Consider the following 922746-nt stretch of genomic DNA (forward strand, 5'->3'; position numbering starts at 1 on the left):
CTCTACCAGATCGCCTCGGTGGGGCTGGTCCTCGCGGTCGACCGTTTCGACCCGGCGCGCGGACCCTCGTTCCTGTCGTTCGCCGTCCCGACGATCATGGGCGAGGTGCGCCGCCATTTTCGCGACACAGCTGGGCCGTGCGGGTGCCACGCCGGATCAAGGAGATCCAGCTGTCCATCGGTCCGGCCGTGGAGAAGCTCTCCCAGCGCTTGCAACGGATGCCCACCGCCCTCGAGATCGCCGTGGAGCTGAACATCGACCTGCTGGAGGTCACACAAGCGCTGCTGGCGGGCAACGCCTACTCCACCAACTCGATCGACGCTGTCATCGAGGACGACGACACCGGCAGCGCGCCGATCGCCGAGACGTTCGGCGCGGAGGATCCTTCCTACGAGCTGACCGAAGAGGCCCTCGCGGTCGCTCCCTTGCTCGCCGAACTGCCCGAGCGCGAGCAGCGGGTGCTGCGCATGCGCTTCTTCGAGGGCCGTACGCAAGCGCAGATCGCCGCGGTGCTCGGCGTCTCGCAGATGCATATCTCCCGCGTCTTGTCGCGAACCCTCGCCGACCTGCGAGAACGCGCCCTTCGCGACTGATCGCGGTACCGATACCGTCCGCGCGAGGCCGACCAGCCACGCCGGACGGGTCAGGATTGGAGAGTCGTATGCGGGGATCGGCCGTACGCCTCGCGGTAGGCGGTCGCGAATCGTCCGGGATGAGCGAAGCCCCACGCTCCGGCGATCGAGGTGACCGTGTGACCGTCGTCGGGCGAGCCGTCGCGCAGTTGTTCGTGCGCACCGCGCAGGCGAAGCCGCCGCAGATACGTCATCGGCGTCGTGTCGAGGTGGCGCCGGAACGCCAGTTGCAGCGCACGAGGGGTGACGTAGGCGGCCGCGGCGATATCGGCGACGGCGATGTCGTCGCACACATGTGATTCGAGGTACGCCAGTGCCCGCCGCACCGTATCGGGACGGGCGTCGTTGCGATCGCTCGCCGTCGGATCGGTGTGGGCGGTACTGGGGAGGGCGTGCAGCACGCTGGCGGCCAGGTACTGCGCGGCGTTCGAGGTGATCAGCGGTTGTTCGCGCGTCGTATGGTCGGCCGCGATGCCGCGCATGTGCTCCAGCACGGAGGACAGGTGCCGAGCGGCGGCCGGTGAGACCGGCCGGTGACCCGTCAGCCGCACCGGTTCCGCGTCGTGGCCGGGGGTGGCGGCGGCGACCCGGGTCAGCAGGGCGGGGTCGAACATCGTGATGCTGTAGCGGGCGTGGTGGATCACGCCGGAATACGGCAGGTCCGGGGGAGTCAGCAGCCCGACCTCTCCGGGGCGGAAGAAATCGGTACCGCTGTCGAAATAGTTCTCTTCGATCGCGCCGGTCTCCACGTGGCACAGGCAAATCTTGCCCAACGGCTGCGCGTTGTAGCTCATGTCGAAGCGCAGCTCGAAATCGTCCAGGTCGACCGGACCCAGCAACGTCCGGGTGATGGTCGTCCGAACCGGTCTCCCGGTATCGTTGCCGATCCGCATCTTGGTGTAGTTGAGGTTGAGGAATTCCTCGGTATCACTCAAGCTGTCGCTCTGGAAGGCGAATGACTCCATCGATGCGACACTCCTGCTCATTCCGGTACGGCGTCCCGTCTCGCCAGCGCGTCGTAGTAGTGGTTCATCGAGCGGCTCTGCTCGGCGTACGGACTGGTCACAACCGTTGACGTCGGTAGACGGGTGGCTAGGAGCGGTTGGTACCACGCGGCGCGACCGCGCTCGCAAGCCCGGACACACGAATGGGCGAATACCCGATCGACCCGGCTTCAATCGTCGGACGTGCACGCTCCTGCCGTGCGGCACTCGTGCCGAACCGAGTCCAGCGGCTCACCGCAGGTTCGTCGCCGCCGCTCGCGGAAGTGTTTCGACCTCGCCCGAGCGGCCACCCTGATCGAGAGGGTGCATCGTCGCCCCTCCACACGAAACCGTCCGGAAAGACGAGGAGGCCCCATGGTTTCGCAGGACACGCTCGCGCAACTGCGGCAGGACATCACCACCGCCGAGGACGCGGGCGACGAGGCGAACGCCGAGCGTCTACGCCGTGAGCTCGCCGAAGCGATGCGGGAAGCAGGCAAGAGCACCGAGACCGATCAGCGGTGACCGATCGGCGGCCGTGGAGGTCGGCGGCGCCGTGCCGCCGACCTCCGGAACGGTCATCCGGCGTTCTCCCGGTTCCAGAGCCCGACGGCTTCGGCGAGTTCCTCGCGGTGACGCCGCAGTTCGTCCGGGCGGGTTTCGGTTACCGCCACCGGCTCGGCTCAAATGCCGTGGAGCCGTGGTCAACTCGTCACCGTCTCGGTCTTTCGGCCGCAGATGTCCGCGGATTCCTTGCCGCGCTTGCTCATTCGTCGGGATCGTCGCGCGGCGGTAGATAAGGCTCGGCGTCTTCGGGATGACCGTGGGCGATGTTGCGCGCCCGTGCCAGTTCGGCATCCAGTTCCGCCCCGAGCAAGACCGCGATATTCGAGATCCACAACCACACGAGAAAGACGACGACGCCGCCCAGCGAGCCGTATACCCGGTTGTAGGAGCCGAAGTGGCTGACGTAGAACGCGAATCCCCAGGACGCCCCCGCCCAGAGCAGGACAGCCAGCGCGCTTCCCGGCGTCAGCCACCGGAACCCCGGCTGTCGCACGTTCGGCGCCGCCCAGTACAGCAGAGCGAACACCAGGCTGATCAGTGCCATCATGATCGGCCACTTGGCGATGCCCCAGACCGTGATCGTGGCCTGCCCCAGCCCGAGCCACCGACCGACCTGGTCGGCCAGCGACCCGCTGACCACGACACCGACCGTGCAAACGCCTAGCAGTGCGACCACCGTGGCGGTCAGGGCCACCCGCACCGGCACCGTCTTCCAGATCGGCCGTCCTTCCGCGATGTCGTAGATCGCGTTGGTCGCGCGCATGAACGCGCCGATGTAAGCGGACGCGGTCCACAGCGCGGACGCCAACCCGAGCAACGCCAGGGGGCCGGCCGGGGCTTGCGCCTCGTGAATATCGTTGATCGCGTCGATGAGCAGATCCGTTCCGCTGCCCGGCCCGATCTCGCGAATGGCGTCGACCAACGTCAGGGTGTCGTCCCGTCCGAGCATGCCCAGCCCGGCGGTCAACACGATCAAACCCGGAAACAGCGACAGCACACTGTAATACGTGAGAGCCGCGGCCCAGTCGCTGAGATTGTCCTCTTGGAACTCGACGACCGACCGCTTGACCACACCCCACCACGACCGCCCGGGCAGATCCGCGGGCCCGCGCAGCCGACGGTGCGGCGCGAACTTCTTCTGTAGGTCTTGCGCCACCTCGCACCTCCCGCTGGCGGCGCGATACCCGCCGTGCGCGCCTCGAAACCGCCGTGACCTCCGAGGGGTTCGATGATCCGCGGCCCCGTGGGCGGCCTTCATCGGAACGCCGACTCGGTCACCGGACGGAGACCGACCAGCCGGAAAATCCGTTGTTCGGTCAGCACGCCGACCGTAGCCTCGCTTCGGTTCTGTCCACTGATCAACCGAAGGAGCTTTCGTCATGGAACCCGTCACCGAACGCGACATCAGATCGTCGTTCGTCAACTGTTCGAAAGGAGACGCCAAGCGGTTGCCCGTCCCGAGGGACCTGGACGAGCGACCCTGGGCGGACCTGGACTTCCTCGGCTGGAGCGATCCGTCCTTCCCCGGACGCGGCTACCTGGTCGTCCCGCAGGACGATCGCCTGGTCGGCGTCGCACTGCGGTTTGCCACCGCCGGCACCGGACGGGCGCAGATGTGCACGATCTGCCTTACCACCCACACCGGCGGAGGGGTCTCGCTGATGACCGCGCACAAAGCCGGGGAATCCGGCCGCAAGGGTAACTCGGTCGGCGCCTATATGTGCACCGATCTCGCCTGCTCGCTGTACGCGCGGAACAAGAAGCGGCCCGTGCTCGGGAGCCGTTACCGGGAAGATCTCACGACCGTCGAGAAGGCCGAGCGGGTGCGCGACAACATGAACACGTTCCTCGCCAAGCTCTACTCCTGATCACTTCGCCCATCCATCAGGCAGCCGGCGCGCTGCCCGCACGAACGGAGGTAGATGCCATGTGCCGACACTCGAGAACCGCGCGGTCGAGCCACCCGGGTTTTCCTATCCTGCAGCAGCCTTGGTGGCCGTGATTCCTCGCCGGTCGAGTCGGTCCGGATCGGCCGGACCGTCCCGTCCGGCGAGGAATCACGGCTCCGGAAGCATTGAGCGCCTAGCCCGGCGAGTCGTGGCGCGTGGGTTCCCACACCTCCCGCAGGCTGGGGGCGCCCGGGACGAGATCGGGCAGGTCGGGTATCGCTTCGGTTTCGGCGACGAGCGGGGCGATGATCGCCGCGTGCTGGTCACGAGCCAGCTGCGCCGCCTGCCTGCCCGCTTCGGTGACCGAACGGCCCAGCTGTTCCGGTGTGCTTTTCACAGCGGTGGGGCTGAACCGCACGTCTACGAGGACGCCCCCGGCGTCCACGGTCACTTCCACCAGCTTGTCCGCCGACTCGGCCGTGCACCGCACCGCCGACAGCTTCTCGCGCACCTCCGACAAGTGGGTACGCTGCTCGGCGAGCGCATCCAGGATGTGCTCCACCTGATTGCGCATTCCACTGTTGGCCGAGCGCAGCCCGTCGCGTTCCCACCGATCCACCGGCACCGACCTCCTCGAGTCCGTCGTCCCGGACCGTCGAAGCGCGGGTTCGCCGCATACGCCGAATCGCGACCGGCGACGCACCCGCGTCCGAGAACGTAGGCGGGAATTGTCCGGCACCCGGGGCGCCGCCGCAGCACGCACATCCCCCTGGCTGGGAATGGTCAGGCCGGCACGGCCTCGGTTTCGTGCACCGTCAGCCAGCGGACCTCACCGGGATCGCCGATCGTCAGCACGGCTGTCACCCGACGGTGGGTGACGTTCTCCGCGGCCCGCTGCGTCTCCAGGAAACGCACGACCGCGATGTCGCCGGACCACAGGAGTTCTTCGACGTCGGATATCTCGATGCGCAAGCCGGGCACGGAGTTTCCCGCACCGCGCAGCCCCGCTGTCAACGCGCTGCGCCCCAGCACCTGGCCACCGGTCGTCACCATGCTGAAGCGCTCGTGCTGCGCCGCCGCGAACCGCTCGAAGACCTCGATCGGCGCCTGCGACCCGAGCCACGTCGCGAGGTCGGCGTGCAAGCGCTCGACCACGTCGACCAGATCGACACCCATGCGCGGCATCGTACGCGCCGCTGGTCGCCGCTTGCGGGACAAGCTCTTCGGTGCGTCATCGGGTCTCGGTAGCGCGGTCCGGACGGGCGTCAGCTCAGCCGCCGCCGTACGGGACGGTGATCAACTCCAGGAAGTGACCGCTGGGATCCAGGAAGTACACCCCGCGACCGCCGTCGTTGTGATTGATCTCGCCGGGCCGCCGCTGCTGCGGGTCGGCCCAATGATCCACCTCGTACCGCCGGATCTTGGCGTAGGCCGTGTCGAATTCGGTCTCGGAGATCAAGAAGGCGTAGTGCTGGGGTTGGATGTCGGTGATCTGGGCGGGCACGTTCGCGAAGTCGAAGGTGACGCCGCCGGGCAAGGAGACCGGAATGAACGGCCCCCAGGGGGCGCCGACTTCCAGTCCCAGGATGTCCGCCCAGAATTCGGCGGATATGCGATGGTCCCGGCAGCCGACAATGGTGTGATCGAACTGTACGGACAGTGGAGTCTCTCCTCTGAAACGTGACGGTCCCGACCCCGGGCTCGGTACAAGGCGGCCAACGGGAGCACCGTCACGGCCGACCAACTTAACACCAGCTTCGCGCGACCGCCAGTGCTCCGACCCGGTGTGCCGAGCCGTCGTGGGGGTAGCGTCGGCGGGATGAAGATTCGTGGAGCGGTCTTGGAGCGGATCGCGGCGCCGGCGCCGTTCGCCGGATCGACGCCGATCACCGTGTGCGATCTGGAGCTGCGCGAGCCGGGGCCGGGCGAACTGCTGGTCCGGATCGAGGCGGCGGGGCTGTGCCATTCGGACCTGTCCGTGGTGGACGGCAACCGAGTGCGGCCGGTGCCCATGCTCCTCGGACACGAGGCCGCGGGGCGGGTGGCCGCGGTCGGCCCGGGTGACGGCGACATCGCGGTCGGGCAGCGCGTGGTCATGACCTTCTTGCCGCGATGTGGCGAATGCGCGGGTTGCGCGACCGACGGCCGCACGCCCTGCGTGCCCGGCAGTATCGCCAACAACGCGGGCGAACTGCTCAACGGTGGGCGGCGACTGGTTCGCGACGGGGTCGAGGTGCACCACCACCTGGGTGTGTCCGCGTTCGCCACCTACGCGGTGGTGGATCGCAGATCGGTGGTCGCGGTGGACGACGACGTGCCGCCCGAGGTCGCGGCTGTCCTCGGCTGCGCTGTGCTGACCGGCGGTGGGGCCCTGCTCAATTCGGCGCGGCCGGGAACCGGGGATCGGATCATGGTCGTCGGTCTCGGCGGCGTCGGTATGGCGGCGGTGCTGGTCGCGGTCTCGCTCGCCGCGGAGGGACACGAGGTGATCGCGGTCGACACCGTGCCGGACAAACTCGCCCTGGCACGGGAATTGGGCGCGCATGCGGCGTACACGCCGGCCGAGGTCGCCGAGCTGGGTGTGCAGGCCGAGGTGGTGGTCGAGGCCGCGGGCAACATCCGCGCCTTCGAGACGGCCGTCGCGGCGACCGCGCCCGGTGGTACGACGGTCACCGTCGGACTGCCCGCCCCCGATGCCCGCGCCGCGATCTCCCCGCTGGCCTTGGTCGCCCAAGGGCGGTCCATCGTCGGCAGCTACCTCGGTTCCGCCGTGCCGTCCCGCGACATCCCCGAGTACGTCCGGATGTGGCGCGCGGGACGTCTGCCGGTGGAGCGGCTCGTCTCGGCGCACGTCGGCCTCGGGGACATCAACCGCGCCATGGACGAACTCGCCGCGGGCCACGCATTGCGCCAGGTCATCGTCTTCGACTGAACGGGCCTGCCGACAGTCTCGCCCGGATTCCGTGACCATCGGGTCACGACGGCCGCTCAGTCGGCGATCCGATCCATTCCGTCGACGAATCGTTCCAGCAGCCGGGCGAATTCGACCCGCTCGGCGGGTGTCCACTCCGCCATGGCCGCGGCCATGGCGCTGCACCTGTCCGCTCTGGCCTCGGCCGTGGCCCGGCACCCGGTGGCGGTCAGGCGCAGGACCGAACGCCGCCCGTCGCGCTGATCGGCGACCCGCTCCAGCAGGCCGGAGGAAACCGCCTGCGCCACCAGGCGACTCGCCCGCGGCTGGTCGACACCGAGCGCGGGAGCGAGGCCGCCCACCGTGTCGGCCGCGCCGTCGGCGACGGCGTCGAGTACGCGGAACACCGCGACGGGAATCGCGCCGCCGCTCAGCGCGCCACGGGTCTGCCTGCGGCGGATCCGCACCATCGCCGCTGCCACGGCGATGGTGATCGTGTCGTGCTCGTCCATTCGCTCCCTCCGTCACGGCCGCTATTTGTATGTAAAATTACATGTAATTGTAGCTTGGCATGCACGGGAGCTGAACATGGCCATCCAGCGCGGAATCGGGTACTGGCTCGTAGAACTCGATCGACTGATAAACCAGCGCTTCGACGAAGACCTCGCCGCGGGCGGGCTCAGCCGTAGACGCTGGCAGACCTTGCATTCGCTGGTGAAGGGGCGGCAGCGCGCCGACGACGTCCACGACGCCCTCGACGCCTTCTGGGCCGACGATGCCGAGTGGCCCACCGAACTGGCCGAGCTCACCGCCGCCGGGCTGGTCCGCGACGACGGAGGCGTGCTCTCGCTGACCGAGTCGGGCCGTCGCGCGCACGACGAGGCCTTCGCCCGGATCGGCCTGCGCAGGCGCCAGATGGCGGAGGGCATCACCGACGAGCAGTTCGCCGAGACCGTGCGGTCGCTGCAACGGATGGCGGGGAACCTCGCGGCCCCGCCCGGCGACCGCGAGCCGGTGGGATAGGCGGCCCGCCTCCTCGCTGGGACCGGCACGGGCGGCGACCGGACTGCCTCCTGCCGCGCCCACTAGGCTGATCCCCGACCGAAGCGGAACGAGGAGGTGCGGTGACCATTCGGGTCGGAGTGCTCGGAGCGCGTGGCAAAGTCGGACAGGCGATCTGCGCGGCGGTGACGGCGGCGGAGGACCTGGAGCTGGTCGCCGCCGTCGACAAAGATGATTCGCTCGACACGTTCACCGCGGCGAATACGCAGGTCGTCGTCGATTTCACCCACCCGGACGTGGTGATGGGGAATCTGAGGTTCCTGGTGGAGCACGGCATCCACGCGGTGGTCGGCACCACCGGCTTCGACGACGCCCGCTTGGCGCAGGTGCGCGACTGGCTGGCCGGTCATCGGGAGGTCGGCGTGCTGATCGCACCGAACTTCGCCATCGGCGCGGTGCTGTCCATGCGTTTCGCCGAGCAGGCCGCCCGGTTCTTCGAGTCGGTGGAAGTCATCGAACTGCACCATCCCAACAAGGCCGACGCGCCGTCCGGCACGGCCTATCGCACCGCGGGCCTGATCGCCGCCGCACGCGACAAAGCGGGTCTGGACCGCAGTCCCGACGCCACGACCACCGAGCTGGAGGGTGCGCGCGGCGCCGACGTGGACGGAGTGCGGGTGCACTCGGTGCGCCTGGCCGGTCTGGTCGCTCACCAGGAGGTGCTGTTCGGCACCCAGGGCGAAACCCTCACCATCCGGCACGACTCGATCGACCGCTCGTCGTTCGCCCCCGGTGTGCTGCTCGGCGTGCGGGAGATCGCGAACCGCCCCGGTCTCACCGTCGGGCTCGACCCGTTCCTGGACCTGTGAGCGAGCGGTGGCGAGCACACCGGATGGCGCCGAACCCCGGCGGAGCGCGACGGTGAGCGGCGCGGAGCCGGCGGATCGGAAGGGCAGCGGGGAAGTCGTCAAGGTGGTCGCGCTGATCGCGGCGCTCATCCTGGTGCTCGGCTTCTATTTCCTGTTGCTCGGCCGGATAGCGGTCGGTCTGATCGGTTCCGGCGACGTGGCGGCGATCGTCATCGGCGTGGGCGTGCTGATCCTGCCGCTGCTGGGCGTGTGGATCGTCGTCGCCACCGTGCGCGCCGCGCTCGCCCATCAGCATCTGGCACGGCGCATCCACGACGAGGGCCTCGAACTCGACACCTCGCAGTTGCCACGGCTGCCGTCCGGCCGCATCGAACGCGCGGCCGCCGACGAACTGTTCGCGACGGTCAAGGCGGAGTGGGAGGCCGACCCGGACAACTGGCGCGTCTCCTACCGTCTCGCGCGCGCCTACGACTACGCCGGTGACCGCACCAGGGCCAGGGAGACGATGCGCCGTGCGGTCGCACTGGAACGGCACGAGCGCGACACCCGCTGACAGCGGGCCGATACCATCGCAGGGGTGGCCCGGTTGCTGATCATCCATCACACGCCGTCTCCGCATATGCAGGCGATGTTCGAGGCCGTTGTCTCCGGCGCCACCGACCCCGAGATCGAAGGTGTCGAGGTCGTGCGCCGCGCGGCACTGGCCGTCACCGCTCCCGACGTACTGGCCGCCGACGGATACCTGCTGGGCAGCCCGGCGAACCTGGGTTACATGAGCGGCGCGCTCAAACACGCCTTCGATACGATCTACTATCCGTGTCTCGATTCCACGCGCGGCCGCCCGTACGGTTTGTACCTGCACGGCAACGAAGGCACCGAGGGCGCCGAGCGCGGGGTCGCCGGCATCACCACCGGACTGGGGTGGGAGCAGGCCGCCGCCACGGTCGTGGTCTCCGGTCCGCCCGCCAAAGAGGACCTCCAGCGGTGCTGGGAGTTGGGCGCCACGCTCGCCGCCGGGCTCATGGCCTGAATCCCCCGAATTATGGTGTCTGACCATCGCGCACCATCACCCGGCATACTGTCTGCGATTGTTGTTGCGGTGGGGACGTGAACGAGTAGCTCGGGATGGGAGAGCCAGGTGACCTGGGTCGAAGGGAGCGAGAACGCACCGCGGCGGATCGGATTGGTCGAAGACCACGAGTCGGTCGCGATCGGTCTCGCCGCGATGCTTGCGCCGCAGACCGATCTCGATCTGGTGCTGACCGCGGGCACCGTGCCGGAACTGCTCGCCGCCGTCGACGGCGAGCCGAAGCTGGATCTGGTGGTGCTGGATCTGCGGCTGGCCGACGGGTCCTCGCCCGAGGACAACGTGCGCGCCCTGCGTGACCGCGGCATGGAGGTGCTGGTCTTCACCGGCGCGGACAACGCCTTTCTCGTGCGCTCCGCCGCGCGCGCCGGGGTGCTGGGCGTGGTCCGCAAATCCGAGGACGTGCCGACCGTCGTCGCCGCCGTGCGCCGCGCGGCCAGCGGCGAACAGGTGGTCACCACCGACTGGGCGGCCGCCATCGACGGCGACCCGCAACTGTCCGAGGTGGGCTTGAGCCCGCGCCAGGAAGAAGTGCTCATGTTGTACGCGTCCGGCGAGAAGGCCTCCCGGGTCGCGCGGTTGACGGGTCTGTCCGAGCAGACGGTCAACGACTACCTCGGCCGGATCCGGCAGAAGTACGCCGATGCCGGTCGTCCGGCGCCGACCAAGACCGACCTGTACAAGCGGGCGGTCGAGGACGGATGGCTGCCGGTTCCCGAGCGGCACCCACGCGGATGATCGCGTCCAGCATGCTGGGCACCCCGTCGCACTCGCGCTCCCTCCGGCTCTACCGACTCCACGCGAGGCGTTTGAGCCACGGAGTCGCCGCACTGTCCAGGGGGAAAGCCTCCGAGGGCGCCGCCGACCGCATCCTGCACAGGCTCGGGCTGGCCATCGGAATCGCCGGGGTGATCGCCGCGATCGTCGAACTGCCCGAGATCGCCGATCAGAGTCGCTTCGTGCCCGTCCGGTGGACGGTGGTCGAAGTGGTGCTGGCGTTCGGGCTGTTCCCGGTCCTCGCGGTCGTCTCGGTCAGCCTGAGCGCCCGAATGATCCAGCGGGTCGCCGGTGCGGCAGCGGTGAGTTTTCTCGGGGCCACGGCGGTGGTTCCATTCGTGTATGTGGTGCCCGAAGCCTTAGGATCGGCGTCGCTCTGGCTGTACCGGGTGCTGGCGCTGGGAGTCCTGGCGGCCGTGCTCGCTTGGCGTCCACCGCTCGCAGTGGCGTATCTGGTGGTGGGCTCGGCGTTCAGCGCGCTGGCGAATCTCGTCGTGCTCGAGGACACCACCGCCCTGGCGCTGCTCGGCTATTTCGCCAGGGCGGCCGGGCTGAGCGCGCTGTTCCTGTGGTGCGTGATCTATGCCAGGGCCGCGGCCGCCCGAGTGGATCGCGAGTCGGCCATCGAAAGCAGCCGGGCCGCGGCGGTCGCGGGCGCGGCCGCCCGCGAACGGGAACGCGCGCGCTTCGCCGCGCTGATCCACGACGCGGTGCTGTCCACCCTGCTGGACGCCTCCCGCGCAGGGACCGAATCGCCGGTCCTGCGCAGGCAGGCCGAACGGACCCTCGAACAACTCGATGAGTGCCGGGTCGGGAACAGCGAACTCGACCGGCTGGACGCGCAATCCGCGATCGGGTTCCTCCGCGCCGCCGTGCACGAAGTGAATCCCGATACCCGGTTCACCGCGCGGCGCTGGGCCGGATTCGACGATCTGCGTCTACCGGTGGACGCCGCGAGCACGATCGCCGCCGCGCTCGCCGAGGCCGTACGAAACAGCCTGCGTCACGCCACTGTTCCCGGGCGTGCGGTCCGCCGCACCGTCACGGTGACGATCAGCGCGGGCGGTATTCGAGTGGTGTTCCGTGACGACGGCGCGGGTTTCGACCTGAGTGAGGTGCCTGTCGATCGGCTCGGTATCTCGGTGAGCATCCTGGGCCGCATGCGTCAGCTGCCGGGCGGCGCCGGGTTCGTGGAATCCGAGCCGGGCGAGGGTACGACCGTGACGCTGGTGTGGGGCGGAAATGGCTGAGCGGGAAACCGAAGTTGGACTGCGCGATCTGCTCGGCCTCCGTGGCCGGGCGGCGTGGCTGTACCTGGTCATTCTCGAAGTGACCATAGTGCTGTGCATGGTCCAGAACTTCTCCGAATCGCTGGTGGCCGCCGTGGCCGCCGCCCTGGTCGTCCTGGCGTTGGCCGGTGTCGTGGTGCTGCTGGCGCCGACTGATCCGCTGCCTTGGCCCGCGACCGTGTTCGTCTCCGCCTCCGGGCCGCTGGCCGCGGCCCTCACCTCGGTCGATGTCGAGCACGCCTGGTCGAAGCAGGTGTGGACGGCGTTCGCCGCCTCGTATGTGCTCGCCGTGCTGGTGTTGCGCGGACGTCTGGCCGCGGCCTGGCTCGGGGTCGTCGGCATCGGCGCGGTGATCGCTGTGGTCGGTGTGGCGGCCGGTCTGCGGGTGGGCGTCGTCGTAGGGTCGATTGTGCCGGTCGCCACGGTTGCCGGGGTTTCCCTGTTCGCGGCGATAATGCGCCCCACCCAGCGTTCGCTGCGGCTGCTGCGTGAGGAGGCGGCCATGCGCGCCGCCGCCGAGGCCGCGATGGCGGCGGAGAACGGGGAACGCACCCGTCAGCTGGCTCGGCTGGACGCGGTGGCGCGCCCGATCCTGGAACGCATCGCCGACGGCGACGACCTCACCGCCGCCGAGCGCGAACAGTGCAGGCTCCTGGAAGCCGAACTACGTGACGGCCTCCGCGCCCCGCAACTGGCCACCGACCAGCTCAGCAGCGCCGCCCGCGGAGCTCGCTCCCGCGGCGTCGAGGTGATCCTGCTCGACGACGGCGGTTTCACCGGGGTCCCGCACCGGGTGCGCCAGCAGGTGATCGACGCCGCCACGGGAGAGCTCGACGCCGCGAACGAGGGTTCGGTCACCGTCCGCATCCTCCCGACCGGCCGCCGCATCCTGGCCACCGTCCTGGCCACGGCGACGGACCGGGACCGCCGCACCGAAATCGACGCCACCGGCGCGATCACCGTCTCCACGTGACGTCCTCGGAGGTCGCGACGCCATCCGAATCGCGTGCCGACCACCACCCGACCGCATCGGCCCAGCTCCCGGTTTGGAGCGCAGCGAGATCGAGCGTTGTCTCGTTCGCGGCCTGGTTCGTCTTCGAGTGGCCGCCGCGTAGGTGGGGAAGGAGTCGCCGGTCACCGAGAACGGCGAACCCGAGGTCTGACGATCACCGGCTCACGCATCCGCATCGGCCCAGCTCCCGGTTTGGAGCGCAGCGAGATCGAGCGTTGTCTCGTTCGCGGCCCGGCTCGCGTCCGAGTGGCCGCCGCGTAGGCGACGAAGGAGCAAGCGGCGGTCGCTCGGACGCGAGCCACCAAGGGGCCGGGAACACGCCGCGCCCGCGCGGCCGAGAACACTGTCGGTGGCTCGTGGCATTGTTGCCCTCATGCGGAAGATGGGCGCGGCGGCGGCGCGGCGAACGGCGTTGGCGGCGCAGGGTTTCGGGGCGCGTAGGCCCGGTCGGGTCACCCGGCGAACGGTGCTCGGGGTGCTGGAGCGGACCCAGTTGCTGCAACTGGATTCGGTGTCCGCGGTGGTGCGGGCGCATTACGCGCCGGTGTTCAGCCGGATCGGGCCCTACGATCGTGCTCTGCTCGATCAGGCCGCGTGGAGCAATGGCGCGCGGCGGCCGCGTGCGCTCGTCGAGTACTGGGCACACGAGGCCGCCCTCATCCCGGTCGAGGACTGGCCGCTGCTGCGCTGGCGGATGCGGCAGTACGAGCACGGGCGCTGGTCCGGTATGCGCAAGGTGGTCGAGCGCAATCCCACTCTCGGCAAGGACATCTTGGATGTGATCACCGAAGTGGGCGCGGCCACGGCCGGGGAGGTCGAGCGCCACTTGGAGCTGGACAAGCCGCGGCCGAAGGGATCCTGGTGGAATCTCAGCGATACGAAGATGATCTGCGAGCAGCTGTTCGCGGCTGGTGCGTTGTCTGTGGCCACCCGGGTCGGATTCACCAGGCACTACGACCTGGCCGAGCGGGTGCTGCCGCCGGAGGTGCTGGCGCGCGAGGTCTCCGAGCCGGACGCCGTCCGCGAACTGGTGCTTCGCGCGGCCACCGCCCACGGCATCGGCACCGAAGCGGACCTGCGTGACTACTACCGTCTCCAGCGCACCCAGACCGAACCGGCCATCGCCGAGCTGGTGGACGCGGGCGAGTTGATCTCGGTGGAGGTGGCGGGCTGGGCGAAGTCGGCTTATCTGCGGGCGGGCGCGCCCACACCGCGTCGCATCGAAGGCGCCGCGCTGCTGTGCCCGTTCGACCCGCTCATCTTCTTCCGCGCACGCACCGAGCGTATTTTCGATTTCCACTACCGGATCGAGATCTACACCCCGGAGCACAAGCGGGTGCACGGCTATTACGTCTTCCCGTTCCTGCTCGACGGGGAGCTGGTCGGCCGTGTGGATCTGCGCGCCGAGCGCGCGAACGGCCGGTTGTGGGTGCCGGCCGCGTTCGCCGAGCCCGGGTACGACACCCCCGCCACCGCGCACGCCCTCGGTGGTGCGCTGCGCGAGCTGGCCGATTGGCTCGAACTGGACGAGGTCGCCATCGGTGATCGCGGCAATCTCGCCGCGTTGCTGTAGCGCTACTGAGTCAGATGTCGCGTTTGGGCCCGTACCCGCGCATCTGGTCGCGCAGCGCTCCGTGGACGGCGCTCGACAGCCATGAGTTGAGGGACTGACCGCTCTGTGCGGCAGCCTCTTCCGCGCGTGCCTTCATCTGCTCTACCAGCCGCAGCGTGACCCTGCTGATGTCTCCGGTCATCTCCTCGAAGGTGGGTGGCTCGTCGCCCTCCGTGCTCTTGCGCACATCGATGGAAGCCTCCGTGCCGTCCACCGACACGTGCACCGCGCGGTCGCCGAGTGCCGCACTGACCTCGGCGGCGAGGTCCGACAGGGCCGTGAGCAGGACCATGCGGGCGGACGCCTCCGTCGCCGCTGCCAGGGCAGCCGCCGTGGCCTGGGTCTTCTCGTCGCCCAGCGCCGCGGCGGCGATCAGGTTCTCGCGCAGCTGGCTGGTGTACTTGTTCAAGTCCATGACATCAGTGTGACGTCATTTATGATGTCCAGCAAGAAACGGTATGGCATCACCGCGCCGTCATCGCGAGACATTCGCGTCTTTGTTGCGGCTTGATCGCCGACGACGGTGTCGAGGGCGTGTCCCGGACCGGGTAGCCTTTCTGACCATGACGAACGGTGAATCGACGCCAACGGAGCTGCGTGCGTCCGGCACGGTAGGTGTCGCGATGGTGACCCCCTTCAGTGCCGACGGCAAGCTCGACGTCGATGCCGGGGTCGCGCTCGCGGCCCGCCTGGTCGACCGCGGTGTCGACCTGCTCGCGATCTCGGGAACCACTGGTGAATCGCCGACCACCACCGAATCGGAGAAGGCCGATCTGCTGCGCGCCGTCGTCGACGCCGTCGGGAAGAGCGCGACCGTGATCGCGGGTGCGGGCACCTACGACACCGCCCACTCGGTCGAACTGGCGCGCAACGCGCAGCGGGCGGGTGCACACGGTTTGCTCGTGGTGACGCCGTACTATTCCCGGCCCTCCCAGGAGGGGCTGATCGCCCATTTCACCGCCGTCGCCGACGCCACCGACCTGCCGGTCACGCTCTATGACATCCCGGGGCGGTCGGTGGTGCCGATCGCCAGCGACACCGTCCGCAAGCTCGCCGAACATCCGCGCATCGTCGCGGTCAAGGACGCCAAGGGTGACCTGAACATGGGCGCCGAACTCATCGCCAGCACCGGCCTGGCGTTCTATTCCGGTGACGACGCGCTCAACCTGCCCTGGCTGTCGGTGGGCGCGACCGGATTCATCAGTGTGATCGGACATCTCGTCCCCGAACGGCTGCGCGCGCTGCTGGAGGCTTATACGGCGGGGGAGGTGGTGCGCGCCCGGGAGATCAACGTCACCTTGCTGCCGCTGCACTCGGCGATGGCCAGGCTGGGCGGTGTCGCGATGAGCAAGGGCGGATTGCGGTTGCTCGGCGTGGAGGTCGGGGAGCCGCGGCTGCCGCAGCTGATGCCGACGGGTGAGCAGTTGGAGTCGCTTGCCGCGGACCTGCGAGCGGTGGGAGTGCTGTGATGAGCGAGTCCCTATCCCGTCGCCGCCGCAGCGCTTCCCGCCCCGCGGGAGCGCCCGCCTCGTCCGCGCCGGTCGAGCGGGTGACGCCGCCCGCGCCGTCGGAATCCGTAGCGATGCCCGAGCCCGAGCCCGCGCTCGACGTGGCGACGGTGGACGAGGCCGCCAAGGCCGCCGATGCCGTCGTGCGTACCGAGCAGCCTGCGCCCGCGCGGGCGCGCCAGGAGACCCGGGGCCAGGGTGCGGCGACCCGGCGACCGAGCCGTGGACGTGCGCAGTCCAGCCCGCGGCGCGGCGAAGGGCCCCCGCCGCAGGCGGATCCGGTCGCCGCGCACGACCGTCTCGGCGCCCCGCCTACCCTGCCCGAGAACGGCCTGCGTGTGTTCGCCCTCGGCGGCATCGGCGAAATCGGCCGCAACATGACGGTTTTCGAGTACGGCGGCAAATTGCTGATCGTCGACTGCGGCGTCCTGTTCCCGGAGGACCAGCAGCCCGGTGTCGACCTGATCCTGCCGGACTTCCGTCCCATCGAGGACCGGATGGACGACGTCGTCGCCGTCGTGCTGACCCACGGCCACGAGGACCACATCGGCGCGGTGCCCTTCCTGCTGCGGCTGCGGCCCGACATCCCGGTCGTCGGCTCGAAGTTCACCCTCGCGCTGGTGGCCGCGAAGTGCCGGGAACACCGCCTGCACCCGAAGCTGGTCGAGGTGATCGAGGGGCAGCACACCACGCACGGCCCGTTCGGCTGCGAGTACTTCGCGGTCAACCACTCCATCCCCGACGCGCTCGCCGTCGCCATCCGCACGCCCGCGGGCGTCGCCTTGCACACCGGTGACATCAAGCTCGACCAGCTTCCGCTGGACGGGCGGCTCACCGACCTGGCCGGATTCTCGCGGCTCGGCGACGAGGGCGTCGACCTGTTCCTGGTGGATTCCACCAACGCCGAGGTTCCCGGCTTCGTCACGCCGGAGCGCGAGATCGGCGGGGTGCTGGACTCGGTCATCGGCAAGGCGAGCGGACGGGTCATCGTCGCGTCCTTCGCCAGTCACGTGCACCGCATCCAGCAGGTCGTCGACGTGGCCCAGAAGTACGGGCGGCGGATCTGTTTCGTCGGCCGCTCGATGGTCCGTAATATGCAGATCGCCCAGGATCTGGGCTATCTCACCGTGCCGGAGGGCGTGGTCGTCGACCTCGATGTCGCCGCGACCCTGCCCAGCCACCGCCTGGTGCTGATCTCCACGGGTTCGCAGGGCGAGCCGCTGTCCGCGCTGTCGCGGATGGCGCGCGGCGACCACCGGCAGATCAACATCCGCCCGGACGACCTGGTGGTGCTGGCTTCCTCGCTCATCCCCGGCAACGAGAACTCGGTGTACGCGGTCGTCAACGGCCTGGCTCGGCTCGGCGCCACGGTGATCACCCAGCAGAACGCCAAGGTGCACGTCTCCGGGCACGCCTCGGCGGGCGAGCTGCTGTACCTGTACAACGCGGTGCGGCCGACCAACGCCATGCCGGTGCACGGCGAGTGGCGCCATCTGCGCGCGAACGCCGCACTGGCGGTGGCGACGGGCGTGCCGCAGGAGCGGGTGGTGCTCGCCGAGGACGGAGTGGTGGTCGACTTGGTCGACGGCATCGCCTCGGTCGTCGGCCGGGTGCCGGTCGGCCATGTGTACGTCGACGGGCTGTCGGTGGGCGACGTCGGGGAGTCCACACTGTCGGACCGGCTGGTTCTCGGCGAGGGCGGTTTCATCGCGATCACCGTCGCCATCGACGAGACCACCGGCAAGGCGGTGAGCACCCCTGAGCTCAGCGGACGCGGCTTCTCCGACGATCCGACCGCACTGCTCGACGCGTCGGAGCTGGTGGAAGCCGAACTGCTGCGGCTGGCGGGCGAAGGTGTCACCGACACCCACCGGATCGCGCAGGGCGTGCGCCGCGTGGTCGGTCGATGGGTGGCCGAGAAGTATCGCCGTCGCCCGATGATCGTGCCGACCGTCATCGGCGTCTGACCTCCGGAACGACGAAAGCGCCGGACAGCTCAACTGTCCGGCGCTTTTCACGCGGGCGCGGTCACTCCTGGCAGGCCGCGGACTCGATCTTCGCGCTCTTGACGATGTTGCAGGCGAAGGTGTGGTCGACCTTCCACTGGCCGCCCTCGGAGACGAACTGGATGAACGCGTCATCCACCGGGGTGCCGTCGATGGTGACCTTGGCGTCGGCCTTGAGCTTGCCGTCCTTCGGGTCGCCTACGTTGGTGACCTCGACGGCGACCTTCTGCTTCTTCGCGGCGTCGACGAGGTTGGCGACGAGGTAGGGATCCTGCTCGGCGGCCTGGATCCAGCTGATCTTCTCCTCGTTGGGCACGTTCGGGTCGAAAGCCTTCTGCAACCGCTCGTTCAGCTGCTGCACGGAGGGCTTGGCCAGTGCGGGCGAGGACGGGGTGGTCGGTGCGGAACCGGCCTCCTTGTCACCCTTGTCAGAGCCGCCCTCCAACTCACCAGCGGCGTGGGTGGGATTGGCGCTGGTGCTCTGGGACGAGGAGTCGTCGCCCGAGGCGCAGGCGCTCAGCGAGCAGGCCACTGCGGTGAGGACGACGGCCACGGTGGTCCGGAAAGTGCGGTGCTTCACGATGTTTCCTTCGTCTGTAATTCCGGGCATCAGCCGTGGTTGGACGTGCAGTTCCAGTGCACGATGTAGGCGTCGGAATCGTTGCGCCGCAGCGCTTGGCTCTGCGCGGCGCGCCGCGACGACGCGTACCCCCAGCTCCAGGTGCCGGTGCCACTGGAGTACGCCACGGCGCCGCAGCCGTTGCGGAACCAGACCACCGACTGGCAGTCGGCGGCGCTGCAGGAGCTCACGGCGCGCTGCTGCGCGGCGGCCGAGGTCGGGTAGTCGTAGGAGTACCCGATCAGACCGGTGGAGGTGGACAGCGCGATCGCGCCGTAATTGTTGGTGTAGGCGTGCGCGGTGGGCGCGCTGACAGCCAGCGCGGAACCGACCGCCGCGAGCGCGGCTACACCGGTAGCAAACTTCTTCACGGAGGATTTGCCCCTTCTTGTCATGAGGTCCACGACCCGATGGACCGAGTGACAAGGTACAGAGCCCACCCTCATTGCGCTAGCCGGAGATTTCCCGGTGTGAGGAGTCCCGACCGCCGTGGTATGGATACGCGCCTGCCGGGGGCATCGGCGTAGAGCCCAGTGTGGTGCACGGTCACACCGCCCGCAACTCGGATACCGGACTTTCTCCGCTCGTGTGCGCGGTTGGTGTGCGCGGTGAAACTTGGTGTACGGCAACGTCATCGCACTCCAGGCGGGCGAAATCGCGGTGCGGCGCAACGGCGGCATCGAAAACGACGTCGCGCTGTCGTGAACGGTTCTCCGGGTGGCGTCGTGGTCGCGGTGGCCGCGGGCAGTCGCGTCATCCGGCAGTGCGGCCGGGTGGTCGGTATTTTCGGGGGTGTGACTATGGCACAGCGAGAACGCAGGGGACTCGTCGAGGCGATGGAGGCCGTGGGGCCGGACGCGCGGACGCTCTGCGGCGCGTGGACGGTGCGGGATCTGGCCGCGCATGTGGTGGTTCGCGAACGGCGGCTCGATGCCGCGCCGGGCATCATGTTGAAGCCGTTCGCCGGGTATCTCGACCGGGTGCAGGCGAAGGCGGCGAGCAAGCCGTTTCCCGAGTTGCTGGACCAGATCCGCACCGGTCCGCCGTGGTGGTCGCCGTTGCGGCCGGTCGATGCGGTAGTCAACCTATCCGAGATGTTCGTCCACCACGAGGACGTGCGCCGCGCCGAACCGGGTTGGCAGCCGCGCGATCTGCCCGCCGCCGATGAGGATCGACTGTGGTCGATGCTGCGCAAGACGGCCAAGATGGCCTACCGCAAGGCGCCGGTCACGGTCGAGCTCGTGACGCCCGACGGCAGGCGCACGGTGGCGCGATCCGCCTCCGGCGACGTCGTCACGCTGACCGGCAAGCCCTCGGAACTGGTGCTGCATGCCTTCGGTCGGGATGAAGTCCGGTTGGAGACCACCGGATCGCCCGAAGCCGTACGGGCGGTGCTCGAGACAGACCGATCGGTCTGATTTGTGCGACGTCGCGGGTTCGTCCGGATCCTCGGCCGTGAGTTCCCCGCCGGACCGGAGACGAGCCCGGGACTTCGGCCGTGGATCCGCCACGGAGCCGTGCTGTCCGCGACCGCTCATCCGGCGAACCGCCAGGGCTTTTCACGGTGCTGAACGTCCCCGCGACGGCGCCCGAGGCGCACGGAGGCGGAGGGCAACCAGTGTTGCGGATGGTCCGGATGGGGCGATTGCGGCTAGCCTGGGGCCATGGCAGGTAAGTCCCGCAGCACCACGACGAGTCGGGCGCGGGCGGGATCGGCGCGGGGGAGGACCACCACGGCACGCTCTCGCGCGGCCACGCCCCGCGCGGCGACCCCTCGAACGACCGCGGCGCCCCGCAGGCGCCCCGCCCCGGCCCGGCGTCCGGTGCGCCGCACCTCGAACACGGCGCCACTGGCCGTCATCGGACGCGGCATCAGCAGCGGCTGGACCATGCTGGCCCGGGGGCTGGGTGCGACCACACGCACGCTGAGCCGGGCCGGGGAGATCGAACACGGCCATCGGCGCGACGGTGCCGCGCTGGCCCTGATCGCGGTGAGCGCCGTGATCGCGGCGGCGGTGTGGTTGTCGGCCGGCGGGCCGGTGGGCCACTGGGTCGAGGACGTGATCCGCGCGATCTCCGGATCGGCCTCGGCCGGATTGCCGTTCGTCGCCTCGGGCATCGCCGTCGTCCTGATGCGCACGGAACCGCGCCCCGAGATCCGGCCGCGACTGGTGCTCGGCGGCCTGCTGATCGGTCTGCCGATTCTCGGTCTGTGGCACATCGCGGCCGGCGCTCCCACCGACGCGCACGGACGTTCCCGCGCGGCGGGTTTCGTCGGCTTCGTGACCGGCGGGCCGCTGACCAACGGCCTCACCGCCTGGCTGTCTGTCCCGATCCTGTTGTTGGCCATCGTCTTCGGCGGGTTGCTGGTGACCGGAACCACCGTGCGCGAGGTGCCCGCCAAGCTGCGTCGATACTTCGGCACCGAGAACGGTGGCGACGAATACGGCGAATTCGACGGCGACTACCGGGACTACGATCCGGCCGGTTTCGACGCCGACGGCTTCCCGGTGCGCCGCGGCGCCAAGCGGCGCGGTCGCACGCCCGCGGAGAACTACCCGCCCGACGAGTTCGGCGACCCCGACGCCGTTACCGAGGCGATCGGCGAACCCCCGCTGCGGGACGCCAAGCCGATCGCGGTGGAGGAGCCCGCGCCGAAACCGAAACCGAAGAAGCAGCGTCCCGCCGCGGTCGTGGAGGATCAGACGCCACCGCCGCCGAAGCAACTGGAGTTCGTCACCGACCGCGAAGTCGAAGGCGACTACACCCTGCCACCGCTGTCGTTGCTGACCGACGGGGATCCGCCCAAGAAACGCAGTGCCGCCAACGAATCGATGATCGAGGCGATCACCGAGGTGCTGGTGCAGTTCAAGATCGACGCCGCGGTGACCGGTTTCGTCCGCGGCCCGACGGTCACGCGCTACGAGGTCGAACTCGGGCCGGGGGTGAAAGTCGAGAAGATCACCGCACTGGCGCGCAACATCGCCTACGCCGTGGCGACGGAGAACGTCCGGCTGCTCGCGCCGATCCCCGGCAAGTCCGCCGTCGGCATCGAGGTGCCGAACGCCGACCGCGAGCTGGTCCGGCTGGCCGACGTGCTCAAGGCGCCCAGCACCCGCAACGACCACCATCCGCTGGTGATCGGCCTGGGCAAGAACATCGAGGGCGAGTTCGTCTCGGCGAATCTGGCCAAGATGCCGCACCTGCTGGTGGCGGGCTCGACCGGTTCGGGAAAGTCGAGCTTCGTCAACTCGATGCTGGTGTCGCTGTTGCAGCGGGCGACGCCGGACGAGGTCCGGATGATCCTGATCGACCCGAAAATGGTGGAATTGACCCCCTACGAGGGCATTCCGCACCTGATCACACCCATCATCACCCAGCCGAAGAAGGCGGCGGCCGCGCTGGCCTGGCTGGTCGAGGAGATGGAGCAGCGCTATCAGGACATGCAGGCCAACAAGGTGCGCCACATCGACGACTTCAACAAGAAGGTGAAGTCGGGAGCGATCACCGCCCCGCTGGGCAGCGAACGGGTGTACCGGCCCTACCCGTACATCCTGGCCATCGTCGACGAGTTGGCCGATCTCATGATGACCGCTCCGCGGGACGTGGAAGACGCCATCGTCCGCATCACCCAGAAGGCCCGCGCGGCAGGCATCCATCTGGTGCTGGCCACCCAGCGGCCGTCGGTCGACGTGGTGACCGGTTTGATCAAGACGAATGTGCCCTCCCGGCTGGCCTTCGCCACCTCGTCGCTGACCGATTCCCGGGTCATCCTCGACCAGCCCGGCGCGGAGAAGCTGATCGGCATGGGCGACGGGTTGTTCCTGCCGATGGGCGCGGGCAAGCCGACTCGGCTGCAAGGCGCGTTCATCAGCGACGAGGAGATCCACGGCGTCGTCGATTTCGCCAAGAACCAGGCCGAGCCGGAATACCAAGAGGGCGTCACCGCCGCGAAGGCCGGGGAGAAGAAGGACGTCGACCCCGATATCGGCGATGATCTCGACGTCTTCCTGCAAGCGGTGGAACTGGTGGTCACCTCGCAGTTCGGGTCCACCTCCATGCTGCAGCGCAAGCTGCGCGTCGGCTTCGCCAAAGCGGGACGGCTGATGGATCTCATGGAGACCCGCGGCGTCGTCGGCCCGAGTGAGGGGTCCAAGGCGCGCGACGTGCTCGTGAAACCCGATGAGCTGGAAGGGCTGCTGTGGTCGATCCGCGGCGGCGGCGATGAGGGTGACTCGGCCGGGCCGCAGGAGTGATCGGGCTGGTTCCCTCGGCGAGATTCGAACTCGCATCTCCCGGAATCTAGGTCCGGCGCCTCTACCTGTTGGGCTACGAGGGAGCGGTCGCGGTGCGACCTGGAGACTCGGCACGGACGGAGGGGGTCGAACCCCGGCCAACGGTTTTGCCAGACCGCCGCTCTACGACTGAGCTACGTCCGTCTGCACGACAAAAGGGTCACCCCTCGGCGATTCGCCGCGGAGTGACCCTTGGTGCACGGGTCTGCGAAAGACACGTTCAGGGGCGGCTCCGCGCGCTCATCCGCCAATGGGAGACGGACGAGACCGATAGCACAACGCGGGCTCGCGAGTGCCGGGCATCACTCGGCGACATCAGCCGCCGTGTCGTCCCGGTCATCGGTGTCGCCTTCCTGTGGTCCGATCTTCGCCGGTTCAAAAACTAACACCGGACTCCGGCGTTGGGAACCGCTTTTCGGTCGACGACGACCCTACCTCCTTCAGTACTTCCGCGCCCGCAAGGCGTCGCTCGGGAGCCGGTGGGTCAGGCGAACTCGCCGCGCATCCGTCCCGCTTCGCGCCGCTTGGCGCTCACGGTGGGCGACTGTGGCCCGAAACGTCGACTGAACGGATGTGGAATTATGGGCGGCAATCACCCCGCTACTGAAGAGCAACGGACATTTCCGGCATTATGGACATCATGATGATCTTCGCTTCCGATCGGCGCGCCGCATGCACGTAACCGCACTCGAATGGACGATCACCATCGTCGTGATCCTCGGACTGTTCGTCTTCGACTTCTTCGCACACGTCCGCACCCCGCACGAGCCGACGTTCCGGGAGTCCGGCTTCTGGTCCGCGGTCTACATCGGGCTGGCGCTGCTCTTCGGCGGCGTCGTCGCCTGGCAGTGGGGCTCGACCTACGCGGGGGAGTACTACGCGGGCTTCGTCACCGAGAAGGCGCTCTCGGTGGACAACCTGTTCGTCTTCCTGATCATCATGTCCACCTTCGCGGTGCCGCGGATCTACCAGCAGAAGGTGCTGCTGATCGGCATCGTGCTCGCTCTGGTGATGCGGGGTGCGTTCATCGCCGTCGGCGCGGCCGCGATAAGTGCCTTCAGCTGGGTGTTCTACCTGTTCGGGCTCTTCCTCATCTACACAGCGGTCAAGCTGATGCGCGAGAGCGGCCATGAAGTCGAAGTCGAGGAGAAACGCGACAGCCGGATCGTCGCGCTGGCCAAGCGCGTGCTGCCGACCACCGACGAATACGACGGCGACAAGCTGGTGACCAAGATCGACGGGCGCCGTGCGGTGACGCCGCTGTTGCTGGCCTTGCTGGCGATCGGGTTCGCCGACCTGCTCTTCGCGCTGGACTCCATCCCGGCCATCTACGGCCTCACCGAGCAGCCGTACCTGGTCTTCACTGCCAACGCCTTCGCGCTCATGGGCCTGCGCCAGCTGTACTTCCTGATCGGCGGGCTGCTCGACCGGCTGGTCTACCTGTCCTACGGGCTGGCGGCGATTCTCGCGTTCATCGGCGTGAAGCTGGTGCTGCACGCCTTGCACGAGAACACGCTGCCGTTCGTCAACGGCGGCGAGCACGTCGCGGTCCCGGAGATCTCCACGCCGGTGTCGCTGGGCGTCATCCTGGCGATTCTGGTCGTCGCGACGGTCGCCAGCCTGCTGCGCACGCGCGCCCGAGCGGACCGTTAGCCGCTGGAGGAGGACGCGAAGGCGCCGAAAACCGGGGCCCATTCGACGGCGCGCACATCGTCGATGAGACTCTCCCGGGCGAACGGATCCCGCGCGAGCAGGTCCTTCAGGCGGCCCGCGTCCTCCGCGCGGAAGATCAGCAGCGCTCCGGAGCCGTCCGGGTACGGACCGCTGCTGAGCAGGACGCCGGACTCGAGCAGACCGGCCAGCCAGGCCCGGTGCTCAGGACGGTGGACGTCCCGGTCTGCGGCCGTGGCTTCGGAGTAGACGTAGTGGACGGCGAAGATCGGCACGGGTATCGCTTCCTGTGGGGAGGGACTCAAAGCGTCAGCAGCATCCGAGTATTGCCGAGGGTGTTGGGCTTCACATAGCTCAGATCGAGGAACTCGGCCACGCCGGTGTCGTAGGAGCGGCACATCTCGGCGTACACCTCCGCGGTGACCGGCGTGCCGTCGATCTCGACGAACCCGTGCCTGCCGAAGAACTCCACCTCGAAGGTCAGCACGAACAGCCGCTGCAACTCGAGTTCACGGGCCACCGTGATCAGCCGCTGCACGATGAGCTTGCCCACACCGGTGCCCTTGACGTCGGGGTGCACCGCGACCGTGCGCACCTCGCCGAGGTCGGCCCACAGCACGTGCAGCGCGCCGCAGCCGACGACGCGCCCGTCCAGTTCGGCGACCCAGAACTCCTGCACCGCCTCGTAGAGGGTGACCAGGTTCTTTTCCAGCAGGATCCGGCCTGCGTAGACGTCGATGAGGTGCTTGATCTCGGGCACGTCGGAGGTGCGCGCGCGTCGGACCACCGGGACGGAGTTCCGCGCGGCCGAAGCCGCGCCCGGGTACGCGTCGCTTGTCGAACCACCTAGTGGTCCCCGAGAGGTCATGGGGTGCACAGTAGTCGGCCCGGCTACCGATAGTCTGAACGTGTGCCGCAGATCCGCTCGTTCAGCTCACCGCGTCGCGCCGGTCGGCGCGGCGGGATGACGAGGCGGTCGTGACGCAGCCGGCCGCAGGTGAGGCGGAGGCATGAGCGTGCAACCCGACGAGACGGACCGCCCCTGGAGCGCGCCCGCCCCGGTCCGGCCGGGTTTCGCCCAGGCCGAGACCGAAGCGCCGCTGCTGAACATCGCGAATGTGCTCACCATGCTGCGCATCGCGATCGTGCCGCTGTTCGTCGTCGCCTTGTTCGTCGGCGACGGTCACGAGACCGGCTGGCGGATCACCGCCGCCGCGCTGTTCGGTGTGGCCGCGATCACCGACCGATTCGACGGGCAACTGGCTCGCAAATACGGCCTGGTGACCGATTTCGGCAAACTGGCCGACCCCATCGCGGACAAGGCGCTGATCGGGTCGGCGGTGATCGGGCTGTCGGTGCTCGGTGATCTGGCCTGGTGGATCACGGTGGTGATCTGCGGCCGCGAGATCGGCGTGACGCTGCTGCGGCTGCTGGTGGTGCGGCGCGGCGTGATTCCCGCCGGGCGCGGCGGCAAGCTCAAGACGCTGGTCCAATCGCTGGCGATCGCCATGCTGCTGCTGCCGCTGTCGGGTTGGGTCGGCGAGATCGGTATGGCCCTGATGTACCTGGCGGTGCTGCTGACCGTGGTGACCGGGCTGGACTACGTCGGCCAGGCGGCCAGGGTGTGGTTCGCGGGCGGACCGGGGCGGGCGCGCGGCCTATGAGTGATCCACTCGTCGCCGCCGTACCCGCCACCGATCTCGTCCGTGCGCTGGTGACCGTGCGGCAGACCGTGGCCACCGCCGAATCGCTGACCGCCGGACTCCTCGCCGCGACCATCGCCGGGGTTCCCGGCGCCAGCGCCGTGCTGCGCGGCGGTCTGGTGGTGTACGCCACCGATCTCAAGCACAGCCTCGCCGGCGTCGACGCGGCGGTGCTCGCCGCCGAAGGCCCGGTGGCCGCCGGCACCGCCGAACAACTGGCCGTCGGCGCCCGCACACGATGCGGCGCGGACTGGGGTGTGGGGCTGACCGGCGTGGCAGGCCCCGATTCGCAGGACGGTCATCCGGTCGGCACGGTCTTCCTCGGGCTGGCCGGCCCCGGGCATTCCGAGGTGATGCGGTTGAAACTCCCCGGCGACCGGTGGACGATCAGAATTGGTGCGACGCACACGGCGGTGTCGGAATTGCTGCGGTGTGTGCGGGAGGCGGGCACGGGCCCGGCCGACCGCGTCGGGCGCAGCGGCTGAGGAGTCCAGGGCGGGAACCACTGCCCCGGCTCCGACGTTGTGCCAGAAAGAACGGCATGCGTGGGGTCGAGAATCGCGTCGGCCCGGCGACCGGAGCGAAGGAGAACGAGATGACGCTGCTGCGAGAGGCGATCGGGGACAGTTTGCGGCGTGCGCGTCTCGCCCAGAACCGGACCTTGCGCGAGGTGTCGACGTCGGCGCGGGTGAGCTTGGGCTATCTCTCCGAAGTCGAGCGCGGTCGCAAGGAGGCCTCCAGCGAATTGCTGGCCGCCATCTGCGAAGCGCTGGACGTGCCCCTGTCGCGGGTTCTGTGGGATGTGAGCACGATCATGGCGGGGGCCGACGGACCGGCGGCAGCCGCGCCGGTGGACGAGGCGGCGCCGGCGCCCGCCGCTGCCGAGTCCGAGCAGACAGCCGCCGAGCCCGCGGCGCAGGCCGAACCCGCGCTGGCTCCGACGTCGGCGAGTATGTCGGCCGCCGACCCGGCCACCCGGCCGCTGCCGCTGGCGGAGGACACCCGGATCGTCATCCCCGCTCCGCGATCGGACATGTTGGTCCTGGTGAAGGGCGTGTGACGCACGACGGAACATGGCCACGGCGGCAACGCTGCGGCCCGGCGCGAAAAGCGGATAGATTCTCTGTAGGCGTCGGTTGGGTCGGGTTCGCCCGGCCCAGGTGCCACATGGTGGAGGATAGGCACATATCGAGTGCGTGACGGTCGCGCACTGGAGTCGCGCCGAAGCGCGGCATGTCAGATGGAGGCGGGATCAATCGATGGCTAATCCGTTCGTCAAGGCCTGGAAATACCTGATGGCCCTCTTCGACGCGAAGATCGAGGAGCACGCGGATCCGAAGGTCCAGATTCAGCAGGCTATCGAGGAAGCCCAGCGGCAACACCAGGCCCTTTCACAGCAGGCCGCGTCGGTCATCGGCAACCAGCGTCAACTGGAGATGAAGCTGAACCGGCAGCTGGACGAGGTCGAGAAGCTCAACGCCAATACACGCCAAGCCGTCCTACTGGCCGATCAGGCCACCGCGGCGGGCGACACGGAGAAGGCGATCCAGTACACCAATGCCGCCGAGGCGTTCGCCGCGCAGTTGGTCACCGCCGAGCAATCCATCGAGGACCTGAAGGTCTTGCACGACCAGTCGCTGCAGGCGGCCGCCCAGGCGAAGAAGGCCGTGGAGCAGAACGCGATGCTGTTGCAGCAGAAGGTCGCCGAGCGCACCAAGCTGCTCAGCCAGCTGGAGCAGGCCAAGATGCAGGAGCAGGTCTCCGCCTCGCTGCAGCAGATGGATTCGACGCTGTCGGCGCCGGGCAGCACACCGAGCCTGGACGCGGTACGCGAGAAGATCGAGCGCCGCTACGCCAACGCGCTCGGCTCCGCCGAACTCGCACAGAACTCGGTGCAGGGCCGGATGCTCGAGGTGCAGCAGGCCAGCATTCAGATGGCCGGACACAGCAAGTTGGAGCAGATCCGCGCGTCCATGCGGGGAGACCAGTTGCCCGCCGGTGGCGCCCAGCCCGCCATCAATCCGGCTCAGGCCAATGCGGCCCAGCCGCAGATGGACAAGGGACAGGCCGCACAGCAGTAGTCTCGAGCACAGTTCGGCGGCACGTGTCGGTGGGGGCTGGTTCACTGGAACACAAGGCGTGAGGACCCGACCGGCCGGCCGTCGGCCGAGTCGGGCAGTCGAGTTCCGGGCCTCTGTCTGTCCGATGTGCAACCGGTGGGAGAGAAGGTATGAGCGGCAGTGCATTTCGCGAGCGGCAGCTCGACACGCGGCGCCTGCGCGGATCCGCGATGATCCGGGCACAGGCCGCGCTCGCGCCCCAGCCGGGCAGCCTGCCGGACAGCATTCGCGAAGTCGGTGAGAACGCACTCGTCGCCGTGCGACGCTGGGCTGATCCACGGGAGCGCGAGCTGCGTCGTCGCCGCAGGGTTCGCCGCCGCAGCTTTCAGCTGGGCACCGTGTCCGGCCTGACCACGGCGGGAACCGTTGGCCTTGTCGTGCTTTCGGCGCCGGTGTGGGCGGTGGTCATGGTCGGCGGCGGCGCGGTCGCGCTGGTGACCGGTGCGGCACTGAGCACCCGCCGTTATCTGCGTCTGCGGGGCGCGCCGCTGCCGCAAGCGGCGTTCATTCCGCGGAAACAGCCACCGCTGTGGTCGAACGCCCGGCCGCCGATCGCACGCCTGGTTCGTGCGGAAAAGGCATTGCACGGGATGGGCGTTCAGATCGCGCGTTCGCACCGGCTGCCGCCGGAGGAGTTGGCCGACCTGCTCGAAACGGCCGCCTCGGGAGCGGCGGCGCTGCACGCCCTCGCCACCGACATCACGGCGATGGAACAGGGCCTCGGCGCGATCGGGAGCGCGGATTCGCCGGCGGCGGTGGCGCTCACCGAGAATCTGCGACTGACCCTGGCCGGGCTCGATGCGGGCGTGGTGGAGTACGAACAGGTCGTGGCCGCGGCGGGCCGGATTCTCGCGGTTGCGGAGAACACCGTGGTGCGGCACAACTTCGACACCATCGTGGCGGATCTGCGTGACGCCTCCGACCGGCTGGACGGCTGGGCCCAAGCTCTCACCGAGGTGGCCGACAAATCGGTGCCCGCGTTCCCGCGGCCACCGATCTGATCGGATCCTCTTCAGCTCGGCCGGTCCCGACGACGAAGTTCTTCGGCTCTGGCGCGCAACGCCGCGCCGACCAATTCGCGGCTCTCGGCCATGAGGTCGAGCACCTCCCATGACGCTTTGCGGGCGGCGGAGCCGACGATCCCCGCGATCGCCGATCCGTGCCGTCGTGCCGCGGCCGCGAGTTCCTGTGCCAACTCGTTCGTGCTTTCCATCGAATCCCGGCCGTTATGTGACATTCAGTGCATGACTGTGTGCTGATTGGGGTGTCTGCATCGTTCGGTCATCCCTTCCCTGTTGCCGCTCAACGACACTGTGCGTTGGAGATCAGAGTACATCCGTGCACTGAAAACGCGGGTGATCCGGTGGCGGTGACGCCGATGCGCCCGCCGACGCCTCGGCGCGCGCGAGCACAGCCGTCGGTCGCCCGGACTCGACGCCCGAGCTGTCGGTAGGCTGCGGCGATGCGGTTTCTGACGACGCGCAGGCACAAGGGTGGGTCGGTCGGTGGCACGAACAGCCTGGATCGCTGGCTGGTCGACCGCAGCGCGCGTGTTCGGGCGACCCCGGCCGACCGGGTGCTGAAGGCGTTGAGCACCGCGGCCGACAAGAACCGCTTGTGGATCGCGCTCGGTGCGCTGCTGTTCGTCGCCGGAGACCGCTCGACCCGCCGCGGCGCGGTGCGGGGGCTGCTGGCGCTGAGCATTGCCAGCAGTGTGGCCAACGGCGTGGCCAAGCCGTTGTTTCCCCGCCGCCGTCCGCCGGACGAATCCGTCCCCTTCGTGCGCAGGCTGGTCGCTCCGCCGGTCTCCTCGTCGTTCCCCTCCGGACATTCGGCCTCCGCGGCCGCGTTCGCGGCGGGCTTGGCGCTGGAATCTCCCGCGGCGGCCGCCGCGGTGGCCCCGGTCGCCGCCGCGGTGGGGTACTCGCGTGTGCACATCGGCGTGCACTGGCCATCCGACGTGATCGCGGGCGCGCTGTTCGGCGGCGCGGTCGCGCTGGTCACCCGGCGGTGGTGGGCGGTGCGCGACGACGCACCGGCAGCCCTCGGCCCGGTAGACCACATCGATCCGCTGCCGGATGGCGCCGGACTGCTGCTGATCGGCAATCCGCACGCCGGGTCCGGTGACGGCGACAATGCCCTCGCCACCCTGCGTGATCGGCTGCCTGCCGCCGAGGTGCTCGAGCTCGGCGGCGGCGACGACGTCGAGGCGCGGATCGACCAACTCCTGCGGCGCGACGACATCGTCGCCCTCGGCGTCGTCGGCGGCGACGGAACCGTGTCGACCGTTGCCGAGTACGCGGTACGACACCGGCTGCCGCTGGCCGTCTTCGCGGGCGGCACCCTGAACCACTTCGCCAGAGACGCCGGGGTGGAAGACCCCGGCGTGACCTTCGCCGGGCTGGAAGCGGGCGAAGCGGTCCGCGTCGACGTGGCGGAGGTGTGTTTCGACGACGCCGAGCAGCGAATCTTCGTCAACACCGCCAGTCTCGGCGGTTACCCCGATTTCGTGCGCGTTCGCGAGCGCTGGGAGCGCCGGATCGGTAAATGGCCCGCGGCGGGAATCGCCATGGTGCGTGTGCTGTTCCGCGCTCAGCCCCTGCACGTCACCATCGACGACACGCGTTGCGCGCTGTGGATGCTGTTCGTCGGCAACGGCTGCTATCACCCCGCCGACCAGATCCCGATGTCGCGCCCGCAGTTGCGCGGCGGTGCTCTCGACGTCCGCTATCTGCGCGCGGATGTCCGGTTCTCCCGGCTGCGGCTGGTCTTCGCGACGTTCACCGGCACGCTGGCGTATTCACCCACCTATCGGCATCGCCGCGTCTCCCGGGTGGAGGTGCGGGTGGACGGGCGGCCGGTCTCGTTGGCCACCGACGGTGAGGTCGACCATCGTGGCAAGGATTTCCGGTTCATCAGCAGGCCATCGGCACTGGTGCTGCTCAGGCGCGGTCGGCACGGAGGCTCAGCCGAGAGGTAGCTGTTCGGTAGCTGTATGACTAGTTCTAGGTCGGCGAGTGGGTGAAATACCGGCTGATTCTCGTTTGACAGCGGAGTACGTGGGTAGTTGCCAATCTGTAGCTGATTACTTCCGACCTCGGATGGGGCCGGGAACATGCACTACAGGGCAGGAGCACGTCATGCTCGATGTTTCCTACCGTCGATCGCTGCTCGACCAGGACACGCAGCGGCTGGATGTCAGCCGGTACCTGACGTGTGAAACCGCCGAGGACCCGGTGCGGCTTGCGCGCAGGACGCAGCGCGTCGCCGCGGGTCCCGACGCCACCGATCCACTCACAAGCGATTGAAACCCCTTTTTCTCAGCACGCGCGGTGGACAGCCGTGTTCCGTCGGCCTGCGCATCGCACGGACGAACTGCGGAGGAACCCATGACTGAAATGCTGGAAACGCTCATCGGCAGCTCGGTGTACGGCCCCGAAGGCGAGAAGATCGGCAAGGTCAAACGGGTCTACGTCGACAACAGTTCCGGATCGCCGACCTGGATCGCGGTGTCCACCGGTCTGTTCAGCGCCGACGCCTTGGTCCCGCTGGCCGGCGCCGAGCATCGCCCGGAGTCGGCCACGCTGCAGGTGCGGGTCGGGAAGGACGCGGTGAAGTCCTCGCCGCAGCTGGACCACAACGGGCAGATCAGTCCGCAAGCCGAGCAGGAACTGTTCGATCACTATCAGATCGACCCGGAGCATGCCGCGTGGGACGTCTACGGCAGGCAGCCGGTGCCCCAGCCGCGGCAAGCCCGTCCGGCGATGACCCGCCCGCCGGAGGAGCGAACCAGGGAGCAGGGTGATGCCGCTACCGCGCGGAGGCAGTCGTATCTGGGCAGCGAGGAAGAGACGCTGCGGATGCCGCCCGCAGGCGACCGGTCGGGCGTGGGACGGGAGCCGGTGGTCGACTCCTATGCCGTCGACACGGCCGATCTCGGTATGCGGGATCCGGACGGCATGCCGCAGGAGGATCCCCTGACCGAAGAGCTATCGGACCCCGAGCGCCGAAGGGGCTGATCGGGCTGACACGGCCGTGGGACCGGCTCGTCATCGACAATGGTGTGCGCGGCCGTCGACGCGCACACCATTGTCGTACGTCCGGGTCGGCCGACCGACGTGCCGGACGTCCCTGCCGTCCGGCATCCGTGACCGCAGCCGTCCGAGAAGCGAGAACCCCGGTTCTCGGGTACGCGTAGGCCGATTGCCGCGACGTCGGCGGACGAGGGATCGGGGAAACCCCGATCACCGCCCGGCGGATGGGCGGCGGAGGTCGGGGTGAACCCTGATTTCCGCCCCGATTTCCCTTCTCACCTGCTGATTCATGCTCGTCCGAATGTCATGCTCGATGCGGAAACGTACTCGTGGGAGGCATCGGAATGTTGTGGAAGATCATCGGCATCGTCGCAGTCGTCTGGATCGCGCTGGCCGTCATCGGCGCGTTGCTCGAGGGGTTGTTCCCCATCTTGGTCATCAGTGCCATCGTGTTCGGGTTGTACTTGCTGTACAAGGCGGTGTCGGGCTCCGACGACTCGACGGTGAGCAAGCTGTAGCGACGCCGGGCCTCGGCCGTCGCACCGTCGTCGCGCGCGGGCGATGTTTGAATGATCTCTTGTGGAGCGAATTCCCGAAGATTGGCAGCGCGGCTTGGTGATCGTCGCGCACCCCGACGACATCGAATACGGCGCCGCCGCGGCTGTCGCCCGTTGGACCCGGCAGGGCAAGGACATCCGCTACGTGCTGGTCACCAGCGGTGAAGCCGGTATCGCCGGATTGCGGCCCGCCCTCGCCGGCCCACTGCGTGAGGCAGAGGAAATCGCGGCGGCCGAGGTGGTGGGCGTGCGGGAGGTGGAGTTCCTGGGTTATCCGGACGGTCGCGTCGAGGAGAGCCTGGCGCTGCGCCGCGACTTGGCTGCCGCGATCCGCAGGCATCAACCGGAGATGGTGGTGCTGTTCAACTTCGGCGACGTCTGGGCTCCCGGCTACGCCAACAGCGCCGACCATCGTGCGGTCGGCCGGGCTGCCCTGGATGCCGTCTCGGACGCGGGCAATGAGTGGATCTTCCCGGAGATCGCCGAATGGAAGCCGTGGTCGGCGCGGTGGGCGGCGGTCGTGGGGCCGGTCGCCACCCATGCCGTGGACGTCACCGACACCGTCGAACAGGCCGTCGCCTCGCTGGCCGAACACCGCCGCTACCTCGAGGCACTCGGCCCAGAGCCGGTCGTCGACCAGGCGCGCGCCGTCGTAGACCAGGCGACCGCCCCCAAGGACGGATTCCCCGCCGAGCGCGCCGTCGGATTCGAGCTGTTCTTCTTCTCCGATTGACCCGCGGGCCGAACCCGCGTCGATGCGGGTGCGGCTTGCGCCCCCCGGTGTGTGGCAGGCTAGGCGGATGCGAATAGCCGTAGTCGCAGGGCCCGATCCCGGCCACGCGTTTCCCGCTATCGCGTTGTGCTTGCGATTCCTGGCGGCCGGTGACGAGCCGGTCCTGTTCACCGGCCCGCGCTGGTTCGACGCCGCGCTGGCCGCCGGAATCGGGGTGCGCAGACTCAAGGGCCTGGCGCCGCGACCGGTGGACGACGACGCCGACGCCGGGCAGCGCATCCACGAGCGGGCCGCGCACATCTCCACCGAGATCCTGCCCGAACTGAGCGCCATGCTGCCCGAACTGGTGATCTCCGACGTGCTGACCGCGGGCGGCGGGATGGCCGCGGAGCGGCTCGGCGTGCCGTGGGTGGAGCTGTCCCCGCATCCGCTGTACCTGCCGTCGAAGGGATTGCCGCCCATCGGGAGCGGACTCGCTCCGGGTGTTGGCCTGCGCGGACGGATGCGCGATGAGATTTTGCGCGGTATGACCGCGCGAGCCCTCCGGAACGGGCGTCGCCAGCGCGAGCGGGCCCGCGAGAGTGTCGGTTTACCGCCTGCCGACCCAGGCCCCGCCGCGCGCTTGATCGCCACCCTGCCCGCGCTCGAGGTACCGCGTCCGGACTGGCCGGAATCCACCCACGTGATCGGTCCGCTGCTGTGGGAGCCGACCGAGGCGATCCTGGACCTTCCGCCCGGAGACGGACCGCTGGTCATGGTCGCCCCCTCCACCGCGCACACCGGCGTGGCGGGCATGGCCGAGACGGTCCTCGAGGCTTTGGAGGGCACCGGTGTCCGCGTGGCGATTTCGATGCTGGACGCGCCGCCCGCCGATCTTCCCCCGTGGGCGACGGCGGGGCTGGGGCGCCAAGACGAGCTGCTGACCCATGCCCGCGTGGTCGTGGGCGGCGGCGGCCACGGCCTGCTCGCCAAGACGCTGTCCGCGGGCGTCCCGATCGTGACGGTTCCCGGCGGCGGCGACCAGTGGGAACTGGCCAATCGCGCGGCCCGCCAGGGCAGTTCGCTCGTCGTCCGGCCACTGTCGCCCGCCGCTGTGCGCGCCGCGGTCCAAGAGATCCTCACCGACCCCGCCTACACCGCGGCTGCCCGGGAGGCCGCCGCCGCGACGGACTTCCCCGACCCCGTGGCCCTGTGCCACCAGGTCCGCCATGCCGTTCACCCCTGACCGGGCGGGCCCGGGTGTGCCACTGACCTGGGAACGCGCGTCATGGGAGTAAGTTCGGGACGGTGCGGTTGACCGAGTTTCAGGAACTGTTGCACACCGAGTTCGGTGTGGCCCGGGGCGACGCCCTGCTGACCGACCATGTGATCCTCGCGCTGGGCGGGCGCACCGGCGCCGACGCCATCGAGGCCGGGATCGATCCCCGCGACGTCTGGCGCGCGTTGTGCGCCGAATTCGACGTGCCCAGGGTGCGCTGGTGAGCGCCCCCGGGCAGGTGGAGCGGGACGAGCCGCTGTACCGGTTCGACGAGCGGCAGCGGATGATCCCGCACGATCCGCAACGCCTGGCCGACCGGGTGGCGCAGGCCCGGCCCGACGACTTCGCGAGCTTCCGGCAGACCGGTATCGAACTGATGCTGCTCGGTCGCTACGACGAGGCGTTGGATCATCTCGATCGCGCGCTGGAATTGGTGGACACCGAGCCGCGCCGGATCAGCGTGTGGATCAACCTGGGCGATGTGTACCGCTACCGCGGCGATGCGGACACGGCCGAGACGTTGTACCGGCGCGCCGTGGAACACGCGCGGGTGGCCGCTCCTGAGGTGCTCTCGTCCGCGGTGCAGCACCTGGGCAAGGCGCTCGCCGAGCGGAATCAACTGGCCCAGGCGCACGCGCTGCTGGCCGAGGCGATGCGATTGCGCGTCGCCGAAGGCGATCCCGAGGAGATCGAAGCCACCCGCGCCGCTCTGGACACGCTCGGCGAGCTGCCGATCCCGTTGCCGCCCACTGTCACCGCGCTGCTCGGTGAGTCACCGAGCTGGTCGGACGACCACGAGGGCATGAGTGGTGGGGTGGTTTTCGTCTCCGGCGCCTACTGGCTCAAACGCGGCCCCAAGGCGGTCGCCGAGTACGAGCGACTGACCTGGTTGCGCGGCAGGGGAATCGAACTGCCCGAGGTCGCGGCATTCGAGGACGACGTGCTGGTGCTCGCGGACGCGGGCGCTCCCAGCCTGGCCGCGCGAGCCCGCTCAGAGGGCGCGTACGCGGCCTCGATCGGCACCGTCATGGGTGCGATACTGCGTCGGCTGCACAGCATTCCGGTGACCGAGTGCCCGTTCGACGGAGGCCTCGACGTCGTGCTGGCGCAGGCTCGCCGCAACGTCGTGGAAGGTCTCGTCGACGCGGACGATTTCGACGACGACAACGCCGGATCCACCCCGGCGGATGTCCTCGCGCGGTTGCGGGCTCAGCGCCCCGAGCAAGGGGATCCGGTGGTGGCGCACGGTGATTTCACTCCGCCGAACGTGCTGGAGAACGGGATCCTCCTCGATGTCGGCGCGCTCGGCGTCGCCGACCGCTACCGCGATCTGGCGGTGGCGGTCCGCGATCTGCGCGCGGACTTCGGCGAAGCGGAGGTTTCCGCCTTCTTCACGGCCTACGGCCTGGCCGACCCGGACGAAAGTCGCCTGGAGTACTACCGGCTGCTCGACGAATTGTTCTGAACTCAGGTCTTCCGCGCGTAGTGGCGGGCCGCTTTGGTGCGGTTGCCGCAGGTGGCCATCGAGTGCCAGCGGCGCGTCCCGTTCTTCGAAGTGTCGTAGAAGAACAGCACGCACTCCGGGTGCGCGCACTGACGGATCCGATCGGGCGCGGTGCGCAGCAGTTCCAGCAGGTTGTCGGCGGCCAGCCAGGCGGGCAGCCAAGCCCGCTGTGGGACGTCCGCCAGATCGGCGGGCCCGGACTCGGTGAGCGCGCGGCGGATCCGGCCGTGTTCCAGCACTTCGTTGAGCCCCTCGTGCGCGGCGTGCACGACCACGTCGTAGATGGCCGAGCGCGCGACCAGCACCGCGTTCAAGGTGGCCGAGTCGGCGCTCGCGCGATCGGTGAGGCCCGCCGACGCCAGCCAGACGCGCAGGCCGGACACATCGGTGAGCAGGTCTTGCGGGCCGTGCTCCATCCATCTCGTGTTCAGCAGATCGAGCGCCAGGGGTTCACCGAGGTGGGGGCGTGGATCGGGCATGCCCGAGGGTATCGAGTGCGCATCCTCGCCCACGGCGGCCACCTCCCGTTTAACTAGTCAAATCAAGTTTAGTGGTTGACACGGTCGCTTCGGCGTCGATATGTTCTAACTAGTGAAACCGTATTAGGCGGTTGAAAATTCCGAGGAGGAACATTATGACCGCGGTCGCCGCACCTCAGCTCGCCACCGGGCACATCGGCCTGAACGTCTCGGATCTGGATCGTTCGGTGGACTTCTACCGCCGGGCTCTCGGCTTCGAACAGCTCGCCGCGAGCACCGGCGACCGGCGTCGTTGGGCCTTCCTCGGTGCCGACGGCAAGCTGGTCGTCACGCTGTGGGAGCAGAGCGGCGGTACCTTCTCCACCGAAACACCCGGGCTGCATCACCTTTCGTTCCAGGTCGACAGCATCGATCAGGTGCGCGCGGTGGAGCGCGTGCTGCGTGAGCTCTCGGTCACCTTCGCCTACGACGGGGTGGTGGCCCACGGTGAAGGCGTGGCCTCCGGCGGGATCTTCTTCACCGATCCCGACGGCATTCGCCTCGAGGTCTACGCGCCCAGTGGCGCCGAATCCGCTCCCGCCCCCAGCGGCGCGGCCCCGACCTGCGGGTTCTTCTGATCCTGTCGGTCGCGTAGCGAAGGGAGAATCGCGATGGAGCCGTTTCACAGCGGCGAGGTCGCCGTCCAGCGCCGGATGGGCCAAGCCGACATCGCCGCACGGGTCGGCCGGATGATCCGTCGTGATATCCCCGCGGTCGCGGCCGACTTCCTGGCCGAACAGCGGATGGTGGTGCTCGCCGCCGCCGACGAGGCGGGCAGACTGTGGGCGAGCGAGCTGGCCGGGCAGCCGGGATTCGTCCGGGCGCTCGACGATCGGACGATTTCGGTCCGAACCCGTCCAGCCGCCGCCGATCCGCTGCGGGAAGCGCTGACCCACCGTGTTCGCGTCGGCATGATCGCACTGCAACCGCAGCGGCGCAGGCGCATGCGGGTCAACGGCCGATCGACACCGGAGGGCGATGGCCTGCGCATCGTCACCGATCAGGTGTACTCGAACTGCCCCAAGTACATCTCCCGGCGAGAACTCGAGAGCTACACGCCCGACCCCGAGCCGCCGGTGGTGCGACACGGTGTAGAACTCGACGCGGCTCAGCAGGCCGCCGTCGCCGCGGCCGACACGTTCTTCGTCGCGACCGCCGACGCAGACGGCAACGCCGACGCCTCGCATCGCGGCGGGAACCCGGGTTTCCTCCGAGTGCTGTCGCCCACTCGGCTGCGCTGGCCGGACTACCGGGGCAATTCGATGTTCATGACGCTCGGCAACATCGAGGTCAACCCCCGCTGCGGGATTCTGATCCCGGACTGGGCCGGCGCGGCCGCGCTGCAGCTCACCGGCACCGCCGAACTGGTCTGGGCGCCCGAGACGTTCGCCGCGGGCGCGCAGTGCTCCCTCGAGTTCACCATCGAGGAGGTGCGCCAGCGGCGCGGGGGAGCGCTGCGGTGGGGACCAGCCGAGCTTTCACCCGTCAATCCCTGAAACCACCTTCGAGGAAGGAGCCGTCCCATGCGACCTCCGTTACCCCCGTTCGACGCCGAATCCGCCGCTATCAAGGTGCGGGCCGCCGAAAACGCCTGGAACACGCGCGATCCGGAGCGGGTCGCCGCCGCCTACACCGAGGACTCGGTATGGCGCAATCGTGACGAATTCTTCACCGGTCGCGCCGCCATCGTCGAGTTCCTCACCAGGAAGTGGTCCATCGAGAACGGATACGCGCTGCGCAAGGACCTGTGGGCCTTCGCGGACAACCGCATCGCCGTGCGCTTCCAGTACGAATGGCACGACGAGGCGGGCCGGTGGTGGCGCAGTTACGGCAACGAGCAGTGGGAGTTCGCGCCGGACGGGCTGATGTCCCGGCGGGAGGCCAGCATCAACGACGTCCGGATCGAGGAATCCGATCGGCGCATCTTCGGGCCGCGCGATCCGGCGGACGAGTCGGTGCAGCCCCAACGCTAGGTGTGCGGGCACGGCCGAGCCGAGGCGGCGGCGTCAAGCCCGGACGGGTTCCAGGTCGGCGTCGTCGAAGGGTGGGTCAGCGCGCGCTGCCCATTCGCTTCGGCCGCGTCGATGCAGCCGGCAAGAGCGTCGCGGGACCGGGCGAGTCTGTCCGTCTGATCCGTCCGGTCGCCGCGGCCGCGACCGCATCGCGCCATGCGCGCAGACCCGGCCGGGTCGCTTGACTCGAACACGTGTTCGTCTAGTGTTGTCGCCAGAACTTGTCGGTGCCGGGCTCTACTGTAGGCGCCAACCACAGAACGAGACTCACCCGTCGAAAAGGGGATCAGGACATGGCACCACAGGCGTACGACCGGGACAAGGCGCTCGAACTCGCGCTGGCCCAGGTGGAGAAAAGCTTCGGCAAGGGCGCCGTCATGCGTCTCGGCGAGGAGGCGCGCCAGCCCATCTCGGTGATCCCCACCGGCTCGATCGCGCTCGACGTGGCGTTGGGCATCGGCGGTCTGCCGCGCGGCCGCATCGTCGAGATCTACGGGCCGGAATCCTCGGGTAAGACCACCGTCGCGCTGCACGCGGTGGCCAACGCCCAAGCCGCGGGCGGGGTCGCGGCGTTCATCGACGCCGAGCACGCGCTCGATCCGGACTACGCCCGCAAGCTCGGCGTCGACACCGACGCGCTGCTGGTCTCCCAGCCCGACACGGGTGAGCAGGCGCTGGAGATCGCCGACATGCTGGTGCGCTCCGGCGCCATCGACATCATCGTCATCGACTCGGTGGCCGCGCTGGTGCCGCGCGCCGAGATCGAGGGCGAGATGGGCGACAGCCACGTCGGTTTGCAGGCCCGCCTCATGAGTCAGGCGCTGCGCAAGATGACCAGCGCGTTGAACAACTCCGGGACCACCGCGATCTTCATCAACCAGTTGCGCGAGAAGATCGGCGTCATGTTCGGCTCGCCGGAGACCACCACCGGTGGTAAGGCGTTGAAGTTCTACGCGTCGGTGCGCCTGGACGTGCGCCGCATCGAGACGCTCAAGGACGGCAGCGACGCGGTGGGCAACCGCACCCGTGTGAAGGTCGTGAAGAACAAGGTCTCCCCGCCGTTCAAGCAGGCCGAGTTCGACATCCTCTACGGGCACGGCATCTCCAAGGAGGGCTCGCTCATCGACATGGGCGTCGAGCACGGCTTCATCCGCAAGTCCGGCTCCTGGTACACCTACGAGGGAGATCAGCTCGGCCAGGGCAAGGAGAACGCTCGCAAGTTCCTGCTGGAGAACATCGACGTCCGCGACGAGGTCGAGAAGAAGATCAAGGAGAAGCTGGGCATCGGCGCCGACGTGACAGCCGATGCGGCGGCGGAGGTGCCCGCCGATTTCTGAGCCGACGAACGGCAGGCCCTCACCCGGGGCGGGTCCGACCGATCCCGGGCGACCACGGGCCGACGCGGTGCAGGATCTGCGGCGTCGGCTGGAAGAACTCCTGTCCGCCTCCAGCCGGCCGGCCGGAGGCGGACAGGACTCCGAGCTCGTCCGGAGCGCCGAAAATAGTTCGGCCGAGCCGGACACCATGGGAACTCGGCCGGACGCGTCCGATCCGCAGCGGGCGCGTCCGGCTGGGTACCGTCGCGGTCGCCACGGCGCGCAGGGACGTACCAGCTCCTCCCGGACCAGCTCCTCCCGGACCGGCTCCTCCCCGAGCGACTCTGACCGGCCCGAGGGCCGATCGGCGGGTCCGGTGGCGGCCGGATCCGAAGGCGGGACGGTCGAGCAGGCGAAGGAGGCGTGTCTGCGCTTGCTCGCCGTCCGCGCCCGCAGCCGTGCCGAGCTGGCCCAGCGTCTGGCCGCCAAGGGGTACTCGGCCGAGGTGAGCGAGCGGGCGCTCGACCGCCTCACCGAAGTGGGTCTCATCGATGATGCCGCCTTCGCCGAGCAATGGGTCCACGCCCGCCACACCTTCTCCGGTAAAGGCAAACAGGCGCTGGCGCAGGAGCTCCGCCGCAAGGGCGTCGCGCAGTCGGACGCCGCGTCCGCTCTCGACGCCATCACCTCCGACGAGGAGGAAGCCCGCGCCACCGAGCTGGTCCGCCGCAAATTACGCTCGCTGCCGCGAGAGCTCGACCGGGACAAGACGATTCGCCGACTCGTCGGGATGCTCGCCCGGCGGGGTTACAGCCAGGCCACGGCCTATCGCGTGGTCAAAGCCGAACTGGCCGATCGGGGGCTCGAAGGCGATCTCGACCCCCTCGACTGAACTTCGCGGCTCGGCTGCGCCAGGGTGCGAGGGCGGCATCCCGCTCACAACTGCGTAAAACGCTGGTCGGATGTGCGGGATACGGATGGCAGATACGGCCGCCTGCCCTGGCGCGGCTCGGCGCAGCCTGCGAGGCTAGCGAAACCTAGGCCGACTGCGGCGTTTTCGGTCGGTGTGTTGATCGTCGCCGCTCGGACAGCCGATCGGAGCCCGGCCCGCGGCGGTGGAAAGTCGTGCCCTTCGTGCCGCCGCTGCGGAAGTGCAACGCTGCGCGGGTTTCGGGTGGAACATCTTCGGTCTACACCTCTCCTGTGTCGGAGACCGGACCCGAGGTCGTGATTGTCGTCATTCCTACTCCTGTGTCGAGGGCTTTCTCGGGAATCGCGTAGCCGCTCGGCACCAGGGGGAGACGGTCCGCCTGGCCTCGCGTAGCTGGAGGCGAGCCGTACCTCGTCCACCGACTCGCTGCCCCGGCTCGATGAAAGACACTGTGGCCGAGCCGAACTCGCCCAGGAAGCGGTCGGGTACGGCTGAGCATCGATCATCGACTCCCGCAGGCACGAAGCACTGACGACCGCCCCACCGGTCGGCTACCGGGGATCGGCATACGCCTACGAGATTGGCGGGGCGCCACCGAGGGCACGAGTGTTGCGCTCAGCTCGAGCGCAACACATGCTGTCGGATCAGGATGGTTCGCCGTAGAGCTTCGCCCCGGCGAGCTTGCGGCGCTCCAATTTCACGGCCGCCGAGTTCAGATCGTCCAACCGCTTGCCGGGTAGTCCTCGAACTCCCGCTCTCTGATGCTCACGGTTTCGTGCCGATGTCGACACCGGGGGCCGCGTCGGTGATGATCGAGTCCGCGGCGACGACGGCGCCGCCGCCTTTCCCGCGCTTACGTGCCCGCAGCCGCTGCTCCAGCTTCGTCGCCACCAGCGTCAACGCGCTGTTGAGGGCGATCATGATGATCGCGATGACGATCAGCGACGGAATCGTGTTCTGTTCGGCCGCACCGAGCTGCTGACCCGAGCGCACGATTTCGACGTAGGTGATCTGGTAGCCCAGCGCGGAGTCCTTCAACGCGACCACCATCTGCGAGATCAGCGCGGGCAGCATCGCCGTGATCGCCTGCGGCAGCAGGATCAACCGCATCAGCTGGTTCTTGCGCATGCCGAGCGCGACGGCCGCCTCGGTCTGCCCTTTGGGCAGCGACCGGATGCCCGCCCGCACGATCTCCGCGATGACCGAGCCGTTGTAGACGGTCAGCGCGGTGACCACCGCGGCGAGTGCGAGATCCTCCGACTCGAACAGGTCGTAGTCGGAGTACACCGCGAACAGGAAGATCATCAGGATCAGCACCGGGATGGCCCGCGCCACCTCCACGACCGCCCCGGCGACCCAGCGCACGACGCGATGATCCGACAGCCGCAGGATGCCGAAGATCATGCCGAGGACCAGCGCCAACACGATGGACAGCAACGCGGCCACGATCGTGCCGCGCAGACCGGGCAGCAGATAGGTCGACCAGACCTCCGCCTCCAGGAACGGCTTCCACTTCTCCGCGGTGAACTGGCCCTTCTCGGCGAAGCCGCGGTAGAGCACCCAGCCCACCGCGACCACGGCGGCGATGACCAGCGCCGAGTAGATGTTGTTGCGCAGTCTCGCCTTCGGGCCCGGCGCGTCGAACAGGACCGAAGGGCCCGCGCTCATATCCGCGCCTCACTGACGCTCATCGAGCCACCTCGTACTTCTTGGCCAGCCAGCCGAAGAACAGGCCGGTCGGCAGGGTCAGGATCACGAAGCCGAGCGCGAAGATCGCGCCGATCGCCAGGACCGCGGCTTCGGTCTCGGTCATCTCCGCCATCAAGGTCGCCGCCTCGGCGACGCCGATGGCCGAGGCGATGGTGGAGTTCTTGGTCAGCGCGATCAGCACGCTGCCCAGGGGAGCGATGACCGAGCGGAAAGCCTGCGGCAGCACGACCAGCCGCAGGTTCTGCAGGAAGCCGAAACCGAGCGAGCGCCCCGCCTCGGACTGCCCCATCGGCACGGTGTTGATGCCCGCGCGCAGCGACTCGCAGACGAACGCGGCGGTGTAGATGCTCAGGCCGATGACGGCGAAACGGAAATTGTTCTGTGCGAGGGAGTCCGGCCCTTCACCCGCGAGACGCCAGCCCATCGTGGTGTAGAGCCCCAACGACATGAACACGATGATCAGCGTGAGCGGGGTGTTGCGGAAGATGGTGACGTATGCGGTGCCGACCCAGCGGGCGACCGGCACGGGAGACACCCGCAGCCCGGCGACGACGGTGCCCAGGATCAGCGCGCCGACCGCGGACAGCACGGCCAGCTGAATGGTCACCCAGAATGCTTCGAGGATTTGGCTGTCATACCTCGAGATCAGGTCGAACACGGCGGACGCGTCCCTCCGATCGGGTCTCGATGGTCAGGGGAAGTGCGACGGGTGACCCGGCCCGGTCGTGGAGCCGGGTCACCCGTGCTGGTCTGCGGGCGTCAGTACCGGTTCACGGTGGGCGGCTGCGGGGCCTGGTAGCCGGACGCGCCGACGGTCGAGTCGAACGCCTTCTTCCAGGAGCCGTCGGCGATCATCGCCTCGATCGCGTCGTTGATCTTGTCCCGCAGCTCCTGGTCGCCCTTCTTCGACCCGATGCCGTAGTTCTCGGTGGTGAACGGCTTGCCGACCACCTTGAACGCGCCGCTGCTCTGCGCGGCGTAACCGGCGAGGATGATGTCGTCGGTAGTCACCGCGTCCCAGGACCCGGCGCGCAGGCCCTCCAGGCACAGCGAGTAGGTGTCGTTGGTCTGCAGTTGGGTGTCGGGGAAGTTCTTCTCGATGTTCTGCGCCGGGGTGGAGCCCTTCACCGAGCAGACCTTCTTGCCCTTCAGGTTGTCCGGGCCGTTGATGTCGGTGTTGTCGGCGCGCACCAGCAGCGACTGTCCGGCGACGTAGTACGGCCCGGCGAAGTCGATCTTCTCCTTGCGCTTGTCGTTGATCGAGTAGGTGGCGACGATGTAGTCGACCTGACCGTTCTCGATCAGCGTCTCGCGCTGGCCGGACGGGGCTTCCTTCCAGGTGATGCTCTCGGGCGCCACGCCCAGCTTGCCCGCGACGTACTTGGCCACCTCGACATCGAAGCCGCTGTAGGACCCGTCCTTGTTCCGCAGGCCCAGACCGGGCTGGTCGAACTTTATGCCGACGGTGAGCTTGCCGTCCTTGGCGTGATCCAGGGCGGACTTGTCGTCGCCGCCGCCGCACGCGGTGGCGGTCGCGGCGGCGAGTGTCAGGGCGATCGCCCCGATACCCATGCGCAGAGCGCGATTGATCCTCATCGAGTTCCTTCTCCCTATCCGTGGGTGTGGCGGCCGCTGTTCCGGCAGGTCAGTGGCTCAAAATCTTGCCCAGGAAGTCTTTGGCGCGCTCGGACTTCGGGGCGGTGAAGAAGGCGTCCGGCGCCGCGTCCTCCACCACCTGGCCGTCGGCCATGAACAGCACCCGGTTCCCGGCGCGGCGCGCGAAGCCCATCTCGTGGGTGACGACCAGCATCGTCATCCCTTCCTTGGCCAGCGACACCATCACTTCGAGCACCTCGTTGACCATCTCCGGGTCCAGCGCTGAGGTCGGCTCGTCGAACAGCATCACCTTCGGGCTCATCGCCAGCGCCCTGGCGATGGCGACGCGCTGCTGCTGCCCGCCGGATAGTTGCGCCGGGTACTTGTCGGCCTGATCGGCGATGCCGACCCGGTCGAGCAATTCCATGGCGCGGGCGCGAGCTCGGTCCTTCTTCATCTTGCGGACCTTGACCGGCGCGAGCGCGACGTTCTCCACGATCGTCTTGTGCGCGAAGAGGTTGAAGGACTGGAAGACCATGCCGACGTCGGCGCGCAGCGCGGCCAGTGCGCGACCCTCGGCGGGCAGCGGCACTCCGTCGATGGCGATGTCGCCGGAATCGATCGGCTCGAGCCGGTTGACTGTGCGGCACAGCGTCGACTTACCGGAGCCCGAGGGGCCCAGCACGATGACGACCTGCCCCTTGGGGACCTCCAGGTTGATGTCCTTGAGTACGTGCAGGTCGCCGAAGTGCTTGTCCACATTGCGCATCGAGATCATCGGCGGCGCGCTGGCGGCGGCGCTGACGTCCCCGGCAGAAGCGTCCCCGGTCGTGGCGGGTGCGGCGGCGTCGTCGGTCATGGTCAAGACCTTAAGCAAAAATCGGGGATTTGCCCGGGTTTCGGCGACACGCCGTCTCGCCGCGCCGATTCGTCACGTGGGTGTAACCTCCCGGCCGTTCGCCAGTCGGCCGGAGACCGCCCGGAGCCTGCGCCGATGCCCGCGAAAGGCGCCACGGACCGCCCCGTACCCTGGACGGGTGGATTCGATCGGTCAGGCAGTGTCGGCTCCCGCCGAGGGCACAGCACGCAGTTACGAGGTCCGCACCTTCGGTTGCCAGATGAACGTGCACGATTCCGAACGGTTGTCGGGGTTGCTGGAGGACGCGGGATACGTGAAGGCCGCGCCCGGCGCGACGGCCGACCTCGTCGTCTTCAACACCTGCGCGGTGCGCGAGAACGCGGACAACAAGCTCTACGGCACGCTCGGCCACCTGGCGCCGATCAAGGCGGGGCATCCCGGCATGCAGATCGCCGTCGGCGGCTGCCTGGCGCAGAAGGACCGCGACGTCGTGGTGCGCAAGGCGCCCTGGGTGGACGTGGTCTTCGGCACGCACAACATCGGTTCGCTGCCGGTGCTGCTGGAGCGGGCGCGGCACAACCGGGAAGCCCAGGTGGAGATCCTGGAGTCGCTGGAGGCGTTCCCGTCCGCACTGCCCGCCAAGCGCGAATCCGCCTACGCGGGGTGGGTTTCCATTTCGGTCGGCTGCAACAACACCTGCACCTTCTGCATCGTGCCCGCCCTGCGCGGCAAGGAGGTCGACCGCCGCCCCGGCGATGTGCTCGCCGAGGTGCAGGCGCTGGTCGACCAAGGCGTGCTCGAGGTGACGCTGCTCGGCCAGAACGTGAACTCCTACGGCGCGTCGTTCGCCGACCCGAGCGAGCCGCGCGACCGCGGGGCGTTCGCCAAGCTGCTGCGCGCGTGCGGGCACATCGACGGCTTGGAGCGGGTCCGTTTCACCTCCCCGCACCCGGCCGAGTTCACCGACGACGTGATCGAGGCGATGGCCGAGACCCCGAACATCTGCCCGCAACTGCACATGCCGCTGCAGTCGGGTTCGGACCGGGTGCTCAAGGCCATGCGCCGCTCCTACCGCAAAGCCCGCTACCTCGGCATCATCGACAAGGTGCGGGGCGCGATGCCGCACGCCGCGATAACCACCGACATCATCGTGGGCTTCCCCGGCGAGACCGAGGAGGACTTCCAGGAAACCCTCGACGTGGTCCGCCGGGCGCGTTTCACCAGCGCGTACACCTTCCAGTACTCCAAGCGGCCCGGTACGCCCGCCGCCGACATGCCCGACCAGCTGCCCAAGGCCGTCGTCCAGGAGCGCTACGACCGGCTCATCGCGCTACAGGAGGAGATCTCTCTGGAGGCCAACCGGGAGCTGGTCGGCACCGAGGTGGAGCTGCTGGTGGCCGAGGGCGCGGGCAAGAAGAACGCGGCGACCGCCAGGATGAGCGGTCGCGCCCGCGACGGCAGGCTGGTGCATTTCCGCCCGGGCGGCACCACCGAGCCGATCCGCCCCGGCGACCTGATCACGGTCGACATCACCGCCGCGGCACCGCACCACCTGGTCGCCGACTCCGCGATCAAGAGCCACCGCCGCACCCGTGCCGGCGACGCGCACGAACGCGGCGTCACGCCGAAGACCGCGCCGATCGGCGTGGGCCTCGGACTGCCCCGCATCGGCGCTCCCGTCCCGGAACCCGCGGTCGCCGGCTGCTCGACCGGCTGCGGCGCATGACCACGAGCCCGGACGACGACGGCGACGCGACCCGCGGCGCCGACGGGGCTGTTCCCGCGTCCGGCGACGGCGAGCGCGGCGCGTCCGCGGCGACCCCCAGGAGCCAGCCCGCGCGCCCCGACGGAGACGAACGAAACGAGGACTCAGTGAGCTCGGTCGAGAGCACCAGCGATTTCGAACAATTCCGCGACGATCTCGACGCCGTCGAGCGCAGGATCGCCGGTGAGATCGATCCCGGCGTCCGCGCCATGGTCGTGGCGGGCGCGGTGTTCCTGCTGCTGGCGTCGCTGGTGCTGCCACACGCGGGCGCGGCGCGCGGCTTCGACGTCCTGCTGGACACCGACGTCGCGCGGGCCGAGCACATCGGTCTGCCCTCGCGGGTTTTCGTCTGGTTCCTCGTGATCTTCGGCATCGGCTTCTCGATGCTGGCGCTGATGACCCGCCGCTGGGTGCTGGCCTGGATCGCCGTCGCGGGCAGCGCGGTGGCCAGTGTGTTCGGCGTACTCTCCATCTGGCACCGCCAGACCCCCGGGCTGGGCAACTACATCGGAGCGGGCCCCGGCATCGGGCTGATCCTCGGCGCCATCGTGACCATCGTGCTCACCTTCCACTGGATCCGCGTGGTGTGGAGCCGAACCGCGCTGCAGTTGGCCGCCGAAGAACAGCGCCGTAACGCCGCCGCGGCCGCGGAGGAACGCGAGCGCCGTCGCCTCACCGGCGAATCCTGACCCTTTCCGTCGAACGACAGCGGCCCCTCCCGCCTGGGAGGGGCCGCGCTGTCATCGACGGAGCCGATACCGCCGAGCTCAGCGGTTGCTGACGGCGCCTTCGGCGGCCTCGGCCCACTCACGCCACTGCTTGGCCTGCTCCAATGCCTTCTCCGCGTCGCGGGCGTTCCCGGCGGCTCGAGCTTTCGCGGCCTGCTCCTCGAACTGAGCCACCCGCTCCCGGAACTGCGCGGCGCGGGCCATCGCCTCGGGGTCGGTGCGTCGCCATTGCGCGTCGACGGCGTCGCGCACGCGCTTCTCGATCGCGCGCAGTTTGCCTTCCAGCTCCTGCATGCGCTCGCGCGGCACCTTGCCGATCGCGTCCCACTTGTCCTGGAGTTCGCGCAGCGCGCTGCGCGCCCCTTCCAGATCGGTGGACGGATCGATGAAGGCGTAGGCGCCCAGCAGTTCCTCCTTGGCGGCCGCGTTCTGTTCGAACTCTGCGTCGCGCTCGGAGACGGCGGCGTTGCGGGCGGCGAAGAAGACGTCCTGCGCGCTCTTGAAGCGCCGCCACAGCGCCTCGTCGGCCTCGCGCGGTGCGCGCCCGGCGGCCTTCCACTCGGCGAGCAGGTCACGGAAGATGCCGGCGGTGGCCACCCACTCGGTGGAGCCGGACAGCTCCTCGGCCTGTACGCACAGCTCTTCCTTGCGCGCTTTCGCGGCGGCGCGCTCGCGATCCAGTTCGGCGAAGTGCGCGCCGCGGCGGCGATTGAACGCCTCGCGCGCCTTGGAGTAGCGCTTCCACAGCGCGTCGTCGACCTTGCGGTCCACACCGCGGATGGACTTCCACTCGTCGAGAATCTCGCGCAACCGATCGCCGGCGGCCTTCCACTGGGTGGACTCGGCGGCGATCTTCTCCGCCTCGGCGGCCAGCGCCTCCTTGCGTTCGGTGTGCTCGTGCCGGGCGCGTTCCTTCTCTTCCTTGGCGTGCGCGGCGGCCTCTTCGGAGTGCTCGGCGATGGCCTGCAGGCGATGGGCCAGGCCCTCGATGTCACCGATGACGGCGGCGGTCGGCAGGGACTCGGCCAGCGCGACGGCGGCGGCCTTGGTCTTGCGCGCGTCCGCGCCCGCGGCCAGTCTCGCTTCCAGCAGGGCGACCTCGGTAGCGAGGTCGTCGAAGCGGCGGCCGAAATGGGCCAGACCCTCGGCGGCGTCACCGGCCTGCCACGAGCCGACCTGGCGTTCGCCCTCGGCGGTCTTGACCCACGCGGTGCCGTCCTCGTCGACCCGGCCCCACAGGCTCGGATCGGAAACGGTGGGCACGACGACGGGATGGGGATGCTGCTGGGCCGGGCCCGGGGCGGGTTTGACCGCGTGCGGTTTGGGCGGTTGAATCGAGCTGCCCGGTTTCGGGGCACCGGAGGAACGCGGCATCTTGCCGGGGCTGGCTTTCGCGGTTCCGTTGCTATCGGTCATTTTTCCTCGTCCCTGCCGCGCGTCACGGCTGCCTGATTACGCCCTGGCTCATCCCATTCAACCCGGTCCGAGCCCTTGTGACCATCGATCCATGCCTTCCCGCGGAGGAATCCCGGGGATTCCAACCCCTGATGACCTGGGTTGTAGCTCTTCGAACACTATCAATCCCGGCGGTGTTTCCGGCAGAGACACTCGAAGCGGGCGGCACCGGTGGTCCCGGCAACGACTACGGTTACGACGTGTTCTCCGTCGCCGCCCTCGTTCCCTCGCCGCCGGTCCTGGTACCCGAACTGTGCGGCGGCGTGGCGGACGCGGCGGGAACGGGCGAGGCGGACCCGCGCGCGGTGCTGCGGTCCGCCGTGCTCGACACCGTGCGCGTCTTCGCGGACGTGACCGACCGGTGGACCGTGATCGGCGTCGGGGCCGGTGACAGCACTCTCGGCCCGGAGACCGTCGGCACGTTCCGTGGCTTCGGCGCGGACGTGCGAGTCGGTTTGTCCGACACGGCGCTCGCCGCGGCGGAGCAGTCCGATGCCGGCCTGCCGTTGGCCGTACTGATCGGCGGATGGCTACGCGGGCAGGTCGCGCCGGGCGCGGTAGCCGAGGCGCGGGTCGTGCCCGCGGACGCGACACCGGAGCACTGCCTGGAGGTGGGGGCGAAGCTGCGCGCCGATCTGGACGGCGACGTCGCGGCGCGTGGTGTGCTGGTCGTCGCCGACGGCGCCGCGACCCTGTCCACCAAGGCGCCCGGTTACCTCGACGAACGGGCCCGGCCGGTGCAGGACGGGCTGGACCGTGCTCTGAGCACGGGTGATCGCGCCGCACTGCGGGCGCTCGATCCCGGGCTGTGCGCCGACCTGGTTCTCGCGGGCCGCGCCGCCTACCAGATGCTGGCCGGACTCTTCCGCGCCGATCCGGTGGTCGAGACACGCTATTGCGACGCCCCGTTCGGGGTCGGCTACCACGTGAGCCTGTGGCGGCCCGCGGGAGACGATGCTTCGTGACGGATGCGGGTATCACTCCGATCGCCGTGGTCGGTCCCACCGCCACCGGCAAATCCGATCTCGCCCTGGACCTGGCCGAGCGGCTCGGCGGCGAGATCGTGAACATCGACGCCATGCAGCTCTATCGCGGCATGGACATCGGCACCGCGAAGCTGCCCGTGGCGCAACGCCGCGGCCTTCCGCACCACCAGCTCGACGTGCTCGAGGTGACCGACACCGCGTCGGTGGCCGCCTATCAGGCGGCGGCGAGCGCCGACGTCGTCGCGATCATGGAGCGCGGGCGGGTGCCTGTCATCGTGGGCGGCTCGATGATGTACGTCCAAGCGCTGCTGGACGACTGGGAGTTCCCCGCCACCGATCCGGCCGTTCGGGCGCGCTGGGAGGCGGTGCTCGCCGAAGGCGGCGTCGCCGCCGTGCACGCGGCGTTGCGCGAGGCCGATCCGGTGGCCGCGGCCACCATCCTGCCCACCGACGGTCGCCGTATGGTACGCGCGCTGGAAGTCGTGGAACTCACCGGACGGCCGTTCGCCGCCTCGGCGCCGACCATCGGGCAGCCGCGCTGGGGCACCGTGATCATCGGCGTCGACCGGGACACCGCGGCCCTGGACGCCCGGATCGAGCGGCGCACCGCCGCGATGTTCGAGGGCGGGCTGGTCGAGGAGGTACGCGGCTTGATCGACTGCGGCCTGCGCGAGGGTGTCACCGCGCGCCGCGCCATCGGCTACGCACAAGTCCTGGCCTATCTGGACAACGAATACGACCTGAACCACGCTCAGGAACGCACTCTGATCGGCACCCGGCGCTACGTGCGCAGGCAACGCTCCTGGTTCCGGCGCGATCCCCGGGTGCGGTGGGTGGACGGCGCCGCCGCGGATCCGGCCGTGACGGCGCTGGCCCTGCTCGAAGAGAAAGAACGGACCCCGCAGTGACCCGACGTGTGACCACGCGCAACGCCTCCGTCCAGGTGTGGCAGGCCTACCTCAACAACCGCACCAAACGTCATCGCGACGGCCGTTTCCTGGTGCAAGGTGTCCGTCCGATCACTCAGGCCGTGGCCAACGACTGGCCGCTGGAGACGCTGCTGTACCGCCTCGGCGGCCCGGAGCTGTCGAGCTGGGCGCGCGAACTGCTGGACACCAGTGCTGTGCCGCAGGTCGGCTTGGTGCCCGAGCTGATGGCCGAACTCGGCGAGAAGTCCGGTGGCATACCGGAATTGGTGGCGGTCGCGGAGTCGCGCCAACCCGGGCTGGAGACCTTCCAGCCGGGGGAGCCGGGGGAGGACGCACCGGTGGTCGTGGTCTTCGACCGGCCCAACTCACCGGGCAACCTCGGCACGCTGATCCGCTCGGCAGACGCCTTCGGCGCCAGTGGAGTCATCGTCACCGGGCACGGCGCCGACCAGTACGACCCGCAGGCCGTTCGCGCTTCGACCGGTTCGCTGTTCGCCGTGCCGGTGTTCCGCGTCGCCGGGCCCGCGCAGGTACTGGAGTTCCGCAATCGGCAGGTCCGCCGCGGCATTCCGACCCGCATCGTGGGGACCGACGAGCACGGCAGGGACGCCGCCTACGACTACGACTTCACCGACGCGACCATCCTCGTCATCGGCAACGAGACCAGCGGCATGAGCGCCGCCTGGCAGACGGCCTGCGACGACATGGTGCACATCCCGATGGGCGGCACTGCCAGCTCGCTGGGGGCGCCCTCGGCGGCGGCGGTGACGCTCTACGAAATTTCCCGGCAGCGCAGGACGTTTGCCAAGTGACCACGAGATAGGGAGACATCGCCCGTGCCGGACATCGAGTTCACCAAGGGCCACGGCACCCAGAACGATTTCATCGTGCTGCCGGACCCGCAGGCCGACCTGGCGCTGACAGCCGCGCAGGTCGCCGCGCTGTGCGATCGCAGACGCGGTCTCGGCGCCGACGGCGTGCTCCGGGTCGCGCGGGCGGGTGCGCTGCGGGACGCCGGAGTGCTCGCGCGGCTTCCGGAGGAGGTCGGCGCCGCCGACTGGTTCATGGACTACCGCAACGCCGACGGCTCGATCGCCGAGATGTGCGGCAACGGCGTGCGTGTGTTCGCCCACTATTTGACCGCCTCGGGACTGGAGACCCGCGACAGTTTCGTCGTCGGCAGCCGTGCCGGGGCGCGCCCGGTCACGGTGCATGCCGGGAACGAGGTCACCGGCGACGTCACTGTCGGTATGGGCCGGGTGCGCGAACTCGGCGCGTCCACCGCGACCATCGCGGGCTGGGCGCTGTCCGGGATCGGCATCGATGTCGGCAATCCGCATCTGGCCTGTGTCGATCCGGGGATGTCCGCCGACGCGCTCGGCAAGCTCGACCTGAGCGTGCCGCCCGGCTTCGATCCGGACCTGTTCCCGCACGGGGTGAACGTCGAGATCGTCACCGCGCTGGACGACGCGGGGGCGGTCGACATGCGGGTCTACGAGCGTGGTGTGGGCGAAACACGTTCCTGCGGAACGGGAACCGTCGCCGCGGCGGCCGCGGCGCTGGCCGCCGACGGCTTCCGGATCGCCGAGGACACCGGCCGGGTGACCGTCCGGGTGCCCGGCGGTGAACTGACCGTCGGGCTCGAGCGCGGCTCGGCGTGGCTGCGCGGACCGTCGGTCCTGGTGGCCACCGGACGCGTCGCCGGATCGTGGTGGGACGGTCCGTGAGCGGGTCGCCTCCGATTAACCGGGTGCGTACTGCGGTGATGTCGTGGCAGCATGGATAGTGTATGAGAAAGTCAGAGACGTATGAATTCACTCCGGCGGACGCGAACGACAGCGCCGCCGAGTCGGCCGACGACGCTGTGACCGGCGAAGACGCTGCGACCGGCGAAGACGCTGCGACCGGCGAAGACGCGATGACCGGCGAAGTCGCGGCAACCGGCGACGTGGTCGCCGAGCACGCCGCCCGGATGAACCGGTCGGGCTGGTCGGCCGATCCGACCGTGGGTGAGCTGCAGCTGGACGAGCGCAGTTCGCTCCGGCGAGTGGCGGGCCTTTCCACCGAGCTCACCGACATCACCGAGGTCGAGTACCGGCAGCTGCGCCTGGAGCGTGTCGTGCTGGTCGGTGTCTGGACCGCGGGCACGGCGGCGCAGGCAGAGGCGAGCATGGCCGAGCTGGCGGCGCTGGCCGAGACCGCGGGCTCCGAGGTGCTCGAGGCGCTGATCCAGCGCCGCGACCGGCCGGACCCGGCTACCTACATCGGCTCTGGAAAGGCCGAGGAACTGCGTTCGGTTGTGCTGGAGACCGGCGCGGACACCGTCATCTGCGACGGTGAGCTGACGCCGGCGCAGCTGACCGCGCTGGAGAAGGTCGTCAAGGTGAAGGTGGTCGACCGGACCGCGTTGATCCTGGACATCTTCGCCCAGCACGCCACTTCCCGAGAGGGCAAGGCGCAGGTCTCCCTGGCCCAGATGGAGTACATGCTGCCCCGGCTGCGCGGTTGGGGTGAGTCGATGTCCCGGCAGGCCGGTGGTCGCGCGGGCAGCAACGGCGGCGTGGGTCTGCGCGGCCCCGGTGAGACGAAGATCGAAACCGATCGTCGTCGCATCCGCGAGCGCATGGCCAAGCTGCGCCGGGAGATCCGGGAGATGAAGACCGCGCGCGACACCATGCGGGCGCGCCGCAACTCCAGCGGCATCCCGTCGGTCGCGATCGTCGGCTACACCAACGCGGGCAAGTCGAGCCTCATGAACACCCTCACCGGCGCCGGCTTGCTGGTGCAGGACGCACTGTTCGCCACGCTCGATCCGACCACGCGCCGGGCCGAGCTGGACGACGGACGCGAAGTCGTCTTCACCGACACCGTGGGCTTCGTGCGCCACCTGCCGACCCAGTTGGTCGAGGCCTTCCGCTCCACCTTGGAGGAGGTGACCGGCGCCGACCTGCTGCTGCACGTGGTGGACGGCTCCGACGCGCTGCCCGCCGAGCAGATCAAAGCCGTCCGCGAGGTGATCACTGACGTGATCAAGGAATCCGGCACGCCCGCGCCGCCGGAATTGCTCGTGGTGAACAAGACCGACGCGATGGGGCCGACGGAACTCACCAACCTGCGCGCGCTGCTGCCGGACGCGTCGTTTGTCTCCGCGCACGACGGGCAGGGCATCGACGCGCTGCGCGCGCGGCTCGCCGAAATGCTCGGCGGCTTGGACGTGGAGATCAGCGTGCTGCTGCCGTACACGCGCGGTGACCTGCTCGCCCGCATCCACGCCGACGGCCGCATCCTGAGTTCGCACCACGAGGAGGGTGGAACCCGCGTTCGCGCGCGCGTCCCCCATGCCCTGGCCGCCGCCCTGTCGGAGTACGCGCACGCGGGCACGGCGGGCACCGAGGAAACCGGCGAGTAAGGCGCCGGGTAGACGTAGGCGGCGGCGCGCGGGAAAGGCGGGCGCGGCGGGCGCCTGAAGGTTGGTGAGTAAGGCCTCGGGTGGAGGTACGTGTCGGCGCGCGGGAAAGGCGGGCGCGGCAGGCGCCCGGAGTCCGGCGAGCAAGGCCTCGGGTAGACCCAACCGTCGGCGTGCGGGAAGCAAGCCTCGGTAGCACCGCCGGTCCGGTGCGATGTGGGCGTATTCACAGCGCAGCCGCGCGTCGTGGCGGTGTGGCTGCCCCAGCAGGGCGATGACGTGCTGGTTCGCGGCAGGCTTGCCGCAGTGCCGGGCACGCCTACCGATGGACCGAATCGGGCGTGTCGCGATACCACTCGCACATCCGGTGCGACGCAGTCGATTTCGTTGCGCTATCGTCATCGAATCGACACCAGGAGGGTTCATGTCGGACGCCCGCTCCGATTCCCGCACCCGGCGCTCCGGCGCCGCGAACAGCGCCGATCCGGTGCTCACCGACGGTGCGCCGCTGTCGGTCTCGCTGACCGGCATCGATCTGCGGCTGATCGAGACCCTCCTCGCGCCGCTGCGCGCGTGGACCAGCCCGCGCTTCTACGGTTTGGAGAACATCCCGGCCGACGGGCCGGTGCTGCTGGTCGGTAACCACAACCTGCTCGGCGGCATCGACGCGCCGATGCTGTTGCCCGAGGTGTTGCGCCGCCGCGGCCGCCTGATCCGCGGTCTCGCCGAGAACGTGCTGATGAATGTCCCCGGTCTGCGTCACCTGTTGCACCACTACGGCACGGTGCGCGGGACCCGGTCCAATTGCCTGGCCCTGCTCCGGCGCGGCGAGGCGGTGATGGTCTTCCCCGGCGGCGGTCGTGAGGCGGTCCGTCGCAAGAACGAGAAGTACCTGCTGAAATGGGAGGGTCGCAGTGGGTTCGCGCGCATGGCCATCGAGGCGGGCGCGCCCATCGTCCCGGTCGCGATGATCGGCGTCGACGACGCCTACGACATCGTGGTCGACGGCGACCACCCGATTCTGCGTCCCTTGCGGTGGACCGTGGAGGCCCTCGGGCTCAGTCGCGACCTCACCCCGCCGCTCATTCGCGGCGTCGGCCCCACCGTCATCCCGCGTCCGGAGCGTTTCTACTTCTCCGCGGGCGCGCCCATCGATCCGGCGCCCTGGCGCACCGTCGACGACATGCACGCCGCCGCGACGGAATTCCGCGACGTGGTGCGCAAGGCGCTGGAGGAGGAGATGAACTTCCTCTTCACCGAACGGGCGCGCGACGAAGGCCGTACCTTGGTGGGCCGTTTACGCGGCTGGCTGAAACGCTGACGGGCGCGCACTCCCAAGTTGGTGACGCCCTCTCTTCAGTGACCGATTTCGGCAGCCATCGGCTGTAAATGGCGTTCGACCAGCGGCTCTGGTCGGTGGATCCTCGATTGGTGATCGCGCGGGATTGCTCCCCGGCCCTACCAGGCCGCCGTGCCGCGTCAATGCCGAATTCTGCGACCGAGTGGCGGGCGGCCTCGATGCGCTGGAGTGCGCCCGGACGAGGCCGAGGTACAAAGCCATCTCAGGCGGCGTCGGCCGGACTGGCCGCTGTCCGCAGCGATCGTGCGCGGTCGGGCGCAGACCCTCCGCTGGTTGCCCGACCGTGTTCTGTGTATCTCGAAGAATCAGCGCGCCCGAATACTCGACGGTGCCGTGTGCGCGCAGACGACCGTCCGGGAGACCGTCGACAGCGGCCCGGCCAGGACCACGACCGCCGAATCGGCGTACCGGACTCGTTGGCCGGTCGCGCCGGAGCTCTCGACCGTTTGCCGGGAATCTCGCCTGCGGATCTCGCCCCCTGCCGCCGGTCCAGGTGAGACCATGATTCCGGCCCCAGAAGTGAACACAGATTCTCCTTCCGGGTACGGTATGAGGCAACGACTGGTCGGTGTGGACCGGCCGGTGTGGTCACTAGGAGGTTGGCGTGGAACGCACACTGTTCGAACCCGAACACGATCTGTTCCGGGAGTCGTTCCGCAAGTTTCTCGATCAGCACGTCGCGCCGAACCACGCGAAGTGGGAGGAGCAGGGCATCGTCGACCGGGAGGTCTGGCTCGAGGCGGGCAAACAGGGCTTCCTCGGCATGGCCATGCCGGAGGAGTACGGTGGCGGCGGGGTGAAGGACTTCCGTTACAACGCCATCGTCTCCGAGGAGTCCGTCCGCGGCCAGTACTCCGGTCTCGGCTTCACGCTGCACAACGATGTGATCGCCCCTTACCTGCTCGAGCTGGCCGACGACGAGCAGAAGCAGCGCTGGTTGCCCGGCTTCTGCTCCGGCGAGATCATCACCGCGATCGCCATGACCGAACCGGGCACCGGGTCGGACCTGCAGGGCATCAAGACCCGCGCGGTACGCGACGGGGACGATTGGATCCTCAACGGCGCCAAGACCTTCATCACCAACGGCATCAACTCCGACATCGTGATCGTGGTGGCGCAGACCGACCCGGAGAAGGGGGCGATGGGCTTCAGCCTGCTCGTGGTCGAGCGCGGCATGCCCGGCTTCGAGCGCGGCCGCAACCTGGACAAGCTCGGCCTCAAAGCCCAGGACACCGCCGAGCTGAGCTTCAACGACGTGCGCGTGCCAGGAAAGAACCTGCTCGGCGCCGAGGGGATGGGCTTCATCCACCTCATGCACAACCTGCCGCAGGAACGGCTGTCGATCGCCGTCATGGCCGCGGCGGCGATGGAGTCCTGCCTGGACATGACCGTCCAGTACGTCCGCGACCGGAAGGCGTTCGGCAAGCCGATCGGCGCACTGCAGAACACCCGTTTCGTGCTCGCCGAACTGGCCACCAAGACCACCGCGGTGCGCCTGATGGTCGACAAGTTCATCGAACTGCTCAACGAGGGCAAGCTGACCGCCGAGGACGCGGCCATGGCCAAATGGTGGAGCACCGAGGAGCAGCTCGACCTGATCAACCGCTGCCTGCAATTGCACGGCGGATACGGCTATATGAAGGAATATCCGATCGCGAAGGCCTACATGGACGCGCGTATCCAGACCATCTACGGCGGCACCACCGAGATCATGAAGGAGATCATCGGGCGCAGCCTGAAACTCTCCTGACCGCAGCGGTTCACTGCGGCACAATCGCCTCCCGAGGACTCGACGGCCGTCGATCGTCCGGAGTGGAGGTGCTGCGATGCCGAGCTTGGCCAACCAGGTCGTGCGGGGATATCTGAAGGCGACACGCGCCAATCGCGTATTCGTCGATGCCGACGCGGCGCACGAGCGAATCCTCGAGCTGAGCGTCCGGCCCCGCAACTACGGTCCGCCGCGCCGGCTGCGTGCGGATGTGGCGATCGAGGTGGACCGTCGCGGCGGCTGGCCGGTTTACACCCTGACTCCGCCTGGTCGCCGGGTCCGGGGAAACGTCGTGTACGCGCACGGTGGCGGCTGGGTGCACGAGATCGCACCGCAGCACTGGGCACTGTGCGCGGCCGTCGCCGCGGAAGCCGGCGCGGCCGTGACGGTCGCGATATACCCGCTGATTCCGTTCGGGACGGCCGCGCAAGTCGTCCAGGGCTTCGTGGAACTGGTGCTGGCCAACCGGGAAACATACGGGAACGTCTGCCTGGCGGGCGATTCGGCCGGTGGGCAGATCGCCCTTTCGTCCGCGCTGGTGCTGCGCGACGACCATGGGGTGCGTCTGCCCGGCACCCTGTTGATCGCACCCGCCCTCGATCTCTCGCTGACCAATCCCGAGATCGAGGTCGTGCAGCCGCGCGACCCGTGGCTGGGCGTCCCGGGAACGCGGGTGCTCATCGAGCACTGGCGCGGAGATCTCGAGATCGCCGACCCTCGGGTCAGCCCGCTCGTCGCCGACCTGCGCGGCCTGGGGCCGCTGACGGTGTTCTGCGGCACCGATGACATCCTGCACCCGGACAGTTGCCTGCTGGTCGACGCCGCGCGCGGCGCCGGAGTCGCGGTCGACTACCACGAGGGTCGGGGGCTGCCGCATGTCTATCCGCTGACTCCGACGCCCGAGGGCCGGGCCGCGCGTGGGGTCATCATCGAAAGGATACGAAGCGCGCTCGCCGAGTGAACGAGGACGATCACCCACCGCCTGCGGGCAGCATCACCACGAAGTGGGCGCCGCCGGACGCACCATCGGTGACGCGGATGGTGCCCGCGTGGCGTTCGACGACGTCGCGGACGATGGCCAAGCCTAGACCCGCGCCACCTTCGTCACGGGTGCGCGCGTCGTCCAAGCGGACGAATCGCTGGAATATTCGGTCGCGGTCGGCGTGCGGCACCCCCGGGCCGTCGTCGGTGACCGACAGCACGACTCGCCCTTCGTCGTCGCGGTCCACCGCGACGCGCACGATGCTCGCGGCATGCCGCTGGGCGTTGTCGACGAGGTTGCCCAAGACGCGGGCGAGCTGCGTCCGGCTCCCGGTCACCGCCACGGCCTGCTCCGGTACCGCGATCTCCACCGCGACCCGGTCGCCGACACGGTGCTCGAGTTCCTCGCGTACCAGGGCGGTCACGTCCACGCGATCCGAACGCGGCTGCTCGCCCGCGTCGAGCCGGGCCAAGAGCAGCAGGTCGGCCGCGAGATGTTCCAGCCGGATGGTGTCGCCGATCAATCCGTCCAGTTCCAGCAGGCTGGGGTGGGCCTGGGCGACTTCGAGCTGAGTGCGCAAGCTCGCGATGGGGCTGCGCAATTCGTGTGCGGCGTCGGCGATGAACCGGCGCTGGCGCTCCGCGGATTCCTCCAGCGCGGCCAGCGTGGCGTTGGTGGTGCTCGCCAGCCTGGCGATCTCGTCGCGGGAGCCCGGTTCGGGCACACGCCGGGAGAGATCGCCGTCCATGATCTCGGCGAGCTGGCTGCGGATCGCCTCCACCGGGCGCAGGGCGCGCCGGGTCACCAGCCAGGTCACCAGGGCCACCACGGCCAGCAGCGGCGTGACGCCGATCAGCATCGCCAGGCGTGCGTCCGCCACCGCGCTGTCGGCGGTCTCGAGGGACGAGCCCGCGTAGACGGTGGCGGGCTGTCCGCCCGGGAGGGTCACCGGGAGCGCGGCCACCCGGAACGGGTGCGGCCCGTCTTCCGGGTCCACCGTCAGCCGTACGTCGCCGAATTCGGCCTCGGCGGCCGCGGGTGTGGCGGGGCCGGCGGACGGAGGGGCGCTTTCGTCGTCGTCTTCTTCTTCCTCCTCTCCCTCTTCGTCGTCGTCCTCGTCCTCGTCACCTTCGTCGTCGGGAGCTTTCGCGTACGGACCGAAATCGGCCATCGGTGGTTTCCCCGCGAGGTCGTCGGGCGCGGCCAGAACGCGGCGGTCGATCGAAACGATCTGCACCGGTTGGTTCTCGGCGTCGGGAAACGTCAACCGGCCGAGATCGGCGCCCGCCGCGAGCTCGGTCACCATGTCGCGCGCGGTGGTCTCCGCCTGTAATTCGGCGCTCTCGATCAGGTTGTGGCGCAACACCGCGAGCACCGCGAGACCGGCCACCGTGAGCGCCACCGCGACCACCGCCGTCGCCGCCACCGTGGTGCGCGCGCGGACCGAACGCCACCAGGCGCGCCCCTTCCGCTCAGTCACGATCAGCTGCCAGCCGGTAGCCCGCGCCGCGGACGGTGGTGATCGATCGGCGCCCGAACGGCGCGTCGATCTTGCGGCGCAACGTGCTGATATAGACCTCGACGATGTTCGGATCACCGTCGTAGGCGAAATCCCAGACGTGTTGCAGGATATCGGATTTCGACACCACCTCCCCGGCCCGGACGGCCAAGTGCTCGAGCACGGCGAACTCTTTGGCGGTCAGCGTCACCTCCTGCACGCCCCGGCGGCAGGTGCGGGTGGCGGGGTCCACGATCAGGTCGCCGACGCGCAGAACCCGTGCGCCGCCACGTGTTCGGCGGCGCAGCAACGCCCGAATGCGGGCCAGCAGCACCAGGTAGGAGAACGGCTTGCTGAGATAGTCGTCGGCTCCGGTATCCAAGCCCTCGGCCTCGTCGTACTCGCCGTCCTTCGCGGTCAGCATGAGCACCGGTGTCTCGTGGCCCGCGGCGCGCAGCGCGGCGCAGACTCGGTAGCCGTTCATGCCGGGCAGCATGATGTCCAGAATGATCAGGTCGTAGTCGGTGGTGGTCGCCAGGTGCAGGCCCTCGGCGCCGTCGTGCACCACATCCACGGCAAATCCCTCGGCCGACAACCCTTTTGCCAGCGTGAGAGCCAAACGTTTCTCGTCCTCAACGATCAGCAGACGCATCCGACAAGAGTGGCAGACGAATGCTGAAACGATCTTCAGGTGGCTTCAGCTCGCCTTCAGCTCCGGTTCGTCACAGTGGGAGCCATCGAGATCACCACTCCCGCAGGAGGTTCCAGATGACAACCGTACTCCGCCGTGCTTACGCCGGTCTTCGCTGGCTGATGGTCGGCACGGCCGTCGCGGCCGCCGTCGTAGGTCTGAGTGCCGTCCTGGCCGCGGTCGCCACGGGTGGTCCGGACGATCACACCGTCTCCTTCCAGTCCTCCGCGGCTGACTGGTCGCTGGTGGCCGACACCGGGATCAGCAGGCAGCAGGCGATCGACAAGGCGGTGCAAGCCGTGCCCGGCGGGCGGGTCGTATCCGCCGAACTCGACACCGACCGCGGCAAGCCGGTCTGGGAGGTGGAGCTCACCACGCCGCAGGGGGTCGAGCACGACGTGACGATCGACGCAGGCAGCGGCGAGGTGCTCGCCGACGTCGACCACGACTGACCTGCTCGCGCGGTCTATCGGCTGCCGACGTGTCGGGTCGGTGCGCGGGTGTTTGCTATCGGGCGGCCGGGATCCGGAGGGAGATCCCGGCCGCAGCTGTGCTTGCGTCACAACTCGGGTCGGCGCACCGGGTAGGAGCCCCACGAACGCGTTCGCCGAGCATCGGAGATTTCCACCTCCCGAAGGTTTGCCCGGGAGTAGCCTCAAGGTTGTCCGCTCGAGGAATCGAGGTCGCGATGCACGAGATGGCCATCACCCAGGGCGTCATCGACGCCGTCTGTGAGCACGCGGCGGGGCGGCGGGTCCACTCCGTCACCGTCGAGGTCGGAGCGCTGTGCGCCGTCGTCCCCGATGCCATGCGGTTCTGTTTCGAAATCGCGGCCGAGTCGACGGTCGGCGAGGGCGCGGAACTGGTCCTGGTGGAGATTCCGGGCGTCGCGGCGTGCCGGACCTGTGGAGCCGAGTTCCGGTTGCCGGACCCGATCCTGCTGTGTACCTGCGGCAGCGCCGATGTCGAGATCCGCTCCGGGCGCGAGCTGCGTATCCGATCCATGGAGGTGAGTGAGGCATGTGCGCAACCTGCGGGTGTGGCGACGACGCCGCCGCGCTGATTCGCGTCCCACACGACCACCAGCACGCCGACGGGCGCGACCATGCCCACGCGGCGGAACATCAGCACGCGCACGAACATCAGCACCCCCACGACCATTCCCACGGCCAGGGCGCCGACCACGTCCACGTGCCCGCCACCGAGACGGTCACGCTGGAACTGAAGGTTCTCGCCAAGAACGACGAACTGGCGCAGCGCAACCGGTCCTGGCTGGCCGAGCGTGACATCGTCGCGCTCAATATGACCAGCTCGCCGGGGGCGGGGAAGACCAGCTTGCTCGAACGCACCATCCTGGAGTCCGGACAGACCCCGATCGCGGTGATCGAGGGCGACCAGGCGACATTGCTCGACGCCGAACGGATCGAGGCCACCGGGTGCCGTGTCGTACAGGTCAACACCGGCGCGGGCTGTCACTTGGACGCCGAGATGATCTACCGCGCGCTGGACACGCTCGATCCCGCGCCGGGCACGCTGCTGTTCGTCGAGAACGTCGGCAACCTGGTCTGCCCGGCGCTGTTCGACCTGGGCGAGGGGGAGAAGGTCGTCGTCATCTCGGTGACCGAGGGGACCGACAAACCGTTGAAGTATCCGCACATGTTCCAGGCGGCGGGGCTGGTGCTGGTGAACAAGACCGACCTGCTGCCGTACGTCGATTTCGATTTGGACCGATGCCAGGAGTACATCCACTCGATACACCCCGGCGTCGAGGTCCTACCGCTGTCTGTGACCAGCGGTGCAGGCCTGTCGCGTTGGTACGACTGGCTGGCCGCGCGGCGTCGCCCGGCCGGTTCGGCGGCTGCGGAGAAAGCCGCTGGACGAGCTTGATATATTGGAGTGATCAGGATCACATTCGCGGGTGACCCCTTCTTCGAGAAAGGTGAGATTCGGCCCCCGGTGGTCCGCTGCGGAAGGTGGCACACATGCCCACGCAGGAAGCAATACGAGCCGAAGAGACGCTGATCCACGTTCTCTGGATCAACGCGGGACTCAGCTGTGACGGTGACTCGGTTGCCTTGACGGCGGCCACGCAGCCGAGCATCGAAGAGATCGCCCTCGGCTCACTCCCGGGTCTGCCGAAGATCGCCGTGCACTGGCCGCTCATCGACTTCGAGTGCGGCCCCAACGGCGGCGCCGACGATTTCCTGGAGTGGTTCTTCAAGGCCGACCGCGGGGAACTCGAACCGTTCGTCCTGGTGGTCGAGGGCTCGATTCCGAACGAGCAACTCAAGGAAGAGGGCTACTGGTGCGGGTTCGGCAACAATCCCGCCACCGGCCAGCCCATGACGACCAGCGAGTGGCTGGACCGCCTCGCGCCGAAGGCCACGGCCATCGTGGCGGCGGGCACCTGCGCGACCTACGGTGGCATCCACGCCATGGCAGGCAATCCGACAGGTGCGATGGGCGTGCCGGACTATCTCGGCTGGACCTGGAAGAGCAAGGCGGGCATTCCGATCGTCTGCGTTCCCGGCTGCCCGATTCAGCCGGACAACCTCTCCGAGACGCTCACCTACCTGCTCTACATGGCGACCGGACAGGCGCCGATGATCCCGCTCGACGACGCGCTGCGGCCCAAGTGGCTGTTCGGGGCGACCGTGCACGAGGGTTGCGACCGCGCGGGCTACTACGAGCAGGGTGAGTTCGCCACCGAGTACGGCTCGCCGAAGTGCATCGTGAAACTGGGCTGCTGGGGGCCGGTGGTCAAGTGCAACGTCCCCAAGCGTGGCTGGATCAACGGCTTGGGCGGGTGCCCGAACGTCGGCGGCATCTGCATCGGCTGCACCATGCCGGGCTTCCCGGACAAGTTCATGCCGTTCATGGACGAACCGCCCGGCGGAAAGCTCTCGTCCAGCGCATCGGGGCTCTACGGATCGGTGATCCGCAGCCTCCGTCACATCACCGGACGCACGGTCGACAAGGAGCCGCACTGGCGGCACCGGGGGCGGAAGCTGGAGACCGGCGCGACCCGCACTTGGTAGGAGATCTCTGATGACCCAGATCATCCCGGAGCCGTCGCACCGAACGATCGAGCCGAACCGTCTCGTGGAGATGGCGTGGGACCCGATCACTCGCATCGTCGGCAGCCTCGGCATCTACACGAAGATCGACTTCGACAATCGGGAAGTGGTCGAGTGCCACAGCACCTCGTCCATCTTCCGTGGTTACTCGATCTTCATGAAGGGCAAGGATCCGCGCGACGCGCACTTCATCACCAGCCGCATCTGCGGCATCTGCGGCGACAACCACGCCACCTGTTCCTGCTACTGCCAGAACATGGCCTACGGCGTGCGCCCGCCGCACCTCGGCGAATGGATCGTCAACCTCGGCGAGGCCGCCGAGTACATGTTCGACCACAACATCTTCCAGGAGAACCTGGTCGGCGTGGACTACTGCGAGAAGATGGTCTCCGAGACCAACCCGGGCGTGCTGGCCAGGGCCGAGAACACCGAAGCGCCGCACGCGGGCGACCACGGGTATCGCAAGATCGCCGACATCATGCGGGCGCTCAACCCGTTCACCGGTGAGTTCTACCGGGAGGCACTGCAGGTCAGCCGCATCACCCGCGAGATGTTCTGCCTGATGGAAGGCAGGCACGTCCATCCCTCCACGCTGTATCCCGGCGGGCCCGGCACGGTCGCGACGATCCAGTTGATGACCGATTACCTGTCGCGGCTGATGCGCTACGTGGAGTTCATGAAGAAGGTCGTGCCGATGCACGACGACTTGTTCGACTTCTTCTACGAAGCGATGCCCGGCTACGAGAAGGTCGGTCTGCGGCGCACGCTGCTGGGTTGCTGGGGCTCGTTCCAGGACCCGGAGGTCTGCAACTTCGAGTACAAGGACATGGAGGACTGGGGCCGCAAGATGTTCGTCACCCCGGGCGTCGTGGTCGACGGCAAACTGCTGACCACCTCCTTGGTCGACATCAACCTGGGCCTGCGGATCCTGCTGGGCAGTTCGTACTACGAGGACTGGACCGATCAGGAGATGTTCGTTCCGACCGATCCGCTGGGCAATCCGGTGGACCGGCGCCATCCCTGGAACCAGCACACCAACCCCCGGCCGCAGAAGCGCGACCTGGACGAGAAGTACAGCTGGGTGATGTCGCCGCGGTGGTTCGACGGCACCGACCACCTCGCTCTGGACACCGGCGGCGGCCCGCTGGCCCGGCTGTGGGCGACGGCGCTGGCCAACCTGATCGACATCGGGTACGTGAAGTCGACCGGCAACAGCGTGCAGATCAACCTGCCCAAGACCGCGCTCAAAGGCCCGGTCACGCTGGAGTGGAAGATCCCCGTGCACGGCAGCAACACCCTCGAGCGCAACCGCGCGCGCACCTATTTCCAGGCGTACGCGGCGGCCTGCGCGCTGCACTTCGCGGAGAAGGCGATGGCCGAGATCCGCGCAGGCCACACGAAGACCTGGGAGAAGTTCGAGGTCCCCGACGAGGGCATCGGTTGCGGCTTCACCGAGGCGGTACGCGGCGTGCTGTCGCATCACATGGTGATCCGGGACGGCAAGATCGCCAACTACCACCCGTATCCGCCGACGCCGTGGAACGCCAGCCCGCGCGACAGCTTCGGTACGCCGGGACCCTACGAGGACGCGGTGCAGGGGCAGCCGATCTTCGAGGAGAACGACCGCGAGCACTTCAAGGGCATCGACATCATGCGCACGGTGCGCAGTTTCGATCCGTGCCTGCCGTGCGGCGTGCACATGTATCTCGGCAAGGGCAAGACGCTGGAGAAACTGCATTCACCGACGCAGACGCTCACCCCCGAGTGAGTCCGCGTCGGGCGAAACGACCGGAGGTGACGGTGGAGGATCGCCCGGACGACCAGGACGACGTCACGCGCGGTGAATCCCGGTGGCGCGAAGCCGGTGATCGCATCGAGACCTTGCTGGAGGCGAGTTCGGCGGGCGGTGCGCTCGCCCGCGAGCGCGCCGAGCAATTGGTGCGCGAGCTCGTCGAACTCTACGGCGCGGGATTCACCCGCGTGGTCGGACTGCTCGACGCGGAAGCGGTCGAGCGGCTGGCTCGCGACGATCTGGTCGCGAGCCTGCTGCTCGTGCACGGCCTGCATCCGCACGACGTGGACACCCGCGTACGGGCCGCGCTGGACAGCGTGCGCCCCTACCTCGGTTCGCACGGCGGCGACGTCCACCTGGTCGACATCGTCGACGGCGTGGTCCGCTTGGAACTGGCGGGCAGTTGCAAGAGCTGTCCGTCCTCGTCGGTGACGCTCGAACTGGCCGTCGAGGACGCCGTGCGGGCGGCGGCGCCGGAAATCGAGTCCATCGAAGTCGTCGCGGCGCAGCCGGAGTCGGCGGGGGTGATCTCCGCCGACTCGTTGTTCTCCCGTGTGCACGCCGACACCCGGCGGTCCGGCAGCTGGGTCGCGGTCCCCGAACTGGCCGAGCTGAGTGCGGGCGAGGTGGGTGGGTTCGCCGTCGCCGGGCTGACCGTGCTGGCCTGCCGGGTGGGCGAGGAGTTGTACGCCTACCGGGACCACTGCCCGAACTGTGACCGCTCCCTGGCGGGTGCGGTGCTGGAGCGCCGCGTGGGATTCCCGGTCGGTGACGCGGTGCTGCGGTGCCCGACCTGCCGGGCGCACTACGACATGGTGCACGCAGGCGCCCGGGTCGACGGCGACGGGCACCTCGAACCGTTGCCGGTGCTCGTGCGTTCGGGCGAACTCTCGGTGGCGGTACCGGTGGGGGTGGGCGGGTGAGCACACCGTTCCGTGCGCTACAGCGGATCGCCGCCGATCGCGGGCCCGCCGCCCGGCCCGGCGAGCGATGCGAGATGTGCGCGGAGCCGATCGCCGAGGAGCACCAGCACGTCGTGAACGTCGAAGGCAGGCAGCTGATGTGCGTGTGCCGCAGCTGCTATCTGCTGTTCGTCGACCAGAACGCCGCGCTGCGTTATCGTGCCGTGCCGGATCGGTATCTCGCGTTCCCCGACTTCACGATCAGCCAGGCCGAATGGGACGCGCTGGAGATTCCGGTGAGCCTGGCGTTCTTCTTCCGCAATTCCGCACTGGGCCGGACGGTGGCGTTCTATCCCGGGCCCGCGGGCGCGACGGAATCGGAATTGTCCCTGGAGCAATGGCAGTCCATCCTCCAACGGCATCCCGAGTTGGACGTGCTCGCGCCCGACGTGGAGGCGCTGCTCATCCGCGTGCCCGATCGCAGCACCGAGCGGGCGGCCTGCCTGCTGCTGCCCATCGACGCCTGTTACGAGTTCGTCGGCCGGATGCGGCTGCTGTGGCGCGGTTTCGACGGCGGCCAGGATGTGCGGCGGTACCTCGGGCAGTTCTTCGCCGAGTCGTCGGCCCGCGCGAAATCCGGTGGTGCGCCGTGAGTCCGGTGTACTCGACGACCTTCGCCGTGCTCGAGATGAAACCCGAGCCGTACGCGGTCGCGCCGATTCTGTCCGCACGCGTCGGCATCGCCGCGCTCGCTGAGGAACCCGTGCACGCCATCGCCCTGCGCGCGCAGGTGCGCATCGAGCCGTTCCGCCGCGGTTACTCCGACGAAGAGGGCGCGGGGTTGACCGATCTGTTCGGCCCGCGCGAGCGGTGGCACGAGACCCAGCGTTCGTTCCTCTGGATGCACTGCGCCACCATGGTTCCGAGTTTCAGCGGCGGCGCCGAAGTGGATCTGCCGATGCCGTGCACCTACGACTTCGAGGTGACCGGATCGAAGTACCTGCACGCGTTGCGCGACGGTGTGGTGCCGCTGCTGTTCCTCTTCAGCGGGACGGTCTTCATCCGGGGCAGCACGGGATTCGCCATTCAGCAGATCCCGTGGGACCGCGAGGACAAGTTCGACATGCCGGTGTCGGTGTGGCAGGACCTGATGGCCGCGCATTACCCCAATTCCGGGTGGGTGCGGCTGCACAAGGACACCCTGCAGGCGCTCGCCGCTTACAAATCCGGCCACGGCCTGGTCGGCTTCGACGACGCGGTGACCCGGCTGCTGACCGAGGTGACGCCGTGACGACCGCCGAAGCCCGCGCCCGCGCTCGTGCCGTCGCCGACGCGGTGCTGTACGAGGGCTACCTGCTCTACCCCTATCGGGCCGACGCGCGCAAGAACCAGTCGCGATGGCAGTTCGGTGTGCTGGGGCCGGAAGGAGCCGCCGCCGCGGGGCTCGGCGAGGAGTCGACGCTGTCGGCGCAATGCCTGCTCGACGCGGGCCCGAACCCGGAGATCACCCTCATCGTCCGGTTCCTCCAGCTCCAGCGCCGCCAAGTGGTGAACGCGGACGGTGTGCCCGTCGCCGAGCTGTCCGATGGCGAGCGGTCGTGGCTGTCCTGGGACGAGGCGGTCGAGCAGGAGGTCGTCGTCGGGCCGGTCCCGCCCGGCGCGCTCGTCCGGCCGCTGGACATTCCGGGCCGCACCGACACCGAGGAGATCGGCCCGGCGCAGGGTGTGCTCGTGCGGACCCGGCTGCCGTTGGCGGGCGAACTCACGCTCGCGGCCGATCGCGACGACGGCTACCTGCGGCTGACGGTCGGGCTGCGCAACGTGGGCGCACCCGCCACCGACAAGCGCGACGCCATCGCCCGGTCGCTGATCGGCGCGCACGTCATCGCGGAGGTCACCGGCGGTGAGTTCGTTTCGCTGCTGGAGCCGCCGCCCGGCGCGGCTGCCGCGGCCGCCCGCTGCGACCGGTATCGGTGCTTCCCGGTACTCGCGGGCCCGCCCGGCGACTACAGCATGCTGCTGATCTCGCCGATCATTCTCTACGACCACCCGGAGATCGCCGAGCAGAGCGAAGGCGCGCTGTTCGACTCCACCGAGATCGATGAAATCCTCACGCTGCGCGTGCTCACGATGACCGACGCGGAGAAGGCGCAGGCGCGGGCCACCGACCCGCGCGCGGCCGAGATCATCGACCGTTGCGAAGCGATGTCACCGGAGTCCATGCGGCAGTTGCACGGGGTGCTGCGCGACCCGCACCCCGATCGCGCACGGTTGATCCCGGAGATCCCCGAGGGCGTCGATTGGTGGGACCCGCTGGCCGACGGAGCCGTTCGCCCGGACTTCGACGCGGTCCCGGTCGCGGGCGTGCTGGTAGGCAAGGGCAGCAGGGTCCGGCTGCATCCGTCGCGGCGCGCCGACGCCCAGGACCTGTTCTTCGACGGACAGTGCGCCCGCGTCGTCTCGGTCCACGAGGACGTGGACGGACAGGCGCACGTCGGGGTCGTGCTGGAGGACGACCCAGCGGCCGAGCTGCACGAATGGTACGGCCGCTACCTGTATTTCGCGCCCGACGAACTGGAGCCGCTCGACGGCCCCGAGAAGTGAAAGGAAGTCCGCTATGGAAACCGTGGGAGTGGTCTCGACGACTGTCGTCGCCGTGCTGGTCGCGGCGGGGTTGTATCTCGGCGTGCGGTCGATACCGGATCTGCGGCGATACCTGAAGATCCGGCACATGTAGCGGTCGACCGGAAAGGAGCATCATGGGTGAGCATCGCGAAGAGCCGCAATCGGCACGTGGCGCGCCGGGTTCGCGCGACGCCGGCGCCGACGTCGCGGCCGGAGGACCGGCGCAACGGGAGCCGGGCGACATCGGTCACGAGGAGATGACCTCCGCGCACACCGAAGACGTCAAGAAGCAGACCGAGTTCACGTCGCAACCCCCGCCCGGCACCGAATCGGCGGCACCGCCCTACGACGAGCGCAAGCAGGCCGCCAACGCCCCGGACGAGACAGCGACCGGGAAGGTGGACGACGCGCGGGTGGGCGGCGCGACGACGCCGACCGAGGAGAAGGGGTGAATCGACGGCCGCGGTGCTGATCGCCGGGATCGGCAACATCTTCCTCGGCGACGACGGATTCGGTCCCGAGGTGGTGCGGCGGCTGCCGCACCACCGCGACCCGGGTGTGCGCGCGGTGGACTACGGCATCCGCGGCATGCACCTCGCCTACGACCTGCTCGACCCCTGGGACGCACTGGTGCTGGTCGACGCCGTGCCCGACCGCGGCGCACCCGGCCGGGTCGAGGTGTTCCGCGCCGTGCCGGAGGATGCGGGCGCCGCGCATCTCGACGCACACGCGATGAGCCCGGACGCCGTCTTCGCCGGGGTACGCGCGCTGGGTGGGGCGCTGCCGCCCACCGTGGTGATCGGCTGCCAGGTCGCCTGCGTGGACGAAGGCATCGGCCTGTCCGCGCCGGTCGCCGCGGCGGTGGACGAAGCGGTCGCCGCCGTCGGCGCCGTGCTCGCCGAGCTGCTTTCCAGTAGTGCCCCGCCGGTTACCGCGCGACAGGAGGACTGACCGATGTGTCTGGGCATCCCGGGACGGGTGATGGCGATCCCCGACGGCTACCACGACCAGATCGCGCTGGTCGACGTGTCCGGTGAGCAGCGCAAGGTGAACATCGGCCTGCTCGACGACGATCCGGCGCGCCCAGGCGACTGGGTGATCATCCACATGGGCTTCGCGGTGGAGAAGACCGACGAGGCGGGTGCGGCGGCCGCGCTGGACGGGCTGCGATTGCTGCAACGCGGGGACCAGCCATGACCACCGAGCGGCTGCGACGGCGGCTCTTGGTGCGCGGCGTGGTCCAAGGCGTCGGGTTCCGCCCGTTCGTCTACACCACCGCCGCCGAACTGGCGCTGTCCGGCAGCGTGAGCAACGACAGCAGCGGAGTCGTCATCGAAGTCGAGGGCGCGCAGGCGGATCTCGAAGAGTTCGCCGAGCGGCTGCGGCTGCGGCCGCCCCCGCTGGCGGTGGTCGAATCGGTCGAGCAGGCCGATATCCCGGTGCGTGGCGGCACCGGATTCCACATCGCGGGCACCACGCGCGACGGCGGCGGCCGCACGCTGGCCTCACCCGACGTCGCGATCTGCGCCGATTGCGAGCGCGAATTGCGCGACCCGGCGGATCGGCGCTATCGCCATCCGTTCGTCAACTGCACCAACTGCGGGCCGCGTTTCACCATCATCGCGAGCCTGCCCTACGACCGCGAGCGCACGTCGATGTCCGACTTCGTCATGTGCGACCGGTGCGCACGGGAGTACGCCGACCCCGCCGACCGGCGCTTCCACGCGCAGCCCATCGCCTGCCCCGACTGCGGTCCCACGCTCACGTATACGGGGCCGGGAGCCGGTGAGCCGCTGACGGCCGCGCGGCGACTGCTGCGCGAGGGCGGCATCCTGGCGGTCAAGGGCATCGGCGGATACCACCTCGCTTGTGACGCCACGAACGAGTCGGCCGTCGCGGAGTTGCGCAGGCGCAAACGCCGCGGCGACAAGCCTTTCGCCGTGATGGTGCCGGATCTCGCCACGGCACAGGCCGTAGTCGTCGTCGACAGCGCCGCCAAGACGCTGCTGACCAGCCCGGCTCGCCCGATAGTGTTGCTCGCGCGCCGGTCCGCGCCGGGAGAATCCCATCCGGTCCTCGGTGCTGCGAGGACGACCGCTCGAGCGGGCGAAGAAGCGGCGATCGCCGTGCCCGGAGTCGGCGCTGCTCAGCCGCACCGTTACCCGATCCCGGCTCCGTCGGTGGCGCCCGGCAACCCGGATCTGGGCGTCATGCTCGCCTACACTCCGCTGCACCTGCTGCTGTTCGGCCTACCCGGCGACCCGCCCGGGCCGCAGGTGCTGGTGATGACTTCGGGCAATCTCGGTGGCGAGCCGATCTGCTATCAAGACGACGATGCCCGCGCCCGCCTCGCCGGGCTCGCCGACGGCTGGCTGTCGCACGACCGGCGCATCCTGGTGCCCTGCGACGACTCGGTGGTGCGTTCGCTGGACGGCCGGGAACTGCCCGTCCGGCGCTCGCGCGGTTACGCGCCCCTGCCCCTGCTGCTGCCCGTGCCACTGCCGCCGACCCTCGCGGTCGGCGCGGACCTCAAGAACACCTGCGCGATGGCGGAGGGCCGCTACGCCTGGCTGAGCCAGCACATCGGCGACATGGACGACCTGGCGACGCTGCGTTCCTTCGACGCCGCCCAGCGGCACCTCGGAGAACTCACCGGGGTACGCCCGGTCCAGTTCGTCGCCGACGCACACCCGGGCTATCGCTCCACCGCATGGGCGCGCAGGCACGCCGGGGAGCGAACCGTGTACACCGTCCAGCACCACCACGCCCACATCGCCGCCGTCATGGGCGAGCACGGACTCGGCCCCACCGAGCAGGTGGTCGGCATAGCCTTCGACGGCACCGGGTTCGGGCCGGACGGCGCGGTGTGGGGCGGCGAGGTGCTGCTGGCGGGCTACAAGGGCTACCGCCGCCTGGCCCACCTGAAGTACGTCCCGCTGGCGGGCGGCGATCTCGCGGTGCGCAGGCCCTACCGCATGGCGCTGGCCCACCTGCGAGCGGCAGGCATCGAGTGGGCCGAGGACATCCCCGCGGTCGCGGCCTGCCCGCCCGCCGAGCGATCGGTGCTGGCCCACCAGTTCCGGACCGGATTGGGCTGCGCGCCGACGTCGAGCATGGGCCGGTTGTTCGACGCGGTGTCCTCGCTGTGCGGCGTGCGGCACGTCGTCGACTACGAAGCCCAGGCGGCGATCGAGTTGGAGGGGTTGTCGCGCACCGGCGCGGAGGGCGCCGTCGCATACCGGTTCCCGGTGGACGACGGCGATCCCGCCGTGATTGATCCCGCGCCGGTGCTGGCGGCCGTGGTCGCCGACATTCGCGCGGGCGCGCCCGCACAGGTGGTCGGCGCGCGGTTCCACGCCGCCTTGGCCCGGTTGGTGCTCGATCTCGCGGCTCGCTACGCCGCCGCGTCGGCGGCCGTCGCCCTGTCCGGCGGCGTCTTCCAGAACGCCCTGCTACTCGCGCGGTCGTGTGCGCTGCTGCGCGACAACGGGTTCACCGTGATCACCCACCGCCGGCTGCCACCCAACGACGGTGGCCTCGCGTTCGGGCAACTCCTCGCGTGCAGCGAGGGATGAGCGAAGGAGAGCAACGATGTGTCTTGCGGTACCAGGCAAAGTACTCAGCCTGCACGAGCGGGACGGCACGTTGATGTCGGTCGTCGACTTCGGCGGCCTGCACAAGGACGTGTGCCTGCAATACATCCCGGACGCGGCGGTCGGTGACTACGTCGTGGTCCACGTCGGCTTCGCGATCCAGCGGTTGGACGAGGAGTCCGCGTTGCGGACCCTGGCCGAGTTCGAGCACCTCGGCGTACTGAACGAGGAATTCGGCGACGGCTTCGAGATCGCCGCCAAGCAGGCGGGTGTGGACAACCCCGCCGCCGAACCACCACGTGAGCAACCGGAGGCGACGTCATGAAGTACCTGGACGAATTCAGCAACCCCGAGCTGGCCCAGCACTTGCTCGATCGGATCCGCAGCGCGACCAGCCGCCGCTGGGCGATCATGGAAGTCTGCGGCGGGCAGACCCATTCGATCATCCGCCACGGCATAGACCAGCTGCTGCCCGACCAGATCGAGATGATCCACGGTCCCGGTTGCCCGGTCTGCGTCACCCCGCTCGAGGTGATCGACAAAGCGCTGGAGATCGCCGCGCAGCCGGGCGTGATCTTCTGCTCGTTCGGCGACATGCTGCGCGTGCCCGGCAGCTCCAAGGACCTGTTCCGGGTAAAGAGCGAAGGCGGTGACGTCCGGGTGGTGTACTCGCCGCTGGACGCGCTCAACCTGGCCAGGGAGAATCCCGACCGCGAAGTCGTCTTCTTCGGCATCGGGTTCGAGACGACCGCCCCGGCCAACGCCATGACGGTGTATCAAGCGAAACGGCTCGGCATCCGGAATTTCTCGCTGCTGGTCTCGCACGTGCTGGTCCCGCCCGCGATCGCCGCGATCATGGAGTCGCCGACCTGCCGGGTCCAGGGCTTCCTGGCGGCAGGGCACGTCTGCACCGTGATGGGCACCGAAGAGTATCCGCCGCTGGCCGAGCAGTACCGGGTGCCGATGGTGGTCACCGGATTCGAGCCACTGGACATCCTGGAAGGTATCCGCCGCACCGTGCTGCAACTGGAGTCGGGCAGGCACGAAGTGGAGAACGCCTACCCCCGGGCGGTGGCCGCGGCGGGCAACCCCGCCGCGAAAGCCATGCTGCAGGACGTCTTCGAGGTCACCGACCGGGCCTGGCGCGGCATCGGCGTGATCCCGCGCAGCGGCTGGCGGCTGTCGGACCGCTATCGCGAATTCGACGCCGAACACCGCTTCGCCGTGGGCGACCTGCACACCGCCGAGTCGTCCGTCTGCCGCTCCGGCGAGGTGCTGCAAGGGTTGATCAAACCGAACGAGTGCGCCGCCTTCGGCAAGGAGTGCACGCCGCGTAACCCGTTGGGCGCCACCATGGTGTCCTCGGAAGGCGCGTGCGCCGCCTACTACCTGTACCGGCGTCTCGACCTGCCCGCGGAGGTGGCACATGCGTGAGGACGGCGCCGCCTCCCCGACGATCGATATGGAGGGCTGGGTCTGCCCGATGCCGCTGCGGGATTCGCCGAATATCGTGATGGGTCACGGCGGCGGCGGCGCGATGTCCGGCGAGCTCATCGAGCATCTGTTCCTGCCCGCGTTCGGCCCGGCCGCGAGCGCGGACCTGGCCGACTCCGCGGTGGTCACGCTCGATGGCGCGCGACTGGCATTCTCTACCGATTCGTTCGTCGTAAAGCCGATAGTGTTCCCCGGCGGCACGATCGGTGAGCTCGCGGTCAACGGCACGGTGAACGATCTGGCCATGTCCGGTGCGCGTCCGATGGTGCTGTCCACCGCGTTCATCCTCGAGGAGGGCACCGCGCTGGCCGACATCGCGCGCATCGCGCAGGCGGTCGGCACCGCCGCGCTGGCGGCGGAAGTCCGGCTGGTCACCGGGGACACCAAGGTCGTCGACGCCGGGCACGGCGACGGTATCTACATCAACACCGCCGGAATCGGTGTGGTGGCCCCCGAGGTGGACATCCGGCCGCAACGGGCGGCACCGGGCGACGTCGTGCTGGTCAGCGGCGACATCGGCGTGCACGGTGTGGCGGTGCTCAGTTGCCGCGAGGGACTGGAGTTCGGCACCACCGTGCTCAGCGACACCGCGCCGCTGCACGGATTGGTCGCGGCGATGCTGGCGACCGGCGCGGACGTGCACGTGTTGCGCGATCCCACCCGCGGCGGCGTCGCGGCCTCGCTCAACGAGATCGCGCGCGCCGCGAAGGTCGGTGTGTCGCTGGACGAGCGCCAGCTCCCGGTGCCCGACGGCGTGCGCGACGCGTGCGGCCTGCTCGGGCTGGACCCCATGTACGTGGCCAACGAGGGCAAGTTGCTGGCGTTCGTCCCGCCGGAGGACGCCGACCGCGTGCTGGCGGCGATGCGGGAGCACCCGCTGGGCGCGCAGGCCGCGGCGATCGGCCGATGCGTCGCCGAACATCCCGGCATGGTGGTGGCTCGCACGGCGCTCGGCGGAACGCGCGTGGTGGATCTGCCCGCGGGTGAGCAACTGCCGCGAATCTGCTGACGCGGTCCGCGAATCGGTCCGCAGCTGGAAGGCGAGGTGTGCGTCATCGTCCGGATCGCCGATACCGCCGCGCCGCCGCGCGGCTTGCCGGCCCGCCTGGACGGGCGGCAGAGACGCGGCGTCGCGGGGATGGCGTCGGTCGTCGTCGCGCTGCACGTCCTCGGGTGGTCGGCGCTGCTGCTGGTGGTGGTGCCCGGCGGGTACGTCGTGGACGGTGCGGTGTTCGGCGTCGGCCTCGGCGTCACCGCCTACACACTCGGCATGCGGCACGCGTTCGACGCCGACCACATCGCCGCGATCGACAACACCACCCGCAAGCTGGTCGCGGACGGGCGCAAGCCGCTGTCGGTCGGGTTCTGGTTCTCCCTCGGGCACTCCACCATCGTTTTCGTCCTCGTCGCGCTGCTGGCGTTCGGCGTCAAGGCGCTGGCCGGGAACCTGCGCGACGACGACTCCGGGCTGCACCGATGGACCGGTGTTCTCGGCACCGGCATCTCGGGGAGCTTCCTGCTCGCCATCGGCCTGTTGAATCTGGTCTCGCTGATCGGGATCTGGCGAGTGTTCCGCGGGATGCGTCGCGGGACATACGACGAGGCCGAGTTGCGGCAGAAGTTGAACGACCGGGGCGCCCTGCAGCGGGTGATCGGACCGCTTACCCGGGCGGTGCGCGCGCCGTGGCAGATGTACCCGGTCGGGCTGCTGTTCGGCCTCGGCTTCGACACCGTCACCGAGGTCGGCCTACTGGTGATCGCGGGCGGCGCGGCGGCGACCGACCTGCCGTGGTACGCGATTCTCGTCCTGCCCGTGCTGTTCTCGGCGGGGATGACGCTCTTCGACGCCCTCGACGGGGCGTTCATGAACTACGCCTACGGGTGGGCGTTCGCGGGGCCGTTGCGCACCGTCTACTACAACATCGTCGTCACGGGCCTGTCGGTCGCCGTTGCCCTGTTGATCGGAGCGCAGGAGATGATCTCGTTGCTGACCGCCGAACTCGGCATCGCCGACGGTCCGTTGGCATGGGTCGGCGGATTGGACCTCGGCGCCATGGGATTCCTCATCGTCGGGCTGTTCGTGCTCACCTGGGCGGTGGCGGTCGCGGTGTGGCGTTTCGGCCGGCTGGAGCAGCGGTGGTCGCCCGGGCCCGTCGGTGAAAGGCCCTGCTGATGACCGGCAGCGGCGCGGAGATGTTCGCCCGGTACGCCTACGCGCCCAATCGGCTCGGCTACTGCGGTCCGCCCGACGCGGCCGCCCTGCGGGACGGCTCGGAAGACCAGGTGCGCGCGGTGGCGCGCCGTTTCACCGGGGCGTGGCCCTACCTGCGCGTGATGGCGCGGATGACCGGGATCGCCGATCCACTCGACCGCCGCCTCGTCGAGTCCTATTGGCTGGGCGGCGGAGTGGGCGCGGAACTGGACGCAGGCGAGTTCACCGCCGAACTGCTGGCACTGCTCGGCCCCGTCGCCGGTGGATATTGGACGTACTTGACCCCGGAGCTGGCCGAGGAGGCCGCGGCCAATCACTGCTTCCACGTTTTCGGCGTATACCCGTGGTCGCGGCTGTTGCGGCACGGCAACGATCATCCCTTGCGCGTGCTCGACAGCTGCCGGATCACCTGGGGGACCGTGCTGGACCGTACCGGCGCACAGGTCGTGCTGCGCTACCGCGAACTCGACTGGGACGGAGAGCGTCTCGCGCTCTCGGCGGAAACGTCTCGAGCCGTTCCGATCCACGTGGACGGGTATGCGGCGGTGCCGGATGTCGCGGTGGGGGAGCGGGTCGCGGTCCATTGGGGGCGGCTGTGCGGCCGCTTGGACGACGCCCAGGTGAGCGCTCTGGCGGCGGGTACGGCGCGTCAGCTCGAGCTCACCAACCGACGGCTGGCCGCACGACGATGAGGCTCGCGGGGGGCACCGGAACACGCGACGGCCGCGCGAGTTACCGCGCGGCCGTGGCACTGTCGCCCTTTCGGACCGTCAGATCTTGCGGATGACGGTGACGACCTTGCCCAGGATCTGGGCGTCGTTGCCGGGGATCGGCTCGAAGACCGGGTTGTGCGGCATCAGCCAGACGTCTCGGCCGGTGCGTTTGAAGGTCTTCACCGTGGCCTCGCCATCGATCATCGCCGCGACGATGTCGCCGTTGTCGGCGACGTTCTGCTGCCGCACGACCACCCAGTCGCCGTCGCAGATCGCCGCGTCGATCATCGATTGGCCGACGACCTTCAGCAGGAACAGGGAACCGTCGCCGACCAGTTCGCGTGGCAGCGGGAACACGTCCTCGACCGCTTGTTCGGCCAGGATCGGGCCACCGGCGGCGATGCGGCCGAGCACGGGGACGAACGTGGGAACGGGCCGTTCGACGTCCACGGTGACATCGCCGTCGTCCACGGCCGCGACCGGCAGGCTGGTCACCGACCGCACCACCTCGTCCAGACCACGGACGTCGACGGCGCGGGGCCGGTTCGGGTCGCGGCGCAGATAGCCCTTGCGCTCCAGGGCGCGCAGCTGATGGGCGACCGACGAGGTGGACGTGAGGCCGACGGCGTCGCCGATCTCCCGGATGCTCGGCGGGTAGCCGCGCTCGCTCACCGAGGTGCGGATCACCTCCAGCACTCTGCGTTGACGCACGGTGAGATCCGCCCCGCTACCCGCCGCGTCGGCGCCGCTTTCGGTCGCGTCTCCCGTGTCGTCCGTCTGCCTCACCGCAACCGCCCTTTCCTGCTGTGCCCGGCCGGTTCGTGCCCGGCATGTGTCCTCGTGGCCTGTCGTGTCTTCGGTTCTTCGAATCTAGTCCGGTCACGCGCCGGGATCAAACATCTGTTCGACGCATGTCGGGTGTTCCTGCTGACTTTGTCGTCCGGGCGTGGTAGAAATCGAACACCAGTTCTTCGAACATGTGAGCGAATGACTACGGAACATGTGTTCGACTACGAGTCCGGCTCGAACGGCGACGGAGCACCCACCACGGAGGTTTGTCCGATGAGCACTGCGATCAGCGATACCACTCCATCCACCGATGCGACGGGCGCCGAACTCGATCGCCGCGTCATCGATCTCGACCCCGCGCGCGACGATCTCGGATACGAGTCCGTCCAGCGGTTGCTCCGCGGCGCCGCCCGCGCACGGGCGCTGACGCCCGCGTATCGGTCCGCGGTCGATCGGCGCCCGCCCGGCGCGCGGCCCGGTGGCGGCATGGTCGACTACGACCGGGCGCCACGAATTTCCGCGCCACGGCGAGGCTGTGGCGACCATCCGATGCGCCGGGTCGAACAGGCGCAGATCGGCTTCGCGGTGCTCGCCGTCGCCGCGCTGCTCACCGCCCTCGTGGTGGTGGGGTTCATCGCCTTGGCGCACGTGCGGGCGGGCGACTGGAGTGAGGGCCAGGGCGCTTCGGTCCCGGCGGCGGTGGAGGGCTCGGGTATGCCGGGCGGTGGGAATCCCCGCTGAGGAAAGGAAGTCCGGCCTCCCGCGAGACGCGATGGGCCTGCACACCGGTGACCTGGCGCCCGCCACATCGATATGGGAAGCCGACTCCGTCGTCGCCCAGGCCGCCCTCGGCGAGGCGATCCGCGACTGACTCGCCCGTGGTCGCCTCGCCGCCTGGTGGCCGGACCTACGGGCGCGGACCTGACCGGCCTGGCGGATCGCCGGATGAGGAAGCCGACAGCCGGGGTGAGTGCGACGATCCGGGAACCCGGACGGGTATCCTCGAAGTGTTATGCAGGTGTTCCGCGTGTCGCACGAGGAACACCTGGTGCCGGGGTATAGACCTCTGTACACGGGCTCGCCGGGCCGATCGCCGCGATCGGCGCCCGGTCCGGACGCGAGCACGCGCATCGACGAAGGATTTCTCGGATGCATTGCCCGTACTGCCGACACCCCGACTCGCGGGTGGTGGACTCGCGCGAGGCCGACGAAGGCGCGGCCATCCGCCGTCGCCGCGCGTGCCCGCAGTGTGGGCGGCGATTCACCACGGTGGAGACCGCCATCCTGTCGGTGGTCAAGCGTAGCGGCGTCACCGAGCCGTTCAGTCGCGAGAAGGTCATCCGTGGTGTGCGCCGGGCATGCCAAGGTCGTGAAGTCGACGACGACGCGCTGAACCTGCTCGCGCAGCAGGTGGAAGACGCGGTGCGCGCCAAGGGATCTCCGGAGGTGCCCAGCCACGAGGTGGGCTTGGCCATCCTCGGCCCCCTGCGCGACCTGGACGAGGTGGCCTACCTGCGGTTCGCCTCGGTGTACCGGTCGTTCACCTCGGCCGAGGACTTCGAACGCGAGATCCGCGAGATGCGCCGAGCGCGCGCCGAGGCCTTGTCGGCCGCCGACTGACTCAGCGCCGGACCGCGGCGATCGCCTTCTCGATGCGCTTGGCGGACACCGGAAACGGGGTGCCGATCTTCTGTGCGAACAGGCTGACGCGGAACTCCTCGATCATCCACCAGATCTCGGTGACCGGGGGCGCATGTCTGCGGTTCTCCGGTAGCGACCCGAGCAAGCGGTCGTAGGCGGCCAGCACCCGATCGAGTTCGGCCATGCCTTGCCGATCGCGAACGGCCGAGCCGGGCAACGCCTCCAGCCGCGCCACCGCGGCCTGGAGATAGCGGGGTAGCTCGCGCAGCCTGGGCGCGCCGGTTTCGGACACGAAACCGCGGAACACCAGATTATCGAGCTGGTGGTGGACGTCGTCGGCGATATCGCCCTCGCTCGTCCGCGCGAGCGCGACCGAAACCTGGTGGGCGCCGGCGAGAATCGGCACGACCGACCGCACGAAACGAGCGACCGCGGAGGCGAAATCGGGACGGATCCGGGCGACGAGCGCGTCGAACTCCGCCGGGTCGCGCACCGGTCCGCCCGCCGCGGTGAGCAGCTCGTCGGCGGCGGCCGCGCGGCAATCGTCGAGCAGCGCCTCCAGCGAGCCGTACGGATTCTGGCTCAGGGCAAGACGATCCGCGGGCGAGAGGCCCGCGGTGGCGGTGCGGGCCGACACGGGCAGCGCGTGCAGCAGCAGCGCCCTGGTGCCGAGGCGCATCGCGGCGGCCTGCTCCGCGGCGGAGCTGAGCACCCGGACCGCGACGCCGTCGCCTTCGGCGACGAGTGCGGGGTACCCGGTGACGGTCTGCCCGGCGACCTCGCGCCGCACCGTCGGCGCGAGCGTGCCGAGCGATTCGGAGGTCCACACCGTGGCCGGCGGGCGTTCCACGCCCGCGGTTGCCCGGGCGACCGACGCGGAGACCTGCTCGGCGAGTTGGGTTTTCAGCGCGCCGAGGCTCTTGCCACGCGCGAGTGTGGCGCCGTCGCTGTCGACGGCCGCGAAGGTCATGCGCAGATGATCGGGCAGCGCGGAGACGTCGAAGTCGGTGGGGGCGATCGAGACCGAACCCAGCTTGGACAGCTCGCGCGCCAGTCCGGCGCGCAACGGCTCCGCGCGCGGGGTCAGCGCCGCCAAGGCGGCTGCGGCGAAGTCGGGGGCGGGAACCACGCTGCGGCGCAACGTCTTCGGCAACGTCTTGATCAGCGCGGCGGCCAGCTCGTCGCGCATGCCCGGCACCAGCCAGTCGAAGCCGACGGCGCGGACGTGCGCGAGCTGTTCCACCGGGATCCGCACGGTGACGCCGTCGTCCTCGTTGCCCGGCTCGAACTGGTAGGAAAGCGGGAAACTGAGCTCGCCCTGGCGCCAGGAGTCAGGGAAGGCTGCCGGATCCAGCGCGGCCGCACCCTCGTTGACCACGGTGGCGGTGGAGAAATCCAGCAGCTCGGGGTTTTCCCGTCGCGCGCTGCGCCACCAGCTGTCGAAATGACGCACCGAGACGATGTCGGCGGGCAGGCGCTTGTCGTAGAACTCGAACAGCACCTCGTCGTCGACCAGGATGTCCCGGCGGCGGGCGCGATGCTCGAGGTCGGCGACGTCCTCGAGCAGTGCGCGATTGCGGTGGAAGAACTCGTGGCGCGTCTGCCACTCGCCCTGCACCAGCGCATGCCGGATGAACAGCTCGCGCGACAACTCGGCGTCGATCCGGCCGTAGTCCACCGGCCTGCCGGTGACCAGCGGGATCCCGTACAACGTGACCCGTTCGTAGGCCCGCGCCGCACCCCGCTTGGCCGACCAGTGCGGTTCGGAGTAGATGCGTTTGACGAGGTCGCCGGCGAGTCGTTCGGCCCACTCGGGCTCGACCTTCGCGGCCATCCGGCCCCACAGCCGCGAGGTCTCGACCAGTTCGGCGGCCATCACCCAGCGGGGCGGCTTCTTCGCCAGCGACGAACCGGGGAAGATCATGAACTTGGCGTTGCGCGCGCCGAGGAATTCCCGGGACTCCGCCTCCCTGACGCCGATGTGCGACAGCATGCCCGCCAGCAGCGCCTGGTGAATGGCGGTGGAATCCCAGGGAAGTCCGTCGTCCGCGGCCGCCGAGTCGGTGGCGGATCCGTCCCGTCCGGTGTCGGACCGCCCGTCGTCCCGGCCGCGCGTGGACCGGCCCCGGCGTGATCTGCCGCCGGACTTGCGCTCCGGTGCCGCCGCGGCGTCTCGGGCCGGTCGCGCGGGAGCGGCAGGGGCTGAGGCGGGGGCTGAGGCTGAGGCCTCTTCTCGGGTCGACCATCCGAGGCCTTTGGTGATCGTGCGCAGCTGCCCGTGCAGGTCCTGCCACTCCCGGATCCGCAGGTAGTGCAGAAACTCCTCCCGGCACACACGCCGGAACTGGTTGGACGACAAGGACTTGCGCTGCTCACCGAGGTAGTCCCACAGCCGCAGGTAGGCCAGGAAGTCGGAGCCGTCGACGGTGAAGCGCGCGTGTTTGGTGTCGGCTGCCTGCTGCTGGTCCGCGGGCCGCTCCCGGACATCCTGGATCGACAGCGCCGCGACGATGACGAGGACGTCGGCCAGGCAACTGTTGCGCTGGGCCTGCACCAGCATCCGCGCCATCCGGGGATCGACCGGCAGCTGAGCCATCTCGCGGCCGATGGGGGTCAGCGACAGAGCGGCCTCGTCGTCGCCACTGGTGCGTGCGGCGGATTTGCCGTCCCGCCGCGCGAGTGCGCCGAGTTCTTCGAGCAGGGCGATGCCGTCGCGGATGGCCCGGCGATCCGGCGCCTCCACGAACGGGAAGTTCTCGATGTCACCGAGGCCGAGCGCGGTCATCTGCAGGATGACCGCGGCCAGGTTGGTGCGCAGGATCTCGGGTTCGGTGAAGGCGGGCCGTGATTCGAAATCGTCCTCGGAATACAGCCGGATGCAGATGCCGTCGGCGACGCGGCCGCAGCGTCCCGATCGCTGCCGCGCCGACGCCTGGGAGACCGGTTCGATCGGCAATCGCTGCACTTTGGTGCGCATGGAATAACGCGAGATGCGCGCTGTGCCCGGGTCGACGACGTACCGGATGCCGGGCACCGTCAGCGAGGTCTCCGCGACGTTCGTCGCCAGCACCACTCTGCGCCCGGTATGCGGGGCGAACACGCGGTGCTGCTCGGCGGTGGACAGCCGGGCGTACAGGGGAAGGATCTCGGTGCGCGGCAGCTTCAGGTCGCGCAGCGCGTCGGCGGTGTCGCGGATCTCGCGTTCGCCGGACAGGAACACCAGCACGTCGCCGTCGCCCGCGGCGAACAACTCGGTCACCGCGTCACCGATCGCGTCCACCGGATCGCGGTCGACGACGCGGGTGTCCTCGTCGTCTTCGTCTTCGGCGGCGCCGGGAAGCTCCAGGGCGAGCGGCCGGTAGCGGATCTCCACCGGGTACGAGCGGCCGGAGACTTCGACGATCGGGGCTGGGGTGCCTTTCTCGTCGGCGAAATGCCGGGCGAACAGCTCGGGATCGATGGTCGCCGAGGTGATGATCACCTTGAGGTCGGGCCGGCGGGGGAGCAGTTGCTCGAGGTAGCCGAGCAGGAAGTCGATATTGAGACTGCGCTCGTGCGCCTCATCGATGATGATCGTGTCGTAACGGCGCAGCAGCCGGTCGCGCTGGATCTCGGCGAGCAGGATGCCGTCGGTCATCAGCTTGACCAAAGTGCGCTCGGAGGCGTGATCGGTGAACCGCACCGTGTAGCCGACGACATCGCCGAGCTCGGTGCCCAGTTCTTCGGCGATGCGTTCGGCCACGGTGCGCGCGGCCAGCCTGCGCGGCTGGGTGTGCCCGATGGCGCCGCGGATGCCACGGCCGAGTTCGAGGCAGATCTTCGGTATCTGGGTGGTCTTGCCCGAGCCGGTCTCGCCGGCGACGATCACCACTTGATGCTCGGCGATGGCCGCGGCGATGTCCTCGCGGCGGACGGTGACCGGTAGTTGCTCCGGATAGCGGATCTCCGGCACCGCCGCGCGCCGCGCCTCGACGCGCGATTCGGCGGCTGCGATCTCGGCTTCCACCTCGGCCAGGTCGCCACCGCGCGCCCGGTCGAGCCTGCGCCGCAGCCGGTGTTCGTCGCGGAGGGAGAGGTTCGCCAGGCGGGTGCGAAGGTCGCGGGAATCGGGGGCGGCTGTCCTGGTCATTGCATCGACCAGCCTAGCGAAACCCGGCAACGGGTTATTCCGCCAGGCGGTACGGCTGGTAACCGAGTGCGAGCTGCGGGCGTGCGTCCGCTTCGGCGACGTCCGCCGACACGCCAGGATCGGCCTGGGAACGACGGGCGTGCGTACGCTCCGGCGACGTCCGCACGCGAGGATCGGCCGAGGACGGCGGATGCCCGCTCGGCAGGGCGGGCGGCAGTCCGGCGCGGTCCGGAGCCCATGGTGGCGTTCGGCCGATCGGCGCCGCGCGGGGCTGGATCGGGATCCGGAAACCGGCAAAGGTGGAGACATGAACGCGCTATGGCATGGCTTTGCCGACATGGGTGCCGTCGAGCGGGACGGTGCGTTCGTGGTCGCTCGCGGGGAGGGCGCCTACATCTTCGACCGAGCGGGCAATCGCTACCTGGACGCGACCGCCGGCCTGTGGTTCGCCAACGTGGGCCACGGGCGCGGCGAGATCGCCGACGCGGTGGCCGCCCAGCTGCGCACCATCGCGCACTACTCCAACTTCGGTGACATCACCGAGCCTGCCACCCAGGAACTCGCCGAGCGGCTCGCCGGGCTGGCCCCGGTGCCGGGCAGCAAGATCTTCTTCACCTCGGGCGGCTCCGACTCCGTCGACACCGCGGCCAAGCTCGCCCGCCGCTACTGGCACGAACTCGGGCAGCCGGGCAAGACGATCGTGGTCGGGCGGCGGATGGCGTATCACGGCATGCACGTGGCGGGCACCGCGCTGGCGGGCATCCCCGGCAACCGCGAAGGTTACGGCGAGCTGATGCCCGCGGCGCGGACCGTCGCGTGGGACGACGCGAAAGCCCTCCTCGCCCTGGTCGAGGACCTCGGCGCGGAGCGGATCGCCGCGTTCTTCTGCGAACCCGTCATCGGTGCGGGTGGAGTGTTCCCGCCGCCGCAGGGCTACCTCGCCGAGGTGCGCCGCATCTGCCGCGACCACGACATCCTCTTCGTCGCCGACGAAGTGGTGACCGGTTTCGGCCGCATCGGCGGAGCGTGGTTCGCCTCGTCGCGTTTCGCGCTGGAACCCGACCTGATGACCACCGCGAAGGGACTGACCTCCGGCTATCTCCCGATGGGCGCGGTCTTCGCCGCCCCGCACGTGGCGGCGCCGTTCTTCGCGGGCGGCGTCTGGTGGCGGCACGGCTATACCTACGGCGGTCACGCCGGCGCCGCGGCCGCCGCGTTGGCGAACCTCGACATCATCGAGCGCGAAGGCCTGCTCGAAGCCGCCCTGCGCCTGGAGTCCAGCCTGCATGAACAGCTGTCGGTGCTCGCCGAGCACCCGAGGGTCGCCGAGGTGCGCAGTGGGCTCGGTGCTGTCGCGGCTGTCCAGCTGGCCGACCCCGCCGAAGGGTTGTCGTTGGTGAAAGCCCTGCGTGCGCAAGGCATCTCGGGCCGCGCCGCGGGCCAAGGCGCCATGCAGATCTCCCCGGCGTTCGTCATGACCGACGATCAGGTCACCGAACTCGTCGAGGGATTCATCCGCGCGTTGAACGAGGTCTGATCCGCTGCCTTGCCTCACCATCCACGCAGGAACAGCCCGGCGAAAGAACCGGCTCGCCCGACGGGTGTGAACCGCTGATCGGTCGCTGCGGCTTTGCTTCTGGGCCGTGCGGCGCAATCGAAAAGGGCACCCTAACTCGTCTCGGAATGCGAGCATAGAAGTGCGACGACTGTGGTCGCCGTGCTGAGAGGTGGTGGGGTGTGGCGCAGTTCGTGCAGGAGTATGCCGTATTGCGGTGGGTTGTGGTGTCCGCGTTCGTGGTCGCCGCGGTGCTCGTGCTGTCCCGGGTGCTGACTCCGGCGACGCCGTCGGCCGATCCCGCCGACGCATGCACCGAAACCTCTGTGGCTGGCGATATTTCGGTCGAGCACTCCGAGTCCGACGCCGCGCACCTGGTGATGTGCCTGGTCATGCTCGGTATGCTGCTGTTTCCCTCGGGGGCGAGCCCGCACGCGTTGCGTGGTGTGCTGACGGCGATGACCGTGGTCTTCGCCGGACTGCTGCTGATTCGCGCTGCAGAGTACGCCACACAGGGCAGGCCCCTGCCGATCGATCGGTTGGTTCCGCTCGGTTACCACATCGTGGCCGCCGCGGCGATGCTGTACGCGATGTCCGGCCATACGGCCTCCGGCCACGCGGGCGGACCGGCCGCAGGCCCCGCGCTCGGCCTTGCCGCGCTGTTCCTCCTGGACGCCCTCTTGGTCGCCTTCGCCGCCTGGACCGGCTGGGCGCACACGCATGTGCCGGGGCCGCTGGGGTTGCTGGCGCGTTCCAGCGGATGCGTCGCGGCGCTCACCGGTCCCGCGAAACCGTGGGCTGCGGTGCCGCACGTGGTGATGGACGCGGGCACCGCCTACATGCTGGTCACCATGATTTCGAGCTGACCAATCCGGTCCCCTCCTCATACCGAACCCCTGTCTATGCAGGCACGGGATTCGGCCATGAGCGACGAACACGGTTCTGCTTCACCCCGCCGATTCGTCGATCGGACACGCACGCGAGAGGACTCCGAGGACCCGGCGCTCGGGTGCCCGTTGCCGAGCGGCTACGACCGGTCGCGGGCCGCCCTTGCGCGCCGCGAACTCGTGGCGTTGCTCGCAGCGGCGGGCGCGGGGGATCGTGGCGCGTTCACCGAGTTCTACCAGTTGACCAGCCCGCGGGTGTTTGGGCTGACGGTGCGGATCCTGCGCAGTCACGCCGCCGCGGAAGAGGTGACCCAGGAGGTCTACCTCCAGGTGTGGTCGATGGCCGACCGCTACGACGCCACGCTGGCCAGTCCGGTCGGCTGGCTGATGATGCTCGCGCATCGGCGCGCGGTGGACCGGGTTCGCGCGGAGAGTTCGGCCACCAGCCGCGACCTGGTCTACGCGCACGAGCATCTGGGACGCGCTCACGATGTCGTCGCCGAATCGGTCACCCAGCGCATCGAAGAACAACAGGTGGCCGGCTGCCTGGAGACCTTGACCCCCACCCAGCGCGAAGCGATCGCCTTGGCCTACTACAGCGGGCGCACCTACCGCGAGGTCGCCGATTATCTCTCGGTACCGCTGCCTACCATCAAGACCCGCATTCGGGACGGGTTGAAACGATTGGAGAAGTGTTTGTCCGGAGGACATACCGATGGTTGACACCTCGCCGCGATCGGACGCGGACCTCCTGGATCTGGCCTACCCGTGCGCGCTGGACGCGGTCGCCGATATCGAACGCAGGCATATCGATGCCCGGTTGGCGGCCGCGGACCCGGACGTGCGGCAGGCGTTCTCCGACACCGTGTGGCAGGTGCGCGACATCATGGGGCGCCTGGCGGTGCTCGACGAACTCGCGCCGCCGCCGGAGCTGGAACGCCGCATCCTGGCCGCACTGCCCGACGAGCGGACGGGGCGATCGATCACGCGGATCTCGTCGTGGCGGCGGCCGCTGCGCTGGGCGGTGCCGATCGCGGCCGCCGCATGCGTGGTGATCGGTGGAAGTGTGATGACCGCACAGCTCACCGGCCCGTCGTCGAACCCGGCCGCCGCCGATCAGGCGCCCGTGCGACCGGATGTGCGGACGGTGGACGGATCGTTCGCGGGCGGCGGTCGGCTCGTGGTCGACGCCTCGCCCGCGCTCGGGCGGGCGGTCGTCGTGTTCGACCAGGTCGCGCCGCCGCCGGTGGGGCAGGTGTATCAGGTGTGGCTGATCGGCGCCGACGGGCAGGCCCGCTCGGCCGGGGTGCTCGGCGACGTGCCGTCGACCGCCCGGCCGTTCGTCACCGGTTTCCGGTCGGGCGAAGTGCTCGCGGTGACCGTCGAACCGGACGGCGGCTCGCAGGCGCCCAGCGGCGATCCGCTCGTGGGTGTCACGCTGCCGTGAGCCGGGGCTAGATCTCCACCGGTTGGTCGGCGACGACTCGGCCACCCAGATGCACCCAGCCGTCGGAGTCCCATCGGGTGAAGATCTGCGAGCCTTTGCCCTGGGTGATGACCAGGCCTTTGCGCAGCAGCGCCGTCAATGCCACGGCTGCGGCTCCGGTCGCCTCGTCCTCGGAGATACCCATGGTCGGGGCGAACATCCGTGATCGCATGGCGGCGCGGTGTTCGTCGGTCCATGCCCATAGGTAGTGCGGGCCGCCGGAGAACTCGTCCGGACGCAGTGCGGCCAGTTCCTCGGCGTCCTCCAGCTGATGGAAGGTGAACGGGGGAGCCCATTCGCCGCGAGCGGCGATCCAGGTCAATCCCTCGGTGAGTTCCACGGCCACCGGACCGGCCGGGACATCCAGGGTCCGCACCGGGATGCCTTGAGAGGCGAACCACCACGCGGTCCCCACCGAAGGGTGCCCCGCGAACGGAAGCTCCACGGCGGGGGTGTAGATCCGCAGCGCGACGGTGCCGTCCACCGGCTCCTCGACCACCACGGTCTCGCTGTACCCTGCCTTGGCCGCCAGCGCCTGCCGATCGGCTGCCACCACGTCGGCCGCCCGCGCGATACCCAGCTCGTTCCCGAACCGCCCGGCGGCGTCGGTGAACACTCGCACCACATCAACCTGTGTGCTCATGCTGGTCGAGCCTACTCGGCTGCCGCGGCCGCGAGCTGTCGTCCAGACCACATCGGGAACACGGGAGAGGCCCCTGCCGCAGGACAGGGGCCTCTCTTGGCGGCGAAATCAGATCGTGGCCGCGCTGAGGGCCTCGGTCGACTGCACCGCCTGGCCGACACCGGCCACGATGGCGGCGGCGCGCAGCGATTCGAAGATCACTTCGCGAGAAACGCCCGCCTCGCGCAGGGTGTGTTCGTGTGCCTCGAGGCAGTGCGCGCAGCCGTTGATCGAGGAGACCGCGAACGACCACAGTTCGAAATCGGCCTTGTCGACGGCCGGTGTGCCGATGATCTGCATGCGCAGCCCGGCCCGCAGGTCGTCGTAGCGGCCGCCGAGGAACGCCTTGCCCCGGTAGAACACGTTGTTCATGCCCATGATCGAGGCAGCGCCGAGCGCGGCGTTGTACGCCTCCGCCGACAGGACGTCGGCGGCTTCCTCGGCGATCTCGCGCAGCGTGGTCGTCGACCGGGTCGCGGCCGCCGACGCCAGCAGGGTGCCCCACAGCTGCTGTTCGTTCAGCATGGTGGTGCGCGCGATGGATGACAGGTTGAGCTTGAGGTCCTTGGCGTACTCGGGAAGGGAGTTCTTCAGGTTCTCAATGCTCATTCGGCGATTCCTCTACTCGAAGCGGTCCCGTGGGACCAGGTCGGTTCTCGTTGATGGGTGAAGTACCCCGGAAGTTCGGGTACGGGAAGGGTTTCAGACGCTGGCGGCCAGGAGCTCGCCGGCGTTGATGGTGGGGTCGCCCTTCTTCCAGTTGCAGGCGCACAGCTCGTCGGACTGCAGCGCGTCCAGCACGCGCAGCACCTCGTCGACATTGCGGCCCACGGAACCCGCGGTGACCGAGACGAACTGGATCTCGTTGTTCGGGTCGACGATGAAGGTGGCGCGGTCGGCGACGCCGTCGGCGTTGAGCACGCCCGTGGCCGTGGCCAGTTCGCGCTTGAGGTCCGACAGGATCGGGAAGGGGAGGGTCTTGAGGTCCTCGTGCTGAGCGCGCCACTGGAAGTGCACGAACTCGTTGTCCACCGACGCGCCGAGCACCTGGGCGTCGCGGTCGGCGAACTCGTCGTTCAACTTGCCGAACGCGGCGATCTCCGTCGGGCACACGAAGGTGAAGTCCTTGGGCCAGAAGAAGATGATCCGCCACTTGCCCGCGTGGTCGTCACTGGTGATCCGGGTGAAGTAGTCGTCGGGCTGCTGAGCGTCGACCTTCGACAGATCACCGCCGATGACCGCGGTGAGGTTGTATGCCGGGAATTGGTCGCCGATGGTCAGCAGGGCCATGCTCATCTCCTCGTCATGTTGGTTTGCTAGCTGTGTTCTGCGGTCTTGCGGGATCTTTGCGGTGACTCGAGCTACCGCCTCGAAACCCGGCACTCACACCGCGGGGGAAAAGCTCACCGGCGATCTTGCCGAAGGGTTGGCAAAAGGTAAAGGTGATCAGTCGCACTACACTGATAGGCGTGACTGATCAGACTTATCAGCCCACCCTGTCACAGCTGCGTGCGTTCGTGGCGATCGCGGAATATCGCCACTTCGGCACCGCGGCCGCCCGCCTCGGTGTGAGTCAGCCCACGTTATCGCAGGCGCTCGCGGCCTTGGAACACGGGCTCGGGCTACAGCTGATCGAACGAAGCACCAGGCGTGTGCTCGTGACCGCCGCCGGGATGCGGTTGCTGCCCAAGGCGATGGCGACGCTGGAGGCCGCCGACCGCTTCGTCGCGTCGGCGACCGGCGGCGGCCTCGGCGGCACCTTGCGGATGGGCATCATCCCGACCATCGCCCCGTATGTGCTGCCCGGGTTGCTGCCCGAACTGCGCAAGCGGCTGCCCGACCTGCGCCCGCAGATCATCGAGGATCAGACCGCCCGGCTGCTGGACGGGCTGCGCACCGGTGTGCTGGACGTCGCGCTGCTGGCGGTGCCCACCGAGATGCCCGGCCTGGTCGAGATCCCGCTCTACACCGAGGAATTCGTACTGGTCACACCGCGCGGTCACGAGCTGGCCGGGCGTAGCGACCTCGCGGCGTCGGTGCTGGACGCCCAGCCGCTGCTGTTGCTGGACGAGGGGCATTGCCTGCGCGATCAGACCCTGGAGGCATGCCGCTCGGCCGACGCGCACCCGGCCACCGTCGGCGACACCAGAGCCGCGTCGCTGTCGACCGTGGTGCAATGCGTCGCGGGCGGCCTCGGCGTGACCCTGATTCCGCAGATGGCCGTGGCGGCCGAAACCGCTCGCGGCACACTGGATGTCGCCCACTTCTCCGCGCCCGCTCCCGGCCGCACCGTCGGTCTGGTCTTCCGCACCTCCAGTGCTCGCGCCGACGATTACGAGTATCTGGCCGCTATCGTTCGTGCCCAGCGGCCGATGTAGGTGTGCCGAGCGAGCGCGGCGCGCATCGTGGATGTGGGAGGAGAGGCGAGGTGGAATCGGCGGCGTCGGGAGAAGGCAGGCTCGGCAATCTGTTCGGGTCGGGCCATGCGCTGTTCGTCTATGGCACTCTCCAGTTCCCGCAAGTCCTGCAGGCTCTGCTCGGGCGAGTGCCGTCACTCGAACCGGCTCAGCTGACCGGTTGGCGCGCCGCCGCGCTGCCGCGGCGGATCTATCCCGGACTGGTCGCCGCGGCACAGGGCGTCGCCCGTGGCGCCGTGCTCAGTGGTCTCACCGCCGAAGAGTGGATGGTCCTCGACGCGTTCGAAGACGACGAGTACGACCTGCGCCGAGTGCGCGTAGACGACCGGAGCGCTCCGGTGTGGACCTATGTCTGGACCGTCGCGGCGGATCCTGTGGATTGGCAACGAGAACGGTTCGCCGCGGAGCATCTCGCAGACTTCACCGCTCGCTCCGCGCGCTGGCGCCAGGATTGCGCGAGCTTCTCGGGTGCCCTGGGTCCCGGATGGTCGAGGCCCTGACGCGCCTGGGTTGCTATTTCAAGACGACCGGTCGTATATTGCTGGCATGGCGCGACCTCGACGCAGCGAAGACACCCGGCGGCTTCTGGTCGAAGAGGGTGCCACGGGGTTCTTGACCACCGGCTACCACGGCACGGGGATCAAACAGATACTGGACAAGGTGGGTGTGCCGAAGGGCTCCTTCTACAACTACTTCGACAGCAAGGAGGAATTCGGTCGCGCGATCATCGAGCATCACTCCTTGTGTGTGCAGCGCAATCTGACCGAGGCGTTCGCCGCCGCGCCGGACCCGGTCAGTGGCCTGCGGGGCTTCTTCGAGCGGCTGATGGACGATTTCGTCGCAGCCGAGTTCACCGGCGGTTGCCTGATCGCGAACCTCGGTGGCGAGCTCGAAGGTAGTGAGCTCCTCCGGGAATCGCTGTCGGCGGCATGGGGCGCTTGGCGTGATCGCGTCGCCGAGCAACTCGCGCACGGGCAGCGCCTCGGCCTGATCCGCTCCGACATCGAGGCGGTCGAACTGGCTGACCTGCTGCTCGAATCGTGGGAGGGAGCGGTGATCAGAATGAAGATCGATCGCACCCCCACGCCCCTGCGCAAGTGCCTGGACCGCCTGCTCGGCGACTATTTCCTGCCCTGATTCGACGGCGTCGTACCCCTCCGGCCTCTTCGTACTCATTCGGAGACGACCGGTCGTATCGAACTGAAGGGAAGATATGAACAAGACGGTGATCGTGACCGGTTCCTCCAGCGGAATCGGTCGCGATATCGCACGGGCGTTCGTGGAACGCGGCGACAATGTCGTGATCAACGGGCGCGACGAGCAGAAGCTGGCGCGGGTCGCCGCCGAACTGGGTGTGCCGGATCGAGTCGCCGCGGTGCCGGGCGATATCGGCGAGCTCACGATCGGAGCGGCTCTGGTCCGCGTGGCCGTCGAGCGGTTCGGCGGCGTGGATGTGCTGGTCAACAACGCCGGCATCTTCGGAGCCAAACCATTCGTGGACGTCACCGAGGAGGATCTGGACGGCTATCTCAACGGAAACCTCAAGGGCACCTACTTCACCACGCAGGCCGTCGTGCGGCGGTTCCTGACGCAGGCGAGGGGCGGCAGCATCGTGAACATCGGCACGGTGCTGATCGACCACGCCCTCGCCGGTCTGCCCGCCTCGGCGGCCCTGGTCAGCAAGGGTGGCGTACACGCGCTGACCACCGGCCTCGCCGCGGAACTCGCCGCCTACGGCATCCGGGTCAACGCGGTCGCCCCCGGGATCATCCGCACGCCGCTGTTCGGCGACGGTGACGAGCAGGCCTCCGGCAGGCTCGCGCTGTTGAACCGCATCGGCGAAGTCGCCGAAACCACCTCCGCCGTGCTGTATCTCGCCGACGCGGAGTTCACCACCGGACACATCCTGCCCGTCGACGGTGGGTTCATCTCGGGAAGGGCAGCCTAGTGCCATACGTGAACATCAAAGTCACCGACGAGGGCGTGACCCGCGAGCAGAAGGCGCGGCTGATCGAGGGCGTCACCGATCTGCTGCACGACGTGCTTGGCAAAGCGCCGGCGAGCACCTACGTGGTGATCGACGAGGTCGCGCTGTCGAACTGGGGCGTCGGCGGGGTCGACGTCGAGCGATGGCGCGAGCAGCAGCGCGCCTGAACTGATCCGGCCGCTGTTGGCGGTGGACCCGGCGCGGCTGTGACGGGGTGACGAACGCCGGAAGCGCCGGTTCCGATCGGAACCGGCGCTTCCGGCGGTCTCTCTACACCCGCAGTGCGTGCGGTTCGATCGCGCCGCGCACCAGCGCCCGCGCGTCGATGGTCTCGGGTTTGTAGGGCAGCTGCGCAAGGCGATCGGTCATGCTCTCGACCGGGTCGTCGACCGATTCCACCATGCCGAACAGGAACGACCATTCGTGCTCGTCGCTGCCGTAGTGCACGACGGTGCCGAACTGCTCGTGGAAACGCTGCCACGAACGCTTCAGGGTCTCGTTGCGCCACATCGTCGCGCAACCGGCCTGGGCGCTCAGCACACCGCCGGGCGCGAGCAGCGCACGACATCGGGACAGGAACTCCGCCTCGTAGAGCCGGTTGTGCTGCGCGTCCTCGACGCGCTCGTCCGGCAGATCGATCACGATGACGTCGTAGCGGGTGCCCGCCTGCGCGGCCGTGGCCAGGAAGTCCCAGCCGTCGGCGTAGTGCACCCTGATCGGTCCCTCACCTGCGACCGCGGCGGCCAGCTCGTCGCTGGAGTAGCCGTAGGGCAGGTGCCGGGCGCACAGCTCGACCTCGAGCTGGTCGATGTCGACGTGGTCGACGTGGGTCGCGCCGGCGGCGACCGACATCTGACTGGCCACGCCCTCCCCGGAGCCGATGACGAGCACTCTGTCCAGCTTCTGGGCCAGCACGAAGGCGGGGACCATCATCGCCTCGTGGTAGGTGAGCTGGGAGAACTCGGTTGACTGGCGGTCGTCGTCGGAGAACAGGCTGATGCCCTGCTCGGTCCGCGCGATGACCATGTGCTGGAACGGGGTGTGGGTGTCGACGATCACCTCGTGCAGGTCCCAGATGCGGGTCAGGCCCGCACCCACCGGTTCCTCGATCCGCTGGCTGCCGTGCCCCCGGCGAATGACCTGCATGCGGACGTTTTCTGGAGCCAGGGCATCGCGCAGCAGCTCGACCGCCTTCGAGGCGCCCGCGCCGATGCTGCCGCAGGTGAAGACGTCGACGAAGATGTCGCCGGACTCCGGATAGGTGTGAATCGAGGCGTGGGACTCCGACAACAGCGCGAGGACGGTCACCCCCTGCGGTTCGAACTTCTTGTGTACGACATCGCAGATGGTGACGCCCGCCGCGATCAGAGACTCACGCAACGCCGATTCGAGTCGTTCGAGATCGTCGCAGAGGGCTGCGTCGACACCACCGAACTCGGCCAGCACATGCCAACCGGTGAATTCCGCCGTCATGGGCAAACTCACTCTCGCTCAGCGCCCGAGACATGAACGGTCAAGGGCGGAAAACCATTGAATGACACCGACGAATAGCTCGCGGTATAGGCACCGGTGTCGAGGATTCGAACGCGATCACCGGCTCGCAACGTGGTCGGTAGGAGGACTCGCGTGCGTTGATACAGTACATCGTCGCCGTCGCAGGTCGGACCGGCCACCACCGCCTCGTCGACGGGGTCGCCGTCCCGGTCGGTGACGAACCGGTAGGCGATGTACTCGTTCTCGGTCTCGGCCATACCGTTGTAGCGGCCGATGTCGAGATACACCCAGCGCCGTCCGTCCGGCGCGGTGCGGACGCCGACGACCTCGGCGTGGATCGTGCCCGCCGAACCGACCAGCGCCCGGCCCGGTTCGACGACCAATCCGGTACTCCCGGAAAGGAATTCGGTCGCCGCGTGTTTGATCACGGCGGCGATCTCGGTCGGCGCGGGCGCCGGGTCGGCGTAGGAGATCGGCAGCCCGCCGCCGATGTTCACCCAGCTGACTTGAATGTCTTTGTCCGCCAATGCTTCCACGATCCGCCCCGCCTGTTCGATGCCGATCCGCCACGCGGTGGGATCCAGTTGCTGGGAGCCGACGTGGAAGTACGGCCCGGCGACGACGAGCCCGAGATCCCGCGCCCGGACCAGTAGCCGGAACGCCTCACCCGGGGTGCAGCCGAACTTCGTGCCGAACGGTGTGCGCGACTCCGGCGCCGAGGCGAGGAAGCGGCACTCCACCTCGGAGCCGGGTGCGTGCTCCGCGATGCGCAGCAGGTCGTCCTCGGTGTCGAACGCGAAGCGACGCACCCCTTGGGCATGAGCCAGGGCGATGTGGGCGGCTTTCTTGATCGGGTTGCCGTAGCACAAGCGCTCCGGCGCCACACCCAGCCCGAGGCACAGGTCGATCTCGCCGATGCTGGCCACGTCGAATTCCGCGCCTTCCTCGTCGAGCAGGCGCACGATCTCCGGCACCGGGCTCGCCTTCACGGCGAAACGGATCCTCGTCGGCGCGCCCGTGTCGGCGGACAGGGCGGCAGCGAGCGCGCGGTAATTCTGGCGAACACGCTCCGGATGGATGACAAGGTACGGCGATTCGGGCATAGTTGATCTTTCGCTTGGCAGCGGGGGAGAGAGTATCAGCGGCCCGTACCCAGAAACGAATCCGTCGAAACCTGGGTTCGCCACGCGGTCGCGCACCCCCGTCCTCCTGGCGCGACGGAGCTACTGACCTGCGTGGATGCGGGACCGATGGCCGATGCGGGCTCAGCCGGCGGACACGGTGACGTCGTCGAAGACGACCTCGCCCGCGGCATCGGACTCGGCGAGGTCGACCACCGCGTCGATCGACCAGCCGTGGTCGCCCGCCGGGTCGTCCAGCACCTGCCGGACCTGCCAGAAACCGGGTCTTCGTTCCACCTGGAACAGCTGCGGACCCCTGGCGTCGGGCCCCGTGCCGATCCGCTCGTATTCCGCGTAATAGTCGGCGAACGCCTGCGCCCAATCCGGGCCCGGAGCGAGCTCGGCCAGCTCCTCCCAGCGCCGCAACGCGGCGAGTTCGACGCGGCGGAACATCGCGTTGCGGACCATCACCCGGAACGCGCGCTCGTTGGCGGAGATCGGACGTACCGTTTCGGCGCCGAAGGCGATCTGATCGGCGTCGGTCTCCGCACCCGGGTTGGTCAGTTGCTCCCACTCGTCGAGCAGGCTCGAATCCACTTGGCGGACAAGCTCTCCGAGCCATTCGGTGATGTCGTCGAGCTCCTCGGTGCGCGCCGACTCCGGCACCGTGCGCCGTAGCGCGCGGTAGGCGTCGGCGAGGTAGCGCAGCACCACGCCCTCGGAGCGGGCCAGTTCGTAGAAGGAGATCAGCTCCGCGAAGGTCATGGCGCGCTCGATCATGTCGCGCACCACCGACTTCGGCGCGGGCGCGAACTCCGACACCCACGGGTGCCCGGCGCGGTAGGTCTCGTACGCAGGCTCGATCAGCTCGGCCAGCGGCTTGGGCCAGGTCACCTCTTCGAGCAGTTCCATCCGCTCGTCGTAGTCGATGCCGTCGGCCTTCATTTCCGCGATGGCCTCGCCGCGCGCCTTGTGCTGCTGGGCCATCAGCAGTTGACGCGGATCCTCCAACGTGGATTCGATGAGCGACACCACGTCGAGGGTATAACTCGGAGATTCTTTGTCCAGCAGTTCCAGCGCGGCCAGCGCGAACGGCGACAGCGGCTGGTCGAGGGCGAAGTCGCGCTGCAGATCGACGGTCAAGCGGGCGCGGCGGCCCTGGGCGTCCGGTTCCGGAAGCTGCTGCACCACCCCGGCATCGCGCAGTGCGCGATAGAGGCGGATGGCGCGCAGGATGTGCCTGCGCTGGGCAGGTCGCGGCTCGTGGTTGTCCTCCAGCAGGTGGCGCATGGCGGTGAAGCAGTTGCCCGGCCTGGCGATCACGTTCAGCAGCATGGCGTTGGTGACCGTGAATCGCGACACCATCGGCTCCGGTTGCGCGGTGACCAAACGATCGAAGGTCTCCTCGCTCCAGGAGACGAAACCCTCCGGCGGTTTGCGACGCTGCACCTTGCGCTGTTTCTTGGGGTCGTCGCCCGCCTTGGCCAGCAACCGGGTGTTCTCCACCTCGTGTTCGGGCGCTTGCACGACGACGGTGCCCATCGTGTCGTATCCCGCCCGCCCCGCCCGGCCCGCGATCTGATGGAACTCTCGCGCCTTGAGCCTACGGGTGCGCACGCCGTCGAACTTGGTCAGTCCGGTCAGCAGCACCGTGCGGATGGGCACGTTGATCCCGACGCCGAGGGTGTCGGTGCCGCACACCACCTTCAACAGGCCGTCCTGAGCCAGGCGCTCCACCAAGCGCCGGTACTTCGGCAGCATGCCCGCGTGATGCACGCCGATACCGTGCCGGATCAGCCGGGACAGGGTCTTGCCGAACCCCGCCGCGAAACGGAACTCGCCCAGCGCTGCGGCGATCGCGTCCTTCTCGGCCCGCGTCGCGAAGTTCACGCTCGTCAGCGCCTGCGCGCGCTCGAGCGCGGCGGCCTGGGTGAAGTGCACGACGTACACCGGAGCCTGGTGGGTGGTGACCAGCTCCTCGAGAGTCTCGGTGATCGGAGTGCGGGCATAGGAGAAGCTCAGCGGCACGGGGCGCTCGGTGCCCGCGACGATCGCGGTGGAGCGGCCGGTGCGGCGTTCCAGGTCGCGTGCGAAGAAGTCGACCTCGCCGAGCGTGGCCGACATGAGCAGGAACTGGGCGCGCGACAGTTCCAGCAACGGGACCTGCCACGCCCAGCCGCGATCGGGGTCGGCGTAGAAGTGGAATTCGTCCATCACGACTTGGCCGACGTCGGCGGCCGCGCCCTCGCGCAGCGCCAGATTGGCCAGGATCTCCGCGGTAGCGCAGATGATCGGCGCATCCGGATTCACCGCGGCGTCGCCGGTGACCATACCGACGCGGTCGGCTCCGAACACCTCGCACAGGGCGAAGAATTTCTCGCTCACCAGCGCCTTGATCGGCGCGGTGTAGTACGTGCGCAGCCCCTGGGTGAGGGCGAACAGATGCGCCCCGACCGCGACGAGCGACTTTCCGGAACCGGTCGGGGTGGCGAGGATGACGTTGGATCCGGAAGCCAGCTCGAGCAGCGCCTCGTCCTGCGCCGGGTAGAGCGGGGTGCCCTGCTCGGCGGCCCACATCCCGAACGACTCGTAGAGCGCATCGGCGTCGGTCCCCGGGATGTCGAGCAGTTCGGTCAGATCCACTCCGACCACCCTACGGCCTCGCTATCGGGCACGCGTGCAGGGGCGATCGGGTCCCGACCGCCGCGCGATCAGTCCTGCTCGCTCTCGTCGTCACCCTTGGCGCGGCTCTGCTCGGCGAGGAATCGCTCGAACTCCGCGCCCAGCTCGTCACCGCTGGGCAGCTCGCCGTCGCCCACCAGCAGGCTCGACTGCCGCTCCTGCGCGGTCACGAAGCTGTCGTACTGCCGTTCCAGGGCATGCACGACGGTCTCCACCTCGACGTTGCCGGCGATGTGCTCGTTGACCTGCTCGCGGACGCGTGCGGCGGCCTCGCCGAGGGCGGCCAGCGGGAACTCCAAGCCCGCGTTGTCGGCGACATTCTCCAGCAACGTCTGCGCGGCCTCCGGATAGGCGGTCTGCGCCAGATAGTGCGGGACGTGCACCGAGAAACCGACCGACTCGTGACCGTGCTGCGCCATGCGGAATTCCAGCAGCGAGGAAGCGCTGCCCGGCACCTGGAGCTCGCCCGGCCACCGCTGATGCTCGGAGATGAGGTCGCGGTCGGAGGAATGCGCGGTCACGCCGAGCGGGCGAGTGTGCGGAATCGCCATCGGGATGGCGCTCAGGCCGATGCTGCGGCGCACACCGAGCTGTTCGGCGAGCAGCCGCACCGCGGTGGTGAACTTCTCCCAGCGCAGATCCGGTTCCAGACCTGCGAGCAACAGGAACGGGGTCCCCGCGGTGTCGCGCAACGCCCAGAGGTTGAGCTCCGGCTCGGCGTAGTCGGAGAAATGATCGGTCTTGAACGTCATGAGCGGACGCCGCGACCGGTAATCCAGCAGCTCGTCCACGTCGAACGAGGCGACCAGCTCGCTTTCGAGGCTCTCGCGCAGGTGCGTGGTCGCCAGCCGTACCGCGTGCCCGGCGTCGGTGAAACCTTCCAGCCCGTGCACCAGGACCGGGCCCGCGCCGTCGGCGGACGACAGCTGCGGAGCGGGGAACTCCAATTCGTACATTCGCGACTCGTAGTCCATCGCGTACTCCTTCCTGCGCGGCTCCTGCGGCCCGGACACGTACCTCACGCGCCAGTGTGGTTGCCTGCTCGATGGTTCGCCACCCCTGGTGACAGGGGGAGACGAGCAGTCGTCCGAACCGGGGACCACCGTCCATTGTCCCCCATGCCGGTGACGGTCACCGCGCACGGCCGGACACCGACCCGTACTCCCAGGCAACAGCATCGGTAGCCCGCGCATTCCCGGCCCGGCGGCGTGGCATCGCTGGCTGGACACCCGGAGTTTGGCACAGTGGGGGTGTGACCGTGGCCGATTCGACGCGCAGCCGGCTGGGCTGTGTGGTGCCCCTCGTCTGCGCGGTACTGCTCGCCGGATGCGGGTCGACGGTGCCGGGACGACCGGTCTCGTCGGCGCAGACCACACAGACCACGGTGACCAGGCATGTGAGCGCCGAACTGCCGACGCTGCTGCCGGATCCGGGGCAGTTCCCCCCGCCGTACACGGCGGTGGTGCTGCCGCAGGAGGCCGTCGCTCGAGCGGCGGGCGACCTGGACGGTATCGGCCGCGGCGCGAACGTCGAGCCCGATCGGTGCGTGCCGCCGCACCAGGACTTCGGACCCGATCGCACGGCGATGGCGGTCGGCACGGACGACGCCACGCGCGCCACCCTGACCGTCGAATTGACCCGCACCGATGAGCCGTTGGCGTCCTTGCGCACCAGACTGCAACAGTGCGGATCGGTGCGGGTGACGCGCGCGGGCGCCGCCACCACCGTGACGACCGAAATCACTGCGCCACCGCCGATGGACGCCGACGACGCTCTTTCGCTGCGCAGGACCGTGCGACCGGAGTCGGGAGGCGCCGGGCTGACCCAGTCCATGCGCACGCACGTCGGGCAGATCGAGGACGTGCGAATTTCGGTGACCTACATGTCGTTCGCCGACAGCGAACCGGATATCGCGGCACTGGATGCGCTGTTCGCCACCGCGGTGCGCGAAGTGCGGGAGAAATAGCGGCCCTGGCCGCACAGTAACAGGCGTCACCGACATCGATCGCGATTTCTGACTCCGGGCAGTCGAGTGATACACAGTCAGCGGCGAATTCCACAGGCTCGCCGAATCACCAGGTCGGCGTCCGAGCAGGGCGACCGCGCAGCCGCATGGTCGAAGCATGACCACTTCCGCGAACCCGTTTCCCGCCCCTGAACCTGTCGAGGCCGGGCATACCGACAAGAACGACGCATCCCGGGTGGGTCCCGGCAGTAAGCACGCGTCGACCTGCGGCGTTCCATCCAAGGCCGCACGGCGAGCCGCTCCCGTCGTCGCGCAGAGATCGTTTTCGCACACGACGATCAGCGGGACGCGTACGTGGCATCCGGAAGAGCGGGCTCGGCATGCCCGATGCCGTGACGATCCTCCGCAATATCCGGCCACGCCGGATAACGCTGTACGCGTGGACGACCCGGGCGAGTTGATCGCCGCGGTACCGGCGATGCTGGGATTCACCCCGGAACGGTCGGTGGTCGTCCTCGTTCTGCGAAGCGGGACGGTCGGCGGTGCGATCATCGACGCGGTGGCGCGGTTCGATCTGGATGCGCCCGGTGGCCGGCGCGTGCGCGGCGCGACGCTGGCGGCCGCGGTCGCGCGGATCTGCGCGCACGACGAGGCGGCCGAGGTTCTGGCGGTCGTCGTCGACGAAAGCGCCGTGGAACCGGAAAGTCGCGCCGACTCGCACGGTTGCGCGGCCGGACGATTCGACGTGCTGGTCGGTTCACTCGGCAGGCGGTTGGCGGCGTGTGACATCTCGCTCGGCGGGGTATGGGCGGTGCCCGCCATCACCGCCGGGCAGCATTGGTGGACGTTGGCGGGGCCGCGGCGGCGCGGCGTGCTCCGGGATCCGGCCGCCTCCCTGGTGGCGCTGACCCATGTGCTGGACGGCAGGCCGATTCGTGGTTCGCGTTCGGAGATCAGCGAGCTGGTCGCGGTGGATCCACTCGCACACGCCGAGGTGGCCGCCCACTTGGACGACGCGCTCGCTCACGCGCGGGAGCGCTATGCGGGGGCCGCGCGTCGCGGTGATCCCGCCGGGTACAGCAGGCAAGCGCTCGACTACGTGTTGTGGCAGATCGCCAACACCGCCTCCGGCGCCGCGTTGTCGGCACCCGAACTCGCGAGAATCGCTGCCGCCCTGCGCGATCGAGCGGTGCGGGACACGATGTTCGCCTTGGCCGTCGGCGACCAGGCCGACGCGGCCGAGGCGGTGTGGGCCGCGCTGACGCGCGTACTGTCCGGTCCCGATCGCGCCGAAGCCGCCGCACTGCTCGGCTACAGCGCTTACGTCCGCGGCTACGGACCGCTGGCGGGCATCGCGCTGGAGGCCGCGCTGGCGGCGGATCCGGGACATCCGATGGCGAGACTGCTCGATGCCTCGCTGCGTTCGGGTATGCGCCCGCAGCAGCTACGGCGACTCGCCCACAGCGGCTACCGAGTCGCTGCGGGGCTCGGGGTCGACCTGGGTACGGCGGAGCCATGAGATCGCCTGTGGCGCCCAGCACTACCGAATCGGCTGTGCGGCGTTCGGTGAGCTGGGCCCCGTCGGATCGCTGCGACCTCGTGATTCACGCTGCTTCGCCCGGACACACGGCGCCGCGGCGATCCTGGCGTCGGTGCGGTGGCGCGCTCATGGCTGCCCGAGTCGGTCAGGGGCCGAGCCGGGCACTCCGCAGCCGGTTACTTCGCGCTGTGCGCGCGGGGACCGAGCGACTGGAGGAAACCCCAAGCGTCGCTGACGATCTCGTCGAGGTCGTTGTGTTCGGGACGCCAGCCGAGCTCCGCGACGGCACGCTCGCTGGACGCGATCAGGGTCGCCGGGTCGCCGGGGCGGCGGGGGGCGTCCTGCGCCGTGATCGGCAGGCCGGTGACGCGCTCGCAGGCCGAAATAACCTCGCGCACGGAAAATCCGGCGCCGCTGCCGAGGTTGTAGATCCGGTGGGTACCTGCTTCCGCGGTCGCCAAGGCCAGCAGATGGGCTTGGGCGAGGTCGCGGATGTGGATGTAGTCGCGGACCGCGGTGCCGTCCGGGGTCGGCCAATCGGTGCCGAAGACCGAGATCGCCTTGCGATGCCCTGCGGCGACTTGCAGCACCAGCGGGATGAGATGCGTTTCCACCACCCGGTTCTCGCCGAGACCACCGTATGCGCCCGCGACGTTGAAGTACCGCAAGCTGGTCGCGGCCAGTCCGTGCGCGACCGCGTAGGAGGTGATGGCATGGTCGATGGCCAGCTTCGACGCGCCGTAGGGATTGGTCGGGCGGGTCGGAGCGTCCTCGGGGATGGGCACCTGCTCCGGTTCCCCGTAGACCGCCGCCGTGGAGGAGAAGACCAGTCGCCGCGTGCCCGCGCGCCGCATCGCCTCCAGCAGCTCGAGCGTTTTCACCACATTGCCGTGCCAGTATTTCTCCGGCTGCTGCACCGATTCGCCGACCAGCGACTGCGCCGCGAAATGCAGGACGCCATCGAAGGGCTCGGCAGCCAGCAGTGCGGGCGCGGCGACCGCTACGTCACCCTCGACGAACCGGGCCTCGGAGGGGACGCCGTCGGCATTTCCGGTGGACAGATCATCGACCACGACTACCGAGTGGCCGGCTTCCAGCAGGACCTGGGCGCAGACGCCGCCGACGTAGCCCGCGCCACCTGTGACGAGAAGTTTCACGTGTCAGGCCAGCTTCACCTGGACGGCGTGCGCCATCTCGTCAGGCAGTTCGAAACCGTCGTGGCCGGGCACGGTGATGACGACCGAACCCGGCCGAGTCTCCACCGTGACGCGGGCATCGGGCACCACGCCCGCCTCGCGCAGCCTGCCGATGACCTCCGGGTCGGTCTGGATGTGCTCGGCGAGCCTGCGCACGACGACGGCGTGTACATGGCCGTGCGGCAGGTCCGACAGGCGCAGCAGCTTCTCGTCGGCGGGGGCGGGCGGCATGATGCCCAACTCGTCCAAGCCGGGGATGGGGTTGCCGTACGGGGAGGTGGTCGGGTGGTTGAGCACCTCTACCAGGCGGCGCTCGACGTCCTCGCTCATCACGTGCTCCCAGCGACAAGCCTCCGCGTGCACGTTCTGCCAGTCGAGGCCGATGATGTCGACGAGCAGCCGTTCGGCCAGCCGGTGCTTGCGCATGACCGCGACGGCCATGCTGCGCCCCTTCTCGGTCAGCTCCAGATGACGGTCTCCGGCCACCAGCAGCAGACCGTCGCGTTCCATCCGTGCGACGGTCTGGCTCACGGTGGGACCACTCTGTTCGAGGCGCTCGGCGATCCGGGCGCGCAGGGGCACCACGCCCTCCTCCTCGAGGTCGTAGATGGTACGGAGATACATCTCCGTGGTGTCGACCAGATCCTTCACCTGTTACCCCTTCGTCGGCACGAATTCTACCCACGCACGACGGCACTCCCGTGTGCCGTATCGTGCCGCACCACACTGCGCACGACATCTCCGGTGGCATTGCGGGAACCCGATCGGCGCACGGCAGACGGCCGTGAACGTACTTTCTTGTATTTGTACTGCATAACAACGTTTCGCGGGGTTGCTTGCTTCCCACTAGCGTTGCGATCATGGCCACTGCACCGCGCGGCGAACCTCAGGCGCCGATTTCGCCCGGGACGAGCCGGCCCGGAACCGTCGTCTGGACGGAGCGGTTCCTGGATTACACCTGGACTCCGGAGCATCCGATGAAACCGGCACGCCTGAAGTTCACCATGGCGCTGGCGGAGAGTCTGGGGGTGCTCGAGGGTGTCGAGCTGCTCGAACCCGCCGCCGCCGGGCGTCCGGACCTGCTGCGCATCCATACGCCCGACTACCTCGACGCGGTCGAACGCGCCGTTGCACCGGTGGGCGCGCCTGCCGCCCCGCCCTACGGCCTCGGCTCCCCGGACAATCCGGTCTTCCCGCGCATGCACCAGGCCGCGTCCACGATCGTGGGCGGTACCCTGGCCGCGGCCAGGGAGATCGCGGAGGGCCGCACCAAGCGAGCGGTGAGTATCGGGGGCGGCATGCACCACGCCATGCCCGATTCGGCGTCGGGCTTCTGCGTGTACAACGACCCGGCGGTGGCCATCTCCTGGCTGCTCGACCACGGTTTCGACCGGATCGCCTACATCGATGTGGACGTGCACCACGGTGACGGCGTGCAGCGCGCCTTCTACGCCGACCCTCGGGTGCTGACCATCTCGCTGCATCAGCATCCGGCCACCTTGTGGCCCAACACCGGCTGGCCGGAGGAGACCGGCGTCGGCGCGGCTGAGGGCACGTCGATCAACCTGCCGCTGTTGCCCGGCACTCGGGATGCGCAGTGGCTGCGCGGATTCCACGCCGTGGTCCCGGGCGCGGTGGCGGCATTCGGCCCGCAGATCGTGGTCAGCCAGTGCGGCGTGGACACCCATCGCGAAGACCCGTTGGCGGATCTGGAACTCACCGTCGACGGTCAGCGGGCGGCTTTCCGCGCCATGCGCGACCTCGCCGACCGATATGCCGAAGGACGCTGGCTCGCCGTCGGCGGCGGCGGATACGGCCTGATCAGGGTGGTGCCGCGGGCGTGGACGCATCTGCTGGCCACCGCCCTGGACCGCACCGTCGACCCCGCTGCGCCGATTCCGCAGGATTGGATCGACACGATCCGCGCGGCGGCGCCGCGTGCGGACCCGCCGCGCACCATGGGCGACGGCGGTGACACCGCCTACCGTCCGTGGGACGGCCCCGGCGGTACCGGTGAGACCGGTGACGTGCGGATAGATCGCGCCCAACGTGCCGTCGACCTGGCCGTCCTGGCCACCCGCCGAGCGACTTTCGGGTTGCTAGGTCTCGACCCGGAGGACCCTCGTGACTGACTTTCTCGATACCCCGGACGCTCCCGCGACCCCGCCCCTGCCGCCACAGCACTGGTTCGCCGACGTGCTGGCCTCCGACGGAGGTGTCGTACGACTGCGCCCGATCACACCCGACGACTCCGACCGGCTGCAGGAGTTCCACAGCGCGCTCTCCGATCGCACCAGGTACCTGCGATATTTCGGGCCGTACCCGCGGATCTCGCCCAGGGACCTGTATCGCACCACACACGTCGACTATCACGACCGGGTCGGACTGGTGCTGGAACTGGGGGAGGCGATCGTCGCGGTGGGCCGCTACGAACTACTGGAACGGAACGGACCGCGTGCGGCGGAGGTCGCGTTCGTGGTGGCCGACGGACATCAAGGACGTGGGCTCGGCTCGATCCTGCTCGAGCACCTGGCCGGCGCCGCCGCCGAGAACAAGATCGAGACCTTCGTCGCCGAGGTGCTCGCGGAGAACACGGTGATGGTGACCGTCTTCCGCGACGCGGGTTATCAGGTCGAACGCAGCCGCGACGGATCGGTTCTCCACCTCGAATTCGCCATCGATCCCACCGAAGCGTTGCTGTCGGTGCGTGATTCGCGCGAACGCGCGTCGGAGGCGCGCAGTGTGGGCAATCTGCTCGCTCCGCGCTCGGTCGCGGTGATCGGCGCCACCCCTGCCACGGGGCGGGTCGGCGGTGCGGTGCTGTCGAATCTGCTCTCCGGCCTGTTCCAGGGACCGGTGTTCCCGGTGAACCCGAACCGTAGATCGGTGCGCGGGGTACGGGCGTATGCGACGGTCCGGGAGATTCCGGACGAGGTCGACCTGGCGGTGGTGGCGGTGCCGCCGACGGCGATCGGGTCGGTACTCGACGACTGCATGGCCAAGGGCGTCAAAGGTCTCGTGGTGTTGACCGCGGGTTTCGGTGAGACCGGCGCGGACGGCCTGGCGGCCGAACGCGAACTCGTGGCCGCCGCTCGTGGGCACGGGATGCGCGTGGTCGGGCCGAGTGCGCTCGGCATCGCGAATACCGACCCGGCGGTCGCCTTGAACGCGACTCTCGCCACGGTGTTGCCCGGTCGCGGGCGAATCGGGTTCTTCTGTCAGTCCGGGCCCCTGGGCGCGGCCATCCTCGGCGAGGCGGCGGCTCGCAATCTCGGCTTGTCGACGTTCGTGTCCGCTGGTAACCGCGCCGACGTCTCCGGCAACGACCTGCTGCAGTACTGGGACAGCGACCCGGACACCGATGTGGTCCTGCTGTATCTGGAAAGCTTCGGCAATCCCCGCAAGTTCTCCCGGATCGCGCGGCGGGTGGCCCGTACCAAACCGATCGTGGCGGTGAGCAGCGGCCGCTCGGTCGCCCAGCCCGCGGGAGACATGGACCGCTCGATCGTGCGCGATCTGTTCGCCCAGGCGGGCATCGTCCAAGTCGATTCGATCTCCGAACTGTTCGACTGTGCCGCTCTGCTGGGCTACCAGCCATTGCCCCGCGGCTCACGCTTGGCGGTCGTCGGTAACAGCACCGCTCTCAATTGGCTGGCTCTCGACGCGGCGCGAGGCGAGGGCCTCGAGGTGGGAGATCCAGTCAACTTGGGCCCACAGGCGACTCCGGGCGCGTATTTGGACGCACTGGTCGCTGCCCTGCGCTCCGACGAGACGGACGCCGTGATCGTCGTGTTCGCACCGCCGGTGCCCCTGCCGACGGCGGGCTTCGCCGACGCGATCAGGGCGGCGGCTGCCGCCGTGCCCGATGCCCAGAAGCCGATTCTCACCACGTTCGTCGCCGAGCAAGGCATCCCGAACCTGCTCGCGGTGCGCGGGCCGGGCGCGACAGCGGTGCACGGGTCGATCCCGTCGTATCCCGATCCGGAACGCGCCGCGCGAGCCCTGGCCCGGGTCCGGCGATACGCCGAATGGCGGACAAGGCCCGTGTCGCCGGTGGTACGGCCGCCGGGCATCGACACCGACCGCGCCCGTCAACTGGTGGCGGACTGGATGGCCGGGTCGGGCGGTCGCAGGCTCACCGATCTGGAAACGGTGGAACTGCTCGCGTGCTACGGCATTTCGGTCGTGGAGTTCCGCGAGGTGCGCACCGCGGAGGAGGCGGTCGCTGCCGCGGAAGAACTCGGCTATCCGGTGGCGGCCAAGGCGACGGGCGAACTGTGGCGGCGCAGACCGGATCTCACCGGTGTACGGCTCGATCTGTGGCGGCCGGAGGCGGTGCGGCAAGGTTACGCGGATCTGGCGGAGTTGTGCGGTGATCCGGTGCTGCACATCCAGAAGATGGCCACCAAGGGCGTCGGCTGCATCCTGCGGGTGCAGGACGACCCGTCGTTCGGCTCGGTCATCGAATTCGGGTTGTCCGGTCTGATCATCGAGTTGCTCGGCGACCGCGCCTATCGGGCGCTGCCGCTGACCGCCGACGAGGCGATGGCGCTGATCGACGCACCGCGGGCCGCGCCTTTGCTGTCGGGTACCCCGGCGAGCCCCCGCGTGGACAAGGCAGCCCTCGCCGAACTGGCACAGCGTATTTCGGCTTTGTTCGACGATCTGCCGGAGATGCGAGAGTTGTCCTTCGATCCGGTGCTGGCTTCGCCCACATCGGCGGAGATCCTCTACGCGCGCGGCCGTATCGGCCCGGAGCCGAGTCGTTTCGACACCGGGCCGCGCCGGCTGGGCTGAGCCGTCACCAGCGGGTGTGCCGGGCAGGCGGGGCGGGACTGGCGCGGCTGAGCGGACGGCTCGCACACGTCACGGACCGGACCCGCAGCCTTGCCCTGTTGTCGCTGCTCGTGGCGGTGTGAACCGCGTGTTCCGTCAGCGTCGGTACTCCGAAAGTCCAGCAAGCCGACTTGGGGAAGTCGGTCGAGGATTCGCTCACCGAGAAGGTCGGCCAGGAGCCCGACGCGATCGATTGCCCCCGCGGTGACACCGGCAAAAAGGGCACGACCACGCGCTGCACGCTGACAGCGGGCGGGACATGCTGGGCGTGACGCCGACGGTGCCCTCGGTCGAGGCCCTCGGTCGAAGACGACACCGTCCGTCAAGGACGACATCGCGGTGAATCAGGGCCGAGTCGCCCAACGAGGGCGCAAACGGGGGAGTACGACACCGCCGACCGGCTCGCGCGTCACCCGGAGGGGGACGGGTACGCGCGGTCACCGGTCGGCGCGGGAAGGTGACCCCGGCGGAAGGGGCACCGAGCCGAACGCCGGAACTCTCTGGAAGCAGCCGGCGCCGGAGGACGATCAGCTGGCGTAGGCGCGGAGCCGGTCGGCCCGCTCACCCTTGCGCAGCTTCGACATGACTTCACGCTCTATCTGGCGCACCCGCTCGCGGGACAGGCCGAAGAGTTTGCCGATCTGGTCCAAGGTGCGCGGCTGACCGTCGTCGAGGCCGAAGCGCAGCCGGATGACCTGCTGCTCGCGCTCGTCGAGGGTGGCCAGGACACTACGCACGTCGTGGTGCAACAGACCGGCGATGACCGCGGACTCGGCCGAGGTGGCCTCGGAATCCTCGATGAAATCGCCCAGCGGAGCCTCTTCGTCGTTGCCGACCGGCATGTCCAGGCTCACCGGGTCGCGGCTGTGGTCGAGCAGATCGGAGATCTTGTCGACCGGGATGCCGGATTCGGTGGCCAGTTCCTCGTCGGTGGCCTCCCGGCCCAGCTGCTGGTGCAGTTCGCGCTTGATCCTGGCCAGCTTGTTCACCTGCTCGACGAGGTGGACGGGCAGCCGGATGGTGCGGCTCTGATCGGCCATGCCGCGGGTGATGGCCTGCCGGATCCACCAGGTGGCGTAGGTGGAGAACTTGAAGCCCTTGGCGTAGTCGAACTTCTCCATGGCCCGGATCAAACCGAGGTTGCCCTCTTGGATGAGGTCCAGCAGCGGCATGCCGCGGCCGGTGTACCGCTTGGCGAGCGAGACAACAAGGCGCAGGTTGGCTTCGAGCAGATGAGACCGGGCGGCCTGACCGTCGCGCACGATGATCGCGAGATCACGCTTGCGGGTGGCCGACAATCGCTTGCCGGTTTCCAGCAGGTGCTGCGCGTAGAGGCCCGCCTCGATGCGCTTGGCCAGCTCGACCTCGTCGGCAGCTGTGAGCAGCGCGGTGCGGCCGATCCCGTTCAGGTACACGCGTACCAGGTCGGCGGCAGGGCTCTGAGCGTCGAGGTCCGAATCGCTGGTGCGCACACGAGTGGTGGCGGGGCTTGTCATGACTTGCCTCCTGTCGGTGGTGTCTCACTCCGATAAACGGACCCGACAGGAAGAAAGTTCCCCGTTACGGCTGGCATAAACCGCTCTGAACAGCGGTTTTCGCCTCTCTCGGCTGAGAAGTTCCTGAGAAGCACCGCAGCGCGGGACGTTCCCCGGCCAGGACCTGCACCGACCGGGCGCGGCTGCCGTGCGGTTACACGGGCTTGATGAGACCGTGTCGTACCAATCCGGTGACCACGGACAACGCGTCGGCCGCGAACTGGGCGCTCACCTCCTCGTCTCCGTGGGCGAGCGCCAGCAGTTCGATCAAGTCGTACAACGGCAGGCCGTCGGCGCGCATTCCCGCCAGCAGCGAGACTGTGGCCGGATCCACTTCGTGCTGCCAGCGAGGTCCGTCGCCGCGATGCAGCCGCGCCACCTCCGGCGCCCACCCGTCGGCGCCCGGCAGATAGACCCGCTCCAGCGCGGTGGCCGGATCCACGACGAAACGGGAAGACCAAGCGAGGTTTTCGTCACCGGCGACGGCCCGCAGCCAGGCCGAGCGCTCGAAATACCGGATTGCCTCGTCGCCGAGCGGATCGTCGAAGCCGTGGGTGAGATCCTCGGCGAGCAGTTCGGTCGGCCCGTCGATCGCGCGCAGATACACGAACCCGAACCCGATGCCCTCGACGTCGGCCGCCTCGAAGGCGTCCAGCCAGCGGTCCGCGCGGGCCTGCGCGGCCGGATCGCGGGGATCCAGCCCGGCGTCTCGCAACCACGTGCCCACATACAGCGCGGGGTCGGCGACATCACGTTGGACCACCCAGGCGTCCACGCCGTGGGCGGGCAACCAGGACGAGACGCGCCCGCGCCAGTCCTCGTTCTCGACATGAACCCATGCGGCGAGCATCGCGGCGGTGCCGCCGGGTGCGAGCAGGCCGGAGGCTTGCGAAATCACCAATTCGCTTGCGCCGTCGAGTGCGAGGCCGGAATCGCGATAGGTGTGCTCGACGCGCGCGGGGCCCACCACGAACGGCGGATTGGCCACCACCTGGTCGAAGCGCCTGCCCCGCACCGGTTCGAACCAGGAGCCCTCCACCAGTTCGATATCCAGGTCGTTGAGCGCCGCGGTGGCCTCGGCCAGCCACAACGCGCGGGCGTTGACATCGGTGGCGGTGACGCGCCGCGCGTAGGAGGCGGCGTGCACCGACTGCACGCCGCACCCGGTGCCGAGGTCGAGCACCGTGCCCACCGGGCGGGTGGGTGTGGCGCGCAGCAGCGAGAGGGAAGCGTGGCCGACGCCGAGGACGTGGTCCTCGGTCAAGGTGCGCCGATGCATCGAATCATCGAGGTCGGACAGGATCCACCGGGTGCCCGAGCCCGCGTCGAGCGGGCGTAGGTCCAGCGCGGCGCGCAGCTGGTCGCCGTCACGGTCCAGCAGGCCCGCGGCGACCGCGCGGTCGATCCGCACCGGCGCGAGGGCCGCGGCCACCTCCCGCTCGGGAAGTGCGTCACCGAGCAGCAGGAGACGAATAAGCGTGCCCAATTCGCCGGCCGAGCGTGCCGCGCGGCGCACCGGTACCGGCTCGGACCGGCCCAGCGCGGCATGCGCGTCGCCGAGCACCTCGAGCAGGGTGTCGGCGTCGTAGCCCACCCGGGTCAGTGCGGTGCGCAGGTCCGGGCACAGCGCGGTGAGCAGCGAACCGGTGGTCATCGATCGGTTTTCAGGCACATCGGTACTCTGCCACCGCGCCCACCCGGCACAGACCGGGCGCCCACTGCGTCACGGTTTCTCCACCCGGGGACCGTTCCGGCGTTCTCGTGACGAGCCGCCTTCGCCGCCGCCACCAGCGCGTGCGGGAGAGTGGTCACACTCCGTTGGGATCGCGGCCGGTGACGCAGTAGAGCGCGTCACCCGGATCGGTCAGGACTATCCAGTGCTCGTGGCGTTGCACGACGGTCGCGCCGAGCGAGGTGTGCCAGGCGGCGGTGGCTTCGATGTCGCTCGCGGCCAGATCGACGTGCGCGCTGGTCGTGCGGTTCTCGCCGAGGCGCTGCAGCAGCAGCTGCACGGGCAACTGGTGTTCCTCGGAGCGCAGTCTGGCGAATTCCGGCCGCCTGCCGGGCTCGAACGTCCAGCCGGTCAGCAACGTCCAGAACCGGGTCTCCACCTCGTGGTCGGCGGGACCGATATCGAGGCAGACCTGATCCAGGCGCGACAGCGTGCCGTCCGGACCTCGAACGGCAGGCGCGGGCGTGCTCTTGGCACGGCCGCTGGGGGTCAGGCAGAACACTTGGCCGCCGGGGGAGCGCAGCACCGCGTAGTCGGGGTGGTTGGCCACCAGCTCCGCGCCGAGGCCGAGCGCGGCGCGGACGGCGGAGGGGATGTCGTCGACGTCCAGGTCGAGGTGCACTCCGCCGAGCCCGGTCACCGCCTGCATCTTGACGCTCGCCGCGGCGAACAGCGCGGGGTCGGGCAACAAGGTGAGGAATTCGTCGTTCGCACCGCGCCGAGGGGAGAGCTCGGTGCCGGTGACCGTGGACCAGAACTTGGCGCAGTCGTCGAAACGCTGCGTCGGGCGATCCAGGAAGACCCAGATCCACCGAATCATGTTCACTCCTGTCTTTTCGCACGCGACAAACCGAGGTGATCGTGGTGCGCGAGGCTTATGCGACCCTAGGTACGCGTGCCCGCTCTGTCGAGAAGATACCGGGACCGCCAGGGATGGCACGAATTTGATGATATGTGGCATTCGAGCCACTCGTTGCGTGAGCATAGTTCCGGCAGGCTCGGCGCGTGACCGAACTGCAGACACCGATCCCGGTTCCCCTCCATCCCGCGCCGCGCCGTCGCTTGCACCCCGCGTGGCTGGTCGCGGGCGTCGGCTTCGTCACGCTCCTGGGCGCGGCCGCCTTCCGGTCGGTGCCCAGCGTGCTGATGGCTCCGCTGCACGAGGAGTTCGGCTGGTCGCACGGCACCATCGGGGCGGCCGTTTCACTGAATCTCCTGCTCTACGGGCTCATTTCGCCGTTCGCCGCGGCGCTGATGGATCGCTTCGGCATCCGCAGGGTGGTGGTCTGCGCGCTGCTGCTGGTCGCCGCGGGCAGTGGGCTGACGGTGTTCATGTCCCGGCCGTGGCACCTGGTGCTGACCTGGGGTCTGCTGGTCGGCGTCGGCGTGGGGTCGATGTCGATGCCGTTCGTCGCCACGATCACCGGCCGATGGTTCGTGCGGCAGCGTGGTCTGGTCACCGGCGTGCTCACCGCCGCGGGCGCGACCGGGCAGTTGATCTTCCTGCCGCTGGTGTCGGCACTGGCGCAGGCACACGGGTGGCGGGTGCCGTCCCTGATCGTCGCGGGCGCGGCGCTGGCCGTGGCGCCGCTGGTGCTGTTGTTCATCCGGGACTATCCCAGTGACGTGGGCGTGCGGGCCTACGGCGCCGAGCCGGACAGCACGGCGGGCGTGCGGTCACCTGCGACCGGTGGCGCGTCGCGTGCGCTGACCGTGCTCGGTTCGATCGCGCGCCGTCCGGGATTCTGGTTGCTGGCGGGCGGATTCGCCGTCTGCGGCGCCTCGACCAACGGGCTGGTCGGCACCCATTTCGTGAGCGCGGCCCACGATCACGGCATGCCGCTGACCACCGCGGCGAGCCTGCTGGCCGGGGTCGGCGTCTTCGACGTGGCAGGCACCATCGCCTCCGGCTGGCTGACCGACCGGGTCGACCCGCGCTACCTGCTGATCGGCTACTACACGCTGCGCGGCCTGTCGCTGCTGATCCTGCCCGCGCTGCTGGGCCCCGACACCCAGCCGAGCCTGTGGGTGTTCATCGTCTTCTACGGCCTGGACTGGGTGGCCACGGTGCCGCCGACGGTCGTGCTGTGCCGCGAACTGTTCGGCGCCGACGGTCCGGTCGCGTTCGGCTGGGTGTTCGCCGCGCACCAGATCGGCTCGGCGGTGGCGGCCACCGGCGCGGGTCTCGTGCGTGACCTCCACGGCAGTTACGACCTCGCCTGGTACCTGGCGGGCGGTCTGTGCGGCGCCGCGGCCGTGATGTCGGCGGTGATCCGCCGCGCACCGGCCGTCGCCGGGACGACGCCCGGCTCGCGTTGACGTCCTTCTCCGAAGACCGTGGTCGGCCCGCTGACATGCTTCGCGCAGACCGTTCGGCCAAGGTCGTGCCGCACCCGCGCTGCGGCGGAAATCGTGCGCCGTCATCAGCGCCCGGCGCGCTGCACGGATAGGGCTGCGCGCCGGTGTGGATTCTCAGCTGTCGATGGCGTTGTGTGAACGGGACTCGATGGCCGTGCGCGGACGGTCCCAGCGGCTGGGTTCGTCCTTGCGGCGGGGCGGGCGATCGTTGGCGATCAGCACGGCGATCCAGGGCAGCGGGATGGACGCGACGATGATCAGGATGGACAGCAGCGGGTTGCCGAAGGCGCTGTAAGCGACCGCCGCGAGAACCAGGCACGGGATGCGGAAGGCCATGATGATCGTGTACCGGCGCACCCGAGCCCGGTGCTGGTCCTCCAAGGAAGGCGCCGCCTCGGTGATCAGCACGGGGTGCTTGTCGTCACTGCCTGGGAAATATCCGGGGGAACGGCGGGGCTGCGTCGGCATCGTCACGTGGGGGTGCTCTTCGCGGTCGCGGCCGTCGGCGGATGGGGAATCGCCGTTCTGCTGCATACCCCGAGTCTTCCACTCGCGCTCCGTTCGCGCACATGCCGCCGTCGGCTTCCGCTCCGGAATCGTGGTCGCTTCGACGCGGCACCGCGGTCGGCCCGGGCTCGCAGGATGCGGCATCATGGAATGCGTGAGCACCGACACCATGGTTCGCCCGGATACGACGACCGACGAGACGACGGGCGACGACACCCCGAAGTTCTTCCACTACGTGAAGAAGGACAAGATCGCCGAGAGCGCCGTGATGGGCACCCACGTGGTCGCGCTGTGCGGAGAGATCTTTCCGGTGACCCGCTCGGCCAAGCCCGGCTCTCCGGTGTGCCCGGAGTGCAAGAAGGTCTACGACGGCCTACGCAAGGGCGAATGAGACGGCTCTACTCGCCGGACGAGGACCGTGCTCCTCGTAGGTCGAACACGGCCTGCGAACCGTCGGGCCCGGCGTCGGTCGGGCGCGCGGCCTCGTTCTGCGCGGCCTCGTTCTGCTTCGCTGCGTCCTCCTCGGCGCCGCTGTCTCGGCGAACCTGATTGGCGATCCACTCCTTCACCTGCTCCATGCGCGTCGCGCGGGCGGGCCAGAACTCCTGCACCGCCGCGTTGAACTCCGCGCCCAGAATCACCGCGAAGCCCAGGAAGAACGTGAACAGCAGGAACGCGATCGGCGTCGCCAGCGCACCGTAGGTGACGCCGGTGCGGGTCACCCAGGACAGATAGCGGCGCAGCACATCGCTGGCCGCCATGAAGAAGACCCCCGCCACCAGTGCCCCGCCGAATAGCCGGTGCCACGGCAGTGAGGTGTGCAGCGCCAGCTTGTACAGGGTGGTGAGCCCGATGATCAGCAGCAGGCCGACGCCCGGGTAGTAGAAGAAATCCAACAGTTGCAGGCCGGTCGCGCGCCAAGGCGAGGGCAGCACCCGCCCGATCAGCGTCGGCCCCAGCGCCACCAGCGGCAGGATGAACACCGCCGCCACCAGGAACAGCACGTACAGCAACAGCGCGAAGATGCGCTGCCACACCGGGTGCCGGGCGTCTTGCTGGTCGTGGGCCTCGACGATCGCGTCGACGAAGGTGGCCATCGCCGACGATCCGGCCCACAGCGAGAGCACGAAGCCCACCGACACCACCGCGCCGCGCCCGCGCCCGAGCACGTCCCGCACCGTGGGCTCGATGAGGTCCGACACCACGCTCGCGCTGAACAGATCCTGGCTGAATGCGATGATCTTGGACTCGACGATCTGCACCGTGTCCGGGCCGAACCATCCGCCGACATAACCGAGGCTGCCGAGAACACCGAGCAACAGCGGAGCCAACGAGAGCGTCTGCCAGAAGGCCGCGGCGGCCGACTTGGCGAAGATGGAATCGGTCCAGGCCTTCTGCGCCACCCGGACGATCAGCGTGCCGGTCCGCCTGCCCACCGCCGCTGTCCGCGCGCCCGCACGGTCGGCCCAGGACCGGGGACGCACGACGGCGACGCGGGTCGACGGTGCGTCGGTCCGCGGCGGATCGCCCCCGAGGGCACGGTGATCGGTCATCGTGGTTACAGCATCGCGCACTTCGGCGATCGGCATCGCGGTGCGGATGCGACGTGTCGGTGCGCACGGGATGAACTCCCAGCGTCCTGGCCGGTGGCCGTGTGACGCCCATCGCGCACACCGCGTCGGTTTGGCGACACGCCGTGCCGGGCCGCTAGGGTCGTCTGCGTGACTGGGTCGGGTGGCGCCGCTGTGGCGGGAGAAGCGGAGACGCCGGGCGATTCGAAAGCGGTGAGTGTCGCTGTCGGCGGCTCGCTACGCGCCTGGCAGCGACGCGCGCTGACGAAATATCTGGCCACCAAACCGCGGGACTTCCTCGCCGTGGCCACTCCCGGGGCGGGAAAGACCACCTTCGCGCTGCGCGTGGCCGCGGAACTGCTGGCCGACCGCACTGTGGATCAGGTCACCGTGGTCGCACCCACCGAACATCTCAAGCACCAGTGGGCGCAGTCCGCCGCGCGGGCCGGGATCGCGCTCGACTCACGCTTCTCCAACTCCACCGGCGGCACCTCGGGTGACTACCACGGTGTGGTGGTCACCTACGCACAGGTCGCGGCACATCCCTCACGTCACCGGGTGCGCACCGAAAACCGCAGGACGCTCGTCGTCCTCGACGAGATCCACCACGCGGGAGACGCCAAGAGCTGGGGCGACGCGACCGCCGAGGCGTTCGGCGACGCCACCCGCCGCCTCGCGCTGACCGGTACCCCGTTCCGCAGTGACGACAGCCAGATTCCGTTCGTCGTCTACGAGCCCGACGAGTCGGGTTTCCCGAAGTCCCGCGCCGACCACACCTACGGCTACGCCGAGGCCCTCGCCGACGGCGTGGTGCGCCCGGTGGTCTTCCTGGCGTACTCCGGCGAGGCGCACTGGCGCGACAGCGCGGGCGAGGAATATTCCGCGCGTCTGGGTGAGCCGTTGAACGCCGAGCAGACCGCACGGGCCTGGCGCACCGCGCTGGACCCGGCGGGCGACTGGATCTCCGCCGTGCTGCGTGCCGCAGACATCCGGCTGCGCCAGAAGCGCGCCTCCGGCATGCCCGACGCGGGCGGCCTGGTGATCGCCACCGACCAGGACCGCGCCCGCGACTACGCGGAGTTGCTGGAACACATCTCGGGCGAGAAGCCCGCGCTGGTGCTCTCCGACGACCCGGCCTCCTCCAACCGCATCGCCGAATTCGGCAACGGCACCCAGCCCTGGATGGTCGCCGTCCGCATGGTGTCCGAGGGCGTCGACGTGCCGCGCCTGGCCGTCGGGGTGTACGCGACCAGCGCCTCCACGCCGTTGTATTTCGCACAGGCGATCGGGCGGTTCGTGCGTGCCCGCAGGCCGGGCGAGACCGCGACCGTGTTCCTGCCCTCGGTGCCGGTGCTGCTGGATCTGGCCGCGCAGCTGGAATTGCAGCGCGACCACGTCATCGGCAAGCCGCACCGGGAGAAGAACGGCCTCGACGACGAACTGCTGATCGACGCGAACAAGCAGCAGGACGAGCCGGGCGAGCAGGAGAAGTCCTTCGTCGCGCTGGCCGCCGACGCCGAGCTCGACCAGGTGATCTACGACGGGTCCTCCTTCGGCACCGCGACCTTCGCGGGCAGCGACGAGGAGGCCGACTATCTGGGCATTCCCGGGCTGCTCGACGCCGAACAGATGCGCGCGCTGTTGCGCGAGCGGCAGGCCAAACAGGTCGCCGAGCGGAGTGTGTCCGCGCCCGTCTCCGATTCCGGTCCGCAGGTCGCCAGCGCCGCGGAGCGCGTCGCCACGGCCGATCGGCTCGGTGAACTGCGGCGCGAACTCAACAGCCTGGTGGCGATGCACCACCACCGCACCGGAAAACCACACGGCGTGATCCACGGCGAGCTGCGCCGCGAATGCGGGGGCCCGCCGACGGCGCTGGCTTCCGCCGAGCAGCTCGGTGAGCGCATCGCCGCGCTGCGCCGCAAGTAGCCCGGGTGATCAGGCGGGCCAAACGGCCATGGCGCAATCGATGGAGGCGGTGAGTTCCGTGAGCGCCGCGCCGTCGCGTGCCTGGATGGACAGGCCGTAGAGAACCGTGGTGTAGAACGCGGCCAGCGCCGCGGTGTCGGTGCCTTCCGGTAGATCGCCCTCGGCGATGCCGCGATCGAGCCGCCGCCGGATGTCTTCGGTCGTCTCGCGGCGCTTCTCGATCAGGAAGTCGCGGATGCTCGTGTTGCGCGTGGTGTAGGTGGAACCCGCGAGCACGACCATGCAGCCGTGCGGCTTGTTCTCCTCGGTGTAGGCCGCCGCGTTGTCCCGCAGCATCGCCTCGATACTCGCCCGCGCGGTCGGCTCTTCGCGCAGCGCGCGATCGGTGTAACCGCCGTCGGTACGTCCGTAGAGCTCGACGGCCGCGCGGAACAGCGCCTCCTTGTCGCCGAACGCGGCGTACAGGCTGGGGGAGTTGATCCCCATCGCGGCGGTCAGATCACTCATCGAGGCGCCCTCGTAGCCGTGCTCCCAGAACACCTCCATGGCGCGACGCAACGCCTCGGCTCGGTCGAAGGCCCGCGGTCGTCCCCGTTCGGCCATGGCAAAACCTTTCTGTGTCGATCGTTAAATATACCTCTTGACACCGGTGCTGCCGATGCGCTTGGCTATTTATGTATTGATCGACACAAAATGTGGAGGAGTACCGATGTCGGACCTCACGGGCAAGGTCGCGCTGGTCACCGGCGGTAGCCGCGGAATAGGGGCGGCCATCGCGCGCCGCCTCGCCGCGGCGGGGGCGGACGTGGCACTGACCTATCAGCACGCCGAGGGGCAGGCGAAGACGGTGGTCGGTGAGGTCGAGGCACTCGGACGCCGAGCCCTCGCGATCCAAGCCGACAGTGCCGACGCCACGGCGGTGCGCGCAGCGGTGGACCGCGCCGCGTCCGAACTCGGCGGGCTGGACATCCTGGTGAACAACGCGGGGATCTTTCCCTCGAAGCCGTTCGAGGAATTCACCGTCGCGGAGATCGACAACGCGCTCGGCGTGCACGCACGTGCCGCGTTCGTCGCCGCGCAGGCCGCGGTCGGATACATGACCGACGGCGGGCGGATCATCAGCATCGGCACCAACCTGACCGATCACGCCCCGTTCGCCGGTCTGTCGCTCTACAACCTCAGCAAGTCCGCTCTCAACGGGTTCACCAAGGCGCTGGCGCGCGAACTGGGCCCGCGTGCGATCACGGTGAACCTCGTGCAGCCCGGCTCCACCGACACCGATATGAACCCGCAGGACGGCGCGCACGCGCAGCAACAGCGCGACCTGACCGCGCTGGGCCGTTTCGGCGTCGCCGACGATGTCGCGGACGCGGTGGCCTATCTGGCCGGACCGTCCGGCCGCAGCGTCACCGGCGCGTTCCTCACCGTGGACAGCGGCACCAACGCCTGATCACCCGGCGAAGTACCGCCCCGGCGAGACCCCCACCGCCCGCCGGAACGCCGCGACGTAAGCGCTCGGCGTCGCGTAGCCGACCCGGCCCGCGATCCGGGCGATCGGCAGCCCGGCCGCGAGCAGCGGCAGGGAAGCGGCCAGCCGGATCTGCGTGCGCCACTGGCCGAAGCCGAGGCCGGTCTCCGCCACGAACAACCGGGCCAGCGTGCGCGGGCTGGCGGCGACGTGCGCGGCGAACTCGGCGAGCGTGCGCGGATCGGCCGGATCGGCGGCGAGCGCGTCCGCCACCTGCCGCGCCCGGGGGTCGGTGGGCCGATGCGCGCCGATCGGGATCACCTCGACGGGCTCGAGGAGGTCGAACACCACCGCCTCGGCGCGCGCCCGCCGCTCCCGGGTGGTGTGGGCCGTGGTGAGCAGGTCGAACAGTTCGTGCAGGAGTCGGGTCACGCGCAACATGGTCGGCGCGCCGAAGGCGATCGGACAGCGTCCGGGATCCAGGAAGATGCCCCGCATGGCCGCGCCGTCGGAGGTGCCGGTGCGATGCGCGATGCCCGCGGGGATCCACAGTGCCCTGGTCGGCGGCAACACCCAGCGGCTGTCGCCCACTTCGACCGCCAGGACTCCGCGGGCGGCCCAGGCGATCTGGTGTTGCGGATGTTCGTGCAACTCGAACCAGTGCCCCGCGGGAAGCACTCCGGCGCCGAACACCATGGCGGTCGCGCCGGGCGGGACGGGGTGGATCATGGTATGGCCGTTTCGCGACACGATATGTCACCGTAGCCTGTCGTGCCGGGTGCGATCCGTTCCTAACGTCACAGGCATGGCGATGAACACACTTCACCGATTGCTGTGCCGCTCATCGATGTGGGAACGGGCCAGCGCGACGCGCATCGTGCCGTGGGCTCTGTCCGGCATCGACCTCGGCGCAGCGGCTCTGGAGATCGGTCCTGGCTACGGCGCCAACGTATCCGCGCTGCTGGCCCGGACCTCGACCCTCACCGGTGTCGAGATCGACCCGGCGCTGGCCGCCCGGCTGCGTGACCGGCACGGCGAGGCGATGACGGTGATCGACGGCGACGGCGCCGAGATGCCCCTGCCCGCAGAACGTTTCGACTCCGTAGTCTGCTTCACGATGTTGCACCACGTGCCGACGCCGGGCAGGCAGGACGCTTTGTTCGCCGAAGCCCTGCGGGTACTGCGCCCCGGCGGAGTGTTCGCGGGCAGCGACGGGCTCGACGGCCGGATATTCCGGCTCATACACCTGGGCGACACCTGCCTCCCCGTGCCACCGGAGACGGCCGCCGACCGGCTGCGCCGGGCCGGCTTCACCGACGTGCGGATCGACACCGGCACTTCGAGTTTCCGCTTCCGGGCTCGACGGCCGGAATGAGTATCGCCGGGTAAGACGCTGGAACGGCGCGGTCGCACGCAGACGTAGTCGCACCGAGTTGCTCTCGGAAATCCCGCGCCGACCCCCCAGCGTTCCCCCGCCGACCGCTCAGCCGGGAGTCGTCGTGAAGAACCGCTGGGGGTCCAGGGCGCTGATGGGCGTCCATCGCGCCTGCGGTGCGGACTCGTCCGCATCCTGCGGCGCTGCGGCGAAATAACCCTGGATCGCCAAGGCGAGCCGGGGATTCTCGTCGATCTGCCGCGCCATCTCGTAGTAGACCGCCAGCACGTGGACGCACCGTGCCGAGCGCGCGGTGCATGAACAATCGGTTCCGGCGAGGACGGGCGCGAGCGAGACCCCGGCCGCGCCGATCGCGCGGTGCATGTCGTCGGTCAGCACTGTGGGGTCCGGCACGATCCCGGCGATGGCGGTGATCGTCGCGCGGGACAGCGCCGCCACCTCCACGTGGGTCAGCGAGGCCTGACCGCCACGGTGGATGGTGGCCCGCACCACCCGTCCCTCGACGGTGGCCCGCACGCCGTTGTTGCGGGCGATGCTGCGCGCGCGGGGCAGCAGCGGGTCCGGCCGGGTCTGGCGCAGCGGTTCGGCCAGGCGCACCCAGTCCATGCCCCACGCGGTGTAACCGAATTCGTTGTCGGCCATCAGTTTCCCCTCTTGCGGCGCAGGATCTCGATCAGCTGGTCGTCGTCGAGCGCGGCCAGTGCCGCGATGCCCGCCGTGTCGCCGAGGTCGCGCAGTGCCGCCTTGCGGTCGTGCATGCCCGCGATGTGCTCCTCCACGGTGGTGGTCGAGGTGAGGGTGGTGACGGTGACCGTGCGGGTCTGGCCGATCCGGTGGACCCGGTCGGAGGCCTGTGCCTCCACCGCGGGGTTCCACCAGCGGTCGAAGTGGACGACGTCGGCGGCGCGGGTCAGTGTGAGTCCGGTACCCGCCGCGCGCAGGCTCAGCACCAGGATCGGCGGTCCGTCCTCGGCTTGGAACCCGGCGACGATCTCGGCGCGTTCGGTCTGGCTCGAGCCACCGTGGAAGAACGGCGCCGCCACCCCGAACTGTTCGGCGAAATGGCGTACCAGCAGTTCACCGGTCCGGCGGTACTGGGTGAAAACGATCGTCGGACTGCCTGTTTCGAGATTGGTGGCGATGATGTCGGTGCACAGGTCGAGTTTTCCGGAGCGGCCGGCCAACTCGTCGAGTTCGCCGGTGATCAGCCCGGGATGGTTGCACACCTGTTTGAGGGCGGTCAGCGCCGCGAGCACGCGGCCGTGGCGCTCGATGCCCGCCCCGAATCCGTCGTCGACGGCTTTGTCGAGCAGTTGGTCGTAGAGCCGCTCTTGTTCGTCGGTGAGGTCACAGAGCAGGTCGCTGTGGATCTTGGCGGGCAGTGCGGCGGCGACCTGGCTCTTCTTGCGTGCCAGCACGACCGGTTCGATGGTGTCGCGCAGCCGTGCCGCGGCGGCCGCCGAACCCTCGTGGATCGGCCGCACGAAGCGCCGCCGGAACTGCGTCCGGTACCCGAACAACCGGGGCGCCACCAGGTGCAGCAATGCCCACAATTCGTCGAGATGGTTCTCCACCGGCGTGCCGGTCAGCGCGACGGTCGCGGCCGCGTCGATCGCTCGCGCGGCTTTCGCGACTTGGGTGCGGGGATTCTTCAGGGCCTGCGCCTCGTCGAAGACGGCCGTCGCCCAGCTGAGGTGCGTCAACAGCCGCCCGTGCAGCCGCAAGGTCGGATAGCCGGTGACGACGACCGTCGCGGCATCGGCGTCGAGGTCGCCGCCGCGCCACGCGACCACGCGCAGCCCCGGCGCGAACCGGCCGATCTCGTGCGCCCAGTTGCCGACCAGCGAGGTCGGGCACACCACCAGCTGCGGGCCCGCCTCGGCGCGGTCGAGCAGGAAACCGATGGTCTGCACGGTCTTGCCGAGACCCATCTCGTCGGCGAGCACCGCGCCGCCGTGCGCGGCCACGGTCTCACGCAGCCAGCCCACTCCGCGTGCCTGGTAGGGCCGCAGCCGTGCTTTCAGCGTCGCCCGCAGGTCCGCGGCGATCGCTTCGGTGTCGCGCAGTACATCGAGCGCGCGTTGCGCCGAGACGATCGCCGTGCCGGAGGCGTCCGGCACGGCGTGCGCGGCTACGGGCAGCTCGTCCGGGCCGGTGCCGGAGAACTCACCGGCGAGGGCGCAGCGCACCACCCGCTGCCAGGCCGCGATCGACTCGCCCGGGTTATCCACCGTCGCGGCCGCGAAGGTCTCGGGGTCCACCAAGGCGGCGTCGACGTCGGCGACGCCGAGACCGCCGTCGACGGCGACCGGGACGGCCAGCGCGAGGGTCTCCCGGTCGTCATGCCCGCGCGGGGCCGGGCCGGTGCCGTGGCCGTCCCAGCTCCAGAGCGCGAACATGTGCCGATCCGGCAGGTAAGTGGCGTGTGTGCTGGGCAGGACGCACCCCCAAAATCAACGTATGGTGTACGGAGTATGGTGACAACGTACACCGTACCGGATTTGTTCCGAGGAGTCCGAGATGCCCGAGGAGCCCGTGAGCGACGAGATCACTCCCGACCAGGCCCGGCAGCTGATGAGCCTGCTGTGGCGGCACGACCTCCCGCCGCGTCCGTCCGGCCGCGGCCCGAAACCGGTGGTCAGCGTCGACGCGGTGGTCGGCGTGGCGGTCGGGCTCGCCGATCGCGAGGGCTACGACAAGGTCTCCATCCGCACCGTCGCCGCCGAGTTGGGGTTGCGGCCGATGAGCCTCTACACGTACGTGCCGAGCAAGGACGCGCTGACGGTCCTCATGGTCGACGCGGTCGCCGACGAGGACGCACCCCTTCCCGGCGATCTGCCGCCGCGCGAACGCCTGGCCGCGGTGGCCCGTCAGGTCCGTGCGGAACTCACCGCGCACCCCTGGTTGCTCGAGGTGTCGCCCTGGCGGCTGGTGCTCGGGCCGGGACGAATGCGTCGCTACGAGCGGCAGCTCGCCGCGATAGACGGGCTCGGATTGTCGGAGGTGGCGATGGACCGGGTGATCGCCGTGCTGTCGGAGTTCGCCACCGGTAACGCCCGCATGGCGGTCGCCGCGGCCCGGGAGACCGGGCGCATGAGCGACGCACGCTGGTGGGAGGTGCACGGCCCCCTGCTGGCCGAGGTCATGCCACCGGGCCGCTTCCCGCTCTCCTCCCGCGTCGGAGCGGCGGTCGGCGAGCTGTACCAAGCCCCCGCCGACCCGGACGGCGCGTTCGAATACGGCCTGGCGAGACTGCTGGACGGCATCCTCGCCACGGTGTCCGCGGGCTGACCGTCCGACCGTCCCCGCACACGCCGACAGCGGGCGACCGGTAGGTCACCCGCTGCCGACGGAAACGGTGTTCTGTTGTCCGATGCTGTTGTGTCAGGACGCGAGGAGCAGGTCAGAGCGCGGGAGCGGACTCCGTGTCGATCACGGCGTCCAGCTCACGCAGCCGATCCATGTGTTCGTTCGCGTGGTGCTGGCAGAAGAGCAACTCTCCACCCGCGGGCAGTACGGCGCGCACTCGGGCGGCCGCCCCGCAACGGTCGCAACGATCGACCGCGGTCAGTGGGGTGCTTGTCAGGGTTCCTGGCATGACTCCTCCGTCCTGGCTCCCGGTCCCGACGACCGTTCACCTGGTGTGGGGCCCGTGGTCACTCACCACGAGCTCGCTACCGCTACTTCCCAGCAGGGGTATGACTACTCTGTCAGACGTTCAGGACGGGGGAGTTTGTTCCCGCGCGTGAATCAGTGTGTTTTCGATAACACGACCAGGGATTTCGCTAAGGGCGAACGCCGCAGGTCCTGTCGTCTATGTGCACTGCGTCACATCCTCGATCGACCGATTCAGTTGTCCACTGGGAGATTACCCGTGACGTATGACACTCACACTCTTGTTCACCTATGCGCTTCGGTGGAATGGCTTTCCGCTCGGCAAACGGGGGAGTACCGGCCGCCCTCGCTCGCCGAGGAAGGGTTCATCCACCTCTCCTCGCCGCAGCAGGTGCACCTGCCCGCGAACCGTTTGTTCGTGGGACGGCGGGATCTGGTGCTGCTGTGCATCGACACCCGCCGCGTCGGCTCGCCGATCAAGTGGGAGCCGGGCGTCCCGACCGATCCGGAAGCAATGCTCTTCCCACACCTGTACGGTCCTGTGCCGGTGAGCGCGGTGACGGACGTCGAGGAGTACCTGCCCGGCGCGGACGGGACGTTCGCCCCGCTCGCGACCTGACTCATCGGTCGCGGATCTCGCGCGCCACGATGGCGGCTTGAACCCGCGATCGCACACCGAGTTTCGTCAGCACCCGCGAGACGTGCGTTTTGACGGTGGTCTCGCCGATGAACAGCCGACCCGCGATCTGCGCGTTCGACAGGCCGTCGCCGAGACAGTCGAGCACTTCGCGTTCCCGCTCGGTGAGTTCGTCGAGCCCGTCGGGAGCGGTCTGCGGCACAGCCTGATTCGAGACGTACGCCGAGATCACCGCTCGTGTCACTTCCGGAGCCAGCACCCCGTCACCCGCCGCGACGGCGCGCACCGCCGCCACCAGCGCCTGCGCGGTCGTGGATTTCAGCACGAACCCCGACGCTCCCGCGCGCAGCGTACGGAACACGTACTCGTCCAAGTCGAACGTGGTCAGAATGAGCACCTTCGCCAGGCCGTCCGCGGTGATCCGCTCGGTCGCGGTGATCCCGTCGACCCCGGGCATCCGGACGTCCATCAGCACCACCTGTGGGCGCAGCGCTTTGGCCTGGGCCACCGCGACATCACCGTCGGCGGCCTCGCCGACCACCTCGATATCGTCCTCGGCATCCAGGATCATCCGCAGGCCCGCGCGGATCGCCGCATGGTCGTCGGCGACCACCACCCGAATCCTCATGCGACACCTGCGGAACCGAGCGGCAGTCTGGCCAGGACTTCCCAGTCGCCGGAATCCGGTCCGGCTCGCAGGCTTCCACCGAGTACGGCGGCCCGCTCGCGCATGTTCACCACGCCGCGACGCCCGGCTTCCGCCGCGGACCGGGGCGTCCGCGACGGCACGGTCGGGTTTCGGACGGATATTCGCAACGTCTGGTCCTCGGTTCGCACATCGATCGAGACCGGTTGCCCAGGAGCGTGTTTCATCGCGTTGGTCAAAGCCTCCTGAACGATGCGGTAAGCGGCCTGGTCGACCGCGCTCGGCAGCTCGGCGCAGTCGAGTGATTCGCGCACCCGTACCGAGATCCCCGCCGCGCGTGCGGCGTCCACCAGGATCGACAGCTGCGCGAGTGTGCGCGGTGCGGCGGCCTCGGCCGCGTCGTCGTCGCTGCGCAGCAGCCCGATCATGGTGCGCATCTCCTCCAGCGCGCTGAGGCTGTCGGCGCGGATGGACCGCATGATCCCGGCCACCGCTGGGTCCGGGTCGTGGCGAGCAGGCAGGCCGAGCGCCGCCTCCGCGTGCAGCGCGATGGCCGACAGGTGCCCGGCGATCACGTCGTGCAGGTCGCGCGCCATCGTGGTTCGCTCGTCGGCGATCGCCGCGCGACGGTCGAGTTCGGCGACCAGTGTCAGTGCTCGAGCGCGGCTGCGCTCGGCGTCGGCGATCTCCTTGTGCGTGCGCACCGAGCTCGCCCACCAGATCGGCGCCGCGACGAAGCTGAAGACCGCCACCAGCGCCACCGCGACCGAATGCGGGTCGCGGGTCGCGGCCAGAGTCAGCACGACGACGATCCCGGAGAGCGCCGACCAGGACATGGCGGTGATCCGTGCGGCGCGGCGCCCGGCATACAACACCGCCGAATAGATCAGGTCGGCGTAGATGATCCATACCGGCACCGTGGCGCCGAGCTGGATGTCCACCGCCAGCGGGAGCAGCCCGCACAGCATCGCCGTGACCGGCGTCCGCCGCCGGAAGAACGTCGCCAGGCACAGCACCGCCAGCACACCGAATCGGACCCACCACGCGACGTGCCCGGCGCGGTCGGTCATCGTGGACAGGCCTGCCAGGTACAACGTTGCGCCGCCCGCGAACGCGATCACCGCGCCCAGCGCATCCCGGGTCCGCTCGGGCAATTCCGACCACCGCCGCACGGCTCCATCACAACACAGCCGGCGCGACGCGCCATCGGCCGAAGTGATGACCGATCCGTTCATCGGCGCGGTGATCCGGTTAATCTGGAGAGCGTGAACGTCGACGTCACCGCACTACCCGGAATCGGTGTCCGGAAGGACTTCGGAGTGCGTTCCGGTCGCCGAATCGGCGTGGTCGCCCACCGCGACGGTGATATCGACCTGATCGTCTCCAAACTCGATGATCCCGACGCCTGTGCCGCGCAGATCCCGCTGACCACCGATGAAGCGGCGGTCCTGGCGAACCTGCTCGGCGCGCCGCAACTGGTCGCCAAGCTCAACGACGACCATCGCGATCTGCCCGGGATCACCACGCGCCAGCTGCCGATCGGGGACGACTCCCCGTACGACGGCCGCACCCTCGGCGAGACCGAGATGCGCACCCGCACGAAGGTCTCCATCGTCGCGGTCATGCGAGCCGGGCAGTTGCATCCCTCGCCCGGTCCCGATTTCACCTTCACCGCGGGCGACCTGCTCGTGGTCGTCGGCACTCCGGAGGGCTTGGATGCCGCCGCGAAGATATTGACGCACGGCTGAGCCGTGACGGACACCGCGCTCGCCCTGATCGAGCTCGGAGCGGTTCTCTTCGTTCTCGGCATGCTGGGCCGTGTCGCGGGTCGGGTCGGCATGTCACCCATTCCGCTGTACCTGCTCGGTGGCGTCGCCTTCGGTCAGGGCGGCTTCATCGAGCTCGGGGCCGCGCACGACTTCGGTCATGTGGCCGGTGAGATCGGGGTCGTGCTGCTGCTGTTGCTGCTCGGCTTGGAGTACACCGCGGCGGAGCTGGTAACCGGGCTGCGCCGTTCCTGGCCGGCCGGCCTGGTGGACATCGTGGTCAACGCCACGCCCGGCGCCGTGGTGGCGGTGATGCTGGGCTGGGGCGTCAACGGGGTGATCACGATGGCGGGTGTCACCTACATCTCTTCCTCGGGCATCGTGGCGAAGGTCCTCGACGACCTCGGCCGCCTGGGCAACCGGGAGACACCGGTGATCCTGTCCATCCTCGTCTTCGAGGATCTGGCGATGGCGGTCTACCTGCCCATTCTCACCACGGTGCTGGCAGGGCTGAGCTGGATCAGCGGACTGCGCGCCCTGGCGCTGGCACTGGTCACCATCACCCTGGTTCTCGTGGTCGCGCTGCGCTACGGACGCTACGTGTCGGCGGTGGTGGACAGCGCCGACCGTGAGGTCTTCCTGCTCACGCTGCTCGGCGCGGCGCTGCTGGTGGCCGGTGTCTCCTCCGCGCTGAGCGTGTCGGCGGCGGTCGGGGCCTTCCTGCTGGGCATCGCGATCTCCGGCTCGACCGCGCACGCGGCGGCGAAGATGCTCGAACCGCTGCGCGACCTGTTCGCGGCCATCTTCTTCGTGGCCTTCGGGTTGAGCACCGAGCCGCGGTCGATCCCGCCGGTGTTGGGCTGGGCGATCGCGCTGGCGGCGATCAGTGTCGTGACGAAGGTGGCGACGGGGTGGTGGGCTGCCGCGCGAGAGGGCATTCGACCCATGGGCCGGGCCCGGGCGGGCGCGGCCCTGGTGGCGCGCGGCGAATTCTCCATCGTGATCGCGGGACTGGCGGTGAGCGCGGGCGCGATGGACGGACAGCTCACCGCTCTGGCCTCGACCTACGTGCTGCTGATGGCGGTGCTGGGACCGATCGTGGCGCGTGTCATCGAGCCGGTCGTCGGGCTGCTGCAGCACCGTGGCCGCCCCGAGCCCGTGATCTCCTGATCAGTCCTGCGTGGGGTTGGCTCTCCGCGCGGCGGTCCGTTCCGCCCAGCGCCGGTCGTACCGCGCCCCGGAATCGGCACGGGAGAGGCCGTAGTTGCCGACATCCGCGGCGACGGCAATCCTTGGAAAGCGCGACGCCCGCATTCGCCGGCCGCTGAAGGATCCAGCGGCACGACGAATGCGGGCGTCGAGACGGTGCGACCTAGTCCAGGTAGTCGCGCAGGACCTGGGAGCGGCTCGGGTGGCGCAGCTTGCTCATGGTCTTGGACTCGATCTGGCGGATGCGTTCGCGGGTGACCCCGTAGACCTGGCCGATCTCGTCGAGGGTGCGGGGCTGGCCGTCGGTGAGACCGAAGCGCAGCCGGACCACGCCCGCCTCACGCTCCGACAGCGTCTCCAGCACCGACTGCAGCTGATCCTGCAGCAGGGTGAAGCTCACGGCGTCCACCGCGACCACGGCCTCGGAGTCCTCGATGAAGTCACCGAGCTGGCTGTCGCCCTCGTCACCGATGGTCTGGTCCAGCGAGATGGGCTCACGCGCGTACTGCTGGATCTCCAGCACCTTCTCCGGCGTGATGTCCATTTCCTTGGCCAGCTCCTCCGGCGTCGGCTCGCGGCCGAGGTCCTGGAGCAGCTCGCGCTGGATGCGGCCGAGCTTGTTGATGACCTCCACCATGTGCACCGGAATGCGGATGGTGCGGGCCTGGTCGGCCATGGCGCGGGTGATGGCCTGCCGGATCCACCAAGTGGCGTACGTGGAGAACTTGTAGCCCTTGGTGTAGTCGAACTTCTCCACCGCGCGGATCAGACCCAGGTTGCCTTCCTGGATCAGGTCGAGGAACGCCATGCCACGGCCGGTGTAGCGCTTGGCCAGCGAGACGACCAGACGCAGGTTGGCCTCGAGCAGGTGGTTCTTGGCGCGGTTGCCGTCCCGCACGATCCAGTTGTAGTCGCGGCGCATCGCGACCGGCAGCTTCTCGCCCTGTTCGGTGAACTCGCGCACCTTCTCCGCGGCGTAGAGGCCCGCCTCGATCCGCTTGGCGAGTTCGACCTCCTCCTCGGCGTTGAGCAGCGCGACCTTGCCGATCTGCTTGAGGTAGGCGCGCACCGAGTCGGCGGAAGCGGTGAGCTCGGCATCCTTGCGGGCCTGGCGCAGCGCCTCGGATTCCTCTTCGTCCCAGACGAAATCGCCGGAGGCCTTGTCCGCCGCCGTGGGTTCGTCGGACTCGGCCTCGGGCGCCTCGGCCTCCTCGGCGACGTCGACCAGGTCGTCGCCGTCGGTGAGGTCCTCCTCGGAGACCTCGAGATCGCCGAGATCCTCGAGATCGAGCGACTCGTCCTCGATCGCCTCGTCGGCGCCGGGCTCGCCGTCCGGACCCGCCTTCTTGGTGCCGGCCTTCTTCGCGGGAGCCTTGGTCGCCTTCGCGGCTTTCTTGGCAGGCGCCTTCTTGGCGGCGGCCTTCTTCGCCGGAGCCTTCTTCGCGGCAGCTTTACGGACCGGCCGTGCTGCGTTTACATCTGCGGAGTCGGCATCGGCCGATTCGGCGGTCTGACGGGTATTCGTGGCTACCACGTACGCCCTTTCGTGACGGTCTCGTGCGGCGTCACGCCAGAGTTGGGTTCCGGCGGAGCGATCTGTCGGGTTTCACCGGCGCAGCGCCGGTCGGGGTTTCTCCGGCTCAGCCGGGCACGTTCCATTGTAACGATCTAACCAGGGTACCTACGGCACGATGCCGGGAACGGCATCCTCGCGGTACCCGCGCGCCTCATGGGGCGACACCCCCCGCGATCGCCATGGCGGCGCCGACGATGCCCGCGGTGTTGCGCAGGCGCGCCGGAATGACCGGGGTCTGGTTCGTGAGCAGCGGAATCCAGTGCTCGGCGTCCCTGCTGATGCCTCCGCCCGCGACGAAGACGACGGGGAAGAACAGGTTCTCCAGTGTGGTCAGGACCAGGCTGACCTGCGCTGCCCACTGTTCGTAGGTCAGGTCGTCGCGTTCCTTCACCGAGGCCGCCGCGCGGTGCTCGCTCTCCATGCCCCCGACCTCCAGGTGGCCGAGCTCGGTGTTGGGCACCAGCGTGCCGTGGTAGAGCAACGCGGAGCCGATGCCGGTGCCGAAGGTCAGCAGCATGACCAGTCCCGCGAAATTCCTGGCCGCGCCGTAGCGGTCCTCGGCCATGCCCGCGGCATCCGCGTCGTTGAGCACGGTGACCGGCCGGCCGCCGAGGGCGGCGGAGAACAGCGCGCGCGCGTCGGTGCCGATCCAGGACTTGTCGATGTTGGCCGCGGTGCGTGCCACACCGCCGATCACCACGGCGGGCAGTGTGAGGCCCACCGGACCGTTCCACCCGGCCTTGGCGACCAATTCGGCCACCGCCTCCGCCACGGCGAACGGTGTCGCGGGGTGCGGCGTCGCGATCTTGATCCGCTCGTGGACCAACTCGCCGGTGGCCAGATCGACCACGCCGCCTTTGACGCCGCTGCCGCCGATATCGATGCCGAATGCGTGCCCCCGAGCGGACATGACTAACCCCTCGTTCCCTGTGCTGGCCGATGTGATGACAGCGCTGCACGGGGCCCACGGCGCCACGGCGGGCGTTGCGATGGGATGCCCGACGACGGCGCTGTGTCGTGCACGACAAGAGTAATGCGACCCCGAGGCTGGGCGTTCGGCGAGGATATGTGATGCGATGGAAGGCGTGCCGGAAACCACATCGTCAGTGTCCGACTACACCTCCGACTCGTTCGTCTCGATCGTCGCGCGTGGCGACGAAGCCGACCTGCGGCGTATCGCGGTCGACATCGCCGAGACGGCCGCCGCCCATGTCCGCACCCGCCGTCCCGAGGTGTTCGGGCCTTCGGGCGCGCACGCCGAAGGCGCCGTACAGTCCAAGAGCCACGAGACCGACCCGGTGACCATCGTGGACACCGAGACCGAAGAGCTGATCCGAAAACTGCTCGCCGAACAGCGCCCCGGCGACCCGATCCTCGGCGAGGAGGGCGGCGGCAGCATCGATGACGCGAGCGCCGACACCGTCCACTGGGTGGTGGACCCGATCGACGGCACCGTCAACTTCCTCTACGGCGTCCCCGGCTACGCCGTGTCGGTGGCCGCGCTGCGTGGCGGGCGACCGGTCGCGGGCGCCGTGGTGGACGTGGCGCGGGCGGCCACCTACAGCGCGGGGCTCGGCCTCGGTGCGCTGCGGGTCGACGCCGACGGCGTGGTGGAGCACTTGAGCTGCACGCCCGTCGAATCGGTCGCGATGGCTTTGGTCGCCACCGGATTCGCCTACGGCAGGCACCGCAGGACCAGGCAGGCGGAACTGGTCGCGCAGGTGCTGCCGCACGTGCGCGACATCCGTCGTTTCGGCGCGGCGGCGCTGGACCTGTGCCATGTCGCGGCGGGCCGGGTGGACGCCTATTACGAGCACGGACTGAACGCCTGGGACTGGGGCGCAGGCGCGCTGATCGCCGCGGAGGCGGGCGCGCGGCTGACGTTGCCGCCCGCGACGGCGCCGGGCACCGACGGCGACCTGGTGGTGGCCGCCGCGCCCGGCATCGCCGACGAACTCGGGGAACTGCTGGCCCGGGTCGGCGCTACCGAGCCGATTCCGGACCGCTGATCAACAACGCGCGTGCCGCGCGGCTGATCAACAGCGCGCGTTCCGCGCGGCTGATCAACAGCGCGCGTTCCGCGCGGCGTCGAGCAGCTTGATATCGATGGATGTGGAGTTGCCCGGCGCGGGGTTCTTGAGCGAACGCAGCACTTCCTCGGCGTCGTTGCTGGGCCGGATGTCCCGGAACAACGAGCCGAGCACCAGATCGACCGTGTCGTCGCCGCGCTGATCCTCGATCAGCTCGGCGCACGGCGCGACCAGTTGCACGGATGCGGCGGCCGGTCGGCCGTTGACGCCGAAGCGGATCTGCCCGGCGCATTCCAGGTCGCCGTTGACGTATACCGAATCGTTGCCGTACTGCATTCCTGGCGCGCCGGCGAAGCCGAGGTCGCCGAGCTTGGCGGCGACGTGCGCGGCCTGCCCGCGCTGGTTGTTGGCGTTCAGCACGCGCACCTTGCTCGCTGACAGCGGTGCGGGTTCCACGTCCTCCAGTCGCCCCGCGCCGACCCGCTGACCGAGCGGAGTCGCTTGGGGCGCACCCGGATCCGAGGCCGGGCTCGGTGAGTTGCACGCCATCGCGGTGTAGTCGGTGTCGTGCGTCGTGAGGGCTTTGATCCAGACGATCCCGCTGATCAGAGCGAGAACGCCGAGCATGATGAGCCAGGGCTGCGGGCGGCGGCGCAGGAACGGACGACCTTGCGGATCCGTCGCGCTGCCTTCGGTGATCAGTGAAACCACCAGCACACTCTACGAAAATGTGGCGAGGGCGCGGCGCAAGGTCTCGGTGCGTTCCCCGAACGGTGTCGATTGGCCCTCGATTTCGACTCGTCTGTGTTTTGATTGCGACTTTTGCTCCGGCGTCCGCTATTGTCTGGCGGCCCAGATCGAATCGCCGGTGCGGAAATCAGTGGTCGGTCGCGGGAACAAGAAGGGCATGTCCTGCGTTTACCCAGCGCTATCGGGAGTGGATCGGCACGATCCGCCCTGATAGGCGACCGGTGTACGTGTGACGTGCACCACCGGCGGGGCGGCTTCCGTCGCGGCGGTTCCGGCAGGAATCGGGTGTGAGCGGACCGGTCCGGGATATACGGAGTTAGGACGAGGGGAAGACGACATGGCAACCGACTATGACGCACCGAGGCGCACCGAAACCGACGATGTGTCGGAGGATTCGCTGGAGGAGCTGAAGGCTCGTCGTAACGAGGCACAGTCCGCCGTCGTGGATATCGACGAATCCGATACCGCGGAGTCGTTCGAGCTTCCCGGCGCCGACCTGTCCGAGGAAGTGCTGACGGTTCGGGTGATCCCGAAGCAGGCCGACGAGTTCACCTGTTCCAGCTGTTTCCTGGTCCATCACCGGAGCAGGCTGGCCAGTGAGAAGGGCGGCCAGATGATCTGCATGGATTGCGCCGCCTGATCTCGACGAAATCGAACAATGTGTCAGCCCGCGCTCGGTAGGCCGAGCGCGGCAAGGACCCGTTCGGGCCGCCGCGTACTGACCAGCCAGTACGGCGTCGGATCGTCCGGGTCGTCGAGCACGAGCAAAACCATCGGCCCCACCCAGGGGCGATGCTGGACATAGGCGGCGGGGTCGAGCTGGCGACCCAGCGCCGCGCTTTTCGCGGTGGGGGCGACGATGGCCGCGCGGGCCACGAAATTCACCGGCAGATGCGCGCGATCGGCGCGCAACTCCGGTGTCCCGGTCGCGTCCGGCGCCACTTCGACGCGATGTCTGCTCAGCCACAGCAGCACCCAGACCGGCACCGGGAACAGCAGCACGTAGGGCAGCCACGCCCGTAATCCCGGGGCTCCCATGTGGATCTCCGCCGCGAGCAACCCGGTGAGAGCGAAGGCCACGGGCCACCACCACAGCGGCACCCACAGACGCTCCCGGTACAGGTGCGCTTGCTGCATTTTCTCGTCCGCGGTCATGGGATTGGGCTGGTCCGACACGAGTCAACACTAAGTCACGAGGGCGAACAGCCTACGCGTAGGCTCGTCCAACGTGAGCGCACTTTCACCCATACCCTTGCTGCGGCTGGACCCCGGCATACCTGTGCCCACGCGCGCCCATGCGGGCGACGCGGGCGTGGATCTGTGCACCACGCAAGACGTCATCCTGGAGCCGGGCGAGCGGGTGCTGGTCGGCACCGGTGTCGCCGTCGCGCTACCGGCCGGCACGGTCGGCTTGATCCATCCGCGCTCGGGTCTGGCGGCCAAGGCCGGCCTGTCGGTGGTCAACACCCCGGGCACGATCGACGCAGGGTATCGGGGCGAGATCAAGGTGTGCCTGATCAACCACGACCCGCGCACGCCGATCGAGTTGCGTCGCGGCGACCGGATCGCGCAACTGCTGGTGCAACGAGTGGAGCTGGTGGATTTCGTGGAGGTCGACTCGCTCGACGAGACGACCAGGGGGGCGGGCGGCTACGGCTCCAGCGGCGGCCACGCGAGCCTGACCGCGCAGACGAACGGGGCGGGCCGGACGACCGGCAAGGAGGCATGACGGGAATGTTCGGAAAGAGAAAGAAGTCGAGCCGGGCCGCGGACGACCGATACGACGAGGCGGAGGACTACGCCGACTACGGGCCCGAGTCCGACTACGAGTCCGACTACGAGTCCGACTATGAGTCCGACTACGACGACGACTTCTACGACGACGCCCCCACCGACGAGCGCTCGTACGAGGGCGTCGACCTCGACGCCGACCGGCCGCACGGCCGACCCGGCCCCTACGACTACGACGAGGTCGCCGAACTGCTGGATTCGGTGTCCGAGCAGCGGCTGGATCTCGGGTCGGTCCTGTTGCCGGTCCCGCCGGGCGGTCAGCTGCAGGTCGAGATGACCCCGGAGGGGCAGCCGCAGGCGGTGCACCTGGCCACCGAGCACGGCCGGATCACCGTCGCGGCCTACGCCGCGCCCAAGACCTCCGGCCAATGGCGGCTGGTCGCCGCGGATCTTGCCGACTCGCTGCGCAAGGACGGGGCCAGGGTGTCGGTGGAGAACGGCCCGTGGGGCCGGGAACTGCTGGCCCTGACCGAGGGCGCCGACCTGCGTTTCATCGGTGTGGACGGCTATCGCTGGATGGTGCGGCTGGTCGCGGCGGGCCCCTCGGGCGCTGCGGACGACGGCAGTCCGCTGGTGAAGGCGGCGCGCGCGATCTTGAGCGAGACGGTGGTGCGGCGTGGCGAGGACCCGCTGCCCGTGCGCGAGCCGCTGCCCGTCGTGCTGCCGCAGCAGTTGTCCGAGCAGCTGGCCGCGGCCCATCAGCAGCAGGTGGAAGCTCAACAGCAGGCGATGGCCGCGCAGGCGGCGGCGCAGACCGGCGCGCAGCCGGTGGTGCCGCGAATGTCGCAGGGACCTCGACGCGGTGCGGACGGCTCGGCCATGCAGCAGCTCGGCCTGAACTGAGCCGGCCGAGCCGACGAACTCACTCGAAGGCGCCGAGCCCCGCGTGCCCCAGTATCGCGGGGTCGGCGCCGAGTTCTTCCAGGGTGATCCGGTGCAGGTGGGAGTGCGGGGCCGCCGCCGCCCACTCCTCGGCCACCGCCGCCGGGTGCACCGGGTCGTCGACCGCGGCGACCACCGCGAGCGGCGGCTCGAAGGTGGCCAGCCGCTCGACGTCCGGCCACTTGTAGTCCGCGGCCTCCTCCAGCGCCTGCGGAAGATCCGGCCACTGGGCCCGCCAGGACTGGGTCAGCGCGTCCGCCAGCCACCGCGGACTGCTCGACCGCATGCGGTCGAGCACCGTCGCCAGACCGTCGGCGCGCAGTTGCGCCGCGGTGGCCGCGGCGCTGAGCGCGGCCGGGCAGGCGGCGGTGTCGCTCCCGGTCCAGGCGGGCAGCGCCGCCACGACCCCGACGACGCGATCCGGATGCTCGGCCGCCCACTCCAGTGCTATCGCGGCGCCGAGCGAGATCCCCGCCGCCAGCACCGGTGCCGAATCCGCCGCGGCGTCCAGCGCGGCCCGGCAGCTCGCCACCACGCGGCGCGGGTCCGGTTCCACCGCGACGAATTCCAGTCCGCGGGCAGCGCTGGCGGGCCCGAAGGCGCGCCTGGCGAAGGCGGCGTCGGACCCAGTTCCGGGCAGTGCCACGACGCGAGCGAGGTGTGGGGAGGCGAACATCGGTCCGAGCGTAGCGGGGGTCGCCCGGCCCATCTACAGTGGCGTTGTACGGCCACGACAGGTCGTGCGGATCGGATCCCTCACGATGGTGTGCAACCCACGCCATCTGCTCTACGCAGGAGAGCGTGCACAATGTCATCCGCAGCCTCAGGATATTTTCGCCGTCTGGGCCGCAGGCTGACCGAAGACATCGATCAGCTGGATGCCGAAGAGCTGGCCGAGACATCCGAGGCCTCGGGAGCGTGTCGCGCGTCCGAGTGCCGACGCGGTGACGAGGCCACCATGCTCGGTAGGCTCCGCAGCGTCGAAGCGTGTCCCAAGTCCGCAGGCGCCAGCGTCCAGGCGGAGTTCTTCGACGGCACCGACGCCATCACGCTGGTCTGGATCGGGCGTAGGCGCATTCCCGGCATCGAGCCGGGTCGGCGCATCCTCGTCCGTGGCCGGGTGGGCGATCGGGACGGCCGCAAAGTGATCTTCAACCCCTACTACGAATTGCGCGGGAACAGCTGACGTATGCCATTGAGCGACGACAACGCAGGATCGGACGACCGCACCGGGCTCGCCGTGCCCGACCGTGAGGAAGAACGTGCCGAGCAGACCCTCCTCGAACAACTCGGCGGCTTCAGCGGCCTGATCTACTCGACGCTCCCCGTTGTCGTGTTCGTACCCGTCAACAGCGTCGCCGGGCTGACCGCCGCCATCTGGTCGGCTCTCGGGGTGGCCGCCGCCATCCTCCTCTGGCGTCTGGTGCGGCGCGATCCCATTCAGCCCGCCATCTCGGGCTTCTTCGGCGTCGGCATCTGCGCTTTCATCGCCTACCGGATGGGCGAGGCCAAAGGTTTCTTCCTCTTCGGCATCTACACCAGCCTCCTCTACGCCGGGGCGTTCCTCGTGTCCATCCTGGTTCGTCGGCCGTTGGTCGGCGTGATCTGGGGGGTGCTCAACGGCCACGGCTCGGACTGGCGGTCCGATCCGCGCGCGGTGCGACTCTACGACCTGGCCACCACCACCTGGATCGTGGTGTTCGGCGCGCGCTACCTGGTGCAGTCGCAGCTCTACGACACCGACCGTACCGGCTGGCTCGCGTTCGCCCGCATCGCGATGGGCTGGCCGCTGACCGCCGTGGCGCTGGGCGTCACCATCTGGGCGGTGCGCCGGGCCGGTCACTTGCCCACCAAGACGGCGGCCGCGACCGGCTCGGCCTGAGCCGTTAACCCTGCGCCGCCGCCCGGCGAAAACCACAGGGGTGGGGTAAGTCCCACCGCCGAGGTGGGTGGTAATCCACCCTGGGGTGCCTGGTTGCCGTTCCGCGTTCATCAGACGATCTATGCGTACCGAGAACACGCACTGATCGGCAAGAAAGGACTCGGACGTGGCTACCGAGCACAACACCGCGGCGCTGCCCAAGAACCACCATCCCGCTCTCTCGGAGAGCCGGCGGGTATCGGCCGAGTTGGACAAGCTGATCGGCCCGGCGGCCGCGGGCGACCGGCAAGCGATCAGCGAGATCATCCGGATCGTGCACCCGCTGGTGCGCCGCTACTGTGGTGCGCGCCTGGGCAACACGGCCCATCTGCACGTCACCGCCGACGACGTGGTGCAGGAGATCCTGCTGGCCACCGTGAACGCCATTCCGCGCTACCGCGATCAGGGCAAGTCGTTCCTGGCCTTCGTCTACGGCATCGCGGCCAACAAGGTCGCCGACGCGTTCCGCCGCTCGCAGCAGCATCCCGCCTACCCGACGCCCGACGTCCCGGACCGCGCATCATCCGCGGCCGGCCCGGAGGAGTGGGCGCTGGCCTCCGAACGGCGCACCGCCACAAGGGAGCTCATGAAAGTGCTGGCGCCCGCGCACCGTGACGTGCTGGTGATGCGCATCATGCTGGGCTGGTCGGCGGCGCAGACCGCCGAAGCCATCGGCACCAGCCCGGGCGTGGTCCGGGTGATGCAGCACCGGGCGCTGAACAAGCTGCGCGCGCAGCTGAAGCCGGCCGCGTAGTCCCGCGGCGGCGCTTCGCCGACAACGCCTCCGGCCGTGTACGGGGAGTTATGGCCTGATGCCGTGATTGGCGAGTTCCACCCGGAGGTCCTCCTCTGCCTCCACCGAGGTCACGAACAGCAGCTCGTCGTCGCCTTCCAGCGCGTCGTCCGGCTGCGGCACGATCACCCGCCCGCCACGCAGGATGGTCACCAGGGCGGCGTCGCGCGGCAGGGTGAGCGTGCGCACCGGCTTGCCCGCCAGCGCGGTGTCCGCGGGCAGTGTCATCTCCACCAGGTTCGCCTGGCCCTGACGCAGCGTCATCAGGCGCACCAGATCGCCGACAGACACCGCCTCCTCGACCAGGGAGGCCAGCAGCCGCGGCGTGGATACCGCGACGTCCACACCCCAGGAACCGTCGAAGAGCCACTCGTTGCGCGGGTCGTTCACGCGCGCCACCACGCGCCGCACCCCGAACTCGGTCTTGGCCAGCAGGCTGTGCACCAGGTTCGCCTTGTCGTCACCTGTGGCCGCGATGACCACCTCGTAGGTCTCGAGCCCGGCCTGCTCCAGTAGCGCGAGTTCGCACGCGTCCGCGTGCACCCAGATCGCGTCGGGGATCGCGACCGCATCGATGTGCTCGAGCTGACGCTCCAACAGCATGACCCGGTGTCCGCCGCGCAGAAGCTCCCTGGCGATCGAACGGCCTACGGCGCCCGCTCCGGCGATGGCCACTTTCATGTTCAATCCTCGCTCGCTGGGGGCTTGGTGGCCATGGCGACGGCTTCGCCCACGGTGCCGGATGCGGCGGCCACATAGACGATGTCGTCGGCCTGGATGATGGTCTTGCTGTCGGGAAGCAGCGCCTGGCCGAACCGGATGATGAACGCCACTCGGGCCGAGATGGTCTGCTCGAGGTCGCGCACCGTGCGGCCGTACCACTCTTCGTGCAGCGTCAGCTGGGTCACAGCAACCGTTCCGGTCGGGTCCCGCCAGGTGGTGGTGCCGGTGTCGCCGATGAGCGCGCGCAGGAAGCGGTCGGTGGTCCACGGGACCGTCGCGATGGTCGGGATCCCGAGCCGTTCGTAGACGGCCGCGCGCTTGGCGTCGTAGATGCGGGCGACCACCCGCTCCACCCCGAACATCTCTCGGGCGACCCGGGCGGAGATGATGTTCGAATTGTCACCGGAGGAGACCGCCGCGAACGCTTCGGCTCGCTCGATTCCCGCCTTTATCAGCACATCTCGATCGAATCCGACGCCTGTCACCCGCTCACCGGGGAAGTCGGATCCCAGGCGTAGGAAGGAACTGGGGTCCCGATCGATCACGGTGACCTCGTGACCTACGCGGACCAGGGCATGGGCCAGTGACGAGCCGACCCGCCCGCACCCCATGACCACTACGTACACCGTGCAACCTCGTTCCTGAAACCATGGTGTTCGGTCTGATCTGCCGTTCGGTCGAACGCTACCCGTCGAATGATTCCACCGGCCACGTTCCCCCTCCAGCCCGCGAGCAAACCTGCGAGCCACGCGCGCGATCCACCGTGCGGGGGCCTATGCTCGCTCCAGTGTCCAAGTTGACGACGGCAGCGAAGCGAGTGCTGCTGGGCAGGCCTTTCCGTAGTGACTCGCTCAGCCACACACTGCTGCCGAAGCGGATCGCGCTTCCGGTGTTCGCTTCGGACGCCATGTCGTCGGTCGCCTACGCCCCCGAGGAGATCTTCCTCGTCCTCTCGGCTGCCGGGGTGGCGGCGTACCTGTACGCCCCGTGGGTCGGATTGGCGGTCGCCTTCGTCATGGCGGTGGTGGTGGCCAGCTACCGGCAGAACGTGCACGCCTACCCCTCCGGCGGCGGCGACTACGAGGTGGCCACCACCAACCTCGGCCCCAACGCCGGGCTGACCGTCGGCAGCGCGCTGCTGGTCGATTACGTACTCACCGTCGCGGTGTCGATCTCTTCGGCCGCGTCGAATATCGGCTCGGCCATTCCGTTCGTCGCCACCCACAAAGTGCTGTTCGCCGTCGTAGCCATCGCGGTGCTGACCGCGATCAATCTGCGCGGCGTGCGGGAATCGGGCACCGCGTTCGCCATTCCGACCTACGCGTTCATCGCCGGCATGTTCGTCATGCTCGGCTGGGGGCTGATCCAGATCTTCGTGCTCGGCGAGGAGTTGCGGGCCGAATCGGCCGACTTCGGGTTGATCGCCGAGCACGAGCACCTCTACGGATTGGCGTTCGCCTTCCTCATCGCGCGCTCGTTCTCCTCCGGCTGCGCCGCGCTGACCGGTGTGGAGGCGATCAGTAACGGGGTGCCTGCCTTCCGTAAACCCAAATCGCGCAACGCCGCCACCACCCTGCTGATGCTGGGCGCGATCGCGATCGTCTTGCTGATGGGCATCATCATCCTCGCCCAGAAGATCGGAGTCGTCTACGCGCACAACGTCGCCGACCTGACCGGCGCGCCGCCCGACTACAGCCAGAAGACGCTCGTCGCACAGCTCGCCGCGACGGTGTTCCACGGTTTCCCGCTCGGATTCTTCTTCATCACGACGGTGACCGCGCTGATCCTCGTGCTCGCCGCGAACACCGCGTTCAACGGGTTCCCCGTGCTCGGCTCGATCCTGGCGCAGGACCGCTACCTGCCGCGCCAGCTGCACACCAGAGGCGATCGGCTGGCGTTCAGCAACGGCATCCTGTTCCTGTCCGGCGCGGCCATCGCGTTCGTGGTGCTGTTCGGCGCCGAGGTGACCAAGCTGATCCAGCTGTACATCGTCGGCGTGTTCGTATCGTTCGTGCTCAGCCAGACCGGCATGCTGCGCCACTGGACCCGCCTGCTGCGCACCGAGACCGACCCGGCGCAACGCGGGCGGATGAAGCGATCGCGGGTGATCAACGCGGTCGGTCTCTCCGCGACCGGAGCGGTACTGGTGATCGTGCTGATCACGAAGTTCTTCGCGGGCGCCTACATCGCCATCTTCACCATGGTCGCGATCTTCGTCGTGATGAAGCTGATTCGCAGGCACTACGATTCGGTCGCGCGTGAGCTGGACGAGCACGAGTGGGACGGCGTGCTGCCCAGCCGCTCGCACTCCATCGTGCTGGTCTCCCGGCTGCATCTGCCGACCCGCCGCGCGCTGGCCTACGCGCGCGCCAGCCGCCCCGACACGCTGGAGGCGGTGACGGTGAACGTCGACGATGCCGACACCAGGGCGCTGGTGCGCGAATGGGAGAAAAGCGATATCACGGTGCCGCTCAAGGTCATCGAGTCGCCGTACCGCGAGATCACCAAACCGGTCCTCGACTATGTGAAGCGGGTGCGCAAGGACGCCCCGCGCGACGTGGTGACCGTGTTCATCCCCGAGTACGTGGTCGGACACTGGTGGGAACAGATCCTGCACAACCAGAGCGCGCTGCGGTTGAAGGGCAGGCTGCTGTTCGAGCCGGGCGTGATGGTGACCAGCGTGCCGTGGCAGCTGAGTTCGTCGGCTCGGGCCAAGGCGCCGGGTGTGGTGAACGCGGCCGGTGCGTGGCGGCGCGGCTACGAGGACCGGACATGACGCTCGCGGAGCATGCGCGATGAACGATCGGCGGACGAGGACGTTCGAGGTGCGGCTCGGGCCGCCGGGGCACGGCGGCTTCTGCGTCGCGCGGCACGAGGGACGCGTGGTGTTCGTCCGGCACGGACTGCCCGGTGAGCTGGTGCGGGTCCGGGTCACCGAGGATCGCGGCGGCTCGTTCTGCCGGGCCGACGCGGTCGAGGTGCTCGAGGCGTCACCGGACCGGGTGCCCGCCATCTGCCCGGTCTCCGGTCCCGGTGGCGCGGGGTGCTGCGATTTCTCGTTCGCCACGCCGACGGCCCAGCGCACGATGAAGGCCGCGGTGGTGGCCGAACAGTTGCGACGGGTGGCCGGTATCGAGCGCGAAGTGCTGGTGGAGCCGATCGGACCCCCGGACGCGGTCGGCGGATGGCGTACGCGGGTACGGCTCGCGGTCGACGCGCACGGCCGCGCGGGAGTACATCGTTATCGCAGCACCGACGTGATCGCGGATCTGCGGTGCCCGCAACCGGTCGCGGGGGCACTGGAGGGAATCGCCGACCGGCAGTGGACGCCGGGCGCGGACTTGGTCATCGCGGTGGACGGTGACGGGATCCGGCACGTCGTCGAGCTGGCGCCCGCCGCCGAGGCCGAGCCGGTCAGCCGGGGCGGGGATCGGCGCGGCCCCGGCGGGAGTGGGCGGCGATCGGAGACCGGTGGTCCGGACCGGCGTGAACGCGCCGGAAGCGGTCGGCGTGAGCGGCCGCACGGCCGCGATCAGCGTGGGGGACGGCGTGGCGGCGGCGGAGCGTGGGCCGGCGCGGACAACCGGCGCGACGGCAGGCGCGAGGCGTCCGCGCGACGTGCCGCGGCGCACGCGGCGCGTGACGAGTGGGTGTTCGAGGGAAGCGGCCGCGCGGTCGAGTACGTGGCTGGTCGCCGGTGGGAGGTCGCGGCGACGGGCTTCTGGCAGGCACATCGCGGTGCGGCGCAACGCTATTCGGATCTGATCGCGCAGTGGTCGGACCTCGGGCCGGGCGGGCGGGCCTGGGATCTCTACAGCGGCGCGGGGGTCTTCGCCGCGCGCCTGGGCGAGCAGACCGGGCGGACCGGGGTGGTGCTGGCGGTGGAATCCGCGCGGCCCGCGGTGGCCGACGGGTCCGCCGCGTTGCGTGATCTGCCCTGGGTGGAGCTGCGGGCGCAGCGGGTGGAGCGCTGGGTGCTCGAGCACGTCGGCGCCGCCGCGCCGGATGTCGTCGTGCTCGACCCGCCGCGCGCGGGCGCGGGCAAGGAAGTGGTCGGCGCGGTCACCGCCAGCGGGCCTGCGCGCATCATCCACGTCGGGTGTGATCCCGCCTCGTTCGCTCGCGATCTGGGCCTGTACCAGGCCGCGGGCTACCGCCTCGCCGATCTGCGCGCCTTCGACGCGTTTCCCGCCACGCATCACGTCGAATGTCTTGCGTTGCTGCGGCGGTGAGTGCAGGGTCACCGCCATGACCGTGTATGTGATCGCACAGCTGAAGTTCACCGATCGCGCCGCTTACGATCGCTACCAGGCGCGATTCCTGGACGTCTTCGTCCGCTACTCCGGCACGCTGCTGGCGGCCGACGAAGCCCCGCAGACCATCGAGGGCGTCACCGACCGCGAAAAGGTGGTGCTGATGTCCTTTCCCGACGAGCCGTCGTTCCGCGCCTGGGCCGAATCGCTGGAATATCAAGAGATCTCGAAGGATCGTCATGCCGGAGCGGACACGGTGAGCCTGTTGGTGCGAGGTCTCGGTCACGGTTCGTGAACCACCGGACCTCCGGCACGATGGAGGGATGATCCATCACGTCCAATTGTGCTGTCCCGCAGGCGCCGAGGACCGGCAGCGTGGTTTCTATGCCGGGGTACTGGGGTGGCCCGAATTGCCGAAGCCGCCGCTGTTGGCCGCGCGCGGCGGCTGCTGGTTCCGTGTCCCGGGCCACGGCGGTCCGGACGGGGAACTGCACGTCGGCGTGGAAGCCGACTTCCGTCCCGCCGTCAAGGCGCACCCCGCGTTCGTCGTGAACATCGATGCTGTCGCCGAAGCGGTCGCAGCGGCCGGATATCCGGTCGCGTGGGCCGATCCGGCGGAGATCCAGGGCCGGCGGCGGTTCCACACCCACGACGCGGTGGGAAATCGGCTGGAGTTCCTCGCCGGTTGAGATCAGGCGGGCCTCCGGTTACCCGGGGCGTCGGACCGCCTGGCCGTGGCGATGTGCCGTCACTCCAGTTGCCAGGTGACGCGGATACCCGCCGAGATTTCGCTCTGGCCCAGTTCGACCGGGATGGCGGCGGCGCGGTAGGCCTCCATGGGCGCGGACAGGGACTGCGCGCGCGGGACCGGAGGGGCGGCGGCGGTGTCCTCGGTGATCTCGACGACCTTGCCCAGCGCCCGCTGCGCACGTTGCGCGTACTGGTCGGCCTTGGCCCGGGCGTTCTCCCAGGCGGCGTCGCGGGCCCGGGTGAGCAGGGACTCCTGGTCGGCGAAGGTGAGGACGAGACCGCCGAGGCGGACATCGTCACCGCCCGCCTCGACGCAGTTGGCGATGACGGTGCCCGGGCCGGGATCGGCTTCCTCGCCGATGTCACGCAACGCGACGGTCAGCGACGTGCTCGCGAGGTAACCCGTGATGCGGTTGCCCTGACCCTCGGTCCAGACCGTTTCGGTCTGCACCGACAGTCCGCTGGTGGCGATGTCCGCGCCGTCGACGCCGTCGGACCGCAGCGATCGCGCGACGGCGGCGACGCGCTCGCCCGCCTGCCCATAGGCGAGCGCGACCTTGCTCGCCCGCGATTCGACGGAGATCGTCACCCGCATCAGGTCCGGGGTGGCGCGGGCGGTGCCGTGCCCGTAGGTCGTGACGGCGCCTGCGCGCGAATCGGTCTTCTTGCCCACGGAACTCTCCTCGTCGGTCGCCTGTCGAGCCGTACCGCACCATCGTGCCCGCTTCGATCGCCCGCGACATCGCTTGCTCGGGCCGGCCCACCCTGGCGCCGCATGCCGGGTACCGTATGTCGAGGCTCACATTTCGATGCCATGCGGGTCGGTGTGATCGTTCTCGTGCGGGAGCATCGGCCGCCGCTCCGTAGACTGATGGATCAGATGCGCTATCCGGAGGGAGCTAGTTCAGGTGGGAGTGCTTTCCCGGGTCGACACGCCCGATGATCTGCGCCGGCTGACCGCGCCGCAAGTGCGCGAGCTGGCGGAGGAGATCCGCGAGTTCCTGGTGCGCAAAGTCGCCGCGACCGGTGGGCACCTCGGCCCCAACCTCGGTGTGGTCGAGCTCACCATCGCGCTGCACCGGATCTTCGACTCGCCGGCCGACCCGTTGATCTTCGACACCGGGCACCAAGCCTACGTGCACAAAATTCTCACCGGCCGCAAGGATCAGTTCGACTCGCTGCGCAAGCAGGGCGGCCTGTCCGGCTACCCGAGCCGCGCCGAGAGCCCCCACGACTGGGTGGAGTCCTCGCACGCCTCGGCAGCGCTGTCCTACGCGGACGGTCTGGCGAAGGCGTTCGCGTTGAGCGGGCAGGACCGGCACGTGGTCGCGATCGTCGGCGACGGGGCGCTCACCGGCGGCATGTGCTGGGAAGCGCTCAACAACATCGCCGCCGCCCCGGACCGGCCCGTCGTCGTGGTGGTCAACGACAACGGCCGCTCCTACGCGCCCACCATCGGTGGCCTGGCCGAGCGGCTGACCGCGCTGCGCACCCAGCCCGCCTACGAGCACGCGTTGGACACGGGCAAGCGCCTCTTGAAGAGCATTCCCCGGGTGGGCGAATCGGCGTACTCGATGGTGCACGCGGTGAAGGCGGGCATCAAGGACGCGGTCAGCCCGCAGGAACTGTTCAGCGATCTCGGCCTCAAGTACGTCGGGCCGGTGGACGGCCACGACGTCGTCGCCCTGGAGGCGGCGCTGCGCCGTGCCAAGGACTTCGGCGGCCCCGTCGTGGTGCACGCCGTCACGCAGAAAGGCCGCGGCTACGCGCCCGCCGAGAACCATGTCGCCGACCAGATGCACGCCTGCGACCCGATCGATCCGCTCACCGGCGTCCCGGTCGGCGGTCCGAAGGCGCGCGGCTGGACCTCGGTGTTCTCCGAGGAACTGATCGCGCACGCCGAGCGCCGCGCCGACATCGTCGCCATCACCGCGGCGATGCCCGGCCCGACCGGACTGGCGGCGTTCGGGGAGCGCTTCCCCGACCGGATGTTCGATGTCGGCATCGCCGAACAGCACGCCATGGCCTCGGCGGCGGGGCTCGCGCTCGGCGGCATGCATCCGGTGGTGGCGATCTATTCGACGTTCCTCAACCGCGCCTTCGACCAGTTGCTGATGGACGTGGCGTTGCTGAAGCAGCCGGTCACGGTGGTGCTCGACCGTGCGGGCATCACCGGCTCCGATGGAGCGAGCCACAACGGCATGTGGGATCTGTCGGTGCTCGGGATCGTCCCCGGCATCCGGGTCGCCGCTCCGCGCGACGCCGCGACGCTGCGTGAGGAACTGGCCGAGGCGCTCGCCGTCAACGACGGGCCGACCGCGCTGCGTTTCCCGAAAGGCAGTGTCGCCGAGGACATCTCCGCGGTGGAGCGGCTGGACGGCATCGATGTGCTGCGGATGGCCGAGCCGGACGGCGGCTCGGTGCAGGCGGTGCACGGCGACGTCCTGCTCGTCGCGGTGGGCTCGTTCGCGGCAGCGGCCCTGGAAGCGGCGAACCTGCTGGATTCCGAAGGGATTTCGGTGACCGTCCTCGACCCGCGCTGGGTGCTGCCGGTCTCCGACACGTTGCTCAAACTCGCGGAGAACTACCGGCTCGTGGTCACCCTGGAGGATGGTGGGTTGCACGGCGGCATCGGTTCGACGGTGTCGGCCCGCCTGCGCAACTCCGGGCTGGACATCCCCACCCGTGATCTCGGTGTGCCGCAACAGTTCCTGGAGCACGCCTCGCGCGGTGAGGTGCACACCGAACTGGGCCTCACCGGCCCGGACATCGCCCGGCGCATCAGCGGGTGGCTGGCAGCCCGCTGACGCGGGCGCTCGAACCGCACCACCCGGGGGAATGTTAGACCGACGGTAGCAACGCGGCGGTCAACCGCGGCACCGCGAGTTCCCGCTGCCAGGGCCGGGCGCCGCCGGACTTCAGGAATCCGTCGACGGCGGAGGGTTCGGCCACGTCGTAGTCGGGCAGCCCGTCCCAGCACAGGCGGCGGACCAGGTCCGGCGCGAGCAGGTTCTCCACCGGAATCCCGTGCTCGGCCGACAGCTCGCCCATGGCGGCACGCGCCCGGGCCAGGCGGGCCGCCGCGGCCGGGTCGCGGCGCTCCCAGCGATTGACCGGCGGCGGGCCGTCGAAGGGCTGGGTGAGCGGCGGCAGCTCGCTGTCGGGCAACGTGCGGCCACGCTCGATCGCGGCGAGCCATTCGCGGGAATACCGGCGCTGTCGCGGACCCCCGAACACGGGCAGGGTGCGCAACTGCGCGATGGATCTGGGCTCCGCGGCCGCCGCGGCGATGATCGCGGCATCGGGGAGGATACGGGCGGGCGCCACGTCACGGGCGCGGGCCAGCGTGTCCCGGGCGGTCCACAGCTCCCGCACCACCGCCAGCTGCCGGGTGCGGCGCAGCGTGTGGATGCCCGAGGTGCGCCGCCAGCGTTCGGCCTTCGGCGCGGGCGGATCCAAGGTGCGAACGTGCTCGAATTCTTGTGCCGCCCAATCCGTTTTGCCTTGCTCGTCGAGAGCGGCGGCCACGGCGTCGCGCAGTTCCAGCAGCAATTCGACGTCGAGGGCGGCGTAATTCAGCCACTCGGCGGGCAGGGGACGGGTGGACCAGTCGGCCGCCCCGTGGCCCTTGCGCAGTGCGCGACCCAGCAGACGCTCCACCATCGCCGCCAGCCCGACCCGCTCGAAACCCGCCAGCCGTCCGCCCAACTCCGTGTCGAAGAGCCGGGCCGGGCGTAAGCCGAGCTCGGCCAGACCCGGCAGGTCCTGATCCGCGGAGTGCAGGACCCACTCCAGTCCGTTGATCGCCTCGGCCAGCGGACCCAGAGCGTCGGTGACCGGAATCGGATCGATGAGGAACGTGCCCGCGCCCGCCCGGCGCAACTGGATCAGATACGCGCGTGCCGAATAGCGGAACCCGGAGGCGCGCTCGGCGTCCACGGCCAGCGGGCCGGTGCCCGCGACCAGCAGGGCGGCGGCCGCGCTGATCTCGGCGGCGGTGTCCAGTACCGGTGGCACGCCCTCCGTCGGCGCGAGCAGGGGCGTCGCGACCGAGGGTTCGTTTTCATCTGGTACGGACATGGTGATGAACTTTACGTGCCGACTCGACGGCGCCGCCGTCCTATCGGCGCATATGTGTCGACGGATCGGGCCGGACGGGCCCGGTGGAGCGGGTGTCGATGGTTCCGTCGCAGGTCACGCTCTGCCACGGGTCTGCTCAGGGGTGATCGCCGGACAGCCCGGGTGGTACGCGCAGCTGGGTGACCCCCGCCGGGGGGAGCCCGGCCGCGTAGGCCAGCACCTCGCAGAACGCCTCCAGATGTGGGCGCAGGTCGGTGGTGACGGGCGTCCACGAGGCGCGTAGTTCCAGCTGATGAGCGCGCGGTGGACCGGCGATGTCCCCGTAACGCACCGAACTGGTCGAGGTCACCGTGCCGCCGAGCGCGGTGAACGGCTCGGTCCGCGACTCCAGTGCGTCCACCAGCCAGCTCCACGCCACCTCGGGTAGCAGGGGGTCGGTGGCGAGCGCGGCATCGATGTCGGCCTGGATGTAGGCGACCAGACGCAGGGTGCCGTGCCAGGTGTCGTCGCCGTCCGGATCGTGCAGCAGGATCAACCTGCCGAAGGCGTCGCCTTCGGAATCGACCGGAACCACGGCGGCTTCCGGATGTTTGACCTCCGCGCCGATGGCGTAGGAGTACGGTGCGAGTCGTTGCGGCGGCCGGATGGGCGCGAGCTCGATCCGAGGGTGCACGGTTGCGGTGCCCATCGCCTCGACCGCGGCGCGAAACTGAGCTGGCTCGCCATCGGGTCCTTCGGTCGGTGCGGCGCCGTCGCGGAAGTCGAGCGGTGTCACGAATGCTGACGGTAGACCTTGTGCACCCGGCGCAGTCGGAGGCGCGCCGCTGTAGGCGATGCGGCGTCGGCGCGGTCATCTCTGTCGCCTCCGCGTCCGCCCCTCCCGCCGGGCCCGCATACGATAGCCGTGATGAGCACTCATACCCGCCGCCGGTTGACCGATGCCCCGTTCCTGGCCGCCGCTACCGGCGCGACGCCCAGCAGGCGTCCGGTGTGGTTCATGCGCCAGGCAGGACGCTCGCTGCCCGAGTACCGCGAGGTGCGGGCGGGCATCGGGATGCTCGAGTCCTGCTTCGATCCGGAGCTGGTGTGCGAGATCACCTTGCAGCCGATCCGCAGGCACAGGGTCGACGCGGCGATCTTGTTCTCCGACATCGTTGTTCCGCTCAAGGCGGCGGGCATCGATCTGGACATCGTGCCCGGCGTCGGCCCGGTGGTCGCCGCGCCGGTGCGGACGGTGGACGACGTGCGCGCGCTGCCCCGGTTGCGCCCCGAAGAGGTCGGTGCGGTCACCGACGGCGTGCGCCTGCTGGTGGACGCGCTGGGGGAGACGCCGCTGATCGGGTTCGCCGGCGCGCCGTTCACCCTCGCCTCCTACCTCGTCGAGGGCGGTCCGAGCAAGAACCACGAGCGCACCAAGGCGATGATGTACGCCGACCCGCAGACCTGGCACGCGCTGCTCGGCGTGCTCACCGATATCACCATCGCGTTCCTGCAAGCGCAGCTGGCGGCGGGCGTCGACGCGGTGCAGCTGTTCGACTCCTGGGCGGGCGCGCTCTCGCTGGCCGACTACCGCAGTTTCGTGCTGCCGCATTCGGAGCGGGTGTTCGCCGAGATCGCCGACGCGGGCGTGCCGCGCATCCACTTCGGCGTGGGGACCGGCGAGCTGCTCGGCGCCATGAGCGAGGCGGGCGCCGATGTGGTCGGTGTCGATTGGCGGGTGCCGCTGACCGATGCCGTCCGCCGCGTCGGAGCCGGAAAAGCGTTGCAGGGCAATCTCGATCCCGCCGTGCTGTTCGCCGGACCCGCCGCGATCGAACAGCAGGTCCGGCGGATCGCGCGCGAAGCGGACGAGGCGATCACGCTCGGCGCCACCGGGCACATCTTCAACCTGGGCCACGGGGTGCTCCCGGATACCGATCCCGGCGTGCTGACGGCATTGGTGGAATTGGTTCACGAACTATAGGGCGGTCAGCATGGCGATTTCCGAGAACGCGGACGAACCGTCATCGGCGTGCCGTCCGAGCGAGGTCAGCTGACCTGTGCCACGCGCCGGCCCGGAGTACCGGGCGTCCATGGCGCGCTCGATCGAGCCGGGTCCCGTTTCGGAATGGTCGACCCGCCGCCGATATGCAACCGCCGGTGACGAGTGTGTCCCGGGTCATCGGGCGCCGACCGTTCGGTGGTCGCGGTCGCGGCACGCGATACGGTCGAGGCATGCGTATCGCTGTGGTCGGCGGTGGGATCAGCGGGCTCGTGGCCGCTTATCGGTTGCGGACGTCGCTGGGGCCGGACGCCGACGTGCTCGTGCTCGATCGGGCCGATCGGGTCGGCGGCATTCTCTACACCGGTGAATTAGCCGGGGAGCCAGTGGATCTCGGGGCCGAAGCGTTCGTCGGCCGACGGCCGGAGGTGCCCGCGCTCCTGCGTGAACTCGGTCTCGAGTCGCAGCTGGTGACCCCCGCCGGTCTCCGGCCGCTGGTGTGGTCGTCGGGGACGGCGCATCCGCTGCCCGAAGGGACGCTGATGGGTGTCCCGGCGAATGCCGAGTCGATGCGGGGGCTGGTCGACGACGCCACGCTGGCACGGATCGCCGCCGAGCCCGACCGGCCCCTGGCTTGGGAGCCGGGCTCCGATGTCGACGTCTACCGCCTGGTCGCCGACCGGTTCGGCGCGCAGGTGGCCGAGCGCAGCGTGGATCCGTTGCTCGGTGGTGTGTACGCGGGCAGCTCCCGTTCCATCGGCGTCCGCGCCGCACTGCCGACGCTGGCCGCGGCCCTGGACGACGGTGCGCCCAGCCTCACCGCCGCCGTCGGCGCCGCGCTGCCGCCGCCCTCGAACGCGCCGGTCTTCGGCGGCATTCGCGACGGTTACCGGGTGCTGCTCGAGGCGCTCGCCGAACGGTCCGGAGCGCGATTCGTCACCGCGACCCCGGGGACACGCCTGGCCAAGGGCTTGCGTGGCTGGGTGGTGGACCCGATCGGCGCCGTGGACGCGGTGGTCCTCGCCACCCCGGCGCCGGTGACCGCACGGCTGTTGAAGGCCGTCGCCCCCGGCGCCGCTGCCGAACTTGCGGGTGTCGAGTTGTCCTCGTCGGTCGTGGTGGCGCTCGCGCTGCCCCGCGAGACATCTCTCCCGCAGAACTCCGGAATTCTGGTGGCCACCGGAGAACCGCTGCGCGCCAAGGCTTTCACCTTGTCCAGCCGTAAGTGGACACATCTCGCCGAGCGGGAAACGGCTGTCGTCCGGGTGTCTTTCGGCAAATTCGGTGACGACTCCCCGCTGTCGTGGCCGGATACCGAACTGGTCACCGCCGCCACCGGGGATCTGGCTACCGTCACCGGAGTCGCCATCGAACCGGTCGCGGCGGTGGTGCGGCGCTGGCCGGGCGGCCTCGCCCAGTACGCGCCCGGCCACACCGCCCGCATCGCGGCCGTCGAAGCCGAGGTCGCGACGCTCGACGGACTCGCCGTGGCCGGTGCGTACCTGCACGGCGTCGGCGTACCCGCGTGCGTCGCCTCCGGTACCGCCGCCGCGAACCGTATCGCGGCGCGAGTCGGCGCGGACACAGCGCACTGAGCTACCCGAGCCGAGCACCGCGACCCATCCCGCCGAGCGTGCGTCGCGCACAGGTGGCTGCCCAGCGGATCGCGTGCTGCCGGACGAGTGGCACGATAGGGCTATGGCGCGACTCGACTATGAGGCTCTCAACTCCACCATCCGCTACCTGATGTTCTCGGTGTTCCAGGTGCAACCCGGAGTGCTGGGCGAGGACCGGGACGCCGCGACCAAGGAGGCCAAGGCGTTCTTCGACGGCCTCGCCGACCGTGACGTCGTGGTCCGCGGCATCTACGACGTGGCGGGAATGCGCGCTGACGCCGATTTCATGATCTGGACGCACGCCGAACGCGTGGAGGACCTGCAAGCCGCTTACGCCGACTTCCGCCGCACCACCGAGCTGGGCCGGGCCTGCGCGCCGGTCTGGAGCAATGTGGCGCTGCACCGTCCCGCCGAGTTCAACAAGAGCCACATCCCGGCGTTCCTGGCCGGGGAGGAGCCGGGCGCTTACATCTGCGTGTACCCGTTCGTCCGGTCCTACGAGTGGTATCTGCTGCCTGATGAGGAGCGCCGCCGGATGCTGGCCGAACACGGGAAGGCCGCCCGTGGCTACCCCGACGTGCGGGCAAACACGGTCAGCTCGTTCGCCCTCGGCGACTACGAGTGGATTCTGGCCTTCGAAGCGCCCGAGTTGCACCGCATCGTCGACCTGATGCGTGATCTGCGGGCTACCGACGCCCGGCGGCACGTGCGCGAAGAAATTCCGTTCTTCACCGGTCCCCGCCTGGAGATCGAGAAGCTGATCGCCGCTCTGCCCTGAGGTCCTGGCGAACTCGCTGCCGTGTGCAATCGCCGGTCGGTAGACCGGCGGTAGCGGCCGACGACGCGGGCGTTTGTTCCGGCGCGCTGCAGCGGTCCGCTCCAGCTCGGACGCCCGGCTCGCCTGCCGGGAGTCACCTGGTCGGCAGCCGATGCGGCGAGAGGGCGTATCGGCGTTTCAGGTGGTCCAGTCACACCCGTGCCGCTTGCCCAGAGTTTTCGGGGCATGCGCCGAGCCCCGCGTGCTCTTACGCTGCCGGTGAGCGTCGGGTCGTTACTCCGCTGCGCTGTCCGAGGGGTGCAGTCGCAGGGCGATGGAGTTGATGCAGTAGCGCTTGTCGGTGGGCGTGCTGTACCCCTCGCCCTCGAACACGTGTCCGAGGTGGCTGTGGCAGTTAGCGCACAGCACTTCGACACGGTGCATGCCGAGCGAGTCGTCCGACCGGAGAATCACCGCCTCGGACTCCGCCGGATCGAAGAAGGAGGGCCAGCCGCAGTGCGAGTCGAACTTCTCGGTGCTGCGGAACAGTTCGGCGCCGCAGGCGCGGCACGCGTAGACGCCTTCGGTCTTGGTGTCGGTGTACGCACCGGTGAACGGCCGCTCGGTGGCGGCCTCGCGCAGCACCGCGTATTCCTCGGGGTCCAGCTTCGACCGCCATTCCTGCGGCGAGAGCTGGATCCGCGGCGCGGGCAGAGACGTGTCGGCTTCGGAACTCATGGCTCCACGCTAATACGATCTTGCTCCGCGGGCGTCGAACTGTTGGGTGCCTCGGGTGTTCCAGCCGTCACGCCCCCGTCGGACCCTGGGGCCGGTCGCTGCGGCACGTCGCCGCGCGGGTCCGGGGCGGATTTCATCCACACGGGATCGATGCCGAACGGCAGCCTGCCCTCGCGCCGCGCGGCCAGATAGCGCTCGCCGAGCACGCAGAAGACGACGATGAGCAGCAGACCCCAGCCGAAGGTGATGCGCAGGTACTCCAGGTTGCGGCCGATGTGCTGCCAGCGGTCCGACAGCCACTTGTCATAGCTCATGAACCCGAAGATCGCCAGCCAGGCAGGCCAGTTGCGCAGCACCGAATTGCGCAGCACCACCGTCATCAGGAACGGGAACAGCATCATCGAGTAGTACATCTGTCCCAGCGAGCTGAGCAGGAACGAGGCGGTCAGCAGCACGCCGGAGGAGGTGCAGACGAAGAACAGTTCGTCCTCGCGGTAGTACCGGTACAGCAGCCACAGCGAGATCAGCACGAGCACGCCCAGCACCACGCGCATGCCCCAGGTCAGCCACGGCGGCAGGCCGTAGTACTCGCCGTTGCCGACGATCGCGCTGTTGAAGTAGTCGCGGGACTCGAAGATGTAGGGCGCGGTGCGACTGAGGAACTTCTCCGGGTCCTTCGACAGCGGCCAGGCGATCGCGGTCAGCGCCACCGGCACGCCGATCGCGGTCACGAACACCTTCCATTGCCCGCGCACCAGCGCGATCAACAGCAGTGGAGCCAAGGTCGGTTTCACCGCGATGCTCAACCCGAGCGCCGCGCCTGCCCAGAGGTCCCTCCGTTTCAACAGCAGGTGAATGAAGATCAGCTCAGCCAGCAGGACACAGCCGTTGACGTTGGTGAACACCAGCGTGTTGATCACGGTCTCGGACATGAACATCGCCAGCAGCAGCGCGGGTGCGGCGACCGAGTTCAGGGTGTACCGGAACAGCCGCAGCAGCAGATACCACGCGATGAGGATCGCGATCGCGTTCAAGGCGATGAACAGCCACCGCGACTTCTCGTAGTCGATGGCCGCGATCGGAGCGATCAGCAGGGTGCCGCTGGGCGGGTACAGGTAGTGCGGGTCCACCGAGTCGAAGTTGGCGGTGTAGACCGGCCGCCCGTTCAGGAAATCGAGGGACGCCTGGTAGACCGGCTTGTAGTCGTCGGTGATGAAACCATTGACAGCCTTGATGAAAACCCGGTTCAGCACCGTCATGACCGCCAGCGGCCAGAGTGCGAACTTGATCACCTCGGCGGTGGTGCGAGCGGTGCGGGGCTCGAGCTGTCGAAGGAACACTGGGGCACGGTACACCGGATCGGTTACCGGCGGTTGCCGGGACCTGCCTGACGCCCCACCGAGCGGTTGCTCGGCCCCGGCTCAGGCCGGGCAGGCGGTGCCGTCCGCCGGAAGTCTGCCGTCCTTCAGATAGTCGAGCACCGCCCGCTGCGCGCACCCGGAATGGGTGGACACCGGATGGCCGAAACCCTGCCAGGACAGCGCCGCGTGCCGGGCGCCCGCCGAACCGAGTGTGCCGGTCACCGACGATTGACCGCCGTTGCCGACCACCGGATCGGCGACCCCGCCGAGCACGAGCACCGGAATGCCCAGCTTCTCCGGCAGCGGAGGTGCGGTTGACACCGGCCAGGCCGCGCACTCCATCAGCGCGATCGCTGCCGCTTTGCCGAAGACGGGATATTTGCCGGCCCACGTACCCGCCAGTTCCGTGGCCTTGTCCGGCGTCGGCGGCAGCTGCGTGTCGGTGCACCGGTTGACGAACTGGCCGTCGCTCTCGATGGCCGCGGCTTCGCGTGTGATCAGGTTGCTCACCGGTCCCCGGTCACCGCGCGCTGCCGCGGCGAGCGCGTCGGACAGCTCGCCGACCCGGGTGGCCTGGTCGGCGCGCGGACTGCCGAGGAAGCCCGACAGCGCGGTGAGCAAAGCGTTCGCCGAAATATCGCCCAGTCCGCCGGTCCCGGCTCGGTCCACCAGGTCGGTGACCGCGGCGCGGGGGTCCGCGCCGAGCGAGCACCCCACGCCGACGCAGCGCTGCGCGAAAGCGGTCAGCGCCGCCTCCGCGCCCTGCACGGCCTGTTCGGCGCGGGTGACGGAATCCGTGCCTACCGGTTCGGGCGAGTCGAGCACCAGCCGGGCGAGGTGGTCGCCGTACTTGCGTGCGTAGCTGAGCGCGACCTTCGCGCCGTTGCCGGTGCCCAGCAGCGCGATGTGCTCCACCTGCCACTGCCTGCGCAACTGCTCGATGTCGTCGGCGGCGTGCGGCGCGTCGAAGGTGCCCTCGTAGGGCTGCAGGAAGTCGCGGCAGGCGATGGTGCCGTCCTGGCTCAGCTTGGTCATGCGCGCCACCGGATCGCCCGCGCCGGATTGGGCATTGTCGGCCAGGCCGCGGCGGATCTCCGGCGGCAGGCAGTCGATCGGTTGCGAGCTACCGATGCCGCGCCGGTCCACCGCGACGATCGGGCGGGCGGCCAGCAGCGCGGAGGAGGCCGGGCCCGCGGCCAATCCGGCCAGGGTGGCGGACGAGGAGCGATCCGAACCCGAGGTGAGCACCAGCGGCGGCGCATCGGCAGGCGTCTGCGCCAGCCTGGCCCGCATCGCGCCGGCCCGGAAGTTGCCCAGCACGGCGCCCGTCGAGTCGATCGGGGTGGAGTATTCGGCGCAGTCGAGCACCAGCCCGGCGGGGGCGGGGCCGAGCCCGAGCTGGTCGAGCGTCGGTCGAGTGCACTCGCGCCAGCTGAGATCGGTCTTGGGCAGCTCGGCGTCCGGCGGGGGAGCGGGCGCCGCGGATGTCGTCGCCGTGCCCGCGACCGGCGGGCGCTGCACCGCGACACCGGGACGATCCGACGGTCCCGCGCCGCAACCAGCGGTCACGATCGAGAGGGTGGCGGCAAGCACGGCAGCCCGAGTCCAGCGCATTGCTACAGCCTGCCAGGTTCGGGCGGTTCTTTCATCGACGGGCCCACCGGGTGAGCATCGTGCCGTCGTCGTCCAGCAGCACGTGCGCGCGCGTCATGCGGAGGCGGAACTCGTGCGCCGACAGCGAGATTCGCCGTGCCGCGCCACCGACCAGCAGCGGCGCGGTGGTCAGGCAGAGTTCGTCCACGACGTCGGCCTCGAGCAGTTCGCCGAACAGGTGCGGGCCGCCCTCGGTCAGCACGCGCAGCAGGCCGCGTTCGGCGAGCACGCGCAGCAGGGCGCTGGGTGTCACCACGATGTCCCCCGCTTCGATCACCTCGGCGCCCGCGTCCGCCAGGCGTTGTTTGCGATCGGCGGGCGCGGTGGCGGTCGTGATGATCAGCGGCGGCACCTGGGTGTCGGTGAGCAGGCGCGCGCCGGGGTCGAGCGCCGCGCTCGCCGTGACCACCGCGATCGGCGGCGGCGCGCCCTCGGGATGTCCGCCGATGCCGCGTTGATGGAACGCGCGGCGGCGCCCCGGGTCGGTGCGCGCACCGCCGTAGTTCTCCGCGCGTACCGTGCCCGCGCCCACCACGATCACCTCCGCCAGTTCGCGCAGCAGCATGAACACCGTCCGGTCGGCCGGAGTGCCCAGCCCTTCGGTCAGGTTCCCGCTGGTGGCGGCGCCGTCGATGCTGGAGACGAAATTGGCACGGACCCATGGCGCGTCGAGTTCGGCGGGAAACGCGTACAAGCGCGCGAGGTCGTCCGGGCTGAGCCCTGTGAGCTGGATCGCATTCTGGCTACGCTGCATGAGACCAGATCACACCACGTCTCTAGGCTTCGTCCATGCAAGAACGCCTCGTCGATCGTCACCCGGAGGTCCCGGCCGATCAGCTCGTCGCCCAGATGGTGCCTCCGCCCATGTTCGACGAGGTGAGTTTCGCCTCCTACATCCCCGATCCGAAGGAACCCAGCCAGGCGGCCGCAGTCGGCAAGGCCGAGGAGTTCGCCGGGCAGGTCGCCAAGATCAGCAAGGCCGCGCACAAGAAGAGCTTCTTCGGCAAGAAGAAGCAGGTCAGCGGTGCCGGGCTGTATCTGGACGGCGGGTTCGGTGTCGGCAAGACCCACCTGCTGGCCTCGATCTTCCACAGCTCGCCCGCGCCCAAGTCGTTCGGTACGTTCGGCGAACTGACCAACCTGGTGGGCGCGCTCGGCTTCGCCAACGCTCTCGAACGGCTCTCGGGCAACAGCGTGCTGTGCATCGACGAGTTCGAGCTCGACGATCCGGGCGACACCATGCTGGTCTCGCGCCTGCTGACCGAATTGTCCGCGGCCGGTGTCTCGATCGCCGCCACGTCCAACACCTTGCCGGGCCAGCTCGGCGAAGGACGTTTCGCCGCCCAGGATTTCATGCGCGAGATCAAGAAGCTGGGCGCGATCTTCGAGGCGGTGCGCGTCGACGGGCCCGACTACCGCCACCGCGATCTGCCGCCCGCGCCGGAGCCCACCGCGCCGGATGTGCTGGCCGAACGGGCGGCGAATACCCCTGGTTCCACGCTCGACGAGTTCGACGCGCTGCTGAAGCACCTGAGCACGCTGCATCCGTCGAAGTACGGCGCGCTGATCTCCGGTGTGTCGTCGGTGTTCGTCTCCAACGTGCATCCGGTCACCGATCAGGCCGTGGCGCTGCGGATCGTGGTCCTGGCCGACCGGCTCTACGACGCGAGCGTTCCGGTGACGGTGTCGGGCGCGAAGCTCGACCAGATCTTCTCCGCCGAGATGCTCGAGGGCGGTTACCGCAAGAAGTACCTGCGCGCCATCTCCCGCCTGCTCGCGCTGTCGCGGTTCGAGGTCCCGGCCTAGCGCGGCGGTTCGGCGGGAACGCAAGCACCGCGGACACGATGATCGGAGTAGCCGGATGACCCCTCGTTTTCGTGCCCCCGTCGCGGTAGCGGCTGGTCTGGCGGTCGCTTTCGGGCCGGTAGCGACCATCGCCGCAGCCGACCCGCCCGCGACCCCGGCCGCCGTAACCGATCCCGCACTACACCTGCAGGGCGTACAGAACGCCCGCGATATCGGCGGGTACCGCACGACCGACGGCCGGATCGTGCGCACCGGGCTGGTGTACCGAACCGGGCAGTTGAATCACGCGACCGCGGATGACTCGGCCGCGCTGACCGACCGCCGCGTGCGCTCCGTCCACGATCTGCGCACGGTCTACGAGCGCGTGCTCGGGCCGGACCGGATTCCCGCGGGCGCGACGCCGCACTGGGCCGACGTGATCGGCCAGGCTCCGCCGGAAGTCGTGGCGACCGCGCTCACCGGCGGCGAGGGGCTGTATCGCGCGTTCATCACCGCGCCCGGCGCGAACGAGGCATTCGCCTCGGTGCTGCGCGACATCATCGGCTCCGACGGGGCGGTGCTGTTCCACTGCACCGCGGGCAAGGACCGCACCGGCTGGATGGCGGCGGTCCTGCTCACCCTGCTCGGTGTCGATCGAGCCACCGTCACCGAGGACTACCTGCTGTCCAACCGGTTGCGCAACGCCGACCGAAACGACCCGCTCAACGGTGTGCAGCGCGCCTGGCTGGATACCGCCTTCGACCAGGTGAACCAGACCTACGGGAGTTTCGACGCCTACGTCCGGGACGGGCTGCGGCTCACCGACGGCGATCTCTCCGTTCTGCGAGCTCGTCTGCTGGGCTGAGCGCGCCGCCGCCGGAGGCTCACTGCGCCGGACGGCCACCGTATCGCGCACTACGATCCCGGCATGACGAAGTTCGAGACATGGGACGGCCTGAATCTCAATTACCGGCTCTGGGAGGGCGAAGGCATCCCGGTCGTGCTGCAACACGGAGTGGTCGCGGACACCAACGCGAACTGGATGAGCACCGGCGTGGTCGGCGCCCTGCAATCCGCCGGGCATACCGTGGTGTCCCTGGACGCGCGCGGCCACGGGCGTTCCGACAAGCCGCACGAGGCCGCGCGGTACTCCTGGCGGGCCATGGCGCGCGACGTGCGGGCGCTCTACGACGAACTGGGCTTCGAGGAAGTCGTGCAGGTCGGATACTCGATGGGCGGGGTGATCTCACTCATGGTTGCCGCCGCCGACCAGCGGGTGCGGCGGCTGGTCATCGGCGGCATCGGGTCGGGCGTGCTGGACTGCGGGGGCGTCGACCGCCGCGTGATCGACCTGCCCGATCTCCAAGCCGCGATGACCGGAGACGGCTCGGGCGCGTCTCCAGCGGCAAAGATGTTCCGGGTGCTGGCCGACGCGGTGAGGGCCGACGTGGACGCCATGCACGCGGTGGCGACTGGGCTCGACGACCGCCCCATCGCGACCCTCGCGGACGTCACCGTGCCTACCCTGGTGCTGGCCGGCGACAACGACCCGTTCGCTGCCGAACCGGAGCGACTCGCAGCCGCCCTGCCCGAGGGCAGGCTCGCTGTGGTGCCCGGCGATCACCTGATGGCGGTGGTGGCTCCCGCCTTCCACGCCGCGCTCGTCGATTTCCTGCGCTGAATCCGGCCTAGAAGACCAGCCGCAGCACGTAGTCGTGATGCAGCTGGTTGCCGACGAGGAACGTCTTCGTGCCGACCTCGGCGAAGCCGTGCTTGGCGTAGAAGCGCTGGGCGCGGACGTTCTCCTGGTTCACGCCCAGCCAGACACCGGGATAGTGTTCCGCCCGCGCCCAATCCAGCGCGGCCCGCATCAGCGCGGTCGACACCCCGCTGCCGTGATGACCGGGCAGGACATACATCTTGCTGATCTCCACCGCCGGGTGCAGCCCGACCGACTCGGCCACCGCTGGGTCGGCCGGGTCGCCCGTGACCAGCATCGCGTAACCGACGATGTCCTCGTCGGCGACGGCCTTGAGCACGACCCGGGCCGGATCGCTCAGATACTCCCCGAAGCGTTCGCCCGACAGCACCTCGCTGACGAAGACAGCGATGTCGTCGGGCGTCGCTCCCGGTGGACAGGCGAGTGGGAACGTCGCCGCCGCAACGTCACTGAGGGCTTCGGCGTCCCACAGCCCGGCCCGGTCGACGATGACGGGAAGGTTGCCCATGCCTTTATCAGAGCACACGTGCGACAGGCCGCTAACGCCGCGTCGCCTGCGCGGTCGCGGTAGCCGCAGCGGTAGCCGCCGCTGTGTTCTCGGGCGCCGCACCGACACGGGCCGACGGACAGGCGCCCTCGCACGATCCCGTGGCCTCGGTGGGATGCGGAGGGCCTACGGCGGCACCGGGACGAGCGACGCTGCGATTGGTTGCGCCCGTGCCGTTGGTCGGCACCACCACCACGTCGATCAGCGCCGACCAGGTCATGTGGCACTTCTTCCGGGCACATCCGCTGGCAGGTCCGATGCGCCGCTGATCGTCACGCCCGCGACGACAACAGCGGACCGGCGAGCAAGTCTTCGATGCGCTACCGGGCCGACCAGCGTCCTACGGCCGGGTCGGCGGCGAATACGACGGCCGTCGCGATCCGGACACCGAACAGGGCTCCGGTGCTCGATTCAGCGCTCCGCGTCGGTCGAACTCGGACGAATTCGCGATTCGGGCGAGCGCTGGCACGGGCGCGATCGAACTCACCGGCGCGTGGTAGCCGGGCCGAAGCGACGGCGCGCATCGCATCATGCCGCCCAACCTGATCGGCGACACCGTGCTCGAACTGTTGACCGAAACTGGTGCTGGTCTCGGTCGCGTCGGCCAACCACGACGAACGGCGGTTCGCCGCGCCCGCTACGTTCGATCCGGCCCGCGGCGCGAACGGCCACCTGGCCTTCGGCCACGGCATCCACTACTGCCTCGGCGCCGGACTGGCCAGGCTCGAGGCCCGCGTCGCGCTGACCAGGCTGGTCCGGCGCTATCCGCTGCTGCGTCCCGCCGTCGACGAAGTGGATCTGCGGTGGCGGGAGAGCATCCTGATCCACGGCCTGCTCGAGCTTCACGTTGTTGCCGTGAGTGCGCCCGCAGCGCGCTGAAGAGCGGATTCGGTCGACCGACTTTGCTCCGCGCCGCTGGCGACGTAGTCTCCTGCGCATGACAAGCGGAAGCCGCATCGGGATCGTCGGTGCGGGTATCGCAGGTCTCGCCTGCGCGAAAGTGCTGAAACAGGAGGGTTTTCCGGTCGAGATATTCGACCGCACACCCGATGTCGGTGGCGTGTGGAGTGCGACCCGGCGATACCCGGGCCTGCAAACGCAGAACTCCAAGGACACGTATCACTTCTCCGACTTCCCGATGCCCGCGGACTACCCCCGCGTGCTCGACGGGCAGCACATGCAGGCCTACCTGGCCGCCTACGCCGAGCACTTCGGGCTGACCGAGCATCTGCGGTTGCGCACCGAGGTGGTCGCCGCCGACCCGGTGGACAGCGGCTGGTTGCTGGAAATCCGCGACGAGAGCGGAATCCACCGGGCCTCCTACGACCACCTGGTGATCGCCAACGGCGTGTTCAGTGACCCGGCGATGCCGGACTACCGCGGCGCCGACTGGTTCCGCGCGGCGGGCGGGCGGCTGTGTCACTCCTCGGAGTTCACCGATCTCGAGTCGGTGCGCGGCAAGTCGGTCGTCGTGGTGGGCTACGGCAAGTCCGCTTGTGACATCGCCGCCGCGGTGAGCGAGGTCGCGGCGTCCACCTCGGTGGTGGCCCGGCGGCTGTTCTGGAAGATGCCGCGCAAGCTGGCGCGGGTCATCGACTACGAACGGCTGATGCTCACCCGCTTCGGCGAGGCCCACTTCCACTACCTACGGCCCCGCTGGATGGATCGGTTTCTGGACGGCCCGGGCGAGTCGGTGCGGATCAGCAATTTCGATCTGATCCAGGAGTTGGTCACCAAGCACTCGCACCTGCGCGAACTCGGCCTGGTGCCCGGCGGGCGGTTCGAGGAGATCGCCGAGAGCACCATCAGCCTCGTGAGCGAAGGCTTCTACGAGCAGGTGGCCAACGGCCGTATCACGGTGCATCGTGACACGACGATCACCGAGTTGGGCGGCGGCCCCAAGGCGGCGCCCGGGGTCCGCCTGTCCACCGGTCAGGTCCTGCAGGCCGACGTCGTCGTGTGCGCCACCGGCTTCCAGCAGCGCGTGCCGTTCCTCACGCCGTACACCCAGCGCAGGCTGACCGACGAGCACGGCAATTTCCGCCTGCACCGACAGATCCTGCCGTTGGAAGTCCCGAATCTGACCTTCGCCGGTTACAACTCCTCGGCGGTCAGCACGCTGAACGCCGAAGTCGCCGCGCACTGGACCGCCGCGTTGCTCACCGGCAGGATCGACCTGCCGGCCGCCGACAAACTCGACGAGCAGATCGACGCCCGCCTGCGCTGGATGCAGGAGCGTACGCACGGCCGCCACGCCCACGGCGCCGCGGTCGTCCCGTTCTCCATCCAGAACATCGATGAGATGCTCGCCGACCTGAAGTTCCGGCTGCCGCTGCGCACCCGTGCGGCACAGGTGTTCCGCCGGATCAAGCCGGAGTCCTACCGGGGATTGGCCACCCGCCGCAAACCAGTGGCCGGGCCGGTGACGCACCCGGCGGCCCCGATCGATGCGGAACTGCTGCCGTACGAGGGCGACAGCGGGCGGGTCAGCCACTGAGTCCTCTTCGTGGCTGGCCGGCGGCTGTCCGTGCGCCTTTCAGGTCGCGCGGTGGACGGGACGGAGACCTCGGTCCGAGGCGCGATGCAGGGTGCGTGGGCGACTGCGAACGCTGCGTGCGCACAGTTGCATCGACTGCCGAAATCGACCCACGCCGATCGACAGGGCGGTATGCGGCCCTCCGGCGACCGACTCCAGCGCGGCATGATTGGGCGCACGAGCCGTCCCGAATTGTCGCCAGGTAGCGGCGCACGGGCTGGTAGACGCTGTGGTGCAGTGAATATCCGCAGGTCACCGGAGGGTCAGGTGTTCGGTGGGCATCGCGCTCGAAGCGACGTCGCGCTCGGTCGCGGAGTGTCGCGCCGAGGACATGCCGGTGCTGCCGCTCGGGAGGAGACTCGCCCCGGGTTGTCGCCCGCGCAATGCCGGGGCCGGCGGTTTGCGTTGGCGATAATCCAAGGGTGGAAGCGCTGGACATGAATCTGCTCGTGGCCCTGGACGCGCTGCTGGACACCAACAGCGTCACCCTGGCCGCGCAGCGCCTACACACCTCCCCGCCCGCGATGAGCCGGACGCTGGCCAAGTTGCGCGGCGTGCTCGGCGATCCATTGCTGGTGCGCGCTGGTCGCAACCTGGTGCCGACGCCACGCGCGCTGGAATTGCGTTATGAGGTCAGCACGCTGGTCGAGCAAGGACGCGCGCTGCTGACGCCGCGCGACGATCTCGACCCCGCGGCACTGCGCCGGACGTTCGCGGTGCAAGCCGGTGACATGGTGCTCACCGAACTGGCGGAGCCCCTGCTGTCGGCGGTCCGGGCGCAGGCGCCGGGCGTCACGCTGCGCTTCCTGCCCGACACCCTCGAGGGCACCGCCGCCCTGCGCGACGGACGCGTCGACCTGGAAGTCGGCGTGATCGACCACACCGACCCGGAGACCACCGTGCGCAGAGTGCTCACCGACCGGGTGATCGGAGTGGCCGCCGCGGACCATCCACTGGTCACCGATCGCGTCACCGTCGCCGCGTACGCCGCCGCGCCGCATCTGAGCATCTCGCGCAACGGCCGTTCGCACGGCCCGATCGACGACCGCCTGGCCCTGCACGGCCGCACCCGGCGGGTGGTGGCCACCCTGCCGACGCTGACCAGCGCGCTGTTCGCGGTGCGCGGCGGCAACCTGGTCTGCCCTGCGCCTGCCATGCTGAGCGCCGCCACACTACCCGCGATGGGATTGAGCGCGTTCGAGATACCGCTGCCGCTGCCCGAAGTCGCCATCGGGATGGCGTGGCATCCGCGTAACACCGCCGATGGGGGGCATCGCTGGCTGCGCGATCTCGTCCAGGAGATCCTGCTGGGTTCGGCGGCTGCGGCGCGCCCCCCGAAGCGGCGCCGCGTCAAAGCCGCTCAGGACACCGGGGGCGGGCTGGAGAGCCGGTAGTCGGTCGGCCTGCGCTGCGCGTCGGTGCGCTCGGACTGATATCCGTTGACGGTCGAGTCGAAGACGTCGGAGCGGCCCAGTGGAGCCGCCGCCGTGCGCTTGAGTTCGTCCAGCATGGCCTGCAGTTTGTCCACGTGTGTGTTCTCTACCGGGGTGCGGTGTTCCTCGCCGGCGCGGTGCGCTCCGGTGAGGCCCGTGCCCGGGGCGTCCGCAGCCGCCCCGTTCTCCGGGCCGCTGTGATTCGTGGTGGCGGACGCGACGATGCTTTCGTACGCGGCGTTCTCGCCCGCGGAGTACGAGGCCGATGTGGTGGCGGGTTCGCGTGCCGCCGTGGACCTTTCCTGCCCCGTACTCGGATCGCGTGGCGTCGGCGGTGTGAACGGGGATAGGGGTTCCCGCGGTGTCGCCGCGGTGAAGGTCGGCTCGCGCGACGGAGGGGCCGTGAAATTCGATGCCGGTTCGCGGGGCGCGGAGACGCTCTGCTCGGAGGTGGAATCCGGTTGCAGCGCGGGCTCGCGAGGCGGCGTCAAGCTCGACCGCGCAGCGAAATCAGGTTCCGCTGCCGCGTGCACCGGCTCCCGCGGTGTGCTCGTCGGCCGCGCCCCGTTGCGGAAACCGGCTGGCTCGCGGGCATCACTATTCCGCGCCGCGAACTCGGCGCCGCCGCGCTCGGACTGGCGCGCGTTCGCCCGTCCCTCGGCTGCCCGGGACAGCGGTGCGGCCGGGCGCTCCGGCGCCGCTCGCCGATCCTCCGGCGTGTGGTCGTCAGCGGATTCCAGGCGCTCCACTCGCGTATCGAGATTCGAGATGTCTTGTCCGGCACGGAAAGCCCACGCTTCCAGCTCGGCCAACCGCCCTTCGACGCTCGGTTCGACCACCACGGCCGGTGCGCCATCGATCCGGGCCGCCACCACGTCCAGCTTCTCGCTGACCTCTCGGAGAGCCGACGCGATACTCGACAGCATCGCGCCGATCGACTCGCCGGTCTGCTGACCGTGCTCCATCCAGTACCTACTTCCCCGTATCGGCCCAGCTCGCACTCGGCCGGACGATTCTATCCGCCCAGTTGGGCATCCGCGGCTCGCGAAGAATCGGCGGTAAACCGATCCGAGACCTGATCGATGCAGCCTAGGCCCCCGGAAATACCCCCACGCAGGCGGATTACGCGGCGACCCGGTTTGTCCGGAAACCATGCCGACGCATCTGATCGATCATTATCCGCCCGAACCGCGCCGTCCGCGAGTCCGCGCTCGCCGTCGCCGCGAGGCTCGGCGTTGCGCGCCCCGGTGCCGGTGCGGCGGGCTGGAGACCGTCGAACTCTTCACCCCCGGGCGCGTCGCGGCGGCGGCAACGGTCAATTCGCCGATACCGGAGTGTCCGGTTCCGTCCGGGTGGCATGATGAAAGTCCTTGTGCCGCAAGATGCGACGCCGACCCCAGCGACAGCCCACGTGCGTGGCACACCCGAGCGCGGGGTGAACGGGGCTGGCGAGGTAGCCGAGTCTGACGCACTCTTGATCTATGGCGTAGGTCGCCTGGCCTGCGGTGGTTTGTGCAGGGGAGTGGTCGCGTGAGAACGAAGCAGCGGGCGGAGATCGCCTGCGGGCGCCGAGCGATGCTCGCCGAGTTGGGTATCGGAGAGGCTTCCGGCCGTACACGTGGGTCGAAGTCCGGCTACGCCTGCGGGTGCCCGGAATGTTCCGCCGCGCAGTGGGATATGCAGCGGCTCAAGTACTGGTTGTGCGGCAGGCTGCTCGCCTACGGGGCGGACGAAGCCGAAGTGGATGGGCGCATCGGAACACTGCCGGTGGACGTGTATTGGCGCAAGGGTGATCGGGTATACGCGATCGAGGTGCGCAGCGGTCCGCTCGAGCGCGCGCTCGCCCAGGAGCACACCGAGCGGCTGCGTGCCGCGGGCTGCACGGACGTGTTGTGGCTGTGCCCACCCGGATACTGGGTGCCGTACCTGCACGCGCTGGGCATCTCGGACTTCGCGCCCGTCGCCTGTGAGTACCGCGCGGTCACCGGCGTGCTGGACACCGAGCACGCGATGGCGGCGCCGCGGCGTGACCCGGTCGAACTGCGCGAGTTCCTCGCCGGCTGGGTACGCGGCGAGTACGTCTGGGGCTATCGGGATGAGAAGACAGGAGGCTGGGCCACTGTGACCGACTGGGAGTACCACACGAGGACGCAGGCCACGGTCATCGCCCGGCAGCGCCAGGAACTGGTCAACCAGCGCACGGCGCTGGCGGTTGCCCGCAAGTCGTTGCGGGACAGGCAGAAGCACTTGCTGAAGCTGACCACGCGACTGGAACGCGCGGAGCTGGCCGCCCAGGAAAGGGCCGATGCCCTCGCCGCCGCCCAGCGCACGATCGCCGATCACGATCGGCTGGACAAAGCCCTGCGCAACACGATCGCCAACCTCGAGGTGACCATCGGCCGCTGGCAGCTGATCACCATCTGCGCGATGCTGCTGATCGTCACGTTCCTGGCGGCGGCGATGGTGGTGCGCTGAGCCGGAACGGCGCCCGGTCCCATCGCCATTCGTGGCGCAGCACCAGCGCGAGGAAGTCCAGCAGCTCCAGGCCGGTCTTCGCGCGCACCTCGCGTAGCGCGGCCCAGTGCACCGGTCCGCGCTCGACGAGGCTTCGCAGCATCTGCTCGCTCGTCGCGCCGACCGGGCGCGCGCGCAGATCCGGGACGCCGATGCGGCTGCCGGTCCAGACCAGCCAGCCCCAGCCGTTGGCGTGCGCGTGGGCGCGACCGGCGGCCGCCTTCACCCGGTTGACGTGGAAGCCGACGTGGCCCAGCGGCGCGACGTCGATCAAGACCGTGCGGCCGTCGGTGAGGCGGGCGACGATGCTCGGATAGTGCAGCCGCCGCGCACCGTCGAAGTCGTAGCCGACTGCCGCGGGTTGCTCCTGGAACGTCTCGACTCGGCCGCTGGCGTTGAGGATCCACAGCAGCCTGGCCTCCAAGCCGGAGTCGAACGGCACGTCGCGGCCGACCTTGTCCAGGTAGAAGCGGCCGCGGCCGTCGTCGTCGCTGTCCACGGTGCGCGCGGAGACGGTGGGGACCGCGGCGGCGGCGCCTGCGCCCGGCCAATCGACCTGCTCCAACCAGGGATCGAGCTGACTCGTCGCGCGCGGCTCGGCGTCGTGCAGCTTCGCCAGGCGACGGTTGGTCTTCTTCTGCCAGGCGGCGATGCGCTGGGTGACGAACCCGGCGATCCGCTTCGCGTCCTCGGCGGCGTGCCCGGCCAGCCGCAGCTTCAGGTACGACAACTCGGTCGCGGCGATGTCGGTGTCGGTCGCGTACGTCTCCACCAGCAGCGCACGCACCAGTTGCCGGTCCATGGCATCGAGCGGATAGCGCGCGGACAGCACCGCGGCGGCGCGATGCCCGGACAGCTGGGCCGTCCGGATCATCTGCCCGACCGCTTTGGTGTGCAGTTGCCGCACACGGTCACGGGAGAGGTCGTAGCGCGCGCCGATCCGAGCCAGGGTTTCGGGTTTTTCCCCACCGACCCCGAGCCGAGCGGTCAGCAGGTCGCCGTCCTTGGCCTTCCGGTCGGCTTGCAGTGCGATCAACTCGCCGAGCACCTCGTTGACCTCCTCGAGTTCGAACGAGATGTCATCGCGCAGATCGAGCGACTCGGGATCGTCGTCATCGGCTCCCTGCGCGACCTCCGCACTGATCGTCACGCGACAACCCCCTGACTCGGCTCCGGCACTGTGCGGCACAGCGTATCCCCACCCACCGACACTGATCCCTGCCGCGGCCGCACCGCCGAAATGCGCGCCACACGACTTTCGACGCGTTGGGCTCGGCGAGGCAGTCTCGGCTGACAGCCACAGCGGCAACGTTTCCCGTGCTCGCAATTCTCGGTCGAGGCGGCCGAACTGGTCGTGGGTGATCTGCTCAGGCTCCGACGGCGCCGACGTGGGCAGGCCAGTCCTGGCGCGCCGCCCAGTCGCGCAGGGTGGTGGCGCCGGGGGTGACCACCGCTGGATCGGGTCCGGGTGATGGAGGTGTTCCCGGAGGCGGTGGGGTGTAGGCCCCCGCGATACCCTCCGCGGCCTCGGCCCCCAGATGCGGGGCCAGCATCCGCTCGTAGGCGGCGGGGGTTATCGAGTTCCATCGCACCGGGTGTCCCAGGGCAGCGGTGAGTTCGGCGGCGACCTCGTCGCCCGTCAGTCCCGCATCCTGCCGCGCCTTATAGACGACGCCAATTCGGCCCCGGCGCTGTTGCGGTCGCGCACGCTGCAACTGGCCGGTTCGGTGATGGTGCAGACTCGCCAGCCTGATTCGGCGCGCATCGCGCTGAACCAGTCCTTGACCGACGCCGAATCGACGGGCAACGTCCTGGACGCAGCGTCGGCGGTTATCACGCTGTGTTGGTTGCTGATTGTCGAGCGGCAATTCGAGGCGGTGCGTCATCTCGCTACCCGGTGGGCCGACCGCGTGGAGCCCCGGCTGTCCGTCGCGACGACGCGCGAGCTTTCGACCTGGGGATGGTTGTTGCTCCGAGCATCGGCGGCGGCGGTGCGCGATAACCGGCCCGATGAGGCCGACGAGATGATGAGGCTTGCCGCTGCCGCTGCCGCTGCCGCTGCCGCTGCCGCTGCCGGTGCCGGTGCGGTCGCGGTGCGGCCCGAGTCCGGCCCCTATCACCAGTACTGGACGACGTTCAACGCGGCCACGGTGGCCATGAAGCGGGTAGAGAACGCCGTGGTGGACGACCGCCCGGACGTCGCGTTGCGCTCGGCCCGCGATATCCCGCCGGACCAGCGGCCGACGTCGGACAACCGGAACCGGCACATGATCGACGTATCGGCGGCCCACGTGGAGTTACGCCAGTACGACGCCGCTTTCGATGTGCTGGCGTCGCTGTCGCGTGATGCGCGGCCGTGGCTGGTCGAACAGCGCTCGGCGCGTGATCTGCTGGGCCGCATCATCCGCAAGCGTCGCACCCTCACACCGGAATGCGCGAACTGGCCGACTTGTTACAGCTCGAATACTAACGGCCACAACAGATATCGGATGTGGCACTTCCGCGGACGCGTCCGGAGAGTGCCATTGTCGGCGGCCTCCACCTGCTGTGACGCTCGGTACAGCCGCGCCGTCGGGTCGAACTGGATCCCCCCGGCGGCGGGGCCTACCAACGGCATCAGGGGAAGGCGAGGAATGGACGACGCGCTCGGATGGGTAGTCGAGGTTCGTGTAGAGTTCCGGCGGCGCTTCGAGTGCTGTCTTGTCTGTCGTAGGGAGGGGATTTGCTGTGAACACTCATCAGCCCATCGAGCCGGGCCAGGCGGTGCACGACGATGATCCTTTGGTTCCCATCCCGATTCCTGCGCTCATCGCCCTGCTGATTCGCCGGGAAGACGACAAGGGCGCGGCTTTGACAGAGGACGAGGCCCTCGACGTACGCGATAACGCCGTCTGCATGATGATGCCGCTGTCGGACCAGCGAGCATTGAATCGGTCGCGTGGATATCGCGACATCGATCCGGACAACCTCTGGCAGGAATGGTGCGCCTACAAATCCGGTCAGGACCCCTTCACCCTCGGCGATGATCACCTCTGACTGTGCTCACCAGCACCCACGGCGGATCCCAAGATAATATCCCCGAATGTAGTTGCACACCGAGGATTCTGTTCCGTCTCCCAGGTCGCGAAAACACTGTCATCGGCATTACCGAGCCCTTTCAGGTGATCTCACCAGCTGTGGCATCAACTACGCGACCAGCGAGATCCTGCCAAGATCTTGACTCAAGACACCTACCGGGCAGTGTGCCCGCAGTCCGCCGTGCCGATCTTTGTTGATATATAGATGGGCGCTGCCACTCTCGCCCGGTGTGAAAGGTGCGTCGATCACTACTCGGATGGAGGTTCCCCCGGTAGCGCGTTTCTTCGCGATCGTTCCGTTTGCGCCGTACGATCGAGATGCATCGCCTTTTGCCAAATGGTCGATGGCGACGACACATGCACCAGAACTCACCAGCGGTTTGATTACCATGTGATGGCAGTTCGTGAACTCGTCTGATGAATTACTGTTGCCGCCGAACATGGGAACCAATACACCCAGGCTGTCGAGGATGACCACTGTCGGACGCCATTCGGCCATATGTGCGATGACTGCCGTTAGCTCTAGTCGGTCCTCTGGCTCGATGGAGAGGAAACGCTCTTGATCAGCGAGTGTGGCGTACTCGGCGCCCAGACTATGCAGTCGGGGGATGGTGGCGTTGGCCCCGTTTTGCTCCAGGTCGAGCCGTAATACCCGACCGCCGACGGCGAGTTCCTGAACCGTCGCATAATCCGTGAGCATCGTTTTGCCGGTCTCCGGATCGCCGAATACCGTGTTGTATTGCCCCCGATAGAACAGCCCGACGCCGTCGCTGCGGCGGCAGACTTGAATGACTGGAGTGTCGGGCTCGCCCACGGTAGTTGTTGATCTTTCGTCTCGGCGGCCGGGATTGGTCGCGATGCGTGAATGACGCGGAGAGGGTTCGGTAGACGCTTCGAACACCTACCGGACTCCGGATTTGGTCAGGCTGCGCGTCCGCTGGTCGGCGAGTTCGTTACGGCTAGGCCAGACCTCGGCGGGTGGTTGCGCTTCCACGTCGTTGTGTCTCCCATCGCGCTCGTTAGAACCCGAGCAAAAATGTGTCGCATCTAACAGTCGATCGGTGTTGTCTTCCGGGGTACATGTCGGAGGTGTGTGGTAAAGGGAGGGGTCCGGGTGACTCTGACCAGGCGAAATATCGGCGAATCGGCGTGCTGGCCGCACCTGGATTCACATTGACCGACTACTCAATCGTCAATTTGGTCGCATTCGCGAAAATGTGCCACGGTGAGGGTGGGGAAGCGCGAGAACCGGAACAGTATGGGCGGCATCGGGTGGTGCTGGTAGTGCGCAGAAACGGAACCGGTGATTGTCCTCGGCGGTTTCGTCCGATAGCGATCGGGCATCGGATCGATTGTGTGCTCGAGTAAGAGGTCAGTGGAGGTGTGAGTTCCTTTGAGACTCCCCGCAAGCCCCGCCGCAAGCCTGGCAACGTAACCGTGTTCGACGCGCACTACATCGACTTCCGCCGCCGCGTGAAGCGTCCGAGTGGATGGAAAGTCGGCCCTGACGGAGTCGAGGTGCCCAAGGGTCGCGGGTGGCAGGTGCGCTACGTCGACCAAGACGGCAAACAACGGTTCCCTGCATTCGAGACCAAGGCTGAGGCAACCCGCCGAACGTGACCGCATCGCCTCCGAACTGCACACCGGTACCTACATCGACGAGCGGAAGTCGGCCGCGCTGTTCTCCGAAATGGCCGAGACGTGGACGACGTCGCTCATCCGCAAGGCCGAGTCCACCCGCGAGAACCACGGGAGCGCGTTCTACGTAACCACGTGTCGTTGTACTGGGGGAGTGAGGATTTGGGCAGCATCACCCACGGCGACGTCGTGAAGTGGATCGGCGACATCACGCCGAAGATGGCCCCGGCGACGGTGCATCGCTGCTACCAGGTACTCGCCGGGGTGTTGCACTTGGCGGTGCGCGACGGCCGGATACGTGCGAACCCAGCTCGCGACGTCGAGTTGCCGAAGATCGAGGAAGAGGAAAAGCACTACCTCTCGCACGCAGAGGTCGCGCGACTCGCCGCTGCCGCCGACTATCTCTACAGCCTGCGGAAGAACCGGGAGCGGATTGGGCGGAACCGGTCGGCCGAACTCGCCGTCGAACGTGATGACGACGGGGTGCCGATCATTCCGGCCGCTGCGCAGTCGCCGGACGGGCTCGCGATCCGGTTGATGGCCTACACCGGTCTGCGCATAGGCGAGTTCTCTGCGCTGCGGGCCAAGAACCTCGATCTCGACGGCCTGCATGTCCGGGTGTTCGAGGCGTACACCGACGTCAAGGGAAAGCTGGTGCTCGGCCTGCCCAAGGGCGACAAGAAACGCACTCTCGACCTGGTGCCGGACCTGGTCGACGAACTGCGCGCGCACGTGAAGGGCAAGTCCGCCGAGACGCTGGTCTTCACTGCCGCCACGGGCCGGCCGATCCGGCGCACCAACTGGAACAAGCGGGTGTTGCACCCTGCCGCCAAGCTCGCCGGGCTGTACATCGCCGACGACGGCGAAACCGAACTCACCGCGCACGACTTGCGGCACACGTTCGCGAGCCTCTGCGCGTCGGCGGGTATCTCATCGCGGTACATCGCCGAGTGGATGAGCCACGCATCCACGGCGATCACGGAATCGGTCTACATCGACCTGTTCCCGAAGGACCTCGAGGCGCACGCCGCGCTGCTCGGTGCGGCCATGTCGAATGGCTCGAAGTAGCTCCGAGTTGCTCCCGCTACCCCGGAGTTACTCAACCTCGTGTGTGCTGAGTGTGTGTTCGGAGGCTGAAAAACAGAAGAGGCACCCTCTGAGTTTCCTCAGAAAGTGCCTCTGACCTGGTATTACGGTGGTGCGCGATACTGGGATTGAACCAGTGACCTCTTCCGTGTCAGGGAAGCGCTCTCCCGCTGAGCTAATCGCGCGAGGTGGAGACGGGAATCGAACCCGTGTGCACGGCTTTGCAGGCCGTTGCCTCACCACTCGGCCACTCCACCGCGCAAAGGGGGACGGCGTAATGTTGCCTGGCCCTACCTCTCGAGCGGATGACGGGATTCGAACCCGCGACCCTCACCTTGGCAAGGTGATGCGCTACCAGCTGCGCTACATCCGCATTTTGCTTCCCCGGGGCTCGTTTCCGGCCTCCGTGGTGCGAGACAGAACATTAGCCGACGCTCGGTGAAAGGTACAAATCCGCAGGTAGAACGGGGGAAATCTGGGAGGTTGCGTACTGTGACGCCGGTGGCTCATGTGGTGGATGGGGGCGTAGAGGCTTCCAGTCACCGATCCGACGATCCGATACGGTCGGCCGCAGGGATCGAAGGGGTGCTGATCGCATACTCGCTTGCGGCACTGTGCTCCGGCGGGTCGGATCCGAGGCTTCGGAGTGAGCCCCTCTCGCGTGCGGGACCTCGTCCGCCGCCTCCCTGTCCGGATGGCGATTTGGTGAACCGCGGGTGGCGCGTGCTAATGTTTCGTCTCGTCCGGAGGGCATCCCCGAGCCCCCGGAAATTGTCGGGTCTCATAGCTCAGCGGGAGAGCGTCCGCCTCACACGCGGAAGGTCGCTGGTTCGATCCCAGCTGGGACCACACACAGTGCGAGGCCGGTGCAGTATTGCCCGGCCTTCTTTGTTCTCCGAGCCGATCGGCCCCGTGGGTTTCGTGGCGTCGGCGATCCGTATCGAGTCCCCGGTGTGGCCTACGTCTCTCCTTGTGCTGTGACTTGGGTCACATTATGGTAGCGGTTGTCCCCATCTGGACCGGAAACCTTTTCAAGCGCTTTGCGAAGTCTTTACTATCAATCCGACCGCTGCGTCACGGGTCGCGCTTCCATCGAGGGAGGGCGGCTCGGGCGTCGCCCGCCGCTCGCTTTCGATGCCAAGAACATGTTCGACCGATGAACCGGGGCCACGATCCCGGCGAAGGAGAAATATGTCCCCCGACACCGATCCCGTACCACGGACGTCGTCGCCCGCAGGCATGCTCGGTCGTCTGACCGGAACCGGCCGTTTCTTTTCGGCCTCCTCGGCCGCGGTTTCCCCTGTCGCCCTGTGCCTTTGGCATGCGGGTTCCTCGCCGACCGCGCGTGCGTGCGCGAATACTTCGGCGGCACGGCGCATTTCGCCCAACTGGGCTGCGTGTGGAAGTTCGCCGGTGTCACTGGGCCGCCTGGGTAAAGGTACTTCCGGCACTGCCTCGATCGAGCCTCGGCGGCGCACCGGAATCCGGGAAGGGTCTGTCATGACGGGCGACCCCGCCCGCCACCGCGGGCGCGCGACCGTGTTGCACCCGCACCTCCGGCGCGACCTCGATTGCTTATTCCTCTCCTTTGCGGTTACGCAAATCGCGCCCAACACCGTCGCGGGCTGCGGGCAGGGTGACCTGCGCGCCGTCCGCCCGGTGTGCGATCCGGTGCGTGAGGGAAGCCGGATGTCTCGGTGGAGGCGGTCTCCGCCCACGCGCTGCGCGTGTGATCGAGGTCATGGTCGCGGGGAACGCGGAGGTCGACGGTGGCGCGCACCGGATCGCGGCGGAGCCTGCCTGACCCGGTGATGTGCGGTAGGTCACGGTGATAACGACGAGAGGACGGTGGGGAATAACACACAATTTCTTGAAGTTCTCAGGCTTTGCTAAGTCTTTACCAATACACTTGTCCTCGTTTACATCTCGACTCATCGCTGTGTCGGGACTGCTTCACCGCGAGATGCCGGTTCGCGGTCTTGTGCCCTGCTGGACATGTTGATCGTCAACCGACCTCGGCGAAACAGCCGAGTCGGCGAAGGAGAGTCATGGCTATCGATCACGATTTAGCCCCGCCACTGTCAATGCCCGCACCGGCGGGCCCGGGCCGCAGTTCCGGACCGCGGTCCGACCGCTTCACCGATATCCTGCGCCACGATGTGCCCGCCTCCATCGTGGTTTTCCTTGTCGCGCTGCCGCTTTCGCTCGGCATCGCGATCGCTTCCGGAGCCCCCGTCGCCGCGGGGCTCATCGCCGCCATCGTCGGCGGCATCGTCGTCGGGCTGCTCGGTGGCTCGGTACTCCAGGTGAGCGGCCCTGCCGCGGGCCTCACCGTCGTCGTGGCCGAGACGATCGACCAATTCGGTTGGCGCCTCACCTGTTTCATCGTCGTGGCAGCGGGTGTCCTGCAGATTCTGCTCGGGCTCAGCCGTGTGGCCAGAGCGGCGCTCGCCGTGGCGCCCGTGGTGGTGCACGCGATGCTCGCCGGTATCGGCATCACGATCGCGCTGCAACAGATCCATGTGCTGCTCGGCGGTTCCTCGCACAGTTCGGCCTGGCGGAACATCATCGAGCTGCCCGGACAGCTGATGTCCCTGCACGGCGGCGGCGCGTTGATCGGCGCGGTCGTGATCGCGATCATGGTCGGCTGGAAGTACCTGCCCGCCAGGATTCGCGTGGTGCCGGGGCCGCTCGCCGCGGTGCTCGTGGGCACGGTGTTGTCGCTGGTCCTGCCGCTCGGCGCCGAGCGCATCGTGCTCGACGGCTCGCTGTTCGACGCCATCGGCCTGCCCGCGCTGCCCAGTGGTAACTGGTCGGCTCTGGTCCTGGCCATCATCACCATCGCCCTGATCGCCAGCGTGGAGAGCCTGCTGTCCGCGGTGGCGGTGGACAAGATGCACACCGGCAAGCGCACCGACTTCGACCGGGAGCTGATCGGCCAGGGCTCGGCGAACGTGCTGTCCGGCCTGCTCGGCGGTCTGCCGGTCACCGGCGTGATCGTGCGCAGCGCCACCAACGTGACGGCGGGCGCGCACAGCCGCGCTTCCGCGGTACTGCACGGAGTCTGGCTCTTGGTGTTCTCGGTGGCCCTGGTCTCGGTAGTGGAGCAGATCCCGAAGGCCGCCCTGGCCGGTCTCCTCATCGTGATCGGCACCCAGCTGGTCAAGCTGGCCCACATCAAACTGGCCCAGCGCACCGGTGACCTGCTGGTCTACGTCGTCACGGTGCTCAGTGTGGTGTTCTTGAACCTGCTGGAGGGCGTGCTGATCGGCCTCGGCCTGGCCTTCGGCCTGCTGCTGTGGCGGGTGGTCCGGGTGGCGGTCAAAGCCGAACAGATCCCGGGCACGCAGCGCTGGCTGATCACCATCGACGGCTCGGCCACCTTCCTCGCGCTGCCGAAACTGTCGGCGCAGTTCGCGAAGATCCCCGCGGGAGCCGACGTCACGGTGGAGATGACGGTCGACTTCCTCGATCACGCGGCATTCGAGGCGGTCGAGGAGTTCGCCCGCCAGCAGGTGAACAGCGGAGGCAGCGTCGACTTCGTGGAGATCGGTGGGGCCAGAATGGCCCAGGCCACGGCCAAACCGCCGGCGCGGAGCTTCGCGCGCTCGGTCTGGGACGACATCCTCGGCCCGTGGCGCCGCGACGAGGGGCACAAGAACCCGGTCGCGGCAGGCGTCGCGGCCTACCACCGCAGCCACGCGCACGTCGTGCGGCCGCACCTGGACGAGTTGCGCGACAAGCAGGACCCGGATTCGTTCTTCCTGACCTGCTCGGACTCGCGGATCGTGCCGAACATCATCACCAACAGCGGGCCGGGCGACTTGTTCACCGTGCGCAACGTGGGCAACCTCGCTCCCGCGGAAGGTGACGCGTCGGTCGAGGCCGCGCTGGTGTTCGCGCTCGAACAGCTGAACGTCCGCTCGATCGTGGTCTGTGGGCATTCCTCCTGCGGTGCGATGAAGGCGTTGCACACCGGCGCCCAGGTCCCCGGCGTGGACGCCTGGCTCGCCCACGCGCAGCCGAGCCTCGAGCGGTTCCGCGCGGGCCATCCGGTGGCGGCGGCGGCTCGGGAAGCCGGCTTCGGCGAGGTCGATCAGCTGGCCATGGTGAACGTCGCGGTGCAGCTCGAACTGCTGCGCCGGCACCCCGCGGTGCGCAAGGCGATCGCCGAGCGCGGCGTCACGGTGTCGGGCCTGTTCTTCGACATCGCCAGTGCCCGGGTCGTCGAGGTGACCGAGAACGGGATCGCGCACATCGATGACGCGGGACATCAGCCCGCTCGCGAACTGGTGTGATCGACCGGTGATCCCGCCCGGGCCCGCCGCCCGGGCGGGATCACCGTGTCCGGGGGCGTGGAGCGGGATTCGGTGGGCCGGATTGCTCGTACCCTAGGGAACGTGACCGCAGATCTGGAAACGAGCTCTGCCGACCGGCCGACCCGCTGGCGCGCCTTCCGCGCCGGGCTCGAACGACGGCCTACCCTGTATCTCGCCTACCGGATCGTGGTCGCGGTGGTCGGTGTCGCCGTGCTCGCGGTCGGCGTTCTCGCGATCCCCTATCCCGGTCCCGGCTGGGCGATCGTGTTCGCGGGGCTCGGCATCCTGGCCACCGAATTCGCTTGGGCGCACCGAGTATTGACCTGGCTACGGGACCGATACCGGCAATTGATGGCCTGGTACTCCGGCCAGGGGCGGGCCGTGCAGGTGGCAGGTGCGATCGGCACCGCGGCGTTGGTCGTCGCGACGCTGTGGATTCTGGGAACCTTCGGGCTGGTCGGTAGTTGGATCGGAGTGGAATGGGAATGGCTGCGCAGCCCCCTGCAGCGGTGACCACCGTCGCAGGGCGCACGCTCACCCAGCCGGACTGGCTGGCCGCGCGGATCGCGGAAATGGGCCACTCCTGGGGGACCACGTCGCCGCGCATCGCGGGCACGCTGTGGTGGTGCATGGTGGCCTCCGCTCTGGTGGAGCAGATCGCGCGCGCCTACGCCTGCGACGAGCACGCCCCCGAACCCGCCCTGGATCGGATGGAGTGCGAGGTGCGCCCGGACGGTGGTGTCGAGCGGGTGCGCATCCCGGCGAACGATGGTCCGCGGGCAGGCAGCGCCGCGGTGCTGCGTGAGACGCTCGCCGCCGTGATCACGCCGGTCGCCGAGGTGTCCGGTGCCGCAGTCCCCGCCCTGTGGGCGATCACCACCGATGCGATCGGCAACCGGGCGCTGGATGCCGGTTCGCCGGACGCGGGCGCACGGCTGGCCATCGACATCGGTGGCAAACTGCCTGCACCGCGGTTCGTCGAAATCGGCGGGCGCACCTTCGTCCGGCGCATCTCCTGCTGCCTGGTGTTCGAGGTCCCCGGCTGCCAGATGTGCACGAGCTGCCCGAAACGCCCGGCCGCCGAACGAACGGCACTGCTCGCGGACCTAGCCGCCGGGGGCTGACGTACTGCCGGGGACAACTGAACTCCTGCACATACGGGTAACTCGCCGCATATGCCCGTAACTCGAGCGTCACGGAGGGGACTCGGACGCAAACCCCACGCCACCTGACCGGTACGGCCTAAAACCCGGAGGCGCGGGCGAGCGCGGCGGGACAGTAGCATGGTCGCGCCGGGCGAACATGCGATCGGCCACCGTCCAGCGGGACCCCTCCCGCACACGAGAACGCCAAGGAGAGCGCAGCCGTGACCACCTCAGCCCCCATCAGCCCAGTCGCCCTCGTCCGGGTGCCGGCCGGGACGACGGCGGGCGCCGCGGTGCGCGAGGCGGGACTACCCACCAAGGGCCCGGAAACCGTCGTCGTCGTCCGGGCCGACGGTGAACTCAAGGACCTGTCCTGGACCCCGGACGAGGACGTCGACGTGGAGCCGGTGGCGGCGAACACCGACGACGGCCGCAACGTCATCCGCCACTCCGCCGCGCACGTGCTCGCCCAGGCGGTGCAGCAGGAGTTCCCCGGAGCGAAGCTGGGCATCGGCCCCTACATCAAGGACGGGTTCTACTACGACTTCCGCGTCGAGCGGCCGTTCACCCCCGAGGATCTGGCCAAGCTCGAATCGCGGATGAAGAAGATCGTCAAAGGCGCGCAGCGGTTCTCCCGCCGGGTGGTCGAGGTCGACGACGCCAGGGTCGAGCTGGCCGCGGAGCCCTTCAAGCTCGAGCTGATCAGTGACAAGTCCGGGATCGATGACCCGGAGGTCATGGAGGTCGGCGGCAAAGAGCTGACCATCTACGACAACCTGGATCCGCGCACCGGAGAGAAGATCTGGGGCGATTTGTGCCGCGGCCCGCACATTCCGACCACCAAGTTCATCCCGGCCTTCAAGCTCACCCGCAGTTCGGCCGCGTACTGGCGCGGCGACCAGAGCCGCGAGGACCTGCAGCGCATCTACGGCACCGCTTGGGAGTCGCAGGAGGCGCTCGACGAACACCTGCACCTGCTCGCCGAGGCCGAGCGCCGCGACCACCGCAAGCTGGGTCTGGAGCTGGACCTGTTCAGCTTCCCCGACGAACTCGGTTCCGGCCTTCCGGTGTTCCACCCCAAGGGCGGGATCATCCGCAAGGAACTGGAGGAGTACTCGCGCCGCAGGCATGTGGCGGCGGGTTACGAGTTCGTCAACACCCCGCACATCACCAAAGGCCACCTGTTCGAGGTCTCCGGCCACCTGGACTGGTACCGCGACGGCATGTTCCCCGCGATGCACCTGGACGCCGAACTCAACGAGGACGGCACCGTTCGCAAGCCCGGCCAGGACTACTACGTCAAGCCGATGAACTGCCCGATGCACAACCTGATCTTCCGCGCCCGCGGCCGGTCGTATCGGGAGCTGCCGCTGCGGCTGTTCGAGTTCGGCTCGGTCTACCGCTACGAGAAGTCCGGCGTGGTGCACGGCCTGACCCGGGTGCGCGGCATGACCCAGGACGACGCGCACATCTACTGCACCAAAGAGCAGATGCACAGCGAGCTGACCGACACGCTGCGGTTCGTGCTGGATCTGCTGAAGGACTACGGCCTCGACGACTTCTACCTCGAACTGTCCACCAAGGACCCGAAGAAGTTCGTCGGCTCCGAGGAGATCTGGGAGGAGGCCACCGAAACCTTGTCCAAGGTCGCCTCGGCCTCCGGCCTCGAGCTGGTGCCCGATCCCGGCGGCGCCGCTTTCTACGGCCCGAAGATCTCCGTGCAGGCCAAGGACGCGCTGGGCCGCACCTGGCAGATGTCGACCATCCAGCTGGACTTCAACCTGCCCGAGCGCTTCGACCTGGAGTACACCGCCTCCGACGGCACCAAGCAGCGGCCGGTCATGATCCACCGCGCCCTGTTCGGCTCGATCGAGCGATTCTTCGGCGTGCTCACCGAGCACTACGCGGGGGCGTTCCCGGCGTGGCTCTCGCCGGTGCAGGTGGTGGGCATCCCGGTCGCGGAAGCGTTCGCCCCGCACCTGGACCGGGTGATCGAGCAGTTGCAGGACGAGGGCGTTCGCGCGCAGGTGGACCGTAGCGACGACCGGATGCAGAAGAAGATCTTCAACAACACCGCGCAGAAGGTGCCGTTCATGCTGCTGGCCGGTGAGCGCGACGTGAACGCGAACGCCGTGAGCTTCCGCTTCCGGGACGGCACCCAGGTCAACGGTGTGCCGGTCGACGACGCGGTGGCCACCATCGTAGCGTGGATCGCCCACCGGGAGAACGCGTCACCGACGGCCGAGGGGTTCGAGATTCGATCAACGAACAAGGGCGGGGACCCGGCATGAGTTTCCTGAGTCAACCCCTATGCGGCGGTCGGTTGTTTTTCCGGTTGGTGGCGGGTGGGGTTGTAGGCGGTTTTGGTGCGCCAGCAGGCCCAGATGACGCGCAGCCAAGCGCGGCCGAGGGTGCGCAGGGCGTGTGGGTGGCGTTGCCCGCGTGCACGGGCCGCGGCGTAGCGCTGCGCGGCCCAGGCGTGGGCGCGGCGGCTGTTGTCGAACCAGACGTGCAGGGCTTGGCGGGCGTGTCGGTTGGTGGCGTGCCGGAACGCGACGGTATGGGTCTTGCCAGAGGCGCGGGTGACCGGGGCGACACCGGTCTCCGCGGCCAGTTGATCGAAGCTGGTGGTGCGCTCGAGGATCGGGCCGACCTCACCGATGATCTGGGCCAGGTTCAGGGTGCCCACGCGTGGCAGATCGCCGAGCAACCGGGCGTAGGGGTGTGCGGTGACGGCCTCGGTGATGATCGTTTCGAGGGCGTCGATGCCGGCCTGCAGTGCCCGCACGACCGCGACCTGGGCGCGGACCAACTGCGCCACCACGGCCTGCCCGAGGCGGGTGGCGGCCACCGGCGCCCCACGCAGTCGGGCCAGCAGCTCGCTTCCGCTGCGGCGGCCACTGTAGCCTCGGCGTTTGCAGAACTGCTCGAGGCGGGCCGGGGTGAGCCCGGCGGCGCTCTGCGGGGTCGGGTAGCGGTCGAGGAACTCCAGCGTGATCGGCGAATGCAGTTGCGCGAAAACGGTTTTGCCCCCGGGCCAGTGCGCATCGAGCAGGGCGGCGAGCTGGTTGGCAGCCGCGATACGCAGACCCAGCTGGTCGCCGCGCTGGCGGGTCAGTGCCTGCAGCTCGAGAGTTTCCGGCAGTGTCGGCACCAGCCGCGGCAGGCGGTGGATGTCGGTGCGCGCGAAGTCCGCCAGCTTGAACGCGTCGCCGGGATCGTTCTTCGCCCGCGCTGCGCCCCAGCGTGGCCGGGCGGCATGGAATGCGTTGGGGTGTATCGCGATCACCGGGTGACCGGCGGCGAGCAGGCGGTCCACGACCAAGCCGCGGGTGGTCTCGATCGCCACCGGCAGATCGGTACGGTCGCCGTGACGAGCCAGTTCGGCCAGCGCCCGGGCGATGCCGTCCTCGGTATGAGGGATCCTCAGCCGGTCGACCCGGCCCCCGGCGTCGTTGATCACGGTCACGTCGTGGGCAGCGTTTCCCCAGTCCCAGCCGACGAACAACGGCTGTCTCCTTCGAGGTCGAATCCGCACCTCGCCGGTCTCGAGGGCCGCTGCCGGAAGCTCACTAATCGGCCCTCACACACGGGGCATGTTCCTGACGCCGGTCTGCGGCCCTCGGCCCGGCAGGGCTGGCGGAACTCATACTGGCCATCGAATGGCACGCGATCTAGGCCATGCACCCACCGGGACCGAGAGGTCACAACCCTACCTGTTCGGGTTGCAGAAAGGATGGTGCCCTAGTGAGCGGTCAGGGCCGGAGGAGGCAGCGGAGCGTGACCACGCAGGTCCCCGCTCATGCCGGAAAGGGACCCGGCATGAGCGGTCAGGGCTGGAGGAGGCAGCGGAGCGTGACCACGCAGGGCCCCGCTCGTGCCGTCAGGAGTTACAGCATGAGCGGTCAGGCCCGGAGGCGGCAGCGCAGCGTGACCACGCAGGGCCCCGCTCGTGCCGTCAGGAGTTACAGCATGAGCGGTCAGTCCCGGAGGGGGAGGGACACGGCATGACCGAGCGTACGGTGCCGGACGGGCTCGCGGATCTGGACGCGACCTCGGCCGAGCCGGGCAGCATCGTGGACACCGGCGCGGGGGAACCGGACCGGCTGCTGCGGCTGTGGACGCCCTACCGGATGTCCTACATCGCGGAGGCTGCCACGGGCCCGAAGGATTCGACCGGCCATCCCTTCACCGACATCCCGAAGATGTCCGACGAGGACGGACTGGTCATCGCCCGGGGTGAGCTGGTGTACGCCGTGCTCAACCTGTACCCCTACAATCCGGGGCACATGATGGTGGTGCCCTACCGCAAGGTGGCGAACCTCGAGGATCTCACCGAGGCGGAGAGCGCCGAGCTGATGGCTTTCACCCAGCAGGCGATCCGGGTCATGAAGAAGGTGTCGCGGCCGCACGGGTTCAACGTCGGGCTGAATCTCGGCGGGGTAGCGGGTGGGTCGCTCGCCGACCACCTGCACCAGCACATCGTGCCGCGCTGGGGCGGTGACGCGAATTTCATCACCGTCATCGGCGGGGCGAAGGTCATGCCGCAACTGCTGCGGGAGACCAGGGCGCTGCTGTCGGCGGCCTGGAAGGAGGCGTAGATGAGCGCCCGGGCGGAGTTGCCGTGCTGAGCTTCTTCGGCCGCGAGACGTTCGCCAAAGCGACGGCTCCGCTGGGCCGCGCACTGGTCGGCACGGGACTCACTCCCGACGCCATGACGCTGATCGGCACCACTGCCTCCATCGCCGCGGCGGTCACGCTCTTCCCGACCGGACACCTGTTCTGGGGAACCATGGTGATCTGGCTGTTCGTCATGTTCGACATGCTCGACGGTGCCATGGCCAGAGCTCGCGGCGGCGGCACGAAATACGGCGCGGTACTGGACGCCACCTGCGACCGGCTGGCCGACGGCGCCATCTTCGCCGGGCTGGCCTGGTGGGCAGTCTTCCACGAGCAGCACAAACCGCTGTTCGCCGCGACGCTCGTCGTCCTGGTGACTTCGCAGGTGATCTCCTACGCCAAGGCGCGCGCCGAGGCCAGCGGACTGTCCGCGGACGGGGGCCTCATCGAGCGGCCCGACCGGCTGATCATCGTGCTGGTGGGAGCGGGATTCACCGGGATCGGCGGCTACTGGGGCATCGAGTGGCTCACCTACGCCGTGCATGTGGCTATGTGGATCCTCGCCGTGCTCAGCATCGTCACCGTCGTGCAGCGGGTGCTGGCGGTGCGCAACTCGCCGGGTGCGCGCACCGTGATCCCGGCTGGGCAGCCGCAGAGTCCGAGCGCGGGAACCCCGGGCACCACAGGACTTCCGTCGTGATCTCACCCAGGTACGGACGCCGACCGATCGATGGTGGCGTCGGGGCATTCGTGACGACGGAGTGCGGACCGGCAGCGCGGGAGTGCGAATGACCATCGGGGAGCGGCTCGCCGCCACGGGATACGCGGCGGGCTGGCGGCTGGTGCGTGCGCTGCCGGAGCCGACGGCACGGCGGCTGTTCGAGTGGGGCGGGGACCAAGCGGCCCGCCGCGCCAATCGGGAGTTCCACGCGGGCGGCCCGCCGAACCAGTTGCGCCGCAACCTGGCGCGCGTGCTCGGCGTGCTCCCCGCCGACGTGCCGGACGAGCTGATCAGCGCCAGTATGCGGTCGTACGCGCGGTACTGGCGGGAGGCGTTCCGGCTGCCCGCGATGGACCATTCCACGATCGACTACTTCGTCGACGGGTTGCCGTACCTGGACGCCGCGCTGGAGGAGGGGCGGGGCGTGGTGCTCGTGCTGCCGCACTCCGGCAACTGGGATATTGCGGGTGTCTGGCTCGTGCAGCACTACGGCGCATTCTCCACCGTGGCCGAGCGACTGAAGCCCGAATCGCTGTTCGAGCGGTTCGTAGCCTACCGGGAGAGTCTCGGCTTCGAGGTCTTCCCGCTGACTGGTGGCGAGCAACCGCCGTTCGTTCAGTTGGCGGCGCGCCTGCGGCAGAACAAGATCGTGTGCCTGATGGGTGAACGCGACCTCACCGGCAAGGGCGTCCCCGTCCAGTTCTTCGGTGAGCGCACCTGGATGCCCGCGGGCGCGGCGAAATTGGCCGCCGAGACGGGAGCCGCGTTGATTCCGGTGCACGCGTGGTTCGAGGTCGATACCGACGGCCGCGAGAACTGGGGCCTGAAAACCGAGGCGCCGCTGGACGTTTCCGTCGGGGTGGCCGCGGCTACCCAGGCGCTGGCGGACCGCTTCGCAGCGAATATCGCCGAGCACCCCGCGGATTGGCACATGCTGCAACCATTGTGGGAGAGCGATCTCTCGCCCCGGCGGCGCGCCATGATCGCCGCCGCGCAGGCGGGGCTCAAAGCCGAGCAGGGAGACGTATCGCCATGAAGATCGGCATGGTCTGCCCCTATTCCTTCGACGTCCCCGGCGGGGTGCAGGCGCATGTGGTCGAGCTGGCGCGGGTGTTCATCGAACGTGGACACAAGGTGAGCGTTCTGGCGCCCGCGTCCGACGAGACCCCGCTGCCGGAGTTCGTGGTGTCGGCCGGCCGCGCGGTGGCGATCCCGTACAACGGGTCGGTGGCCAGATTGTCCTTCGGGCCCATGGCCTACACCAGGATTCGCCGGTGGATCGACGGCAACGACTTCGACGTGTTGCACATCCACGAGCCGAACGCGCCGAGCCTGTCCATGCTCGCGCTGAAGATCGCCGAGGGCCCGATCGTGGCGACTTTCCACACCTCGACGACGAAATCGTTGGTGCTGAGTACTTTTCAGGGCGTGCTGCGGCCGTATCACGAGAAGATCTCCGGCCGTATCGCCGTTTCCGAGCTGGCGCGACGGTGGCAGGTCGAAGCGCTGGGCTCGGATGCGGTGGAGATACCCAACGGCGTCGACGTCCCGGCGTTCGCTCGGGCGCCGATGCTGCCGGGGTACCCGCGCCCAGGGGGGACGGTGCTGTTCCTGGGGCGTTATGACGAGCCGCGCAAGGGCATGGAGGTGCTGCTCGGCGCGCTTCCCGAGCTGGTGCGCAAGCATCCCGATGTCGAGATCCTGATCGTCGGCCGCGGGGACGAGGACCGGTTGCGCCGCGAAGCGGGTGAGCTGTCCGTTCACCTGCGCTTCCTCGGCCAGGTGTCCGACGAGGAGAAGGCTTCGGCGATGCGGAGCGCGGACGTGTACGTCGCGCCCAACCTCGGCGGCGAGAGTTTCGGCATCATTCTGATCGAGGCGATGGCCGCAGGCACCGCGGTGGTGGCCAGCGAACTGGACGCCTTCCGCCGGGTGCTGCGTGACGGTACGGCGGGCATGCTGGTCCCGGTCGGCGACCCGGCGGCCCTGGCCGCCGCGCTGCACGCCGTGCTCACCGACGAGGTGCGCAGGGAGGCTCTGGTGCGTACCGCGACGCAGGTGGTCGGCGAGTACGACTGGCCGGTGGTGGCCGAACAGATCTTGCGTGTCTACGAGACGGTGACCATCGGCGACACGAGAGTGCGGGCCGCCGGATGATCACCTTTTCCGCGACCACCGTTCTCGTTCTCGCGCTGATCGCCGCGGTGATCGTCGCGATCGGTCTGTGGGCCTACTCCACCGCCAACCGACTGGACCGGTTGCACGTGCGGTCCGATCAATCCTGGCAGGCACTCGACGCGGCTCTGGCCAGGCGGGCGGTGGTGGCTCGGTCGGTGGCCATGGCGATCGCGGGGCCGGTGTCCGATCCGACCCGGTCGGAGCAGGCCAGAAACCTCTCGTCGCTGGCCGACCGCGCCGAGCGCGCCGGTCGCGCCGAGCGGGAGACGGTGGAGAACCAGCTGTCCTCCGCGCTGTCGGCGGTCGATATCGGCACGCTGCGCCCACAGTTGGTCGCCGAACTGGCCGACGCCGAGGCCCGGGTGCTGATCGCCCGCCGCTTCCACAACGACGCCGTGCGCGACACGCTGGCGCTGCGCACGCGGCGTCCGGTCCGCGTCCTGCACCTCGGGGGCACCGCCCCGCTGCCGTCGTACTTCGAGATCACCGAGCGCGCCACTCCCGCGGCATCGACCGGCCTGGCGGTGGACACCATTCGTACCACCGCGAGGATCGTGCTGTTCGACGAGAACGACCGGACCCTGCTGATGCGCGGCAACGACCCGAAGACGCCGGAGGTGTCGTTCTGGTTCACCGTCGGCGGCGGCGTGGAGCCGGGGGAGAGCCTGCGCGTCGCGGCGGTGCGGGAACTGTACGAAGAGACCGGGTGCCGCGCCGACCCGGCCGATCTGCGCGGGCCGCTCTGGCGGCGGGTCGCGGTATTTCCCTTCAACGGCGAGCTGATCCGGTCCGAGGAGCTGTTCTTCGCGCTGCGGGTGCGTGGTTTCGAGCCCTACGCGGCGAATCCGACCGCGATCGAACGACGTTCCATCACCGGCCACAAATGGTGCACCGCAGCCGACATCGTCGCGCTGGATCGCGGCGGTGAGACCGTGTACCCGTATCACCTCGATGAGCTGCTCGCCGAAGCGGCCGAGGCGGCGTCGGGCACCGCTGATCCCGAGGTCCGCTCCATCCGCTGACGGGCGCGAGAACCTGTGATGTGTTTCACGATCGTGATACCGTCGCGATGATTCGAGACGCCAGAGGGTAGTGCTGTCAGGGGCGCATGCGTTTTCGGCGTCGTGGTTCTGCTGACGGCGGGGCCGTTCCTGCTCGGTTGTGGAGGTAGTTGATTCATGTCGTACCTGCTGTTCGATTTCCTGTTGCCGCTGATCGGTCCGGCGGCCGCGGAGTACTGGGCACATTTGCTGGTGGTCGGCCCGCTGTGACCCGCCGCCCGGCGGCGGCCGGGCAGGCCAGTGCGTCGCCGGGACGGCACGGCTGCCGAGCCCTCCCGGCGTAGGGGCGCCAATAACCGAGATCACACCAGGCCAGTCCACTCCAACTGGCTATCAAGTGGCCTTTCCCGGCCGCCTAGAATCGTGGCGTTCGCATCCGAGCGATCGATTGGCGCACATGCCTGGAGGAGTTTGCCGTGACCACGCCCGAGACCACCCAGACCGTCGGCACCGCCCGCGTGAAGCGCGGCATGGCCGAGATGCTCAAGGGCGGGGTGATCATGGACGTCGTCACGCCGGAGCAAGCCAAGATCGCCGAGGACGCCGGCGCGGTCGCGGTGATGGCGCTGGAGCGCGTGCCCGCCGACATCCGCGCCCAGGGCGGCGTGTCCCGCATGAGTGATCCGGACATGATCGATGGCATCATCTCCGCGGTCTCCATTCCGGTCATGGCCAAGGCCCGTATCGGCCACTTCGTGGAAGCGCAGATCCTGCAGAGCCTCGGCGTGGACTACATCGACGAGTCCGAGGTGCTCACCCCCGCCGACTACGCCAACCACATCGACAAGTGGAACTTCACCGTGCCGTTCGTCTGCGGCGCCACCAACCTCGGCGAGGCGCTGCGCCGAATCACCGAGGGGGCGGCCATGATTCGCTCCAAGGGCGAGGCCGGCACCGGTGACGTGTCCAACGCGACCACACACATGCGCAAGATCCGGCAGGAGATCCGGAGGCTGTCGTCGCTGCCCGAGGACGAGTTGTTCGTCGCGGCCAAGGAACTGCAGGCTCCCTACGAGCTGGTCCGGGAGATCGCCGAGACCGGGAAGCTGCCGGTCGTGCTGTTCACCGCGGGCGGTATCGCCACCCCCGCCGACGCGGCGATGATGATGCAGCTCGGTGCCGAGGGCGTGTTCGTGGGGTCGGGCATCTTCAAGTCCGGCAACCCGGCTCAGCGCGCCGCCGCCATCGTCAAGGCCACCACCTTCTACGACGACCCCGATGTGCTGGCCAAGGTGTCACGCGGGCTCGGCGAGGCCATGGTCGGCATCAACGTCGAAGACATCGCCCAGCCGCACCGCCTGGCCGAGCGCGGTTGGTGATCGCGGGCCGGTAGCGTCTGCCGCGTGGAGTTGCGGCAGTTGCGGTACTTCGTGGTCCTGGCGGAGGAGCTGCACTTCCGCCGGGCCGCGGAGCGATTGTTCATCTCGACGCCCACACTCAGCCAGCAGATCAAGGTGCTGGAACGGGAACTGGGCGGTCCACTGCTGGTCCGGGAGCCGCGCGTGGAGCTGACGGCCGCGGGTGCGGTGCTGCTGCGCACCGGCAAGACCGTGCTGCGCGCGATGGACGAGGCGGTCCGGGAAACGAGGCGCGCTGCCGCCGCGGGCGCCCCGGTGGTGCGCCTGGGTTTGCTGAACGGTGTCCCGCCCTGGCTGCCCACGCGCATCGGCAGCCTGCTCACCGCCGCGCTGCCCGGCGCCCGCCTGGTCCTCACCGGCGGGACCACCGCCGATCAGGTGCGCTTGCTCGATGACGACGAAGTCGATCTCGCCTTGGTCCGCACACCGGTGAACCTGCCCGAACGCTTCGCGCAGCGCCCGGTCGCCCGTGAGGAACTGGGTGTTGTGATGTCGGCGCGGCATCCGCTCGCGGGCGCGGCGCTGCTCGATCCGGCGGATCTCAGCGGGCAGGAGCTGATCTTGTTCGCGCGTGAGTCCGCTGCCGGTCTGCACGATTCGCTGCTGCGCGCGCTCTCCGACCACGGCGCCGGAGTGCGGCTCAGCGACAGCGCGATGGGGCATGCGCAGATGCTCGCGGTCCTGCCGTCACGGCCCGACGTGATCGGGCTCAGCTCCTCGCGTGCGGATGGACTACCCGGTCTGGTCTGGCGGCCGCTACGCGGCGCGCCGCTGGTGGTGACCTACGCCGTCGCCTGGCGCGCAGTGGTGCGCGATCCGGCCGTCGGGGTGCTGATCGCCGCCCTCGCACGCGAACTGCTGGCGGAATAGGCCGCTCGTACCGCTTCCGATGCTAGGTTCGACTCTCATGGCGACCAAAAGGTCGCCTCATGGTTCCCACAATCACGCTCAGTAGCTTCGCCATTCGATGGCCATCCCGGCCACGCGCCCTCTCATCGTCGGAAAGATCCGAGCGCAAAGGACGAACAGTTGAAGCTTCCCACGACCGGACGTATCGCAGTCGCGAGCCTGGCCTTCGCGGCCGCCCTCGGCCTCGCCGCCTGCGGCGGCGACGACGCGAGCGACTCGCCCACGGCGACCCGCACCACGGCTGCCGCCTCGCCGACCGGGAGTACACCTGCCCCGCCCACCGTCGACGAACTCAACGCCCTGTTGCAGCGGGCCCTCGACCCCACGGTGCCGAATGAGCAGAAGCTCGAATCCGTGCAGGGCATCGAAGCCGACCCGGCGCTGCCCAACCGGCTGGCCGACGCGTTCCGTCAGGCAAACGCCACGGCAGTGGTGACAGGTGTGACCGTCTTCGGTGACAGCGTCAGCGCACAGGCCAAGTTCACCATCAACGGGCAGGAGAACCCGGTCGACGTTCCGTTCGTCCTGGACGGGGGCAAGTGGAAGGTCCAGAAGGCCTGGGCCTGCCAGGCGCTGGCCAACCTGAATCAGCAATCCCCGGCCTGCGTCCCCTGAGAGTCGGAATCGGCCCGGCGCGTGGGGCGGTGATATCGGCGCCGTCGCGGGTGCAGGGCCGAGTCCATTCGCTGCCTGCGGTGTTAGTCGGCGGCTAAGCCGTATTCGGAAGTGCGACATGGACGCTCGACCCACGGCGATGGTGGGCTGGGGCCATGACTTCGAGCAGTACGACATCCGAACGTGTGGTCATCGTGGGCGGCAGCTCAGGCATGGGCCTGGCGCTGGCGGCCGCGCTCGTCGCCGAGGGCGCGGAGGTCACCATCGCGGGCCGTTCCGCCGAGCGGCTCGCCTCGGCGGAGCGCACCCTGCCCAAGGGACCGGGCACGGTGCGCTCGGTCGTCGCGGACATCACCAGCGAAGCCGACCTCGAGCGTTTGTTCGCCGATCCAGAGCCGGTCGATCACGTCGTCACCACGGCGGCCGACGTCACCGGCGCCTACCAGCCGCTGGCCCGGTTCGACGCCGACCTGGCCCGAAACCTCGTCTCCGCCAAGCTGATCGGCCCCACTCTGCTCGCCAAGCACGCTCGTGTGGTACCCGGCGGCTCGGTGACGTTCACCTCCGGCGTCGCGGCGTACCGGCCCGCCCCCGGCGGCGCCATGGTGGCGGCCGTCAACGGCGCCCTCGCCTCACTGGCCTACGCTCTGGCCCTCGAACTCGGTCCGGTCCGTGTCAACGTGGTCTCACCGGGGTGGGTCGACACCCCGATCTGGGACACCATCGCGGGCGCCGCGAAGACCGAACGCCATCGGCAACTCGCGGTGCGCCTGCCCGTCGGACGTATCGGTCGTCCCTCCGATATCGCGCAGGCAATGCTCGGCGTGATGCGCAATCCCTTCATCACCGGCACTGTCCTGCACGTCGACGGCGGGCATCGCCTGGTCTGACGCCTGGACAGGCGGAGTGGGGAGAGCTCGAGCAGACGATGGGATGTGGGTCATCGTCACCGGCAGGCGTTGAATTCAGCATTCGGATGCAACGGCGGGGCGAAGGCCGCCCGGTGAACGCTTGTCACCCCCAGAATCACATATGGCTACGTTCCTATGCGCATCTAACTATCAGAGTCCGATCGATCACACACCGGTTCGCTGACTATTACCCCGAGAACTGCTAGGAAGGGAGGGTGCCCTAGCTCGCCGGACTGTCGATTCGAAGCGCAGGGCGATCAGGGTGGTCCCAACGGACGAAGAAATCCGGGGTGTACGGGTTCTCGGCGTCGTGCCGCAGCAGGGCGGGGATGGTCCACTGCGCATCGGGCGGAGTGTTGCGGCGGAGCGCGGCTTCGGACAGGTCCAGGCGGAGGCTCACGTCGACTGCGAGGTGTCGGCCCGCGAGCATCGGACCCGCGAGGACGATCGTGGTCGCGGGCGGCGCCGTGCGGATCGCGGCGCGCGCGGAGCGGTCGGCTGCTTCGTCCCAGAGCGCGGGCAGCCACCGGCCGTGCCCGCGCAGCGCGTCGACCACTTCGCGGCGCAGCGCGGCGTAGTCGAACCACGCTGTGCGATAGTACATCTCGTCGGTGCGGCCGAACTCCATGCGCAGTGAGGCAGGTCGCACGTAGTCGTGCAGGGAGACCACCTCGGCGGACCGGCCCGCGTCGCGCAGCGCCTCGACGATCCGGTCGGCGAGGGCCGCGGGCTGGGCGGCGTCCGCACCGTCGACGGCGATCACCGTGTGCGAGCGCGCGGTCAGGACGGGCTGGATCACTTGCTCGACAAGGCCGTCGCGGGTGATCGGCAGGAAGCGTGGCACCCGTCCATCTCAGCAAATCGCGACCCCCGGGCGGCCAGGGAGCGCACATGTTGCCGAGTGTTCACCGGCGGCCGGACGGCGCCCCCATCAGTGGCCGGGATAATCTCAGCGCATGGCGACAATCGAAGAGGCGCTGGAGATAGAGCGGCTCGAGCGGGACATCTTCCGTGGCGCGTCCACCAAGACCCAGCTTCCGCGCACGTTCGGCGGCCAGGTTGCCGGCCAGGCGCTCGTGTCCGCGGTGCGGACGGTGGAACCGCGGTTCCAGGTGCACTCGTTGCACGGTTACTTCTTGCGTCCGGGCAATCCGCAGGAGCCGACGGTCTACCAGGTCGAGCGCATCAGGGACGGCCGCTCGTTCTGCACCCGGCGCGTGACCGGCATCCAGGACGGCGCCGCGATCTTCACCATGTCGGCCTCGTTCCACGTGGGTGACCAGGGCCCCGAGCACCAGGACGTCATGCCCGAGGTCCCGATGCCGGAAGACCTCCCCGACGCGAGCACCACGATGAGCCCCGAACGGTTGTGGGAAATGCGCGAGTGGGAGCACTGGGACATCCGCATGGTCCCGCACGAGGACGTGTCCCGCCGCGATGGCGTGGTCTCCCAGCAGCAGGTGTGGTTCCGCTACCGGCACCTGCTGCCCGACGACCCGCTGGTGCACGTGTGCACCCTCGCCTACATGAGCGATATGACGCTGCTGGGCTCCTCGAAGGTCATCCATCCCGACGATCCCACCCAGAACGCCTCGCTCGATCACGCGATGTGGTTCCTGCGCCCGTTCCGCGCCGACGAGTGGCTGCTCTACGACCAGTCGTCGCCGTCGGCGGGCTTCGGTCGCGCCCTCACCGGCGGCAAGATCTTCACCCGGGAGGGCACGCTGGTCGCGGCCGTAGTCCAGGAAGGTCTCATCCGCACGCTGCGCGAGGGCTGACCGCTCGGCCGCGGCGACCGCCGTCGCGCACCGGACGGCGACCGTGAGCAGGCCCACATCGGCACGGCTCGTAAGCTTTCCAGCGTGAACGCTACCTCGGTCGCCGCGCCCGACGCCGACACCGGACAGACGCGCTCCCGTCCCGCTGTCGGTGTGCTCGCGCTGCAGGGCGACGTCCGGGAGCACGTCGCCGCGCTCGAGCGCTGTGGCGCCGAGCCCGTGCTGGTGCGGCGCGAGTCGGAGCTCGCCGCGGTGGACGCGCTGGTGCTGCCCGGCGGGGAGTCGACGGCGATCAGCAAGCTGCTGGAGGCCTTCGCGCTGCTGGAGCCGCTGCGCGCCCGGCTGCGCGACGGGATGCCCGCGTTCGGTTCCTGCGCGGGCATGATCCTGTTGGCCTCGGAGGTGCTCGACACCCGCCCGGACGCCCGGCACCTGTCGGGAATCGATATGACGGTGCGCCGCAACGCGTTCGGCCGTCAGGTCGATTCCTTCGAAACGGATCTGCCGTTCGCCGGCCTGACCGGCGGTCCGGTGCGAGCGGTGTTCATCCGGGCGCCGTGGGTGGAGCGGGCAGGTGAGGGCGTCGACGTGCTGGCCACCGTGCCGGACGGTCCCGCCGCGGGCCGGATCGTAGCGGTGCGGCAGGGCAATGTCCTGGCCACGTCGTTCCATCCGGAGGTGACCGGCGATCTGCGGGTGCACGAGATGTTCGTGGAGATCGTCCGCTCGGTTTGACGCACGCGGCCACGCGGGGGTGGAGTAGGCCGCGAAGCCGGGCGCTTTGCACGGCCCTGGTGGACGCCCGAGTAGGCTGGGGAAACTGTCCGCCCGGCCGTGCCGGTACCGTACACACGACCAGACGTGCCATCGACCTGAAGGAAGTAGGGAATGAGCGGCCACTCCAAATGGGCCACCACCAAGCACAAGAAGGCTGCGATCGACGCGAAGCGCGGCAAGCTGTTCGCGAAGTTGATCAAGAACATCGAGGTGGCGGCCCGGACCGGTGGCGGTGACCCGGATGGCAACCCGACGCTGTACGACGCCATCCAGAAGGCGAAGAAGTCGTCGGTCCCCAACGACAACATCGAGCGCGCCCGCAAGCGCGGCGGTGGTGAAGAGGCGGGCGGCGCCGACTGGCAGACGATCATGTACGAGGGTTACGGCCCCAACGGCGTCGCCGTGCTGATCGAGTGCCTCACCGACAACCGCAACCGGGCCGCGGGCGAGGTGCGGGTCGCGATGACGCGCAACGGCGGCAACATGGCCGATCCGGGCTCGGTGGCCTACCTGTTCCACCGCAAGGGCATCGTCACCCTGGAGAAGAACGGTCTGTCCGAGGACGACGTGCTGATGGCCGTGCTCGACGCGGGCGCCGAGGAGGTCAACGACCTCGGTGAATCGTTCGAGATCATCAGCGAGCCCGGGGATCTGATCGCGGTGCGCACCGCGCTGCAAGGCGCCGGTATCGACTACGACTCCGCCGAGTCCGGTTTCCAGCCCTCGGTGTCGGTCGCGGTGGATGCCGACGGCGCCCGCAAGGTGATCAAACTCGTGGACGCCCTCGAGGACAGCGACGACGTGCAGAACGTCTACACCAACGTCGACATCTCCGACGAGGTGCTTGCTCAGCTCGACGACTAGTCGATCAATCGCGCGTAGTACTCCTCCATGGCGGGATAGTAGTGCGCGAAATCGGGGCGGTCGCTCTGCGCACGGGCCGCCCCGAGCATGTCCAGGTAGTACTCCCAGCCGGGGCCGATGTGCGGCACCTGGGCGATCTCGGTGTCGGTGAGCAGATGTTGAGTGAAGCGCAGCTCGGTGGTTCCCGCCGTCTCGCGCAGCGCCAAGTCCAGCCGCCAGCAACCGTGGTCGTCGATGGCGGAGACAGCGAGGCGGTGCGGTGGTTCGCAGGCATCGATGCGCAGCTCCATCCACGGCTGCCCATCCTCGAAAGCCAAGTGCACTTTGACGGTTCGTCCGGCGCCCGCCTCGCCCTCCCACGGTCCGAACCAGCGTGCTGTGCGGTCGGATTCGGTGACGCTGGCCCAGACGTCGTCGATCGGTGCGCGGTAGGTGCGGGTCAGCACCAGATCTCGGCCCGTATCGGCGGGAAACAGCTGTCCGGTGGGTCGCTTGGTCATGCGGTGTCCTTTCTCCATTCGGCGGGGCCGTGCGTGGTGACGCTGCGCTGCCGCCGTTGTGTTCGACCGCTCACGCGGTGTTGTTTTCTCGAGTGAGCGGGCCCTGCGTGGTGACGCTTCGCTGCCGTCTCCGGGCTTGACCGCTTACGCGGTGTGCTCCCGAATCGTGTACTGGTCACCAGCTCGGCGCTCACGTCTGGCCCGGTACACCTCGGTTTCGAGTGCGTCGAGGTGGTGTGTCCAGGTAGCTGGTTGCCGGAATCGCTCGAGCCACTCGGTGAGCGCCGAGAGCGGTCCGGTGTCGAGCACGTAGAAACGCTCTCTACCGACGAGTTCGTCGCGTACCAGCCCGCTTTCGCGCAGGACCCGCAGATGCCGGCTGACAGCGGGGCGACTGATCTCGAAGTGCCCGGCGATCTCTCCTGCGGTGCGACGGGCGTTGATCAGTAGTTCCATGATCTCCCGGCGCACCGGATCGGCGATCGCACCGGCTACCTTGTCCACGACAAAAGCGTAACCGCTTGGTTACGCTTTTGTCCATAGCTGTGCGAGTCGGATTCGGTCAGAACTTCGCGACCAGGGGGCGCGTCACCGCCACCGGAACGGGAAGGCGGAGCTCACTCGGCGATCTTCGTACGATCGCACCACTCGTACACGCGCAGTCGCCCTTGGGGGGTGTCCTGTTCCCGCTGAGTCACCTTGAAATGCTCGTATCCGCCCCGGTACGCGACCTTCAACTCCACTCCGGGCGGGGTGATCGGGACGATGCGCGCGGGCAGGTCCTGCGGCCCGCCTTCGAGGACAGCTTTTGCACCATTGCTCATCCTCGGATGGTAGAAGCGCGAACGCCCTGATCGTGGCAGATTCAGGGCACGGTGAGTACCAATTTGCCGACGGTTCGCCCGGTGTCGCCCAGCGCATGCGCTTTCGCCGCATCCGCCAGCGGGAAAGACCCCGCGAGCGTGGGACGCAGGGCGCCGGATTCGGCGAGTCCGGCCAGGGCGCGCATACCGGCGTGATCGTGTTCGACCAGCATGCGGACCGCGCGGACACCGAGCGCGTCGGCCTCGGCCGCGAGGTCGGCCGGACCGAGGGCGCGCAGTGTCACCAGCAATCCGCCCGGGCGCAGGGTGCGCAGCGAGCGAATGCTGTTGTCGTCATCGATCGAGTCCAGCACCACGTCCACGTCGCGAACCGCCTCGGCGACATCGGTGTCGCGGTAGTCGATCACCTCGTCGGCGCCGATTCCACGAAGGAAGGCATGGTTGGGCGCGCTGGCCGTACCGATGACGTAGGCGCCGCGCGCCTTGGCGATCTGCACCGCGAAGTGGCCTACGCCGCCCGCCGCGGCGTGGATCAGCACGCGTTGTCCCGCGCCGAGCTCGGCGGTGTCGACCAGCGCCTGCCAGGCGGTGAGTCCCGCGAGCGGGATCGCCGCCGCCTGCGCGTGGTCGAGGACGGCCGGTTTGCGGGCGAAAGCGCGGGCCGGGCCTGCGACGTATTCGGCGCAGGAACCGTGGCCGTGCGGGTAGGGGAGCATTCCGAACACCTCGTCGCCGGGCCGGAACAGGGTGACGCCGACGCCGGTGTCCACCACTTCGCCGGAGACGTCCCAGCCGAGGACGAACGGCGGCTCCGGCAGGAACAGTCCGGCGTCGGCCCGGTGGCGCCAATCGGTCGGGTTGAGTCCGGCGGCGCGCACGCGAACCAGGATCTGGCTGGGCCCCGGGACGGGTTGCGGGAGTCGTACTTCGGTGAGCACCTCGGGGCCGCCGAGGGTGTTCTGGCTGATCGCGCGCATGGTGGCGGTGCTGTCGATGTCGGTCATGCCTGTCAGCCTGCCCCGGGTGAACGGCGAGGGAAATGGCACGATTGCCATTCTTCGATATGATCGTGCCATGGTGGACGGGGCCGCACCGCATCGAGTGGTCGTGCTGGCATTGGATGGGGTGTATCCCTTCGAGTTGGGTATCCCGAATCGGGTATTCGGTAGCGCTGCGGGCAGATACGAGGTGAGCACCTGCTCGGTCGACGGGCGTCCGGTGCGCAGCGCGGCCGATTTCGATATCGCCGTCGCGCACGACAGCCGGGCCTTGCGGAAGGCCGACACCGTCGTGCTGCCGGCCTGCGATATAGCGACGGCTGTCTCCGGCACGCTGCCGGAGCCGGTGCTCGCCGCGTTCGCGCAAATTCGTCCGGGCGCCAGAATCGTCGCGATCTGCACCGGCGCCTTCGTCGCCGCGGCCGCGGGCCTGCTCGACGGGCGACCGGCCACCACGCACTGGAACCAGGCCGGTCTGTTCCGGCGCGCCTTCCCTCGGGTGCGTCTCGACCCGGACGTGCTCTACGTGGACGACGGGGACGTCCTCACCTCAGCGGGCGCGGCGGCGGGACTGGACGTGTGCCTGCACTTGGTGCGGCGCGATCACGGCAGTGCCGTCGCGAACGCGGTCGCGCGCCGCTGTGTCGTCCCGCCGTGGCGCGAGGGCGGCCAGGCGCAGTACATCGAGCAGCCGGTGCCGCCCGCGACGTCGGCGGGCACCGCCACGGCCCGGGAATGGGCGCTGGAGAACTTGCGCTCTGCGCTGACCGTCGACGAACTGGCGGTCCGGGCTCGGATGAGCAAGCGCACCTTCGCCCGGAGGTTCCGCGACGAGGTCGGCATGAGCCCGGGGCGCTGGCTGATCCAGCAGCGGGTCTTCCGCGCCAGGCACCTGCTGGAGACCACGGACCTGACCATCGATCGCATCGCGGGCGAGGTCGGTTTCGCCACCGGGACCTCGCTGCGGCAGCACCTGGTCGAGTCGATCGGGGTGTCACCGCAAGCTTATCGGCGTACGTTCCGTGCGCGTGCCGCCATGGCGGAGAGCCGGACGATCGTGGCGTGATCCGCGCGAACCCGCCGGTCGGCTCGACCTTCGCCCGCACGACGCAACCGCGCCGACGGGCCGACTCGCGGCGCCGCGAACCGTGCGCGGGGCAGAATGCCAACCATGGTCGAACTGGTGCTCGTGCGTGGCGACATCACCGAACAAGAGGTGGACGCGGTGGTGAACGCGGCGAACTCGTCGCTGCTCGGCGGTGGGGGAGTCGACGGCGCGATCCACCGTCGCGGTGGCCCGGAGATCCTGGCGGATTGCCGCAGGCTGCGTGCGTCCCACTATGGCGGGGGACTGCCGACCGGGGCGGCGGTCGCCACCACGGCGGGACACCTGCCAGCGCGGTGGGTGATCCACACGGTCGGCCCCGTGTGGTCGGCTACCGAGGACCGCTCCGCCCTGCTGGCCTCCTGCTATCGCGAATCCTTGCGTGTGGCGGACGAATTGGGAGCGCGGACCGTCGCGTTCCCCGCGATCTCGACCGGCGTCTTCGGCTGGCCGATGGACGACGGCGCCCGAATCGCCGTCGACACGGTTCGGGCCACCGAGACAGCGGTGTCGGAAGCGCGGTTCGTCCTGTACGACGAGCGCGCTCACGCGGCGTTCGCGCGGAATGTCTCGGGAATCTCCGAACTCTGAGTCGCCGATGGCTTCCTTTCCGGAGCCGATTCGGATGAGGGGCGGCGAGTGTTCGGGCTATGTCCCGCCGAGTGCTCGACTGTCGGTCTGCGTGCATCGCCTGCCGGTGCGGCGAACTTGTCGGTGCCTCCTGGCACAGTCGGCTCGTGTCGTTCAGTACTCGTATCGAAGTCCGCGTGTCCGATCTGGATCCGCAGTTGCACGTCACCGGCGCGGCCTACCACCAATTCGCCGACCACGCGCGTTTCGCGTGTGTCCAGGCGGCGGGTGTCTCGGTCGACGAACTGATCGCTTCGGGTCTGGGCCCGGTCAATCTGGAGACCGTGCTGCGCTTCCAGCGGGAACTGGGCGGCGGCGACTCGGTGGACGTGTCGTGCGCCTGGCAGTGGGGTGCGGGTAAGACCTATCGAGTCGAGCACGTCCTGACCCGTGCCGATGGGGTGGTCGCCGCGACGGTGACCAACATCGGTGGCTTGCTCGACCTGGCCGCGCGGCGCCTGGTCGCCGATCCCGCGCGGCAGTGGGCGATTCGCGCGAGCCGTCCCGAGCTGCTCGGGCTGCCGGGGGAGGCCCCGGAAGCGGGCGGATAGCCTGCCGTGTCGCTGGACGGCGAAAGGCCAAGCCTTCGCTAGACTCTCGAACAGTTGTTCGCGTCTGTGAGAGGGGTTGTCGTGCGGGTGATGGGCGTCGACCCCGGACTCACCCGATGCGGCCTCAGCATCGTCGAGGGCGGATCGGGGCGGAAGGTCACCGCCGTGGACGTCGACGTGGTCCGCACACCCGGGGATATGGATCTGGCCCACCGCCTGCTCGCGGTCGCAGACGCCGCCGAACGCTGGATGGACACCCACAAGCCAGGGGCCGTCGCCATCGAACGCGTCTTCGCCCAGCACAATGTCCGTACCGCCATGGGCACCGCGCAGGCGGGCGGAGTGATCGCGCTGGCCGCCGCGCGCCGGGGAATTCCGGTCGCGTTCCACACACCCAGCGAGGTCAAGGCCGCGGTCACGGGCAACGGCAGCGCGGACAAGAAGCAGGTCACCGCCATGGTGACCCGCATCCTCGGTCTGCCTGCCGCGCCGAAACCGGCGGACGCGGCGGATGCGCTCGCTCTGGCGATCTGCCATTGTTGGCGGGCCCCGCTGCTGGAGCGGATGGCGGCGGCGGAGGCCGCGGCGGCCGCGGCGCAGCGCCGATACATCGAACGACTGGCCGAACAACGGAAGGCGGTGCACGGGTGATCGCGTCGGTACGCGGTGAGGTGCTGGAGATCGCCCTCGACCATGTGGTGATCGAGGCGGCCGGCGTCGGCTACCGGCTCAACGCCACGCCGTCCACGCTGGCCGGGCTCACCCGCGGCGAGGAGACCAGGCTCTACACCGCGATGATCGTCCGCGAGGACTCGATGACGCTCTACGGTTTCGCCGACACCGAGGCCCGCGACCTGTTCGGTCTGCTGCAAACCGTCTCCGGTGTCGGACCTCGCCTCGCCATGGCGGTGCTGGCGGTACTCGAGCCCGAGGCGCTGCGCAAGGCGCTGGCCGAAAGCAACGTGGCCGCGCTGACCAGAGTGCCGGGCGTCGGCAAGCGCGGCGCCGAGCGCATGGTGGTGGAACTGCGGGACAAGGTGAATCTCGTTCCGGTGCCCTCCGGTCCGCCCGGATCGGCGCCGGCGGCGGGCACGCCGGTGCGCGATCAGGTCGCCGAAGCGCTCGTCGGGCTCGGATTCTCCGCCAAGCAGGCCGAACAAGCGATCGACGCGGTGCTGGCCGACCAGCCCGCCGCCGACACCTCCACCGCCCTGCGGGCCGCGCTCGGCATGCTCGGCAAGAATCGGTAAGGCGTCATGGACCACCCAGAGGAACCCACCGAATCCCCGGTCAGCCCGGAGTATCTGAATTCCGACGGTGAGATCGAGGCGAGTCTGCGGCCGAAGTCGCTGGACGACTTCATCGGTCAGCCCCGAGTGCGCGAACAGCTCGCGCTGGTGTTGCGTGGGGCCAAACAGCGCGGCGGCACACCGGATCACGTCCTGCTGTCCGGCCCCCCGGGGCTGGGCAAGACCAGCATGGCGATGATCATCGCCGGGGAACTCGGCACCGCCCTGCGGATCACCTCCGGTCCCGCGCTGGAGCGGGCGGGCGACCTCGCCGCCATGCTCAGCAATCTGGTCGACGGCGACGTGCTGTTCATCGACGAGATCCACCGGATGGCCCGGCCCGCCGAGGAGATGCTGTATCTGGCGATGGAGGACTTCCGGGTGGACGTGGTCGTCGGCAAGGGGCCGGGCGCGACCTCCATTCCTCTGGATATCGCCCCGTTCACCCTGGTCGGCGCCACCACCAGGTCCGGAGCGCTGACCGGGCCGCTGCGCGATCGTTTCGGTTTCACCGGGCACATGGATTTCTACGAGCCCGGTGAGCTGTTGCGCATCCTGCAACGGTCGGCGCACATCCTCGGCGTCGTCATCGAGGAGGAGGCGGCGGCGGAGATCGCGGGCCGCTCGCGCGGCACGCCCCGCATCGCCAACCGCTTGCTGCGTCGCGTCCGCGACTACGCGGAGGTCCGTGCCGACGGCCGGATCACCCGTCCGATCGCGCAGGCCGCGCTCGAGGTCTACGACGTGGACGTGCTCGGCCTCGACCGCCTCGACCGCGCGGTATTAGGCGCGCTCGTCCGCAGTTTCGGCGGTGGCCCGGTCGGGGTGTCCACCCTGGCCGTAGCGGTCGGCGAGGAGGCGGCGACCGTCGAAGAGGTCTGTGAACCGTTCTTGGTGCGTGCGGGCATGGTCGCGCGCACACCCCGCGGCCGGGTCGCCACCGCCGCCGCCTGGGAGCACCTTGGCCTCGTCCCGCCACCGGACCTGGTCTTCGGCTCCATCGAAGTGCGCGGTCGCGAGCCGCACCCCACCCTGGACCTGTTCGAGTGAACCGCGCGTTCGCGTGAACCGACCCCGCGGTGGCGGGTCAGCGGCGGCGGCGCAGCGCGGCGGCGACCAAGTCGAGGAAGGCATCGACCTCGTCGCGTTGATAGCCGCGCGTGCCGAGGCGAGCCTCGGTGAAGCGGACCGCTTGGACGTCGTCGATGGTGAGGCTGCCCGGTCCGCCGTGCGCGAGGGAAGCGGTGACCAGGTCGAGGAACGCGGCGACCTCTTCCTCGTCGTATCCGCGTCGGCCGACCGGGGCATGGGTGAATCGCATGCGCCGCACGTCATCGGCGGTGAGCAGGCTGTGGCCGTCGCCGTTCGCGCCCGGCACCGGCCGGACGCCGCGTTGGCGGAACTCCAGCTCGACGCGCAGCTGATCGAGATACTCGTCCACCTGGTCGGCGCGGTAGCCGCGCCGGCCGAGCCGAGGCGGGCCGAAACCGACACGCCGCAGATCGTCGGCGGCGAGTTCGCCCTCCCCTGCCAAGGTCGCGGCGACCAGCTCGAGGAAGGCGTCTACTTCGTCCGCGTGGTAGGCGCGATGCCCGGGCGTCGGGGTCGCGAAACGGGTTCGGCGCACGTCCTCGGGGGTCACGGGCCACATTCTGTCAGGCTCGGTGCGTCGGGCCGCTCCGAAGGAAAATCTCGCGATTCCCTGGCCTCTAGCGAACAAGGGCCGTCCCCCTGGCGAAAGCGTCGGATCAGTGCGCCTCACCCTAGCGCCGGTGGTCGTGTCAGGGGAACGCCGAGTTGCTCAGTCCTTGCGGACACCGTCCACGAGCAGGCGTCGGATCGCCTGGTTCAGCCCGGCGATCGCGGCCTCGTCCGGCTCCCGCAACGAGTACACGATGCCCCCGATCAGCATGCCGGTCACCGCACGCGCGGTGTTCACGGTGTCCAGGTCGGCGCGCAGGTAGCCCTGCTCGACACCGTGGTCGAGATAGCCCGCGGTCAGCGCGTCGGCGGTGTCGAGCAGACCGTAGAGCCGCTGGGTGAGTTCGTCATCGATGCCGGTGGCGTGGAACAGCAACAGCTGGGCCACCCGGCGATCGGCCAGCAGGATCTCGGTGAGAGCCACGCCGATTCGGTCGATCTGGGCGCGGTATTCGTCGAGATCGGCGGCGGCGTCCGGGGCGTTCTCGGTGCCCAGCGCGGCGATGATGCGCGCGGCCAGATCGTCGATGACGTGATCGATGATGTCGCGCTTGTTGCTGAAGTAGCGGTAGAAGGTGCCGTGTCCGATGCCCAGCTGCCCCGCGATGTCGGCGATGCCGGTGGCGTGATAGCCCTTCTCCGCGAAACAGACGAACGCGGTGTCGATGATCTCCTGGCGCAGTTCGGCTTTGCGTCGCTCGGCACGCGTGGATGGCTTCGTCACCTAGCCGATGATACAGTCGTCAGCAACGGAATGATGTGTCATTCTGTGATATGCGGTTCAGCTAGCAGGAGGTTCGGTGTGGCGCCTCAATACGACGCGGTCGTGGTCGGTGCGGGGTTCGGAGGCATGGGAGCGGGCATTCAGCTCGATCGGCTCGGTCTGAGCAATTACGTCATCCTCGAACGCGAGGACGATCTCGGTGGCACCTGGCACGTCAATCACTACCCGGGTCTGGCGGTCGACATCGCCTCGGTCACCTACTCGTACTCGTTCGAGCCTTACCCGCACTGGTCTCGGCTGTTCGCGCCGGGCGCGGAGCTGAAGAAGTACGCCGAGCACGTCGCCGACAAGTACGGCCTGCGCAGGCGGATGCGCTTCGGCACCACCGTCGACGGCGCGCGCTGGGACGAAGAGCAGCAGCACTGGGTGGTCTCGCTGGCGGGCGGCGACACCGTCACCGGTCGCTATCTGCTGACCGCGACCGGCTTCCTGTCCCAGCCCTACACCCCGCCGTTCCCCGGCATCGACTCGTTCGCGGGCAAGATCATCCACACCACCGCCTGGGAAGACGACTTCGACCTCACCGGCCGCAGGGCCGCGATCATCGGCACCGGCGCCACAGCCGTGCAGCTGGTGCCCGAGGTGGCCGATAAGGCCGAGGCACTCACGGTGTTCCAGCGGACCCCGATCTGGGTGGTCCCCAAGATCGACACCGCGATCCCCGCCGCGGTGCGGAAGCTGTTCGAACGGGTCCCCGCCACGCAGAAGGCCGCGCGACTGGTCAACACCAGCCTGCTCGAGGCGTTGATGGTGGTCGGTGTACTGCACTTCAAGCAGGCCCGGCTGATGAACAAGGGCGCGGCCGCGCTGGCCAAAGCGCACCTGCGGGCGTCCGTGCGGGACAAGCAGACGCGCGAGCAGCTGACACCGCACTACGACTTCGGATGCAAGCGGCCGACTTTCTCCAACCGCTACTTCACCACGTTCAACCAGCCGCACGTACGGCTGGAGACGAATTCGATCGACCACATCGAGCCCGACGGCATCGTCACCGCCGACGGGCACAAGACCGCGATCGACACGCTGATCCTGGCCACCGGTTTCAACCTGTGGGACGTGAACTTCCCGGCCATCGAGATCATCGGCCGTGACGGGGTGAATCTCGGAAAGTTCTGGCGGGACAACCGCTTCCAGGCCTACGAGGGCATCACGGTGCCGAAGTTCCCCAACTTCCTCAGCCTCAACAGTCCCTACTCTTACAGTGGCTTGTCCTACTTCACCACCATCGAAGCGCAGATGAAGCACATGGGCAGATTGTTCGGTGAGATGCGCCGCCGGGGCGAGACCGTCTTCGAGGTCACCGAGCAGGCCAACGCGGCGTTCCTGGACCGGGTCACCGCCAAGCTCGGTTCCTCGGTCTTCTACGGCGGTGACTGCGCCACGGCGCGCAGTTACTACTTCAACCCGCACGGCGAGGCCGCCCTGTTGCGGCCCACCAGCACCCTCAACGCCCACCGCGAAGCGGTCGGCTTTCCGCTGGAGGACTACGTCTACGGCAAGACGGCCTGAGCCGGGGCCGGGCCGCGCCGCACACACGATCTCGCCCGCCGGAGTATGTTCCGGCGGGCGAGTCGCTGTGTGAAGGGACGTTGTAGCTGCCCAGCAGGTGTGCCGGTGTGGCACGCGCGCGGCGAACTGGCAGACTGTGTGGGTACTTGTCCATCCCACCCACAACACTAGGGACTGACTTCGACGATGGAACTGCTGTTTCCGCTGCTACTGGTAGCCCTGCTCGTGCCGATGTTCCTCGGTGTCCGCCGTCAGAAGCGGGAGGCCGAGAAGGTCGCCAGCATGCAGGACAACCTGAAGATCGGCGATCAGGTCATCACCACGTCGGGTCTGTACGGCACCGTGGTCGAACTCGACGACACCACGGTCGACCTCGAGATCGCCGAGGACGTGGTCACCACGTGGTTGCGCCAGGCCATCCGTGAGGTGCGCGCCGACGACACGGCGAGCACCGAGGAGACCGGCGCGGACGCCACCGGCTCGGACACGCCCGAGGCCGTCGAGGAATCCACCGAGCAGACCGAGACCCGCCTGACCAAGGACTGATCGTCCGGTTGTGCCCCGGCTCGCCGGATTGTCGCCGCGGCCGTCCGTCCGCGCACCCGGCGTCGCTGGTGCATGCCCGCTTGTTCCATCCTCGACTTCCCGCCTAGGAGATGACGTACTGTGCCACCTTCCCAAGGATCGGCGCACCCGCTCCGGTTGCTCGGCGTCTATGCCGCGCTGCTGGCCGTGGTCTATGCGCTGGTGTTCTTCACCGGTGACAAGTCCCCGACACCCAAGCTCGGTATCGATCTGCAGGGTGGCACCCGGGTCACGCTGTCCGCACGCACGCCCGACGGCAGCAAGCCGAGCCAGGACAGCCTGAAGAAGGCGCAGGACATCATCGAGAACCGCGTCAACGGTCTCGGCGTCGGTGGCTCCGAGGTCGTCATCGACGGCGACAACATCGTGATCACCGTGCCCGGCGACGACGGGCAGCAGGCGCGCGCGCTGGCGACGACCGCCAAGCTCTACATCCGCCCCGTGCTGCAGGCCGTTCCCGCGACAGGACGCGGCGCCACCCCGCAGACCGCACCGGGCACGCAACCCGCCCCCGCCGCGCAGCCGGAGACGACCGCGACGCCGGACACGCCGGAGACGACGGAGACGACGGAGACGACGCAGCCCACGCCCGCTCCGCAGCAGCGTGTGTTCCCCGCCCAGCAGCCGACCCAGCCGCCGGCCGATCCCGCCCTGACGCCCACCGAAGAGGCCACCAGGGAGATCCAGGCCGCCAAGGCGCTGCGGCAGAGCGCCGATCCGGCCGTGCAGCAGACCGCGCTGGCCACCCTGGACTGCGCGAAGGCCGATCCGCTCATCGGCAACGACGATCCGGCGCTTCCGCTGGTCACCTGCTCGACCGACGGCACCGAGGTCTTCCTGCTGGACAAGAGCCGCATCGACGGCCAGGAGATCAAGGACGCCACCTCGGGCCTGAACCAGCAGCAGGCCAGGCACGAGGTCTACCTGGACTTCAAGTCCGGCGGCAGTGACGCATGGGCCTCGCTCACCGGCGAGTACGTCTACAAGCGGGTCGCCTTCGTGCTCGACTCGAAGGTGGTCAGCGCCCCGGTCGTGCAGCAGGGCCCGCAACAGGGCGGCCGCACCCAGATCTCGGGCAACTTCACCGCGACGTCGGCGAAGGAGCTGGCGAACACACTGAAGTACGGCTCGCTGCCGCTGTCGTTCCAGACCTCCGAAGCCGAGACGGTCTCCGCGACGCTCGGCCTGTCGTCGCTGAAAGCCGGTCTGATCGCGGGTGCGGTCGGTCTGGCCGTGGTGTTGCTCTACTGCCTGGTGTACTACCGGATGCTGGGCTTCGTCACCGGCTTGTCCCTGGTCGCCTCCGGCTTGGCCGTCTACGGCATCATGGTGCTGCTCGGGCGCTGGATCGGCTTCACCCTCGACCTAGCCGGCATCGCCGGTCTGATCATCGGTATCGGTATGACCGCCGACTCGTTCGTGGTGTTCTTCGAACGAATCAAGGACGAGATGCGCGAGGGCCGCAGCTTCCGTTCCGCGGCCCCACGCGGCTGGCAGCGCGCCCGCCGGACCATCCTGTCCGGCAACGCCGTCAGTTTCATCGCGGCGGCCGTGCTGTACATCCTGGCCGTCGGCCAGGTGAAGGGCTTCGCGTTCACCCTCGGTCTCACCACGATCCTCGACGTCGTGGTGGTGTTCCTGGTCACCTCGCCGCTGGTGTTGCTCGCTTCGCGGACGGCGTTCTGGTCCAAACCGTCGGTGAACGGCCTCGGCGCGATCCAGCAGATCGCCCGCGAGCGGAAGGCGGCCCAGGCCGCCGTCGGGAAGGCGTGAGGACGCGATGACCAACAGCCACACCACTCCCTCGCTCGACAAGTCGAGCGCCACCGAGACCACCGACGTGTTCCCGGCGCTCACCGAGCCGCGGCCACCCGAGCACGGCTTCTTCACCCGCCTCTACACCGGCACCGGCGCGATCGACGTCATCGGCAAGCGCCGGATGTGGTATCTGATCACCGCCGTGATCGTGCTCGTCTCGCTGGCCAGCATCCTGTTCCGGGGCTTCAATTTCGGCATCGATTTCGAGGGCGGTTCGCGCATCCAGTTCCCCGCGGGGAACGCGACCACCAGCGCGGTGGAGGACGTCTACCGCGGCGCGATCGGCACCGACCCGGTCTCGGTGCAGACCGTCGGCACCGGGGCCTCGGCCACCATGCTGATCCGCTCCGAGGCGCTGGACCAGAAGCAGGTGGAGGCGGTGAACAACGCGCTGTTCGCCGAATTCCAGCCGAAGGACAAGAACGGCAACCCGAGCCTGGCCGCGATCAGCACCTCCGACGTCAGCGAGACCTGGGGCAGCCAGATCACCCGCAAAGCGCTCATCGCGCTCGCGGTGTTCCTCGTGCTCGTCGCGGTCTACATCGCGGTCCGCTTCGAGACGCACATGGCCCTGGCGGCCCTGGCGGCGATGGCCTTCGACGTCAGCGTCACCGCGGGCGTGTACTCGCTCGTGGGGTTCGAGGTCACCCCGGCGACGGTGATCGGCATCCTGACCATCCTCGGCTTCTCGCTCTACGACTCGGTCGTCGTGTTCGACAAGGTCGAGGAGAACACCCACGGGATCCTGCACTTGACCCGGCGCACCTACGGTGAGCAGGCCAACCTCGCGGTGAACCAGACACTCATGCGTTCGATCAACACCGCCTTGATCGGCATCCTGCCGATCGTCGGCTTGATGGTGATCGCGGTGTGGATGCTGGGCGTCGGCACACTCAAGGACCTAGCCTTGGTGCAGCTGGTCGGCCTGCTGGTCGGCACGTACTCCTCGATCTTCTTCGCGACGCCACTGCTGGTGTCGATCAAGGAGCGCTGGGGCCCAGTGGCGACCCACACCAAGAAGGTTCTGGCGAAGCGGGCCGGTGCGGCCGGCGCCCGTGCGGGTATCGCCGCCGAGCGCCGGGCGCGCGGGGCAGCGGGCCGGGACTTCGACGAGACTCCGCGCCGACAGCGCGAGGCCGCGCAGGCGCCGCGCCCCGGCGCGCGCCCGAGCGGGAAACGACACAAGAGGCGGAACTGACACCAGGCAGGGGGTTTCATGCGACAGCCACGCAGGGCGGTACGACTGATCGGAGCGCTCGTTGCGGGCACGCTGGCCGCCGGGCTGATGGTCGGCTGCTCGAGCAAGAACCAGGTGCCCTCCATCGGTTACGCGACCGATGCAACCATCGCCACCTATAACGGCGGCAGCACGCTAGGGGCCGGTTCCGGCTCCGTCGCGGTGTTCTCGCGGGTGCTCACCGGATTCTTCTACACCGGTCCCGACGGCCAGCAAGTCGCCGACACCGACTTCGGGACCGCCAAGGAGGTGCCGGGCGAGTCGCAGACCATCCAGTACCGCCTCAACCCCGACGGCGTGTACTCCGACGGGGTCCCGACCTCGTGCGACGACTTGGTGCTGGCCTGGGCCGCCCGCAGCGGGCGGTACACCAAACCTGGGGACCGGGGACCGGTTCCGCTCTTCGACGCCGCGGGCACCAGCGGCTACGACGCCATCGAGCGGGTCGATTGCCAGCCCGGCTCGCGGGATGCCACGGTGGTGTTCCGGCCCGGGCGCCGGTACCTGCCGTGGCGCAACCTGTTCGCGGCCGGTGAGCTGATGCCCGCGCACGTCGCGGCCCGGGTGGCGAACGTGCCCAACGTCGTTTCGGCGTTGCAGACCGGCGACCCGAACGCCCTCGGCCGGATCGCGGAGTTCTGGAACACCGGATGGACCATCCCGGCCGACGGCCGCTTGGACCTGTCGCGCTTCCCCTCGTCGGGGCCGTACCGCATCGAATCCTTCGGCAAGGAGGACGGTTTGGTGCTGGTCGCCAACGAGCGCTGGTGGGGCAACAAACCGGCGACCGGGCGAATCGTGGTGTGGCCGAAGACGTTCGATGTGCAACAGAAGGTCGGCGAGAACGCCGTCGGCGTGCTGGACGTGGGCGCGAATTCGGTGAAAGACCTGAATCTGAGCGGCTTCTCGGTGCAGACACTGCCCGGACGGGGCGCCGAGCAGTTGGTACTCACGACCGGTGGAGTGTTCGCCTCGGTGGAGGCGCGCCGTGCTTTCGCGCTGTGCCTGCCGCGGCAGACACTGTTCGACAAGCTCGGCAAGGTGCCCGACGCACCGAAGACCGGGCTCGGCTCCGGCCCGCTCAACGCCCACATCGTGCAGCAGGATTCCCTGCTCTACCCGGCGGTCATCAGCGCGTCGAACAAGTACTCCGGCGGCGACGTGGCGAACTCGACCAGGGCGGTCGCGGCCTCCGGTGCGCCGAACCCGACCGTCCGGATCGGCTACCTGGGGCCGGACGATCGCCGCGCGCAGACCGTCTCCATGATCGCCGAAGCCTGTAAACCGGCGGGTATCACCGTGGTGGACGCCGGCTCGTCCGATTTCACTCCCACCCGGCTCACCGAGGGCAAGGTCGACGCCGTCCTGGGCAGCACCGCGTCGTCTTCCGGTCCGGCGGGCTCGATCGCGGGAGTGGCCGCGACCAGTGCGTTGCGCACCGGTAGCGGGCTCAATTTCGGGCGGTTCGGCAACGGCCGTTACGATGCGATCACCGAGCAGCTCGGGGCCGACGACAGCTCGGCCGCCCAGCTGAATCTGCTCACCGAGGCCGAAAACCTGCTGTGGGCGGAGCTGCCGAGCATTCCGTTGTTCGCCACCCCGCGCACGATCGCCTTCGGCAAGGGGCTGCGCAACGGGATCGCCGCCCCCACCCAGGCCGGATCCGGCTGGAACATGGACCGGTGGGTGCTCGAGCGGTGACAGACGGTGTGGGTGATGTGATCATGGAGAGGTGTCGATGAGCAAGCATGCGGCAATCGAGTCCGAGGACATAGCCGCCGAACGGACCACCAATGCCGCACGAGTGGTCGACCGTTTGACTCGCTGGCACGACGACTTCCCCACACCGGGTGTGCGTTTCGCCGATCTCACCCCGGTGTTCGCCGACGCCGAGGGCTTCCGCGCGGTGATCGACTGCCTGGCCGCGTGCGCGCCCGACGCCGACCTGGTGGCGGGGGTCGACGCTCGCGGCTTCCTGCTCGGGGCCGGTGTCGCCGCGACCCTCGGCACCGGTGTGCTCGCGATCCGCAAAGCGGGCAAGCTGCCGCCGCCGGTGATCAGCCGGGAGTACAGCCTGGAGTACGGCACCGCCGCGTTGGAGATTCCCGCGGACGGCATCGAGCTGGCGGGGCGGCGGATCCTGCTGCTGGACGACGTGCTCGCCACCGGTGGCACGCTGGCCGCGGCCGCCGAACTCTTCAAGCAGGCCGGCGCCGAGGTGGCCGCCGCCGCGGTCGTGCTGGAACTGGGCTTCCTCGGCGGGCGCGAACGGCAGGGCGACTACCCGCTGACCTCGATCGTCCACATCTGAGCCAGAGCAAGACCGGGTGCGCGGGATCTCCCGCGACCGCGGCCATCGGTGGCCGCGCGGAAACTTCGTTGCCCGCAACCGGCGTCGGCTGCCGGGATCGCGGCATGCGAACCGACGAGCCGCTGCGCCGGATCCGGGCGGTCTACGACGAGCACACCATCGTCGTCTACCAGGCGTACGCGCCGGAGATCGCTGAACCAGCCCTTGCCGCAGGCACTTTCGTCGCCCCGTTCCGCCGGGAGCGGATGACGTGGGTCAAGCCCTCGTTCCTGTGGATGATGTATCGCTGCGGGTGGGCGAGCAAGCCCGGCCAAGAGCGCGTCTTGGCCGTCACCATCACCCGAGCCGGGTTCGAATGGGCGCTGGCGCATTCCTGCCTGAGCCACTACGAGCCGAAACTCCATTCGAACCGAAAGGCATGGGCCGAGCGGCTCGAAGCGAGTCCGGTGCGCATCCAATGGGACCCGGAACGCGATCTCGGGCATCGGCCACTGTCGTACCGCTCCTTGCAAGTGGGCTTGGGCGGCATCGCCGTGGGACACTGCGTCGACCGCTGGATCACCGGTATCCCTGATGTCACGCCGGAGGTGCGGGCAGCTGCGGCAGATGGTAGCCGCCGGAAAGCTGGAGGCGGCGGCTCGTTGGCTTCCGGACGAGGGCCCTATCCGCTGCCTGCCGCCGCGGCGGCCGTCGTCGGCGCGTCGTCCTGACCGCAGAAGTGTGATCCGGATCGCACTGGCGCATCCGGCCGAGTTGTGTTTAACCTGGATGAGTCTTATCCCCGTTGATCGGAGTTCTGCCGTTGCTCATCTGAGGTAGCCACTCGTACGGCCCGCATTCGCGCGCCGTGTTTCGTTGCAACCTCTGGGAGCTGGCATGACCAATCTGTCTTTTTCCGATCTCACTTTCGGCTGGCCGGACGGCACCCCGGTTTTCGAGGGGCTGGATGCCGTCCTCGGCCCTGGTCACATCGGCTTGGTCGGTGGAAACGGTGCGGGCAAGTCCACGTTGCTGCGATTGATCGCGGGGGAGCTGAGACCGATTCGTGGATCCATCACGGTCAGCGGGCAGCTCGGGTATCTGCGCCAGGATCTCGGTCTGGGCGCGGGGCAGCGCGTCGACGCGGTACTCGGCATCGCGGAAGTCCGAAAAGCGCTGCACCGCATCGAGTCCGGCCAGGGTGATGACGCCGACTTCGACCTCGTCGGAAACAACTGGGACGTCGAGGAGCGGGCGTTGGCGTTGTTGGCCCGGCTCGGCCTGCACTACGTCGCGGACTCGGTGCGACAGCTCGATCGCACACTCGACACCCTCTCCGGCGGCGAGACGGTGCTGCTCGGACTGGTCGCCGAGCTGCTCGCCGAGCCCGACGTGCTCTTGCTGGACGAACCGACGAACAACCTGGATCAGGTGGCTCGCGGGCGGCTCTACGAGGTGGTCGGTCAGTTCTCCGGCACGGTGCTCACGGTCAGTCACGATCGTGAGCTGCTGGAGCGGATGACGTCCATCGCGGAGCTGCGCCACGGCGAACTCCGGTTGTTCGGCGGGAATTTCAGCGAGTACGAGCGGATCGTCGCCGCAGAGCAGGAAGCGGCCCGCGCGGCGATCCGGGATGCGCGCAGCGACGTCCGCAAGCAGGCACGCGAACTCGTCGAGGCGCGCGTCAAGCTGGATCGCAGACAGCGGTACGGGCAGAAGATGTGGGACCAGAAGCGGGAGCCGAAAATCATCATGGCCGAACGCAAACGGCAGGCGCAGGTGTCGGCCGGCAAGCTGCGCAACAACCACATCGAAAAGCTCGACACCGCCAAGGAACAGCTCGAGCAGGCCAAGGAGCTGTTGCGCGACGATCGGGAGATCCGGGTGGAGCTGCCCGACACGCGGCTGTATCCCGGCCAGGACGTGATCGAGCTGGACCAGGTCGAGCTGGCGTGCGGGCCGACGGTGACGTTGCGGATCTGCGGGCCCGAGCGGATCGCGTTGACCGGCCGCAACGGCGTCGGAAAGACGACGCTGTTGCGACGCGTCGCGCAGGAAGGGCCGAAGGTGCCGTGGCGGATGCTGCCGCAGCGCCTGGACGTGTTCGACGAGCGGCGATCGGTATTCGAGAACGTCGCCTCGACGGCGCCGCACGCGTCGGCGGAGCGGATCCGGGCGCAGTTGGCCCGCTTCCTGTTCCGGGGCGCGGACGCCGACGTCGCTGCCGCGGCGCTGTCCGGCGGTGAACGGTTGCGTGCGGCGCTGGCCATGCTGCTGCTGGCCGATCCGGCGCCGCGGCTGCTGCTGCTGGACGAGCCGACCAACAACCTCGACCTGCCCAGTCTGGAGCACCTCACCCAGGCGCTGGCCGGCTTCGAGGGCGCGCTGATCGTGGTCAGTCACGATCCGCGCTTCCTCGACGAGATCGGGGTGACCCGGCGCCTCGAGCTGACCGCGGAGGGGCTGTCGGAGACGCTGGTGACCTGACTCGCCGTCGATCCGGCCACGGTGGCCGGTGCGCGGTGGCTACGCGGCCCTGGCGGCGCGCCGCAGGACGCCGGGGTGCCGGAACAGGCCGGGTGCCAACCGCACCGCGAGGTAGGTGAGCGTGAGCCAGGGTCGTAAGTGCGGCTGCAACGTGCGGATGCGCCCGTGCTCGTCGAGGCCGAGCACCAGCGCCTCGGTCAGCCGGAACGGCCCGATCGTGGCGCTGGCAAGCAGGACGCGCCGCGTGCCCGCGCCGATCTCTTCGGTCCAGCGCAAGCCGGTGAGGCTGCCGTAGGCCGCCGAGAGCAGCACCCGCAGATCGTCTCGGCCGCGGAACACCAGCCGGCCCGACAACGGCGAGATCAGTTCCGCGTCAGGCGCCAAGACCTGCGTCAGCGCATCGATGTCACCGGTCTCGGTCGCCCTGCGGAACTCGGCAATCGCATCGGACATGTCCGCTCACCCCTTTTCTCGTCGATCGTCCGAACCTAGTTCAAGTCACTTGCAAAAAGCAACGGACTAGACTGGCCTGATGGCCAAGGCTGCTTTCTCCGACATCGTCTGCTCGATCGCGCGCACGGTCGACGCGATCGGGGAGCGCTGGACGCCGCTGATCCTTCGTGACCTGTTCGTCGGGCTGACCCGGTTCGAGGATCTCCGCCGCGATCTCGGCATCGCCTCGAACGTGCTGGCCGCGCGTCTGGATGGGCTGCAGGAGCACGGCATCGTCGAAAAGCGGGCCTACCAGTCGAATCCGGTGCGCTACGAGTACCTGCTCACCGAACGTGGGCGCGACTTGTATCCAGTGCTCACCATGTTGATCAGCTGGGGCGACAAATGGCTGGCGGGCGCCGAAGGGCCGCCCGCCGTCGTGGTGCATCGCGACTGCGGGCGGCCGACGGCCGGTGTGGTGGTGTGCCGGGAGTGTGGCGAGCCGCTCACCGCGACCGACGTCCGGTGGCTGCCCGGCCCGGGTGGCAGGCAGGGGCCGGGAACGATGCTCATCGGCGGCTTGCTCGACGCCGAGCGGGCCGAGAACTGATCCGCGCACGTCTCATGTGTCGGAATGGGTTGCCACGCTGAAGATCTACCTGCCCGGAAGGTGACTCCGAACGTGCTCGATCGAGCCCGATAGTCGAAGGTGCCGTGCGGGCGACTTTCCCTGGCGGCCCTCCCGGGTCCGGCGCGTACCGGCAAACACCGTCGAAGCGACCGGCCGGCCTGCCGCGGTATGGGCCTCCGGCGCTCAGGAATGAACGGCGTACTCACCGCGGGGCGGGTTGTTGCCCGCATCGCGGTTCGGACGCGGACCGGCACCACCACGGTTCCGTGTGGGCGCGGATACTTCGGTCAGCGGCGCGGCGCGTACATGATGACGGCGACGCCGACAAGGCAGATCACCGCACCGAGGTAGTCCCAGCGATCCGGGCGGAACTTGTCCACCAGCACGCCCCAGGCCAACGAGCCCGCGACGAAGACACCGCCGTAGGCGGCGAGGATGCGACCGAAATTCGGGTCCGGCTGGAAGGTGGCGACGAAGCCGTACGCGCCGAGAGCGAGGACGCCCGCGACGATCCAGACCACACCGCGCTGTTCCCGCCAGCCCTGCCACACCAGCCAGGCGCCGCCGATCTCGGCCAGCGCGGCGAGGGCGAACAGGAGCAGCGAGCGGGCGAGCGTCATGGCGGCGAGGGTACTTGCCCGGCGGTTGCCCGACGCGGGTCAGGGCCGGTCTCGTAGACGGCGTAGGCGCGCCCGAGCACCGGATAGGAGACATTGCGCACCGGCACACCGCCTTGGGTCCGGCCGAATTCCGTTCCGCCGTGCGCATGTCCGTGGACGGCGAGCAGTGCCCCGCCCGCGTCGACCGCCCCGGCCAGATCATGGCAGCCGAGACCGGCGAAGATTTTGGCTGGTTCACCGGCCAAGGTGTCTACGACAGGCGCGAAGTGCATGAGGGCGACGCGAGTTTCGCAATCGAGTGTGTCCAGTGCCTGCCGCAGGCGCAGCGCGTCGAGCGGTCCGCGGCGCATACGCGCGCGATGCTCGGCGGAGCCCTCGTCAGGGTTGCCGGGATGGCCGGGGAAGCCGCCGCTGCCGCCCATGACTCCGGCGACGCCCAGCCGGATCCCGTTGAGCTCGAGGGTGATCGCGGTGCCGTCGAGCACGTGGACGCCCAGCGCGGTGAGCCGCGCCGCGATCAGGTGGCCGGAACCGTCGTCGTGGTCGTGATTACCCAGCACGGCCACCACCGGCACCGGGAGATCATCGAGTTCGGCGCACAGCAGATCGGATTCGGCTGGGGTGCCGCCATCGGTCAGATCGCCTGCGAGTAACAGGACGTCGGCGTCTGCTGCCAGGCGGAGGAAATCGGGACGGAAACGTCCGGCCACGGCCGCGCGCATATGCAGGTCGGCGACGGCCGCGACGCGAATGCACCGTGCGGTGCGCGCTGCGGTCACGACGACTAGCCAGCCATATCGGCGGAGGACGTGTCAAAGGACGCTATGTCTCGTTCAAGGGCTGTTCAGCGAGGCTACGGGCAGTGCGGCACTCGATGAAACGTCCGTGAACATTGCCGCGACGGGCTATCGGGCGCACCGGTCGGTCCCGCATGGTTCGCGGTATGAGCCGAGTGCGACTGCTGTCGGAAGTCGTTGCCGTCGTGGCGATCCTGTTCCTTCCGCTGTCCGCCGCGATCGGAGTCGCCGAGGGCGAGGCTCCGGTCGCCAAAGTAGTCGTGATCGGGTTGGACGGGCTGATGTACAACAAGATCGAGCATGCGCAGGCGCGGAATCTGTTGCGACTGGCAGGCGAGGGCCTGCTGAGCCGTTCATCTATCGCCCCGCACATCACCATCTCGGGGCCGTCCTGGGCCAGCGTGCTGACCGGGGTGTGGGATCGTAAGCACGGCATCACGAACAACCAGTTCACCGCCGCGCCGTTCGCGCGGTACCCGACGGTCTTCACCCACCTCGAACGGGCGCGGCCGTCACTGAAGACCCAGTCCATCGCCACCTGGGACCAGATCGCCACCATGACCGGCAGCGGCAGCCCGCGCGCCGACGTGGTCGTCTCCACCGCGCCGGTGCCCGACGACCGCGACGAGTCTCGCACCGACGCCGCCACCACCGACGCCGTGGTCACCGCGATCGGCAGATTCGCGCCCGACCTGCTGTTCACCCATCTGGACCAGGTGGACCGCGCCGGTCACGACGCGGGCGGCGCCTCCGGCGCCTACCTGGACGCCGTGAGACGCATCGACGCTCTGGTCGGCCGCGTCGTCGCCGCCGTCGACGCCAGGGCCGCCGCCCACCCCGCCGAGCGGTGGACCGTCCTCGTCACCGCCGACCACGGCCATACGCCGAAAGGCGGGCACGGCGGTCAGTCGCCGGACGAGACGACGAATTTCGTCATCGCGCGCGGCCCAGACTTCCGGCCCGGCGCCACCAGCACCCGAGCGACCCTGGTCGACATCACCCCCACCGTGCTGGACCTTCTCGACGTGGCCCCCGCCTCCGATCTCGACGGCCTCTCTCTTCGTCCCGAGCCCGTACCCGCTCGACCTCCGTCGGCCGGACCCCAGCCCGCCGCGATTCGCTGACCGAGCCCCGGACACCCGCCCCACGCGTCCACTTCCGGATCTCGGGTCTCGCTTCCGGTCGATCGTCCCGCTCGGGGTGATTGCCGCGCCGAGCGCCGCGGGGCTATGTCTCATCGGGCGAACGCGCTGGTTGACGCAGGGGGACACGGTGTGGTGGGTCGGCGTGTCTCAGGAGAACGGCCGAGTCCGGCGGGCGTGCGCGCCCGATATGCGGCGTCTGTCCGGGTGACCGGAACAGCACAGCGCCCACGTCCTTTCCTCGTCCGAGGACTCCGATGCGCATCCTTGGTCAGCTGATCGGACGTCGGTGCTCCGGCCGGACTAAAGTTGGTGGTCCGGGAGGTTGCACCGGTCGGATAGGGTGGTCCGATCGAGGCGCGGAGAGGTGGTGGCATGACTCGGCATCTGGGCGAGGCGAAGGCCGAGCAATCGACAGGCCCGCAGTCGAACGGCGCGGGCGCCACCGATGCCGCGCTGCCCGCGAAACCACCGGCCGGTCCGACGCCTCCGCGTCAGCCGGGCGCCTCCGCCGCCGTCCCGAGCTCGGCTTCACGCCGGGTACGTGCGCGTCTGGCACGCCGCATGACCGGTCAGCGTGGCATCGCCGCGGTCAAGCCGGTGCTCGAGCCGCTGGCCACCGTGCACCGCGAGCTGTACCCGAAGGCGAACCTGACCCTGCTGCAGCGCGCGTTCGACGTGGCCGACGAGCGGCACAAGCATCAGTTCCGCAAATCCGGCGACCCTTACATCACCCATCCGCTCGCCGTCGCCAACATCCTCGCCGAGCTCGGCATGGACACCACCACGCTGGTGGCCGCGCTGCTGCACGACACGGTGGAGGACACCGGTTACAGCCTCGACCAGCTCACCCAAGACTTCGGCTCCGAGGTCGCCCACCTGGTCGACGGCGTCACCAAGCTGGACAAGGTCAATCTGGGCGCCGCCGCCGAGGCCGAGACCATCCGCAAGATGATCATCGCGATGGCCCGGGACCCGCGCGTGCTGGTGATCAAGGTGGCCGACCGGCTGCACAACATGCGCACCATGCGTTTCCTGCCGCCGGAGAAGCAGGCGAAGAAGGCCAAGGAGACGCTGGAAGTCATTGCGCCCCTTGCCCATCGCCTCGGTATGGCGACGGTGAAGTGGGAGCTGGAGGACCTCGCCTTCGCGATCCTGCACCCGAAGAAATACGACGAGATCGTCCGGCTGGTCGCCGACCGCGCGCCCTCGCGCGACACCTACCTGGCGCGGGTGCGCGCCGAGATCGTCAACACGCTGGCCGCCTCCCGGATCAACGCGATCGTCGAGGGCCGCCCTAAGCACTACTGGTCGATCTACCAGAAGATGATCGTCAAGGGGAAAGACTTCGACGACATCCACGATCTGGTCGGCATCCGCATCCTGTGTGACGAGGTGCGTGACTGCTACGCGGCCGTCGGCGTGGTGCACTCGCTCTGGCAGCCGATGGCGGGCCGGTTCAAGGACTACATCGCCCAGCCGCGCTACGGTGTCTACCAGTCGCTGCACACCACCGTGGTCGGCCCGGACGGCAAGCCCCTGGAGGTGCAGATCCGCACCCAGGACATGCACCGCACCGCGGAGTTCGGCATCGCCGCGCACTGGCGCTACAAGGAGACCCGCGGCAAGCACTCCAACGACACCGCCGAGGTCGACGACATGGCGTGGATGCGCCAGCTCTTGGACTGGCAGCGTGAGGCCGCGGACCCGGCCGAGTTCCTGGAGTCGCTGCGTTTCGATTTGAAGTCGCCGGAGATCTTCGTGTTCACGCCGAAGGGCGACGTGATCACGCTGCCGCAGAAGTCGACGCCGGTGGACTTCGCCTACGCCGTGCACACCGAGGTGGGCCACCGCTGCATCGGAGCCCGGGTGAACGGGCGCCTGGTCGCGCTGGAGCGCCAGCTGGAGAACGGCGAGGTCGTCGAGGTGTTCACCTCCAAGGCGCAGAACGCCGGACCCAGCCGCGACTGGCAGAACTTCGTGGTGTCGCCACGCGCCAAGGCCAAGATTCGCCAGTGGTTCGCCAAGGAGCGGCGCGAGGAGGCGCTGGAGAGCGGCAAGGAGCAGATCTCCAAGGAGGTCCGCCGTGTCGGGCTGCCGCTGCAGCGGTTGATGAGCGTCGACGCGATGACCGCGGTCGCCCACGAGCTGCACTACACCGACATCTCCACGCTCTACACCGCCGTCGGCGAGCACCAGGTCTCCGCGCATCACGTGGTGCAGCGGCTCATGGCGCAGCTCGGTGGCATCGGCGACGTGGAGAACGAGCTGGCCGAGCGCTCCACCCCGTCGACGACACCGAGCAGGCAGCGGGTCACCGGCGATGCGGGCGTGCTGATCCCCGGTGCTCCGGGCACGGTCGCCAAGCTGGCGAAATGCTGCACCCCCGTGCCCGGTGACGAGATCATGGGCTTCGTGACCCGCGGTGGCGCGGTGAGCGTGCACCGCACCGACTGCACGAACGCCGGTTCCCTGCGGGAGCAGGCCGAACGGATCATCGAGGTGTCCTGGGCGCCGTCGCCGTCCTCGGTGTTCCTGGTCGCCATCCAGATCGAGGCGCTCGATCGCACGCGGCTGCTGTCCGACGTGACGAAGGTGCTGGCCGACGAGAAGGTCAACATCCTGTCCGCGTCGGTGGCCACGCACGGCGACCGGGTGGCGATCAGCAAGTTCACCTTCGAGATGGGCGATCCGAAACACCTGGGCCACTTGCTGAACGTGGTGCGCAACGTCGAAGGCGTCTACGACGTCTACCGCGTCACCTCCGCGGCCTGACAGTTGCGATAGCTGTCTATTAACTGTTGGCGCAACCGGTTTCGGCCGCGCGCGCTCCGGCTCCGGGTTGCCTTTCGTTGTGCGCTACCGGAAACTTGTCGGACTGAAACCGGGAACGTGCCACGGTGTGTCGCGTTCCTATCGGCGTGTCACGAAATTTTTCCGGCGATGCGGCAGTAATAGCCGGAATCTGTTACGGTCTATTGCGTTTCATGGCGTTGAGGGTAGCTGCGGCAAACGACTTGATTGCGGATCGCTATGACTGGATACACGGCAAGACTCTCGGGGATGCTGGTCGCACTCGCCGTGGCTGTGGCGACCGCCGGTGTCGCCACGGCGGAGCCGTCGAATCCGGCGGGCCCCTCCACGAATCTCCGCATCGCGACATGTCCGGCGTTGTACGCCTTGGGAATTCAGGGCACCGGTGAATCGTCGCCCGACGCCGCGCCCACCACCGACACCGGCATGCTCTCCACGGTCTTCCGGCCGATGATGGCGAAAGCTCCCGAGACCGGCTTGGTCGACCGTGCCTATGTGCCATACGAATCCGGCTTCGGCGGTGCGACAGCCGGTGGCGTGGTGCCCTACTCGGAGTCAGTGGCCGGTGGCCTCACTCGTTTGCGGAACATGGCCGAGACCGTCGCCGCCACCTGCCCGGACAGCCGCTTCGCGGTGGTCGGTTATTCGCAGGGCGCGCATGTCGCCTCGGTGTTCGCGCAGGAGATCGGCCAGGGCCATGGCGTGCTGCCCGCCGAGAAGGTGGCCGCCGTCGCGCTGTTCGGCGACCCCACCCGAAATCCCGGCGCACCGCTGTTTCCCGGCGCGCCGGGCAAAGCGACCCCGGACCCCGCGCCAGGCACCTCGGGTGACCGGCTGGAATCCATCGCCGCCCTGCCGCAGGCGCCCGCCACCGGCGGTGGCATCGGCCCGGAACGCGACAAGGCCGCCAACTTCGGGGCGCTCACCGGCCGGGTGGCGAGTTTCTGCGCGGCGGGCGATCTCGCCTGCGACGCCCCGGACGGCGCGCCCATCCTGAAGGCGGTCGCCAACGTGGCAGGCCAGTCCAAGCTCAGTGGCGGCGACCCGATCGCGTCGCTGGTGTCGATCGCACAGGCGCTGGCGTTCACCTCGATCAAGACCGCGACTCGGGTGGTCGCCGAGGATATTCAAGGCAATTCACTGGCCACCCTGGCGATATCGCCGCAGAAGTCGATCTCGCAGCGCCTCGCCGACGCCTCCGACCCGCGCACGCCGCTGAATCTGCCCGGCGCGCTGCAGGCACTGCTCAAGGTCGGCATGATCGGCTTGAACTCCGTGATCACCGTGGTTCGGTCGGTGCTCGCCCCGGCGAACATCTCCGAGCTGGCCACCGCTGGCCTGGCGAACCCGCCCGCCGCACTGCTGTCGCTGGGCGCCAAGTTGCTCGGCGCCATTCCCCAGCTGATTCCGCCGACCACCGGGGTGCGGCTGGTCACCCAAGCGTTCGACGCGGTGGTGCAGAACATCACCGACAACAGTGAACTGCTGAATACGACCACCTGGGTGCGCTACTGGGACACCGTGCAGCGCCACACCGCCTACACCAGCGCGACCGTTTCGGCGAACGGTGACGCTCCCACGCAGTTCGTCGCCGACTGGTTCGCGGCCGTCGCCCGCGACATCGCCGACGCCTTCGGCAGCGAGATCCAGCCGCGGGGAGTGCTCGAGAAGCAGCCGACGGGATTCTTCGGAGACGGCTCCGGCGCGTCTCCCACGCCGAGTTCGTCCGGTACGGGACAATTTCCGTTCGGGACAGGAGCCGATGGCGCCTCATCCGGCGGCGTGACATCGATTCCGCCCACCGACCGACCCGGCACACCCAACGCCTACCCGTTCTCCACGAACTGATCGCCGAGAGGGTCCGACGATGCGATACTGCGTGCCCTGCTCTGCGGGAATGGGGGAATGTTGAAGTCGTACAAACAGCTTTCCCGCTGGTACGGCGCTTTGGAGCCGGAGACCGGTGCGCCGGAGGCAGGCAAGCGGGACGAGGCGAACGCCATCATCCCGGTGGATGACGACGGCCCTTCGCGCTATCCGGACTACATTCGCGACGACGACGAGCCGTGGCAGCGCAAACCCGAGGACGCCCCGGCGGATCTGCCCGCGCAGCACAGCGAGTTCACCGGCGGGTGGTCGGATTGGGTGGTGACCGGGCACGCTCCCGGTCCCGACGACGACTACGTCGCGCCGAGGCAGGCCGGTCCCGCGCAGTTCCCATGGGCGGATGACGACGACCACGAGCCCGTCGACCGGCCACGCCCCGCGGTCTCGCGCGGGCTGCGGCAAGCCGCCCGCGACCACCCCGCCATGCGCCGGGCCCGCGTGCTGCTCATCGTGATCGCGGCGGTGCTGATCGTCGCCGTGGCAGCCGTGTGCGTCCTGTTCCTGCTGCGCGCCGCGGGTGATCGCGCCGCGCAGCCGCGAGACTCGCATGTCTCCGCGTCGGTCCAGCTCACCGTCGGCAGCGCGCAGGCGGGAAGCAATCCGCGCGCGGTGAGCGCGGGCGCCTGCCCCACCGAGCGCAGCGACGCGATCGTGCGCAGCGCGGAGGCGGGGGGCACGGGGTCCGGGCCCGACGCGGTGCTGTCGTTCCAGTACGCGTACTACGTGGAGCGCTCCGGGGAACGGGCCCGCGCGGCCGTCGCCCCGGACGCCGACGTCCAGCCCGCCTGGGTCATCCAGCGGGGCATCGACTCGGTTCCGGCGGGCACCACGCATTGCGTGCGGATCGTGACCGTCGGCGACAACCGGTATTCGGTCGAGGTCACCGAGTATCGGCCCGGCGGCGCGCCCGCCACGTACAACAGGCAGGTGGTCACCACCGCGGTGATCGACGGCCGCACCCTGATCACGGGTATCGCGGCCGGATAAAGGAGAGCAGAGGCGATGGGAGAGGACTGGAGCCGCTGGCTCGACGAAGCGCCCGGCGAGGGTGCGGCGTCGAGCCGGCCGGTGCGCTCCAAGGCTCCGGTGGTGCGGTTGCGGCGCCGCAAGGGTGACGGCTCCGAGGCGGATCATCCGGTGCAACGGCCGATCCTGGTGGTCGGCGGATGTGGTGGTGCGGGAACCACCACGACAGCGTTGGGCTTGGCGGGTGAACTGGGTACGGCCGGGACGCCGACAGTCGCGGTGGACGCCACCACGGCGGGCAGCGATCTCGCGCTGCGCGGCGCGGACGAGCATCTGCACCCGATCAGCTTGCAGTCCTGGTTGTACGGACGCGGTGACGACGAACCCGCGCCGCTCAAGGAGTGCCTGTCACGCGCGACTTCCGGCATCGGGCTGCTCTGGCGTGATGCCGCGCCGTTGCGCAGGCGTGCGACGTATCTCACGGTCGCCCGCGCGGTGCACGACGCCGGATACACCGCCGTCTACGACGGGGGACATCCGATTGCCGCGAGGCAACTGACGCCCTTGCTCGACGACGCGGATGTTGCTCTGGTACTTGCCATTCCGGCCCGCACCGACGCGGCCAACCGGTTGCGGGTCGCGCTGGAATGGCTCGATGACCAGTTCGGTGACACCGGAGAAGGGCACGGCGGCGGCGTCGTCGGCGATACCACCATCGTCGTCTCCCACCAGTATCCGGGTGACGACTCCCGGGTAGCGGATCATTTGCGTGAGCACCTGTCCGGCTGGGTCCGCGATATCAGGGAGATTCCCTACGATCCGCATCTGGCCCGCGGTGAACTGGTGCGGCACGCCTCGTTGGCCGCCGAGACGCGCCGGGCATATGGGCGCCTGCTCGCCGGGGTGGCATCATGACCGCCGCCATGATTTTTCCGCGTCAGCCCGACCCCGCGCCCGCCGGTGTGATCGCCCCGCCGGAGTCCCGCCGTGCCGCCGTCTGGGACCGCCCCGTCCCCGGTGTCGGCCGTGCGCCGCTGGTCTGGCTGCTGGGTGTGCACGGCGGCGCCGGAGCCAGTACCCTCGCGCACGTGCTTGCGCCCGCGGCGGATTCGGGCCGCCGCTGGCCCGGCGTCTTCGACCGCGAAAGTCCGTTCGTCGTCCTCGTCGCCAGGGAGACCATCGCCGGGCTGTCCCGCGCGCACGACCTTCTGCGCCAGCATCTTTCGGGTTTCGCCGGTCCCTGCGACGTGCTCGGCCTGATCACCGTCGCCGCGCGGCCCGGCCGGATGGCTCCCGAGATCCGGCGCTACCGCGACGTGGTCGGCTCCCTGGCCGGGCAGGTGTGGCAGGTGCCGTGGTACGAGGAGTGGACGCTGGTCGAACCCGAGCAGCTGCCGGTGTGGTCGCCCGGTGACCCGCTGCCGCCCAAGAAGCGCAAGCTCGATCTGCTGGAGGAAGTCCCGCTCGATGTCCGGGAGCTCGGCGCCGACATCGTGGCGGCCGCTCGGACGGCATTGGAGGAGGCCAGCTACGACCGCCGGTCACCCGATCTCCGCAAGCCGTCCGATGAGTGAACGTCCGCATCGCATCGGCGACAACCACCCACTATTCGAGAAAGGCACCCGATGAGCATGATCCTCCTCGCCGTGCAGGACACGTACGGCACCGTACTCGCGCAAGTCGGTAATCCGACGCCCGAGGCGCCGCCGGGCTCGGAGAAGATCCTGCAGCTGGTGCGGTATCTCACGTGGTTCGTCCTGTTGTCCGGGATCTGCGGGATCATCTACGCCGGCGGTAGGTTCGCCTGGGAGAAGTGGACCGGCGGTGGTCTGGAGTCGCCGAAGATGGTGGCGGGCGCGATGATCGGCGGCGTGGTCGCCACGAGCGCGGGCACCATCATGAACGCCGTCATCGGCACCTGATGTCGGCGATGAGTACTGTGCGCATGCCCGCGGCGCAGCTGCTGGCCTACAAACAGATGCCCGCCGACGTTCTGGCACCGCTGATGCAGCTGCTGAACTGGCTGCTGTGGTTCGTCCTGCTGGTGTGCCTGGCCTGGATGATCGTGTCCGCGGGGAAGCTGTGGCTGACCTTCCGCAGCGATCTGGCCATGAACGATGCCTCGCACGGCGTCCTGATGAGTCTGCTGGGTGCCGTGGTGGCGAGCACGGCGTCGGGGATCGCCCTGGCGTTCCTGCCCGCGTGAGCCGCCGGATCGGGACGGGGACGACGCGGGAATGAATTCGACAGTACTGCGGCCTGCGGACTCCGCGGCGTGGCGGCGCGACATCCGCCGCCCCGCGGCCGGAGTCGTGGGCGCCGCGCTGCTGTTCGCGGCGGTCGGCTGTGGCGGTAACGAGGACTCGGCGGGGCCGGATCTGTCGGCCGCTCCCACCAACGTCCGGTGGCAGCCGTTCCAAGGTGTGCCGCTGCCGCACACCGACCAAGGGCCGCGCTCGACGGCCGACGGCGCGGCGACCGGTTTCGACCACTCGCCACGCGGGGCGGGCATCGCCGCGCTGACCCATTCGGTCCGCTTGGCGGTGGCCGCCGATACCCAGTGGGCGAAAGTGGCTGCCAGGGAAGTGGTTCCGGGCCCGGCCAAGGACGAGTGGGCGATCAACCGGGTGCAGCTGTCCATCACCGGCCCGGCGGGACCGGAGTTCGCTCCCCGCTTGCTGGGATACCGGATCACCGGTTATACCGAGCGGCATTCCACCGTCGACGTGTACACCGAATACTCCGACAGCTCCAAGGCGGTGCACCACACGGCCGTCGAATGGTTCGGCGACGACTGGAGATTGCGGCTTCCCGATCCGGACTCGACCGCACGACCCATCGACTCGATCGACGCATTACCCACCGACATAGTGAAATTGGAGGCACCGACGTGAGCGACAGGGAGTCGTACGCGCGCGACCGTGTCTCCTTCGGTGTCGTCGCCTCCGCCGCCGTGCTGGCGCTCATCGTGGTGGTCGGCATCTTCGTCTTCGTCGGCCGCGACGACGAGAGCATCAGCGGCGCACCGGCCGTCACCGAGGGCTCGGGCGGCACCGGCTTCGCCACCCCTGAGGTGGACATCCTCGGCAGACGGGTGGATATCCCCAACAATGCGGCCGGACAACCGCTTCCGCAGGACCCCTCCCGCCAGCGCAAGCCCACCGATCCGGATTGGCTGACCGCGGCGCCGGAAGGCACCACCGAACCGCACGGCTGGCAGCGGGTGTACGGCGCCTCCGTCCCGTTCTCCACCTCCGACGGGCCGACGCGGATCGAGGACGACCTGGCCGTCGGCTACTCGCACACCCCGCAGGGCGCGGTGCTGGCCGCGGCGCAGATCACCTACCGGCTCAACGCGCGTCCCGCCGACCGCGACCTGTACGTGCGGCAGGTCCGAGTCTCCGCCCAGCAGATCGCCGCCTACGACAAGGCGCTGGCCGACGACCGTCTGCCGCAGCAGCAGCCGGAGAAGGTGACTCGCTACTTCGTCGCCTCGGACGCGTTCAAAGTGGACGACTACGCCGACGATCTCGCCATCATCCGGCTGGCAACCAGGGGACCGGTGGTGGACGGCAAGCAGCTGTGGGCGGCGACGCGCCTGGTCATGGTGTGGGATGCAGGGGACTGGCGCCTGAAGCCCTCGACCACCAACAACGCGCAGACCGAGTACCTCGAATCGTTGACGGGGTGGACGAGATGGTGACCACGCGCAGATCCGGCCGGATGCCCTTGGCGCTGATGGGCGCGGGCGCGGTGATCAGTGTCGCGCTCGCGGTTGCACTGACGACTGTCGCTCTGCGAGACAACGCATCCGGAGACGAACCGGTCGCTGCGACGGGCACGACATCGGGCACCGCTGCAGATCCCGGCGGCGCGGCCTTCGGTAATCCCGAGAACGACATGTTCGGCCGCCGGGTCGATGTGCCGATCCGCGCGACAGGTGTTGTCCTGCCCCAGCATCCGGACCAACAACAGCGTCCGGGCACGCCCGGATGGATCTCCGCTGCACCCACGCCGTCGAGCGGCGAGGGCGTATGGCAGCGGGTGTTCGGTGGTCCTGTCGTGCGCTTCTCCGCTTCCGACGGCCCTGCTAGGATCGACGGCTCCGCTGCCCTGGGCTTCGCGCACACTCCGCAGGGCGCCGCGCTGGCCGCCGAGCAGATCTACTGGCGGACCAACGCCAATCCCAAAGATCGTGACCTGCTGATTCGGCTGGTCGATGTGACGCCGCAGTACTTGGCCGAGTACGACCGGCTCGTCGCCGAGGGCAAAGTGTCCGACCGCCTGCCCGACAAGCTGAGGCCCCTGTTGTTCGCTTCGGATGCGTTCCGGATCGAAAGCTATGCAGATGATTTCGCGAAAGTGCAGTTTGCGAGAAAGGCTCGAGAAACAGTTGATGGCCAACCAACATGGGTGGGCATGCGCCTGGCGGTCCGGTGGCGAGACGGAGATTGGAAGCTCACCCCGGTGACAGGTGACGAGCGAGTACAGATCGAGTCCCTGCGGAGCATCGAGGGGTGGACACAATGGTGAGGCGCCTAGTCACGATATTCGCGGTCATCTTCACGGTGATGATCGCGACGCCGACCGTGGCCTACGGCCAGACCTACGGTTTCGACGAGACGTGCAACGAGATTCATGACACGCTCGACAACGTCGGACTGCCCGGCATTTCTCTCGGTGACGCCGCGTCCGCCGCGTGCAAGGCGGGCAATGCCGCCTCGCATCCCGGCCAGGCCGCCGAGGCGGTGAAGGACAAGGCCTGGGACTCGACCTTCGGCAAGGTGGTCGATTCGCTGATGAACGGTCTCGGCCAGGCCATCATCCTGGCGTTGACCTTCTGGATGAAGGTGCCCAACGAGGCGGTCAGCGACTCCGGCTCACTGTTCACGAAGATCAACGACTACACCTATCAAGCGCAGATCCTGCTGTTGATAGCGTCGGTGATCCTCTCCGGCGCGCGATTGGCCGAAGCCAGACGCGGGGCCACGATGAACGAGGCGGCCGAATCGTTCCGGATGTTCACCCGCGTCGTGTTCAGCTCCTGGATGCTGGGCGCGGTGATCGTGGCGGGCACGCAGGCGTCGGATCGTTTCGCGGAGTGGATCATCAGCGACTCGACCAACGGCAACGCCAAGGACCTCGCCGAGCTGATGGTGAAAACCAGCAAGCTGCAAGCTTTTTCACCGGGCCTGGTGCTGATCATCGCGATCGTCGGCCTGCTCGGCGCCCTCGCGCAGATCGTGCTCGCCATCGTCCGGCAAGGTCTGCTGGTGATCGCAGCGGGCGTGTTGCCGCTGGCGGCGGCGGCCTCCGGCATGAACGTCGGCAAGCAGTCCTATCAGAAGCTCATCGGCTGGATCATCGCCTTCATGCTGTGGAAACCGGTGGCGGCGATCGTCTACATGATCGCGTTCACCACCGCGGGCCACGTCGACTCGCTCACCCCGACCGGCGGTCTGCCCGACGGTGAGCAGGCCCAGCGCATGCTGGTCGCGATCGTGCTGCTGTGCAGCGTGGCGTTCGTGCTGCCCGCGCTCATGCGACTGGTCACTCCGGCCGTCGCGATCGTCGGCAGCGGCGGTTCGGGTTTCACCGCGGCGGGCGGCACCCTGGTCGGTGTGGCGGCCCTGGGCGCGATGGGCACCAAGGCGGTCGGCGTCAAGGGCGCCGCGGCGGCGGGCGCGCCCGGCTACGTGGGCGGCAGCGGCACCGGGCCCCGGCCCGGCGGTCCGGCCGGACCGCGTGGCGGCGGCGCACCGCGGCCGACCCCGCCACGAGGTGGCGGCGGTGGTCAGGGTGGTGCGGCACCGCGCGCCTCCGGACCAGCGGGCGCGGCGGGAGTAGCGTCCGGAGCGGCCAGGGCGGCCGGCCGGATCGGCGCGGCGCGCGCCGCGAGCGGCGGCCTGAGCCGGGCCGACCAAGCCATGGGTGACGTCGCGGGCGATCGCTGGACGAACCGTTCACCCGACCTCGGGAGGAGCACCATTCCGCGATGACACTCACCGACACCTACGAGCGGCGCTCGTACGGACTCTGGCAGAAGCCGCGCAGCGCGGGTCTTTTCGGCCTGCGCTGGGAGGAAACCGTTCTCGGCTTCGCGGTCGTGATCACGGCGTTGATCACCGCGATGGTCGGCGGCTTCCAGTGGGGTCTGATCGTCGGCGGCACCGGTGTCGTCGTCATGGTCCCGCTGGTGTGGCGGACCGGAGGTCGTTCGGGCTACGAGACGGGATTGATGATGTTCAACTGGATGCGCTCGCGCAGTCGCGGCGAGCACGTGTACCGCGGTGGCCGCTTCTCCCGGATCCCGGGCGGCGTCACCCGATTGCCCGGACTGCTGGCGCCCTCGAAGTTGTACGAGGGCATCGACGCGGGTGGCTACAGCTTCGGCATGATCCACCTCCCGCAGTTCGCCCAGTACACGGTGGTGCTGCGCGCGTGGCCGCAAGGACACGAGGCGGTGGATCAACCGGTGATCGACCGGTGGGTGTCGGCGTGGGGCACCTTCCTGGCCTCGGTGGGACAGACCAGCGACATCGTCGCCGTGGTGCCGGTCATCGACACCGTGCCCGAGACCGGAAACCGCCTGCTCACGGAGGTTTCCACGATCACGAGGCCGGAGGCGCCGGAGCTGGCCCAGCAGGTCATGTACGAGCTGGCCACCGAATTGCCCCAGGAGCGTGTGCAATTGCTGCCGCGTGTGGCGATCACGTTCAAGGCCACCACCGCCGAGCGCCGCAAGAACCCGGCGGAGGAGGCGGTCGAGATCGGCCGTCGGCTGCCCGGGATCTGCGCGGCGCTCGCCGAAGCCGGTGTGCGCGCACAGCCGATGTCGGCCGACGAGGTGATCTCGTTCATTCGCCGCAGTTACGATCCCGCCTCGCAGGCCGACCTGGAAGTGGCAGCGGGCGAACCCGAGGGCCACGGTTTGGACTGGGCGGACGCGGGCCCGGTGTCCCATGACGAGAAGTGGGATCACTTGGTGCACGACGGCGGCCGGTCGGTCACCTGGGAGATGGACGCCGCTCCCGAGGGCGCGGTCGACGAGCGGGTGCTGCAGCGGCTGCTCGCACCCAATCCCGAAGTCCCGCGCAAACGTATCGCGATCGTGTACCGTCCGCACTCAGCCGCCGACGCCGCCGAAATCGTCGACGACGACTTCAAGAACGCGTTGGTGGCCCAACAGAGCGAACGCGGGGTCGTGTCCGCGGCGGCGACGCTGCGGGTGGGCGCGACTCAGCAGGCCCGCGAAGAGCAGGCCAGGGGTCACGGTGTGACCCGCTTCGGGGCGCTGGTGACCATCACCGAGCCCTTGCGCGGCGACCTGCCGCGCATCGAAGCCATCACGCGCGACCTGTCGACGCAGGCGCGTCTGAAGATCCGGCGGTGTTACCGCTACCAGGCGGCGGCCTTCGCGGCCTCGCTCGGTTGCGGGGTGATCCTGCCGGAACACGCGACTATTCCGAAGGCACTGGCGGGGTGAGCGATTCATGGCACGGGACTACGAGCCACCCGTACGGGAACGGGACGAGGACGCACGTCGCAGGCGGCTCGAACAATCCGGCCGGGACGAGTGGGGACAGCGGCCGGAGCGCCGCCGCCCCGCACGGGATTCGGCGCGGGTGAACGGCGAGGACCGGCCGGGCGTCGACGCGCCCGATCGGCGGACGGCGGAGCGGCGGACGCGAGCGGGCACGGGCCGGTCCGACGGCGTGCGCGGCGACCGGGCGCACGCCGAACGTCCACGCGGTGAGCGGAACTCTCGGATGTCCCGTGACGCGGTCACCGAGCGCATCGCCGCGCGGCCGGAACGCAACGGCGGCAGAAACGGCCGGGTGGCGCGGTCGGCGAAGGTCGACTACACCGCCGACCGCGCCATGGGCGCCCCGTACACGGACAAAGCGGCTCGCCGCGCGAAGGCGAAAGCGGATCGGCGCAAGCAGTCCGGTCCGCCGCTGCTGGACGACGCCACCCGCGCCAAGCTGGAGATGATCGCCCGCGAGGGCAGTGGCCTGCGTGCGGCGTGGGCGCAGTTCCGGGTTCGCACCGACGACATCCGCCGCCGCAACTACGCGGCCCGCGCGGAGCAGACGATCGAGGACGGATTCGACCGCAGCACAGCCCAGCTCACCGACCGCGGCTACGCGGGACCGGGAGGCGGGCGCATGAACGTGGTCGGCCGCCCGGTGGAGTACCGCGCCACCACCGCCCAGGTCGCCGGCCTGTGGCCGTGGTCGGTCGGCGCGGGCGCGCCGCTGATCGGCACGCCCCTCGGTTCACATCTGCACACCGGTGCGCCGGTCTGCTTCGATCCGATGAACTGGTTCATGCGCGGCAGTTTCATCACCGCCCCCAGCCTGTTCGTACTCGGCCTCAACGGTTTCGGCAAGTCCTCGCTGGTGCGCCGGATCGTGCTCGGCGGCATCGCGCAGGGGATCACGCCGTTGATTCTCGCCGACGTCAAACCGGACTACCGCAAGATGGTCGAACTGGTCGGCGGCCAGGTGATCGATCTGGGCTACGGGCACGGCAAGCTGAACCCGCTGGCGGCGGGCGTGCTCGGTGCGGTGGTGCCCCGACTGGAGGAGTTCCCGGCACTGCAACTGCAGGTGTTGCAGGACCTTCGGGCCCGGCAGGTGACGCTGATCGCGGGTCTGGTCGAATTGGTGCGCGGCGACCGCGTCCGCGACTACGAGGAGACGCTGATCTCCACCGCGCTGCGCATCCTCTACCGGCCGGGCAGCGGATACACGCCGGACAAACCGCCGATCATGGAGAACCTCCTCGAGGTGATCGTCGGCGGCGGTGAGGAATTGATGCTCGACGCCGGTTCCGACAATCCGGCCGAATACCAGGAAGCGATCAAGGGGCTGCGCCGCTCCCTGCGCGCGCTCACCCAGGGCCCCTTCGGCGCGGTGTTCAACGGCCAGACCACCGTGCCGATCGACACCAGCGCGGTCGCGGTGTGCATGGACGTCTCGCACATCCCGACCGGCGACAAGAAGCTCAAGGCCGCTGTCATGCTGGCCTGCTGGGCCGACGGATTCGCCTCGGTCGAGGCCGCGCACGTGCTCGCCGACGCGAAGCTCGGCCCACAGCGCTATTTCCAAGTGGTGATGGACGAGCTGTGGCAGGTGCTCGGTCTCGGCGACTTCATGGTCGACCGCGTCGACGAGCTCACCCGGCTGCAGCGCGGCATCGCCACCGCGCTGATCATGATCAGCCACACCATCAAGGACCTGCAAGCGCTCGGATCGGAAGCCGCCATCGCGAAAGCGCTCGGTTTCCTCGAGCGGGCGCGCGCCAAGATCTTCGGCGCGCTCCCGGCCGAGGAGATCAAACGGCTCGACAGCACGGTTCCGTTCACATCGGCCGAGGAGGAGATGGTGACCGGATGGTCCGCACCGCAAGCGCTGACCGGCGAGGCGCTCAAACCGGGGCAGCAGCGCCCTTCCCCGCCCGGCACCGGTAAGTTCCTGCTGAAGATCGGCGAGGACCGTCGGCCCGGCATCCCCTTCCACATGGAATTCACGCTGTCGGAGAAGGAAAGCGGAATCCACGACACCAACCAGCGGTTCAGCGAGTTCACCGAATCGACTTCGCGCGGATCGAATTCGCCGGGGAGCGCCGCATGATGCCGCACCGGTCCTACCGCCGCGTCTCACCGGAGGTACGCCAAGCGGCGGTCGAACAGGTCATCGCGCTGACCGGCAAGCTGCGCAGTGAATCGGAGGCCTGCCGCGTGGTCGCCGAACAGATCGGCGTGCACACGAATTCGGTGCGGAATTGGGTGCGCGCGGCCGAGGGGCCGAGTCTGGAGCGGATGGACGCGACGGCGCTGCGGCGCAAAGTCGCACTGCTGCAACAACAATTGGCGGCCGCCGCCGAGATGAACCGCACGTTGGCCGACACCCTCAACGAAGCCCGGCGCCGGACGTGAAGCACGGCTGCGCGCGGCACGATGCCGGAGTGCGGCGATGAGCGGCAAATCGGCGTTGTGGACGGCGCTGGGCGCGGTGCTCGGCCTGATGACCATCGTGCTGGTCATCGTCATGCCCGCCGTGGACGATGCCTGCGAGGGCGGGTCGGTGCTGGGCTCGCAGTCGGCGCTTCCGCCGCTGGGCGGTTACGCGCCGGGCGATCGGCGCGCTGCCGCGACCACGGGTCCCGGCGCGACACAGACCAATCCGGCGGCGACCGCCACGCCCTCGCTCGCCGCGGGCGCCGGTCCGCTGCGCCGCACGCTGCCGATGGCCACCGGAACCTTCACGGTGTCGGACACCTTCGGCTCGCGGGGTGGCGCGCACCGGGGCATCGACTTGGCCGCGGCCGACGGCACGCCCATCTTCTCGGTATCCGACGGCCGGGTCGTCGCCGCGGGTCCGGCGTCGGGGTTCGGCAACTGGATCGTCGTCGATTCGGTGGATACCAACGGCCGTTCGTACTCGGCGGTCTACGGACACATGTGGGACTCCGGCGTGTTCGTCCGTGCGGGCGACACGGTGACCGCGGGACAGCACATCGGTGCGGTGGGTTCGGCGGGTGAATCCAGCGGCCCCCATCTGCATTTCGAGATCGTCCCGGGCGGCCGGTTCACCGGAGGACGCCAGATCGACCCGCTGCCCTGGTTGGACGGCGCGCCGACCCCGGACGTCGGCGGTGCGCGCGCCTTCTCCAGCGATCCACGCTGCACTCTCGGCTTCGGCACCGCCGGTGGCGCGCTCGCCGCGGGGAAGGTGCCGCAGGAACTGGAGATCTGGTACCGCCGGGCGGGTTCGATCTGCCCGCAGGTCACGCCGTCGCTGCTGGCCGCGCAGGGCAGGCAGGAGTCCGGTTTCCGGCGCGGCGCGACCTCCCCCGCCGGTGCGCAGGGGCTGGCGCAGTTCCTGCCGACCACGGCGGTGAGCATCAATCCCGACGACGGTCAGCCCTACGTGATCGACGCCGACGGCAACGGCGTGGCCAGTGTGTGGGACGACGGTGACGCGATCATCGGTCAAGGGCGCTACATGTGCGCGATCGCGCACAAGATCCAGCGGTGGCAGGCCGAGGGCCGCGTGCAGGGCGATCTCGTCGCGCTGGCACTGGCGGCGTACAACGCGGGCGAGGGCGCGGTGCTGGCCTCCGGCGGCATGCCGAACCAGCTCGCGGCACACTATGCCGAGACCCAGCCGTACGTGCGCAACATCCTCGCGATGGAGGCGCAGTACCGAGCGCCGGGTTCGGTCGGCCGATTCACCCCCGGGCAGGGGTCGACAGGCGACCAGATCGTGGAAGCCGCGCACGAATGGCTCGGCACCCCTTATGTCTGGGGCGGCGGCGGACCCCAAGGACCCACCGGCGGAGGACTGGACGGACCGGGCTTGACCGCGGCGGCGGTGTTCGCGGCGTCCTCCGGCACGGTGACGCTGCCGCGCACGGCCGAACAGCAATGGGAGGCGGGTGCGGAAGTGCCGATGAGCAAGGCGCGGCCGGGAGATCTGGTGTTCAGCTCGTTCGGTCCGCGTGGTCCCGCGCAGGTCGGTGTCTACGCCGGGAACGGGCGGATGATCCAATCGGTGCCGGGTGCGGATTCCCGCTCCGCGGGCGGTGTTTCGGAAGTCGCGGTCCCGGGGGACGGACGTGCGAGGAGGGTGTTGTGAGCGTCCACCGGTCCGAACACGCGGCGGCGGGACTGCCGCGCCGCCCCGGTATGCGGCTAGCCTGGATGGATAGAGCAAGTGCACGCGCGAAACTGGTGGTGATGCTGGTGGTGAGCGTCGCGGTGCTGAGCGCGGCCTGTGGCGGCGTGGACGCGGGATCCGATGCGGCGCGCCCCGCTACGTCCACACCCCGGTTGCTGGAAGGCGTGCCCGCCCCCGACCCTGTGACGCCCGACGGCGTCGCGGTCGCGGCGCTGCGGGAGATCTACAGCTGGCAGCCCGCCACGGAGAGCCAAGGCACCTCGCTGGGCCGGGCTCGGAAGTTTCTCGGCCCCAGCCTGATTCGTATGCTGGATGCGGCGCCGACCGCGGTGGAGACGCCGAAGTCGACGCTGCAATGGGCGGATTGGGCGAGGGAAGGGGCGCGCGTGGAGGCGTTCACGTTCGCGTCAGGGGAGAAGGCGCCGACTCTCAGCGACCCGAACGTCCAGCAGTTCAAGATCGGGATCGAGCAGACCGTCGTCTATCCGGACGGGCGCAAGGAGCCGCTGCCGCCCGCGACGGTGATCGCCACCGTCGTGCGCACACCCGATGGCTGGCGGCTCGACGCATTCCGCTGACCACCCGCTTTCCGTACCGGACGGCCGACCCAGGAGGCACACATGGCGAAGAAGAAAAAGGTGACGGATCCGGCCGTGCCCGGACCCGATGTCAGCCTGCTACTGACCTACGCCGGCTTCGCGATCTTCGGAACCCTCTGGCTCGCGCTGCATCTGGGCAACCTGCTGGCAGGCAGCCCGCAGAAGGTCCCGTTCAACCCGATCGCCATCGCGGCCGATCTGGCACGGGGCAAGCTGCAATGGCCGGGCGCGGCCACCGCGATCATACTGCTGGTGATCCTGAGCGTGATCGCCTATCTGGTGATCCGCAAGCGGTTGCAGAAGCACCGGACGAAGGGCAGGCTGCCGGTCGACGACAAGGCCGACGTGATGGGCAACGGCGGCGCGATCTCGATGCTCACCGAGGCGGGTGTCCGGGAGAAGGCCCAGCAGCTCGGCGTGAAACTCGGCTACGACGATCTTCCCGGCGTGCCGATCGGTATCGGTGTGGCCGACGGGGTGATGCTCTACGGCTCCTATGAGGATCTGCATCTGGACATCTGGGGTCCCCGTCAGGGCAAGTCGACATCCCGCGTGATCCCGGCGATCCTCACCGCGATCGGCCCGGTACTGGCCACCTCGAACAAACGCGACGTGGTCGACGCCACCCGAGACGTCCGCGAGGCCAAGGGAAGTCCCACCTTCGTCTTCGATCCGCAGGGTGTCGCGGGCGAAGAGCCGACCTGGTTCTGGGATCCGCTGTCCTGGGTTGATGCCAAGCGCGAGGGCTGTGAAATGCGCGCGGCGCGCTTGGCGGGGCACTTCGCCGACGGCGACGACGGCCGCGACACCAAGACCGACGCGTTCTTCGATCCCGAGGCCGAGGACCTGCTGGCCGGACTGTTCCTCGCCGCCGCGGTCGGCGATCGCAACGGCAGCAGGCCGATCGTGCAGGTGTGGGAATGGGTGACCAACCCGCAGGACACCGAGCCCATCGAACTCCTGCGCGCCGCCCGCCATCACTACACGGCCTCGGGTCTGTCCTCGCAGTACAACACCGACCCGCGGACGCGCAGCGGCATCTTCGGCACCGCCAAGAAGATGATCCGCTGCCTGAAGTTGTCGAACGTGCATCCGTGGATCACCCGCGGCGGCGACCGCAGGGAATTCGACGAGCTGGAGTTCCTGGACAACAACGGAACGCTCTACAGCCTGTCGCTGGAAGGCCGCGGGTCGGCCGCCCCCCTGGTGAGCGCGCTCACCGAGGCGGTAGTGGACGTGGCGATGCGGAAGGCGTCGCAGTCGGCCGGTGGGCGACTGGCGATCCCGATGCTCGCGGTGCTCGACGAGGCCGCGAACGTGGTGCGCTGGAAGGATCTGCCCAAGCAGTACAGCCACTTCGGCTCGCGCGGCATCGTGGTGATGACGGTGCTGCAGTCCTGGGCGCAGGGCGCGCGCTGCTGGGGCGAGAGCGGCATGAACGCGCTGTGGTCGGCGGCGAACATCAAGGTGCTCGGCAGCGGCGTGGACGACACCAAGTTCCTGCAGGAACGTTCGGACGTGCTCGGCGATTACGACGCGATCTCGCAGTCGGTCTCCGAATCCAAGGGGGGCAAGAGCTACTCGCGTTCGCTCAGCTCGTCCAAGACGTTCTCGGTCAACGGTTTGGCGACGCTGCCGCGCGGCCGGGCCATCCTGTTCCCCTCCGGTGCGCCACCGGTGCTCATCCGGACCGTGCCGTGGTGGGAGGGTGAGTACGCTGCCGACGTGAAGAAGTCCATCTCGCGTCACGATCCGCAGCGCAAGACGGAGATCACGGACCTGGGCTCGCCGTCGCTGACCAAGTCGACGCCGCCGCAGGAACAGGGACAAGTCGAGGAGGTTCGGCCGCTGTGACCGAGCAGCAGCAACAACCGATGATCTACGCGAGCGTGGTGGAGTTCGTCGAGAACTATCTCAGCCTGGTCTACCGGCGGCAGGTCACCGATCTCAGTGACACGGTGTGGTGCCCGGAGTGGTGGCAGCATGCCGAGGCGATCGCCCGCCTGGACGCACTGTGGCGGGCCTGGGAGCACTACCGGCTGGACGGGCGGACCGGATTGAGCGTCTGGTTCCTGGATCACGCGGACCCGCACATGTCGAAGCTGTTCGACCCCAAGGGGCCGTTCAAGTACTGCAGTGTGCGCAACGGTCACAAGGACATGCTCAGCCCGCTGCCCCTGAAGTCGCCGCAGCACGGCATGTTCGGTGATCCCACAGTGGGTGACTTCCGCACGTGAATTGCTGTGCTACAGCGGTTCTCGCGAGAGTCCCGGAACGACGAACGCCCGCCGGAATCCGGCGGGCGTTTGTTCGTGCGGCTACCTCGTGCGTTCCAGGCCGCGGGATTCCTGTTCCCTCGCCCTGGTGACCGACGGCGCCTCGTCGGGGCGGCCGCGTACGGCTTCGCCCGGCGGTTGCGCCTGCCCTACTTCGATCAGCATCCGTACTGCCGCGAGTTCCGGCGCCACACCCATTTTGGCGAGATGGGCGGCGATCGCCATCCGCCGTTCCGCGGAATCGTATTGCATAGCAGGCTTGGCGGTGGCGGCGGCATTGGCCGCCATCCGTCCTGCCTCGGCCTGCGCGGAGAAGCGGTCCTTCTCCAAAGACACACCCTTTTCCGCGAGCGGCTTCTCGATCAGCCTGGCCAGCTCGGTATTGCGCGGGTCCTTGGCCTTCGCGTCCCTGGCTTCACGGAGCTGCAATTCCTTGGCCTCTTTGATACGGGCCTCGGTGAGCTTGGCGCGCGCTTCGGCTTCCTTCTGACCACGCTCGCGGGTCCGCAAGGCGACGAGCGTCGCAAGCTGCAACATTGTCCTCATCATGGCCGCGGTTTCCCGGCCGATGTCGTCCAGTTCCTCGGACATGGCTGCTCCCCGATGCTGCAGTGATCACTATGGATGATTGTGGTGCTTCGTTACGGACGCCGCCACGCGAACTGTAGTCCCGTGCAGCGGGTCCCGCCTGCAAACGTGGACACCCGGAGCGCTCGCGGCGCGGCACTCCCAGGGCGGGATCACCCGGCCGAGGGGGTACTGCGCTGCGGGAACTCCTTGTTTCGAGATTACCCGACAAAGGTCGGCACAATCGAACGAGCGTGCTGCTTTATCAGCATATATCGCACATTTCCGGCGTGTCTGCGGGCGCGCCGGATGATCTTCGAACTGAGGGCACCCTATCCGAAGAAAGGTTCGACTATCCTTGCTCCGGCCGGACGGGGCCGGATATGGCTCGGGCCCGCGGCCGGAGATCGGCGGCGGGCCCGGGCGCTGCGGCTCAGCGGTCGATGCGAACCGACTGGATCGTGACCGGCTGCTTCGGCTTCCCATCGCCGGGACCGTTGGAATCGTCCTGGCCCAGCTCGGCGATCTTGTCCAGGGTGCCCAGGCTGTTGTCGTCCACCGTGCCGAAAATCGTGTACTGCGGCGGGAGCTGCGAATCGGAGTACACGATGAAGAACTGGCTGCCGTTGGTTCCGGGGCCCGCGTTGGCCATGGCCAGTACGCCGCGCTTGTACGCGATCGGCTCGGAGGTCGCCGCCGGATCGGTTGGAGCGTACTGATCGGTCGGGTATTCGTTGTCGAATTCGTAACCGGGCCCGCCCATCCCGGTGCCGGTGGGGTCGCCGCACTGCAAGACCTTCAGACCCTCGCCCGCGGTCATCCGGTGACAGCTGGTGCCGTCGAAGTAATTCTGTGCCGCCAGGCTGACAAAGCTGTTCACCGTGCACGGCGACTCGGCGTTGTTCAGGGTCAGGCCGATCGGGCCCTGGCTGGTCTCCACGCTGACGCTGACCTTCGCGTCGACGCCGGTGGTCGGGATGCCGTCGGCTTTCGGCTTGGTGGCCTGCTTGTCCGCGGGCTTGGCGCTGTCGCGGTAGGCGCAGTCGACCGTCGCGGGTTTGGCCTTCGCGGCGGGCGGCGCGGCCGCGGTGGGGGCGCTGGACAGCGAGGGGTCGGCGGCGTCGGAACTGCCGCTGTCCTCGCTGCGGGTCAGGAAATACACCCCGGTCACGGCGGCGACCACGACGACGACACCGAGCACCGATCCGGCGATGGTGAGTTGCTTGCGCCTGCGCGCCCGCTCGGCCCGGTTGGCGAGCTGACGTTCCAGCTTGCGTTTCGCCGCTGCTCGTCGCTGTTCGTTGCTCGGCACTACCACGTTCCTCCCGTATCCGGTTACATCGGGTAAGAGTGTGCCATTTCTTCCTGAGACTGCTCCGCAACCTTCCCTCAGGGGCGGTTCGGCGAACCGGTTGGACTTGCGGGGGCGTAGTGGTGGAAACTGGAGCATCGTGACCAAGACCAGCAGCTTTTCCGCCCCGAAGGGGGTACCGGACTACGTGCCACCCGGCTCGGCCGAGTTCGTCGCGGTGCGCGACGGTCTGCTCCGCGCCGCCCGACTGGCCGGGTACGGGCATATCGAGCTGCCGGTTTTCGAGGACACCGGCCTGTTCGCTCGTGGTGTCGGCGAGTCCACCGACGTGGTCACCAAGGAGATGTACACCTTCCCCGACCGCGGCGACCGCAGCGTCACCCTGCGTCCCGAGGGGACCGCGGGCGTGATGCGGGCGGTCATCGAGCACGGCCTCGACCGCGGGCAGCTGCCGGTGAAGTTGTGCTACGCCGGTCCCTTCTTCCGCTACGAGCGGCCGCAGGCCGGCCGGTACCGGCAATTGCAGCAGGTCGGCATCGAGGCGATCGGCGTCGACGATCCGGCGTTGGACGCCGAGGTGATCGCCATCGCCGATGCCGGGTTCCGCGGGCTCGGACTCGACGGGTTCCGGCTCGAGATCACCTCGCTCGGCGACGAGACATGCCGTCCGCAGTACCGCGAACTGCTGCAGGACTTCCTGTTCGGGCTGCCGCTGGACGAGGAGACCAAGCGGCGCGCCCAGCTCAACCCCCTGCGCGTGCTGGACGACAAGCGACCCGAGGTGCGTGCGATGACCGCGGACGCGCCGCTGATGATCGATCACCTGTCGGAGTCGGCCAAGGCGCACTTCGAGCAGGTGCTCGGCCACCTGGAAGCGCTGGGTGTGCCGTACGTGGTGAACCCGCGCATGGTGCGCGGCCTGGACTACTACACCAAGACCACGTTCGAGTTCGTGCACGACGGTCTGGGCGCGCAATCCGGCATCGGCGGCGGCGGCCGCTACGACGGTCTCATGGCCGAACTCGGCGGACAGCCGCTGTCGGGTATCGGGTTCGGCCTCGGCGTCGACCGCACCATGCTGGCGTTGGCGGCCGAGGGCAAGTCGGCGGGCAACCCGGCGCGCTGCGAGGTCTTCGGCGTGCCGTTGGGCGACGCCGCCAAGCAGCGGCTGGTCGTGGTGGCCGCGCAGTTGCGCGCGGCGGGCGTCCGAGTCGATCTCGCCTATGGCGGGCGCGGCGTGAAGGGCGCGATGAAGGCGGCCGACCGCTCCGGGGCGAAGTTCACGCTCGTGCTCGGTGATCGCGATCTCGCGGACAACACGATCGGGCTCAAGGACATGGCCACCGGTGACCAGCGGCAGATTCCGCTGCCCGAGGCGGTCGGCGTGATCCGGGAGTCGCTGGCCGGGTAGCGGCGCGGCGGCTGCGCGTGCCGTCGGGTATCGCGGCACAACCGCCGCGCGCACGGAACTGTGCGTCGAATCCGTCGCAGGACGGGTGGTGGGCGCGGTAGCGTGACCGGCGCGCACACCACCGGCGGCCGGAGTCGCGAGAGGGCGGAGCAGTGTCCACGAATTCTGATGACCAGCGGGCGGTCGCGCCGGTGGGGCTCGATCTGGTCGCGCCCGAGTTGTACGCGCCGATGCTGCGCCGCCTCGCGCTGGCCGCGGCGGGCATCGGGCTCGGCGCGGCGCTGCTGGCCGCGACCGTGGTGAGCTGGCCGATCGCGGTGGCCGTCGGCATCGTCGTCGGCGCGCCCACCGTCCTGTACGCCCTCGCGCTGCGCCGACGGCGGATGTGGTTGACCGGCACGCGGATTCACGCCCGCAGGCTGTTCGGCGAACGACAGGTGGAGATCTCGGCGGCGACCGGAGTCGAGATCCTGGTGTATCCGGCGCGGTTGAGCCGGATCGCCCTTCGGGTCACCGCGGGGGAGGTGTCGCAGGTCGTTCCGCTGGCCATGTACACCGACGCGGGCAGCGGCCGCGAACTGCATCTGCTCGGCCTGCGCAGGCTCGCGGACGCGCTCGCCGCGAGTCGGTTGGCTGCGGCGGTGGCCGTTTCGGAGATGTTGGTGCACCAACTGCGCGCCGAGGCGCGCGACGCCGGGCTGGAGGAACGGCCGCTCTACCGCGCCGTGCGGCTGGCGCGGGCAAAGGACGTGGTGTCGCCGATCGTTCTGACCGACACCGAGGTCGCCACGCTCGGCTGACCTCCGTGCCGCTGTGCCTCGTAGCGTGGACGCTCGTATCTGCTCCGGGCCGCTCCTCCTCCCCGAGCTCGGTACCGGGTCGCGGCGGGTGTCGTATGGCTCACCGTGGGCATCGAGAGGCGGTGAGTGTGGTTAGGGTGGGCAGCGAGAGTCCGCCGACCGCAAGGAGTTCGTCGTGAGCACCGCCGCTGGGACCGTGACCGTCACCGTGACCGGAGCCGCGGGCCAGATCGCCTACGGCATGCTGTTCCGGATCGCCTCCGGCGCGATGCTCGGCCCGGACACGCCCGTGCGTCTGCGGCTACTGGAAGTCCCGGCCGCCGTGGCGTCACTGGAGGGCGTCGCGATGGAGCTGGAAGACGGCGCGTTCCCATTGCTGAAGTCCATCGACTTCAGCGACGACCCATGGATCGGCTTCGCGGGCGCCGACATCGCCCTGCTCGTCGGCGCCCGGCCGCGCACCGCCGGAATGGAACGCTCGGATCTGCTCGCCGCCAACGGCGCGATCTTCACCGAGCAGGGCGCCGCGATCAACGCCAGCGCCGCGGACGACGTGAAGGTGCTCGTGATCGGCAACCCGGCCAACACCAACGCCTTCATCGCCATGAGCAACGCGCCCGACGTGCCCGCCGAGCGTTTCACCGCCATGACGCGTCTGGACCACAACCGCGCCATCGCGCAACTGGCCAAGAAGACCGGTGCGGCCGCCGCCGACATCGCACGAGTCGCGATCTGGGGCAACCACTCCGCGACGCAGTATCCGGATATCGCGCACGCCACCGTAGCGGGCCGTCGCGCCCTCGACCTCGTCGGCGATCCCGCGTGGCTGACCGAGGACTTCGTGCCCACCGTTCAGCAGCGTGGCACCGCCATCATCCAGGCCCGCGGCGCGTCGTCGGCGGCCAGTGCGGCCAGCGCCGCGATCGATCACATCCACGACTGGGTACGCGGCACCCGGGACGGCGACTGGGTCTCCATGGCCGTTCCCTCGGACGGCTCCTACGGCGTGCCCGAAGGGCTGATCAGCTCGTTCCCGGTCACGTGCGCGAACGGCGAGTACACGATCGTGCCCGATCTGGCCATCGACGACCTTGCCCGTCCCCGGATCGACGCCTCGGTCGCCGAGCTGGAGCAGGAACGCGACGCCGTCGTCGAGTTCGGCTTCGCCAAGCGCGGCTGACCCGCTGCACGCGCACCCGGCCGGTTATCCGACCGTCCAGGTCTCGCGCCCGGTGAGCAGGGACTGGAGCGTGTCGGGACCGATGGGGCTCTTTTCCCGGGCCGTGTCGGTCTGGTAGCGCACCGCGTCGTCGTAGGTCGGCCGCGAGACGCTGCGGAAGATGCCGGTGACGACGTGCTCGAGCCCTTGGTCGGACAGGCGCGAGAGCGCGTACGCGTATTCCGGGTCGTCGGCGTAGGCGTCGTGCACGACGATGTCGGACTCCGCGACGCTGTCGGTGCGGGCCACCGCGAGCCCGAAACCCTTTCGTATGACCGCGAATTCGCCCTCCGTGCCGAAACGGATCGGCTCGGCGTGCCGCAGGGGGATCAGATGGTCCGCGGCGTTCTCCCGGCGCAGCACGTCGAAGGAGCCGTCGTTGAAGATCGGGCAGTCCTGCAGGATCTCCACGAACGACGTGCCGCGGTGCTCCGCGGCGGCGCGCAGTACCTCGGTGAGTCCCGCGCGATCGGAATCCAGCGCGCGGGCGGCGAAGGTCGCCTCGGCCCCCAGCGCCACCGAAAGGGTGTTGAACGGATGGTCCACCGAGCCCATCGGGGTCGACTTGGTGACCTTGCCCTGCTCCGAGGTCGGTGAGTACTGCCCCTTGGTCAAGCCGTAGATCCGGTTGTTGAACAGCAGGATCGTCATATTCACGTTACGGCGCAACGCGTGGATCAGGTGGTTGCCGCCGATGGACAACGCGTCGCCGTCACCGGTCACCACCCAGACCGACAAGTCGGGCCTGCTGACCGCCAAACCGGTCGCGATGGCGGGCGCACGACCGTGGATGGAGTGGATGCCGTAGGCCTCCAAGTAGTACGGGAAGCGGCTCGAGCAGCCGATCCCGGACACGAACATCAGATTCTCCCTGCGCAATCCGAGTTCGGCGAGGAAGCCGCGCACCGTCGCCAGGATCACGTAGTCGCCGCAGCCCGGGCACCAGCGCACCTCCTGATCGGAGGTGTAGTCCTTCACCTTCTGCGGTCGGTCCGCGGACGGCACCCCGGACACTCCGGTCAGTCCCAGATCGGTGCCGACCAGCGAGGTCTCCACGATGGTCATGCGTTACCCCCAGCCGTGTGGTACGTGGCCCGCGCCCGTGCGGCGAAGACCTTGTTCTGTTCCATCTCCGTGATCGACCCGTCCAGTGCCGCGTCGATGACTCCGACCAGTTCCTGGGCGGAGAACGCGGTGCCCGCGATCTTCGTCCACGGCCGCACGTCGACCAGGTACCTGGCGCGCAACAGTGTGGCCAGCTGCCCGCCGTTCATCTCCGGCGCGACCACGACGCGGTAGCGGCGCAGCACGTCACCGAGGTTGGCGGGCAACGGATTCAGGTGACGCAGATGTGCCTGGGCCACCGGAACCCCGCGACGCCGCGCGCGCCTGCACGCCTCACCGATCGGACCGTAGGAGCTGCCCCAGCCGATCAACAGCAGCTCGGCGCCGCCGTCCGGATCGTCGACCACGAGGTCGGGCACATCGATGCCGTCGATCTTGGCCTGCCGCAGGCGGACCATGAGTTCGTGGTTGGCCGGGTCGTAGGAGATGTTGCCGCTGCCGTCGGCCTTCTCCAGACCGCCGATGCGGTGGGCGCGCCCCTTCGTGCCCGGGACGGCGAGCGGGCGCGCGAGTGTGTCGGGATCGCGCGCGTACGGCTGGAAGGGGTCGGCGTCCTCGCCTTCCGGTTCGAATGCGGGGTCGATCGGTTCCAGATCCGTGACCTGGGGAATGGACCAGGGCTCGGAGCCGTTGGCGATCGCGCCGTCGGACAGCAGCAGCACCGGCGTGCGGTAGGTGAGTGCGATCCGCGCGGCTTCCACCGCGGTGGCGAAGCAGTCGGCGGGGGAGCGCGGCGCGAGCACCGCCACGGGCGATTCGCCGTTGCGGCCGTAGAGCGCCTGCAACAGGTCCGCCTGCTCGGTCTTGGTCGGCAGGCCGGTGGACGGTCCGCCGCGTTGGACATCGATCACGACCAGCGGCAGCTCCGTCATCACGGCCAGGCCGATGGTCTCGCTCTTGAGCGCGAGTCCGGGACCGGAGGTACTGGTGACGCCGAGCGCGCCGCCGAGCGAAGCGCCCAGCGCCGCGCCGATTCCGGCGATCTCGTCCTCGGCTTGAAAAGTGGTGACGTCGAAGTTCTTGTGCTTGCTCAGTTCGTGCAAGATGTCCGAGGCCGGCGTGATGGGGTAGGTGCCGAGGAAGACCGGCAGCCCCGCGAGCTGACCGGCGGTGATCAGGCCGTAGGCGAGCGCGGTGTTGCCGGTGATCTGGCGGTAGGTGCCCGGCGGCAGCTTCGCGGGCGCGATCTCGTAGGTCGTGGCGAAGCTCTCGGTGGTCTCGCCGTAGTTCCAACCCGCACGGAACGCCAGGATGTTGGCCTCGGCGATGTCCGGTTTGGTCGCGAACTTCTCCCTCATGAACTGCTCGGTGCCGCCGATCGGTCGCCCGTACATCCAGGACAGCAGGCCGAGGGCGAACATGTTCTTCGCGCGCTGGGCGTCCTTCTTGCCGACTCCGGTCGATTCGGTGGCGCCGAGGGTGAGCGAGGTCATCGGGACGCGGTGGACCACGAAATCCGACAGCGTGTCGTCGGCCAGTGGATCGGCGGGGTAGCCGACCTTGGCGAGGGCCCGCTTGGTGAACTCGTCGGTATTGACGATGACGGTGGCGCCGCGCGGGAGATCCTCCAGGTTCGCCTTCAGCGCGGCGGGGTTCATCGCGACCAGCACGTCGGGCTGGTCGCCCGCGGTGAGGATGTCGTAGTCGGCGATCTGGATCTGGAAGGACGAGACGCCCGGCAGGGTGCCCTGTGGCGCTCTGATCTCGGCCGGGAAGTTGGGCTGGGTGGCCAGGTCGTTACCGAAGGCGGCGGCCTCGTGGGTGAAGCGATCGCCCGTCAGCTGCATTCCGTCGCCGGAATCCCCGGCGAACCGAATGACGACCTTTTCCAATTTCGCTGTGCCGACATCTTTTTGGTGTGAAACCATATGCCTGCTTCACTTCCTCGTCGCTGAGAGGTGCCATCGCCAAACTACTCCGTCGAATGCGGTACGCGCCCCGAAGTGCGAGGACCGGCGAGATTCGGCGAGGATGGCGTCAGGCGAACAATGCCAGCTGCGCGTCGGTCGTGTGCGCGGTTTCGGGTCGTGTCTCCGGTTCGGGTTGCCTGCGCGCCGTCAAACCGTGCTCCGCCAGCAGCGGAGCGACTCGCGCGCGCAGCCAGGCGGAGTACTCCGGCGTGACGTAGGCGCCGCCGCGGTAGAGCCGGCGGTACCGGCGCAGCAACGCCGGATGGTGCTCGGCCAGCCAGGACAGGAACCAGCCCCTGGTGCTGCCGCGCAGATGCATGGGGAACGCGACGGCGGATTCGGCTCCCGCCTCGGCGATCGCGCCGAAGATCGCGTCCAGATGTGCCCGGCCGTCGGTGAGGCAGGGAATGACCGGCGCGACCAAGACGTTCACGGCGAACCCCGCGTCGGTGAGGGCCCGCACCAGCTCCAGGCGAGCACGCGGGGACGGCGTGCCGGGTTCCAGGCTCTGGTGCAGATCCTGATCGAGGATCGCGATGGACACCGCGAGGCTCACCCGCACCTCGCGCGCGGCCGACGCGAGCAACGGCAGGTCCCGGCGCAACAGCGTGCCCTTGGTGAGGATGGAGAAAGGGGTTCCGGACTCGGCCAGCGCGACGATGATGCCCGGCATCAGTCGATACCGGCCCTCGGCGCGCTGATAGGGATCGGTGTTGGTGCCGAGCGCGACCGGTTCGCGGCGCCAGGACCGCCTGCCGAGTTCCTTGCGCAGCACCGCGGCGACGTTCGTCTTCACCACGATCTGCGAGTCGAAATCCCGGCCGGCGTCCAGATCCAGGTACTCGTGCGTGCCGCGTGCGAAACAGTAGCGGCACGCGTGGGAGCAACCGCGCATCGGATTGACGGTCCACTGGAAGGGCACGTTCGCGCCCTCGGGCACCCGGTTCAGCGCGCTCTTGCACAGCACTTCATGGAAAGTGATGCCCTCGAACTCGGGCGTCCGCACGGTGCGCACCAGACCCGCCCGGGACAACCCGGGCAGCGCGCCGTCCTCGGCGTCCAGGGTCTGGTTCTGCCACCGCACCCCCTCAGTCGAACATGTGTTCTATCAGCTGTCAAGCGATTCGGCGGGTGTCGGATGGGGTGATCCGGATGGGCTCGCCGAAGAAGGCGACCAGGTCGCGGACGGTCTCGTCGAGCGGGCGCGGCCGGTAGCCCAGTTCGCGTTCGGCCTTGGCGTGGTCGACGACGGGTGCGGAGATCAGGGCGCCGAGCGCGGCCTTGGAGACGATGTCGGAGTTGAACAACTTGCCGATCGGCGCCAGCACGGGGATGACGCCGGACACGAGCTTGGGGGAGATGGTGAACTTCGGCCCGCGCTTGCCGCCGTGGGTCGCCGCGATACGGCACAGTTCGAGCATCGAGATCATCGATCCGCCGAGCAGGTAGTTCTCCCCGGTGCGGCCGCGTTCCCCGGCCAGGATCAGGCCCTCGGCCACGTCGCGGACATCCACCAGGTCGAATCCGCCGCCGATCATGGCGGGTATGCGCCCGAGCGCCGCGTCCTTGAGCGTCCGGTTGATGCGCGACAGCGGCTTGCCGTGGTCGAGCGGGCCGAAGACGCCGGTGGGGTTGCACAGCACGGCGTCCAGGCCTCGGTCGATCACCTTGCGCAATTCCACCTCGCCCGCCCACTTCGACCGGTCGTAGACCGGCAGCGTGGGGTCGGTCGATCGCGGAGCGCTCTCGTCGATCCGCCCGCCGCAGCTGTACTGGTTGAACGCGTGGATCGAGCTGGCGTGCACCATCCGGCGCGCGCCGACCGCCAGCGCCGCCTCGGCGACCACGCGCACGCCCTCGGTGTTCACCCGCCAGGCGAGATCGTTCTTCTCGGCCAGGGTGATCACCGCGACCAGGTGGTAGACCAGCTCGGCGCCCTCCAGCGCGGCGCGCATGGATGCCGGGTCGAGCACGTCGCCCCGCACCCAGGTGACGCCGGGCGTCGCCGTCTCGGCGGGGATCGCCCGATCGATGGCGGTGACCTGGTGGCCGCGCTCGATGAGGAGGCGGAGCAGATTCGTGCCAAGGTAGCCGGCTGCGCCGGTCACTGCGACCTTCATGGGACAGAGAATATAGAACTTGTTCTAATTTGCAACACGTTCCAGTTTCGTTCCGATTGCCCTGCCGTGCGGCGCGTTCGGGCTCGAAACATGCCGGTACGGTCCGCTATATTGAGCGCAACCGTAGCGGCTCTAGCCGATTCGGCAGGAGCCCGGCGGATCACGACAAGTTCAAGACGCAGCTCTGTACGACGATTTGGGGGGCAACTCGATGAGTGATCTCTCGGTAGAGACCGAGGCGGTCCGGGCGTTCGCCGCGACGAACGCGGGCATCGCCGGTGATCTCGCGGGGGCGGGCAATTTCGACGCGGTGAAGAACGTTTCCGCGCTCGTCCCGGTATTCGGCTTGATCGGGGCGGACTACCTGGCGATGTTCGCCGCGGCACAAGTGTTGCAGGCCAAGGACATCAACGATCTGTCGGCCAAGTACGCCAAGCTCTCGGACTCGGCCTTCAGCGCCGCGGCGGCCTACGACGCCGCCGACTGGTCCAACGCCGGCGCGCTCGGCTCGATCACGGGCCAGATCGGGGGCGCGGTATGAGACCGCTGGAGAGTGGCGTCATCGCGCCGGAGGACGACGCCGTCGCGCACGCGGCCGAGCAGAACGTCGCCATCGGCCAGCAGACGGTCTTGGACGCGCTGCAGCAGTCGCCGGCCCAGGCGGTGCTCGACCTTCCGCTGCCCCAATTGCCCGAAGACCTGCCGCCCATCGAGCCGCCTGCCTTCGTGCTGTCGCGCAAGATTTCCGAGGAGCAGCATTCGGCGGGCGCCGTGCCTGCCGGTCTGCCCGGACTGAACGGCGCACCGGGCGCACAGGACGTGCCCGGCGTGCCGCACGAGGCGTCGGCGCTGCTCGGCGACATGAACACAGCGGTCGGCCACGTAGCGACGCCGGTGGTGGAGGCGGCGCTCGATCAGGCGCACGGCGTGCTGAACGGCTCGCTCGCCGACGCGCCGAGCGCCGTCGCGAGCACGGTGAATCAGGCGGCGACCGCGGCCGGGGCGCTGCCCCCCTTGCCCGCCGACCCGGTCGCCGCGCTGATGCAGGGCGTCGCGCTGCCCGCGCTGCCCGGCGTGGACGTGCTGATGAAGCCGATCCTGGACCTGCTCGGCAGCTTCGGCACCGGTGTCATCGGCGCGCTCGATCCGACCGCGATCCTCAGCCAGTCCTCCAAGATCATCGAGATGGCCATGCAGGTGGGCAAGGGAAGCATGGGCACCGTCGAGCAGTTGTGGCAGAGCCAGGCCGCCCGCAATGCCCAGGCCGCGAGCCAGCAGGCGAACGTGGAGGGGCAGGAGACCAGCCAGCGGGGCCTCGACATCTCCGAGATCACCCAGCGTGCGGCCGCGGTGGTCCAGCAGGGCAACGCCCAGCTGCTCGGCATCGCGTCCTCATTCGCCACCCAGGCGACCGCGCTCGCGCCGGTGATCCTGACCCCGCCCGCGCAGGCGACGCTGATCGCCTCGGCCACCGAACACCTCGGCCATGCCGTCGGGGTGGTCAACGCCACCCGTGGGGACCTGGCGGGCAAGACCGCCGAACTCAGTGGCATGGTGCAGCAGTTGGTCGCGCCGGGCGGCGGGCCAGCCCCGCAGGAGGTCGCGCAGGCGTTGGCGCAGAACGTCGGCCAGCCCATCCTGGAGCAGGCGCAGTCGACCGCGTCGGACACCGCGACCAAGGCGGCGGGCCTGGACTCCTACACGCCAGGGACGTCGAATCCCACGACCACGCCGTCGTCGGTGCTCAATTCGCACAGCCCCGGTACCAGCCATGGCACGCCGAGCGCGCTTCTCGGCAGCAGCCCAGGTCGGCCCGGAAGTCCGAGCACACCCTCGGTGCCCAAGCCCGGCGGCCTGCCCGGCGCCACGGCTGCTCCGATTCGCCCGGTCGGCGGTGTGCCCGGCACTACTGCATTCGGTACCGGCACACCCGGCAGCACCACCCCGGCGGGATCGAACAGCTTCATGGGCGGTCCGGCCGCCGCGGCGGGGCAGCGCAGCAACGACGAGGAACATTCGCGCAACGTGCAGCCGTACCTGAGCCCGACCGGCAACGACGATCTCACCGGCCCCCTGGGCGAGTCCACCCCCGACGTCATCGGCGCGACGCACTCCGACGAGATCATCAGTTCGGACTACGAGCAGGACCAGTTCTGACGGATGTTTCGCGCCGCACCCGGCCTGAACGGTTCACCGTCGTTCGGGCCGAGTGCAAAGCGAATGTCAGTTGTCCGGGACGAACGAGTCGAGCAGTCTCTTGTAGAGATCGGCGAAGCGTTTGCGCGCGGCCTGCTGTTCGGCGCCGAGTCCTTCGGTGGTTTCCGGCGAGTACACCACCAAATGCACGTCCTCCGAGGGCAACTGCGGCATGTAGTCGATGATCCGGCTGCTCTGATCGGTGGCCTTGGGCACCCCGAGGTCCGTCGTGGCCAGCGCCTTGGTCTCGGCCAGCGCCGCGCTCAGCACGTCGGGCGGGATGTGGCCGTCGATCCGCTTCGGCGTAGTCTCGGGACGACGCTCGGCCGCCACGGCATCGGGACTGCTGGCCGCCCGGCCGTCGGCGAAGATCTCCAACTGCGGGCGTAGATCCGTCCGGGCCTGCCATCCGTCCGGAATGGTGGTCAGCGTGAACAGCGCCAATGGTGCGCTGATCGGCGGTAGCGCACTCGGGCGGTCCAGGGCCGGGTCGCCGGTGGCGGTCCCCGAGCCCACCGCGACGATCAGCATCACAACCAGCAGAACAGCTTTCGTTACTCGCATCGATCCCATCTTCCCGGTGCTGTCCGTGTTCGCCTGCGGCGCAGACGAACTGCCGTAGATCATGACAGCGCGCCGACCCCTGCGGGAATCGGCGCGCTGAGGCGATTCGATCCGGTTCTATCGCAAGGCGGACGGATTGTTCAGATCCTGCGCCGAATAGGTGTCACAAGCACGGACCTGACCGGTCCGGTATCCGGCGAGAAACCACTTCTGCCGCTGGTCGGACGAACCGTGTGTCCACGCTTCGGGATTCACCCGCCCCTGCGCGGCGCGTTGGATGCGGTCGTCGCCGACCGCGGCCGCCGCCGACAGCGCGTCGGCGACGTCCTTGTCCGACAGCGGCTTCAGGAACGGCTGATCGCTGCCGGGCGCAGGCTGCTTGTCCGCGAAGTGTGCCCAGATGCCCGCGTAGCAGTCGGCCTGCAATTCGGTGCGCACCGCCCCGGACTCCGGCCCGCGCGGGTCGCGTTGCGCGCGGCCGAGGTCACCCAGCAGATTCTGGATGTGATGGCCGATCTCGTGGGCTACCACGTATTCCTGTGCGAGCGGACCGCCGCTGGAACCGAAGCGGTCCACCAGATCTTGGAAGAAACTGGTGTCGAAGTAGGCGGTCCGGTCGGCTGGGCAGTAGAACGGCCCCACATCGCTGGTGGCATTGCCGCAGCCGGTCGCGGTCGCGCCGGAGAACAGTACGACCTGCGGCTGGACATAGCGCTTGCCTGCCTGCTTGGGCAGTTCGGCCGACCACACGGCGTCCAGGCTCTGTGCGGTGAGCGCCACCCGGCAGTCGACGTACTTGTTGGCGTCCGCGCCGGTCTTGCAGTGGCTCGGTGTGCCCGCCGTGCCGGGTTGGGTCTGGCTCTGCTCCGGCGCGCCGGTGAAATTGCCGAGGATGGAGCCGGGGTCGCCGCCCAGCAGCAGGGCCAGCACCAGCACGATGAGTCCGCCCGCGCCACCACCCAGCGCGAGCTTGCCGCCCATGCCGGGACCGCCGGAGGAAACCCGGTCGGGATCGATTTGCATGCCCTCGTTGAAGGTCATCGTCGTCGCTTTCTCGCTCGACCGTCGGGGCCGCGCAGCCCCCGCTCGTACGGTTCCCCGATTCTCACTGCCTCGGATACAGCTTGGCATGGGCGCGGCGATATCGGTTTCCACTCGGGGAATGTGTCTCACTACGATGGACTCGCACCTGGTCACCCCGCGCCCGGTGCCAGAGTCGTCGAAAGGAACCCCGTGCTGCGCACCCACTTGGCTGGTTCGCTGCGAAGCGAGCATGCCGGTCAGACCGTCACTCTCACCGGCTGGGTGGCCCGGCGGCGTGACCACGGTGGGGTCATCTTCATCGATCTGCGTGACGCGTCCGGCGTGGCGCAGGCGGTGTTCCGCGAGGGCGCGCCCGCCGAACAGGCGCACCGGCTGCGCGCGGAGTACTGCGTGCGCGTCACCGGCACCGTGGAGCCGCGACCGAGCGGCAACGAGAACCCGGAGCTGCCGACCGGCGCCATCGAGGTGAACGTCACCGAGCTCGAGGTGCTGAACGAGAGCGCTCCGCTGCCGTTCCAGCTGGACGAGCAGCCCGGTGAGGAAGCGCGTCTGAAGCACCGCTACCTGGATCTGCGCCGCGAAGGGCCCGCGCACGCCATCCGGCTGCGGTCCAAGGTCAACGCCGCCGCACGCGAGGTGCTTGCCCGCCACGAATTCGTCGAGGTCGAGACCCCCACGCTGACCCGGTCCACGCCGGAGGGCGCCCGCGACTTCCTGGTGCCCGCCCGCCTGCAGCCTGGCAGCTTCTACGCCTTGCCGCAGAGCCCGCAGCTGTTCAAGCAGCTGCTCATGGTCGGTGGCATCGAACGCTACTACCAGATCGCGCGGTGCTACCGGGACGAGGACTTCCGAGCCGACCGCCAGCCGGAATTCACCCAGCTCGACATCGAGATGAGCTTCGTGCGCCAGGAGGACGTGATCCTGCTGGCCGAGGAGATCCTGGTCGCGCTGTGGAAGCTGGTCGGCTACGAGATCCAGACCCCGATCCCGCACATGACCTACGCCGAGGCCATGCGCCGTTTCGGCACCGACAAGCCCGACCTGCGTTTCGGTGTGGAGATCACCGAGTGCACCGACTACTTCAAGGACACCCCGTTCCGGGTGTTCCAGGCGCCTTATGTCGGCGCGGTGGTCATGCCCGGCGGCGCGAGCCAGCCGCGGCGCCAGCTCGACGCCTGGCAGGACTGGGCCAAGCAGCGCGGCGCCAAGGGGCTGGCGTACGTGCTGGTGAACGAGGACGGCACGCTGGGCGGTCCGGTCGCCAAGAACCTCAGCGAGGCCGAGCGGGAGGGCCTGGCCAAGCACGTCGGCGCGGTTCCGGGTGACTGTGTGTTCTTCGCGGCAGGCGCGGCCAAGGCGCAGCGCGGTCTGCTCGGCGCGGCGCGGGTCGAGATCGCCCGCAAGGTCGGGCTCATCGATGAGGACGCCTGGTCGTTCGTGTGGGTCGTGGATGCCCCACTGTTCGAGCCCACTGTCGAGGCGACCGCGAGCGGCGACGTAGCGGTGGGCCACTCCGCTTGGACCGCGGTGCACCACGCGTTCACCTCGCCGAAGCCGGAGTCGCTGGACACCTTCGACACCGATCCGGGCTCGGCGCTGGCCTACGCCTACGACATCGTCTGCAACGGCAACGAGATCGGCGGCGGATCGATCCGTATCCACCGCCGCGACGTGCAGGAACGCGTCTTCGAGGTCATGGGCATCAGCCATGAGGAGGCGCAGGAGAAGTTCGGCTTCCTGCTGGACGCCTTCGCCTTCGGCGCCCCGCCGCACGGCGGCATCGCCTTCGGCTGGGACCGGGTCACCGCGCTGCTGGCAGGCGAGGACTCGATCCGCGAGGTCATCGCGTTCCCGAAGACCGGCGGCGGCGTCGACCCGCTGACCGACGCGCCCGCGCCGATCACCGAGCAGCAACGCAAGGAAGCGGGACTGGACGTCAAGCCGGAGCAGAAGAAGGGCGCGGACAGCAAGACCGCGCCGTAGCGAGGCGCCCGCCCGAACGGTACCTTCTGGTCAGCCACGTCTCTGCTCGAGGACGCCGACCGCGAGGAAATCCGTTGCTGCACTTGCGCATGATCAGCCCGCCGGAGATCACCGACGAGGTGCTCGCGGTGCTCGCCGCCGACCCCGGGGTCACGCACGTGACCCTGGCACGCGGCGCCGCTCTGGAGCCGAAGGGTGACCTCGTGCAGGCGGACGTGGCTCGCGAGGCCGCCAACGACGTGCTCGACGATCTGGCCGCGCTGGGCGTGTCCCGCTCCGGCGGCCTGACGCTCACGCCGGTGGAGACGATGCTGTCGGAGGCGGGCGAACGTGCGGTTCACGAGGCGCCGGGCGATCCGAGTGACGCGGTGGTGTGGGAGGAACTGCTCGCGCAGACACACGAGGAGTCGAGTCTCAACGCGACGTTTCTCGCCTTTCTCACCATCGCCTGCCTGCTCGCCGCGGTCGGCGTCGCGACCGATTCGTCGGTGACCGTCGTCGGCGCGATGGTCGTCGGTCCGGAGTTCGGGCCGCTGGCGGCCTTCGCGGTGGCTCTGGTGCGCAGGGAATTCCGGCTCGCCCGCCGGTCGGCCATCGCGCTCGCGGTCGGTTTTCCGGTGGCGATGGTGGTCACGCTGCTGGCGACGCTGGTGTGGCAGCAGGCCGGCTGGATCACCATCGACGGGGTCTCCGGTATCGATGAAGTCGACTTCATCTACCAGGTGGGACCATTCTCCTTGGTCGTCGCGCTGCTGGCGGGCGCGGCTGGCATGCTGTCGCTGGTGACCGCGAAATCGGCCGCGCTGGTCGGCGTGTTCATCTCGGTGACCACCGTGCCCGCGGCCGGCTTCGCCGTCGTGGCGGCGACCCTGGGGGAATGGCGGGTGGCGTTCATGTCCGCGGGTCAGCTCGCGGTGAACATGGTGGGTGTCATCGTGGCCGGGGTCATCGTGCTCGCGCTGCGGCCTCGCACGGGTAAGGAGGCCGGACCGCTCGAACGATTCACACAGTGGATCGGGAGGTGCTCACCGATCGGCAGGTGAGGCGGGCTTCACCGCGCGGCGACCGTGCCGCCGGTGAGCGTGCGGTAGGCGTAGGTCACCGCGATGGTGGCGACCGGGCCCGCCACGAGCAGGCCGAAACCGCACAGGAGTAGCCCCAGGAAGGTCACCACCAGCACTGCCAGCGCGAGAAGCAGCACCTGCCAGGCGTTGGACACCACCAGCGTGAAGCTGGACTTCAGCGCCTCGAACGGACCCTGGTCCTGATCGACGACGAAATGCAGCGAGAACATGCACAGCCACCCGGCGATCAACCCGGGAAGCAAGCAGATCGCCGAGCCGAGGAAGGTCAGCAGGAACGCCAGCAGCGCGGTGAGCAGCACATTGCCCGCGTTCACGAACCGGAAATAGGCGCCGAACGGTGGCGGAGTGCCGTCGGTCTCGTACAGTGCGCCGCGCACCATCGCCGCCTGCAACAGCCATATCCCGGCCATGACCGCCAAGAAGATGAACAGCAGCGGCAGCATGGTCGTCGGATCGGTGAGTTGGACGACGAGCAGGAACCCCAGATAGATGACCAGGCCCACCGCGGTCACCCCGACCCACGGCCCTGGATTGGCCCGGAACGCCGCCAACCCGTAGCTGAGCGCCTGGCCCACGTCCAGTGTGCTCGGACCGGTGGGGACCTGCTGGTAGCCGTAGACCGGCTCCTGGACCGGCGCGGGGCCTGCCGGGTTCCAGCCCGGCCCGGTGCCCGGCGGGCCGTAGCTGGGGTGCGGGGCGCCCCCGGGCGGGGGCGGTGGTTCACTGCCGTAGTGCGCCGCGCCGGGGCCCTCTGCCTGCGGATATCCGGAAGAACCCGCCATTTCCTGGCGGGCGTGGCCGGTCCCGGGGCCGGGAGCCTCTGGATGCGGGCTCCCGTGTTGGCCCTGCCGGGCCGCGAAGTGTTCGTCGTCGTTGGGGGAGGAAGCGCCGCCAGCTGATTGTTTGGGTGCGGGGGGCGGGGTTTCGGTCACGCGGAGACCTTTCCACTCAACTGGTTTGCGGTGTGGCGCACGGCAGTTGACGATGAGAAAACCCCACGGGTGCAAAGGTGTCAAGCGACCGGCGGCGGCTGTCCAGCCTCGCCGCGGACACGCCGGGCGACGCGGAAAGGTTGTGTAACCGCTCGCTAGAAGTGACCCGATGCGAGTAACTTGAGAGGCGATGACCGCACTATTGGCCGAACGCGCCGCCGAAGTCGTGTCCGCAGCGCAACAGTTGCTCACAAAGCGAATGGGTGCTCCGGTAAAGCTGAGCGATCCGATCGAACTCAGCGGTAGTGGTAGGACGACGGTCCTACGTGTGCGTGTAGCGGAGAACGCGTTCTCGTTGCCGCGAACCCTGATTGTCAAGCAGGTCCGCGGGGCCGCCCAGGATCGCCGGACCGGCGGCTTGGCCCCCGGGGTGGCCAGCATCGATTCCGCCTTCCTACGCGAGGCGGTGTCCTACCAGTTCACCACCGCGCTGAGCCGGGAGCACCGCCCGGGCGCGTACCTGATCGCCCACAGCCTCCCCGACCGACTGCTGATCCTCAGCGATCTCGGTGAGAACTCGCTGCTGACCGCCGTCCTGCACTCGGGCGCCGAGCCGGCCACCCGCAACGCCCTGATGGCGTTCGCCCAGGCGCTGGGCCGCATGCACGCCGCCACCGTCGGGCGCGAGGCGGACTTCGTCGCGTTGCTGCGCCGGGTCGACGTGGTGCACCGGGTGGACGGCATCGCGCAGCAGGCCGAGACGGCGATCGCCGAGGTGCCTGGCATGCTGCAGCGCGAACTGGGCATCGAGGTGCCCGGCGAGATCGCCGAGCGGATCGTGCGCGGCAATCGGCTCTTCTCGGCGGGTCGTTTCCGGGCGTTCAGCCCTTCGGACCTCTGCCCGGACAATGTGATCTTGAACGAGGAGGGCGCTCGCTTCCTCGATTACGAGTGGGGCGGCTTCCGCGACGCCACCCTCGACATCGCCTACGCGCTGGTGTCCTTCCCCGGCTGCCTGTGCGACGTCGAACTCTCCCGGGAACGAGCCCAGCAGATGGTGGAGGCCTGGCGTGCGGAGGTCGTGGGCGTGTGGCCCGCCCTGGCCGACGACGAACAGCTCGCCGAACGCATCCTGGAAGCCCGGCTGATCTGGGTATGGCTGTCCACCTACTGGTTCCTGCCCGCCGATCACACGCGTATCGCGGCCGCCAGGGAGCACGGGTTGTCGGTGCCGCGGTCGGCGGCGCTGATCAACCGCTGGGCAGCGCTCGCCGAAGACGCGCGCTGCACGGGTGACGACATCGTCGGTGACTTCGCCGAGGACGTTTCGGCGATGCTGGAAGAGCGTTGGTCGGAATAGGACTTGCGCCGGTGTCCGCCAAGCTCGGCGCGGCCGTGCGATCGGCCGCGACGAAGCCGGATATGGATGCCGCGCCGCTGCACGATGCGGGCGCTCGAAGCCCGGCGGCGGTGGTCCGCCGTTTTCCGCGGACCTCCGTCCGCTGGACCGCTGGGTGACCTGTGGTCCGGAGTGTCCCGTCAGCCCCGGTTACGGGCAAACCCCGGAAGGGCATGTCGCCGAATGCTTGCGCGTCGTAGCCGGTCGGAACCACCGGAGTGATCGACGTCCGGGAGATATCGTGCGCTGCCGGCTCTCAGCAACCTCCGGCCTGCGCAACCGGATATGAATTGCCCTCTCGCCCAGGCACAATGAGAGGTTCGGAGCGCTCGGTCATCAGAGATGCGAGCGCTGGGAAGAGGGAGTGCCGGGTGGGTCGGCTAGTGCTCGTTTTGCTTGTGATCGTTGTCGTCGCCGCGGTGATCGGCGTCGTGATCTCCCGACGGAACAAAGCACGTCGCCGGGTCGGCGATGACCCGGCGACACGTGCCCGCGCGGCCGGAGCCCAGCTCAGCAGGGAGACGCGCGCCCGTCAGTGGCGGAACAAGCCGCAAGGTAAGAGCGATTACAGCGGCGGTGGACGAGGATGCGGTGGCGGTGGCGGCGGATGCGCAGGCGGCGAGTGATCCGCCGCGAAGGTCAGCCGATCGGGTTCTGCCGCGCCTGGATCCGGTCCCCGGAGCGGACGGCGAACGAAGCGCCATGGCGCACACCCGAATTCGGGTCGGCCACGTTCAGCAGGTAGTACCAGTCCATCTGCGCATGGTCCGCCGTGATCTCCAGGACGCCGTAGCCGTGCGAATCCAGTTCGACGTAGCGCAGATGACGGTTGACCGTCTTGATCGATTCGGCGATCGGAGCGGAGTTCGCCCGGAGCATGTCGCCGATGCTTGTCGAGGTCACCGACGGCACGACGAACTCCGCGCCCGCCGTCGCGCCGCCCGGATAGTTCGCCGCGTCCACGGGTAGGTCGGCGGCCCACGAGGAGTGGATGTCTCCGGTGAGGAACAGCACGTCCGAGATCTGCTGGTCGATGATGGCGCGGAACAGGCGGGCGCGGTCGGCGGTGTACCCGTCCCACTGGTCGCCGTTCAGCGGCAGGCCGGACTGCGGGACGCCGATGGTGCTGGTGAAAGCCGCCGTGGTGGCCGGCTCCAGCGGCGGGAAGACCAGCGGCGCGACCATGACCGAGTTGCCGACCAGCTTCCACCGCACCGGCGCGGACGCCAAGCCCGCCGTCAGCCATTCCATCTGCGCCTTTCCGGTGATGGTGCGCGCCGGATCGTCGGCCGCGCGCCAGTGCGCTCCCGGCTTCGCTTCCTGGTCCCGGTAGCTGCGCAGGTCCAGCATGGTGAGTTCGGCCAGGGTGCCGAAGCGCAGTCTGCGGTATATCCGCACGTCGGCGCCCGATCCCGACGCTCGGACCGGCATCCACTCCAGGTATGCCTGCACCGAAGCCGCGCGCCGGTCCGGCCAGCCGCCCTCGGTCACGGGATCGTGGTTGCCCGCGCCGCCGGACCAGGAGTTGTTCGCGGATTCGTGGTCGTCCCAGGTGCAGATGAACGGCAGCGTGGCGTGCAGGGCGAGCAGGTCCGGGTCGGTTTTGTACTGGGCGTGGCGAATGCGGTAGTCGGCCAGGCCGACGATCTCGTCGGCGGGTTCGTGCGACCGTACGGCGCCGTCGCGCCCGCCGTAATTGCCGCGGCCGTACTCGTAGAGGTAGTCGCCGAGGTGCACGATCGCGTCCAGGTCGGTGCGGGCGGCCAGGTGGCGGTATGCGCCGAAATAGCCCGCTTCCCAGTTCGAGCACGAGACCACGCCGAATCGGAGGCGGTCCGGCGCGTCCGCCGTGGCGGGCGCGGTCTTGGTGCGGCCCACCGGTGAGGTCGAGCCGAGGGCGGTGAATCGGTAGTAGTACTCGACCCCCGGCGCAAGGCCGGAGACGTCGACCTTCACGGTGTGGTCGGACTCCGCCGCGGTCGTTACGGACCCCGATGCGGCGATCGAGAGGAAGCGCTCGTCCGCGGCCATCTCCCAGCGCACGGTCGCCGGGTCGCCCAAGCCCGAGCCGGGCGTCGCGTCGTCGGAGACGGTCACGCGGGTCCAGATGACGACGCCGTCGGGGAGCGGGTCGCCCGAGGCGACGCCGTGCCGGAATATCGGTATCGCGGCTCGCGCGCGTGCGGCGCCGAGCACCGCCGTGGTGGTGGCGGCGGCCGCGCTGCCTTTCAAGAGGGTGCGCCGAGCGAAGCGCCCGGAGTCCGAGGAATCTGAAACGATCGCGTTTTCAGTCACGGGTACCGATCCCATCCGAAGTACCGACGACTCGCAACTCGGCCGGTCGCTCCGCCGATCGGGGCGTGCCGTCGCGGCGCGGGAACGGTATGCCGGCGCTGTCGGTGCGGCTCGGTAACGTTCTTTCCGTGAGCGATGGTTTGTTCGACGTGCCCGGTGCCGCCGTGCCTCCGGAGCATTCGATCGACACCGTGGTGCGCAGGGACTCGGGTGCGCCGCTGGCCGTGCGCATGCGTCCGGCCGCGCTGGAGGAGGTGGTCGGCCAGCAGCATCTGCTCGGTCCCGGCTCCCCGCTGCGCAGGCTGATCGAGGGTTCGGGCGCCGCCTCGGTACTGCTGTACGGTCCGCCCGGCACGGGCAAGACGACCCTCGCCGCGCTCATCTCGCAGGCCACCGGCCGCCGGTTCGAGGCGCTGTCGGCGCTCTCGGCCGGGGTGAAGGAGGTGCGCGCGGTCATCGACATGGCGCGGCGCAGGCTGTCGGCGGGTGAGCAGACCGTGCTGTTCATCGATGAGGTGCACCGCTTCTCCAAGACCCAGCAGGACGCCCTGCTCGCCGCAGTGGAGAACCGGATCGTCCTGCTGGTCGGCGCGACCACCGAGAACCCGTCGTTCTCGGTGGTGTCGCCGCTGCTGTCGCGCTCGCTGGTGCTGCAACTGCGCTCGCTCACCGAAGCCGACATCCGCCAGGTACTCGGCCGCGCTGTCACCGACCCGCGTGGTCTCGCGGGCGAGTACGCCGTCACCGACGCCGCGCTCGATCACCTCGTCCGTATCGCGGGCGGCGATGCCCGCCGCGCGCTGACCGCCCTGGAAGCCTCGGCCGAGTCCTCCCTCGACGGCACCGTCGACGTGGACCTGGTCGAGGCCAGCGTGGACAAGGCGGCGGTCCGCTACGACCGTGCCGGCGACCAGCACTACGACGTGATCAGCGCGTTCATCAAATCCATCCGCGGCTCGGACGTCGACGCCGCGCTGCACTACCTGGCGCGCATGCTGAGCGCGGGGGAGGACCCGCGCTTCATCGCCCGTAGGTTGATGATCCACGCCAGCGAGGACATCGGCATGGCCGACCCGACGGCGTTGCAGACGGCGACCGCCGCCGCGCAGGTGGTGCAGCTGGTCGGCCTGCCGGAAGGGCGCCTGGCCCTCGCGCAGGCCACGATCCACCTGGCGACCGCCCCGAAGTCCGGCGCCGTCGTGGCCGCGATCGGCGCGGCCATGGCCGACGTCGCGGCGGGCAGAGCGGGCGCGGTCCCGCCGCACCTGCGCGACGGTCATTACGCGGGCGCGGCGGCCCTCGGCAACGCCCAGGGCTACAAGTACCCGCACGACGACCCCGGTGGCGTGCTGCCCCAGCAGTACCCGCCGGACGAGCTCGTCGGCGTCGACTACTACCACCCCACCGACCACGGCCACGAACGGGAGATCGGGCCCCGGGTCGACAAGCTGCGCCGCATCGTCCGGGGTTGACCTCGGCCGGGCCGGTTCGCCGGCCGTTCACCGGGGCGCGCGGGGACCCCGGTCGATGGAAATTCGGGTGCGCGGCACCGGTAGGCTGGGTATTCGTGCAGACCCACGAAATCAGACGGCGTTTCCTGGACCATTTCCTCCGTGCCGGCCATACCGAGGTGCCGAGTGCCTCGCTGATCCTGGCCGACCCGAACCTCCTGTTCGTCAACGCAGGCATGGTCCAGTTCAAGCCGTATTTCCTGGGTCAGGAGGCGCCGCCCTACCCGCGCGCGACCAGCGTGCAGAAATGCGTGCGGACCGGCGACATCGAAGAGGTCGGCATCACCACGCGGCACAACACGTTCTTCCAGATGGCGGGGAACTTCTCCTTCGGCGACTACTTCAAGGAGGGGGCGATCACCCTCGCCTGGGAGCTGATCGCCAAACCGCAGGACGAAGGCGGTTACGGGTTCGACCCGGAGCGGATCTGGGTCACCGTGTACGAGGACGACCCGGAGACCGCGGAGATCTGGAAGCGGGTGGCGGGCATCCCCGAACAACGCATCCAGTTCCGCGACGGCAAGGACAACTACTGGGACATGGGCGTGCCCGGCCCGGGTGGTCCGTGCTCGGAGATCTACTACGACCGCGGACCCGAGCACGGCCGCGACGGCGGCCCGGTCGCCGACGAGGACCGCTACCTCGAGATCTGGAATCTCGTGTTCATGCAGGACGTCCGTGGTGAGCTGAGCCCCAAGCTCGGGCATCCTCCGGTCGGGTCGCTGCCGAAGCGGAACATCGACACCGGAATGGGCGTCGAGCGGATCGCGCTGCTGCTGCAGGGTGTGGACAATGTCTACGAGACCGACCTGCTCCGTCCGATCATCGACAAGGCCGAGGAGCTGACCGGGCGCTCCTACGGCGTCCAGCACGAGGACGATGTCCGCTTCCGCGTGATCGCCGATCACGCCCGCACCGCCGCGATGCTGATCGCCGACGGCGTGAATCCGGGCAACGATGGCCGCGGCTACGTGCTGCGCCGCCTGTTGCGCCGCATCGTGCGCTCGGCCCGCCTGCTGGGCGCGGAGAAGCCGGTGATGAGCGAGTTCATGAGGGTCGTCAGCGACCTGATGGCCCCGTCCTACCCGGAGCTGGCCACCGATTTCCGACGCATCGAGACCGTCGCGGTCGGCGAGGAGACGGCGTTCCTGAAGACGCTGAACACCGGCTCCACGCTGTTCGACAACACCGCCGCCGCGGTCAAGGCCGCCGGCGGCGCCACGATCGCCGGATCGGACGCGTTCACCTTGCACGACACCTACGGCTTCCCGATCGACCTGACGCTGGAGATGGCCGCCGAGGCCGGGCTGTCGGTCGACGAAGAGGGCTTCCGCTCGCTCATGGCCGAGCAGCGCAAGCGTGCCAAGGAGGACGCGCAGGCCCGCAAGCACGCCCACGCGGACCTCACCGTCTACAAGGAACTGGTCGACCGCGGCGCCACCGAGTTCACCGGCTTCGACGAGCTCACCTCCGAGGCCACCGTGCTCGCCCTGATCGCCGACGGCGTGCGGGTGCCGACCGCGACCGCGGGGCACGACGTCGAGGTCATCCTGGACCGCAGCCCGCTCTACGCCGAGTCCGGGGGCCAGATCGCCGACCGTGGCTCCATCACCGCCTCATCGGGCCTGAAGCTGCGCGTGAACGACGTGCAGAAGATCGCCAAGAAGGTCTGGGTGCACAAGACCACGGTGGAGCACGGCCAGATCACCGAGGGCGACGTCGTGCTCGCGCAGGCCGACCCGGCGTGGCGGCGCGGCGCCACACAGGGCCATTCCGGCACGCACATGGTGCACGCCGCCCTCCGGCAGGTGCTCGGCCCGAACGCCGTGCAGGCCGGTTCGCTGAACAAGCCGGGCTACCTGCGCTTCGACTTCAACTGGCAGGGCCAGCTGTCCGAGCAGCAGAAGGCCGACATCGAAGCCGTCTCCAACGACGCGGTCGGCGCCGACTTCCCGGTGAACACCTTCGTCACCGATCTGCCGAAGGCCAAGCAGATGGGCGCGCTGGCCCTGTTCGGCGAGAACTACGGCAACGAGGTCCGCGTCGTGGAGATCGGCGGCCCGTTCTCGATGGAGCTGTGCGGTGGCACGCACGTGGAGCATTCCTCGCAGATCGGCCCGATCACGGTGCTCGGTGAGGCGTCGGTCGGCTCCGGGGTACGCCGGGTCGAGGCGTTCGTCGGTTTGGACTCCTACAAGTACCTGGCCAAGGAGCGGGCGCTGCTGGCCGGTGTCGCCTCCGCGCTGAAGGTGCCCTCCGAAGAGGTGCCCGGCCGTGTCGAGCAGCTGGTGGAGCGGCTCAAGGTGGCCGAGAAGGAACTCGAGCGCACCAAGATGGCCGCCGTGCTGTCCTCGGCGGGCAGATTCGTCGAGGAGGCCGAGCGAATCGGCCGCCTGCTGCTGGTCGCCGTGGCCGCGCCCGAGGGCGTGCCCGCCGGCGATCTGCGCACGCTGGCCACCGACATCCGCGGCCGGTTCGGCAGCGAGCCCGCCGTGGTGGTGCTGCTGGGCAACGCCGACGGCAAGGTGCCGTTCGTGGTCGCCGTGAACAAGCCCGCCCAGGAGCTCGGCGTCAAGGCGGGCGATCTGGTCGGCAGCTTCGGTCCCAGCATCGCGGGACGGGGCGGCGGCAAGCCGGAGATGGCCCAGGGCGCGGGTTCGGATCCGTCCGGCATCCCGGCGGGCCTGGCCGCGGTCCGCGCGCGGGTGGCCGAACTCGCCGGGTGATGGGCGAGGCCGCGGAACCGGAGAGGTCGGCGCAGCGCGGCGCCGACCGGCCGCATCCCGCCACCGATCCCGGTCGGGGCAGGCGGATCGGCGTCGACGTCGGCAGTGTCCGGATCGGGGTCGCCGCGTGTGATCCCGACGGGATTCTCGCCACCCCGGTGGAGACCGTGCCGCGCGCGAAACAGTCCAGAGGGACGGCTTCCGCACCCGATATCGAAAGAATTGCCGAAATTGTGCGGGAGTACGAGGCAGTCGAGGTAATTGTGGGATTCCCGCGAACATTACGCGGGGAGAAGGGGACTGCCGCTACGCTGGCCAGCGCATTCGCTGAGCGATTGCGGGCCGCCGTCGGGCCGGTGCCGGTCCGGCTTTCCGACGAACGTTTGACTACGGTGTCAGCTGCACGTGCATTGCGGGACAGCGGAGTTCGCGCGCGTGGCCAGCGGCAGGTGATCGATCAGGCGGCGGCCGTGTCGATCCTGCAAGGATGGTTGGACGAACGGAGTGCGGTGTTGAGGTCGGTGGAAGCGGGACGTCCCGCGTCGCCCGGGGACGATGCATGACGGATCGGTGGGCGCGGGCCGAGGAACTGTTCCGACAGCGCGAAGCTGATCGGCGTTACCGGAGAGACGACCGGGCCTGGGACGAACACGAGGGCGACGAGTACGACTACTACGACGACGATACGACCGTCATCCCCCGTTACGTCGACGACGAGGAGGAGGAGGAGCCACCCGCGCCGCCACCTCCACCGCGGCGCGGCGGGCAACGCCCGAGGGCCACGAACGCGGAGTCGCCGCGCCGCTCGAAGCGCGGCGAGTCGAAACGCGCCGAGCCCGGGCGTTCCGGCCGCTTGCAGCGCGGGAAGCGATCCCGGGTCGCTTCCCGTAAAGCGGCCGAGCGCAAGAAGCGCCGCCGGAACCTATGGTTCGTCGCGGGCACCTTCATCCTGCTGTTCGCCGGCGCCGTGATCTTCGCCGGGATGAAGCTGATCGGCGGTATGGCTCCGCCGAAGGACTTCGCGGGGCCAGGGGGACCGCTGGTGGTGGTGCAAGTGCATCCGGGCGACACCTCGCAGCAGATCGCCTCGACGATGATGGAGCGCGGCGTCGTCGCGAGCACGGGCGCGTTCTTCCAAGCGGCTGTGCGCAACGCGAACATGAGCACGGTGCAGCCCGGCTTCTACGCGATCCCCAGCCAGAGCCCCGCCGTGGAGGCGGTGGCCGCGCTGGTCGGCAAGGATTCCAGGGTCGGCAACCTGGTCGTCTCCGAGGGACGGCTGCTGCACGACCAGCACGACATGAGCACCGGCGGGCGGTATGACGGCATCTACCGCAAGATCGCCGAGGCCAGCTGCATCGGCACCGGCCCCAACCAGAAGTGCGTGACCTACGAACAGCTCGACGCCGCGGGCGCGGGCTTGGACCTGGCCGCGCTGGGGGTGCCCGCCTGGGCGATGCAGGGTGTCAAGGACTGCCCGGACCGCACGCGGCAGCTGGAAGGCTTGATCGCCGCGGGCACCTGGGATTTCGATCCCAGCGGCACACCGGAGCAGATCCTGCGGCAACTGGTGAGCGCGAGCGCGAAGAGCTACGAGTCCACCGGCCTGCTGCAGTCCGGCGCCGACACGAAACTGACGCCGTACGAGACGCTGGTGGCCGCCTCGCTGGTGGAACGTGAGGCGAAACCCGAGGACATGGGCAAGGTCGCGCGGGTGATCGTCAACCGGTTGCGGGTCGATCAGATGCTGCAGTTCGACTCGACGGTGAACTACACCCTCGATCGCACCGAAGTGGCGACCACCGACGCCGACCGCGCCCAGGAAACCGCCTGGAACACCTACGCGATGCGTGGCCTGCCCAAGACTCCGATCGCGGCCCCGTCGTTGAACGCGCTGCGGGCCATGGAGAATCCGGAGCCGGGGCCGTGGCTGTACTTCGTCACCGTCGACAAGCAGGGCACCACCCTGTTCACCGACGACTATCAGGAGCATCTGCGCCTGATCGCACGGGCGCAGCGCAGCGGCATTCTGGACAGTTCCAAGGACAGTGGTGGCCGCTAGTCGCAAGGCGGCGGTGCTCGGCAAACCGATCGCGCACTCGCGATCGCCACAGCTGCACCTGGCCGCGTATCGCGCGCTCGGGCTGAACTGGACCTACGAGCGCATCGAGTGCTCAGCCGAGCAGCTGCCCGGGTTGGTCGACGGGCTCGGCCCGGAATGGGTCGGGCTCTCGGTGACCATGCCCGGCAAGGAAGCGGCACTGGCCTACGCGAACGAGCGCACCGAACGCGCCGTGCTCGTCGGGTCGGCCAATACGCTGGTCCGCACCGAAGGCGGCTGGCGCGCCGACTGCACCGACGTGGACGGCGTGCTCGGCGCGCTGCGCGGCGCCGGGGTCGAGGAGCTGACCGAGGGCGTGGTTCTGGGGGCGGGCGGCACCGCGCGGCCCGCGCTGCTCGCGTTGTCGGAACTGGGGGCCAAGACGGTCACCGTGGTCGCGCGGGATCCGGGCCGGGCGCGCGGCGCGCTGGAACTGGCCGAGCGGCTCGGAATGATCGCCGCACTGGCCGCCTTCGAGGCCGGACCTCTCCAGGGGATCTGTGCGGCGGCAGGCGCCGTGGTCAGCACCGTTCCCACCACCGCGGCCGCGGTGGTCGCCCCCGCGGTGGCCGAGGCTCCGGTGGTGCTCGACGCGATCTACAACCCGTGGCCCACTCCGTTGGCGGAGGCCGTCGAACGCGCGGGCCACACCGTCGTCAGCGGATTGCAGATGCTGTTGAACCAGGCGTACGGGCAGGTCGAGCTGTTCACCGGGCAACCTGCGCCGCGCGCGGAGATGGCGGCGGCGATGGGCGAGGGGCATCGACCCGGGAATTGAAACCAGTTCTGTTCGTGGTGGCGGTCCGTGTCGGCGTTGGGCGCTCGCAGGACAGGATGGCCCAGCTTCCGAGTACGGTGCCGGGGTGACACTGCTGCGTGGGTGCAGGCCGGGGTCGACATCAGCTCGGTGCGGGGCTGCCCGCGTTCGACTTTCGGGACGACTTGGAGGCGGCGACTCTGCCAACTTGCAGTACCAGTGCGTCCACGCTCATTCCACTGCGGTGGTCGCCGTATTATGCTGTTGTTCAATGCGTTCCAACGGATTCCAAGGGTAGGGAACGCATTACGCATTTCAAGGGGACATTTCAAGGGGAGGGGTAGCGTTATGTTCACTCGAATCGGTATCGCCGCCGCGATGGCGATCGCCGCGTCCGCGTTCGTGTTCGGCGGACAGTCGGCGGCCGCAGCCTCTGGCTGCGCATCGGCGCAGCCCAGCTGGGGGTTCCACTGTGTGGCGTCGGCGTCGAACGTCTCGCTGGCAAGCTGCCGAAAGGACGCGCCGCTCTGGAATGATCGGGCGCGGTGCGTTCGGCGCGATGACGGCAGTGGTAGATACGACCTCTGGGTTCCGTCCAACTGAGCCACGCAGCGCCATAGGCGATGCCGAAAAACACGGCTATGGTGTTTCGCATGAATGCTTGGTGGTTGCGGGCCGTGGTGCTCGGCGCGCTGGTGGTGGCGTTGCGTGCCGTACTCGGGTTCGCGATGGTGTACTGGCCGACGCACGGGGCGCTGATGCGCATTCTGTGCCTGATCGTGCTGGTCGCGGCCATCGTGTCCTGGGGTGTGCTCGACGGTCGCAACGACCGCGCGGCCAGCGGGGACGCGGAACGAGGCGCCGATCTCACCATGATGTGGCTGAAGGCCGCGGTCGCGGCCGGTATCGGCAGCGGCCTCGTCACCTGGATCCTGGACTTCGTTCCCCGGTTCGATCTCGGTGACAACGGCCTGCTGTTCGAAGTGACGGCGGGCGCCTCGTTCATCATCCTGCTGATCTTCGTGCCCGCGCTGATCGGCGTCGGTATCGGCCGGATGCTGGTCGAGCGGCGCAACGGCAAGAAACGCTCCACCCCGCCGTCGATGTACTCCGCCGCGGGTATCGCGATCTGATTCGACGAACGAACGGCGCGCCCGGCCACCCGGGCGCGCCGTTTTCGTGTCTCGAAGTGCTGCGGGTCTACAGCAGGACCGCACCACCGCTCGGGCTGTCCTCCCGAGCGATCGCCGAATAGGCGGCGGCCAGCAGGGTGGGATCGGGTCCTTCCAGGCGACCGGGCTTGGCCAGTCCGTCGAGCACGACGAAGCGCAGCACGCCGGAGCGGGTCTTCTTGTCGGTCTGCATGGCGTCCAGCAACTGGGGCAGCGCGTCGGCATCGTAGCTGGTCGGCAAGCCGACCGCGGACAGGATCGCGCGGTGACGGTCGGCGGTGGCGTCGTCGAGACGGCCCGCGAGACGCCCGAGCTCGGCGGCGAAGACCAGTCCCACGGAGACGGCCGCGCCGTGCCGCCAGCGGTAGCGTTCCCTGCGCTCGATGGCGTGACCGAGCGTGTGGCCGTAGTTGAGGATCTCGCGGAGGCTGGACTCCTTCAGATCGGCGGCCACAACGTCGGCTTTCACCTGGATCGCGCGGCGGATCAGCTCCGGCAGCACCTCGCCGGTCGGGTCGAGCGCGGCCTCCGGGGCCCGCTCCACCAGGTCGAGGATCACCGGGTCGGCGATGAATCCGGCTTTGATGATCTCGGCCATGCCCGCGACGATCTCGTTGCGCGGCACCGTTTCCAGCGTGGCCAGGTCGACCAGCACGGCGGCGGGCTCGTGGAAGCAGCCGACGAGGTTCTTGCCCGCCTCGGTGTTGATTCCGGTCTTGCCGCCGACCGCGGCGTCGACCATCGCCAGCAGCGTGGTCGGCACGTGCACGATGCGCACACCGCGCATCCAGGTGGCGGCGACGAAACCGGCCAGATCGGTCGCAGCGCCGCCGCCGAGGCTGACCACGACGTCGTTGCGGGTCAGGCCGATGCGACCGAGCACCTCCCAGCAGAACCCGGCGACCGCGAGATCCTTGCCCGCCTCGGCGTCCGGGATCTCGATGCGGTGTGCGTCGATACCGGTGTCGGCCAGCGCCTTTCGCACTGCCTCCGCGGTCTCGGTGAGCGGCGGCTGGTGGAAGACGGCCACGGTGCGCACGCCTTTGGTCGCGCCGCTGACCGACTCGACGAGGTCGCCGAGCAACCCGCGGCCGATGATCACCGGGTACGGGTCGGCGGTCCGGACTTCGAGACGACTCGGCTCTGTCACGTGGCTTGCTCCGATTCTGTTGGTGCTGTTGTCGACTGCTGACGTGCCCGGGAGCGGGCACGACGTGCGCGGGCGCGCCGGGATCGGCTGCCTGCCGTCTCAGCGCTGCCCGCCCCGTTCGCGGCGTCGGGTTCGCCCGCGCCGCCCCTGCGGGCGCGGCGGGATCGAACGGTGGCGGTCACGGCGGATTCCGGTGCGGGGCCTGCCGCGGTGTCGGCGGTCTCGTCCTGATCGGTGGCCTTGCGCCGGGCCGCGGTTCTGGCCCGGGCGCGCCGGCGGGCGCGAGACCGGCTGCTGCCCTGCGGGATCCCGCTGGGTGGCGGCCGCAGATCCGCTTCGGCGGGCTCCACCGGCTCCATGCCCAGTTTGGTCATGATCATGCGCACCACCCGGCCGGGGCTGCGGCCGTCGGTGCGGACCCGCACGGTGGCCACCTCCCGGTAGAGCGGACGGCGGGTGCGCATCAGCTCCCGGTACTTCGCGCTGGGGTCGGCGCCGTTGAGCAAGGGGCGCTGAGTGCTCGCCCCCGTGCGCCGAAGCCCTTCGGCCACACTGATCTCCAGATAGACCACGGTGCGGTTGCGCAGCAAGGCTCTGGTATTCGCCGACAGCACGGCGCCGCCACCGAGCGAGACCACACCGCGCTCGGCGAGGACGGCGCGACGCACCACCCGCTCCTCGATCCTGCGGAATTCGGGCTCGCCGTCTTCGGCGAAGATCTCCGGGATCGTGCGACCGGTCTCCCGCTCGATGCCGGCATCGGTGTCGTACAGCTCGACACCGAGTTCCCTGGCGAGCTTGCGGCCGATCGTGGACTTCCCCGCCCCCGGCGGTCCGACCAGCACCACGCGCGGGGCGCGCGGATCGGTCTGCACGATCATTGCGACCGACTGTCCGCGGGCACGTGGGGGCGGGTGCTGATCCGCTTGATGTAGCTGGTGATGTTCTCGGCCGTCTCGGTGAGCGAGTCGCCGCCGAACTTCTCCAGCGCGGCCTGCGCCACGACCAGCGCCACCATGGATTCGGCGACCACGCCCGCCGCGGGCACGGCGCACACGTCCGAACGCTGATGGATGGCGACGGCTTCGTCGCCGGTGGTCATGTCGACCGTGGACAGCGCGCGCGGCACCGTGGAGATCGGCTTCATGGCCGCGCGCACGCGCAACGCCTCGCCATTGGTCATGCCGCCCTCGAGGCCGCCCGCGCGGTTGGTGGAGCGCAGCACGCCGTCGGGGCCGGGGCGCATCTCGTCGTGTGCCTGGCTGCCGCGGCGGCGCGCGGTCTCGAAGCCGTCGCCGACCTCGACGCCCTTGATGGCCTGGATGCCCATGAGCGCGGCCGCGAGGCGGGAGTCGAGCCGGTTCTCGCCGCTGGTGAAGGAGCCCAGGCCGACCGGAAGCCCCTCCACGACCACCTCGACCACTCCGCCGAGGGTGTCGCCGTCCTTCTTGGCCGCCTCGATCTCCGCGATCATCGCGGCTTCGGCGTCCTTGTCGAACGCCCGCACCGGGCTCTCGTCCACCGCGGCGAGGTCGGCGGCGGTCGGCACGATCCCCGAGGTGTTCTGGGCCGTTCCGATCGACACGACGTGCGAGACGACCTCCGCGCCGAACGCCTGGCGCAGGAAATTGCGCGCGACGGTGCCGGCCGCGACGCGCGCGGCGGTCTCTCTGGCGCTGGCGCGCTCGAGCACGTTGCGGGCGTCGTCGAAGTTGTACTTGAGCATGCCGGAGTAGTCCGCGTGTCCGGGCCGGGGCCGCGTCAGCGGGGCATTGCGGGCCAAGTCGGCGAGTTCGGCGGGATCGACCGGGTCGGCGGACATGACCGTGGTCCACTTCGGCCACTCGGAATTGGCCACCTCGATGGCTACCGGGCCGCCCATCGTGCGCCCGTGCCGCACGCCGCCGACGATGGTGACCTTGTCGGCCTCGAACTTCATCCGGGCGCCGCGACCGTATCCCAGCCTGCGGCGGGCCAGCTGCGTGGAGATCTCGTCCGACGTCACCTCGACGCCTGCCACCATTCCCTCGAGGAGGGCGACGAGAGCGGGACCATGGGATTCTCCGGCAGTTATCCAACGCAGCACGTCGTTCATCTTCCCATGTCGACGCCGGTGCCCGGGAACGTGGCCCGCCGTGACGACGCGCACGCCAGGGCAGGGCCGGATACCGCGACCCGGCGCGCTCAGCGAGCTATGACGATGGTGCGATCCACCGACCGCAGCAACGCGTCACCGACAGAGCCGAACAGCAGCCGTCCCAAAGTCCCTCGGCCACGACTGCCCACCACCAGCAGCTGTCCGTCCCGCGAGCGCTCGAGCAGCCGCCGCTCCGGACGGTCGCGGACGACCTCACGCCGGATGGTCACCTCCGGGTACTGCTCCTGCCAACCCGCCAGGCTCGCGGCCAGCGCCGCTTCCTCGGTCCGGCGCAGCGCGGCCCAGTCGGTGCCGATGGCGGCGAGCGGCTCGACTTCGCCCCAGGTGTGCACGGCCACCAATTCGACCCCGCGCAGCGACGCCTCGGTCACCGCCACCTCGATCGCCGCCTGCTCGTCGGTGGAGGCGTCCACCCCGACGATCACCGGGCTGGTGCCGGCCCGGTCCCACAGTGGCGCTTCGGCGGGTACCACCGCCACCGGGCAGCCCGCATCCCGGGCGACGGTGGCGCTGACCGATCCGAGAAGGACACGCTGGACTCGCCCGATGCCGCGGGTGCCGACCACGAGCATCGCCGCGCTCCGGGAGCGCTCGATCAGGGCGGTGGCCACGTGCGCGGTGCGGATGTCGGTGCCGATGGCGATGTCGCGCACCACATGTGCGGCCGTTACGGCGGCGTCCGCGGCGCGCTCGATCGCCTCGTCCGCTTCGCGCACCCGCAGCAACGCCGCGGGCCGCGGCGGATCGTCGTTGTCTGAGCCGAGCGACGACTCGACGACCAACGAGATGTGCAGGGGCGCGTCGTGCAGCGCGGCGGTCTGCGCGGCCCAGCGCACCGCGACCATCGACTCGGCGGAACCGTCGGTTCCCACCACGATCGGCTTCCGCGACGGATGCCTCGGATTCACTCGGCGGCTCCTTCTCGCTGCATCGCTGGTCTGGCGCACTCGCGGTGGCGATCGCCGAGGTGCCGCACGCGAGCGCGGTTCCGGCGGCTGCTCGGGAAAGTCGTGGCTCGCCATTGATGCTACCGATGAATTGCGGCATATTTGCTGGGTTCGCCGTCCGGTCGATGGCGCGCGGCGGGTTCGCTGTGCGGCAACTGCCCGCCTCAGGTCGAATCCAAGGTCGACGACAGCAAGGCGAGCAATGTCGCCAGGCACATCGCGGGACCGTGCGGCACGGTGACCGCATGGTTGCCGGGCTCGTCGCGGATGAAGAGCATCCGGCACGTCAGCACGCCGACGGCCCCGCATGCCGTGAGCGCCGGTGCTCCGATCGCCGCCCACACCCACGTCTGCGCGCCGCCGAGCGCGGCCGCCCCGCCCAGCGTCACCGCGAGCTTGACGTCCCCCGCGCCCAGCGCGGGGGGCGCGACGAGGTGCACCAGCAGGTACGGCGCCGACAGCAGCAGTGCGCCCAGCAGCGCGTCGGCGAATTGCCCTGTGATCTGCGCATATCCGAGGATCGCCACCATCCCCGAACCGGTCAGTCCGTTCGGTAGCCGCCGTTCACGTAGGTCGAACACTGTCAGGGCCGCGCACCACACGGTGAGCACGCCGCCCGCGAGAGGAGTCATGGCTCCACTCTCGCCCGTCCGCGGCGCGGGAAAGCTGTCGCTGCCCGGAATGTGCACAACGCGATCGAATGTGAACAGGTGACTGTTCAGCAGTCGTCCGGAAGACGAAACATCCTGAGCGCCAGAGTATTAGCGCGTTTCCATGCGCTTCGACGACGACGCGCGGCGCGCTGGGCACGTGTTGCCTGTCGGCCGGAGGTGCGTCGGCGGTAGTTTTGACACATGTGTGCTGATCACCAGGGTCATGTGCCGGACTACGCGGCGCGGCGGGCTGCGCTACGCAGCCTGCTGGTGGAGAACAGGGTGGACGCCCTGCTGGTCACCGATCTGGTGAACATCAGATATCTGACCGGGTTCACCGGCTCGAACGCGGCGCTGCTGGTGCACTCCTGGGACACGCGCACCGCCGAGGAGCGCAGCGTGATCGGCACCGACGGCCGGTATCGAACCCAGGTCGCCGAGCAGGTCCCCGACCTGCGCGCGGAGATCGCGCGGGCTACCGCGCGGCGGATCGTGCAGTTGGCAGGGGAGTGGCAGGTCGGCCGGGTGGGTTTCGAAAGTCACGTCGTCACCGTCGACCAGCACCGCGGCTTCCTCGAACAGCGCACCGGCCTGGAGTTCGTCGCTTCTCCCGGCCTGGTCGAGCAGTTGCGCATGGTCAAGGACGCCTACGAAGTGGAACAGTTGCGCGCGGCCTGCGCGGCGGGTGATGCCGGTCTGGCCGCGCTGCTCGAGCGTGGCGGACTGCGTCCCGGCCGCACCGAGCGCCAGGTGGCCAGGGATCTGGAGTGGGCCATGTTCGAGCACGGCGCGGAAGCGGTGTCGTTCGAGACCATCGTGGCGACCGGAGCGAATTCGGCTGTCCCGCACCATCGTCCGACCGAAGCCGTGCTGGCCGCCGGTGATTTCGTCAAGCTGGACTTCGGCGCGGTGGTCGGCGGCTACCACTCCGACATGACCCGCACCTTCGTGCTGGGCACGCCGACCGACTGGCAGCGCGAGGTGTACGCCCTGGTCGCCGAGGCCCAGCGCGCCGGGCGCGAGGCGCTGCGGCCAGGGGTTCCGGTGGCGGACGTGGACGCCGCGTCGCGGGCGGTGATCGAGGCCGCCGGGCACGGCAAGTTGTTCGTGCACGGTCTCGGCCACGGGGTCGGTCTGCAGATCCACGAAGCACCCGGAATCGCGAAAACCGGAACCGGTACACTTCTGACTGGCGTGGCGGTGACCGTCGAACCAGGTGTGTACTTTCCCGGCCGCGGCGGGGTCCGGATCGAGGACACGCTCGTGGTGCGCGAAGGGGGCCCGGAGTTGCTCACCCACACCAGCAAAGACCTGACCGTCGTCGACTGACGCCGGTCTACCCGAGACCAAGCGGTAGAACGAGGAGATCCGAAGACAGTGGCGGACACCAGCGACTTCAAGAACGGCCTTGTGCTGAAGATCGACGGTCAGCTCCAGCAGATCATCGAATTCCAGCACGTCAAGCCGGGCAAGGGCCCCGCGTTCGTGCGGACCAAGCTGAAGAACGTCGTGTCCGGCAAGGTGGTCGACAAGACCTTCAACGCCGGTGTGAAGGTGGAGACCGCGACCGTCGACCGCCGCGACATGACCTACCTCTACCACGACGGCTCCGACTACGTCTTCATGGACGGCGAGACCTTCGACCAGATCTCCATCTCCGAGGCCACCATCGGTGACGGCGCCCGCTTCCTGCTGGAGAACATGACCGTGCAGGTCTCGATGCACGAGGGCGCGCCGCTGTACGTCGAGCTCCCGGTCTCGATCGAGCTCGTGGTCCAGCACACCGACATCGGGCTGCAGGGTGACCGCTCCACCGGCGGCACCAAGCCCGCCACCTTGGAGACGGGCGCCGAGGTGCAGGTCCCCCTGTTCATCAACACCGGCGACAAGCTGCGTATCGACTCGCGCGACGGCAGCTACCTCGGCCGGGTCAACGCCTGATACCGCGGCCGGCCGATTCCGGGATGATGTGACCGTGGCTGAACAGCCCGTGGACAAGAAGTCCACGTACAAGAAGCTCGGCGCGCGGCACAAGGCCCGCCGCCGGGCGGTCGACCTGCTGTTCGAGGCGGAGGCCAGGGACGTCGACGCAGCCGACCTGGTCGACGAGCGCGCCGAGCTGGCCGCCCGCGACCAGTCGGTCGCGCCGGTGCACGCCTACACCCGCACCTTGGTCGAGGGCGTCGCCGACGACCTCGACCGGGTCGACGGCACCATCGAGTCGTATCTGCAGGATTGGACACTCTCGCGCCTCCCGGCCGTGGATCGCGCGATTCTGCGCATCGCGGTCTGGGAGCTGTTCCACGCGAGCGACGTCCCTCCGGTCGTCGCCGTGGACGAGGCGGTCGAGCTGGCCAAGGAGCTGTCCACCGACGACTCCCCGTCCTTCCTCAACGGCGTGCTGGGCCAGGTCGTCCTGGTGGCGCCGCAGGTGCGAGCCGCCGCGGCGGCGACGAGGGCGCCCCGTCCGGAGCCCGAACTGTGAACAAGTATCTCGTGATGGCGATGCGTACTCCGCGTTTCGACGCCGCCGTGATCGAGCCGCATCGGCAGTTCCTGAAGACACTGCACGACCGGGGACAATTGCAGGAGAGCGGCCGTTTCACCGACGGCACCGGCGGCGCGTACGTGATCTACGCCGAAAACCTCTACGCCGCCCGGGAAATCGTTTTCACCGATCCCGTGCACACCACCGGGGCCTCCGAACTCACCGTCTACGAGTGGGAAATCACCGCAGTGGACTGAGTTCGTCTCTGTGCCTCGAATTCTCGGACTCTCCCCCGATTCCGGCAGAAGGCTCGAAACTCCCGCTGGTGGGTGTACGGATGACCAGCGGGAGCCCAACAGAGCCGGAGTGACTCCGCGTTCTGAGATCGGATCGAGACGAGCTTTTCGATCCTGCCTCGTTCGGATCCTCTGACCTCGACCGCACTCGAGGTCAAGCGGGAGTCGGTCCCAGAGATTCGGAAGTGGCTGTTCACTGACGCGAATCATCGGCGGTCTCGACGGCTAACCCCAGATCAACAGCGCCGCCACCGCCCCTGCGGTGGCGACCACCGCGAGGACGAGGCCGGTCAGGACAAAACGCCGCATGGGTACCCGCACGTCGTGCGTGCGGCAGAACTCCAAGCACAGCAACGTGGCAAGCGAAGCCCAGGGCGTGACGATCGAGCCCACATCGGTGCCGATCAACAACGCGAGAAGCTGATCGCCGTTCTGCGCGGGAATCACCGCCTCGCCCGCGGTGTAGGCCGGCAAGTTGTTGGCGATATTGGACAGGGTCGCGCCCGCGGCGGCGGCCCGGAACGCGCCGGAGGCACCCGGGTCGGTGCCGATCACAGCGTGCATCGCATCGGCCAAGCCGAATCGGCTCAGCGTGGGCACCACCAGGAACAAGCCGACCACGAACACGAGCAGCCGCCAGGGGATGAGCGACAGCCGCAAGGCGCTGCGGTCGAAGACGGCGAACGCCGCCACCGCGATGAGCGCCGCGAGTGTCGCCGCGATACCGATCCGGTCGCCGACCATGGGGATGGCGACGATGAACAGCAGACAGGCCCCCGCGGTGACGAACAACAGCGAGCGCTCTCGGAAGTTCGGGGGGCGGATCGGCTCGGGGGGCACATAGCGCTCGGTTTCCCGCTGTCCGCGCCGCCAGTACCACACCCACAGGCACACCATGGTCGCGACGATCGAAACCAGTTGGGGCGCCCACATCTTCGCTGCGAACTCGGTCGAGGTCAGCGCCACCCGATCGGCGGCGAGCAGGTTGGTGAGATTGGAGACCGGCAGCAGCAGGCTCGCGGTGTTGGCCAGCCAGAGGGTGGTCATGGCCAGAGGGAGCGGCGGAATCCGGGCAGGCGCCGCGAGTGCCAGCAGGACCGGGGCGATCAGTACCGCGGTGGTGTCGAGGTTCAACAGAATCGTCGTGGCGGAGGCGAACAGTACGCAGAGGCCGAACAGTGCCGCGTAGTGGCCTCGACCGAGGATCGCGAGGCGATGGGCGATGACGTCGAAAACCCTGGCTCGTCTGGTGAGTTCGGCCAGCACGATCACGCTGGCGAGAAACAGCAGCAACGGGGCGACGCGTCGCATATTCGCCTCGGCTTCGTCGCGGGGGAGCAGGCCGGTGAGTACACACAGCAGACCGGCCGCCAGTAAGGAGAGACGAACCCGGTCCAGGACGCTCAGCCGCACTCTCCGCCCGGACGTCGGTGTGGCCGCGGCGGCCGTGGACGGGTTCCGAGGGGAAGAATCGACCAGATCGGGCACGAGTGCCATCATGGCAGCCTTTCCTCCATATCCCTTCCCTGTCGGTGCGGGCCTTACCGTGCGATGGAAGGGCGCCGACAACCCGTTGAACGTGCCGTTAGGCGATGGTACGTTATCCGGGTCACAGCGGTCGGACGTCGGCTCGGACACCGTACCGGCCCTATCGCCGGAGCGAAACCATTGTGTCCGAGGCGATCTCGGTGTTCGTCCGCCGCCAAGCCAAGGATGTGTTTGCTCATGACCATCGTCGTCGGACTGGTATTCCTGTTCATACTGGTCGGAGGCGCCTTACGGTCGGCAGAAGCCGGCTGTCAGAACACGCTGATGAACCACATGCGGAATATGTGGCTGTGCGCGGTGATCTCGTATGCCGTTGCGCTGACCGGATTTTTGATCTTCCTCGCCGTATCGTCGAAGACGCCGTGGCCGAGCCTCGATGACGTGCGGAACATGCCGTGGTGGGCGCCGTTCGGCGGCCTGCTGGGCGGCGCGGCGGTGATGGGCATGATCGCCGTAGCCCGGTACGTCGGCGTGGCGACGTTCAGCGCGCTCGTGATCATCGGCGAAATGGTGGTCGCCGTGATCATGGATCACTTCGGACTCATGGGATTCGAGGAGCGATCCGCCAGCCTTCCCCGTTTGCTGGCCTGCGGGTTGATCACACTCGCGATCTACCTGATGACCGACGAACCCGCAGAAGGCGAGCGCACGGCCAGCGTGACCTGACGACGAGATCCACCTCAGCTGCCGGTCAGCCATCCACTTCTCGCACCCCTCCGGAGGGTTCCCGATGACGGTTCGCACCGCCGAAACCCGTACCACCCTGCCGCGTGTCACGACGGCACTCATCTTCGTGTTCATCCTGGTCGGCGGCGCACTGCGCTCCGTGGAAGCGGGCTGTCAGAACTCCTTGAAGCTGGCGTTGAAGAACGTCTGGCTGTGTGGCGTGATCTCCTACGCCGTGGCGTTCACCGGCTTCGCGATCTTCCTCGCGGTGGCGCTGGCCGTCTCCTCCAACCGGCCTTGGCCGACGCGGGCCGACATCCGGACTATGCCCCGGTGGGCGCCGTTCGGCGGTCTGCTGGGCGGTGCGGCGATCCTGGCGATGATCTCCGTGGCGTCCGATGTCGGAGCGGGCACCTTCAATGCGCTGATCATCGCCGGACAGATGTTCGGCGCCCTTGCCATCGACCACGTCGGGCTGATGGGATTCCCGCGGCGCGCGGTGAACCCCAAGCGCGTCGCCGCCTGCGTGATGATCATCGTCGGCATCTATCTCATGGCGACCTACTGAACACTGGGACGAAGCCCCGCAGGCCGCCGCTGGACGCGTTCCTCTGAGAGACAGATAGGGTGTCTATCGCAACGTTGCCTCGGTGAGGAAGTAGGAGAGATGGCCGCGAACGAGCTGACCATGACGGATGTCCACACCGCGCAGGAGGCGTGGGCTCTGTTCGACCGCCTCCCCGCAGCGCGGGTCGAGGAGATCACGACGGGCCGCTGGCGGGGCGAGGAACTGCCCACCGGGCACCCGATGGATGGCGTCCTGGTGGCTTCGGGCTGGTACGGCAAGCAGTTCGACGGCCCGGACAGTGTGCATCCGCTGCTGTTCACCTCGGGCGGCACGGTATTTCCGATCGACCCGCGCCGGGTCCCTCTTTCGCTGGCGGGGAAGGTGCCGCTGCCCGGAGTGCGTGCCGTGCGCAAGATGCTGCCGGTCGTGCGCCCCGCGCTGCGCACGAACAAGCCCACGGCGCGTCTGCGCGAGATCGAATACCGCGGCGTGACCAGTGCCGCGATGGTCTACGACCACCTGCCGATCATCGATCACTTCCGGCGCGCCGACGAGCACACCTTGCTCGGCGTGATGGACCTGCGCGGCATGACCGAACCGTACTTCTTCGTGCTGCACAGGGATATCGGCTGAGGTCCGCCGTGGAATCGGTCGGCCATCGCCGATCCGGTCCGGTGCTTCGCCCGCCACACTAGGATTCGCGCAAACAGGCGACACCTTGCGGCGATGCGGCGACCGAGGGAGACACAGTCGATGGAACGCACGACATGCCTGGTGGTTGGTGGCGGGCCGGCCGGAATGGTGCTCGGGCTGCTGCTCGCGCGAGCCGGTGTCGAGGTCACGGTGCTGGAGAAACACAAGGACTTCCTTCGCGACTTCCGCGGCGACACCGTGCATCCCACCACCCTCGACCTGCTCGACGAACTGGGCCTCGGCGCGGAATTCGCGAAACTGAACGCGCGCAAGGTGGATCAGGTACAACTGCCGATAGCCGGGGGCTTGCAGACCCTGGCGACGCTGAAGAACCTGCCCGGCAAGCACAAGTACGTCGCCATGGTCCCGCAGTGGGACCTGCTGGACCTGCTAGCGCGTGCCGCGCAAGCCGAGTCGACCTTCCGGCTGCGGATGAACACCGAAGCCACCGACTTGATCTGGGTCGACGGCAGGGTCGGCGGCGTGGTCTACCGCAGCGCCGACGGTACGACCGGTTCGATGGAAGCCGACCTCACCGTCGCCTGCGACGGACGCGGCTCGCTGCTGCGCCGCGCCGCGGGACTGCCGACCCGCGAATGGCCCACGCCGATGGACGTCTGGTGGTTTCGCCTGCCACGCACCGGGATCGACCCGGCGGGCGCGCTGCCCATCGTCACCGCCCGGCGGGTCGCGGTCCTGCTCGACCGCGGCGACTACTGGCAGTGCGCGACCCTGATCGCCAAGGGTGCCGACGAATCCGCCCGCCGCGGGCCGGTCGAGGACATCATGCGCGGCCTGGCCGAGGCCGCGCCCTGGCTGCACGACCGGGTCGACGCCCTGACCAGCTGGGACGAGGTCAAGCTGCTCGAGGTCGAACTCGACCGGCTGACCAAGTGGTACACCAACGGTCTGCTCTGTCTCGGCGACGCCGCCCACGCCATGTCCCCGGCCGGTGGCGTCGGCATCAACCTGGCCGTCCAGGACGCCGTCGCCGCGGCCCGAATTCTGGCCCCGCGGCTGCTTTCGGGCACGCTCGGTACCAGGGACCTGGCGAAGGTCCAGCGGCGGCGCAGATTTCCGACCGTCGTGACGCAGGGCATACAGCGGCTGCTGCACGCCAGGGCCATAGCTCCCGCTCTCGACGGACGAATCGACATCGCACGTGCTCCCCGAGCACCGCTGCCGATCCGCGCCCTGCGCCGGATCCCGGTCCTGCGCAGCGTCCCGCCGTTCTTGCTCGCCCGCGGCGTCTTGCCGGAGCACGCTCCATACTTCGCCCGGCGGTAGGTGACGCCGTCGGCTTTCCCGGGTTCCACTCGGAGCGGTCAGGCTGGGGCGAATGGTGTGGAGGTGGGAGGAGTGGCGATCCATCCTGCGACGATCGCGAGACCTGTCGGGCGGTGTACGGCGATGAATCCGAAGGGGCGGTCGAAGGTCACCGAGACGACGGGCGCGTGGTTGCGCCGCAGTGCCGCTGCCGCCGCACGCAACGCGAAGGCCGTGACGGCGGCGGCCTCGAAACCTTCGTGGCTGAACCGGGCGAGCACCTCTTGTGCTCCTTGGCCGACGCAGAGGGGGAAAGGCGAGATCGCCGGAAAATGGCCGCGGCCGCAGTCGGTCGCGGCGGCCAAGCCGAACAAGTCGGATCCGCCGAGCAGGTCGTGGGTGGATCGGATCTCGAAGGGAGGAAGCCGGACCCGTAGCTGACCGCTGCCGGACAGCACCGGCTCGGTGCGTACGGTCAGTCCCGGCCCCACGGTCCCGACCGGCAGGCCGGTGCGGATCGGCGCGTTGCCGGACAACGCCGCAAGTCCCGTGCCGAGCACGGCGCCGGGTGTTCCGGTGCCGAGCAGAAGGTGGACGTCGAGGTCGGCGACGCCCTCGACGACGACGCGCGTGATCGGTTCCGGTGCGTCCAGAATCGCGGCCTTCGTCAGGTCGGTGCTCGTGCGAGTCAACCCGGGCCCGCGATGTCCCTGCCACGGACCTTCGTTCGGTGCCAGCGTCCCGACCTCGAAAGGCACGTGCCATCTGGTCTTCGCGACCAGCGCGGTGGCGAGCACCAGCAACGTGTCGGGATCGACAGTGAGCGGGAACCGCTCGATGAGGCCGGCGGTGTGCCGGGCCGCCCAGCTGTCGAGCTCGGCCTGCCCTGCCAACCGTGCGAGAACGCCGTCGGGGAGCGCCCGCGACCACGCCTCGCGCAGCGGAAGATCGCGACGCACCCACACGCCGAGCGCCGCCGACGTCGCTTCCGCGTGCTCGAGATCGCGCAGCAACCGGAGCGCTCCGTCTAGCCCCTCCGCTGCGGGCACTCCGATCGCTGACGCCAATTCATCCCGCGCCGGACCGTCCGCCGCGGAGGCGAGCAAGGCCAGCAGTGGCCAGACGCCGGCCCCCGACACCACGAAGTCTCGCTCGCCCACCGCCGCGCACCACCGTGCGGTGAGCGCGTTTGCGGAGCCGACATGGGTTTCCGGGGAAGTCCGCACGCCACCCACCCTAGCCACGGTCCCGTCGGCCTCGTGCTGCTCACGACATGATCGGACATGGGCTCAGCACTATTTTGCCCAGCGGCGCCCGATCCTCCAGCAGCCGGTGCGCGTGGCTCGCCTGGTCCAGCGGCAGCACCGCCTCGACCAGCGCGTCGAGCCCACCCGCCGCTGCTCGGGCCAGAACGGTGCTACCCGCCTGGGCGACTCGGTTCGACCAGGCCGGTCCCGCGCAGCCGGTGAAGGTGAGTCCACGCATGATCAGGTCGGTCGCCGTTATCCGCGCGGGTTCTCCGGACAACCACCCGTAACCGAGCAGCCGACCGCGCAACGGCGTCATGAGATCGAGCAGGCCCGACGAGCTGTCACCACCTATCGAGTCGAACACCACGTCCACCGTTGCGCCGCCGAGTGCCTCGCGCAACCGCGTGGTCCACGCCGGGTCGTTGTGGTCGATCACCTCGTCGGCTCCCAGCTCGCGGGCATGGGCGGCCTTGTCGGGACCACCGGCCGTGCCGATGACGCGACCCGCCCCGAATTCTTTGGCGAGCTGGGTCAGGGCGCTGCCGACGCCGGTGGCGGCCGCCTCGATCAGGACGGTCTCGGCCCCGGTCAGCGCGGCGGTCTCCAGCAATGGGATCGCCACCGAACCGTTCATCAGTACCGCCGCCGCGTCCACCGAGGACAGGCCGTCCGGGATGAGCGTCACGGAATCAGCCGCAGCGGCGATGAATTCGGCGTAGGCGCCGGAACCATTGGTGGACACGACGACACGTCGCCCGGTCAGCGCCGGATCGACATGCGTGCCGACCTCGGTGACGACTCCCGCGGCCTGGAAACCGAAGACCAGCGGCAGCGGCGCACCGATCGGGAACTCGCCGGAACGCAGTTTGGTCTCCGGGAACAGCACCGGAATCGCCTCGGCGCGGATCACCACCTCGTCCGCCGCCGCCCGCGGCGTCGGGACCTCCTGGGCCACCAGCACGTCCGGGCTGCCCTGTGCCGTCATTACGATTGCCCGCATCACTAACTCCATAAGTTGACTGTCGGTCCAATTAGCCCCTCGATGATATGGACCGTCGGTCAACTTGTCTAGAAAGCGGGTGCGATGGGCGAGGAACGGCCCAGGGAACGGGCGGACGCGGCACGTAACCGGCAGGCGATCCTGGATGCCACCTTCGCGCTGCTCGCCGAGCACGGCGCCGAGGCGATCACGATGGATCGCGTCGCGGCCGCCGCCGGAGTGGGTAAGGGCACGATCTTCCATCGCTTCGGCAGCCGCGCCGGGCTCTTGCACGAGATGGTGGCGCAGAGCGCGCTGACGCTCATGGACGCGATCACCAGCGGCCCGCCGCCGCTCGGCCCCGGCGCGCCCGCCGATGCGCGCCTGATCGCCTACTTCGACGCGATGGCCCGGCTGGTGATCGACAACTCCGAGCTGATGGCCGTTTATCGCACCGAGCCGCCGCATCCGCGGACCGCCGAGTTCCACGCGTTCTGGGACAACCACATCACCACGTTGCTGCGCGAAGCCCGCCCTGGCCTGGATGCCGAAGTGGTCGGGCGGCTGCTGCTGGGGGCGCTGAGCGCCGAGTTGGTGTCGAGCATGGTGCGGGCGGGTCGGACCGACCGGTTGCTGGCGGCGGTGCGCGAGCTGGTCGAGTCGGTGCTGCGCGCGCCGTGACCACTCACCGCTTCCTGGAAGGGTGCGGGTTGGCGCCGATACTTCTGGGCCGCAGGCACAGTCACGTCGCCGACCCGCCCGGCGATCAGTCGCGCGACAGGATCGCCTCGAACCGCTCGTCCGCGCGGTCGAGCTGATCGAGAATGTGCTGCCGGACGTGGTCGGCCAGCGGCGTGTCCGGCCGGGTGACCAGGTCGCGGTACACGGCGGTGAGCGGACGGTATTTGGCGGCGAGTTTGCCCATTGCGGGACCGGTGGCGTAAAGGATGCCTACGCCGTTGTCGGTGAAGTCGGAGAGCTTGATCACCCGGGCCCATGGGTGCCGGTCCAGGTTGGTCGCGACGTGCTCGCGGTACTGTGCCTGCCGGTCGCGCGCCGGATCCGGTTCGGGATTGGTCACCGCTGCGACGAGATCGGCCACTCGTTCACCGAACCGGTCGGTGAGCGCGCCGAGAGCGGCGTCGACGGTCGGGCCGGGGCGGTCGGCGGCCAGCTCGGCGGCGTGGTCCTCGACCGAGTCGTGCAGCAGGCCCGCCGCGACCACGTCCGGGTCCTTGACCTCGTAGTGGCTGATGATCCGAATCGTCACGCGCAGTAGATGACTGAGGTACGGCTCGCGGCCGTAACGATCGTCACGATGCAGGTCGGCCGCGAGATCCAGCGCCGCGGTCAAGCGCGGCGTGTCGGGCAGCTCGGCGATTTCCAGCAGTAATCGTTCCTGCAGCCCGGCCACGCCGTAGACTTCGCTGATCGTGTGCAGCGGCATCACGGCCAAGACCCCCGCCCCTGGATTGCTCATGATGCCAGGCTAACCGGCCCGGGTGACACGCGCCGGTCGGCGGATTATTCGGCTGCGGGCACCAAAGTGTTCTGCCGGGCGGCGGTGTACCAGCGATCGCCCTGCTTGACGAGCACGTAGAGCGCGATCATGGCGTGGTCGTTGTCGAGCAGTTCTCCGTCGGCCGTCGTCGCCCATGCCCGCTTGTGCGCGATCGCGACGTCCGGTCGTAGAAACGTGATGTCGGCGATCTCGTAGCGCGCGTACTGGTCTTTCAGGAATCCCGCCAGACCTCGGCGGTTCGCGTCGAGCAGCGCCTCGAATCCGGTGATCAGCGTGCCCATCGCGTTGACGACGGCGGCGTTGGCGGTGAAATCGGCGGACAGCAGCGCGGCGTCGTTGGCGTTGAAGCCCGCCTCGGCGTTGGCCACGATCTGCCGGATCGCGGCGATGTCGTCGGTGTGGTCGACCGTTGTGTCCTCGACCAGGGGCGGTGTGGAAGCTGTCGTACTCATGCCGACGAGCTTCCGACCTCAACGGCGGTTCAGGTCAAGCCGGCGCGCTGTCGGGTGGAGCACAGTGCGGGCACGGCGTCAGCGGACGCCGCGCGGGCGGTACTGGATGCTGATCCGTGGGCCGGTGGGTTTGCGTGTCTTCGGTATCGCGTGCTCCCATGTGCGCTGGCAGGAGCCGCCCATGACCAGCAGATCGCCATGGCCCACAACGTATTTGATGCTCGCCCCACCACCACGGGGGCGTAGCAGCAGCGCCCTCGGCGCCCCGACCGACACGATCGCGACCATCGTGTCGTGGGTGGCGCCGCGGCCGATGTTGTCGCCGTGCCAGGCGACGCTGTCGCGCCCGTCCCGGTAATAGCACAGGCCTGCGGTGCGGAACGGTTCGCCGAGCTCGTGACGATAGTGGTCGCTCAGCGCCGCGCGGGCGTCGGCCAGGGCCGGATCCGGCAGTGGTTCGTGCTCCGCGTAGAACCGCAGTAGCCGGGGCACGTCGACCACGCGGTCGTACATCGGCCTGCGCTCCGCCTTCCAAGGCACACGGGTGACCAGTCGGTCGAACAGCGCGTCCGCGCCCGAAAGCCAACCGGGCAGCAGATCCACCCAGGCTCCGTGGTCGAGCACCGTCCGGCGCGCATCGCGAAGCGGCGCGAATTCGGTATCACCGAATCCGTCGAGCAGCGATCCCTGGAGCGGTGTGGACATGAGGGGAGCGTACCGCTGATCGAACATACGTGCTAGCGGATTTCGGTCAGGATTGTCGGGAGCTTCGTCCGGCTGTCGGCGTGGCCGACCGGACGGGTCCGCGCGGTGCGCTTGGAGCGGCGTCCGCGTCCGCTCGGCTGCAGTGGCCCCGCTCACAGCGGGATATGCCTGGTGAAAGCGGGGGTTGCGGCGCTGCTACGCTGCTTGCCGTAAGACATCCTTTAACGGACCGTCCGGTGAGGCGGGGAAGGAGGTCGGCATGGCCGTGCCCGAAGAACGGGCCGCCAAGTCCGGCGGCGCTGCCGAGACATCGCAGCGACACACCCCGGAATGGGTGGCGGTGGGGCGGGAGCTGTTGTCGGCTTCGGATGTCGGGCGGACCATCGCGCGCATCGCGCACCAGATCATCGAGAAGACCGCGTTGGACGCGGGAGAGCCGGACGCGCCGCGCGTAGTACTGATCGGCATTCCCACCCGTGGCACCACCTTGGCCGCGCGGCTCACCGAGAAGATCGAGGAATTCTCCGGCGTCCGCCCGGCTCTGGGCTCGCTCGACATCACCCTCTACCGCGACGATCTGCGTAGCCGGCCGCACCGGCCGCTGGAACGCACCTCCGTCCCGGACGGCGGCATCGATGACGCGCTGGTGGTTCTCGTCGACGACGTCCTGTTCTCCGGTCGTACCGTCCGCTCCGCGCTCGACGGCCTGCGTGATCTGGGCCGCCCCCGCGCGGTGCAGCTGGCGGTGCTCATCGACCGCGGCCATCGCGAACTGCCGATCCGCGCCGACTATGTGGGCAAGAACGTGCCGACCAGCCGATCCGAGGACATCTCGGTGCTGCTGACCGAACACGACGGCCGCGACGGCGTCTACCTGCACCAGGAGGAGGCGTGATGAATCCGACGCACGCCGCCTCGCGGCGGGAGGTACGCCGGTGAGGCATCTGCTGTCGGTCGCCGCGCTCGATCGCGCCGCCGCGACCGAACTGCTCGACGAGGCCGAACGGTTCGAACAGGCCCTGCTCGGCCGTGAGGTGCACAAGCTGCCCACGCTGCGCGGGCGCACCGTGATGACGGTCTTCTACGAGAACTCCACCCGGACCAGAGTGTCGTTCGAAGTCGCGGGCAAATGGATGAGCGCGGACGTGATCAACGTGAGCGCGAGCAGCTCGTCGGTCGCCAAGGGGGAGTCGCTGCGCGACACCGCGCTGACCTTGCACGCTGCCGGAGCCGACGCGCTGATCGTGCGGCACCCGGCCTCCGGCGCCGCACACCAGATCGCACGCTGGATGGACGAGTGGGCGGTCGCGGCAGGGCACAACTCCGGCCCGGCGGTCGTCAACGCGGGCGACGGGACGCACGAGCACCCGACTCAGGCCCTGTTGGACGCGCTGACCCTCCGGCAGCGGCTCGGCGACATCGAGGGCAAGCGCGTCGTGATCGTCGGCGACATCCTGCACAGCCGGGTAGCGCGGTCCAATGTCTTCCTGCTGGCCACCCTCGGCGCGGAAGTCGTGCTGGTCGCGCCCCGCACACTCATGCCGGTCGGCGTCGAGACCTGGCCGGCCCGCGTGTCACATCATCTGGACGCCGAACTGATCGGCGCCGACGCAGTGCTGATGCTGCGTGTGCAAGCCGAGCGGATGAACGGCGGGTTCTTCCCGTCGGCCCGCGAGTACTCGATCACCTATGGACTGTCCGAGCGTAGGTTGGCCCTGCTGGAGGACCACGCCGTCGTGCTGCACCCCGGCCCGATGCTGCGCGGCATGGAGATCGCGTCCTCGGTCGCGGACTCCCCGAAAGCCGCGGTGCTGCAACAGGTCACCAACGGTGTGCACATGCGCATGGCGGTCCTGTTCCGCCTGCTCGTCGGCACACAGGAGGCAGTGGCATGAGCGGTCAGGGCTGGAGGAGGCAGCGGAGCGTGACCACGCAGGTCCCCGCTCGTGCCGGAGAGGGACCCGGCATGAGTTTCCTGAGTCAACCCCTATGCGGCGGTCGGTTGTTTTTCCGGTTGGTGGCGGGTGGGGTTGTAGGCGGTTTTGGTGCGCCAGCAGGCCCAGATGACGCGCAGCCAAGCGCGGCCGAGGGTGCGCAGGGCGTGTGGGTGGCGTTGCCCGCGTGCACGGGCCGCGGCGTAGCGCTGCGCGGCCCAGGCGTGGGCGCGGCGGCTGTTGTCGAACCAGACGTGCAGGGCTTGGCGGGCGTGTCGGTTGGTGGCGTGCCGGAACGCGACGGTATGGGTCTTGCCAGAGGCGCGGGTGACCGGGGCGACACCGGTCTCCGCGGCCAGTTGATCGAAGCTGGTGGTGCGCTCGAGGATCGGGCCGACCTCACCGATGATCTGGGCCAGGTTCAGGGTGCCCACGCGTGGCAGATCGCCGAGCAACCGGGCGTAGGGGTGTGCGGTGACGGCCTCGGTGATGATCGTTTCGAGGGCGTCGATGCCGGCCTGCAGTGCCCGCACGACCGCGACCTGGGCGCGGACCAACTGCGCCACCACGGCCTGCCCGAGGCGGGTGGCGGCCACCGGCGCCCCACGCAGTCGGGCCAGCAGCTCGCTTCCGCTGCGGCGGCCACTGTAGCCTCGGCGTTTGCAGAACTGCTCGAGGCGGGCCGGGGTGAGCCCGGCGGCGCTCTGCGGGGTCGGGTAGCGGTCGAGGAACTCCAGCGTGATCGGCGAATGCAGTTGCGCGAAAACGGTTTTGCCCCCGGGCCAGTGCGCATCGAGCAGGGCGGCGAGCTGGTTGGCAGCCGCGATACGCAGACCCAGCTGGTCGCCGCGCTGGCGGGTCAGTGCCTGCAGCTCGAGAGTTTCCGGCAGTGTCGGCACCAGCCGCGGCAGGCGGTGGATGTCGGTGCGCGCGAAGTCCGCCAGCTTGAACGCGTCGCCGGGATCGTTCTTCGCCCGCGCTGCGCCCCAGCGTGGCCGGGCGGCATGGAATGCGTTGGGGTGTATCGCGATCACCGGGTGACCGGCGGCGAGCAGGCGGTCCACGACCAAGCCGCGGGTGGTCTCGATCGCCACCGGCAGATCGGTACGGTCGCCGTGACGAGCCAGTTCGGCCAGCGCCCGGGCGATGCCGTCCTCGGTATGAGGGATCCTCAGCCGGTCGACCCGGCCCCCGGCGTCGTTGATCACGGTCACGTCGTGGGCAGCGTTTCCCCAGTCCCAGCCGACGAACAACGGCTGTCTCCTTCGAGGTCGAATCCGCACCTCGCCGGTCTCGAGGGCCGCTGCCGGAAGCTCACTAATCGGCCCTCACACACGGGGCATGTTCCTGACGCCGGTCTGCGGCCCTCGGCCCGGCAGGGCTGGCGGAACTCATACTGGCCATCGAATGGCACGCGATCTAGGCCATGCACCCACCGGGACCGAGAGGTCACAACCCTACCTGTTCGGGTTGCAGAAAGGATGGTGCCCTAGTGAGCGGTCAGGGCCGGAGGAGGCAGCGGAGCGTGACCACGCAGGTCCCCGCTCATGCCGGAAAGGGACCCGGCATGAGCGGTCAGGGCTGGAGGAGGCAGCGGAGCGTGACCACGCAGGTCCCCGCTCGTGCCGGAAAGGGACCCGGCATGAGTTTCCTGAGTCAACCCCTATGCGGCGGTCGGTTGTTTTTCCGGTTGGTGGCGGGTGGGGTTGTAGGCGGTTTTGGTGCGCCAGCAGGCCCAGATGACGCGCAGCCAAGCGCGGCCGAGGGTGCGCAGGGCGTGTGGGTGGCGTTGCCCGCGTGCACGGGCCGCGGCGTAGCGCTGCGCGGCCCAGGCGTGGGCGCGGCGGCTGTTGTCGAACCAGACGTGCAGGGCTTGGCGGGCGTGTCGGTTGGTGGCGTGCCGGAACGCGACGGTATGGGTCTTGCCAGAGGCGCGGGTGACCGGGGCGACACCGGTCTCCGCGGCCAGTTGATCGAAGCTGGTGGTGCGCTCGAGGATCGGGCCGACCTCACCGATGATCTGGGCCAGGTTCAGGGTGCCCACGCGTGGCAGATCGCCGAGCAACCGGGCGTAGGGGTGTGCGGTGACGGCCTCGGTGATGATCGTTTCGAGGGCGTCGATGCCGGCCTGCAGTGCCCGCACGACCGCGACCTGGGCGCGGACCAACTGCGCCACCACGGCCTGCCCGAGGCGGGTGGCGGCCACCGGCGCCCCACGCAGTCGGGCCAGCAGCTCGCTTCCGCTGCGGCGGCCACTGTAGCCTCGGCGTTTGCAGAACTGCTCGAGGCGGGCCGGGGTGAGCCCGGCGGCGCTCTGCGGGGTCGGGTAGCGGTCGAGGAACTCCAGCGTGATCGGCGAATGCAGTTGCGCGAAAACGGTTTTGCCCCCGGGCCAGTGCGCATCGAGCAGGGCGGCGAGCTGGTTGGCAGCCGCGATACGCAGACCCAGCTGGTCGCCGCGCTGGCGGGTCAGTGCCTGCAGCTCGAGAGTTTCCGGCAGTGTCGGCACCAGCCGCGGCAGGCGGTGGATGTCGGTGCGCGCGAAGTCCGCCAGCTTGAACGCGTCGCCGGGATCGTTCTTCGCCCGCGCTGCGCCCCAGCGTGGCCGGGCGGCATGGAATGCGTTGGGGTGTATCGCGATCACCGGGTGACCGGCGGCGAGCAGGCGGTCCACGACCAAGCCGCGGGTGGTCTCGATCGCCACCGGCAGATCGGTACGGTCGCCGTGACGAGCCAGTTCGGCCAGCGCCCGGGCGATGCCGTCCTCGGTATGAGGGATCCTCAGCCGGTCGACCCGGCCCCCGGCGTCGTTGATCACGGTCACGTCGTGGGCAGCGTTTCCCCAGTCCCAGCCGACGAACAACGGCTGTCTCCTTCGAGGTCGAATCCGCACCTCGCCGGTCTCGAGGGCCGCTGCCGGAAGCTCACTAATCGGCCCTCACACACGGGGCATGTTCCTGACGCCGGTCTGCGGCCCTCGGCCCGGCAGGGCTGGCGGAACTCATACTGGCCATCGAATGGCACGCGATCTAGGCCATGCACCCACCGGGACCGAGAGGTCACAACCCTACCTGTTCGGGTTGCAGAAAGGATGGTGCCCTAGTGAGCGGTCAGGGCTGGAGGAGGCAGCGGAGCGTGACCACGCAGGTCCCCGCTCATGCCGGAAAGGACACAGCATGAGTGCGAACACGACCGTTCTGATCAAGGGCGCGCTGCTGTACGGCGAAGGCGAGCCGGTCGACGTGCTCGTCGCCGACGGCGAGATCCGCCGGATCGGCGCCGATCTCGACGTGGTCGACGCCGAGATCATCGACGCGCAGGGGCAGATTCTGCTGCCCGGCTTCGTCGACCTGCACACCCATCTGCGTGAGCCGGGCCGGGAGGACACCGAGACCATCGAGTCCGGATCCGCCGCGGCCGCGCTCGGCGGCTACACTGCGGTGTTCGCGATGGCCAACACCAGCCCGGTCGCCGACTCGGTGGTCGTCACCGACCACGTATGGCGCCGCGGCCGGGAGGTCGGCCTGGTCGATGTGTACCCGGTCGGCGCGGTCACCGTCGGTCTGGAAGGCAAGCAACTCGCCGAGATGGGGACGATGGCGGCGGGCGTCGGCGCGGTGCGCATGTTCTCCGACGACGGTCACTGCGTCTACGACCCGCTGATCATGCGCCGCGCCCTGGAGTACGCCAACTCGCTCGGCGTCCTGATCGCCCAGCATGCCGAGGAGCCGCGACTGACCAAGGGCGCGATCGCGCACGAGGGGCCGACCGCTGCCCGGCTGGGCTTGGCCGGCTGGCCGCGCGCGGCGGAGGAGTCCATCGTGGCGCGTGACGCTCTGCTGGCGCGCGACGCGGGCGCCCGGGTGCACATCTGCCACGCTTCCACCGTGGGCACCGTGGAGCTGGTGAAATGGGCGAAGTCGCAGGGCATCGCCATCACCGCCGAGGTCACCCCGCACCACCTGCTGCTGGACGACTCCCGGCTGGAGACCTACGACGCGGTCAACAAGGTCAACCCGCCGCTGCGCGAGGCGTCCGATGCCGCGGCGCTGCGGCAAGCGCTGGCGGAGGGGATCATCGACTGCGTCGCCACCGACCACGCTCCCCACGCGGAGCAGGACAAGTGCTGCGAGTTCGCCGCGGCCCGGCCCGGCATGCTCGGCCTGGAGACAGCGCTGTCGATCATCGTGCGGACCATGGTCGAACCCGGGCTGCTGGACTGGCGCGGCGTCGCCCGCGTCATGAGTGAGCGTCCGGCGGCGATCGTCGGCTTGGACGAGCACGGCAGGCCGCTCGAGGTCGGCGAGCCGGCGAATTTGACGCTGGTCGACCCGAAGGCGAGCTGGACGGTGCGCGGAACGGAACTGGCCAGCATCGCGAACAACACGCCGTTCGAGGCGATGACCTTCCCGGCGCGGGTGACGGCGACGTTGCTGCGCGGCCGGGTCACCGCCCGCGACGGCAAGGCGCTGGGCAACCGGGCGGAGGCGTAGATGAACGAGCGCGGTGTTCGAGGAGGTTCTTGAGTGGAGAGAACGCTGTGGGTCGTCGGGCTGCTGGTCCTGTTCGTGGCCTGCCTCTGGCTGATGTACCGGGGCTGGCGCAACCGCGCCGCGCGTCAGGCTGAGCGCATCGGCACGTTGCCTGCCGTGCCTGCCGAACTCGGCGCGCAGGTGCTGGAGCCGACCACCGGCCTTTACCTGGGCAGCACGATCGCGCCCAGCTGGCAGGACCGGATCACGGTCGGTGACCTGGGTTTCCGGGCCACCGCGGAACTCACGCGGTTCGAACGGGGGATTCTGCTCGAACGCGACGGCGCGACCGTGATCTGGATTCCACAGGAATCCATCACCGCGGTGCGCACCGAACGCGGACACGCGGGCAAAGTGATGACGGAAGATGGTGTGCTGGTCATTCGCTGGAAGCTGCCGACCGGAACCGAGATCGATACGGGTTTCCGCGGCGACGACAAGTCGGTCTACCCGGCTTGGCGCGGGCTTACCGCGGCGGATCAGAGCGGGACGATGACGGGAGATGACGAGGGATGACAGGCGACACGGGCGGGAGCAGGGCGGGGACGGACACGGGCGGGAGCAGGGCGGGGACGGACACGGGCGGGAGCAGGGCGGGGACGGACACGGGCGGGAGCAGGGCGGGGACGGACGCGGCACTCGTGCTGGAGGACGGCCGGGTGTTCCGGGGCCGCCCCTACGGCGCCGTGGGCCAGACGCTCGGTGAGGCGGTGTTCTGCACAGCGATGACCGGGTACCAGGAGACCCTCACCGACCCGTCCTACCACCGCCAGATCGTGGTCGCGGCCGCGCCGCAGATCGGCAACACCGGCTGGAACGACGAGGACGACGAGTCCGCGAAGATCTGGGTGGCCGGGTACGTGGTGCGCGATCCGGCGCGGCGCGCGTCGAACTGGCGCGCCACCACCACGTTGCCGGAGGAACTGGAGCGTCAGCGGGTCGTCGGCATCGCGGGCATCGACACCCGCGCGCTGGTGCGCCACCTGCGCTCCCGCGGTTCGATGAAGGCGGGCATCTTCTCCGGCGACGCCCTCGCGGCCACCGACGAGCTGGTGGCCAGGGTGAACGGCCAGCCGTCGATGCTGGGCGCCGACCTGGCGGGCGAGGTGAGCACCGACGCGCTGTACACGATCGAGCCGGACGGTGAGCACCGGTGCACCGTCGTCGCGGTCGACCTCGGGATCAAGACCAACACCCCGCGTATGTTCGCGCAGCGCGGCATGCGGGTGCACGTGGTGTCGTCCTCGACGACGCTGGATCGGATCCTCGAACTGAAACCCGACGGCGTCTTCCTGTCCAACGGCCCCGGTGACCCCGCCACCGCGACCGACGCGATCGAGCTGACCCGCGGTGTGCTGGGCGAAGGCCTGCCGCTGTTCGGTATCTGCTTCGGCAACCAGATCCTCGGCCGCGCGCTCGGCCGGGACACCTACAAGATGAAGTTCGGCCACCGCGGCATCAACATCCCGGTGGTGGAGCACGAGACCGGCCGGATCTCGATCACCGCGCAGAACCACGGGTTCGCGCTGGAAGGTGAGCGGGGCGAGCGGTTCGACACACCCTTCGGCACGGCCGAGGTGAGCCACGTCTGCGCCAACGACGGCACGGTGGAAGGCGTCCGGCTGGTCGATGGCCGCGCCTTCTCGGTGCAGTACCACCCGGAGGCCGCCGCAGGCCCCCACGACGCCGCATATCTGTTCGACCGTTTCGCCGGTCTCATGGAAGGAGCCTGATGCCTCGCCGCGAGGATCTCGAGCACATCCTGGTGATCGGTTCTGGCCCGATCGTCATCGGCCAGGCGTGCGAATTCGACTACTCCGGCACGCAGGCGTGCCGGGTGCTGCGGGCCGAGGGCCTGCGGGTGTCGCTGGTCAACTCGAACCCGGCGACGATCATGACCGACCCGGAGTTCGCCGACGCCACCTACGTCGAGCCGATCACGCCGGAGTTCGTGGAGAAGGTCATCGACAAGGAGCGCCCCGACGCGATCCTGGCCACTCTCGGTGGCCAGACCGCGCTGAACACCGCGGTCGCGCTGCACGAGCGCGGAGTGCTGGACAAGTACGGCGTGGAGCTGATCGGCGCCGACTTCGACGCCATCCAGCGCGGTGAGGACCGGCAGAAGTTCAAGGACATCGTGGCCAAGGTGGGCGGGGAGAGCGCCCGCTCGCGGGTCTGTTTCACCATGGACGAGGTCCGCGAGACGGTCGGCGAGCTCGGCTTCCCCGTGGTGGTGCGCCCGTCGTTCACCATGGGCGGCCTCGGTTCCGGCATGGCGTACAACGACGAGGACCTCGATCGCATCGCCGGCGGTGGTCTGGCCGCCTCGCCCACCGCGAACGTCCTCATCGAGGAGTCCATCCTCGGCTGGAAGGAATACGAGCTCGAGTTGATGCGCGACGGCCGCGACAACGTCGTGGTGGTCTGTTCGATCGAGAACGTCGACCCGATGGGCGTGCACACCGGCGACTCGATGACCGTCGCGCCTGCGATGACGCTCACTGACCGCGAGTACCAGAAGCTGCGCGATCTGGGCATCGCCATCCTGCGCGAGGTCGGCGTCGACACCGGCGGCTGCAACATCCAGTTCGCGGTGAACCCGCTCGACGGGCGCCTGATCGTCATCGAGATGAACCCGCGCGTCTCGCGCTCGTCCGCGCTGGCCTCCAAGGCGACCGGCTTCCCGATCGCGAAGATCGCCGCCAAGCTGGCCATCGGCTACACGCTCGACGAGATCGTCAACGACATCACCAAGGAAACCCCGGCCTGCTTCGAGCCGACCCTGGACTACGTGGTGGTCAAGGCGCCGCGGTTCGCGTTCGAGAAGTTCCCCGGCGCCGACGGCACGCTGACCACCACCATGAAGTCGGTGGGCGAGGCGATGTCGCTGGGCCGCAACTTCGCCGAGGCGCTGGGCAAGGTGCTGCGTTCGCTGGAGACCAAGGCCGCGGGTTTCTGGACCCAGGAAGACGGCGCGTGGACCGACGCCGAAGCGATTCTGGAGGACCTACAAACTCCCACCGAAGGGCGCATCTACCAGGTCGAGCGGGCGCTGCGGCTGGGCGCGAGCATCGAGGACGTCGCCGCCGCCTCCGGCATCGACCCGTGGTTCGTCGCGGAGGTGGCCGGACTGGTCGAGCTGCGTCAGGAGATCCTCGACGCGCCCGTGCTGGACGAGCCGTTGCTGCGCCGGGCCAAGCACTACGGCCTGTCCGACCGTCAGCTGGCCGCGCTGCGGCCCGAGCTGGCGGGGGAGACCGGAGTGCGCGCACTGCGGCACCGGCTCGGTATCCGCCCGGTCTTCAAGACCGTCGACACCTGCGCCGCCGAGTTCGAGGCTAAGACCCCGTACCACTACTCGGCCTACGAACTCGATCCCGCCGCCGAGTCAGAGGTGGCGCCGCAGCGCGAGCGCGCGAAGGTGATCATCCTCGGCTCCGGGCCCAACCGGATCGGCCAGGGTATCGAGTTCGACTACTCGTGCGTGCACGCGGCGCAGACGCTGTCGCAGGCCGGGTTCGAGACGGTGATGGTCAACTGCAACCCCGAGACCGTCTCCACCGACTACGACACCGCTGACCGGCTCTACTTCGAGCCGCTGACCTTCGAGGACGTCCTCGAGGTCTACCACGCCGAATGCGAATCCGGCACCGTCGCGGGCGTCATCGTGCAGCTGGGCGGGCAGACCCCGCTCGGCCTCGCGCAGCGCCTCACCGAGGCGGGGGTGCCGGTGGTCGGTACCAGCGCGGCCGCCATCGACCTGGCCGAGGATCGCGGCGAGTTCGGCGACGTGCTGGTCGCGGCCGGGCTGCCCGCGCCGAAGTACGGCACCGCGACCACGTTCGCGCAGGCGCGCAAGATCGCCACCGAGATCGGCTACCCGGTGCTGGTGCGCCCGTCCTACGTGCTCGGCGGTCGCGGCATGGAGATCGTGTACGACGAGCAGTCCCTCGAGGGCTACATCTCCCGTGCGACCGAGCTCAGCCCGGAGCACCCGGTGCTGGTCGACCGGTTCCTGGAGGACGCGATCGAGATCGATGTCGACGCGCTGTGCGACGGCGAGGAGGTCTACCTCGGCGGCGTGATGGAGCACATCGAGGAAGCGGGTATCCACTCCGGCGACTCGGCCTGCGCGCTGCCGCCGATCACGCTGGGCCGCAGCGACATCGAGGCGGTGCGCCGCTCCACCGTCGCGCTGGCCAAGGGCATCGGCGTCCGTGGCCTGCTCAACGTGCAGTACGCGCTCAAGGACGACGTGCTCTACGTGCTGGAGGCCAATCCGCGGGCGAGCCGGACGGTCCCGTTCGTGTCCAAGGCCACCGCGGTGCCGCTGGCGAAGGCCGCCGCGCGGATCATGCTCGGCGCCACCATCGCCGAACTCCGCAAGGAGGGGATGCTCCCGGGCGAGGGCGACGGCGGGCATGTCGCGCTGGACGCTCCGGTGGCGGTGAAGGAAGCCGTGCTGCCGTTCCACCGGTTCCGCCGCGCCGACGGCAGCGGCGTGGATTCGCTGCTGTCGCCGGAGATGAAGTCCACCGGCGAGGTGATGGGCATCGACGCCGATTTCGGCACCGCCTTCGCCAAGAGCCAGACCGCCGCCTACGGCTCGCTGCCCACCGAGGGCACCGTGTTCGTCTCGATCGCCAACCGGGACAAGCGCGCGATGGTCTTCCCGGTCAAGCGCCTGTACGACCTGGGCTTCCGCATCCTCGCCACCGAGGGCACGGCGGAGATGCTGCGCCGCAACGGGATTCCGTGCGAACAGGTGCGCAAGCACTCCGAGGTGCGCCCGGACGACGAGCCCACGATCGTGGAGCAGATCCGCGACGGCGAGGTGGACATGGTGTTCAACACGCCCTACGGCAACTCCGGTCCCCGCGTGGACGGCTACGAGATCCGCAGCGCGGCGGTCGGGGTGAACATCCCGTGCATCACCACCGTGCAGGGCGCCGCTGCGGCGGTGCAGGGCATCGAGGCCAGCATCAACGGCGGAATCGGTGTGCGGTCCCTGCAGGAACTGCACTCGGTGCTGCGTGGGTGAGCCGCGGCAGGACGGAACGGGCGAGATGAAGACCTTCGGCCGACGGTTGCGGCACGCGATGGGGCAGTTCGGGCCCGTGTGCGTCGGCATCGACCCCCATCCGGAACTGCTGCGGTCCTGGGACCTCACCGAGGATGCCGAGGGGCTCGAGCGGTTCGCCGAGATCTGCGTGGAGGCTTTCGACGGCCTGGTCGCGCTGGTCAAACCGCAGGTCGCGTTCTTCGAGGCCTACGGCTCCGGCGGTATCGCGGTCCTGGAGCGGACCATCGAGGTGCTGCGCGCTTCGGGAACTCTGGTGCTCGCCGACGCCAAGCGCGGCGACGTCGGGTCCACCATGGACGCCTACGCCCGGACGTGGCTGGCCGACGGTCCACTCGGGTCGGACGCGGTGACGGTCTCGCCGTACCTCGGATTCGGTTCGCTGGCTCCGGCGCTGACGTTGGCCGAGGCCAACCACCGCGGCGTCTTCGTGCTCGCCGCGACGTCGAATCCGGAAGGGGCGCAGGTACAGCGGGCGGTCGGCACGGACGGCCGCGCGATCGCGCAGACGATGGTGGACGAGGCCGCGGCCCGCAATCCGGGCGGTGAGTTCGGTTCGGTGGGCGTGGTGGTGGGTGCCACGCTGAGCGAGGCGCCGGACCTCTCCGCGCTCAACGGGCCGATTCTCATGCCCGGGGTGGGCGCTCAGGGCGGTGGCCCGGAAACCATCCGCGACCTGGTACCCGAGGCGGTGCTCGGGGCCGTCCTCCCGAACGTTTCGCGCGAGGTGCTGCGGGAGGGCCCCACCGTCCCGGCACTGCGTGCCAGAGTGCACGAACTCCAGGACGCGTTCGCGTTCCTGCAGAAATGACCCGGAAGGCCGGCGCACCCCGCGCCGGCCTTCCGTCTTTTCGGCCATCTGCGCGTGCAAGTGCACGCACACAGGTGCCGTTTACCGGGGCCTGGGCGCGTCACTGGGTCGATTTCGGGTCCTGAGCGGTGCGCGGGGTGGCGCATCGCACCTGGACGCCGTACAGGGCTCACAAATCGACACCGAATGCCGCGCGGGAGTGCCCGGCATACCTCGCTGTGACGCCCGACACGCGGAAAGAACTCGCGACACGCGGGAAATTTCCAGAAAGTTCCTGGTAGGGCGGGTGAGGGGTTGCTGGAACGATGCGCTGCGGTCCAGCAACCCTTTCGCAAACCACCCGGTCTGTCGAAAAAGCCCTGCTGGCGGCGTATTTCGCGACGTCCGCCGGGTGATCGGAGCGGTGGCGCGGACCGGCCGCTCGACGCACCACCCCGGTGCCTCCGATATCCGGAATCATGCGCTGACCTGGGGGGTGGGTTCGCAATCGGCGGACGTCGTGGGTACGGTCGCTGAGACTGCCGGGTTACCGGCAGGAGTTGATGCAATGAACGATGAGACGGAGGAACCGTGGCCCTTCCCCAGCTGACTGACGAGCAGCGCGCCGCTGCTTTGGAGAAGGCGGCTGCCGCTCGCCGCGCTCGGGCGGAGCTCAAGGAGCGCTTGAAGCGTGGCGGCACCAACCTGAAGCAGGTCCTCACCGACGCCGAGACCGACGAGATCCTCGGCAAGATGAAGGTGTCGGCGCTGCTGGAGGCCCTGCCGAAGGTGGGCAAGGTCAAGGCGGCGGAAATCATGAGCGAGCTGGAGATCGCCCCCACCCGGCGGCTGCGCGGACTCGGCGACCGGCAGCGCAAGGCGCTGCTGGCCCGGTTCGACTTCGACGCCTGACGACGAGGGTGATCGAACACACGCGGAAGGGTCGACTGGTAGTACTGGTCGGCCCCTCGGCCGTGGGCAAGTCCACCGTGGTCCGCTGTGTCCGCGAACGACTGCCCGACCTGGTCTTCAGCGTGTCGGCAACGACCCGGGCCCCGCGGCCCGGGGAGGTCGACGGCCTCGACTACCGCTTCGTCTCCCGCGCGGAGTTCGACGCGATGATCGAGGCGGGTGAGCTGCTCGAGTGGGCGGACATCCACGGCGGATTGCAGCGTTCGGGCACCCCCGCCGGGCCGGTGCGCGCCGCCTTGGCGGAAGGCCTTCCGGTGTTGGTCGAAGTGGATCTCGAGGGCGCGCGATCGGTGCGCCGGGCGATCCCGGAGGCGATCCTGGTGTTCCTGGCCCCGCCGAGCTGGGAGGAATTGGTGGCGCGGCTGACCTCACGCGGCACCGAATCCCCCGAGGTGATCGAGCGCCGCTTGGAAACAGCCAGGACGGAACTGGCGGCATGTGACGAGTTCGACATCGTTATCGTGAACGACGAGGTGACCAGCGCCTGTGAGCAGTTGGTATCGTTGTTCGTTAGCACAAATTCGAGTTCGTGACCCCCACCTGCGCATGAGCGATCCGGCCCGAGGAGGAGCCTGCCCGACCTCGTAGGGCCCGTCGCGCATGCGCCATCCACTACGGCATGAGCGAGCAAGCCCGGAGGCGGCAGCGCGCCGCACCGCGACGGGCTTCGTTCATGCGACACCCGACACCAGGAGTTCCCCTAGTGAGCAGTACGGACATCAAGGCCGCGCCCGCCTACGACACCCCGGTCGGCCTCACCAACCCGCCGATCGACGAGCTGCTCGAGCGCACGTCGTCCAAGTACGCCCTGGTGATCTACGCGGCCAAGCGGGCCCGTCAGATCAACGACTACTACAACCAGCTCGGCGACGGCATCCTCGAGTACGTCGGCCCGCTGGTCGAGCCGGGCCTGCAGGAGAAGCCGCTGTCGGTCGCCCTGCGCGAGATCCACTCCGACCTGCTCGAACACTCCGAAGGCGAGTGAGGCGACCGAGTTCGCTGTGACCACGACTAGGCCGGAGGCGTAGTGACCACAAGGATCGTCGTCGGCGTAGCCGGAGGAATCGCCGCCTACAAGGCGTGCTCTCTGGTCCGGCGGTTCACCGAGACCGGACACGACGTCCGGGTGATCCCCACCACGTCGGCGCTGGAGTTCGTCGGCAAGGCGACCTTCGAAGCACTGTCCGGGAACCCGGTGCACACCGGCGTGTTCTCCGACGTGCCCGAGGTTCCGCACGTTCGACTGGGCCAGGAGGCGGACCTGGTGGTCATCGCCCCGGCGACTGCCGACCTCATGGCGCGCGCCGCGTCCGGCCGCGCCGACGACCTGCTCACCGCTACGTTGCTGACGGCCCGATGTCCGATCCTGTTCGCGCCCGCGATGCACACCGAGATGTGGGAGCATCCGGCGACCGTCGCCAACGTCGCGACGCTGCGCGCCCGCGGTGCGATCGTGATGGAGCCCGCGGCGGGCCGGCTCACCGGCGCCGACACCGGCCCGGGACGACTGCCCGAGCCCGAGGAGATCTTCGGCCTCGCGTCGCTGCTCATGGAGCGCGCCGACGCGATTCCGCGCGATCTGGAGGGCCGCCGGGTCGTCATCACGGCGGGCGGCACCAGGGAACCGCTGGATCCGGTGCGTTTCCTCGGTAACCGCAGCTCCGGCAAGCAGGGCTACGCGCTCGCGCGGGTCGCGGCCCAGCGCGGCGCCCACGTCACGCTGATCGCGGGCAACACGATCGAGATGGCGGCGCCCGCCGCCGTCGATCTGGTGCACATCACCACGGCCGAACAGCTGAAAACCGCCGTCGACAAGCATGCCGTCGGCGCCGACGCGGTGATCATGGCCGCGGCGGTCGCCGATTTCCGGCCGACCAACGTCGCCGCCGCCAAGATCAAGAAGGGCGCGGGCGAGCCCGACGTCATCGCGCTGACCAAGACCGACGACATCCTCGCCGGACTGGTGCAGGCGCGACGCGACGGGCAGTTGCCCGGCACCGCGATCGTCGGCTTCGCCGCCGAGACCGGTGACGAGCACGGCGACGTCCTCACCCATGCGCGGGCGAAGCTCGCACGCAAGGGCTGCGACCTGCTCGTGGTCAACGCGGTGGGAGAGGGCAAGGCGTTCGAGGTCGACACCAACGACGGCTGGCTGCTCGGCGCGGACGGCACCGAGCAGGCACTCGATCACGGCTCGAAGGCGCTGTTGGCCAGCCGCGTGCTCGACGCGCTGAGTGTGTTGCTGCGCTGAGCCGACGGGTGCCTGCCAGGATTGCTGTCTGATCGGTCGTTCGTTCGCGACGCCGTCATCATTTCGGCACCGACGAGACACCGCGCGTTCGGCTGTCTGGGATGGCTGGGTAGTTGGCGCCCGTTCTGTCGGTGATTTGGAATAGTCTGAGATCTAAGGGTTGCGCGGTCGCGACATCGCGTTACTGTCGCAAGCCGATACGAGTAACCCGTTGAGGGAGAGGGAAGAACTGTGCGCACGTCCGGGAGCCGGCTTTTCACCAGTGAGTCCGTGACCGAAGGTCATCCGGACAAAATCTGTGATGCCATCAGCGATTCCATTCTCGATGCGTTGCTCGCGGAAGATCCGCGCAGCCGGGTCGCGGTGGAAACCCTCGTGACGACCGGCCAGGTCCATGTCGCGGGTGAGGTCACCACGTCGGCGTACGCCGATATTCCGCGCATTGTCCGGGAAAAGGTCCTGGAAATCGGATATGACTCTTCGGCAAAGGGATTCGACGGGAATTCCTGCGGTGTGAATATCGCGATCGGCGCGCAATCGCCGGATATCGCGCAGGGTGTGGACACCTCGCACGAGGCGCGCGTCGGGGGCTCCGACGACGAGATCGAGCGGCAGGGCGCAGGCGACCAAGGCCTGATGTTCGGGTACGCCACCAAGGACACCCCGGAGCTGATGCCGCTGCCGATCGCGCTGGCGCACCGGCTGTCGCGCCGCTTGACCGAGGTGCGCAAGTCCGGCGTGCTGCCCTACCTGCGTCCGGACGGCAAGACCCAGGTCACCATCGAGTACGACGGCGACCGCCCGGTTCGCCTCGACACGGTGGTCATCTCCACCCAGCACGCCGCCGACATCGATCTGGACAACCTGCTCGCGCCCGACATCCGCGAGAAGGTTCTCGACGCGGTGCTCGCCGACCTCGACGTGCCGTCGCTGGACACCTCGAACATCCGTCTGCTGGTCAACCCCACCGGCAAGTTCGTGCTCGGTGGCCCGATGGGCGACGCGGGCCTGACCGGCCGCAAGATCATCGTCGACACCTACGGCGGCATGGCACGCCACGGCGGCGGCGCCTTCTCCGGCAAGGACCCGTCGAAGGTGGACCGTTCGGCCGCCTACGCCATGCGCTGGGTCGCGAAGAACGTGGTCGCGGCGGATCTGGCCGAGCGCGTCGAGGTCCAGGTGGCCTACGCGATCGGCAAGGCGGCCCCGGTCGGCTTGTTCGTCGAGACCTTCGGCACCGAGAAGGTCGACCCGGCCCGCATCGCCACCGCGATCACCGAGGTCTTCGATCTGCGCCCCGGCGCGATCATCCGCGACCTGGACCTGCTGCGCCCGATTTACGCGCCGACCGCCGCGTACGGCCACTTCGGCCGCACCGACGTCGATCTGCCGTGGGAGCACACCGACCGCGCGGACAAGCTGCGCGCGGCCATCGGACTCTGACCCCGATCGGGTCGGAGTGAACGAACCCGCGGCGGATACCTCCGCTACCGAAGCGGACCGTACAGCCGCGGGTCCCGCACCTGTCGCGCTGCCGATCGCCCGGGTCCTCCCGCTGCTGTCGCCCGCGCATCTCGACCGCGACTTCGACTACCTGGTGTCCCCCGAGCTGGACGAAATCGCCCAGCCCGGGGTCCGGGTGCGTGTCCGTTTCGCGGGCCGCCTCGTCGACGGTTACCTGCTCGCGCGACTGGCGCACAGTGACCACGGCGGCAAGCTGGTCAAGCTCGAACGCGTCGTCTCCGGCGAACGCGTGCTGACCCCGGAGATCCTCCAGTTGGCCGGTGCGGTGGCCGCCCGCTACGCGGGCACTCGCGCGGATGTCCTGCGCTTGGCCATCCCGCCGCGTCACGCGCGCACCGAAACCGGTGGCGGCAAGAAGTCCGCTGCGGCGCAACCTGTTTCCACCGAAGCCCCGGTTTCCGCTGCCGATCCTGCCCTGGTCCACGGCGTTGACGAGCATGCCGTTGAAACCGAAATCGACGGTGGCTCAACCTCTGCGCAGTCGCCTGCCGTGAATTCCAGCCCTGCCGAGCCGATTTCGCGGTCGGTGTCGATGAGACCTTCTGTCGGGCAGTCCGACTCGGTAGTACACGGTGCGAAAGCGGTGCGCGCGGATATCGGACCGGCCAGGGCAGCCGGACCCGGTGGTTCGAGCCCGGCGAACGGGGAGAGCGCCGTGCGGTCGCCCGTTGAAGGGGCAGATGGTGGTGAGCCTGATACGGACCCTCACTCCGCCGCCGCGACCACGAACCCGGCCGCCCCCGCCGACTCGCCCGTTCCACAGGACCTTCCGGCCGTAGCGGTAGATCTCGCTTCCTGGGAGCGTTACGTCCACGGCGCGGCGTTCGTCGGTGCGCTAGCGGAGGGAAAAGGCGCGCGGGCGGCTTGGCAGGCGCTGCCCGGGGAGGACTGGCCTCGCCGTCTGGCCGAGCTGGCCGCAGTGGTGGCCCGGCACGGGCGCAGCGCGATCCTCATGGTGCCCGACCAGCGGGATCTCGACCGGGTGCTGGCGGAATGTGTTGCGCTGGTGGGAGACTCCGCGGTCGGTCTGGCGGCGGGCCTCGGTCCAGCGGCCCGGTATCGGCGTTGGCTCGCGGTGTTGCGAGGTTCGGCGCGGGTGGTGGTCGGCACGCGCAGCGCCGTGTTCGCACCGGCGGCGCGCCTCGGGCTGATCGCGCTGTGGGACGACGGCGACGACACCTACGCCGAACAGCGCGCACCGTATCCGCACGCGCGTGAGGTGGCGATGTTGCGGGCGCACGAGACCGGTGCGGCGTTCGTCGCGGCGGGTTTCGCGCGCACCGCGGAGATCCAAGCCGTGGTCGAATCCGGCTGGGCGCACGATCTGGTGGCCGACCGTGCCGTCCTGCGCAAGGTCACTCCCCGCATCAGCGCCCCCGGCGACAGCGACATCGCACTGGAGCGCGATCCGGTGGCGCGGGCCGTCCGGGTTCCCGGTGTCGCCTTCGCGGCCGCACGGGCGGCTCTGAAAGAGGGGGCGCCGGTACTGGTCCAGGTGCCGCGTCGCGGATACATTCCCGCGCTCGCCTGCGGGAAATGCCGCACGCCTGCCCGATGCAGGCACTGCAATGGACCGCTCGCGCTGCCGGAGGCCGGCGGACCGCGGGGATCGGCGGCCGAATCCGGCGCGGCAGCACACAGCCCCGCTTGCCGCTGGTGCGGGATCACCGAGGCCGCGTTCCGCTGCGGCACCTGCGGGTCGCGCTCGCTGCGCGCCGTGGTGATCGGCGCGACGCGTACGGCGGAGGAACTCGGCCGTGCTTTTCCCGGTGTGCCGATTCGTGGTTCCGGCGGCGGCGCGGTACTCGACACCGTGGAACCTGGCGCGCAGGTGGTCGTCGCGACGGTCGGCGCCGAACCCGTGGTCCACGGTGGATACGGTGTGGCCCTCTTGCTCGACGGCTGGGCCTTGCTCGGCCGTGCCGACCTGCGAGCTGCCGAGGACGCACTGCGCCGCTGGATGGCCGCCGCGGCGCTGGTCCGCGCGCACGGCCAGGTCATCGTGATGGCCGAGCCTTCGATTCCCACCGTGCAGGCGCTGGTCCGGTGGGATCCGGTGGGCGCCGCGCGCGCCGAGGTCGCCGCCCGCGCGGAGGTCGGCTTCCCGCCGGCGGTTCGTCTGGCCGCCATCGATGGCACCGCCGACACCATCGCCGAACTGCTCTCGGCAGCGGACCTCCCCGACACCGTCGATCGCCTCGGACCGGTACCGCTGCCGGACGGCGCCCGCAAACCGTTCTCCTCCGGCGATTCCCCCGCCGCCGTCGAACGCTTGCTGCTGCGGGTCGAGCGCCGCTACGGAGGAGCGCTCGCGCGTGCGCTGCGCGCCGCCCAGGCGGTGCGCAGCACACACCGCACCGATGCCCCTCTCCGCGTCCAGATCGACCCGGTCGACATCGGCTGACGAGCCCCGGTGCGGCGAGTGCGTGGTTCGAGTCCGAGAAGACCGGCGACGTGGTCCCGATCCGAGCCGGAGACGATGACGTCACCGACCGTCCGACTTGTGGCGCGGTGTTCCTCGGGCGTCAGGCGAAGACCGCTCGATTGCGCATGGCCCACTCGGCGTACTTCGTAGCGGGGCGTCCGAGCACGCGCGGTACATCGGGGCTGATCCGCTGTTCTGCGGGTGTCGGCTCGCCGAGGATCGTCAGCGTGTGCTCGACCACCGGCTCCGGCATGAAACCGAGCATCGCCGAATGCGCCTGCGCCCGAGTCAGTTCCACGAATCGGAGCGGCTCGTCCAGTGCCTCGCCGAGCGCCTGGGCCTGGGTTCGTGGAGTGGACAGTTCGGGTCCGGTGAGGGTGTAGACCTGCCCCGCGTGCCGGTCGTCGCGCAACGCCGCCGCTGCGACCGCGGCGATGTCGGCCGGATCGATCGAGGGGAGACCGACGTCACCGAACGGCGCGGCGACCAGACGTTGCGTGCGCACCGATTCCACCCATGCGTAGGTATTCGAGAAGAACCCGGCCGGTCGCAGGAAGGTCCAGTCCAACCCCGACTCCCTGATCGACTGCTCGTAGGCGATGAGCCGGGCGTAGCCGACCGCCTCGGGCCGGGTCGCCACGCCCTGTGAGGACACGAAGACCACGCGCCGCACGCCGCCCGCCGCGGCGGTTTTCAGCACCCGCTCTGGTTCCGGACCCGCCACCAACTGCTCGCCGGTGATCAAGAGAAACAGGGTATCGGCTCCGGTGAAGGCGGGGGAGAGGCTCTCCGGCTCGCCGAGATCGGCTTGAACCGATCGGACTCCCGCGGGCGGTGGGTGGCCGGCATGCCGTGCGACGGCCGTGACCTCTTCCCCGGCGTCGGCCAGCAAGCGCACGAGGGGCGCGCCGATATTTCCGGTGGCTCCGGTGACCACGATCATGACAACTCCTAAGTTAGTTGGCTGACTTAACGAACGTAGCCGGTCGTACCCGCATTGTCTACAGTTAGTTGTATGACTGACTCAGGGACGGCAACCCGGATGGGCAAGCGGGAGCGGCTGGTCGAAGCTGCCGTGCGGGTGTTCTATCAGCAGGGCGTGGAGAAGACGACCATCGCCGACATCGCCCGCGCCGCCGAGGTGCCCGTCGGCAACGTCTACTACTACTTCAAGACGAAAGACCAGCTCATCGAGGCGGCCATCGGCTCGCACGCCCGCATCCTGGAGGCCGTGATCGCCGCGAGCGACCGGCATGAGAAGCCTTCGGAGCGGCTGAAGGCGCTGATCGCGGGTTGGGTCGCCGAGCGTGACCAGACCGTGCGTTACGGCTGCCCATTCGGCACCTTGTCCTCGGAATTGGACAAGCGGGGTGACGGGTTGGATACCGCGGCCGCCGATGTGATGCGCGTGCTGGTGGACTGGGCCGAACGACAGTTCGCGGAGATGGGGCGCGCCGACTCCCGTGAGCTCGCGGTCGCATATGTCGCGGCTTATCAAGGTATTTCCCTGCTCACCAACACTTTTCGGGACCCCGAGCTCATGGTCGACGAAGGGGCGCGGCTGGCGCGCTGGATCGACTCGCTGGTGATCTGAACCTTTTCTCGCGCCCGCGTCGGAAAACGCCCTTGCACTCGATGCATTGCCGATATATCGTCGATAGCGTGAAACGAACACGAGAGCCCTGGGAGGCTGACATGGAACACCAAGAACATCGAGAATTCGGCCGACGTGGCCGCGGGCCTTTGCCCGGCTATGAGGGCTTCGAACACGGCTCGCGCTTCCGCAGGGGCGGACGCCACGGCTTCGGTCCCGAGTTCGGTCCGGGGTTCGGCCCCGGCTTCGGCCCGGGTTTCGGCCCGCACTTCGGTCGCGGGCGGGGTCGCGGCGGCCGGGGCAGGCGCGGTGACGTACGCGCCGCCGTGTTGCTGCTCCTGGCCGAGCAGCCCATGCACGGATACGAACTCATCCAGCAGATCCGCGAGCGCAGCAACGACATCTGGCGGCCGAGTCCTGGCTCGATCTATCCTGCGCTGGCGCAACTGGAGGACGAGGGTCTGGTCCTCATCGAGAAGGTCGCCGGGCGCAAGACCGCTAAGCTCACCGAGACCGGTACCGAGTACGTCGCGGCGAACCGGGACGAGCTGGGCGATCCCTGGGCGGACGTGCGGGAGGACGTCGGAGCGCAGGCGATGGACCTGCGCGGGCTCGCCGCGCAGCTAATGGGCGCGGTGGCGCAGGTCGCCGCGGCGGGTACTCCGCAGCAGGCGGCGCGTGCGGCGGAGTTGCTCACCGAGACCCGCAAGTCTCTTTACCGCATTCTCGCCGAGGACGAGACCCCCGAGAAGTAGGGGAGGCGAAACACCCCGATACGGCGAGCATTTCGAGCCGATCGGAGAGATCATTGTGAGATGCGACAGCCGACTGCAGCGGGAGCTTGGGGTATTTCACACTTGCGTGGCGCCGTGCTGGCCTTGGTGGTCGCCGGCGCCGCCGCGCTGGGCCCGGGCGTGGCGGCGGCCGAGCCGCCCGGTTTGCGTCCGGCCGATGTGCCGACCTACCCCGCGCCGCCGCAGTCCGACCACCTGGCCGCCGCGTGGTATCAGAAGAGCCACCCGAACGCGGTACCGGCCGGTACCAACAACTTCGGCTGCGTCCCCAGTGCCGAGCATCCCCGTCCGGTGGTGCTCGCGCATGGTACCGACTCCTCGGCCTATTCCGACTGGGCGGGGATCGCGCCGCGGCTCACCGCGGCCGGATTCTGCGTCTTCGCCGTGAATTACGGCGGTAAACCCGGTGCGGAGAGCTACGGCACCGAGGATCTGGTGCTCAGTGCCTACCAGATCGGCGCGTTCGTCGATCAGGTGCTCGCGGCGACCGGCGCGGGCAAGGTCGACCTGGTCGGGTTCTCGCAAGGCGCCAACGTGACCCGCTACTTCGTCAACAAGCTGGGTGGTGCGCCCAAGGTCGAGCAGTGGGTCGGCCTCGCCTCGCCCAGCTACGGCGGTGTGATGTACGGGCTGGTGCCGGTCGCCCAAGCGATCCCCGGCGCGTTGCAGGCGTTCGCTCAGGTGACTTCGCTCGCCGCGGTGCAGCAGGCGGAGGGGTCGCCGACCATGCTGGCTCTCAACGCGGGCGGCGACACGGTGCCCGGCGTGGGGTACGTGACCATCGGCAGCCGCGTCGACGAGATGATCCAGCCGTTCGAGAACATCGCGCTGCGGGGGCCGGGTGCGCGGAACATCGCCCTGCAGGACTTGTGCCCGGTCAACCACACCGGGCACTTCCACATGGTGTACGACCCGTTCGTACAGGAGTTGCTGCTGACCGTGCTGGATCCGGGCAGTCCCGCGCCGGTGTGCCGGGCGGTCCCGATCGGCACCGGTATTCCCGAGGTGATCATCGCGGGCAACTCCTGAGCCGGAGGTCGCCCGAAGACCGCTCCGCGGAGGCGGTGAACAGCCCCGAGTGGAGCTACTACGACCGCAAGGCACGAGGCATAGCTAGGGTCGCTTGCGTAAACGATAGTTCCATCACTGATTGAACCGTCGATGGAAACGTGTTTCACTGATCGCATGCCGAAACAGGTCTCCGAATCCGTGAACACTCGCGAGCGTCTACTGACAGCCGCCGAACGGCTGCTGCTCGAGGGCCGCTACGACGAGGTGTCGGTGCGGGGGATCTGCGCGGAGGCCGGAGCGAATCCGGCGGCGGTGCACTACCACTTCGGATCGAAGGACGCGCTTGTCGCGGCGTTGCTGGAGGCGCGCCTGGGGCCCGTGTGGGAGGACCGGTTGTCAGCTGTCACCAGCGGACCGGGGTCGATCACCGACGTTGTCGACGCGGTGATCGAGCCCTTCGTCGAGTTGTCCGCCGATCCGGTGGGGCGCATGCACCTGAGGTTGCTGGCGCAATTCGTGCTCGGCAGGCAGGTGACCGAGTGGCGTCAGCCGTGGTTCCGCATGGATTCGTGGGTGAGCCTGTTGCCGGGGTTGAGCGAACGGGAGAGCAGGCGTCGGTGGATGTTGGCGTTCGACCTCCTCATCATGCGATTCGGCAGTGCGGAGCACCGAGAGATATCGCAGGAGGCGGTCGCCACCCTCCGGGAATTCGTGGTCGCCGGATTGACCGCGCCGACAGGAGAGAAACGATGAACGACGTATTCGCCCCGGCCCAGCTCGGGCCGATCACCCTGCGCAATCGGGTCATCAAGGCCGCGACATTCGAAGGTCGTACCCCGGACGCCGTCGTGACGGACGAATTGATCGAGTTCCACCGGGAGGTCGCAGCCGGTGGAGTCGGGATGACCACCGTCGCGTACTGCGCCGTTGCGCCCGGCGGCCGCACGGACCGGCACCAGATCTGGATGCGTCCGGATGCGGTACCCGGGCTGCGGAGGCTGACCGAAGCGGTGCACGGGGAGGGTGCGGCGGTGAGCGCGCAGATCGGTCACGCCGGTCCGGTGGCCAACGCCACCTCCAACCGGGCTCCGGCGCTGGCGCCGAGCCGGATGCTCAGCCCGCTCTCGATGCGCATGATGCGAAGCCCCGACGAGAACGGGATCCGCGAGCTGGTGACCGCCCATGCCGACGCGGCGAAGCTGGCCGAACAGGCCGGTTTCGACGCGGTCGAGATCCATTTCGGGCACAACTATCTCGTGAGTGCGTTCCTGAGCCCGAAGCTCAACCGCCGTGCGGACCGGTACGGCGGGAATTCGGCCAACCGTGCGCGGTTGGCGCGCGAGATCGCCGCCGCGGTACGGCGAGCCGTCGGCGGCAGGCTGGCGGTGACCGCGAAGCTGAATATGGAGGACGGCGTGCGGGGCGGGCTCACGGTGCCCGAATCGGTGCAGGTCGCCGCCTGGCTGGAGGCCGACGGCACCTTGGACGCGTTGGAACTGACGGCGGGTAGCTCACTGCTCAACCCGATGCTGCTGTTCCATGGCGACGCGCCGCGGCAGTCGTTCGCCGAAGTTCTTCCAGTGCCTGCGCGATGGGGATTCCGAGCCGTGGGCAAGGCTTTCCTGAAGGAGTACCCGTATCGGGAGGCCTACCTGCTCGAGCGGGCACGGCACTTCCGGCGGGAACTGTCGATGCCGCTGATTCTGCTCGGCGGCGTCACGAACCTGGACACCATGCGGCTCGCGAGGGCGGAAGGCTTCGAATTCGTCGCCATGGGGCGTGCTCTGCTTCGGGAACCGAATCTGTTGCATCGCATCCGGTCGGATGCCTCCACCCGGTCGGCCTGCGTCCACTGCAACGAATGCATGCCCACGATCTACACGCGTACACGCTGTGTATTCCGTCCCGACTCGCCGGGGGAGCCCGTCGACCTGACACTGTCGGGCGACGGTGGTGTGGAGACGTAAGCTCGCCGCATCCGCCCGGCTCGTCCTGTCGCCGGTCCAGTAGACGGCGATCAATGGCGGGAGCTCGGAGAATCCCGCCATCGCGGGTGAGGACGGCGCCGATCTCCGTTGACGCACCCCGCCTGTGAGCGGGCCGGATACGCGCGCGAGGGCGATCTTTATCGCTGGAGACGGTTCGAGGCCGGTCTCCCGGGTATGCGCGTTGTGTCAGCTTGTTCCGATATTCCAGGAGGTTGTTGTGGCTGAACATGGAAGCGGTGCTCGTGAAGGCGTCGAAGGCGTCGTCGAAGATGTCAAGGGCAAGGTGAAGGAAGCAGCCGGTACCGTCGCCGGCCACGAGGACCTGAAGGACGAGGGCCGCGCGCAGCAGGACAAGGCGGAATCGCAGCGCGAGGCGGCCGGGAAGGAAGCCGCCGCCGAGAAGGCGAGGGCCGAGGCGGACGTCGACGAGGCGCGCCAGTCCGCGCATCAGCACGGACGCTGATTCCCCTGGGTTCATCTCCCCGTCGGTATCCGCCGCCGTCAGCCGCGCTGACGGCGGCGGATCTGCGCGGGGGTCGATGAGGCACCGGCTGATCCGACGCCGCTATGCGAATGGCTCGACACCGGCCACGAAATCGAGGCTCGTGGCTTGTTCGGCTACCTCCGGCCCCGAAGTGATGACCACTCGATTGGCGCCGCCGTCCTGAACGACCTCGGCGCGGGTTCCTCTCAGCCAGTCGAAGAACTTCTCTCGGTTCGCCGTCAGCGTGACCTCGTCGCCGGGACGCCCTGGATCCAGAAGAATGATGTATCGGCGGTCTTGCGCCGGCATCCAGCTCTCCTTTCGATCATCATCGACGCAGTCCGATCACTGTGTCCGCCGCACGACTCGGGGAGTCGCTCGCGCCCTCGCATAGCCTCGACCACGCGGGCGGACATGAAGTCCGGATGTTACGTGGAGACTCGCCACCATGACGGCACACGCGGCCGAAGTCGGCGCGTCCTCTTCGTCATGGCGGTCGGCGGCATTCGTCAACGGAACGTTCGCCGAACTGGTCCGCGCTGAAGCCGCCCCCGGCTGCGGTCGTTCCTATCTGGTGTATCGCGCGCCCGGCGGCGAACGCGAAAGCCGGATCACGCCCGGTCGGTTCCCGCCCGGCGCGCGGCACTGACCGCTCGCTTGGCGATCGCCCATCGGTGCACCTCGGAGGGGCCGTCGTAGATACGGAAGGGCCGAACTTCGCGGGAGAGGCGCGCCAGGGGCAGGTCGTCGGAGACGCCCAGCCCGCCGCACAGCTGAATGCTGCGATCGACGATGCGGAAGATCGCCTCGGCGGCGAAAGTCTTCGCGATGGAGGTGGCGTTGCCGGCGTGCTCCCCGTCGTCGAGTTCCCAGCAGGCGCGCACCAGTAGCGCGCGGGTGGCGGCGATGTCGATCTCGTTGTCGGCGATCATCTTCTGCGCCATGCCGAGATCGCCGATGCGCGCACCGAAGCCTTCCCGCTGAGCGACTCGCTCGACGGCGATGTCGTGGCCGCGCCGCGCCGCGCCGAGCCATCGCATCACGTGCGTCATCCGGGCGGGACCCAGCCGCACCTGGGCGTATTCGAAGCCGCGGTCGACGGCGCCGAGTACCGCTTCGTCGGGGACGAACATGTCTTCGAAGAAGACCTCGCAGTGGCCGCCGATCATGGCCCGGTCCAGCGTGGTGATGTGCCTCCCCACGCGCAGGCCGGGAGTATCGGCGGGGGCCAGGAACATGGTCGCGCCGCCACGTTGCCCCGGTTCGCCGGACGTGCGTGCCATCACGATGAAGAAGCCGGCGCCGTCGGCGCCGGTGATGAAGTGCTTATGGCCGCTGATGCGCCAGCCACCGGCCGCGCGCACGGCGCGAGTGGCCAGCGCCGCCGGGTCGGAGCCGGCGCCCGGCGCGGGTTCTGTCATCGCGAAGGCCGAGCGCACTTCACCGCGGGCCAGCGGTTCCAGATAGCGCGACTTCTGCTCCGGGTCGGCGATGTGAGCGAGCATGTGGACGTTGCCCTCGTCGGGCGCCGCGATGTTGAGCGCTGCCGGGCCGAACAGGGAGTAGCCCGCCTCCTCGAAGACCGGCGCGCGATCCGACATCGACAGCCCGTGACCGCCGTACTCGACGGGCGCGTGCGGTGCGAAGACTCCGGCATCGCGCGCCCGCTCGTTCAGCGTGGCGCGCAATGCGTCCCCACCCGCGGCGGTGATGTCGCCGTGGTGTTCGTCCTCGATCGGCAGCACCGTCTTGCGCACGAATGCACGGGTGCGGTCGGTCAGCGCCCGAACCTCGTCGGAATAGGTCAGATCGATCGGCATCGCATTCCTCCTCGACATCCGGAGCCAGGGCGGGAAACCGAGCGATCGGTCCGCCTGAACACTGTCCCACTGGTCAGCTGCGGTGTCAAAACACCAGGGCAGAGCCTATGCCCCCGATTGGGAAGGGATTCTCCACAGCGTTCAGTTATTCTGAACAACATGCCGAACGAGGCCGAGTACACGACACCGCACGAGGCGATTCGCCGCGCGCGCCGCGCCGCGGGTCTGTCGCTGCGCGAAGTGGCGCGGCGTCTCGAGGTGAGCCCGGCGACGCTCAGCGCGGTGGAAACGGGAAAGACCGGAATCTCCCTCGCTCGGCTCACCCGCCTGTCCGACGTGCTCGGTGTGCCGGTCACCCACTTGCTCGGCGCCACGTCTTCCGCGGCCCGTCCGGTCACCGACCGGCCCGGGCCTGGGCCGGGTGCGCCGGGCGGTTGGCGTGTGTTCGCCCCGTTGGATGTCGACCCGGTGCTGGCGGCCGCCCTCGCCTCGTTCGTCGAAATCGGATATCACGGCACGACCGTGCGCGCCGTCGCCCGGCGGGCGGGAACCAGCGTCCCCGGCCTCTACCACCACTATCGCGACAAGCACGACCTGCTGGTCCGAATCCTCGATCTGACTATGGACGAACTGCACTGGCGAGTTCGCGCCGCCCGCGCCGAGGGCCGCGACAGCGTCCACCGGGTGCGCCTGATCGTCGAAGCCTTGGCCCTGTTCCATACCCACCGCCGCGACCTCGGTTTCATCGGCGCCAGCGAGATGCGCAGCCTCTCGCCGGGCGAACGCGCGCGCATCGCCCGCTCGCGCCGGGACATCCAAGCCATCCTGGACGACGCGATCGCCGAGGCCCACGCCGAGCGCCGGATCCGCACAACCGATACCCGGGCCGCGGGGCGCGCCATAGCCACCATGTGCACCGCCATCCCGCAGTGGTTCCGCGAGTCCGGCCCGGCTACGCCGGAGGAGGTGGCCGCACGATACGGCGATTTCGCTCTGGGCATGCTCGGAGCCGATCCGGCGAGTTAGCCGCGGCAGCTCCTCCACCTTGGGTGGGGATCGGCTCCACCTCGGGGGGCGGACCTCAGCACTCGGGGGCCTGATGCCAGCGGCGAATCCGGCGCAGAGTTGGACAAGTCACCATCAGCGAACCGGAGCCGCCCATGTCGATCCTCAGCACAATCCCCACCTCGGCGGAACGACGTGCCACGGTTTCGACCGAAGACGGCGTGGCGCTCGCGGTCCGCGAATACGGACCGCGAGACGCCGATCTCACTGTCGTCCTGCTGCACGGACATTGCCTGCGCACCGAGTCCTGGACCTACGTCCGCGACGCGCTGCTGCGCCGCTACGCCGGCGCGCGGGTAGTCTGCTACGACCACCGCGGCCACGGAGAGTCCGCCGCGGCGTCCCGGCGGACCTACAACCTCGAGCAACTCGGCCGCGACCTGCGCGACGTTCTCGACGCGGTGGCGCCCACCGGACCGGTCGTCCTCGTCGGACACTCGATGGGCGGCATGACCGCGCTGACCTACGCCAGCCGCAATCCGCACGAGATCGGCACCCGTATCGTCGGCGTCGCACTCTTGGCGACCGCCGCGAGCGGCCTTGCCGACGCCGGTTTCGGCCGTCTCCTGCGCAACCCGGTGGTCTCGCTGTTCCAGGCGGCCGTGCGTCGTGCCCCGGGCGTGATGCACCACGCGAAGCTCATGGCCTGCAAGCTTTTCGCGCCGGTCATCCGCACCGCCGAATTCGGTGATCGCAAGGTGAGTCCTCGGGTGCTCGCCCTGGCCAACGCGATGCGCAACGAGACGCCGATCGTGACGATGGCGAGCTTCTTGAGCGACTTCATGGTCTATGACCGGACCGACGCCCTTCCGGTTCTGTCGAAGATCCCCACCTTGGTGCTGTGCGGCTCCGCCGATCTCATGACACCGCCGTCGCATTCCGTCGCCATGGCCGCCGCCGTCGAATACTCGGATTTCGTGATGGTCGATGGCGCGGGCCATTCCGTGATTCTGGAGCAGCCCGGCCAGGTGGCGGCAGCCATCGCACGGCTGATGGCGCGGGCCGACACGGTGAGCGACGATCTGCTCACCTTCGCCGCGTAGCTCGTCATGCTCCGTCGCGGTGCTTTCACGCTTCACACGCAGCGTTGGCGGAGTTTGCCGTTGACCAGCTTGCCGGTGGGGGTCCGCGGCAGGTCGTCTGCGAAGTCGAAGCTCCGGGGCACTGTGTAGCGCTCGACGCGGTCGCGCAGATACGCGCAGCTGCCCGGCGAGTTCCGAGCCGGGCTCGGCATCCGGCGTCGGCATCCGAAATCGCCGGCACGCCACTCGAACTCCGGGTTCACGCTGCCGCGACTGGAATCGACGGTCATCGACTCGGGCGACGTGTTCCAGCCGCCCACGGTCACCGAGGCCGGATCCGGTCTGCCTGCCGTGCGCGGCCGCTATGACGCCAGGCTCTCTCGGCCTGATGGCGTTCGGGGCCCTGTCGTTCTTCGAAGCGAAACACCGGCGAACCTATGGAGGGGTCCCGGTATACAGCCTTCGCAGCTTCGGGACAGCGCCGAGTTCAGAGCGTCTCGATCGGGGTAGACGCCAGTACATGAACGCAGCGATTCGCCATCACACAGTCGACATCGACGGAATCGAGATCTTCTACCGGGAGGCCGGTCCCGAGGACGCACCGGTGGTGCTGTTGCCGCACGGATATCCCTCCTCGTCGTTCCAATATCGCCATTTGATGGCCGCACTCGCCGACCGCTGGCGTCTGGTCGCTCCCGATTTTCCCGGCTTCGGGTACAGCGCCACACCGGACCGCTCTCGTTTCGCCTATACCTTCGAGGCTTACGCCGAGTTGCTCGATCGGTTCGTCACCACGCTGGGCTTGTCCCGCTACGCGCTGTACCTGTTCGACTACGGCTCGGCGGTGGGCTTCCAGTTGGCTATTCGCAACCCGGACCGGGTCACCGGCTTGGTGATCCAGAACGGCGACGCGTATGAGCAGACGCTGGGTCCGAAGTACCGGACATTGCAGGAGTACTGGGCCGACCCGACGCAGACCCGCCGGGCCGCGCTGGCCGAAGCGGTCACCGAACGCGGTCTGCGTGAGGAAGTGCTCGGCGAGGTCCCCGCACACGTCGCGGATCGGATCAGCCCCGATCTCTGGCGGTTGTCGTGGGCGTTGATGGAACCGCGGCGGCGGGAGATCATGGTCGATCTCTTCGCGGAGGTCGGCCGGAGTGTGGCGATGTTCCCGAAGTACCAGGCGTACCTGCGTGAGCATCGCCCGCCGACCATGATCGTCTGGGGTCCATGGGACGGCTATATGCCGGAACCCGCCGCCCGCGCCTACCTGGAGGATCTACCGGACGCCGAACTGCATGTCCTCGAAGACGCGGGGCACTGGGCCCTGGAGACGCACCTGTCGGAGGTCGTCGGGCTGTTGCGGGACTTCCTGGAGCGGGTAGCGGTCGGGTGAACCGTTCCGGGGGCTGTCGCTGCCCGGCCTCGTGTCTACTCGTGCGGTTCGACGTCGAGGACGTATTCGAGGTCTTTTATTTCATCGGCCCGTTCCGGGGAACAGGAGATCACCACTCGATCGGCTCCGCAGAGTTGAACGACCTCGGTGTCGGCTGTGATCTCCAGCCACTCGAAGAACTGCGTGCGGATTCCCGTCGTGGTGGCGCTCTCGCTCAGGATCCAGGGATCCAGACGGACGAGATAGGTGCGGCGGCGTGCCGGCATGAAACTCTCCTTCGATCGTCCTGGGCTGGAGCAGTGCCTTCGGGGCCGTCGGTCGAGAAGTTCCCCGGCCCTTGTCGTCGAGTGGTCGTAGCGCGGGTCGGGGATCGCTGCTATGGGGGAGTTACCCCACCCGGTCGAGAGCACGCGCGTGCGAGGTTCGCCTGTGGTCGACCAGCGCTCCGGATCGTGCGTCCGCCGACGCACGGTTCGGTCGCCGGCCACTTGTTCGTATAGATAGCTCGCCGAAAGCAAAATCGGGCGGTGGTATGCACGAATGCAGGCATCGAAAGCTCGGATTACCGGTTTCCGGATGCTTGTGATTGAGCGATCCCTTGGTTATCGCGACATCAAGGCGTCACGGTTTTTCATCGGGAATCCTGTACGTGACCGCAACAGTGCGTCGAGATTCACCCGAAAGGGGTGAATCAACGCGGGAAGCGAACTGTTGGAAAGGTTTGGGAGCCATTTCCGGCTGCGGGTCCGCCGCGACTCGGCCGGTCGGGGTTGCCGGAAAGCGGCGCCACGGTAGCCCGCAGTGCGCGGCGTGGCCCACCGCTTCATCCATTCCGACGAGCGCCGTCTCACTGCCGGGTCGTGCTGCGCGTCCGGGCGCGGACGCTGAAGCTCTGCGGCGCGGGCTCGGCCGGCCGGAGGCCGGAGGCCGGGGCGGATCGGGGGCGGGCCGGGTGGTGCGGTACCTGGTCGACAGGCCTGACCTCGGCTCGATCGGAGCCGGATCGGCAGCTGTGCCGCAACCCGCGGAGACACCGACGGCATCACTCCCGTGCGCACGGCGGGCAAGCGGTGGTGTGGAAATCGCCACAGGTCCGAATCCCATTGTGGCACCGCGTCGCACGTGTCGCAGGCGCGATCGGGCGCGGGGGACGTCGTCGGCGGCGCTCGCTCCACCGGCGGTACAGTCGATCGGGTGATCATCGAGGCGAGTGGGCGATACAGTACGGCCGTGACAGAGCACCGATCGCCCTTCGGCGGGGATCGCTCGCAGGACCTCGGGGTGCCGCCTTCGCTGGACCTCCGCTCCGCCGACTGGTCGAGTTCCGATGAGACCCTTGCCCGGCTGTTCCAACGTGTCGAGTCGTATGCCATAGACGCACGCGATTGGTATTCGAGGGACAGGCTGACGAAGCGGCGGACGAGCCTAGCCCTCACCGCGGCGATGCTCGGGCTGGGCTTACTCGGCATTCTGGTGCCACTGCTGACGACCGCCGGGGTCTCGGCCGTCGACCCGAGTTGGGGATACGCTTTGCTCACCCTCGCCGCCGGTTGTGCGGCGATCGACCGATTCTTCGGCATTTCGACAGCGTGGATGCGTGACATGCGAAGCGCGCAGTCGATCAACGCGATGTTGTGCGATTTCCAGCTCGAGTGGGCATCTGTTTCCAGGGCGCCCGCCAATTCCAACGGGGAGATAGACCGGCGGATGGTCCTGCTCCGAGATTTCTCGCACAGGGTCAACGAGGTGATCGCACGCGAGACCGATATCTGGACAGCGCAATTCCAGGTTTCGGCGGAATCGCGGATGAGCAGAGCCGACCACAGATAGAGCCGGTAGCCTCCGCCGTCCGATCGCGGGAGAGCTCTGAGGCACGCCCGGGTCACATAGCTGCACTGGCTGCCGTCGTCGCGACTCGGCGCGTGGGCGGCTCGTGACCGGGATGGCCGTGCGCGAGCAGCCACCGCGGCAAGTCGCGGCGACGGAAGCCTGTCGACCGGCTGGTCGGTCAGCCGCGTGTCTCGGCGGCCGGCTCGGGTCGATCGGCCGGACCCTTGATCTCGACGATGGGCAGCCGCAGAGCGGCAGGCGCACCGGTCGGGACCACCGGGTTGCGCGGCGGCACCGGGGCGATGCGGCGGTAGGGCGCGCCCTGTTCGGGACGCGGATCCGGCTCACCCTTGTTCGGCCAGAGGGCAACGGCTCGCTCGGCTTGCGCGGTGATCGTCAGCGAAGGGTTCACACCCAGGTTGGCCGAGATGGTCGAGCCGTCGATGACGTGCAGCCCCGGATTTCCGTGCATCCGGTGGTACGGATCGACGACCCCGGCCTCCGGGGAGTCCCCGATGACGCAGCCGCCGATGAAATGCCCGGTCATCGGGATGTCGAACAGAGCGCTCCAGCCCGCGGTCGGGATGCCGTCGATCTTGTCGGCGACCCGGTGGGCCACCTCGTGCCCGGCGGGCAGCCACGTCGGATTCGGTTCGCCCGCGCCCTGTCTGGTGGTCATCTTGCGACCGAACAGACCACGTTTGGTGTAGGTGGTGATGGAGTTGTCGACGGACTGCATCACCAGTAGCCCGATCATCTGTTCCGACCAGTGGTGCGGGTTGTGCACGTGGAGGGCGTCGCGGCCGAGTTCGCGCATCGTCCGCGCCCACAGGCGCAGCTTCGGGGTACGCCCGTCGGGGTCGACCATGGCGGTGCCGATCAGGCCGATGGCGTTGCTGCCCTTGCCATAGCGCACCGGCTCGATGTGGGTGTCGTCATCCGGGTGAATCGATGAGGTGATCGCGACGCCTTTGGTGAAATCGGAGTCCTTGCGGCGGCTGCGTATGGACAGCAGCTCCTCGGAGTTGGTGCGCGAGAGCTCGCCCAGACGCGGAGAAATGTTCGGCAGCGACCCGCGGTCACGGAGTCGGTGCAGCAGTTTCTGGGTCCCCAGCGCGGCGGCGGCGAACACGACGTGCTCGGCGGTGAACGTCCGGCGGGCTTTGCGGATCAACCGGCCGGTGCGGGCGGTGGAGACCGCGTAACCGCCACCGGGCAGCGGTCGCACATCGGTCACGGTGGTGAGTGTGTGGACCGTCGCGCCGGCCTGCTCGGCGAGGTAGAGGTAATTCTTGACGAGGGTGTTCTTGGCATTGTGACGGCAGCCGGTCATGCATTCACCGCAGTGCGTGCAGGTGCTGCGGGCGGGGCCGACCCCGCCGAAGAACGGGTCGGGTACATCCTGGCCGGGCCGCGCGCCGTTGCCGCCGAACAGGACGCCGACGGGGGTGCTGCGGTAGGTCGATCCGACGCCCATCTCCTCGGCCACCTGGGCCAGTACCCGGTCCGAGGGTGTGGTCGCGGGGTTGGTCGTCACGCCCAGCATCCGCTTGGCCTGGTCGTAGTGCGGGGCGAGCTCGTCCTTCCAGTCGGTGATGTGAGCCCACTGGCGATCCCGGTAGAACTTGTCCGGCGGCTCGTAGAGGGTGTTGGCGTACACCAGCGAGCCGCCGCCGACGCCCGCGCCCGCCATGATGAAGGTGTCTTTCAGCAGTGTCAGCCGCTGGATGCCGAAGCAACCCAGTGCGGGGGCCCACAGGTACTTGCGGGCGTCCCAGGAGGTCTTGGGGAATTCGTCGTCGGCGAAGCGCCTTCCCGCCTCGAGCACGCCGACCCGGTAGCCCTTCTCGGTCAGTCGCAGTGCGGTCACGCTGCCGCCGAAGCCGGAACCGACGACCACCACGTCGTAGTCGAACGTCATCTGATCTCCACCAGTTGTCGAAGTTGTTGTCGTGAGGATGTTCGCCGGGTCAAGCGACGGGCCTGAGTTCGAAGTCGGCGACGTCGAGCTTGCGGGTGCGCAACCGGTAGCTGGTGACGGTGCCGGGCCAGTTGTTGGTGATCCGTCCGGCGGCGTTGCGGTACCAGCTCGAGCAGAAGTTCCACGGGGTGCGGTCGAGGCGCTGCTGCAATGCGCGATCGAACCGGGCCTCGACCTCGGGACGCACCTCGAGTACGTGGCCCGGGCGTTCGGCCAGGCGCTCGACGGCTCGGCGGATATAGCGCGCCTGGGATTCGATCATGTAGACGATCGAGCCGACGCTGAGGTTGGTGTTCGGGCCGTACATCAAGAAGAGGTTCGGGTAGCCCGGAATCGTGATGCCCTGGTATGCCCGGGCGCCCTGCGACCACTCGTCGGCCAGCTTGCGCCCGGCCCGGCCGCAAATGCGCATCGGCCACAGGAACTCGGTTCCCTTGAAGCCCGTGCCGTAGATGATCGCGTCCACTTCGTGCAGCACGCCGTCGGCGGTGCGCACGCCGGCCGGGGTGATCTCGGTGATCGCGGTGGTTTCCACGGTCACGTCGGGACGGGTGAGCGCGGGTAGGTAGTCGTTGGAGAACAGCGCCCGCTTGCACCCGGCCGGATAGTCCGGGGTCAGCTCTGCCCGCAGTCGCGGGTCCGCCACCTGACGCTTCAGATGCCGCAGACCGATCCGGGTCACCAGCTTGCGGATGACCGGCACGTCGACGATGCCCAGGGAAAGGAATTCGCACAACAGCCAGAACGCGAAGCGCTCGGTGAGCCGGGTGACCGGCAGCAGCCGGAAGGCGCGGTGATGCCAGGGTTTGTACTCGACGTCAGGCTTGGGCATGATCCACGCGGCCGAGCGCTGGAACAGCGTCAGGTGCGCAACCGAGGGCGCGATCGCGGGCACGAACTGCACCGCGCTCGCGCCGGTGCCGATCACCGCTACCCGCTTGCCGGTCAGGTCGGCCTCGTGATCCCACTCGGCGGAATGGAAGGCCGTCCCGGCGAAGGTGTCCACGCCGGGGATGTCCGGCAGCGCGGGCCGCGAGAGCTGTCCGACCGCGGAGACCAGCACATCGCAGGTCAGCTGGGCGCCGTCGGCGGTGCGAACGGTCCACCGTCCGGTGGCCTCGTCGAACTCGGCGTCGGTGACCTCGCTGCGGAAGCGGATCTTGGACATCAGATCGTGATCGCGGGCGATGCCACGCAGATAAGCCAGGATGTCCGGCTGCTGGGAGAACCGCTTGGGCCAATCGGTGCGCGGCGCGTAGGAGTAAGAGTACAGCGGCGAAGGGATGTCGCAGCCCGCACCGGGGTAGGTGTTCTCCCGCCAGACGCCGCCGACCTCCTCGGCCCGCTCCAGGATCGTGACATCGTGCAGGCCGGCGCGCTGGAGTTCCATCGCCATGCCGAGCCCCCCGAATCCGGTGCCGATGATGACGATCGAAGGTGTGCTCATGGACCCAACGCTATGACCTGGGCAAAGTCCGATGCCAAACACCTGAGGTCAGAAAATCGACACTTTCGGCCATATCTGCGGGTGGAGCGGCCTTCACCCTGGGGTTCGGCGCGCGGAGGTAGGGTGCCGGGCACTCGCGCAGATCCCCCTGTGACGGTGGCGCACTCCGCTACCGTCGCTGAAAGCGACTCTCCTGTCCGGCGACTCGCGCGGCGCGGTCGCCGGATCAGTGTCCCATCAGGCAGTTACAAGGTGATGCCGGATGATCACATCATCATCGGCATGCCGGGGAACATTTGGTTCCACCAGGAACGAGCCATCGCCATGATTTGATCCAAGGTCATCATTATCTTTCGTCCTCTGCGGTATACGGCCCCGACCCATGAGTCGCCCTACCCGGTCGTCGGCACTTCTAACGACGAGAACGGCTGAAATTCTGTCCGTTCTGTCTGGGTCATGCGATTCGTCCCAGTGGTGGTGCGGATCGGCCGATGGTGGCGCTGCTTTCGCCGATGAGGCGTCGGAGGAACGCTTCTTGTTGTCGGCGGCCGTGGACAGCGGCGCGGTCCAGGCCTCCGGGAGTCAGGTGCCGGTAGGCACTGCGGGCGAGATTGACGGGGATGCGCAGGGCGGGATACCAGGGGAGGACGTAGGCGGGCAGTCCGAGGATCCGCATCGCTTCGGGTCCGAGGAATGCGCTGGTGACCGACAGGTGCTTGGCGCGGGCGAGCCGGCCGCGCAGAGCGGGCAGGTTGGGGTAGGACCAGTGCAGCGGATCGTCGGCCATGGGCAGGGCGAGCTGACGACTGGTCTCGTCGGGGTTGGTGATGGCGGTAAGGCAGTGGTCCAGAATGGCGACCCCGTCGCGGAAGCCGGTGGGGAGCCATTGTTCTTCGACGCCGATGAGCCAGCCGACGTAGCGGGTGAGGTGGGCGGCGGCGGCCAAGTCGCGGGGCGAGGGGATGACGCCGAGCGCCATGCCGCCGACGACGGGTGCGAGCAGGGCCCCGACGAGAGTGGCGGCCATATCGGTCTGGTTGATCGGCAGGCCCCATTCCTCGGTGCGCCAGTCGGGCATGGCGGCGACGTGCCTGCGGACCAGGGAGTGGATGAGCCGGACATGCAGGGTGGAGCGGTAGCCGACACCGTAGCGATCCATGCCGTTCTCGGTGGACACGTCCATCGCCCATTGCAGGGTTTCGGCGAACCGGCGAGCCGGTCCCTTCTCCAACGCGCCGGTGCGCAGGAGGGTCTTGTTGAACCCGGATGCCAGGTAGCCGCCGATGAAGGAGACGTCCCGAGCGAAGTACAGCCCGTCGTTGCCTCCGGAACGGAACACGCGCTCGCCATCGCGCAGCAGATGCGGGTCGACCCATGCCGGGGTGTCCTCGACGACGGTGAAGAACGCGCGCAGCGAGTCCGGAGCGTCGGGAACGCTGTCGATGCCCGACCGCAGCGCCTGCTCGAACAGCGGCCGCGTGGCGGCCATGCCTTCGGCGTACATCCACTCCACGAGGCGGTCCATCGGCTCGTCGCCGACCAGCAGTGATTCGCCGAGCGACTGCCAGCGCTGGGGGGAGGGCTTCCCGATGCGCAGCAGCGCGGCGATCGGAGCGAGGCCGGGTGCTTTACGGGGCCGGTCGGGGTGGCGAGCCGGAATTGTCGCGGACGCGGTCATGGTTTGGCTCCTCGTCGAGGCGGGTGATGCCGTGTTTCGTCAGCGGCACGATGGTGGTGCGAATGAAGGCGCGGGCGCGCTCGTCGTCGGTGAAGTCGACACTGCCGCCACCGGGGGTGAGCATCAGCGAGTGGGCGAGGCGGGCTACGAGTTCGGCGACCGGGCGCGGGTCGTAGTCGTCGACGAGCCCCGAGGACTGGGCGTTGGTCAGCATGCCGACGATGTAATCGATACCGATGGACACCAGGCGTTCACCCTGCACAGTGGAGAACCGCAACGCTTCGTCGGGCGCCACCCGCAGCAGTTGGGCGACCAGCCGGTGGATGCGGGTCTGCAGCAGGACGTACCGCATCGTCTCCTCGATCTGGGCGTCCACACCGGCGGCGGTGGCGGCGATCGCGGTGACTTCGGCGAGCATGCGGCGGGTCTCGCGGGCGAGTACCGCTTCGATCAGGTTGTCCTTGCCCGCGAACCGGCGGTGGACGGTGATGCGGCTGAGACGGGCCACGCGGGCGATGTCCTCCATGCTGGCCCGGCGGATCCCCACCTGCAGGATGCGCTCCAGCGCGGCATCCAGGATCCTCTCGTCCACCTCGTCGGGCCGCTGGGTCATGATATAAAAGTACAAAGCTTGTATCATTGTGTCAATGAATCATTCGAAGCCGCGTACTGCGACCAGTCGGCACCGCCGGTCGCTGAACCGACCTCTGAAACCGCTGCTGTCCGACCGCGACGCACTGCCCGCGGCGTGAACGAGCCGCTCCGAGCGGTAACCATTTCGGCGAATTGGGTACCTCCACCGATCTCCGCCATGACTACGGTCGCGGAGGCGAACGACCCACCCGCACAGGTAATTCACGCGGACGGTGACTCGGACGGCGGCGATGCCGGTTCACCGCCTGCGGATGCCGTTCTTCTGATCGTGCGCGGGCGAACGATGTGCTCAGCTCCAGGCAGGGCGGTGTAGTCGTCCGCTTCTCGACAGCGCGTCTGCGGGTCAGCCGATTCCCAGGTCCTCTCGGGCCTGGTCGAGGAAGGACGTCAGGAAGTCCGTGATCCCGGCGATCATCCGGTCGACCTCGGCGAGCAGCGGCGGGCCGCTCTGACGCAGGCCCTCATCGGTCTCCGCGGCCCCGCCGCGCGCGAGGAATGGACTGAGGTGATCCTTCGTGAAGGGCACGTAGTACTCGTAGGTGAAGCTTTCCAGCGCGGGCACGAACGCAAGGTTCCCGACCAGGAGGACAGTGGTCAACGTTCGCCAGATCAGCTGTCCCTTGTCCAGGAGTTCGAGTACTTGCGCACGGACTTCCGCACGGTCGGGCGGGTTCTGGGTCAATTCACCCTTCAGGCCGCCGAGTTCCTCGACGTACGCCATGAGCGTGGCAGCGAGCTCGGTGTAGACCGTCTGCCGGTTGTCACGCACCACTTGGGCGGCCTCGGCGTGTTCTCTTCTCTCCAGCTGGCTTTTGCTGACATAGATCGCCGATCCCGCCGAGACCCCGCTGGACAGTATCGCCACGCACAACGCGGTGATCAGGGCGTAGCGGCTACTGCGGGTCACGGCCCGCACGTCTCGTTCCAGGTTCGCCGCCGACGCGGCCGCCCGTGCCGTGGCTTCACCCGGCGGCGTGGCCGAATCTTCCGTCTCGGGGTCCGAGATGCTCTCGGGCTGGGGTTTCCTCTCGGTATCCATCGGCTGCACCGATCCTGTTCCGACCTGGGTTCACGCTGGCTGGTGCTCGAACCCAGCGTCTCCGGGTGACCGGCGCCGCGACAGAGTAGTGGGCTACTCGATTCGGAGCTATGTGTCCGGGTCTTCGTCCTGGTCGGCGTGCGGTCCAGGGCCTGCCAGGTTGCGAGGGGCATTGCCGGACCGCTCGGCGGACCGGACGCCGAGGATGCTCTCTTCTCGGGCATCCTCGGCAGTGTCATCGGCGGAGATGTTGTCGGGTCGGGTCATTAGTGGCTCCCTCGGGTGAACCGCTGAGTATCGACCGATCAGCTCGCGGCGCGGTCGCGGAAATCGAGTACGAGACCCGCGTCCCACGCTCGCTCGATGATGTGGGCGATATCGATATCTCGTACGTCGCTGAACTCGGGGCCCGCGAACAGGTCATCGATGTAGCGCAGGATGTACTCGGCCACCATGGAGTCGACCCGCCCGACGCCTCCGACGACGCGGGAAGTGAGGTCGCGGGCGCGCATCCTCACGGTGAGGTCCTCGGCGCGGACATCGTCGGTGCGTATGAACAGTCCGCACGGTTCGCGGGGGATCAACGCGAGCCGGATCAGTACCCGGGCCGCGCCGATGTATCGCAGCGTCCGTCCCGGCAGGCGGACGCGCAGGCGCAGCAGGATCGGTACCGCGATCGTCATATCCCAGGCGCCCGAATCGCATCGCGTGGCGTGCACGGGTCCGGTTTCGCCGATGGCGGTGGCGTGGACGAGTCCGTTCAACGCCACCGGTATCGGGCCGATCTCGATCCTCTCACCCACGATCTGCGCGACAACGTCGGCGATTCGCTCCGGTGTCGCGGCGGCACGCAACACTCGATCGGCGAAGTCCGTGCGCGACAACACCTCCGCCGGCACGCTGCCGGCTACCGTCTCGCGATGGTCGGCCATGTCGCTACCTCCGTCGTCAGCGGTCACCCGGAGTCGGGCGGATGCACACCGCACGTAGGTGACAACTACCCCGCCATCGCGATCTCAATCGAGAAAGCCGCCGCTGACGAGCCGCGGCCGACCGGCTTGCATCGGCCGAACCTGCCGTGTTCAGTTGCCGTACTGTTTCGTCTCAGGTCGCTCGATCATGAGCCCGTGAGCCGGTTGCTCTGCCACCGGCCGATGCTCGACTCCGCGCGGAACGACGAAGATATCGCCGGGACCGAGCGTCACCGGTTCGCGGTCCTGCAATTCGATGCGGAAGGTACCGCTCCAGCACAGGAACAGCTCGTCCTCGTCGTGATGATGCCAGGGGAACGCACCGTGGAAGCGGGCGATGCGTACCACGGCGTCGTTCGCCGTGGCCAGGTCCCGCGGCTGCCACGGTCCGGTCAGGTCGTCGATGACATCGGTGATCGAAATCTTGCTCACGGCTTCATCCTGGCGACGGCTGGGGCTGGACCCTAGAGCCAATCGGGGCAGAATGGTTTGCTTATGGAGCCAATCGAACTCGCCGACCGTCTCGGTCGCTGGTCCGCCGGCCGAGGGCCGTTGTATCTGTTGTTGGCCGGGCGATTGCGGACCTTGATCGATGACGGCGAGCTGCGGTCGGGCACGCGATTGCCGCCCGACCGCACGCTGGCGAAAGCACTTGCGGTGGGCCGCAGTACGGTCGTGACGGCCTACGACCTGCTCAGCGCGGAGGGGCGAGTGGTGCGCAGGCAGGGGAGCGGCACCCGGGTCGCGGGGCCCGCGGCGCTCCCGGCCCGGGAGACCACCCATTCTCCGGCCTTCTTGCAGCTGCTCGAACCGGACGGCGATGTCATCGCGCTCGCCTGCGCGGCCCCTACGACACCGCCGCCCGAGGTGATACTCGCGTATCAGCAGATCCTCCCCGAACTCGCTGCGGCCGACGGCGACATCGGGTATCGGCCGACCGGGCATCCGCTGTTGCGCAGGGCAGTCGCCGAGCGATACCGAGAACGTGGCGTGCCGACCGATCCGGAGCAGATTCTCGTCACCGGTGGGGGACAGCACGCACTGTCATTGCTCGCCCGCGCTCTGCTGCGGCCCGGCGACCGCGTACTGGTGGAGGCGCCCACCTATCCCGGTGCGCTGGAGGCGTTCCGGGAGGTGGCGGCGATAACGCGGACAGCTCCGCCGGGCCTCGGTGCGGTGACCCCTGCGGCGCTCGCCTACGTCGTAGCGACCTACCAGAACCCCACGGGCGCGGTTCTTCCCGCGCTGGCCCGGCGGACGCTGGTCGAGTCGGCGAGAACGGCCGGGGTGCCGCTGATCGACGACGAGGTGCTGACCGACCTCGGATTCCCGGGCACCGATCCGCCGCCCCCGCCGTTGGCAGCCTACGACGAGTCCGTGATATCCATCGGTTCGCTCAGCAAGATCGTCTGGGGCGGACTGCGCGTCGGCTGGGTGCGGGCACCGAGTCCTGTGATCGCCCGGTTGGCCCGGGTGCGCGCCGTGCACGATCTCGGCGGCAACATCCCGGCTCAATTGGCCGCCGCCTGGCTGCTTCGCGACCTGCACACGCTGCGCGAGCGAATCGCGCAGCAGCGCAGGGACAGTCATGATGTCCTGGTGACCGAGCTGACCGAGCGACTACCGGGATGGGAGGTTCCCACGGTGTCCGGCGGTCAGACACTCTGGATCCGCCTGCCCTACGGGGACGGCACCTCGTTCGCCCAGCGCGCCTTGCGGCACGGTGTCGCGATCCTGCCCGGCGCCGGTCTCGACGCCTCCGGCGGCAGCATCGACTACGTCCGGATCAGCTTCGTCGCCGATCCCGGCTCCTTGCGCGAGGCCGCGCGACGCTTGGCCGAGGCATGGCGGAGCTACGAACCACCTGACCGGCCCGCTCCGACGCCGCCGCCACTGGCTGTCTAGGCCGCTGCTCATGTCGCAGTTCATTCGTGCTGCCGCTCGCCTTTCGACACGCGGACCGCGCTCGGCCCAGCCGACACCGGAGATCGGACAGCCCTCGCTGTGCTCATGTACCGCTGATGGTTGCCGCGTTCAGCAGGGTCGCGGTCAGTCGGGACAGGCGGTCGGCGGCTTCGGGATCGAATGGTTCGCCGTGGACGTCGATGGGATCGTCCTGCATGAATGCGCTCAGTGGCGCGGTCGGCGGGTGATCGAGGTGGCGGAGGATCCGGGTGAGAGCGGCTTCCACCGGTTGCCCGCGCTTTCGCATGTCAGCGACCAATTCAGCGCTGGCGGCATCGTATTGCCCGGTGAATCCGGTCGCCGTCAGCCCAGGGTGGAGCAGTATGTAGCGGATTCGGCTGTCGGGGTAGCGGCGAGTGAAACCGACCGCCAAGAGATCACTCAACTTCCCGCACTGCCTCATGACCGCGTCGGGATCGTAGGCGCCGGCGAACTGCAAATCGTCCCAACGAATTCCGGTGAGGTCGCCGCCGGGGCCTGCCAGGTCGAGAATCACTGGTGAGCCGGCCGTCGCCATCTGTGTCACGAGGCCGTGTCCGAACAGGTACCTGCTCAAGTAGAACAAGGCGAAATTCGCTTCGAAGCCTTCGGAAGTGACGAACCGGGTGGCGCGGTAATACCGCGCGCCGAGCACGAGTCTGTCGACTACCGGGTAGGTCGCCGTGATCTGCTCGATCACCCGCCGGTTCTCCGCTACCAGGCTCAAGTCCGCTCGAATGAATTCGATCCGCGCCTCAGCACCGAGTTCGGCCGCGGCGTTCAGGACCGCTTGTCCCTTGGACGCGTCGGTGCCGATGACGACTACCCGGTCGCCACGACGCAGGTAGGTCGACGCGAGCGCTTTCCCCATGCCATCGGTCCCGCCGGTGATCACAACCGTCTTCACGAATCTTCCTCCTGATCGAACTGATGAGATCAGTCAACTAGACTGAACAGTCTATGTCAATCAGTCTCATTTAGTAGACCGGCGAGTTCACATAGCTGCCCGTGCGATTACGATGGGCTGATGATCGTGTCGCAACCCCCTTCGTCCCGGCAGCTGCCGCCGCGGGGGCGTATCGACAAACGGCAGGCCATCATGGCCGCGGCGTTCACCGTTTTCGCCCGTGTGGGATACGCGCAGGCCCGGATGGATGACATCGCTGCCGAGGCCAAGGTTGCCAAGGCCACCGTCTACCACCACTTCCACGACAAGGAGTCCTTGTTTCGTCAAGCGGTGCAGTCGCTTTCGGAGACCGCGCTGGCCGCCAACCTGGCCGCTGTCGAGCGGCTGGCATCGCCCGGTGATGATCTGGGCATCGGATTGACGGAGGTCGGGCTACAGCTGGTCCAGTGCTATTGCGCCGCGGAATCGCGTGCGTTGCGGCGCCTGGTCTGCGCGGAAGCCGCGCAATTTCCAGATCTGGTCGAACTCGTCACCGAGGTTTCCCGCCGGGCTACCGCGGCCCTTGCCGATCGGCTCGCACGCCTGTCGCTGGCGGGCCGCCTCGACATCGATGATCCGGACATCGCCGCTGCCCAGTTCACAGCGCTGCTCGCCGGTCCCGCCGACGGTATGCTCCGCCTCGGCGCGAGTCCGGTCGCCGATGCGGAACTGCGCGCCCTCACCCACTCCGCGGTGACAACCTTCCTCAAAGCATTCGGCCGATGAACATCGACCCTGTGGAATCCTCCGCCGAACTGCCTCAGCGCCTGTAACTCTCGGCGCAGGCGCGCCCGCGCGCACAAGCGGAGGCTGTCGCCGGTTGGGGGCTGCCTCACGTGGTGGCGGACTATCGCGGCTCGAATACACCGCACCGCCGACACGCCAGATCTAGGCACCGCCGTGCCCTCAAAGTGTCCGCGGCCTCACCGTGGGGCGACCCGGTGTGGTTCACCGAGCATCGCGGGTGGGTCCCAGCGGTGTGGTCGAGCTGGAGTCGCGCGGGGGCAGCGGTCCGAGCATGATCCGGTCCAATTCGGCGCGCAGTTGCCCTACCGTGCGCTGACCACCCGAGCCCGGGAGTTCGGTGACGATCCGCTGGGCCAAGTCGCGCACGCGCACGTTGGTGTTCTGCGAGCAGGACCGCATCAACGCGAACGCTCGCTCGTCGCCGATTCCGTACAACAGCATCACGATGCCTTTGGCCTGCTCGATCACCGCGCGGGTGGCCTCGAACGCGAACCGTTCGACATCGTCTGGCGGCGTGGGCTCTGCGGTAGTCACACCCCACGCCTACCCGGCATCCGCCGTGATGTAAACACCATGCGCCGGACGAAAAAATCTGCACTGATGGTTGTAGACATTTTTCGAGACGCGGTATACAGTCGCTGTCGTTGGAGATGAAGAGTCCAGTGGCCGGGCAGGTGAACTGCCCGGAATGCAACATCCACCATCCCCTCCGGCGGAGAAGAGAATCCGGTGCAGTCGGCCGGACCGCCGGAGGGGATGACGAAATACCGCAGACAGGTCCGTCAACCCGGGAGGTGGTCGCTGAAACCGTTACCTACTCGCTGCGTGCCCGGGAAGTATCGGGCGCGGTGGCAAACGCCGACCCTGTCGGTCGGCGGATGGATTTGAAATCAAACCCCCTTCGAAAGATCTCGGGCCCCGGCGCACAGTGCGCCGGGGCCTGACGGCGTTGACCCCGAGAGGTGTTGTGGACCAACCGAACACGAACCCGACCAGCGGCTCCAGTGCCGCGGACCGGCTCGCTGACGACGACTACCCCGCTTACAGCATGGGCCGGGCAGCGGAAATCCTCGGCGTCACCCCGGCCTTCCTGCGCGGCCTCGACGCCGCCGAGTTACTGACGCCACAGCGCTCCGAAGGCGGGCACCGCCGCTACTCCCGCCACCAATTGCGCCTCGCCGCCCGCGTCCGCCAGCTCGTCGACGACGGCAACACCCTCGAAGCAGCCGCCCGCATCGTCATCCTCGAAGATCAACTCGCCGAGGCTCGACGCCGCAACACCGAACTCCAGCACACCCTCGACCAGCGCGCCGACACCGCCGCCCACCCCGAATGAGCTGGGATAGCGGTTACCGCGCCTTCCCACTGAGCACAACAGACAGTGGGATCACCGGCGCCGCCATATGCATCTTCGTCGATGCGGCGGGGCAGAGGCTTCAGGGCAGAGCCGTACCCGACGAAGACGCTGTCGCGACGATCGTGGCGGCCCTCAACCGCTCACTGGGCACCTGCATCGGCATCTCTCGGGCGCATTCCTGACGAGAACGGCGTGGCCGGGAACATCGACCCTCGATGCCGACCGGTCTTTGTCGGGGCCGTGGTCAGCCGAGGCCGAAGTCGGTCAGGCGAAAACCGGATGCCGAGCGGTGGGCCTCGTCAATGATACTTTCAACAGATGTAGTCGCCGGTGTCTCCGTGTTCAGCAGCCAGCACAGCACCGATGGTCAGCGACCCGTCGTACGCGGTGTCGCGTCCGAATCGGGTGGGGCAGAACGAGGATGAGCATGACGGATACGGCGGCAGCTGCCCGCATCGGAACCGAGCAGGCAGTGACGGCCGCGGGCCAGGTCGAGTTGCGCCAACTGCTGGCCGGGTTGACGGCGGTGCGCGACGGTGATTTCGGCACCCGGCTACCGACGGACGCCGACGGGCTGCTCGGTGAGATCGCGACGGTGTTCAACGGCATGGTGGACCAGCTGTCGCTGTTCACCTCCGAGGTCACCCGCGTCGCGCGCGAGGTCGGTACGGACGGGCGGCTGGGTGGTCAAGCCGAGGTGCCCGGCGTGTCCGGCACCTGGAAGGACCTCACCGACTCGGTGAACGCGATGGCGGGCAACCTGACCAGCCAGGTGCGCGACATCGCCCAGGTCGCGACGGCCGTGGCGCGCGGCGACCTCTCCCAGAAGATCGACGTGGACGCGCGCGGTGAGATCCTGGAGTTGAAGGACACCGTCAACACGATGGTGGACCAACTGTCCGCGTTCGCGGACGAGGTCACCCGCGTGGCGCGCGAAGTGGGTTCGGAGGGCCGGCTGGGCGGTCAGGCGGAGGTGCCCGGCGTCGGCGGCGTGTGGCGCGATCTCACCGCCTCGGTGAACTTCATGGCGGGCAACCTGACCGACCAGGTCCGCAACATCGCCCAGGTGACGACCGCGGTGGCCCGGGGCGATTTGAGCCAGAAGATCACGGTGAGCGCCCGCGGCGAGATCCTGGAGTTGAAGAACACCATCAACACGATGGTCGACCAGCTGTCGTCCTTCGCCGACGAGGTCACCCGGGTGTCGCGCGAGGTGGGCACGGAGGGCATCCTCGGTGGTCAGGCGGATGTCAAGGGCGTATCCGGTACCTGGCGCGACCTCACCGACTCGGTCAATTTCATGGCGGGCAATCTGACAGCGCAGGTGCGTTCGATCGCTCAGGTCGCCACCGCGGTGGCCCAGGGTGATCTGTCCCAGAAGATCAGGGTGGACGCGCGGGGCGAGATCCTGGAGTTGAAGAACACCATCAACACGATGGTCGATCAGCTCTCGGCGTTCGCCGACGAGGTCACCCGCGTCGCCCGCGAAGTGGGCACCGAGGGCCGGCTGGGCGGTCAGGCGGACGTCAAGGGCGTCTCCGGCACCTGGAAGGACCTCACCGAGTCGGTCAACGTGATGGCCGACAACCTCACCGCGCAGGTGCGTTCGATCGCGCAGGTCACGACCGCGGTCGCCCGCGGCGACCTGAGCCAGAAGATCCGGGTGGACGCGCGCGGTGAGATCTTGGAGCTCAAGGAGACCATCAACACGATGGTCGATCAGCTCTCGGCCTTCGCCGACGAGGTCACCCGCGTCGCCCGAGAGGTCGGCACCGAGGGCAACCTCGGCGGCCAGGCGACGGTGCGGGGTGTGTCGGGCACCTGGAAGGACCTGACCGACAACGTCAATGTCATGGCCTCCAACCTGACCGGCCAGGTGCGCTCGATCGCTCAGGTCGCCACGGCGGTGGCGCGCGGCGATCTGAGCCAGAAGATCACCGTGGAGGCGAAGGGCGAGGTCGCGGCGCTCGCCGGTGTGATCAACACGATGGTCGACACGCTGTCCGCCTTCGCCGACGAGGTCACCCGTGTCGCCCGGGAGGTCGGCACCGAGGGCATGCTCGGCGGTCAGGCGCGGGTACCGAACGTGGCGGGCACCTGGAAGGACCTGACCGACAACGTCAACTCGATGGCGAACAACCTGACCAACCAGGTCCGCAACATCGCCCAGGTCACCACCGCGGTGGCGCAGGGCGATCTGACCCGCAAGATCGACGTGGACGCTCGCGGCGAGATCCTCGAGTTGAAGACCACGATCAACACGATGGTCGACCAGCTTTCCGCGTTCGCGGCCGAGGTGACCCGCGTCGCCCGCGAGGTGGGGTCGGAGGGCCGGCTGGGCGGGCAGGCCGAGGTCGAGGGAGTCTCGGGCACGTGGAAGCGGCTGACCGAGAACGTCAACGGGCTGGCGGGCAACCTGACCCGCCAGGTCCGCGCCATCGCCGCGGTCACCAGCGCCGTGGCCGAGGGCGACCTGACCCGCTCCATCACCGTGGAGGCCTCCGGCGAGGTCGCGGAGCTGAAGGACAACATCAACGCGATGGTGGAGTCCCTGCGTGAGACCACCATGGCCAACCAGGATCAGGACTGGTTGAAGACCAACCTGGCCCGCATCTCCGGTCTCATGCAGGGACAGCGCGACCTGCATGTGGTGGCCGGATTGATCATGGACGAGCTGGCGCCGTTGGTCTCCGCGCAGTTCGGTGCGTTCTACCTTGCCGACGACAGCGACGAGCAGCCGGAGCTGCGGCTGATCAGCTCCTACGGCAGTCCGGAGGAACCGGGCAGCCCGACGCGGTTCGCCTTCGGCCAGTCCCTGGTAGGCCAGGCCGCCCGCAGTCGCCGCACGATCGCCGTGGAGAACGTGCCCGGCGACTACGTCACCATCTCCTCCGGACTGGGACAGATCGCGCCGCTCAACCTGCTGATGCTGCCGATCGTGGTGGAGGATCAGGTCCTCGGTGTGATCGAGCTGGCTACGCTGCACCGCTTCACCCGCATCCACCGGGACTTCCTCGACCAGCTGATGGAGACGGTGGGCGTCAACGTCAACACCATCATCGCCAACGCCCGCACCGACGAGCTGCTGGTCGAGTCCCAGCGCCTGACCACCGAACTGCAAGCCCGTTCCGAGGAGTTGCAGGTGCAGCAGGAAGAGCTGCAGCGATCCAACGCCGAGCTCGAGGACAAGGCGGCTCTGCTGGCCATGCAGAACCGCGACATCGAAGCCAAGAACCTCCAGATCGAGCAGGCCAGGCAGGAACTGGAGACCCGCGCCCAGCAGCTCGCGCTCGCTTCGAAGTACAAGTCGGAGTTCCTGGCCAATATGAGCCACGAACTGCGCACCCCGCTGAACAGTCTGCTGATCCTCGCGCAATTGCTGGCCCAGAACCCGAGTCGCAACCTCACGCCCAAGCAGGTCGAGTACGCGGGCATCATCCACTCGGCGGGCTCGGACCTGTTGCAGCTGATCAACGACATCCTCGATCTGTCCAAGGTGGAGGCGGGCAAGATGGACCTCACGCCCGAGCGCGTGTCGTTGCGTCAGCTGCTGGACTACGTCGAGGCCACCTTCCGGCCGATGACCACCCAGAAGAGTCTGCGCTTCCGCGTCACGACTTCGCCCGGCCTGCCGTTGGACCTGCTCACCGACGACTCCCGGCTGCGTCAGGTGCTGCGCAATCTGCTGTCCAACGCGGTGAAGTTCACCGAGACCGGGTCGGTGCAGCTGCGGATCGAGCCCGCGGAGGCGAGCGAGCTGCCCGCCGCCGTGCGCCAGCACGGCGCCGCCGTCGCGTTCCGGGTGATCGACACCGGTATCGGCATCGCCGAACACCAACTGGAGTCGATCTTCGGCGCGTTCCAGCAGGCCGACGGCACGACCAGCCGCAAGTACGGCGGCACCGGCCTCGGCCTGTCGATCAGCCGGGAGATCGCCTACCTGCTCGGCGGCGCCATCAGCGCCGAAAGCACGCTCGGCCAGGGCAGCACGTTCACGCTGTATCTCCCGGTCGCCCGGCCGGACTTCCAGGACGCGCCGCCCCGTGAGCGGGAGGACGACGCACAGCAGCCCGACAGCCGCCCGGCGCAGATTCCGGCTCCCGCCACGCCCCAGCAGCACCGCCGATTGCTGGTCGTGGAGGAACGCCCGCAAGGCCTGCTGTCGCTGGTCGCGCAGAGCGCCGTCGCCGAACTGGCGGACAGCAACGACCCACGCGGTCCGGTCCAGGTCGTCACGACGGTCGGGGTGGAAGAGGCGGCGGCGGCGCTGGCTGCCGAAGCGTTCCACTGCGTGGTGCTCGAGATGGACATGCCCGACGGCGCCGCGCTGCGATTCCTGGAGACGATGGACGGAGACGCCGCGTTGAGCGGCGTGCCGGTCCTCGTCCACAACCGCAGGCTCGACGCCGAGCAGGAACGCGTGCTGCAACATCGCGCCACACGCCAGCCGTTGGAGTTGCTGTCCAGCCTGGACGATCTGCGGGAACGGATCGTTCTGCACGTCACCGCCGAGGCGCCCGGCGACATGGTGCCCCTGGTACGTCGCGAGGACGCACCGGCCGCCGCGCCGCACCATCCCGACGGCAAGCTCGCAGGCCGCACGGTGCTCATCATCGATGACGACGCCCGTAACCTCTTCGCGCTCAGCAGCATCCTCGAACTGCACGGCATGAGCGTGCTGCACGCGGAGGACGGGCGCGAGGGCATCGACAAGCTGCTCGCTCACCCGGAGACGGACCTGCTCCTGATGGACGTGATGATGCCCGAGATGGACGGTTATACCGCGACGGCCAAGATCCGCGAGATGCCGCAGTACGAGAACCTGCCGATCATCGCCGTGACGGCCAAGGCGATGCTGGGCGACCGCGAGAAGAGTCTCGCCGCAGGCGCCAACGACTACGTCACCAAGCCGGTCGACGCGGACGCGCTGATCGCGTGCATCCAGCACTGGCTGGGTGTCTGATGACCGACCTGGAAAGCCCCGGCACAGAGACCGAGACGACACCGAACGAGCCCCCGGGCGCGGGGGCCACCGTCCACCGCCTCGCGGCCACCGTGGAGCGGTTGCGCCAGCAGATCCAGCAGGCTCAGGCGACCGCCGACGGACGCGCGCTGATCGAGATGGCCAAGGGCGTACTGGTCGAACGGCTGCGCTGCGGGCCCGCGCAGGCGGTGCGGCAGCTCGAGGCCCTCGCCGAGCAAGCGGGCATCACTCCCCTGGAGTTGGCCGCCGACCTGGTCAACCAGGCGGCGCAGGACAAGGTCAGCGCGGTGGTGGGGGAGTTCCTGCTGCGTACCGCCACGCCGGAGGAGCCATCGGCGGCTGTGCGGTTGCGCACCGCCGAGAGCGGGCTGCTCGCCGCCGGCGACACGCAACGCGTGGCGGAGTCGGTGCTGGAGCACGCCGTGACGCCGCTGGGCGCCACGGCAGTGGCGATCTGGTCCGCGGGAGCAGACGCGTCGCTGACCCTGGCGGGTTTCGCCGGCATCGTCCCGCACGAAGCCGAGCGATGGCGGTATGTGCCGCCCGGCGTGGCCACCCCGGCACGGCAGGCACTGGTGGAGCGCAACGCGGTGTGGATCGAAGACCTGGGCCGGTCCGGCCTGCCGTCGATCGGTGACCGCGACGGTGGCCGCGCGGCGATCCCGGCGGCAGCTGGGGGCAAGCTGCTCGGCGTGCTCGAGGTGTGCTGGCCGCAGCCGCTCGAGCCGCAGCCGCCGCAGGTGCACCGGCAGTTGGAGGCGCTGGCCGAGTTGTGCGCGCACACCCTGGAGTCGGACCTGGCCCCTGTGCGCGCACCGGTCCGGCCCGACGTCGCGGAACTCGTACGGCTCGCGGACGGCCTTTTCGACCCGGCGCTCGTGCTGCTGCCCCACCACGACGACGACGGCGCGCTCGTCGACTTCTGCATCCACCACGTCAACAGTTGCTTCGTCGACCCGGCAGGCCGTCCCCGCGGCCTGGTCAACGGCGCGCTGCTGCTCGAGGCGTACCCGCTGGCCGCGGGTGAGGGGCAGCTGTTCGGGCGGATCGAGCACGTCTTCGCCACCGGCGAGACCTATCGCTCCGACCGAGTGATGCTGACCGAGCTGGTCGACCAGGTGCCGCTGACCGTCTCGACCGCGCTCAGCATCAGCCGCCATGGCGATACCGTGCTCGTGGTATGGAGGGTGGAGGACGAGACGGCGCGGCTGGCGACGCTGTTGCAGCACGCGCAGCGCCTGGGCCGGGTCGGTGGGTTCGAGGAGAACGCGGCCACCGGCGAGATCACCTGGAGCAGCCAGCTTTTCGCTCTCTACGGGCTGGCCCCGACCGCGACCCCGATTCCGCTCGCGCAGTTGCCCGGGCACGTCCACGCCGACGACGCCGATGCGGTGGGGCGGTTCCTGCGGACTCTGCTGCGCTACCGCCGCTCGGCCTCCACCGCGTTCCGCCTGATCCGGCCGGACGGCGTGACCCGGCACATCCGGATCGTCGCCGAACCGGTCCTGGAGGCGGGGCACCTTGCCGTCATCCGCGGCGCCTATCAGGACATCTCCGCCCAGCACTGGACCGAGGTCGCGCTGTCGGCGACGCGCGACCGGCTCGCGCACACCGAGCAGCACGCCGCCGAACAGAGCCTGCTGGCGCGGCAGCTCCAGCAGGCGATCATGCCGGACGCGCAGCCGTCCATCGAGGCGTTCGGGCTGCGCATCGCGGTGCGATACCGACCCGCCGAGCAGGACCACACCGTCGGCGGCGACTGGTACGACGCGGTCGTGCTGCCTTCCAAGCAGATCATGGTGTCCGTCGGCGACATCACCGGCCACGGCATCAAGGCGGCCACCGGCATGGTCGTGCTACGCAACGCCCTGCGCGGCCTCGCCGCCACGGGCGCAGGACCGGGTCAGATGCTGACCTGGCTGAACCAGGTGGCCCACCACCTGACCGACAACATCTTCGCCACCGCCATCTGCGGGCTCTACGACCCGCACACCCGGGTGCTGCGCTGGGCCCGGGCGGGCCATCTACCCCCGGTGCTGATACGCGACGGCCAAGCGTCCAGCCTGCCCATGCTGGCGGGGATGCTCCTCGGCGCTGTCGCGGAAACGACGTTCGAGGAAGCCGAACTCCAACTGGAACCCGACGACACACTCCTGCTCTACACCGACGGGCTGATCGAGCGCCGGGATCGGCTGCTCGACGAGTGTGTGGAACGGCTGCTCGCGACGTCGGCACAGCTCACCGGTAGCTTGGACGACCGTCTCGACGAGTTGCTCGACGGTAGCGATGCCGACACCGACGACGACACCTGCGTGGTGGGCATCCAAGTGGGACCTGGCCAGGACTCGTCGAGCAACTGCTAGCAGCTCTACGCACCCGGCTCCACGGCGACGTACGGCGCTGCACCCGGGAGGGCCTTCATGCAGGCGTCGCCGTCGGTGCGAGCCCGCCCGGTTCGGCGGGACGCCGGCCTGCTCGCGGAGCCAGGTCCGTGGGCGCGGTGAATGTGCTCCTAAGTGGCGGCGGCAGGGAGCATGATGGGACAGATGAGTGATGCCAGTGGGCCGGACGCCGCGGCCGGGCCGGACAGCGCCGGGCCGGAAGCGGAGGGCCGTGACCGGGTCGGCAGTTTCCGGTTCTGGTTCGACGATCAGCGTTGGGAATGGTCCGACGAGGTCGCCGAGTTGTACGGCTACGTCCCTGGTCAGGTGCATCCGACCACCGAACTGGTGCTGTCGCACAAGCACCCCGCCGACCGCGCCGCGGTGGCCGACGCTTTGGCCATCGCGGTGCGCGATCACGGTGCGTTCTGCAGCCGCCACCGCATCATCGACACGGCGGGCCGCCTCCGCCACGTGCTGGTGGTCGCCGACCATATCTTCGACGCCACCGGTGCGGTCGTGGGCACCTCCGGTTATTTCATCGATCTGACCGCCACCGTCGACCAGCAGCGACGCGAAGCCATCGATGAAACGCTGCCGGAAGTGGTCGAGGCCCGCGCGGCGATCGAACAGGCCAAGGGAATGCTGATGCTCGCCTACGGGCTGACCGCCGAGCAAGCTTTTCAGGTCTTGCGGTGGCGGTCGCAGGAAACCAACACCAAACTGCGGGTGCTGGCGACCAAACTGGTCACCGTGGCGGCGGCGGGCGGTGGTGGCCCTGTCCAGCTACGTACCCAGCTGGACCATCTCCTGCTGACCATCCACGAGTATCCCGACTGACCTCGGCAGCGCCCCCGGCGTTTGAGCACCGTCGCTCCGGGCACAACTCGTTCAACGCGGAGCACTGGCATTCCGCGTGTGATCGAGAGACGCGTTCGAGCGAGGCGAAACGAGATGGCGACAGATCGCGGCGGACTGAACCGGTACGAGAGCAGCGCCGAAGATCCGGCGAGTACGCAGGATCACGTCCAGGCGCGAGGTCGGGCGACCGATACCGGAGCCCGGCCGGATCTCGACTCGAACGAGCCGAGCAGCCCGGCCGAACTGTCGAAACCGTCGTTGCTCGCGGTCGTCAAACGCGCGGCCTCCGAATTCCAGCGCGACAACCTGACCGACTTGGCCGCCGCACTCACCTACTACGCGGTGTTGGCTATCGTGCCGGGCCTTATCGTCCTGGTGTCGCTGCTCGGGCTGCTGGGGCCCAACGCCGCCGACGAGCTCGTGAGGCAGGCGCAGCAGATCGCGCCGGGCTCGAGCGCCGACTTCGTGCACACACTCATCACCCAGGCTCAGGCCAACAAGCAAGGCGCGGGCCTCGGGGCGATACTCGGTCTCGCCGTTGCGTTGTGGTCGGCGTCGGGCTATGTCGCCGCGTTCATGCGCGCATCGAACGTGGTGTACGGCATCGGGGAGGGGCGCCCCATCTGGAAGACCACGCCGATCCGGCTCGGCGTCACCATCGTCGCGGTGATCCTCCTGGTGATCAGCACGGCCATAGTCGTGGCGAGCGGTCCGGTCGCCCAGCAGATCGGCGACTTCCTGGGTGTCGGGAACACCGCAGTGACGATCTGGAACATCGTGAAGTGGCCGGTGTTGTTCGTCCTGCTGTCGGTGCTGCTGGCCATCCTGTTCTGGGCCAGCCCGAACGCCCGACAGGGCGGGGTGAAATGGATCAGCCCTGGCGGCGTTGTCGCAGTCCTCATCTGGCTGATCGTCTCGGTGTTGTTCGCCGTCTATATCGCCAACTTCTCCTCCTACGACAAGACGTACGGGTCGCTGGCGGGTGTCGTGATCTTTCTCGTGTGGTTGTGGCTGAGCAACATCGCGCTGTTGCTGGGCGCCGAGATCAACGCCGAGCTCGATCACGGCAAAGCCATCGCTCAGGGCTTGCCGGAGGACGTCGAACCTTTCGCCGAGCCGCGTGATACCCGCAAGCTCGGCGCGGCGGAAAAGGAAGCAGCACAGGCCGCGAGGTCCGCTCGGCGCGAGTGAAACGCGGGGTGTATCTTCGGCGCGTTCCAGCCCGATGAACTGCCGATATTTGAGACAATCAGGGTGGACGCGTACTCGGTGCGCACAGGATCTTTTCATGCGCGTCAGGCATCCAATTGTTCCGCCGTGAGCATTCACGGTGCGGGAGTCGGCGATATCGAACAAACGACTTCGTACGGCGAGCACGTTCGATTCATTGCGACGCGTCAAGAGATCAGCGAGGACTCTCGGCATGGCTCGATACCTGTTGGCAGCGAGTCCCATACCCGGGCATGTGGCGCCCATGCAAGCCGTCGCGGCCGACCTGCGGCGGCGTGGTGATCAGGTGCGCTTGGTCGCCGGAAAGGCGTTCGGCGCATCCACCCGAGCGCAGGACGTCGAATTCGCGGTGTTGCCGCGAGACGCGGAGACGGCGCGGGCCGCGCCGCCACGGGGCCGATCGTCGGATCTGGTCCGGCGGTGGCGAACCGGCCGAGCGGAACTGCGGTCGGCTTTCCTCGCCCCGATCTCGGCGCAGTACCGCGCACTGGTCACCGAACTGGATGGAACGGAATACGACGCCGTTCTCGTCGATGTGATGTTCACCGGGGCCATTCCGCTGTTGCTGTCGCGGCGGAAACGGCCGCCGGTGATCGTCTGCGGCGTCGTTCCGTTGATGCTGTCCAGCGCGGACTGTGCGCCGTTCGGGATCGGCTGGCAGCCGCGTGCGGGTCGTGATTACACGGCTATGAACCGGTTCGTGCAGCAGGTCTTGTTTCGTGGTGACCAGGCCGGGCTGAACTCGATTCTGCGTGCGCTCGACATCGGGCCCGCACCGGTATTCCTGCTGGACTGGCCCCTGCTCGCCGATCGAATCCTGCAGTTCACTGTGCCCGGATTCGAATATCCGCGCAGCGATCTGCCGCCCTCGGTTGTCTTCACCGGGCCGATTTCGAACCCTGCCTCCGAAAATGTCGACTTGCCGAGTTGGTGGCCCGACCTGGAGGGCGCGAAAAAGATCGTTCATGTCACACAGGGCACATGGGACAACCGGTGTTTCGATCAATTGCTCCGCCCGGCCTTATCCGCGCTGAGCCACCGCTGCGAGGTAGTGGTCGTCGCGTGCACCGGTGGCTCGCGCGCACCCGTCGGGTCGCTGCCCGCGAACGCGTATGTCACCGAGTTCATTCCCTATGCACAGCTCTTGTCCCGCGTCGACGTGATGATCACCAATGGTGGCTACGGTGGCGTGAACCGAGCACTGAGCTACGGCGTGCCATTGATCGTCGCGGGCGATACCGCCGACAAACCGGAGACCGCGGCCCGTGTGGCATACACCGGAGCAGGCATCGATCTCGGCACAGCATGGCCGCGGCCCGCAGCGATCGCGACGGCGGTCGACAAGATCTTCGAATCCGGCACCTTCCGGCAGGCGGCAAGCCGGTTGGCATCGGAAATGGCGAAGCGGTCACCCTTCGACGTGATCGCTGCCGTACTGACGGAGGTTTCCTCGGGCCCGCGGCGCCACGCACCCGCATCCGCCGCCACACCGGCCGATTCCGCATCACCGCAGCATTCCGCCGATCCGCGCGAACACATGTGAGGTGCTGGTATGGACCATTGGCGCTATCTCCTCGTTCTCGTCGTCTGCCTGGTGCTGACCGCTCCGCTGGAGTTCCTCGGTCCTGGTGTCTACCGCAGGCCGCGGCTCCTGCTCGGCGCCCTGCTGCCCACCGTTACGTTGTTCGTGGCCTGGGACCTGGTGGCGGTTGCCGTCGGCGTGTGGGATTTCAATCCCCGCTATCTGCTCGGTGTGTTCCTTCCCGGTGCGATTCCGCTGGAGGAGTTGCTGTTCTTCCTTGTCGTCCCGCTGTGTGGGCTGCTGACCTACGTCGCGGTCGAAACACTGCTCGGCACGGTCCGCCGCCGCGGCACCAGAAGCGCGACAAAAGGGCTGCGATGATGAGCGTCGTGGGTCCGGGGTACACGCTGCCCGCCGTGGTGGCGGTTGTCGGGGTGTGTCTGGTCGAGTGCGCGCTGCTGCGGACCGGGCTGTTCCGGCGACCCGGCTACTGGCTGACGATGCTGATCGTCCTGGGGTTCCAGATTCCCGTCGACGGCTGGTTGACCAGGCTCGACGCACCGATCGTGCGGTACAACCCGGAACACATTCTCGGACTTCGATTCCCATGGGATATCCCGGTGGAGGACTTCCTGTTCGGTTTCGTTCTGGTGACGTCGGTGCTACTGGGCTGGGAGCGGGCACGGCAGCGGCAGGGGGGTGTCCGGCAATGAGGCTCGGTGCGCCGGTTTCTCGGCGCGGCGGGGATCCCCGGCGAGTGCGCTATCCCGCGGCCGCGGGGCACATGGACGTCGGCCGTGGCGGCCGGCGCCCGCGCGCCGTTGTGGTCGGTGCCGGGATCGCGGGCTTGGCGGCCGCGACGGGGCTGGCCGAACGGGGATTTCACGTCGAGGTCATCGAACGCGAGCGGTACCTGGGTGGGCGTGTGGGCGCCTGGACCGAACAGCTTCCCGACCGCAGCACGGTCGGGATGAACCGTGGCTTCCACGCTTTCTTCGCGCAGTACTACAATCTCCGGAAACTGCTGGCCCGCACCGATCCGCAGTTACGCAGGCTGCGCCGGCTCGACGACTACCCGCTCGTCGATGCCGAGGGCCGCCGCGACACCTTTCGTCATCTGCCCAGCGCCCCGCCTTGGAATGCGCTCGCCTTCGCGCTGCGCAGCCCGACGTTTCGACTGCGCGATCTCATTCGTATGGACCCACGCGCTGCCGCGCCGCTGGCCGCGGTCTCGGTTCCGGACATCTACCACCGAATCGATCACTTGGATGCGGAAACTTTCCTGCGTCGCGTCAAGTTTCCCGACGCAGCCCGCCACCTCGCGTTCGAGGTCTTCTCGCGCAGTTTCTTCGTCGCTCCCCAGCACATGTCCGCCGCCGAGCTGGCGACGATGTTCCACATCTACTTCCTGGGTTCCAGCGAAGGCCTGCTGTTCGATGTGGCAGAAGACAATTTCGACGTCAGCTTGTGGACACCGCTCGCGGACTACCTCACCGCGCCGCGACTGCCCCAGCGGCCGGGCACGGTCCGCTTCCACCTGGGTGTATGTGTCGACCGAATCGAGACCGACGACGCGACCGGGTTCCGAGTGGTCGACGACACCGATGCCGAGACGGCCGCCGACGCGGTGGTCCTGGCCGTCGATGTCACCGGGCTGCGCCGGATCGTCGCCGCGTCTCCCACGCTGGGCAATGCCCCGTGGCGTTCGCAGGTAGCCCGTATGGCCGTCGCGCCATCCTTCGCCGTGCTTCGTCTGTGGCTGAACCAGCCGGTGCGCGCCGACCGTCCGAGCTTCCTCGGCACCGGAAATCTGGATCCGCTCGACAACATCAGCGTGGTGAACACCTACGAGAAGCAAGCGGCGGACTGGGCACGCGGAAACGGTGGAAGTGTCGTCGAATTGCACGCCTACGCCGTCGCGGACGAGATACCGCGCGACGGGGCACGTCAGGAGGTGCGCGACCGGTTGCTGACACGGCTGTACGAGATCTATCCCGAGACCGCCGAGGCCCGCGTCGTGGGGGAGAGCATGCTGTGGCGGCAGGACTGCCCACGGTTCGCGCCCGGCGACTTCGCTCGGCGGCCCGGTGTGCCGACTCCGCACCCGCGGTTGGTCCTGGCAGGCGACGGCATACGCGTCGACCTGCCGGTAGCGCTGATGGAACGGGCCGCGACCACCGGCTGGGTCGCGGCGAACACGCTGGTGCGTCAGTGGGGCGGTACCGGCCACTCTTTGCAGACGGTCCCCAGCCATGGCCGATCGGCGATTCTGCGCACTCTCGCCACTCGCGGGGGGACACCGTGAGCAAACGCGCCGTGTTCGGCAGGTGGCCGAAAAATGTTCCACTACAGCGCTTCTCGCCTGAGGAATGGTCCCGCCAGCGGCCGACTCACTCGGACGCGGACCCCGGTCTGATCGCGGCCGCACTGCGATGGTCACAACAGCGGCCCTCAGGTAACTGGTACACCTTCGCCGCCAGTCGCGAGATCGGGCGCGACCGTCCGTTCGGCACGAGCATCGGCGGGGTAGAACTCGTCGCCTGGCGAGACGAGCGGAACAGTCTGCATGTCGGTCCGGGAGCGTGCCCGCACCTGGGAGCTCCGCTTGCCGAGGCGCAGGTCGACGACGCCGCACTGATCTGCCGTTGGCACGGTCTACGGGTAGACGCGACCGGGCGCGCTCGATGGCGTGCGTACCCCAGTTACGACGATGGCGTGCTGGTCTGGGTGCGGCTGGACACGATCGGAGAGCAGCCACCGACCGACGCACCGATCATCGGCTCCCGCCCTGCCGATACCACCGTGCACGCGGTGACGAGCGTGACCGGCGTATGCGAGCCTCGCGACATCATCGCCAACCGGCTCGACCCCTGGCACGGCTCCTGGTTGCATCCGTACTCGTTCACCCGCCTGGAAGTGGCGCAGGCCCCGCCACGGCACGACATCACCGCGGAGAATCATCGGTTCCTGCTCACCGTGACCTTCCGCGTGACCCGCCGGCTCGGCGTGCCGGTCGAAGCCGAGTTCACCTGTCCGGATCCGCGCACCATCGTCATGCGCATCGTCTCCGGTGAGGGAACGGGAAGCGTGATCGAAACCCACGCGACACCACTGGGTCCCGGCTCCGACGGCCGTCCGCGCACCGCGGTGATCGAGGCCGTGATCGCGAACTCGCAGCGGCCGGGATTCCGGCACGCGCGCCGGGCACTGCCGGTGTTGCGCCCGCTGATGACTCGCGCCGCGACCCGGCTGTGGCGTGACGACCTGGCGTACGCCGAGCGCCGGTATCGACTGCGTACCCACCAGCTGTAGAGAGCGGTCGAACCGCAGGTGCGCGGCGAGCCGCCGCCGAGCGTGATGTCAGGGCTTCCCGCGTGCCGGTGTCTGTTCAGCGACGCCATGTCGCAGCGGAGTGGCGTCCTCGGGAGAGTGCGATGGGTCGACGGATTGCAGGGCGTGAGCCGATCGGCTGCGCGATCCGGTGGGCGGAGCCGAGGTCGCGGAACGCGACCTCGATGGTGGGCTTGAACGGGGGCAGCGTGGGTACCGCCGGAACGGGCGGAAGCGGGCGTGCAGCCGGAGGAGAGGTGAGCGCTATGTCCCCAGAGGCTCGGCCTGCGGAGGTTCTCGCGGAAGACCGCATGGTGCTGGAGCAGCTCGGGACGGTGTTCGCGCGTATGTCGGGCTTGTTCTTGTCGGCGGAGACGGTGAATACGGCGCTGACCTTGATCAGCTCGCTGGCCGCTGAGGTCGTGCCCGGCACGCTGGGAGCCGGGATCACCCGGTCGGACCCTACGGGCGACCGGGTGACCGCGGCGGCCACCGACGAAGTTGTCGAGCGCGCCGATGAGTTGCAGTACCAGCTGGGTTTGGGCCCGTGCTTGACCGCTTGGTCCGACCGCGTCGTGGTGCGTGTCGACGACCTCGGCGCCGACGATCGCTGGTCGGCCTGGTCGAAGAAGGTGGTCGAGCTGGGGCTGGGTTCGTCGCTGAGTGCACCGCTGGTAGCGGGGAAGCGATCGTTCGGTGTGCTGAAGGTCTACGCCGGGCACCCCGGCGCCTACGGGCGGCGTGAGGAGCACCTGTTGAGCATGTTCGCCACGCAGGCGGCCATGCTGCTCGCCAACTCGCGGGCCGCCGAGAACGCCGAGCGCCTCAGCGCGCAGATCGCCGACACCTTACGTGCGCGTGAGGCGATCACCTTGGCCAAGGGCATCGTGATGGCTCGCGACGGGGTCGATGAGCGGACCGCCTTCCTCGCATTGGTCAGCGCCGCTCAGCAACAGCACCTCACCGTGCGACGGATCGCCGAACAGCTCGCCCGGTCCACGGTGCGGCTACGCCGGTGACCTCCATGTGCTGTCCGGAGAGACGTGGTGACGATGCCGCCGGCGCCCCAGGCTGGGCGCGATGAGTGACGACTTCGCCGCCGACCGCGGCCGGGAGCAGCAGCGCAGCCTGTTCCTCGCGTTGAAGGGCGCTGAGCTCTCGCTCGAGCAGCTGTGGCTGCGTTACTTCGGCCTGGGTGGCGTGGCGGGTTACCTCGACATCGACGCCTACGCGCATTCGACCGGCGAGCTGCCACCGCTCGAGCGCGACATCCTTGCCCAAGCGGCCAACGAACGACTCGATGAATTGACCTGGTCGAAGCACGCCACCTTCAGCCGACCGATCCGCGACGGCGAAGCGCCCAACGCGGCATTGTCCGCCCTCTTACAGCTGTTGAAGGGCACCGACCTCGCCCCACCGGACCGGCTCCCCGCCGTCACCGACGCCGCCGGTCAGGCGCTCGGCGTCCACATCACGATCTACCTCGCCGACTACGACCAGCGATACCTGCGTCCCATCCCGCCCGGCTTCGCCAACGGCCACGCCGCAGCCACCGAGGTCGAACTCGACATCGACAGTACTCTGGCCGGTCGGGCCTTCCGGCAGGTACAGATGCTGCCCTCCCATACTTCCGGCGGGGCCCGGCTGTGGGTACCGCTGGTGGACGGAGCCGAGCGGCTCGGTGTCCTCCGCGTCGCGGTCGACGACCCCGACGACCTCTATGACCCCGGCCTGCGGATGCAATGCCGGTGGGTGTCGCAACTCGCGGGTCACATGGTCACCTTGATGTCGCAGTACGGCGACGCCATCGACCGGATCCGGCTGCGTACGCCCCGCACGGTCAGTGGGGAGCTGATCTGGTCACTGCTACCACCGCTGACCGCGGGGGTGGACAGCTTCGTCGTCACCGGCGTGGTGGAGCCCCGCCACGATGTCAGCGGCGACGCCTTCGATTACGCCCTTTCCGAGGGCACCGCCTCCCTGCTCGTGCTGGACGCTGTCGGCCACGACCTGCGCAGTGGCCTGATCACCGCCACCGCGCTGGCCGCCTATCGCGGCGCCCGCCACGCCGGGCGCGGTCTGTTCGAACAAGCGCGCACGATGGACGAGCACATCAGCGACCAGTTCGGCAGCACGGTGTTCGCCACCGCCGTACTGACCGAACTCGACTTGCGAAGCGGCCGCCTCCGCTATATCAACGCCGGCCACCCCGACCCACTGCTGATGCGCGAGGGGAAGGTCGTCAAACCCCTGCATGCCGGCCACTGCCGTCCGCTCGGGTTGGGTCTGGGAGACCTGCGCGTCGGCGAAGAGGTCCTGCAACCGGCGGACTGGCTGGTCCTCTACACCGATGGCATCACCGAAGCCCGCGACCACACCGGCGAATTCTTCGGTGAGGCGCGGCTGTTCGACTTCCTCCGCCGCGAAGCCGCCGCCGGTTACCCACCTCCGGAGACCGCTCGCCGACTCATCAAAGCCGTGTTGAGCCATCAGAACGGAGAACTCCAGGACGACGCCACCGTCCTGCTCGCCCGCTGGACTCAACCCCGGCAACTCACTCCATGATCACACCGCACACTTTCGGTCACGAAGGTCGCGGCGAGCCACCGCTTCATCATCGGCCCGCCGGAAATTCTCCCTGGGCGATCTGCTGAGCAGTGGCGTACGCCAGGTGCAGGAAATCGGCGCCGGCCAAAGCCGCCGCGGCGTCTGCCAGCACTCGCGTCGCCCGCGGCGCGAAGACGTGGCCGATGGTCAAGCCGGTGATCGCCCACACGTCGAAGCAGAACGGGCAGCTCAGCAACTCACCGATGCTGTGCTTGATCCCCTCGGTCCCTTTCGGCTCCTCGGCCACTTCTCCGGGCCCGCCGTCGTGCGGGACCGGCTGCGTGAACAGGGCACGCACCGGCGCCGTGATCGCGGCCTTGGTCCCCAGACGCGACAGCTTGTGGGCGGCGAACGCGGTCACCACCAGATCGCCGACGCTCATCGCGCGCGGGAGTTTGCGGCCCGTCGCGCTCCCCAGCAGCACGACCGCCAACACCACGGTCGCGTAAGCCACCATCGTGACGACATATCCTCCCAAGGGACGACGGTTGGCGGTCATAACCGAGATACCGCCGTCACGTCGTGCACGATTGGAAACGCGTGTCCCACCACTGCCTCCTCCTACACCGAACCGATTCCCTCCCGGCCTACCCTCACCGTGACCCAGCAAACTGCGGTCCGCTCCTCGGCCGAATCACAAGATCGTCGCTGATCGTGACCCGGCTCCGGGTGGGCGGTTCAGCGAGTCAGCCGCAGGTCTTCGCCAGGTGGTCCGTCGCGGCCCGGACTGCGGGGCTCTCCAACGTTGTGGACGATTCCTCCATCAGTTTGGCGGCCTCCTCCAGGCGCGACGGGTTCTTCATCAGCTTGCTGCCCTCGACGAACTTTTCGTAGCCCTCGGCATAGGCGGTCCATCCCGCTTTGGCCTCCGCGGGGGCGGCTGCCTCGATCGCGCGAACTGCGGCGAGCGTCTGCTCGGTGGAGGTGTTCGTGGCTGGGACCGTCGGGCTGAAGTTTTTCCCCGCCGCACAGTAGGCGCTCGTGTCGCCCGAGGAACTGTTCGACCGCCCCGGACTCGACGTCTGCTGGTCGTCACTACTGCCGCAACCGGTCAGCGCGCCGATTACAAGACCCAGAACCACCAGCGTGACTGTGCTACGCATGTATTGTCATTCCTCCCGATCGATGCGGCAGACAGTGATGATCTTGCCGCGCGGGGTCACAGTATCGGCGCGCGGGACAGGGCCTCAAGGCCGTACATTCAGGGGGTCGGCACGATCTCGTTGTACGAACCCAGCGCCGAGTTCGCCGACTCGGCCGTAGGGACACCGAGTGTCGGTGGGTGTCGGTAGCGTCAGGTGCTGTGGAAGCTGGGGAACGTATCCGGGTGCTCGCGGACCGCATTGTGGCACTGCGCGACGCTTACTATCAGGGCTCGCCGCTGGTCGCGGACGCCGAGTACGACGCGATCGAGGACGAACTGCGTGGCCTGATCGAGGCGCACCCCGACCTCACGCCCGACCCGAATCCGCTGGAGCAGGTCGGGGCGCCCGCAGTGCTGCACGCCCCGGTCCGGCATTCGCGTCCGATGCTGTCACTGGAGAAAGCGACCAAGCCCGAACAAGTCGCGGCGTTCTTCGACCGCTTCCCCGGCCAGCCCGTCGTGGTGATGCCCAAACTCGACGGCCTGTCCCTCGCACTGATCTACGAGCACGGGCGGCTGGTGCGAGCCGTGACCCGAGGTGACGGCACCACCGGCGACGACGTGACCGTGCTGGTCCGCGCGTTGGTCGACGGCGTCCCCGAACGGATCGACGTTCCCGGGCGGGTGGAGGTGCGCGGCGAGGCCGTGATGCTGCGCTCGACCTTCCTTACCTACAACACCGCCCATCCCGACAAGCCGCTGATCAATCCGCGCAACGCCGCCGCGGGCACACTGCGGGCGAAGGACCCGGCCACAGTCTCCGAGCGTCGCCTGCAGTTCTTCGGTTTCGACTTGGACACCCCGGCCGACTCCGCCGCGCTCGACCTGCAGGAGGGCCTGGCGGCACTGGGGATCACAGGCGCGGACATGCGCCACTGCGCCGATGCCGAACAAGCACAGGCCGCGATCACCGCGATCGAGCAAGGTCGCAACGAGTTGGACTACGACCTCGACGGCGCGGTGCTACGGCTGGCCGACCGAGATGCCTACGCCGCGGCCGGGACTCGGTCGAACTCCCCACGTGGCGCGCTGGCATTCAAGTTCGCCGCCGAGGAGAAGACCACGTTGCTGTCCGAGGTGGTCTGGGACGTCGGCAAGACGGGCAAGATCGTCCCGGTCGCGTGGCTGCAGCCGGTGTTCGTGGGCGGCACGACGGTGACGAAAGCGACGCTGGCCAACCAAGAGGTGATCCGCGCCCGCGACATCAAGGTCGGTGACACCGTGCTGGTGCGCCGCGCGGGCGACGTGATCCCGTTCGTGGCGGGCGTGCTCGACGCTTCTCAGCGCACGGGCGAGGAGCGCGAGATCGTGCCGCCCACCGCCTGCCCCTCGTGTGAGCAGCCGGTGACCGAACAGGGCAACAGCCGAGAACTGTTCTGCACCAACGTTTCCTGCCCCGCGCAGACGGTGCGGAGGCTGATCCACTGGGCGTCGCGGGCGGCGGCCGACATCGACGCCATCGGGCAGGTGTGGATCGAACGCCTGGCCGAGGCCGGCATCCTGGAGCGCCCGTCGGACTTCTACACACTGACGAAGGAGCGCCTGCTCGAGTTCGACCGCATCGGCGAGGTCTCGGCCGCGCGCATGATCGACTCGATCGATGCCAGCCGCCGAGTAGGCCTGCGCCGCGCGCTGATCGGCCTGGCGATCCCGATGGCCTCCGACGGCACCGCCGCTCGACTGGCCCGAGCGGGATTCGGCTCCCTCGAGGAGGTCGCCGACGCGGGCGAGGAACGGCTCCTGGCGGTGGAGGACATCGGACCGAAGGTCGCCGCCTCCCTGGTCACGCACCTCACTCGCCTGCGTCCGGAACTGGAACGCCTGCGAGCGGCGGGCGTCTGCCTGGACGTGCGCGAGGAAGACCTTCCCCCGGTCATCGCGGCCGGCGCGCCACTGGAAGGAAAGACGGTGGTGATCACCGGCGCGATCAGCGACCCGCGCTCGGGCGAAAAGGTCGCCCGCCCGACATTCCAACGCCTGTGCGAGAAAGCGGGCGCGACGGCAGCGTCCTCGGTCTCGGCGAATACCGACCTTCTCATCACCGGTGCGGGAGTCGGTGACAGCAAGCTGGCCAAGGCGCAGAAGCTCGGCGTCGAGGTCGTCGACCAGGGCGAGATCTGGAATCTGCTCATCGCTGCCACGATCGTCTAGACCTCGGCGCGCCCTGCCGGGCCGCGCCGTCCGATATGTCGAATGCTCCGGTCATCGGATGGCGGGGGTACGTACGCTCGTTTCGATAGTGAGCCGGCGCCGCAAGCGATCAGGCCCGTCGCTGGATCCTCGGCATCGATGTCGTCGGGCACTCCGAAGCGGGTCGGGATGAGGCACCCGCGGGCAAGAACGGTGAGCCCTCCGCTCATTCGGTCGGCACGGCAGCCGGCGCAATCGCGATGGAGCGCAGCGCGGCCACTTCTGCGCGCAGGGCTTTGATCTCGGCGACGAGTTCGGTGATCTCCCGGTCGGTATTCTCCACATTCGCCTCGACACTCTTCAGCTGATCCATCACCCAGCTGGTGGTGGTGCCGATCGCGAAACTGATCAGGCCGATACCCAAGGTCATCAGGATCAACGAGATCAAACGGCCTTCGGTGGTCACCGGATACACATCGCCGTAGCCGACGGTGGTCACCGACACCATCGACCACCACAGCGCGTCACCGAAATCGTGGATCTTGCTGTCGGTCGCCCCGTACTCGGCGTCGAAGAAGGCCAGGCTGCACAGCAGCAGCAGGAGTATCGAACTGGCCCCGACGAACACCGCGAGCCTGGCTCTGGTCCTCGTGTTCCGGTTCAACGTGCCGATCACGAGCATGGCGGCCCGCAGCAGCCGCAGCGGGCGAAGCGGCGGCAGCACCACGATCAACAAGTCGACCGGGTGGGTGCGCAGGAACCGCAACCGGTTCCCGGACAGCCACAACCGCACCGCGAAATCGAGCGCGAACGCCGCCCAGATCGCCACGTCCACCCGGGTGAGCCAGGCGTCCAGACGAGGTGAGGCCCCGGTATCGAGCACCTGCCAGGCATAGACGCCGAGGAATACAAGGGCCAGCGCCATCATGGGGATGCCGGCCATCCGCTCCCAGGACTGTCTGCGGGTGAACTCGGCATGTGTGTCGGGCATCGAACTACCTGTATCGCTCTGCTGCGGAATCGGCGACACCGCAGGTCCGGCCGCTCTCAGAGGAGACCGGCCGATCTCACGCTGATTCTCACACGGAACCGCAGCCGCCATGCCGGCCCGCGTCGGCATTACGACGAGGGGCATAGCCGCCGATGTCGACCAGGTCGAGGTCGTCGATCACCAGGAACGCCGTCGCTTGTTCGACCTGATCATGGGTGGGACGGCGGCAGGCCGGGCGACTCGACGAGTCAACGTCCCGCTCGCGCTCGCGATATCAGATCCTCGGCCAATGCCTCGAGCCGGACGGCCGGACCACCTGTCGGGTAAATCCCGCCGACCGCGAAGGCGCCGACGATGGCGAGGTGGAGCTCATCGGCAAGTCGGTCGTCATCGGTGACGTCGAGTCGTGCCGTCAGTGCGCGTAGCCGTCGCGCGAGTTCGTGTTCGTGCTCGGCGCAACGCTGCCGAATTCGCTCCGATTGCTCACTGCTGAATTCCGCGGCTGTGTTGACGAAAGCGCAGCCGCGATAGCCCTCACGCGTCGCCAGTTCCTGGATCCAGGCGAGCTGGGCATCGAGTTCGGACCGCGCGTCGGCGTAGCGCGCCGCGGTCGCGTCCCACTTGGCCCAGAAGTTGTCGTCGCGCCGCTGCAGTACAGCGAGGACAAGGTCGTCCTTGGTGGGGAACCATCGATACAGGCTCGCCTTCGCCATCCCCGCCCGTCGCACGACCTCATCGACACCGATGGCGCGTACACCGTGGTCGTAGAAGAGTTCGGACGCGATGCCGACGAGCTTGTCGCGCACCCCGATACCGCGTAGCTGCTTGGGCTTCTCGCTCACGCACGCTCCTGCGTGTTCACCACGATCGCGGCCTTGCCGAAGCCGCGGCGATCCTGGACCCATCGCTGGGCATCGGCAGCGTGGGAGAGGTCGAACTCGGCGCCGACCACGACGCGAACCGCGCCCGAATCGACCAGCTCCGCGATCCCCGCGAGTGCCGCGGGGTCGGGTTCCACCAAGCATGAGGCCGCGCGGATACCCCGCTGCGCCGCAACGGCTTGGTATCCCTTGATCGACCATGCGGTCGCCAAGGCGATCGCGCCGCCGGGCGTCACGCGATCGAACAGCGAGGCGCCGAAATCGTGTCCCACCAGATCCAGCACAGCGTCGACCTTCCCGATCGCCGTGACAGCATCCCGATCGGTGTAGTCCACGCAGGTGTGCGCACCCAATTCGTGCAGTGTGGCGTGGTGATCGGGGCTCGCCAGGGCGGTGACCGTGGCGCCGCGCGCGAGGGCCAATTGCACCGCGACGTGACCCACGCCGCCGGAAGCTCCACCGACCAGAACGTGCCGACCGGCACGTGCCCCGACAGCGTCGAGCATCTGCCACGCCGTCAGCGCGGCCATCGGCAAGCACGCCGCCTCCGCGAAGGACGCCGACCTCGGCATCGGCACCAAGTGATACGCGGGAACGGTCATGTATTCGGCGTACGTGCCCGCGGGATAGGGAAACCAGGCCAGTCCGTAGAGGCGGTCGCCAACGGCATGGCGGGTTACTCCGTAGCCCACCGCATCCACCACACCGGCGACGTCCCATCCGGGGATGCAGGGCAGCCGCATGGACTGCTCGTAACCGGCGTTACGGCCGGTGTGCATGTCGATCGGATTTACGCTGGTCGCCCGCACCGCGATGCGGACTTCCCCGGCGGCAGGCTCCGGCCGTGGGACGTCGGCGATCTCCAGTGGGGATCCCCAGTGCTCGTGCCGGGCCGCGCGCATCGTTGTCCTGCTCGGCCGGCGAGCACCGACGATCATGACGCCCGAACCAGGGCGGTAGCGTCGACGCCGCACTGGCGCGCGACGCCGGCGACGTCGAAGTGGAAGCTCTCCCAGCTCACCCGACCGTCGCGGAGCCGACACAGGATGAAGACCGGCACCGAGACCCGGTTGCCGTTCGGCACCGCGCCACCGAAGGTGAACGCCGGAGTGAAAGCGATCTCGCCCCAGCAGCACAGCGTCTCACCATCGAGCCCGTGACCATCCAGCCGGACCTCGTAGTCCGGAGCGAACGCGAACCGCCCCGTGATCGCGCCTTCGATCTCGGCGCCGGCATCGCCTACCTTCGCCCCCTGCCTCGATGGGCACTCCACCCGCCGGCTGTCGCGCTGCGGCCGGAATGGGCGCGTGGATGGTTCGATGTCTGGCCCGGCGGGATTTAGGTGATCATCATCCGCGGGGAATGCCGCGACGACATCCACGGAGCCTTCCCCGGCCGCGCCACCTGTGTCATCTGCTACCGCCATGTCCGATGATTTCGTGGATAAGTTCTGTCCGATGAGCGCCGATGAGTTTCGAGCGTGTAGGAGGTCTACCCGTCATGAGGAAACTGATCTACGGGTTCAGTGTGTCCCTGGACGGCTACATCAACGATCGCGACGGCAGCATCGACTGGACCAACCCGGACGAGGAGCTGCACCAGTTCCACAACGACCGCTACCGCGAGATCGAGGTGTCGCTGCACGGCCGTCGCCTGTACGAGCTGATGGCCGAGTACTGGCCGCACGTGCCCGAGGACGCGCCGCGCATCGAGCGTGAGTTCGCCACGCTCTGGACGGAGAAGCCGAAGGTCGTCTTTTCCCGCACACTCACCGAGGTCCACTGGAACAGCACGCTGGTCAGCGAGAACGCGGTCGAGGAGGTCCGCAGGCTCAAGGCCGGAGGCTCTGGCGTCATGGAGGTCGGTGGCGCGAGCCTCGCGGCCTCGCTGATACCCCACGGGCTCATCGACGAGTACCAGCTGTTCGTCTTGCCCGTGGCACTCGGCGGCGGCACACCGCTCTTTCCACCGTTGGACAAGCGCATCCAGCTCCGATTGGTAGAGACGAGGCACTTCGACACCGCGGTGATGCTGCGCTATATCGCCGGCTGAGGTTCTTTCGACCGCAGCAGCCCCACTACCGGACACACGCGGCGCCGGCTCTTTCCCGAGCGCGAAGGTGTGGTGCCGCAATGGGTGTCCAGCATCGTCGAAGCCGATTCATCGACATCACGCGAGGGTCGGTGGAGAATAACGCCGATGCCACGGTCCGTATGTGCACCGAGTAGGGCGGCCGCGGAGGCTCCGACTACCTCGACTGTGGAACCAACACCTACATCACAACAACTATCGAAGCTGCGTTTTCACAACCTTGCTCGCAGGGCCCGAACCGCGCATCGCCGGGGTAGATCGCGGTTCTAATCGTCGACTCAGGGTGTGGGTATGAAGTCGAGGTCGCGGAGGAGGTTTCGGAGCAATCCGTTGGCGCCGACGCCGAGGGCTGAGCTGAGCAGCATTCCGACTCCGACATCCTGTGGTGTGGCTGTCGGTAGCCAGGAGATGGTTTCGGGTGGGTGATTGACCTTCGACGTCCTGAACTGCCCTACGGGGGACTCTCCCGCGAAGAGGGTGGCGCGCTTGGGTCCGATTGGGATAAGCCGGTACGTGACTCCTCGCACGAGCGCTTCGCATCGGTACGTGCGTCGTCGCAGGCCGCGCTTACCCGCCGAGATGACCGCCCGATCGCTCTCGACCATGAGCGTCACGCTGCGTCGGTTGGTCGCAAGGATCCTTGGTGGCGCCACGCTCGTAGCGAGTCGGCGCGGCAGGCCTTCGTCTTGTACGGTCAGCCGCGGCGCGCCGACAACTTCGACCGTGATACTTCGCGGATACCACAGCTCGGTGAATCGTGCGGCACCGAACCGGCTATGGGTCGGAACCGACCGCAGTGTCGGCTCGGAGGGTAACTCCGGCCCCGTAACCGCCCGTTTCAGGCTCTTCCACATTCAGCGCTCCTGCAATCGAGAACTTTGATCGGCACTGCCGAGCAAGTATTGACATCGACGGTATCCCAACTATCGGGAAGGCTCCGGGGGCTCGATGCTGGGCGGGAAGGTACGTCCCCTGCTAGAAGCACTCGGCGGTGCTAGCGAGTGCACCGATTGCCTCGGGGCACGGATTCGCGAACTCATAACACGGGGCCGCCCCACCTGCTATGTCCGATCGCTTTTGTCGGCCGCGTTGGCGCGGTTGGCGGTGACGGCCCGTTCGAGCAGCGTCGGGTCGGCGAGTCTGTCAGGGTGTTCGAGCATGAACGTTACGTCCCGGAAGGCTTGCGCGACATGCTGGTCGGTGACGGTGGCGGCCGTGATCTGCTCGAGCGCCCACCGCTGGCGCCGTACCTCTTCGGGCACCTCGGCATTGTCGAGAGCGTCGAGCCGGGCAGCGTCGCTTCCGGCCGAAACCTGCCATGCCGCGTCTACCACGACTTGTTGCAGGTCGAAGAACTCTCTCGCGGGCAGGTCGAGATCCGGCCCTGCCCGCAGATACTCGTTCAAGCAAGAACTGTGCAATGCCGCCGAGGACATACCTTGTCCGAATGCCGGGTTGAATGCGGCAACGGCATCGCCCACACTCACCAGGCGGGCAGGCAGGTTCAGTGGTCCGGCGAAATCCCTTCGGCGACTGTCCCTCTGATGGTAGGTGACGATCTCGCGGACGAGTGCCCCGCCGACTGCCTCTGGGAAGGGATGCGGCATGTGCGCGCACAACTCGCGGAACTCTTCGACGGTTCGCGGCGGTTTGACCGGGTGGTGCGCCATCAACATCACGATCCAGCGCCCGCTCTCGACAGCGCTGGTCACCGACAGCGCGATGCCTCGCGGCCCCCGGCCGGGGGAGTGCTGCACCAGCGTGGTGGCCCAGGAGGGTTCGTCGTCGCGTACGCGATCGAACAGCGCGGTGGCGTAGTTGATTCCGCTGGGTAACCGCTGCAGCGGCGGGCGGTCGAACCCAGCCTGCTCGAGCCAGGCTGAAAGCTGGCTGCCACGCCCCATGGCATCGATGGCGAAGTCGGTATCGAGCAGGTTCTCGGCGTCATCGACCATGTACCGAACACCGGAGACCGCGCCCTTGTGACTGTCGAAACCGACCGCCCGCCCCCGCTTGATCACCACGTTGGGCAGCGCCAGCACCCGAGCACGTATCCGAGCCTCCAAGAACGGCCGGGTCGCCAGCATCAGCGGCTCGTGCCGGGTCTGCAGGCATGGGTGGGTGTCGAAGTACAGGCTGGCTCTCTCCGGCGCGGCGGGCACTGCGCCCAGCGCATACGCCTCCTCGGCGAAGCCGGGCAGCAGGCGCTCGATCCGCACCAATCCGGCGGGCAAGAGCACATGCACTTGCTGGCCATGCGGCACACCAGAGCTCACCGAGTCGTTCCCCGCGACCTCGTTCCGCTCGATCACGACCACCCGCCGCGCATAGTCGGCGAGCACACGTGCGGCAAGAAGACCAGCGATACTGCCGCCGATCACGCACGCGGTGCCGAAGCGACTTTCAGGTGCGTCCGGTGGGTTCGCCCACAACAGATGCTCGAAGACATCACGGGCAGAGCCACTCACGCAAGTACCCTATGCCCACCGCAGCAGTAATTGCACGACATCACTTCCCAACGCGGGGCAGCTGGATAACTGGAGCCGCCCCGATCGAGAGCACTGCGCAGGATAAGTCGTCGGTTCACTGACGGCCCACCCTTGGGTGAGGATTCACCCACCGCTGGGTGTGCGCCGACCAGCACCGGGGTTGCTATCGCAAGGGCACCTGCTGGAGGAGGTTGGAACGACCACAGTTGATCTTCTCCCAACCCTCCGAGGAACACGATATGAACCCCTGTACCAACTCGAGTGCCGACTCATGAAAGTGCTGATCGTCGGAGCCGGAATCGGAGGACTTACAGCGGCCTTGAGTCTGCACGCCGCCGGCGTCCGGGCCGTCGTGATCGACAGTGCCATCGAGCTGCGCCCACTCGGGGTCGGCATCAATCTCCTACCACACGCAACCGGCGAACTGGCCGAGCTGGGCCTACAGGAGAGGTTGGCCGAGATCGCCATCCCCACAGCTGAATGCCTGCACCTGGACCGGTTCGGCAACGAGATCTGGCGTGAACCACGCGGACTTGCCGCAGGCCACCCTTGGCCGCAGTACTCGGTTCATCGCGGCGAGCTCCAGATGCTGCTGTTGAACGCGGTTTACGAGCGCATCGGTCCGGCTGCGGTGCGCACCGGCATGCGATTCGAGAACGCGACTCAAAACGCCGACGGCGTCCGTGTCCGGATCCACGATCGCATCCGCGACCGCATCGTCGAGATGCGTGCCGACGCGGTGATCGGTGCCGATGGACTACATTCCGCTGTGCGTGCGCAGCTGCAACCAGGCGAAGGTCCGCCTCTGTGGAACGGCATCCGAATGTGGCGTGGCGTGAGCGAGGCTCGGCCCTTCCTTTCCGGCGCATCCATGGTGATCGCGGGAAGCAACCATGCCGCGAAGTTCGTCGCCTACCCCATTTCCGCGGCGGCCCGACAGCGCGGGCGCGCGCTGATCAACTGGGTGGCAGAGGTCAAGGTTACGGATATGGCCGAGCAAATTCCGGACTGGAACCGGACCGGCCGACTCGAGGACGTGCTGCCGCACTACCGGGGCTGGCAGTTCGACGGCCAGGACGTGGGTGAGCTGATGGCGGCCAGCGACACCATCCTCGAATATCCCATGGTCGACCGGAACCCTTTGACAAGCTGGACCTATGGCCGGATAACGGTCCTCGGCGACGCTGCGCATCCGATGTATCCGGTCGGCTCCAACGGTGGATCCCAGGCCATCGTCGACGCACGCGTGCTGGCGCGTGAATTGGCTGCGAGAAGCGATGCAGTCGCAGGACTCGAGGCCTACGAGGCGGCACGGCGAGAGGTGGTGAACGCCATCGTCCTCGCCAACCGGGACATGCCGGTCGACCACATCCTCCGAAAAGTTGCCGACCGCGCTCCCCATGGCTTCGACCGGATCGAAGAGGTGCTGACCGAATGCGAACTCGACGAGATCGGCAAGGGATACCAACACACCAGCAGGAAGGCGACCCCGATACACCAGTAGATGACCTTGTCGGTAACTCCTGTAGAAGGGTTTCACGAGTTGTCGAGAACTTCTCATCGGGTCCACTCGGCCCCGCAACCACGCATGTCGTTGCCACGGACACTCCAGCCGGGAGTCGAGATAGCCAGTGCTGAGTCCAGCCGGGGGGCTCGGCCCGGACAAATCGCGGCCGCTGGTTGGAGGGATGAGCACTTATCTCGCCGCCACCTCGATGGGACGGGTCCGGTGATCCGGCCGACCTGTGCGGACCGGCACAGCAGCAGGAGCGGACCTGCGAGGTCAGAGCACGCTGCTGCCGAGGGACAATACGCTACTTCCGGCGCTGAGAAGCAGCGACAGAATCGATAGGAAATTCACTTCGGACTCTCTTTCTCCTGGCCACCGCCAGAGCTTCATTGTCTGGTCCGAGAGGTTTCGGGCACTTCAGCCCGTTGGCGAACCGCTCCGCTGCAGCGTAAGCGCACTCCGGTTCGGTGGTCGCGTTGCACTCCCCACGTCTGACAACAACGGACACCGAGCCATTTCCTGGGCGGCGCATTCCGCACGCCCAGTGAACCTGCGGGTATCCAACTCACGCAGAACGCTGTGACTCCGTAGCGGTGACAGCGCAATACGGCCCGTGGGTGCGACGGCACACGGGCCGCTTCGAATGGACAAGCCGAATCCGCGCTCTCGGGGGTCGCAATAGCTTTCGCGCAAAATCATTGGATATGGACATGCCCCCGGGTTACCCGGTCCGGAGGTATGACTACTTCTCGGTGGCGAAGATTTCCATGAGGCCCACCCGGCCGCCGCCGAGCTGCCGCAGTGGGTTCGGCTGCATGTCATCGACTGACCGCCCGAGCCGATACTCACGCCCTGCGGAATACCGGCATTGATCGCCGGTGTCTGTCGTGCTGCTGTGCCTGTGCCCTGGCTGCCCAGGCCTGGTTACAGGTGTAAGTGGGTACGCGACCACGGTGGGTTCTCGCCGTCGCCTGGTTGTGAGGTTCAGTGCGCGACTTCGTGGACGACGGCTTCGGCGCGTACGTGCAGGACCTCCTGCAGAACCATCCTCGACATCGCCATGTTCGACAGGTGTCCCTGCAAAGTGATCACCACGTGCGCTGCGGCGCGGCGGCATTCCTGGATCAGATCGGCGAACGCCGGTGGAAGCAATCCGCCCTGCGGCGGCGGTTCGTGGAACACGGCGGCCAGCTCGTAGCCCAGCGACCTGGCGGCGGCGCGCAACGTGTCCTCACCAAGGTCGCGGTCGCGGTCGACGATCAGGTCGTCGCGTAGATACCCGTAGGCAAGGGGGAGCAGTGCAGTCATCATAGGAACCAGTTCTGCATCGACGACCACCGGAAGGCACCCGCCTCCACCGGCCGAATGGATATGTTCGCCGCAGCCTCGCCCGCAAAGCCGGGGCCCGGCACCCGGGACACCACGTATCCGATCGACGACCGCGACCCGCTGGGCGTCGTTGCCCGATCGGCTCCACTGCGCTGTGCACCACAGGGTCGCTATCGTCCCCGACGGGCATCGACCACCCGATGGAATCCTGCCCACCGGCACCCGTACCCGCCGACACCTCCAACCGTCCTCGCATAGGTAGACAACCCACATCCGAAACTCTCAGACCACTACCTACCGGCAACTGCCGCAACACGGACACCCGTCGAACGTGCGTGCGAAGACTGCCCGTCCGGGTGCTCCTCACACATCGGGTTGCCGCGATGCCGGCGAACTGGCCTGGCAGGTAAGTGATGACGCCGTCCCCGATTCAATGGTGACGGCATCACCAACGTGGGAGCGAATGTGGCCTCGAGCTGGAGTGCTGACGCCGCGGCCACAATCCTGTTACGTCCTGTCGTGGAATGTATCGACGTGTTGTGAACCTGCAGGTGTCACCGACAGGTCGCTGACCAGGGCTTTTCCGGGCGGCCGGGCGGAGGGATCGACACCCCGCTCGGCCGCAGGGAACGCCGCCCAGGTCATCAGTCCTTCAACTGGCAGGTCCCCTTCCACTACTACGACACCGACGGCACCCGCCGGCAGTCCTCGCAATCCTTCGATGACTACGCCAAGGCCCAGTGGTGGCCGGGCCTGATCGACCGTGTCGGGATCGATGAGGCGCTGAAGGTCGTCGAGACCGAACAGGAAGCCGAGTTCGGCACGGTGCTGCTGGTCGAGTGGCTGACCAAGTACGTCAACAGTCTGACCGGTGTCCAGGACGACGGCCGCCGCAGGTACCTGGCCTACATCCGCAACGACATCATCCCGTTCTTCGGTGAGCGCGCACCGTTGGACGCGGTCACTCAGGACACCGATGCCGCCTGGATCGTCTATCTGCAGCAGGACAAGGGCAACGCACCCAAAACAATCTCCGACAAGCACGCCATCCTCAGCGCCGCGCTACGCGCCGCGGTCGAACAACGACCCGTACCGCTGCTGCCCTACAACCCCTGCGCGGGGATGCGGCTTCGCGCTACGACTGGGCGGAGATCGACATCTTCGACAACGACGAATGGGAACTGTTCGAGCAGCTGCTGCTGGCGCGCAGAGACCTCCGGCTCCTGCGTAACAAAGCACTATGGCGTGGCGCCGACCCCGACGACCTGCTGGCCGGGTACGGCCCCGCGATCCGTACGCTCAGCGGCAACGTTCTGACCCCGTACACTTTGCGCCACACCGGCATCTCGTGGAAATTGCAGGACGGTGTCCCGATCTTCGTCGTGTCCCGCGACGCCGGGCACGAATCGGTCAATACGACCGACCGCTACTACGGTCACAACGATCGCAAGGCCAGTGAGTCAGCCGCCCAGGTCATCGCGGGCCGACTGCCCAGAGTGCGCACCAGCATGCTCAGGATCGCCGCCTGAGCGGCGCCGACGTCAAACCTTCTGGCGCCACAGCGGATTTCTCAGATGCCATGCACGCGGGATAGATTCGAGTCGTCAACTGTTTGAGCGATCGGACGGTAGGCGCGAATACCCCTGAACGAGCCCCGAACCGCCGCAGACCGGTTCGGGGCTCATTCGGATTCTGCAGCCCTGATCGGTAGTCGCCTGGTCGGGTAATCGCTCGATAACGGCTGACTGGTGACTTTTGGTGGAATCGTTCGAGGCCCGACCCCCGGACACGCCGAAAGGTGGGGCCCTACCCGAAGACCGAGTGAGTTCTTCTGCCACAGCCACAAAGACTGCACCCCGGACCCACTCGTCACCCGGATACGGTGGCGGTACCGCGACCGACCAGGCATTGGCGATGGCCCCGGAACTCGCTCAGGCGGGTGTTCCGGGGCCGTTCGACTGTAGTGGTGCTGCAGTCGCGGCTCGAAGGCGGTTATCGGGTTGTGGGGTGCGGGGGGACGAGGGTGATGCCCAGGTCGACGGTGCTGCCGCCGTCGGCGAGATGCTGGGTGACGACTCCAGATGGGGTCCTCTCCGCGCCGGATCGCCGGGTGTGCAGGGACACGTGGGGAGGTTGGGAGCGCGGGCCGGAGACGACCAGCACCCACAGCGGGATGTCGTCGAGGTGGGTGGGGTCCTGGCCGTTGCGGGCGTGTCCGATGCGGTCGACGATTTCTTGCTGGCCGGCGACGAGTCCGCGCCGTTTGAGCCGCTGTGCCATTTCGCGTTCGGTGGCGCCGGTCGCGGCGACCAGATCCTCCCAGATCGCCCGCCCACTCCGATCACCGCGCCGGAGGCGAAGACCAGCAGCAGCGCGTCGCGCCGTGCCACGGCCATCGATCCTGTCGGCTCCTCGACTACCTCGCTCACACGCCGAGACGGTACGGATCTGAAGCGGCCTCACCGCCCCCGGCCCGGGGGCGGTCAGGATCCGCCGACACCAGAATCCAGACAACTCGGGGTCGACGTGGTCGATGTGTATCCACGTTCAGTCGGGCGGGCGCGCCCCGCCGCACACGACTACATCGCCGGGTATCTCGGTACACACCAACCTTCCGGCCTCGCCTCGAACCAGCTGTTCCAACGACCGTCTCATTACCAGGGTTTCGAGACGCCGCCGGGTATCGGTCGCTGTGAGCGCGCGACACCGTGTGTCAGGTGGCGTGTCAGACCGATGTCAGGCCGATGTCAGCCGGTCCGGCGACTGTATTCCCATGAGCAACGCAGCGACCAGCAGCAACACGACCGAATCGACGTGGACCGGCATGGTGCCGGTCGAGGACACTGCACTGGCGGTGACCGACTCCGGTGGCTCCGGCCGGCCGGTCGTCTACCTCAACGGCGCCTACGCCGACCAGTCGCACTGGAAGAAAGTGATCGCCGAACTCGGCCCCGGCTACCGACACATCACCTTCGACGAGCGGGCCCGCGGCAAATCGAAGCAATCCGCGGATTACTCCTTCGAGGCATGCCTGCGAGACATCGATGCCGTGCTCGCGGCCCGGGGTGTGCAGCAGCCGATCATCCTGGTGGGCTGGTCCTACGGCGGGGTGCTGAGCTGGCACTGGGCCGACCGGAACCCCGGCCGCGTCCTGGGAGTGGTGACCGTGGACGCCTTCCCGTACGGCCTGACCGGCGAGGAAGGCGCCGAGCGGATCCGCAAACTGTTCCACAAGATGCGATTCCTGCTGCCACTGGCGCGCCCGTTCGGTATGGCCGCGCGGATGAGCGCCGCCCAGCATGCCGAGTCCAATATCGAACTCAACGAGATCGCCGCCGCCAGCGTGCCCGTCCTCGAACGCGCGGCCCGCCCGGTGCGGTTCGTTCTGGCCACCGGACAAAGCCTCGGTAGCGAGAAGGACGAGATGGAACAGGGCCGGGCCATACTCGACCCGGTCATCGCGCACAACCCGAACGTCACGATCAGCGCGAAAGTCGCCAGTAACCACTCCAAGATCCTGCGCAAGGATTCCCCCGCGGTCGCCGATGCTGTCCGTGAGACCGCAGCGGTCTGACCGTCATCCGCTCGACGGGCATCCGCGGAACTGCGAATGCCCGTCGAGCCGGCGCAGCGCGTGGAGCAGGCATCCGAGGTGCTGAGCCGGCACTGGGCCGACCCGTGCCCAACAATTGATCATTTTATGGACAACGGGGGGAAGTCGCAGCCATGGCGACGACACGACGAGCTGTTTCGCCGCCGAGCTGGTGCTATCCGGCGGCGGACACTCGCTCGGACACCGCAGCGCGCCGCTTGGGGGCCCGGTACGCGCGAGCCACGCACGCAGGGAGCCGTCGGCCGCCGCATGCCGCGCGACCTACGCCCCGGTGGCCCAAAAGTCGATCCTCAGCTATGGCGGCCGCTATCTGGTCGCAGGCCCCACGCCCGAACCAGTGGAGGGAACCTGGGACTCACCTCGATTCCTGGTCATCGAGTTCTGTCAGCGCTCTTCGAAAATCCGGCCATCGGCGCTCTTTGAAAATCGGCCACCCATCCACGATCGGAAGGGTGATCTCAGTGCAGGAATGGGCGCAGATCAGGTATCTCCATGCTGAGGGCCTGTCGATGCGGGCGATCGCGGCCCGGTTGGGCATCTCGCGGGACACGGTCTCGAGGGCTATTGCGTCGGAGTCACCGCCGCGATATCAGCGTGTGTCGGGCCCCTCGGCGTTCGACGAGTTCGAGCCGCTGGTGCGGGAGTTGCTGGCGGAGTTCCCGGCGCTGCCGGCGTCGGTGGTCGCCGAGCGGGTGGGCTGGTCAGGGTCGCAGTCGTGGTTCCGTAAGAAAGTCGCGGTCCTGCGCCCGCAGTACGCACCGAAGGATCCGGCGGACCGGCTGGAGTATCGGCCCGGGGATCAGGCGCAGTGCGATCTGTGGTTCCCTCCGGCACCGATCCCTCTGGGTGCCGGTCAGGTCGGGACGCCCCCGGTGCTGGTGATGGTCGCTTCGTTCTCGAGGTTCATCACCGCGATGATGATTCCGACCCGGACTACCGCGGATCTGCTGGCTGGGATGTGGTCGCTGTTGTCGGGGCAGTTGGAGGTCCCGCGCAGGCTGTTGTGGGACAACGAATCAGGGATCGGCAAGGGTGGACACCTGGCAGCCGGGGTGGTGGCGTTCACCGGGATGCTGGCCACCCGGATCATCCAGTGCAAGCCGTTCGACCCCGAGTCCAAGGGCATCGTCGAACGCGTGAACGGCTATCTCGAGACCTCGTTCCTGCCCGGCCGGTCGTTCAGTTCACCAGCAGATTTCAACGCCCAGCTCGCCGAGTGGTTGCCGATCGCCAACGCTCGACACGTCCGGCGGATCGCGGGATCCCCAGCGGAGCTGGTCGGTGTCGACCGGGCCGCGATGACGGTGTTGCCGCCGATCGCCCCGGCGGTCGGGTTCACCAGCCGCGCGAGGCTGCCGCGCGACTACTACCTGCGTGTTTTGGGCAACGACTACTCGATCGACCCGACGGTGATCGGACGGTTGATCGATATCCATGCCGATCTGGATACCGTCACCGCCCGATGCGACGGGCTGCTGGTGGCCACCCACCGCAGAGCCTGGTCGAAAGCGGTCACCATCACCGACCCCGCCCATGTCCGCACCGCTGCGCAATTGCGGGAAGCATTCGGCCACAAACAATCCCGATCCAGTGGCGACGATGATGGCGGGCTGGTGCGTAACCTCGCGGACTACGACGCCTGTTTCGGCGTCGACTTCGGCAGCGAGGGAGTCGCGTGATGGCCGCACCCACCGACACCGCCAAGCAGATCGAGTACTACGCCAACGCGTTGAAGGCCCCCCGCATCCGCGACAGCGCCGCCCGCCTGGCCGACCAAGCCCGCGACGCCGGCTGGACGCATGAGGAATACCTCGCCGCGGTCCTGTCCCGTGAAGTGGCATCCCGAGAGTCCTCCGGCGCCGAGATCCGCATCCGCGCAGCAGGCTTCCCCGCCCGCAAAGCGATCGAGGAATTCAACTTCGACCACCAGCCCGCCCTCAAACGCGACGCTATCGCGCATCTGGGCACCGGCCAGTTCATCACCAAAGCCCAGAACGTGGTGCTGCTCGGGCCTCCGGGAACCGGCAAAACCCACCTGTCGATCGGACTGGGCATCGCCGCCGCTCACCACGGCCACCGCGTCCTGTTCGCCACCGCCGTCGAATGGGTCACCCGCCTACAAACCGCCCACCAGCACGGCCGCCTCGCCGCCGAACTAGCCAAACTCCGCCGCTACGGACTACTGATCATCGACGAGGTCGGCTACATCCCCTTCGAACAAGACGCAGCCAACCTGTTCTTCCAACTGGTCTCCAGCCGCTACGAACACGCCTCGCTGATCCTGACCTCGAACCTGCCGTTCTCCCGCTGGGGCGACGTATTCAGCGACCACGTCGTCGCCGCGGCCATGATCGACCGCATCGTCCACCACGCCGACGTCCTGACCCTCAAAGGCAACAGCTACCGACTCCGCAACACCGAAATCGACACACTCCCGTCCATGCGAACAGACAACACGGCAGACTAAACAACCACCAAGTGGCCGATCTTCGACGAGCGCCACCGGCCTACATTTCGAAGAGCGTCGACAAGTTCCCCGACATGGATCGGGTTCGGCAGTGGTACGACTCGCCGGAATACCGGCAAGCCCGTCAGATACGAGAAGGCAAAGTTCGGGTGCAGATGTTGTTCGCCGAGGGCGCGCCCCCCAAGGGCTTCTCTCTCCCAGCCTGATCGCGCCCACACGACCCTCAGCGATTACCTGCCCCTTTGACCGACAACCCGCGTGCGGCGGCGGTCGCGTGGGGTGTGCTGACGCCTTCGGGTGTCTGTCTCATGTTCGGAAGGTTGTGCGAGCATGCGTTTTTCATTCCTCGAACAAGTGGTTGAAGCTTGCGGTATACCTGCGGGGTACTGACCGAACTCGACCCCCCACGAGGAGAACCCTGCTGTGTCCGACGGCTTCATCGATCTGCGTGCCGATGTGGCGCACCCGGCCCGGATGTATGACTACTTTCTGGGCGGTAAAGATTTCTATGAGGCCGACCGAGCCGCCGCTGAGCAGGCACTGCGGGAGTTTCCGGCGGTTCGGTTGACGGCGCGCACCAACCGCGAGTTCATGCGCCACGTCACTGGCTTTCTCGTCGGGCAGGGGGTTCGCCAGTTTCTCGATATCGGCACCGGTATCCCCACCGAGCCCAACCTGCACCAGGTCGCCCAAGGCCTGGCACCGGAATCGCGGGTGGTGTATGTCGACAACGACCCGGTCGTGCTCGCGCATGCGAGGGCGCTGCTGGTGAGCACGCCCGAGGGCCGCACCGCCTACATCCAGGCCGATGCCGCAGACCCGGCGGCCATCCTCGCCGTGCCGCAACTGCAAGCGACGCTGGATTTGTCGCAACCGGTGGCGGTGTCGCTGATGGCCGTGCTGCACTTCGTGCCCGGCGATGTTTACGACGTCGTCAACACTCTGATGGCCTCGCTGGTGCCGGGTTCTTATCTGGCGATGTCGCATGTCACGACGGACTTCGACGCCGGGTCTGATGATCCCGAAGGAATGGCACGGCTGTTGCAGGTCTATGCCGATCGCGGGATTCCCGTGCGGCCGCGCACCCGGGGGGAAGTCGCACGATTCTTCCAGCATCTGGAACTGGTGGATCCCGGTGTCGAGGTGATCCACCGATGGCGCACCGGCGGCATCCAGCCTCCGCGAAGCCACGACAAGAAGGTATCGCTCTACGGCGCCGTCGGCCGCAAACCCTGATAGCGACGTCAACCCATTGCCCAGGGGCACTGGTAAGGGCTGGTGGACCGTCCCGGCACCCACACGCGCCGCCGAACTGACCCAGTCCGCCGCCGCGGTCCACATCGAGGGCGACCTCGTCATCGCCCACGGCCCGAGTGTCGGTGGGGGTAGGGGCTGAAGGTCACAGTCTGACGCCTGGCTGAAAGCCGCGGTGCCGTCACAGGTGGATGGGTTGCTGGGTTGGGGCAGTCCAGAATGGTGGAGTGGTTTTCTCCAGGAGGTGGGAGGAGTTCTTCCGTAGCTTCGTTCGGCGGGTGGGTTCTGTGGGCCCGGGCGTGGGGAAGGCTGCTTCGCAACCGTTGCGCGACACCAGCAACGGCCTCGAGGAGGGGGTCGGAGACGAAGTTCGTCTCGATGCCGAGCTCGGTCGCGCGATTCGCTGGGATGGTGACGGTGTCGGGTCTGGGGACAGCGGGCCGGTGGCTTCGCCGGGCAGGGTTGTGGCCGACCTGTCGCATATGCCGCATCTCGGTGATCTTTTCGACGCCGCGAAAAGGGGAGAAGTGGGCGAGCGCGAGCTGACGTCGGCATTGAAAGGGCTGGAACGTCAGTACGGGCCCTACCACGTCAGGAACGTGGGCGCTTTCTTCGAGAGGGGGTCGACGCAGTTCGGGCAGACCTATCCGGCAACGGTTACCATGAGCGCCGAAATCCGCGATAGCTCCGGCGCGGATGCGGGTCTGTTGATGTATGAATTCTGGCGTGACAGCGATGGTCTACTGGTTGCCAATAACGAAGTCACAGTACTCGCAGACGGATTCCGTGGGAAAGGCTTCTCCACCGCGTTCTCTTCAGCTATCGAAAACTACTTCCGGCGGTCAGGAGTACATCGGATCGAGTTGCAGGCGTCCCGGGAGGACGGTGGATATCATTGGGCGAAAGCGGGTTACGACTGGAATCCCGACCCCGTCATGTTGCAGAGATCAGTAAATCTGATTTCCAATCGCATCGACACGGTCATCGACGACGGATTGGTTCCATCCGGCAACGATGTTGCTAGGCTCATGGAGATGAAGTCGCGGTTCGACGGGCCGGTTTCCGGGTATCCGTCCCCCCTGGAGCTGGCCCTGCTCGAGGGGGACGACCCGAAGCTCGGTGAGACACTGATGCGAGGATCGATATGGTTCGGGATGAAGAAACTGTGAACATCTCCCCTGAGGAACGTGAGTTCATTCGGCAGCGCAGCAAGGCCACCTCCGCCCACTTCATGCAGTTCGTCACCGAACGCGGCCTGGACATGGACGTCGACACCTGGCGCGACGCCGACCGGCAAGAATTCGACCGGCAATCACGCGAGTTGATCGAGGAGTGGAAGGCCCGCGCCCGGGAAATCTTCGGTATCTGACTCCGAATCGACGGGTGAGAACTGCAATCGGATGAAGCCTGTCTGCTACCGAAGGCCGACCGATTTCCGATGCTCGAACTCCGGCTGAGTCCGCCCGCGAGGCGGGAGCGTACCTGCCATCGAGCGAGCAAGCCGCCCACGGGCCTGGCACTGTGGTGAACCCCCACTTCCGCTCGGTAGTGCCGATCGTCGGCGCGTGAATGCGCCCCCAGGGTTGAGAACAGACCGACCGGCAGGCATGTTTGTACTCTGTCCAGGTACGTGGCTAATCCTGTGATCGGTCGTACTGTGCGTGGAAAAGCGATGAGGAAGAGCGTGGGCGGAGCCCGACGGGCTCCACTCCGATCCGCGCTGACAGTCGTTCCGGAAGTGCCTGGGGTGGCGCGGTGCCGAGGCAGCTGCGGTGCAGCACCCCGCCGGTGTCTCGACAGATTCACGATCAAGACCTGTGCAGGCGATGATCGAGGTTGCCCGTCATGAAGAGCAGCCCTGCTATCGAACTGCTCGACAGACTTCGGCAGCACCTGAGCAATCTGGCAGCCCGGGAGGCTGGCGGTCTCAGCGACAGATTGCATGGCTTCTCCCATGGGACCACCGCCGTGGTGCATGGCGCTCGGGGCGGCGACGAGCACGGTGGGCACGAGATCTCGGCCGCGCTGGGTGACCGGGACCAGAGATTTCACGGCGCTGCCCCCGCGCCCCTTGCGTCCTCGCCGATGGACCGCTTCACCGACTTGTCGCACATGCCACCCTTGGGCGAGCTGGTCGACAAAGCACACACCGGCGCGGCCGACGACCTCGAGCTGACCAACGCGTTCAAAGGGCTCGAACGTCGGTACGGCCTCTACCGAGTCGAAGACGTCCGGGCCTGGTGCGAGGAGAGCTGGACCGGAGACGGGACGAGACATCTGTTCCTCGAGGCGACTATCCGCGACGGTGATGGCGCTGAGGTAGGCACGCTGCTGCGGAACTTCGAACGTGATAGTGAAGGCAAACTGGTAGTCATCAACGAGATCATGAGGCTCGAAGAGGACTTCAGGGGGAAGGGTTTCTCTACGGCGTTTTCCGCATCGATCGAGAACTACTACCGGCGATCAGGAGTAGACCGCATCGAGCTGAGGGCAGAGGACGACGACGGCGGGTATGTATGGGCGAAGGCTGGCTACGACTGGGATCCCGATCCACATAAACTCGGCAAGTCCGTCGGTTACATCCAGCAACGGATCGACGACATCATCGCTGACGGCTTGGTACCCTCGGATTCCGATGTCGCCATGCTCGAGGAAATCAAACAGAGATTTCAGGGACCGGTTACCGGGTTCCCGTCGCCGCAAGAGCTGGCCCTGCTCGAGGGGGACGACCCGAAGCTCGGAGAGACACTGATGCGAGGATCGATATGGTTCGGGATGAAGAAACTGTGAACATCCCCCCTGAGGAACGTGAGTTCATTCGGCAGCGCAGCAAGGCCACCTCCGCCCACTTCATGCAGTTCGTCACCGAACGCGGCCTGGACATGGACGTCGACACCTGGCCCGAGACCGACCGGCAAGAATTCGACCGGCAATCACGCGAGTTGATCGAGGAATGGAAAACTCGCGCCCGCGAAATCTTTGGAGCCTAGGACGGATCACCCCGAAGGCGTCAGCTCCCCCTCCCGCAGGGCCACAGCCGCCACATCACCCCGACCCGCCTCGCCGGTTCAGATCCACGGCTGCTTTGGCGCTCAGGGGAATCGCCTTACGGGGCGTGTGTTTGGGGTACACCCCAACACCACGTCCGTGACCGGGCCGAAAAGCGTCAGAATGGAGTGCAAGTTCGCATTTTCTGACGGATGTCCAGCAGGCTCATAAACTCCATCCCGACAATGTAGGTCGTGGAGGGAGAGTTATGCGGGTCGGCTATGTCAGGGTGAGCGCCCTCGATCAGAACACGGTGCGGCAGCTGGAGGGGATCGAGGTGGAGCGCACCTTCATCGACAAGGTTTCCGGTAAGGACACTGCACGTCCGCAGCTGGGGGAGTTGCTGGAGTTCGTGCGCGACGGTGACACGGTGATCGTGCACTCCATGGATCGGCTGGCCCGTAACCTCGATGACCTACGCCGGTTGGTGCGTACCCTGACCAGTAAGGGTGTGCGGGTGGAGTTCGTGAAGGAGTCGCTGAGCTTCACCGGGGAGGACTCACCCATGGCGCATCTGCTGCTGAGTGTGATGGGTGCCTTCGCCGAGTTCGAACGCGCCCTGATCCTGGAACGCCAGCGCGAGGGTATCGCGGCGGCCAAGGCCCGCGGCGTCTACACCGGCCGCAAGCCCGCCCTCACCCCCGAGCAGGCCGCCCAGTTGCGTGCCCGGGCGGCCGGAGGGGAGTCGAAAGCGGCGCTGGCCAGGCAGTTCGGTGTCAGCCGCGAAACTGTCTACGCCTACTTGCGGGCCGATACCGCTACGGCCTGAGCTGCGACGTTCTCGGTTTCGGACACGAAACCGAGAGCCTGCCACTGCGGGCGGGAATGTCAAGAGCCCTGCACGATGCATCGATGCTGTTCCCGGTCGCTGCAGACAGTTCTGCTTCTGCTTGGCGTAACGGTCAGCGGATGCCGGTCGAGGGCGATTGCGTTTGTGTGGCTCGTTTGAGCGGATGGTCGGGTGGCCGCATAGCATGGGGGCAAGATGCTGGGGACGGAGATGATACGGGCCCTCCTACACGCGACCGAACGGTTGGACTTGCAAGCCTCACGGGTGGCGGGGCATCTCGCCGACACCGTCGGCGGCGACCGCATCGGTGCCAAAGCCGTCGAGGCCACCGCCCGAGCATACGCTGCCACCGATCGAGCGAACGCCGCACAACTGGAACGTTCGACCGGCTCGAGTGGCCCGCCGGGCAAGGAGGTCGCGAAGGAATTCGCACCCCCTGAAGGCCGGCGAGGCTACAGCGCTGAAACCCAACGCGGTGAACAAGGTCAAGAGGTGCTCGGCAACCCTCGCGCCGGTAACCCCGTGCCTCAGAACCCGCACCTCGAGCGTTTGCAAGCGCTGGCAGAGGCACAGGGTGTCAAACTCGCCGCGACCGAAGTCCGGCGACTAGTTCCTGACGATTGGCCGGTGAACCAATACTTGGCGATCCGAAACGCCGGTCGGGACCCCCTCGACATCTCCGCCACCTTGGCCAAGGTATAACGCCAAACCGAGCAGGATTACCGCCAGCATTTCGACGAAACGGAGACGTTCGCCGCCTTCTACGGGGAACTGCCTGTCGGTCGGGTCCGGTTGCTCCCGGGATCCGATCCCCACGTGCTGACCCTGGCGGCGATGATCGTCGATCCGGTCGCGCGGGGTACCGGTACCGGGGACCGTCTGGTGCAGATCGCGCTCGACTGGGCCCGTGCACACGACTGCCGGGCGGTCGAGCTCTGGGTACGTAGCAACAACGAGTCTGCCAATAACCTCTACCTGCGCAATGGATTCCGCCCCACGGGCGATACGAAGCCTTCGGGTTCGAAGCCGCGCCACCGAGCATCGAGATGACACACGACCTTTCCTGAACCTTGGGTACAAGCCTCGGCCGAACAACTCGGGGTGCCGGTAATTGGCGGAAACCGAAATCTGCTCGCCCACCAGGGGTTCCAGTAGTAAGCGCGCGGAAACAACGACAATGGGCCCGAAATTCGGCCGATACTACGGCGACCCTCTCAACCACAAAGTCGTCCTTGCAAGATCGATCCCTGGGCGCTATCGCAGCTGATCGCGACGGCGGATCAGGTAGGTGGTCTCGGCGGTGTTGCCCGCCAGCTCGATGGCAGTGTCGTAGGCCGCGCGCGACTCTTGGCTGCGGCCCATCCGGCGCAGCAGGTCGGCGCGGGTCACATGGTAGGCGTGATAGCCGGCCAACGTGGCTTCGAGACGGTCGACGGCGGCCAGTGCCACCTGTGGGCCGTCGACTTCGGCAACCGCGATGGCTCGGTTGAGGGTGATTATCGGCGAGGGGTCCAGGCGGGCGAGCTGGTCGTAGAGTGCGAGAACCTGTGACCAGTCGGTGTCGCGGATGTCGCGAGCGGAGGTGTGCACGGCGTTGATCGCCGCGAGAATCTGGTAGCGACCCGCAGCCACCCCGGCGGCGGCAGCGGCGAGGCGCTCGCGCACCAGCCGATGGCCCTCGGCGATCAGCGCCGCGTCCCAGGCCCCACGGTCCTGCTCGGCCAGAGCGACCAGTTCGCCGCTGGCCGAAATTCGGGCGGGGCGGCGGGCTTCGATGAGCAGCATCAGCGCCAGCAGCCCGGCCACCTCGCCGTCGTCCGGCAGGAGAGCACGGATCAGACGGGTGAGCCGGATCGCCTCGGCGGTCAGGTCGTGACGTATCGGGTCGGTGTCGGGGCCGGTCGCCAGGTAGCCCTCGTTGAACACGAGAAACAGGACGGCGAGTACGCCGGAGACCCGAGCCGGGAGATCCTCGGCGGCAGGCATCCGATAAGGGATGCGAGCCGCCTTTATCTTGGCTTTCGCGCGGGTGATCCGCCGCTCCAAGGTCGACTCCCGCACCAGGAAGGCACGGGCGATCTCGGGCACGGTCAGCCCGCCGAGCATGCGCAGTGTCAACGCCACGCGGGCTTGCATCGCCAGCGCCGGGTGACAGCAGGTGAAGATCAGCCGGAGCCGGTCGTCATCGATCGCGCCCAAAGCCTCGGGCGGGTCGTCGTGCACCATCCGAGCCTGCTTGTGTTTGTCGTCTCGCTTGTTCTCGCGCCGGATCCGGTCGATGGCCTTGCGGTTGGCGGTGGTGGTCAGCCAGGCGCCGGGGCTCGGGGGAACGCCATCGGCCGGCCACCGCTCGACGGCGGTCGCAAACGCCTCCGCCGCTGCCTCCTCGGCGAGGTCGAGATCACCGAAACGCCTGGTCAGGGCAGCCACCACCCGCGCCCACTCCTCGTGGTGGGCACGGATGACCGCCTCGCGAACCTCGACCCCGCTCACCCGAACGGCCGCACCTCGACCCTGCGATTGCACTGCCTCGACCCGTCGGCGGCGAGCTCGAGCGCAACGTCGAGGTCGGGGGCCTCGATGACCCAAAAGCCGGCCAGATACTCCTTGGACTCCAGAAAGGGCCCGTCGGTGAACAACGCTCGCTCACTCCGGTTGTCGATGACGGTGGCCGAGTCGGGCGAGGCGAGGCCGCCGCCGAAGACCCAGTGGCCCCCGGCCTGGAGCCGGTCGTTGAACGCGTCGATCGCCGCGTGGCGGTCCTGTTCCTCGGTTTCGTCCGGAGTGGCCGAGTTGGTCTCGTCATCGATCACGGAAATCAGGTACTGCATCTGAAGATCATCTCCTTCGGTGTCAAGACAGTGTGGGTGTACCGGTCAGTGCTTCAGGCGGTTTTGTACCGCGGGCGCCCGGCCGGCCGGTAGACCTGAATCGTCACGCCTTTCGAGTCGACTCGCGATTCGACCACGTCGAGTGCAAGATCCGGGCCGTCATCCGGAAACAACCGCGCGCCCTGGCCGAGAACCACAGGAACGACAACCAGAGTCATCTCGTCGACCAGATCGTTCTCCAGCAGCCACCGGATCAGGGCGCCACTGCCATGCACCTGCAGCTCACCCCCCGGCTGGGCCTTCAGGTCCGCGATGGCGGCCGCAGGATCGCCAGACAGGACAGTGGTGCCCGACCACGCCGGATCGGTGAGTGTGGTCGACACCACGTACTTGGGCCGTGTGTCCAACGCCCGCCAGACGGGCTCCCAGCCAGGAACATCCTGGACCGTCAGGGACCCCCACGCGCGGGCGAACAGCTCATAGGTCCGCCGGCCGAACAGGAACGCGTCGGCACGCTGAAAGGTCTCGTTGAGGTACGTCACGGTCGCGTTGTCGCCCCACCCCCGGGCCCATCCGCCGCGCTCGAATCCGTTCCTGCGGTCGTCCGACGTGGCGCCGTTTCCCTGCATGACTCCATCGATGGTGACCTGGGTCATGGTCGTCAGCTTCATGATCGGTTCCTTTGCCTTGGCGCCGCCCCTGGTGGGCAGCCTTACCCCTGCAACGAACACCACCACCCCGATCCGACACCGCCTCCCCCGGATTTCTCGAAAACTTTCCGGGACGCATGTCGTCAGCGATCCGACACCACGACCGTGTCGCGGCGACCGCGCTCCACTTCCTCGCGCGCCCCAATCCCGACAAGCTCGTGGACCCCACCTCAGATGTGGGTTTCCCGTCCACCAGCCGGGCGCCCCCGAGCGGTGTCGTTGGGGGACTCGTCAGGAGCGGCAAACGAAGGCTGACCGACCAGGTCACGGTGCCGGAAGGAATGTGGCTACCGGCGGCAGACGCTCCGGTTGGGTCGGTGTCAGGGCGGGGTGAGGCCTTCGTCGTGTTCGTCGGCGCCGGAGTCCACGCGCTGAGGCGGGCGCCGATGTCGTTCGCCGCTGCTGAGGCGATCCTCAACGACGCCCCTGGTCAACCTCGGCGTCCAGCTAAGCCAAGCGTTGATCACGATGGGACCAGGCCAGGGTTCGGTTAGTCCGCCGGTGGGCAGCGTGCGGATCCGCTTGTCGTATTCGCTGCGGACGCGCGCGGAGTGATCGATACCCTGCGCCACCTCGCAGCCCGAACCGGAAGCTGGAAGGGGTGTCAGCGGCCACCGGGAGTTCCCAAGTACGGCCAGTTGCGACTCCCCGTGAGCGGCCAGTTATGGCGACATGGCATACCGCGAGCATTCAGCCGGGACAACCGCTGTTGTCGGGTTTGTGGCGATTGCGGGAGTGTGGACGCGATCTGGGCTGCACCGATGACTTTGGGCTGAGCCTGTCGTCGACACCTCTGGAGATACCGACAGATAGGAGTCCAGGCATGACGAGACCGTTCCGATTCGACATGACCACCGTACGGGCGAACGGTGTGGATCTCGGCATCGAGAGCTTCGGCCGCGAGGAGGATCCGCTGGTCCTGCTGGTCGGCGGCACGACGATGTTGTCCTGGCCCGACGCGCTGTGCGAGCGGCTCGCGTCGGGTGGGCGGCGCGTGGTCCGCTACGACCTGCGTGACTCCGGCGCGTCGACGACCCTCGACCCGGAGAATCCGGCGTACGACCTGCGGGATCTCGCCGCCGACGCGGCCGCGTTGGTCGGGGCGCTCGGCGCCGGGACCGCCCACCTCGGTGGGGTCGGTGTCGGGGGGATGGTCGCTCAGGTCGCCGCGCTGGATCACCCGGAGGTGTTCTCCGCACTGACTCTTGTCGGCACCCGGCCGGTAGCGCCGGGCCCGGTCGATGAGGACCTGCCCGACCACGACCCCGCGTTCATGGTTGCCCTGTTCTCCCACCCGATGCCGGACTGGACCGACCGGGATGCCGTCGCGGCGTTCGCCGCCGCGGCGGCCGAGTCGAAGGGCAACGATCCGCGGGAAGCGCGGGCGACGGCGGCCCGAATCTGGGACCGGACGCCGTCGAGTGATCCCGCGGTGCACCAGGCCAACCAGCTCGGGATGGTGTTCTCCCGCATCGACTGCGCCCCGCGCTGGCGGGAGCGGCTCGGTGAACTCGACGTGCCCACGCTCGTGGTGCACGGTCGCGCCGACCCGTTCTTCCCGGTCGGCAACGGCGAGGTTCTCGCCGCCGAGATCCCCGCGGCGCGACTGCTCGTCCTCGACGACATGGGTACTGCCCTTCGGCACGCCGCGGCCGACCAGGTCGCTGCCGCCATGCTCACCCTGTAACCGCCCGGCTGGGAGGCATCCTGAACCGGCGGCACGCACCATAATGCCGCTGATCACGCTGACCGAACCGGCCCGGCGCGACACCTCGGAAGATCAACGAGCAGTAGTGCGCGTCCGACGCTGGCCGATCGCACCATCATGCCGAGTACAGGGCCTCCGCAGGAGCGTGTACACGACCTCGACTGCACCGATGAATCCCAGGTGGCTCCCTCGTCGAAGCTTCTGGATAGACCGAAAGACAGGAGTCCAGACATGGCTGACTGCCGACGTGGCGAAAGCGCGTGCGCCGCAGCGGCGGTGGCGGGCCCAGTTCCCGAGGTCGCATTCAGCGGAACCGAAGGAGTCCGACCATGGCGGTGATCGAAGACGTCAGCCCACTGGGGGCCGAGTTGGAACGCTCGTACCAGGTCTATGTACGTGGCAGGCTGAAGTTCCGCGTCAAGCAAATCGTCTACGTGGCGTTCTCACTCGACGAGACCGTGATGGGTTTCGCGTTCCCCCGGGAGGAGCGAGCGGCGCTCGTCGCCAGCGAGCCGCACAAGTTTCAGATGCCATCGGCATCGGACATGCGCTTCAACTGGATCGAGTCCAACCTCGCGGCCCTGGACCCGACCGAGGCCCGTGAACTCGTCGTCGATGCTTGGCGCATGGTCGTACCCAAGAAAGTTTCCCGCGCTTACGATCTCGCTTATCCCCAAGAGTCGGTCTGAGGCTCGGCCTCCACAAATCCGGTCGTCGACGTCGCCGCACATGACCCTCACGCAGGTGCACCCGAGCGCGCGCTCGACGGAGGTCGGTTTCCTCGGGTGTCATCGGGTCGCCCTTGCGGCGGATCCGGGCAGGAGTGGGCCGGATGGGCTGGTTGTCGTCGGTGGTGTGTTCGGCGTCTGCATCACGCGCGAAAACGCCGACCTTCCTTGACCGGGTCTGGTACAGGATGACGATCGTTGACGGCACCCCTCATAGGGGGTAGCGCTGCATCCGGCGAAACACTTGTTGCTGGGCGGCGAGTTTTTCCGCCTGCGACAGCTCGCCCGCGGCGGCGGCTTCGGCGATCTGCTCGAGTCGCTTGCGGATGAGCGCGGGGTCTGGGCGTGTCTTCTGCTCGGCCTGGTCCCGGACGGCTCGAGCAACCCGGATCATCCCGGTGACCACCTTCACCGTGGAGGTGGCGACCGCGCTGATCACCCCCACTGCCGGGCCTTGTCGAGAATGCGTGCGCCCGAACGCAGCGCAACCAGCGCGACCACGCCGAGGGCGAGTAACACGGCACCGAGCAGCACCGGCGCCGGTATCAGTCGCGTGTCTGGTTCGGACGCCGACGGTGGCCGGGCGTGCATGCCGCCGGGCGGGCGGTGCGGGGACCCACCGTTGGTGAGGGGATCGGTCTCGGTGAACCGGTTTCGTGCTGCGACGGGGGTGACCATGGGTGTCTCCGGGCCGATGCTCCGATCGGCTGAGGTTGCGATTGCGGCATTCGGATAGCCGGTAACGACCGCCATCGGCGGTGTTGAATCCGACAGCCCACGGCTACCCGCTACGCGGCAGTTATCACAGGGAGGGATCTACCGCCGTTTGCGGGAACGAGCCCCTTGTCGGCCGGTCCAGCACCGGCCGCAAACCGGCCCTCACCACCGGCCAGGCCCCGAACTGCGCGCTCGCGTCGCTGGCCTGCCATGAACCGGCCGACGGGGGTTGCTAGGGGGTGTCGTAGGTAGTGCCCCGTCATGTGCTGATGTGCCACACATTCCGATCGCCTGAATATTGCTGATGTCAGTTGAGCGATTCTCAGAGCCGGAAGGTTCCCAAGGGTGCGACGCTTACGAACTTGCCCGAACAGGTGTGACCTACCGCATCGGCTGCCCAGCGGCGGCCCGGCAGCTGTCATGACCGACCCGCGCCATCCGGGCCCGCGATCGTGGCCGGCCTGCAGCACAGGAACGACCTGGACGTGGCCTGACTCCGACCAAGACTTCATTGCCGCGCCGTGGACCGGCCCGCTGGGGGCACGGCGATGACCGCCCCGCTCTCGCGGTCCCGCCCGGGGGCGTCGTCGCGGTCGGGGCTGTCGTCGCTGAGCGTGGAGCGGCCGAACCGGGCGAGTATCGCCACGCGAGTCGCCCACCCGCTGCTGCAAGCCACGATCGGGGTGGGGTTGGCCGCCTTGACCCACACAGGTGGCCGCCACCCCCTCGAGCAGCTGTGCCGGTTCGGTCGCCTGCTGGATCTCCCGGCCGCGATGCTGGTGGCCCCGCACGGCACCCGACGCGCGAACGTGCAGGCAGACAACTGGCGCGCTGAATGGTTATGGCATGGCGACCTGCCCGACCCGCGGTACACACAGCACGCAGCACTGCTGTATTTCCACGGCGGCGGATACATCTGCGGCGGTCTGAACACCCATCGTCGTCTGGTCGCCAAGATCGCGCACGCGAGCGGTATACCTGCATTCAACGTGGACTATCGCCAATTGCCGCACGCTCACATCACCGACACCCTCGACGACGCGGTCGCCGCGTATCGATACCTGCTCGAGCACGGCTTCGGGGCCGAGAGGATCATCGTGTCCGGCGATTCCGCCGGCGGCGGCCTGGCCTTCGGCCTCGCGCTGGCCACCCGCGAACGCGGACTACCCATGCCCGCCGCGATCTCGGCGATCGCACCCTGGGCCGATTTCGACTCCACCCAACGCGACAACCACCCCAACCGCCACCGCGACGCCTACCTACCCGCCCGGGGCATGGACATCATCACCCGCCACGGCTTCGCCGTCGATGGACGGCTCGACCCGGCATGGTCACCGGTCAACCACGACTTCACCGGACTGCCGCCGGTCCTGATCCAGGTCGGCTCGACCGAATACCTGCGCCCGGACGCCGAAGCCCTGGCCCGCCGCTGCGTCCAGGCACACGTCCCGGCACGACTGCAGATCTGGGACCACGCCCCACACGTCCACCACGCAGCCGCCGACCTGCTCGGTGACGCCCGCGACGCCATCGACCACCTCGCGGCATTCCACCGCCACATCATCACCGACACACCCCACCCACCAACAGCCACGACCAACACGACAAACCACACCCGCCCCGCGTCAGAACAGGCGATCACCGGCACCCGTCGAACACCTCGACACCACAGCACAGCACAGCCGAAAACGACCCCGGCTTGCCTCACAGTCGGTTGATGAGGGGCCGGGGTCGTTGTCTACCTGCGGGTGCCGCACCCCCGGTGTTGTGAGGACCGGGCACGACGAATCCATTTGATCACGAGTAATGTTGTGCAACAAAGCTTTAGACACACTTTCCATCGAGTGTGCATGGAGAAATGCTGGTGGACCGGCGGTTGCACGTGGGATCACGGACTTATTCGGCCGCTGACGGTGGTCGTTCTTCCAGGCGGAGGAATCCGGGGCGTCGGCAGCGATTTCCAGCCAGCCGAGGGGGTTGGCGATCAGGGCGTTGCCTTCGCCGTCCCACAGCAGGACGCGATAGAGCTGGTCGCGCTCACCTTCTCGGACGACAGCGTGGACGCCACCGATCGCCGGATACGGTGACGGGGCGCGGAGGACGGAAGGAAGCGTCGACGACTCACCGCGGCCGTGACGGGCAACTGCATGCCCGGACAACGGCCCAGGAACGAAAGGGGGTTGAGTCTTGGCCGTTTTCGATCGTGGTCATGTGATCAGGTGTAACCCCACAGCCCCGAAGACAACTCCTCGACCCGCCCTCGGAGAGCAAAGTGATACACGAGTTCTCTGGGGCGCTGGCTTCGACTTCACCCCCAGAGCCGACGTGGTACCCAGTCGCCAGATGCCGAGCGGCGGCTGCGGCTGGATCGGCTGTGACAATGCCCTCATCGAGACGGGGACGTCGCGGAGAAAGAACACCTCGGCTTGCTCAACGATGACCTCGACAGCCAACGCGCCGTCACCACAATTCCTTACGTTCGGTACTGAAATGCAGCGACATGTTGTGAACCTGCAGGTGAGAAGCAGGTCAGGTGCACTGGCAAGCCGCTGACCAGGGCTTTTCCGGGCGGCCGGGCGGAGGGATCGACACCCCGCCCGGACCGCATAGGAGTTCTACCAGCTTCTGCCTGGTGAATCGGGGATTTCCGGTCGCCTCACTAGAATGAGGCGACCGTACTCGTCCGCTTCCGGGAGCCAGCCGTGACCATCCAGCCCGTTCGCCTGTTCGGCGATCCCATCCTGCGTGCCCGCGCCGCGGAGGTCACCGCGTTCGACCGCGATCTGCGGCAGCTGGTGACCGACCTGACCGAGACCATGCACGACGACGGCGGGGTCGGGATGGCGGCCCCGCAGATCGGGGTCGGACTGCGCGTGTTCGTCTACGACACCGGCGATGCCGCCGGGCATCTGGTGAACCCGCGGTGGGAGGTCGTCGGCGACGAAGAGCAGGTCGGGCCGGAAGGTTGCCTGTCGATTCCCGGTGTGCGTTACGACACGCGCCGGGCGCTGCGGGTGCGCGCCTCCGGTGTGGACCTCGACGGCGCGCCGGTCGCGTTCGAGGCGGAGGGGCTGCTGGCGCGGTGCGTGCAGCACGAGACCGATCACCTCGACGGGGTGCTGTTCATCGACCGTCTCGATCCGGCCCAGCGCAAGGAGGCGATGCGGGTGATCCGCGAATCCGACTGGTTCGCGGCCGGAACGACCGTGCGCCCGGCACGGTCGATGAGTGGCGCGGGCCGGCCCAACCCGTTCGGGGTGGGCCGCTGATGCGCGTCGTCTTCGCGGGGACCCCGGAACCGGCGGTTCCTTCACTGCGTCGTTTGCTGGCATCGGCGCGGCACGAGGTGATCGCCGTGGTGACGCGGCCGGACGCGGTGGCAGGGCGTGGCCGGAAAGTGACGAGGTCGCCGGTCGGCAAGCTGGCCGACGAGCACGGCATACCGGTGCTCACGCCGGGGCGGCCTTCGGAACCGGAATTCGTCGCGCAGCTCACGGAACTGGCGCCGGACTGCTGTCCCGTCGTCGCCTACGGCGCGCTGCTGCCCCAGCAGATTCTCGACATCCCGCGCTTCGGCTGGATCAACCTGCACTTCTCGCTGCTGCCCGCGTGGCGAGGCGCGGCGCCGGTACAGGCGGCGATCGACGCGGGTGACGAGATCACCGGCGCCTCCACGTTCCAGATCGAGGCCGGGTTGGACACCGGTCCGGTGTTCGGCATGGTGACCGAGAAGATCACCGTCACCGACACGGCGGGCACTCTGCTGCAGCGGTTGGCCGACAGCGGCTCCCGCCTGCTGGAAGCGACGCTCGACGGGGTGGAGGACGGGACCTTGCAGGCGGTGGCACAGTCGACGGACGGCGTCTCGTACGCGCCCAAGGTCGGTGTCGAGGCCGGGCACGTCCGATGGGACCAACCAGCTCTGGCCATCAGCAGGCGGATTCGCGCGGTCACCCCCGCTCCGGGGGCATGGACCGAGGTCGGCGGCACCCGGTTGAAGCTGGGACCGGTCGAACTGGTCGAGGAGGAGTTGCCGGAGCGTGTGATCGAGGTCCGCAAGTCCGGTGTGTTCGTCGGCACCGCCACCACCGCCGTGCGATTGGACCAAGTGCAGCCGCAAGGCAAGCGCATGATGTCAGCCCTCGACTGGGCGCGCGGCGCCCGCCTGCAGCCCGGCGCGGTGGTCGAGTGACGCCGCGCGGCGACCGGCCCGGCGACGACGCACCCAACCGGCGGCGCGACGAACGAGACACCGCGCCGAAGCGGTCCGGCGAGCCCGGCCGGGCTCGAGCGCAGGGCGTCCCGTCGAGCGGCACGCGACGCGATCGCAACGGCGCGGGCCGTCCACGGGCGGCCGACCAGCGTTCCGGAAGCGGCCGAGCCGAGGCCGCCGGGCGTGATCGCGACGAACGGCGCACTCCCTCGGGGCAACGCTCGGCAGGGCGACCCGAGCGTGCCACCTCGCGGCGTCCGGCCGCGGGATCCAAAGAGCCCGCTCGCCCTACCGGACGACCGCATCGCAAAGAAGCCGCCGATCCGCCGCGGTCGGTCGCCAGGGATGTGCTGCGCGCGGTCCGGGAGCGCGACGCCTACGCCAACCTCGTCCTGCCCGGCCTGCTGCGGGAACGGGGATTGTCGGGGCGCGACGCCGCATTGGCGACCGAACTCGCCTACGGCGCGTGCCGGTCGCTGGGCCTGCTCGACGCGGTGATCGCCGAAGGCGCGGGCCGGTCGATCGAAAAGATCGACGGACCCCTGCTGGACGTGCTCCGGCTCGGCGTCTACCAGTTGCTGCGCACCAGGATCGGCGCGCACGCCGCGGTGGACACCTCGGTGGCGTTGGCGCGCGCCGAATTCGGTGCGGGCAAGGCCGGTTTCGTCAACGCCGTGCTCCGGCGGGCGGGGGAGAAGTCCCCGGAGCAGTGGGTCGAGGCGCTCGCGCCCGCCGACCCGATCGGCCGGTTGGCCTTCGAATACGCGCATCCGGTGTGGATCGCGCAGGCGTTCGCCGACGCGCTGGGAGCGCGAGCGGCGGAACTTCGCGAGGTGCTCGCTGCTGACGACGCCCGCCCGCTGGTACATCTGGTGGCTCGCCCGGGTGACATCACCGCGGAGGAACTCGCGCTGGTCACCGGCGGGGAGGAAGGTCGCTGGTCGCCGTACGCGGTCTACCTGGAGGGCGGCGATCCGGGCAAGCTCGAGCCGGTACGCGAAGGCATGGCGGCCGTGCAGGACGAAGGCAGCCAGCTGGTGGCGCTGGCGCTCACCAGAGCCGCGATCGACGGACCGGACAACGGACGCTGGCTCGATCTCTGCGCCGGACCGGGCGGCAAGGCCGCGCTGCTCGGCGCCATCGCCTCGATCGACGGCTTCCGGGTGGACGCGGTCGAGCCCGCCGCGCACCGCGCCGAACTGGTGCGCAAAGCCGTGCACGGCCTGCCGGTCGACATCCACGTCGTCGACGGCCGCGCCAGCGGACTGACTCCCGGTTACGACCGCATCCTCGTGGACGCGCCGTGCACCGGCCTCGGGGCGCTGCGTCGCAGACCCGAGGCGCGCTGGCGGCGGACCCCGTCCGACGTCCGCGACCTCGTCGTCTTGCAGCGTGAATTACTCACCGCCGCTTGGGATCTGCTGCGCCCCGGTGGTGTCGTGGTGTACTCGACCTGTTCGCCGCATCTACCGGAGACCGTGTCGATCGTCGCCGACGCCGTTCGGCGCCTCGGCGCCGAGCAACTCGACACTCGCGAGCTGCTACCGGGAGTCACCGATGTCGGGGAGGGGCCGGGCGCGCAGCTGTGGCCGCACCGCCACGGCACCGACGCCATGTTCCTGGCCGCGCTGCGTAAGCCCCGCTGAGCGGGCGGGGCATTCCATTCGTCCAAGTCGTGGCACGCGGTGGCGCCGCACACTCGGAGCATGACGATGACGTGGCAGGACGTGGTGGCGATGGCGGCCGAACTCCCGGAGGTGGAGGAATCCACCTGGTGGCGCAGCCCGGCATTGAAGGTCGGCGGTAAAGGGTTCGCCCGGTTGCGCAGCGAGGCCGAAGGCGGCCTCGCGCTGGCCTGCGATCTCGCCGAGAAGGAGGCGCTGCTGGCCTCCGGCGACCCGGCCTTCTACACCACACCGCACTACGACGGCTACGCCTACATATTGGTCGACCTCGATCGCGTCGCGCCCGACCACCTGCGGGAACTGCTCGACGCGGCCTGGTGGCTCACCGCTGCGGCGAAGCTGCGCAAGCAGCGGGAACGCGAAACCCGCTGAGCCCGGTCATTCCCGGCTGGATTGCTCTCGCAAGCGGGCAAGCGTTTTCGCGAGGATGCGGGACACGTGCATCTGGGAGATACCCATCTGCTGCGCGATCTGGGTCTGAGTCATCGATTCGAAGAATCGCATGGTGAGGATGCGCCGTTCCCGCTCGGGCAGACCGGCCAGCAGCGGCCGGATCGCGACGTATTCCTCGACCCGATCGAACTGGGACTCCTCTTCGCCGAGGGTGTCCAGCAGTGAGGCGTCGGTGTCGCGGCCGAGCGTTGCCGCGTCGATCGAACTCGGCTGGTAGGCGTTTCCCGCGATGACCGCCTGGGTCACCTCGTCCGGATCGACGTCCAGCTCCGCGGCGATCTCCTTCGCCGTCGGCGAGCGGCCGAGGGTTTGGGAGAGGCTGTCGATCGCGGCGCCGATGCGTAGGTGAGTCTCCTTGACCCGCCGCGGCACTCGCATCGCCCACGTGTTGTCGCGGAAGTATCGGCGGACCTCGCCCATGATGGTCGGCACCGCGAAGGACAGGAAATTCGAACCGCGCTCCACGTCGAAACGATCCACCGCGTGCACCAAGCCGACCCGCGCCACCTGGGTCAGGTCGTCGAACGGCTCACCGCGTCCGCTGAACTTGCGGGCGATGTGGTCGGCGAGTGGAATGCATCGGCTGATCAGCTCCGCGCGCAGCGCGGTGTGCCGCGCTGTTCCGGGTTCGCTGGTGGCGAGCTGCTCGAAGAGCAGGCCGACGTCGTCGTAGCCTGGAACCGCGCTCGCCGCTTCCAGGGTTTCGCTCTCCTCGACGGCGTCCTCCGTGGTCAGCGTGTCGGAGTCGTCGTCGCGCTGTGCGTCGAGCACGGTGTCTTCGTCCGCCACTACGCCTTCCCCCGGACCCGACGGAACTCGACCGTCGTCGGATATCCGGAAATCGTCGGGTCGAACGTATCCTGTGTGGCCTCCGCCGCGTCGGTGAGGGTGCGCAGCACGTGCCAGCCGAAGCTGCGCTGGTCGGGCAGCCCCGGCTTCTCCGCGATGCCCTCGACCCGGACGAGCAACTCGGTGTCACCGACGGTGAACCGGCAGTTCAGGCTCGTTTCCGGGGCGGCGACAGCGATCAGGGTCGAGCAGACCTCGTCGACGGCCAGCCGGATGTCGGCCACCTCGTCCAGCGTGAATTCGCTGAGTAGGACGAGGGTTTCGGCGAGCCCACGCACGATGGGCAGTTGTGTCACCGATGCCGCCACCCGAATCTCCACCGGGGTGCTGTAAAGCCCCTGTTCCGCCGAAATGTTGATCACCCTATGCAGGCTACCCACTCCCGCGCTGGACAACCCTGGGTACCGTTAGACTCCGGCGTTGTGTCCAACCCGACTTACCCGCGTCCGGCCGCTCCCATGATCGCCCCCTCCATCCTGTCCGCCGACTTCGCGCACCTCGCGGACGAAGCGGAGGCCGTCGCAGGCGCCGACTGGCTGCACGTGGACGTGATGGACGCGCACTTCGTGCCCAATCTCACCCTCGGCCTCCCCGTGGTGGAGAGCCTGCTGAAGGCGACCGACATCCCGTTGGACTGCCATCTGATGATCGAGGATCCGGCCCGCTGGGCGCCGCCGTACGCGGAGGCGGGCGCGCACAATGTGACCTTCCACGCGGAGGCGACCGACGACCCGATCGCGGTCGCGCGCGACATCCGCGCCGCGGGCGGCAAGGCGGGGCTCTCGGTGAAGCCCGGCACGCCGATCGAGCCGTACCTGGAGATCCTGCGCGAATTCGACACGCTGCTGGTGATGAGCGTGGAACCCGGTTTCGGCGGCCAGTCGTTCATCCCGGAGGTGTTGCAGAAGGCGCGCATCGTGCGGAACCTGGTGGATGCCGGTGAGCTGCGGCTGCTGGTCGAGATCGACGGCGGCATCAACGCCGACACCATCGAGGCGGCCGCGGAGGCGGGCGTGGACTGCTTCGTCGCCGGGTCCGCGGTCTACAGCACCGCCGATCCCGCCGCGACCGTGCAGAAATTGCGCGGGCAGGCGGCCTCGGCGTGGGCGCGCTGAAAAGGTCTGTCAGGCCCTGGTTTTGCGCGGGGCGACCGCGCGGATCGTCTCGATCACAACGCTGAGCGGCGGACGGCGGGCTCCTGCCTCGGGCGAGCGGATCCACACGCGGTATCCGGTGCGCTCGTCGTCCGGCGAGGGCAGTACCACCTGGCTGCCCGCGCAGGCCACCGCCGCGTACAGGCGGAACAATTCGGCCGAGATCGGCGGCCTGAACGCGTCGGGCCCGGCGGGGCCGGTGAGGAAGGTCCAGTGCCTCGCGCGGGGGTGCTCGACGACCGGGCCGGCGATGCCGACCTGGACGAGTCGCCGCAACACCTGCTCGCCGAGTTCGGCGGGCATGGTGACGGCGCCGTAGTCGATGCCGATGTGCAGGAGAATGCGATGCGAACCGGGATCCATCGATACCGGCAGCTGGAATTCGCGGCGGTAGCGTTGGCAGCGAAGTTCCGGCGTCGAATCGAGAAATGTGGTCACACCGCGCCCCCAACTGTGTCCGGCCCGAATTGTCCCACTGTGTTCTCCGGCTTTCTCGAGGAGTGGACATCATGCGGCGGGCTGCGCGGTCCGTAGGCCGTGTGCCCTGGTACAGCGTCCGATCGAACTGCTCGTGCGGAAAGTTGAACGTGAGAAGTCAGCCGCATAACGATATCGCTTCCCACGTCTTCGACGCGCGGAATCTCCGTTATAGCAGTGTTTCGTTAGGGTATCGACTATAAATCGGCAACCCCCCTTCGGGGTGAATTAATTCGCACAGTACAGCGAATTCCCTCGAATGATTACTTGAACCTGTGCCGCCCGGCGAGCGCGGCCGGTGTGGACATATTTCGTTCCATTCTCGATGGGACCGACCGGTTCCAGCATCCCCGGCGTGGCCTGCGGTCTGCTTTTCGCCGAGCACGCCGGAGTGTCATCGCGTCGCGTGACCGGTCCGGGACGCCGCTGTCTCCTGCGACCGCGCGTCATTAGGGTGAGGAGACCAGGGAATAGCAGCCGGGCCCCGCGCTGTTCCGCAACCGGAAGACAACGACGCGACAGGGAGTCAGAGCACATGTTCACAGGCATCGTCGAGGAACTCGGCGAAATCGTCGCCAGCGAGCAGCTGACCGACGCCGCGCGGCTGACGATCAAGGGCAAGCTGGTGACCTCCGATGCCGGACACGGTGATTCGATCGCCGTGAACGGGGTGTGCCTGACCGTCGTGGAGGTGCTCGGCGGCGACTCGTTCACCGTCGATGTCATGGCGGAGACGCTCAACCGGTCCGGAATCGGCAAGCTGGACGTCGGTTCGAAAGTGAATCTCGAGCGCGCCGCCGCGTTGAACAGCAGGCTGGGCGGCCACCTGGTCCAGGGACATGTCGACGGCACCGGCACCGTGCTCTCGCGCACCCCGTCGGAGAACTGGGACGTGGTCCGGATCTCGCTGCCGGAGAACCTGGCCCGCTACGTCGTGGAGAAGGGTTCGATCACCGTCGACGGCATCTCGCTCACCGTCTCGGGACTCGGTGTCTCCGACGAGCCCGCCGAGACCGGCAGCCGGGACTGGTTCGAGGTCTCCCTGATCCCCACCACCCTCTCGCTGACCAATCTCGGCTTCGCCACCGTCGGCACCACCGTCAACCTGGAAGTCGACGTGATCGCCAAATACGTCGAACGCCTCCAACAGCGCGGCTAGCCGGGACCGCCCGCTCGCCGAGTGCGCGGCGGCGAGCGCGATAGCCCCTTCCGGTTCCGGGGAGTTCCGGGATGGCGGAGCGTGCCGGCGTCTGCGACGCGATGGTGAGCATGGGAGGTCGCCGGACACGCAGCGCCGCGGGCGCCGCAAAACCAACCCAGTACTGTGGTGAGGCACCTATTTCGAGATGGAGCACAGCAGACGTGACCAGGTTCGACAGCATCGAGCGCGCAGTCGCCGACATCGCCGCCGGTAAGGCGGTCGTCGTCGTCGACGACGAGGACCGTGAGAACGAGGGCGACCTCATCTTCGCGGCGGAGAAGGCCACTCCGGAACTGGTCGCCTTCATGATCCGCTACACCTCCGGTTACATCTGTGTGCCGCTCACGGGCGACGATTGCGATCGGCTCGGCTTGCCTCCGATGTACGCGATGAACCAGGACAAGCACGGCACCGCCTACACCGTCTCGGTGGACGCGCGCGAAGGCATCACGACCGGCATCTCCGGCGCCGATCGCGCCACCACCATGCGGCTGCTTGCCGACGCCGACGCCAAGGCCGACGATTTCACCCGGCCGGGGCACGTGGTGCCGCTGCGCGCCAAGGATGGCGGTGTGCTGCGCAGGCCCGGCCACACCGAGGCGGCCGTGGATCTTTCTCGGATGGCAGGCCTGCGTCCGGCGGGCGTGATCTGCGAGATCGTCAGCCAGAAGGACGAGGGCCACATGGCCCGCACCGAGGAGCTGCGCGTCTTCGCCGACGAGCACGAGCTGGCGATGATCTCGATCGCCGACATGATCGCGTGGCGGCGCAAGCACGAGAAGCACGTGGTGCGCGTCGCCGAGGCGCGTATCCCCACCGCGCACGGCGAGTTCATGGCCGTGGGCTATCAGAGCATCTACGACGAGGTCGAGCACGTCGCGCTGGTGCGCGGTGACATCAGCGACGGCGAGGACGTCTTGGTGCGGGTGCACTCGGAGTGCCTGACCGGTGACGTGTTCGGGTCGCTGCGGTGCGATTGCGGTCCGCAGCTGGACGCGGCGTTGGAGATGGTCGCGGCCGAGGGCCGCGGTGTGGTGCTGTACATGCGTGGTCACGAGGGGCGCGGCATCGGTCTGATGCACAAGTTGCAGGCATACCAGCTGCAGGATTCCGGCCACGACACGGTCGACGCGAATCTGGAGCTGGGGCTGCCCGCGGATGCCCGCGACTATGGCACGGGCGCGCAGATCCTGGTGGATCTGGGTATTCGCTCGATGCGGCTGCTCACCAACAACCCGGCCAAGCGGGTCGGTTTGGACGGCTATGGTTTGCGGATCACCGAGCGGGTGCCGATGCCGCTGCGCGCCAATGCGGAGAACCTGCGCTACTTGCGCACCAAGCGGGACCGGATGGGGCACGACCTGATCGGCCTCGACGAGCTCGATCTCGGCGAGACGGCGCACTGAATTGCGAGCGGACCGGAAAGGCGGACAACGATGAGCGGTACCGGGGTACCGACCTTCGCGCTGGCCGACGCCAAGGACCTCACCTTGGGCATCGTCGCCTCGCGCTGGCACACCCAGATCTGCGACACCCTGGTCGCGAACGCCGAGCGAGTGGCCAAGGACGCGGGCGTCCAGCAGATCACGGTGGTGCGCTGCGCCGGCGCCATGGAGCTGCCGGTGGTGGCCCAGGAGCTGGCCAAGTCGCACGACGCGGTGGTGGCGCTCGGAGTGGTGATCCGGGGTGACACGCCGCATTTCGAGTACGTCTGCGACGCGGTGACCGCGGGACTCACCCGTGTCTCGCTGGACGAGGGCACGCCGGTCGCGAACGGGGTGCTGACCACCAACAACGAGCAGCAGGCCCTGGATCGGGCCGGGCTGCCGGAATCGCCCGAGAACAAGGGGGAGCAGGCGGCGGCCGCGGCGTTGGACGCCGCGCTGACGCTGCGCGCCCTGCGGCAGTCCGCGTAGCCATGCCGGTCGTCCGTATCTTCCGGAGGAACGCAGGCTCGGCCGCGGTGGCCGGCGATGCGCCCGAGTGGGAGTTCGAGGTGCGTCCCCGGCGCGCGGTGCGGACGGCCTGGGTCGTGGCGGTGCTGATCGCGGCCGCGTTCACGGCGGGCGGTCTCTTGCTGCGTACCGGGTCCACCGGTGTCAACTTCCGGGTCGCCGATCAGATCGCGATGATCGGGATCGGCGTACTCGGCGCCGCCGCGGTGCTGCTGCTGACCAGGCCGCGGGTACGGGTCGGGGCGCGGGGTGTGTCGGTGCGGAACGTTTTGGGCGACAACGACTTTCCGTGGGACTACATTAGAGGCGTCTCGTTCCCGGATCGAAAGTCGTGGGCCCGCCTCGAGCTGGTCGACGACGACTACGTGCCGATGCTGGCGATCCGCTCGAACGACAAGGAGCACGCGGCGCGGGCGATGGCTCGGCTGCGTGAACTCGGCGAGAAGTATTCCGGAAGCAAGTGAACTGGTGAGGTACCCGCCCCGCCCCGACCGCTTCGCCAGGGCCGGAATGCTGGTTTAGCCTCGTCGGTATGGAACCAGGCGCGTTCGTTCTCGCGGCGGCTTTCGCGGACGATCCGCTGATGACCTACTTCTGGCCGGGTTCGCCGCGCCGCCGAAAAGCGTTGCCGCTGTTCTGGGAGTCGCGCATCGCGTCGCGCAGGAAGAAGGGACTGGTCGACTTCGCGCACGACCAGGAAGGCACCCTCGCCTGCGTGGCGCTATGGGAGCCCGCGCACCTGGTGGCGCCGACAGTGAAGCCGGTGACCCTGCTACGAGCGTTGGGCGCGAGCACGGCGCGTGCGCTTGCCGCCGGGCGGCAGATGGAGCACGTGCGACCGGCCACGCCGCACCTGTACCTGGCCGCGATCGGGACGCTGCCCGGCGCGCAGGGGCACGGTATGGCGACCGCGTTGCTCGAGCGGCGGCTGTCGGAAGCAGAGCACGACTGTTTCCTGATCTCGAACACCAGCGGCACCGTGCCCTTCTACGAGCGATTCGGGTTCGAGCGGCAGGGGGAGCTGAGGATCGGCTCCGGTCCGGTGGTGTATCCGATGGTGCGTTCGAAGTGACCTCGCCGTCGCGGCCGGCATGCCGATTCTCGACATGTCAAGCCTCGGATGGTGCTGGTCAACGGATACCGCGACCTGTCCCGCTGTGGTAACCGATCACTGGGTGTCGCCGAGGACGGCCCCTTCTCGGCGGGGGTCCGCGCCTCCGATCCAGCCGTCCGCGCCGTTGCGCTTGAGAGCGCTGAGGCCGCTGACCTGTGGTGCGACGGAGACCTGATGACCCAGCTCACGTAGTCGGCGCACGAGCGGGTCGTGGTCACCGTTGTCGGCGGCGTCGATCGCGGGGTGCTCACCGCCGATGCCGGTGGACGGGCTGTTCCCGGCGCCGAACGCGACCGCGGAGACCGCCTGCTGCGGGTCCAGACCCCAGTCGAACATGTTGACCAGCGTTTTCACCACGAACTGGATGATCACCGAACCGCCGGGCGAGCCCGCGACATGGGTGAGCTCGCCGCGCGAGCCGTCGGGGGCCTTGCCGAAGACCAGCGTCGGGCTCATCGAACTACGCGGGCGTTTACCGGGCTGGATCCGGTTGGCCACCGGCACGCCGTCGGCGCCCAGCGGATCGGCGTTGAAGTCGGTGAGCTGATTGTTCAGCACGAATCCGTCGACCACGTGGAACGAACCGAACGCCGACTCGACGGTGGTGGTCATCGCCGCGGCGTTGCCGTACCGGTCGACCACCGAGATGTGGCTGGTGCCGTGCTCGGGCGGCTGCGGGCCGACGCCCAGCGGCACGGGGCCGAAGTCACCCGGCTGCGCGGTGCCCATGCTGCGGTTCGGATCGATCAGCCCGGCGCGCTGCCGCAAATAATCGCGGTTCAGCAGGGTTTGTGCCGAATTGCCCGGCAGCGGGATGAAATCGGTGTCGGCGACGTACTTGTTGCGGTCGGCGTAGGCGAGGCGTTCGGCCTCCGAGATCAGGTGCACGGCCTGCGGGTCGGGCTTGCCGCCGTTGCGGTCGATGTCGTCCGGCCGCATGGTGGCCAGGTCGAAGTTCTCCAGGATGCCCAGAATCGAGGCGACGGCGATGCCACCCGAGGAGGGGCTGGGCATGCCGCAGATCTCGTGCCCGCGGTAGCCCGTGCACAGTGCGGTGCGCTTCTTCGCCTGATAGCCGGACAAGTCCTCGACCGTCAGCTGGCCAGGAGTGCGCCCGCCGGAGGCTCGGTTCGCGGCCGCGACGATGTCCCGGGCGATGGCGCCGGTATAGAAGGCCTGCGCTCCCTCCGTGGCGACGGCGCCGAGCGTCTTCGCCATGGCCGGGTTGGTGAGCACGGTCTCTGCGGCCTTCGGGCTGCCGTCCGGGTTGAGGAAATAAGCCTTGGCGTCCTCGTCCGCCGCGAGGTCCTTCGCCGACTCCGCGATCTGCCCCGCGAGGCGAGGGCTGATCGGGAAGCCCTGATCGGCCAGTCCGATGGCGGGGTCGAACAGCTCGCGCCACGCGGTCTTGCCATGATCGCGGTGCGCGAGCTCGAGCATGCGCAGCACACCGGGCACGCCGATGGAGCGGCCGCTGGCCCGCGTGTTCGGCTTCGGCTCGGTGCGGTCGGTATCGCTGATCCAGCGCAGGTAGTTCTCGGTCGCCGCCGCCGGGGCCACCTCCCGGCCGTCGTAGGCGTCCACGGTCTTGGTGTTCGCGTCGTAGTAGAGCAGGAACGCGCCGCCGCCGATACCGGAGGCCTGCGGTTCGACGAGGCCCAGCACCGTTTGGGCCGCGATCAGGGCGTCGGCCGCTGTGCCGCCGTCGCGCAGGACCTCGCACGCGGCCTTGGTGGATACGGGGTTGGCCGTCGACACCGCGAAGGTGTGCGTGCGCACCGGCGTCATGTTCGAGCGATAGCCGGTCGCTATTTCCGGGTTGGTGCTCAGATCCTTGGTGCCGCTGCCTGCCGGGCCCGTCGCGGTGGACGTGACCGGTGTGCCGTTGGGAACCGTCGCGCAGACACCGCCCGCCTGGCTCTCCTCGGTCGAACAGGCGGTAGCCATTCCGATGGTGAGTGCGAACGCCGCCGCGGCGGCGACCCGAGTTCCTCGCTTGCGGCCCATGCCCGGACTCTAACGTCCAGCACCGACAGCCGCGCCGGTTTCCTTCCCACAGGCGAAATCCTCCTGGCCGCAGTGTGTGTCGCGATCGAGCCGGCCGGGATCATGTCACGTGGACCGGCGATCCGGGGCGAACCGTCGGTAGGCTGGCCGGATGGCGATCGAGGCGGTGCTGTTCGACTTCTCCGGCACCTTGTTCCGGCTGGAAGCCGACGAATCGTGGTACTCGGATCTGACCCGGCCGGACGGGCGGGCCTTCGACGTGGACGAGAAGGCCGAGATCATGCGGCGGATGACGGCGCCGGTCGACCACATCGCCGAATTCGACGCCGAGGCGCAGTACGCGTGGGACAACCGGGACCTGGATCCGGCGCTGCACCGCAAGGTGATGATGACGGTGCTGCGCCAGTCGGGTGTGCCCACCGACGAGGACGCCGAACGACTCTACGCACGGCTGCTCGATCCGCTGGAGTGGACGCCGTATCCGGACAGCGAGGCCGTTCTCGATCTCCTGGCGGCACAGGAGGTTCCGGTGGCGGTGGTGAGCAACATCCCGTTCGACATCCGTCCGTCGTTCGCTGCGCGCGGCTGGGACGGGCTGGTCGGGGCGTTCACCCTCTCCTATGAGGTCGGCGCCATGAAACCCGATCCGGAGATCTTCCATGCCGCCTTGGGCGAACTGGGCGTGCCCGCCGAGGCGGCTCTGATGATCGGCGACAGCGCCGAGGCGGACGGTGGCGCCGAAGCCCTGGGCAGCCGATTCGCCCTGGTGGAGGCCCTGCCCACCGCCGAGCGTCCGGATGCGTTGCTGGCGGCCCTGCGGCGGCACGGTCTGGTGGAGTAGCTCCTCGTCCGGACGATGCGCGCGCCCCGTCGGTTCTTTCGCCGAAGTCCGAGTTCGTCGAAGTCCGAGTTCGTCGAAGTCCGAGTTGTCCGGGATGTCACCGTGTTACCGTGCGATTCCGGCGTGTTCGTCCAGCGCGCCGGAACGTTCGGTACCAACGGGGGTACGGCTGTGAGCTTGGCGTTTTCGGGTGAGGAGCCGTCCATCGGTGTGGAAACCACCATGCCGGAGGCGGTTCGGGACGTGCGGGAAGCCGTCGCGGGTATGGCGGGATTCGGCCTGGCCTATCCGGTGCTCATGAATCTGACGCGCGGCGACGACGCGGCCGCCACGGCGTCCGTCCAGTTCTGCGTGGCCTGGGCTCTCGGTCTGCTCGTGCTCGGGTTCGCCGAGGGAGCGCACCCCGTGCGCCGCCTGACGATCACGCTCGCGATCCTGCAGGCCGTCGTCGGGTGCTGGGCGATCAGGGACCTGGCGACCGTTCCGCCCGCCGTCGGCCTCGTCGCCGCCGGGTACTCGCTCGCCACCTCCGTAGCCGTCGTGCGCCTGCTGTGCCGCCCGGATGCCAAGGCCTGGTTCGGCGTCCGCGTACCGTGAGCCGTCCGGCAGCGCTGCCGTGGGCGGGTGGTAGTCGGCGGTCTCCGGGGTCTGTCGAGCCTCGCTCGGGCCGGATGGGCGGCGGACGAACTGTGTCCGACCGCGTCGATAGGCTGGATGGGTGGCAGATCCAGCGACGTACCGGCCCGCGCCGGGCACGATTCCCGTCGAACCCGGTGTCTACAAGTTCCGGGACGCCCATCGGCAGGTCATCTACGTCGGCAAGGCCAAGAGCCTGCGCAGCAGGCTGAACTCGTACTTCGCCGACGTCGCCGGCCTGCACCCGCGTACCAGGCAGATGGTCACCACGGCCGCGAGCGTCGAGTGGACGGTCGTCTCCACCGAGGTGGAGGCACTGCAGCTGGAATACAACTGGATCAAGGAGTTCGATCCGCGGTTCAACGTCCGCTACCGCGACGACAAGTCCTACCCGGTGCTCGCGGTCACTCTGAACGAGGAGTACCCGCGGTTGTTCGTCTACCGCGGCGCGCGGCGCAAAGGCGTCCGCTACTTCGGCCCGTTCGCGCACGCCTGGGCCATCCGCGAGACGCTCGATCTGCTGCTGCGGGTGTTCCCGGCGCGCACCTGCTCCAACGGAGTCTTCCGGCGGCACCATCAGATCGGGCGTCCCTGCCTGCTCGGCTACATCGACAAGTGCTCCGCGCCGTGCGTCGGGCGGGTGAGCGCCGAGGAGCACCGCGCGATCGTCGAGGACTTCTGCGACTTCCTCGCCGGCCGCACCGACCGCTTGGTCCGGGAGCTGGAGCGCCGCATGCACGAGGCCGCCGAAGACCTGGACTTCGAATCCGCCGCCCGGCTGCGCGACGACGTCCAGGCGCTGCGGCGCGCGCTGGAGAAGCAGGCGGTGGTGCTCGGCACGGGCACCGACGCCGACGTGATCGCTTTCGCCACCGACGAGCTGGAGGTGGCGGTGCAGGTCTTCCACGTGCGCGACGGCCGGGTGCGCGGGCAGCGCGGGTGGGTGGTCGACAAATCGGGTGACGCGGTCGACGTCCCGGAGGCGGGCGGCGAGCTCGCCGCGCTGGTCGAGCAGTTCCTCACCCAGTTCTACGGCGAGCAGGTGACGGTGGCCGAGCAGGCCGCCGACGAGCAGCCCGCCGCCGTGGTGCCCCGCGAAGTGCTCGTGCCCGAGCTGCCCGCCGACGTCGAGGAGGTCCAGCAGTGGCTGTCGGGGTTGCGCGGCTCGGCGGTGAAGGTGCGCGTGCCCCAGCGTGGGGACAAGAAGGCGCTCGCCGAGACCGTGCAGCGCAACGCGATGGAGGCGCTGGCCCAGCACAAGCTCAAGCGGGCGGGGGATCTGACGTCCAGATCCCAAGCGCTGCAAGAGATCCAGGACGCGCTGGAACTCGACTCCGCGCCGCTGCGCATCGAGTGCGTGGACGTCAGCCATGTGCAGGGAACCGACGTGGTCGCCTCGCTCGTGGTCTTCGAGGACGGTCTGGCCCGCAAGTCCGATTACCGCCACTACACGATCCGGGAAGCGGCAGGCGACGGCCGCTCCGACGACGTCGGCAGCATCGCCGAGGTGACTCGCCGCCGGTTCTTCAAATTGCGCCGCGAGCGCGACGCGATGGAGCAGGAAGACCTCGCCGCGACCGGAAGCGACGACGACGCGCTCGAGCTGATCTCCCGGCCGGGTATCGACCCCCGCACCGGACGCCCGCGCAAGTTCTCCTATCCGCCCAACCTCTACGTCGTCGACGGCGGCGCGCCCCAGGTCGCCGCCGCCGCGGAGGTGCTCGACGAGTTGGGCATCACCGACGTCGCGGTGATCGGTCTGGCCAAACGGCTCGAGGAAGTATGGGTGCCCGGCGAGAGCGACCCGGTGATCCTGCCGCGCAACAGCGAGGCGCTGTATCTGCTGCAACGGGTCCGCGACGAGGCGCACCGTTTCGCCATCACCTTCCATCGCAGCAAACGCTCGCGCCGGATGACCGCCTCGGCGTTGGACTCGGTGCCGGGTCTCGGCACGGCGCGCCGGACCGCGCTGGTTACCCATTTCGGGTCGGTCGCCAAGCTGAAGCAGGCGACGGTCGAAGAGATCACCGAGGTGCCCGGCATCGGGTTGGCGACCGCGAAAGCGGTCCTTGCGGCCCTCGAGTCCGAATAGTCAGTCGACAGTGCACCGGAAGATTCGGTTTCGCGTACGTTGTGTGTCTGCGGCCGATACCGAAACCGGTGCGCGATGATCGGAAGGCACCCCAGAGACGGATCCGGTAGGACATGACACGCGTCGAATCGAACAGCAGTGCGGGCAGTCCGCCGACGAGTGCGGGACGAGTGGCCTCGTCCGGCGCCGTCGGCGGAGCGAACTCGCAGGTCGAGGTCGTGATCGTCACCGGGCTCTCGGGCGCGGGCCGCGGCACCGCGGCCCGAGTGCTCGAGGACCTCGGCTGGTACGTGGCCGACAACCTGCCGCCCGAGCTGTTCGGGCGGATGGTCGAACTCGGTGCTTCCGCCAAGCCGCCGATCCGCCGCCTCGCGCTGGTCATGGACGTGCGCAGCCGGTTCTTCACCGGCGATCTGTCGGGGGTCACCGACCAGTTGCGAACTCTCGGCGTGCGCACCAGGGTCCTGTTCCTCGAGGCCTCCGACGACGTGCTGATCCGCCGCTTCGGCTTCGCGCGGCGCAGGCATCCGTTGCAGAGCGAGAGCAAGGACGGCACGTTGTCGGCGGGTATCGCCGCCGAACGGGTGCGGCTGTCCGCCGTGAAGGCCGCCGCCGATGTGGTGATCGACACCACCGAGCTGTCCATCCATCAGTTGCACCGCAAGATGGAAGAGGCCTATGGCGGCGGCGCGCCGAGCGCGTTGCAGCTCACCGTGCAGTCCTTCGGCTTCAAGTACGGGGTTCCGCTGGACGCCGACATGGTGTTGGATGTGCGTTTTCTACCCAATCCGCATTGGATACCGGAGTTGCGGGAACACACCGGTCAGGAGACCGTGGTCAGCGAGTACGTGTTGTCGCGCCCCGGCGCGGACGACTACCTGCGTACCTGCCACCACCTGGTCGAGCTGACCACGAACGGTTACCGCCAAGAGGGGAAGCGATACATGACGGTCGCAGTGGGCTGCACCGGAGGCAAGCACCGAAGCGTCGCGATTGCCGAGGCGCTCGGCGAGTTGATGAGCGAGGTCACCGGCGGGCCGGAGGAATCCGCCGACGTGGTCCGGGTGGTCCATCGAGACCTGGGGCGCGAATGACCGGCTGGGAATCGAATCCCAGCATCGTCGCGCTGGGTGGTGGACACGGCCTGTACGCGACACTGACCGCAGTGCGGCGGCTGACCAGGAAGATCTGCGCGGTGGTCACCGTCGCCGATGACGGCGGCTCCTCGGGCCGGCTACGCGCGGAGCTGGGGGTGCTGCCCCCGGGAGATCTCCGGATGGCGCTGGCCGCCTTGGCCGCGGACGCCGACGGCGTCTGGACCCGGACGGTCCAGCATCGTTTCGGCGGGACCGGCGCTCTGGCCGGGCACTCCGTGGGCAACCTGATCCTGGCCGGGCTCACCGAGGTGCTCGGAGATCCGGTCGCCGCGCTCGACGAAGTCGCCCGCATGTTGCGCATCACCGGACGGGTGCTCCCCATGTCGCCGATCGCGCTCGATATCGAGGCGGATGTCTCTGGGCTGGAGGCGGATCCACGGGTGAGCCGTTGCATTCGCGGTCAAGTTGCCATCGCGACGACGCCGGGTAAGGTGCGGCGAGTGCGGCTGATTCCGTCCGATCCACCGGCCAGTCCGGAGGCGACCTCGGCGATCGAACACGCGGATGTCGTGGTCCTCGGCCCGGGATCGTGGTTCACCAGCGTGATTCCGCACGTCCTCGTCCCGGAACTACGGGAAGCACTGGTATACACCAGGGCACGGAAAGTGCTCGTGCTCAACCTCGCCGCGGAACCGGGGGAGACCGCGGGGTTCTCCGCGGAGCGGCATTTGCATGTGCTGTCCCAGCACGCGCCGGAATTCGTCGTCGACGAGGTGCTGGTCGACTCCGGCTCGGTCCCGGAAGGCCGTGAGCGGGAACATGTGGCCAGGGCTGCCGAACAGTTGCGGGCACGAGTAACCTTCTCCGATGTCGCCGAAGCGGGAACCGACCGGCATCACCCCGGAAAGCTTGCCGCCGCACTGGATCAACTGATCCGGCAACCTCGGCCGCAAATGGCAGGGCTTCGAGTCGAGGGACGGCACATGGGTCAGGATGTGCGTTCCGGGTTGGGTGGAAAGGAGCGCGTCCCGTGGCGATGACAGCCGATGTGAAAGACGAGCTGAGCAGGCTCACAGTGTCGCAGGTGAGTTCCCGCAAGGCGGAACTGTCCGCACTGCTGCGTTTCGCGGGCGGCCTGCACATCGTCGGCGGCCGGGTGATCGTCGAGGCCGAGGTGGACATGGGGTCCATCGCGCGCAGGCTGCGCCGGGAGATCTTCGAGCTCTACGGCTACGGCTCCGATGTGCACGTGCTCGGCGCGGGCGGACTGCGCAAGACCTCCCGCTACGTGGTGCGCGTCTCCAAGGAGGGCGAGGCGCTGGCCCGGCAGACCGGACTGCTCGACGTTCGCGGTCGTCCGGTGCGCGGCCTGCCCGCGCAGGTGGTCGGCGGCAGCATCGCCGACGCCGAAGCCGCGTGGCGCGGCGCGTTTCTCGCCCACGGCTCGCTGACCGAACCCGGACGGTCCTCGGCGCTCGAGGTCAGCTGCCCCGGCCCCGAGGCGGCGCTGGCGCTGGTCGGCGCGGCTCGGCGGCTCGGCATCACCGCCAAGGCGCGGGAAGTGCGCGGCACCGACCGCGTGGTGGTGCGCGACGGTGAGGCGATCGGCGCGCTGCTGACCAGGATGGGCGCGCACGGCACCCGGATGGTCTGGGAGGAACGCAGGCTGCGCCGGGAGGTGCGCGCGACCGCGAATCGGCTGGCCAATTTCGACGACGCCAACCTGCGCCGGTCGGCGCGGGCGGCGGTCGCCGCGGCGGCTCGGGTGGAACGCGCGCTGGAGATCCTCAGCGACGACGTGCCCGACCATCTCGCCGCCGCGGGCAAGCTGCGTGTGCAGCACCGGCAGGCGTCGCTGGAGGAACTCGGCCAGCTCGCCGACCCCCCGATGACGAAAGACGCTGTCGCGGGCCGCATTCGGCGGCTGCTGTCGATGGCCGACCGGCGCGCCAAGGAACTGGGCGTCCCGGACACCGAGTCGGCCGTCACGGCCGAACTGCTCGACGAAGCCTGACCTCGGGCTTTCGGTGATTTCCGCGACGATCCCCGCGACGCTGCCCGTCGCGGGGATCGCGGAGTTCCCGGCTGCCGACTTTGGGTTGGTCGGGCGTCTGACCAGGCAACCCGTCCCGACGAAAGCCAGGTGCGTGTCGGCGGAGGCACAGCAGGGCGTTAGTGTGGGTGGGCATCGGAACGATCCGCTGGAAAGTTGAGGAGCGATAACGTGACTGTCCGGGTAGGCATCAACGGCTTCGGTCGTATCGGACGTAACTTCTTCCGGGCGGTGGAGGCGCAGAAGGCGCTCGGCACCACCGACATCGAGATCGTCGCGGTCAACGACCTCACCGACAACGCGACCCTCGCGACCCTGCTCAAGTACGACTCGATCCTGGGCCGGTTGCCCCAGGATGTCTCGCTCGACGGCGACGACACCATCGTGGTGGGCGACCAGCGGATCAAGGCGCTGGCCATCAAGGAGGGCCCGGCGGCGCTGCCGTGGGGCGATCTGGGCGTCGACGTGGTCGTCGAGTCCACCGGCATCTTCACCGATGCCACCAAGGCCAAGGGCCACCTCGCCGCGGGCGCGAAGAAGGTGATCATCTCCGCTCCGGCCAAGGGCGAGGACATCACCATCGTCATGGGCGTCAACGACGAGAAGTACGACGGCAGCCAGAACATCATCTCGAACGCCTCGTGCACCACCAACTGCCTCGGCCCGCTGGCCAAGGTGCTCAACGACGAGTTCGGCATCGAGCGTGGCCTGATGACCACCATCCATGCCTACACCCAGGACCAGAACCTGCAGGACGGCCCGCACAGCGACCTGCGTCGCGCGCGCGCCGCCGCGCTGAACATCGTGCCCACCGGCACCGGCGCCGCGAAGGCCATCGGCCTGGTGCTGCCCGAGTTGCAGGGCAAGCTGGACGGCTACGCGCTGCGCGTGCCGGTCCCGACGGGCTCGGTCACCGACCTGACCGCCACCCTGCGCAAGTCGGCCACGCTCGAGGAGATCAACGCCGCCTACAAGGCCGCCGCCGAGGGCCCGCTGAAGGGCATCCTCAAGTACAACACCGACCCGATCGTCTCCTCCGACATCGTCACCGACCCGGCCTCGTCGATCTACGACGCGCCGCTGACCAAGGTGATCGACGACCAGGTGAAGGTCGTGTCCTGGTACGACAACGAGTGGGGCTACTCCAACCGTCTCGCCGATCTCATCGGCCTCGTCGGCAAGTCGCTCTGACGCGCATGGCTGTCAAGACACTCGCGGATCTGCTCGGCGAGGGTGTCGAGGGTCGGGGCGTGCTGGTGCGCTCCGACCTGAACGTGCCCCTCGACGACAAAGGACAGATCACCGATCCCGGCCGCATCATCGCCTCGGCGCCGACCATCAAGGCGCTCGCCGAAGCGGGCGCGAAGGTCGTCGTGACCGCGCACCTCGGCCGCCCGAAGGGCGAGCCGGACGCGAAGCTCTCGCTGGCGCCGGTGGCAGCCCGGCTCGCCGAGGAACTGGGCCGCAATGTGCAGCTGGCCGGTGACGTGGTGGGTCAGGACGCGCTCGCGCGGTCCGAGGGCCTCACCGACGGCGACGTGCTGCTGCTGGAGAACATCCGGTTCGACCCGCGTGAGACCAGCAAGGACGACGCGCAGCGGGCCAAGCTGGCCGCCGCGCTGGTCGAGCTCGTCGGCGACGACGGCGCGTTCGTTTCCGACGGTTTCGGTGTGGTGCACCGTAAGCAGGCGTCGGTGTACGACGTCGCCCAGCAGTTGCCGCACTACGCGGGCACGCTGGTCGCGGCCGAGGTCGAGGTGCTGGCCAAGCTGACCGAGAACCCCGACCGGCCGTACGCGGTCGTGCTCGGCGGTTCCAAGGTCTCCGACAAGCTGGCGGTCATCGAGGCGCTCGCGCCGATGGTCGACACGCTGGTGATCGGAGGCGGCATGTGCTTCACCTTCCTTGCGGCACAGGGCCTCTCGGTGGGCTCCTCTTTGCTGCAGGAGGAGATGGTGGACACCTGCAAGCGTCTGCTCGAGCAGTACGCCGACGTCATCCACCTGCCGCGCGACATCGTGGTGGCCGACGCGTTCGCCGCGGACGCGGAGTCGAAAGTTGTTGCTGCACATGAGATCCCGGACGGCTGGCTGGGTCTGGACGTGGGCCCGGACTCGGTGGACCGCTTCGCGGTACTGCTGACCGAGGCGCGCACCGTCTTCTGGAACGGGCCGATGGGTGTGTTCGAGTTCGAGAAGTTCGCCGCGGGCACCCGCGGGGTGGCCGAGGCGATCGTGACCGCGACCGGTAAGGGCGCGTTCACCGTGGTCGGCGGCGGTGATTCGGCCGCGGCCGTGCGCGCGCTCGGGCTGCCGGAGGACGGTTTCTCGCACATCTCCACCGGCGGCGGCGCGTCGCTGGAATACCTGGAGGGCAAGGAACTCCCCGGCATCGCGGTGTTGGAGGGCTGAGCATGGCACGCAAACCGCTCATCGCGGGCAACTGGAAGATGAACCTCAATCACCTCGAGGCCATCGCCCTGGTGCAGAAGATCGCGTTCGCGCTGCCGGAGAAATACTTCGACAAGGTCGATGTGGCGGTGATCCCGCCGTTCACCGACCTGCGCAGCGTGCAGACGCTGGTCGAAGGGGACAAGCTCCTGCTCACCTACGGCGGTCAGGACGTCTCCGTGCACGAGGCGGGCGCCTACACCGGTGAGATCAGCGCGAGCATGCTCGCCAAGCTGGGCTGCACCTTCGTCGTGGTGGGGCACTCCGAACGGCGGCAGTACCACAACGAGGACGACGCCACCGTGCTGGCCAAGGCCAAGCAGGCGTTGAAGCACGGCATCACGCCGATCGTCTGCATCGGTGAGGGCCTGAACATCCGCGATGCCCGAACGCATGTCGAGTACAACCTCGAGCAGCTGCGTGGATCGCTGAAAGGCCTTACGGCGGAGCAGATCTCGAAGATCGTCATCGCCTACGAGCCGGTGTGGGCGATCGGCACCGGCAAGGTGGCCACCCCCGCCGACGCGCAAGAGGTCTGTGGCGCGATCCGCGGGGAGCTGGAGAAGCTCGCCTCGCCGGAGGTGGCTTCGGGGGTCCGCGTGCTCTACGGCGGGTCGGTGAACGCCAAGAACGTCGGAGAACTGGTCGCCCAGACCGATATCGACGGCGCATTGGTCGGCGGCGCTTCGCTCAAGGGTGACGAATTCGCCACCCTCTCCGCGATCGCCGCGGGCGGCCCGCTGCCCTGACCTGGGCATCAGCGCAACAGCCCGGTATCGCTTCCCGCGATACCGGGCTGTGTCGTTTCGCCGACAGTGATCACGGGTGCTCGGCGGCCGGTGCTCGTGCGATGATGGCCGAGCTCGATTCCGTGGCTCGACAAGGACTTTCGTGACTCTTCGCAAGCTGTACACCGCACTTCCGGTCGCGCTGGTCGCGCTGGCCACCCTCGTCGGCTGTTCCGACGATTCGTCGCACGATCACGATCACGCCCATCCCGGCGTGACATCCACCACCGCCGCCGCGGCGGTGCGACCGGAGCAGCAGGACGCGGGACACCGCAGGCTCAATCAGCTGGTGGGGGAGTGGAAGGGCGAGAAGTCGACCTTCGTCGCGGGCGGCACGGCGGACAACCCGATCAAGCGGGAGATCGTCTCGCGCTGGGAGTGGATCGCCGAGACCGGCAACAACTTCCTGCGCGAGGAAGCCGAGGACATCCAGGGAAGCGCCGCCTACTACCGGCTCGGACTGCTCGGATTCTCGCCGACCGACAACCGCTACGAGTGGTCGACCGTCGACAGCATCACGCCGATGACGATGAGCTACAAGGGCGCCAAGGGAAGCGGCGGCGACGCCGAAATCGTCATGGCCGGTGAATTCACCGATCCCGGCGTCCTCGGCGAGCAGTTCATCGGCAAGACGATCGCGATGCGAACCGTGATTCGGCTGGAGTCGGCCGACCGGGTGGTCATGGAAATCTCCTTCACGCCGCCCGGAGAAGCCGAGCGAGTCGCCGATCGCGTCGTGCTCACCCGGCGGAAGTAGTCCGCGCGCTCACTGCGCGTGCAGGACCAGGCCCGCGCCGTTGTCGTTGCGCAGGGTCAGCGTGCCGGCGTCCACCGTGGCGTTCGTCCCGCCGTCCAGAGCGTTCAGGACGGCTTGCTCGACCTCCATCACCTCCGGGGAGCACATCATCTTCGTGGTGGCGATCCGGAAAGTGATCTGCGCACCCGACACCTCGGCGCTGCCGGTCATCTGGTTGCACCCGGCGGCGCCGGAGACGCTGCCGTCCTCGGCGATGGTGAGCGTCGGCCGCGCTTCGTCGAGGGCGCGCGAGCGGACCTGGCTGTTGTCGGTGATGAGCGAGGTGACCAGCCAGGACGTGCCCTTGACGGGCTTGTCCGGCTGAGCGACCTTCTTGTCGAGCAAGGTCACCGTGCGGTCGGCACTGTGCAGGGTCAGGCGCGAGTCGTCGAGCCGCCAGCTGGGCTGAGAGTTCAGCAGGCCGCTGAGCCACTCGTCGGCGCCTCGCCGGTCGTCCTCGCAGGCCATCAGCGTGGTGGCCAGGCCGGAGACGTGCAGAACGTGATCGTCGAGAGTTACCGCGCCGGTGAACTTGTTGCATCCCGCGTCGGCCGCCAGCCGCCCCTCGGTGAAGCTGATCGTCAGCGGCCCGCCGCCGGGAATCGGGGCGCCTTCGACGTTGGTCGAGAGGAAGGTGCGGCCCACCGGAGTCGGCTCGTCGGCGCCGCGGTCGGGTTCCTGGCCCGAGCAGCCCGCGATCGCGCAGAGAGCGAGCAGGACGACCGGTCCCAGTCGCACGAAGTGTGCCGCCATGCGGCGATGCTACCGGCGATTCGTCCGCTGACCTGGATTGCGCCGGTCGCGACGGCCTGGCGAGGAGCCCCGAGAAGGATCTTCGCGGCGGGAAAACCGAAACTCATGGGATGACTCGTCCGGTGTCGTATTAGTATCTGTGCGTGCACCGATGCTTCCCCATCACCCCGCCGCCCGCCTCCTGAGCGAGGTGTAGATATCCAGCGCGCCACCGTGCGGTGAGCGCGCTCTTTCGGCATCGCTGTGCACCTCGCGTCCGCGACCTCTATCCCTTTTCGTCGCAGGAGCGCGATCTTTCATGTCCTCATCTGTCTCCACGCCCGCCCGTTCCGGGCTGGTCTACCTCGTCGGCGCCGGAATTCTCTGGGGCACCGGCGGTCTGCTCGGCACGTTGTTGCACCGGGCCACCGGTTTGGCGCCCGTCTCCGTGGCCACCTGCCGGCTCGCCGTCGGCGGGCTGCTGCTGATGATCCTGCTCGCGGGCACACGGCGGCCATGGCCGCGAAATGCGACGGCGTGGCGGCGGATCGGCGCCGTCGCCGTGCTCGCGGCGACCTTCCAGGCCGCCTATTTCGGCGCCGTCGCGGCCTCGTCGGTCAGCCTCGCCACGCTGATCACCATCGGTACGTCGCCGGTGGTCGTCGCGGTGGTGGAGCACGTCACCGGAAGGCGGGCGGTGGACCGCCGCCGTGCGGCGACGATCGGCATCGCCCTGTGCGGGCTGGCATTGCTGGTCGGGGTGCCGACCGGAAACACAGGGACGGCCGGGTTGCTGGTCGGCGCGGCCCTCGCTGCGGTGGCCGCGACGGCGTTCGCGACCGTCACCGTGATCAACGCCGTGCCGGTTCCCGGGCTCGACGCGACGACCACCATCGCCCTCGGATTCACCGGTGGAGCGTTGCTGCTCGCACCCCTCGCGGCAACGAGCGGGCTGGGATTCGACCCGACGCCGGGCAGCGTCGCGCTGGTTGTTCTGCTGGGCCTGGCGCCGACCGCGGTCGCCTACACGTTGTACTTCCGCGGACTGTCGGATTCCGGCCCGGGAATTGCCGCGGTGCTGGCTCTGCTCGAACCGCTTACGGGAGCGACGCTCGCGGCAGTCGTCCTGGGAGAACGTCTCACCGCGCCCGGGGTGGCGGGGGCGGCATTGCTCATCGTGGCACTGCTGCTCGCCGCCACACCCGCGCGTCCGGCGGTCCAGGGGCCGGACTCGGCGGCGGAGCGGCGCCACGCCCGCGACTAAGCTTCGGCGCGTGACCACTGCCGCGACGAGCCCGGGTTCCACCTGGGCGCCGCTGCGTTCGCCGGTGTACCGGGCGCTGTGGGTGGCGCAATTGGTGTCGAATCTCGGTACCTGGATGCAGACCGTCGGCGCGCAGTGGATGATGGTCGACCTGCCCAACGCGGCGGCGCTGGTGTCGTTCGTGCAGACCGCCATCACGCTTCCGGTGATGCTGCTGGCCATCCCGTCCGGCGTGATCGCCGATCTGGTGGACCGGCGCAGGCTGCTGCTCGGGGCGCAAACCACGATGGCGCTGCTCGCCACGGTCCTCGCTGTGTCCACGGCGACCGGGCACACCACCCCCGCCGTGCTGCTGACCTTGTTGTTCCTGCTCGGCTGCGGTCAGGCGCTGACCGCGCCGGCCTGGCAGGCGATCCAGCCGGAACTGGTTTCGCGCGAGCAGATCCCGGCGGCGTCCGCGCTGGGCAGCATGAACATCAACCTCGGAAGGGCGGTGGGGCCCGCGCTGGCCGGTGCGCTGGTCTCGCTGTCCGGGCCGACGCTGGTGTTCGCGCTGAACGCGATGTCGTTCGCCGGGATCGTCGCGGTACTGACGGTCTGGCGCAGGCCGTCGGCCGACCGGCGCTTGCCCACGGAACGTCCGATGGCGGCATTGCAGGCGGGTACCCGGTTCATCCGGGCGGCGCCCGCGATCCGCCGGGTGCTGCTGCGCTCGATCCTGTTCATCGCGCCCGCCAGCGCGGTGTGGGCGCTGCTGCCGGTGATCGCTCGCGACCGGCTGGGGTTGTCGTCGTCCGGGTACGGCCTGATGCTCGGCGCCCTGGGCGTCGGCGCGGTGCTCGGCGCCGCGGCGCTGTCCCGGTTGCGGGCGTGGCTGACCCCGACACAGCGGCTCACCATCGCCGCGACCCTGTTCGGGGTGGCGACGGCGGGTACGGCACTGCTGCGCGTCGTTCCGGTGGTGCTGGTGCTGCTGGTGTTCGCGGGATTGGCCTGGCTGCTGGCGATGTCCACGATGAACGCGACCATGCAGCTGCTGCTGCCCGCCTGGGTGCGGGCGCGCGGGCTGTCGGTCTATCTGCTGGTGTTCATGGGCGGCCAGGCGATCGGCTCGCTGGTCTGGGGTCTGGTCGCCGACTCGATCGGCTCGGTGCAGGCGCTGTTGTGGGCCGCGTCGCTGCTGGCGCTCTGCGCGGTCAGCACCGTGTGGCTGCCCATCCGGAACGACCCCGAGATGCTCGACTTGACTCCCTCGGCGTTCTGGCCGGAACCTCAGCTGGCGGTCGAGCCCGATCCCGACGACGGTCCCGTACTGGTCCTGCGCAGCTACGACGTGCCGCCGGAGAGCGTGGAGGAATTCCTCGCCGCCATGGCCTTCGTCGGCCGGTCCCGGCAGCGCACCGGTGCGATGGAGTGGCGTCTCTATCGCGATGTCGGGGTGATCGACCGCTACGTGGAGGCGTTCGTGGTGCGGTCCTGGGCCGAGCACATGCACCAGCACCAGGTCCGGCTCACCGCCCAGGACCAGGTGCGAGAAGAGGCCGTCGCGAAGTTCGGCACCGCAGAGGGGGAGCAGGTCACCCACCTCGTCGCGGTCGAACGGCGCTAGGTCGGCACCCGGCGGCGCGGGCCCCGAGTGCCTGATTCGGTGCGATCGCACCGACCGCATAGACTGTCCGGCATGCGGATGTTCCTGGATATCCTCCTGATCATCACCAGCGTGCTGCTGGTGCTGCTGGTGCTGCTGCACCGCGCCAAGGGTGGAGGTCTGTCCAGCCTGTTCGGCGGCGGTGTGCAGTCCAGCCTGTCCGGGTCCACCGTCGTGGAGAAGAACCTCGACCGCGTCACCATCTTCACCGGCGTCATCTGGCTGATCGCCATCCTCGGCATCGGCCTGGAGATCAAGTTCGCCTGATTCCGGCGGCCGCCGTCAGCACCGCCACGTCGAGCGCGAGTTCGGCCAGGACGACGGCGGGACAACTCGACCGAGCCGGCGCATAGCGCCGCGCCCTCACCCCCTGGCGAATGGTGGGTCGGCTGCCGCGCGCGGAAGGTTCGCTCCGTCTTGCGCGCGTTGCCCTCGGGGCAGGGTCGGCCGACGCGCGCGCGTACCGCTCGCGCCGTACCGGGTGGCGCAAGCGGTGGCCGCACATCGAGGCGCGCCTCGGAACCCGAGCGCGCCTCCACCGGAATCAGTCGACGCGCGGAACGCGACCGCCGACGTCGGTGAACCCGTAATACTCGGCGAGATCCGCTACCGGCCAGGGCAATCCCGTGCGGGAGCGACGGCCCGCGTCGGTGGCGAGCGCGACGACGGCGCGGCCGGTGAAGCGCGGCGTCTGCGCGTCACCGAGGTCGAAGGTGCCCTCACCGGGCAACGTGACCAGACGCCTGCCGGTGGCGTCGGCCGGAACCAATTGCAGCAGTTCGGTGTCGACGATGCCGGGCCAGAGCGAGACCACGGTCACTTCGGTGCCCGCGAGGTTGTGCGCCATGTCGGCGGTGAGCCGGTCCAGAGCGGATTTCGCGACGCCGTACACCGCGTTGTGCATGTATCGGCGTGCCCCTGGCGAGGAGATGTTGACGATCAACCCGCCCGACTCGATCAACAGCGGCGCCGCGAAAACGCTCGCCACGTAATGCGATCGGACCCCCACGTCGAACGACTCATCCCATGCCGCCGGCGGCACCTCCCAGAACGGCTTGCCCAGCCAGCGGGCGGCGGCGGGCGAGTTGTAGACGTTGTTCACCAGGACGTCCAACCTACCGTGCTCGTCACGGATCAGCTCGAACAGCCGCTGCACCGCGTCGTCGTCGCGGTGATCGCACACGAACGGGATGCCGACTCCGCCCGCGGCATCGATTTCCGAGGCAGTGGCGTGTACGGTGCCGGGTAGCCGTCCCTGTGTCGCCGAGCGTCCGGTGACGAGCACCGTGGCGCCCGCCGCACCCAGCTCCAGCGCGATCCCCTTGCCGATGCCGCGGCTGGCGCCGGTGACCACCGCGACCTTGCCTTCGAGCCTTTCCGGTATTCCGTTCACGGAATCGGAACATTACCGTGAAGCGATAACGTGTTCTAGGTTTTGGAGGTCCGAGTGGAGCTGACTCATCGGTTCGTGACGACCGACGGTATCCGTATGCACGTCGCCGAGCAGGGCGAGGGGCAGCCGGTGGTCTTCTGTCACGGGTTTCCGCACACCTGGTACATCTGGCACCGGCAGCTTCCCGCGATCGCCGCGGCCGGCTACCGCGCCCTGGCGCCGGACCTGCGCGGCTACGGGCGGACCGACGTCCCTGCCGACCTCGAGGCCTACACCAATCGCGCGGTGTGCGGCGACCTGCTCGCGCTGCTCGATGACATCGGCGCCGAACGGGCGGTGTTCGTCGGCCTGGATTTCGGCGCGGCGCTGGTGTGGGAACTGGCGTTGCGCGCGCCGGAGCGGGTGCGCGGCGTCATCGTCCTGAACAATCCGTTCGCGCCACGTCCGCCGCGTGCTCCGTCACAGCTGTGGGCGAAGGCCGCGGCGCGGCACTTCTTGCACCTGCACTACTTCCAAACTCCGGGCGTAGCCGACGCGGAACTCGGCGCGCGGCCCCGGGATTTCCTGGCCCGCGTGTACTACGCGCTCAGCGCCGACTATCACTACCTGGACACCTGGCGTTTCCCGGCCGAGGGCACCGGCTACCTCGACGTGCTGCCGGAGGCGCCCGCACTGCCCTGGCAGTGGCTCGGCACGAACGAGTTGGACGTACTGGCAGCGGATTTCGAGCGCACCGGGTTCACCGGCGGATTGAACTGGTATCGCAGCCTGGACCGCAACTGGGAGCTCACCGCCGAGTACGCGGACGCGAAAGTCACTGTGCCCGCGTATTTCCTGTACGGCGACCGCGACCCGGACATGGAAGGCTTCAGCGGACGTGACCCGCTGGCCACCCTGCGCGAGCACGTCGTCGATCTGCGCGCGGTGACCGAGATCGCCGGAGCGGGCCACCTCGTCCAGCTGGAGCGAACCGAGCAGGTGAACGCGTTGCTCACCGCTCATCTCGGCCACCTTGCCGCGCATCCCGCCGAGCTCCCGGCCTGAAGCGAATCGCCTTCGGTCCCAGTGGCGTTCGTTGTCGGTGGGCACCGCTAATGTTCGGTGAATGAGTTATAGCCTGAGCATCTACGTCGTCGAACTGGACAGGGTCAAGGGCGCCATCGGGTCCGGGGACGAGAAGCTCCGGCGCATGATCGGCGGCCGGTTCAAAGCCCAGCTGACCCACGACGACGACTGGTTCGCCGACGAGATCGCCGGCGGCGCGCCCACCCGCTACGAGGCCGTGCGCGCCGTCATCGACGGCGGCCCGTTCGACCCGGCCTACGGTTTCCAGTACGGCTACGCCTACCAGACGATCTGCCAGTTCTACGGCCGCTTCGCCGACAACCGCTATTTCTCGGCGTTCCGTGGTCGCTGGCTCGACCACATCGACGACGGGCTCGCCACGCTCGGCATCAAAGCGGTCAGCGTCCGCGCGTTCATGTACCACTCGCTGCCGCCTTCGCTGCCGCAACCGGACGAACTGCCCGGCTACGGCGAATGGACGCCCGAGCAGTGCGCGGAGGCGCTCGTGCAGTGGGAATCGACCACGCCACCGCAACGCGAAGAGGTTGATCACGAGGTCCTCGCCGCCATCGAGTCCTGCATCGAGTGGATCCGGGAGGCGCAGGCGCGCCCCGGCTGGGGGATCGCCGGGTTCTTCTACTGAGCCGCCGGGTCAGCGCATGCCGCCATGGCTTCAACTCATGCGGTGCGCATGCCGGGGGAACTGCCTGGCGGATCGAGTTCGTCCAGCGGCGTCGAGCGCACTCCGGGAGGCCGCTCGGCTCGCGATCGGGTGCAGTCCCGCGGAAGGCGCGAGGCCTAGCGGTATTCCTCGGCCAGCTTCGGGTAGTCCGACCACCGCGGCAGCGGCTCGAAGTCGAGATAGGCGGTGAGACGGTCGAGCAGGTACTGCCAGCGGGGGCCGATCGCCCCGGCATCGGCGGGGCAGACGTGGCGGCGGGTCAGTTCGACGGTGGTGACCACGCCGACCTGGCTCATCCGGACTTCGAGCAGACAGCCGTCGATGTGCACGACCAGTTCGTGCGGCGCTTGACAGTGGTCGACCCGCACCGCGACCGGGCCGGGAACAGGACCGTCGAACAAGTCGATGGTGAGGTTCCCGTTGCCGCCGGAGACGGCGCCGAGCCAGCGCGCGAGCTGGCCGCGCTCGGTGGCCGCCGACCAAACGTCGAGCACAGGCTTGTGGAAGGAACGCAGGTAATGCAAGAGCACCAGGTCCCCGTCGGCCGTGTGCTCGTGCTCCGGTCGCACCTCGCCGAGCATGGACATCGTGGTCATCGCCATGTCCTTTCCGCTGCTGGTCACCGTCACCCTGACTGTATGTCCACTATTCCCCGGCCGAATCGAATTCCCGCGAAGGCCGGGCCTCGGCGCGGCGCGGTTGCGCGACGGTCGCTCCGCTCAGCAGCCGCAGGGCCGCGGCCTCGATCCGGTCCTCGTCGAGCAGCACCGTCGCGGCGGCCGGACCCAGCGGCACGAAACTGTCCTCGCTGGTGACGCGCGCGAGAAGCCCGGTGAAACCGGCGTCGATCACGGCCGCGCACACAGCCTCCGACACGCCACCACTGCGACGGGTCTCGTCCACGACGAGGACCCGGCCGGTCGCGCGCGCGTGCCGCAGCAGATCACTCACCGGTAGCGGAGTCAGCCAGCGCAGATCGAGCACACGCGCGTGGACGCCGTGCCGGGCCAGGCGGCGCGCCGCGCGCAGGCTCATCGGCACACCGTTGGCGAAGGTGACCAGGGTCAGGTCGGTCCCGTCGCCGTAGACGCGCGCGCGGCCGATTTCGACGTGATCGGACGTCGACGGGTGCGCCAGCCAGCCGTCGTCTCCTGGATGGTGCAGGTCGCGGGTGTGATAGAGCGCGATGGGCTCGAGGAACAGACACACCCTGCCATCCACTCGGGCAGCCGACACACAGGTGCGCAGCATCGCCGCGGCGTCGTCGGCGCGAGCGGGTGAGGCGAGCACGATACCGGGGATGTCGCGCAGCGCGGCCACCGAGTTGTCGTTGTGGAAATGACCGCCGAAGCCCTTCTGGTAGGCGTATCCGGCGATCCGCACCACCATCGGGTTCCGATAGCGGCCGTCGGAGAAGAACGACAGCGTGGCCGCTTCGCCGCGGATCTGATCCGCCGCGTTGTGCAGATAGGCGAGGTACTGGATCTCCGGGATCGGCACGAATCCGGCCAGCGCCGCGCCCAGCGCGGTGCCGAGGACGCTCTGCTCGTCCAGCAGGGTGTCGAACACGCGGCGCGCGCCGAAGGTCTTCTGCAACCCCTTCGTCACGCCGTACACACCCCCTTTGCGGCCGACGTCCTCCCCGAAGACGAGCACGTCGCGATCACGCGCGAGCAGACCGGCGAGGGTGTCGTTGACCGCTTGGGCGAAGGTCATCGGATCGCCTTGTGTGACAGCGCCGTTCGCGCTCACAGGACGAATGGCCGCCGGGCCCGGATGACCCGTGTCCGCGCGTTTGGTCTCGTCGATCGGAAGCGGGCCGGTTCTGAGCGCGTCGGCGCGCACGAGGGCGGGACGGGATGCAGCGATCGGTGCGATCACCGCCGCCGCGGAAGCGAGTTTCGGTTCCGCGGCGACGAGTTCGGCTGTCGTGGCGACGCGGCGGCCCGACTCGGTGTAAAGATGGAGCACGTCGGCGGGTGTGGCGACACCGGACTCGACCAGCAACCGTGCGGTCGCCAGGACCGGATCGCGGGCGAGGTCGGCGGCGATATCGGCCGGGCGGCGGTAGGCGGTTTCGACGTCGGATCCCGCGTGCGCGAGCAGTCGCACGGTCCGCAGGTGCAGGAACGCGGGCGCGCGGTTGTCCCTTACCCACCGCACGGCGGCATTCGCGGTGGTCAGCGCATCGAGGGCAGCGCAGCCGTCCGCATCGAAGTACGCCAGGCCCGGCCGGTGGCCGTAGGCCCGCTCGATCCAGTCCGGCGGCGTGGGAACACTGATGCCGATGCCGTTGTCCTCGCAGACGAACAGGACCGGCACCGCGATCCCCTGGTGGGCGGTGTGAATCGCGGCATTGATGGCCCCGGCCGCGGTGGAATGGTTGGCCGACGCGTCACCGAAACTGCATATCACCACGGCATCGCAGGGCCATGGGCTCGCGACGCCGAGCCGTGCCGCGCGATCGATCGCGAACGCCAACCCGACCGCGCGCGGAAGATGGGAGGCGATGGTCGACGTCTGCGGGATGATGTTCGCGGCAGCGCTGCCGAGCACCTTGTGCCGTCCACCCGAGATCGGGTCCGCCGCCGCGGCGACCACGCCGAGCAGGACATCCCGGATCGGGTCGAGCCCGGGAACGCGCCGGGCGCGGTGCACGAAGAACGCGCCCGACCGGTAGTGCAGCAGAGCGGGATCGGTGGTCCGCGAGGCCGCCGCCAGCGCGGCATTGCCCTCGTGACCGGACGATCCGATGCTGTAGTAACCGCGCCGGGCGCTGCCGAGGCGGCGCGCCGCGAGATCGAGGTGCCTGCTCGTCGCCTGTGCTTCGAACAGTCGCAGGCACGCCGTGCCGGTGACCGCGCACCCGGGAGCGATCGGCTGATCCGCCGGATGGCCCGGTCGCGGGACGAGTGCGGCGACGGCGGTGCGGAACCGCTCGTCCAGATCCACTGCCTGCTCGGTCACCGACCGATCATCTCGTAGATTCCGCCACCAGGTGGCATTATCTCTCGGCGTTTTTCCGGTAACGGCAGAGAGAAGCAAGCATATTTACGAGGAATCGGGACCGACTCACGGACGAGTCGATCCCGATCGGCGTCACCGGAACGCTCAGCGCACCGCGGACGCGGCCTCCTGATCCAGCAGCCAGGTGGTGGAGTCGATACCCGTCGCACCGGCGGCGGGCACGTCCACCGGGTCCGCGCCGCCGATGGCCGCGGCGACCGCCTCGGCTTTGGCCGCGCCGCCGACCACCAGCACGACGTGCCGGGTGCGGCGGACGGCGGGCAGGGTGAGGGTCACCCGCACCGGCGGCGGCTTCGGCGAGTTCGTGACGGCCACGACGAGCTCGTGCTCTTCGCGCACCGCGTCGGTGTGCGGGAACAGCGAGTTGACGTGGCCCTCGCCGCCCATGCCGAGCAGGTGCAGATCGAAGGCGCCGTGGTCGGTGAGGTAGGCGTGCACCGTCGCGGAGTACTCGGCGGCGGCTTCCACCGGGTCGGGGTACTCGCCGTCGGAGGCGGCCACCGGATGCACCCGTGCCGGGTCGACCGGCACGTGGTCGAGCAGCGCCTGTCTTGCTTGCAGGTGGTTGCGCTCCGCGTCGTGCGCGGGCACGAAACGCTCGTCGCCCCAGAACACGTCGAGCCGGGACCAGTCGATGTCGCCGGGCGACTTGCGTACCTGCTCGAGCAGGGCGATGCCGGTTCCGCCGCCGGTCAGCACCACCGACGCGGAACCGCGCTCGGCCTGGGCCGCGACGACGACCGAGACGAAGCGGGCCGCCGCGGCGGCGACCAGCGATTCGGTGTCCAGATGCACCTCGACGGTGTCGCTGGGGAACGGCGAATCGGTGTGCTCACTCATAGATCACCTTCTCGATCCCGGCCAGCGCCTCCGCGTAGATCTCGTCGGCGTCCAGCCTGCGTAGGTCTTCGGCGAGGCAGTCGCGGGTCTCCCTGCGCGCCAGCGCGATCCGTTGCACCGGCTCGCCGGTGCGGGTCAACGTGGCGGTGCGGCCGGTCTGCGGTCGTTCGATCGCGATGGAGACGGTGGGGCGGTGCAGTTCCACCCGCAGCGGGCCGGTGCGGCGGCGAACGGGACAGTCGAGCCGGGCGGCCAGCCAGCCGGCCAGGATGTCCAGGGCGGGCTCGTCGCGCAGCCCGGAGACCGTGACGGCATCCACCGCCTCGAAGGGCGGCTCGTCCATGGCCGCCGCGAGCAACGCACGCCAGTACGTGATCCGGCTCCAGGCCAGATCGGTGTCACCGCTGGCGTAGGAATGCAGCCGCTTCTTGATCGCCGCCTGGGGATCGGGCGCGAACGTGGCATCGGTGATGCGGCGGCCCGCCAAGCGCCCCACCGAATCCTTGGACGGGAACTCCGGGGCTCCGCGCGGCCACCACGCCACCACCGGAGTATCCGGCAAGAGGAACGGGGTGACGACGCTGCTCTCGTGGCTGACCAGCTTCGCCTTGCAGCCGCAGCACGATCACCTCGGCGGCCCCCGCGTCGCCGCCCACCCGGATCTGGGCGTCCAGCCGAGTGGCAGCCTCCCGGTCGCCACGCGCCAGCACCACCACGCGACAGGGGTGCTCGCGGCTGGCTTCGTTCGCCGCGTCGATCGCCTGCTCGGCCTCGGAGCTGTCCAGCGTGCACACCACCAGCGTGAGAACGCGACCCACGGTGATCACGCCGTTGCTCTCGCGCAGCTGCACGAGGCGCTTGGTGACCTCGCTGGTCTTGGTCTCGGGCATGTCGACGATCACGGGCGCCGCCATTCCCGCCCGGTGCGGGCGATCATCTCGTCGGCCGAGGCCGGACCCCAGGTGCCCGCCTCGTACGGTTCCGGCCTGCCGTCGGCGGCCCAGTGTTCGAGCACCGGATCCAGGATGCGCCACGACAATTCGACCTCCGCGTTCACCGGGAACAGCGACGGCACCCCGAGCAGCACGTCGAGGATCAGGCGTTCGTAAGCCTCGGGGGAGGACTCGGTGAACGCCTCGCCGTAGGTGAAGTCCATGTTGACGTCGCGCACTTCCATGCCGGAGCCCGGCACCTTGGAGCCGAACCGGGTGGTGATGCCCTCGTCCGGCTGCACGCGGATGACCAGCGCGTTCTGGCCCAGTTCCTCGGTCATGGTCTGGTCGAACGGCAGGTGCGGCGCTCGTTTGAAGACCACCGCGATCTCGGTCACCCTGCGGCCGAGCCGTTTTCCGGTGCGCAGGAAGAACGGCACGCCCGCCCAGCGGCGGGTGTCGATCTCCAGGCTGATCGCGGCGTAGGTCTCGGTTCTCGAGTTCGGGTCGAAACCCTCCTCCTGCAGCAGGCCTGCCACATGCTCGCTGCCCTGCCAGCCCTCGGTGTACTGTCCGCGCGCGGTGGTCTCGTCCAGCGGTGCGATGAGCTTGGTCGCCGAGAGCACCTTGATCTTCTCGGCCTGCAACTGCTTGGGCTCGAAGCTGATCGGCTCCTCCATGGCGGTGAGCGCCAGCAGTTGCAGCAAGTGGTTCTGGATCACGTCCCGCGCGGCGCCGATGCCGTCGTAGTAACCCGCCCGACCGCCCAGGCCGATGTCCTCGGCCATCGTGATCTGCACGTGGTCGACGAAGTTGGCGTTCCAGATCGGCTCGTAGAGCTGGTTGGCGAAACGCAACGCCAGCAGGTTCTGCACCGTCTCCTTGCCGAGGTAGTGGTCGATGCGGAAGACCTGCTCCTCGGGGAACACCCCGTTGACCAGTGCGTTGAGCTCCTGCGCGCTGTGCAGGTCGTGCCCGAACGGTTTCTCGATCACCACCCGGCGCCAGGGTTTGCGGGCCCCGTCCGGCCCGGTCGTCTGCGCCAAGCCGCGCGCGCAGAGCTGATCGAGCACGACCGGGAACATGTTCGGCGGGATCGACAAATAGAAGGCGTGATTGCCGCCGGTGCCGCGTTCCTTGTCCAGGGTGGTCAGGGTGTCGGCGAGCCGGTCGAACGCCGCGTGGTCGTCGAAGGTGCCCTGGACGAACCGGATGCCCTCCGAGAGCTGATCCCAGACCTCCTGGCGGAACGGGGTGCGCGCGTGCGCTTTCACCGCCTCCAGGACGACCGCGGCGAAGTCCTCGTCGGCGTAGTCGCGGCGCGCGAAGCCGACCAAACCGAACGCCGGGGGCAGCAGCCCCCGGTTCGCCAGGTCGTAGATGGCCGGCATCAGCTTCTTCCGGGACAGGTCACCCGTGACGCCGAAGATGACCATGCTGCACGGTCCGGCGATGCGGGGGAGCCGGTTGTCCCGTTTCTCGCGCAGCGGATTCTGCCATTCGACGGTGTCGGGCCGATCCGCGGGCGCTGCCCCGGCCATCGATCAGCCGTTCCCGGTCGACGCCGACTTCAGCTCGTCGGTCGTGGCGGCAAGCAGCTCCTCCCAGGACTTCTCGAACTTGTCCACGCCCTCGCGCTCGAGCACCGCGAACACGTCGTCGAGGTCGATGCCGACCGCGGCGAGCCGGTCGAAGACCTCCGTGGCTTCGGCTGCCTTGCCGCTGACGGCGTCGCCACGGATCACGCCGTGATCGGCGACCGCCTCGAGTGTCTTCTCCGGCAGCGTGTTCACCGTGTTCGGCGCGACCAGTTCGGTGACGTACATCGTGTCGGCGTAGTCCGGGTTCTTCACGCCGGTCGAGGCCCACAGCGGCCGCTGCCGATTCGCGCCGGACGCGGCCAGGGTCTGGTAGGTGGAGGTGTGCTTGCCGCCGTCGAACACGTCCTGGTACTCGGCGTAGGCGAGGTGGGCGTTGGCGATGCCCGCCTTGCCGCGCAGCGCTAGCGCCTCCTCGGTGCCGAGCGCCTCGAGCCGCTTGTCGATCTCGGTGTCGACGCGGGAGACGAAGAACGAAGCGACGGAATGGATCTTGGCCGGGTCGTGGCCCGCGACCTTGGCCTTCTTCACGCCCTCGAGGTAGGCGCCCATCACCGCGCGGTAGCGCTGCACCGAGAAGATCAGCGTGACGTTCACGCTGATGCCCTCCGCGATCACTGCGGTGATGGCGGGCAGGCCCTCTTCGGTGGCGGGGATCTTGATGAACAGGTTGGGCCGGTCGACGATCTTCCACAGTTCGACCGCCTGCGCGACGGTCCGGTCGGTGTCGAACGCCAGGCGCGGGTCGACCTCGATGGACACCCGGCCGTCCACGCCGTTGGTGGCCTCGAAGACCGGAGCGAACACGTCGCAGGCCGCGCGGACATCGTCGGTGGTGATGGTGCGGATCGCGGCGTCGGCGTCGGCGCCTTGCGCGGCAAGCTCTTTCAGCTGGCCGTCGTAGGCGTGGCCCTGGCTGAGCGCACCCTGGAAGATCGTCGGGTTGGTGGTGACCCCGACGACGGACCGGGTCTCGATCAGCTCGGCCAGGTTGCCGGACCGGATCCGGTCCCTGGACAGATCGTCGAGCCAGGCGGACACTCCCGCCGCCGACAAGGCGGCGAGGTTCTCGTTCTGAGCCATGAGCGCTTATCCCTTCACGTTCTCGAGCGTGCGCTGCGCGGCGGCAACGACGGCTTCCGGAGTGAAGCCGAATTCGCGGAACAGGGTCTTGTAGTCGGCGGAGGCGCCGAAGTGCTCGATCGACACGATCTCGCCCGCGTCACCGGCGAACCGGTGCCACGGCATCGCGATACCGGCTTCGACGACGACGCGCGCGGCGACCGCGGGCGGGAGCACTTCGTCCCGGTAAGCCTTGTCCTGTGCGTCGAACCACTCCACACACGGCATCGACACCACGCGGGTGGCGATGCCCTGCTCTTCCAGCGTAGTGCGGGCGGCGACCGCCAGCTGGAGCTCCGACCCGGTGGCGATCAGGATCACCTGCGGGGTGCCGGTGGACGCCTCGGCCAGGATGTAGCCGCCCTTCGACACGCCCTCGTAGCTGGTGCCTTCCACGATCGGCAGATCCTGGCGGGTCAGCGCCAGCGCGGACGGGCCGTCCTGGTGCGGCGGCTCGGAAACCGAGAAGTGCGAGCTGTGCTCGGCGCTGTCGCGCTCCAGAATGGTGCGCCAGGCGTAGGTCGTCTCGTTGGCGTCACCCGGGCGGACCACGTTCAGGCCGGGGATGGCGCGCAGCGCGGCGAGGTGCTCGATCGGCTGGTGCGTCGGACCGTCCTCACCGAGGCCGATGGAGTCGTGGGTCCACACGTAGACCGCGGGCACCCGCATCAGCGCGGCCAGTCGGACGGCGGGACGCATGTAGTCGCTGAACACCAGGAAGGTGCCGCCGTACGGACGGGTCGGACCGTGCAGCGCGATGCCGTTGAGGATCGCGCCCATGGCGTGTTCGCGGACGCCGAAGTGCAGGGTGCGGCCGTACGGGTTGGCCTTCCACATGCCGGTGGAGATCGACTCCGGCCCGAAGCTGGGCTGGTCGGGCATGGTGGTGTTGTTGGATTCGGCCAGGTCGGCCGAACCGCCCCACAGCTCGGGCAGCACCGGCGCCAGCGCCGCGAGCACCTTGCCGGACGCCTTGCGGGTGGCCATGCCCTTCGGATCGGGTTCGTAGCTGGGCAGATTCGCGGTCCAGTTCTCCGGCAGCCGTCGCGCGAAGAGGCGGTCGAACAGGGCCTTGTTCTCCGGGTTGGCCTCGGCCCACGTGTCGAAGGACTGCTGCCATTGCGCATGGGCCTGCTTGCCGCGCTCGACGGCCTTGCGGGTGTGCTCGATGACGGCGGGATCCACGTCGAAGCTCTTGTCCGGATCGAAGCCCAGGATCTTCTTGGTGGCGGCCACCTCGTCGCCGCCCAGCGCCGCGCCGTGGGCGGAACCGGTGTTCATCTTGCTGGGGGCCGGGTAGCCGATGATGGTGCGCAGCACGATGATCGAGGGCTTGCCGGTCTCGGCCTTGGCGGCGGCCAGCGCGTTTTCGATCGCGACGACGTCCTCGCCGCCTTCCACGATCTGCACGTGCCAGCCGTAGGCCTCGTAACGTTTGGCGACGTCCTCGGTGAAGGCGATGGTGGTGTCGTCCTCGATGGAGATCTTGTTGTCGTCGTAGATCACGACGAGGTTGCCCAGCTCCTGGGTGCCCGCCAGTGAGGACGCCTCGGAGGTGACGCCCTCCTCCAGGTCACCGTCGGAGGCGATGACGTAGATGAAGTGGTCGAACGGGCTGGTGCCGGGTGCGGCGTCGGGATCGAACAGGCCGCGCTCGCGCCGCGCCGCCATCGCCATGCCGACCGACGCGGCCAGACCCTGGCCGAGCGGGCCGGTGGTGATCTCGACGCCGTCGGTGTGCCGGAACTCGGGGTGGCCCGGGGTGAGCGAGCCCCACTTGCGCAGATTCTTCAGGTCGTCGAGTTCCAGGCCGAAGCCCGCCAGGTACAGCTGGATGTACTGGGTGAGGCTGGAGTGCCCGGCCGACAGCACGAACCGGTCCCGGCCGACCCAGCTCGGATCGCTGGGGTCGATGCGCATGGTGCGCTGGTAGAGCGTGTATGCCAGCGGCGCCAGGCTCATCGCGGTACCGGGATGGCCGTTGCCTGCGTTCTGCACCGCCTCGGCGGCCAGGACCCGGATGGTGTCGACGGCCTTGGTGTCCAGATCCGTCCAGTCGTCCGGGTGGTTCGGCTGAGTGAGGGCGCGGATGTCGTCTGTGATCGACACGACCGAGGTTCTCCTGACATTGGTTCGTCGACGGCGGGTGGGTTTCTGACGGCGATGATCGCGCGGCAGCTACGGCGTGCGTACCGGATATACCCAACTACCCTAGATGTGCCCGATGACCGGCACACCATTAACCCTGTGTTGGTTTCGCGGGGCCGGTTGCGCTGCGTGTTCGCAGGTGGCGTTCCGTCGGTGGCCCGAGGGTCGGCGGCGTGTTCGCGGCCTTGCACGGCCGAGGTTCCAGCGGGGCCGGATTCGCGGTTCGGTCGCACGCGCTTCGCTCCTCTCGAACGCGAGGCGCGCCGCGCACGTGCTCGAACGAGTCGCGGTCGATGGGCAAAGGTGCTGGTCAAGCGTTTGCTTCGGAGCCCTTGCGAAATGGTCGCGAAGAGTTGCCGGTGCAGGACCGTTCGGTGCGCCGAGTATTCGCCGGTCTCCCGAGCGCCCGAAAAGAAAAATTTCGCGCTCCGGAATGCGCCGCGTGTCGTGGGCGAGTTCGGCAGTCTCGGTCACCGCGAAGCGGACCGCCCTAGGGCCCCCGACAAGGGTGGCACCGGCGGGTCGAACGTCCCTGGCGAAGGCCGTGTCCCCGACGCGAGACGGGCAGTCGGGCGCGTCACATACGGGTCCCGTTGCGCGGGGGCGAGGGGAGGGGCGGGGGCGGCGGGGGTCTACCATCCTCTGTAGTAGTAGTCGCGCCGTACCGGTCGGATCGGGCGCCGGGGCGGACGGCAGTCCGGCACGGACACATCCGTAGCACCGGAACCAGCGCACTGCTGGTCGATGCCGGATGCGATGCACAGCGTGCGAGGAGAGACAGTGCGGATTGGGCAACAGCCGGGTGGCGATGGTGCGCACGGCTCCTCCGCGACGGCGCTGGCCGACCGGTTCACGGGTCCCGGCCTACCGTCCCGGCTGATGCGACGGACACTGGCCTACATCGCGCTGACCAAGCCCAGGGTGATCGAGCTGCTGCTCGTCGCGACGATCCCGACCATGCTGCTGGCCGACCGCGGCGTCGTCGACATCCGGCTGATCCTCGCGACCCTTTTCGGCGGTTGGATGGGCGCGGCCAGCGCGAACACGCTCAACTGCGTCGCGGACGCCGATATCGACAAAGTCATGAAGCGCACTGCCAAGCGCCCGCTGGCCCGCGAGGCGGTGCCGACCCGCAACGCCTTCGTCTTCGGTGTGGTGCTTGGCGTCGGCTCGTTCGCCTGGCTCTGGTGGCAGGCCAACCTGCTCAGCGGCCTGCTCGTCGTCGCGACGATCCTGTTCTACGTCTTCGTCTACACCTTGGGCCTCAAGCGCCGCACGTCACAGAACGTGGTGTGGGGCGGCGCGGCGGGCTGCATGCCCGCGCTGGTCGGCTGGTCGGCCGTGACCGGCGGCATCGGCTGGCCCGCCCTCGCGCTGTTCGGCGTCATCTTCTTCTGGACGCCGCCGCACACCTGGGCACTGGCCATGCGCTACAAGGAGGACTACCGCGCGGCGGGCGTGCCGATGCTCCCGGTGGTCGCCACCGAGCGGACCGTCACCAAGCAGATCGTCGTCTACACCTGGCTGACAGTGCTCACCACCCTCGCCCTGGCGCCCGCGACCGGCGTCATCTACGCGGCCGTGGCGCTGGTGGCCGGAGCGTGGTTCCTGCTCATGGCCCACCAGCTGTACGCGGGCGTGCGGCGCGGCGAATCGGTGAAGCCCCTGCGACTGTTCCTGCAATCGAACAATTACCTGGCCGTGGTGTTCTGCGGTCTCGCGGTGGACTCGGTGCTCGGCTGGGACACCGTCGGCAGCTTCTTCAGTTGATCGCGCCGACTGATCGCACCGACGTAGCCGTCGGGCCGCACGAGCACCCGGGTGCCCTCGACCGCGGCATAGGCCGCGTGGGCGTGTCCGTCGACATCCACCACGTGCTGCCCTGACACCCGCGTTCCGGGGTGTACCACCGCATACGCGTGTGGGTCCGCCTCCGCGGGCGCGCCGAACGACAGCACCGTCGCGTGCGGGCCGCGAAACAGGTCGAACAACCGGACGTGCCGACCTCCCTCGTCTTTCACCGGCGCGTCCGGAGCCCGGTCGCCCGCGGCCAGCGGCTCGCGCACGGCCGGATCGCGGTAGCTGATGTCCAACTGCTGAGTCTCCGGTCCGCGCCGCATCGCGTCCTCGTCGCCGTCGACGAGTTTGTCCAGCAGTTCGGAACTCAGGCCGAGCACCCTGGCGGCGACCGTCCTGCGCTCGGTCTCGTAGCTGTCCAGGAGCGTGTCGTCACCGGCGAGGGCGGCGGCCAGCTTCCATCCGAGGTTGTAGGCGTCCTGGATGCCGGTGTTCATACCCTGGCCGCCGGTGGGCGGATGCGCGTGCGCGGCGTCCCCGGCGAGGAAGACCCGGCCGTCGCGGAACCTGCGCGCCAAGCGGACATTGGGCCGCCATACCGTCACCCAGGTCAGGTCGCTGAGCGTGACGACGTGGCGTCCGCAGTAGCGATCGGCGTAGGACTGCAGCAGTTCGAGACTCGGTGGCGCGTCCGCGCTCAGTGGCGCGGCGAACTGGAAGTGACGTCCGCCTGGCAGCGGAGACAGCGCGATGCCCCGCATCGGCTGGTCGGCGGCGGCGAACCAGTAGCCGAAGTCGTGGTCGAGCGCGTCGGCGCGCACATCGCCGAGCAGCATCCGGATCGACTCGTCGGTCTCGCCCTCGAACGCGATGCCCAGCGTCTTGCGCACGGTGCTCCTGCCGCCGTCGGCGCCGACCAGGTACGCGGCGCGGACGGTCTCGCGGGCGCCGTCGCGCTCCAGCGTCGCCGTGACGCCGCTGTCGTCCTGGCCGAAGGTAACCAGGGCTGTTCCCAGCTCCACGGGTACGCCGAATTCGGCGAGCCGTTCGCGCAGGATGGCCTCGGTGCGGGACTGGCCGAGGACCCACCCGTTGGGGTAGGGGACGGCGGGGGAGGGCTCGACCGGCTCGCTCATCCTGCGCTCGGCGACGAACGTGCCGTCGAGGTACACGCGCATCACCGGCCCCGGCATCCCCGCAGTGTGCACCGCGTCCAGAACTCCCAGGTCGTCGAAGACTTCCAAGGTGCGCGGCTGGATGCCGTCGCCGCGGGAGCCCGCGAAGAACGTGTCCGCCTTGTCGATGATCCGAACGGGAATGTCCCGTCGGGCGAGATCGAGGGCGAGGGTGAGGCCGGTGGGTCCGGCGCCTGCGACGAGAACGAGCTGTGACACGAGTAACTCCTCTATATGAATTTTGATTCACTGAATGCTGATTCAGCATCGCTCTTGATACCTTTCGATGTCAAGGAGGTGAGCTGGTGTCGTTGAGTCGCAAGGAGAAGTCGGCCGAAACCGAGCAAGCGTTGAAGGCCGCGGCGCGGCGGTTGTTCGCCGAGCGCGGCTATCTGAACACCAAGATCACCGATATCACGGCGGCGGCGGGCCGGGCGGCCGGGTCGTTCTACAACCACTTCGCGAGCAAGGAAGAATTGCTCCAGGCATTGCTGAGCGATCTGGCCGCGGCAGGGGACGAGCGGGCGCAGGGGCCCGGCCACAACCCGGACTTCGGCGACCCGGAGGCGGTCCGCTACCACGTCGCCGGGTATTGGACTTTCGCGCGGGAGCACGCGTCCGTGCTACGCGCGGTGAACCAGGCGGCTCTGGTCAACGACGAGTTCGCGCGCATGGTCGCGCAGTTCGGCGTGCAGCAGCGCGCGGACATCGCCGATCACGTGGCGGGTTTCGCCGACCAGGGATTGCGGCTGCCGAGCACGGTCGATGCCAGCCTCGCGATGATGTTCCTGCTCGCGCAGAGCCTGCTGGCCGCGGTAGAGGAAGGCAATGTCGAACTGACCGACGAGCAGGCCGTGGACGGGCTGACCCGCTTCATCTATCGCGGTCTCACCGGCCGCGACTACTGACCGGGCGGCGGACGACCCGTCGGATCGCCCGCCGCCGGTCACGGGAGCAGGACGATGGAACCGGTGGTCTTGCGGCCTTCCAGGTCGCGGTGGGCCTGTTCGGCGTCGGCGAGCGGGTAGGTCGCGCCGATCCGGATGTTCAGCGTGCCCTTGGCGATGGCATCGAGGATGTCACCTGCGCGCCAGGTGAGCTCGGCGCGGTCGCGGGTGTAATGCGCCAGCGTGGGGCGGGTGACGAAAAGCGAACCGGCCGTGCTGAGTCGTTGCAGGTCGAACGGCGGCACCGGACCGCTCGCGCCACCGAACAGGGCGAGCGTGCCGCGCACGCGCAGCGCCGCCAGGCTCGCCTCGAAGGTCGCGGCGCCGACGCCGTCATAGACCGCCGCCACGCCGACGCCGTCGGTGAGTGCGCGCACCTGGTCGGCGAGGTCGTCGCCATAGCGCAGCACCTCGGCCGCTCCTGCCGCGCTGGACAGCGTCTCCTTCGCGTCGGACGACACGGTGGTGATCACCCGCACGCCGCGCGCGGCGAGCAGTTGGGTGAGGATCAGCCCGACGCCGCCCGCGCCGGCGTGCACGAGCACCGTTTCCCCCGGCTCGGGCCGATAGATCGACTCGATGAGATAGTGCGCGGTCATACCCTGCAACAGCGCCGAGGCGGCCACTGGCGGCTCGACGCCGTCTGGCACCGCGATGGCGACGGCGGCCGCGATCGCGACCTTCTGGGCGTAGCTGCCCGGCCCGGCGGCCCAGGCGACCCGGTCGCCGACCGCGAAGTCGCTGACGTTCGCGCCGACTTCGGCGACCACGCCGGTGCCCTCCGCGCCCGGGATGTAAGGGACATCCTGGGGGTAGCGCCCGGTGCGGATGTAGGTGTCGATGAAGTTGACGCCGATCGCCTGGGTATCGACCAGCAACTGGTCCGGTCCGACCTGCGGATCAGGCGCCTCCATGTACTTCAGGACCTCGGGACCACCGTGTTCGGAAACCTGAATGGCGCGCATGAGTTCCAGTTCTACACCCGAGCGGCGGGGCCCGCTTTCTACCGGCCGGTAAACTGCCTGCCATGAGTACTGAAACCGCCACGACGCCGGTGAAGCTGTCGGGCGCCCTCGTGGAGTCCGTCAAGGGATTCGTCGCCGACCACGGCAAATCCGCCACGGCCGTGCTCCAGCCGATCGGTCGCGCGGGCGTCCGCGTCACGCTGGTCGGTTCCGACGGCGTCCTCGGCGACCGGGTCGTCTCCGACCTGGCGACCGCCAAGGCGCTGGTCGACACGATCGACGGTCTCACCGAGGCCGATGAATGGGATCGTGAACTCACCTCGATCGTCACTCCCCGCCAGGGCCACTGGGCCAAGATGGCGGGCTGGGTCGCCAAGCAGGCCCGTTTCCCCAAGGCGCGCAACGAGAAGTGATCGGTGCGTAACCGAGTGATGACGCCGACCGGCCGCGTCGGCGCGGTTCTGGCCGTCGTATGCGCGGTCCTTGCCGGCGCCGCGGTTCCGGCGGCCGCGCGACCGGCGGAGATCTCGACGGTGCTGCGCGCCTGCACGCCCGGCGACTATCCGCCGTACTCGATCAGGGACGACGAGGGCGGCTATCGCGGCGTGGACGTCGATCTCGCGCGGGGGTTCGCCACACTGCTCGGCCGCCCGATCGAGTTCGTGCCCGTGACGTGGGCGACGCTGCGGACGGACTTCGCCGAGCGGAACTGCGACCTCGCGGCCGGGGGAATCTCCGACCTGCCGTCACGACGCGCGTTCGCGGACTTCTCGATCACCTACGGCACCGACGGAAAAGCGCCGATCACCCACCGTGCGAACGGCGCCGCCTACGCGACCATCGCGGAGATCAATCGTCCCGGTGTTCGCGTGATCGCCAATCGCGGTGGAACGAACGAGGAGTTCGCGCGCAAGAACTTCCCCGACGCGCAGTTGACCTTGTGGCCGGACAACCTGACGATTTTCGGCGAGATCGAACAGGGCCGCGCCGAGGTGTTCGTCACCGACTCCGTCGAGGGCCGCTACCGCGTGCGCGAGCACCCGGACCTGCAAGTGCTGCACCCCGAAGCGCCGTTCGACTCATTCGGGAAGGTGTGGCTGGTACGCAAGGACGATCCGGTCCTGGCGACCGCCCTGGACGCGTATCTGGCGACCCAGCTCGCGACCGGCGCGGTGGACCGGCTGTTCGACCAGTGGATCGGACCCGGCGCTTCCGCCCCCTGATCTTCCCTCAGCGGACCTCCCGGGATGCTTCGCGGGCGCGTTCTCAAACCCCATTGCGAACCGATCCCGCACGTACGCCATTGAGAAAATCGGTTGTCATAGCTCGTCCCAGCGAACAAGGTCTACGCCGTGAACATAGACTGGAACGCCGAGATACGTGCTCAACTCCAGACGCATTGGACGAGGCAGCTGCGCCCTCGGCTCGAGGGGCTGACTGACGAGGAGTACTTCTGGGAGCCGGTGCCTGGTATGTGGACCGTGCGCCCCGTCGACGGTCGGTTCGTCAGCGACTTCGCGGTCCCTCCGCCCGAGCCTGCGCCAGTTACCACCATCGCTTGGCGGCTGGGTCACGTGGTGTTCTTGCTGGAGGCAGGCCTGCATCGATTCGGCCACCCACCCATCGACTTCCAATCGTTCCGTTATGCCGGGACAGCGGAGGAGGCGCTGAGTCAACTCGATGACGCGTACCAGGCGTGGATCGACGGCGTCAGCGGTCTGGGCGTCGACGGGCTGGCTGAACCCGCGGGGCCTCCGAACAGCATGCTGGCCGACTGGTCGACCGCGGGAATCGTTCTGCACACACAGCGAGAGCTGCTACACCACGGAGCAGAGATTGCCCTGTTGCGTGACCTGTATCGCGCTGGCATGCGACGGTGACTTCATTCCGGCGCCCACCAACACCCGGGTCTGTCCGGCCGACGTGAGGCAGAGCGTCTCAGACACGCCTCGGGGACCCGTTTGCAATCCGGCGGGTGAATGGATCGGCGGCCGTCACGATGGTCAGCATGACGGACACGGGAGAGCATTGAACAGCGTCGATTCGGCGGACGCCCTGCCAGAAGACCTTTCCGCAAATCGGTGCTGGATGCCGGGCAGGGTCAGGTAGCAGGACACGATCCCCGTGGTGCAAGGCCGGTTCGGCAGTGCGGCATGTGGCAGTTGAGGGCGTGTCGGCACGGCATGACTGCTGTATTCGGCAACGTGTTTCGCCTTGCATCTGACGTAGGGTCAGGTTCTAACGTCGGCGACACCGGCGCAAGGTGCGTCGGTGGAAGTGAGATGAAACGGATGGACCAGCCCGGAACCGAACGTGTATGGAAGGTCGGTGAACTCGCGGCCGAGGCCGGACTGACGGTGCGGACGCTGCATCATTACGACCGTATCGGGTTGGTACATCCAGCGGAGCGGACCAGCACCGGCCACCGGCTCTACACCGCGGGCGATGTCGAGCGTCTGTACCAGGTGCTGGCCCTGCGTCAGTTGGGTTTGGGACTGGACCAGATCGGGGACCTGCTCGAGGGCGCCGTGGCGGTGTCGCAGGTGCTGTCTGCTCATCGCGACTTTCTGGCCGCGCAACTGGCCGCGACCCAGGACCTACACGCCTTGGTCGCGGCGCTGGCCGCCACGGCGGAGAGCAGGCCCGACGCATCCGCGGATCGCTTCCTCGAATTGATCAGGAGGACCGTCATGGTAGACGACACCTTCAAGGAGTATTTCACCGAGGAACAGCTGACGCAGCTCGCGCAGCGTCGGGAAAAGCTCGGTGAACAGCGCATTCAGCAAGTCGAAGCGGAATGGGGTGTGCTCATCCCCAAGGTCGACGCGGCGATCGCAGCGGGAGTGGACCCGGCCTCACCCGAGGCGCAGAAATTGGCGGCGCAGTGGATGGAGCTGTTGGAAGGGTTCCACGGTGGTGACGCGGGTCTGCGTGACAGCCTGTACCGGATGCAGGCCGGCGAGGCCGACCGGATCGAGAGCGAGTTCTGCGGACCGTCACCCGCTCAGATCGAGTTCATCACTGCCGCGAACGCGGCACGCCGATAGCGGCTTCGGCAGCCGGCGTATCGATTGAGACGGGAGCAGCTGAGGTTACGCACGGCGCCTGGTGTGCGGGAGAGTTTCTTGCGCACCAGGCGCCGTGCTCTGGATTCCGGCATGAGGATGTGGTCGGCAGGCTCCCTCAGTCCGACGAAATGCACGTCCACGACGTCGCTTTTACCGATACCAATCGTTCGGGGGCACACTGACCGACGCCCGTATTCGCCGATGGACGGCGTCGGAATTCACCAGCACAGCCATGCTTTCCGCGTCGTCTCCCGGGGTGGTGTGGGGCTGTACCCAACACCGCGGCCGTCGCCGGACGAAGGCTGTGCGGCCGGAATCGCTGAGGCTTACCTGTTCAGACGACGCGAAACTCAGTGCAATCAATCGACATCGGACGTTGACCTCTCGATCCGATACGGCCCGATCAGCGGCGCGAACGGCATCTGCCCGGCTTCCGGCCGGACGCCGGGGTTCAGGGGATTCCACCCCACCTGAGAGCGACCGAGCCCGTGGTTGCCCGGTGCGGCGGGGTCGCTGATCGGTCCGACGAATTCGGCGTGAGCGTTCAGAGTTGGCCGATGAGCAGGTCACCGGCCAGGACAACGGCAGGTTGTGGCTCACGCCGTTGTGGTTGTTTGCCCAGGGCTGCTTGTTGCTGATTTCCTCTTGTCTTCGGCAAGAAGGTTGTTCGACGAGAGGGCGAAATTGAAATTCGTGGAAAAAGTCCAGCGTGCGATCCGGCTGACCGAGGAGCTGAACATGCTCCGGTACGCCGATCAGAAGGCGATCCAGGAATGCTGGAGCGAACTCACCGGCCAGGCTGTCGAAGAGACTTTCCATCTCATCCCGCCGGTCTACTCCGATCACGGAGTCAACATCCGGATCGGCCGCAACGTCTTCGTCAACCAGGGCTGTCGATTCAATGACGTCGGTGGGATAGAGATCGGCGACGACGTGATGATCGGGCCCAGCGTCAGCCTGATCACTTCGGGTCACCCGGTCGAACCGGCACAGCGCCGTACGGGGATAACCGCGGCGCCGATCCGGATCGAGCGCAACGTCTGGATCGGGGCCTCCGCGATGATCATGCAGGGCGTGACCGTCGGTGAGAACGCGGTTGTCGCTGCCGGAGCCGTGGTCACCCGCGACGTGCCTGCGGGAACTTTGGTGGCCGGCGTGCCGGCGACTGTACTCCGGCAGATCGCTTAGTCAGCTCGGCAACATCCGGACCTCGTACCACGAGCGGCCATCGGTGAAGTCTGACGTCATCGGCGAGCGGGCACGGCGGGCGCCTGGGTACGTCCGGCAAACCCACGCTATTGCCGGGATGAGGACGTTGTCTCCTACGTTGAAGCACGATTCGACTGGACTTGACAGGGGTTGCTCGGTCAGGGCTTTGTGGCTTCGATCAGGGTGCGGGTGGAGTGGGCGAGGAATGGGCGAGCGCTAGGTCACGACGCCGGTCTCGGTCGCGCTCGCGGTTCTCGCCCTGCTCGTCGCCCTGACGTGACTGCGGGCGCGAGCCAAAGGTAGCCCCGTCTCGACAGCGCCGCTTTGCCGCGTCCCGCCCTCGTCGGGGCAGAAAGGGCGTTCATGATGCACACGCTCGAGCTGTTCAGGGTTACCGCCGGTCAACGATCGGTCGCCAGCCGCCGCAGCGAGGCGTCCAGTTCCCGCCATAGCTCTCCCACGCGGCCGCGGCCACTCGAGGCGTGTGGGTAACGCATCAGGACGTTCACCACGATGGGCCCGGCCAGATCGGTCACTTTCCGGATGTAGTCGACGCCGACGTCACGGTCGTCGCCTGCCTCGAGTTCGAGCGCTCGAGCCGCGTGGGCGGCCGACATGAGGATGTGCCCGCCCTGGGTCGCCTTCGCCAGCGGGTGCAGGTACGCGGCCGCTCCCGCGTGACCGGCGGCGCTCGCCGCGTCGAACGCGGCGGAATGTCCCTCCTCTCGAGCTGCTTTTGCGGCCCGGTGCGCGTCCAGTGCGGTCACTCGAAGCGCCTTCGTCCGCTTGGCTCCGGCCGCGAACCTACGCGCCTCGTCGAGCACGGCCCGGGGGCGCGGGTCATCGGGACAGTCGCGCTCGAAGATCACCAGCACAGGCTCCGCACATGCCAGCGCGAAGGTCGTGACCTCGCGTAATTCGGCCATGCTGAGTTCGATGTTCAGATGCTCGTCAGCCGCACTCATGACATTCGACAGTATCGTTGAACCGCCGGTTGGGACTTTCCGGCAACAATGGCAGGACAGTGCGGTAAAACCTTCAAAACGAGGGGAGGCTCAGCTGTCGACCGGCCCCCTGTCGGAGACCGGTCTGGTGACTTCGCCGCCACTGCCGGTCTCGTACCGCACAGTGTCGGGAACGCGCCCGCGTTGTCGGCACAACCGGGCGGCGTGGTGTCCGGCGGCGGTGCGAGTCAGTTCGGATGGTCGGCGCTGGTTCGGCGTGGATGCCCGAGGAGCGCTTTCCAGGCCGCCTGCCATGGGAAGTGGGGCAGACGCGCTTCCCCGGTGCCTCGCTCGTGCGGTTCACCCTCACCGATCACGATGGTTACGCCCCAATCGGACAGCTTGCGCAACCCCTCCTGAATGGCGGGAAAGCTGATCTGCGCGCGATTCGAGTAAGGCACGCCCACGATCGGCAAACCCTTGCCGAGCCCTTCGACCAGCAGGCCGAGCAGAAGCGTATCGGATATGCCCGCAGCCCATTTCGCGATCGAGTTGCCGGTGAGCGGAGCGGCGATGATGCCGTCGGCGGGCGGCAGCACATCCGGCGTGCCGGGTTCCTTGTACTCGCTGCGCACGCGATAACCGGTTTGCGCCGCGATCGCGTCGGCGTCGATGAACCGCGTGCCGGATGGCGAGGCGATCACGCATGTGACCCAGCCATCCGCTCGAGCCAGGGTGATCAACTTGCCGACATCACGTGCGGCGGGCGAGCCGGTCACCAGGGCGTACAGCACGGGATTTCCATTGGCGTCCACGGGATCATGGTGTCACGCCCGCGTCGCGCGCATGGGGCGTGAAGTCGGCATGAACAGGGACGGCGTTCGCCGCAGTCGCGGCAGCGACGAGGACGCCCACCGCTCGCGCCGAGGCGATGAGCAGGCGCGGGTTTGTCGATCTAGTGTGTTTCGTCGGATTCGGGGGAGTTGTCAGGTGGGGACGGCGCCGATGCGTTTGGCGAGGCGGCCCAGGTCGCCGGTGGTGAGGTCGCGGCGGGCGGTGCGCATCATGTGGCCGACGAGTTCGCGGACGTGGGTCATGCCGCGGATTTGTTGGGGGGCGATGTGTTCGGCGCGCAGCAGGGCGTGCAGGGAGTTGCGGTAGTCGCGCCGGAGGGCGTGGGCGCGGCCGATTTCGACGAAGTATTGGGCTCGGCGGCCTTCGGCGGGGATTGTCTGGGGGTCGAGGGTGGGGGCGAGTTCGAGGACCTGTCCTGGTTCGCGACGTTCCATGGCTGCCGACATCTGCCACAGAGTGACGTTCGCGGCGTCGAACGTCGGGTTGCGCAGAGTCGCGGTTTCCGGGGGAACCTGAGCGAGGCGGGTCACTTGCTGGCGCGCTTCGTCCAAGTGATCGCCCGGATCGCCACCGAGTGCGGCGGTGACGAGGGCGGCCTGTAGATGCAGCATGCCGTAGGTTTCGATTTCCCCCAGCGATCGCACATCCGAACCAAGGCGCTCGGCAACATCTGCCGCGCCGTCGAGAGCGGCTTTCAGTGAGCCTGGGCGCGACAAGAGGATTTGGCTTCGGGTGAAGGCGGCGGTCGCTGGACCTGATGTGCCACCGATGTTCGCGGTTGCGTACTCGATCTCCTGCGACGCTGTCCAAGCCAACGCCGGATATCCCCGCGCCTTCAAAGACGCGGCTGTCGTATATGCCGCCGCCGCGAGTACGTCCCACGCGACATCACGATCGGCTCCGGTCGAATCACGGGTGCGTCGATAGCAGTCGGTCAGCAAAGGAGGCAACAACGGTCCGAGCGCCGCGTAGTCGCACGCACGGCGCAGATGGGCGGCATGACGTGCTGTTGCGGCGAGGTCCTCGAGGCTGCGGGGCGGCGCAATCGGGGTGCTGTCGCCCCGGGTCCAGAGGGCGGTTTCGATAGCGGGCACTGCGGCATGGAATCCGGCCGACGACGGGTCGAACCGGTCGTCCTGGTCGCCGGTCAGGTCACCGACCGCCACGCCGAGCGCCTGGGCGAGTGCGTGCAGAGTGCGCCGGGAGTCGATGGGACGCTCGCCGTTCTCGTACTTGGCGATGGCTCCCCGGCTGACGCCGACGCGGTCGGCCAAGACTTGCTGCGAGATCCCCCGCCGTGCGCGAATGGTGCGCACTCGACGGCCGATGTACCGGCCTTCGTCGTCCTTCCGCAGATCTTCGCTCATCGGCTCTCCCTCGCCGGGTGCTGATCGAAAACCCCATGCTAGACGCGTTGCCAGCTGTCCCGCACCGGGACAGCGCGGGTTTCGCTGCCCGCCAAGCTTTCTCGAGCACTCGCCCTGACACGGGCCGGCCATGCGCGCGGCGCGTCGGTGCGCCGCACATCGGTTGCGCTCGCCCGGTGGGTGCTCACAACGAACGAGCAGGGGAAGGCAAAGTGATGCGGGGAAAGCTTTTCGCGTGCGCGCGGTACGACATGTCCGTGGAACCGGACGCTGACGACATCGTGGCGCGGCCGGTCGCCGACTGGTACCAGCATGAGGTCGGCGCGAGCTGCGCAGCCGGTGTGGAGCTCGAGCCGGGTTCGACGCTATGGCTACTGGGTTGCGGCGCGTCGGCCGCGGCGGAGAGCGCGCGGTGAGCGAACCCGCCGATCCGGCGGCCGACACCCCGGTCAGCCGGTGTCGCTTCTACCGGCAGTGCGGACTCGCGGCGGCCGTGCAACCGGAGCTCGGGCGCATCATCGTGCCCGCGGGACGGGTGGGCGCGATCACCATGCCCGCTCGTCTCGGTCAGGAGGTGAAGGCGCTGATGCAGGTCCGGCGGGCGGCGCTGGGGCCGATCATCTCGCATCCGCGCTCGAAACGCTGGACCTATCTGGTGCGGCCGGACCTGCCCGACGAGGTCGGCTTGTTCGCCGAACTGTTCCGCCTGGACGTGTCGGTCGCCCGCTGCGGTGCGCAGATCGCGCTGCCTTCGCCCGCCGACCGGTCACCGTGCTTCCGGGTGTGGATCGAACCGCCGCGCGACACGTTCCGGCCATCGGGCTCGGTCGTGGTCGCGGCGATTCGTCAGCGCACAGGGCGCCGGTGGTGACCGCGCCGGACCAGCCGTCGCCACGGCCGGAGGAGAACGATGTCCACCTGTCGGTCCAATTCCATGATGTGCGTTTGGATTTCGCGGCCTGCGCGACCGCCGCCGCGTTGTTCGTCAAGGAATGGCGTTCCCGTCACTACGAGGATGCGGTGACGGTGCTGCCGGATGATCCGACCGGTCTACCTCGCCTGCCCAACGAGAGGCTGTTCCTCGACCCGTGAGGGTGAGCGGGAGGTGCACGCGGCTGCGACTTCCGAGCGCCGAGGTGGACTCGGCGGGAAGTCGCGCTGCGATCGGTGTCTGGACAGTTGATCGGTTCCGGAACGTGGGTCGCGGCGCAGGCGGCGCGTTGGCCGGTTCAATCGTCGAAGACGGCAATGCGGATGTGCTGTCCTCGGCAAGGCTGTGCGATTAGTGAGCGAGTCAGCGAATTATGTGCAACGTAATCAATCTGTAGGTCTCGCGCAGATGCAGCGCCTGCCCCACGCGGAGCGATACCCTGGAACAGGGGAATTCAACGTCGAGGAGCGGATGTGAAACACCTACAAGGCAAGGACGCATCGTGCGAAGCCGCCGTTTGATCGACCACGGCTGATTCTGAGCTACCGATGCGTGAGCCGATCGATCTGGCCGATGCGGCGGAACGGACCCGTGGGGCGCTCGCCGCCGTCGTGGCGCAGTTCGCAGAGGCTTGGGCGTCCGGATCTCCACCCGACCTGTCGGCCTACCTACCTCGGGACCGAGCCGAGCGGCGCACGATCCTGATCGAATTGATCAAGGTCGACCTCGAATATCGCTGGATTCGCTACGACTTCCCCAAGCGGCTGATCGACTACCGCGCGGAATTCCCCGAGCTGCGAAACGGGCCGTTTCCGGCCGACCTGGTCTACGAGGAATACCACGCCATGCGCCGCGGCGATCGTGGAAGCGATGCCGCCGACCTGACCGCCACCGCCACGGCGGCCGCTGGTGAACTCGACCGGCTCACCAGCGACTACCGCAGCACGATGATCGCCCGCCCGGGTGCGCAAATCGCGCTCGACGCCATCGACGTCGGCGACCAGGTCGACGATTTCGACCTCCTGATGAGGATCGGGGTCGGTGCGTTCGCGCAGGTGTATCTCGCTCGCCAGCAATCGATGCAGCGACTGGTCGCGGTCAAGATCTCGCACAACCACGGCAACGAGCCGCAGACGCTCGCGCAGCTGGACCACGACTACATCGTGCGCATCTTCGACCAGCGACTCATCGCCGACGGCGAACTGAAGCTGCTCTACATGCAGTACCTGCCCGGCGGAACACTGCTCGACGTGCTGCGCTTGTCGCGCGCGACGCCTCGGGACCGGCGTGGTGGGCAACTGCTGCTCGACGCCGTCGACAAGGTACTCGCCGACAAAGGCGAGGTACGGCCGACGGAATCAGCCGTTCGCACCCGGATCGCCGCACTGACCTGGCCGGAGACCGTCGCATGGCTCGGCCGCCGACTCGCGGACGCGCTGCAGCACGCGTCCGAACGCGGGGTGCTGCACCGGGACATCAAACCCGCGAACGTGCTGTTGAGCGCCGAGGGAATTCCGAAGCTGGCCGACTTCAACGTCAGTTTCAGCGAACGGGTCAAGGGCACGAGCCCCTTGGCGTACTTCGGCGGATCACTGGCGTATATGTCGCCCGAGCAGTTGGCAGCCTGTCATCCCGACCTGCCCGGCACCGCCGCCGACCTCGATACTCGAAGCGACATCTTCGCTCTGGCGGTCATGCTGTGGGAGTTGCTCACCGGACGCCGCCCCTTCGTGGACGAAATCTCCGCCGGCGAGTCGGAGACATCGCTGGCCCGCATGATCGAACTGCGGCGCAGACCCGTCGAGCCGAAGTTCCTCTCGGAGCTTCCGCCGGATTGCCCGGTCGCGCTGCGCCGCGTGCTGTTGAAGTGTCTGTCACCCGACTGTGCCGACCGCTACTCGTCCGGTTCGGAACTGGCGCAGCAGTTCGACCTGTGCCTCGAGGAGAGGGCCCGCGATCTCGTCTATCCGCCGCCGAACAGCTGGCGGCTACGACTTTCCCGCTGGCCCACACCCGTCCTGTGGTTGTCGTCGCTGGTCGGCGTCGGCCTGGCCACGATCTATATGGCCGCGCACGTGCAAGAACTGCTCAGAGAGCGCCTCTCGGATGCCACCAACTGGCAGCTCAACATGGGCGTCTACATTTTCGTTCTCATCGCAGGCCCGCTGTCCATCGTCATCTACGTATTCATGTCCCGTGATCAGCTCGCGGTTCTTCGCGGCTTGCGCGAGGGCAGACGCTACGACGACGCTCTGCTCGCGCGGGTGCGGGCGCGAACACTGTTCTGGGGCGATATGTGTGCGCTGAACACCTTCCAGACCGGGCTGACGGCCACCGTGACAGGGGTGTTCCTGTGCCTCTGGCTCACCGACCTTCCGGCGCGGCTGGTGATCCACGCGGCGATGACGGTTTTCATGGCAGCCGTCATCTCGGTCGCCTACACGTTCTTCCTGTCGACCTTCTACATCGTCCGCTCCGTCTATCCGGTCTATCTGCGCTACAGCCGCCCCACGGCGCACGACTCCGGCCATATTCGCGCACTGCGTCGAAGAACCACGATCTATCTCGCGGTCACCGCGTCCGTTCCGGTGGTCGGAGTGCTGGCCGGATTCAGCCTGCTCGAACCCGAGCAGGAGCTTCCGCTGGTGCGCGATTCGGTACTGGGCCTGTGCGCGGTCGGCGGACTCGCGTTCGTCGCCGTCTATTGGTTGTACCGGACGCTCGACGCCGACCTGCGCGCGCTGCAGCGGGTCGTCAGGAGGCCAGTGGCGGGCGTGCCCTGACCGGCCGCTTGCGCGCCTATGTGGCGAACCGGGCGATCGCGCGCAGGACGGCGGCACCCATGGCCGAGCTGCCGGTGTGCCCCGAATCATCGATGACCTGCAGTTCGGATTCGGGCCATGCTCGGGCCAGCTGCCAGGCGGTGTACAGCGGGGCGCTCAGGTCGAGCCTGCCGTGGATCAGCACGCCCGGAATGCCCGTCAGCCGGTGCACGTCGCCCAGCAATTGCCCGTCCTCCAGCCAGGCCGCGTTGGCGAAGTAATGCGTGCAGATCCGGACGAACGCCAGTCGCGCGGCGTCCGGCTTGGCGCTGTACTGGCCTGGGCTGCCCAGATTCTCGTGCGCGATCACCGCGTCCTCCCAGGCGCACCACCGCAGCGCGGCCGCCTCGCGGGTCGGGGCGTCGGGGCTTTCCATCAGTCGGCGATAGGCGTCGACGAGGTCGCCGTGACGGTCGGCGAGCGGAACGCCCGTGCGGAAGGTCTCCCACTGTTCGGGCAGCAGCCGGGCGAGGTCGCGGTAGAGCCAGTCGATTTCCTCCTGCCGGGTCATGGTGACCCCGACCAGTACGATCTCGCTGACCCGCAAGGGGTGGCGCTGCGCGTAGGCGAGGATCAGCGTCGCGCCCCAGGAGCCGCCGTAGAGCAGCCAGCGTTCGATACCGAGGTGTTCACGCAGCCGTTCCATGTCGGCGATCAGGTGCTGGGTGGTGTTGTGTGTCAGATCGACCGCGGGGTCGGAGGCGTGCGGCAGGCTTTCCCCACAGCCACGTTGATCGAACAGGACGATTCGGTATAACGCCGGGTCGAACGTCTTGCGCGATCCGCGCCCTCCGCCGCCGCCGGGACCGCCGTGCACCACCAACGCCGGTTTGCCGTCCGGGTTACCGCTGGTCTCCCAGTAGATCCGCTGGCCGTTCCCGACGTCCAGCAGTCCGCGGGAATACGGCTCTATCTCGGGAAAAGGCTGCGGTGCATCGGATTGCGGGTCAGGCCTGGACACGATCGACAACGCTACCGCCGAGTGCGGCGGTAGCGCTCGCTCAGGCGGCCTGCGTCGCGGCGTCCGCCTTCGGGACGGCCACCCGCTCCCGGGTGTGCAACGAAGCCCACAGTGCGGCGGTGGCGGCGGTGCACGCCGCGGCCCCGCCCACGTGCACCACGACCAGCGCCGCGGGGACGTCGGTGAAGTACTGCACGACTCCGACCAGCGCCTGCGAGCAGACCACGCCGAGCAGCACGAACAGGCGGGTGCGCACGGCGGGCGTGATGCCCACCGCGAACAGGCCGAAGGCGAGCCCGACCAGCAGCGCGAGATACCCGACCAGCAGTTGGGAGTGCAGATGCACCAAGGTGACGATCTCGACCTGCAAGCGCTCCACCTGTCGCTCGATGCTCTTGTCGCCCGCGTGCGGACCGGCCGCGGTCACCAGAGTTCCCGCGATCAGCACCGCGGCGAGCGCGACCCCGGCGAGCACGGTGAGCCAGCGCAGCGGCGCGGGCGCCCGCACGGTGTCGACGCCGTCGTCGGGTTCGCCGATCTTCGCGTACAGCACCACCGCGAGCCACACCATGACCATGGACGCGAGCAGGTGGGTCGCGACGGTCCACCACAGCAGTCCGGTGCGCACCGTGATGCCGCCGATGATCGCCTGCACGACCGTGCCGCCGGGCATCAGCCACGCGTACACCAGCACCTCACGGCGGCGGCGCGCCCGGGTGACCGCGAGGACGATCAGCCCGGCGAACAGCGACACCACGAAGGTCAGCAGCCGGTTGGAGAACTCGACCGCCTGATGGATGGCCGGGACCTCCGACACCGCGACCGGCGTGAAGCTACCCGGGAAGCATTGCGGCCAGGTCGGGCAGCCCAGACCGGACGCCGTGACCCGCACGACGGCGCCGGTGACCGAGATACCCGCCTGCGTCAGGATGACCGCCAGTGCGGTCAGGAGCTGCGCCCGCAACGAGGGCAGCGGCAGCTTGTCGACGAGTCGCAGGAACGCGCGATACAGCACGTCGCACATGGTAGCCCCGCCGGATCCGGGGGCAGCACCCGGTCTACTACCTTTTGTCGTTGAGCCTCAGTGGAAGCGGAACAGCCGGGTGGCCGCCACGCCCGCCACGAGGCCCCACACCGCCAGCACAGCCAGCCCCAGCCAGTCGACGCCGGTGTGCATCGCGTTCTCCAGGGCTTCGGCCAGCGCGCCCGAAGGCACCAGCCGGGCGAGCACGCTCACCACGGCGGGCAGGTCGTCGGCCGCGAACACGATGCTGGCGACGCCGAGCATGACGAACCACAGGATGTTCGCCAGCGCGAGCACCACCTCGGCCTTGAGGGTGCCGCCCAGCAGCAGGCCCATCGCCGCGAAGGTCGCGGTGCCGAGCGCGATCACCGCCGCTCCCAGCAGTAGCCCGGCGGGTTCGGGCCGCCAGCCGAGCGCGAAGCCGATCACGCCGAGCAACACCGCTTGCAGCACGACCACGATGAGCACGGCCGCGCTCTTGCCCGCGATGACGCCCCACCGCGGCAGCGCCGTCGCGCCCAGCCGCTTGAGCGCGCCGTAGCGCCGGTCGAAGCCGACCGCGATGGCCTGACCGGTGAACGCGGTGGACATGACGGCCACCATCATCACCGCGGGCACGATCTTGTCCACCCGGTGCGAGCCGAGGTCGCCGAACGGCAGCAGGCTCAGTCCCACCAGCAGGGTGATCGGGATGAACATGGTCAGCAGGAGTTGTTCGCCGTTGCGCAGCAACAGGATCAGCTCGAGCCGGGTCTGCGCGAACAGCATCGCCGCGCGGCTGCTCGGGCGCGGCCCGGGGGCGAAGGTGCCCGGCGCGAAACGGTTGGCGTTCCGGTCGTGCTCGCTCATCCGCGCAGGTCCCGTCCGGTCAGTTCCAAGAAGACGTCTTCCAGCCGGCGCTGGTCGATCCGGATGTCGGTGGCCAGCACGTTCATTCGCGCGCACCACGCGGTGACGGTCGCGAGCACCTGCGGATTGATCTCACCCTCCACCAGGTAGGTGCCCGGGGCGGTCTCCCGGGGCGCGAACCCTTCCGGCAGGGCGTTCGCCAGCAGCTCCAGGTCCAGTTTGGGCGGCGCGCAGAACCGCAGCTGCCCGGCCGCCCCGTGCGCGGTGACCTCGGCCGGCGTGCCCGAGGCGACGATGCGACCGTGGTCGATGATCACCAGCTGGTCGGCCAGCTGCTCGGCCTCGTCCATCATGTGCGTGGTCAGCACGACGGTCACCCCGTCGCGGCGCAGGGCATCGATCAGTTCCCAGACGATCAGCCGGGCCTGGGCGTCCAAGCCCGCGGTGGGTTCGTCCAGGAACACGATCTCCGGCCTGCCCACCAGCGCGCAGGCGAGGGCGAGCCGCTGCTGCTGCCCGCCGGAGAGGCGGCGGTAGGGCGTACGGCGGTTGTCTTGGAGGCCGAGGGTGCGCAGCAGCCAGTCGGGGTCGAGTGGATCCGCCGCGTAGGCGGCCACCAAGTCGAGCATTTCACCCGCTCGCGCACCGGGATAAGCGCCGCCGCCTTGGAGCATGACCCCGATGCGGGGACGCAGCCGTTCGGAATCGGAGATGGGGTCCAGGCCGAGTACGCGCACCGTGCCCGCATCCGGGGTGGCGAAGCCTTCGCACATCTCCACGGTCGTGGTCTTGCCCGCGCCGTTCGGGCCGAGCAGCGCCAGCACCTGCGCCGATTCGACCTCGAACGTCAGGCCGTCGACGGCTGTGGTGGAGCCGTACCGCTTGACGACGCCGTCCACGCTGACCGCCGGTCCGGAAGCTGTGGTCACGACTCCGCCTCGTCCGCGCTCGGCTGCGTCGCACCCGGTGGTGCTGTGTAGATGGCTCCCTCGCCACGCTCGGTCACGATGTCACACCGTAAGAGGTGGGCACCTGTGACGGAGCCGACACCCCCGTCTGCCCCCGCCACGGCAGCGAGTTGCGGGTGAGCGCGATGAACAGCACTCCGACGATCACGGTGGCGATCGCGGCGCCCACGATCTGGAACACCTCCAGGTCGGCGCCGCGCGGCATCAGGATGACGCTCACGATCGCCGAGAACGCCACCGCCGGAACGCGGAACACCGGCCGGGTCGCCCACGCCGCCATCGGCACGATCGCCCACAGCAGATACCAGGGCTGAACCACGGGGAACAGCAGCACGATCGCGCCGAGCGCCACGCCGAGCGCGCCGACCGGGTGCAGTCGCCCGGTGCCGGTGGCGACCAGCATGCGCACGGTGAAGAACCCCGCGACCACCGCGGCGATCGGCCGGGTGATGCTCAGCAGCGCGGTGGTGTGATCGCCGAGCCCGAGCAGCACACCGCCGAACCCGGTGATGATGCCGAGCACCGTCGGCAGCGACATCCAGCTGCGGACGACGCTCGCGGTGTTCAGCGTGTAGATCCACCCGAAGCCGAGACCGCTCACCGAACTGATGAAAAGCGTTGTACCGATGGCGATGGCGCCGAGCATGGCGGCCGCGACGGCGACCGTGCGCAGCGAGGCGCCCCAGCGCCGAGCCAGGGCCATGCCGACGAACCCGAGCACGATGATCGAGGTGAACTTGATCGTCGACGACAGGGTGATGATGATCGCCCCGCTGATCAGCCACGCATAGGCGCGGCCGTCGAACGGGTGGGTGTCCTCGATGGCACGCAGGCAGAACTCCAGGCCGGCCAGCATCAGGCCGAGCATCAGCGCGTCGTTGTGCACGCCGCCGACCAGATGGAACAGCACCAGCGGGTTGGCCGCGCCGAGCCACAGCGCGCTCACCGGCGCGACGCCGCAGCGCACCGAGAGCCGCGGCAGCGCCCACACGATCAGCGCGACGCCGCCGAGCGCGAGCAGACGGTGCACCCAGACCCCCGCGATGATGTTGTCGCCGGTGAGTTCGGCGATACCGCGGCCGACCCAGAGGAACAGCGGACCGTAGGGCGCGGGGGTGTCGCGCCAGATGGTCGGAACGTTGTTGGTGAGAACGTTGTCGATCCCGAGTCCCGCGACCGGGCCTTCCTCGTAGGGATCGATGCCGCGCGCGGCGATCTCGCTCTGCGCCAGATAGGAATAGACGTCGTTGCTGAACAGCGGCGGCGCCACACTGAGCGGGATGAGCCACAGCAGCAGCGTGCGGTCCAGCTGCGAGCGAGTCAGCCGGTGGATGGGGGAGCCGCCGATGCCGCCGACCGCGAACCGGCCCAGCAACAGCCAGGCCAGCACGACGACGACTGTGCCGGTCATGCACATGGCCAGCGAGCCGGTGTGGGCGCGGGCGAAGATGCCGAGCACGCGGACACCCGAGGTCGGATTCTGGTGCACCGGCTGCGCGCCGATGCCGAGCGCGCTGATCGCCATCAGCACCGTGCCGGTCGCGCCCATCAGGCGGATCCGGTCGAGCTGCGCGAGTTCCTTGCGGTCGAGACCGGGCACCTCCGACTCGTCCCGGTGCAGCACCGCGATCGTGTGATCGGCCGCGGGCACGTCGAGTCCGAGTGCCCGGCGCCCGAACGCCAGTGTCCTGCGCCGCGCGCCCTCCAGTACCGCCACGCAACGAAGCCTAGTTCCAGCGGCGGCGCCGCACCGCGCACGGACCCCGCTCGTTCCGGCCGGACCCGGCCCGCCCGCGGGGCACAATCGACGGATGGTTTCGGAGTCCAGGCGGCGGATCGAGGTCGCCGCGTGCGGGCTGCTCGCGCGGCACGGATATCACGGGTTCGGTCTGAAGGCGTTGAGCGAGGCGGCCGAACTGCCGTACGGCTCGATCTACCACCACTTCCCCGGCGGCAAGGAGGAGATCGCGGTCGCGGCGATCACCGGGACCGGAGTGCTGACCGGCCGGATGATCCGGCAGGGGCCGACCGACGTGTTCGCCACCATGGGCACGCTGTTCGAGTTCATGGTCGCCAAGCTCGCGGACTCGGACTGGACCGACGGGTGCCCGATCGGGACGCCCGCGCTGGACGGCGGCAGTGACGTCGAGGCGGTGCGCTCGGCCTGCGTGCACGCATTCGACACGATGGAGCAGGCGTTCGCGGGGCTGCTCGCCGAGCTCGGCCTCGGCGGAGCGGACGCGGCCGAGCTGGCCACCACCGTGGTCGCCGCCTACGAGGGCGCCACGATCCTGGCACGGATCCGGCAGACGGACGCGCCGCTGCGCACGGTGGCCAAGTCGATGGAGCGGCTCATCCGGTCGACCTTCGCGGCGGCGGGGATCGGAGGCGCGCCGTCCGGGCCGGGCGGATCGGCGCCGACGGCCGAGCCCGGTGCAGCGGCCGCGGCCGGAAAACCACCGGAACTACCTGCCGAGCAGGGCGGTTCCGGGTGAAGGCTTTGACTAGAAAGAACGTTCTAGCGACACTCGGACGATGAAGCGTCTGATGCTCTCCGGTCCCGGTGCGATGCGCTGGGAAGAACACCCCGAACCCGTCCTGAGCGACCCCGGCCAGGCGCTGGTACGGCCGGTCGCGCTGGCTACCTGCGACATCGACCCGGCCGTGCTGCGCGGTGCGTTCCCGCTGCCGGGGCCGTACCCGTTCGGGCACGAGGGCGTCGCGGAGGTGGTCGCGATCGGCCCGCAGGTCCGCGGCGTCGCCGTGGGCGATCTGGTCGTGGTGCCGTTCCAGATCTCGTGCGGCGCCTGCCGCCCCTGCGCGCGGGGCAGGACCGGCAACTGCGCGAGCCATCCGCCGCTGTCCACCTTCGGGCTCGGCACCTTGGGTGGGCTGGACTGGGGCGGCCTGTGGGCCGATCTGGCACTCGTGCCGCACGCCGACGCCATGCTCGTCCGGCTGCCGTCCGGCGTCGACCCGGTCGTGGTGGCCAGCGCGAGCGACAACATCCCGGACTCCTACCGTGCCGTGGGGCCGCGACTGGCCGACGATCCCGGCGCGGAAGTGCTGGTGATCGGCGGCCCGGCCGCGCCCTCGATCGGCCTCTACGCGGCCGGACTCGCGGTCGCCCTCGGATCCGCTCGCGTGGTGTATCTCGACGACTCCGCCGAGCGGTTGGAGATCGCGAAGTCGCTCGGTGCGGAGGCGATCGAAGGGCTGCAGGACGCGCGGGTCGGCCGGTTCCCCGTCACCGTGGAGGCGGCGGGCGGGGCGAAGGCGCTGCGCGCGGCGATCGGCGCGACCGCATACGACGGCTGGTGCACGAGCGTCAGCGTCCAGTTGCGGGACGTCGCCCTGCCGATCTTCGACATGTACTCCCGGTGCTGCACCTTTCACACCGGCCGCGCGCACGTCCGTCCGGTCATCCCCGAGATCCTCGATCTCGTCGCGGCCGGTCGTTTCGATCCGTCGCTGGTCACCACGGCCACAGTCGCCTGGGACGAGGCGGTGGACGCGCTGCTGGAGACGCCGATGAAGCTCGTCGCCGTGCGATGAGCAGGGCTGTGACGAACGGCACTTCGCGGAATCGCCGCGGCAGGTGGGAGTCCCGGCGATCGCGCCGGATGCGAGGCGCCGCACGCTCCGTGTCTCGCTCACGTGCGCCGACCGGTGCTGGCCCCCGTTCCTTCTGCGCAGGTCAGCCGGAAAAGTTCCGCTCCGATTACCGGCATGCGAGGGTGGACACCTGTCCGAAGAGTGGAACCGGTCGGCTCCGGCACGCCGGATCGCCCGCCGGCCGAACAGCCCGCTGACTCAGGGCACCCTTATTAGATTTTAGGAACGAATTCCGCCACACTGATGTTGTGAAAACCGTGGGTTTGCGGAGGGACGACGCAGGAGCTGGTCGCAAGGTCGGCGCCGGGTCGGTTGCTGCGCCCGCGACGGTCGGCGGTGAAGGGCATACCCGAGCGGCCATCGTGCAGTTGCTGCTGGAAGAAGGGCCGATCACCGCTACCGCCATCGGGAACAAGCTGGGCTTGGCCCCGGCGGGCGTGCGCAGGCATTTGGACGCCCTGATCGACTCCGGTCAGGCGCGCGCGGGCCGATCGGCGCCCTGGCAGCAGAAAGGCCGCGGCCGCCCGGCGAAGCAGTACCAGCTCACCGCTGCCGGGCGAGGCCAGCTCGGCCACGCGTACGACGATCTGGCCGGAGCCGCCATGCGGCAGCTGGGGGAGATCGGCGGCGAACAGGCCCTCACCGAGTTCGCTCGCAAACGGGCACGCACTATCGTGGCCGGGATCGAACCGGTCGCTCAGCACACCCCGGATCAGACCGAGGCCAAAGCCGAGGAGATCGCCGAGGCGTTCACCGACGCCGGATTCGCCGCCACCACCCGCAAGGTGGGCGCGGGCGTGCAGATCTGCCAGCATCACTGCCCGGTGGCGCACGTCGCCGAAGAGTTCCCGCAACTGTGCGCGGCCGAACTCGAGGCGTTCCGGGAACTGCTCGGCACGCACGTGCAGCGGCTGGCCACGATCGCCAACGGCGACTGCGCGTGCACCACGCACGTGCCGCTGCTCGTCCTGTCGGCCGACCGGACCGAAACGTCAGCACCAACCGCTGCACAGCCCGCAGCGGTACGAACGAACGACTCCGGAAGGAGTGCCGAATGACGACGACCACCGACCAGGTGCAACCGCTCACCCAGGAAGAGGCCATTGCTTCGCTGGGCAAATACGGTTACGGCTGGGCCGATTCGGATGTGGCCGGCGCCAGTGCGCAACGAGGTCTGTCCGAGGCGGTTGTCCGCGACATCTCGGCGAAGAAGAGCGAGCCGGAATGGATGCTCGAACAGCGGCTCAAGGCCCTGCGCATCTTCGACCGCAAGCCGATGCCGCTGTGGGGCTCCAATCTCGACGGCATCGACTTCGACAACATCAAGTACTTCGTGCGCTCGACCGAGAAGCAGGCCGCGTCCTGGGACGAGCTGCCCGAGGACATCAAGAACACCTACGACAAGCTGGGCATCCCCGAGGCGGAGAAGCAGCGGCTGGTCTCCGGTGTCGCCGCGCAGTACGAGTCCGAGGTCGTCTACCACCAGATCCGTGAGGATCTGGAGCAGCAGGGTGTCATCTTCCTCGACACCGATACGGCGTTGAAGGAGCACCCGGAGATCTTCCGGCAGTACTTCGGCACGGTCATCCCCGCTGGTGACAACAAGTTCTCCGCGCTGAACACCTCCGTGTGGTCGGGTGGCTCGTTCATCTACGTGCCGCCGGGCGTGCACGTCGACATCCCGCTGCAGGCGTACTTCCGGATCAACACCGAGAACATGGGCCAGTTCGAGCGCACGCTGATCATCGTGGACGAGGGCGCGTACGTGCACTACGTCGAGGGCTGCACCGCGCCGATCTACAAGTCGGACTCGCTGCACTCCGCGGTGGTGGAGATCATCGTGAAGAAGGGCGGCCGCTGCCGCTACACCACCATCCAGAACTGGTCGAACAACGTCTACAACCTGGTCACCAAGCGGGCCAAGGCCGAGGCGGGCGCGACCATGGAGTGGATCGACGGCAACATCGGTTCCAAGGTCACCATGAAGTACCCGGCGGTCTGGATGACCGGCGAGTACGCCAAGGGCGAGGTGCTCTCGGTGGCCTTCGCCGGCGAGGGCCAGCACCAGGACACCGGTGCGAAGATGCTGCACCTGGCGCCGCACACGTCCTCGACCATCGTGTCGAAGTCGGTGGCGCGCGGCGGCGGCCGGGCCTCCTACCGCGGCCTGGTGCAGGTGAACAAGGGCGCGCACGGCTCGAAGTCGACGGTGAAGTGCGACGCGCTGCTGGTCGACACGATCAGCCGCTCCGACACCTACCCCTACGTCGACATCCGCGAGGACGACGTGACCATGGGTCACGAGGCGACCGTCTCGAAGGTCTCCGAGGACCAGCTGTTCTACCTGATGAGCCGCGGCCTCACCGAGGACGAGGCGATGGCGATGGTGGTGCGCGGCTTCGTCGAGCCGATCGCCAAGGAACTGCCGATGGAATACGCGCTCGAGCTGAACCGCCTGATCGAACTGCAGATGGAAGGAGCCGTCGGCTGATGGCAGTGGAGAACGTTGCCGAAGCGGCCGAGGCCCGTACCCCCGCGGTCAACAAGGGTGAGGTGTTCACCTCCTTCGACGTCGACGCCTTCGAGGTGCCGTCGGGGAAGGACGAGGCGTGGCGGTTCACACCGCTGCGCCGCCTGCGCGGCCTGCACGACGGCACCGCGGTCCGGGACGGCCACGCGGTCGTCGAGGTCGCCGCGGCCGAGGGCGTGACGGTCGAGACCGTCGACCGTGCCGACAGCAGGCTCGGCGCGGGCGGCGTGCCGTCCGATCGCGTCGCGGCGCAGGCCTACTCCGGCTTCGAGCAGGCCACCGTCGTGTCGGTCGGCCAGGAGGTCGAGGTCTCCGAGCCGGTCACCATCACCATCACCGGGCCCGGCGAAGGCAAGACCGCCTACGGCCACCTCCAGATCCGGCTGGACCGCTTCGCCAAGGTGACCGTGGTCATCGACCAGCGCGGCAGCGGAACCTACGCGGAGAACGTGGAATTCGTGCTCGGCGATTCGTCCAAGCTGACCGTCGTCGCCGTGCAGGACTGGGCCGATGACGCCGTCCACGCCACCGCCCACCACGCCAAGCTCGGTCGCGACGCCACGCTGCGGCACATCTCGGTCACCCTCGGCGGCGACCTGGTGCGCCTGACCGGCAACGTCCGCTACGAAGGCCCCGGCGGCGACGCCGAACTGCTCGGCCTCTACTTCGCCGACGCGGGCCAGCATTTCGAGCAGCGCCTGCTGGTCGATCACGCCGTCCCGAACTGCAAGTCGAACGTGTTGTACAAGGGTGCGCTGCAAGGGGATCCGCACTCGCCGAAGGGCGACGCCCGCACCGTGTGGGTCGGCGACGTGCTCATCCGCGCCGCCGCCGAGGGCACCGACACCTTCGAGGTCAACCGCAACCTGGTACTCACCGACGGCGCCCGCGCGGACTCGGTGCCGAACCTGGAGATCGAGACCGGCGAGATCGTCGGCGCCGGACACGCGTCCGCGACCGGCAGGTTCGACGACGAGCAGCTGTTCTATCTGCGCGCCCGCGGCATCCCGGAGGACGCCGCCCGCCGCCTGGTGGTGCGCGGGTTCTTCCACGAGATCATCCAGAAGATCGCGGTGCCCGAGTTCCGGGAGCGGCTGGAGGCGGCCATCGAGGCCGAACTCGCCGCCATCGGCGCCTGATCAACGACCCCATACCTGGCAAAGGAATTCGAATTCGATGACCACCCTGGAAATCAAGGACCTGCACGTCGAGGTCGCCAACCCCGACGAGTCCGGCGAGCCCATCAAGATCCTCAAGGGCGTGAACCTCACGGTGAGATCCGGTGAGACGCACGCCATCATGGGCCCCAACGGCTCCGGCAAGTCCACGCTGTCCTACGCGATCGCGGGCCATCCGAAGTACACGGTGACCTCCGGCTCGATCACCCTCGACGGCGAGGACGTGCTGGCGATGTCGGTGGACGAGCGCGCGCGTGCCGGCCTGTTCCTCGCCATGCAGTACCCGGTCGAGGTTCCCGGCGTCTCGATGTCGAACTTCCTGCGCACCGCCGCCACCGCCGTGCGCGGCGAGGCCCCGAAGCTGCGGCACTGGGTCAAGGAGGTGAAGGAGTCGATGAGCGAACTGGAGATCGACGCCGCCTTCGCCGAGCGCAGCGTGAACGAGGGATTCTCCGGCGGTGAGAAGAAGCGCCACGAGATCCTCCAGCTGGGCCTGCTCAAGCCGAAGATCGCCATCCTGGACGAGACCGACTCCGGCCTGGACGTCGACGCGCTGCGGATCGTCTCCGAGGGCGTCAACCGCTACAAGGAGCGCGAGAACGGTGGCGTTCTGCTGATCACGCACTACACCCGCATCCTGCGGTACATCCAGCCGGAGTTCGTGCACGTCTTCGTCGGCGGCCGCATCGTCGCCGAGGGCGGCGCCGAACTCGCGGAGGAACTCGACGCCAACGGCTACGTCCGCTTCACCGCTAACGCCACTGCTGGAGCCTGACATGACCGCTACGGTCCGCACCCTCGACGTCGCCCGTATCCGGGCCGACTTCCCGATCCTGAACCGCACGGTCCGGGACGGGAAACCGTTGGTGTATCTGGACTCCGGCGCGACCGCGCAGCGGCCGATCACGGTGCTCGAGGCCGAACGTGACTTCTTGATCACCAGCAACTCGGCGGTGCACCGCGGTGCGCACCAGCTGGCCGAGGAGGCGACCGACGCCTACGAGGGCGCGCGGGCCGACATCGCGCGGTTCGTCGGCGTCGACGCGGGCGAGATCGTGTTCACCAAGAACGCCACCGAGTCACTGAACCTGGTGACCTACGCGTTCGCCGACGACAGGTTCCCCTACCACGTGGGTCCGGGCGACGAGATCGTCATCACCGAGCTGGAACACCACGCCAACCTGGTGCCTTGGCAGGAACTGGCCCGCCGCACCGGCGCCGTCCTGAAGTGGTACGGCGTGACCGAGGACGGCCGGATCGACCTGGACTCGCTGGAACTGTCGCCCGCCACCAAGGTGGTCGCGTTCTCCCATCAGTCCAATGTCACCGGCGCCGTCGCCCCGGTCGCCGAATTGGTGCGCCGGGCGAAGGCGGTGGGCGCGCTGGTGGTGCTCGACGCCTGCCAGTCGGTGCCGCACATGCCGGTGGACTTCCGTGACCTCGGCGTGGATTTCGCCGCGTTCTCCGGCCACAAGATGCTCGGTCCCTCCGGCGTCGGCGTGCTCTACGGCCGCCGAGCGCTGCTGGAGGAGATCCCGCCGTTCATCACGGGCGGGTCCATGATCGAGACGGTCTTCATGGACCACAGCACCTACGCGCCGCCGCCGCAGCGGTTCGAGGCCGGTGTGCCGATGACCTCGCAGGTGGTCGGATTGGGCGCGGCCGTGCGGTATCTCGAAGAAATCGGCATGGACGCGGTCGCGGCGCACGAGCACGCGCTGGTCGGCGCGACGCTGGAAGGGCTGGCCGGGATCGATGGCGTGCGCGTCATCGGCCCCACCGAGAACCTCGACCGCGGCGGCGCTGTGTCGTTCGTGGTCGACGGCATCCACGCCCACGACGTCGGTCAGATCCTGGACGACGAGGGCGTGGCCATCCGGGTGGGCCACCACTGCGCGTGGCCGCTGCACCGCCGTTTCGGCGTCGCCGCCACCGCTCGCGCCTCGTTCGCGGTCTACAACACCCTCGCCGAGGTCGACGCGCTGGTCGCCGCGGTGCGGAAGGCTCAAGCGTTCTTCGGTGTGAGCGCAGCGAACGCCGACGATTAGACACAGTGGGGTTGCACAAGACATGCGCATGGAGCAGATGTACCAGGAAGTGATCCTGGACCATTACAAGCACCCGCATCACCGCGGGCTGCGCGAGCCGTTCGGGGCCGAGGTGCACCACGTGAACCCGACCTGCGGCGACGAGGTGACCCTGCGCGTGCAGCTGGACGCGAACGGCGACATCGCCGACGTCTCCTACGACGGTCAGGGCTGCTCGATCAGCCAGGCCGCGACCTCGATCCTCACCGATCAGGTCATCGGGCTGCCGGTGCAGCAGGCGCTGAAGGTGGTCGACTCCTACAGTGAGATGATCTCCAGCCGGGGCACCATCGAGGGCGACGAGGACGTGATCGGCGACGGCATCGCCCTCGCGGGCGTGTCGAAGTACCCCGCGCGGGTGAAGTGCGCGCTGCTCGGGTGGATGGCGTTCAAGGACGCCGTCCTGCGAATCAGCCCTGATCAGCCCACCGGGGCCGCCGAAGGAACTGCACACTCCGAGGGAAACGGGAAAGCGTCATGAGTGACACACCGGCCGTCGACACGACCGAGCAGACGGAGCAGGCCGCGCCTGCCGCCGAGCTGTCGGAGGTGTCGCAGACGTCCGAGTCGGCTGAATCGTCCGAGTCGGCTGAGTTGGCTGAGTTGGCTGGATTGTCTTCGGAGGACATCAAACTGCTCGAGGACATCGAAGAGGCGATGCGCGACGTCGTCGACCCGGAACTGGGCATCAACGTCGTCGACCTCGGCCTGGTCTACGGGCTGCGCGTCGAGGAGGACAACATCGCGATCCTCGACATGACCCTGACCTCCGCGGCCTGCCCGCTGACCGACGTCATCGAAGACCAGTCCCGCAACGCGCTGGTGCGCAGCGGCCTGGTGGAGGATCTGAAGATCAACTGGGTCTGGATGCCGCCGTGGGGTCCGGACAAGATCACCGAGGACGGCCGCGAGCAGTTGCGCGCCCTCGGGTTCACGGTGTAACCGGCTGGGGTACCGCCGCCGACCCGACTGACCGCCTGCATGGCGACCGCTCGTCCCCCGTACGACAACGCCGGGTGACCAGTGCAGTGCGGTGGGATTCCCGAGCTTCGTCCGGGGCCGGGGATACAGGCCGCGAGGTCGGCGTCTTGCGAAGTCACCGAAGTCACGGGTGAGGCCCGCGCTGGTGTCTGGTTTGGCGCTGCTCGCTTGCCTGCGGCCCGCAGGTCATCGCCGAGGAAACCACGGGTCCCCACCGGACCGGGAGTACTGGCGCGACCCGCCTACTCGCTGCCGCACCGGCTGGGAAGGCACTCGTTGGACAACACGGCTGCGCTGCACGATGATCCGAGTCCTGAACTCGTTCGCCAGACGTGGAGGATGACATGGCGGTGCCGCGCAAGGCTGTTCTCGGTCTGGCGGTGGTGTCCGCCGCCACCTGCGCCGTGGTCGGCAATTCCGCGAGTGAAGCGCGTGCGGCCGGGGTCTACTATGGCGCGCTTGCGCTTTCGTCCAGTACCGGCGCCGTCGCGTCGGCGGTCAATTTCGCAAGCGCCGCCGCAGCCGAGACCGCGGCCCGTGCCGAGTGCGGCGTCACCGACTGCCGGGCCGTCGTGCAGTTCTGGAACGCCTGCGGGTCGGTGGCCCGCGGCGCGGACGGCAAGCACGGATGGGCGTGGGCGCCCACGCGCGCCGAAGCCGAGCAGAAGGCCATCGGCACCCTCGGTCTCAGCGCTCCCGCCTTCCCGGATCTCGGCAGCGCCATACCGCGCGCCGCGACCATCCGCCTGACCGCCTGCACGGCGACCGCCTGATCGAGGCGCGGTCACAGCTGGCCGCCGACCGTGCCGCGCCGGACAGCGCGGCGCCGCAATGATTTCCGAGCCGCGCATCCTCGGCAAATAGACACTCGTACAGTAGGCGCGGGAATTTCGCGCACCATGGTCGAAACCGTCGTCGCTGTCAGGGGCGATTCACCTCAATCGATGCTCGAGCCCTGACTCGGGATCGCCGCGGTTCATGCTGACTGGACCGCGATTCATGCCTGATCGATGAAAATATCGGTGCGGGTGGCTCGTGTCAGCAATCTTCGAGGAAACTTCTGTGGCAGGGTGTTCCGCTGTGCAGACAATCCTGATCACGGGGGCGACATCGGGTATCGGTCTCGAATCGGCCCAGCAGCTGGCAGCTGAGGGGAATCGGCTCGTCTTGGTCGGGCGGAATCCGCAGAAGCTTTCCGCCGCGGCGGAGCTGGTGCGGTCCGCGGGGGCGGCGGGCGTCGAGACGCTGGAGTGCGATTTCGCCTCCCAGTCGTCTGTCCGGCAGCTGGCCAAGGAGGTTCTGGCCGCATACGACCACTTGGATGTGCTGGCCAACAACGCGGGCGCCTACCACAACACTCGGATCGAAACCGAGGACGGCGTCGAGGCCACGTTCGCGGTCAACTTCCTCGGTGGTTTCTTGCTCACCGAACTGCTCACCGAGCTGATGGTGAGCAGCGCCCCGTCACGCATCGTGTTCACCTCCTCGGTCATGCAGTTCGGCGCCACCATGGATTTCACGGATCTGGGCTTCCGGCACGGATACTCGGGGGAGAAGGCGTACAGCCGCTCCAAACTGGCGAACGTCCTCTACACACGGGCACTGGCGCGGCGTCTCGAAGGGACCGGAGTGACGGTCAACGCCTTTCACCCCGGTGCGGTGGCGACCGGGATCTGGGATTCGATGCCGTGGTTCGGCCAACCGTTGGTCGCGCTCGCCAAGCGACTGTTCATGGTGTCCGCCGCGGAGGGCGGACGAGCCCTCACGTACCTGGCCACCGATCCCGAAGTCGCCGCGGTCAGCGGCTGCTACTTCCAGAAGAACCGCGTCAAGGCTCCGTCGCGTCTGGCCCAGGACGACGCGGTCGCTCAGCAGCTGTGCGATATCAGCGCGGCCTTGGTCGGACTGACCGAGTAGACGTGGCGGACCAGCGACTCCCGACAACGTTGTCGCCAGAGCATCACCGGACCTTTGTCGCCGACTGAAGCAGAAAGCAGGGGTTATGCTTCGTACTCGTTTCGAGTCGATCGGCTCGTACACACCTACGACCGTCCGCTCTACCGAGGATCTGATCGCCGAGCTGGCTGTGCCGAGGTCGTTGGATCTGGAGCGCATCACCGGCATCAGGAATCGGCGTGTCTACAACTCCGATCCGGACGGGTACGAATCGTCCTTCGAGCTGGCGTTGCACGCGATCGAGGACTGTCTGCTGTACTCCGACTACCGGGCCGACGAGCTGGACGTCGTCATCTCGGCCTCCATCACTCGCACCCGTGGCGCGGGAATCTTCTGCTACGCACCGTCTTTCGCATCGATGCTGGGCCGGGCGATCGGCGCGGACGCGGCACGGCACTTCGACGTCTCCAACGCCTGCGCCGGAATGCTCACCGGAGTGATGGTGCTCGACCGCATGATCAAGGCCGGGGTGGTGCGCAATGGCCTGGTGGTCAGCGGGGAGCAGATCACCCCGATCGCCGAGACGGCGGTGCGCGAGATCAGCCAGCCCTACGACCCGCAATTCGCGGCGTTGACCGTCGGGGACGCGGCGGTCGCGGTCGTGCTCGACGGGCGCGGTGACGACAACGACGAAATCCACTACGTCGAACTCATGACCACAGCCGACGGCGCCGAGCACTGCCTCGGCATGCCCAGTGACCGCACCGGCGGGATCGCGATGTACACCGACAACCGCGCCATGCAGAACGAGGCCCGGTACCAGCAGGCGATCAACCGCATAGCCGACTTCTTCGCCGAAACCGGTCGCAGGTGGGAGAGCGAGAAGTACGACTACTGGATCCACCACCAGTTCAGCGCCCCTGCCATCGAATACATCTCGGACCTGACCGAACGGCATTTCGGCACGCCGATGCCGCAGGCTCTCAATGTGTTGCAGGATTACGGCAATACGGCCTCGACCTCGCATTTCCTGGTCTTGCACGAATATCTCGCGCAACGCAGGATCCCCAAAGGGTCGAAAATCCTCATGATCCCGGCGGCGTCGGGAATCGTCTCCGGGTATCTGGCCGCGACCATCTCGCGTCTGGAGGCATGAGCATGGCGACGACGATCGTCTCGGCCGCGACGAACCGCGACCTCGACACCGGCAGCTACTTCGAATTGGCCGCCCGCGCGGCACTCGCCTGCGTGGAGCGCTCGGATGTCGGCCTCGACGAGATCGGCATGCTGGTCAACGCGGGTGTCTTCCGGGACAGCAACATCTCCGAGCCCGCGGTGTCGGCGCTCATCCAGAAGCGGATCGGCCTGGGACTGGCCTACGAGACGGGGCGTGTCCCCGCTTTCTCCTTCGACCTCATGCATGGCGCTACCGGTCTGCTGCATGCCATCGTGACCGCCGAAGCGTTCCTCGCCACCGGGACCGTGAGGTATGCGTTGCTCGTCGCGGGCGATACCCACCCCTCGACCCGGCGTGAGGTCGCCGGTTTCCCCTACAGCGCTGGTGGCGCCGCGCTGCTGCTCGGGAGTTCGGATGCCGCGGGCGGATTCGGCCGGCTGCACACCTGCGAGACCACCGGTCCCGTCGACCCGATCGCCTGGGTGGCCTTGGGCGATGCCGGCGCCGACGGCCGTAGCGCCATATGTGTTCGTGCCGGTGCGGATGACCCGGTGGATCTGGCGACCGCGACCGCGCGCTCCTGCCTGGACGAGGAAGGACTCGACGGCGGCGACTTCGCCGAGGGGCAGGCGGTGCTGCTGGCTCCGATCCCGGATGCCCGCTTCCGGGCCGGCTTGGCGGATGCCCTGGCCATACCGCCGCAGTCGGTCGTCGGCTTCGACCCCTCGCTCGAAGCTCCCTACACCGCGGCCCCGGTGCACGCCTACCTGAACGCACTGGACACGGGCCTGCTCGACACCGCGCGCACCGTCATCTTCCTGGCAGCGGACGGAGCATCGGCCGCCTGTCTCGCCTACCGGCCCCGGCTGGCGTCGCCCGCGCGACAGAAAGCGCCCGCGTTCGGGTGAAGTATGTGATTCGTGCCCGGATTGAGATGGCCTGGCTCGGGTAGGCCGAATCGACGACGAAAGGGGCACGCGATGGCACGGGAGAACGACACCGACAAGCACGACACCGACGAGAACGACGCCGGCGAGCCGAAGGGTGGCAGGCCGGGACCGAAGGATCAGGGCCGCGAAGGCGGGATGGCGACCAGGGAGATCGCCCCGGAGCTGACCGATCCGGACGAGCCGCGCGAGGAGTGAACGCCTTCGTGCCGCAATCCCGAATCGGTCGCGCTTGCGCGAGAACCCGATTCGGTGTGGCGGCCCGGAAGATGAGCGGGTCGCCCACCGCGGCAGCGCCATCGAGCCGAGGAGGCCGGGAGAGCGGTTTCGAATGCGCCAGGGCGGGAATGGCGTCGGAGAGCTGACGCCGAGGAGGTTTTCGTGCCGGATGGGGACACTACCGGCCCGCAGCGGGTCGTGATCGTCGGGAGCGGATTCGCCGGATTCACCTGCGCCCAGAAGCTTTGCCGGATCGTGGCCCGGGCGAACCGGGACGTCGAGGTCGTACTCGTCACGCCCAACGACTACATGCTCTATACCCCGCTGCTGCCCGATGTGGCGGGCGGACTGATCGACCCTCGGTTCGTCGCCATTTCGCTGGCCGATTCGCTGCCGCGAGTCCGGTTGGTGGTGGCCACCGCCGAGTCGGTCGATCTGCGGAACAAGACGATCACGGTGACCAGCGAGCATCACCCCCCACGGCAGTTGTCGTGGGATCGGCTGGTACTCACCCCCGGGTCGGTCACCCGCCTGTTCGACATACCGGGCTTGGCGCAGCACGCCCGCGGGCTCAAGACCGTCGCCGAGGCGCTGTACCTGCGCGAGCAACTGCTGCGCCAACTCGAACTGGCCGACCAGGAAGACGACGCCGAGGTACGGCGTGCTCGGCGCACCGTGGTCGTCGTGGGGGCCTCCTACGCTGGTACCGAACTCGTCGCGCAGTTGCGCGCACTCGCCGACGCCTACGCCGCGCGCCGCGGGTTCGACCCCTCCGAGGTGCGTTTCCTCCTGCTCGACACCGCTGCGAGGGTGATGCCCGAGGTCGGCGAGCGCCTCAGCGACAAGGTGCTGAAGGTGCTGCGGCAACGCGGCATCGAGATCCGGCTGGAGACCTCACTGAGCGAACTCGGCGCGGACTCGGTCGCGCTCACCGACGGCACGGTCGTCCCGACCCACACGGTCGCCTGGGTGACGGGCGTGACCGGTGCGCCGATGCTGAGCACGCTCGGCCTGCCACTCGAGAAGGGGCGCCTGGTGGTCGACGCGACGCTGGGCGTCCCCGGCCATCCCGACGTCTTCGCGGGCGGCGACGCGGCAGCCGTGCCCGACCTCACCAAGCAGGGCCGGATCACCCCGCCCACCGCCCAGCACGCCACGCGGCAGGGCAAGACACTCGCCAGGAACGTCGCCGCCAGCCTGGGCATAGGCACGGCCACTCGGTACAAGCACCGCGACCTGGGCCTGGTCGTGGACCTGGGGCCTGGATTCGCGGTCGCGAACCCGATGGGCGTCCACCTCTCCGGTCTCCCCGCCAAAGCGGTGACTCGCGCCTATCACACGTTCGCGGTGCCCAGAGCCGTCAACCGTTGGGCGATAACGGTTTCCTACCTGACCATCGCGGTGACGCCCCGGCCGCTGGCCCTGCTCGGACTCGTCAGCCACGAGGAAGCGAGCTTCGGCGCCAGCGAGGGAATTCCCGCCGGGCCGGGGTGAGCAGATCACCCGGCCGCGACCGTGCGGCAGAGGGCTGACCGAGACTGGCGGCCGCCGTAGGTCGCCCGCGCCGACGAGCGCTCAGGCTCCCTTGCGGGCCGGAGCCTTCTTGGCGGCTTTCTTGGCGGGCGCCTTCTTTGCCGCACTCTTGGCGGCGGTGCTCTTGGACGCCGTGCCCTTCGTCGCGGTGCTCTTGGATGCGGTGCTCTTCGACGCTGCGCTCTTGCCCGCGCCGCTCTTGGCCGTGGCCTTCTTCGCCGCCTTCTTCGGCTCCTCGCCGCCGTCACCGCCCGCCGTCCGGCGACCACTGGCTTCCAGACTGCGTTGCAGCGCGGCGACCAGGTCGACCACCTCGGCGTCCATCCCGCTCGGGACGAGCTCCGGTTGCTCGGGCACCTTGCCGGTCCCGCTGGCGATCGCCTCGTCGAGCAGGCGTTTGAGCTCGATCTGGTACTCGTCGGTGAACTGGTCCGGATCGAAGTCGTCGGACATCGCCTCGACCAGCGTCTCGGCCATCTTGATCTCCTGCGGCCGGGGCTCGGCGACACCGTCCAGGGACTCGAATTCGACGGAGCGGACCTCGTCCGGCCACAACAGTGTCTGCAGCACCAGGATGCCGTCGCGCACGCGCAGCGCGGCCAGCCTGGTCTTCTGGCGCAGTGTGAAATACACCAGGGCGGTGCGCTCGATCTCCTCCAGCGTCCGAGCGAGCAGGACGTATGCCTTCGGCGTGCTGGAATCCGGTTCCAGGTAGTAGCTCTTCTCGAACAGGACGGGGTCGATCTGCTCGGACGGCACGAACTGCAGAACCGGGATCTCGTGTTTCTCCGCGACGGGCAGTTTCGCGAAGTCCTCGTCGCTCAGGACGACCTTGTCCCCGTCCGGGGACTCGTAGGCCTTATCGATGTCGGTGTACTGGACGGATTGACCGCACACGGTGCAGACACGCTCGTATTTGATCCGGCCTCCATCCTTGGCGTGCACCTGATGGAACCGGATGTCGTGGTCCTCGGTGGCGGTGTACACCTTCACCGGGACGTTCACCAGCCCGAATGCGATCGAGCCCTTCCAGATCGATCTCATGCATCCATCATGGCCGAAGCCCATCGACCTCGCGACCCAACCGGCATCCCGAGTGTCGCGGCCGCGACACGCAGGCGCAGCCGCCCCGGCAGCGCCCGGAACAGGGAACTCATCGCCGCGACCGTGCCGCCGAGGTCGGTGCGGCCCGACAGATAGGCGCGCTGCGTGGCCGGGGGCAGCGTGAAGAACGTGTCGAAGAACAGCGGGATGTCACCGGGCGGTAAAGCCAGCAGTGCCCGCAGCCCGGCGGTGCGCAGCTGGTAGACGACGCGTGCGCCGGGCGGCCACACGTCCGCACCCGCCGCCACCGCATCCGCGCAGGCCAGCACGGCGCCGACGCTGTAGCCGGTGGCCGGATGCAGGAATCCGCCCGCCGCGCCGAACCTGTGCGGCCCCGGACGTCCTCCTTGCACGGGGAACCGGACGTGCTCCACGGGTTCGGCGCCGGTGAGCCGGATGCCCCTGGCACGGAGCCGGTGGTGCAGGCGGGTGCGCAGTTGGGCGCCGGTCAGGGCGGGGCGACCGGCCAGGCAGGTCTCCTCCAACAGCATCCGCTCGTCGTCCAGCGGGACCGCGTAGAGGAACGAGCGCGGTGCGTGGGCTGCGGCGCCGTTGTCGGGACGCCAATCCATGAACAAGGGATCCAATCCTTCGCATCGTTGCGCGTCCACGATCACGCCGTAGGCGGTCTGCTCGGCCCGTGTGGGGGAACGGCTGAGCCCGCGTGCGTCGACGACCCGGCCTCCGGTGATCGTCGCGCCGGACGCCAAGGTCACACGCTCGGGAGCAATATCGACCGCACGATCCGAGACGACGTGCGCACCGGACAGGTCCAGCGCGGTCTGCAGCCGCCCGGTATCCAGCACGACGTAAGGGCGGTCCACTCGGTGAGCGCGCGTTCCCCAGGCCGTCGGGCGCGGTACCGTCGCCGCGACGGCCTCCGGCGTCAGCCAATCGGGCAGTTCGTCGGCCCACGCCGCGTAGGTGGCCGTCCACCTGCGCCCCGGTGCGGGGTCCACCACGGTGACCGTGAGCCCGCGCGCCGCGCCGCGGTGGGCGAGGGCGCGACCGGCCGGGCCGAGGCCACAGACGACGAGGTCGGGCTTCACGCCGGGCCCGTGTGGATCCGCAGAAATCCGTATCGATGCATGGACCGAGCCTCTCATCCGCCGGCTCGACGAGAGGCCGGCCGGGTCGAACGCGTCCGATGCGAGTGTCCGCACGCGGACCCGGGTCCCGCGGGTGAACTCTTCGCGAATCCTGTCGCGACGATCGTGGCCGCCTCACCGCGTGCGGAACACCGCGGGCGCGCAAGGCCCCATGGGCCGTCCTGGAGCGGCTGCCTTCCTCGGCCGGACAACGCGGCAGCATGCCGGTCCGGGGCCGGGACTCGGCGCAGTGGACGGAATGTGTTCGCGCTCACCGGAGTTTGTCGCACGTTGCTAGGATGCCGGGGCGCTGGCGCACGCATCCGGCTCCGGTGCCGAGTGTCAAGTGTCGGCGTACCGGTGCGCCGCGGATGGCGCGCCGGGCAGGTTGCCGACCGGCGGCCGCGGGAGTCCGAGGACGAAAGCGGTGCGACCGGAACGAGTTAGGGGTAGACGCAAGTGTTCGAACTGACCAGGCGGCGCAGCCGATGGATCCTGGCCGTGTTCGCGGTGCTCGCACTGGCGATGGGCACGCTGAGCGCGACGCTGTTCGACAAGGTGCAGGGTGGCGGGTACATCGACCCCGACAGCGAATCGAGCCGGGCGACCGCGGCACTGCGGGACGCCTTCGGCCAGGCGCCCCCGAATCTCGTGCTGCTGGTGCAGACGCGCCGGTCGGTGGACGACGACGCCGCGGCCACCGCGGCGACGAATCTGGTCACCGATCTGAAGGCGGCCTCCGGGGTGACAGGTGTCACCTCGTACTGGACCGACAAATCGCCCGCGCTGCGCAGCACCGACGGCACCAAGGGGCTGATCGTGGCCAGCATCCTCGGTGAGGAGGCCGAGGTCGACAAGCGGGTGGGTGATCTCGCCGACCGGTTCGCGGGCACGCACGGCCCGCTCGAGGTGCGGGTGGGCGGCTACGCGATGCTGTTGCACGAGACCGTGCAGCAGAGCGAGAAAGACGTCGTGCTCGGTGAATCCATCGCTTTTCCGATCACGCTGATCGCATTGCTGTTGGTGTTCGGCGGCCTGGTCGCGGCCAGCCTGCCGCTGGTCGTCGCCATGATCACGGTGATGATCACGATGGGAGCGCTGTGGCTGATCGCGAGCGTCACCGATCTCGCTGCGACCGCTACCAATGTCGCCACCCTGCTCGGGCTCGGCCTGGCGATCGATTACAGCCTGCTGATCATCAGCCGCTACCGCGACGAACTGGTCGCCGGACAGCAGCCCGCGGCAGCCGTGGCCGCGACCATGCGCTCGGCGGGGCGGACCGTCGCGTTCTCGGCCGTCACAGTCGCCGTGGCCCTCTCGGGTCTGCTGTTCTTCCCGCTGCTGGCCGTGCGGTCGATGGGGTACGCGGGTCTGGCGGTCGCGGCGATCGCGGCGACGGTGTCGCTGACCGTGCTGCCCGCCATCCTGTTCCTGCTCGGAACCAAGATCGACAGCGGGCAGTTGTGGTGGTTCCTGCGCGCCGCCCGCCCCGCGCCCGGCGAGGGCGCCTGGCATCGCCTGGCGAGGTTCGTGATGATGCGCCCGGTGCCCATCGGCCTATCGGTGACCGCCCTGTTGCTCGTGCTGGGCGCGCCTTTCCTCGGTGTGAAACTCGGCTTTCCCGACGAGCGTTCGCTCCCGGAGACGATGAACAATCGCCAGGTCACCGAGACCATCCAGCGTGACTTCGCCGCAACCGAGCAGCACGGGCTGTTCGCCGTGCTGCCCGAAAGCGCCTACAGCGCGGCTGGTTTGGACGCCTACGCCCGGGAACTGTCGGAGATCGAGGACGTCCGCAGGGTCGACACCGCCACCGGCAGTTACAGCCACGGCGGTCTGCTCGCCCCGCCCACGGAGGCCAACGACCGCTTCCGCGCCGAGAACGCCGCCTACCTCACGGTGGTCCCGGACACCACCGATCCCGGTGTGCTGGACCGGATCGCCGCGGACGTGCGCGCGACGCCCGCCGCTTCACCGGTGCTGGTCGGCGGCGTGGCGGCGGCCAACGCGGACGCGATCGACGCGGTGGTCTCGGCGCTGCCGTACGCGCTGGTCTTCGTCGTGCTGATCATGATGGTGGTCCTGTTCCTGCTCACCGGCAGCGTCGTGCTGCCGCTGCTGGCGGTCGTGCTCAGCTTCCTGAGCCTCACCGCGACGTTCGGTGCGCTGGTGTGGATCTTCCAGGACGGTCACCTCTCCGGGCTGCTCGGCTTCACCGTCACCGGCGACCTGCCCCCGACGGTTCCGGTCATGCTGTTCGGCGTGGCGTTCGGTCTCGCCATGGACTACCAGGTGTTCTTGTTGGCGCGTATCCGGGAGGAGTACCAGCGCACCAGATCCAACGCCTTGGCCGTCACCTCCGGGCTGGAGCGGATCGGCCGGATCGTCACCGCGGCGGCGGTCCTGATCTCGCTGGTGTTCCTCGGTTTCCTCGCCTCCGACATCACCTTCATGAAGGCGTTCGGCATCGGGCTACCGCTCGCCGTCCTGGTGGACGCGACCCTGGTGCGCGGCTTCCTGCTGCCCGCGGCCATGGAACTGCTCGGCGATTGGAACTGGTACGCGCCCGGACCGCTGCGCAAACTGCACCGGCGATTCGGCATCGAAGAGCAGTCTGCCGCCCCGGCGGTCGCAGGTCGCGAGGATTGGCGTCAGCCCGCCCGGCTCTGACCGCGGCAGCCTGGGCGGATCGGGTAGGGTCTTGTGGGCAGCCGGGGGGAGTCCACACGGGGTGGGACGGCTGTCGGGAGATGTGGAGGGCGCTCGCGATGACCTATCCATCCGGCTCCGAATTCGGGGTCGGCTCAGAGGGTTACGGCACAGGGGACGAGACCTACCCATCGGACTGGGGGCGGATGTCGCCGCCGAGCGCGTACCCGGTGGCGGCGTGGGAGGAGCCTCCGCTTCCACCGCCGCCGAGGTCCGGAAAGGGTGTCATCGTCGCTCTGGTGGTCGGCCTCGTGGTCGTGCTGGTGGCGGTCGGTGTCGGCGTGGCGCGGTATCCGCGCGAGCGAGGGCACGCGCAAGCCGCGGCGACCTCCGCCGAAGCGACGTCGGCCGCTGCGACCACACGCACGGGCGGCGCCACCAGCACGCGCCCGGCGCGCCCCGCTTCGGGCAGGCTGAGCTACACCGAATACGCGGGGGACTGGGACTTCCGGTTCGATCGCGTGGAACTGCACGCCGACTGGGTGGACGGTCGTGATCACGCCGATTGCGGCCCCATCGAGGCGGCGGGCAAGCTCACCGGCCTCGGTTGCGCCTACGCGGCGGAACTGGTGTACCGGACCGAGGGCGGCGCGCTCATGCTCACCCAGTTCGTGCTCGGCATGACCGATCAAGGCCGGGCCGCCGCGGCGAAGGACCGGTTCACCGACGCCGACCTCACGCTGCGCCCCGGCACCTACATCAAGGGCTATGCGACCGGCAAGTGGAAGGACGGCAGCCAGAAGGAGTTCGTGGTGGTGACGCTGGCGACCGCCACCGACGCGGTCGACGCGCCGACCGTCGAGAAGTACCTGCGCTACCGGCACGCCGACATGCTCGGCGCACTGGCGTTCCGGTAGCGCACCGCACCCCGAGGCAGGGTCTTGTGCGGGGTCAGATCCCGCCGGTGGACAGCAGCCCGCCGTCCACGCGCACCGTCTCGCCGGTGATCCACGCCGCCTCGTCGGAGACCAGGAAGCCGATCAGGCGCGCCACGTCCTCCGGAGTGCCCAGCCGCTTCATCGGGTACACGCTCGCGGCGCGCTCCTCGTCGGACGAATACAGCGCGTCGGCGAACTTCGTCTTGATCACGCCCGGCGCGACCGCGTTCACCCGGATCTTCGGCCCCAACTGCCAGGCGAGTTCACCGGTGAGATGGATCAGCGCGGACTTGGACGCGCCGTAGGCGGCGATCACGCCGGTCGAGCGGATGCCCGCCACGCTGGCCACGTTGACCACGGCGCCGCCGTGGTCGCGCATCCACGCCCGGTAGGCCTCCTGGATGTAGCCGAGGGCCGCGACCACGTTCACGTCGAAGATCTTGCGCACGGCGTCCAGGTCGGCGTCCATCAGGGAACCGAAGACCGGGTTGATGCCGGTGTTGTTGATCAGGACATCCAGCGAACCGAACTCCGTGACCGCGCGCTCGACCGCGGCCGCCCGATCCTCGGCGACGCCCGAGTTTCCCGGCAGGGCGACGACCTGGCCCTGGTGTCCCAGCCCGCGCAGCTCGGCGGCGGCCTCCTCCAGCGGGTCCTTCTTCCGCGCGGTGATCAGCACGTTCGCGCCGCGTGCGAGCAACTCCGCCGCGACCGCCTTGCCGATGCCCCGGCTGGCCCCCGTGACCAGTGCGCTCTTGCCCAATAGATCGGTACTCATGGCTCGCACGGTAGCGCAGCTGTTCGCGCGGGCCGTTACCGCCGTCACATGCGGGGTGCCGACAAGGGGAAGGTCCCTTCGCGCCGGGTAAAATCGGTGGTTCTTGTGCGCGTCGGGTCGCACAATCGAGCACGCGTCCAGCACCACGATCCACGAGGAGAAGTTTGTGATCACCGCGACCGACCTGGAGGTCCGGGCCGGAGTCCGCACCCTGCTGTCCGCACCGGGACCGGCGCTGCGGGTGCAGGCGGGCGACCGGATCGGGCTGGTCGGGCGCAACGGCGCGGGAAAGACCACCACGCTGCGCATCCTGGCCGGAGAGGGGGAGCCGTACGCCGGAAAGATCATCCGCTCCAGCGACATCGGCTACCTGCCCCAGGATCCGCGCGAGGGCAACCTGGACGTGCTGGCCCGGGACCGGGTGCTGTCGGCGCGCGGCCTGGACACGCTGATCCGGGAGATGGAGAAGCAGCAGGCGCTGATGGCGGAGGTCGCCGACGACAAAGAGCGCGAGAAGGCGGTCCGCAAGTACGGCAGGCTCGAAGAGCGTTTCTCGGCCCTCGGCGGTTACGTCGCCGAGAGCGAGGCGGCGCGCATCTGCCACAGCCTCGGTCTGCCCGACCGGGTGCTCGGGCAGTCGCTGCGCACCCTGTCCGGTGGTCAGCGGCGGCGAATCGAATTGGCCCGCATCCTGTTCGCGGCCTCCGACGGCAGCGGCGGGCGTTCGGACACCATCTTGCTGCTGGACGAGCCGACCAACCACCTCGACGCCGACTCGATCACCTGGTTGCGGGGATTCCTGCAGAATCACGACGGCGGCCTGATCGTGATCAGTCACGACGTGGAACTGCTCGCCGACGTGGTGAACAAGGTGTGGTTCCTGGACGCGGTGCGCGGCGAGGCCGACGTCTACAACATGGGCTGGAAGAAGTATCTGGACGCGCGCGCCACCGATGAGCAGCGCAGGCGCCGGGAACGCGCGAATGCCGAGAAGAAGGCGAGTGCGTTGCGCGCCCAGGCGGCCAAGCTCGGCGCCAAGGCCACGAAAGCCACTGCGGCGCAGAACATGGCCAAGCGCGCCGATCGCCTGCTGGCCGAACTCGACGACGTGCGCGTCGCCGACAAGGTCGCCCGGATCAAGTTCCCCGAGCCCGCGGCCTGCGGCAAGACGCCGCTGATGGCCGAGAACCTGACCAAGGTCTACGGCTCGCTGGAGATCTTCACCGGTGTCGATCTCGCGATCGACCGCGGCAGCCGGGTGGTGGTGCTGGGGCTCAACGGCGCGGGTAAGACGACGTTGCTGCGCCTGCTGGCCGGAGTGGAACAGCCGACAGCGGGCGGCTTGGTGCCGGGACACGGCCTGAAGGTCGGGTACTTCGCCCAAGAGCACGACACCCTGGACGACAACGCCACCGTGTGGGAGAACATCCGTCACGCGGCGCCGGACGCGGGCGAGCAGGATCTGCGCGGCCTACTCGGCGCGTTCATGTTCTCCGGTCCGCAGCTCGAGCAGCCCGCGGGCACCCTCTCAGGCGGTGAGAAGACCCGTCTCGCGCTGGCCGGACTGGTCTCCTCCGCAGCGAACGTGCTGCTGCTGGACGAGCCCACGAACAACCTCGACCCCGTCTCGCGAGAGCAGGTGCTGGACGCCCTGCGCACCTACGCGGGCGCCGTGGTGCTGGTCACCCACGACCCGGGCGCAGCGGAGGCGCTGTCTCCGGAACGCGTGATCCTGCTCCCGGACGGGACAGAAGACCATTGGTCGGCCGAATATCTGGAACTTATTCAGCTTGCGTGAGTTTCATCACAGGAACCCGTTGATCACGGCCTGCTGAGTGCTTAGCCTGGAAAGACGCTGCTCGGCGACTCGGAGGAAGCCATGAGCGACAGGCCACAAAGCAAGGCCCCATTGGGTAAGGGCACACGCGTCACCGGGAAGTCACGCGATCGCCTACAAACCCAGCTGAAGAAACAGTACGAGGCGGGTGCGAGCATCCGGTCACTGGCGCGGTCCACCGGCCGCTCCTACGGCTTCATCCATAACGTGCTGGTGGAGTCGGATGTGCAACTCCGCAGCCGGGGCGGAGCCAATCGCCGCAAGAGCCAATAGCGCCGCCGTACCGGCGCGATGAATCCGCGCCGCGAGCACCGTCCGCACTGTGGGGACACGTTGTCGACGGAAGGAACCTCGTGGTGCGGGACTTGCTGCTGCAGATCATGGTGACGCTGGACGGCTATGCGGCCGGCCCGGACGGAGCGCTCGACTGGATCGAAGTCGACGACCCAGAACTGGACGCCTACCTCGCCGAGTTGCTCGGCGGCGTCGATGCCCAGATCTTCGGGCGCACGTCTTACGAGCTGCTGGCCGGGTATTGGCCCGACGCGCAACGCGATCCGGCGACGCCGGGGGACGCGATGCTGGCCCCGCTGGTCAACGCGCTGCCCAAGCTCGTGCTGTCGCACCGGACGGACCTGGAACTGCCCTGGCAGCCCGCCCGCCGGATCGGCGCGGACCTGCCCGCCGAGATCGCGGAGCTGAAGAACAGTCCCGGCAAGCCGCTGGTGGTGTTCGCCGGTGTCCGCACGGCGCAGGAGTTCCTGCGTCTCGACGCGGTGGACGAACTTCGGCTGCTGGTGTTTCCGGTGCTGCTCGGCGCAGGCCTGCCGCTGTTCGGCGAGGTCGCACCCCGGCTGCTACGACTGGTGGACGCCGTGGCGTTCCGGGCCTCCGGCGTGGTGCTGCAGACCTATCGCCGGGCTCAGTAGCCCGCCACCGTGCCGTCGCCGTCCACCAGCAAGTTGGCCAGGCTGCGAAAGATCGGCAGCCCGGTCTTGATCTCCAGGTAGGCGAACTGGCCTTGCGGGTTGACCTCGAGGAAGTAGTACTCACCGTCGCGGCCGAGCCGAATGTCGAGCACGCCGAAGGACAATCCGAGCGCGCCCATCAGGGTGGCCAGCGACTTGCTCACCGCGGCGGGCAGATGATCGGGCACGAAGTCGACGGAGGTGTCCAGGCGGGAGTCGACCTTGCCGACACCGGCCTGCGAGTCGATGCGCACCGTCCACTCGACTCCGTCCACCCACACCACGCGCAGGTCGCAAGTGGCGTCGATGTAGTCCTGGAAGGTGGTCGGCGCCGAACGGATCGCGGCCAGCCTGCCGAAATCGTTGCTGGAGATGATCCTGGTCTCGGCGAACTCCGCCCGGCTGGTGCCGGTGCGTTTGTAAACGACCGGGCCCGGACGGGATTCGACGAAGCTGCGCGCCTCGTCCGGGTCGTTGGTGATCAGGGTCTCCGGCACCGTGAACCCGGCCCGCAGCGCCGTCTCGAGTTGCACGATCTTGCGTCCCGCGGTGCGATCGGCCCCCGGGTCGTTGACCCAGTAGGCGGGGATGGACCACAGCAGCCCCTGGACGAATCCGTCGCACTCGGCCTGACGGAAATCGTTGTCCGAGGCGCGGACACCCGCGGGCACCCGAGCGGGGTGTGGGCGCCGCCACCACACCGACCGGACGTCGTCGAGACCGATCAGGTGCGACAGCGAGCGTGTGGTGCCGAGCCGGTCCAGCCGGAAGCTGCCGGACTCGCGGGGGAAATCACGCAGGTCGAGCTGGATCGGGGCGAGCCCGTGGTGTTCTCGAAGCGTCGCCGCCATCGCCGTGGCGTGTAGATCATCGGACTCGGACACGATCAGGACCGAACCACGCTGGCGTGCCGCCATCCGCCTGCCGCTCAGTCGAGGCTGTCGCAGTTGATGCCGTCGTCGCTGCCGTTGATCGATTTGGTCTGGCAGTAGGTGAACGTCGCCCCGCTCGTGCCGGGGTAGTCGACGAGTTGTAGCCGATCGGCCCAGCTTTCGGTGAGCTGACGCAGCTGGTCGTCGCCGAGCGCCTCCGACGGTGACTCCGGAATGGTCATCGGCCGATCGACCAGATCGATCCGTAGCCTGCGGGTGAAATCGGCGGTGGCGCCGGCGCGGATGTCCACCAGCACCGGACGGCCGTCCTGATCGGCGTGCGGCACTGCGGAATCGATGACGCGCAGGACATCGGACCGGCAGAACGTCCACGTTCCCTCCGCGACGCGCACGCTGATCTCCCGGTCCGATTCCGCGACCAGCAGACCCTGGAGGGGGGCGGCGCGGTCACCCTTCGGTGTCGTTCCGGAAAGGCGGATTGCGTCGGTCATAGCCGTTTCTCCGATCTGCTCACAATTTGCCACGACCCCCGAGCGTGTGAGCGATCATATCGCGGTAGTGGCCTCTATCGGCTCGGATCGCGAGATTTCCCGGCCCGCGGCAAACCGAATTCCGACCCATAAGCGCCAAGTACCGAAAGATTTCCGGTAGCCTGGAAGCACGTCGGGCGCAATGATCGAGCTATCGCCCGCGATGCGCGGACGGAGTCCATAGCCCGATATTGGCGGCTGTGCATCTGTACTTTCGCGCACCTCGGCTGTACTTTCGCACTCGGCGGAGGTGGGGACCGGGGATGCGGCTGCTTGCGCACCACATCGTATTCCCCTGCTCCGGTACGTGGCGCCTTGTGACCAACTCGCTCGAATCCGACTGCGCCTTCCCCGGTTCGGAGGTGCCCGACAGGCTTCAGTTCCGGTTGCCTTCACGCTGTGCCCACCAGGCAGGGGCGTCGACGAAGTGGTTGTCGAACTCGTCCTGGGCAGCGGCGAGTTCGGCCATCGTGGATGAGCCCTCGGCGATCCGTTCCAGCAGCCGGAAGTACTCGAAACGCTGTACCCCGGGTGTGAGCGCGATCAGAATGCGGGCCGTGCTGTCCGGTGCGGCGCCGAACGCGTGCGGCATGAATTTCGGGACCACGATCGAACCACCCGCGCCGACGGTGACGATGCGGTCACCGGCAAGCAGTTGCAGTTCTCCTTCGGCGACATAGAACAGCTCGTCGGAACGTGTGTGATAGTGCGGCGCCGCACCGTCGGCGCCGCGTTCCATGCCGACCTCGAGCGTGCTCAGCCCGCCGCCGGCCTCTTCGGCATCGATCAGCAGGCGCACGGTGACCGACCGGGTGTGCAGGACCTCCGCGTCCTGCGGCTGCCGGATCGCGACGTCTTTGCGCGGGGCGGGAATGGCCATCTCGAGCTCCAGTTGTTCGCTGATTGATAATTCGTCACCGAACTATATACCACCGAATAGAATCCGGTTCATGACCGAGCGGAAGACCGACGCCGTGGACGCGATCGTGGCGCAGTGGGAGCGCGAACGACCGGACCTCGATCTGGAGGCGATGGCCGTGGTCGGACGGCTGGGGCGGCTGTTCCTGGTGGCGCAGCGCGAGGTCGAGGCGGTATTCGGCAAGCACGGCCTGCAGCGCGGCGAATTCGACGTGCTTGCCGCACTGCGCCGTTCGGGCGAGCCGTTCGAGCTCAATCCGTCGGTGCTGGCCGACACGCTGATGCTCTCCCGTGCGGGCATGACCGGACGGCTGGACCGGCTGGAGTCGGCGGGGCTGGTGCGGCGCGTCGCGGACGTGCACGACCGCAGGGCGGTTCGCGTCGCACTCACCGGTGCGGGGCGCAAGCTGGTCGACATCGTGGTCACCGAGCACACCGCGAACGAGACCCGATTGCTGTCCGTGCTCACCGCCGCCGAGCGGCGGGAACTGGACCGGCTCGCGCGAATTCTGCTGGGCAGCATGGAGCCGGACGGGTAGCCGAGGTAGCTCACACAGCCGGTGATCCGCCGAATCGCGTTCTACATGGGAGAACTCGTGCCGCGATGAGGTAGCTCGATACTCGTGTCAGCGTGGTGGCCCGGGTTTACCGTGGAATCGCGTGCCGAAAGTTTCGGTGCGGTTGTGCAAGGAGGCCACGATGATCGACATCATCACTCTCCGCGGAACCGGCGAGCCGCGGAACTCCGACGGAACGCCCGCGGGCATGCTGCACGACGTGACGAAACTACTCGACACCGGCAAGTTCAGCTGCTTCGAACCGGATTGGCCCGCTTCGGTGGGCCCCGTGCCAGAGGTCTGGGGTCCTTCCTTGGAGACGTCGGTGCGGCTCGGCATCGCTGCGGGGGTGAAGGCGATCCAGGACTCGCCGAATGTCTGCGGGCTGCTGAGCTATTCGCTCGGCGGAATCTGCGCCAGCCGGATCCTGGAGGGCGTCCAAGCGGGGAAGTACAAGAACACCGACGGCACGCCGCTGGAGATCGCGTTCGTGGTGAACATCGCCAATCCGTTGCGCCGCGCCGGGCAGTCGGTCGGAAACCTCTGCCCGGTGAGTACGTTCGGCCTGCACGGGCAACGCGGAACCTGGCCCGCCGCGGTCACGGTCCGCGAGTACGCCAACCCGGGCGACATCATCACCGCGTCACCGAAGAATTCGCCGTTGCGCATCATCGGGGTCGGCGTCTCCCCGTTCTCCTTCGTCGAGGGCGCCCGCATCGGTGACGTCGCGCCGCTGATCTTCGCCGAACTGCTGGAAATCCTGCTGCGCGACCCGATCGGCAACCTCGACCGCTACACCGCGGCGGTCCGCGGTGTCGTCGGCTACCTCACCCCCTGGCCCTACGGCCAGCACGTCCTCTACAACCACCAGCACATGCCGGGGACGAACGTCCCGTGGACCACGCACGCCGCGGAGTACATCAATACGACGTACTGAGTACTCCGCGCCGCGCGCGCTCGACGCTCTCGCACGGAGAAATCACTGCTTGCGCCGGACCGACGCCTCGACGAGATCCAATACCGCCGAGAGGTTCTCGTTGGTGTGCCCGGAGGCGATCCGCGCGATCAAGCCGTCGAGGACGAGGTCGAGGTAGCCGAGCAGGACGTCGGTGGGCACGTCGTCGCGCAGCGTGCCCGCGGCCTTGCGGCGTTCCAGGCGGGCCAGGGTGGCGGCGGTGAGCTCGGCCGAACGCTGGGTCCAGCCCGCGCGGAATTCGGGATCGGTGCGCAGCCGCCGCGCGATCTCCAGACGGGTTCCGAGCCAGTTGAACTGCTCGGGGTGGGCGAGCATGTCGCGCATCACCTGCACGATGCCCTGGTTGGCCGCCACGTCGGCCATGCGTTCGGCGTCCTCCTGGGCGAGGGCAAGAAACAGCGCGTCCTTGTCGCGGAAGTGGTGGAAAATGGCGCCCCGGGATAGCCCGATCTCTTCCTCGAGGCGGCGCACGGTGGCGCCGTCGTAGCCGTACTCGGCGAAGCATCGGCGTGCTCCGTCGAGAATCTGGCCGCGCCGGGCGGCGAGGTGATCGTCACTGACCTTGGGCATCAGGATCCTCCAACGGGGATACACGGACCCCCGCGTCGGCGGTACACCGACGCGGGGGTTCACACAGTACGAGCGCGCGTCCCGTGTTCGCGGGCGCCGAGGGCGGGAGTCCGGGACGCGCGAACACGAGACCTCAGCGGCGCGAACACGCGCCGCCCGAGGCGGCGCGATCAGGCACGGATCATGTTGCGCAGCACGTACTGCAGGATGCCGCCGTTGCGGTAGTAGTCCGCCTCACCGGGAGTGTCGATCCGCACCACCGCGTCGAAGGTGATTTTGTCACCGTTCTCCTTGGTGGCGGTGACCTTCAGGGTCTTCGGGGTGACACCCTCGTTCAGCTGGGTGATGCCCTCGATGTCGAAGGTCTCGGTGCCGTCCAGTTTCAGCGACGCGGCCGACTCGCCCGCCGGGAACTGCAGCGGGATGACGCCCATGCCGATGAGGTTGGAGCGGTGGATGCGCTCGAACGACTCGGTGATGACGGCCCGCACGCCCAGCAGGCGGGTGCCCTTGGCGGCCCAGTCACGCGAGGAGCCCGAACCGTACTCCTTGCCGCCGAGCACGACCAGCGGGATGTCTGCGGCCTGGTAGTTCTGCGACGCGTCGTAGATGAACGCCTGCGGCCCGCCGGGCTGGGTGAAGTCGCGGGTGTAACCACCCGAGACGTCGTCGAGCAGCTGGTTGCGCAGCCGGATGTTGGCGAAGGTGCCGCGGATCATCACCTCGTGGTTACCACGACGCGAGCCGTAGGAGTTGTAGTCCTTGCGCTCGACGCCGTTGGCCTCCAGGTACTGGGCGGCCGGGGTGCCCGGCTTGATGTTGCCCGCCGGAGAGATGTGGTCGGTGGTGACCGAGTCGCCGAGCAGAGCGAGCACCCGGGCGCCCTTGATGTCGGTGACCGGTTCCGGCGTCTGCGGCATGCCCTCGAAGTACGGGGGCTTGCGCACGTAGGTGGACTGCGGATCCCACTCGAAGGTCTTGCCCTCCGGCGTGGGCAGGCCGCGCCAGCGCTCGTCGCCCCGGAAGACGTCCTTGTAGTCCTCGAGGAACATGTCGCGGCTGATGACCCGGTCGATGGTGTCCTGGATCTCCTGCGGCGAGGGCCAGATGTCCTTCAGGAAGACGTCGTTGCCCTCGTTGTCCTTGCCGAGCGGGTCGTTCTCGAAGTCGAAGTCCATGGTTCCCGCGAGCGCGTAGGCGATGACCAGCGGCGGGGAGGCCAGGTAGTTCATCTTGACGTCGGGGGAGATCCGTCCTTCGAAGTTGCGGTTGCCCGACAGCACCGCGGTGACGGTGAGGTCGTTGTCGTTGACCGCCTTGGAGATCTCCTCCGGCAGCGGGCCGGTGTTGCCGATGCAGGTGGCGCAACCGAACGCGACCAGGTTGAAGCCCAGCTTGTCCAGGTACGGCCACAGGCCGGCCTTCTCGTAGTAACCGTTGACGACCTGCGAGCCCGGCGCCATGGAGGTCTTCACCCACGGCTTGCGGGCCAAGCCCTTGTCCACCGCGTTGCGGGCCAGCAGGGCCGCGCCGATCATGACCGACGGGTTGGAGGTGTTGGTGCAGGAGGTGATCGAGGCGACCACGACCGCGCCGTGGTCGAGCACGAAGTCGCCGTACTCCTCGGTGGAGACCTTGACCGGCTTGCTCGGGCGGCCCTCCGCGCCGTTCGCGGCGGACGGCGTGAAGTCGGAGCCGTCGTCGGCGAAGGACAGCACGGCAGGGTCACTGGCCGGGAAGGATTCCTCGACGGCCTCGTCCAGCTTGCTGTGCGGGGTGTCGGCGGCGGGGCCGCTCTCCGCGTCGCTGGTGTAGTTGTGGATGTCCTTGCGGAACGCGATCTTGGACTCCGACAGCAGGATCCGGTCCTGCGGCCGCTTCGGGCCCGCGATGGACGGGACAACAGTGCTCAGGTCCAGCTCGAGGTACTCGGAGTAAGCGGGCTCGGAGTCGGCGTCGTGCCAGAGACCCTGCTCCTTGGCGTACGCCTCGACCAGTGCGACCTGCTCGTCGGAACGTCCGGTCAGGCGCAGGTATTCGACGGTCACGTCATCGATCGGGAAGATCGCGGCGGTGGAACCGAATTCGGGGCTCATGTTGCCCAGGGTGGCGCGGTTGGCCAGCGGTACCTCGGCCACGCCCTTGCCGTAGAACTCGACGAACTTGCCGACCACACCGTGCTTGCGCAGCATGTCGGTGACGGTGAGCACCACGTCGGTCGCGGTCACGCCCGGCTTGATCTCGCCGGTCAGCTTGAAGCCGACCACGCGCGGAATCAGCATCGACACGGGCTGGCCGAGCATGGCCGCCTCGGCCTCGATGCCGCCGACACCCCACCCCAGGACGCCGAGGCCGTTGACCATGGTGGTGTGCGAGTCGGTGCCGACACAGGTGTCGGGGTAGGCCTGGCCGTTGCGGACCATGACGACGCGGGCCAGGTGCTCGATGTTGACCTGGTGCACGATGCCGGTACTGGGCGGGACGACCTTGAAGTCGTCGAACGCGGTCTGGCCCCAGCGCAGGAACTGGTAGCGCTCGCCGTTGCGCTGGTACTCGATGTCGACGTTGCGCTCGAAGGCGTCCGCGCGGCCGAAGACGTCGATGATGACGGAGTGGTCGATGACCATCTCGGCGGGAGCGAGCGGGTTCACCTTGTTCGGGTCGCCGCCCAGGGTGGCCACCGCCTCGCGCATCGTGGCCAGGTCGACGATGCACGGCACGCCGGTGAAGTCCTGCATGATGACGCGGGCGGGCGTGAACTGGATCTCGGTGTTCGGCTGCGCCGTCGGATCCCACTTCGCGATGGCGCGAATGTGATCGGCGGTGATGTTGACGCCGTCCTCGGTGCGGAGGAGATTCTCCGCGAGGACCTTCAGTGCGTAGGGGAGTTTCTCGGTGCCGGGCACGGCGGAGAGGCGGAAAATCTCATAGGAGTTGCTTCCGACCTCGAGGGTGCCCTTGGCGCCGAAAGTATCGATACTTGTCGTCACGTCAGCTCCACTCGTCTGTGAGGGCGGTCGCCGGCGGGGCTGTGCCGGCGGCCGAGTCTTCGGAGGTGCTCCGGTGCCGCTCGGGCGCCGGTTCCTCGCGTTACGACCTTAACAGTACGCTTGTCCTGTGAAACACCAGGGGGCGGTTGCGCGTGCCGTGGACCGATGATGCGACACTCCGTCGCGTACTGTGCTTCCGAGCCAGCAAGGGGGACCTCGCTCGACCCTGCAGTGTTGAATGCCCGTCGCTTCGGTTGCCGATGCGGCTCGACAGACCGGATGGAAGATGACCGCCCCGCACAACTCGGTTTTCACGCCCATGGCCGCCGAATTGCCGCCGAATGTCACCGCCGACACCGTGCGCTCGCTCAACGCCGATCTGGCCGACGATCATGTCGCGACGCTGACCGGCAAGGACGAGGCGGAGTTGGCCGTCATCGCCGCGGAGGCGCGATCGCAAGGAATCCCGCTGAGCATCGTGGTCGTCCCCGGCAATCCAGGACACGACTCGAGCCTGCGGGACCTGGCCACCGAGATCGGCAAGACTCAGCACGGCACGGTCGTCGTCCTCAGCGACGACTGGATCGGCACCTACAGCGACTCGATCAGCCGTGTGCAGCTGGAATGGGCCGAGGACGCGGCGAAGTACAAGCAGGGTAAGAGCGGGGAGGCCGCGAGCATCTTCGTGGCCCGTCTGGAGACGCCCGAGTCGGTGTCCTGGACCGCGATCACGGGCACGCTGTTGCTCGGGACGGCGGCGGCCATCGCCGGGCTGTACTGGATCAAGTCGCGGCGTTCGGCGGACGGCGTGAGCGATCCCCGCGTGGCACGGGACGAGTCACCCGACGCGCGCACCAACTGAACTTTCGCCCCTTCCTCCTGCGCGGTCGGCTTCGGCAGACGTCCTCCGCAGGGGTTCCATCCCCGCCGGCCGCGGCTACCCGACGTCGCCGCCTGGAATCGCTGTCGCGGTTCCCGCGCGTCCGGGTGCGAGATCTTCGCTGCGTGCGAAGTAGCGGTGCCGCCGAACTAGGGGACTAACGGGAATCGCAGTATCTCTATAGCTACTTTTCCGGACGGTTGGTCTGTAGTGGACCGAAAACGGTTTCGCCGGGTCTAGCAAACTTCTAGCAAAGAAGAAATGGCGAACATCCAGCGCGGTAGATGCGGTTCACTCGGTGGCGCAAGTGTCATACGGTTCGAATGGTCCCTGATGGGGAATATGTGTTTCCAGAGGCCATCTGTGACCACAGTGCGTCATGGTTCGGCTGATGCCCTAGAGGATTACCGGAATCCGGTCCTTGGAGGTGTGATGCGCAACAACGGCGGGCTGACCTACCGACGCCGATTACCGATAGCTATAGGATTGCTGATCTCGGTCGCTGTAGTGGTCACGACCGGACCGGTCGCCGCTGTTCCACCTCCCCCGCCAAATCCCAGCGACGGCCAGATCGCCCAGGCCGGCGCGCAGGTCGACGCGCGTGTGGCCGAGGTCGGCACGCTGATCAACCAGGTCGCCGTGGTCGATCACCAATTGCGGCAGCTCGACGACGCGGTCGCGCAGCGCCGGGAAGACGTCAACAAGGCGCTGGTCGACCTGCAGAACGCCCGCGACGCCGCCGACGCGGCCGCTGTCGTGGTGGTCGACAGCCAGCTCGCCCTGGCCGATGCCGCGGTCGCGGTCGGCCGGGCGCGGCACAACTTCGACCAGTTCGCCACCCAGGTCTATACCCGGCCCGCCTCCGACGCGATGGTCACCTATCTCGCCGCGGCCACCCCGGCGGCCGCGCTGGACCGGGCCCAGCTGCTGGAGCTGGTCTCCAAGAACCGCAGGCAGGTGCTCGACGGTCTGCGGCGCGCACAGATCGACCACGGCAACAAGAACTCCAGCGCCCGGCAGGCGAAGGCGGACGCCGACGCGGCCGCCGCCATCGCCGCCGCGCGCAAGACCGACGCCGAGAACGCGGTCGCCGCGGCCAAGGCCGAGCTCGACCGGCAGCACGCGCAGCGCGACGATCTGCTGCGACGGCGTCAGGACGCGCAGGGTCGGCTGGATCAGGCGCGACACGACGTGGCGGGTCTGCAGGGCCAGCGCGACGCGTACCTGGCCTGGGACGCCATGCGCAAGGCGGAGGAGGCGGCGGTGCGTGCCGCCGCCGCGGCGGCCGCCGCTCGCGCGGCCGCCGACCAGGCCACCCGCGACCGCGCCGCCGAACTGGGCACCGGAAAGCGCCCCCACACCCAGCTGGAGGACGCGCCACCGCCGCGGCGGAGTGCGCCCCGGCCGAACGCGCCTTCGGTCGGTGGCTCCTCCGCGATCGAGATAGTGGTCGATCGCGCCATGTCCCAGCTGGGCGTCACCTATGCCTGGGGCGGTGGCGACGAGGACGGGCCGACCCTCGGCATCCGCGACGGCGGCGTCGCCGACAGTCACGGCGACTACCACAAGGTGGGATTCGACTGCTCGGGGCTGATGGTCTACGCGTTCGCGGGCATCGGGGTCTCGCTGCCGCACTACAGCGGCTACCAATACAACGCGGGCACCCGGGTGCCGGTCGATGACCGTGAACGCGGCGACATGCTGTTCTGGGGGCCCAACGGCAGCCAGCACGTGGCGCTGTATCTCGGCGACGGGAAGATGGTCGAGGCGCCGCAATCCGGCGACGTGGTCAAGGTTTCCCCGGTCCGCGAGGGCGGCATCATGCCGTACGCGGTACGCGTAGTCTCCTGAGATATTCGGACATTCCGGGTATCGATCGGACCGCAGGACCGCCGAAATTCCCATTCTGTCGGGTCCGGTTGCGGCACAGGCGGTGATTACCTGGAATAGTTGTGGCTGCACGCACAGGACCAAGGCGAAAGCGGGGATGTTGGTGACTTCGACGGACGGTGTGAGCGGAGCGAACTCGGCAAAGGATGCGCCGGTCTCCACGCCCAGCACCCTCGAGCGTGACGTCCAGACCCTGGAGAAGACGATCTACGAGGTCAAGCGGGTGATCGTGGGCCAGGATCGCCTGGTCGAACGGCTGCTCGTCGGCGTGCTCGCACGTGGTCACGTCCTGCTCGAAGGCGTTCCCGGCATCGCGAAGACCCTCGCCGTGGAGACCTTCGCCAAGGTGGTCGGCGGCTCGTTCTCCCGCGTCCAGTTCACGCCCGACCTGGTGCCCACCGACCTCATCGGTACCCGGATCTACCGGCAGGGCCGCGAGGAGTTCGACACCGAACTCGGTCCGGTCGTCGCGAACTTCGTGCTCGCCGACGAGATCAACCGCGCGCCCGCCAAGGTGCAGTCGGCGCTGCTCGAGGTGATGGCCGAGCGGCACGTGTCGATCGGCGGCAAGACCTATCCGATGCCGGACCCGTTCCTGGTCATGGCGACCCAGAACCCGATCGAGAGCGAGGGCGTGTACCCGCTGCCCGAGGCGCAGCGCGACCGCTTCCTGTTCAAGGTCGTCGTCGACTACCCCTCGGTGGAGGAGGAGCGCGAGATCATCTACCGGATGGGCGTCACCCCGCCGGAGGCCGGTCGGATCCTGGAGCCGGAGGACCTGATCCGCCTGCAGAAGGTCGCGGCCAACACTTTCGTGCACCACGCCCTGGTCGACTACGTGGTCCGGGTGATCGCCGCGACCCGTAAGCCGGCCGAATTCGGTATGCAGGACGTGGCCAGCTGGATCGCCTACGGCGCGTCGCCGCGCGCCAGCCTCGGCATCATCGCCGCGGCCCGTGCCGTCGCCCTGATCCGCGGCCGCGACTACGTCGTGCCGCAGGACGTCGTGGAGGTGATTCCGGACGTGCTGCGCCATCGCCTGGTGCTGTCCTACGACGCGCTCGCCGACGAGGTCAGCCCGGAAGACGTGATCAAGCGCGTTCTGCAGACGGTCGGCCTGCCGCAGGTCGCGCCGCAGGCGGTGGCCTCGGGCGCGCCTGCCGCGCCCGCGCAGGGCGCACCGCAGCCGCAGATTCCCCAGCAGGCCTCGCCGCAGCAGCAGGCCGTTCCCCAGCCGCCTAACGGGCAGCAGTCGCAGCCCGCGGGCACCATTCCGCCGAAGTGACCTCCGCATCGGATCCGGCTGAGCCAGTGCCGATGTCGTCGTCCCACGCACCGCCGTCCTTCCACGCGGGGGAACTCACCGACCCCCGGCTCACGGTCGCGCTGAAGACCCTCGAACTCACCGTGCGCCGCAGGCTCGACGGCGTGCTGCACGGCGATCACCTCGGTCTCATTCCCGGGCCCGGCTCCGAGCCGGGTGAGGCGCGCGCGTACCAGCCCGGTGACGACGTCCGCCAGATGGATTGGTCGGTCACCGCCCGCACCACCCACCCGCACGTGCGGCAGATGATCGCCGACCGGGAGCTGGAGACCTGGATGGTGGTCGACCTGTCGGCCAGCCTCGACTTCGGCACCGCCGCCTGCCAGAAACGCGATCTCGCCATCGCCGCCGCGGCCGCCATCACCCACCTCACCAGTGGCGGCGGCAACCGGATCGGCGCGGTGGTCGCCACCGGCGAACGGTTGACCCGCATCCCCGCGCGCGGCGGGCGGGTGCACGCCCAGTCGCTGCTGCGCAGCATCGCGACCACCCCGCACGCGCGCGACGGTGTGCGCGGCGACCTGCGCGGCGGCATCGAATCGCTGCGCCGCCCGCAGCGCAAACGCGGACTCGCGGTGATCATCAGCGATTTCCTGGGTGACATCGACTGGCAGCGCTCGCTGCGCGCGATATCGGCCAGGCACGATCTGCTCGCGGTCGAGGTGCTGGACCCGCGCGACCTGTCGCTGCCCGACATGGGCGATGTCGTACTGCACGACCCGGAGACCGGGCGCACCCGCGAGTTCAGCGTGACCTCCACCTTGCGCGCCGATTTCGCGGCCGCCGCGCAGCGCCACCGCGAGCAGGTCGAACAGGCCCTGCGCAGCTGTGGCGCTCCGGTGCTCACCCTGCGTACCGATCGGGACTGGATCGCCGACGTGGTCCGGTTCGTGTCCACCCGGCGCCACAGCTTCGGCGCCCCGACCGGGCGGGTGCCACGTCAGTGAGTATTTCGCATTTCACCGCACAGATCTGGCTCGGATTCCTCGCCGTCATCGCGCTGATCGCGCTCGGCTACGTCCTGGTGCAGCGCAACCGGCGCAAGCACATGTTGAACTTCACCAACATGGAGCTGCTGGAGAAGGTCGCTCCCTCGCGGCCGAGCCCGTTCCGCCACGTGGCCGTCGCCCTGCTGCTGGTCGGCCTGGTATTCCTCACCGTCGCCGCCGCGGGACCCACCGCGGTCAAGAAGGTGCCGCGCAACCGCGCGACCGTGATGCTGGTGATGGACGTGTCGCTGTCGATGGAGGCCACCGACGTGGCGCCGAGCCGCATTCAGGTCGCCAAGCAGGCGGGCAAGGACTTCGTCGACGGGTTGCCCGAGGGCGTGAACATCGGCTTCGTCACCTTCGCGGGCACCGCGTCGGTGATGGTGTCGCCCACGACGAACCACGAAGGCGTCAAAGCGGCCATCGACAACGTCCGGCTCGCCGAGCGAACGGCGACCGGCGAAGGCATCCTCACCGCACTGCAGGCGATCGAAACGCTGGCCACGGTGCTCGGCGGAGCGCAAGAGCCGCCACCGGCCCGAATCGTCCTGATGTCGGACGGGAAACAGACCGTCCCCGCTTTCGAGGACGTCGACAATCCACGGCACGAATTCGTCGCGGCCCGGCTGGCCAAGAGCAGGAACGTCCCGATCTCGACGATCTCGTTCGGCACCAGCTGGGGCGTGGTAGAAATCCCGCGGGAGGACGGCAGTCGCGAACAAGTCCGCGTGGCGGTGGACGACGAGGCCATGCGTGAGCTCGCGCGGCTGTCCGGCGGCGAGTTCTACACCGCGTCGTCGCTCCAGGAACTGACCAAGGTCTACGACACCTTGGAGCAGCAGATCGGCTACGAGCTGACCAGAGGCGACGCCAGCCGCCCGTGGTTGCTGCTCGGGTTGCTGGTCATCGCCGCGGGCATCGTCATCGGTCTGCTCTATCGCCAGCGTTTGCCGTAGCACCGGTCGCGGGCCCGTGCCGGGCCGCGACAGGGGGAGCTTCATGCGGCCGCGCCGTGTTCCGAGCGAGCCGGATGCGCGCTTTCGTTGTGCGGAATCACCATCACATTCCCATCCGAGTGTCGGTTCGACAGACGGGGCAGCCCGGTCGTGACCGACCGAAACGACCAGGTAGGTTGAACCCCATGTCGAACATCACATCCCGGTCGGTCCTGGTGACCGGCGGTAACCGCGGCATCGGTCTCGCGGTCGCGCAGCGTCTGCTTGCCGACGGTCACAAGGTGGCCGTCACGCATCGTGGGTCGGGGGTCCCGGACGGCCTGTTCGGTGTGAAATGCGATGTGACCGACAGCGAGTCGGTGGACGGCGCGTTCGCCGAGGTGGAGGCGCACCAGGGCCCGGTCGAGGTGCTCGTGGCCAACGCGGGTATCACCGACGACACCCTGCTGATGCGGATGAGCGAGGAGCAGTTCACCCGGGTCATCGACGCGAACCTGACCGGAGCGTTCCGCGTCGCCAAGCGCGCCAACCGCGCGATGCTGCGGGCGCGCTGGGGCCGGATCATCTTCCTCGGCTCGGTGGTCGGCATGGGCGGCGGACCCGGCCAGATCAACTACGCCGCGTCCAAGGCCGGTCTGATCGGTATGGCGCGCTCGATCACCCGTGAGCTCGGCTCGCGTTCCATCACCGCCAACGTCGTCGCGCCCGGGTTCATCGAAACGGACATGACCGCGGCACTGGACGAAAAGTTCCACGACATGGCGAAAGAGTTCATCCCGCTGCAGCGCCTCGGTCAGCCGGAGGATGTCGCGGCCGTCATCAGCTTCCTGGCGTCCGAGGACTCCGGCTACGTCTCCGGCGCCGTGATCCCCGTCGACGGCGGCATGGGCATGGGCCACTGACCACACCGAACGCGTAGCGCGGCCGGTCCCGGCCGCCCGCGGCCAACCCCCACTTCGATCTTCAGGAGAACCGAGAACTCATGGGCGGACTGCTCGAAGGCAAGACCATCCTGGTCACGGGCATCATCACCGATTCGTCGATCGCGTTCCACGCGGCGGCCGTCGCGCAGGAGCAGGGCGCGAAGGTGATCATCACCGGCATCCCGGAGCGGCTGCGGCTGATCGACCGGATCGCCAAGCGCCTGCCCCAGGAGGTCCCGCCGGCCATCGGGCTCGACGTCACCAGCGAAGACGATCTCGCAGGTTTGGCGGACAAGCTGCGGGAACTGGCTCCGCAGGGGATCGACGGAGTGCTGCACTCGATCGCGTTCGCGCCCCGAACCCTGATGGGGCCGGAGGCCCGGCCGTTCCTGGATGGTCCGGGACCGGATGCCGCCAAGGCGTTCGAGATCTCGGCGTGGAGCTACGCTTCGCTGTCGCGCGCGGTGCTGCCGGTGATGAACGAGGGCGGCTCGATCGTCGGCATGGACTTCGATCCACGCACCGCGATGCCGTACTACAACTGGATGGGCGTGGCGAAGGCCGCGCTGGAGTCGGTGAACCGGTACGTCGCACGAGAGGTGGGCACGGCCAAGAAGATTCGCTCCAACCTCATCGCCGCCGGTCCGATCAAGACGCTGGCAGCCAAGGCGATCGCGGGCACCGCGACCGACGACGCGGCCAAGCTCAACCAGCTCAACACCTACTGGGACGGCGCGTCGCCGATCGGCTGGGATGTCGACGACCCCACGGTGGTGGCGAAGTCGATCGTGGCGCTGCTGTCGGACTGGCTGCCGGGCACCACCGGCTCGATCATCTACGTCGACGGCGGGGCCAGCCACAACACCTGGTTCCCGGAGGACATGGCGATCAACTGAGCCGGATCGGATGGGAGACACTGTGGTTCGGACCGCCGACGCGCTGCTGCTGCTGTCCTTCGGCGGTCCGGAGCGTCCGGAGGACGTGATGCCGTTCCTGGAGAACGTCACGCGGGGCAGGGGAGTGCCGCGCGAGCGTCTGGAAACGGTCGCCGAACACTATCTGCACTTCGGCGGCGTCTCACCGATCAACGCGCTCAATCGCGACATCATCGCGGCGGTCGAGGTCGAATCGGCCGCCGCCGGCTTGGATCTGCCGGTCTACTTCGGTAACCGGAACTGGCATCCCATGGTGGAGGACACCGTCGCGCGCATGGCCGCCGACGGTATCCGGTCCGCACTGGTCTTCCCGACATCGGCCTGGGGCGGCTACTCCGGCTGTCTGCAGTACCACGAGGACATCGCCAGGGCGCGTGCGGCTTTCGGCGCGGGCGCGCCCGACCTGCTGAAGCTGCGCCAGTACTTCGACCACCCGCTGCTGATCGAGACCTTCGCCGACGCCATCCGTGCGGCCCGCGATCGGCTCGCGGCCGAGCACCGCGCCGAGGCGCGCCTGGTGTTCACCGCTCACTCCATTCCGGTGTCGGCCGACGCCGCTGCGGGACCGCCCGCCGACGGCGGGCGGCTCTACAGCCGTCAGGTGGCCGAAGCCGCCCGATTGTGCGCCGCGGCAAGCGGTTTCGCCGATTACGACGTGGTCTGGCAGTCTCGTTCCGGTCCACCGCAGGTGCCGTGGCTGGAGCCGGACATCGTCGACCATCTGGACGACCTCGCCGCCAGGGGGGTCGGCGCCGTGATCGTCTGTCCTGTCGGCTTCGTCTCCGACCATCTCGAAGTCATCTGGGACCTGGACAACGAGGCCGCGCAGCGGGCCGCCGAACTCGGTATGGGATTCGCCCGGACCGCTACGCCGGGAGCCGATCCGCGCTTCGCGCAGCTGGTCGTCGAACTGATCTCCGAGCAGCTGCGCGGCGCCGAACCTCGTCGGCTGGGTGCGGTCATGGGCCATGGCTGCACGAGCAACGGCACGCCCTGTGCTGTGGGCTGTTGCGCGGTGCCGCGCCGTCCCACTATTGGGAACTGACATGGATCCGGCGCGATAGCATCAACTGCGCCTGTGACCATTCACCTTCGAATCTCTGGGGGGTATCTCTCGATGACCTATGCCGATGTGCTGACCAATGCCGCGCTGCTCGATCCGCACGCCTGGTCCGATGCGAACGTGTGGACCGTGGCTCTGGACTCCACCGAGGCCAGGCGGCGCGGCCGTAGCAGTGGCCGCGGCGGTTTCTCGGTCGGTGGTCTGCTGCTGTGCATCGGTGTCGTGGCCGTGGTGATCGGACTCGTGGTCTGGCTGCGCAAGCGGGGCAACTCCTCGAACCAGCCGCAGCAGTACCCGCAACAGCAGTATCCCCAGGGGCAGCAGTACCCCCAGCCGTATCCTCCGCAGCAAGGTTTGCCGGGGCAGCCGCAGTATCCGGCGCCGCCGCAGTACCAGCAGCCGTATACGCCGCCGCAGGCGCAACCGCAGTATCAGCAGTACCCCCAGCAGCAGCAGTATCCTCCGCAGCAGCAGTACCAGCCGCCGCATCCTCCGCAGCGGTGAGCATCCGACCGCTGCGCGTTCAGAAGTTCGTGGCGGTCAGGCGGGTGTAGACACCGGGGAAACCGGGGCGGGCCGTGCCCTCGCCCCAGGACGCGACACCGGCGAGACGTCCATCCACGAGAAGTGGTCCGCCATCGTCGTATCGGGCGGCGTCGGCGGCTGTGCCCGCGCAGAGCATGGTGTGCGGATCGAAGGCAGGACCATAGGCGGCGGCGCACTCGGCGTCGGTGACCAGAGGAACGCTCGCCGCGCGCAGCCGAGTGTTGTTTTCGTCGGTCTCGGAGGTCGCACCCCAGCCCAGAACGGTTCCGGCGCCCGAAGTCGGCGCGGCGATGGGGATCGTCGGACCGGGCTGGGGGTGGTCGAGGGTCAGGATCGCCACGTCGTCGTGATAGACGGTGGTGGTCTCGGGCCCGGTCGTCCGGAAGTCGGGATGGATGCGAACGTCCCTGACCTGCACTGTGTTTCCGTCCCGCCCGTGTAGGTCGTCGCGGCCGAAGGTGACGGTGAGCGTCTGGGTGAGCGGCTGTGCCGGCGCCACGCAGTGCGCTGCGGTGATCACCTGGTCCGGTGCGATCAGCGCGCCGCCGCAGAACTGGCCGGACGGACGGGTGAGGAACAACGGCGTGCCGATGGCCGCCAGCCACGGATACTCCGCTGTGGTCGCGTCGGCGCCGCCCACGATCGCCGAAGCAGGGGCGTGCAAACCGAGACCGATCAGTACGGTGAGGGCTGCTGTGCGGCTTCGGCGAGAAATGCGCATGTCACACCATCCGGACCTGACGTCAGCGGCTTCCGCGGGCCGAGGCGTGCACGGCGACCAGACGGGCGGCGCGGATCGCGTCCCACAGCGGGCGCAGCAACGATTCCTGCGCGCCGATCGCGCTGGCGGAGGTGGGCGCGGACGCGGGTTCCCGTTGCGCCACCGTGAGGATCGCCGCGACATGATCGGCGGTGTCGAGAATCCGCCTGGCACGCAATGGAATCGACTCGGGGTAATCGTGGCGCGAGTAGTCGGCGAGTTCGGCTTCGATGAGTTCGCGCGGATCGCAGTCGGCCGCCGCGAGCGACGTGGTGTGCAGTTTCATCAGCGCGTCGGCGGCGTCGCGGACGGCTTCACGCATCGCGTATTCCGCCTCGCCGAGCGACATGTCCGAGCCGGGCGCTAACGGGATGGGCGTGCTGTAGACGGTCCACTGCAGGGTGTCGTCGTCGGCCCACTGCGGGATGAGTCCGGTGCCGTCGGCACCCGGCACACCGATCAGGATGCCCTCCTCGGACTCGATCGCGTCGGCGGCGAACGCCGTGCCCGAGGGGAGTCCGCGCACGTCACCGGGGACGGGGAGCACCAATCGCAGCTGCGCCCCGGGCTGGGCCATCGTCTCCCGGATCACTTTGAGCAGCGCCATGACTCCGCTTCCCGGCAGGTTGCCGTGCGCGGACCAGGGTAGGTCGGTACGGCCGCCGGTGAGCGTGTCGCCCGCCGCGATCGTGTGCTTCGGCGCCCACGCGTGCAAGGCGGCCAAAACGTCGTCGGGCGCGCTGCGGCCGGCCAGCCAGGAGCTCGCCCACACCGTCAGCGTCGCACTTGGAGAGCACATAATTATCGAGCATAAAGGGTGGGCGCTACCGGTGGGCATCCATGCGCGAGGGCGTTGGTGAGCAGCACGGAAACCATGGGCGCGGCGCCGCCGACCACGACCGGGTCGGTGCGGACACCGTCCGGCATCGGTCCGCCGCGCGCACGAGCCGCCGGCAGTCTAGTCCGGTTCGGTGACGAAGTCGATGAGCCGCTCCACCGCCCCGATCAGCGGTGGCTCCAGGTCACGGAAGGAGGTCACCGCGCCGTACACTCGCCGCCAGCCGTCCTGCGGCGTGCCCCAGCGCAGACGCGTACACACACCGGTCTTCCAGTCCTCGTCGCGTGGGACCTGCGGCCACCGCTGTATCCCGACGGTCGCCGGTCGCACCGCCTGCCACACGTCGACGAACGGGTGCCCGGTCACCAGGACGTGCGGCCCGAGCCCGGTGGTCAGCTGCCTCTCCTTCGATCCGGTCACCAGATGATCGACCAGCACGCCGACTCTTCTGCCCGGGCCCGGCTCGAATTCCGTGAGGCGTTCCGCGAGATTGTCCAGCCCCTCGAGCTGCTCCACGACCACCCCCTCGACGCGCAGGTCGTGGCCCCACACCCGCTCGACCAGCGCGGCGTCGTGCACACCTTCGACCCATATGCGGCTGCCGCGGGCCACCCTGGCACGCAGGCCCTCCACCCGGGTGGAGCCGGAGGCGGAACGGTTCGGCGTCTTCGGCGCGGCCGCCGACGGCCGCACCAGCGTCACGGGCTCACCATCGATGAGGAACGCGGCCTCCCGCAGGGCGAACAGGCGCACCGCGCCGCGGGCGTCCTCCAGTTTCACGAACTCGCCGTCGTAGCTGCGATCGAATCCGACGACCGCGCCGCAGAATCCGGTGGCGGCGTCCTCGACGACCAGATCGCGTTCCGCGATGACGGTCGGTACCGTCCGTTTCTTCGATCGAGGATGTCCGGTGAAGATGTCGCCATACCTGTCGCGCCCGCTCACCTGCTTGAAGCTAGCACCGCCGCTGCGGCTTTCGCTTCATCCGGGGCGCCGCGCGTCCGCGCGCGGAATTCACCCTGAGTACTCGTGAAGGTCGCGCCCCAGATCAAGACCAGCGCACTACAGTGGTCGTGTGGCCGCAATTTTTTGGCTGGTCGCGGGTATCCTGCTCGCGGCGGCGGAGATGCTCACCGGCGACTTCACGCTGCTGATGCTGGGTATCGCCGCGCTCGGCACGGCGGGCGTCAGCGCGTCGACCGCCAGCTCGCCCGTGGTGGACGCCATCGTTTTCGCGGTGATCTCGGCGGTGCTGTTCCTCGGCGTCCGCCCGATCATCCGGCGGCGCTTCGGAACTCCGCCGCCGACGCCGACGAACGTGGACGCCTTGCCGGGCAAGACCGCTCTGGTGCTCGAACAGGTCGCGGCGCACTCCGGCCAGGTGAAATTGGGCGGGGAGGTGTGGACAGCGCGGCCGATGGACACGACCGAAGTCTATGAACCGGGTACGACCGTGTATGTCATGAAGATCGACGGCGCGACCGCCGTCGTCTGGAAGGGGCCTTGATGGCTGTACTGATCGTTGCCGCCGTCCTGATCTTGCTGGTCGTGGTGGTGGTCTTCAAATCGATCGCACTGGTGCCGCAGGCCGAGGCGGCGGTGATCGAGCGACTGGGCCGGTATTCGCGCACCGTGTCCGGCCAGCTCACCTTCCTCGTGCCGTTCGCCGACCGGATCCGCGCCAAAGTGGATCTGCGGGAGCGGGTGGTGTCGTTCCCGCCGCAGCCGGTGATCACCGAGGACAACCTCACCCTGCACATCGACACCGTGGTCTATTTCCAGGTGACCAGCCCGCAGGCGGCGGTGTACGAGATCAGCAACTACATCGCCGCCGTCGAGCAGTTGACCGTCACCACGTTGCGCAACGTGGTCGGCGGCATGACGCTCGAGCAGACGCTCACTTCCCGCGACGCGATCAACGGCCAGTTGCGCGGCGTGCTGGACGAGGCGACCGGGCGCTGGGGCTTGCGCGTCGCGCGGGTCGAGCTGAAGAGCATCGATCCGCCGCCGTCGATCCAGGAGTCGATGGAGAAGCAGATGAAGGCCGACCGCGAGAAGCGCGCCATGATCCTCACCGCGGAGGGCCAGCGCGAATCGGCGATCAAGACGGCCGAGGGCTCGAAACAGGCGCAGATCCTGTCCGCCGAGGGCGCCAAGCAGTCGGCGATCCTGGCTGCCGAAGGTGAACGGCAGAGCCGCATCCTGCGGGCACAGGGTGAGCGCGCCGCCTCCTACTTGCAGGCGCAAGGCCAGGCCAAGGCCATCGAAAAGGTCGTCGCCGCCATCAAATCCGGTAAGCCGACGCCGGAATTGCTTGCCTACCAGTACATGCAGACGCTGCCCATGGTCGCGCGCGGCGACGCGAACAAGGTGTGGTTGGTGCCGAGCGATTTCGGCAAAGCACTGGAAGGGTTCGCCAGGAACTTCGGCACGCAAGGCGAGGACGGCGTGTTCCGGTACGAACCGCCCGCTTCCGACGGCGCGGAAGTCAAGCCGGAGGACGACTCCGATGTCGCGGACTGGTTCGATACCGCGCCCGATCCGACCATCGAGCGTGCCGTGCGTGCCGCCGAGGCGACGGCGCGGACTCCGGTCGAGGGGCTGATGCCGACACCGCCCCCGCAGAGCTTCGAACCTTCGCCGCACCAGCCGGTCATCCCTCCGCAAGAGGCTTTCCCGGGTCCGCAGCAGTCGCCACAACAACAGCAGCCACCGCAGCAACCCCCGGCCCAGCGCCCGGACGACCCGCAGGGCCGTCCGTGGCAGCCGCCGGAGAACTTGTCGAAGTAGCGCCCGCACCCCGCCCCGGACTCCGCCCGAGTCCGGGGCGGTCGTGTCGGCGCGGCCGGAATCGCTCAGCCGGGCAGTCCGGCGGCGCGGATCGCGGGCAGGATGACGTCGGCGACGCCACGCATGCCTTGCGGGGTGAGGTGATACGGGATGAGTGTTTCGGTCGCGATGACCGGGTCGATCCAGCGGACACCGGCGGGCGCGCACGCGTCGCGGCCCTCCGACGCGACGCGGGTGTCGACGTAGGTCGCCCCGTGGGCCGCGGCGGCGCGGGCTACCACGGTGTTGAGGCGGTCGAAGGCGGCTTGCACGTGTGCGGCATCGGACGGGCGCAGACCGACCAGGTCGGGGCAGCCGCCGTCGCGGACATAGCGCGGCCAGCCGTCGACGACGATTCGCGCCTTCGGGGAGCGGATCGAGATCTGTTGTAACGCGGTGGCATACGACCCCGCGATCGCGTCGATGTCGGCGTCCCAATCCGGGCCCGCGCAGGTTCCGGCGCCGAAGAGTCCATAGACGTGGCAGGCGACGACATGCTCGGCCATCAAGGCGTCATTGGCGCCGATGTGCACCGTGACCAGCCTGGTGCCGGGGCCGAGGGCATCGAATTGGGGCGGGATGCCCGGCCCCTGCGCGGCGGTGAGGTCGGGGATGCGCGCGGAATTGCAGGTGCGGTCGTCGAGCCGCAGGCCCAGCTCCCGGGCGATCAGCTTCGGCGTGTTCGCGGTCGAGCGGAGGCATCTCGGCGGCGCCGACAGGTCGAAGTTACGCACGCCCGTGGTAGCCGCTCCGGAATCACCCAACGCGACATACTCGGCACCGCCGGTGGACGCCGCGTCGGCCGGGACGGCGGCACCCGCGGCGATCAGGCAGGCGGCGACCAGTACGGCGCGCGGAAGATTCGTCATGCCGGGTCCTGTCCGTCCGGTCCTGGGCGCGATCACGGGACATGCACGTCTGTGCCGAACGCTACCCGGCAAGCCGGGCCCGCGGGCGGAATCGGGTGGCAGACTTCCAGGTATGACGACACCTGGATGGGCCGACGTGGACCGTTATCTCGTGGAGACGCTGGTGGCGGATCCCGATACCGATGCCGCGCTGGAGGCGAACAAGGCAGCCGGCCTGCCCGCGATCGACGTGTCCGCGCCCCAGGGGAAGTTCCTCCACCTGCTGGCCAGGACGGTCGAAGCGCGGCGGGTGCTGGAGATCGGCACGCTCGGCGGATACAGCACGATCTGGCTCGCCCGCGCCGTAGGGGCCGAGGGCCGGGTGGTCACGCTCGAGTTCGCCGCCCAGCACGCCGAGGTGGCGCGCGCGAACCTGGAGCGGGCGGGCGTCGGCGACCGGGTCGAGATCCGGGTCGGCGCCGCGCTGGACAGTCTGCCCGTGCTCGCGGAAGAGGACCCGGACCCGTTCGATTTGGTGTTCATCGACGCGGACAAGGTGAACAACTCGAACTACGTGCTGTGGGCGCTGAGGCTGACCCGGCCGGGCTCGGTGATCATCGTCGACAACATGGTCCGCGGCGGAGCGATCGCCGAGGAGCACTCCGAGGACCCGCATGTCCAGGCCAGCCGCGAGCTGGTCGAGTTGCTCACCGCCGAGCCGAGCCTGGACGCGACCGTGGTCCAGACCGTCGGCAGCAAGGGCTGGGACGGCTTCGCGTATGCCGTGGTGAACGGCGACAGCTTCGAGTGAACCGCCTGGGCTAAGGCTCCAGTACCACCTTGCCCATCGTCGCGCGCGTCTCCAGCGCGCGGTGCGCGGCGGCCGCGTCGGCGAGCGCGAAGCGGTGTACCGCGGGGCGCAGCCGGCCTGCGGCCGCCTCGGCCATGGCGAGGTCTTCGAGCACACGCAAGTCGCCGCCGACGCGCGCCGGCATCGGCGGGCCGACCACCATCTCGGAGGTGATGCCGCGTTCGGCGAGCTCGTCGGCCGACAGCCGCACCGGTCCGTCGCCGTTCGACTTGCCGGACCAGCCGTAGACCAGATGCTGCCCGCCCGGTGCGAGCAGGTCCACGCCCGCCCGGCCGACGCCTCCGCCCACCGAGTCGAACAGCACGTTCGCCCCGCGGGTGCCGACGTGGGTCCGCACCTGGTCGGGCCAGTCCGGCAACAGGTAGTCCACCGCCAGGTCGGCGCCGTTGCGCCGCACCTGCTCCACTTTCGCCGCGCCACCGGCCAAGCCGATCACCGTCGCTCCGGCGTTCTTGGCGTATTGCACCAACAGGGTGCCGATGCCGCCCGCCGCGGCGGTCACCAGGACGACGCTGCCGGGCCCCACATCGGTGAACTGGAGTATCCCCATGGTCGTTCGCCCGGTGCCGATCATGGCCACCGCCTCGGCCGCGTCCAGGTTCGCCGGAATCTCGTGCAGCCGGGCGGCGTCCGTCACCGCCAGCTCGGCGTAACCGCCGGGCACCGCGCCCAGATGGACCACCACCCGCGCACCGAGCAGGCTCGCGGCCACGTCGTCGCCGACGCGGTCGACGGTGCCCGCGACTTCGCGTCCGGGAACGGTCGGCAGCTCCGGCAAGGGGAACGGCCCGGGCTCGCCCTCGCGCAGCGCGGTGTCGACCAGGTGCACCCCCGCCGCCGCCACCGCGATGCGGACTTGGCCGGGGCCGGGGACAGGATCGGGGACGGTCTCGTACCGCAAGTTCTCGGCCGGCCCGAAGGCGTGGAGGCGAATGGCGTGCACGATGGCTCCTGTTCGTGAGAGGGTCGCCGCCAGCCTGCAACCTCAACTCATGTCGAGGTCAACCGGTCCCGTCGCGCGGCCCTGGCCTCGAATCCGTCGCAGAGGGCGTCGAGCCCGTCGTAGAGCAGTTCCCGCTGGGTCAGGTCACTCGCCCCGCTACCGGCGAGGTCGGCCAGGGCGGGTGGGACCGGACCGTGCGGCGTGCCGTTCAACAGGGTCCGCAGCGCGTTGTCGCCGCCGGGGTCGATCCCCTTGCGGGCCATCAGTTCCGCGCTGATCTCCGGCAGCGTGGCGCCGGAGATGTGGTTCCATACCGTGAAGGACATGCTGGTCGCCTCCCGGGTGGACACGCCCAGTTCCAGGAATCCCTCCACCAACCAGGCCAGACAGGCCAGGCTCTGCGGTCCGAAGCTGTAGCGCGGGGTGGCGAAGGTGAGCAGCACCCACGGATGTTGCCGGTACAGGGCCCAGTCGATCTCGGCGGCGATGCGGACGCGGTCGCGCCAGGTCCACCTGTGTCCCTCCGGATCGGGGTACGGGTTGCGCCGGGCCACTTCGTCGGTCATCAACGCGAGCAGTTCGTCTTTGTTCGCGACGTGGCGATACAGCGACATGGCGCCGACACCCAGCCGGTCGGCGATGCGCCGCATGGACAGCGCGTCCAAGCCCTCGGCGTCGGCGAGCTCGATCGCGGTGTCGACGATTGCGGTGCGGTGCAGCATGCGTACACTGTACCCGGAGTCATGCGTACGACGTACGCGCCAGCGGAAGGATGTTCGGACATGACAGACGTGCGGTCGGCGCGGCCCGCGCCGTCCACGGCGGGCTCGCGCCGGGCGTGGCTGGGCCTCGCGGTCCTGCTGCTGCCGGTGCTGCTGGTGTCGATGGACATCTCGGTGCTGTTCCTCGCGCTGCCGACGCTGACCCTCGATCTGGATCCCTCGGCGGACCAGCAGTTGTGGATCCTGGACATCTACGGGTTCCTGATCGCGGGCCTGCTGATCACCATGGGCAATGTCGGCGACCGGATCGGGCGGCGCAACATCCTGCTGGCGGGCGCGGCGGTCTTCGGCGTCGCGTCGGTGATAGCCGCCTTCGCGCCCAGCGCGGGCGTGCTGATCGCGGCGCGGGCGCTGATGGGCATCGGCGGCGCGACCCTGCTGCCGTCGAGCCTGGCGCTGATCTCGAGCCTGTTCCCGGACGTCCGGGAGCGAGCCGCCGCGATCGGTGTGTGGACGGCGTTCTTCGCGGGCGGCTCGGCCGTCGGACCGATCATCGGCGGCGTGCTGCTGCACCACTTCTGGTGGGGCTCGGTGTTTCTCATCAACCTCCCGGTGCTGCTGATCCTGCTCGTGTTCGGCCCGTTCGTCCTGCCCGAACACCGCGCGGGCGCGCTGGGGCCACTGGACCTGCCGAGCGTCGTCCTGTCGATCGGGGGCATCCTTCCGGTGGTGTATGGCATCAAGCACGCCGCGACCGAAGGGATCGACGCCCAGGCGATCGTCATCGCGCTGATCGGCGCGGTGATTCTCACCGCGTTCGTCCGCAGGCAGCGACAGCTCGACGAACCCCTGCTCGACCTGCGATTGTTCACCCGGCCCCAATTCTCCGTGGCCATCGGCTCCAGCCTGGTAGGCATGATGTCGCTGGCCGGACTGAGCTATCTGACCAGCATCTACCTGCAGTCGGTGACCGGGCGCACGCCGCTGGCGGCGGCGCTGCTGGGCATCCCGATGGCGATCGCGGTGTTCGTCTTCTCGATGGGTGGCGCACGGGTCGGACATCGGTTCGGCGCCCGCGCCACCTTCGTGTTCGCCTTGCTCGCCTCCGCGGCGGGCAACTTGATGCTGCTCGGTGTCGGCCCGCACGAGGGGCTCTGGTGGTACCTGGCGGGCTCCACGATCGCCGGAGTGGGCTACGGTCTGGCCTTCACGTTGGTGTCCGAAGTCGCGGTGTCCTCGGTGCCGCCGGAGCGGGCCGGCTCGGCGGTGGGTATCTCGGAGACCAGCTTCGAACTGGGCAATGCGCTGGGCTTGGCGTTGCTCGGTTCGCTCGCTGCGCTGATCTTCCGGTCCGGCGGCGACTACGCCTCGACGCTCGGCGAGACCATCCAGCAATCCGGCGGCAACGCCGTGCTGATCGAGTCGGCGCGCCGATCCTTCGTCGACGGGATGCACATCGCGGTGGCTGTCGGCGCGACCGCCCTCGCGGCGATGGCGCTGATCGCGCGGTTCGCCTCCCCGGGCCCACGCTGAGTCGAGCCGGGGTCAGCGGCCGAACACCGCCGTCACGATCTCGGCGGCCCAGCGGTTCATCGGCCGGATGACCGCGCCGTGCACCCAGCGCAGCGGCCGCACCACGATCGCGTGCCAGACGACCGCCACGGCGGCGAATACCGGACCCAGCACGTAGCGGTACACCGCCCGGCACGGCGCCACCAAGAGGACGCCCACGATAACGGTGGCCACCCACCACCCGTAACGGGCGCTCGCGCGCACCACTCGCCACAGCGGGCGCAGCACCCAGCGCCACAACTGCGACAGCGGCCAGACGATCAGCCACTTCACCGTGCGATGGCATATCCACGCGATGGCATGGGCGATCGGGAACACGACCCAGCGCAGCAGCCAGGCTCCAGCCGGGCGAATCAGTCTGCGCCAGAGAAAGATCTCGACTGCGTGCCGGAGTGGTCGCAGCAGGTACTCCAGCAGGATGCTGACGAGCGGGGTGAGGATCAGACCCCACAGCAAGTGCTGCACCACCCAGCCCCACAGGAAGTCTTTCGCGAGGATCCAGGCGGGCCGCAGCACCCGGTGCCAGATCAGCTCCGCCGCCGGAACCAGCAGGCGCCGCGCAACGAACACCAGCGCGGCGCCGGTGACGCGGCCCAGCAGGACGATTCCCTCCCACAGCAGCCGGATCGGAACGAGCACCACGATCGCGATCCCGCGCGCGATCCATTGGGCGATCGAGACGTGGGTGTCCGGCGTGGACATGGCGTTCCCCCTCGGCTGGCGCACGGGGGAAATGCCCCTGGCGAAAGAGTCTGTGCGGAGCCTACATTCGAGCACACGGCCGTGGCCGGGCGCGTGAGTAGAAATGCTCGAGTCGCGCACCGGCGCGCTGTCTCTCGAACGATGGCCTGCGGACTCGCCGCGTTGCGCACGAAGTTGTGCGATCCACCGTCGAGCTCGGCGGACACCGCGGACTCGCCGCGTTGCGCACGAAGCTGTGCAATCCACTATCGAGTTCGGCCGACACCGCCGGCTCACCTCGGCGCACGTGCCGCGCCTGTGTCCCTCGGCAACGCGTTCACCCTCGATTCCGACAGCGAGCTCCTGAGTCGGCGCACCTACGGCGCCGTGGGCATCACCGCCTACCTCACGCGGCAGGATTCGCCGCAGCTCGCGTGCGACCACATCCCGGGCCGCGTGATCACGTGAACGCCGGGTGGGTGCACCGGTCTGCGCCTACAGTCGAAATCGTGCATCACACCCGGGCCTCGAACAACGGTCGGCCCATCGCCGAGCGGGTGGCGACGCGGCTGCTGTATCCCACCACGCGTCCGCGCGCGCAGGCGCTGCGCGCCGCGGTCGACGGGAAGCTCGTGCTGGTCACCGGTTCGTCGCACGGCATAGGCAAGGCCAGTGCGCGCAAACTGGCGGCGGCGGGCGCGACGGTCCTGCTCGTCGCCCGTTCCGGTGCCGAACTCGAGCAACTGGCCGCGGAGATCGCCGCCGCGGGCGGCGTCGCGCACAGCTACCCCACGGATCTCACCGACATGGACGCCGTCGAACGTCTCGGCCGCGGCCTCCTCGACGAGCACGGCCATCTCGACGTGGTGATCAACAACGCGGGCAAATCGATTCGCCGCCCGATCGACGAGTCCTACGACCGGTTCCACGATTTCACCCGCACCATCGATGTGAACTACCTCGGTCCGGTGCGGCTGCTGCTCACGTTGCTGCCCGCCATGCGCGCTCGCGGACGAGGCCACATCGTCAATGTGTCCACCTGGGGTGTGCGCATGCCGCCCGCGCCGCGCTGGGCGGCCTACGGCGCGTCCAAGTCCGCCTTCGACGTCTGGCTGCGCAGCGTCGCGGCCGAAGTCGCCCACGACGGCGTCACGACCACTTCGATCTACCTGCCGCTCGTGCACACCAGAATGAGCGCGCCCACCGACTTCAGCCGTGTCCCCGGGCTCACCGTGAACGAGGCCGCGGACCTTGTCTGTCACGCGGTGACCGCCAAGCCGCGCGAAATCGCCCCGTGGTGGGCGGCTCCGGTACAGGCGTGGACCGATCTGACCCGTATCCACGCCCACCGGTTCATGGAACGGGCGTTCCGCCGCTGACCCGGTACGGCCGGGACATCCGGACGACACGCCGGGACATAGGATCGACGGATGCGTGAATCCGCCGCGACCGGCCTGGCTGCGTCCGGTCTCACGACGGTGCTCGCGCTCGCCGACTCGCGGCTGCCGATCGGCGGGCACGTGCACTCCGGAGGTGTGGAAGAAGCTGTCGCGTCCGGTTTGGTCCGCGACGTCGCGACGGTGGAGCTGTATCTGCGCCGCCGCATCCGGACCTCGGGACTGGTGGCCGCGTCGCTCGCCGCGGCGGTGTGCGCGGGGGAACTGGATCCGGCGCGCGCGGAGACGGAAGCGGACGCCCGGACGCCCGCGCCCGCGGCGCGGGCCTCGTCCCGCGCGCAAGGCCGAGGACTGTTGCGGTTGGCGAAGCGGTTGTGGCCCCGGCACGACTGGTCCGCGCTGGGCACGACACCGCATCTGTCCACGGTGTTCGGAATGGTCGGCGCGGCCGCAGAGGTGCCACCCCGGGAGACCGCGGGTGTGGTGGTCTACACCACGCTGACCGGCGCGGCCACTGCCGCGCAGCGTTTGCTGGCCCTCGACCCCGCCGCGATCGCCGCGTGCACGATCCGGCTGGCCGAGTTGTGCGACCGCGTCGCCGCCGAGGCCGTGACCGGTCTCGCCGCGATGTCCGATCCGCTGCAGGACGTGCTCGCCGAGCGTCACCGGCACCGTGACATGCCCCTGTTCGCGAGCTGAAGCCCCGGAAGAAAGGAGACGCCATGCCCCCGCACCTGATCGACGGTGAGCCGCACGACCACGGGCACGATCGTCCGAAACGGACCCGCACGCCCGGGGAAGCGCTGCGCGTAGGCGTCGGCGGCCCGGTGGGCTCCGGCAAGACCGCTCTGGTGGCCGCGCTGTGCAGGCAGTTGCGTGACGAGCTGTCGCTGGCGGTGCTGACCAACGACATCTACACCACCGAGGACGCCGACTTCCTGCGCAGGCACGCGGTGCTGCCGGACGAGCGGATCACCGCCGTGCAGACCGGCGGCTGCCCGCACACCGCCATCCGCGACGACATCACCGCCAACCTCGACGCCATCGACGATCTGGTCGCGGCCAACCCGCCGCTGGATCTGATCCTGGTCGAATCCGGCGGCGACAATCTCACCGCGACCTTCTCCTCCGGTCTGATCGACGTGCAGATCTTCGTGGTCGACGTGGCGGGCGGCGACAAGGTGCCGCGCAAAGGCGGTCCCGGTGTGACATTCTCGGATCTGCTGGTGGTCAACAAGACCGATCTGGCGCCGCTGGTCGGCGCGGACCTCGGTGTGATGGAGCGGGACGCGGCACGGGTACGGGGCGACCGGCCGACGGTGCTCGTCTCGCTCACCGAGGATCCCGCCGCCACGCCGGTGCTGGCCTGGGTGCGCGCGCAACTGCGCGCGGTAGCCGAGCAGGACCGGGCGGGCGCGGGCGAATCCGCCGCGGCGCACTGAGTTCGCCGTTGCGCACGGAATTACGAATAGTCGCAGGCCGCACCGCGCTTCCGGAGATCCACGCGACCGGCGGGTTGTCGGCCCGCCGTACCGGACCGCGCGTGGTGCATCTGATCGGCACCGCGGCGACGCCACTGGGAGGTGACGAACTCGACGTGGTGATCGTGGTCGCCCCGGGCGCCGAACTGGTGGTGCGCTCGGTCGCGGCGACGCTCGCGCTACCGGGCTCGGCGTCGCCGCTGTCGCTCGGGCGCTGGCGCCTCGAGGTCGGTAGCGGGGGAGCCCTGGATTTCGATCCCGAGCCGATGATCGTCGCGGGCGGGGCGCGACACCACACGGTCACCACGATCCGGCTGGCGTCCGGCGCTCGGGTACGTTTGCGCGAACGTGTCCAGATCGGCCGCGCCGGCGAGGATGGCGGCCAGTGGCGGGGGGATCTGATCGCCGACGTCGAGGACACGCCTCTGCTGCGTCACCGGTTGACGCTGGGCGCGGACACACCGGCCGATGACGCGCTGGCCGCGCCACGGGCACTGGAGAGCGAGCTCGTCTATCCGGACGCATGCATCACTGCGACGACAGGGTTGACGCAGACCCGGCTACCGCTGGCAGCGGGCGGCAGTTTGTTCACCCGTACCGGGTCGCTGTTGAGCGCCTCGGGATGAGCACCCGGGGGCGATAGTGCGGCGCGTGCAACGCCGTGGTCGTCCTCGGTCGCGAGTCGCTGCGGAGTTCGTCTCTTACAGGTGTGAACCGGTCGAGACGTGGAGATAGAAAGGGTGGGAACCCGACAGCGTCGTCGGGTTCCCACCTTTTCGGCCGGTGCCTGGTGAACGGCATCCGATCAGCCGTCGGCTCCCTCCGAGGCCGTGTGGTCGGCCTCCGGAGCTGTCTGGTTCGACTGCTGAGCGGAGTCGGCGACTCCCGGAGCCGGATCGGCCGACTCCGGCGCGCTCAGCGCCTGCGGAGGCGCGCTGAGGGCGTGCAACGCTCCGAGCCCCGCTCCGATGCCCGCACCGATGGCAGTGAAGGGGACGGCCATCAGCGCCGCGCCGTAGGCGGCCCCGATCGGGCCCGCCGCGAGGCCGATCGGCGCGAACGGCAGACCGATGGCGAAGCCGAGGCCACCGCCGAACGCGGCCCCGACCAGGGCGAACGGGCTCGCGAACGCGAAGCCCGCCGCAGCGCCGATCGCGGCGGCGCCCATGGTCTGGCCTGCGACGCGGTCGGACCTGGTGCGCTCCATCCCGATCGAGTCGAAGAAGGTCGCCATATTGGCCTCGGCCATCGCCGCGCCGTCGTTGATCTGGATCGCCTGCTCCCGGTACAGCCACTCCGGCGCGTCGATCTGGACGTCACCGAAGCGCAACTTGCCGGGAGGCGGTGCGATCGGCGGCACGGGGGCGACCGGAACCGGCGCGTGCAGCCCTACCAGCGGAGCGAGGTAGTTGCTGTCCGGCAGTGGACGAGCCCATTGCAACGAGCTGAGGATGTCGTCCGGAATCCGCAGACCCTCGTACGGCCGCACGTTCGGCGCCTCGGCCCCCGGCCACTGGGCCGACGGGTGCGTCCGATCGGTGACGTCCGTTCTGATCAAAGGGACGGACGGATCGGGCTCGGCGTTCGCGGTGCCGGTGCCCACCAGCGCCAGAACGAGGGGAATCGTCCCCGCCGCGACGATGGAGCCCAGCTTCGGTCGCCGCGGTGTGGGTTCGCGGTGCTTGCCTGTGCCCATAGATCACCTTTCATCCGAGGGAGACGTCGACGCCTCACATTCGGATCTGCTGGCGACCTGGATTGGTCCAGCGCGCTATAACGATCGCGTGTCAGCCTGCTTTGGCATCGGTGTGCGCCTTGTCCACGGCCACTCGGCTGTTGGTGGAGGCGCCGAGAGCGGCCGCCAGTTCTTCGGCGTCCTCGTCGTCGCCGGTGCTGATGGCCTCCAGGGCTAGTCGGGCGAACACCCACTGCTCGGTGGCCGCCATCTGGCCCCGGCTGCGCCCGAGGAAGGTGACGAACCACTGGATGACGGTGACGATCCGGCTCCGATAGCCGACCAGGTAGTACAGATGCAGCGCCAACCAGGCCAGCCACGCGATGAAGCCGCCGAATTCCAGCTTGCCCACCTGGCACACGGCGCTGAACCGCGAGATGGTGGCCATGCTGCCCTTGTTGAAGTACTTGAACGGCTTGCGCTGTTGCGGCGTCTGGCCTTTCAATCCGGCCTTGATCTGCTTGGCGGCGTAGGTCGCGCCCTGGATGGCGCCCTGCGCCTGGCCGGGCACGTTCGGCACCGACATGAGGTCACCGACCACGAAGACGTTCGGGTGGCCCTTGACGGTCAGATCCGGTTCGACGACGACCCGGCCCGCGCGGTCGACCTCGGTGCCGTCGGACTGGTCGGCGATCATCTTGCCCAGCGGACTGGCCTGCACGCCCGCCGACCACACCTTGCATGCCGACTCGATGCGGCGGATCGTGCCGTCGGAGTCCTTCACCGTGACGCCGAACGCGTCGACATCGATCACCATGGCATTGAGCTGGATCTCCACGCCCATCTTCTCGAGGCGCCGCTCGGCCTTACCGCCGAGGTTCGGCCCCATTGGCCCGAGCACCGCGCCCGCGCCCTCGATCAGGACCACCCGCGCGTCGCGCGGATCGATGTTGTGGAAGGTGCCCTCCAGGGTGCGGTCGGACAGCTCGGCGATCTGCCCGGCCAGCTCGACGCCGGTCGGTCCCGCGCCGACGACGACGAAGGTCAGCAGCCGGTCGCGCTCTTCCTGGGTGGTCGCCAACTCCGCCTGCTCGAACGCGCCGAGGATCCGGCCGCGCAACTCGAGCGCGTCATCGATGGTCTTCATGCCCGGTGCGTAGGTGGCGAACCGGTCGTTGCCGAAGTAGGACTGCTGCGCGCCGGTCGCGACGATCAGGCTGTCGAACGGGGTGACCGTGTCCTTGTCGAGCAGGCGCGAGGTCACCGTCCTTGCTGCCAGGTCGATGTCGGTGACCTCGCCCATCAGCACCTGCGCGTTCTTCTGCTTGCGCAGCACCAGCCGGGTGGCGGGCGCGATCTCGCCGACCGACAGGATGCCGGTCGCGACCTGGTAGAGCAGCGGCTGGAACAAGTGGGTCGAGGTCTTCGAGATCAGCGTGATGTCGACGTCGGCGCGCTTGAGGTGTTTGGTGCCGAACAGGCCGCCGAAGCCCGAGCCGATCACCACCACCCGGTGTCGGCCGTTCTCGACAGTCTGAGTGCTCATCGTCCTGCTCCTCGATGGACCTCGGGGCTCGTCCCCGGCGGCGATTCCTGACACGCTAAACCGTAGCCGTCGAGCCGGGCAGCGTCACGACGAGATCCCCGTTCCTGGCGTGTTGCGGTGCGAAGTCTCACCGCCGCCGGTCCGCGGCGGGGAGGATCGACACCCGGCGAACCGGCTGAACGGGTGCGGCCGAGAGCCTACGATGGGACCTGTCGCTCAGGGAGGATTGCCATGGTCGCCGGTGACCGTGCGGTCGGCCGAAAGCCCAGCGTGCAGGCCGATTCGGAGAACATCGCGCTGATCGAGGTGCCGCACGGCCATCTGATCGACCGGGCGCTGGGGCTGCTGCCGGAACGGCGCCAAGTGCTGGCCACCCCGCCACGCGGCAGCGACACGGTCCCGGTCCGCGGTGACGCCGGACTGCCCTATCTCGGCCGTGCATTGCACTACATGCGCTGGGGTCCGGCCGAGATGATGGAGCGCTACCGCCGCTACGGACCCGTCTCCTTGAACACTTCGCTCGGTGTCGACCGTGTGCTGGTCGCGGGACCGGACGCGCTCGACGAAGTGCTCGGTCACCGGCGACGCGACTTCGGCCAGGGCTGGGACTATTTCATCGGCCCGTTCTTCCGGCGCGGCCTGCTGCTACTGGAATTCGATGAGCACAAATTCCACCGCAAGATCATGCAGCAGGCGTTCACCAGGGACCGGCTGGAAGCACACCTCGCCGCGCTGACACCGGCCGTGCGGGCGAGCATCGCGGGATGGGTGCCGCCCGAGCGCGACGCCGAACGCACGGTGCGGCTGTATCCCACGATCAAAGAGCTGACCCTCGACATCGCGGGCGAGACCTTCATGGCCGCGGACGTCGGCCCGCAGCGCAGGCAGTTGATCGACGCGTTCGTCGACTGCACGCACGCGGGACTGGCGATCATCCGGCACTCGGTGCCGGGCGGCAACTGGCGAGCCGGGTTGCGCGGCCGCAGAGTGCTCGAGGACTACTTCACCGCCATGCTGCCGGACAAGCGCCGCGCCGAATCGCCGGACTTCTTCTCGGGGCTGTGCCACGCCCGCAGCGAAGACGGCGGCGTCTTCGGTGACGCCGACGTGGTCAACCACATGATCTTCCTGATCATGGCCGCGCACGACACCACCACGACGACCGCCACCGCCGTCGCCTACTACTTGGGCAAACACCCGGACTGGCAGGAGCGGGTGCGCGCCGAAGTGCTCGACATGGACGCACGGCTCGGCGACGGGACACCGGCCATCGCGGACCTCGAGGCGTTAGGTGACCTGGATCTGGTGGTCCGGGAGAGCCTGCGGCTCATGCCGCCGGTTCCCGGTCTGGCGCGTCGCGCCGTGCGCGACACCGAAATAGCGGGTCACTACGTTCCCGCGGGCGCTCCGGTCGACCTCGCCTACCAGGTCAATCACCTGCTCCCCGAACTGTGGACCCATCCCGAGCGTTTCGACCCGGAGCGGTTCGGCGAACAGCGGCGCGAGGACAAGTCGCACCGGCTGGCCTGGATGCCGTTCGGGGCGGGCGCGCACAAGTGCATCGGGATGCACTTCGGCACGTTCGAGGTGAAGACGGTGACCGCCGCCCTCGTACGCGAATACGAGTGGCGGATCCCGGAGAAATACCGGATGCCCTGGGGATTCACCACGATTCCTTTCCCCAGGGACGGTGCGCCGATGACGTTGCGCAGGCGTGCGACCGCCTGAGGCTGCCCGCTGCGCTCCCCGTGTGCGCGTCAGCGCCCGGCGAGCAGGATCTCCGCGACCTTGGTGTCGGTGTGGGCGCCCTCGGTGTAGCCGCCCGCGTCGCCCAACGAGGTCATGATGGCCAGGGTGTAGCGCTCGCCCGGTCCCGCGAAACCGACCGAGTTGACCACCCAGCCGCCCTGCTCGGCCGACCAGCCGTTCTTCAGCCCGGGACGCATGCTCGCGCCCGCGCCCCACACGCCCCAGTGCTGGTTGGAGTCCACCGCGCGCATCCGGTCGACCAGGTAGTTGCGGTCGTCGGGGTGCATGTGGTTGAGGATGTGGTCCATCAGCCGGTCGAGGTCGGCGGCGGTGCACTTCTGGAACGACCAGTCCGGGAACAGCGCGGTGTTGGTGGGCTGCGGAACCAGCGAAGTCATCCCATTGGCGCGGAACGCGTTGTTGAACGCCATCCGGTCGATCCCCGCGTACTTGGTCCACAGCAGGTCGGCGGCGCCGTCGTTCGAGGTCGCGAGCATCCCCTCCAGCAGTCCGCGGTCCTCCGGCGACAGCGCGATGGCGCCGACCCGCGCCCGGTTGAGCAGGTCGGCGGCGATCGCGAGCTTGATCGTGGACGCGGTCCAGACCGCGTTCTCGGCATTGGCGTTGGCGTAGATCCCGCCCGAGACCCGGTCACGTAAGACGTAGCCGGTGACACCGGGGCGGTTGGCGAGGTAGGCGTCGACCTTGGCGATGCGGCTGCTCATATCGCAGTCGAAGCCGGGCAGGCAGCCCTGGGTGTGCGCGAGCGGCGCCGCGGCGGCGGACGGAAGCGCGGCGGGCAGGCTCGGGGCGATGATCGCCGCGGCGGCGAGGACACAGGCGGAGGCGGCCACGCGGGGAACGGTCCGGGTGGCGGGGGACGGGTAACGCACGAGGGACCACGATCGCACATCGCGGGTCCGGACGCACGTCTTGAGCTCGGGTCCGGGGTGTGCTAACCCCCGGACGCGTGCTGACGCCGCAGGGAAGTTCGCTGATCGCCGCCGGCCAGAGCAGGTCAGCGGAAAGCGGCGCGCAGTTCTTCGACGTTGCGTCCGTTGAGCCGGTAGCAGTGCTCGAACGCTTCGGTGTGCCGATCCCGGGGCCAGGTATGCAGGACGACGGTGCGACCGTAGTGGCGCGAATTGACGAGCTCCCATCGGTCACCCACCCGGCGGACCGTGAATCCGCCTTTCGGGACCAGCGGAATCACCATCGCATCCATGAACGCGAACCAGCCTTTCGGTGCAGCTCTCTCGTTCCGCCCCGGTGCAAACTCTTACCTCCCCGGTGCAGCACTGTCGCACACCGCCGCGGCGGTCCCCGCGTGACACGGCGAAGTAATCCGTTCTCGTGTGGTTTATTTCACTGCCGCCCGGCAGGGGCCGGTGCAGTTGCGCGTCGGTCGCTGGGCGTATAAACGTGCACGACGTCCGAGGCCGGCGCAGGACACCATCGATCGAGAGGGCGCAGATGCCGCTGCACATCCACCGTGCCGAGCGCGCCGACGTCCTGGCCCTGGCGCTGGCACGAGTGCTGGCGTCGCCGCAGGAGGATCCGTTCGCGGCCGAGGTGGTCGCGGTGCCCGCGAAAGGCGTGGAGCGCTGGCTGACGCAGACGCTCTCGGCCGTCGTCGGGGCGGAGGGCGTGGCCGACGGCGTGTGCGCGAACATCGCCTTCCCCTCGCCTGCCGCGCTGGTCGCCGAGGCGCTGGCCGCGGCGAGCGGGGTGGCCTCCGCCCAGGATCCGTGGGCGCAGGAGCGGCTGGTGTGGTCGCTGCTGCGGGTGATCGACGCGTCGCTGTCCGAGCCGTGGTGCGCCGTGCTGTCCAGGCACCTAGGGGCGCGCAACACCGTGGGCGGCGAGCACCGGGTAGGACGGCGCTACGCGACCGCGGCCCAGGTCGCCGCGCTGTTCGACAGCTACGCCGCCCAGCGTCCCGCGCTCATCACCGAGTGGGCGGCGGGTTCGGACACCGACGGCGCGGGCGGGGCGATACCCGACGACCTGCTCTGGCAGCCGATGCTCTGGCGCAGGCTGCGCGCCGAGATCGGATCGCCCAGCCCGGCCGAACGGCTCGACGCCGCTTGCGCGCAACTGGGCGCCCGGCCGGATCTGGTGGCACTGCCACCGCGGCTGTCGCTGTTCGGCGTGACCCGGTTGCCCAGCGATCAGCTCGCCGTACTGTCGGCGCTCGCCGATTCCCGTGACGTCCACCTGTGGCTGGTCCATCCCAGCCCGGTCCTCTGGTCGGCCTTGGGTGAGCTGCCGCCGGCCCGCACGCGCGCCGAAGATCGCAGTGCCGGGGCGGTGGCGCACCCACTGCTGGCGGGACTGGCCCGCGACATCCGAGAACTCCAGCAACGGCTGGCCGCGGCCGCCGGTTCCGACACATATCATCCGATTACCGCGATCTCATCCGAAGACGTTGTGCCAGAGAATGGTTCGCCCACGACATTGTTGCGCGCGCTGCAGGCGGGTATTCGGGACAACCGGTGGCCACCGGCGCCGGGAGAGGTCGGCGCCGACGGCACCGTGCAGGTACACGCGTGTCACGGCCCCGCGCGGCAGGTCGAAGTACTGCGGGAATGCCTGCTCGGGCTGTTCGCGGCCGACGAGACGCTGGAGCCGCGCGACGTGCTGATCATGTGCCCGGAGGTGGAGGCGTACGCGCCGCTGGTGCGGGCGGCGTTCGGGCAGCGCGCCACGGGATCGCCCGAGCCGCAGATCGATTCGGAGCACCCGGCGCACCGGCTGCGGGTGCGTCTGGCCGACCGGGGGCGCGGCGTGACCAACCCGCTGCTGGCGGTGATCGGAGCGCTGCTCGAGCTGGCCGACGGCCGGGTGACGGTGACCCAGGTGCTCGACCTCGCGGCCGCCGAAACCGTCCGGCGCCGTTGCGGATTCGACGACGACGATATCGAGCGGCTGCGCGAGTGGGCGGCCGAATCCGGCGCGCGGTGGGGCATCGGTCAGCGTCAGCGTCAGGCGTTCGGGCTCGCGGATTTCGCGCAGAACACACTCAACAGCGCGGTGGACCGGATCCTGCTCGGCGTCACCGCGGGCGAGACCGCCGAGGACTGGCTGGATCTCGCGCTGCCCTTGGACGATGTGGACAGCAACGACGTCGACCTGGCCGGGCGCTTCGCCGAGTTCGTCGACCGGCTCGCGGTGTGCCTGCGCGACCTGCGCGGTCCCCGGCCCGCGCACGAGTGGGCGACGGTGCTCGGCCGTGCGCTGGATCTGCTGACCGATGTACCGGACGCGCAGGCCTGGGTGCGCATCGAGGCCAGACAGGAGCTCGCCGCCGCCACCGAGCACGCGGGGGAGGTGTCCTTACGGCTGGCCGACGTGGGCGTGCTGCTGCGTTCACGGCTGGCGGCGCGCCCCACCAGGGCCAACTTCCGCACTGGCGAGCTGACCGTGTGCACGATGGTGCCGATGCGGTCGGTGCCGCACCGGGTGGTGGTGCTGCTCGGGCTCGACGACGAGGTGTTCCCGCGTGCGAGCGCGGCCGACGGTGACGACGTGCTGGCCAGAGAACCGCTGCTGGGTGAACGGGACCCGCGCAGCGAGGACCGGCAACTGCTGCTGGACGCGATCCTCGCGGCCCGGGACACGCTGCTGGTGCTGCACACCGGCGCCGATCCGGTCAGCGGCGCGCACCGGCCGCCCGCCATCCCGGTCGCCGAGCTGCTGGACGCGCTGCGCGCACATGTCGGCGCCGCGGCGATGCGCACGGTGGTGACCCGGCATCCGCTGCAGTCCTTCGATCGCCGGAACTTCCGGGCCGAGCGGCCGTTCAGCTTCGATACCGTGGCGCTGGCCGGCGCGTACGCCGCCGACGGTCCGGCGCAACCGCGCCCCGGGTTTCTTTCCGCGCCGTTGCCCGCCGCGGAAGCCGCGGATGTCGCGCTGGCCGACCTGATCTCGTTCGCGGAGCACCCGGTGCGCGCCTTCTTGTGGCAGCGTCTGGGCCTGCGGGTCCCCGAGCACGACGAGGACATCGACGAGCGGCTGCCCATCGAACTCGACGGCCTGGCCAAATGGGAGCTGGGCGAACGCCTGCTCGCGGCCCGCCTGACCGGCGCGGACCCGGCCGGATTGCGGGCGGCGGAGTGGCGCCGCGGCACGTTGCCGCCCTTCGGTTTCGGCGCCGCCGTGCTCGACGAGGTCGAGTACACCGTGGACCGTTTGGTGCGCGCCGCGCAGGCGGACTACGCGGGCGCGGCGCGGGCGGTGGACATCGCGATCGATCTGGGCAACGGACGCAGGCTCACCGGCACCATCCCGCAGGTGCGCGGCGAAACACTGGTCCGCACCACCTTCTCCCGATTGGCTCCCAAACACCGCATCGCAGCGTGGGTCTCGCTGCTGGCGCTGACCGTCACCGAGGACCGGTCCTGGCGCGCCGTGAGCACCGGGCGCGGCCAATTCGGTCGTCCCACCTGGCGTTGCGAGCTCACCGCGCCCGATGTGCCCGCGGCCAGGGAGATCCTGCGCGAACTCGTCGCGCTGCGCGACGCGGGCCTGACCGAGCCGCTGCCGGTCGCCCCCACCGCCACCGCTGTCTACGCCGAGCGTCGTTTCCGCGGCGCCGGAGTCGACGACGCGATCGCCGCGGCCGAGCGCGAATTCAACGGCGGCCCCAACGGTCCGGGGCCGTTCGGCGACCACACCGACCGTCATCTGCGCTATGTGTGGGGCCCGGCGCCCCGGCTCGACGACCTCATGGCCGCGCGGGCCCCGGCGGGCGAGCCCGGGGAGAGCACCCGCTTCGGCGCGCTGGCCCGGCGCGTGTGGGTTCCGCTGCTGGCCGCGGAAAGCCAGGGCCAGCCGTGACCGATCACGAGACCGATCGCAGACTACGGTGCCGCGCGATCCGGCGCGGAAAGCCGGCTCACACCGCCACGGCGCGTGTCGGTGGCCGGTGGGCGGCCGGGAGCGCGGCAGAATGTCAGCGCGGACAGTCGGATCGGCACCGGGACCGTGCCGAGGGGCCGGTGGCTCGGGCGCTCGCGACGTCCGCAGATCGCGTGAGCGCAGGCCGCGCAGGAGGGAGATCCGCGTGACCGTGCAGCAGACCTCCTTCGACGCCGCGTTCGACGCGGCCGCGTTCGAGCCGTACGGCCCGTTACCCACTGGCACGACCGTGCTGGAGGCCAGCGCGGGCACCGGCAAGACCCACGCCATCGTCGGTCTGGCCGTCCGCTACGTCGCCGAGGCCGGGATCGATGTGTCCCAGCTGCTACTGGTGACGTTCAGCCGGGCCGCGACCCAGGAACTGCGGGAACGCACCCGCGACCGATTCGTCGCCGTCGCCGCCGGGTTGGCCGATCCGGCCGCGGCGCGAGCACACGCCGACGAACTGGTCCGGTATCTCGCGCAGGCAGGCGAAGCCGAGGTCCGGCTGCGGCAGCGGCGGTTGCTGACCGCACTGTCGGATTTCGACGCGGGCACCATCGCCACCACACACAGCTTCTGTCAGCGCATGCTGGACGAGCTCGGGCTCGCGGGCGAACACGACCCCGGCACCCGACTGGTGGAGACCGTCGACGACCTGGTCGGCACGGTTGTCGATGACCTGTACCTGAACCGCTACGCCCGCGCCGAACCGCCGTGCGCGCTGAAAGAGGCTCGCACGCTGGCGCTGGCCGCGGTGCGGGACCGGCACGCGGCCCTCGTGCCCGACGGCGAATCCGGCGCGGGCGAGCGGGTGGCGTTCGCGCAGGCAGTGCGCGCGGAGACCGAGCGCCGCAAACGGCTGGCCGGGTTGCGCGACTTCGACGACCTGCTGGTGCTGCTGCACGACGTGCTCGCAGATCCCGAGCACGGCCCGCTCGCGTGCCGCCGTATCCGCGCGCGCTACCGGGTCGCCCTGGTCGACGAGTTCCAGGACACCGACCCGCTGCAATGGGACATCCTGCGCAGGTCGTTCCACGGACACACCACCTTGGTGCTGGTCGGCGATCCCAAACAGGCGATCTACGCCTTCCGCGGCGCGGAAGTGCTCAGCTATCTGGACGCGGTCGCGCACGCCGACACCCGGAGAGAGCTCACCACGAACTGGCGCAGCGACGCGGGACTCCTGGCCGCGCTGGACCACCTGCACGGGGGCGCGGCGCTGGGGCACGAGGAGATCCGCGTCTATCCGGTCGCCCCGACCAGGCCGTGGTCGCGGCTGTCCGGACCGGCCGAGCTCACCACGCCGATGCGGTTGCGGTGCCTGCCGCGCACCGGCGCGGGGCCGCTGAACAAGTCCGGTTTCCCGGCGGTCGGCCGCATGCGGGCCAAGGTCGCCGACGATCTCGCCGCCGACATCGTCCGCCTGCTGGAATCTGGCGTGCTGCTGGACGCGAAGGCCGAACCCGCTCTCGCCGAAGCGGATTCGGTCTCGGACCGGGCCGTGGAGGCGGCACGCAGGCCGGTCGGGCCCGGTGACATCGCGGTGCTGGTGCGCACCCGCTCGCAGATCGACGTCGTGCGCGCCGCGCTGGATCGCGTCGGCGTCGCCTCCGTGCTCGCCGGCGGGGTCAGCGTCTTCGCGACCGCCAGCGCCACCGACTGGCTGTGGGTGCTGCGCGCGCTGGAACAGCCGCACCGGGCCGACCGGGTGCGGCTGGCCGCGTGCACACCGTTGCTCGGCGTCACCGCCGCCGAGATCGACAGCGGGGGCGCGGATCTGGTCGGGCGGGTCAGCGCCCAATTGCGGGAGGCGGCGCGTCTGTTCGCCCGCGCGGGATTCGCGGCCGTCTTCGAGAAGATCGCTGCCGAAGCGCGCCTGGCGCAGCGACTGCTCGCCGTGGAGAACGGGGAGCGGCAGCTCACCGACCTGCGGCACATCGCGCAGTTGCTCGACCAGGTCGCGCTCACCGAGGGCCTGGGGCTGACCGCGCTGACCCGGTGGCTGGCCGACCGGGTGCGCGATCCCGCCTCCGGCGCCGTCGCCGACCGCAGTCGCAGGCTGGACCGCGACGCCGCCGCCGTGCAGATCGCTACCGTGCACGCCAGCAAGGGACTCGAATTCCCGGTGGTCTACTTGCCCTTCGCGTGGGACAGCGCGAAGAACCCCTATCCGGCGACATTGCTGTTCCACGCCGACGACGGTGCGCGCGTGCTGGACGTCGGCGGTCCGGATGCTCCGGGATACGCCGAACGCAAGGCGCGCAGCGAAGCCGAGGAGGCGGGGGAGGAGCTGCGGCTGCTCTACGTCGCGCTGACCCGGGCCATGTGCCAGATCGTCGCCTGGTGGGCGCCCGCGATCACCACCGCGGCCTCGCCGCTGCACCGAATGGTCTTCGGCCGCGCCGATCGCGGCGCCGTCATCGCCAACCGCGCCCCCGTGCCCGTCGATGCCGTTGCCGCGCAGTCTCTTTCGGCATGGGCACAGGACGCGGCCGTCGCCATCTCCGTAACCGCGGTGGCCGGAAGCGACGACGTCGCGATCCGGTGGGCCCGCACCGAGCCCGCGCAGGGCGAACTGGCCGCCGCACGCTTTCACCGGGTGCTGGACCAGCAGTGGCGGCGCACGTCGTACTCGGCGCTGACCGCCTCCGCCCACGGTCCGGTGGTGCCGGCGTCCGACAGCGAACCGGAGGACCCCCGGGGACCGGGCGACGAGCCCGCCGGCACCTCCCTGGTGGGCGCGGGGGAGCCGGAGCTGACCGGCGCGGCCTCGCTGATGAACACGCTGCCCTACGGCGCTGAGTTCGGCACGCTGGTGCACGGCGTGCTGGAGCGGATAGACACCGGCTGCGCGGATCTGGCAGCCGAGGTGCACGACCGGTGCCGCGAGGCGGTGGGCGAGCTCATGGCCGAGATGGACCCGGAACTGCTGGCCACCGCGTTGCTCGCGGTGCTGCGTACCCCACTCGACGGCGCCTGCCTGGCCGACGTCGCCCCTCGGGACCGCCTCACCGAGCTCGAGTTCGAATTGCCGTTGGCGGGCGGGGACCGGGTCGGCGCCACCACGGCGACGCTGCGGCGCATCGCCGATCTGCTGCGCGACCACCTTCCGGCCGACGACGACCTGAGCACGTACGCCGACCATTTGGCGGCGCTGGAGGACATCCCGCTGCGCGGCTACCTCACCGGCAGCATCGACGCCGTGCTGCGCGTGTCCGACGGCGCGGCCCCGCGGTTCGTCGTCGTCGACTACAAGACCAACCGGTTGGGCGCCGGTGACCTCACCGTCGCGCATTACACCCGCGATCGCATGGCCGCCGAGATGCTGCGCTCCCACTATCCGCTGCAGGCCCTGCTGTATTCGGTTGCCCTGCACCGCTACCTGCGCTGGCGGCTGCCCGGCTACGACCCCGCCCGGCACCTCGGCGGTGTTCGGTACCTGTTCGTGCGCGGCATGATCGGACCGCGGACACCCGACGGCTGCGGCGTCTTCGACTGGTACCCGCCTGCCGATCTGGTCGTCGCGCTGTCGGCGCTGCTGGCGGGGGAGGCGCCGCAGTGACCTCGATCCAGGTGGCGCAGCGGGGGACCGGTCTGCTGCGCACGTTCAACGAGGCCGGTGTGCTGTCGGCGGCCGACGTGCACGTGGCGCTGCGGCTGGGCCGGCTGGGCCGGGAATCGTCGGAGCCGGTGCTGTTCGCCGCGGCGCTGGCCGTGCGAGCGGTGCGTTCCGGCTCGGTGTGCCTGGAACTGCACCGGATGCGGGAAATCGGTGTCGACGCCGACGAAACCTGGGACGCGGGCATCGATCCGGCGACGCTGCCGTGGCCGGACATCCCGGCGGTGGTCGCCGCGCTGCGGGCGAGCCCGCTGGTGCGCGGCGGACCGGCGGGGCCGTTGCGGCCGCTTCGCCTGGTCGAGTCCCGAGGACCGGACGATTCCGGCCCGCTGCTCTACCTCGACCGGTACTACCGGCAGGAGCAGACGATCCGGCGCGTGCTCACCGAGCGCTCCGCCCACCACCCGGTGGTCGACCCGCGCATCGTGCGGCGCGAACTGGACCGGCTGTTCGACGCGCCGGTCGGCACGGCGCCGGATCGCCAGCGGCTGGCCGCCGCGCTCGCCGCGACGCACTGGACCACGGTGGTCGCGGGCGGGCCGGGCACCGGCAAGACCCACACGATCGCGCGGATCATCGCCTTGCTGTCCGCGCATCGGGAGGCCGAGCCGAAGCTGCCCGCGCTGCGCATCGCGCTGGCCGCTCCCACCGGGAAGGCGGCCGCGCGATTGCAGGAAGCCGTGCGCGAACAAGCCGTTTCGCTCGGACTGCCCGAACTCACCGCCGCCACCCTGCACCGGTTGCTCGGCTGGCAGCGTGGTCGCAGCACCCGGTTCAAGCATCACGAGTTCAACCGGCTGCCCTATGACGTGATCGTGGTCGACGAGACCTCGATGGTCTCCTTGACCATGATGAGCAGGCTGCTGGCCGCGCTGCGGCCGGACACCCGCCTGGTCCTGGTCGGCGACCCGGACCAGCTCGCCTCGGTCGACGCGGGCGCGGTGCTCGCCGACCTGGTCGCCGGACCGGTCGCCGCTACCCCGAACCCTGTCCTGGACGACATCCTCGGCCCGGAAACGACCGCCGATCACGCGGAGGCGCTGACCGCGCTGGAGCGCACGCGCTTGCGCGGCGGCATCGTGCGGCTGACCCGGGGCCGCAGATTCGGCGGCCGCATCGCCGACCTGGCCGTGGCGGTGCGGGCGGGGGACGCGGACACCGCGCTCGAACTGTTGCGCGCGGGCGGCGACGAATTGTCACTGAGCGCGCCCGAGGAGCTGACCGTGGTGCGCGCCGACGTGGTCGCAGCCGCGAGCGCGGTCACCGCCGCAGCGCTCGACGGCGACGCGGCGGGCGCGCTGACCGCCCTGGAATCGCATCGCCTGCTGTGCGCGCACCGGCAGGGGCCGTTCGGCGTCGAGCGCTGGGACAGAATGGCCGCGGAGTGGGCCGCCGCCGGAGGAGCGGGCCCCGACTCCTACCAGGCGCCGTGGTACCCCGGCCAACCGCTGCTGGTCACCGCGAACGATCACGAGGCGCGCATCTACAACGGCGACACCGGGGTCGTCGTGCGTATGCCCGACGGCTCGCTGCGCGCGGCGCTGCAACGCGGCAGCGAACCGTACCTGGTGCACCCCACGCAGTTTCCCGCGGTGGTCACCGTCTTCGCCATGACCATTCATCGCAGCCAGGGCAGTCAGTACGACACCGTTTCCGTCGTCTTGCCCGAGCCCGAATCGACCCTGCTGACCAGGGAATTGCTGTACACAGCGATCACCAGGGCACGCCGCCACGTCCGGATCATCGGAACCGACGAGTCCATCCGCGCGGGTATCGCACGCCGGGTGCTGCGCGCCAGTGGCCTGTCGCGCCGGGAAGAGGAACCGGGAATCGGGTGACCGAATCTCACGTTCGCGACGCCCGCGGCGTCTACCCGGTGTGAGCCTGCCCCCGTTCGAGGAAATAGTGGCCGAGTACGGCCCGATGGTGTTGCGCGTCTGCCGGGCGGTGCTCGGTCCGTCCGACGCGGCCGACGCCTGGTCGGAAACGTTTCTCTCGGCGCTGCGCGCGTTTCCCGGGCTCTGTCCGGACACGAACATCGAGGCATGGCTGGTGACCATCGCGCATCGCCGCGCGATCGACGTCGGCCGGGCGCTAACGCGCGCACCCGTACCTGCCGAGACGCTGCCGGAACGTCCCGCTCCCGCTCCCGGCCCCGCCGATTACGACCCCGACCTCTGGGCCGCCCTGCGGGCGCTGCCGACCAAGCAGCGCCAGGCGGTCGCCTACCACTACCTGGCCGGGCTTCCCCACGCGGAGATCGCCACCTTGCTCGGCAATTCTCCCGACGCCGCCCGCCGCGCCGCCGCGGACGGCCTGAAGACCCTGCGCAAGCTCTACCCGAAGGATGAAGCATGATGGCCACCCTCGATCGCGGCGACCTGAACGGGTTGTCGCGCGCACTGAGCCCCGACGCCGACCTGCTGGCCACCCTGCACGCGCGACTGGCCGCCGAGGCCGAGTCCGCCGGACTGCTCGATGTCGCCTACCGGCTCCTCGACACCCCGGTGGGGTCACTGTTGCTGGCCGCGACGCCCGCCGGGCTGGTCCGTGTCGCCTACCCCGCCGAGGACCACGAGGCGGTGCTCGCCACGCTGGCAGCCCGGATCAGCCCCCGAATCCTCGCCGCCCCCGCCCGGCTGGACTCGGCCGCGCGGGAGATCGAGGAGTACTTCACCGGCCGCCGGACGCATTTCGACCTGCCGCTGGACCTGCGGCTGGCCGCTGGCTTCCGCCGCCAGGTGATCGAGCATCTGCCCGCCATCGGCTACGGGCAGCGCGCCAGCTACGGCGCGGTGGCCGCCGCCGTCGGCAATCCGCGTGCCGTTCGCGCGGTCGGCTCTGCCTGCGCCCACAACCCGCTGCCGGTGGTGATTCCGTGCCATCGGGTGGTTCGCGGCGACGGGTCCATCGGACAGTACGTCGGCGGCGTCAGCGCGAAGCACACGTTGCTCGATCTGGAGGCGGCGGCATGAGCGAACGAAGGACGACAGTCACCGGACGCAGCGTCGTGGGGACGCGGATCCCGCCGCGCGGACATCCGACCGAGCGCAAACAGGTGCTTCCCTGGCCGACCGTGTCGCCGCTCAGCCCTGGCGGGCGCTGCTCGAGAAAGTCGACGCCCACGGCTGCGCGGCGACGGGGCCGACCCGAGCCCGGCCGACGCCGTCGAGTCGAGGCTGGTCCCGCGCCCCGGTTCGCCATGGCGTCAGCCGCGTGCGCGGCGGGCTGCGGCACACGTTGGGCCTCGTGCTGCACGACGCGGAGTAACCGCACGTTGCACTGTCGCCGACAGGCCGCGCAAGCGGATCGTGTACCGCCTCGGTGCCTCCTCTCGAAGGTGGTGTCGACATCGGGTGCGGGGTTCCCGCCATCGGATCGACCTCGCTGTCGACCGGCCGACTTCGTCGTCGGAGGCGGGGAGGGGCCGGGTGACCCCTCGCCACCCGAACCCCGTCCCTCGCGGCGACAAGCATGCATGGATAGGGGTGGCCTTCCGCATCGGTAACCGAAAGATAGCGGTACGAGTTCTACCTATGCGGCGCGCACCGGCGCGGCGAACGCGAGGTTCGGACCGTCGGCGACGGGTTGCCTCGACCGGTCCATCGGCGCGTCCGAGTTCGGGTACTGTTCCTGCGCCGGGATCGCGCGAGGGCCGTGCGCACGGCCCTCCGTAGGCAGAAAAGCGACATGAGACCCAGGTTTACGTACAGGTACCGATGTGGCGGACCTACCTACAACTCTTAGCCTTGCCGAGACGTAGCGCCGTTGAGAGAGACACACCGATGGTCAGCATCATTCGAACCGCAGCTCGGCTCGGCAACCACTTCTCGCCTTTCACCCACACTTCTTCTCCCGGACGGACGGCCGAGGCGGCAGCGTTTCCACCGGCCGCATCAACCGTCTACCCTGAGCTCGCGCCGCAGATTCATCTGCCATTGGTCACGCGAATGCTGCTGTACGGCGATGGCGCCACCACGTTGCTTCTCCAGCAGATCGCCGGGTCGAATATCGTAGCCGACGTATTGCCCTCCCGTACCATCGAGGCCGGGGAGCTCCGGATTTTCCGCGAAGTTTTCCGTGATCCCGCCATCGGTACGCTCAGGGTACGGCACACCAGATTGCAAGATTCGGCAGGGAACGTGATCAGCGAAAATCTGATCACTTACCGGGAAGCGGACGAGCCGACGTTGATCCCCCCGGACGGTGTTCCATTCGGCATCCATATCCGTCGGCTCGGCGTATTCGAACGAAGACGCATTTTCGTCACCGGCGTGACGTGCCATCCATTCGGGCTCTTCCCCGCAGCTGCCGCGGCGCGCGTGTACGAAATCGAGTTCTCGACGCACCAGAGTGTGCTCGTGCACGAAGTTTTCAATCCCGCGCTCGTCGACACTCGAAACCCGGATCACCGCAGGTCGACATCGGTAGTCTTCGCACGTGCGCTCCGCGCTTCGGGTGCGGGCACAGGGCTGCGCAGCATCGGGGTGAATGCTTCGGGTGCGCTCGGAGCGAAGTCCCGCAAATCGCTGCCAGAAAGGTCGAGTAGGACTCCGTGAACGCGGCACGGTGAAACGGAATGCGCTTGCCGGTAGATCTTCGGCAAGCGCACTCGAAACTATTCCGGTCCCATCTGTCCTGGCAGGTGACTTCCGCTCGGATCGAGCCAGCCGGCTACCGCTCTCCAATCATCCGCTGTCATGCGGAGTGTCACCTTTTCGGTCGAGCCGGTACAGGTGATGTGCATGCGGCGACGTTGATCGGCACCCGACAACAGTAATCGTCCGCATCGTGAGCAATTGATCTCGATCACGCTTCAACCATTCATCGGTGAATTCACGTTTTTATCGGCACAATCGGCGACTGTTCTGTGCAGTACGGCGTCGCGACGTCATCCGAGCGCATGTCTGCGCACCGAACCCGCTGCCGAGGGAAATCTGAGACGCCGGTGCCGTACCTCGTCCACCATTCCCGCGTAACCTTGGCGCACCTCGCCCAAGTGGAACCACGCCCGGTGCCGTGCCTCGACATCCTTGGAATGCAGGACCATCCACCATGCCTCGGCATACGCCTCGGCGATGTGGCTCATCACCTCGCCGAGCGAGTGGGTGTGCATACGCGCGCCACTGGAACACCGCAGATTGCGGACGGCCCAGGCGTCCACCGCGACGACGACTCGATCGATTCCCGCGCGCACTTGCTCGCAGTCGAAGCCTTGTCGCCGTGCGGCCCCGACTTGCTGGAAGGGTATGAGCTCGGCATGGAGGTCGCCGAGCTCGCGTGCCCACGCAACGAGGGAGAACCGGCCGGTGAGGTGGCCGGAGATTGCGAGGAACAGCTGCTCGGGCTCCAACAGGGGCGCCGTCACGGTCGACGGCGACAGGCCGTCCGTCTGGTCGACCGTTGATATACATACGTTGGCATACATCGCTCACCTCCTCGGCCATCCAGCCTGGGGCTCTAAGGTGATGTCGCACATCGGTAGGCTTTAAGTGGGCTGCCCCCGACTACCTACGAACTCGGAGGCCGAGGCTTGTCACGGCCCGCCGGTGACCGGCACGGGTCACGGGGAGTTTGCCTGAATGATCGTGGACCGGCAGCGCCGATGTGTGAAGACTACGATTACGTCGCGTGACGATCAGAAGTCGGGATCGCGCCGGTGGCTTGCCAGCAGCCGGCGCGAACTTTGTCGGTCGTGACCGTGAACTGGAGAAGATCAGCCTCCTACTGTTGGAGCCTGCCCGGTTGGTCACCTTGACCGGGCCGGGTGGTATCGGCAAGACCCGATTGGCTGCCGAGGCTGTGCGCCGATTGACCAAAGCCAAAGGCACGCCGGTGTATTGGGTGCGATTGGCGCGGTTGGCCAGAGACTGCGATACGGCGGCCGTCGAAGAGGAGATCGCGCGGTCGGTGGTCGAGGCCGATTTCTCCGGGCGATCGGCCTGGGAGTTGCTCATCGATACCTTCGCCCGCGCCGCCGCTGCCGGACGCAGGCGGCGAATCGTGTTGGTACTGGATAACTGCGAGCATGTACTCGCAGGCGCCGCCGCCGTGGTAGCGAAATTGCTCGATGCCGTGCCCGAGCTGACCATCGTGGCGACCAGCCGTGAACCGATCGGCTGGGTCGACGAATACTTGATCACCGTTCCCTCCCTGGCCGTTCAGCACGCTGTGACCTTGTTCCGGCAGCAGGCCGACCTCACCGGGCATCCCATCGCCGGAAGCGAGCAGAACACGACGGCAGCCGAGATCTGCCGCCGCGTCGACAACCATCCCCTCTACATCCAATTGGCGGCAGCGCGACTGCGTCATCAACCGCTGTCGGTGATTCTGCGCGGGCTCACCGGCCGCGCCGACGACGCACGGTTGCGGTGGTCCCACGGTCCCCGTTTCGGTGCCGACTCGCGACATCGCGGGGTCAGCGACGTCATCGCCTGGTCGTATGAGCTGTGCACCGAGAAAGAACGCCTGCTCTTCGACCGGATGTCGGTGTTCGCTGCGGGCTGGGACACGAATCCCGACGACAACGGCAGCAACCTTTCGATCGATGTGGGTGTAGAGCTGGAAGCCATCGAGGCTGTGTGCAGTGACGACCCCGCACTGGGCCCCGGCGAACCCGCTCGGCCCGGCGGCAGCGATATGAGGTTGACGGCCGAGGAGATCGGGGACTTGCTCGAGTCGCTTGTCGACCACTCGCTGGTGACGGCGCACATCACGCCGACAACGGTGCGGTATTCCCTGGTGGAAAGCCTTCGCGTGTACGCACAGCAGCGACTGCGCGAACGTTCGAGCCGCGAGATCGACGAGCCCGCCCGGTCGGCCGACCGTCACCTTCGCTATTACCGGGACAAAATCGCCTACGCGGCCGCGAACTGGTTTCGTTCCGACGGTGAGCAGAAGCTGGTGACCTGGGCACGGTCGGCTTGGGCCAACGTGTTGACCGCGATCGAGAACAGCCTGACCACGGGCCAGGCCGGTATCGGTCTGGAGATCTGTCTCGGGCTGATCAACTTGCGCATGCCTTTCATCAGAGGCTCGCTGCGCGGAATGCGCCAATGGACACAACGATGCCTCGACGCCACGCGCACGTCGGCCTCGGATGTCACCGGTCTTCAGATCGACGCCATGGCCGCCATCGCATGGCTTGCCCTGACCCAGGGGGATCACGACAACGCCGAGCGTGTGCTGGAGGAGTGTGTGGCCGCTTGCCTTCCGGACGCGCGGGACAGAGCGAATTGGCGCGACACCTGCGAGAAGGATATCGGCTTGCCCGCCGCCGTCGAATTCACGTGGGGGATGGAACTGCTGTTCGTGCGCCGCGACGCCCGTGCCGTTGCCGTGTTCACCCGCGCCGAAGCCAAACTGAACGATCTAGGCCACCACGGCACCGCGTCGCTGAGCGAGCTGTACGCGGCCATGTCCGCGGGCCTGCTGGGAACCGGGCAGCAGGCCCACGAGATCACCCAGCGTTTTCTCGAGGCGGCGGCTGCTTCGACGACGCGGGTGAGAGCCTGGGCCGAACACGCCCGCGAAATCGCCTTGGCCAAACACGGCGATCCCATCGAAGCGCTGGCCATCGGACGGTCCTCACTGCTGTGCCAGAAACTCGCGGGCGGCGATCAGTGGGCCACCATGTGGGGCGTGGAGTGCCGGACCTGGTCGTTGGCGCGCCTCATCACCGACTTGCTTACCACCGGCGACGAGATCGACCGTGCCGAGCTGGTCGCGCCGGCCACCGAAATAGCTCACCTGGCCGGGGGAGTCAGGACCCTTCGCACCAAGCTGGGCGTTGACATCGACAGAATGGGTCCCTTCGCAGACGAATCCGCCAAGGCCATCGCCGTCGCTCGTCAGGTACTCGGGCCCGACGCATTCGCCGCGGCGCAAGCCCGAGGATCGCGGCTACGTCCCGAACACGACGAGGTGCAGCGCGTCGCTCTGGGCACACTCACCATCGAGGAAACGCCGAGAGAAGACACCCGCGGCGCGGGCGCCACGTCACGCTGGCGGCAACTGACCACCGCCGAGCAGCAGGTCGCTGTGCTGGCGGCGGCCGGGTGGACCAACACCGCGATCGCCGCACGCCGGGGAAGTTCGGTCCGAACCATCGACGCGCAGGTCGCCGCCATCCTGCAGAAACTCGCTCTCGCCACCCGCGAGGACATCATCGAAACGGTTCCCCGCAGCGTCATCGACGAAGTCCGCATCGAAGCGACCCGCAGGCCGCAGCGAGGCAAAGGCTGAGGGAAGATCCGCACCATGAAAGCGGAAACGCACTTTGCCCGGTGCCGTAGTGCCCACAGGTCTGGGCTTCGGAGCGATCGCGCGCCGTTCTGCACCGTTGCGTGAGGCCTGAAATACGCGCAGCGGATCTGCAATGATCGCTGCCCGGTTCGGTAATCGCGGCAAAGGTCGCCGAGAAGAATTGGTACGAAGCACAGGATCGCTCGGAAAACTGGCGGGCTGTCCACGCGATGTTATTGACTGCGAATTCGTGGATGTCGCGGCGGCTTCCATTTCCGGCCGAACGACGCCCTCTCCTGAAGCTACGGGCAACAGGATACGCACAATTCTGGGGCCGATGATCGAGGTGGCGATTCGATGACCCGCAAAGAGGCGACGGTGGCGCTCGGATCGTTGGGGGCGTGCCTGATCTCGGTCTTCATGCAGATGATCGATGTGACGATCGTCAACACCGCGCTGCCCGTCGTCACCGCGCAGCTGCGGGCGTCGCGGTCCGCGCAGCTGTGGGTGGTGGCCGGCTACTCGCTCGCGTTCGCCTGCGCGCTGCTCACCGCGGCCCGCGTCGGCGCGATCGTCGGCCGGCGTCGGATGTTCCTGTGGTCGGCGGCGGCTTTCACCGCCGCCTCGGTCTGGTGTGGATTGTCCGACACCGCGACGGAACTGGTGATCGCCCGGATCGTCCAAGGCGTGACAGGGGCGGGAATGGCGGCACAGACCATCGCCATCATCACCGCGAGCTTTCGGCGCGAGCACCATCAGTACGTCTTCGCCGTGTACGGAGCGACAGCCGGTTTCGCCGGAATGCTCGGGCCGATCCTGGGCGGCGGGCTGATCACCCTGAATCCGTTCGGGCTCGGCTGGCACGCGATCTTCCTGATGAACCTACCGCTGGGCGTGGTGGCCATCGCGCTGGCCGCGGCGTACCTGCGGTCGGGCCCGGCGACGGATCGGGACCCGCTGGATCTGCGCGGGGTCGTGGTGGCCACCGCCGCGCTGTTCCTGCTGCTGTTCGCGCTGTCGGACAGCCAACAGGCGGGCTGGCGTCCGCCGCACGGGGTGTACATCGCGGCCGCGGCGGTGCTGAGCGCGGGCTTCGTGGCCCACGAACGTGCGACGCGCCGCCGTGGCGGCCGCGCGCTGGTGCGGCTGGACCTGTTCTCCGATCGGGGGTTCGCGGTCGGATCGGCGCTGGTGACTATCTTCTTCGGTCTGTTCACCGCGTTCGTGTTCACTGTCTCGATCCTGCTGCAGGACGTGCTGCGGTTCTCGGCGTTGCGGACCGGTGTCGCCATGACACCGTTCGCCCTCGGTGCGGGTGCGGGTGCGGTGCTGTCGCCGATATTGGTGGGACGCTGGGGGATTCGGGCGCTGTCCGCCGGTATCGCCGTCTTCGGCGGTTGCGTCGTGGTGGGGGTGGGATACCTGTACGTGGAATCGGGCGCGGTGAACCTGCCGCTGGTGGCCGGGCCGGTGTTCCTCGCGGGCTTCGGGGTCGGCGTGTTCGGGGTTCCGCTGCAGCCGCTGATGCTGGCGGAGCTGGACGATCGAGCCATGGGCGAGGCGTCGGGCTTGCTGCCCACCATCGAACAGATCGGCAATTCGGTCGGACTGGCGGTGCTCAGCGCGCTGTTCTTCCGCGCGCACACGCTGTCGGGCAGCATGATCATGCTCTCGGCCATCGCCGCCGCGGCCTTCGGCCTGGCCGCACTCACGCTCGCTCTGCCGGCCCGCGCGCGGGCGATCACGAGTCCGTGGAATTGGTCGGCCGCGAATTGACCCACGCAGCGCCCGCAGCGGCATCGGCTCCGGACGCCGTCTTGTTCCTCGCCCCGTGGATCACTAACCGTGGCAGTAGACCCGGGCGAGCACCGTGCTGTCGGGCAGCGCCTCCAAGTAGGCTTCGTTGCCGCCAGGCGGGATCGGGCGTGCGGCGGTGTGCTCGCACGGATCATCGTCGTGGTCGCAGCCCGCGTAGAAGGCGAAGCCGTCCTTGATGCCTTCGATCCACCAGCCGTCGAGAGTCAGCACGTCTGCTGATCGGACCGTGTGCACGGCGACCTCCAGCAACTCTTTCGGGCCGCCTGCGCACTGCCCGAACTCGGTGGGGAGCACGAAGCCGTCGTCCCGGGGCGAGTCGTGTATGAGACGTGGATCGTTCTCGAACCCCGGTCGCACGAGGAATCCGCGACCTTCCCCGCCACCGCGAGTCCGCCACGCGTCCCATACCCCTCGATTCGGAGGGACGTGGTACATCTCGAAGGGCGCGAGCGCCCGAGCGAGTGCGCCCATGGGTTCGTCTACCGCCTCCGGCGACAGACACACCGTCACCCAGATATGCGCCATCACCAGACCTTTCACCATGTCCGCTCCTGCACAGGCTATCGGCCGGGCACAACGCTGCGCACCGCGATTCTCTCGCCTCGGACTTGCCGAGATATCACCGGTCCGCCGATGCTCTGCCAGGCAGGGGCAGGGATGTGGTCGTGGACGAGTCCCGTTCCCGGTGCGCCAGTAGCAGGCACCCTGCCGGTCGGCACTAAGGACGTTCGAAGACCTGGACCGCCTCGGCGGGGGGCTCCTCGGGTGCGGCGGCGGTGCGGCGACGCCCGTCACGCCGTAGCCAGGACGGGGCCCACCAACTGGCGTCGCCGAGTAGGCGCATGCTCGCGGGGACCAGCAGCATGCGCAGGACCGTCGCGTCGATGAACAGCGCCGCGACCATGCCGAAGGCGATGTACTGCATCATGACCAGATCCGACCACGCGAAGGCTCCGGTCACCACCAACAGGATCAGGGCTGCGGCGGTGATGATCCAGCCCGTGCGGGCGATGCCGACGCGGACCGCCTCGGTGGTCGTCGCGCCCGCCGCCCGCGCCTCCACGATGCGGGCGAGCAGGAATATCTCGTAATCGGTCGACAAGCCGTAGATCACGGCGACGATCAGTACCAGCACCAACGCCATGATCGGCTGCGGGGTGAACTCCAGCGGCCCCGCGCCGTGGCCTTCGACGAAGATCCAGGTGAGGATGCCGAGCGTGGAACCGAGCCCGAGCAGATTCAGCACCGCGGCCTTGAGCGGCAGCACCAGTGAGCCGAAGGCCAGCACCATCAGCACGGTGGTGACGAGAAAGACGAGCACGATCATCAGCGGCATCCGGCTCAGCAGCGCCTCGACGCTGTCGCGCTGAATGGCGGGCTGCCCGCCGACCAGCACGGTCGTGCCCTTCGGCATGGGCATGGAGCGCAGATAGTCGATGGTCGCGTTCGCGTCGTGCGCATCACGCATCACGGTCGAGGTGGTGAAGACATTCGGATGCGCCGGTCCCTGCACCGCACGCGGAAACGGCGCGATGAGTCCGGGGGCCCGGCCGGCCTGCGCGACCACCGCGTCGATATCGGCGGTGTTGTGAGTGATCAGCACCAGGTCGACGGGATTGATCTGACGCAGGGGGAAGATTTGATCGAAGTCCTGCTGCGCCGTGCGCGCCGGATGCTGCGGGGGCAGGAAGCGCTCGGAGATCCCGCCGAAGGCCACGTCGCGCACCGGGGCGATCAGCACCACCAGGACGGCCACCACCGGAATCGCAACAGCCAGCGGCCTTCGCATGACCCACCCGGCGACGCGGCCCCACGGATTGTCCGGCTCGCGGTCGCTCGCCCGACGGGCGTGGAAGCGGTTGAAACCCAGCCGGTCCACGCGCCGGCCGAGCACGGCCAGCATGGCGGGTAGCAGCGTGATCGAGATCAGCGCCGCCAGCGAGACCGTCACCATCGCGCCGCAGGCGAACGAGCGCAAAAATCCCTGTGGGAACAGCAGAATGGCGCCCGCGGCTACGACCACGATGGTCGCGGAGAACACGACGGTCCGTCCGGCGGTCGCGACCGCGCGCCGTACCGCCTCGGGCACCTCGCGGCCGTCGGCCAGCTCCTCGCGGAACCGGCTCACGATGAACAGACCGTAGTCGATGGCCAAGCCGAGGCCGATCATCGAGACCACCGGCGAGACGAAGGAGTTCACTTCCATGACGGTGGTCAGGGCGCGAATGATCCCCCACGCACCCAGCACGGTCAGCCCGCCGACGATGAGCGGGAGCGCGGCCGCCACAACGCCGCCGAACAAGAAGAACAACAGCACCGCCACGGCGGGAACGGCGAACAGCTCCATACGTCGCTGGTCGTGGGCCATGGTGTCGTTGAGTGCGGCCGCTACCGGCTGCCCGCCCGCGACCTCCATCTCGATTCCCGGTATGCGGAACCGGTCGGCGACCGTTCGGTAGTTGCGCATCACCTCCGTGTCGTCGTCGCCGCGAATGGCGATGGAGGCGAAGGCGTAGTCGCGGTCCTCGGAGCCGAAGATATCCGGTAGATCGAGCCCCGTGTCGGTCGGCCAGTAGGTGCCGTTGATCTTGGTGATCTGGCCCGGAAAACGTTGCGGCAGGCTGTTCAAGTGGCCGACGATCGTGGCGGCGAAGGCCGGATCATCGATCGTCCTGCCCGCGGGCGCGTGAAACAACAAGATCACATCGGCGATGTGATCGTGGCCGAACGCTTCGTCTCGGAGCCGAGCCGCGCGCGCCGATTCCGAAGTCGGATCGTCCCACCCGCTGACGCTGAGGTGATCGCCCAGCCCGAGGCCGTATACGCCGAGCGCGAGCAGTCCGGCGACGACGACCCCGATGACGGTGAATGGCCGCCGGACGAGCGTATCGGTCCAGCGCGTGAACTCGGCGAACAATGCCGCCTCCTAATCGATGACATCGTAATTCGACGAGGCTCGCAAACAGTGAAAACGTAGCAATCTCAACAGATTTCATCGACGAAGGCGTCAGGATTTCGAGATGACACAAATCGGTCTTCGCGGGATTGTGAAGTCTCCCTGAGCTCGCGACGGCCGGTGGGGTGGCCGTTACGCTGAGGCGATCGCAACTGTGCACTGTGCACACCGCATTCGTGAATCGCCGTAGCAGAATGGCGTTCAACCAGATCCGACCCGGAGGATGTGCATGTCGGATATCGCAATTGTCGGCATCGGCTGTAGATTTGCGGGCGGAATCGATTCGCCCGATACCTTTTGGGAATTCGTCCTGGACAAACGCGACGGCGTGATCGAGATGCCCGCCGATCGCTGGGACTATCGCCGTTACTACGATCCGGAACCGCGCACGCCGGGGCGCAGCTACACCAAGCACGCGGCATTCATGACGACCGACCCGTGGGAGTTCGACCCGGATTTCTTCGGCATCTCCGCCCGCGAGGCGACCGTGCTGGATCCGCAGCAGCGCTTGATGCTCGAGGTGACCTGGGAGGCGCTCGACGACGCCGGGATCGCGCGCCACGCGGCGGGTGGGTCGATCGGCGTCTACGTCGGCGGGTTCGTGGTGGACCAGTCGGTGATCGGCGTGGTCGGCCCGGCCCTGTTCCACACCGACATGCACACCCCGGCCAGCGCGTCCTACACCATGCTGTCCAACCGGATCGCATACGCGCTCAACCTGGTCGGCCCCGCTCTCACGGTCGACACCGCGTGCTCGTCGTCGCTGGTCGCCTTTCATCTCGCCTGTCAGGCGCTCGAGAACGACGACTGCGAGGTGGCGCTCGCCGGCGGCGTGAACGTGATGCTGCAGCCGGAGACCTTCGTCCTGATGTGCAAGGGCGGCTTCCTGGCCGCGGACGGCCGCTGCAAGTCCTTCGACGCATCGGCCGACGGTTACGGCCGTGGCGAGGGCGCGGGCATGGTGGCGCTGAAGAGACTCGACGACGCCGTACGCGACGGCGACCGGATCTACGCGGTGGTCAAGGCGACCGGCTCCAACCAGGACGGCCGCACCACGGCGATCACCGTGCCCAACGCCGAATCACAGGAAACCCTCGCCCGTTCGGTATGCGAGCGCGCGGGGCTCGCGCCGGACACGATTACCTATGTCGAGGCGCACGGCACCGGCACGCTGGTCGGTGATCCCGTGGAGTTGCGCGCACTGGGCCGTGTGTTCGGCGCGCCGGCGGGGCGCACGCGCTCGCTGGGCGTCGGCTCGGTGAAGTCGACACTCGGGCACACCGAGGCCGCGGCCGGTATCGCCAGCGTGATCAAGTCGGCGCTGGCGATCCACCATCGCACCATTCCGCCGCAGGGCTGGCTCGACAAACCCAATCCCGACATTCCGTTCGACGAGTTGGGATTGCACGTCCAACTCGAGGCGGAGACGCTGCCCGACGACGCCGAGCCGATGACGATCGCGGTCAACGGCTTCGGCTACGGCGGCACCAACGCCCACACCATCCTCCGGGAGTTCCGGCAGGTTCCCACCCAACCGGCCACGCCGCCCCGGCATTTCGGCATCCTGCCGATCTCGGCACGCAGCGGCGGCGCGGCACGCGCGCTCGCCGACCGGTTCGGCGACCTGATCACCGCGGGCGCCGACCCGGACCGGCTGGCCGAGGCCGCCTGGACGCGCATGGCGCACCATCAGTACCGCACGGGCATGCTCGTCGGCGACACCGCCGAGCTGGTCGGGGACCTGCGCCGCTTCGCGGCGGGAGAGGGCCGCGACGCCGCGCGGACGATCGTGGCGCGGACGGCCGAACCGGTGTTCGTGTTTTCCGGCATGGGTCCGCAGTGGTGGGGAATGGCGCGCGAACTACTCGGCGGCGAAGGCGTATTCGCCGACGTGGCCGAGACGGTCGACGCGGAGTTCCGTTCGATCGCGGGCTGGTCGATCATCGAGGAGCTGCTGCGGCCCGAGGAAGAGTCCCGGGTCACCAGCACCGAGGTGGCGCAGCCGGCCAATTTCCTCGTGCAGGTGGCGTTGGCGCGTGAGCTGGCCGAGTACGGCATCCGGCCCGCGGCAGTGGTCGGGCACAGCGTCGGTGAGGTGTCGGCGGCCTACGTGAGCGGCGTGTTGTCGCTGCACGACGCGGTGCTGGTGGCTTATCACCGGGCCCGTTTGCAGGCGACGACCGCCGGATCGGGTGGCATGCTCGCGGTCGGGATGTCGCCCGAACAGGCCCGTGAACTCGTCGGCGACGACCCGCGGGTGGACGTCGCCGCCATCAACAGCGCGAGCTCGCTGACCTTGTCCGGCGACGTCGACCGCCTGGACGAATTCGCCGAAAAGCTCACCGAGGACGGCATTTTTGCACGCCGGCTACGCGTCGAGGTGCCGTATCACAGCCGGTTGATGGACCCCATCCTCGACGAGCTGCGCGAGGCGCTGGCCGAGCTGAAGCCGATGACGCCGACCGTGCCGCTGTACTCCTCGGTCACCGGCGAGCCGGTTGCGGGCCCCGACTGGGACGCCGAGTACTGGTGCGCGAACGTGCGACAGCCCGTCCGGTTCGCCGACGCGGTCACGAAACTGATCGGCGCGGACAGCCGCGTCTTCCTGGAGGTCGGCCCGCACCCGGTGCTGTCGGGCAACATCCGGGAGACGCTGCTGGGCGCGGACGTCAACGGCACGACGGTGGCGACACTGGATCGTAAGCAACCGGATTCGGTGAGCATCCGCCGCACCCTCATCGGGCTCTACGGCGCGGGCGTGCTCGATCTCGACGAGCTGTTCCCGGCGCATTCCGCCACCCCGCACGTGCCGCTGCCGCGCTATCCGTGGCAGCGCACGCGGCTTCACTCGGCGCTGCCGCTGTTCGAGCAAGCGCGGTTGGGTACCCCCGGCGCCTACACCATGCTCGGCGATCCCGACGTCGAGGGCAGGCCGGACTGGCTGCTACAGGTCGGCACCGAGCTGCTGCCGTGGCTGGCCGACCATGTCGTCAACGGCGTCAAGATCATGCCGGGCGCGGCCTACCTGGATGCCGCGCTGAGCGCCACGGCCACCCGCTTGGGTGTCGAACGCGTTGCGCTGGAACAGGTTCGGTTCGTGGCCCCGCTGATCATGGCCGCGCCGGACGTGCCGCTGGTGGCGCTGACCATCGAGGAGGCCAGCGGCCGCTTCATGATCCGATCGCGATCGGCGACGGGGACGGCGTGGACGGTGCACGCGTTCGGCCGCACGCTGACCGGCAGTTACAAGCCTACGAAGGTCACGGTGCCCACCCTGGACGTCGGTCTCGACATCGACCCGCAGATGTTCTACAGCGGCCTGGCCGCGGCGGGGCTGCAGTACGGTCCGGCCTTCCGCCGCGTCACCTCCGTGCGCGTGGGCGCGGAGGCGGTGGTGGCCACCGTCGACGGCACCATCGCCGCGGACGCCGGACACCTCGCCCATCCCGCGGTGGTCGACGCCGCGATGCAGTCGGCGGCCCTGCTGTTCGCCGACGCCCGGATCGATGTGGGCACGCTGGTGCCGGTCGGTGTCGCGGCGGTACGGCTGGTCGCACCGCTGCCCGAGCGGATCACCGTCGTCGCGCGTCGTGATCCCCGCGCCCGGCTGCGCGCCGATGTGGATCTGCTCGACGGCGAACACAACCTCGTGATGCGGTTGAGCGGCCTGCAGATCGGTGCGCTCGCGCCGGGCCAGGATCCGCTGCACCGGATGGTCGACTTCTACTACGCCGAGACGTTGGAACAGCGCGATCCCATCGATCCCGCGACCCTGCCGCAGGATTCGGTGACCACCGTGATCGTCGCGCTGGGCGGTAACTGCCGCCGTGCGGGGCAACTGGCCGCCGCGCTGCCGGGCTCTCGGCTGTACGTGGCCGCGGTGGCGGGCCGTGCACTCGCCTCCGATCTGGCCGCGACACTGGCGGCCGCCAAGGCGGAGGGCGCCGACCGGTTGCACGTCTGCGTGGTCGCGGGAACCGTCGAGGACGATGTCGCCGACCTGTGGGCCCTGGAGCGGATCGCGGTCGCCCTCGACGAGTTCGTCCACCCCGACACCACCGAACAGGGGCCCGAGAGCGTCTTCGGTGAGGGGTGGTGCCATGCCACCTTGGTGACCGAGCGGGCGTTCGCGTTGCCGGACAGTCCGGTCCCGCCGGACTCGAGTCATGCCGCGCTGGCCGGTGCGCGCCGGGTGCTGCTCAACGAGCAGTCGGCGCTGCGCTGGCGGCTGATCGACGCGGAACCCGACACCCAGATCGCCGATCTGATCACGGAACTGGCCGTGCCGGGCGCGTTCTGGAACGACAATCTCGACGAGGTCGTGCTGCGCGCGGGCAAGCGCTGGGTCCCGCTGGTGATCAAACCGCTGCAAGAGCGCCTCGACGCCCTCGACACCGCCGAACCGCTCACCGACCCGGAAGCCAACTTCACGCTGGAGCTGCCCCGGACACGCCTGCTGTCGGCGTTGGCGTGGCGGCGATGCCCGCGCCCCGAACCCGGACCGGGCCAGGTCGAGGTGCGGATGAAGATCATCGGCCTCAACTACAAGGATCCGCTCAAAGTCATCGGCCTGCTCGGCGAGCGTGAGCTCGCGCCCACCTATTTCGGCACTGTGCCGGGGATGGAGGGCGTCGGTGAGGTGGTGCGCGTGGGCGATGGGATCACCGACCTCGCGGCGGGCGATCTGGTCGCGGTCGCCGCCAAAGGCATGATGCAGCGCTACGTCGTCGTCGACCGGCAGCTGACGATCCCGCTGCCCGCCGACGCCGATCCCGCCTACTGCACCAGCACCATCGCCTTCGGCACGGCCGAGTACGCGCTGCTGGATCTGGCCCGGCTGGAACCGGGCGAGACGGTGCTGATCCACGGGGCCGCGGGCGGCGTCGGCACGGCCGCGATCCAGGTGGCCAAGGATCGCGGGGCGCGCATCATCGGCACCGCGAGTACGGACGAGCGCCGCGCCCACGTGCTCGCTCTCGGCGCCGATCACGCGATCGACTCGCGTTCGCTCAACTTCGTCGACGACGTAATGGAGCTGACCGGCGGCAAAGGTGTGGAGGTCGTGCTCAGCAGCGCGCCGGGAGAGATCTTGCGCCAGAACTTCAACGCGGTAGCGGAATTCGGCCGCATCGTCGAGGTGGGCAAGGCCGACATCTACACCGGTGGCCTGCTCGAGCTGGCCAACTTCGACAAGAACCTGGCGTACTTCTCCATGGATCTGGACCGCCTGGTCGCCGTCGACGCGCAGCGGCTGGCCAAGCTGCTGCAGCGGGTCTACGAGAAGGTGCTCGCGGGCACCTACCAGCCGCTGCCCTACAGGCTGTTCGAGACCGACGAGGTGGGCAGGGCCTTCGAGGAGACCATCCGCTCGACCGGGCTGGCGCGGATCGCGCTGCGCATGGATTCGTCCACGGCCGCGGTGCGGCCGTACCTGCCGGAGATCGAGATAGACAGCGCCGCGAGCTATCTCGTGACCGGCGGGTTCGGTGGGTTCGGGATGGCCATCGGGCGCTGGCTGGTGCTGCGCGGGGCGCGGCGGGTGGTGCTGCTCGGCCGCGGCGGCGCGAGCACAGCGGAGGCGCGCAGGCAGCTCGAGGCGTGGCGGACCATCGGTGTCGACGTGGTCGAGGAGCGTGCCGATGTAACCGACCCGGAGGCCGTCGCCGCGATCGTGGCGCGGTCCCACAGTTCGGAGCACCCGCTGCGCGGGGTGTTCCACGCGGCGGGCTCGGTGGCCGACAACCGCTTGGCGGCAATGTCGTTCGAGGAGCTGGCCACGGTCTACCGACCGAAGGTGCACGGCGCTCGGGTACTGCACCAGGCCGTGGCCGAGGCCGGGTTCCGGCTGGACATGTTCGTGCTGTGCTCCTCGGGCGGTTCGATGTACGGCATCTACGGCCAGTACAACTACTGCGCGGCCAACGTGGCGGTGGAGTCGCTGGCCGAGGAATGGTCCCGGGCGGGCGAGCGGGCGCTGTGCGTCGGCTGGGGTCATCTGTCGGGCGCGACCGGTGGCATGGCCGCCGACGAGACGGCCCTCAAGTATCTCGATCTGGTTGGCTTCGATCCGATCGACATGGCCGACGCCACCGCGTACCTGGAGCAGACCCTGCGCCTGGGGGTGGCCCGGGCGGCGATCATTCCGACCGACTGGGCCAAGCTGACCGGCACCTTCCCGCAGCTGACCCGCACCGGCCGCACGAGCGCGCTCGCGCAGGCCTCCGCCAAGGACACCTCCGAACTGGCCCGGCTGCGAGCCGAGGTGGCCGCGATCGAGGACAGCAAGCGCGGGGCCTTCGTCGCCCGCAAGATGGCCGAGGAACTGGCCGTCGTCATGGGTGTGCCCGTCGAGTCCATCGACATGACCGTTCCGGTGCCCGAACTCGGGCTGGATTCGCTGATGGCGGTGGAGCTCGGGGCGCGGGTCACCAAGACCCTCGGTATCGACCTGATGTCGCTGCAGATGGGCCGGTCGTTCAGCCTGGAGCAGGCCGGCCCGAAGGTGGCGGAGCTGATCCTGGCCGCGGATACCGGTCAGGCGCAGTCGGCGCCGGACCCGGCCACGCCGATGTCCGAGCCGACGGCTTCGAACGGTCTCGCGGCCGAACCGGTTCTTGCGATGGCATCGGCCGAGGCCAGGCCGTGACCACCCACCGTCGTCGAATCGAGGTATCCCCGTGGTCGGTTTCGGGCTGATCGATGAATGGGAGCCGGGGCCCGGCCGGCTGGTCAGCTGGGCGGCGTCACCGGAGTCGGTGGCGCGCGCCCGGCGGGCGCCGGTTCACCCCGCCCCGCCCTCGCACCAGCAGGAGCAGTATCTCCGGCTCGCCGACCGGCACGCGGAGGCGGATTTCCGGTACTCGGGCCTGTGCCTGGTGACCGCGGAGATCCCGACCGGCGATCTCGACTTGGACGCGATGACGCGGGCGGTCAACGCGTTCCTGTTGCGCCACGACACCTTCCGGACCTGGTTCCGGGTTGACTCCGCGGGTGCGATCGAGCGTCATCTCGTACCCGCGGAGGACGTCGAGTTCGTGCCGGTCGATTACGGCCGCGTCGACGAGGCGCGGGCCATCCGCGATCATGTCCAGAAGACGACGCCAGGGCCCTTCGACTGGGACTGCTTCACCTTCGGGGCGATCGAGCGCGAGGATTCGACCACGGTCTACCTGGCGGTCGATCATCTGCACACCGACGGATTCGGCCAGTATCTGTCCGGATTCGACCTCGCACTGCTGTATCTGCGGGAGGTGTGGGAAGACGTCGGCCTGCTGGCCCCCGCGGCCAGCTATCTCGACTACTGCATCGCCGAGCGGGAGTACACGGGCCGGATGACGCTCGCCTCGCCAGGCGTGCGCAAGTGGCTGGAGCTCATCCGCGGCAACGACGGCGAACTACCCTCGTTCCCCTTGGATCTGGGCAGGCGCACCGATGTGTACAACCGCAGCGCCCACCGCACGGTCACCCTGTTCGACGAGCACACCGCGCTGCGATTCGAGCGGGTCTGCCGCGACAACGGCGCGGAATTCGTCGGTGGCATCTTCGCCGCGGCGGCGCTGGCCGAGCGTGAGCTCATCGGTGCCGACTACTACTTCGGCATGACGCCCGTCAGCACCCGCAGCACCGCCGCGGAACGCGCGTCGGTCGGCTGGTACGTGACGCTGCTGCCGGTGACCTTTCCGATCGGCGCCACCACCACCTTCGCGCGCGCCGCGACCATCGCGCAGCACGCCTACGAGAACGGACTACGGCTGGCCCCCACCTCGTTCCAGCGCGTGGTGGAACTGCTGCCCGCGGACTCCGATCTCGACCTGAAACCGGGCTGGTCCACGCCGATGATCTCGTACGTGGACGCCAGGGAGCTGCTCGGCAACGAGTTGTTCGACCTCGCGTCGTGCGGGCTGTACGCCAATCGCGCCGCCTCCGAGCAGGTGCTGATCTGGATCAACCGGCTGGCGTCGGAAACCACGCTGAGCGTCATCTATCCGGACACACCGGTGGCGCACGGCTCCGTCGAACGCTATGTGGCCACGCTGCGAGCGGTGTTCACGGCGGCGGCCGCGGACACCCACTAGAGGAGGATTGGTGGACAACGCTTTTCGTGACCCGGGAATCCCGGACAGAGAGAAGTCCGTCTACACCGTCACCATCGCCGATCGGCCGTCGAAGCTCGACGTGGTCAGCGTGGTCGCCCACGACGGCGACGGTTACCGCTCGACGCTCGAGGCGGGCCTGGGACACGGGATTTTCGCGATGACCATCGAGCAGCGGTTCCAGCGCTCCGGCGATCGGCTGCAGGCCGAGCACTACCGCGCCGAGACTCGCACGGGCACAACGGTGGTCTCACGTGAGGAGGCCAACTTCCTCGATACCGTCCACCTTCGATTCGGCGGCGGGATCGCACCCTTTCCCGCCAACGTGATGCCGCTGGCCGCTGGCCTGACGCTGCTGCGTGGCCTGGACTTCACCGAGGGCGCCGAGGAGTGCGTGGATCTGTGGCTGGCCTTCTCGGTGCACGTTCCGCTCGGGGCCAAGGTGGAGCAGCGCACCGTCGTCGAGGTTCCGGCCGGGCGCGTCAGCAGCTGGCAGGTCCGGCTGCGGCCGCGGTTGTCCGGACTGAACACCATGGTGGAGAAGGTGGTCGGCGGGTTCCTGCCGCCCGCGGTGGCGCACTTCGAGACGGCTGCGCCGCACCGGCTGGTCCGGCTCGGCTTCCCGACCGGGCCGATGCCGTGGGATCCGCGTGGAGTGATGGAACTGGTCGCTTAGGCCGGTCGGCTCAGCGGCCCCGTGCGGTCCCACGCCGTCGTGGTCCCGGGCCCGAGTACCGCCCGGTAGCACACCGGCGAAGCCCCGTTCCCTGACCCGGAGGGTAGGTGGACACACAGGGCCACGCCGGTCGGCAGAGCCGGTCAGCGCGTGGCCGACGCGCGTTCTCGGATCCGGTCGACGGTGGCCGCAACGACGCGGCGGCGGCGCGGGGACCACCAGTTGGCCGGGCCCATCAGCTGCACCAGGGCCGGTACCAGGAGCATCCGGACCAGAGTGGCGTCCACGACGAGCGCGATGATCATGCCGAGGCCGAGGAAACGCATGGGGGTGAGCGGCGACAGGGTGAACGCGCCGGTGACGATCACCAGGAGAGTGGCCGCCGCGGTGATCACTCGCGCGGTCTTGACCGTGCCCGCGCGTACCGCCGCCGCGGTGTCGGCGCCCGCCTCGTGCGCTTCGACCATGCGTGAGAGCAGGAACACCTCGTAGTCGGTGGAGAGCCCGAAGACGACCGCGATGATCAGTACCAGCATGCCCGCGGTGATCGGGCCGGTGCTCACGCCGAGCAGGCCCGACAGATGCCCGCCGCAGAAGATCCAGGTGAGCACGCCGAACGTGGCGGCGAGGCTCAGGAACGCGAGAACCACGGCCTTGAGCGGCAGTACGATCGAGCGGAACGCGACGGACAGCAGCACCACCGTCGCGGTGACCATGACGAGGATCATCCAGGGCATGGCCGCGACGATGGAGCGCACGCTGTCCACGGTGGCCGCGGTGTCACCGCCGATCCACAAGACGGTGCCGTCCGGTGGAGTCATGCCGCGCATGCCGCGCACCGTGGCAGTGGCAGCTTCGGTGCGGTCGGTGTCGCGCAGGAACGCGTGGAAGACGACGAAGTCCTCGGCGCGACCCACTTGAACGACCTGCCGCACCCCGTCGACCTCGCCGAGCGCCGCCGCGGCCGCGTCGACGGCGGCCGACTGCGGCGGCCCGTCTGTGCCGTGCAGCACGGCGGTTACGCCGCTACCTGCCGCGGGGAACTGCGCGGTGAGTTCTTCGACGGTGACGCGCATGGGGTTGCCCGGGGGCAACGCCCGATGGTCTATGTCGCCCAGCCGCAGACCGGCCAGCGGCGCCGCGAAGACCAGCAGGACGGCGCCGACCACCACGGTCACCAGACCCGGCCGCCGCAGCACCCGATCGACCAGGCCGCCCCAGAACCGGTCGCTGCGTTCGATCGCCCGAGCGGTGCCGATTCGCGCGCCGAACAGGGCCAGCAATGCGGGCAGCACGGTGAGCGAGATCCCGGCGGCCAGCGCCACCGCGGTGATCGCGCCGATGCCGAGCGACCGCAACACCGCCTGCGGGAAGACGAACGTCCCGGCGAACGCGCAGACCAGCAGCAGCGCCGAGAACGCGACGGTACGGCCGGCGGTCGCGTAGGTGCGTGCGATCGCGGACCGCACCTCGTGCCCGTCGGCGACTTCCTCACGGAACCGGGTCACCAGGAACAGCCCGTAGTCGATGGCCATTCCGAGTCCGAGCAGTGAGGCGATGTTCATCGCGAACGTGCTCACTTCGGTGAGCTCCGCGAGCACCCGGATGGCGCCCATCGCGCCGAGCACCGTCAAGCCGCCGACCACCACCGGGAAGGACGCGGCGATGAGCCCGCCGAAGACCAGCACCAGAATGAGCAGCGTCAGCGGCAGGGAGACCGATTCCGCCCGCAGGAGATCGTGCTGGGACTGCGCGTTGATCTCGGTGGAGATGGCGCTGTAGCCGGACAGGTCGGTCGGCACACCCGGCACCCGGAGCTGCGGCTCGATCGCCGGGTACGCGCTGACTCGCCGGTTGGCGTCACCGGCGAGGTACACCACGGCGAGTGCGTGCCGGTTGTCCGCCGAACGCAGGAATTGCTTGCGGGCGATTCCGGCGTTCCAATAGGTTTCGATCGGCCGTTGCAGCATCGCCGCGTCGATCCGTGCGAGCGATTCCTGCACACGAGGCCCGATGTCGTCGAGGGTCTGGCCCTCCGGCGCGGTGTATCGCACGACCACGTCGGGATTCTGCGGTCCGAAGTGGTCGCTCACGAGCCGATCCACGTGCGCGGACTCGCTGCCGGGGTCGATGAACCCGGCGGCCGTGACCTTCTCGGACGCTCCGATCCCCAGCAGGCCGGACAGCAGCATCACGCCGGTCACGATGGCCAGCACCGCTTTCGGCCGCGCGAGGACGATCCGGGCGAGCGCGTTCATCGCACGGCCGTATCGTGCGGCGCGAGGTCGGCTTCCAGCCGCGCGGTGATCTTGTCCAGCAGCGCCTCCAGCCGCGGCTCGATGCCCGCGCCGTTGCGGCAGGAGACGGTCAGCTCCAGTTTCCCGCGCGCCTCGACCATGGCGAACAGCAGCGGCATCGCGCCGCTGTGCTGCGGCAGCGCCCGCATGGTGGTCGGCGTCCAGCCGGGGACGGCCATCTCGTCGAGATCGACCGCGCCCATGTGGGAGACGGTGGCCGACACCATGTTCCGGTTCAGCCGTGCCCCGAGCCAGTTGCTGCCGCGCAGTATCCCGCGGATCACAGCGGCCGGGAACATCGACAGCTTGCCGTTGTCCAACTCGTTCAGTTCCCGTTTCTCCCGCAGCCCGGTACGCATCCGCGCGCTGATCGTCTCCCAGCTCTCGCCGGGGGAGACGTCGAGGAACAGCGGCAGCGCCAGGTTCGCGGTGGAGCGCAGCGCGGGATCGTGCCTGCGCAGATCGACCGGGATCATGAAGCGCGATCTCGCGCCGGATTCGGCGGCCAGGACCGCCGCGACCCGTGCGACGATGCCCTTCCCGGAAGCCTCGATGGTGCGGTGGCGCAGCAGCCAGCGCGGGCCCGCCGGATTCTGGCGGCCGCGGCCGGTCGGCGCCGGGAACCTCGGCAGGACCAGAGTCGGTTTGCCCGGCGCGCCGATCCGGGCCACCAGCTCGGCGTCGGCGATCGGGTCGGCAGCGCCGAGGGGTGGATGCCCGCGCAAGGCGCGGAATACGTCGTCCACCCACATCCGCAAACCCATGCCGTCCATCACGCCGTGGAAGGCGCGGAACAGGACGGTGGTCTGCGCGCCGGTGAGCAGCAGCACCTCGGTGGTCCGCTCCGGCGTGGGACCGATCGGGCTGTCGAGCACCGCGTCGTGCTCCAAGGCGTCGTAGTTCAGCGACCATCCCGGCACGACGCGCACGCTCGCGCCCAGACCGCTGTCCACCCAGTCGCCGCCGTCGCGGACCAGGCGGGCGCCGGGTGTGGCCGCCGAGGCCACGTCGACGGCCCGCTGCAGCGCGGCCGGGTCCAGGCTGCCGTCGCCGTGGACGGCGAGGTGCATGACGAACGGTGGGGTCACCCTCCGCGTGGAGAAATAGAGGTGTTCGGTGGGAGTGATCTTCCGACGGAAGACAGAGGCGTTGCTCATGCTGATCTCCGGGGCCGATGTGGTGTTCAGCGCACATTCCGGGTGAGTTCGACCGCCCCGCCCTGGGTTTCCAGCCAGGCGAGGAAGGCGGTCAGTCCGCTGTCGCGGTCCACGACCGGCCGATAGCCGAAATCGCGCGCGGCGGCGGTGGTGTCATATGTGGCGCTGCGGGTCAAGAGGGCGACCGTGTAGCGCGACAGCGGTGGTGACCAGCGGGTCGCGATGGCCGGAATACGCCAGATCGTCTCGATGACGCGCACCGCCGCGTTGATCACCCGCGGGTGGGGTCTCCTGGTCGGCGGCTGGTATCCCAGCCGGGTGGCCACCTCGCCGAGGAATCCCCAGACGTCGGTTTTCTCGGCGTCGGCGACGAAGTACGCTTTGCCGCCGACCGCGTCCGAAGCGGCCGCCTTCACACAGGCGTCGACGACGTTGTCCACGTGGCACAGCGAGGCGTACACGGTGCGACCGAAGGACAGATCCGGCAGCGTCCCCGCTCCGGTCCGGCCGAGCAGCCGCACGATGGGACCGGTCCGGTCGCCCGCGCCCCAGATCGCGCGCGGGCGCAGGGCGCAGGTGCGGAACCCTTCGGTGTCGGCGGCCAGTACCGCCCGCTCCGCCGCGGCTTTGGTCTCGGCATACAGGTTCAGGTAGCGCCGCGGGTACGGCACCGATTCGTCGACGTCGAGCTGGTCGCCGCCGTAGTAGTCCATCATCGTGCTCGGGCTGGAGATGAACACGAATCGCGCCGTCCCGCCGCGCCGGGCCGCCTCGAGCAGTCGCTCGGTGGCCCGGACGTTCTCGTTCCAGAACTGTTGCCGGGTGCCGCGCTCGTCCACGCGGGCCGCGCTGTGGAACACGATGTCGACCCCGCGGGTCGCTTGCTCGAGCGAAGCGGGATCGGTCAGGTCGCCGTAGACGAGCTGGACCTTGTCGACGTCGGCGCCGAGGTCGTTCAGGTTGCTGGTGCGGCGCACCAGGATCGAGACGTCGTGCTCACCGTCGCGCACCAGCCTGCGCACGAGTGCGCCGCCCAGAAATCCGGACGCGCCGGTCACCAGGACTTTGCTCATTGCCCCTCCTCCTTGCCGGGTTGGGTTCGCCACCAGGTCAGGCCGAAGATCTGTGTCAGGACCGCCGTCGCGAACCGGCTGCGGCCGGAGCCCTCGGCGGCGCGAAGGGCCACCGGAATCTGCGCCGCGTGCACGACGACGCTGAGGAAAGCGTCGATCCACCAGACGGTGCGCAGGATCCGGTTGTCCGGGATACGGTCGGTCGCCGCGGCGAGCACGCCGCCGGCCAGATACAGCCACCCGAGTACGGGAATCGCTCGTATTACTGTCGTTTTCGTCATCAGTCGTCCGTTCCGAGCTGCCGGGCCGCCCACACCGTGAGCTGCTCGCGCCCGATCTTGGCGTTGTGCCGGATGTCGACGGGGAAGGACGGGTGGACCAAGAAGTCGGCGATCGTCCTGGTGAGGTCGAACCGCGCCCCGTGGGCCCGCAGCGCGACTTCGACGAGGTCGGTGTCCGCGCCGGGCTTCGGTTCGACGCAGAGCACCGGTCGCTGCGCTCCACGCGCCCCCATCCCGACCAGCGCCGTGCGGGCCACGCCCGCGACGGTGTTGAAGATCTGCTCCACCTGGACGGTGAACATGGGTCCGTGCGCCGTCACCACGCGCTGGCTCTTGCGTCCGCAGAACCAGATCCGCCCTTGGTCATCGATCCACGCGAGATCGCCGGTGCGGTGCCAGATCCGGTCGCCGTCGACGATCTTGCCCAGGGTGTTCGCCTGCTCCGGCCATTGGTAGCTGGTGCTGACGTTCGGCCCGGCGACCACGAGTTCGCCGATCCCGCCGGTGTTCTCCAGCTCGCCGGCGAGTTCCTCGGCCCGCGCCCACGTCGGTATGGCGTCGTCGGTGATGGCGACGATGCGCGCCCGCACCTGGTGGGAGGGCCTGCCGATGCATGTTCCCGCGCCGCGGTGTGCCCGTTCCACCAATCCGTTCAGCAGTTCCCGGGACTCGATGGTGGACATCGGCAGCGCCTCGGTGGATCCGTACCCCGCGACGATCTTCGCGTCCTCATGGAGTACCGCACGCAGTCCGGCGATGCACCAGTCCGGCACCGGCGCACCGCCGGAGTAGACGCTGTCCAGCGACTGCAGTGCGGCCGGGTGGGCGCGCAGATACTCCAGCAACGGGATCAGCACGGCGGGGGAGGCGAACATGGTTCGCACCCCGAACCTCTCGATCGCGTCGACGACGTGCGCGGGATCGGTCGCGCCCACCTTGCTCGGGATCAGCGGCGGCAGCACGCATCGCGAGCCGAGCAGCAGATCCAGCACGCCGACCAGCGGAAGGGTGATCAGCGAGGCCTCCGGCGCGACCTCCGCCCGCGCCAGGTGCACCTGCTCCACCATCGCGGCCAGGTTGCCGTGCGTCAGCCGCACGGCCTTGGCCGGGCCGGTGCTGCCGGTGGTGAACGCGATGAGCAGCAGGTCGTCCTCGGCGGCCGGGCGTACCCCGGTGACCGCGCCGGTGGGGGTGCGGCCCCAGTCCCGCAGCGACTCGCCGCGCCAGAACCAGCGCCTGCCGACCGTGACCGTGGTGCGGACGGTGCGGAAGCCGTGCCGGAACAGCACGCGCAGCGCGTGCGCCTGCGGGATGCCGATGAACGCCTCGGCGTCCACGGCGCGCAGGCAGCGCAGCATCTTCCGCACGCCCATGCCCGGGTCGATCACGACCGCCACAGCTCCGAGTTTGAGCAGGCCGAACATGATCGCGTACAGCTCCGGGCTCGGCAGCACCAGCACGATGGTGCGGGTCCCGGTGCCGACACCCGACGCGGCGAGCCGCTGGGCGATGGTGTCCGACCACGCGTCCAGCTCGCCATAGGTAAGGTGCCGGTAGGCCGGCAGGCCATCGAGGTCGATCCCATCCGCGTAGCGCACGGCCACACGGGTGGGGTCGGTGCGGACGACCGCACGAAACCGATCGATGGCCTGCCAGTAGGTTCCCGTTGTCACGCAGGCGCCCCGGCGAAGACGGGCAACCGGTAGAGCACCGCCGCCGCCGCCGGACCCGCGCCCGCCGCGACGAACAGCACTTGGCGGTACTCGGCGAGCCCGTCGTCCACGATCGCCGAGTCGTAGGCCGCGGTGAGCGCGGCCGTGTGCGGGTCGCCGTCACGCAGATCCGGTAGGCGGACCGATCGCTGGTCGATGCCGAGGGCGGCGGCCAGCTTCTTCGGGAACTCCGGGCTCGGCGTCGACGCGATCAGCGCGATCTCGCTCAGCGAGGCGTGGTCCGATTCGGCGAGCGCTCGGCGCGCGGCGCCGAGAGCCACCTCGAGTAGGCGGTCCTCGAAGCCGGGCTCCCGTTCCACGGTGATCAGGCTGCGGCCGCGGTCGCCCATCGTCGAAATGTCGAGATAGCCCTCGACCGCCGGCGTGCCCTCACCCTTCACGGTGTGCACCGTGCCGAAGCCGTCCGGTTCGTCGGTGCGCTCCAGCAGCAGCGCCGCGCCGCAGGTGGAGTACGGGAACTCGTCGTCGGCGACCGAGCGGGTCATCGACGGATGGGTGTCGCCGGACACGATCAGCACGTGCTCGGCGCTACCGGTCTCCAGGACCGAGGTGGCGACCTGGATCGCGTTGACGACACCGACCGCCCCGTTCATCAGATCGAACGAGAAGGTCCTCGGGTCGTCTTTGGCGTATTCCAGGCCGATTCCGGCCGCCTTCTGGATCAGCGCCGACACCGCGGGTTCGACGGTATTCGAATCGCGGAAGATGCCCGCGTTGATCAGTAGGCCGACCTGATCGGAACGAATTCCGGCGCGCTCCAGACTCTGCTTGGCAGCGCGGGCGGTGTGCTCGACGATGCTGTAGGTGTCGTCGGATCGGCTGATGCCGGTGGACTTGATGCGCACGCTCATGACTGACCTCAGACCTTCAGCGACGAGATGGTGGTGGACACGAACCCGGTGACGATGCCGGAGGCCGCGGGCACCAGCAGCAACTTCGATCCCGCGGGGAGGTTCTGCTGGCTGAGCTGATCGTGCAGGACGATGAAATGCGAAGTGGTGGAAGTGTTTCCGTACTTCTCGATGACCCGCAGATCCGGCGGCATCGGGCTACCGAACTCCCGTTCGGCGATGGCGTTCATCCACGGAATGGCGGCGGCGCCGAACTGGTGGTGGATGACGTAGTCGAACTTCTCGTCGGCGAAGGTCTTGCCCCGCGCCTCGAGGAATTTGCGCTGAGTATTGGTGCCGAGCAGGAAGCGGTCCTCATTGTGCATCCGGCGGTTGTCGGTGTACATCGCGACGCCCTGGGATTTGTCGCTCGGCATGCCGAGGCACAGGTGCGCGTACTCCGCGGCGGTCATCATCTCGATGTAATGGATAACGTCGTTTTCATCGACGGCCTCGTCCAAAACGATCGCGCATCCGGAGTCGCCGACGGTCAACGCCGCAAACTGCGGATCGTATTTCTCGGAAATCTCGCGGACCGCGGTGTCGGCAATTTCGGTAATCGCCTCGCCGCTGACAACGAGTCCGTTCCGGACGGCGCCGGATCGGATCATCCGGTCCAGGATGTAAGTACCGGTGAGCATTCCGGCGCAGGCATTGGAAATGTCGAACACAATGGCGTTCTTAGCGCCGATAAGACGGCTGATCGACATGGCGAACGAGGGCTCCATATACATGCGGGTGGCATGCTTGCCTCGCGAGATCGAGGTGGAGATGATCACGTCGATGTCCTCTGGACCGTACTGTGACCTGGACAGACAGTCCTCGACAGCCTTCACCGCCAGAGTGAAGGAGTCTTCGTAACTTTGCGGTCGAGTATCGCGCACCCGGCGTTCACGAACGCCGGTGATTTTCTCCAGATCGAACGAAGGGGGTTCCTTCATCCGGGACAGCAACTCCTCGGTGGTAACGACAGTCGAGGGCAGATAGGCGCCGATGGATTCGAAGCGAGAATGGGGAGACACGAGCGCTCCTGAAATCGTTGACATATACGGTTCCGGATCGACTCTGATCGTCGGTGCATTGAACACTACCCGACAGTAACAACAAATGGCTATATCCCGCGCCGGCCATGCCCCTGAGACGGGAATCACTCGCGCGGGTATCTGTTTCGTGAGGTATCACTAACCGGTGACACCCTGGCTATGGCGTTCGCAGTATTGCGATGTGAGTGGCCGTTTCGGTTTGTCGCGGGTTTTCGGGTCCGAAGCGCGCCCGGCCGCCTCGGGCGGGTCGATGCATCACTTTCGGAATGGCAACTGATCGGCTATTGCCGAATGGTGGCAATTCGTGAGGTGGCGGTGGGTTGGGCCCCTCGATGGATGTGAGTGACCTCACTGCGAATCATGCAGGGCTGACCGGCCGGTATCGCGTCGGCGTGTGCCTCTCATGCGGACTGACCGAACAGTGTTGTGGTGGAAGCGAACTCGCGAGATTCGGTTGATCCGTGCCCGCGCCGGCCGTTCGACCCGGGCATCGCGGTGGACCGAGCTGCTCCGAAGGAGCTGGGCGGCTACCGATCCGAACCGTCGCTGGGCGCGGCTCGAGGCGTGTCTAGGCCTCTGTGCTCAGCGAGGAGCGGGCCGTGGCGATCCGTTCGATGACGTCGGCGGCGTGCGCGTCGAAACGTTCCCGCGAGACAGGGATTTCACCGTCGAGCCAGGGGCGGTACAGATAGGCGAGCGCGCCGAAGATGGCGCTGGCGTTGAGCGCGTGGTCGTGCTCGTCGGGAATCGGCTCGGAGTAGTCGCCCGCGGTGATGACGAGCGCGATCGGCGCTGTGAACAGGCCGATCAGTTCGTTGGCGCGCGGCATGAGCACCGGAGTGGCTTGCGATTCGATGAACATGATCCGGCCGCGGCGGCGGTCCTCCAGCAGATAGTCGGTGAAGATGCCGACCATGTGGCGGAACATCGAGTCGCGTTCGAGGGGTGCGTTGGGCAGTTCCTCGAGCAACCGGTCACGCGCGCCGAGGACCACGGTGTCCAGCACGGTCATCAGCAGCGCGTCCAGGTTCGGGAAGCTCTCGTAGAAATAGCGCTCGGTCAGCCCGGCCTGCCGGCAGACGCCGCGCATGGACGCCTCGGCTGCGCCGACGGTCGCCATCAGTTCCGTGCACGCCTCGATCAACTGTTCCCGGCGCGTGGCGACGCGATCGGCGGGGGAGAGTCCGCGCCAGCGGCGCATGCCCGGTATCGATCCGTCGCCTTCGACCATGGCGCCATCCTCTCATAGCAACCGAACAGACATCATGTGATGTTGACAGCATGTGATGTCATCAATAGATTGCGAAGACACCGATCGAGGACGAGGGGTGCGAGATGGGCTCTGCCGTATATACCGACCAGGCACACGCCATCAACGCGCGGGCGGTGGAATTCGACTTCGCCACGGTGCCGATGCACTACATCCCCGGCGAGCCGATGGCCACCCACATCATCAACGTCATGCACCTGGTGCTCCCCGAAGGGGAGCGCGCGATGGCGCAGGCGCTGGCCGAGGCGCTACCCCTGATCGAGGACGAGCGGTTACGCGAGGAAGTCCGCGGGTTCATCGGACAGGAATCCATGCACGCCAGCTCGCACGAGAAGGCGCGCGAGCAGTTGGAACGGCTCGGCTTGGAAGTCGGCCCGATGGTCGAGCGCGTGACCTGGCTGGTCGACCGGGTGCTCGGCGACCACGGGCTGACCGGACGGGCCAGACGAGAGTGGCTGTGCGAGCGGCTCGCGCTGTTCGCGGGCATGGAGCACTACACCGCGGTGATCGGGGAGTGGCTGCTGACCAACGACAAGCTGGAAGCCAAGGGCATGCACCCGGCGATGCTCGACCTGATCCGCTGGCACGGCGCCGAGGAAGTCGAGCACCGCAGCGTGGTCTACGACGCGTACATGCACCTCGACGGCGGATACGCTCGCAAGGCCCGGCAGGCGGTGCTGGCCAGCGCGGGATTGCTCGCCTTGTTCGTCGTCTCCGGCGGCTATCTGTTCCATAAGGATCCGTCCGAACGCAAGGGCCGATTCTGGCCGCTGCAACTGGCGAGCGCGTCGGTCCGCGGTGTGGTGCCGAGCTTCACCACCTTTTTCACCGAGATCCCGCGCTATCTGCGGCCGGGATTCCATCCCTCCCAGCTCGGGCCGATGGACAACGCGCTGCGTTACCTGGCGCAGTCGCCCGCGGCACGGGCGGCAGGCGCGTGACCGCGGTCGGCGAGCGGTTTCAGCCCGGGGCCGCGCTGCGGCTGATCGGCTCGGCGGCCGACGCCTACAAACGACTGTTCGTCGCGGGCGATGCCGCGCCGTTGCTTTCGCGTCCCAGTCCGGTCCGTCGCACCGGGTACGAATTCGAGGTGGTCGTCGACCGGATCGGGCAGGAGGCCGACGGCGTGGTGAGCTTGTGGCTGCGCCACCCCGACGGTGGTCCGCTGCCCGCTTGGACGCCGGGCGCGCATCTGGACGTCTTCCTGCCGTCGGGTCGCCAGCGGCAGTATTCGCTCACCAGCGATCCGGCCGACCGCGGGTTCTACCGCGTCGCGGTGCGCCTCATCGCCGACGGCGAGGGTGGGTCGGTGGAGATCCACCGGGATCTGCGAGTGGGCGACCGGTTGTGCGTGCGCGGTCCGCGCAACGCGTTCCCGTTCGTCGAGGCCCCGTGCTATCTGTTCGTGGCAGGCGGCATCGGCATCACGCCGATCCTGCCCATGGTCGCGGCGGCCGAGCGCGCCGCAGTGCCGTGGCGGCTGATGTACCTGGGTCGGACCAGGTCGCGCATGCCGTTCCTGTACGACTTGGCCCGCTACACCGGCGGCGACGTGGTGGTGCGTCCGGACGACGAATTCGGCCCGCCCGACGCGCGGATGATCTTCGAGCAGACTCCGCCCGGCGCCGCGGTCTACGTCTGCGGGCCGCCGCCGCTTGCCGAGGCCGCCCGGGCGGTTCTCGCACTGCACGATCCCACGGCCTCGCTGCACACCGAGCGGTTCTCGCCGCTGCCCGTGCGGGACGGGGAGTCGTTCCGGATCAGGCTGCACCGCAGTGGTTTCGACGTGGAGGTCGCCGCCGACGAGTCCGCGCTCAGCGCCATCCGCCGGGTGCTGCCCGGTCTGGCCTACTCCTGTCAGCAGGGATTCTGCGGCACCTGCAAGACCCGGGTGCTCGCCGGCGCGGTGGACCACCGCGACCGGTCGCTGCTCGAGTCCGAGCGCACGTGGGCGATGCTGACCTGCGTCTCCCGGGCGCGCGGCGGCGAACTCGAACTGGATCTGTGAGCTCAGCGGGCAACGGTGCGCGCGGGTGGGAGGAAGACATGACAGTGGCCACGGAACATGTCCCGATCGCGGTGATCGGCGCCGGGATAGCCGGGATCGGGCTGGCCGTCTCGCTGCGCGAAGCGGGCATCGATGATTTCGTGCTGCTCGAGCGCGCCGGTGACCTCGGCGGCACCTGGCGGGCGAACACCTACCCAGGCTGCGCGTGCGACGTGCCCTCACACCTGTATTCGTACTCCTTCGCGCCCAATCCGAACTGGTCGCGCACCTACGGCACACAGCAGGAGATCCTCGCCTACCTCCGGTCGGTCGCGACGCGCCACGACGTGGTGCGCCACATGCGGTTCGACGTCGAGTTGCGCGAGGCTCGCTGGGACGATGCGGCCACGCTGTGGCGGTTGCGCACCAGTCGCGGCGACCTGACGGCGGATGTGCTGGTATCCGCCGTCGGGCCGTTCAGCGAGGCGCGGATCCCTCGGCTGCCGGGCGCGGAAACGTTCGAAGGGACGCAGTTCCATTCGCTGCATTGGGATCACGAGCACGATCTCACCGCAGAGCGAGTGGCGGTGATCGGCACGGGGGCGTCGGCCGTACAGTTCATTCCCGAGATCCAGCCGCAGGTCGGGAAGCTGACCGTGTTCCAGCGTTCCGCGCCGTGGATCGTGTCGCGGCTGGATCGCCGCACCCTGCCCGCCGAACGCGCGCTGCTGCGCCGGGTACCCGCGCTCGGCAAAGCGATCCGCGGTCTGTACTACACCGGAATCGAAGGGTTCGGCCTGGTCGGTTTCGTGGACAAGCGGTTCCGGCACCCCTACGAGGCGCTCGGCAGGCTCCAGTTGCTGCGCCAGGTCCGGGATCCGGCTCTGCGCCGCAAGCTGACGCCCGACTACGTGATCGGGTGCAAGCGGGCAATCTTCTCCGACGCCTACTATCCGGCCCTGACCCAGCCGAACGTCGAGGTCGTCACCGAGGGCATCCAGGAAATCCGCGCCCGGTCGATCGTCACCGCCGACGGCGCGCGGCATCCGGTGGACACGATCATCTGGGGCACCGGATTCGGTGTCCCTCCTGCCATTTTCGACCGCGTGCACGGAATCGACGGCGAGTCGATCGGAGACCGCTACCGGGAGCGGCCGAGTAGTTACCTCGGCGCCACGATGGCGGGCTTCCCGAATTTCTTCTGCACGCTCGGTCCGTTCGGGGCGGCGGGCAATCAGTCGGCGATCTATATGATCGAGGCGCAGGCACGCTATATCGTCGATGCCGTGACCACCATGCGTGCGCGGGGAATCCGGCGGATCGATGTGCGCGAGGAGGTGCAGCGAGCCTTCCTCGACGAGGTGACCGAGCGCAGTCGTGACACCGCCTGGCTGACCGGCGGATGCCGCAGCTACTACCAGACCGCCGACGGCGGCAACGCGGGCCTGTACCCGAACTGGAGCTTCGAATACCGGCGGCGCACAAGTCGTTTCGATCCGGAGTCCTACCGGCTGCTGGTCGGGTGAGCGCCGTGGTAACCGACCTGCTGCGTCAGCTGCTGTCCCAGCCCGCCGAGAACCGGCTCGACGTCCGTGATCGGGTGGTGGTGATCACCGGCGCGGGCACGGGCATCGGCCGGGCTCTGGCCGAAAAACTCTATGCCTCGGGCGCTTCGGTGGCGTTGATCGACATCGACGAGGCCGCCGCGGCAGCCGTCGGGCGTTCGATGGGGGAGCGTGCGCTGGTGGTGCGCGCGGACGTCTCCGATCGGATCGGCATGCGCGAAGCCATCTCCCGGGTCCGCGAGCGGTTCGGCCGGATCGATGTCGTGGTGGCCAACGCGGGAGTGGTGCCCGAGCCCGCGACGATCCGGACGATGAATCCCGGCGATTTCGATCGGGTCATCGGCATCAACGTGACCGGGGTGTTCAATACCGTGCACCCGGCGCTGGAGGACATCGTCGCCGCGAAAGGCCACGTCGTGGTCGTCTCCTCCGCCGCGGCGTTCGCGCCCGGCATGGGCGGCTCGCCCTACATGGTGAGCAAGGCCGCGGTCGAGCAGTTCGGGCGTGCGCTGCGTGTCGAGCTGGCCGCGGTCGGGGCGACCGCGGGCGTGGCGTACTTCGGCATCGTCGACACCGCGATGACACACGGCACCCTCGACGAGGACGAGTTGGGCGCGGACCTGGGCGCACTACTGCCGTGGCCGCTGAACCTGCGCATCACGGTGCACGACGCGGCGCAGTCCGTCGCCGATGGCATCGCCCGCCGGGCGGCGCGCACCATCGCGCCGCCGCAGTGGGAGCCGTACGCGCTGCTGCGGGGCGTGATCAACGTGGTGCTCGACAGCAGGCTGGCGCGCGACTCCCGGGTGCACGACCTGATCCACCGTGTCGAACAGCGCGTCATCGACAGCCGCGCGGTCACCCCGGTACCGCGCTGACGCGCGCGAGCCGGTCTATGACTCGGCGGGAAAGATCGCGGGCAGCGTCAGCGCGTATTCCAGATCGGCCCGGGTGCCCAGAGTGGTGAGCAGGACCCGGATCATCGTCAGGCGCGCCGCCGACACGGTTTCCGCGTCCGGTTCGGCGCCGGGCGCGGTGCCCGCGGAGATCCGGTAGACCACGTACTCGCACAGGTGCAGCGCGGCGTCCAGATCCAGCGGGCTCGGCACCGGGCGGCCGAGCCCGGCGAACGTCTCGCGCACCAAGCCGCGGATGTCGTCCAGCGCACGCTCCCGGTATGCCGACACCGGCGAGCCCGGGTCGTGCAGCTCGGCGAACAGCGGCCGCAGCATGGGGCCGTGCCCGCGTGCCCAGTCCAGGTACGCGTCGATCAGCCGGATGCCCAATTCGACCGGCTCGTCGGTGCCGGTGAGCGCCGTGCGGATACCGCCGACCAGACCGTCGTTGGAACTGTCGAGCACCGCGAGCAGCGGTTCGTTGGCGTTGCCGAAATAGCGGTAGAACGTCGGCCGGGCCAGCCCCGCCTGCTCGATGATCTGCGCGACGCTCAGCCCGCGAGAACCGGTGCGGGTGAACACTTCCGCGGTCGCGAGCACGATCCGGGCGCGGACCTCCTCGGCCTGTTCTTGTGTCTGCGGCGGTCGCCCGCGCCGCGCGGTGGTGGACTCACCCGCCATCGTGCCGCCTCACAACGCGGCCCCTTGGATACCTGTGCGCCACGACGAACAGCTTGACACGAGGTGTGACATAGATATTAATCTAACACTGCTGTTCAATTAAAGGGGCGCGCATGCGGCGCGGCCCACCGTTCTCGAGAGGGCCGACCATGACGACCGCCTCCCAACCGGCCACCGCCGACGCGCTGCCCTCGTCGCTGTCGCAGCCGTTGCTCGCGCACGCCGTCGCGGGCGGCGCCCCCGCGGTCGAGGTGTTCGCCCCCGCGACCGGCGTGAAGATCATCGACCTGCCGCAGTCCTCCTCCGAGGACGTCGAGACCGCGTTCGCCACCGCCCGCGAAGCGCAGCGCCAGTGGGCGCGCCGCCCGGTCCGGGAACGCGTCGCGGTGCTGCGCCGGTTCCACGACATCGTGCTGGCCGAGCAGGACACCATCCTCGACATCGTGCAGACCGAGACCGGCAAGTCACGAGCGCACGCCTTCGACGAGGTCGGCGACGTGGCGGTGAACGCCAGGTATTACGCCTCGGTCGCCGCTCGGCTGCTGGCCACGCGCAAACCGCGCGGCGTGCTCCCCGTGCTCACCCAGGTCGACGTTCGGCACCGGCCCAAGGGCGTGGTCGCGGTCATCTCGCCGTGGAACTATCCGCTGGCTCTGGCCGCCTCCGATGCGCTGCCCGCCCTCGTAGCGGGCAACGCGGTGGTGGCGCGACCGGACAACCAGACCGCGCTCACCGCGCTGTGGGCGATCGACGCCGCCGTGCGCGCCGGGTTGCCGCGCGGGCTCTGGCAGGCGGTGCTCGGACGCGGTTCGGTGATCGGCGGCGAGGTGATCGCCCGCGCCGACTACGTCGATTACACCGGCTCCAGCGCGACCGGACGGACCATCGCCCAGCAGGCGGGCGAGCGGCTGATCGGTTACTCGCTCGAACTCGGTGGCAAGAACCCGCTGTTGGTGCTCGCCGACGCAGACGTCTCGCGCGCGGCCAAGATCGCCATCCGGGCCTGCTTCGCCTCGGCCGGGCAGCTGTGCGAGTCGATGGAGCGGATCTACGTGCACGACAGCGTCTACGACCGCTTCGTCGCCGAATTCGTCGGCCATGTCGAGGCGATCCGCCTCGGCGGCGGTCTGGACTACGCCGCCGACATGGGGTCGCTGACGTTCCAGCGCCAGCTCGACACGGTCGTCGCGCACGTGAACGACGCGGTGGCCAAGGGCGCCACGGTGCTGACGGGCGGTCGCGCGCGCCCGGACCTCGGTCCGTACTTCTACGAGCCGACCGTGCTGGCCGGTGTGCGGCCGGGCATGACGGTCTACCGCGAGGAGACCTTCGGGCCTGTGGTCTCGGTCTATCGCGTGAGCAGTGACGACGAAGCCGTCGAGCAGGCCAACGACACCGCCTACGGCCTCAACGCCAGCGTCTGGACCAAGGACACCGTCCGCGGCCGCGCGGTGGCGGCGCGGATCGACGCGGGCTCGGTGAACGTCAACGAGGGCTTCATCGCCGCGTGGGGCAGTGCCGACGCGCCTTCGGGCGGACTCGGTATCTCCGGCACCGGACGCAGGCACGGTCCCGAAGGCCTGCTCAAGTACATCGACACCCAAACCATCGCGGTGCAGCGGGTGCTGCCGATCGCGCCGCTGCCCGGTATGTCCGAAGCGGTCTGGGCGAAGACGATGACGCTGTACTTCGGCGTCATGAAAGCGCTTCGGCAGAAGTAACTCTCACGACTCACGGATCAGGAATCGGTACGGATGAAATTGGACACGGTTGCGGGCAAGAGGGTCCTGGTCACGGGCGCCGCGATGGGCCTGGGGAAGCTGTTCGCCCAGCGTGCGGTGCGCGAAGGCGCCGCGACGGTGGTGCTGTGGGACATCGACGAGGCCGCGCTGAAGGACACCGCCGCCGAACTCGCCGGCCGTGGCAGCGCCATAGTTCACCACGTGGTCGACGTCGCGTCGTCCGAGACGATCGCCGAGGCGGCGGCGAGCGTGCGTGAGCAGGTCGGCGGCATCGACATCCTGGTCAACAACGCCGGCATCGTGCGCGGCAACAACTACTTCTGGGAAACCGAGAACCGCGCCGACATCGACAAGACGATGGCGATCAACTCCCTCGGCCCGATGTACGTCACGCTCGAGTTCCTGCCCGCCATGGTCGCCGGTTCCACCGAGGGGCGGGTGCTCACCATCGCCTCGTCGGCGGGCCTGGTCTCCAACCCGCGCATGAGCGTGTACGCCGCGTCCAAGTGGGCCGCGCTGGGCTGGTCGGACTCGGTGCGGATCGAGCTCGAGCAAGCGGGCCACGACCACGTGAAGGTCACCACGGTCTGCCCGACCTACATCAACACCGGAATGTTCGACGGCGCGAAGGGATTCCTGTTCACGCCGATCCTCGACCAGCAGAAGGTGGTCGACACCTCGTGGCGCGAGATGAAGAACGGCACCCCGCTGGTCGTGCTGCCATGGACCTCGCGCTTGAACAAGGCGCTCTCCGGACTGCTGCCGATCAAACTGCGCGACCTGTTCCTCGACACGGTCGGCGTCTACCACTCGATGGACGAGTTCACCGGTCGCAAGAAGTAGCGCGCGTCAGCGCGGGCGGGTGCCGATGACCACCGTCGCGTAGTGCTCTTCCGATGCCACGACGCGTCCGGCGAGTCCGTGCTCGGCCAAGACGGCGAGCGTGAGCGGCGCCTGGTTCTCGCTCGACTCCACGAGCAGATGCCCGCCAGGGGACAGCCAGTCGGCGGCCTCGGCCGCGACCCGGCGCAAGACGTCCAGTCCGTCCGGGCCGCCGTCGAGGGCGGTGCGCGGTTCGTGGTCGCGCGCCTCCGGCGGCATCCGTGCGATCATCTCGGTGGGCACGTAGGGGGTGTTGCAGAGCAAGATGTCGATGCAGCCGCGCAATTCCTCCGGCAACGGCTCGAAGAGATCGCCTTGGTAGACCGGGGCGCCGAGCGGCGTGAGGTTGCGGCGGGCGCACTCGACCGCCACCGGATCGATGTCGGCGGCCGCCAGGGTGACCGGACGCCCCTCGGCGGCCGCGGTCGTCGCCGCCGCCAAGCCCAGTGCGCCGGAACCGCAACACAGATCGACCACCACAGGATGACCGGCCCGGGCCCGGATCAGCTCGACCGCCCGGTCGACGAGGAACGCGGTGCGCTGCCGCGGCACGAAGACGCCGGGGGAAACCGCGACCCGCAGCCCGTGGAAATCCGCCCAGCCCAGCAAGTGCTCCAGCGGACTGCCGGTGACGCGTTGGAGGACGAGCGATTCGAGCGCCACACCCGTCTCCGCGGCCGCGGCGATCAGTAGCCGCGCCTCGTCCTCGGCGAATACGCAGCCCGCCGCCCGGAGCCGGGCCACCACATCGGCACTTCCCGCTGACGTCACCGGGCCATCCTGCCGTCCGCGCGTCAGATCCCGCCAACGGTTTTCCCCGGCGATCGGGACCCGCGCCCGTGGAGGCGGGTCCCGATCGACCGGCAATCAGCGTGCCGTGCTCAGCTGGAAGGTGCGGGTGGCGTCGAGATAGATGCCGCGTTGGGCCGGTCTGCCGGGCGGCGGTAGCTGCGAGACCAAGTGCTCGAGCGAGGTGGTCGCACCGACCACGCGGGTGCCCGCGACGATGAAGTCGGCGACGGCCCGGCGGATGTGGTTGGGGGAGGTGACCACGATCGCGCTCGTAGCCCCGACATCACGCAGCAGCCTCGTGCTGAACAGCGCGTTCTGCACGGTCGAACTCGCGCGGCCCTCCACGTGGATGCGCGTCGGCGGTACGCCGTGGGTGACCAGCCAGTGGCGCATGGCCTCGGCCTCGGTGACGCCGTTCTGTGGGTTGCCTCCGGTGACGACGATCGGCGACAGCGGCGCGGCGATCGACTGCAACCACGCCGCGGTGAGCCGGTTCACCAATTCGGGGCGCAGCGCTCCGTCCGGCAGCAGGCCGTAGCCGAGAACGACGATGCCGGTCTGCGGCCCCGCCAGCGCGGGCAGCGGATTCGGCAGGGTGCCCACCGCGGCGCGGATGGCGCCGAGCACGTTGTCGGTGCCTCGCGCCAAGGCCGGATCCACCATGTGCAGCCGGGCCATGGCGTCCAAGAACGCGGGCAGGTCACCGGCGTAGTCGGACCAGATCGCCTGGAGGGCGAGCGCTTCGGCGTCAGCGGGATCGGCGCCGATCAGGTGGCGCAGGTCGGCACGCCCCGCGGCGTCGTCGCCGTTGGCGAAGTGGCGCTGGGCGGAGTTGTACAGGGCGGCTGTATCCGGCGCGGCGTGCGCGGGGACACCGGCCAGGCCGCTGAGGGAGAACGCGGCGAACGAAGCCGCTACGAGAAGTTTCCAATGCCTCGAGATCATCACTACAGTCGTCACCTTTCCGCCGAGAACGGGTTGGCACGTGCTAGCAGTTAGCTGGGGGCAAGCACGGATTACGATACGGCCCGATTTCGCCGTTATCCCGCAATTGCCGAGCGGATTCTCGCTGGGGTCGGTGGTGCTTCGAGAATCCGCCCGGCCGTGCCCGTTAGGCTGTGTCAACGTGGATACCGTTTCGCTGTCCGGCAAGGAACTCGCCGCCGCCATCAACGCCGACACCAAGGCCCGCGCCGCCGCGCTCACCGACGGCGGGGCCGCCGCGCGCCTCGCCCTGATCGTGGCGAACGACGACCCGGCCAGCGCCTGGTACGTGAACTCGCTGCGCAAAGCGGCCGAACGGCTCGGAATCGTCTGCGAAACAGTGGATCTCGGTGCGCAGGCCGGCGCGGCGGAGATCCGCGCGGAGCTGACCGCGCGGGGTGCGGACTCCGCGACCGACGCGATCATGTTGCAGACCCCCCTTCCGGCGGGCGTCACGCTCGACGACGTGAGTTCCGCGATCGTCGCGTCCAAGGATGTCGACGGCGTGAGCCCGTTGTCGCTGGGCCTGCTGGCGGCGGGGCTGGACGGTTTCGTTCCCGCCACCTCGGAGGCCGTGGTCGAACTGCTCGAGCATCACGGGATTCCGCTCGCCGGTCGCCACGTCGCGGTCGTCGGCCGCTCGAACGTCGTCGGCAAGCCGCTGGCCCAGTTGCTGCTGGCGAAAGACGCCACCGTCACGGTGTGCCATTCCCGCACCGCCGACCTGGCCGCCGTCACCGCCACCGCCGACATCGTCGTCGCCGCGGCGGGCCGCATCGGCCTGATCTCCGGCAAGCACGTCCGCGAAGGCGCGGTGGTCATCGACGTCGGCACCAACGAGGCCGCCGACGGCAAGATCGTCGGTGATGTCGACGCCGACTCGGTACGCGGCAAGGCCGCCGGACTCAGCCCCGTCCCCGGCGGTGTCGGCCCGGTCACCACGGCACTGCTCATGCGCCACGTCGTAGCCGCCGCCGAGTCCGACTGACCGGTCACCCCGGGCCGCTTACCCGCGACGACAGAGGAAGCGATGGGGGGGTGTGAGAACTGTCTTCACCCGCGGCTGATGGCGCTGATGAGGGTGCGATCGCCGTCCTTGGTGGTGGTCACGATCTGCGGGTTGTAGGTGACCGGCTGCTGCCCGGGGCGGTGCTCGGTGACCACGACGAGGTATTGGCCCGCGAACGCTCCGGGGCTGATCGCCACGCAGTGGGTGGTGCCCGCAGGAATGCTGTCGATTCCGCGCTGGATGGCGTCGGCCGCTTGGACGGCGGCGTCAGCGGTGGTGGTGGCGCGGACCTGTTCGCCGGAGCGGGTCACGTAATAGGCGTGCTGGAAGGCGAAGATCACCGCGGGGCCGGAATCGAAACCCCCAACGCCATTGCCTTGGATCCTGTTTCCGACCCGCTCGGCGGGGCACTGGGCGGCAGGCGCCGCGGGGGCGGAGGCCTGGGCGGACGGGGCCGGTGCGGCGGCCTGCCGGTCGGAGCCGCCGGTCCCGAACTGCATGTAGGCCGCGAAGCCCAGCGTCGCGACGCCGAGCGTGCCGAGCATCGGTACGGCCCACCGCCTCGCGCGCGGGGCGGGGGAGCGGTCGATCAGTCCTGCGAACTGATCCTCGTACCGGTCCGGATCGGGCGGCGTCGTCTGCGCCGGTCCCGGCGCCTGCGCCCCGGCGGGCAGGTGATCCACCCAAGTGGACCACTCGCCCCGGTAGTCCTCCCCGGCCGGCGCCTGCCCCGGCCCCCCGGTGCCGGACTGATGCCCCCGGTCGTAGCCGGGTCGTGCGCTCATCTCCGGTCGATCCATCGCCCCGCCCTTCATCAGGTCCCCCGTCAGCGTAATAGCGTCCCCACGATGCGGGAACCGTCTGCCACGTTCACAATTGAGCCGTTCCGACCCCGTAGGCTACTGCCCGGCACCTCGATCGAGCACGCCCACAGGCAATTGCCGAGTGCCCGCTCCGCTCAGCTCGCGAAATGCTATTGCACCGCCCTGTTCTCGCTGTCGCGCAGGGACCGGGGTAGACGGCACGCCGCTCGTGCCGACCCGCCGAGTAGACGCGACCTGCCCAGATGTGGGCATCACTCCAGCAGAGCCAGCCATTCGTGCTCCGGGTAGTGGTCGGACACGTACGTCCGCACCGCCGCGCGCTGTGTGGTGTTCAGCTTCGGCCATGTCCGCTCTAGATCCTCGTGGTCCTTGGGTCTGCGCTGTTTGGCTTTGAAGATCAGGACGAATTCGGGATTCAGATATCTGACGCCGTCCTCGGCGACCCACGTCACCTCGTCGAGTGGTGTGACCAGGGACGGGTCGCGCCGGTTGACCCACGACCCGGCCTCCCCGGGGTTGAGCTGGAGGTCGATCAGCCACGGTGACCGCGCGTTCGCCCGCAGCCAGACCTGGTCGGCGCTCTCGGCCACGTGTGGGAAACGGTCGTCGACGGGGCGGATGCCGTCCGGCCCCGCCGACCAGATATGCAGGCGGCCTCGCGCCGCCGTGCGAAGTGCGGGCAGGTCGGATCGGAACATCGCCACGTCGATATCGCTGTGTTTCCGGCGGGTTCCGGTGAACGCGTCGATGGCCCAGCCGCCCGTGACCCACCACGGGGCCTCGACGTCGCCGAGGATCTCGCAGGCATCGCGGGGCGTGACGAATGCCCACGAGCCCCAAAGATCTCGGAACTGGGCCTCTTCCGTGTTACGCGGCGGTGGGACCGGGAAATCGCGCACGCGATGGCCTTTCGTCGGGTACGCCTCTCGACGCTACCCGGGTGAGGTCACCGCTCACCAGTGCGTGACGACCGGGTCCCCGATACCGATCGTGCGGTAGACCCATTCGGCGTCGGCGGGCGCGAGGTTGACGCAGCCGTGGGTGACGTTCGCATTACCCTGCTGGTCCACCGACCATGGGGCCGAGTGGATGAAAACCCCTCCCCACGTGAGGCGTTCGGCGAACTCGCCGTTGATGACGTAGCCCTCCGGCGAACTCAGCGGAATGCCGATGGTCCGGGAGTCGAACACGATCGAACGGAACTTCTCCAGGACGGGCCAGGTCCCGGTGGGCGTCTCGAACCCCGGTTTGCCCATCGAGGCGGGCATCGTCCGGACCACGATGCCGCCGATGGTGACCGTGAACGTATGCGCGGACATGTCCGCGTCACCGAAAACGCCCGCGTTGGTACGGAATTCCGTCCGTGCGCCGCCGACCGAGACGAGAATGTGGGCGTTGGCGGGCAGGAACCCGCTCGGCGTCCACACCACTTCGCGATCGTCGTTCCACGCGAAGGTGCCCGGCAGTGGCTGGCTCGTTGCGATGTCGATGGATTGTTCCGTCTGTGCGCGATCCGTCACAGGTGCGGCGAAACGAATGGTCACCGGATGAGCCACGCCCACCACTTGGCCGTTCGAGGGTCCGATCGCAGCGACCGGAGGCGCCGATGGCTTTCCGATCATCGTCGCTGCCGCCGCGCCCGACCCGAACGCGGCCAGTGCCACGATCACGGTCGCGAGGAACAGGTACCGAATGGCGCTCCTCATGGCGTCCACCCCTTCGAGATGGTGTGGTGGGCAAGGGACAGTCTAGGCCCGCATGATCAACTCGGCCACGGATGGAAGTGGTCCGTGGTCCGGTTTGGATCGGGGGCAAGCCCACCACAGACCGCGTACCCGGTCGGGTTCGTTCGAAACGGGCGAGGAGTTCTGCCGTCGGGCGACGCCGTGATCCGTTCAGGGTCGGCCGATGGGGAGCGGTTCGGGCTCCGTCGCCGCGCGCGCGTCGAATGCCGCTCGCGCGGCGAATATTTCGTCCTGGTGCTCGGTGGCCCAGATGCCCATGGCGTGACTTATCGCACCGATGCTCGCGCCGAGTGCGGTGAGCGAATACTCCACTCGCGGCGGCACCGTGGGATAGACCGCGCGGCGCACCAAACCCTCCCGTTCCAGGTTGCGCAGGGTGCGGGTGAGCATCTTCTGGGTGATGCCGTCCAGGCGGCGGCGTAACTCGTTGAAACGGATCGGCCCCTCGTTGTCCCGCAGGACGCCCAGGACGAGCATCACCCACTTGTCGGCGAGGACGGTCAGCACTTCCCGGGCGGGGCAGTGGTGCAGATAGCTCTGGACCAGGCTGGGAGTCACGGGCCGGTCACGGGTGGTATCCATGGGGAACCTCGATATCGGAAAGGTGCCTTCTTCCCGAAAGATACCAGGGCCGACAGAATCGGTGCATGCTCGCAATCACGCAGTACGCGTTCGGCGGCCCGGAAGTACTCGAAGTGGTCGAGGCCGATCGGCCGCGACCCGGCCCGGGGGAGGTCCTGGTACGGGTCGCCGCCACCAGCGTCAACGCGGCCGACTGGAAAGTGCGTGCCGGGTTGATCCGGGAACTCGGCGATCCACCGCTCACGCTGGGATTCGACGTGGCCGGTGTCGTCGACGAACTCGGCACCGGCGTGGACCGGTTCGCGGTGGGAGATGCGGTGTACGGCATGGTGTTCGGCGGAGCCAACGCGGAATACGTCGTGGCGCAGGCGCACATGCTGGCGCCGAAGCCGAGGAACATCGATCCGGTACACGCCGCGGCGCTGCCGACGGCGGCGCTGACCGCATGGCAGGCGCTGGCCGCCCTCGGCGCCGGGCAGCGGGTGCTGGTGCACGCGGCCGCGGGCGGCGTGGGCCATCTGGCGGTGCAGATAGCCGAGCATCGCGGGGCGTTCGTCATCGGCACCGCCCGTGCGGTCAATCACGAGTACCTGCGCGAGCTCGGTGCCGACGAGGTGATCGACTACACCGCCGTCGACTTCGGTTCCGCCGTCCGCGATGTGGATATCGTGTTCGATCTGGTCGGCGGGGAGTACGGTTCCCGATCGCTCCGGGCGCTGCGGCCCGACGGCCGGTTGATCGACGCCCAGGGTTCGGACGCGGAAGCCGACCCGCGTTACGAGCGTTTCCATGTCGAGCCGTCCGGGGTGTCGCTGCGCGAGATCACCACGATGGTCGAGCGCGGCCATCTACGCGCGACGATCGACCAGGTGCTGCCACTTCAGGAAGCCGGGGAGGCGCACAGGCTCGCCGAAGCGGGGCGGGTGCGCGGCAAGGTCGTGCTGGTCGCTCGGCATCCGCCCGCCTGAACGCGCCGATGCCACCCTCGGCGCCGGAGCGATCGCGGAGTTACTTCCGAACGGCGTGCACGACGTCGGCGTGCAGGGCGTCCGCCCGCGCGGTGATCTCTTCGATCCGCATGAGTACCGGAGCGAACCGGTCGCCCTCGGCGGCGGGCAGCGACGCCACGTTGATCTCGATGTTGAGTTGTGAAGTGGCGGCGGCGGCGCGGCAGGCGCCTGCGGCCGCGCCGATGTCGGTGACGACGTTCGGGTTCCCGATCGGGAACAGCTCCGCGGCCAGCGACAGCACCTCGTCGGCCTCGTCCACGACCGCGGCGGGCACGCGGGCGGCCTCGATAAGCGCGGCCTCGATCGCGGCCTTGCGGGCGGCGAGGTCCTCCGGGGAATCCTTGGGCAGCTTGTAGGCGGCGCCGACGGCCGTGAACGCCGCGGCGTCGGCGTCGGCCAGCGCGAGCGCGCGCGTGCTGGCCGCGTCGGCCGCCTCGATGATCCGGTCGACCACCGGCCGGTTCTCGGCGTCCTTGGCACGCGTGGTGTAGCGCGCGACCATCGCCACCAGCGCGGCGCCCTGCGCGGCGTGCAACGCGGCCACGGCCCCGCCGCCCGGTGCGGGAATCTTGGCGGCCAGGTCGCTCAGGTACTGCGCGAGGGTGGCCTCGCCGAAGGACGGCGCAGTTTCCGTGGACGACGTGCTGGGCTGCGACACGAGAAGGTTGCCTTTCGTTCTACGGCGAGGATGGAATTACGCATAGACGCTACCCCGTGGCGTCCGTCCTCCGGTCGTGACCACGCCTTACCGGACCTCCGCACGTGGCCGGTGCGCGGCCGATACGTACCCGCCGTTATGTTGAGTGCCATGCGGATCGGATTGAGCATCAACTACTCGGGGGGCTTCAAAGAGGCGGCGGCCGAAGTCGCCGACCTCGAGCGGGCGGGCCTGGACGTCGTGTTCGTGCCCGAGGCGTACTCGTTCGACGCGGTGAGCGCGCTCGGTTACCTGGCCGCCAAGACCACCCGGCTGCAGCTCGCCTCCGGCATCCTGCAGATCTACACGCGCACCCCGAGCCTGACCGCGATGACCGCGGCGGGCCTGGACTTCGTCTCCGACGGACGCTACGTGCTCGGGCTGGGCGCGTCGGGCCCCCAGGTGATCGAGGGCTTCCACGGCGTGCCCTACGACGCCCCCATCGGCCGCACCCGGGAACTGGTGGAGATCTGCCGGAAGGTCTGGCGGCGCGAACGCCTGGAATACCAGGGCAAGCACTATCAGATCCCGCTGCCCGCCGGGCAGGGCACCGGCCTCGGCAAGCCGCTCAAGCTGATCAACCACCCGGTGCGCGAACGCATCCCGGTGCTGCTGGCCGCGCTCGGCCCGAAGAACGTGGAACTGGCCGCCGAGATCGCCGAGGGCTGGCAGCCGATCTTCTTCCTGCCGGAGAAGGCCCAGCAAGTCTGGGGCGACTCGCTCACCGCCGGTCTCGCCAAGCGCGAGCCCGCTCTCGGTGAACTGGACGTGTATGCGGGCCCGGCGCTGGCCATCGGGGACGACGTCGAGCCGCTGCTCGAGTTCGTCAAGCCGCATCTGGCGCTCTACATCGGCGGCATGGGCGCCAAGGGCAAGAACTTCTACCACACCCTGGCCACGAAGTACGGCTATGGCGCCGAGGCCGATCGCATCCAAGAGCTGTACCTGGCGGGGGAGAAGGAGGCCGCGGCCAAGGCGGTCCCGGACCAGCTCGTCCGGGACATCTCCCTGGTCGGCTCGGCGGGGTACGTCAAGGAGCGGGTCGCGGCCTTCAAGGAGGCGGGCGTCACGGTCTTGAACGTGGTCCCGATGGCGGGCACCGCCGCGGAGCGCGTCAAGCTGATCGAACAGCTGCGCGAACTGGTGTGAGACATGCCGCTGCCGCCGTCGACGGGTGCGACGGCGGCAGCGGCACAGGTCATCTCTGCCGGATCGCCGCCAGCGCGGCCTCCAGCGTCGAATGCAGCGCGAACACCTGATCCAGGCTGGTCATCTTCAGCTGGCGGCTGGTCGCCGGGCCGTCGGCGACGACCGCGATGGCGGTGGTCGCGCCCGCGCGCTGGTGGGCTGCCACGAGCGTCGCCATGCCCGCCGAGGCGAGGAAGCTGACCGAGGTGAGGTCGATGATCAGGGCGGCGGGTTTGCCGCTGAGAATGGCATCGATCGCGTTCTCCAGCGCGGGGGCTGTCGCCAGATCGACCTCGCCGGCCACCGTCAGCACAGTCGCGCCGTCATGGGCCGCGACCGTGGTGGTCATCGTGTCCGCGAGGGGATACGCGTCTCCGGAAGTGTTGGTCACCCCATCACAACACACAAATCGCGGCGGATTCGCAACATTTGAGTGTTCATGGAGCTAACCATACCTCGTGCGCTGACCGATCTGCCCAGGTGGGAGCTTTGCCGACAGCGACCTTTGGTTGTGACGGCGCGAGCGGGTGCGCCGTACCGGTGAGCACGCCGGACCGGCTCGGCCGGCAACGCGCCGGGCCTGGGTGACGGTGGTCGAGCCGTGGTTCGGACCGTGGTGGTCTGGCGTCTGATCGCGCATATTTCCAGTTCGGAGGTGGTCGACTGGCGTTAGGGTGAAGGGGGGAGGGTGCGAGGAGTCGAAAAGATGAGCACCACCGTTGTGATCACGATCATCGTCGTCGCAGTGATCGTCATTTTGCTTCTGGCCGGCGTATGGGCGTTGACGCGCAAACGGCGCGAACACCAGCGGGTCGAAGCCCAAGGCATCCGTACCCGCGCGGCGGAACAAGAACTCGAGGTCGGTCAGCGGGAGGCGCGGGCCGAGGAGACCGCCGCCAGGAGCCGAGCGGCGAAGGCCGAAGCCGAGGTAAAGGCAGCGCAGGCCGAGCAACTCGCCCAGCAGGCGCACGCACACCGCGGCGAGGCGGCGGATTCGCGAACCGAGTTGAACAAAGAGTGGGAGCGCGCGGATAAGGTCGATCCGGACTCGAAGTCACGTGAGACGGGCCAGAGGGCGGATCCTGAACATCCGTCGCCGCCCAGAACCGGTGGAGTGCCGTAAGCGTCCACCTGGCCGCGCTCATCAGCGGCAGCGCTCACATAGGCAAGAGCGAACTGTTCGAACGCGCATCGATATCACGCCGACCGAACCGGCCACCGCCCACACGGACAGCCGGTCGCCTGAACGTGGCCGAACCACAGAACACCCCTCCTCCGCATGGTCCCCGGTTGCAGCCCACCGAGGCCGCGTCGACAAGTGAACTCCCAGCCCAGCTCCTGAGGTGATGACGCTCCCGGTCCGTAAGATGAGCGTTGCTCATTTCAGTGGGATTGCAGGCAGGAGGGGTGCGATGCCGTCGAAAGCGGTCGGCCAGCGCCGTCGTCCGACTCAGGAGCGTGCCAAGGCGACGAGGGAGCACATCCTGGATACCGCGGCGCGATTGTTCGGGGAGCGCGGTATCGCCGATACCTCGACCAACCGGATCGCGGCGGAGGCGGGGGTGAGCATCGGTACGGTCTATCGGTACTTCGCCGATCGTGCCGTCCTGGTCGAGGAGTTGCTCGCGCGATTGCTCGAGACGATCGAGCGGCGGTTCACCCAGCAGGTGTTCGGCCTCGCGGACAAATCGGTCCAGCAGATAATGATCGATGTCCTGGAGACGATCACCGCGGAGTTGGTCGAGAACGCGCAGTTGGTGCGCGCGCTGGTGGCTGGGGTGCAGTTCTACAGCAGTGGTCTTCCAGAGTTCGAACCGCGGCTTCGTCTGCTGGTCAAGGTGGTATTGATCCAGGTTCTCGGCCCGGGTGACGATCACCGGTACGACATGATGACCTTCGTCATCATCAATACCGGCTTCGCGGCCGTGCTGCGCGCTTCCGCCTTGGATGTGGACAGCCGCGAACGCAGAGAGGCGATCGAGATGACCGCCCGAATGATCGGCGCCTGGCTCGAAGCCGAAGGCAAAGCTGTCACCGTTCAACCGGCAATACGCGCTCGGTGATGTCGGACGTGTTCCCGCAGGCAAAAGTGAGCGGGTAACTACTTTCGCGGCTGCGAGGCTCGAAAGATCTGCAAGGTGTTGGACATAATGCCTGGTCATGGCCCTTTCTTCGGCGCCGAACGGGCTGTTCGGAGCGGAGTAGCAGCTGAGCGATCGCTCGGATTACTGTTTCTGTGCAGAAGCGAACTGCCGATGACACCGAGGACGTTCGCGCGGTCGGCGTCTCCCCGGCGGCTGTAGCCCGACGTGAGGTGACCGCGGCTCTATGGTGACGAGGAGGCCACACGTGACTGTCGAGAGCATCGCCCCACCTGAACTCGATATGCCGGCTCCGCCCAACACACCCGCGGTCGACGATCTCCGCGGGTTGGCTCGTGAAGTGGTCGGCCACCTGGTCGATTCAGCCGCGCCCTGCCGGACGACGGCCGACACCGACTTGACCGTGGTGGTGCGGACATGCCTGCAGTGGGCGATTCAGCGCTGGAATGGCGCGGTGTTGCCGGACCGCATCGCCTCTCTGGATGCCGCGGCGGCGCGATGGGCACGCGAGGAGATCCCGATCGGAACTGTCCAGCACGCGATTCATGCGGGGTTCGCCTTCGCGCTGGACAGGATGTTCACCGCACCAGGCCAGGCAGGCCGTGTCGACGTCAGGGCGGGCACCACCTCGGTGCTGGAGGTTCTGCATCTGGCGACAGCGGCGGTCAGCAGAGCCTACGTCCGGGCGTGCAAGGTCACGGCCGTCGAACACCACACCTCGGTCCATACCTTGACCTCGGCGCTGCTCGGCGGCCACGCGACGTCTGCGATGGCCCGCCAATGCGGCATACCGCTGGCCGACGAATATTTCGTGCTCGCGCTCGCGGTACCGGAGCACCCCGACGAGAATCGTCCTCATCTCGACAGACAGGTGGTCGCGCGGCGCAAGCTACGTCGCCTGCAGGCCGCTCTGGCGAGCTTGTTCGGTGCGCGGGCGCTCTCTCTGTTGTCGGTCGACGGCGGCACCATTCTCGTTCCCTGCACTGAGACGACCGCCGCAGATCTGGACGATGTCGTGCGGACGCTCGCGGACGCCGCGCGAGTTCCGGTCACCGCGGCCGTCGCCTCGGCCGTGCCCGATGAGGTGTCCGCGGCCGCTGTGCGAGCGCATGAACTCCTCGATACCGTGGAACAGCTGAGCCTCGGGCCCGGTCTGCACCGATTCACCGAGTTGGCGCTGCACTATCAGTTGACCCGTTCCGGAGTCGGCCGCGAGGCGCTGTGCGGCCGGCTTGCTCCGCTGTTCGAATATCCACACTTGCTGGAGACCTTGCAGGTGCACATCAGCACCGACCTCAATCGTCAGCGCACCGCCCGGCAGTTGCATATTCATCCGAACACCATCGACTACCGGCTCCGGCGAATCACCCAGCTCACCGGTCTGGACCCCTCCGACGCAAAAGGGTTGTGGTACCTGCGCTCAGCGCTGGTCGCCTGGACCGCAGGCGGCCGGCGCGGGTATACGATGCAGGCCGCCGCGCCGGAGTAGGGTCGCCGCCGGGTCTGGACCCGCGTCACGCGTCGGGTCGTCGTCCTCCCCGGGATCGTTCGATCGCCTGCCCGATCTCGGTCGCGGGGGGCTCGTGGTAGAGCCACTCGCGTGCGAGCTGATGCCAATTGTTGGTGGTGTGGAGCTGACCGAGAGTGGCGAAGGTGAACAGGTCTGCGCGGCGGGAGAAGACGTGCTCGGGCGGGAGCAGTTGGTGGTGCATGCCGCGGAACTCGGCGGCGCGCGGGTCGACAGCGAAAGCCACCGCGGCAGTGGCGACTTCCGGAGTGATCGTGATGTGCTCGTCGAGCAGATGCCATCCCGCGGCGGCCCACACGTACTCCAGGCATTCCTGCGCGGTGAGGTCCGCATTCGAGTCGATGATGCCGCGCCCGGCCCACGCCTCGTACAGGTCCTGGGCGCGGTGTTCGCAGGCAGCCCGCAGACCCGCGCGTTCGAAGTCGACGTGAACGGGGTCCATGCGCTTGTAGAGCCCGAAATCGACGAATGCCAGCCGACCGTCGTCGGCGAGCAGGATGTTGCCCGGGTGCGGGTCGCCGCAGAACTCGCTGTCGCGGAACAGCGAACTGATGTAGAAGCGGTAGATCAGCTCGCCGATACGATCACGTTCGGCGGCGGGCAGGGCCTGGACGTGCTGGAACGATTTGCCTTCGATGAGCTCGGTCACCAGAACATGCCGCGTGCAGTGCTCTTCGACGCTGTCGGGGACGGTGATGAACGGATGGTCGCGGTAGCGCATCGCCACCCGGTGCTGGATGCGGGCTTCGCGGGGGTAGTCGAGCTCCTGGCCGATGGTGCGGGAGATCTCGTCCAGTACCGCGCTGTCGCCCGCGCTCGGCAGGGCGGATCTCCACAACTTCGTGAGCAGTTCCAGGTTGCGCATGTCCGCGTCGATGGCCTTGTCCACGCCGGGGTATTGCGCTTTGACCGCGACTGCCCGTCCGTCACGCAACCGCGCCCGATATACCTGGCCGATCGAGGCCGCGGCGATCGGTGTCTCGTCGAAGTCCGCGAAGACACGGCCCAACGGCCCCAGATCGTCCTCGATGACTCGCCGCATCACTGCGAAAGGCACCGTCGGCGCGCGGTCGCGGAGTTCGCCGAGTTTCGTCCGGAACAGTTCGCGGTGCGATTCGGGGAAGAGGTCGACATCGAGAACCGACAACATCTGGCCCAGCTTCATCGCCGCGCCCTTCATACCCCCGAGCACGGTGACGATCTGCTGCGCGGTCTGCAACGTCGCACGCTCCGCGAGAACCTGGCGGGCTTCCTCGGTCCTTCCGATCATCGACAACCGCGTGCCGACAGTCCGCACCGCCTGTCCCGCAGCCAGCCGGCCCAGCCTGCCGCTGCGTGCCATCCGACCTTCGGGCACCCGACCGGTCACCGTCAGCACCTCCATGACATCAACCGCGGACCAGATCGTTGCCCCGAGGCCACGCACTCTGCACCGCTCGCCGACCACCCTCCCGAACCGGAAGTCAACGGTCAAGGGCGACCTTCGATCTCCGTGTCGACCGGACCCGGACAGACCACGGGCACCGGTTGCGTGCATCCTGATACCGCTTGGGAGAGTGGCGTCTTCGTGATCGCGGATTTCGCCACCGGCGAGTGGTTGCGATGGCACGATGTGCGTGCGTCAGCATATTCGTTCAGCGTGACTTTCTCCCGGATGCTCAATTCCCTGCCCGAGTAGGAGATTCGAATGGTGACCATCATCGGCGGAGGGATTGCCGGGACCGTCCTCGGCGGCGCCCTCGCCCGCAGAGGCGATCGGGTCACGCTGTACGAGCGGCAACCGCGCGACGCCACCGGCGGCGCGTTCCTGTTCATCGACGAACGGGGCCACTCGGTACTACGCGACCTCGGCATCGACGACGACGCGGTGAACGAAGCCTCCTATCCGGTCGGCGCCCTCGAATACGTCGGCAGCAACGGCCGCCACGCCGCGATGAGCCGCGGTCATCGGTTCTGGCTCCGCAGCTCGCTGATGGAGGTGCTCAACGACTTCCTCGCCACCTCAGGCGCTGATCTCCGGTACGACTGCGGCATCGCCGACGTGGCCGTCGACCAGTCCGGGCGATGCCGGATACAGCACGCCGACGGCTCATCGAGCACCACCGATGACATCGTGATCGCCGCCGACGGCATCGACTCCGTCGTCCGAGCGCGCCTCGAACCCGACCGCGCCCCCGTCTACGCCGGAGACATCGTGCTCTACGGGATGACCTCCACGTCGGTAGAACCGGACACCGAACCCCGGATACTGCACTTCTTCGCCGAGCTGGACGCCACCGGGGCAGCCGCCAGCACGTTCGGCCACATCTGGCGGCCCGGACACGCCGCCCACTGGTTCATCCGGATAGCCCGCGCTCCTCTGGACGGCCCGGACGACGCGGGCGTGCGCCCCACCAGCGAGTGGACCGACACGGTCCTGCGGGCCACGCCATCCATCAACGACCTGGTCGGCCCCCTGCTCGACAAGACCGACTCCGTCCACGTCAGCAACGCGCGCAACGTGCCCCTCGCCGCCGCCGCCGCCCAGCCGACGTTGCCGCTCCTGCTCATCGGTGACGCCGACCACGCGATCACCCCCGCGGCCGGCGTCGGCGCGCGCGACGCACTCGAAGACGCACACGCCGTCTACCGCGCTCTCACCACCGGCGGCTGTCCCGCCGAGGCAATGGCTGTGCGCCGCACCGAAATAATCGACGACAGGCAGCGCGCCGCCCGCGGCCGCGCCGACGTCTCCCGGTAGCCCGACGAAATGGCCTCGGTCGACTCGGGGGCCGAGTCCGTCATCGCGCCCTGGCCCTGCCTCTATCGGAGGGTGATTGCCGCGAAATGGCAATAGTGGCACGGGTTTTCGTCGTCGATTGATAGCATGCGAACGGCCGCCGGGCCAATACATCGGCAGCAGGCAGGGGCGATCATGGAAGTGGCGGACGTTCACCACTCATATGGCAGGCGGTTGGTGCTGCGTGGCATCGACTTCGTGTTGCCCGCGGGAGCGCTGGTGGGAATTGTCGGTGAGAACGGGGTGGGCAAATCCACCTTGTTGAAGGTCCTCTCCGGAGGGCTGCGACCGGACCGGGGAGTGGTTCGGCACCGTGGGAGGTTCGGCTACTGCCCGCAACAGGTGGTCCTCAACGACGCGTTCACGGTTCGGCAGCACCTGGAATTCTTCGCCGCGGCCTATGCGATCCCGGACCTGCGGCGGGCCGAGAAGACCATGGAGATCCTGCGTTTCTCCGAGTATGCCGGTGAGCGGGTCGCGACGCTGAGCGGCGGCACACGGCAGAAGCTCAACCTGACGCTGGCGGTGATGCACGATCCGCAGGTTCTGCTGCTCGACGAGCCGTACCAGGGTTTCGACTGGGAGACGTATCTGCGTTTCTGGGATCTGGTCGCGCAGTTCCGCGACACCGGTCGCTCCGTTCTGGTCGTCTCGCATCTGGCCCACGACACCGACAAGCTGGACCAGGTGTGGCGGCTGCACGACGGCGTCCTACAAGGAGTACGGCAGGAGGCGGGATGACCGACGGTGTGCGGCTGTTCGTGATCGCCACGCGGTACGGCCTCGTCGAGCATGCGCGCAATCGGTTCGCCATGCTGTTGGTGGCTGTCTTCGTCCCGATATTGATCACTCTGGTGCGCGTGGCGGTCACGGATGTCGAGGTACCGTTCCGGCTTCGGGACACCGGTCTCGTCCTGCGCGCCGATGGCAATGAGCTCGCCCAGATCAGCGGCGCCCTCACCGCGGTCTCGCTGATCATCGGGTTCATGATGTTCGCGGCGACTTTCAGCAGCGGAGCATTCGACCGGCGTCTGTCGATGGCCGGATTTCCCCGGGTCGCGCTGGCTCTGGCGAAGATCGCCTGCCTGGTGGTGGCCTCGATGGTGGTCTGCGCATACGCCACCGCTGTCATCTGCTGCTACTGGGCGCCCCGGCAGCCCGTCGTACTCGCTGCGGCGCTCTTCTGCGCGGCGTTGACCTACGGGGCCCTCGGTGTAGCCCTCGGCGCGCTGCTGCGCCGCGAGGTGGAGGGGATGTTCGCCATCGCGATGATCAGCTGTGTCGACCTGGCCGTGCAGAACCCCATCGCCAGCGCCGGGGCGGACAGCGAATTCGTGCGCTGGCTGCCCTCCTACGGGGCGATGCAGGCTTCGACCGCGGCCGGTTTCTCCGACACCACGCCGTTGGGGGGTTTCGCCGTGCAACTGGCCTGGTTCACCGCGTGCACCCTCGTCGGACTGGTTGCATTCCATCTGCGCACCCGCTCGTCGCTTCGACCTACGACGTGGATCCGCTTCCCTGGACCGACGAAAGCCCGGCAGCCGGTGAAGAACTGAGGGAGTGTCCCGCGCGTCCACCTCGGTGAATCACGCGGGCCACATCCTGCTTCGCCCGCTGCGGGACTTACGGCACGGCAGGAGCCGGTTCGGCGGCCGGGTAGTAGTAGACCTCGCGGCGCAAGCGTTCCAAGTCCGGCGCCGCGGAAACCGCGGGACCGGAATTCTGCTCGTACCGATCGCTCTCACGCGCCCAGAGCCCGACGCGGGTCATGTTCGTGTAAATCTCCGCGTAGTCCTTCCCCTTGCCCGACAGACCGGGAAGCACGCGCAAGAGGGCGGGGACGTAGCGGAGCAGCGCCTCGAGCTGGGCGCGCTGATCCGCCACCTGGCGCTGCACCTGCTCCACGGCTTCGCCGCGGGTGCAGCCGGTCTCGTGACGGACCGCCCTGACCAGGTTGTAGGGGACTTGGTCGGCCTCGTCCTGATCCAACCCCGCGAGGTCGTTCTCCACGAAGGTCACCCAGAAGGCGAGTTCCTCGAGACGGCGGATCACGGGGTGGTTGCGCAGCTGCGACGGCAGTTCCCGGCCCTGGTGCACCTCCATGCAGGCGAGGGCGGTGTCGATCCCGCTGGTCGACATCCGCAGCGGCAGGTAGTCGGCCGTGGGCGGGATGTAGCCGTTGATGCGATGGTGCGCTTCGCGTTCGCAGGCTTCGCACCAGTCCTCGAGGCCGTCGAGGAACTGCTCCTGCCAGCGGGTGCTGCGGCCTTCGCGCAGGCGCGGCCACAAACTCGCCCACGCCGTCGGGATCGCACCGGGCCGCCACGGTTTCTCCGGGTCCTGGCGCAGTGTCGCCACCATGCCACGCTTCAGCGCGGTGATGGCCGCGGGGTCGGTCAGTTGCGGATCCTCGAACAGGTCGTCCCATGCAAGGAGCAGCACCGCCATGCGGTAGGCGGTCTGTTCGACGGCCGGAGATATCGCTGGGGCCCAGTGTCGCGGGATCCGGATCGCTCCTATCCACCGGTGGTAGTCGGCCTCGCCCGGGGAGGCGACGAAGCCGGTGTCCACCATCCAGCTCCGCAATGATTCCGCGACCTGCGGCGGGAGGACATCGCTGTGCGCCTCGGGTGTCTGTGTCGACTGCTGGGGAACCGCGGGGCCAGGCGTTCTCCGGTCGAGTACGGACCCGGCGTAGGCGGTCATCGCGTGGCGGGTGCGCGTGTCCACGGGCAGGGCGGCGAGCTGACCGGCGGCCTGGTCGAGGAACTCATCGGCTTTCGCTCGTGCTTCGTCCACGGCGCCGGAGGCGATGACGAGCTCGCGCGCATGTGCGGCTTGTTCACGCGTCATTGCTCTGCGCAGCAGGCGGGCAAGGTCGTCGTCGCGGGCAACGGCGCGGATCACGGGAAGGGTGTAGATGCCCTCGGGCAGATCCGTGTTGACAGGCTTGCCCGCTTCTTCGGAGGTCGAGGTCAGGTCGAGGATGTCGTCATACAGCTGGTAGGCCAGCCCGAAGTGTCGACCGAACGAAGCCAACGCCTCCTCCTCGTCCTCGGAGCGGCCGGCCTGCATCGCGCCCACCCGGCAGGCCAGCGACAGCACCGCCGCGGTCTTGCCGTCGATCGCGTCGAAATAGGACTGCTCGTCGCGGGACGCTACGTAGAGGTCGGCGGCCTCGATCACCATCCCCGCGCACATCTGCTCACCCGCGATCGCACCCGCGAGAACTTCGCGCGAGCCGAGTTCGGCCAGCATGCGCACGCTCGTGAGTATCACGGAGTCTCCGCCCAATACGGCCATATGCGAACCCCAGACCGCGTTGGCACTGGGACGGCCTCGGCGCTCGTACGCGTGATCAACGACGTCGTCGTGGTAGAGCGATCCCAGATGCAGCAACTCGACGGCGGCAGCGGCCCGCACCACCCGGTCGTCGGCCGGGACCTCGGGGTCGGTGAGCAGGTAGTACGACAACAATGTCAAGGTAGGGCGGACCAGGCGGCGGTATGTGTCGGCCCCGTCGTCGGTGAGCGCGGCCAGCTCGGGCCTGCCCCGCAACTGCACGGGGCCGAGGACGTCACGGACGCGGTCGAGGTCCGCATCCAGATGGGGGAAAACAACCGAATCGATCTGACGTGGCACGCGCGCACTCCTGACTGGTTACACCGGTCGACTACAACACCAACGATCAACGGCAATTCGACACCACATTCACGCGGAAAGTGTTGGTATCGGACATTTTTGATGCGACACGTAGGGTCGATGACAGCGCACAGGGCAGTGACAGCGTGGGCAACCCCGGCTGGCAACCGGGGTCTACCAAGTCTCTCGAAGCCACTCCCGCAGCGGTGGGTCACATGTCGGGGGTGGCGATGCGTGGGGGCGCGAAGCCGCGGTCGACGGTCGCGGGATTCTCGCCCCTTTCGGCACGGTTCGGTTGCGATGAGCGAGGGTTCCTCCGCGGCTCTTCCGCCCCACCGGAATGTCGGTGGGGTGGAGTAGGCAGGTGCTATGACTCGATCCACCACAGCTCCGGACCCCTCCCGGCCCACCTCGGGTCCGCGCCTGCTGGACGTCCGTCGCCTGTGGGCCGAACCGGACGCGCTGGCGAGCCCGCGCGGGCAGCAGGTGCGTGCGCGTTTCCCCGACGCCGAGATCATCACCGTCGCCTCGCACTGGAATATCGACCAGCTGCACGGCAACGCGGGCAACGTCGACCGCTGGGTCCGGGTCAAGACCGAGGACCTCGTGCTCGGGGTCAAGAAGTCGCTGACGGCCCGGGAGAACGGTCGCTCGGCCGACTGGATCGCACCCTCGACGTCCAACGGCTGCGCGATGGCGTGCGCCTACTGCTACGTCCCCCGCCGCAAGGGCTACGCCAACCCGATCACGGTGTTCACGAACATCGACAAGATCGTCGGCTACCTCGAGCGTCATGTGCGAAGGCAGGGGCCCAAGACCGTGCCGAACCAGTGCGACCCCCACGCGTGGGTCTACGACCTGGGCGAGAACAGCGACTGCTCGGTCGACGCCCTCGTCAGCGACAATGTCACTGATCTGATCACCGCGTTCGGCGCGTGGCCCACCGCGAAGGCCTCGTTCGCCACCAAGTACGTCAACCGCGACCTGCTCGACCTCGACCCCCGCGGCCGGACCCGGATCAGGTTCTCGCTCATGCCGGAGGCCGACGCCCACCTGCTCGACCTGCGCACCACGCCGATCCGGCAGCGCATCGCCGCGATCGACGACTTCGTAGCAGCCGGCTACGAGGTGCACGTCAACTTCTCGCCCGTCGTCGTCCGCCCCGGCTGGGAAGAGGACTGGGCTGAGCTGCTGGAGCAGCTCGCCGACGGCACGGGCTCCGCCTTCAAGGCCCAGGCCGCCGCGGAGATCATCATGCTCACCCACAACGAGCAACTGCACGAGGTCAACCTCGGCTGGCACCCGAAGGCCGAGAACCTCTTGTGGCAACCGCCGATCCAGCAGGCCAAGCGCTCTCGAACGGGCATGTGGAACGTGCGTTACCGCAACAACGTCAAAGCCGCGGGAGTCCGGACTCTGACCGACCTCATCGCCCAGCGGACGCCCTGGCTGAGGGTGCGCTACGCGTTCTGAGCCGCCGAGCTGCCATCGCCGAACGGCGTTCGGGTCGATCGATCAGTGATCTGCGTCACTCTCTTGTCACGATGCTCGCTCGGGCGGTGTCTCGAGGCCGGTTCGACCTCGGCTACGACGAGATCGCGGCCGCGATCGATAAGACCCCGCCGACCGTCCGTCAGATCGCGCACCGCGCCCGCCGCCACGTCGACGCGCGCCGCCCGCGTTCGGTGGTCTCGCCGAGCCAGACCCGCGCGGCCCTGGAGGCGTTCCAGCGGGCGCTCGAGACCGGGGATCCGCAAGGCCTGCTCGACGTGCTCGCCCCGCGGGTCGTCCTCATGAGCGACGGTGGCGGCATCAAGCGAGCCGCGCTGCAGCCTGTCATCGGCGCCGAGAAGGTGGCCCGCTACATCACCGGCGGTACCGGCAAGGTCAGGATCGAGGCCGTACTCAGCTGCGAACCCATCCTCGTCGACGGCAACCCGGCATTGGCATTACGCCTGGACGGCGTGCTCGACGGCATCATGGCCTTCCATGTCGAGGCCGATCGCATCACCGGGCTCTACTGCGTCCGCAACCCGGAAAAGCTGACCCGCGTCGAGTCCGAGACACCGCTCACCCTGCGCTGAGTACCCACCGTCACGGCGCTACGGCGCAGCTGTGTCGAAACCGAAGTAGACCTGGATGGTGGTGCCGTGCTGGGTGGTGTGAATGCGTACGAGGTCGGTGAGATGGTTGACCAGCAACAGGCCGCGACCGCCCGGCCGGAAGGAAGCCGCGGGCAGGCGGCCCGCCAGCGGATCGGTGATGTGGCCTTTGTCGCTGATCTGGCAGCGGAGCTGGTTCTCGTCGGTCCACATCGTCAGCGTTCCGTGCCCGCCGCCGTGGACGACGGAATTGGTGGTGGTCTCCGCGACGACCAGCTCGAGATCGATCAAGCGGTTCTCGGGCATGCCCGCGCGGCGGGCGTAGTCGGTGGCCTGGTGCCGGACCTGGGCGAGTGAGGTCGCGTCGAAGGCCACGCCGGCGGCGGTGGCCGGTGGGGGCGGGAGCGGCCGGTTATAGGAGTCGACGATGTGGCCGGGGTCGTACTCGGCGCTCGTTCGCCGGCCGGTGCCGTCGATGAGGACGGGATGAGTGGCGTGCGCGTCGGCCAAGACCTCGGGTGACAGGCGCTCGGTGTCATAGGGACACAGGATGCTCACTTCCCGCCCGGTGAACGCCGCGTTGATCAGAGCTTCGTGCTGAACGCACGCCGGATACTCCAGCGACGAGCGTCCGGCCCAGATGGGTTCGCCGATGATCCGCACGCGTCCGGACGGGTGTTCGTCCGCGAAGGCGCGAAGCACTCCGGGAATGATGCGGCCCGGGTTGCGGCCTTCGACGGTCATGTCCATCAGGCGGACCGCGTCGGCGTCGGAACCCAGTTCTGCGCGCAGAAGGGCCAGGTTGGGGCCGGGAACCGCCACCGCGACCGGTTCGTCGTTCGCGAGCCCTTCGCGGATGAAGCCGATGGTGCCCGCGAGGTATTCCTCCGTGTCGCGGTAGAACAGCGCAGGGTGCACGAATGGGTCGGTCGGATCGCAGGCGGCCGACGCAGCGCCAGGAATGCTCATGTGTGCACTACCTCGATCGTGTGTAGGGAGGGCCAGAACACTCCGAGGACACGAAGCATCATCGCCGGGGGTCGATGCACCACGATTCGTCGTGTCTGCGGTGACCGAGTGGCGGTTTCTACCAGAATCGAGGTTCCGTAGGCATCGATGAACGTCAGCTCGGACAGGTCCAAGTGGACGTCGTGGTCCCCGGTGGCCAGCTCCGCCAGAGCGGAGCGCCAGTCATCGCGGGTGGTGAAGTCGACCGCACCCGCGCACTGCAGGCCGGCGGGACTGCTGGTCCGAGACGTCCGGAGAGTCGACGGACCCGAGGTCGCCGTACTACTCCCGGGTGTGGCCGACGGCGCGGTATCCACTGCTCACCGACCTCCCATTGGCCATCACCGGCACGACGCGCAGGATATTACGCGTCCGTGCGCATCGGCCGGGACGCGGCTCGGCACGAGTAGCCGCAGGTGCCGTGGGTACACCGCGGGACGGATTGCGGCGGCGATCGGTGTGCGGACGATCGATCCGAACCATCAGAGCTGTGGGAGCACCTGGGCGGCAATGAGTTCGACCGAGTTCGGTCGACCACAGGCCCGTGATGATGGCCAGTTGCACTTCGAACCGGGCGAACCTGTCCTGCGGGAACGGGATGCCGTAGGCCGCGTGCTCCTCGGCGAACCAGCCGCCGCCCAGGCCCAGCTCGACCCGGCCGCTGGTCCACTCGGGCGTGCGGTTCGGTGACGACGCGTAGCTTCATGCCGGCCATCATCCCTCGGGCTCCGCGGCGAGCATGGACGAATCCGGTCCCGCCCATAGGAACCGCCGGAAAGCGTTGTCACGGAACAGTTCTCGGTAGACTCGCAGCCTCGCGCCTTCTCGGCTCTCCATAAAATATGACTGCGGTGGTGTGTCCGGAATGTGGTAGGTTCCGCTTGTTCGTGTCGATCGGTAGCAGTATCGGAGGTGGGTTGATGGCGGCGCGCGAAGCCGTTGCCGGGCAGAGCGTCCGGGTATTTCCCACGCTCCGGCCAGCGGCCTGACTCGTATTCCGTTCGCCGCCGCGCGAGTCGCCGCGGCGCCCTACACGAACACGAAGGAATTCTTCCTACGATGACGATTCGTCAAACCTGGATGACGCGTGCCGAGACCAGCGCCGATATCCCTGTCATCCGTCGGATCGATCTGGCGGCCTTCGACACCGCACTCGAGGCCGACCTGGTCGAGGCATTGCGCACCGACCCGGCGTGGATCGAGGGCCTGTCCATCGTCGCCACCGATCACGACGGCGCACCCGTCGGGCACGCGCTGCTGACCCGCTGCCACATCGGTGACACTCCCGCCTTGTGCCTCGGCCCGGTGGCCGTGTGGCCGGAGCACCAGAACACCGGAGCCGGTACGGCGGCGATACGTGCCGCCCTACATGCCGCGGCGGAGCAGGGTGAACACTTCGTCACGGTCCTCGGGCACGCGGATTACTACCCCCGGTTCGGCTTCACCCGTGCCTCCGCGCACGGGATCGGCCTGACCATCGAAGTCCCGGACGAGGCGATGATGGCCCTCACCCTCGATACCCGGTACCCGTTGCCCAGCGGGACCATCCGCTACGCCGCACCGTTCGGCATCTGAGTTGTTCACCGTGGGGCTGTCACCCGGCCCCACGGTGAACCCGAAACCCGACGACGCGCGTCCAGGTGCCGCCCGCAAGCCGGTGACACGACCCCGCCCATGAGGGTGCGTTCGCCGCCCGGTTCAGCGCCGATAGCGCGGGTATCCGCCGCCCTGTGGTGGATTCGTTGCGACGGGCTGTGAGCACGCCCTTGCTGTTCTTCTTCATCCTCGGTGACATCCTGGGCGCGGGCGTCTATGTGCTGGTCGGGGCCATAGCGCGGGAATCGGTTGGCGCGGTCTGGCTGCCGCTGCTGGTCGCGCTCGGTCTCGCCTTTCTCACGGCAGGCTCGTATGCCGAGTTGGCGACCCGCATTGCTCAACGTCTATGGGATCAAAGAGTCCCTCGGCGCGAACGTCGCCGCGACGCTGATCGAACTCGGCGGGCTCGTCGTGGTCATCGGGCTCGGAGCGTGGGTGGTCATCCGGGGCGACGCCGACCCGGGCCGGCTCGCCGAGTTGGGGACGGCGCAGCAGGGCGCTGTCGGTGCGACCCTCGCGGGTGCGGTCCTGGCCTTCTATTCGTTCGTCGGGTTCGAGACCTCCGTGAACCTGGCGGAGGAGGTGGCCGACCCGCGCAGATCCTATCCACGAGCGCTCTTCGGGGCGCTGCTCACCGCCGGTGGCGTGTACTTGTTGATCGGGCTGGTGGCCGGTGCGGTCGTACCCACCGATCAGCTGGCGAACTCGAGCGGTCCACTCCTCGAGGTGGTGCGACTGGCCGGGGGTGTCCCGGAGAAGCTGTTCGCGGTGGTCGCCTTGGTCGCTGTGGCGAACGGGGCCCTGCTGACCGGCATCATGTCCTCGCGGTTGGCCTACGGCATGGCCCGCGAGGGGCTGCTTCCGAGCGCGCTGGGCCGAATCCTGCCGGGACGCCGGACGCCGTGGGTGGCGATCGGGGTGACCGCGGCTGTGTCGCTGCTGCTGGCGTCGACCGGGGAGGTCGCCTCGCTCGCCGAGACGTTGGTGTTGTTACTGCTGGTCGTCTTCGCGGCAGTCAACGTGTCGGTGCTGATCTTGCGGCGTGAGGGCGAGCAAGCGGAGCACTTCCGAGTGCCCACCGTCGTGCCCTGGCTGGGCCTGGGTTCCTGCTTGTTCCTGTTCACTCGGATCGACGGGGAGGTGTGGCTGCGGGGTGCGATCCTGATCGGCGTCGGGATGCTGTTGGCTGCCGTGAACGCGGTCCGTGCGCACCGATCCCGGGTGGACGGTCGTGGCGCCTTTCCGGCGAGTCGATGCGCATGAGGATCCGCTAGGTATCGCGGCCGGGTATCAAGAGGCCCTTGCGTCGACATAACCCCGGTGGTACACAAAATCTGTGAGCACATAAGTAGATTTTCTACCAATCTCAGATCCGGTATCCGGTAGTCGGTCCGGATACCGCCCACGGGCGCCGCAGCGCCGATCGCAGTACGGAGAACGAATCGGAATCCCCTGAACTCGCCCCTGTCTCGGAGGTCTACGCAATGACATATCCAGCACACGGCAACACCTTGCTCGGCAGCGGAGTCCACGGCTCCGGCCCGCGGGTGGGCAACCCGCACTCGGCGCAGCGCGTGCTCGCGGTTCCGGACCGTCCGAGCGAATGGCACCCGGGAATGCTGTGGTGGGACGCGAGCACAGTTCTGGTGACATACCCTCGGCCGGGCGCTACGGGGCGCTGGAATACCGTGCCGCACCTGGTGTTGCCGATCGACCACGGGCGTCTGGCTTTCCGTATCTCGTCGCATTCCAGCGAGGCTCGGCATCTGGCCGGTGACCGTCGGGTCATCGTGCAAGCGGCCGACTGGCGCGGCGAACCTGCCCTGGGCTCTCGGCAGCACCAAGGCATGGCCGAATTGCTGCGGACGGGACCTCTGTTCGAGCAAGTGCGGACCGGCATGCAGACCAAGTACGGAAAGCGAGTCGGCTTGGCGCGCCTGGCCCACAAAGTGGCGATGGGCGCGGCCCCCTACGGCGACATCGTCGTCATCGTCACCGTGCGCGAGAACCGCCTCCTCGGCATATGACATCCACCGCCATGTGAGATCGCTGTCGTAGACGGTGAACAGGCCTTGGGCGGGACGATTTCTCGTCGCACTGGACACATGCACGGAGTGCTGTCCATACGATGGGGTTCGTCGTGTCGCGGAAGTCGTGGCGCACCGATGGCCGGAGGTCGCCGATGAAGGTTCATCTACAGGTCACCGGAGCGCCCCGGCAGGTCGCGACCGATGCGCGCGAGCTGGCCGCGACCGGGGCCGACGGCCTGTTCACGTTCGAGGGACCACACGACGTGTTCTTCCCGCTCGTCCTCGCGGCAGGCGCGACGTCGGTGGAACTGATGACGAACGTGGCGATCGCCGGGCCACGCAGCCCGATGCACCTGGCGCATGCGGCCTACGACCTGCAGATCTACAGCGAGGGAAGGTTCCGGCTCGGGCTGGGCTCGCAGATCCGCGCCCACATCGAGAAGCGCTACGGCAGCAGCTGGGGTGCGCCGGCGCAGCGCACGGCGGAGAGTGTGGCGGCGGTGAAGTCGATCTTCACCGCGTGGGAAGGATTGGGGCCATTGAACTTTCGGGGTGAGTACTACACGCACACCCTGATGCCGCCCACGTTCGATCCGGGGCCGAATCCGTTCGGTCCGCCACCGGTGCTGATGGGCGCGCTCGGGCCGGTGATGACCCGCAAGGCCGCGGAGGTCGCCGACGGACTGCTGGTCATGCCTTTCAACAGCAGGCGGCACTTCACCGAGCGCACGCTGCCCGCCATTGCCGAGGGACTACGCCTGTCCAGCCGGACCGCCGAGGAATTCCCGGTGATCGGTCAGGTCATGGTGGCGCTCGGACGGACCGAGGAGGCACTGTCCACCGCGGTGGACGGGGTGGGCTCGCTGATCGCGTTCTACGGTTCCACGCCCGCCTATCGGCCGGTCCTCGAGGTCGAGGGATGGACGCAGCTGCACACCCGGCTCCACGCGTTGTCCAAGACAGGCGGCTTCGCGGAGATGCGGTCGCTGGTGACCGGCGAGATGGTGCGCACGATCGGGGTGGTCGGCACCCCGCGCGAGTGCGCGGCGCAGATCCGAGCCCGTTTCGGCGATATCGACGAGGTGTGCTGCTATTTCCCGGGCTACACGCCGGACGCCGCGGACGTCGCCGACCTGGTGGACGCGTTGCACGAAAACCGGAAATAAAGCCTCGGCGAGTCCTGGACATCTGGCTCGCACCGGCGGAACGGCGCGGTCGAAGATCGGCTGTCGAGGGCCGAGCTATCACCGGCAGAAGAGCTGGTCACCTGTTGAGCGCAGGGTGCGCGAAAGAGTGGCGGGCCGGGGATCGGTTGGCTTTGACTGCGGGAATGCCTGTTCCGCCCCATGCTCGCGGCTACGAAGATTTCGGCGGCGCCGTCGGCCGCACCACCGCGGTCTCCACCCCGGAGTGGAGCTATCCGCCCACCGCGCCGCAGGGTGCTCCCAACATCGTCGTGGTCCTGGTGGACGACATGGGGTACAGCGACATCGGCCCGTTCGGCTCCGAGATCGAGACGCCGACACTGGGCCGGCTGGCTCGATCAGGTCCAGTTGGTCGGCATGTCGCCGTGGACCGGCATCTCGGTCGGCGTCGACGCCCGCGGCCCCGTGGCGTGGGATCTGCGCGAACGCCGAGGCATTTTCCGCTACACCGGGGTGCTGTGCGCGATCACTTACACACCCGGCCCGGTCCGGGTTCCGCTACAGACCATCGAGGCGGTGGAGCGCGAGGCGGAATTCGTCGCCGAATGAAATCCGCGGCAGTGCGGCGGTTCGTCTGTCCCGCTTTCGAGTCGGGCGAGGTGTGTCAACTATCCGGACTATTCGCGCGAAGCCCCGATAAGGGAAGGCGGGTGCAGTCGGAGGGGATCGAGCGCACCCACCCTCGCGCCTCTGCGGCAGCTGCGCAGCGGGCACAACCGACGCGGGCGGCATCGGGATCACCCGACGGAGACGAATGCGAGAACCCCCGGAAACCCCGACCCGTGACCGACCTTAACCCCACCGGACCGCGTATGGCAGAGAAAACGCGAACCATATTGGGCGACAGCGAGAATCGGGTCCGCGCACATGCCGGTGTACGCCGTGGTCACTTCCGCGACGCTCGAAACGGAGTACCCCGATGAGGGCCTTGCGCCGACCGGAAATCGTCGAGCTGCTCTCCGGCGACACCGTCGCTCACTTGGCGACCATCGACGCGGACGGATTTCCGCATGTGACCCGATCTGGTTTCTCTGGACCGACGACGTCTTCCGGCTCACCAGTTTCGCCGGGCGACCGCATCTGAATCGCATGCACGCCAAGCCTCGCGTCGGGCTCGTCGTCGATACCGAAGACGCGCTACGCCGCGACGGCCAGCGACCCAACCCGCAACTACGCGTGATCGGGAACGCCGCTCTCACGCCCGATGTGGACGGAACCTGGACCGCACGGTGCTCCGGCCCGTTCCTGAAACGAATTTCAGGTGGCTTCAGGCTGTCTTAAGCCGCCCCCTGCGACTGTGACGGTCATCTTCGAGACCACGACTCCCGCAGGAGGTTGAACAATGAAAGCCACACTTCGCCGGGCGCTTCCCGGTCGGCGCGGCCTGCTCGCAGGCGCCGCTGTCGTCGCTGTCCTCATCGGTGGCCCCGTGGCGCTGTACGCCGCCACGAGCCCGCAAGGGCCCGATCGGCACGCTGTCGCCGCCTATCTGCCGGATGACTGGGCGCTCACCGCGGCTCCCACGATCGGCAGGCAGCAAGCCATCGACAAGGCGATCGAAGCCGTGCCCGGCAGCACCGTCGTCTCCGCCGAACTCGATGGCGAGGGGAGGACCACGGTGTGGGAGGTCGAACTGCGGACGTCCGACGGCATCGAGCACGAGGTGACGATCGATGCGAACAACGGCACCGTCCTCGGCACGGTGAAACAGGATTGACGACAGGGCGTTCGCAGCCGACGAATCACACCATTCACGACAAGGTCAGGGTTTCCGAAAACATGGTTTTGCGTAAGATCGCCACGATATCGACGCTCGCTGTCGCGATGGCCGGGGTCACGGCCGGAAATGCCGTCGCCGCACCTCACGATGCCGGTGGTGCCGTCGTCAACTACACCGCCACCACCTCCGAAGAGAACGTGGTCGTCCACATCGACTCGGGCTCGATGCGAGTCGAGAACGGGGTATTCGCGGTCGAAGCCGAAAACGGCACCGTACTCGCGGGCACGCCTTTGCAGTTCCGCGTCGACGATTTCGTTTTCCCGATCGCGGCCGAGATCACCGGCCGCACCGCCACACTCACACCGCAATTCGATCTCGAGCACGCACAGTACCGCCCGGTCGCCCTTCCGTTCGAAGATACGGCGCAATGGAGAACGCCGTACGAACGTGAAGTCGCGGCTTTCACCCGGTTGAAGGACACGATCGCGACGGGTGCGGCGATCGGCACCACCGTAGGGGGTCTCGGCGGCGGCCTCGTCGGCTGTGTGCTCGGCGGCATCGCCGGCGCCACCGTCGCCGCCGCGACGATCGTCGGTATGTTCGGTCCGTTCATCCCGGCCGCCGCCGTCGGTTGCCTGGGCGGCATCCTGGCCGTGGGCGCCCTGGGCACGCTCGCCGGTCAACTCTTCGTTACCGCGCCTGTCGCCGTCGCCGCCCTCGTGCAGTACTTCACCACTGTGAACCAGCCCTTCGTCCCGCCGGCCAAGTAGCGCTGCGGTTGGACTCACTCGCGAATCTCGTGCCGCGCCAGGTCTTACTGCTGGGTCCTGGCGCTTTCGGCATCGAGTGGTCACCTCCGTTTCCGGCCGGTCCGCGCGATCCGTAGGAGGTGACGAGTGCGGCGCGACGGCGACCTCGGCAGCCGAGCTGTTTCAGTCGTGCGGGACAGGGCAGCTATGTGATGTGAGCACAGCACACGAGGCGGCGCGCAGCGAATTGTCCGCGTCATCCGGCGATCGCACGCGAACCGATATCGGCTTCGACCGCACGGCCATACCGCTCGGCACGGTTTCCCGCCGCGAAACCCGGCCCCGATGATCGTGGTGACTGGATGCGATTGCGCCGCAGCCGACCGTATGACGGGGGAGTAGAACGCCTCCGGCGCGGGCGCGGGTTCGGTTACCGCACTGCGCAGGGCGAACCCGTGCATGACGACGCGACACTGGAGCGTATTCGCGCGCTGGCGATCCCGCCCGCGTGGCGAAAGGTGTGGATCTGTCCACACGAGAACGGTCATATCCAGGCTGTCGGCGTCGACGCTGCGGGGCGGCGCCAATACCTCTACCACGAGCAGTGGCGCAAAGACCGGGACGAGGAGAAGTTCGACCGGGTCTTGGCGCTGGCCGCCCGATTGCCGGAGATCCGAGCGCGGGTCCGGGATGATCTCGCCGTGCGAGGCTTGGCCCGGCGGCGGGTGGAGGCGGTCGCGTTCGATCTCGTGGATCGGGGAGAGGAATACGCGGAAGAGCACGGCACCCGGGGAGTCGCCACTCTGCTGCGTGAGCAGGTCCGTGTGTCCGGGGAGCGGATGTTCTTCGATTACGTGGCCAAGGGCGGTATCCGGCGACAAGTGAGTGTTCGTGATCAACTGCTCGCCAAGGCCGTCCGCGCTCTGCTGCGTGCCAGAACGAGTTCCGATCGGCTGCTGGTGTACCGGGACGACGCCCGGGCGTCCTACGTCGACCCACGTGTCGTGACAGCCTTCGAGAACGGCACGACCGTCGCCGCGGCCCTCCGGCGCGCGAGCCGGGCCGATTCCGCCGATGCGGAGCGGGAGGTCATCGACAGAGCGGTGATTCGGATGCTCCGTCGGTCGCGCTGATTCCGTACTGCCGACGATCGAGCACACCGCGCCCGGCGCCCGGTGTCCCGGTGGCCGAACCGGAGAAGTTCGCTCTTCCTGCCGCATACAGTCGCCGGGAACACAATCTGCGCAGTCGGTTTCCTAATTTGTCCGCGAATTCATCCGACCGAACGAGCAACATCGCAGCCATCGACATCCGATACTGGTCGAGTAGGACGTCCAAGCTTCGCGACAACCCTACAAGCTGATTCGGTAAAGCGACGCACCGAGTATCGACAGGATCCGGCTATGCCCAAGATCAAGAATTTGAATCCCGTGCCGATGGCGGACATCGGTGGCTCGGATCTCTTCATCCCCTTCCGAATGCCCAGTGGTGAGATCGGATATGTCCTCGGCGACACCTTTTCCGGCACCGAACCGAGGGTGGGCGGCCCGAATTGGCGTTCGCCCATGCTGTTGCGCAGCAATACCCACGACATATCCAGACCTATCGAATTCCACTCTGCCGCACGGAATGCCAGGCAGCTCTGGGATTACGTGCACAACAATCCGGAGTACTCCACCATCCTGCCCTGCGACGCGATAACGATCGGCGGCCGAATCTATCTGTGGGTGATGGTCACCCAAGGGCTGGCCAACGAGCGGTGGTGCGAGATCCGCTATTCCGACGACAACGGAGAGAGCTGGACCGACACCGCGGTCCGGTGGTCGACCAGCGTCTACGGCGGCAAACGCACCATGATCTCCTGGGAGCGCGGCGGCGACGGCTATGTCTACGTCATCTCCACCGGGGGGCTCGCCCGAAACAAGAACATGCTGTTGTGGCGAGTCGTCGAGAGCCATACCGCGCTCATCGACCCGGCGGCCTGGCAGGGTTGGGGCTGGAACGGGCAGAATTGGGGCTGGGGCCGGGATCCCGGCGGTGATCCGCGCTTCGGCATCCTGGCCGACGGCACGAGGCTCGGTGAGATCGGATTGCGCCGCATCCAAGGGAATTGGGTGATGTCCGGTTTCGACGCGGGAGCCTACGGGGCCTTCGTCAAGGTGGCCGCGCGGATCACCGACAACTGGCGCACGGCCCTGACCTATCGTCCGGTGAAGGGATCCTTCTGGGCGCCGGGCGGCCCGGATATCGTGCCGCGTCTCTACGGTTGTTACGCCCACCCCGACAGCAGATTCGACGGCGCGTTCGGCATGATCGTCAGCGAATGGGCGGAATCCGGTATGCCCTATCGCGGTATGCAATTCCGAATATACGGAATACGGCCCGCCGCGGCGCTCGTCTAGCCGGGGAAGTCGTCACGTCCGCCGGTGCCGCAGGAAAGGCCGGCTCGTGGGATCACACCACCTGAATTCCGTCAGCCGGCAATTCGGCGGTTCGTTCCTCGCAACGGATTGGCCACCGGGAAGGTGATCGCGGGCAGCGTCACCGACATCCGCACGGTCGTGCCCGGTCCGGAGTGGTCGATATCGAGCTCCTCGGTCAGCGCGCGCATCATGTCGATGCCGCGGCCGCGATACCCGGGATCCGCGGCCTGTGGCTTCCAGTCGCCGGTGTCGGTGACCACGATGACGACGGTGTCGAGATCGCAGGTGGCCGACAGCCGCACCCGGCCGGTGTCGTCGTTGCGGTAGGCGTGCTCGATGCTGTTGCTGCACGCCTCGTTGGCCGCGGCCACGAGATCGGCGGCCAAGTCGTGCGGCACCGCCGCGGCGGCGAGCCATCCTTTCAGCGTGCGCCGCAGCACCGCGAGTTCGTCCGCTCGTGCGGGCACGTCCAGCCGCAGCGGCGCCGGCGGCTGGCGGTAGACGACCATGGCCACGTCGTCGTCGTAACCCACCGTCGGGCGCAGGCTCGAGAGCACCGCGTCGGCCACCTCGCGCGGCAGCCGTCCGTAGGTGTCGGCGAGAACCGCGGCGATCTTGGCGAACCCGTCATCGATGTCGACGCCGCGCTGTTCGACCAAACCGTCGGTGAACAGCACCAGCGTCGAACCGGGCGTGAGCGCCGTGGTGGCCTCCGGCCGACGCGGCGGGTCGAAGGTGGCCAGCGGCACCGAGCGCCCGCCCTCGAGCAGGCGACCCGTCCTGGCGACGTCGGCGAGAATCGGCGGCATGTGACCGGCGCTGCTGTAGCGCACCAGGCCGCGCACCGGGTCCAGCACGGCGGCGCAGACCGTGGTGCACATGGCGCCGGGGATGCGCGCGGCGACGGTGTCGAGTTCGGCGAGCAGCTGCGCCGGTCCCGCGCCGCGCAGTAGCAGCGCACGGGCGGCGGTCCGCAACTGACCCATGACGACCGCGGCGGACAGTCCGCGACCGACGCAGTCGCCCACGACCACGCCGATGGTGCCGTCGCGCAGCGGCACCACGTCGTACCAGTCGCCACCGATCTCCAGCGGCGGCAGAGCGGGCTCGTAGTGCACCGAGAAACGCGGCGGCAGGTCGATCGGGCCGAGCATCGCGCGCTGCAGGGTGAGCGAGGTGGCGCGGGCCTGGTCGAAGTTGCGCGCGCGCTGAACCGCGAGGCTGAGATGGCCGATCAGCAGTGAGAACAGCGTCCAATCCGCGGCGCTGATCGCGCGGGGCGCGGCGAAACGCAGCCACATCGCCGCGTCGCCGGTCTCCCCGAGCGGCGCGACGATCCCCTCGGAGCTTTCGGCCCCTTCCGGAATGGCCAGCAGGCTGCGTGGCGGTCTGCGTCTGGCCCGGTCCAGCAGTGCGCGTGACCGGTCGTCGAGGGAGTCGGCGCCGTTGTGGGACGCGCCGTCGGCGCCCGCTCCGGAGATGTACACCTCCGGCGCGGCGTTGCGGCTCGGCCACACCGCCACCACCGCGGTCTCCGCGCCCACGGTGCGGCGCAACTCGTCGAGCCCGACGGCGAGCACCTCGACCACACTGGTGGCCGCGCCCACCGCGGTGGCGAGGCGGGACGCGGCTTGATCGCGTGCCTGCGCGTCGTGTTCGGCGGTGACGTCGCGGATGGTGCCGACGAAGATCCGCTCGTTGCCCTCCGGCCTGATCAGCGCGCTGGTGCTCACCGCGAGCCACACGTTGCGCCCGTCGCGGTGCCGGATCGGGATGACGAAGCGCTGCGCCTCGGTACCGAGATCGGGATAGCGCGGACCCTCCGGGGCCGACCACGGATGCGGCAGCGGATAGGGGACACCGGCGGCGCCGTAGCCGGTCAATGCGCCGAAGGCGGTGTTGACCTCGATGATGGTGCCCTGCGCGTCGGCGACGAAAAAGCCGTCCTGCAGCGATTCCACCAGCGCGGTGCGGAAGGCGTCGCGTCCGGCCAGATCATCGGCGCGGGAACGTTGTTGCTCGTAGCGGCGGGTGCCATCCAGATAGCCGCGGGTGGCGATGTCCAGCGGGACGAGGGTCTGCAACAGGAATTCCAGTGCGGTTTCCGGCAGGCGGGCGCCGGATTCACCGGTCTGCGGCGCGATCTCGTGCTGTCGCCGCTCCTCCACGTCCTGAACCACCCGGAAGTGGTTCTCGGTGAGATCGAGCAGGCTGATGCCTTCGACCAGGGCGCGCCTGCCGAGTTCGTATCCCTCGGCGAGACCGGCCTGGGCGGGCGAGTCCATGTGCCGCCGTAGCGCGTCGGCGTAGGCGTCCAGGAAGTCGGCCAGCAAGGCGCTCATCCGGCCGTTCCTCCCGCACCGCGGTGCCGCGCCGCCAGCACCAGCGCGTCGTCGGTGTCTTTGGCATGCCGGGCGAGTATGTCCGCGGTGATGTCGGCGGTCGACTTGGAAAGGTCGATCCGCGCGGCGGATTCGGTGACAATGCCGTCGGTGGACATCAGCAGTAGGTCGCCGGGGCGGACGGAGACCGACTGCGGCTGGAGGTTCGACGGAAGGCGGTAGCCCACGATGCCCGCGGTGAGCAGTACCGTCGCGTGCACCTTCAGACCCGCGGGCCCCGCGGTCAGCACCTGGGATTCGACATTTCCGACGCCGAGCCAGCGCACCCTGTCGCCCTCGTCGAACAGTGCGAGCGAGATCGCCGCTCCGCGCGTGTCGGCCATCGCGCGGTGGCACAGCACCATCAGCACGTCCAGCGGTTCGGCCCGATTCTCCGACAGCACTCGTGCGGCGCGGTCGGCCGCGTCCGCCGCGGCGGCGCCGTGCCCGAGCCCGTCCAGGACCGCGAACAGGACTGTGCCCCCGCCGGTGTCGAGGACGACGCCGCGGTCACCGGAGACCTGTTGACCCGGTAGTGCCCGACCGGCCACCGCCCACTCGATCCGGCCGATGAACCCGTCCTCATGCACCGTTCGGTACCCACTTCCACATCTCCACCAGCGTGCCGCGCCCCGGCCCCGAGTCGACGGTCAGCCGGTCCATCAACCGCCGGGCGCCGGGAAGGCCGAGCCCGAGACCGCGGCCGGTGGAGTAGCCGTCCTCCAGCGCGCGGGCGATGTCGTTGATGCCGGGCCCTTGATCCTCGGCCTGCACCACCAGCGCTTGGCGGCCCTCTCGATCGTCGACCAGCAATCGGATCTCGCCACTGCCCGCGTAACTGGTGATGTTGCGAGCGATCTCGGAGATCGCCGTGGAGATCATCGTTCGATCGGTGAGGGTGAATCCGAGCTTCGCTGCCAGTTCGCGTCCGGCTTGACGTGCGGTCACGATGTCCCCGGACACCCTGACCGCGATCACCACGTTCTCAGCGGCCACTGTCACGACCGTCTCGCTGGCGACGGGCTGGGGTCTTTCGGTTCAACCAGGCGAGACCCTCTTCCAGATCGAGGGCCGTGTGCATGTCCTCGAAAGTGAGACCGAGCTGGACCATGGCGAACGCGACTTCTGGTTGCAGACCGACGATCACCGTTTCGGCGCCGCGCAGCTGCGTCATGTGCGCGATGGTACGCAACGATCTCGCGGCGAACGAATCCATCACGTCGATGGCGGTGACATCGACGATGATGCCGTGTGCCCGATATTTGCTGACCTGTTTCATCAGGTCGTCCTGCAGGCGCTCGGTATCGGCATCGGTCAATGCGGACTGAACCGACGCGATGAGATACGTACCCTGTTTCAGAATCGGAACCGGCATGCCCGCGCCTGATCAGCGGCCGTCGCGTTCGGTAACCCGTTCGGTGACGCGGGAAACCTCGTAGCCCAACAGCCGTTCCGCTTCCTCGATACCACCCTGCAGGTCGCCGACCGCGTTCATCTTCGACAGATCCAATCCGATGGTGACCAGGGTGAGCGCGATCTCCGAGGACAAGCCCGTGATGATCACGTTCGCGCCCATGAGCCCGGACGCGTCGACGGTCTGCACGAGGTGGTTGGCCACCGTGGAGTCGATCGCCGGCACACCGGTGATGTCGATGACGACGACCTTCGCGCGGTTGGCCCGGATGGCGCGCAGCAGCTGCTCGGTGAGCTGGCGGGCGCGCTGGCTGTCCAGCACGCCGATGATCGGCAGGATCAGCAGCTGCTCACGCACCTGGAGCACCGGCGTGGACAGCTCGCGGATGGCTTCCTGCTGCTGGCGGATGACGCGTTCGCGCTCCTGGACGAAGGAGACGGTCACGGTGTTGGCGATGCGGTTGGCGGCCGGTTCGTAGGCATCGAGCACCTTGTTGAGCAGTTCGAAGTCCGACTGATACTTCTCGAAGAGGCTGCGCGCGAGCACATCGCGCAACAGCAGCACGATGCCGATGACCTCGTCGGTTTCGACGCCTCTCGGGATGATGCGTTCGGACAGGTCGCGCGCGTAGGCCTGCAGCGCTTCGACGCTACCGGTCTCGAGCACGTCGACGTATCCGTCGTAGATCGAGGTCGCCTCGGAGAAGATCTCTTCCGGGGTCATGGCGGTCAGTAGCTGGGCGTCGGCGATGCGGCGGGCCCACTCTTCACGCAGCGCGGTGCGGTTCTGGCGCAGGTGCTCGACGAGCTGCGGCAGCAACTGGTCGATCGGTCCCGCGGCCAGGGAATCCGCCGAAAGGCTTATGGACACCTCGGACATGAAAACTCCTGCCCCTTTCGACGGTTTGTCGGGATTTTCGTGCGGTCGGCGCTAGCCGATTCCGAGCCTAGTCATACCCCACCCGCGTCACCGACGAAACCTGCCGGTTGTTCGCCTGATGTTCGGGTGCGGCCGACCTCACGGCACCGTAGCGAACCCGCGTTCCAGCGCTGCCAGCGCCTCGTCCAAATACACGGTGAGGTCCGCGTCCGCGCGCGACAGCCAGGCGTCGAACGCGGCGCGCGCCGCGGCCAGGGTGGTGCGGCCGACGGCGAGGGGGATGAGCTCGTCCTCCGGCCGGCCGAGCCGGCCCGCCGCGAAGGCGCTGACCGCGCGCTCCCAGGCGTCGTAGTGCGCGCCCGCGGTGGCGGCCAGCGCGGGGACGGTGGCGACCAGCTGCATGCGGGTGCGCAGTTCCGGCACGTCCTCGGCGCGATATTGATTGGCGTTCACCACGACCCGGCGCACGGCGGCCATCATCGGAACATCGTCCGGGACCGATGCGAACGCGGCGCGCAGTGCGGCGACCTCGTCGTCGAACTGCCACCAGAGCACCTCCGCTTTGGTGGGAAAGTAACGGAAGAAGGTGCGGCCGCTGATGCCCGCGGCGGCGGCGATCTGCTCGACAGTGGTCTCGTCGAAGCCCTGCTCGGTGAACAGCCGCATGGCGATCAGTTCGAGTTCGCGTTTGGTGGTGCCTCGTGGGCGGCCGCGCGTTTTCTCCAGCATCGTCTGATTGTGCGCGGCCGCCACGGACCCTTGATTATGTCAGTGACTGACGATAATCTCGCGGCATGTTGGCGGATCTCACCTGGCCCGAGGCGGGCGCGCGCGCGACGGCGGGTGCGATCCTGGCCGTGCCGGTCGGGGCGACCGAGCAGCACGGCCCGCATCTGCCGCTGTCCACCGACACCGACCTGGCCGCGGCGTTGTGTGCCCGGCTGGCCGCCGCACGGTCGGATGTGCTGGTCGGACCGGCCATCGCCTACGGCGCCAGCGGTGAGCACGCGGGCTTTCCCGGCACGTTGTCGATCGGGCAGGCGGCCCTGGAACTGCTGGTGGTCGAGCTGTGCCGCTCGGCTACCGACACCTTCGACCGGATCCTGCTGGTCAACTGGCACGGCGGCAACATCGAACCGCTGCGCCGGGCGAAGGATCTGTTGCGCGCCGAGTCCCGTGACGTGCGTCTCCACCTGCCGCGCTTCGACGGCGACCCGCACGCGGGGCGGTCGGAGACGGCGCTGCAACTGGCTCTCGCGCCCGAGCGTGTGCGTGGCGACCGCGCCGTGGCGGGGGACACCCGGCCACTGGCCGAACTGCTGCCGCTGCTGCGCGCGGGCGGGGTGCGCGCGGTCAGCCCCAACGGTGTGCTCGGTGACCCTGCGGGCGCGACCGCCGCCGAGGGCGCGGCCCTGCTCGATCACCTGAGCGCCGACCTGCTCGACCGAACCCGGCTCTGGTGGCCGGAGCGGAACTCCCCGGAAAGGACCGGAATATGAATCCGTGGTTCGAGACCGTCGCCGAAGCGCAGCGGCGGGCGAAGAAGCGGCTGCCGAAATCGGTGTACGGCGCGTTGATCGCCGGCTCCGAGCGCGGCCAGACCATCGAGGACAACCAGAAGGCGTTCACCGAACTGGGCTTCGCGCCGCACGTGGCCGGGCCGATCGGCGCGCGCGACCAGTCGACGACCGTACTGGGACAGCAGCTTTCGATGCCGGTGTTGATCTCGCCGACGGGTGTGCAGGCGGTGTACCCGGACGGTGAGGTCGCCGTCGCCCGCGCGGCCGCCGCGCGGGGTATCGCGATGGGCCTGAGTTCGTTCGCGAGCAAACCGATCGAAGAGGTGATCGCGGCCAACCCGGCGACGTTCTTCCAGCTGTACTGGTGCGGCGGCAAGGACGAGATCCTGCAGCGGATGGGCCGGGCGAAGCAGGCGGGCGCGGTCGGATTGATCCTGACGCTGGACTGGTCGTTCTCGCACGGGCGGGACTGGGGCAGCCCGGTCATTCCGGAGAAGCTGGATCTGCGCACGATGCTGAAGTTCGCCCCGCAGACCCTGGCCCGTCCACGGTGGCTGGCCACCTATGCGCGATCGGGCAGCATCCCGGATCTGACCGCGCCGAACATGGCCATCGGCGGCGCCGCGGCGCCGGGCTTCTTCGGCGCTTACGGCGAATGGATGGGCACGCCCGCGCCGGATTGGGCGGATGTGCGCTGGATCTGCGAGCAGTGGGACGGGCCGGTGCTGCTCAAGGGCGTCATGCGAGTCGACGACGCGCTGCGCGCGGTCGACGCGGGTGTGGCGGCGATCTCGGTGTCCAACCACGGCGGCAACAATCTCGACGGCACCCCGGCCGCGATCCGGGCGCTGCCGGTACTGGCGGAGGCGGTGGGCTCGCAGGTCGAGGTGCTGCTCGACGGTGGCATCCGGCGGGGCAGCGACGTGGTGAAGGCCGTGGCGCTGGGCGCGCGGGCGGTGCTGATCGGGCGCGCCTACTTGTGGGGGCTGGCCGCGAACGGGCAGGCCGGTGTGGAGAACGTGCTGGACATCTTGCGCGGCGGCATCGATTCGGCGCTGCTGGGTCTGCGCAAGACGCGCGTCACCGATCTGGATCGCTCCGACGTGGTGGTGCCTCCCGGGTTCGAGCGATCCCTCGGTGTGACCGGAACCGTCACCGGGACAAGCGTTTCGGCGGATCACGCGGCGAGGGCGGCCACGGCCTGAGCTGTCAGTTCTCGGCCGCCGCTCTCCGGTGGTGGGTGAGCAGGGTGTCGTAGATGTCGGCCAACGCGGCCAGCTGCTGGCGGTCGAGGATGTCGATCATGTGCCTGCGCACGCTCTGCACGTGCGCGGGCGCGGCGCCGGTCAGCACCTCGGCGCCGCGCGGGGTGAGTTTCGCGGCGGTGCGGCGGGCGTCGTCGGGGATCGGCTCCCGGACGACCAACTCGCGTTTCTCCATCCGGGTGATCTGATGGGAGAGCCTGCTCTGCGACCATTCGAGCTTGGCCGCGAGCGCGGCGAAGGTGAGCCGGTGGTCCGGCTCCTCGGCCAGATAGGCCAGGACCGAGTATTCGACGTAGGTGAGGTCGGACTCCCTGGTGGAATCCCGCCCGACCGCCGCGGCGATGAGATCGCGGGTGCGCACGAAACCCAACCAGGCGCGCATCTCGACGTCATCCAGCCACTGGGGATCGGTCACGATAACGCTCCAAACTCTGACGTGTCCCAAGATCGTCCCGCGCCGCGAAGCGCGGCGCGCGAACAGTCTGCGCGCGGCCGGACTCGGATGCCCGGGCGCGTTCTGACCAGACGAGAGGTAGCATCACCGGGGTTGAACGTGCAACCTTTATTGGCCAACTGTCCGAGATAGGGTTGCCTAACGGGAGGGGCGTGCGCGGTGGTGGCTAGGCTCGCTGTGCTCGTGACCAGCCCGGCCGTTCGTGGCGTCCGGGCCCACCCGAAGGAGTGCGACTGGTGACCGCGCCGGACTTTCGTTATTCAGACCTGCTGCCGATCGGCGCGGACGACACCCCTTACCGGTTGCTGACCACCGAGGGCGTCAGCACTTTCGAGCACAATGGGCGTACGTTCTTGCAGGTCGAGCCGGAAGCGCTGCGGCTGCTCACCGAAACGGCGATGCACGACATCAGCCACTTCCTGCGTCCGGCGCATCTCGGTCAGTTGCGCAAGATCATCGACGACCCGGAGTCGAGTGGCAACGATCGCTTCGTCGCGCTCGATCTGCTGAAGAACGTCAACATCTCCGCGGGCGGCATCCTGCCGATGTGCCAGGACACCGGTACCGCGATCGTCATGGGCAAGAAGTCCGAGGGCGTGCTCACCGGTGCCGACGACGCGGAGTGGATCAGCCGCGGCGTGTTCGACGCCTACACCAAGCTGAACCTGCGTTACTCGCAGCTGGCCCCGATCACCATGTGGGACGAGAAGAACACCGGTTCCAATCTGCCCGCGCAGGTCGAGCTGTACTCCACCGCGGGTGACCCGGCCGAGCCGGCCTACAAGTTCCTGTTCATGGCCAAGGGCGGCGGGTCGGCGAACAAGTCGTTCCTGTACCAGGAGACCAAGGCGATCCTGAACCCCACGCGGATGCTGGAGTTCCTGGACGAGAAGATCCGCTCGCTGGGCACCGCGGCCTGCCCGCCGTATCACCTGGCGGTCGTCATCGGTGGCACCAGCGCCGAGTTCGCGTTGAAGACCGCGAAATACGCCTCCGCGCACTACCTGGACAGCCTGCCCACCGCGGGGTCGTTGTCCGCGCACGCTTTCCGCGACCTGGAACTGGAGGAGGAGGTCTTCAAGCTGACCCAGTCCTTCGGTATCGGCGCGCAGTTCGGCGGCAAGTACTTCTGCCACGACGTGCGGGTCGTGCGCCTGCCCCGGCACGGCGCCAGCTGCCCGGTCGCCATCGCGGTGTCCTGCTCGGCGGACCGGCAGGCGCTGGCCAAGATCACCGCCGAAGGCGTGTTCCTGGAACAGCTCGAGCGCGAGCCCGCGCAATACCTGCCCGAGCAGACCGACGCCATCCTCGGTGGCGACGTGGTGCGCATCGACCTGAACCGTCCGATGGACGAGATCCGCGCCGAATTGTCCAAATATCCGGTGAAGACCAGGCTTTCGCTGACCGGTCCGCTGGTCGTCGCACGCGACATCGCGCACGCCAAGATCAAGGAGCGTCTCGACGCGGGCGAGCCGATGCCGGACTACCTGCGCGAGATGGCCGTCTACTACGCCGGCCCGGCCAAGACGCCGGAAGGCTACGCCTCCGGTTCCTTCGGACCGACCACGGCGGGCCGGATGGACTCCTACGTCGACCAGTTCCAAGCCGCGGGCGGCTCGTACGTCATGCTGGCCAAGGGCAATCGGTCCGCGCAGGTGACCAAGGCGTGCAAGGAGCACGGCGGCTTCTACCTCGGCTCCATCGGCGGACCGGCCGCCCGGCTGGCGCTGGACTGCATCAAGTCGGTCGAGGTGCTGGAGTACCCCGAGCTGGGCATGGAAGCGGTGTGGAAAATCGAGGTCGAAGATTTTCCCGCGTTCATCGTCGTCGACGACAAGGGCAACGACTTCTTCGCCGAAACGCAGAAGCCGATCGCGCTGCGCGTGCGCACCCGCTCCAAAGAGCGCGTCTGAGCCGTCCTCGGACCTGCGTGCGGCAGGTGCGGACACGACGATGTCACCCCGATCACCGGGGCTGCGGTGCCGTCGCAGCGGGCAGGCTTAGCGAAGTACCTCGTTTCTTCCGGCACCGATGCAGGTCGAGGAGAGCTATGAGCATGTCCGGACCACTACCGACGGCGTTGTGTATCACCGAATCGGCCGCCGCCCGGTTGGCCGACCGCGCTGCCCGGGAGGGAACCAGCTGTACCGCACTGCTCGATCGGCTGATCCACGAGGGCGTCGATCAGCTCGAGCATCCCGGCATCGTCTTCCGCGGTCCGCTGGACGACCGCCGCGCCGCGTTGACGGCCGGTCCGGAAGTCTGGGAAGTCGTTGCGCGCCTGCGTGAACTGGACGGTCCGGTGGAACGCCGGATCGCCGCGCTGAGCGCGAACTCGGACCTGCGCACGAGCAAGATCAGGGTGGCACTCGCCTACGCCCGAGCGCACGGCGACGAGATACTGGAGCGGATCGCGCGCAATAGGCAAGCGGCGAAATCGGTTCGCCGCGTCGGAGTGCGAGTGGCCGCGACCCTGGCTCGGTCCGGCGCGCCGGAGTATCCGCCCCGCGCGTGATCGGGCCGAATTGTCCGTTGCGGCAACTCTTCACATAGCTGGGGAACAAATGTGAAATTCCCGACATCTGTGGATGATCCACATGACTTGCGGGCGGCTACCGGGTCGAGCCGGTAGCCGCCCGCAATGCGTTCGCGGCTGGGTGCTCTCGGTCGATGCTGCGAGCCGCAGCGGTATACACGCGGGATCGTGTTTCGCGAGAAGCGAATCGCGATGTGCGGCGGGGTATGACATACCGGCCGAAACGGACGTCGCTCCTACTCCCGTCGATGTCGAATGGCCGCAAATCGCCCGAAAGGTGCGTGGCTTCGGGCAATTCGGGTGCCGGAGCCTCGTGCGGTCAATGTGATCCACAACACTTGAATAGATTGTGGACACCGGGGTTTCCATGTCGGCGAAATATTTGCTGCCCTAGGGCGATTGGGCACATATCGGGCATATCAGATCTGCATTATCCCAAGTTGTGGAGTTCTCTGTGGAATTCGCTGAATGTTGTCCACACCGTGTGGGTGACTCTGTGGAGCGCGCAGCCGCACCGCTGAGGACCGGGCGGGGTACCTGTCGGCGCCGACGATGAGCTGGGCGGCGACGGCCGCATATTCGACCCGTCGCGGGGGAGTGCGGGCAGTCGGGCGACTCCCGTAGAGGCGGCGGTTGGTGCACAGGCGCCGGGCGGACTGCGCAAAGGTGCGGGATCACCGCAGGCCCTGATCGGGGCATATCCGGCATAGGAGACCGCAGGCGATAGCATCGGCGCATGGTGCTTGGGAATGGTGAGCGGAGTCGGATGCTGGCGGGACTATCCATGGTGGCCCTCCCTGCGCTGGTCGCGAGCGGTGTACTGGCGGGTCCGGCGCGGGCCGATACCGCCGTATTCGTCGATCAGCGGGAGTCGGTGGGCTCGGCGACCGGTACCGAGGGGCTCGAGCCCGCGCTGGCCTTGGCGTACACCCTCGCCGAACGTGAGGCGCACGCGCAGGGGGTGCCGCTGTCCATCACGTCGGGGTACCGGACGCCTGCCGAGCAGCAGGCGCTGTGGGAGGACGGTGTGGCGACCTATGGGCCGGACGGTGCTCGTCGCTGGGTGCTGCCGCCGGAAGAGTCCACTCACGTCTCCGGCGAGGCGATCGATGTCGGTCCGCAGCAGGGCGCCCGCTGGCTCGAGGCGAACGGCTACCGGTGGGGGCTGTGCCGGACGTTCGAAAACGAGTGGTGGCATTTCGAATTGGCCACCGTGCCGGGCACGGACTGCCCGCCGATGGTGCCGGACGCGAGCGCGCGCTGACCTCACCGGCGGGTGCGGCGCCCGCTACACCATCGGGTCGGGGATGGCGGTGATCAGCCCGCCGTCGACGAGCAGGTCCTGCCCGTTGACATAGGACGCCTCGCCGGATGCGAGGAACGCGACGGCGTCGGCCACATCCTCGGCGGTGCCCACGCGCCCGGCCGCCACCGTGGCGCTGATCGCGGCCTGGGCTTCGGCGGAGACGTTCGCGCGGAACGACGGCGTCGCGATGTAGCCGGGGCTGACGGAGTTGACCCGGATGCCTCGTGGCGCCAGTTCGGCGGCGAGGCTGCGGGCCAAGTTGTGCACGGCCGCCTTGGTCGCCGAGTACAGGGAGGCGCCGGGGACGCCGCGGTGCAGCGCCCAGGAGGCGTTGACGACGATCGCCCCGCGGTCCGCCACGAGCGGCAAGGTCTTCTGGACGGTGAAGAAGACGCCCTTGAAGTTGGTGTCCACCACCCGGTCGAACTCGGCTTCGGTGATGGCTTCGGTCGGCTGGAACGCGGCGATGCCCGCGTTCGCGAAGACGACATCCAGCTGTCGGTGTCGCTGCGCCACGGCTGCGACGAGGGTGTCGAGGTCTGCGAGGTCGGCCACGTCGCCGGGTAGCGCGAGGACGCGGTCCGCGTCGCCGAGTTTCGCGGCCGCGGCGTCGAGGCGGCGCTTGTCGCGTCCGGTGACGACGACGTGCGCGCCCTCCGCGAGCAGGCGTCGTGCGGTGGCGAAACCCATGCCGCTCGACCCGCCGGTGATCAGTGCGACCTTGCCGTCGAAGCGGTCGATGCCAGTACCCACGAGAACCTCCGAGAACCTTCTAATTGTACGAATACTTACGTACAGTTCGACTGTATGTCAACTGTCGCGCTAACCTGGTCCGCGTGATCGCGGCACATCCCGAGCGAGCGCAGATTCAGTTGACGAACGTGCTCACCGCCCTGGGCAACCCGCTGCGGCTGCGTGTGGTGCGGATACTGGCCGACGGCGGCGAGCACACCTGCGGCTCGGTCTTGCCGGACGTGGCCAAGTCGAACCTCACCCATCATTGGCGGGTGCTCCGCGACGCCGGAGTCATCTGGCAGCGACCCTCCGGGCGCGAATTGCTGCTGTCGTTACGTCGTGACGACCTCGACGCCCGCTTCCCCGGACTCCTGGATTCCCTGCTCGAAGCCGCCCGCCGCGACACGGGGGACTGATCCGGCGCACGACCCGGTGCCCGGCTGTGGGGCGGTACCGGACGGCTAGGTCACCGAGGTGAGTTCGAGCCCGCCCTCGATCGTGTCGGGCACCCGGCGCCGATCCGGGGATCCGAGCGCGGTCGTCAGATCGGCGCCGTCGTGTTCGGCGAGCAGGTCGCCGCTGTCCCACACCAGCAGGGTGGCGCTGACGGTGTTCTCGGCCGCGGCGTGCGCCAAGTCGTAGTGCGCGCACGCCGGGACATGCGGATAGGTGATCCACAGGTCGTAGCCGGTCATGAACAGATCCAGATCGAATTGCACACTCAGTCCGAGCAATTCGCTGCGGCCGTTGTCGTCGACGCCCGCGAACGCCTCGTCCAGCGCCAGCAGACGGGGGGCCTGCGGGTCGGCCGAATCGAGCATCACGTGCGCCGCGGCGAACAGCGGCAGGTGCAGCGACACCGACTGCTCACCGCCCGACAGCGCGCTGTGCCTGGCCACGGTGAGCTTGTCCTCGCTGCCGTCGGCGGAGACCAAGGTGAACGAGAACACCCGCCAGGCGCGGTAATCCAGGGTCGCGGCGAGAATCTCGGGATAGGACCGTTCCGGATGCGCGGCCCGCGCCGCACGGATCTCCGACGCGAAGTGCGCCCGGATGGCCGACAGGTCCTCCGGCGTGAGCGCCGAGGTATCCCGGTCGAGCAGCTTGCACGTCGCCCGCGCCGCGTCGGACAGGCTGTCGGCGAGCACCCAGTGCACGCCGATGGTGTTGCCCGAGGACATCCGCCGCTGCTTCATCTCCGCGCCCATCCTGGCGATGAGATCGCGGGCGTCGCTCGTGCGTTCGTGGATCTGCTGGGCCAGGCCGGTCAGCAGAGCATCTTCCAGAATGCGCCGTTCGGCATCGGTGAGTAGCAGTTCCTGGTCACGGCGCGCGCCGTCGATACGGGTGGCGAAGTCGGCAAGCGCGGAGACGCCGTGCTCGTCGTGCACTTGCACGACGGTGAGGCCGTCTGCGGCGTCCCATTGCAGCCGGTAGTCACGGCCGCAACCGGCGAGCGCGGCGTCGAATTCCTGCAGCGCCGCGGTCACCGCCGTGCGCGTGGACTTGCGCGTCGCCTCGCTCGCGCGCACCGACGCCGTGGCGGCGGCGAGGCTGTCGAACAGCGCGGCGACTTCGTCGGGCAGAACGCGCGGCAGCGCCTGCGGTCCCGCCGCGGCGATCCGGTACAGCAGTTGCTCAGGTGTAGACCACGCGGCCTCGCTGCTGGGCCAGCGCTCGTCGGCCTGGGCGCCGAGCAGCCTGAGCAGATCCGGTTGGGCGTACGGCGCAAGGGCTTTGACCTCCGCGAGCACCTCGGTGAGCGCGGTGGCGAGGGACTCGTGCGCGGTGCGGTAGGCGGCTTCGGCGTCGCCGACCGCCTCGATGGCCTCGTTGGCGGCCTTGCGCGCGGCTTTCTGCTCGGCTTTGGTCGCCTCGATCCGGTGTCGGGCCTGCTCCAATTCGCGATCGATGTCGGCCGCGCCCGCGCCGAGCGCCTCACGCAAGGTCTCGAGCTTGCGCACCTGTTCCTGATAGCCCGATCGCGCGGCCTCGGCCTCTTCCGCGAACGCCTCGGCCAAGTCGGCGGCCTCGGTCAATCGGTCCTCGGCTTCGCGTTCGCGCTCGCGTTCCCGCTCGTGATCGCCTCGCAGCCGCAGCAGTCCCGTGCCGATGTTCTCGAAGTGCCGCACGGCGGCGGCGAGGGCGTCGATCTCGGCAGCGGTGCGCGGTGTGGCGTGGGCGGTGGCGGCGGCCCGCAACTTCTTCTCCGCGGACGACACCTGCGCGACCGCCTGGTCGAGATCCCGCTCGGCGTGGGCGGCGGCTTCCGCACGCGACCGCATCACGCCCGCGGCCTCCGACACCGCCCGCAAGGCGGTGGTCACCGCGGTCGGACGCGGAAGGGCCTTGACGGCTGCGGAGATTCGCGCGAGGTCGGCGGTGGCTTCGGCCTCCTGTTGCTCGGCGGCGCGCAGGTCCTCCTCGGCGGCGGCCGCGGCGGCGGTCAGCTCGGCCGAGCGGATCTCGCGGCGCTTGGCTCGCGCGGTGGCGCCGATGAACTCGGCGTCCGGCTTGCGGTGCCTGCCGATCTGCACGCCTTGCCGGAACGCGCCGTCCGCTCCGATCGCCACCGTGCCGCCCGGCTCGCCCGCGCCCTCGTGCAGCGCGATGGAGGCCAGCACGTCGGCCACGACCTGCCGGGGCACGATCGAGCAGTCCGAATCGTCCTCCACGACGAGCACGTCGGCGAGTGTGCGACCGCTCGGGCGGTCCGGCGGGGGCAACGGCACCAGGAACTGATCGGATTCGCAGTCCGGCGGTAGCTCGCCGCCTGGGCACACCCAGCCGTCGAGCAGATTCGCCGCCTGCAGCGCGGCCTCGATGCCTGCCGCGGTCTCGGGCGGCACGCCGTCGGCGAAACGGACCAGTCGCCACAGTGCGGCGCCGGGCCGATCGCCGGTCCGGCCGCGGCGCCCGGCGAATACCGGTGGCGCGTCGTCGCGCTGGGCTGTGACCCGATCACGTTCGGCGACCAGCTCACCGATGCGCGCCGTCGCCGTGGCCGCGTGGGCGCGCGCCTCTTGGCGGCGGGACCGGATCTGTTCGAGCAAGGGTTCCGCGCGCTCGGTCAGCACCTCCGCGACGGTGGGCGCGTCCGAACCGGCCTCGGCCAGAGCCGAGTTCAGCGCCTCGAACAGACCGGCGCGCACCGGGGCGTAGGCCTCGCGGTGTTCGTCCCACCAGGCCCGCAACGCGGCCGCCGCCTCGGAGCGGGACAAGCTGACCGCCGCCTCGGCATGCGCGACCTCCGCCGCGGCCGCGTCGCGCAGTTCCCTGGCGCGCTCGGCGAGCCGCTCGGCCCTGGTGCGTTCGGCGGCGGCGGTGTCCACCGCTCCCACCGCCTTGCGCACGGCGCGCACGTCGGCGTCACGCTCCTCGGCGTGCCCGCGCACCGCGGCGGTGAGCTGCTCGGCTCGCGTCGACTCCGGCAGCGGCGTCCACGCGATCCCCGCCTGTTCGGCCGCGTCGCGCAGCTCTTGCTCGCCGCGGGCCAGCGCGGCGGCGGCGGTACGTACCGCGGTGCGGGCGCGCTCGGCCTCCTGGGTCCGCTGGTCCAGAGTCTGGCGCGCCTTGAGCGCTTTGTCGGCGTGCACGCCCGCCGAGGTCTCAAGTCGCCGCACCGCGTCGGCCAGATCCTCGAGTTGCTGTTTGCCCTCATAGGCGCTGGAACGCTGAAGATTCTCCCGATCGGCCAAGGCCTGTTCGTAGGCGCGGTCGGCATCCTCCGCCCTGGTCTCCGCGGCGGCGCGCTCGCCGTCCCTGCGCTCGCGCAGAGCCGTGGCGGCGAACAGCGCGGTGCTCGCGTGGGTCACCGCGTCGAGCCGCGCACGCACCTGGTCGACGTCCGTCTTCGCCTGCACCGCGAGATATCTGCGGTACACCTCGACGAACGCCCTCGTCGCAGTGTCGGCGTGCACCAAACCCTCCAGGGTGCGGCCGACTTCCTCCATATCGCTGAACGACCGGGCGGCGTCGAGGATCAGTTGCTCGTCGAGCGGGCGCAGACCGTCGGTGAGCGCCTGGGACAGGCCGCGTGGGTCCAGGTTCTTGGCCAGCTGCGGTCTGCGGAGCGTGAGAATCAGGTTGATCAACTGGTCGTAGCGTTGTGCGCCGAGACCGAACATCCGCGCGTCGATGGCGTTGCGGTAGTCCACCGGCCGGTCGACGATCGAATCGGTGCCGATCTGCTCGGCGAGCTGTTTGCGGGTGAACGGACGATCGTCCGGGCCGATGAGGGAGAAGTCCACCCCGACCCGGCCGTCGGCGACGAAGTACCAGCGGGTCACCTTGTCCGAGGAACGGGTGGCGCGCATGCCGATGCCGACGGTGACCGCCTCGGGATCCTCCCAGCGACCCCGTGCGAACTCCATCCACACATAGGAGTAGGCCGAGTCCTGCTTGCGGTAGAGCAGGTTCGACTTCATCGTGCGTTCCTCACCGGCGAACGGGTTGAGCCTGCGCGGCTCGATCCGTCCGTCCAGGACGAAAGGGAACAGCACCTCCAGCGCTTTGGTCTTGCCCGACCCGTTCGGCCCGCGCAGCACCAATCTGCCGTCGGCGAAGCAGAACTCCTGGTCACGGTAGTCCCACAGGTTGACGATCCCGGCGCGGGTCGGGGTGAACCGCACTCCGCCGTGAATGAGCGACATACGTCAGTTCCCTTCCGTGCCGGTGCCGTCGGGTCCGTAGGTGTCGGCCGCGGTGACGAACAGTTCCGCGGCCCGCTTGGCGCGGACCGTGACCACCGCGCCACGGTAGCGGGCCAGCGCGGGCAGCACGAGCAGCCCCTCGTCGACCACCCGCACCAGCCGCAGCCGCTCGAGCAGGGCCACCACCTCGGTGGTCAGGCGCGGAACGTCGGCCTGCCACTGCGCGGCGAAGGTCGCGCCGTAGCGGTCGGCCAGCGCCCGCACGGTCTCGCGCAGCCAGTCCCGGTCGATGAGCGGATAGGCGGGCGGAGCCGGGCGGTCCCGCTGTTCGTGGGTGTCGTCCAGCGGATCCGTCTCGTCAGCGGGCGAATCCACCGCACGCAGTTCCGCCAGCGGGGCGAACACGGTGGATTCGGGGATGGCTCGGTCGAGCTGGTCGGCCAGGGCCGCGCTGGGGTTCTGGGTGGGGCGCAGCCGCGGCAGCGGGTTGTCGATATCCAGCACCCGGTCGGCGATCTCGCCCGCCAGCAGCAGAGCGACCTGCGCGAGCGTGCCGGTCCCCGGGAAGCGGACGTCCGACAGTCGCCCCGAAGTGTCGATCAGTGCGACGCCCTCGGCTCGGCGCTCGGCGCGCAGCCCGGTGAACAGCTCGACATCCGCGACGACACGGTCCTGGACGAGCACGGGGCGCTCTTCGGGCGCGAGGTCCTCGGCATACACCACCGGCTGCTCGACCAGCGCCCTGCGCACCCGGCGCGCGGTCTCGGCGATGGTCGCCGGGTGCGCGGAACCGCCGGCGGCCGTAAGCTCCTCGGCGAGCAGCCCGCCAACGCTGTGCAGATGTTGCAGCGCCCGCGGCGGCCGGAACAGGGCGAAGACCACCGGCCGGTCGATGTCGTAGAGCGCCTCACCAGCCTCCGGATCGCTGGCCCAGCCACCCGCGTCGCCGTCGGCCAAGGTGAGCGCGCCGCGCACGGTCAGCCAGGCCACCGCGTCGACGAACGCGTCGCGGTCGGCGGCCCGGTCGGTGGCGAGCTCGAGGCCGTCCACCCGGCCTGCGTAGGCGGCGACCTGATCGGCCAGCTCGGACAGTGTGATCTGATCTCCGGCGCGCCCCAGCGCGGCGAGCGCCAAGGCGAGGTAGGCGTAGCGGCGGCGGTCGAAGACGCGCTCGCCGGGTGTACGCGCGGGCCTGCCCGCGTCGAGGCGGTCGGAGACCGGGAACACCCGTGCGGTGGTCTCGGTGACTTCCAGCCGGTAACCGAACAATTCGGCGAGATCTTCGCGGAGTTCGGTGGCCCAGCGGCGGATCAGCGGCAGCGCGATCCGGTCCGGGTAGGTGCGGGTCACCAGGTGATTGGCCAGGATGACTCGGGCGGCGCGCTGATAATTGTCCAGCGCCAGCGCATCGATCGTGCGTCCGTGCATCAGCCGCGCCCCCCGAGCGGCCGGGTCCGGGTCGTCTGCTCTATCTTCAGCGCCCTGTTGTTCAGATGCAGCAGCCCACGGGCGGTGCGCACGACGGTCGGGCCTTCGTGCTCGGACACCGTCAGGGTGACGCCGCTGTCGGAGCCGGTGGTGCCCGCCACCCGGCCGCGCACCGGAACCCAGGCGGTGGACGCGGCGTCCAGCAGCCGCAGCAGCACTTCGGTTTCCCGTTCGTCCAGGACCCGGTCGTGCACGTCGCCGGAGGCCAGCGATCTCGCGGCCTCGGCGCGGGCCCGCTGCGCGTCCAGCTGTGCCTCCCGCAGGCGCCGGATGCCCGCGTCGTTGCGGTGGATGCGCGCGGGCGCACCCGCAGAGGGTGGGCGCCCGGTCTCGGCGAGCGTGCGCGAGATCTCCAACGGCGGTGCGTCCCACCAGGATCGGATCGCCGGAATCACGTCGGCGTCCGGGTGCTCCATCGCCAGGTGCCGCGGCTTGCCCAGTCCGAACACCGCGTCGAACAGCGCGTGGGCGCCCTCCACCGTCGGCGCCGCGGTGAACCAGCCGGCCAGATGCCGCAGGGCCGACTCGCGGCTGACTCCGCCGCGCCGCGTCTCGGTGACCCGCCGCAGCAGCGACAGCACCGCGGCGATGGCGCTCATGGTGGCCTCGCGCAGCCGCTCGGCTTCCGTCGTCGCCTCCGGCTCCGCGCCGCCGGACGCGACGAACCAGATCCGCAGTCCGTCCCACCTGGCCTGCCAATCCGCCTGACGTTCATCGATACTCAGCAGCACCCGTTCGTCGCAGCGCGCCGCCCGCACGATCAGGTCCTCGACTCCGGTCTCCTCGATCTCGGCGATCGCCGCCGCCAGCCGGGGGGTGAACCTGGCCAGATCGAGGCTGAACTCCCGCATGTGCGCCAGCAGCGCGTCCTTGTGCGCGAGAAACGATTCCGGGGTGATCTCGGTGGTGCGGACCAGGTCGCCGAGTCCCAGGTAGAAGTGCGCGGCGCGGGCGGCGAGGTCGGACAGCGCGGTATCGAGGCGGCGCAGGGTGCGGTAGACACGTTCGGCGTCGCCCGCCCGGTTGGCCTCGGCCAGGGTGTGCAGATCGGCCAGTAACTCGGGCAGGACCAGGCGCGACAACGAGGCTTCGTCGAGGCGGGCGCTGAGCACACCGGCGACCGCCCGGTATGCCTGGAATCCCGCCTGGGAGAACTGGTAGACGTAGTGCCGGTTGCGGTATTCGGCCAGCGTCGCTGCGCGGGTTCCGTCGTAACTGCGTTCCAGCACGCCCCATTGATGGAGCTGGTCGAGCAGCGGGCCGACCTCGACGGCGGACAGTCGTGGCGCCGCGGCCGGTTGGTTCGCGGTGTCCGGATCGAGGCTGCGCGGTGTGTTCCTGTCGCGTTCGATCCACTCCGCAACGTCGTCCGCGTGCAGCAACACCACGTACGCCGCCCGCGCACTGTCGAACGCGCGCAGTACCCAGAGGTAATCGGCGCGCCGTTCGGCGGTGGCGAAGGAGAACAGCCGCAGCCGGTCGTCCCAGCGTGGGTCGGCACGGCCGTCATCGGAGTCGGTCACCGGGAACAGGGTAGTAGCGGGCCGGTCGCCGCCTGCGCGACGTTCCGGGGTCGGGCGTGGCCGCGTCCGGTTCGTCATCGTTCGCCGGCGCCGCGGCGCAGGTCGGCTCACTCGACGGACAACGAACGCAACTGGTCCAGGTACGCGCGGGTGCGCGGGTCACCGGGGTAGCACTCGATGAGCTCGCGCGCGACTTCACCCGCGATCCACAGCAGCGACGGCAGCGAGCGCCTGCTGCCCGCGAACGCGCGTGTGCCCTCGGCCACCGCCAGTTCCAGGTCACGGTTGCGCACCGCGACCACGGCAAGGGTCAGGTGTGCCTCGGCGACCCGCATCGGGTGGCGCAGCGTGCCGTCGGGGCGGGTGGCGTGGCGGATCACCTCGCGCGCGTAGGTCTCGGCGAGCCGATCCTCGCCCGCCACCCGGCAGCAGTCCATCGCGTAGAAGTCGAACTTGTTCGCGTCGATGACGAAATGGTTGTCCAAATTGGCCGGATGGTCGAGTCGCTCCAAGATAGCTCGACCGTCGTCGAGTGCGGCATCCACCTCGCGCGGGTTACCCAGCCTGGCCCAGGCTTTGGCGCGCTGGGCGGCCAGCTGGACGCCGACGCGCAGGTTCTGGCTTACTTCCAGCGTCGGCTGCACGGCCTCGATGACGCCGCGGTAGTTACCCTCGGTGAGCGCGAACCACGCGGTCATTTCCGCTGCCCACGCGGAGATCTCGATGTTCTCCGCCTCCTGGCCCAGCGATTGGGCGGCGCGGCGGGTCGCCTCGGCGGCGGTGCGCCGGCCCAGGTCGTAGTCGACGCAGCCGACCAGCAGCGCGACCCATCCGGCGAGAACGAGGATTTCGCGGTGCTGCGCCAGGGTCAGGCGACCGTCCAGCAACGAGGTGATCCTGCGCAGCCACGCGGTGCCCTCGGCGTGCAGGTCGTGCGGGTCGGCGTAGGAGTATTCGCAGCACAGGCGTTCCGCGGTGATCCGGATTGCCTCCAGCGTCACCGAGGACACATCGGACATGCGCAGTCGTCCGATGAACTCGAGGGTGTCCATGCCCGTCGCCGAGAGCAATTCGTCGTCGCGGTTGGGCCTGGCTTTGGGGAAGAACGCCGCGGTCACCGTGTCGAAGGTGGCGGCGATGATGGGCGCGTAGAAGTCGTCGGGGCGCGATTCGCCCGATTCCCAACGGCGCCAGTTGCGTAGGAGAGTACTGTCGGTCGGCAGATTGTGCGAAGACTTTCCTCGCATCACGCGAACAGCGTCGGCTTGCGACCACCCCCTCGCGTCACGCTCGGAACGCATTCGGACTGCCCAGACGGGTCGATCGTCGGTAGCGGCCACATCTGTAGTATCGCACCAGTTAACGCTCGGTGGCCCCAATAGGGCAGAGGGATGTCCGTGTGTTGACAGCTACATTCGCTCGGCGATGCTGTGCATGCTGGACATGGCGCCGAAAGTTTGCCAGGCCCTCGTGTAAGAGCAACTGCAAGTACATCTGCTCTTGCATGAAGCGCAAATACCCCGTAAAACGGGTGGATCCACATAAGAGAACAGCGATCCCAATCCAACGGAGGTTCGGGTGGAAGCGTTGATCTATGGATACTTGCGTGACGATCTGGCCGATGGCCATGGCAAGGAGCTCGAGGCCGCGATGAGCAGCCTCGCCCGCGAGGAAGGGCTGTGCTTCGCCGCAACGTTCCATGAATCGACCGGAGGTGACGGGACGGCTTTCGCCGAACTCACGGCGGAACTCAAGCGCGCCGACGCGCATCACGTGGTGGTTCCGTCACTCGATCACTTTGCCGGTCAGACGATTCCGCGCGACATCCTGATCGCGAAACTGGCTCAGGAGGCGGCGGCGCGGGTATGGACCGTGGAGAGCTGACCGCCGCGACCGAATTGCCCGGTACCGCACCGGCCCCCAGCGTCGCAACACGGTCGCCGTCCCGGTCACGGCCAGGCCCGCTACCAGGGAAGCGAACAGCCCCGCGAGCCGGTGCTGTTCGAACAGCGGGTACACCTGCCAGTGCAGCAGATAGGCGAACAGCGAGCTGTCGGCCAGCGCCGCCGCACAGACGGCGACCGCGGCGGGAACCCTGATCGTGGACAGCCACACCAGTGCGAGAAGGCCCACCACGATCAATCGTTCCCGATCGGTGACACCGAAATAGCCAGGTACGGTGATCAGTACGACGGCGCTGACCGTCATCCGCTGCCACATCGACGTCGCCTTCGCCGCCGCCCAGCCGAGCGCGAACAGCCACACCGCAAGCGGAGAGAACGGAATGTCCTTCGCCGAATACAGACCGAACGCCTGGTATCGGAAGACGAGGCTCAGCGCGACCAGCGCCATCGCGAACCAGAACGGCTCGGCGCGTTGCCACCGGTCCACCGAGGGAACCCGGATCAGCAGCGCGGCGGCCAGCATGAAGTACACGAGCACCTCGAGAAACCACAGGTGCCCGGCGGTGGCGCTGTCGTGCGGGCCGAGAATCTTGTTCAGCAACAGGACATTTTGCCAGCCGTAGTAGTCGGTGAACGTCAATGTCACCGCCACCCAGAGCGCCGTCGGCGCCGCTATGGAGCCCACGGTACGCAGGGTGTGGCGCAAACGCTCGGCAGGTGGCGCCGTGGTCACGGCGAACCGCCCGAAGTTGAAGCCCGCCACGCCGAGCAGCACGTGCGCCGCGCCCCACAGCACGAACACTCCGGCGTGCGAGCCGATGATGAGCACGATGCCGACAGCGCGTAGCAGCGTCGCGGTGTCGAGCGTCCGCCCGACGCCCCCCGGATTCCCGGGGGTCCGCTCCAGCTCCGCCACGGGCGTATTCGGCCAGTCGGTGGGCAGGCGCCCGAGTGCGCGCTCCAGCCGCGCCGCGGTGGTCACGTAGGTGAGTGAGTTCCCACCGAGATCGACGAACGTGCTGTGCGCGTGGATGCGCGCGGGGTCGATGCCGAGGGCGGCGGCGAACAGGGCGCGGATGTCACGCACCTGCGGCGCGCTACCGGCCAACCGGTGGATGGCCGGATAGTCGGGTTTGCCGTTGGGCAGGCGTGGCATCCGCTCGACCTGGCAGCTCCGGACCGCCGCGGCGGGCAGGCCGGACAGTCGCGCGGCCAACTCGGTCGGATCGGACCGCGAGGTCTCCACCGCGACGACCAGGTGGGTGTCGTCTGCGGCGCAGCACGCGGTGCAGCCGGCCTCGGCCAGGCGGGATTCCAGACGTTCCAGATCGATGCGCAATCCGAAGATCTTCGCGAATCGGCTGCGTCTGCCGACCACCTGATAGAGGCCCTCGGGCGTGCGCCGGGCCAGATCGCCGGTGCGCAGAGCCTCGATCGTGTGACCGAGTGCCAGGTCGTCGGCGGACGTCGCGTACCCCATCATCACGTTGGGCCCGTGATAGACCAGCTCGCGGGGCGCGTCGTCATCGTCATCGGCTTCCTCGGCCGGTTCGAGGGTGAATTCGCCGCCGGGGATCGGTATCCCGATACAGTCGGGGTGGGCGTCGGCCAGATGCGCGGGCAGATAGGCCATCCGGGCGGTGGCCTCGGTCTGGCCGTACATGACCACGAAGTCCCAGCCGCGTTCGCGGCCGAGTTCGGCGTATGCGCGCACGCGCTCGGGCGCGAGCCTGCCGCCCGCCTGGGTGACGTAACGCAGGTGCGGCAGCGTCATATCGGCGAAACCGATCCGGTCGAGCAGATCGATGGTGTAGGGCACCGCGGCGAAAGACGTTGCGCGGCAATCCCGGAATTCGCGCCAGAATTCCTCGTCCAGTACCGACCGGTCGGTGAGTAGGAGGCTCGCCCCGCGCCATAGGTGGCTGTGCACCACCGACAGCCCGTAGCAGTAGAACATCGGCAAGGTGGTGGCCGCGCGGTCGTCCGGGCCGATGGCCAAGTACTCGGCGATGGCCGCGGCGTTGGAGCGCAGGTTCGTCGTCGAGAGCCGCACCAGCTTCGGCGACCCGGTGGATCCCGACGTGCTCAGCAGCAGCGCCAGATCCGGATGCAGGCGATGCGCCGAGTTCTCCCGGACCACGCGGGTGCGGCCCGCTTCGACGAGGACGTCCGGGTCGTAGGTGTCCCGCAATTCCGCAGTGATCTTCTCGGCCAGCAACACGACGCACCCGGCGCTGAGCGCGCCGAGATACGCGACGAGCGAGGCGAGGTCATTGCGCGCGGCGAGCGCGACGAGGCGACGGGCCGGCCCCAGCTCGGTCGCGTAGTCCTCGACGAGCGTGGCAAGCCGTGCGTAGGTCACCTGCCGCGCGGAGCGCGCCCGGGCGGCGCCGTCCACGCCCGCGAAGCCGGGGCAATGGACGGCGATTCGGTCGTCGAAGCCGCGCAGACGCTCGACGATCGGATGCACGGTCACCGGCGAAGTGTAGGAGGCAGTCGTTTCCCGGTCCGAAGGTGCCCCCAGCGAACTTCCGGTGAACTCGGCGGCGTCCGGTCGCGGAAGCGAAGGCCCCGCCGCGCAACCGATCAGAGACCGAAGCTGCCCGGACCCCGTCTGCGCAGGTATTTCTCGAATTCGGCCGCGATGGCGTCGCCATCGATCTTGGCCATCGCCTCGTTCACGTCGACGGCGGCGTCGCCGCGCTCCTCCAGCGAGCGCACGTACTCGCTGATCTCCTCGTCACCCACGGTCATCTCGTTCACCGCGGTTTCCCAGTCCTCGGCCTGCTTGGGCAGCTCACCCAGCGGCACCTCGATGTCGAGCACGTCCTCGACCCGGTGCAGCAGTGCGATGGTCGCCTTCGGGTTCGGCGGCTGGGAGACATAATGCGGGACGGCGGCCCAGAACGACACCGCGGGGACGCCCGCCTTCACGCACTGGTCCTGCAGTACGCCGGTGATCCCGGTGGGCCCCTCGTAGCGCGTCTGTTCCAGGTTGAACCGCTCGGCCGCCTCTTTGCTGTAGGCCGAGCCGGTGACCGGCACCGGTCTGGTGTGCGGAGTGTCGGCGAGCAGCGCGCCGAGGATGACCACGGTCTGCACCCCGAGCTGCTCGATGAACTCCAGCAGGTCGCCGCAGAAGCTGCGCCAGCGCATGTTCGGTTCGATACCGCGCAGCAGCACCACGTCGCGGTCGCTGCCGGGCGGCGAGCAGACCGACAGCATGGTCGACGGCCACTGGATTTCCCTGGTCACACCGTCCACCTGACGCACGGTGGGCCGGTTGACCTGATAGTCGTAGTAGTCCTCGGAGTCGAGTTCGGCCAACGGTTCGGCGTCCCAGATCAGTTCCAGATGCTCGACGGCGCCGCTGGCCGCGTCACCGGCGTCGTTCCACCCCTCGAAGGCGGCGACCAGTACCGGATCCCGCAACGTCGGCAGTTCCGGATCGGGAGTTTCACTGGCGTTCACTCGGTCAGCCTACGGTGTGCGGCGATATGGCGTGTCGTATGACGGCCGGAGAGGGTGGCGTGTTTCCGCCCGCGCCCACGGCGGTGTGGCGCCGGACATGTGGTCCAGGCCACCGAGCCTCGATGTGGGGGCCGGATCGTCCGCCCCGCCCACTACGCTGGAACGCATGTCTGCGTCCATCCCCGCCGAGTTCGATACCACGCTACTCGACACGCTGCGCCGCCGTGTCGTCATCGGCGACGGTGCGATGGCCACCATGCTGCAAGCCGCCGATCTGACCCTGGACGATTTCCGCGGGCTGGAGGGCTGCAACGAGATCCTCAACGACACCCGCCCCGACGTCCTGCGCGGCATCCACCGGGCTTATTTCGAGGCGGGCGCCGACGCGGTCGAGACCAACACCTTCGGCTGCAACCTCCCCAACCTCGCCGACTACGACATCGCCGACCGGATCCGCGACCTCTCCGAGCGGGGCACCCGGCTGGCCCGCGAGGTCGCCGACGAGATGGGTCCGTCCTCCGACGGTACGCCACGGTACGTGCTCGCTTCGATGGGACCGGGCACGAAGCTGCCCACGCTGGGTCACGCTTCCTTCGCCGCGCTGCGCGACGCCTACACCGAGGCCGCCCTCGGCATGCTCGACGGCGGAGCCGACGCGATCCTCATCGAGACCTGCCAGGACCTGCTGCAGGTGAAGGCGGCGGTAACCGGCAGCAGGCGCGCGATGGCGAAGCTCGGCCGCCGGATCCCGGTCATCACGCACGTCACCGTCGAGACCACCGGCACAATGCTGGTCGGCAGCGAGATCGGCGCGGCGCTCACCGCGCTGGAGCCGCTCGGCATCGACATGATCGGCCTGAACTGCGCGACCGGCCCGGACGAGATGAGCGAGCATCTGCGCCATCTGTCCAAGCACGCGCAGGTGCCGGTCTCGGTGATGCCGAACGCCGGGTTGCCGGTACTCGGCGCGGGCGGGGCGGTGTACCCGCTCACGCCCGAGGAACTGGCGGTCGCGCTGCGCGGATTCGTCTCCGAATTCGGGCTGGCCCTGGTCGGCGGCTGCTGCGGGACCACGCCCGAACACATTCGCCAGGTCACCGCCGCGGTGCGTGAGGTAGAGGCCGCCCTGCCGCCGATCGCCGAGCGGCGCGCGCCGGTGCACGAGCCGAGCGTGTCCAGCATGTACACCGCGGTGCCGTTCGAACAGGACGCCTCGGTCCTGATGATCGGCGAGCGCACGAACGCCAACGGCTCCAAAGCCTTCCGCGAGGCCATGCTGGCCGAGGACTGGCAGAAGTGCCTGGACATCGCCAAGGACCAGACCCGCGACGGCGCGCACATGCTCGACCTGTGCGTCGACTACGTCGGCCGCGACGGCACCCGCGACATGGCGGAGCTGGCCGCGCGGCTGGCCACCGCCTCGACGCTGCCGATCATGCTCGACTCCACCGAGACCCCGGTGCTGCAGGCCGGGCTGGAACACCTCGGCGGACGCTGCGCGGTCAATTCGGTGAACTACGAGGACGGCGACGGTCCCGGTTCGCGTTTCCAGCAGACCATGCGGCTGGTCGCCGAGCACGGGGCGGCGGTGGTCGCGCTGACCATCGACGAGGAGGGCCAGGCCCGCACCGCGGCGAAGAAGGTGGAGATCGCCGAACGGCTGATCGCCGACATCACCGGCAACTGGGGATTGTCGGAGAGCGACATCATCATCGACACGCTCACCTTCACCCTCGGCACCGGCCAGGAGGAGTCCCGTCGTGACGGCCTGGAGACCATCGAGGCCATCCGCGAGCTCAAGCGCCGCCACCCTCGGGTGCAGACGACGCTGGGTCTGTCCAATATCTCCTTCGGTCTGAACCCGGCGGCCCGGCAGGTGCTCAACTCGGTCTTCATGCACGAATGCGTGGAGGCCGGTCTGGATTCCGCGATCGTGCACGCCTCGAAGATCGTCCCGATCAGCCGGATTCCGGACGAGCAGCGCGAGGCCGCGCTGGATCTGGTGTACGACCGCCGCTCCGAGGACTACGACCCGCTGCAGAAGCTGATGGCGCTGTTCGAGGGCGTGTCCACCTCATCGTCGAGGGCGTCGCGGGCCGAGGAGTTGGCCGCGCTGCCGCTGTTCGAGCGGCTGGAGCGGCGGATCGTGGATGGCGAGCGGGCGGGGATCGAGGCCGATCTGGACGCGGCCATGGCCGAGGTGCCGCCGCTGCAGATCATCAACGAGACCCTGCTGGCGGGGATGAAGACGGTCGGCGAGCTGTTCGGCTCCGGCCAGATGCAGCTGCCGTTCGTGCTGCAGTCCGCCGAGGTGATGAAGACCGCTGTCGCCTACCTGGAACCGCACATGGAAGCCACCGACGACAGCGGCAAAGGCCGCATCGTGCTGGCCACCGTCAAGGGCGACGTGCACGACATCGGCAAGAACCTGGTCGACATCATCCTGTCCAACAACGGCTACGAGGTGGTCAACCTCGGCATCAAGCAGCCGATTTCCACCATCCTCGACGCGGCGGTGGACAAGAAGGCCGACGTCATCGGCATGTCCGGCCTGCTGGTGAAGTCGACCGTGGTGATGAGGGAGAACCTCGAGGAGCTCAACGCCAAGGGCGTGGCCGAGCAATTCCCGGTGTTGCTGGGTGGTGCGGCGCTCACCCGCTCGTACGTGGAGAACGACCTGACCGAGGTCTACGAGGGCGACGTGCACTACGCGCGCGACGCGTTCGAGGGTTTGCGGCTGATGGGCGACATCATGACCCGCAAGCGCGGCGGCGGGCTCGATCCGGACAGTCCGGAGGCCATCGCCGAGCGCGAGAAGGCCGCCGAGCGCAAGGCGCGTCACGAGCGCTCGAAGCGGATCGCCGCCGAGCGCCGGGCGGCCGAGGTGCCCGTCGTGGTGCCCGAGCGCTCCGACGTCGCGGCGGACCTGCCGGTGCCGGTGCCGCCGTTCTGGGGCACGCGGGTGGTGAAAGGCCTCGCCCTGCACGAGTACTCGGGCTTGCTCGACGAACGGGCGTTGTTCCTGGGGCAGTGGGGGCTGCGCGGGCAGCGGGCCGGCGACGGCCCCAGCTACGAGGAACTGGTGGAGACGGAGGGCAGGCCGCGGCTGCGCGCCTGGCTGGACCGGCTGAGCACGGAAGGCGTCTTGCAGCACGCCGCGGTGGTCTACGGCTACTTCCCGGCGGTTTCCGAAGGCGACGATGTCGTCGTGCTCACCGAACCCGATCCCGATGCGCCGCAACGGTATCGGTTCACCTTCCCGCGCCAGCAGCGCGACCGATTCCTGTGCATCGCCGACTTCATCCGTTCGCGGGAGTACGCCAGGACGACCGGTCAGGTCGACGTCTTGCCGTTCCAGCTGGTCACCATGGGGCAGCCGATCGCGGACTTCGCCAACGAGCTGTTCGCGGGCGACAGCTACCGCGACTACCTCGAGGTGCACGGCATCGGCGTCCAGCTCACCGAGGCGCTCGCCGAGTACTGGCACCGCCGCATTCGCGAGGAACTCGTCCTCGACGGCCACGCCGTCGCCGACTCCGACCCCGACGACGTGCAGGAGTACTTCAAACTCGGCTATCGCGGCGCCCGCTACTCCTTCGGCTACGGCGCCTGTCCCGAGCTGGAGGACCGCGCCAAACTGGTCGACCTGCTCGAGGCCGATCGCCTCGGCGTCGTTCTCTCCGAAGAGCTGCAGCTGCATCCGGAGCAGTCCACCGACGCCTTCGTCCTGCTGCATCCGGAGGCGAAGTACTTCAACGCGTAAGCGTCCGCGGGGAAGGCGGTGCGGCATCGCGCCAAGGGCCTTTGCTACCTGCCCGGATGCCGTATCGCACACGGAACGCGGCGCTCATCGGCGCGTCACAGTGCGCGGGCGCGCGGTGTTGACCTGGGCGATCGTCCGTACCGGGACCGGGAGGTGGATGTGTGTCGGGTGGATGTGCCATTGTCGAAGGCGTTGTAACTGCATCCGGGGCAGTCGGCGGATGCGTTCGCGTCCCTGCTCAGTGGTGCAAAGCAGCTCGGCGCGTACGCCTTCGGAGACCTTCCGGGCTTGCGCGCGGAATGCGGGAACGGCTAGGCGCGCAAGTAGGAGAGGCACACCACCATGACGGCGGATCGATTGATCGCGGGACGGTACCGGCTCACGGATCCGATCGGCACCGGCGCCATGGGTGTGGTCTGGCGGGCCACCGATGTCCGGCTGCAGCGCACCGTCGCGGTCAAGCAGGTGCTGCTCGGTCCCGGACTGTCCGGGTCGGCGAAGCTGGAGGCCAAGCGGCGCGCCATGCGTGAGGGCCGGATCGCGGCGCGGCTGCACCACCCGAACGCCATCACCGTGTTCGACGTGGCCGAGGAGGACGGCCAGCCCTGGTTGGTCATGGAGTACATGGACGCCCCGAGCCTGGCGACCAAACTGTCGGGCGGTCGCACGCTGCCGCCGCTCGAGGTCGCCCGGATCGGCGCGCAGGCTGCGAGCGCCCTGACCGCCGCGCACGCCGCGGGGATCATGCACCGGGATGTGAAGCCGGCGAACCTGCTCGTCGCCGACGACGGCACGGTCAAGATCACCGACTTCGGCATCTCCCGCGCGGTCGGCGACGTGACAGTCACGGCCACAGGCTTTCTCGCCGGTACGCCGGCCTATCTGTCGCCCGAGGTCGCGCGCGGCGAGGATCCGGAACCCGCTTCCGACGTCTTCGCCCTCGGTTCGACGCTGTACGCGGCGGTGCAGGGTACTCCGCCGTTCGGCGAGGGCGACAACCCGCTCGCCCTGCTGCACGCGGTCGCGCGGGCCGAGATCCCGCCACCCGAGTCCGCCGGCCCGCTGGGGCCGGCGCTGATGTACCTGCTCGCTCCGGCGGTCGCCGACCGCCCGAGCATGCTGGAGGCTCAGGCGGTCCTCGAAGTCGTTGCGACGGGCCGGGATCCACAATTGCCCGCGCCGGTGACGAAGGTGATTCCCACGGCCGCCGCCGAGACGACAGTGCTGCCGAGCCACGCCGCTGCCGCATCGCCGGAGCAGCCGGGCGACACCGGCGTCACCGCCGTCGTGCCCGCCGCTGTGCCGGGGCCGCCCGCGCCGCAAGCGGTGACGTCACCGCCGGTGCCGAGGCGCGGGGCCGCGGTGACGTTGCCGGGCGTTCTGAGTGGTCGACGGCGCGGCCGACTGATCGCCGTGGAAGTCGCCGCCGTGGTCGGGGTGTTGATTCTGGTCGGCATCATCGCGATGCTGGCCAGAGGAGACGGCGAGGGTGGCGCCGCGCCGACGTCGTCGGTCGTCCCTCCGGCCGCCGTAGGTCCCGAGAACGCGCCGTCACCGGCGGACGCGGCCGGAACCGAGCCGCGACAGGCTCCTGCCCAAGCCCCGGCGCAAACCCCCGCCTCTGCGGCACCAGTGCCCACTTCCGTGCCCGTGCCGGGGCCCGCGACCACTTCAGCGGTTGCCCCGCCGCCTCCGCCCGCCCCGGGAACCACCGCTCCGGCGCCGACGACGAACCCCGCCCCGAGCGCCACCACCGCGCCTCCCAGCCCCACGCCCCAGCCCACCACATCGAGCCATGCCCCGACCACCACCGGCCCGGCTACCACCGCGACGACCACTCCGTCCGGTCCGCCGACGCCCGACCGGATCGCCTCGTTCATCCAGGGTTACTACGGCATGCTGCCCGCCAACGTGTCCGGCGCTTGGACGCAGCTGGCCCCCGTGTACCAGGCCAGGACCGGTTACGACTCCTACGTGAACTTCTGGGGCACGATCCGCTCGGTAAGCGTGGGCCCGGTCACGCAGAACGGTGCGAATCGGGCGGTGGTCGCGCTCACCTATACCCTGAAGAACGGCACGACGACCTCTGAGAACCGATGGATCGAGGTCGTCGGGGACAACGCCAAGCTGCAGATCGCCGCCTCGGGAACATAGGTGCTGCTCGCCTCTGCCGCGGCCCGCGGTGGTGCCGCTCGCCGGCCGAGCGCGGGATGGTGGCCGCATGTTGTCGCGCGGTGCCGGTCCCGCCGCCTGGTCAGCTCCGTCCGGTCCGGCGCGATGGGCGCCGGGCCGCGCTGTTCGATACGGCCGCATCAGCTGGGCGGCGCTACAGCCGGTCTTCGTCCGGCGATACGGTTCGTGCGGCCGTCTCGGACGGGTGATCGGGTTCGCGCCGGGCAGTACGCATGACATGAACGAGATCGAGGAGACGCACCGAACGTGACAGCGCGATTGGCCGGAGTGCTCTGGGACATGGACGGCACGCTGCTCGACTCCGAGAAGCTCTGGGACGTAGCGGTGCGCGAACTGGCGCGTGAGCACGGCCACGAGATGACCGACGCGATCCGGCACGCGCTGATCGGTGCATCGGGTCCGGACGCTCTGCGGATCATGTTCACCGGCCTGGGGATCGAGCCCACCCCCGACTCGCTGCGGGCGGCGGGGGAGTACTTGGAACGGCGGGTGACCGAGTTGATGACCGGCCCCATCCCGTGGCGCCCTGGGGCGAAGGACGCGCTGGCGATGGTGCGCGCGGCGGGGCTGCCGAGCGCGCTCGTCACCAATACCAAGCGGTCGCTCGCGGAGTTCGGGCTCGACACGCTGGGGCGCGACTTCTTCGATGTCTCGGTCTGCGGCGACGAGGTGGCGCACGGTAAGCCGGAGCCGGATGTCTACCTGCGCGCCGCCGGACTGCTCGGGCTCGACCCGCAATGCTGTGTGGCGGTGGAGGACTCGCCCACCGGTGCCCGCGCCGCTGAGGCGGCGGGCTGCGCACTGGTGGTCGTGCCGTGCGAGATCCCGGTGCCGCGCACACCGCGACGAGTGTTCCGGGATTCGCTCATCGGCTTGGCCGTCACGGATCTCGAACGCGCTCTGCGCGTGCGCGGTTGAGTCGTCCGGCCCACGTCGTCGCGCGACACACCCGACTCCCGTACACCGAGAGTTACTGTGCCGCAACAGGAGTGCGCGCAGATAGTATGTGTGACCGTGATCACCGGCAATCTCGCCGAATCCCGGGCGTGTCGGCGGGCGCTCCACCAAAATGACGCCATGGCAGCGTTGGGCGTACTCGACGAGATCGTAGATACGGCACGGTATCCTCTCGGGGATCAGGACGGACCGGGGCTGCGGGAAGCGGTGCGACGCGCCCGTGCGGAACTGGCCGACACCGGCTGCACCGTCCTGCGGGGTTTCATCCGGCCGGAGCTGACCGAGACACTGCGGGCGCAAGGGGAGCTGATGGCTCCCCACGCGCACTACGAGGTCGAACAGGTCAACGCCTACAACATTCCACTGGACGCCGAACTGCCGGAGGATCATCCCGGCCGGATCGTCTTGGAGCGGGGTAACGCCTTCGTGCCCCGCGACCGCATCCCCGCCGGCGCGCTGATCCACCGGCTCTACACCGACGAGCTGTTCCAGCGGTTCGTCGCCGACTGCTTCGGCCTGCCCGAACTGCACGAGTTCGCCGATCCCCTCGCCGGACTGTGCCTCAACGTCGTCGCGCCGGGTATGTCGCATCCCTGGCATTTCGACACCAACGAATTCACCGTCTCGATGCTGACCCAGCCCGCCGAGGACGGTGGCGTCTTCGAGTACTGCCCGAACATCCGCACACCCGAGGCGGAACACCTCGACGACGTCCGCGCCGTGCTGACCGGCACCGGCGATCGTTTCGTCCAGCGGCTCGAACTGCGTCCTGGCGACCTGCAGCTGTTCCAGGGTCGCTTCTCGTTGCACCGCGTCTCACCCGTCGGCGGTGCGCGTCAGCGCCATTCGGCCATCTTCGCCTATACCGATCGTCCCGGAATGGTCGGCACGGTGGAACGCACTCGGCAGTTGTTCGGCCGCGTGCTACCCGACCACCTGGCCGCGGCGGCCGCCGCCGTCCGGGGCGATCGACTGCTCGACTGAGCCGAACGGCTCGACTGACCGAGCTCGACCCGAGAGGACCGACAGTGCCAGTGCCGTTACACACGACCGGGAAAGCGTCTTTCGACGACATCTACGACCGCCCCGATCCGCGCGCGTATTACGCGCGCATGTCCGATCTGGACTACCGCATACCGGAACTGGCGAAACCGTTCTTCCAGCAGCAGATCCGGGAGTTCCGTGCCTCCGCGCGGATCGCCGTGCCGACCGTGCTCGACATCGGCTGTTCCTACGGCGTGAACGCCGCGCTGTTGCGTTTCGACACGACGATCGGCGAACTGGCCGGGCACTATGCCGTCACCGACATCGATCGAGCCGGTCTGATCCAGCGCGACCGGGCACGCGTCGCGGCGCGGGCCGGAGCCGACGACGTCCGGTTCCTCGGCATGGACGCCTCCCGCCCCGCCCTCGACTACGCGCGGGAAGCCGGTCTCCTGCACGAGGTCGTGCACGCCGACCTGGAGTCCGGCGAACCGACCGACGAGCAGCGCGCCCTGCTGGCGAGCGCCGATCTCGTCGTCTCGACCGGCTGCATCGGCTACGTCACCGAAAAAACTCTGACTCGCGTGGCCACCGCGCATCCGCGCAGGCGGCCGTGGATGGCACACTTCGTACTGCGCATGTTCGACTTCGCACCGATCGAGGCGGAACTCGCCGCGCTCGGCTACCGGACCGAGCAGGCGCCGGGGTTGTACGAGCAACGCAGGTTCGCCTCCGCGACCGAGCAAGCGCAGGTGCTGAACACCCTGTCCGCCAACGGAATCGACACCACCGGCCGGGAAGACCAGGGATGGCTGTATGCCAACCTGTACATATCCAGGCCGCTGCCGAAACATCACGCCGACACCGAGGACTCGCATTGACCGAACGCACCTTCGCCGCCGACGACCACCTACCTCGGGTGCCCCTGCCGACGCTGGAGGACAGCTGTGGCCGGTTCCTGCAGTGGTGCGAGCCGCTGCTGACCGCCGACGAACTCGCCGCCACCCGGGGGGCGGTCGAGGACCTGTTGCGACCCGACGGGCCGGGACGCAGGTTGCACGCGGCGCTCGCGGAATACGACGCGACGCCGGGTGTAGGCAGCTGGCTGGACTTGTTCTGGCCGTCGCGATACCTGGGCAGGCGGGACCGGATCGCCCTGAACGCGAACTTCTTCTTCCTGTTCCGGGACGACACCCCGCTGGCCACCTCCACTGCCGCTACCCAGGTGGACCGCGCCGCCGGCATCATCTCCGCCGCGGTCGACTACAAACTGGCCCTCGACCAGGAGGCCGTCCCGCCGGTGACCCAGCGGGGACAGAAGCTGTCGATGTGGCAGAACAAGTATCTGTTCTCCGAGACCAGGATCCCGGGCGAGGAACAGGACTCGGTGCGGGTCCCTTACAGCGAGGAGTGGCCGGGCCCCTCGCAGGCCCGGCACATCGTGGTGTTCTTCCGGGGCAGCACGTTCAGGATGGACGTTCTGGGCCCGGAAGGGGCGCCGTACTCGCCGGAGGATCTCGCCGACGGGTTGCGCGCGGTCTTGAAGGCGGGCGCACGCCCGGCCCGCGCCGACAGCGCAGTCGGACACCTCACCACCAAGCCCCGCGCGGAATGGGCGCGCAGCAGGCAGCGGCTGCTGGACGAGCCTGCCAACGCCGCGGCGCTCGACGCCATCGAGACCGCGCTGTTCGCCGTCTGCCTGGAGGACTTCGCTCCGCGCGACGAACTGCACGCCTGCGATCAGCTGCTGCACGGCGACAGTGCGAACCGGTGGTTCGACAAGTCGGTGTCCTTCATCGTCTTCGGTGACGGACAGGCGGGCATCAATGTCGAACACTGCGGCCTGGACGGCACCACCATCCTCTCGTTCGTGGACAACCTGCTGGAAACCCCGGTGCGGGAGCACGCCACCCGCTCCGGCGCCCAGGCGCAGGGGCTGCCCGCGGTCGAGCCGATCGAGTTCGTGCTGGACGAGGCGCAGCGCGGCGATATCGCCGCGGCGGGCGCGGCCTTCGCCGACTACGCCGCCGCGAACGCCACCCAGACGGTGTCGTTCCCGGACTTCGGCACCACCGAAGCCAAGCAGCTGGGCATCTCGCCGGACGCGTTCGCACAGCTGAGCTACCAGTTGGCCCATCGGCGCAGCAAGGGGCTCACCGGCGCCACCTACGAGTCCATCGCGACCAGGCAGTACCGCAACGGCCGCACCGAGGCCATGCGGGTGGTCACCCCGGAGATGATCGCGTTCGTGGACACGATGCAGGACCCGGACGCGGGCGTCGAGGCCCGGCTCGCCGCGGCGCGGACGGCTGCGGCCGCGCACGTGGAACGGGCCAAGCAATGTCAGGCCGGAGACGCGCCGGAGCAGCACCTGTGGGAGCTGCAGTGGATCCAGCGCCGTCGCGGGGCGGAGCTGGGTCTCACCGACCCGATCCCGCTCTACGACAGCCCTGGCTGGACGATCATGCGCGACGACTACTTGAGCACCAGCTCGGCGCCCTCGGTGAACATCCGCTACTTCGGTTTCGGCTCCACCAGCTCCAAGTGCATCGGCATCGCCTACGTCCTGCTTCCGGACCGCTGGAATCTCTACCTGGCCACGCCGAAGCCGGTCGCCGACCAGATGTACGCCTTCGCCGACCACCTCCGCACGGCGGTCGCCGACCTGCGGGCGCTGCTCGCCGGAAACTAGGCGCAACCCGCCCGGTTCTTCCGTACCCGGCCGGGTACGGAAGAACCGGGCGGTCGCCGTTCAGGGCCATCGTGGGCCGGAGCAACGGGTCCGCATCCGGGTCTGAAACAATGGCTCCTCGTGAAGAACTTCGAATCCCTGTTCGCCGAGCTGCAGGATCGGGCGGTCAACCGCCCCGAGGGGTCCGGAACCGTCGCCGCGCTGGACGCGGGCGTGCACACCCAGGGTAAGAAGGTGCTCGAGGAGGCAGGCGAGGTGTGGCTGGCCGCCGAACACGAGAGCGACGAGTCGCTCGCCGAGGAGATCTCCCAGCTGCTGTATTGGGTACAGGTGCTGATGGTGGGGCGCGGGCTGAAGCTCGAAGACGTGTACCGACATCTGTGACGGCCGTCCGATACCCCGATTCTCCTCCCGAAAGGACTTCCTCCCATGCTGCGCGTCGCAGTTCCCAACAAAGGCGCCCTCTCCGAATCCGCCGTCTCGATCCTCGCCGAAGCCGGTTATCGCAAGCGCACCGATTCGCGTGACCTGACCGTCCTGGACCCGGCGAACCAGGTCGAGTTCTTCTTCCTGCGGCCCAAGGACATCGCGATCTACGTCGGCTCCGGTGAACTCGATCTCGGTATCACCGGACGTGATCTGGCACTGGACTCCGGCGCACCGGTGCAGGAACGGCTCGCCTTGGGTTTCGGCCGCTCCACCTTCCGCTACGCCGCACCTGCCGGGCGGGAGTGGAAGGTCGAGGATCTCCACGACAAGCGCATCGCCACCTCCTACCCGAACCTGGTGCTGAACGATCTGCGCCGCCGCGGCATCGAGGCGGAGGTGATCCGACTGGACGGCGCGGTGGAGATCTCCATCCAGCTCGGCGTCGCCGACGCCATCGCCGACGTCGTCGGCTCGGGGCGGACGCTGCGTCAGCACAATCTGGTGGCCTTCGGAGAATCGCTGTGCGACTCCGAGGGCGTGCTGGTCGAACGCAAGGATGCCGACCAGGGTGACCGGGTGCGCAACCAACTCGTCGCCAGGGTGCAGGGCGTGGTCTTCGCCCAGCAGTACGTCATGCTGGACTACGACTGCCCGAAGGACCTGCTCGACCAAGCGTTCGTCATCACCCCGGGGCTGGAGTCGCCGACCGTGGCCCCGCTGGCCGATACCGGCTGGGTCGCGGTGCGCGCGCTCGTTCCACGCAAGCAGAGCAACGAGTTGATGGACCAGCTGGCGGATCTGGGTGCGAAAGCCATCCTGGCCACCGACATCCGCTCCTGCCGCGCGTTCTGAACGCCGGATGAGCCCGACCGCCTGATCCATTCAGGCTGAGCGCAATCGGTGTGCGCTGTGACCGGGTGTTGCTACCGTGCGGCCTCTCGATGAGGAAACGCAAGGAGCCCCCATGTCACAGTCACCACCCGAGGAGCAGTCGGGCAGCACATTCACCTGGAACGATGACTGGCTGGCCGCGATCGTCGGCTTGGCATTGATCGCGCTGGTCCTGCTCGGCGGCATCCCGGATCGGCTGGTGCCGTGATGGCCGAGGCCGGAGCGGCGAACGAGCCGAAAGTCGTGGCGGACAGGAGATCACGCGCGCAATCGCCTTCCGGGGCGCCATCGTCGGAGACCGAGGTCGTGCGAGCGGTCGCCCGGCCGACCGCGGGAGCCGTCGTGGCCGGTATCGCTGCGGTGGTCGTGCTCGGCGCGCTCACCCGGTACTTCGACACCCACGTTCCGCGGTGGGCGGTGGACACTCCGTTCCAGCGAATCGCCAAGTCGATCGAATATCCGGTCTACGCCATCGCGATCGGTTTGATCGGCAACGTCGTGCTGAGCAGACTCGCCCTGCGCGACCGCCTTTCGGCGGGCTTCCGCACCGAGTTCTTCATCAAGACCGGCGTGGTGCTGCTGGGCGCATCCATCAACCTGAGGATCCTGGTCACCGCGGCGGGACCGTCGATCCTGCAAGCGCTGCTGCTGATCACGGCCGTATTCGGCTTCACATGGTGGCTGGGCGGACGCCTGGGGCTGGACGACAAGCTGCGCGCCCTGCTGTCCTCGGCGGTGTCGATCTGCGGCGTCAGCGCGGCCATCGCCGCGGCGGGCGCGGTGCAAGCGCGGCGCGAGCAGATCGCCTACGCGGCCTCGCTGGTGATCCTCTTCGCACTGCCGTCGATCTTCCTGCTGCCCTGGCTGGCGGAGGTGTTGGGGTTGTCGGACGCGGTCGCGGGCGCCTGGATCGGCGGGAACATCGACACCACGGCGGCGGTCGCGGCCTCGGGCGCGATCGCGGGGGAGAAGGCGCTGCAGATCGCCACCATCGTCAAGACCACGCAGAACGCCCTGATCGGCGTCGTCGCGATCGCGCTGACCGCCTATTTCACGCTGCGCGTCGAGCGGGCGCCCGGCGCGGTGCGGCCGTCGCCGCGCCAGTTCTGGGAGCGGTTCCCGAAGTTCGTGCTCGGGTTCGTCGCCGCCTCGGTCATCGGCACGCTGTACGTGCAGGCGGCGGACAAGAAATCGGGCGCGGCGCACATCGCGATCATCAACGATCTGCGTACATGGTTCCTGATCTTCGCGTTCGTCTCCATCGGTCTGGAATTCTCGCTGCGTGGGCTGCGGGATGCGGGCTGGCGGCCGGTCGTGGTATTCGGATCCGCCGCCGTCGTAAACCTTGCCGTGGGCCTGGGACTTTCGGTGCTGCTGTTCCGCGACTTCACGGTCTGAGGCCGGGTGCATCCGCTCCGCCCGGTTGCAGGTGCCGGCCCACAGCCGGATGGCCACACTCGGCATCGAGGAGATGACGCCAACATGTCGCCCAGCAAAGCGATGTGACCTTACAAAAAATGTCCGCAAACTTACAAGAAAACGGTAGAGACCAGCCCATACCGGAACTTAATGTCCCAGGCGAGCTTCCGGCAGTCTCCGGACGAGAAACCGTCGACCTGACCGGGCGTGGGCCGGCCCACGCACCATCGGTGGACTCACGCCCATAGGAACCAGTGATGATTTCCGACACCGAAACCCTTCCGATGGCGTCGGCCAGCGACTTCGATGGTCCGCGAGTGCGTCTCCACTCCGAAGAATTCGCGGCCGACCCGCACATGTTCTACCGGGAGATGCGGCGCCGTTTCGGCTCGCTGGCCCCAGTAGAACTGGAGCCAGGTGTTCCGGCCACCCTGGTGATCGGATATCAGGTCGCACTGCAGATCCTCCACGACCCGGAGCGCTTCCCCGCCGATCCGCGCCTCTGGGAACGCGGCATTTCCGCTGGCTGTCCGATCCGGCCGATGATGGAGTGGCGGACCAACCCCATTCGCGGCGCTGAGGACCAGATGCGGTACCGGTCGGCAGCAGCGGATGCGCTCGGCAGGGTCGATCTGCACCGGTTGCACACGACCATCGAGCAGATCGCCATCCCGCAGATCAACTCGTTCTGCGAGGTCGGGCACTGTGACGTGGTGAGCCAGTACGCGCTGCCCGTCATCTTCGGGACGCTCAATGCGCTACTCGGCAGCCCTTCCGTCATAAGCCAACGCGCGGCGATCGGGATGGCGGCGATATGCGACACCGTCGATGCCGAGCGCGGCAATCAGATGCTGTCCGAGGCGTTGGTGGAACTGACTCGGTTCAAACGCATCTATCCGGGCGCGGATGTCACCAGCTGGCTGATCGAGCATCCGGTAGGGCTGGACGACGACGAGATGCTGCACCAGTTGATGCGGCTGTACGCCGCCGGCATCGAACCGCCGCTGAACCTGATGGTGAACACCGTGCTGCTGCTATTGACCGACGAGCGGTCAGCGGGGCAGGCGCTCGACGGGAGTAGGTCGACGCGGGATGCGTTGAACGAGGTGTTGTTCGACGATCCGCCGATGTCGAACTACCGCATCAGATATCCGCGGCAGCCGGTTCTCATCAACAATTCCTGGTTACCGGCACATCAGCCCGTACTGATCAGTATGGCCGCCTGCAACAGCGATCCCGCCATCAGGACGGGCGATGTCACCGACCATCGGTCGGATCTGGCGTTCGGTACGGGCCCACACGCGTGTCCCGCGCGCTCGGCTGCGGTGCTGATCGTGCAGGACGCGATCGACCAGCTGGTGAAGGCACTACCCGAGATGAAGTTGGCAGTGCCTGAAGCCGAGTTGCGGTGGCGACCGGGGCCGTTCCACCGGTCGTTGTCCTCGCTCCCGGTCACATTCCCTGAGAGCCCGCCGATCCGTCCGACCGGCAATCCGTAGACCAGTGGCGCGGAGAGGGCCTTCTCCCATCTCGGGGATCTTCTTGTGAGTTCCTGGTCGGTATTGTAGCTTGCGGCGGTGTGCGAGAACGGTTTCCGCATGACCGATCCGGAGTACCGGCAAGTCCCTTTCGACATGCGCGAAGACGAGTCGCAGGCCGACCGGGCCGCGCGCTGGCGCGACTGGCTCCATACCTGGCAGGGGTCGGTCGGGCTCGCCTTCCACGACGACGACTTCAGCTCATCAGCGCTCGGCCAGAGCGTCGGTGAATTCCGAATCGTCGAATTCGAGTCCGGCGCCCTCGACTACCAGCGCTCGCCACGAGATGTGCGCTGCGACGGCGACTACGGCTATCGACTCCTCATCCCGCTGGAAGGGAGTTTCAAACTCGCACAGGGTGATTCCAAGGAGGTATTCCGCCCGGGCAAAATCAGCCTTTTCCACTGGGGCAGCCCTATGTACATGACACACGACGAGGCAATTCGTGCGTTGATCATGACCGTCCCCGAAAAATCGATCCGCCTCGCCAGCCCCGGAGACGTCCCGCTCGCGCTGGATGAGACGCGGCCCGTGGTGCGCGCGCTGGATACCGTGGTCCGTCAGCTCGCCGAAAGCCAGGATCACTGGACCACAACGGATTTCACCTACACATTTTCCAGTGCGCTGACGCTACTCGAGGGGGGCCTCACCCCAGACCGGGCCATCACGCTGAGAGGAACCGAGAAGGAAATCGAGCGCGCGAAGGACGCTCGACGCGCACGTGTCCTCATAGAACAGAAGGCGAGCGACCCCACGGTGACGCCGGAAGTCATCGCCGAAATGTGCGGGATGTCCCTGAAGACGCTGCACACAGTGTTGAAGGCGACCGAAGGCCTCACACCGGGCGCCATGCTGCGCAAGATCCGTCTCGACCTCGCGCGTCAGCGATTGTCCACTCCACTGCCCATCGACATGGACAGGATCGCCTCCGAGGTCGGCTTCACCACGGCACGGAGGTTCCGCGAGGCATTCCAACGGCAGTTCGGGCAAACCCCGGCCCAGCTACGAGACGAGTTGTTCGGTGTAGGCACCAAGTGATAGCCCGCTCGCGGATCCCGCATACGACGCAGCAGGGGGCGCAGGCCCGCGGTTCAGTCGGACACCGCTTCGGCCAGGGTCTCGTCCGGAGATTCGGTCGCGCCGCCGCTCGGCCAGCCGGGGTAGGGCGGCGGCGTGCCGCCGAACGCCGGGCACAGGGGCTTGTAGTCGCAGTACGAGCACAGCCAGCTGGTGTTCGGCTGGAAGTCTCCGGTACGGCCCGCCTCGAGAATGGCCGTCCACAGTGCCGAGAGCGTGCGCTCGAAGCGCAGCAACTCCTGCTCGTCGGGCGCGTAGGTGAGGATCTGCTCGTCGGCCAGGTAGATCAGCCGTAGCTGGGCAGGCACGAGGCCGCGGGTGCGCAGCACCACCAGCGCGTAGAACTTCAGCTGGAACAGCGCCTTGGTCTCTTGCGTGGGCCCCGGCGCACGGCCGGTCTTGTAGTCCACGACGCGCAGCGCGCCGGTCGGCGCGATATCGATCCGGTCGACGAACCCGCGCAGCAGCGCGCCGTCGGCGAGTTCGACCTCCACCCGCGCCTCGCGCGATTCCGGCTCGAACCGGGTCGGATCCTCCAGCCGGTAGTAGCGCCGCACCAGCGCGCGAACCTCGTCGAGGAACGCGTCGAGCTGCTCGTCGGCGATCAACTGCGCGACCTCCGCCCGCTCGGCGCGCACCCGCGCCCACGCCGCCGGGACCAGGGCGTCGGCGCTCTCGGGCACCCGCTCGGCGGCGGGCAGGCCGTAGAGGTCCTCCAGCACCGCGTGCACCACCGTGCCGCGTACGGCGTGCACGGACGGCTGTTCCGGTATCCGATCGATCGCCCGCAACCGGTATTTGAGCGGGCATTGCTTGAAATCCATTGCCCGCGAGGGCGACAACGCGGGCCGGGTACGGCCCGCCGTCATGTCGGGCTCCGACGCCCGCGCGTCGTCGGCAGGGGGCGTGGACACGGGCGAGCACATACCTGGCAGGCTATCCCGCGGCACCGACACGCCGGTGCGCGACAGCACGGATTCCAACCAGCGGAACGGAGATTCATGACGGCCAGACGGACCGGGCCATTCACCATCGGTGACCGGGTGCAGCTGACCGATGCCAAAGGGCGCCTGTACACGGTGGTCTTGGAGCCGGGCAAGGAGTTCCACACCCACCGCGGCGGGATCAAGCACGACAGCCTGATCGGCGCCGACGAGGGCAGCGTGGTGCACTCCACCAACGGCACGCCGTACCTCGCGCTGCGTCCGCTGCTGGTCGACTACGTGCTGTCCATGCCGCGCGGCGCAGCGGTGATCTATCCCAAGGACGCCGCGCAGATCGTGCACGAGGGCGACATGTTCCCCGGCGCGCGCGTGCTCGAAGCGGGCGCGGGGTCCGGTGCGCTCACCTGCTCGCTGCTGCGCGCGGTCGGGCCGCAAGGCCAGGTGGTCTCCTACGAGATCCGCGCCGACCATGCCGAGCACGCGGTCCGCAACGTCGAGACGTTTTTCGGTGAACGACCGCCCAATTGGTCGCTGACCATCGGCGATGTGGTCGACTACACCGGAGAGCCCGTCGATCGCGCCGTGCTGGACATGCTGGCGCCCTGGGACGCGCTGCCCGCGGTGTCCGAGGCACTCGTGCCGGGCGGCGTGCTGATCGTCTATGTGGCGACCGTCACCCAGCTGTCCAAGGTGGTCGAGGCGCTGCGCGAGCAGGAGTGCTGGACCGAGCCGCGCTCCTGGGAGTCGCTGGTGCGGCCGTGGCATGTGGTCGGCCTCGCGGTGCGGCCCGAGCATCGCATGCAGGGCCATACCGCCTTCCTGGTCAGCGCCCGTAGGCTCGCCGAGGGCACCGTCACCCCCAAGCCGCAGCGCAGGCCCTCCAAGGGCTGAGCGTGGCCAGGGGGAACGACGACGCGGAACTCCCGGCGCCGGGCGCGCGAAGCTCAGGCGGGGACGCAGGGCGCCTGCGCGAAGCCGAACAGCAGGCAGCCGCTCGCGTCCGACAGCTTCCAGGCGCCGTCGACTTTCTCCCAGGTCAGCGGCACGGCGGGGGCCGCGCCGTGCAGGGAGTTGATGGTCACCTGCGCGTTCGCGGTGTCGCCCTGGGTGGTGATGTCGGCGACGGTGAAGGTGAGCGTGTAGCCCTGCAGGCCCGCGTTCATCTGGTCGATGTTGGCGGTGCGCTTCTCACCGTTGACGATCAGCTTGGACTTCTCCGCGGTGGGTACGTTCGGATCGGCGAGCTTGACCAGCACCGCCTGCAAGGTCTCGGCGGTCGGTGCGCCGGTCGCATGGTCGCCGTGACCGTGGGTATCCGACGCGGCGGCGCTGGTGGTGGCCGAGGTCGACGAGGTCGCCGAGGTCGCGGCATCGGTGGTCGAGTCGTCGTCGGAGCCGCACGCCGCCAACGCGCCGGAGATGGCCAGCGCCGCCGCGGCGGTGGCAAGGGAAACGCGCAGGGTTCGCGTGGGAAGGAGCATGGTCGGGCAACCTTTCGGCTCGGGCGGCCAGCAGGCTCGCCAGGGTCTGGTTAGGGCAGGCTAACATGGTGCCCGGCCGCCGATCGCGGCCCAGATGTGATCACCAAGAAACCATGTCGGAAAGCGAGAACGGGTCGCGCCCGGTAGCGTTGATAGACCGGGACTGGGAGGAGCAGCACATGAGCCCCATCGAGAATTCGGATTCGGCGGCCTGGAGAGAGCTCGAGGCAGTACGCGCCGAGGCGGCTGCACTCCGAAGGCAACTCGCCGACTCGCCGGATCGCGCACGGGAATTGGAAGCCCGCATCGATTCGCTGACCATTCGCAACACGAAGCTGATGGACACCCTCAAGGAAGCGCGCCAGCAGTTGGTCGCGCTGCGTGAGGAGGTCGATCGGCTGGGTCAGCCGCCGAGCGGATACGGCATTCTGATCGGTGTGTACGACGATCAGACGGTCGACGTGTTCACTTCGGGTCGCAAGATGCGGTTGACATGTTCCCCGAACATCGAGACCTCCACGCTCGAATACGGTCAGACCGTCCGTCTCAACGAGGCGCTCACGGTCGTCGAGGCAGGGCGCTACGACGCGGTCGGCGAGATCGGCACCTTGAGGGAGATCCTCGACGACGGACGTCGCGCCCTCGTGGTCGGCCATGCCGACGAGGAACGTGTGGTGTGGCTGGCCGGCCCGCTCGCCAAGGTCGCCGAGATGGACGACCTCGACGATCCCGATTCCCCCATCCGAAAGCTGCGGCCGGGCGACTCGCTGCTGGTCGACACGAAGGCCGGATTCGCCTTCGAGCGCATTCCCAAAGCCGAGGTCGAGGACCTCGTGCTGGAAGAGGTGCCCGACGTCGACTACGGCGATATCGGTGGTCTCGGCAGGCAGATCGAGCAGATCCGCGACGCGGTGGAGCTGCCGTTCCTGCACAAGGACCTGTTCCGCGAATACGCGCTGCGTCCGCCGAAGGGTGTGCTGCTCTACGGCCCGCCCGGCTGCGGTAAGACGCTCATCGCCAAGGCGGTGGCCAACTCGCTGGCCAAGAAGATCGCCGAGGCGCGCGGTGAGGATGCCAAGGAAGCCAAGTCGTTCTTCCTGAACATCAAGGGCCCCGAGCTGCTCAACAAGTTCGTCGGCGAGACCGAGCGGCACATCCGGATCATCTTCCAGCGGGCACGTGAGAAGGCGTCCGAAGGCACACCGGTGATCGTGTTCTTCGACGAGATGGACTCGATCTTCCGCACCCGCGGTTCGGGCGTCTCCTCGGACGTGGAGACCACGGTGGTGCCCCAGCTGCTGTCGGAGATCGACGGTGTCGAGGGCTTGGAGAACGTCATCGTGATCGGCGCCTCCAACCGGGAGGACATGATCGATCCCGCGATCCTGCGGCCGGGCCGCTTGGACGTGAAGATCAAGATCGAGCGTCCCGACGCGGAGTCGGCGCAGGACATCTTCTCGAAGTACCTCACCGAGGACCTGCCGTTGCACGACGACGACCTGGCGGAGTTCGGCGGCGACAAGAGCCTGTGCATCAACGCCATGATCGAGCGGGTCGTCGACCGGATGTACGCCGAGAGCGAGGACAACCGCTTCCTGGAGGTCACCTACGCCAACGGTGACAAAGAGGTCCTGTACTTCAAGGACTTCAACTCCGGCGCCATGATCCAGAACATCGTGGACCGCTCCAAGAAGTACGCCATCAAGGCGGTGCTCGACACGGGCAGCCCCGGCCTGCGCATCCAGCATCTCTACGATTCGATCGTGGACGAGTTCTCCGAGAACGAGGACCTGCCCAACACGACGAATCCGGACGACTGGGCACGCATCTCGGGTAAGAAGGGCGAGCGGATCGTCTACATCCGCACGTTGGTCACCGGCAAGAACGCCAGCGCCAGCCGCGCCATCGACACCGAGTCGAACACCGGTCAGTACCTGTAAGGTTCCGCCGGACCACGAGGGCCGCGTCTCCCAGGAGGCGCGGCCCTTCGCTTCGGACTCCGGCTGCAGCGAAGCGAATGTGACCTACGTGGCCGCGCTGGTGGACGTCGTGACGAAAGCGCGGTATGCGGAGGGGCGATCCGGGATCCGCCTCCGTTGACGCGGAGGGCGGGCAAGGATGACTGAAGGGCTGGATGTCCGAAGGCGCCCGGCATATCCGGGGGAGCCGCTGCCGCCGTTCGCCCTCGGCGGTGTAGGCGTGGTGGCGGCACTCGGCGCGCTGGCGCTGCTGGTCTCGATCGGACGGTACGGATTCTTCGGCGACGAGCTGTATTTCGTCGCCGCCGGTCGCAGGCTCGCCGTCGGTTACGCCGACCAAGGGCCGCTGCTGCCTGCGATCGCCCGCTCGATGGATATGCTCGCCCCGAATTCGCTGGTGGCGCTGCGTCTTCCGGCGGTTGTGGTAACCGTCGCGGCCGTAGTGGTGACCGCCCAGATCGCCAGGGAGTTCGGGGGCGCCCGTTGCGCGCAGGTGCTGGCCGCCGCGGGCTACGCCACCTCGCCGTTCCTGCTGGTGCAGGGCAGTCTGCTGGCCACCAACACCATCGACACGGCACTGTGGGTGGTGACGAGCTGGCTGGTGGTCCGCTGGGTCCGCACCCGACGCGACGGCCTGCTACTGGCCTCCGGTCTGGTCACCGCGCTGGATATGCAGGTCAAGTGGTTGATCCCGTTCTTCTGGATCGCGATCGCGGTGGGGGTGGCGGTCTACGGACCGCGTGAGCTGCTGCGCCGCCCGGCCCTGTGGTGGGGCGCCGCGATCGTCGCGCTGACCACCGTGCCCAGCTTGGTGTGGCAGGCGGCGCACGGTTGGCCGCAGCTGCGTCTGGGTGGCGTGGTCGCCGCGGAGCAGGCCACGATCGGCGGGCGGGCCGTCTGGCTGCCGCTGGCCCTCGCCTCCGCCGGATTGATCGGCGGCATGCTGCTGGTCTACGGCGTGTGGACGCTGTTTCGCGCCGAGAGCTGGCGGCCGTACCGTTTTCTCGGACTGCTGCCGCTGGTGCTTGTGGTGATCTTCATCGCGACCAACGGACGTCCGTACTACGCCGCGGGCTGCTACGGGGTGCTGATCGCGGTGGGCGCGGTGCGCTGGACGCAGAACCCGCGGCGCCGACGCGTGCTGCTGCTCACCGTCCCGGTGCTGGCGATGTCCGTCGCACTGCTGGTGTTCTCACTGCCATTGCGTCCGGAGGCGGAGATCGAGCCGGTCGCCACCCAGGCTCAAGCGGGCCTCGAGATCGCGGTCTACGGGCGATTCGGGTGGTCGGAGCTGGCGGCGGGCACGGCGGCCGCCTACCGGACGCTGCCGGAACCGCAGCGGACGTCGGCCGTGGTGATCGCGGATTCCTATTGGCAGGCGAGCTCACTGGATATCGATCGCGCGGCATACGGCTTGCCCGCCGTGTACAGCCCGAATCGAGGGTTCGGTTACTTCGGCTCCCCGCCGGACACGGCGACCACGGTGCTGTGGGTGGGCGGTACCGAGGACGGCGTGCGGGCGCGCTGCGCCGAGGTGGCCGCGATCGGGCGGGTGGACGCCCGGCTCGGATATCCCGGTGTCACTCGCGGCGTCACCGTCTGGCGCTGCGCGCAACCGCGTGCGCCGTGGTCGCAGGCCTGGCCGGCTATGTTGCGGCTGAACTGATCCGTCTCACCACCAGCCCAGGATCGGCGACAGATGCCTGCCGAGCTCCGGTGCGAGCGAGCGCGAATAGCTGGCGGTGAGGTGGTGCTCGTCGTGGTAGATCAAGATGTTGCCCTCGGTGACCGCGCACACGTCGCGTTGACACAGCGCGTCGGACAGGTCCAGCGGGAACACGTTCGGAAACGAGGCGGCGAACTCCAGCGCCGGATTGACCTCGTCCAGCGCGACCGCGCGCGGCATCCCGCAGCTGATCCGGTCGCCCTGCTGGGCGAGGCAATCGATCGCCCGGTACCGAACGCCGTCGCGGCGCAGCCACGGGGTGTCGCGGATGGCGAGCACGTTGAGTCCACGGTCGGCCAGGCGGGTCCACACGTCCAGATACTCGGCAGGCGTCTCGTCGCCCGCGCCGTCACGCGGTCGCGTGGCCGTGGTGAAGACCCACTCCGGACGTTCGACACCCAGGCGATCGATCACCTCGACGGACCAGTCCCGGCAATCCGGGATCGCTTCGCCCTTGTACATCGCCTCCGCCGCCACCGTCAGCGGGCATCCCATCTTCAAGTAGACCTCGACCCGGAAGGCGTGTTCGCGACCCAGCGCGTCCAGAGCGGGCACCCAGTGCTCGGCGTGCGAGCTGCCGGCCACCGCGACGGTGCGTTCGGCATCTGCGTCCCCATAGGTGCAGGTGATGACGTCGCGGGTGTCCCAATCCGCGATGCAGCCGTCACGGGAGGGGTAGGCGGCGTCCGCGGGCCCTTCGTACACGGTGGGGCGCATGGGGGCTTCGGGCGTGCTCGCTCCGTTGACCAGTGCCTCCGCCCCGGGGTAAGGGTCCGGGTCCAGGAATGCCACCGCCTGCGGCGGGTTCGCTCTGGTCGCCACCTGATGACCGACGGCCGCCGCGAGCACCGCTGCGCCGAGTGCCGCGACCAATCGGCCGGTGCGCGTGCTGCGCGCGGGCGTCGCTTGCGCCGACCGGTCCGACCGCATCCGCAACGGCTCCTCGACGAACCGGTTCGTAAGGTGGGCCAGCCCTAGCGACGCCCCGACGACCCCGATGCCCACGACGAGTCCGGCTGTCGCGGCTGCGGTCCGCGCCAGCACGAAGATCAGGATCGGCCAGTGCCAGAGGTACAGCGCGTAGGACAACTCGCCCAAACGCACCGCGGCCGGCGCGGCGAGCAGCCGATTGGGCAGCGGATGCCCAGCGGCGGTCAGGTTGTTGCCCGCCACGATCAACGCCAGCGCGGCGCCGACCGGCACCAGCGCAGCCGGACCGGGGAACCGATCGGCTCCGTCGATCAGCCAACCACAGGTGAGCACCCCCACCGAGCCGAGCACGGCAGCCGCCACCCGCACCAGCCGAGGCGGCGACAGCCAGGGAGCGACGACCGCCAGCAGCGCCCCGGCCGAGAGCTCCCAGGCGCGGGCGAAGCTGTCGTAGTAGTTCCAGCCCTGATGCACCGCGGTGCCGTGCGCGGCGTAGAGGAACGAGGCCACCGCGCCCGCGGCCAGAACCACCGCCAGTGCGGGGCGCAGCGCCGCGGGACCGGCGAAACGCAGGCACAGGCGCGCAGCCGCCGCCACGCCGAGCAGCGCCAGCAGATAGAACTGCATCTGCACCGACATCGACCACAGGTGCTGTAGCGGACTCACCGACGGATCGGCGGCCAGGTAGTCCGACCAGGACAGCGCCAGCTGCCAGTTCTGGTAGTACAGCAGCGACGCCAGCGTCTGCGCCGCCATCTCGCCCCAACGGGTGAACGGGCGCAGCAGCAGGGTCGCCGCGACCACGGCGGCCAGCACCGTCACGAGCGCGGGCAACAACCTGCGGACGAGCCTGCGAGCGGTGGTGACGACGCGGACCGCGCCGGTGGCTTCCGCGCCGCGCAGCAGCGAACCGGTGAAGAAGAACCCGGACAGCACCAGGAACACGTCGACCCCGCCCGAGACGCGACCGAACCAGATGTGAAAGGCCACGACCAGCGCTATCGCCACGCCGCGCAACCCGTCCAGATCGTGCCGGTACTCCTGCGCGTCCTCTCGCGGCGCAGCCGCCGTGGCGGTCGTGTCCGGGCGGAGGAACCGATCCAGCAGTCGGGCCACCGTCACCGGACCCGTACGGCGCGGTCGCTGCGGCAACGGAAGGCGACGGCTCGGTGACGAGGAGAGGTACGGGACACGTCATTCTCTTATCACGGGCGGCGAAGCACGGTCCAACTCGCCCGATCCGTGTGGTGTGCGCAAACATCCGAGGTATACGGACAATTCGGTCACCCTTCGGGCGGGTGATGACGGTGGGTCGATAGGGTGGAGTCGTGAACGTTGAGGTGACACCCCTGCCCGGTATCGGTGTGCGTAAAGATTTCCCGCTGGCCAATACCCGGCGCCGCATAGGAGTGATCAATCATCGCGACGGCACGATGGACCTGATCGTGAGCAAGCTCGACAACCCCGACGAAACCGAACAGGTGCCCCTGTCGGGGAAGGAAGCGGCCGTGCTGGCCAGCCTGCTGGGCGCCCCGCAGCTGGTCGAGCAGTTGCGTGAGGAGCACCGCCAGTTCACCGGCCTGACCACCCGGCAGCTGTCCATCCCCGACCGATCCCGCTACGACGGGCGCAGGCTGGGCGACACCCAGATACGCACCCGGACGAAGACATCGATCGTCGCCGTGGTGCGCAGCGGACAGCCCATTCCCTCGCCTGGACCGGACTTCACCTTCACCGCCGGGGACGTGCTCGTCGTCGTCGGCACCGTGGAGGGCCTGGAGGCCGCCGCCAAGATCCTGTTAGACGGCTGAGCGGCATGGTGGCACACGAGACCGCGCTCGCGCTGATCCAGCTGGGCGCGGTGTTTTTCGGCCTGGGCCTGCTGGGACGAATCGCCGCGCGCATCGGCATGTCGCCCATCCCGTTGTACCTGATCGGCGGCCTGGTGTTCGGCACCGGCGGCCTGGTCGAGTTGCGGCAGGTCGACGACTTCATCCACCTCGCCAGCGAAATCGGCGTCGTCCTGCTGCTCTTGCTGCTCGGCCTGGAATACAGTGCGCCGGAACTGGTCACGGGCATGCGCCGGTCGTGGGCGGCCGGTGTCGTGGATATCGTGCTCAACGCGACTCCGGGTGTGCTCGTGGCGCTCGGGCTCGGCTGGGGGTTCACCGGCGCGATCGCGATGGCCGGGGTGACCTACATCTCGTCCTCCGGCATCGTCGCGAAAGTGCTCAACGACCTGGGCAGGCTCGGCAACCGGGAGACGCCGGTGATCCTGTCCATCCTGGTGTTCGAAGACTTGGTGATGGCCGGATACCTACCGGTGCTGACGGCGGTGCTGGCCGGTGTCGGCTTCCTGGCCGGGCTGAAGACGCTGGCCATCGCGTTGACGGCGGTCACAGTCGTCCTGATCGTCGCGCTGCGCTACGGCCGCTACGTCTCCGCGATAGTGGACAGCGAGGACCGCGAGATCTTCCTGTTGAAGCTGCTCGGCTCCGCGCTGCTGGTGGCGGGCGTGGCCTCCGCGGTGCAGGTGTCCGCGGCGGTCGGCGCCTTCCTGCTCGGCATCGCGATCTCCGACTCCACCGCGCACAACGCCACCAAGATCCTGGAACCGCTGCGTGATCTGTTCGCCGCGCTGTTCTTCGTGCTGTTCGGCCTGAGCACAGACCCGGCGAGCATTCCGCCGGTGCTGGGCTGGGCGTGCCTGCTGGCGCTGGTCACCACGGCCAGCAAGATCGCCACCGGATGGTGGGCGGCCAAGCGAGCCGGTGCGGGCCGCCTCGGCCGGGCGCGGGCGGGCACCGCACTGGTCGCCCACGGTGAATTCTCGATCGTCATCGCAGGCCTGGCCGTCGCCGCGGGCGCGGTTCCCGCGGAATTCGCCGCCCTCGCCACCACCTACGTGCTGCTGATGGCGGTTCTCGGTCCGATCGCAAGCCGCTTCGTCGAGCCGGTCATGGCGCTGGTGCTGCGACGGCGTGCCGAGGTGTCCTGACCGATTCGTTCAAGGCCTCCGGCGGGCGGCCGAGTTGTACTGAGGTCGTCAGGATATCGGTCGTAAGTTCGGAGGTGCGGGCCGTGCAGGCGCACATCAGTGTGATCACTCTCGGTGTGAGCGACCTGGATCGCTCACTGCGGTTCTACCGGCAGCTCGGCGTGTCGTTCCCCGGGATCGTCGGTACCGAATTCGTCGGCGACGAGCGGGAACCCGGCGGTTCGGCGGCCATGTTCACCTTCGGGAACGGGCTCATCCTGTCGCTGTACGGGCGCGAGGACCTGGCCGAGGACGCCGGAATCCCGGTGGAGCGGGTCGCGGGCTCACCGGTGAGCCTGGGCTGGTTCGTCGGCAGTCGCGCGGAGGTCGACAGTGCTCTGGAACTCGCGCGCGCGGCGGGCGGCGCCATCGTGCATCCGCCGCGGCAGCGGCCCTGGGGCATCTACGCGGGCTATTTCGCCGATCCGGACGGTCACCTCTGGGAAGTCGTGTTCTTCGAGGACCGGGCGAGCTGAGTTCCACGGTGGCGGCGCCGACTCGGCGCCGCCACCGGGCTGGTACGGAAGTCAGTTGCGGACGGCCGCGACCGAATCGAGCACGACATCCACGGCCGGTGCGCCGTCGGCCGACCCGTCCTTGACGCCGGCGGCCGCGATGGAGTCGAGCACGTCCATGCCCGCGGTGACCCTGCCGAACGGCGTGTAACTCGGCGGCAGCGGCGCATCACGGTAGACCAGGAAGAATTGGCTGCCGTTGGTGCCGGGCCCGGCGTTCGCCATGGCGACCGTGCCTGCCGGGTAGGTGGCTCCGGTCAGGTTCTCGTCGGGGAAGAAGTAGCCGGGGCCGCCCATGCCGGTCGCGGTCGGGTCGCCGCACTGCAGGACGAAGATGCCCTCGGTGGTCATCCGGTGGCACTTCGTGTGGTCGAAGAACCGCTCACCGGCCAGGAATACGAACGAGTTGACCGTGCGCGGCGCGCGGGCCGCGTCCAGGGCGATGGTCACGGTGCCACACGTGGTGGCCAGCGTCGCCGTGTATCCGGCGTTGGTGTCGATGCTCATGCCGGGTTCGGCGGGCCACTGCTTGCCGTTCGGCTGCCCCGCGGCCGGTGCGGCGCAACCGGTCGGCCCCTGCTCCCGAGCCGGTGCCGGGCTCGCCGAGACGATACCCGCCGTGGAGGCCACCAGTGTCACGCCGACGGCGAGAATCCCGAGGATCCGCAGCGATCGCCACGGTAAACCCCGGCGCCCCGCGCGCCGACCGTCGACGAGTTCTCGTGCTTGCACTTCGCTGCTCACCGCTGGAAATCTCCTTCACTCGGGTTTGCGCACCGGACGATGCAGCGCGAATCATTCCATCTCCCCGATCCTGGCGGGGGAGTACGGCTCGATCGACCGTGTGCGCGGTCCGATATGTGGGCCCTCGATGGCTGCAGATCGGCCACAAAATGTTTCCGGCAACTTGTTGGACAACAGTAGTTGTTCCCGGTGATGTAGAACGAAGCATGGGAATCGTTCGAGCGGCGCTGGTCCAAACGAACTGGACCGGTGACAAAGAGTCGATGATCAAGGCGCACGAGGACTACGCGCGCCGGGCCGCCGCGCAGGGGGCCACGGTGATCTGCTTCCAGGAGCTGTTCTACGGGCCGTACTTCTGTCAGCAGCAGGACACGGAGTTCTACGAGTACGCCGAGTCCGTCCCGGGGCCGACGACCGAGAGATTCGCCGAATTGGCGGAGCAATTGCGCATGGTGATGATCCTGCCGGTGTACGAGCAGCAGCAGCCGGGTCTGCTGTACAACACGGCGGCGGTGATCGACGCCGACGGCAGCTATCTCGGCAAGTACCGCAAACATCACCTCCCGCACGTCCACGGGTTCTGGGAGAAGTTCTACTTCCGGCCGGGCAACCTGGGCTGGCCGGTTTTCGACACCGCGGTCGGCAAAGTCGGCGTCTACATCTGCTACGACCGGCACTTCCCGGAGGGTTGGCGCGCGCTGGGCCTCGCGGGCGCCGAGATCGTGTTCAACCCGTCGGCCACCTCGCGGGGCCTGTCCGGCTACCTCTGGAAACTGGAGCAGCCGGCCGCCGCGGTGGCCAACGAGTATTTCATCGGCGCCATCAACCGGGTCGGCGTCGAGGAGTACGGCGACGACGACTTCTACGGCACCAGCTATTTCGCCGACCCCGAAGGCAGATTCGTCGGCGACGTCGCCTCCGATATCGACCCCGAACTGGTCGTCCGCGATCTGGATATGGACTTGATCAAGGTGGTGCGCGACCGCTGGGCGTTCTACCGCGACCGCCGCCCCGACGCCTATGGGCCGCTGGTGGCCCCCTGAGAACGGGGAGAAGGAGATGGCGCGCACTTTCATCCACGGCGGCACGGTGGTCTGCGCCACCGGAGCCCAACCGCTCGACGTACTCGTCGACGGCGAGAGCATCGCCGCCGTTCTCCAGCCGGGTTCCACCGCGCTGGGCGCGGACCTCGCCGCGTCCGCCGATCGGGTATTCGACGCGACCGGCAGATACGTGATCCCCGGCGGGGTGGACGGCCACACCCACATGCAAATGCCCTTCGGGGGGACCGAAGCCTCCGACACCTTCGAGACAGGCACCCGTGCCGCCGCGTGGGGTGGCACCACCACGATCATCGACTTCGCCGTCCAGAAGCCGGGGGAGCGCGTCCAGGAGACCCTGGCCGCCTGGCACCACAAGGCGGCCGGACAGTGCGCGATCGACTACGGGTTCCACCAGATCATCGGCGAAGTCGACGACGAGTCCCTGAAGGGGATGAGCGAATTGGTGGCAGAGGGCGTCACCAGCTTCAAGCTGTTCATGGCCTACCCGGGTGTCTTCTACTCCACCGACGGCCAGATATTGCGCGCCATGCAGTCGGCGGCGGAGCTGGGTGCGCTGGTGATGATGCACGCCGAGAACGGCATCGCCATCGATGTGCTGGTCGAGCAAGCGCTCGCGCGCGGGGAGACCGCACCGTACTTCCACGGCACGACCAGGCCGTGGCAGCTGGAGGAGGAGGCGACCCACCGCGCGATCATGCTGGCCGAGCTGACCGGCGTGCCGCTGTATGTCGTGCACGTATCGGCCGAGCAGGCACTGGCGCAGATCGCCGCCGCCCGCGACGCCGGACGCAACGTCTTCGGCGAGACCTGCCCGCAGTACCTGTACCTCTCGCTCGAAGAGCAGCTCGGCGCACCCGGTTTCGAAGGCGCCAAATGGGTGTGTTCCACCCCGCTGCGGTCGAAAGCCGAAGGGCATCAGGACGAGTTGTGGCGCTATATACGCACCGGTGACGTCACGACGGTCGGCACCGACCACTGTCCGTTCTGCATGAAGGACCAGAAGGACATGGGCTTCGGCGACTTCAGCAAGATCCCCAACGGCATCGGCGGCGTGGAGCATCGGATGGACCTGATGTTCCAGGGCGTCCGATCCGGCCGGATCTCGCTGGAACGATGGGTCGAGGTCTGCTGCACCACGCCGGCCCGGATGTTCGGCATGTACCCGCGCAAAGGGGTGATCAGCCCGGGCGCGGACGCCGACATCGTGATCTACGACCCGGGCGGCCACACCAGCATCGGTCTCGGCAAGACACATCACATGAACATGGACTATTCGGCCTACGAGGGCTTCGAGATCGACGGACACGTCGACACGGTGCTGTCGCGGGGCCGTGTGGTCGTCGATGACGGCGTCTACCTCGGTCACGCGGGGCACGGCCGGTTCGTCGAGCGCGCACTGTCGCAGAACCTGATCTGACGCCGCATCTCGATCCTCGGAACGGAGAGTGCCGAATGGACATCGGTCTGGTGCTGCAATGCACGCCCCCTGCCTCGCGCGTGATCGAACTGGCCAGGCTGGCGGAGACATACGGGTTCTCGCACGTCTGGACGTTCGACTCGCATCTGCTCTGGCAGGAACCCTACGTCATCCACAGCCAGATCCTGGCGGCCACGCGCAAGGTCATGGTCGGTCCGATGGTGACCAATCCGTCCACCCGGGACTGGACGGTGACCGCGTCGACCTTCGCCACGCTGAACGAGATGTTCGGTAATCGCACGCTGTGCGGGATCGGCCGCGGGGATTCGGCTGTGCGCACCCAGGGCGGGAACCCGGCCACTCTCGCCACCCTGCGACAGGCGGTCGAGGTGATCCGGGAGCTGGGCAACGGACGCAGCGCGCGCGTGGGCGACACTCTGGTCCGCTTGCCGTGGGCGACCGGCTCGCGGCTGGAGGTGTGGGTGGCGGGCTACGGACCACGCGCCCTCGACCTGACCGGCGCGGTGGCGGACGGATTCATCCTGCAACTGGCCGACCCGGACATCACCGCCTGGACGATCGCGCGGGTGCGGGCGGCGGCCGAGCGCGCAGGAAGGGACCCGGCGGCGATCCGGATGTGCGTGGCCGCACCCGCGTACGTCACCGACGGGACGGACGCGGCGCTCGCGCACGCGCGGCAGCAGTGCCGATGGTTCGGCGGAATGGTCGGCAACCATGTGGCGGAGATCGTCACGAAATACGGTACGGCGGGTGACATCCCGGCCGCACTCACCGACTACGTCGAAGGCAGGCGGGGCTACGACTACACCCAGCACGGACGCGCGGGCAACGTCCACGCCGAGTATGTGCCCGATGCCATCGTGGACCGCTTCTGCCTGCTGGGCACGCCCGACGAGCACCTGTCCCGGTTGCGGGAGCTGGCGGGGCTCGGCGTGGACCAATTCGCTGTCTACCTCCAGCACGACGCGAAGACGACGACCCTGGAGGCGTACGGTGAATCGGTGCTGCCTCGTCTCGCCCCTTTCCTGACCGCCGCCCGATCGACAGGGTAGCGATGGTCGGATCTGGCCGCAGTAACCCGTCGATGGCTCTCATAGCGGCCGAAAGGTTTGCTCTTCGCCGGAAACCGCTGCCATGCCGATAACCTCGCCCAGCACCGCGCGCACAGTGGCGACCTGGTCCCCGCCTACCCTGGCGATCAGCTCGCGCTCGTAGGCGGCGTGGAATTCGCGCACCGCGGCCAGTAGGTCGCGCCCTCGGGCGGACAGGTGCAGCAGCTTGGCCCGCTTGTCGGCCGGATCCGGGCGCCGCTCCACGTACCCGCGCCGCACCATTTCGTCGACGACCTTGGCCGCGCCCTGCGCGCTGATACCGAGCCCCTCAGCCAGTTGACTTGCAGTGCGGGCGTTCTCGGCCAGCGAACGCAGGACGTAGCCGTAGGACGCACCGAGTCCGCGATAGCCGCGCTCAGCCAGGTGGACGTGTAACTCTCCGACCAACTGCTGATATGCCTTCCCGAGCAGGATCCCGAAATCCATCTTGACTCTCCTTCCATCAATATGTTCAACTTTAGTTGTACACTAAGGTTGAACACCTTGGTTGAAGATTAGGAGACACGCATGCCACACATCACCGCCGACAGCGCGCCACGCTTCGAGAACGACCACGCGACATTCATCGGCCTGGCCGCACCCAGCCGCGGCTCCATCGAGAACAGCGCCTGGCGACTGACCCTGAAGCCCGGCATCGACGCTCCCGCACACGCCCTGGACCGCGAGGAGATCTTCATCGCGCTGTCCGGAACGATGACCGTCACCATGGGCGACGAAACCTTCACCGTCACAGCCGGAGACGCACTGATCGTGCCCGCATACCAACAATTCGCAATGTCCACACCCAGTGATGAACCCTTCGAGGCAATCGTCGTATTACCCGTCGGCGGACAGGGACTCATCCCCGGCCGACCCCCCATCGTCGCCCCCTGGGCCCGCTGACCCCCATAGAAATCCGACCCGTCCCCGATTCGCGATTCAGAGCGAGGTGTTCTTCGCCCAGAGGATCGGCATGGCCAGCGCCGATCGGCGGCCACCTGCGCGACCGGCGGCGACCAGAGGGAGTGTCGGATTGCCGGTGGATCCGACCTCGGTAAGGGTTAGGCATGCTCGGCTCATCGGACCGAGATCAGATCCACCGGAGTTCCGGCACTCCCATTCCTCGCTGAATAAGTCTCGGCCGCGCAGGTACTCATCGTCACAGCCGGCCATCGCGGCGATCCCCGAGATCGCGCTCATATGCGCACCGTGCGACAGACCGCGCAGGGATGGTCCCGCTGAGCCCGATACATCTGGTCAGCGGTCGAATTCGAGCCGTTCCCAGCTCAGTGCTGTTCGCCAGTCTCCGCGCTGGAATGCCCAGTCCTGGACGGCGTTCACCACGGTGTCGAATGCGGGAGAGAAGGCGCTGTCCCACGGAGCGTCGTCGCTGACGGTGGCACGGAAATGCGCATCCGGTCCTCCGTCGCGAAATTCGACGATATAACCGTGCCCCTGCTCTGGATCCACTTGTTCATCGAGGTGAACCTGAATGTAGTAGTCGCCGGGTTCGGGGCCGTCGAGCCGGTCGACGATCACGAAGGGCGCACTCAGGTTCATGTCCGCGAGGATGTCGTGCAGTTGCGTCTCGGATGGATTCTCGATCGTCCGGTAGGAATCTGTCGCTACGACTCTCGGCGATGAGGTCTGGTCTCGAGTCACTCGAGCAGAGTACGGGGTGTGTTGAGCATCAGTCGAACCACGACATAGTGGCGCACCTGGCCTACGCGGAGTTTCACTGGATAACACTCATAACCCCTGCCACTGCCGAGAGAACACCCATCACGGCGGCCGCGGCCGGCTTTATTCTCGGATCGTTCGCCCGCAGATGGCACACCACTGCTCCGATGGTCAGCCCGACCAACCCTATTGCAGAAACGATTGCCAGTGGTTTCAATGCCAACCCGCCCATCAGGCCCGCGCCACCACACACCTCCAGCGCGCCGATTACCCGGTAGGCCCAGTAGGGGAAGCCAAATCGCGCCGCATCGTCCCTCATCACTTCGAAGCCCGCTAGCTTGGCCACACCTGCCCCCACAAAACTAACCCCCAGCAGCACGATCACTATGACGACCACCTCTACCTACCTTCCGCATGAAGTCTTGATTGGAACGAATTGAGTTTTACCGCTGCTGCCCAGTCCACCAGCGTTCACCAGGACTCTGCTGGCTGTGGGAACGAATCGTGCAGGGGCTGACCGACGGCGTAGGGCGAGGTCGGTTCAGCGTTGAGTTGTGCTGGAGTGAACCCGCCGGTCTGGGCGTACCGGCGGGAGATCTCCCGGAGTTCGTCTATCGAGATCACGTCCTCGACCGCGGTGAAGCCGCCAGGGGCGCGCCGGTGCACGAGGTCGATCGCCTGCTCCGGCCCCATCCTTCGGTTCGCTGCCTGGACCCCGGTCATCTTAGGTCTGCGATCGGCCTCGAACGCCGCCAGCGCCTCACCAGGGTCATCCGAGGTGGCGAGGTAGTACGCGACCGCGCGACCGTCCACGATCGCCTGCGTCGCCCCGTTCGAGCCGACCGGATACATGGGGTGCGCGGCGTCACCGAGCAGGACAACATGGCCGAATGCCCACCGTGGCAAGGGATCCCGGTCCAGCATCGGGTACTCGAGGATGTCCACCGCCTCGGAGATCAGCGCCGGGATGTCCAGCCACGGCTGCGCCCAGCTACTGTAGTGGCGTAGCACGTGGGCGCGTCGCTCGGCGGAATTGGTTCCCCCTGGCGGTAGGGCCGTGGATGGCAGGCCGGTCACCCAGTTGATCAATGAGGGGCTGCCTGAGCTGGCCGGAGGGACGATCGGATAGACCACAATCTTCTGCTGGTCGTCGCCGATGACGATCATCGACCGTCCAGACAGGTATGGCTCGGCCCAAGTGGTCCCTCGCCACATCACGAGACCGTTGCCGCAAGGCTCGCCCTCTGCTGGATAGAGGGCGGCGCGAACCGTCGAGTGCAGGCCATCCGCGCCGATGAGGACATCGGCCTCTCGGACGCTGCTGCCGCCGGCCGCTGGGTGCTGAAGCGCCACCTTCACGCGGTCAGCGCCACGCGGCTCGAAGCCGACAACCCGCGCGTCGGTCACCAACGAATCCTTGCCCAGCCTGTGCACCACCGCGGCCGCCAGGGTTCGCTGCAGGTGACCGCGGTGGACGGACAACTGCGGCCACCGGTGCCCGGCTGCGACTCCGCGTGGCTCCCGCCAGATGAGGCTGCCGCAACGGTGGTACAGCGAGAAGTCCAGCGTTTTCACCGCGCGGCGGGAGACCGCATCGAACACGCCGAGCCCGGTCAGCTCGCGGACCGCGTTCGGCAGGATATTGAGGCCGACACCTATCGGCTGGATGGAGGGCACCGCCTCGACCACCACGACGTTGGTGAACCCGGCCGCGTGCAACGACAGGGCCGCGCTGAGGCCACCGATCCCGGCCCCGGCGATGACAATTCGGAGATCGCTATCCACCTGAGCCGTCCTTACCGCCGTTGGCGACCCCCTGCAGTCGCGTCGGCCCGCTTGCCCCGCGGCCGTCGGCCCGCGCGACCAGCCACGCGTTCTCCCGGGTGAGATCAAGGATCTGGCGCAGCAGTTCAATGCTCCCGTTGCCACTACCCAGCTCGTACAACCGAATCTCGTCGCGGTAGGCCTTGCGTGCGATCGTCAAGTGCTTGCCGCGGAACAGCGTCAGCGCGCGAAGTGTCATGGACAGCGCCACCGCCGCATCCCGCAGCGCGGGTGGAGGCTCATGCGGGGCCACCGACTGCAACGCTTGGGTGACCTTGGTGACCACCGACGGCGAGCGTCGCCAGGCGTCCACCAACGACCGCCACTGCGGCAGCGTGTGCTGGGCGGCTTCGTCGATGAAGTCGTCGTACGTCAGCGCGCTGTGGTCGGAGGCCCAGACCAACAGATCGACGAGGAACAGCGGGACATGCGCCGCTGCAGGCCCGAGGAATGTCATCTCCGCAACGGTGACCTCCTCGAAGTAGGGCCGCATCTCGCGGGCGAAGAACTCCGGCGTGACTTTCTCCACCACCATGCTGATCGCTTTGTCGAAACAGCCGATATTCTCCGCGATGCTGGCCAGTAGTGCCGGGAATGCAGCATCATCCGGTTCCAGCGCGGCCAGCCGGACGCACTGGTCGACGGCGTCGCCGAGGTGCGGCATCGACATCCGCGGCCCGTTCATGAGGAATCCCTCTTGGGGATCGCCGGTGTACATCCGCTGGCGGCCGTCGGTCGGGTTCCACTCGGTGTAGTGGTGCACGGTGTCTCTCGGAATCATGTCGGTGCGCCGGCCCAGCGCCACCAACACCGGTTCGACCTCGGGCACCGCCTCGACGGGCTGGACGCCGTGGCGTTTCAACGAGCCGAGGAACAGGCCGAGGTCGCGCATCGCGCCCAGCGCCTGCTCCAAGGAGAACGAGGCGACCAGGCCCATATCCGGGACCAACTCCCGCAGCCGCGCGGCCAGGGCCAGCACGTCGGCCGAGGCGTTCATCGCCGGAAGGCTAGGGCAGAACTCGTCAGCGTGCAGCGGGTCCAGCGCGCTGATCACTGTGCAGTCGACGGTGCCTGCCTGGTTGGGTAACCGGGTGAACGGCATGAGTGCGCCTCCTTACTTGGCATGCAACTGGCGCAAGTACTCATAGGTAGACGGCAGGGTCCGCAACAGCTCCTGCTGTGTCTGCTTGATCTCGGCGAACACCGGTTCCGCGGAGGCGGTGTCGTCCGGGCGGTAGGCCAGGGCCGGCACCGGATGGTCCGGCACGAGGCCGAGCCCGGCGAAAATGCAGTAGTAGCTGCTGTTGGTCCAGTAGTTGCGGAACTCGGCCTCGAAGTTGGCGTAGTACGTCTGCTCGTCGGTGACCGGCATATTCACCGCCAGCCCGGCCCGGTACATTGCGATCTTCTCGGTGATGTCGTCGGCGAGCTCAAGCTCCTTGCAGGCCTTCCAGAACGGGGTGTCCTCGCGCGGGGCGAAAGTGAAGTGCGCCTGGATGAAGTCCCGGGAGTCGTCGAACATCGTCTCGATCTCCCGGTTGAACCGGTTGACCAGGACCTGGTCGAACCGCCGGTCGGGGAAGTGCTTGGCCAGCTGGTAGAGCGAGGCGGTGATGAAGTAGATGCCCGTGGACTCCAACGGCTCGAGGAAGCAGCCGGACAGGCCGATGCTGACGCAGTTTTTCACCCAGGCGCGGCGGTTGCGGCCGACGCGGAAGCGGATCTGGTTGAGCGGCTGCTCTGCCGGGTCGAGGTTCCACATGCGGCAGAACTCCTCGGTGGCGTCGTCCTGGTTCTGGAACCGGCTGGAGTACACATACCCGGTGCCGAACCGGCCCAGCATGGGAATCTTCCAGGTCCACCCTGACGACATAGCGATCGCTGAGGTGTAGGGCTCGATGCCGTTCGCGGCATCGTCATGCGGCACAGCAGTGGCCACTGCGCTGTCGTTCAGCAGGTGCTCGCTCATGTCCAGGAACGGCTCCCGCATCGCCTGATTGATCAGCAGGCCGCGGAACCCTGAGCAGTCGATGAACAGATCGCCTTCGAGCACCCGACCGGACTTGGTCTTCAGGGCCGAGATATAGCCACGCTGGTCGAAGACCACCTCGGTCATCTCGTCCTGGACGTGCACCGCTCCCTGCTTGTTCACTGCGAACCGGCGCAGGAAGTCGGCGACCAGGTTGGCGTCGAAGTGCCACGCGTAGTTCGTCCACCGCGAACCGTCGACGTGGCGGGGAGCCAGGTTCTTGTCCAGAATCGGCGGCTCGCGGTAGCAGGCGTAGTCGAAGGGTTCGTCGGTCTGGCCGGCCAGCTTCTTGTTCACCCAGTAGTGCGACAATGGCAAGTTGGCGTGGTTGGGCAGCAATCCGAACAGATGGTAGTAATGATCAGTGGCGTCGCGGAAGCGCCGCCCGGTCGCCTCGCCGACACCCGGAGTGCGCCAGTTGATGAACTTGATGCCCATCTTGAAGCTGGCGTTGCACTCACGCATCCAGTCTTCCTCCGTCAACCCGAGAAAATCGAAGAACGTCTTATGCAGGTTGGGTACTGTTGCCTCGCCGACCCCGATCTTGGGGATGGCCGGGGCCTCGAGGACTGTGATGGATACTTCGTCGCCGAGTGCCTTGCCGAGATAGGATGCGGTCATCCATCCGGCAGTCCCGCCGCCGAGTACAACAACTTTATTGATACGGTTATCGTTCATTTGAGGATTCCTCATTGAGCATCGAAATAAGGTAGCTATGAATAGATGGCGAACCGAAAATAGAAGATTATACTTCTAGTAGGTAGGTATCCTAAGACCCTGCCTTGTGACCAGGCGAACTCACCGTTTTTATTCAATAGTTCTGTTCGATAGTGCGCAGTCGTGCACATTCTGGTTGCAGGTAGTTCCATTGGCCTCCATCTCCGGCCAGAAGCGGTACTGGCCCAGTCCGTAAAGCAACGGCTCGAGACCAGAGTTCCGGGTGATACCGAGCGTTTCGCCGAAGACGACGGTGTGGTCACCGACCGTGGCGGTGTGGATGACACGGCACTCGGCGATAGCATGCGCGTCGCGGCTCAGACGTGGACTACCGTTCACGGACGATTGCTCCCAGTAGATGAGGTCGAACCGGTTCGGCGCGCCGGAAGCGAACAACTCGGCAGCCGATTGTGCGGCGCTGTGAAGCAGGTTCACGGAGAAGGTGCCACTGCTCACGACCGCCTCGAGCGTAGGGCTCCCGTTGCGCAGGCAGACGAGTAACGTCGGCGGGCGCAGAGTCACGCTGCTCACCGACGTGCAGGTCATACCGCGTGGTGCGCCCGAGACATCAGTGGCAGTGACGATCGAGACTCCGGTGGGAAAGCCGCGCATCATGGCCCGAAACCCCTCGGCTGTCATGTGCCGTATATCGCCGGATGCCGTGATCGATTCGGTCATGACGGGAAGCTCTCCAACTTGACGAGGTGCGTCGTGGGTTGCCGACGCGACGTACGGTCCGCAAACGGGGTAGCCGGGCGTACACGGCGCTCATACCGTGGTGTTCGCCACGGCGTGTATGTGTGGTTGAATGCGGCAGGCAATTTTGATCACCAATTTCACTCGTGGAATACTGGCCCACCAAGATGCGTTAGCGCTGAGGGAATATTGTTTCCCTGTGCTCGGCCACGCCCAGAGTCCGTGTCGTAACGGCAGTCACGGCAATCTTCGACCGGGCCCGTCCACGCCTCGCTACGCATCCCGCCTGTGCTGGGTTCCGCGCTCGGCATGCTCGGTGCTGTCGTCCGAACCGCCGCTGTCTGTTCGCAGCATTGCGGCTATGGACCGGATCGTGTTGTTTTCGAAGGTGCTGATCGGGGGCATGCGCCTGCCGGTCAGTTCGCTCAGTTCGGCCATCACCTGGACAGCCCGGAGCGATGTGCCACCGAGATCGAAGAAATTGTCGTCCACTCCGACCTCGTCGACACCGAGTACGTGCTGCCACAGATCGACCAGTTTGCGTTCGATCTCATCGTTCGGCCTTGTGGGTGCGGCTTGCCGCACCGGCCTGCTCCGGATTCGACCAGCGTCGATGGCTGCGACGATGGCATCCAGATCCCGAAGCTCTTCGACGATTCTCGTGTACGGTATGTCTGAATTCCTGGAATTGGACACGAACCCACGTCCTGTGGGCAGCTTGCGTTGCACGGTGTTCGTCGTGGTTTCCGTTTTCACTTCACGGCTACGATCTATAGATCCCCCAAACGCTATTGAGGCATTGCCTGTCAGGATGAACCGGAATTCCTCCCCTTCTGAATACGAACTGCTCGATACAGTTTCGAAATATGCGCGAGCTGGTTCGTTTCGTCCCGTCGGTACGAACACGATCTCGATGCGGTCGCGATCATGGTTCCTGGCGATTTCACCGAGTGCGGTCACCATCTGGTCCTCGACACCTCGGCTCAGGGCGCGGCAGCTCAGGAAGAATGAATTCACTTGCAGAGCGGTCTCGGTTGGTCGGAACAGCGTCGCGCCGACAAGGCCGTAGTCACCGAACCGATCCTGGACCCGAACCGTGAAGCAATCGAAGGACCCTGAGGTCAGCGCCTCGTTCAGTTGGGCCTCGGTCTGCCGTGCCCCGGTGGTGGTGAACTGGTTGGTGCGCTCGGTGAGCTGGGCAACCCGTGGTAGGTCGCTGGGCTTCCATGGCTGTATATCCACTTGGAGATCGAGGCTCGCCAGGAAAGATTCGAAGGTGATGGACTCGGCTCGTGCCGCCTGCCGTTGCTGCTCCTGGCGGTACCGTTCGTTTCGTGCTCGGTCCTCATCGGTGAGTCTAGCCCGATCCAACGTCCAGATATGGTCGAGGAAGCGCGGAATTTCCGATGTAGTATCTGGGATTCGGAGCGTCAATACTTCAGGCAGGTTCGCCTGAACCTCGGCGCACTCGACCGGGTTGTCGTCGAGGAAGACAAAGTCGGAGAGGCTGAGGCCGAGTTCCTCGGCCAGTGAAACGAGATTGGCCGACTTGTGCTGCCAATTCAGCCGGTGTGCGGCGATGTGGTCGAGCTGGAGGGGCATATCGGTCCGCTGGGCGAAGACATCCAGAACGTCTGCTGGATTGTTTTTGCTACACAGGCAGATGAGCACTCCCAAGTCATGCTGGCGGACGACGAATTCTTGGAGTTCTTGCCGGTACGGATCTATGTGCACACCATGCGGGCCATCCTCGCCGCATACACCGGTCCACAGAGTCTGGTCACAGTCCAAGACAAGTACCTTGGCCGGTGGCTGCCGAGTGGTTAGATACCGTCGGGTAATCATGGTGCCGAGGGCTGCGAAGAATCGATTGGTGTAAGGAATACGCCCGAGCCGTTCAGTACGTACGTCGACATAATCGGATACTGCGTAGTAACGTTGAAGCTCGTCGGGCGTGATCACCACAACATCAGGCAAGTCGGTGACCACTTGCACAAGTGCATCGTCGACTGGCGGACACAACACGAAAATGCACGGACCTTCGACACGCTGACGGAAAGCTTCGAATGCGCCGGCCAACTCCTTGCCTAGGGTAGTTGCTGGACCAGGGGTGCCCTCGAAGCGTGCATTCGGCGACGTTCCGATCGACAAGTTATTGTGGTTTTGAGGCCAAGACGACGTGTTTCGCGCGTAGACGTTCACGAATCCGGTGCCCATCAGGAGTTCGTCCTGATCATCGACGTGGACGGTGAACCCGCGGTCCGACAGCATCTCCGCGACACGAATCCCGTCTTCTGGAGTATGCACCTCGGCTACGACCTGCCTGATGAGCTGCCAGTGCTCGTCACGGATTCCGGCCAGGATGCCAACTTCACTGCCTTCAGCGTCGATCTTCAATAGATCGACTCGCTCGATGGAGTGCTCGGTAAGCACGCTGGAAAGGGTTCTGGTCTCAACGCGGTGAGTCTCGCCAGCAAGTCTATCGGCAGTGAATTGCGCTACCAGCGGGTCGAAGTCGGGTGATTCGGCCGGCATGTTCCGGCGTAGCATGTTCCGGACCACAGCCTCCACCGCCCGGCGGTCCCTTGTCTCATTTGCGGCAAACCCCGAGTATGCTGGGGAGTTCGGATAGAAGGTGAAGTCCTGCACCGAATTCTTGTCCGCGAGGCCATAATTGAATAGCATCGCGTCCGGGCAGTTGCGCAGAAGAATATCGAATGTCGCCGGTGCCGGCTCGAATGCATACACTCGAGCGTTTGGGCATCTACTGCGCACGAACATCGTGAACATCCCGATGTTCGCACCTACATCGAAAACGCAGGGATCGTCGGGAAGTTCAATCCCATGCCGAAGGTACACTTGCCGCTCGAAGATCTCCTTGTACAGGTACTCGGTTTCATATGGCACGAGTTCCGCAATATCTTGCGGACCGCCTCGTAACAGATCTTCCGGGCGAACGAGGACCACATTCAGGCCTTCGGTATTGGTGGACAGCAGGCTGCCTGGATCGAGTAGCTGCTGGAAAACCTGGTTGTACCCGGCGAACTTGATGTCTGCAGATATGCCGAGCGCATCGAACCAGAATTCCAGTGAGTCCTCGAGCGGCTCGGCCGTGAACGTAGCCGCGACTGCGACTTGCAGCGCCTCACTCGCCGAGTGTGACGAGTCCAAACAGCGCAGGCGCATACCCGTCAGTTCAACGATCAGCTGCCCCTCATCATCGAGCAGTACCGCATCGCCGGTCACCTCATCGGAGTCTGCTCGCCACCCTGGCCGAAGTTTTGCATATACTTTTCCGATTTGCGGTGAAGTCGGAGTGTCTGTCAGGCGCAGCCGCTCGAGGCCTACAAGTGCGAACGTACGATCGGAAACCCCGGTCGCTGCGGTCAGCGCTTGCATGGCAGTGTCAACGGTAGTCAGGCTCGGGGTCGTCGGTGACTGCCAGGTCGCGACAACTCGGCCATCGCCGACTCGGCACCTCTGGATGCTGCGAAACCTGGGACCGAAATAGTTTCCAGCGGAAGCCATCTGGGCGTACAGTGCCTCACCGCTGATTTCCGTACCCTGTTGCCACAATGGATCCGCGAGATCAAGTAGAGGGTCGTCTTGCGCGGACTGAGTGGGGATCAAGGCGGCTGCGTGTTGTACGTCGGTTGCTGCCCCGGTCGCCGTGAACTCCCACCTGTTGTCCTGCCCAGGGATCAGTTCGATCTGGAGTTCACGTGGCGCGTCTGGTGACAGGACCAACGCGTGGTCGAAGGACACATCCTCCAGGACCGATGGTCGGACTCCGATAGTCACGGTCGCCGCGGTCAACGCCAAGTCCAAGTACACCGAGCCCGGAAAGACGACCATATCCTGGAGCTTGTGGTCGGCAAACGAGTCGGCAGTCAGCTCCACTACCCAACGGTTACCGGGTGGTATCGCACGTCCGAGAAGGCTGTCGTACAGTGCCATGCGAACCATCCCGGTCACGATTGGACCCCCTCGGGCGTCGGAGCCGCCACTTCGGATATGCGTGGATCCGGCTCGAGCCAATAACGTTCGGTCTGCCAGGGATAAGTCGGTGCGGGGACGAAACGCGCACCTGGCTCGGCGAGCACGCTCCAATCAATGGGCTGGCCGGTGACGTAGCGCACAGCGACATGATCGAGAGGCAGGTTGGACTGTTGTCCTGCCTGCAGGCGTCGGCCTGTCTGCAGATCGGGATTACTCACGTGGCCGACGGCGAGTCCGGGGGCATTCGTGCGGTCCAGGAAGCAGCCGAGGGCGATAATCAGTGCGTCATGGTCTGCCGCAGTAATCGCCAAGCGGTAGGCGTGATGGTGACGGCGGTTTGCGGCCGTATAGCAGACATCACGGAGCTCGAACTCTCGCCCGACGCCTTCGGGCCCGAGATAGCGAATGTAGGCGCGAGCAAGGTCGTCGAGCGCATTCGATGTATGCGCAGATACGACTAATGTGTGTGCTTGCCCGACCTGGGCTGAAGAACGCGGGGCGACCCACCGAGCGTCAGCTTGTCCGATGACAAGATGGGTATTGGCCGAGGAAATACCTTGCCCACTGATTCCCGCGATCGCGGGACGGTCCACAGTTGGTAAGGACTGGACCGTTGTAGGAACGATCAACGGAAGATCGTCCCACGGAATCGCTGGGTTCGGTGTGTTGTAGTGCAGGCTTGGCACTACCTGGTGATGTTCGAGACACAGGACAGTCTTGATCAGCCCGGCGATGCCGGCGGCCCCTTCAGTGTGTCCGATGTTGGTCTTGATGGAGCCCACGAAGCACGGATGGTCCGGGGAACGTTCTTTGCCGAGAACTGCGGCGAGCCCGGCGAACTCAGCGGGGTCGATCAGCGGTGTCCCGGTCCCATGTGCCTCGATGAAGTCCACATCGGCCGGATCTATGCCGGCGTCGGCGTAAGCCCATCGGAGCATCTCTATCTGTCCCTCGACCGACGGGGTGAGAAGTGAGTTGCTGCTGGCACCATCATTTCCGATAGCGCTGCCCAGAACGACAGCCCGCACCCGGTCGTTGTCAGCGAGAGCCTGGGCGAGGGGTTTCAGCACAACCACTCCTACTCCGTCGGAAGCGGCGAACCCGTCAGCCGAAGCATCGCCGAACTTGCATCGACCGTCCGGCGCGAGCGTTCCCGCCTGGGACAGCAGAACATCCTCATCTGCAGTAAGTTTGAGGTTGACACCTGCCGCTATCGCGAGCGTGGTCTCTCCCGCACGCAGACTTTGACATGCCAGATGCACAGCAACAAGGGAGGATGAGCACGCTGTATCCACGGTGATGCACGGTCCACGCAGGTCGAATGTGTAGGCCAATCGACCGGACAAAACACTGCGGTAGTTGTAGATCGAGAATGGTGTGAATCTGCGTAAGCCGCGTTGAGCGATAAGATCCCAGTAGTCCAGATGCATGCTGCCGACGTAAACTCCAGTGCGAGTACCGGCGACCCGATCGGGCGGCATTCCGGCATCTTCGAAAGCTTCCCAGGCCGTCATCATGAGTAGGCGTTGTTGCGGATCCAAGTTTTCGGCTTCTCCTGCGGATAAGCCGAAAAATCGCGCGTCGAACTGGTCTATATCACTAAGGTAGCCTGCGCGACGACTACTCACCTTGCCGAGTGCCGGATAATCGGAGTACAAGTCCTCTGTATTGTAACGGGATGCCGGCGTTTCACTCGTCGCATCCGTGCCGCTGGAGAGGAGCTCCCAAAGTTCGTCCGCGTTATTCGCGCCGGGAAAGCGACACGCCATCCCTACTATCGCGATCGGTTGTGGCTGCGTCCTGGGAGTAGTTAGCTGCCCAGCGCCTTGCTGAGGTTGCGTCATGCGCATTCCTTCTTCGTGGTTCGACAATCCCCGACGTCCCGATGTTGCTGGCAGAGCCGTTCCTCGACGTCCCGATGTTGCTGGCAAAACCGTTCAGATTGCCTGTTGCGAGCCGATGGCCGGCGAGTTTTCCCTCACGGCGGCAACCGTGATGTTTCGGTCCAGGACCAGTTATTCTAAAATTTTTAGAGGCTGCATAAATCGTTCATGACCGGCGTGCTTCTTTGTCGGAATCATCCATGCGTAGTCCGCTGGGGACCGCACCCAGTGGCACGGTTGCGATGCAATAATCCATACCCGCAGTCCTGAAGCGGATCCCTTGATCGGGGTATTTCGAAAACCAAGGCCGCAGAGCGTTTCGTTGTACCTTCAAATAGCGTACCGTTCGTCAGCGGCATGTATCAAGAGCGTGGAACGATTTAAACCTTCAACGAGTTGATCGGGAGTCCGAGCGGCTGGAGGCCGCCGCATCGCTACCTCGGTGACGAACAGCGCAGGATCGGTGCGCGGTCGCGCACCATCGGAGAACATTTTGCAGTCGCGAAACCACTGTTGGTTCCGCTGCCGGACGAGACTGCGGAGACCGCCCGCTGGTTCACACTCCGGGTCGACAAGTGATCCCAAGTCCGTGCCGGCGTCGCCGAGGCTTCCTGACCTGTGAGAAATCACAGGCGGGATAGTTCCGTCATATGCCGCGCCTTCAGCCGCGCAGGCGCCCCGATAGGGCTAGGGTGCCAATGTGCTGTTCTATCCAGGTTCGAAGGGGGAATGCGCCTATGAGCGGGTCAGATCACGTCTTCTATCCGTGGAGCGCACAGGCCGAGTTGAATCCGGCCCCGATCACCGGGGCGTTCGGCTCGTACTTCTGGGATGAGAACGGCAAGCGCTATCTCGACTTCTCCTCCCAGCTGGTCAACGTGAACATCGGGCACCAGCATCCGGACATCGTCGCCGCGATCGTCGCCCAGGCGCAGCGGCTGGCGACCATCTCGCCGACGGTCGGCAACGACGTGCGCAGCGAGCTGGCACGGTTGATCGTCGAGCGGGCGCCGGGGGACTTGAACCGAATCCTGTTCACCACGGGCGGCGCGGAGGCCGTCGAGCACGCGGTGCGCCTGGCGCGAAGCTATACCGGACGCACGAAAATGCTTGCCGCGTATCGCTCCTACCATGGCGGCACGGGTGTCGCGATCGGCCTGACGGGGGAACCGCGCCGCTGGGGCGCGGAGCCGACAAACGTCGACGTGGTGCGCTTCTTCGGGCCCTACCCGTACCGCTCACCGTGGGGCACGGCCGGTCCCGAGGAGGAGACCGCCGCGGCGCTGGCGCACCTGCGGCAGGTCATCGAGCTGGAAGGCCCCCAGCACATTGCGGGGCTGATCCTGGAAACGGTCGTCGGCACCAACGGTGTGCTCGTGCCGCCGCCCGGTTACCTCGCGGGTGTACGGGCGTTGTGCGACGAATTCGGCATCGTCTACATCGCCGACGAGGTGATGGTCGGATTCGGCCGCGTAGGCGAATGGTTCGCGGTGCAGGCGTTCGGCGTCGAGCCGGACATCATCACCTTCGCCAAGGGGGTGAACTCCGGCTATGTCCCGCTCGGTGGCGTACTCATGGCGGAACGCATCGCGCAGCGCTACGACCACGTGGCGTATCCGGGCGGCCTCACCTACGCCGGGCACCCTCTGGCCTGCGCGGCGGGCGTGGCCTCGATCGCGGTGTTCGAGCGCGAGGAAATCCTGGATCACGTGCGGACGGTAGGCGCCGACGTACTCGGAAAGGGATTGCACGAACTCGCCGGTCGCCATCCGAGCGTCGGCGAGGTCCGTGGACTCGGCTTCTTCTGGGCGCTGGAGCTGGTTCGCAACCCGCGCACCAGGCAGCCGCTGGTCCCCTTCGCCGCGGCGGGCGCGGACGCCGCACCGATGGCCGCGGTCACCGCGGCGGCGAAAGAGCGCGGGTTGTGGCCGTTCAACGCGGGCAATCGTTTCCAGATCGCGCCGCCGCTGACCACGACGGCCGACGAACTGCGGACCGGGCTGGAAATCGTCGACGAAGTACTCGAGGTGGCCGACGGCTACGTCGAGGCGAGCTGACCCGACCGCTCAGTGCGGCGTCAGTTCCACCACGACGCCGCCCTGCTGCCAGGTCTGATAGATGTCGGCCTTCGAGGGCTCACCGTCGGCGGTGAAGCCGATACCGTTGTATTGCGCGTTCTGCTTGTTGTCCCGCGCGATGACTTCGTAGAGCCGCAGCACGTCGGCCTCGGAGGTGTGGACAACCGGATCGAACGTGCGCGGCTTGCCGCCGAACGAAGCCCGCACGGGCTCGCCCGCCCGGAGGTTCTTCACCCACGGCCGCAGGGCGGTACCGATCAGCAAGGTGTCGCCGTGCCGGGTGTAGGCCACCGGCACGTCGTAGACCGTGCCCGACTTGCGTCCGACGACGTGCAGGACCATCAATCGTTTGCCGACGATGCCGGAGAGGCCCGGGACGCGCAGCAGCGTCCGTACGACCCGATTCACCACGGACTGATACGACGGAATGGGCTCGGGACCGGACGTGGTCGGTGTGCCATAGGGGTTTTCGGACGACGCGTGCTCACTCATGCTCCCAGTATCGAAGCGCGGGCCGCGCTTCGCTGCACGACGTCCGAGATCCGCTGGCCCGCCGCCGGACGGTGGCGGTGTGCGCCCTCGGTATCCTGCGTGCATGACTTCCCGGCAGACCGAGATCTGGCACAACCCGCGGTGCACCAAAAGCCGCAATGCCACGGCGTTCCTGGACGAGGCCGGTGTCGACTACACCGTGCGGAAGTATCTGGACCAGCCGCCGACCGCCGCCGAGTTGCGCGAGGTGCTGCGGCGGCTGGGCGCCGAACCATGGGACATCACCCGCACCGGCGAGCAGATCGCCGAGGATCTCGGCATGGCGAGCTGGACGCGGACCGCCGCGGACCGGGAACGCTGGATCGAAGCGCTGGTCGGGCATCCGAAGCTGATCCAGCGCCCCATCGTGCTGACCGCTGACGGCCGGGCGGTGCTGGCCCGCGACGACGCCACGCTGCGCGACCTGCTCTGACGACAGTGCTCGCCGGGCGGGCCGTCCGACGGCCCGCGGGCGACGGTTCCGGCACACGGCGTGCTCGGTGATCCATCCGGTCCTGCGGCGCGGGACATGAAGGTAGGGTCGGCGCACATGAAGGTACAACTGCGCCACAGTCCTGCCTCCGCCGTCGCTCGGTGCTTCCTGGCAGGCGGCGAGCCGATGCGCGTCGAGAGCGGCGCCATGGTGGCCCACTCGGCGGGAGTCACGTTGCAGGCCAAGGCCGAGGGCGGCATCCTGGCCGGGCTGAAGCGGTCGGTGCTGGCCGGGGAATCGTTCTTCGTCTCGACCTTCACCGCGCCGGCGCAGGGCGGATGGGTCGATGTGGCGCCCGCGCTCCCCGGCGACATGCTCAACCTGCAGATCACCCCGGACCGGCCGTTCTTCATCAGCCGCGGGGGCTGGATCGCCAATTCGCATGGCGTGCAGGTGGAAAGCAAATGGGGAGGTTTCGCCAATCTGTTCGGCGGCGAGGGCGGGTTCGGCCTGCGCGCGCACGGCGAGGGCGAGATCGTGGTCGGTGTGTTCGGCGCGGTCGATGTGATCGACCTGCAGCCGGGCGAGCCGATCACGATCGACACCGGCCATGTGGTCGCCTACGACCTGGCGATGAATTTCACTATGCGGCGAGCGGTTTCGGGCCGCTCGATCCAGTCGTTGAAGTCCGGCGAGGGCTTCGTCTTCGACTTCACCGGCCCCGGCCGGGTGTTGCTGCAGACCCGCAATCCCGGTGCGTTCGCCGCGTGGGCCGGGTCGTCGGCCTCGTCCAGCTGAGCGCGGTGTCGTCCCGTCATACTTCCGTGTCCCGGTCCGGGGTCAGCAGGTCGGTGATCAGCAGGCGGGTATCGGGGACGAACGGCCAGTCCGGGTCGGCCAGGTGTGCCCGCAACTGTCCGTCGGTCCACCACCATCCGTCGGCGATCTCGTCGGGTTGGTGGCGGACGGGCCCGTCATAGCGCAGTTCGTACGCGAACAGATGGCAGCGCATCGGTCGGCCCTCCCATTCGCCGTCCCAGGAGAGCGTGGCCACCGGTTCCGCGGAGAGGTCGGCGGGGTCGGGCGTGATGCCCAATTCCTCGGTCAATTCGCGCAGGGCGGTCTCCCGCGGCGCTTCTCCCGGTGCTACCACACCGCCGGCCAGACAGTCGTGCATGCCCGCGAAGACCAGCTTGGTTTCGGTGCGGCGGTGCACGTAGACGCGCTCGCCGTCACCGGATCGCAGGAGCACACCGGCGCTGGCGTGCCACAATCCTTCGCGGTAGACCGTGGCCCGCTCGGCGACGCCGACCGGGTCGCCCGCCCGATCGTAGAGCGCGATCGGTTCGACGCTCGGATCTGCGGAGTAGGGCGTCCCGGGAGGCGGCGGAGCGGACATCGGTCGAGAGTAACGTGCACACCGCACGCCACAGGGAGAGAGGATCGCCGCCCATGGTGCTTCCGCACGCACTGGCGAGATTCAACCGGCATGTCACCAACCCGACCGCGGGGCTGGTCGCGGGACGGGCGCCCGGCTTCGGCATCGTGCTGCACAAGGGCAGGAAGTCGGGGCGGTCCTACCGCACCCCGGTGATGGTCTTCGCACAGTACGACGCCTACCGGATCGCCCTGACGTACGGCCGGAACGTCGACTGGGTCAAGAACATTCGAGCGGCGGGCGGTTTTACGCTGGAGACCCGAGGACGCGCCGTCGAGCTGACCGATCCGGTCGTCCGGCACGACCCGTCCGCGGCGTGGGCGCCGGTGGGTGTCCGGCAGATATTGAAGACGATTTCGGCGGAGTACTACGTCGAGGCCCGTCCGGCGGACTGAACGCGCCGTCGGCCTGCGATTACTGCGCACACCTCCCCGAGCCGCTCTGCTTGGTGGAAGCGAATCTCAATGTTCGAGCCCGCGGGAAAAGTAGACGCACATGCTCGGCTTCCTCGTGACCTTCTTCAGCACTTGCTCACACTTCCTTCGCATCACCGCTGACGTCGCCAGGATGTTCTACCGAATCGGCGCCCTATAGCACCGAGACCCCTGCCACTCGAGCTGCTACGGGGTGGGATGTGCGGGCCGTGTGGATGGGTTTGCGTCGCCAGCCGGGATCGCCCGCACGAGCGGGCGCAGCGCTTCGGCGTCATTGGTATTGGCTGCCGAAATACCCACGGCCAGGGGCAGTCTTACGCGGTCGGACAGCACATGAATCTTCGAACCGGACTTGCCTCTATCGACCGGGCTCGGGCCGGTAAGATCGCCCCTTTTTCGCTCGCACCGACGCCGCGTCGATCACCGCTCGCGACCAGTCGATCAAGCCCTGGCTACCCAACTCATCGAGCACCGCGCGGTGTAACCGCCGCCAGAGACCTGCCTCGGTCCACACGGTGGATCGCGCTGTGCCGAACTCTGACCGGCGCTCACGCCCCATCCCCTCGCACTCGGATCCGACGACCAACGCCAGCCTGCCACCCAAAAGGCGGCGACCGAGCCCGCAGCCGCTCCGCTACGGTGCCGAAAAGATTTCCTCTGCGCTGCAACGGTTCTGCGCCGATCGGGTGGATATCGTATACTTGCCGCCCGGTACGCCGTGGAACAACGGGCATATCGAATCGTTCAACCGGCGGCTACGCAGCGAGTCCTCAACCGCAACCACTGGACGAGCTGCTCGGGGCCCGGGTTCTCATCGGCGACTTCGAGGATGAACACAATCGGCGGCATCGCCATTCGGCGCTGGGCTACCTTCCGGCCGAGTACGCTGCCCGCTGCAACCACACCCATCACCCCGTGGACTGCGGCATCAACTGGAACTGGATCGAATCAACCCCGGACTCCGATGCCGGGTGGTCGCCTTATCGGGACCGGCCACACCCACCCTGCAGGACGCTTCCACCTTGGGGCAGCGGTAGTGATAATACTGATCACTGCACATCAGCCACTGCGGAGCGCATGAAAGGTAGGAGAGCGGGGGTGCTGGGGACAAAGATAGTGCAAGCTCTCCTGCTCGCGACCGAAAAGCTGGACTTCCAGGCGACACGGGTGGCGAGACACCTCGCCGACACCACCCGCGGCGAGCACATTGGCGCGCAAGCCCTCGAAACCGTGAGCCAGACATACACCGACAGCGACCTGTCGAACGCCCCAATACTGGAACGCTCCTTCGACTTGTGGATGACATCCGGTCGACGGAATGCGGACGGACTGTACTTGGACTCGGACGGACGGCCCATTTCCCGATCTCTTACTCACACAAATATACAACAACTGACCTCGGACGACTGGCAGCTGGATCGAGAGATCGCTCTGAAAGCATTCGCCTCAGCGCCTGAGGAGTACAAGACAACGCTCGATGAAGCGCTTGAGTTTACCGACGACGAGTGGCGCCGAGCCGTGCAGGGATACCATGCCGAGTTCGTCGCCCTACAGGATGGCAAACCGATCGGTATGGTTGCGGCGGCGAAACACGACCGGCCGGATACCGTCATGGTGAAGTCTATGTTCGTAGTACCGGAGGCCCGTGGTAGCAGCGTCGCGGACCGCTTGGTTGAATCGGTCGTGGATTGGGCCTGGAACAACGGCTACCGTCGTGTGGCTCTCTGGGTACGGGAAGAAAACCTGCCCGCCGAAAGCGTCTATCGCAGGAACGGCTTCGGGTGGACGGGTCGTGAGGAGGAAGGTCCGCGTGGCCTCCGGGTCGAAATGCATCGCTTGTTAGGCGAGTCGAGATGGAGTGCTTACGACTCAAATGGTCCACGGCCTTGAGCCAAGAGGTGGATGGGCAGTCCTGCTCGCGGGCCCGGAACAGCCAGCAGCTGTCCGGTTGACGGTATTCATGGACTGGCGGTTGCCGATCAGTTCGAGCAGCAGACCGGCGAGTGGTTTCCTGATCGGTGACGGTGGTTCACCGAGCCACACGAGCACCTGGTCGCCGCGAGAACCGAAGTCGTTGCCGCAATCGGCAGTTGGATCGACTTCGACAATACGATCCGGCGACACGCAGCAATCGGATGCAGAGCTTTGGCAATTCCGAGATGTCACTCCGCTGAATAACCTCGACTAAGACCGTGTCTCATGTCGCTGTGACTGGTTATCGGTGGGTCGAGATGGACTGTGATCGGTTGTGGTGCATGATGTTCGGCCGTGTCGGACAAGTTGTCGAAGCGTCTCGTTCCGGACGAGCTTTGGGCGATGGTGGAGCCGTTGCTGCCGAAGTTCGAGTCACGACCGCAGGGTGGGGGTACTGCTCCGACCGACGAGCGGGCGGTGTTCACGGCAGTGGTATTCGTGCTGACCAGCGGGTGTGCGTGGCGGATGCTGCCGCCGTCATTCGGGGTCACCGTTCCAACGGCGCACCGCCGGTTCACGGTGTGGACCGAGGCCGGTCTCTGGCGGCGGCTACATCGCGCGATACTCGATGAGCTCGGCAGCGAGGGCTTGATCGACTGGTCGCGTGCGGTGATCGACGCAGCAAGCGTCCGGGCGAAAAGGGGGGATCTCTGACCGGCCCGAGCCCGGTTGACCGCGGCAAAGTCCGGCTCGAAAATCCACCTACTGTCCGATCGGGCGGGAATACCACTGTCGGTGGCGGTTTCGGCGGCCAACACCAACGATGCCGAGGCATTGCGGCCGCTGGTCAAGGCGGTCCCCGCGGTTCGGTCGCGGCGCGGTCCGCGTCGGCGCAAACCGGCCGAACTGCATGCCGACAAGGCGTACGACACCGCCGAGCTGCGGCAATGGGTGCGTGATCGGGGTATCGCCGTCCGCATCGCGCGCAAAGGCATCGAATCCTCCCAGCGCCTCGGCCGCCACCGCTGGGTCATCGAACGCACCATCTCCTGGCTCACCGGCTACCACCGGCTCAACATCCGCTACGACCGCAGGCCGCGTGCCGCTGATGACGCTTTCGACGTAATCGGCGAGTTTCTCGGGTGGGACTCCGGACACGTAGTGACTGCCGTCGCCCTGTTCCGCTCGGCCGTTGGCGTGGTCGGCGATTGCTTTAGCAATCCGCTTCTCCACTGCGTCGTCGTCGGTCTCCGACGGTGCCGAGGGGGAATCATCGTCGATGACGGCTTTCATGGCGATGATGCCGGCGAGAGCGGTGATGGTCGCGCTGAGGTCGGGCACCTGGTCGAAGGCGTCGATGACGCCGACGGTTACGCTGGCGGCCAAGGTGATCTTGAGTATTTGGAAGAGCCGCCTGCTCGTGTAGAGGCTCCGGATAGCGCTGATGGTCTCCTGCGCGGGATGCGGCAGGAGGCGGGGCTGTCCATCGAGGTGGCGTCGCGAGCGATCGGGTGCGGGGCGGGAACGCTGCATCGGTTGGAGACCGGTGCGCCGAACGTGATCGTGCGCGATGAGGACCTGCGGCGGCTGTGCAGGCTGTATCAGCGGGTGGACATGCTGCCGGTGTTGAAATCGTTGGCTGCGCAGGGGAGGACGCCGTCGTGGTTGGACGAGTTTCCCGATCAGGTGAATCCGACGTTCAACGCGTACATCCAGATGGAGGCGGCGGCCTCTCGTATCAGTGTCTATCGCCCCGATATGGTGCCCGGACTGTTTCAGGTTCCTGACTACGCGCGGGCTGGATCGTTCTCTCACGTGACCGAGAAAACGGTAGGCAAGTAGGCGTGCCGAATGTCGGGCCGTGCTCGCCCGGGAACGGTTATGCGTCCGGAACGGGATCGCCGATGTGGCTCAGCGCCGAAGGGGGCAGGCCGAAAGTCCGGCGGCAGGTGCGAGTGAGGTCCGCGCCGTCGGAGAATCCCGCCGCCCGCGCGGCGGCCGTGAGATCGTCTCCGGCCAGCGCGCGGGTTCGCGCGATATAGAGCCGCAGCCAGAGGATGTAGCGGCGCAACGGAATTCCCATCTGTTCGGTGAACAGGTGCGACAACCGGGCCGCCGGAATGCCCAATTGCCGTGCGACGTCCGAGCCGCGCACCGAGCCCGTGCGTACCAGCACGGGCAGCAGTTGCAGGGCTGCCGTGACCACCGCGTGCCGCTCGCCTGCTCCGGATGCGCCGTCCTGCGGCAGCAGCTCGTCGACGACCGCGGTGACCTGTGCGGTCAGGCTCCCGCTACCGGCGGTGATGCCGAGGGTGTCCGCGCTGTCGGCCCAGCCGTTGAGGTGGGCCCTGCGGTCGGCCGCGGCACCGGCGGCGGTCTCGGGGTCGAGGTAGACGGCCGTGCCGTGCGCGGAGCCCACGTCGATCCGGTGCGGCGCGTCGGTCGGCACGATGACGTGGGTGCCCTGCCTGCGGACGCCGCTGCCGTCCACCAGCACGATCGGGGTGCTCGCGGCGATGATCTGCACGGCGTGGTGCGCGTGCAACTCCGTCGGGCCGATCGATCCGGCGAAGGCCAGGACTCCGGGGCGGAGCAGCGCGACACCTGCCTGCGACGGGTCGTCCGCCGCGCCCCCAGGCGGCATCGAGAAGCCGTTGGTGACCAGAGCCTTCATCATGGGATGCTCCCGGCTGAGACACTCGCGCTGAAACCTGGGATGAGCGTATCTGTTTCGCGCACGCGGCATTCGTGATTTTCCGATTACCGCTGGCCGCCGAGAATCCGGCGAGCACGCGGCTGCCCGGGTGGCGCACCTATCGGCGGTCGCCGCACGGCAGCGCCGCCAGCCGGATTCCGCTATCGATCACCAGCACCGCTCTGGATTCCTCGTCCCTGAAGGGCTGCCGGTCAGTCGTCGGTCACGTCGACGCCGCGCCAGAACGCGACGTGGTCCTTGATCTGCGCCGCCTTGGTCTTCGGCTCGGGGTAGTACCAGGCGGCGTCGGGATTCGTGTCGCCGTCGACCACCACGGTGTAGTAGCTGGCGGTGCCCTTCCATGGGCAATAGGTGTGGGTCTCGGAGGGCTGGAAATACTCCGGCCGGATCGAGTCGGGCGGGAAGTAGTGATTGCCCTCGATGATGATGGTGTCGTCGCTGGTCGCGAGGACGCGGCCGTGCCAGGTTGCCGTTGCCATACATCGATTCTGCCGCACTATCGGGTGTAGGCGGCGGCCGCGCGTGTTCCCTGCGGCTACGAGGTCACACGGGACGATCGGGACGCAACGCCCGCCGGTGGAGTTCGACGGCGAGAGCCACGAGTTCGCTCAGGTGCTCGCCGTCGGATCCGGCGCGTCGCATCGCCTCGTCGACGGGAAAAGTACGCACCTCGAGAATCTGCTCGGCATCGTCGGGATTGGTCGGCGCGGAATCGATGACCACGTCCGCGGTGCACCAGAGCCACGCCTTGTGCGGATGGGGCTGCCACTCGCGGTGCGGCGCGGGCCGGTTGCTCCTGGCGTGGTGGGCGCCGAACCATCGGATCGGTCCGACCGGGCGCGCTCCCGCCTCTTCGCGCAGTTCGCGGCGCACGCACGCGTCGACGGACTCGCCGCGTTCCCTCGTGCCGCCCGGGATCAGCCAGATGTCGCGCTCGTCGCGGCAGAGCACGATCTCCTCGCCGATGAAGCAGACGACGTGGATATTCGTCACCAGTTCGTCGGACGGGAGCGTGGTGGAGAACCGCACGTCCAGGTCGCCCCACGCCCAGTGGGCCGGTGTGTGCAGCAAGGGGTAGCGGTCGGCGAGTGTCACGGCACGACGGTAGCGGCCGCCGACGGCGGTGTCCGCCGTTTCGCTGCGGGCGGTGTCGCACTTCGGTCGCGAAGTGTTCTGCGGCGCAACCTGCTTCGGCATAGCGGGAAGGAAGCGGAGGGTAGGCCCCACGGCGGTCGTCAGCGTTCCCGGGCCAGTCTCTGGTAGCTGACGTGCCACAACCACTCCACCGGTCCCCGCTCGAACCGGCGTGACCACAGGTGCGCCCCACCGGCGACGATCAGCGCAACCAGCAGGTAGATCCCGACGGTGAACGGAACACGGTCATCGGGTGCGCCGCGCGCGGCGAGTCCGAAGCCCCAGCCGTAGCACAGAGCCGAGGCCACCAGGTTCTGCAGGATGTAGCAGCTGAGCGCGGTGCGGCCGATCTCGGTGAGGCGTCGCCCGGCGAACCCGGCGTGCGGACGCCGCACGTACCACTCCGCGACGGCTGCCAGAATCCCGAGAGCGACGAACGGCGCACTGCCGTAGCGGGTGAACAGAATGACGTCACCGCCGCCCAGGATGCCCGCCGACAGGTCGATCGGCGCGGCGATGCCGAAGCCGACGATCATGAGCCGCTTCCGGAGCGGCGCGCCCGCCGGGGCGAACACTCCCGCGCGCAACAGCCGCGAACCGACCAGGAACAGGGCGACCGACATGGCGAAGACGAAGACCGCCTCGACCCGGAACAGCCCGGCGTTGCCGAGCCGGAACATCGCGAGATCCCAGAACGAGCCCTCCGCGTAGGGGTTGGGGTCCAGCGCCGGGCGCTTCGCGGAATCCTGTCGCGGCGCGAACGCCATGGCGAGCGCGATCAGCGTCAACAGCGCCACGTGCACCGCCGCCGCGCCGACCAGCCAGCGCCGCTGCGCCCGCTCACCGGTGGCCAGCACGAACGCGACGACCAGGCCGGTCACCGCGTAACCCATCAGCACGTCGAACTCGGCGACGAACACGAAATTCAGCAGACCGTCCAGCAGCAGCAGTCCCGCCCGCCAGGGATACTTGCCCGGCCAGCGGCGCCCGGCCTTGGCCGCGGAGCGTTGCTGGATGGCCAGGCCGATGCCGAACATGATGGTGAGCAGTCCGAGGAACTTGCCCTGCGCCACCTGCTGGAGCACCCGCTCGGTCCACATCCACTCGCCGTCGCGGCCACCCAGGTCGTGCAGATAGCCGACCAGCCCCTCCGGGTTGGTCATGATCCAGACGTTGGTGCCGAGGGTGCCGAGGATCGCGATCCCGCGTAGCACGTCCAACGCGACGAGCCGGGCGGATGCGTGTGGCGGCGCCGCATGGGGCTGCTCGATGGTCTGCGCGCGGGGGTCGGCAATCGATTCGGACATGTCCCCGACTATCGCGCCGACCTGGGCCGGAACGGGTCCTCCGGAAGTACCACCTGCGGTATGACATTCGACTCCGCCGGTCGCGACGGATTCGGCAGGGTGCGTCGCCTAGGCTCGATGCCATGCAGCGCATCATCGGAATAGAGGTCGAATACGGCATCTCGACCCCGACCGAGCCGTCGGCCAACCCGATCCTCACCTCGACCCAGGCGGTCCTGGCCTACGCCGCGGCCGAGGGCGTGCCGCGCGCGAAGCGCACCCGCTGGGACTACGAGGTGGAGTCGCCGCTGCGCGACGCGCGCGGCTTCGACCTGAGCCGGATGAACGGGCCCGCGCCGGTGATCGACGCCGACGAGGTCGGCGCGGCCAACATGATCCTCACCAACGGCGCCCGGCTCTACGTCGACCACGCTCACCCGGAATACTCCGCGCCGGAGGTCACCGACCCGCTGGACGCGGTGATCTGGGACAAGGCGGGCGAGCGGGTGATGGAGGCCGCCGCACGGCACGCCTCGAGCGTGCCGGGGGCCCCGCGGCTGCAGCTGTACAAGAACAACGTCGACGGCAAGGGCGCCTCCTACGGCACCCACGAGAACTACCTGATGAGCCGGGACACCCCGTTCAACCAGATCATCCTCGGGCTCACTCCGTTCTTCGTGTCCCGCCAGGTGGTGTGCGGCTCCGGGCGGGTCGGCATCGGCCAGTCCGGCGACCAGGCGGGCTTCCAGCTGTCCCAGCGCTCGGACTACATCGAGGTCGAGGTCGGCCTGGAGACCACGCTCAAGCGGGGCATCATCAACACCCGCGACGAGCCGCACGCCGACGCCGACAAATACCGCAGGCTGCACGTCATCATCGGGGACGCCAACCTGGCCGAGATGTCGACCTACCTGAAGGTCGGCACCACCGCCCTGGTCCTCGATCTGATCGAAGCGGGCGAGGACCTGTCGGATCTGCAACTGGCCCGCCCGGTCACCGCGGTGCACACGATCAGCCACGACCCGACGCTGCGGGCGACCGTCGCGCTCGCCGACGGCCGCGAGCTCACCGGCCTGGCGTTGCAGCGGGTGTACCTGGACCGGGTGATGAAGTTCGTCGACCGCACCGGCAACGACGACAAACGCGTGCAGGACATCATCGAGAACTGGGCCATGGTGCTCGACCTGCTCGAACGAGATCCGATGGAATGCGCGCACCTGCTCGACTGGCCCGCGAAACTGCGCCTGCTCGAGGGCATGCGCAGCCGCGAGGGGCTCGGCTGGGCGGCTCCCAAGCTGCACCTGATGGATCTGCAGTACTCCGATGTGCGCTTGGACAAGGGTCTCTACAACCGTCTTGTCGCCCGCGGCTCGATGAAGCGGCTGGTCAACGAGCAACAAGTCCTCGACGCCATGACCAACCCGCCCACCGACACTCGGGCCTACTTCCGCGGTGAATGCCTGCGCCGCTTCGGCGCCGACATCGCCGCGGCGAGCTGGGACTCGGTGATCTTCGACCTGGGCGGCGACTCCCTGGTCCGCATCCCCACCCTGGAACCCCGCCGCGGCACCAAGGCACACGTCGGCAAGCTGCTCGACGGCGTGGACACCGCCGCCGACCTGGTGGAGCAGCTCACGACGTAGTTCGCGCAGCGCGCCCGCGTCGCTGCCCGTTCCAGGCTTGTTCGCGACTCGTGCCCGAGCCACCGCCATGGCGTCCCGACCTACGCGCCCACACCAGCTCAGCCGCAGGTTTCGAGCGGAGCGAGACCGAGCATGCGTCGGTTCGCGGCCCGGCTCGCGTCCGAGTGGCCGCCGCGTAGGCGACGAAGGAGCAAGTGGCGGTCGCTCGGACGCGAGCCATCGGGGGGCCGCGAACACGCCGCGCCCGCGCGGCCGAGGAGACAGCAAAATAAGCACACTGTCGGTGCTGGTAGGTAGTGTTGAGGGACGAGCACGGACAATGCTCATGATCGGGACCGTGCTCAGGATGGGTTCCGATCATGGTGAGGACAGAGGAGGTCGGCTGCCATGGCACAAGAGCAGACCAAGCGCGCCGGGGGTGGCGACGAGGACGAGGGCCCCGACGGTGTGGACGCCGCGGGTCAGGAGCGCCGCGAGAAGCTGGCGGAGGAAACCGACGACCTGCTCGACGAGATCGATGACGTGCTGGAGGAAAACGCCGAGGACTTCGTCCGCGCGTACGTGCAGAAAGGTGGCCAGTGACAGTCGGTGACCCCTCGCGTCTCCACCTGGGGTACGCCCTCTCTTCCTTCTCCGACTATCTCCGTATGCATGCTCCGGACTTGTTGCCTGCCAACAGGTTCGGGCAAGGTGCCGCCGGAATTCCCGGCGGCACTTCCGCGAAGGAGATCGCTCCGCACGGCACCACCATCGTCGCGGTCAGTTATCGCGGCGGTGTGCTGATCGCGGGCGACCGGCGCGCCACCCAGGGCAACCTGCTGGCCAGCCGGGATATCGAGAAGGTCTACATCACCGACAGCTATTCCGCCGCCGGCATCGCGGGCACCGCGGGCATGGCGGTGGAGATGGTGCGGATCTTCGCGGTGGAGCTGGAGCACTACGAGAAGCTCGAAGGCGTGTCGCTGACCTTCGACGGCAAGGCCAACAAGCTGTCGAAGATGGTGCGCGAGAATCTGCCAGCGGCCCTGCAGGGTCTGGCGGTGGTGCCGATGCTGGTCGGCTACGACCTGGACGCCACCGACCCGGACAAAGCGGGTCGCATCGTGTCGTTCGATGTGGTGGGCGGACGCAGCGAGGAACGTTTCGGATACGCCGCGGTCGGTTCCGGCTCGGTGTTCGCGAAGTCCGCGCTGAAGAAGTTGTACGCCAAGGGAATCGATCAGGATCGCGCGCTGCGCATCGCCGTCGAGTCGCTGTACGACGCGGCCGACGACGACACCGCGACGGGCGGCCCGGATCTGGTGCGCGGCATCTTCCCGACGGCGATCGTGATCGATGAGGAGGGTGCGGCCGAGGTGACCGATTCGCGGCTTTCGGACATCACTCGCGGGATCGTCGCCGACCGTGAGGCCGCCGAAGAAGGGAACGCCTGATCATGACGTTGCCGTACTACGCGTCGGCCGAGCAGATCATGCGCGACAAGACCGAACTCGCCCGCAAGGGCATCGGTCGTGGGCGCAGCGTCGTCGTGTTGACCTACGACAAGGGTGTGCTTTTCGTGGCGGAGAATCCCTCCGCGACGCTGCACAAGGTGAGTGAGCTCTACGACCGGATCGGGTTCGCGGCGGTCGGCAAGTACAACGAGTTCGAGAACCTGCGCAGGAGCGGCATCCTGCAGGCCGACATCCGCGGGTATCAATACGACCGCCGCGATGTCACCGGCCGTGCGCTGGCCAACGCCTACGCGCAGGCTCTCGGCGCGATCTTCACCGATCAGCTCAAGCCGTACGAGGTCGAGATCTGTGTGGCGGAGGTGGGCTATCCGGAGCAGGCCGCGCAGTCGGTGCTGTACCGGATCACCTTCGACGGGTCGATCGTGGACGAGCGGGAGTTCGTGGTGATGGGCGGCACGACCGAGCCGATCCTCACCGCGTTGAAGTCCTCCTACCAGCCGGGTCTCGACTTGGCCGCCGCGATCGGCGTCGCGGTGCGCGCGCTGCAGGCGGGCGTGCCGGAAGGCGCGGAGAAGCGGGCGCTCGGTGTGAGCTCGCTCGAGGTCGCGACCTTGGAGCAGGCTCGTCCGCGCCGGGCGTTCCGGCGGGTGGCCAATACCGCGCTGGAGCGCCTGCTGAGCCCGGCGAAGACGGCAGGGGCCGACGGGTCGGAAGAGAGCGCATCCGGCTCGACGGACGCCGAGCCCTCGGCGAAGGACACTCCCCCCGGGGAGTGATCGGCGAGGGCCGAAGAAGCTGGACGGCCCGCGAACGGCCCCTCGTTCGCGGGCCGCGTCGGCGTGCTCCCGGCCGGTGGCCAACTGTGCATCCTTCGGTCGAAGCGGCGTTTCACCCGGGCAAATTCCGACAAAGCGGGCCAAATCGTTGTGAAGACGTATGCATCCGGGTTCTTCGGTGCACCCCGCAAGTCGCTGACATGGCTGTAATGTCGATGGTGTGCAGCGACGAATTATGGGGATCGAGACCGAGTTCGGTGTGACATGCACCTTCCACGGTCACCGTCGACTGTCCCCCGACGAGGTGGCCCGGTATCTGTTCCGCCGGGTGGTGTCCTGGGGCCGTAGCTCGAACGTGTTCCTCCGCAACGGTGCTCGGCTCTACCTCGATGTCGGGTCCCATCCGGAGTACGCGACCGCGGAGTGCGACAACCTGGCGCAACTGGTGACCCACGACCGTGCGGGCGAGCGGGTCCTCGAAGAGTTGCTGATCGACGCCGAGCAGCGTCTGGCCGAAGAAGGCATCGGCGGCGACATCTACCTGTTCAAGAACAACACCGATTCCGCGGGCAACTCCTACGGCTGCCACGAGAACTTCCTGGTGGTCCGCGCGGGGGAGTTCTCCCGGATCTCGGACGTGCTGCTGCCGTTCCTGGTCACCCGCCAGCTGATCTGCGGTGCTGGCAAGGTGTTGCAGACGCCGAAGGCAGCCACGTTCTGCCTGTCGCAGCGCGCCGAGCACATCTGGGAGGGCGTCTCCTCGGCCACCACCCGCTCGCGGCCGATCATCAACACCCGCGACGAGCCGCACGCCGACGCGGAGAAGTACCGCCGCCTGCATGTGATCGTCGGCGACTCCAACATGTCCGAGACCACCACCATGCTGAAGGTCGGCACGGCCGCCCTGGTGCTGGAGATGATCGAGGCGGGCGTCTCGTTCCGCGACTTCGCCCTGGACAACCCGATCCGTGCGATTCGCGAGGTCAGCCACGACCTGACCGGCCGTCGTCCGGTGCGGCTTGCCGGTGGACGGCAGGCCAGCGCCCTGGACATCCAGCGCGAGTACTACGCGCGCGCGGTGGAGCATCTGCGCAATCGGGATCGCGATCCCCAGATCGACCAGGTCGTCGACCTGTGGGGCCGCACCCTCGACGCGGTCGAGGCCCAGGACTTCGCGAAGGTCGACACCGAGATCGACTGGGTGATCAAGCGCAAGCTGTTCCAGCGCTACCAGGACCGTTACGGCATGGAGCTGTCCGATCCCAAGATCGCTCAGCTGGATCTGGCCTATCACGACATCAAGCGCGGACGCGGCGTGTTCGATCTGCTGCAGCGCAAGGGCCTGGCCAAGCGCGTCACCGAGGACGAAGCCGTGGACGCCGCGGTGGACACCCCGCCGCAGACCACCAGGGCCAAGTTGCGTGGCGACTTCATCACCGCCGCTCAGGAGGCCGGTCGCGACTTCACCGTCGACTGGGTGCATCTGAAGCTGAACGATCAGGCGCAGCGCACGGTGCTGTGCAAGGACCCGTTCCGCTCGGTCGACGAGCGCGTGGATCGCCTGATCGCATCCATGTGAGGCGGGCATGATCATCGCCTTCTCCGTGACGCCGCTCGGGACCGGCGTCGACGTCGGGCGCGCCGTCGCCGAAGCGGTCCGTGTGGTGCGTGCCAGCGGACTGCCCAATCGCACCGATGCCATGTTCACCACCGTCGAGGGCGAATGGGACGAGGTGATGGCCGTGGTGAAACAGGCGACCGATGCCGTCCTCGCCGCCGCACCACGGTGCAGCCTCGTGTTGAAGGCCGACATCCGGCCCGGCGTGACCGACGCGATGACCACCAAGGTGGAGAAGGTCGAGCGTTACCTGTCCGAGGGATGACGCCCTGCGCCAGGCGCAGGCGCCGGCAAAACACCACCGAAACGCGCGCCGCCGCGCGAGGCGGGGGCGACGCAGATTACCCTCTATCGGGTGGCGATATCCAAGGTCGAGCGGCTGATGAATCTGGTCATCGCGCTGCTGTCGACCCGGCAGTTCCTGACCGCGGAGCGGATCCGGGACAGTGTCGCCGGATACGAGGACTCCGCCAGCGACGAGGCGTTCAGCCGGATGTTCGAGCGGGACAAGAACGAACTGCGCGATCTGGGCATTCCGCTGGAGGTAGGTCCGGTGAGCCGGTACTCGACGATCGAGGGCTACCGGATCAACCGCGACGCCTACGAGCTACCCGACATCGACCTGACCGACCAGGAGGCCGCCGCCGTCGCGGTGGCCGTGCAGATGTGGGAATCGCCCGAGCTGGCCGCCGCCGCGGAGGGCGCGCTGCTCAAACTTCGCGCGGCAGGCGTTCATGTGGAGACCGATGTCGCCGTGGCCTCGGTGCCCGCCGTTCCGGCCCGTACCCGCGGCTCGGAACCGGTGCTCGGCAAGCTTCTGGCCGCCATCGATGCCGGACAGGCGGTGCGGTTCGAGCACCGCGGCGCCATCAACGCCCCCTATCTGATGCGCGACGTCGAGCCGTGGGGTGTCGTGACCCATCGCGGCCGCTGGTATCTGGTCGGGCACGACCGGGACCGGGACGCGGTGCGCAGCTTCCGGCTGTCCCGCATCGGCGACGATGTGACGGCGTACGGCGCGCGCAACGTGGTCCGCAAGCCCGAGGGCGTGGATCTGCGCGCCATCGTGGACCAGGTCACCAGCACCGCGCCGGTCAGCGGTTCGGCCACGGTATGGGTGGCCGAGGGCCGAGGACGTGAGCTTCGCAGAATCGGCCAGGTGATCGGCGAGCGCACCGTATGCGGCCGCGCGGGCGCCGTGGTCGAGCTTCCGGTGCGATCCCGCGACTGGCTGGCCCGGCTCATCACGGGTCTGGGGCCGGACGCCGTGGTGCTGGCCCCCGAGTCCCTCCGTGCCGATGTCATCGCGCGGTTGCGTTCGGTGTTCGACCGCACGGAGGTGCGGGCATGAGCTCGCGGCTCTCGGTACGCCTTTCCCGGCTGCTCAACATGATCCCGTACTTCATCGCGCATCCCGGCATCAGCGCCGCCGAGGCGGCCGCCGACCTGGGCGTGACCACCAAGCAGCTGATGAGCGACCTGAATCAGCTGTGGATGTGCGGGCTGCCCGGATACGGCCCCGGCGACCTGATCGATCTGTCGTTCTCCGAGGAGAGCATCGAGGTCACCTTCTCCGCGGGCATCGACCGGCCGTTGCGGCTGACCTCCACCGAAGCGACCGCGCTGCTGGTCGCGCTGCGCTCGATCGTGGACATGCCCGGCATGGTCGACCCGACCGCGGCCAACGCGGCCATCGCGAAGATCGAATCGGCGATCTCCGGCGGCGCGGCTCCCGCCGAGGAGGGGCAAACGCGAACGCCGCCGCCGGAGGCGCCCGCGGTGGCCGCCGTGCGGTCGGCGCTGGCACTCGGCCGGGCACTGCGGCTGGTGTACTACTCCGCCAGCCGTGACGTGGTGTCCGAACGCCTCGTCGACCCGATCCGCATCGTCCTCGTGGACGACAACAGCTATTTGCAAGCCTGGTGCAGGCAGGCCGAGGGCGTGCGCCTGTTCCGCTTCGACCGGATCGAGGCCGCGACCGAGCTGGACGAGCCCGCTCGGCCGCCCAAGCATGCCACCGAGGCGACGGCGGGCCTGGACCTGTTCCAGGACGATCCGGCGGTCCCGCAAGCGCATCTGCGTATTCACGCCGACTACGCTTGGGTTCTCGATCAGTACCCCATGCATCGGCTGGCGGTGCACCCGGACGGCAGCTTGGAGGCGACCATGCGGTTCGCCACGCTGGACTGGATGGCCCGCCTGCTGCTCGGTTTCGGGGCAGGCGTCACCGTCCTCGGCCCGCCGGAGCTGGTCGCGGCGGTGCGCGAGCGCTCGAACGCCGCGCTGGCCGCCTACGAGGAAGCCGGATATCTGGAGGCCCGATGAGGGACGAAGAGGCGCTGCCGGCATGAACAATCGCGTGCTCGTTCTGGGTGCGGGCAGTATCGGCAACTTCGTCGGCGGCAAGCTCGGTGTGGCGGGCGCGGATGTCACCCTGGTCGGCCGCAGACGCGTGCTGGACGAACTCAGCGCGTCCGGGCTCCGGCTCACCGATCTCGACGGCGGCGACGACGCGTTGCCGGCGGGCCGGTTCCACCTCGCCACCGATCCCGATGACGTCGGATCGGCCGATCTGGTTCTGGTCACGGTGAAATCGGCCGCCACCGCGGAGGCGGTGCGCGACCTGGCGGGCAAGATCCGGCCGGGCACCGTGGTGCTGAGCCTGCAGAACGGCATCGGCAACGACTCGGTGATCCGGGAGATCCTGCCGCACTGCGTGGTGCTGGCGGGGATGGTGATGTTCAACGTCGTGCACCATCCCGGGGGCCGTTTCCACCGCGGCACCGAGGGCGGTCTCGCGGCGCAGGACGATCCGGCGCTGGCGCCGTTCCTGGAGATGTTCGAGCGGGCGGGGCTCGGCTTGCGCCGGTATGCCGACCTGCGACCGGTGCAGTGGGCGAAGCTGCTGCTCAACCTCAACAACCCGATCAACGCGCTGTCGGGGCGCCCGCTGCGGGAGGAGCTCGCCGACCGGGACTATCGGCGCTGCCTCGCGCTGACCCAGCGCGAAGCGCTCGCGGTGATGAACAAGGCGCGAATTCGCCCGGCCCGGCTGACCGCGCTGCCGCCGCGGGTGATGGCCACGCTGCTGACCGTTCCCGATGGCCTGTTCCAGTGGGTGGCCGGGCAGGTGCTGGCCATCGATCCGATGGCGCGTTCGTCCATGGCCGACGACCTCGAGCGGGGCCGCACGACCGAAATCTCCTGGCTGTGCGGGGAAATCGTCGGACTGGGCGCGATGGTCGGGATGCCGACACCGGTGAATCAGCGGCTGATCGAACTGATCGTCGCCGCCGAGCAGGGCGATCGGCGCGCGTGGACCGGGGGTGAGCTGCTCGGCCAGTTGCGGGCCGCCGCGGCGGGCGCGCTGCCCGAACGCCGGGCGAACGAGCAGTGACGGCGGCGTTCGCGCACGTCACGGTCCGGTAGCATCGAGACATCACAGTCTTGGGAGGTAGATCATGGGCAGTCTGAGCATCTGGCACTGGCTGATCATTGCGGTGGTTTTCGTGATGTTCTTCGGCGCGAAGCGGATGCCCGACGCGGCCCGCAGCCTGGGCCGGTCGTTGCGCATCTTCAAGAGCGAGGTCAGTCAGATGCAGAACGAGAGCAACGCGCCCAGCAACGGCTCCTCGGCTCAGCAGCCCGCGCCGCAGTTGCCCGCCGCGCAGCAGCCGGCCCCGTCGGCCACCGAGCCCCGCACCGAGCAGAAGTCGGTCTGAGCGGATCCGCTCGCGCCGGAGTGAGGAACGACTCACTCCGGACCTAGTGCTGGTGCCGAGCTGAGCGAGGCACGTCGACCCAGGGGCGATCACCAACAATGCGAATCCCGTTCGATCCGCGGCGCAGCAAGCGCAGGACCAATCCCGACGGCACGATGTCGTTGGTCGAGCATCTGCAGGAGTTGCGTTACCGGTTGCTGGTGTCGATCGCGGCGGTGATCGCGACGACGGTGCTGGGATTCCTGTGGTACGCGCACGGGTTCCTGGGGATCGACAGCCTGGGCGAGATCCTGCGGGGGCCGTACTGTTCGCTGCCCGCGTCCGCGCGCGCCACATTGAGCCCCGATGGTGAGTGCCGTCTGCTGGCCACCGCGCCGTTCGAGCAGTTCACGTTGCGGTTGAAGGTCGGTATGACCGCGGGTGTGGTGTTGGCCGCGCCGATCTGGCTGTATCAGCTGTGGGCGTTCATCACCCCGGGGCTGTATGCCAAGGAACGCAAGTACGCGATCGGATTCGTGTCCTCGGGCACGGTGTTGTTCGCCGCGGGTGCGGTGCTGGCGTACGTGGTGATCGCGCACGCGTTGAGTTTCTTGTTGACCATCGGCGACAACGTGCAGATCACCGCGTTGAGCGGGTCGGAGTACTTCAGTTTCATCATCCAGTTGCTGGTCATCTTCGGGGTCAGTTTCGAGACGCCGTTGCTGATCATCGGATTGAACCTGGTCGGGGTGCTGACCTATGCGCGGCTCAAGGCGTGGCGGCGCGGAATCACGTTCGGGTTGTTCGTGTTCGCGGCGATCGTGACGCCGCAGGACCCGTTCTCGATGCTGGCGCTGGCGTTCGCGTTGACGGTGCTGTTCGAGGTGGCGATCCAGTTCTCCCGGATCAACGATATGCGCAAGGCGCGCAAGGAACGGGAGCGTTTGGACGCGTTGTCCGACGAAGAGGCTTCCGAGCTGAGCGGGCCGGAGCCGATCGACCCTGCCGAGTCGATCACCACTCCCGCGGAGAAATCCACACGACCGGTGTCAGACTACTCCGATACCCTCTGACAAGTGACAGATGCACGGTCGCAGACGGGCGAGTTGGCCGCATTTTCCGCCGAGCTGAAGTTCCGGCTGGATCCGTTTCAGAGTGCTGCGTGTGCGGCGCTCGAAGAAGGCCACAGTGTCCTGGTCTGCGCCCCGACGGGGGCGGGTAAGACGGTCGTCGGCGAATTCGCCGTGTACTTGGCGCTGGCCGCGGGTGGGAAATGCTTCTACACCACGCCCATCAAGGCGCTGTCGAACCAGAAATTCGCCGATCTCACCGAGCGGCACGGCCGCGAGAGCGTCGGACTGCTGACCGGCGACCAGTCGATCAACCCGGACGCGCCCGTGGTCGTGATGACCACGGAGGTGCTGCGCAACATGCTCTACGCGTCCTCCGACTCGCTGCGCGGTCTGTCCTACGTCGTGATGGACGAGGTGCACTACCTCGCCGACCGGTTCCGCGGGGCCGTGTGGGAGGAGGTCATCCTGCATCTGCCGCCGGATGTGCGGCTGGTCAGCCTGTCGGCCACGGTCAGCAACGCCGAGGAGTTCGGCGCCTGGATGGAGACCGTGCGCGGCGATACCGCGGTGGTGGTTGACGAGACCAGGCCGGTGCCGCTGTGGCAGCACGTCATGGTGGGGCGGCGGATGTTCGACCTGTTCGACACCAAATCCACCGAACAGAAGGTGCTCGTCGACGAAGACCTGGTGCGGTTCATCCGTCATCGGGAGGCCGCCGACCGGATGAACAGCTGGGGCGCCCCGCGCAACGGCCGCGGCGGACCGCGCCGGGACTTCCGTCCGCTTCCGCGACCCGAGGTGCTCGCCAAACTGGACGACGAAGGCCTGCTGCCCGCGATCACGTTCATCTTCAGCCGGGCGGGGTGCGACGGCGCGCTCGCGCAGTGCCTGCGGTCGCGGCTGGACCTGAGCCGTCCGGAGGAGCGCGACCAGGTCGACGCCATCATCGACAAGCACACCGGCGATCTGCCCAAGACGGATCTGGAGGTGCTCGGTTACTGGGAGTGGCGCGAGGCGCTGCACCGCGGCCTGGCCGCGCATCACGCGGGGATGCTGCCCGCCTTCCGGCACACCGTCGAGGAACTGTTCGTCAACGGCCTGGTGCGGGCGGTCTTCGCCACGGAGACGTTGGCCCTCGGCATCAACATGCCCGCGCGCACCGTGGTGCTGGAACGGCTGGTCAAGTTCAACGGGGAGTCGCACGCGGAACTCACGCCGGGGGAGTACACCCAGCTGACCGGGCGGGCCGGGCGGCGTGGCATCGACGTCGAAGGCCACGCGGTGGTGCTGTGGCAGCCCGAGGTGGACACCAGCGCGGTCGCGGGTCTCGCCTCGACGCGCACCTATCCACTGCGCAGCTCGTTCCGGCCCGGCTACAACATGTCGATCAACCTCATCGACCGGATGGGCGCCGACGAATCGCGTGCCCTGCTGGAGCGATCCTTCGCCCAGTTCCAGGCGGACCGGTCGGTGGTCGGGCTGGTCCGCGGCATCGAGCGCAACGAGGCCGCGCTGCGCAAGCTGCGCTCGCAGCTCGGCGGCACCGAAGGCGGATTCCTGGAATACCTGTCGCTGCGCGAGCGGATCAAGCAGCGGGAGCGGCAGCTGGCCCAGCAGAGCCGCGCCGACCGGCGGGGCGCCGCGGTGGACGCCCTCGGCGCTCTTCGCCGCGGCGACGTGGTGGCCATACCGTCCGGCCGCCGCGCCGGGCTCGCGGTGATCTTGGAGCCGGACGCGACGCCCGGCGATCCGCGCCCGCTGGTACTCACCGAGGACAAGTGGGCCGGGCGGGTGTCGGTGGCCGATTTCCCCGTGCCGGCCGAGGCGCTCGGACACATGCGGCTGCCGCGCCGGGTGGATCATCGCACCGCGCGCACACGCCGCGATCTGGCCTCCGCACTGCGCAGCACCGGGATCTCGGTGCCGGGTAGGCCCCGGCGCGGCAGGAACTCCGCCGCCGCCGACGACCGGGAACTCGCCACGCTGCGCCGCAGCCTGCGCGCGCATCCGGCGCACTCCCGGCCCGATCGCGAGCAACTGTCCCGGGTGGGCGAACGCTACAACCGGTTGCTGCGCGAGACGGAAGCGATGCGCCAGAAGGTTGCCGCGACCACCAACTCGCTGGCTCGCACCTTCGATCGGATTCTCGGCCTGCTGGAGGAACGCGGATTCGTGCACGAGAGCGAGGTGACGCCGGACGGGCGCCGGTTGGCCCGCATCTACGCCGAGAGCGACCTGCTGGTAGCCGAATGCCTGCGCAAGGGGCTGTGGCGCGGCCTCGGCCCGGCCGAGCTGGCCGGCGTGGTGTCGACCCTGGTGTACGAATCCCGTCAGGAGGGTGGATATCTCGGCGCGAGCGGACCCACGGCGCCGATCCGGCGGGCCGTGGGCGCGACCATCGGCGTCTGGTCGGAGCTGCGGTCCGACGAAGCGCGGCACAAGCTGCCGCCGACCCGGGAACCCGATCTGGGTTTCGTCGACGGCGTCTACAAATGGGCGCGCGGGGACGGGTTGGCCGAGTCGTTGCTCGCCAGCGGTGATCAGGGTGCTCCGCTGTCGGCCGGTGATTTCGTGCGCTGGTGCAGGCAGGTGATCGATCTGCTCGATCAAATCCACGGCACCGCCGACGATCCCGAGGTCGCCGCCACCGCGGCCAAGGCGGTGCGAGCGATCCGGCGGGGTGTGGTGGCGGTGGACGCCGCCTGAGCGGCCGGGGCGACGGGCCCGGCGACGGCAATATCAACACGGCGGATTCGATTGTGATTTGATTTCTTTCGCGTACCGACCGTGGCGGAGTAGTCGTGTCATGCGACGAGGCCCACGCGGGGGGCTACCGTGTGTACAACGATGCGAGTGGAGGCAAGCAGATGAGCGGCCCGTACGGACCGAACGACCCCGGGGAGGGACGCAACGATCCCACCCAGCAGTGGGGTGGACAGCAGGCGCCGGGCGCGGCCGGTCCCACACAGCAGTGGGGCGGTCAGCCGCAGACCCCGGCCTCGGCCCAGCCGACCCAGCATTGGGGTGAGCAGCAACCGCAGCAGCAGTGGGGACAACCGCAGCAGCAGTGGGGCCAGCAGCCGCAGCAGCCGCAGTGGGGTCAGCAACCCGCCCAGGGGCAGCCGCAGTGGGGCCAACCGCAGCAGGACTGGGGCCAGCAGGGCCAGCAGCCGCAGTGGGGGCAACCGCAGCAGCCGCAGCCGCAGTGGGGCGCGCCGGGCCAGCCGCCGCCGCAAGGCGGCAAGGGCAAAGGCCTGATCATCGGTCTGTCCGTGCTCGGTGTCGCGGTGGTCGGCGCGATCGTCGCGCTCGTGCTCGTGCTGACCGCCAAGGACCAGCTGGACCAGGCGGCGGTGCAGGACGGCGTGAAGAAGGTGCTGTCGGACTCCTACGGCATCCAGGACATCAGCGACGTCTCCTGCCCGTCCGGCCAGGAGGTCAAGGTCGACGCCACCTTCGAATGCAGCGTGAAGGTCAGCGGTGAGGCCAAGAAGGTGAACATCAAGATCACCAAGGACGACGGCACCTACGAGGTCGGCCGCCCCAGCTAGGTCGCGTTCATTTCCCAGCGCTTTGCGGCGCTGGGTGTTCGGGACCTGCTCGGCTCGCGTGCGAGCGGCCACCGCTTGCTCCTTCGTCGCGTACGCGGCGGCTCCTCGGACGCGAGCCGGGCTGTGCTGGTCCAGCCAGTGCTTGCGGCGCTAGGTGTTCGCCGGCTCGGCTCGCTGCCGATCGACCGCCGCCTGCTCCTTCGCCGTTTACGCTGCCGCCCCTCGGGCGCGAGCCGGGCCGCGAACGGACAACGCTCGGCCTCGCTTTGCTCGAAACCGGGAGTCGAGCCGGTGTGTTGCCTGCGGCGATGGTCGCGCTACTCGGGGGTGGTGGCCGGTGTATGCCCGATTCACCGCGAAATCGGCCTTTCGCAGAGGGAGCGGCGGAACTCTCGCGTTCCCGGGTCAGGCGGTGCGCGCGCCCAATGCCGTGATCAATCGCGTGATCGGGCTTTCGGCGTTGTAGGCGGTGGCCAGGGCGCGCAGGCGGTCCGGGTCGGCCGGTTCGGTGGGGAGCGCGTCGCTGCGAGACAGCGCCACCTCGGCGTCGCGGACCACTCGGACGACCGGTGCGGCGGCCTTCAGGTAGTCCTCGGCGGCCCGCATCCGGGCGCGCACGCCTTGTGCCAGGTCGGCGTCGGGATCCTCGACGGCCGCGATCAGGGCCTCCAGTGAACCGAAACGGGATATCAGCGTGGAGGCGGACTTCTCCCCGATACCCGCGACCCCGGGCAGACCGTCAGAGGCGTCGCCGCGCAATGTGGCCATGTCGGCGTAGGCAGGGCCCGCATTGCGCAGCGGCACACCGTACTTCGCCGAGACCTCGGCCGGGCCGAACAGTTCCGCCTTGGCCAGCCCCCGTCCGGCGTAGAGCACCCGTACCTGTGGCGCGGGCTCGTCCCGCACGAGCTGCAGCAGGTCGCGGTCGCCGCTGACCACGACCACCTCGTCGGTGCGTTCCCGAGTCGCCAAGGTGCCCAGCACGTCGTCGGCTTCCAGACCGTCCGCGCCGCCGGTCGCGATGCCCGCCGCCGCGAGTACCTCCAGGATCATCTCGACCTGCGGCGTGAGTGTGTCGGGAACGCTCTCGGCGCCGGGTGCGGCCTCCGGCGACGGATCCAGCCGGTGCGCCTTGTAGGACGGCACCAGAGCGACCCGGTACGCCGGTCGCCAGTCCAGATCCAGGCACACCACCAGCCTGCTCGGGGCGAACTTGGTGATCAGCGAGGCAACCATGTCGGTGAAACCACGCAGCGCGTTCACCGACCGGCCGTCGGGCGCGGTGATCTTGTCGGGGATGGCGTGATAGGCGCGGAACCACAGACTGGCTCCGTCCAGCAGCAACAGGGGCCCACCGGCAGCAGAGGTCACGGGCTGAGGCTACTCGCTCGCACCGACACCACCGGGCGGAGTTCGGCGTTCATCGGCCGTGCGGGACGGGTAACGTCGGACGAATGAGCTCGCATACGGATTCCCGATTCGCGGCGGACGTCTACGGTGCACGACTGGAACGGGCGGTGGAACTGATGCGGGCCGCCCACCTCGACGCCTTGCTCATCACTCCGGGGCCCGACCTGCGCTACCTGATCGGCTCGGCGGCCGAATCGTTCGAGCGGCTGACCTGCCTGGTGATCCCGGCCGACGGCGCGCCCGCGTCGGTGGTGATCCCGAAACTGGAGCTGGCGTCGCTGGAAGCCTCGGCGGCGGGGGAGCTGGGCCTGCAGGTACTGGACTGGGTCGACGGCACCGACCCGTACGCGCTGGTGAAGTCGACGCTGCACGTCGGCTCCCGGGTAGCGGTCGCCGACGTCATGCCCGCCCTGCACCTGTTGCCGTTGGCCGAGTCGTTCACCGGTCTGCCGGTATCGGCCACGCCCGTATTGCGGGAGCTGCGCATGATCAAAGATCCGGCCGAGGTGGACGCGCTGCGCCGGGCAGGCGCCGCGATCGACCGGGTGCACGCGCGCATGGGGGAGTTCTTGCAGGTTGGACGCACCGAGGCAGAGGTCGGCCGCGACATCGCCGCCGCGATCGTGGCGGAGGGGCACACCGAGGCCGCGTTCGTCATCGTCGGCAGCGGTCCGCACGGGGCAGATCCGCATCACGCGGTGTCCGAGCGCCGGATCGAGGCCGGGGACGTGGTGGTCGTCGACATCGGCGGCCCGGTCGAGCCCGGCTACTATTCCGACTGCACCCGCACCTACGTTCTGGGCAAGCCGGATCCGCAGGTGGCCGCCAGGTACGCCGAACTGGAGAGCGCACAGGCGGCGGCGGTCGCGGCGGTCCGGCCAGGTGTCACCGCGGCCGCGGTGGACGCCGCCGCGCGGAACCCGTTGACAGAGGCCGGTCTCGGCTCCGCCTTCGTGCACCGTACCGGCCACGGCATCGGTTTGTCGGTGCACGAGGAGCCCTACATCGTCGCGGGCAACGATGTCGTGCTGCGACCCGGCATGGCCTTCAGCGTCGAGCCCGGTATCTACTTCCGAGGCGAGTGGGGTGCGCGCATCGAGGACATCGTGGTCGTCACCGAGGATGGCGGCGAATCGGTGAACAAGCGCCCGCACGGCCTCACGGTGCTGTGACCGACGGCTGACCGCGGCGCGGACCCCTACGCGCCTGTGCCGTTCGCCACGCGCCTGCTCCGTTCGCCGCGGCTCAGCCCTCGGCGGCCGGTGCGACGAGCGTGCTGCTGGACAGCACACGCCGGACCTGGATGGCGATCACCACGCGTGTCGGGTTCTCGCGCGGCACGCGATAGCGACCGGTGTACCGCTCGACCGCTTCGGCGACCTCGTCCGGGGCGTCGAGCACGGTCGCCGGGCCTTCCAAGGTGATCCACCGGATCCCGTCGACCTGACTGACCGCCGCGTACCCGGAGCGGCGCACATTGCGGACCTTCACCGACCCGTCGTTGGTGATCACGCGCGCGATCCCGGCTTCGCCGTCCCAGGTGAACCCCACCGCTACGACATGGGGCGTTCCGTCCGCCCGCAATGTCGTCAGTGTGGCGAGGTGCCGTTCGGCGACGAACTCGAGGGCGGCGGGCGACAACTCAGCGGTACTCGTCGGCATTCCCTGACCGTAGCTCTCGGCGCCTCCGCGCGCCCCATCGGCCCGGGCGGTGACGCGTGCCGCGCCGGTGAGCGATGACGGGCCGCACCCGCGCCAATGACAGACTGGGGCGCATGGGAACGCGTGGATTGGTCGACGGGACCGTACTGCTGCTGGGCGGCCGCAGCGAGATCGGGCTCGAAGTGGCGCGGCGGCTGGCGCGCGGGCGAGCGGTTGTGCTCGCGGCCCGGCGCAGCGACGAGCTGGACGCGCAGTGTGCGGAAATCGCGGCCGCGGGCGCGAGTGCGGTGCACTGCGCCGAGTTCGACGCCGACGACACCGCGAGTCATGCGGCGCTGCTGGAGAAGATCGCCGCGGAGCACGGGTCCATCGGCATCGCGGTGCTCGCCTTCGGCGTGCTCGGCGATCAGCAGCGCGCCGAGCGGGATCCCGCCCACGCGGCGGCGATCCTGCACACCGACTTCGTCGCCCAGGCCAGTGTGCTCACCATCGTGGCGAATCTGCTGCGCGCCCGAGGCGCGGGACAGATCGTCGTGTTCGGCTCGGTCGCGGGCGTGCGCGTGCGACGCGCCAATTACGTCTACGGATCGGCCAAAGCGGGACTGGACGGATTCGCGTCCGGTCTCGCGGACGCGTTGCACGGAAGCGGAGTTCGATTGCTGCTGGTCCGTCCCGGATTCGTCATCGGCCGGATGACCGAGGGGATGTCTGCGGCTCCGTTCTCCAGCACTCCGGACCAGGTCGCCGACGCCGTGGTCAAGGGTTTGCGCCGCGGCGCGAGCAGGGTCTGGGTGCCCCGGATCCTGCGACCGGTGTTCTTCGCGATGCGCCTGCTGCCGCAAGCGATCTGGCGCCGGATGCCCCGGTGAGCGCCGGGCCCGTGACGTGGACCGGCACGCCCATCGCGGTCGTCGGGATCGGCGCCGACGGCTGGGACGGTCTCGGTCGCGCCGCACGGGACGCGGTCGGCGATGCCGAGATCCTGTTCGGTTCCGCGCGCCAGCTCGACCTCGTGCCGTCCACCGTGGCCGCGCGGCGGGTGAGCTGGCCGTCGCCCTTGTTGCCCGCGCTGCCCGGCCTGCTCGGGCAGCACGGCGGTGCGCGGCTGTGCGTGCTGGCCAGCGGCGATCCGATGTTCTACGGGATCGGCGTCACCTTGTCCCGTCTGCTCGGTCCACGCGCCCTGCGGGTGCTGCCGCAGCCGTCGTCGGCCTCGCTGGCCTGCGCCCGGCTGGGGTGGCCGCTGGCCGAAACGCCGGTGGTCAGCGTGGTGGGGCGGCCATCGGCGACGGTGCTGCCCGAACTGGCCGACCGCAGGCGGCTGCTGGTACTCAGTGCCGACGAGCACACGCCGGGAGAGCTGGCGCGTCTACTGGGGCGCCATGGTTTCGCCGATTCCGAGCTCACGGTCCTCGAGCAGCTGGGCGGGTCCGCCGAACGACACCGCACCGGAATCGCGAAGCAGTGGGAACACCCGCCGGGCGACCCGTTGAACATAGTGGCGATCACTTGCGCGGCCGACCCGGGCCGGCCGCGTGCGACGCGCCTTCCGGGCTTGCCGGACGAATTGTTCGGCGGCGACGGGCAGCTCACCAAGCACGAGGTCCGCGCTCTGACGCTGGCGGCGCTGGCGCCCGCTCCCGGCGAACTGCTCTGGGATGTGGGCGGTGGGTCGGGCAGTATCGCCATCGAATGGTGCCGGTCGCATCCGGGTAACCGGGCCGTCGCGTTCGAACGGCTCGAGCACCGGCGGCGGCAGATCGCGGACAACGCCGCCGCCCTGGGGGTCCCGCACATTCTCGTGCGCGGCGAGGTCCGCGCCGAACTCGCCGCCGACACCGAAACAGCCGCTCCCGACGCGATTTTCGTCGGTGGCGGCCTCACGCAGGATGGCGTGCTCGAGACATGCTGGTCGCAGTTGCGTCAGGGTGGGCGGCTCGTCGCGAATGCGGTGACGGCGGAGTCGGAATCGTTGCTGCTCAGCTGGTCGAACGCCCAGGGCGGCATGTTGCGGAAGTTCCAGATCTACCGTGGCGAACCGCTGGGCTCCTTCACCACGTGGCGTCCCCAGCTTCCGGTCACCCAGTGGTCGGTGGTGAAATCCGCGACGGCGTTCCCCGCTGAGGGGTGAACACGTTACCGGTCACGCGGTAGGGTCGGGGCCGAGTTCCGATCGTGATCGGAAATCCGATTCCTATTGGGGAGATAGATGAAGTACAAGAAGTTCGCCGCCACGGCATTGCTGGCAGTCGCCGCCACCGGAGTCACCGCCGGTACTTCCTACGCCGCTCCCGCACCGCCCGCGGTGCAGGACCAGACCGCGGCCGCGCCTACGGTCACGGGCACGGACCAGGGCGTCGGCTACGCGCTGCAGCTCGCCGAGGCAGGTAAGTCCGTGGTCACCAGCGTCACCGGGGGCGCCTTCAGCGTCGACACCGGCAACCAGTCGGTCACCCTGAAGAACTCCGCGGGCGAGACCGTCACCACCATTCCGCTCACCGCGACGGCCAAGGGTCAAGAGGTGAAGATCGCCGCGAACGTCGCCGACGAGGGCAGGCAGCTGACGCTGACCCCGCAGGTGGCGCCGACCGCGAACGCGCCGGTCGCCGCCGAGTTCATCGGCGCGCAGGAGTGGTTCTTCGCCGAGTTGCAGCGCGCCTCGCTCGGCGCCCTGGTCGGTGGCCTGATCGGCGCGGCCATCGGCATCGTGTTCTTCGGTGTCGGCATCCTGCCGGGCGCGGTGCTCGGCGCGCTGATCGGTCTCGCCGTCGCGGGCGGGCCGTCGCTGCTGAACGCGGGCATCGCCTACTTCAGCGGCCAGCCCTGAGAGTTCTGATTCTGGGTGGCACCCGAGAAGCGCGGGAGCTGGCCCACATCGCCACCGGCGAGCGAGGATTCGAGATCGTGTCCTCGCTCGCCGGTCGCGTGCGTGCGCCCTTGCTGCCCGAAGGGGCGGTCCGCATCGGCGGTTTCGGCGGCGCCGAGGGGCTGCGCGCCTGGCTGGCGGCCAACGATGTGACCGCGATGGTGGACGCCACCCATCCGTTCGCCGCAGGTATCAGCGCCAATGCTGCGGCGGCCGCACGGATGTCGGGCGTGCCGCTGGTGCACCTGCGTCGGCCCGGGTGGGTGCGGCAGGCGGGGGACCGTTGGATTCGCGTGCCCGATCTGGCCGCGGCCGCGTCGCAGACGGCGGCTATCGGTGAACGTGTCTTCCTGACCATCGGCAGGCAGGGCGTGGACGCGTTCGCGGGACTGACCAGGCAGTGGTTCCTGATCCGTGCCATCGATCCGCCGGAGGGCGCACTGCCGCCGCGCCACGAACTGCTCCTCGCCCGTGGACCGTATGCGTTCGAGGACGAGTCGCGACTGCTCATCCAGCACCGGATCGACGTGCTCGTCACCAAGGACAGCGGCGGCGATCAGACCGAAGCCAAACTGGTCGCCGCACGCACGGCGCGAATTCCGGTTGTCGTCATCGACCGTCCACCAATGCCAGAGGGGGCGCAGGTCGTGGAATCGGCGGCGCAGGCGCTGGATTGGCTGCGCGAGAGGCCGATTCGTCGCGACTGACCGACGTTCCGGGGTTTCACGCGCTGTCCGGCAGCGTGCTGGATGGTCAGCTGTCGAGTATCTCCGGCAGATGGTCGAACCACTCCAGCACCGCCCGCTCGTAGCGGATTCCGAAATCCAGCGTGGCGCGGGCGAAGGCCGACATCCCCTCCGGATCCTGGGCGAGATACCGCGTGAGCCGCGCCTGATGGATTTCCCGGTTGGCCGCGACGATGCCGTGGAGCCGATCGCGATCGAGATGCTCTCCGAAGGAGAGCGTGAGCAGCAACGGCACCCGGATGGTCTCCCCGCCCGGATCGCGGGCGACCCACTCCAGGAACGCTGCGCGCCCCGCGTCGGTGAGGTGGTAGGGCGTCCGTTCCCGGGCTCCGGTCTCACCCTTCTCGACGAGTCCCGCCGCGTCCATCGTGGCGAGTTCCCGGTAGACCTGACTCTGCGTGATCGTCCAGAAATCGCCGATGCGGTCTTGGGCCTCGGCGACCAGATCCCACCCCGACATGGGCCCTTCGTGCAGAAATCCGAGCAATGACGCCGCTGTCGAGTTCAGTGGCTTGAGTCTGGTCGCGGTGTTGGTCAACGACTGCTCCCTTCGCTCTCAACATTCCATAGTGGAATATTACCTGAACGGTTCGAGTCAGGCGTCGCCGGTCAACTTGCCGAGCTGGGCGAGCACCCGCGCCATGCCCTGCTCCAGCCGCGCCTGTCCCTGTTCGAGCTGTGCCTGTCCTTGTTCGAGCTGCGCTTGGCCGCGCGCCAGCGCCGCCTGACCCTGTTCCAAACGGACCTGTCCTTGATCGAGCACCGTGACCCTGCGGGTCAGTTCGCCCACGTTCTCACGCAGATCGCCGACATCGCGGCGAAGCTCGCCCGCGGCTTCGCCGATCGTTTCCGCGCGTCGATCGATCCGGCCGATGCCGTCGAGCGCCTTCCTGGTCAGCGCCGCGAGTTCGCCGAGGACGTCGCCCTGCTCGTCGAGTGCTTGTTCGCTCGCGGTGGCCCTGGCCTCCAGGGCGCGGGCGCGCAGCGTCAGCTCCGACAGTGTCGCGGCCAAGGTCCCTCCGATCTTCGGTGCGTCAGGCGATCCTACGCGCCGTCGGTCGCCGCGTCGCGCGCGTGACCGTAGCGCCGGGAGGTGTAGACCCGGATGCCCTGGTCGGTTTCGAGCGCCGTGGTGGTGGACGCGCCGATGATCAGCAGCGTGCGCATGTCCACCTCGTCGGGGTCGAGATCGCCGAGTTGCACCACCCGGACCGATTCGGTGGGTCCGCCGACGTCGCGCCCGACGACGACGGGAGTATCGGGCTTGCGGTGCTCGAGCAACAGGTCCCGCATCGCGCCCACCTGCCAGGTGCGTTGCGAGGACGCCGGGTTGTAGATAGCGATCGCCATGTCGGCCGCGGCGACGGCGGAAAGGCGTTGCGCCACCACCTCCCAGGGCTTGAGCCGATCGGAGAGTGAGATCATCGCGTAGTCGTGCCCGAGCGGCGCGCCCACCCGGCTGGCCACCGCGTTGGCCGCGGTGAGGCCGGGCAGCACGCGCACCGGCACGGTACGCCACCGCGGGTCCGCGGATTCCTCGAGCACCGCCGCCGCCATCGCGAAGACCCCGGGGTCACCCGAGGAGACGACCGCGACCCGTGCGCCGCGTCCGGCCAGATCCAAGGCCATGGCCGCGCGCTCGGACTCGACGCGGTTGTCGCTGGCATGACGACGTTGGCCCGCACGCTCGGGGACCCGGTTCAGATAGGTGGTGTAGCCGACCAGATCGGTGGCGTCCGCCAAGGCCGCGCGCACCTCGTCGGTGGTCCACTCCGCTGCGCCGGGACCCAGCCCCACGACCACGACCTCACCGGCGCGGTCGGTCGTGTCCGTCTCGTGAATCCGCTGATCCGCGATGGGATCCGGCTCAAGGCGGGGTAGGGGGGTGGTCGGCTCGGGGCCGGGCACGAGGGTGATGGCGAAGTACGGCACCTCCGTGTCATCGACCGCTCCGGCGTGCAGTACGCGCTGGTCGGTGCTGCTCGCGCGCTCCACATAGTAGGCGCCCGCCAGCCGGCCGGAATCCGAAAGCGCCTGACGCACACCGGGATAGGTGCGTCCCAGTTTCATGATCGCGGCCGCGTCGGTCGTGCGCAGCCGCCGGGTGAGCTCCTCGACCGGCATGGTGCCCGGCAGCACGGTGAGCACCTGTTCGCCCTCGACCAGCGGCGTACCCAGCGCCGCGGACGCCGCGCTGACCGAGGTGACGCCGGGAATGATCTCGGCGTCGAACCGATCGGCCAGCCGCCGGTGCATGTGCATGTACGAGCTGTAGAACAGCGGGTCGCCCGCGGCGAGCAGCGCGACGGAGCGGCCTGCGGCCAGATGCGCGGCCAGCCGCTCGGCGGCCTGTTCGTAGAACTCGTCGATCGCTCCCTGGTAACCGCCGGGGTGGTCGGTGGTCTCGGTGGTGACCGGGTAGACGAGATGCTCCTCCAGCTGGCCCGGCCGCATGTACGGCGCGGCGATGCGGCGGGAGATGCTGCGGCCGTGGCGGGCGCTGTGGAACGCGACGACGTCGGCCGCGCCGATCACGTTGGCCGCTTTGACCGTCACCAGTTCCGGATCGCCCGGACCGAGTCCGACGCCCCACAGCTTGCCCGGAGTGCTCATTCCTGTTCGCTCGCAATCGCGTTCAGCGCGGACGCGGTGATGGCGCTACCGCCACGCCTGCCGCGCACCGTGAGGTATTCGACGCCGCCGAACTCGATCAGCGCGTCTTTCGATTCGGCCGCCCCGACGAACCCGACCGGGATGCCGAGCACGGCGGCGGGCCGGGGCGCTCCCGCGTCCAGGAGGTCGAGCAGATGGAACAGCGCCGTTGGTGCGTTGCCGATCGCGACGACGGCGCCGTCGAGACGGTCGCGCCACAGCTCGAGCGCGGCGGCGGAGCGGGTCGTGCCCTTGGCCGCGGCCAGCTCCGGCACGCGCGAATCCGCGAGGGTGCACAGCACCTCGTTGTCGGCGGGCAGTCGTTTCCTGGTCACGCCAGAGGCGACCATGGTCGCGTCACACAGAATCGGCGCGCCCGCGCGCAGCGCCGCTCGTGCCGAGGCGACGACACCGGGTGAGAAGGCAACGTCCGCGGCGAGATCCACCTGACCGCAGCCGTGGATCATCCGCACCACGACCTGTGCCACGTCCGGCGGGAATCCGCTCAGATCGGCTTCGGCGCGGATCGTCGCGAACGAGCGACGGTAGATCTCGGCCCCGTCGGTCAGGTAGCTGGCACGTACGTCGGACATGCGGTCCACCATATGGGTGCGGGTCCGGACAGGTCGGTCCGGGTCGGGCGCGTCGCATGGCCGCCCGAGCCGCCGGATACCGGGCGCCCGAGCGCCGCCGGATCAGGTCCGGGGACGCTCGAGAATCCGTGACATGACGATGGCGCTGCGGGTACGCCCGACCCGCGCGTTCTCCCGGATCCGTTCCACGGTCACCTCGATCTCGGCCATGTCGGTGGCCATGACGTGCACCAGCGCGTCGGCCTCGCCCGCGATCGTCCACACACCGACCACCTGCGGGATCGGGTCCAAGCTGCGTTTGAGTTCGGTAGGGGAGATGTTGTCGCGGTAGTACACCTCGACGTACGCCTCCGTCTTCCAGCCCAGCGCCGCGGGATTGACCAGCGCGGTGAACCCGGTGATCTGTTTGGCGGCGACCAGCCGGTCGACGCGCCGCTTCACCGCGGGCGCGGACAGTCCGACCACGCCGCCGATCTCCTGGAACGAAGCCCGGGCATTCCTCAGCAATTGTTCGAGGATCCGCCGGTCGAGGTCGTCCACGTCACACCTTCTCTCGTCCTACGCAACGAACCGCCGATTTTTGGGGCAGATGCACAACGAATCGTTGTTTCTGGCGCAATGCTAGGCGACTTACCTTCATATCAGCCGAAAGTCCCCGCTGATTTCCGGGAGTTCCGTTGACTTCTGTAGCCACCCTCCCCGCCGAGTCCGCCGTCCGCCGTTCGTCGCCGCGCAAGTTCGTGATGTGCCGTCCCGATCACTTCGACGTCGTCTACTCCATCAATCCATGGATGAATCCCGCCGAGCCCGTCGACCGCGCGCTGGCTGTCGAGCAGTGGGAAACGTTGCGCGCCACCTACGCCGAGTACGGGCACACCGTGGAAGTGGTCCCCGGTGTGGCGGGTCTGCCCGACATGGTGTTCGCCGCCAACGGCGGGCTGATCGTCGGAAACCGCGCCATGTCGGCCCGGTTCACCCACCCGGAACGTGCTGCGGAAGGCCCGGCCTACCACGCCTGGTTCGCCCGATACGGCTTGCCGGAGCTGGTGGCGGCCGAGGAATGCAACGAAGGCGAAGGCGACTTCCTCCTCGTCGGTGATCGGCTTCTGGCCGGTATGGGATTCCGCAGCTCCCCGGCCGCGCACGAGGAGGTGTCGCGGCATTTCGGTCTTCCCGTGGTCTCACTGGAACTGATCGATCCGCGCTTCTATCACCTGGACACGGTGCTGCTTCCACTGAGCGACACCATTGCCTACTATCCGCCCGCCTTCAGCCCGTCGGCACGCGCGGTGCTCGCCGAGTTCTATCCCGATGCGATCGTGGCCACCCACGCGGACGCGGCGGTACTCGGGTTGAACGGAGTCTGCGACGGTTTCAACGTCTTCCTCAGCAGCGCCGCCACCGCCTTGTGCGAAGCCCTGCGCGCGCGTGGCTACCATCCGGTCGGCATCGAGATGTCCGAGCTGCTCAAGGCCGGGGGCTCCGTCAAATGCTGCACCCTCGAGATCCATGGCGGGTGAGGTGCCTGGGCAGCGCGGATGAGTCAGTCGACGCGATAGCCTTCATCTGTCGCGACGATATCGGTGACCTCCCCTTGGGGCCGGCCGCAGCGGCGAGCGCAGCCGGACCAATGCTGACGCCCGGCCACCGCGACGTCTGTTGGGGGCATCGCCTGCGGGACATCTCGGCCCGCGGAGGTTCCGGAAACCGGCGACTCGGCCTGCTCGGTTCGGGCGGGTAGCACGCGGCCCGTGTCGATCGCCGCGGCGACGTCGGCTCGGACGTCGGTGTGCGACTTCGCGCAGCCCGGTTGCCCGGCGCAGGCGCTGACCAGCAGCCACGGCGAGTCGGCGTCGAAGATCAAGCCCATCGGGGCGAGCACGCGCACGACCTGCTCGGCGGCCCATTCCTCCAGGTCGGTGACCACCAGACTGCGCCACGGCGTGAGGAAGACCGGTCGCTCGACCGCCGCGAGGAACTCGGCCGTACGGGCGGGCAGGGACCCGAGGCGCACACCGGCGCCGAGACCGACCAGTCCGTTGTCCTGCTCGAGCCATCCGATCGGAATGCTCCGGGGCGGGCAGAAGTGGAGCCGCTCGGCGCCGGGAGACAGGCCGAGGAGATCGACGACGCGTTCGGCGCCCCGTTCGATGTCGCGCAGCCGCCAGCGGCCCGCGTCGTCACCCCGCAGTCGCAGGAACCCGTGGGCGGCGGCGAGCATGACATCGACCGCGTCGGCGGCGGCCACCCGCACGCCGCTGTCACCGCCTGCCAGCAACAACGCGAACTCGTCCCTCCCGACCGCGTGCATGCCGATGTCGGCGCCGAGTCCGCTGACGTCACCGCGCCCGTCGTCGAGGGTGAACAGCACTCGGCCGGGAAGCTGCGCCAGCCGCGGCGCCGCGCGCAAGCCCGCGTCCAGCACGGGAACCAGCGGGTGCACGTCCGCCGAGCCGCCGATCCGGCCGGACAGCGGCGAGGCGATGATATTGCGCACCCGTTCGTGCGTGCTGCTCGGCAGCAGGCCCGCGGCGGCCAGCCGGTCCGTCAGTGCCCCGGCGTCGCGCACCTGGCGCAACTGGACGTTTCCCCGTGAGGTGAGCTCGATATTCCCGTCCGCGAGATCGTGCGCGGCCTCCGCCAGCGTCTGCACCTGCACGGGCCCCAGGCGCCCGCCGGGCACCCGGATTCGCGCGAGCGGCCCGTCGGCCGCGTCGTGCAACCGCAACACACCCGGGCAGGAATCAGGAGCACGTCGTGTCATAACGATCCCAGCCTACGGACGCGCCGGGCGCGGCGAACGGCCGGTTACGCCGCGATCGTCCGCACCCAATCGATGACGGCGGCCCGATACTCGGCGGTGTTCCGCGCGAGATTGACCGAATGGCCGCTGGCGCGCAGCACATAGGTGCGCAGCTGGGCGGCCGGGCCGAAGAACGGCGCTTCGGCGGCGTGCAATGTCTCGGCGTTCGCGCAGACCGCGTACCCGGGGCCGCAGGAGAGCCGGTCCAGGCTGCCGTCGACGACCAGGACCGGGACGTCGATGAAGTTGGTCATCGGCGGGATGGTGGAGGTCAGGCCATCGGGATACTCCATCGGCGAGAACACTTCCTTGGTCGCCTCGTCGACGGCGAGAACCTCGGGATCGGCCGTCTCGGGGGCGAAGAAATTGCCCGCGCGGGTACCGGGCCGGGTCGTCAGATAGCCGAGATCGTATCCGCCCGCGGCGAATCGCGGGTCCTCGGCGGCTTGGTGATAGGTGGAGATCACGCCGAGGACCTCGGCCACATTGAGAGCGTGGGAGAAGCCGGTGAGCAGCACGCCGTCGACGTCCTGGTACGTGCTGGCCTCCAAGACGTCGATACCCGAGCTGAGCGAATGACCGCCGGTGACGACTGTGCCGAACGGCGGCGCGCCCGCCAGCCCTCGGCGCAGGGCCTGAACGATGTCGTGCAGGGCGCGAGCCGAGACCGACGCCGTGACCTGCGTGCTCGGCGGTCTCGTGCTCGCGCCGTTGCCGAGCCGATCGACCACCAGCGTCGCGATCCCCGCGGCATTCATCGCGCGCCGGAAACTGTAGGTCTCGGGTGCGTAAGGGAAGTCCCAGTACGTGTGGTTGTAATTGGATCCCGCGATGAGCACCATGACGGTGTCGGTCGCGTGTGCCGTGGGAGTGCACAGGGAACCGGCCATCACGCCCAGCGGGACGGGGATGGACAACGATTCGCAGCGACCCGGATCATCCTCGGCATAGGCCACGCCGGGTGTCAGGCAGAGCAGGAGCGCCGCCGCGGACGCGGCGATCGACCGTAGCGAGGTTCGCACGCGACGCAGGCTATGCGCTAAAATAATGGCGCGCAATACCTTTCGCCTACGCACATCCCCGCTCGGGTCCTGGCCAGCTGGACCGTCACTCGTTCCCATCAGGCTGTTTCACTATGTTCGCGGGCCGGTGTCGGCATGGCGAGAAGGAACTCGGTGACGTCGTCGATCGCTCCGGTCCGACGACCTCGAACGAGCGGCGTCGAGAGGGCGCAACCCAACTCGGGACGGCGGCGAAGCGGTATCAGCTGTCGAGACCCGCATTGCTTGTCGAGGTCTTCGGGGGTGTCGTAGATCATGATGGAGAACACGGTGGCCTGCGACCCGCCCGAGCCCGGGGGTCGGTAGCGCGCCTGACTACCCGGCGAACGCCGATACCCCACATAATTTTCCGTGGCTATCACATAGTTGGTGCCGCCGAGCGTGCACTCGGATGCAACGAGATCGCGTCCGGAGGGTGAATGTCCGGGACGAGCGGTGAACAAGGAGCGCGGGGACGTGGGGTCGACGAGACAAGGGGCGGATACCCGGGCGGTGCATTTCGTCGGTAGTTTTCCGGCCGAGAGCACGGAAGTGGCGATGCGGGCCATGCTCGACAGCGCTGGGCCGCGATTACGTACCCTGCCCACCGGAGAGACGCGCCGTTACGAGTTCTACATTCAGCCCATCATCGAAGACCTGGTCGCCCGAGGTGTCCTGGCGGTGAAGAAGCCCGGATCGTGGCGCTCGAGCCGGGAGCGGACGATCCATCGCGCCCCGCGCGGCACCGAATTGTCCGGCGCGGGCCTGGATCTCGGATATCTCCGCGAGGCCGAAGAGGCGCTGCCCCTCCTCCGTGAGCTCCGCGGCGAGCGGGAGCTGCCCGATCTCGCGCTCCAGATCGGCATGCCGACCGACTTCACGTTGACGTTCATCGCCATGGGGGCATCAGGCGTGCGGCGGCATCGCCGGGCATTCTTCGACGCCACCGTGCGCGACATCACGGCCATGCGGGAGCTGGCAGGCGACGACATCGTCGTGCAGCTCGAGGCCACCGCGGAGCTGGTGCTCATGTCGAAAACGCAACCGCTGCACCGGCTGATCGATCGGGCGCTGGGGCTGGGGGAGGGAATCGCCGCGCTGGCCGCGGCCGCTCCGGAGGGAACCCGTTTCGGGGTCCACCTCTGCCTCGGCAGCTTGCGCAACAAAGCCCGGGGAAGGTTGCGGAACGCGCGGCCCCTGGTCGATCTGGCCAATTCCGTCGTCCGGCATTGGCCGCGGGCGCGCGCTCTGGAATTCGTGCACGGCCCCGTGGCGGCAGGTGACATACCACCGTCGACGAAAGCCGAATTCTATGCGCCCCTGGCGGAGTTGTCCTTGGGTGCGGGCACGGATTTCTATGCCGGGTTGGTGCACGACCTACCCACCGCCTCGCAACAGTCGCACACATTGCGGGTCATCGAGACCGCGCTGGGGCGCCCGGTCGACGGAGTCGCCTGCGCGTGCGGTCTCGGCCGCCGTCCCCGCCCGGTCGCGGACGAACTCATGGCCCGAGCCCAATTGCTCGCGGCGAGCGGGGCGACGGACGATTGAATTCGTGCACCCCTGCGCGCAGTGACATCGGACCTCCTCTCCCGCAACGTCATTCGGTGCGCACGTTTCGTCCCCGGAGCGAATATCGGCGGCTGGCAATGACTTTTGTTACGATCCCGATCAGCGAGATCGGGGAGGTATGGTGTCCGGCATGGAGCGAGCACCGCGTGGCGTCGATCCGAACCTGCCGAATTCAGCCCGGGTATACGACTATCTCCTCGGCGGCAAAGACAATTACGAAGTGGACCGGGCGGTCGCGCACCGAATGCTGTCCATCGCCCCGGACACCCGGACCCTCGCCTGGTTCAGTCGCAAATTCCTGGTGCACGCGGTCCAGTTCGCCGCGGAGGCCGGGATCCGGCAGTTCATCGACCTCGGCGCGGGTATCCCGACCTCGCCCAATGTGCACGAAGTCGTCCACGAGATCGATCCGTCGGCGCGGGTGGTGTACGTCGATTTCGACCCGGTCGTGTACGCGCATTGCAATGCCCTGCTGACCGGTGCGGAGGGCGTGACGGCGATGCTGGGTGATGTGCGCCGTACGGACGACCTTCTCGACCGGCTGCGGCACGAAGAGTTCATCGACTTCGATGAGCCGGTGGCGATCACGTTGGTCGGGGTCCTGCACTTCGTGATGGACGGCGAGGGCCCGGCCGACATCGTCGCCCGGCTCCGTGCGGCCATGGCGCCGGGAAGCTATCTGGCATTCACGCACGGCTCCGACGACAGCGATCGGGACTTCATCGACCAGTCGTCGTCGGACACCGCCAACTCCTCGGCCCAGGTGGCGTATCGCTCCCCCGCCCGAGTCGAATCGTTCTTCGAGGGCTTCGACATGATCGATCCCGGCGTAGTCCCCCTGCAACAGTGGCTCGAGGAGGACCTTCCCGCCACCAAGCTGGTGCTCCTGGGCGGGGTGGTCCGCAAGACCTCGGACCGAAGCGACGACTAAGGTCGGCGTATGTCCGAAATCTCCGCCCTCGCAGACCGGCTGGCCATCGTCGATGTGATCACCAAGATGTTCGTCTACACCGATCAAAAACGCTGGGAAGGCCTGTCGGCCGAGGTGTTCACGCCGAAGGTGGATTTCGACGGCGGTTTCGGCGGGCCGGTCGGTGAGCGGTCCGCGGCCGACATCATCGCTGATTGGCGCACCGGCCTGGCCGACCTCGACGAAGTGCACCACCAGTCCGGTAATCACCTCATCGATGTGGACGGTGACACGGCGCGGGTGCACGCCGACGCCATCGCGGTGCACGTCAAGAACGCCGCGGTCGAGGGCAAGACCCGTACGTTCGTCGGCAGCTACTCCCTCGGCGTCGAACGCACCGCGGACGGGTGGCGGGTCAATCGGTTCCACTACCACCTCAAGGTGATCGACGGGAACGCCGACTTGGTGTAGGTCCGGGCATCGCTCGCGACTCCGGATCGTATCGGTGCGCAATGGGCTCGCGATCCGCGATCTGATCGGCGGCGGTGTCGTGAACGACTGGTCGCCTTGTCACCGACGAGCGATCGTCACGGTGCGGTGGCCGGTTCCGCTTCCTGCCGAGCGCGCGCGGGTTTCGTTTTCGCGTGTGAGCGTCCCGGCGCCCACACGCCGATGAGGACCGCGGCGACGAGAGTGACTATGCCCAGCGCCAGCGCGGATTGCTGCGCTCCGTGGACGAATGCGGTCTCGGCGAACTCGGCCAGCGGTGCGGCTTGTGGCCCCATCCGCTCGGTCACCTGCAACGCCGCGGCCAGCGAGTCGCCGACCGGTTCGCGGATCGGTTCGGGCAACCGGGGCAGGGCAGGCGCGATGCGGTCGCTGTACCCCGCGGCCAAGACGCTGCCCGAGATGGCGATGCCGACGGCCGCGCCGACTTCGCGCGCCGCGTCGTTCACCGCCGCCGCTACGCCGTGCTTCTCCACAGGGGTGCCCGCGATGATCGCCGCCGTCGCCGGCGCGGTGCACAAGCCGACGCCCGTGCTCATCACCAGCAACGACCAGACCAGATCGAGGTAGGTGGTATGGGTGTCGATCCTGGACATCGCGAGCAGCGCGATGGCGATGATCGCCAGCCCGGAGGCGATCGGCAACCGCAACCCGACCCGCTCGGCGAGCCGCGGCGCCACGACCGAGACCGCCACCATCGGCACCATCATCGGCGCCATCGCCAAAGCCGACGTCAGCGGCCCATACCCGAGAATCAGCTGAAGGAACTGGACCATCAGGAGGAAGGCGCCGAAGGACACCAGGAACTGCACCATCACCGCCGCGGTACCGGAGCCGAACCCCCGATCGGCGAACAACCGCACATCCAGCAGCGGGTGCGCCACCCGTGACTCGACCGTCACGAACACCACCCCCGCCAGCACCGCCGCGACGGCCATGGCGATCACCACCGGATCCAGCCAGCCGCGCTCGGGCGCCTCGATCGCGGCCACGACGAGCAATCCCACCGCGAGGGCAGCCGTCGCCGCCCCCCACAGGTCGATCCGCGGGCGAGTCCGGTCCACCGACTCCGGCACAGTGAACCCGGCGATCATCAGCAACAGTCCCGCTACGGCCATGGCGAGAAAGACCGAGACCCAGGACCAGGGCTCCAGCAGCAGACCGGAACCGAGGATGCCGAGCACCGCGCCGATACCGGCGACACCCGCCCACAGCCCCACGGCGTACGCCCGGCGGGATTCCGGGAACCCGGCGGTGATCAGCGACAGCGTCGACGGCATGACCAGGGCGGCGCCCGCACCTGCCGCCGCCCGCGTCGCGATCAGCCAGCCGGGTGTGTCCAGCAGCAGCGGCGCCGCGGAGGCGGCCGCGAACACGAAGAGCCCGATGATCAGCATCGCCCGCCGCCCGTACCGGTCGCCGAGCGCGCCCGCCGGAAGCACCAGGCAGGCCAGCGCGAGGGTGTACCCGTCGACGACCCAGGTCAGCTGTTGCTGACTGGCTCCGGTCGCGGCGGCGATCTCGGGCAGCGCGGTATACAGGGCCGCCATCGACGCGACCACAAGGGCCAGGGCGGAGCAGGATATCGCTAACATCCACCGCTGGGCGGCGGACAACCGTGTCGCGGTGGATTCCATGACGCCTCCCCAAAAAGGAAACCAACAGTATCGCTACGCTACTATCAGTAGCATAGGTGGGCCAGGTGGCGATAGGCGTCGCGGAAGGAGGAATGTTCGTTCCATGACCGGTGCCGCCGACCCGATGCCGCACGACTCCGCTCGCGACGACGATGTCGATCCGCGCAAGCTGCGTTCCCGAGCCAGGCTGCTCGACGCCGCGACCGCCCTGCTCCAAGCCGGTGGGCTGGAAGCGGTCACCGTCGAGGCGGTCACGACGATGTCCAAAGTCGCGCGCACCACGCTGTACCGGCATTTCGACAACGCCATGCAGTTGCGCGCCGCCACGCTCGAGCGCCTGCTTCCTCCGGTCATCGAGGCGCCGCCCGCCGGTCCGCTACGGCAGCGTCTGACCGAAATGCTCAGCAGGCATGCCGCGGTCGTCGACGAGGCTCCGCTGCAGACGTCCACATTGGCGTGGCTGGCTACCGGTGAACGCGGCGAGTCCGGCGCGGGCCCGGCGTTCACGTCGCTTCGTCAGCGGCTCATCGAGCAGTATCGCCAGCCCTTCGACCAGCTCTTCGACGATCCGGAGGTGCGCGGGCAACTCGGCGAGTTCGACGTGACGCATGCGTTGACCCAGCTCGTCGGTCCGATCGTCTTCGCCAGGCTGGTCGGCCTCGGCCCTACCACCCCGGCCGACTGTGCGCGGCTCGTGGACGACTTCTTGGCCGCCCGCGCGAGCGACCGTGACCGCCGCGCGGCCGAGCCGGCCGGACACGTGGTCGAAGCCGATCGGGACGGCAGGTAGGCTCGGCGTGCTCGGCGGACGACGAGGAAACCGGTGGAAGTCCGGTGCGGTCGCGCCACTGTAGAAAAGCCAGACCCTCCCCGGCGAGCAGCGAACCCCCGATGGGCGCGTCACCCGAGGAAGGCTGCCACCCGTGATAGTGCTGTTGTCCACGTCCGACACCGATCTGCTCAGTGCCCGCGCCAGCGGGGCCGACTACCGATGGGGGAATCCGGCTCGCCTGCTGGTCGACGACCTGCCCGGCCTGCTCGACGGCGCCGATCTGGTGATCGTGCGCATCCTCGGCGGCAAACGGGCCTGGGAAGACGGGCTGGAGGCGCTGCGCGCGAGCGGGATTCCGCTGGTCGCCCTCGGCGGTGAGCTCGCTCCGGATGCCGAGCTGATGGAATGCTCCACCGTGCCGGGCGGCGTCGCGGCCGACGCGCACAACTACCTCGCCGCCGGTGGCCCGGAGAACCTGCGCCAGCTACACAATTTCCTGTCCGACACCGTGCTGCTGACCGGCCACGGCTTCGAGCCGCCGGTTCAGCTGCCCAGCTGGGGCGAACTGGACCGGGTCGCCGCCGATCGGGCCGATGGGCCGACCGTGGCGGTGATCTACTACCGCGCACAGCATCTGGCCGGCAACACCGCCTACATCGAAGCCCTGTGCGCCGCGATCGAACAGGCCGGCGCGCGAGCACTGCCGCTGTACTGCGCGTCACTGCGCACCGCCGAACCCGAGTTGCTGGCGACCCTGCGCCGCGCCGACGCATTGGTGGTCACCGTGCTGGCCGCCGGAGGCACCAAGCCCGCCACCGCGTCGGCGGGCGGCGAGGACGAGGCGTGGGACGTCGGCGCACTCGCCGAGCTGGACGTGCCAATCCTGCAGGGACTGTGCCTGACCACCGGCCGCGACCAATGGGAAGCCAACGACGACGGGTTGTCACCGCTGGACGTCGCCACCCAGGTCGCCGTGCCGGAATTCGACGGGCGAATCATCACGGTCCCGTTCTCGTTCAAGGAATTCGACGCCGACGGCCTGTCCACGTACGTCCCCGATCCCGAGCGCGCCGCCCGCGTCGCCGGCATCGCGACACGCTACGCGAGGCTGCGCCACATCCCCGCCGCGCGCAAGCGCGTCGCCGTCATGCTGTCGGCCTACCCGACCAAGCACGCCCGCATCGGCAACGCCGTCGGACTGGACACCCCGGCGAGCGCGATCCGTCTACTCACCGAAATGCGAGCCGCTGGTTACGATCTCGGCGCGCCCGGCGAGGTGCCCGGACTGGACGAACAAGACGGCGACGCCCTCATCCACGCCCTGATCGCGGCCGGCGGCCAAGATCCCGACTGGTTGACCGCCGAGCAGTTGGAAGGCAACCCGATTCGCATCGGCGCGGCGACCTACGCGGCCTGGTTCGACACCCTGCCCGAGGACCTGCGTGCCGCCGTCGTGGCGGCATGGGGCCCGCCGCCGGGTGAACTGTACGTCGACCGCTCGTCCGATCCGGCCGGTGAGATCGTCATCGCCGCGCTGCGTTTCGGCAATGTCGTGCTCATGGTGCAGCCGCCGCGCGGCTTCGGCGAGAACCCCGTCGCGATCTACCACGACCCAGACCTGCCGCCCAGCCACCACTACCTCGCCGCCTATCGCTGGCTCAGCGCGCCCGAGGGATTCGGTGCCGACGCGATGGTGCACTTGGGCAAGCACGGAAACCTGGAATGGCTGCCCGGCAAGACGCTCGGCATGTCGGCCTCCTGCGGCACCGACGCCGCCCTCGGCGACCTGCCGCTGATCTACCCGTTCCTGGTGAACGATCCGGGCGAGGGCACCCAGGCCAAGCGCCGCGCGCACGCCACTCTCGTCGATCACTTGATCCCGCCGATGGCCAGGGCCGAGAGCTACGGCGACATCTCCCGCCTGGAGCAACTGCTCGACGAGCACGCGAACATCTCCGCGCTGGATCCGGCCAAGCTTCCCGCCATCCGCCAGCAGATCTGGACGTTGATGCGCGCTGCGAAGATGGACCACGACCTCGGCCTCACCGAGCGCCCGGATGAGGATTCCTTCGACGACATGCTGCTGCACGTCGACGGCTGGCTGTGCGAGATCAAGGACGTGCAGATCCGCGACGGCCTGCACGTCCTCGGCCAGGCGCCCGCAGGAGAGAGCGAACTCGACCTGGTGCTGGCGATGCTGCGCGCGCGCCAGCTCTGGGGCGGCGAGCGCAGCGTGCCCGGCCTGCGCGAAGCCCTCGGCCTCGACGAGTCCGGCGGCGAGGCGCGCGAGCGCGTGGACGCGGTCGAGGACAGCGCCCGCACGCTGGTCGGGGCGTTGCAGGCGGCGGGCTGGTCGCCGGACGCGGTCGACGGCATCACCGACAACCCCGAGGTTCGGCGCGTGCTGCGCTTCGCGGCCATCGAGGTGGTGCCGCGCCTGCGCCAGACCGGCGTGGAGATCGACCGGGTGCTGCACGCGCTCGACGGCGGATTCATCCCGGCGGGGCCGAGTGGTTCGCCGCTGCGCGGCCTGATCAACGTCCTGCCGACCGGACGTAATTTCTACTCCGTCGACCCCAAAGCCGTGCCGTCCCGGCTGGCCTGGGAGACCGGGCAGGCCATGGCGGAATCCCTGCTGGATCGCTATCGCGCCGACCACGACGAATACCCCCGATCGGTGGGCCTGTCGATCTGGGGCACCTCGGCCATGCGCACCTCGGGTGACGACATCGCCGAAGTCTTCGCCCTGCTGGGCGTCCGGCCGGTCTGGGATGAGGCGAGCCGCCGGGTCAGCACGCTCGAGGTGATCTCGCTCGAGGAACTGGGCCGCCCGCGCATCGATGTCACCGTGCGCATCAGCGGCTTCTTCCGGGATGCCTTCCCGCACGTGCTCGCCCTGCTGGACGACGCGGTCCGCCTGGTGGCGGACCTCGACGAGCCGGAAGAAGCGAATTACGTGCGCGCGCACGCTCGGGCGGATCTGGCCGAACACGGCGACCAGCGGCGCGCGACCACCCGCATCTTCGGCTCCAAACCCGGCACGTACGGGGCGGGTCTGCTGCAGTTGATCGATGCGAAGAGCTGGCGCACCGACGACGACCTCGCGCAGGTGTACACCGCCTGGGGCGGCTATGCCTACGGGCGCGACCTCGACGGCGCGCCCGCCGCCGAGGACATGCGCGGCGCCTATCGGCGGATCGCGGTGGCGGCCAAGAACACCGACACCCGCGAGCACGACATCGCCGACTCCGACGACTATTTCCAGTTCCACGGCGGCATGATCGCCACTGTGCGTGCGCTGACCGGCAAGAACCCGGAAGCCTACATCGGCGACAGCACCCGTCCGGACGCGGTGCGCACCCGGACGCTGTCGGAGGAGACGGCGCGGGTGTTCCGGGCACGCGTGGTGAATCCGCGCTGGCTCGAGGCCATGCGCAGGCACGGCTACAAGGGCGCGTTCGAGATGGCGGCCACCGTCGACTACTTGTTCGGCTACGACGCCACCACCAACGTGGTGGCCGACTGGATGTACGAGAAATTGACGGAGAGCTACGTTTTCGACGACGTGAACCGGAAGTTCATGGAGCAGTCCAATCCCTGGGCGCTACACGGCATTGCCGAGCGTCTGCTGGAGGCGGCCGAGCGGAAACTGTGGGAACATCCCGACCAGGAAACGCTCGATCGGTTGCGTCAGGTGTACCTGGAGGCCGAAGGCGAGCTGGAGTAGCCTCCAGTCGCTCTCCCGTTCTCTTCGATCGGCACGAGATGTGCTGGCGGGCAAGACATTTCGGGCATTTTCAACTGCCGGAAATGGTGATGCAGAACGTCTATAATCGCTAGTGTTTCACGGCTGTACCCAGGTAACGACAGATCGAATCTGCTGAGGATGGGAAGGCTCATGAAGTTCAGGAATTTGGTTGCGACCACGCTGCTGACCATTGCCGCCACCGGCGTGACCGCGGCGACCGCATTTGGGCAAGCCGAGATCGATGGTGCGGCGGTGAGCGAGAACCACAGCGGTGTCGCCTACACCGCGTCCGTCGCGCCGGACCGGTCGAGCGCCGCGGTCACGCTCGCTTCCGGTACGTTCGCCCGCACGCCGGACGGCATCGCGGTGCTGGGGCCCGACGGCGCGGTGGTGACGACGGTGCCGACAACCCTGCAGTCCATGTTCGGCCAGCAGGTCGGGGTGGCTCCCCACATCGATGCGGCCGGGACGACGCTGACCTTGACGCCGGTCGGCACCGCGATTCCGGAGCCGGGTGCGCCGCGGTTCATCGGTGACGCGGCGGCCACCTTGGGCGGTGTGGCGATCGGCTGTGCCGTCGGGGCGCTGATCGGCCTCGTCTTCTTCGTTGTCGGGGTGTTCCCCGGCTGCGTGGTCGGCGGACTCATCGGTGCCGCCGCGGGCGCGAGCCGGTAGGTGCGGGACTGATCCGCCAGTCGGCGGCATCGGCCGCGCTCGGCGCTCGCGCCGGGCGCGGCCGCGTGCTATTGCCGTCCCGCCGCCCGCCGGAAACGCGCTGCGGTGGCGACCAGATGCTCGGCCAGGGCCGGGGAGTCCAGGACCTCGAATTCGACGTCGGCCAGACCGAGATACAGCGTCAGCATCCGGGGCGAATCCGAACCCACATGTGCGACACAGTGATCCGGACCATCCGGTTCGACCTCCACCGCCGCGGGCATGCGGGCCCGGATCACCTCCGCCGGGGCGGCCATCCGTACCCGGGCGCGATAGGCCCAGGTGGCCGTGCCCACTCCGCGCCGGACTCGCTCGGCGATCTCCTCTTCGGACAGGGCACGGGGAGTGAATCGTGGCCCGTTCGGGATCTTCGGGGTGATCCGGTCGACACGGAAAGTACGCCAGTCGCCGCGCTCCACATCCCAGGCGACGAGGTACCAGCGGCGCCCCCAGTGCACCATCCGGTGCGGTTCGACATCCCGGCTGGACGGTGTGCCGGAATGGCTTTCATAGTCGAAGCGCAATCGCTCGCTCGCTCTGATCGCCCCCGCGACCGCGGTGAGCACCGCCGCGTCCACGGTCGACTCCTCGTCGCCGGGCACGTGCACGGTGGCGGCCGTCAGCATCTCGACCCGATGCCGTAATCGAGACGGCAACACCTGCTGCAGTTTCGCCAGCGCGCGCACCGCCATCTCCTCGATGCCGGTGATCGCCCCGTTGGCGGCGGTGACCAGCCCGACCGTCACCGCGACGGCCTCGTCATCGTCCAGCAGCAACGGCGGCAGCGCCGATCCGGACCCGAGCCGGTACCCGCCCGCGACACCCGGCGTCGCGTGGACGGGGTAGCCGAGCGTCCGCAGCCGCTCGATGTCGGTCCGAACAGTCCGCGTGGACACGCCCAACCTGTCGGCCAGCGCGGGTCCGGTCCAGTCGCGCCGGAGCTGCAGCAGCGACAACAGCCGCAACAGACGGGCGGAGGTTTCCAGCATCGCTAGATCATGACAGCTATCGCGGAAGTGTCGCTTCCGCGATGGACGAACTAGCCGGCCTGTGTCATACACGGCTCGACAGTGAAGTCGAGCCCGAAGTTGTTCAACGCCACCGGCAGCGGTGCGTCCGGGTTGGGCCGCGGCGTGGACCGCAGCCGGAAGTCGGCGGAGGTCAGCAAGTGCGCGAGTAGCGTGCTGGTGACGAACAGCACCAGATTGCGGCCGGGGCAGTCGGCCGGACCCGCGCTGAACGGCACGAGTTGTGGGTACTGCTCCGCGCGGCCGTCCAGCCAGATCTCCGGGACGAATTGGTCGGCGAACGGCAGCAGATCGGGATCCCGGTGGAACGCCGGGACCGCGATCATCAGGGCGGCGCCCGCCGCGATGGTGAAGCGCTCGTCGCCGTCGCGCCACTGGGTGTCGGCGGTGATGTCCCGCAGCAGCATGGGCGTGGTCGGCCACAGCCGCACCGATTCGAGCACGCAGGCGCGTAGGTAGCCGCGCAGGTCGGCACGCTCCGGGTCGACGGCGTCGGCGAGCGCGCTGGCGTGATGCTCGGGATGGGTGGTCAGCACGGCGAGCGCGCGGCTGAGCGCGATGCCCGCCGCGTCGAAGGCGAACAACCAGTGCGGTATCTGCCCGACCGGATCGGTGGCGCCGCCCGCGGGCACCGCGGCCAGCGCACCGGCGAGGCTGTCCGGCGGAGCGGACTCCACGTGGCGATATAACCGGTTGGTGAACTGATCGCGCTGCCTGCGATGCGCAGGCGCCAGGAACGACCAGTTGCCCGCCGAGCGGAGCCGGGACAACTCGTCGGTGAGGACGGTGTCGTCGCGTCCCCGCAGCCCGAGCACGATCCGCCGGACCAGCCGCCACCACTGCGTGGTGAACTGCCGCGCGTCCAGGTGGCCGCGGTGCAGGGCCGACACGATCATCTCGCGCGCCTCCTCCGCGATGGCCTCCGCGAACGGCCCGGCCAGACGGTGCAGCGGCTCGGCGGAGTCCAGCGCGGCCTCGTTCACGGCGCGGCGCTGGTCGCGGATCGGCCCGTCGGACAGCAGGACGCCGTGCGGCTGGAACTGGCGCAGCGAGGCCCGCTTCTCACGATTGGCGGGATGAAAAGGGGCCGGCGCGTCGGCCAGCACCCGCCCGACGTCCTGCGGGTCGAGAACGACGACGATCCGGCGGCCTGGCACCACGAGCTCGACCGGTCCCGCCCCGAACTCGCGCCGCAACTGCCGCACGCGCTCGATCGCCCGGGAATCGGCGCCGGTGCGTTCGAGCAAGCCGAGCACCGGCCGACGCCGCGCGATGACGCCCGAGGCGACCGAGGCGAATCCGAGATCCGCCAGTGCCGCTACCGCGGGCACTCCCACCAGTCGGTGTTCGCGGTTGTCTGCCATACGGCCTCCTCCCGGTGCGCTCAGATCGGCACGGTGCCGACGACCGGGCACATACCCGGCGACCGGAGGTCGAAACCGTGGCGGGCTCTGTACTGCACCGATGCGGTGCCGAGGCTCAGCTCGGTGACTGGGTCTCGTCCACCGCGAGCGCGTCCTCGACCGAGTCGAACACGGTGAGCAAGCGGTCCAGCGCGGTCACCTCGATCGGCCTGCGCGCCGCGTCACTGGGGACCACGCGCAAGCCGCGCGAGCCGGTGGCCTCCGAAGCCGCCAGCAGGACGCTCAGCCCCGCGGAGCCGAGGAACCCGACGTTCGACATGTCCACCACAACCGCGGCCGGTGTGTCGCGCAGCGCCTCGTCGAGCGCCGATTGCAAGCGTGGCGCGGACGCCATGTCTATCTCGCCGTGCACGGTCACGATCGCCGTGTCCTCCGACGACCGCACCTCGACCTCCAGCGCTCGGGGCGCGCTATCGGAACTCACAATCCACCTCCCGTGCCGGCGACGCGTCCTCGGCAGTGCGCCACGTCGACCTCCCGCTCCGGTTCGCGTCTCTTGCGCACAGGCGCGGCGCAGAGAGCGAGCATTCCGCGGTCAACTTACCCCATCCTGCCGCGCGGCAATCACGCTGTGCGCCTCATCCCGCATCGGAAGGGGGCGTGTCACCGTTCCAGAGGGGGACGGACGCCGGTTGTGAAGTGGACGCCCGAGTACTCGTCGCTGTGGCAAAGATGCGGCATGCCTGCGAATGCGTCACCGTGAACACGAACCGGGCACAGGAGGGGAGACCGAGGTTGCGAGCCGGTTCTCGACCCGGTGACAAGTCACACAACGGGCGGCAGCGATGGGTCGATCGCGTCCGGAACCGGGGGGGCGGTGAGTCCCTGCGCTCCGCGATTCGTACCGGTCGAACCGGGCGGCCTGCGGGAAACGCTTGGGACTGCAGCGAATACCGATCGCCACACCCGAGAACGGCTCTCGTGTCATGACCGCAGCTCGGCCACCATCTCAGGAGTGAGGGAGTATCCATACGCAGGATCGACGGCCGGACAACGCACGACCGCCGCCGGGATCCGGCTACTCCGAGAGTGCCGAATCACGGCGGCGGCAGTGGATTCCAGCCGGCGAGGCGCGGTTATCGCATCATCGTCCCTATTCGGGCCAAGTGCCGGTGAGTGATTCGTAGCCCGTCGCGCCGGCGCGATCGATCGCAGCCTTGACCAGCCCGAAGATGGCGCCTTGCAGGGCAGCGGCGAAGAGCACTTCGCGCCACGAGTAATCCCGCGCGGTGGATGTCGGTGCTTGCTGTTCGCCGCTGATCCGACTCCATACCCTGGTGAACACCGCGTTCGCCGCGAGGCCACCGAGCACGCTGATCACCATGCCGAGTGGCTTGTAGAGCGTCTTCATCGCCGCCTCCGTGCGATCTGCCACACCAGTGCCGCGATCACCGCGGCGCCGAGGGCGGCCGGGATCGGATGCGCGCGCAACGCTGCACCGGCCTGCTTGCCGCGTACGGCCACCGGCTCCGGTGTCGCCTCCACCGCACGGTGGGCGAGGCCCGCGGCGGCCGTCCGGGCCTTCTGAGCCTTCTCCGTGACGGCGAGCGCCGCCTCCGACGCCGCGTGCTGGGTCGCCTCGACGGCGTCGTGCGCCTTTTCCTTGCCGCGGGCGGGCACGTCGAGTTTGTGGCCGAGTTCCTCGACCGTCCTGCCGAGGTCTTCTCTGGCCTGATCGCGGTCGCGCCGCAGCGCCGCGACGTCGTCGGCGGGCCTGCCAGCCTGCGATCGGCTGTCGCTCATCCTCGCCTCCTGTCCTTGATCACTTCGATGTCCTCGCGCACGCCCTCGACCGCTTCCTGGGGTATCGGCGGGGTGGCGGTCTCCACGCTCTTCTTTCCGGACAATCCGAGGATCGCCGCGACCACGAGCAGCGCGCCCGCGACGATCAACGCCGAAGCCCACCCCGGCAGCAGTTCGGTGAGCCCGAGCACCGCCGCGGCGACCAACGCCGCCCCGCCGTAGAACGCCAGCAGCGCGGCGACCCCCGCCAGGCCCGCTCCACGCCCGAACTGTTTGCCCTTCTGCCGCATCTCCACGCGGGCGAGCTGGAGTTCGTCGCGGATGAGCCGGGACAGCTGTGCGGTGGCGTCCTCCACCAACTCGGCGACCGACCGTGAATTCGCTGGCGGGCGGGTCGGTGTCGTTCCGGTCATGAGACCTCCTTCGGCATGTCGCACCTCCTGCAGGGCGACTACCCGCGCGGCCGCATTCCAATCGGACGCCTCCGCGGGGATCGCGCGCCGCGGGCTCGGGACGTACGGAGGTGGGTCACCCGTGCGATCGGAGATCACGCCGCGTTCCGAAGCGATTGGGCCGCAGACGAAATCGCTTCAGGACGGATCGATGTAGTCGCCGATCTGCCCGATCGCTTCGACCGGATGCCGAGCCCGCACTCCTCTGCCGATCCCCTCGAACTGCCAGCCGCCGTCGGTGCGACGCACTCGACCGAGCACCAGGCCGGTGTGCGCGCCGCCGCCGGTGAGGTCGTAGCGGGCCAGCTGGGTGCCCGCGGCGGTGTCGATCACCCGGCAGTAGGCGTTCGCGATCCGCTCGAAACTCTGGCCGGTGTAGCAGGTGACGAGGAACAGCACTGTCGTGACTTCCGCGGCGAGCCGGGACAAGTCGACGCTGATGATCTCGTCGTCGCCCGACCCCTCACCGGTGATGCTGTCGCCGTGCAGCCGGACCGACCCGTCCGTGGAGTTGAGCTGTTCGTGGTACACGACGTCGACCAGCCGGCCCGCGGCGAAGAGCAGAGCCGCGACGTTGAGATCGATCTCCTCGCGCCGGCCGAAGAAGCGCCGGTGCGCGGCGGGGTCCCAGCCGATCGCCACGGTGACGAGCTCGAGCGGGATTCCGCGCTCGTCGCGGAGCACGGTGAACATAGGGATTCTCCTCTGCGTCGGAGCCCGGGGCGGTATGCCTCCGCCATCGGGCGTCGAGTGCGCTCTGGTCGTCGGCCGACGCGCTGAGCGTGACCGCTGGGCGACGTTTGTGCCGAGACGATCGGGACGAGTCGGCGGACGAGCAGCGTACCTGTGCCGGTGTCGAAAATGGCGAGAATCCAATCCGCCAGGCGCAGCGCAGCGAAGTCCAAGGCATGCGGGTTGGCACAGGGCAGGTGCGCCGAGGCCGCGGCGCGGATCCACCCACGCGCGGTCGTTCGCCGGCGCGATCCGCGGTCCGTTCGAGTCCCGAGGTAGCGGCGAGCGCGCGATCGGCGGGTGGGGTGCGGGCGATCGGTGCAGGACATCCGGTCGGTCCGTCACAAGGCGACCGGCCATGACCGACACCGAGCCGTGCCGCGCGGAGCTGACCGACCTGGCGTACCCCTACGCGATGGACGCGGTGGCCGAGATAGAGCGCAGGCACATCGAAAACCGCCTCGCCGGAGCCGATTTCGGCACCGCGGCGGCATTCGCGGTCGCGGTGCGCGGGATCCGGGAGACGCTGGCGGCGCTGAGCGGCGCCGAGGCGGTGAACCCGCCCCCCACCCTCGAGTCGAAGATCCTCCGGGCGATCGACGACTCGGCTCCGGCCGCGCGGCGCGGTCGCCGTGACCTCCGCGAGGTCTTCCGTCGCCGCCGCGTGCTCCGCCTGGCGGTGGCCGCCGCGGTGGTCATCGGAGTGGGGACGGGCAGCGTGGTGGTGGCCGAGCGGATCGCCCGATCCCATGCCGCGTCGATCACGGCCGACCAGATCCTCGGGCGACCGGACGCGCGGTCCCGGGAGATCCCCCTGCCGAGCGGCGGCAGGCTGACCATCAGCACTTCCGATCAGCTCGGAGCCGTCGCGATCACCTTCGACGCGGTACCCGAGCCGCCCCCCGGACGGGCCTACCAACTCTGGCTGGTGTCCGCCGCCAGTGCCGCGCGCTCGGTGGGAGTGCTGACCACGGTGCCGCCGCTGGGTGTGGCGACCGGATTCGATCCGGCGGAGGCTCTCGCCGTCACGATCGAACCGGCGACGGGATCGGCCGAGCCGACCTCCCCGCGATTAGGCACCGTCGCGCTCAGCTGACCGTTGCGTCGGAGCGCTGCGCTAGTCGCACCCTTCGAGGGTCGCGCCCGCCACCTCTTCGACGACATCATCGACCTCGCCGCGCGCCCGCAGCGCCCGCACCTGCCGTTGTGCGCCGTTCCCGCGGGCGAGCAGGCGAGCGAAGGCCTCGTCGACGAACTGGCGGTCACCAGCGTCCTCCAGCGCGGGCGAGATGTGCTCGATCAGCCGCAGCAGCAAGGTGCGAACGGGCGCCACGTTGCTGTCGTGGGGGTCGACACCCTCACCGGCAAGTCCGGAACGCGCCGCTTTCCAGTACGCGGCTCGCAGCACTTCGGCGGGCACCGGCGGCGCGACGTGGCCGGCGGCCAGAGATCTCCGCGCCGTCGCGACGATGGCGCGCACCATTGCCGCCAAGAGCGCGGTTTCCTCGACCATTGCCGGGATGTCGCTCACCCGCACCTCCACGGTGGGGAACGAGACCGACGGACGGACGTCCCAATAGACCATCTGCTTGTCCAGGATGCTGCCGCTGTTGAGCATCATCGCCACCATCGCCTCGTAGTGCCGTGCGGACTCGAAGTACGGCGGGGGTCCGGCGCTGGGCCAGCGTCGCCACAAGATGCTGCGCCAGCTGGCGAACCCGGTCTCGGTGCCTCGGTAGATCGCCGAATTGGCGGTCATGGCGAGCAGTTGCGGCAGCCACGGCCGCAGGTAGTTGCTGACTTGGATCGCGGTTTCGGTGTCCGGGATGCCGACGTGCACGTGGCATCCCGACAGCCCCTGTTCGTGGGCGAGCATGCCGAAGTTCTCGGCGATGCGCTGGTAGCGCGGGGTATCGGTGACCGGGAAATCGTGCGGGACGGTCGGTGGGATACCGACCGCGAGCAGGCGAGCGTCGTTGCGATCGGCGCAGGCGGCGATCCCGCGGCGCAATTCGCGAAGCTGCCGGTGCAGTGCGCCGATGTCGGTGTGCACGGCGGTGCTGGCCTCCACCTGGCAGCGGGTCAGCTCGAGCTGCAGGTCGATGCCGATCTCCTCGGCCGTGCGCGCCACTTCGACATTGCGCGCCAGCGGTGCGCCGGTACGGGGGTCGACGAGCAGGAACTCTTCTTCCACACCGACGGTCAGGCGCCCATCGTCCATGCGGGTGCGATACCCAAGTCCGCGCGGCCTAGTCAGGTGATCGCGCGGGGATCGCCGACTGGTTGCTGCCCGGCTCACGGCCGTTTGAACAGCCGAAAGGCGGCAACGCGCACCACAAGGGGGCCGGAAGAGAAGGAGTTGTCGGATGTTCCGGATCGCGCTACGTCTCGCCGTGACCGGGAGTTCCGCCGTGGCGGTGGCCGCCGCCTGCGCCGGGCAGGCCGCTGCTGGACCGACGTTGTCGGCGGACACCCAGGAAGAGGGCACTATCGCGGTGAGTAGCCAGCCGCCTGCCGAGGATTGGAACTGCGTGCTGGTCGGCTCGGGCGAGCAGGCGGGTATGCGGGTGGACATGGCCCGCACCGGTGAGAGCCGGGGCGGCTTCGCGCCGGGCAGCACCGTCACCGCCGGCTGTGCCGGGCCGCAGTGGCCGCTGGTGGCCGTGACCACCGGCGTCACGTCGCTCGACGACGACTGACGCCGACAGCCGCACCGCACGCGCCTCCCACGGGCGGTGCTGCGAAAACGCCGCGTGGCGCGCCGGGCTGGATACGCTCGCCGACATGCTGCCGCGACCTGGTACCCGCTCTCGCCGACAGTGAAGTGCTGGAAACCGTGGTCGGATTGCGCCCCGGCCGCCGCGAAGTCCGCGTGGAACTCGACCACGCCGTACTGCCCGGCACGCCCGTAGTCCACAACTACGGTCACGGTGGCTCCGGGATCACCATCGGTCACGGATGCGCGCTGGAAAGCGCCGCTCTGGTCGCCGCGCTGTGAGCGGCGCGCTCTCCCGTCCGATCAGTTGGCGTAGCTGCGCGCCACGACCGAGTTCAACGCTTCCAGGAAATCGCTGAGCACGCCCGGCTCGACCCGGTCTCGCGGTGTGCGGCGCTCGGAAGAATCGGTCGCGGGGACCGCGAGGCGCGCGTCCACGCTGTCGCGCAGGACGGCGTGCACCGCTTCGATCGGAACGCCCGCCTGGGCGCACCGGCTCGCCGCGTGCTCGAACCGGCCCAGTGCGAGGCTGCCCGCGGCCTCGGCCGCGTCCACCAGGACGAGGGCCAATTCCAGACCCATTCTGATCAGCGCGTCGGGACCGCCGCGGTGGGTGCCACGATCGAATCTCGCGGACACCTCTGCAATGTCCCGATCTTCTTCGTGCGGGCCGATGTTCATGGCCCTCCCTCCGCCCGACGACCCTGCCGCCACCGACGTTACGACGGGGATCGAAAGTTTTCGACCGCGCGAATACGACTTGTGAGGCTTCACAGGGGCGGGCCGTCCGATTCGGGTGGTGTCCCCAACCGGGGGCTCGGCCCTCGGAACGTCGATCCGGTCAAGTTACCGTTGAGTACTTTCCGCGATCGGGGAGGGAAGGAGTCACATGTCCATCACCGATTCGGCAGGTCCGGATCTGACCCTGTCGGGCCGCCCGGCCAGTTCTTCACTGCGAGACGTGCGGAATCTGTCGCGCAAAATGGTCGGCCACTTCATCGAGACCGTCGCGCACTGCCGGACGCTACCCGGGGAGGCGCTCAACGGAGACATCACCAACATCACCCGTCTGTGTCTGGAACTGGCCGTCAGCATGCTCGACGGCAGCGACATCCCCGAGAAGACCCTCCTGCTGCGCAACGCCGCGGCGGGCTGGGCGCGTGAGGGCATCCCGATCGACACCATCCACCACGCCGTGCACGAGGGATTCAAGCTCGGCTTCGACCTGATCGTCGCGAACGCGACCGCCGCCGACTTCGACAGTCTCAAGGACATCAGCCGCCGCCTGCTGGAGATCCTGGACACCATCACCTCGACCGTCTCGCGCGCGTATGTGACCGAGTTGCGTGCTGTGGTCGGCGAGCATCACACGGCCGCCCACACACTCGCCTCGGCCCTGCTCGGCGGACATCCCACGTTCACCATGGCCCGCGAATGCGGCATCCAGATCGCCGACTCGTATTCGGTTCTCGCGCTCGCGATTCCGCCTCATCCGGAGGAGGGCAACCCGCAACTCGACGCGGCGGTGGTGGCGCGGCGAAAGCTGCGCCGAGTGCAATCCGAACTCGCGACCCGTTGCGGTGACACGGTGCTGTCGCTGCTGAGCGTCGACGGCGGCACCGTCCTGCTGCCGTCCGCGCAACCCGAGGACAAGGCGCTCGACGAACTGGTGGAGAGCCTCGGCCGCGCGGCTCAGGTACCGATCGCCGCCACGGTGATCGCCGCGACGCCGGTCGAGGTGCCGACCGCCGCCGACCGCGCCCACGAGTTGCTCGACATGGTGCAGCGGCTGCGCTGGACACGCGGGCTGTTCCGCTTCGACGACCTGGCGCTGGAATACCAGCTCACCCGACCGGGGCCCGGGCTGGAAACGCTTCGGACCCTGCTCGATCCGCTCGACGAGCACCCCGAACTGCTCGAAACGCTCAGACGTCATATCAGTACCAACTTGAACCGCCAGCGCACCGCGCGCTCGCTGCACATCCACACCAACACGGTGGACTACCGGCTCAAGCGCATCGGTCAGCTCACTGGATTCGACCCCGCACAGGCATCCGGCGTGTGGTACCTACGCGCCGCGCTGGTCGCACGCAGCTACCGGGACTCCGAGGGCGAACCGCCGGTCGGCGCGTGGTCCGGGACCGCCACGATCTCTTCGTAGGCCCGACGCCGCCCCTCGCCTGCGCCGAGCAGCGCGCGGACTGCCTCGGGGGTCCATCGCCGGTCGGCGCCGGGACGAGTGGCGAGATAGCCCGCGGTCGCCCGGATGGACCAGCCGTGCGCGACGCGCAGACCCGCCGCCAGGTACCGCAGGTAGGCGGCGGCGGGTGGATTGCCTCGCACGTCGCGATAGCGCCAGGGCGCGGTGAAGGTGAGCACGGGGTGCCCCGCGTGGGTGCCGGCGCAAACCAACGTTTCGTACCGGCCGGAGCCGAGACTGGTTGTGCCCCTGTCGATCACCTCGGTCAACTTCACCTCCGCACCCGGTGCCCGATACATCTCTTGGGCCACGATGTCGGAGAACTGCGCGGCGGTGAGCAGGTGGGCGTGCACGGCGACCTCGCCAGGACAGCCCGGGTCGTAGAAAGCGCGGCCGCCGGTCCAGGTCAGCGATTCGGTGGCGAAATACAGCACGCCCGGCAGCAGGAGGGGTATCGAGCGGACCGGGTCGGACGGGTCGCGGCAGCCGGGCAAGGTAAGGGCTCCGCCTTCCGGCCTGCCGCCACGAAGATAGGTACGCAGCCTGTTCGGGCACATATTCGAGCCGTACGCCGCGTACCAGACCAGGCCGGATGCGCGGCGATCGCCATCCGCCCCCGACCCGGCCCCCTCGGTATGCCACGCCGTCATGGCACCCATTCTCGGCGCTTCGCCACGCCCTGCCCACCTACGTGGACCGTTCGCGCCGGAATCGCGCTCGGAATCTCGGAGAATTGCGGAAGCGAATCTTCCGCAATAGCGCGGAGAGTGCTCTGTATGACGAACACGAAGCAGATCCGCCCCTTTCGCATCGACATTCCCCAAGCCGAGATCGACGAGTTGCGGGTGCGGCTCGCGCGGACGCGCTTTCCGCACGTCGTCCCGGGTACCGAGGGGGATTGGGGGCGCGGGATAGCGCCGCGATACCTGCGGGAACTGGCTGAATACTGGCGTGAGGAGTTCGACTGGCGGGCGCAGGAAGCGCGGCTGAACGCCTACGACCAGTTCACCACCGAGATCGACGGGCAGATCGTCCACTTCTTCCATGTCCGTTCGCCCGAACCGGACGCGATTCCCTTGCTGATCACGCACGGCTATCCGGGCTCGGTGGTGGAGTTCGTGGACCTGATCGGTCCGCTGACCGATCCGCGGTCGCACGGCGGCGATCCGGCGGACGCGTTCCATGTGGTGATCCCGTCGCTGCCCGGGTTCGGGTTCTCCACGCCGCTGGCCTCGACGGGATGGGAGCTGGCGCGCACCACCGAGGCGTTCGCGGAGTTGATGAGCAGGCTCGGCTACGAGAAATTCGTGGCGCAGGGTGGCGACATCGGCGCGGGCATCACCGGGCGACTGGCCGCTACCCATCCGGAGCGGGTGATCGCGACGCATGTGAACAGCGACCGGGGCATGCTCGGCCTGGTGGGCGAGCAGCTGCCGATGCCGGACGGGCTCACCGACGACGAACGCGCCGAGATCGCGGCCGCACGCGAGGAATGGGATCAGCACAAGGGTTACCTGATGCTGCAGAGCACCCAGCCGAACGCCCTCGCGGCCGCGCTGACCGATTCGCCGGTCGCGCAACTCGGCTGGATCGCGGAGAAGTTCCAAATGTGGACCGACCCGGCGCGTCCGGAAGGCGAAGCGGTGGATCGCGACCTGCTGCTGACCAATATCAGCATCTACTGGTTCACCCGCAGCGGCGCGTCGGCGGCGCAATTTCTTTGGGAGTCCGCCCATTCCGGCCGGAACTGGGTCGCGCCGTCCGGGGTGCCGCAGGGATGGGCCGTGTTCAACACGCATCCGCTGATGCGTCGCGTGATGAACCCGGAAGGTCACATCGAGCATTTCACCGAATTCGCCGAGGGAGGGCACTTCGCCGCGGCGGAGCAACCCGCACTGTTCGTGGCGGACGTACGCGCGTTCTTCCGCGATCATCGCGGCTAGGAAGTGTCCTCAAAGCCATATGAGCAGGGTGGCCAGGTCGAGCATGCCGCGGTAAGAGGTTGCGGTTTTGTCGTATCGGGTGGCGATGGCCCGATATTGCTTGAGCCGGTTGAAGCAACGCTCGACCACGTTGCGGCGCCGGTAAGCGACCGGGTCGAAACTCGGCGGGCGACCACCAGCCGGGCCGCGACGACGGCGGTGGGCCTGCTGATCGGCACGTTCGGGAATCGTCGCAGCGATCCCGCGTCTGCGCAGATGCTCCCGGATCGCTCGTGAAGAGTAGCCCTTGTCGGCCAGCACCCGACGTGGCCGTGTCCACGGCCGGCCCCGCCCGGGGCGTGGCATACGGATACCGGCCAGCACTCGAGTGAACACGGTGCAGTCGTTGACGTTGCCGCCGGTCAGCACGACCGACAACGGCCGCCCCAGCCCGTCACAGGCCAGGTGGATCTTCGTCGTCGGTCCACCACGGGAACGGCCGATCGCGTGGTCAGCGGGCTCGTCGCCTGCCTCGGGGTAGAACCCGGTCTCCGCCGGTATGGACCACCCGACCGCGGCGGGCACCGGCGGCGTGCTGATGCGCGCGCACGATCGTCGAGTCCACCGACACCTCCCGATCCAGCTCGGCGACCGCTTCGGCGACCACCCGAACCCGCGCCACCAGCAGCGCCAAGGTCCCGTTGCGCGACCACCGCCAGAACCGGTTGTAGACGGTCTTCCACGGCCCGTACCGCTGCGGCAGGTCCCGCCAGGCGATCCCGGTCTTGGCCTTGTACAACATGCCGTTGACCACCCGCCGGTCATCCACCCTGGGGCGGCCCCTGGCCCCCGACACCGGCAGCAACCCCGCCACGACCTGCCACTGCTCATCAGTCAACTCATGCCTGCGCACCACAACGCGACATCAAAACAGAACACCACCGGCCACAAAGCAGATCCGCCGCAGCAACTTTGAGGACACCCCCTAGCGGCCGAGCGCCGGGCGGCCGCACGAGCGCGCCGCCCCGAACCGCTTCCCTAGGCCGACTCGGCCAGACCCGCGGAGCGCCAGATGCCGGCGAGGTCGTCGAGGGGGACCGAGAGCGCCTGACCCAACGCCACCACGGTGCCGAACGCGGGAGAAGGCAACCGACCGGTCTCGATCTTGCGTAGCGTTTCCGGTGATATCCCGGCCGCGCGTGCGACTTCGCCGAGTTCGCGGTCGGCGCGTGCGGCACGCAGGGCGGCACCGAGGCGGCGGCCTGCTTCGATCTGCGCGGCAGTCAAGGGGAGGCGGACCATGCGCTCAGGCTACGGACGGTATTTATATACCGCAAGCGACTCGGTTGGTATTAAAATACCGACGGAGCTATGATGGTATTAAAATACCGATGTTCTGGAGGATCGATGGTCGAGTTGAAGAGTCCCGCGGAGATCGCGCGGATGCGAGTGGCGGGGCGCTTCGTCGCGGACGTGCTCACCGAATTGCGTGAGCGCGCCCGGGTGGGAGTGAACCTGCTCGACCTGGAAGCCCACGTTCGCGAGCGCATCCGCGAGCGTGGCGCGCAGTCCTGCTACTGGGACTACGCGCCCTCGTTCGGGCGTGGGCCCTTCCGGAACACGGTCTGCCTGTCGGTGAACGACGCCGTGCTGCACGGGCTTCCGTTCGACTACGCGCTGCGAGACGGCGACGTGCTGAGCATGGACCTCGCGGTCGGGATCGATGGCTGGGTCGCGGATTCGGCGGCCACGGTCGTCGTCGGCGGGGGCGCGGAGGAGGACCTGCGGCTGGTGCGAGCAACCGAGGAGGCGCTGGCCGCCGCGATCGCGGTCGCGATGCCGGGCAATCGCATCGGCGACATCTCCGCCGCCATCGCCGCGGTGGCCCGCGAGCACGGCTATCCGGTGAACACCGAGTTCGGCGGTCACGGCCTCGGGCGCACCATGCACGAGGATCCCCACGTGCCCAACGACGGCCGCCCCGGGCGTGGCTACCGGTTGCGGCCCGGGCTGACCATCGCGATCGAGCCTTGGTTCGCACGAACGACCGATCGGATCGTCACCGACCCCGACGGCTGGACCATCCGGTCGGCGGACGGGTCACGCACCGCCCACTCCGAACACACCGTCGCGATCACGCCGGACGGGCCGGAGGTGTTGACCGCGGCCTGACCGCCGCGACTACGCGCCGGACAGCCACGCGGCCAGGTCCTCCGAAGCGCGCAGCTCGTCGGCGACGGCGGCGCGTTCTTCCGGGGACAACTCCATCGCGCGCAGCTCGGCGCGGAACTGCTCGGTGCGGCTGGGGTCTTCGATCGCGACCGACACTTCGGCCAGTGCCGCCAGCGCCCTGGCCACGTCCAGCCGCGGCGCCTCGGCTCGGAACCGGCCGAGGCCGACCTCGAGTACGCGGAACGCGGCCTTGTCGTCGTTCTTGAAATCGCGCAGGATGCGGGCGTTGTCCAGCACCTTCGCCAGTCCCTCCAGCGCTTTCGATCCGCCGTACTCGACTTTCATGGGTTCGTCGCGCTGGATGAAGATCACTTGATTGCCTGCCGGGTCGACCACGGTGAACCGGCTCTGCCCGGGCCGGAAGCGGGTGATCCGCGGAAGGCCCTTCGCGGGTACCTTGCCGTATCGCGCGCGCAGCACCTTGGTGAAGAGCTGATGCCTGGTCGCGACGTCGTCGACCATGACCAGGCAGCCGGCGCGTTCGGCGGGCACGTCGCCGCTGTCGGGAACGGACACGAAGTGCAGAGCGCAACCGCGATCCTCCACGGCGCCGTAGACGTAGGGCCGGGTCTGTTCGTGAGTCACGGTGTAGCCGAGTGTCTTGTAGAAATCCAGCGTGCCGACCAGATCGCTGGTCCAGAGCTGCGGTACCGCCGTGTCGGTCATGGAACCTCTCGATCACCTACAGTAGTCAACTTTGAGTAGTCGAGCTTAGGGTCGATCTGGGGCGGAAGTCAAACTTGAGTACCATACGACCGGGAGTGGAAAAGGAGGTCTCCGTGTCGGTGGTGCGCTTACTGGTGCTGGGGGTGATGCGCCTCCGTCAGCCCGTGCATGGCTACGCCGTGCGTCGAGAACTGTTGTCCTGGCGCGCCGAAACCTGGACGAACGTCAAGCCCGGTTCGATCTATCACGCGCTGAAGCAGCTCACGCGTGAGGGGAAGCTGAGCACGTTCGGCACCGAGAACAGCGACCAAGGCCCGGGGCGCACGCTGTTCGAGCTCACCGAGGCGGGCGAAGCCGAGTTCCGCCGGCTCATGGACGAGGCGCTGGTGAGCATCGACATGGAGGAGTTGGGCGCGGGCATCGCCTTCATGGACGCGTTGCCCAGGGCGCACGTCATCGCGAAGTTGCGTGAACAGCGCCGCCGCAGCGAGGAGGTACGCGCCGGCCTGGTGGCGATGATCCCGGAATTCCCGGGGCGATACGACGCGCCGCACGCGACCGATCTGCTGGAGTTGTGGAGCGGCGTGTTCGGCACCCTGTCGAAGTGGACCGACGGCGTGGTGGCGCGCCTGGAGGCGGGGGAGTACCGGATGCCGGAGTAGGACATCGGCGAGTCGCCTGGCCGGGGGATACGCTGCCCGCATGACGAATTCGCTGGACGCCGTCGCCAAGGCCGATTACGTGCTGCTGACCACCTTCCGAAAGGACGGAACCCCCGTCGGCACCGCGGTGTGGGCGGTGTCCGAGAACGGCAAACTGTACGTCTGGACCGTGACCGACAGCTGGAAGGTCAAGCGCCTGCGCCGCAATCCGGCGGTCACCGTGCAACCGTGCAGCGCGACCGGTAAGCCGCACGGAGATGTGGTCGAAGGGACCGGGCGGATCCTCGACGCCGAAGGCACCGAACGGGTGCGCAAGCTGCTGCGGCGCAAATACTGGCTCACCGGTCCGCTGATCATCCTCGGCAGCAATCTGCGGCGCGGCAAGGCCGGGACCATCGGCATCGAGATCAGCCCGGCCGCCTGATTTCTCCGGGTCAGGTGGCCTGGCTGACCGACGACATGTGGAAGTCGGGAACGCGCATGGGCGGCATGGCCGTGCGAGTGAACCAGTCCTTCCACTCGCGCGGCAGCGTGTGTTCGGTCGCGCCCGCCTCGCTCACGCGCCGGAGCAGATCCAGTGGGCTCTCGTTGAACCGGAAGTTGTTCACCGCGGCGGTGACCTCGCCGTTCTCCACCAGATACACCCCGTCCCGGGTGAGACCGGTGAGCAGCAGCGTCGCCGGATCGACCTCGCGGATGTACCAGAGGGTGGTCAGCAGCAGGCCCCGCTCGGTGCGGGCGATCATATCCTCGAGCGTGGCGTCCGAACCTCCGGTGAGCAGCAGGTTCTCTCCGGGCACCGTGGCAGGCGCATCGAACTCGGCGGCGGTGGCGCGCGGATAGATCAGCGCGGAGATCACGCCGTCGCGCAGCCAGTCGACCCGCTCGGCGGGCAGGCCGTTGTCGAAGACCGACATCGATTCCGACGACGCGGTCGCCGCCACGAACGGACGGTATTCCAGACCGGGTGCGTACGGATCCGAGTAGAGCGTGAGCGGAACAGTGCTGAGACGCTCGCCGACCCGGGTCCCGCCCGCCCGCGCGAACGCCGTGTGCCCTTCCTGCGCGCCGCGCCCTTCCATCGACCACGCCAGATAGATCATCAGGTCGGCGACGGTCGAGGGCGGCAGCAAGGTCTCATACCGGCCCGCGGGCAGCTCGATCTTGCGTTTGGCCCAGTCCAGGCGCCGGGACAGGTCGGCGAGCAGGCCGGAGACGTCGACATCGGTGAAGTCCGCGGTGCCCACACCGACCCACGCGCTGGCCAGATCCGCGCCGTCGCCGCGTTTGCCGTTGATCTCCACCGAACCGGTGGGCTGCACGAAACGGCGGCGGATGCCGGTCGAGGTGCCCAGCCATGTGGTATGCATCTGGTGGTGGGCGAAGCCGTAGAGGCGGTCGGCGCTGTCGAACCCGGCGGCCAAACCGTCGGCCAGACCGGTGAACACCTCGATGCCGGTGCTTCCCGCGGGAGCGGCCCAGTCGTCGTCGACGGCGTCCGGTTCGAGCAGCGGCATCGCGTCCCGGGCGGGCTCGGCGCCGCGCGCGGCCTCCTCGGCGGCGCGCACTACCGCCTCGATGTCGCCGGGGTCCACGCTGGTCGAGGCGATCGTGCCGACGCGGGCGCGGGTGGGCCCGTCGCGGAACACCGCGATCACCGCCCAGTTGCGCGAGACCGACGACCCGTTGGTGGTCATCGAGTTCCCGGCCCAGCGCAGCGATGCCTCGTGCTCGTCGCGGACGATCACCATCGTCTCGTCGGCGCGCGAGAGCGCCAGCGCCCGCTCCACGGTCGCGCTCGCGGGGAACAGATCGTCGGTCACCGGCCTGCCTCCGTCCGGGTGTTGAGCACGTTGACGCCGCGTACCAGGATCGACGGGCAGCCGTGGCTGACCGCGGCGACTTGGCCGGGCTGGGCTTTTCCGCAGTTGAACGCGCCGCCGAGCTGCCAGGTCGAGCGTCCGCCGACCGCCTCCATCGCTCCCCAGAAATCGGTGGTGGTGGCCTGGTAGGCGACGTCGCGCAACTGGCCGTCCAGCTTGCCGTCGCGGATGCGGAAGAACCGCTGGCCGGTGAACTGGAAGTTGTAGCGCTGCATGTCGATCGACCACGATTTGTCGCCGACGATGTAGATGCCGTCGTCCACCCGCGAGATCAGCTCCTCGGTGCTGGTGTCCCGATCCGGGTCGGGTTGCAGTGAGACGTTGGCCATCCGCTGGATCGGCACGTGATGCGCCGAGTCCGCGTACGAGCAGCCGTTGGAACGGTCCAGGCCCAAGCGCGGCGCGAACACCCGATCCAGTTGGTAGCCGACCAGGAGGCCGTCGCGGACCAGATCCCACCGCTGCCCGGCGACGCCCTCGTCGTCGTAGCCGACACTGGCCAGCCCGTGGGCTTCGGTGCGGTCGCCGGTCACCTGCATGATCGGGGTGCCGTAGCGCAGCGTGCCGAGCTTGTCCGGCGTGGCGAAAGAGGTGCCCGCGTAGGCGGATTCGTAACCGATGGCCCGGTCGTATTCGGTGGCGTGACCGATGGATTCGTGGATGGTCAGCCACAGGTTGGTCGGGTCGATGACGAGGTCGGTCGGTCCGGCCTGCACGCTGGGCGCTTTCACCTTCTCGGCCAGCCACTCCGGGATCCGCGCGAGTTCACCGTCCCAGTCCCACACTCCGTCGGCGCCGGTGACGTACTCCCACCCGCGGCCCACCGGAGCGGCCAGCGTGCGCATCGTCTCGAACACACCCGCCGAGGCGTCCACCGTGATCGCCTCGAGGCTCGGGTGCAGCCGCACCCGCTGCTGGGTGATCGAGGAACCCGCGGTGTCGGCGTAGAAGGTCTGCTCCTTGACCTGCAACACGCTCGCGGTGACGTGATCCACCCCGTCGGCGTGCGACAGGCGCTCCGAATAGTCCTGCAGCAGTGCCACCTTCTCGCCGGTCGGCACGGCGAACGGGTCGAGCTCGTAGGCCGAGACCCAGCGCGCGCCGGCGTAGCGCGGCTCTTCGGCCAGCTCGACGCGTTCGCGGTTGAGCGCCCGCAACGTGGTCGCGACGGTGACGGCGGTGCGCGCCACCTCGGCGGCGGTGGCCGGGGTCAGCGCGGCGTGCGAAGCGAAACCCCAGGTACCGTCCACGATCACGCGCACGGCGAAGCCGAGTTCGATGCTGTCGGTGACGGCCTCGACCCGGCCGTCGCGCAACCGGATCGACTGGGTGACCAGGCGGTGCACCCGCAGGTCGGCGTGCTCCGCGCCGGACGCCGTGGCCGCGGCCAAGGCGGCATCGGCGAGCGCGGCCAGTGGCAGGTCGAGGAACTCGGCGTCCACGTCTCTGGAAGTCGCGATGCTCACCCGCACCAACCTAGTCGGTGCCGCCGACAGCATGAGATGGGGTGATCACGCTGTGTGAAAGCGCATCGGCTGCCCGCTCGCGCCGAATGCTCGGTAGCGCAGCGTGAACGGCGCGCGCGACATTCGGGCTTGCGGCGTGTTGCTCACCGGATGCCTTACTGTGCCCGCGTGCCGCCATCCCCGCTCCGTGACCGCAAACGCGAACGTACCCGCCGAGCCATCCTCGAAGCCGCAGCCGAGCTGTTCGAGACCAGAGGCTACGAGGAGACGACGGTGGCCGACATCGCCGCGGCGGCGGACGTCGGCACGCGCACGTTCTTCAACTATTTCGCCAGCAAGGAAGAGCTGCTGTTCCCGGAATCCGACGAGCGCGTGCGCGCCGCGGTGGCGGCCATCGCGAGCAGGCGCCCGGGGGAACGTCCGGTGGAGGTCCTGCTGCGCGCGTTGCGCGCCGCCGGTGACAATCCCGGTGAGCACCTCGTCGACGACCTCAATGCCCGGATCGGCGCGCTGCGGGCCCAGGTGTCACGGACCGTGCCCGCGGTCAGCGGCCGCGCCGCCCACGCCCAGCTGGTCACCCAGCGGGAGATCGCCAGGCAGTTGCACAAGGCGTTCCCCGCCGAACTCGACGAAGTCGGTGCGGCCGCGTTGGTCGGCGCCGTCGTCGGCGCGGTGTCGGGTGCGTTGACGGTGTTGTTCCAGCAACCGGTGACCGGGGTGGAGGACGGTGAGCGCCTGCACCGCAAGATTCACGAGACGACCTCGCGGGTGCTGCAACCCTGGCTCGCCACCCACCACGCCGGGCCGGTCGGCTGATCAGCCGAACTGCTGCCAGCCCAACCGGATCACCATCCCGATCACCACCACCAACAGCACGATGCGCACGAACTCGGCGCCCTTCCGTAGCGCCATGCGCGCGCCGACCACCGCTCCGAGCACGTTCGCGACGGCCATCGCCGCGCCGAGCGCCCAGAGGATGTGCCCGGTCGCCCCGAAGAACAGCAGTGCGCCGAGGTTCGAGCCGCAGTTGATCACCTTGGCCATGGCGGCGGCCCGAACGAACTCGGTGCCGAGCAGGGTCGCGAAGGTGATGATCAGGAATGTTCCGGTGCCTGGCCCGAGCAGGCCGTCGTAGAAGCCGATCAATCCCGCCGCCAGCGCCACCGTGAGGACGACCTTCCGCCGGGTGGGCGGGTGGGTGGCCAGCGTGACCCCGATCGAGGGGCGCAGCGTGACGAATACGGCGACGCCGACCAGCACCACCATCACGATCGGAACGAACAGCTCGCGGTCGATCAGCGAGACCGCGGCCGCGCCCAGCGCCGCCGTCAGCGCGGCGATCGTCGCGGCGGGCAGCAGCACCCGCCAGCGCATCGGCACCTTGCGGGCGAAGGTCAGCACCGAGGCGCTCGTCCCGGCGACCGCGGCGAGTTTGTTCGTCCCCAGCGCGGTCTGCGGCGCGATCCCGGGAGCCACCACGAACAGCGTCGGCAGGACGATCAGCCCGCCGCCGCCCACCACTGCGTCCACCCACCCCGCGGCCGTCGCCGCCGTCAACAAAACCGCCCAGTCTCCGATCTCCACCCCGTCAGACAACCAGACCCCGGTCGGGAGGCGTACGCCGCGGCGGGGAGCCCTCCGCCGGTGCGGCGTGTCCGGCTTCCGGGCGCACCTAGGCTGACCACGTGCGCCGTTTCAGTCTGTGGCTCAGAGGCAAGCCCATCGTCGCCGATTCGGTGCTGGCGGCGGTTCTCCTGCTGCTCGAGATCGTCGGGGTGGGAAACGCGCACAACAAACTCGCCTACCTGGCGATCGGGGTGCTGCTTCCGCTGCCGGTCACCCTGCGGCGGGTGTATCCCCGGGCCATGGCGGCGGTCACGTTGGCCCTGTCGCTGACGACGTCGCTGGTGGGGTTCCTGACCGAAGACGACGCCGAGCACATAGCGCTGCTGTCCCACGGCATCATGCTCTACACGCTGGTCGCCTACGTCGGCAGGCGGGAGGGACTCTGGTACGGGGCCGGCCTGGCGGCGGATCTGGCGCTCGCGATCGTGGCGATCGGGAAACCCTCCGGGCCCGACATCGTCTTCACCGCCATGTTCTACGCGCTGTCCTGGACGCTCGCGGAATTCATCGGCGCGCGGCACGCCTACGACGCCGAGGTGGCGGCGCGGCTCGCGGTCGCCGACTACGACAAGGAGCGGCGCGCGCACGACGCCGTCGCGGCCGAACGCACCCGCATCGCGCGCGAACTGCACGATGTGGTGGCCCACGCGGTGAGCGTCATCATCGTGCAGGCCGACGGCGCGAAGTACGCGCTGCGCCGCGACCCCGACGCGGCCGAACAGGCGCTCGCCACCATCGCGAGCACCGGCCGCGAAGCGCTGCGCGAGCTGCGCAGAACCGTCGCCCTGCTGCGCACCGAGCACGCCCCCGACCAGCTGCCCCAGCACGGCACCGCGGGCATCGCCAAGGTCGTGGAGATGATGCGCGGCACCGGCTTGGCCGTGGAACTCGAGCTGACCGGCGAACTCGACGACATCGCGCCCGAGGTCAGCCTCGGCGTGCATCGCATCGTGCAGGAATCGCTGACCAACACCCTGCGGCATGCCGGTCCGCACCCCAAGGCGTGGGTGCGGGTGCGTCGCACGGAGGCCGACGTGCTGATCGATGTCACGGATACCGGCGGTGTGCCGCTGCACGATTCGGGCACGCGCATCGAGGGCAGCGGCCTCGGCTTGGTCGGGATGCGCGAACGGGTCGCCGTGCTGGGCGGCAGCCTCGACGCAGGCCGCGACGCCGACGGGACCTGGCGGGTGCGCGCCAGCATCCCCTTGCGGCCCGGTCCGCCGGAGTGAGCCGGGCCCTGCTCGTACGCGAGGGTGTAGAACGCTGCGCCACAGTCGGATTCGCTCGGCCCCGCGATTCGGGCGTCACCCGGACGAAACCTGTCGCGCCCAGCTCGACCGGTGCGCGGAAGCGGCCACGTTACATTGGGGACGTGCCGATCACCGTTCTCGTCGTCGATGACCAGGAACTCATGCGAATGGGATTGAAGATGGTGCTCGGCGCACACCCTGACATCGAGGTGGTCGGTGAGGCCGCCAACGGCGCCGCCGCGGTCGCCAGAGCGGCGGAACTGCGACCCGACGTCGTGCTGATGGACGTGCGGATGCCCGTGGTGGACGGGGTCGTCGCCACCACCCGCATCGTGGAGGCCGGACACGGCAGCAGAGTGCTCGTCATGACGACCTTCGACCTGGACGAGCACGCACTGGGCGCGCTGCGCGCGGGAGCGAGCGGGTTCCTGCTGAAGGACACCCCGCCGGAGGACCTCGTTTCGGCCATCCGCAGCGTCGCCGCCGGTGACGCCGTGGTCTCGCCGAAGGTCACCAAACGCCTGCTGGACCGGCTCATCGCGGAGAATCCGGCGCGTACCCGCGACCCCGGGGTGCTCGACGTGCTCACCGCCCGCGAGCGCGAAGTGCTCGAGCAGATCGCGGCCGGACGCTCCAACGCCGAGATCGCCGAGCAGTTGTACCTGTCGGAGGCAACGGTCAAGACGCATGTGGGGCGGGTGCTCACGAAACTCGGCCTGCGGGACCGGGTTCAGGCGGTCGTGCTGGCTTATGAGACCGGGTTGGTGCGGCCCGGCGGCTGAGGCCGGGCGATCTCAGCGACCTATCAGGCGCATCGGGAGAAAAATCCGGGTGTAAGACGTTGAACCGGGTAGATCGTCCGAAAGGATCGCCATGCCCGCGTTGTTGTTCGTGCTGTACGTCGTCGTCGAAGTCGCCGCCCTGGTCACAGTCGGTCAGCTGCTCGGCGTCCTGCCCGCCATCCTGGTGCTGATCGCCGGGTCGGTCGCGGGCATGCTGCTGGTCGGCTCGCAGGGGCGGCGGGTGTTCGAGCAGTTCCGCCGGGCCGCCCGCGGGGAAGTGGCGCCAGGGACCGCCGTGGCCGACGGCGCCCTGGTCGCCGCCGGTGGGGTGCTGATGTTCGTGCCCGGCCTGGTCACCTCTCTGTTCGGTCTGCTCCTGCTGCTGCCGCCGACGCGGCTGCTGGTGCGTCCGCTGGTCACGGCCTTCGCCGCACGCCGCTTCCGCGGGCTCGCCGCGGCCGCGTCCTACCGTGGCGTGGTCATCGACGGCGGCGAAGTGGTCGACGGTGTCGTCGTGGGGCAGTGGTACGACGATGGCCAGGGCAACGCGCGCCGCGCGATCACCTCGCCCTGAGGGCGAATCGCCGCAGCCGGTTCCGTGTGGTCCCGCGAAGGGCTATCGTGGCGCGATGGCCACCGAGCAACTCACCGTGACGGTGAGCGAGGAGCTGGCCGCCGCGGTGAAACGTGCGGCGGCTGCTGCGGGACAGTCGATTTCCGGATTCACGGCCGCGGCGCTGCGGCTGGAGCTGATCGCGGTGGAGGCGGGCTGCCTGCCCACGGCGGCCGCGGGGACCGGTGGCGCGCCGCCGGAATACGCGGAGGTGATGGCGGTGCTGGCGCAATCGGAGGATCTGGCGCGCCACCCCGTCCTGAACGGCTGACCGGAACCGCCGGATCGGGCATACGGCAGACTGGTGCCTCGTGAGTACCCAGTTGCTGATCGGCGGTCGTTTCTACAGCGCCAGTTCACCCGACGCCACGGCGATGGCGGTGAGCGACGGTACCGTCGTCTGGCTGGGCGCCGAGCAGCCCGGCCGCGTGCTGCACCCGGACGCGGAGATCGTCGACCTCGACGGTGCATTCGTCGCCCCCGCGTTCGTCGACCCGCACGTGCACCTCACCGCGCTGGGCCTGAAGCTGACCGGACTGGACCTGTCTGCCGCACGGTCGCTCGAGCACTGCCTGCGGCTGCTGCGAGACTATGCCGAGGCACATCCGGACGGCGCCGTCCTGGGCGACGGGTGGGACGAGACAGCCTGGCCGGACGGGCGGCCGCCCACGGTCGCGGAGATCGACGCGGCGGCGGGCGCCGGGCGGCAGGTCTACCTCTCGCGTGTGGACGCGCACTCAGCGGTGGCGTCCTCGGCGCTGCTGGACACGCTGCCCGAGCTGGCGACAACCGACGGATTCACCCGTGGCCAGCCCGTGCGGGCCGCCGCCCACCACTTGGTGCGCACCGCCGCGCTCGCGCGTCTGTCTCGGGCGCAACGGGATCGAGCGCGCGCCGCGGCGCTGGACCATGCCGCCGCGCACGGCGTCGTCGCGGTCCACGAATGCGCCGGCCCGGAGATCGCGGGGCGCACCGACGTACGCGAACTGCTCGAATTCGAACACGGCGTGCAGGTGCGGGCCTACTGGGGGGAGGCGGTGCGCAGCGCGGAGCAGGCCCGCGCCCTGATCGCGGAACTCGGCGTGCACGCCCTCGGCGGTGACCTGTTCGTGGACGGCTCCTTCGGTTCGCACACCGCTCGGCTGCGTGCGCCCTATGCCGACGAGACCGGCTGCGGCCGAAGCTATCTCGATGCCGAGGCGATCGCCGACCACGTTCGCGCCTGCACCGTCGCCGGTATCCAGGCGGGATTCCACGTGATCGGTGACGCCGCCATGGACGCGGTCGTCGCCGGTGTCCGACGGGTGGTCGCCGAACTCGGCGGCCCTGCCGTCGCGGCGCTCGGACACCGCGTCGAACACGCCGAACTGATCCACGCCGAGCACATCGAGCTGCTGGCGCGCTGGGGTGTGATCGCCAGCGTGCAACCGGGATTCGACGCTGCCTGGGGCGGCCCGGACGGCATGTACGCCGCGCGGCTGGGGGCCGATCGGGCCGCGACGCTGAATCCGTTCGCCGCCATGGCCTCGGCAGGCGTCGCCCTGGCGATCGGCTCCGACGCCCCGGTCACGGCGCTCGATCCGTGGGCGGCGGTGCGGGCCGCGGCCAACCATCGCACACCCGGCCACGGCCTGTCCCCACGCGCGGCCTTCGCCGCGGCCACGCGGGGGGCCTGGCGTGCGGGTGGGGTGCGCGACGGGGTGGCGGGGACCCTGGTACCCGGGGCTCCCGCGTCCTACGCGATCTGGGATGCCGACGAACTCGTCGTCGTCGCCGCCGCGGACTCGGTGCAGCGCTGGTCCACCGATCCGCGCTCGCGCGTGCCGGGATTGCCCGCGCTGGAATCGGATTCACCGCTGCCCACGTGCCTGCGCACCGTGCATCGGGGAGTGACGATCTATGCGAAATGAGCGAGCGGTCGCGGAGCCGATGGTTGCCGACGGCTCCATGACCGGCGTTCGTGTGCGTGATCACCGGGGTTGCGGTAGGGATGGCCGGCCGCTCGGAGAATTCACGCCCGGGGCGGAACCGCTGGACGGGGGGTCGCCGGGAGGGGCGCGGGTCGCGGATCTCCTGATGGACTCGCCGACGATCACGGCGCGGACGCCCCGCCGCGCCATCGTCGAGGCGCGATCCCGGACCGCCGAGTCACCGCGCTGGGCGTGGAGCGAGAGTGCAGAGCGGTATGACGTGGGCGGGCGAGCGACGGAAGTGTCCGCTTCCGTCTACTCGACCGGCTCGCTGTGGGAAGCCGCTGTCGGAAGTCCGGCCACGCCGTTGTGGGCGCAAGCCTCGCAAGGCCGGTACCGCACCGTCCGGTGGCCTGCCCGCGCGCAGTGGCGTCCGGTGGGGCGCAGGACGGAGTTGACCCGAACCCCCGCCGTAGAGGGCTTCACGGTCCGGTCGCGGTCGTCGATCGACGGGTGCACCCAGGTCGGCTCCCACACAGTCGGCCATCGACGTGTGACTCGTGTCGTGTCCGCCGCGGGGTGCTGCCGCGTACTGAACCGGCAGCCACAGACTGCGCCGGGTGAAGCGGATCGCCACCGGGCCGCTTCGACCACACTCTGCGCCGCTCGGCGAGCCGACGCTCCGATGGCAACCCCCAGCGGCCGCTCCGGCCGACGGCGTCCAGGCCTGAGATGGCACTCGGTGCCGCCCAGGCACACGCCACTTGTCTCGCCTGAGAGACGCCGGTCCGTCCGGTGGAGTCCGAGCCCGGAGCCGACATCGCCCACCCGGTGGTCGACGCTTCCGCGGCCATCCGCGATCGCAGAGTGCGCACCAGCCGATTCGTACATGGTGGTTCGTGGTCGTCTGGGCCGTAACCTCACCGACGCGGTCGCGCCCACCCGGGTTGTGCGGTGCGCTGGGACTGCTCTGCGCACGCGAGGCATGGCGTTTTCGACGCCCGGTGTGAGAAGCGTCATAGTGAGCCCGTGGCCGGGTTCCGCCGGGTGGCGAACCGTTGGTGGATTGCGCCCATCGGCTGTCCGGTGCCCATCGGCCGACTGGCGGTCGCAGGCGCCGTGCCGGACAGTGGCCGAGTGATGGTGCGAGAGCGAGTGCTCGGAGCGATGCGACCGGCCTGGGCGGCGGTATCCCGGCATCCGGTGGCGGCGCGCTCGGCGGCGGCGATCTTCGCCGGGCTGCTGTTGTTCGGCAGCTTCCCGCCCCGGCCGTGGTGGTTTCTCGCACCGCTGGGCATCGCGGTGCTCACCCTCACCGTACGCGGCGACGGACGTCTGCGGGCGGGCTTCGGGTACGGATTCCTGGGCGGTCTGGCGTTTTTCGTCCCGCTGCTGCCGTGGACCGGTATCTACGTCGGGCCGTTGCCGTGGCTGGCGCTGTCCACCGTGTGCGCGCTGTACGTGGGCGTGTTCGGCCTGCTCGCCCGGTTGATCGGCGCGCTGCCCGGCTGGCCGCTGTGGGTGGCGCTGGCCTGGACCACCGCCGAGTGGGGTAGATCCAGCTTCCCGTTCGGCGGATTCCCCTGGGGCCGTTTGGCCTTCGGCCAAGCCGAAGGCTGGTTCCTGTCGCTGGCAGCGGTCGGCGGCGCCCCGCTGGTCGGATTCGCGGTGGCGCTCACCGGAACCGGTACGGCGGCGCTGGTCTCGCTGCTGTGGCGAAATACCGCCGGTAAGGGGAGCGGATCCGCCGGAGACGGGATCGAGCGGCCCGGGCGGCACACTCCGAGTGGACCTGCCCCGGCGACTCGACTCGGGTACGCCGCTGCGGCTTTCACCCTGCTCGTCATGCCGCTCACCGGTCTCCTGCTCACCTCTGCCCTGCCCGATCCGGACGAGGGCGATCGAACGGTCACGGTCGCGGCGATCCAGGGCAGCGTGCCGCGGCTCGGACTGGACTTCAACGAGCAACGGCGGGCTGTGCTGGACAACCATGTACGGCGCACCGAAGAACTGGCCGCCGAGGTAGCGGCGGGCCGCTCCCCTCGGCCCGATGTGGTGATCTGGCCGGAGAACTCCTCGGATATCGACCCGTTGCGCAACGCCGACGCCGCCGCCCTGATCACCGCGGCCTCCGAGCGGATCGGCGCGCCCATCCTGGTCGGTGCCGTGCTGATCAACCCGGATCGGACGACGACCAACTCGGTGATGGTGTGGAACGGCGCGGGGGGGCCGGGCGAACGGCACGACAAAAAGATCATCCAGCCCTTCGGCGAGTACCTGCCGATGCGCGGATTTTTCCGGCTTTTCTCCGAATACGCCGATCGGGCGGGATATTTCGTGCCGGGAAATGGTGACGGAGTTGTGCACGCGGCAGGTATCGACATAGGCGTCGCAACGTGCTATGAAGTGGCCTTCGACCGGTCGTTCGAAGACGCGATGCGCGCGGGCGCGCAGCTGCTCACCGTGCCAACGAACAACGCCACCTTCGGCGACAGCGAGATGACCTATCAGCAGCTGGCCATGTCCCGCATCCGTGCCGTAGAGCACGGTCGAGCGCTGGTCGTCGCCGCCACGTCGGGTGTCAGCGCCATTATCGCCGCCGATGGCGCTGTGCGGCAGGAAACCGCGTTGTTCGTGCCCGCAGCCCTGGTCGCCGAGCTTCCGTTGCGCGATGGCACCACTATCGCAACGCGAATAGGACCTGCGCCGGAGCGGTTGTTCGTTATCCTGACGGCTGTTGCCGTACCGGCCGCCGTTATTCGGCGGCGATCATCCGCGCGGGAGGGCGCCCGGACCGGCGGTCGAGCCGTCGCCGGCCGATAGCGGGTTCCCTGCCGAGCCAGCGTTAACCGAACTTTCGGTATGTTCTTTCCTCCACCGCCCCGAAAGTAAAGGTGCGGAATTAAGTTGCGCAACGTTCGCCTGACAAGCGGGACGCCTGGCGAAGTACCATCGAACAGTCTGGTCAGAGCCCGTTTTGCTTCGGTTCGACCTAGTTGAGTCACAATGTTTGCGGAAATGTAACCAACCAAAGTGGCCTTCTGCCAAGGACGTTGGATGTGAAACAAATCCAAAACGTCGGCAATCCGGCTTAGGCGATGCTCCGAATCATAGGGCGTGGATCACGTCCTACGGCAGGCGCGCGTGCGTTTGCTGTAGTGGTGCTCGGGGAGTTGCGTCAACAGCGGCAGAACGGAGTGATTGATGAGTTCATTGGCCACGGATCGCGTCGACCAATGTTCATCCGGCGAATTTTCGGCACAACCGTTTGCACTGTCACCCGCACAGACGGCTCTCTGGTACGCGCAGCGCATCCGGCCCGACGTACCGTTGACGATCTCCCAGTACGTCGAGATACACGGCGACCTGGACGAGGGACGGCTGCTGTACGCGATCGAGCGTTTCGGCGCCGAGACCCAGGTGGGTCAGCTGCGCTTGGTGGAGATCGATGGCACTCCGTATCAGATCGTGGATCCGGTGCACCGGCCGGGCTGGGTCCGTATCGACCTGCGTGGTGAAGCCGATCCGTACGCCGCGGCGCTGCGCTGGATGCACGAGCACACGAGTTCGCCGATCGATCTGGAACGCGACCCACTGACCTCCAACGCGGTCCTGCGGATCGGGGAGACCGACTACATCTGGTATTCGTTCGCCCACCACATCGTCATCGATGGTTACGGCGCGATGAACGCACTGACCCGTACCGCGGAGATCTACACCGCACTGGAGAACCGAACCGAGCCGGTCGCCTCGCGGGCGACTCCGCTGGCCGAGATCTACGCCGACGAGGCGCGCTACCACGACTCCAGCCGCTTCCAGAGCGATCGCGAGTACTGGGCAGGGCAGCTGTCGGGGGTGGGCGAGCCGGTGAGCCTGGGCGGGACCAGGCTCGGCGCCGCCACGCACGACGCCGGACGCAGGCTGGCCGCCGCCGTGCTGACCGACGAACACCATGCCGCGATCGAGGCGGCGACCAGCGCCTGGAACACGACCGATTCGGCGGTGTTCGTCGCGGCGCTGGCCGTCTACGTGCGGTCGGTGACGGGAAACCCGGACGTGGTCTTGAGCCTGCCGGTCTCGGCGCGCACCACGGTGTCGCTGCGCCGCTCGGCGGGCGTGGTGTCCAACGTCGTGCCGATCCGGCTGCGGTTCGACGAGTCCACCACGATCGGCGACCTGGTGAAAGTCGTCGAGCTGCAGATCACCGGCGCCCTGCGTCATCAGCGCTACCGGCACGACGACATCCGGCGCGACAGCGGTTACTCCCGCGACGCCCGCGGGTTCTTCGGTCCGATGGTCAACCTGATGCTGTTCCACGAGGAGCTGCGTTTCGGCAGCCTGGTCGGCTCCATGCACGTGCTGGCCACCGGCCCGGTGGAAGACCTCTCGGTCAACGTCTACAACGGCGCGGGCGGGCGCTTGCACGTCGACTTCGAAGCCAACCCCCGCCTCTACGGCGAGGCCGAGGTGAACGTGCATCACGCACGCTATCTGGACTTCCTCGGCCGGTTCCTGGCAGCTGAAGCGACGCAGCCCACCGAGTCGCTCGGCGCGATCACCCTGGCCGAGCGGGAACAGGTCCTGCACGGCTGGAACGCCACCGAGGCGACCCGGCAAGAAGGCACACTGGCGAGCCTCTTCGCCGAGCGCGTCGCGACCGACCCGGAGGCGATCGCGCTCGAATTCGGCGACGAGGCGCTGACCAACGCCGAACTCGACGCCCGCGCCAACCGCCTGGCTCGGCTGCTCATCGCGCGGGGCGCCGGACCCGACACGACGGTCGGTCTGTGCCTACGCCGCAGCCTCGACCTGGTGGTCGGCATGTACGCGATCATCAAGTCCGGGGCGGCGTACCTACCGCTGGACACCGAGCATCCGGCCGAGCGGATCGGGCAGATCGTCCGTCAGGCCGAGCCGCTGTGTGTGCTCACGGTGGCCCGCGACGAGATCGAACTGCCCGCGATCGCCACCCGGCTGGACATCGACTCCGCGCAGGCGTCCGCCTTCGACGACGCGCCGATCACCGACGCCGATCGCAGAGGCGAGTTACGCCCCGGCCACCTGGCCTACGTGATCTTCACCTCCGGATCGACCGGAAAACCCAAGGGCGTCGGTGTGACTCATGCCGCCATCGTCAACCGCCTGCGCTGGATGCAGCACGAGTATCCGCTCAGCCGCGCCGACGCGGTGCTGCAGAAGACCCCGGCGACCTTCGACGTCTCGGTCTGGGAGTTCTTCTGGCCCTTACAGATCGGCGCACGGCTGGTCGTCGCCGCGCCGGACGGGCACCGCGACCCGGAGTACCTCGCGCGGATCATCGCCCGCAAGCGCGTCACCACAGCGCATTTCGTGCCGTCCATGCTGTCGGTCTTCGTTACGGAGGCCGATCTGCGCGGTTGCACCAGTCTGCACCGGGTGTTCTGCAGTGGCGAGGCGCTGCCCGCCGCCACGGTGCGCGAGTTCTACGCGGCGTTACCCGCGTCCGAACTGCACAACCTGTACGGCCCCACCGAGGCCGCCGTGGACGTCACCTATTGGCCGTGCCCGCCCGACGCGAGCGCCGTGCCGATCGGTTCGCCGGTGTGGAACACCCAGACGTATGTGCTGGACGACCGGCTGCGGCCCGTTCCGCCCGGCGTGGTCGGCGAACTGTATCTCGCCGGGATCCAACTGGCTCGCGGCTACCTCGGACAGCCGCGGCTCACCGCCGACCGGTTCGTGGCCAACCCCTTCACCCCGGGCGCGCGGATGTACCGCACCGGCGACCTGGCCCGCTGGCAGATCGGCCGCTCCGGCGCGGAGCCGGGTGTGCTGGAATATCTGGGCCGCAGCGATTTCCAAGTCAAGATCCGCGGCCTGCGCATCGAACTCGGTGAGATCGAGGCCGCCCTGCTCGAAGACCCGAAGGTCGCTCGCGCGGTGTGCGTGGCGCACACCGGACGCGCCGGTGACGAGCTGGTCGCCTACGTCGTCGCCAGGCAGGAGCACGACGACGCCCGGCTGGACACCTCAGCGCTGCTCACCACCCTGCGCCATACGCTGCCCGGGTACATGGTGCCCTCCGCGCTGATGGAACTCGACGAGCTACCGTTGAGCGCCAACGGCAAGATCGATCGCAAAGCGCTGCCCGCTCCCGTGTTCGGGCCGCGTTCGATCCGGCCGATCGCCGAACCGCGCACCGAGGTCGAGCGAGTGCTCGCGGGCATCTTCGCCGAGGTCCTCGACACCGAGATCGGCATCCAGGACAACTTCTTCGATATGGGCGGCAACTCGCTCATCGCCGCTCGGGCGGTGGCCAGGATCAACGCCGCGCTCGGCACCGCGCTGAGCATCCGGGATCTGTTCGAGGCCGCCACGATCGACGCGCTCACCGAGCGGTTCGCCATGCAGACCACCGACGCGTCCTCACCGCGGCTGGCGCCGGCCGAGCGGCCGGAGCGGATTCCGCTGTCGCAGGCGCAGCAGCGGCTGTGGATCCTGAACCGGTTCTCCGAGCATGCCGCCGCGTACAACATGCCGCTGGCCGTCGCGGTGGAGGGACCCCTTGACGTGGCCGCGCTGCGGGCGGGTCTGGTCGATGTGATCGAGCGGCACGAGAGCCTGCGCACCACCTTCCCCGAATCGCCGGACGGGCCCTACCAGCTGATCCACCCGGCAGACGCGATCCCGCTGACGCTCGACCCGATCGATGTCACCGACGACGACGTGGCCGGGCTGGCGACCGAGTACGCCGGCTACGGCTTCGATCTACGCGCCCAGGCCCCGATCCGGGTTGCCCTCTACCGCACCGGAGCGCAGCGGCACGTCTTCCTCATCGTCCTGCATCACATCTGCGGTGACGGCTGGTCCATCGCGCCGCTGGCCAAGGATTTGATGACCGCGGTGGCGGCGCGTGCGAACGGTGTCGCGCCGCAGTGGACGCAGTTGCCGGTGCAGTATGCCGACTTCGCGCTGTGGCAGCGCGAATTGCTCGGCGAGGAATCCGATCCGGCCAGTGCGCTCAGCCGCCAGCTGACGCACTGGCGTTCGGCGCTGGCCGGGCTCCCCGAGCAACTCGACCTCCCCCTGGACCGCCCGCGTCCACTGCGCCGATCGACCGTCGGCGGCCGCGTCGAGTTCACCATTCCGGCGGAGATCCGCCGCGGCGCGATCGAGCTCGCGGCCAGCCGGGGCGTGAGCATGTTCATGGTGCTGCACGCGGCGCTGGCGACGCTGCTGTCGCGGTTGTGCGCGAGCGATGACATCGCCATCGGCACCCCGATCGCGGGCCGTTCCGATCCGGCGCTCGACGACTTGGTCGGCATGTTCGTCAACACGCTGGTTCTGCGCACCGCGGTCGACCAGGGATCCGGGTTCGACCGGATGCTCGACGTGGTGCGCGAGACCGACCTCAACGCCTTCGCCAACGCCGACGTGCCGTTCGAGCGGCTGGTCGAGGTGGCCAACCCGGAGCGTTCCCCCTCGCGCCACCCGCTGTTCCAGGTGATGCTGTCCTACGACCACGCGCCGGACCTGCGGATCGATCTGCCCGGTGTGCGTGCCGAAGTGCTGCCGATCGCCTCCGACGTCGCCAAGTTCGACCTGCAGCTGGTCGTGCACGACGACTCCGGCGACGGACCGCTGTCGGCCGAATTCGGCTATACGACCGATGTTTTCGACCGTTCCACGGTGCAGTCGTTCGCCCGCCGTTTCATCGCGGTGCTCGCCGGCGGCGTGGCCGCCCCCGAACTGCCGGTGGGCGACCTGCCGATCCTGGACCGCAGGGAAACCGAGAACCTGGTGCCCATCGGGGGCGCACCCGCCGAGCCGCCGATCACCCTGGCCACGTTGCTGACCGACACCGCACGCCGCGTGCCGGGCGCGGTGGCGGTGCGTTACCTCGGCGCCGACACCACCTACCGCCAACTCGACGAGCGCTCGAACACGCTGGCGCGCGCCCTCATCGACCACGGCGCCGGTCCAGAGACGGTCGTCGCGATCGCGCTGCCGCGCGGTCTCGACGCGATCACCGCAGTGTGGGCGGTCGCCAAAACCGGTGCGGCGTATGTGCCGATCGATCCGAACTACCCGGGCGAGCGAATCGCGCACATGATCGGTGACTCGGGCGCGATGGTGGGCCTGACCGATCCCGAATGCCTCGCGGCCATGCCCGCTTGGCCCACGGCGCGGGGCAAGCACCGCAAGGCCTACGTCGACTGGCTGGTTCTCGGCTCCGCGGAACTGACGGCAGAACTCCGAGGTCACTCGGCGGATCCGATCACCGACGAGGAACGGCACCATCCGCTGCGGGTGAGCCACCCGGCCTATCTCATCTACACCTCCGGCTCCACCGGCACGCCGAAAGCGGTGGTCGTCACCCACGCGGGCATCGCCTCCCTCGCCGGTGAGCAGAACCACCTGTTCGGCATCACGGACGCGGCGCGCACGCTGCACTTCTCCTCGCCCAGCTTCGACGCGTCGGTGCTGGAGATGCTGCTCGGTTTCGCCGCGGGCGCGACGATGGTGATCGCCCCCTCGGGCATGTACGGCGGCGCCGAGCTGGCCACACTGTTGCGCGAGGAGCGGGTCACCCACGCCTTCGTCACACCCGCCGCGCTGGCCACCGTGCCGAACGAGGGGCTCGACGAGCTGGCGACGGTCATCGTCGGCGGCGACGCCTGCTCGGAGGAACTCGTCGAGACCTGGACCGCCGGACATCGCATGCACAACATGTACGGTCCCTCGGAGGCCACCGTCGCGGCGACCGCGAGCGGGCCGATGGAGCCGGGCCGTCCGGTGCCGCTGGGGACGCCCGTGCGCGGCATGCGACTGTTCGTGCTGGACAACCGGTTGCACCCGGTCCCGCCCGGCACGCCGGGCGAGCTGTACGTGTCGGGTCCCGGTGTCGCGCGCGGCTACCACGGGCGTTGCGGCCTGACCGCGCAACGGTTCGTGGCCAACCCGCACGGCAGGCGCGGGGAGCGGATGTATCGCACCGGCGACCTGGTCGTCATGGAGCGGTCGGGGCAGCTGCGGTTCCTCGGACGCGCGGACGACCAGATCAAGATCCGCGGTTTCCGCATCGAACTGCGCGAGATCGACAACGTGCTGCGCCTGCATCCCGGTGTCCGGTTCGCGCTCACCGTGGTGCACACCGACGAGCACGGCCAGGTGCGGCTCGCGTCGTATGTCACGGCCGACCGTCCGGTGGAGGCGCGGGCGGTGCTGGAAACCGCGCGCAGGCGGCTGCCAGGCTACATGGTCCCGGCCTCGGTGGCCGTACTCGACGAGATCCCGGTCACTCCCGCGGGCAAGCTGGACCGAAAGGCGTTGCCGGAACCGGTGTTCGCGGCCGCCGGGACGTCTCGCGCGCCGAGCACGGCACTGGAGCTGGCCGTGGCAGGCGTGTTCGGCGGGGTGCTCGGGCGCCCGGTCACCGGAGCCGAGGACAGTTTCTTCGACCTCGGCGGCAACTCGCTACTGGCTACCCGGCTCGCCGCCGCGCTACACGCGGAGTTCGGTGTGGAGCTGCCGGTACGGTCGATCTTCGAGGCGCCCACGGTCGCCGGGATCGCCGCGCATGTGGACCGAGCGCCCCGGACGCGGCGGCCGGCGCTGGCGGTGCGGACGCCGCGTCCGGGACGTATCCCATTGTCGCTGCCGCAGCAGCGTCTGTGGTTCCTCAACCGCTTCGCGCCCGAATCGAGTGCCTACAACATCGCTTTCGTGATCCGCGTCGCCGGAGATCTGGACGTGCCCGCGCTGCGGGAGGCGCTCACCGACGTGCTGCGACGACACGAGGTGCTGCGCACCGTCTTCCCGGAGGACGCCGAGGGCGCACAGCAGGTCGTGCTTCCGGTCGAGCGGGCCGTGCCGGATCTGACGGTCACCGACATCGACGACTCCGGCGCGAAGGACGCGCTGGAGTCGTTGGCGCACAACGGATTCGATCTCACCAAGCAGACGCCCGTGCGTCTGGCGCTGCTGCGCACCGCGCCCGAGCGTTACCTGCTCGGCGTGGTGGTGCACCACATCGCCGCCGACGGCTGGTCGCTCGGTCCGCTGACCAGGGACCTCGCTGTCGCGTACGCGGCGCGGCACGAGGGAGATGCCCCGTCGTGGACGCCGCTGCCGGTGCAGTACGCCGACTTCGGGCTCTGGCAGCGTGCCTGCCTGGGCTCCGAAGACGACCCCGGCAGTGTCGCGGCGACCCAGCTGGAGTACTGGCGTACCGCGCTGGCCGGCATCCCCCACCAGCTGCCGCTGCCCTATGACCGGCCGCGTCCCTCGGAGCCGACGCAGCAGGCCGGGACGGTGCGCTTCGCGGTGCCGGAGCAGCTGCGGCGCGGGCTCGCCGCGCTGGCAGGCGAACAGGGCGTCAGCACGTTCATGGTGCTGCGTTCGGCGTTCGCGGTGCTGCTGCGCTGCGTCACCGGCGGTCGCGACATCGTGATCGGCACACCGGTGGCGGGCCGTACCGACACCAAGCTCGACGACCTGGTGGGCATGTTCGTGAACACGCTGGTGCTGCGTTCGGACGTGGACCCGGACCGCAGCTTCGCCGATCTGCTGCGCGCCGACCGGGACACCGAGCTGGCCGCGATGGCGCACGCCGACATTCCGTTCGAGCGCATCGTGGAGGAACTCGGCGCGGAGGCCCGCTCCTCGGGTCGTCACCCGCTGTTCCAGGTGGCGCTGAGCGTGCAGGACGGCCCGGTGCCGGCACTGCAACTGCCCGGCCTCGCGCTGCGCGCGGAGCCGTTGGACATCGCGCTGGCGAAATTCGACTTGGAGCTGCGCGTCTCCAACGACGCGGGTGGCCCGGGATCCGTCTCGGGCGATCCGGAGAGCGTTTTCGAATTCGTCTACGCCACCGAGCTTTTCGACGCGATGACGATCGAGACGCTGGCGGACCGGTTCTTACGCGTGCTCACGGCCGTCACCGGTGACCCGCGCGTACTGGTCCGCGACGTCGACGCGCGCACCGACCACGAGCACCGCACCCTCGCCCCGGCGCGGGGCGGGCAGGCGGCACCGCCGTGCACGCTGGCCGCGTACTTCACGGCTACCGCGCAGCGGTATCCGCACAACACGGCGCTGCGCGCCGGCACGGCATCGCTCACCTACTCCGAGCTCGACCGGCGCTCGAACCGCCTGGCGCGTGCGCTGATCGCGCGCGGACTCGGCCCCGGGACGCGTGTCGCGCTGGGGCTCGTCCGCTCGATCGACTCGGTGGTGACGATGCTGGCGGCGGCGAAGTCCGGCGCGGCGTTCGTCCCGGTCGACCCGAAGTACCCACCCGACCGGATCCAGCACATGCTCACCGACTCCGGCTGCGCGATCGGCGTCACGGTAGCGGCGCATGTGGAGCAGCTGCGCGCGGGCGCCCCCGCTGGAGGACACACCGAGTGGCTGCTGCTGGACCGTCCCGAGTTCGCCGCCGAACTCGACGGCCACGACGACGCGCCGATTCACGATAGCGAACGCTCGCGCACCATCCAGGTCGCCGATCTGGCCTACCTGATCTACACCTCGGGATCCACCGGAAAGCCCAAGGGCGTCGCGGTGACCCACAGCGGCCTGTCCAACCTGGCCGACGAGATCCGCGACCGCATCGGCGTCGACGAGTATTCCCGCACATTGCACTTCGCCTCGCCGAGTTTCGACGCGGCGATCCTGGATCTGCTGATCGCGTTGGGCGCGGGCGCGGCGATGGTGATCTGCCCGACCGACATCTACGGCGGCGACGAACTGGCCGCGCTGATGGACCGCGAGCAGGTCTCCCACGGCTTCATGACGCCGGCCGCGCTGGCCACCATCGATCGCGAACAGTGGCCGCTGCCGCACATGCGTGCGCTCCTGGTCGGCGGTGAGGCGGTGGCGCCGGACCTGGTGGCGCGCTGGGCGCCGGGCCGCGTGATGTGCGATGTGTACGGACCCACCGAGACCACGGTCGTCATCACCATGTCCGGTCCCCTGCGGGTCGGCGAACCGATCAGCATCGGCAGCCTGGTGCGTGGCGCTCGAGGATTGGTGCTCGACGAGCGGCTGCGCCCGGTGCCGGTCGGCGTTCCCGGCGAGTTGTACCTCGCGGGGCACGGTGTCGCGCGCGGTTACTTCGACCGGTTCGGTCTCACCGCCGCACGTTTCGTGGCCGATCCGTACGGCCCGGCGGGAGCCAGGATGTACCGGACCGGGGACGTGGTGCGCTGGAGTGCTTCCGGCGAGCTGGCCTACCTCGGCCGCAGCGACCACCAAGTGAAACTGCGCGGTTTCCGCGTCGAACTCGGCGAGGTCACCGCCGTGCTCGGCGAACACCCGTCCGTGCGGTTCGCGCACACCGAGGTGCGCCGCATCGCGGGCGCCGACCGGATCATCGCCTACGTCCAGCCGGCCGACCGCACGGCCGGGGTGGACCCCGAGGCGGTGCGCGCCTCCGTCGCGCGACGGCTGCCCGCGCACATGGTGCCCGCGGGCATCACCGTGCTGGACACGATCCCGCTGACGCCGGTCGGGAAGCTGGATGTCAGCGCATTGCCCGAGCCCCGATTCCTCGCGCACCCCACCGGTCGCGAGCCCCGGACCGAAACGGAGGGTTTGGTCGCCGCGGTGATGGGTGAGCTCGTCGGCGCCGCGGACGTGCGCGCCGACGACAGCTTCTTCGACATCGGCGGCAACTCGTTGCTGGCCACGCAGCTCGTCGCCCGGCTGGCCGCGGCGACGAACGTGCGACTGGCCGTGCGCACGGTGTTCGCCACGCCGACGGTCGCCGGGCTCGCCGAGTTGCTGGACGCGGGCGCCGAGTCCGACGCCGACCGCCCCGCGCTGGTGCGCAGGCAACGTCCGGAGCGCATCCCGCTGTCGGCCGCGCAACGGCGACTGTGGTTCCTCAACCGTTTCAACGCCGGTGGCGGCTCGGCCCCGGGACAGTCGGCCGGCGCCTACAACGTCCCGCTCGTGCTGCGCATGACCGGCAGCTTGAACGTAGACGCTCTCATTCGCGCACTGCACGCGGTGCAGGCCAGGCACGAGACCCTGCGCACGGTGTTCCCGGAGAGCGACGGCGCACCCGCCCAGGTCGTCCTCGATCCGGCCGAAGCGGCGATCTCGCTGTCGCGGGCGACGGTGCGGCCGGAGCAAGTGGAGGGCATCGTACGGCGTTTCGCCGCACCGGGGTTCGATCTGGCCGCGGCCGTTCCGATCCGGGCGGCACTGATCTCGGTGTCGACCGGCGGCGACGAGCCCGTGGAGCCCGCCGAGCATGTTCTGGTCGTGGTCGTGCACCACATCGCGATGGATGGCTGGTCGCTCGAGCCGATGGCCGCCGATGTCGCCGTCGCTTACCGCGCGGCCTGCGGCGGTAACGCGCCGGACTGGGCGGAGCCGGAGGTCCAGTACGCCGATTACACGCTGTGGCAGCAGGACGTGCTCGGCAGCGAGGACGACCCGGACTCGGCGGTGAGCAAGCAGCTGGACTACTGGCGGCACACTCTCGACGGCATCCCCGAGTTGCTGACCGTACCGGCCGACCGGCCGCGTCCGCCTGCTCCGTCCTACCGGGGCGGCACGGTGGAGTGCGCGGTGGACCCGGTCACCCACCGCGAATTGCAGGCGATCGCGGGCGGCAACAACGTCAGCTTGTTCATGGTCCTGCACGCCGCGCTCGCGGTGCTGCTGCACCGCATGACGGCTACCGACGACATCATCGTCGGCACCCCGATCGCGGGCCGCGGTCACCCCGCCCTGGACCGGCTGGTCGGCATGTTCGTCAACACGCTGGTGCTGCGCACCCGCCTCGACCCCGGCGCACGGTTCACCGACCTGCTGCACGCGGTGCGCGAAACCGATCTGGACGCCTTCGCCCACGCGGACCTGCCGTTCGAGCGTCTCGTGGAGGTGCTCAACCCGGCCAGATCTCAGGCGCACCATCCGATGTTCCAGGTGATGCTGTCGGTGCGCAACGAGCCGGTCGGCGGGCTGGACCTGCCCGGACTGCGCATCGAGGCGGCTGACATCGACACGGGAGTCGCCAAGTTCGATCTCCAGTTCACGTTGACCGAAACGCAGACCGCGCAGCGCGATCCGGCCGGCATCACCGTGGCGGTGAACTATGCGAAGGATCTGTTCGACGAGTCGACCGCGCAGCGGCTCGGCAAGCGGCTGACCCGGTTGCTCGCCGCGATCGCCGCGAGCCCGACGACCGCGGTGGGCGATCTGGAACTGCTCGACCCCGCCGAGTGGTCGGGCCTGGCGCCGGTACGCGGTGGCAAACCGGACCGGCCGATCACCTTCCCCGAGGTGTTCGAGCAGGCGGCGAGCGTCGACCGCGCCGCGGTCGCCCTGGTCTCCGACGGTACCGAGGTGACCTACGGCGCCCTGGATCGCTGGACGAACCGGCTGGCGCGGGTGCTCATCGCCCGTGGGGTCGGTCCGGAAACTCTGGTGGCGCTCGGCATCCCGCGATCGGTCGAGTCGGTGGCGACGGTGCTCGCTGTGGCCAAGGCCGGAGCGGCGTTCGTGCCGGTCGACCCGTTGTACCCGCAGCAGCGCATCGCGCACATGCTGTCGGATTCCGGTGCGGCGCTGGGCATCACGCTGTCGGGCTACCGCAACGAGCTGCCCGAGGGCACGGAGTGGATCGTGCTCGACGATCCGGACTTCCGCGGGCTGGTGCTGGACGCGCCGGACGAGCCGATCGCCGAGACCGAGCGCCTCGCCCCGCTGCGGATCGACAACCCGGCGTACGTGATCTACACCTCCGGCTCCACCGGCACGCCGAAGGGCGTGATGGTTACCCACGGCGGGTTGTCGAACTTCGCCGCCGAGACGGCGTCCCGGTTCGACGTCCAGCCGGGGTGCCGCGTACTGCACTTCGCCACGCCGAGCTTCGACGCCGCGATGCTCGATCTGCTGCTGTCCCTCGGCGGCGCTGCCACTCTGGTGATCACGCCCACCGGCGTGGTCGGCGGCGATGACCTGCGACGGGTCTTCGCCGAGGAGCGGATCACCCACGCGTTCATCACCACCTCCGCCCTCGGCACGGTCGACCCCACCGGACTCGACGAGTTGCAGCACGTGCTGGTCGGCGGTGAGGCGCTGCCGCCGGATCTGGTGACCAGGTGGGCGCCCGGCCGCAGCCTGTACAACGTCTACGGCCCCACCGAGACGACCATCGTCACGGTCATCTCACAGCCGATGACGCCGGGTGGGCCGATCACCATCGGCGGCCCCATCCGTGGCGTCAACGCGGCGATCCTGGACGCGCGACTGCATCCGGCTCCGATCGGAGTGACCGGGGAGTTGCACCTGGCCGGTGACGCTCTCGCCCGTGGCTACCTGAATCGTCCTGGTCTGACCGCCCAGCGGTTCGTCGCCAACCCCTTCGGCAAGCCGGGGGAGCGGATGTACCGCACCGGCGATCTGGTGCGCTGGTGGGCAGGGACGCGCGAGAACGGGTCGGCGGACGCCGCGCACGAGATCGAGTACGTCGGCCGCACCGACCATCAGGTCAAGATCCGCGGTTTCCGTATCGAACTCGGTGAGATCGACGCCGCGCTCGCCCGCCATGGCGCGGTGGCCTTCTCCACCACCATCGGGCATGGCACCCCGGCGGGCGCGACGGCGCTGGTGTCGTACGTCAAGGCCCGCGACGGCGTGACACTCACCGCGGCCGAGTTGACCGGGCACCTGGCCCGGCTGGTGCCGAACTACATGGTTCCGCAATCGATCATGCTGCTCGACGAGGTGCCGCTGAGCCCGGTGGGCAAACTGGACCGCGCCAAGCTGCCGGAACCGGTGTTCACCACGGGTGAGGGCTACCGCGCCCCGTCCACCCCGACGGAGCAGGCGCTGTGCGCGGCCTTCGCCGAGGTACTCGGTGTCGAGTCGGTGGGCGTGGACGACGGGTTCTTCGAACTCGGCGGCAACTCCCTGCTGGCCACGAAAGTGGTTGCGCACGTCCGGGAAACCGGCATCGACCTGCCGGTGCAGCTGATGTTCGGCGACGCGACGCCCGCGGCCATCGCGGCGCGGCTGGACGGTGAAGGCGCGACCTCGGGCGCCGCGGTGGCGGCGATGCTGGCGCCGGTGCTGCCGATCCGGCCGAGTACCGCGGCAAGCCCGGCGCCGCTGTTCTGCGTGCACCCGGCGATCGGATTGGCATGGTGCTATTCGGGGTTGCTCGCGCACCTGCCGTCGGACCGCCCGGTGTACGGCTTGCAGGCTCCGCATGTCGCGGGAGAGGCCGGGCACGAGTCGATCGCCGAGGCCGCGAGCCACTACGTGGCCCGGATCAAGGAAATCCAGCCGCAGGGGCCCTACCACTTGCTCGGCTGGTCACTCGGCGGACTGATCGCGCAGGAGATGGCGGTGCAGCTGCAGGAAGCCGGCGAGGAGGTCGCGCTGCTGTCGATGATGGACAGCTACCGGCTGTCGGACGCATTGCTCGAGGAGGCGACCCCGAGCGTGGCCGAGATCGTCGGGGAGTTCGGCAGCGACGAACTCGACGGGGAGATCGATCCGGGCATGAGCCTGCGCGACGCGGCCGAACTGCTGCGCGCGCGTTCCGGGCCGTTCGCGGCGCTGACCGTCGAACATCTGGAGCGGCTCTACGCCGGCTACGAGAACGGCACCGTGCTCGCGCACAGCTTCCGGCCCCGTGCGTTCGACGGTGACCTGTTGTTCTTCACCGCGGGCGACGACCCGGTCAACCGGGCCGATCCGGATCGGCGCGCCGAGGCATGGCAGCCGTACATCACCGGCGCGGTCCATGACTACGAGCTGCGCTGCGGGCATTCCGCGATGACCACACCCGAGGCGCTGGCCGAGATCGGGCCGGTGCTGTCGAGGTGGCTGGAGACGAAGGAGACGCACCGGTGAGTCTGGCGGTGGAGGTAACCGGCCTGGTGAAGAACTATGGCCGGGTCCGCGTGCTGGACGAGGTCGACCTACGTATTCCCACCGGCACCGTGATGGGCTTGCTCGGCCCGAACGGCGCGGGCAAGACGACGACCGTGCGGATCGTCACCACGCTGCTGAAGCCATCCGCCGGGTCGGTGCGGGTAGCGGGCATCGATGTGCTGCGTGACCCGGCGGCGGCGCGCAAACGGATCGGGCTGTCCGGTCAGTACGCCGCCGTGGACACCAACCTGTCCGGCTACGAGAACCTGCGTATGGTGGCTCGCCTGTACGGGATGTCCCCGAAACAGGCGAGCGCCCGGGCCACCGAACTGCTCGATGCCCTCGGGCTGGACTATGCCGCGCACCGCAGGGCCGGAACCTACTCCGGCGGCATGGCCCGGCGGCTCGACCTCGCGGGTGCGCTGGTCGCCCGGCCGTCCGTGGTAGTACTGGACGAGCCGACCACCGGGTTGGACCCGCGCGGCAGGCTGGACATGTGGAAGGTGATCGGCGACCTCGTCGATGACGGCACCACGGTGCTGCTCACCACGCAGTATCTGGAAGAGGCGGACCTGCTGGCCGATCGGATCACCGTCATCGACCACGGGCGCGTGATCGCGCGCGGCTCGGCCGACGAGCTGAAGACCTCGATCGGTGGTGACCGGCTCACCGTCACCCTGGCCGCCGGGCAGGCCGCCGCGCCCGCGCTGGCGGTGTTGGCGCAGATCGGCGTCGGCGAGCCCGCGCACGAGGCAGGCACCGAGGAGGTGTCGGTGGTGGTCGGCGACGGCTCGCGCACCATGGTGGAGGCGCTGCGCAGGCTGGACGACGCGGGCGTCTGCGTCGTCGACGCGAACGTGCACCGGCCCAGCCTCGACGACGTATTCCTTTCCCTCACCGGCAAGCCGGGCAGCGCGCCGGCCATGGCACCGGAAAACCACGACCTACCAGAGGAGATCATGTCGTGAGCACGGCAATGGTCGGGGAACAAGCCCCGACGGCGGAGCCGGAGCCGAGAAAAGACGCGGCGCAGCGGGATTCCGGCCCGCGGCTGCGGCTGTTCCGGGACAGCGCGATCGTCGCCCACCGCAATCTGCTGACCATCCTGCGCGTGCCCACCCTGCTGGTGACGGCCACGATCCAGCCGTTGATGTTCGTGTTCCTGTTCGCCTATATCTTCGGCGCCTCGCTCGGCGGTGGGCAGTACCGGGAATTCCTGCTCGCGGGCATCTTCACCCAGACGGTCGCGTTCAACGCCGCGTTCACCACCGTCGGGCTCGCCGGCGACCTGCAGAAGGGCATCATCGACCGGATGCGGGCGCTACCGATGTCGCGGTTGGCCGTGCTGATGGGCCGCACGCTGTCGGACCTGGTGGTCAACATTCTCAGCTTGGCCGTGATGGTCGGGTGCGGGTACGTCGTCGGCTGGCGCATCCACGGCAGCGTCACCGACGCGGTGCTGGCGTTCGCCGTGATCCTGCTCTTCGCGTTCGCGATGTCCTGGATCGGCGCGCTGACCGGCTTGCTGTCACCGACAGTGGAAGTGGCGCAGAGCGCGGGGCTGATCTGGCTGTTCCCGCTGACGTTCATCTCCTCGGCGTTCATCTCGGCCGAGACCCTGCCCGGGCCCCTGCGCACGATCGCCGAATGGAATCCGATCACCGCGGTGTCGGCGGCGGGACGCAAGCTGTTCGACAACGACTCGCCGCCCACTTTCGTCCCGCCCAGCGGCTGGGCCGCCGACCACTGTGTCGAATACGCGGTGGCCTGCTCGGTGGCGATCCTCGCGGTGGCCGTGCCGCTGGCGCTGCTGCGTTATCGCAAGGTGGCGAGCCACTGACGGGCGAGTGACGACACGAACAGCGAACGGCCGCCGCATCGAGAAGATGCGGCGGCCGTTTCCGTATCAGCGGGCCGTCAGGCGCGGCGGCGGGTCTTGAGCAGTTCGAGGCGCTCCTTGAGCAGCTCCTCGAGCTCCTCCTTGCTGCGGCGCTCCAGCAGCATGTCCCAGTGCGTGCGCGGCGGCTTGACCTTCTTGGCCTCCTGCGTGGTGCCCTCGATCAGCACGCCCTCCTGGCCGTTGCGGCACAGCCAGGTCGGCGGGATCTCGGCGTCGTCGGCGAAGGGGACGTCGAATTCCTCGCCGTTGTCGGTCCGGTACCGGGCGATCCGACGCGGAGCCAGGTCGTGGTCGCGATCGGTCTCGTAGCTCACCGCTCCGAGCCGACTGCCTCGGAGTACGCGATCTGCCATGGTGTGCCTCTCCCTGTGTGCTCGAGTCTTCGTGCGCTGCGACCGTGTCCGCACGAGTGCGCGGTGCGCTCGCCGGACCTGAAGTACAACGATCGGGCCTGCGCCGATAGTTCCCGACGCGGCCGCGGTGAACCGTTCCATTGTAGTGCCCTGGTCGCGGCAGGCTCGTCACGCCCGGCGCCGGGTGATTCGCGGGGGTCGCTGAGCGGATGGCGGGCGGCGAGCTACTAGTGTTCAGCGTCATGTCGCGCCGCTTGTCCTGCCAGTGGTGTGGGCGGGAGATCGTGGAATCGGAGGCCGGCCGCCGTCGCCGGTACTGCCGTCAGTCCTGTCGCCAACGCGCCTACGAACACCGCAACAGTCTGAAGGGAACCGGGATTCCCGACGACGCGGTGGTGCTCAGCGCCCAGGAGGCCGCCGACCTGGCCGATCGCTGGTTCGCCGCCCGCTGCGCCGCCGAGGACGTCGCCATCGCCATCGACGAGGGGGCGACGCCCGAGGAGCTGGCGGCGCTGGGCAAGACCCTGGTCGCGCTCACCCGCGACGCGGAACGTCTGCGCTGACCGGCTCCCTCGACCTCCGGCGGTGCGCGCCGCCGGTAGCACGGTGGCGTAGATAGACCGCGCCGAGCAGCGCTGCGACAGTCGTGGCGAGCCCGCAGCCGGCGAGCCAGGTCGCGGTGTCCGGGTGGACCAGCGACTGCGCGCGCATCGCCTGCCAGAAGACCAGCGCCAGCAGTCCCGCGTAACCGGCCGCCAGTACACCGACGACCGCGGTGCGGGCTCGCTCCGGGCGCAGCCAGCGATAGCGCGGAGCCAGCCAGGCGAGGGTGACGGCCGTGAGCAGCAGAATCTGAATGCCGTGCAGTCCGACGAAGTGCGGAACGCGCAGGTCACCGCCGACGGTGCTCCAGTGCGTGATCGGCATGCCGCCCATGGCGTCGCGCGGCGCGAGATCGCTCGCGTCGGGCACGACCGTGTGGCCGGCGGCCAGTTCGACGATCCGTCCGTCGCTGTCGCGCACGAGCTGCTTACCGGTGAATCCCATCAGGTAGCCCAGCGCCATACCGACGACGGCCAGCGCCAGGCCGGCGTGGATGGCTCGTGCCGTCGGCCGGTCCACCAAGCGCTGCCAGGACAGAATGAGCACGATCACGAGGTTGGCGAGGAAGAGGCCGGGCACGCCGGAGGCAAAGATCACCTGCCCGATCGAGTTCACCGGGTCGTCCTCGGTGTTGAAATGGCTGAACGTGCCGCGTGCGGCCTGCAAGACGATGAAACCGACATCGACGAAACCGGTCACCGCGAACACCGTGCCCAGCCACCAGGTGGCGCGGCTACCCTTGTGCGGCAACGACAGCAGCCAGGCCAGGGTGAGGCTGTAGAGGAAGAACGCCGAGCCGAATTTCATCGGCTTGAGCCAGACGGATTCGCCCAGCAGTGTGCGGTCGTCGACCAGCATCGCCGCGAGTGAGAACAGGACGAGCGCGGCCATCGCGGCGACCGTGCCCAGCAGCGGGCGATGCAGTCGCCCGCGCATCGCTACCTTCGTACTCGCGCCCTGCCGCGGCGCCGACGACCCGTCCCGTGGTGCGGCGGCGAAATGTGTTGTGGACATGGACCGAACGTAGGAATCGCCGACCCTCGTGAGCGTCCCGCCGCGGCGCTATTCGCCTCTAGTACCACGGTATCGGCTACCGGCACGGGCGATACCGCGGAACCGTCGCAGGTTGGCGCAGCGTCGAGAATTCGCATCGATAAACCTGACATCGCATGTACCCAACATGGTGGTAACCATGTTACTGTCTGGTTCGTGCTTGTTGTGACCGAAGCCATAGCAAGTACCTATCGTGATGCAGGCCACTCCCGCTGATGCCGGGGCGATACCGATGGAGAGTTGTCGATGTACGAACCGGGATCGGTGGCATGCACGACTCGAGCGGCCACTGCGGCCCGGCTCGTTCCGCGCCGACGCCGGCCATAGCGCTCGGCCGATCGAGCCTGCTCGAACCGCCATCTCGCCGAATCGGCTACCCCGCTGCGCTCGTCGGTCTCGGCGACCTCGCAGCACCCGAATAAAGCGCTCGGTGAAGCTTTCGACGAGCGAGTTCACGGCGTGCCTTGCGGTATGCCCACCATGAAGGATCCCTGATGACAAGAATCTCGCGCCGCTCACTGTTGACCGGCGTCGCCGCGGTCGGCGCCGCGGCTCTCGGTGCTCGTTCGATGGCTGCGCCCGCCGCCGCCCAGGTGAACAACGTTCCGTTGACTCGTGAAGAGCACCGTGTGGTGGTTGTCGGTTCGGGTTTCGGTGGTGGTGTCAGCGCCCTGCGCCTCGCTCAGGCGGGGGTGCCGGTGACCGTGCTCGAACGGGGCCTGCGCTGGAGGACCGGGCCGAACGCCGAGACTTTCCCACGAGCGTCCTCGCCCGACAAACGACTGCTGTGGTGCCGATCCAGCTCGAATCTGTTCGGCCGTCCGATGGTGTTCGAACCCTACACCGGCCTGGTCGAAGCGGTGCCGGGGGAGAATATGACCGCGCTGTGCGCGGCGGGCGTGGGTGGCGGTTCTCTTGTCTATCAAGGGATGTCGCTGCAACCGAGCCGGGAGGTGTTCGATACCCACTTCCCGCAAGAACTCGACTGGGCGTTGATGGACCGGGTTCATTACCCGCGCGTGGCCGGGATGCTCGGCCTTGCCGAGGCCCCCGACGAGCTGATCGCCAGCGAGAATTACCGGGCGGCGAGGGTGTTCGCCGATCGTGTCCGTCGGGCGGGCATGCCGTTGTCGAAGATCCCGATGCCCATCGACTGGGATTTCGCGCTCGCCGAACTGCGCGGGGAGATGAAAGCGTCCTACACCAACGGCGACGGCGCGATGGGCGTCAACAACGGCGGCAAGCATTCGGTCGACGTCACCTACATCGCGGCCGCCGAAGCCACCGGTCGGGTGCGGGTGGAGACCTTGCACGAGGTGACCGACGTGGAACGGGCTTCCGACGGCCGCTGGATCGTGCATGTGCAACGGCTGGACACCACCGGCGCGGTGGTCGAGCACAAGGTTCTGACCACCGGCGCGCTGATCCTGGCGGCGGGCAGTCTCAATACCACCCGGCTGCTGGTGCGTGCCGGGGCCAAGGGGCTCATCCGGGATCTGCCCGACGGATTGGGACAAGGCTGGGGTACCAACGCCGACCGCATCTACGTCTGGACCGATCCCTCGGCCGAGTTCGGCGCCCCGCAAGGCGGCCCGGTGGTCTACGGCAGCAAGAACTGGGACGACCCGCACGCCGCCCACACCGTGATCCAGGCCTCCATCCCGCCCCTGTCGCTGGACGCTCGCAGCACCATGATGGTCGGATACGGTGTCAGCGACGGACGCGGCGGCTTCACTTACGATTCGGCACGCGACGACGCGATCCTGCACTGGCCCGCCGGCGGTGACAGCTACATCCAGGACAATCACATCGGCCCCGCCGTCCACAAGATCGCCGGTCCGGACGGCATGCTGATCGATACCAACGCCTTGTTCCCCTCGACCTGGCATCCGCTCGGCGGGGCGAGCATGGGCGCGGTCTGCGATCTCGACGGACGCGTCCACGACCAACCCGGACTCTACGTGCTCGATGGAGCGCTGATGCCGGGTAACACCGCGGCGTGCAACCCGTCGATGACGATCGCCGCCGTCGCCGAACGCGCGTTGGACAATATCGTCGCCCGCGACCTCGGCAACCGCATCTGACCGGCGAACTGTCAGGGAAGAGGTCATGATCATGAAACGTTTCGCTCTCGGCGTTGCGCCGAGTTCGGCCGGCGTCGCCACCGACACGCGGAGGCAGGTGCGTGCCTACAGGTTCGGTGCGACGCTGGTCGCGGCTGTCCTGCTCACGGTCGGCGTCGAGGCGGCGACGCCTGCGGTGGGCCGGGGACAACCCTCCGGGTGCGGCGGGGAACATCATCACTCCGCATCTGGGTGGGTCGCGGCTGCGTGTGCGCCTGACCAACCGGTTCGGGCCGACACCGGTCACATTCGAGCGGGTGAGCATCGCAGACCAGGTATCGGGCGCGGCGGTGGCGAACATCGTTCCGGTGCTGTTCGACGGCCGGGCATCGATCACCCTGCCTCCCGGAGCCGATGCCGTCAGCGATCCGGTGTCCTTCACCGTCGCGGCGTTCGCCCCGGTGGCGGTGAGTATCTACGTTCCCGATGCGGCGGGGCCGCCGACCGAGCACTGGAACGCCAACGCCACCTCGTTCTACTCTCCGACCGGTAGCGGTGATCTCACCGGGCGGGCAGACGCCGACGGATTCTCCTCGCAGACCGGTTCCTGGCTGTATGTCGCCGCTCTGGACGTACTGGCCGCCGCCGATACCCGCGCGGTGGTGGCATTCGGCGATTCCATCACCGACGGATTCGTGGGGGCGACCGCTTTGAGTGTGCCGGTCGACCGCGGGGTCGCCGACACCAACGGACGCTATCCCGACATGCTGCAGCGTCGTCTGGACAGCGCGGGTATTCCGATCTCGGTGGTCAACGCCGGAATCGGCAGCAATCGCGTGCTCACCGGTGGTGAGCCACTATTTCTCGGCCCGAGCGGGCTGGCACGCTTCGAACGTGACGCGCTCGCTGTGTCCGGTGTGGGCGGGGTTCTCGTGCAGGAAGATATCAACGATCTCGGGCTGCCACCGCCTGCCGATGCCACTCGGATGATCGCCGGGTACGAGGAACTCATCACCGCCGCCCACCGTCACGGCAAGAAGATCTGGCTGGGGACACTGCTGCCCGCCTCCGACGCCCTTGTCGACGGCGTCCTCCTGGCATCACGCAGCGAGATCGAGCGGCAGCAGATCAACACCTGGATGCGCACCCAGAACCTCGCCGACGGCATCGTCGACTTCGACGCCGCCATGCGCGACCCCGCCAACCCATCCGTGCTCCGAGGAGCCTATTCCAGCCCGGATCGCCTGCACCCCAGCCTCGCCGGCTATCGGGCGATGGCCGACGCCATAGACCTCGCCCTGCTCGACGACGCGCTGACCTCTACTTGCTGAGAATTCGCCCATCCGCCCGCGCTGTGCCGGTGCGGGCGTGGAGCACGTCTGGGGTGTCGTCCGCACGGCGCGGTCGCGAACACGAGGTCGCGGGTGGGTGTTCTCGGGATGCGAAGAAATGGGCCGTGAACGCGTCGTTGCGTTCACGGCCCGTCGCGGGCGACGGCTCTGCCGCCGAGTCGGTTCGCAAGCCCCTCATGTCCCGCGAACGAGAGGGATCAGTCCTCCGGGGCGTGCCCGACGTCGATGCCGCGCTGGGCCAGCCACGGCTGCGGATCGATCGGTACGCCGCCGGGAAGGTGGACCTCGTAGTGCAGATGCGGGCCGGTGGAGTACCCACGGTTGCCGACCGTCGCGATGACGTCGCCCGCGCGGACCGGCTGGCCGACGGCGGCGAGGATGTCGTTGACGTGGCCGTAGACGCCCACGGTGCCGTCATCCTGTTGCACGCGCACCCACAGCCCGAAGCCGGAAGCGGGACCGGCCTCGATCACGACGCCGTCGGTGACCGCGGCGATCGGCGCGCCGAGCGGGTCGCCGAAGTCCAAGCCCGCGTGCATCGTGCCCCAGCGCGCGCCGTAGTTCGAGGTGAGCACCCCGCCGACGGGCCGGACGGTCTTAGGGCGCGCGAAATTCTGCGCGAGGCGATTCGGATCCCAGGCCTCCGGCGCCGGGGCGGCGTGCGGAGCTTGCGTTTCGTGCGGGGCGAAGAGAGCGAATTGAGCCATGCCCTCTGCCGGGCGGATCTCGCCGGAGGCGATTTTCCCCGCGACGAGGCGGGCGGACGCGTCGGCGTCCTGGTCCTGCTGTGCCGCGGCGAGGATGCCGAGGGAGGCGGTGACGACCGCGGAGGCGGCGACCACGCGGGTGGCGGCGTGATTGCGGCGGAACCGGGTCACGCCGCGACGGATCGGTAACGGAAAGGTCACGGGCATGGGAACGAACGTACGGCAGCCGTGTACCCCGCTCGCAATCTTGTGGCAACCGTCACGGGCGGATAAACGCCCAGTTCGACGGTCACGAAGAGGTAACGGATCGTCGCGGTTTTCAGCGCGAACTGGGAAAACGATGTCTTACCCAGGAGTTGACCAGCAAAACGTCAGTTGACCAGACTGTGTGAGTGGCGACTAATGGAGTGCGCGCCCTGACCGCTCTGGCGGACCCGACCCGTCGCGCGATCTTCGAGGCCCTGCCGCAGGCCCCGCGCTCGGTGGGCGAACTCGCGCGAGAAGTCGGCGTGACCAGTTCGGCGGTCTCGCAGCACCTGCGCGTGCTGCGTGCGGCGCGGCTGGTCATGATGCGGGCGGAAGGCAACCGCAGGCTCTACTCCCTGGACCCGCGCGGCCTCGCCGATGCGCGCGACTATCTCGAACAGTTCTGGCCGAGTGCGATCGCTGCCTATTCGGCGGCGCTGCGCAGTGCCGCGACAACCGCCTGAATGCGGTGGGAGCGCGCACTTCCCCGAGTGACCGTCATCCCCGGGTGGCTTCGGGACGGCGGTGGCGGCGTCAGCCGACGCGCCGATACGCCGTCTTGCGCCGCTCGGTGCCCGTGCCGGGCCAGTTGCGCTTGCCCAGTTGCTTGTCGACGGCCTCGATCACCTCGCTGACCCCGATCTGCAACAGGCCGGGGTCGGGGGTGTCGGCGTCCGGGTCGCCGATCCGGCCGCTCCACAGCACGGCGTGCCTGCCCAGCAGGTGGGACGGCGGACCCGCCCACCGTGGCGGTGTGGGGCCGAACAGGAGGACGGTGCGGGTGCCGAACGCCGTGGCGAGGTGCGCTACGCCGGTGTCCCCGCAGATCACCAATGCGGCCTCGGCGACGGTGGCGGCCAGATCGATGAGGCTCTGCTCTCCGGCCAGCACGCGGCCGATCGGCAGCCCGGCCCGTGCGGCGATGCCCAGCGCGAGTTCGCGCTCGTATTCGTCGCCGGTGAGCACCACTTCGCGCCCGAGCACCAGCAGATGTCGCACGACCGCGGCGAAACGATCCGGGGGCCAGCGGCGGGCCGGTGCGCCCGCGCCGACGTGGACGACAACGCAGTCGCGACGGCTGGTCGTCGAAACCGGCGGAACCAGTCCTAGGTTGCGGCGATCCGCGCCGATGCCGTCGTATTGCAGCAGGTGACACCAGCGGTCCACATCGTGCATGTCCGGCTCCCATTCGGGGCCGGACACCTCGGGGAACGCCGAGTTGCGGAAGGACAGGATGCGCCCGGGCTGGGTCTTGGACAGCGCGACGAGGCTTTCGGGGCTCGCGCCGTGCAGGTTGACCGCCAATTCGGGCGGGGGAGCGTTCCAGCGCAGGGTGCCCAGTTCGGCCGTCGGCAACAGCGCGTCGACCGACGCGATCAGATCGACGATCGGCTTGAGCCGCTGGGGGGCCGCCAAGACGATGCGATCGTGCGGTTTGGCCCGGCGCAGCGCCCGTAAAGCCGGGACCGCGGTGAGTAGATCACCCAGCCCACGCGCCTGCAACACGAGCAGAACCGCCACCCTCTTCTCCTAGCCACCCGAGTCTCACCGAACCCCGACCCACCCGTGCAGCCCAGGGGCGCCGACGAAGAGTCACTCAGTACTGACTACCCGACCGCTCCGACGGCGAAACGTGAACAACGGGCAACACCGTGGTGCTGAGCCGAGCGAGCACGGAGAGACGCGGTAGGCAAATGATCAGCAATCAAGCCGGAGCGGGTTATAGCATCGGCAAATGACGACAAACAGCGTGGTAGAGGGTCCTCTGCAGTCTCTTGCCCGCAGGGCATGGCAAACCATCCTGCTCACCGGCGTCATGGCGGTGATTCTCGGCGTCCTCATCCTGGTCTGGCCGGACATCACCCTGCAGGCCGCGGGCATCATCTTCGGCGTCTACCTGGTGGTCACCGGAGTTCTGCAGTTGGTCGCCGCCTTCGGCGCGCCGACAGGCACGGGTATGCGGATCCTGTCGTTCATCATCGGCGTGCTGTCCATCATCGTCGGCGTCTTCTGCTTCCGCGACGAACTGGCCTCCCTCTTGCTGCTCGGCTTGTGGATCGGCATCGGCTGGCTCTTCCGCGGGGTGGCGCTGCTGGTAGCCGCGATTTCCGAGCCGGGAATGCCGGGGCGCTGGTGGCAGGTGTTCTTCGGTCTCGTGACCGCCATCGCCGGTGTCGTGCTGATCGTCTGGCCGGTGCGCTCGGTGGCCACGCTGGCCATGGTGGCGGGGGTCTGGCTGATCATCCTCGGCATCATGGAGATCATCGTGGCCTTCGGCGTTCGCAAGGAGGCCGGGACCGCTGTGCCCGCGGGCGTCTGACCAGCACGGTTCCTTCCCGCTGGAACTCGTGACAGAATCACAGGCGCATTTTCACCAGACGTCGGCTTCGGGGTTGGCCGACATCGAAAAGAACTGGAGGCGCGAATGATTCGTACTGCTGGGTTTGTCGGTGCGCTGGCCCTGGCAGGGGCCGCGGCCATGCTGTCGGCGGGGACGGCGCAGGCCGCGGTCGGCACGGTCACGATCAACGGTGAACGCTATGAGGACCCGGTGGGTTGCCTGAACACCGACCACACCACCACCCTGCTCCAGAGCACCATCGGCAACAGCACCGATCGTGCCGTCACGTTCTACTCCGGGCGGGATTGCACCGGCTCCGTCCTCGGTGAGCTTCAGGTGGCGACGTTGGGATTCCTGCCCAAGGGCGGCAGCATCCTCGTCAGCTGAGGCTGCTCGTTTCGGCGGCCGAGGCATGCGTGGACGCCGCCGCGCGCCGGTGAGCTCATGCGCTTCGCCGGTGCGGGCGGCGAGCAGCCTCGGCCGCTTCCGACTATCTACCGCCGCCTACGCAACCATGATCGCCACGGCGACCAAGCGGGGTTCGGTGAACCGCGGAATGCCCGCTTCGTGCGGCGACGGCCTGGCAGCCGTCGCTGGAGAGTTGGGTGAGGGCGTGTCGCCGACGCGGGGGAGCAACCCCGTGTAGACGCCGTCCTCGACGATCCGGCTCTCGCACATGATCCGGTATGCGACCTCGGTGCGATGCTCGATTCAGCGCGTGCGCGGCCACTCGCCGGGGCGCCGCACTGCGGACTCGGCGGTTACCGAGACCGGGACCGGCTCGGCGTCGCCCGAGCGGCGACGTCCTCGCGGATCCCACGCCATCGCCGTCGCGGCCGAACCCAGCAGGACGACCACGATCATCGCCACAACGCACCAAACCAACACAGTCATTGCCTCCCTGGCAGCACCATCCGGCTGACAGACTGCGTTGGCTTGGCAAGGCGGACAGTTGTTTTCGAGTCGTCCACAGTATTCACGGAATGGGTGGCGCGCGCGAGTCAGCGGCGTAGTCGCCGGAGGAGACACGGATCACGGCTCAGCCGTAGCCGGTCAGGTGTGCGGGGCATGTCTCAGTCGAACGGTGCCCGGCTGTCGGACGCGAGACGGGGCCGTCGACCTGTCGACGCGGTGAGGGGTGGCGTCGACGCATCCAGCGGGACGCATCCGAGGTTCCCGCGCGACGCGGCCGGATGTACTGCGGACCTTGCGAGCGGTCGCTTCGAGTCCGTGCAGAGGGATCGCGAGAGGCCGCTGTCTGTTTGCTGCCTTTCCGCCGGGGTAGCACGGTGGAGACGGAGATCTCCCGGAGACGCCGGAAAGGGCTGGTTCGACGATGTCCGACTCCATACCTGGCGCGACGACAGATCGGCGGTCCCCTGCCCAGGTCGCCGCCGTGGCGGTGGGAGCGGTCTTCCTCCTTGTCGGAATTCTCGGATTCATCCCCGGCATCACCACCGACTACAGCGAAATAGGCTGGGCGGGACATCACTCCGAAGCCCAATTGCTCGGGATTTTCAACGTATCCGTGCTGCACAACGTCGTCCATCTGGCTTTCGGAATCGCCGGAGTGCTCGCCGCCCGGGCCGCCACATCGGCGCGTGGGTACCTCGTCTTCGGCGGAGCCGTCTACCTCGTCCTGTGGCTGTACGGACTCATCGTGGACCCGGACAGCACCGCCAACTTCGTGCCGCTCGACACGGCGGACAACTGGCTGCACTTCGCCCTCGGTATCGGCATGATCACGCTCGGCATGGTCTCGGCTCGGAGGCCCGCGACACGGGCGCCGGGAGCGGGTGGGCAGACCGGGATGCTGGAATGACGCGAGGTAGTTGCCGAGTCATTGCGGTGATCGACATCGTGTCCATTGAACCGATCACTCTTCGGACGTAGAAAGCCGACCGGCACGCATGCCGGACTCCGGTCACGCCTGCTCGGCCCGACCTCGTCGCCGTGCGGCCGGGTCGGGTTCGGCCGCACGGCCGATGCGCTGCGTGCGGCAGTGTGTGCTGCGTCTCGTGTACTCGGAATTTGCTGCTATGCAGGACATCTCGCGCCTAGCGGTCCACCCGGCCGCCGGGTACTCGGCGGTACCCTCGACGTGGGCGGCGCTCGGTCGCTGCGCGGAAGTGGCGTTCGTCGGATGCCGCACATGTTGACATCGACTGCTGTTGACAACATATGATGTCAAGACCTTGCTCAGCCTGCACCTCGATGCGCCGACACCGCGCGAGCTGCGGGAGTGCAGGCGCTTCGACCACTTCAGCAACGACCCGCGGCAAGGGAGTACCGATGAGGGCCAAGCCACCCGCGCTGGGATATCTCCGCAAGGACGTCTCAGGTGTGTCCCAGGATTGGGACGAAGCGCAGATGCGGAGTTTGGCGAAACGCCTGGGCTATGAGTTGTGCAAGACCGTGACTTTCGGCGCCGGTACCGACGCACCGGTGGATCGCCTGGTCGACGTCGTCCGGAACTTCGGTGTGGACGCGGTCATCAAGCCGAACCTGCATCACTTCGGCAACGCGGTACCGAACGAACTCGTGGAAGTCTGCGACCTGATCACGGTGACGCCGCAGGAGACCTACTCCCGCTCGGCACTGTCGCGAATCTGGGCGTAGGCCGCCCCCGTGCGCGAGTAGTTCGGCCGCCCGATCGGTTCCTTCCAGGCCGTCAAACGCCCCTGCGCGGACATGCTGGTGCAGATATCGGTGGCCCGGAAGCTGGTGGCGGCGGCCGTCCGAGCCGAGGCCGGATCCGCGCCGGATGCGGGCGTCGATGGTCAAAGCGTTCACCACCGACACAGCCGTGCGGGTGGCGGGGAAAGCCATGCAACTACACGGCGGCATGGGTACATCTGGGACGGGAGAGTGGAATCCACACGTACATCAAGCGAGCCACGCTCGATCGGTCCCTCTTCGGGACGCCCGCCGAGCCTCGGAAGCGACTGGCCCGGCGATACGCCTCGGCGTAATCGGCGCCGGAGCGTATCGCCGGGCCGCCTCCGGCAGGCGGACCGGAATACCGGATCAGTCGTCCGGAGTCTCGGTGAAGCGCTGGAGGTACAGCGGCTCGCCCAGCTTCTCCACCAGATCGAGTTCGGTCTCCAGGTAGTCGACGTGCTTCTCTTCGTCTTCGAGAATGTGCTCGAAGATGCGAGCCGAGGTCACGTCGCCGCGCGAACGCATCAGCTCGATGCCCCGCCGGAGCCGGTCGACCGCCTCCATCTCGATCTCCAGATCGGCGCGCAGTTGCTCCGGCACGGTCTGCCCGATGCGCAGCGCGTTGAGCTTCTGATAGTTGGGCAACCCATCCAGGAAGAGGATGCGGTCGGTGAGGAGCTCGGCATGTTTCATCTCATCGATGGACTCGTGCCGAGTGTGCCGCGCCAGCTTGGTGAAACCCCAGTTCTCCTGCATCTTCGCGTGCAGGAAGTACTGGTTTATCGCCGTGAGTTCGGCCGTCAGCTGCTCGTTGAGCAGCGCCACGATGTCGTTGTCGCCGTCCATAGCTGCGATCGTGGCACAAATTGTGCGCAGCGGCGGATAGACCGCCTGGTGTGTCGTATCAGGCGGCCGACGGTTGTGCCTCGGCCGATGCGCGAGCCCGGCCGAGCACCTCGGCCAAACGCGCCGTGCAACTGCCACAGCCCGGCTTCCAGCCGCAGGCGTTCTTCACCTGGCGGATGCTGTCGGCGCCGGCCGAAACGCAGCGGTGCACGTCACCTTCGGACACTGCGTTACAGATGCACACGTACATGAAGCCTCACCAGGGTCAAGTTGTCACTGAGGTTAGCCTCGACTAACGAGGTAAGCCTCCCCTAATGTATAGCAGCTGAGTCCGCAGGTGGGAACCCCTGTGTCGCGCCGGGTCGCGGGGACCGCTGTCCGGCCGGTCGTCGCCTGTGCTCGTCCTCGCCGGGCAGCGGACGCAACTCGTTGCCGCAGGCGATGACCGCCCGGCGTGCCAGCGCACGTCGGTGTGCGGCTGCCGGAAAGCGTGGCGTTGCGGATCAGCATGTGCCGCTCAGGCCAGGTACCTGACCACGTGCTCCGCGACGCAGGCTGGCTTGTCCGCGCCCTCGGCGGTGATCGTCACGGTGCGTTCGGCCTGGACCCCGCCGGGCACGTCGGTGACGGCGGTGAGTGTGACGGTGCCGCGCACCCGGCTGCCGACCCGGACCGGGCTCACGAAACGCACCTTGTTCAACCCGTAGTTGATCGCTATCCGGGCCGAACCCACCGTCATTAGCTGCTGGCTGATCGGAGCGAGCAGCGCGAGGGTGAGGAATCCGTGCGCGATCGTGGCCCCGTACGGACCGTCCGCGGCGCGGCCTGGATCGACGTGGATCCACTGGTGGTCACCGGTCGCCTCGGCGAACAGATCGATGCGCTGCTGGTCGATCTCGATCCACTCTCCGGGCCCGAGCACGGTGCCCACCGCGGCGCGCAACGCGTCGAAATCACCAAATTCGGTCATACGGAATCCTTTTCTGCGATCGGCGCCTTGCACGATATCGGGCGCGTGCCCGCGCTTGGTCAGCAGCTACCGCAGGGCCGTTCCTGCGAAACAACGAAACCCGGGCCTCGACGATCACCGGACCCACCGGCGCGGCGAGCAGGTAGCGCAGGCCGAGGAAACCGAGGCTGTCGCCGGGGGTGAGCGAGAGCACGGCCTCCTCGGCGGCCAGCGCGATCAGGCCGCCGTTGATGGTGTCGGAGGCGTTCAACCCCTCCGTCGACCGCGGGAGTACCACCCTTCCGGGGGTGACGCGCTCACCGCCGGCCCGATCGGCCAGCGATAGGGGCAGCCGCTCGGCGGTGGGCGGCAGCTCGACGCTCAGCCACGGCGGCAGCTGCACGTCCGGATCCGGTGCCACCATGAAAGAACATGAAAGAAGCGGCGCCTAGAGCGATCGGCGATTCGGGAGATTCCTCGCCGCTGCGCCGGCGAAGTCTCGACCGTGGCTCGATGAGTCGACTCGGCTCGTGGCCGCCTCTCATGCTGGTCGAGCGGCGGTGTCGGAGGTACTCGGATCGGCGCTGACCGCGAAGACCGGGAACCTGTCGTCGCGGGGACATGCTCGGAATCGCACCCGGACCGGCGCCGCGGAGGACGGCGGTAGTTCGCCGTGGATCGTCGTGTACAACCACGGACCCTCGTCGAGTTCGACGATCGCGATCGTGGATCGTTTCGTCTCGTCGCGCGGGTGCGCGGAGCAGCGCAACACCCGCCACGACACGATCGACCCGCCGCCGGAGGCGGGCACCCATTCGAGGTCGGCGGACCGGCAGTACGAACACGCGTCGAACAGCGGCGCCAGCAGTCTGTCACAGCGCCCGCAACGACGGATCATCAACGTTGTCGCCGCACCGCCGGCGGGGGCGTCACCGACGTTTCGAGTGTGCATCGGGTTGTACTGGTACATAGAAGCAGCCGCCTGGGTGTGCTCGTGCTGTCGAAATCAACCACGTCAGCCTCTCGTGCCCGCAGTCCGGCCCGCGACGGCCGATCGGCCGCAGGTATACCTATTTTTCCTCAACCGGCGGTACGGCCCTTCCCGTTGAGCGCTTCGTCCAGCGCCGTCATCCGGGCTCGCGAGAAGGCCCGCGAGACGGGCGCTCGGTGCTCGATCAGCTCGAAGCCGTGGTAGCCGCCGCGCACCTCGTGCAGGGAACCCCCGCCTGCCGTAGCCGGTCGGCGTAGGCGATGTTCTCGTCGTAGAACAAGTCGTTGGTGCCGACGCCGATCCAGGCGGCATGCGCCGCCGACAGATCCACGTAGCGGGCCGGTGCGGCCAACGGTGGAACCGGGCCGTTTGCGACCGGGCCGAGGTAGGCGCGCCATCCAAGCCTATTGTGCCGCTGGCTCCACATACGCAGCCGCCGCGGGTCGATGTCGGTGCGCTCGGCGGTCCGGTCATCCAGCATCGGGTAGGACAGCGCCTGCAGGACCGGGCGCACCTCGGCACGTTCGCCAGCCAGCAGCGCGAGGGCGGCACCGAGGCCTCCGTCGGCGCTCTCCCCGACGATCGCGATGCGTTCGGCGTCGACGTCGGGCTGGGCGGCCAGCCAGCGCAGCGCGGCGTAGCAGTCCTAGAGGGGCGCGGGGAACCGATGCCGTGGCGCCCGCCGGTATTCCACCGACGCGGCGACCGCCCCGAGCCGCGCGGCGACGCGGCGGCAGAAATGATCGCCGAGCGATGCCGTGCCCAGGACGTATCCGCCGCCATGGATGAAAAGCACGCCGGGGGCTGCCGGATGACCGCGACGGCCGCATCGTCGGCTGTGTCAAGGGCGGGGGAGCAGTGGGCGCACCGCTGTGGCTTCGGGGCCGCGCTTGCGCAGGGTGGCGGTGAAGAGCACGGGCTGGCCTGCGTACAGCGACTTGTACCCGCTGGTCTCGATGCTGGTGTACTCGATGAAGACCGGAGTGGGGTCGTCCGCGGGTTGCAGGAACCCGAAGCCCTTCTCGATGTTGAACCAGACCACCGTGCCGCGGCGCCAGAAATTCGCCGCGGTGCGGTGGTGGGGCTGGTCGGTCACGGTAAGGATCGGCGGTCAGGCGGCGTCGCGGCGCAGCGGATCGGGGTGCATGATCCGGCGCCACCAGGCGTCCAGCGGGCTGGGGTCGGGCCAGATGACCGCGGTCTCGGACGAATTCCCGGATCCGGGCTCAGCCGGTGCGAGCAGGGGGTCGCGTGGTTCGATGCGTGCCATGATCGGTCGCTCCATCAGGTTTCCGTTGGCGAGTAAGTCTTGTGCGGTAACGCCTTTCGCGTTCCAGCCGAGTGCGGGCCCGGAACTCCGGGCCCGCCCGAAAAGGGTGATATGACACTTGTCGCAGAGCTGTCGCGCCATCGCTCGATACGCCATCACCTCACTTCTCGGTTCCGGTAGCGTTCGTATGCGGTCGGTCAGGCGTCGATCGCCTTGTGTCCGTTGCCGCGACCGATCTCGATCTTGCGCGGCTTGGCCTTCTCCGCGACCGGAATGGTCAGTCGGAGGACGCCATCGGTGTACTCGGCACGGATCTTGTCGGTGTCGAGGTTCTCGCCCAGGAACAGCTGACGGCTGAACACGCCGCGGGAGCGTTCCGCGGCGATCATCTCGCGTCCCGAGTCGAGTTCGGGACGACGCGCGCGCACCGTCACCACATTGCGCTCGATGTCCAGGTCCAGGGACTCGGGGTCGATACCGGGCAGATCGAACTCCACGACGAATTCCTCGCCCGCGCGCCAGGCGTCCATCGGCATCACCGCAGGATGTGCCTTCGTGCCGAACACCTGCTGCGTCAGACGGTCCAGATCGCGGAACGGATCGGTGCGCATCAGCATGGTCGCCACCTCCAACTCACTCCATTCTCCATAGTAGGGACCTCAGATAACCTCTGTTATCTGGCATAGATTTTTTATAGCATCGAGAGGAGTTGAGTGCAAGACGCTAAACTAGGAAATCTGTTGGTCAACATGAAGTGAGGATGGATGGCGCAGGAGAGGGGCGACTCGGGGCATCTGCCGGATCCCGGCCAGGCGGTCTACGGGATTTCGGTCGCTGCCGGGCTGGCTGGAATCGGCGTGCAGACGCTCAGGCTGTACGAGCGCCACGGGTTGTTGACTCCCGCCCGCAGCGACGGGGGCACCCGCCGCTACAGCGGCAACGATCTGGCTCGCCTGCGGCGTATCACCGACTTGGTCGCGACGGGGGTCAATCTCACGGGGATTCGCCGCATTCTCGACCTGGAAGACGCGAATGCCGACCTGCACGCGGACAACGACCGGCTCTACGCGGACAATGACCGGCTGCAAGCGGACAATGTCCGGCTACGGGACGCGCGCGACCAGCCGCACGGCAAGCCGTAGGCGCGCGATCATTCCGTGAAGCGTGCGCGCAGATCGACCACCGTGCCGGAATCGCCGGTGGTCACGCTGACGTCCGGGATGAGCGCGCGGATCAGCTGCATGCCGCGCCCGCGCAGTGAATCGGCGGCGTGCGGATCGGGCGGTTTCCAGCGGCCGCTGTCGGAAATGGTCACCCGGAGTTCGTCGCCGTCGATCGACGCCCGCAAGCGGACCACGCCGCCGTCGCCGCGATGGCCGTGCTCGACGGCGTTGGTGCAGGCCTCGCCGACGGCCAGCAGCACGTCGTAGGCCGGGCCGGGCGCCATCCCACTGGCGGCCAGCCATTCCTGGAGGGTGTGCCGGACGGTTGCCAATTGCTCCGCCTCGGCGGGAAAATCCATGTCCAGCGGCGTCACGGCGTTGGGTAGCGGGACCCGGTCGCCCGCGCTCACGGGCGCGTACCAGCCGCCGCGGTCCGGGTGTGTCTGTCGCGGAGAGGCCATCTCGTCGTCGTCTCGTGTCGAGGGCGTCGATGCGCCGTCACCTCGTTACCTCCCTGTCGGGGATCGGTGCGCTGTACTCGCGCCACGCCGAGCACGTGGGCCGTCGTCGGGCTCGGCTGTCGTGTTCGCCGTGCGTGTGCCATATTCCCCGAAGCTATACCCAAGTGATCATTCCCCATTCATGCCCGCGGTGCCTCCGGTGAGAACCCGGTCATCCGAGGTCTCGTGGACACCGTAAACGGCTGTGCCGCAGATCGGCACAGCGGGGGGAACGCGGCTACTGCTTGTGCGGCGGCAGCCGGACGACCTGGACGAAGAAGTCATCGATCTGCTTGATGGCGGCGACGAACTGGTCGAGGTCGACCGGCTTGGTGACATACGCGTTGGCGTGCAACCGATAGCTGCGCAGTATGTCCTCTTCGGCCGCGGAGGTGGTCAGCACGACCACCGGGATGTGCGACAGGTCGGGGTCGGCTTTGATCTTCTCCAGCACCTGCCTGCCGTCGTACTTGGGCAGATTGAGGTCGAGCAGAATCAGGTCCGGTCGCGGCGCGTCCGCGTACTCGCCCTGGCGGTAGAGGAAGTCCAGCGCCTCCTCGCCGTCTCTGGCGACGTGCAGGTTGTTGCCGATCTTGTTGTCCTCGAACGCCTCTCGCGTCATCAGCTCGTCGCCCGGATCGTCTTCGACGAGCAGGATGTCGATGGGCTGGCCGGAAGTGGTCATGCGGGGGCTCCTTCGTGGACGGGGGCGTCGGCGGTACCGGCGCTGAGGTCGGCGTCGGCGGCGCGCAGGGTGAAGCAGAAGCGAGTGCCGGCCGTGTAGTCGGTGTCGATCCAGATCCGGCCGCCGTGATACTCCACGATCTTCTTGCAGACGGCCAGCCCGATGCCGGTCCCGCTGTACTCCTCCCGATTGTGCAGCCGCTGGAAGATGACGAACACCTTCTCGGCGAATTCGGGCGCGATCCCGATGCCGTTGTCGGTGACAGACAGCAGCCAGCCGCTGCTGTCGTCGGTCGGTGCGCAGGTGATCTCGAGCTCCGGTGCGCGCTCGGGCGCGCGGAACTTGATGGCGTTGGCGACCAGGTTCTGCCAGAGCATCGTCAGCAATGTCGGATCGCCGATGATCTCGGGCAGGTCGTCCGGTCGCCGGATGACGGCGCCGGTGTCATCGATCGCGTTGGACAGATTGGTCAGCGCCTTGTCCAGGGACTGGCCCAGGCCGGTGGGTTCGGTGCGGTCGGTGATCCGGCCCACGCGGGAGAACGTGAGCAGATCGTTGATCAGCACCTGCATCCGCTTGGCGCCGTCGACGGCGAAGTCGATGTACTGCTTGCCCCGCTCGTCGAGCTGGTCGCCGTACCGCTTCTCCAGCAGTTGGCAGAACGACGCCACCTTGCGCAGCGGCTCCTGCAGGTCATGGGAGGCGACGTAGGCGAACTGCTCCAGCTCGGTGTTGGACCGGCGCAGTTCCTCGGCCTGGAGATCCAGATCGGTCTTCTGCTCGGCGAGTACGGCTTCCTTGGCGCGTGAGGAACTCAGTTCGGTGACGATGCGGCGGCGCATGCTCTCGACCGCGTTCGCGACGGTCGCGAGATCGGCCGGGCCGTGCACGTCGATGTGATGGTCGAAGTCGCCGCCCGCGACGCGAAGCGACGCGTCGGTCAAGGAACCGAGGGGACGGGCGATCAAACGCCGGATCAACACGGTCAGCAGTACGCCGGTCAACAGGAACGCGACGACCATCCCGGCCAGCACCGCGTCCCGGACCTTGCGGGTGTGGGTGAGCTGCTCTTCGTCGTGCGCGATGGCCGCCGTGAGGTTGCTGTTCTGGGCTTCGAAGCGCATCCGGAGTTCATCGAAGAGCGGTTTACCGCGTGCCGGGACGGCGGGATCGACGCCGCGGGCCGATCCGGAGGCCAACGCCGCGACCAGCGGTTCGGCGTAGTCGATGCGCCATCGCTGTGCGGCGCGCTCCAGGGCGTCGAGTTCTTCGAGCAAGGGTTGCCGGTCGGCCAGCAGCTCCCGCAGGCGGGCGACGGACTGCGCCTCGTCGCGGGTGCCGTCGCTGTACGGTTGCAGGAACTGCGGGTCCGCGGTGATGGCGTAGCCGCGCAGGCCGGTCTCCTGATCCACCAGCGCGCTCTGCAACCGGTAGGCCTCGGCCGCCGCGGGCAGCGAGTTGTCCAGCAGCCGATCGGTCACGCGGTTGGTGTGTGCGATCACCTGGGCGCCCGCCACGGTGCCGATGATCACCACCAGCACCATCGCGGCCAGCACCAGCTGGAACCAGGCTTGGGCGGTCAGCCGCGCGCTCAGCGGCGGCCGGCCGGTCTTCGTCGTCATCAGTTCTGGTCCTGTCCTTGCCGGTCGCGATTCCACCCGAGGTACAAGATCGCGACATCGTCGTCCAAACCCCCGGACGCGCCCGCCAGCCCCTCGACGCGGCCGATCAGCTCATCGACGAACCAGTTCGGATCCGCGGCTCGGACCGCGCGGGCGACCTCCATCAGCCCCTGCTCGCCGAGGCGTTCCTGATCGGTCCCGACTCGTCCCTCGAACAAGCCGTCGGTGAACACCATCAGCCCGGAACCCAGCGGCAGGTCGAGTTCCTGGACGGGCCACTCGGCGCGACCGGGCAGAAAGCCGAGAGCCGGCCCGCCGGGCACCTCGACCCAGGCCAACTCGGTGGCCGAGCGCAGCAGCATCCCGGGGTGCCCGGCTCGCAGCACCTGAGCGCGGCGATCGCCCGGATGCAACATCAGGCTGGTGACCGTCGCGAAGGTCTGCCTGCCGGTGCGTTCGGCGAGCAGGACCTGTTCGAGCAGCCGGAGTTGCCGCTCCCCGGTCACTCCGCTCAGCACCAGGGTGCGCCAAGCCAGGCGCAACGCCACACCGGTCGCCGCCTCGTCCGGGCCGTGTCCGGACACGTCACCGATGACGGCGTGCACGGTGCCGTCCGCGTCTTGCACCACGTCGTAGAAATCGCCGCCGAGCAGGGAATGGGCCCGGCCGGGACGGTAACGCGCCACGACGTCGACGACTCTGTGTCCACGCAGGAGTGGGGTGGGCAGCAGACCGCGTTCCAGCCGCGCGTTCTCCTGCGCGCGCATATTGCTCGCCTGCAGTGCGGCGCTGGTGCGCTCGGCCTGCTTGCGCTGGATCGCGTAGCGCACCGCGCGCCCGAACAGTTCGGGCTCGACCCGGCCTTTGACCAGATAGTCCTGGGCTCCGGCCGCGACCGCGGCCAAACCGGTCTGCTCCTGATCGAGCCCGGTCATCACCACGATCGCGACCTGGTCGGTGTGCTGGCGGATGCGATCCACCGCCTCGAGCCCTTGGGCGTCGGGCAGATGCAGGTCCAGCAGCACGCAGTCGGGTTCGGCCGCGGACAGATGCTCGGCGGCCTCCGCCAGCGACCGGACCCAGTGCAGTTGCAGGCCGGGCGCGCCGTCGGAGACCAGTTCCTCCACCAGCAGCGCGTCGCCGGGATCGTCCTCGATCAGCAGCACCGAAGGTTGCTGCCAGGGCCAATCCGCGTCCACGATCAGCTCGGGATCGTCGTCCGTCCCGTCACGCCGCACGGACACCACCGGTCGCGGGTCCAGTCGCGGTGGAACGAATGGCAGCGTCACTGCCGTCGTCGGCGAACACCGACAACCCGGCCTCCGATCACCAAAGGGCGGCACGAGCGCACGCCGACTGTCTCCGCGGCCTTTTGCTGGACCGCGAGGCAGCCAAGATCGTATCCGATCCGCTATCCGACCGAGACATGACGGTGTTGACCTGCGCGAGCGCGGAGGCCGGGGGAGCGGCGGCGGGAGTCAGACCGTTGTGCCGGTGAGCCGCGCGGTGGGCTGCTCGTCCCGCATTGCGCCCTCGCGGCGCGGGGAGCGAAGTTCCGCCAAGCTGCGTGCGACGACCGTGGCATGGACCGCGATGACGGCAAGGGAGGCCGAGCCGATCACAGCAAGAAGCACAACCACGACAGATACCGGTCCTTTCGGGTGCGAGCGGGCCCGTTGCCCGCTCGATCGGGTGCCGAGATCGCGTCCGCGGCTTCCGGCGGGCGCGCGCTCCGCCTCCAACGTGCCCCGGCTCCTCCGGATCAAACACACCGATTCCGGCGGCGCGAGCGGATGGTGCGATCACGCGAGGACGACCTCCGCCACCGCGCGACCGAAGATTTTGCGCCCGTCGTGCTCGGCGGTGATCGCGATGGTGGCGCTGCGCGTGTCCGCGTCCATGCGTTTCACCCGGCCGGAGAACTCGATCCGGCCGCCGGTGACGCCGACGTGGACGGGATTGGTCAGGCGCACGTTGTAGGAGCGCAGGGCGGTGGGATCGCCCAGCCACGAGGTGAGTAGATCCACACTGAGCCCGATGGTGAACATGCCCTGGGCGACAACGGTTTCCATGCCCATCCGTGCGGCTGTCTCGGTGCTCCAATGGATGGGGTTCGGGTCTCCCGACACTCCGGCGTAGTTGACCAGATCGCCCCGCCTGACCGTGAGTGTGCGTGGCGGAAGCTCCGCCCCGGCAGTTACCTCGTCGAAGCGCCGCACCCACGGGCTCGCCGGTACGGGCTGCGCCTGGCTCACGGACTCGATGCCGTGTCCCACGTAGCGCGGGGCCGGCGCGCGGCGCGCGTTTCGCGCTTCCTGGCGTGCGCCGTGCATGACGACCGCGTCGAACCACGGCGGGAGAGCCTCGTCATCGCGCCCGACCAGGCTGGTCCGAGACGTGAGGACCGGCCGGTCGTGCTGGTCCAGGATGGTTTGGCGCAGTCCGATGAGGTCGCCGCCGAAGGCGTGCCGGAACGAATCCAGGCACATCTCGAACCGGATGCGGTCGCCGGCCAGGAGCGGGCGATGAAATTCGATCATCTGATCGGTCTGGATGGTCCGGCTCAGGTCGTAGCCGGGCAGGATCGTGTCGAACACCTCGGCGTAGGCGAGATATCCGGGGACCGCGCCGAAGGTCGGGGGAGCAAGCAAGCTGTGGTAGCCGAGGTCGGCGGCGGCCTCCTCCGACCAGTGCGCGGGGTGGTTGTTGCGCACCGCGCGGGCGTACTCGCGGATCTTCTCGCGACCGACCTCGTAGTGATCGCTGGTGCGATACCGGCGCCCGACCATCGAGGCGGGGAGCGCGGCATCGGTCACGTCGTCCGCACCGGAAGTGGTAGGGGTTCTGGACATCGCGGGGAATCTACCCAACCAGAGCCCGAATTCCGGTCAGCCCGCATCGCACGCCGTTTCGCGGCCTCCGGCGCGCCGACCGGCGCGGGTGCGCAGGAGCGCCGGTCAGCCGTGGTTTGAGGAACAGGTCCCTGGGAAGTCGATCGACAGATCTCGTGCCGCTCGCCCGACGGTTTCGTCGCCGGGCTCTCGCCCGCGGCTCGTGGGAGAGGAGAGAGATGTCCGTTCCGAACTACACCACCGACGACGCCGGGATCCCGGTCCCCAGCGACGAGCATTCGCTGACCGTCGGGCCGGATGGGCCGATCCTGCTGCAGGACTGGTATCTGATCGAGAAGATGGCGGCGTTCAACCGGGAACGGGTGCCCGAACGTCAGCCGCACGCGAAGGGCGGTGGGGCGTTCGGCGTCTTCGAGGTCACCCACGACGTGAGCGCATACACGATGGCCGAGGTGTTCCAGCCGGGCAAGAAGACGGAGATGCTGGCCCGGTTCTCCACCGTGGCCGGCGAGCGCGGCAGCCCCGATACCTGGCGGGATCCGCGCGGGTTCGCCCTGAAGTTCTACACCGAGCAGGGCAATTTCGACATGGTCGCCAACAACACGCCGATCTTCTTCGTGCGCGATCCGATGAAATTCCAGGACTTCATCCGGTCCCAGAAGCGCCGCGCCGACAACAATCTGCGCGACCACGACATGCAGTGGGACTTCTGGACGCTCTCACCCGAGTCGGCGCACCAGGTCACCTGGTTGATGGGTGACCGCGGCATCCCGCGCACCTGGCGGCATATGAACGGTTACTCCAGCCATACCTATATGTGGGTGAACGCCGCCGGGGAACGGTTCTGGGTCAAGTACCACTTCAAGACCGATCAGGGCATCGAGTTCTTCACCCAGGACGAAGGCGACCAGATGGCCGCGATGGACACCGACTACCACACCCGCGACCTGTGGGAGTCGATCGAAGGCGGCAACTATCCGAGCTGGACGCTGAAGATGCAGATCATGCCGTTCGACGAGGCGAAGACATACCGGTTCAACCCCTTCGATCTCACCAAGGTGTGGCCGCACGGCGACTATCCGCTCATCGATGTCGGCAGGATGACGCTCGATCGGAACCCGGCGGACTACCACACCGAGATCGAACAGGCGGCATTCGAGCCGAGTAATTCGGTGCCCGGCACCGGCCCCAGCCCGGACAAGATGCTGATGGCCCGCTGGTTCTCCTACCCGGACGCCCACCGGTACCGTATCGGCGCGAATTACAAAGAGCTGCCGGTGAATACGCCGCACGCCACTACCGTCCGGTCGTACAGCAAGGACGGCGCGATGCGCCACCGCAACCCCGGCGACCCGGTCTACGTGCCGAACTCGAAGGGCGGCCCGCACGCCGATCCCGCTGTCGCGGGCCCGCCCGCGACCTGGTACGCCGACGGCGAACTCGTGCGCTCGGCCTACACGCTGCACAAGGACGACGACGATTGGGGCCAAGCGGGAACCATGGTCCGTGACGTGCTCGACGACGCGGCGCGGCAGCGGCTGGTCGACAACATCGTCGGACACCTGCTGAACGGAGTTTCCGCGCCCGTGCTCGACCGGGCCTTCGAGTATTGGCGCAACGTCGACAAGCATCTCGGTGACCGCGTCGAGGCGGGTGTGCGCGCGAAGCAGGGTGAGCGCGACCCCAAGGCGGCCGGGCAAGCCAATCCGGCTCGCTCGTCGGCGCAGGCCAAAGCCTGACGGGTCCCGGCGGCGGCCGGTGACCACCGGCCGCCGCGGTGTGCTGGTGCGCCGTGCGGCGGGCGGGTACGCCGGGATGTCGGTGACCATGCCACCACCTATCGACACCGTTCGTGATCTTTTCGTTATTCCTTGGCTCGTGTGTCCCGATGCGTCCCTCCGATCGCATGCGGAAAAATGACCGCCGGATCCAGCGACACATAGCACCGTGGTGTTTCGAATCAATTCGAGGCTCGGTGACATCCGCGCGCCACCGGATGGTCGCATCGGGCCGGTCGACGGAGATCGGAGGACCGCATCATGGCGTTCGACGCCGATGTTCGACCTGATCGACGCTCGCAAGGAAGGCCGTGGCGGGCGATCACAGTCGCGGCTGCCACTCTCGCCGCCGCGGCAGCACTCGGCGCCGCACCGGCGGGGACGCAGCCGTCGTCCAGCGGCGCACCCGATGTTCCGGTCGAGGTCCCGATACCCGGTGGATTTCCGGGATTTCCCGAAATCCTGCGATTCATCCCGCCCGCGCCTCCCACCCCGCAGATGCCGTTCGGTCGATTGGTGCCGCATGGCAGCCCTGTGGCGGCTCACCCGGCATAGGCAGGTTCATCCCGTCGTCGCGTCCGCGGCGTTTCCCGCAGCAGCCCCGGAACCTCGTCGTCACCGGTCTGGTCGAACTGCCGATAGCCGCTGGCACCTGATCAGCTGACACGCCGCGCACGACCCGGCCACCGCGGTGGCCGGGATTTGAGCGTTTCAGACAATAATCCGAGCTTTTCGCTCATTCTTCTGCTCGCGGCTGATCCGTAGAGTCCTCAAAGAACAGGCGGAGTTCGCGCCGGCGCCACCAGGGCGGCGACCTCGGCGAGAACTTTCGATCAGCACACCTTGATGGTGTTCCCGGCGACACGGAGGAAGTCCGTTGACAGAATTTCCACAACCGGCGGTGCCGACAATTTCCCGGCATGACCCGGTTCGGTTCGTGACGGGAATCCTCGACACGGATAGCCACGAGACATCGGACAAGATGACGCCCGACCTCGTCCGAGCGGCGTCGCAGGCATCGTTGGAAACCGCCGAAGGATGGGCGCGACGATGACCCTCCGGAAGATACGAACCACCGTGCTATCGGCATTGGCCGCGCTGCTGCTGGCCATCACCAGCAAAGCGTTGTACACCGAGGCCACCGACCGAGCCCAGCGCGAGGCCTGGCTCGACAGTTGGTCCACCGCGCAAATGGCCGACGTCGATGTGCTGGGACCCAATTGGTCGACAAACGGTTTCGTCAACCAGACCATCCGCCAGACCGTGCGCCCTACCCTCGCCGGTGACTCCGTACGAATCACGATGACCAATCTCTTCGGCGATCGACCGCTGCGGATCGCGGCAGCCACCATCGCGCACACCGCCAAGGGGGCAGCGGTGCGCTCCGGCACGGTCCGCCCGCTGACTTTCGGCGGTGCAGCGGGCACGGTGATCCCGCAGGGAGACGAACTGGCCAGCGACGCGACCGATTTCCTGGTCAACGCCCGCCAGCCGATCACCGTGACCCTCTACCTGAGCGAGGCAACCGGGCCGGCCACCTTCCACTCTCTCGGCAACACCACCGCTTACCGCGCGAACGGCGATCACAGCGCCGACATCGAAGGGGTGGCGTTCACCGAGTCCGACAAGTCGTGGTACTACCTTGCCGACATCGAAGTCCGGGGCGCACCGAACCGCGGCGGTGTGGTGACCTTCGGCGACTCCATCACCGACGGAGCGGGCGCCGGCGTGGACGCCGACAACCGGTACCCGGATGCCCTGGCCGACCGCCTTGCGGTCGACAGCGAGCCCCGGGCAGTGCTGAACACCGGCATAGGTGGAAACCGGATCGTTTCGGACTCCGACTACTTGGGCCAACGCGCGGCCACCCGATTCCGTCGCGACGTACTCGACAAAGACGGGATCGGCACCGTCATCCTGCTCTCGGGTATCAACGACATCGGCGCCAGTGAACTCTCCGAGCCGTGGCTGCGACCGAACCCCGAGATCACGGCCGACCAGCTGATCGCCGAGTACCGACTGCTCATCCGGATGGCACGTGCCGACGGACTGCGCATCCTCGGCGGCACCCTGCTCCCATACCGCGGAGCCCCGTACTACAGCGAGCGCGGCGAACGGGTCCGAGACGAGGTCAACTCCTGGATACGCCATTCCGGAGAATTCGACGCCGTCATCGACTTCGAGCGCGCACTCGCCGACCCGGCGGACCCGGACGTACTCGCCGCGCAGTTCGACAGCGGAGACCACCTGCATCCCGGCCCCGCGGGGTATTCCGCGATGGCCGACGCCGCCGCGCTCGTCCTACACGAGACGGTCGACTGAGAGGCAGGCGGGACGGGATGCTGTCCACGGGGCTGTCTGTAGTCGCGGCGGCCCCGTGGACAGCGCACGATCACCCGTGCGGCCGCGCGGCGGATACGTCCACACCCGGACCGTTCTCTCCCGGGGGTGAGCCCGGTAGCGGCGAGTCGTCGAGGTATCGGATCTCGTAGACCCGTTCGGTGAACTTCCAGCCGTCGGTCGTTCGCCGGTAGCGATCGTGGTAGATCGCGTAGTTCAGATGTGAGCTGCCGCTTTTCAACCGCCCGAGTTCACAGATGTGGGCGCGACCGGTCGCGGTGTCGCCGTCGATTCGGATCGCACCGGGATGGGTGTGCTGAATGAAATAGTCCCAGGCGTCTTGCATCAGCCGTGCTTTGGTCTGGAATTCGGCGCGGCCGGCGACTTCGATACCCGCGTCGGGGATGCGCAGCACCGCGTCGTCGGTGAACAGCGATGCCAGGCGATCGAAGTCGCGCATCATCACCGCGTCGGTGAATTCGCCGCGCAGTGCTTCGATCTCGACACGGTCGGCGAGTGACCGGAAGTCGTGTGGTGACAGCATGATCGGCTCCTCAGGAATCGACGAGAGTGTGTTCGGCGCTTGCCCGCCGCAGCGGCGCGAATGCGGCGCTCCATGCGATGACCTGATCCAGCAGCGTGTGCAGGGCTGTGGTGTGGTGGTCGCCCGGTGTGAAGGTGGTGTAGTTCTCGAAATCGGTGAGCACCGAGATCGTGACCTGGTGGCTCACATCGGCCATCCGCAGGGCGCTGCAGACCAGCCGCAGATGCTCCACCGCGCGGACGCCGCCGCCGGCACCGTAGGAAACGAATCCGACCGCCTTGTCGGCCCATTGGGCGTACAGGTGGTCGATGGCGTTCTTCAGCACTCCGGGGGCCGAGTGGTTGTACTCGGGGGTCACGATGACGAAGCCGTCCAACGGGGCGATCCGCTCGGCCCAGGCGCGGGTGTGCTCATGTACGGAGGGGCCGAACATCGGCGCCACCGGCTCGTCCAGATGCGGCAGCGGGTGGTCGCGCAGGTCGATCAGTTCGAACTCGGCATCGCCGCGCCGCGACGCCGTGTCCAGAACCCACTGAGCGACCTGCGGACCGTTGCGGTTGGGCCGGGTACTGCCGAGAATGATGCCGATTCTGATCACGGTCGGAACTCCTGCTCTGTGGAAGGTGTCACAACCTTCCGACGACGCAACCGGCCGGAATGTCAGGCGGCCCCCACTTCGGGTGCGCCGATGCGCCTGGACTCGCAGGTGACCGAGTCGAGGGGTCGACGGCTGACGGCTCGACGCGCGGACCACCGGAACTGCCGATGAGCAGGGACATCGCGCCGATGCGCGGTGCTGTGGCCGGATGCTCGGACAGCCGCCGATGAGCGCATGTGGTGTGGCGCATATAGCTCTCTCCTCGACCGGAGGTTCCTGAACCTCGGCCAGGCCACGATTGTCGACGACGTGGACGGCGGCATGCGGAAGCCGCCGATCCACCCGGCTCGGCTGGGTGTTCGCCCTGCCCCGGACACGGACCTCAGCTGATTCGCGGATATCGGGCGCTGTCGAGTCGCTGTCCCGGTTCCCGATCCGGCACCGTGTCCTGGTACCACGCGTCGGGGTCGGGGTGGTAGACCGCCTCGGCGTCCATATACACCGTGGCCAGCGAAATCCGCGCCATACCCGTGTGGTTGGCGCCCGCCGAGTGGACCAGGCGGGCATCGTGGAAGGTGCAGTCGCCCGCGCGCAGAGGGACCGTCACGTGTGGCCACCAGCGCAGTTCCGGTCGAGCTTCGTACGGCTCGCCGACCGTGGGGATCGCGTCCTCGGGCCACCGGTGCGATCCCGGAATGAAGGTCAGGCACCCGCGCTGCACCGGGACGTCGACCAGGGCCACCCATGCCGTGAGGGTCACGGGGGCCGCGGCGATCGGAAAGGCGGGGGCATCGATGTGCAACGGTGTAGGCGCGCTGTCGGAGGTGTGTTTACGCAACAATTCGGATTTGAACATTCGCAGTGGCTGTCCGGCCAGACGCTCGGCGATCCCGGTGATCTCCGGATGCAGCGCGAGCCTGCGCATCAGCTCACTGGCGTTCTCCGGCTCGGGCACCCAATCCATGACGTTCCCGCCTTCGGCCGCGTTCCAGGAAACAAGGCGCTGCCGGTCCAATTGGGTGCCGGCGTCGGCCAGGTACTCCTCCACCTCGGAACCGCCGAGAACACGGGGAATATGGACGTAGCCGTCGCGGTGATACTGCTCGACGAGGTCGACCGAAAGGGTGCGCGCGGTCGTGGTCTCGCCGCTCGGGCGCGGGTGTTTCGTTGTTTCGATCACGGATCCCACGGTAGAAAAAGCTTAGGTCGATTCGCTTCCTAACGATGGACGAGGCCGCGACGGGGATTTCGGTGCCGTCCGGGCTCGGCGACATCGGCCGGGGTGCCTCGAGATCGAGCGTGACGGCCATCATCAGCCGACCCGTTCTGTCACGGCACCGTTTCTTCGCACGTACGTAAGCGATGCGACAGCCCGCGTAGGGGTGTTCGTGGGGCTGCTCGTGCACGCTCGGTTCCCGCAGGAAGACCGGAGAGGTGACCGGGGGCGAGATGACCGAACGGCGCGCCGGCAACGCTGTTCGCGCGCAGCGGCGCGACGACGGACGGCGGATCGGATCATGGTTGACCGCGGGCGCGGTCGTGCTCAATCTTCTTCAGCTCTTCGCGCTGCCGCTGCTGCTGTTGCCCCTGGACCCCGCGTGGGGATGGGCACTGCTGCCGTCGGCGCTGCTGACGACGACATTCTGGTCGCTGATCCACGAGGCCGTCCACGGGAACCTGCACCACCGGCGCTCGCTCAACGATAGATACGGACGCGTGCTCGCCGTGCTGTACGGTTCACCGTTCGCGTTGCTCAAAGCCGGTCACCTGCTGCACCACCGCTACAGCCGGACGCGGGAGCGGGCCGAGGTCTACGACCCAGCGACGTCCAGCTGGGCGAAAGCCGCGCCCGGGTACTACCTGCGGCTGTTCGGCGGGCTGTATCTGCTCGAGGTCGCGGCGCTCGTGCTGGCGGCGCTGCCCGCCGCGGCGGTGCGCCGGCTCGCCCGCGCGGTGGACAGGCCGGACACGGTGGCGGGGCCGCTGCTCGGACGCGTCGCGCAGGCCGAGGTGTTCCGTCGGTTCCGCATCGACGCGGCCGTGATCACGGTGCTGTACGGCGCGGCGTTCGTCGCCTACGGCAGTCACGGATGGATGTTGCTCGCGGCGCTGGCCGGGCGCGGCGTGATCGTCTCGCTGTCGGACAACGCCTATCACTACGGCACCGATCTCGACGAGCCGCTCGAGGCGCTCGACCTGGAACTGCCCGCGCCACTGGAGGTTCTGGCCCTGAGCTTCAACCTGCATGGGCTGCACCATCGTCACCCGGGCTTGCGCTGGTACGAACTGCGGCCCGTCTTCGACGCCGAGGGCGGCCGGTACGATTCCGGCTGGTTCCGCGCGGTGGCCCGCCAGTTCCGCGGCCCGATCAGGAGCACTGATCGCTGAGCGGGTCGGCGCGGGTGCGACGTGACGCCGTGCCGGGTCACTCCTCGGTTTCCACGTGCGAATCCATGCCGCGCGAGCATCGGCACGTACTGTCGGAGCACTGCGCGGGCGCTGGAGAACACACGCCGCAGCCGGGTGGTGTCGAGAGCGGAGGAGTGGGTCATCGATCGATCCCGTCTGTGAGCGCGGACCCTGTCCCGCATCGGGCGATGTTCAGGTGCGTACGCGGCGCGTCGCGCTGAACGCGATCGGGTTCGACGGTGATCCACTGCGGGACGTTCTCGGCCGACGCGTCAGACCCGCTTGTCGTCGATGAGTGCGGCCAGCACTCCGAAACTGTCGTGCGCTTCGGCGCCCGCGACGGCTCGCTCGACGCCGCCCCGGGAGACCTCGAGCGGCTGCATGCGCGCGCCGGCTCCGGCGGTGCAGACGGCTGCGAGGTACAGCTCGGTGATGCTTGCGCGCTATAGGGTCCACATGCGATCAGCGTCGGCATGAACGCCCGCGGCGCTCAGCCCGGCCGTATAACGATCGACGAGGCCACGTTCGATCGTGCGCAGCAGATCCGGTTCGACCGACGCGTTGGCGAAGTAGGCGATGTCGCGGATACCCGCCCCGGCAGTCGCGATCTGCCAGTCCAGGAATCCTGGGCCGGAACTCTCGCAGAAGAGATTGCCCAGATGAGGGGCGCCATGGATCAGAGTCTGCGGCTGGGCGGCCCAGAAGGCATCGATATCGGCGCTGCGGTCCAGTCGGTAATCGTCGGGCCCGATGACTCGGACCCGGCCGGTGTAAACCGGGCCGTCACCGTTGCCGCCTTCGCAATCCACATCGGAGATCCTCGGCAAGCAAGGGTCGTACGAGGGATGGCAGTCGGGTCCGCACCATGCCCGTAACGGCGTTGTCGTCGACTTCGTCCCGGATGCCGGGACATCCTCGACGACCTGACCGAACCCCGCAGATCGACGAGCAGGGGCCGGGATTCAAGATCACGCTGATCGCAATCCTTCTGCGAAACGTTCTGCCTCTCTTACTGTTCGGCCAGCCCGCTGTGCGATCTGCTCGATGACCGGAACTTCGATCGGCTCCGCAGCGCCCACGGTGCGCCGACGATGCCTCGACCGGATTCGCGCCGCCTGCCGGGCGACGCGAAAGCCGGCGGGCGGTCGAGCGCCGCCCGACTCGGCTCTCGACGCCGACCTACGCCTGAATCGGAGTGATGGTGCAGCCAACCCCATGGACAGCCGATGACATTCGATCCGAAGCAGCGCCCAGCGGGGCGCCGCGGCTCGCCGGTCTCCGGACACGTCTGTCGATACTGGACGGCTACTGGGGGTATCTGGGCGCCGCGGCCGGCAGCATTGTCACACTGATCCTACTGTTCCAGCCGTGGCTGACCGCGGCGGGCGCCGACGGTAAGGCCAGCGTCGATGCCTTCGGCCGGATGACCGCGACCACGTCCTTCCTGAACGTGTGGTCGTCATCGCCGCCGCCCACCGCGCGGATCAGCGGCGCTTTCGCGATTCTTTCCGTGGCCGCGATCGTCATCACGGTCTGCACGGTGGCGGTGAATCTCCGGTATCGCACCGGGGCCCTCGCGCGACTGGCCACGATTTCCACGGTCACCGCCGCGGCTCTGGTCGCGCTCACGGTGCTCTACATCAACAGCAAAAGCCCCGAATTGCGGGCCATGCTCGCGCGCACCTCAGATCTCGGCGGGCAGGCCGGGATGGTCATGAGTTGGGCTTTCGGCAATGGCAGCCTCGTTGTGCCGGGGGTACGCCAAGTTTCCTACAACACCGCCGGACTCACGCCCTGGGCGATGCTCGCGGGCGCCACGTCGCTCGCCTCGGCGGTCGCAGCGCTCGCCCAGTGGATACGCGACCACCACCCGGCCACCTCTGTTCGCCTGCGGTGGCGCATCGCCATCGGTGAGTCGAAACCCTCGGGCGAGTCGGCACGGCAAGATCACTGAACCGTCGATGGAACGTTCTGCGCCACAGCGCCGAATGCCGTATCTCGAGCCGAGAGTATGTCGGTGATCGCGCTCATGACGCGGGCCGGTTCCTCGAGCGCGACGATCTGTGTCAGAGCGGATCCGGCGATTCGGGCGGCTTGTTCGCAGGCCTGGGCGCCGGTGCGGGCTCGGGCGATGTCGTCGGCGGCGCGGCCGGAACCGTTCAGCACGAGAACGGAGCGGCCGGCCGCGAGGCTGTGCAGTGCGTCGGTGTAGGCGATGGCGCCGCCGTTGACCAGCAGGGTCGTCGAGGGGCGCCCCGCCGCGATCGAGGTGGCGGCGGCCGCCAGCCACGGGGACTCGTCGCCCCATCGGGTGCCCGGCACGATGATCAGGTGGGTGTGCCGAGTCTCGGCGGACGCCGAGTCCGCGGAAGGCGGCTGCTTTCCGGGCAGTGTCACGGTGCCGGCCGCGGCGACGCCGATCAAGGGGAAGGAGGCGCGGGCGCGGGATCTGGCTTGCCCGATCAGCCGCATCACGCCCGCGTCGGTACCGCCGTCGACGACCGTGACGCCGAGCCGATCCAGCGTGGGCACGAGCTGACCCGAGCACAACGCGGCGAGCGCGGGCGGCGGCTCGGAACCCATGCCCGACGCGCCACCGACCACCACGAGTACGGGGCGGCTCAGAGCTATGCCGGCGCGTGACAGTTCCGCGTCGAGCGCTGCGGTCGAGGCGACCCGGATGACTTCGGGGCCGCTCATACCGGCTCGGTCACGCGTCTGGTGTGCACTTCTCGAGTGTGGCACGCGCCCGACACCGGGCACGTCACACGCGGGGACAGGTCGCACAGCGGGTTGGAGGACTCAATCGGGGTGGAAGGCGTCGGAGCCGACCTCGGCGGGGTCGAGCAGATGAGTGAGGAACAGGCGGGTGGTCGGCGTCGGGGTCCGGGTGGTGACGGCATGCCACGGGCGGTCCAGCGGGGTGCCGTCGACCGGCAGGACGCGCAGCACACCGTTCGCCAGGTCCTGCGAGATGGCGTCGCTGTGAATCAACGTGACGCCCAAGCCTTCTCGTGCGGCGGCCAGGACGGCGCCGTGTGATCCGAGGGTGAGCGTGGACGGTTCGATCCTGAGCCGGTCGAGCAGGCCGAGGGTGGCCTCGCGGGTGCCGGAGCCCCGGCCGCGCAGCAGCCATGTGGCGTGCAGGGGATCGAGTTCCGGCAGACCGACCACGACCAGGCGGCTGGGGCGCCGGGCGCGCACCACCAGTCCGGTGTCGCGCGGTGGACGGCCCGCGATGACGAGATCCGTTTCGTGGTGCTGCAATTCGAGGAACAGCGCGTCACGCGGGTGCACCGACAGGCTCAGCTCGATGTCGGGGAACCGGCGGCGGAACGTTGCGAGCGGACGCAGCAGGACGTATTCCCCCGCGGTGGCGACCACGCCGATGCGCAGGCGCCCGGTCTCGGCCCGGCGAACGGCGGCCTGCGCCTCCTTCATCAGTCCGAGGATGCCGCGGCAGTACTCGGCGTAGACGCGACCGGCTTCGGTGAGGGCGATGCCGCGCCCGGATTTCGCGATGAGCTTGGCGCCGAGCTGTTTCTCGATGTGCGCGACGGCCGCGGAGACGGCGGCCTCGGTGATGTGCAGCTGCGCCGCGGCCCGGCGAATACTGCCCTGGCGGGCGACGGCCAGGAAGGTTTCCATCCGAGCCGCGCTCACCATACCCATCGGACGACGGTAACAAACTCAATGAATTGGTTGGGTATTGCGAGAAACAATCAAATTGTTTGTCGGTGTCCGCCCCGTCATCCTGGAAATCCCAAGGCACGCCCGTTCGCCCGGGTGCGGGTGTCCCGCAGTGGCACAGCAGGAGGAACCATGGCTGAAGAGACCGAACGCGACCGCTGGGATCCGGGTGTCCAAACCTATGCGTCGATGGGCTATTACGCGCCCGACTACCAGCCGTCGGAGACCGACGTGCTCGCCGTGTTCCGGGTGACGCCGCAGCGTGGCGTCGACCCGATCGAGGCGGCCGCCGCCGTGGCCGGCGAATCCTCCACGGCGACTTGGACGGTGGTGTGGACCGACCGGCTCACCGCGCACTCGCGCTATCAGGCCAAGTGTTATCGCATCGACGAGGTGCCCGGCCGGCCGGGGGAGTACTTCGCCTATATCGCCTACGATCTCGATCTGTTCGAGGAAGGGTCGATCACGAACCTGACTTCCTCGATCATCGGCAACGTCTTCGGGTTCAAGCCGCTGCTCGCGCTGCGGCTCGAGGACATGCGCATTCCGGTGGCATACGTGAAGACGTTCCAGGGCCCGCCGCACGGCACGGTGATGGAACGCGAATATCTCAACAAATACGGCAGGCCGTTGCTCGGTGCGACGGTGAAACCGAAACTCGGGCTATCCGCGCGCAATTACGGACGGGTCATCTACGAGGCGTGCAAGGGCGGTCTGGATTTCACGAAGGACGACGAGAACATCAATTCGCAGCCGTTCATGCGCTGGCGCGACCGGTATCTGTTCGCGATGGAGGGCGTCAACCGCGCGACTGCCGAGACCGGCGAGATCAAAGGCCACTACCTGAACGTGACCGCCGCGTCGATGGAGCAGATGTACGAGCGGGCGGAGTTCGCCAAGGAACTCGGCAGCGTCGTGATCATGATGGACCTCACCGTCGGATTCACCGCGATGCAGTCGATGTCGCACTGGGCGCGCCGCAACGGGGTGCTGCTGCATCTGCATCGCGCGGGGCATTCCACCTACACCCGGCAGAAGACACATGGCGTCAGCTTCCGGGTGCTGGCCAAATGGTGCAGGCTGATCGGTGTCGATCATCTGCACGCGGGCACCGTGGTCGGGAAGCTGGAAGGCGATCCGGCGACGACGAAGGGGTTCTATGACACGTTGCGGGACAACCACATCCGGACCGAACCGGCCAACGGGATCTTCTTCGACCAGTACTGGGCGAGCCTGCCCGGCGTGATGCCGGTGGCTTCCGGCGGCATCCATGCCGGGCAGATGCATCAGCTGCTCGACTTGTTCGGCGACGACGTCGTGTTGCAGTTCGGCGGCGGCACGATCGGGCATCCGCTGGGCATCGCCGCGGGCGCCGAGGCGAACCGGGTCGCGCTGGAGGCGGTCGTCCAGGCCCGCAACGAAGGCCGTGACCTGCTGAAGGAGGGGCCTGAGGTGTTGCGGAAGGCGGCCGAGATCTGCCGTCCGCTCGATGTCGCGCTGGCGACCTGGGGCGATGTCACCTTCGACTACACCTCGACCGACGCGCCGGACGCCGTGCCGACCGCCAGCCGCTGAGCATCCCGAAAGGACGAGTCATGTACTTACGGCACGGAACGTTTTCCTACCTGCCGCCGTTGGCCGACGAACAGATCGCCGCCCAGGTGCGCTACGCGCTGCTCAACAGCTGGCCGGTCTCAATTGAGTACACCGACGATCCGCATCCGCGCAACGCCTACTGGGAGATGTGGGGATTGCCGCTGTTCGACCTGGACGAGCCCGACGGCGTGCTGGCCGAGATCGATGCGTGCCGGGCCACTTTCCCGCGCCATTACGTGCGGGTGCTGGCCTATGACGCCCGGTACACGAGGCAGACGACGGCGCTGAGCTTCCTGGTGCAACGCCCGCCCGACGAGCCCGGCTTCGTGCTGGCCCGCACCGAGGGCCCGGACCGTCAGCAGAGGTACGGCCTGCACTCGTATGCGACGACCGTCCGCCCGGGAGACCGGTATGGCGGCTGAGCGCAACGGCTCCGGATTCCGTCTGCACCGCCCGGGGGCCGACGCCTCCGGGGCGGTGCGGGCGGCGTCCGCCGAACCCGAGACACAGGAGATCCTCGGTGCGGACGCGGTGCTGGATCTGTCGACCGACATCGCCGGGCACGACGTCGAGGAGACGCTGGCCCGGCTGGACGCGGAACTGATCGGGTTGGCTCCGGTGAAGCGGCGGGTGCGTGAGATCGCGGCGCTGCTGCTGATCGATCGCGCGCGGCAGCGGTTCGGGCTGACATCGTCGCGGCCCACCATGCACATGAGCTTCACCGGCGGGCCCGGTACGGGTAAGACCACGGTGGCGTTGCGTATGGCGCAGATGTTGCACGCCCTGGGCTACATCCGCAAACCCAAGGTGCACACCGTCACCCGCGACGACCTCGTGGGCCAGTTCATCGGGCACACCGCGCCGAAGACGAAGGAGGCGCTGGCCAAGGCGGCGGGCGGTGTGCTGTTCGTCGACGAGGCCTACTACCTGTTCCGGCCGGAGAACGAACGCGACTATGGGCAGGAGGTAATCGAGATCCTGTTGCAGGAGATGGAGAACGAGCGCGCCAGCCTGGTGGTGATCTTCGCGGGATACCCGGATCGGATGGACCGCTTCTTCTCCGCCAACCCGGGCCTGTCCTCCCGGGTGGCCCACCACCTGGAGTTCGCCGACTACACCCACGCGGAACTGCTGGCCATCGCCGAAATCATGGTGGCCGCGGAGCACTTCCGGTTCGATGACGCGGCGCGGACGGCGTTCGGGGAGTACCTGGAACGCCGGATGGCTCGTCCGCGCTTCTCGAACGCGCGCAGCGTACGCAACGCCCTGGACCGCTGCCGGCTGCGGCAGGCCAAGCGTCTGGTCGAACTGCGCAGACCGCTGACCAAGACCGACCTGCTCACGCTGACCGACCGGGACGTATACGGCAGCAGCGTGTTCACCGGCACCGAGCTACCCGACGGGCCCACCGTGCGAGCCCCCCGGTGACGAGATCGAGGCGTTGTGCCAGAAGGACTGAAAACCCTCACCCGCTACACCATCGAGCAGGAACACCGGCATCCCGGATCATCCGGTGAGTTCTCCGCTTTGGTGAACGTGATCGCGACCGCGACGAAGATCATCGCCAATCAGGTCACCCGGGGTGCGATCGCCGGTTCGCTCGGCGCGGTGATCGATCCCGCCCTGCTCCCACCCGGCGATCCGGACCCTTCACCACCGACCGTGCACCGCGAGCTGGACGCGATCACCAACGACATCATGGTCGCCGAAACCCAGTGGACCGGACATCTTTCGGCGCTGCTGTCCGAACAGATCAGCGAGATCCATCCGGTGCCCGACGCCCATCGGCGGGGGAAGTACCTGCTGGCGTTCGATCCCCTGGACGGTTCGTCGAACATCGACGTGAACCTGCCGGTGGGCACGATCTTCAGCGTGCTGCGTGCGCCGGCGCGTAGCAAGGATGGCCAGAAGCCCCCGGCGGCCGTCGATTTCCTCCAGGCGGGCGTCGAACAGGTGTGCGCGGGCTTCACCCTGTACGGGCCTGCGACGATGCTGGTGCTGACGACCGGCAACGGGGTGGACGGGTTCACCCTGGACCGCGAGATCGGCGCGTTCGTGCTGACCCACCCGCGGATGCGCATCCCCGAGGACACCTCCGGTTTCGCGATCAACGCGGCCAACGAACGGTTCTGGGAGCGGCCGGTGCGCCGCTACGTGCACGAGTGCCTCGACGGTGTCGACGGCCCGCGCGAGCGGGATTTCAACATGCGCTGGGTTGCCTCGCTGGTCGCCGACACCTTCCATATCCTCACCCGCGGCGGGGTCTACCTGTATCCGCGCGACACACGCCCGCCTGCGCGTCCGGGCCGGGTGGCATTGCTCTACGGCGCCAACCCGATCGCGTTCATCGTCGAACAGGCCGGCGGCGCGGCGACTACCGGCAGCGAGCGGGTGCTGGAGGTGGCGCCGGACGACGTCCACCAGCGGGTGCCACTGATCTTCGGTTCCCGCAATGAAGTGGAGCGCATCGTGCGGTATCACCGCGAACCCGACGAGGGCCCCAGCTTCGACAGCTCGCTGTTCGGAACGCGGTCTCTGTTTCGTCCGGCCAGGCGCTGAAGGAGGAGCACCATGTCGGTCAAGCATCCCGTCGTCGCGATCACCGGGTCCTCCGGTGCCGGGACCTCCAGCGTGACACGGACATTCCAGGAGATATTCCGCCGTGAAGGCATCAGCGCGGCCATCATAGAGGGCGATTCGTTCCACCGTTACGACCGCAACGAGATGAAATCGGCGATGGCCGAGGCCGAGCAGAACCGCAATCTGCGGTTCTCGCATTTCGGTGAGGAGGCCAATCTGCTGAAGGAGTTGGAGACGCTGTTCCGTGACTACGGCGAGACCGGCGTCGGGACGGTGCGCCGATACCTGCACGACGAGGCCGAAGCCAAGCCGTACGGCCAGCCGCCGGGCACCTTCACCCCGTGGGAGGAATTGTCGCCGGGCAGTGACCTGCTGTTCTACGAGGGCCTGCACGGCGCCGCGGTCACCTCCACCGTGGATGTGGCCCGGCATACCGATCTGCTGGTCGGCGTGGTGCCCATCATCAACCTGGAGTGGATTCAGAAGGTGATCCGGGACAAGACCGAGCGCGGTTACTCCAGCGAGGCCGTGATCGACACCATCCTGCGGCGGATGCCGGACTACGTGACCTACATCTGCCCGCAGTTCTCCCGCACATATGTCAACTTCCAGCGGGTGCCGACGGTGGACACGTCCAATCCGTTCATCGCGCGCACCATTCCGACGGCGGACGAGAGTTTCGTGGTGATCCGGTTCGCCGAGCCGAAGGTCATCGACTTCCCCTATCTGCTGTCGATGCTGCACGACTCGTTCATGTCGCGGACCAATTGCATCGTGGTGCCCGGCGGCAAGATGGAGCTGGCCATGCAGCTGATCTTCACCCCGCTGATCCTGCGATTGATGGACAAGCGGCCGAAACGCTCGTGCTGAGGCGGTCGCGTGTTCCCGATGCCGCTCGTCCGCTGAGCCGGTCAGTCGGGGAGCAGCGGGACGGAGAGGCCCTCCCCACGGTGCAGTAGGGTCGCTCGGGTGACGGCGGCCGAGCCGAAGCGCTCGCGCAAGTCGTCGAGGGTGGCGTCGAGTGTGTTGGCGGCGCGGTCCTCGAAGGGCAGAGTGAGCTGGACGCTGCCGGCGTCGTCGAGGTTGGTCAGCGCCAGGCCGATCAGGGTCAGGCCGCGTTCCCGGATGACCGGCATCGCTCCGGTGAGCAGCGTGCGGGCCGCGTACAGGATCGTCTCGGTATGGTCGGTGGCCTCGGCGAGGGTGTGTGAGCGGGTGGCGCGGGCGAAGTCGTCGAATCGCAGGCGCAGCACCACCGTTCGGCACACCCGGTCGGCGGCGCGTAGGCGCCTGCCCAGCCGATCGGTGAGTCCGTGCAGGTAGGCCTCGATCTCCTCGGGAGGACGGTGCCCGCGCCCGAGGGCGCGCTGGGCGCCGATCGAGCGCCGCCGCTTGCCGGTTTCGACGCGGCGCGGGTCACGCGCCCAGGACAGGGCGTACAGGTGGCGGGCCGCTGCGGGGCCGAGTATCGCCCGCAGCGGGCGCTCACCCAGCTCGGCCAGCTGCCCGACCCGGGTGATGTTGTGCTCGTGCAACGTGCGCGCGGTGACATCGCCGACGCCCCATAGTCTTTCGACCGGCAGCGGATGCAGGAATTCCAGTTCGCCCTCCGGCGCGACCAGCCGCAATCCGTCGGGCTTGGCGACCGCGCTGGCCACCTTGGCGAGGAACTTGGTGCGGGCGATCCCCACCGAGATGGGCAGACCGACCCGATCGCGCACCTGTGCGCGCAGCCGTGTCGCGATGGCGACGGGCTCACCGGAGATCCGGCGCAAGCCGCCGACATCGAGAAACGCCTCATCGATGGAGATGCCCTCCACCACGGGCGTGGTGTCGCGGAAGACGTCGAAGACGGCTTTGCTCGCCTCGGCATAGGCCGACATGCGCGGCGGCACCACGATCGCGTGCGGGCACAACCGGCGCGCCTGCCCGCCGTTCATCGGCGTGCGCACTCCGAACGCCTTCGCCTCGTAGCTGGCCGCCAGGACCACGCCGCCGCCCACGATCACCGGCTTGCCGCGCAGCCGGGGGTCGTCGCGCTGCTCGACCGAGGCATAGAACGAGTCGAGGTCGGCATGCAGGATCGATGCCTCCGCCCGCGCGAGTATCCGGGGGCGGCCGGATCGGGAGACGGGCGCATCGGACACGAACATATGTTCGCACAGGCCGCCGACAAGGGGCATCGGCGCAGGCGATCTACTGGTTGCCTCCGTAGTAACCGGTCTCTGCCGGTAACCTGTTCCCACGACGGGGTACAGCTCGGATGAGGGAGTCGGTACGGTGCGTGGATTCGGGGATCTGGAGGCGGTGATCATGGACCGCATCTGGGATCAGGACGCAGAGGACACAACGGTGCGCGAGATCTTCGACGAACTGTCGGCTCAGCGGGACATCGCTTATACGACGGTGATGTCGACCATGGACAACCTGCATCGCAAAGGCTGGCTGGCCCGCGAACGCGCCGGCAAGGCCTATCGATATTGGCCGACCCTCACCAGGGAGGAGCACAGCGCCCGGCTCATGCTGGAGGCGCTCGGCTCCGGCGGACGTTCGGACCTGGTACTCAGCCATTTCGTCGATCGGATCAGCGCCGAGGAGTCGGCCGGGTTGCGTGCCGCGCTGCGCAGACTGGCGGCGCGCAAGTCACCAGAAGTGCCGTGAGCCTTGCCATAGCTCTGATGCTGTACGGCAGCGTCGTGGCGACCTTCGGTCCGCCCGTGCTTCGCGGTCTGACCCATCGCGGCATCGCGCCCCGGCTGGGTGTGATCGCCTGGGTGGTCGCGATCGTCGGCGCGCTGAGCGCCTGGGGGATCGCGGCGACATTGGTCACCATCGAGTTCGCCACCTACTGGGGACATCCGAAGGACGCGCTGCGCGCCTGCGTCTCGTTCCTGTGGACCCCGATGCACGTACACGGCGCCGCGGCCACCCGGGCGGCCACTTTCGCGGTGGCGGCGCTGGTCGCCACCGGCACGGTCGCGCTGGTGGCGCGCGCGGTCGGTGTCGTGCTGAACATGCGCAGGCGCACCGACGCCCATGCCAGGGCGGTCCGGCTGGTCGGCAGGCCGGTGGCGGGCATCGGGGCGGTCGTGCTCGATTCGCCGCAGCGCCAGGTGTATTGCGTGCCGGGGCGGCCCGACACCATCGTCGTCACCTCCGCCGCGCTGGACGCGCTGGACGACGATCAACTGGCCGCGGTGCTCGCGCACGAACGCGCGCACCTGTCCGGCAGGCACGCTGCGCTGACCGCGGTGCTGCGCGCGGTGGCCACCACGCTTCCCGGCTTGCGATTGTTCACCGCCGGAGCGGCCGAGACCGCCCGGCTGCTCGAGATGTGCGCCGACGACAAGGCCGCCGACGAGCACGGTTCGCTGCCGCTGCTCGGCGGGCTGCTGGCGATCGTCGGCATCACCGAGCCCGCGCCGCCGGGCGCGCTGGCCGCTGCGGGTACCGCGGTGCTGGCCCGCGCCGAGCGGCTGGCCGACCCGGTCGGCGCGATCCGGCGCGCCACCACCCGCACCGCCCTGCTCGGCGTGATCGCGATGACGGTGGCCGGGTCGGCACTGGCGGCCGCGACGGTCGCCGGTCTCGGCACGCTGCTGAGCTGAGCAGGAGGAGGAGCTCGAGTGCGAGTCACCTGGGATCAAGTCTTCGCTTGGCGGCTGTGTCGTCAGCATGTCCTGTCCCGCGCGGACGAGGGCGCGGTAGCGATCGCCGAGCGTTTGTGCGGCGTGCAGGCCCAGGTCACTTCGGCGGCGGAACTGGCGGTCGCGCTGCGCAGCACGAAGCCGGACCCGGGTGGGCTGGTCCGTGCGCTGGCCGACGGCACGCTGATGAAGACCTGGGCGATGCGCGGCACCCTGCACGCGCTGACTCCGAACCTGGCCGCCGCGAACCTTTCGCTCGTCGCCTCCGCGCGCACCTGGGAGAAGCCCGCCTGGCAGCGGACCTTCGGGGCCTCTCCCACGGAGGTCGCGGCACTGGCGGAGGCGGTCGCGGAGGTGCTCGCCGCCGCGGTGCTCACCCGAGAGGAACTGGTCGAAGCCCTCGTGTCCGCGCCGCAATTCCATCGGCTCGGTGCGGAATTGCGCTCCGGCTGGGGTGCGCTGCTCAAGCCGCTGGCCTGGCAAGGGGCGTTGTGCCACGGCCCGGCGCGCGGAACCAAAGTAACGTTCACCAGCCCCGCGCACCTGGTACGCGACTGGTCCGGCCTGCCCGAACCGGATGACGCGGCGCCGACGGCGATCCTCGCCTATCTCGGCGCGTACGGCCCGGCGACACCGGAGACATTCGACGCCTGGCTCACCCGCAACAGCCTGCGCAAGACCACGGTGCGGCGCTGGTTCGCCGACCTGGGTGAACTGCTCACCGAAGTGGACGTGGAGGGTCGGCGCGCCTTCCTGCCGACCGATCAGGCCGCCGCCTTGGCCGCCGCCGCGCCGAGCGCGGCGGTCCACCTGCTCGGAGCCTTCGACCAGTACGTGCTGGGGCCCGGTACCGGCGACACCGTCCTGCTGCCCGCCGCCCACCGCGCGAAGGTGAGCCGGACCGCGGGCTGGATCTCGCCCATCGTCGTTGTGAACGGACGCATCGCGGGCGTCTGGGAGCTCGCCGAGGACGCCGTGGAGATCACCATGTTCGACGACGCGCCGTTACCGAAGCAGGGGCTGGACGCTGCGGTCGCGCACGTCGCGCTGGCGACAGGGCGCGAGACCCTCACGGTGCGGGCTGCGTAGCGCTGTCGCGATGAGCCACATAGTGTTCCAAGCCGTCGAGGATGCGCTGTAGCCCGAAACCGAAGTGGTCGAAGTCCGGGCCGAACGCGTCGTCCGAGAGCCCGGCCATGACCGGATAGCGGCCGCTGGCCATCGCCTTCTCCAGCATGGGACTCTGCGCCTGCCAGAATTCCGCGTCGGTCATGCCCGAATCGCGTTCGGCCTCTTGCTCGTACAGTTGCGTGCGGGCCGCGCCGAGAACGTAGCCGGAGATCATGATCACCACCGAGACGAGTTCGCGGTCCGGCAATCCCATCTGCCGGATCGCGCCGAGCACCTTTTCCATGCCCTCGACCGCGCCGGGGCCAAGGACCGGGCGTGAGTTGTTCACTCCGATCAGCCACGGGTGCCGCCGGTACATGGCGAGCGACTCGTAGGCGAGGGTTTCCAGCGCGCCGCGCCATCCGCCGATGTGTTCGCCGAGATCGTCGCGGGGGCGTTGCACCCGGTCGAGCATCAGGTCCAATAGTTCGGCCTTGCCGGGCAGGTATCGATACAGCGACATGGTGCCGGTGCCGAGTTCGGTCGCGACCCGGCGCATGGTGACCGCGGCGAGGCCCTCGTCGTCGGCTACCGCGATCGCGGCGTCGACGATCCGGTCCAGCGACAGGCCGGGTTTCGGGCCGCGGCTCGGCCGGGGGCTCGCGCCCCACAGCAGGTCTAGGGTGCGGGCGATGTCGCCGCTGCCGCTGGTCTCGGTGCCGCTCATGAAAGCCAGCCTATCCGCTTGGCAGACAACTGGGTACGTTGTACCCTAATTCGAGTACAGCGTACCCAGTTTCGGGGTATGTCACGGGGAAGGTGAGCAGTGAACGATTTCGCGGTCCTTGCCGAAGGACTGGAGAAGAGATACGGGGACAAGCGTGCCCTGGACGGATTCGACCTGACCGTGCGGCGCGGCACGGTGCACGGCCTGCTCGGGCCCAACGGCGCGGGCAAGACCACCGCGGTGCGCATTCTCTCGACGCTGATCCGGCTGGACGGCGGCCGCGCCGAAGTGGCCGGTCTGGATGTCGCTCGCGATCCGCGCGAGGTGCGCGCCCGCATCGGGCTGACCGGCCAGTACGCGGCCGTGGACGAAGTGCTCACCGGACGCCAGAACCTGGAGATGTTCGGCAGGTTGTTCCATCTCGGTGGCCGGCGCGCCGAACAGCGGGCCACCGAACTGCTGGAGCGCTTCGACCTGACCGAGGCCGGTGACCGAGGCGTCGGCAAGTACAGCGGCGGCATGCGCCGCAGGCTCGATCTGGCGGCCTCGATGATCCTGGCGCCGGACGTGCTGTTCCTCGACGAGCCCACGACCGGACTCGACCCGCGCAGTCGCGGCGAGGTCTGGGCGTCGGTGCGCGCGTTGGTCGCCGATGGCACCACGGTCCTGCTGACGACGCAGTATCTGGAGGAGGCGGACAAGCTCGCCTCCCGCATCACCGTCATCGATCAGGGACGCGCCATCGCCGACGACACCCCGGACGGGTTGAAGAGCACCGTGGGCGGAGACCGGATCGAGGTCGTTGCCGCGGACGTCGCCGACCTGCCCGCGGTCGCCAAAGTGGTGGCCCGGGTGTGCGACGGCGAGCCGGACATCGACGACGTCGAACGGCGGGTCTCGGCGGCGGTCACCGATCGTGTCGCCGCGCTCACCGAGGTCGCGCGCACCCTGCAGGACGAAGGCGTCGACGTGGAGGACATCGGTCTGCGCAGACCGAGCCTCGACGACGTCTTCCTGCAGTTGACCGGACACCGCACCACCGCAGAGGAGGCGGCCTGATGGGCACCACGGACCTCACCCCGAGCCGCTCGCGTTCTCGCGCGTACTGGGCGATCTCCGACTGCTGGAATGTGGTGCGCCGCGGCCTGACCCATTATCAGCGCCAGCCGATCAACATCGCCTGGCAACTCGGCTTCCCGATTCTGTCGGTCCTGCTCTACGGCTACGTGTTCGGCAGCGCGATGAGCGTGCCCGGCGGCGGTGACTATCGCAGCTTCCTGATGCCGGGCATGTTCGCGATGACGATGGCGTTCGGCTTCGTCAACACCGCGACGGTGGTCGTCTACGACGTGACCAACGGCGTGATCGATCGTTTCCGCTCGATGCCGATGGCCTCCTCGGCGGTGGTGTCCGGTCGGGGGGTGACCGATCTGATCGTGGCGTGCGCCGAGTTGACCATCCTGATGTCGACCGCCCTGCTCATCGGCTGGCGGCCCGACGGCGGCGTACTGCGCGGCGTCGCGGCGTTCGGTTTGCTGCTGTTGCTGCGGTTCGCGTTGATCTGGGTGGGTGTATGGCTCGGGTTGCTGGTGCCGAACCCGGAGGCCGCGGGCGGATTGTTCGCGGTCGCCTTCCCGCTCACCATGATCTCCAGCATCTTCGTCGCGCCTCAGTTGATGCCGGACTGGCTGGGCGTCATCGCGGCCTGGAATCCGATTTCCTCCACGGTGGCGGCGACTCGCGAGCTGTTCGGTACGCCGGTCGGCAGCGGCGATTCCTGGGTGGAACAGCACTCCTTGCTGATGGCAGTGGTGTGGCCGCTGATCATCACCGCGATCTTCCTGCCGCTCGCGGTGCGGCGATTCCAGCGCCTGAGCCGCTGAGTCTTACCATCCGCCCGTCGTCTCCGTTCAGCCGAGCACGCGGCGGGTCTGGCGTGCCGAGGCGAGCAGCACGCCGCCGCGGTCCCAGATCGAGGTGTCGTCCACCGACCAGCCGCCGCCGGTCGACGCGTTCACCGTGCGTACCAGTACCGGCAGGCTGCCGGTGGGTTCGGCGTGCAGATGCATCGACAGCGTCACGGTGGGGATCGCGACGGGTGCGCGCAAGGTGGGAAAGACGGCGGGCGGCAACGCGTCGGCGAGGATGGCCAGCGCCGCCGCGTCCGCGGGCACGTCGGGGACGAGTGCGATCCAGGCGCACATCATCCGTTCGTCCGCACCGCTCAGCGGCAGCGGTCCGGCGGCGGGGCGGATGTCGAAGTGGGCTCCCACCGGCACGATTTCGGGTGGGAGGGCGAACGGCGCACAAGATTCGGGATCGGGCACCGGCGGTGCGGGCGTGCCCGTATAACCCTCGATGCCCGTCTCCACAGTGCGGCCCAGCGTGATCGCCGCCGCGGCGATCGGGGTGCCGTCCTGCTCGGCGCGTACCTCGAGCGCGACGGTGCTGCGGCCGACTGCGTGCTCGGTCGCGCGGAAGGCCAGCACACCTTCTGTGGGGCGGCCCAGGAAACGGAGATCCAGGGCGCGCACCGGAAGGGGTTCGGCGGCCGCCGCACGTGCCACCTCGATCAGCAGGGCCGCGATCACGCCGCCGTGCGGCCCGGTCCAACCGCGCCAGGACCGGCCGACCCGCGCCTGCCACCCGTCGGCAGCGGTCCCGGAAAGCGCGAACTCCTCGGCGAGAGTCCGCGTAGTGAGTTGCTTCATGCAACGCACGATAGGTCAGTGGGTTCTGTGAAGCAACTGACTATGCTGACGGATATGCGCAGGACGAGCTTCGGGGACATGAACTGCTCGCTGGCCCAGTGCCTCGAGGTGGTCGGGGAGTGGTGGACGCTGCTGATCGTGCGTGACGCCCTGTTCGGGGTGACGCGCTTCGACGACTTCCGCGCCCGCCTCGGTATCGCCCGCAATGTGCTCACCCAGCGTCTCGAGCACCTGGTCGAGCACGGCGTGCTGACCAGGGAGCCCTATCAGGACAATCCGGTTCGCTACGACTACCGGTTGACCGCGAAAGGCCGCTCGCTGTGGCTGGTCGTCACCGCGATGCGTCAGTGGGGCGACGAATGGGCCGCCCCGGACGGCCCTCCGGTGCAGACGAGGCACGCCATGTGCGGGAACCTCGCGACCGTCGAGCCGGTGTGCTCGGAGTGCGGCGAGCGCATCGCCCCGCGTGACCTCCGTTCGGTTCTCGGCCCCGGCGCCAAGGATCCTTCCCTGCTGCCGTCCGGCTGAGGCGAGAGCGACGCCCGCTCCGCCTCGGGCGCCGTGTCGCGTTAGGCTGCGGCGGTGGCGGACGGGCAAGGGCGGCAGCTGATCGACACGGTGGCATGGGTGCGCATCGAGGACGGACGGATCCTCTGCGCCAGACCGCGCGGCAAGGACGTCTTCTACATCCCGGGCGGCAAGCGCGAAGGCGGCGAGACCGATCTGCAGACCCTGCTGCGCGAGATCGAGGAGGAACTCACCGTGGCCCTGCTGCCGGAGACCGCCGCGCACGTCGGCACCTACGAGGCGCTGCACGGCCCAGCCGACGCGGTGGTGGTCCGGATGAGTTGCTACACCGCGGATTACCGTGGAACGCTCGTCGCGAGCAGTGAGATCGAAGAGGTCGCGTGGTTCGGCTACGCCGACCGCGCACTCGTTCCCCCGGTCGACCAGTTGTTGTTCGACGATCTGGTGCACGCGGGCCTGCTGCGGTGAATCGCGGGCCGAACAGCGCTACCGTCGGCGGTATGTCGTGGATTCGGACACTCCTGCGTTATGCCGCGTACGCGCTGCGGGCACTGCCGCTGGCGGTGCGGCGGATCCCGACCCGGCTGCGCGTGCCGCGACGGATGCTCGGCGAATCGGTTCTGCCGCATAAATTCTCCGCCACCCGGTCGGTGACGCATTCGGTGCTCAGCGGCGCGGTCGGCCTGCTGGCCCTGTTTCTGGCGTTCCTGGCGGGCATCGCCGCGTTCCGGGGGATCTGCTATCCGCTCGTGGCCGGCGACGATCTCGAAAGTTCTTGGGGCGGCCCCACCTTGGCGGGCGCATGGGCAACGCACGCGGCGCTCGGGATCGGCCTGCTGCCGATCTGGCTGCTGATCCTGGCCGGGCTCGGCGCGTTCCAATTACGGCTCACCCGCGGTTTGCTCGGCCGGAACGGGCCGTGGTGGCCGGCTCCGGTCGCGGTAGCGCTGGCCGCGAGCGGCGCGCTGCTGTTCCTGGCCTGGTTGCGGCAGGTCTGAGGACGCAGCGCCGCCGTGGCGGCAGCCCACCGCGAGCGGACGCGCCGCGGAGCCGGAGTGCGCTCAGGCGGTGGCGTGAGCGCGCTGTGCCCGCTGGATCAGATGCTCGACGAGGGTGAGCAACACGTCCTTGCATGATCCGCGGTCGCGGGCGTCGCAGAGCATGACGGGAGTGACCGAGTCGAGGTCGAGGGCGTCGCGTACCTCATCGATGGTGTAGCGCGGCGCGCCGTCGAAGCAGTTGACGCCCACCATGAACGGCAGCCTGCGCCGCTCGAAGAAGTCCACGGCCGCGAAGGAGTTGCCCAGCCTGCGGGTATCGGCGAGAACGACGGCGCCGAGCGCGCCGCGCGCCAGTTCGTCCCACAGGAACCAGAACCGGTCCTGGCCGGGCGTGCCGAACAGGTAGAGCACCAGGTCGCGGTCGATGGTGAGTCTGCCGAAGTCGAGCGCGACCGTGGTTGTGGTCTTCTGCTCGACACCCGACAGATCGTCGATGCCGGTGCTCACCTCGGTGATCAGTTCCTCGGTGCGCAGGGGCGCGACCTCGCTGATCGCCGAGACCATGGTGGTCTTGCCGACGCCGAACCCGCCGGCGACGAGGATCTTGACCGACGCGGCCAGCTGCGGTGTACCGCTCGGGTCAAAGTTTTCGGATTCCATCCAGTACCGCTCGCAATATGTTGAGGTCATCGGGTCCGGCCTCCGTCGGAACGGGAGCGCGGAAGATCAATTGCCCATCGCCGATCAGATCACCGACGAGGATCTTCGTCACCGCCAGCGGCAAATGCAACTGGGCGGAGAGTTCGGCGACGGTCTGCGAAACACGGCACAGCCGAAGAATATCGGTGTACTCGGGTTCGGTGCGTCGCAGTGCGGTCGCGGAGGGGTCCGCGACCACGGTGGTGAGCATATCCAGTTCGGGTCCATCGAAGCTGGTACGCCCGCGCGTGAGCGCGTACGGACGCACCAGCGGGCCGGCCGCTTCATCGAACCAGGGCTCACGCGGGCGGGTCATGGCCGGTTCTGCTCGACGTGTCCGACGAGGTCTTGGCGGGCAGTGGTGGACAGGTAGCTGCCGACGCGCTGGACGGTCAGGTTCATCTCGTAGGCCACCATGCCGAGATTGGCGGACTCGGCGGCTTGCAGTGCCAGGCAGGCGTTGTCGCCCGCTGAGGTCACGAACAGCACCGCGCGGTCGAGTTCGATGACCGCCTGGCGGACGCCGCCACCGTCGAATCGGTTGCCCGCGCTGCGCGCCAGCCCGTAGAGCGCGGAGGACATCGCACCGAAGTGTTCGGCGTCCTCCCGGCTCATTCCGCTGGAGCGGCCGAGTAGTAGCCCGTCGGTGGACAGCACCACCGCGTGGCGCACGCCGGCCAGCCGATCGACGAGATCGTCGAGCAGCCAATTCAGATCACCTGCGGGAGAAGCGGACACCCCTAGCCTTCCTGTTCGTCGGGGATGGTGGCGCGACGGCCCTGCCTGGTCCCGTTCTCGATGGCGGACATCAGATCGCGGGCCTGTTCGGCGGAGCGTGCGGGCTGCGCGGAGACGGCTTGCTCCGGAGCCGAATGCGCCAGTTGCGGTGCGAGATTGGTCTGTCGGTTGCGCCGGGGCAGCGCCGGGCGGCCGTCCGGACCCGGCTGCGGCGGCGCCTCGGTGTACGGTCGGGGTGCGTAACGCGGAGGCGCGGCGGATTCGACCGCGAGCGTCGCGACCGAGGACGCGGCGGTCTGCGTGGAGTCGCTCGCCTCCGCCGCTACGACGGGCCCGGCGATGAGTCTGCGGCGGCTGCCGGGATCGGTGAGTTCCGCCGGTGTCTGCGGCGCGCCCGATTCGCCCGCGACGAGCGCGGACGGAATGAGCACGATGGCTTTGATGCCGCCGTAGTCGGACTCCGACAGCCGCACCGAGATGCCGTGGCGCGTGGCCAGCTGGGCGACGACGAACAGGCCCAGCCGCGAATCGGCCGACAGCGCCGCCACGCCGAAATCCGGTGGCTCGCGCAGCATCTCGTTCATCTTGGACAGCTCGGCCTCGGACATGCCCATGCCCTGGTCGCCGATCTCGACCACGACGCCTTTGCCGACCACGTTGCCGGTCACCTCGACACGCGACTGTGGCGGCGAGAAGGAGGTCGCGTTGTCCACCAGTTCGGCGAGCAGATGGATCAGGTCGGCGACCACCGTGCCGAGGACGTGGACTTCGGGCAGCCTGGCCACCCGCACCCGGGCGTAGTCGAGGGTCTCGCCGACGGCGCTGCGCACCAGATCCACCAGCGGGACGGGATTGCGCCACTGCCTGCCCGGCTTGCCTCCGCCGAGAATGGTGAGGTTCTCGGCGTTGCGCCGCTCTCGGGTGGCGAGGTGGTCGAGCCGGAACAGGGTGTCGAGCAGGACCGGGTCTTCCTGGCGCTGCTCGGCTTCGTCGAGGATTTCCAGCTGCCGGTGCACCACGATCTGGCTGCGGTGCGCGATGTTCAGGAACACCGCTTTCACGCCCTCGCGGGTGCGGGCTTCGGCCACCGCCGCGGCGACGGCCGCGGAGTGCGCGTGCTGGAACGCCTTGGCCACCTGGCCGATCTCGTCGCTGCCGTAGTTCAGGTTCGGTGATTCGGCGGCGGGATCGACGACTTCGCCGTCGCGCAGCCTGCGCAGCATGTCGGGCAGCCGCTCGTCGGCCAGCGCCAGCGTTTCGCCCCGCAGCCGCTTCAACCGGCGGATGACGCGGTTGGCCAGGACAACCGCGACGACGAGCACCAGAATGCCGACCAGGAGCATGCCGCCACCCGTGACGGCGGAGCGGGTCGCCGCGGCGGCGGCTTTGTCTTCGGCGGCCTTCTGCACGTCCCGGTTGTACACCGACCAGGCATCGAGCATCCCGCGGCTGACCTCGGCGGCGGCACGACGCCATTCGTCGATGCTCAACGGCAGCGCGGGCAAGGTCGGTTGCCGTGTGCTCGCATTCGGATTCGCCGAGGCGGGCGACGATGTGGTCGCCGCGACGCCGCGCTGGACGATGGCGTTCTCCATCGCGGTGAGCTTTTGCCAGGCTGTGCCGGTGGTCAGCGCCTGCAGGCGAGCTTTGATCGGCCCGTCCAGTTCGGCAATGAGCGTGGCGATTTCGGTGTGGTAGAAGCCGGTCTGCCGGGTGTACTCATCGATCGGGATCGGCGGGGGAGCCGCGCCGTTGACGTAGACCGCACCGAGGGCGTCGCTGCGCGCCATGGCCTCGTTCGCGTAGAACAAGCGGACGCCGGCCACGGTGCCCACGGCGATGTCGCTGTCCGGAGCGGTCTGCACCGTGGACTTGGTGCCCGCCGGGATCGGGTCGAGCAGCCGGTTGTAGAACATGTACGCGTCCGGGATCGGCAGTGCGCCCGCGTCGGCGGCGGCGCGCACCGTGGTCAGGCTCTGCGTCAGCATGACGAGGTCGGCGTCTTCCTCGGTGATCTTCGACGCGTCGACGTCGCGCAGGTCGGCGGAGGCCGCGAGCAGGCGCCGCACCGCCGCGTCCACGCGCACGCGAGCGGTGCCGAGCGCGGCCGCGAGGGTGTCGTCGCCGGATAGCTGGGCGAGGGTGAGGTGGCGTTCCTGCTGGACCGCGTCCATGACCTCGCTGGTCACCGGGATGGCGTTCTGGCTCTCCGCGGCCCAGTCCTTGGCTTTGGTTCCTTCGGCTACCAGGTAGCCCGCGGCGCCCAGACCGGCCAACAGCAGAGTCAGACTCGGTATGAGCGCGATAGCCAGAATCCGGGTGCGGACCCCGAGCCTCGCTCTGAACATCGGCATAACGTAAACCACGAACCCGGCCATCCGGACAGCCGGTCCCGGTGAGTGGGACTCGATTTGACTCGAGTGAACGAACTGTGAACTGCCGATGACCATCGGTGGACCCGGCGCGCGAACCATGAGGTATTCGACGCGGCGGCGGCCACGGACGGCCCTGGTACGCATTGCGTGCAGCGGGTTCATCGCGAGCGATAAGGGGCGTAGATTGTGTGTATCTCGAAGTTACTCACAAGTAGGAGGCAACGATGCCCGCGCCGGAAGCCGATGTATTCGACCGCCTCAGCGCGCTGGCCGCGATCGCGGCGCCCGCGGACCGGCAGAGCAGGACGATCGCCGAGACGTTCACCGGGAATCCGCTGGGTACCGTGCCGGTGGGCACCGCGGACGACGTCGCGGCGGCCTTCGACAAGGCGCGCGCCGCGCAGGAACACTGGGCCGCCCGGCCGGTGGCCGAGCGCGCCGCGGTGCTGAATCGTTACCGCGCGCTGGTGGTGGAGCACCGCGAGTTCCTGATGGACGTGGTGCAGGCCGAGACCGGCAAGGCGCGCTGGGCGGCCCAGGAAGAAATCATGGGCCTGATGTTCGCGGCCCGCTACTTCGCCGAGATCGCCCCCGGACTGTTGGGCGGACATCGGGTTCCGGGCGCTTTTCCCGTGCTCAACCGCGCCTCGGTCCGGTATCAGCCCAAAGGCGTGGTCGGTGTCATCGCTCCGTGGAACTACCCGCTGCTGTTGTCGATCGGCGATTCCATCCCCGCGCTGCTGGCGGGCAATGCCGTGGTGGTCAAGCCCGACAGCCAGACCCCGTTCTCGACGCTGGCCGGCGCGGAGTTGCTGTACCGGGCGGGCCTGCCGCGTGAGCTGCTCGCGGTGGTCCCCGGCCCCGGCGGCGTGGTCGGCACCGCCATAGTGGAGGCGTGTGACTACCTGATGTTCACCGGTTCCTCGGCGACCGGGCGCACCCTGGCCGAACAGTGCGGCCGCAGGCTGATCGGATTCTCCGCCGAACTCGGCGGCAAGAACCCGATGATCGTCACCGCGGGCGCCGATCTGGACGCCGCCGCCAAGGCGGCCGTGCGCGCCTGCTTCTCCAATGCCGGGCAACTGTGCATCTCGATCGAGCGACTGTATGTCGAGCGGCAGGTCGCCGCGGCGTTCACCGCGAAATTCGTCGCCGCCGTCGACGCCGCGAAACTCGGTGCCGCCTACGACTATTCGGCCGATATCGGCAGCCTCATCTCCGAAGCGCAACTGGAGACGGTGTCCAAGCATGTCGCGGACGCCACCTCGAAGGGAGCACAGGTGCTGACCGGCGGCAAGGCCCGCCCGGATCTGGGGCCGCTGTTCTTCGAGCCGACCGTGTTGAGCGAGGTGACCGACGAGATGGAATGCGGTCGCAACGAAACCTTCGGCCCGCTGGTGTCTATCTACCCCGTCGACAGCGTCGAGGAGGCCGTGCGCCTGGCCAACGACACGGACTACGGCTTGAATGCCTCGGTCTGGGCGGCGAGCAAGTCCGACGGCGAGCGGATCGCGGCGCGGTTGCACGCGGGCACGGTCTGTGTGGACGAGGGGTACGCGCCCGCCTGGGGCACCACCGCGGCCCCGATGGGGGGCATGGGCATCTCCGGTGTGGGGCGCCGCCACGGACCGGACGGCCTGCTCAAGTTCACCGAACCGCAGTCGATCGTGGTCACCCGGTTCATGAATCTGGACGCGCCCAAGCTGTTCCCGAAGGACAAGTGGCAGCCGTTCCTGATGAGCGTCGCCCGCAGCCTGCGCTTCCTGCCCGGACGCTGACGCGCGAGGCCCGCCCGGGTGGTCGTGCCCACCCGGGCGGACGATCCGCCGGTTCACTCGTGCAGGGTCACGCCAACCGGTCGGCTCCGGTGCGCGGCGGCCCCCCTGCCGCCAGCGCCGCTGCTTCTTCGTCGGTGAGCAGCCGCGATCTGATGACGAAACGCGAATCCTCGAGAGCATCCGAAGCGCTGCCGCCGGGGCCCTCGGCCACGTCCACGGTCAGGTGGGTGTGCTTCCAGTGCTCGTATTGCTCCGCGCTGATCCACAATTCGGTGTGCCAGGGCAGGGTTCCCAGGAGGACATCCGCGCCGTCGATCCGGGATTCCCGGATGGGCAGGCACCTGGGCGTGCCGCTGTCGAGGCGCCCGCCGGACTGGTGGAGCAGGACCGCCCCGTGCTGGTCGATCATGCGTCGTAGGACCGCCCTGGCGCGCTCGGTGATGTCCACCCGGCGCGTTCGGTGCGGTATCGCCGCGCGGTTCGGCCGACGTGGATGACGTGGCCGGAGTGCGTCGGGTAGTCGACGGTGCCGGAGACCCGCCCCCGGTCTGGTGTAGCTCATGGTTCCTCGCAGATATCTCGGACCGGGTCCACTATCGTCCGCCGAGGTTGGTGCGAGGTTGGTGGGAAAACCTCAGTCGCGCAACGCCGTATGGAGACGGGCCGCGACCACCGCGCGACGGACGTCGTCAGCAGGCAGCAAGCGCAACGCGTGCTCGTGGACCGCGATATCGCGCGGCGCGCGTTCGCCGAACGCCACCGCGTGCTCGGCTCGGTCGCCTGCGAGCACGGCGGTCCGCACACCGACGTCGAGGTGATCGCGCCACTGCAGCACGCCGGGCGCCTCGGACCCGGGCAGCAATGGCCCGCGATACAGCCACACCGCGGAGGTGGTGTCGCCCGCTGTGACGGCGGCGAGCAGGTCGACGGCGTCGCAAGATACCGGCCCGGTCAGAACGTAATGGCGATTGGTGATCTCGCCGCCGATCGCGCGGCGCAGATGCGAGACGTCCGCCTTGAGCGTGCTGGCGGACACGCCGCGATCGCCGTACAGCGCGGCATGCAACTGCTCCGGTGTGAAACCGTCCGGCTGCAGCGCCAGCAGTGCGAGGATCTCCAGTTGCCGGGGCGGCAGGGGTACCGGCACGGCATCGCGCAGCAGACGTGCCGCACCGAGACATTCCAGCCGGATTCCCGGTGCCGGTGCGGGCGTGGCGGTGCGCAACATCGTCTCCACCGCCGTCACCAGCGCGCGGACCGAGGTGAGCACCGCGGGATGGGAGCGGTCCCAGGAACTGGACAGGTCCAACGCCCCGACCAGTCTGCCGTCGGGTCCGTGGATCGGCGCGGAATAGCAGACCCAGCCGTGTAGGGCGGCGACCAGATGCTCGGCGGAGAACACCGCGGCGGGCCGGTCGGTGTGCAACGCCAGGGCCACACCGTTGGTACCCATGTGGCTTTCGTCCCAGCATCCGCCGGGCGCGAGGTTGACCTGCTCCGCCTGCCTGCGCAGCGTTCGGTCGCCGCAGGACCACAGGACGGTGCCCGCGTGGTCGGTGACCACGGCCAGGTAACCGGAGTCCTCGGTGACGGCGCGCAGTTCACCCGCCAGCGCCGTGACCGGTTCACGTAGTGGGGAGGCGGCCCAACGGTCGCCGATGTCGTCGACGCCGGGCGCGATCGTGGTCGCGGGATCGACGGTGTGCAACGACCGCCGCCAGGATTGTGCTACTTCGCTGCGCAGGACGGTGTTCCGGGACCTGGCGGTCGCCAGGGGAGTCGTCGCCCAACGCTCCCATTCTCTTTCCAGTTCGACCCGCTGCTGTATGAGGGTGTGGGACTGCGCCACGTGGATGACCCATCGTCGTGTGAGCTCGTCTTCGCTTTCTCATTCTGGCGTACGCAGGACGAGGAGGCGAGTGACGCCGCGGTCACTTCCGGATGAAAAAGCCTGCGACGTCGGCATTCTTGATCGGGGTTTCGGCGTTTGCCTGCGCGCCGCAGAGCAGGTCGACCGACACCATCGTCGCGTCCACCACCGTTCCCGCCGGCTCGCGGTCGTCGCGGCTCTGTTCCTTGACGAACTTGGTGATCGTCGTGCGCTTGGTGTCCTGGTCCTGCTTGATGTACTCGTTGCACGGCGTGTCGCCGCCGCGGTTGAGGGCGCGTTCGATGTCGGTGCAGCCCGCGAGCGCCATGGCGACCATCGCGATCCCGAGGCCGGTCCGGCCGGTCCGTGACAGCGTGGTGTTCATGGGCTCCTCCTGAAGGTCCGCGCACGGCGATGCCCGCCGCGATCGGACTCCAGACTAGAGCCATCGCGGGCGAGTGTTCGCCGACCGGCGAACGCTAGGCCCGGAAGACGCAGAGCGGGACGTTCATCTCCGCCGGTGTGAGCGAACCGTGGTGGCCGACCAGCCGGGACTGCAATGGTTCGGCGCCGGTGCGGATGACGCCACGCCGCCCACCGGCGACCACGACCAGATCGCCGATGCGTTGAACGATCGCGGGATCGACCCTGGGGCCGAACCAGCCTCGGCCCACGGCTTCCTCCTTGCCGAGCACCTCGAAGTCCGTGCCGAGTGCGGCCCGCCAGGCCGCCGCGACGTCGGATTCGGCGCCGGGCACGGTGTAGACGTGGCGGGCGCGTGGCTCACCGCCCAGCGCGCGGACGCCCTCTTGCAACGCGGCGGTGGTGTCGAAATCGATGCGGTCGTCCAGCTCGACCATGCCGTGATCGGCGGTGACCAGCAGGGTCGCGCCGGAGGGCAGCTCGTCGGCGAGCGCGGTGGCGAGTCGGTCGGCGTTGGCGAGCTCGAGTTCCCAGGCGCGCGACGCGGGGCCGCGTACGTGTCCGGTCAGGTCCAGATCGCCGTGGTAGGTGTAGACCAGGGAACGCGACCCGGCGCGCAACGCCTCGCCCACCTCGGCGACGAGGTCACCGAAGGACAGCTGGGGGCGGAACTGGCAACCGCGCAGCACCGCCTTGGTCAGTCCCGACCCCGCCTGATCGCGCGGTGACACCTGGGCGACGGTGATGCCGTCGGCGGCGGCGCGCTCGAACACCGTTGTGCGAGGCTGGAATTCCTCTGGAACGAGTTCGTCGCGCAGATCGGATTTCGGCGCGCCGTGCAGCCGCCAGGACAGCGGGGTGAACAGCCGGTCGTAGCCGGGGATATGGAACAGATAGCCGACGATTCCGTGCTCGCCGGGCGGAACGCCCACCCCGAGCGAAGTGAGGCTGGTGGCCGTCGTGGTCGGGAAACCGGCCGTCAGCCCGATCGGCGCGAGACCGGTCAGGAACGGAGCGGCAGCGGGATTCGCCACCAGGTGCTCGTAGCCGAGCCCGTCCACCAACAGGACGCAGACCCGGTCGGCGTTCAGCCCGAGTCCGAGCCGGTCCTCCTCGCCGGGTACGCCGAGACCGGCGAGGACGGAGGGGAACAGATCGGCCAGGGAACCGGTACCGTAACGCGGCGCGACGAACACGAAGGTCAGGATGTCAACGTCGGCGGGTGCATGGCAAGGGTATTCAGGCCTGTCCGGTCTCGAAACGGGTCACCTTGCCGTCGCGCAGGACGAAACGCCACGTGGTCCGCATCGACCCCCAGCGTGAATTGGTATATTCGGCAACCAGTTCCGTGCCGTCGTCGCCGACGGACTCGATCCGCATGCGTGCGTTGCTGTCGAAGATCTCCGCTTCGGTCCACTGGGCGAGATCGCGCTCCACACCGTCGTCGGACATGGTGGCATCGTCGGTGAGAACGGCGTAGAAACGGTCCTGATCATTGGCGTTGAGCGCGTCGACGAACTCCTGCACCGTCGGATCCAGCTGCGCGGTCATCCGTGTGATCTCCTCGGATCGGTGTGAGAAGCAATCGGTGTGAGAAGCATTGGACAGCAAACGTCTGGCGTCCACTCTAGGTCAGCGACGGCCCGCTCGGCTCGATCAATGTCGCGAAGGTCCGCATGACGTCGTCCACCAGTGCCGTGCCGGTGGTGCCGAACTGTCCCGCCCGTTTCTCCAGCTGTCCATCCAGCCACAGTGAGGCCAGCCCGTGGCCGAGTCCCCAGAACGTGACCGCCAGTGTGTCGGCCTTGTCGGCGGGCAGCTCCCCGGCGCGAACACACTCGGCGATCGCGTCGGCCAGGACTCCGAAAGCCGCGTCGCCCGCCGCCATGGTGTCGGGGTGCTTGTCGGGCTGGGAGAGCTCAGGCCGGAACATCAAGCGGAAGTAGGCCGGTTGCTCGCGGGAGAACCGCACGTAGGCGTTCGCCAGTGCGGTCAGGGCGGCCATGGGCGTCGGAGCCTCGGCGCGGGCGGCCGACAGTCGCGCGCCGAGCAGCTGGAAACCCTGCGTGGACAGCGTCGCGAGCAGGGCGGCGCGGTCGGGGAAGTGGTGGTACGGCGCGGCGGTGCTCACGCCTGCCTCGCGCGCCACCCGGCGCAGGCTGACCGCCGCGAGCCCCTCGGTCTCGATCAAACGCAGGCAGGCGGCCAGCAGCGCGTCGCGCAGGGCGCCGTGATGGTAACTGGTCCGCGTCACCGTCCGAGCGTATGCGACGCGGCCTGGACAACCTAACTGTGCGGTGCTTAGATTATCTGAGCGGCGCTCAGATGAGTGCCGGGTAGCCACTCCACGAGACGGGTGAAGAAATGGGCACACAGGTATCGGTCACCGGCGCAACGGGATTCGTCGCCGGTCACGTTATCGCCGAACTTCTGGAGCACGGCTACGCCGTGCGCGCGACGGTTCGCGATCTCGCCGCCACCGGTAAACGGGCACACCTGGTCGAGCTGGCCCGGCGAACCGGGGGCGAGCTGGAGTTCGCGCAAGCCGATTTGAACGGCGAGGACGGCTGGGTGTCCGCCGTCGCGGGCAGCGCGGGCGTCCTGCACGTCGCGTCGCCGTTTCCCACCACGCCGCCGGACGACGAGCGCGAACTCGTCGACACCGCGGTCGAAGGAACCCTGCGCGTGCTGCGCGCCTGCGCCGCCGCGGGCACGGTTCGCCGGGTGGTGCTGACCTCCTCGATCGCCGCGATCGCCTACGGGCACACCGAGGACGCGCTGCGCACCGAGGCCGATTGGACGGTGGTCGAGCGCAGCCCGGCCTATCAGAAGAGCAAGACGCTGGCCGAGCGGGCGGCCTGGAATTTCGTCGCGAAGCTCCCGTCCCGCGAGCGATTCGAACTGGTCGTCGTCAATCCCGGCATGGTTCTCGGACCGCTGCTGTCGACGGACACGAGCACCTCGCACGAGCCCGTGCGCAGGTTGCTCGACCGGGACGTCCCCGGCGCGCCCCAGGTCGGCTGGGCGCCGGTGGACGTGCGCGATCTCGCCGTCGCGCACCGGCTCGCGCTGGAGACGCCCGAGGCCGCGGGCAACCGCTACATCTGCGCGGGTGAGCATCTGTGGATGGCGGAGATGGCGCGCATCCTCGCCGAGGAATACGCGCCGCGCGGGTTCCGGGTGCCGACCACGCAGCTGCCGAACTGGGTGGTGCGTTCGGTCGCCCTCTTCGACAAGGGCGTCCGGCTGACGCTGCCGACGCTGGGACGCACCGAATCGCTCAGCGCCGAGAAGGCCCGGCGCGAGCTGGGCTGGACCATGCGGCCGGTGCGGGAGACGCTGGTGGACACCGCCGAAAGCCTGCTGCGGCACGGAATTGTCACACCGCCCCGGCGCAAGTCCGCACCCCGGGCTGCCGCACCGCGCGCCGCGAGCGTCTGAGGGTTGTCGTCATGCTGATCGCGACACTGATCATCACCACGACTGCCGTGGTGCGGCGCTGGTTCGCACGTAGGTCCCCGGGCGGAGACTTCGCCGGGCGGACGGCGTCCGGACCGGTCCGCCGGGCACTGCACCGCCCGGCGCCGGTTGCCGCCGCCCTCGTGGCGCTGCTGGGCATCGCGGTCGCGGCGGGCACGCTCAGCCAGTGCTGAACCGGCCCCGACGTGCACGGCCGCGGCCCGGTTCGCTAGACAGGACCCGTGACTGCGCAGCTCCCCTTTCGGTTCGGTGTCAACATGGTGGTGCCCGAGAACCGGTCGAACTGGATCGGAAAGTGCCGTCGGGCAGAGGAACTCGGTTTCGACGTGGTCGGCGTCGCCGACCATCTCGGCTTGCCCGCGCCGTTCCCCGCGATGATCCTGGCCGCCGAGGCAACCGAGCGGGTGCGGCTGAACACCTTCGTGCTCAACACCGGGTTCTACAACCCGGTGCTGCTGGCCCGCGACGTGGCAGGCGCCGATCAATTCACCGACGGGCGGATCGAACTAGGGCTCGGCGCGGGCTATGTCCAGGCGGAATTCGAGGCGGCGGGCATCCCGTTCCAAAGCGGGAGCAAGCGCGTCGAGCACTTGGAACAGACGGTTATCACGCTGCGCCGGCTGTTCGCCGAGCCGGAATATCAGCCGCAACCCGCGCAGCCGACGGGTCCGCCCGTGCTCATCGGTGGCTGGGGTGACCGGTTGCTCGCTGTCGCCGCGCGGCACGCCGACATCATCGCCTTCACCGGCGCCGCGGCCTCGCGCAACGGTGGGCCGCTGCAGATGGCCGGGCTCGCCGAAACCGAGGAGCGCGTCGCCTACGTCCGGGAGCTGCTCGGTCCACGGCTGGACAAGGTCGAGTTCAACATCCTCGTGCAGCGGGTGGTCCCGCCGGCCGAACGCGCGAGCGTCCTGGAGGTCTTCGGCCCGGCGCTGCCGCCGGACGTCGCCGACTCCCCGGAAGATCACCCGATCCTGCTCATGGGTACGCCCGAGGAGATGGCCGACCGGCTGCGCGATCGGCGCGAGCGTTACGGCATCAGTTACATCACGGTCCTCGAGGACAGCATGGAGAAGTTCGCCCCGGTCATCGAGTTGCTGCGCTGATCCCCAGGCCCGAATTCACGGCAGCGGGTCGATGATGACGCGCGGATCGATCTGCCGGAGTTCTCTCGGTCGGCTGGTCAGGCAGGGCCACGCGCGGGCCACCGCCTCCCGGGTGACGTGGCCCGCGGCGAACAGGGCGTCGGCGGTCGGTCCCGCACCGTGCCGGATCGCCGGCGGCGGGGTGATGGTGTGGTCGAACGACGGAACCACAGTGTGCGGCAGGCCGACCAGCACAGCCAGGATGTCGAGCCGGTCGGCGGGGATATGCGTGCGCGCCGCGGCGAGGACGGTGCTCGGTACGACGATGGTGTTGCCCGCGTCGACCGTCGCCCAGACGACCGCTTGGGCATAGTTGGCGCGATTGGCGAACGCTACGACCGCCGCGGCGTCGAAGACGACGCCGCCCAGCCTCGCCGGGGATCTCACGCTACGCCGGCGTGCGCGTCCACCTCCCCGCCCGGTAGTAGCGGTGGAGCGGGCAGGGGAAGCGTTCGTTGCTCCGCTACACCACTCCCCAGCGGCCGGGCGACGAGGTCGTCGGGCAGCGTGCGGGTGGCCATTCGCGGTCTGTGCTCCCGAGGCGACGGCATGCCACGACTCTAGCCGCGCGATCCGCCTCGGGCAGGATGCTCACGCGGGCTTGTGCCACAGCAGCGTGTAGCGCCACATGAGCCGTCGCCGCATCCGCGCCCCGGGGAGGAGTTCTCTTGCGGCCGAACGTATGTCGGCGTAATCGTCCACGGGATCGCGCATTTGCGCATTCGGGCCGCCGCGCCGGTGCAGGGCGTCCGTCGCCCAGACGAGTGGCGCCACGGGGAAGTAGTGGAAGTCCTTGCGCGGAGTCATGTTCCAGAGCCCGACGACGGCGAGGACACCGCCCGGCGCGACCAGGCGGCGCAGTGCGGTGATGCCCTCCCGCAGCGGAACGTGGTGCAGGGTCGCCACCGTGGTCACGACATCGAAAGAGCCTGTGTATTCGAGGAAGTCGGCCCGTTCGAGGGATATGCCCGCCATCGCGGGGACGCGGGTGAGGATGTCCGCGTCGATGTCGATGCCGGTGACCGCCAGCCCGTGGCGGGCCAGCTTGCCCGCCAATAGTCCGTCACCGCAGCCGATGTCGAGCGCTGTGCGGGCCGAGCGCGGCACCTGCTTCAGCAGCCAAGGGTGGTAGCGGGTGTTGTGATTCCAATAGGGATCGTCGCGCACTTCAGCCACTGTAGGGACGGCTCGGGCCCGCACGCGATCGCGGTCGTCTCGGAGTACACATTTATGTGATTTACATCACATTTGCTGGAGCATTTTGTCGGTCTCGGATGGCAAGGTGTGCGGTATGCCTTCCCCCGCATCGCTCGATGCCATCCGAGTGCTCGGAGCCAACGAGCACAACCTGCGCGACGTGTCGCTGGAGATCCCGAAGGACAAGATCACCGTCTTCACCGGTGTCTCCGGTTCGGGCAAGTCGTCGATCGTCTTCGACACCATCGCGGTCGAATCGCAGCGCCAGCTCTACGCGACCTTCCCGGCCTTCATCCTCAACTTCCTGCCCCGCTACGAACGCCCGCACGCCGAGGCCATCGAGAACCTCACCGCACCGGTCATCATCGATCAGCAGCCGGTCGGCGGCGGTCCGCGCTCCACGGTCGGCACGATGACCGACATCTTCTCGATGGTGCGGGCCATGTTCGCCCGATTCGGTTCGCCCTCGGCGGGGTTCGTCTACAACTACTCCTTCAACGTCCCGCAGGGCATGTGCCCGGACTGCGACGGTCTCGGCGTCACCGTCCGGGCCGACCCCAACCGGCTGGTCGACCGGACCAAGTCGCTGAACGAAGGGGCGATTCTCCTGCCCGGATACGGCGTGGGCGGCGGAGAGTGGCAGATGTACGGCACCTCCGGCCGCTTCGACCCGGACAAGAAGCTGGCCGACTACACCGACGAAGAGTTCCACGACCTGCTCTACGGCACCGGCGGCAAGGTCGAGCTGACCTTCAGCAAAGGCACGTGGAAAGCGAACTACGAAGGCATCGCCACCAAATTCACGCGCACCCGGCTGCAACGCGACACCTCCACGTTGAGCGAGAAGACCCGTGAGCAGATGCGGCAATTCCTCACCGAAGGTGTGTGCGGCACCTGCGCGGGCGCCCGATTGAACGAGGCGGCGCTGGCCACGAAGATCGACGGGCGCAATATCGCGGACTGGGCGCGGTTGCAGATCACCGACCTGATGGAGGTCCTCGACGAGATCACCGACCCGGCCGCGGTCGGCCTGGCCGGGGCCATCCGCACCGCGCTGCGGCGCGTCGCCGATATCGGGTTGGGTTATCTGAGCCTGGATCGGCCGACCTCGACTCTGTCCGGGGGCGAGGGCCAGCGGCTGAAGATGATCAAGCATCTGTCCAGCACGCTGATCGGTCTGACCTACATTTTCGACGAACCGAGCGTAGGGCTGCACCCGCGGGACGTCGGTCGGCTGAACGACCTGCTGAAGGCCTTGCGGGACAAGGGAAACACCGTGATCGTAGTGGAGCACGATCCGGATGTCATCCAGATCGCCGACCATGTGGTCGACGTCGGACCGCGCGCGGGCGTGCACGGCGGACAGGTGGTCTTCCAGGGCAGTTTCGCCGATCTCCGGGCGGCCGACACCCCGACCGGCGCCGGTCTGCGCCGGCCGTTCCGGGTGAAGGACTCCTTCCGGACCGGCACGGGCGAACTGCTCATCGAGAACGCGACGGTGCACAACCTGAAGAACGTGACCGTCGGCATCCCCACCGGCATCCTGACCGCCATCACCGGCGTCGCGGGCTCGGGCAAGAGCAGCCTGATCCGGGACGTGTTCGTGCGCGAGCACCCCGGGGCGATCTTCGTCGACCAGTCGCCCATCGCCGCGTCGTCCCGATCCACGCCCGCGACCTACCTCGGGCTGATGGACCCTATCCGCAAACTGTTCGCCAAGGCCACGGGGGAGTCCGCGGGCCTGTTCAGTTTCAATTCGGCCGGTGCGTGCAAGCAGTGCGAGGGCCGTGGCGTGATCATCACCGAGATCGCGTATATGGATCCGGTGACCACCCACTGCGACGCCTGCGACGGACGGCGCTTCTCCGATGACGTGCTCGCCCTGATGTTGCGCGGCAAATCCATCGCCGACGTGCTGGAGATGTCGGCAGAGGAAGCGCTCGGATTCTTCGCCGAGAAGGCGCTGCACACCAAGCTGCGCACCATGAACGAGGTGGGCTTGGACTATCTCAGCCTGGGCCAGGCGATGAGCACGCTGTCCGGCGGCGAGCGCCAGCGGATCAAGCTGGCGACCCAGTTGCAGAACACCGGAAGCGTCTACGTGCTCGACGAGCCGACCACGGGGCTGCACATGTCCGACGTGGACACACTGCTCGCACTGATGGACCGCCTGGTCGACCGGGGCAACACCGTCGTGGTGATCGAGCACAACCTCGATGTGGTGGCCCATTCGGATTGGGTGATCGATCTCGGACCGGACGGCGGCAAGCACGGCGGCGAGATCGTCTTCACCGGGCCGCCCGCCGACCTGCTCGCGCACCCGTCCTCGCTGACCGGCGAATACCTGCGCCGATACAAAGCAGGTAGCTAGCCGGAGGGTTTCGTCACCGTGAATCGCTGAGTTCCGGTCACCCGCAGCAGCTCCAGCGCCGAGGCTTCCCGGCTGCCGGGCGGCGCCGAGTACACCACGACGGCTTGGTCGGTGTCCGGAACCAGCAAGGTATCGCAGTCCAGACGCAGCATTCCGAGGTCGGGATGCTCGATCGTTTTGGTCGCGCTGCGCCACTGCCCGGACCGCCGCGCGTTCCACAGTTGCTCGAATCGTGCGCTGCGCGAACGGAGTTCGGAGACCAAGCGCAGGAGGCCGGGATCGTCGGGGTAGCGCGCGCGGGCGCTGCGCAGAGCGGAGACCGACAACGACGCGGCGTTGTCGGCTTCCGCGGGCGTCATCGCGACTCGTCCGGGCTCGGTGCCGAGGAAACGCTGCCAGATGATGTTGCGCCGGGCGGGCGGCCACGCGGAGAAATCACCGAGCAGCGCGACCGCCATCGGATTCCAAGCCAGCACGTCGGCCTTGGCCGACAGCACCAGCGCGGGCAGATCGGCCATCCGGTCCAGCAGACGCAGTACGCTCGGCCGCACCACCATGTCGATGCTGCCCTCCTGCGGCGGCGCCGCGCCCGCGAACTGGAACAGCAGGGTGCGGTCCTCGTCGTTGAGCCGCAGTGCGCGGGCCAGCGCGGCGAGCACCGAGCTGGAGGGACGGGGGCCGCGCCCCTGTTCCAGGCGCACCACGTAGTCGACGCTGACACCGGCGAGCTGGGCGACCTCCTCGCGGCGCAACCCCGGGACCTGTCTGCGCTGGCCCGCAGGTAGCCCCACATCGCCCGGGCGCACGTGGTCACGCGCCTGCCTGAGCAACGCGGCCAGCTCGGTTCGATCCACATATCGATCATGCCGCAGCCGACCGTCGTGGAGGTGGGATGGCTACTCCCCGTAGGCGGCGCATGCGCTGTCGGGCGCGCGCAGCGCGTTCCGACGCCGCGCCGCGAGGTGGGGCACTAGCCGGTGGTGACCGCGCCGAACTCCGTCTCGAGCCAGGCGGGGAACTCGGTCAGATCCGTGAGCACCACGTCGGCGCCTGCCGCGCGCAGTTCGGCGGCCGTGCACGGTCCGGTGCTCACGCCGACCGCGAGGACGCCCGCGGCCCGTGCGCCGTTCATGTCGCCGACGTGGTCGCCGACGAAGAGATGCGCGCCCTGTTCGCGCAGGGTCGCCGCCTTGCCCGCCGACCACAGGTCGCCCGCGAGATGGTCGATCCGCCAACCGAGTTCGACGATGTGCAGCCGCGCCAGCGGGGCGTGTTTGCCGGTGACCACCAGCACCCGTCCGTTGCGGGCCTCGATGGCCGCCAGGGCCGCCTGCGCGCCCGGCATCGGGGGAATGGTCGATACGAGCGTCGGGTACAGCGCTCGGTAGCGGGTCACCAGAGCCGGAACGAGTTCCTCGGGCGCGCCCGCTTCGACGAGCAGGGTGGCCAGCGGCGGGCCGAGCCGATCGGCGAACGTCGTCCCGCACAGCGGCAGATCGAACTCGACGCCGAGCATGTCGATGGCTCGCGCGACGCCCGGCCGCGAGTCGATCAGCGTCATGTCGAGGTCGAAGCCCACGGTCCAGGTCACCTGCTCGACCCTAATCGCCGGCGCTGGGGTCCGCCGGTCCGGCTGGTGTGATTCACAACTCCGATGCACGGCGGGTGGGATGCCGCAGCGTCGGCGAGGCCGGCTGTGGCTGGCGTGATTCACGTGGAACCTCCGGTGCAGTCGATGTCACGAAAGCGCTTGTGGCCCCGAACCATTCGGCATCGAGTGCAAATCTGCGTCAGGTGCGCCTCGGTGGCGCGGTGCGTTTGGCGTAACCGCTGATCGGACTGACCTCCATTCGATCGATGCCGCTCAACGTCCCGACACGCTCGGTGGCGTAGCCGAACAGGGCGTCCGCGTCCCGGCAGACGACGCACACCAGCAGATTGTGCGGTCCGGTGATGGCGCCGACGAACGCCGCCTCCGGATCGGCGGCCAGCGCGGTCGCGACGGCGACGAGCCGTGCGGGGGCGACTGTGAGCCACAGCAGGCTCTGCACGGTGAACCCGAACAGCGCCGGATCGACTTCGACGTCGAATCCGAGCACCTGGGCGCCGCGCAGTTCCTCGACCCGCCGCCGCACCGCGGATTCCGACCACCCGACGACCCGCGAGAGTTGCGGATACGCCGCCCGCCCGTCGGCGGCCAGCGCGGGCAGCAGGCGCTGATCCAATTCGCTCGGCGTCACTTTCGCGGGTGGAGCCGGCTCGGGCGCGCGCAGGGCCGCGCTCTGCTCGGTCGACAGCGCGGACATCCGTCCCCGCCAGCGGCGTTGCATGACGTGCCGCAGCACTCGCTGGGCGTCGATGAACCCGACGGCCGGATGGCGGGCCAGCTCGGGCAGGGGAGCGTCGCCGGGGACGCGGAACAGGCAGGTCAGCTCGGCTCCGCCGGCGATGACCGTCACCCACGCGGTGTCGGTGCGGCGGGCCAGCTCGCGGGCGACCGCGGCGGTGGCATCCGGCCGTACCCGCAGGCGCACCAGCCACTCGGCATGGTCCACGCGGCCGGTGCGGGCTACACCGGTGACTCGCAGCCCTCCGGTGTCGAGCAGCCGCCGGTACCGGCGCGCCAACGTGCGCTCGGAGACCTCCAGCACCGGTGCGAGCCTGCTGAACGGCGCACGGCCGTCGAGTTGCAGAGCGTGCAGCAATCTCCGGTCGACGTCGTCCAAGATGACCGAATCCACCTCGTCAGGGTAGGGCAGTGCCGGAAACCGGCGAATCCACCGTGGTGACGGGCGCCGCGGCGCAGGAGGGACGAGCATCGTCGCCGTGCAGAAACCGATCGACGCCATCCACCACACCGGAATCCTCACCCGCGACCTCGACGGACTGGAACGCCGCTACCTCGACCTCGGGTTCGCTCTGAGTCCCCGTTCGCGGCACCTGCTGAGCGCACAACCGGGTGAGCCGCCCATACCCGGATGCACGGCCAACCGCTGCGCGCTGTTCGGTGGCTCCTACCTCGAACTGCTCGGCATCGTCGACGAGTCCGCGCCGGACCCGTGGCACACCAAGGCGATGGCCGACGAGTACGAAGGCTTCCGTCTGCTCAACCTGGAGACCGGCGATGCCGAGGCGGCGCGACGACAGCTCGCGGCGGCGGGCGTGCGCGCCTCCGGCGTGCTCGACCTGGAACGCGACGTCGAGACCGAGAACGGCATCCGCACGGTGCGGGCGCGGGCCGTGCACGTGGATCCGAGCGCGACGCCGGAGGCGCTGCTCGGTGTCGCCCAGCATCTCACCCGCGAATACGTGCACCAGCCGCGTTATTTGTCGCACCCGAACGGCGCCCGCGCCATCGCCGCCGTGCTGATCGTCGCGGCCGATGGTGAGTTCGACGCTGTCGTCGAACGCTACGGCCGCATCTTGGACGTGCCCGCGGTGCGCAAAGGACCGCTGACCGTGCTGGAGATGGGCTCGGGGCGGCTGGAGCTGGTGCGCACGTCACAGGCCGCCGCGGTGCTGCCCGGCGAAGCCGCGCCCGCATCGTCGTACCTGGCCGCCATGACCATCGACGTGCGCGATCCGACGGTCGCGCGCGACCTCGTCACGAACGCGGGCGTGCCGATACGGGAGACGGACGAGGGGTTCTTCGTCTCCGCCCGTGATGCCTACGGCGCCGGTCTGTTCTTCGTGGCGGGCTGAGTCGGTATACCTTCCGGCGGTCGGCCGATGTCGGTTGCCGCCAGGATGAGGCCCGGCCTGGCGGCGCGACGAGCGACGGTTCAGTTCGTTCCCGTGGGCTGCGGTGCGGCGAGCGTGGAGCGCTTGCGCCCGTATCCGAGGTAGACCGCGATGCCGACCAGTACCCACACACCGAATCGCACCCAGGTCAGCGCCTCGAGGGTGGTCGCGAGCAGCACGCAACCGATCAGCGCGAGCAGCGGAACCAGCGGTACCAGCGGGGTGCGGAACGGGCGTTCGCGCTCGGGCTCGGCCCGGCGCAGCACCAGCACGCCCACGCACACCACCGCGAACGCCGACAGCGCGCCGATATTGACCAATTCCACCACGATGTCGATCGGCAGCAGTCCCGCGATGACGGCGCCGACCACGCCCAGCAGCAAAGTCAGCCGCACCGGAGTGGAGCGTTTCCCGGTGGCCGCCAGCCGGTAGGGCAGCAGCCGGTCGCGGCACATCGCGAACATCAACCGCACCTGGGCGTACACGATCAGCAGCAGGCCCTTCGTGAGCGCGATGATCGAGGCGATCACGATGACGTCGCCGATCCACCCGATGCGCACCGCGCCGAACGCCGTCGCGATCGGCGCGCTGTTGTTCAGCGTCTCGAACGGCACCATACCGGTGAGCACAGCGCTGACCAGCGCGTAGAGCACGGTGGCGATGAGCACCGTGCCGATGATGGCGAACGGAATGTCGCGGCGCGGGTTGCGGGCCTCCTCCGCCGACGCGGCGACCACGTCGAAACCGAGAAAGGCGAAGAACGCGATCGCGGCGCCGCCGATGACGCCGCCGATCCCGAACGGGGCGAACGGTGTCCAGTTGTCCATGGCCGCGTGCGGCGCGCCGACGGCGATCACCAGGACGAGCACGCCGATGGTCACCCCGACCAGCACCTTGGTGACCCGTGCGGTGAAGCTCACCTCGCCGACCAGCACCGCGACGACGGCGGCGACGATCAGTACGGCGGGCAGGTTCACCACGCCGCCTTCGGCGGGCCCGGCGGTGAGAGTGTGCGGGACGGTGATGCCGAACAGCGAATCCAGCGCGGACACAGTGGTCCCGGACCAGCCGATCGCCACCGCGGCGCCCGCGATGACGAACTCGAGCAGCAGGTTCCAGCCGACCAGGAACGCCGGTCCTTCCCCGAGGGTCGCGTAGGTGTAGGTGTAGGCGCTGCCGGAGACCGGCGCCATCGCCGCGAGTTCGCTATAGCACAGCGCCACCAGTACGCACACCGCTCCGGCCAGGGCGAACGACAGCACGATGGCGGGCCCGGCCTTCTCCGCGGCGGCCACCCCGGTGATGACGAAGATCCCGGCGCCGACGATGGTGCCCACGCCCATGGCGGTGAGATCGAGTCGTCCGAGTCTGCGCGCCAGCGTGGGCGCGCCCGCCTCGGTCGCGGTGTCGGGCAGGCGGCGGCGCCATCGCCGGGCTGATTCGGTGGTCATGACTCCCTTACGAGAACGGTCGGCCGGTCCGGCCCGGTGGACCGGACCGATGGACCATTCTCGCCGCGCACGGCGACACGCGGATAACTGGGGTGTTGCGACCGATGCGCGATGCACCGGCCGCGAGCCCTCAGCTACTGGCGGCCGCCGCGAAGGGCGTGGCGGCGGCGACGCGGGTGGGGCGGTTGGGATGCCGCCACAGCCCCTTGCGCTCCAGGATCGGCAACACCCCTTCGCCGAACCAGTACGCCTCTTCCAGATGCGGGTAGCCGGACAGGATGAAGTGGTCGATGCCCAGGCGGGCGTATTCGGTCAGCCGATCGGCGACTTCGGCGTGCGAGCCGACCAGCGCGGTGCCCGCGCCGCCGCGCACGAGGCCGACACCCGCCCACAGGTTGGGCGCGATCTCCAGCCGCTCGGTGCTGCCGCCGTGCAGCTCCGACATCCGTCGCTGACCTTCGGACTCGCTGCGCGCCAAGCTCGCCTGCACCCGCTCGATGTCGGCGGGGTCGATGCCTGCCAGCAGGCGATCGGCCTCGGCCCACGCCTGCTCGGAGGTGTCCCGGCTGATCACGTGGATGCGCAGGCCGTAGTCGAGGACGCGACCGTGGTCCACCGCGAGGCCGCGGATCCACTCCAGTTTCCCGCTCACCGCCGACAGCGGCTCGCCCCAGGTCAGGTAGGTATCGCTGTAGCGGGCCGCGATGGGACCCGCCGGTTCGGAGGAGCCGCCGAAGAACACCGGCGGCGCCGGGTCGGGCCGGTTGGCCAGCAATGCCTGATGTACCCGGATGTGCTCTCCCTCGAAAGTCACCGGCTCGGTGGAGGTCCACAGTTCCCGCACGACGTGCAGGAATTCGCCGGTGCGGGCGTAGCGCCGGGCCTTGTCCAGGAAGTCGCCGTAGGCCTGCTGCTCGTGTGGCTCGCCGCCGGTCACCACGTTGAGCAGCAACCTGCCCCCGGAATGCCGCTGGAAGGTGGCCGCCATCTGCGCCGCGAGCGTCGGGCTGACCAGGCCGGGGCGGAAGGCCACCAGGAACTTCAACGTCTCGGTGGTCTCGACCATCATCGCCGTGGTCAGCCAGGCGTCCTCGCACCATGCGCCGGTGGGAGTGAGCACAGCCTCGAAGCCGTTGTCCTCCGCCGCGGCGCCGATCTGGTTGAGATACCGCAGGGTGGCCGGACGGTCGCCGGACATGAAGGTGCCGTGCCCGCCCGCGACCAGTCCGCGGGAATCACCGTAGGTGGGCAGGAACCAGTGGAACGACAGACTCATGCTCGAGTCAACTCCCTTCCGGAGACCGCGGCGAGACCAGTAGCGGGACGGATCGGGCGGTGCGCCTGGTGACGCGCCGCGGTGATCCATGCTGGGCGCTCGACCGGCTCAGGTCACGGTTTGCAACCAGCCCGGTTTTTATTCGGATGTCCGTGCGTGTCACTATCCGGTCTAGACGTAACCATGAATAACACGTAATCTGGCCTCAGCACGCGCCCCATGGTGTGCGAGGCGGACGGACGAAACGAGTACCTCAATGACGCGGCATGTCGACGTATTGATCATCGGCGCTGGGCTGTCCGGAATCGGCATGGCCTGCCATCTCACCAAGGAGCAGACCGGGCGCAGTTACGCGATCCTGGAACGCAGGACCGCCATCGGCGGCACCTGGGACCTGTTCCGCTACCCCGGCATTCGTTCCGATTCCGACATGTACACCTTCGGCTACGGCTTCCGTCCGTGGAACGGCACCAAGGTACTCGCCGACGGCCCGAACATCCGCCGCTACATCGAGGAGACCGCGGCCGAGTACGGCGTCACCGAGCACATCCGGTTCGGTCGCAAAGTCACCACCGCGCGCTGGTCCAGCGAGACGGCCACCTGGACGGTCGAGGCGCTCGACGAACAGACCGGTGAGACGGAGGTCTACACCAGCGACTTCTTGGTCGGCTGCACCGGTTATTACGACTACGACAACGGTTACCGTCCCCGGTTCCCCGGCGAGGAGAACTTCGGCGGGCAGATCGTGCACCCCCAGCACTGGCCCGAGGGCCTGGACTACACCGGCAAGCGGGTAGTGGTGATCGGCTCCGGCGCCACCGCGATCACTCTCATCCCGGCCATGAGCGACAAGGCTGCGCACGTCACCATGCTGCAGCGCTCTCCGACGTACATCACCGCGCTGCCCGCCGACGACCCGGTCGCGGTCGGCCTGAAGCTGGCGAAGGTGCCCGCCGAGATCGCCTACCGGATGGGACGCGCCCGCAATATCGCGTTGCAGCGCGCGAGCTTCCAGCTTTCCCGCACGAACCCGGAGACTGCCAAAAAGCTGCTGCTCGCCGCCGTGCGGATGCAGATCGGCCCGGGCCTGGATATGCGCCATTTCACCCCGAGCTACAACCCGTGGGACCAGCGGCTGTGCGTGGTTCCCAACGGTGACCTGTTCAAGGTGCTGCGCAGCGGCAAGGCTTCCATCGTCACCGACCGCATCGAGACGTTCACCGAGACCGGCATCCGTGTGGCCTCCGGCGAGGAACTGCCCGCCGACGTGGTCATCAGCGCCACCGGCCTGAGTGTGCAGATGCTGGGCGGCATGAGCCTGGAAATCGACGGCGAGCCGGTGGTCACGCGCGACCGGGTGGTCTACAAGGGCGCCCTGCTCGACGGCGTGCCGAACGCGATGATGGTGCTCGGCTACACCAACGCGTCCTGGACCTTGAAGGCGGACCTGGCGGCCGAGTACTTCTGCCGCGTGCTCAACCACATGAAAAAGCACGGGTTCACCCGGGTCGAGGCCGTCGCCGCCGACGGCGACCGCGGCGCCGATTCGGTGATGGGCGGGGCGCTGACCTCCGGCTACATCCAGCGCGGCGACGCGGTGATGCCGCGGCAGGGCACCAACGGTCCGTGGCAGGTGATCAACAACTACTTCCGCGACCGCAAGCTGCTGCGTAAGGGCGCGCTCGAGGACGGGGTGCTGTCGTTCAGCCGGGCGCAGAAGGCGCCGACCGCGGGACGTCCCTTGGAAGGCACGCGCAGCGCCTGAGCGCCTTCCGGCGTCACACCGTGGCGGGCACGGACGCGTTGTCCGCCGTGATGCCGACCAAGTCGCGCGATACGACCGAAGACCTAACCCCCCACGGATCCGGGAACGTTTCGAGCGTCTTCGTCCACCAGGCCCAAGAGCGTTTCCGCGATCTTGCCCATGGCGTCGCGATATTCGGCGCGACCGGGTTCATCCGCCGTTCGGCGGGCGAGGACGCCCGCGGTGAGTGTGTAGCCGATGGTTTCCGCGATCACCCGCGGTGTGACCACCGGGGTGATGCGCCCGGCGTCGAGTTGGCGCTGGAGATACCGGGTGAAACGGCGAATCGGGCGTTCGGTGATCTCCTCGGCCAGCGCGGCCACCTTCGGGTCCACCGCACCGCGCTCGTGGATCAGGCGCAGCAGCGGTCCCGCCGTGGCGACCGCGGTGGCGAAGGACTCGATGGTGGCGCGCAACATCATTCGCGGATCGTCGTCCTGGATGCCCGGCTCCTGCGCGGCGAGGAACTCGTCGCGCACCCGCTCGGCAAGCGCCAGGAAGATCTCCTCTTTCGAGGCGAAGTAGACGTACATCGTGGCGCGGGAGACGCCCCCCGCCGCGGTGATCGCGGCGACGGTGGTGTTGTCGTAGCCGCGCTCGGCGAACACCCTGGCCGCGGCGTCGAGCAGGTCGCGGTGGCGGGAGGTGTGCGAACGCTCTCGGGCAGCGCGCACCGACCAGGTGGACTGGGTCACGCAGGCTATCGTGACGCAGGTTGACGTTGACGTCAATGTCAACAACACTGAGCGGCATGCACGTCGTCGTGGTGAACAGGGGAGAAGTAGCGGTTCGTGTGCTGCGCACCGCCCGGGAGCGGGATTGGCGGACCTCGACGGTGCACACCGCCGAGGAACGGGACGCGCTGCACGTCCGCTTGGCCGACGACAGCGTGCCGTTGCCTGGCATCGGAGCCGCCGCCTACCTCGACGTGGCGGCGGTCGTCGCGGCGGCCAGGAAGGCGGGGCCGGGCGCGCTGGTGCACCCGGGCTACGGATTTCTCAGCGAAAGCGCGGCATTCGCCTCCGCGTGCGCCGCCGCCGACCTCGTGTTCGTCGGCCCTTCTCCCGAGGCGCTCGAGATCTTCGGTGACAAGACCGCGGCCCGCGCGGCCGCCGAGCGCGCGGGGGTTCCGGTGATCCCGGCAACCCGGCGCTGCGCGGGCGTCGCCGAGGTCGAGGCTTTCCTTCTCGCGCATCCCGACGGGGTGATGGTGAAGGCCGCCGCGGGTGGCGGCGGACGCGGTACGCGGGCGGTGCGGGACGCGGCCTGCCTGCCGGAGGCGTTCGAGCGCTGCCGCGCGGAGGCGCTGGCTGGTTTCGGCGACGACGGGGTCTACGCCGAGGGCTGATCAGCGACGCGCGCCATATCGAAGTACAGATCGTCGCGGACGGGCGAGATGCGGCCGCCGTCGGCGATCGCGATTGCAGCGTGCAGCGCAGGCAGCAGAAAGTGCTCGAGGTGGCGCCCGCGCCTGCTCTCCCCGCGGCACTGCGGCAGCGGTTGCACCGTTGGGCGGTGCGGGTCGCCGAAACCGTCGGCTGTCGCGGTGTCCTCACCGTCGAGTTCCTGGTGCGCGGCGACGACGCGTTCTTCCTCGAGGTCAATCCGCGATTGCAGGTCGAGCACACCGTCACCGAAGCGGTCATGGGAATCGATCTGGTCGCGGTGCAATGCGATCTCGCCCGCGGCGCAATGCTGGCCGATCTCGCGCTACCCGACGCCACTGCCGCGCGCGGCTACGCGGTGCAGGCCCGCCTGAACGCCGAAACCGTCACCCCGGGTGGCGACGTACTCCCCAGCACGGGCACGCTGACCATGTTCGCGCCGCCGACCGGGGGCGGTCTGCGGGTCGACACCGCCGCGTTCACCGGGATGCGGCAGGACGCGCGTTTCGACTCCCTCCTGGCGAAGATCATCGCCTGCGCTCCGTCCTATCCGGCCGCGCTGCGCCGGTGCGCGGACGCGCTGGCCGAGACCGTCGTGACCGGCGTGGACACCAATGCCGGCGTGCTGCGCGCGATCCTGGCGGCGATGTCGGACGGCCGCGTCGTGCCGACCACGTGGTTCGAGCGGCATGTCGGCGAGTTGGTGGAGCGCGCGAGTGATTTCGCCGGGATCGCGCAACCTCCGTTCATCGAACAGAAGGCCGCCGCGTCCGAGATAGCCGGGACAGCTGGGATGGCCGGGATGACGCTGACCGGCGATGAGGAAGCGGTGCTGTCGCCGATGGGCGGCACGGTGGTCGCTCTCGCCGCGCCCGGCGCCGTCGTCGCGGCCGGTGGCGAGGTCGCGGTGCTGGAAGCCATGAAGATGCAGTACGTGGTCCGCGCCGAGCAGGATTTGCGGGTGTGCCGCCACGTCGCCGCGCCTGGTGCGGTCATCGACCCGCGTGCGCCGCTGCTGACCTTCGTCGCCGCCGAACACGACGGCGCGGTCGTGGATCACGGCGCGGTCGACCTGGACTCGGTGCGCGCCGATCTCGCCGAGGTCCGCGCTCGCCACCGCGCCGGCCGCGACGAAGCCAGGCCGGAGGCGGTCGCCAAACGCCATCGGCTCGGACGGCGCACCGCGCGGGAGAACATCAACGACCTGGTCGATGCGGACAGCTTCGTGGAGTACGGCGCGCTCGCGGTCGCCGCACAGCGCCTGCGCCGCAGTCCGGAGGACCTGATCGCCAACACCCCGGCCGACGGCCTGGTCGCGGGCGTCGCCACCATCGACGCCGAGCGATTCGGTCCCGATCGGTCCCGCGTGGTCGTGCTGTCCTACGACTACACGGTGCTGGCGGGCACGCAGGGGATGCGCAATCATGCCAAGACCGATCGCATGCTCGAACTCGCTCGCGAGCAACGACTTCCGGTCGTCTTCTTCACCGAGGGCGGCGGCGGCAGACCGGGCGACACCGACTATCCCGGCATCTCCGGCTTGGACGTCACCACCTTCCGCGCGATGGGTGCGCTCTCTGGCCGGGTTCCGCTGATCGGGATCGTGTCCGGACGCTGCTTCGCGGGCAACGCGGCACTGCTGGGCATGTGCGACGTCGTGATCGCCACCCCCGACGCGAATATCGGCATGGGTGGTCCCGCCATGATCGAGGGCGGCGGGCTGGGCGTGTACGCCCCGGAGGACATCGGCCCGATCGAGGTGCAGCGTCGCAACGGCGTCGTGCACGTCGTCGCCGCGGACGAGGCCGAGGCGGTCTCCATCGCCCGTCGCTACCTCGCCTACTTCCAAGGCGCGACCGAGGACTGGGCGGCGCCGGATCCGCGCCTGTCGCGGCACGTGGTTCCGGAGAATCGCCTGCGGGCCTTCGATATCCGTGCCGCCATCGACGCCGTCGCCGACGTCGGGTCGGTACTGGAGCTGCGGCGCGACTGGGCGGTCGGGATCGTCACCGCACTGATCCGGGTCGAAGGACGGCCGTTCGGCTTGATCGCCAACAACTGCCACCATCAAGGCGGGGCGATCGACGCTCCCGCCGCGGACAAGCTCAGCATGTTCCTGCGCCTGTGCGACGCGCACGGTCTCCCGATCGTCTCCTTCTGCGACACACCGGGCTTCATGGTGGGCCCCGCCGCGGAGAAGGACGGCACGGTGACGAAGTTCAGCCGCCTGTTCATCGACTCCGCCGCGCTCTCGGTGCCGCTCGGCACCGTCATCGTGCGCAAGGGCTACGGTCTCGGCGCACAGGCCATGGCGGCGGGCTCATTCCGCGCCCCCCGGTTCGTCGTCGCCTGGCCGACCGGGGAGATCGGCGGCATGGGCCTGGAAGGCGCGGTCCGCCTCGGATTCGCCAAAGAACTGGCCGCCATCGAGGATCCGGCCGAGCGACAGCAAGCGTTCGACAACCTGGTCCAGCTCGCCTACGACAACGGCAAGGCCCTCACCGCCGCCACCGTGCTGGAAGTCGACGACGTCATCGATCCCGCCGACACCCGCCGCTGGATCGCCACCTTGCGTTGACCGCCCCCCGCGGTCGGCGGCGGGCCGGTCGGTACGGTTGAGAAACGCGCGCCCCATCGTGCGCCGTGCCAGGACGGCCCGTCCTCACCACGGGATCGCGGACCGGCGAGCCGGGCAACGCCCGCGACACGTCCACGGCAGAGACCTGCCGGAACCATGACGATGTCGCTCGGGCCCGTGGCCGGGCTGAAGCTGGTGGACGCACTCGCGGACCGTCTCGCCGACGACCATCGGCTGCATGCCGTGCGTGGCCATTTGAGATGACCGGAGACGGCGTGGGCGCCCGCGCGGCGTATTCGACCGCGGCGGAGCTCACGACGAGCATTCCGCAGAAGCGCTACCTGCTGTCACGGGCCACCCGGCTGGCCGGCGCCGACCGATCACGCGATCGGTGAGGCGGACTTGTCATGGCGAACCGGAATACTCGGCGCCGACCGATCTTCGTGACGAATTGGAGGAGTGCATGGCGCGCGAACTCGATGACCTGCCCTACGCGCGGTACCTCACCGCCTTGGACGGCGATCTCGAGGCCGAAGGCGACTACGACTGCGTTCGGGTGGACGGCGGTGAACTCGACGACCTCGACGTGCGGCACGCGCGATTCAGCGAGTCGGTGTTCACGACGGTCACCTTCACCCGTGGGAGTCTGCGCTACAGCCGGTTCGCCGATGTCTGGCTGCGTCATGTCCGCTGGGTGGGCACCGAACTGGCGGACACCGGATGGCTCGACGGCGAAATGGTGTCGGGCGCGATGTCCGGCGTCGACTTCGCGGGCGCGACTCTGCGGCGGGTGCGGTTCGAAAGCTGCAAGTTCGACTCGGTCAACTTCCGCGGCGCCCAGTTGCGCGAGGTGTCCTTCGTCGACTGCGTGCTGCGCGATTGCGATTTCGCCGAGGCCGCGTTGACCGACGTGACGGTGCCCGGCTCGGCGCTGGTCCGGTTGTCGCTGCGCAGGGCACGGCTGGCGAAGGTCGACCTGCGCGGCGCGACGGCGCTCGACATCACCGACGGGCTCGACAGCATGCGTGGCGCGACGGTCACCGGTCTGCAACTGATGGACCTCGCGCCCGCCTTCGCGCGTTCGGTCGGCATCACCGTGCGGGATTGACAGCCTCCGGACCCGTGGGATCATCCGGATGCCGCCACATAGCCGGGCGAGTGCCGAAAGGCACTGTGCGGCAGCGAATACCGGAACGCCATTTCGCCGAACCGCCGATGCGCGCGACACCCGATTGATACATTGCGCCGATACCGCGCAGTACCGCTTTCATCGAGGACGCGAGCCATGGTCGACCGGGATTCCCTTCGCAGTGCCGCCGGCGTGCGCGCTCTCGTGCGCATCGCAGGCGAGCGAGGCATGGCGCCGGCCGAGTGCCTGGCCGGTACGGCGCTGGCGCCTGCCGAGCTGAGTGACCCGTGCGCCGAGCTCACCGCGCACGACGAACTGCGGATCGTGCACACGGTGCTCGGCCGCTTCGGTGACGAGCCCGGACTCGGCCTCGCGGCGGCGGTCTGTCACCACCTGCGCTCACGCGGGCCGTGGGGACTCGCGCTGCTGGGCAGCCGGACGCTGCGCGAGCTGATCGAGGTGGGGCTGCGCTGCGTCGGTCGCGCGGTGCCGTTCGGGCGGTTGACCGTCCAGGAAGCAGGCGGCGAAGCGCGGCTGGTGTACGAGGACGCGGACATTCCGGCCAGCATGCGGACATTCTTCGCGGAAGTGACCCTGGCGGGGCTGCCCGCCTTCGACCGTGAGCTGTTCTCCGTAGGCGTCCCGGTGCGGCGGGTCAGTTTCCGCCACGCTTGCCCACGCGACATCAAGCGGTATCGCGACATCTTCGGCGTCGTACCGGTTTTCGGGGCGCCGGTGAGCGCGGTGGTTTTCGATCGCGGTCTGCTGGACCGGCCGCTGCCACCGGCGAACGACGTCGCGCGGAACAACTGTGGCCGACTATGCCGCGACCTGCTCGACCGGCACCGGACGCGCACCGGCGTCGCCGCGGCGGTGCGCGACCGCTTGGTGCGCACGCCGGGGGAGATCCCCGACCAGGCGACGGTGGCGCTCGGGCTGTACATGAGCTCGCGCACCCTGTCGCGGAGGTTGCACGAGGAGGGGACCTCCTTCCGGGCGCTGCTGGACGAAGTGCGTCAGACCATGTCGGAGGCGCTGCTCACGCATACCGATATGACCACCGAACAGGTCGCCGCCCGGCTCGGTTACGCGGAGGCGGCCTCGTTCATCCGTGCCTTCCGCCGCTGGCAGGGCTGCCCGCCGCAAACGTTCCGCTCGCGTGGCAGGCGGCTGTGTCACGCACCCGAATCGGTCTGAGCGGCGCGGAGCACCGTCCAGCGAGCGGTCCGGCGCAGGACGCCGTCTCGCGATGAGGCGGCAGACCGTCGGCAATCGTGCTGCCCTGCAGCGGGCAGGGGCGATCCAGCACTGGGATCGGATGCCCGCCACGCTCCCGTACTATCGCCTTCGGAGTCGGCCTGCCGGGGAGATGAAGGAGGAGGGTGTGGAAGTTCGCACCAGCAACGAGCCGCTGTGGTTACGGTCGGGCCAACGACTTCCGGAGCATGCCGCGGGCGCCACGGCACGGTCGGGCGGGGGAACGGTCCGATGAGCGATGAGGGTGCCGATCTACGCTGCGCCGGATGCTCGGCTGTCGGGCTCGACAGCCGACGGTGCGCGTCCTGCGGTCTCGAACTCGGTTATCGCTACGTCGCCCTGCCCGGGCACGACCCGACGCCGTGCGCCGAGTGCGGGGCCGACCGATTCGACACCGACGGGCGCTGCGCGCAGTGTGGCCGTTCGCGGGCCGTGCCGGATCGCTTCGACACCGATCTCGGCGCGGTAGCGGTGCTCACCGATCGGGGCATCGTCCATGCGCGCAATGAGGACGCCGTCGCCGCCGGGGTGCTTCAAGGCGTGGCGCCCGAGGCGCCGTCGGCCGTCGTGATCGCGGTCAGCGACGGGGTGTCGACTTCGTCGCGGCCGCAGGTGGCTTCCGGTGCGGCGGTCCGGGCCGGTGTCGGCGCCACCGCCGCCGCGCTCGCCACGGGATCACCCGCCGCCGAGGCGATCATGGCCGGACTCGCCGCCGCGGCGCAGGCGGTCCGCGAAGTCGACGTTCCCGACGGTCCGGCGCCCTCGTGCACCTACGTGTCCGCGATCGTCGCGCACAACGGTGCTGGAACCGAGATCACCGTGGCCAACGTCGGGGACAGCAGGGCCTATTGGTTGCCCGCCGGTCCGGGCGGCGAACCCGCTCAACGGCTGAGTGTCGACGACTCGTGGGCTCAGGCGCTGGTCGACGCGGGCGCGATGGACGAGCGTGCGGCGATGGCCGACCCACGAGCACACACGCTTATCCGCTGGCTCGGCGCCGACAGCCCGCCGACACCATGGGCGGACAACTGCGTGCGGACGATGCGCACCTCGGGGCCCGGCATGCTGCTGCTGTGCTCCGACGGACTGTGGAACTACTCGCCTTCCCCGTCCGCGCTCGCCGAGCAGGTCGCTGGGGCGAGTCCCGCCCAGGCGGCGCGCATGCTCGCGGAGTTCGCGTTGCGCTGCGGCGGCGGCGACAACATCACCGTCGCGCTGGCGCCCATCCCCTGGGAGAGCGGTTCACCGGTTCCATAGACAGCGATGTTCATGGTTGCGTATGGTCGTCGACTATGACGAAGTTCGCCGGGAAAACCTGTCTGATCACCGGCGCGGCCAGTGGTCTCGGTCGCAGTACGGCACTCGCGGCGGCGGCCAAGGGCGCCGCGCTCGTGCTCACCGATATCGCGGCGGAGGGTTTGGCGCGCACCGCCGCCGACGCGCGCGACGCGGGTGCGACCGTCCACTTGGCCGAGGCCGCCGACGTCAGTGACTACGACCAGGTCGTCGCACTGGCGGCGGCGGCCCACGACGCGGTCGGCAGCGTCGACATCGTCATGAACGTCGCGGGCATCGCCACCTGGGGCACCGTCGACCGGCTGACGCACAGCCAGTGGCGGCGCACCATCGACATCGACCTCATGGGCCCGATCCACGTGATCGAAGCGTTCGTCCCGCCGATGATCGCGGCCGGACGCGGCGGCCATGTGGTGAACGTGTCCTCGGCGGCGGGCCTGTTCGGGTTGCCATGGCACGCGCCCTACAGCGCGAGCAAGTTCGGCCTGCGCGGGGTTTCGGAGGTGCTGCGTTTCGACTTGGCGCGCCACCGCATCGGCGTGAGCCTGGTGTGTCCCGGTGCGATGGCCACGCCCATGGTCGACAGCGTCGATATCGCGGGCGTCGACCGTACGGCCGAAGCGGTGCAGCGTGGCGTCGCGCTGTTCATGCGGCACGCGGTCACACCGGAGGCGGCGGCCCGATCCATCGTGCGCGGCGTCGAGCGCAACCGCTACCTGGTCTTCACCTCGCCCGACATTCGCGTGGGCTTCTGGGCGCAGAGGTACTTCCCGCCCGCCTACAACCTCGCCATGCGCGGGTTGAACTGGGCCATGAATCGCTATGTCGAGCAGCAGGCAGGCGCACCCGCGAACTGAGCGCACCGGGACCATCGAGCGGACCGAGCCGAGCGGCGGGAAAATTAGTCGACGGCGTCACCGCGGCTCGCCATGATCGTCTCCATGACATCGGCTGTCTACCTGATCACCGGTATCCAGGCCGCGGGCAAATCCACCGTCGCTCAGGCGCTAGCCGAACGGTTCCCGCGCTCGGCCCACGTGCGTGGGGACGTGTTCCGTCGATCAGTCGTGCGCGGTCGCGTGGAGATGAGCGCCGACCCGTCGCCGGAGGCGCTCGCTCAGCTGCGATTGCGGTACAGCCTGGCCGCCGCGACCGCCGACGCCTATGCGGGCTCCGGCTTCACGGCGGTCGTGCAAGATGTCGTACTCGGCGAATTCCTGCCCTGGATGGCGGGTCTGATCAGCACCCGGCCCCGCTATGTCGTCGTGCTGGCGCCGCGCCCCGAGGCGGTCGCCGCACGCGAGGCCGGGCGCGGCAAAGACGCCTACGACGAATTCACCGTCGCCGGTCTGGACAAACTGCTGCGCGAGACCACCCCGCGGATCGGGCTCTGGCTGGACACCTCGGATCTGACGGTCGAGCAGACGGTCGATCAAATACTCGACGAGGCCGGACCACTGGAGGACTGGTCGCCGGTCCGCGGGTGCCGGACGCTCAAGGAATGTCGCGCGGCACCTGCAGGGGAGTGAGCGAACTGGTGGCCGGACCCTCGAGCAGCGTGCCGTCGGCGGCGAAGCGCGAACCGTGCAACGGGCAGTCCCAAGTACGTTCGGCGTCGTTCCAGTTGACGATGCCGTACAGGTGCGGGCAGATCGCGGAGACCCGGTTGGTGACGCCGTCCACCGTGCACACGGCGGTCGGATGCAGGCCCTCGCGCAGCACCGTGCCACAGCCTTCGGCCGGCGCCGCGCCGTCGTGACGGGTCGCGACCCGCAACCAGCCCGCGGAAAGTCGGCCCGCCACAGCCCCGTTGGTCTTCGTGGCCGCGGGCAACGCCTTGAGTTCGTCCGGACGCCAGCTCGCGAGCGCGCCCGCCCACCGAGGTTGCGCTCCGGTGAGACGCCCGGCCAGCGCGATGGCCGCAGCCACACCATTGGTCAGACCCCATTTGGCGTAACCGGTGGCCAGCTGGATGTCGTGCTGTCCCGGCAGCACCGGGCCCACGTAAGGGAGTTCACCGACGGGGGAGTAGTCCTGGGCGGACCACCGGTGCGTCAACTCGGCGCTGGGGAACCAAGTCCGCGTCCAGCTCACGAGGTCATCGACTTTCTCGCGGGTCGACCCGCCGCGCCCGACGACGTGGCCGTTGCCACCGACCAGCAAGAGTTCACCGTCCGTTCCCTGCGCGCGACGCAGGGAACGGGTCGGGCTGCCCGCGCTGATGTACATATCGCGCGGGATCGGTTCGTCCAGTGCGAACGCCGCCAGATAGGAACGTTGCGCGGTGAGGCGAGCGAAGAACCCGCCCCGATCGAGGATCGGCGTCCCGGTGGCCAGCACCACCCGGCGCGCACCCAGATCGCCGTGCTCGGTATCGATGACCAGATCACCGCGCGCGCCGTGATGCACGCCGCGGACCAGAGTGGATTCGTAGATCGGTGCGCCGTGTGACTCCACGTCGGCGGCGAGCGCGGCCAACAGCGCCATGGGATCGAGTTGCGCCTGATCGGCCAAGCGGACCGCGCCGTGCGCCGGGAACGGGACATCCGGTTCGCCGAGCAGTTCGGTGGGCAGGCCCGCCTTCTGTGTCGCGGCGTATTCGGCGCGCACCGCCGACATTTCGTCCTCGCTCTGCGCGTAGGTCAGCGCGGCGACCCGATCGACCGCAACGCCGTGTGCGGCGCAGAAACGCAACAGCCATTCCTGCCCTTCGCGGTTGGCCTCCACGTAGTCGCGCAGGACGTCGTCGGAGTGGTGGCGGGCGATCTGCTGAGCGCGAGTCCCTTGCAGCAGGCTGACCTTCCCGGTGGTGGCGCCGGTCGTCCCGGCGCCGACGCGCCTGCCTTCGACCACGGCCACCTCGACGCCGTTCTCGACAAGCAGCAGTGCGGTCACCAGTCCGGTGAGCCCACCGCCGATCACCACCGTGTCGAAGCGCGATCCCGGCGTCAACCGCAACCGCGCCGGAACTTGCGCGCCGTGCAACCATAGGGACGTCATAAGCCCGGCATAGCCGGTCTCGGCGGGGTGAAACGCCCGCGCCGCTTCCTCATATCGACGCGTGCTCACTGAGCTGCCGGTCCGCGGCGGCGAGCACCTCGGCGGCGCTGATCATGCTCAACCCCGCCGCGGGCGTATCGGACAGCGGATCGCCGACATGTCCGGCCCACAGCGCGGTATGTGCCACTCGTTCCGGCGGCGGCCCCCAGATCGTGGGCGAATCGGGGCCGAAGATCAGCACCGACGGGGTGCCGAACGCTGTGGCCAGATGCCCGACGCCGGTGTCGCCGCTGAGCACCAGCGACGCGTCGGCCACCGCAACAGCCAGTTGCCGCAGCGTGAGTTGCCCTGCGAGCACGCTGGTTTCGGGCAATCCGGCCTGTTCGGCGACGGCGCGCGCGAGCGGACGATCCGCGGCGCTGCCGACGACGTGCACCGAGCATCCCCAGTCGCGCAGGCCGGCGGCCACCGCCGCGAACCGCTCGGCAGGCCAGCGCCGGGCAGGTGCACCACCTGGATAGACGACGATGGATCGGCGCTCGCCGGTGCTCTCCGGCGGCGGTGTGATGTCCAGGCGCGCCGGGTCGGCCGCGATACCGGCCCACTCCAGCAGCCGGCACCATCGCACGGTCTCGTGCAGGCCTGGTTCCCACAGCGGCCCCGGCACCAGCGGAAAACCCTTGTGGCGGTGCGTGATCGTCCGCTCCGGATCCGTCGCGAGCAGCGCGCGTATACTGTCGGCCCCGGCGTCGTGCAGATTGACCGCGAAGGTCGGCGGCGGCGCATTCCAGCGCAGTCCGCCCGCCATAGGGGTCGCATGCAGTTCATCGACGCAATCGGCCAGGTCCACGACCGGGCGTAGCCATCCCGGAGCGGCGAGGACGAGCCGGTGTCGCGGACGGGCATCGTGTAAGGCGCGCAGGGCGGGAACCGCGGTCAGCAGCTCCCGCAACCCGTGCGCGCGCAGCGCGAGCAGGACGGTCACGGAAAGCCTCCACTTCCGGCGCGAACGGCACGGACCCGCCGACCGGGTCGACGTCGTTGGCGACCCGGGGCGGGGTGTGCCGCAAAGCTTCGAGGAAACACGTCTCGAAGCCCGTCGGGCCGCGTGCGGTCCTCGACGCCGTTGTCGAGGGCTACGCACGGGTCCGGCGACTCCCGCCCGGTTCGGCGCCTGGATCACCCCGGCGGGAGTGGTATGGGCAGCGCTATTTCGGTACGAAGATGCCGGTGAGATCGGCCTTCCGGATCGGAGTGTCCGGATTGGCCTGTGCCGCGCACATCAGCTTGATCGCCGCGATCGCGGCGTCCACGGTCGTGGCGTCGGGCGTTCCCTCGCCTTCGCGTTCCTGCTCGAGGAACTTCTCCGTGGTGACGCGTTGCTTGTCGGCATCCTGGGCGACGTATTCGTTGCACGGGGTGTCGCCGCCCTTGTTCACGATCTTCTCCGGCTCGTCGCCGCACCCTGCCGCGCACACCGCCAGCGCGGCCGCGACGGCGATGCTCAGGCGGCCGGACCGGCGCACGGCGCTCATCGGCCGACTCCCGCCAGAGCCGAGGCGAGATCGGGCACGTCGAGCGCTCGCACGGCTTGTTCACGCACATCGGGGCAGTTCTGCGTGGTGATGGCGTCGATCGTGGCGCGGTCGGTGAGGACCACGTCGTTGAGGCCGCCGTTGCGGGCCGCCCAGTTGTGCACGGTGCCGTTGAATGTCACCTTGGCTACCGTGGCGCCCTGCCCCTGCCAGGTGTCGATGTCGGCGCGCATCATGTCGCACAACTGCCCCGCCGCCTCCGCGGTGATCTGGTCGGGATTCGGCACTTGCGCGCTGGTCGGGCCGGGCATGGTGATCGACACGGTCGCGGGCTCGGGCGTGTCCGCGGCCGGATCGCCGTCGTCACCCGAACATGCCGTGAGCACCGATCCCGCCGCCAGCGCGCCCACGAGCAGGACGACGCGGCCCAGGAGCCGGTTGGGCTGGTCTGTCATTGTTTCTCCTGTGTGTCGAGCCGCGTTCCACGGGCGGCTGCCTCGCGTGGGCTTCGGACGGATCCGGTCACGGCGCGATCAATGACCGGCGGCGTCCCGCAGCCGCTTGCCTTCTCGGGCTTTGACCCGGCGGTGCTCGGCGACGATCACGAGGATGCCCGCGATGATGCAGACGCCGCTGACGACCCCCGCGATCACCGCCCAGCCCTCGAATCCGTATCCGGCGGCGGTGAGCGTGAGCGCGATGGTCACGATCCCGATCCCGACGAGGATCATGCCCGGCCAGTTGCGGGTGTCCTCGATGGATTCTCCGGCGTGCGTACGGTTGGTGCGGGTGTCGTCGGGAAACGTGTGGCTCCGGGGTGGGTGCTGCTCTCCGGGGCCGGATCCTGCGGTCGGCTCGTTCGGTGCTGGCAGCATCGGAGCTCCTTTCTACTGAGCGACAACGATTTTCGATGCGCGGGCGGCCCCGGGCCCGGACGTTCGCGTCGGGCCGGCCGAGGCGGCCATACCGGTCGAATGCCCGCGTTAGCCCATCCGAAACGGGGGTACGACGTCAGCGAGTCGCCCGATTCTGGGCGCTCGTACTCGAGAGAAGTCCCAGGAGGACCCCGATGACAACAGCACGGGACATCATGACGCCGAACGTGGAATGCGTCCGGTCCAGCGACACGGTGGTAGCGGCCGCGCAGCGCATGGCGGAGTTGAATGTCGGCGCCTTGCCCATCTGCGGCGAAGACGACAAGCTGAAGGGAATGCTCACCGACCGCGACATCGTCGTCAAGGTGATCGCCCAGCGCAAGGACCCGCTCGGGGTCGACGCGGGCGAGCTCGGTGGGGAGCTGGTCACCGTGGACGCCGACGACGACGTGCGCAAGGTCATGTCGGTGATGTCGCAGCATCAGGTACGCCGCGTGCCGGTGCTGGAGCAGGGCCGGCTGGTCGGCATCATCTCGCAGGCCGACGTGGCCACCACCGTCGACAACGAGCAGTCCGGGAGCACGGTGGAGGCGATCTCCACCGACTTCTGAGCCCGATATGTCTCAGACCGCGGCCGGGTGCAGGTCGTAGACCGCGTACGCCGCTCGGATCACCGGCTGGGCGACATTGCGCACCCGGATGCCGCCCGGCGTCGTGCCGCGCTCGGCGCCTGCGTGCGCGTGACCGTGCAGCGCCAGATCGGCGCCGTGTTCATCGATCGCCTCGCCGAGCAGGTAGGAACCGAGGAACGGATAGATCTCCCTCGGCTCGCCGTGCAGCGTGTCGCTGATGGGGGAATAGTGCGTGAGCGCCACGGTGAAGTCGGTGTCCAACGCGGCGAGCGCGTCGCCGAGTGCGGCAGCCACGTCCACGGTGTGCGCGGCGAATTCGCGCATCAGGGGTTCGCCGAAGACGCTCGCGCATTTGCCCGCGAAGCCGCCGCCGAACCCCTTTGTGCCCGCCACCCCCAGCGTGCTGCCGTCTACGTTCAGCGTCACCGAAGTCCCTTCCAGGACCGTGATGCCACGGTCGGTCAGCACGGCGGTGATCTCGTGCTCGGCGTCGCCGTGATAGTCGTGATTGCCGAGGACGGCGACGACCGGCACGCCCAAGTCGGCGAACTCCGCCGCGACGACCCTCGCTTCGTCGACGGTGCCGTGGCGCGTCAGGTCGCCCGCCAGCAGCAGCACGTCGGCTCGCGCGGCGAGCCCGTCGAGGGCGGGCCGCCATTGCCCGCCCGAATCCACGCCCAGATGTACGTCGCCGACCGCGGCTATCCGCATGCCGCTCAACTCCTTTCGGATCCGTCCTGCTCCAGCGTCTCGGTGTCGACAGGCGCCGCGGGACGGGTGACATGGACGTCGTTGTGGATCCGCGCGTGCGGAAGCTGCTCTCGTACGACGGTTTCCATCTGCTGTTTGCGTTGTTCGCTGCTCACCTCGCCGCCGAGCACCACGACGTCGCCGCGAATGGTCACCTGCACACCGAGTTCCGCGGTGCGGGGGTCCTCGGCCAGCGCCCGGCGCAATCGTGCGACCAGGTATTGCGGCTGCTCCATCTACTCCACCTTTCCGGTGCGGGTGATGCCGAGATCGTCCAGCAGGCCGATGAACGCCCGCGCGTAGGGCGAGGCCTTGGTCTGCTCGCGCACCGCTTCCCAGTCCACTTGTTCCCGCAGGTCACGCGCGATGTGCAGGATCGGGCTCAGGTCCAGGCGGTGCGCGTCGAACACCAGCATCTTGTCCACCATGAGGTCGGTGCCGCTGATCACCGGCGCTTTGGCCGGCCCGATCCGCATCACCGTGGCGCGGTCGAGCAGTTCGTCGGTCACATCACGGTCGTTCGGGCGGTGGATCACGTCGACGAGGATGTCGTCGGCATAGACCTTGCGCAGCCAGTTCTCCGGTGGGTCGCACACTCGCAGGCCCGCCCGCGCCAGCGTGTGGATCGCCCGCGCACTGTCCTCCGGTTTGACGAATATGTCGACGTCGTGCTGGGAAGCCGGGCCGCCACGCGCGTAGACCGCACAGCCGCCTGCCACCGCGAACCGGATATCTGTCGCCGCCAAGGCGTTCACCGTGCGGGTGAGCGCATGCAGCAACTGGTCGGTGGTAACAGCCATGCAACGGTGGTACCCGGCAGACGCCGGGTTAATCGACGTTTCACCGGGTATGCGACCGGATATCCGAAGTGCCCGCACGCGTCGTCAGCACCGGGCTTTCGACCATCCTGCTCACGGCACCGGCTCCGGGACGGAAGGGAGCGGCACATGCCCAAGACCACAGCACGCGGCGACGTCGAGAAGTCCGAGTTGCCGAGCACTCTGCGGCGGTCGGAGGCCAAGGCGCAGCGCACCTTCGCCGCGGCGCACGATGCCGCGCTCGAGCAATACGACGGCGACGAGCAGCGCGCATACCGCGTCGCCTATGCCGCGCTGAAACACAGCTACGAGCGAGTCGGCGACCATTGGGAGCCCAAGCCGCACCGCGGTCCCTCGGACGAACGCGCGGAAAGTGGCGGTCCGGACGCGCGGGGTGAGACGGCCGAAGGCGTCGACGCCAACGCGTCGAAGGAGCATCTGCTGGAGATCGCCCGGCGGCTGAACATCCCGGGCCGCTCGCGCATGACCAAGGACGAACTCGTCGAGGCGATCATGAAACGCAATCGCCGGGAGGCAGCGCGTGCCCGGGAATGACGACGGTGACTGGGCACGCCGCGCGCGTGGCGAGACCGAACTCGAACGGCTCGATCGGAACTGGGCCAGCCTGATCCAGGAATTGCGCGTCGTGCAGACCGGTGTGCAATTCCTCTTCGGGGCATTGTTGGTGCTGCCGTTCCAGGCGGCCTTCGCCACCCTGTCGACGGGCATGCGGGCGCTGTACATCGTCACCCTGGCCGCCGCCGTCGGCGCGACGGTCTTCCTGATCGCGCCGGTGTCGTGGCATCGCATCCTGTTCAGGCGGCACCGCCTGGGCAACGTCGTCGCCGCGGCGCACCGCTACGCGATGGCAGGCGTCGCATTGCTCGGCGTCGCGTTGATCGGCGCGGTGATCCTCGTCGTGGACTACGTGACGGGGACTGCCGCGGCGGTAGCCACGGGCGTCGCCACCGTCATGCTGTTCCTGTGGACGTGGCTGGTGGCCCCGTGGCGTTGGCGTGCCGCGTCCGCGCAGGCCCGAGCCGACGACAGTTGATTCACCGGGCCCAGGAGACGACTTCGCCTGCCCGGGCCGGTGCGCCGCGGTGATAGGCGCTGAGCGTTTCGGCCGCGACCCGATCCCAGGAGTTGCGGCCCGCGGTTCGCTGATAGCCCGCGGCGCCCCAGGTGTCGCGCAGCGTCGAGTCCGTGAGCAGCGGTTGCACCGCCCGTACGATCGCGTCGGGTTCGGGTGGGGCGACGAATCGGCCGGTGACGCCGTCGACCACCGTGTCGAGCAGGCCACCGACTGGCGTGGCGACCACCGGCTTCCCGCACGCCATCGCTTCCAGCGCCACTCTGCCGAACGGCTCGTACCACGGGGTGCACAGCACGGCGTCGGCGGAGCGATACAGTCGCGGCAACATCGGCCGCCCCACCGGCCCGGCCAGCCGAAGTCGTTCTCGCACACCATGATCGGAAGCGAGGCGGCGCAGGCGGCGACCTTCGGCGTCGTCTTCGTCGTCGGCGGCGGGGCCGCCGACGATCACCAGTTCGGTGTCCGGGAGGTCCGGCAGCGCCTTGATGACCGGGTCGAATCCGCTGCGCCGCGCCAACTCTCCGGACGCGAGCAATCGGTGCGTGGCGTGCCGATCGGCGGTCGGGCCTTCCGGGGTGAACGTGGTGAGGTCCACACCGCACGGCACGATCGAGATCCGGAACCGGGGCACTCCCATCCTGGCCAGCTCCGCGACCTCGTCGGAGCACGTCGCCACCACGTGCGCCGCCCGCGTCGCGATGAGCCGCTCGAAACGGATGCGCGAACGGGGGCTCGGATCGGCGAGACCTTCGCAGCGCCGCTGGACGGTGCCGAGCCCGTGGAAGGTCAGCACCACCGGTATGCCGTGCGCGCGCGACGCCAACTCGGCGGCGAGCCCGGACTTCCAGTAGTGCGCGTGCGCGATGTCCGGTTGTTCGGCGGCCCAGTGCTTCCGCAGGAACGTGCCGAAGTCTCCCAGGTAAGGCAGTGTCCGATCGATCGGCAGCGGTGTGGGGGGTCCGGCCTCGACGTGCACCACCCGAAATCCGCCCGCGGCGACCAGCTCGGCGGGGGCACGCGCACTGGTGCGGCGGGTATAGACCGTCACCTCGTGCCCACGTCGCACGTACGCCGCCGAAAGTTCGGCTACGTACTGGCCGCGACCGCCCCCGTCGGCGGGACTCTTCTCGGCGAGGGGGCTGGCGTCTTCGGAAACCATGGCAATCTTCACCGGGTGCTCCGTTCTCGTCGTGGGCGTCATCCGGGACGCGCGAATGCGCGCGACTGCCCTACGACCGGCATCGCGTGACGTTCGGGGGATATGTTGGGGTATGCCCGGACGTGGCCCGATGAAACCCCACGTCAGCGGTCGCCTCGCCGGCCGGACGGTCGGTTAGTGCCGGTGAGGGGCGTTCTGGCGGGGTCACGTTCTCCTACCGAACGCTGTCGGGAACGGGGCGACCGTGCCACACTGTAGGAAGGTTGAGATCACAGCCGACCCCGGTTCGACGCTTTCGGCGCAGCCGGTCGATGGGACGGCACGGCAACCGATTCGCGTTCGCGCCGCCCTCGCCCCCAGCCGCCGCGGAGGACTGGATACCCCCTACTCGGGAGGTTCGACTTGTCTGCCATTTCTCTGCTACGGGAGCACGCCGAAGGTGTGCATCTCAATGGTTCGGGACCGGGACGTCGTCGGGACAACCGGTTGTGGGCGCAGCGGGTGGATCGCCGTCGCGAATGCGTCGTGGTCCGAGTCGAAGGCGAGTTGGACGCCGCCGTGTCGGCCGAGTTCTTCGAGACGGTCGACCGTGCGTTGCAGTCACCGTGCGACGCCGTGGTGATCGATCTGCGGGCGGCGAGGTTCATGAGTCTGCGCGCGGCCGCGCGGCTCGGCGCGCTGCGCGGAGACGGGCTGGGCCGTCCGGATCTACGCGTCGTCGCGGGCGGACCGGGAGTGGAGCGGGCACTCGAGGTGACCGGCGTGCGGTCGATGTTCCCGCGCTACACGTCCATGCGGGCGGCCCTGGACGCCTGAGCGGGCCGCCCGCGAGAGGTCCGTGCCGACCGGTGTGACCTGCCGGATCCGGTCACATCGGGCGCGCCGGCATCGGATACTTCAGCGGTGAGTGAGAGTAGGTCGGTTCAGCCCGAGGACGCCTTCGCGCTGGACGGGGTGATCGGTAGGGGAACGCCGCAGAATGTCGGCGGTTTCCGGTTCTGGTTCGCCGACCAGCGATGGGAATGGTCGGACGAGGTCGCGGCGATGCACGGTTACGCACCGGGAGCGGTGACGCCGACGACGGAGTTGCTGCTGACGCACAAACACCCCGACGATCGCGCCGCGGTGGCCAGCGCATTGGCGCGGTCGGTCGCGGACGCCGAGCCGTTCTCCAGCCGCCACCGCATCATCGACACCGCGGGCAGCGTGCACCATGTGATCCTGGTGGCCGATCGGATGGTCGACGAGGCGGGCCGGGCGGTCGGCACCTCCGGGTACTACATCGACGTCACCGACACCCTCGAGGAGCACCGGCAGGAGACGCTGGACGGCGCGCTCCCCGAGCTGTACGCCGCTCGCGCGGTCATCGAACAGGCCAAGGGCGCGCTCATGGTGATCTACGGGGTGGGGCCCGAGCAGGCGTTCCGGGTGCTGAGCTGGCGGTCGCAGGAAACCAATGTCAAATTGCGCAGGCTGGCCGCGCGCCTGGTCGCCGATCTGCCCGGCCTGGAGGGCGTCACGATAGGGCTGCGGACCGAATTCGACCATCTGTTGCTCACCGCACACGAGCGGCTCGACGCCGACTGATCCGCGTTTCGATCCGGCCTCGGCGGGTACGTCCTCCGACGAGGAACGCGGCGGTCTTTCTGGTCCACAGTCCGCGGCGCCTGCGGTGTTTCGGTGGCTGGAGGAGAACCCGCAGCGGTATCCAGGCCACAGTGGAGTGGCTGTGAGGACAAGGTGGTGATGGGCAATGGGGGAGTGGACTTCCCGATCCTTTACCGACACGACGACAGTCGGCGTACGGGTGCCCGCCCGACTGGAACAGCTGACCATGTTGCGCGCGCTCGCCGAGACCGTCGCCCTCATCGCCGACTTCGCCCTGGACGAGGTGACCGACATCCGGTTGGCGCTCGACGAGGTGGCGACCTCGCTCATTCTCGACGCGGCGCCCGGCTCGATGATCGACTGCGAGTTCACCTACGACACCGACAAGATGTTCGTGCACGTGTCCTCGGTCGCGGCGACCGAGTCGGTGGTCGGCCACGCCGGGTTCGGCTGGCACATCGTGCGGACGCTGACCGACTCGATCGCCGCCGCGCAGGGCTCCTACGACAGCGTGCTGGGCGGATACCCCACGGTGATCGACTTCAGCTGGGTGCGGGGTGCCCCGAATGGCGGGTGAGCCGAGGTCGCGGGGAGACTCCTACGACAACATCGAGCCGCTGTTCGAGAAGATCGCCGCTCTGGGTCCCGGCGATCCGCGCCGGGAGGCTCTGCGGCAGGAGTTGATCGAGCGATGCCTGCCGCTGGCCGAGCACATCGCCCGCAAGTTCTCCGGCCGCGGCGAGAACTTCGACGATCTGCTGCAGGTCGCGCGACTGGGGCTGGTGCAGGCCGCGGACCGTTTCGACGTTTCGCGCGGGTCGTCGTTCCTCTCCTTCGCGGTGCCCACCATCATGGGCGAGGTCCGGCGGCATTTCCGGGACAACACCTGGGCCGTTCGGGTGCCGCGCCGGACCAAGGAGATCCAGCTGAGCATCGGTCCGACCATCGAGACGCTGTCGCAGCGACTGGGCCGGATGCCGCGCGCGAGGGAGATCGCCACGGAGCTGGAGGTCGATCTGGTCGAGGTGACCCAGGCTCTGATCGCGGGCAACGCCTACCAGTCCTCGTCCATCGACGCGGTCGCGGGCGAGGACGCCGAGAGCGTCCCGCAGCCGCTGCTGGACAGCCTCGGCACCGAAGAGCCCTCCTATCACTTGGTCGAGGACGTCATGGCGGTGAAACCGCTGCTCGGCGAGCTGCCCGAACGCGAGCGCCAAGTGCTGATCATGCGGTTCTTCGAGTCGTTGACGCAGAACCAGATCGCCGAGCGGCTCGGGGTGTCGCAGATGCACGTCTCGCGCATTCTCTCCAGGACGTTGAACTCGTTGCGCGAGCAGGCGCTGCGGGACTGAACCGCCGCGGAACCGAACTGCTGCGGAATTGAAATCGGGCCTCCTACACCGGGTTCGGCGGGGCCGGGTCCGGCGACGGGCCTGGCAGTCCCGGGTCCGGCGCTGGGCGGCCGGGGTCGGGCAGCGGAGGGGCCGGCGACGGACCGGGCATCGGTGGACGCGGCGCCGGGCCGGGGACAGGTGGCATTGGATCGGGTTTCGGCGTAACGGGATTCGGATCCGGAACGGGGTCCGGCTCGGGGATCGGCGGCACCGGGTCCGGCTCGGGAATGGGCGGCACCGGGTCCGGCTCGGGTGTAGGCGGCACCGGTTCGGGCTCGGGCGTGGGCCGGACCGTCTGTGCCGCGTCGGCGCTGGGCATGCGAACTCCTCCTCTTTCGTCGATCGGCCTGCGCCGCGGCGAAGACGCCGCGATCCGGCCGGTCATCGGCGGGGTTACCCATCGTTCGCTTGCCGAACCGGGCCGGCGCTCACGCTGCCGGCGGTGCGGCCGGGCAGTTTGCGGAATATGCCCCACGGGTAGTCAGACAGGAGCCGGACAACAGATGCCGATGGCTCGAGGAGCTCGTCATGACCGACCAGCGCTGCCCAGGCACCCGTAATCCGTGGTTCGGATCGGGTGGCTCAGGGGCGCCGACCCAGACCGAGGGGATTTCCGTCACCAGGAATCACGACGTCATCCGCCGCTGGGCCGAACAGCGCGGCGCCCGGCCCGCGACCGTTCCGGGCAGCGAGTACGACGGACGGCTCGGCGTGCTGCGGTTCGACTTCCCCGGGTACGGGGGCGCCGTACTGCGCAGGGTCGGATGGGATGAGTGGTTCGCCACGTTCGATGCGCGGAGATTGCGCTTCTGGTATCAGGAGCGTGGCTCCGAAGGCCCGCCGAGCAACTTCAACCGTCTGGAGCCCCCGCGATAGCCGGTGATCCGCTGGAAACCGCGTGAGACCGATCACCGTTGAGTATCCGCGACCGGAGCATCCCTGATATGTGACGCACGGCACGGCAGCGTTGTGAGTTCGGTTATCGGTCCTTCGGTTCGCGCGGGCGGGGAAGCGTCCGATTGTGTCAACGAAAGACCATGTCGCTGAGCATTTTTCATGAGATGGATGCTGCCGGGCGCAATCTCTGCAATGCCGGAACACCGAGCAGCGCCGGTGCCCCGTTCCCTACCGAGCGACCGCGCCGTATAGCGTCGAGAGCCGAACCAAGGGGCCCGCAGCGGTCTGCCGAACGTTTACCGGCCCAGCGCCGCGGGTACTCGGAGCCGAGCAAGGTTGCTCGAAAAGCGGAAGGTCGCGTCGGTATGGGGATGCGGTTGTCCGCATCGTGACGCGCTTTCGCATGTCTGCAAGGGATAAGGTCTTGAGCGCAAACCTGATGATCGTGGAAGACGACGACCGGGTCCGTGGTGCGTTACGGCTGGCCATGGAGGACGAGGGATACGACGTCGACGAAGCGGAGGAAGCCGAGGACGCGCTCACCCATCTGCGTAGCAACGGTGTTCCCGACGTGATGATCGTCGATCTGATGCTCGGTGGCATGGACGGATTCGAATGTATCCGGGAGATCCGCCGCGACCACGACGTCCCGATCATCGTGGTCAGCGCCCGCGACGACACGCACGACGTGGTGGCCGCGCTGGAGGCCGGCGCCGACGATTTCGTCACCAAGCCGTTCGAGATCAAGGAGATCACCGCTCGCATGCGCGCGGTTCGCCGCCGTTCGCGGCTCACCGCCGAACGCGAGACGCCGCAGGAAGTGGTGCTCGAGGCCGATGACACGGCTCCGCTGGTGCTCGCTCGCGACAGTGGCGTAGTACGCCGCGGCGACGAGGAGATCCGGCTGACGCTCACCGAATTCCGTCTGCTGTGTGAACTCGCCGAGTCGCCGGGCCGGGTGCTCAGCCGCACGGTGCTGCTCGAACGTGTCTGGGACCGTGGGTTTTTCGGCGACGAGCGCATCGTGGACGTGCACATGCGGCGGTTGCGCACGAAGATCGAACGGGATCCGTCCGATCCACGCATCGTGGTGACGGTGCGCGGGCTCGGCTACCGCCTCGATGTCCGGCGCTGAGCGCTGGATCGACGCCGAACGCTGGAGTCCGAACGCTTGGAGCCTGCGCGCTCGGGTGACCGCCGCTTTCGCGACGATCGCCGCGCTGATGTCACTGGTGATGGTCGTCTCGGTGTTCGTGATCAGCCGCAGCTATCTGGAAGCGCAGCGACCGCACGCCGGCAGCGCGTCACCGGGAGATCTCAACGCCGATCTCGATCTGCTGCGCAACGTACTGATCGGCTGCGCCGTCGTGGTCACCCTGATCGGCGCGGCGGTCGGCTGGTGGGCGAGCAGGCGGGTGCTGACCCCGCTGCACCAGCTGGCGGGCACCGCCGCGCGGATCGCCTCCGGCGACCTCGGTCAGCGGTTGCCCGCGACCGGTGACCAGGACCTGGCCATCACCGTCGAGTCGTTCAACACGATGGTGGACTCGCTGCAACGGCGCATCGAGCGCGAACACCGGCTCTTCGGCGACGTCAGCCACGAGCTGCGCACGCCGCTGACCACCCTGATGGCCAGCGTCGACGTGCTCAACCGGCACCGCACCGACCTGCCGGAACGTTCACAGCGGGCGCTCGGCTTGGTCACCGCCGAGATCGAGCACCTGCGCAAGCTGCTCGATGATCTGCTCGCGCTCGCGCGGGTGGAAGCGGGCATGCACCACGGCGACGCCGAGCCGCTGTCGGTGCGCGACCTGCTGGTCCACACGCTGTCCGATCGTCGCTACCCGGGCGAGCTGCTCACGGTGCGCCAGGACGTCACCGTGCGCGGCCGCAAAGTGGAGTTGGAACGCGCGGTGGCCAACCTGCTGCACAACGCCGACCGGCACGGCGGCGGTGTGGTCGCGGTCACCGTGGACCGGGACGGCACCGAGGCGGTGCTCACCGTCGACGACGCGGGTCCCGGTGTCGCGCCCGCGGACCGGAGCCGGATCTTCGAGCGATTCGCGACCGCCCGCAGCGGTCGGCGCTCGCCCGGGGGCACGGGCATCGGCCTGGCGTTGGTCGCCGAGACGGTCGCCACCCACGGCGGCCGGGTGGACTGCACCGACCGACCGGGCGGGGGCGCGCGATTCGTCGTGCGGCTGCCCCGGCTCGGCGACATCAATCCGTAATACGACCGTAAAGAAGTCGACTGGTTCACCTCAAAGTCGCTTCGTAAGCCTGGATAAGTACTGCTGATCGACGAGGAGTTGTATGTCACTGCCAACCCTGTCCCCAGCGGAGATCGAGCGATCGCGCGTCGACAAGGCCGCGGCCGCCCTGGGAGCCACGCCGTCCCGGAAAGGCGCCGGACCAGCCGTGGTCCTGCGCACGCCTCGTTTGGGCGACGGCGCTCCGATGTGGCGAATCGCCAAGGATTCCGCGGTGCTCGACGTCAATTCGAGCTACGCGTACCTGCTGTGGTGCCGCGATTTCGCCGGCACCTCGGTGGTCGCCGAGTCGGACGGCCGCGTCGTGGGCTACGTGATCGGATTCGTCCGCCCGCAGGCGCCCGACACCGTCTTTGTCTGGCAGATCGCGGTGGACCGTTCGCAGCGCGGCCGCGGCATCGGCGCCGAGTTGCTGCACACCCTGCTCAACAGTGTGTCGGCCCAGGGTGTTTCGGTTCTCGAAACGACCATCTCGCCGGACAATGCCGGTTCCATCGCGCTGTTCACGTCGGTGGCGCGGGCGAGGGGAGCGGACATGACCAAGCGGCCTCTGTTCGACGCCGGTGTCTTCCCCGACAACCACGCACCCGAAGACCTGTATCGCATCGCCCCGACCGCCCGTACCACCGAGGAGGATCACCGATGATCAACGCCGACACCACCGTTTTCGAGAGCCTGGAGTCGAACGTGCGCGGTTATTGCCGCGCCTGGCCCACCGTGTTCACCACGGCGAAGGGCAGCTGGCTGCGCGATGAGGAAGGCAAGGACTACCTGGACTTCTTCGCGGGCGCCGGTGCGCTCAACTACGGCCACAACAACGACGTGCTCAAGCGCTCGCTGCTGGACTACATCGCCGGTGACGGCATCACCCACGGCCTGGACATGTCGACCGTGGCCAAGCGGGAACTGCTGGAGACGTTGCGCGACACCCTCTTCACCCCGCGCGGGATGGACTACAAGGTCCAGTTCCCCGGCCCGACCGGAGCCAACGCGGTCGAAGCCGCGCTCAAACTGGCGCGCAAAGTCACCGGTCGCGAGACCATCGTCAGTTTCACCAACGCTTTTCACGGCATGACCCTCGGCGCGCTGTCGGTCACCGGCAACGCGGCCAAGCGCGCGGGCGCGGGCGTGCCGCTGGTGCACGCCGCGCACATGCCCTACGACGGTTACTTCGACGGCACCACCGCCGACTTCCAGTGGATGGAGAAGGTGCTCGACGACACGTCCTCCGGCTTCGACCGCCCCGCCGCGGTGATCGTGGAGACCGTGCAGGGCGAGGGCGGCGTCAACGTCGCCCGCGCGGAGTGGCTGCGTCACCTCGCCGGTCTGTGCGCCGATCGGGAGATCCTGCTGATCGTCGACGACGTGCAGATGGGTTGCGGCCGTACCGGCCCGTTCTTCTCCTTCGAGATCGCGGGCATCACGCCCGACATCGTGACGTTGTCGAAGTCGATCGGCGGTTACGGCTTGCCGATGGCCCTGGTGCTGTTCAAGCCGGAACTGGACGAGTGGTCGCCGGGTGAGCACAACGGCACCTTCCGTGGCAACAACCCCGCTTTCGTCACGGCGACGACCGCGCTGCGCCACTACTGGTCCGATGACGCGTTGCAGACCGCGACCAAGGCCAAGGGCGAGAAGATCGCCCGTACCTTGAGTGAGCTGGCCGGATACTTCCCTGGCGTCTCGACCCGCGGCCGCGGCTTGGTGCAGGGCGTGGTGTTCGACGATCCCTCGCAGGCGGGCAAGGTGTGCCAGATCGCCTTCGAGCGCGGTTTGCTGGTGGAGACCTCCGGCTCCACCGACGAGGTGGTGAAGCTGCTGCCGCCGCTGACGGTCACCGAGCAGGAACTCGACCAGGGCCTGCACATCCTCAGCGGGGCGGTCGAGTCGGTGTGCGGCGGGATGGGGGCGATCGCATGATCGTGCGCACGACCGCGGAGATCACCGGCACCGAGCGTGACGTGGCAGGCGAGGGCTGGCGCAGCAAGCGCATCGTCCTCGGCGGCGACGGCGTCGGCTTCTCCTTCCACGAGACCACCATTGACGCGGGGACGGTGCACGAGTTCCACTATGTGCACCACGTGGAAGCGGTGTGGCTCATCGAAGGCACGGGCACGCTGACGGATCTGGACAACGGCGTCGAATACGAACTCGCTCCCGGCTCGATGTACCTGCTCGACGGACACGAACGTCATCGCCTGGAGGTGCGCACCACGATGCGGATGATGTGCGTGTTCAACCCGCCGGTCACCGGGCAGGAGGTTCACGACAGCAACGGCGTCTACCCGCTGGTCGCCGCCGCGACGATCGGAGGTTGAGAACACCAATGGTTCTGCAGCAGACCGAAGCCCCGCTCGAGACGGCTCGCTACGATCGCTACCCGACCCGTCTCGGTGCGGCCGCTCCGCACTTGGAGCGTGCCGACCCCGCGGTGTGGGGGGAGATCGAGAGCCCGGAACTCGCCTCGTTCGACGCCGACGGGTTCGCCATCCTGGACCAGCTGCTCACGCCCGACGAGGTGACCGAGTTCAGCGGTGAGATCAGCAGGCTCGCGAACGACCCGGACCTGCGCGACGACGACCGGGTGATCGTGGAGAAGTCGTCGAACCGGGTGCGCTCGGTCTTCGAAGTGCACAAGCTCAGCGCGGCGATCGACGAACTGGTGCGTCAGCCGCGGGTGCTCCGTTTGGCCGAGCAAGTGCTGGGATCGCAGGTGTACGTGCATCAGAGCCGGGTGAACTACATGCCCGGCTTCCGCGGCACCGGTTTCTACTGGCACTCCGATTTCGAGACCTGGCACGCCGAGGACGGTATGCCCGCTCCGCGCGCGGTGAGCCTGTCGATCGCGCTGACCGACAACTACCCGATCAACGGCAGCCTCATGGTGATGCCGGGCTCGCACCACACTTTCGTGCCGTGCCTGGGCAGCACACCGGCCGAGCACTATCGGGAGTCGTTGCAGGAGCAGGAGATCGGCGTGCCGACGACCGACGACATCACCGCGCTGGCGAACCGGTACGGGATCAGCCAGTTCACCGGCCGGGCGGGCTCGGCGCTGCTGTTCGACTCCAATTTGATGCACGGGTCGTCGAACAACATCACTCCGTTCCCCCGATCGAACATCTTCGTGGTGTTCAACAGCGTGCACAACACGCTGGTGGAGCCGTTCGCCGCGCCCGCGCCGCGACCGGCTTACATCGGCAGCCGCGACTTCACGCCGCTGTCGGCCTGATCGAGGGCCGCCGCCGCGAGCGTGTGACCCACCCGACCAGTGGGCGGGTCACACGCTCGTGGCGTTTCGCGGGACACGAGCGTCCGTAGGCGCGCCGGTCAGGCGAGCCGCCGGATCGCTTCCGGAGTCAGGTCGGCAATCGTGGGGTACCCGTCGACCGCCATGAGCAGATCCGCCTCGGCCAGCAGCGAACGAACCACGTGCACGAGGCCGTCGACGCCGCCGAGGGCGAGTCCGTACGGGTAGGGCCGCCCGATGCCGACGGCCGTCGCCCCGAGCGCCAGCGCTTTGACGATGTCGGCGCCGGTGCGGACGCCGGAGTCGAAAAGCACCGGCAGGCCGTCGGCCGCCGCCACCACCTCCGGGAGATGCTCGATCGCCGGGATGCCGCCGTTGGCCTGCCTGCCGCCGTGATTCGAGCAGTAGATGCCGTCGACGCCCGCGTCCTTGGCTCGCCGCGCGTCGTCGGGATGACAGATGCCCTCGAGGACCAGCGGCAGGTCCGTCAGCGAGCGTAGCCACGCCAGGTCATCCCACGTCAGCGCGTTGCCGAACAGGGAGATCCAAGTGAGGATGGCGGTTTTCGGGTCTTGTTCGGGCGGGCTGGGCAGCAGGGCGCGGAACACCGGATCACTGAAGTAATTGGCCAGGCAGTGTCCTCGCAGCTGCGGAAAGTTCGATACCGCCAGGTCACGGGGGCGCCAGCCGGGCACCCAGGTGTCCAAGGTGACCACGATGGCTCTGAAACCCGCGGCCTCGGCTCGCCGGACCAGGCTTTGTGCGAGGTCGCGGTTGGTCGGGGTATAGAGCTGGAACATCCCGGGGGTGTCGCCGAACTGCGCCGCCACGTCCTCCAGCGGATCGACGGTGAGGGTGGAGGCGACCATCGGGACACCGGTGCGCGCGGCGGCCTTCGCCGTGGCGATGTCACCGTGCCCGTCCTGAGCGCACAAGCCGATCACGCCGACCGGGGCGAGGAAGATCGGCGTCGGCAGCGTCATGCCGAACAGTTCGATGGAGAGGTCCCGTGTCTTGCTCGCGCGCAGCATGCGAGGGATGAGGCCCAGTTTCTCGAAAGCCGTGACGTTGGCGCGCTGGGTGAGCTCGTCGCCCGCCCCTCCCGCCACATACGACCAGATCGCCGGTGGCAGTGCCGCCCGGGCCTTCGCTTCCAGGTCGGCATACGTCATCGGCAGGTCGGGCAGGACACCTCCGAGGCCCTGGAAGTAGATCTCGTTCTGGTAGTCGCCGAAGTTGGTCACGGTGCTCCTGTCCTCGTCTTCGGTGCATGAATGTATCCGATACGTTTCTGTAGCGAGTTCGGTTTCCGGTCAGGCCCGCAGCGCGCGATACAGGGTCAGCCAGCGATCCGGGGAGACCAGTCCGACCGGTTGTTCGAGTGATACTCCGGCCTTATCGCAGGCGCGGCGTACGGCTCGGGAGGGGAATTCCCGCCGCAACGAGGCGGCCAGGCTGCCCCCGACTCCGGAGAAACCCAATTCGACCACGTTGCGGTACTCACCGATCTGCTCGCCCGGCAGCAGCGGATCGGGCCGGGTGCGCAACCGCAGGATGGCGGTGTCGACCTGCGGAACGGGGTGGAAGCTATGCCTGCCGACCTGTGCGCCGAGTCGGATCGCTGTCGTCGGCCAGTGGCCCACGGTGAGTTTGGTCCACCGGCCGTAGTAGCCGGAGTGCTTACGGGCGAACTCGAGCTGGGTGAGCAGGGTCGCGGAGGTGAGTCCTCGCGCGGCCAGACACCAGCGCACGATGTCGGTGGTGATGGCGAACGGCACGTTGGCAACGACCGCGAACGGCTCCCGTGGCGGGCGCGCTTCTCGGAAATCACCCTGGTACAACCGAATTCGCGGATCGTCCGCGTAGCGGCGGCGCAGCAGGGTCGCGTAGCGCGGATCCTTCTCGTAGGCATGGACCCGGCCGGCCGCAGCCAGCAATTGCCTGGTCAGCATGCCGTCGCCGGGGCCGATCTCGAGGACGAGATCGTCGGCGGTAACGCCCGAGGCGCGCACGATCAGCCGGGCGACGCCGGCATCGATGAGGAAGTTCTGCGACAGCCGTTTGCGGGTGGTCGCGGGGTGGCTGCCGCTGTCGCGGGCATGTGAAAGGGAACGATGGCGGGACATGGGTGTCCTCCGAACGGAGTGGTCGAATCAGGAAGGGTGATTCGCCCGGACCCATGCCAGGGCACGTGGAGACCGGCGACCGGTTACCGGCCGCCGTCGCGGATTGCGCTCAACGGATCAGGAGATCGGAGCGATACGGTGCGCCGGCAGAGCCCAGGCCTCCGTACGCAGCCGGATGTAATACGCGCCGACCGCGCACGCTCCGTTCGCACCAGGACTGCCGCACATGCCCCGCAACGTACGTCATCGGTCTATCCGTATGCCACTTGTTTTCCCGGTCGGGTCGGTTCCGGCGCTGTGCCGGACCCCCTCGCGCGTGGCTCAGCGGGAGGTCGGCTGATCCACCGCGTCCGCCTCGTGCTGCTCGGCGGCGTAGGCCCGCCAGGATTTGGCCTCCGCGTGCTTGCCCAGCTGGTCGAGCAGATCGGCGAGTTCGGCGATGGCGCGAGGTTCGCGGCGGTCGGCGGCGGTGCGCCACCAGGATTCGGCTCCGACGGGATCGCCACGCCGTAGTCGTACCATGCCGAGTTCGTATGCCGCCCCGGCATGTCCGGCTTCGGAGGCCTGCGCCCACAGTTCGCATGCTTGTTCTTCCTCGCCACGGCGGTACATCGCGACGCCGAGGTCGTAGAGCGCGCCGCGATAGCCGGGATCGCCCGACTGTCCCGGCTCGCTCGCTCGCGGCGATGCACCTACAGTCGAGGATCTTTCGGCGGGTCGCACCGGTTTGTCCAACGCCGATGCGGTGGTGTGAACCTGAATGCTCGACGCTGCGACCGGCGTACTCGGCATCGGAAGGGTCTGCGTGACCAGTGCGCTGGGATCGTCGGCAGGGTGCTCTGGGGGCGGTGAGTGCGGCGCCTGCGGAGCGGCGGGTGAGTTCGAGACCTCGGGGGCGGAGCGTGGCTGCGCTGGTGGTGGTCCGGAGTCGGGAAGCGAGGCTTCCGCCGGGGACCGGGTGGGGGTGCCGGTCGGGTCGAAAGCGCGAGATGCCTCCGGTGCGGTCCACGGGTTCGTGACCAGGGGCTCGCAATCGGTGGGCGAATTGTTCGCAGCGGCGGAGCCCGGGGAGTGCGGGGCGGGATGAGGTTGCGCTAGCGGAGAATCGGAGTCAGAGGACGAAGTCTCTGCCGGGGATTCGGTGTGGGTGCCGGTCGAGTCGAAAGCGTTGAACGCGTCCGGTGCGGTCCACGGGTTCGTGACCAGGGGGTCGGGATCGGTGCGCGGACCATTCGCGGCGGGCCGAGTGGTAGCGGGGGAAAGGAATTCCGGTGCGGGTGGCGTGTTGCCGATCAGCAGGCCGGAACCACGGCGCGCGGGGTCTTCGGGCGGATGCGTGTGCGCGACCGGAGGGCCGAAGGCGCCGTACGGGTCCGGCGCGGATCTTCCGTTCACAGCCCGGCGCTCGGGCGCCGAGCGTTGCGCGGATTGGCCGGTCTGCTCGTGCGGTAGCCGCGAGCCGGTCGAGGCGGACTCGCCGTCTGTTCCGGAGGCGGCGTCGGCGGCGAGTGAGTCGGGGCCGGTGTGCGTGACGTCGGCCGCGGGCTGTCCGACGAGTGGGCGCGGCAGCGGGTTCGGGTTGTCCGGTGTCGGCGAGCCGAGAGAAGCCTGCGAGGTTTCGGGGGTTGCTCGGGAGGACTGTAAGTTCACGAACAGACTGCCGGGGCGGCGGGGCGGGCCGCTCTGCATAGCTTGCCCGTTCACGCCGTTTCCGGCGGCGGGGGGATGGGCGGCAGGCTGCTCGACGGAAGCTGCCGGTTCGGTCGGAGCGGGTCCGGCGTCGATACGAGGGACCGGCATGGTCGGCGCGGTCGGCGGGCCCGCCGAAGAGGCCGGCGGCGGGGCGGGCGAACTCATGCTGGTCGGGGACGTCGCGGGTGGGGCCGGCGGTTCGGGTGCGACGGCCGTGGGAGCGGTGGACACCTCCACGACCAGGTTCGCGAAGTTCGGCGGTCCCTCGCCGATGCTGCACCACAGGACGATGCGACCGTTGGGCCGGTGCTCGACGACGATGCCGTAGTTACCCGTCCAGGACTTCTGCGTTCCGAATTCGTCCACCCAGACCGGAGTCAGGGTCACCAGAGTCGCCGGCGCGGTCGGCGTGACGTCGAAGCTGACGCCCGCGGCCAGCGCGTCGCTCCACGCGTCGACTCCGGCGAGGGACCGCCCGTGCAGGTCCAGGTAGCCGTCGATGACCGACAGCCCCATCCCGAGCCCGCGCAGTCCGGCGGGCGGCGCGGCGGAAATCATCGTCAAGGTGACGGTGGTAGGCGCTGGGCCGACTTGCTCGGTGTACATCGGGTAGACCATGCTGCCGTGCCAGACGATCGGGTCCGCGCTCTGGTAACGCGCGGCCAGCGGCAGCTCTTCGGGCGTATTCCGGGCAGCCCAGGACGAATACCGCTCGTTCACTGTCGCGCGCCCGCCTTCCACCCGATCCCGACCGCCGCCCCCGCGCCGGGCGGCCGGGTATACCGTACTAGCCGCGAACCAGAACTGCGCCGCAAACCCCTGGCCCTGGGTAATGCCCTGCGCGCAACGCTACCGGGGAGTTCGCACCTTTCCCAATGGTGCGCGGCGGGGCGCCCGACCTATCCGCGCACGCCGGCGTCACCGGTTCCCGGCGGCACGGCGTTCCAGGGTGGCCGAATCCTTTCCCAGCATCCGGAACAGCCGATACATCGGAATCGTGAGCGCCTTTCGCGGAATGCCAAAAGGCTGACCAAGCGCTTGCTACGCTCGATCGATGATCTCCACGGTGGTCTGGGGCACCGGCAATGTCGGCCGCGCGGCCATCCGGGCCGTCGACGCCCATCCGGCGCTGCGCCTGACCGGGGTGCTGGTGCACGATCGGGCGAAGGTCGGTCGCGACGCGGGCGACCTCGGCGGACTCGGTCGACAACTCGGTATCGCCGCCACCGGCGACATCGGCGGAGTTCTCGATGCGCGCCCGGACGCGGTCGTCTACGCGGCCTCCGGCGACATCCGTCCCGACGACGCGCTCGCCGACATCGTGCGCGCACTACGCGTGGGCGCCGTGGTGGTCACACCAGCGCTGTACGCGCTCTACGACCCGCGCAACGCCCCGCCGGAAGTACGCGATCCCGTCCTGGAGGCGATCGCCGCGGGCGGCGGATCGCTGTTCGTCTCCGGCATCGACCCCGGTTGGGGCAACGACGTGCTGCCCCTGCTGATCAGCGGGCTCGGCAGCACGGTCGAGACGATCCGCTGCCAGGAGATCTTCGACTATTCCACCTACGACCAGCCGGACTCGGTGCGCTACCTGGTCGGCATGGGCCAGCCGATGGACTATCAACCGCCGATGCTCGCGCCGTCGGTGCCCGCCATGGTGTGGGGCGGGCAGATCCGGCTGATGGCACGGGCGCTCGGCGTCGAACTCGACGAGATCCGCGAGACGCTGGACCGGCGGGCCCTGGACGCCACCGTCGCCACGGCGTCGATGGGGGAGTTCGCGGTGGGCACGCAGGGCGCCGTGCGTTTCGAGGTCCAAGGCATCGTCGAGGGTCAGCCGCGTCTGGTCATCGAGCATGTCACCCGCATCCATCCGTCCTGTGCCCCCGACTGGCCCGTGCCAGCCGACGGCGGCGCGGGCGCGCACCGGGTGATCATCGAGGGTCACCCGCGCATCGAAGTGACCGTCGAGGCGACCGACGAGGAAGGCAACCGTTCCTCAGGCGGGAACGCCACGGCGGTCGGCCGCCTGGTCGGTGCCATCGATTGGCTGGTCGCCGCGAAGCCCGGACTCTATGACGCACTGGAGGTCCCATTGCGCCCCGCGATCGGCAAACTCGGAAGGAAGCAGCCATGATCATCGACGTTCCCGAGGGGAAGGATCCGATCGGCTATGTGTGGGGTGAGATGGTTCCCGGGATCGGCGTCGCCGCTTCGAACTTCTCACTGTCGGTGTACTCGCACAGCACCCTCGGCCTCCGGGAATTCGAGGCGGCCAGGCTGCGCATCGCCCAGATCAACGGTTGCCTGTTCTGCATGGACTGGCGTACCGAGCGGGACGGGACGAAGGTCGAGCCCGAATTCGCCGAGGCCGTCACGCAGTGGCGGACCACCGACGCCTTCGACGAGCGCACCCGGCTCGCCGCCGAATACGCCGAACGCTACGCCACCGACCACCACAATCTCGACGAAGAGTTCTGGAGCCGGATGCTCGCCCGCTACAGCCAGGCGGAAGTGGTCGAGCTGAGCATGAGCATCGGCTCATGGCTCGCTTTCGGCCGGCTCAACCACGTCCTCGGCCTGGACGCGGTCTGCGTTCTGCCCGGTCATTCCACCGGCCGATGAAATCCGCGCGGGCGGGTCAGGCCGAGATCCTCGAAACCCACGCGGGTTGCCCGTCGACCAGGCCCAGCTCGAACTCCTCGGGAGCGTCGAGCACGGCGCCTAACCGGCACAGCGCTTGATCCGCCGAGATCTCCGCGGGAAAGCGAATGTATTCGAGTGTGGCGCCGGATATCCGGGCCCGGAATCGGTACCGGAATTCGACCTGACCCGCGTAGGTCAGCGCGATGCGGCCCTGCCAGTCGATGTCGTGCCTGCCGTCGGCGCGCCGGGTGAAGAACACTTCCTGGTCGGCGACCGAATCATGGCCGAGAAGATAGATGTTGAACGCCAGGCATTCGACGTCGTCGGCATGCGCCAAGGGGAGCGGATCGACCGTGAGGCGCTGCGGCTGCGGAGATCTCAGCAGGAAAGGACGGCCGGGCGCCGCGGCGCGCAGCCCCGTGGCGTCGTCCTCGCCCCAGTACGTGGACGACAGCGTGCAGCTGCGGTAGTTCTGCCAGACGATCGGCGACAGCCAGCTCTCGCCGTCCTCCTCGTCGTCATCGGGATCGCGTTCGGCGTTGTATGCCGCGGACCGCAGATGCAGATCGAACCACAGGCCGCCGGCCTGGTCCATGCGGCCGGTCCACGCGAACTCTTCGATCGCGTGCCCTTCCGGCCACGGATTTCCCGGGAACACAATTCTCCCGGCGGGCGAAATACGCACCAGGTCGGTCCTTTCCATGCCGACACACCCTAGCGACCGACGCCGACAAACTCGACACGCCAGAACCGGGAACCCGCCCCGGCCGGTTGGGCCTCAGGCGTTGGCAGGCGCCTGCTCCGGTTGGCCCGCGGGCGGCTCGTCCACGGTCCGCTTCGGCCCGGTGAACCAGGTCCGGGCCGACACCAGCCACCAGATGCCGATCGCACCCACCACGACGACCAGGGTGATCGGCGCGTAATTCACGGTATTCCAGGTGAAGTCGCCGTGCCACGGATATCCGCGGGCGTCGGTGGGCAGGATGAACAGGATGCTGATCAGCGTGATCCAGATCAGCGCGACCACACCGATGGGGCGGTACCACTTCCCCAGTTGCCATGGACCGGTGCGGAATCGAGCGCCGTGGCGTTGCCGCAACAGGATCGGAATGCCATAGGCGATGTAGAGCCCGATGGTCGCGACCGACGTGGCCGCGGCGTAGGCGGTCGGCGCGTTCGCGGCGGGTACCAGCATCGACGGAATCAGCAGAACGAAGGCGAAGAACGAGATGAACAGCACCGCGTGCACCGGTACCTTCCGCGCGGAAAGCCTCGACCAGAATTTCGAACCCGGCACCGCGCCGTCGCGCGCGAACGCGAACAGCATCCGGGAAGCCGAGGTCACGGAGGCGTACCCACAGAACAATTGCGCGACCGCCGCGATGATCAGCAGCAGACCCGACCAGAACCCGCTCAGGGAGTTCTCCAGGATGTAGATCACGGGGTACCCGCTGTTCTGCTCCGGATCCAGCGCGTCGTCGAGATCCGGAATGGCGAACGTCACCGCCATGATGAGCAGATAACCGGCGATCGCCGACACGATGATCGTGTTGATGATCCCTTTGGCCGCCATCCGGGACGCGTCGTGCGTCTCCTCCGACATGTGCGCCGAAGCGTCGTAACCGGTGAACGTGTACTGCGCGTGCAGCAGGCCGAGCAGGAAGCTGAACGCGACGCCGCCGAATCCGATCGCGCTGTTGTCGACTGTTTCGGTGAAGACCCATCCGGCGCTCTGATGGTGTTGCGCGCCGAACCCGAGTACGACGACGAAGATCGCCACACCCACGACGTGCCACCACGCGGACACGTTGTTGATCACCGCCGACAGATGCGGGCCGAGCACGTTCGATACCGCGTGCAAGACCAGAATGGCGGCGAAGACGAGAAAGATCGCGGTGCGGTCGGTGCCGATGTCGATGCCGACGACGTTCAGCACGACTGTGGTGAAGATGGCCGCGCCGTAGTCGATCGCCGCGGTGACCGCGATCTGTCCGATCAGGTTGAACCATCCGGTGAACCAGCCCCACACCGGTCCGCCCAGCTCGGACGCCCACCAGTACAGCCCGCCCGAGGTGGGGTACGCGGAGGCCAATTCCGCCATGGCGAGCCCCACGAACAGCACCATGATCGAGACCAATGGCCAACCCCAGGCCATGGTGATCGGGCCGCCGTTGGCCAAACCGATGCCGTAGCTGGCCAGTCCACCGGTGAGGATGGACACGATCGTGAAACTGATGGCGAAATTGGAGAAACCCGACCAGGATCTGGCCAGTTCTTGTTTGTAACCCAGTTCGGCGAGCCGGCGTTCGTCGTCGGAAGGGGATCGGGTTTCGGTCATGTGGTGCTCCCGGGTGAAAACGCTGCCCTCATACCGCGTTTGTCAGAAGAACAGTGTGGAGTACCGATCGGTCGGCCGCAGGGCAACCGGCAAAGTCGCGAAACGGCGGCCCCGGCACCCGCCCAGCGTGGGCCGAACGTAGCGTGATGACCATGAGCGAGCGACTGGTGGTCATCGGTGGCGACGCGACGGGGATGTCGGCCGCCTCGCAGGCGCGGCGGATGCGGGACGTGAGCGCGCTGGAGATCGTCGTTTTCGAACGCGGCGGGTTCACCTCCTACTCGGCCTGCGGCATTCCGTACTGGGTCGGCGGCCGAGTCGCCGAGCGCGACGCTCTGGTCGCCCGCACACCCGCGGAACACCGCGCCCGCGATATCGACCTGCGGCTGCACACCCCAGTCACCGAGATCGACCTCGACGCGACCAGAGTGCGCTATCGCGACCGAGAAACCGGCGACCAGGCATGGATGCCCTACGACCACTTGGTGATCGCCACCGGAGCTCGCCCGATCCGCCCACCGCTGCCGGGCATCGACGCTTACGGTGTGCACGGCGTGCAGACCCTCGACGACGGGCAGGCGCTGCTCGAGACGCTGGAGCGGGCGCGTGGCAAGCGCGCCGTCGTGGTCGGTGCGGGCTACATCGGCGTGGAGATGGCGGAAGCGCTGATCCGCCGCGGCTACGACGTCACGATGGTCAACCGCGGTCCCGAGCCGATGTCCACGCTCGACCCGGACATGGGCGCCCTGGTCCGCGACGCCATGTGCGGGATGGGCATCGAGGTGGTCGGCGACGCGGAGGTGTCCGAGCTGCGGACCGGTGACGACGGCCGGATCGCCGCGGTCGTCACCGACACCGCGGAATACCCGGCGGACGTCGTGGTGCTCGGCATCGGCGTGCGCCCGGAGACGGAGCTGGCGCGTGCCGCCGGTCTGCCGCTGGGGCAGCACGGCGGGCTGCGGACCGATCTCGCCATGCGGGTGCGCGGGCACGAGAACATCTGGGCGGGCGGCGATTGCGTCGAGGTGCTGGATCTGGTCTCGGGCCGCGAACGCCACATCCCGCTGGGCACCCACGCCAACAAGCACGGTCAGATCATCGGGGCGAACATCGGCGGGGGATACGCGGTGTTCCCGGGAGTTGTCGGCACGGCGGTGAGCAAGGTGTGCGAGCTGGAGGTGGCCCGAACGGGTCTGCGCGAGAAAGACGCTCGGTCAGCGGGCTTGCAATATGTGACCGTCACCGTCGAATCCACCAATCGCGCGGGTTACTACCCTGACGCGGAGCCGATGACGGTGAAGATGCTCGCCGAGCGTTTCACCGGCCGGCTACTCGGTGTCCAGATCGTGGGACGCGAGGGCGCGGGCAAACGCGTCGACATCGCGGCCGTCGCGCTGACCGCCCGGATGACCGTCGAGCAGATGATGATGCTCGACCTCGGGTACGCGCCACCGTTCTCTCCCGTGTGGGATCCGGTGCTGGTGGCCTCGCGCAAGGCCGTCACCGCCGTCCGCGAACGCGGGTAGGGGCCTCAGGCGCCGAAGAACCCCAGCAGCTCGGTCTTGCCGAACATGACGGCGGCCGCGCGGGCCGACGGGGTGCCCGCGTCCGGGTCGGCGCCCGCCGCGGCGAGCTGTTTCACGATCTCGGTCTCGCCCTTGAAAACCGCCCCCGCCAGCGGGGTTTGGCCTTTGTCGTTGGCGCGGTTCGGATCGGCCGAGCGCTCGAGTAGTGCTGTGACCGCATCGGCGTGCCCGTGGTAGGCGGCGAGCATGAGCAGGGTGTCTCCGGCGTCGTTGGTGAGGTTGACCGGTACGCCCGCGTCCACATAGGTGGCCAAGCTCGCGGCGTCTCCGGCCCGTGCAAAGTCGAACACCTTGGTGGCCAGCTCGAGCAGTTCCGGATCGATCTCGTCAGCGCTCATCCGCTCACTCCTATCATGGGCCGCGCGAGAGTCAGCGCGTGGCCGTGGACTTTCCCAGTTGTTTCCGCACTATGCGCAGATCGGCGACGAAGGCTTCGTAGGCCGCGGTGCGATCGGGCGCGCGCAGCACCGAGGACGGATGCACAGTGGCGATCACGCGGAACTTCTCCGCCTCGACGACCTCGCCGCGGCGTTCGCTGACCTTGAACGAAGGGCCCAGCACCGCCTGGGCGGCGATCGCGCCCAGACACACCACCAAACGCGGACGCAGCAGGCCGAGCTCGGCGTCCAGCCATGCCGAGCAGGCGACCACTTCGGTACGTCCGGGTTGTTTGTGGATTCGCCGCTTGCCGCGCTCGACGAACTTGAAGTGCTTCACCGCGTTCGTCAGGTAGGCCGCGTCGCGGTCGATGCCGACCTCCGCCAGCGCCCGGTCGAGCAAGTGTCCGGCGGGACCGACGAACGGCTGACCCACGACGTCCTCCTGATCGCCGGGCTGTTCACCGATCAGCACCACGTCCGCGTTCTCGGGTCCGGCGCCGAACACCGTCTGCGTGGCGCTGCGGTAGAGATCGCACCCGTGACAGTCACAGGCGGCCTGCCGCAACCGCGCCAGATCCGCGTCCTCGGGTACGAACCTCGCGGCGCCGGGCGCCTTCATCGGACCGAGCCTCCCGCCTCGCCTGGGGCTGCGACCGCCATTCGCCGACCTCCTTCGGCACTCGTGCTGGTGGCGGCTTACCCGTTTGCGGCGTCCTCACGCGACAGGCGCGAAACTCTCAACCACGTGGTGAACGAGCGGACATGGGTCGGTATAGTCGCCGCGGATGAGTAGTGTCACCGCCACCGCCGAAACGCCGATGTCCCAGAACCGTCGACTCGGGCGTGTATTGCGGCTGGCACCGGTTCTCTCGGTCGCCTTCTCCGCGTTCTGCCTCCTGAAACCGGTCTGGCCGTTCGAGAAGATCACCGGCGGGTTCATCGACCTGCAGGTGTATCGACTGGGTGTGGACGCTATGCGGCACGGCGCCGACATGTACGGTCAACTGCCGCAGACCACCATCGGTGCGGGCCTGCCGTTCATCTACCCGCCGTTCGCCGCGCTCGCGCTGGGTCCCTTCGCGATGCTGCCCTGGGACGTGGCGGCACTGAGTTTCTTCGTTTCCTCGGTAGCGGCGCTCGGCCTCACTCTCTATCTGGTCGCCAGGCGGGTATGGCCCGAGGAGTCGCAGCGGCGACTGGCGGTCTGGGCCACCGCGTGCGCGACTCCGTTGGGCCTGCTGCTGGAGCCGATCCACTCCACGTTGGATTTCGGTCAAGTCAACCTGCTGCTGATGGCCCTGGTCGCCGCCGATTGCCTCACCCACAAACCGCGGTGGCCCCGGGGCATGCTGATCGGCATAGCCGCCGCCATCAAGCTGACACCCGCGGCTTTCGTGCTCTACTTCCTGGTCCGCCGGGACTACCGCGCGGCCGCGACCGCGGCGGTCACCGGCGCGGCCGCGACGGCAGCGGGTTTCGCGATCCTGCCGAAGGAGTCCGTCAAGTATTGGTTCGGCGGACTCGGCAACGTCTCCGGGCTGAGCGGCTCCGCGTTCCATACCAACCAGTCGATTCAGGCGATGTTCGCCCGGTTCGAGGTGCCCGAGCCCGCGTTCACCGTGATCTGGCTGGTTCTCGGCGCTCTCCTGCTCGCGCTTGTCGTCACCGCGATGCGCAGGGCTGCCGACCTGCCCGCGCTGGCACTGGCCATCAACGCCGTCTTCACCCTGCTGGTGTCGCCCATCTCCTGGTCGCATCACTGGGTGTGGATCGCGCCCGCCTTGTTCGCCGTCGTGGGCCACGCGACCCGTCTGCCCGGCAGGCGGGCAATCGGTTGGTGGATGACGTTCGCGGCGACGGCGGCGGTGTTCGTCATCGGCCCGCACAACTGGTTGCCCGACGGTGAGCACCGCGAGTCCGCGTGGACGCCTTGGCAGCACTTCATCGGCAACACCTACGTCTGGTTCAGCGTGGTGCTGGTCGTGCTGTTCCTGATCACCAGCAGGAGGTCGGCCCCGCGGCAAGCCGATCAAGCGCACGAGCAGTCCGCCCGCGCCCCGGACCCAGCGACCTCAGCGCTGACCGCGCGCTGAAGCACGGCCGCGTGGCGGTGACATGCCGCCCCTTCACCCCATACCGGGTGCGGACGGTGCGGCGAAAAGGAAGCTCTTCTCCTCGACCCGCGTTTTGATACGCCACTGACCGTCTACACGGACGAACGTGTCCAGGTACCACAGGCCGCACAGCATCATCGTGGGCGGTCCGTCGCCGCCGGACACCACCATCGGGTTGTGGCACATCGTCCGCCCCGTAGCCGTGTCACCGTCGATCGTGATGGACGAGTTGCTGATCAGATGTTGGAACGCCGGGAAGTTCGGCAGGATGGCCGCGAGGAACTGCTTCGTCGCGGCGAGATCGCCCACCGAGCCACCCATGGCCGAGTAGTCGATGTGTGCGTCGGGTGTGAAAACCTCGTCCAGCAGGTCCCACTGCCGAGTGTCGACCGCGTGCGAATACCGCACCATCAGGTCTTCGATCTCGAGTCGATCCGAAATCTCCTGCAACGACAGCATGCCTGCCTCCGATGAGCGTCGATCCCCGGGGTAGATGCCACCAGGATTCGGCGTGCGAGGCAAGGTCCCTGCGGGTTATGCCCGATGCGGCAGAATGTTCAGTACCAGTGTGAGGCCCGCCACGATGCTCACACACGCCACCAGGGTGGTGAACACCGATTGCGTGATCGTGGCGATGCCGGTCGAAAACGCAAGGCACGTGGCTAAAGCGAGCGCGCCGGTTCCCGGTTCCACACCGGCGATGCGGGTTGGTCGGTAATCCGTCATAGCTATGTGATACCCAGCGCGGGCCGTTACGAAACCGTGATAGACAGTCGGTTTTCGCGTCCGGCGTGTTTGCAGGTCATCGAGCCGAACAAGGTCGGTTCGAGTCACGACTGTCACAGCGCGGATTCTTCTGGCCGAGGACGGCATGTGCTCGCCTGCGCCCTTTCCGCGCCGCCTGCCGTCTCTCGAATCTTCTTCTGGGCACGGGGGCAGGCGTACAGTACGTACGTACGGTTTGTTGCAGGTTTTCGGAGGGCATATGTGGGATCCCCAGCAGTACCTCGCGTTCGGCGACCACCGGTCCCGCCCATTCTTCGACCTCGTGGCCAGGGTCACGACGGCCGAGCCCCGGGTGGTGGTCGACTTGGGTTGCGGCCCCGGGCATCTCACCGCGGTCCTCGCGCGGCGCTGGCCCGGCGCGATCGTGCGCGCACTCGACTCCTCCCCGGAGATGGTCGCGGCCGCGCAGGAGCGCGGCATCGATGCGACGCTCGGGGCGGTGCAGGAATGGCGGCCGAGCGCGCAGACCGATGTCGTCGTCTGCAACGCCGTCCTCCACTGGGTGCCCGGGCACTCCGGCCTGCTCGCCGAGTGGATGCGGCAGCTCCCCGCGGGCGCGTTCCTGGCCGTGCAGGTGCCCGGGAACTTCGACGCGGCCTCCCATCGCGCGATCCGTCAAGTGGCCGCACGCGAGGAATGGCGCGACAGCCTCGAACGAGCGGGCATCCTCGATCCGGGTGCGATGCTCGATCCCGCGGGCTACGCGGACGTGCTCGCCGCGGCGGGTGGAGCCGTCGACGCCTGGGAGACGACCTACCTCCAGCGCTTGACCGGGGACGACCCGGTGCTCGAGTGGGTCACCGGCACCGCGCTGCGACCCGTGCGCGATGCGCTCGACGACGCGCAGTGGCGGGAGTTCACCGCGCAACTGGCCCCCCTGCTGCGCAGCGCCTATCCTCGGCGGCCCGACGGCGCCACCTGGCTGCCGTTCCGGCGAGTGTTCGCCGTGGCCCGCAAGCACTAGCGCTCGGTCGCCGGGCGGACAACGGCCGGACAACCAGGTGTCCGCCGCCGGGATTCGGACTGGTCGCCGCGGTGGCCGAGCGGAGGGAGCGGCTGGTGTCGCCGGCCGCTCGCCGAAGTGTCACAGGGGTCGCTCGTGCGCCGTCGCCAACAGCCGGTTGACGCGGCTGCGCAGTTCGCCGGTGACGGCGGGCACACCGATCGACGGGAGTTCAGCGGCCACCTTGGCGGCCAGAACTCGCAGCTTGGTGTTGGTTTCCTGGGATCGCACCCGCAGCATGGTGAATGCTTCGTCGGCATCGAGTCCATAGACCAGCATCACCGCGCCCTTGGCCTGCTCGATCACCGCCCGCGCGGCCACCGGGTCGAGATCGCCCGTCGCCGTGCCGTCGCCGTCGTAGCTCACACCCACGCACTACCCGTCCGTGGCGATCTGACACCGCATTCGCGGCGGAACGATTCGTGCAGCGCATGTCCTCGGCCGCGCAGGAGGGTTGACGCGAGCCGCCGAGATCGCGATACTTCGAACGTCATAGCGATTGCGTATAACTTGTCCTGCGGAAACGCGACGGAGACAGATCAATGACGATCCATACGGCAGTCGAAGCATTTCTCCTGGCTCAGGTGGAGGACCCCGTCCCCGAAGCTCCCCCGAACGCGGACAAAATACTCCAGCTGTTCCGATATTTCACCTGGTTCGTGATTCTCTCCGGCGTAGCCGGCATCACCTACGCGGGAGGGAAATTCGCGTGGGAGAAGTGGAACGGTGGGCCACTCGCCTCGGCGAAGATGGTCGCGGGCGGCATGCTCGGCGGTGTCATCGCCACCAGTGCGGGCACGATCATGAACGCGCTGATCGGTTGAGCCGCACGGCGGGCGTGGTGGAGCCGGACGTGGCCGTGCTTCGTCCGGGCTAGTCGCTGACCTCCAGTTCGACCAATTGAGCTGGTGTGAACGATTTCTCGCGCCGGTCGGTCTCCACGCCGAAGACCGCGACGACGAGGTCGCCGCCCGGCTGGACCACTCCCGCTTGCGTGAGCGTGCCGTAACCGACGACGGATTCGCCGATGTGATCGGCGAGTTCCGCAGCGGGTACTCGAATCGTCCTGCGCATAAGGCACCTCTATCGAGTCTCGGTGTCACGGTCTGCGGTGTCACTCTGGTAGGACTCGATCCTAGTCCGGGAGAACAGACGAAGTATCTCTCTCTTGTCGCCGGCCCCTCGCCCGGTGACCGGATCGCGGCGAACTCCGCCGTCGAAGCGGAATTTCCTGCGTCATAACGATTTACCGACCCCGGCTCGACCGGTTCGTGACCAGGGTGAGCGCGTGAGCGACCTTGGCCTGGAAGTGCGGGCAATCGCGGAAATCCTCAGCCGCGCAGTCGAGAGCGTGGGTGATGGTGTCCAGCGCCGCGGTGGCCTGGGCGATCCGGCGAACGAGCTGGTCGCGGTGCGCGCGCAGCAGATCGCGGCGAGCGGCCCGGTCGGATGCCTCGGCGAACAGGACGGCGAGATCCTCGAGCGACAAACCGACCTGCTTGCCGAGCAGGATCATCGCCACCGTCTCCGCGTCGTCGTCGCGATAACGCCGTCGGCCCGCGCTGTCCCGGCGCGGCGCGAGCAGTCCGACATCCTCCCAGTGCCGCAGCACGTGAGCGGCCAGGCCGAAGCGCGCCGCGAGCTCACCGATCGAGATGTCGCCGCCCGTCATGCTCGCACTCTAGGCGGGGGCGCGGGCGATGAGCCGCGCGTACAGCCCGATCGGATGACGCCGGGGACGCACTGGCTCCCGCCGCACCGTCGCCGCATCGAACGATCGGCGCAATGCGTCGAGAGCCGCGGCCGCGCGCACGAAGCGGAAGTCGTAGATCGCCACGACGCCGCCGGGACGCAGCACGCGCGCCAGCTCCGCGATCGCGCGGTCGGGCTCCGGCCACTCGTGCATGCTCAGGCTCGAGACGATCAGATCGAAACTGTCGTCGGGGTAGGGGAGCGCGCCTACGTCGCCGACCTGCAGCTCGGCCGCGCTTGCCGCCAGTGTCGCCTCGGCGAGATCGATCATGTGCGGTGACAGGTCCACGCCGTGAAGCCGCAGATCCGGTCGGCGATCGCGCACGTGGGCCAGTAACTTTCCCGGCCCGGTCCCGACGTCGAGCACCCACGCGCCCGGTCGCGCTGCCCCGTCGATGTCGGCGGCGATCCGGCGGTACAAACCCCCGAGCAGGCGTGTGGCCCGCTTGTCGTAGCCAAGGCTCTGCTTTTCTCCGAAGGCGGTCATGACTTCCTCTCCTCGTGGTGCGCTCAGCTTGCGAGTTGAGGTCGACCTGAAGTCAAGAGTTGTCTTCGCCGCTGTGGCGGGATCCTGGGCCGGGCACAGTTCGAAGCGGCCGCCGTCAGATCCGATTCGGGGCGACGGCCGCTCGAATAAGGTGGTCAGGGCTGTTTCGGGTACTTCTGGTCCAGCCACTGCGCGAACGTCGGACCGGCGATGATCGCATCGGGCCCAGCCAGGAGAGCGCCACCGGCTTGCAATTGGTGATCCGGGTCGGCGGTGTCGACGATCTCGTGCACACGAGCCGGTTCCCCCCGTCGCGCAGCCACTTCGGCGACGGCCGTGGCGAGCTCGAATTCTTCCGGCCCCGCGATGTCGACCGCCTCGGGCGCGTCCTCGGAAACGGCCAGTTCGGCCAGCCGTTCGGCGACCGTGCGGGCGGCGACGAGCTGAGCCCGGTACTTCGGCACGTATGCGGTGTCACCGCGCGTGGTCCAGTCGAGCATCATTTCGGTGAATTCGTGGAACTGAGCCGCGCGCAGGATTCGCACGGGTACCGGGCCTTCGCGGTAGGCGTTCTCCTGGGCCAGTTTCCCCGCGTAGTGCCCGGCGGTGAAACGATCTATGCCGATTATGGAGACCACAACGATCCGACGGACTCCGGCGGTAGCCGCCGAGTGCTGCACATTCCGCGCAACGGTGCGGAAGAAGTCGGTCACCACCTCGGTTTCGGTGGTCGTCGCGTTGACCGCGTCCACCACGACATGTACGCCGGCCAGCGCCTGGGCCAAACCGTCTCCGGTGTAGACGTCCACGCCTGCCGACCGGCTGATGGCCACGACATCGTGACCTTGGTTCTTCAGCACGTCGATCACGTCCCGGCCGATCCGCCCGCTTGCGCCGATCACTGCGATTCGCATCGCGACCTCCTCTATCTCACTGGTCCGGTGAGTAGACGAAGCGGCCACGTCCGGTGTGACACGACGAGTTCGCGTCACAGCTCCCGCCGCATCGGTCGATCCACGTTGCGGCGGCAACTGCTCGGCTCTGCTTCCCTACGTCGACCCGAGCGCGACTCGGCGGCATGCCCGGCACACCGCGGGCCGCCGGCACTCGGAGGGGGAATTCGAAGGACACGTGCGGCCGGCGTCAACGCGGTGCGGCCGCACAGCAGGTGTCAGATGCACCAGACGACACTTCCGAGGGGGAAGCACAGCACGGCCGAGCCGAACGAGCCGGTTACCGGCGTCGCCGCATCCGACGGCGTCGCTTCGGCGGAAGCGGCGGGAGCCGCGAGGAAGCCGAAGGACAGGGCCATCGCGCTCGCTGCGAAAATTTTGGTGAATTTGGTGGACATTGCGAATCCTTTGACTCGAGTGGAATTTAACTTTGACTCACGAATTTCATCGTTCACCCACAAGGCGGTGAGCGCCAGGCAAAGAAACGTTAAGTTCCCCGGTGTCGCATAACGGCAAGGTCACCACTGGTGCTTTTTTCGGGGCAGCGGCATCGAATTCAGCCGGAAAACATACCGGAAGAATTCCTAAGACCCGGGCAGTGTCCGTATTGCGCAGTTCATGAGCCGCTCGATGATCTTCGCACAATCGAGACCGGATTTTGCGCAGGACAGCGGCGTGCCACATAGGAACCGGCGACGGTCCCCTACGACGGCGCCGCCGGGCCCGCTCAGACGGACAAGTCGGCGGCGGTCTGTAACGGTGATCGTTACGCGGCGAGTCGCCTCCCGGATGCCTCGACTCTTCGATAGGCGCGGTGCCTCGCCCGAGTCTCGCGCGGGTGTGGTGCCTCTACGCTTCCCACTGGAGGTGAGTTCTCGCCGGAATTCGGGCACCAGCGCGACTTTAAACTGAGGCAATGGTGCAGCCAACGCCCTGGCAGTCGAACGAGACTGGGGACAGCCGGTCCACTCAGACGAACGGGGCGAAGAGCAGCGTCGTGCCGGCCAACTTGCGGTCGATTCAGGCCGCGCTGCGCGGCTATTGGGGCTACGTATGGGCCGCGGTCGGCAGCCTCGCCACGCTCATATTGCTGTTCCAGCCGTGGATGACCGCCGCGGGCGCTGACGGCAGGGTCAGCACGAACGCGTTCGGCCGGATGCAGATCACCACCCGGTTCTTGAACGTCTGGTCACAGTCCGCCCCGCCCGCCGCGAAGATCACGGGTTTCTGGGCACTACTGGCCTGTGCGGCTATCACGATTACGATCTTGGTGGTCGTGATCAATCTGCGCCTCCGCATCGATGCGCTCAGTCGGCTGGCGACGCTGTCCACGTTGGCAGCCGCGCTGTTGGTGGTGTTCACCGTGCTGTATGTCAACAGCAAGGGCGGTGAGCTGAAGGCGATGGTCGGACGCCGTTCGGACCTGGGTGGACACATCGGATCGTTGATGAACTGGGCGTTCGGCAACGGCAGACTCGTCGTGCCGGGTGTCGGGCAAGTCGCCTACACGTCCGCGGGTCTCACGCCTTGGGCGCTGCTGGCCGGCGTGACCTCGCTCGGTTCGGCCGTCGCCGCCCTCACCCAGTGGATCCGGAACAGATCGGGCAATCTCTTCCGCCTGTCGTGGCGCATCCAGGTGGTCGCGCCGAAGCGGCCTGCCGATCCCGACGACGCGGCCTGACCGTCGGACGCGGCGGAGTAGACTCGCCCGAATCATTGGATGAGTACGTGGTCCGAGGCGGTATCGCATGGTCGGCACGGAGGTACTCATAGTCGGCGCGGGTCCGGTCGGGCTGACCGCCGCGATCGAGTTGGCCCGGCGCGGTGTCGCCTGCCGAATAGTGGACGCGCTGCCCGAACCGCCCCGATACGCGAAGGCGGTGGGAATCCAGCCGCGAACGTTGGAAGTTTTCGAAGGCCTGGGCGTGTTGCGCCGGATACTCGACGCTTCGATCCAGTTGCACGGCCAGAGGGTGTACGTGAACGGCGACGAGGTGGCCAGGACAGAACTCGCGGTGCCCGCCGACGTGCCCTACGCGTTCATCGGGTTACCGCAATACGTGACCGAGCGAATTCTGCGGGAGCGCTTGGCGGAAACGGGCGTCCGGATCGAACGCGCCACCGAGCTCACGACCTTCCAACAGGACGACAGTGGCGTGCGTGTCGTACTCGCCACGGCGGACGGCGAGCGCACCGTCGACACGCAATTCCTCATCGGGTGCGACGGCGCACACAGCATCGTTCGCAAGACATTGGGCCTGTCGTTCGAGGGCGCGGCGTTCGCCGAGCAGTACATGCTCGGCGATGTCGAACTCGACTGGTCGCTGCCGCACGGCTACGGCATCCGGTCGACGCATCGGACCGAGGGCGTCACCGACGACCTGCTGGTGTGCATATCGCTGCCGGGACGCGGCCGGTATCGCGTGTCGATGCTGGTACCCGACGAACTCGCCATCGCGGCGACGACCGACCGGGATGGGCTCGGGCAACGTTTCGGAAGTGGGCCCGCCCCGCAGCTGCGACATATCCAAGCGGTTCTCGATCGCCTCGCCCCGGAGCCGGTCACCGCGTCGCGCCTGCGATGGTCGTCGGTCTTCCGCATCAGTCACCGGATAGTCGACTCGTATGCGCGCGGAAGAGTTTTCGTCGCAGGCGACGCCGCGCACATTCATCCGCCCACGGGGGCGCAAGGGATGAACACCGGTATCCAGGACGCACACAACCTCGCGTGGAAGCTGGCGCTGGCGGTCAGCGGCGACAGTGCGCCGCAGCTGCCCGCCAGTTACGACGCCGAACGCAGGCCGGTCGGCGAAGAGGTGGTCGGTAGAACCGTGCGCAGCGCCAGGGAGGGCATCGGGGCCGGGGAATCGGATCCGGATCTCGTCATCCGGCGTGAGGCGCAACTGCTGATCGACTACGGCGACAGCCCGATCGTCGTGCGTGCGGCCGACGGTTCGCAGGGCCCGCGAGCAGGAGTTCGCGCCCCTGATGCCACCGGCTTGACCCGCGGCGCGGTCACCTTTCCGATCCGCCTGTTCTCCTTGCTCGGGCGGACCGACCACACGCTCCTTCTCTATGCCGGCGACAGCACCCGGACCGAGATCGGGAGCATGGAGGAGCTTGCCGGGGCGGCACGCCGCAGGGCGCACCGGCAGCTGGATGTGTACCTCATCGCCGCGCCCGGCGCCCAGGTCGACGAGACGCTGTTGCCGGTTGTCCGCGACCGTGACGGCGCCTTCGCGAGGGGCTACGGCGCTACCGACGGAGCCGTCTACGTCGTGCGTCCCGACGGGTATCTCGGCTATGTGGGGCACGGGGCCGCGCCGGTGGATCTGACCAGGTATCTCAGCTCGACTTTTCGCTGACGACCGCCGCGTCCAGTGCGCGCCCGTGCGATCTCTCGCTCTTGCGCAGGACCGACCTGATCGGGTACCCCGGATACAGGAGGTGTTCGATGTCGTCCGCACCCCGGTCCTCGACGCGAACAGAGGAAGTCATCGTGCCGTCGGAACGCGCCCGACTGGCGGGGGTACTGGCTGTCCCACCGGAGCGCACCGCCTTGATCGCCTTCGCGCACGGCAGCGGCAGCGGCAGGCGCAGTCCGCGAAACCGGTTCGTCGCCGAGGTCCTGAACAGGGCGGGGTTCGCGACGATGCTGGTCGACCTGCTGACCGTCGATGAGGAGGGCGACCGCGCTCGCGTCTTCGACATTCCGCTGCTCGCAGGACGCCTTGTCGAGGTGACCCACTGGCTACGGACGCGGCCGGACCTCAGCGGCCTGCCCACCGGATACTTCGGGGCCAGCACCGGCGCGGGCGCCGCGCTGTGGGCGGCGACCGAACCGGGGACCGAGATCGCCGCGGTCGTCTCCCGCGGCGGGCGGCCGGACTTGGCGGGTCCGCGATTGGGATCGGTTCGCGCACCGACGCTGCTCATCGTGGGAGGTGACGACCGGTGGGTACTGGAAGTCAACCGAGAAGCCCAGTTGCGGATGCCCTGTCCGAGTGAACTCGACATCGTCCCTGGCGCGACCCATCTCTTCGAGGAGCCCGGTGCGCTCGGACAAGTCGCCGATCTGGCCACACAGTGGTTCCAGCGCCATCTCACCGTCGTGCGGCACTGAACACCACCGGCAGGTCGTCGGCTCGGGGAACGACGCGGGTGCCGAAGTCCCGGCTGATATCCGCGATCTTCTCGCACAGCCAGCGGGATTCGCTGCGCGGAGCCCATTCCAGGCGCATGTGCCGCACCCGCAGCGGGATCAGCCGGACCTCCGTCGAGCCGCGATCGATGGACACCAGATACAGCGGATGCAGATCGGCGTGGTACCGCTCGTGGCCGCGAATGCCTTCGTAGTCGTCGATGACGTCGCCGCATCCGTAGAGGACCGGTTTGCCGCGGTAGATCTCGATCGGACGCGGATGATGTGCGGAGTGCCCGTGCACCACGTCGATTCCGGCGTCGATCAAGCGATGCGCGAACTGCGTTTCGGTGCGCGCGACCGCATAGCCCCAGTTCGGCCCCCAGTGCACGGAAACGATGCCTATATCGTCGTCGCGCTTGTAGGCGGACACCTCGTTCGCGACTTCCTCGGCCGCCGCGACGCCCGGGGAATAACCCACACGCCACACTCCCGGCCGATGGCGCCGTGCCGACCACACTGCCGGAACCCCGCTCGAGCCGGCGGCGACCGAGACGATCACCGCGCGGCGCCCGTCGCCGAGTTCCACTATGGCGGGGGTGCGCGCGGCCTGCAGGTCGGCACCGGCGCCGGCTCGGCCGATGCCCGCGTTGTCGAGCGCTTCGAGGGTGTCGGCCATCCCGGGGATTCCGAAATCGAGTACGTGATTGTTCGCCAGCGCGCAGACGACCGGTGCGATCACGGTCAACGCGGGCATATTGTCCGGGTGCATCCGGTAGTGGATACCTTTCGCGGGAGCGAACGCACCGTCGGCGGTGATCGAAGTCTCCAAGTTGAGCAACCGCACCTCGGGGTCGATCTGGGCGAGGATGGGCAGCACATCACCCCACAGCTGCCGGAAATCGACCGGGTGGGCGAAGGCGCCGTACGCGCGTTCGGCCAGCTCGACGTAAGTCCGCGCATCGTGGACATATCGTTCGCGCAGCCTCGGATCGCCGGGATGCGGCAGGATCTGGTCCACGCCCCGACCCAGCATGACGTCGCCGCCCAGCAGCACCGTCGTCATATGACCATTGTCGGCCATCGCAGTGCCGATGTGAACGCGGTGGTCGTCGAGTTCCGGCGCACGGTTCGGTCGGGTCAGCGTGGCCGGGCGGCTGACCTGCTCGACATCGAGCGCAGTTGTTGCGGGTCGTCGGCGTAGACGGTGGCGATGATGTTCGCCCGCGCGGCGAGATCACGGGTGAGGTCGCGAATCTCGTCCGAGGCTTCCGGGTCGGCGGCGATCCCGGCCAGCAGATCGCGGGTGTGGATCGCCGTTGCCTGGGCGCAGCGCCGCAGGCGGGCTTTCGCCACGGTATCGAGCGCGGCCGGAGTGAGGTAGCGCTGCACGTGCTCGCCGCGGTCGGTGATCTGGTTGACTACCGATTCGGTCGCCGCGTCGGTGAGCCATCGTTCCGCGTCGGCCGTGATCTCGAAGACGAGATCGTGGTCGCGGATGTCGGTGGGGTTCGCGGAGGTGGTCAACAAGGCCATGCTCGCTCGCCCGATCGCGAGGAACCCGCTCATCGCATGGGCGAGCAGGACATTCGGGCTCGCTGTCGGCAACTGGTGTAGACGTTTCCCGACGACGGTGACCCAGCACGCGAGGTGTTCGGCAGCGGTGTCGATCGACGTCGCAGTCGGCATAGCGCGACCATACGCCGTTACTCCGGCGAGACATACGAAGAAACGCTGAAAGTTCGCCGGGTGTCGCGGATCATCGCCGTGGAGAGGTTGGGGCGCGGCTTGGAGCGCTTGTCGCGCCGCGGCCATGAGGTCGTATGCGCCATGTCCGGAGGGCGTCGCCCCGGCCGCGTCCACGGGGGGATGACATTCACCGCGCCGCTCGGGGGCGGTTAACTGCGATTGTGCTCGCAACCATCGCTCAGAAGGATCGGAGCCGCTGTCGCAAGAGCGCGTTGCACGTGCGTCGGGCACGAGTTCCGTCGGAGGGCGGCATCCGGCCACGCTTGCTGCGCCACGGAAGCGGGCGCGTGACTCCCTGTGGCAATTGGGAAGCCAGATGCTTGCTGCGAAGGCATCCTGCTGAGGCGCGGGGGCGAACGAATCGAAGGGCGAATGCTTCACTTATGACCAGCGCACTTCCCGCTATCCGGGACTCATCCTATGATTTTAAAGAGGATAGTAGTAATCTAAATTACCTACCTGCAGTTTCACTATATGGGATTCGCGCATCGTCGCCTCGATGATTCGAATCTATCCAGCGAGGGAGTGTCGCGTGCTGGAAATCGACCACTTCAGCCACGGGTGGCTGACACCTGTCATCGCCTACATCATGTCGTTCACCGGTTCATTGCTCGGACTCCGATGCATGGCCAGGTCCCGCACTGGTTCCGCGCGCGACGGCTGGCTGCTGGCCGCGGCGGTCGCCATCGGCGGCACCGGAATCTGGGTCATGCACTTCATCGCGATGCTCGGATTCGCCATCGACGGGGCATCGATCCGCTACGAGGTTCCCGTCACGCTGATCAGCGCGCTGATCGCCATCGCGGTGGTGTGGATCGGATTGCGGATCGCCCACCAGCGGTCACTCGGGCCGATGGCGCTGTTCGTCGGCGGAGCGGTCACCGGCTTGGGCGTCGGTGCGATGCACTACTCCGGCATGTACGCGATGAAATCCGACGCGACGATCGGCTACGACGGACGGATCGTCGCATTGTCCATGGTGATCGCCGTGGTCGCCGCGACCGCCGCGTTGTGGTTCACGCTGCACGTTCGTGGCACGCTCGTCACCATCGGCGCGGCGGTGGTGATGGGTGTCGCGGTGTCCGGCATGCACTACACGGGCATGTTCGCGATGCATGTGCACGAAGCGCAACACCTGCATCCGCCGTCCGGCGCCGGCGCGGAGCAGCTGTTGACTCCGCTGATCGTGAGCATCAGCTTGGTGACCGTACTGTTGCTGCTGCATCTGGGCATCACGGAGGTCGAGGACGAGAACGCCTATGTCCCGCGGGGCCGGCACGCCGCCAGTTACTGGCCGACCCGTGACTGAACGGACCCCGTAGCGTCCTCCCGCCGGAACTCGCATCGCACCCGGCTGACGTAATGGCCGCCGTGGAGGAGGCCCATGCGGCGCAGCGACGCGCGTTCGGTTTTCCGTGCCGGATGCCGGGTACGCGCGCCGAGAGCCGGTTTCGTGGGGAGACCGGCGCTTGCAGCCGAACCAGGAGGTGGCGATGCGTATCGGGTACAAACTGGCGGCCGAGGCATTCGGTCCGAACGAGCTTGTCCGCCAAGCGATCCGGGCCGAAGAGGCCGGATTCGATTTCGTCGAGATCAGCGATCACTTCCATCCCTGGCTGGACAACCAAGGGCATTCACCGTTCGCTTGGACCGTGCTCGGAACCATCGCGGCGAAGACCGAGCGCATCGAGCTCGCCACCGGCGTGACCTGCCCGATCCTGCGATACCACCCCGCCATCATCGCGCAGGCGGCGGCCACTCTCGCGATCCTGTCCGACAACCGCTTCACCCTCGGCGTCGGTTCGGGTGAACGCCTCAACGAGCATGTCGTCGGTCGCGAGTTCCCGCCTGTGCGCGTCCGGCAGCGAATGCTCCGCGAAGCCCTCGAGATCATTCGCCTGCTGTGGAGCGGCGGTTATCAGTCCTACGACGGCGAATTCCTGACCCTCTCCGAAGCTCGCGTCTTCGACCTGCCCGACCAGCTCCCGCCGATCGCGGTGGCCGGAGGCGGGCCCCAGGCGGCTCGCCTCGCCGCCGAACTCGGTGACGGTCTGTTCGCCACCGAACCGAAGTCCGAGCTCATCGATCGCTATCGCGCGGCGGGTGGGACAGGACCGCGCTACGCGGAGGTGGGCATGGCGTGGGCGCCCGACGAGGAAACGGCCGCGAAGGCGGTGCTCGACACGACGCGCTGGGCCGTCACGGGGTGGAAGGTGATGAGCGAGTTGCCGAACCCGGTCAACTTCGCCGCCGCGACCACCACGGTCCGTCTGGAGGACATCCTCGACAATTTCGCTTGTGGTCCGGACCCGGCCCGCTATCTCGACGCCGCGAAGCAGTACGCCGACGCGGGATTCGACCATCTCGTGATGCAGAACGCGGGCCCCGACCCCGATGGCTTCCTGGACTTCTACCGCCGCGAACTCGACGAGCCCCTGCGTGCCCTGACGCCGAGGGCGTGAGGGCGTTGCATCGGAGCGAGTGGTGAGGACGCGAGGTCAGGCCTGCCGGGCGGCGGGTCCGCGGATCGCGGTGAACAGGCGCAGGCAGCGTTCGGTCATGTCCTCGGGGGTGTGGCCGGGATGGTCGCTCCACCACGCGATGGTGGTGGACACGATGCTGAACCACAGTGCCAGCAGCAGCGAGTGATCGTCGGCATCGAAGACGTCGGCGTCGGCCAGCACCTGTGCGACACCTGCCGAGCCCATGCCGTTCAACGCATCCTGATACTCGCGGGCCACCGCGTAGGCCTCGCTCGGACGAGGCAGGGTGGCGTCGTAGATGATCTTCCAGTTCTGCGTGCGTCCGTCGAGGGCGTCGAAGATCCCGGCCAATGTCGCCAGCGCCCGGTCGTGGGCACCGGGCGCGGACTGCGCGGCCGCGACCGCATCGACCAGGCTCTTGCCCGCGCGGTGCACGCAAGCCGCGTGCAGACCGTCGCGGGAGCCGAAGTAGGCGTAGACGAGCGGCTTGGAAACCCCCGCGGCCGAGGCGATCCGGACGAGCGAAGCCTTCGCGTAGCCGTGATCGCCGAACTCGGCGGTGGCGACGTCGAGAATCTGCTCCTCCCGCCGCTCGCGCGGCACACCCTTGGTGCCCGGCTTGCTCACGGGGCATCACATACGGGCATGGGACTCCTCGGATATCGCGCAGATACGTCGAATTCGATATTCGCACGCTCCGTTCGGGCGACGGCGCTGTCCATCTCCTCCCGGTACGCCGGCGTCCTGCGGCATCACCTCGCTGCGGAGGGCAGCGGGTCGATCAGCACCCCGGGATTGAGGATGCCCGCCGGATCGAGTGCCGATTTGGCCGCCCGCAGCGCCGCTGCGAAAGTTTCGGGTCGCTGGCGGTCGTACCAGGGACGGTGGTCGCGGCCGACGGCGTGGTGGTGCGTGATGGTCGCACCGGAGATATGGAGTGCTTCCGATACGGCGGTCTTGATCTCGTCCCATTGCTCGACGGTCCGGCCCCAGCGGCCCGCGGCGTAGATGCCGAAGTAGGGCGCGGGTCCGTCCGGGTAGACGTGGGTGAATCGGCAAGTCACCACACCGGTCACACCGGCCGATCGGAACGCGGCGGTCGCCGCTGTCTGCACCGCGGCGCGGAGGTCTTCGAAACGGTCCCAGGTGCAGGCGGTTTCGAATGTCTCCACGATCATCGACTGGGCGGCGAGCGCGTCGCGCTGATACGGCATCCGGAGGAACGACGAGCGCCACGTGTCGGCCGCGCCCGGGCGCGCCGAGTCTTCCGCGGAGTCGGAGGTGCGCACCCCGTCGGGAATGGTGCCGCCGTGCTCACCGCAGATTCGTATCGCCCGGCGCATCGGTTCGTCCACGGGATGGTCGGCGGACTCGAATCCGAGCACCAGCACCCCGCCCGCCGTGCTGGTGCCCGCATTGACGAACGCTTCCACCGGATCCAGCAGCCGGCAGTTGGCCGGATGCAGCCCGGACTGGGCGATGGCCCGCGTCGCGGTCACGGCCGCGCCGTAGCGGTCGAAGAGCACCGACGCTCCGGAACGCCAGCGCGGACGATCCTGCAGGCGCATCCACGCTTCGGTGATCACGCCCAGTATGCCTTCGGACCCGAGGAACATCCGGTCGGGTGAGGGACCCGCACCGGAGGCGGGCAGCCTGCGCGATTCGCTGATCCCGGCCGGGGTGACCACCCGCATCGATTCGACCATGTCATCGATGTGGGTATGGACGGTCGCGTAGTGGCCACCGGCCCGCGTGGCCAGCCAGCCACCGAGCGTCGAGAACTCGAAGGACTGCGGAAAGTGCCGCAGTGTCAGACCATCCGGCCGCAATGCCGCTGCCAGGGCGGGGCCGAGCATGCCCGCTCGAATGCGCGCCGCGCGGCTGGTGCGGTCGAGCTCCACGAGCCCGGCCAAGCGGCTCATGTCCAGCGACACGGACCCGGTGTAGGCGTCCATGCCGCGCGGTTCGACACCGCCTACCACCGACGTTCCGCCGCCGAACGGCACGACGGCGATGCCCGTGCCCGCGCACCAGTCCAGGATGTCGACCACGTCCTGTTCGGTGCGCGGGCGCAACACCTGATCGGGTACATGGTCGACGCGGCCGAGCAGATTGCGCACCACGTCACGAAACGCCTGCCCGTTGCCGTGGGAGACGCGGTCACCGAGGCCTCCCGAGGCCAGGTGAGCCAGCGAATCCGGCGGCTGGACGCGCGGCGGAGGAACGGCCAGCGCTGTCAGGTCCGGCGCCTCGTGCACCGTCGGATCGGCGTCGGGGAGCAGGGCCGCCACCCGCTTCGTCAGCGCTTCGCGCTCGGGGCCGGTTACGGCGTCCTCTCGATTGCCCCATCCCCACCACGACCTCGTCGCCATCGCACGGCTCCCTTCGGAATGTAATTGACTCGATGGTAAATTACTTCGATGTCAATTGTCAGTGCCTTCCTGGCCGGACCGTGACGGCGGCCCGTGGGACCTATGTCGAGTGAGAACCGACCGAATAGCGAGAGTGATTTTTGCCATATCTCAGGGCGTGGTGGCTACGGTCCGAAACGGTTGTTCTTCACGTCACACGGTGTAATGGACCAACGGGTAGCTGGGTAACCCTAGGGACTTTCCCAACCTCGCCGCGCCGATCCGATCGGTGTTCGCTAAGGTCCGATCTGCACGCTCGGGTCATGGTTCACGCATTTGAGGCACCGCTTCTGGCTCCATCGCCAGAGCGGACACTGATCGACCAGAGAGTGAACTCGCCACCGCATGACCCCGACACGTCGTTCCGCACGTCGCGCCCACCATTCACGAGCACGTAATCTGCTGTTCCACCAACTGCTTTCCGCCGCGGTCGACACCTCGTTCGACTCCGCGGCGGTCCGGTACAATCCCACCGGCGATCCCGCCGATCAGCGGGAACTCAGCTATCGGGAGCTGGATGAGACCTCCTCGCGACTGGCCCGGTATCTGATCGGCTTCGGTCTGGGGCCGGGAGACTTCGTCGCGGTGGCCATCACGCGGTCGGTGGAGTCGGTGCTGGCGGTGTGGGCGGTCGCGAAAACCGGCGCCGCCTACGTGCCCGTCGATCCTTCCTATCCGGCCGATCGCATCGCGCACATGATCGCGGATTCCGGCGTCGTCGTCGGTCTCACCACCTCGGCACATCGAGCGGCGCTGCCCGCCACGGGGACCGATTGGATAGAACTCGACGCCCCGGCGCACCGCGAGCGGCTCGCCGCCCAGCCCGGTCATTCGATCTCCTACCTGGACCGGTCGCGCCCGCTGACCGAACAGCACCTCGCCTACGTGATCTACACCTCCGGCTCGACGGGCAAGCCGAAAGGCGTCGCCGTCACCCATGCCGGCCTTGCGGCCCTGGTCGAGCACGAGATCGCCGTGCGGGTGGTGACCCGGGAATCGCGCGTCACGCATCTGTGCACACCGAGCTTCGACTTCTCGGTGATCGAGATGCTGCTCGCCTTCTCGGCGGGAGCGACTCTGGTCGTCGCGCCGCCCGCGGTGTTCGGCGGCATGGAACTGGCCGATCTGCTGCGGCGGGAGCGGGTCACGCATCTGTGCATCACCCCGGGAGCCCTGGAGTCGATCGACCCGGCCGGACTCGACGACCTCCGGGCCATCCTGTGCGGCGGGGAGCGCGTGAGTCGCGAACTGGTGGCCCGGTGGGCGAACGCCGACCGGGCCTTCTACATCGTCTACGGCCCCACCGAGACAACCATCTTCGCCACCGGCACCGCGGCGCTGCGCGCGGGCGAGGCGACCCACATCGGGACTCCGGTCCCAGCGCTGGGCGTCCACGTGCTCGATGCCCGGCTACGGATGGTGCCCACGGGAGTGATCGGCGAACTGTATCTCTCCGGGCCGGCGCTGGCGCAGGGATATCTCGGGCGACCCGGGCTGACCGCCGACAGGTTCGTGGCCAATCCGTTCGCGACGGCGCCCGGCGCCCGCATGTATCGCACCGGCGATATGGTGCGGCGCACCTCGGCCGGGCTGATCGAATACCACGGCCGAGTGGATTTCCAGGTCAAGATCCGAGGGCTGCGAATCGAGCTCGACGAGATCGACAACGCACTGACCGCCCACCCCGACGTCGACTACGCCGTGACACTCGGCACGACGCTGCCATCCGGTGGCAGAGCGCTGGTGTCCTATGTGCTGCCGCGCGTGGCGTCCGCCCCTGGCGACTGCGGCCGGGTGACCCTGAACACCACGGAACTGATCGATTTCCTAGCCAAAACCCTTCCCGCATATATGATTCCGGCGTCGATCACGGTGCTCGACGAACTCCCGCTCACACCGGTCGGCAAACTGGATCGCGCGGCGCTACCGGAGCCGGCGCTCACCACCAGACGGTTCCGTGCGCCCGCTACGCCGACCGAGCGGGTGGTCGCCGACATCTTCGCCGCGTTGCTGCTGCCGCACCCCGGCGCAGGCCAGGTGGGGGCGAACGACGATTTCTTCGAACTCGGGGGCAACTCGCTGATCGCCACACAGGCCGCGGCGCGGCTCGGCACCGCGCTGGGTGTCCGTGTTCCGGTCGCGCTGCTGTTCGAGGCGCCGGCGGTGGCGAAACTGGCCGAACGCCTGGGGGACCTGACCCGGGCGTCGCATCCCGCGCCGCGACCGATGGCACGGCCCGAGCGGGTGCCGCTGTCGTACGCGCAGCGGCGGATGTGGTTTCTGAATCGGTTCGACCCGGCCGCGGCGAGCAACCACATTCCGCTGGCGGTGCGGTTGAGCGGGGAGCTGGACGTGGACGCGCTGCGCGCCGCGATCCGGGACCTGGTCGAGCGGCACGAGGTACTGCGGACCAGCTATCCGGATCACGACGGCACGGGCAGCCAATGTGTGCATCCCGTGTCGGATCCGAGGGCGGTACCCGAACTGCCGGTGCTCGACGTCATCGAGACCGAGATCCCGGAGCGCACCGTAGCCGCGGTGGTCGAGGGCTTCGACGTGACGGCGGCGCCGCCGATCCGGTTGCGTCTGCTGCGCTCGAACGAGACCGAGCATGTGCTCGTGGGCGCGATCCACCACATCGCCGCGGACGGCTCCTCCATCGGCCCGCTGACCGCCGACCTGATGACCGCCTATACGGCCAGGGCCGCAGGGCACGGTCCGATCTGGACGCCGCTGCCCCTGCAGTACGCGGACTACACGCTGTGGCAGCGTCGAATGCTGGGCGAGGAGAGCGATCCGGATTCGACACTCGCCCGCCAGATCGGATTCTGGCGAGAACGGCTGGCGGACCTGCCGGAAAGGCTGGACCTACCCGCGGACCGGCCGCGCCCGGCGGTGTTCTCGGGTCGCGGCGCCACGCACGAATTCAAGATCGATGCGACGGTGCACGCGGCGCTGAACCGGCTGGCGCACCACCACGACGCGACGCTGTTCATGGTCGCGCACGCGGTATACGCCGTTCTGCTGGCCAGGCTGTCGAACACCCGCGACATCACAGTCGGCACACCGGTGGCCGGTCGCGGCGAAGCCGCGTTGGACGGCCTGATCGGCATGTTCGTCAACACCCTCGCGCTGCGTACCGAGATCGACCCCGGTCACACCTTCGCCGAACTGCTCGACCAGGTGCGCGGCCGGGATATCGAGGCGTTCGGATATGCCGACGTACCGTTCGAACGCTTGGTGGAATTGCTGGACCCGGTGCGGTCGAGCGCGCATCACCCGCTGTTCCAGACGATGCTGACCTTCCACAACTTCGCGCAGGCGACGCTGGAACTGCCCGCTCTCATCGTCTCCGCCCTCGACTTCGCGCTGCCACTGGCGAAGTTCGATCTCGAGCTGACCATGGTGCCGCACGAGGACGAGCGGACGCCGCTGGGAATCTCCGCCGCCTTCACGTATTCCACCGACCTGTTCGAGGAGGCGACGGTCGCGGGCTTCGCCCGGCGGCTGTGCGCGCTCCTCGCCGCCGTCGCCGACTCGGCGGATCGCCCGGTGGGCGAGCTGGACCTGCTCGACGCCGCGGAGCGCACCGCCATCCTGGCCCACTGGAACGACACCCGGCATCCCGTCCCCCCGGGGCTGGTGCTCGACGGCTACCGGCGTGCGGTAGCGCGGCACCCGGACGATGTCGCGATCGTCTGCGCGTGCCTGCGACTGACCTACCGGGAGTTCGACGAGCGGGTCAACCGGCTCGCGCGGGTGCTCATCGACCACGGCGTCGGCGCGGAATCGCTGGTGGGACTGGCGATCCGGCGTTCGGTCGACCTGGTGGCCGGGATGTACGCGATTCTCACCGCGGGCGGCGCGTACGTCCCGCTGGACCCGGATCATCCCGCCGAGCGGCTCGCGCATGTGCTCGAGGTCGCCCGGCCCGTCTGTGTGCTCACCACGACCGCCGACGCGGTGCCGATGCCCGATGACGTCGTCGTCCTGACTTCGGACACCCTCGAAGCCGACCGACGCTCGGGGGCACCGATCCGTTCGGATGAACTGCTGCGTACGGTGCTGCCGGAGCACCCGGCCTATGTGATCTTCACGTCCGGGTCGACCGGGCGCCCGAAAGGCGTGACAGTCTCGCACAAGGCGATCGACAACCAGATCGAGTGGATGCTCGCCCAGTACCCCATGGGGCCGGGAGAGGTGTACCTCCAGAAGACCGCGACCACCTTCGACGTTTCGTTGTGGGGCTACCTCATGCCGCTGCGGTCGGGCGCGAAGCTCGTCGTCGCCGATCACGACGGGCACCGCGACGCGGACTATCTCGCCGCGACCATCGCCGAACACGAGGTCACCATCACCGACTTCGTGCCTTCCATGTTGACGGTATTCGCCGCGCATGCGGCGCCAGGCAGCCTTGCCACACTGCGGCATCTGTTCGTCATCGGGGAGGCTTTGCCGCCGGAGACCGTGCGCGCGGTCCGGGCGGTCACCGAGGCGCAGGTGCACAACTTGTACGGGCCCACCGAGGCCGCGGTGTCGGTGACCTACTGGCCGGCGGGGACGGGTGAGGGATCGACGGTGCCGATCGGCCGGCCGCAGTGGAATACGCGGGTCTACGTGCTGGATTCGCGCTTGCGACCGGTGCCCGCCGGGGTACCCGGCGAGCTGTATCTGGCCGGGGACCAGCTCGCCCGCGGATATGTGCGGCAGGCTGCGCAGACGGCCGGTCGCTTCGTCGCGAACCCGTTCGACCGCGGAACCAGGATGTACCGCACCGGTGACCTGGCGGTCTGGCGGGCGCCCAGTGCGGACGAGCCCCAGCGACTGGAATATCTGGGGCGCACCGATTCTCAGGTGAAGTTCCGTGGCCAGCGGATCGAGCTCGGCGAGATCGAGGCCGCGCTGCTGGCGCAACCGTCGGTGAGTCAAGCGGTCGCGGCGGTGGCGCCCTCGCCGGTGAGCGATCGGCTGGTCGCCTATGTGGTTGCGCGGCCCGGGCATGTCATCGACGATCGAGAGCTCTTCGCCGGGATTTCGGCGGTGCTGCCCGCGTACATGATCCCCTGCGTGCTGGTCGAACTGCCCGCGCTGCCGCTGAACGTGAGCGGCAAACTCGACCGCAAGGCACTGCCCCGGCCGACGGTCACCCCCGGGAAGTTCCGGGCCGCTCGAAATCCCGTCGAACAGGCCGTCGCCGCGGTGTTCACCGACCTGCTCGGCATCGAGGGAGTGGGCATCGATGACGACTTCTTCGCCCTCGGCGGCAATTCGCTGCTCGCGACCCGTGCGGTCGCGAGGCTCAACGAGGCGCTGCGATCCCAGGTCACCGTGCGTGATCTGTTCGAGGCGCCCCGGGTCGCCGCACTCGCCGCGAGGGCGGTGTCCGACGGTACGGGCGCCGTCCGTCCGCCCTTGGTCCGGACGCGACGGACCGATCGCATCCCGCTCTCGCCGGCACAGCATCGGATGTGGTTGCTCAACCGCATCGAGCCGGACTCGCCCGCTTACAACATGCCCTTCGCCGTCCGGCTGACCGGCATCCTCGACGTGCCCGCGCTGCGCTACGCGGTCGCCGACGTGATCGAACGGCACGAGGTGCTGCGCACCCGCTACCCGGTCGACGCCGACGGGCAGCCGGGTCAGGAGATCTTGACGACCGCTGCGGTCCTCCCCGATGGTCTCGCCGTGGAGCACGACCTGACCGAGGTCGCGGACATGGTGAACGGGCTGATGTGCGCGGGCTTCGATGTGACCACGGCCGCGCCGGTACGGCTGCGACTGTTCACCTCGGGCCGCGATCATCTCCTCGTCATCGTGACGCACCACATCTCGGCGGATGGCGCGTCGCTCGCGCCGCTGGCCCGCGACCTGGCGACCGCCTACGTCTCCCGTTTGAACGGTTGTGCACCGGACTGGCCCCCGCTCCCGGTGCAGTATGCCGATTTCGCGATCTGGCAGCACGCTGTTCTCGGCCGCGACGACTGCGATCATTCCCTCGCCGCGCGGCAATTGTCTTACTGGCGCGATCAATTGGCCGGGCTGACCGCACCGCTGGAGCTGCCTGCCGATCGCCCTCGTCCGTCGAGGCCCGCCAACCGCGGCGCGTCGACCGGCTTCACCATCCCGGCGCCGGTACACCAACGACTGACCGCGATCGCGCGCGAGCACAACGCGACGTTGTTCATGGTGATCCACGCGGCGCTCGCCACGGTGATCGGACGCCTCTGCGGCACGACGGACGTCGTGATCGGCACCCCGGTCGCCGGACGCGGCGAACGCGCGCTGGACGATCTGATCGGCATGTTCGTCAACACGTTGGCTCTGCGGGTCGACGTCGATCCGGCCGCGACTTTCCACGACCTCGTGGATCGCTCCCGGGAAGCGGCTCTTTCGGCGTTCGCCAACGCCGACGTGCCTTTCGAGCGAGTGGTCGAGCAGGCCGCGCCCGCTCGAACCGGAACGCGGAACCCGCTGGTGCCGGTGATGCTGGCGTTCCAGAACATCGAGCAGCCCGCCCTGGAGCTGCCGGACCTGACGGTCACCGCTGTCGACAACGGCGCGATCACCGCGAAATTCGATCTCCAAGTCGTCGTCGAGCCACGACTAGGTGCCGACGGCCGGGCGGCGGGAATCGCCGTGACATTCACCTATGCCACCGAACTCTTCGACGAATCGACCGTCCGAGCCTTCGGGCGGCGATTCGAGCGCATCGTGGCGGCGGTGGCGCAAGAGCCCTCCGCGGCGGTATGGGACATCGGCATTCTCGACGAAAACGATGTCCTGCCCGCCGATGCGCGCGAGGCGTGTGCCGGGCCGTCCGATATCGCGGACGCGGCGGTGGCGACGCTGCCCGCGCTGGTCTGCGAGCAGGCGCAGCGCAGGCCGGACGCGTCGGCCGTCCGATTCGGCGCCGCCACGCTGAGCTTCGAGACGTTGTGCCGTCGCGCGAATCGAGTCGCCCGTGCGTTGATCGCGGCCGGCGCAGGTCCGGAATCCGTTGTGGCCGTCGCGGTCTCGCGGACGGAGGAACTGCCGGTTGCGCTGCTCGGGGTGCTTGCGGCCGGTGCGGCGTACCTGCCCGTCGATCTCGGCTACCCGGCGCAGCGGCTGGCCTTCGTGCTCGCCGACGCGGCGCCGGTCTGCGTGCTGACCACGGCTGCCGACCGCTCCGACATCCCGGACGCCGGACTACCCACCGTCCTGCTGGAACAGTCGGCGGAGTTCTGCGACGCTCCGATCACCGACGCCGACCGGCTGAGGCCGCTGCTTCCGGACAACCTCGCCTACGTCATCTACACCTCGGGCTCGACGGGCGTGCCGAAGGGCGTCGGCGTGACGCACCGCAACGTGGTGGAACTGTGCGCGAATGCGCGACCGCTGTTCGGATTCGGCGAGCGAGACGTCTGGACGGTGTTCCACTCCTTCGCATTCGACTTCTCGGTGTGGGAGCTGTGGTGCGGGCTCGTGACCGGCGGCACCGTCGTCGTGGTCGACTACGCGACATCGCGAACACCGGAACTGTTCCGGGAGTTGTTGATTCGTGAACAGGTGACGGTGCTGAACCAGACTCCGTCGGCGTTCTGTCAACTCGTCGAAGCCGACCGCGACGCCTGCGCCGCCTCCGGGGAATTCGCGCTGCGATACGTGATCTTCGGAGGCGAGGCGCTGGACCTGCGGCACCTGCGACGGTGGCGCGAGCGTCATCCGGGGGACGCGCCGCGATTGGTCAACATGTACGGCATCACCGAGACGACCGTGCACGTCTCCTTCCTGGAGATCGGCGCGCATCTGATGGACAGTCCGGAAAGCCTCGTCGGCCGAGCGCTGCCCGGTCTGGACACCCATGTCCTGGATCTCCGGCTGCGTCCGGCGCCGTTCGGTACACCCGGTGAGATCTACGTCGCGGGCAGCCAGCTGTCGCGCGGTTACTCGGGACGGCCCGGGCTCACCGCGACGCGGTTCGTCGCGAATCCGTTCGGGCCGCCGGGATCCCGGATGTACCGCTCGGGTGACCTGGCGCGCTGGACCCGGTTCGACGGCGACGCCGGGCTCGCCTATGCCGGTCGCGGCGACCAGCAAGTGCAATTACGCGGTTTCCGGATCGAGCTCGGGGAGATCGAAGCGGCGTTGCTGCGCTGTCCCGGCGTGAGCCAGGCCGTCGCGGTGGTCCGGGCCGATCCGGCACTCGGCGATCAGCTCGTCGGCTACGTGCTGCCCGAGCCGGATGCGCGGCTGGATCCGGCCGGACTGCGCACCCAGGTGGCCGAATACCTGACCGGATACATGGTGCCGGCCGCGATCGTGGTGATCGACGTCATTCCGTTGACCCCCAACGGCAAGCTCGACCGGCGTGCGCTACCCGCGCCCGCATTCCGCGGTCGTGAGTTCCGTGCGGCCGCCACGCCCGTCGAGTCCACCGTCGCCGCCGCCTTCGCCGAGGTGCTCGGCGCCGATCGCTTCGGCATGGACGACAACTTCTTCGAACACGGCGGAAACTCCCTGCTCGCCGCGAAGCTGACGCTTCGGCTGTCGTCCGCGCTCGGCACCCGGATTCCGGTGATGCGGGTGTTCACCGCGCCCACACCCGCGGAACTGGTCGCCGACCTGGCCAGCCGTGCGAGCGGAACGGTCGAGACCGAGGCGGCCTTCGACATGCTGCTACCGCTGCGCCCCCGCGGTTCGGCCGCGCCGCTGTTCTGCGTTCACCCGGTGTCGGGAATTTCCTGGTCGTACGCGGGTCTCGCCGCCTATCTCGACCCGGATCGACCCATCTACGGATTGCAGACGCCGGTGCTGGCGACCGAGGGGGCGATGCCGGGTTCGATCGAGGAATGGGCTGATCGCTACCTCGAGCTCATCCGCTCCGAGCAGCCGACAGGTCCGTACCACCTTCTCGGTTGGTCGTTCGGTGGCGTCATCGCACACGAGATCGCGGTGCAATTGCGGCGCGCGGGCGAGCGGGTCGCGCTGCTCGCGGTGATGGACAGTTATATGGCGGATCCGCCGGGCACCCCGCCTGGTGACGCGGGGCAAGTGCCGGTGGCCGAATTGATCGGCGGTCTGCTCGGTGAGCAAGCGGGCGACCTCGGCAATGTGGCGGATGTGGACTGGGCCGCGCTTCCGCAGAAGATGACCGAACTCCCCGAGCCGTTCGCGTCGTTCGGCGCCGACCGCGTCACCCGGATCCTCGACGCGGCGGTGCACTCGGTGGCGCTCCGCAGCGCCTACGACCCGCCCGTGTACCGGGGAGACGTCATCTATTTCACGGCCGCGCTCGACGATCCGACCGGCTGCGTCGGCGCGTCGATCTGGCAAGAGGTCGTCGACGGCCGAGTGCACAACTACGCCGTACCCACCACGCATTGGCGGATGACCGTCGCGTCGGGGCTCGCCCGGATCGCCGAGGTGCTGACCCGGGCGTGGCGCGGGGACGAGCCGGGCTCGGCATGCCCGGTCAACCGGTGAACCAGCGGCGCAGCCGGGCCTCGGCCGCGGCGGTCTTCTCCCGGGCGAGTTCTACCGAAGGCGGTGTGAACGGGGCGACCGGCGCGGGACCGGACAGGAAATCGGCGTCGACCTTGCCGACCAGCCCGTCCCCGAACTCGATATGGCACGTGCCGCGGCCGCGGTACCGCTGCGACGGCGCCGCTGCGCGCAGCTCGGCTTCGATGCCCGCGGCGACGGTGCGGGCGGCGTCCTCGGCGAACACCCCCGCACGCGGGACCGGTGCGTCGGCGCAGTCGCCGAGGGCGAAGACGCCGGGGTACGGCGTTCGCAGTGTGCGCGGATCGACGGCGATCCAGCCGTCGGCCCCGCCCTCGGTCAACCCGGAGGCCTCGACGACCGCGGGCACCCGGTGCTTCGGGATTCCGATGAACAGGTCGTAGGGAAGATCGCCGGTGCGGGTGACCGCCACGTGGCGGCTCGGATCGAGCGCGTGCACCACGCGCCCGGGTGAGTATTCGATTCCCCGGCGGGTCAGCGCTTCCACGATCGCGGCGGAGGTATCCGCGGACACCGGAATAGGGGAGTCCATCGGGGTCAGGAAGTGGATGCCGGTGCGCTCACGGACGCCACGCCGGGTCAGCTGCTCGTGCAGGAGCATGCCGCCTTCGTAAGGCGCGGGCGGGCACTTGAAGGGGACGCTCAGCACCGCGACGATCACGGCCCCGCCGTCGAAGTCGCCGAGGCGGTCGCGCAATCGCCGGGCGCCGTCCATCGAGTAGTACTCGTATCCGTCTTCGGCGAAGCCCGGGGTCGCGCCCGGGTCGTAGTCGGCGCCGAGCGCGACGACGAGGATGTCCGGTTCGTACTCCGAGCGGTCGGTGCGGACGCGCCGGGCCCGTGGGTCGATTTCGAGGACTTCCTCCTGCCGGAATTCGACGCGCGGATGGTCGAAGCGGGCGTAGGGCACGCGCACGGCCTCCGGCGGTACGTCTCGGAACAGGATGTCCAGTTTGGCGAAGCCGAGGGTGAAGGAGTCGTTGCGGTCGATGATGACGATGCGGAGCTCGTCGGCCGGCGAGCCCGACAGACGGGTGGCCAGCTCCAGTCCTCCGAACCCCGCACCGAGAATGAGTACGGTAGTCATAGCCTGATTCTTCTCCCGGTCACGCCGCCGGTCGAGCGGCTCCCTACCGGGGGAGGAGGCCGGCCGGAGGCGCGAGCGCCTTTCCCGCGACGAACCGGCGGGCAGCTTTCCCGGTCGGAGCCCACACCGCCGTGGCCGGAGTGCCCTGCATTCGGTGACCTTCGGCCATCATCTCCGCCGCCGGATCGCGCGATGCTGAAAGCGAACCGAGTAGATCGCGCAGTGATGGCACCCGCCATCGACCACCCGTAATGAGCATGCCCCATGACAGAACTACGGCCCCTCGATTCGGGCTTCATGGAACTAGAGGACGCCGACCGGCACATCAGTCTCGGAATCGGCGCGGTGGCGATCATTTCCGGTGCTCCGCCGAGCCGGGAGGAGTTCACCGGCCTACTCGCCAGGGGGGTGGGGCAGAACGCGCGCCTGCGCCAGAAGGTGCGGCGGGCGCCACTCGACCTCGCCGCGCCGGTCTGGGAGGACGACCCGAATTTCGATCTCGCACACCATATCCGGTGGACCGCGTTGCCCACGCCGGGCGACGAGCCCGTGCTGTGCGAACTGGTGGCGGCGGAACTGGAGGAGCGGCTCGATCGCGACCACCCGCTGTGGCAGTGCGTTGTCGTCGAGCATCTCTCCGGTGACCGCTGGGCCCTGGTCGTCAAAGCGCATCACAGCCTGGTGGACGGAGTGTCCGGCATCTCGGTGTTCCGGAACCTCTGCGATGCGGTATCGGCGGAACCGCAGGACGCCGCGACCGAGCCGCGGGCTCGTACCGAGGTGCGGTGGCTGGACGTGGTTCGCGACGTGGCACGGCTGCCCGTCGTCGCGCCCCGGACTGTGCTCGGCATGGTGCGCGGTCTTGCTCCGCTCGCCTCCGCCGTCGTGTCACCGGCCGCCGGAGGCTCGCTCAACGGCCCCATCGGACGGCAGCGCCGGTACGTCGTGGCGCGCGCCGCCCTGTCGGATGTCCATCACATCGGTGACGCGTTCGGCGTCACCGTCAACGACGTCGTACTGGCCTCGGTCGCCGCCGCATACCGCGACCTGCTGATCGGCCGGAACGAGCGACCCGCGCCGGACACACTGCGCATCCTCGTTCCGGTGTCGATGCGGTCCGAGAAGGCGAGACACGCGCTGGACAACCGGGTTTCGGCGATGCTGCCGTTGCTGCCGATCGATGTCGCCGACCCGGTCGAGCGGCTGGAGGCGCTTCGGGAGCGGATGGCCGAACACAAGGCGAGCGGCGAAGCACGAGCGGAGAACTCGGTGCTGGAGCTGGCCGACCGGCTGCCGTTCGCGCCCATCGCGTGGAGCCTCCGTCTGCTGACGCGAGTTCCGCAGCGAACCGTGGGCGCGCTGGTGACGAACGTGCCCGGGCCGCGCGACCAGTTGACCGTGGGCGGGCGCGAGGTCGTGGAACTGCTGCCCGCCATACCGATCGCGATGCGTGTACGTACCGCGATCGTGGTCCTGAGCTATGTGGGCCACCTGACCTTCGGCATTACCGGAGACTACGACACCGCACCCGATATCGCGGTGCTCGCCGAGGGTATCGAGCGCGAGATCCGGCGGCTGCGTGAGCGCGCCGGGATTCGGCGGCTGCCGCGGCCGGAGGTGAGCGGACCGTGACAGGCACCCGGACGGCGGCGGGTCGCCGGCCCCACGGCTTCGGCCGCCGGAAGATGACGGATCGGGGACTTTTTGCCCTGTCCGACAGCGCGACCCGGTGGTGGTATGGGAGGCCGCGGTGACGAGTGAAGACCGGAAAGCGAGGTCGTTGCCAGGTGGATTCGCGCGCAACGTGCCCCGGCACGAGATCATGATCGCGTCGAACGGTCGTATCGCCGACAGCGGCGTCACGAGCCGCGCGATGGTCGAGATCGACCGCGAGGAGGCGTTGCGGCTGCTGGCGAGTGTGGCCTACGGGCGCGTGGTGTTCACCCGCGACGCGCTGCCCGCGATCCGGCCGGTCAACCATTTCGTCGAGGACGGCGTGGTCGTCGTGCGTACGCGGGTCACGTCACGGCTCACGGACACGGTTCGTGCCGATCCCTGTGTCGTGGTGGCCTACGAGGCCGATGACATAGACCCGGTGACCCATGTCGGCTGGTCGGTTGTCGTGACCGGTCTCGCCCGTACGGTCACCGACCCGGAACGGGTCGTCCGCTACACCTCCCTGCTCCGGCCGTGGGCCGAGGGGGGCATGGATACGGTCGTCGCCATCGAACCAACGATAGTCACCGGCTTCCGGCTCGTCGAGGAACAGCGATAGGTGTAGCGCGCGGCGACGGACGAGACTTTCGGGTACGGAAAGCGACTGGATTGTTCTCACATCACGGGGGCGAGGGATTGTCCCGGGCAGCACGCTGTCGCGTGCGAACCACCTCGCCGAATATGCCGAACCATCGTCCCGAGAATCAGCGCGTATATATCCGGTGGGACCGGTGCTCGGGCTCGGCGGACGGCCGAGTTCCGCTGCGGATTACCACACTCCGTGGTGGGCGGTGCGTACTCGGAACGCCGGTGGTGCAGTTCGTTCCCGCCGCGGCGCCGGTCTTCCGCATGCTGTCGTCGGACCGCTCGACGGGGCGGATTCGCGGTCTGACCGGGCCGATACCCACTCGCCTCCGGCGCCGACAGCCACTCGACGTCGTTTCGCCCATCGAACCGAGCTGATCCCTGGCGCGGGAATGCCGATGGCTCGGCGACATGGTTTCGGTAATTGATGCGATACCGTCTATTGCGCTGAAAGAAATCTCGTAATGAAGTGAAAAATGATTCCAGCCGGAATGGAGTGCAATAAGGAACATCTTTATGGATGTATGTATTGCGATATGATCGCTACGGGAAGGGTGAATAAAACTAAATTCTCAGCGATCTCTGGCAGTTATCCGCTTGGGCGCAGAAATGAATAGTTGCCCATATATTGCTGCGAGCAGTTGAAATGCACTTGTTTTCGCTGTGGCCGCACAAGGATGGGCGGTGGGTTCCGCTGTCCTTCTCTTCGGTGGCGATGACTGTCCCGACTTGATCGCGGTCCCCATCCGGCATGTACCATGCCCGATCGGGGGTGTTCATCATCGGATGCACCCCTCGTTATCAGGTGCTTCGCAGTTGATGCGTGCGCGTGGTGATCGCATCGCGGCGAGGCGTGCCGCGGCCACATCGCTCGAAACGAGATTGGAAACGCCCGGCTTCCGTGCGGAGTCGAGAGCTTTGATGCCACTAGACTGACCCGGACTGCTGTCAGATAGCTTGTTCCGCCTGAGTGTCGATGCTTCACCCCAGATTCAAAAGTTCTGTTTTCAGATTCTGAACTACTGGAAATGCCGACAAACGGGAGGTGTGGAAGGCGCCGTTGATGTCACGCACGGATCCGATTCGGATACCTGGCGCTGACGGAACCAGCTACATGCGGTACCTGACCGGCGCGGCGAAGAGCAGGGGCAGCGCCGCCTCGGAGTAGACGAAGTGCATATAAAAGCCAGATTTCGGATGCGGTGGGCCGACGCCCTTCCGCCGTGCTGCGACGCGTCCGGGTATGAATGAGGGGTCATGCGATGAATCTGAAGTCAGACGGAACCGCCGACGGCGATCTGGGGCTGATTCCGCTCTCGAGTGCGCAGTACGGCATGTGGCTCGCGGACCACATGCCCGGCGGACCGGCTGTCAACATCGCACAGTACGTCGAGATCGAGGGCCCGGTGGACCTCGACGTGTTCAACCGGGCCGTGAACGCCGCCGGGCACGAAACCGAGTCCCTTCTCGTGCGCGTGGTCGAATCCGACGGCCGCCCATACCAGTACGTCGACCGCGGCATCATCCACGACGAGCCGCTGCTGGATTTCAGCGATGCGGAGGATCCGGTCGCGGCGGCGATGGAATGGATGCGTCGCGACTACAACACCAAGGTGGTCGACCTCGGCCGCGACCGGCTCACCGCGACCAGGCTCATCCGGGTCGGCGAAAACCACTACTTCTGGTACGGCCGCGCACACCATCTGGTGATCGATGGGTACGGCGCCTTCAACATGCTGACCCGGATGGCCGAGCATTACAACGCCCTGCTGGAGGGCAGGCCGCCGACGCGACTGGACGCGGCCAGCCTGCGCGAGATCGTCGAAGCGGAGCAGGCCTATCGCGCCAGCAGGCGGTACGAGACGGACAAGGCCTACTGGCTGAACAAGGTTTCCGATCTTCCGACGCCGGTGAGCCTGTCCGGCCGCACTGCCCGGGCAGGCAAATTGGACCGCGTGGCCGGGCTGCAGCTGCCCGCGCTCCTGTCCGACCGGCTCGATCGCTTCGCCGCGGAGGTGAACGCGTCCGCCGCGCAGGTGGTGATCGCCGCGTTCGCCGCCTTCCTCGCCCGGATGACGGGCACCGACGACGTCGCTCTGTCGATGCCGGTGACGGCGCGAGTGACCAAGCGCCTGCGCAACGCCGCCGCGATGCTGGCGAACATGGTGCCGATTCGCTTCGCTGTGCGGCACTCGACCACCGTGGAGGAGCTGGTACGCGCCTCGGTGTCCGAGCTCGTCTCGGCGATGCGCCACCAGCTGTACCGGTTCGAGGATCTGCGCCGCGACTCCGCCGCGCTCGACGCGTCGGCGAACTCCTTCGGACCGATCGTGAACATCCTGTTCTTCGACTCGGAGATCCGCCTCGGCTCGGCCGCGGGCCGTTACCGCGCGCTGACCTCCGGCGCGCTGGACGATCTGCAGTTGAACCTGTACCGCTCGGGGGCGGACGCGCCGCTGCTCATCGAGTTGCACGGTAACGCCAACCTCTACCGGCAGGGCGAACTCGAATCGCACGCGGATCGGTTCGTCGATTTCCTGCACCGGATGATGGAGTCGCCCCTGGACACCCGCATCGGCGACATCCAGCTCGTCGGGCCCGCCGAGGAACTGCGCATCGTGGAGGAGCTCGCGGGCCACGACGGCCGATCCCCCTCCGCGACACTGGTGGATCTGCTGGCCCGGCAGGCTGCGGCCACCCCGTCCGCGCCGGCCGTCACCTCGGACGACACCACCTTCACCTACCGCGAACTCGACGAACGTTCCAACCGGTTCGCCCGCAGGCTCATCGCGCTCGGCGCGGGACCGGAATCACTGGTGGCCATCGCGATGCCACGCGACGCCGATCTGATCGTCGCCGCGCTCGGTGTGCTGAAATCGGGCGCCGGGTACCTTCCGCTGGACACCGCCCACCCGGCCGAGCGGCTGGAATACGTGCTTGGCGACGCGAACCCGATCGCCGTGGTGACGAAGCCGGGCATGCGCGAGCAGGTGCCGGGTGATCCCGGCCGCGTCGTGCTGTTCGACGACGTTCTCGCCGCGGAGCAGGCCGCGGACCCGATCACCGATGCCGAACGGACCGGGCCGCTGCGTCCCGACCACCTCGCCTACGTCATCTACACCTCCGGATCGACCGGCCGGCCCAAGGGCGTCACGATCACCCACCGGGCCGTGTCCACCTACCTGGTGAACTCGTGCGCCGAGATCGGTATCCGGGCCGGCGACGTCTGGACGTTGTTCCATTCCTTCGCCTTCGACTACTCGGTGTGGGAGATCTTCGGCGCCCTGGTCACCGGAGGCCGGGTCGTCGTCGTGGACAGCCTCACCTCGCGCTCGCCCGATGACGTGGTGCGTCTCGCGGCGCGGGAGAAGGTCACGGTCTTCAGCCAGACGCCTTCGGCGTTCTACCAGTTCGCGGCCGCGCGTCAGCGGTACGCGCACGCCGGGGAGCCCGAAGGCGAGTTGTCGCTGCGGTTGGTCATCCTTTCGGGTGAAGCTCTCGATCCGGCCGCCCTGGCCGACTGGTACGAACACAATCCGAATCTGCCTGTGCTGGCCAATAGTTACGGGATCACCGAGACCACCGTCTTCGTCACCTACACCGGCCTCACCCCGGACATCGCCGTTCCGGGCGCACCGAGCACCGTGGGTCCGGCCCTGCCGGGCTTGCGCACGTATGTCCTCGACGAGCGGTTGCGTCCGTGCCCGCTCGGCGCCTGGGGCGAGATCTACGTAGCGGGCACGCAACTCGCGCGCGGCTATCTCGACCGACCGGCGCTGAGCGCGGGACGTTTCGTCGCGAATCCGTTCGGGCAGCCCGGCGAGCGCCTGTACCGGAGTGGCGATGTCGCGCGCTGGAATCACGAAGGCGAACTGGAATACCGCGGCCGTGCCGATCAGCAGGTGCAGTTGCGCGGATTCCGGATCGAGCTGGACGAGATCCGCAACGCCCTGCTCGGCCACAGCAGCGTCGCCGCGGCGGTCGTGGTCGTGCATCTGCCCGGCACGGAGGCGGCCCGGCTCGTCGGCTACGTCGTACCCGCCGTGGGCGCCGCCTGCGAGGCGGACGACCTGCGCACGCACGTCGGTGGGCTGCTGCCGGAATACATGGTGCCGTCGAGCATCGTCGTCATCGACGCGGTGCCGCTGACGGTGAACGGCAAGGTCGACTACCGGGCACTGCCCGAGCCGGTGTTCGATTCGGCCGCCGCGTACGTCGCGCCACGCACCGTCGTCGAGGAATCGATCGCGGACGTCTTCGCGGAGGTCCTCGGCACGGACCGGGTGGGCGTGCTGGACAGCTTCTTCGAACTCGGCGGCAACTCGATCACCGCGACCAGCGCGGCGGTGCGCATCGCGGAAGTGACTCGTTGCGACGTGTCGGTCCGTGATCTGTTCGTCAAACAGACCGTCGCCGAACTCGCCGCTCATCTCGAGGACGCTCGCCGCTCCGCCAGGCCCGTGCTGCGGGCGGCGGCCAGACCGGAGCCCATCCCGCTGGCACCCGCGCAGAATCGGATGTGGCTGGTCAACCAGACCGACCCGACGTCCGCGGCCTACAACATCCCGCTGATCGTGCAGCTGACCGGGCGGCTCAACGCCGCGGCGCTGCGTGCCGCGCTGACCGACGTGATCGACCGGCACGAATCGCTGCGCACCGTCTACCCCGCCGTCGACGGGGAAGGAACACAAGTCGTCCTGTCGGCCGACGAGGTCGTCGCCGGTCTCGACCTGACCCCGCAGCCGACCGATCCGGACGACATCGACCATCGGATTCGCGAGCTGGCATCGGTCGGGACGGATCTTCGCGAACGCGCGCCGATCCGGGTGGCGCTGCTCGCGACGGCCGACCGCAGGCGGCATGTCCTCGTCGTCGTCCTGCACCACATCTGCTGCGACGGCTCCTCCCTCCGGCCGCTCGCGGCCGACGTCGCCGTCGCCTACGAGGCACGGGCGGAGGGCAAGATCCCGGACTGGGAGCCTTTGATCGTCCAGTACGCCGACTACAGCATCTGGCATCGCAGCCTGCTCGGCGACCCGGACGATCCGGATTCTCGGTCCGCCCATCAATTGCGGTATTGGTCGCGGCAATTGGCGGGGATGCCGCCGGTGCTGGAACTGCCCGCGGACCGACCGCGTCCAGCCCGCCGATCCATGCTCGGCGACGTCGCCGACACCGTGATCCCGGCCGAGACCTTCGCCGGGATCGAACGTCTGGCGCGCGCGGCCAACGTCACCACGTTCATGGTCGTCCACGCCGCGCTGGCCGTGCTGCTGGCCCGGTTGTCGGGTTCGGCGGACATCACCATCGGCACGCCGGTCGCCGGACGCGGCGAACGCGCGCTCGAGCCACTCATCGGCATGTTCGTCAACACCGTGCCGCTGCGCACCGAGGTGTCCTCCGAGGAGTCGTTCACCGAGTTCCTGGCCCGTGTCAAGGACATCGATGTCGATGCCTTCGCCAACAGCGACGTGCCCTACGAGCGCGTCGTGGACGAACTGCATCCGAAACGGTCCATGGCGTACGCGCCGCTGTGCCAGGTGTATCTCGCATTCGAGAACATGGACCGGGCGAGCTTGGAGTTGTCCGAGCTCACCGTCGAACTCCTGGATCCGGGGCCCGAACCGGCGAAGGTGGACATCATCGTCACCGTCGCCGAGAACACCGCAGCGGGTGGGGATGTCGCACTGCGGATCAACTACGCGACCGACCTGTTCGACCGGGAGACCGTCGACGAGCTCGCCGAGCGGCTGAACCGGGTTCTCGACGCGTTCGTGTCGAATCCGCGGGCGCGGGTCGGTGACGTGGATCTGTTGTCCGGCGTCGAGCGACTGGGTTTGGTCCCGGCCTCCGGCGGTCGTGCCGAGACGCCCCGGGTTCTGGCCGACGTCCTGCTGGTCGGCGATCGCGGCACGCCCGCCGTGGTGTCGGGGGATCGGGTGCTCTCGTACGGGGAGTTGGACGAGTGGTCCAACCGCCTCGCGCGGGTGCTGATCGAATGGGGTGTGGGGCCGGGGGATCAGGTCGCACTGGCTATGGGGCGGTCGGTGGAGTTCGTCGTCGGTGTGTGGGCGGTGGCGCGGGCGGGCGCCGCGTTCGTGCCGATCGACCCGCGCTATCCCAGCGAGCGGGTCGCGCACATGGTCGCGGACGCGGAGGTGGAGGTCGCGCTCACGGTCGAGACTTCGTGCGCTCTGCTTCCCGGGCACGTGCGGCAGCTGGTGCTCGACCATCCGGGCACCGAAGCGTTCATCGCGGCACAGTCACCGGCCGCGGTGACCGACGCGGACCGCGTGCGCGCTTGCCGCGTGGCCGACGCGGCCTACGTGCTCTACACGTCGGGCTCCACCGGCAAGCCGAAGGGCGTGGCGGTCACCCACGAGGGCCTGGCGAATTTCGCGATCGAACAGCGCGAACGGTATCGCGTCGACCGCAGGTCACGGGTGCTGCAGGTGGCGGCCCCGGGTTTCGACGCGGTCATGCTGGAACTGCTGATGGCCCACGCGAACGGTGCGGTGCTGGTCGTGTCACCGCCGGAGGTGTTCGCCGGCGCGCAGCTGGCGGAGTTGATTCGCGCGCACGAGGTATCGCACGCGTTCGTGACCCCGAGCGTGCTGGCGACGATGTCGCCCGCCGGGCTCGATTCGCTGCAGGTGCTGGTGGCCGGCGGCGAAGCGGTGCCGGCCGAGACGGTCGCGGTGTGGGCGCCGGGACGGCGCCTGCACAACGGATACGGACCGACCGAGACCACGATCATGGTCGCGATCAGCGATCCGCTGTGCGTCGGCGACCCGGTCACCATCGGCGGCCCGATCCGCGGCATCGACGCGGTGGTATTGGACGACCGGTTGCGGCCCGTCCCCGTCGGGGTGACCGGACAGCTGTACGTCTCAGGTGTGCAGCTCTCGCGCGGATACCTCAATCGGCCCGCGTCCACGGCCGCCACTTTCGTCGCCAACCCGTACGGCCCCGCGGGTACCCGGATGTACGGCACCGGTGACCTCGCGCGCTGGACCACCGAGCACACTTTGGAATATCTGGGGCGCACCGACTTCCAGGTCAAGATTCGTGGCCAGCGCATCGAGCTCGGCGAAATCGAAGCCGTTCTCGCCGGACACCAGGCGGTCGCGGCCGCGGTCGTGGTAGGCGTGCCCACCGACGGCGGAACACGACTGGCGGCGTACGTGGTGCCCGCCGACGGCGCCGTCGATACCGCGGAGCTGACGAAGTACGCGGCCCAACGCCTGCCCTCGCACATGGTGCCGGACACGACCATGGTGCTCGACACCCTCCCGCTGTCGTCGGTGGGCAAGGTCGACCGCGCCGCGCTGCCGGAACCCGAGTTCGCCCCCGCCGTGGAATTCGTCGCACCGCGCAACGCGACCGAGCAGATCGTCGCCGACATCTGCGCGGGCGTGCTGGGCATCGAACGCGTCGGCGTGCTGGACAGCTTCTTCGATCTCGGCGGCAACTCGCTGTCGGCCACCCGCGCGGCAGCGCAGCTCAGCGGCGCGTTCGGCGTCGAGGTTCCCTTGCGCGCGATCTTCGAGACCCCGACCATCGGCGCGCTGGCGGAGCGCCTGCGCAGCGCGGACGCGGCGACGCGGGAGCCCCTGGTACCGCAGGAGCGTCCGGACCGGATCCCGTTGTCACCCGCCCAGGCCCGCATGTGGTTCCTCAATCAATTCGACACGAGCTCGCCGGTGTACAACATCCCGCTGGTCGTGCGGATGTCGGGCGACCTCGACGTGGCGGCGATGCACGCGGCGATCGCGGATGTGCTCGAGCGGCACGAGGCGCTGCGGACCGTCTATCCGGACAGTGACAGCGGACCGCATCAGGTGATCGTCCCCGTCGAGGCGGCGCTGCCGCCGCTGGCACCGGTGACGGTCGCGGCAGGCGAGGTCGAGGCGCGCGTCGTCGCGGAGGTGACGGTGGGCTTCGACGTCACCACCGAGGTTCCGTTCCGGGTGGCGCTGTTGCGCACCGCGCCCGACGAGCACTCCCTGGTGCTCGTCGTCCACCACATCAGCTTCGACGGGTCCTCGCTCGCGCCGCTGGCAGCGGACCTGATGACCGCGTACAAATCCCGTGTCCGGCGCCAGCCGCCGCAGTGGGCGCCGTTGCCCGTGCAGTACGCGGATTACGCGCTGTGGCAACGAAAACTGCTCGGCACGGAGGACGACCCGCACAGCCCGACCGTCGCCCAGACCCGATACTGGCTCGCGGCTCTCGCCGATCTGCCGGAAGTTCTCGACCTGCCCACCGACCGCGCGCGGCCTGCCAAGCAGTCCTTCCACGGTGGGACGGTCTCGGCGACGCTGCCCGCGGATCTCCACCGTGAGGTGGTCTCGCTGGCCCGCCGCCACGACGCGACGGTCTTCATGGTGATGCACGCGGCATACGCGGCGCTGCTGGCGCGGCTGTCCGGTACCGGGGACATCGCGGTGGGCACACCGATCGCCGGTCGTGGCGAGCAGGGACTCGACGGCCTGGTCGGCATGTTCGTCAACACGCTGGTGTTGCGGACCTACATCGAGCCCGGCGCGTCCTTCGTCCGGATCCTGGATCAGGTCCGGGCCACCGACCTGGCCGCCTTCGAGAACGCCGACATCCCGTTCGAGCGTCTCGTCGAGGTGCTGAATCCGCCCCGCTCGACGGCGCACGCGCCGCTGACGCAGGTGGGTTTCTCGTTCCAGAACATCGAGATCCCCACGGTGGAATTCGAGGGCCTGACGGTGTCGGCCCAGATGGCCGACCCGAGCGTGGCGAAGTACGACCTGCACCTGAATCTGGTCGACGCCTTGGAACCGGTCGGCGAACCGGGCGACATGGCAGTGGAATTCGGTTACGCCACGGATCTGTTCGACGAGGCGACGGTCACCGCGATGTTCGAGCGCTACCTGCTGTTGCTGCGCGCGATCGTCCTCGATCCCACCTGCCCCATCGGCGACATCGATCTGCTGACCGCGCAGGAGTCGAGCCGGCTCCGGATGCGGTCGGCCGGGGTGGCGACACCGCTGCCCGCGGTGACGATCGCGGATCTGTTCGCCGCGCAAGTGGCGGCCACGCCGGAGCATACGGCGGTGCTCGACGACGTGAGCGGCGCCCGTCTCGATTACCGGGACTTCGGCGCGCGGGTGAATTCGCTGGCCCGCGCGCTGATCCGCCGCGGCGTCGGCCCGGGGACCGTCGTGGCGGTGGCGATGCGGCGCTCGGTCGATCTGCTGGCCACGCTGTACGCCGTTCATGCCGCGGGCGCGGCCTACCTGCCGCTGGATCCGGATCACCCGGTCGACCGCGTGCGCGCCGTCCTCTCCGCCGCACGTCCGGTTGCGGTCCTGACCCGGCCCGACGACCAGGCGAGCTTGCCCGGTGACGTGCCGGTGTGGGCGCACGCGGAGCTCAAAGCCGAGCACGAGGACTCCTCCGCGGTGACCGACGCGGACCGGACCCGGCCACTGCGCCCGGAGGATCTGGCCTATGTCATCTACACCTCCGGCTCGACGGGTGTGCCCAAGGGCGTGGCGGTCCCGCACGCCGCGGTGGTGAACCAGCTGCGCTGGATGCACGATCACTACCGGCTCGACGGCGACGACGTCATGCTGTTGCGGACGCCGGTGACATTCGACCTGTCGGTCTGGGAGCTGTTCTCGGCGCCGACCTGTGGCGCGGCAGTGGTCGTCGCAGGCCCTGATGCCCACGGCGACCCGCGCGAGGTCGCTCGGCTGATGGCCGAACATCGGGTGACGACGGTGGATTTCGTGCCGTCACTGCTGTCGGCGTTCCTCGAGGTCGCTACTTCGCGTCGGTTCCCGGCGCTGCGCCGTGTGCTGTGCATCGGCGAGGCGCTTCCGACCGAAACCGTTCGGCGTTTCCGGGATTTCAGCGATGCGCGAATCGACAACCTGTACGGCCCGACGGAGGCCGCGGTCAGTGTCACGGCCCATCGGATCGACACTGTCGAGGGCGTGGCCGTGCCGATCGGCGTTCCGGAAGCGAACGTCACCGTTCATGTGCTGGACTCCCGGCTGCATCCCGTTCCGGTCGGCGTGACCGGTGAGTTGTACCTGGGCGGCGTACAGCTGGCTCGCGGATATCACGAACGACCCGGCCTGACCGCGGCGACGTTCGTCGCGGATCCCTTCGGCGCCGGGGGCGGGTCTCGGCTCTACTGCACCGGCGACCTCGTTCGCTGGGACGAAGCCGGCGAGCTGCGCTATGTCGGCCGCGCCGACACCCAGGTGAAAGTGCGCGGCCTGCGCATCGAGCTCGGCGACATCGAAGCCGCGCTGATCGCGCACGAGCAGGTGCACGCGGCCGTCGCGCAGGTATGCGCCGACGGGGGCGAGCAGCGGTTGGTCGCGTATGTCGTCGCGGACGCGACGCTCGACGTCAGGCAGGTGCGGAGCTTCCTGTCGGACCGGCTGCCCGCCTACATGGTGCCCTCGTCGGTGACCCGGATCGACTCCGTGCCGCTCAATGCGAACGGCAAGGTGGACTACCGGGCGTTGCCCGAGCCGGACCCGAGTGCCCAGGTGGCCGAGTTCCGTTCGCCGCAGGGCCTGGTCGAACAGGCGATCGCCACGGTCTTCGCCGAACTCTTCGACCGGCCCGAGATCGGCGCGGACGACAATTTCTTCGAGCTGGGCGGCAACTCCCTCGTCGCGACTCGCGCGCTGAGCCGCATCGGTGACGTCGTCGACGTGACGATCCCGGTCCGAGCGATCTTCGAGGCCCCGACCGTGGCCGGCTTGGCCGAGCGTGTCGCCCGGTTGCGCGCGGTTCCGAGCCTTCCCGCGCCCACCCGGGTCCCGCGGCCGGACCGGATCCCGCTGTCGCACGCGCAGACACGGATGTGGTTCCTCAACCAGTTCGATCCCGCCGCACCCGGATATGTCGTGCCGCTGGCGATCCGGCTGGACGGCGCGCTCGATCCGGCCGCCTTGGCGGCCGCTGTCGGCGATGTCGTGGAGCGGCACGAGAGTTTGCGCACCATGTATCCGGCCGTCGACGGCACACCCACCCAGGTCGTGCTCGACACCGAGGACGTCTTGGCCACCTGCGATCTCACCCCGCAGGCGGTCGGCGAGCGGGAACTGCCGCACCGGCTGGCCGAATTCTGCGGTATCGGATTCGACGTGGCGAAGGCCGTGCCGCTGCGCGTCGCGCTGTACCAGTTGTCGGACGCGGCGTGGACGATCGCGCTGGCTGCCCACCACATCAGTTGCGACGGATTCTCGGTGGCTCCGCTCGCCGCCGACCTGGTGGTGGCGTATCGGGCCCGTTCGGGCGGTGCCGCACCGGCCTGGGCGCCGCTGCCGGTGCAATTCGCCGACTACGCCCTGTGGCAGCGCGCGGTGCTCGGTTCGGCGGATGACCCGGACTCCTATGTGGCCCGCGACATCGCCTACTGGCGACAGCAGCTCGCGGGGGTGCCGGATCTGCTGGAATTGCCGACCGACCGGCCCAGGCCGCTCGAACAGTCCCAGCGCGGCGCGGTGCTGCACGTCGCCATCCCCGGCGAACTGCAGGGGCGGGTGGAGTCGCTGGCGCGGCGAGCCGGAGCCACCACGTTCATGGTGGTGCACACGGCGCTGGCGGTGCTGCTGTCCAGGCTCTCCGGCAGTGCCGATGTCACCGTCGGGGTGCCGCACGCGGGCCGTGGCGACCGGTCGCTGGACAACCTCGTCGGCATGTTCGTCAACACCTTGGTGATGCGCACCCGGATCACGCTCGATCAGACCTTCGCCGGTCTGCTGGAGGAGGTGCGGCGCACCGATATCGAGGCCTTCGACCATGCCACCGTGCCGTTCGAGCAACTGGTGGACGCGCTCAACCCGGTGCGATCCACCGCCCACACACCGTTGTTCCAGGTGCTGCTGGCCTACCAGAACATGACTCGAGCTCGCGTCGAGCTTCCGGGGCTCACCGTGGAGAACGTGGACCCGGGCGACAGCGCGGCGATCTACGACCTGTTGCTCATGATGAGCGAAGGCCACGGCACGCACAACGAGCCGACCGGCATGACCCTGCGCCTGACCTACGCCACGGACCTCTTCGACGAGGACACGGCACGGTGCTTCGCCGACCGATTCGTCCGTGTCCTCGACGCCGCGGCCCGCGACGCCGAGTGCACCGTCGGCGAGATCGAGCTTTTCGGCGCGGCGGAGCGGTCCGAGGTGCTGGAACGGTGGAACGACACCGGTGGCTCCGCAGCACCGGGCCGGACGCTCGTCGACATGTTCGACGAACAGGTCGCGCGCACCCCGGACAGTACGGCGATCCGGCTCTCGGATGGCACCGCGTGGACTTACCGGGACTTCGACGCCCGTGTCAACCGCCTCGCCCGATGGCTCATCGCGCGCGGCGCCGGGCCGGAAACGATTGTGGCGGTGGCCGTCCGTCGGTCGGCCGAACTCGTCACCGCTGTCTACGCGGTGGTCAAAGCGGGCGCCGCGTTCCTGCCGATCGACCCCGACCATCCGAGCGCGCGTATCGCGCACGTGCTGGACGCGGCCCGTCCGCTGGTGGTGCTCACGACCGCGGCCGACAGCGCGGATCTGCCGAGCGGATTCGAGTGCGTGCCCCTCGACCGGCTGGACGTGACGAACCTGTCCGCGGCCAGGGTCACGGATGCCCAGCGGCGCATGCCGCTGCGGCCCAACCACCTCGCCTACGTCCTGTTCACCTCCGGGTCCACCGGCGTCCCCAAGGGGGTGGCCCTGACCCATGCCGCCACCGTGAGCCAGTTGGCGTGGGCGCAGCGGCAGTGGCCGCACGACACCTCCGACGCGGTGCTCCACAAGACGCCGATCACGTTCGACATCGCCGTGTGGGAGTTGTTCTGGCCGTTGCAGACCGGTGCGCATATCGTCGTCGCCGAACCGGACGGACATCGCGACCCCGCTTACCTGGCAGACGTCATCGCCCGGCGCCGGATCACCACCGTGCACTTCGTCCCGTCGATGCTCGATGTCCTGCTCGAATCCGTGGGCGCGGCACGACTGCCTTCGATCCGGCGGGTCTTCGTCGCGGGTGAGGCGCTGGCGCAACGCACCGTCGACGACGCGGCGCAGGTCTTCGCGGGAGCCGAGCTGGTGAACTGGTACGGGCCCGCGGAGGCGGAGGTGGTCACGTCTGCGCGGTGCGCACCGCACGCGACGACCGCCACGACGGTGCCGATCGGAGCGCCCGCGGCAGGCATGAAGGTCTACGTGCTGGATTCGCGGCTGCGGCCGGTGCCGGTCGGGGTCGTCGGCGAACTGTACGTCTCCGGCATCCAATTGGCGCGCGGGTACCACGCGCGCGCCGACCTCACCTGCCGCGCCTTCGTCGCGAACCCGTTCGGTGTGGCGGGGGAGCGGCTGTATCGGACCGGTGACCTGGTCCGGTGGCGGAAGACGGGGGAGCTGGAGTACCTGGGCCGCAGCGACTTCCAGGTGAAGGTGCGCGGTCAGCGGGTGGAGCCCGGTGACATCGAAGCCGCGCTGCGTGCGGTGCCGCAGGTGGCGCGTGCGGTGGCCATCGTGACGACCGAGCGCATCGTCGGATACGTGACGCCGGTGCCGGGCGCGGTGCTCGACGGGCGCGCGATTCGCGAACAACTGACGCGCACCCTGCCCTCCTACCTGGTTCCGGACGGTGTGCAGGTGCTCGATGCGATGCCGCTCACCGCGAACGGCAAGCTCGACCGTTCGGCGCTGCCCCAACCGGTGTTCGACACCGGGGAAACCTTCGTATCGCCGCGCACCGAGGCCGAGGCCGTGCTGGCTCGCCTGGTCGCCGAACTCACCGGGGCCGACCGCGTGAGCGTGACGGCCAACGTCTTCGAAATCGGTGTGAACTCGCTGTCGGCTGCCCAGCTCGCGGCGCGTGCCCAGGCAGCCGTCGGTGTCGACGTCGGCATCAAGGACGTTTTCGACGCTCCGACGATCGCCGCACTCGCCCAACGTATTTCGACGCGCACCGGGTCCACCGTGGCGCCGCTGACGGCACGGCGACGCCACGGGGTCATCCCGTTGGCGGCGGCGCAACGGCGGATCTGGTTCCTCAACCAGATCGACACCGGCTCGGCGGCCTACAACATCTGCTTCGCGGCCCGCTTGACCGGCCCGCTGGACATCGATGCGCTGCGGGCCGCATTCCTCGACGTGGTGACCAGGCACGAGCCCTTGCGGACGGTGTTTCCGCTCATCGAGGGCGACCCCTGCCAGGTGGTGCGAGACGTCGCGTCCATCGCCGCCGATGTGACGTTCGAACCGGAGCCGGTCTCCGGAGAGACGGAACTGGGCGACCGGATCCGGGATGCCGTGGAGGCGGGCTTCGACATCGCCGACGCGGTGCCCGTGCGGGCGCGGCTGTATCGCACCGCCTCCGAGGAGCACGTCCTGGTGGTGGTGGTCCATCACATCGCGGCCGACGGCGCATCGATGGCTCCGCTCGCCCGCGACGTATTCGCCGCGTACGGGGCGCGGGTGAGCGGCCATGCGCCGCAATGGCAGCCGTTGGAGATCCAGTACGCCGACTACGCGCTGTGGCAGCGGGAGATGCTCGGCTCCGAGGACGAACCGACATCGCTGATCGCGCGTCAGATCGAGTACTGGACCGACGCGCTCGACGGCGCTCCGGAGCTGCTGGCCCTGCCGACCGACCGCCCGCGTCCCGCGACCGTTTCGATGGACGGCGGCAACATCCGGTTCGAGCTGCCCGCGCGGCTGCACGACGACATCGTGCGGCTGGCCCACCGCGAGGGCGTCACCATGTTCGTCGTCCTCCACGCGGCCTTGGCGATCCTGCTGGCGCGCACCGCGCACAGCGACGACATCTCGGTCGGCACCCCCGTCGCCGGTCGCGGCAGGCCGGAACTGGACGATCTGGTCGGCATGTTCGTCAACACGGTGGTGCTGCGGACGCGCATCGAGGACGACCGGTCGTTCCGGGAACTGCTGGCCCACGTGCGCGATGTCGACCTGGAAGCGCTCGCCCACGCCGATCTGCCCTACGAGCGGCTGGTCGAGGTCATCGGCCGTCCGCGTTCCACGGCGTACTCGCCGCTGTTCCAGGTGATGTTCGGGTTGCAGAACACCCGGGCTGCCCGGTTCGAGCTGCCCGGCATCGGTGTCGAAGTCCTCGATCCCGGTATCGCGCAGGCCAAGGCCGACCTCACCGTGCTGGTGACCGAACGCCGCGACGGCGACCAAGCCGCCGGGATCGACGGCGAGATCATCTATGCCACCGATCTCTTCGTCGAGTCGACAGCGCGTTCACTCGCCGAGAGGTTCGTCCGCGTGCTGGAAGCGGTCACCTGTGATCCGGCCCGTCCGATCGGCCGCATCGGCCTGTTGAGCGCCGCCGACACCGAACGATTGGTGCCCGCGCGGGGCGGCGAGGCCGCACGGCCTTGCTTGCTTCCGGATGTGCTGGACGCGGCCGTGGCCACCGACCCGGCGGCGGTGGCCCTGATCGGGGGCACCGGCACTCTCACCTACCGGGAGCTCGATCGCAGGGCCAACCAGCTCGCCCGCCGGCTGATCACACGAGGCGCGGGGCCGGGCGTGTTCATCGCGCTGGCCGTGCCACGGTCGGTCGACTATCACGTCGCCATGTGGGCCATCGCGAAGACCGGCGCCACATTCGTCCCGGTGGATCTGCGCTACCCGGTCGAGCGAATCGCGCACATGGTGCACGATTCCGGTGTCGAGATCGGGCTCACGCTCGCATCGGCACGCACGTCCCTGCCGGATGTCGTGCGCTGGCTGCTGCTCGACGATCCCCAAACGGCGGACGAGATCGCGGCACAGTCCGATCAGCCGGTGACGGATGCCGACCGCGGACGCGCACTGCGGCTCCAGGATGCCGCGTACCTGATCTACACGTCCGGGTCGACGGGCACCCCGAAGGGTGTCGTGGTCACCCATGCCGGGCTGGCGAGCTTCGCGGCCGAGCAGCGGGAACGCTACCGGGTCGACAGCACGTCCCGAGTGTTGCAAGTGGCGGCGCCCGCGTTCGACGCGGTGCTGCTCGAAGCGTTGATGGCACACGCGGCCGGTGCGTCGTTGGTCGTGTCACCGCCGGAGGTGTTCGGCGGACCCGATCTGGCGGAGCTGATCCGGACGCATCAGGTGTCGCATGCGTTCCTGACGCCGAGTGTGCTGGCGACCATGTCACCGGCCGGTCTGGAATCGCTGCGGATGCTCGCCGTAGGCGGTGAGATGGTGCCCGCGGAGTTGATCGCCACCTGGGCGCCCGGACGGCGACTGCACAACATCTACGGCCCGACCGAGACGACGATCGTGATCACGATGAGCGACCCGGTGCGGCCGGGCGATCCGATCGCGATCGGCGGCCCGATTCGTGGCGCGCAGGCGTTGGTGCTCGACGCGCGATTGCGTCCGGTGCCGGTGGGAGTGGCGGGGGAGCTGTACCTTTCGGGCGCACAACTGGCGCGCGGATACCTCAACCGGCGCACGGCCACGGCCGGTGCGTTCGTCGCCGATCCGCACGGTGAGCCGGGTGCACGGATGTACCGCACCGGTGACATCGTCCGGTGGACCGCGCAGCACACTCTGGAATACGTCGGCCGCAGCGATTTCCAGGTCAAGATTCGCGGTCAGCGCATCGAACTCGGTGAGATCGACGCCGCGCTGCTCACCCACCCGCAGGTGGCGGCCGCGGTCACCGTGAGCCGCACCGGCCCCGGCGGGCAGCCGCTGCTCGCCGCGTACATCGTCACCGAGACCGGAACGATCGTGGATCCGGCCACCGTGCTCGACCACGTCGCGTCGGTACTGCCCGCGCACATGGTGCCGTCGGCGCTGACCGTGCTCGACCGCATGCCGATCACCTCGACCGGCAAGGTGGATCGCAAAGCGCTGCCGGAACCGGTCTTCCGAGCCGCCGGAGACGACGCGGTGGCGGCGTCGACCGATCTGGAGCGCACCATCGCGGTCGCCTTCGCCGACGTCCTCGGCATCGCGTCGGTCGGTGTCACCACGTCGTTCTTCGCTCTCGGCGGCGATTCCATTCTGTCCATCCAGTTGGCTTCCCGTTTGAAGTCGGCGGGCGTCATCGTGACGGCGCGCGACATCTTCGAGCACAAGACCGTCCGCGGCCTGGCTCGGGTCGCCGCGGCCGCCGAACGGGTCTCGCTCCCGGAGCTGCCGGGTGGCGGCGTGGGCGAGATCCCGTTCACGCCCGTCGTTTCCTGGTTCACCGAGCGCCTCGGCGCCGCCCCGCGGTTCGCGCAGTCGATGCTGGTGCGCTTGCCGCGTGACGCGCGAGTCGGCGACGTGACCGCGACGGTGCGGGCCGTGCTCGAACAGCACGACATGCTGCGCGCGAGGCTGTGCGACCAGCGGTTGGAGGTGCCACCGGCAAGCGCCGCCGACGCAGAAGGCTCGGTGCGCACTCACACCTTCGGCGCCGACCGGGTTCCGGGCAGCGAAGGTTTCACCGCGGTGGCCGAAGCGGCGCTCGCCGAGGCCTCCGACCGCCTCGACCCGGCTGCGGGCCGGATGGTGCAGGTCGTGTGCCTGCTGCCCGAGCCGGGCGTCGACGCCGAAGCGCGCGCCCTCGTCGTCATCCATCACCTGGCGGTCGACGGTGTGTCGTGGCGGATCCTCATCCCGGACTTCGCGACCGCCTGGCAGCAGGTCACGCGAGGACGAGCGGTGGAGTTGCCCGCGCAGGGCACCTCCATGCGACGCTGGGCGCACGCGGTCGCCGACGCCGCCGCGGGCCGCGCCGAGGAATTCGAGCTGTGGCACCGGATGGCCGCGGCCCCCGATCCGCTGCTGGGCAGTGCGGTGCTGGATCCCGCCCTCGACACGCACTCGACGGTCCGGCATCTGACGGTGACCCTCCCGGTGGAGACCACCTCGGCCTTGCTGGACGCGGTCCCGAGGGCCGTGCACGGCAACGTCGACGACGCGTTGCTGGCCGGCCTGGCCGTGGCGACGACACGCTGGCGCCACCGGCGTGGAGTCGCGCACGCGGGCTTGAAAGTACTGCTGGAGGGCCATGGACGCGCCGAGCAGATCGCCGAGGGCGCGGATGTCTCACGCACGGTGGGGTGGTTCACCAACACCTATCCGGTGGCGCTCGACCTGAGCGGGGTCGAAGCGCGGGATCCGCGTGCCGCGGTGAAATCCGTGAAAGATCAGCTGCGCCGCATTCCGGACAAGGGAATCGGCTACGGCCTGTTGCGCTACCTGCACACGGACACGTCCGCGCGGCTCGCGGCACTGCCGGAGCCGCAGATCGGTTTCAACAATCTCGGCCGGGTCGGCGTCGATCTCACGACGCTGTCGGATCTCGCGTGGATCCCGACCGACGAGACGTTCGACCGGCGGTCGGCGTTCGATCCGGACATGCCCGCGGCGGCGGCCGTCACGATCGATGTGAACATCGTGGACACCCCGGCCGGACCGCGTCTGACAGCACACGTCGGCTACGCCTCCAGGCTGCTCGAACACGACGACGTAGCCGAACTCGTCGACGAATGGGTCGACGCGCTCACCGAGATCACCGCGGCGGCCCGTGCGGAGGAGGATTGGGGCTTCTCCCCGGCCGACGTTCCGCTCGTCGAGGTCACCCAGACCGACCTGGACGCCTTCGCCGGCCGCTACGGATCCCTCGCCGATGTCTGGTCGTTGGCGCCGTTGCAAGCCGGGTTGCTGTTCCACGCCGAGCTCGCGGCGGGTGATCTCGACGTCTACACCGCGCAATCGACACTCACCCTCGCCGGCGTGATCGATGAGCATCGGCTCGAGCGTGCCGCGGCCGCCCTGCTCGAGCGTCATCCCAACCTGCGAGCGGCCTTCGTCCGGACGGCGGACGGCATTCCGGCGCAGGTGATCCCAGCCGCTTCGGTCGGGCGCTGGCGGCGGGTCGACCTGCGGGACGGCACGACGACACCGGAGGAACTGATCGCGGCCGAGCGGGCGGTACCGTTCGATCCCGCCGATCCGCCGCTGCTGCGGTTCCTGCTCATCGCCGTGGCGCCGCAGGAGTTCCGCCTGGTGCTGACGGCCCACCACCTGCTGCTGGACGGCTGGTCGTTGCCGTTGCTGTGGCGCGAGCTGATCGGCCTGTACGCCGTGGGCGCGCGCGCGGAGCTGTTGCCCGCGGTGGCGTCCTACCGCGGCTACTTGGAATGGCTGGATCGGCGCGAACCGTCCGCCGGAATCCAAGTGTGGCGGGAGGTCTTGGGCGATTTCACCGAACCCACCGTGGTCGCCGACGCGCGGACGCACACGACGGTCGGCATCCCGGTCGACTCGGCCGTCGTGCTCGATCGCGCAGTCACCGCCGAGCTGGTGGAGTACGCCCGCGCTCGAGCGGTGACCATGGCGACGATCGTGCAGTTCGCCTGGGGCGTGGTGCTGGGTAACCTGCTCGGCGTCGAGCGCGTGGTGTTCGGTGGCACGGTCTCGGGACGCCCCGCCGAACTGCCGGGCGTGGAGTCGATGATCGGCCTGTTCATCAACACGATTCCGGTCGCCGTGCACGTCCCGCGGGCATCAACCATCGAGGAGGCGCTGCAGCGGTTGCAGGCGGACAACACCCGTCTGCTCGATCACCACGACGTCGAGCTGTCCCGGATCCTGTCGGCCGTGGACGCTGCCCAGCTGTTCGACACGCTGGTCGTCTTCGAGTCCTACCCGGTCGACAGCAGCGGTCTGGGCGAGGCGGACATCGACGGCATGCGAGTGATCGCGGCGGACGGCAGCGACGCCGCGCACTACCCGATCACCGTTCAGGCCCACCAGGACGACCGGTTGCACGTCAGGATCCGCTACCAGCAGGCCCGTGTCGACGACCGGACGGCCGCCGCTCTCGCCGCCCGTCTGGAAACGGTGCTGCGCGCCATCCCGGCCGAACCGCGGGCGCTGTTGGGCGCGGTCGACCTGTTGTCCGCGGCAGAGCGCCGCGCCCTGGTGCCTGCCACGGGCGGGCAGGCGCGGTCGGCCTGTGTGCTGGCGGAGTTGCTGGCCGCCGGTGCGGCGACGAATCCCGATGCGGCAGCGGTCGTCTCGTGTGCGCGGACGATGTCGTACGCCGAGCTGGACGCCTGGTCGAATCGCGTCGCCCGCGCGCTGATCGACTGGGGCGTCGGCCCCGGCGATCAGGTGGCGTTGGCGATGGCGCGGTCGGTGGAATTCGTGGTCGGCATCTGGGCCGTGGCCAAGACGGGCGCCGCGTTCCTGCCCGTCGATCCGCGGAATCCGGCCGACCGCGTGGGACACATGCTCGCCGATTCCCAGGTGCGGGTTGCGGTCACGGTCGCGGCGTCGCGGGAGCTGGTCCCGGATCCCGTCCGGCGGCTGGTGCTCGACGATCCGGCGACCCGCGAGGCGATCGCGGGCCGGTCGGCGGAGGCGGTGACGGACAGCGACCGGCTGCGGACGCCGGATGTTCGCGACGCGGCCTACGTCTTGTACACCTCGGGCTCGACCGGGACGCCGAAGGGAGTCGCGGTCACCCACGAGGGCCTGGCGAATTTCGCGGCCGTGCAACGTGTCCGATTCGGCGCGGACAGCCGCTCGCGCGTGCTGAACGCCTCCGCTCCCGGTTTCGACGTCGTGGTGCTCGAGATCCTGCTGGCCCACGCCAACGGCGCGGTACTGCTGGTGCCGCCACCGGATGTGTTCGGTGGTCCCGAGCTGGCGGAATTCATTCGGGCACAGCGGGTATCGCACTCGTTCATGACCCCGAGCGTGCTGGCGACGATGTCGCCGGAGGGGTTGGATTCGCTGCGGGTGCTGGTGGCCGGTGGCGAGGCGGTGACACCGGAGATCGTCACAGTGTGGTCGCCGGGCCGTCGACTGCTGAACGGGTACGGCCCGACCGAGACGACGATTCTGGCCGGAATCAGTGCTCCGCTGAATCCCGGTGAAACCGTCACGATCGGTGGGCCGATCAGTGGCGTCGAGGCCGTAGTGCTGGACGCGTGGTTGCGGCCGGTGCCGGTCGGGGTGGCCGGTGAGTTGTATCTGGCGGGCGTGCAACTGGCCCGCGGATACGTGAACCGGCCGGTGGCGACATCGGGCGCATTCGTCGCGAATCCGTTCGGTGCGGCGGGGTCGCGTATGTACCGCACCGGCGACTTGGCCCGCTGGACACCGGAACACACCTTGGAATACCTCGGTCGCAGCGACTTCCAAGTCAAGATCCGCGGTCAGCGCATCGAACTCGGGGAGATCGAAGCCGTCCTGGCCGGACAACCCGGTGTGGAACACGCCGTGGTCGTGCTGCGGAAGGATGAGCGCGGTATCGGCCGGCTCGTGGGCTACCTCGTCGGTTCCGAGGACTTGGATCCGGAGGAGATCAGGGCCGCCGCGCGGCTGCGGTTGCCCGCGCACATGGTGCCCGACGCGTGCGTGGTGCTCGCGGAGTTCCCGCTCACCAGGACCGGGAAGCTGGACCGCATGGCGCTTCCCGCGCCGGAATTCTCGGCGGCGCGAGCCTGGGTCGCCCCGCGCACGGAAACCGAACGGCAGGTGGCGGAAGTGTTCGGCAACGTGCTGGACATCGACCGCGTCGGTGCCACCGACAGTTTCTTCGACCTCGGCGGCAATTCGCTGTCGGCGACGCGCGTGACCGCCCAGTTGGGCACGGCGCTCGGAGTCGGCCTCGGCGTCCGTGACCTGTTCGAAGCGCCGACCGTCGCGCAGCTCGCCGCCCGTGTGGCCACCTCCGAGCGGACCGACCGGCTGCCGCTGGTACCGCGCACCCGTCCCACACTGGTTCCGCTGTCGCTGGCACAGCAGCGGATGTGGTTCCTCAATCAGCTCGACACCTCCGTCGGTGCCTACAACATCCCGCTGGTGATCCGGCTGAAGGGCGAACTGGACATCTGTGCGTTGCGGCGCGCGTGCGAGCTGGTCATCGAGCGGCACGAATCACTGCGGACCAAGTTCCCGACCACCGACGGAACGCCTCATCAGGTCACCGTTCCCGCCGAGGCGGTCCCGGCGACGCTGACCGCGGTCACGGTCGAGGCGGAGCGGCTGATGGAGCGGGTGCTCGCCACGGTCTCGGCGAGCTTCGACGTGACACAGGCGCCCCCGCTGCGCATGGAGTTGTTCCGGCTCGACGAGCACGAGCACGTGCTGGTCATCGCCGTGCACCACATCTGCGCCGACGGACAGTCCATGCTGCCGCTCGCGCGGGACGTGGCGGTGGCCTACCAGGCGAGCAAGCACGGGACGCCACCGTTGTGGCCCGCTCTCGCGGTGCAGTACGCGGACTACACCCTGTGGCAACGGGACGTCCTCGGTGACGAGCGCGACCCCGGCTCGGTCATGGCACAGCAGTTGCGGTTCTGGAAGGACACGCTCTGCGGCCTGCCCGAGCTGCTCGAGTTGCCCACCGACCTGCCGCGGCCGCCGGTGGCGTCCATGCGCGGCCGAACGGTCGATTTCGAGATCTCCGCGTCGTTGCAGGAACGAATCGGTGCGGTCGCGCGGGCGGCGAACGCGACGGTCTTCATGGTCATGCACGCCGCGCTGACCGCCCTGCTGTCGCGGCTGGCCGGTGTCACCGATATCGCGGTGGGCACGCCGGTGGCGGGCCGAGGGGAACGCGAACTCGACGATCTGATCGGCATGTTCGTCAACACGCTCGTCCTGCGGACGCAGGTGTCGCCGCGGGAGTCGTTCGCCGATCTGCTCGCCGCGACCCGCGAGACGGATCTGGCCGCGTTCGCGCATGCCGACGTGCCCTTCGAGCAAGTGGTGGAGGCGCTGAATCCGCCGCGTTCCACCGCGCATCTGCCGCTGTATCAGGTGACGCTCGATGTCCAGAACCTGAGCAAGGCCGCCTTGGAGCTGCCCGGGCTCACCGTCGAGCCGGTCGAGAACGGTTTCGAACCGGCGCAGGCCGACTTGAACCTGAACCTGGTGGAGCAATCCGGTGACCAAGGGCATCCGGACGGCATCCGGGGACGGCTGACCTATGCCACCGATCTGTTCGTCGAGGCGACGATGACCCGGTTCGCGCAGGCCTACGTGCGGATCCTGGAAGAGGTGACCGCGAACCCGGCGGTCGCGGTCGGCGACATCGACCTCGTGGACCCGGCGCAGCGTCGCGAACTGCTCGACGCGGCCGGTGACGCCGGGGTCGCGGTGGCTGACACGACCCTCGCGGAGTTGTTCGCCGCCCAGGCCATGGCGCGGCCGGACGCAGTCGCGGTGACCGACGGTGCGTCACAGCTGACCTACGCCGAACTCGATCGGCGCGCCGCCGCGGTGGCGGCTCGGCTGGCCGAGCAGGGCGTGGGTCCGGAAACACTGGTGGCCGTGGCATTGCCGCGCACGGCCGACCTGGTAGTCGGCCTGCTCGGCGTCGTGCGCGCGGGGGCGGGATATCTGCCGCTGGACGTCGCGTATCCGCCGGAGCGACTGCGATTCATGCTCGACGACGCTCGCCCGGCCGCGGTGCTGACGTCGGCGGACCTGTCCGCGGCAGTGCCGGAATGCACCGCGCCGGTACTGCTGGTCGAGGATTGCCGGAGCGACAGCGCGGCCGTGCCGGCCGCGGTATCGGGTGTGCGGCCGGGCAACGTCGCCTACGTGATCTACACGTCGGGATCGACCGGCCGCCCGAAGGGTGTGACGGTCAGCCATCGGGAAGCGGTCACTTTGTTCGCCAACGCGGCCGAGCGGTTCGACGTGGGACCCGACGACGTGTGGACGATGTTCCATTCGTACGCATTCGATTTCGCGGTGTGGGAGATCTGGGGCGCGTTGCTGTCCGGCGGCAAGGTCGTCGTGGTCGACTACGACACGTCCCGGTCGCCGGAGGCGTTCGTGGACGTCGTCGCCCGGGAGCGCGTGACGGTGTTGAGCCAGACACCGTCGGCGTTCTACGGATTCGCCGAGGCGGAGCGCCGGTATCGCGAAGCCGGTTGTCCGGCAGGTGATCTCGCGCTGCGCTATGTCGTCTTCGGTGGCGAGGCGCTGGATGCGTCCCGGTTGGGCGACTGGTTCGCGGCGCATGCGCCGGGAACGCCGCGGCTGATCAACATGTACGGCATCACCGAGACGACCGTGCACGTGACGTTCTCCGAGGTCACCCACGCCGACTCGGCGGGGATCGGTTCGCCGCTTCCCGGGTTGCGGGTATACGTCCTCGACGACCGCCTGCGTCCGGCGCCGATCGGTGTGGCCGGGGAGATCTACGTCTCCGGTGGCCAGCTCGCGCGAGGTTATCTGGGCGCGCCCGCCCTGACGGCGGGACGATTCGTGGCCGACCCGTTCGATCCCGACGGCGCCCGGCTCTACCGATCCGGGGACGTGGGCCGGTGGCGGAATGCCGCCGGCGGGCTGGAGTTGGTGTACGCGGGCCGGGCCGACGCGCAGGTGCAGTTGCGCGGGTTCCGCATCGAGCTGGGCGAGGTGGAGTCGGCCCTGCTGAGGCATCCGCTCGTCACTCAGGCCGCTGTCACGGTGCACCGGCACGATCGCGGTGTGGATCAGCTGATCGGCTACGTCGTCGGCATCGACGGCGAGCGGATCGACCCGGCCGAGGTCCGCGAGACCGCAGCGGAGGTGCTGACCGGTTACATGGTGCCCGCGGCGATCATGGTGCTGCCCGCACTGCCGCTCACGGTCAACGGAAAGCTCGACCGGAAAGCACTGCCCGCTCCCGCGTTCGAGGAGTCGACGGAGACGTTCGTCGCGCCGCGGACCCACACCGAGAAGGTGATCAGCGAGGTCTACGCGCTGGTCCTGGGCGTCGGGCGGGTCGGTGTTTCGGACGGGTTCTTCGATCTCGGCGGCAACTCGCTACTGGCGACGATGGTGGTCACCGAGTTGCGCACGCGCGGTGTGACGATCCAGTTGCCGTGGATTTTCGACGACGCGACGCCGAAAGCCCTGGCGGCCAGGGCCGACGGCGCGGCAGGAGCCTCTGGGCTGCAAGTGTTGCTGCCGCTGCGTGCGCACGGCGCGAAGCCGGCGATCTTCGCGGTGCACCCTGCGGGCGGGCTGGCGTGGTTCTACGGCGGAGTGGTCGAACATCTGCACAGGGACCGGCCGTTGTACGGTTTGCAGGATCCCCATGTCGTAGCGGGCGAACCGGGTGCGCATTCCGTCGATGAACTCGCCGAACGCTATGTGGCCGAGATTCGCCGAGTGCAGCCGAGCGGACCGTATCACTTGCTCGGATGGTCGTTGGGCGGTGCGATCGCGCACGCCGTGGCGGTCCGGCTCCAGCGAGCGGGACAGCGCGTCGGCATGCTGGCCATGATGGACAGTGCTGTCGGCGACTCGGAGGCGCTGGCCGCGTCGATGAGCACCACCGCGGACCAGCCCGCGCCGGGTGAGCTGATGGCCGATCTGCTCGGTGGCTGGCGAGAGCTGTTCGATCTCGGCGCCGAGGTGACAGCGGACACCCACGAGCGGGCATGGGCGGTGATCCGCGATCAGGTGACCGCCAGCGGAATGTTCACCGCCGAACAGGTCGACCGGGTGATGGAGAGTTTCCAGACCGCGGCCGGCATCGCCCAGGAGTACCGACCGGAGGTTTTCGACGGCGACCTGGTCTTCTTCACCGCGGGCAAGGACCGCGCGGACCACGACGCCGTCGTGCGGACGTGGCGGCCCTTCATCACCGGTGACCTGCACAACACGGTCGTCGACGCACGTCATCTCGAATTGACTCACCCGCACGCCCTGGCTGTCATCGGCCCGATCCTCGAACGGTTCTCGAACGCCGATTCGGCCTGAGCCTGCGCCGCCGCCCCGAACGCGGTCGGCTCGATAGCGGCGGAAACCGCGGCCGGTGATACCGGCCGCGGTTTCCGCGGTGACCGCCAGGGGAGAGCCCGTCGGTCGTGGGATCCGGGCCGGCTCAGAACGCGGCTTCGTCGAGTTCCATGACGCTGATGTCCACGTCGGAGATGACCGACCAATCCGCACTGAGGTGCGGGAGGACGTTCTTGGCGAAGAACGACGCGACGGCGATCTTGCCCTGGTAGAAGGCGCGGTCCTGGTCGCCGGGGTCGGCATCGAGTGCGGCCGAGGCGATTTCGGCGGCGACGATGAGTCGCCAGGCGACGAGGAGGTCTCCGACGGCGAGCAGGAACCGGACGGAGTTCAGTCCGATCTTGTACAACTCGGTGGGCTGTTCCTGCGCGGCGAGCAGGTGCTGGGTGAATCGGCCCGCCATGTCCTGCACGTCTTCGAGCGCGGTGGCGAGCAGGACCTTCTCGACCTTGAGCCTGCCGTTGCCGGTGGTGGAGTGCGCCGTGTCCCGGATCTTGCCCGCGAGATGGGCCAGCGCGACGCCGCGGTCACGGGCGATCTTGCGGAAGAAGAAGTCCTGCGCTTGGATGGCGGTGGTGCCCTCGTAGAGCGAGTCGATCTTCGCGTCGCGGATGTACTGCTCGATCGGGTAGTCCTGCAGGAAGCCGGAGCCGCCCAGGGTTTGCAGCGACTCGGTCAGGTACTGGTAGGCGCGCTCGGAGCCGACACCCTTGACGATCGGCAGCAGCAGATCGTTGACCCGAGCGGCCAATTCGGCGTCCGCTCCCGAGATGTGCTGAGCGACAACATCGTTCTGATGGCCTGCGGTGTAGAGGTAGATCGCGCGAAGCCCTTCGGCGTACGCCTTCTGCATCATCAGCGACCGCCGCACATCGGCGTGCCGGGTGATGGGGACCTTCGGCGCGGCCTTGTCCGCCATCTGGGTCAGATCACTGCCCTGCACGCGGGCCTTGGCGTATTCGAGGGCATTGAGATAGCCGGTGGACAAGGTCGCGATGGCCTTGGTGCCCACCATCATCCGCGCTTCCTCGATGACCTCGAACATTTGCGCGATGCCGTCGTGCACCTCGCCGACCAGCCAGCCCTTGGCGGGGATGCCGTGGCCGCCGAAGGTGACCTCGCAGGTGGCGGAGGCTTTGAGGCCCATCTTGTGCTCGACGTTGGTGACGAACACGCCGTTGCGCTCGCCCAGCTCACCGGTCTCGGGGTCGAAGTGGAACTTCGGCACGAAGAACAGCGACAGGCCCTTGGTGCCCGGTCCGGCGCCCTCGGGGCGGGCCAGTACCAGGTGCATGATGTTGGGGAACAGATCGTCGGAGTCGGCGGAGGTGATGAACCGCTTGACGCCCTCGATGTGCCAGGTGCCGTCTTCCTGCTCGAGCGCCTTGGTGCGGCCCGCTCCGACGTCGGAGCCTGCGTCGGGCTCGGTCAGCACCATGGTGGCGCCCCAGCCCTGGTCGGCGGCGATCTGCGCCCACTTCTTCTGCTCGTCGGTGCCGATGCCGTGGATGATATGGGCCATCGACGGACCGGTCAGGTACAGGTAGGCCGCGGGCTGGGCGCCGAGGACGAATTCGCTGATCGCCCAGCTGACCATCGAGGGCGCGGGTACACCGCCGATCGCCTCGGCCTTGCCGACGCGCCACCAGTCGGCGTCGTACCACGCCCGCACCGAGTTCTTGAACGATTCCGGCAGGCTGACCGAGTGGGTGGCGGGATCGAACACCGGTGGATTGCGATCGGTGTCGGCATACGGCTCGGCCACCGGTCCTTCGGCCAGGCGCGCGGCCTCCGCCAGCATCGACCGCACGGTGTCGCCGTCCAGGTCACCGAACGCTCCGGTGCGCAGGACGTCGTCCAGTCCGTACACCTCGAACAGGTTGAACTCGAGGTCACGCACGTTGCTCTTGTAATGGCTCACGGGCCAGGGCCTTTCGACAAAACGGCCGGTGTACCGGCAAGGGATCAGGCGGGCGCACGGATGGGTGATCGCCCCCGGCACACTGTGCGGCACCGAACATGCGAAAGCAATCCGATGTTAATGACTACTAAGTAAATGATTGAATGACCGCTGCATAAAATCCGCTGATAGCGCGCAATTGGCATGGTTAAGTTAATGACCAATAAGTGGCACAAATCACTGTGCGGGAATTCGCCCATGGATTCCGGCCGTTTCGATCCGCTCTCCGATCGTCACGAGAACGTCGACGAGATCGCCGCGCCTGCGGAAGCGTGGGTTGCGTACCGCATCGATGACCACGGTGGTGACGGCACGGCTGAGCACCCGCGCCGCCGGAGCGGGCAAGTCCGGCCGCACGGCTTGCAGCATGCGGGCCCACTGGGCGATGCCGTCCAAGCGCACCCTCCGATAGCGCTGCACCGCGTCACCCGGCAGATGCCGGGTCTCGCTGACGGTGATGGCCAGCAGATCGGGCTCGTCGACGCCCAGTTGCGCGAAGCTGCGCAGGAGTGAGCGCATTGTCTCCTCGGCGCCGCGGCCCTCGGCGATCGCCCGGGCGAGCAGCAGCCGAAGCCACTCGTCCTGCCGTCGGACGATCTGGTCCAGCAGCTCGGCCTTGCTCGAGAAGTGGTGGTACAAGGCAGGACCCGTGACGCCGACGGCCGCGCCGATGTCTTCGATGCCTACGGCGGCATAGCCGCGGGTGCTGAATAGTCGCGCCGCTTCGGCGAGCATCCGCTCCGACCGCAGTGCTCGGTCGAGCGCGATGTTGCCGGTCTCCGTGCGCGGCTGCCGGTTCGGCGCATGGCCCGCCGGATGCTCGGGCAGCTCGGTGGCGATCACCGCCGCGACGGCGGCGTCGAGCACCTGCGCGGCGGCCGGAGCGGGCAACTCGGCGCGGTGGTAGGAGGGGCTGACCGCGATCGACAGCACGCACCAGCTGAGTAGTTCGACGTCGGCGGTGCTCAGTTCCGGCCTGCGCAGGCGAATCGTGCGTCGCAGGTACCGGGTGATGCGCGAAGCCCGGACCAGCACGGCGGTTTTGTCGGCGGGGGTCAGGTTGCGGAACTCCAGTTGCCACAGCCTCGGCAAGCCGCGCAGTTCGAGCGCCACCCGCACCAGCGCCGCCAGGACCGCGTCGCCGGAATCGTCGGCGCGGTACGCGGCGTCCACCCGGTACAGGGTGTCGTCGAGGCCCACCAGCAGGCACTGTCCCAAGAGCTGTTGTTTGTTGCGGAAGTGCCGGTACAACGCCGTCGCGGAGATGTCGACCGCCGCCGCGATGTCGGCCATCGTCGTGCCGTAATAACCGCCGTGCGTGAACGCGTCGGCCGCGGCATCCAGGATCATCTGGCGCCGATGCGGCGGTCTCCGCCGTGGCTGTCTGCTGTCGGCCTGTGTGCGCATCGCGGTCAGTGTGGCGCATCGGAGTGTCTGTGGCGGCGTGGGGGACGGGTCGGTGTGGGAACCCTCGCCTGTGTGACGATTTCGTCATAAGCGACGTTCCGAAGCTACTGTCGAGTAGGCTTCCCGAGCCATCACCGACCGGGATCGTCGTCGATCAGATAAGCAGAGGGAGCCGCCCGTGAGCGCTGACACCGCGGACGCCGCAGCGCTGTCGTCCATGGCTGCCCGGCTGCGCATCGCGTCCACCGTGATTCTGCGGCGCGCGCGAAGGGATCCCGATGAACGGCGGCTGTCCGCGACGCAGTGGGCGGTGCTGGGGCGCCTGCACCGGTACGGCGCCCTGGCCGCGGTGGACCTGGCACGACTGGAGATGCTGCGACCGCAGACCATGCGCAACGTGGTCGACGGTCTGCGCGATCAGGGCCTGATCGTCGGTGTGCGCGATCCGAACGACGGGCGCCGGGTGAATCTGACCCTCACCGACGAAGGCCGCGCCTGGGTGTGCGGACATCAGGCGTCGGCGAACGACGTTCTGGCGCAGGTCTTGTCCGAGAGCTTGCCCTCCGGCGAGCTGCACAAGGTCGGCGAGGCACTGGAACTGCTCGAACGCATCGCCTACGGGTGAGCGCGGCGGACCGGATGCGGCTCGCGATGCCTTCCGTGCCCGCGCGGGCGGGGTAGGTAAGGTCTGAAGCGTCGTGGAACGGACTCCACGATGCAGCCGCCGAACAGCTTCGCGCGGACGCGCCGCCCTGTCGAACGAAGAGAGTTGATCGATGCCGACCTCTACAGCGCGTGCACAGATCGGGGTCACCGGTCTGGCGGTCATGGGTAGCAACATCGCACGGAACTTCGCCAGGAACGGCTATACCGTTGCGCTGCACAACCGCACCGTCGCCAAGACCGACGCACTGCTCGAGGCCCACGGTGACGACGGCGACTTCGTGCGCACCGAGACGGTCGAGGAGTTCGTCGCCGCGCTGGAGAAGCCACGCCGGGTGCTGATCATGGTCAAGGCCGGCGCCGCGACCGACGCGGTCATCGAGGAACTGGCGGCCGCGATGGAACCGGGCGACATCATCATCGACGGTGGAAACGCCCTCTACACCGATACCATTCGGCGAGAAGCGGCGATGCGCGAGCGCGGGCTGAACTTCGTCGGCGCCGGCATCTCCGGTGGCGAGGAGGGTGCGCTCAACGGCCCCGCGATCATGCCGGGCGGCCCGAAGGAGTCCTACGACTCGCTCGGTCCCCTGCTGGAATCCATCGCGGCGAAGGTCGACGGAACGCCGTGCTGCACCCATATCGGTCCCGACGGCTCCGGGCACTTCGTCAAGATGGTGCACAACGGCATCGAGTACGCCGACATGCAGTTGATCGGCGAGGCCTACCACTTGTTCCGCGACGCGCTGGGCTTCGACGCCAAACAGATCGCCGATGTGTTCACCCAGTGGAACTCCGGCGATCTGGAGAGCTACCTCGTCGAGATCACGGCCGAAGTCCTCGAGCAGGTGGACGCGAAGACGGGCAAACCGCTGGTGGACGTGATCGTCGACGCGGCGGAGCAGAAGGGCACCGGGCGCTGGACGGTGAAGTCCGCGCTCGACCTCGGCGTGCCGGTGACCGGAATCGCCGAAGCGGTGTTCGCGCGAGCGCTCTCCGGTTCCCGCGACCAGCGCAAGGCCGCCAAGGGGCTCGCTTCGGGCCGGTTGGCCGAGAAGCCCACCGACGTAGAGCAGTTCACCGAGGACATCCGGCAAGCGCTCTACGCCTCGAAGGTGGTCGCTTACGCGCAGGGTTTCGACCAGATCGCCGCGGGCAGCGTCGAATACGACTGGAATCTGCGCCCCGGCGACCTCGCGACGATCTGGCGCGGCGGCTGCATCATCCGCGCCCGCTTCTTGAACCGGATCAAGGACGCCTACGACGAGAATCCGGCACTGCCGAGCTTGATCCTCGCGCCGTACTTCCGGGAAGCGATCGAGACCGCCACCGACAGCTGGCGCCGTGTCGTGGCCACCGCGACCCTGCTCGGAATCCCGGTACCGGCGTTCGCGTCGTCCCTGTCCTACTACGACGCCCTGCGCGCCGAGCGCCTCCCGGCCGCGCTCACCCAGGCGCAGCGTGATTACTTCGGCGCCCACACCTATGAACGCGTCGACGCCGAAGGCAAGTACCACACGCTGTGGAGCGGCGATCGCGGCGAGGTTCGCGCCGACTGATTGCCGGTCCGGTCACAGTGTCGCAGTGCGGGCGAGCCCGCACTGCGACATCGGCGCATACTCCGTGGCCGCGGACCGTGTCAGCTACGGGGGTACCGGCGGCGCGTTCCCATGCCGCCCGGCGGAGCAGGCGCAGCCCGTTGAGCCCGACGATGACGGTGGATCCCTCGTGTCCGGCGACGCCGAGCGGAAGGGGCAGGGTGCCGGCGAGGTCCCAGACGACCAGCACGCCGATGAACGTGGCGGCGATGGTCAAGTTCGCGATCACCACGCGCCGCGCCTGCCGGGACAACGCGATCACCGCCGGGATCGTGGTCAGATCGTCGCGCACGACCACGGCGTCCGCGGTCTGCATCGCCAGGTCGGACCCGGCCCCGCCCATCGCGATGCCGACCTCGGCCGCGGCGAGGGCCGGGGCGTCGTTGATGCCGTCACCGACCACGGTCACTTTCCGCCCGTCGGCCTGCAGTTCCCGCACCGCGGTCACCTTGTCGTCGGGCAGTAGCCCGGCCCGCACGTCGGTGATGCCGGCCGTGGCGGCGAGCCGGTCGGCCGTGGCGCGGTTGTCGCCGGTCAGCAGCACCGGCGCCGTGCCGATCGAGGTGGTGGTAGCGCGGACGGCCGCCACCGCTTCCGGCCGCAGCTGGTCGGTGAGGGCGAGTACACCGATCGGCTGGTGCTCGCAGGTCACGACGACAGCGGTGTAGCCGTTCGCCTGCACGGTGTCGACGATGGTTCGCGCGATGCCGTCCGATGCCGGTCCTGCCGTGGCGGGGGAGCCGGCGCCGATGCGGCGGTCACCGACGAGCGCGGTCACGCCGCGACCGGGATATGCGGTGAACTCGGTGACGTCGGGCAGTTCCAGATCCCGGACGCGGGCCGCGCGCACGATCGCCGCGGCCAGCGGATGCTCGCTCGAACGCTCGGCCGCGGCCGCGAGCCGCAGCAACTCGCTCTCGTCGAATCGTTCGTCCACGCGGTGGATCTCGGCGAGTACCGGGGTGCCGCGGGTCAGGGTTCCGGTCTTGTCGAAGGCGACGTGCGTCGTGGCGCCGAGCTTCTCCATGACCACCGCGGACTTGACCAGGACGCCGTGGCGGCCCGCGTTGGCGATGGCCGCCAGCAGCGGCGGCATGGTGGCCAGCACCACCGCGCAGGGGGAGGCGACGATCATGAACGTCATCGCTCGCGACAGCGCCCGCTGCAGCGTTTCTCCGAGCAGCAGGGGAATCGCGAACACCGCGAGGGTGACCACGACCATGCCGATCGAGTACCGCTGTTCCACCTTCTCGATGAAAAGCTGTGTGCGCGCCTTGGTTCGGGCGGCTTGCTCGACGAGGGCGGCGATCCGGGCGACCACGGAGTCCTGCGCCCGGCGATCGACGCGGATACGCAGCGCGCCGGTGCCGTTGAGAGTGCCCGCGAACACTTCGTCGCCCGCGGTCTTGTCGACCGGCAGCGGCTCACCGGTGATGGTGGCCTGATCGACCTCGCTGCCGCCGGAGACCACCGTCGCGTCCGCGGCGATCCGCTCACCGGGGCGCACCACGACGACATCCCCGACTTCGAGTTCGGCGGCGTTCACCGTCTCCTCGTCACCATCGCGGGTGACCCGGGTCGCGGTGTCCGGCGTGAGGTCGAGCAGTCCGCGCACCGAGTCCTCGGTCCTGGCGGTGGCCAGCGCTTCCAGTGCGCCGGAAGTCGCGAAGATGACGATCAGCAACGCGCCGTCGGTGATCTGGCCGATCGCCGCGGCGCCGATCGCCGCGGCGACCATGAGCAGGTCGACATCGAGCGTCTTGTCCCGCAGTGCCTGCAATCCCGCCCAGGCCGGTTCCCATCCGCCCGCGGCGTAACAAGCCAGGTACAGACCCCACCACACCCATTGCGGGCCATCGGTCAGCTGCACCGCCAGGCCGGCCAGGAACAGCAGCGCGGCCACCGCGGCCCAACGGACCTCCGGCAAGGCGAACAGCCGGGTCCGGCGCGCGGGCGCGGGAGCGGATGCCGGAGTCGGACGGGTCGGCGCGAGAGTCGGCGCGGCCACAGGGCACCTCCAAGACAACGACGAACAGACCGCCCGACCATATCAGAAAACATGAACACGTCTTCATTTGTTCCTAGAGTATGCTGGTCAGCTATGGGACACGGCGTCGAAGGCAGGGACCGGCCTGTCGCGCGCCTGGACCCGGAATCGGCCGCGCATGTGGCGACCACGCTGCAAGCGCTCGCCACCCCGAGCCGGTTGATGATCCTCACCGAGCTGCGCCAAGGGCCCGTGTCGGTGAGTGCGCTGGCCGACGCCATCGGCATGGAGCAGTCCGCCGTGTCACACCAGCTTCGGCTTCTGCGCAACCTGGGTCTGGTCACGGGAACGCGCACCGGCCGCAGCATCGTCTACAGCCTCTATGACAATCACGTCGCCCAACTGCTGGACGAGGCGATCTATCACAGCGAACATCTGCGCCTCGGGTTGTCCGACCGCCCCGAGGCCGTGGGCTGACCGACGTGGTGGCCGGGCGACTATCGCGCCGTGGATTTCACAATTTGTAGCCGATCCGGCGCAGTAGCTGCTTGCGGGCCGCCTGGTCGTCGGTGCTTTCCACGCCGAGCGGCGCGGAACCGTCGACGACTCCGAGGATTCCTCGCCCCAGCTCGGACTCGGCGATGAGGACTTCCACGGGATTGGCCGTGGCACAGAAGATCCCGCACACTTCCGGGACCTGCTTCACGGCATTGAGCACATTGACCGGGTAGCCCTCGCGGAGGAAGACGATGAACGAGTGTCCCGCCGCGATCGCCGCCGCGTTCTTCGTGGCGAGCTCGACCAGCGAATCGTCGTTGCCGGAGTGACGGATCAGGCGTGGTCCGGAAGCCTCGCAGAACGCCAGCCCGAACCGCAGGTGAGGTCCGACCCCCACGAGGGTTTCGTGCAGGTCCTCCACGGTTTTGATGAAGTGGGACTGTCCGATGATGACGTTGAGATCATCCGGTTTGTCGATGCGCACGGCTGTCAACTCCACGGCGACATCCTGCGCCCTTCCGGCGAAGATTCATAGCATTTCGACATATATATTGTTCGCGTCGCGAACGCCTCGGTCCCGACGAGTTGCCGGGGTGGGGGCCGGTCTCGCTGGATGCCGGATTCAGCAGTCGGCGGCGCGGGAGGGCAAGTCCACGGCCAGCGCGGTGGCGTTGTCTTTCCCTCCGGCCAGAACGGCGGCGTCCACCAGGGTGTTCGCGATGGCGTGCGCCGTGTCGCCTTCCGCCAGTATCGCCTTGATCGTGGCGATGCTCAGTGGCTTGTGCACTCCGTCGGTGCTCAGCAGCAGCCTGCCCGTGCTCGACCCGGTCGCGGCGTAGCCGATTTCGTCCGGACGCGCGGTGCGGGCGGAGGTGGTGACGAGATGGCCCATGCGTGGCGTAGGAACGCGTCCGCGAGCTCGGCACATCTCGGCGACGGTGTGATCGGTGGTGATCTGGTGCAGTACCCGGCCGTTCCACCGGTAAGCGCGACAGTCACCCACCCAAGCCACCTCACAGGGCCCATCGGGCCGACCGGCGGCGGGCAGCACTGCGACGACGAGCACGCTGTCGGCCGACGGCTCCGGGACCTCGCGCAGCAGTTCCCGCTGGGCCGCGATGATGCCCGCCCGCGCCCCCTCGCGTGCACCGAACCGCGCCGCCGCCGCGGCGACCGTGCGGGCCGCCCGGGCAGCCAGCAGATGGTCCCCGACGCCGTCGGCGACGACGAACGCGGTCGCCCCGGTCGTGGCGTTGGTTTCGGTCCCTACCGCGTCGGCGTTGATCGACCGCGACGCGCGCCGGCTCGCCGAGGCGCCCATGGCGCCGAGCAGCCACGAGGTCTTGATCCGCGGCATGCTCGCGGTGGTGCCGGTTCGCATTTGCTGGTCTCCTCGGGTTGGGCTGCGGGTGCTGCCGACCAGCACACTCCAAGGAGACCGCTTCATTCTTTGGGCGCGGCCAAATTTTGCCGTGTGAACGCTGAGAAAAAGCTCTCGATCGCGTTACGGAGGATCCCGGTCCACGAAGTCACCCTGTTCGCCGCCCGGAACGAATCCTCGACCGAGTCCGGGAAGCCGAGCGATGATCGATCACTCCTGTACCTTTGCAGCGCTGTACTGACGTCTTCGGAAGTCACTGAGGCTTCCATGGATTGGGGCGGAACTGTGAGCTTCATGGCCGATCTATCGCTGACGCGGCCGCGTTGATCAATGGTTGCTGTTGCACAGTGTGCCACCCCAACCGGCGTCTCGATGATCGTGGTGGGGTAGCGAAAGGGGATGGGAATTGTACGACTCGCGGGCGTGCACTGTAGAGGTCATCGAATCCCACGACTGATTCATCGTGAGGCCGCGGCATCGGTCGACGATGTCTGACCGAATTCCGCTCACCTCCCTCTGGTCGACCCTGATCAAAGCCACACGCCGATAACGTCACAAGGCGCAATCGTCCGCATCAACAGCGAGCTGGGGGTGCATAATTCGATCTCTGGATTCAAGCGAGCCGCTGAGCTCCGCCTCATAACGGCCTCAGACGAACTCGTGGCAACAGTTGGCATCAAGGCCATCAAGCTTGCCCGCAAAGAGGGTGCTCCTGTGGTCGACGTCAGTCATGTAAACAAGGCGTACGCTGCGGTAAACGGACCCGGCTGGGACGGGGTGTGGCTCGCATTCTTTGGCGTATTCGCCGGGTTGGCTGGCAACTTTGTGATCACAGCCCTGACCTCGAATCCGGACCGTCATACGTTTTGGTGGGCACTGACCGCGGTCTCCTTGGTGCTAGCAGGTTTCACATTTGCGGGGTGGGGTGGTCGCTCGGAAACGCGCCGTAAGCCTATAGACGCAGCGTCCGCAGGTCGGCGGATGAGGCCGCAAGCTTGCGCACCCAGATGATGGCGGCCATGTGCCAGCCCCGCAGGGAGGCGGTCAGCATCTGTTCAGCGGAGGCCAGGTCGAGGTCTTCGGTGTCGATCACCGCGCGGATCTGCGCCGCACGGGTGCTGTCCGAACGCGCGTCCCAGCGACGACGTTCGTTTTCGTAGATGTCGATGACGCCTTCGATAACCCGGTCGATGTAGGCGTTGACCAGAGTGTCAGCGCACGGGAAGGATCGGCTACCAGGGCGAGGTTGCGGGCACGCTGGGCATCGCGGAAGGTTTGCCGGAAGCCAGCCAGCCCGGTTGCGGGATCGCCGATCGCGATGCGAATCCCCGGCCGCCGGTGCAGATCTCGTTCGAGCCGCCCGGTGTCGAGCGAAGGCTTGCCGCTGGAGATATCCAGGCCCAGCAATTCTGTTCATCGATCACCACCGTCAACGGTTCCTTCCCGGTCGCGGTCGTGAGCATCGCCGCCTGCACTCCCGAGTCGCTCTGGCCAGCTTGCTCATCGATCACCTACCCGACACCGAAGCCTGGGGGCATCGAGTACTGGGCGACCTCATGCGCGACGATACGACGACCGCACGCCTTCGCGAAACGGTGCAAACCTATCTGGACGTCCGCGGCAGTCTCACCGACGCCGCCGCGCGCATGCACGTCCACAAGAACACCGTCCACTACCGGATACGCAGGGCCGAGGAAGTGCTCGGCCGCCCTTTGACGGTCAACCGGCTCGAAACCGAAGTCGCGCTGATGATCTCCGAGCAGCTCGGTCTCGATCAGCGGTGATCACCCCGACTCCGGCAACGCGGACCGCGCTCCTCCAGTGCCTCCTGCTGGTAACTGCGTCGAGGTGGTGCTGTGGCTCGACGGCGAAGCGCGACAGAACTCGCGCGGCCGACCGCTTCGAGCACACAAGTCGCCCTTCCCGGGTGCTCCCACGCTCGCAGCGATCGGCCTGGCGCAGTTGTTCGGCCGAGAGTCATGCCAGCCGGTAGAGGGCGGGTTGTGCGGAGATGTCGTTGGCGGCGAAGTTGGCCAGGACGAACCGCCGGAACGAGGGCCGGAAGATCATCTTCGGCGCCACGTCGCGCAGGCGGTCCCACCGGCAGTGGTTGATGATGCCGTAGTCGCGCGATTCCCCGGGGAGCGGCTGCATGACCCGGGAGTTGTCCAGCCCGGTGTTGACCGCCCACCATCCCGCCGTGTATTCCCACACCGGGACGAGTTCCTTTTCCTCCTGCCCGTAGAAGAAGTTGAACAGGAACACCCCTTGCCGCGTGGCGTCGACATCGCCCATATTGCGCGGGTTGGCGGCAGCAAGTTCGAAGGTACGCCGGGCCCCGGCCACGACGAGCTGTGTGAGTCGACGGTAGTGGGCGTGGGTCCGCAGTGTGTCGATCATTGCGGGGCTAGTGACCTCGACGAGAATCACCACGTCGTAGCGGGCCGGTCGCAGCCGATCCGCGGCGACCGCGCGGCGCAGCAAGCGGTGATTCTCGCCGAAGACCAGGTGGGCGAATCCTCGGAACACGGTGGCGCGCACGACCTCCGGGAGCCGCTCGAGCTCCGCGGTGACCGTTTTGGCCTCGCGGATCAGGCGAGCCTTGGCTCGGCTGCCGGGCAGGAACATCGGCCGGCGGTCGACCTCGGCTGCGAGCAGGAGATATCCGGTGCCGCTCGGTGCGACCAGTGCGGCCTGACTCGGGTTGAGGTGTTCGTTCACGATGCGCATGTTCGCACTCCATTCTCGCCTTTTCTGTCAACACTCGTTTGCCAACGAGCGTTGGCAACCATCATGGACCCATGACTCCGGGAAGTCAACAACCGTTTGCAAACGGTTGTTGGTATACACTGCGGGACATGAGAAGGTCGTCGGCGCAGACCAAGGCCGTGATATTGGAGGCCGCCCGGGAGCGGTTCGCCGCCGATGGGTACGACCGCACGACGATCCGCGCGATCGCCGGTGATGCCGGCATCGATCCGTCCATGGTCATGCGCTACTACGGCAGCAAACAGCAATTGTTCGCCAATGCAGTGGATCTGGACCTGGAACTGCCCGACCTGACAGTCCTGCCGTCCGACCAAGTGGGCCAGGCCCTGGCCGCCCATATCGCCGATCGGTGGGAGGGCGACGAGGTGCTGCGGATCCTGCTGCGGACCGCGGTCACCGATACCGACAGCGCCGAGCGGATGCGCGGTATCTTCGCCGCTCAACTGGTCCCGATGATCGCCGAGCTCACCGGCGATCCCGCCGGGGCTCCGGCCCGGGCCGGGCTCGCGGCCTCCCAGGCACTCGGCTTGGCGCTGTGCCGGTATGTGCTGCTCATTCCGCCGGTGGTCGACCTCTCCCGCGAAGCCATCATCGAATGGCTCGGCCCCACACTGCAGCGCTACCTGGTCGGTACGCAATAATTCTGCGCTGTCGGGTATTTCGTGCAGACCAGCGGTATCGGCCACGGCCGGTACGGTGTAACCGGCTCCGAGAGGGACCACCACACGCCGGCCCAGCCACCGCCCATCGACCTCGACGCCCAGCCCGGTGACGACACCGGCCACCTCTTGCCCCAGCGTCATCGGCACCCGCGGCGGCGGAACCGGAGCCGGGCGTCTCCGGCGGGAGCACCGAATCGATCCGGTGCGCCCCCCGGCCACGTGCAGCTCGACCGGTATCTGCCATGCACCCAGCACCGGGTCGGGTACCGACGCGCACACCAGCCGTTCCGGCGCACCGAACTCGTACTGCCGTATCGCGTACACCTCGACTCTCCGAGTTCGAGGTGGCCAGGTTCTCAGCGGCGGTCGAGTCCGGACAGGCGCCACGCCAACCGGTTCCGCACGGGCGCGGCCTTACCTGCCAGCGCCATAGCGGTATTGCGCATCGGTCGCACCCGCGCGGAGGCGGTGGCCAGGTCGGTGAGCCGGCTCGCTGTGGATACCACGGTTGCGGCGGTGCGGCGCCGAGCGGCGGCGTATTCATCGAGCAGGCTTTCCGGTTCACCGGTCAGGACCCGGGACAGCGTCGTCGCGGCCGTGACGGCGTCCTCGATACCGAGGTTCATTCCCTGGCCGCCTGCCGGTGAGTGCACGTGCCCGGCATCGCCGGCGAGCAGGACCCGGCCGTGGCGGAAGGTGTCGGCGATCCGGTGGTGGACGCGGAAACGTGACCCCCACACCACTTCTTCGACCACGACCGGGTGGGCCTGCGGGCCGCGTTCATCGAGCAATCCCTGCACGAACGCGATATCCGGGTCCTGCGGTGCCTCGTCCACGGTCGCCACGATCCGAAATCTGTCGTCGGGCAGCGGCGCGACCACTACCAGCCCGGCCGGTGAGAAGAACAGGATGACCTCGTCGGTGGGTACTCCGCCGCTGAGGCGGACGTCGGCGAGGGTGAACGATTCGGCGTAGGTGCCGCCGGTGAATCCGATTCCCGACCGTTCCCGCGCCAGGCTGTGCATGCCGTCCGCCGCCAGCAGGTAGCGCGCATGAAGCGGCCCGCCTTCCGAAAGGGTCGCGGTGACCGAATCCGGTTCCTGCGTTATCCCGGTGACCGTGGCCGGGCGGGTGACCTTCCCGCCCAGTGCGGTGAGCCGATCCAGCAGGAATTTCTCGGTGTCGGCCTGGGAGATCATCAGCGTGTACGGGTAGGCGGTGGGAAGCTCGTTGAACGGAATCGCCATCAGCAGGCGATCCCGGTCGCGGATCGTGAAGGTCGGGGTGTGCACGCCGCGCTCCACCAGGGCCGGGACCACGCCGTAGGGCTCCAGTATTTCCAGGGTGTGCGGGTGTACCACGGCCGCGCGGGAGGTGTTGGCGCCCTCGGCCTGCCGGTCGACGATCACAACGTCGTGTCCCCGTTGTTCCAGTACAACCGCCGCGGTCAGGCCGACCGGGCCCGCTCCGACGATCAGCACTTCCGCTATCGGATTGTTCATGACGGCTCCTCGAGTTCAACACTTTTCGGGATCGGAGAAAGGGGGGCGAATTCACGGTTGTCGATAGATGACCGAGAAGTCTCAGCGGAGGAATCCGGTGATCAGCGGGTTGGTTTGCGCGGGGCAATCCTCATGGACGGTGTGCCCGCAATTCGGGAGGACGGTGGCCGCCGCATCCGGGATGCGCGCTGCCAGGCGGCCCGCCTGGGATGCGGGCAGCCAGCTGTCAGCGCCGCCCCACAGCACGAGCGTGGGTGCGGCGACCCGGGCGAGCCCGGCGTCGGTGAGCCGGAAGTCCATGTTGCGCCACAACGACAGGAAACCCGCGCGATTGGCCGGCCGGGAGAACGGTGCGTAGAGCTCGTCGATCACCTCTTCGGTGACCAGATGCTTGTTGTGGAAGGTGCCGCGGATATTGTCGGCATAGAAGGACCGGGTGGTGAGGTCGGTCGCGAGCTCGCCTACTACAGGGGTGGTGAACAGCGGTGTGACCGGGGCCTTTTCGGCGTCCAGACCGGGCGAGTCGAGCAGGACGAGGCGTTCGACGCGGTCGGAGTGCTGCTCGGCGAAGTACAGGCTCCAGGCACCACCCCACGAATGACCGACGAGCGCCGTCCGGTGCAGGCCCACGGCATCGAGGAAGGTCGCCAGCGCCTGCGACATCGCCGGCAGATCGTAGGCGAAGTCGCCGCGGTGCAGTTCGGTGAATCCCTGGCTGGGCAGGTCGACGGCATAGACGGTGTGTTCGGCGGCCAGTGCCGGGATCACGTCTCGCCAGGAGTACCCCCACAGCCCACCACCCGCGACGAGCACGACGGGCGATCCGGTCCCGGTCCGGGTGTAGTGGAAACGAGCGAGCTCGGTGTCGACATACCGTGACTCCACCCGCGAAAGGTACTGCGACTGATGGCCCAGGGTCGGCGGCTGCGCGCGCGCGACGGGAACGACGAAGGCGGCAAGTGCGCCGACCAGCACGGCGGCGATCGCGGCAAGCCGGGTGAACACCGGTTTCGATGTCATGACACAACTTTCTGATCAGAGGAACCCTGTGCCTCTTGGACGAACGACCGTCGCCCCGCGTGACGGCCCGTGTCGCAGGTCACATCCCCGCCAGATAGTTTCGGTGGATCACGGCTCCGTGCCCGGTTCCGGCCCGGGGAGTAGAGCCGCGGCGGCGGCCCATGCTCGGGCGAGCCCGAACTCGGCCACGCCGCGGATCAGATCTCGGAAGGTCTCCTCCGTGGCGCCGTCCGCCCGCGCCAGCTCCGCGTGCAGATGCAGAGATGCTCCCCGGGTCTGGTAGAAGATATCCACGACCAGGCAGGCGAGTGCCCGCTCCCGGACACTGAGATACGGGCGGGCTCAGCGCTGGGCGAACTGGTCCTCGGTGAACGCCGCCAGTCCCGGGTCCACGTCCTGCATACCGCGCACCGCGCGGGCGAGTG

At 68.6% G+C, this 922746-nt stretch carries 845 protein-coding genes, 6 tRNA genes and 13 pseudogenes (2 of these 864 cut by a window edge); 516 read left to right on the top strand and 348 right to left on the bottom strand.

Annotated elements, in window-relative coordinates; all coding sequences use genetic code 11:
* Positions 1 to 593 (top strand): annotated as a pseudogene (locus tag K8O92_18455) (RNA polymerase sigma factor SigF) (it extends 219 nt beyond the left edge of the window).
* 50 nt (positions 594 to 643) lie between these two features.
* On the opposite strand, the gene K8O92_18460 reads toward K8O92_18455, so the two are convergent.
* Complete coding sequence (locus K8O92_18460) at positions 644 to 1597, bottom strand: helix-turn-helix domain-containing protein (GenBank protein UAK29962.1); 954 nt, start codon at positions 1595 to 1597, stop codon at positions 644 to 646.
* 393 nt (positions 1598 to 1990) lie between these two features.
* Here K8O92_18460 and K8O92_18465 point away from each other — a divergent pair, with 393 nt between their 5' ends.
* Entirely contained in the window at positions 1991 to 2140 is a 150-nt protein-coding gene (locus K8O92_18465; protein UAK29963.1) for a hypothetical protein, read from the top strand.
* 241 nt (positions 2141 to 2381) lie between these two features.
* Here the strand turns inward: K8O92_18465 and K8O92_18470 are convergent, their stop codons facing one another.
* Positions 2382 to 3440, bottom strand: coding sequence for a YihY/virulence factor BrkB family protein (locus K8O92_18470; GenBank protein ID UAK29964.1), 1059 nt, complete (start codon positions 3438 to 3440; stop codon positions 2382 to 2384).
* A 121-nt stretch (positions 3441 to 3561) separates the two neighbouring features.
* Here K8O92_18470 and K8O92_18475 point away from each other — a divergent pair, with 121 nt between their 5' ends.
* The gene (locus tag K8O92_18475) at positions 3562 to 4050 is read left to right on the top strand and encodes an FBP domain-containing protein (GenBank protein ID UAK29965.1); all 489 of its coding nucleotides are present in this window, start codon (positions 3562 to 3564) and stop codon (positions 4048 to 4050) included.
* A gap of 214 nt (positions 4051 to 4264) precedes the next feature.
* On the opposite strand, the gene K8O92_18480 is transcribed toward K8O92_18475, so the two are convergent.
* From K8O92_18480 to K8O92_18490, 3 genes are all read right to left on the bottom strand, one after another.
* A complete protein-coding gene (locus tag K8O92_18480; GenBank protein ID UAK29966.1) occupies positions 4265 to 4696 on the bottom strand; it encodes a YbaB/EbfC family nucleoid-associated protein in 432 nt (143 codons plus the stop codon).
* A gap of 158 nt (positions 4697 to 4854) precedes the next feature.
* Positions 4855 to 5247 (bottom strand): DUF4440 domain-containing protein, encoded by a 393-nt coding sequence (locus K8O92_18485; GenBank protein UAK29967.1) that lies wholly within the window; start codon positions 5245 to 5247, stop codon positions 4855 to 4857.
* A 94-nt stretch (positions 5248 to 5341) separates the two neighbouring features.
* Entirely contained in the window at positions 5342 to 5731 is a 390-nt protein-coding gene (locus tag K8O92_18490; GenBank protein UAK35789.1) for a VOC family protein, read from the bottom strand.
* A gap of 159 nt (positions 5732 to 5890) precedes the next feature.
* Here K8O92_18490 and K8O92_18495 point away from each other — a divergent pair, with 159 nt between their 5' ends.
* Entirely contained in the window at positions 5891 to 7003 is a 1113-nt protein-coding gene (locus K8O92_18495) for an alcohol dehydrogenase catalytic domain-containing protein (GenBank protein UAK29968.1), read from the top strand.
* 56 nt (positions 7004 to 7059) lie between these two features.
* On the opposite strand, the gene K8O92_18500 is transcribed toward K8O92_18495, so the two are convergent.
* Positions 7060 to 7494 carry a MarR family winged helix-turn-helix transcriptional regulator gene (locus K8O92_18500; GenBank protein UAK29969.1) on the bottom strand — a complete coding sequence of 145 codons (435 nt, stop codon included), beginning with the start codon at positions 7492 to 7494 and terminating at the stop codon, positions 7060 to 7062.
* A 76-nt stretch (positions 7495 to 7570) separates the two neighbouring features.
* Here K8O92_18500 and K8O92_18505 point away from each other — a divergent pair, with 76 nt between their 5' ends.
* The 8 genes from K8O92_18505 to K8O92_18540 all read left to right on the top strand — a co-directional run bounded on the left by K8O92_18505 (position 7571) and on the right by K8O92_18540 (position 14591).
* Positions 7571 to 8005 (top strand): hypothetical protein, encoded by a 435-nt coding sequence (locus K8O92_18505; protein UAK29970.1) that lies wholly within the window; start codon positions 7571 to 7573, stop codon positions 8003 to 8005.
* A gap of 101 nt (positions 8006 to 8106) precedes the next feature.
* Positions 8107 to 8853: a 4-hydroxy-tetrahydrodipicolinate reductase gene (dapB, locus tag K8O92_18510; protein ID UAK29971.1), complete on the top strand. Its 747-nt coding sequence runs from the start codon at positions 8107 to 8109 to the stop codon at positions 8851 to 8853.
* A 52-nt stretch (positions 8854 to 8905) separates the two neighbouring features.
* Positions 8906 to 9406, top strand: a complete 501-nt coding sequence (locus K8O92_18515; protein UAK29972.1) for a hypothetical protein — start codon at positions 8906 to 8908, stop codon at positions 9404 to 9406.
* A 24-nt stretch (positions 9407 to 9430) separates the two neighbouring features.
* Positions 9431 to 9883 carry a flavodoxin family protein gene (locus K8O92_18520; GenBank protein UAK29973.1) on the top strand — a complete coding sequence of 151 codons (453 nt, stop codon included), beginning with the start codon at positions 9431 to 9433 and terminating at the stop codon, positions 9881 to 9883.
* A gap of 108 nt (positions 9884 to 9991) precedes the next feature.
* Positions 9992 to 10678, top strand: a complete 687-nt coding sequence (locus K8O92_18525; protein UAK29974.1) for a response regulator transcription factor — start codon at positions 9992 to 9994, stop codon at positions 10676 to 10678.
* Positions 10675 to 11967, top strand: a complete 1293-nt coding sequence (locus K8O92_18530) for an ATP-binding protein (protein UAK35790.1) — start codon at positions 10675 to 10677, stop codon at positions 11965 to 11967. Before K8O92_18525 ends, K8O92_18530 begins: the two co-directional genes overlap by 4 nt.
* Positions 11960 to 12979 (top strand): hypothetical protein, encoded by a 1020-nt coding sequence (locus tag K8O92_18535; GenBank protein UAK29975.1) that lies wholly within the window; start codon positions 11960 to 11962, stop codon positions 12977 to 12979. The genes K8O92_18530 and K8O92_18535 overlap by 8 nt, the downstream gene beginning before the upstream one ends.
* 412 nt (positions 12980 to 13391) lie before the next feature.
* Positions 13392 to 14591, top strand: coding sequence for a winged helix DNA-binding domain-containing protein (locus K8O92_18540; GenBank protein ID UAK29976.1), 1200 nt, complete (start codon positions 13392 to 13394; stop codon positions 14589 to 14591).
* 10 nt (positions 14592 to 14601) lie between these two features.
* Here the strand turns inward: K8O92_18540 and K8O92_18545 are convergent, their stop codons facing one another.
* Positions 14602 to 15045, bottom strand: coding sequence for a hypothetical protein (locus K8O92_18545; GenBank protein ID UAK29977.1), 444 nt, complete (start codon positions 15043 to 15045; stop codon positions 14602 to 14604).
* Between the two features lie 148 nt (positions 15046 to 15193).
* On the opposite strand from K8O92_18545, the gene dapA reads away from it, so the two are divergent.
* The gene (gene dapA, locus K8O92_18550) at positions 15194 to 16099 is read left to right on the top strand and encodes a 4-hydroxy-tetrahydrodipicolinate synthase (GenBank protein UAK29978.1); all 906 of its coding nucleotides are present in this window, start codon (positions 15194 to 15196) and stop codon (positions 16097 to 16099) included.
* A 356-nt stretch (positions 16100 to 16455) separates the two neighbouring features.
* Positions 16456 to 18105: a ribonuclease J gene (locus tag K8O92_18555; GenBank protein UAK35791.1), complete on the top strand. Its 1650-nt coding sequence runs from the start codon at positions 16456 to 16458 to the stop codon at positions 18103 to 18105.
* A 61-nt stretch (positions 18106 to 18166) separates the two neighbouring features.
* Here the strand turns inward: K8O92_18555 and K8O92_18560 are convergent, their stop codons facing one another.
* Both K8O92_18560 and K8O92_18565 read right to left on the bottom strand, forming a co-directional pair.
* On the bottom strand, positions 18167 to 18724 hold the full coding sequence (locus K8O92_18560; protein UAK29979.1) for a hypothetical protein: 558 nt from the start codon (positions 18722 to 18724) through the stop codon (positions 18167 to 18169).
* A gap of 29 nt (positions 18725 to 18753) precedes the next feature.
* Positions 18754 to 19134 (bottom strand): DUF4189 domain-containing protein, encoded by a 381-nt coding sequence (locus tag K8O92_18565; protein ID UAK29980.1) that lies wholly within the window; start codon positions 19132 to 19134, stop codon positions 18754 to 18756.
* 423 nt (positions 19135 to 19557) lie between these two features.
* Here K8O92_18565 and K8O92_18570 point away from each other — a divergent pair, with 423 nt between their 5' ends.
* Complete coding sequence (locus K8O92_18570) at positions 19558 to 20181, top strand: TIGR03085 family protein (protein ID UAK35792.1); 624 nt, start codon at positions 19558 to 19560, stop codon at positions 20179 to 20181.
* Between the two features lie 246 nt (positions 20182 to 20427).
* On the top strand, positions 20428 to 23019 hold the full coding sequence (locus K8O92_18575; protein UAK29981.1) for a DNA translocase FtsK: 2592 nt from the start codon (positions 20428 to 20430) through the stop codon (positions 23017 to 23019).
* 6 nt (positions 23020 to 23025) lie between these two features.
* On the opposite strand, the gene K8O92_18580 is transcribed toward K8O92_18575, so the two are convergent.
* Positions 23026 to 23102: transfer RNA gene (locus K8O92_18580), tRNA-Leu, on the bottom strand.
* Between the two features lie 28 nt (positions 23103 to 23130).
* Positions 23131 to 23202 (bottom strand) — tRNA-OTHER (locus tag K8O92_18585).
* A 528-nt stretch (positions 23203 to 23730) separates the two neighbouring features.
* Here K8O92_18585 and K8O92_18590 point away from each other — a divergent pair.
* On the top strand, positions 23731 to 24711 hold the full coding sequence (locus tag K8O92_18590; GenBank protein ID UAK29982.1) for a TerC family protein: 981 nt from the start codon (positions 23731 to 23733) through the stop codon (positions 24709 to 24711).
* Here the strand turns inward: K8O92_18590 and K8O92_18595 are convergent.
* Entirely contained in the window at positions 24708 to 25004 is a 297-nt protein-coding gene (locus tag K8O92_18595) for a YciI family protein (protein ID UAK29983.1), read from the bottom strand. The two genes, K8O92_18590 and K8O92_18595, sit on opposite strands and share 4 nt — an antisense overlap.
* Before the next feature lie 26 nt (positions 25005 to 25030).
* Entirely contained in the window at positions 25031 to 25516 is a 486-nt protein-coding gene (locus tag K8O92_18600) for an amino-acid N-acetyltransferase (GenBank protein UAK35793.1), read from the bottom strand.
* 223 nt (positions 25517 to 25739) lie between these two features.
* Between K8O92_18600 and pgsA the strand changes: the two genes are divergently transcribed.
* The 5 genes from pgsA to K8O92_18625 all read left to right on the top strand — a co-directional run bounded on the left by pgsA (position 25740) and on the right by K8O92_18625 (position 29553).
* Entirely contained in the window at positions 25740 to 26393 is a 654-nt protein-coding gene (gene pgsA, locus K8O92_18605; GenBank protein ID UAK29984.1) for a CDP-diacylglycerol--glycerol-3-phosphate 3-phosphatidyltransferase, read from the top strand.
* On the top strand, positions 26390 to 26917 hold the full coding sequence (locus K8O92_18610; GenBank protein UAK29985.1) for a nicotinamide-nucleotide amidohydrolase family protein: 528 nt from the start codon (positions 26390 to 26392) through the stop codon (positions 26915 to 26917). Before pgsA ends, K8O92_18610 begins: the two co-directional genes overlap by 4 nt.
* A 110-nt stretch (positions 26918 to 27027) precedes the next feature.
* Positions 27028 to 27492: a helix-turn-helix transcriptional regulator gene (locus K8O92_18615; GenBank protein ID UAK29986.1), complete on the top strand. Its 465-nt coding sequence runs from the start codon at positions 27028 to 27030 to the stop codon at positions 27490 to 27492.
* A gap of 199 nt (positions 27493 to 27691) precedes the next feature.
* Positions 27692 to 28513 carry a phage shock protein PspA gene (pspA, locus tag K8O92_18620; GenBank protein ID UAK29987.1) on the top strand — a complete coding sequence of 274 codons (822 nt, stop codon included), beginning with the start codon at positions 27692 to 27694 and terminating at the stop codon, positions 28511 to 28513.
* 209 nt (positions 28514 to 28722) lie between these two features.
* Positions 28723 to 29553 (top strand): hypothetical protein, encoded by an 831-nt coding sequence (locus K8O92_18625; GenBank protein UAK35794.1) that lies wholly within the window; start codon positions 28723 to 28725, stop codon positions 29551 to 29553.
* An 11-nt stretch (positions 29554 to 29564) separates the two neighbouring features.
* On the opposite strand, the gene K8O92_18630 is transcribed toward K8O92_18625, so the two are convergent.
* The gene (locus tag K8O92_18630; GenBank protein UAK29988.1) at positions 29565 to 29765 is read right to left on the bottom strand and encodes a hypothetical protein; all 201 of its coding nucleotides are present in this window, start codon (positions 29763 to 29765) and stop codon (positions 29565 to 29567) included.
* 249 nt (positions 29766 to 30014) lie between these two features.
* On the opposite strand from K8O92_18630, the gene K8O92_18635 reads away from it, so the two are divergent.
* From K8O92_18635 to K8O92_18670, 8 genes are all read left to right on the top strand, one after another.
* Positions 30015 to 31532 carry a phosphatase PAP2 family protein gene (locus K8O92_18635; protein UAK29989.1) on the top strand — a complete coding sequence of 506 codons (1518 nt, stop codon included), beginning with the start codon at positions 30015 to 30017 and terminating at the stop codon, positions 31530 to 31532.
* A 160-nt stretch (positions 31533 to 31692) separates the two neighbouring features.
* A complete protein-coding gene (locus K8O92_18640) occupies positions 31693 to 31860 on the top strand; it encodes a hypothetical protein (GenBank protein UAK29990.1) in 168 nt (55 codons plus the stop codon).
* 81 nt (positions 31861 to 31941) lie between these two features.
* Positions 31942 to 32571, top strand: a complete 630-nt coding sequence (locus K8O92_18645; protein ID UAK29991.1) for a PRC-barrel domain-containing protein — start codon at positions 31942 to 31944, stop codon at positions 32569 to 32571.
* A gap of 359 nt (positions 32572 to 32930) precedes the next feature.
* Entirely contained in the window at positions 32931 to 33104 is a 174-nt protein-coding gene (locus tag K8O92_18650) for a hypothetical protein (protein UAK29992.1), read from the top strand.
* Between the two features lie 61 nt (positions 33105 to 33165).
* A complete protein-coding gene (locus K8O92_18655) occupies positions 33166 to 33876 on the top strand; it encodes a PIG-L family deacetylase (protein ID UAK29993.1) in 711 nt (236 codons plus the stop codon).
* Positions 33877 to 33943: 67 nt separating this feature from the next.
* The gene (locus K8O92_18660; protein ID UAK29994.1) at positions 33944 to 35101 is read left to right on the top strand and encodes a glycosyl transferase; all 1158 of its coding nucleotides are present in this window, start codon (positions 33944 to 33946) and stop codon (positions 35099 to 35101) included.
* 62 nt (positions 35102 to 35163) lie between these two features.
* Complete coding sequence (locus K8O92_18665; GenBank protein UAK29995.1) at positions 35164 to 35358, top strand: DUF3046 domain-containing protein; 195 nt, start codon at positions 35164 to 35166, stop codon at positions 35356 to 35358.
* A 59-nt stretch (positions 35359 to 35417) separates the two neighbouring features.
* On the top strand, positions 35418 to 36599 hold the full coding sequence (locus tag K8O92_18670) for a tetratricopeptide repeat protein (protein UAK35795.1): 1182 nt from the start codon (positions 35418 to 35420) through the stop codon (positions 36597 to 36599).
* A 2-nt stretch (positions 36600 to 36601) separates the two neighbouring features.
* Here the strand turns inward: K8O92_18670 and K8O92_18675 are convergent, their stop codons facing one another.
* A complete protein-coding gene (locus K8O92_18675) occupies positions 36602 to 37117 on the bottom strand; it encodes a CGNR zinc finger domain-containing protein (GenBank protein ID UAK29996.1) in 516 nt (171 codons plus the stop codon).
* Between the two features lie 155 nt (positions 37118 to 37272).
* Here K8O92_18675 and K8O92_18680 point away from each other — a divergent pair, with 155 nt between their 5' ends.
* The 5 genes from K8O92_18680 to recX all read left to right on the top strand — a co-directional run bounded on the left by K8O92_18680 (position 37273) and on the right by recX (position 41376).
* Positions 37273 to 37734 carry a VOC family protein gene (locus tag K8O92_18680; protein UAK29997.1) on the top strand — a complete coding sequence of 154 codons (462 nt, stop codon included), beginning with the start codon at positions 37273 to 37275 and terminating at the stop codon, positions 37732 to 37734.
* Between the two features lie 33 nt (positions 37735 to 37767).
* Positions 37768 to 38652 (top strand): pyridoxamine 5'-phosphate oxidase family protein, encoded by an 885-nt coding sequence (locus K8O92_18685; GenBank protein UAK29998.1) that lies wholly within the window; start codon positions 37768 to 37770, stop codon positions 38650 to 38652.
* Positions 38653 to 38679: 27 nt separating this feature from the next.
* Entirely contained in the window at positions 38680 to 39129 is a 450-nt protein-coding gene (locus tag K8O92_18690) for a nuclear transport factor 2 family protein (protein ID UAK29999.1), read from the top strand.
* A 332-nt stretch (positions 39130 to 39461) separates the two neighbouring features.
* Positions 39462 to 40505: a recombinase RecA gene (recA, locus tag K8O92_18695; protein UAK30000.1), complete on the top strand. Its 1044-nt coding sequence runs from the start codon at positions 39462 to 39464 to the stop codon at positions 40503 to 40505.
* 355 nt (positions 40506 to 40860) lie between these two features.
* A complete protein-coding gene (recX, locus tag K8O92_18700) occupies positions 40861 to 41376 on the top strand; it encodes a recombination regulator RecX (GenBank protein UAK30001.1) in 516 nt (171 codons plus the stop codon).
* 804 nt (positions 41377 to 42180) lie between these two features.
* Here recX and K8O92_18705 read toward each other — a convergent pair.
* The 4 genes from K8O92_18705 to K8O92_18720 all read right to left on the bottom strand — a co-directional run bounded on the left by K8O92_18705 (position 42181) and on the right by K8O92_18720 (position 45499).
* Entirely contained in the window at positions 42181 to 43083 is a 903-nt protein-coding gene (locus K8O92_18705) for an amino acid ABC transporter permease (protein UAK30002.1), read from the bottom strand.
* A gap of 19 nt (positions 43084 to 43102) precedes the next feature.
* Entirely contained in the window at positions 43103 to 43783 is a 681-nt protein-coding gene (locus tag K8O92_18710; GenBank protein ID UAK30003.1) for an amino acid ABC transporter permease, read from the bottom strand.
* Between the two features lie 101 nt (positions 43784 to 43884).
* Complete coding sequence (locus K8O92_18715) at positions 43885 to 44721, bottom strand: glutamate ABC transporter substrate-binding protein (protein UAK30004.1); 837 nt, start codon at positions 44719 to 44721, stop codon at positions 43885 to 43887.
* Between the two features lie 49 nt (positions 44722 to 44770).
* Entirely contained in the window at positions 44771 to 45499 is a 729-nt protein-coding gene (locus K8O92_18720) for an amino acid ABC transporter ATP-binding protein (protein ID UAK35796.1), read from the bottom strand.
* Positions 45500 to 45758: 259 nt separating this feature from the next.
* Here K8O92_18720 and miaB point away from each other — a divergent pair, with 259 nt between their 5' ends.
* Positions 45759 to 47306: a tRNA (N6-isopentenyl adenosine(37)-C2)-methylthiotransferase MiaB gene (miaB, locus tag K8O92_18725; protein UAK30005.1), complete on the top strand. Its 1548-nt coding sequence runs from the start codon at positions 45759 to 45761 to the stop codon at positions 47304 to 47306.
* 146 nt (positions 47307 to 47452) lie between these two features.
* Entirely contained in the window at positions 47453 to 48034 is a 582-nt protein-coding gene (locus K8O92_18730) for a hypothetical protein (protein ID UAK35797.1), read from the top strand.
* 78 nt (positions 48035 to 48112) lie between these two features.
* On the opposite strand, the gene K8O92_18735 is transcribed toward K8O92_18730, so the two are convergent.
* Positions 48113 to 49489, bottom strand: coding sequence for a DUF349 domain-containing protein (locus K8O92_18735; protein ID UAK30006.1), 1377 nt, complete (start codon positions 49487 to 49489; stop codon positions 48113 to 48115).
* 239 nt (positions 49490 to 49728) lie between these two features.
* Here K8O92_18735 and K8O92_18740 point away from each other — a divergent pair, with 239 nt between their 5' ends.
* The 6 genes from K8O92_18740 to K8O92_18765 all read left to right on the top strand — a co-directional run bounded on the left by K8O92_18740 (position 49729) and on the right by K8O92_18765 (position 56170).
* Positions 49729 to 50493 (top strand): hypothetical protein, encoded by a 765-nt coding sequence (locus tag K8O92_18740; GenBank protein ID UAK35798.1) that lies wholly within the window; start codon positions 49729 to 49731, stop codon positions 50491 to 50493.
* 11 nt (positions 50494 to 50504) lie between these two features.
* A complete protein-coding gene (gene miaA, locus K8O92_18745; protein UAK35799.1) occupies positions 50505 to 51422 on the top strand; it encodes a tRNA (adenosine(37)-N6)-dimethylallyltransferase MiaA in 918 nt (305 codons plus the stop codon).
* On the top strand, positions 51419 to 52255 hold the full coding sequence (locus K8O92_18750; GenBank protein UAK30007.1) for an rRNA methyltransferase: 837 nt from the start codon (positions 51419 to 51421) through the stop codon (positions 52253 to 52255). Before miaA ends, K8O92_18750 begins: the two co-directional genes overlap by 4 nt.
* 33 nt (positions 52256 to 52288) lie before the next feature.
* Positions 52289 to 53170, top strand: a complete 882-nt coding sequence (gene dapF, locus K8O92_18755) for a diaminopimelate epimerase (GenBank protein ID UAK35800.1) — start codon at positions 52289 to 52291, stop codon at positions 53168 to 53170.
* A gap of 245 nt (positions 53171 to 53415) precedes the next feature.
* Positions 53416 to 54852 carry a GTPase HflX gene (hflX, locus tag K8O92_18760; GenBank protein ID UAK35801.1) on the top strand — a complete coding sequence of 479 codons (1437 nt, stop codon included), beginning with the start codon at positions 53416 to 53418 and terminating at the stop codon, positions 54850 to 54852.
* A gap of 421 nt (positions 54853 to 55273) precedes the next feature.
* Entirely contained in the window at positions 55274 to 56170 is an 897-nt protein-coding gene (locus K8O92_18765) for an acyltransferase family protein (protein ID UAK30008.1), read from the top strand.
* A gap of 344 nt (positions 56171 to 56514) precedes the next feature.
* Here the strand turns inward: K8O92_18765 and K8O92_18770 are convergent, their stop codons facing one another.
* The gene (locus tag K8O92_18770) at positions 56515 to 56736 is read right to left on the bottom strand and encodes a hypothetical protein (GenBank protein UAK30009.1); all 222 of its coding nucleotides are present in this window, start codon (positions 56734 to 56736) and stop codon (positions 56515 to 56517) included.
* Between the two features lie 77 nt (positions 56737 to 56813).
* Between K8O92_18770 and K8O92_18775 the strand changes: the two genes are divergently transcribed.
* Complete coding sequence (locus K8O92_18775) at positions 56814 to 57959, top strand: acyl-CoA dehydrogenase family protein (protein UAK30010.1); 1146 nt, start codon at positions 56814 to 56816, stop codon at positions 57957 to 57959.
* Positions 57960 to 58035: 76 nt separating this feature from the next.
* The gene (locus tag K8O92_18780; GenBank protein ID UAK30011.1) at positions 58036 to 58938 is read left to right on the top strand and encodes an alpha/beta hydrolase; all 903 of its coding nucleotides are present in this window, start codon (positions 58036 to 58038) and stop codon (positions 58936 to 58938) included.
* Positions 58939 to 58948: 10 nt separating this feature from the next.
* Here K8O92_18780 and K8O92_18785 read toward each other — a convergent pair whose 3' ends face one another.
* Positions 58949 to 60445, bottom strand: coding sequence for a HAMP domain-containing histidine kinase (locus K8O92_18785; protein UAK35802.1), 1497 nt, complete (start codon positions 60443 to 60445; stop codon positions 58949 to 58951).
* Positions 60432 to 61109, bottom strand: coding sequence for a response regulator transcription factor (locus K8O92_18790; GenBank protein UAK30012.1), 678 nt, complete (start codon positions 61107 to 61109; stop codon positions 60432 to 60434). The genes K8O92_18785 and K8O92_18790 overlap by 14 nt, the downstream gene beginning before the upstream one ends.
* A 116-nt stretch (positions 61110 to 61225) precedes the next feature.
* Here K8O92_18790 and K8O92_18795 point away from each other — a divergent pair, with 116 nt between their 5' ends.
* From K8O92_18795 to K8O92_18880, 18 genes are all read left to right on the top strand, one after another.
* Entirely contained in the window at positions 61226 to 61600 is a 375-nt protein-coding gene (locus K8O92_18795; GenBank protein UAK30013.1) for a PepSY domain-containing protein, read from the top strand.
* Positions 61601 to 61836: 236 nt separating this feature from the next.
* Positions 61837 to 62211: a hydrogenase maturation nickel metallochaperone HypA gene (locus K8O92_18800; protein ID UAK30014.1), complete on the top strand. Its 375-nt coding sequence runs from the start codon at positions 61837 to 61839 to the stop codon at positions 62209 to 62211.
* Positions 62169 to 63035 carry a hydrogenase nickel incorporation protein HypB gene (gene hypB / locus K8O92_18805; GenBank protein UAK30015.1) on the top strand — a complete coding sequence of 289 codons (867 nt, stop codon included), beginning with the start codon at positions 62169 to 62171 and terminating at the stop codon, positions 63033 to 63035. The genes K8O92_18800 and hypB overlap by 43 nt, the downstream gene beginning before the upstream one ends.
* A 95-nt stretch (positions 63036 to 63130) precedes the next feature.
* A complete protein-coding gene (locus K8O92_18810) occupies positions 63131 to 64186 on the top strand; it encodes a hydrogenase expression protein HypE (GenBank protein ID UAK30016.1) in 1056 nt (351 codons plus the stop codon).
* A gap of 10 nt (positions 64187 to 64196) precedes the next feature.
* Positions 64197 to 65993, top strand: a complete 1797-nt coding sequence (locus K8O92_18815; GenBank protein UAK30017.1) for a nickel-dependent hydrogenase large subunit — start codon at positions 64197 to 64199, stop codon at positions 65991 to 65993.
* Positions 65994 to 66025: 32 nt separating this feature from the next.
* The gene (locus K8O92_18820; GenBank protein ID UAK35803.1) at positions 66026 to 66940 is read left to right on the top strand and encodes a NifU family protein; all 915 of its coding nucleotides are present in this window, start codon (positions 66026 to 66028) and stop codon (positions 66938 to 66940) included.
* Between the two features lie 74 nt (positions 66941 to 67014).
* The gene (locus K8O92_18825; GenBank protein ID UAK35804.1) at positions 67015 to 67572 is read left to right on the top strand and encodes a DUF5947 family protein; all 558 of its coding nucleotides are present in this window, start codon (positions 67015 to 67017) and stop codon (positions 67570 to 67572) included.
* Positions 67573 to 67577: 5 nt separating this feature from the next.
* Positions 67578 to 68210: a DUF6084 family protein gene (locus tag K8O92_18830; GenBank protein UAK35805.1), complete on the top strand. Its 633-nt coding sequence runs from the start codon at positions 67578 to 67580 to the stop codon at positions 68208 to 68210.
* A complete protein-coding gene (locus K8O92_18835) occupies positions 68207 to 69523 on the top strand; it encodes a hypothetical protein (protein ID UAK30018.1) in 1317 nt (438 codons plus the stop codon). The genes K8O92_18830 and K8O92_18835 overlap by 4 nt, the downstream gene beginning before the upstream one ends.
* 155 nt (positions 69524 to 69678) lie before the next feature.
* The gene (locus tag K8O92_18840; GenBank protein ID UAK30019.1) at positions 69679 to 69996 is read left to right on the top strand and encodes a hypothetical protein; all 318 of its coding nucleotides are present in this window, start codon (positions 69679 to 69681) and stop codon (positions 69994 to 69996) included.
* Positions 69997 to 70009: 13 nt separating this feature from the next.
* On the top strand, positions 70010 to 70495 hold the full coding sequence (locus K8O92_18845; GenBank protein UAK30020.1) for a hydrogenase maturation protease: 486 nt from the start codon (positions 70010 to 70012) through the stop codon (positions 70493 to 70495).
* Positions 70496 to 70498: 3 nt separating this feature from the next.
* Complete coding sequence (locus K8O92_18850) at positions 70499 to 70741, top strand: HypC/HybG/HupF family hydrogenase formation chaperone (protein UAK30021.1); 243 nt, start codon at positions 70499 to 70501, stop codon at positions 70739 to 70741.
* Positions 70738 to 73119, top strand: coding sequence for a carbamoyltransferase HypF (locus K8O92_18855; GenBank protein ID UAK30022.1), 2382 nt, complete (start codon positions 70738 to 70740; stop codon positions 73117 to 73119). The genes K8O92_18850 and K8O92_18855 overlap by 4 nt, the downstream gene beginning before the upstream one ends.
* 16 nt (positions 73120 to 73135) lie before the next feature.
* The gene (locus K8O92_18860) at positions 73136 to 73462 is read left to right on the top strand and encodes a HypC/HybG/HupF family hydrogenase formation chaperone (GenBank protein UAK30023.1); all 327 of its coding nucleotides are present in this window, start codon (positions 73136 to 73138) and stop codon (positions 73460 to 73462) included.
* The gene (hypD, locus tag K8O92_18865) at positions 73459 to 74571 is read left to right on the top strand and encodes a hydrogenase formation protein HypD (GenBank protein ID UAK30024.1); all 1113 of its coding nucleotides are present in this window, start codon (positions 73459 to 73461) and stop codon (positions 74569 to 74571) included. Before K8O92_18860 ends, hypD begins: the two co-directional genes overlap by 4 nt.
* The gene (gene hypE, locus K8O92_18870) at positions 74564 to 75640 is read left to right on the top strand and encodes a hydrogenase expression/formation protein HypE (GenBank protein ID UAK30025.1); all 1077 of its coding nucleotides are present in this window, start codon (positions 74564 to 74566) and stop codon (positions 75638 to 75640) included. The genes hypD and hypE overlap by 8 nt, the downstream gene beginning before the upstream one ends.
* Positions 75641 to 75769: 129 nt before the next feature.
* Positions 75770 to 76804, top strand: a complete 1035-nt coding sequence (locus K8O92_18875) for a HoxN/HupN/NixA family nickel/cobalt transporter (protein UAK35806.1) — start codon at positions 75770 to 75772, stop codon at positions 76802 to 76804.
* A 20-nt stretch (positions 76805 to 76824) separates the two neighbouring features.
* Positions 76825 to 77535: a DUF6390 family protein gene (locus K8O92_18880; GenBank protein UAK35807.1), complete on the top strand. Its 711-nt coding sequence runs from the start codon at positions 76825 to 76827 to the stop codon at positions 77533 to 77535.
* A 78-nt stretch (positions 77536 to 77613) separates the two neighbouring features.
* Here K8O92_18880 and lexA read toward each other — a convergent pair whose 3' ends face one another.
* Complete coding sequence (lexA, locus tag K8O92_18885) at positions 77614 to 78342, bottom strand: transcriptional repressor LexA (protein ID UAK30026.1); 729 nt, start codon at positions 78340 to 78342, stop codon at positions 77614 to 77616.
* Positions 78343 to 78618: 276 nt separating this feature from the next.
* Here lexA and K8O92_18890 point away from each other — a divergent pair, with 276 nt between their 5' ends.
* On the top strand, positions 78619 to 79086 hold the full coding sequence (locus tag K8O92_18890) for a hypothetical protein (protein ID UAK30027.1): 468 nt from the start codon (positions 78619 to 78621) through the stop codon (positions 79084 to 79086).
* Positions 79087 to 79494: 408 nt separating this feature from the next.
* Positions 79495 to 79965 (top strand): transcriptional regulator NrdR, encoded by a 471-nt coding sequence (nrdR, locus tag K8O92_18895; protein UAK30028.1) that lies wholly within the window; start codon positions 79495 to 79497, stop codon positions 79963 to 79965.
* A 1-nt stretch (position 79966) separates the two neighbouring features.
* Here the strand turns inward: nrdR and hrpA are convergent, their stop codons facing one another.
* Positions 79967 to 84115, bottom strand: a complete 4149-nt coding sequence (hrpA, locus tag K8O92_18900; protein UAK30029.1) for an ATP-dependent RNA helicase HrpA — start codon at positions 84113 to 84115, stop codon at positions 79967 to 79969.
* 307 nt (positions 84116 to 84422) lie between these two features.
* Between hrpA and K8O92_18905 the strand changes: the two genes are divergently transcribed.
* The 4 genes from K8O92_18905 to K8O92_18920 all read left to right on the top strand — a co-directional run bounded on the left by K8O92_18905 (position 84423) and on the right by K8O92_18920 (position 88004).
* Complete coding sequence (locus tag K8O92_18905) at positions 84423 to 85652, top strand: aminotransferase class III-fold pyridoxal phosphate-dependent enzyme (GenBank protein UAK30030.1); 1230 nt, start codon at positions 84423 to 84425, stop codon at positions 85650 to 85652.
* A 200-nt stretch (positions 85653 to 85852) separates the two neighbouring features.
* Positions 85853 to 86536 carry a DUF5134 domain-containing protein gene (locus tag K8O92_18910; protein UAK30031.1) on the top strand — a complete coding sequence of 228 codons (684 nt, stop codon included), beginning with the start codon at positions 85853 to 85855 and terminating at the stop codon, positions 86534 to 86536.
* Positions 86537 to 86572: 36 nt separating this feature from the next.
* Positions 86573 to 87280, top strand: a complete 708-nt coding sequence (sigK, locus tag K8O92_18915; protein ID UAK30032.1) for an ECF RNA polymerase sigma factor SigK — start codon at positions 86573 to 86575, stop codon at positions 87278 to 87280.
* Positions 87273 to 88004 (top strand): anti-sigma factor, encoded by a 732-nt coding sequence (locus tag K8O92_18920; protein UAK30033.1) that lies wholly within the window; start codon positions 87273 to 87275, stop codon positions 88002 to 88004. The genes sigK and K8O92_18920 overlap by 8 nt, the downstream gene beginning before the upstream one ends.
* Positions 88005 to 88011: 7 nt before the next feature.
* On the opposite strand, the gene K8O92_18925 is transcribed toward K8O92_18920, so the two are convergent.
* The 3 genes from K8O92_18925 to K8O92_18935 form a co-directional block, all read right to left on the bottom strand.
* Complete coding sequence (locus K8O92_18925) at positions 88012 to 88686, bottom strand: PhzF family phenazine biosynthesis protein (GenBank protein UAK30034.1); 675 nt, start codon at positions 88684 to 88686, stop codon at positions 88012 to 88014.
* A gap of 108 nt (positions 88687 to 88794) precedes the next feature.
* Entirely contained in the window at positions 88795 to 89334 is a 540-nt protein-coding gene (locus K8O92_18930) for a carboxymuconolactone decarboxylase family protein (GenBank protein ID UAK30035.1), read from the bottom strand.
* 93 nt (positions 89335 to 89427) lie between these two features.
* Complete coding sequence (locus tag K8O92_18935; GenBank protein UAK30036.1) at positions 89428 to 90015, bottom strand: peroxiredoxin; 588 nt, start codon at positions 90013 to 90015, stop codon at positions 89428 to 89430.
* A gap of 179 nt (positions 90016 to 90194) precedes the next feature.
* On the opposite strand from K8O92_18935, the gene K8O92_18940 reads away from it, so the two are divergent.
* The 5 genes from K8O92_18940 (at position 90195) to K8O92_18960 (ending at position 93296) form a co-directional block, all read left to right on the top strand.
* On the top strand, positions 90195 to 91103 hold the full coding sequence (locus K8O92_18940) for a hydrogen peroxide-inducible genes activator (protein UAK30037.1): 909 nt from the start codon (positions 90195 to 90197) through the stop codon (positions 91101 to 91103).
* A 50-nt stretch (positions 91104 to 91153) separates the two neighbouring features.
* Positions 91154 to 91642, top strand: a complete 489-nt coding sequence (locus tag K8O92_18945) for a gamma-glutamylcyclotransferase (protein UAK30038.1) — start codon at positions 91154 to 91156, stop codon at positions 91640 to 91642.
* Between the two features lie 46 nt (positions 91643 to 91688).
* On the top strand, positions 91689 to 92279 hold the full coding sequence (locus K8O92_18950; protein UAK30039.1) for a TetR/AcrR family transcriptional regulator: 591 nt from the start codon (positions 91689 to 91691) through the stop codon (positions 92277 to 92279).
* 76 nt (positions 92280 to 92355) lie between these two features.
* Positions 92356 to 93090: an SDR family oxidoreductase gene (locus tag K8O92_18955; GenBank protein UAK30040.1), complete on the top strand. Its 735-nt coding sequence runs from the start codon at positions 92356 to 92358 to the stop codon at positions 93088 to 93090.
* Positions 93090 to 93296: a 4-oxalocrotonate tautomerase family protein gene (locus tag K8O92_18960; GenBank protein ID UAK30041.1), complete on the top strand. Its 207-nt coding sequence runs from the start codon at positions 93090 to 93092 to the stop codon at positions 93294 to 93296. Before K8O92_18955 ends, K8O92_18960 begins: the two co-directional genes overlap by 1 nt.
* A gap of 103 nt (positions 93297 to 93399) precedes the next feature.
* On the opposite strand, the gene speD is transcribed toward K8O92_18960, so the two are convergent.
* From speD to K8O92_18980, 4 genes are all read right to left on the bottom strand, one after another.
* Positions 93400 to 94602, bottom strand: coding sequence for an adenosylmethionine decarboxylase (speD, locus tag K8O92_18965; GenBank protein UAK30042.1), 1203 nt, complete (start codon positions 94600 to 94602; stop codon positions 93400 to 93402).
* Positions 94603 to 94610: 8 nt separating this feature from the next.
* Entirely contained in the window at positions 94611 to 95726 is a 1116-nt protein-coding gene (locus K8O92_18970) for a type III PLP-dependent enzyme (protein ID UAK30043.1), read from the bottom strand.
* Between the two features lie 162 nt (positions 95727 to 95888).
* A complete protein-coding gene (locus K8O92_18975; GenBank protein UAK30044.1) occupies positions 95889 to 98387 on the bottom strand; it encodes a DUF3516 domain-containing protein in 2499 nt (832 codons plus the stop codon).
* A gap of 68 nt (positions 98388 to 98455) precedes the next feature.
* On the bottom strand, positions 98456 to 99400 hold the full coding sequence (locus K8O92_18980) for a PAC2 family protein (protein UAK30045.1): 945 nt from the start codon (positions 99398 to 99400) through the stop codon (positions 98456 to 98458).
* Positions 99401 to 99678: 278 nt separating this feature from the next.
* On the opposite strand from K8O92_18980, the gene K8O92_18985 reads away from it, so the two are divergent.
* Positions 99679 to 100392, top strand: a complete 714-nt coding sequence (locus tag K8O92_18985) for a sensor domain-containing protein (protein UAK30046.1) — start codon at positions 99679 to 99681, stop codon at positions 100390 to 100392.
* A gap of 157 nt (positions 100393 to 100549) precedes the next feature.
* Positions 100550 to 101911, top strand: a complete 1362-nt coding sequence (locus tag K8O92_18990) for a DUF4192 domain-containing protein (GenBank protein UAK30047.1) — start codon at positions 100550 to 100552, stop codon at positions 101909 to 101911.
* Between the two features lie 197 nt (positions 101912 to 102108).
* Here K8O92_18990 and galE read toward each other — a convergent pair whose 3' ends face one another.
* Both galE and K8O92_19000 read right to left on the bottom strand, forming a co-directional pair.
* Positions 102109 to 103089, bottom strand: a complete 981-nt coding sequence (gene galE / locus K8O92_18995) for a UDP-glucose 4-epimerase GalE (GenBank protein ID UAK30048.1) — start codon at positions 103087 to 103089, stop codon at positions 102109 to 102111.
* Between the two features lie 3 nt (positions 103090 to 103092).
* Complete coding sequence (locus K8O92_19000; GenBank protein ID UAK30049.1) at positions 103093 to 103779, bottom strand: FeoA domain-containing protein; 687 nt, start codon at positions 103777 to 103779, stop codon at positions 103093 to 103095.
* 209 nt (positions 103780 to 103988) lie between these two features.
* Here K8O92_19000 and K8O92_19005 point away from each other — a divergent pair, with 209 nt between their 5' ends.
* The 3 genes from K8O92_19005 (at position 103989) to K8O92_19015 (ending at position 108236) form a co-directional block, all read left to right on the top strand.
* The gene (locus tag K8O92_19005; protein UAK30050.1) at positions 103989 to 105260 is read left to right on the top strand and encodes an acetoin utilization protein AcuC; all 1272 of its coding nucleotides are present in this window, start codon (positions 103989 to 103991) and stop codon (positions 105258 to 105260) included.
* Entirely contained in the window at positions 105253 to 107925 is a 2673-nt protein-coding gene (locus tag K8O92_19010; protein ID UAK30051.1) for a GNAT family N-acetyltransferase, read from the top strand. The genes K8O92_19005 and K8O92_19010 overlap by 8 nt, the downstream gene beginning before the upstream one ends.
* Positions 107926 to 108095: 170 nt before the next feature.
* Entirely contained in the window at positions 108096 to 108236 is a 141-nt protein-coding gene (locus tag K8O92_19015) for a DUF4333 domain-containing protein (protein ID UAK35808.1), read from the top strand.
* A 255-nt stretch (positions 108237 to 108491) separates the two neighbouring features.
* Here K8O92_19015 and K8O92_19020 read toward each other — a convergent pair whose 3' ends face one another.
* From K8O92_19020 to K8O92_19030, 3 genes are all read right to left on the bottom strand, one after another.
* Positions 108492 to 109460, bottom strand: coding sequence for a sigma-70 family RNA polymerase sigma factor (locus K8O92_19020; protein ID UAK30052.1), 969 nt, complete (start codon positions 109458 to 109460; stop codon positions 108492 to 108494).
* A 193-nt stretch (positions 109461 to 109653) separates the two neighbouring features.
* Positions 109654 to 111153 (bottom strand): methyltransferase, encoded by a 1500-nt coding sequence (locus tag K8O92_19025; protein ID UAK35809.1) that lies wholly within the window; start codon positions 111151 to 111153, stop codon positions 109654 to 109656.
* A gap of 154 nt (positions 111154 to 111307) precedes the next feature.
* Positions 111308 to 112051, bottom strand: a complete 744-nt coding sequence (locus K8O92_19030; protein UAK30053.1) for a VOC family protein — start codon at positions 112049 to 112051, stop codon at positions 111308 to 111310.
* 185 nt (positions 112052 to 112236) lie between these two features.
* On the opposite strand from K8O92_19030, the gene K8O92_19035 reads away from it, so the two are divergent.
* Positions 112237 to 113550: an MFS transporter gene (locus tag K8O92_19035; protein UAK30054.1), complete on the top strand. Its 1314-nt coding sequence runs from the start codon at positions 112237 to 112239 to the stop codon at positions 113548 to 113550.
* Positions 113551 to 113703: 153 nt separating this feature from the next.
* Here the strand turns inward: K8O92_19035 and K8O92_19040 are convergent, their stop codons facing one another.
* Positions 113704 to 114123 (bottom strand): DUF3099 domain-containing protein, encoded by a 420-nt coding sequence (locus tag K8O92_19040; GenBank protein ID UAK30055.1) that lies wholly within the window; start codon positions 114121 to 114123, stop codon positions 113704 to 113706.
* 127 nt (positions 114124 to 114250) lie between these two features.
* On the opposite strand from K8O92_19040, the gene K8O92_19045 reads away from it, so the two are divergent.
* On the top strand, positions 114251 to 114487 hold the full coding sequence (locus tag K8O92_19045) for a DUF3039 domain-containing protein (protein ID UAK30056.1): 237 nt from the start codon (positions 114251 to 114253) through the stop codon (positions 114485 to 114487).
* 7 nt (positions 114488 to 114494) lie between these two features.
* Here K8O92_19045 and K8O92_19050 read toward each other — a convergent pair whose 3' ends face one another.
* Positions 114495 to 115649 (bottom strand): YihY/virulence factor BrkB family protein, encoded by a 1155-nt coding sequence (locus K8O92_19050; GenBank protein UAK30057.1) that lies wholly within the window; start codon positions 115647 to 115649, stop codon positions 114495 to 114497.
* Positions 115650 to 115880: 231 nt separating this feature from the next.
* Between K8O92_19050 and K8O92_19055 the strand changes: the two genes are divergently transcribed.
* Complete coding sequence (locus tag K8O92_19055) at positions 115881 to 117593, top strand: DEAD/DEAH box helicase (GenBank protein ID UAK35810.1); 1713 nt, start codon at positions 115881 to 115883, stop codon at positions 117591 to 117593.
* 9 nt (positions 117594 to 117602) lie between these two features.
* Here the strand turns inward: K8O92_19055 and K8O92_19060 are convergent, their stop codons facing one another.
* Complete coding sequence (locus K8O92_19060; protein UAK30058.1) at positions 117603 to 118196, bottom strand: TetR/AcrR family transcriptional regulator; 594 nt, start codon at positions 118194 to 118196, stop codon at positions 117603 to 117605.
* A gap of 106 nt (positions 118197 to 118302) precedes the next feature.
* Between K8O92_19060 and K8O92_19065 the strand changes: the two genes are divergently transcribed.
* Positions 118303 to 119043 (top strand): SDR family oxidoreductase, encoded by a 741-nt coding sequence (locus K8O92_19065; protein ID UAK30059.1) that lies wholly within the window; start codon positions 118303 to 118305, stop codon positions 119041 to 119043.
* Here the strand turns inward: K8O92_19065 and K8O92_19070 are convergent, their stop codons facing one another.
* Positions 119044 to 119790: a helix-turn-helix transcriptional regulator gene (locus K8O92_19070; GenBank protein UAK35811.1), complete on the bottom strand. Its 747-nt coding sequence runs from the start codon at positions 119788 to 119790 to the stop codon at positions 119044 to 119046.
* Between the two features lie 76 nt (positions 119791 to 119866).
* Between K8O92_19070 and K8O92_19075 the strand changes: the two genes are divergently transcribed.
* Positions 119867 to 120436: a methyltransferase domain-containing protein gene (locus K8O92_19075; GenBank protein ID UAK30060.1), complete on the top strand. Its 570-nt coding sequence runs from the start codon at positions 119867 to 119869 to the stop codon at positions 120434 to 120436.
* Between the two features lie 108 nt (positions 120437 to 120544).
* On the opposite strand, the gene K8O92_19080 is transcribed toward K8O92_19075, so the two are convergent.
* Positions 120545 to 121099, bottom strand: coding sequence for a hypothetical protein (locus tag K8O92_19080; protein UAK30061.1), 555 nt, complete (start codon positions 121097 to 121099; stop codon positions 120545 to 120547).
* Positions 121099 to 122856, bottom strand: a complete 1758-nt coding sequence (locus K8O92_19085; GenBank protein UAK30062.1) for a DEAD/DEAH box helicase — start codon at positions 122854 to 122856, stop codon at positions 121099 to 121101. Before K8O92_19085 ends, K8O92_19080 begins: the two co-directional genes overlap by 1 nt.
* Before the next feature lie 121 nt (positions 122857 to 122977).
* Between K8O92_19085 and K8O92_19090 the strand changes: the two genes are divergently transcribed.
* Positions 122978 to 123748, top strand: a complete 771-nt coding sequence (locus tag K8O92_19090; GenBank protein ID UAK30063.1) for a TetR/AcrR family transcriptional regulator — start codon at positions 122978 to 122980, stop codon at positions 123746 to 123748.
* Positions 123749 to 123860: 112 nt separating this feature from the next.
* Here K8O92_19090 and K8O92_19095 read toward each other — a convergent pair whose 3' ends face one another.
* The gene (locus K8O92_19095; GenBank protein ID UAK30064.1) at positions 123861 to 124055 is read right to left on the bottom strand and encodes a hypothetical protein; all 195 of its coding nucleotides are present in this window, start codon (positions 124053 to 124055) and stop codon (positions 123861 to 123863) included.
* A gap of 276 nt (positions 124056 to 124331) precedes the next feature.
* On the opposite strand from K8O92_19095, the gene K8O92_19100 reads away from it, so the two are divergent.
* On the top strand, positions 124332 to 124691 hold the full coding sequence (locus tag K8O92_19100) for a DUF952 domain-containing protein (GenBank protein UAK30065.1): 360 nt from the start codon (positions 124332 to 124334) through the stop codon (positions 124689 to 124691).
* A gap of 1 nt (position 124692) precedes the next feature.
* Here the strand turns inward: K8O92_19100 and K8O92_19105 are convergent, their stop codons facing one another.
* Positions 124693 to 125337: a response regulator transcription factor gene (locus K8O92_19105; protein UAK30066.1), complete on the bottom strand. Its 645-nt coding sequence runs from the start codon at positions 125335 to 125337 to the stop codon at positions 124693 to 124695.
* Entirely contained in the window at positions 125334 to 126527 is a 1194-nt protein-coding gene (locus K8O92_19110) for a two-component sensor histidine kinase (protein UAK30067.1), read from the bottom strand. Before K8O92_19110 ends, K8O92_19105 begins: the two co-directional genes overlap by 4 nt.
* 93 nt (positions 126528 to 126620) lie before the next feature.
* Here K8O92_19110 and K8O92_19115 point away from each other — a divergent pair, with 93 nt between their 5' ends.
* Together K8O92_19115 and K8O92_19120 are read left to right on the top strand one after the other, a co-directional pair.
* Positions 126621 to 127103 carry a cation:proton antiporter regulatory subunit gene (locus K8O92_19115; GenBank protein ID UAK30068.1) on the top strand — a complete coding sequence of 161 codons (483 nt, stop codon included), beginning with the start codon at positions 126621 to 126623 and terminating at the stop codon, positions 127101 to 127103.
* 3 nt (positions 127104 to 127106) lie between these two features.
* Positions 127107 to 128291, top strand: coding sequence for a cation:proton antiporter (locus K8O92_19120; protein UAK30069.1), 1185 nt, complete (start codon positions 127107 to 127109; stop codon positions 128289 to 128291).
* Between the two features lie 202 nt (positions 128292 to 128493).
* On the opposite strand, the gene K8O92_19125 is transcribed toward K8O92_19120, so the two are convergent.
* A complete protein-coding gene (locus K8O92_19125; protein ID UAK30070.1) occupies positions 128494 to 129864 on the bottom strand; it encodes an RNA polymerase sigma factor in 1371 nt (456 codons plus the stop codon).
* 193 nt (positions 129865 to 130057) lie between these two features.
* The gene (locus tag K8O92_19130) at positions 130058 to 130816 is read right to left on the bottom strand and encodes an ROK family protein (protein UAK30071.1); all 759 of its coding nucleotides are present in this window, start codon (positions 130814 to 130816) and stop codon (positions 130058 to 130060) included.
* 166 nt (positions 130817 to 130982) lie between these two features.
* Here K8O92_19130 and K8O92_19135 point away from each other — a divergent pair, with 166 nt between their 5' ends.
* Positions 130983 to 131915, top strand: coding sequence for an inositol monophosphatase (locus K8O92_19135; protein ID UAK30072.1), 933 nt, complete (start codon positions 130983 to 130985; stop codon positions 131913 to 131915).
* A gap of 54 nt (positions 131916 to 131969) precedes the next feature.
* Here the strand turns inward: K8O92_19135 and cei are convergent, their stop codons facing one another.
* A complete protein-coding gene (gene cei, locus K8O92_19140; GenBank protein UAK30073.1) occupies positions 131970 to 132647 on the bottom strand; it encodes an envelope integrity protein Cei in 678 nt (225 codons plus the stop codon).
* Between the two features lie 376 nt (positions 132648 to 133023).
* On the opposite strand from cei, the gene K8O92_19145 reads away from it, so the two are divergent.
* The gene (locus tag K8O92_19145) at positions 133024 to 133326 is read left to right on the top strand and encodes a DUF4193 domain-containing protein (protein ID UAK30074.1); all 303 of its coding nucleotides are present in this window, start codon (positions 133024 to 133026) and stop codon (positions 133324 to 133326) included.
* 23 nt (positions 133327 to 133349) lie between these two features.
* Here K8O92_19145 and K8O92_19150 read toward each other — a convergent pair whose 3' ends face one another.
* Complete coding sequence (locus K8O92_19150) at positions 133350 to 133823, bottom strand: DUF3093 domain-containing protein (GenBank protein ID UAK35812.1); 474 nt, start codon at positions 133821 to 133823, stop codon at positions 133350 to 133352.
* Between the two features lie 91 nt (positions 133824 to 133914).
* Between K8O92_19150 and dut the strand changes: the two genes are divergently transcribed.
* Together dut and K8O92_19160 are read left to right on the top strand one after the other, a co-directional pair.
* A complete protein-coding gene (gene dut, locus K8O92_19155) occupies positions 133915 to 134415 on the top strand; it encodes a dUTP diphosphatase (GenBank protein ID UAK30075.1) in 501 nt (166 codons plus the stop codon).
* A 5-nt stretch (positions 134416 to 134420) separates the two neighbouring features.
* Positions 134421 to 135320 (top strand): DUF3710 domain-containing protein, encoded by a 900-nt coding sequence (locus tag K8O92_19160; GenBank protein ID UAK30076.1) that lies wholly within the window; start codon positions 134421 to 134423, stop codon positions 135318 to 135320.
* A gap of 19 nt (positions 135321 to 135339) precedes the next feature.
* Here K8O92_19160 and K8O92_19165 read toward each other — a convergent pair whose 3' ends face one another.
* Positions 135340 to 136035 carry an alpha/beta fold hydrolase gene (locus K8O92_19165; GenBank protein ID UAK30077.1) on the bottom strand — a complete coding sequence of 232 codons (696 nt, stop codon included), beginning with the start codon at positions 136033 to 136035 and terminating at the stop codon, positions 135340 to 135342.
* Between the two features lie 132 nt (positions 136036 to 136167).
* Between K8O92_19165 and K8O92_19170 the strand changes: the two genes are divergently transcribed.
* From K8O92_19170 to K8O92_19180, 3 genes are all read left to right on the top strand, one after another.
* On the top strand, positions 136168 to 136545 hold the full coding sequence (locus K8O92_19170) for an OB-fold nucleic acid binding domain-containing protein (protein ID UAK30078.1): 378 nt from the start codon (positions 136168 to 136170) through the stop codon (positions 136543 to 136545).
* A 3-nt stretch (positions 136546 to 136548) separates the two neighbouring features.
* On the top strand, positions 136549 to 137241 hold the full coding sequence (locus K8O92_19175) for a DUF3159 domain-containing protein (protein UAK30079.1): 693 nt from the start codon (positions 136549 to 136551) through the stop codon (positions 137239 to 137241).
* A gap of 166 nt (positions 137242 to 137407) precedes the next feature.
* On the top strand, positions 137408 to 138034 hold the full coding sequence (locus tag K8O92_19180; GenBank protein ID UAK30080.1) for a sigma-70 family RNA polymerase sigma factor: 627 nt from the start codon (positions 137408 to 137410) through the stop codon (positions 138032 to 138034).
* Positions 138035 to 138082: 48 nt separating this feature from the next.
* Here the strand turns inward: K8O92_19180 and K8O92_19185 are convergent, their stop codons facing one another.
* Both K8O92_19185 and K8O92_19190 read right to left on the bottom strand, forming a co-directional pair.
* A complete protein-coding gene (locus K8O92_19185; protein UAK30081.1) occupies positions 138083 to 138754 on the bottom strand; it encodes a TrkA family potassium uptake protein in 672 nt (223 codons plus the stop codon).
* A gap of 2 nt (positions 138755 to 138756) precedes the next feature.
* On the bottom strand, positions 138757 to 139422 hold the full coding sequence (locus K8O92_19190) for a TrkA family potassium uptake protein (GenBank protein ID UAK30082.1): 666 nt from the start codon (positions 139420 to 139422) through the stop codon (positions 138757 to 138759).
* 161 nt (positions 139423 to 139583) lie between these two features.
* Here K8O92_19190 and K8O92_19195 point away from each other — a divergent pair, with 161 nt between their 5' ends.
* Genes K8O92_19195 through K8O92_19210 form a run of 4 tightly spaced genes read left to right on the top strand, consistent with a single transcriptional unit; the run spans position 139584 to position 143738 of the window.
* Positions 139584 to 141572, top strand: a complete 1989-nt coding sequence (locus tag K8O92_19195; protein ID UAK30083.1) for an APC family permease — start codon at positions 139584 to 139586, stop codon at positions 141570 to 141572.
* Between the two features lie 19 nt (positions 141573 to 141591).
* Positions 141592 to 143028, top strand: coding sequence for a TRAM domain-containing protein (locus K8O92_19200; GenBank protein ID UAK30084.1), 1437 nt, complete (start codon positions 141592 to 141594; stop codon positions 143026 to 143028).
* 16 nt (positions 143029 to 143044) lie between these two features.
* On the top strand, positions 143045 to 143344 hold the full coding sequence (locus tag K8O92_19205; GenBank protein UAK30085.1) for a DUF1330 domain-containing protein: 300 nt from the start codon (positions 143045 to 143047) through the stop codon (positions 143342 to 143344).
* Positions 143345 to 143372: 28 nt separating this feature from the next.
* Positions 143373 to 143738 carry a glyoxalase gene (locus K8O92_19210; protein ID UAK30086.1) on the top strand — a complete coding sequence of 122 codons (366 nt, stop codon included), beginning with the start codon at positions 143373 to 143375 and terminating at the stop codon, positions 143736 to 143738.
* A 59-nt stretch (positions 143739 to 143797) separates the two neighbouring features.
* Here the strand turns inward: K8O92_19210 and K8O92_19215 are convergent, their stop codons facing one another.
* Complete coding sequence (locus K8O92_19215) at positions 143798 to 144472, bottom strand: SIMPL domain-containing protein (GenBank protein ID UAK30087.1); 675 nt, start codon at positions 144470 to 144472, stop codon at positions 143798 to 143800.
* Positions 144473 to 144707: 235 nt separating this feature from the next.
* On the opposite strand from K8O92_19215, the gene dxs reads away from it, so the two are divergent.
* Complete coding sequence (dxs, locus tag K8O92_19220; protein UAK30088.1) at positions 144708 to 146606, top strand: 1-deoxy-D-xylulose-5-phosphate synthase; 1899 nt, start codon at positions 144708 to 144710, stop codon at positions 146604 to 146606.
* Positions 146607 to 146640: 34 nt separating this feature from the next.
* Here the strand turns inward: dxs and K8O92_19225 are convergent, their stop codons facing one another.
* Positions 146641 to 147879 carry a ribonuclease D gene (locus tag K8O92_19225; protein UAK30089.1) on the bottom strand — a complete coding sequence of 413 codons (1239 nt, stop codon included), beginning with the start codon at positions 147877 to 147879 and terminating at the stop codon, positions 146641 to 146643.
* Positions 147880 to 148015: 136 nt separating this feature from the next.
* Positions 148016 to 148654: a DUF3000 domain-containing protein gene (locus K8O92_19230; GenBank protein ID UAK30090.1), complete on the bottom strand. Its 639-nt coding sequence runs from the start codon at positions 148652 to 148654 to the stop codon at positions 148016 to 148018.
* A 123-nt stretch (positions 148655 to 148777) separates the two neighbouring features.
* Between K8O92_19230 and hemE the strand changes: the two genes are divergently transcribed.
* The 3 genes from hemE to K8O92_19245 all read left to right on the top strand — a co-directional run bounded on the left by hemE (position 148778) and on the right by K8O92_19245 (position 152254).
* On the top strand, positions 148778 to 149842 hold the full coding sequence (hemE, locus tag K8O92_19235) for a uroporphyrinogen decarboxylase (GenBank protein ID UAK35813.1): 1065 nt from the start codon (positions 148778 to 148780) through the stop codon (positions 149840 to 149842).
* 251 nt (positions 149843 to 150093) lie between these two features.
* The gene (locus K8O92_19240; GenBank protein ID UAK30091.1) at positions 150094 to 151455 is read left to right on the top strand and encodes a protoporphyrinogen oxidase; all 1362 of its coding nucleotides are present in this window, start codon (positions 150094 to 150096) and stop codon (positions 151453 to 151455) included.
* A gap of 103 nt (positions 151456 to 151558) precedes the next feature.
* A complete protein-coding gene (locus K8O92_19245; protein UAK30092.1) occupies positions 151559 to 152254 on the top strand; it encodes a chlorite dismutase family protein in 696 nt (231 codons plus the stop codon).
* A 273-nt stretch (positions 152255 to 152527) separates the two neighbouring features.
* On the opposite strand, the gene msrB is transcribed toward K8O92_19245, so the two are convergent.
* The 4 genes from msrB to K8O92_19265 all read right to left on the bottom strand — a co-directional run bounded on the left by msrB (position 152528) and on the right by K8O92_19265 (position 156739).
* Positions 152528 to 152971 carry a peptide-methionine (R)-S-oxide reductase MsrB gene (gene msrB / locus K8O92_19250; GenBank protein ID UAK30093.1) on the bottom strand — a complete coding sequence of 148 codons (444 nt, stop codon included), beginning with the start codon at positions 152969 to 152971 and terminating at the stop codon, positions 152528 to 152530.
* Positions 152968 to 154326: a DUF2029 domain-containing protein gene (locus K8O92_19255; protein ID UAK30094.1), complete on the bottom strand. Its 1359-nt coding sequence runs from the start codon at positions 154324 to 154326 to the stop codon at positions 152968 to 152970. Before K8O92_19255 ends, msrB begins: the two co-directional genes overlap by 4 nt.
* Before the next feature lie 66 nt (positions 154327 to 154392).
* A complete protein-coding gene (locus tag K8O92_19260; GenBank protein UAK30095.1) occupies positions 154393 to 155946 on the bottom strand; it encodes an alpha/beta hydrolase in 1554 nt (517 codons plus the stop codon).
* 31 nt (positions 155947 to 155977) lie between these two features.
* Positions 155978 to 156739, bottom strand: coding sequence for a pyrimidine reductase family protein (locus tag K8O92_19265; GenBank protein ID UAK30096.1), 762 nt, complete (start codon positions 156737 to 156739; stop codon positions 155978 to 155980).
* Positions 156740 to 156774: 35 nt separating this feature from the next.
* On the opposite strand from K8O92_19265, the gene K8O92_19270 reads away from it, so the two are divergent.
* The 3 genes from K8O92_19270 (at position 156775) to K8O92_19280 (ending at position 159451) form a co-directional block, all read left to right on the top strand.
* Positions 156775 to 157791, top strand: a complete 1017-nt coding sequence (locus K8O92_19270) for a cell division protein ZapE (GenBank protein ID UAK30097.1) — start codon at positions 156775 to 156777, stop codon at positions 157789 to 157791.
* A gap of 55 nt (positions 157792 to 157846) precedes the next feature.
* On the top strand, positions 157847 to 158635 hold the full coding sequence (locus tag K8O92_19275) for a tyrosine-protein phosphatase (GenBank protein UAK30098.1): 789 nt from the start codon (positions 157847 to 157849) through the stop codon (positions 158633 to 158635).
* A 63-nt stretch (positions 158636 to 158698) separates the two neighbouring features.
* A complete protein-coding gene (locus K8O92_19280) occupies positions 158699 to 159451 on the top strand; it encodes an alpha/beta hydrolase (GenBank protein ID UAK30099.1) in 753 nt (250 codons plus the stop codon).
* A gap of 7 nt (positions 159452 to 159458) precedes the next feature.
* Here K8O92_19280 and K8O92_19285 read toward each other — a convergent pair whose 3' ends face one another.
* Both K8O92_19285 and K8O92_19290 read right to left on the bottom strand, forming a co-directional pair.
* The gene (locus tag K8O92_19285; protein UAK30100.1) at positions 159459 to 159998 is read right to left on the bottom strand and encodes a GNAT family N-acetyltransferase; all 540 of its coding nucleotides are present in this window, start codon (positions 159996 to 159998) and stop codon (positions 159459 to 159461) included.
* A gap of 31 nt (positions 159999 to 160029) precedes the next feature.
* Complete coding sequence (locus tag K8O92_19290) at positions 160030 to 160257, bottom strand: hypothetical protein (protein UAK30101.1); 228 nt, start codon at positions 160255 to 160257, stop codon at positions 160030 to 160032.
* Between the two features lie 359 nt (positions 160258 to 160616).
* Between K8O92_19290 and K8O92_19295 the strand changes: the two genes are divergently transcribed.
* From K8O92_19295 to K8O92_19305, 3 genes are all read left to right on the top strand, one after another.
* Positions 160617 to 160916 carry a cytochrome P450 gene (locus K8O92_19295; protein ID UAK35814.1) on the top strand — a complete coding sequence of 100 codons (300 nt, stop codon included), beginning with the start codon at positions 160617 to 160619 and terminating at the stop codon, positions 160914 to 160916.
* Positions 160917 to 160974: 58 nt separating this feature from the next.
* Entirely contained in the window at positions 160975 to 162534 is a 1560-nt protein-coding gene (locus K8O92_19300; GenBank protein UAK30102.1) for an NAD(P)/FAD-dependent oxidoreductase, read from the top strand.
* Between the two features lie 461 nt (positions 162535 to 162995).
* A complete protein-coding gene (locus K8O92_19305; GenBank protein UAK30103.1) occupies positions 162996 to 163967 on the top strand; it encodes a LysR family transcriptional regulator in 972 nt (323 codons plus the stop codon).
* On the opposite strand, the gene K8O92_19310 is transcribed toward K8O92_19305, so the two are convergent.
* The gene (locus K8O92_19310; GenBank protein UAK30104.1) at positions 163934 to 164971 is read right to left on the bottom strand and encodes a hypothetical protein; all 1038 of its coding nucleotides are present in this window, start codon (positions 164969 to 164971) and stop codon (positions 163934 to 163936) included. The two genes, K8O92_19305 and K8O92_19310, sit on opposite strands and share 34 nt — an antisense overlap.
* A 712-nt stretch (positions 164972 to 165683) precedes the next feature.
* Here K8O92_19310 and K8O92_19315 point away from each other — a divergent pair.
* The gene (locus K8O92_19315; protein ID UAK35815.1) at positions 165684 to 166481 is read left to right on the top strand and encodes a hypothetical protein; all 798 of its coding nucleotides are present in this window, start codon (positions 165684 to 165686) and stop codon (positions 166479 to 166481) included.
* Here the strand turns inward: K8O92_19315 and K8O92_19320 are convergent.
* Together K8O92_19320 and K8O92_19325 are read right to left on the bottom strand one after the other, a co-directional pair.
* On the bottom strand, positions 166447 to 167670 hold the full coding sequence (locus K8O92_19320; protein ID UAK30105.1) for a hypothetical protein: 1224 nt from the start codon (positions 167668 to 167670) through the stop codon (positions 166447 to 166449). The two genes, K8O92_19315 and K8O92_19320, sit on opposite strands and share 35 nt — an antisense overlap.
* 217 nt (positions 167671 to 167887) lie before the next feature.
* On the bottom strand, positions 167888 to 168112 hold the full coding sequence (locus tag K8O92_19325; GenBank protein UAK30106.1) for a hypothetical protein: 225 nt from the start codon (positions 168110 to 168112) through the stop codon (positions 167888 to 167890).
* 3 nt (positions 168113 to 168115) lie between these two features.
* On the opposite strand from K8O92_19325, the gene K8O92_19330 reads away from it, so the two are divergent.
* Both K8O92_19330 and K8O92_19335 read left to right on the top strand, forming a co-directional pair.
* Positions 168116 to 169297: a hypothetical protein gene (locus K8O92_19330; GenBank protein ID UAK30107.1), complete on the top strand. Its 1182-nt coding sequence runs from the start codon at positions 168116 to 168118 to the stop codon at positions 169295 to 169297.
* A complete protein-coding gene (locus K8O92_19335; protein ID UAK30108.1) occupies positions 169284 to 169556 on the top strand; it encodes a hypothetical protein in 273 nt (90 codons plus the stop codon). Before K8O92_19330 ends, K8O92_19335 begins: the two co-directional genes overlap by 14 nt.
* A 150-nt stretch (positions 169557 to 169706) precedes the next feature.
* Here K8O92_19335 and K8O92_19340 read toward each other — a convergent pair whose 3' ends face one another.
* A complete protein-coding gene (locus K8O92_19340; GenBank protein UAK30109.1) occupies positions 169707 to 170498 on the bottom strand; it encodes an AAA family ATPase in 792 nt (263 codons plus the stop codon).
* 482 nt (positions 170499 to 170980) lie between these two features.
* Between K8O92_19340 and K8O92_19345 the strand changes: the two genes are divergently transcribed.
* Entirely contained in the window at positions 170981 to 171217 is a 237-nt protein-coding gene (locus tag K8O92_19345; GenBank protein UAK30110.1) for a PepSY domain-containing protein, read from the top strand.
* Between the two features lie 180 nt (positions 171218 to 171397).
* On the top strand, positions 171398 to 172303 hold the full coding sequence (locus K8O92_19350; protein UAK30111.1) for a site-specific integrase: 906 nt from the start codon (positions 171398 to 171400) through the stop codon (positions 172301 to 172303).
* A gap of 128 nt (positions 172304 to 172431) precedes the next feature.
* Here the strand turns inward: K8O92_19350 and K8O92_19355 are convergent.
* The 3 genes from K8O92_19355 to K8O92_19365 all read right to left on the bottom strand — a co-directional run bounded on the left by K8O92_19355 (position 172432) and on the right by K8O92_19365 (position 172694).
* Positions 172432 to 172506: transfer RNA gene (locus K8O92_19355), tRNA-Val, on the bottom strand.
* A gap of 1 nt (position 172507) precedes the next feature.
* Positions 172508 to 172578 (bottom strand) — tRNA-Cys (locus K8O92_19360).
* Positions 172579 to 172621: 43 nt separating this feature from the next.
* A tRNA-Gly gene (locus tag K8O92_19365) sits at positions 172622 to 172694 on the bottom strand.
* Between the two features lie 404 nt (positions 172695 to 173098).
* Here K8O92_19365 and K8O92_19370 point away from each other — a divergent pair.
* The 5 genes from K8O92_19370 to thrS all read left to right on the top strand — a co-directional run bounded on the left by K8O92_19370 (position 173099) and on the right by thrS (position 180076).
* Positions 173099 to 173170: transfer RNA gene (locus K8O92_19370), tRNA-Val, on the top strand.
* Between the two features lie 1199 nt (positions 173171 to 174369).
* A complete protein-coding gene (locus K8O92_19375; protein UAK30112.1) occupies positions 174370 to 176619 on the top strand; it encodes a carbonic anhydrase in 2250 nt (749 codons plus the stop codon).
* Between the two features lie 102 nt (positions 176620 to 176721).
* On the top strand, positions 176722 to 177153 hold the full coding sequence (locus tag K8O92_19380) for a TIGR02611 family protein (GenBank protein UAK30113.1): 432 nt from the start codon (positions 176722 to 176724) through the stop codon (positions 177151 to 177153).
* Positions 177120 to 177764, top strand: a complete 645-nt coding sequence (locus K8O92_19385; GenBank protein ID UAK30114.1) for a (2Fe-2S)-binding protein — start codon at positions 177120 to 177122, stop codon at positions 177762 to 177764. The genes K8O92_19380 and K8O92_19385 overlap by 34 nt, the downstream gene beginning before the upstream one ends.
* A 242-nt stretch (positions 177765 to 178006) precedes the next feature.
* Positions 178007 to 180076: a threonine--tRNA ligase gene (thrS, locus tag K8O92_19390; protein UAK30115.1), complete on the top strand. Its 2070-nt coding sequence runs from the start codon at positions 178007 to 178009 to the stop codon at positions 180074 to 180076.
* Between the two features lie 17 nt (positions 180077 to 180093).
* On the opposite strand, the gene K8O92_19395 is transcribed toward thrS, so the two are convergent.
* Positions 180094 to 181293: an IS110 family transposase gene (locus K8O92_19395; GenBank protein UAK30116.1), complete on the bottom strand. Its 1200-nt coding sequence runs from the start codon at positions 181291 to 181293 to the stop codon at positions 180094 to 180096.
* Between the two features lie 499 nt (positions 181294 to 181792).
* On the opposite strand from K8O92_19395, the gene K8O92_19400 reads away from it, so the two are divergent.
* The 9 genes from K8O92_19400 to K8O92_19440 all read left to right on the top strand — a co-directional run bounded on the left by K8O92_19400 (position 181793) and on the right by K8O92_19440 (position 190137).
* Positions 181793 to 182386 (top strand): HIT domain-containing protein, encoded by a 594-nt coding sequence (locus K8O92_19400; protein ID UAK30117.1) that lies wholly within the window; start codon positions 181793 to 181795, stop codon positions 182384 to 182386.
* Between the two features lie 23 nt (positions 182387 to 182409).
* Complete coding sequence (locus K8O92_19405) at positions 182410 to 183105, top strand: CDP-alcohol phosphatidyltransferase family protein (protein UAK30118.1); 696 nt, start codon at positions 182410 to 182412, stop codon at positions 183103 to 183105.
* Positions 183106 to 183193: 88 nt separating this feature from the next.
* Positions 183194 to 184162: a phosphatidylinositol mannoside acyltransferase gene (locus K8O92_19410; protein ID UAK30119.1), complete on the top strand. Its 969-nt coding sequence runs from the start codon at positions 183194 to 183196 to the stop codon at positions 184160 to 184162.
* Entirely contained in the window at positions 184159 to 185283 is a 1125-nt protein-coding gene (locus K8O92_19415; protein UAK30120.1) for a glycosyltransferase family 4 protein, read from the top strand. The genes K8O92_19410 and K8O92_19415 overlap by 4 nt, the downstream gene beginning before the upstream one ends.
* Positions 185283 to 186326, top strand: coding sequence for an NUDIX domain-containing protein (locus K8O92_19420; GenBank protein ID UAK35816.1), 1044 nt, complete (start codon positions 185283 to 185285; stop codon positions 186324 to 186326). The genes K8O92_19415 and K8O92_19420 overlap by 1 nt, the downstream gene beginning before the upstream one ends.
* Before the next feature lie 455 nt (positions 186327 to 186781).
* On the top strand, positions 186782 to 187684 hold the full coding sequence (gene pdxS, locus K8O92_19425) for a pyridoxal 5'-phosphate synthase lyase subunit PdxS (protein ID UAK30121.1): 903 nt from the start codon (positions 186782 to 186784) through the stop codon (positions 187682 to 187684).
* A 24-nt stretch (positions 187685 to 187708) separates the two neighbouring features.
* Complete coding sequence (locus K8O92_19430) at positions 187709 to 188593, top strand: LysR family transcriptional regulator (protein UAK30122.1); 885 nt, start codon at positions 187709 to 187711, stop codon at positions 188591 to 188593.
* Positions 188594 to 188752: 159 nt separating this feature from the next.
* Positions 188753 to 189247, top strand: a complete 495-nt coding sequence (locus K8O92_19435; protein ID UAK30123.1) for a hypothetical protein — start codon at positions 188753 to 188755, stop codon at positions 189245 to 189247.
* Between the two features lie 155 nt (positions 189248 to 189402).
* On the top strand, positions 189403 to 190137 hold the full coding sequence (locus K8O92_19440; protein UAK30124.1) for an SDR family oxidoreductase: 735 nt from the start codon (positions 189403 to 189405) through the stop codon (positions 190135 to 190137).
* A gap of 241 nt (positions 190138 to 190378) precedes the next feature.
* Here the strand turns inward: K8O92_19440 and K8O92_19445 are convergent, their stop codons facing one another.
* A complete protein-coding gene (locus K8O92_19445) occupies positions 190379 to 191002 on the bottom strand; it encodes a hypothetical protein (protein ID UAK30125.1) in 624 nt (207 codons plus the stop codon).
* A 112-nt stretch (positions 191003 to 191114) separates the two neighbouring features.
* Here K8O92_19445 and K8O92_19450 point away from each other — a divergent pair, with 112 nt between their 5' ends.
* The 3 genes from K8O92_19450 (at position 191115) to K8O92_19460 (ending at position 193577) form a co-directional block, all read left to right on the top strand.
* Positions 191115 to 191936, top strand: coding sequence for an acyl-CoA thioesterase II (locus K8O92_19450; GenBank protein ID UAK30126.1), 822 nt, complete (start codon positions 191115 to 191117; stop codon positions 191934 to 191936).
* A gap of 84 nt (positions 191937 to 192020) precedes the next feature.
* Complete coding sequence (gene pdxT / locus K8O92_19455) at positions 192021 to 192671, top strand: pyridoxal 5'-phosphate synthase glutaminase subunit PdxT (GenBank protein ID UAK30127.1); 651 nt, start codon at positions 192021 to 192023, stop codon at positions 192669 to 192671.
* A 153-nt stretch (positions 192672 to 192824) separates the two neighbouring features.
* Positions 192825 to 193577 (top strand): YebC/PmpR family DNA-binding transcriptional regulator, encoded by a 753-nt coding sequence (locus K8O92_19460; protein ID UAK30128.1) that lies wholly within the window; start codon positions 192825 to 192827, stop codon positions 193575 to 193577.
* Here K8O92_19460 and K8O92_19465 read toward each other — a convergent pair.
* From K8O92_19465 to K8O92_19480, 4 genes are all read right to left on the bottom strand, one after another.
* Positions 193574 to 194077, bottom strand: coding sequence for an SRPBCC family protein (locus tag K8O92_19465; protein UAK30129.1), 504 nt, complete (start codon positions 194075 to 194077; stop codon positions 193574 to 193576). The two genes, K8O92_19460 and K8O92_19465, sit on opposite strands and share 4 nt — an antisense overlap.
* 144 nt (positions 194078 to 194221) lie before the next feature.
* Complete coding sequence (locus K8O92_19470) at positions 194222 to 194581, bottom strand: metalloregulator ArsR/SmtB family transcription factor (GenBank protein ID UAK30130.1); 360 nt, start codon at positions 194579 to 194581, stop codon at positions 194222 to 194224.
* A 113-nt stretch (positions 194582 to 194694) separates the two neighbouring features.
* Positions 194695 to 194901 carry a DUF5988 family protein gene (locus tag K8O92_19475; GenBank protein UAK30131.1) on the bottom strand — a complete coding sequence of 69 codons (207 nt, stop codon included), beginning with the start codon at positions 194899 to 194901 and terminating at the stop codon, positions 194695 to 194697.
* Positions 194902 to 194942: 41 nt separating this feature from the next.
* On the bottom strand, positions 194943 to 195878 hold the full coding sequence (locus K8O92_19480; protein ID UAK35817.1) for an NADP-dependent oxidoreductase: 936 nt from the start codon (positions 195876 to 195878) through the stop codon (positions 194943 to 194945).
* Positions 195879 to 195975: 97 nt separating this feature from the next.
* On the opposite strand from K8O92_19480, the gene K8O92_19485 reads away from it, so the two are divergent.
* The 6 genes from K8O92_19485 (at position 195976) to ruvB (ending at position 200524) form a co-directional block, all read left to right on the top strand.
* On the top strand, positions 195976 to 196965 hold the full coding sequence (locus tag K8O92_19485) for a helix-turn-helix domain-containing protein (GenBank protein ID UAK30132.1): 990 nt from the start codon (positions 195976 to 195978) through the stop codon (positions 196963 to 196965).
* Between the two features lie 105 nt (positions 196966 to 197070).
* The gene (locus K8O92_19490; GenBank protein ID UAK30133.1) at positions 197071 to 197595 is read left to right on the top strand and encodes an O-acetyl-ADP-ribose deacetylase; all 525 of its coding nucleotides are present in this window, start codon (positions 197071 to 197073) and stop codon (positions 197593 to 197595) included.
* A 146-nt stretch (positions 197596 to 197741) separates the two neighbouring features.
* Positions 197742 to 198185, top strand: a complete 444-nt coding sequence (locus K8O92_19495; GenBank protein UAK30134.1) for a thioesterase family protein — start codon at positions 197742 to 197744, stop codon at positions 198183 to 198185.
* A gap of 81 nt (positions 198186 to 198266) precedes the next feature.
* Positions 198267 to 198836 carry a crossover junction endodeoxyribonuclease RuvC gene (gene ruvC, locus K8O92_19500; protein ID UAK35818.1) on the top strand — a complete coding sequence of 190 codons (570 nt, stop codon included), beginning with the start codon at positions 198267 to 198269 and terminating at the stop codon, positions 198834 to 198836.
* Positions 198833 to 199435, top strand: a complete 603-nt coding sequence (gene ruvA, locus K8O92_19505; protein ID UAK30135.1) for a Holliday junction branch migration protein RuvA — start codon at positions 198833 to 198835, stop codon at positions 199433 to 199435. Before ruvC ends, ruvA begins: the two co-directional genes overlap by 4 nt.
* Before the next feature lie 6 nt (positions 199436 to 199441).
* On the top strand, positions 199442 to 200524 hold the full coding sequence (gene ruvB / locus K8O92_19510; GenBank protein ID UAK30136.1) for a Holliday junction branch migration DNA helicase RuvB: 1083 nt from the start codon (positions 199442 to 199444) through the stop codon (positions 200522 to 200524).
* A gap of 37 nt (positions 200525 to 200561) precedes the next feature.
* Here the strand turns inward: ruvB and K8O92_19515 are convergent, their stop codons facing one another.
* Both K8O92_19515 and K8O92_19520 read right to left on the bottom strand, forming a co-directional pair.
* A complete protein-coding gene (locus K8O92_19515) occupies positions 200562 to 201125 on the bottom strand; it encodes a DivIVA domain-containing protein (GenBank protein UAK30137.1) in 564 nt (187 codons plus the stop codon).
* Between the two features lie 150 nt (positions 201126 to 201275).
* Positions 201276 to 201899, bottom strand: a complete 624-nt coding sequence (locus K8O92_19520) for a TetR/AcrR family transcriptional regulator (GenBank protein UAK30138.1) — start codon at positions 201897 to 201899, stop codon at positions 201276 to 201278.
* A 78-nt stretch (positions 201900 to 201977) separates the two neighbouring features.
* On the opposite strand from K8O92_19520, the gene K8O92_19525 reads away from it, so the two are divergent.
* From K8O92_19525 to K8O92_19560, 8 genes are all read left to right on the top strand, one after another.
* A complete protein-coding gene (locus K8O92_19525) occupies positions 201978 to 203468 on the top strand; it encodes an NAD(P)/FAD-dependent oxidoreductase (protein ID UAK30139.1) in 1491 nt (496 codons plus the stop codon).
* A 186-nt stretch (positions 203469 to 203654) separates the two neighbouring features.
* Complete coding sequence (gene yajC, locus K8O92_19530) at positions 203655 to 204014, top strand: preprotein translocase subunit YajC (GenBank protein UAK30140.1); 360 nt, start codon at positions 203655 to 203657, stop codon at positions 204012 to 204014.
* Positions 204015 to 204134: 120 nt separating this feature from the next.
* Positions 204135 to 205826: a protein translocase subunit SecD gene (gene secD / locus K8O92_19535; GenBank protein ID UAK30141.1), complete on the top strand. Its 1692-nt coding sequence runs from the start codon at positions 204135 to 204137 to the stop codon at positions 205824 to 205826.
* Between the two features lie 7 nt (positions 205827 to 205833).
* Positions 205834 to 207069 carry a protein translocase subunit SecF gene (gene secF, locus K8O92_19540; protein UAK30142.1) on the top strand — a complete coding sequence of 412 codons (1236 nt, stop codon included), beginning with the start codon at positions 205834 to 205836 and terminating at the stop codon, positions 207067 to 207069.
* Between the two features lie 18 nt (positions 207070 to 207087).
* A complete protein-coding gene (locus K8O92_19545) occupies positions 207088 to 208809 on the top strand; it encodes a peptide-binding protein (GenBank protein ID UAK30143.1) in 1722 nt (573 codons plus the stop codon).
* A gap of 37 nt (positions 208810 to 208846) precedes the next feature.
* The gene (locus tag K8O92_19550) at positions 208847 to 209419 is read left to right on the top strand and encodes an adenine phosphoribosyltransferase (protein ID UAK30144.1); all 573 of its coding nucleotides are present in this window, start codon (positions 208847 to 208849) and stop codon (positions 209417 to 209419) included.
* Between the two features lie 104 nt (positions 209420 to 209523).
* Entirely contained in the window at positions 209524 to 210129 is a 606-nt protein-coding gene (locus tag K8O92_19555) for a DUF4291 domain-containing protein (protein UAK30145.1), read from the top strand.
* 166 nt (positions 210130 to 210295) lie between these two features.
* Positions 210296 to 211885 carry an ATP-binding cassette domain-containing protein gene (locus K8O92_19560; protein UAK30146.1) on the top strand — a complete coding sequence of 530 codons (1590 nt, stop codon included), beginning with the start codon at positions 210296 to 210298 and terminating at the stop codon, positions 211883 to 211885.
* A gap of 39 nt (positions 211886 to 211924) precedes the next feature.
* On the opposite strand, the gene K8O92_19565 is transcribed toward K8O92_19560, so the two are convergent.
* Entirely contained in the window at positions 211925 to 212338 is a 414-nt protein-coding gene (locus K8O92_19565) for a nuclear transport factor 2 family protein (GenBank protein UAK30147.1), read from the bottom strand.
* Positions 212339 to 212417: 79 nt separating this feature from the next.
* Between K8O92_19565 and K8O92_19570 the strand changes: the two genes are divergently transcribed.
* The gene (locus K8O92_19570) at positions 212418 to 212927 is read left to right on the top strand and encodes a helix-turn-helix transcriptional regulator (GenBank protein ID UAK30148.1); all 510 of its coding nucleotides are present in this window, start codon (positions 212418 to 212420) and stop codon (positions 212925 to 212927) included.
* 308 nt (positions 212928 to 213235) lie between these two features.
* Here K8O92_19570 and K8O92_19575 read toward each other — a convergent pair whose 3' ends face one another.
* Both K8O92_19575 and K8O92_19580 read right to left on the bottom strand, forming a co-directional pair.
* Positions 213236 to 213568, bottom strand: a complete 333-nt coding sequence (locus tag K8O92_19575) for a YnfA family protein (GenBank protein UAK30149.1) — start codon at positions 213566 to 213568, stop codon at positions 213236 to 213238.
* A complete protein-coding gene (locus tag K8O92_19580) occupies positions 213565 to 214290 on the bottom strand; it encodes a metallophosphoesterase (protein ID UAK35819.1) in 726 nt (241 codons plus the stop codon). The genes K8O92_19575 and K8O92_19580 overlap by 4 nt, the downstream gene beginning before the upstream one ends.
* 230 nt (positions 214291 to 214520) lie before the next feature.
* Between K8O92_19580 and K8O92_19585 the strand changes: the two genes are divergently transcribed.
* The 19 genes from K8O92_19585 to K8O92_19675 all read left to right on the top strand — a co-directional run bounded on the left by K8O92_19585 (position 214521) and on the right by K8O92_19675 (position 235697).
* Positions 214521 to 215489, top strand: a complete 969-nt coding sequence (locus tag K8O92_19585; GenBank protein UAK35820.1) for an alkaline phosphatase family protein — start codon at positions 214521 to 214523, stop codon at positions 215487 to 215489.
* Between the two features lie 393 nt (positions 215490 to 215882).
* Positions 215883 to 218282 carry a RelA/SpoT family protein gene (locus K8O92_19590; protein ID UAK30150.1) on the top strand — a complete coding sequence of 800 codons (2400 nt, stop codon included), beginning with the start codon at positions 215883 to 215885 and terminating at the stop codon, positions 218280 to 218282.
* 288 nt (positions 218283 to 218570) lie between these two features.
* Positions 218571 to 220169: a cutinase family protein gene (locus tag K8O92_19595; GenBank protein UAK30151.1), complete on the top strand. Its 1599-nt coding sequence runs from the start codon at positions 218571 to 218573 to the stop codon at positions 220167 to 220169.
* A 57-nt stretch (positions 220170 to 220226) separates the two neighbouring features.
* Positions 220227 to 221195 carry a hypothetical protein gene (locus K8O92_19600; protein UAK30152.1) on the top strand — a complete coding sequence of 323 codons (969 nt, stop codon included), beginning with the start codon at positions 220227 to 220229 and terminating at the stop codon, positions 221193 to 221195.
* A 15-nt stretch (positions 221196 to 221210) separates the two neighbouring features.
* Positions 221211 to 222089: a hypothetical protein gene (locus tag K8O92_19605; protein ID UAK30153.1), complete on the top strand. Its 879-nt coding sequence runs from the start codon at positions 221211 to 221213 to the stop codon at positions 222087 to 222089.
* Complete coding sequence (locus tag K8O92_19610; GenBank protein UAK30154.1) at positions 222086 to 222748, top strand: hypothetical protein; 663 nt, start codon at positions 222086 to 222088, stop codon at positions 222746 to 222748. The genes K8O92_19605 and K8O92_19610 overlap by 4 nt, the downstream gene beginning before the upstream one ends.
* A gap of 51 nt (positions 222749 to 222799) precedes the next feature.
* Entirely contained in the window at positions 222800 to 223096 is a 297-nt protein-coding gene (locus tag K8O92_19615) for a hypothetical protein (GenBank protein UAK30155.1), read from the top strand.
* Positions 223096 to 223380, top strand: coding sequence for a hypothetical protein (locus K8O92_19620; GenBank protein ID UAK30156.1), 285 nt, complete (start codon positions 223096 to 223098; stop codon positions 223378 to 223380). The genes K8O92_19615 and K8O92_19620 overlap by 1 nt, the downstream gene beginning before the upstream one ends.
* Before the next feature lie 82 nt (positions 223381 to 223462).
* A complete protein-coding gene (locus tag K8O92_19625; protein ID UAK35821.1) occupies positions 223463 to 224068 on the top strand; it encodes a hypothetical protein in 606 nt (201 codons plus the stop codon).
* Positions 224065 to 224877 carry a hypothetical protein gene (locus K8O92_19630; GenBank protein UAK30157.1) on the top strand — a complete coding sequence of 271 codons (813 nt, stop codon included), beginning with the start codon at positions 224065 to 224067 and terminating at the stop codon, positions 224875 to 224877. Before K8O92_19625 ends, K8O92_19630 begins: the two co-directional genes overlap by 4 nt.
* A 26-nt stretch (positions 224878 to 224903) precedes the next feature.
* Entirely contained in the window at positions 224904 to 225707 is an 804-nt protein-coding gene (locus K8O92_19635; GenBank protein ID UAK30158.1) for a hypothetical protein, read from the top strand.
* The gene (locus tag K8O92_19640; protein ID UAK30159.1) at positions 225701 to 227173 is read left to right on the top strand and encodes a conjugal transfer protein TraG N-terminal domain-containing protein; all 1473 of its coding nucleotides are present in this window, start codon (positions 225701 to 225703) and stop codon (positions 227171 to 227173) included. Before K8O92_19635 ends, K8O92_19640 begins: the two co-directional genes overlap by 7 nt.
* A complete protein-coding gene (locus K8O92_19645) occupies positions 227170 to 228660 on the top strand; it encodes a hypothetical protein (GenBank protein ID UAK30160.1) in 1491 nt (496 codons plus the stop codon). The genes K8O92_19640 and K8O92_19645 overlap by 4 nt, the downstream gene beginning before the upstream one ends.
* A gap of 7 nt (positions 228661 to 228667) precedes the next feature.
* The gene (locus K8O92_19650) at positions 228668 to 230812 is read left to right on the top strand and encodes a hypothetical protein (GenBank protein ID UAK30161.1); all 2145 of its coding nucleotides are present in this window, start codon (positions 228668 to 228670) and stop codon (positions 230810 to 230812) included.
* Positions 230809 to 231117: a transposase gene (locus K8O92_19655; GenBank protein UAK30162.1), complete on the top strand. Its 309-nt coding sequence runs from the start codon at positions 230809 to 230811 to the stop codon at positions 231115 to 231117. The genes K8O92_19650 and K8O92_19655 overlap by 4 nt, the downstream gene beginning before the upstream one ends.
* A gap of 37 nt (positions 231118 to 231154) precedes the next feature.
* Positions 231155 to 232819 (top strand): peptidoglycan DD-metalloendopeptidase family protein, encoded by a 1665-nt coding sequence (locus tag K8O92_19660; GenBank protein UAK30163.1) that lies wholly within the window; start codon positions 231155 to 231157, stop codon positions 232817 to 232819.
* A 50-nt stretch (positions 232820 to 232869) separates the two neighbouring features.
* The gene (locus K8O92_19665) at positions 232870 to 233439 is read left to right on the top strand and encodes a hypothetical protein (GenBank protein ID UAK35822.1); all 570 of its coding nucleotides are present in this window, start codon (positions 232870 to 232872) and stop codon (positions 233437 to 233439) included.
* A 42-nt stretch (positions 233440 to 233481) separates the two neighbouring features.
* Positions 233482 to 235314 carry a TraM recognition domain-containing protein gene (locus K8O92_19670; protein UAK30164.1) on the top strand — a complete coding sequence of 611 codons (1833 nt, stop codon included), beginning with the start codon at positions 233482 to 233484 and terminating at the stop codon, positions 235312 to 235314.
* Between the two features lie 20 nt (positions 235315 to 235334).
* A complete protein-coding gene (locus K8O92_19675) occupies positions 235335 to 235697 on the top strand; it encodes a DUF4913 domain-containing protein (GenBank protein ID UAK35823.1) in 363 nt (120 codons plus the stop codon).
* Positions 235698 to 235778: 81 nt separating this feature from the next.
* Here the strand turns inward: K8O92_19675 and K8O92_19680 are convergent, their stop codons facing one another.
* Together K8O92_19680 and K8O92_19685 are read right to left on the bottom strand one after the other, a co-directional pair.
* On the bottom strand, positions 235779 to 236327 hold the full coding sequence (locus K8O92_19680; protein ID UAK30165.1) for a hypothetical protein: 549 nt from the start codon (positions 236325 to 236327) through the stop codon (positions 235779 to 235781).
* 409 nt (positions 236328 to 236736) lie between these two features.
* Positions 236737 to 237615 carry a peptidylprolyl isomerase gene (locus tag K8O92_19685; GenBank protein ID UAK30166.1) on the bottom strand — a complete coding sequence of 293 codons (879 nt, stop codon included), beginning with the start codon at positions 237613 to 237615 and terminating at the stop codon, positions 236737 to 236739.
* 139 nt (positions 237616 to 237754) lie between these two features.
* Here K8O92_19685 and hisS point away from each other — a divergent pair, with 139 nt between their 5' ends.
* From hisS to K8O92_19700, 3 genes are all read left to right on the top strand, one after another.
* Positions 237755 to 239026: a histidine--tRNA ligase gene (gene hisS / locus K8O92_19690; protein UAK30167.1), complete on the top strand. Its 1272-nt coding sequence runs from the start codon at positions 237755 to 237757 to the stop codon at positions 239024 to 239026.
* Between the two features lie 152 nt (positions 239027 to 239178).
* Positions 239179 to 239826: a hypothetical protein gene (locus K8O92_19695; protein ID UAK30168.1), complete on the top strand. Its 648-nt coding sequence runs from the start codon at positions 239179 to 239181 to the stop codon at positions 239824 to 239826.
* A 175-nt stretch (positions 239827 to 240001) separates the two neighbouring features.
* The gene (locus K8O92_19700; GenBank protein UAK30169.1) at positions 240002 to 241006 is read left to right on the top strand and encodes a malate dehydrogenase; all 1005 of its coding nucleotides are present in this window, start codon (positions 240002 to 240004) and stop codon (positions 241004 to 241006) included.
* A gap of 24 nt (positions 241007 to 241030) precedes the next feature.
* Here the strand turns inward: K8O92_19700 and K8O92_19705 are convergent, their stop codons facing one another.
* From K8O92_19705 to K8O92_19720, 4 genes are all read right to left on the bottom strand, one after another.
* The gene (locus K8O92_19705; protein ID UAK30170.1) at positions 241031 to 242110 is read right to left on the bottom strand and encodes a 2-oxoacid:ferredoxin oxidoreductase subunit beta; all 1080 of its coding nucleotides are present in this window, start codon (positions 242108 to 242110) and stop codon (positions 241031 to 241033) included.
* Positions 242107 to 244038 carry a 2-oxoacid:acceptor oxidoreductase subunit alpha gene (locus K8O92_19710; protein UAK30171.1) on the bottom strand — a complete coding sequence of 644 codons (1932 nt, stop codon included), beginning with the start codon at positions 244036 to 244038 and terminating at the stop codon, positions 242107 to 242109. Before K8O92_19710 ends, K8O92_19705 begins: the two co-directional genes overlap by 4 nt.
* Positions 244039 to 244147: 109 nt before the next feature.
* Complete coding sequence (locus tag K8O92_19715; protein ID UAK30172.1) at positions 244148 to 245164, bottom strand: Rv2578c family radical SAM protein; 1017 nt, start codon at positions 245162 to 245164, stop codon at positions 244148 to 244150.
* 31 nt (positions 245165 to 245195) lie between these two features.
* Positions 245196 to 246200, bottom strand: a complete 1005-nt coding sequence (locus K8O92_19720; protein ID UAK30173.1) for an NAD-dependent epimerase/dehydratase family protein — start codon at positions 246198 to 246200, stop codon at positions 245196 to 245198.
* Between the two features lie 211 nt (positions 246201 to 246411).
* On the opposite strand from K8O92_19720, the gene K8O92_19725 reads away from it, so the two are divergent.
* Together K8O92_19725 and K8O92_19730 are read left to right on the top strand one after the other, a co-directional pair.
* Complete coding sequence (locus K8O92_19725) at positions 246412 to 246741, top strand: ESX-1 secretion-associated protein (protein UAK30174.1); 330 nt, start codon at positions 246412 to 246414, stop codon at positions 246739 to 246741.
* Positions 246738 to 248357, top strand: coding sequence for a hypothetical protein (locus K8O92_19730; protein UAK30175.1), 1620 nt, complete (start codon positions 246738 to 246740; stop codon positions 248355 to 248357). Before K8O92_19725 ends, K8O92_19730 begins: the two co-directional genes overlap by 4 nt.
* Positions 248358 to 248423: 66 nt before the next feature.
* Here K8O92_19730 and K8O92_19735 read toward each other — a convergent pair whose 3' ends face one another.
* Together K8O92_19735 and K8O92_19740 are read right to left on the bottom strand one after the other, a co-directional pair.
* Complete coding sequence (locus tag K8O92_19735) at positions 248424 to 248960, bottom strand: hypothetical protein (protein ID UAK30176.1); 537 nt, start codon at positions 248958 to 248960, stop codon at positions 248424 to 248426.
* Between the two features lie 117 nt (positions 248961 to 249077).
* The gene (locus K8O92_19740; protein UAK30177.1) at positions 249078 to 250001 is read right to left on the bottom strand and encodes a neutral zinc metallopeptidase; all 924 of its coding nucleotides are present in this window, start codon (positions 249999 to 250001) and stop codon (positions 249078 to 249080) included.
* A gap of 192 nt (positions 250002 to 250193) precedes the next feature.
* Between K8O92_19740 and aspS the strand changes: the two genes are divergently transcribed.
* Positions 250194 to 251987 (top strand): aspartate--tRNA ligase, encoded by a 1794-nt coding sequence (gene aspS, locus K8O92_19745; protein ID UAK30178.1) that lies wholly within the window; start codon positions 250194 to 250196, stop codon positions 251985 to 251987.
* A gap of 74 nt (positions 251988 to 252061) precedes the next feature.
* Positions 252062 to 253030: a DUF389 domain-containing protein gene (locus tag K8O92_19750; GenBank protein UAK30179.1), complete on the top strand. Its 969-nt coding sequence runs from the start codon at positions 252062 to 252064 to the stop codon at positions 253028 to 253030.
* An 8-nt stretch (positions 253031 to 253038) separates the two neighbouring features.
* Here K8O92_19750 and K8O92_19755 read toward each other — a convergent pair whose 3' ends face one another.
* Positions 253039 to 254004, bottom strand: a complete 966-nt coding sequence (locus K8O92_19755) for a hypothetical protein (GenBank protein ID UAK30180.1) — start codon at positions 254002 to 254004, stop codon at positions 253039 to 253041.
* Positions 254005 to 254194: 190 nt separating this feature from the next.
* On the opposite strand from K8O92_19755, the gene K8O92_19760 reads away from it, so the two are divergent.
* The gene (locus K8O92_19760) at positions 254195 to 255364 is read left to right on the top strand and encodes a kinase (GenBank protein ID UAK30181.1); all 1170 of its coding nucleotides are present in this window, start codon (positions 254195 to 254197) and stop codon (positions 255362 to 255364) included.
* 678 nt (positions 255365 to 256042) lie between these two features.
* Here K8O92_19760 and K8O92_19765 read toward each other — a convergent pair.
* A complete protein-coding gene (locus K8O92_19765; GenBank protein ID UAK30182.1) occupies positions 256043 to 257713 on the bottom strand; it encodes an alkaline phosphatase D family protein in 1671 nt (556 codons plus the stop codon).
* A 113-nt stretch (positions 257714 to 257826) separates the two neighbouring features.
* Here K8O92_19765 and K8O92_19770 point away from each other — a divergent pair, with 113 nt between their 5' ends.
* From K8O92_19770 to K8O92_19795, 6 genes are all read left to right on the top strand, one after another.
* Positions 257827 to 259170, top strand: a complete 1344-nt coding sequence (locus tag K8O92_19770) for a replication-associated recombination protein A (protein ID UAK30183.1) — start codon at positions 257827 to 257829, stop codon at positions 259168 to 259170.
* Positions 259171 to 259265: 95 nt separating this feature from the next.
* Positions 259266 to 261935, top strand: a complete 2670-nt coding sequence (gene alaS / locus K8O92_19775; GenBank protein UAK30184.1) for an alanine--tRNA ligase — start codon at positions 259266 to 259268, stop codon at positions 261933 to 261935.
* Entirely contained in the window at positions 261935 to 262498 is a 564-nt protein-coding gene (gene ruvX, locus K8O92_19780) for a Holliday junction resolvase RuvX (GenBank protein UAK30185.1), read from the top strand. The genes alaS and ruvX overlap by 1 nt, the downstream gene beginning before the upstream one ends.
* Complete coding sequence (locus tag K8O92_19785) at positions 262495 to 263997, top strand: endolytic transglycosylase MltG (GenBank protein UAK30186.1); 1503 nt, start codon at positions 262495 to 262497, stop codon at positions 263995 to 263997. Before ruvX ends, K8O92_19785 begins: the two co-directional genes overlap by 4 nt.
* Positions 263987 to 264814 carry a shikimate dehydrogenase gene (locus K8O92_19790; protein UAK30187.1) on the top strand — a complete coding sequence of 276 codons (828 nt, stop codon included), beginning with the start codon at positions 263987 to 263989 and terminating at the stop codon, positions 264812 to 264814. Before K8O92_19785 ends, K8O92_19790 begins: the two co-directional genes overlap by 11 nt.
* Before the next feature lie 620 nt (positions 264815 to 265434).
* Complete coding sequence (locus K8O92_19795) at positions 265435 to 265926, top strand: B-4DMT family transporter (protein UAK30188.1); 492 nt, start codon at positions 265435 to 265437, stop codon at positions 265924 to 265926.
* Between the two features lie 67 nt (positions 265927 to 265993).
* Here K8O92_19795 and aroB read toward each other — a convergent pair whose 3' ends face one another.
* The 5 genes from aroB to K8O92_19820 form a co-directional block, all read right to left on the bottom strand.
* Positions 265994 to 267115, bottom strand: a complete 1122-nt coding sequence (gene aroB, locus K8O92_19800) for a 3-dehydroquinate synthase (GenBank protein ID UAK30189.1) — start codon at positions 267113 to 267115, stop codon at positions 265994 to 265996.
* Entirely contained in the window at positions 267112 to 267996 is an 885-nt protein-coding gene (locus K8O92_19805; protein ID UAK30190.1) for a shikimate kinase, read from the bottom strand. The genes aroB and K8O92_19805 overlap by 4 nt, the downstream gene beginning before the upstream one ends.
* Complete coding sequence (gene aroC / locus K8O92_19810) at positions 267993 to 269210, bottom strand: chorismate synthase (GenBank protein UAK30191.1); 1218 nt, start codon at positions 269208 to 269210, stop codon at positions 267993 to 267995. Before aroC ends, K8O92_19805 begins: the two co-directional genes overlap by 4 nt.
* 89 nt (positions 269211 to 269299) lie before the next feature.
* The gene (locus K8O92_19815) at positions 269300 to 270181 is read right to left on the bottom strand and encodes a universal stress protein (protein ID UAK30192.1); all 882 of its coding nucleotides are present in this window, start codon (positions 270179 to 270181) and stop codon (positions 269300 to 269302) included.
* 203 nt (positions 270182 to 270384) lie between these two features.
* The gene (locus tag K8O92_19820; protein ID UAK30193.1) at positions 270385 to 270852 is read right to left on the bottom strand and encodes an A24 family peptidase; all 468 of its coding nucleotides are present in this window, start codon (positions 270850 to 270852) and stop codon (positions 270385 to 270387) included.
* Between the two features lie 222 nt (positions 270853 to 271074).
* Between K8O92_19820 and K8O92_19825 the strand changes: the two genes are divergently transcribed.
* Genes K8O92_19825 through K8O92_19840 form a run of 4 tightly spaced genes read left to right on the top strand, consistent with a single transcriptional unit; the run spans position 271075 to position 273618 of the window.
* Entirely contained in the window at positions 271075 to 272202 is a 1128-nt protein-coding gene (locus K8O92_19825) for a Xaa-Pro peptidase family protein (GenBank protein UAK30194.1), read from the top strand.
* Between the two features lie 48 nt (positions 272203 to 272250).
* Positions 272251 to 272814 carry an elongation factor P gene (efp, locus tag K8O92_19830; protein ID UAK30195.1) on the top strand — a complete coding sequence of 188 codons (564 nt, stop codon included), beginning with the start codon at positions 272251 to 272253 and terminating at the stop codon, positions 272812 to 272814.
* Between the two features lie 34 nt (positions 272815 to 272848).
* Positions 272849 to 273358, top strand: a complete 510-nt coding sequence (gene nusB / locus K8O92_19835) for a transcription antitermination factor NusB (protein UAK30196.1) — start codon at positions 272849 to 272851, stop codon at positions 273356 to 273358.
* Positions 273355 to 273618, top strand: coding sequence for a YciI family protein (locus K8O92_19840; protein UAK30197.1), 264 nt, complete (start codon positions 273355 to 273357; stop codon positions 273616 to 273618). Before nusB ends, K8O92_19840 begins: the two co-directional genes overlap by 4 nt.
* Positions 273619 to 273882: 264 nt before the next feature.
* Here the strand turns inward: K8O92_19840 and K8O92_19845 are convergent, their stop codons facing one another.
* Positions 273883 to 275154 (bottom strand): arsenic transporter, encoded by a 1272-nt coding sequence (locus K8O92_19845; GenBank protein UAK35824.1) that lies wholly within the window; start codon positions 275152 to 275154, stop codon positions 273883 to 273885.
* 228 nt (positions 275155 to 275382) lie between these two features.
* Between K8O92_19845 and K8O92_19850 the strand changes: the two genes are divergently transcribed.
* From K8O92_19850 to K8O92_19865, 4 genes are all read left to right on the top strand, one after another.
* Positions 275383 to 275871 carry a DMT family transporter gene (locus tag K8O92_19850; GenBank protein UAK30198.1) on the top strand — a complete coding sequence of 163 codons (489 nt, stop codon included), beginning with the start codon at positions 275383 to 275385 and terminating at the stop codon, positions 275869 to 275871.
* 64 nt (positions 275872 to 275935) lie between these two features.
* Entirely contained in the window at positions 275936 to 276439 is a 504-nt protein-coding gene (locus K8O92_19855) for a DMT family transporter (protein UAK30199.1), read from the top strand.
* A gap of 99 nt (positions 276440 to 276538) precedes the next feature.
* The gene (locus K8O92_19860) at positions 276539 to 277072 is read left to right on the top strand and encodes a DUF4334 domain-containing protein (GenBank protein UAK30200.1); all 534 of its coding nucleotides are present in this window, start codon (positions 276539 to 276541) and stop codon (positions 277070 to 277072) included.
* Positions 277073 to 277192: 120 nt separating this feature from the next.
* Entirely contained in the window at positions 277193 to 278419 is a 1227-nt protein-coding gene (locus K8O92_19865) for an FAD-dependent oxidoreductase (protein UAK30201.1), read from the top strand.
* Between the two features lie 38 nt (positions 278420 to 278457).
* Here K8O92_19865 and K8O92_19870 read toward each other — a convergent pair whose 3' ends face one another.
* A complete protein-coding gene (locus K8O92_19870) occupies positions 278458 to 279624 on the bottom strand; it encodes a hypothetical protein (GenBank protein ID UAK30202.1) in 1167 nt (388 codons plus the stop codon).
* A 40-nt stretch (positions 279625 to 279664) separates the two neighbouring features.
* Positions 279665 to 280633, bottom strand: coding sequence for a zinc-binding dehydrogenase (locus tag K8O92_19875; protein UAK35825.1), 969 nt, complete (start codon positions 280631 to 280633; stop codon positions 279665 to 279667).
* 99 nt (positions 280634 to 280732) lie between these two features.
* Here K8O92_19875 and K8O92_19880 point away from each other — a divergent pair, with 99 nt between their 5' ends.
* Positions 280733 to 281308, top strand: a complete 576-nt coding sequence (locus K8O92_19880; protein ID UAK30203.1) for a TetR/AcrR family transcriptional regulator — start codon at positions 280733 to 280735, stop codon at positions 281306 to 281308.
* Positions 281309 to 281393: 85 nt separating this feature from the next.
* Here K8O92_19880 and K8O92_19885 read toward each other — a convergent pair whose 3' ends face one another.
* The 3 genes from K8O92_19885 to K8O92_19895 form a co-directional block, all read right to left on the bottom strand.
* Positions 281394 to 282107 carry an HD domain-containing protein gene (locus K8O92_19885; protein ID UAK30204.1) on the bottom strand — a complete coding sequence of 238 codons (714 nt, stop codon included), beginning with the start codon at positions 282105 to 282107 and terminating at the stop codon, positions 281394 to 281396.
* Positions 282108 to 282151: 44 nt separating this feature from the next.
* Positions 282152 to 282601, bottom strand: a complete 450-nt coding sequence (locus K8O92_19890) for an SgcJ/EcaC family oxidoreductase (GenBank protein ID UAK30205.1) — start codon at positions 282599 to 282601, stop codon at positions 282152 to 282154.
* Between the two features lie 78 nt (positions 282602 to 282679).
* Positions 282680 to 283306 (bottom strand): alpha-ketoglutarate-dependent dioxygenase AlkB, encoded by a 627-nt coding sequence (locus K8O92_19895; protein UAK30206.1) that lies wholly within the window; start codon positions 283304 to 283306, stop codon positions 282680 to 282682.
* Positions 283307 to 283640: 334 nt separating this feature from the next.
* On the opposite strand from K8O92_19895, the gene pyrR reads away from it, so the two are divergent.
* Together pyrR and K8O92_19905 are read left to right on the top strand one after the other, a co-directional pair.
* Positions 283641 to 284201, top strand: a complete 561-nt coding sequence (gene pyrR, locus K8O92_19900; protein ID UAK35826.1) for a bifunctional pyr operon transcriptional regulator/uracil phosphoribosyltransferase PyrR — start codon at positions 283641 to 283643, stop codon at positions 284199 to 284201.
* A gap of 40 nt (positions 284202 to 284241) precedes the next feature.
* On the top strand, positions 284242 to 285201 hold the full coding sequence (locus K8O92_19905; protein UAK30207.1) for an aspartate carbamoyltransferase catalytic subunit: 960 nt from the start codon (positions 284242 to 284244) through the stop codon (positions 285199 to 285201).
* A gap of 92 nt (positions 285202 to 285293) precedes the next feature.
* On the opposite strand, the gene K8O92_19910 is transcribed toward K8O92_19905, so the two are convergent.
* Both K8O92_19910 and K8O92_19915 read right to left on the bottom strand, forming a co-directional pair.
* Positions 285294 to 286493 (bottom strand): IS110 family transposase, encoded by a 1200-nt coding sequence (locus K8O92_19910; protein UAK30208.1) that lies wholly within the window; start codon positions 286491 to 286493, stop codon positions 285294 to 285296.
* A gap of 410 nt (positions 286494 to 286903) precedes the next feature.
* Positions 286904 to 288103, bottom strand: a complete 1200-nt coding sequence (locus tag K8O92_19915; GenBank protein ID UAK30209.1) for an IS110 family transposase — start codon at positions 288101 to 288103, stop codon at positions 286904 to 286906.
* A 313-nt stretch (positions 288104 to 288416) separates the two neighbouring features.
* On the opposite strand from K8O92_19915, the gene K8O92_19920 reads away from it, so the two are divergent.
* The 11 genes from K8O92_19920 to K8O92_19970 all read left to right on the top strand — a co-directional run bounded on the left by K8O92_19920 (position 288417) and on the right by K8O92_19970 (position 302793).
* On the top strand, positions 288417 to 289733 hold the full coding sequence (locus K8O92_19920) for a dihydroorotase (protein ID UAK30210.1): 1317 nt from the start codon (positions 288417 to 288419) through the stop codon (positions 289731 to 289733).
* A gap of 33 nt (positions 289734 to 289766) precedes the next feature.
* Complete coding sequence (locus K8O92_19925; protein ID UAK30211.1) at positions 289767 to 290288, top strand: transporter; 522 nt, start codon at positions 289767 to 289769, stop codon at positions 290286 to 290288.
* A gap of 125 nt (positions 290289 to 290413) precedes the next feature.
* Positions 290414 to 291505: a glutamine-hydrolyzing carbamoyl-phosphate synthase small subunit gene (gene carA / locus K8O92_19930; protein UAK30212.1), complete on the top strand. Its 1092-nt coding sequence runs from the start codon at positions 290414 to 290416 to the stop codon at positions 291503 to 291505.
* Positions 291505 to 294813 (top strand): carbamoyl-phosphate synthase large subunit, encoded by a 3309-nt coding sequence (carB, locus tag K8O92_19935; protein ID UAK30213.1) that lies wholly within the window; start codon positions 291505 to 291507, stop codon positions 294811 to 294813. Before carA ends, carB begins: the two co-directional genes overlap by 1 nt.
* A 25-nt stretch (positions 294814 to 294838) precedes the next feature.
* Positions 294839 to 295663, top strand: coding sequence for an orotidine-5'-phosphate decarboxylase (gene pyrF / locus K8O92_19940; GenBank protein UAK30214.1), 825 nt, complete (start codon positions 294839 to 294841; stop codon positions 295661 to 295663).
* Between the two features lie 570 nt (positions 295664 to 296233).
* Complete coding sequence (gene mihF, locus K8O92_19945; protein UAK30215.1) at positions 296234 to 296554, top strand: integration host factor MihF; 321 nt, start codon at positions 296234 to 296236, stop codon at positions 296552 to 296554.
* A gap of 8 nt (positions 296555 to 296562) precedes the next feature.
* Complete coding sequence (gmk, locus tag K8O92_19950) at positions 296563 to 297147, top strand: guanylate kinase (protein ID UAK30216.1); 585 nt, start codon at positions 296563 to 296565, stop codon at positions 297145 to 297147.
* A gap of 140 nt (positions 297148 to 297287) precedes the next feature.
* Positions 297288 to 297599, top strand: a complete 312-nt coding sequence (gene rpoZ, locus K8O92_19955; GenBank protein UAK35827.1) for a DNA-directed RNA polymerase subunit omega — start codon at positions 297288 to 297290, stop codon at positions 297597 to 297599.
* Positions 297600 to 297641: 42 nt separating this feature from the next.
* The gene (coaBC, locus tag K8O92_19960; protein UAK30217.1) at positions 297642 to 298865 is read left to right on the top strand and encodes a bifunctional phosphopantothenoylcysteine decarboxylase/phosphopantothenate--cysteine ligase CoaBC; all 1224 of its coding nucleotides are present in this window, start codon (positions 297642 to 297644) and stop codon (positions 298863 to 298865) included.
* Between the two features lie 231 nt (positions 298866 to 299096).
* Positions 299097 to 300308, top strand: coding sequence for a methionine adenosyltransferase (gene metK, locus K8O92_19965; GenBank protein UAK30218.1), 1212 nt, complete (start codon positions 299097 to 299099; stop codon positions 300306 to 300308).
* A gap of 88 nt (positions 300309 to 300396) precedes the next feature.
* A complete protein-coding gene (locus K8O92_19970) occupies positions 300397 to 302793 on the top strand; it encodes a primosomal protein N' (GenBank protein UAK35828.1) in 2397 nt (798 codons plus the stop codon).
* Positions 302794 to 302914: 121 nt separating this feature from the next.
* On the opposite strand, the gene K8O92_19975 is transcribed toward K8O92_19970, so the two are convergent.
* Complete coding sequence (locus tag K8O92_19975; protein UAK30219.1) at positions 302915 to 303757, bottom strand: NAD(P)H-binding protein; 843 nt, start codon at positions 303755 to 303757, stop codon at positions 302915 to 302917.
* A 99-nt stretch (positions 303758 to 303856) separates the two neighbouring features.
* Here K8O92_19975 and K8O92_19980 point away from each other — a divergent pair, with 99 nt between their 5' ends.
* The 6 genes from K8O92_19980 (at position 303857) to K8O92_20005 (ending at position 308664) form a co-directional block, all read left to right on the top strand.
* The gene (locus K8O92_19980; protein ID UAK35829.1) at positions 303857 to 304408 is read left to right on the top strand and encodes a TetR family transcriptional regulator; all 552 of its coding nucleotides are present in this window, start codon (positions 303857 to 303859) and stop codon (positions 304406 to 304408) included.
* A gap of 101 nt (positions 304409 to 304509) precedes the next feature.
* The gene (locus K8O92_19985) at positions 304510 to 305163 is read left to right on the top strand and encodes a PadR family transcriptional regulator (GenBank protein UAK30220.1); all 654 of its coding nucleotides are present in this window, start codon (positions 304510 to 304512) and stop codon (positions 305161 to 305163) included.
* Positions 305164 to 305223: 60 nt separating this feature from the next.
* Entirely contained in the window at positions 305224 to 306231 is a 1008-nt protein-coding gene (locus K8O92_19990) for an alpha/beta fold hydrolase (GenBank protein UAK30221.1), read from the top strand.
* Between the two features lie 156 nt (positions 306232 to 306387).
* Complete coding sequence (locus K8O92_19995) at positions 306388 to 306966, top strand: TetR/AcrR family transcriptional regulator (protein UAK30222.1); 579 nt, start codon at positions 306388 to 306390, stop codon at positions 306964 to 306966.
* Positions 306963 to 308180 carry an NADH:flavin oxidoreductase gene (locus K8O92_20000; GenBank protein UAK30223.1) on the top strand — a complete coding sequence of 406 codons (1218 nt, stop codon included), beginning with the start codon at positions 306963 to 306965 and terminating at the stop codon, positions 308178 to 308180. The genes K8O92_19995 and K8O92_20000 overlap by 4 nt, the downstream gene beginning before the upstream one ends.
* Positions 308181 to 308418: 238 nt before the next feature.
* Entirely contained in the window at positions 308419 to 308664 is a 246-nt protein-coding gene (locus K8O92_20005; GenBank protein UAK30224.1) for a CsbD family protein, read from the top strand.
* Positions 308665 to 308766: 102 nt separating this feature from the next.
* On the opposite strand, the gene K8O92_20010 is transcribed toward K8O92_20005, so the two are convergent.
* Positions 308767 to 308994, bottom strand: a complete 228-nt coding sequence (locus K8O92_20010; protein ID UAK30225.1) for a hypothetical protein — start codon at positions 308992 to 308994, stop codon at positions 308767 to 308769.
* 139 nt (positions 308995 to 309133) lie between these two features.
* On the opposite strand from K8O92_20010, the gene K8O92_20015 reads away from it, so the two are divergent.
* Positions 309134 to 309334: a hypothetical protein gene (locus tag K8O92_20015; protein ID UAK30226.1), complete on the top strand. Its 201-nt coding sequence runs from the start codon at positions 309134 to 309136 to the stop codon at positions 309332 to 309334.
* Here the strand turns inward: K8O92_20015 and K8O92_20020 are convergent.
* Positions 309297 to 310505, bottom strand: coding sequence for an acyl-CoA dehydrogenase family protein (locus K8O92_20020; protein ID UAK30227.1), 1209 nt, complete (start codon positions 310503 to 310505; stop codon positions 309297 to 309299). The genes K8O92_20015 and K8O92_20020 overlap by 38 nt on opposite strands.
* A gap of 159 nt (positions 310506 to 310664) precedes the next feature.
* Between K8O92_20020 and K8O92_20025 the strand changes: the two genes are divergently transcribed.
* Together K8O92_20025 and K8O92_20030 are read left to right on the top strand one after the other, a co-directional pair.
* Positions 310665 to 311531, top strand: a complete 867-nt coding sequence (locus tag K8O92_20025; GenBank protein UAK30228.1) for a TetR family transcriptional regulator — start codon at positions 310665 to 310667, stop codon at positions 311529 to 311531.
* A 134-nt stretch (positions 311532 to 311665) separates the two neighbouring features.
* Positions 311666 to 312613: an alpha/beta hydrolase gene (locus K8O92_20030; protein ID UAK30229.1), complete on the top strand. Its 948-nt coding sequence runs from the start codon at positions 311666 to 311668 to the stop codon at positions 312611 to 312613.
* 32 nt (positions 312614 to 312645) lie between these two features.
* Here K8O92_20030 and K8O92_20035 read toward each other — a convergent pair whose 3' ends face one another.
* Positions 312646 to 312882, bottom strand: coding sequence for a hypothetical protein (locus K8O92_20035; GenBank protein UAK36098.1), 237 nt, complete (start codon positions 312880 to 312882; stop codon positions 312646 to 312648).
* A 230-nt stretch (positions 312883 to 313112) separates the two neighbouring features.
* On the opposite strand from K8O92_20035, the gene K8O92_20040 reads away from it, so the two are divergent.
* Entirely contained in the window at positions 313113 to 313988 is an 876-nt protein-coding gene (locus tag K8O92_20040) for an alpha/beta hydrolase (GenBank protein ID UAK30230.1), read from the top strand.
* 35 nt (positions 313989 to 314023) lie between these two features.
* Here the strand turns inward: K8O92_20040 and K8O92_20045 are convergent, their stop codons facing one another.
* Positions 314024 to 314254 (bottom strand): hypothetical protein, encoded by a 231-nt coding sequence (locus tag K8O92_20045; GenBank protein UAK30231.1) that lies wholly within the window; start codon positions 314252 to 314254, stop codon positions 314024 to 314026.
* 964 nt (positions 314255 to 315218) lie between these two features.
* Here K8O92_20045 and K8O92_20050 point away from each other — a divergent pair.
* Positions 315219 to 315818: an SLATT domain-containing protein gene (locus tag K8O92_20050; protein UAK30232.1), complete on the top strand. Its 600-nt coding sequence runs from the start codon at positions 315219 to 315221 to the stop codon at positions 315816 to 315818.
* Positions 315819 to 315996: 178 nt separating this feature from the next.
* Here the strand turns inward: K8O92_20050 and K8O92_20055 are convergent, their stop codons facing one another.
* The 8 genes from K8O92_20055 to K8O92_20090 form a co-directional block, all read right to left on the bottom strand.
* Positions 315997 to 317739: a GMC family oxidoreductase gene (locus K8O92_20055; GenBank protein UAK30233.1), complete on the bottom strand. Its 1743-nt coding sequence runs from the start codon at positions 317737 to 317739 to the stop codon at positions 315997 to 315999.
* Positions 317740 to 317788: 49 nt separating this feature from the next.
* Entirely contained in the window at positions 317789 to 319246 is a 1458-nt protein-coding gene (locus K8O92_20060; GenBank protein ID UAK30234.1) for an NAD(P)/FAD-dependent oxidoreductase, read from the bottom strand.
* Between the two features lie 454 nt (positions 319247 to 319700).
* Positions 319701 to 320924, bottom strand: a complete 1224-nt coding sequence (locus K8O92_20065; protein UAK30235.1) for a DUF2236 domain-containing protein — start codon at positions 320922 to 320924, stop codon at positions 319701 to 319703.
* Positions 320875 to 321537 (bottom strand): TetR/AcrR family transcriptional regulator, encoded by a 663-nt coding sequence (locus K8O92_20070; protein UAK30236.1) that lies wholly within the window; start codon positions 321535 to 321537, stop codon positions 320875 to 320877. Before K8O92_20070 ends, K8O92_20065 begins: the two co-directional genes overlap by 50 nt.
* Positions 321538 to 321921: 384 nt before the next feature.
* Complete coding sequence (locus K8O92_20075; protein ID UAK30237.1) at positions 321922 to 322617, bottom strand: hypothetical protein; 696 nt, start codon at positions 322615 to 322617, stop codon at positions 321922 to 321924.
* A 108-nt stretch (positions 322618 to 322725) separates the two neighbouring features.
* Entirely contained in the window at positions 322726 to 322884 is a 159-nt protein-coding gene (locus tag K8O92_20080; protein UAK30238.1) for a hypothetical protein, read from the bottom strand.
* A gap of 38 nt (positions 322885 to 322922) precedes the next feature.
* The gene (locus tag K8O92_20085; protein ID UAK30239.1) at positions 322923 to 323549 is read right to left on the bottom strand and encodes a hypothetical protein; all 627 of its coding nucleotides are present in this window, start codon (positions 323547 to 323549) and stop codon (positions 322923 to 322925) included.
* A gap of 150 nt (positions 323550 to 323699) precedes the next feature.
* On the bottom strand, positions 323700 to 324020 hold the full coding sequence (locus K8O92_20090; GenBank protein UAK30240.1) for a cupin domain-containing protein: 321 nt from the start codon (positions 324018 to 324020) through the stop codon (positions 323700 to 323702).
* 63 nt (positions 324021 to 324083) lie between these two features.
* Between K8O92_20090 and K8O92_20095 the strand changes: the two genes are divergently transcribed.
* Positions 324084 to 325493, top strand: a complete 1410-nt coding sequence (locus tag K8O92_20095) for a PLP-dependent aminotransferase family protein (protein UAK30241.1) — start codon at positions 324084 to 324086, stop codon at positions 325491 to 325493.
* 103 nt (positions 325494 to 325596) lie between these two features.
* Here K8O92_20095 and K8O92_20100 read toward each other — a convergent pair whose 3' ends face one another.
* Positions 325597 to 326439: an SDR family NAD(P)-dependent oxidoreductase gene (locus K8O92_20100; protein UAK30242.1), complete on the bottom strand. Its 843-nt coding sequence runs from the start codon at positions 326437 to 326439 to the stop codon at positions 325597 to 325599.
* A 120-nt stretch (positions 326440 to 326559) separates the two neighbouring features.
* Between K8O92_20100 and K8O92_20105 the strand changes: the two genes are divergently transcribed.
* Entirely contained in the window at positions 326560 to 327204 is a 645-nt protein-coding gene (locus K8O92_20105; GenBank protein UAK30243.1) for a TetR/AcrR family transcriptional regulator, read from the top strand.
* 222 nt (positions 327205 to 327426) lie between these two features.
* On the opposite strand, the gene K8O92_20110 is transcribed toward K8O92_20105, so the two are convergent.
* Positions 327427 to 327666 carry an ANTAR domain-containing protein gene (locus K8O92_20110; GenBank protein ID UAK35830.1) on the bottom strand — a complete coding sequence of 80 codons (240 nt, stop codon included), beginning with the start codon at positions 327664 to 327666 and terminating at the stop codon, positions 327427 to 327429.
* 607 nt (positions 327667 to 328273) lie between these two features.
* On the opposite strand from K8O92_20110, the gene K8O92_20115 reads away from it, so the two are divergent.
* From K8O92_20115 to K8O92_20170, 12 genes are all read left to right on the top strand, one after another.
* A complete protein-coding gene (locus K8O92_20115) occupies positions 328274 to 328561 on the top strand; it encodes a MerR family transcriptional regulator (GenBank protein UAK35831.1) in 288 nt (95 codons plus the stop codon).
* A gap of 448 nt (positions 328562 to 329009) precedes the next feature.
* Complete coding sequence (locus K8O92_20120; GenBank protein UAK30244.1) at positions 329010 to 333545, top strand: HAMP domain-containing protein; 4536 nt, start codon at positions 329010 to 329012, stop codon at positions 333543 to 333545.
* Complete coding sequence (locus K8O92_20125; GenBank protein UAK30245.1) at positions 333545 to 335929, top strand: SpoIIE family protein phosphatase; 2385 nt, start codon at positions 333545 to 333547, stop codon at positions 335927 to 335929. The genes K8O92_20120 and K8O92_20125 overlap by 1 nt, the downstream gene beginning before the upstream one ends.
* Positions 335930 to 336112: 183 nt before the next feature.
* Positions 336113 to 336787, top strand: a complete 675-nt coding sequence (locus K8O92_20130) for a PAS and ANTAR domain-containing protein (protein ID UAK30246.1) — start codon at positions 336113 to 336115, stop codon at positions 336785 to 336787.
* Between the two features lie 114 nt (positions 336788 to 336901).
* Positions 336902 to 337999 (top strand): YihY/virulence factor BrkB family protein, encoded by a 1098-nt coding sequence (locus K8O92_20135; GenBank protein ID UAK30247.1) that lies wholly within the window; start codon positions 336902 to 336904, stop codon positions 337997 to 337999.
* A gap of 232 nt (positions 338000 to 338231) precedes the next feature.
* Positions 338232 to 339581 (top strand): glycosyltransferase, encoded by a 1350-nt coding sequence (locus K8O92_20140; protein UAK30248.1) that lies wholly within the window; start codon positions 338232 to 338234, stop codon positions 339579 to 339581.
* A gap of 9 nt (positions 339582 to 339590) precedes the next feature.
* A complete protein-coding gene (locus tag K8O92_20145; protein ID UAK30249.1) occupies positions 339591 to 339941 on the top strand; it encodes a lycopene cyclase domain-containing protein in 351 nt (116 codons plus the stop codon).
* The gene (locus tag K8O92_20150; GenBank protein UAK35832.1) at positions 339941 to 340273 is read left to right on the top strand and encodes a lycopene cyclase domain-containing protein; all 333 of its coding nucleotides are present in this window, start codon (positions 339941 to 339943) and stop codon (positions 340271 to 340273) included. The genes K8O92_20145 and K8O92_20150 overlap by 1 nt, the downstream gene beginning before the upstream one ends.
* Positions 340270 to 341865 (top strand): FAD-dependent oxidoreductase, encoded by a 1596-nt coding sequence (locus tag K8O92_20155; GenBank protein UAK30250.1) that lies wholly within the window; start codon positions 340270 to 340272, stop codon positions 341863 to 341865. Before K8O92_20150 ends, K8O92_20155 begins: the two co-directional genes overlap by 4 nt.
* Positions 341862 to 342872, top strand: a complete 1011-nt coding sequence (locus K8O92_20160; GenBank protein ID UAK30251.1) for a Rieske (2Fe-2S) protein — start codon at positions 341862 to 341864, stop codon at positions 342870 to 342872. The genes K8O92_20155 and K8O92_20160 overlap by 4 nt, the downstream gene beginning before the upstream one ends.
* 284 nt (positions 342873 to 343156) lie before the next feature.
* Positions 343157 to 343909, top strand: a complete 753-nt coding sequence (locus K8O92_20165; protein ID UAK30252.1) for a GAF and ANTAR domain-containing protein — start codon at positions 343157 to 343159, stop codon at positions 343907 to 343909.
* Between the two features lie 61 nt (positions 343910 to 343970).
* Positions 343971 to 345455 carry a serine/threonine-protein phosphatase gene (locus tag K8O92_20170; GenBank protein ID UAK30253.1) on the top strand — a complete coding sequence of 495 codons (1485 nt, stop codon included), beginning with the start codon at positions 343971 to 343973 and terminating at the stop codon, positions 345453 to 345455.
* Positions 345456 to 345504: 49 nt separating this feature from the next.
* On the opposite strand, the gene K8O92_20175 is transcribed toward K8O92_20170, so the two are convergent.
* Complete coding sequence (locus K8O92_20175; protein ID UAK30254.1) at positions 345505 to 345996, bottom strand: DUF1360 domain-containing protein; 492 nt, start codon at positions 345994 to 345996, stop codon at positions 345505 to 345507.
* Positions 345997 to 346183: 187 nt separating this feature from the next.
* Entirely contained in the window at positions 346184 to 346600 is a 417-nt protein-coding gene (locus K8O92_20180) for a hypothetical protein (protein UAK30255.1), read from the bottom strand.
* 200 nt (positions 346601 to 346800) lie between these two features.
* Between K8O92_20180 and ligA the strand changes: the two genes are divergently transcribed.
* Positions 346801 to 348792: an NAD-dependent DNA ligase LigA gene (ligA, locus tag K8O92_20185; GenBank protein UAK30256.1), complete on the top strand. Its 1992-nt coding sequence runs from the start codon at positions 346801 to 346803 to the stop codon at positions 348790 to 348792.
* A 205-nt stretch (positions 348793 to 348997) separates the two neighbouring features.
* Here ligA and K8O92_20190 read toward each other — a convergent pair whose 3' ends face one another.
* The 4 genes from K8O92_20190 to K8O92_20205 all read right to left on the bottom strand — a co-directional run bounded on the left by K8O92_20190 (position 348998) and on the right by K8O92_20205 (position 352024).
* Entirely contained in the window at positions 348998 to 349762 is a 765-nt protein-coding gene (locus tag K8O92_20190; GenBank protein UAK30257.1) for a potassium channel family protein, read from the bottom strand.
* A gap of 248 nt (positions 349763 to 350010) precedes the next feature.
* The gene (locus tag K8O92_20195; protein UAK30258.1) at positions 350011 to 350604 is read right to left on the bottom strand and encodes a TetR/AcrR family transcriptional regulator; all 594 of its coding nucleotides are present in this window, start codon (positions 350602 to 350604) and stop codon (positions 350011 to 350013) included.
* Positions 350601 to 351581 (bottom strand): NADP-dependent oxidoreductase, encoded by a 981-nt coding sequence (locus K8O92_20200; protein UAK30259.1) that lies wholly within the window; start codon positions 351579 to 351581, stop codon positions 350601 to 350603. The genes K8O92_20195 and K8O92_20200 overlap by 4 nt, the downstream gene beginning before the upstream one ends.
* Positions 351578 to 352024 carry a hypothetical protein gene (locus tag K8O92_20205; GenBank protein UAK30260.1) on the bottom strand — a complete coding sequence of 149 codons (447 nt, stop codon included), beginning with the start codon at positions 352022 to 352024 and terminating at the stop codon, positions 351578 to 351580. Before K8O92_20205 ends, K8O92_20200 begins: the two co-directional genes overlap by 4 nt.
* A 119-nt stretch (positions 352025 to 352143) precedes the next feature.
* On the opposite strand from K8O92_20205, the gene K8O92_20210 reads away from it, so the two are divergent.
* Positions 352144 to 352695, top strand: coding sequence for a dihydrofolate reductase family protein (locus K8O92_20210; protein ID UAK30261.1), 552 nt, complete (start codon positions 352144 to 352146; stop codon positions 352693 to 352695).
* Between the two features lie 1100 nt (positions 352696 to 353795).
* Here K8O92_20210 and K8O92_20215 read toward each other — a convergent pair.
* Positions 353796 to 355202 (bottom strand): FAD-dependent monooxygenase, encoded by a 1407-nt coding sequence (locus tag K8O92_20215; GenBank protein UAK30262.1) that lies wholly within the window; start codon positions 355200 to 355202, stop codon positions 353796 to 353798.
* A gap of 292 nt (positions 355203 to 355494) precedes the next feature.
* Here K8O92_20215 and K8O92_20220 point away from each other — a divergent pair, with 292 nt between their 5' ends.
* Positions 355495 to 356727, top strand: a complete 1233-nt coding sequence (locus K8O92_20220; protein ID UAK30263.1) for a flavin-dependent oxidoreductase — start codon at positions 355495 to 355497, stop codon at positions 356725 to 356727.
* A gap of 990 nt (positions 356728 to 357717) precedes the next feature.
* Here K8O92_20220 and K8O92_20225 read toward each other — a convergent pair.
* Together K8O92_20225 and K8O92_20230 are read right to left on the bottom strand one after the other, a co-directional pair.
* Positions 357718 to 358044 (bottom strand): hypothetical protein, encoded by a 327-nt coding sequence (locus K8O92_20225; protein ID UAK30264.1) that lies wholly within the window; start codon positions 358042 to 358044, stop codon positions 357718 to 357720.
* Between the two features lie 525 nt (positions 358045 to 358569).
* Positions 358570 to 359106 (bottom strand): hypothetical protein, encoded by a 537-nt coding sequence (locus K8O92_20230; protein ID UAK30265.1) that lies wholly within the window; start codon positions 359104 to 359106, stop codon positions 358570 to 358572.
* A 284-nt stretch (positions 359107 to 359390) separates the two neighbouring features.
* Between K8O92_20230 and K8O92_20235 the strand changes: the two genes are divergently transcribed.
* Complete coding sequence (locus tag K8O92_20235; protein UAK30266.1) at positions 359391 to 359591, top strand: hypothetical protein; 201 nt, start codon at positions 359391 to 359393, stop codon at positions 359589 to 359591.
* Between the two features lie 463 nt (positions 359592 to 360054).
* Here the strand turns inward: K8O92_20235 and K8O92_20240 are convergent, their stop codons facing one another.
* Positions 360055 to 360342, bottom strand: coding sequence for a hypothetical protein (locus tag K8O92_20240; protein ID UAK30267.1), 288 nt, complete (start codon positions 360340 to 360342; stop codon positions 360055 to 360057).
* 544 nt (positions 360343 to 360886) lie between these two features.
* On the opposite strand from K8O92_20240, the gene K8O92_20245 reads away from it, so the two are divergent.
* The 13 genes and pseudogenes from K8O92_20245 to K8O92_20305 all read left to right on the top strand — a co-directional run bounded on the left by K8O92_20245 (position 360887) and on the right by K8O92_20305 (position 370284).
* Complete coding sequence (locus K8O92_20245; protein ID UAK35833.1) at positions 360887 to 361636, top strand: alpha/beta fold hydrolase; 750 nt, start codon at positions 360887 to 360889, stop codon at positions 361634 to 361636.
* A 310-nt stretch (positions 361637 to 361946) separates the two neighbouring features.
* Positions 361947 to 362174, top strand: a complete 228-nt coding sequence (locus K8O92_20250) for a DUF1330 domain-containing protein (GenBank protein ID UAK30268.1) — start codon at positions 361947 to 361949, stop codon at positions 362172 to 362174.
* On the top strand, positions 362128 to 363354 hold the full coding sequence (gene istA, locus K8O92_20255) for an IS21 family transposase (GenBank protein UAK30269.1): 1227 nt from the start codon (positions 362128 to 362130) through the stop codon (positions 363352 to 363354). The genes K8O92_20250 and istA overlap by 47 nt, the downstream gene beginning before the upstream one ends.
* Positions 363354 to 364142 (top strand): IS21-like element helper ATPase IstB, encoded by a 789-nt coding sequence (istB, locus tag K8O92_20260; GenBank protein UAK30270.1) that lies wholly within the window; start codon positions 363354 to 363356, stop codon positions 364140 to 364142. The genes istA and istB overlap by 1 nt, the downstream gene beginning before the upstream one ends.
* Positions 364143 to 364153: 11 nt before the next feature.
* Positions 364154 to 364348, top strand: coding sequence for a DUF1330 domain-containing protein (locus K8O92_20265; protein ID UAK30271.1), 195 nt, complete (start codon positions 364154 to 364156; stop codon positions 364346 to 364348).
* Positions 364349 to 364616: 268 nt separating this feature from the next.
* A complete protein-coding gene (locus K8O92_20270) occupies positions 364617 to 365378 on the top strand; it encodes an SAM-dependent methyltransferase (GenBank protein ID UAK35834.1) in 762 nt (253 codons plus the stop codon).
* Positions 365379 to 365623: 245 nt separating this feature from the next.
* Positions 365624 to 366565, top strand: coding sequence for a hypothetical protein (locus K8O92_20275; protein ID UAK30272.1), 942 nt, complete (start codon positions 365624 to 365626; stop codon positions 366563 to 366565).
* Entirely contained in the window at positions 366562 to 366765 is a 204-nt protein-coding gene (locus tag K8O92_20280) for a hypothetical protein (GenBank protein UAK30273.1), read from the top strand. The genes K8O92_20275 and K8O92_20280 overlap by 4 nt, the downstream gene beginning before the upstream one ends.
* A gap of 476 nt (positions 366766 to 367241) precedes the next feature.
* Complete coding sequence (locus tag K8O92_20285; GenBank protein ID UAK30274.1) at positions 367242 to 368186, top strand: hypothetical protein; 945 nt, start codon at positions 367242 to 367244, stop codon at positions 368184 to 368186.
* On the top strand, positions 368183 to 368386 hold the full coding sequence (locus K8O92_20290) for a hypothetical protein (protein ID UAK30275.1): 204 nt from the start codon (positions 368183 to 368185) through the stop codon (positions 368384 to 368386). The genes K8O92_20285 and K8O92_20290 overlap by 4 nt, the downstream gene beginning before the upstream one ends.
* A gap of 266 nt (positions 368387 to 368652) precedes the next feature.
* On the top strand, positions 368653 to 369213 hold the full coding sequence (locus tag K8O92_20295) for a recombinase family protein (protein ID UAK30276.1): 561 nt from the start codon (positions 368653 to 368655) through the stop codon (positions 369211 to 369213).
* Positions 369214 to 369429: 216 nt separating this feature from the next.
* Complete coding sequence (locus K8O92_20300) at positions 369430 to 369936, top strand: hypothetical protein (protein ID UAK30277.1); 507 nt, start codon at positions 369430 to 369432, stop codon at positions 369934 to 369936.
* 12 nt (positions 369937 to 369948) lie between these two features.
* Positions 369949 to 370284: pseudogene (locus tag K8O92_20305) on the top strand (GNAT family N-acetyltransferase).
* Between the two features lie 204 nt (positions 370285 to 370488).
* Here the strand turns inward: K8O92_20305 and K8O92_20310 are convergent.
* From K8O92_20310 to K8O92_20320, 3 genes are read right to left on the bottom strand one after another with little or no spacing between them, the layout of a single operon-like run.
* Complete coding sequence (locus tag K8O92_20310; GenBank protein UAK30278.1) at positions 370489 to 371727, bottom strand: sigma-70 family RNA polymerase sigma factor; 1239 nt, start codon at positions 371725 to 371727, stop codon at positions 370489 to 370491.
* A complete protein-coding gene (locus K8O92_20315; protein UAK30279.1) occupies positions 371724 to 372065 on the bottom strand; it encodes a YciI family protein in 342 nt (113 codons plus the stop codon). Before K8O92_20315 ends, K8O92_20310 begins: the two co-directional genes overlap by 4 nt.
* A 53-nt stretch (positions 372066 to 372118) precedes the next feature.
* The gene (locus K8O92_20320) at positions 372119 to 372736 is read right to left on the bottom strand and encodes a dihydrofolate reductase family protein (GenBank protein ID UAK35835.1); all 618 of its coding nucleotides are present in this window, start codon (positions 372734 to 372736) and stop codon (positions 372119 to 372121) included.
* Between the two features lie 886 nt (positions 372737 to 373622).
* Between K8O92_20320 and K8O92_20325 the strand changes: the two genes are divergently transcribed.
* Together K8O92_20325 and K8O92_20330 are read left to right on the top strand one after the other, a co-directional pair.
* The gene (locus tag K8O92_20325; protein ID UAK35836.1) at positions 373623 to 374462 is read left to right on the top strand and encodes an alpha/beta fold hydrolase; all 840 of its coding nucleotides are present in this window, start codon (positions 373623 to 373625) and stop codon (positions 374460 to 374462) included.
* A gap of 350 nt (positions 374463 to 374812) precedes the next feature.
* Positions 374813 to 375172, top strand: coding sequence for a hypothetical protein (locus K8O92_20330; GenBank protein UAK30280.1), 360 nt, complete (start codon positions 374813 to 374815; stop codon positions 375170 to 375172).
* Between the two features lie 250 nt (positions 375173 to 375422).
* Here K8O92_20330 and K8O92_20335 read toward each other — a convergent pair whose 3' ends face one another.
* Positions 375423 to 375656: a gas vesicle protein G gene (locus tag K8O92_20335; GenBank protein UAK30281.1), complete on the bottom strand. Its 234-nt coding sequence runs from the start codon at positions 375654 to 375656 to the stop codon at positions 375423 to 375425.
* Positions 375647 to 375889 carry a hypothetical protein gene (locus K8O92_20340; protein UAK30282.1) on the bottom strand — a complete coding sequence of 81 codons (243 nt, stop codon included), beginning with the start codon at positions 375887 to 375889 and terminating at the stop codon, positions 375647 to 375649. Before K8O92_20340 ends, K8O92_20335 begins: the two co-directional genes overlap by 10 nt.
* Before the next feature lie 587 nt (positions 375890 to 376476).
* Between K8O92_20340 and K8O92_20345 the strand changes: the two genes are divergently transcribed.
* The 6 genes from K8O92_20345 to K8O92_20370 all read left to right on the top strand — a co-directional run bounded on the left by K8O92_20345 (position 376477) and on the right by K8O92_20370 (position 382198).
* Positions 376477 to 377646, top strand: a complete 1170-nt coding sequence (locus tag K8O92_20345; protein UAK30283.1) for an alpha/beta hydrolase — start codon at positions 376477 to 376479, stop codon at positions 377644 to 377646.
* 132 nt (positions 377647 to 377778) lie between these two features.
* On the top strand, positions 377779 to 378015 hold the full coding sequence (locus K8O92_20350; protein ID UAK30284.1) for a hypothetical protein: 237 nt from the start codon (positions 377779 to 377781) through the stop codon (positions 378013 to 378015).
* 615 nt (positions 378016 to 378630) lie between these two features.
* On the top strand, positions 378631 to 379197 hold the full coding sequence (gene def / locus K8O92_20355) for a peptide deformylase (GenBank protein UAK30285.1): 567 nt from the start codon (positions 378631 to 378633) through the stop codon (positions 379195 to 379197).
* On the top strand, positions 379197 to 380120 hold the full coding sequence (fmt, locus tag K8O92_20360) for a methionyl-tRNA formyltransferase (GenBank protein ID UAK30286.1): 924 nt from the start codon (positions 379197 to 379199) through the stop codon (positions 380118 to 380120). The genes def and fmt overlap by 1 nt, the downstream gene beginning before the upstream one ends.
* Positions 380117 to 381787 carry an rRNA small subunit methyltransferase B gene (locus K8O92_20365; GenBank protein ID UAK30287.1) on the top strand — a complete coding sequence of 557 codons (1671 nt, stop codon included), beginning with the start codon at positions 380117 to 380119 and terminating at the stop codon, positions 381785 to 381787. The genes fmt and K8O92_20365 overlap by 4 nt, the downstream gene beginning before the upstream one ends.
* 60 nt (positions 381788 to 381847) lie before the next feature.
* Complete coding sequence (locus tag K8O92_20370) at positions 381848 to 382198, top strand: MmcQ/YjbR family DNA-binding protein (GenBank protein ID UAK30288.1); 351 nt, start codon at positions 381848 to 381850, stop codon at positions 382196 to 382198.
* 6 nt (positions 382199 to 382204) lie between these two features.
* Here K8O92_20370 and K8O92_20375 read toward each other — a convergent pair whose 3' ends face one another.
* Together K8O92_20375 and K8O92_20380 are read right to left on the bottom strand one after the other, a co-directional pair.
* Positions 382205 to 382978 (bottom strand): SigB/SigF/SigG family RNA polymerase sigma factor, encoded by a 774-nt coding sequence (locus tag K8O92_20375; GenBank protein UAK35837.1) that lies wholly within the window; start codon positions 382976 to 382978, stop codon positions 382205 to 382207.
* An 89-nt stretch (positions 382979 to 383067) separates the two neighbouring features.
* Entirely contained in the window at positions 383068 to 383490 is a 423-nt protein-coding gene (locus K8O92_20380) for an ATP-binding protein (protein UAK30289.1), read from the bottom strand.
* 96 nt (positions 383491 to 383586) lie between these two features.
* Here K8O92_20380 and rpe point away from each other — a divergent pair, with 96 nt between their 5' ends.
* A complete protein-coding gene (gene rpe, locus K8O92_20385; protein ID UAK35838.1) occupies positions 383587 to 384243 on the top strand; it encodes a ribulose-phosphate 3-epimerase in 657 nt (218 codons plus the stop codon).
* A gap of 9 nt (positions 384244 to 384252) precedes the next feature.
* On the opposite strand, the gene K8O92_20390 is transcribed toward rpe, so the two are convergent.
* Complete coding sequence (locus K8O92_20390) at positions 384253 to 384720, bottom strand: hypothetical protein (GenBank protein ID UAK30290.1); 468 nt, start codon at positions 384718 to 384720, stop codon at positions 384253 to 384255.
* Positions 384721 to 385294: 574 nt separating this feature from the next.
* Here K8O92_20390 and K8O92_20395 point away from each other — a divergent pair.
* The 5 genes from K8O92_20395 (at position 385295) to K8O92_20415 (ending at position 388987) form a co-directional block, all read left to right on the top strand.
* On the top strand, positions 385295 to 385918 hold the full coding sequence (locus K8O92_20395; protein ID UAK30291.1) for a riboflavin synthase: 624 nt from the start codon (positions 385295 to 385297) through the stop codon (positions 385916 to 385918).
* A gap of 203 nt (positions 385919 to 386121) precedes the next feature.
* Positions 386122 to 387366: a bifunctional 3,4-dihydroxy-2-butanone-4-phosphate synthase/GTP cyclohydrolase II gene (locus K8O92_20400; protein UAK30292.1), complete on the top strand. Its 1245-nt coding sequence runs from the start codon at positions 386122 to 386124 to the stop codon at positions 387364 to 387366.
* 30 nt (positions 387367 to 387396) lie between these two features.
* Complete coding sequence (gene ribH / locus K8O92_20405; protein ID UAK30293.1) at positions 387397 to 387876, top strand: 6,7-dimethyl-8-ribityllumazine synthase; 480 nt, start codon at positions 387397 to 387399, stop codon at positions 387874 to 387876.
* Between the two features lie 2 nt (positions 387877 to 387878).
* Complete coding sequence (locus K8O92_20410) at positions 387879 to 388379, top strand: PH domain-containing protein (GenBank protein ID UAK30294.1); 501 nt, start codon at positions 387879 to 387881, stop codon at positions 388377 to 388379.
* Between the two features lie 68 nt (positions 388380 to 388447).
* Positions 388448 to 388987 (top strand): GNAT family N-acetyltransferase, encoded by a 540-nt coding sequence (locus K8O92_20415; GenBank protein ID UAK30295.1) that lies wholly within the window; start codon positions 388448 to 388450, stop codon positions 388985 to 388987.
* Positions 388988 to 389083: 96 nt separating this feature from the next.
* Here the strand turns inward: K8O92_20415 and K8O92_20420 are convergent, their stop codons facing one another.
* Positions 389084 to 391036 carry a gamma-glutamyltransferase family protein gene (locus K8O92_20420; GenBank protein UAK30296.1) on the bottom strand — a complete coding sequence of 651 codons (1953 nt, stop codon included), beginning with the start codon at positions 391034 to 391036 and terminating at the stop codon, positions 389084 to 389086.
* 151 nt (positions 391037 to 391187) lie between these two features.
* On the opposite strand from K8O92_20420, the gene K8O92_20425 reads away from it, so the two are divergent.
* The 10 genes from K8O92_20425 to K8O92_20470 all read left to right on the top strand — a co-directional run bounded on the left by K8O92_20425 (position 391188) and on the right by K8O92_20470 (position 401750).
* Positions 391188 to 391877, top strand: a complete 690-nt coding sequence (locus tag K8O92_20425; protein ID UAK30297.1) for an HAD-IA family hydrolase — start codon at positions 391188 to 391190, stop codon at positions 391875 to 391877.
* A 177-nt stretch (positions 391878 to 392054) separates the two neighbouring features.
* Positions 392055 to 392474, top strand: coding sequence for a hypothetical protein (locus K8O92_20430; protein UAK30298.1), 420 nt, complete (start codon positions 392055 to 392057; stop codon positions 392472 to 392474).
* Between the two features lie 121 nt (positions 392475 to 392595).
* The gene (gene uvrC, locus K8O92_20435) at positions 392596 to 394605 is read left to right on the top strand and encodes an excinuclease ABC subunit UvrC (protein UAK30299.1); all 2010 of its coding nucleotides are present in this window, start codon (positions 392596 to 392598) and stop codon (positions 394603 to 394605) included.
* Between the two features lie 113 nt (positions 394606 to 394718).
* Positions 394719 to 395699 (top strand): RNase adapter RapZ, encoded by a 981-nt coding sequence (gene rapZ / locus K8O92_20440; GenBank protein UAK30300.1) that lies wholly within the window; start codon positions 394719 to 394721, stop codon positions 395697 to 395699.
* A complete protein-coding gene (gene yvcK, locus K8O92_20445) occupies positions 395696 to 396742 on the top strand; it encodes a uridine diphosphate-N-acetylglucosamine-binding protein YvcK (GenBank protein ID UAK30301.1) in 1047 nt (348 codons plus the stop codon). Before rapZ ends, yvcK begins: the two co-directional genes overlap by 4 nt.
* A complete protein-coding gene (gene whiA / locus K8O92_20450) occupies positions 396733 to 397716 on the top strand; it encodes a DNA-binding protein WhiA (GenBank protein UAK30302.1) in 984 nt (327 codons plus the stop codon). Before yvcK ends, whiA begins: the two co-directional genes overlap by 10 nt.
* Positions 397717 to 397926: 210 nt before the next feature.
* A complete protein-coding gene (gene gap / locus K8O92_20455) occupies positions 397927 to 398946 on the top strand; it encodes a type I glyceraldehyde-3-phosphate dehydrogenase (GenBank protein ID UAK30303.1) in 1020 nt (339 codons plus the stop codon).
* A gap of 5 nt (positions 398947 to 398951) precedes the next feature.
* Positions 398952 to 400166, top strand: coding sequence for a phosphoglycerate kinase (locus K8O92_20460; GenBank protein UAK30304.1), 1215 nt, complete (start codon positions 398952 to 398954; stop codon positions 400164 to 400166).
* A gap of 2 nt (positions 400167 to 400168) precedes the next feature.
* Entirely contained in the window at positions 400169 to 400954 is a 786-nt protein-coding gene (tpiA, locus tag K8O92_20465; protein ID UAK30305.1) for a triose-phosphate isomerase, read from the top strand.
* 142 nt (positions 400955 to 401096) lie between these two features.
* A complete protein-coding gene (locus tag K8O92_20470) occupies positions 401097 to 401750 on the top strand; it encodes a DUF1579 domain-containing protein (protein UAK30306.1) in 654 nt (217 codons plus the stop codon).
* 9 nt (positions 401751 to 401759) lie between these two features.
* Here K8O92_20470 and K8O92_20475 read toward each other — a convergent pair whose 3' ends face one another.
* A complete protein-coding gene (locus tag K8O92_20475) occupies positions 401760 to 402542 on the bottom strand; it encodes an META domain-containing protein (protein ID UAK30307.1) in 783 nt (260 codons plus the stop codon).
* Positions 402543 to 402840: 298 nt separating this feature from the next.
* On the opposite strand from K8O92_20475, the gene K8O92_20480 reads away from it, so the two are divergent.
* The 3 genes from K8O92_20480 to secG all read left to right on the top strand — a co-directional run bounded on the left by K8O92_20480 (position 402841) and on the right by secG (position 405700).
* On the top strand, positions 402841 to 403785 hold the full coding sequence (locus K8O92_20480; GenBank protein ID UAK30308.1) for a DMT family transporter: 945 nt from the start codon (positions 402841 to 402843) through the stop codon (positions 403783 to 403785).
* Between the two features lie 10 nt (positions 403786 to 403795).
* Positions 403796 to 405394, top strand: coding sequence for an MFS transporter (locus K8O92_20485; protein ID UAK30309.1), 1599 nt, complete (start codon positions 403796 to 403798; stop codon positions 405392 to 405394).
* A 72-nt stretch (positions 405395 to 405466) separates the two neighbouring features.
* Positions 405467 to 405700, top strand: a complete 234-nt coding sequence (gene secG, locus K8O92_20490) for a preprotein translocase subunit SecG (GenBank protein ID UAK30310.1) — start codon at positions 405467 to 405469, stop codon at positions 405698 to 405700.
* 277 nt (positions 405701 to 405977) lie between these two features.
* Here the strand turns inward: secG and K8O92_20495 are convergent, their stop codons facing one another.
* Complete coding sequence (locus tag K8O92_20495) at positions 405978 to 406826, bottom strand: SDR family NAD(P)-dependent oxidoreductase (GenBank protein UAK30311.1); 849 nt, start codon at positions 406824 to 406826, stop codon at positions 405978 to 405980.
* A gap of 96 nt (positions 406827 to 406922) precedes the next feature.
* Between K8O92_20495 and K8O92_20500 the strand changes: the two genes are divergently transcribed.
* Both K8O92_20500 and K8O92_20505 read left to right on the top strand, forming a co-directional pair.
* On the top strand, positions 406923 to 407870 hold the full coding sequence (locus K8O92_20500; protein ID UAK35839.1) for an alpha/beta hydrolase: 948 nt from the start codon (positions 406923 to 406925) through the stop codon (positions 407868 to 407870).
* A 61-nt stretch (positions 407871 to 407931) separates the two neighbouring features.
* Entirely contained in the window at positions 407932 to 408534 is a 603-nt protein-coding gene (locus K8O92_20505) for a hypothetical protein (GenBank protein ID UAK30312.1), read from the top strand.
* 155 nt (positions 408535 to 408689) lie between these two features.
* Here K8O92_20505 and K8O92_20510 read toward each other — a convergent pair whose 3' ends face one another.
* The 7 genes and pseudogenes from K8O92_20510 to tkt form a co-directional block, all read right to left on the bottom strand.
* The gene (locus tag K8O92_20510; GenBank protein UAK35840.1) at positions 408690 to 409169 is read right to left on the bottom strand and encodes a hypothetical protein; all 480 of its coding nucleotides are present in this window, start codon (positions 409167 to 409169) and stop codon (positions 408690 to 408692) included.
* 49 nt (positions 409170 to 409218) lie between these two features.
* Entirely contained in the window at positions 409219 to 411540 is a 2322-nt protein-coding gene (locus tag K8O92_20515; GenBank protein UAK30313.1) for an MFS transporter, read from the bottom strand.
* 144 nt (positions 411541 to 411684) lie between these two features.
* Positions 411685 to 412440 carry a 6-phosphogluconolactonase gene (gene pgl / locus K8O92_20520; GenBank protein ID UAK30314.1) on the bottom strand — a complete coding sequence of 252 codons (756 nt, stop codon included), beginning with the start codon at positions 412438 to 412440 and terminating at the stop codon, positions 411685 to 411687.
* A pseudogene (gene opcA / locus K8O92_20525) lies at positions 412433 to 413342 on the bottom strand (glucose-6-phosphate dehydrogenase assembly protein OpcA). The gene pgl and the pseudogene opcA overlap by 8 nt, the downstream one beginning before the upstream one ends.
* Positions 413339 to 414913 (bottom strand): glucose-6-phosphate dehydrogenase, encoded by a 1575-nt coding sequence (gene zwf, locus K8O92_20530; protein UAK30315.1) that lies wholly within the window; start codon positions 414911 to 414913, stop codon positions 413339 to 413341. The pseudogene opcA and the gene zwf overlap by 4 nt, the downstream one beginning before the upstream one ends.
* A 3-nt stretch (positions 414914 to 414916) precedes the next feature.
* Complete coding sequence (tal, locus tag K8O92_20535; GenBank protein UAK30316.1) at positions 414917 to 416053, bottom strand: transaldolase; 1137 nt, start codon at positions 416051 to 416053, stop codon at positions 414917 to 414919.
* Positions 416054 to 416059: 6 nt separating this feature from the next.
* Positions 416060 to 418201, bottom strand: coding sequence for a transketolase (gene tkt, locus K8O92_20540; protein ID UAK30317.1), 2142 nt, complete (start codon positions 418199 to 418201; stop codon positions 416060 to 416062).
* Positions 418202 to 418996: 795 nt separating this feature from the next.
* On the opposite strand from tkt, the gene K8O92_20545 reads away from it, so the two are divergent.
* Entirely contained in the window at positions 418997 to 420010 is a 1014-nt protein-coding gene (locus K8O92_20545) for a heme o synthase (protein UAK35841.1), read from the top strand.
* Here the strand turns inward: K8O92_20545 and K8O92_20550 are convergent.
* Positions 419932 to 421431, bottom strand: a complete 1500-nt coding sequence (locus K8O92_20550; protein ID UAK30318.1) for an FAD-dependent monooxygenase — start codon at positions 421429 to 421431, stop codon at positions 419932 to 419934. The genes K8O92_20545 and K8O92_20550 overlap by 79 nt on opposite strands.
* 86 nt (positions 421432 to 421517) lie before the next feature.
* On the opposite strand from K8O92_20550, the gene K8O92_20555 reads away from it, so the two are divergent.
* Positions 421518 to 422120 (top strand): TetR/AcrR family transcriptional regulator, encoded by a 603-nt coding sequence (locus tag K8O92_20555; GenBank protein UAK30319.1) that lies wholly within the window; start codon positions 421518 to 421520, stop codon positions 422118 to 422120.
* Positions 422121 to 422158: 38 nt separating this feature from the next.
* Here K8O92_20555 and K8O92_20560 read toward each other — a convergent pair whose 3' ends face one another.
* Positions 422159 to 423124: a quinone oxidoreductase gene (locus K8O92_20560; protein ID UAK30320.1), complete on the bottom strand. Its 966-nt coding sequence runs from the start codon at positions 423122 to 423124 to the stop codon at positions 422159 to 422161.
* 62 nt (positions 423125 to 423186) lie between these two features.
* On the opposite strand from K8O92_20560, the gene K8O92_20565 reads away from it, so the two are divergent.
* From K8O92_20565 to K8O92_20585, 5 genes are all read left to right on the top strand, one after another.
* Positions 423187 to 423537: a hypothetical protein gene (locus K8O92_20565; protein UAK30321.1), complete on the top strand. Its 351-nt coding sequence runs from the start codon at positions 423187 to 423189 to the stop codon at positions 423535 to 423537.
* A gap of 3 nt (positions 423538 to 423540) precedes the next feature.
* Positions 423541 to 424347, top strand: a complete 807-nt coding sequence (locus K8O92_20570) for a transporter substrate-binding domain-containing protein (GenBank protein UAK30322.1) — start codon at positions 423541 to 423543, stop codon at positions 424345 to 424347.
* A 135-nt stretch (positions 424348 to 424482) separates the two neighbouring features.
* On the top strand, positions 424483 to 425004 hold the full coding sequence (locus tag K8O92_20575) for a DinB family protein (GenBank protein ID UAK35842.1): 522 nt from the start codon (positions 424483 to 424485) through the stop codon (positions 425002 to 425004).
* A 411-nt stretch (positions 425005 to 425415) separates the two neighbouring features.
* On the top strand, positions 425416 to 426171 hold the full coding sequence (locus K8O92_20580; GenBank protein ID UAK30323.1) for a MerR family transcriptional regulator: 756 nt from the start codon (positions 425416 to 425418) through the stop codon (positions 426169 to 426171).
* A 759-nt stretch (positions 426172 to 426930) separates the two neighbouring features.
* On the top strand, positions 426931 to 427380 hold the full coding sequence (locus tag K8O92_20585; protein ID UAK35843.1) for a sugar O-acetyltransferase: 450 nt from the start codon (positions 426931 to 426933) through the stop codon (positions 427378 to 427380).
* Between the two features lie 422 nt (positions 427381 to 427802).
* On the opposite strand, the gene K8O92_20590 is transcribed toward K8O92_20585, so the two are convergent.
* The 3 genes from K8O92_20590 to K8O92_20600 all read right to left on the bottom strand — a co-directional run bounded on the left by K8O92_20590 (position 427803) and on the right by K8O92_20600 (position 430567).
* Positions 427803 to 428366 (bottom strand): exonuclease SbcC, encoded by a 564-nt coding sequence (locus tag K8O92_20590; protein UAK30324.1) that lies wholly within the window; start codon positions 428364 to 428366, stop codon positions 427803 to 427805.
* A gap of 227 nt (positions 428367 to 428593) precedes the next feature.
* The gene (locus K8O92_20595; protein UAK30325.1) at positions 428594 to 429160 is read right to left on the bottom strand and encodes a flavoprotein; all 567 of its coding nucleotides are present in this window, start codon (positions 429158 to 429160) and stop codon (positions 428594 to 428596) included.
* Positions 429161 to 429331: 171 nt separating this feature from the next.
* On the bottom strand, positions 429332 to 430567 hold the full coding sequence (locus K8O92_20600) for a helix-turn-helix domain-containing protein (protein UAK30326.1): 1236 nt from the start codon (positions 430565 to 430567) through the stop codon (positions 429332 to 429334).
* Between the two features lie 257 nt (positions 430568 to 430824).
* Here K8O92_20600 and K8O92_20605 point away from each other — a divergent pair, with 257 nt between their 5' ends.
* The 4 genes from K8O92_20605 to K8O92_20620 all read left to right on the top strand — a co-directional run bounded on the left by K8O92_20605 (position 430825) and on the right by K8O92_20620 (position 434281).
* Positions 430825 to 430983, top strand: coding sequence for a hypothetical protein (locus K8O92_20605; protein ID UAK30327.1), 159 nt, complete (start codon positions 430825 to 430827; stop codon positions 430981 to 430983).
* On the top strand, positions 430980 to 431438 hold the full coding sequence (locus K8O92_20610) for a DNA-directed RNA polymerase subunit beta (protein ID UAK30328.1): 459 nt from the start codon (positions 430980 to 430982) through the stop codon (positions 431436 to 431438). Before K8O92_20605 ends, K8O92_20610 begins: the two co-directional genes overlap by 4 nt.
* A complete protein-coding gene (locus K8O92_20615) occupies positions 431435 to 431659 on the top strand; it encodes a hypothetical protein (protein UAK30329.1) in 225 nt (74 codons plus the stop codon). The genes K8O92_20610 and K8O92_20615 overlap by 4 nt, the downstream gene beginning before the upstream one ends.
* A gap of 387 nt (positions 431660 to 432046) precedes the next feature.
* Positions 432047 to 434281, top strand: a complete 2235-nt coding sequence (locus K8O92_20620; protein ID UAK30330.1) for a serine/threonine protein kinase — start codon at positions 432047 to 432049, stop codon at positions 434279 to 434281.
* 16 nt (positions 434282 to 434297) lie between these two features.
* Here the strand turns inward: K8O92_20620 and pip are convergent, their stop codons facing one another.
* The 5 genes from pip to mptB form a co-directional block, all read right to left on the bottom strand.
* A complete protein-coding gene (gene pip / locus K8O92_20625; GenBank protein UAK30331.1) occupies positions 434298 to 435281 on the bottom strand; it encodes a prolyl aminopeptidase in 984 nt (327 codons plus the stop codon).
* A 40-nt stretch (positions 435282 to 435321) separates the two neighbouring features.
* Positions 435322 to 436296 (bottom strand): heme A synthase, encoded by a 975-nt coding sequence (locus tag K8O92_20630; GenBank protein UAK30332.1) that lies wholly within the window; start codon positions 436294 to 436296, stop codon positions 435322 to 435324.
* A 66-nt stretch (positions 436297 to 436362) separates the two neighbouring features.
* Positions 436363 to 437154, bottom strand: coding sequence for an ABC transporter permease (locus K8O92_20635; GenBank protein ID UAK30333.1), 792 nt, complete (start codon positions 437152 to 437154; stop codon positions 436363 to 436365).
* Positions 437151 to 438083: an ABC transporter ATP-binding protein gene (locus K8O92_20640; protein UAK30334.1), complete on the bottom strand. Its 933-nt coding sequence runs from the start codon at positions 438081 to 438083 to the stop codon at positions 437151 to 437153. The genes K8O92_20635 and K8O92_20640 overlap by 4 nt, the downstream gene beginning before the upstream one ends.
* Positions 438084 to 438156: 73 nt before the next feature.
* On the bottom strand, positions 438157 to 439839 hold the full coding sequence (gene mptB, locus K8O92_20645; GenBank protein UAK30335.1) for a polyprenol phosphomannose-dependent alpha 1,6 mannosyltransferase MptB: 1683 nt from the start codon (positions 439837 to 439839) through the stop codon (positions 438157 to 438159).
* A 94-nt stretch (positions 439840 to 439933) separates the two neighbouring features.
* Here mptB and K8O92_20650 point away from each other — a divergent pair, with 94 nt between their 5' ends.
* The 15 genes from K8O92_20650 (at position 439934) to K8O92_20720 (ending at position 454246) form a co-directional block, all read left to right on the top strand.
* Positions 439934 to 440617 (top strand): TetR/AcrR family transcriptional regulator, encoded by a 684-nt coding sequence (locus tag K8O92_20650; GenBank protein UAK30336.1) that lies wholly within the window; start codon positions 439934 to 439936, stop codon positions 440615 to 440617.
* A gap of 40 nt (positions 440618 to 440657) precedes the next feature.
* Positions 440658 to 441677 (top strand): alcohol dehydrogenase catalytic domain-containing protein, encoded by a 1020-nt coding sequence (locus K8O92_20655; protein ID UAK30337.1) that lies wholly within the window; start codon positions 440658 to 440660, stop codon positions 441675 to 441677.
* Positions 441678 to 441985: 308 nt separating this feature from the next.
* The gene (locus K8O92_20660; protein UAK30338.1) at positions 441986 to 442795 is read left to right on the top strand and encodes a transcriptional regulator; all 810 of its coding nucleotides are present in this window, start codon (positions 441986 to 441988) and stop codon (positions 442793 to 442795) included.
* A complete protein-coding gene (gene sufB, locus K8O92_20665; protein ID UAK30339.1) occupies positions 442792 to 444228 on the top strand; it encodes a Fe-S cluster assembly protein SufB in 1437 nt (478 codons plus the stop codon). The genes K8O92_20660 and sufB overlap by 4 nt, the downstream gene beginning before the upstream one ends.
* Positions 444228 to 445406 carry a Fe-S cluster assembly protein SufD gene (gene sufD, locus K8O92_20670; GenBank protein ID UAK30340.1) on the top strand — a complete coding sequence of 393 codons (1179 nt, stop codon included), beginning with the start codon at positions 444228 to 444230 and terminating at the stop codon, positions 445404 to 445406. Before sufB ends, sufD begins: the two co-directional genes overlap by 1 nt.
* Positions 445407 to 445443: 37 nt before the next feature.
* Positions 445444 to 446220, top strand: coding sequence for a Fe-S cluster assembly ATPase SufC (gene sufC / locus K8O92_20675; protein ID UAK30341.1), 777 nt, complete (start codon positions 445444 to 445446; stop codon positions 446218 to 446220).
* 1 nt (position 446221) lies between these two features.
* A complete protein-coding gene (locus tag K8O92_20680) occupies positions 446222 to 447493 on the top strand; it encodes a cysteine desulfurase (GenBank protein ID UAK30342.1) in 1272 nt (423 codons plus the stop codon).
* A 22-nt stretch (positions 447494 to 447515) separates the two neighbouring features.
* A complete protein-coding gene (locus K8O92_20685; protein ID UAK30343.1) occupies positions 447516 to 448013 on the top strand; it encodes an SUF system NifU family Fe-S cluster assembly protein in 498 nt (165 codons plus the stop codon).
* Positions 448014 to 448126: 113 nt separating this feature from the next.
* Positions 448127 to 448474 (top strand): metal-sulfur cluster assembly factor, encoded by a 348-nt coding sequence (locus tag K8O92_20690; protein ID UAK35844.1) that lies wholly within the window; start codon positions 448127 to 448129, stop codon positions 448472 to 448474.
* Positions 448475 to 448857: 383 nt separating this feature from the next.
* A complete protein-coding gene (locus K8O92_20695) occupies positions 448858 to 449286 on the top strand; it encodes a DUF4189 domain-containing protein (protein UAK30344.1) in 429 nt (142 codons plus the stop codon).
* Positions 449287 to 449593: 307 nt separating this feature from the next.
* Positions 449594 to 450430 (top strand): SDR family oxidoreductase, encoded by an 837-nt coding sequence (locus tag K8O92_20700; GenBank protein ID UAK30345.1) that lies wholly within the window; start codon positions 449594 to 449596, stop codon positions 450428 to 450430.
* Between the two features lie 85 nt (positions 450431 to 450515).
* A complete protein-coding gene (locus K8O92_20705; protein ID UAK30346.1) occupies positions 450516 to 451565 on the top strand; it encodes a 3-oxoacyl-ACP synthase in 1050 nt (349 codons plus the stop codon).
* Between the two features lie 2 nt (positions 451566 to 451567).
* Positions 451568 to 452494, top strand: a complete 927-nt coding sequence (locus K8O92_20710) for a hypothetical protein (protein ID UAK30347.1) — start codon at positions 451568 to 451570, stop codon at positions 452492 to 452494.
* Positions 452495 to 452566: 72 nt separating this feature from the next.
* Entirely contained in the window at positions 452567 to 452731 is a 165-nt protein-coding gene (locus K8O92_20715) for a hypothetical protein (GenBank protein UAK30348.1), read from the top strand.
* Between the two features lie 219 nt (positions 452732 to 452950).
* Positions 452951 to 454246 (top strand): FAD-dependent oxidoreductase, encoded by a 1296-nt coding sequence (locus K8O92_20720; GenBank protein ID UAK35845.1) that lies wholly within the window; start codon positions 452951 to 452953, stop codon positions 454244 to 454246.
* Positions 454247 to 454327: 81 nt separating this feature from the next.
* On the opposite strand, the gene K8O92_20725 is transcribed toward K8O92_20720, so the two are convergent.
* On the bottom strand, positions 454328 to 455329 hold the full coding sequence (locus K8O92_20725) for a Ku protein (protein UAK30349.1): 1002 nt from the start codon (positions 455327 to 455329) through the stop codon (positions 454328 to 454330).
* Positions 455326 to 456495, bottom strand: a complete 1170-nt coding sequence (locus K8O92_20730) for a lycopene cyclase (GenBank protein ID UAK30350.1) — start codon at positions 456493 to 456495, stop codon at positions 455326 to 455328. The genes K8O92_20725 and K8O92_20730 overlap by 4 nt, the downstream gene beginning before the upstream one ends.
* A gap of 441 nt (positions 456496 to 456936) precedes the next feature.
* On the opposite strand from K8O92_20730, the gene K8O92_20735 reads away from it, so the two are divergent.
* Positions 456937 to 459147, top strand: a complete 2211-nt coding sequence (locus tag K8O92_20735) for an MMPL family transporter (protein UAK30351.1) — start codon at positions 456937 to 456939, stop codon at positions 459145 to 459147.
* Positions 459148 to 459245: 98 nt separating this feature from the next.
* Positions 459246 to 460043 (top strand): hypothetical protein, encoded by a 798-nt coding sequence (locus K8O92_20740; protein UAK30352.1) that lies wholly within the window; start codon positions 459246 to 459248, stop codon positions 460041 to 460043.
* 34 nt (positions 460044 to 460077) lie between these two features.
* On the opposite strand, the gene K8O92_20745 is transcribed toward K8O92_20740, so the two are convergent.
* Complete coding sequence (locus K8O92_20745) at positions 460078 to 460842, bottom strand: SDR family oxidoreductase (GenBank protein UAK30353.1); 765 nt, start codon at positions 460840 to 460842, stop codon at positions 460078 to 460080.
* A 166-nt stretch (positions 460843 to 461008) separates the two neighbouring features.
* Between K8O92_20745 and K8O92_20750 the strand changes: the two genes are divergently transcribed.
* The 3 genes from K8O92_20750 (at position 461009) to K8O92_20760 (ending at position 463608) form a co-directional block, all read left to right on the top strand.
* Positions 461009 to 462640: an ATP-binding cassette domain-containing protein gene (locus tag K8O92_20750; GenBank protein UAK30354.1), complete on the top strand. Its 1632-nt coding sequence runs from the start codon at positions 461009 to 461011 to the stop codon at positions 462638 to 462640.
* An 81-nt stretch (positions 462641 to 462721) separates the two neighbouring features.
* A complete protein-coding gene (locus K8O92_20755) occupies positions 462722 to 462952 on the top strand; it encodes a transcriptional regulator (protein ID UAK30355.1) in 231 nt (76 codons plus the stop codon).
* A gap of 83 nt (positions 462953 to 463035) precedes the next feature.
* Positions 463036 to 463608, top strand: coding sequence for a dihydrofolate reductase family protein (locus tag K8O92_20760; protein ID UAK35846.1), 573 nt, complete (start codon positions 463036 to 463038; stop codon positions 463606 to 463608).
* Here the strand turns inward: K8O92_20760 and K8O92_20765 are convergent.
* The 3 genes from K8O92_20765 to K8O92_20775 form a co-directional block, all read right to left on the bottom strand.
* Positions 463602 to 464564 (bottom strand): hypothetical protein, encoded by a 963-nt coding sequence (locus tag K8O92_20765; GenBank protein UAK30356.1) that lies wholly within the window; start codon positions 464562 to 464564, stop codon positions 463602 to 463604. The two genes, K8O92_20760 and K8O92_20765, sit on opposite strands and share 7 nt — an antisense overlap.
* A gap of 11 nt (positions 464565 to 464575) precedes the next feature.
* Complete coding sequence (locus tag K8O92_20770; GenBank protein UAK30357.1) at positions 464576 to 465031, bottom strand: hypothetical protein; 456 nt, start codon at positions 465029 to 465031, stop codon at positions 464576 to 464578.
* 415 nt (positions 465032 to 465446) lie between these two features.
* On the bottom strand, positions 465447 to 465950 hold the full coding sequence (locus K8O92_20775; protein ID UAK30358.1) for a cupin domain-containing protein: 504 nt from the start codon (positions 465948 to 465950) through the stop codon (positions 465447 to 465449).
* Between the two features lie 70 nt (positions 465951 to 466020).
* Here K8O92_20775 and K8O92_20780 point away from each other — a divergent pair, with 70 nt between their 5' ends.
* Both K8O92_20780 and K8O92_20785 read left to right on the top strand, forming a co-directional pair.
* Positions 466021 to 466527: a MarR family transcriptional regulator gene (locus K8O92_20780; protein ID UAK30359.1), complete on the top strand. Its 507-nt coding sequence runs from the start codon at positions 466021 to 466023 to the stop codon at positions 466525 to 466527.
* Positions 466528 to 466687: 160 nt separating this feature from the next.
* A complete protein-coding gene (locus K8O92_20785) occupies positions 466688 to 467482 on the top strand; it encodes a hypothetical protein (protein UAK30360.1) in 795 nt (264 codons plus the stop codon).
* A gap of 42 nt (positions 467483 to 467524) precedes the next feature.
* Here K8O92_20785 and K8O92_20790 read toward each other — a convergent pair whose 3' ends face one another.
* Together K8O92_20790 and K8O92_20795 are read right to left on the bottom strand one after the other, a co-directional pair.
* Complete coding sequence (locus tag K8O92_20790) at positions 467525 to 468091, bottom strand: TetR/AcrR family transcriptional regulator (protein ID UAK30361.1); 567 nt, start codon at positions 468089 to 468091, stop codon at positions 467525 to 467527.
* A 170-nt stretch (positions 468092 to 468261) separates the two neighbouring features.
* A complete protein-coding gene (locus K8O92_20795) occupies positions 468262 to 471081 on the bottom strand; it encodes an aconitate hydratase (GenBank protein UAK30362.1) in 2820 nt (939 codons plus the stop codon).
* Between the two features lie 286 nt (positions 471082 to 471367).
* Here K8O92_20795 and K8O92_20800 point away from each other — a divergent pair, with 286 nt between their 5' ends.
* The 9 genes from K8O92_20800 to K8O92_20840 all read left to right on the top strand — a co-directional run bounded on the left by K8O92_20800 (position 471368) and on the right by K8O92_20840 (position 480545).
* On the top strand, positions 471368 to 471943 hold the full coding sequence (locus tag K8O92_20800; GenBank protein ID UAK30363.1) for a hypothetical protein: 576 nt from the start codon (positions 471368 to 471370) through the stop codon (positions 471941 to 471943).
* A gap of 450 nt (positions 471944 to 472393) precedes the next feature.
* Positions 472394 to 473812, top strand: coding sequence for a C40 family peptidase (locus K8O92_20805; GenBank protein UAK30364.1), 1419 nt, complete (start codon positions 472394 to 472396; stop codon positions 473810 to 473812).
* A 136-nt stretch (positions 473813 to 473948) separates the two neighbouring features.
* Positions 473949 to 475136, top strand: a complete 1188-nt coding sequence (locus K8O92_20810; GenBank protein ID UAK30365.1) for a MoxR family ATPase — start codon at positions 473949 to 473951, stop codon at positions 475134 to 475136.
* Between the two features lie 32 nt (positions 475137 to 475168).
* Positions 475169 to 476122, top strand: a complete 954-nt coding sequence (locus K8O92_20815; protein ID UAK30366.1) for a DUF58 domain-containing protein — start codon at positions 475169 to 475171, stop codon at positions 476120 to 476122.
* Positions 476119 to 477120: a VWA domain-containing protein gene (locus tag K8O92_20820; protein ID UAK30367.1), complete on the top strand. Its 1002-nt coding sequence runs from the start codon at positions 476119 to 476121 to the stop codon at positions 477118 to 477120. The genes K8O92_20815 and K8O92_20820 overlap by 4 nt, the downstream gene beginning before the upstream one ends.
* Before the next feature lie 185 nt (positions 477121 to 477305).
* On the top strand, positions 477306 to 478022 hold the full coding sequence (locus K8O92_20825; protein ID UAK30368.1) for a beta-ketoacyl-ACP reductase: 717 nt from the start codon (positions 477306 to 477308) through the stop codon (positions 478020 to 478022).
* Between the two features lie 80 nt (positions 478023 to 478102).
* Complete coding sequence (fabI, locus tag K8O92_20830; GenBank protein UAK30369.1) at positions 478103 to 478939, top strand: enoyl-ACP reductase FabI; 837 nt, start codon at positions 478103 to 478105, stop codon at positions 478937 to 478939.
* A gap of 10 nt (positions 478940 to 478949) precedes the next feature.
* The gene (locus tag K8O92_20835; GenBank protein UAK30370.1) at positions 478950 to 480023 is read left to right on the top strand and encodes a ferrochelatase; all 1074 of its coding nucleotides are present in this window, start codon (positions 478950 to 478952) and stop codon (positions 480021 to 480023) included.
* A gap of 72 nt (positions 480024 to 480095) precedes the next feature.
* Positions 480096 to 480545, top strand: coding sequence for a hypothetical protein (locus K8O92_20840; protein UAK30371.1), 450 nt, complete (start codon positions 480096 to 480098; stop codon positions 480543 to 480545).
* Between the two features lie 19 nt (positions 480546 to 480564).
* Here K8O92_20840 and K8O92_20845 read toward each other — a convergent pair whose 3' ends face one another.
* From K8O92_20845 to K8O92_20855, 3 genes are all read right to left on the bottom strand, one after another.
* Positions 480565 to 481308, bottom strand: coding sequence for a serine protease (locus K8O92_20845; GenBank protein UAK30372.1), 744 nt, complete (start codon positions 481306 to 481308; stop codon positions 480565 to 480567).
* Positions 481309 to 481330: 22 nt separating this feature from the next.
* Positions 481331 to 482146, bottom strand: coding sequence for a hypothetical protein (locus K8O92_20850; protein ID UAK30373.1), 816 nt, complete (start codon positions 482144 to 482146; stop codon positions 481331 to 481333).
* A 159-nt stretch (positions 482147 to 482305) separates the two neighbouring features.
* On the bottom strand, positions 482306 to 483130 hold the full coding sequence (locus K8O92_20855) for a DUF3097 domain-containing protein (protein ID UAK30374.1): 825 nt from the start codon (positions 483128 to 483130) through the stop codon (positions 482306 to 482308).
* Positions 483131 to 483260: 130 nt separating this feature from the next.
* Between K8O92_20855 and K8O92_20860 the strand changes: the two genes are divergently transcribed.
* Positions 483261 to 483692: an NfeD family protein gene (locus tag K8O92_20860; GenBank protein ID UAK30375.1), complete on the top strand. Its 432-nt coding sequence runs from the start codon at positions 483261 to 483263 to the stop codon at positions 483690 to 483692.
* Entirely contained in the window at positions 483692 to 484975 is a 1284-nt protein-coding gene (locus tag K8O92_20865) for an SPFH/Band 7/PHB domain protein (GenBank protein UAK30376.1), read from the top strand. The genes K8O92_20860 and K8O92_20865 overlap by 1 nt, the downstream gene beginning before the upstream one ends.
* 65 nt (positions 484976 to 485040) lie before the next feature.
* Here K8O92_20865 and K8O92_20870 read toward each other — a convergent pair whose 3' ends face one another.
* The gene (locus K8O92_20870) at positions 485041 to 485883 is read right to left on the bottom strand and encodes an SGNH/GDSL hydrolase family protein (protein UAK30377.1); all 843 of its coding nucleotides are present in this window, start codon (positions 485881 to 485883) and stop codon (positions 485041 to 485043) included.
* Positions 485884 to 485995: 112 nt separating this feature from the next.
* Between K8O92_20870 and K8O92_20875 the strand changes: the two genes are divergently transcribed.
* Positions 485996 to 486673 (top strand): O-methyltransferase, encoded by a 678-nt coding sequence (locus tag K8O92_20875; GenBank protein UAK30378.1) that lies wholly within the window; start codon positions 485996 to 485998, stop codon positions 486671 to 486673.
* A gap of 10 nt (positions 486674 to 486683) precedes the next feature.
* On the opposite strand, the gene K8O92_20880 is transcribed toward K8O92_20875, so the two are convergent.
* Positions 486684 to 487676 (bottom strand): zinc-binding dehydrogenase, encoded by a 993-nt coding sequence (locus K8O92_20880; protein UAK30379.1) that lies wholly within the window; start codon positions 487674 to 487676, stop codon positions 486684 to 486686.
* Positions 487677 to 487723: 47 nt separating this feature from the next.
* Complete coding sequence (locus tag K8O92_20885) at positions 487724 to 488398, bottom strand: TetR/AcrR family transcriptional regulator (protein UAK30380.1); 675 nt, start codon at positions 488396 to 488398, stop codon at positions 487724 to 487726.
* 60 nt (positions 488399 to 488458) lie between these two features.
* Here K8O92_20885 and K8O92_20890 point away from each other — a divergent pair, with 60 nt between their 5' ends.
* Positions 488459 to 489931 (top strand): MFS transporter, encoded by a 1473-nt coding sequence (locus K8O92_20890; protein UAK30381.1) that lies wholly within the window; start codon positions 488459 to 488461, stop codon positions 489929 to 489931.
* A 12-nt stretch (positions 489932 to 489943) separates the two neighbouring features.
* Here K8O92_20890 and K8O92_20895 read toward each other — a convergent pair whose 3' ends face one another.
* On the bottom strand, positions 489944 to 490672 hold the full coding sequence (locus tag K8O92_20895) for a hypothetical protein (protein ID UAK30382.1): 729 nt from the start codon (positions 490670 to 490672) through the stop codon (positions 489944 to 489946).
* A 297-nt stretch (positions 490673 to 490969) separates the two neighbouring features.
* Between K8O92_20895 and K8O92_20900 the strand changes: the two genes are divergently transcribed.
* The 5 genes from K8O92_20900 (at position 490970) to K8O92_20920 (ending at position 494155) form a co-directional block, all read left to right on the top strand.
* The gene (locus tag K8O92_20900; GenBank protein UAK30383.1) at positions 490970 to 491119 is read left to right on the top strand and encodes a hypothetical protein; all 150 of its coding nucleotides are present in this window, start codon (positions 490970 to 490972) and stop codon (positions 491117 to 491119) included.
* Between the two features lie 89 nt (positions 491120 to 491208).
* Positions 491209 to 492030, top strand: a complete 822-nt coding sequence (locus K8O92_20905) for an SDR family NAD(P)-dependent oxidoreductase (GenBank protein UAK35847.1) — start codon at positions 491209 to 491211, stop codon at positions 492028 to 492030.
* A gap of 51 nt (positions 492031 to 492081) precedes the next feature.
* Entirely contained in the window at positions 492082 to 492747 is a 666-nt protein-coding gene (locus K8O92_20910; GenBank protein UAK30384.1) for an urease accessory protein UreF, read from the top strand.
* A 23-nt stretch (positions 492748 to 492770) separates the two neighbouring features.
* Positions 492771 to 493490 carry an urease accessory protein UreG gene (gene ureG / locus K8O92_20915; protein UAK30385.1) on the top strand — a complete coding sequence of 240 codons (720 nt, stop codon included), beginning with the start codon at positions 492771 to 492773 and terminating at the stop codon, positions 493488 to 493490.
* Positions 493491 to 493498: 8 nt separating this feature from the next.
* Positions 493499 to 494155 carry an urease accessory protein UreD gene (locus K8O92_20920; protein ID UAK30386.1) on the top strand — a complete coding sequence of 219 codons (657 nt, stop codon included), beginning with the start codon at positions 493499 to 493501 and terminating at the stop codon, positions 494153 to 494155.
* Between the two features lie 290 nt (positions 494156 to 494445).
* Here the strand turns inward: K8O92_20920 and K8O92_20925 are convergent.
* Positions 494446 to 495171, bottom strand: a pseudogene (locus tag K8O92_20925) (hypothetical protein).
* A 145-nt stretch (positions 495172 to 495316) separates the two neighbouring features.
* Positions 495317 to 496750 (bottom strand): NAD(P)/FAD-dependent oxidoreductase, encoded by a 1434-nt coding sequence (locus K8O92_20930; protein ID UAK30387.1) that lies wholly within the window; start codon positions 496748 to 496750, stop codon positions 495317 to 495319.
* 231 nt (positions 496751 to 496981) lie between these two features.
* On the opposite strand from K8O92_20930, the gene K8O92_20935 reads away from it, so the two are divergent.
* Positions 496982 to 498478 carry a cytochrome P450 gene (locus K8O92_20935; GenBank protein UAK30388.1) on the top strand — a complete coding sequence of 499 codons (1497 nt, stop codon included), beginning with the start codon at positions 496982 to 496984 and terminating at the stop codon, positions 498476 to 498478.
* Positions 498479 to 498507: 29 nt separating this feature from the next.
* Here the strand turns inward: K8O92_20935 and K8O92_20940 are convergent, their stop codons facing one another.
* Both K8O92_20940 and K8O92_20945 read right to left on the bottom strand, forming a co-directional pair.
* Entirely contained in the window at positions 498508 to 499353 is an 846-nt protein-coding gene (locus K8O92_20940; protein UAK30389.1) for a tat pathway signal sequence, read from the bottom strand.
* A gap of 164 nt (positions 499354 to 499517) precedes the next feature.
* Complete coding sequence (locus K8O92_20945) at positions 499518 to 499724, bottom strand: hypothetical protein (protein UAK30390.1); 207 nt, start codon at positions 499722 to 499724, stop codon at positions 499518 to 499520.
* 248 nt (positions 499725 to 499972) lie between these two features.
* Between K8O92_20945 and recC the strand changes: the two genes are divergently transcribed.
* The 7 genes and pseudogenes from recC to K8O92_20980 all read left to right on the top strand — a co-directional run bounded on the left by recC (position 499973) and on the right by K8O92_20980 (position 511582).
* On the top strand, positions 499973 to 503341 hold the full coding sequence (recC, locus tag K8O92_20950; protein ID UAK30391.1) for an exodeoxyribonuclease V subunit gamma: 3369 nt from the start codon (positions 499973 to 499975) through the stop codon (positions 503339 to 503341).
* Positions 503342 to 503453: 112 nt separating this feature from the next.
* A complete protein-coding gene (locus K8O92_20955; GenBank protein ID UAK30392.1) occupies positions 503454 to 506966 on the top strand; it encodes a UvrD-helicase domain-containing protein in 3513 nt (1170 codons plus the stop codon).
* Positions 506963 to 508861, top strand: coding sequence for an exodeoxyribonuclease V subunit alpha (gene recD / locus K8O92_20960; GenBank protein ID UAK30393.1), 1899 nt, complete (start codon positions 506963 to 506965; stop codon positions 508859 to 508861). The genes K8O92_20955 and recD overlap by 4 nt, the downstream gene beginning before the upstream one ends.
* 46 nt (positions 508862 to 508907) lie before the next feature.
* Positions 508908 to 509381, top strand: coding sequence for a sigma-70 family RNA polymerase sigma factor (locus K8O92_20965; GenBank protein UAK35848.1), 474 nt, complete (start codon positions 508908 to 508910; stop codon positions 509379 to 509381).
* Complete coding sequence (locus tag K8O92_20970; protein ID UAK35849.1) at positions 509381 to 509998, top strand: methylated-DNA--[protein]-cysteine S-methyltransferase; 618 nt, start codon at positions 509381 to 509383, stop codon at positions 509996 to 509998. Before K8O92_20965 ends, K8O92_20970 begins: the two co-directional genes overlap by 1 nt.
* Before the next feature lie 172 nt (positions 509999 to 510170).
* A pseudogene (locus K8O92_20975) lies at positions 510171 to 510293 on the top strand (2OG-Fe(II) oxygenase).
* Positions 510294 to 510808: 515 nt separating this feature from the next.
* Positions 510809 to 511582 carry a hypothetical protein gene (locus K8O92_20980; GenBank protein UAK30394.1) on the top strand — a complete coding sequence of 258 codons (774 nt, stop codon included), beginning with the start codon at positions 510809 to 510811 and terminating at the stop codon, positions 511580 to 511582.
* 332 nt (positions 511583 to 511914) lie between these two features.
* On the opposite strand, the gene K8O92_20985 is transcribed toward K8O92_20980, so the two are convergent.
* Positions 511915 to 512451, bottom strand: coding sequence for a hypothetical protein (locus K8O92_20985; GenBank protein ID UAK30395.1), 537 nt, complete (start codon positions 512449 to 512451; stop codon positions 511915 to 511917).
* Positions 512452 to 512654: 203 nt separating this feature from the next.
* Between K8O92_20985 and K8O92_20990 the strand changes: the two genes are divergently transcribed.
* Positions 512655 to 515267 carry an AAA family ATPase gene (locus K8O92_20990; GenBank protein ID UAK30396.1) on the top strand — a complete coding sequence of 871 codons (2613 nt, stop codon included), beginning with the start codon at positions 512655 to 512657 and terminating at the stop codon, positions 515265 to 515267.
* Positions 515268 to 515624: 357 nt separating this feature from the next.
* Positions 515625 to 517043: an MFS transporter gene (locus K8O92_20995; protein UAK30397.1), complete on the top strand. Its 1419-nt coding sequence runs from the start codon at positions 515625 to 515627 to the stop codon at positions 517041 to 517043.
* A 63-nt stretch (positions 517044 to 517106) separates the two neighbouring features.
* On the opposite strand, the gene K8O92_21000 is transcribed toward K8O92_20995, so the two are convergent.
* Both K8O92_21000 and K8O92_21005 read right to left on the bottom strand, forming a co-directional pair.
* Positions 517107 to 517628, bottom strand: a complete 522-nt coding sequence (locus tag K8O92_21000) for a hypothetical protein (protein UAK30398.1) — start codon at positions 517626 to 517628, stop codon at positions 517107 to 517109.
* A gap of 175 nt (positions 517629 to 517803) precedes the next feature.
* Entirely contained in the window at positions 517804 to 520002 is a 2199-nt protein-coding gene (locus K8O92_21005; GenBank protein UAK30399.1) for an MMPL family transporter, read from the bottom strand.
* A gap of 268 nt (positions 520003 to 520270) precedes the next feature.
* Here K8O92_21005 and K8O92_21010 point away from each other — a divergent pair, with 268 nt between their 5' ends.
* The 3 genes from K8O92_21010 to K8O92_21020 are packed head-to-tail and all read left to right on the top strand — an operon-like array spanning position 520271 to position 528810.
* Positions 520271 to 526687, top strand: coding sequence for an SDR family NAD(P)-dependent oxidoreductase (locus K8O92_21010; GenBank protein ID UAK30400.1), 6417 nt, complete (start codon positions 520271 to 520273; stop codon positions 526685 to 526687).
* A gap of 31 nt (positions 526688 to 526718) precedes the next feature.
* Positions 526719 to 528116, top strand: a complete 1398-nt coding sequence (locus K8O92_21015; GenBank protein ID UAK30401.1) for an acyltransferase — start codon at positions 526719 to 526721, stop codon at positions 528114 to 528116.
* Positions 528117 to 528126: 10 nt separating this feature from the next.
* Complete coding sequence (locus K8O92_21020) at positions 528127 to 528810, top strand: hypothetical protein (GenBank protein UAK30402.1); 684 nt, start codon at positions 528127 to 528129, stop codon at positions 528808 to 528810.
* 143 nt (positions 528811 to 528953) lie between these two features.
* Here the strand turns inward: K8O92_21020 and K8O92_21025 are convergent, their stop codons facing one another.
* The 8 genes from K8O92_21025 to K8O92_21060 all read right to left on the bottom strand — a co-directional run bounded on the left by K8O92_21025 (position 528954) and on the right by K8O92_21060 (position 538515).
* Positions 528954 to 531068 (bottom strand): MMPL family transporter, encoded by a 2115-nt coding sequence (locus tag K8O92_21025; protein UAK30403.1) that lies wholly within the window; start codon positions 531066 to 531068, stop codon positions 528954 to 528956.
* Positions 531065 to 532264: a peptide synthetase gene (locus K8O92_21030; GenBank protein UAK30404.1), complete on the bottom strand. Its 1200-nt coding sequence runs from the start codon at positions 532262 to 532264 to the stop codon at positions 531065 to 531067. The genes K8O92_21025 and K8O92_21030 overlap by 4 nt, the downstream gene beginning before the upstream one ends.
* Before the next feature lie 26 nt (positions 532265 to 532290).
* Positions 532291 to 533337: an NAD-dependent epimerase/dehydratase family protein gene (locus K8O92_21035; GenBank protein UAK30405.1), complete on the bottom strand. Its 1047-nt coding sequence runs from the start codon at positions 533335 to 533337 to the stop codon at positions 532291 to 532293.
* Positions 533334 to 533621 carry a hypothetical protein gene (locus K8O92_21040; protein UAK35850.1) on the bottom strand — a complete coding sequence of 96 codons (288 nt, stop codon included), beginning with the start codon at positions 533619 to 533621 and terminating at the stop codon, positions 533334 to 533336. Before K8O92_21040 ends, K8O92_21035 begins: the two co-directional genes overlap by 4 nt.
* A complete protein-coding gene (locus tag K8O92_21045; GenBank protein ID UAK30406.1) occupies positions 533618 to 535291 on the bottom strand; it encodes an AMP-binding protein in 1674 nt (557 codons plus the stop codon). Before K8O92_21045 ends, K8O92_21040 begins: the two co-directional genes overlap by 4 nt.
* Positions 535288 to 536202, bottom strand: a complete 915-nt coding sequence (locus K8O92_21050) for a hypothetical protein (protein ID UAK30407.1) — start codon at positions 536200 to 536202, stop codon at positions 535288 to 535290. Before K8O92_21050 ends, K8O92_21045 begins: the two co-directional genes overlap by 4 nt.
* Positions 536203 to 536210: 8 nt before the next feature.
* Entirely contained in the window at positions 536211 to 537287 is a 1077-nt protein-coding gene (locus K8O92_21055) for a 3-oxoacyl-ACP synthase (GenBank protein ID UAK35851.1), read from the bottom strand.
* A gap of 565 nt (positions 537288 to 537852) precedes the next feature.
* Positions 537853 to 538515: a TetR/AcrR family transcriptional regulator gene (locus tag K8O92_21060; protein UAK30408.1), complete on the bottom strand. Its 663-nt coding sequence runs from the start codon at positions 538513 to 538515 to the stop codon at positions 537853 to 537855.
* Positions 538516 to 538619: 104 nt separating this feature from the next.
* On the opposite strand from K8O92_21060, the gene K8O92_21065 reads away from it, so the two are divergent.
* The 4 genes from K8O92_21065 to K8O92_21080 are packed head-to-tail and all read left to right on the top strand — an operon-like array spanning position 538620 to position 542984.
* Entirely contained in the window at positions 538620 to 539495 is an 876-nt protein-coding gene (locus K8O92_21065; protein UAK30409.1) for a metal-dependent hydrolase, read from the top strand.
* Positions 539492 to 540562, top strand: coding sequence for a PDR/VanB family oxidoreductase (locus K8O92_21070; protein UAK30410.1), 1071 nt, complete (start codon positions 539492 to 539494; stop codon positions 540560 to 540562). Before K8O92_21065 ends, K8O92_21070 begins: the two co-directional genes overlap by 4 nt.
* 38 nt (positions 540563 to 540600) lie before the next feature.
* Positions 540601 to 542067, top strand: coding sequence for an NAD(P)/FAD-dependent oxidoreductase (locus K8O92_21075; protein ID UAK30411.1), 1467 nt, complete (start codon positions 540601 to 540603; stop codon positions 542065 to 542067).
* Positions 542064 to 542984: an SDR family NAD(P)-dependent oxidoreductase gene (locus tag K8O92_21080; protein ID UAK36099.1), complete on the top strand. Its 921-nt coding sequence runs from the start codon at positions 542064 to 542066 to the stop codon at positions 542982 to 542984. Before K8O92_21075 ends, K8O92_21080 begins: the two co-directional genes overlap by 4 nt.
* 15 nt (positions 542985 to 542999) lie before the next feature.
* Here K8O92_21080 and K8O92_21085 read toward each other — a convergent pair whose 3' ends face one another.
* Positions 543000 to 543683 (bottom strand): TetR/AcrR family transcriptional regulator, encoded by a 684-nt coding sequence (locus K8O92_21085; GenBank protein UAK30412.1) that lies wholly within the window; start codon positions 543681 to 543683, stop codon positions 543000 to 543002.
* Between the two features lie 149 nt (positions 543684 to 543832).
* Here K8O92_21085 and K8O92_21090 point away from each other — a divergent pair, with 149 nt between their 5' ends.
* Positions 543833 to 545404, top strand: coding sequence for a succinate-semialdehyde dehydrogenase (NADP(+)) (locus tag K8O92_21090; protein ID UAK30413.1), 1572 nt, complete (start codon positions 543833 to 543835; stop codon positions 545402 to 545404).
* A gap of 33 nt (positions 545405 to 545437) precedes the next feature.
* Positions 545438 to 546268 (top strand): SDR family NAD(P)-dependent oxidoreductase, encoded by an 831-nt coding sequence (locus K8O92_21095; GenBank protein UAK30414.1) that lies wholly within the window; start codon positions 545438 to 545440, stop codon positions 546266 to 546268.
* Positions 546269 to 546274: 6 nt separating this feature from the next.
* Here K8O92_21095 and K8O92_21100 read toward each other — a convergent pair whose 3' ends face one another.
* Both K8O92_21100 and K8O92_21105 read right to left on the bottom strand, forming a co-directional pair.
* Positions 546275 to 547078: a putative protein N(5)-glutamine methyltransferase gene (locus K8O92_21100; GenBank protein UAK30415.1), complete on the bottom strand. Its 804-nt coding sequence runs from the start codon at positions 547076 to 547078 to the stop codon at positions 546275 to 546277.
* Between the two features lie 96 nt (positions 547079 to 547174).
* The gene (locus tag K8O92_21105; protein UAK30416.1) at positions 547175 to 548044 is read right to left on the bottom strand and encodes a YdcF family protein; all 870 of its coding nucleotides are present in this window, start codon (positions 548042 to 548044) and stop codon (positions 547175 to 547177) included.
* 181 nt (positions 548045 to 548225) lie between these two features.
* Between K8O92_21105 and K8O92_21110 the strand changes: the two genes are divergently transcribed.
* A complete protein-coding gene (locus K8O92_21110) occupies positions 548226 to 549071 on the top strand; it encodes a bifunctional 5,10-methylenetetrahydrofolate dehydrogenase/5,10-methenyltetrahydrofolate cyclohydrolase (protein UAK30417.1) in 846 nt (281 codons plus the stop codon).
* Between the two features lie 65 nt (positions 549072 to 549136).
* Here the strand turns inward: K8O92_21110 and K8O92_21115 are convergent, their stop codons facing one another.
* From K8O92_21115 to K8O92_21130, 4 genes are all read right to left on the bottom strand, one after another.
* On the bottom strand, positions 549137 to 549877 hold the full coding sequence (locus K8O92_21115; protein ID UAK30418.1) for a hypothetical protein: 741 nt from the start codon (positions 549875 to 549877) through the stop codon (positions 549137 to 549139).
* 290 nt (positions 549878 to 550167) lie between these two features.
* Positions 550168 to 550815, bottom strand: a complete 648-nt coding sequence (locus K8O92_21120; GenBank protein UAK30419.1) for a hypothetical protein — start codon at positions 550813 to 550815, stop codon at positions 550168 to 550170.
* 54 nt (positions 550816 to 550869) lie between these two features.
* The gene (locus K8O92_21125) at positions 550870 to 551622 is read right to left on the bottom strand and encodes a L,D-transpeptidase (GenBank protein ID UAK30420.1); all 753 of its coding nucleotides are present in this window, start codon (positions 551620 to 551622) and stop codon (positions 550870 to 550872) included.
* Between the two features lie 189 nt (positions 551623 to 551811).
* The gene (locus K8O92_21130; protein UAK30421.1) at positions 551812 to 552243 is read right to left on the bottom strand and encodes a helix-turn-helix transcriptional regulator; all 432 of its coding nucleotides are present in this window, start codon (positions 552241 to 552243) and stop codon (positions 551812 to 551814) included.
* Between the two features lie 65 nt (positions 552244 to 552308).
* Between K8O92_21130 and K8O92_21135 the strand changes: the two genes are divergently transcribed.
* A complete protein-coding gene (locus K8O92_21135; GenBank protein ID UAK30422.1) occupies positions 552309 to 553211 on the top strand; it encodes an NADP-dependent oxidoreductase in 903 nt (300 codons plus the stop codon).
* 40 nt (positions 553212 to 553251) lie between these two features.
* Here the strand turns inward: K8O92_21135 and K8O92_21140 are convergent, their stop codons facing one another.
* A complete protein-coding gene (locus tag K8O92_21140; GenBank protein UAK30423.1) occupies positions 553252 to 553911 on the bottom strand; it encodes a cyclodeaminase/cyclohydrolase family protein in 660 nt (219 codons plus the stop codon).
* Between the two features lie 150 nt (positions 553912 to 554061).
* On the opposite strand from K8O92_21140, the gene K8O92_21145 reads away from it, so the two are divergent.
* On the top strand, positions 554062 to 555099 hold the full coding sequence (locus K8O92_21145; protein UAK30424.1) for an LLM class F420-dependent oxidoreductase: 1038 nt from the start codon (positions 554062 to 554064) through the stop codon (positions 555097 to 555099).
* 49 nt (positions 555100 to 555148) lie between these two features.
* On the opposite strand, the gene K8O92_21150 is transcribed toward K8O92_21145, so the two are convergent.
* Positions 555149 to 555487 (bottom strand): STAS domain-containing protein, encoded by a 339-nt coding sequence (locus K8O92_21150; GenBank protein UAK35852.1) that lies wholly within the window; start codon positions 555485 to 555487, stop codon positions 555149 to 555151.
* A gap of 372 nt (positions 555488 to 555859) precedes the next feature.
* Here K8O92_21150 and K8O92_21155 point away from each other — a divergent pair, with 372 nt between their 5' ends.
* The 3 genes from K8O92_21155 to K8O92_21165 all read left to right on the top strand — a co-directional run bounded on the left by K8O92_21155 (position 555860) and on the right by K8O92_21165 (position 558729).
* Positions 555860 to 556261 (top strand): hypothetical protein, encoded by a 402-nt coding sequence (locus K8O92_21155; protein ID UAK30425.1) that lies wholly within the window; start codon positions 555860 to 555862, stop codon positions 556259 to 556261.
* Positions 556262 to 556550: 289 nt separating this feature from the next.
* Positions 556551 to 557201 (top strand): TetR/AcrR family transcriptional regulator, encoded by a 651-nt coding sequence (locus K8O92_21160; GenBank protein ID UAK30426.1) that lies wholly within the window; start codon positions 556551 to 556553, stop codon positions 557199 to 557201.
* 322 nt (positions 557202 to 557523) lie between these two features.
* Entirely contained in the window at positions 557524 to 558729 is a 1206-nt protein-coding gene (locus K8O92_21165) for a helix-turn-helix domain-containing protein (GenBank protein ID UAK35853.1), read from the top strand.
* A gap of 25 nt (positions 558730 to 558754) precedes the next feature.
* Here the strand turns inward: K8O92_21165 and K8O92_21170 are convergent, their stop codons facing one another.
* Complete coding sequence (locus K8O92_21170; protein ID UAK35854.1) at positions 558755 to 560137, bottom strand: AarF/ABC1/UbiB kinase family protein; 1383 nt, start codon at positions 560135 to 560137, stop codon at positions 558755 to 558757.
* 318 nt (positions 560138 to 560455) lie between these two features.
* On the opposite strand from K8O92_21170, the gene K8O92_21175 reads away from it, so the two are divergent.
* From K8O92_21175 to K8O92_21185, 3 genes are all read left to right on the top strand, one after another.
* Complete coding sequence (locus tag K8O92_21175) at positions 560456 to 561508, top strand: FAD-dependent monooxygenase (protein ID UAK30427.1); 1053 nt, start codon at positions 560456 to 560458, stop codon at positions 561506 to 561508.
* Between the two features lie 174 nt (positions 561509 to 561682).
* The gene (locus K8O92_21180) at positions 561683 to 562288 is read left to right on the top strand and encodes an ABC transporter ATP-binding protein (protein UAK30428.1); all 606 of its coding nucleotides are present in this window, start codon (positions 561683 to 561685) and stop codon (positions 562286 to 562288) included.
* Entirely contained in the window at positions 562285 to 563103 is an 819-nt protein-coding gene (locus K8O92_21185; GenBank protein UAK30429.1) for a hypothetical protein, read from the top strand. Before K8O92_21180 ends, K8O92_21185 begins: the two co-directional genes overlap by 4 nt.
* A 67-nt stretch (positions 563104 to 563170) precedes the next feature.
* On the opposite strand, the gene K8O92_21190 is transcribed toward K8O92_21185, so the two are convergent.
* Positions 563171 to 565189 (bottom strand): polyprenyl synthetase family protein, encoded by a 2019-nt coding sequence (locus tag K8O92_21190; GenBank protein ID UAK30430.1) that lies wholly within the window; start codon positions 565187 to 565189, stop codon positions 563171 to 563173.
* A gap of 369 nt (positions 565190 to 565558) precedes the next feature.
* Here K8O92_21190 and K8O92_21195 point away from each other — a divergent pair, with 369 nt between their 5' ends.
* On the top strand, positions 565559 to 566662 hold the full coding sequence (locus K8O92_21195; protein UAK30431.1) for a spore photoproduct lyase family protein: 1104 nt from the start codon (positions 565559 to 565561) through the stop codon (positions 566660 to 566662).
* Between the two features lie 86 nt (positions 566663 to 566748).
* Positions 566749 to 567273: a hypothetical protein gene (locus K8O92_21200; GenBank protein ID UAK30432.1), complete on the top strand. Its 525-nt coding sequence runs from the start codon at positions 566749 to 566751 to the stop codon at positions 567271 to 567273.
* Between the two features lie 18 nt (positions 567274 to 567291).
* Here K8O92_21200 and K8O92_21205 read toward each other — a convergent pair whose 3' ends face one another.
* Positions 567292 to 568260 (bottom strand): sensor histidine kinase, encoded by a 969-nt coding sequence (locus K8O92_21205; GenBank protein UAK30433.1) that lies wholly within the window; start codon positions 568258 to 568260, stop codon positions 567292 to 567294.
* Positions 568257 to 568616, bottom strand: a complete 360-nt coding sequence (locus tag K8O92_21210; GenBank protein UAK30434.1) for an STAS domain-containing protein — start codon at positions 568614 to 568616, stop codon at positions 568257 to 568259. Before K8O92_21210 ends, K8O92_21205 begins: the two co-directional genes overlap by 4 nt.
* A 742-nt stretch (positions 568617 to 569358) precedes the next feature.
* On the opposite strand from K8O92_21210, the gene K8O92_21215 reads away from it, so the two are divergent.
* The 10 genes and pseudogenes from K8O92_21215 to K8O92_21260 all read left to right on the top strand — a co-directional run bounded on the left by K8O92_21215 (position 569359) and on the right by K8O92_21260 (position 578001).
* Complete coding sequence (locus K8O92_21215; GenBank protein ID UAK30435.1) at positions 569359 to 569874, top strand: N-acetyltransferase; 516 nt, start codon at positions 569359 to 569361, stop codon at positions 569872 to 569874.
* A 155-nt stretch (positions 569875 to 570029) separates the two neighbouring features.
* Positions 570030 to 571158, top strand: a pseudogene (locus K8O92_21220) (APC family permease).
* Positions 571159 to 571379: 221 nt separating this feature from the next.
* Positions 571380 to 571922 carry a hypothetical protein gene (locus K8O92_21225; GenBank protein ID UAK30436.1) on the top strand — a complete coding sequence of 181 codons (543 nt, stop codon included), beginning with the start codon at positions 571380 to 571382 and terminating at the stop codon, positions 571920 to 571922.
* A 155-nt stretch (positions 571923 to 572077) separates the two neighbouring features.
* Positions 572078 to 573091, top strand: coding sequence for a TIGR03617 family F420-dependent LLM class oxidoreductase (locus K8O92_21230; protein UAK30437.1), 1014 nt, complete (start codon positions 572078 to 572080; stop codon positions 573089 to 573091).
* Between the two features lie 375 nt (positions 573092 to 573466).
* Positions 573467 to 573679 (top strand): annotated as a pseudogene (locus tag K8O92_21235) (hypothetical protein).
* Between the two features lie 318 nt (positions 573680 to 573997).
* Positions 573998 to 574411: a hypothetical protein gene (locus K8O92_21240; GenBank protein UAK30438.1), complete on the top strand. Its 414-nt coding sequence runs from the start codon at positions 573998 to 574000 to the stop codon at positions 574409 to 574411.
* A 61-nt stretch (positions 574412 to 574472) separates the two neighbouring features.
* Positions 574473 to 574847, top strand: a complete 375-nt coding sequence (locus tag K8O92_21245) for a PepSY domain-containing protein (GenBank protein ID UAK30439.1) — start codon at positions 574473 to 574475, stop codon at positions 574845 to 574847.
* A gap of 62 nt (positions 574848 to 574909) precedes the next feature.
* Positions 574910 to 575620: a hypothetical protein gene (locus tag K8O92_21250; protein ID UAK30440.1), complete on the top strand. Its 711-nt coding sequence runs from the start codon at positions 574910 to 574912 to the stop codon at positions 575618 to 575620.
* Positions 575621 to 575961: 341 nt separating this feature from the next.
* Complete coding sequence (locus K8O92_21255; protein ID UAK30441.1) at positions 575962 to 576732, top strand: DNA topoisomerase IB; 771 nt, start codon at positions 575962 to 575964, stop codon at positions 576730 to 576732.
* A gap of 270 nt (positions 576733 to 577002) precedes the next feature.
* A complete protein-coding gene (locus tag K8O92_21260; protein UAK30442.1) occupies positions 577003 to 578001 on the top strand; it encodes a DUF4185 domain-containing protein in 999 nt (332 codons plus the stop codon).
* A 71-nt stretch (positions 578002 to 578072) separates the two neighbouring features.
* Here the strand turns inward: K8O92_21260 and K8O92_21265 are convergent, their stop codons facing one another.
* The 6 genes from K8O92_21265 to mftR all read right to left on the bottom strand — a co-directional run bounded on the left by K8O92_21265 (position 578073) and on the right by mftR (position 583425).
* Positions 578073 to 580364: a SpoIIE family protein phosphatase gene (locus K8O92_21265; protein UAK30443.1), complete on the bottom strand. Its 2292-nt coding sequence runs from the start codon at positions 580362 to 580364 to the stop codon at positions 578073 to 578075.
* Positions 580361 to 580993, bottom strand: coding sequence for a SpoIIE family protein phosphatase (locus K8O92_21270; GenBank protein UAK30444.1), 633 nt, complete (start codon positions 580991 to 580993; stop codon positions 580361 to 580363). Before K8O92_21270 ends, K8O92_21265 begins: the two co-directional genes overlap by 4 nt.
* Complete coding sequence (locus K8O92_21275) at positions 580986 to 581399, bottom strand: ATP-binding protein (GenBank protein UAK35855.1); 414 nt, start codon at positions 581397 to 581399, stop codon at positions 580986 to 580988. The genes K8O92_21270 and K8O92_21275 overlap by 8 nt, the downstream gene beginning before the upstream one ends.
* Positions 581389 to 581778, bottom strand: coding sequence for an STAS domain-containing protein (locus K8O92_21280; protein UAK30445.1), 390 nt, complete (start codon positions 581776 to 581778; stop codon positions 581389 to 581391). Before K8O92_21280 ends, K8O92_21275 begins: the two co-directional genes overlap by 11 nt.
* 12 nt (positions 581779 to 581790) lie before the next feature.
* A complete protein-coding gene (locus tag K8O92_21285) occupies positions 581791 to 582696 on the bottom strand; it encodes an STAS domain-containing protein (GenBank protein UAK30446.1) in 906 nt (301 codons plus the stop codon).
* Between the two features lie 138 nt (positions 582697 to 582834).
* Positions 582835 to 583425, bottom strand: coding sequence for a mycofactocin system transcriptional regulator (mftR, locus tag K8O92_21290; protein UAK30447.1), 591 nt, complete (start codon positions 583423 to 583425; stop codon positions 582835 to 582837).
* Positions 583426 to 583490: 65 nt separating this feature from the next.
* Here mftR and mftE point away from each other — a divergent pair, with 65 nt between their 5' ends.
* Positions 583491 to 584195, top strand: coding sequence for a mycofactocin biosynthesis peptidyl-dipeptidase MftE (gene mftE / locus K8O92_21295; protein UAK30448.1), 705 nt, complete (start codon positions 583491 to 583493; stop codon positions 584193 to 584195).
* Positions 584192 to 585355 (top strand): annotated as a pseudogene (gene mftD, locus K8O92_21300) (mycofactocin biosynthesis FMN-dependent deaminase MftD). The gene mftE and the pseudogene mftD overlap by 4 nt, the downstream one beginning before the upstream one ends.
* 70 nt (positions 585356 to 585425) lie before the next feature.
* Here mftD and K8O92_21305 read toward each other — a convergent pair.
* Complete coding sequence (locus K8O92_21305) at positions 585426 to 585896, bottom strand: MarR family transcriptional regulator (protein UAK30449.1); 471 nt, start codon at positions 585894 to 585896, stop codon at positions 585426 to 585428.
* Between the two features lie 275 nt (positions 585897 to 586171).
* Between K8O92_21305 and K8O92_21310 the strand changes: the two genes are divergently transcribed.
* The 3 genes from K8O92_21310 (at position 586172) to K8O92_21320 (ending at position 589735) form a co-directional block, all read left to right on the top strand.
* On the top strand, positions 586172 to 587848 hold the full coding sequence (locus K8O92_21310) for a fumarate hydratase (protein ID UAK30450.1): 1677 nt from the start codon (positions 586172 to 586174) through the stop codon (positions 587846 to 587848).
* Between the two features lie 143 nt (positions 587849 to 587991).
* Positions 587992 to 588450, top strand: coding sequence for a hypothetical protein (locus K8O92_21315; GenBank protein UAK30451.1), 459 nt, complete (start codon positions 587992 to 587994; stop codon positions 588448 to 588450).
* Between the two features lie 805 nt (positions 588451 to 589255).
* Positions 589256 to 589735, top strand: a complete 480-nt coding sequence (locus tag K8O92_21320) for a M15 family metallopeptidase (protein UAK35856.1) — start codon at positions 589256 to 589258, stop codon at positions 589733 to 589735.
* A 24-nt stretch (positions 589736 to 589759) separates the two neighbouring features.
* Here K8O92_21320 and K8O92_21325 read toward each other — a convergent pair whose 3' ends face one another.
* Positions 589760 to 590518, bottom strand: a complete 759-nt coding sequence (locus tag K8O92_21325) for a glucose 1-dehydrogenase (GenBank protein UAK35857.1) — start codon at positions 590516 to 590518, stop codon at positions 589760 to 589762.
* Positions 590519 to 590649: 131 nt separating this feature from the next.
* On the opposite strand from K8O92_21325, the gene K8O92_21330 reads away from it, so the two are divergent.
* Complete coding sequence (locus K8O92_21330) at positions 590650 to 590928, top strand: helix-turn-helix domain-containing protein (GenBank protein ID UAK35858.1); 279 nt, start codon at positions 590650 to 590652, stop codon at positions 590926 to 590928.
* Positions 590929 to 590973: 45 nt separating this feature from the next.
* Here K8O92_21330 and K8O92_21335 read toward each other — a convergent pair whose 3' ends face one another.
* From K8O92_21335 to K8O92_21350, 4 genes are all read right to left on the bottom strand, one after another.
* On the bottom strand, positions 590974 to 595164 hold the full coding sequence (locus K8O92_21335) for a TIGR02680 family protein (protein UAK30452.1): 4191 nt from the start codon (positions 595162 to 595164) through the stop codon (positions 590974 to 590976).
* Positions 595165 to 595167: 3 nt separating this feature from the next.
* A complete protein-coding gene (locus K8O92_21340; protein UAK30453.1) occupies positions 595168 to 596592 on the bottom strand; it encodes a TIGR02678 family protein in 1425 nt (474 codons plus the stop codon).
* Positions 596592 to 598127, bottom strand: coding sequence for a TIGR02677 family protein (locus K8O92_21345; protein ID UAK35859.1), 1536 nt, complete (start codon positions 598125 to 598127; stop codon positions 596592 to 596594). Before K8O92_21345 ends, K8O92_21340 begins: the two co-directional genes overlap by 1 nt.
* A gap of 155 nt (positions 598128 to 598282) precedes the next feature.
* Positions 598283 to 599476, bottom strand: coding sequence for an XRE family transcriptional regulator (locus K8O92_21350; protein ID UAK30454.1), 1194 nt, complete (start codon positions 599474 to 599476; stop codon positions 598283 to 598285).
* A 277-nt stretch (positions 599477 to 599753) separates the two neighbouring features.
* On the opposite strand from K8O92_21350, the gene K8O92_21355 reads away from it, so the two are divergent.
* The gene (locus K8O92_21355) at positions 599754 to 600059 is read left to right on the top strand and encodes a hypothetical protein (protein UAK30455.1); all 306 of its coding nucleotides are present in this window, start codon (positions 599754 to 599756) and stop codon (positions 600057 to 600059) included.
* Here K8O92_21355 and K8O92_21360 read toward each other — a convergent pair.
* On the bottom strand, positions 599961 to 602555 hold the full coding sequence (locus K8O92_21360) for an AMP-binding protein (GenBank protein UAK30456.1): 2595 nt from the start codon (positions 602553 to 602555) through the stop codon (positions 599961 to 599963). The two genes, K8O92_21355 and K8O92_21360, sit on opposite strands and share 99 nt — an antisense overlap.
* A gap of 110 nt (positions 602556 to 602665) precedes the next feature.
* Positions 602666 to 603550, bottom strand: a complete 885-nt coding sequence (locus K8O92_21365) for a PAC2 family protein (GenBank protein UAK30457.1) — start codon at positions 603548 to 603550, stop codon at positions 602666 to 602668.
* 166 nt (positions 603551 to 603716) lie between these two features.
* Between K8O92_21365 and metH the strand changes: the two genes are divergently transcribed.
* The 11 genes from metH (at position 603717) to K8O92_21420 (ending at position 619454) form a co-directional block, all read left to right on the top strand.
* Positions 603717 to 607313: a methionine synthase gene (gene metH / locus K8O92_21370; GenBank protein UAK30458.1), complete on the top strand. Its 3597-nt coding sequence runs from the start codon at positions 603717 to 603719 to the stop codon at positions 607311 to 607313.
* Between the two features lie 342 nt (positions 607314 to 607655).
* The gene (locus K8O92_21375; GenBank protein ID UAK30459.1) at positions 607656 to 609467 is read left to right on the top strand and encodes a protein kinase; all 1812 of its coding nucleotides are present in this window, start codon (positions 607656 to 607658) and stop codon (positions 609465 to 609467) included.
* Between the two features lie 318 nt (positions 609468 to 609785).
* A complete protein-coding gene (locus tag K8O92_21380) occupies positions 609786 to 610424 on the top strand; it encodes an HAD family phosphatase (protein ID UAK35860.1) in 639 nt (212 codons plus the stop codon).
* 159 nt (positions 610425 to 610583) lie between these two features.
* Positions 610584 to 611447 (top strand): arpA protein, encoded by an 864-nt coding sequence (locus K8O92_21385; GenBank protein ID UAK30460.1) that lies wholly within the window; start codon positions 610584 to 610586, stop codon positions 611445 to 611447.
* 44 nt (positions 611448 to 611491) lie between these two features.
* Complete coding sequence (locus K8O92_21390; protein UAK30461.1) at positions 611492 to 612328, top strand: class I SAM-dependent methyltransferase; 837 nt, start codon at positions 611492 to 611494, stop codon at positions 612326 to 612328.
* Positions 612325 to 614139, top strand: coding sequence for a choline/carnitine O-acyltransferase (locus K8O92_21395; GenBank protein ID UAK30462.1), 1815 nt, complete (start codon positions 612325 to 612327; stop codon positions 614137 to 614139). The genes K8O92_21390 and K8O92_21395 overlap by 4 nt, the downstream gene beginning before the upstream one ends.
* A 120-nt stretch (positions 614140 to 614259) precedes the next feature.
* Positions 614260 to 614523 (top strand): phosphoribosyl-ATP diphosphatase, encoded by a 264-nt coding sequence (locus K8O92_21400; protein UAK30463.1) that lies wholly within the window; start codon positions 614260 to 614262, stop codon positions 614521 to 614523.
* A gap of 45 nt (positions 614524 to 614568) precedes the next feature.
* Positions 614569 to 615420 carry an ATP phosphoribosyltransferase gene (gene hisG, locus K8O92_21405; protein ID UAK30464.1) on the top strand — a complete coding sequence of 284 codons (852 nt, stop codon included), beginning with the start codon at positions 614569 to 614571 and terminating at the stop codon, positions 615418 to 615420.
* A gap of 246 nt (positions 615421 to 615666) precedes the next feature.
* Positions 615667 to 616857, top strand: a complete 1191-nt coding sequence (locus K8O92_21410; GenBank protein ID UAK30465.1) for a YeiH family protein — start codon at positions 615667 to 615669, stop codon at positions 616855 to 616857.
* 278 nt (positions 616858 to 617135) lie between these two features.
* Positions 617136 to 618377 (top strand): cytochrome P450, encoded by a 1242-nt coding sequence (locus K8O92_21415; protein UAK30466.1) that lies wholly within the window; start codon positions 617136 to 617138, stop codon positions 618375 to 618377.
* A gap of 99 nt (positions 618378 to 618476) precedes the next feature.
* Entirely contained in the window at positions 618477 to 619454 is a 978-nt protein-coding gene (locus K8O92_21420) for a helix-turn-helix domain-containing protein (GenBank protein UAK30467.1), read from the top strand.
* A 53-nt stretch (positions 619455 to 619507) separates the two neighbouring features.
* Here the strand turns inward: K8O92_21420 and K8O92_21425 are convergent, their stop codons facing one another.
* Positions 619508 to 620419: a RecB family exonuclease gene (locus K8O92_21425; protein ID UAK30468.1), complete on the bottom strand. Its 912-nt coding sequence runs from the start codon at positions 620417 to 620419 to the stop codon at positions 619508 to 619510.
* Positions 620420 to 620494: 75 nt separating this feature from the next.
* On the opposite strand from K8O92_21425, the gene K8O92_21430 reads away from it, so the two are divergent.
* Positions 620495 to 621328: a tRNA (adenine-N1)-methyltransferase gene (locus K8O92_21430; protein ID UAK30469.1), complete on the top strand. Its 834-nt coding sequence runs from the start codon at positions 620495 to 620497 to the stop codon at positions 621326 to 621328.
* 53 nt (positions 621329 to 621381) lie between these two features.
* Here K8O92_21430 and K8O92_21435 read toward each other — a convergent pair whose 3' ends face one another.
* The gene (locus K8O92_21435) at positions 621382 to 621918 is read right to left on the bottom strand and encodes a hypothetical protein (GenBank protein UAK30470.1); all 537 of its coding nucleotides are present in this window, start codon (positions 621916 to 621918) and stop codon (positions 621382 to 621384) included.
* Between the two features lie 179 nt (positions 621919 to 622097).
* Between K8O92_21435 and arc the strand changes: the two genes are divergently transcribed.
* Positions 622098 to 623858, top strand: coding sequence for a proteasome ATPase (arc, locus tag K8O92_21440; GenBank protein UAK30471.1), 1761 nt, complete (start codon positions 622098 to 622100; stop codon positions 623856 to 623858).
* 178 nt (positions 623859 to 624036) lie between these two features.
* On the top strand, positions 624037 to 625563 hold the full coding sequence (locus K8O92_21445; GenBank protein ID UAK30472.1) for a glycosyltransferase family 39 protein: 1527 nt from the start codon (positions 624037 to 624039) through the stop codon (positions 625561 to 625563).
* A gap of 6 nt (positions 625564 to 625569) precedes the next feature.
* Here the strand turns inward: K8O92_21445 and K8O92_21450 are convergent, their stop codons facing one another.
* Complete coding sequence (locus K8O92_21450) at positions 625570 to 627660, bottom strand: acyltransferase (protein ID UAK35861.1); 2091 nt, start codon at positions 627658 to 627660, stop codon at positions 625570 to 625572.
* A gap of 221 nt (positions 627661 to 627881) precedes the next feature.
* Here K8O92_21450 and K8O92_21455 point away from each other — a divergent pair, with 221 nt between their 5' ends.
* The 3 genes from K8O92_21455 (at position 627882) to K8O92_21465 (ending at position 630066) form a co-directional block, all read left to right on the top strand.
* On the top strand, positions 627882 to 628364 hold the full coding sequence (locus tag K8O92_21455) for a potassium transporter TrkA (GenBank protein ID UAK30473.1): 483 nt from the start codon (positions 627882 to 627884) through the stop codon (positions 628362 to 628364).
* A gap of 5 nt (positions 628365 to 628369) precedes the next feature.
* The gene (locus K8O92_21460) at positions 628370 to 629551 is read left to right on the top strand and encodes a cation:proton antiporter (protein ID UAK30474.1); all 1182 of its coding nucleotides are present in this window, start codon (positions 628370 to 628372) and stop codon (positions 629549 to 629551) included.
* A gap of 83 nt (positions 629552 to 629634) precedes the next feature.
* Complete coding sequence (locus tag K8O92_21465) at positions 629635 to 630066, top strand: VOC family protein (protein UAK30475.1); 432 nt, start codon at positions 629635 to 629637, stop codon at positions 630064 to 630066.
* A 51-nt stretch (positions 630067 to 630117) separates the two neighbouring features.
* Here K8O92_21465 and K8O92_21470 read toward each other — a convergent pair whose 3' ends face one another.
* Positions 630118 to 630768, bottom strand: coding sequence for a peptidylprolyl isomerase (locus K8O92_21470; GenBank protein UAK35862.1), 651 nt, complete (start codon positions 630766 to 630768; stop codon positions 630118 to 630120).
* A 287-nt stretch (positions 630769 to 631055) separates the two neighbouring features.
* Between K8O92_21470 and K8O92_21475 the strand changes: the two genes are divergently transcribed.
* From K8O92_21475 to K8O92_21485, 3 genes are read left to right on the top strand one after another with little or no spacing between them, the layout of a single operon-like run.
* Entirely contained in the window at positions 631056 to 631892 is an 837-nt protein-coding gene (locus K8O92_21475) for an acyltransferase (GenBank protein ID UAK30476.1), read from the top strand.
* A 16-nt stretch (positions 631893 to 631908) separates the two neighbouring features.
* Positions 631909 to 633330 (top strand): dihydropyrimidinase, encoded by a 1422-nt coding sequence (gene hydA, locus K8O92_21480; GenBank protein UAK30477.1) that lies wholly within the window; start codon positions 631909 to 631911, stop codon positions 633328 to 633330.
* Between the two features lie 35 nt (positions 633331 to 633365).
* Entirely contained in the window at positions 633366 to 634403 is a 1038-nt protein-coding gene (locus tag K8O92_21485; GenBank protein UAK30478.1) for a TIGR03842 family LLM class F420-dependent oxidoreductase, read from the top strand.
* A 39-nt stretch (positions 634404 to 634442) separates the two neighbouring features.
* Here the strand turns inward: K8O92_21485 and K8O92_21490 are convergent, their stop codons facing one another.
* Complete coding sequence (locus K8O92_21490) at positions 634443 to 634889, bottom strand: MarR family transcriptional regulator (protein ID UAK30479.1); 447 nt, start codon at positions 634887 to 634889, stop codon at positions 634443 to 634445.
* Positions 634890 to 634970: 81 nt separating this feature from the next.
* Here K8O92_21490 and K8O92_21495 point away from each other — a divergent pair, with 81 nt between their 5' ends.
* On the top strand, positions 634971 to 635345 hold the full coding sequence (locus K8O92_21495; protein ID UAK30480.1) for a cupin domain-containing protein: 375 nt from the start codon (positions 634971 to 634973) through the stop codon (positions 635343 to 635345).
* A 354-nt stretch (positions 635346 to 635699) separates the two neighbouring features.
* On the opposite strand, the gene K8O92_21500 is transcribed toward K8O92_21495, so the two are convergent.
* From K8O92_21500 to K8O92_21535, 8 genes are all read right to left on the bottom strand, one after another.
* Complete coding sequence (locus K8O92_21500; GenBank protein ID UAK30481.1) at positions 635700 to 636104, bottom strand: hypothetical protein; 405 nt, start codon at positions 636102 to 636104, stop codon at positions 635700 to 635702.
* A gap of 73 nt (positions 636105 to 636177) precedes the next feature.
* Positions 636178 to 636507 carry a DoxX family protein gene (locus K8O92_21505; protein ID UAK30482.1) on the bottom strand — a complete coding sequence of 110 codons (330 nt, stop codon included), beginning with the start codon at positions 636505 to 636507 and terminating at the stop codon, positions 636178 to 636180.
* Positions 636508 to 636593: 86 nt separating this feature from the next.
* Positions 636594 to 637907 carry a flavin-dependent oxidoreductase gene (locus K8O92_21510; GenBank protein ID UAK30483.1) on the bottom strand — a complete coding sequence of 438 codons (1314 nt, stop codon included), beginning with the start codon at positions 637905 to 637907 and terminating at the stop codon, positions 636594 to 636596.
* Positions 637900 to 639048, bottom strand: coding sequence for a DUF1864 family protein (locus K8O92_21515; protein ID UAK30484.1), 1149 nt, complete (start codon positions 639046 to 639048; stop codon positions 637900 to 637902). The genes K8O92_21510 and K8O92_21515 overlap by 8 nt, the downstream gene beginning before the upstream one ends.
* A gap of 12 nt (positions 639049 to 639060) precedes the next feature.
* Positions 639061 to 640653: a tryptophan 7-halogenase gene (locus tag K8O92_21520; protein ID UAK30485.1), complete on the bottom strand. Its 1593-nt coding sequence runs from the start codon at positions 640651 to 640653 to the stop codon at positions 639061 to 639063.
* A gap of 129 nt (positions 640654 to 640782) precedes the next feature.
* Complete coding sequence (locus tag K8O92_21525; protein ID UAK30486.1) at positions 640783 to 641370, bottom strand: flavin reductase family protein; 588 nt, start codon at positions 641368 to 641370, stop codon at positions 640783 to 640785.
* Positions 641371 to 641661: 291 nt separating this feature from the next.
* The gene (locus tag K8O92_21530; GenBank protein ID UAK30487.1) at positions 641662 to 645345 is read right to left on the bottom strand and encodes an FkbM family methyltransferase; all 3684 of its coding nucleotides are present in this window, start codon (positions 645343 to 645345) and stop codon (positions 641662 to 641664) included.
* Positions 645346 to 645359: 14 nt separating this feature from the next.
* On the bottom strand, positions 645360 to 647231 hold the full coding sequence (locus tag K8O92_21535; GenBank protein UAK30488.1) for a hypothetical protein: 1872 nt from the start codon (positions 647229 to 647231) through the stop codon (positions 645360 to 645362).
* Positions 647232 to 647968: 737 nt separating this feature from the next.
* Between K8O92_21535 and K8O92_21540 the strand changes: the two genes are divergently transcribed.
* The gene (locus K8O92_21540) at positions 647969 to 649327 is read left to right on the top strand and encodes an aspartate aminotransferase family protein (GenBank protein ID UAK30489.1); all 1359 of its coding nucleotides are present in this window, start codon (positions 647969 to 647971) and stop codon (positions 649325 to 649327) included.
* Between the two features lie 9 nt (positions 649328 to 649336).
* Here K8O92_21540 and K8O92_21545 read toward each other — a convergent pair whose 3' ends face one another.
* Positions 649337 to 649840: a nitroreductase/quinone reductase family protein gene (locus tag K8O92_21545; GenBank protein ID UAK30490.1), complete on the bottom strand. Its 504-nt coding sequence runs from the start codon at positions 649838 to 649840 to the stop codon at positions 649337 to 649339.
* A gap of 103 nt (positions 649841 to 649943) precedes the next feature.
* On the opposite strand from K8O92_21545, the gene K8O92_21550 reads away from it, so the two are divergent.
* Together K8O92_21550 and K8O92_21555 are read left to right on the top strand one after the other, a co-directional pair.
* Positions 649944 to 650312, top strand: coding sequence for an arsenate reductase family protein (locus K8O92_21550; GenBank protein UAK30491.1), 369 nt, complete (start codon positions 649944 to 649946; stop codon positions 650310 to 650312).
* A 117-nt stretch (positions 650313 to 650429) separates the two neighbouring features.
* Positions 650430 to 651110: a TIGR00266 family protein gene (locus tag K8O92_21555; GenBank protein UAK30492.1), complete on the top strand. Its 681-nt coding sequence runs from the start codon at positions 650430 to 650432 to the stop codon at positions 651108 to 651110.
* Between the two features lie 16 nt (positions 651111 to 651126).
* On the opposite strand, the gene K8O92_21560 is transcribed toward K8O92_21555, so the two are convergent.
* Positions 651127 to 651711 (bottom strand): NUDIX domain-containing protein, encoded by a 585-nt coding sequence (locus K8O92_21560; protein ID UAK30493.1) that lies wholly within the window; start codon positions 651709 to 651711, stop codon positions 651127 to 651129.
* Positions 651712 to 651764: 53 nt separating this feature from the next.
* On the opposite strand from K8O92_21560, the gene K8O92_21565 reads away from it, so the two are divergent.
* The 5 genes from K8O92_21565 (at position 651765) to K8O92_21585 (ending at position 655940) form a co-directional block, all read left to right on the top strand.
* On the top strand, positions 651765 to 652145 hold the full coding sequence (locus K8O92_21565) for a nitroreductase family deazaflavin-dependent oxidoreductase (protein ID UAK30494.1): 381 nt from the start codon (positions 651765 to 651767) through the stop codon (positions 652143 to 652145).
* Positions 652146 to 652711: 566 nt separating this feature from the next.
* Positions 652712 to 653017, top strand: coding sequence for an integrase core domain-containing protein (locus K8O92_21570; GenBank protein ID UAK30495.1), 306 nt, complete (start codon positions 652712 to 652714; stop codon positions 653015 to 653017).
* 265 nt (positions 653018 to 653282) lie between these two features.
* Positions 653283 to 654074 carry a GNAT family N-acetyltransferase gene (locus tag K8O92_21575; GenBank protein UAK30496.1) on the top strand — a complete coding sequence of 264 codons (792 nt, stop codon included), beginning with the start codon at positions 653283 to 653285 and terminating at the stop codon, positions 654072 to 654074.
* Between the two features lie 378 nt (positions 654075 to 654452).
* Positions 654453 to 654812 (top strand): transposase, encoded by a 360-nt coding sequence (locus K8O92_21580; GenBank protein UAK30497.1) that lies wholly within the window; start codon positions 654453 to 654455, stop codon positions 654810 to 654812.
* Between the two features lie 15 nt (positions 654813 to 654827).
* The gene (locus K8O92_21585) at positions 654828 to 655940 is read left to right on the top strand and encodes a Scr1 family TA system antitoxin-like transcriptional regulator (protein UAK30498.1); all 1113 of its coding nucleotides are present in this window, start codon (positions 654828 to 654830) and stop codon (positions 655938 to 655940) included.
* A 37-nt stretch (positions 655941 to 655977) separates the two neighbouring features.
* Here the strand turns inward: K8O92_21585 and K8O92_21590 are convergent, their stop codons facing one another.
* From K8O92_21590 to K8O92_21605, 4 genes are all read right to left on the bottom strand, one after another.
* A complete protein-coding gene (locus tag K8O92_21590; protein ID UAK35863.1) occupies positions 655978 to 656772 on the bottom strand; it encodes a helix-turn-helix domain-containing protein in 795 nt (264 codons plus the stop codon).
* A gap of 233 nt (positions 656773 to 657005) precedes the next feature.
* Positions 657006 to 657293, bottom strand: a complete 288-nt coding sequence (locus K8O92_21595; GenBank protein UAK30499.1) for a DUF427 domain-containing protein — start codon at positions 657291 to 657293, stop codon at positions 657006 to 657008.
* 64 nt (positions 657294 to 657357) lie between these two features.
* Positions 657358 to 657909, bottom strand: a complete 552-nt coding sequence (locus tag K8O92_21600; protein ID UAK30500.1) for an NUDIX domain-containing protein — start codon at positions 657907 to 657909, stop codon at positions 657358 to 657360.
* 140 nt (positions 657910 to 658049) lie between these two features.
* Positions 658050 to 659255 (bottom strand): DUF418 domain-containing protein, encoded by a 1206-nt coding sequence (locus tag K8O92_21605; protein ID UAK30501.1) that lies wholly within the window; start codon positions 659253 to 659255, stop codon positions 658050 to 658052.
* Between the two features lie 122 nt (positions 659256 to 659377).
* Here K8O92_21605 and K8O92_21610 point away from each other — a divergent pair, with 122 nt between their 5' ends.
* From K8O92_21610 to K8O92_21670, 13 genes are all read left to right on the top strand, one after another.
* A complete protein-coding gene (locus K8O92_21610) occupies positions 659378 to 660877 on the top strand; it encodes a proteasome accessory factor PafA2 (GenBank protein UAK30502.1) in 1500 nt (499 codons plus the stop codon).
* 387 nt (positions 660878 to 661264) lie between these two features.
* On the top strand, positions 661265 to 661459 hold the full coding sequence (locus K8O92_21615) for a ubiquitin-like protein Pup (protein ID UAK30503.1): 195 nt from the start codon (positions 661265 to 661267) through the stop codon (positions 661457 to 661459).
* Positions 661456 to 662310 (top strand): proteasome subunit beta, encoded by an 855-nt coding sequence (prcB, locus tag K8O92_21620; protein ID UAK30504.1) that lies wholly within the window; start codon positions 661456 to 661458, stop codon positions 662308 to 662310. The genes K8O92_21615 and prcB overlap by 4 nt, the downstream gene beginning before the upstream one ends.
* A gap of 2 nt (positions 662311 to 662312) precedes the next feature.
* Positions 662313 to 663107 (top strand): proteasome subunit alpha, encoded by a 795-nt coding sequence (prcA, locus tag K8O92_21625; protein UAK30505.1) that lies wholly within the window; start codon positions 662313 to 662315, stop codon positions 663105 to 663107.
* 220 nt (positions 663108 to 663327) lie between these two features.
* A complete protein-coding gene (gene pafA, locus K8O92_21630; protein ID UAK30506.1) occupies positions 663328 to 664686 on the top strand; it encodes a Pup--protein ligase in 1359 nt (452 codons plus the stop codon).
* A gap of 7 nt (positions 664687 to 664693) precedes the next feature.
* A complete protein-coding gene (locus tag K8O92_21635) occupies positions 664694 to 664990 on the top strand; it encodes an MTH1187 family thiamine-binding protein (GenBank protein ID UAK30507.1) in 297 nt (98 codons plus the stop codon).
* 90 nt (positions 664991 to 665080) lie between these two features.
* Complete coding sequence (locus K8O92_21640; GenBank protein UAK30508.1) at positions 665081 to 666076, top strand: YafY family transcriptional regulator; 996 nt, start codon at positions 665081 to 665083, stop codon at positions 666074 to 666076.
* Positions 666073 to 667050, top strand: a complete 978-nt coding sequence (locus K8O92_21645) for a YafY family transcriptional regulator (GenBank protein UAK30509.1) — start codon at positions 666073 to 666075, stop codon at positions 667048 to 667050. The genes K8O92_21640 and K8O92_21645 overlap by 4 nt, the downstream gene beginning before the upstream one ends.
* Before the next feature lie 22 nt (positions 667051 to 667072).
* Entirely contained in the window at positions 667073 to 668122 is a 1050-nt protein-coding gene (locus K8O92_21650; protein UAK30510.1) for a 2-dehydropantoate 2-reductase, read from the top strand.
* Positions 668123 to 668186: 64 nt separating this feature from the next.
* Positions 668187 to 668447, top strand: a complete 261-nt coding sequence (gene tatA, locus K8O92_21655; GenBank protein ID UAK30511.1) for a Sec-independent protein translocase subunit TatA — start codon at positions 668187 to 668189, stop codon at positions 668445 to 668447.
* A 98-nt stretch (positions 668448 to 668545) separates the two neighbouring features.
* Positions 668546 to 669499: a twin-arginine translocase subunit TatC gene (tatC, locus tag K8O92_21660; GenBank protein UAK30512.1), complete on the top strand. Its 954-nt coding sequence runs from the start codon at positions 668546 to 668548 to the stop codon at positions 669497 to 669499.
* A 3-nt stretch (positions 669500 to 669502) separates the two neighbouring features.
* On the top strand, positions 669503 to 672205 hold the full coding sequence (locus K8O92_21665; GenBank protein ID UAK30513.1) for an RNA helicase: 2703 nt from the start codon (positions 669503 to 669505) through the stop codon (positions 672203 to 672205).
* A 161-nt stretch (positions 672206 to 672366) separates the two neighbouring features.
* A complete protein-coding gene (locus tag K8O92_21670; protein ID UAK30514.1) occupies positions 672367 to 673050 on the top strand; it encodes a DUF4333 domain-containing protein in 684 nt (227 codons plus the stop codon).
* Between the two features lie 405 nt (positions 673051 to 673455).
* On the opposite strand, the gene K8O92_21675 is transcribed toward K8O92_21670, so the two are convergent.
* On the bottom strand, positions 673456 to 674421 hold the full coding sequence (locus tag K8O92_21675) for a 5'-3' exonuclease (GenBank protein ID UAK30515.1): 966 nt from the start codon (positions 674419 to 674421) through the stop codon (positions 673456 to 673458).
* An 83-nt stretch (positions 674422 to 674504) separates the two neighbouring features.
* Between K8O92_21675 and K8O92_21680 the strand changes: the two genes are divergently transcribed.
* Positions 674505 to 675632, top strand: a complete 1128-nt coding sequence (locus tag K8O92_21680) for a Xaa-Pro peptidase family protein (GenBank protein UAK30516.1) — start codon at positions 674505 to 674507, stop codon at positions 675630 to 675632.
* A 73-nt stretch (positions 675633 to 675705) separates the two neighbouring features.
* Here K8O92_21680 and K8O92_21685 read toward each other — a convergent pair whose 3' ends face one another.
* Complete coding sequence (locus K8O92_21685; GenBank protein UAK30517.1) at positions 675706 to 676122, bottom strand: PPOX class F420-dependent oxidoreductase; 417 nt, start codon at positions 676120 to 676122, stop codon at positions 675706 to 675708.
* Positions 676123 to 676235: 113 nt separating this feature from the next.
* On the opposite strand from K8O92_21685, the gene K8O92_21690 reads away from it, so the two are divergent.
* The 4 genes from K8O92_21690 (at position 676236) to K8O92_21705 (ending at position 679695) form a co-directional block, all read left to right on the top strand.
* Positions 676236 to 676991: an SDR family NAD(P)-dependent oxidoreductase gene (locus tag K8O92_21690; protein UAK30518.1), complete on the top strand. Its 756-nt coding sequence runs from the start codon at positions 676236 to 676238 to the stop codon at positions 676989 to 676991.
* The gene (gene cbiE / locus K8O92_21695) at positions 676970 to 678253 is read left to right on the top strand and encodes a precorrin-6y C5,15-methyltransferase (decarboxylating) subunit CbiE (GenBank protein UAK35864.1); all 1284 of its coding nucleotides are present in this window, start codon (positions 676970 to 676972) and stop codon (positions 678251 to 678253) included. The genes K8O92_21690 and cbiE overlap by 22 nt, the downstream gene beginning before the upstream one ends.
* Before the next feature lie 78 nt (positions 678254 to 678331).
* Positions 678332 to 678949: a hypothetical protein gene (locus K8O92_21700; protein UAK30519.1), complete on the top strand. Its 618-nt coding sequence runs from the start codon at positions 678332 to 678334 to the stop codon at positions 678947 to 678949.
* On the top strand, positions 678946 to 679695 hold the full coding sequence (locus K8O92_21705; protein UAK35865.1) for a cobalt-precorrin-6A reductase: 750 nt from the start codon (positions 678946 to 678948) through the stop codon (positions 679693 to 679695). Before K8O92_21700 ends, K8O92_21705 begins: the two co-directional genes overlap by 4 nt.
* A gap of 46 nt (positions 679696 to 679741) precedes the next feature.
* Here K8O92_21705 and K8O92_21710 read toward each other — a convergent pair whose 3' ends face one another.
* The 5 genes from K8O92_21710 to K8O92_21730 form a co-directional block, all read right to left on the bottom strand.
* A complete protein-coding gene (locus K8O92_21710; GenBank protein ID UAK30520.1) occupies positions 679742 to 680272 on the bottom strand; it encodes a PadR family transcriptional regulator in 531 nt (176 codons plus the stop codon).
* A 57-nt stretch (positions 680273 to 680329) separates the two neighbouring features.
* Positions 680330 to 680746 (bottom strand): hypothetical protein, encoded by a 417-nt coding sequence (locus K8O92_21715; protein UAK30521.1) that lies wholly within the window; start codon positions 680744 to 680746, stop codon positions 680330 to 680332.
* Positions 680747 to 680778: 32 nt separating this feature from the next.
* Complete coding sequence (gene cobJ, locus K8O92_21720; protein UAK30522.1) at positions 680779 to 682347, bottom strand: precorrin-3B C(17)-methyltransferase; 1569 nt, start codon at positions 682345 to 682347, stop codon at positions 680779 to 680781.
* Positions 682344 to 682979 (bottom strand): precorrin-8X methylmutase, encoded by a 636-nt coding sequence (locus K8O92_21725; protein ID UAK30523.1) that lies wholly within the window; start codon positions 682977 to 682979, stop codon positions 682344 to 682346. The genes cobJ and K8O92_21725 overlap by 4 nt, the downstream gene beginning before the upstream one ends.
* A 102-nt stretch (positions 682980 to 683081) precedes the next feature.
* Positions 683082 to 683519 (bottom strand): Lrp/AsnC family transcriptional regulator, encoded by a 438-nt coding sequence (locus tag K8O92_21730; GenBank protein ID UAK30524.1) that lies wholly within the window; start codon positions 683517 to 683519, stop codon positions 683082 to 683084.
* A 137-nt stretch (positions 683520 to 683656) separates the two neighbouring features.
* Between K8O92_21730 and K8O92_21735 the strand changes: the two genes are divergently transcribed.
* Complete coding sequence (locus tag K8O92_21735; protein UAK30525.1) at positions 683657 to 684499, top strand: N-dimethylarginine dimethylaminohydrolase; 843 nt, start codon at positions 683657 to 683659, stop codon at positions 684497 to 684499.
* Positions 684500 to 684522: 23 nt separating this feature from the next.
* Here K8O92_21735 and K8O92_21740 read toward each other — a convergent pair whose 3' ends face one another.
* Both K8O92_21740 and K8O92_21745 read right to left on the bottom strand, forming a co-directional pair.
* A complete protein-coding gene (locus K8O92_21740; protein ID UAK30526.1) occupies positions 684523 to 685743 on the bottom strand; it encodes a nitrite/sulfite reductase in 1221 nt (406 codons plus the stop codon).
* A gap of 44 nt (positions 685744 to 685787) precedes the next feature.
* Positions 685788 to 686903, bottom strand: a complete 1116-nt coding sequence (locus K8O92_21745) for an alpha/beta fold hydrolase (protein UAK30527.1) — start codon at positions 686901 to 686903, stop codon at positions 685788 to 685790.
* Positions 686904 to 687335: 432 nt separating this feature from the next.
* On the opposite strand from K8O92_21745, the gene K8O92_21750 reads away from it, so the two are divergent.
* The 3 genes from K8O92_21750 to K8O92_21760 all read left to right on the top strand — a co-directional run bounded on the left by K8O92_21750 (position 687336) and on the right by K8O92_21760 (position 689775).
* Positions 687336 to 688373: a hypothetical protein gene (locus K8O92_21750; protein ID UAK35866.1), complete on the top strand. Its 1038-nt coding sequence runs from the start codon at positions 687336 to 687338 to the stop codon at positions 688371 to 688373.
* A gap of 151 nt (positions 688374 to 688524) precedes the next feature.
* Positions 688525 to 689325 (top strand): SAM-dependent methyltransferase, encoded by an 801-nt coding sequence (locus K8O92_21755; protein ID UAK30528.1) that lies wholly within the window; start codon positions 688525 to 688527, stop codon positions 689323 to 689325.
* 9 nt (positions 689326 to 689334) lie between these two features.
* Positions 689335 to 689775 (top strand): nuclear transport factor 2 family protein, encoded by a 441-nt coding sequence (locus K8O92_21760; protein ID UAK30529.1) that lies wholly within the window; start codon positions 689335 to 689337, stop codon positions 689773 to 689775.
* A gap of 116 nt (positions 689776 to 689891) precedes the next feature.
* Here K8O92_21760 and K8O92_21765 read toward each other — a convergent pair whose 3' ends face one another.
* Positions 689892 to 691448: an MFS transporter gene (locus K8O92_21765; GenBank protein UAK30530.1), complete on the bottom strand. Its 1557-nt coding sequence runs from the start codon at positions 691446 to 691448 to the stop codon at positions 689892 to 689894.
* Positions 691449 to 691572: 124 nt separating this feature from the next.
* Here K8O92_21765 and K8O92_21770 point away from each other — a divergent pair, with 124 nt between their 5' ends.
* From K8O92_21770 to K8O92_21780, 3 genes are all read left to right on the top strand, one after another.
* Entirely contained in the window at positions 691573 to 692238 is a 666-nt protein-coding gene (locus K8O92_21770; GenBank protein UAK35867.1) for a TetR/AcrR family transcriptional regulator, read from the top strand.
* 133 nt (positions 692239 to 692371) lie between these two features.
* The gene (cobN, locus tag K8O92_21775; protein UAK30531.1) at positions 692372 to 695947 is read left to right on the top strand and encodes a cobaltochelatase subunit CobN; all 3576 of its coding nucleotides are present in this window, start codon (positions 692372 to 692374) and stop codon (positions 695945 to 695947) included.
* A 171-nt stretch (positions 695948 to 696118) separates the two neighbouring features.
* Positions 696119 to 696643, top strand: coding sequence for a hypothetical protein (locus K8O92_21780; protein UAK30532.1), 525 nt, complete (start codon positions 696119 to 696121; stop codon positions 696641 to 696643).
* 68 nt (positions 696644 to 696711) lie between these two features.
* Here the strand turns inward: K8O92_21780 and K8O92_21785 are convergent, their stop codons facing one another.
* From K8O92_21785 to K8O92_21815, 7 genes are all read right to left on the bottom strand, one after another.
* Entirely contained in the window at positions 696712 to 697671 is a 960-nt protein-coding gene (locus K8O92_21785) for a YafY family transcriptional regulator (protein UAK30533.1), read from the bottom strand.
* Positions 697672 to 697721: 50 nt separating this feature from the next.
* Positions 697722 to 699074, bottom strand: a complete 1353-nt coding sequence (locus K8O92_21790) for a cytochrome P450 (protein UAK30534.1) — start codon at positions 699072 to 699074, stop codon at positions 697722 to 697724.
* Positions 699075 to 699189: 115 nt separating this feature from the next.
* A complete protein-coding gene (locus K8O92_21795; GenBank protein ID UAK30535.1) occupies positions 699190 to 699558 on the bottom strand; it encodes an STAS domain-containing protein in 369 nt (122 codons plus the stop codon).
* A 669-nt stretch (positions 699559 to 700227) separates the two neighbouring features.
* Positions 700228 to 700485 (bottom strand): DUF4235 domain-containing protein, encoded by a 258-nt coding sequence (locus K8O92_21800; protein ID UAK30536.1) that lies wholly within the window; start codon positions 700483 to 700485, stop codon positions 700228 to 700230.
* Positions 700482 to 700877, bottom strand: a complete 396-nt coding sequence (locus tag K8O92_21805; protein ID UAK30537.1) for a DUF3618 domain-containing protein — start codon at positions 700875 to 700877, stop codon at positions 700482 to 700484. Before K8O92_21805 ends, K8O92_21800 begins: the two co-directional genes overlap by 4 nt.
* Positions 700874 to 701290 (bottom strand): phage holin family protein, encoded by a 417-nt coding sequence (locus K8O92_21810; protein UAK30538.1) that lies wholly within the window; start codon positions 701288 to 701290, stop codon positions 700874 to 700876. The genes K8O92_21805 and K8O92_21810 overlap by 4 nt, the downstream gene beginning before the upstream one ends.
* Positions 701291 to 701467: 177 nt before the next feature.
* The gene (locus tag K8O92_21815; protein UAK30539.1) at positions 701468 to 702022 is read right to left on the bottom strand and encodes a tellurium resistance TerZ family protein; all 555 of its coding nucleotides are present in this window, start codon (positions 702020 to 702022) and stop codon (positions 701468 to 701470) included.
* 397 nt (positions 702023 to 702419) lie between these two features.
* Between K8O92_21815 and K8O92_21820 the strand changes: the two genes are divergently transcribed.
* The gene (locus K8O92_21820) at positions 702420 to 703157 is read left to right on the top strand and encodes an anti-sigma factor (protein UAK30540.1); all 738 of its coding nucleotides are present in this window, start codon (positions 702420 to 702422) and stop codon (positions 703155 to 703157) included.
* A gap of 21 nt (positions 703158 to 703178) precedes the next feature.
* Here the strand turns inward: K8O92_21820 and K8O92_21825 are convergent, their stop codons facing one another.
* Positions 703179 to 704282, bottom strand: coding sequence for a glutamate--cysteine ligase (locus tag K8O92_21825; GenBank protein ID UAK30541.1), 1104 nt, complete (start codon positions 704280 to 704282; stop codon positions 703179 to 703181).
* A gap of 145 nt (positions 704283 to 704427) precedes the next feature.
* Between K8O92_21825 and K8O92_21830 the strand changes: the two genes are divergently transcribed.
* Complete coding sequence (locus tag K8O92_21830) at positions 704428 to 704760, top strand: hypothetical protein (protein ID UAK30542.1); 333 nt, start codon at positions 704428 to 704430, stop codon at positions 704758 to 704760.
* Between the two features lie 125 nt (positions 704761 to 704885).
* Complete coding sequence (locus tag K8O92_21835) at positions 704886 to 705059, top strand: hypothetical protein (GenBank protein ID UAK30543.1); 174 nt, start codon at positions 704886 to 704888, stop codon at positions 705057 to 705059.
* 21 nt (positions 705060 to 705080) lie between these two features.
* On the opposite strand, the gene K8O92_21840 is transcribed toward K8O92_21835, so the two are convergent.
* Positions 705081 to 705416, bottom strand: coding sequence for a hypothetical protein (locus K8O92_21840; GenBank protein UAK30544.1), 336 nt, complete (start codon positions 705414 to 705416; stop codon positions 705081 to 705083).
* 250 nt (positions 705417 to 705666) lie between these two features.
* Between K8O92_21840 and K8O92_21845 the strand changes: the two genes are divergently transcribed.
* Positions 705667 to 706938, top strand: a complete 1272-nt coding sequence (locus K8O92_21845; protein UAK30545.1) for a helix-turn-helix domain-containing protein — start codon at positions 705667 to 705669, stop codon at positions 706936 to 706938.
* Between the two features lie 110 nt (positions 706939 to 707048).
* Here the strand turns inward: K8O92_21845 and K8O92_21850 are convergent.
* Positions 707049 to 707534, bottom strand: a pseudogene (locus K8O92_21850) (histone deacetylase).
* Positions 707535 to 707753: 219 nt separating this feature from the next.
* Here K8O92_21850 and K8O92_21855 point away from each other — a divergent pair.
* On the top strand, positions 707754 to 708920 hold the full coding sequence (locus K8O92_21855) for an epoxide hydrolase 1 (GenBank protein UAK30546.1): 1167 nt from the start codon (positions 707754 to 707756) through the stop codon (positions 708918 to 708920).
* A gap of 9 nt (positions 708921 to 708929) precedes the next feature.
* On the opposite strand, the pseudogene K8O92_21860 reads toward K8O92_21855, so the two are convergent.
* Positions 708930 to 709812 (bottom strand): annotated as a pseudogene (locus tag K8O92_21860) (IS5 family transposase).
* Positions 709813 to 709937: 125 nt separating this feature from the next.
* Positions 709938 to 710201: a helix-turn-helix transcriptional regulator gene (locus tag K8O92_21865; protein ID UAK30547.1), complete on the bottom strand. Its 264-nt coding sequence runs from the start codon at positions 710199 to 710201 to the stop codon at positions 709938 to 709940.
* A gap of 105 nt (positions 710202 to 710306) precedes the next feature.
* Between K8O92_21865 and map the strand changes: the two genes are divergently transcribed.
* Positions 710307 to 711071, top strand: coding sequence for a type I methionyl aminopeptidase (map, locus tag K8O92_21870; GenBank protein ID UAK30548.1), 765 nt, complete (start codon positions 710307 to 710309; stop codon positions 711069 to 711071).
* A 9-nt stretch (positions 711072 to 711080) separates the two neighbouring features.
* On the opposite strand, the gene K8O92_21875 is transcribed toward map, so the two are convergent.
* A complete protein-coding gene (locus tag K8O92_21875) occupies positions 711081 to 711797 on the bottom strand; it encodes a glyoxalase (protein ID UAK30549.1) in 717 nt (238 codons plus the stop codon).
* 113 nt (positions 711798 to 711910) lie between these two features.
* On the opposite strand from K8O92_21875, the gene K8O92_21880 reads away from it, so the two are divergent.
* Both K8O92_21880 and K8O92_21885 read left to right on the top strand, forming a co-directional pair.
* A complete protein-coding gene (locus K8O92_21880) occupies positions 711911 to 712459 on the top strand; it encodes a PadR family transcriptional regulator (GenBank protein UAK30550.1) in 549 nt (182 codons plus the stop codon).
* 40 nt (positions 712460 to 712499) lie between these two features.
* Positions 712500 to 712883 (top strand): PPOX class F420-dependent oxidoreductase, encoded by a 384-nt coding sequence (locus K8O92_21885; GenBank protein UAK30551.1) that lies wholly within the window; start codon positions 712500 to 712502, stop codon positions 712881 to 712883.
* Between the two features lie 10 nt (positions 712884 to 712893).
* Here the strand turns inward: K8O92_21885 and K8O92_21890 are convergent, their stop codons facing one another.
* Entirely contained in the window at positions 712894 to 714210 is a 1317-nt protein-coding gene (locus K8O92_21890; protein ID UAK35868.1) for a TldD/PmbA family protein, read from the bottom strand.
* A 68-nt stretch (positions 714211 to 714278) separates the two neighbouring features.
* The gene (locus K8O92_21895) at positions 714279 to 715841 is read right to left on the bottom strand and encodes a TldD/PmbA family protein (protein UAK30552.1); all 1563 of its coding nucleotides are present in this window, start codon (positions 715839 to 715841) and stop codon (positions 714279 to 714281) included.
* Positions 715842 to 716027: 186 nt separating this feature from the next.
* Between K8O92_21895 and K8O92_21900 the strand changes: the two genes are divergently transcribed.
* Positions 716028 to 716624 carry a TetR/AcrR family transcriptional regulator gene (locus K8O92_21900; protein UAK35869.1) on the top strand — a complete coding sequence of 199 codons (597 nt, stop codon included), beginning with the start codon at positions 716028 to 716030 and terminating at the stop codon, positions 716622 to 716624.
* Here K8O92_21900 and K8O92_21905 read toward each other — a convergent pair whose 3' ends face one another.
* On the bottom strand, positions 716625 to 717392 hold the full coding sequence (locus K8O92_21905; GenBank protein UAK30553.1) for a TSUP family transporter: 768 nt from the start codon (positions 717390 to 717392) through the stop codon (positions 716625 to 716627).
* 101 nt (positions 717393 to 717493) lie between these two features.
* Between K8O92_21905 and K8O92_21910 the strand changes: the two genes are divergently transcribed.
* The 9 genes from K8O92_21910 to K8O92_21950 all read left to right on the top strand — a co-directional run bounded on the left by K8O92_21910 (position 717494) and on the right by K8O92_21950 (position 740710).
* On the top strand, positions 717494 to 718666 hold the full coding sequence (locus K8O92_21910; protein ID UAK30554.1) for a sensor histidine kinase: 1173 nt from the start codon (positions 717494 to 717496) through the stop codon (positions 718664 to 718666).
* A 143-nt stretch (positions 718667 to 718809) separates the two neighbouring features.
* On the top strand, positions 718810 to 719469 hold the full coding sequence (locus K8O92_21915) for a response regulator transcription factor (protein UAK30555.1): 660 nt from the start codon (positions 718810 to 718812) through the stop codon (positions 719467 to 719469).
* A 91-nt stretch (positions 719470 to 719560) separates the two neighbouring features.
* Positions 719561 to 720043, top strand: coding sequence for an FxsA family protein (locus K8O92_21920; GenBank protein UAK30556.1), 483 nt, complete (start codon positions 719561 to 719563; stop codon positions 720041 to 720043).
* Between the two features lie 55 nt (positions 720044 to 720098).
* The gene (locus K8O92_21925) at positions 720099 to 720353 is read left to right on the top strand and encodes a ribbon-helix-helix protein, CopG family (GenBank protein UAK30557.1); all 255 of its coding nucleotides are present in this window, start codon (positions 720099 to 720101) and stop codon (positions 720351 to 720353) included.
* Positions 720354 to 720393: 40 nt separating this feature from the next.
* On the top strand, positions 720394 to 721992 hold the full coding sequence (locus tag K8O92_21930) for an amidohydrolase family protein (GenBank protein ID UAK30558.1): 1599 nt from the start codon (positions 720394 to 720396) through the stop codon (positions 721990 to 721992).
* A gap of 1167 nt (positions 721993 to 723159) precedes the next feature.
* Positions 723160 to 724815 (top strand): apolipoprotein N-acyltransferase, encoded by a 1656-nt coding sequence (gene lnt / locus K8O92_21935; GenBank protein ID UAK35870.1) that lies wholly within the window; start codon positions 723160 to 723162, stop codon positions 724813 to 724815.
* 381 nt (positions 724816 to 725196) lie between these two features.
* Positions 725197 to 738849, top strand: a complete 13653-nt coding sequence (locus tag K8O92_21940; protein UAK30559.1) for an amino acid adenylation domain-containing protein — start codon at positions 725197 to 725199, stop codon at positions 738847 to 738849.
* Positions 738846 to 739838, top strand: a complete 993-nt coding sequence (locus K8O92_21945; GenBank protein UAK30560.1) for an ATP-binding cassette domain-containing protein — start codon at positions 738846 to 738848, stop codon at positions 739836 to 739838. The genes K8O92_21940 and K8O92_21945 overlap by 4 nt, the downstream gene beginning before the upstream one ends.
* 89 nt (positions 739839 to 739927) lie before the next feature.
* Positions 739928 to 740710: an ABC transporter permease gene (locus K8O92_21950; GenBank protein UAK35871.1), complete on the top strand. Its 783-nt coding sequence runs from the start codon at positions 739928 to 739930 to the stop codon at positions 740708 to 740710.
* Positions 740711 to 740787: 77 nt separating this feature from the next.
* Here the strand turns inward: K8O92_21950 and K8O92_21955 are convergent, their stop codons facing one another.
* Positions 740788 to 741123, bottom strand: a complete 336-nt coding sequence (locus K8O92_21955) for an RNA polymerase-binding protein RbpA (GenBank protein UAK30561.1) — start codon at positions 741121 to 741123, stop codon at positions 740788 to 740790.
* A 242-nt stretch (positions 741124 to 741365) separates the two neighbouring features.
* On the opposite strand from K8O92_21955, the gene K8O92_21960 reads away from it, so the two are divergent.
* The gene (locus tag K8O92_21960; protein ID UAK30562.1) at positions 741366 to 741686 is read left to right on the top strand and encodes a hypothetical protein; all 321 of its coding nucleotides are present in this window, start codon (positions 741366 to 741368) and stop codon (positions 741684 to 741686) included.
* Here the strand turns inward: K8O92_21960 and K8O92_21965 are convergent.
* Positions 741658 to 742740 carry a hypothetical protein gene (locus tag K8O92_21965; GenBank protein UAK30563.1) on the bottom strand — a complete coding sequence of 361 codons (1083 nt, stop codon included), beginning with the start codon at positions 742738 to 742740 and terminating at the stop codon, positions 741658 to 741660. The two genes, K8O92_21960 and K8O92_21965, sit on opposite strands and share 29 nt — an antisense overlap.
* Positions 742741 to 743273: 533 nt before the next feature.
* Here K8O92_21965 and K8O92_21970 point away from each other — a divergent pair.
* Both K8O92_21970 and K8O92_21975 read left to right on the top strand, forming a co-directional pair.
* On the top strand, positions 743274 to 744863 hold the full coding sequence (locus K8O92_21970; protein ID UAK30564.1) for a GMC family oxidoreductase N-terminal domain-containing protein: 1590 nt from the start codon (positions 743274 to 743276) through the stop codon (positions 744861 to 744863).
* 296 nt (positions 744864 to 745159) lie between these two features.
* On the top strand, positions 745160 to 746173 hold the full coding sequence (locus K8O92_21975; protein UAK30565.1) for a GDSL family lipase: 1014 nt from the start codon (positions 745160 to 745162) through the stop codon (positions 746171 to 746173).
* A gap of 218 nt (positions 746174 to 746391) precedes the next feature.
* On the opposite strand, the gene K8O92_21980 is transcribed toward K8O92_21975, so the two are convergent.
* Positions 746392 to 747108 (bottom strand): M23 family metallopeptidase, encoded by a 717-nt coding sequence (locus K8O92_21980; protein ID UAK30566.1) that lies wholly within the window; start codon positions 747106 to 747108, stop codon positions 746392 to 746394.
* 185 nt (positions 747109 to 747293) lie between these two features.
* Between K8O92_21980 and K8O92_21985 the strand changes: the two genes are divergently transcribed.
* Positions 747294 to 747611 (top strand): metalloregulator ArsR/SmtB family transcription factor, encoded by a 318-nt coding sequence (locus tag K8O92_21985; protein ID UAK30567.1) that lies wholly within the window; start codon positions 747294 to 747296, stop codon positions 747609 to 747611.
* A 70-nt stretch (positions 747612 to 747681) separates the two neighbouring features.
* On the opposite strand, the gene K8O92_21990 is transcribed toward K8O92_21985, so the two are convergent.
* Positions 747682 to 748668 carry a glycosyltransferase family 9 protein gene (locus K8O92_21990; protein ID UAK30568.1) on the bottom strand — a complete coding sequence of 329 codons (987 nt, stop codon included), beginning with the start codon at positions 748666 to 748668 and terminating at the stop codon, positions 747682 to 747684.
* Positions 748669 to 748882: 214 nt separating this feature from the next.
* Here K8O92_21990 and K8O92_21995 point away from each other — a divergent pair, with 214 nt between their 5' ends.
* Together K8O92_21995 and K8O92_22000 are read left to right on the top strand one after the other, a co-directional pair.
* Entirely contained in the window at positions 748883 to 749467 is a 585-nt protein-coding gene (locus K8O92_21995; protein ID UAK30569.1) for an HdeD family acid-resistance protein, read from the top strand.
* Between the two features lie 105 nt (positions 749468 to 749572).
* Positions 749573 to 749875 (top strand): hypothetical protein, encoded by a 303-nt coding sequence (locus K8O92_22000; protein ID UAK30570.1) that lies wholly within the window; start codon positions 749573 to 749575, stop codon positions 749873 to 749875.
* A gap of 117 nt (positions 749876 to 749992) precedes the next feature.
* Here the strand turns inward: K8O92_22000 and K8O92_22005 are convergent, their stop codons facing one another.
* Positions 749993 to 750166, bottom strand: a complete 174-nt coding sequence (locus K8O92_22005) for a hypothetical protein (protein UAK30571.1) — start codon at positions 750164 to 750166, stop codon at positions 749993 to 749995.
* A 33-nt stretch (positions 750167 to 750199) separates the two neighbouring features.
* A complete protein-coding gene (locus tag K8O92_22010; protein UAK30572.1) occupies positions 750200 to 750382 on the bottom strand; it encodes a hypothetical protein in 183 nt (60 codons plus the stop codon).
* A gap of 442 nt (positions 750383 to 750824) precedes the next feature.
* Between K8O92_22010 and K8O92_22015 the strand changes: the two genes are divergently transcribed.
* The 3 genes and pseudogenes from K8O92_22015 (at position 750825) to K8O92_22025 (ending at position 752460) form a co-directional block, all read left to right on the top strand.
* A complete protein-coding gene (locus K8O92_22015; GenBank protein ID UAK30573.1) occupies positions 750825 to 751310 on the top strand; it encodes a DUF4383 domain-containing protein in 486 nt (161 codons plus the stop codon).
* A 470-nt stretch (positions 751311 to 751780) separates the two neighbouring features.
* Positions 751781 to 752107, top strand: coding sequence for a hypothetical protein (locus tag K8O92_22020; protein ID UAK30574.1), 327 nt, complete (start codon positions 751781 to 751783; stop codon positions 752105 to 752107).
* Between the two features lie 72 nt (positions 752108 to 752179).
* Positions 752180 to 752460 (top strand): annotated as a pseudogene (locus tag K8O92_22025) (acyl-CoA dehydrogenase family protein).
* A gap of 55 nt (positions 752461 to 752515) precedes the next feature.
* Here the strand turns inward: K8O92_22025 and bfr are convergent.
* The 10 genes from bfr to K8O92_22075 all read right to left on the bottom strand — a co-directional run bounded on the left by bfr (position 752516) and on the right by K8O92_22075 (position 756822).
* The gene (gene bfr, locus K8O92_22030) at positions 752516 to 752995 is read right to left on the bottom strand and encodes a bacterioferritin (GenBank protein ID UAK30575.1); all 480 of its coding nucleotides are present in this window, start codon (positions 752993 to 752995) and stop codon (positions 752516 to 752518) included.
* A 58-nt stretch (positions 752996 to 753053) separates the two neighbouring features.
* The gene (locus K8O92_22035; GenBank protein ID UAK30576.1) at positions 753054 to 753245 is read right to left on the bottom strand and encodes a (2Fe-2S)-binding protein; all 192 of its coding nucleotides are present in this window, start codon (positions 753243 to 753245) and stop codon (positions 753054 to 753056) included.
* A gap of 267 nt (positions 753246 to 753512) precedes the next feature.
* Complete coding sequence (locus K8O92_22040; protein UAK30577.1) at positions 753513 to 753965, bottom strand: MaoC family dehydratase; 453 nt, start codon at positions 753963 to 753965, stop codon at positions 753513 to 753515.
* Positions 753949 to 754368 carry a hypothetical protein gene (locus K8O92_22045; protein ID UAK30578.1) on the bottom strand — a complete coding sequence of 140 codons (420 nt, stop codon included), beginning with the start codon at positions 754366 to 754368 and terminating at the stop codon, positions 753949 to 753951. Before K8O92_22045 ends, K8O92_22040 begins: the two co-directional genes overlap by 17 nt.
* A gap of 117 nt (positions 754369 to 754485) precedes the next feature.
* On the bottom strand, positions 754486 to 754896 hold the full coding sequence (locus K8O92_22050) for an OB-fold domain-containing protein (GenBank protein ID UAK30579.1): 411 nt from the start codon (positions 754894 to 754896) through the stop codon (positions 754486 to 754488).
* A 223-nt stretch (positions 754897 to 755119) separates the two neighbouring features.
* Complete coding sequence (locus K8O92_22055) at positions 755120 to 755566, bottom strand: alpha/beta hydrolase (GenBank protein ID UAK35872.1); 447 nt, start codon at positions 755564 to 755566, stop codon at positions 755120 to 755122.
* A gap of 15 nt (positions 755567 to 755581) precedes the next feature.
* Positions 755582 to 755731: an alpha/beta hydrolase gene (locus K8O92_22060; GenBank protein UAK30580.1), complete on the bottom strand. Its 150-nt coding sequence runs from the start codon at positions 755729 to 755731 to the stop codon at positions 755582 to 755584.
* A gap of 45 nt (positions 755732 to 755776) precedes the next feature.
* The gene (locus tag K8O92_22065) at positions 755777 to 756031 is read right to left on the bottom strand and encodes a cold shock domain-containing protein (protein UAK30581.1); all 255 of its coding nucleotides are present in this window, start codon (positions 756029 to 756031) and stop codon (positions 755777 to 755779) included.
* 15 nt (positions 756032 to 756046) lie between these two features.
* The gene (locus K8O92_22070) at positions 756047 to 756205 is read right to left on the bottom strand and encodes a hypothetical protein (GenBank protein ID UAK30582.1); all 159 of its coding nucleotides are present in this window, start codon (positions 756203 to 756205) and stop codon (positions 756047 to 756049) included.
* A 197-nt stretch (positions 756206 to 756402) separates the two neighbouring features.
* On the bottom strand, positions 756403 to 756822 hold the full coding sequence (locus K8O92_22075; GenBank protein ID UAK30583.1) for an Hsp20 family protein: 420 nt from the start codon (positions 756820 to 756822) through the stop codon (positions 756403 to 756405).
* A 147-nt stretch (positions 756823 to 756969) separates the two neighbouring features.
* On the opposite strand from K8O92_22075, the gene K8O92_22080 reads away from it, so the two are divergent.
* A complete protein-coding gene (locus K8O92_22080; GenBank protein ID UAK30584.1) occupies positions 756970 to 757347 on the top strand; it encodes a MerR family transcriptional regulator in 378 nt (125 codons plus the stop codon).
* A gap of 8 nt (positions 757348 to 757355) precedes the next feature.
* On the opposite strand, the gene K8O92_22085 is transcribed toward K8O92_22080, so the two are convergent.
* From K8O92_22085 to K8O92_22110, 6 genes are all read right to left on the bottom strand, one after another.
* Complete coding sequence (locus K8O92_22085; GenBank protein UAK30585.1) at positions 757356 to 757829, bottom strand: ATP-binding protein; 474 nt, start codon at positions 757827 to 757829, stop codon at positions 757356 to 757358.
* Positions 757830 to 758106: 277 nt separating this feature from the next.
* Positions 758107 to 758553 carry a response regulator gene (locus tag K8O92_22090; protein UAK30586.1) on the bottom strand — a complete coding sequence of 149 codons (447 nt, stop codon included), beginning with the start codon at positions 758551 to 758553 and terminating at the stop codon, positions 758107 to 758109.
* Complete coding sequence (locus K8O92_22095; GenBank protein UAK30587.1) at positions 758550 to 760175, bottom strand: CHASE3 domain-containing protein; 1626 nt, start codon at positions 760173 to 760175, stop codon at positions 758550 to 758552. Before K8O92_22095 ends, K8O92_22090 begins: the two co-directional genes overlap by 4 nt.
* Positions 760175 to 761341 (bottom strand): fused response regulator/phosphatase, encoded by a 1167-nt coding sequence (locus tag K8O92_22100; GenBank protein ID UAK35873.1) that lies wholly within the window; start codon positions 761339 to 761341, stop codon positions 760175 to 760177. Before K8O92_22100 ends, K8O92_22095 begins: the two co-directional genes overlap by 1 nt.
* Before the next feature lie 312 nt (positions 761342 to 761653).
* The gene (locus tag K8O92_22105) at positions 761654 to 761815 is read right to left on the bottom strand and encodes a hypothetical protein (protein ID UAK30588.1); all 162 of its coding nucleotides are present in this window, start codon (positions 761813 to 761815) and stop codon (positions 761654 to 761656) included.
* 162 nt (positions 761816 to 761977) lie between these two features.
* Positions 761978 to 763027, bottom strand: a complete 1050-nt coding sequence (locus K8O92_22110; GenBank protein ID UAK30589.1) for a MaoC family dehydratase N-terminal domain-containing protein — start codon at positions 763025 to 763027, stop codon at positions 761978 to 761980.
* A 218-nt stretch (positions 763028 to 763245) separates the two neighbouring features.
* Here K8O92_22110 and K8O92_22115 point away from each other — a divergent pair, with 218 nt between their 5' ends.
* Both K8O92_22115 and K8O92_22120 read left to right on the top strand, forming a co-directional pair.
* Positions 763246 to 764766 carry a catalase gene (locus K8O92_22115; GenBank protein ID UAK30590.1) on the top strand — a complete coding sequence of 507 codons (1521 nt, stop codon included), beginning with the start codon at positions 763246 to 763248 and terminating at the stop codon, positions 764764 to 764766.
* Positions 764767 to 765843: 1077 nt separating this feature from the next.
* A complete protein-coding gene (locus K8O92_22120; GenBank protein ID UAK30591.1) occupies positions 765844 to 767127 on the top strand; it encodes an SGNH/GDSL hydrolase family protein in 1284 nt (427 codons plus the stop codon).
* 70 nt (positions 767128 to 767197) lie between these two features.
* Here K8O92_22120 and K8O92_22125 read toward each other — a convergent pair whose 3' ends face one another.
* From K8O92_22125 to K8O92_22135, 3 genes are all read right to left on the bottom strand, one after another.
* Positions 767198 to 767689, bottom strand: coding sequence for a nuclear transport factor 2 family protein (locus K8O92_22125; protein ID UAK30592.1), 492 nt, complete (start codon positions 767687 to 767689; stop codon positions 767198 to 767200).
* 10 nt (positions 767690 to 767699) lie between these two features.
* On the bottom strand, positions 767700 to 768287 hold the full coding sequence (locus K8O92_22130) for an NAD(P)H-dependent oxidoreductase (protein UAK30593.1): 588 nt from the start codon (positions 768285 to 768287) through the stop codon (positions 767700 to 767702).
* A gap of 382 nt (positions 768288 to 768669) precedes the next feature.
* Entirely contained in the window at positions 768670 to 769467 is a 798-nt protein-coding gene (locus K8O92_22135; GenBank protein UAK30594.1) for a phytanoyl-CoA dioxygenase family protein, read from the bottom strand.
* A gap of 269 nt (positions 769468 to 769736) precedes the next feature.
* Here K8O92_22135 and K8O92_22140 point away from each other — a divergent pair, with 269 nt between their 5' ends.
* Positions 769737 to 770675, top strand: a complete 939-nt coding sequence (locus K8O92_22140) for a fatty acid desaturase (protein ID UAK30595.1) — start codon at positions 769737 to 769739, stop codon at positions 770673 to 770675.
* 464 nt (positions 770676 to 771139) lie between these two features.
* Here the strand turns inward: K8O92_22140 and K8O92_22145 are convergent, their stop codons facing one another.
* Positions 771140 to 771505, bottom strand: a complete 366-nt coding sequence (locus K8O92_22145; GenBank protein UAK30596.1) for an aminoglycoside phosphotransferase family protein — start codon at positions 771503 to 771505, stop codon at positions 771140 to 771142.
* Positions 771506 to 771894: 389 nt separating this feature from the next.
* Here K8O92_22145 and K8O92_22150 point away from each other — a divergent pair, with 389 nt between their 5' ends.
* The gene (locus tag K8O92_22150; protein ID UAK30597.1) at positions 771895 to 772650 is read left to right on the top strand and encodes a hypothetical protein; all 756 of its coding nucleotides are present in this window, start codon (positions 771895 to 771897) and stop codon (positions 772648 to 772650) included.
* On the opposite strand, the gene K8O92_22155 is transcribed toward K8O92_22150, so the two are convergent.
* A complete protein-coding gene (locus K8O92_22155; GenBank protein UAK30598.1) occupies positions 772644 to 773396 on the bottom strand; it encodes a hypothetical protein in 753 nt (250 codons plus the stop codon). The genes K8O92_22150 and K8O92_22155 overlap by 7 nt on opposite strands.
* 102 nt (positions 773397 to 773498) lie before the next feature.
* Positions 773499 to 774344: a LysR family transcriptional regulator gene (locus tag K8O92_22160; protein ID UAK35874.1), complete on the bottom strand. Its 846-nt coding sequence runs from the start codon at positions 774342 to 774344 to the stop codon at positions 773499 to 773501.
* Between the two features lie 174 nt (positions 774345 to 774518).
* Here K8O92_22160 and K8O92_22165 point away from each other — a divergent pair, with 174 nt between their 5' ends.
* The 5 genes from K8O92_22165 to K8O92_22185 are packed head-to-tail and all read left to right on the top strand — an operon-like array spanning position 774519 to position 779432.
* The gene (locus K8O92_22165; GenBank protein ID UAK30599.1) at positions 774519 to 775961 is read left to right on the top strand and encodes a form I ribulose bisphosphate carboxylase large subunit; all 1443 of its coding nucleotides are present in this window, start codon (positions 774519 to 774521) and stop codon (positions 775959 to 775961) included.
* 20 nt (positions 775962 to 775981) lie between these two features.
* Positions 775982 to 776404 carry a ribulose bisphosphate carboxylase small subunit gene (locus K8O92_22170; protein ID UAK30600.1) on the top strand — a complete coding sequence of 141 codons (423 nt, stop codon included), beginning with the start codon at positions 775982 to 775984 and terminating at the stop codon, positions 776402 to 776404.
* Positions 776394 to 777410, top strand: a complete 1017-nt coding sequence (locus K8O92_22175) for an AAA family ATPase (GenBank protein ID UAK30601.1) — start codon at positions 776394 to 776396, stop codon at positions 777408 to 777410. The genes K8O92_22170 and K8O92_22175 overlap by 11 nt, the downstream gene beginning before the upstream one ends.
* Positions 777411 to 777425: 15 nt before the next feature.
* Entirely contained in the window at positions 777426 to 778541 is a 1116-nt protein-coding gene (locus tag K8O92_22180) for a class 1 fructose-bisphosphatase (protein UAK30602.1), read from the top strand.
* 12 nt (positions 778542 to 778553) lie between these two features.
* Positions 778554 to 779432 carry a phosphoribulokinase gene (locus tag K8O92_22185; protein ID UAK30603.1) on the top strand — a complete coding sequence of 293 codons (879 nt, stop codon included), beginning with the start codon at positions 778554 to 778556 and terminating at the stop codon, positions 779430 to 779432.
* Between the two features lie 41 nt (positions 779433 to 779473).
* On the opposite strand, the gene dinB is transcribed toward K8O92_22185, so the two are convergent.
* Positions 779474 to 780715 carry a DNA polymerase IV gene (gene dinB, locus K8O92_22190; GenBank protein ID UAK35875.1) on the bottom strand — a complete coding sequence of 414 codons (1242 nt, stop codon included), beginning with the start codon at positions 780713 to 780715 and terminating at the stop codon, positions 779474 to 779476.
* A gap of 160 nt (positions 780716 to 780875) precedes the next feature.
* Between dinB and K8O92_22195 the strand changes: the two genes are divergently transcribed.
* From K8O92_22195 to K8O92_22205, 3 genes are read left to right on the top strand one after another with little or no spacing between them, the layout of a single operon-like run.
* A complete protein-coding gene (locus K8O92_22195) occupies positions 780876 to 781223 on the top strand; it encodes a BlaI/MecI/CopY family transcriptional regulator (GenBank protein UAK35876.1) in 348 nt (115 codons plus the stop codon).
* A 17-nt stretch (positions 781224 to 781240) separates the two neighbouring features.
* The gene (locus K8O92_22200; GenBank protein UAK30604.1) at positions 781241 to 782170 is read left to right on the top strand and encodes a M56 family metallopeptidase; all 930 of its coding nucleotides are present in this window, start codon (positions 781241 to 781243) and stop codon (positions 782168 to 782170) included.
* 18 nt (positions 782171 to 782188) lie between these two features.
* A complete protein-coding gene (locus K8O92_22205) occupies positions 782189 to 783298 on the top strand; it encodes a winged helix DNA-binding domain-containing protein (GenBank protein ID UAK30605.1) in 1110 nt (369 codons plus the stop codon).
* Here K8O92_22205 and K8O92_22210 read toward each other — a convergent pair.
* Positions 783279 to 784046, bottom strand: coding sequence for a TetR/AcrR family transcriptional regulator (locus K8O92_22210; protein ID UAK30606.1), 768 nt, complete (start codon positions 784044 to 784046; stop codon positions 783279 to 783281). The genes K8O92_22205 and K8O92_22210 overlap by 20 nt on opposite strands.
* 99 nt (positions 784047 to 784145) lie before the next feature.
* On the opposite strand from K8O92_22210, the gene K8O92_22215 reads away from it, so the two are divergent.
* On the top strand, positions 784146 to 785105 hold the full coding sequence (locus K8O92_22215; GenBank protein ID UAK30607.1) for an ATP-binding cassette domain-containing protein: 960 nt from the start codon (positions 784146 to 784148) through the stop codon (positions 785103 to 785105).
* Positions 785105 to 785929 carry an ABC transporter permease gene (locus K8O92_22220; protein UAK30608.1) on the top strand — a complete coding sequence of 275 codons (825 nt, stop codon included), beginning with the start codon at positions 785105 to 785107 and terminating at the stop codon, positions 785927 to 785929. Before K8O92_22215 ends, K8O92_22220 begins: the two co-directional genes overlap by 1 nt.
* A gap of 27 nt (positions 785930 to 785956) precedes the next feature.
* On the opposite strand, the gene K8O92_22225 is transcribed toward K8O92_22220, so the two are convergent.
* On the bottom strand, positions 785957 to 786757 hold the full coding sequence (locus K8O92_22225) for a thioesterase family protein (GenBank protein ID UAK30609.1): 801 nt from the start codon (positions 786755 to 786757) through the stop codon (positions 785957 to 785959).
* Between the two features lie 54 nt (positions 786758 to 786811).
* Between K8O92_22225 and K8O92_22230 the strand changes: the two genes are divergently transcribed.
* Genes K8O92_22230 through K8O92_22240 form a run of 3 tightly spaced genes read left to right on the top strand, consistent with a single transcriptional unit; the run spans position 786812 to position 788283 of the window.
* Positions 786812 to 787285, top strand: a complete 474-nt coding sequence (locus K8O92_22230) for a helix-turn-helix transcriptional regulator (protein ID UAK30610.1) — start codon at positions 786812 to 786814, stop codon at positions 787283 to 787285.
* A gap of 54 nt (positions 787286 to 787339) precedes the next feature.
* Positions 787340 to 787753 carry an NUDIX domain-containing protein gene (locus tag K8O92_22235; GenBank protein ID UAK30611.1) on the top strand — a complete coding sequence of 138 codons (414 nt, stop codon included), beginning with the start codon at positions 787340 to 787342 and terminating at the stop codon, positions 787751 to 787753.
* Positions 787754 to 787785: 32 nt separating this feature from the next.
* On the top strand, positions 787786 to 788283 hold the full coding sequence (locus K8O92_22240) for a hypothetical protein (GenBank protein UAK30612.1): 498 nt from the start codon (positions 787786 to 787788) through the stop codon (positions 788281 to 788283).
* A gap of 63 nt (positions 788284 to 788346) precedes the next feature.
* Here K8O92_22240 and K8O92_22245 read toward each other — a convergent pair whose 3' ends face one another.
* Genes K8O92_22245 through K8O92_22260 form a run of 4 tightly spaced genes read right to left on the bottom strand, consistent with a single transcriptional unit; the run spans position 788347 to position 792077 of the window.
* Positions 788347 to 788946: an ATP/GTP-binding protein gene (locus K8O92_22245; GenBank protein ID UAK35877.1), complete on the bottom strand. Its 600-nt coding sequence runs from the start codon at positions 788944 to 788946 to the stop codon at positions 788347 to 788349.
* Positions 788927 to 789301, bottom strand: coding sequence for a DUF742 domain-containing protein (locus tag K8O92_22250; GenBank protein ID UAK30613.1), 375 nt, complete (start codon positions 789299 to 789301; stop codon positions 788927 to 788929). Before K8O92_22250 ends, K8O92_22245 begins: the two co-directional genes overlap by 20 nt.
* Positions 789298 to 789723, bottom strand: a complete 426-nt coding sequence (locus tag K8O92_22255) for a roadblock/LC7 domain-containing protein (protein ID UAK30614.1) — start codon at positions 789721 to 789723, stop codon at positions 789298 to 789300. The genes K8O92_22250 and K8O92_22255 overlap by 4 nt, the downstream gene beginning before the upstream one ends.
* Before the next feature lie 2 nt (positions 789724 to 789725).
* Positions 789726 to 792077 carry a nitrate- and nitrite sensing domain-containing protein gene (locus tag K8O92_22260; protein UAK30615.1) on the bottom strand — a complete coding sequence of 784 codons (2352 nt, stop codon included), beginning with the start codon at positions 792075 to 792077 and terminating at the stop codon, positions 789726 to 789728.
* Positions 792078 to 792322: 245 nt separating this feature from the next.
* Between K8O92_22260 and K8O92_22265 the strand changes: the two genes are divergently transcribed.
* Positions 792323 to 793876, top strand: a complete 1554-nt coding sequence (locus K8O92_22265) for a succinate-semialdehyde dehydrogenase (NADP(+)) (protein UAK30616.1) — start codon at positions 792323 to 792325, stop codon at positions 793874 to 793876.
* 67 nt (positions 793877 to 793943) lie between these two features.
* Here K8O92_22265 and K8O92_22270 read toward each other — a convergent pair whose 3' ends face one another.
* The 6 genes from K8O92_22270 to K8O92_22295 all read right to left on the bottom strand — a co-directional run bounded on the left by K8O92_22270 (position 793944) and on the right by K8O92_22295 (position 798423).
* The gene (locus K8O92_22270; protein UAK30617.1) at positions 793944 to 794438 is read right to left on the bottom strand and encodes a DUF779 domain-containing protein; all 495 of its coding nucleotides are present in this window, start codon (positions 794436 to 794438) and stop codon (positions 793944 to 793946) included.
* A 72-nt stretch (positions 794439 to 794510) separates the two neighbouring features.
* Positions 794511 to 795725 (bottom strand): transcriptional regulator, encoded by a 1215-nt coding sequence (locus tag K8O92_22275; GenBank protein ID UAK30618.1) that lies wholly within the window; start codon positions 795723 to 795725, stop codon positions 794511 to 794513.
* A gap of 82 nt (positions 795726 to 795807) precedes the next feature.
* On the bottom strand, positions 795808 to 796131 hold the full coding sequence (locus K8O92_22280) for a hypothetical protein (protein ID UAK30619.1): 324 nt from the start codon (positions 796129 to 796131) through the stop codon (positions 795808 to 795810).
* 94 nt (positions 796132 to 796225) lie between these two features.
* The gene (locus K8O92_22285; GenBank protein ID UAK30620.1) at positions 796226 to 797365 is read right to left on the bottom strand and encodes an alkaline phosphatase family protein; all 1140 of its coding nucleotides are present in this window, start codon (positions 797363 to 797365) and stop codon (positions 796226 to 796228) included.
* A 43-nt stretch (positions 797366 to 797408) separates the two neighbouring features.
* Positions 797409 to 797720 carry a nuclear transport factor 2 family protein gene (locus K8O92_22290; GenBank protein UAK30621.1) on the bottom strand — a complete coding sequence of 104 codons (312 nt, stop codon included), beginning with the start codon at positions 797718 to 797720 and terminating at the stop codon, positions 797409 to 797411.
* Positions 797721 to 797796: 76 nt separating this feature from the next.
* A complete protein-coding gene (locus tag K8O92_22295) occupies positions 797797 to 798423 on the bottom strand; it encodes a TetR/AcrR family transcriptional regulator (GenBank protein ID UAK30622.1) in 627 nt (208 codons plus the stop codon).
* 110 nt (positions 798424 to 798533) lie between these two features.
* Here K8O92_22295 and K8O92_22300 point away from each other — a divergent pair, with 110 nt between their 5' ends.
* From K8O92_22300 to K8O92_22310, 3 genes are read left to right on the top strand one after another with little or no spacing between them, the layout of a single operon-like run.
* Entirely contained in the window at positions 798534 to 799610 is a 1077-nt protein-coding gene (locus K8O92_22300) for an aldehyde reductase (GenBank protein ID UAK30623.1), read from the top strand.
* Between the two features lie 11 nt (positions 799611 to 799621).
* A complete protein-coding gene (locus K8O92_22305) occupies positions 799622 to 799822 on the top strand; it encodes a hypothetical protein (GenBank protein UAK30624.1) in 201 nt (66 codons plus the stop codon).
* A gap of 48 nt (positions 799823 to 799870) precedes the next feature.
* Complete coding sequence (locus K8O92_22310; GenBank protein UAK30625.1) at positions 799871 to 800755, top strand: LLM class F420-dependent oxidoreductase; 885 nt, start codon at positions 799871 to 799873, stop codon at positions 800753 to 800755.
* Positions 800756 to 800770: 15 nt separating this feature from the next.
* Here K8O92_22310 and K8O92_22315 read toward each other — a convergent pair whose 3' ends face one another.
* The 3 genes from K8O92_22315 to K8O92_22325 form a co-directional block, all read right to left on the bottom strand.
* Positions 800771 to 801181: a hypothetical protein gene (locus tag K8O92_22315; protein ID UAK30626.1), complete on the bottom strand. Its 411-nt coding sequence runs from the start codon at positions 801179 to 801181 to the stop codon at positions 800771 to 800773.
* Positions 801178 to 801315 carry a hypothetical protein gene (locus K8O92_22320; GenBank protein UAK30627.1) on the bottom strand — a complete coding sequence of 46 codons (138 nt, stop codon included), beginning with the start codon at positions 801313 to 801315 and terminating at the stop codon, positions 801178 to 801180. The genes K8O92_22315 and K8O92_22320 overlap by 4 nt, the downstream gene beginning before the upstream one ends.
* Positions 801316 to 801385: 70 nt before the next feature.
* Entirely contained in the window at positions 801386 to 801961 is a 576-nt protein-coding gene (locus K8O92_22325) for a class I SAM-dependent methyltransferase (protein UAK30628.1), read from the bottom strand.
* Positions 801962 to 802085: 124 nt separating this feature from the next.
* On the opposite strand from K8O92_22325, the gene K8O92_22330 reads away from it, so the two are divergent.
* Positions 802086 to 804362, top strand: a complete 2277-nt coding sequence (locus K8O92_22330) for an excinuclease ABC subunit UvrA (GenBank protein ID UAK30629.1) — start codon at positions 802086 to 802088, stop codon at positions 804360 to 804362.
* On the opposite strand, the gene K8O92_22335 is transcribed toward K8O92_22330, so the two are convergent.
* The 3 genes from K8O92_22335 to K8O92_22345 form a co-directional block, all read right to left on the bottom strand.
* Positions 804359 to 805216 carry a helix-turn-helix transcriptional regulator gene (locus tag K8O92_22335; protein UAK30630.1) on the bottom strand — a complete coding sequence of 286 codons (858 nt, stop codon included), beginning with the start codon at positions 805214 to 805216 and terminating at the stop codon, positions 804359 to 804361. The two genes, K8O92_22330 and K8O92_22335, sit on opposite strands and share 4 nt — an antisense overlap.
* A 116-nt stretch (positions 805217 to 805332) precedes the next feature.
* Positions 805333 to 805953: an HAD hydrolase-like protein gene (locus K8O92_22340; GenBank protein ID UAK30631.1), complete on the bottom strand. Its 621-nt coding sequence runs from the start codon at positions 805951 to 805953 to the stop codon at positions 805333 to 805335.
* A 199-nt stretch (positions 805954 to 806152) separates the two neighbouring features.
* Positions 806153 to 807103, bottom strand: coding sequence for an Lrp/AsnC family transcriptional regulator (locus tag K8O92_22345; protein UAK30632.1), 951 nt, complete (start codon positions 807101 to 807103; stop codon positions 806153 to 806155).
* Positions 807104 to 807179: 76 nt separating this feature from the next.
* On the opposite strand from K8O92_22345, the gene K8O92_22350 reads away from it, so the two are divergent.
* Positions 807180 to 808064, top strand: a complete 885-nt coding sequence (locus K8O92_22350; GenBank protein UAK35878.1) for a VOC family protein — start codon at positions 807180 to 807182, stop codon at positions 808062 to 808064.
* Between the two features lie 80 nt (positions 808065 to 808144).
* Here K8O92_22350 and K8O92_22355 read toward each other — a convergent pair whose 3' ends face one another.
* Positions 808145 to 809554: an amino acid permease gene (locus K8O92_22355; GenBank protein ID UAK30633.1), complete on the bottom strand. Its 1410-nt coding sequence runs from the start codon at positions 809552 to 809554 to the stop codon at positions 808145 to 808147.
* A gap of 130 nt (positions 809555 to 809684) precedes the next feature.
* Positions 809685 to 810830: an LLM class flavin-dependent oxidoreductase gene (locus K8O92_22360; GenBank protein UAK30634.1), complete on the bottom strand. Its 1146-nt coding sequence runs from the start codon at positions 810828 to 810830 to the stop codon at positions 809685 to 809687.
* 256 nt (positions 810831 to 811086) lie between these two features.
* Between K8O92_22360 and K8O92_22365 the strand changes: the two genes are divergently transcribed.
* Complete coding sequence (locus tag K8O92_22365; GenBank protein ID UAK30635.1) at positions 811087 to 812595, top strand: NAD(P)/FAD-dependent oxidoreductase; 1509 nt, start codon at positions 811087 to 811089, stop codon at positions 812593 to 812595.
* An 83-nt stretch (positions 812596 to 812678) separates the two neighbouring features.
* On the opposite strand, the gene K8O92_22370 is transcribed toward K8O92_22365, so the two are convergent.
* Entirely contained in the window at positions 812679 to 813329 is a 651-nt protein-coding gene (locus K8O92_22370; GenBank protein ID UAK30636.1) for a TetR/AcrR family transcriptional regulator, read from the bottom strand.
* Between the two features lie 56 nt (positions 813330 to 813385).
* On the opposite strand from K8O92_22370, the pseudogene K8O92_22375 reads away from it, so the two are divergent.
* The 6 genes and pseudogenes from K8O92_22375 (at position 813386) to K8O92_22400 (ending at position 821808) form a co-directional block, all read left to right on the top strand.
* A pseudogene (locus tag K8O92_22375) lies at positions 813386 to 816597 on the top strand (ATP-grasp domain-containing protein).
* A 463-nt stretch (positions 816598 to 817060) separates the two neighbouring features.
* Complete coding sequence (locus tag K8O92_22380) at positions 817061 to 817705, top strand: pentapeptide repeat-containing protein (GenBank protein UAK30637.1); 645 nt, start codon at positions 817061 to 817063, stop codon at positions 817703 to 817705.
* A 177-nt stretch (positions 817706 to 817882) separates the two neighbouring features.
* Positions 817883 to 818923, top strand: a complete 1041-nt coding sequence (locus K8O92_22385) for an AraC family transcriptional regulator (GenBank protein ID UAK30638.1) — start codon at positions 817883 to 817885, stop codon at positions 818921 to 818923.
* A 291-nt stretch (positions 818924 to 819214) separates the two neighbouring features.
* A complete protein-coding gene (locus tag K8O92_22390; protein UAK30639.1) occupies positions 819215 to 820240 on the top strand; it encodes a protein phosphatase 2C domain-containing protein in 1026 nt (341 codons plus the stop codon).
* 35 nt (positions 820241 to 820275) lie between these two features.
* On the top strand, positions 820276 to 821136 hold the full coding sequence (locus tag K8O92_22395; GenBank protein UAK30640.1) for an SDR family oxidoreductase: 861 nt from the start codon (positions 820276 to 820278) through the stop codon (positions 821134 to 821136).
* A gap of 84 nt (positions 821137 to 821220) precedes the next feature.
* Positions 821221 to 821808 (top strand): phosphotransferase, encoded by a 588-nt coding sequence (locus tag K8O92_22400; protein UAK30641.1) that lies wholly within the window; start codon positions 821221 to 821223, stop codon positions 821806 to 821808.
* On the opposite strand, the gene K8O92_22405 is transcribed toward K8O92_22400, so the two are convergent.
* The 5 genes from K8O92_22405 to K8O92_22425 form a co-directional block, all read right to left on the bottom strand.
* On the bottom strand, positions 821774 to 823279 hold the full coding sequence (locus tag K8O92_22405) for an FAD-dependent oxidoreductase (GenBank protein ID UAK30642.1): 1506 nt from the start codon (positions 823277 to 823279) through the stop codon (positions 821774 to 821776). The two genes, K8O92_22400 and K8O92_22405, sit on opposite strands and share 35 nt — an antisense overlap.
* A gap of 49 nt (positions 823280 to 823328) precedes the next feature.
* A complete protein-coding gene (locus K8O92_22410; GenBank protein ID UAK30643.1) occupies positions 823329 to 824264 on the bottom strand; it encodes a glycosyltransferase family 9 protein in 936 nt (311 codons plus the stop codon).
* A 223-nt stretch (positions 824265 to 824487) separates the two neighbouring features.
* Positions 824488 to 824814, bottom strand: coding sequence for a hypothetical protein (locus tag K8O92_22415; protein ID UAK30644.1), 327 nt, complete (start codon positions 824812 to 824814; stop codon positions 824488 to 824490).
* Complete coding sequence (locus K8O92_22420; GenBank protein UAK30645.1) at positions 824811 to 825269, bottom strand: hypothetical protein; 459 nt, start codon at positions 825267 to 825269, stop codon at positions 824811 to 824813. The genes K8O92_22415 and K8O92_22420 overlap by 4 nt, the downstream gene beginning before the upstream one ends.
* A gap of 78 nt (positions 825270 to 825347) precedes the next feature.
* Entirely contained in the window at positions 825348 to 825689 is a 342-nt protein-coding gene (locus K8O92_22425) for a hypothetical protein (protein ID UAK30646.1), read from the bottom strand.
* 194 nt (positions 825690 to 825883) lie between these two features.
* Between K8O92_22425 and K8O92_22430 the strand changes: the two genes are divergently transcribed.
* On the top strand, positions 825884 to 826300 hold the full coding sequence (locus K8O92_22430) for a CBS domain-containing protein (protein ID UAK30647.1): 417 nt from the start codon (positions 825884 to 825886) through the stop codon (positions 826298 to 826300).
* 12 nt (positions 826301 to 826312) lie between these two features.
* Here the strand turns inward: K8O92_22430 and K8O92_22435 are convergent, their stop codons facing one another.
* Together K8O92_22435 and K8O92_22440 are read right to left on the bottom strand one after the other, a co-directional pair.
* Positions 826313 to 827032 carry a metallophosphoesterase gene (locus K8O92_22435; protein ID UAK30648.1) on the bottom strand — a complete coding sequence of 240 codons (720 nt, stop codon included), beginning with the start codon at positions 827030 to 827032 and terminating at the stop codon, positions 826313 to 826315.
* Between the two features lie 5 nt (positions 827033 to 827037).
* Positions 827038 to 827871: pseudogene (locus K8O92_22440) on the bottom strand (nucleotidyltransferase).
* A 147-nt stretch (positions 827872 to 828018) separates the two neighbouring features.
* Between K8O92_22440 and K8O92_22445 the strand changes: the two are divergent.
* Together K8O92_22445 and K8O92_22450 are read left to right on the top strand one after the other, a co-directional pair.
* Positions 828019 to 828444, top strand: coding sequence for a ChaB family protein (locus K8O92_22445; protein ID UAK30649.1), 426 nt, complete (start codon positions 828019 to 828021; stop codon positions 828442 to 828444).
* The gene (locus tag K8O92_22450; GenBank protein UAK30650.1) at positions 828431 to 828943 is read left to right on the top strand and encodes a DUF6328 family protein; all 513 of its coding nucleotides are present in this window, start codon (positions 828431 to 828433) and stop codon (positions 828941 to 828943) included. Before K8O92_22445 ends, K8O92_22450 begins: the two co-directional genes overlap by 14 nt.
* A 1-nt stretch (position 828944) precedes the next feature.
* On the opposite strand, the gene K8O92_22455 is transcribed toward K8O92_22450, so the two are convergent.
* Positions 828945 to 830156 (bottom strand): glycosyltransferase, encoded by a 1212-nt coding sequence (locus K8O92_22455; GenBank protein ID UAK30651.1) that lies wholly within the window; start codon positions 830154 to 830156, stop codon positions 828945 to 828947.
* A gap of 390 nt (positions 830157 to 830546) precedes the next feature.
* On the opposite strand from K8O92_22455, the gene K8O92_22460 reads away from it, so the two are divergent.
* The 11 genes from K8O92_22460 to thpD all read left to right on the top strand — a co-directional run bounded on the left by K8O92_22460 (position 830547) and on the right by thpD (position 839545).
* A complete protein-coding gene (locus K8O92_22460; GenBank protein ID UAK30652.1) occupies positions 830547 to 830960 on the top strand; it encodes an STAS domain-containing protein in 414 nt (137 codons plus the stop codon).
* An 87-nt stretch (positions 830961 to 831047) separates the two neighbouring features.
* A complete protein-coding gene (locus K8O92_22465; GenBank protein ID UAK30653.1) occupies positions 831048 to 831731 on the top strand; it encodes a PAS and ANTAR domain-containing protein in 684 nt (227 codons plus the stop codon).
* 166 nt (positions 831732 to 831897) lie between these two features.
* Positions 831898 to 832329, top strand: a complete 432-nt coding sequence (locus K8O92_22470; protein UAK30654.1) for an ATP-binding protein — start codon at positions 831898 to 831900, stop codon at positions 832327 to 832329.
* On the top strand, positions 832319 to 833104 hold the full coding sequence (locus tag K8O92_22475; protein ID UAK30655.1) for an RNA polymerase sigma factor SigF: 786 nt from the start codon (positions 832319 to 832321) through the stop codon (positions 833102 to 833104). Before K8O92_22470 ends, K8O92_22475 begins: the two co-directional genes overlap by 11 nt.
* Before the next feature lie 651 nt (positions 833105 to 833755).
* Positions 833756 to 834022 carry a hypothetical protein gene (locus K8O92_22480; GenBank protein ID UAK35879.1) on the top strand — a complete coding sequence of 89 codons (267 nt, stop codon included), beginning with the start codon at positions 833756 to 833758 and terminating at the stop codon, positions 834020 to 834022.
* Between the two features lie 445 nt (positions 834023 to 834467).
* Positions 834468 to 835178 (top strand): response regulator transcription factor, encoded by a 711-nt coding sequence (locus tag K8O92_22485; GenBank protein ID UAK30656.1) that lies wholly within the window; start codon positions 834468 to 834470, stop codon positions 835176 to 835178.
* A complete protein-coding gene (locus K8O92_22490; GenBank protein ID UAK30657.1) occupies positions 835165 to 836274 on the top strand; it encodes a HAMP domain-containing histidine kinase in 1110 nt (369 codons plus the stop codon). Before K8O92_22485 ends, K8O92_22490 begins: the two co-directional genes overlap by 14 nt.
* 82 nt (positions 836275 to 836356) lie before the next feature.
* Entirely contained in the window at positions 836357 to 836959 is a 603-nt protein-coding gene (gene ectA, locus K8O92_22495) for a diaminobutyrate acetyltransferase (protein ID UAK30658.1), read from the top strand.
* Positions 836956 to 838233 (top strand): diaminobutyrate--2-oxoglutarate transaminase, encoded by a 1278-nt coding sequence (gene ectB / locus K8O92_22500; GenBank protein ID UAK30659.1) that lies wholly within the window; start codon positions 836956 to 836958, stop codon positions 838231 to 838233. Before ectA ends, ectB begins: the two co-directional genes overlap by 4 nt.
* Positions 838230 to 838631 carry an ectoine synthase gene (locus K8O92_22505; GenBank protein UAK30660.1) on the top strand — a complete coding sequence of 134 codons (402 nt, stop codon included), beginning with the start codon at positions 838230 to 838232 and terminating at the stop codon, positions 838629 to 838631. Before ectB ends, K8O92_22505 begins: the two co-directional genes overlap by 4 nt.
* 8 nt (positions 838632 to 838639) lie before the next feature.
* On the top strand, positions 838640 to 839545 hold the full coding sequence (gene thpD, locus K8O92_22510; protein ID UAK30661.1) for an ectoine hydroxylase: 906 nt from the start codon (positions 838640 to 838642) through the stop codon (positions 839543 to 839545).
* A 98-nt stretch (positions 839546 to 839643) separates the two neighbouring features.
* Here thpD and K8O92_22515 read toward each other — a convergent pair whose 3' ends face one another.
* The 3 genes from K8O92_22515 to K8O92_22525 form a co-directional block, all read right to left on the bottom strand.
* The gene (locus K8O92_22515) at positions 839644 to 840807 is read right to left on the bottom strand and encodes a lactate 2-monooxygenase (protein UAK30662.1); all 1164 of its coding nucleotides are present in this window, start codon (positions 840805 to 840807) and stop codon (positions 839644 to 839646) included.
* Between the two features lie 69 nt (positions 840808 to 840876).
* Positions 840877 to 841689: a 23S ribosomal RNA methyltransferase Erm gene (gene erm / locus K8O92_22520; protein UAK30663.1), complete on the bottom strand. Its 813-nt coding sequence runs from the start codon at positions 841687 to 841689 to the stop codon at positions 840877 to 840879.
* A 321-nt stretch (positions 841690 to 842010) separates the two neighbouring features.
* A complete protein-coding gene (locus K8O92_22525; GenBank protein ID UAK30664.1) occupies positions 842011 to 844101 on the bottom strand; it encodes a hypothetical protein in 2091 nt (696 codons plus the stop codon).
* Positions 844102 to 844435: 334 nt separating this feature from the next.
* On the opposite strand from K8O92_22525, the gene K8O92_22530 reads away from it, so the two are divergent.
* Positions 844436 to 845518: a dihydrodipicolinate reductase gene (locus K8O92_22530; protein ID UAK30665.1), complete on the top strand. Its 1083-nt coding sequence runs from the start codon at positions 844436 to 844438 to the stop codon at positions 845516 to 845518.
* Entirely contained in the window at positions 845515 to 846006 is a 492-nt protein-coding gene (locus K8O92_22535) for a carboxymuconolactone decarboxylase family protein (GenBank protein UAK30666.1), read from the top strand. The genes K8O92_22530 and K8O92_22535 overlap by 4 nt, the downstream gene beginning before the upstream one ends.
* Before the next feature lie 16 nt (positions 846007 to 846022).
* On the opposite strand, the gene K8O92_22540 is transcribed toward K8O92_22535, so the two are convergent.
* The gene (locus K8O92_22540; GenBank protein ID UAK30667.1) at positions 846023 to 846730 is read right to left on the bottom strand and encodes a hypothetical protein; all 708 of its coding nucleotides are present in this window, start codon (positions 846728 to 846730) and stop codon (positions 846023 to 846025) included.
* Positions 846731 to 846805: 75 nt separating this feature from the next.
* Entirely contained in the window at positions 846806 to 848365 is a 1560-nt protein-coding gene (locus K8O92_22545) for an amino acid permease (GenBank protein UAK30668.1), read from the bottom strand.
* Between the two features lie 152 nt (positions 848366 to 848517).
* Here K8O92_22545 and K8O92_22550 point away from each other — a divergent pair, with 152 nt between their 5' ends.
* Positions 848518 to 849891, top strand: coding sequence for an FAD-dependent oxidoreductase (locus tag K8O92_22550; protein UAK30669.1), 1374 nt, complete (start codon positions 848518 to 848520; stop codon positions 849889 to 849891).
* A 5-nt stretch (positions 849892 to 849896) separates the two neighbouring features.
* On the opposite strand, the gene K8O92_22555 is transcribed toward K8O92_22550, so the two are convergent.
* Positions 849897 to 850289 (bottom strand): ankyrin repeat domain-containing protein, encoded by a 393-nt coding sequence (locus K8O92_22555; protein UAK30670.1) that lies wholly within the window; start codon positions 850287 to 850289, stop codon positions 849897 to 849899.
* Between the two features lie 31 nt (positions 850290 to 850320).
* Positions 850321 to 850950, bottom strand: a complete 630-nt coding sequence (locus tag K8O92_22560) for a UdgX family uracil-DNA binding protein (GenBank protein UAK30671.1) — start codon at positions 850948 to 850950, stop codon at positions 850321 to 850323.
* 166 nt (positions 850951 to 851116) lie between these two features.
* Between K8O92_22560 and K8O92_22565 the strand changes: the two genes are divergently transcribed.
* Entirely contained in the window at positions 851117 to 852424 is a 1308-nt protein-coding gene (locus K8O92_22565; protein ID UAK30672.1) for a glycosyltransferase 87 family protein, read from the top strand.
* Between the two features lie 33 nt (positions 852425 to 852457).
* On the opposite strand, the gene K8O92_22570 is transcribed toward K8O92_22565, so the two are convergent.
* A complete protein-coding gene (locus K8O92_22570; GenBank protein ID UAK30673.1) occupies positions 852458 to 852904 on the bottom strand; it encodes a nuclear transport factor 2 family protein in 447 nt (148 codons plus the stop codon).
* Between the two features lie 75 nt (positions 852905 to 852979).
* A complete protein-coding gene (locus K8O92_22575; GenBank protein UAK35880.1) occupies positions 852980 to 853177 on the bottom strand; it encodes a hypothetical protein in 198 nt (65 codons plus the stop codon).
* Between the two features lie 253 nt (positions 853178 to 853430).
* On the opposite strand from K8O92_22575, the gene K8O92_22580 reads away from it, so the two are divergent.
* The gene (locus K8O92_22580) at positions 853431 to 854195 is read left to right on the top strand and encodes a trans-aconitate 2-methyltransferase (protein UAK30674.1); all 765 of its coding nucleotides are present in this window, start codon (positions 853431 to 853433) and stop codon (positions 854193 to 854195) included.
* Between the two features lie 120 nt (positions 854196 to 854315).
* Here K8O92_22580 and K8O92_22585 read toward each other — a convergent pair whose 3' ends face one another.
* Positions 854316 to 854513 carry an ANTAR domain-containing protein gene (locus K8O92_22585; GenBank protein UAK35881.1) on the bottom strand — a complete coding sequence of 66 codons (198 nt, stop codon included), beginning with the start codon at positions 854511 to 854513 and terminating at the stop codon, positions 854316 to 854318.
* A gap of 263 nt (positions 854514 to 854776) precedes the next feature.
* Between K8O92_22585 and K8O92_22590 the strand changes: the two genes are divergently transcribed.
* Positions 854777 to 855058, top strand: coding sequence for a hypothetical protein (locus K8O92_22590; GenBank protein UAK30675.1), 282 nt, complete (start codon positions 854777 to 854779; stop codon positions 855056 to 855058).
* 49 nt (positions 855059 to 855107) lie between these two features.
* Here the strand turns inward: K8O92_22590 and K8O92_22595 are convergent, their stop codons facing one another.
* The 5 genes from K8O92_22595 to K8O92_22615 all read right to left on the bottom strand — a co-directional run bounded on the left by K8O92_22595 (position 855108) and on the right by K8O92_22615 (position 857824).
* Entirely contained in the window at positions 855108 to 855308 is a 201-nt protein-coding gene (locus K8O92_22595; GenBank protein ID UAK30676.1) for a hypothetical protein, read from the bottom strand.
* Between the two features lie 172 nt (positions 855309 to 855480).
* Positions 855481 to 855906, bottom strand: coding sequence for a MerR family transcriptional regulator (locus K8O92_22600; GenBank protein ID UAK30677.1), 426 nt, complete (start codon positions 855904 to 855906; stop codon positions 855481 to 855483).
* 9 nt (positions 855907 to 855915) lie between these two features.
* Positions 855916 to 856473, bottom strand: a complete 558-nt coding sequence (locus K8O92_22605) for a class I SAM-dependent methyltransferase (protein ID UAK30678.1) — start codon at positions 856471 to 856473, stop codon at positions 855916 to 855918.
* Positions 856474 to 856628: 155 nt separating this feature from the next.
* Positions 856629 to 857375, bottom strand: a complete 747-nt coding sequence (locus tag K8O92_22610; GenBank protein ID UAK35882.1) for an NAD(P)H-binding protein — start codon at positions 857373 to 857375, stop codon at positions 856629 to 856631.
* 269 nt (positions 857376 to 857644) lie between these two features.
* Positions 857645 to 857824 (bottom strand): hypothetical protein, encoded by a 180-nt coding sequence (locus K8O92_22615; protein ID UAK30679.1) that lies wholly within the window; start codon positions 857822 to 857824, stop codon positions 857645 to 857647.
* Between the two features lie 599 nt (positions 857825 to 858423).
* On the opposite strand from K8O92_22615, the gene K8O92_22620 reads away from it, so the two are divergent.
* From K8O92_22620 to K8O92_22630, 3 genes are all read left to right on the top strand, one after another.
* Positions 858424 to 859107 (top strand): hypothetical protein, encoded by a 684-nt coding sequence (locus tag K8O92_22620; GenBank protein ID UAK30680.1) that lies wholly within the window; start codon positions 858424 to 858426, stop codon positions 859105 to 859107.
* A 67-nt stretch (positions 859108 to 859174) separates the two neighbouring features.
* A complete protein-coding gene (locus tag K8O92_22625) occupies positions 859175 to 860791 on the top strand; it encodes an FAD-dependent monooxygenase (protein ID UAK30681.1) in 1617 nt (538 codons plus the stop codon).
* An 89-nt stretch (positions 860792 to 860880) separates the two neighbouring features.
* A complete protein-coding gene (locus K8O92_22630; GenBank protein ID UAK30682.1) occupies positions 860881 to 861549 on the top strand; it encodes a hypothetical protein in 669 nt (222 codons plus the stop codon).
* Here K8O92_22630 and K8O92_22635 read toward each other — a convergent pair.
* Positions 861530 to 862651 carry a CapA family protein gene (locus tag K8O92_22635; protein ID UAK30683.1) on the bottom strand — a complete coding sequence of 374 codons (1122 nt, stop codon included), beginning with the start codon at positions 862649 to 862651 and terminating at the stop codon, positions 861530 to 861532. The genes K8O92_22630 and K8O92_22635 overlap by 20 nt on opposite strands.
* A gap of 56 nt (positions 862652 to 862707) precedes the next feature.
* Complete coding sequence (locus tag K8O92_22640; GenBank protein ID UAK30684.1) at positions 862708 to 863256, bottom strand: hypothetical protein; 549 nt, start codon at positions 863254 to 863256, stop codon at positions 862708 to 862710.
* A gap of 592 nt (positions 863257 to 863848) precedes the next feature.
* Between K8O92_22640 and K8O92_22645 the strand changes: the two genes are divergently transcribed.
* Positions 863849 to 864625, top strand: a complete 777-nt coding sequence (locus K8O92_22645; GenBank protein UAK30685.1) for a hypothetical protein — start codon at positions 863849 to 863851, stop codon at positions 864623 to 864625.
* Positions 864626 to 864809: 184 nt separating this feature from the next.
* Positions 864810 to 865778, top strand: coding sequence for a TIGR03557 family F420-dependent LLM class oxidoreductase (locus K8O92_22650; GenBank protein ID UAK30686.1), 969 nt, complete (start codon positions 864810 to 864812; stop codon positions 865776 to 865778).
* Positions 865779 to 865814: 36 nt separating this feature from the next.
* On the opposite strand, the gene K8O92_22655 is transcribed toward K8O92_22650, so the two are convergent.
* Both K8O92_22655 and K8O92_22660 read right to left on the bottom strand, forming a co-directional pair.
* Positions 865815 to 866426 carry a TetR/AcrR family transcriptional regulator gene (locus tag K8O92_22655; GenBank protein ID UAK30687.1) on the bottom strand — a complete coding sequence of 204 codons (612 nt, stop codon included), beginning with the start codon at positions 866424 to 866426 and terminating at the stop codon, positions 865815 to 865817.
* A 125-nt stretch (positions 866427 to 866551) separates the two neighbouring features.
* Positions 866552 to 868171, bottom strand: coding sequence for an FAD-binding oxidoreductase (locus K8O92_22660; GenBank protein ID UAK30688.1), 1620 nt, complete (start codon positions 868169 to 868171; stop codon positions 866552 to 866554).
* A gap of 384 nt (positions 868172 to 868555) precedes the next feature.
* Between K8O92_22660 and K8O92_22665 the strand changes: the two genes are divergently transcribed.
* Positions 868556 to 877675: an amino acid adenylation domain-containing protein gene (locus K8O92_22665; GenBank protein ID UAK30689.1), complete on the top strand. Its 9120-nt coding sequence runs from the start codon at positions 868556 to 868558 to the stop codon at positions 877673 to 877675.
* Here K8O92_22665 and K8O92_22670 read toward each other — a convergent pair.
* The gene (locus tag K8O92_22670) at positions 877665 to 878801 is read right to left on the bottom strand and encodes an FAD-dependent oxidoreductase (GenBank protein UAK30690.1); all 1137 of its coding nucleotides are present in this window, start codon (positions 878799 to 878801) and stop codon (positions 877665 to 877667) included. The genes K8O92_22665 and K8O92_22670 overlap by 11 nt on opposite strands.
* Before the next feature lie 264 nt (positions 878802 to 879065).
* Between K8O92_22670 and K8O92_22675 the strand changes: the two genes are divergently transcribed.
* From K8O92_22675 to K8O92_22685, 3 genes are all read left to right on the top strand, one after another.
* Positions 879066 to 880433, top strand: coding sequence for a wax ester/triacylglycerol synthase family O-acyltransferase (locus K8O92_22675; GenBank protein UAK30691.1), 1368 nt, complete (start codon positions 879066 to 879068; stop codon positions 880431 to 880433).
* A 190-nt stretch (positions 880434 to 880623) separates the two neighbouring features.
* Positions 880624 to 881076 carry a pyridoxamine 5'-phosphate oxidase family protein gene (locus K8O92_22680; protein UAK35883.1) on the top strand — a complete coding sequence of 151 codons (453 nt, stop codon included), beginning with the start codon at positions 880624 to 880626 and terminating at the stop codon, positions 881074 to 881076.
* Between the two features lie 1288 nt (positions 881077 to 882364).
* Positions 882365 to 906835, top strand: a complete 24471-nt coding sequence (locus tag K8O92_22685; GenBank protein UAK30692.1) for a non-ribosomal peptide synthase/polyketide synthase — start codon at positions 882365 to 882367, stop codon at positions 906833 to 906835.
* Between the two features lie 124 nt (positions 906836 to 906959).
* Here the strand turns inward: K8O92_22685 and K8O92_22690 are convergent, their stop codons facing one another.
* Together K8O92_22690 and K8O92_22695 are read right to left on the bottom strand one after the other, a co-directional pair.
* A complete protein-coding gene (locus tag K8O92_22690; protein UAK30693.1) occupies positions 906960 to 908795 on the bottom strand; it encodes an acyl-CoA dehydrogenase in 1836 nt (611 codons plus the stop codon).
* 216 nt (positions 908796 to 909011) lie between these two features.
* On the bottom strand, positions 909012 to 910241 hold the full coding sequence (locus tag K8O92_22695) for a TetR/AcrR family transcriptional regulator (GenBank protein ID UAK30694.1): 1230 nt from the start codon (positions 910239 to 910241) through the stop codon (positions 909012 to 909014).
* Positions 910242 to 910419: 178 nt separating this feature from the next.
* Here K8O92_22695 and K8O92_22700 point away from each other — a divergent pair, with 178 nt between their 5' ends.
* Complete coding sequence (locus K8O92_22700; protein ID UAK30695.1) at positions 910420 to 910866, top strand: MarR family transcriptional regulator; 447 nt, start codon at positions 910420 to 910422, stop codon at positions 910864 to 910866.
* A gap of 151 nt (positions 910867 to 911017) precedes the next feature.
* The gene (gene gndA / locus K8O92_22705) at positions 911018 to 912463 is read left to right on the top strand and encodes an NADP-dependent phosphogluconate dehydrogenase (GenBank protein UAK30696.1); all 1446 of its coding nucleotides are present in this window, start codon (positions 911018 to 911020) and stop codon (positions 912461 to 912463) included.
* Here the strand turns inward: gndA and K8O92_22710 are convergent.
* Complete coding sequence (locus tag K8O92_22710; GenBank protein ID UAK30697.1) at positions 912351 to 914510, bottom strand: heavy metal translocating P-type ATPase; 2160 nt, start codon at positions 914508 to 914510, stop codon at positions 912351 to 912353. The genes gndA and K8O92_22710 overlap by 113 nt on opposite strands.
* 93 nt (positions 914511 to 914603) lie before the next feature.
* Here K8O92_22710 and K8O92_22715 point away from each other — a divergent pair, with 93 nt between their 5' ends.
* Positions 914604 to 914966 carry a metalloregulator ArsR/SmtB family transcription factor gene (locus tag K8O92_22715; protein UAK30698.1) on the top strand — a complete coding sequence of 121 codons (363 nt, stop codon included), beginning with the start codon at positions 914604 to 914606 and terminating at the stop codon, positions 914964 to 914966.
* Between the two features lie 37 nt (positions 914967 to 915003).
* On the opposite strand, the gene K8O92_22720 is transcribed toward K8O92_22715, so the two are convergent.
* The 4 genes from K8O92_22720 to K8O92_22735 form a co-directional block, all read right to left on the bottom strand.
* Positions 915004 to 915486: an adenosine-specific kinase gene (locus tag K8O92_22720; GenBank protein UAK30699.1), complete on the bottom strand. Its 483-nt coding sequence runs from the start codon at positions 915484 to 915486 to the stop codon at positions 915004 to 915006.
* Positions 915487 to 915609: 123 nt separating this feature from the next.
* A complete protein-coding gene (locus K8O92_22725; protein UAK30700.1) occupies positions 915610 to 916368 on the bottom strand; it encodes a serine/threonine protein phosphatase in 759 nt (252 codons plus the stop codon).
* A 952-nt stretch (positions 916369 to 917320) separates the two neighbouring features.
* Positions 917321 to 917461, bottom strand: a complete 141-nt coding sequence (locus K8O92_22730; GenBank protein ID UAK30701.1) for a hypothetical protein — start codon at positions 917459 to 917461, stop codon at positions 917321 to 917323.
* Positions 917458 to 917775, bottom strand: a complete 318-nt coding sequence (locus K8O92_22735; protein ID UAK30702.1) for a hypothetical protein — start codon at positions 917773 to 917775, stop codon at positions 917458 to 917460. The genes K8O92_22730 and K8O92_22735 overlap by 4 nt, the downstream gene beginning before the upstream one ends.
* 149 nt (positions 917776 to 917924) lie before the next feature.
* On the opposite strand from K8O92_22735, the gene K8O92_22740 reads away from it, so the two are divergent.
* Complete coding sequence (locus K8O92_22740) at positions 917925 to 918152, top strand: helix-turn-helix domain-containing protein (GenBank protein ID UAK35884.1); 228 nt, start codon at positions 917925 to 917927, stop codon at positions 918150 to 918152.
* A gap of 193 nt (positions 918153 to 918345) precedes the next feature.
* Here the strand turns inward: K8O92_22740 and K8O92_22745 are convergent, their stop codons facing one another.
* Positions 918346 to 919098 carry a hypothetical protein gene (locus K8O92_22745; GenBank protein ID UAK30703.1) on the bottom strand — a complete coding sequence of 251 codons (753 nt, stop codon included), beginning with the start codon at positions 919096 to 919098 and terminating at the stop codon, positions 918346 to 918348.
* Between the two features lie 128 nt (positions 919099 to 919226).
* Between K8O92_22745 and K8O92_22750 the strand changes: the two genes are divergently transcribed.
* A complete protein-coding gene (locus K8O92_22750) occupies positions 919227 to 919778 on the top strand; it encodes a TetR family transcriptional regulator (protein UAK30704.1) in 552 nt (183 codons plus the stop codon).
* 377 nt (positions 919779 to 920155) lie between these two features.
* Here K8O92_22750 and K8O92_22755 read toward each other — a convergent pair whose 3' ends face one another.
* The 4 genes from K8O92_22755 to K8O92_22770 form a co-directional block, all read right to left on the bottom strand.
* Positions 920156 to 921301: an FAD-dependent oxidoreductase gene (locus K8O92_22755; protein UAK30705.1), complete on the bottom strand. Its 1146-nt coding sequence runs from the start codon at positions 921299 to 921301 to the stop codon at positions 920156 to 920158.
* Between the two features lie 81 nt (positions 921302 to 921382).
* A complete protein-coding gene (locus K8O92_22760) occupies positions 921383 to 922321 on the bottom strand; it encodes an alpha/beta fold hydrolase (protein ID UAK30706.1) in 939 nt (312 codons plus the stop codon).
* A 108-nt stretch (positions 922322 to 922429) separates the two neighbouring features.
* On the bottom strand, positions 922430 to 922615 hold the full coding sequence (locus tag K8O92_22765; GenBank protein ID UAK30707.1) for a hypothetical protein: 186 nt from the start codon (positions 922613 to 922615) through the stop codon (positions 922430 to 922432).
* A gap of 48 nt (positions 922616 to 922663) precedes the next feature.
* On the bottom strand, positions 922664 to 922746 hold the 3' portion of the coding sequence (locus K8O92_22770) for a hypothetical protein (GenBank protein UAK30708.1). The gene runs 103 nt beyond the window's last position; the window shows 83 of its 186 coding nt (coding positions 104-186); its start codon lies beyond the right edge, outside the window; the stop codon is at positions 922664 to 922666.

The sequence above is a fragment of the Nocardia asteroides genome (genome assembly GCA_019930625.1).
In the GTDB taxonomy this organism is placed as follows: Bacteria; Actinomycetota; Actinomycetes; order Mycobacteriales; family Mycobacteriaceae; genus Nocardia; species Nocardia sputi.

Bases quoted from the DNA above. Each gene is read 5' to 3' on its own strand.
- K8O92_18460 (UAK29962.1), bottom strand. From the start codon at position 1,597: ATGGAGTCATTCGCCTTCCAGAGCGACAGCTTGAGTGATACCGAGGAA.
- K8O92_18465 (UAK29963.1), top strand. From the start codon at position 1,991: ATGGTTTCGCAGGACACGCTCGCGCAACTGCGGCAGGACATCACCACC.
- K8O92_18470 (UAK29964.1), bottom strand. From the start codon at position 3,440: ATGAAGGCCGCCCACGGGGCCGCGGATCATCGAACCCCTCGGAGGTCA.
- K8O92_18475 (UAK29965.1), top strand. From the start codon at position 3,562: ATGGAACCCGTCACCGAACGCGACATCAGATCGTCGTTCGTCAACTGT.
- K8O92_18485 (UAK29967.1), bottom strand. From the start codon at position 5,247: ATGGGTGTCGATCTGGTCGACGTGGTCGAGCGCTTGCACGCCGACCTC.
- K8O92_18495 (UAK29968.1), top strand. From the start codon at position 5,891: ATGAAGATTCGTGGAGCGGTCTTGGAGCGGATCGCGGCGCCGGCGCCG.
- K8O92_18500 (UAK29969.1), bottom strand. From the start codon at position 7,494: ATGGACGAGCACGACACGATCACCATCGCCGTGGCAGCGGCGATGGTG.
- K8O92_18505 (UAK29970.1), top strand. From the start codon at position 7,571: ATGGCCATCCAGCGCGGAATCGGGTACTGGCTCGTAGAACTCGATCGA.
- K8O92_18530 (UAK35790.1), top strand. From the start codon at position 10,675: ATGATCGCGTCCAGCATGCTGGGCACCCCGTCGCACTCGCGCTCCCTC.
- K8O92_18535 (UAK29975.1), top strand. From the start codon at position 11,960: ATGGCTGAGCGGGAAACCGAAGTTGGACTGCGCGATCTGCTCGGCCTC.
- K8O92_18540 (UAK29976.1), top strand. From the start codon at position 13,392: ATGCGGAAGATGGGCGCGGCGGCGGCGCGGCGAACGGCGTTGGCGGCG.
- K8O92_18545 (UAK29977.1), bottom strand. From the start codon at position 15,045: ATGGACTTGAACAAGTACACCAGCCAGCTGCGCGAGAACCTGATCGCC.
- dapA (UAK29978.1), top strand. From the start codon at position 15,194: ATGACGAACGGTGAATCGACGCCAACGGAGCTGCGTGCGTCCGGCACG.
- K8O92_18575 (UAK29981.1), top strand. From the start codon at position 20,428: ATGGCAGGTAAGTCCCGCAGCACCACGACGAGTCGGGCGCGGGCGGGA.
- K8O92_18590 (UAK29982.1), top strand. From the start codon at position 23,731: ATGCACGTAACCGCACTCGAATGGACGATCACCATCGTCGTGATCCTC.
- pgsA (UAK29984.1), top strand. From the start codon at position 25,740: ATGAGCGTGCAACCCGACGAGACGGACCGCCCCTGGAGCGCGCCCGCC.
- K8O92_18610 (UAK29985.1), top strand. From the start codon at position 26,390: ATGAGTGATCCACTCGTCGCCGCCGTACCCGCCACCGATCTCGTCCGT.
- K8O92_18615 (UAK29986.1), top strand. From the start codon at position 27,028: ATGACGCTGCTGCGAGAGGCGATCGGGGACAGTTTGCGGCGTGCGCGT.
- pspA (UAK29987.1), top strand. From the start codon at position 27,692: ATGGCTAATCCGTTCGTCAAGGCCTGGAAATACCTGATGGCCCTCTTC.
- K8O92_18625 (UAK35794.1), top strand. From the start codon at position 28,723: ATGATCCGGGCACAGGCCGCGCTCGCGCCCCAGCCGGGCAGCCTGCCG.
- K8O92_18630 (UAK29988.1), bottom strand. From the start codon at position 29,765: ATGGAAAGCACGAACGAGTTGGCACAGGAACTCGCGGCCGCGGCACGA.
- K8O92_18635 (UAK29989.1), top strand. From the start codon at position 30,015: ATGCGGTTTCTGACGACGCGCAGGCACAAGGGTGGGTCGGTCGGTGGC.
- K8O92_18640 (UAK29990.1), top strand. From the start codon at position 31,693: ATGCTCGATGTTTCCTACCGTCGATCGCTGCTCGACCAGGACACGCAG.
- K8O92_18645 (UAK29991.1), top strand. From the start codon at position 31,942: ATGACTGAAATGCTGGAAACGCTCATCGGCAGCTCGGTGTACGGCCCC.
- K8O92_18650 (UAK29992.1), top strand. From the start codon at position 32,931: ATGTTGTGGAAGATCATCGGCATCGTCGCAGTCGTCTGGATCGCGCTG.
- K8O92_18660 (UAK29994.1), top strand. From the start codon at position 33,944: ATGCGAATAGCCGTAGTCGCAGGGCCCGATCCCGGCCACGCGTTTCCC.
- K8O92_18670 (UAK35795.1), top strand. From the start codon at position 35,418: ATGATCCCGCACGATCCGCAACGCCTGGCCGACCGGGTGGCGCAGGCC.
- K8O92_18675 (UAK29996.1), bottom strand. From the start codon at position 37,117: ATGCCCGATCCACGCCCCCACCTCGGTGAACCCCTGGCGCTCGATCTG.
- K8O92_18680 (UAK29997.1), top strand. From the start codon at position 37,273: ATGACCGCGGTCGCCGCACCTCAGCTCGCCACCGGGCACATCGGCCTG.
- K8O92_18685 (UAK29998.1), top strand. From the start codon at position 37,768: ATGGAGCCGTTTCACAGCGGCGAGGTCGCCGTCCAGCGCCGGATGGGC.
- K8O92_18690 (UAK29999.1), top strand. From the start codon at position 38,680: ATGCGACCTCCGTTACCCCCGTTCGACGCCGAATCCGCCGCTATCAAG.
- recA (UAK30000.1), top strand. From the start codon at position 39,462: ATGGCACCACAGGCGTACGACCGGGACAAGGCGCTCGAACTCGCGCTG.
- K8O92_18705 (UAK30002.1), bottom strand. From the start codon at position 43,083: ATGAGCGCGGGCCCTTCGGTCCTGTTCGACGCGCCGGGCCCGAAGGCG.
- K8O92_18715 (UAK30004.1), bottom strand. From the start codon at position 44,721: ATGAGGATCAATCGCGCTCTGCGCATGGGTATCGGGGCGATCGCCCTG.
- K8O92_18720 (UAK35796.1), bottom strand. From the start codon at position 45,499: ATGATCTCGATGCGCAATGTGGACAAGCACTTCGGCGACCTGCACGTA.
- K8O92_18735 (UAK30006.1), bottom strand. From the start codon at position 49,489: ATGACCGATAGCAACGGAACCGCGAAAGCCAGCCCCGGCAAGATGCCG.
- hflX (UAK35801.1), top strand. From the start codon at position 53,416: ATGAACCGGTCGGGCTGGTCGGCCGATCCGACCGTGGGTGAGCTGCAG.
- K8O92_18765 (UAK30008.1), top strand. From the start codon at position 55,274: ATGTCGGACGCCCGCTCCGATTCCCGCACCCGGCGCTCCGGCGCCGCG.
- K8O92_18780 (UAK30011.1), top strand. From the start codon at position 58,036: ATGCCGAGCTTGGCCAACCAGGTCGTGCGGGGATATCTGAAGGCGACA.
- K8O92_18790 (UAK30012.1), bottom strand. From the start codon at position 61,109: ATGCGTCTGCTGATCGTTGAGGACGAGAAACGTTTGGCTCTCACGCTG.
- K8O92_18795 (UAK30013.1), top strand. From the start codon at position 61,226: ATGACAACCGTACTCCGCCGTGCTTACGCCGGTCTTCGCTGGCTGATG.
- K8O92_18800 (UAK30014.1), top strand. From the start codon at position 61,837: ATGCACGAGATGGCCATCACCCAGGGCGTCATCGACGCCGTCTGTGAG.
- hypB (UAK30015.1), top strand. From the start codon at position 62,169: ATGTGCGCAACCTGCGGGTGTGGCGACGACGCCGCCGCGCTGATTCGC.
- K8O92_18810 (UAK30016.1), top strand. From the start codon at position 63,131: ATGCCCACGCAGGAAGCAATACGAGCCGAAGAGACGCTGATCCACGTT.
- K8O92_18815 (UAK30017.1), top strand. From the start codon at position 64,197: ATGACCCAGATCATCCCGGAGCCGTCGCACCGAACGATCGAGCCGAAC.
- K8O92_18825 (UAK35804.1), top strand. From the start codon at position 67,015: ATGTGCGCGGAGCCGATCGCCGAGGAGCACCAGCACGTCGTGAACGTC.
- K8O92_18840 (UAK30019.1), top strand. From the start codon at position 69,679: ATGGGTGAGCATCGCGAAGAGCCGCAATCGGCACGTGGCGCGCCGGGT.
- K8O92_18850 (UAK30021.1), top strand. From the start codon at position 70,499: ATGTGTCTGGGCATCCCGGGACGGGTGATGGCGATCCCCGACGGCTAC.
- K8O92_18855 (UAK30022.1), top strand. From the start codon at position 70,738: ATGACCACCGAGCGGCTGCGACGGCGGCTCTTGGTGCGCGGCGTGGTC.
- K8O92_18860 (UAK30023.1), top strand. From the start codon at position 73,136: ATGTGTCTTGCGGTACCAGGCAAAGTACTCAGCCTGCACGAGCGGGAC.
- hypD (UAK30024.1), top strand. From the start codon at position 73,459: ATGAAGTACCTGGACGAATTCAGCAACCCCGAGCTGGCCCAGCACTTG.
- hypE (UAK30025.1), top strand. From the start codon at position 74,564: ATGCGTGAGGACGGCGCCGCCTCCCCGACGATCGATATGGAGGGCTGG.
- K8O92_18875 (UAK35806.1), top strand. From the start codon at position 75,770: ATGGCGTCGGTCGTCGTCGCGCTGCACGTCCTCGGGTGGTCGGCGCTG.
- K8O92_18880 (UAK35807.1), top strand. From the start codon at position 76,825: ATGTTCGCCCGGTACGCCTACGCGCCCAATCGGCTCGGCTACTGCGGT.
- K8O92_18890 (UAK30027.1), top strand. From the start codon at position 78,619: ATGAGCACTGCGATCAGCGATACCACTCCATCCACCGATGCGACGGGC.
- nrdR (UAK30028.1), top strand. From the start codon at position 79,495: ATGCATTGCCCGTACTGCCGACACCCCGACTCGCGGGTGGTGGACTCG.
- hrpA (UAK30029.1), bottom strand. From the start codon at position 84,115: ATGACCAGGACAGCCGCCCCCGATTCCCGCGACCTTCGCACCCGCCTG.
- K8O92_18905 (UAK30030.1), top strand. From the start codon at position 84,423: ATGAACGCGCTATGGCATGGCTTTGCCGACATGGGTGCCGTCGAGCGG.
- sigK (UAK30032.1), top strand. From the start codon at position 86,573: ATGCAGGCACGGGATTCGGCCATGAGCGACGAACACGGTTCTGCTTCA.
- K8O92_18920 (UAK30033.1), top strand. From the start codon at position 87,273: ATGGTTGACACCTCGCCGCGATCGGACGCGGACCTCCTGGATCTGGCC.
- K8O92_18925 (UAK30034.1), bottom strand. From the start codon at position 88,686: ATGAGCACACAGGTTGATGTGGTGCGAGTGTTCACCGACGCCGCCGGG.
- K8O92_18930 (UAK30035.1), bottom strand. From the start codon at position 89,334: ATGAGCATTGAGAACCTGAAGAACTCCCTTCCCGAGTACGCCAAGGAC.
- K8O92_18935 (UAK30036.1), bottom strand. From the start codon at position 90,015: ATGGCCCTGCTGACCATCGGCGACCAATTCCCGGCATACAACCTCACC.
- K8O92_18950 (UAK30039.1), top strand. From the start codon at position 91,689: ATGGCGCGACCTCGACGCAGCGAAGACACCCGGCGGCTTCTGGTCGAA.
- K8O92_18955 (UAK30040.1), top strand. From the start codon at position 92,356: ATGAACAAGACGGTGATCGTGACCGGTTCCTCCAGCGGAATCGGTCGC.
- speD (UAK30042.1), bottom strand. From the start codon at position 94,602: ATGACGGCGGAATTCACCGGTTGGCATGTGCTGGCCGAGTTCGGTGGT.
- K8O92_18970 (UAK30043.1), bottom strand. From the start codon at position 95,726: ATGCCCGAATCGCCGTACCTTGTCATCCATCCGGAGCGTGTTCGCCAG.
- K8O92_18980 (UAK30045.1), bottom strand. From the start codon at position 99,400: ATGGACTACGAGTCGCGAATGTACGAATTGGAGTTCCCCGCTCCGCAG.
- K8O92_18990 (UAK30047.1), top strand. From the start codon at position 100,550: ATGACCACTTCCGCGAACCCGTTTCCCGCCCCTGAACCTGTCGAGGCC.
- K8O92_19005 (UAK30050.1), top strand. From the start codon at position 103,989: ATGGCCACTGCACCGCGCGGCGAACCTCAGGCGCCGATTTCGCCCGGG.
- K8O92_19020 (UAK30052.1), bottom strand. From the start codon at position 109,460: ATGACAAGCCCCGCCACCACTCGTGTGCGCACCAGCGATTCGGACCTC.
- K8O92_19025 (UAK35809.1), bottom strand. From the start codon at position 111,153: ATGACCACCGGTTCGCTGCTCACCGCGCTGTGCCCGGACCTGCGCACC.
- K8O92_19030 (UAK30053.1), bottom strand. From the start codon at position 112,051: ATGATTCGGTGGATCTGGGTCTTCCTGGATCGCCCGACGCAGCGTTTC.
- K8O92_19040 (UAK30055.1), bottom strand. From the start codon at position 114,123: ATGCAGCAGAACGGCGATTCCCCATCCGCCGACGGCCGCGACCGCGAA.
- K8O92_19050 (UAK30057.1), bottom strand. From the start codon at position 115,649: ATGACCGATCACCGTGCCCTCGGGGGCGATCCGCCGCGGACCGACGCA.
- K8O92_19060 (UAK30058.1), bottom strand. From the start codon at position 118,196: ATGGCCGAACGGGGACGACCGCGGGCCTTCGACCGAGCCGAGGCGTTG.
- K8O92_19065 (UAK30059.1), top strand. From the start codon at position 118,303: ATGTCGGACCTCACGGGCAAGGTCGCGCTGGTCACCGGCGGTAGCCGC.
- K8O92_19070 (UAK35811.1), bottom strand. From the start codon at position 119,790: ATGATCCACCCCGTCCCGCCCGGCGCGACCGCCATGGTGTTCGGCGCC.
- K8O92_19075 (UAK30060.1), top strand. From the start codon at position 119,867: ATGGCGATGAACACACTTCACCGATTGCTGTGCCGCTCATCGATGTGG.
- K8O92_19080 (UAK30061.1), bottom strand. From the start codon at position 121,099: ATGGCCGACAACGAATTCGGTTACACCGCGTGGGGCATGGACTGGGTG.
- K8O92_19085 (UAK30062.1), bottom strand. From the start codon at position 122,856: ATGTTCGCGCTCTGGAGCTGGGACGGCCACGGCACCGGCCCGGCCCCG.
- K8O92_19090 (UAK30063.1), top strand. From the start codon at position 122,978: ATGCCCGAGGAGCCCGTGAGCGACGAGATCACTCCCGACCAGGCCCGG.
- K8O92_19095 (UAK30064.1), bottom strand. From the start codon at position 124,055: ATGCCAGGAACCCTGACAAGCACCCCACTGACCGCGGTCGATCGTTGC.
- K8O92_19105 (UAK30066.1), bottom strand. From the start codon at position 125,337: ATGAGGATTCGGGTGGTGGTCGCCGACGACCATGCGGCGATCCGCGCG.
- K8O92_19130 (UAK30071.1), bottom strand. From the start codon at position 130,816: ATGTCCGCTCGGGGGCACGCATTCGGCATCGATATCGGCGGCAGCGGC.
- K8O92_19135 (UAK30072.1), top strand. From the start codon at position 130,983: ATGGAAGGCGTGCCGGAAACCACATCGTCAGTGTCCGACTACACCTCC.
- K8O92_19145 (UAK30074.1), top strand. From the start codon at position 133,024: ATGGCAACCGACTATGACGCACCGAGGCGCACCGAAACCGACGATGTG.
- K8O92_19150 (UAK35812.1), bottom strand. From the start codon at position 133,823: ATGCAGCAAGCGCACCTGTACCGGGAGCGTCTGTGGGTGCCGCTGTGG.
- K8O92_19160 (UAK30076.1), top strand. From the start codon at position 134,421: ATGTTCGGAAAGAGAAAGAAGTCGAGCCGGGCCGCGGACGACCGATAC.
- K8O92_19165 (UAK30077.1), bottom strand. From the start codon at position 136,035: ATGTTCGCCTCCCCACACCTCGCTCGCGTCGTGGCACTGCCCGGAACT.
- K8O92_19170 (UAK30078.1), top strand. From the start codon at position 136,168: ATGTCATCCGCAGCCTCAGGATATTTTCGCCGTCTGGGCCGCAGGCTG.
- K8O92_19175 (UAK30079.1), top strand. From the start codon at position 136,549: ATGCCATTGAGCGACGACAACGCAGGATCGGACGACCGCACCGGGCTC.
- K8O92_19185 (UAK30081.1), bottom strand. From the start codon at position 138,754: ATGAAAGTGGCCATCGCCGGAGCGGGCGCCGTAGGCCGTTCGATCGCC.
- K8O92_19200 (UAK30084.1), top strand. From the start codon at position 141,592: ATGAACGATCGGCGGACGAGGACGTTCGAGGTGCGGCTCGGGCCGCCG.
- K8O92_19205 (UAK30085.1), top strand. From the start codon at position 143,045: ATGACCGTGTATGTGATCGCACAGCTGAAGTTCACCGATCGCGCCGCT.
- K8O92_19210 (UAK30086.1), top strand. From the start codon at position 143,373: ATGATCCATCACGTCCAATTGTGCTGTCCCGCAGGCGCCGAGGACCGG.
- K8O92_19225 (UAK30089.1), bottom strand. From the start codon at position 147,879: ATGTCCGTACCAGATGAAAACGAACCCTCGGTCGCGACGCCCCTGCTC.
- K8O92_19240 (UAK30091.1), top strand. From the start codon at position 150,094: ATGCGTATCGCTGTGGTCGGCGGTGGGATCAGCGGGCTCGTGGCCGCT.
- K8O92_19245 (UAK30092.1), top strand. From the start codon at position 151,559: ATGGCGCGACTCGACTATGAGGCTCTCAACTCCACCATCCGCTACCTG.
- msrB (UAK30093.1), bottom strand. From the start codon at position 152,971: ATGAGTTCCGAAGCCGACACGTCTCTGCCCGCGCCGCGGATCCAGCTC.
- K8O92_19260 (UAK30095.1), bottom strand. From the start codon at position 155,946: ATGCGCTGGACTCGGGCTGCCGTGCTTGCCGCCACCCTCTCGATCGTG.
- K8O92_19265 (UAK30096.1), bottom strand. From the start codon at position 156,739: ATGCAGCGTAGCCAGAATGCGATCCAGCTCACAGGGCTCAGCCCGGAC.
- K8O92_19270 (UAK30097.1), top strand. From the start codon at position 156,775: ATGCAAGAACGCCTCGTCGATCGTCACCCGGAGGTCCCGGCCGATCAG.
- K8O92_19275 (UAK30098.1), top strand. From the start codon at position 157,847: ATGACCCCTCGTTTTCGTGCCCCCGTCGCGGTAGCGGCTGGTCTGGCG.
- K8O92_19280 (UAK30099.1), top strand. From the start codon at position 158,699: ATGACGAAGTTCGAGACATGGGACGGCCTGAATCTCAATTACCGGCTC.
- K8O92_19285 (UAK30100.1), bottom strand. From the start codon at position 159,998: ATGGGCAACCTTCCCGTCATCGTCGACCGGGCCGGGCTGTGGGACGCC.
- K8O92_19290 (UAK30101.1), bottom strand. From the start codon at position 160,257: ATGACCTGGTCGGCGCTGATCGACGTGGTGGTGGTGCCGACCAACGGC.
- K8O92_19300 (UAK30102.1), top strand. From the start codon at position 160,975: ATGACAAGCGGAAGCCGCATCGGGATCGTCGGTGCGGGTATCGCAGGT.
- K8O92_19310 (UAK30104.1), bottom strand. From the start codon at position 164,971: ATGGAGCACGGTCAGCAGACCGGCGAGTCGATCGGCGCGATGCTGTCG.
- K8O92_19315 (UAK35815.1), top strand. From the start codon at position 165,684: ATGCAGCGGCTCAAGTACTGGTTGTGCGGCAGGCTGCTCGCCTACGGG.
- K8O92_19375 (UAK30112.1), top strand. From the start codon at position 174,370: ATGGCTATCGATCACGATTTAGCCCCGCCACTGTCAATGCCCGCACCG.
- K8O92_19385 (UAK30114.1), top strand. From the start codon at position 177,120: ATGGGAATGGCTGCGCAGCCCCCTGCAGCGGTGACCACCGTCGCAGGG.
- K8O92_19400 (UAK30117.1), top strand. From the start codon at position 181,793: ATGACCGAGCGTACGGTGCCGGACGGGCTCGCGGATCTGGACGCGACC.
- K8O92_19410 (UAK30119.1), top strand. From the start codon at position 183,194: ATGACCATCGGGGAGCGGCTCGCCGCCACGGGATACGCGGCGGGCTGG.
- K8O92_19415 (UAK30120.1), top strand. From the start codon at position 184,159: ATGAAGATCGGCATGGTCTGCCCCTATTCCTTCGACGTCCCCGGCGGG.
- K8O92_19440 (UAK30124.1), top strand. From the start codon at position 189,403: ATGACTTCGAGCAGTACGACATCCGAACGTGTGGTCATCGTGGGCGGC.
- K8O92_19450 (UAK30126.1), top strand. From the start codon at position 191,115: ATGGCGACAATCGAAGAGGCGCTGGAGATAGAGCGGCTCGAGCGGGAC.
- K8O92_19460 (UAK30128.1), top strand. From the start codon at position 192,825: ATGAGCGGCCACTCCAAATGGGCCACCACCAAGCACAAGAAGGCTGCG.
- K8O92_19465 (UAK30129.1), bottom strand. From the start codon at position 194,077: ATGACCAAGCGACCCACCGGACAGCTGTTTCCCGCCGATACGGGCCGA.
- K8O92_19475 (UAK30131.1), bottom strand. From the start codon at position 194,901: ATGAGCAATGGTGCAAAAGCTGTCCTCGAAGGCGGGCCGCAGGACCTG.
- K8O92_19480 (UAK35817.1), bottom strand. From the start codon at position 195,878: ATGCGCGCGATCAGCCAGAACACCCTCGGCGGCCCCGAGGTGCTCACC.
- K8O92_19485 (UAK30132.1), top strand. From the start codon at position 195,976: ATGGTGGACGGGGCCGCACCGCATCGAGTGGTCGTGCTGGCATTGGAT.
- K8O92_19490 (UAK30133.1), top strand. From the start codon at position 197,071: ATGGTCGAACTGGTGCTCGTGCGTGGCGACATCACCGAACAAGAGGTG.
- ruvB (UAK30136.1), top strand. From the start codon at position 199,442: ATGGACCACCCAGAGGAACCCACCGAATCCCCGGTCAGCCCGGAGTAT.
- K8O92_19515 (UAK30137.1), bottom strand. From the start codon at position 201,125: ATGTGGCCCGTGACCCCCGAGGACGTGCGCCGAACCCGTTTCGCGACC.
- yajC (UAK30140.1), top strand. From the start codon at position 203,655: ATGGAACTGCTGTTTCCGCTGCTACTGGTAGCCCTGCTCGTGCCGATG.
- secF (UAK30142.1), top strand. From the start codon at position 205,834: ATGACCAACAGCCACACCACTCCCTCGCTCGACAAGTCGAGCGCCACC.
- K8O92_19545 (UAK30143.1), top strand. From the start codon at position 207,088: ATGCGACAGCCACGCAGGGCGGTACGACTGATCGGAGCGCTCGTTGCG.
- K8O92_19550 (UAK30144.1), top strand. From the start codon at position 208,847: ATGAGCAAGCATGCGGCAATCGAGTCCGAGGACATAGCCGCCGAACGG.
- K8O92_19555 (UAK30145.1), top strand. From the start codon at position 209,524: ATGCGAACCGACGAGCCGCTGCGCCGGATCCGGGCGGTCTACGACGAG.
- K8O92_19560 (UAK30146.1), top strand. From the start codon at position 210,296: ATGACCAATCTGTCTTTTTCCGATCTCACTTTCGGCTGGCCGGACGGC.
- K8O92_19565 (UAK30147.1), bottom strand. From the start codon at position 212,338: ATGTCCGATGCGATTGCCGAGTTCCGCAGGGCGACCGAGACCGGTGAC.
- K8O92_19570 (UAK30148.1), top strand. From the start codon at position 212,418: ATGGCCAAGGCTGCTTTCTCCGACATCGTCTGCTCGATCGCGCGCACG.
- K8O92_19575 (UAK30149.1), bottom strand. From the start codon at position 213,568: ATGACGCTCGCCCGCTCGCTGCTCCTGTTCGCCCTCGCCGCGCTGGCC.
- K8O92_19580 (UAK35819.1), bottom strand. From the start codon at position 214,290: ATGCGCGCGGCCGTGGCCGGACGTTTCCGTCCCGATTTCCTCCGCCTG.
- K8O92_19590 (UAK30150.1), top strand. From the start codon at position 215,883: ATGACTCGGCATCTGGGCGAGGCGAAGGCCGAGCAATCGACAGGCCCG.
- K8O92_19595 (UAK30151.1), top strand. From the start codon at position 218,571: ATGCTGGTCGCACTCGCCGTGGCTGTGGCGACCGCCGGTGTCGCCACG.
- K8O92_19600 (UAK30152.1), top strand. From the start codon at position 220,227: ATGTTGAAGTCGTACAAACAGCTTTCCCGCTGGTACGGCGCTTTGGAG.
- K8O92_19605 (UAK30153.1), top strand. From the start codon at position 221,211: ATGGGAGAGGACTGGAGCCGCTGGCTCGACGAAGCGCCCGGCGAGGGT.
- K8O92_19610 (UAK30154.1), top strand. From the start codon at position 222,086: ATGACCGCCGCCATGATTTTTCCGCGTCAGCCCGACCCCGCGCCCGCC.
- K8O92_19615 (UAK30155.1), top strand. From the start codon at position 222,800: ATGAGCATGATCCTCCTCGCCGTGCAGGACACGTACGGCACCGTACTC.
- K8O92_19620 (UAK30156.1), top strand. From the start codon at position 223,096: ATGTCGGCGATGAGTACTGTGCGCATGCCCGCGGCGCAGCTGCTGGCC.
- K8O92_19640 (UAK30159.1), top strand. From the start codon at position 225,701: ATGGTGAGGCGCCTAGTCACGATATTCGCGGTCATCTTCACGGTGATG.
- K8O92_19645 (UAK30160.1), top strand. From the start codon at position 227,170: ATGACACTCACCGACACCTACGAGCGGCGCTCGTACGGACTCTGGCAG.
- K8O92_19650 (UAK30161.1), top strand. From the start codon at position 228,668: ATGGCACGGGACTACGAGCCACCCGTACGGGAACGGGACGAGGACGCA.
- K8O92_19655 (UAK30162.1), top strand. From the start codon at position 230,809: ATGATGCCGCACCGGTCCTACCGCCGCGTCTCACCGGAGGTACGCCAA.
- K8O92_19660 (UAK30163.1), top strand. From the start codon at position 231,155: ATGAGCGGCAAATCGGCGTTGTGGACGGCGCTGGGCGCGGTGCTCGGC.
- K8O92_19665 (UAK35822.1), top strand. From the start codon at position 232,870: ATGCGGCTAGCCTGGATGGATAGAGCAAGTGCACGCGCGAAACTGGTG.
- K8O92_19670 (UAK30164.1), top strand. From the start codon at position 233,482: ATGGCGAAGAAGAAAAAGGTGACGGATCCGGCCGTGCCCGGACCCGAT.
- K8O92_19675 (UAK35823.1), top strand. From the start codon at position 235,335: ATGATCTACGCGAGCGTGGTGGAGTTCGTCGAGAACTATCTCAGCCTG.
- K8O92_19680 (UAK30165.1), bottom strand. From the start codon at position 236,327: ATGTCCGAGGAACTGGACGACATCGGCCGGGAAACCGCGGCCATGATG.
- K8O92_19705 (UAK30170.1), bottom strand. From the start codon at position 242,110: ATGACCATCGTGGAGACCTCGCTGGTCGGCACCGATCTGGGACTGACC.
- K8O92_19710 (UAK30171.1), bottom strand. From the start codon at position 244,038: ATGGTTTCACACCAAAAAGATGTCGGCACAGCGAAATTGGAAAAGGTC.
- K8O92_19720 (UAK30173.1), bottom strand. From the start codon at position 246,200: ATGAAGGTCGCAGTGACCGGCGCAGCCGGCTACCTTGGCACGAATCTG.
- K8O92_19725 (UAK30174.1), top strand. From the start codon at position 246,412: ATGAGTGATCTCTCGGTAGAGACCGAGGCGGTCCGGGCGTTCGCCGCG.
- K8O92_19730 (UAK30175.1), top strand. From the start codon at position 246,738: ATGAGACCGCTGGAGAGTGGCGTCATCGCGCCGGAGGACGACGCCGTC.
- K8O92_19735 (UAK30176.1), bottom strand. From the start codon at position 248,960: ATGCGAGTAACGAAAGCTGTTCTGCTGGTTGTGATGCTGATCGTCGCG.
- K8O92_19740 (UAK30177.1), bottom strand. From the start codon at position 250,001: ATGACCTTCAACGAGGGCATGCAAATCGATCCCGACCGGGTTTCCTCC.
- K8O92_19760 (UAK30181.1), top strand. From the start codon at position 254,195: ATGACCGCACTATTGGCCGAACGCGCCGCCGAAGTCGTGTCCGCAGCG.
- K8O92_19765 (UAK30182.1), bottom strand. From the start codon at position 257,713: ATGGGATCGGTACCCGTGACTGAAAACGCGATCGTTTCAGATTCCTCG.
- ruvX (UAK30185.1), top strand. From the start codon at position 261,935: ATGGGCGAGGCCGCGGAACCGGAGAGGTCGGCGCAGCGCGGCGCCGAC.
- K8O92_19785 (UAK30186.1), top strand. From the start codon at position 262,495: ATGACGGATCGGTGGGCGCGGGCCGAGGAACTGTTCCGACAGCGCGAA.
- K8O92_19795 (UAK30188.1), top strand. From the start codon at position 265,435: ATGGTGTTTCGCATGAATGCTTGGTGGTTGCGGGCCGTGGTGCTCGGC.
- K8O92_19805 (UAK30190.1), bottom strand. From the start codon at position 267,996: ATGATCGTGCAGACCGATCCGCGCGCCCCGCGCGTGGTGCTGGTCGGA.
- aroC (UAK30191.1), bottom strand. From the start codon at position 269,210: ATGAACGACGTGCTGCGTTGGATAACTGCCGGAGAATCCCATGGTCCC.
- K8O92_19820 (UAK30193.1), bottom strand. From the start codon at position 270,852: ATGACTCCTCTCGCGGGCGGCGTGCTCACCGTGTGGTGCGCGGCCCTG.
- K8O92_19825 (UAK30194.1), top strand. From the start codon at position 271,075: ATGTGTGCTGATCACCAGGGTCATGTGCCGGACTACGCGGCGCGGCGG.
- K8O92_19845 (UAK35824.1), bottom strand. From the start codon at position 275,154: ATGGCACTCGTGCCCGATCTGGTCGATTCTTCCCCTCGGAACCCGTCC.
- K8O92_19850 (UAK30198.1), top strand. From the start codon at position 275,383: ATGACCATCGTCGTCGGACTGGTATTCCTGTTCATACTGGTCGGAGGC.
- K8O92_19855 (UAK30199.1), top strand. From the start codon at position 275,936: ATGACGGTTCGCACCGCCGAAACCCGTACCACCCTGCCGCGTGTCACG.
- K8O92_19860 (UAK30200.1), top strand. From the start codon at position 276,539: ATGGCCGCGAACGAGCTGACCATGACGGATGTCCACACCGCGCAGGAG.
- K8O92_19865 (UAK30201.1), top strand. From the start codon at position 277,193: ATGGAACGCACGACATGCCTGGTGGTTGGTGGCGGGCCGGCCGGAATG.
- K8O92_19875 (UAK35825.1), bottom strand. From the start codon at position 280,633: ATGACGGCACAGGGCAGCCCGGACGTGCTGGTGGCCCAGGAGGTCCCG.
- K8O92_19880 (UAK30203.1), top strand. From the start codon at position 280,733: ATGGGCGAGGAACGGCCCAGGGAACGGGCGGACGCGGCACGTAACCGG.
- K8O92_19885 (UAK30204.1), bottom strand. From the start codon at position 282,107: ATGAGCAATCCAGGGGCGGGGGTCTTGGCCGTGATGCCGCTGCACACG.
- K8O92_19890 (UAK30205.1), bottom strand. From the start codon at position 282,601: ATGAGTACGACAGCTTCCACACCGCCCCTGGTCGAGGACACAACGGTC.
- K8O92_19895 (UAK30206.1), bottom strand. From the start codon at position 283,306: ATGTCCACACCGCTCCAGGGATCGCTGCTCGACGGATTCGGTGATACC.
- K8O92_19920 (UAK30210.1), top strand. From the start codon at position 288,417: ATGAGTGCGAACACGACCGTTCTGATCAAGGGCGCGCTGCTGTACGGC.
- carB (UAK30213.1), top strand. From the start codon at position 291,505: ATGCCTCGCCGCGAGGATCTCGAGCACATCCTGGTGATCGGTTCTGGC.
- pyrF (UAK30214.1), top strand. From the start codon at position 294,839: ATGAAGACCTTCGGCCGACGGTTGCGGCACGCGATGGGGCAGTTCGGG.
- rpoZ (UAK35827.1), top strand. From the start codon at position 297,288: ATGCGACACCCGACACCAGGAGTTCCCCTAGTGAGCAGTACGGACATC.
- K8O92_19975 (UAK30219.1), bottom strand. From the start codon at position 303,757: ATGATCGTGGTCACCGGAGCCACCGGAAATATCGGCGCGCCCCTCGTG.
- K8O92_19980 (UAK35829.1), top strand. From the start codon at position 303,857: ATGGGCAAGCGGGAGCGGCTGGTCGAAGCTGCCGTGCGGGTGTTCTAT.
- K8O92_19985 (UAK30220.1), top strand. From the start codon at position 304,510: ATGGAACACCAAGAACATCGAGAATTCGGCCGACGTGGCCGCGGGCCT.
- K8O92_19990 (UAK30221.1), top strand. From the start codon at position 305,224: ATGCGACAGCCGACTGCAGCGGGAGCTTGGGGTATTTCACACTTGCGT.
- K8O92_19995 (UAK30222.1), top strand. From the start codon at position 306,388: ATGCCGAAACAGGTCTCCGAATCCGTGAACACTCGCGAGCGTCTACTG.
- K8O92_20000 (UAK30223.1), top strand. From the start codon at position 306,963: ATGAACGACGTATTCGCCCCGGCCCAGCTCGGGCCGATCACCCTGCGC.
- K8O92_20010 (UAK30225.1), bottom strand. From the start codon at position 308,994: ATGCCGGCGCAAGACCGCCGATACATCATTCTTCTGGATCCAGGGCGT.
- K8O92_20015 (UAK30226.1), top strand. From the start codon at position 309,134: ATGACGGCACACGCGGCCGAAGTCGGCGCGTCCTCTTCGTCATGGCGG.
- K8O92_20020 (UAK30227.1), bottom strand. From the start codon at position 310,505: ATGCCGATCGATCTGACCTATTCCGACGAGGTTCGGGCGCTGACCGAC.
- K8O92_20025 (UAK30228.1), top strand. From the start codon at position 310,665: ATGCCGAACGAGGCCGAGTACACGACACCGCACGAGGCGATTCGCCGC.
- K8O92_20030 (UAK30229.1), top strand. From the start codon at position 311,666: ATGTCGATCCTCAGCACAATCCCCACCTCGGCGGAACGACGTGCCACG.
- K8O92_20035 (UAK36098.1), bottom strand. From the start codon at position 312,882: ATGACCGTCGATTCCAGTCGCGGCAGCGTGAACCCGGAGTTCGAGTGG.
- K8O92_20040 (UAK30230.1), top strand. From the start codon at position 313,113: ATGAACGCAGCGATTCGCCATCACACAGTCGACATCGACGGAATCGAG.
- K8O92_20045 (UAK30231.1), bottom strand. From the start codon at position 314,254: ATGCCGGCACGCCGCCGCACCTATCTCGTCCGTCTGGATCCCTGGATC.
- K8O92_20055 (UAK30233.1), bottom strand. From the start codon at position 317,739: ATGACGTTCGACTACGACGTGGTGGTCGTCGGTTCCGGCTTCGGCGGC.
- K8O92_20060 (UAK30234.1), bottom strand. From the start codon at position 319,246: ATGAGCACACCTTCGATCGTCATCATCGGCACCGGATTCGGGGGGCTC.
- K8O92_20065 (UAK30235.1), bottom strand. From the start codon at position 320,924: ATGACCGCGTCCGCGACAATTCCGGCTCGCCACCCCGACCGGCCCCGT.
- K8O92_20070 (UAK30236.1), bottom strand. From the start codon at position 321,537: ATGACCCAGCGGCCCGACGAGGTGGACGAGAGGATCCTGGATGCCGCG.
- K8O92_20075 (UAK30237.1), bottom strand. From the start codon at position 322,617: ATGGATACCGAGAGGAAACCCCAGCCCGAGAGCATCTCGGACCCCGAG.
- K8O92_20080 (UAK30238.1), bottom strand. From the start codon at position 322,884: ATGACCCGACCCGACAACATCTCCGCCGATGACACTGCCGAGGATGCC.
- K8O92_20085 (UAK30239.1), bottom strand. From the start codon at position 323,549: ATGGCCGACCATCGCGAGACGGTAGCCGGCAGCGTGCCGGCGGAGGTG.
- K8O92_20095 (UAK30241.1), top strand. From the start codon at position 324,084: ATGGAGCCAATCGAACTCGCCGACCGTCTCGGTCGCTGGTCCGCCGGC.
- K8O92_20105 (UAK30243.1), top strand. From the start codon at position 326,560: ATGATCGTGTCGCAACCCCCTTCGTCCCGGCAGCTGCCGCCGCGGGGG.
- K8O92_20110 (UAK35830.1), bottom strand. From the start codon at position 327,666: ATGCTGTTGTACGGAATCGGCGACGAGCGAGCGTTCGCGTTGATGCGG.
- K8O92_20115 (UAK35831.1), top strand. From the start codon at position 328,274: ATGGGCCGGGCAGCGGAAATCCTCGGCGTCACCCCGGCCTTCCTGCGC.
- K8O92_20120 (UAK30244.1), top strand. From the start codon at position 329,010: ATGACGGATACGGCGGCAGCTGCCCGCATCGGAACCGAGCAGGCAGTG.
- K8O92_20125 (UAK30245.1), top strand. From the start codon at position 333,545: ATGACCGACCTGGAAAGCCCCGGCACAGAGACCGAGACGACACCGAAC.
- K8O92_20130 (UAK30246.1), top strand. From the start codon at position 336,113: ATGAGTGATGCCAGTGGGCCGGACGCCGCGGCCGGGCCGGACAGCGCC.
- K8O92_20135 (UAK30247.1), top strand. From the start codon at position 336,902: ATGGCGACAGATCGCGGCGGACTGAACCGGTACGAGAGCAGCGCCGAA.
- K8O92_20140 (UAK30248.1), top strand. From the start codon at position 338,232: ATGGCTCGATACCTGTTGGCAGCGAGTCCCATACCCGGGCATGTGGCG.
- K8O92_20145 (UAK30249.1), top strand. From the start codon at position 339,591: ATGGACCATTGGCGCTATCTCCTCGTTCTCGTCGTCTGCCTGGTGCTG.
- K8O92_20150 (UAK35832.1), top strand. From the start codon at position 339,941: ATGAGCGTCGTGGGTCCGGGGTACACGCTGCCCGCCGTGGTGGCGGTT.
- K8O92_20155 (UAK30250.1), top strand. From the start codon at position 340,270: ATGAGGCTCGGTGCGCCGGTTTCTCGGCGCGGCGGGGATCCCCGGCGA.
- K8O92_20165 (UAK30252.1), top strand. From the start codon at position 343,157: ATGTCCCCAGAGGCTCGGCCTGCGGAGGTTCTCGCGGAAGACCGCATG.
- K8O92_20170 (UAK30253.1), top strand. From the start codon at position 343,971: ATGAGTGACGACTTCGCCGCCGACCGCGGCCGGGAGCAGCAGCGCAGC.
- K8O92_20175 (UAK30254.1), bottom strand. From the start codon at position 345,996: ATGACCGCCAACCGTCGTCCCTTGGGAGGATATGTCGTCACGATGGTG.
- K8O92_20180 (UAK30255.1), bottom strand. From the start codon at position 346,600: ATGCGTAGCACAGTCACGCTGGTGGTTCTGGGTCTTGTAATCGGCGCG.
- K8O92_20190 (UAK30257.1), bottom strand. From the start codon at position 349,762: ATGCCCGACACACATGCCGAGTTCACCCGCAGACAGTCCTGGGAGCGG.
- K8O92_20200 (UAK30259.1), bottom strand. From the start codon at position 351,581: ATGATCGTCGGTGCTCGCCGGCCGAGCAGGACAACGATGCGCGCGGCC.
- K8O92_20210 (UAK30261.1), top strand. From the start codon at position 352,144: ATGAGGAAACTGATCTACGGGTTCAGTGTGTCCCTGGACGGCTACATC.
- K8O92_20220 (UAK30263.1), top strand. From the start codon at position 355,495: ATGAAAGTGCTGATCGTCGGAGCCGGAATCGGAGGACTTACAGCGGCC.
- K8O92_20225 (UAK30264.1), bottom strand. From the start codon at position 358,044: ATGATGACTGCACTGCTCCCCCTTGCCTACGGGTATCTACGCGACGAC.
- K8O92_20240 (UAK30267.1), bottom strand. From the start codon at position 360,342: ATGGCACAGCGGCTCAAACGGCGCGGACTCGTCGCCGGCCAGCAAGAA.
- K8O92_20245 (UAK35833.1), top strand. From the start codon at position 360,887: ATGGTGCCGGTCGAGGACACTGCACTGGCGGTGACCGACTCCGGTGGC.
- istB (UAK30270.1), top strand. From the start codon at position 363,354: ATGGCCGCACCCACCGACACCGCCAAGCAGATCGAGTACTACGCCAAC.
- K8O92_20270 (UAK35834.1), top strand. From the start codon at position 364,617: ATGTATGACTACTTTCTGGGCGGTAAAGATTTCTATGAGGCCGACCGA.
- K8O92_20285 (UAK30274.1), top strand. From the start codon at position 367,242: ATGAAGAGCAGCCCTGCTATCGAACTGCTCGACAGACTTCGGCAGCAC.
- K8O92_20295 (UAK30276.1), top strand. From the start codon at position 368,653: ATGCGGGTCGGCTATGTCAGGGTGAGCGCCCTCGATCAGAACACGGTG.
- K8O92_20300 (UAK30277.1), top strand. From the start codon at position 369,430: ATGCTGGGGACGGAGATGATACGGGCCCTCCTACACGCGACCGAACGG.
- K8O92_20315 (UAK30279.1), bottom strand. From the start codon at position 372,065: ATGCAGTACCTGATTTCCGTGATCGATGACGAGACCAACTCGGCCACT.
- K8O92_20320 (UAK35835.1), bottom strand. From the start codon at position 372,736: ATGAAGCTGACGACCATGACCCAGGTCACCATCGATGGAGTCATGCAG.
- K8O92_20325 (UAK35836.1), top strand. From the start codon at position 373,623: ATGACCACCGTACGGGCGAACGGTGTGGATCTCGGCATCGAGAGCTTC.
- K8O92_20330 (UAK30280.1), top strand. From the start codon at position 374,813: ATGGCGGTGATCGAAGACGTCAGCCCACTGGGGGCCGAGTTGGAACGC.
- K8O92_20340 (UAK30282.1), bottom strand. From the start codon at position 375,889: ATGGTCACCCCCGTCGCAGCACGAAACCGGTTCACCGAGACCGATCCC.
- K8O92_20345 (UAK30283.1), top strand. From the start codon at position 376,477: ATGACCGCCCCGCTCTCGCGGTCCCGCCCGGGGGCGTCGTCGCGGTCG.
- K8O92_20350 (UAK30284.1), top strand. From the start codon at position 377,779: ATGGAGAAATGCTGGTGGACCGGCGGTTGCACGTGGGATCACGGACTT.
- fmt (UAK30286.1), top strand. From the start codon at position 379,197: ATGCGCGTCGTCTTCGCGGGGACCCCGGAACCGGCGGTTCCTTCACTG.
- K8O92_20370 (UAK30288.1), top strand. From the start codon at position 381,848: ATGACGATGACGTGGCAGGACGTGGTGGCGATGGCGGCCGAACTCCCG.
- rpe (UAK35838.1), top strand. From the start codon at position 383,587: ATGATCGCCCCCTCCATCCTGTCCGCCGACTTCGCGCACCTCGCGGAC.
- K8O92_20395 (UAK30291.1), top strand. From the start codon at position 385,295: ATGTTCACAGGCATCGTCGAGGAACTCGGCGAAATCGTCGCCAGCGAG.
- ribH (UAK30293.1), top strand. From the start codon at position 387,397: ATGAGCGGTACCGGGGTACCGACCTTCGCGCTGGCCGACGCCAAGGAC.
- K8O92_20410 (UAK30294.1), top strand. From the start codon at position 387,879: ATGCCGGTCGTCCGTATCTTCCGGAGGAACGCAGGCTCGGCCGCGGTG.
- K8O92_20415 (UAK30295.1), top strand. From the start codon at position 388,448: ATGGAACCAGGCGCGTTCGTTCTCGCGGCGGCTTTCGCGGACGATCCG.
- K8O92_20420 (UAK30296.1), bottom strand. From the start codon at position 391,036: ATGGGCCGCAAGCGAGGAACTCGGGTCGCCGCCGCGGCGGCGTTCGCA.
- K8O92_20425 (UAK30297.1), top strand. From the start codon at position 391,188: ATGGCGATCGAGGCGGTGCTGTTCGACTTCTCCGGCACCTTGTTCCGG.
- rapZ (UAK30300.1), top strand. From the start codon at position 394,719: ATGACACGCGTCGAATCGAACAGCAGTGCGGGCAGTCCGCCGACGAGT.
- yvcK (UAK30301.1), top strand. From the start codon at position 395,696: ATGACCGGCTGGGAATCGAATCCCAGCATCGTCGCGCTGGGTGGTGGA.
- K8O92_20460 (UAK30304.1), top strand. From the start codon at position 398,952: ATGGCTGTCAAGACACTCGCGGATCTGCTCGGCGAGGGTGTCGAGGGT.
- tpiA (UAK30305.1), top strand. From the start codon at position 400,169: ATGGCACGCAAACCGCTCATCGCGGGCAACTGGAAGATGAACCTCAAT.
- K8O92_20475 (UAK30307.1), bottom strand. From the start codon at position 402,542: ATGGCGGCACACTTCGTGCGACTGGGACCGGTCGTCCTGCTCGCTCTC.
- K8O92_20480 (UAK30308.1), top strand. From the start codon at position 402,841: ATGTCCTCATCTGTCTCCACGCCCGCCCGTTCCGGGCTGGTCTACCTC.
- secG (UAK30310.1), top strand. From the start codon at position 405,467: ATGCGGATGTTCCTGGATATCCTCCTGATCATCACCAGCGTGCTGCTG.
- K8O92_20500 (UAK35839.1), top strand. From the start codon at position 406,923: ATGCACGTCGCCGAGCAGGGCGAGGGGCAGCCGGTGGTCTTCTGTCAC.
- K8O92_20505 (UAK30312.1), top strand. From the start codon at position 407,932: ATGAGTTATAGCCTGAGCATCTACGTCGTCGAACTGGACAGGGTCAAG.
- K8O92_20510 (UAK35840.1), bottom strand. From the start codon at position 409,169: ATGACCACGATGTCCATGCTCGGCGAGGTGCGACCGGAGCACGAGCAC.
- pgl (UAK30314.1), bottom strand. From the start codon at position 412,440: ATGAGTGAGCACACCGATTCGCCGTTCCCCAGCGACACCGTCGAGGTG.
- zwf (UAK30315.1), bottom strand. From the start codon at position 414,913: ATGGCCGGGGCAGCGCCCGCGGATCGGCCCGACACCGTCGAATGGCAG.
- tal (UAK30316.1), bottom strand. From the start codon at position 416,053: ATGGCTCAGAACGAGAACCTCGCCGCCTTGTCGGCGGCGGGAGTGTCC.
- K8O92_20545 (UAK35841.1), top strand. From the start codon at position 418,997: ATGCACAGCGTGCGAGGAGAGACAGTGCGGATTGGGCAACAGCCGGGT.
- K8O92_20560 (UAK30320.1), bottom strand. From the start codon at position 423,124: ATGCGCGCCATTCAGGTTTCCGAACACGGTGGTCCCGAGGTCCTGAAG.
- K8O92_20565 (UAK30321.1), top strand. From the start codon at position 423,187: ATGAGTACTGAAACCGCCACGACGCCGGTGAAGCTGTCGGGCGCCCTC.
- K8O92_20580 (UAK30323.1), top strand. From the start codon at position 425,416: ATGGACCAGCCCGGAACCGAACGTGTATGGAAGGTCGGTGAACTCGCG.
- K8O92_20585 (UAK35843.1), top strand. From the start codon at position 426,931: ATGCTCCGGTACGCCGATCAGAAGGCGATCCAGGAATGCTGGAGCGAA.
- K8O92_20590 (UAK30324.1), bottom strand. From the start codon at position 428,366: ATGAGTGCGGCTGACGAGCATCTGAACATCGAACTCAGCATGGCCGAA.
- K8O92_20600 (UAK30326.1), bottom strand. From the start codon at position 430,567: ATGAGCGAAGATCTGCGGAAGGACGACGAAGGCCGGTACATCGGCCGT.
- K8O92_20620 (UAK30330.1), top strand. From the start codon at position 432,047: ATGCGTGAGCCGATCGATCTGGCCGATGCGGCGGAACGGACCCGTGGG.
- K8O92_20635 (UAK30333.1), bottom strand. From the start codon at position 437,154: ATGAGCGAGCACGACCGGAACGCCAACCGTTTCGCGCCGGGCACCTTC.
- K8O92_20650 (UAK30336.1), top strand. From the start codon at position 439,934: ATGGTTTCGGAGTCCAGGCGGCGGATCGAGGTCGCCGCGTGCGGGCTG.
- K8O92_20655 (UAK30337.1), top strand. From the start codon at position 440,658: ATGAAGCGTCTGATGCTCTCCGGTCCCGGTGCGATGCGCTGGGAAGAA.
- sufB (UAK30339.1), top strand. From the start codon at position 442,792: ATGACGACGACCACCGACCAGGTGCAACCGCTCACCCAGGAAGAGGCC.
- sufD (UAK30340.1), top strand. From the start codon at position 444,228: ATGGCAGTGGAGAACGTTGCCGAAGCGGCCGAGGCCCGTACCCCCGCG.
- sufC (UAK30341.1), top strand. From the start codon at position 445,444: ATGACCACCCTGGAAATCAAGGACCTGCACGTCGAGGTCGCCAACCCC.
- K8O92_20680 (UAK30342.1), top strand. From the start codon at position 446,222: ATGACCGCTACGGTCCGCACCCTCGACGTCGCCCGTATCCGGGCCGAC.
- K8O92_20685 (UAK30343.1), top strand. From the start codon at position 447,516: ATGCGCATGGAGCAGATGTACCAGGAAGTGATCCTGGACCATTACAAG.
- K8O92_20695 (UAK30344.1), top strand. From the start codon at position 448,858: ATGGCGGTGCCGCGCAAGGCTGTTCTCGGTCTGGCGGTGGTGTCCGCC.
- K8O92_20705 (UAK30346.1), top strand. From the start codon at position 450,516: ATGCTTCGTACTCGTTTCGAGTCGATCGGCTCGTACACACCTACGACC.
- K8O92_20710 (UAK30347.1), top strand. From the start codon at position 451,568: ATGGCGACGACGATCGTCTCGGCCGCGACGAACCGCGACCTCGACACC.
- K8O92_20715 (UAK30348.1), top strand. From the start codon at position 452,567: ATGGCACGGGAGAACGACACCGACAAGCACGACACCGACGAGAACGAC.
- K8O92_20725 (UAK30349.1), bottom strand. From the start codon at position 455,329: ATGAGATCGATCTGGAAGGGCTCGATCGCATTCGGGCTGGTGAACGTC.
- K8O92_20730 (UAK30350.1), bottom strand. From the start codon at position 456,495: ATGAGAGGCTCGGTCCATGCATCGATACGGATTTCTGCGGATCCACAC.
- K8O92_20740 (UAK30352.1), top strand. From the start codon at position 459,246: ATGACCTATCCATCCGGCTCCGAATTCGGGGTCGGCTCAGAGGGTTAC.
- K8O92_20745 (UAK30353.1), bottom strand. From the start codon at position 460,842: ATGAGTACCGATCTATTGGGCAAGAGCGCACTGGTCACGGGGGCCAGC.
- K8O92_20755 (UAK30355.1), top strand. From the start codon at position 462,722: ATGAGCGACAGGCCACAAAGCAAGGCCCCATTGGGTAAGGGCACACGC.
- K8O92_20765 (UAK30356.1), bottom strand. From the start codon at position 464,564: ATGGCGGCACGCCAGCGTGGTTCGGTCCTGATCGTGTCCGAGTCCGAT.
- K8O92_20770 (UAK30357.1), bottom strand. From the start codon at position 465,031: ATGACCGACGCAATCCGCCTTTCCGGAACGACACCGAAGGGTGACCGC.
- K8O92_20775 (UAK30358.1), bottom strand. From the start codon at position 465,950: ATGGCCATTCCCGCCCCGCGCAAAGACGTCGCGATCCGGCAGCCGCAG.
- K8O92_20780 (UAK30359.1), top strand. From the start codon at position 466,021: ATGACCGAGCGGAAGACCGACGCCGTGGACGCGATCGTGGCGCAGTGG.
- K8O92_20785 (UAK30360.1), top strand. From the start codon at position 466,688: ATGATCGACATCATCACTCTCCGCGGAACCGGCGAGCCGCGGAACTCC.
- K8O92_20790 (UAK30361.1), bottom strand. From the start codon at position 468,091: ATGCCCAAGGTCAGTGACGATCACCTCGCCGCCCGGCGCGGCCAGATT.
- K8O92_20800 (UAK30363.1), top strand. From the start codon at position 471,368: ATGACCGCCCCGCACAACTCGGTTTTCACGCCCATGGCCGCCGAATTG.
- K8O92_20805 (UAK30364.1), top strand. From the start codon at position 472,394: ATGCGCAACAACGGCGGGCTGACCTACCGACGCCGATTACCGATAGCT.
- K8O92_20810 (UAK30365.1), top strand. From the start codon at position 473,949: ATGTTGGTGACTTCGACGGACGGTGTGAGCGGAGCGAACTCGGCAAAG.
- K8O92_20815 (UAK30366.1), top strand. From the start codon at position 475,169: ATGTCGTCGTCCCACGCACCGCCGTCCTTCCACGCGGGGGAACTCACC.
- K8O92_20825 (UAK30368.1), top strand. From the start codon at position 477,306: ATGTCGAACATCACATCCCGGTCGGTCCTGGTGACCGGCGGTAACCGC.
- fabI (UAK30369.1), top strand. From the start codon at position 478,103: ATGGGCGGACTGCTCGAAGGCAAGACCATCCTGGTCACGGGCATCATC.
- K8O92_20835 (UAK30370.1), top strand. From the start codon at position 478,950: ATGGGAGACACTGTGGTTCGGACCGCCGACGCGCTGCTGCTGCTGTCC.
- K8O92_20840 (UAK30371.1), top strand. From the start codon at position 480,096: ATGACCTATGCCGATGTGCTGACCAATGCCGCGCTGCTCGATCCGCAC.
- K8O92_20845 (UAK30372.1), bottom strand. From the start codon at position 481,308: ATGCGCATTTCTCGCCGAAGCCGCACAGCAGCCCTCACCGTACTGATC.
- K8O92_20850 (UAK30373.1), bottom strand. From the start codon at position 482,146: ATGTGCTCTCCAAGTGCGACGCTGACGGTGTGGGCGAGCTCCTGGCTG.
- K8O92_20865 (UAK30376.1), top strand. From the start codon at position 483,692: ATGGCTGTACTGATCGTTGCCGCCGTCCTGATCTTGCTGGTCGTGGTG.
- K8O92_20870 (UAK30377.1), bottom strand. From the start codon at position 485,883: ATGACGAATCTTCCGCGCGCCGTACTGGTCGCCGCCTGCCTGATCGCC.
- K8O92_20875 (UAK30378.1), top strand. From the start codon at position 485,996: ATGACGACACCTGGATGGGCCGACGTGGACCGTTATCTCGTGGAGACG.
- K8O92_20885 (UAK30380.1), bottom strand. From the start codon at position 488,398: ATGCTGCACCGCACCGCAATCGTCGACACCGCGATCGAGCTCGCCGAC.
- K8O92_20890 (UAK30381.1), top strand. From the start codon at position 488,459: ATGACAGACGTGCGGTCGGCGCGGCCCGCGCCGTCCACGGCGGGCTCG.
- K8O92_20895 (UAK30382.1), bottom strand. From the start codon at position 490,672: ATGTCCACGCCGGACACCCACGTCTCGATCGCCCAATGGATCGCGCGC.
- K8O92_20910 (UAK30384.1), top strand. From the start codon at position 492,082: ATGCGTGAATCCGCCGCGACCGGCCTGGCTGCGTCCGGTCTCACGACG.
- ureG (UAK30385.1), top strand. From the start codon at position 492,771: ATGCCCCCGCACCTGATCGACGGTGAGCCGCACGACCACGGGCACGAT.
- K8O92_20930 (UAK30387.1), bottom strand. From the start codon at position 496,750: ATGAGCACTCAGACTGTCGAGAACGGCCGACACCGGGTGGTGGTGATC.
- K8O92_20935 (UAK30388.1), top strand. From the start codon at position 496,982: ATGGTCGCCGGTGACCGTGCGGTCGGCCGAAAGCCCAGCGTGCAGGCC.
- K8O92_20945 (UAK30390.1), bottom strand. From the start codon at position 499,724: ATGGATGCGATGGTGATTCCGCTGGTCCCGAAAGGCGGATTCACGGTC.
- recC (UAK30391.1), top strand. From the start codon at position 499,973: ATGCCGCTGCACATCCACCGTGCCGAGCGCGCCGACGTCCTGGCCCTG.
- K8O92_20955 (UAK30392.1), top strand. From the start codon at position 503,454: ATGTCAGCGCGGACAGTCGGATCGGCACCGGGACCGTGCCGAGGGGCC.
- K8O92_20970 (UAK35849.1), top strand. From the start codon at position 509,381: ATGGCCACCCTCGATCGCGGCGACCTGAACGGGTTGTCGCGCGCACTG.
- K8O92_20980 (UAK30394.1), top strand. From the start codon at position 510,809: ATGGTCAGCATCATTCGAACCGCAGCTCGGCTCGGCAACCACTTCTCG.
- K8O92_20985 (UAK30395.1), bottom strand. From the start codon at position 512,451: ATGTATGCCAACGTATGTATATCAACGGTCGACCAGACGGACGGCCTG.
- K8O92_20995 (UAK30397.1), top strand. From the start codon at position 515,625: ATGACCCGCAAAGAGGCGACGGTGGCGCTCGGATCGTTGGGGGCGTGC.
- K8O92_21000 (UAK30398.1), bottom strand. From the start codon at position 517,628: ATGGTGAAAGGTCTGGTGATGGCGCATATCTGGGTGACGGTGTGTCTG.
- K8O92_21010 (UAK30400.1), top strand. From the start codon at position 520,271: ATGTCGGATATCGCAATTGTCGGCATCGGCTGTAGATTTGCGGGCGGA.
- K8O92_21025 (UAK30403.1), bottom strand. From the start codon at position 531,068: ATGAACGCGCTCGCCCGGATCGTCCTCGCGCGGCCGAAAGCGGTGCTG.
- K8O92_21030 (UAK30404.1), bottom strand. From the start codon at position 532,264: ATGAGCAACGCCTCTGTCTTCCGTCGGAAGATCACTCCCACCGAACAC.
- K8O92_21035 (UAK30405.1), bottom strand. From the start codon at position 533,337: ATGAGCAAAGTCCTGGTGACCGGCGCGTCCGGATTTCTGGGCGGCGCA.
- K8O92_21050 (UAK30407.1), bottom strand. From the start codon at position 536,202: ATGAGCGTGCGCATCAAGTCCACCGGCATCAGCCGATCCGACGACACC.
- K8O92_21055 (UAK35851.1), bottom strand. From the start codon at position 537,287: ATGTCAACGATTTCAGGAGCGCTCGTGTCTCCCCATTCTCGCTTCGAA.
- K8O92_21060 (UAK30408.1), bottom strand. From the start codon at position 538,515: ATGGTCGAAGGCGACGGATCGATACCGGGCATGCGCCGCTGGCGCGGA.
- K8O92_21065 (UAK30409.1), top strand. From the start codon at position 538,620: ATGGGCTCTGCCGTATATACCGACCAGGCACACGCCATCAACGCGCGG.
- K8O92_21075 (UAK30411.1), top strand. From the start codon at position 540,601: ATGACAGTGGCCACGGAACATGTCCCGATCGCGGTGATCGGCGCCGGG.
- K8O92_21085 (UAK30412.1), bottom strand. From the start codon at position 543,683: ATGGCGGGTGAGTCCACCACCGCGCGGCGCGGGCGACCGCCGCAGACA.
- K8O92_21090 (UAK30413.1), top strand. From the start codon at position 543,833: ATGACGACCGCCTCCCAACCGGCCACCGCCGACGCGCTGCCCTCGTCG.
- K8O92_21095 (UAK30414.1), top strand. From the start codon at position 545,438: ATGAAATTGGACACGGTTGCGGGCAAGAGGGTCCTGGTCACGGGCGCC.
- K8O92_21105 (UAK30416.1), bottom strand. From the start codon at position 548,044: ATGATCTCGAGGCATTGGAAACTTCTCGTAGCGGCTTCGTTCGCCGCG.
- K8O92_21115 (UAK30418.1), bottom strand. From the start codon at position 549,877: ATGAGCGCACGACCCGGCTACGACCGGGGGCATCAGTCCGGCACCGGG.
- K8O92_21125 (UAK30420.1), bottom strand. From the start codon at position 551,622: ATGAGGAGCGCCATTCGGTACCTGTTCCTCGCGACCGTGATCGTGGCA.
- K8O92_21130 (UAK30421.1), bottom strand. From the start codon at position 552,243: ATGGATACCACCCGTGACCGGCCCGTGACTCCCAGCCTGGTCCAGAGC.
- K8O92_21135 (UAK30422.1), top strand. From the start codon at position 552,309: ATGCTCGCAATCACGCAGTACGCGTTCGGCGGCCCGGAAGTACTCGAA.
- K8O92_21145 (UAK30424.1), top strand. From the start codon at position 554,062: ATGCGGATCGGATTGAGCATCAACTACTCGGGGGGCTTCAAAGAGGCG.
- K8O92_21150 (UAK35852.1), bottom strand. From the start codon at position 555,487: ATGACCACCACGGTCGCGGCCCATGACGGCGCGACTGTGCTGACGGTG.
- K8O92_21160 (UAK30426.1), top strand. From the start codon at position 556,551: ATGCCGTCGAAAGCGGTCGGCCAGCGCCGTCGTCCGACTCAGGAGCGT.
- K8O92_21165 (UAK35853.1), top strand. From the start codon at position 557,524: ATGCCGGCTCCGCCCAACACACCCGCGGTCGACGATCTCCGCGGGTTG.
- K8O92_21175 (UAK30427.1), top strand. From the start codon at position 560,456: ATGGTGACCATCATCGGCGGAGGGATTGCCGGGACCGTCCTCGGCGGC.
- K8O92_21180 (UAK30428.1), top strand. From the start codon at position 561,683: ATGGAAGTGGCGGACGTTCACCACTCATATGGCAGGCGGTTGGTGCTG.
- K8O92_21185 (UAK30429.1), top strand. From the start codon at position 562,285: ATGACCGACGGTGTGCGGCTGTTCGTGATCGCCACGCGGTACGGCCTC.
- K8O92_21195 (UAK30431.1), top strand. From the start codon at position 565,559: ATGACTCGATCCACCACAGCTCCGGACCCCTCCCGGCCCACCTCGGGT.
- K8O92_21205 (UAK30433.1), bottom strand. From the start codon at position 568,260: ATGAGCATTCCTGGCGCTGCGTCGGCCGCCTGCGATCCGACCGACCCA.
- K8O92_21215 (UAK30435.1), top strand. From the start codon at position 569,359: ATGACGATTCGTCAAACCTGGATGACGCGTGCCGAGACCAGCGCCGAT.
- K8O92_21225 (UAK30436.1), top strand. From the start codon at position 571,380: ATGACATATCCAGCACACGGCAACACCTTGCTCGGCAGCGGAGTCCAC.
- K8O92_21230 (UAK30437.1), top strand. From the start codon at position 572,078: ATGAAGGTTCATCTACAGGTCACCGGAGCGCCCCGGCAGGTCGCGACC.
- K8O92_21240 (UAK30438.1), top strand. From the start codon at position 573,998: ATGCCGGTGTACGCCGTGGTCACTTCCGCGACGCTCGAAACGGAGTAC.
- K8O92_21245 (UAK30439.1), top strand. From the start codon at position 574,473: ATGAAAGCCACACTTCGCCGGGCGCTTCCCGGTCGGCGCGGCCTGCTC.
- K8O92_21250 (UAK30440.1), top strand. From the start codon at position 574,910: ATGGTTTTGCGTAAGATCGCCACGATATCGACGCTCGCTGTCGCGATG.
- K8O92_21255 (UAK30441.1), top strand. From the start codon at position 575,962: ATGCGATTGCGCCGCAGCCGACCGTATGACGGGGGAGTAGAACGCCTC.
- K8O92_21260 (UAK30442.1), top strand. From the start codon at position 577,003: ATGCCCAAGATCAAGAATTTGAATCCCGTGCCGATGGCGGACATCGGT.
- K8O92_21265 (UAK30443.1), bottom strand. From the start codon at position 580,364: ATGAGCGCCTTGCTGGCCGACTTCCTGGACGCCTACGCCGACGCGCTA.
- K8O92_21280 (UAK30445.1), bottom strand. From the start codon at position 581,778: ATGCCGGTTCCGATTCTGAAACAGGGTACGTATCTCATCGCGTCGGTT.
- K8O92_21285 (UAK30446.1), bottom strand. From the start codon at position 582,696: ATGTCCGAGGTGTCCATAAGCCTTTCGGCGGATTCCCTGGCCGCGGGA.
- mftR (UAK30447.1), bottom strand. From the start codon at position 583,425: ATGCTGGAGAAAACGCGCGGCCGCCCACGAGGCACCACCAAACGCGAA.
- mftE (UAK30448.1), top strand. From the start codon at position 583,491: ATGTTGGCGGATCTCACCTGGCCCGAGGCGGGCGCGCGCGCGACGGCG.
- K8O92_21315 (UAK30451.1), top strand. From the start codon at position 587,992: ATGTCCGGACCACTACCGACGGCGTTGTGTATCACCGAATCGGCCGCC.
- K8O92_21320 (UAK35856.1), top strand. From the start codon at position 589,256: ATGGTGGCCCTCCCTGCGCTGGTCGCGAGCGGTGTACTGGCGGGTCCG.
- K8O92_21335 (UAK30452.1), bottom strand. From the start codon at position 595,164: ATGTCGCTCATTCACGGCGGAGTGCGGTTCACCCCGACCCGCGCCGGG.
- K8O92_21340 (UAK30453.1), bottom strand. From the start codon at position 596,592: ATGCACGGACGCACGATCGATGCGCTGGCGCTGGACAATTATCAGCGC.
- K8O92_21350 (UAK30454.1), bottom strand. From the start codon at position 599,476: ATGCGTTCCGAGCGTGACGCGAGGGGGTGGTCGCAAGCCGACGCTGTT.
- metH (UAK30458.1), top strand. From the start codon at position 603,717: ATGTCTGCGTCCATCCCCGCCGAGTTCGATACCACGCTACTCGACACG.
- K8O92_21375 (UAK30459.1), top strand. From the start codon at position 607,656: ATGACGGCGGATCGATTGATCGCGGGACGGTACCGGCTCACGGATCCG.
- K8O92_21380 (UAK35860.1), top strand. From the start codon at position 609,786: ATGGACGGCACGCTGCTCGACTCCGAGAAGCTCTGGGACGTAGCGGTG.
- K8O92_21385 (UAK30460.1), top strand. From the start codon at position 610,584: ATGGCAGCGTTGGGCGTACTCGACGAGATCGTAGATACGGCACGGTAT.
- hisG (UAK30464.1), top strand. From the start codon at position 614,569: ATGCTGCGCGTCGCAGTTCCCAACAAAGGCGCCCTCTCCGAATCCGCC.
- K8O92_21410 (UAK30465.1), top strand. From the start codon at position 615,667: ATGGCCGAGGCCGGAGCGGCGAACGAGCCGAAAGTCGTGGCGGACAGG.
- K8O92_21415 (UAK30466.1), top strand. From the start codon at position 617,136: ATGATTTCCGACACCGAAACCCTTCCGATGGCGTCGGCCAGCGACTTC.
- K8O92_21420 (UAK30467.1), top strand. From the start codon at position 618,477: ATGACCGATCCGGAGTACCGGCAAGTCCCTTTCGACATGCGCGAAGAC.
- K8O92_21425 (UAK30468.1), bottom strand. From the start codon at position 620,419: ATGTGCTCGCCCGTGTCCACGCCCCCTGCCGACGACGCGCGGGCGTCG.
- K8O92_21430 (UAK30469.1), top strand. From the start codon at position 620,495: ATGACGGCCAGACGGACCGGGCCATTCACCATCGGTGACCGGGTGCAG.
- K8O92_21435 (UAK30470.1), bottom strand. From the start codon at position 621,918: ATGCTCCTTCCCACGCGAACCCTGCGCGTTTCCCTTGCCACCGCCGCG.
- arc (UAK30471.1), top strand. From the start codon at position 622,098: ATGAGCCCCATCGAGAATTCGGATTCGGCGGCCTGGAGAGAGCTCGAG.
- K8O92_21445 (UAK30472.1), top strand. From the start codon at position 624,037: ATGACTGAAGGGCTGGATGTCCGAAGGCGCCCGGCATATCCGGGGGAG.
- K8O92_21460 (UAK30474.1), top strand. From the start codon at position 628,370: ATGGTGGCACACGAGACCGCGCTCGCGCTGATCCAGCTGGGCGCGGTG.
- K8O92_21475 (UAK30476.1), top strand. From the start codon at position 631,056: ATGGGAATCGTTCGAGCGGCGCTGGTCCAAACGAACTGGACCGGTGAC.
- hydA (UAK30477.1), top strand. From the start codon at position 631,909: ATGGCGCGCACTTTCATCCACGGCGGCACGGTGGTCTGCGCCACCGGA.
- K8O92_21485 (UAK30478.1), top strand. From the start codon at position 633,366: ATGGACATCGGTCTGGTGCTGCAATGCACGCCCCCTGCCTCGCGCGTG.
- K8O92_21490 (UAK30479.1), bottom strand. From the start codon at position 634,889: ATGGATTTCGGGATCCTGCTCGGGAAGGCATATCAGCAGTTGGTCGGA.
- K8O92_21495 (UAK30480.1), top strand. From the start codon at position 634,971: ATGCCACACATCACCGCCGACAGCGCGCCACGCTTCGAGAACGACCAC.
- K8O92_21515 (UAK30484.1), bottom strand. From the start codon at position 639,048: ATGCCGTTCACCCGGTTACCCAACCAGGCAGGCACCGTCGACTGCACA.
- K8O92_21520 (UAK30485.1), bottom strand. From the start codon at position 640,653: ATGAACGATAACCGTATCAATAAAGTTGTTGTACTCGGCGGCGGGACT.
- K8O92_21525 (UAK30486.1), bottom strand. From the start codon at position 641,370: ATGACCGAATCGATCACGGCATCCGGCGATATACGGCACATGACAGCC.
- K8O92_21530 (UAK30487.1), bottom strand. From the start codon at position 645,345: ATGGCACTGTACGACAGCCTTCTCGGACGTGCGATACCACCCGGTAAC.
- K8O92_21535 (UAK30488.1), bottom strand. From the start codon at position 647,231: ATGACGCAACCTCAGCAAGGCGCTGGGCAGCTAACTACTCCCAGGACG.
- K8O92_21540 (UAK30489.1), top strand. From the start codon at position 647,969: ATGTGCTGTTCTATCCAGGTTCGAAGGGGGAATGCGCCTATGAGCGGG.
- K8O92_21545 (UAK30490.1), bottom strand. From the start codon at position 649,840: ATGAGTGAGCACGCGTCGTCCGAAAACCCCTATGGCACACCGACCACG.
- K8O92_21550 (UAK30491.1), top strand. From the start codon at position 649,944: ATGACTTCCCGGCAGACCGAGATCTGGCACAACCCGCGGTGCACCAAA.
- K8O92_21555 (UAK30492.1), top strand. From the start codon at position 650,430: ATGAAGGTACAACTGCGCCACAGTCCTGCCTCCGCCGTCGCTCGGTGC.
- K8O92_21560 (UAK30493.1), bottom strand. From the start codon at position 651,711: ATGTCCGCTCCGCCGCCTCCCGGGACGCCCTACTCCGCAGATCCGAGC.
- K8O92_21565 (UAK30494.1), top strand. From the start codon at position 651,765: ATGGTGCTTCCGCACGCACTGGCGAGATTCAACCGGCATGTCACCAAC.
- K8O92_21590 (UAK35863.1), bottom strand. From the start codon at position 656,772: ATGAAGGCTCTGGTCACCAACGGCTTCTCGATGCCGCCTGGGGGCGCG.
- K8O92_21595 (UAK30499.1), bottom strand. From the start codon at position 657,293: ATGGCAACGGCAACCTGGCACGGCCGCGTCCTCGCGACCAGCGACGAC.
- K8O92_21605 (UAK30501.1), bottom strand. From the start codon at position 659,255: ATGTCCGAATCGATTGCCGACCCCCGCGCGCAGACCATCGAGCAGCCC.
- K8O92_21610 (UAK30502.1), top strand. From the start codon at position 659,378: ATGCAGCGCATCATCGGAATAGAGGTCGAATACGGCATCTCGACCCCG.
- K8O92_21615 (UAK30503.1), top strand. From the start codon at position 661,265: ATGGCACAAGAGCAGACCAAGCGCGCCGGGGGTGGCGACGAGGACGAG.
- prcA (UAK30505.1), top strand. From the start codon at position 662,313: ATGACGTTGCCGTACTACGCGTCGGCCGAGCAGATCATGCGCGACAAG.
- K8O92_21635 (UAK30507.1), top strand. From the start codon at position 664,694: ATGATCATCGCCTTCTCCGTGACGCCGCTCGGGACCGGCGTCGACGTC.
- K8O92_21645 (UAK30509.1), top strand. From the start codon at position 666,073: ATGAGCTCGCGGCTCTCGGTACGCCTTTCCCGGCTGCTCAACATGATC.
- K8O92_21650 (UAK30510.1), top strand. From the start codon at position 667,073: ATGAACAATCGCGTGCTCGTTCTGGGTGCGGGCAGTATCGGCAACTTC.
- tatA (UAK30511.1), top strand. From the start codon at position 668,187: ATGGGCAGTCTGAGCATCTGGCACTGGCTGATCATTGCGGTGGTTTTC.
- tatC (UAK30512.1), top strand. From the start codon at position 668,546: ATGCGAATCCCGTTCGATCCGCGGCGCAGCAAGCGCAGGACCAATCCC.
- K8O92_21670 (UAK30514.1), top strand. From the start codon at position 672,367: ATGAGCGGCCCGTACGGACCGAACGACCCCGGGGAGGGACGCAACGAT.
- K8O92_21680 (UAK30516.1), top strand. From the start codon at position 674,505: ATGAGCTCGCATACGGATTCCCGATTCGCGGCGGACGTCTACGGTGCA.
- K8O92_21685 (UAK30517.1), bottom strand. From the start codon at position 676,122: ATGCCGACGAGTACCGCTGAGTTGTCGCCCGCCGCCCTCGAGTTCGTC.
- K8O92_21690 (UAK30518.1), top strand. From the start codon at position 676,236: ATGGGAACGCGTGGATTGGTCGACGGGACCGTACTGCTGCTGGGCGGC.
- K8O92_21700 (UAK30519.1), top strand. From the start codon at position 678,332: ATGAAGTACAAGAAGTTCGCCGCCACGGCATTGCTGGCAGTCGCCGCC.
- cobJ (UAK30522.1), bottom strand. From the start codon at position 682,347: ATGAGCACTCCGGGCAAGCTGTGGGGCGTCGGACTCGGTCCGGGCGAT.
- K8O92_21725 (UAK30523.1), bottom strand. From the start codon at position 682,979: ATGTCCGACGTACGTGCCAGCTACCTGACCGACGGGGCCGAGATCTAC.
- K8O92_21740 (UAK30526.1), bottom strand. From the start codon at position 685,743: ATGACACGACGTGCTCCTGATTCCTGCCCGGGTGTGTTGCGGTTGCAC.
- K8O92_21745 (UAK30527.1), bottom strand. From the start codon at position 686,903: ATGGGAACGAGTGACGGTCCAGCTGGCCAGGACCCGAGCGGGGATGTG.
- K8O92_21755 (UAK30528.1), top strand. From the start codon at position 688,525: ATGGAGCGAGCACCGCGTGGCGTCGATCCGAACCTGCCGAATTCAGCC.
- K8O92_21760 (UAK30529.1), top strand. From the start codon at position 689,335: ATGTCCGAAATCTCCGCCCTCGCAGACCGGCTGGCCATCGTCGATGTG.
- K8O92_21765 (UAK30530.1), bottom strand. From the start codon at position 691,448: ATGGAATCCACCGCGACACGGTTGTCCGCCGCCCAGCGGTGGATGTTA.
- K8O92_21770 (UAK35867.1), top strand. From the start codon at position 691,573: ATGCCGCACGACTCCGCTCGCGACGACGATGTCGATCCGCGCAAGCTG.
- K8O92_21780 (UAK30532.1), top strand. From the start codon at position 696,119: ATGAAGTTCAGGAATTTGGTTGCGACCACGCTGCTGACCATTGCCGCC.
- K8O92_21785 (UAK30533.1), bottom strand. From the start codon at position 697,671: ATGCTGGAAACCTCCGCCCGTCTGTTGCGGCTGTTGTCGCTGCTGCAG.
- K8O92_21790 (UAK30534.1), bottom strand. From the start codon at position 699,074: ATGGCAGACAACCGCGAACACCGACTGGTGGGAGTGCCCGCGGTAGCG.
- K8O92_21800 (UAK30536.1), bottom strand. From the start codon at position 700,485: ATGAAGACGCTCTACAAGCCACTCGGCATGGTGATCAGCGTGCTCGGT.
- K8O92_21805 (UAK30537.1), bottom strand. From the start codon at position 700,877: ATGAGCGACAGCCGATCGCAGGCTGGCAGGCCCGCCGACGACGTCGCG.
- K8O92_21810 (UAK30538.1), bottom strand. From the start codon at position 701,290: ATGACCGGAACGACACCGACCCGCCCGCCAGCGAATTCACGGTCGGTC.
- K8O92_21815 (UAK30539.1), bottom strand. From the start codon at position 702,022: ATGTTCACCGTGCTCCGCGACGAGCGCGGAATCCCGCTCGAGCTCGTC.
- K8O92_21820 (UAK30540.1), top strand. From the start codon at position 702,420: ATGACCGACACCGAGCCGTGCCGCGCGGAGCTGACCGACCTGGCGTAC.
- K8O92_21825 (UAK30541.1), bottom strand. From the start codon at position 704,282: ATGGACGATGGGCGCCTGACCGTCGGTGTGGAAGAAGAGTTCCTGCTC.
- K8O92_21830 (UAK30542.1), top strand. From the start codon at position 704,428: ATGTTCCGGATCGCGCTACGTCTCGCCGTGACCGGGAGTTCCGCCGTG.
- K8O92_21845 (UAK30545.1), top strand. From the start codon at position 705,667: ATGTCCATCACCGATTCGGCAGGTCCGGATCTGACCCTGTCGGGCCGC.
- K8O92_21855 (UAK30546.1), top strand. From the start codon at position 707,754: ATGACGAACACGAAGCAGATCCGCCCCTTTCGCATCGACATTCCCCAA.
- K8O92_21865 (UAK30547.1), bottom strand. From the start codon at position 710,201: ATGGTCCGCCTCCCCTTGACTGCCGCGCAGATCGAAGCAGGCCGCCGC.
- map (UAK30548.1), top strand. From the start codon at position 710,307: ATGGTCGAGTTGAAGAGTCCCGCGGAGATCGCGCGGATGCGAGTGGCG.
- K8O92_21875 (UAK30549.1), bottom strand. From the start codon at position 711,797: ATGACCGACACGGCGGTACCGCAGCTCTGGACCAGCGATCTGGTCGGC.
- K8O92_21885 (UAK30551.1), top strand. From the start codon at position 712,500: ATGACGAATTCGCTGGACGCCGTCGCCAAGGCCGATTACGTGCTGCTG.
- K8O92_21890 (UAK35868.1), bottom strand. From the start codon at position 714,210: ATGGTGATCGTCCGCGACGAGCACGAGGCATCGCTGCGCTGGGCCGGG.
- K8O92_21895 (UAK30552.1), bottom strand. From the start codon at position 715,841: ATGCTGTCGGCGGCACCGACTAGGTTGGTGCGGGTGAGCATCGCGACT.
- K8O92_21920 (UAK30556.1), top strand. From the start codon at position 719,561: ATGCCCGCGTTGTTGTTCGTGCTGTACGTCGTCGTCGAAGTCGCCGCC.
- K8O92_21925 (UAK30557.1), top strand. From the start codon at position 720,099: ATGGCCACCGAGCAACTCACCGTGACGGTGAGCGAGGAGCTGGCCGCC.
- lnt (UAK35870.1), top strand. From the start codon at position 723,160: ATGCGACCGGCCTGGGCGGCGGTATCCCGGCATCCGGTGGCGGCGCGC.
- K8O92_21940 (UAK30559.1), top strand. From the start codon at position 725,197: ATGAGTTCATTGGCCACGGATCGCGTCGACCAATGTTCATCCGGCGAA.
- K8O92_21955 (UAK30561.1), bottom strand. From the start codon at position 741,123: ATGGCAGATCGCGTACTCCGAGGCAGTCGGCTCGGAGCGGTGAGCTAC.
- K8O92_21960 (UAK30562.1), top strand. From the start codon at position 741,366: ATGTCGCGCCGCTTGTCCTGCCAGTGGTGTGGGCGGGAGATCGTGGAA.
- K8O92_21965 (UAK30563.1), bottom strand. From the start codon at position 742,740: ATGTCCACAACACATTTCGCCGCCGCACCACGGGACGGGTCGTCGGCG.
- K8O92_21970 (UAK30564.1), top strand. From the start codon at position 743,274: ATGACAAGAATCTCGCGCCGCTCACTGTTGACCGGCGTCGCCGCGGTC.
- K8O92_21980 (UAK30566.1), bottom strand. From the start codon at position 747,108: ATGCCCGTGACCTTTCCGTTACCGATCCGTCGCGGCGTGACCCGGTTC.
- K8O92_21995 (UAK30569.1), top strand. From the start codon at position 748,883: ATGACGACAAACAGCGTGGTAGAGGGTCCTCTGCAGTCTCTTGCCCGC.
- K8O92_22000 (UAK30570.1), top strand. From the start codon at position 749,573: ATGATTCGTACTGCTGGGTTTGTCGGTGCGCTGGCCCTGGCAGGGGCC.
- K8O92_22005 (UAK30571.1), bottom strand. From the start codon at position 750,166: ATGTGCGAGAGCCGGATCGTCGAGGACGGCGTCTACACGGGGTTGCTC.
- K8O92_22010 (UAK30572.1), bottom strand. From the start codon at position 750,382: ATGACTGTGTTGGTTTGGTGCGTTGTGGCGATGATCGTGGTCGTCCTG.
- K8O92_22015 (UAK30573.1), top strand. From the start codon at position 750,825: ATGTCCGACTCCATACCTGGCGCGACGACAGATCGGCGGTCCCCTGCC.
- K8O92_22020 (UAK30574.1), top strand. From the start codon at position 751,781: ATGAGGGCCAAGCCACCCGCGCTGGGATATCTCCGCAAGGACGTCTCA.
- bfr (UAK30575.1), bottom strand. From the start codon at position 752,995: ATGGACGGCGACAACGACATCGTGGCGCTGCTCAACGAGCAGCTGACG.
- K8O92_22035 (UAK30576.1), bottom strand. From the start codon at position 753,245: ATGTACGTGTGCATCTGTAACGCAGTGTCCGAAGGTGACGTGCACCGC.
- K8O92_22040 (UAK30577.1), bottom strand. From the start codon at position 753,965: ATGACCGAATTTGGTGATTTCGACGCGTTGCGCGCCGCGGTGGGCACC.
- K8O92_22045 (UAK30578.1), bottom strand. From the start codon at position 754,368: ATGGTGGCACCGGATCCGGACGTGCAGCTGCCGCCGTGGCTGAGCGTC.
- K8O92_22050 (UAK30579.1), bottom strand. From the start codon at position 754,896: ATGCACACTCGAAACGTCGGTGACGCCCCCGCCGGCGGTGCGGCGACA.
- K8O92_22070 (UAK30582.1), bottom strand. From the start codon at position 756,205: ATGGCACGCATCGAACCACGCGACCCCCTGCTCGCACCGGCTGAGCCC.
- K8O92_22075 (UAK30583.1), bottom strand. From the start codon at position 756,822: ATGCTGATGCGCACCGATCCGTTCCGCGATCTGGACCGTCTGACGCAG.
- K8O92_22080 (UAK30584.1), top strand. From the start codon at position 756,970: ATGGCGCAGGAGAGGGGCGACTCGGGGCATCTGCCGGATCCCGGCCAG.
- K8O92_22085 (UAK30585.1), bottom strand. From the start codon at position 757,829: ATGGCCTCTCCGCGACAGACACACCCGGACCGCGGCGGCTGGTACGCG.
- K8O92_22090 (UAK30586.1), bottom strand. From the start codon at position 758,553: ATGACCACTTCCGGCCAGCCCATCGACATCCTGCTCGTCGAAGACGAT.
- K8O92_22095 (UAK30587.1), bottom strand. From the start codon at position 760,175: ATGACGACGAAGACCGGCCGGCCGCCGCTGAGCGCGCGGCTGACCGCC.
- K8O92_22110 (UAK30589.1), bottom strand. From the start codon at position 763,027: ATGTCCAGAACCCCTACCACTTCCGGTGCGGACGACGTGACCGATGCC.
- K8O92_22115 (UAK30590.1), top strand. From the start codon at position 763,246: ATGTCCGTTCCGAACTACACCACCGACGACGCCGGGATCCCGGTCCCC.
- K8O92_22120 (UAK30591.1), top strand. From the start codon at position 765,844: ATGGGCGCGACGATGACCCTCCGGAAGATACGAACCACCGTGCTATCG.
- K8O92_22125 (UAK30592.1), bottom strand. From the start codon at position 767,689: ATGCTGTCACCACACGACTTCCGGTCACTCGCCGACCGTGTCGAGATC.
- K8O92_22140 (UAK30595.1), top strand. From the start codon at position 769,737: ATGACCGAACGGCGCGCCGGCAACGCTGTTCGCGCGCAGCGGCGCGAC.
- K8O92_22150 (UAK30597.1), top strand. From the start codon at position 771,895: ATGGTGCAGCCAACCCCATGGACAGCCGATGACATTCGATCCGAAGCA.
- K8O92_22155 (UAK30598.1), bottom strand. From the start codon at position 773,396: ATGAGCGGCCCCGAAGTCATCCGGGTCGCCTCGACCGCAGCGCTCGAC.
- K8O92_22160 (UAK35874.1), bottom strand. From the start codon at position 774,344: ATGGAAACCTTCCTGGCCGTCGCCCGCCAGGGCAGTATTCGCCGGGCC.
- K8O92_22165 (UAK30599.1), top strand. From the start codon at position 774,519: ATGGCTGAAGAGACCGAACGCGACCGCTGGGATCCGGGTGTCCAAACC.
- K8O92_22170 (UAK30600.1), top strand. From the start codon at position 775,982: ATGTACTTACGGCACGGAACGTTTTCCTACCTGCCGCCGTTGGCCGAC.
- K8O92_22175 (UAK30601.1), top strand. From the start codon at position 776,394: ATGGCGGCTGAGCGCAACGGCTCCGGATTCCGTCTGCACCGCCCGGGG.
- K8O92_22185 (UAK30603.1), top strand. From the start codon at position 778,554: ATGTCGGTCAAGCATCCCGTCGTCGCGATCACCGGGTCCTCCGGTGCC.
- dinB (UAK35875.1), bottom strand. From the start codon at position 780,715: ATGTTCGTGTCCGATGCGCCCGTCTCCCGATCCGGCCGCCCCCGGATA.
- K8O92_22195 (UAK35876.1), top strand. From the start codon at position 780,876: ATGGACCGCATCTGGGATCAGGACGCAGAGGACACAACGGTGCGCGAG.
- K8O92_22200 (UAK30604.1), top strand. From the start codon at position 781,241: ATGCTGTACGGCAGCGTCGTGGCGACCTTCGGTCCGCCCGTGCTTCGC.
- K8O92_22210 (UAK30606.1), bottom strand. From the start codon at position 784,046: ATGAGCGGCACCGAGACCAGCGGCAGCGGCGACATCGCCCGCACCCTA.
- K8O92_22220 (UAK30608.1), top strand. From the start codon at position 785,105: ATGGGCACCACGGACCTCACCCCGAGCCGCTCGCGTTCTCGCGCGTAC.
- K8O92_22225 (UAK30609.1), bottom strand. From the start codon at position 786,757: ATGAAGCAACTCACTACGCGGACTCTCGCCGAGGAGTTCGCGCTTTCC.
- K8O92_22230 (UAK30610.1), top strand. From the start codon at position 786,812: ATGCGCAGGACGAGCTTCGGGGACATGAACTGCTCGCTGGCCCAGTGC.
- K8O92_22240 (UAK30612.1), top strand. From the start codon at position 787,786: ATGTCGTGGATTCGGACACTCCTGCGTTATGCCGCGTACGCGCTGCGG.
- K8O92_22245 (UAK35877.1), bottom strand. From the start codon at position 788,946: ATGGAATCCGAAAACTTTGACCCGAGCGGTACACCGCAGCTGGCCGCG.
- K8O92_22250 (UAK30613.1), bottom strand. From the start codon at position 789,301: ATGACCCGCCCGCGTGAGCCCTGGTTCGATGAAGCGGCCGGCCCGCTG.
- K8O92_22260 (UAK30615.1), bottom strand. From the start codon at position 792,077: ATGCCGATGTTCAGAGCGAGGCTCGGGGTCCGCACCCGGATTCTGGCT.
- K8O92_22265 (UAK30616.1), top strand. From the start codon at position 792,323: ATGCCCGCGCCGGAAGCCGATGTATTCGACCGCCTCAGCGCGCTGGCC.
- K8O92_22270 (UAK30617.1), bottom strand. From the start codon at position 794,438: ATGAGCTACACCAGACCGGGGGCGGGTCTCCGGCACCGTCGACTACCC.
- K8O92_22280 (UAK30619.1), bottom strand. From the start codon at position 796,131: ATGAACACCACGCTGTCACGGACCGGCCGGACCGGCCTCGGGATCGCG.
- K8O92_22290 (UAK30621.1), bottom strand. From the start codon at position 797,720: ATGACCGCGCAGCTGGATCCGACGGTGCAGGAGTTCGTCGACGCGCTC.
- K8O92_22300 (UAK30623.1), top strand. From the start codon at position 798,534: ATGGGCACACAGGTATCGGTCACCGGCGCAACGGGATTCGTCGCCGGT.
- K8O92_22305 (UAK30624.1), top strand. From the start codon at position 799,622: ATGCTGATCGCGACACTGATCATCACCACGACTGCCGTGGTGCGGCGC.
- K8O92_22320 (UAK30627.1), bottom strand. From the start codon at position 801,315: ATGGCCACCCGCACGCTGCCCGACGACCTCGTCGCCCGGCCGCTGGGG.
- K8O92_22330 (UAK30629.1), top strand. From the start codon at position 802,086: ATGCCTTCCCCCGCATCGCTCGATGCCATCCGAGTGCTCGGAGCCAAC.
- K8O92_22355 (UAK30633.1), bottom strand. From the start codon at position 809,554: ATGACCACCGAATCAGCCCGGCGATGGCGCCGCCGCCTGCCCGACACC.
- K8O92_22360 (UAK30634.1), bottom strand. From the start codon at position 810,830: ATGAGTCTGTCGTTCCACTGGTTCCTGCCCACCTACGGTGATTCCCGC.
- K8O92_22365 (UAK30635.1), top strand. From the start codon at position 811,087: ATGACGCGGCATGTCGACGTATTGATCATCGGCGCTGGGCTGTCCGGA.
- K8O92_22380 (UAK30637.1), top strand. From the start codon at position 817,061: ATGGCGCGCGAACTCGATGACCTGCCCTACGCGCGGTACCTCACCGCC.
- K8O92_22385 (UAK30638.1), top strand. From the start codon at position 817,883: ATGGTCGACCGGGATTCCCTTCGCAGTGCCGCCGGCGTGCGCGCTCTC.
- K8O92_22390 (UAK30639.1), top strand. From the start codon at position 819,215: ATGAGCGATGAGGGTGCCGATCTACGCTGCGCCGGATGCTCGGCTGTC.
- K8O92_22395 (UAK30640.1), top strand. From the start codon at position 820,276: ATGACGAAGTTCGCCGGGAAAACCTGTCTGATCACCGGCGCGGCCAGT.
- K8O92_22400 (UAK30641.1), top strand. From the start codon at position 821,221: ATGACATCGGCTGTCTACCTGATCACCGGTATCCAGGCCGCGGGCAAA.
- K8O92_22405 (UAK30642.1), bottom strand. From the start codon at position 823,279: ATGACGTCCCTATGGTTGCACGGCGCGCAAGTTCCGGCGCGGTTGCGG.
- K8O92_22415 (UAK30644.1), bottom strand. From the start codon at position 824,814: ATGAGCGCCGTGCGCCGGTCCGGCCGCCTGAGCATCGCCGTCGCGGCC.
- K8O92_22420 (UAK30645.1), bottom strand. From the start codon at position 825,269: ATGACAGACCAGCCCAACCGGCTCCTGGGCCGCGTCGTCCTGCTCGTG.
- K8O92_22425 (UAK30646.1), bottom strand. From the start codon at position 825,689: ATGCTGCCAGCACCGAACGAGCCGACCGCAGGATCCGGCCCCGGAGAG.
- K8O92_22430 (UAK30647.1), top strand. From the start codon at position 825,884: ATGACAACAGCACGGGACATCATGACGCCGAACGTGGAATGCGTCCGG.
- K8O92_22435 (UAK30648.1), bottom strand. From the start codon at position 827,032: ATGCGGATAGCCGCGGTCGGCGACGTACATCTGGGCGTGGATTCGGGC.
- K8O92_22445 (UAK30649.1), top strand. From the start codon at position 828,019: ATGCCCAAGACCACAGCACGCGGCGACGTCGAGAAGTCCGAGTTGCCG.
- K8O92_22470 (UAK30654.1), top strand. From the start codon at position 831,898: ATGGGGGAGTGGACTTCCCGATCCTTTACCGACACGACGACAGTCGGC.
- K8O92_22475 (UAK30655.1), top strand. From the start codon at position 832,319: ATGGCGGGTGAGCCGAGGTCGCGGGGAGACTCCTACGACAACATCGAG.
- K8O92_22490 (UAK30657.1), top strand. From the start codon at position 835,165: ATGTCCGGCGCTGAGCGCTGGATCGACGCCGAACGCTGGAGTCCGAAC.
- ectA (UAK30658.1), top strand. From the start codon at position 836,357: ATGTCACTGCCAACCCTGTCCCCAGCGGAGATCGAGCGATCGCGCGTC.
- ectB (UAK30659.1), top strand. From the start codon at position 836,956: ATGATCAACGCCGACACCACCGTTTTCGAGAGCCTGGAGTCGAACGTG.
- K8O92_22505 (UAK30660.1), top strand. From the start codon at position 838,230: ATGATCGTGCGCACGACCGCGGAGATCACCGGCACCGAGCGTGACGTG.
- thpD (UAK30661.1), top strand. From the start codon at position 838,640: ATGGTTCTGCAGCAGACCGAAGCCCCGCTCGAGACGGCTCGCTACGAT.
- erm (UAK30663.1), bottom strand. From the start codon at position 841,689: ATGTCCCGCCATCGTTCCCTTTCACATGCCCGCGACAGCGGCAGCCAC.
- K8O92_22530 (UAK30665.1), top strand. From the start codon at position 844,436: ATGATCTCCACGGTGGTCTGGGGCACCGGCAATGTCGGCCGCGCGGCC.
- K8O92_22535 (UAK30666.1), top strand. From the start codon at position 845,515: ATGATCATCGACGTTCCCGAGGGGAAGGATCCGATCGGCTATGTGTGG.
- K8O92_22540 (UAK30667.1), bottom strand. From the start codon at position 846,730: ATGGAAAGGACCGACCTGGTGCGTATTTCGCCCGCCGGGAGAATTGTG.
- K8O92_22545 (UAK30668.1), bottom strand. From the start codon at position 848,365: ATGACCGAAACCCGATCCCCTTCCGACGACGAACGCCGGCTCGCCGAA.
- K8O92_22550 (UAK30669.1), top strand. From the start codon at position 848,518: ATGAGCGAGCGACTGGTGGTCATCGGTGGCGACGCGACGGGGATGTCG.
- K8O92_22555 (UAK30670.1), bottom strand. From the start codon at position 850,289: ATGAGCGCTGACGAGATCGATCCGGAACTGCTCGAGCTGGCCACCAAG.
- K8O92_22560 (UAK30671.1), bottom strand. From the start codon at position 850,950: ATGAAGGCGCCCGGCGCCGCGAGGTTCGTACCCGAGGACGCGGATCTG.
- K8O92_22565 (UAK30672.1), top strand. From the start codon at position 851,117: ATGAGTAGTGTCACCGCCACCGCCGAAACGCCGATGTCCCAGAACCGT.
- K8O92_22570 (UAK30673.1), bottom strand. From the start codon at position 852,904: ATGCTGTCGTTGCAGGAGATTTCGGATCGACTCGAGATCGAAGACCTG.
- K8O92_22580 (UAK30674.1), top strand. From the start codon at position 853,431: ATGTGGGATCCCCAGCAGTACCTCGCGTTCGGCGACCACCGGTCCCGC.
- K8O92_22585 (UAK35881.1), bottom strand. From the start codon at position 854,513: ATGCTGGTCTATGGACTCGATGCCGACGAAGCATTCACCATGCTGCGG.
- K8O92_22590 (UAK30675.1), top strand. From the start codon at position 854,777: ATGACGATCCATACGGCAGTCGAAGCATTTCTCCTGGCTCAGGTGGAG.
- K8O92_22595 (UAK30676.1), bottom strand. From the start codon at position 855,308: ATGCGCAGGACGATTCGAGTACCCGCTGCGGAACTCGCCGATCACATC.
- K8O92_22600 (UAK30677.1), bottom strand. From the start codon at position 855,906: ATGACGGGCGGCGACATCTCGATCGGTGAGCTCGCGGCGCGCTTCGGC.
- K8O92_22605 (UAK30678.1), bottom strand. From the start codon at position 856,473: ATGACCGCCTTCGGAGAAAAGCAGAGCCTTGGCTACGACAAGCGGGCC.
- K8O92_22615 (UAK30679.1), bottom strand. From the start codon at position 857,824: ATGTCCACCAAATTCACCAAAATTTTCGCAGCGAGCGCGATGGCCCTG.
- K8O92_22625 (UAK30681.1), top strand. From the start codon at position 859,175: ATGGTCGGCACGGAGGTACTCATAGTCGGCGCGGGTCCGGTCGGGCTG.
- K8O92_22630 (UAK30682.1), top strand. From the start codon at position 860,881: ATGTCGTCCGCACCCCGGTCCTCGACGCGAACAGAGGAAGTCATCGTG.
- K8O92_22635 (UAK30683.1), bottom strand. From the start codon at position 862,651: ATGGCCGACAATGGTCATATGACGACGGTGCTGCTGGGCGGCGACGTC.
- K8O92_22640 (UAK30684.1), bottom strand. From the start codon at position 863,256: ATGCCGACTGCGACGTCGATCGACACCGCTGCCGAACACCTCGCGTGC.
- K8O92_22650 (UAK30686.1), top strand. From the start codon at position 864,810: ATGCGTATCGGGTACAAACTGGCGGCCGAGGCATTCGGTCCGAACGAG.
- K8O92_22660 (UAK30688.1), bottom strand. From the start codon at position 868,171: ATGGCGACGAGGTCGTGGTGGGGATGGGGCAATCGAGAGGACGCCGTA.
- K8O92_22665 (UAK30689.1), top strand. From the start codon at position 868,556: ATGACCCCGACACGTCGTTCCGCACGTCGCGCCCACCATTCACGAGCA.
- K8O92_22670 (UAK30690.1), bottom strand. From the start codon at position 878,801: ATGACTACCGTACTCATTCTCGGTGCGGGGTTCGGAGGACTGGAGCTG.
- K8O92_22675 (UAK30691.1), top strand. From the start codon at position 879,066: ATGACAGAACTACGGCCCCTCGATTCGGGCTTCATGGAACTAGAGGAC.
- K8O92_22680 (UAK35883.1), top strand. From the start codon at position 880,624: ATGATCGCGTCGAACGGTCGTATCGCCGACAGCGGCGTCACGAGCCGC.
- K8O92_22685 (UAK30692.1), top strand. From the start codon at position 882,365: ATGAATCTGAAGTCAGACGGAACCGCCGACGGCGATCTGGGGCTGATT.
- K8O92_22695 (UAK30694.1), bottom strand. From the start codon at position 910,241: ATGCGCACACAGGCCGACAGCAGACAGCCACGGCGGAGACCGCCGCAT.
- gndA (UAK30696.1), top strand. From the start codon at position 911,018: ATGCCGACCTCTACAGCGCGTGCACAGATCGGGGTCACCGGTCTGGCG.
- K8O92_22715 (UAK30698.1), top strand. From the start codon at position 914,604: ATGGGACACGGCGTCGAAGGCAGGGACCGGCCTGTCGCGCGCCTGGAC.
- K8O92_22725 (UAK30700.1), bottom strand. From the start codon at position 916,368: ATGCGAACCGGCACCACCGCGAGCATGCCGCGGATCAAGACCTCGTGG.
- K8O92_22740 (UAK35884.1), top strand. From the start codon at position 917,925: ATGCGCGACGATACGACGACCGCACGCCTTCGCGAAACGGTGCAAACC.
- K8O92_22745 (UAK30703.1), bottom strand. From the start codon at position 919,098: ATGCGCATCGTGAACGAACACCTCAACCCGAGTCAGGCCGCACTGGTC.
- K8O92_22750 (UAK30704.1), top strand. From the start codon at position 919,227: ATGAGAAGGTCGTCGGCGCAGACCAAGGCCGTGATATTGGAGGCCGCC.
- K8O92_22755 (UAK30705.1), bottom strand. From the start codon at position 921,301: ATGAACAATCCGATAGCGGAAGTGCTGATCGTCGGAGCGGGCCCGGTC.
- K8O92_22760 (UAK30706.1), bottom strand. From the start codon at position 922,321: ATGACATCGAAACCGGTGTTCACCCGGCTTGCCGCGATCGCCGCCGTG.